General features: G+C 44.4%; 800 protein-coding genes, 15 tRNA genes, 1 other RNA gene, 12 pseudogenes and 1 CRISPR repeat array (2 of these 829 running past the window's edge). Of the genes and pseudogenes, 529 read left to right on the top strand and 299 right to left on the bottom strand.

Going from position 1 to position 922746, the window contains the following annotated elements; all coding sequences use genetic code 11:
- From HRI96_RS00285 to dctP (HRI96_RS00315), 7 genes are all read right to left on the bottom strand, one after another.
- Positions 1–638 carry the 5' portion of an AEC family transporter gene (locus tag HRI96_RS00285; protein WP_210117567.1) on the bottom strand. Its footprint begins 310 nt before the window's first position, so 638 of the gene's 948 nt are visible here — the first part of the coding sequence; its start codon is at positions 636–638; its stop codon lies off the left edge, out of view.
- Positions 639–774: 136 nt separating this feature from the next.
- Positions 775–2058 (bottom strand): TRAP transporter large permease, encoded by a 1284-nt coding sequence (locus HRI96_RS00290; RefSeq protein ID WP_210117568.1) that lies wholly within the window; start codon positions 2056–2058, stop codon positions 775–777.
- Between the two features lie 5 nt (positions 2059–2063).
- On the bottom strand, positions 2064–2645 hold the full coding sequence (locus HRI96_RS00295; protein WP_210117569.1) for a TRAP transporter small permease: 582 nt from the start codon (positions 2643–2645) through the stop codon (positions 2064–2066).
- Position 2646: 1 nt separating this feature from the next.
- The gene (locus tag HRI96_RS00300; RefSeq protein ID WP_210117570.1) at positions 2647–3672 is read right to left on the bottom strand and encodes a TRAP transporter substrate-binding protein; all 1026 of its coding nucleotides are present in this window, start codon (positions 3670–3672) and stop codon (positions 2647–2649) included.
- A gap of 156 nt (positions 3673–3828) precedes the next feature.
- Positions 3829–4596, bottom strand: coding sequence for a response regulator transcription factor (locus HRI96_RS00305; protein WP_210117571.1), 768 nt, complete (start codon positions 4594–4596; stop codon positions 3829–3831).
- Positions 4593–6032 (bottom strand): sensor histidine kinase, encoded by a 1440-nt coding sequence (locus HRI96_RS00310; RefSeq protein WP_210117572.1) that lies wholly within the window; start codon positions 6030–6032, stop codon positions 4593–4595. Before HRI96_RS00310 ends, HRI96_RS00305 begins: the two co-directional genes overlap by 4 nt.
- Positions 6029–6934, bottom strand: a complete 906-nt coding sequence (gene dctP, locus HRI96_RS00315; RefSeq protein ID WP_210117573.1) for a TRAP transporter substrate-binding protein DctP — start codon at positions 6932–6934, stop codon at positions 6029–6031. Before dctP (HRI96_RS00315) ends, HRI96_RS00310 begins: the two co-directional genes overlap by 4 nt.
- A gap of 142 nt (positions 6935–7076) precedes the next feature.
- Between dctP (HRI96_RS00315) and rpsD the strand changes: the two genes are divergently transcribed.
- The 3 genes from rpsD (at position 7077) to HRI96_RS00330 (ending at position 10684) form a co-directional block, all read left to right on the top strand.
- Positions 7077–7673: a 30S ribosomal protein S4 gene (rpsD, locus tag HRI96_RS00320; RefSeq protein WP_210117574.1), complete on the top strand. Its 597-nt coding sequence runs from the start codon at positions 7077–7079 to the stop codon at positions 7671–7673.
- A 140-nt stretch (positions 7674–7813) separates the two neighbouring features.
- On the top strand, positions 7814–8809 hold the full coding sequence (locus tag HRI96_RS00325; protein WP_256729250.1) for a LacI family DNA-binding transcriptional regulator: 996 nt from the start codon (positions 7814–7816) through the stop codon (positions 8807–8809).
- A 282-nt stretch (positions 8810–9091) separates the two neighbouring features.
- A complete protein-coding gene (locus HRI96_RS00330; RefSeq protein ID WP_210117575.1) occupies positions 9092–10684 on the top strand; it encodes a bifunctional metallophosphatase/5'-nucleotidase in 1593 nt (530 codons plus the stop codon).
- Between the two features lie 43 nt (positions 10685–10727).
- Here HRI96_RS00330 and HRI96_RS00335 read toward each other — a convergent pair whose 3' ends face one another.
- The gene (locus tag HRI96_RS00335; RefSeq protein WP_210117576.1) at positions 10728–11813 is read right to left on the bottom strand and encodes a 6-phosphofructokinase; all 1086 of its coding nucleotides are present in this window, start codon (positions 11811–11813) and stop codon (positions 10728–10730) included.
- Between the two features lie 117 nt (positions 11814–11930).
- On the opposite strand from HRI96_RS00335, the gene HRI96_RS00340 reads away from it, so the two are divergent.
- Positions 11931–14561: a DNA translocase FtsK gene (locus HRI96_RS00340; protein ID WP_210117577.1), complete on the top strand. Its 2631-nt coding sequence runs from the start codon at positions 11931–11933 to the stop codon at positions 14559–14561.
- 89 nt (positions 14562–14650) lie between these two features.
- Here the strand turns inward: HRI96_RS00340 and HRI96_RS00345 are convergent, their stop codons facing one another.
- A complete protein-coding gene (locus HRI96_RS00345; protein ID WP_210117578.1) occupies positions 14651–14965 on the bottom strand; it encodes an isoamylase early set domain-containing protein in 315 nt (104 codons plus the stop codon).
- A 264-nt stretch (positions 14966–15229) separates the two neighbouring features.
- Here HRI96_RS00345 and metK point away from each other — a divergent pair, with 264 nt between their 5' ends.
- From metK to HRI96_RS00360, 3 genes are read left to right on the top strand one after another with little or no spacing between them, the layout of a single operon-like run.
- A complete protein-coding gene (metK, locus tag HRI96_RS00350) occupies positions 15230–16399 on the top strand; it encodes a methionine adenosyltransferase (protein ID WP_210117579.1) in 1170 nt (389 codons plus the stop codon).
- Positions 16400–16404: 5 nt separating this feature from the next.
- The gene (nth, locus tag HRI96_RS00355) at positions 16405–17049 is read left to right on the top strand and encodes an endonuclease III (protein WP_210117580.1); all 645 of its coding nucleotides are present in this window, start codon (positions 16405–16407) and stop codon (positions 17047–17049) included.
- 3 nt (positions 17050–17052) lie between these two features.
- Positions 17053–17961: a mechanosensitive ion channel family protein gene (locus tag HRI96_RS00360; protein ID WP_210117581.1), complete on the top strand. Its 909-nt coding sequence runs from the start codon at positions 17053–17055 to the stop codon at positions 17959–17961.
- Between the two features lie 51 nt (positions 17962–18012).
- Here the strand turns inward: HRI96_RS00360 and HRI96_RS00365 are convergent, their stop codons facing one another.
- Positions 18013–19524 (bottom strand): phosphohexomutase domain-containing protein, encoded by a 1512-nt coding sequence (locus HRI96_RS00365; protein ID WP_210117582.1) that lies wholly within the window; start codon positions 19522–19524, stop codon positions 18013–18015.
- Between the two features lie 377 nt (positions 19525–19901).
- On the opposite strand from HRI96_RS00365, the gene HRI96_RS00370 reads away from it, so the two are divergent.
- Both HRI96_RS00370 and HRI96_RS00375 read left to right on the top strand, forming a co-directional pair.
- Entirely contained in the window at positions 19902–21809 is a 1908-nt protein-coding gene (locus HRI96_RS00370; RefSeq protein WP_210117583.1) for an AMP-dependent synthetase/ligase, read from the top strand.
- Between the two features lie 16 nt (positions 21810–21825).
- Entirely contained in the window at positions 21826–22377 is a 552-nt protein-coding gene (locus HRI96_RS00375) for a DUF3261 domain-containing protein (protein WP_210117584.1), read from the top strand.
- 73 nt (positions 22378–22450) lie between these two features.
- On the opposite strand, the gene HRI96_RS00380 is transcribed toward HRI96_RS00375, so the two are convergent.
- A complete protein-coding gene (locus HRI96_RS00380; protein ID WP_210117585.1) occupies positions 22451–24259 on the bottom strand; it encodes an FAD-dependent oxidoreductase in 1809 nt (602 codons plus the stop codon).
- Positions 24260–24499: 240 nt separating this feature from the next.
- On the opposite strand from HRI96_RS00380, the gene HRI96_RS00385 reads away from it, so the two are divergent.
- The 3 genes from HRI96_RS00385 to HRI96_RS00395 are packed head-to-tail and all read left to right on the top strand — an operon-like array spanning position 24500 to position 28089.
- Positions 24500–25948, top strand: a complete 1449-nt coding sequence (locus HRI96_RS00385; protein WP_210117586.1) for a Na+/H+ antiporter NhaC family protein — start codon at positions 24500–24502, stop codon at positions 25946–25948.
- A gap of 22 nt (positions 25949–25970) precedes the next feature.
- Positions 25971–26732 carry an alpha/beta hydrolase gene (locus HRI96_RS00390; RefSeq protein WP_210117587.1) on the top strand — a complete coding sequence of 254 codons (762 nt, stop codon included), beginning with the start codon at positions 25971–25973 and terminating at the stop codon, positions 26730–26732.
- 25 nt (positions 26733–26757) lie between these two features.
- Positions 26758–28089: a D-serine ammonia-lyase gene (locus HRI96_RS00395; protein ID WP_210117588.1), complete on the top strand. Its 1332-nt coding sequence runs from the start codon at positions 26758–26760 to the stop codon at positions 28087–28089.
- 56 nt (positions 28090–28145) lie between these two features.
- Here the strand turns inward: HRI96_RS00395 and HRI96_RS00400 are convergent, their stop codons facing one another.
- Both HRI96_RS00400 and HRI96_RS00405 read right to left on the bottom strand, forming a co-directional pair.
- A complete protein-coding gene (locus HRI96_RS00400; RefSeq protein WP_210117589.1) occupies positions 28146–28700 on the bottom strand; it encodes a cupin domain-containing protein in 555 nt (184 codons plus the stop codon).
- Positions 28701–28760: 60 nt separating this feature from the next.
- A complete protein-coding gene (locus tag HRI96_RS00405; protein ID WP_210117590.1) occupies positions 28761–29657 on the bottom strand; it encodes a glycoside hydrolase family 113 protein in 897 nt (298 codons plus the stop codon).
- A gap of 188 nt (positions 29658–29845) precedes the next feature.
- Here HRI96_RS00405 and HRI96_RS00410 point away from each other — a divergent pair, with 188 nt between their 5' ends.
- The 4 genes from HRI96_RS00410 (at position 29846) to HRI96_RS00425 (ending at position 35532) form a co-directional block, all read left to right on the top strand.
- Complete coding sequence (locus HRI96_RS00410) at positions 29846–31810, top strand: TRAP transporter permease (RefSeq protein ID WP_210117591.1); 1965 nt, start codon at positions 29846–29848, stop codon at positions 31808–31810.
- Positions 31811–32170: 360 nt separating this feature from the next.
- Positions 32171–33157, top strand: a complete 987-nt coding sequence (locus tag HRI96_RS00415) for a TAXI family TRAP transporter solute-binding subunit (protein ID WP_210117592.1) — start codon at positions 32171–32173, stop codon at positions 33155–33157.
- Positions 33158–33345: 188 nt separating this feature from the next.
- Positions 33346–34113, top strand: coding sequence for an AraC family transcriptional regulator (locus HRI96_RS00420; protein ID WP_210117593.1), 768 nt, complete (start codon positions 33346–33348; stop codon positions 34111–34113).
- Between the two features lie 246 nt (positions 34114–34359).
- On the top strand, positions 34360–35532 hold the full coding sequence (locus HRI96_RS00425; RefSeq protein ID WP_210117594.1) for an alpha/beta fold hydrolase: 1173 nt from the start codon (positions 34360–34362) through the stop codon (positions 35530–35532).
- Between the two features lie 68 nt (positions 35533–35600).
- On the opposite strand, the gene HRI96_RS00430 is transcribed toward HRI96_RS00425, so the two are convergent.
- Positions 35601–37694 carry a methyl-accepting chemotaxis protein gene (locus HRI96_RS00430; protein WP_210117595.1) on the bottom strand — a complete coding sequence of 698 codons (2094 nt, stop codon included), beginning with the start codon at positions 37692–37694 and terminating at the stop codon, positions 35601–35603.
- Between the two features lie 306 nt (positions 37695–38000).
- Between HRI96_RS00430 and HRI96_RS00435 the strand changes: the two genes are divergently transcribed.
- The 6 genes and pseudogenes from HRI96_RS00435 (at position 38001) to HRI96_RS00460 (ending at position 44343) form a co-directional block, all read left to right on the top strand.
- Positions 38001–38708, top strand: coding sequence for a TetR/AcrR family transcriptional regulator (locus HRI96_RS00435; protein ID WP_210117596.1), 708 nt, complete (start codon positions 38001–38003; stop codon positions 38706–38708).
- Between the two features lie 263 nt (positions 38709–38971).
- Positions 38972–40756, top strand: a complete 1785-nt coding sequence (locus tag HRI96_RS00440) for an ABC transporter ATP-binding protein (RefSeq protein WP_210117597.1) — start codon at positions 38972–38974, stop codon at positions 40754–40756.
- A 140-nt stretch (positions 40757–40896) separates the two neighbouring features.
- Entirely contained in the window at positions 40897–41220 is a 324-nt protein-coding gene (locus HRI96_RS00445; protein WP_016521278.1) for an Imm32 family immunity protein, read from the top strand.
- Between the two features lie 140 nt (positions 41221–41360).
- Positions 41361–41615, top strand: a pseudogene (locus HRI96_RS00450) (methyltransferase family protein); the annotation flags it as partial.
- Positions 41616–41617: 2 nt separating this feature from the next.
- Positions 41618–43537 (top strand): ABC transporter ATP-binding protein, encoded by a 1920-nt coding sequence (locus HRI96_RS00455; protein ID WP_210117598.1) that lies wholly within the window; start codon positions 41618–41620, stop codon positions 43535–43537.
- A gap of 59 nt (positions 43538–43596) precedes the next feature.
- Positions 43597–44343: an alpha/beta fold hydrolase gene (locus HRI96_RS00460; RefSeq protein WP_210117599.1), complete on the top strand. Its 747-nt coding sequence runs from the start codon at positions 43597–43599 to the stop codon at positions 44341–44343.
- Positions 44344–44476: 133 nt separating this feature from the next.
- On the opposite strand, the pseudogene HRI96_RS00465 reads toward HRI96_RS00460, so the two are convergent.
- Both HRI96_RS00465 and HRI96_RS00470 read right to left on the bottom strand, forming a co-directional pair.
- Positions 44477–44614: pseudogene (locus tag HRI96_RS00465) on the bottom strand (MATE family efflux transporter); the annotation flags it as partial.
- 53 nt (positions 44615–44667) lie between these two features.
- Positions 44668–45258, bottom strand: a complete 591-nt coding sequence (locus HRI96_RS00470; RefSeq protein WP_210117600.1) for a TetR/AcrR family transcriptional regulator — start codon at positions 45256–45258, stop codon at positions 44668–44670.
- A 185-nt stretch (positions 45259–45443) separates the two neighbouring features.
- On the opposite strand from HRI96_RS00470, the gene HRI96_RS00475 reads away from it, so the two are divergent.
- From HRI96_RS00475 to HRI96_RS00570, 20 genes and pseudogenes are all read left to right on the top strand, one after another.
- Complete coding sequence (locus tag HRI96_RS00475; protein ID WP_210117601.1) at positions 45444–45872, top strand: VOC family protein; 429 nt, start codon at positions 45444–45446, stop codon at positions 45870–45872.
- Positions 45873–46067: 195 nt separating this feature from the next.
- Positions 46068–46722, top strand: a pseudogene (locus HRI96_RS00480) (TetR/AcrR family transcriptional regulator).
- Positions 46723–46842: 120 nt separating this feature from the next.
- A complete protein-coding gene (locus tag HRI96_RS00485; protein ID WP_210117603.1) occupies positions 46843–48579 on the top strand; it encodes an ABC transporter ATP-binding protein in 1737 nt (578 codons plus the stop codon).
- 2 nt (positions 48580–48581) lie between these two features.
- A complete protein-coding gene (locus HRI96_RS00490) occupies positions 48582–50300 on the top strand; it encodes an ABC transporter ATP-binding protein (RefSeq protein WP_210117604.1) in 1719 nt (572 codons plus the stop codon).
- Between the two features lie 60 nt (positions 50301–50360).
- A pseudogene (locus HRI96_RS11845) lies at positions 50361–52239 on the top strand (ABC transporter ATP-binding protein).
- Between the two features lie 459 nt (positions 52240–52698).
- Positions 52699–54039, top strand: a complete 1341-nt coding sequence (locus HRI96_RS00500; protein WP_210117605.1) for an ATP-binding protein — start codon at positions 52699–52701, stop codon at positions 54037–54039.
- A gap of 78 nt (positions 54040–54117) precedes the next feature.
- Positions 54118–54642, top strand: a complete 525-nt coding sequence (locus tag HRI96_RS00505) for an aldo/keto reductase (RefSeq protein ID WP_210117606.1) — start codon at positions 54118–54120, stop codon at positions 54640–54642.
- Positions 54643–54733: 91 nt separating this feature from the next.
- A complete protein-coding gene (locus HRI96_RS00510) occupies positions 54734–55384 on the top strand; it encodes a sister chromatid cohesion protein PDS5 (protein WP_210117607.1) in 651 nt (216 codons plus the stop codon).
- A 189-nt stretch (positions 55385–55573) separates the two neighbouring features.
- A complete protein-coding gene (locus HRI96_RS00515) occupies positions 55574–55993 on the top strand; it encodes a hypothetical protein (RefSeq protein WP_256729253.1) in 420 nt (139 codons plus the stop codon).
- A gap of 274 nt (positions 55994–56267) precedes the next feature.
- Positions 56268–56837: a sugar O-acetyltransferase gene (locus HRI96_RS11830; protein ID WP_210117608.1), complete on the top strand. Its 570-nt coding sequence runs from the start codon at positions 56268–56270 to the stop codon at positions 56835–56837.
- Positions 56838–57104: 267 nt separating this feature from the next.
- Entirely contained in the window at positions 57105–57878 is a 774-nt protein-coding gene (locus HRI96_RS00525; protein WP_256729254.1) for a nucleoside phosphorylase, read from the top strand.
- Between the two features lie 449 nt (positions 57879–58327).
- Positions 58328–58612: a DUF4491 family protein gene (locus tag HRI96_RS00530; RefSeq protein ID WP_210117609.1), complete on the top strand. Its 285-nt coding sequence runs from the start codon at positions 58328–58330 to the stop codon at positions 58610–58612.
- Positions 58613–58692: 80 nt separating this feature from the next.
- The gene (locus HRI96_RS00535; RefSeq protein WP_210117610.1) at positions 58693–59103 is read left to right on the top strand and encodes an EamA family transporter; all 411 of its coding nucleotides are present in this window, start codon (positions 58693–58695) and stop codon (positions 59101–59103) included.
- Positions 59104–59341: 238 nt separating this feature from the next.
- Complete coding sequence (locus tag HRI96_RS00540; protein WP_210117611.1) at positions 59342–59818, top strand: pyridoxamine 5'-phosphate oxidase family protein; 477 nt, start codon at positions 59342–59344, stop codon at positions 59816–59818.
- Between the two features lie 2 nt (positions 59819–59820).
- On the top strand, positions 59821–60333 hold the full coding sequence (locus HRI96_RS00545; RefSeq protein ID WP_210117612.1) for a hypothetical protein: 513 nt from the start codon (positions 59821–59823) through the stop codon (positions 60331–60333).
- A 67-nt stretch (positions 60334–60400) separates the two neighbouring features.
- Positions 60401–60949, top strand: a complete 549-nt coding sequence (locus HRI96_RS00550) for a methyltransferase family protein (RefSeq protein WP_256729255.1) — start codon at positions 60401–60403, stop codon at positions 60947–60949.
- Between the two features lie 96 nt (positions 60950–61045).
- Positions 61046–61879 carry a class I SAM-dependent methyltransferase gene (locus tag HRI96_RS00555; protein WP_210117613.1) on the top strand — a complete coding sequence of 278 codons (834 nt, stop codon included), beginning with the start codon at positions 61046–61048 and terminating at the stop codon, positions 61877–61879.
- Positions 61857–62552 (top strand): hypothetical protein, encoded by a 696-nt coding sequence (locus HRI96_RS00560; protein ID WP_210117614.1) that lies wholly within the window; start codon positions 61857–61859, stop codon positions 62550–62552. Before HRI96_RS00555 ends, HRI96_RS00560 begins: the two co-directional genes overlap by 23 nt.
- 23 nt (positions 62553–62575) lie before the next feature.
- Positions 62576–62848, top strand: a complete 273-nt coding sequence (locus tag HRI96_RS00565; RefSeq protein ID WP_256729256.1) for a PIN domain-containing protein — start codon at positions 62576–62578, stop codon at positions 62846–62848.
- Between the two features lie 107 nt (positions 62849–62955).
- Entirely contained in the window at positions 62956–63828 is an 873-nt protein-coding gene (locus HRI96_RS00570) for a cyclophilin-like fold protein (RefSeq protein ID WP_210117615.1), read from the top strand.
- Between the two features lie 72 nt (positions 63829–63900).
- On the opposite strand, the gene HRI96_RS00575 is transcribed toward HRI96_RS00570, so the two are convergent.
- The 5 genes from HRI96_RS00575 to HRI96_RS00595 all read right to left on the bottom strand — a co-directional run bounded on the left by HRI96_RS00575 (position 63901) and on the right by HRI96_RS00595 (position 67586).
- On the bottom strand, positions 63901–64866 hold the full coding sequence (locus HRI96_RS00575) for an alcohol dehydrogenase catalytic domain-containing protein (RefSeq protein WP_210117616.1): 966 nt from the start codon (positions 64864–64866) through the stop codon (positions 63901–63903).
- A gap of 61 nt (positions 64867–64927) precedes the next feature.
- Positions 64928–66076, bottom strand: a complete 1149-nt coding sequence (locus HRI96_RS00580; RefSeq protein ID WP_210117617.1) for a radical SAM/SPASM domain-containing protein — start codon at positions 66074–66076, stop codon at positions 64928–64930.
- 60 nt (positions 66077–66136) lie between these two features.
- Positions 66137–66385, bottom strand: coding sequence for an ACGX-repeat peptide (locus tag HRI96_RS00585; RefSeq protein ID WP_210117618.1), 249 nt, complete (start codon positions 66383–66385; stop codon positions 66137–66139).
- Between the two features lie 85 nt (positions 66386–66470).
- Complete coding sequence (locus HRI96_RS00590; protein ID WP_210117619.1) at positions 66471–66803, bottom strand: winged helix-turn-helix transcriptional regulator; 333 nt, start codon at positions 66801–66803, stop codon at positions 66471–66473.
- A gap of 90 nt (positions 66804–66893) precedes the next feature.
- Positions 66894–67586, bottom strand: coding sequence for a 4Fe-4S binding protein (locus HRI96_RS00595; protein WP_256729257.1), 693 nt, complete (start codon positions 67584–67586; stop codon positions 66894–66896).
- 259 nt (positions 67587–67845) lie between these two features.
- Between HRI96_RS00595 and HRI96_RS00600 the strand changes: the two genes are divergently transcribed.
- Together HRI96_RS00600 and HRI96_RS00605 are read left to right on the top strand one after the other, a co-directional pair.
- A complete protein-coding gene (locus HRI96_RS00600) occupies positions 67846–68073 on the top strand; it encodes a DUF2281 domain-containing protein (protein ID WP_210117620.1) in 228 nt (75 codons plus the stop codon).
- Positions 68070–68447 carry a type II toxin-antitoxin system VapC family toxin gene (locus HRI96_RS00605; protein WP_210117621.1) on the top strand — a complete coding sequence of 126 codons (378 nt, stop codon included), beginning with the start codon at positions 68070–68072 and terminating at the stop codon, positions 68445–68447. The genes HRI96_RS00600 and HRI96_RS00605 overlap by 4 nt, the downstream gene beginning before the upstream one ends.
- Before the next feature lie 267 nt (positions 68448–68714).
- On the opposite strand, the gene HRI96_RS00610 is transcribed toward HRI96_RS00605, so the two are convergent.
- The gene (locus tag HRI96_RS00610) at positions 68715–69113 is read right to left on the bottom strand and encodes a type II toxin-antitoxin system VapC family toxin (protein ID WP_210117622.1); all 399 of its coding nucleotides are present in this window, start codon (positions 69111–69113) and stop codon (positions 68715–68717) included.
- Positions 69113–69334: a hypothetical protein gene (locus HRI96_RS00615; RefSeq protein ID WP_210117623.1), complete on the bottom strand. Its 222-nt coding sequence runs from the start codon at positions 69332–69334 to the stop codon at positions 69113–69115. The genes HRI96_RS00610 and HRI96_RS00615 overlap by 1 nt, the downstream gene beginning before the upstream one ends.
- A 183-nt stretch (positions 69335–69517) precedes the next feature.
- Between HRI96_RS00615 and HRI96_RS00620 the strand changes: the two genes are divergently transcribed.
- Together HRI96_RS00620 and HRI96_RS00625 are read left to right on the top strand one after the other, a co-directional pair.
- Positions 69518–69805 (top strand): BrnT family toxin, encoded by a 288-nt coding sequence (locus HRI96_RS00620; RefSeq protein ID WP_210117624.1) that lies wholly within the window; start codon positions 69518–69520, stop codon positions 69803–69805.
- Complete coding sequence (locus HRI96_RS00625) at positions 69792–70085, top strand: BrnA antitoxin family protein (protein ID WP_256729258.1); 294 nt, start codon at positions 69792–69794, stop codon at positions 70083–70085. Before HRI96_RS00620 ends, HRI96_RS00625 begins: the two co-directional genes overlap by 14 nt.
- A gap of 64 nt (positions 70086–70149) precedes the next feature.
- Here HRI96_RS00625 and HRI96_RS00630 read toward each other — a convergent pair whose 3' ends face one another.
- A complete protein-coding gene (locus tag HRI96_RS00630; RefSeq protein ID WP_210117626.1) occupies positions 70150–70446 on the bottom strand; it encodes a HigA family addiction module antitoxin in 297 nt (98 codons plus the stop codon).
- Positions 70447–70455: 9 nt separating this feature from the next.
- Positions 70456–70614 (bottom strand): annotated as a pseudogene (locus HRI96_RS00635) (type II toxin-antitoxin system RelE/ParE family toxin); the annotation flags it as partial.
- A gap of 139 nt (positions 70615–70753) precedes the next feature.
- On the opposite strand from HRI96_RS00635, the gene HRI96_RS00640 reads away from it, so the two are divergent.
- The 8 genes from HRI96_RS00640 (at position 70754) to HRI96_RS00675 (ending at position 76575) form a co-directional block, all read left to right on the top strand.
- On the top strand, positions 70754–71407 hold the full coding sequence (locus tag HRI96_RS00640) for a response regulator transcription factor (RefSeq protein ID WP_210117627.1): 654 nt from the start codon (positions 70754–70756) through the stop codon (positions 71405–71407).
- Positions 71408–71459: 52 nt separating this feature from the next.
- A complete protein-coding gene (locus HRI96_RS00645) occupies positions 71460–72044 on the top strand; it encodes a hypothetical protein (protein WP_256729259.1) in 585 nt (194 codons plus the stop codon).
- The gene (locus HRI96_RS00650) at positions 72041–72925 is read left to right on the top strand and encodes a sensor histidine kinase (RefSeq protein WP_210117629.1); all 885 of its coding nucleotides are present in this window, start codon (positions 72041–72043) and stop codon (positions 72923–72925) included. Before HRI96_RS00645 ends, HRI96_RS00650 begins: the two co-directional genes overlap by 4 nt.
- A 299-nt stretch (positions 72926–73224) precedes the next feature.
- On the top strand, positions 73225–73953 hold the full coding sequence (locus HRI96_RS00655; protein ID WP_210117630.1) for a leucine-rich repeat domain-containing protein: 729 nt from the start codon (positions 73225–73227) through the stop codon (positions 73951–73953).
- Between the two features lie 187 nt (positions 73954–74140).
- Complete coding sequence (locus tag HRI96_RS00660) at positions 74141–75079, top strand: hypothetical protein (protein ID WP_210117631.1); 939 nt, start codon at positions 74141–74143, stop codon at positions 75077–75079.
- 42 nt (positions 75080–75121) lie between these two features.
- Positions 75122–75502, top strand: coding sequence for a hypothetical protein (locus HRI96_RS00665; protein WP_210117632.1), 381 nt, complete (start codon positions 75122–75124; stop codon positions 75500–75502).
- 403 nt (positions 75503–75905) lie between these two features.
- A complete protein-coding gene (locus HRI96_RS00670; RefSeq protein ID WP_256729260.1) occupies positions 75906–76361 on the top strand; it encodes a hypothetical protein in 456 nt (151 codons plus the stop codon).
- Complete coding sequence (locus tag HRI96_RS00675; protein ID WP_210117633.1) at positions 76351–76575, top strand: hypothetical protein; 225 nt, start codon at positions 76351–76353, stop codon at positions 76573–76575. Before HRI96_RS00670 ends, HRI96_RS00675 begins: the two co-directional genes overlap by 11 nt.
- Positions 76576–76821: 246 nt before the next feature.
- Here the strand turns inward: HRI96_RS00675 and HRI96_RS11895 are convergent.
- Positions 76822–77696 (bottom strand): annotated as a pseudogene (locus HRI96_RS11895) (LysR family transcriptional regulator).
- 132 nt (positions 77697–77828) lie between these two features.
- On the opposite strand from HRI96_RS11895, the gene HRI96_RS00690 reads away from it, so the two are divergent.
- From HRI96_RS00690 to HRI96_RS00700, 3 genes are all read left to right on the top strand, one after another.
- A complete protein-coding gene (locus HRI96_RS00690; protein ID WP_210117635.1) occupies positions 77829–78128 on the top strand; it encodes an NADPH-dependent FMN reductase family protein in 300 nt (99 codons plus the stop codon).
- A gap of 195 nt (positions 78129–78323) precedes the next feature.
- Positions 78324–78590: a flavodoxin gene (locus HRI96_RS00695; protein WP_430741165.1), complete on the top strand. Its 267-nt coding sequence runs from the start codon at positions 78324–78326 to the stop codon at positions 78588–78590.
- A gap of 313 nt (positions 78591–78903) precedes the next feature.
- Positions 78904–79395: a cyclophilin-like fold protein gene (locus HRI96_RS00700; protein WP_210117637.1), complete on the top strand. Its 492-nt coding sequence runs from the start codon at positions 78904–78906 to the stop codon at positions 79393–79395.
- A gap of 89 nt (positions 79396–79484) precedes the next feature.
- Here HRI96_RS00700 and HRI96_RS00705 read toward each other — a convergent pair whose 3' ends face one another.
- From HRI96_RS00705 to HRI96_RS00715, 3 genes are all read right to left on the bottom strand, one after another.
- Positions 79485–79790 (bottom strand): hypothetical protein, encoded by a 306-nt coding sequence (locus HRI96_RS00705; RefSeq protein ID WP_256729261.1) that lies wholly within the window; start codon positions 79788–79790, stop codon positions 79485–79487.
- A gap of 62 nt (positions 79791–79852) precedes the next feature.
- A complete protein-coding gene (locus HRI96_RS00710) occupies positions 79853–80710 on the bottom strand; it encodes an aldo/keto reductase (RefSeq protein WP_210117638.1) in 858 nt (285 codons plus the stop codon).
- A 352-nt stretch (positions 80711–81062) separates the two neighbouring features.
- Positions 81063–82265, bottom strand: a complete 1203-nt coding sequence (locus HRI96_RS00715) for an integrase catalytic domain-containing protein (RefSeq protein WP_210116713.1) — start codon at positions 82263–82265, stop codon at positions 81063–81065.
- A gap of 140 nt (positions 82266–82405) precedes the next feature.
- Between HRI96_RS00715 and HRI96_RS00720 the strand changes: the two genes are divergently transcribed.
- A complete protein-coding gene (locus HRI96_RS00720) occupies positions 82406–83278 on the top strand; it encodes a LysR family transcriptional regulator (RefSeq protein WP_210117639.1) in 873 nt (290 codons plus the stop codon).
- Between the two features lie 94 nt (positions 83279–83372).
- Positions 83373–83445: transfer RNA gene (locus HRI96_RS00725), tRNA-Met, on the top strand.
- A 332-nt stretch (positions 83446–83777) separates the two neighbouring features.
- Here the strand turns inward: HRI96_RS00725 and HRI96_RS00730 are convergent.
- From HRI96_RS00730 to HRI96_RS00770, 9 genes are read right to left on the bottom strand one after another with little or no spacing between them, the layout of a single operon-like run.
- Positions 83778–86678 (bottom strand): efflux RND transporter permease subunit, encoded by a 2901-nt coding sequence (locus tag HRI96_RS00730; RefSeq protein WP_210117640.1) that lies wholly within the window; start codon positions 86676–86678, stop codon positions 83778–83780.
- A complete protein-coding gene (locus HRI96_RS00735) occupies positions 86675–89647 on the bottom strand; it encodes an efflux RND transporter permease subunit (protein ID WP_210117641.1) in 2973 nt (990 codons plus the stop codon). The genes HRI96_RS00730 and HRI96_RS00735 overlap by 4 nt, the downstream gene beginning before the upstream one ends.
- Positions 89644–91173, bottom strand: a complete 1530-nt coding sequence (locus HRI96_RS00740; RefSeq protein ID WP_210117642.1) for an Ig-like domain-containing domain — start codon at positions 91171–91173, stop codon at positions 89644–89646. The genes HRI96_RS00735 and HRI96_RS00740 overlap by 4 nt, the downstream gene beginning before the upstream one ends.
- A complete protein-coding gene (locus HRI96_RS00745) occupies positions 91146–92579 on the bottom strand; it encodes an Ig-like domain-containing domain (protein WP_210117643.1) in 1434 nt (477 codons plus the stop codon). Before HRI96_RS00745 ends, HRI96_RS00740 begins: the two co-directional genes overlap by 28 nt.
- The gene (locus tag HRI96_RS00750) at positions 92563–93912 is read right to left on the bottom strand and encodes an efflux RND transporter periplasmic adaptor subunit (RefSeq protein ID WP_210117644.1); all 1350 of its coding nucleotides are present in this window, start codon (positions 93910–93912) and stop codon (positions 92563–92565) included. The genes HRI96_RS00745 and HRI96_RS00750 overlap by 17 nt, the downstream gene beginning before the upstream one ends.
- Positions 93899–95278, bottom strand: a complete 1380-nt coding sequence (locus HRI96_RS00755; RefSeq protein WP_210117645.1) for a TolC family protein — start codon at positions 95276–95278, stop codon at positions 93899–93901. Before HRI96_RS00755 ends, HRI96_RS00750 begins: the two co-directional genes overlap by 14 nt.
- Complete coding sequence (locus HRI96_RS00760) at positions 95275–95817, bottom strand: hypothetical protein (RefSeq protein WP_210117646.1); 543 nt, start codon at positions 95815–95817, stop codon at positions 95275–95277. Before HRI96_RS00760 ends, HRI96_RS00755 begins: the two co-directional genes overlap by 4 nt.
- A complete protein-coding gene (locus HRI96_RS00765) occupies positions 95814–96506 on the bottom strand; it encodes a tetratricopeptide repeat protein (protein ID WP_210117647.1) in 693 nt (230 codons plus the stop codon). The genes HRI96_RS00760 and HRI96_RS00765 overlap by 4 nt, the downstream gene beginning before the upstream one ends.
- Positions 96507–96515: 9 nt before the next feature.
- Positions 96516–97742, bottom strand: a complete 1227-nt coding sequence (locus tag HRI96_RS00770) for a tetratricopeptide repeat protein (protein WP_210117648.1) — start codon at positions 97740–97742, stop codon at positions 96516–96518.
- A gap of 168 nt (positions 97743–97910) precedes the next feature.
- On the opposite strand from HRI96_RS00770, the gene HRI96_RS00775 reads away from it, so the two are divergent.
- The 29 genes from HRI96_RS00775 (at position 97911) to HRI96_RS00915 (ending at position 138412) form a co-directional block, all read left to right on the top strand.
- Positions 97911–106841 (top strand): hypothetical protein, encoded by an 8931-nt coding sequence (locus tag HRI96_RS00775; protein WP_210117649.1) that lies wholly within the window; start codon positions 97911–97913, stop codon positions 106839–106841.
- A gap of 11 nt (positions 106842–106852) precedes the next feature.
- The gene (locus tag HRI96_RS00780; RefSeq protein WP_210117650.1) at positions 106853–107641 is read left to right on the top strand and encodes an ankyrin repeat domain-containing protein; all 789 of its coding nucleotides are present in this window, start codon (positions 106853–106855) and stop codon (positions 107639–107641) included.
- A gap of 132 nt (positions 107642–107773) precedes the next feature.
- Positions 107774–109933, top strand: coding sequence for a hypothetical protein (locus tag HRI96_RS00785; RefSeq protein WP_210117651.1), 2160 nt, complete (start codon positions 107774–107776; stop codon positions 109931–109933).
- A 366-nt stretch (positions 109934–110299) separates the two neighbouring features.
- Positions 110300–110860, top strand: coding sequence for an NADase-type glycan-binding domain-containing protein (locus tag HRI96_RS00790; RefSeq protein ID WP_210117652.1), 561 nt, complete (start codon positions 110300–110302; stop codon positions 110858–110860).
- Between the two features lie 68 nt (positions 110861–110928).
- The gene (locus HRI96_RS00795; protein ID WP_210117653.1) at positions 110929–112260 is read left to right on the top strand and encodes a M23 family metallopeptidase; all 1332 of its coding nucleotides are present in this window, start codon (positions 110929–110931) and stop codon (positions 112258–112260) included.
- Positions 112253–112921, top strand: coding sequence for a hypothetical protein (locus HRI96_RS00800; RefSeq protein ID WP_210117654.1), 669 nt, complete (start codon positions 112253–112255; stop codon positions 112919–112921). The genes HRI96_RS00795 and HRI96_RS00800 overlap by 8 nt, the downstream gene beginning before the upstream one ends.
- Before the next feature lie 241 nt (positions 112922–113162).
- Positions 113163–113987, top strand: a complete 825-nt coding sequence (locus HRI96_RS00805) for a hypothetical protein (protein ID WP_210117655.1) — start codon at positions 113163–113165, stop codon at positions 113985–113987.
- Positions 113988–114233: 246 nt separating this feature from the next.
- Positions 114234–114605: an SH3 domain-containing protein gene (locus HRI96_RS00810; RefSeq protein ID WP_210117656.1), complete on the top strand. Its 372-nt coding sequence runs from the start codon at positions 114234–114236 to the stop codon at positions 114603–114605.
- A gap of 152 nt (positions 114606–114757) precedes the next feature.
- The gene (locus HRI96_RS00815; RefSeq protein WP_210117657.1) at positions 114758–116089 is read left to right on the top strand and encodes an RNA-binding domain-containing protein; all 1332 of its coding nucleotides are present in this window, start codon (positions 114758–114760) and stop codon (positions 116087–116089) included.
- A 106-nt stretch (positions 116090–116195) separates the two neighbouring features.
- Positions 116196–117548: an ATP-binding protein gene (locus HRI96_RS00820; RefSeq protein ID WP_210117658.1), complete on the top strand. Its 1353-nt coding sequence runs from the start codon at positions 116196–116198 to the stop codon at positions 117546–117548.
- Between the two features lie 138 nt (positions 117549–117686).
- Positions 117687–118493: a tRNA threonylcarbamoyladenosine dehydratase gene (locus HRI96_RS00825; RefSeq protein ID WP_256729262.1), complete on the top strand. Its 807-nt coding sequence runs from the start codon at positions 117687–117689 to the stop codon at positions 118491–118493.
- A gap of 178 nt (positions 118494–118671) precedes the next feature.
- Positions 118672–120465 (top strand): DNA repair helicase XPB, encoded by a 1794-nt coding sequence (locus HRI96_RS00830; protein ID WP_210117659.1) that lies wholly within the window; start codon positions 118672–118674, stop codon positions 120463–120465.
- Positions 120455–122716 carry a hypothetical protein gene (locus HRI96_RS00835; RefSeq protein ID WP_210117660.1) on the top strand — a complete coding sequence of 754 codons (2262 nt, stop codon included), beginning with the start codon at positions 120455–120457 and terminating at the stop codon, positions 122714–122716. The genes HRI96_RS00830 and HRI96_RS00835 overlap by 11 nt, the downstream gene beginning before the upstream one ends.
- Positions 122713–123417: an HAD family hydrolase gene (locus HRI96_RS00840; protein ID WP_210117661.1), complete on the top strand. Its 705-nt coding sequence runs from the start codon at positions 122713–122715 to the stop codon at positions 123415–123417. The genes HRI96_RS00835 and HRI96_RS00840 overlap by 4 nt, the downstream gene beginning before the upstream one ends.
- Positions 123418–123489: 72 nt before the next feature.
- On the top strand, positions 123490–123786 hold the full coding sequence (locus HRI96_RS00845; protein WP_210117662.1) for a hypothetical protein: 297 nt from the start codon (positions 123490–123492) through the stop codon (positions 123784–123786).
- 234 nt (positions 123787–124020) lie between these two features.
- Complete coding sequence (garR, locus tag HRI96_RS00850) at positions 124021–124905, top strand: 2-hydroxy-3-oxopropionate reductase (protein WP_210117663.1); 885 nt, start codon at positions 124021–124023, stop codon at positions 124903–124905.
- A 61-nt stretch (positions 124906–124966) separates the two neighbouring features.
- Entirely contained in the window at positions 124967–126295 is a 1329-nt protein-coding gene (locus HRI96_RS00855; protein ID WP_210117664.1) for an enolase C-terminal domain-like protein, read from the top strand.
- 37 nt (positions 126296–126332) lie between these two features.
- Complete coding sequence (locus HRI96_RS00860; protein ID WP_210117665.1) at positions 126333–127223, top strand: dihydrodipicolinate synthase family protein; 891 nt, start codon at positions 126333–126335, stop codon at positions 127221–127223.
- A gap of 21 nt (positions 127224–127244) precedes the next feature.
- Positions 127245–127751: a TRAP transporter small permease gene (locus tag HRI96_RS00865; protein WP_210117666.1), complete on the top strand. Its 507-nt coding sequence runs from the start codon at positions 127245–127247 to the stop codon at positions 127749–127751.
- A gap of 2 nt (positions 127752–127753) precedes the next feature.
- Positions 127754–129055, top strand: a complete 1302-nt coding sequence (locus HRI96_RS00870) for a TRAP transporter large permease (RefSeq protein ID WP_210117667.1) — start codon at positions 127754–127756, stop codon at positions 129053–129055.
- 49 nt (positions 129056–129104) lie between these two features.
- The gene (locus HRI96_RS00875) at positions 129105–130139 is read left to right on the top strand and encodes a TRAP transporter substrate-binding protein (RefSeq protein WP_210117668.1); all 1035 of its coding nucleotides are present in this window, start codon (positions 129105–129107) and stop codon (positions 130137–130139) included.
- A gap of 104 nt (positions 130140–130243) precedes the next feature.
- The gene (locus HRI96_RS00880; protein ID WP_210117669.1) at positions 130244–131389 is read left to right on the top strand and encodes an amidohydrolase family protein; all 1146 of its coding nucleotides are present in this window, start codon (positions 130244–130246) and stop codon (positions 131387–131389) included.
- Between the two features lie 339 nt (positions 131390–131728).
- Positions 131729–132838, top strand: a complete 1110-nt coding sequence (locus HRI96_RS00885) for an IS110 family RNA-guided transposase (protein WP_210117540.1) — start codon at positions 131729–131731, stop codon at positions 132836–132838.
- Positions 132839–132886: 48 nt separating this feature from the next.
- Complete coding sequence (locus HRI96_RS00890) at positions 132887–133873, top strand: tripartite tricarboxylate transporter substrate binding protein (RefSeq protein ID WP_210117670.1); 987 nt, start codon at positions 132887–132889, stop codon at positions 133871–133873.
- A gap of 89 nt (positions 133874–133962) precedes the next feature.
- A complete protein-coding gene (locus HRI96_RS00895; protein ID WP_210117671.1) occupies positions 133963–134460 on the top strand; it encodes a tripartite tricarboxylate transporter TctB family protein in 498 nt (165 codons plus the stop codon).
- A gap of 13 nt (positions 134461–134473) precedes the next feature.
- Positions 134474–135958: a tripartite tricarboxylate transporter permease gene (locus HRI96_RS00900; protein ID WP_210117672.1), complete on the top strand. Its 1485-nt coding sequence runs from the start codon at positions 134474–134476 to the stop codon at positions 135956–135958.
- A gap of 145 nt (positions 135959–136103) precedes the next feature.
- A complete protein-coding gene (locus HRI96_RS00905; RefSeq protein WP_210117673.1) occupies positions 136104–137438 on the top strand; it encodes an enolase C-terminal domain-like protein in 1335 nt (444 codons plus the stop codon).
- A 45-nt stretch (positions 137439–137483) separates the two neighbouring features.
- Positions 137484–138278: an IclR family transcriptional regulator gene (locus HRI96_RS00910; protein ID WP_210117674.1), complete on the top strand. Its 795-nt coding sequence runs from the start codon at positions 137484–137486 to the stop codon at positions 138276–138278.
- 60 nt (positions 138279–138338) lie between these two features.
- Positions 138339–138412, top strand: a tRNA-Arg gene (locus HRI96_RS00915).
- Positions 138413–138510: 98 nt separating this feature from the next.
- Here HRI96_RS00915 and uxuA read toward each other — a convergent pair.
- The 5 genes from uxuA to HRI96_RS00940 all read right to left on the bottom strand — a co-directional run bounded on the left by uxuA (position 138511) and on the right by HRI96_RS00940 (position 144299).
- Complete coding sequence (gene uxuA / locus HRI96_RS00920) at positions 138511–139584, bottom strand: mannonate dehydratase (RefSeq protein WP_210117675.1); 1074 nt, start codon at positions 139582–139584, stop codon at positions 138511–138513.
- Between the two features lie 167 nt (positions 139585–139751).
- Complete coding sequence (locus HRI96_RS00925) at positions 139752–140411, bottom strand: HAD family hydrolase (protein ID WP_210117676.1); 660 nt, start codon at positions 140409–140411, stop codon at positions 139752–139754.
- The gene (locus HRI96_RS00930; protein WP_210117677.1) at positions 140408–141691 is read right to left on the bottom strand and encodes a xylulokinase; all 1284 of its coding nucleotides are present in this window, start codon (positions 141689–141691) and stop codon (positions 140408–140410) included. The genes HRI96_RS00925 and HRI96_RS00930 overlap by 4 nt, the downstream gene beginning before the upstream one ends.
- On the bottom strand, positions 141663–142895 hold the full coding sequence (prs, locus tag HRI96_RS00935; protein ID WP_210117678.1) for a ribose-phosphate diphosphokinase: 1233 nt from the start codon (positions 142893–142895) through the stop codon (positions 141663–141665). The genes HRI96_RS00930 and prs overlap by 29 nt, the downstream gene beginning before the upstream one ends.
- A gap of 201 nt (positions 142896–143096) precedes the next feature.
- Positions 143097–144299 carry an integrase catalytic domain-containing protein gene (locus tag HRI96_RS00940; RefSeq protein WP_210117679.1) on the bottom strand — a complete coding sequence of 401 codons (1203 nt, stop codon included), beginning with the start codon at positions 144297–144299 and terminating at the stop codon, positions 143097–143099.
- Between the two features lie 200 nt (positions 144300–144499).
- Between HRI96_RS00940 and HRI96_RS00945 the strand changes: the two genes are divergently transcribed.
- From HRI96_RS00945 to HRI96_RS00960, 4 genes are all read left to right on the top strand, one after another.
- Positions 144500–145426 carry an Rpn family recombination-promoting nuclease/putative transposase gene (locus HRI96_RS00945; RefSeq protein WP_210118579.1) on the top strand — a complete coding sequence of 309 codons (927 nt, stop codon included), beginning with the start codon at positions 144500–144502 and terminating at the stop codon, positions 145424–145426.
- A gap of 151 nt (positions 145427–145577) precedes the next feature.
- Complete coding sequence (locus tag HRI96_RS00950) at positions 145578–149588, top strand: hypothetical protein (protein WP_210117680.1); 4011 nt, start codon at positions 145578–145580, stop codon at positions 149586–149588.
- Positions 149589–149679: 91 nt separating this feature from the next.
- On the top strand, positions 149680–150405 hold the full coding sequence (locus tag HRI96_RS00955; protein ID WP_210117681.1) for a leucine-rich repeat domain-containing protein: 726 nt from the start codon (positions 149680–149682) through the stop codon (positions 150403–150405).
- A 343-nt stretch (positions 150406–150748) separates the two neighbouring features.
- The gene (locus HRI96_RS00960; RefSeq protein ID WP_210117682.1) at positions 150749–151678 is read left to right on the top strand and encodes an MBL fold metallo-hydrolase; all 930 of its coding nucleotides are present in this window, start codon (positions 150749–150751) and stop codon (positions 151676–151678) included.
- A gap of 251 nt (positions 151679–151929) precedes the next feature.
- On the opposite strand, the gene rpmB is transcribed toward HRI96_RS00960, so the two are convergent.
- Positions 151930–152154 (bottom strand): 50S ribosomal protein L28, encoded by a 225-nt coding sequence (gene rpmB, locus HRI96_RS00965; RefSeq protein WP_210117683.1) that lies wholly within the window; start codon positions 152152–152154, stop codon positions 151930–151932.
- A 204-nt stretch (positions 152155–152358) separates the two neighbouring features.
- Here rpmB and ettA point away from each other — a divergent pair, with 204 nt between their 5' ends.
- Positions 152359–154125, top strand: coding sequence for an energy-dependent translational throttle protein EttA (gene ettA, locus HRI96_RS00970; RefSeq protein WP_210117684.1), 1767 nt, complete (start codon positions 152359–152361; stop codon positions 154123–154125).
- A gap of 81 nt (positions 154126–154206) precedes the next feature.
- On the opposite strand, the gene HRI96_RS00975 is transcribed toward ettA, so the two are convergent.
- The 3 genes from HRI96_RS00975 to HRI96_RS00985 form a co-directional block, all read right to left on the bottom strand.
- A tRNA-Gly gene (locus HRI96_RS00975) sits at positions 154207–154277 on the bottom strand.
- A 113-nt stretch (positions 154278–154390) separates the two neighbouring features.
- The gene (locus tag HRI96_RS00980; protein WP_210117685.1) at positions 154391–155029 is read right to left on the bottom strand and encodes a hypothetical protein; all 639 of its coding nucleotides are present in this window, start codon (positions 155027–155029) and stop codon (positions 154391–154393) included.
- Positions 155030–155197: 168 nt separating this feature from the next.
- Positions 155198–156373, bottom strand: coding sequence for an NAD(P)-dependent malic enzyme (locus tag HRI96_RS00985; RefSeq protein ID WP_210117686.1), 1176 nt, complete (start codon positions 156371–156373; stop codon positions 155198–155200).
- 359 nt (positions 156374–156732) lie between these two features.
- Between HRI96_RS00985 and HRI96_RS00990 the strand changes: the two are divergent.
- From HRI96_RS00990 to HRI96_RS01045, 12 genes and pseudogenes are all read left to right on the top strand, one after another.
- A pseudogene (locus HRI96_RS00990) lies at positions 156733–157126 on the top strand (tyrosine-type recombinase/integrase); the annotation flags it as partial.
- A gap of 261 nt (positions 157127–157387) precedes the next feature.
- The gene (locus HRI96_RS00995) at positions 157388–157570 is read left to right on the top strand and encodes a DUF3781 domain-containing protein (RefSeq protein ID WP_210121437.1); all 183 of its coding nucleotides are present in this window, start codon (positions 157388–157390) and stop codon (positions 157568–157570) included.
- Positions 157571–157728: 158 nt separating this feature from the next.
- Positions 157729–158304: pseudogene (locus HRI96_RS01000) on the top strand (SAP domain-containing protein).
- 165 nt (positions 158305–158469) lie between these two features.
- Positions 158470–158841, top strand: a complete 372-nt coding sequence (locus tag HRI96_RS01005) for a type II toxin-antitoxin system RelE/ParE family toxin (RefSeq protein ID WP_210117688.1) — start codon at positions 158470–158472, stop codon at positions 158839–158841.
- Positions 158838–159128 carry a helix-turn-helix domain-containing protein gene (locus HRI96_RS01010; protein WP_210117689.1) on the top strand — a complete coding sequence of 97 codons (291 nt, stop codon included), beginning with the start codon at positions 158838–158840 and terminating at the stop codon, positions 159126–159128. The genes HRI96_RS01005 and HRI96_RS01010 overlap by 4 nt, the downstream gene beginning before the upstream one ends.
- A 110-nt stretch (positions 159129–159238) precedes the next feature.
- Positions 159239–159631 (top strand): VOC family protein, encoded by a 393-nt coding sequence (locus HRI96_RS01015; protein ID WP_210117690.1) that lies wholly within the window; start codon positions 159239–159241, stop codon positions 159629–159631.
- Positions 159632–160051: 420 nt separating this feature from the next.
- Complete coding sequence (locus HRI96_RS01020) at positions 160052–160312, top strand: type II toxin-antitoxin system Phd/YefM family antitoxin (protein WP_210117691.1); 261 nt, start codon at positions 160052–160054, stop codon at positions 160310–160312.
- Positions 160313–160322: 10 nt separating this feature from the next.
- The gene (locus tag HRI96_RS01025; RefSeq protein WP_256729263.1) at positions 160323–160616 is read left to right on the top strand and encodes a type II toxin-antitoxin system RelE/ParE family toxin; all 294 of its coding nucleotides are present in this window, start codon (positions 160323–160325) and stop codon (positions 160614–160616) included.
- A gap of 132 nt (positions 160617–160748) precedes the next feature.
- The gene (locus tag HRI96_RS01030) at positions 160749–161159 is read left to right on the top strand and encodes a TIR domain-containing protein (RefSeq protein ID WP_210117693.1); all 411 of its coding nucleotides are present in this window, start codon (positions 160749–160751) and stop codon (positions 161157–161159) included.
- Between the two features lie 9 nt (positions 161160–161168).
- A complete protein-coding gene (locus tag HRI96_RS01035; RefSeq protein WP_210117694.1) occupies positions 161169–162044 on the top strand; it encodes a DUF4231 domain-containing protein in 876 nt (291 codons plus the stop codon).
- 30 nt (positions 162045–162074) lie between these two features.
- A complete protein-coding gene (locus HRI96_RS01040; protein WP_210117695.1) occupies positions 162075–162530 on the top strand; it encodes a hypothetical protein in 456 nt (151 codons plus the stop codon).
- A gap of 16 nt (positions 162531–162546) precedes the next feature.
- Entirely contained in the window at positions 162547–163425 is an 879-nt protein-coding gene (locus tag HRI96_RS01045) for a hypothetical protein (protein ID WP_210117696.1), read from the top strand.
- Between the two features lie 197 nt (positions 163426–163622).
- On the opposite strand, the gene HRI96_RS01050 is transcribed toward HRI96_RS01045, so the two are convergent.
- Complete coding sequence (locus tag HRI96_RS01050; RefSeq protein WP_210117697.1) at positions 163623–163967, bottom strand: winged helix-turn-helix transcriptional regulator; 345 nt, start codon at positions 163965–163967, stop codon at positions 163623–163625.
- Positions 163968–164099: 132 nt separating this feature from the next.
- Here HRI96_RS01050 and HRI96_RS01055 point away from each other — a divergent pair, with 132 nt between their 5' ends.
- Together HRI96_RS01055 and HRI96_RS01060 are read left to right on the top strand one after the other, a co-directional pair.
- The gene (locus HRI96_RS01055) at positions 164100–164489 is read left to right on the top strand and encodes a nuclear transport factor 2 family protein (RefSeq protein WP_210117698.1); all 390 of its coding nucleotides are present in this window, start codon (positions 164100–164102) and stop codon (positions 164487–164489) included.
- A 154-nt stretch (positions 164490–164643) separates the two neighbouring features.
- Entirely contained in the window at positions 164644–165609 is a 966-nt protein-coding gene (locus HRI96_RS01060) for a GerMN domain-containing protein (RefSeq protein ID WP_210117699.1), read from the top strand.
- Positions 165610–165819: 210 nt separating this feature from the next.
- Here HRI96_RS01060 and HRI96_RS01065 read toward each other — a convergent pair whose 3' ends face one another.
- The gene (locus HRI96_RS01065; RefSeq protein ID WP_210117700.1) at positions 165820–166947 is read right to left on the bottom strand and encodes a DUF7954 domain-containing protein; all 1128 of its coding nucleotides are present in this window, start codon (positions 166945–166947) and stop codon (positions 165820–165822) included.
- Entirely contained in the window at positions 166940–168787 is a 1848-nt protein-coding gene (locus HRI96_RS01070) for a proline--tRNA ligase (protein WP_210117701.1), read from the bottom strand. The genes HRI96_RS01065 and HRI96_RS01070 overlap by 8 nt, the downstream gene beginning before the upstream one ends.
- Positions 168788–169102: 315 nt before the next feature.
- Here HRI96_RS01070 and HRI96_RS01075 point away from each other — a divergent pair, with 315 nt between their 5' ends.
- From HRI96_RS01075 to HRI96_RS01095, 5 genes are all read left to right on the top strand, one after another.
- Positions 169103–170446 (top strand): TetR/AcrR family transcriptional regulator, encoded by a 1344-nt coding sequence (locus HRI96_RS01075; protein ID WP_210117702.1) that lies wholly within the window; start codon positions 169103–169105, stop codon positions 170444–170446.
- A gap of 28 nt (positions 170447–170474) precedes the next feature.
- Entirely contained in the window at positions 170475–171893 is a 1419-nt protein-coding gene (locus HRI96_RS01080; protein ID WP_210117703.1) for a TolC family protein, read from the top strand.
- Positions 171890–172834 (top strand): efflux RND transporter periplasmic adaptor subunit, encoded by a 945-nt coding sequence (locus HRI96_RS01085; protein ID WP_210117704.1) that lies wholly within the window; start codon positions 171890–171892, stop codon positions 172832–172834. The genes HRI96_RS01080 and HRI96_RS01085 overlap by 4 nt, the downstream gene beginning before the upstream one ends.
- A 45-nt stretch (positions 172835–172879) precedes the next feature.
- Positions 172880–176047, top strand: a complete 3168-nt coding sequence (locus HRI96_RS01090; RefSeq protein ID WP_210117705.1) for an efflux RND transporter permease subunit — start codon at positions 172880–172882, stop codon at positions 176045–176047.
- A gap of 65 nt (positions 176048–176112) precedes the next feature.
- Entirely contained in the window at positions 176113–176490 is a 378-nt protein-coding gene (locus tag HRI96_RS01095; RefSeq protein WP_256729264.1) for a PG0541 family transporter-associated protein, read from the top strand.
- A 175-nt stretch (positions 176491–176665) separates the two neighbouring features.
- Here the strand turns inward: HRI96_RS01095 and HRI96_RS01100 are convergent, their stop codons facing one another.
- Positions 176666–178138 carry a monomeric [FeFe] hydrogenase gene (locus HRI96_RS01100; protein ID WP_210117706.1) on the bottom strand — a complete coding sequence of 491 codons (1473 nt, stop codon included), beginning with the start codon at positions 178136–178138 and terminating at the stop codon, positions 176666–176668.
- Positions 178139–178471: 333 nt separating this feature from the next.
- Between HRI96_RS01100 and HRI96_RS01105 the strand changes: the two genes are divergently transcribed.
- Positions 178472–179200 (top strand): class I SAM-dependent methyltransferase, encoded by a 729-nt coding sequence (locus tag HRI96_RS01105; protein ID WP_210117707.1) that lies wholly within the window; start codon positions 178472–178474, stop codon positions 179198–179200.
- On the opposite strand, the gene ricT is transcribed toward HRI96_RS01105, so the two are convergent.
- Genes ricT through HRI96_RS01125 form a run of 4 tightly spaced genes read right to left on the bottom strand, consistent with a single transcriptional unit; the run spans position 179193 to position 182117 of the window.
- On the bottom strand, positions 179193–180122 hold the full coding sequence (ricT, locus tag HRI96_RS01110) for a regulatory iron-sulfur-containing complex subunit RicT (RefSeq protein WP_210118582.1): 930 nt from the start codon (positions 180120–180122) through the stop codon (positions 179193–179195). The two genes, HRI96_RS01105 and ricT, sit on opposite strands and share 8 nt — an antisense overlap.
- Before the next feature lie 22 nt (positions 180123–180144).
- Positions 180145–180678, bottom strand: coding sequence for a YaaR family protein (locus tag HRI96_RS01115; protein WP_210117708.1), 534 nt, complete (start codon positions 180676–180678; stop codon positions 180145–180147).
- Positions 180678–181088: a bactofilin family protein gene (locus tag HRI96_RS01120; RefSeq protein ID WP_210117709.1), complete on the bottom strand. Its 411-nt coding sequence runs from the start codon at positions 181086–181088 to the stop codon at positions 180678–180680. Before HRI96_RS01120 ends, HRI96_RS01115 begins: the two co-directional genes overlap by 1 nt.
- A 6-nt stretch (positions 181089–181094) precedes the next feature.
- Positions 181095–182117 (bottom strand): M23 family metallopeptidase, encoded by a 1023-nt coding sequence (locus HRI96_RS01125; protein ID WP_256729265.1) that lies wholly within the window; start codon positions 182115–182117, stop codon positions 181095–181097.
- 208 nt (positions 182118–182325) lie between these two features.
- On the opposite strand from HRI96_RS01125, the gene HRI96_RS01130 reads away from it, so the two are divergent.
- The 6 genes from HRI96_RS01130 (at position 182326) to HRI96_RS01155 (ending at position 188718) form a co-directional block, all read left to right on the top strand.
- The gene (locus HRI96_RS01130; RefSeq protein WP_210117711.1) at positions 182326–183102 is read left to right on the top strand and encodes a TatD family hydrolase; all 777 of its coding nucleotides are present in this window, start codon (positions 182326–182328) and stop codon (positions 183100–183102) included.
- Positions 183102–184076, top strand: coding sequence for a tRNA dihydrouridine synthase DusB (dusB, locus tag HRI96_RS01135; protein WP_210117712.1), 975 nt, complete (start codon positions 183102–183104; stop codon positions 184074–184076). Before HRI96_RS01130 ends, dusB begins: the two co-directional genes overlap by 1 nt.
- A gap of 45 nt (positions 184077–184121) precedes the next feature.
- A complete protein-coding gene (locus tag HRI96_RS01140; RefSeq protein WP_210117713.1) occupies positions 184122–185714 on the top strand; it encodes a DUF5312 family protein in 1593 nt (530 codons plus the stop codon).
- A gap of 182 nt (positions 185715–185896) precedes the next feature.
- Complete coding sequence (locus HRI96_RS01145; protein WP_210117714.1) at positions 185897–186619, top strand: hypothetical protein; 723 nt, start codon at positions 185897–185899, stop codon at positions 186617–186619.
- Between the two features lie 129 nt (positions 186620–186748).
- Positions 186749–187144, top strand: a complete 396-nt coding sequence (locus HRI96_RS01150) for a hypothetical protein (protein ID WP_210117715.1) — start codon at positions 186749–186751, stop codon at positions 187142–187144.
- Positions 187145–187161: 17 nt separating this feature from the next.
- Complete coding sequence (locus HRI96_RS01155) at positions 187162–188718, top strand: phenylalanine--tRNA ligase subunit alpha (RefSeq protein WP_210117716.1); 1557 nt, start codon at positions 187162–187164, stop codon at positions 188716–188718.
- Positions 188719–188979: 261 nt separating this feature from the next.
- Here HRI96_RS01155 and HRI96_RS01160 read toward each other — a convergent pair whose 3' ends face one another.
- Both HRI96_RS01160 and gnd read right to left on the bottom strand, forming a co-directional pair.
- Complete coding sequence (locus HRI96_RS01160; protein WP_210117717.1) at positions 188980–190389, bottom strand: gluconokinase; 1410 nt, start codon at positions 190387–190389, stop codon at positions 188980–188982.
- A complete protein-coding gene (gnd, locus tag HRI96_RS01165; protein WP_210117718.1) occupies positions 190386–191927 on the bottom strand; it encodes a decarboxylating NADP(+)-dependent phosphogluconate dehydrogenase in 1542 nt (513 codons plus the stop codon). The genes HRI96_RS01160 and gnd overlap by 4 nt, the downstream gene beginning before the upstream one ends.
- A 158-nt stretch (positions 191928–192085) precedes the next feature.
- Here gnd and HRI96_RS01170 point away from each other — a divergent pair, with 158 nt between their 5' ends.
- The 12 genes from HRI96_RS01170 (at position 192086) to HRI96_RS01225 (ending at position 203150) form a co-directional block, all read left to right on the top strand.
- A complete protein-coding gene (locus tag HRI96_RS01170; RefSeq protein WP_210117719.1) occupies positions 192086–193042 on the top strand; it encodes a CsgG/HfaB family protein in 957 nt (318 codons plus the stop codon).
- Entirely contained in the window at positions 193039–193380 is a 342-nt protein-coding gene (locus HRI96_RS01175) for a hypothetical protein (RefSeq protein WP_210117720.1), read from the top strand. The genes HRI96_RS01170 and HRI96_RS01175 overlap by 4 nt, the downstream gene beginning before the upstream one ends.
- Positions 193377–193745 carry a DUF4810 domain-containing protein gene (locus HRI96_RS01180; RefSeq protein ID WP_210117721.1) on the top strand — a complete coding sequence of 123 codons (369 nt, stop codon included), beginning with the start codon at positions 193377–193379 and terminating at the stop codon, positions 193743–193745. The genes HRI96_RS01175 and HRI96_RS01180 overlap by 4 nt, the downstream gene beginning before the upstream one ends.
- Positions 193742–194434: a GNA1162 family protein gene (locus HRI96_RS01185; protein WP_210117722.1), complete on the top strand. Its 693-nt coding sequence runs from the start codon at positions 193742–193744 to the stop codon at positions 194432–194434. Before HRI96_RS01180 ends, HRI96_RS01185 begins: the two co-directional genes overlap by 4 nt.
- Positions 194435–194595: 161 nt before the next feature.
- Positions 194596–197025 carry a helix-hairpin-helix domain-containing protein gene (locus HRI96_RS01190; RefSeq protein WP_210117723.1) on the top strand — a complete coding sequence of 810 codons (2430 nt, stop codon included), beginning with the start codon at positions 194596–194598 and terminating at the stop codon, positions 197023–197025.
- Positions 197026–197224: 199 nt separating this feature from the next.
- Positions 197225–198085 (top strand): sulfide/dihydroorotate dehydrogenase-like FAD/NAD-binding protein, encoded by an 861-nt coding sequence (locus HRI96_RS01195; RefSeq protein ID WP_210117724.1) that lies wholly within the window; start codon positions 197225–197227, stop codon positions 198083–198085.
- 78 nt (positions 198086–198163) lie between these two features.
- Positions 198164–199663 carry an NADPH-dependent glutamate synthase gene (gene gltA / locus HRI96_RS01200; protein ID WP_210117725.1) on the top strand — a complete coding sequence of 500 codons (1500 nt, stop codon included), beginning with the start codon at positions 198164–198166 and terminating at the stop codon, positions 199661–199663.
- Between the two features lie 378 nt (positions 199664–200041).
- A complete protein-coding gene (locus HRI96_RS01205; protein WP_210117726.1) occupies positions 200042–200752 on the top strand; it encodes a metal ABC transporter ATP-binding protein in 711 nt (236 codons plus the stop codon).
- Positions 200753–200757: 5 nt separating this feature from the next.
- Positions 200758–201612, top strand: a complete 855-nt coding sequence (locus HRI96_RS01210) for a metal ABC transporter permease (protein ID WP_210117727.1) — start codon at positions 200758–200760, stop codon at positions 201610–201612.
- Between the two features lie 30 nt (positions 201613–201642).
- Entirely contained in the window at positions 201643–202149 is a 507-nt protein-coding gene (locus HRI96_RS01215; protein WP_210117728.1) for a TlpA family protein disulfide reductase, read from the top strand.
- On the top strand, positions 202139–202285 hold the full coding sequence (locus HRI96_RS01220) for a CD1871A family CXXC motif-containing protein (protein WP_210118710.1): 147 nt from the start codon (positions 202139–202141) through the stop codon (positions 202283–202285). The genes HRI96_RS01215 and HRI96_RS01220 overlap by 11 nt, the downstream gene beginning before the upstream one ends.
- A complete protein-coding gene (locus HRI96_RS01225; RefSeq protein WP_256729266.1) occupies positions 202278–203150 on the top strand; it encodes a 4Fe-4S binding protein in 873 nt (290 codons plus the stop codon). Before HRI96_RS01220 ends, HRI96_RS01225 begins: the two co-directional genes overlap by 8 nt.
- Before the next feature lie 89 nt (positions 203151–203239).
- On the opposite strand, the gene HRI96_RS01230 is transcribed toward HRI96_RS01225, so the two are convergent.
- Together HRI96_RS01230 and HRI96_RS01235 are read right to left on the bottom strand one after the other, a co-directional pair.
- Positions 203240–204073 (bottom strand): carbohydrate ABC transporter permease, encoded by an 834-nt coding sequence (locus HRI96_RS01230; RefSeq protein WP_210117729.1) that lies wholly within the window; start codon positions 204071–204073, stop codon positions 203240–203242.
- A complete protein-coding gene (locus tag HRI96_RS01235) occupies positions 204073–204972 on the bottom strand; it encodes a carbohydrate ABC transporter permease (RefSeq protein WP_210117730.1) in 900 nt (299 codons plus the stop codon). Before HRI96_RS01235 ends, HRI96_RS01230 begins: the two co-directional genes overlap by 1 nt.
- Before the next feature lie 199 nt (positions 204973–205171).
- On the opposite strand from HRI96_RS01235, the gene HRI96_RS01240 reads away from it, so the two are divergent.
- From HRI96_RS01240 to HRI96_RS01270, 7 genes are all read left to right on the top strand, one after another.
- A complete protein-coding gene (locus tag HRI96_RS01240) occupies positions 205172–205996 on the top strand; it encodes an alpha/beta hydrolase (protein WP_210117731.1) in 825 nt (274 codons plus the stop codon).
- Positions 205997–206128: 132 nt separating this feature from the next.
- A complete protein-coding gene (locus HRI96_RS01245; RefSeq protein ID WP_210117732.1) occupies positions 206129–206905 on the top strand; it encodes a response regulator transcription factor in 777 nt (258 codons plus the stop codon).
- Complete coding sequence (locus HRI96_RS01250; protein ID WP_210117733.1) at positions 206865–208565, top strand: sensor histidine kinase; 1701 nt, start codon at positions 206865–206867, stop codon at positions 208563–208565. The genes HRI96_RS01245 and HRI96_RS01250 overlap by 41 nt, the downstream gene beginning before the upstream one ends.
- Positions 208566–208852: 287 nt before the next feature.
- Complete coding sequence (locus HRI96_RS01255) at positions 208853–210025, top strand: Gfo/Idh/MocA family protein (RefSeq protein WP_210117734.1); 1173 nt, start codon at positions 208853–208855, stop codon at positions 210023–210025.
- 256 nt (positions 210026–210281) lie between these two features.
- The gene (locus HRI96_RS01260; RefSeq protein WP_210117735.1) at positions 210282–211367 is read left to right on the top strand and encodes a Gfo/Idh/MocA family protein; all 1086 of its coding nucleotides are present in this window, start codon (positions 210282–210284) and stop codon (positions 211365–211367) included.
- Positions 211364–212431 (top strand): Gfo/Idh/MocA family protein, encoded by a 1068-nt coding sequence (locus tag HRI96_RS01265; protein WP_210117736.1) that lies wholly within the window; start codon positions 211364–211366, stop codon positions 212429–212431. Before HRI96_RS01260 ends, HRI96_RS01265 begins: the two co-directional genes overlap by 4 nt.
- Before the next feature lie 6 nt (positions 212432–212437).
- A complete protein-coding gene (locus tag HRI96_RS01270) occupies positions 212438–214009 on the top strand; it encodes a glycoside hydrolase family 43 protein (protein ID WP_210117737.1) in 1572 nt (523 codons plus the stop codon).
- Here HRI96_RS01270 and pgmB read toward each other — a convergent pair.
- A complete protein-coding gene (gene pgmB / locus HRI96_RS01275; protein WP_210117738.1) occupies positions 213986–214657 on the bottom strand; it encodes a beta-phosphoglucomutase in 672 nt (223 codons plus the stop codon). The two genes, HRI96_RS01270 and pgmB, sit on opposite strands and share 24 nt — an antisense overlap.
- Before the next feature lie 319 nt (positions 214658–214976).
- On the opposite strand from pgmB, the gene HRI96_RS01280 reads away from it, so the two are divergent.
- Complete coding sequence (locus HRI96_RS01280) at positions 214977–216116, top strand: anaerobic sulfatase maturase (protein WP_210117739.1); 1140 nt, start codon at positions 214977–214979, stop codon at positions 216114–216116.
- A gap of 71 nt (positions 216117–216187) precedes the next feature.
- Here the strand turns inward: HRI96_RS01280 and HRI96_RS01285 are convergent, their stop codons facing one another.
- Together HRI96_RS01285 and HRI96_RS01290 are read right to left on the bottom strand one after the other, a co-directional pair.
- A complete protein-coding gene (locus HRI96_RS01285; protein WP_210117740.1) occupies positions 216188–216691 on the bottom strand; it encodes a DUF2179 domain-containing protein in 504 nt (167 codons plus the stop codon).
- Positions 216692–216953: 262 nt separating this feature from the next.
- Positions 216954–217976, bottom strand: a complete 1023-nt coding sequence (locus HRI96_RS01290; RefSeq protein WP_210117741.1) for a sugar kinase — start codon at positions 217974–217976, stop codon at positions 216954–216956.
- 259 nt (positions 217977–218235) lie between these two features.
- Here HRI96_RS01290 and dnaX point away from each other — a divergent pair, with 259 nt between their 5' ends.
- Genes dnaX through recR form a run of 3 tightly spaced genes read left to right on the top strand, consistent with a single transcriptional unit; the run spans position 218236 to position 220962 of the window.
- Positions 218236–220062, top strand: a complete 1827-nt coding sequence (gene dnaX / locus HRI96_RS01295; protein WP_210117742.1) for a DNA polymerase III subunit gamma/tau — start codon at positions 218236–218238, stop codon at positions 220060–220062.
- Complete coding sequence (locus tag HRI96_RS01300) at positions 220059–220370, top strand: YbaB/EbfC family nucleoid-associated protein (RefSeq protein ID WP_210117743.1); 312 nt, start codon at positions 220059–220061, stop codon at positions 220368–220370. The genes dnaX and HRI96_RS01300 overlap by 4 nt, the downstream gene beginning before the upstream one ends.
- A 1-nt stretch (position 220371) precedes the next feature.
- On the top strand, positions 220372–220962 hold the full coding sequence (gene recR / locus HRI96_RS01305; protein ID WP_210117744.1) for a recombination mediator RecR: 591 nt from the start codon (positions 220372–220374) through the stop codon (positions 220960–220962).
- A gap of 286 nt (positions 220963–221248) precedes the next feature.
- Here the strand turns inward: recR and HRI96_RS01310 are convergent, their stop codons facing one another.
- Both HRI96_RS01310 and HRI96_RS01315 read right to left on the bottom strand, forming a co-directional pair.
- Positions 221249–222109, bottom strand: coding sequence for a flagellin N-terminal helical domain-containing protein (locus HRI96_RS01310; protein ID WP_210117745.1), 861 nt, complete (start codon positions 222107–222109; stop codon positions 221249–221251).
- Between the two features lie 132 nt (positions 222110–222241).
- Positions 222242–222649 carry a hypothetical protein gene (locus HRI96_RS01315; protein ID WP_210117746.1) on the bottom strand — a complete coding sequence of 136 codons (408 nt, stop codon included), beginning with the start codon at positions 222647–222649 and terminating at the stop codon, positions 222242–222244.
- Positions 222650–222747: 98 nt separating this feature from the next.
- Here HRI96_RS01315 and HRI96_RS01320 point away from each other — a divergent pair, with 98 nt between their 5' ends.
- From HRI96_RS01320 to purD, 8 genes are all read left to right on the top strand, one after another.
- On the top strand, positions 222748–224880 hold the full coding sequence (locus HRI96_RS01320) for a helix-turn-helix domain-containing protein (RefSeq protein ID WP_210117747.1): 2133 nt from the start codon (positions 222748–222750) through the stop codon (positions 224878–224880).
- Between the two features lie 218 nt (positions 224881–225098).
- Positions 225099–226418 (top strand): extracellular solute-binding protein, encoded by a 1320-nt coding sequence (locus tag HRI96_RS01325; protein WP_210117748.1) that lies wholly within the window; start codon positions 225099–225101, stop codon positions 226416–226418.
- 164 nt (positions 226419–226582) lie between these two features.
- Positions 226583–227482, top strand: coding sequence for a carbohydrate ABC transporter permease (locus tag HRI96_RS01330; protein ID WP_210117749.1), 900 nt, complete (start codon positions 226583–226585; stop codon positions 227480–227482).
- Positions 227469–228299 carry a carbohydrate ABC transporter permease gene (locus HRI96_RS01335; protein ID WP_210117750.1) on the top strand — a complete coding sequence of 277 codons (831 nt, stop codon included), beginning with the start codon at positions 227469–227471 and terminating at the stop codon, positions 228297–228299. The genes HRI96_RS01330 and HRI96_RS01335 overlap by 14 nt, the downstream gene beginning before the upstream one ends.
- Positions 228300–228303: 4 nt before the next feature.
- Positions 228304–230079 carry a glycoside hydrolase family 2 protein gene (locus tag HRI96_RS01340; RefSeq protein WP_210117751.1) on the top strand — a complete coding sequence of 592 codons (1776 nt, stop codon included), beginning with the start codon at positions 228304–228306 and terminating at the stop codon, positions 230077–230079.
- A 13-nt stretch (positions 230080–230092) separates the two neighbouring features.
- Complete coding sequence (locus tag HRI96_RS01345; RefSeq protein ID WP_210117752.1) at positions 230093–231262, top strand: glycoside hydrolase family 88 protein; 1170 nt, start codon at positions 230093–230095, stop codon at positions 231260–231262.
- Between the two features lie 9 nt (positions 231263–231271).
- A complete protein-coding gene (locus HRI96_RS01350) occupies positions 231272–233101 on the top strand; it encodes a DUF2264 domain-containing protein (RefSeq protein WP_210117753.1) in 1830 nt (609 codons plus the stop codon).
- A 178-nt stretch (positions 233102–233279) separates the two neighbouring features.
- Positions 233280–234617, top strand: a complete 1338-nt coding sequence (purD, locus tag HRI96_RS01355) for a phosphoribosylamine--glycine ligase (RefSeq protein WP_210117754.1) — start codon at positions 233280–233282, stop codon at positions 234615–234617.
- Between the two features lie 10 nt (positions 234618–234627).
- On the opposite strand, the gene HRI96_RS01360 is transcribed toward purD, so the two are convergent.
- The 3 genes from HRI96_RS01360 to HRI96_RS01370 form a co-directional block, all read right to left on the bottom strand.
- Complete coding sequence (locus HRI96_RS01360; protein WP_210117755.1) at positions 234628–236715, bottom strand: glutamine synthetase III family protein; 2088 nt, start codon at positions 236713–236715, stop codon at positions 234628–234630.
- Between the two features lie 396 nt (positions 236716–237111).
- Entirely contained in the window at positions 237112–238932 is a 1821-nt protein-coding gene (locus HRI96_RS01365; protein ID WP_210117756.1) for an NAD(P)H-hydrate epimerase, read from the bottom strand.
- A 14-nt stretch (positions 238933–238946) separates the two neighbouring features.
- Positions 238947–239492, bottom strand: coding sequence for a hypothetical protein (locus HRI96_RS01370; RefSeq protein ID WP_210117757.1), 546 nt, complete (start codon positions 239490–239492; stop codon positions 238947–238949).
- 227 nt (positions 239493–239719) lie between these two features.
- On the opposite strand from HRI96_RS01370, the gene HRI96_RS01375 reads away from it, so the two are divergent.
- Positions 239720–241510, top strand: a complete 1791-nt coding sequence (locus HRI96_RS01375) for an ABC transporter ATP-binding protein (protein WP_256729267.1) — start codon at positions 239720–239722, stop codon at positions 241508–241510.
- A 24-nt stretch (positions 241511–241534) separates the two neighbouring features.
- On the opposite strand, the gene HRI96_RS01380 is transcribed toward HRI96_RS01375, so the two are convergent.
- Positions 241535–242512 carry an undecaprenyl-diphosphate phosphatase gene (locus HRI96_RS01380; protein WP_210117758.1) on the bottom strand — a complete coding sequence of 326 codons (978 nt, stop codon included), beginning with the start codon at positions 242510–242512 and terminating at the stop codon, positions 241535–241537.
- Positions 242513–242751: 239 nt separating this feature from the next.
- Between HRI96_RS01380 and HRI96_RS01385 the strand changes: the two genes are divergently transcribed.
- A complete protein-coding gene (locus tag HRI96_RS01385; RefSeq protein ID WP_210117759.1) occupies positions 242752–243774 on the top strand; it encodes a pectinesterase family protein in 1023 nt (340 codons plus the stop codon).
- 8 nt (positions 243775–243782) lie between these two features.
- Here the strand turns inward: HRI96_RS01385 and HRI96_RS01390 are convergent, their stop codons facing one another.
- The 9 genes from HRI96_RS01390 to HRI96_RS01430 all read right to left on the bottom strand — a co-directional run bounded on the left by HRI96_RS01390 (position 243783) and on the right by HRI96_RS01430 (position 257606).
- Complete coding sequence (locus tag HRI96_RS01390; protein ID WP_210117760.1) at positions 243783–245354, bottom strand: extracellular solute-binding protein; 1572 nt, start codon at positions 245352–245354, stop codon at positions 243783–243785.
- A gap of 63 nt (positions 245355–245417) precedes the next feature.
- Positions 245418–246326 (bottom strand): carbohydrate ABC transporter permease, encoded by a 909-nt coding sequence (locus HRI96_RS01395; RefSeq protein WP_210117761.1) that lies wholly within the window; start codon positions 246324–246326, stop codon positions 245418–245420.
- An 86-nt stretch (positions 246327–246412) separates the two neighbouring features.
- Positions 246413–247312, bottom strand: a complete 900-nt coding sequence (locus tag HRI96_RS01400) for an ABC transporter permease (protein ID WP_210117762.1) — start codon at positions 247310–247312, stop codon at positions 246413–246415.
- Positions 247313–247446: 134 nt separating this feature from the next.
- Positions 247447–250827, bottom strand: a complete 3381-nt coding sequence (locus HRI96_RS01405; RefSeq protein ID WP_210117763.1) for a helix-turn-helix domain-containing protein — start codon at positions 250825–250827, stop codon at positions 247447–247449.
- Between the two features lie 161 nt (positions 250828–250988).
- The gene (locus tag HRI96_RS01410) at positions 250989–252377 is read right to left on the bottom strand and encodes a glycoside hydrolase family 28 protein (RefSeq protein WP_210117764.1); all 1389 of its coding nucleotides are present in this window, start codon (positions 252375–252377) and stop codon (positions 250989–250991) included.
- A gap of 596 nt (positions 252378–252973) precedes the next feature.
- Entirely contained in the window at positions 252974–254257 is a 1284-nt protein-coding gene (locus tag HRI96_RS01415) for a hypothetical protein (protein ID WP_210117765.1), read from the bottom strand.
- 544 nt (positions 254258–254801) lie between these two features.
- Positions 254802–255746: a DNA alkylation repair protein gene (locus HRI96_RS01420; RefSeq protein ID WP_346267164.1), complete on the bottom strand. Its 945-nt coding sequence runs from the start codon at positions 255744–255746 to the stop codon at positions 254802–254804.
- A gap of 18 nt (positions 255747–255764) precedes the next feature.
- Positions 255765–256553, bottom strand: a complete 789-nt coding sequence (locus HRI96_RS01425; protein ID WP_210118586.1) for an Rpn family recombination-promoting nuclease/putative transposase — start codon at positions 256551–256553, stop codon at positions 255765–255767.
- A 291-nt stretch (positions 256554–256844) separates the two neighbouring features.
- Complete coding sequence (locus tag HRI96_RS01430) at positions 256845–257606, bottom strand: hypothetical protein (protein ID WP_210117766.1); 762 nt, start codon at positions 257604–257606, stop codon at positions 256845–256847.
- A gap of 345 nt (positions 257607–257951) precedes the next feature.
- Here HRI96_RS01430 and HRI96_RS01435 point away from each other — a divergent pair, with 345 nt between their 5' ends.
- Both HRI96_RS01435 and HRI96_RS01440 read left to right on the top strand, forming a co-directional pair.
- Positions 257952–259274, top strand: coding sequence for an AAA family ATPase (locus HRI96_RS01435; RefSeq protein WP_210117767.1), 1323 nt, complete (start codon positions 257952–257954; stop codon positions 259272–259274).
- Positions 259253–259900, top strand: a complete 648-nt coding sequence (locus HRI96_RS01440; protein WP_210117768.1) for an RloB domain-containing protein — start codon at positions 259253–259255, stop codon at positions 259898–259900. Before HRI96_RS01435 ends, HRI96_RS01440 begins: the two co-directional genes overlap by 22 nt.
- A gap of 162 nt (positions 259901–260062) precedes the next feature.
- On the opposite strand, the gene HRI96_RS01445 is transcribed toward HRI96_RS01440, so the two are convergent.
- Entirely contained in the window at positions 260063–260944 is an 882-nt protein-coding gene (locus tag HRI96_RS01445) for a hypothetical protein (protein WP_210117769.1), read from the bottom strand.
- Between the two features lies 1 nt (position 260945).
- Entirely contained in the window at positions 260946–262223 is a 1278-nt protein-coding gene (locus tag HRI96_RS01450; protein WP_210117770.1) for a C40 family peptidase, read from the bottom strand.
- Between the two features lie 285 nt (positions 262224–262508).
- Here HRI96_RS01450 and HRI96_RS01455 point away from each other — a divergent pair, with 285 nt between their 5' ends.
- The 10 genes from HRI96_RS01455 to HRI96_RS01500 all read left to right on the top strand — a co-directional run bounded on the left by HRI96_RS01455 (position 262509) and on the right by HRI96_RS01500 (position 273675).
- The gene (locus HRI96_RS01455; RefSeq protein ID WP_210117771.1) at positions 262509–264248 is read left to right on the top strand and encodes an AMP-dependent synthetase/ligase; all 1740 of its coding nucleotides are present in this window, start codon (positions 262509–262511) and stop codon (positions 264246–264248) included.
- A gap of 18 nt (positions 264249–264266) precedes the next feature.
- Complete coding sequence (gene pyrF, locus HRI96_RS01460; protein ID WP_210117772.1) at positions 264267–265196, top strand: orotidine-5'-phosphate decarboxylase; 930 nt, start codon at positions 264267–264269, stop codon at positions 265194–265196.
- 72 nt (positions 265197–265268) lie between these two features.
- Positions 265269–267101, top strand: coding sequence for a dihydroorotate dehydrogenase (locus tag HRI96_RS01465; RefSeq protein WP_210117773.1), 1833 nt, complete (start codon positions 265269–265271; stop codon positions 267099–267101).
- A 124-nt stretch (positions 267102–267225) separates the two neighbouring features.
- Positions 267226–268419, top strand: coding sequence for a THUMP domain-containing class I SAM-dependent RNA methyltransferase (locus tag HRI96_RS01470; protein WP_210117774.1), 1194 nt, complete (start codon positions 267226–267228; stop codon positions 268417–268419).
- Positions 268403–268999 (top strand): TetR/AcrR family transcriptional regulator, encoded by a 597-nt coding sequence (locus HRI96_RS01475; protein ID WP_210117775.1) that lies wholly within the window; start codon positions 268403–268405, stop codon positions 268997–268999. Before HRI96_RS01470 ends, HRI96_RS01475 begins: the two co-directional genes overlap by 17 nt.
- Positions 268989–269141, top strand: coding sequence for a hypothetical protein (locus tag HRI96_RS01480; RefSeq protein ID WP_210117776.1), 153 nt, complete (start codon positions 268989–268991; stop codon positions 269139–269141). Before HRI96_RS01475 ends, HRI96_RS01480 begins: the two co-directional genes overlap by 11 nt.
- A gap of 155 nt (positions 269142–269296) precedes the next feature.
- Complete coding sequence (gene fabV / locus HRI96_RS01485) at positions 269297–270526, top strand: enoyl-ACP reductase FabV (RefSeq protein WP_210117777.1); 1230 nt, start codon at positions 269297–269299, stop codon at positions 270524–270526.
- A gap of 150 nt (positions 270527–270676) precedes the next feature.
- Complete coding sequence (pyrB, locus tag HRI96_RS01490) at positions 270677–271600, top strand: aspartate carbamoyltransferase (protein WP_210117778.1); 924 nt, start codon at positions 270677–270679, stop codon at positions 271598–271600.
- Positions 271601–271615: 15 nt separating this feature from the next.
- Entirely contained in the window at positions 271616–272071 is a 456-nt protein-coding gene (locus HRI96_RS01495) for an aspartate carbamoyltransferase regulatory subunit (RefSeq protein ID WP_210117779.1), read from the top strand.
- Positions 272068–273675, top strand: a complete 1608-nt coding sequence (locus HRI96_RS01500) for a dihydroorotase (protein WP_210117780.1) — start codon at positions 272068–272070, stop codon at positions 273673–273675. Before HRI96_RS01495 ends, HRI96_RS01500 begins: the two co-directional genes overlap by 4 nt.
- 30 nt (positions 273676–273705) lie before the next feature.
- On the opposite strand, the gene HRI96_RS01505 is transcribed toward HRI96_RS01500, so the two are convergent.
- Both HRI96_RS01505 and HRI96_RS01510 read right to left on the bottom strand, forming a co-directional pair.
- Entirely contained in the window at positions 273706–274830 is a 1125-nt protein-coding gene (locus HRI96_RS01505; protein WP_210117781.1) for a lipid II:glycine glycyltransferase FemX, read from the bottom strand.
- Positions 274831–275079: 249 nt separating this feature from the next.
- The gene (locus HRI96_RS01510) at positions 275080–276372 is read right to left on the bottom strand and encodes an ABC transporter substrate-binding protein (protein ID WP_210117782.1); all 1293 of its coding nucleotides are present in this window, start codon (positions 276370–276372) and stop codon (positions 275080–275082) included.
- 457 nt (positions 276373–276829) lie between these two features.
- Here HRI96_RS01510 and dctP (HRI96_RS01515) point away from each other — a divergent pair, with 457 nt between their 5' ends.
- From dctP (HRI96_RS01515) to HRI96_RS01540, 6 genes are all read left to right on the top strand, one after another.
- Positions 276830–277831, top strand: a complete 1002-nt coding sequence (dctP, locus tag HRI96_RS01515; RefSeq protein WP_210117783.1) for a TRAP transporter substrate-binding protein DctP — start codon at positions 276830–276832, stop codon at positions 277829–277831.
- Positions 277832–278194: 363 nt separating this feature from the next.
- Entirely contained in the window at positions 278195–278686 is a 492-nt protein-coding gene (locus tag HRI96_RS01520) for a TRAP transporter small permease (protein ID WP_210117784.1), read from the top strand.
- A gap of 43 nt (positions 278687–278729) precedes the next feature.
- Entirely contained in the window at positions 278730–280022 is a 1293-nt protein-coding gene (locus tag HRI96_RS01525; protein WP_210118587.1) for a TRAP transporter large permease, read from the top strand.
- 177 nt (positions 280023–280199) lie between these two features.
- Positions 280200–282101, top strand: coding sequence for a fructose-1,6-bisphosphatase (locus HRI96_RS01530; protein WP_210117785.1), 1902 nt, complete (start codon positions 280200–280202; stop codon positions 282099–282101).
- 48 nt (positions 282102–282149) lie between these two features.
- Positions 282150–283442 (top strand): M48 family metallopeptidase, encoded by a 1293-nt coding sequence (locus HRI96_RS01535; protein ID WP_210117786.1) that lies wholly within the window; start codon positions 282150–282152, stop codon positions 283440–283442.
- A 74-nt stretch (positions 283443–283516) separates the two neighbouring features.
- Positions 283517–284188, top strand: a complete 672-nt coding sequence (locus tag HRI96_RS01540) for a YoaK family protein (protein WP_210117787.1) — start codon at positions 283517–283519, stop codon at positions 284186–284188.
- A gap of 85 nt (positions 284189–284273) precedes the next feature.
- Here the strand turns inward: HRI96_RS01540 and ffs are convergent.
- The 17 genes from ffs to HRI96_RS01625 all read right to left on the bottom strand — a co-directional run bounded on the left by ffs (position 284274) and on the right by HRI96_RS01625 (position 295756).
- Positions 284274–284372, bottom strand: an RNA gene (gene ffs / locus HRI96_RS01545) — signal recognition particle sRNA small type.
- 4 nt (positions 284373–284376) lie between these two features.
- A tRNA-Ser gene (locus tag HRI96_RS01550) sits at positions 284377–284462 on the bottom strand.
- A 107-nt stretch (positions 284463–284569) separates the two neighbouring features.
- Positions 284570–284656, bottom strand: a tRNA-Ser gene (locus HRI96_RS01555).
- Between the two features lie 34 nt (positions 284657–284690).
- Positions 284691–284765 (bottom strand) — tRNA-Arg (locus HRI96_RS01560).
- A 27-nt stretch (positions 284766–284792) separates the two neighbouring features.
- Positions 284793–284877: transfer RNA gene (locus HRI96_RS01565), tRNA-Ser, on the bottom strand.
- A gap of 11 nt (positions 284878–284888) precedes the next feature.
- Positions 284889–284973: transfer RNA gene (locus HRI96_RS01570), tRNA-Ser, on the bottom strand.
- A 189-nt stretch (positions 284974–285162) separates the two neighbouring features.
- Positions 285163–285516 (bottom strand): DUF1667 domain-containing protein, encoded by a 354-nt coding sequence (locus HRI96_RS01575; RefSeq protein WP_210117788.1) that lies wholly within the window; start codon positions 285514–285516, stop codon positions 285163–285165.
- A gap of 19 nt (positions 285517–285535) precedes the next feature.
- Positions 285536–286822: an NAD(P)/FAD-dependent oxidoreductase gene (locus HRI96_RS01580; RefSeq protein ID WP_210117789.1), complete on the bottom strand. Its 1287-nt coding sequence runs from the start codon at positions 286820–286822 to the stop codon at positions 285536–285538.
- Entirely contained in the window at positions 286819–288288 is a 1470-nt protein-coding gene (locus HRI96_RS01585) for an NAD(P)/FAD-dependent oxidoreductase (protein ID WP_210117790.1), read from the bottom strand. The genes HRI96_RS01580 and HRI96_RS01585 overlap by 4 nt, the downstream gene beginning before the upstream one ends.
- Before the next feature lie 360 nt (positions 288289–288648).
- Complete coding sequence (locus HRI96_RS01590) at positions 288649–289566, bottom strand: lysophospholipid acyltransferase family protein (protein ID WP_210117791.1); 918 nt, start codon at positions 289564–289566, stop codon at positions 288649–288651.
- A gap of 321 nt (positions 289567–289887) precedes the next feature.
- Positions 289888–289960 (bottom strand) — tRNA-Ala (locus tag HRI96_RS01595).
- Between the two features lie 16 nt (positions 289961–289976).
- Positions 289977–290657: an HAD-IA family hydrolase gene (locus tag HRI96_RS01600; RefSeq protein WP_210117792.1), complete on the bottom strand. Its 681-nt coding sequence runs from the start codon at positions 290655–290657 to the stop codon at positions 289977–289979.
- 21 nt (positions 290658–290678) lie between these two features.
- A complete protein-coding gene (locus HRI96_RS01605) occupies positions 290679–291254 on the bottom strand; it encodes a uracil-DNA glycosylase family protein (RefSeq protein WP_210117793.1) in 576 nt (191 codons plus the stop codon).
- Positions 291255–291307: 53 nt separating this feature from the next.
- Complete coding sequence (locus HRI96_RS01610) at positions 291308–292612, bottom strand: nickel pincer cofactor-dependent isomerase, group 22 (protein ID WP_210117794.1); 1305 nt, start codon at positions 292610–292612, stop codon at positions 291308–291310.
- Between the two features lie 21 nt (positions 292613–292633).
- Positions 292634–293917 carry a TRAP transporter large permease gene (locus HRI96_RS01615; protein WP_210117795.1) on the bottom strand — a complete coding sequence of 428 codons (1284 nt, stop codon included), beginning with the start codon at positions 293915–293917 and terminating at the stop codon, positions 292634–292636.
- A 21-nt stretch (positions 293918–293938) separates the two neighbouring features.
- Entirely contained in the window at positions 293939–294487 is a 549-nt protein-coding gene (locus HRI96_RS01620) for a TRAP transporter small permease (protein ID WP_210117796.1), read from the bottom strand.
- 243 nt (positions 294488–294730) lie between these two features.
- On the bottom strand, positions 294731–295756 hold the full coding sequence (locus HRI96_RS01625; RefSeq protein ID WP_210117797.1) for a C4-dicarboxylate TRAP transporter substrate-binding protein: 1026 nt from the start codon (positions 295754–295756) through the stop codon (positions 294731–294733).
- 427 nt (positions 295757–296183) lie between these two features.
- Here HRI96_RS01625 and HRI96_RS01630 point away from each other — a divergent pair, with 427 nt between their 5' ends.
- The 6 genes from HRI96_RS01630 to HRI96_RS01655 all read left to right on the top strand — a co-directional run bounded on the left by HRI96_RS01630 (position 296184) and on the right by HRI96_RS01655 (position 303691).
- Positions 296184–297203 carry a zinc-binding alcohol dehydrogenase family protein gene (locus tag HRI96_RS01630; protein WP_210117798.1) on the top strand — a complete coding sequence of 340 codons (1020 nt, stop codon included), beginning with the start codon at positions 296184–296186 and terminating at the stop codon, positions 297201–297203.
- 278 nt (positions 297204–297481) lie between these two features.
- The gene (locus HRI96_RS01635) at positions 297482–298513 is read left to right on the top strand and encodes a C4-dicarboxylate TRAP transporter substrate-binding protein (RefSeq protein ID WP_210117799.1); all 1032 of its coding nucleotides are present in this window, start codon (positions 297482–297484) and stop codon (positions 298511–298513) included.
- Between the two features lie 85 nt (positions 298514–298598).
- The gene (locus tag HRI96_RS01640; protein ID WP_210117800.1) at positions 298599–299120 is read left to right on the top strand and encodes a TRAP transporter small permease; all 522 of its coding nucleotides are present in this window, start codon (positions 298599–298601) and stop codon (positions 299118–299120) included.
- A complete protein-coding gene (locus tag HRI96_RS01645) occupies positions 299117–300403 on the top strand; it encodes a TRAP transporter large permease (protein WP_210117801.1) in 1287 nt (428 codons plus the stop codon). Before HRI96_RS01640 ends, HRI96_RS01645 begins: the two co-directional genes overlap by 4 nt.
- Positions 300404–300515: 112 nt before the next feature.
- Positions 300516–302000 carry a tagaturonate reductase gene (locus HRI96_RS01650; protein WP_210117802.1) on the top strand — a complete coding sequence of 495 codons (1485 nt, stop codon included), beginning with the start codon at positions 300516–300518 and terminating at the stop codon, positions 301998–302000.
- A gap of 20 nt (positions 302001–302020) precedes the next feature.
- Entirely contained in the window at positions 302021–303691 is a 1671-nt protein-coding gene (locus tag HRI96_RS01655) for a UxaA family hydrolase (protein WP_210117803.1), read from the top strand.
- An 82-nt stretch (positions 303692–303773) separates the two neighbouring features.
- On the opposite strand, the gene HRI96_RS01660 is transcribed toward HRI96_RS01655, so the two are convergent.
- From HRI96_RS01660 to HRI96_RS01690, 7 genes are all read right to left on the bottom strand, one after another.
- Positions 303774–304733 (bottom strand): bile acid:sodium symporter family protein, encoded by a 960-nt coding sequence (locus HRI96_RS01660; protein WP_210117804.1) that lies wholly within the window; start codon positions 304731–304733, stop codon positions 303774–303776.
- A gap of 112 nt (positions 304734–304845) precedes the next feature.
- The gene (locus HRI96_RS01665) at positions 304846–305691 is read right to left on the bottom strand and encodes a uracil-DNA glycosylase family protein (protein WP_210117805.1); all 846 of its coding nucleotides are present in this window, start codon (positions 305689–305691) and stop codon (positions 304846–304848) included.
- Complete coding sequence (locus HRI96_RS01670; RefSeq protein WP_210117806.1) at positions 305688–306218, bottom strand: GNAT family N-acetyltransferase; 531 nt, start codon at positions 306216–306218, stop codon at positions 305688–305690. The genes HRI96_RS01665 and HRI96_RS01670 overlap by 4 nt, the downstream gene beginning before the upstream one ends.
- Positions 306219–306224: 6 nt before the next feature.
- The gene (locus HRI96_RS01675) at positions 306225–306689 is read right to left on the bottom strand and encodes a peroxiredoxin (RefSeq protein WP_210117807.1); all 465 of its coding nucleotides are present in this window, start codon (positions 306687–306689) and stop codon (positions 306225–306227) included.
- A gap of 160 nt (positions 306690–306849) precedes the next feature.
- Complete coding sequence (gene msrB / locus HRI96_RS01680; RefSeq protein ID WP_430741166.1) at positions 306850–307929, bottom strand: peptide-methionine (R)-S-oxide reductase MsrB; 1080 nt, start codon at positions 307927–307929, stop codon at positions 306850–306852.
- 52 nt (positions 307930–307981) lie between these two features.
- Positions 307982–308257: a type II toxin-antitoxin system YafQ family toxin gene (locus HRI96_RS01685; protein ID WP_210117808.1), complete on the bottom strand. Its 276-nt coding sequence runs from the start codon at positions 308255–308257 to the stop codon at positions 307982–307984.
- Positions 308247–308537 carry a type II toxin-antitoxin system RelB/DinJ family antitoxin gene (locus HRI96_RS01690; RefSeq protein WP_210117809.1) on the bottom strand — a complete coding sequence of 97 codons (291 nt, stop codon included), beginning with the start codon at positions 308535–308537 and terminating at the stop codon, positions 308247–308249. Before HRI96_RS01690 ends, HRI96_RS01685 begins: the two co-directional genes overlap by 11 nt.
- 298 nt (positions 308538–308835) lie before the next feature.
- On the opposite strand from HRI96_RS01690, the gene HRI96_RS01695 reads away from it, so the two are divergent.
- The 7 genes from HRI96_RS01695 to HRI96_RS01725 all read left to right on the top strand — a co-directional run bounded on the left by HRI96_RS01695 (position 308836) and on the right by HRI96_RS01725 (position 316222).
- The gene (locus HRI96_RS01695) at positions 308836–309876 is read left to right on the top strand and encodes a C45 family autoproteolytic acyltransferase/hydrolase (protein WP_210117810.1); all 1041 of its coding nucleotides are present in this window, start codon (positions 308836–308838) and stop codon (positions 309874–309876) included.
- 194 nt (positions 309877–310070) lie between these two features.
- Positions 310071–311516, top strand: coding sequence for an NAD-binding protein (locus HRI96_RS01700; RefSeq protein WP_210117811.1), 1446 nt, complete (start codon positions 310071–310073; stop codon positions 311514–311516).
- A 2-nt stretch (positions 311517–311518) separates the two neighbouring features.
- A complete protein-coding gene (locus HRI96_RS01705) occupies positions 311519–312964 on the top strand; it encodes a TrkH family potassium uptake protein (protein ID WP_210117812.1) in 1446 nt (481 codons plus the stop codon).
- A 128-nt stretch (positions 312965–313092) separates the two neighbouring features.
- Positions 313093–313599 (top strand): YchJ family protein, encoded by a 507-nt coding sequence (locus tag HRI96_RS01710; protein ID WP_210117813.1) that lies wholly within the window; start codon positions 313093–313095, stop codon positions 313597–313599.
- A 4-nt stretch (positions 313600–313603) separates the two neighbouring features.
- On the top strand, positions 313604–314389 hold the full coding sequence (rlmB, locus tag HRI96_RS01715; protein ID WP_210117814.1) for a 23S rRNA (guanosine(2251)-2'-O)-methyltransferase RlmB: 786 nt from the start codon (positions 313604–313606) through the stop codon (positions 314387–314389).
- Entirely contained in the window at positions 314386–315168 is a 783-nt protein-coding gene (locus HRI96_RS01720) for a sulfite exporter TauE/SafE family protein (RefSeq protein WP_210117815.1), read from the top strand. Before rlmB ends, HRI96_RS01720 begins: the two co-directional genes overlap by 4 nt.
- Positions 315169–315295: 127 nt before the next feature.
- Entirely contained in the window at positions 315296–316222 is a 927-nt protein-coding gene (locus HRI96_RS01725; protein WP_210117816.1) for an AdipoR/hemolysin III family protein, read from the top strand.
- A 7-nt stretch (positions 316223–316229) separates the two neighbouring features.
- Here HRI96_RS01725 and HRI96_RS01730 read toward each other — a convergent pair whose 3' ends face one another.
- On the bottom strand, positions 316230–317396 hold the full coding sequence (locus HRI96_RS01730) for a hypothetical protein (RefSeq protein WP_210117817.1): 1167 nt from the start codon (positions 317394–317396) through the stop codon (positions 316230–316232).
- Positions 317397–317651: 255 nt separating this feature from the next.
- On the opposite strand from HRI96_RS01730, the gene aspS reads away from it, so the two are divergent.
- On the top strand, positions 317652–319478 hold the full coding sequence (gene aspS, locus HRI96_RS01735; RefSeq protein WP_210117818.1) for an aspartate--tRNA ligase: 1827 nt from the start codon (positions 317652–317654) through the stop codon (positions 319476–319478).
- Positions 319466–320689, top strand: coding sequence for an FAD:protein FMN transferase (locus tag HRI96_RS01740; RefSeq protein WP_210117819.1), 1224 nt, complete (start codon positions 319466–319468; stop codon positions 320687–320689). The genes aspS and HRI96_RS01740 overlap by 13 nt, the downstream gene beginning before the upstream one ends.
- Positions 320690–320795: 106 nt before the next feature.
- Here the strand turns inward: HRI96_RS01740 and HRI96_RS01745 are convergent, their stop codons facing one another.
- Both HRI96_RS01745 and HRI96_RS01750 read right to left on the bottom strand, forming a co-directional pair.
- Complete coding sequence (locus HRI96_RS01745; RefSeq protein WP_210117820.1) at positions 320796–322025, bottom strand: cation:dicarboxylate symporter family transporter; 1230 nt, start codon at positions 322023–322025, stop codon at positions 320796–320798.
- Positions 322026–322153: 128 nt separating this feature from the next.
- Entirely contained in the window at positions 322154–323356 is a 1203-nt protein-coding gene (locus tag HRI96_RS01750; protein ID WP_210116713.1) for an integrase catalytic domain-containing protein, read from the bottom strand.
- 143 nt (positions 323357–323499) lie between these two features.
- On the opposite strand from HRI96_RS01750, the gene HRI96_RS01755 reads away from it, so the two are divergent.
- Positions 323500–324162, top strand: coding sequence for a hypothetical protein (locus HRI96_RS01755; RefSeq protein WP_210117821.1), 663 nt, complete (start codon positions 323500–323502; stop codon positions 324160–324162).
- A 57-nt stretch (positions 324163–324219) separates the two neighbouring features.
- Here the strand turns inward: HRI96_RS01755 and HRI96_RS01760 are convergent, their stop codons facing one another.
- The 5 genes from HRI96_RS01760 to HRI96_RS01780 all read right to left on the bottom strand — a co-directional run bounded on the left by HRI96_RS01760 (position 324220) and on the right by HRI96_RS01780 (position 330497).
- Positions 324220–325794: a glucose-6-phosphate isomerase gene (locus HRI96_RS01760; RefSeq protein ID WP_210117822.1), complete on the bottom strand. Its 1575-nt coding sequence runs from the start codon at positions 325792–325794 to the stop codon at positions 324220–324222.
- A gap of 218 nt (positions 325795–326012) precedes the next feature.
- Complete coding sequence (locus HRI96_RS01765; RefSeq protein WP_210117823.1) at positions 326013–326333, bottom strand: helix-turn-helix domain-containing protein; 321 nt, start codon at positions 326331–326333, stop codon at positions 326013–326015.
- Positions 326326–326685: a type II toxin-antitoxin system RelE/ParE family toxin gene (locus HRI96_RS01770; protein ID WP_210117824.1), complete on the bottom strand. Its 360-nt coding sequence runs from the start codon at positions 326683–326685 to the stop codon at positions 326326–326328. Before HRI96_RS01770 ends, HRI96_RS01765 begins: the two co-directional genes overlap by 8 nt.
- Positions 326686–326805: 120 nt before the next feature.
- Entirely contained in the window at positions 326806–328731 is a 1926-nt protein-coding gene (locus tag HRI96_RS01775; protein WP_256729268.1) for a formylglycine-generating enzyme family protein, read from the bottom strand.
- 233 nt (positions 328732–328964) lie between these two features.
- Complete coding sequence (locus HRI96_RS01780; protein WP_210117825.1) at positions 328965–330497, bottom strand: lipoprotein 17-related variable surface protein; 1533 nt, start codon at positions 330495–330497, stop codon at positions 328965–328967.
- A 319-nt stretch (positions 330498–330816) separates the two neighbouring features.
- On the opposite strand from HRI96_RS01780, the gene HRI96_RS01785 reads away from it, so the two are divergent.
- From HRI96_RS01785 to HRI96_RS01810, 6 genes are all read left to right on the top strand, one after another.
- Positions 330817–331392: an NUDIX hydrolase gene (locus HRI96_RS01785; protein WP_256729269.1), complete on the top strand. Its 576-nt coding sequence runs from the start codon at positions 330817–330819 to the stop codon at positions 331390–331392.
- An 8-nt stretch (positions 331393–331400) separates the two neighbouring features.
- Positions 331401–331913, top strand: a complete 513-nt coding sequence (locus HRI96_RS01790; protein ID WP_210117826.1) for a hypothetical protein — start codon at positions 331401–331403, stop codon at positions 331911–331913.
- On the top strand, positions 331910–333439 hold the full coding sequence (locus HRI96_RS01795; protein ID WP_210117827.1) for a type I 3-dehydroquinate dehydratase: 1530 nt from the start codon (positions 331910–331912) through the stop codon (positions 333437–333439). Before HRI96_RS01790 ends, HRI96_RS01795 begins: the two co-directional genes overlap by 4 nt.
- A complete protein-coding gene (gene rpiA, locus HRI96_RS01800; protein ID WP_210117828.1) occupies positions 333426–334139 on the top strand; it encodes a ribose-5-phosphate isomerase RpiA in 714 nt (237 codons plus the stop codon). The genes HRI96_RS01795 and rpiA overlap by 14 nt, the downstream gene beginning before the upstream one ends.
- 98 nt (positions 334140–334237) lie before the next feature.
- Positions 334238–335368: a redox-regulated ATPase YchF gene (gene ychF / locus HRI96_RS01805; protein ID WP_210117829.1), complete on the top strand. Its 1131-nt coding sequence runs from the start codon at positions 334238–334240 to the stop codon at positions 335366–335368.
- Between the two features lie 84 nt (positions 335369–335452).
- The gene (locus HRI96_RS01810; RefSeq protein WP_210117830.1) at positions 335453–336538 is read left to right on the top strand and encodes an endonuclease/exonuclease/phosphatase family protein; all 1086 of its coding nucleotides are present in this window, start codon (positions 335453–335455) and stop codon (positions 336536–336538) included.
- A 225-nt stretch (positions 336539–336763) separates the two neighbouring features.
- Here the strand turns inward: HRI96_RS01810 and araD are convergent, their stop codons facing one another.
- The gene (gene araD, locus HRI96_RS01815) at positions 336764–337480 is read right to left on the bottom strand and encodes an L-ribulose-5-phosphate 4-epimerase AraD (RefSeq protein ID WP_210117831.1); all 717 of its coding nucleotides are present in this window, start codon (positions 337478–337480) and stop codon (positions 336764–336766) included.
- 100 nt (positions 337481–337580) lie between these two features.
- Between araD and HRI96_RS01820 the strand changes: the two genes are divergently transcribed.
- Positions 337581–337838, top strand: a complete 258-nt coding sequence (locus HRI96_RS01820; RefSeq protein WP_210117832.1) for a hypothetical protein — start codon at positions 337581–337583, stop codon at positions 337836–337838.
- 89 nt (positions 337839–337927) lie between these two features.
- Positions 337928–339196, top strand: a complete 1269-nt coding sequence (locus HRI96_RS01825) for a glycosyl hydrolase family 18 protein (protein ID WP_210117833.1) — start codon at positions 337928–337930, stop codon at positions 339194–339196.
- A gap of 166 nt (positions 339197–339362) precedes the next feature.
- On the opposite strand, the gene hisG is transcribed toward HRI96_RS01825, so the two are convergent.
- Positions 339363–340214 (bottom strand): ATP phosphoribosyltransferase, encoded by an 852-nt coding sequence (hisG, locus tag HRI96_RS01830; protein WP_210117834.1) that lies wholly within the window; start codon positions 340212–340214, stop codon positions 339363–339365.
- Between the two features lie 635 nt (positions 340215–340849).
- Here hisG and HRI96_RS01835 point away from each other — a divergent pair.
- The 3 genes from HRI96_RS01835 (at position 340850) to HRI96_RS01845 (ending at position 344061) form a co-directional block, all read left to right on the top strand.
- The gene (locus HRI96_RS01835; RefSeq protein WP_210117835.1) at positions 340850–341347 is read left to right on the top strand and encodes an Lrp/AsnC family transcriptional regulator; all 498 of its coding nucleotides are present in this window, start codon (positions 340850–340852) and stop codon (positions 341345–341347) included.
- Complete coding sequence (locus HRI96_RS01840; protein ID WP_210117836.1) at positions 341347–342513, top strand: pyridoxal phosphate-dependent aminotransferase; 1167 nt, start codon at positions 341347–341349, stop codon at positions 342511–342513. Before HRI96_RS01835 ends, HRI96_RS01840 begins: the two co-directional genes overlap by 1 nt.
- Positions 342514–342702: 189 nt before the next feature.
- Positions 342703–344061 carry a tetratricopeptide repeat protein gene (locus HRI96_RS01845; protein ID WP_210117837.1) on the top strand — a complete coding sequence of 453 codons (1359 nt, stop codon included), beginning with the start codon at positions 342703–342705 and terminating at the stop codon, positions 344059–344061.
- Positions 344062–344077: 16 nt separating this feature from the next.
- On the opposite strand, the gene rsmG is transcribed toward HRI96_RS01845, so the two are convergent.
- The 4 genes from rsmG to HRI96_RS11720 all read right to left on the bottom strand — a co-directional run bounded on the left by rsmG (position 344078) and on the right by HRI96_RS11720 (position 347993).
- Complete coding sequence (gene rsmG / locus HRI96_RS01850; protein WP_210117838.1) at positions 344078–344812, bottom strand: 16S rRNA (guanine(527)-N(7))-methyltransferase RsmG; 735 nt, start codon at positions 344810–344812, stop codon at positions 344078–344080.
- Between the two features lie 15 nt (positions 344813–344827).
- The gene (locus HRI96_RS01855) at positions 344828–345943 is read right to left on the bottom strand and encodes a hypothetical protein (protein ID WP_210117839.1); all 1116 of its coding nucleotides are present in this window, start codon (positions 345941–345943) and stop codon (positions 344828–344830) included.
- On the bottom strand, positions 345930–346736 hold the full coding sequence (locus tag HRI96_RS01860) for a hypothetical protein (protein ID WP_210117840.1): 807 nt from the start codon (positions 346734–346736) through the stop codon (positions 345930–345932). Before HRI96_RS01860 ends, HRI96_RS01855 begins: the two co-directional genes overlap by 14 nt.
- A gap of 348 nt (positions 346737–347084) precedes the next feature.
- Complete coding sequence (locus tag HRI96_RS11720; RefSeq protein WP_256729270.1) at positions 347085–347993, bottom strand: RsmE family RNA methyltransferase; 909 nt, start codon at positions 347991–347993, stop codon at positions 347085–347087.
- 126 nt (positions 347994–348119) lie between these two features.
- Between HRI96_RS11720 and HRI96_RS01870 the strand changes: the two genes are divergently transcribed.
- The 5 genes from HRI96_RS01870 to HRI96_RS01890 all read left to right on the top strand — a co-directional run bounded on the left by HRI96_RS01870 (position 348120) and on the right by HRI96_RS01890 (position 352875).
- Positions 348120–349232, top strand: coding sequence for an aminopeptidase (locus HRI96_RS01870; RefSeq protein ID WP_210117841.1), 1113 nt, complete (start codon positions 348120–348122; stop codon positions 349230–349232).
- A 173-nt stretch (positions 349233–349405) separates the two neighbouring features.
- On the top strand, positions 349406–350182 hold the full coding sequence (locus HRI96_RS01875) for an ABC transporter permease (protein WP_210117842.1): 777 nt from the start codon (positions 349406–349408) through the stop codon (positions 350180–350182).
- A gap of 10 nt (positions 350183–350192) precedes the next feature.
- Entirely contained in the window at positions 350193–350933 is a 741-nt protein-coding gene (locus tag HRI96_RS01880) for an ATP-binding cassette domain-containing protein (RefSeq protein ID WP_210117843.1), read from the top strand.
- On the top strand, positions 350930–351922 hold the full coding sequence (locus HRI96_RS01885) for an MlaD family protein (RefSeq protein ID WP_210117844.1): 993 nt from the start codon (positions 350930–350932) through the stop codon (positions 351920–351922). The genes HRI96_RS01880 and HRI96_RS01885 overlap by 4 nt, the downstream gene beginning before the upstream one ends.
- A gap of 11 nt (positions 351923–351933) precedes the next feature.
- Positions 351934–352875, top strand: a complete 942-nt coding sequence (locus HRI96_RS01890) for a tetratricopeptide repeat protein (protein WP_210117845.1) — start codon at positions 351934–351936, stop codon at positions 352873–352875.
- A gap of 176 nt (positions 352876–353051) precedes the next feature.
- On the opposite strand, the gene HRI96_RS01895 is transcribed toward HRI96_RS01890, so the two are convergent.
- Entirely contained in the window at positions 353052–354893 is a 1842-nt protein-coding gene (locus HRI96_RS01895; protein WP_210117846.1) for a phosphoenolpyruvate carboxykinase (GTP), read from the bottom strand.
- A gap of 709 nt (positions 354894–355602) precedes the next feature.
- On the opposite strand from HRI96_RS01895, the gene HRI96_RS01900 reads away from it, so the two are divergent.
- On the top strand, positions 355603–356913 hold the full coding sequence (locus HRI96_RS01900; protein ID WP_210117847.1) for an ArsB/NhaD family transporter: 1311 nt from the start codon (positions 355603–355605) through the stop codon (positions 356911–356913).
- A 168-nt stretch (positions 356914–357081) separates the two neighbouring features.
- Here the strand turns inward: HRI96_RS01900 and HRI96_RS01905 are convergent, their stop codons facing one another.
- From HRI96_RS01905 to HRI96_RS01915, 3 genes are all read right to left on the bottom strand, one after another.
- Positions 357082–357474, bottom strand: a complete 393-nt coding sequence (locus HRI96_RS01905) for a hypothetical protein (protein ID WP_210117848.1) — start codon at positions 357472–357474, stop codon at positions 357082–357084.
- A gap of 196 nt (positions 357475–357670) precedes the next feature.
- A complete protein-coding gene (locus HRI96_RS01910) occupies positions 357671–358954 on the bottom strand; it encodes a hypothetical protein (RefSeq protein ID WP_210117849.1) in 1284 nt (427 codons plus the stop codon).
- Complete coding sequence (locus HRI96_RS01915; protein ID WP_256729271.1) at positions 358926–360230, bottom strand: aminotransferase class I/II-fold pyridoxal phosphate-dependent enzyme; 1305 nt, start codon at positions 360228–360230, stop codon at positions 358926–358928. Before HRI96_RS01915 ends, HRI96_RS01910 begins: the two co-directional genes overlap by 29 nt.
- An 84-nt stretch (positions 360231–360314) precedes the next feature.
- Here HRI96_RS01915 and HRI96_RS01920 point away from each other — a divergent pair, with 84 nt between their 5' ends.
- From HRI96_RS01920 to HRI96_RS01955, 8 genes are read left to right on the top strand one after another with little or no spacing between them, the layout of a single operon-like run.
- Positions 360315–361331, top strand: coding sequence for an AAA family ATPase (locus tag HRI96_RS01920; protein WP_210117850.1), 1017 nt, complete (start codon positions 360315–360317; stop codon positions 361329–361331).
- A gap of 19 nt (positions 361332–361350) precedes the next feature.
- Positions 361351–362250, top strand: coding sequence for a DUF58 domain-containing protein (locus HRI96_RS01925; RefSeq protein ID WP_210117851.1), 900 nt, complete (start codon positions 361351–361353; stop codon positions 362248–362250).
- Complete coding sequence (locus tag HRI96_RS01930) at positions 362247–363278, top strand: BatD family protein (protein ID WP_210117852.1); 1032 nt, start codon at positions 362247–362249, stop codon at positions 363276–363278. Before HRI96_RS01925 ends, HRI96_RS01930 begins: the two co-directional genes overlap by 4 nt.
- Positions 363275–364276, top strand: coding sequence for a VWA domain-containing protein (locus tag HRI96_RS01935; RefSeq protein ID WP_210117853.1), 1002 nt, complete (start codon positions 363275–363277; stop codon positions 364274–364276). Before HRI96_RS01930 ends, HRI96_RS01935 begins: the two co-directional genes overlap by 4 nt.
- Positions 364276–365997 carry a vWA domain-containing protein gene (locus tag HRI96_RS01940; protein ID WP_210117854.1) on the top strand — a complete coding sequence of 574 codons (1722 nt, stop codon included), beginning with the start codon at positions 364276–364278 and terminating at the stop codon, positions 365995–365997. Before HRI96_RS01935 ends, HRI96_RS01940 begins: the two co-directional genes overlap by 1 nt.
- The gene (locus HRI96_RS01945; protein ID WP_210117855.1) at positions 365940–367499 is read left to right on the top strand and encodes a hypothetical protein; all 1560 of its coding nucleotides are present in this window, start codon (positions 365940–365942) and stop codon (positions 367497–367499) included. The genes HRI96_RS01940 and HRI96_RS01945 overlap by 58 nt, the downstream gene beginning before the upstream one ends.
- Positions 367500–367532: 33 nt before the next feature.
- Positions 367533–368018, top strand: coding sequence for a Smr/MutS family protein (locus tag HRI96_RS01950; protein ID WP_210117856.1), 486 nt, complete (start codon positions 367533–367535; stop codon positions 368016–368018).
- Between the two features lie 51 nt (positions 368019–368069).
- On the top strand, positions 368070–368666 hold the full coding sequence (locus HRI96_RS01955; RefSeq protein ID WP_210117857.1) for a J domain-containing protein: 597 nt from the start codon (positions 368070–368072) through the stop codon (positions 368664–368666).
- 183 nt (positions 368667–368849) lie between these two features.
- Here HRI96_RS01955 and infA read toward each other — a convergent pair whose 3' ends face one another.
- A complete protein-coding gene (gene infA / locus HRI96_RS01960; RefSeq protein ID WP_210117858.1) occupies positions 368850–369068 on the bottom strand; it encodes a translation initiation factor IF-1 in 219 nt (72 codons plus the stop codon).
- A gap of 216 nt (positions 369069–369284) precedes the next feature.
- Between infA and HRI96_RS01965 the strand changes: the two genes are divergently transcribed.
- On the top strand, positions 369285–369644 hold the full coding sequence (locus tag HRI96_RS01965) for a TraR/DksA family transcriptional regulator (RefSeq protein WP_256729272.1): 360 nt from the start codon (positions 369285–369287) through the stop codon (positions 369642–369644).
- Position 369645: 1 nt separating this feature from the next.
- Here the strand turns inward: HRI96_RS01965 and HRI96_RS01970 are convergent, their stop codons facing one another.
- The 3 genes from HRI96_RS01970 to HRI96_RS01980 all read right to left on the bottom strand — a co-directional run bounded on the left by HRI96_RS01970 (position 369646) and on the right by HRI96_RS01980 (position 373525).
- Positions 369646–370491 carry a histidinol-phosphatase gene (locus HRI96_RS01970; protein ID WP_256729273.1) on the bottom strand — a complete coding sequence of 282 codons (846 nt, stop codon included), beginning with the start codon at positions 370489–370491 and terminating at the stop codon, positions 369646–369648.
- A 177-nt stretch (positions 370492–370668) separates the two neighbouring features.
- Positions 370669–372294: a response regulator gene (locus tag HRI96_RS01975; protein WP_210117859.1), complete on the bottom strand. Its 1626-nt coding sequence runs from the start codon at positions 372292–372294 to the stop codon at positions 370669–370671.
- Positions 372281–373525, bottom strand: a complete 1245-nt coding sequence (locus HRI96_RS01980) for a response regulator (RefSeq protein WP_210117860.1) — start codon at positions 373523–373525, stop codon at positions 372281–372283. The genes HRI96_RS01975 and HRI96_RS01980 overlap by 14 nt, the downstream gene beginning before the upstream one ends.
- Before the next feature lie 347 nt (positions 373526–373872).
- Between HRI96_RS01980 and HRI96_RS01985 the strand changes: the two genes are divergently transcribed.
- From HRI96_RS01985 to HRI96_RS01995, 3 genes are all read left to right on the top strand, one after another.
- Entirely contained in the window at positions 373873–374487 is a 615-nt protein-coding gene (locus HRI96_RS01985; RefSeq protein ID WP_210117861.1) for a DJ-1 family glyoxalase III, read from the top strand.
- 120 nt (positions 374488–374607) lie between these two features.
- Positions 374608–375450: a 5-dehydro-4-deoxy-D-glucuronate isomerase gene (gene kduI, locus HRI96_RS01990; protein ID WP_210118595.1), complete on the top strand. Its 843-nt coding sequence runs from the start codon at positions 374608–374610 to the stop codon at positions 375448–375450.
- Positions 375451–375539: 89 nt separating this feature from the next.
- Positions 375540–376343, top strand: coding sequence for a gluconate 5-dehydrogenase (locus HRI96_RS01995; RefSeq protein ID WP_275946056.1), 804 nt, complete (start codon positions 375540–375542; stop codon positions 376341–376343).
- A 47-nt stretch (positions 376344–376390) separates the two neighbouring features.
- Here HRI96_RS01995 and HRI96_RS02000 read toward each other — a convergent pair whose 3' ends face one another.
- The 5 genes from HRI96_RS02000 to HRI96_RS02020 form a co-directional block, all read right to left on the bottom strand.
- Positions 376391–377725, bottom strand: a complete 1335-nt coding sequence (locus HRI96_RS02000; protein ID WP_210117863.1) for an acetate kinase — start codon at positions 377723–377725, stop codon at positions 376391–376393.
- A 117-nt stretch (positions 377726–377842) separates the two neighbouring features.
- On the bottom strand, positions 377843–379438 hold the full coding sequence (locus HRI96_RS02005) for a peptide ABC transporter substrate-binding protein (RefSeq protein ID WP_210117864.1): 1596 nt from the start codon (positions 379436–379438) through the stop codon (positions 377843–377845).
- Entirely contained in the window at positions 379431–380849 is a 1419-nt protein-coding gene (locus HRI96_RS02010; RefSeq protein WP_210117865.1) for a TP0584 family protein, read from the bottom strand. Before HRI96_RS02010 ends, HRI96_RS02005 begins: the two co-directional genes overlap by 8 nt.
- Positions 380850–380977: 128 nt before the next feature.
- Complete coding sequence (locus HRI96_RS02015; RefSeq protein ID WP_210117866.1) at positions 380978–381763, bottom strand: hypothetical protein; 786 nt, start codon at positions 381761–381763, stop codon at positions 380978–380980.
- A gap of 158 nt (positions 381764–381921) precedes the next feature.
- Entirely contained in the window at positions 381922–382833 is a 912-nt protein-coding gene (locus HRI96_RS02020) for a DUF4349 domain-containing protein (RefSeq protein WP_210117867.1), read from the bottom strand.
- A gap of 323 nt (positions 382834–383156) precedes the next feature.
- Between HRI96_RS02020 and ilvC the strand changes: the two genes are divergently transcribed.
- A complete protein-coding gene (ilvC, locus tag HRI96_RS02025; protein ID WP_210117868.1) occupies positions 383157–384638 on the top strand; it encodes a ketol-acid reductoisomerase in 1482 nt (493 codons plus the stop codon).
- A gap of 190 nt (positions 384639–384828) precedes the next feature.
- Here the strand turns inward: ilvC and HRI96_RS02030 are convergent, their stop codons facing one another.
- Together HRI96_RS02030 and HRI96_RS02035 are read right to left on the bottom strand one after the other, a co-directional pair.
- Complete coding sequence (locus HRI96_RS02030) at positions 384829–385269, bottom strand: cytidine deaminase (protein WP_210117869.1); 441 nt, start codon at positions 385267–385269, stop codon at positions 384829–384831.
- Positions 385270–385672: 403 nt separating this feature from the next.
- The gene (locus HRI96_RS02035; RefSeq protein WP_210117870.1) at positions 385673–386425 is read right to left on the bottom strand and encodes a phosphatase; all 753 of its coding nucleotides are present in this window, start codon (positions 386423–386425) and stop codon (positions 385673–385675) included.
- Between the two features lie 144 nt (positions 386426–386569).
- Between HRI96_RS02035 and HRI96_RS02040 the strand changes: the two genes are divergently transcribed.
- The 11 genes from HRI96_RS02040 (at position 386570) to HRI96_RS02090 (ending at position 396722) form a co-directional block, all read left to right on the top strand.
- Positions 386570–387916, top strand: a complete 1347-nt coding sequence (locus HRI96_RS02040) for an ABC transporter substrate-binding protein (RefSeq protein ID WP_210117871.1) — start codon at positions 386570–386572, stop codon at positions 387914–387916.
- Positions 387917–387988: 72 nt separating this feature from the next.
- Positions 387989–388882, top strand: a complete 894-nt coding sequence (locus HRI96_RS02045; RefSeq protein ID WP_210117872.1) for a carbohydrate ABC transporter permease — start codon at positions 387989–387991, stop codon at positions 388880–388882.
- Entirely contained in the window at positions 388872–389723 is an 852-nt protein-coding gene (locus HRI96_RS02050) for a carbohydrate ABC transporter permease (RefSeq protein ID WP_210117873.1), read from the top strand. The genes HRI96_RS02045 and HRI96_RS02050 overlap by 11 nt, the downstream gene beginning before the upstream one ends.
- 1 nt (position 389724) lies before the next feature.
- Complete coding sequence (locus HRI96_RS02055; protein ID WP_210117874.1) at positions 389725–390837, top strand: ABC transporter ATP-binding protein; 1113 nt, start codon at positions 389725–389727, stop codon at positions 390835–390837.
- On the top strand, positions 390815–391564 hold the full coding sequence (locus HRI96_RS02060) for a glycerophosphodiester phosphodiesterase (RefSeq protein ID WP_210117875.1): 750 nt from the start codon (positions 390815–390817) through the stop codon (positions 391562–391564). Before HRI96_RS02055 ends, HRI96_RS02060 begins: the two co-directional genes overlap by 23 nt.
- Before the next feature lie 15 nt (positions 391565–391579).
- Positions 391580–392581, top strand: a complete 1002-nt coding sequence (locus HRI96_RS02065; RefSeq protein ID WP_210117876.1) for a substrate-binding domain-containing protein — start codon at positions 391580–391582, stop codon at positions 392579–392581.
- 253 nt (positions 392582–392834) lie between these two features.
- Entirely contained in the window at positions 392835–393029 is a 195-nt protein-coding gene (locus HRI96_RS02070; RefSeq protein WP_210117877.1) for a hypothetical protein, read from the top strand.
- The gene (rnhA, locus tag HRI96_RS02075) at positions 393022–393489 is read left to right on the top strand and encodes a ribonuclease HI (RefSeq protein WP_210117878.1); all 468 of its coding nucleotides are present in this window, start codon (positions 393022–393024) and stop codon (positions 393487–393489) included. The genes HRI96_RS02070 and rnhA overlap by 8 nt, the downstream gene beginning before the upstream one ends.
- 175 nt (positions 393490–393664) lie before the next feature.
- A complete protein-coding gene (locus tag HRI96_RS02080; RefSeq protein WP_210117879.1) occupies positions 393665–394552 on the top strand; it encodes a hypothetical protein in 888 nt (295 codons plus the stop codon).
- Positions 394553–394662: 110 nt separating this feature from the next.
- Complete coding sequence (locus tag HRI96_RS02085; RefSeq protein ID WP_210117880.1) at positions 394663–395850, top strand: DUF8086 family protein; 1188 nt, start codon at positions 394663–394665, stop codon at positions 395848–395850.
- 134 nt (positions 395851–395984) lie between these two features.
- Complete coding sequence (locus tag HRI96_RS02090) at positions 395985–396722, top strand: hypothetical protein (protein ID WP_210117881.1); 738 nt, start codon at positions 395985–395987, stop codon at positions 396720–396722.
- A gap of 229 nt (positions 396723–396951) precedes the next feature.
- Here the strand turns inward: HRI96_RS02090 and thrS are convergent, their stop codons facing one another.
- From thrS to HRI96_RS02105, 3 genes are all read right to left on the bottom strand, one after another.
- Entirely contained in the window at positions 396952–398709 is a 1758-nt protein-coding gene (gene thrS, locus HRI96_RS02095) for a threonine--tRNA ligase (RefSeq protein WP_210117882.1), read from the bottom strand.
- Between the two features lie 124 nt (positions 398710–398833).
- Positions 398834–399361, bottom strand: a complete 528-nt coding sequence (locus HRI96_RS02100) for a methylated-DNA--[protein]-cysteine S-methyltransferase (protein WP_210117883.1) — start codon at positions 399359–399361, stop codon at positions 398834–398836.
- Between the two features lie 125 nt (positions 399362–399486).
- On the bottom strand, positions 399487–399873 hold the full coding sequence (locus tag HRI96_RS02105; RefSeq protein ID WP_210117884.1) for a winged helix-turn-helix transcriptional regulator: 387 nt from the start codon (positions 399871–399873) through the stop codon (positions 399487–399489).
- 150 nt (positions 399874–400023) lie between these two features.
- Here HRI96_RS02105 and HRI96_RS02110 point away from each other — a divergent pair, with 150 nt between their 5' ends.
- On the top strand, positions 400024–400314 hold the full coding sequence (locus tag HRI96_RS02110; protein ID WP_210117885.1) for a hypothetical protein: 291 nt from the start codon (positions 400024–400026) through the stop codon (positions 400312–400314).
- Between the two features lie 86 nt (positions 400315–400400).
- Here HRI96_RS02110 and HRI96_RS02115 read toward each other — a convergent pair whose 3' ends face one another.
- Together HRI96_RS02115 and HRI96_RS02120 are read right to left on the bottom strand one after the other, a co-directional pair.
- Positions 400401–400784 carry a desulfoferrodoxin family protein gene (locus HRI96_RS02115; RefSeq protein ID WP_210117886.1) on the bottom strand — a complete coding sequence of 128 codons (384 nt, stop codon included), beginning with the start codon at positions 400782–400784 and terminating at the stop codon, positions 400401–400403.
- Positions 400785–400885: 101 nt separating this feature from the next.
- On the bottom strand, positions 400886–401047 hold the full coding sequence (locus tag HRI96_RS02120) for a rubredoxin (protein ID WP_210117887.1): 162 nt from the start codon (positions 401045–401047) through the stop codon (positions 400886–400888).
- A 332-nt stretch (positions 401048–401379) separates the two neighbouring features.
- Here HRI96_RS02120 and HRI96_RS02125 point away from each other — a divergent pair, with 332 nt between their 5' ends.
- The 5 genes from HRI96_RS02125 to HRI96_RS02145 all read left to right on the top strand — a co-directional run bounded on the left by HRI96_RS02125 (position 401380) and on the right by HRI96_RS02145 (position 408472).
- Positions 401380–402930: a pallilysin-related adhesin gene (locus HRI96_RS02125; protein WP_210117888.1), complete on the top strand. Its 1551-nt coding sequence runs from the start codon at positions 401380–401382 to the stop codon at positions 402928–402930.
- Positions 402931–403086: 156 nt separating this feature from the next.
- A complete protein-coding gene (locus tag HRI96_RS02130) occupies positions 403087–404886 on the top strand; it encodes an alanine--tRNA ligase (protein ID WP_210117889.1) in 1800 nt (599 codons plus the stop codon).
- A gap of 216 nt (positions 404887–405102) precedes the next feature.
- A complete protein-coding gene (locus HRI96_RS02135) occupies positions 405103–406194 on the top strand; it encodes an MOSP complex formation periplasmic protein, TDE1658 family (RefSeq protein WP_210117890.1) in 1092 nt (363 codons plus the stop codon).
- On the top strand, positions 406195–406626 hold the full coding sequence (gene nusB / locus HRI96_RS02140) for a transcription antitermination factor NusB (protein WP_210117891.1): 432 nt from the start codon (positions 406195–406197) through the stop codon (positions 406624–406626).
- Position 406627: 1 nt separating this feature from the next.
- Positions 406628–408472, top strand: coding sequence for a tetratricopeptide repeat protein (locus tag HRI96_RS02145; RefSeq protein WP_210117892.1), 1845 nt, complete (start codon positions 406628–406630; stop codon positions 408470–408472).
- A gap of 197 nt (positions 408473–408669) precedes the next feature.
- Here the strand turns inward: HRI96_RS02145 and HRI96_RS02150 are convergent, their stop codons facing one another.
- The gene (locus tag HRI96_RS02150; protein WP_210117893.1) at positions 408670–408945 is read right to left on the bottom strand and encodes a co-chaperone GroES; all 276 of its coding nucleotides are present in this window, start codon (positions 408943–408945) and stop codon (positions 408670–408672) included.
- A 569-nt stretch (positions 408946–409514) separates the two neighbouring features.
- Between HRI96_RS02150 and HRI96_RS02155 the strand changes: the two genes are divergently transcribed.
- The gene (locus HRI96_RS02155; RefSeq protein ID WP_210117894.1) at positions 409515–410354 is read left to right on the top strand and encodes a sigma-70 family RNA polymerase sigma factor; all 840 of its coding nucleotides are present in this window, start codon (positions 409515–409517) and stop codon (positions 410352–410354) included.
- On the opposite strand, the gene recG is transcribed toward HRI96_RS02155, so the two are convergent.
- From recG to dnaE, 3 genes are read right to left on the bottom strand one after another with little or no spacing between them, the layout of a single operon-like run.
- The gene (gene recG / locus HRI96_RS02160; protein WP_210117895.1) at positions 410326–412566 is read right to left on the bottom strand and encodes an ATP-dependent DNA helicase RecG; all 2241 of its coding nucleotides are present in this window, start codon (positions 412564–412566) and stop codon (positions 410326–410328) included. The two genes, HRI96_RS02155 and recG, sit on opposite strands and share 29 nt — an antisense overlap.
- Positions 412567–412583: 17 nt before the next feature.
- Positions 412584–413168, bottom strand: a complete 585-nt coding sequence (locus tag HRI96_RS02165; protein WP_210117896.1) for a YggT family protein — start codon at positions 413166–413168, stop codon at positions 412584–412586.
- 18 nt (positions 413169–413186) lie between these two features.
- The gene (dnaE, locus tag HRI96_RS02170) at positions 413187–416759 is read right to left on the bottom strand and encodes a DNA polymerase III subunit alpha (RefSeq protein WP_210117897.1); all 3573 of its coding nucleotides are present in this window, start codon (positions 416757–416759) and stop codon (positions 413187–413189) included.
- 108 nt (positions 416760–416867) lie between these two features.
- Between dnaE and HRI96_RS02175 the strand changes: the two genes are divergently transcribed.
- A complete protein-coding gene (locus tag HRI96_RS02175) occupies positions 416868–417932 on the top strand; it encodes a Gfo/Idh/MocA family protein (protein ID WP_210117898.1) in 1065 nt (354 codons plus the stop codon).
- A gap of 31 nt (positions 417933–417963) precedes the next feature.
- On the opposite strand, the gene HRI96_RS02180 is transcribed toward HRI96_RS02175, so the two are convergent.
- Together HRI96_RS02180 and HRI96_RS02185 are read right to left on the bottom strand one after the other, a co-directional pair.
- On the bottom strand, positions 417964–419685 hold the full coding sequence (locus tag HRI96_RS02180) for a flavocytochrome c (RefSeq protein WP_210117899.1): 1722 nt from the start codon (positions 419683–419685) through the stop codon (positions 417964–417966).
- Between the two features lie 362 nt (positions 419686–420047).
- Positions 420048–421559 (bottom strand): IMP dehydrogenase, encoded by a 1512-nt coding sequence (locus HRI96_RS02185; protein ID WP_210117900.1) that lies wholly within the window; start codon positions 421557–421559, stop codon positions 420048–420050.
- A 187-nt stretch (positions 421560–421746) separates the two neighbouring features.
- On the opposite strand from HRI96_RS02185, the gene HRI96_RS02190 reads away from it, so the two are divergent.
- From HRI96_RS02190 to eda, 3 genes are all read left to right on the top strand, one after another.
- Complete coding sequence (locus tag HRI96_RS02190) at positions 421747–422661, top strand: rhamnogalacturonan acetylesterase (RefSeq protein WP_210117901.1); 915 nt, start codon at positions 421747–421749, stop codon at positions 422659–422661.
- 94 nt (positions 422662–422755) lie between these two features.
- Positions 422756–424255: a glycine hydroxymethyltransferase gene (locus HRI96_RS02195; RefSeq protein ID WP_210117902.1), complete on the top strand. Its 1500-nt coding sequence runs from the start codon at positions 422756–422758 to the stop codon at positions 424253–424255.
- Between the two features lie 318 nt (positions 424256–424573).
- Complete coding sequence (gene eda, locus HRI96_RS02200) at positions 424574–425554, top strand: bifunctional 4-hydroxy-2-oxoglutarate aldolase/2-dehydro-3-deoxy-phosphogluconate aldolase (protein WP_210117903.1); 981 nt, start codon at positions 424574–424576, stop codon at positions 425552–425554.
- Between the two features lie 275 nt (positions 425555–425829).
- Here eda and HRI96_RS02205 read toward each other — a convergent pair whose 3' ends face one another.
- The 3 genes from HRI96_RS02205 to aroF all read right to left on the bottom strand — a co-directional run bounded on the left by HRI96_RS02205 (position 425830) and on the right by aroF (position 428477).
- Positions 425830–426363, bottom strand: coding sequence for an adenine phosphoribosyltransferase (locus tag HRI96_RS02205; protein WP_210117904.1), 534 nt, complete (start codon positions 426361–426363; stop codon positions 425830–425832).
- Between the two features lie 20 nt (positions 426364–426383).
- Positions 426384–427277: a prephenate dehydrogenase gene (locus tag HRI96_RS02210; protein ID WP_210117905.1), complete on the bottom strand. Its 894-nt coding sequence runs from the start codon at positions 427275–427277 to the stop codon at positions 426384–426386.
- 168 nt (positions 427278–427445) lie between these two features.
- Complete coding sequence (aroF, locus tag HRI96_RS02215; protein WP_210117906.1) at positions 427446–428477, bottom strand: 3-deoxy-7-phosphoheptulonate synthase; 1032 nt, start codon at positions 428475–428477, stop codon at positions 427446–427448.
- A gap of 531 nt (positions 428478–429008) precedes the next feature.
- Here aroF and HRI96_RS02220 point away from each other — a divergent pair.
- The 4 genes from HRI96_RS02220 (at position 429009) to HRI96_RS02235 (ending at position 433303) form a co-directional block, all read left to right on the top strand.
- The gene (locus HRI96_RS02220) at positions 429009–430370 is read left to right on the top strand and encodes an MATE family efflux transporter (protein WP_210117907.1); all 1362 of its coding nucleotides are present in this window, start codon (positions 429009–429011) and stop codon (positions 430368–430370) included.
- A 166-nt stretch (positions 430371–430536) separates the two neighbouring features.
- Positions 430537–431589, top strand: a complete 1053-nt coding sequence (locus tag HRI96_RS02225) for a DUF1893 domain-containing protein (RefSeq protein ID WP_210117908.1) — start codon at positions 430537–430539, stop codon at positions 431587–431589.
- A gap of 75 nt (positions 431590–431664) precedes the next feature.
- Entirely contained in the window at positions 431665–432471 is an 807-nt protein-coding gene (locus HRI96_RS02230) for a metal ABC transporter permease (protein ID WP_210117909.1), read from the top strand.
- 61 nt (positions 432472–432532) lie between these two features.
- Complete coding sequence (locus tag HRI96_RS02235) at positions 432533–433303, top strand: metal ABC transporter substrate-binding protein (RefSeq protein WP_210117910.1); 771 nt, start codon at positions 432533–432535, stop codon at positions 433301–433303.
- Positions 433304–433363: 60 nt separating this feature from the next.
- On the opposite strand, the gene HRI96_RS02240 is transcribed toward HRI96_RS02235, so the two are convergent.
- The 3 genes from HRI96_RS02240 to HRI96_RS02250 form a co-directional block, all read right to left on the bottom strand.
- Positions 433364–434725, bottom strand: coding sequence for an OmpA family protein (locus HRI96_RS02240; protein WP_210117911.1), 1362 nt, complete (start codon positions 434723–434725; stop codon positions 433364–433366).
- A gap of 144 nt (positions 434726–434869) precedes the next feature.
- Positions 434870–435904 carry a lytic transglycosylase domain-containing protein gene (locus HRI96_RS02245; protein ID WP_210117912.1) on the bottom strand — a complete coding sequence of 345 codons (1035 nt, stop codon included), beginning with the start codon at positions 435902–435904 and terminating at the stop codon, positions 434870–434872.
- Positions 435904–436968: a tetratricopeptide repeat protein gene (locus tag HRI96_RS02250; RefSeq protein ID WP_210117913.1), complete on the bottom strand. Its 1065-nt coding sequence runs from the start codon at positions 436966–436968 to the stop codon at positions 435904–435906. The genes HRI96_RS02245 and HRI96_RS02250 overlap by 1 nt, the downstream gene beginning before the upstream one ends.
- Positions 436969–437126: 158 nt before the next feature.
- Here HRI96_RS02250 and HRI96_RS02255 point away from each other — a divergent pair, with 158 nt between their 5' ends.
- From HRI96_RS02255 to HRI96_RS02295, 9 genes are all read left to right on the top strand, one after another.
- Positions 437127–437723 (top strand): hypothetical protein, encoded by a 597-nt coding sequence (locus HRI96_RS02255; RefSeq protein WP_210117914.1) that lies wholly within the window; start codon positions 437127–437129, stop codon positions 437721–437723.
- Positions 437720–439492, top strand: a complete 1773-nt coding sequence (locus HRI96_RS02260; RefSeq protein WP_210117915.1) for a tetratricopeptide repeat protein — start codon at positions 437720–437722, stop codon at positions 439490–439492. Before HRI96_RS02255 ends, HRI96_RS02260 begins: the two co-directional genes overlap by 4 nt.
- Positions 439493–439631: 139 nt before the next feature.
- Positions 439632–440324: a LolA family protein gene (locus HRI96_RS02265; protein ID WP_210117916.1), complete on the top strand. Its 693-nt coding sequence runs from the start codon at positions 439632–439634 to the stop codon at positions 440322–440324.
- Positions 440325–440329: 5 nt separating this feature from the next.
- A complete protein-coding gene (locus HRI96_RS02270; protein WP_210117917.1) occupies positions 440330–441409 on the top strand; it encodes a helix-turn-helix domain-containing protein in 1080 nt (359 codons plus the stop codon).
- The gene (gene rimO, locus HRI96_RS02275; RefSeq protein ID WP_256729274.1) at positions 441396–442925 is read left to right on the top strand and encodes a 30S ribosomal protein S12 methylthiotransferase RimO; all 1530 of its coding nucleotides are present in this window, start codon (positions 441396–441398) and stop codon (positions 442923–442925) included. Before HRI96_RS02270 ends, rimO begins: the two co-directional genes overlap by 14 nt.
- 25 nt (positions 442926–442950) lie before the next feature.
- The gene (locus HRI96_RS02280; protein ID WP_210117918.1) at positions 442951–445497 is read left to right on the top strand and encodes an ATP-dependent helicase; all 2547 of its coding nucleotides are present in this window, start codon (positions 442951–442953) and stop codon (positions 445495–445497) included.
- A gap of 201 nt (positions 445498–445698) precedes the next feature.
- Positions 445699–445965, top strand: coding sequence for a type II toxin-antitoxin system Phd/YefM family antitoxin (locus HRI96_RS02285; RefSeq protein WP_210117919.1), 267 nt, complete (start codon positions 445699–445701; stop codon positions 445963–445965).
- A complete protein-coding gene (locus tag HRI96_RS02290) occupies positions 445965–446282 on the top strand; it encodes a type II toxin-antitoxin system RelE/ParE family toxin (RefSeq protein ID WP_210117920.1) in 318 nt (105 codons plus the stop codon). The genes HRI96_RS02285 and HRI96_RS02290 overlap by 1 nt, the downstream gene beginning before the upstream one ends.
- A 154-nt stretch (positions 446283–446436) precedes the next feature.
- Entirely contained in the window at positions 446437–447576 is a 1140-nt protein-coding gene (locus HRI96_RS02295; protein ID WP_210117921.1) for a DUF362 domain-containing protein, read from the top strand.
- Between the two features lie 36 nt (positions 447577–447612).
- Here the strand turns inward: HRI96_RS02295 and HRI96_RS02300 are convergent, their stop codons facing one another.
- Both HRI96_RS02300 and HRI96_RS02305 read right to left on the bottom strand, forming a co-directional pair.
- Positions 447613–448677, bottom strand: coding sequence for a M28 family peptidase (locus HRI96_RS02300; protein ID WP_210117922.1), 1065 nt, complete (start codon positions 448675–448677; stop codon positions 447613–447615).
- A gap of 121 nt (positions 448678–448798) precedes the next feature.
- Complete coding sequence (locus tag HRI96_RS02305) at positions 448799–449089, bottom strand: RNA-binding regulator (protein ID WP_210117923.1); 291 nt, start codon at positions 449087–449089, stop codon at positions 448799–448801.
- 274 nt (positions 449090–449363) lie between these two features.
- On the opposite strand from HRI96_RS02305, the gene purA reads away from it, so the two are divergent.
- On the top strand, positions 449364–450596 hold the full coding sequence (purA, locus tag HRI96_RS02310; protein ID WP_210117924.1) for an adenylosuccinate synthase: 1233 nt from the start codon (positions 449364–449366) through the stop codon (positions 450594–450596).
- A gap of 154 nt (positions 450597–450750) precedes the next feature.
- Here the strand turns inward: purA and HRI96_RS02315 are convergent, their stop codons facing one another.
- Positions 450751–451608: an L-ribulose-5-phosphate 3-epimerase gene (locus HRI96_RS02315; protein ID WP_210117925.1), complete on the bottom strand. Its 858-nt coding sequence runs from the start codon at positions 451606–451608 to the stop codon at positions 450751–450753.
- A gap of 251 nt (positions 451609–451859) precedes the next feature.
- On the opposite strand from HRI96_RS02315, the gene HRI96_RS02320 reads away from it, so the two are divergent.
- On the top strand, positions 451860–452393 hold the full coding sequence (locus HRI96_RS02320) for a hypothetical protein (protein ID WP_210117926.1): 534 nt from the start codon (positions 451860–451862) through the stop codon (positions 452391–452393).
- Positions 452394–452495: 102 nt separating this feature from the next.
- On the opposite strand, the gene murD is transcribed toward HRI96_RS02320, so the two are convergent.
- The 3 genes from murD to HRI96_RS02335 are packed head-to-tail and all read right to left on the bottom strand — an operon-like array spanning position 452496 to position 456962.
- On the bottom strand, positions 452496–454091 hold the full coding sequence (gene murD / locus HRI96_RS02325; RefSeq protein ID WP_210117927.1) for a UDP-N-acetylmuramoyl-L-alanine--D-glutamate ligase: 1596 nt from the start codon (positions 454089–454091) through the stop codon (positions 452496–452498).
- 39 nt (positions 454092–454130) lie between these two features.
- Positions 454131–455255 carry a D-alanine--D-alanine ligase family protein gene (locus tag HRI96_RS02330; RefSeq protein ID WP_210117928.1) on the bottom strand — a complete coding sequence of 375 codons (1125 nt, stop codon included), beginning with the start codon at positions 455253–455255 and terminating at the stop codon, positions 454131–454133.
- A 21-nt stretch (positions 455256–455276) separates the two neighbouring features.
- Positions 455277–456962: a UDP-N-acetylmuramoyl-L-alanyl-D-glutamate--2,6-diaminopimelate ligase gene (locus tag HRI96_RS02335; RefSeq protein ID WP_210117929.1), complete on the bottom strand. Its 1686-nt coding sequence runs from the start codon at positions 456960–456962 to the stop codon at positions 455277–455279.
- 64 nt (positions 456963–457026) lie between these two features.
- Here HRI96_RS02335 and queD point away from each other — a divergent pair, with 64 nt between their 5' ends.
- A complete protein-coding gene (gene queD / locus HRI96_RS02340) occupies positions 457027–457431 on the top strand; it encodes a 6-carboxytetrahydropterin synthase QueD (RefSeq protein ID WP_210117930.1) in 405 nt (134 codons plus the stop codon).
- 5 nt (positions 457432–457436) lie between these two features.
- On the opposite strand, the gene HRI96_RS02345 is transcribed toward queD, so the two are convergent.
- The 3 genes from HRI96_RS02345 to hisH form a co-directional block, all read right to left on the bottom strand.
- Positions 457437–458219, bottom strand: coding sequence for an acyl-ACP thioesterase domain-containing protein (locus HRI96_RS02345; RefSeq protein WP_210117931.1), 783 nt, complete (start codon positions 458217–458219; stop codon positions 457437–457439).
- Between the two features lie 74 nt (positions 458220–458293).
- Entirely contained in the window at positions 458294–459058 is a 765-nt protein-coding gene (gene hisF / locus HRI96_RS02350; RefSeq protein ID WP_210117932.1) for an imidazole glycerol phosphate synthase subunit HisF, read from the bottom strand.
- Positions 459052–459756 carry an imidazole glycerol phosphate synthase subunit HisH gene (gene hisH, locus HRI96_RS02355; protein ID WP_210117933.1) on the bottom strand — a complete coding sequence of 235 codons (705 nt, stop codon included), beginning with the start codon at positions 459754–459756 and terminating at the stop codon, positions 459052–459054. Before hisH ends, hisF begins: the two co-directional genes overlap by 7 nt.
- Before the next feature lie 223 nt (positions 459757–459979).
- On the opposite strand from hisH, the gene HRI96_RS02360 reads away from it, so the two are divergent.
- The 5 genes from HRI96_RS02360 to HRI96_RS02380 all read left to right on the top strand — a co-directional run bounded on the left by HRI96_RS02360 (position 459980) and on the right by HRI96_RS02380 (position 462766).
- Entirely contained in the window at positions 459980–460273 is a 294-nt protein-coding gene (locus HRI96_RS02360) for a hypothetical protein (RefSeq protein ID WP_210117934.1), read from the top strand.
- Positions 460274–460478: 205 nt separating this feature from the next.
- Positions 460479–460754: an ATP-binding protein gene (locus HRI96_RS02365; RefSeq protein WP_210117935.1), complete on the top strand. Its 276-nt coding sequence runs from the start codon at positions 460479–460481 to the stop codon at positions 460752–460754.
- A gap of 165 nt (positions 460755–460919) precedes the next feature.
- The gene (locus HRI96_RS02370) at positions 460920–461522 is read left to right on the top strand and encodes a TetR/AcrR family transcriptional regulator (protein ID WP_210117936.1); all 603 of its coding nucleotides are present in this window, start codon (positions 460920–460922) and stop codon (positions 461520–461522) included.
- 27 nt (positions 461523–461549) lie between these two features.
- On the top strand, positions 461550–462323 hold the full coding sequence (locus HRI96_RS02375; RefSeq protein ID WP_210117937.1) for an EFR1 family ferrodoxin: 774 nt from the start codon (positions 461550–461552) through the stop codon (positions 462321–462323).
- Positions 462320–462766 (top strand): DUF2141 domain-containing protein, encoded by a 447-nt coding sequence (locus tag HRI96_RS02380; protein WP_210117938.1) that lies wholly within the window; start codon positions 462320–462322, stop codon positions 462764–462766. The genes HRI96_RS02375 and HRI96_RS02380 overlap by 4 nt, the downstream gene beginning before the upstream one ends.
- A 180-nt stretch (positions 462767–462946) precedes the next feature.
- Here HRI96_RS02380 and HRI96_RS02385 read toward each other — a convergent pair whose 3' ends face one another.
- On the bottom strand, positions 462947–464566 hold the full coding sequence (locus HRI96_RS02385; RefSeq protein ID WP_210117939.1) for a RecQ family ATP-dependent DNA helicase: 1620 nt from the start codon (positions 464564–464566) through the stop codon (positions 462947–462949).
- A 154-nt stretch (positions 464567–464720) separates the two neighbouring features.
- Here HRI96_RS02385 and mntR point away from each other — a divergent pair, with 154 nt between their 5' ends.
- The 6 genes from mntR to HRI96_RS02415 all read left to right on the top strand — a co-directional run bounded on the left by mntR (position 464721) and on the right by HRI96_RS02415 (position 470406).
- On the top strand, positions 464721–465170 hold the full coding sequence (gene mntR, locus HRI96_RS02390) for a manganese-binding transcriptional regulator MntR (RefSeq protein WP_256729275.1): 450 nt from the start codon (positions 464721–464723) through the stop codon (positions 465168–465170).
- Positions 465171–465458: 288 nt separating this feature from the next.
- Positions 465459–466385, top strand: coding sequence for a metal ABC transporter substrate-binding protein (locus HRI96_RS02395; protein ID WP_210117941.1), 927 nt, complete (start codon positions 465459–465461; stop codon positions 466383–466385).
- An 81-nt stretch (positions 466386–466466) separates the two neighbouring features.
- Positions 466467–467366, top strand: a complete 900-nt coding sequence (locus HRI96_RS02400; protein WP_210117942.1) for a manganese/iron ABC transporter ATP-binding protein — start codon at positions 466467–466469, stop codon at positions 467364–467366.
- Positions 467363–468262, top strand: coding sequence for a metal ABC transporter permease (locus HRI96_RS02405; RefSeq protein WP_210117943.1), 900 nt, complete (start codon positions 467363–467365; stop codon positions 468260–468262). Before HRI96_RS02400 ends, HRI96_RS02405 begins: the two co-directional genes overlap by 4 nt.
- A complete protein-coding gene (locus HRI96_RS02410; protein ID WP_210117944.1) occupies positions 468253–469116 on the top strand; it encodes a metal ABC transporter permease in 864 nt (287 codons plus the stop codon). Before HRI96_RS02405 ends, HRI96_RS02410 begins: the two co-directional genes overlap by 10 nt.
- Before the next feature lie 87 nt (positions 469117–469203).
- Positions 469204–470406 carry a galactokinase gene (locus HRI96_RS02415; protein WP_210117945.1) on the top strand — a complete coding sequence of 401 codons (1203 nt, stop codon included), beginning with the start codon at positions 469204–469206 and terminating at the stop codon, positions 470404–470406.
- Here the strand turns inward: HRI96_RS02415 and HRI96_RS02420 are convergent.
- From HRI96_RS02420 to xylB, 4 genes are all read right to left on the bottom strand, one after another.
- Complete coding sequence (locus tag HRI96_RS02420; RefSeq protein WP_210117946.1) at positions 470390–471736, bottom strand: ATP-grasp domain-containing protein; 1347 nt, start codon at positions 471734–471736, stop codon at positions 470390–470392. The genes HRI96_RS02415 and HRI96_RS02420 overlap by 17 nt on opposite strands.
- Positions 471737–471756: 20 nt before the next feature.
- Positions 471757–472713 carry a DMT family transporter gene (locus tag HRI96_RS02425; RefSeq protein ID WP_210117947.1) on the bottom strand — a complete coding sequence of 319 codons (957 nt, stop codon included), beginning with the start codon at positions 472711–472713 and terminating at the stop codon, positions 471757–471759.
- On the bottom strand, positions 472710–474023 hold the full coding sequence (gene xylA, locus HRI96_RS02430) for a xylose isomerase (protein ID WP_210117948.1): 1314 nt from the start codon (positions 474021–474023) through the stop codon (positions 472710–472712). The genes HRI96_RS02425 and xylA overlap by 4 nt, the downstream gene beginning before the upstream one ends.
- Before the next feature lie 86 nt (positions 474024–474109).
- Positions 474110–475597: a xylulokinase gene (xylB, locus tag HRI96_RS02435; RefSeq protein ID WP_210117949.1), complete on the bottom strand. Its 1488-nt coding sequence runs from the start codon at positions 475595–475597 to the stop codon at positions 474110–474112.
- Positions 475598–475800: 203 nt separating this feature from the next.
- On the opposite strand from xylB, the gene HRI96_RS02440 reads away from it, so the two are divergent.
- Positions 475801–476649, top strand: coding sequence for a helix-turn-helix transcriptional regulator (locus HRI96_RS02440; RefSeq protein ID WP_210117950.1), 849 nt, complete (start codon positions 475801–475803; stop codon positions 476647–476649).
- Here the strand turns inward: HRI96_RS02440 and HRI96_RS02445 are convergent.
- The 8 genes from HRI96_RS02445 to HRI96_RS02480 all read right to left on the bottom strand — a co-directional run bounded on the left by HRI96_RS02445 (position 476641) and on the right by HRI96_RS02480 (position 485158).
- Positions 476641–477813: an aspartate aminotransferase family protein gene (locus HRI96_RS02445; protein WP_210117951.1), complete on the bottom strand. Its 1173-nt coding sequence runs from the start codon at positions 477811–477813 to the stop codon at positions 476641–476643. The two genes, HRI96_RS02440 and HRI96_RS02445, sit on opposite strands and share 9 nt — an antisense overlap.
- 36 nt (positions 477814–477849) lie before the next feature.
- Entirely contained in the window at positions 477850–478767 is a 918-nt protein-coding gene (gene argB, locus HRI96_RS02450) for an acetylglutamate kinase (protein ID WP_210117952.1), read from the bottom strand.
- An 84-nt stretch (positions 478768–478851) separates the two neighbouring features.
- Positions 478852–480177: a bifunctional glutamate N-acetyltransferase/amino-acid acetyltransferase ArgJ gene (gene argJ, locus HRI96_RS02455; RefSeq protein ID WP_210117953.1), complete on the bottom strand. Its 1326-nt coding sequence runs from the start codon at positions 480175–480177 to the stop codon at positions 478852–478854.
- Positions 480178–480253: 76 nt separating this feature from the next.
- Positions 480254–481003 (bottom strand): adenylate/guanylate cyclase domain-containing protein, encoded by a 750-nt coding sequence (locus HRI96_RS02460; protein ID WP_210117954.1) that lies wholly within the window; start codon positions 481001–481003, stop codon positions 480254–480256.
- A gap of 272 nt (positions 481004–481275) precedes the next feature.
- The gene (locus HRI96_RS02465; protein ID WP_210117955.1) at positions 481276–482727 is read right to left on the bottom strand and encodes an MATE family efflux transporter; all 1452 of its coding nucleotides are present in this window, start codon (positions 482725–482727) and stop codon (positions 481276–481278) included.
- Between the two features lie 60 nt (positions 482728–482787).
- Positions 482788–483615 carry a transporter substrate-binding domain-containing protein gene (locus tag HRI96_RS02470; protein WP_210117956.1) on the bottom strand — a complete coding sequence of 276 codons (828 nt, stop codon included), beginning with the start codon at positions 483613–483615 and terminating at the stop codon, positions 482788–482790.
- Between the two features lies 1 nt (position 483616).
- Entirely contained in the window at positions 483617–484369 is a 753-nt protein-coding gene (locus tag HRI96_RS02475) for an amino acid ABC transporter ATP-binding protein (protein ID WP_210117957.1), read from the bottom strand.
- Between the two features lie 120 nt (positions 484370–484489).
- Complete coding sequence (locus HRI96_RS02480) at positions 484490–485158, bottom strand: amino acid ABC transporter permease (RefSeq protein ID WP_210117958.1); 669 nt, start codon at positions 485156–485158, stop codon at positions 484490–484492.
- 251 nt (positions 485159–485409) lie between these two features.
- Here HRI96_RS02480 and HRI96_RS02485 point away from each other — a divergent pair, with 251 nt between their 5' ends.
- Entirely contained in the window at positions 485410–485970 is a 561-nt protein-coding gene (locus tag HRI96_RS02485; protein ID WP_210117959.1) for a flavin reductase family protein, read from the top strand.
- A gap of 21 nt (positions 485971–485991) precedes the next feature.
- Here the strand turns inward: HRI96_RS02485 and HRI96_RS02490 are convergent, their stop codons facing one another.
- The 5 genes from HRI96_RS02490 to asnS form a co-directional block, all read right to left on the bottom strand.
- Positions 485992–487536 carry an RluA family pseudouridine synthase gene (locus HRI96_RS02490; protein ID WP_256729276.1) on the bottom strand — a complete coding sequence of 515 codons (1545 nt, stop codon included), beginning with the start codon at positions 487534–487536 and terminating at the stop codon, positions 485992–485994.
- Positions 487537–487550: 14 nt separating this feature from the next.
- Positions 487551–488420, bottom strand: coding sequence for a phosphoribosylaminoimidazolesuccinocarboxamide synthase (locus HRI96_RS02495; RefSeq protein WP_210117960.1), 870 nt, complete (start codon positions 488418–488420; stop codon positions 487551–487553).
- Positions 488421–488580: 160 nt separating this feature from the next.
- A complete protein-coding gene (gene guaA / locus HRI96_RS02500; RefSeq protein ID WP_210117961.1) occupies positions 488581–490464 on the bottom strand; it encodes a glutamine-hydrolyzing GMP synthase in 1884 nt (627 codons plus the stop codon).
- 1 nt (position 490465) lies between these two features.
- A complete protein-coding gene (locus HRI96_RS02505; RefSeq protein ID WP_210117962.1) occupies positions 490466–492085 on the bottom strand; it encodes a CTP synthase in 1620 nt (539 codons plus the stop codon).
- 17 nt (positions 492086–492102) lie between these two features.
- On the bottom strand, positions 492103–493554 hold the full coding sequence (gene asnS, locus HRI96_RS02510) for an asparagine--tRNA ligase (RefSeq protein WP_210117963.1): 1452 nt from the start codon (positions 493552–493554) through the stop codon (positions 492103–492105).
- A 128-nt stretch (positions 493555–493682) separates the two neighbouring features.
- On the opposite strand from asnS, the gene gatC reads away from it, so the two are divergent.
- A complete protein-coding gene (gatC, locus tag HRI96_RS02515) occupies positions 493683–493994 on the top strand; it encodes an Asp-tRNA(Asn)/Glu-tRNA(Gln) amidotransferase subunit GatC (RefSeq protein WP_210117964.1) in 312 nt (103 codons plus the stop codon).
- A 19-nt stretch (positions 493995–494013) separates the two neighbouring features.
- Positions 494014–495525, top strand: coding sequence for an Asp-tRNA(Asn)/Glu-tRNA(Gln) amidotransferase subunit GatA (gene gatA, locus HRI96_RS02520; RefSeq protein ID WP_210117965.1), 1512 nt, complete (start codon positions 494014–494016; stop codon positions 495523–495525).
- Here the strand turns inward: gatA and HRI96_RS02525 are convergent.
- Complete coding sequence (locus HRI96_RS02525; RefSeq protein WP_210117966.1) at positions 495513–498284, bottom strand: hypothetical protein; 2772 nt, start codon at positions 498282–498284, stop codon at positions 495513–495515. The two genes, gatA and HRI96_RS02525, sit on opposite strands and share 13 nt — an antisense overlap.
- A 248-nt stretch (positions 498285–498532) precedes the next feature.
- Positions 498533–498964, bottom strand: coding sequence for a MarR family winged helix-turn-helix transcriptional regulator (locus HRI96_RS02530; RefSeq protein ID WP_210117967.1), 432 nt, complete (start codon positions 498962–498964; stop codon positions 498533–498535).
- A gap of 61 nt (positions 498965–499025) precedes the next feature.
- On the opposite strand from HRI96_RS02530, the gene HRI96_RS02535 reads away from it, so the two are divergent.
- Positions 499026–499814 carry a hypothetical protein gene (locus HRI96_RS02535; RefSeq protein WP_210117968.1) on the top strand — a complete coding sequence of 263 codons (789 nt, stop codon included), beginning with the start codon at positions 499026–499028 and terminating at the stop codon, positions 499812–499814.
- 102 nt (positions 499815–499916) lie between these two features.
- Here the strand turns inward: HRI96_RS02535 and HRI96_RS02540 are convergent, their stop codons facing one another.
- Together HRI96_RS02540 and HRI96_RS02545 are read right to left on the bottom strand one after the other, a co-directional pair.
- Positions 499917–500990 (bottom strand): hypothetical protein, encoded by a 1074-nt coding sequence (locus HRI96_RS02540; RefSeq protein WP_210117969.1) that lies wholly within the window; start codon positions 500988–500990, stop codon positions 499917–499919.
- A gap of 21 nt (positions 500991–501011) precedes the next feature.
- Complete coding sequence (locus HRI96_RS02545; RefSeq protein WP_210117970.1) at positions 501012–501608, bottom strand: TP0733 family outer membrane beta-barrel protein; 597 nt, start codon at positions 501606–501608, stop codon at positions 501012–501014.
- Positions 501609–501816: 208 nt separating this feature from the next.
- Here HRI96_RS02545 and HRI96_RS02550 point away from each other — a divergent pair, with 208 nt between their 5' ends.
- The 9 genes from HRI96_RS02550 (at position 501817) to HRI96_RS02590 (ending at position 511927) form a co-directional block, all read left to right on the top strand.
- Entirely contained in the window at positions 501817–502770 is a 954-nt protein-coding gene (locus HRI96_RS02550) for a bifunctional 5,10-methylenetetrahydrofolate dehydrogenase/5,10-methenyltetrahydrofolate cyclohydrolase (RefSeq protein ID WP_210117971.1), read from the top strand.
- A gap of 29 nt (positions 502771–502799) precedes the next feature.
- Positions 502800–503615, top strand: coding sequence for a GTP cyclohydrolase FolE2 (gene folE2 / locus HRI96_RS02555; RefSeq protein WP_256729277.1), 816 nt, complete (start codon positions 502800–502802; stop codon positions 503613–503615).
- 47 nt (positions 503616–503662) lie between these two features.
- On the top strand, positions 503663–505072 hold the full coding sequence (miaB, locus tag HRI96_RS02560; protein ID WP_210117972.1) for a tRNA (N6-isopentenyl adenosine(37)-C2)-methylthiotransferase MiaB: 1410 nt from the start codon (positions 503663–503665) through the stop codon (positions 505070–505072).
- 344 nt (positions 505073–505416) lie between these two features.
- Positions 505417–505854, top strand: a complete 438-nt coding sequence (locus HRI96_RS02565) for a radical SAM mobile pair system MarR family transcriptional regulator (protein WP_210117973.1) — start codon at positions 505417–505419, stop codon at positions 505852–505854.
- A complete protein-coding gene (locus tag HRI96_RS02570; protein ID WP_210117974.1) occupies positions 505851–506540 on the top strand; it encodes a radical SAM mobile pair protein A in 690 nt (229 codons plus the stop codon). The genes HRI96_RS02565 and HRI96_RS02570 overlap by 4 nt, the downstream gene beginning before the upstream one ends.
- Positions 506528–507436, top strand: a complete 909-nt coding sequence (locus HRI96_RS02575) for a radical SAM mobile pair protein B (RefSeq protein ID WP_210117975.1) — start codon at positions 506528–506530, stop codon at positions 507434–507436. The genes HRI96_RS02570 and HRI96_RS02575 overlap by 13 nt, the downstream gene beginning before the upstream one ends.
- A 338-nt stretch (positions 507437–507774) precedes the next feature.
- Positions 507775–508248 carry a cyclophilin-like fold protein gene (locus tag HRI96_RS02580; protein WP_256729278.1) on the top strand — a complete coding sequence of 158 codons (474 nt, stop codon included), beginning with the start codon at positions 507775–507777 and terminating at the stop codon, positions 508246–508248.
- Positions 508249–508447: 199 nt separating this feature from the next.
- On the top strand, positions 508448–509503 hold the full coding sequence (locus HRI96_RS02585) for a family 20 glycosylhydrolase (protein WP_210117976.1): 1056 nt from the start codon (positions 508448–508450) through the stop codon (positions 509501–509503).
- A 429-nt stretch (positions 509504–509932) separates the two neighbouring features.
- Positions 509933–511927 (top strand): DEAD/DEAH box helicase, encoded by a 1995-nt coding sequence (locus HRI96_RS02590; RefSeq protein WP_256729279.1) that lies wholly within the window; start codon positions 509933–509935, stop codon positions 511925–511927.
- A gap of 72 nt (positions 511928–511999) precedes the next feature.
- Here HRI96_RS02590 and HRI96_RS02595 read toward each other — a convergent pair whose 3' ends face one another.
- From HRI96_RS02595 to HRI96_RS02655, 13 genes are all read right to left on the bottom strand, one after another.
- On the bottom strand, positions 512000–512941 hold the full coding sequence (locus tag HRI96_RS02595; RefSeq protein ID WP_210117977.1) for a hypothetical protein: 942 nt from the start codon (positions 512939–512941) through the stop codon (positions 512000–512002).
- Positions 512942–513118: 177 nt separating this feature from the next.
- Entirely contained in the window at positions 513119–514039 is a 921-nt protein-coding gene (locus tag HRI96_RS02600) for an EamA family transporter (protein ID WP_210117978.1), read from the bottom strand.
- 9 nt (positions 514040–514048) lie between these two features.
- The gene (locus HRI96_RS02605; RefSeq protein ID WP_210117979.1) at positions 514049–515020 is read right to left on the bottom strand and encodes a nucleoside hydrolase; all 972 of its coding nucleotides are present in this window, start codon (positions 515018–515020) and stop codon (positions 514049–514051) included.
- Between the two features lie 2 nt (positions 515021–515022).
- A complete protein-coding gene (locus HRI96_RS02610) occupies positions 515023–516000 on the bottom strand; it encodes a nucleoside hydrolase (protein ID WP_210117980.1) in 978 nt (325 codons plus the stop codon).
- A 39-nt stretch (positions 516001–516039) separates the two neighbouring features.
- On the bottom strand, positions 516040–517008 hold the full coding sequence (locus tag HRI96_RS02615) for a nucleoside hydrolase (protein WP_210117981.1): 969 nt from the start codon (positions 517006–517008) through the stop codon (positions 516040–516042).
- 24 nt (positions 517009–517032) lie between these two features.
- Positions 517033–517956, bottom strand: a complete 924-nt coding sequence (locus HRI96_RS02620) for a nucleoside hydrolase (RefSeq protein WP_210117982.1) — start codon at positions 517954–517956, stop codon at positions 517033–517035.
- Positions 517957–517967: 11 nt separating this feature from the next.
- A complete protein-coding gene (locus HRI96_RS02625) occupies positions 517968–518936 on the bottom strand; it encodes a nucleoside hydrolase (RefSeq protein WP_210117983.1) in 969 nt (322 codons plus the stop codon).
- 48 nt (positions 518937–518984) lie between these two features.
- Positions 518985–520094 carry an IS110 family RNA-guided transposase gene (locus HRI96_RS02630; protein ID WP_210117540.1) on the bottom strand — a complete coding sequence of 370 codons (1110 nt, stop codon included), beginning with the start codon at positions 520092–520094 and terminating at the stop codon, positions 518985–518987.
- 237 nt (positions 520095–520331) lie between these two features.
- Positions 520332–521264, bottom strand: coding sequence for an ABC transporter permease (locus HRI96_RS02635; protein ID WP_210117984.1), 933 nt, complete (start codon positions 521262–521264; stop codon positions 520332–520334).
- A gap of 3 nt (positions 521265–521267) precedes the next feature.
- The gene (locus HRI96_RS02640) at positions 521268–522377 is read right to left on the bottom strand and encodes an ABC transporter permease (RefSeq protein ID WP_210117985.1); all 1110 of its coding nucleotides are present in this window, start codon (positions 522375–522377) and stop codon (positions 521268–521270) included.
- Positions 522364–523962, bottom strand: a complete 1599-nt coding sequence (locus tag HRI96_RS02645; protein ID WP_210117986.1) for an ABC transporter ATP-binding protein — start codon at positions 523960–523962, stop codon at positions 522364–522366. The genes HRI96_RS02640 and HRI96_RS02645 overlap by 14 nt, the downstream gene beginning before the upstream one ends.
- 123 nt (positions 523963–524085) lie before the next feature.
- On the bottom strand, positions 524086–525204 hold the full coding sequence (locus tag HRI96_RS02650) for a BMP family ABC transporter substrate-binding protein (protein WP_180487241.1): 1119 nt from the start codon (positions 525202–525204) through the stop codon (positions 524086–524088).
- Between the two features lie 144 nt (positions 525205–525348).
- Entirely contained in the window at positions 525349–526254 is a 906-nt protein-coding gene (locus HRI96_RS02655; RefSeq protein ID WP_210117987.1) for a ribokinase, read from the bottom strand.
- A 393-nt stretch (positions 526255–526647) separates the two neighbouring features.
- Between HRI96_RS02655 and HRI96_RS02660 the strand changes: the two genes are divergently transcribed.
- On the top strand, positions 526648–528576 hold the full coding sequence (locus HRI96_RS02660; RefSeq protein WP_210117988.1) for a PfkB family carbohydrate kinase: 1929 nt from the start codon (positions 526648–526650) through the stop codon (positions 528574–528576).
- A 23-nt stretch (positions 528577–528599) separates the two neighbouring features.
- Here HRI96_RS02660 and HRI96_RS02665 read toward each other — a convergent pair whose 3' ends face one another.
- From HRI96_RS02665 to HRI96_RS02680, 4 genes are all read right to left on the bottom strand, one after another.
- Positions 528600–530159 carry an NFACT RNA binding domain-containing protein gene (locus HRI96_RS02665; protein ID WP_210117989.1) on the bottom strand — a complete coding sequence of 520 codons (1560 nt, stop codon included), beginning with the start codon at positions 530157–530159 and terminating at the stop codon, positions 528600–528602.
- An 87-nt stretch (positions 530160–530246) separates the two neighbouring features.
- Entirely contained in the window at positions 530247–530876 is a 630-nt protein-coding gene (locus HRI96_RS02670; protein WP_210117990.1) for an adenylate kinase, read from the bottom strand.
- 76 nt (positions 530877–530952) lie between these two features.
- Entirely contained in the window at positions 530953–531555 is a 603-nt protein-coding gene (locus HRI96_RS02675) for a helix-turn-helix domain-containing protein (RefSeq protein WP_210117991.1), read from the bottom strand.
- Positions 531533–532624 (bottom strand): hypothetical protein, encoded by a 1092-nt coding sequence (locus tag HRI96_RS02680; protein ID WP_210117992.1) that lies wholly within the window; start codon positions 532622–532624, stop codon positions 531533–531535. The genes HRI96_RS02675 and HRI96_RS02680 overlap by 23 nt, the downstream gene beginning before the upstream one ends.
- A gap of 394 nt (positions 532625–533018) precedes the next feature.
- Here HRI96_RS02680 and HRI96_RS02685 point away from each other — a divergent pair, with 394 nt between their 5' ends.
- The 10 genes from HRI96_RS02685 (at position 533019) to HRI96_RS02730 (ending at position 544893) form a co-directional block, all read left to right on the top strand.
- Positions 533019–534278 carry a vWA domain-containing protein gene (locus tag HRI96_RS02685; protein ID WP_210117993.1) on the top strand — a complete coding sequence of 420 codons (1260 nt, stop codon included), beginning with the start codon at positions 533019–533021 and terminating at the stop codon, positions 534276–534278.
- Between the two features lie 84 nt (positions 534279–534362).
- A complete protein-coding gene (locus tag HRI96_RS02690) occupies positions 534363–535334 on the top strand; it encodes an RluA family pseudouridine synthase (RefSeq protein ID WP_210117994.1) in 972 nt (323 codons plus the stop codon).
- Between the two features lie 26 nt (positions 535335–535360).
- Positions 535361–535519, top strand: coding sequence for a hypothetical protein (locus HRI96_RS02695; protein WP_210117995.1), 159 nt, complete (start codon positions 535361–535363; stop codon positions 535517–535519).
- Positions 535520–535599: 80 nt separating this feature from the next.
- Entirely contained in the window at positions 535600–536505 is a 906-nt protein-coding gene (locus tag HRI96_RS02700; RefSeq protein ID WP_256729280.1) for a nucleotide exchange factor GrpE, read from the top strand.
- Positions 536506–536663: 158 nt separating this feature from the next.
- Complete coding sequence (dnaK, locus tag HRI96_RS02705) at positions 536664–538640, top strand: molecular chaperone DnaK (protein ID WP_210117996.1); 1977 nt, start codon at positions 536664–536666, stop codon at positions 538638–538640.
- 201 nt (positions 538641–538841) lie between these two features.
- Positions 538842–539984, top strand: coding sequence for a molecular chaperone DnaJ (dnaJ, locus tag HRI96_RS02710; RefSeq protein ID WP_210117997.1), 1143 nt, complete (start codon positions 538842–538844; stop codon positions 539982–539984).
- Between the two features lie 119 nt (positions 539985–540103).
- Positions 540104–541507: a PP2C family protein-serine/threonine phosphatase gene (locus HRI96_RS02715; protein ID WP_210117998.1), complete on the top strand. Its 1404-nt coding sequence runs from the start codon at positions 540104–540106 to the stop codon at positions 541505–541507.
- The gene (locus HRI96_RS02720; RefSeq protein ID WP_210117999.1) at positions 541504–543765 is read left to right on the top strand and encodes a PP2C family protein-serine/threonine phosphatase; all 2262 of its coding nucleotides are present in this window, start codon (positions 541504–541506) and stop codon (positions 543763–543765) included. The genes HRI96_RS02715 and HRI96_RS02720 overlap by 4 nt, the downstream gene beginning before the upstream one ends.
- Positions 543766–543768: 3 nt before the next feature.
- Positions 543769–544095: an STAS domain-containing protein gene (locus HRI96_RS02725; protein WP_210118000.1), complete on the top strand. Its 327-nt coding sequence runs from the start codon at positions 543769–543771 to the stop codon at positions 544093–544095.
- An 18-nt stretch (positions 544096–544113) separates the two neighbouring features.
- Entirely contained in the window at positions 544114–544893 is a 780-nt protein-coding gene (locus HRI96_RS02730; RefSeq protein WP_210118001.1) for a M15 family metallopeptidase, read from the top strand.
- Positions 544894–544947: 54 nt separating this feature from the next.
- Here the strand turns inward: HRI96_RS02730 and HRI96_RS02735 are convergent, their stop codons facing one another.
- The 5 genes from HRI96_RS02735 to HRI96_RS02755 all read right to left on the bottom strand — a co-directional run bounded on the left by HRI96_RS02735 (position 544948) and on the right by HRI96_RS02755 (position 551916).
- Positions 544948–545817 (bottom strand): diacylglycerol/lipid kinase family protein, encoded by an 870-nt coding sequence (locus HRI96_RS02735; RefSeq protein WP_210118002.1) that lies wholly within the window; start codon positions 545815–545817, stop codon positions 544948–544950.
- Positions 545818–545822: 5 nt separating this feature from the next.
- On the bottom strand, positions 545823–548489 hold the full coding sequence (gene leuS / locus HRI96_RS02740) for a leucine--tRNA ligase (protein WP_210118003.1): 2667 nt from the start codon (positions 548487–548489) through the stop codon (positions 545823–545825).
- Positions 548490–548493: 4 nt separating this feature from the next.
- Positions 548494–548895 carry a hypothetical protein gene (locus HRI96_RS02745; protein WP_210118711.1) on the bottom strand — a complete coding sequence of 134 codons (402 nt, stop codon included), beginning with the start codon at positions 548893–548895 and terminating at the stop codon, positions 548494–548496.
- Between the two features lie 108 nt (positions 548896–549003).
- Positions 549004–551052: an InlB B-repeat-containing protein gene (locus HRI96_RS02750; RefSeq protein WP_256729281.1), complete on the bottom strand. Its 2049-nt coding sequence runs from the start codon at positions 551050–551052 to the stop codon at positions 549004–549006.
- Positions 551053–551208: 156 nt separating this feature from the next.
- On the bottom strand, positions 551209–551916 hold the full coding sequence (locus HRI96_RS02755; RefSeq protein ID WP_210118004.1) for a DNA-binding domain-containing protein: 708 nt from the start codon (positions 551914–551916) through the stop codon (positions 551209–551211).
- A 1043-nt stretch (positions 551917–552959) separates the two neighbouring features.
- On the opposite strand from HRI96_RS02755, the gene HRI96_RS02765 reads away from it, so the two are divergent.
- The 17 genes from HRI96_RS02765 (at position 552960) to HRI96_RS02845 (ending at position 571704) form a co-directional block, all read left to right on the top strand.
- The gene (locus tag HRI96_RS02765; RefSeq protein ID WP_210118005.1) at positions 552960–555023 is read left to right on the top strand and encodes a toprim domain-containing protein; all 2064 of its coding nucleotides are present in this window, start codon (positions 552960–552962) and stop codon (positions 555021–555023) included.
- A gap of 137 nt (positions 555024–555160) precedes the next feature.
- On the top strand, positions 555161–557086 hold the full coding sequence (locus tag HRI96_RS02770) for a DNA topoisomerase IV subunit A (RefSeq protein WP_210118006.1): 1926 nt from the start codon (positions 555161–555163) through the stop codon (positions 557084–557086).
- 3 nt (positions 557087–557089) lie between these two features.
- Positions 557090–558184, top strand: a complete 1095-nt coding sequence (locus tag HRI96_RS02775; protein WP_210118007.1) for a glycosyltransferase family protein — start codon at positions 557090–557092, stop codon at positions 558182–558184.
- Positions 558184–558795: an IMPACT family protein gene (locus tag HRI96_RS02780; RefSeq protein WP_210118008.1), complete on the top strand. Its 612-nt coding sequence runs from the start codon at positions 558184–558186 to the stop codon at positions 558793–558795. The genes HRI96_RS02775 and HRI96_RS02780 overlap by 1 nt, the downstream gene beginning before the upstream one ends.
- 102 nt (positions 558796–558897) lie before the next feature.
- Positions 558898–559752, top strand: coding sequence for an aldo/keto reductase (locus HRI96_RS02785; RefSeq protein ID WP_210118009.1), 855 nt, complete (start codon positions 558898–558900; stop codon positions 559750–559752).
- A gap of 101 nt (positions 559753–559853) precedes the next feature.
- A complete protein-coding gene (locus HRI96_RS02790; RefSeq protein ID WP_210118010.1) occupies positions 559854–560246 on the top strand; it encodes a type II toxin-antitoxin system RelE/ParE family toxin in 393 nt (130 codons plus the stop codon).
- Positions 560233–560505: a helix-turn-helix domain-containing protein gene (locus tag HRI96_RS02795; protein ID WP_210118011.1), complete on the top strand. Its 273-nt coding sequence runs from the start codon at positions 560233–560235 to the stop codon at positions 560503–560505. Before HRI96_RS02790 ends, HRI96_RS02795 begins: the two co-directional genes overlap by 14 nt.
- 202 nt (positions 560506–560707) lie before the next feature.
- The gene (locus HRI96_RS02800) at positions 560708–560989 is read left to right on the top strand and encodes a BrnT family toxin (protein WP_210118012.1); all 282 of its coding nucleotides are present in this window, start codon (positions 560708–560710) and stop codon (positions 560987–560989) included.
- The gene (locus HRI96_RS02805) at positions 560958–561278 is read left to right on the top strand and encodes a BrnA antitoxin family protein (RefSeq protein WP_210118013.1); all 321 of its coding nucleotides are present in this window, start codon (positions 560958–560960) and stop codon (positions 561276–561278) included. Before HRI96_RS02800 ends, HRI96_RS02805 begins: the two co-directional genes overlap by 32 nt.
- A 269-nt stretch (positions 561279–561547) precedes the next feature.
- Positions 561548–563803 (top strand): formate C-acetyltransferase, encoded by a 2256-nt coding sequence (gene pflB / locus HRI96_RS02810; RefSeq protein WP_210118014.1) that lies wholly within the window; start codon positions 561548–561550, stop codon positions 563801–563803.
- Between the two features lie 143 nt (positions 563804–563946).
- Positions 563947–564693: a pyruvate formate-lyase-activating protein gene (gene pflA, locus HRI96_RS02815; protein WP_210118015.1), complete on the top strand. Its 747-nt coding sequence runs from the start codon at positions 563947–563949 to the stop codon at positions 564691–564693.
- A gap of 128 nt (positions 564694–564821) precedes the next feature.
- Positions 564822–566051 carry a DUF3798 domain-containing protein gene (locus tag HRI96_RS02820; RefSeq protein WP_210118016.1) on the top strand — a complete coding sequence of 410 codons (1230 nt, stop codon included), beginning with the start codon at positions 564822–564824 and terminating at the stop codon, positions 566049–566051.
- 28 nt (positions 566052–566079) lie between these two features.
- Positions 566080–567303, top strand: a complete 1224-nt coding sequence (locus HRI96_RS02825; RefSeq protein WP_210118017.1) for a DUF3798 domain-containing protein — start codon at positions 566080–566082, stop codon at positions 567301–567303.
- 226 nt (positions 567304–567529) lie between these two features.
- Entirely contained in the window at positions 567530–569155 is a 1626-nt protein-coding gene (locus tag HRI96_RS02830; RefSeq protein ID WP_210118018.1) for a sugar ABC transporter ATP-binding protein, read from the top strand.
- On the top strand, positions 569152–570213 hold the full coding sequence (locus HRI96_RS02835; protein WP_210118019.1) for an ABC transporter permease: 1062 nt from the start codon (positions 569152–569154) through the stop codon (positions 570211–570213). Before HRI96_RS02830 ends, HRI96_RS02835 begins: the two co-directional genes overlap by 4 nt.
- Positions 570213–571319, top strand: coding sequence for an ABC transporter permease (locus HRI96_RS02840; protein ID WP_210118020.1), 1107 nt, complete (start codon positions 570213–570215; stop codon positions 571317–571319). Before HRI96_RS02835 ends, HRI96_RS02840 begins: the two co-directional genes overlap by 1 nt.
- A gap of 1 nt (position 571320) precedes the next feature.
- Complete coding sequence (locus tag HRI96_RS02845; RefSeq protein ID WP_210118021.1) at positions 571321–571704, top strand: DUF6672 family protein; 384 nt, start codon at positions 571321–571323, stop codon at positions 571702–571704.
- Between the two features lie 114 nt (positions 571705–571818).
- Here HRI96_RS02845 and HRI96_RS02850 read toward each other — a convergent pair whose 3' ends face one another.
- The 3 genes and pseudogenes from HRI96_RS02850 to HRI96_RS02855 all read right to left on the bottom strand — a co-directional run bounded on the left by HRI96_RS02850 (position 571819) and on the right by HRI96_RS02855 (position 575368).
- Complete coding sequence (locus HRI96_RS02850) at positions 571819–572949, bottom strand: methyl-accepting chemotaxis protein (RefSeq protein ID WP_430741168.1); 1131 nt, start codon at positions 572947–572949, stop codon at positions 571819–571821.
- A gap of 204 nt (positions 572950–573153) precedes the next feature.
- Positions 573154–573944, bottom strand: a pseudogene (locus tag HRI96_RS11900) (cache domain-containing protein); the annotation flags it as partial.
- Entirely contained in the window at positions 573941–575368 is a 1428-nt protein-coding gene (locus tag HRI96_RS02855; protein ID WP_210118022.1) for an adenine-specific methyltransferase EcoRI family protein, read from the bottom strand. The gene HRI96_RS02855 and the pseudogene HRI96_RS11900, both read right to left, overlap by 4 nt.
- Before the next feature lie 420 nt (positions 575369–575788).
- Here HRI96_RS02855 and HRI96_RS02860 point away from each other — a divergent pair, with 420 nt between their 5' ends.
- The 6 genes from HRI96_RS02860 to HRI96_RS02885 all read left to right on the top strand — a co-directional run bounded on the left by HRI96_RS02860 (position 575789) and on the right by HRI96_RS02885 (position 583657).
- Positions 575789–577249 carry an FGGY-family carbohydrate kinase gene (locus tag HRI96_RS02860; protein ID WP_210118023.1) on the top strand — a complete coding sequence of 487 codons (1461 nt, stop codon included), beginning with the start codon at positions 575789–575791 and terminating at the stop codon, positions 577247–577249.
- Positions 577250–577314: 65 nt separating this feature from the next.
- The gene (ulaG, locus tag HRI96_RS02865; protein WP_210118024.1) at positions 577315–578379 is read left to right on the top strand and encodes an L-ascorbate 6-phosphate lactonase; all 1065 of its coding nucleotides are present in this window, start codon (positions 577315–577317) and stop codon (positions 578377–578379) included.
- Between the two features lie 234 nt (positions 578380–578613).
- The gene (locus tag HRI96_RS02870; RefSeq protein ID WP_210118025.1) at positions 578614–579864 is read left to right on the top strand and encodes an ABC transporter substrate-binding protein; all 1251 of its coding nucleotides are present in this window, start codon (positions 578614–578616) and stop codon (positions 579862–579864) included.
- Positions 579865–580161: 297 nt separating this feature from the next.
- Positions 580162–581052 (top strand): carbohydrate ABC transporter permease, encoded by an 891-nt coding sequence (locus HRI96_RS02875; RefSeq protein ID WP_210118026.1) that lies wholly within the window; start codon positions 580162–580164, stop codon positions 581050–581052.
- 19 nt (positions 581053–581071) lie between these two features.
- Positions 581072–581917, top strand: a complete 846-nt coding sequence (locus tag HRI96_RS02880; protein ID WP_256729282.1) for a carbohydrate ABC transporter permease — start codon at positions 581072–581074, stop codon at positions 581915–581917.
- A 6-nt stretch (positions 581918–581923) separates the two neighbouring features.
- Positions 581924–583657 carry a glycoside hydrolase family 3 protein gene (locus HRI96_RS02885; protein WP_210118027.1) on the top strand — a complete coding sequence of 578 codons (1734 nt, stop codon included), beginning with the start codon at positions 581924–581926 and terminating at the stop codon, positions 583655–583657.
- A gap of 310 nt (positions 583658–583967) precedes the next feature.
- On the opposite strand, the gene HRI96_RS02890 is transcribed toward HRI96_RS02885, so the two are convergent.
- The 5 genes from HRI96_RS02890 to HRI96_RS02910 form a co-directional block, all read right to left on the bottom strand.
- Positions 583968–584225 carry a hypothetical protein gene (locus tag HRI96_RS02890; RefSeq protein WP_210118028.1) on the bottom strand — a complete coding sequence of 86 codons (258 nt, stop codon included), beginning with the start codon at positions 584223–584225 and terminating at the stop codon, positions 583968–583970.
- The gene (locus HRI96_RS02895) at positions 584218–584505 is read right to left on the bottom strand and encodes a toxin (RefSeq protein WP_210118029.1); all 288 of its coding nucleotides are present in this window, start codon (positions 584503–584505) and stop codon (positions 584218–584220) included. Before HRI96_RS02895 ends, HRI96_RS02890 begins: the two co-directional genes overlap by 8 nt.
- Positions 584506–584569: 64 nt before the next feature.
- Positions 584570–585364 carry a DeoR/GlpR family DNA-binding transcription regulator gene (locus tag HRI96_RS02900; protein WP_210118030.1) on the bottom strand — a complete coding sequence of 265 codons (795 nt, stop codon included), beginning with the start codon at positions 585362–585364 and terminating at the stop codon, positions 584570–584572.
- A 24-nt stretch (positions 585365–585388) separates the two neighbouring features.
- Entirely contained in the window at positions 585389–586423 is a 1035-nt protein-coding gene (locus HRI96_RS02905) for a hypothetical protein (protein WP_210118031.1), read from the bottom strand.
- Between the two features lie 176 nt (positions 586424–586599).
- Positions 586600–588129: an FGGY family carbohydrate kinase gene (locus HRI96_RS02910; protein WP_210118032.1), complete on the bottom strand. Its 1530-nt coding sequence runs from the start codon at positions 588127–588129 to the stop codon at positions 586600–586602.
- Between the two features lie 238 nt (positions 588130–588367).
- On the opposite strand from HRI96_RS02910, the gene HRI96_RS02915 reads away from it, so the two are divergent.
- Complete coding sequence (locus tag HRI96_RS02915; protein WP_210118033.1) at positions 588368–589537, top strand: cation diffusion facilitator family transporter; 1170 nt, start codon at positions 588368–588370, stop codon at positions 589535–589537.
- Between the two features lie 187 nt (positions 589538–589724).
- On the opposite strand, the gene HRI96_RS02920 is transcribed toward HRI96_RS02915, so the two are convergent.
- Both HRI96_RS02920 and fusA read right to left on the bottom strand, forming a co-directional pair.
- On the bottom strand, positions 589725–590405 hold the full coding sequence (locus HRI96_RS02920; protein WP_210118034.1) for an ATPase domain-containing protein: 681 nt from the start codon (positions 590403–590405) through the stop codon (positions 589725–589727).
- 8 nt (positions 590406–590413) lie between these two features.
- Positions 590414–592504: an elongation factor G gene (fusA, locus tag HRI96_RS02925; RefSeq protein ID WP_210118035.1), complete on the bottom strand. Its 2091-nt coding sequence runs from the start codon at positions 592502–592504 to the stop codon at positions 590414–590416.
- A 678-nt stretch (positions 592505–593182) separates the two neighbouring features.
- On the opposite strand from fusA, the gene HRI96_RS02930 reads away from it, so the two are divergent.
- The 11 genes from HRI96_RS02930 to HRI96_RS02980 all read left to right on the top strand — a co-directional run bounded on the left by HRI96_RS02930 (position 593183) and on the right by HRI96_RS02980 (position 605628).
- Complete coding sequence (locus HRI96_RS02930) at positions 593183–594187, top strand: C4-dicarboxylate TRAP transporter substrate-binding protein (protein WP_210118036.1); 1005 nt, start codon at positions 593183–593185, stop codon at positions 594185–594187.
- Positions 594188–594307: 120 nt separating this feature from the next.
- Positions 594308–594817 (top strand): TRAP transporter small permease, encoded by a 510-nt coding sequence (locus tag HRI96_RS02935; protein WP_210118037.1) that lies wholly within the window; start codon positions 594308–594310, stop codon positions 594815–594817.
- A complete protein-coding gene (locus HRI96_RS02940; RefSeq protein ID WP_210118038.1) occupies positions 594814–596148 on the top strand; it encodes a TRAP transporter large permease in 1335 nt (444 codons plus the stop codon). The genes HRI96_RS02935 and HRI96_RS02940 overlap by 4 nt, the downstream gene beginning before the upstream one ends.
- Positions 596149–596475: 327 nt before the next feature.
- A complete protein-coding gene (gene gatB, locus HRI96_RS02945; RefSeq protein WP_210118039.1) occupies positions 596476–598011 on the top strand; it encodes an Asp-tRNA(Asn)/Glu-tRNA(Gln) amidotransferase subunit GatB in 1536 nt (511 codons plus the stop codon).
- A 194-nt stretch (positions 598012–598205) separates the two neighbouring features.
- On the top strand, positions 598206–598985 hold the full coding sequence (locus tag HRI96_RS02950; RefSeq protein ID WP_210118040.1) for a nucleotide-binding protein: 780 nt from the start codon (positions 598206–598208) through the stop codon (positions 598983–598985).
- On the top strand, positions 598972–600231 hold the full coding sequence (locus HRI96_RS02955) for a nitrogenase component 1 (protein ID WP_210118041.1): 1260 nt from the start codon (positions 598972–598974) through the stop codon (positions 600229–600231). The genes HRI96_RS02950 and HRI96_RS02955 overlap by 14 nt, the downstream gene beginning before the upstream one ends.
- Positions 600228–601436 (top strand): nitrogenase component 1, encoded by a 1209-nt coding sequence (locus tag HRI96_RS02960; protein WP_210118042.1) that lies wholly within the window; start codon positions 600228–600230, stop codon positions 601434–601436. The genes HRI96_RS02955 and HRI96_RS02960 overlap by 4 nt, the downstream gene beginning before the upstream one ends.
- Positions 601437–601515: 79 nt before the next feature.
- Complete coding sequence (locus tag HRI96_RS02965) at positions 601516–602613, top strand: ABC transporter substrate-binding protein (protein ID WP_210118043.1); 1098 nt, start codon at positions 601516–601518, stop codon at positions 602611–602613.
- Positions 602614–602730: 117 nt separating this feature from the next.
- Positions 602731–603831, top strand: coding sequence for an ABC transporter substrate-binding protein (locus HRI96_RS02970; RefSeq protein ID WP_210118044.1), 1101 nt, complete (start codon positions 602731–602733; stop codon positions 603829–603831).
- Position 603832: 1 nt separating this feature from the next.
- The gene (locus HRI96_RS02975; RefSeq protein WP_210118045.1) at positions 603833–604843 is read left to right on the top strand and encodes a FecCD family ABC transporter permease; all 1011 of its coding nucleotides are present in this window, start codon (positions 603833–603835) and stop codon (positions 604841–604843) included.
- On the top strand, positions 604840–605628 hold the full coding sequence (locus tag HRI96_RS02980) for an ABC transporter ATP-binding protein (RefSeq protein WP_210118046.1): 789 nt from the start codon (positions 604840–604842) through the stop codon (positions 605626–605628). The genes HRI96_RS02975 and HRI96_RS02980 overlap by 4 nt, the downstream gene beginning before the upstream one ends.
- Before the next feature lie 109 nt (positions 605629–605737).
- Here the strand turns inward: HRI96_RS02980 and uvrB are convergent, their stop codons facing one another.
- The 4 genes from uvrB to radC all read right to left on the bottom strand — a co-directional run bounded on the left by uvrB (position 605738) and on the right by radC (position 610129).
- Positions 605738–607735 carry an excinuclease ABC subunit UvrB gene (gene uvrB, locus HRI96_RS02985; protein WP_210118047.1) on the bottom strand — a complete coding sequence of 666 codons (1998 nt, stop codon included), beginning with the start codon at positions 607733–607735 and terminating at the stop codon, positions 605738–605740.
- A gap of 20 nt (positions 607736–607755) precedes the next feature.
- Positions 607756–609021 carry a S1C family serine protease gene (locus tag HRI96_RS02990; RefSeq protein WP_210118048.1) on the bottom strand — a complete coding sequence of 422 codons (1266 nt, stop codon included), beginning with the start codon at positions 609019–609021 and terminating at the stop codon, positions 607756–607758.
- A gap of 80 nt (positions 609022–609101) precedes the next feature.
- Positions 609102–609458: a PEGA domain-containing protein gene (locus HRI96_RS02995; RefSeq protein ID WP_210118049.1), complete on the bottom strand. Its 357-nt coding sequence runs from the start codon at positions 609456–609458 to the stop codon at positions 609102–609104.
- Positions 609459–609481: 23 nt separating this feature from the next.
- The gene (radC, locus tag HRI96_RS03000; RefSeq protein WP_210118050.1) at positions 609482–610129 is read right to left on the bottom strand and encodes a RadC family protein; all 648 of its coding nucleotides are present in this window, start codon (positions 610127–610129) and stop codon (positions 609482–609484) included.
- Positions 610130–610220: 91 nt separating this feature from the next.
- Between radC and HRI96_RS03005 the strand changes: the two genes are divergently transcribed.
- Positions 610221–610850, top strand: a complete 630-nt coding sequence (locus tag HRI96_RS03005; RefSeq protein ID WP_430741169.1) for a glucosaminidase domain-containing protein — start codon at positions 610221–610223, stop codon at positions 610848–610850.
- A 23-nt stretch (positions 610851–610873) separates the two neighbouring features.
- Here HRI96_RS03005 and HRI96_RS03010 read toward each other — a convergent pair whose 3' ends face one another.
- The 5 genes from HRI96_RS03010 to cysS form a co-directional block, all read right to left on the bottom strand.
- Positions 610874–611644 carry an amino acid kinase family protein gene (locus HRI96_RS03010; protein WP_210118052.1) on the bottom strand — a complete coding sequence of 257 codons (771 nt, stop codon included), beginning with the start codon at positions 611642–611644 and terminating at the stop codon, positions 610874–610876.
- 112 nt (positions 611645–611756) lie between these two features.
- Positions 611757–613451: a transglutaminase domain-containing protein gene (locus HRI96_RS03015; protein ID WP_210118053.1), complete on the bottom strand. Its 1695-nt coding sequence runs from the start codon at positions 613449–613451 to the stop codon at positions 611757–611759.
- A 4-nt stretch (positions 613452–613455) separates the two neighbouring features.
- A complete protein-coding gene (locus HRI96_RS03020; RefSeq protein WP_210118054.1) occupies positions 613456–614241 on the bottom strand; it encodes an anti-sigma factor family protein in 786 nt (261 codons plus the stop codon).
- Positions 614225–614779, bottom strand: a complete 555-nt coding sequence (locus HRI96_RS03025) for an RNA polymerase sigma factor (protein WP_210118604.1) — start codon at positions 614777–614779, stop codon at positions 614225–614227. Before HRI96_RS03025 ends, HRI96_RS03020 begins: the two co-directional genes overlap by 17 nt.
- Positions 614780–614954: 175 nt before the next feature.
- Positions 614955–616517 carry a cysteine--tRNA ligase gene (gene cysS / locus HRI96_RS03030; protein WP_210118055.1) on the bottom strand — a complete coding sequence of 521 codons (1563 nt, stop codon included), beginning with the start codon at positions 616515–616517 and terminating at the stop codon, positions 614955–614957.
- Positions 616518–616592: 75 nt separating this feature from the next.
- Here cysS and murB point away from each other — a divergent pair, with 75 nt between their 5' ends.
- The 4 genes from murB to HRI96_RS03050 all read left to right on the top strand — a co-directional run bounded on the left by murB (position 616593) and on the right by HRI96_RS03050 (position 619889).
- Complete coding sequence (murB, locus tag HRI96_RS03035; RefSeq protein WP_210118056.1) at positions 616593–617600, top strand: UDP-N-acetylmuramate dehydrogenase; 1008 nt, start codon at positions 616593–616595, stop codon at positions 617598–617600.
- A 91-nt stretch (positions 617601–617691) separates the two neighbouring features.
- Entirely contained in the window at positions 617692–618873 is a 1182-nt protein-coding gene (locus HRI96_RS03040) for a Crp/Fnr family transcriptional regulator (RefSeq protein ID WP_210118057.1), read from the top strand.
- A complete protein-coding gene (locus tag HRI96_RS03045; protein ID WP_256729283.1) occupies positions 618842–619426 on the top strand; it encodes a hypothetical protein in 585 nt (194 codons plus the stop codon). Before HRI96_RS03040 ends, HRI96_RS03045 begins: the two co-directional genes overlap by 32 nt.
- Positions 619413–619889, top strand: coding sequence for a DUF192 domain-containing protein (locus tag HRI96_RS03050; protein ID WP_256729284.1), 477 nt, complete (start codon positions 619413–619415; stop codon positions 619887–619889). The genes HRI96_RS03045 and HRI96_RS03050 overlap by 14 nt, the downstream gene beginning before the upstream one ends.
- A 35-nt stretch (positions 619890–619924) precedes the next feature.
- On the opposite strand, the gene HRI96_RS03055 is transcribed toward HRI96_RS03050, so the two are convergent.
- The 5 genes from HRI96_RS03055 to creD form a co-directional block, all read right to left on the bottom strand.
- Positions 619925–621076, bottom strand: a complete 1152-nt coding sequence (locus tag HRI96_RS03055; RefSeq protein ID WP_210118058.1) for a tetratricopeptide repeat protein — start codon at positions 621074–621076, stop codon at positions 619925–619927.
- 86 nt (positions 621077–621162) lie between these two features.
- Positions 621163–622296: a PilZN3 domain-containing protein gene (locus HRI96_RS03060; protein WP_346267173.1), complete on the bottom strand. Its 1134-nt coding sequence runs from the start codon at positions 622294–622296 to the stop codon at positions 621163–621165.
- Between the two features lie 158 nt (positions 622297–622454).
- On the bottom strand, positions 622455–622664 hold the full coding sequence (rpsU, locus tag HRI96_RS03065) for a 30S ribosomal protein S21 (RefSeq protein WP_210118060.1): 210 nt from the start codon (positions 622662–622664) through the stop codon (positions 622455–622457).
- 121 nt (positions 622665–622785) lie between these two features.
- The gene (locus HRI96_RS03070; protein WP_210118061.1) at positions 622786–624882 is read right to left on the bottom strand and encodes a methyl-accepting chemotaxis protein; all 2097 of its coding nucleotides are present in this window, start codon (positions 624880–624882) and stop codon (positions 622786–622788) included.
- A gap of 294 nt (positions 624883–625176) precedes the next feature.
- A complete protein-coding gene (gene creD, locus HRI96_RS03075) occupies positions 625177–626502 on the bottom strand; it encodes a cell envelope integrity protein CreD (protein ID WP_210118062.1) in 1326 nt (441 codons plus the stop codon).
- Between the two features lie 231 nt (positions 626503–626733).
- Between creD and HRI96_RS03080 the strand changes: the two genes are divergently transcribed.
- The 6 genes from HRI96_RS03080 (at position 626734) to HRI96_RS03105 (ending at position 631643) form a co-directional block, all read left to right on the top strand.
- Positions 626734–626807, top strand: a tRNA-Arg gene (locus tag HRI96_RS03080).
- An 80-nt stretch (positions 626808–626887) separates the two neighbouring features.
- The gene (purE, locus tag HRI96_RS03085) at positions 626888–627385 is read left to right on the top strand and encodes a 5-(carboxyamino)imidazole ribonucleotide mutase (RefSeq protein ID WP_210118063.1); all 498 of its coding nucleotides are present in this window, start codon (positions 626888–626890) and stop codon (positions 627383–627385) included.
- Positions 627382–628836 (top strand): amidophosphoribosyltransferase, encoded by a 1455-nt coding sequence (gene purF / locus HRI96_RS03090; RefSeq protein WP_210118064.1) that lies wholly within the window; start codon positions 627382–627384, stop codon positions 628834–628836. Before purE ends, purF begins: the two co-directional genes overlap by 4 nt.
- 15 nt (positions 628837–628851) lie before the next feature.
- Positions 628852–629952, top strand: coding sequence for a phosphoribosylformylglycinamidine cyclo-ligase (gene purM, locus HRI96_RS03095; RefSeq protein WP_210118065.1), 1101 nt, complete (start codon positions 628852–628854; stop codon positions 629950–629952).
- An 18-nt stretch (positions 629953–629970) separates the two neighbouring features.
- The gene (purN, locus tag HRI96_RS03100; protein WP_210118066.1) at positions 629971–630603 is read left to right on the top strand and encodes a phosphoribosylglycinamide formyltransferase; all 633 of its coding nucleotides are present in this window, start codon (positions 629971–629973) and stop codon (positions 630601–630603) included.
- A gap of 107 nt (positions 630604–630710) precedes the next feature.
- The gene (locus HRI96_RS03105) at positions 630711–631643 is read left to right on the top strand and encodes a DNA/RNA non-specific endonuclease (protein ID WP_210118067.1); all 933 of its coding nucleotides are present in this window, start codon (positions 630711–630713) and stop codon (positions 631641–631643) included.
- A 218-nt stretch (positions 631644–631861) separates the two neighbouring features.
- On the opposite strand, the gene eno is transcribed toward HRI96_RS03105, so the two are convergent.
- The gene (eno, locus tag HRI96_RS03110; protein WP_210118068.1) at positions 631862–633154 is read right to left on the bottom strand and encodes a phosphopyruvate hydratase; all 1293 of its coding nucleotides are present in this window, start codon (positions 633152–633154) and stop codon (positions 631862–631864) included.
- Positions 633155–633317: 163 nt separating this feature from the next.
- Between eno and HRI96_RS03115 the strand changes: the two genes are divergently transcribed.
- The 8 genes from HRI96_RS03115 (at position 633318) to HRI96_RS03150 (ending at position 643056) form a co-directional block, all read left to right on the top strand.
- On the top strand, positions 633318–633956 hold the full coding sequence (locus HRI96_RS03115) for a helix-turn-helix transcriptional regulator (protein WP_210118069.1): 639 nt from the start codon (positions 633318–633320) through the stop codon (positions 633954–633956).
- 236 nt (positions 633957–634192) lie between these two features.
- Positions 634193–635332 (top strand): M20 family metallopeptidase, encoded by a 1140-nt coding sequence (locus tag HRI96_RS03120; RefSeq protein ID WP_210118070.1) that lies wholly within the window; start codon positions 634193–634195, stop codon positions 635330–635332.
- An 87-nt stretch (positions 635333–635419) separates the two neighbouring features.
- Positions 635420–636532, top strand: a complete 1113-nt coding sequence (locus HRI96_RS03125; RefSeq protein WP_210118071.1) for a D-TA family PLP-dependent enzyme — start codon at positions 635420–635422, stop codon at positions 636530–636532.
- A gap of 160 nt (positions 636533–636692) precedes the next feature.
- A complete protein-coding gene (gene dapA, locus HRI96_RS03130; protein WP_210118072.1) occupies positions 636693–637607 on the top strand; it encodes a 4-hydroxy-tetrahydrodipicolinate synthase in 915 nt (304 codons plus the stop codon).
- A gap of 14 nt (positions 637608–637621) precedes the next feature.
- A complete protein-coding gene (gene asd / locus HRI96_RS03135; protein ID WP_210118073.1) occupies positions 637622–638725 on the top strand; it encodes an aspartate-semialdehyde dehydrogenase in 1104 nt (367 codons plus the stop codon).
- Between the two features lie 61 nt (positions 638726–638786).
- A complete protein-coding gene (locus HRI96_RS03140) occupies positions 638787–640049 on the top strand; it encodes a diaminopimelate decarboxylase (RefSeq protein WP_210118074.1) in 1263 nt (420 codons plus the stop codon).
- Between the two features lie 134 nt (positions 640050–640183).
- Positions 640184–641698, top strand: coding sequence for a M16 family metallopeptidase (locus tag HRI96_RS03145; RefSeq protein WP_210118075.1), 1515 nt, complete (start codon positions 640184–640186; stop codon positions 641696–641698).
- Positions 641699–641706: 8 nt separating this feature from the next.
- Positions 641707–643056, top strand: coding sequence for a M16 family metallopeptidase (locus HRI96_RS03150; protein ID WP_210118076.1), 1350 nt, complete (start codon positions 641707–641709; stop codon positions 643054–643056).
- A 122-nt stretch (positions 643057–643178) separates the two neighbouring features.
- On the opposite strand, the gene aroC is transcribed toward HRI96_RS03150, so the two are convergent.
- Both aroC and HRI96_RS03160 read right to left on the bottom strand, forming a co-directional pair.
- Positions 643179–644279 carry a chorismate synthase gene (gene aroC, locus HRI96_RS03155; RefSeq protein ID WP_210118077.1) on the bottom strand — a complete coding sequence of 367 codons (1101 nt, stop codon included), beginning with the start codon at positions 644277–644279 and terminating at the stop codon, positions 643179–643181.
- A gap of 73 nt (positions 644280–644352) precedes the next feature.
- The gene (locus HRI96_RS03160) at positions 644353–646023 is read right to left on the bottom strand and encodes an AMP-binding protein (protein WP_210118078.1); all 1671 of its coding nucleotides are present in this window, start codon (positions 646021–646023) and stop codon (positions 644353–644355) included.
- 513 nt (positions 646024–646536) lie between these two features.
- Here HRI96_RS03160 and nusG point away from each other — a divergent pair.
- The 27 genes and pseudogenes from nusG (at position 646537) to HRI96_RS03295 (ending at position 675540) form a co-directional block, all read left to right on the top strand.
- Positions 646537–647040 (top strand): transcription termination/antitermination protein NusG, encoded by a 504-nt coding sequence (nusG, locus tag HRI96_RS03165; RefSeq protein WP_256729285.1) that lies wholly within the window; start codon positions 646537–646539, stop codon positions 647038–647040.
- A gap of 270 nt (positions 647041–647310) precedes the next feature.
- Positions 647311–648291 (top strand): annotated as a pseudogene (locus HRI96_RS03170) (acyltransferase family protein); the annotation flags it as partial.
- 432 nt (positions 648292–648723) lie between these two features.
- Positions 648724–649473, top strand: coding sequence for a cytidylyltransferase domain-containing protein (locus tag HRI96_RS03175; protein ID WP_210118080.1), 750 nt, complete (start codon positions 648724–648726; stop codon positions 649471–649473).
- 14 nt (positions 649474–649487) lie between these two features.
- A complete protein-coding gene (locus HRI96_RS03180) occupies positions 649488–650534 on the top strand; it encodes an N-acetylneuraminate synthase family protein (protein WP_210118081.1) in 1047 nt (348 codons plus the stop codon).
- A gap of 37 nt (positions 650535–650571) precedes the next feature.
- Positions 650572–651066, top strand: a complete 495-nt coding sequence (locus HRI96_RS03185; protein ID WP_210118082.1) for a KdsC family phosphatase — start codon at positions 650572–650574, stop codon at positions 651064–651066.
- The gene (locus tag HRI96_RS03190; protein ID WP_210118083.1) at positions 651063–652364 is read left to right on the top strand and encodes a DUF4910 domain-containing protein; all 1302 of its coding nucleotides are present in this window, start codon (positions 651063–651065) and stop codon (positions 652362–652364) included. Before HRI96_RS03185 ends, HRI96_RS03190 begins: the two co-directional genes overlap by 4 nt.
- 1 nt (position 652365) lies before the next feature.
- Positions 652366–653220 carry an AAC(3) family N-acetyltransferase gene (locus HRI96_RS03195; protein ID WP_210118084.1) on the top strand — a complete coding sequence of 285 codons (855 nt, stop codon included), beginning with the start codon at positions 652366–652368 and terminating at the stop codon, positions 653218–653220.
- Positions 653221–653229: 9 nt separating this feature from the next.
- A complete protein-coding gene (locus tag HRI96_RS03200; RefSeq protein ID WP_210118085.1) occupies positions 653230–653541 on the top strand; it encodes a VOC family protein in 312 nt (103 codons plus the stop codon).
- Between the two features lie 132 nt (positions 653542–653673).
- On the top strand, positions 653674–653907 hold the full coding sequence (locus HRI96_RS03205; protein ID WP_210118086.1) for an acyl carrier protein: 234 nt from the start codon (positions 653674–653676) through the stop codon (positions 653905–653907).
- Positions 653908–655374: a class I adenylate-forming enzyme family protein gene (locus tag HRI96_RS03210; RefSeq protein WP_210118087.1), complete on the top strand. Its 1467-nt coding sequence runs from the start codon at positions 653908–653910 to the stop codon at positions 655372–655374.
- Between the two features lie 9 nt (positions 655375–655383).
- Complete coding sequence (locus tag HRI96_RS03215; RefSeq protein WP_210118088.1) at positions 655384–656505, top strand: iron-containing alcohol dehydrogenase; 1122 nt, start codon at positions 655384–655386, stop codon at positions 656503–656505.
- A gap of 2 nt (positions 656506–656507) precedes the next feature.
- Positions 656508–658991, top strand: coding sequence for a LuxE/PaaK family acyltransferase (locus HRI96_RS03220; protein WP_210118089.1), 2484 nt, complete (start codon positions 656508–656510; stop codon positions 658989–658991).
- A 36-nt stretch (positions 658992–659027) separates the two neighbouring features.
- Positions 659028–659825, top strand: a complete 798-nt coding sequence (locus tag HRI96_RS03225) for a glycosyltransferase family 2 protein (RefSeq protein ID WP_210118090.1) — start codon at positions 659028–659030, stop codon at positions 659823–659825.
- A complete protein-coding gene (locus HRI96_RS03230) occupies positions 659818–660600 on the top strand; it encodes a polysaccharide deacetylase family protein (RefSeq protein WP_210118091.1) in 783 nt (260 codons plus the stop codon). Before HRI96_RS03225 ends, HRI96_RS03230 begins: the two co-directional genes overlap by 8 nt.
- 230 nt (positions 660601–660830) lie before the next feature.
- Positions 660831–662663: a peptidoglycan bridge formation glycyltransferase FemA/FemB family protein gene (locus tag HRI96_RS03235; protein WP_210118092.1), complete on the top strand. Its 1833-nt coding sequence runs from the start codon at positions 660831–660833 to the stop codon at positions 662661–662663.
- 13 nt (positions 662664–662676) lie between these two features.
- Entirely contained in the window at positions 662677–663447 is a 771-nt protein-coding gene (gene rfbF, locus HRI96_RS03240) for a glucose-1-phosphate cytidylyltransferase (RefSeq protein WP_210118093.1), read from the top strand.
- A complete protein-coding gene (gene rfbG / locus HRI96_RS03245; protein ID WP_210118094.1) occupies positions 663432–664550 on the top strand; it encodes a CDP-glucose 4,6-dehydratase in 1119 nt (372 codons plus the stop codon). Before rfbF ends, rfbG begins: the two co-directional genes overlap by 16 nt.
- Positions 664547–664987, top strand: coding sequence for a dTDP-4-dehydrorhamnose 3,5-epimerase family protein (locus tag HRI96_RS03250; RefSeq protein WP_210118095.1), 441 nt, complete (start codon positions 664547–664549; stop codon positions 664985–664987). The genes rfbG and HRI96_RS03250 overlap by 4 nt, the downstream gene beginning before the upstream one ends.
- Positions 664987–665925: an NAD-dependent epimerase/dehydratase family protein gene (locus tag HRI96_RS03255; protein ID WP_210118096.1), complete on the top strand. Its 939-nt coding sequence runs from the start codon at positions 664987–664989 to the stop codon at positions 665923–665925. The genes HRI96_RS03250 and HRI96_RS03255 overlap by 1 nt, the downstream gene beginning before the upstream one ends.
- 179 nt (positions 665926–666104) lie before the next feature.
- A complete protein-coding gene (locus HRI96_RS03260) occupies positions 666105–667079 on the top strand; it encodes a glycosyltransferase family 2 protein (protein WP_210118097.1) in 975 nt (324 codons plus the stop codon).
- A gap of 149 nt (positions 667080–667228) precedes the next feature.
- Positions 667229–668566 carry an MATE family efflux transporter gene (locus tag HRI96_RS03265; RefSeq protein ID WP_210118098.1) on the top strand — a complete coding sequence of 446 codons (1338 nt, stop codon included), beginning with the start codon at positions 667229–667231 and terminating at the stop codon, positions 668564–668566.
- A gap of 44 nt (positions 668567–668610) precedes the next feature.
- Positions 668611–669654: an acyltransferase family protein gene (locus tag HRI96_RS03270; RefSeq protein ID WP_210118099.1), complete on the top strand. Its 1044-nt coding sequence runs from the start codon at positions 668611–668613 to the stop codon at positions 669652–669654.
- Entirely contained in the window at positions 669644–670846 is a 1203-nt protein-coding gene (locus HRI96_RS03275) for a glycosyltransferase family 4 protein (protein ID WP_210118100.1), read from the top strand. The genes HRI96_RS03270 and HRI96_RS03275 overlap by 11 nt, the downstream gene beginning before the upstream one ends.
- Before the next feature lie 10 nt (positions 670847–670856).
- Positions 670857–672023: a hypothetical protein gene (locus tag HRI96_RS03280; RefSeq protein WP_210118101.1), complete on the top strand. Its 1167-nt coding sequence runs from the start codon at positions 670857–670859 to the stop codon at positions 672021–672023.
- A 309-nt stretch (positions 672024–672332) separates the two neighbouring features.
- Positions 672333–673511: an acyltransferase family protein gene (locus HRI96_RS03285; RefSeq protein WP_210118102.1), complete on the top strand. Its 1179-nt coding sequence runs from the start codon at positions 672333–672335 to the stop codon at positions 673509–673511.
- Between the two features lie 108 nt (positions 673512–673619).
- A complete protein-coding gene (locus tag HRI96_RS03290; protein ID WP_210118103.1) occupies positions 673620–673907 on the top strand; it encodes a hypothetical protein in 288 nt (95 codons plus the stop codon).
- 439 nt (positions 673908–674346) lie between these two features.
- The gene (locus HRI96_RS03295) at positions 674347–675540 is read left to right on the top strand and encodes an IS256 family transposase (RefSeq protein WP_210118104.1); all 1194 of its coding nucleotides are present in this window, start codon (positions 674347–674349) and stop codon (positions 675538–675540) included.
- A 119-nt stretch (positions 675541–675659) separates the two neighbouring features.
- Here the strand turns inward: HRI96_RS03295 and HRI96_RS03300 are convergent, their stop codons facing one another.
- The 3 genes and pseudogenes from HRI96_RS03300 to HRI96_RS03310 form a co-directional block, all read right to left on the bottom strand.
- Positions 675660–676649, bottom strand: coding sequence for an NAD-dependent epimerase/dehydratase family protein (locus tag HRI96_RS03300; RefSeq protein WP_210118105.1), 990 nt, complete (start codon positions 676647–676649; stop codon positions 675660–675662).
- 17 nt (positions 676650–676666) lie between these two features.
- Positions 676667–677740, bottom strand: coding sequence for a glycosyltransferase (locus tag HRI96_RS03305; protein ID WP_210118106.1), 1074 nt, complete (start codon positions 677738–677740; stop codon positions 676667–676669).
- Between the two features lie 244 nt (positions 677741–677984).
- A pseudogene (locus tag HRI96_RS03310) lies at positions 677985–679179 on the bottom strand (IS256 family transposase).
- A 567-nt stretch (positions 679180–679746) separates the two neighbouring features.
- Between HRI96_RS03310 and HRI96_RS03315 the strand changes: the two are divergent.
- The 6 genes and pseudogenes from HRI96_RS03315 to HRI96_RS03340 all read left to right on the top strand — a co-directional run.
- Positions 679747–680207, top strand: a pseudogene (locus HRI96_RS03315) (sugar nucleotidyltransferase); the annotation flags it as partial.
- 111 nt (positions 680208–680318) lie between these two features.
- A complete protein-coding gene (locus HRI96_RS03320; protein WP_210118104.1) occupies positions 680319–681512 on the top strand; it encodes an IS256 family transposase in 1194 nt (397 codons plus the stop codon).
- A gap of 60 nt (positions 681513–681572) precedes the next feature.
- The gene (locus HRI96_RS11905) at positions 681573–681776 is read left to right on the top strand and encodes a helix-turn-helix domain-containing protein (protein ID WP_210118107.1); all 204 of its coding nucleotides are present in this window, start codon (positions 681573–681575) and stop codon (positions 681774–681776) included.
- A 148-nt stretch (positions 681777–681924) separates the two neighbouring features.
- Positions 681925–682140, top strand: coding sequence for a hypothetical protein (locus HRI96_RS03330; protein ID WP_210118108.1), 216 nt, complete (start codon positions 681925–681927; stop codon positions 682138–682140).
- The gene (locus HRI96_RS03335) at positions 682140–682511 is read left to right on the top strand and encodes a type II toxin-antitoxin system VapC family toxin (RefSeq protein ID WP_210118109.1); all 372 of its coding nucleotides are present in this window, start codon (positions 682140–682142) and stop codon (positions 682509–682511) included. Before HRI96_RS03330 ends, HRI96_RS03335 begins: the two co-directional genes overlap by 1 nt.
- A gap of 285 nt (positions 682512–682796) precedes the next feature.
- A complete protein-coding gene (locus HRI96_RS03340) occupies positions 682797–684920 on the top strand; it encodes a methyl-accepting chemotaxis protein (RefSeq protein ID WP_210118110.1) in 2124 nt (707 codons plus the stop codon).
- 353 nt (positions 684921–685273) lie between these two features.
- Here the strand turns inward: HRI96_RS03340 and HRI96_RS03345 are convergent, their stop codons facing one another.
- Positions 685274–685567 carry a hypothetical protein gene (locus HRI96_RS03345; protein WP_210118111.1) on the bottom strand — a complete coding sequence of 98 codons (294 nt, stop codon included), beginning with the start codon at positions 685565–685567 and terminating at the stop codon, positions 685274–685276.
- A gap of 30 nt (positions 685568–685597) precedes the next feature.
- On the opposite strand from HRI96_RS03345, the gene HRI96_RS03350 reads away from it, so the two are divergent.
- Both HRI96_RS03350 and HRI96_RS03355 read left to right on the top strand, forming a co-directional pair.
- Positions 685598–685668, top strand: a tRNA-Gln gene (locus HRI96_RS03350).
- A 63-nt stretch (positions 685669–685731) separates the two neighbouring features.
- Positions 685732–685804, top strand: a tRNA-Glu gene (locus HRI96_RS03355).
- A 142-nt stretch (positions 685805–685946) separates the two neighbouring features.
- Here HRI96_RS03355 and HRI96_RS03360 read toward each other — a convergent pair.
- The gene (locus HRI96_RS03360) at positions 685947–687149 is read right to left on the bottom strand and encodes an integrase catalytic domain-containing protein (RefSeq protein ID WP_210117679.1); all 1203 of its coding nucleotides are present in this window, start codon (positions 687147–687149) and stop codon (positions 685947–685949) included.
- A gap of 141 nt (positions 687150–687290) precedes the next feature.
- Here HRI96_RS03360 and HRI96_RS03365 point away from each other — a divergent pair, with 141 nt between their 5' ends.
- The 4 genes from HRI96_RS03365 to HRI96_RS03380 all read left to right on the top strand — a co-directional run bounded on the left by HRI96_RS03365 (position 687291) and on the right by HRI96_RS03380 (position 691246).
- Positions 687291–688526 carry an MFS transporter gene (locus HRI96_RS03365; protein WP_210118112.1) on the top strand — a complete coding sequence of 412 codons (1236 nt, stop codon included), beginning with the start codon at positions 687291–687293 and terminating at the stop codon, positions 688524–688526.
- Between the two features lie 130 nt (positions 688527–688656).
- Positions 688657–689682, top strand: a complete 1026-nt coding sequence (locus tag HRI96_RS03370) for a branched-chain amino acid aminotransferase (protein ID WP_210118113.1) — start codon at positions 688657–688659, stop codon at positions 689680–689682.
- Between the two features lie 311 nt (positions 689683–689993).
- Complete coding sequence (locus HRI96_RS03375; RefSeq protein WP_210118114.1) at positions 689994–690764, top strand: threonine/serine exporter family protein; 771 nt, start codon at positions 689994–689996, stop codon at positions 690762–690764.
- Between the two features lie 2 nt (positions 690765–690766).
- The gene (locus tag HRI96_RS03380; RefSeq protein ID WP_210118115.1) at positions 690767–691246 is read left to right on the top strand and encodes a threonine/serine exporter family protein; all 480 of its coding nucleotides are present in this window, start codon (positions 690767–690769) and stop codon (positions 691244–691246) included.
- A gap of 107 nt (positions 691247–691353) precedes the next feature.
- Here HRI96_RS03380 and HRI96_RS03385 read toward each other — a convergent pair whose 3' ends face one another.
- Positions 691354–691617 (bottom strand): type II toxin-antitoxin system RelE family toxin, encoded by a 264-nt coding sequence (locus HRI96_RS03385; protein WP_210118116.1) that lies wholly within the window; start codon positions 691615–691617, stop codon positions 691354–691356.
- Entirely contained in the window at positions 691614–691871 is a 258-nt protein-coding gene (locus HRI96_RS03390) for a hypothetical protein (RefSeq protein ID WP_210118117.1), read from the bottom strand. The genes HRI96_RS03385 and HRI96_RS03390 overlap by 4 nt, the downstream gene beginning before the upstream one ends.
- A 175-nt stretch (positions 691872–692046) precedes the next feature.
- On the opposite strand from HRI96_RS03390, the gene HRI96_RS03395 reads away from it, so the two are divergent.
- Complete coding sequence (locus tag HRI96_RS03395) at positions 692047–693066, top strand: exodeoxyribonuclease III (protein WP_210118118.1); 1020 nt, start codon at positions 692047–692049, stop codon at positions 693064–693066.
- A gap of 147 nt (positions 693067–693213) precedes the next feature.
- On the opposite strand, the gene greA is transcribed toward HRI96_RS03395, so the two are convergent.
- Together greA and HRI96_RS03405 are read right to left on the bottom strand one after the other, a co-directional pair.
- Positions 693214–695910 carry a transcription elongation factor GreA gene (gene greA, locus HRI96_RS03400; RefSeq protein ID WP_210118119.1) on the bottom strand — a complete coding sequence of 899 codons (2697 nt, stop codon included), beginning with the start codon at positions 695908–695910 and terminating at the stop codon, positions 693214–693216.
- A 28-nt stretch (positions 695911–695938) separates the two neighbouring features.
- Entirely contained in the window at positions 695939–696868 is a 930-nt protein-coding gene (locus HRI96_RS03405) for a tetratricopeptide repeat protein (protein ID WP_210118120.1), read from the bottom strand.
- Positions 696869–697206: 338 nt separating this feature from the next.
- Between HRI96_RS03405 and rpe the strand changes: the two genes are divergently transcribed.
- The 14 genes from rpe (at position 697207) to gap (ending at position 711576) form a co-directional block, all read left to right on the top strand.
- Positions 697207–697833, top strand: a complete 627-nt coding sequence (gene rpe, locus HRI96_RS03410) for a ribulose-phosphate 3-epimerase (RefSeq protein ID WP_210118121.1) — start codon at positions 697207–697209, stop codon at positions 697831–697833.
- Complete coding sequence (locus tag HRI96_RS03415) at positions 697827–698723, top strand: tetratricopeptide repeat protein (RefSeq protein WP_210118122.1); 897 nt, start codon at positions 697827–697829, stop codon at positions 698721–698723. The genes rpe and HRI96_RS03415 overlap by 7 nt, the downstream gene beginning before the upstream one ends.
- 4 nt (positions 698724–698727) lie before the next feature.
- Entirely contained in the window at positions 698728–700104 is a 1377-nt protein-coding gene (locus HRI96_RS03420) for a hypothetical protein (RefSeq protein WP_210118123.1), read from the top strand.
- A 3-nt stretch (positions 700105–700107) separates the two neighbouring features.
- Positions 700108–701226 carry a tetratricopeptide repeat protein gene (locus HRI96_RS03425; RefSeq protein WP_210118124.1) on the top strand — a complete coding sequence of 373 codons (1119 nt, stop codon included), beginning with the start codon at positions 700108–700110 and terminating at the stop codon, positions 701224–701226.
- A 95-nt stretch (positions 701227–701321) separates the two neighbouring features.
- On the top strand, positions 701322–702524 hold the full coding sequence (gene recA, locus HRI96_RS03430; RefSeq protein ID WP_210118125.1) for a recombinase RecA: 1203 nt from the start codon (positions 701322–701324) through the stop codon (positions 702522–702524).
- A complete protein-coding gene (folK, locus tag HRI96_RS03435; protein ID WP_210118126.1) occupies positions 702524–703111 on the top strand; it encodes a 2-amino-4-hydroxy-6-hydroxymethyldihydropteridine diphosphokinase in 588 nt (195 codons plus the stop codon). Before recA ends, folK begins: the two co-directional genes overlap by 1 nt.
- The gene (locus tag HRI96_RS03440; RefSeq protein WP_210118127.1) at positions 703080–703892 is read left to right on the top strand and encodes a segregation and condensation protein A; all 813 of its coding nucleotides are present in this window, start codon (positions 703080–703082) and stop codon (positions 703890–703892) included. Before folK ends, HRI96_RS03440 begins: the two co-directional genes overlap by 32 nt.
- 40 nt (positions 703893–703932) lie before the next feature.
- Positions 703933–704472, top strand: coding sequence for an SMC-Scp complex subunit ScpB (scpB, locus tag HRI96_RS03445; RefSeq protein ID WP_210118128.1), 540 nt, complete (start codon positions 703933–703935; stop codon positions 704470–704472).
- Positions 704438–705211 carry a pseudouridine synthase gene (locus HRI96_RS03450; RefSeq protein WP_210118129.1) on the top strand — a complete coding sequence of 258 codons (774 nt, stop codon included), beginning with the start codon at positions 704438–704440 and terminating at the stop codon, positions 705209–705211. The genes scpB and HRI96_RS03450 overlap by 35 nt, the downstream gene beginning before the upstream one ends.
- 18 nt (positions 705212–705229) lie before the next feature.
- Positions 705230–707599 (top strand): 30S ribosomal protein S1, encoded by a 2370-nt coding sequence (gene rpsA, locus HRI96_RS03455; RefSeq protein WP_210118130.1) that lies wholly within the window; start codon positions 705230–705232, stop codon positions 707597–707599.
- Between the two features lie 149 nt (positions 707600–707748).
- Positions 707749–708786 carry a sigma 54-interacting transcriptional regulator gene (locus tag HRI96_RS03460; RefSeq protein ID WP_210118131.1) on the top strand — a complete coding sequence of 346 codons (1038 nt, stop codon included), beginning with the start codon at positions 707749–707751 and terminating at the stop codon, positions 708784–708786.
- 69 nt (positions 708787–708855) lie between these two features.
- Positions 708856–709536: a tetratricopeptide repeat protein gene (locus tag HRI96_RS03465; protein WP_210118132.1), complete on the top strand. Its 681-nt coding sequence runs from the start codon at positions 708856–708858 to the stop codon at positions 709534–709536.
- Positions 709537–709648: 112 nt separating this feature from the next.
- The gene (locus tag HRI96_RS03470) at positions 709649–710404 is read left to right on the top strand and encodes a hypothetical protein (RefSeq protein WP_210118133.1); all 756 of its coding nucleotides are present in this window, start codon (positions 709649–709651) and stop codon (positions 710402–710404) included.
- A 167-nt stretch (positions 710405–710571) separates the two neighbouring features.
- On the top strand, positions 710572–711576 hold the full coding sequence (gap, locus tag HRI96_RS03475) for a type I glyceraldehyde-3-phosphate dehydrogenase (protein WP_210118134.1): 1005 nt from the start codon (positions 710572–710574) through the stop codon (positions 711574–711576).
- Positions 711577–711799: 223 nt separating this feature from the next.
- Here the strand turns inward: gap and HRI96_RS03480 are convergent, their stop codons facing one another.
- From HRI96_RS03480 to HRI96_RS03505, 6 genes are all read right to left on the bottom strand, one after another.
- Positions 711800–712561, bottom strand: a complete 762-nt coding sequence (locus HRI96_RS03480; protein ID WP_210118135.1) for a 6-phosphogluconolactonase — start codon at positions 712559–712561, stop codon at positions 711800–711802.
- A gap of 13 nt (positions 712562–712574) precedes the next feature.
- Positions 712575–713315 (bottom strand): 6-phosphogluconolactonase, encoded by a 741-nt coding sequence (locus tag HRI96_RS03485; RefSeq protein WP_210118136.1) that lies wholly within the window; start codon positions 713313–713315, stop codon positions 712575–712577.
- 29 nt (positions 713316–713344) lie between these two features.
- A complete protein-coding gene (locus tag HRI96_RS03490; RefSeq protein WP_210118137.1) occupies positions 713345–714442 on the bottom strand; it encodes a LacI family DNA-binding transcriptional regulator in 1098 nt (365 codons plus the stop codon).
- Positions 714443–714452: 10 nt separating this feature from the next.
- Positions 714453–715757 carry a TRAP transporter large permease gene (locus HRI96_RS03495; RefSeq protein WP_210118138.1) on the bottom strand — a complete coding sequence of 435 codons (1305 nt, stop codon included), beginning with the start codon at positions 715755–715757 and terminating at the stop codon, positions 714453–714455.
- A gap of 1 nt (position 715758) precedes the next feature.
- Complete coding sequence (locus HRI96_RS03500; RefSeq protein ID WP_210118139.1) at positions 715759–716322, bottom strand: TRAP transporter small permease; 564 nt, start codon at positions 716320–716322, stop codon at positions 715759–715761.
- 143 nt (positions 716323–716465) lie between these two features.
- Positions 716466–717455, bottom strand: a complete 990-nt coding sequence (locus tag HRI96_RS03505; protein WP_210118140.1) for a TRAP transporter substrate-binding protein — start codon at positions 717453–717455, stop codon at positions 716466–716468.
- A gap of 268 nt (positions 717456–717723) precedes the next feature.
- Between HRI96_RS03505 and nagA the strand changes: the two genes are divergently transcribed.
- From nagA to HRI96_RS03605, 20 genes are all read left to right on the top strand, one after another.
- Positions 717724–718947 carry an N-acetylglucosamine-6-phosphate deacetylase gene (gene nagA / locus HRI96_RS03510; protein WP_210118141.1) on the top strand — a complete coding sequence of 408 codons (1224 nt, stop codon included), beginning with the start codon at positions 717724–717726 and terminating at the stop codon, positions 718945–718947.
- A gap of 210 nt (positions 718948–719157) precedes the next feature.
- Positions 719158–720426, top strand: a complete 1269-nt coding sequence (locus tag HRI96_RS03515) for a phosphoglycerate kinase (RefSeq protein ID WP_210118142.1) — start codon at positions 719158–719160, stop codon at positions 720424–720426.
- A 28-nt stretch (positions 720427–720454) separates the two neighbouring features.
- Positions 720455–721201 (top strand): triose-phosphate isomerase, encoded by a 747-nt coding sequence (gene tpiA / locus HRI96_RS03520; protein ID WP_210118143.1) that lies wholly within the window; start codon positions 720455–720457, stop codon positions 721199–721201.
- A gap of 226 nt (positions 721202–721427) precedes the next feature.
- The gene (gene secG, locus HRI96_RS03525; protein ID WP_210118144.1) at positions 721428–721757 is read left to right on the top strand and encodes a preprotein translocase subunit SecG; all 330 of its coding nucleotides are present in this window, start codon (positions 721428–721430) and stop codon (positions 721755–721757) included.
- Positions 721758–721772: 15 nt separating this feature from the next.
- Positions 721773–722243 carry a PTS sugar transporter subunit IIA gene (locus HRI96_RS03530; protein ID WP_210118145.1) on the top strand — a complete coding sequence of 157 codons (471 nt, stop codon included), beginning with the start codon at positions 721773–721775 and terminating at the stop codon, positions 722241–722243.
- A gap of 39 nt (positions 722244–722282) precedes the next feature.
- A complete protein-coding gene (locus HRI96_RS03535) occupies positions 722283–722594 on the top strand; it encodes a V-type proton ATPase subunit G (RefSeq protein ID WP_210118146.1) in 312 nt (103 codons plus the stop codon).
- A 9-nt stretch (positions 722595–722603) separates the two neighbouring features.
- Positions 722604–723629, top strand: coding sequence for a V0D/AC39 family V-type ATPase subunit (locus HRI96_RS03540; RefSeq protein WP_210118147.1), 1026 nt, complete (start codon positions 722604–722606; stop codon positions 723627–723629).
- 3 nt (positions 723630–723632) lie between these two features.
- The gene (locus HRI96_RS03545; RefSeq protein WP_210118148.1) at positions 723633–725615 is read left to right on the top strand and encodes a V-type ATP synthase subunit I; all 1983 of its coding nucleotides are present in this window, start codon (positions 723633–723635) and stop codon (positions 725613–725615) included.
- A 73-nt stretch (positions 725616–725688) separates the two neighbouring features.
- On the top strand, positions 725689–725985 hold the full coding sequence (locus tag HRI96_RS03550; protein WP_210118149.1) for an ATP synthase subunit C: 297 nt from the start codon (positions 725689–725691) through the stop codon (positions 725983–725985).
- Positions 725985–726320: a V-type ATP synthase subunit F gene (locus HRI96_RS03555; RefSeq protein WP_210118150.1), complete on the top strand. Its 336-nt coding sequence runs from the start codon at positions 725985–725987 to the stop codon at positions 726318–726320. Before HRI96_RS03550 ends, HRI96_RS03555 begins: the two co-directional genes overlap by 1 nt.
- Positions 726321–726348: 28 nt before the next feature.
- The gene (locus HRI96_RS03560; protein WP_210118151.1) at positions 726349–726987 is read left to right on the top strand and encodes a V-type ATP synthase subunit E family protein; all 639 of its coding nucleotides are present in this window, start codon (positions 726349–726351) and stop codon (positions 726985–726987) included.
- A complete protein-coding gene (locus tag HRI96_RS03565; protein WP_210118152.1) occupies positions 726984–728771 on the top strand; it encodes a V-type ATP synthase subunit A in 1788 nt (595 codons plus the stop codon). Before HRI96_RS03560 ends, HRI96_RS03565 begins: the two co-directional genes overlap by 4 nt.
- On the top strand, positions 728768–730150 hold the full coding sequence (locus HRI96_RS03570; RefSeq protein ID WP_210118153.1) for a V-type ATP synthase subunit B: 1383 nt from the start codon (positions 728768–728770) through the stop codon (positions 730148–730150). Before HRI96_RS03565 ends, HRI96_RS03570 begins: the two co-directional genes overlap by 4 nt.
- Positions 730151–730173: 23 nt before the next feature.
- Complete coding sequence (locus tag HRI96_RS03575; RefSeq protein WP_210118154.1) at positions 730174–730791, top strand: V-type ATP synthase subunit D; 618 nt, start codon at positions 730174–730176, stop codon at positions 730789–730791.
- Positions 730792–731092: 301 nt separating this feature from the next.
- Positions 731093–731587 carry a universal stress protein gene (locus HRI96_RS03580; RefSeq protein WP_210118155.1) on the top strand — a complete coding sequence of 165 codons (495 nt, stop codon included), beginning with the start codon at positions 731093–731095 and terminating at the stop codon, positions 731585–731587.
- A gap of 25 nt (positions 731588–731612) precedes the next feature.
- A complete protein-coding gene (locus HRI96_RS03585; protein ID WP_210118156.1) occupies positions 731613–732362 on the top strand; it encodes a J domain-containing protein in 750 nt (249 codons plus the stop codon).
- A gap of 127 nt (positions 732363–732489) precedes the next feature.
- Positions 732490–733245 (top strand): type I methionyl aminopeptidase, encoded by a 756-nt coding sequence (gene map, locus HRI96_RS03590; protein WP_210118157.1) that lies wholly within the window; start codon positions 732490–732492, stop codon positions 733243–733245.
- 169 nt (positions 733246–733414) lie between these two features.
- Positions 733415–734782: a citrate/2-methylcitrate synthase gene (locus HRI96_RS03595; RefSeq protein WP_210118608.1), complete on the top strand. Its 1368-nt coding sequence runs from the start codon at positions 733415–733417 to the stop codon at positions 734780–734782.
- Between the two features lie 41 nt (positions 734783–734823).
- Positions 734824–735660, top strand: a complete 837-nt coding sequence (locus tag HRI96_RS03600; protein WP_210118158.1) for a pseudouridine synthase — start codon at positions 734824–734826, stop codon at positions 735658–735660.
- A 64-nt stretch (positions 735661–735724) separates the two neighbouring features.
- Positions 735725–737503, top strand: coding sequence for a formate--tetrahydrofolate ligase (locus HRI96_RS03605; RefSeq protein ID WP_256729287.1), 1779 nt, complete (start codon positions 735725–735727; stop codon positions 737501–737503).
- 50 nt (positions 737504–737553) lie between these two features.
- On the opposite strand, the gene thrH is transcribed toward HRI96_RS03605, so the two are convergent.
- Positions 737554–738180 (bottom strand): bifunctional phosphoserine phosphatase/homoserine phosphotransferase ThrH, encoded by a 627-nt coding sequence (thrH, locus tag HRI96_RS03610; RefSeq protein ID WP_210118159.1) that lies wholly within the window; start codon positions 738178–738180, stop codon positions 737554–737556.
- Positions 738181–738523: 343 nt separating this feature from the next.
- On the opposite strand from thrH, the gene HRI96_RS03615 reads away from it, so the two are divergent.
- The 23 genes from HRI96_RS03615 to HRI96_RS03725 all read left to right on the top strand — a co-directional run bounded on the left by HRI96_RS03615 (position 738524) and on the right by HRI96_RS03725 (position 763122).
- Positions 738524–739570, top strand: a complete 1047-nt coding sequence (locus tag HRI96_RS03615; protein WP_210118160.1) for a KamA family radical SAM protein — start codon at positions 738524–738526, stop codon at positions 739568–739570.
- A gap of 153 nt (positions 739571–739723) precedes the next feature.
- A complete protein-coding gene (locus tag HRI96_RS03620; RefSeq protein ID WP_210118161.1) occupies positions 739724–740989 on the top strand; it encodes a divergent polysaccharide deacetylase family protein in 1266 nt (421 codons plus the stop codon).
- Between the two features lie 182 nt (positions 740990–741171).
- The gene (locus HRI96_RS03625) at positions 741172–742224 is read left to right on the top strand and encodes a Fic family protein (protein WP_210118162.1); all 1053 of its coding nucleotides are present in this window, start codon (positions 741172–741174) and stop codon (positions 742222–742224) included.
- A 142-nt stretch (positions 742225–742366) separates the two neighbouring features.
- A complete protein-coding gene (locus HRI96_RS03630) occupies positions 742367–742627 on the top strand; it encodes a type II toxin-antitoxin system RelB/DinJ family antitoxin (protein ID WP_210118163.1) in 261 nt (86 codons plus the stop codon).
- Positions 742627–742893: a Txe/YoeB family addiction module toxin gene (locus HRI96_RS03635; RefSeq protein ID WP_210118164.1), complete on the top strand. Its 267-nt coding sequence runs from the start codon at positions 742627–742629 to the stop codon at positions 742891–742893. The genes HRI96_RS03630 and HRI96_RS03635 overlap by 1 nt, the downstream gene beginning before the upstream one ends.
- Positions 742894–742962: 69 nt before the next feature.
- Positions 742963–743979, top strand: a complete 1017-nt coding sequence (gene tsaD, locus HRI96_RS03640) for a tRNA (adenosine(37)-N6)-threonylcarbamoyltransferase complex transferase subunit TsaD (protein WP_210118165.1) — start codon at positions 742963–742965, stop codon at positions 743977–743979.
- Between the two features lie 106 nt (positions 743980–744085).
- The gene (locus tag HRI96_RS03645; RefSeq protein ID WP_210118166.1) at positions 744086–744451 is read left to right on the top strand and encodes a metal-dependent transcriptional regulator; all 366 of its coding nucleotides are present in this window, start codon (positions 744086–744088) and stop codon (positions 744449–744451) included.
- A gap of 186 nt (positions 744452–744637) precedes the next feature.
- Positions 744638–745207: a DUF3793 family protein gene (locus tag HRI96_RS03650; protein WP_210118167.1), complete on the top strand. Its 570-nt coding sequence runs from the start codon at positions 744638–744640 to the stop codon at positions 745205–745207.
- A gap of 31 nt (positions 745208–745238) precedes the next feature.
- On the top strand, positions 745239–745652 hold the full coding sequence (locus HRI96_RS03655; protein ID WP_210118168.1) for a flavodoxin: 414 nt from the start codon (positions 745239–745241) through the stop codon (positions 745650–745652).
- 510 nt (positions 745653–746162) lie between these two features.
- Positions 746163–748253 carry a methyl-accepting chemotaxis protein gene (locus tag HRI96_RS03660; RefSeq protein WP_210118169.1) on the top strand — a complete coding sequence of 697 codons (2091 nt, stop codon included), beginning with the start codon at positions 746163–746165 and terminating at the stop codon, positions 748251–748253.
- A gap of 238 nt (positions 748254–748491) precedes the next feature.
- Positions 748492–749487: an extracellular solute-binding protein gene (locus HRI96_RS03665; RefSeq protein ID WP_210118170.1), complete on the top strand. Its 996-nt coding sequence runs from the start codon at positions 748492–748494 to the stop codon at positions 749485–749487.
- Positions 749488–749583: 96 nt separating this feature from the next.
- The gene (locus HRI96_RS03670) at positions 749584–750696 is read left to right on the top strand and encodes an ABC transporter ATP-binding protein (protein WP_210118171.1); all 1113 of its coding nucleotides are present in this window, start codon (positions 749584–749586) and stop codon (positions 750694–750696) included.
- Positions 750693–752390 carry an ABC transporter permease gene (locus tag HRI96_RS03675; protein WP_210118172.1) on the top strand — a complete coding sequence of 566 codons (1698 nt, stop codon included), beginning with the start codon at positions 750693–750695 and terminating at the stop codon, positions 752388–752390. Before HRI96_RS03670 ends, HRI96_RS03675 begins: the two co-directional genes overlap by 4 nt.
- Positions 752391–752609: 219 nt before the next feature.
- A complete protein-coding gene (locus HRI96_RS03680) occupies positions 752610–752822 on the top strand; it encodes a FeoA family protein (RefSeq protein WP_210118173.1) in 213 nt (70 codons plus the stop codon).
- A gap of 164 nt (positions 752823–752986) precedes the next feature.
- Entirely contained in the window at positions 752987–753208 is a 222-nt protein-coding gene (locus tag HRI96_RS03685; RefSeq protein WP_210118174.1) for a FeoA family protein, read from the top strand.
- 9 nt (positions 753209–753217) lie between these two features.
- Positions 753218–755395: a ferrous iron transport protein B gene (gene feoB, locus HRI96_RS03690; RefSeq protein WP_256729288.1), complete on the top strand. Its 2178-nt coding sequence runs from the start codon at positions 753218–753220 to the stop codon at positions 755393–755395.
- 210 nt (positions 755396–755605) lie between these two features.
- Complete coding sequence (locus tag HRI96_RS03695; protein ID WP_210118175.1) at positions 755606–755791, top strand: hypothetical protein; 186 nt, start codon at positions 755606–755608, stop codon at positions 755789–755791.
- Positions 755788–756156, top strand: a complete 369-nt coding sequence (locus HRI96_RS03700) for a heavy-metal-associated domain-containing protein (protein WP_210118176.1) — start codon at positions 755788–755790, stop codon at positions 756154–756156. Before HRI96_RS03695 ends, HRI96_RS03700 begins: the two co-directional genes overlap by 4 nt.
- Positions 756157–756414: 258 nt before the next feature.
- Positions 756415–757386, top strand: a complete 972-nt coding sequence (locus tag HRI96_RS03705; protein WP_210118177.1) for a tripartite tricarboxylate transporter substrate binding protein — start codon at positions 756415–756417, stop codon at positions 757384–757386.
- An 83-nt stretch (positions 757387–757469) separates the two neighbouring features.
- On the top strand, positions 757470–757928 hold the full coding sequence (locus tag HRI96_RS03710) for a tripartite tricarboxylate transporter TctB family protein (protein ID WP_210118178.1): 459 nt from the start codon (positions 757470–757472) through the stop codon (positions 757926–757928).
- 8 nt (positions 757929–757936) lie between these two features.
- The gene (locus HRI96_RS03715; protein ID WP_210118179.1) at positions 757937–759442 is read left to right on the top strand and encodes a tripartite tricarboxylate transporter permease; all 1506 of its coding nucleotides are present in this window, start codon (positions 757937–757939) and stop codon (positions 759440–759442) included.
- A 257-nt stretch (positions 759443–759699) separates the two neighbouring features.
- Positions 759700–762444, top strand: a complete 2745-nt coding sequence (locus HRI96_RS03720; protein WP_210118180.1) for a valine--tRNA ligase — start codon at positions 759700–759702, stop codon at positions 762442–762444.
- 84 nt (positions 762445–762528) lie between these two features.
- Positions 762529–763122 carry a hypothetical protein gene (locus HRI96_RS03725; RefSeq protein ID WP_210118611.1) on the top strand — a complete coding sequence of 198 codons (594 nt, stop codon included), beginning with the start codon at positions 762529–762531 and terminating at the stop codon, positions 763120–763122.
- Positions 763123–763135: 13 nt separating this feature from the next.
- Here the strand turns inward: HRI96_RS03725 and fumC are convergent, their stop codons facing one another.
- Entirely contained in the window at positions 763136–764524 is a 1389-nt protein-coding gene (gene fumC, locus HRI96_RS03730) for a class II fumarate hydratase (RefSeq protein ID WP_210118181.1), read from the bottom strand.
- 262 nt (positions 764525–764786) lie between these two features.
- Between fumC and HRI96_RS03735 the strand changes: the two genes are divergently transcribed.
- Both HRI96_RS03735 and HRI96_RS03740 read left to right on the top strand, forming a co-directional pair.
- On the top strand, positions 764787–766103 hold the full coding sequence (locus tag HRI96_RS03735) for a solute carrier family 23 protein (RefSeq protein WP_210118182.1): 1317 nt from the start codon (positions 764787–764789) through the stop codon (positions 766101–766103).
- A 259-nt stretch (positions 766104–766362) separates the two neighbouring features.
- A tRNA-Pro gene (locus HRI96_RS03740) sits at positions 766363–766435 on the top strand.
- A 109-nt stretch (positions 766436–766544) separates the two neighbouring features.
- On the opposite strand, the gene HRI96_RS03745 is transcribed toward HRI96_RS03740, so the two are convergent.
- From HRI96_RS03745 to HRI96_RS03755, 3 genes are all read right to left on the bottom strand, one after another.
- On the bottom strand, positions 766545–766904 hold the full coding sequence (locus HRI96_RS03745; RefSeq protein WP_210118183.1) for a CoA-binding protein: 360 nt from the start codon (positions 766902–766904) through the stop codon (positions 766545–766547).
- A gap of 46 nt (positions 766905–766950) precedes the next feature.
- Positions 766951–767024 (bottom strand) — tRNA-Val (locus HRI96_RS03750).
- Between the two features lie 91 nt (positions 767025–767115).
- Positions 767116–767826 (bottom strand): late competence development ComFB family protein, encoded by a 711-nt coding sequence (locus tag HRI96_RS03755; RefSeq protein ID WP_210118184.1) that lies wholly within the window; start codon positions 767824–767826, stop codon positions 767116–767118.
- A 447-nt stretch (positions 767827–768273) separates the two neighbouring features.
- Here HRI96_RS03755 and HRI96_RS03760 point away from each other — a divergent pair, with 447 nt between their 5' ends.
- Together HRI96_RS03760 and HRI96_RS03765 are read left to right on the top strand one after the other, a co-directional pair.
- Entirely contained in the window at positions 768274–768906 is a 633-nt protein-coding gene (locus HRI96_RS03760; protein WP_210118185.1) for a hypothetical protein, read from the top strand.
- Positions 768896–769813 (top strand): hypothetical protein, encoded by a 918-nt coding sequence (locus HRI96_RS03765; RefSeq protein ID WP_210118186.1) that lies wholly within the window; start codon positions 768896–768898, stop codon positions 769811–769813. Before HRI96_RS03760 ends, HRI96_RS03765 begins: the two co-directional genes overlap by 11 nt.
- Positions 769814–769867: 54 nt before the next feature.
- On the opposite strand, the gene HRI96_RS03770 is transcribed toward HRI96_RS03765, so the two are convergent.
- The 7 genes from HRI96_RS03770 to HRI96_RS03800 all read right to left on the bottom strand — a co-directional run bounded on the left by HRI96_RS03770 (position 769868) and on the right by HRI96_RS03800 (position 780055).
- Positions 769868–770995 carry an AI-2E family transporter gene (locus tag HRI96_RS03770; RefSeq protein ID WP_210118187.1) on the bottom strand — a complete coding sequence of 376 codons (1128 nt, stop codon included), beginning with the start codon at positions 770993–770995 and terminating at the stop codon, positions 769868–769870.
- 18 nt (positions 770996–771013) lie between these two features.
- Complete coding sequence (gene serS, locus HRI96_RS03775) at positions 771014–772318, bottom strand: serine--tRNA ligase (protein ID WP_210118188.1); 1305 nt, start codon at positions 772316–772318, stop codon at positions 771014–771016.
- Between the two features lie 27 nt (positions 772319–772345).
- Complete coding sequence (locus HRI96_RS03780; protein ID WP_210118189.1) at positions 772346–773068, bottom strand: SIMPL domain-containing protein; 723 nt, start codon at positions 773066–773068, stop codon at positions 772346–772348.
- A 52-nt stretch (positions 773069–773120) separates the two neighbouring features.
- Complete coding sequence (locus HRI96_RS03785) at positions 773121–774992, bottom strand: LolA-like protein (protein ID WP_210118190.1); 1872 nt, start codon at positions 774990–774992, stop codon at positions 773121–773123.
- A complete protein-coding gene (locus HRI96_RS03790; RefSeq protein ID WP_210118191.1) occupies positions 774989–775372 on the bottom strand; it encodes a hypothetical protein in 384 nt (127 codons plus the stop codon). The genes HRI96_RS03785 and HRI96_RS03790 overlap by 4 nt, the downstream gene beginning before the upstream one ends.
- Positions 775365–778493: a chromosome segregation SMC family protein gene (locus HRI96_RS03795; protein ID WP_210118192.1), complete on the bottom strand. Its 3129-nt coding sequence runs from the start codon at positions 778491–778493 to the stop codon at positions 775365–775367. Before HRI96_RS03795 ends, HRI96_RS03790 begins: the two co-directional genes overlap by 8 nt.
- A 206-nt stretch (positions 778494–778699) precedes the next feature.
- Positions 778700–780055 (bottom strand): DEAD/DEAH box helicase, encoded by a 1356-nt coding sequence (locus tag HRI96_RS03800; RefSeq protein ID WP_210118193.1) that lies wholly within the window; start codon positions 780053–780055, stop codon positions 778700–778702.
- A gap of 48 nt (positions 780056–780103) precedes the next feature.
- Here HRI96_RS03800 and HRI96_RS03805 point away from each other — a divergent pair, with 48 nt between their 5' ends.
- The gene (locus HRI96_RS03805) at positions 780104–781207 is read left to right on the top strand and encodes a glycosyltransferase family 4 protein (protein WP_210118194.1); all 1104 of its coding nucleotides are present in this window, start codon (positions 780104–780106) and stop codon (positions 781205–781207) included.
- A gap of 149 nt (positions 781208–781356) precedes the next feature.
- On the opposite strand, the gene HRI96_RS03810 is transcribed toward HRI96_RS03805, so the two are convergent.
- On the bottom strand, positions 781357–783675 hold the full coding sequence (locus tag HRI96_RS03810; RefSeq protein ID WP_210118195.1) for a hydratase: 2319 nt from the start codon (positions 783673–783675) through the stop codon (positions 781357–781359).
- Positions 783676–784131: 456 nt separating this feature from the next.
- Between HRI96_RS03810 and HRI96_RS03815 the strand changes: the two genes are divergently transcribed.
- Positions 784132–785325 carry an NADP-dependent isocitrate dehydrogenase gene (locus HRI96_RS03815; RefSeq protein ID WP_210118196.1) on the top strand — a complete coding sequence of 398 codons (1194 nt, stop codon included), beginning with the start codon at positions 784132–784134 and terminating at the stop codon, positions 785323–785325.
- A gap of 111 nt (positions 785326–785436) precedes the next feature.
- Here HRI96_RS03815 and HRI96_RS03820 read toward each other — a convergent pair whose 3' ends face one another.
- Positions 785437–787506 (bottom strand): fructose PTS transporter subunit IIA, encoded by a 2070-nt coding sequence (locus HRI96_RS03820; protein WP_210118197.1) that lies wholly within the window; start codon positions 787504–787506, stop codon positions 785437–785439.
- Positions 787507–787774: 268 nt separating this feature from the next.
- On the opposite strand from HRI96_RS03820, the gene HRI96_RS03825 reads away from it, so the two are divergent.
- The 3 genes from HRI96_RS03825 to pyrE all read left to right on the top strand — a co-directional run bounded on the left by HRI96_RS03825 (position 787775) and on the right by pyrE (position 789213).
- A complete protein-coding gene (locus HRI96_RS03825; RefSeq protein ID WP_210118198.1) occupies positions 787775–788092 on the top strand; it encodes a BrnT family toxin in 318 nt (105 codons plus the stop codon).
- On the top strand, positions 788061–788333 hold the full coding sequence (locus tag HRI96_RS03830; protein WP_210118199.1) for a BrnA antitoxin family protein: 273 nt from the start codon (positions 788061–788063) through the stop codon (positions 788331–788333). Before HRI96_RS03825 ends, HRI96_RS03830 begins: the two co-directional genes overlap by 32 nt.
- 205 nt (positions 788334–788538) lie before the next feature.
- Complete coding sequence (pyrE, locus tag HRI96_RS03835; protein ID WP_210118200.1) at positions 788539–789213, top strand: orotate phosphoribosyltransferase; 675 nt, start codon at positions 788539–788541, stop codon at positions 789211–789213.
- A gap of 141 nt (positions 789214–789354) precedes the next feature.
- On the opposite strand, the gene HRI96_RS03840 is transcribed toward pyrE, so the two are convergent.
- Complete coding sequence (locus HRI96_RS03840; protein ID WP_210118201.1) at positions 789355–789930, bottom strand: hypothetical protein; 576 nt, start codon at positions 789928–789930, stop codon at positions 789355–789357.
- 47 nt (positions 789931–789977) lie between these two features.
- On the opposite strand from HRI96_RS03840, the gene HRI96_RS03845 reads away from it, so the two are divergent.
- A complete protein-coding gene (locus HRI96_RS03845; protein WP_210118202.1) occupies positions 789978–792122 on the top strand; it encodes a hypothetical protein in 2145 nt (714 codons plus the stop codon).
- A gap of 3 nt (positions 792123–792125) precedes the next feature.
- On the opposite strand, the gene HRI96_RS03850 is transcribed toward HRI96_RS03845, so the two are convergent.
- Positions 792126–792689 carry an MBL fold metallo-hydrolase gene (locus tag HRI96_RS03850; protein WP_210118203.1) on the bottom strand — a complete coding sequence of 188 codons (564 nt, stop codon included), beginning with the start codon at positions 792687–792689 and terminating at the stop codon, positions 792126–792128.
- A gap of 6 nt (positions 792690–792695) precedes the next feature.
- Positions 792696–793346, bottom strand: coding sequence for a pentapeptide repeat-containing protein (locus HRI96_RS03855; protein ID WP_210118204.1), 651 nt, complete (start codon positions 793344–793346; stop codon positions 792696–792698).
- On the opposite strand from HRI96_RS03855, the gene HRI96_RS03860 reads away from it, so the two are divergent.
- The 3 genes from HRI96_RS03860 (at position 793328) to HRI96_RS03870 (ending at position 795878) form a co-directional block, all read left to right on the top strand.
- Positions 793328–793720, top strand: coding sequence for a hypothetical protein (locus HRI96_RS03860; RefSeq protein WP_256729289.1), 393 nt, complete (start codon positions 793328–793330; stop codon positions 793718–793720). The two genes, HRI96_RS03855 and HRI96_RS03860, sit on opposite strands and share 19 nt — an antisense overlap.
- Positions 793711–794547: a glutamate racemase gene (murI, locus tag HRI96_RS03865; RefSeq protein ID WP_210118205.1), complete on the top strand. Its 837-nt coding sequence runs from the start codon at positions 793711–793713 to the stop codon at positions 794545–794547. The genes HRI96_RS03860 and murI overlap by 10 nt, the downstream gene beginning before the upstream one ends.
- Positions 794548–794648: 101 nt before the next feature.
- Positions 794649–795878 carry an LL-diaminopimelate aminotransferase gene (locus HRI96_RS03870; RefSeq protein ID WP_210118206.1) on the top strand — a complete coding sequence of 410 codons (1230 nt, stop codon included), beginning with the start codon at positions 794649–794651 and terminating at the stop codon, positions 795876–795878.
- A 58-nt stretch (positions 795879–795936) separates the two neighbouring features.
- On the opposite strand, the gene HRI96_RS03875 is transcribed toward HRI96_RS03870, so the two are convergent.
- A complete protein-coding gene (locus HRI96_RS03875; RefSeq protein WP_210118207.1) occupies positions 795937–797193 on the bottom strand; it encodes a hypothetical protein in 1257 nt (418 codons plus the stop codon).
- Between the two features lie 179 nt (positions 797194–797372).
- On the opposite strand from HRI96_RS03875, the gene HRI96_RS03880 reads away from it, so the two are divergent.
- The 4 genes from HRI96_RS03880 to HRI96_RS03895 are packed head-to-tail and all read left to right on the top strand — an operon-like array spanning position 797373 to position 802207.
- Entirely contained in the window at positions 797373–799826 is a 2454-nt protein-coding gene (locus tag HRI96_RS03880) for a chemotaxis protein CheA (protein ID WP_210118208.1), read from the top strand.
- A 6-nt stretch (positions 799827–799832) separates the two neighbouring features.
- Positions 799833–801239 carry a CheR family methyltransferase gene (locus HRI96_RS03885; protein ID WP_210118209.1) on the top strand — a complete coding sequence of 469 codons (1407 nt, stop codon included), beginning with the start codon at positions 799833–799835 and terminating at the stop codon, positions 801237–801239.
- 26 nt (positions 801240–801265) lie between these two features.
- On the top strand, positions 801266–801751 hold the full coding sequence (locus HRI96_RS03890) for a chemotaxis protein CheX (RefSeq protein WP_210118210.1): 486 nt from the start codon (positions 801266–801268) through the stop codon (positions 801749–801751).
- Between the two features lie 18 nt (positions 801752–801769).
- Positions 801770–802207 (top strand): response regulator, encoded by a 438-nt coding sequence (locus HRI96_RS03895; RefSeq protein WP_210118211.1) that lies wholly within the window; start codon positions 801770–801772, stop codon positions 802205–802207.
- A gap of 131 nt (positions 802208–802338) precedes the next feature.
- On the opposite strand, the gene HRI96_RS03900 is transcribed toward HRI96_RS03895, so the two are convergent.
- The 3 genes from HRI96_RS03900 to HRI96_RS03910 are packed head-to-tail and all read right to left on the bottom strand — an operon-like array spanning position 802339 to position 804737.
- Positions 802339–803067, bottom strand: a complete 729-nt coding sequence (locus tag HRI96_RS03900; RefSeq protein WP_210118212.1) for a hypothetical protein — start codon at positions 803065–803067, stop codon at positions 802339–802341.
- A 46-nt stretch (positions 803068–803113) separates the two neighbouring features.
- The gene (gene efp / locus HRI96_RS03905; protein WP_210118213.1) at positions 803114–803680 is read right to left on the bottom strand and encodes an elongation factor P; all 567 of its coding nucleotides are present in this window, start codon (positions 803678–803680) and stop codon (positions 803114–803116) included.
- Positions 803681–803738: 58 nt separating this feature from the next.
- Positions 803739–804737: an amino acid--tRNA ligase-related protein gene (locus tag HRI96_RS03910; protein WP_210118214.1), complete on the bottom strand. Its 999-nt coding sequence runs from the start codon at positions 804735–804737 to the stop codon at positions 803739–803741.
- 45 nt (positions 804738–804782) lie between these two features.
- Here HRI96_RS03910 and HRI96_RS03915 point away from each other — a divergent pair, with 45 nt between their 5' ends.
- The gene (locus tag HRI96_RS03915; RefSeq protein WP_210118215.1) at positions 804783–805490 is read left to right on the top strand and encodes a tRNA 2-thiocytidine biosynthesis TtcA family protein; all 708 of its coding nucleotides are present in this window, start codon (positions 804783–804785) and stop codon (positions 805488–805490) included.
- A 2-nt stretch (positions 805491–805492) separates the two neighbouring features.
- On the opposite strand, the gene HRI96_RS03920 is transcribed toward HRI96_RS03915, so the two are convergent.
- Positions 805493–806323, bottom strand: coding sequence for an SDR family NAD(P)-dependent oxidoreductase (locus HRI96_RS03920; protein ID WP_210118216.1), 831 nt, complete (start codon positions 806321–806323; stop codon positions 805493–805495).
- 354 nt (positions 806324–806677) lie between these two features.
- Here HRI96_RS03920 and HRI96_RS03925 point away from each other — a divergent pair, with 354 nt between their 5' ends.
- From HRI96_RS03925 to HRI96_RS03970, 10 genes are all read left to right on the top strand, one after another.
- A complete protein-coding gene (locus tag HRI96_RS03925) occupies positions 806678–807865 on the top strand; it encodes an oxygen-binding di-iron domain-containing protein (protein ID WP_210118217.1) in 1188 nt (395 codons plus the stop codon).
- 40 nt (positions 807866–807905) lie between these two features.
- On the top strand, positions 807906–808064 hold the full coding sequence (gene rd, locus HRI96_RS03930; RefSeq protein WP_210118218.1) for a rubredoxin: 159 nt from the start codon (positions 807906–807908) through the stop codon (positions 808062–808064).
- Positions 808065–808070: 6 nt separating this feature from the next.
- Entirely contained in the window at positions 808071–808757 is a 687-nt protein-coding gene (locus tag HRI96_RS03935; RefSeq protein WP_210118219.1) for a Crp/Fnr family transcriptional regulator, read from the top strand.
- 100 nt (positions 808758–808857) lie between these two features.
- Positions 808858–812406, top strand: coding sequence for a pyruvate:ferredoxin (flavodoxin) oxidoreductase (gene nifJ, locus HRI96_RS03940; RefSeq protein WP_210118220.1), 3549 nt, complete (start codon positions 808858–808860; stop codon positions 812404–812406).
- 148 nt (positions 812407–812554) lie between these two features.
- Entirely contained in the window at positions 812555–813532 is a 978-nt protein-coding gene (locus tag HRI96_RS03945; protein ID WP_210118221.1) for a TRAP transporter TatT component family protein, read from the top strand.
- Positions 813533–813562: 30 nt separating this feature from the next.
- Positions 813563–814597: a TRAP transporter substrate-binding protein DctP gene (gene dctP, locus HRI96_RS03950; protein WP_210118222.1), complete on the top strand. Its 1035-nt coding sequence runs from the start codon at positions 813563–813565 to the stop codon at positions 814595–814597.
- The gene (locus tag HRI96_RS03955) at positions 814598–816430 is read left to right on the top strand and encodes a TRAP transporter large permease subunit (RefSeq protein WP_210118223.1); all 1833 of its coding nucleotides are present in this window, start codon (positions 814598–814600) and stop codon (positions 816428–816430) included.
- Positions 816431–816524: 94 nt separating this feature from the next.
- On the top strand, positions 816525–817937 hold the full coding sequence (locus HRI96_RS03960; RefSeq protein WP_210118224.1) for a glycoside hydrolase family 3 N-terminal domain-containing protein: 1413 nt from the start codon (positions 816525–816527) through the stop codon (positions 817935–817937).
- Positions 817934–818788, top strand: a complete 855-nt coding sequence (locus HRI96_RS03965; protein WP_256729290.1) for an RsmB/NOP family class I SAM-dependent RNA methyltransferase — start codon at positions 817934–817936, stop codon at positions 818786–818788. The genes HRI96_RS03960 and HRI96_RS03965 overlap by 4 nt, the downstream gene beginning before the upstream one ends.
- 238 nt (positions 818789–819026) lie before the next feature.
- Entirely contained in the window at positions 819027–820262 is a 1236-nt protein-coding gene (locus tag HRI96_RS03970) for an HD domain-containing phosphohydrolase (protein ID WP_210118225.1), read from the top strand.
- Positions 820263–820321: 59 nt separating this feature from the next.
- Here HRI96_RS03970 and HRI96_RS03975 read toward each other — a convergent pair whose 3' ends face one another.
- Genes HRI96_RS03975 through infC form a run of 6 tightly spaced genes read right to left on the bottom strand, consistent with a single transcriptional unit; the run spans position 820322 to position 822773 of the window.
- Positions 820322–820816 carry a YaiI/YqxD family protein gene (locus HRI96_RS03975; RefSeq protein WP_210118226.1) on the bottom strand — a complete coding sequence of 165 codons (495 nt, stop codon included), beginning with the start codon at positions 820814–820816 and terminating at the stop codon, positions 820322–820324.
- Entirely contained in the window at positions 820813–821115 is a 303-nt protein-coding gene (locus HRI96_RS03980; RefSeq protein WP_210118227.1) for a cell division protein ZapA, read from the bottom strand. The genes HRI96_RS03975 and HRI96_RS03980 overlap by 4 nt, the downstream gene beginning before the upstream one ends.
- 21 nt (positions 821116–821136) lie before the next feature.
- Positions 821137–821658 carry a cell division protein ZapB gene (locus HRI96_RS03985; protein WP_210118228.1) on the bottom strand — a complete coding sequence of 174 codons (522 nt, stop codon included), beginning with the start codon at positions 821656–821658 and terminating at the stop codon, positions 821137–821139.
- Between the two features lie 5 nt (positions 821659–821663).
- On the bottom strand, positions 821664–822023 hold the full coding sequence (gene rplT / locus HRI96_RS03990; RefSeq protein ID WP_210118229.1) for a 50S ribosomal protein L20: 360 nt from the start codon (positions 822021–822023) through the stop codon (positions 821664–821666).
- A gap of 13 nt (positions 822024–822036) precedes the next feature.
- Complete coding sequence (rpmI, locus tag HRI96_RS03995; RefSeq protein ID WP_210118230.1) at positions 822037–822237, bottom strand: 50S ribosomal protein L35; 201 nt, start codon at positions 822235–822237, stop codon at positions 822037–822039.
- 14 nt (positions 822238–822251) lie between these two features.
- Positions 822252–822773, bottom strand: a complete 522-nt coding sequence (gene infC, locus HRI96_RS04000) for a translation initiation factor IF-3 (protein ID WP_210118231.1) — start codon at positions 822771–822773, stop codon at positions 822252–822254.
- 410 nt (positions 822774–823183) lie between these two features.
- Between infC and HRI96_RS04005 the strand changes: the two genes are divergently transcribed.
- The 8 genes from HRI96_RS04005 to ilvB all read left to right on the top strand — a co-directional run bounded on the left by HRI96_RS04005 (position 823184) and on the right by ilvB (position 831321).
- On the top strand, positions 823184–823378 hold the full coding sequence (locus HRI96_RS04005) for a type II toxin-antitoxin system VapB family antitoxin (protein WP_210118232.1): 195 nt from the start codon (positions 823184–823186) through the stop codon (positions 823376–823378).
- Entirely contained in the window at positions 823375–823767 is a 393-nt protein-coding gene (vapC, locus tag HRI96_RS04010; RefSeq protein ID WP_210118233.1) for a type II toxin-antitoxin system VapC family toxin, read from the top strand. Before HRI96_RS04005 ends, vapC begins: the two co-directional genes overlap by 4 nt.
- Before the next feature lie 113 nt (positions 823768–823880).
- Complete coding sequence (locus tag HRI96_RS04015; protein WP_210118234.1) at positions 823881–824231, top strand: BrnA antitoxin family protein; 351 nt, start codon at positions 823881–823883, stop codon at positions 824229–824231.
- A gap of 114 nt (positions 824232–824345) precedes the next feature.
- Positions 824346–825923 (top strand): DUF6119 family protein, encoded by a 1578-nt coding sequence (locus HRI96_RS04020; RefSeq protein WP_210118235.1) that lies wholly within the window; start codon positions 824346–824348, stop codon positions 825921–825923.
- Positions 825924–826164: 241 nt separating this feature from the next.
- Entirely contained in the window at positions 826165–826920 is a 756-nt protein-coding gene (locus HRI96_RS04025; protein ID WP_210118236.1) for a hypothetical protein, read from the top strand.
- 132 nt (positions 826921–827052) lie between these two features.
- Positions 827053–827766, top strand: coding sequence for a hypothetical protein (locus tag HRI96_RS04030; protein WP_210118237.1), 714 nt, complete (start codon positions 827053–827055; stop codon positions 827764–827766).
- Positions 827767–827941: 175 nt separating this feature from the next.
- Positions 827942–829627: a dihydroxy-acid dehydratase gene (ilvD, locus tag HRI96_RS04035; RefSeq protein ID WP_210118238.1), complete on the top strand. Its 1686-nt coding sequence runs from the start codon at positions 827942–827944 to the stop codon at positions 829625–829627.
- The gene (gene ilvB, locus HRI96_RS04040) at positions 829624–831321 is read left to right on the top strand and encodes a biosynthetic-type acetolactate synthase large subunit (RefSeq protein WP_210118239.1); all 1698 of its coding nucleotides are present in this window, start codon (positions 829624–829626) and stop codon (positions 831319–831321) included. Before ilvD ends, ilvB begins: the two co-directional genes overlap by 4 nt.
- A 139-nt stretch (positions 831322–831460) precedes the next feature.
- Here ilvB and HRI96_RS04045 read toward each other — a convergent pair whose 3' ends face one another.
- Together HRI96_RS04045 and HRI96_RS04050 are read right to left on the bottom strand one after the other, a co-directional pair.
- Positions 831461–831931 (bottom strand): mobile mystery protein B, encoded by a 471-nt coding sequence (locus HRI96_RS04045; RefSeq protein ID WP_210118614.1) that lies wholly within the window; start codon positions 831929–831931, stop codon positions 831461–831463.
- 120 nt (positions 831932–832051) lie between these two features.
- Complete coding sequence (locus HRI96_RS04050; protein ID WP_210118240.1) at positions 832052–832492, bottom strand: mobile mystery protein A; 441 nt, start codon at positions 832490–832492, stop codon at positions 832052–832054.
- Between the two features lie 231 nt (positions 832493–832723).
- On the opposite strand from HRI96_RS04050, the gene argH reads away from it, so the two are divergent.
- The 9 genes from argH to HRI96_RS04095 all read left to right on the top strand — a co-directional run bounded on the left by argH (position 832724) and on the right by HRI96_RS04095 (position 845356).
- Positions 832724–834139 (top strand): argininosuccinate lyase, encoded by a 1416-nt coding sequence (gene argH, locus HRI96_RS04055; RefSeq protein ID WP_210118241.1) that lies wholly within the window; start codon positions 832724–832726, stop codon positions 834137–834139.
- A gap of 12 nt (positions 834140–834151) precedes the next feature.
- On the top strand, positions 834152–835369 hold the full coding sequence (locus HRI96_RS04060) for an adenylate/guanylate cyclase domain-containing protein (RefSeq protein WP_210118242.1): 1218 nt from the start codon (positions 834152–834154) through the stop codon (positions 835367–835369).
- A 77-nt stretch (positions 835370–835446) separates the two neighbouring features.
- Complete coding sequence (locus HRI96_RS04065; protein WP_210118243.1) at positions 835447–836265, top strand: amino acid ABC transporter substrate-binding protein; 819 nt, start codon at positions 835447–835449, stop codon at positions 836263–836265.
- A 15-nt stretch (positions 836266–836280) separates the two neighbouring features.
- Positions 836281–836916 carry an amino acid ABC transporter permease gene (locus HRI96_RS04070; RefSeq protein ID WP_210118244.1) on the top strand — a complete coding sequence of 212 codons (636 nt, stop codon included), beginning with the start codon at positions 836281–836283 and terminating at the stop codon, positions 836914–836916.
- 36 nt (positions 836917–836952) lie between these two features.
- A complete protein-coding gene (locus tag HRI96_RS04075; RefSeq protein WP_210118245.1) occupies positions 836953–837723 on the top strand; it encodes an amino acid ABC transporter ATP-binding protein in 771 nt (256 codons plus the stop codon).
- Between the two features lie 20 nt (positions 837724–837743).
- Positions 837744–839099: an MATE family efflux transporter gene (locus tag HRI96_RS04080; protein ID WP_210118246.1), complete on the top strand. Its 1356-nt coding sequence runs from the start codon at positions 837744–837746 to the stop codon at positions 839097–839099.
- Between the two features lie 267 nt (positions 839100–839366).
- Entirely contained in the window at positions 839367–841271 is a 1905-nt protein-coding gene (locus HRI96_RS04085; RefSeq protein ID WP_210118247.1) for an adenylate/guanylate cyclase domain-containing protein, read from the top strand.
- Positions 841237–844170: a FecR family protein gene (locus HRI96_RS04090; protein WP_210118248.1), complete on the top strand. Its 2934-nt coding sequence runs from the start codon at positions 841237–841239 to the stop codon at positions 844168–844170. Before HRI96_RS04085 ends, HRI96_RS04090 begins: the two co-directional genes overlap by 35 nt.
- Positions 844160–845356 carry a hypothetical protein gene (locus HRI96_RS04095; protein WP_210118249.1) on the top strand — a complete coding sequence of 399 codons (1197 nt, stop codon included), beginning with the start codon at positions 844160–844162 and terminating at the stop codon, positions 845354–845356. The genes HRI96_RS04090 and HRI96_RS04095 overlap by 11 nt, the downstream gene beginning before the upstream one ends.
- Positions 845357–845398: 42 nt before the next feature.
- Here the strand turns inward: HRI96_RS04095 and HRI96_RS04100 are convergent, their stop codons facing one another.
- On the bottom strand, positions 845399–845662 hold the full coding sequence (locus HRI96_RS04100; RefSeq protein WP_210118250.1) for a BrnA antitoxin family protein: 264 nt from the start codon (positions 845660–845662) through the stop codon (positions 845399–845401).
- Positions 845663–845949: 287 nt separating this feature from the next.
- Here HRI96_RS04100 and HRI96_RS04105 point away from each other — a divergent pair, with 287 nt between their 5' ends.
- The 14 genes from HRI96_RS04105 to HRI96_RS04165 all read left to right on the top strand — a co-directional run bounded on the left by HRI96_RS04105 (position 845950) and on the right by HRI96_RS04165 (position 856306).
- The gene (locus HRI96_RS04105) at positions 845950–849726 is read left to right on the top strand and encodes a right-handed parallel beta-helix repeat-containing protein (protein WP_210118251.1); all 3777 of its coding nucleotides are present in this window, start codon (positions 845950–845952) and stop codon (positions 849724–849726) included.
- A gap of 468 nt (positions 849727–850194) precedes the next feature.
- Positions 850195–850590: an Rpn family recombination-promoting nuclease/putative transposase gene (locus tag HRI96_RS11855; RefSeq protein WP_346267167.1), complete on the top strand. Its 396-nt coding sequence runs from the start codon at positions 850195–850197 to the stop codon at positions 850588–850590.
- On the top strand, positions 850508–850951 hold the full coding sequence (locus HRI96_RS11860) for an Rpn family recombination-promoting nuclease/putative transposase (protein ID WP_346267174.1): 444 nt from the start codon (positions 850508–850510) through the stop codon (positions 850949–850951). The genes HRI96_RS11855 and HRI96_RS11860 overlap by 83 nt, the downstream gene beginning before the upstream one ends.
- A gap of 210 nt (positions 850952–851161) precedes the next feature.
- Positions 851162–851401: a 30S ribosomal protein S16 gene (gene rpsP, locus HRI96_RS04115; RefSeq protein ID WP_210118252.1), complete on the top strand. Its 240-nt coding sequence runs from the start codon at positions 851162–851164 to the stop codon at positions 851399–851401.
- An 18-nt stretch (positions 851402–851419) separates the two neighbouring features.
- The gene (locus HRI96_RS04120) at positions 851420–851653 is read left to right on the top strand and encodes a KH domain-containing protein (RefSeq protein WP_210118253.1); all 234 of its coding nucleotides are present in this window, start codon (positions 851420–851422) and stop codon (positions 851651–851653) included.
- Positions 851654–851662: 9 nt separating this feature from the next.
- Positions 851663–852253, top strand: a complete 591-nt coding sequence (rimM, locus tag HRI96_RS04125) for a ribosome maturation factor RimM (RefSeq protein WP_210118254.1) — start codon at positions 851663–851665, stop codon at positions 852251–852253.
- A 4-nt stretch (positions 852254–852257) separates the two neighbouring features.
- Positions 852258–853043, top strand: a complete 786-nt coding sequence (trmD, locus tag HRI96_RS04130; RefSeq protein WP_210118255.1) for a tRNA (guanosine(37)-N1)-methyltransferase TrmD — start codon at positions 852258–852260, stop codon at positions 853041–853043.
- A 28-nt stretch (positions 853044–853071) separates the two neighbouring features.
- Positions 853072–853518 carry a 50S ribosomal protein L19 gene (gene rplS / locus HRI96_RS04135; RefSeq protein ID WP_420832847.1) on the top strand — a complete coding sequence of 149 codons (447 nt, stop codon included), beginning with the start codon at positions 853072–853074 and terminating at the stop codon, positions 853516–853518.
- 18 nt (positions 853519–853536) lie between these two features.
- Entirely contained in the window at positions 853537–854670 is a 1134-nt protein-coding gene (locus HRI96_RS04140; RefSeq protein ID WP_210118257.1) for a hypothetical protein, read from the top strand.
- A complete protein-coding gene (locus HRI96_RS04145; RefSeq protein ID WP_210118258.1) occupies positions 854667–854927 on the top strand; it encodes an EscU/YscU/HrcU family type III secretion system export apparatus switch protein in 261 nt (86 codons plus the stop codon). Before HRI96_RS04140 ends, HRI96_RS04145 begins: the two co-directional genes overlap by 4 nt.
- Positions 854920–855213, top strand: a complete 294-nt coding sequence (locus tag HRI96_RS04150; protein WP_210118259.1) for a phosphohydrolase — start codon at positions 854920–854922, stop codon at positions 855211–855213. The genes HRI96_RS04145 and HRI96_RS04150 overlap by 8 nt, the downstream gene beginning before the upstream one ends.
- Positions 855214–855239: 26 nt before the next feature.
- The gene (locus tag HRI96_RS04155; RefSeq protein ID WP_210118260.1) at positions 855240–855602 is read left to right on the top strand and encodes a YraN family protein; all 363 of its coding nucleotides are present in this window, start codon (positions 855240–855242) and stop codon (positions 855600–855602) included.
- Positions 855599–855787: a hypothetical protein gene (locus HRI96_RS04160; protein WP_210118261.1), complete on the top strand. Its 189-nt coding sequence runs from the start codon at positions 855599–855601 to the stop codon at positions 855785–855787. Before HRI96_RS04155 ends, HRI96_RS04160 begins: the two co-directional genes overlap by 4 nt.
- Positions 855788–855841: 54 nt before the next feature.
- Positions 855842–856306, top strand: coding sequence for a hypothetical protein (locus tag HRI96_RS04165; RefSeq protein ID WP_210118262.1), 465 nt, complete (start codon positions 855842–855844; stop codon positions 856304–856306).
- A gap of 56 nt (positions 856307–856362) precedes the next feature.
- Here HRI96_RS04165 and HRI96_RS04170 read toward each other — a convergent pair whose 3' ends face one another.
- A complete protein-coding gene (locus HRI96_RS04170; protein WP_210118263.1) occupies positions 856363–857193 on the bottom strand; it encodes a pyridoxamine kinase in 831 nt (276 codons plus the stop codon).
- Positions 857194–857282: 89 nt separating this feature from the next.
- Here HRI96_RS04170 and yiaK point away from each other — a divergent pair, with 89 nt between their 5' ends.
- The 4 genes from yiaK to argS all read left to right on the top strand — a co-directional run bounded on the left by yiaK (position 857283) and on the right by argS (position 863244).
- Positions 857283–858332 (top strand): 3-dehydro-L-gulonate 2-dehydrogenase, encoded by a 1050-nt coding sequence (yiaK, locus tag HRI96_RS04175; RefSeq protein ID WP_210118264.1) that lies wholly within the window; start codon positions 857283–857285, stop codon positions 858330–858332.
- 86 nt (positions 858333–858418) lie between these two features.
- Positions 858419–860113: a DUF5312 family protein gene (locus HRI96_RS04180; RefSeq protein WP_210118265.1), complete on the top strand. Its 1695-nt coding sequence runs from the start codon at positions 858419–858421 to the stop codon at positions 860111–860113.
- Positions 860110–861222, top strand: a complete 1113-nt coding sequence (locus HRI96_RS04185; RefSeq protein WP_210118266.1) for a purine nucleoside phosphorylase YfiH/LACC1 family protein — start codon at positions 860110–860112, stop codon at positions 861220–861222. Before HRI96_RS04180 ends, HRI96_RS04185 begins: the two co-directional genes overlap by 4 nt.
- 213 nt (positions 861223–861435) lie before the next feature.
- Entirely contained in the window at positions 861436–863244 is a 1809-nt protein-coding gene (gene argS / locus HRI96_RS04190; protein ID WP_210118267.1) for an arginine--tRNA ligase, read from the top strand.
- 101 nt (positions 863245–863345) lie between these two features.
- Here argS and HRI96_RS04195 read toward each other — a convergent pair whose 3' ends face one another.
- On the bottom strand, positions 863346–864362 hold the full coding sequence (locus HRI96_RS04195) for a M15 family metallopeptidase (RefSeq protein ID WP_210118268.1): 1017 nt from the start codon (positions 864360–864362) through the stop codon (positions 863346–863348).
- Between the two features lie 70 nt (positions 864363–864432).
- On the bottom strand, positions 864433–865677 hold the full coding sequence (locus HRI96_RS04200) for an OmpP1/FadL family transporter (protein ID WP_210118269.1): 1245 nt from the start codon (positions 865675–865677) through the stop codon (positions 864433–864435).
- A 330-nt stretch (positions 865678–866007) separates the two neighbouring features.
- On the opposite strand from HRI96_RS04200, the gene HRI96_RS04205 reads away from it, so the two are divergent.
- The 5 genes from HRI96_RS04205 to HRI96_RS04225 all read left to right on the top strand — a co-directional run bounded on the left by HRI96_RS04205 (position 866008) and on the right by HRI96_RS04225 (position 872464).
- On the top strand, positions 866008–867840 hold the full coding sequence (locus tag HRI96_RS04205; protein WP_210118270.1) for an ABC transporter substrate-binding protein: 1833 nt from the start codon (positions 866008–866010) through the stop codon (positions 867838–867840).
- Positions 867841–867865: 25 nt separating this feature from the next.
- On the top strand, positions 867866–869032 hold the full coding sequence (locus HRI96_RS04210) for an ABC transporter permease (RefSeq protein WP_210118271.1): 1167 nt from the start codon (positions 867866–867868) through the stop codon (positions 869030–869032).
- Complete coding sequence (locus HRI96_RS04215; protein WP_210118272.1) at positions 869029–871158, top strand: dipeptide/oligopeptide/nickel ABC transporter permease/ATP-binding protein; 2130 nt, start codon at positions 869029–869031, stop codon at positions 871156–871158. Before HRI96_RS04210 ends, HRI96_RS04215 begins: the two co-directional genes overlap by 4 nt.
- The gene (locus HRI96_RS04220; protein ID WP_210118273.1) at positions 871151–871975 is read left to right on the top strand and encodes an ATP-binding cassette domain-containing protein; all 825 of its coding nucleotides are present in this window, start codon (positions 871151–871153) and stop codon (positions 871973–871975) included. Before HRI96_RS04215 ends, HRI96_RS04220 begins: the two co-directional genes overlap by 8 nt.
- 165 nt (positions 871976–872140) lie before the next feature.
- On the top strand, positions 872141–872464 hold the full coding sequence (locus tag HRI96_RS04225; RefSeq protein WP_210118274.1) for a Trp family transcriptional regulator: 324 nt from the start codon (positions 872141–872143) through the stop codon (positions 872462–872464).
- An 18-nt stretch (positions 872465–872482) separates the two neighbouring features.
- On the opposite strand, the gene HRI96_RS04230 is transcribed toward HRI96_RS04225, so the two are convergent.
- The 7 genes from HRI96_RS04230 to HRI96_RS04260 all read right to left on the bottom strand — a co-directional run bounded on the left by HRI96_RS04230 (position 872483) and on the right by HRI96_RS04260 (position 879854).
- Positions 872483–875254: an ankyrin repeat domain-containing protein gene (locus HRI96_RS04230; RefSeq protein ID WP_210118275.1), complete on the bottom strand. Its 2772-nt coding sequence runs from the start codon at positions 875252–875254 to the stop codon at positions 872483–872485.
- Positions 875255–875357: 103 nt separating this feature from the next.
- Positions 875358–875786 carry a Fur family transcriptional regulator gene (locus HRI96_RS04235; RefSeq protein ID WP_210118276.1) on the bottom strand — a complete coding sequence of 143 codons (429 nt, stop codon included), beginning with the start codon at positions 875784–875786 and terminating at the stop codon, positions 875358–875360.
- A 200-nt stretch (positions 875787–875986) separates the two neighbouring features.
- Complete coding sequence (locus HRI96_RS04240) at positions 875987–876529, bottom strand: NADH peroxidase (protein WP_210118277.1); 543 nt, start codon at positions 876527–876529, stop codon at positions 875987–875989.
- Between the two features lie 413 nt (positions 876530–876942).
- Positions 876943–877200, bottom strand: coding sequence for a 50S ribosomal protein L27 (gene rpmA / locus HRI96_RS04245; RefSeq protein WP_210118278.1), 258 nt, complete (start codon positions 877198–877200; stop codon positions 876943–876945).
- Between the two features lie 231 nt (positions 877201–877431).
- On the bottom strand, positions 877432–877779 hold the full coding sequence (locus tag HRI96_RS04250; protein ID WP_210118279.1) for a ribosomal-processing cysteine protease Prp: 348 nt from the start codon (positions 877777–877779) through the stop codon (positions 877432–877434).
- A 3-nt stretch (positions 877780–877782) separates the two neighbouring features.
- Positions 877783–878097 (bottom strand): 50S ribosomal protein L21, encoded by a 315-nt coding sequence (rplU, locus tag HRI96_RS04255; protein ID WP_210118280.1) that lies wholly within the window; start codon positions 878095–878097, stop codon positions 877783–877785.
- A gap of 260 nt (positions 878098–878357) precedes the next feature.
- Positions 878358–879854 carry a Do family serine endopeptidase gene (locus HRI96_RS04260; RefSeq protein ID WP_210118281.1) on the bottom strand — a complete coding sequence of 499 codons (1497 nt, stop codon included), beginning with the start codon at positions 879852–879854 and terminating at the stop codon, positions 878358–878360.
- 251 nt (positions 879855–880105) lie between these two features.
- On the opposite strand from HRI96_RS04260, the gene HRI96_RS04265 reads away from it, so the two are divergent.
- The 6 genes from HRI96_RS04265 to rsfS all read left to right on the top strand — a co-directional run bounded on the left by HRI96_RS04265 (position 880106) and on the right by rsfS (position 885598).
- Positions 880106–881293 carry an iron-containing alcohol dehydrogenase gene (locus HRI96_RS04265; RefSeq protein ID WP_210118282.1) on the top strand — a complete coding sequence of 396 codons (1188 nt, stop codon included), beginning with the start codon at positions 880106–880108 and terminating at the stop codon, positions 881291–881293.
- 57 nt (positions 881294–881350) lie between these two features.
- A complete protein-coding gene (obgE, locus tag HRI96_RS04270; protein WP_210118283.1) occupies positions 881351–882475 on the top strand; it encodes a GTPase ObgE in 1125 nt (374 codons plus the stop codon).
- On the top strand, positions 882472–883188 hold the full coding sequence (nadD, locus tag HRI96_RS04275) for a nicotinate (nicotinamide) nucleotide adenylyltransferase (RefSeq protein ID WP_210118284.1): 717 nt from the start codon (positions 882472–882474) through the stop codon (positions 883186–883188). The genes obgE and nadD overlap by 4 nt, the downstream gene beginning before the upstream one ends.
- Positions 883172–883891: a bis(5'-nucleosyl)-tetraphosphatase (symmetrical) YqeK gene (gene yqeK / locus HRI96_RS04280; protein ID WP_210118285.1), complete on the top strand. Its 720-nt coding sequence runs from the start codon at positions 883172–883174 to the stop codon at positions 883889–883891. The genes nadD and yqeK overlap by 17 nt, the downstream gene beginning before the upstream one ends.
- 27 nt (positions 883892–883918) lie before the next feature.
- Complete coding sequence (locus HRI96_RS04285; RefSeq protein ID WP_210118286.1) at positions 883919–885112, top strand: LCP family protein; 1194 nt, start codon at positions 883919–883921, stop codon at positions 885110–885112.
- Between the two features lie 129 nt (positions 885113–885241).
- A complete protein-coding gene (gene rsfS, locus HRI96_RS04290) occupies positions 885242–885598 on the top strand; it encodes a ribosome silencing factor (RefSeq protein WP_210118287.1) in 357 nt (118 codons plus the stop codon).
- An 11-nt stretch (positions 885599–885609) separates the two neighbouring features.
- On the opposite strand, the gene HRI96_RS04295 is transcribed toward rsfS, so the two are convergent.
- Positions 885610–885849: a hypothetical protein gene (locus tag HRI96_RS04295; protein ID WP_210118288.1), complete on the bottom strand. Its 240-nt coding sequence runs from the start codon at positions 885847–885849 to the stop codon at positions 885610–885612.
- A 334-nt stretch (positions 885850–886183) separates the two neighbouring features.
- On the opposite strand from HRI96_RS04295, the gene ispE reads away from it, so the two are divergent.
- The 8 genes from ispE (at position 886184) to lepA (ending at position 895724) form a co-directional block, all read left to right on the top strand.
- Entirely contained in the window at positions 886184–887041 is an 858-nt protein-coding gene (gene ispE / locus HRI96_RS04300) for a 4-(cytidine 5'-diphospho)-2-C-methyl-D-erythritol kinase (RefSeq protein ID WP_210118289.1), read from the top strand.
- Between the two features lie 55 nt (positions 887042–887096).
- Positions 887097–887384: a septation regulator SpoVG gene (spoVG, locus tag HRI96_RS04305; RefSeq protein WP_210118290.1), complete on the top strand. Its 288-nt coding sequence runs from the start codon at positions 887097–887099 to the stop codon at positions 887382–887384.
- Positions 887385–887394: 10 nt separating this feature from the next.
- Positions 887395–887467 (top strand) — tRNA-Gln (locus tag HRI96_RS04310).
- A 37-nt stretch (positions 887468–887504) separates the two neighbouring features.
- On the top strand, positions 887505–888059 hold the full coding sequence (locus HRI96_RS04315) for a 50S ribosomal protein L25 (RefSeq protein ID WP_210118291.1): 555 nt from the start codon (positions 887505–887507) through the stop codon (positions 888057–888059).
- A gap of 95 nt (positions 888060–888154) precedes the next feature.
- Positions 888155–889771 carry a tRNA lysidine(34) synthetase TilS gene (gene tilS, locus HRI96_RS04320; protein WP_210118292.1) on the top strand — a complete coding sequence of 539 codons (1617 nt, stop codon included), beginning with the start codon at positions 888155–888157 and terminating at the stop codon, positions 889769–889771.
- Between the two features lie 61 nt (positions 889772–889832).
- Positions 889833–892010, top strand: coding sequence for a hypothetical protein (locus HRI96_RS04325; protein ID WP_210118293.1), 2178 nt, complete (start codon positions 889833–889835; stop codon positions 892008–892010).
- Between the two features lie 44 nt (positions 892011–892054).
- On the top strand, positions 892055–893728 hold the full coding sequence (locus tag HRI96_RS04330; RefSeq protein ID WP_210118294.1) for a S1C family serine protease: 1674 nt from the start codon (positions 892055–892057) through the stop codon (positions 893726–893728).
- Positions 893729–893921: 193 nt separating this feature from the next.
- Positions 893922–895724 (top strand): translation elongation factor 4, encoded by a 1803-nt coding sequence (gene lepA, locus HRI96_RS04335; protein WP_210118295.1) that lies wholly within the window; start codon positions 893922–893924, stop codon positions 895722–895724.
- Positions 895725–895909: 185 nt separating this feature from the next.
- Here the strand turns inward: lepA and HRI96_RS04340 are convergent, their stop codons facing one another.
- Positions 895910–898024, bottom strand: coding sequence for a 6-hydroxymethylpterin diphosphokinase MptE-like protein (locus HRI96_RS04340; RefSeq protein ID WP_210118296.1), 2115 nt, complete (start codon positions 898022–898024; stop codon positions 895910–895912).
- A 12-nt stretch (positions 898025–898036) separates the two neighbouring features.
- Positions 898037–899515 carry a peptidylprolyl isomerase gene (locus HRI96_RS04345; protein ID WP_210118297.1) on the bottom strand — a complete coding sequence of 493 codons (1479 nt, stop codon included), beginning with the start codon at positions 899513–899515 and terminating at the stop codon, positions 898037–898039.
- 390 nt (positions 899516–899905) lie between these two features.
- Between HRI96_RS04345 and HRI96_RS04350 the strand changes: the two genes are divergently transcribed.
- Together HRI96_RS04350 and HRI96_RS04355 are read left to right on the top strand one after the other, a co-directional pair.
- Positions 899906–900976 (top strand): PQQ-binding-like beta-propeller repeat protein, encoded by a 1071-nt coding sequence (locus HRI96_RS04350; protein WP_210118298.1) that lies wholly within the window; start codon positions 899906–899908, stop codon positions 900974–900976.
- Between the two features lie 231 nt (positions 900977–901207).
- Positions 901208–902107, top strand: a complete 900-nt coding sequence (locus tag HRI96_RS04355; protein ID WP_210118299.1) for a M23 family metallopeptidase — start codon at positions 901208–901210, stop codon at positions 902105–902107.
- Positions 902108–902234: 127 nt separating this feature from the next.
- On the opposite strand, the gene hisS is transcribed toward HRI96_RS04355, so the two are convergent.
- From hisS to HRI96_RS04385, 6 genes are all read right to left on the bottom strand, one after another.
- A complete protein-coding gene (gene hisS, locus HRI96_RS04360) occupies positions 902235–903548 on the bottom strand; it encodes a histidine--tRNA ligase (protein WP_210118300.1) in 1314 nt (437 codons plus the stop codon).
- Positions 903549–903785: 237 nt separating this feature from the next.
- Complete coding sequence (locus tag HRI96_RS04365; protein WP_210118301.1) at positions 903786–904901, bottom strand: N-acetylneuraminate synthase family protein; 1116 nt, start codon at positions 904899–904901, stop codon at positions 903786–903788.
- 21 nt (positions 904902–904922) lie between these two features.
- A complete protein-coding gene (locus HRI96_RS04370) occupies positions 904923–905432 on the bottom strand; it encodes a ferritin (protein WP_210118302.1) in 510 nt (169 codons plus the stop codon).
- A gap of 433 nt (positions 905433–905865) precedes the next feature.
- Positions 905866–907482, bottom strand: coding sequence for an N-acyl-D-amino-acid deacylase family protein (locus tag HRI96_RS04375; protein ID WP_210118303.1), 1617 nt, complete (start codon positions 907480–907482; stop codon positions 905866–905868).
- Positions 907445–908143: a helix-turn-helix transcriptional regulator gene (locus HRI96_RS04380; protein WP_210118304.1), complete on the bottom strand. Its 699-nt coding sequence runs from the start codon at positions 908141–908143 to the stop codon at positions 907445–907447. The genes HRI96_RS04375 and HRI96_RS04380 overlap by 38 nt, the downstream gene beginning before the upstream one ends.
- Before the next feature lie 152 nt (positions 908144–908295).
- Entirely contained in the window at positions 908296–909792 is a 1497-nt protein-coding gene (locus HRI96_RS04385; RefSeq protein WP_210118305.1) for a sodium:solute symporter family protein, read from the bottom strand.
- Between the two features lie 468 nt (positions 909793–910260).
- On the opposite strand from HRI96_RS04385, the gene HRI96_RS04390 reads away from it, so the two are divergent.
- On the top strand, positions 910261–910728 hold the full coding sequence (locus HRI96_RS04390) for a RidA family protein (RefSeq protein WP_210118306.1): 468 nt from the start codon (positions 910261–910263) through the stop codon (positions 910726–910728).
- Between the two features lie 77 nt (positions 910729–910805).
- On the opposite strand, the gene HRI96_RS04395 is transcribed toward HRI96_RS04390, so the two are convergent.
- Positions 910806–911789 (bottom strand): hypothetical protein, encoded by a 984-nt coding sequence (locus HRI96_RS04395; protein ID WP_210118307.1) that lies wholly within the window; start codon positions 911787–911789, stop codon positions 910806–910808.
- 464 nt (positions 911790–912253) lie between these two features.
- Here HRI96_RS04395 and cas9 point away from each other — a divergent pair, with 464 nt between their 5' ends.
- The 3 genes from cas9 to cas2 all read left to right on the top strand — a co-directional run bounded on the left by cas9 (position 912254) and on the right by cas2 (position 917449).
- Positions 912254–916039, top strand: coding sequence for a type II CRISPR RNA-guided endonuclease Cas9 (cas9, locus tag HRI96_RS04400; protein WP_210118308.1), 3786 nt, complete (start codon positions 912254–912256; stop codon positions 916037–916039).
- A gap of 178 nt (positions 916040–916217) precedes the next feature.
- Positions 916218–917108, top strand: a complete 891-nt coding sequence (cas1, locus tag HRI96_RS04405; RefSeq protein WP_210118309.1) for a type II CRISPR-associated endonuclease Cas1 — start codon at positions 916218–916220, stop codon at positions 917106–917108.
- Between the two features lie 2 nt (positions 917109–917110).
- The gene (gene cas2 / locus HRI96_RS04410) at positions 917111–917449 is read left to right on the top strand and encodes a CRISPR-associated endonuclease Cas2 (RefSeq protein WP_210118310.1); all 339 of its coding nucleotides are present in this window, start codon (positions 917111–917113) and stop codon (positions 917447–917449) included.
- A 98-nt stretch (positions 917450–917547) separates the two neighbouring features.
- A CRISPR array of direct repeats spans positions 917548–920546; the repeat unit is 36 nt; unit sequence GCTATTTTACATCAGAATTCGAAATCAAACCACAAC.
- A gap of 295 nt (positions 920547–920841) precedes the next feature.
- On the opposite strand, the gene HRI96_RS04415 is transcribed toward cas2, so the two are convergent.
- On the bottom strand, positions 920842–921444 hold the full coding sequence (locus tag HRI96_RS04415) for an alpha/beta hydrolase family protein (protein ID WP_210118311.1): 603 nt from the start codon (positions 921442–921444) through the stop codon (positions 920842–920844).
- 582 nt (positions 921445–922026) lie between these two features.
- On the bottom strand, positions 922027–922746 hold the 3' portion of the coding sequence (locus HRI96_RS04420; RefSeq protein ID WP_210118312.1) for an ABC transporter ATP-binding protein. 357 nt of this gene lie beyond the right edge of the window; 720 of the gene's 1077 nt are visible here — the last part of the coding sequence; the start codon falls outside the window, past its right edge; its stop codon occupies positions 922027–922029.

Raw genomic sequence — 922746 nt, forward strand, 5'->3', positions numbered from 1 at the left:
GGTTTTTTAAAATTTGCAAATAAAATCCCCAAAATGATCATGGAAACCGCGGTGTTAAGATCTCCGAAGAATTTTATCGTTTGATTCAATATTGACGGCAGCTGAAACGGCATTGCAAAAAGCAAAAAACCTAAAAGAATTGCAATGATGTTCGGATTAAAAAAAATCTGTCTTATGCCTATCTTGTGAGAGATCGTGTAAACTCCGTTTGTCCACAAGAACAAGTTAAACATGACTATGTATCCCATAAGGAAAAAAGTTCCGTGAGACCCGAGAATACCGTTTATGAGCGGAATGCCTATAAAACCTGCGTTGGAATAAACGAACGACATTTTATCGAGGCTGTCGCGGGTTTTTCCTATTGCGGTTTTTGAGTGAATAAAAACGGCTGCAATGACGACCATAAACAGCAAAACCACAAAGCTCACAGCCATAGAAAACCCGAAAGATTTTATTTTTTCCAAATCGTAGGGAATGTTGAAGGTATTTAAAATAAGACACGGTGAAATTACAAAAAGCAATAAGTTACTTAGATATCGAGACTCCGGTTCGCCGTATTTGTGTTTTTTCGAGAATACAAAGCTTACGGCAGCTATCAGCGTCATGATGGTAAGCTGTTCAGCAACTAGAAGATACATATAAAATCCTTACAAAGCAGTATGCGGAGAATTGCATTTTATCGGCTCATGAGCCGCAGATGCCTATAAGATTATACATTTTCTGAATATCAGTGTCAAAAAAAGAGCCGTCTAAAAAATTTAAACGGCTCTTATCTTAGTAAGAGATGACGCTCGGAAGCCATGTTGTAAGAACGGGAAACAAGCTTATTGCAAGTAAGACGATCACGTTGCAGACGATAAACGGCAGGGCTCCTTTAAAAATTTCAATGATAGGCATGCGGTTAATCTTATTACAAGCGTTTAGACACATACCTACGGGCGGCGTAACCAAACCGATAGCAAGACCCGTAATAATCATCGCGCCGAACTGTAAATCGCTTATACCTATTTCCTGCATAATAGGAAGCAAAATAGGCGTTAATAATAAGATGGCCGGTGAAACGTCGATAAACGTTCCGATTAAAAGGATAAGTACGTCAAAAAGCAAAGCATAACCCCAAACCGGAAGGTGCATGCTTAAGAAAAAACTTGCGATTGTAGACGGTACGTTTGCCATCGTTAAAAGCCATGTAAAGATTGTGGTAAAGCCTATGATGATCATCACGGAACTCGAAGAAATCAATGTCTTTTTTAAGGCGACTATGACGTCTTTTACCGTAAGTTCATGATAAACGAAGAACCCCAAGACAAGAGAATACAAAACGGCGATACCGGCGGATTCGCTTGCAGTACAAATTCCGAAACTTACAAACAGGACAATAACCAGCGGCATCAGTATTGCAGGAAGACCGAAAATTACGCTATGAACAAAATCTCTAAAGTTAAAAGGTTCTTTTTTGGGGTGATAGCCGTGTTTGACCGAAAGGACGTAAACCGTTGTCAGTTGCGAAAGCCCTATGAGAACTCCGGGAACCAGACCTGCGATAAACAGCTTTCCGACGGAAGCGCCCGAAATCATTGCGTAAACAAGCATCGGCACGCTGGGCGGGATTATCATTCCCATCGTGGACGACGCAACCGTAACGCCCGCCGCAAATTTCGGAGGATAGCCGCGCTGTTCCATAGCCGGAATTTCAATGGATCCCAGGGCGGAAGTATCCGCGACGGAAGATCCTGAAATTCCGCCGAAGATCATGCTTGCGATGACATTTACTTCGCCGAAACCGCCGTTAATGGGGCGTACCAAATACATGCTGAAATCCACGATTCTCTTTGTAATTCCGCCCGTATTCATGAGCTCTCCTGCAAGCATGAATAAAGGCATCGCTACCATAACAAAGCTGAAAACTCCGCCCCAAACTCTCTGAGGCAGCATTTGAAGAAAGTTCGGGTTAAACGAATTGATATATGTTAAACACGAAGCCCCGATTGAAAACGCAAGCGGCGTACCGAGAATGGCAAAAATGATCAGAAAGACTAAAAGAAATATCATTGCCATAGTAATCAGGCCTCCTTAGTTTTTTTACAAAACAAAGATTTTATAAATTCGATAAATTGCAAAATTACGACAATTAATGAAGTAAAACATCCGACGGGAATAATTCCATACAGCCATACGTACGGAATTTCCATTCCCGAAGAAATTTGATGACCGAATTTTATTGCATATCTGTAACCGAATTTCATCATTACAAATAAAACACAGATAGTGATTATAAAACTGATAAATTTGGATATTTTTTTTATAGAAGACGGAAACAGATTATAGAATGAATCGATCCAGACGTGTTCGTTTTCAACGAAGCAAACAGTCATTCCCCAAAATGTGGTAAACGCAAAAACCGTTGTTGTAAATTCTTCAAGTTCTTTAAACGAAAGGCTGAAAATGTAGCGGGCAAAAACGGAAAAAATAACACAGCCCGCCATCAAGGCGACGGAAAAAATTCCTATGCCTATAAAAACTTTATATACGGCAAAACGAATCTTTGTAAACATCTGTGCGCTCTCCTGATTTATTAGGTTAAAATCAAACCCTGCGCCGTCCAAAAGCTGAAGTTCTGGACAGGCTCCGGTTTGGAAAATCAATTTATTTTCCCGCAACTATAGCACGCATTTGGTCAAGTTCGCTTTGTGTCAACATTCCGGACGAAAGGTACTGTTTGTAGACGACTTCGGTCGCTTTTTTAAATTCGGCCATCTCTTCAGCAGTAGGAAAGTAAACTTCCGCATTCGCTTTAACCGTGTCAAGCGCGGATTGCTGCATATCGGCTATGGCCTTGTTGTTTACCTTAAAGCTTTCGTTAGCAGCTTCCTGAATGATTTTTTGATAATCGGCCGGAAGGGAATTCCACCATTCAAGGTTTACATAAAAAGGATCCGGATGGAATTGATAGTTAATGGCGGTAAAATATTTTTGCACTTCATAAAATTTCATACCCCTTACGTTTACCCACGGATTTTCCTGTCCGTCGGCGACGCCCGTTTTAAGAGCCATGTAAAGATCTGCGTAAGGAACGGCTACGGTAGAAGCTCCCATAGCTTTAAATGTCTTGTCGATTGTGTCCATGCCGTTTGTGCGCATTTTTAACCCCACGAGGTCTTTGGGGCTTTTAATCGGGCGCTTATTGTTTGAAAACTGTCGGAAGCCGCCGGCGTCGCAAAGCCCCAGGATGAGGACGCCGTCTTTTTGTGACCCTTTGCACATTTCGCGCGCAAGGTCGGAAGACATAAGGCGCGTAATCTGATCCGAATTTTCACAAAGGAAAGGAAGAGAGAAGACCAATAACTTGGGCAAAAAGTCCATCTGTCCGCCGCGGAAGCCCTGAATTACGCCCGAGCAAGCTTGCTCCAGCATTTCTTTTTCCGTTCCGAGCTGTCCTGCCGGATAAAGTTCTACTTTAACGCCACCGTTTGTTTTTTCTTCAACGATTTTTTTGAAAGCCGTAAGGGAAACATGGCGGGGGTTTTCTACCGGCTGCGCATGTCCTATCTGCATAGTGTAGACTTTGTTTTTTGCCGTTTTTTCCGTTTTTGCGGAATCGCTCGCTCCGTTAGAGAAAACAAGAGAAGTTACAGCTGCGGCAAGAAGCGTGAACCATAAAATTTTTTTCATAGCATTCCTCCTAAATAAAAAGCTTTGATAAATTTTATGGTACAACGGAAATTTCAATCTCACACTATAAAATATTGCGGAAAATCTATAAATTTTTGCTGAAAAGCGCGGGGTGTTTGAGGCGGGACAAAAATTTCCACTTTCGGCAAGGATTTGTCAGCTTTTGGGCAGATTCATCGCCCTGTATTGCATGGGAGAAACGCCTTCCAGTTTTTTAAATGTCCACGTAAAATAATTCGGATCGGAAAACCCGACTTGAGCGCTTATCTGCTTAACGCTGTCGTTTGTGCCGGACAGAAGCTTTTTTGAAATTTGTATGCGATGCGAAATAAGATAATCGATGACGGTAATGTCTTTGTAGGCTTTAAATATCCTGGACAGGTGAAATTTGCTGTAGCCGCAATGGTCGGATATATCGTTTAAACTTATTTTTTTTGAATAGTTGGTTTCTATATATGCGCAGACCTTTTTTACCATATCCGGTTCGTTTATTGTTACGCCGTCCGTATTGTCTTTTGTGACTTTTGCCGGGTTTATGTTTTTTTCATCGTCCAGGGTTTCTATTGTCTTTTTTAGACTTTCAATAAAGATTTGCTGCGATACGGGCTTGATCAGAAAATCCACTACGCCGAGATGAATGGCGTCGATGGCGTTGTCAATTTTGCTGAAAGCGGTTGAAACGATTACTTTTGAATGATTTTTTTGTTCGCGGATTATTTTTAAAGCTTCAAGCCCGGTCTTTCCCGGCATGTTTATATCAAGAATAATGATGTCGGGCTTTTCATTTAAAGCTTTGTCTACTATCATGTTTCCGTTTTCGGCTTCGATGATCTTGTTTATAGGAAGCTTCGCTTCTTCTATAAAAAGCTTTAGAGCTTCGCGTTCAAGTTCTTCATCGTCCGCCAAAAGAATACTGTACGTCATTTTTCTTCCTGCATAATTTTAAGTCTGATTTGGATCATTGTCCAAGATTCTTTTTCAGTTTTGCGGGTAAAAATGTCAAAAACTCTGCTGCCGCCTTTTTGCTCCGCGAATATTTCCAAACGTTTTTTTGTGTTTGCAAGTCCTATCCGCTTGGAACTTACGGGATCTGCATTAAGGGATTCGTTGAATTTTTCTTTTGACATTCCTATTCCGTTGTCAAATATCCTCAGCAAGGCGTAACCTTTCCGTCTTGAAACGGAAATGATGATTTTTCCTCCTTCTTCTTTAGGTTCAAGGCCGTGTATGATTGCGTTTTCTACGAGCGGCTGTAACGTCAACTTGGGCAAAAAAAGATTGCAAGCGGCTTCTTTTGAAACGTTTGACCTATATGTTATACGGTTGCCGAAGCGAAGTTTTTGAATCTTTATGTACTCTTCCGTAATTTCAAGCTCTTCCTGAAAAGACACGGGAGTTCCGCTTTCAGAAAGGCTGTACCTGAGCAAAAGCGAAAGAGATTCTATCATCTGCAGAGCGATTTCTTTTTTGTTTAAAGAAATTGTCCTGCTTATGCTGTTTAACGTATTGAATAAAAAATGAGGATTGGTTTGCGCCTGTAACGCTAAAAAAGTTGCCTGGCTGAGAAGTTTTTGATATTCGACGTTCTTTTTTACACCGTTGACCATATTGTTGAATGCCGTTATGAGAACTCCGACGGAATTTTTAGGATTTTTAACCGGAACTTGAATATCGAAATTGCCGGATGAAACGCATTGCGCCTGTTTTACGAGCAAAGACAGCGGTTTCGTCAAAGCCGAAGAAACATACCAATGAAACAGAATATCTACGGCGATAATGATAAAGATAAAAAACATCGTGTAGATTTTAAGGACTTTTATGTTGCGGATGATAGTTTCGGTTTTTTCCGAAGTGTTTGTGAGAGACAGTTTTAAAAGTTCGTCCGCATAGGACTGCAGATAAGTTTGTATTTTTTCAGAATAATACAGTCTGCCGTAGTAGTCGTAGTTTCCCATGTTATAAAAAAAAGAGGCCCGGCAGCCTTCGCTGAAATAAATGTTGTGAACTTTCCGCATGCTTTGCAGCAAAAAGTAGGATTCGTCGTCCTGAGATCTGTCGCTTAATTCAAGAATTATTTTATTTGTGAGCGCTATAGAATCGTTGTATTCCGAAAGCTGAGAGCGGTTTCCCGTTTTTAAATAGTTTAAAAGAGATCGTCTGCTCTTTGAAAAACACTCTTTCATTTCTTGAATCGAATAAAAATAAGAAAGCTGATTATTGTATGAATTTGAATACGAGTCAAAATAATGTTGATTTATCACGGTTGAAGCAAAATAAAAAACCATGATCCCTGCAAGGATGATGTTTATTTTTAAACCTACAGAAAAAACAAGCCTTTTGAAGATTTTTTTAACGTTCATTTTATAAAGTCCTCGTAAACGGTTTTTTCTTTTTTCAGCGCGGGAAGTTTATCTTCTAAAAATTGCTTTTGCCGATGAACATAATACTTACCGGCGTCTTCGGCGCATTTGATTAAAAGATCTTTGTCCGTACTCGAAAAATCCGAAAAAACTTCGGCGCTCATCACAAAAAGATCCGGGAGAGAAATATACGGCGTTATAAGAACATAGTTGATAAACGGATATTCGTCGCCGATCAAAAAATCGCAAAGAGCCGCTTCTCTTGCGTCCATGTAGCCGTTTATGAGAGAGCCGTATATGTCCGCCGATATTATATTTACAGGATCGGCTTCAAGTTTTTTTATTGCGGAAATTAAAACCCTGTTTTCAAAAATGCCTATTCGCCTTTGTTTTAGTTCCGCAACGGAAGATATAAGTGTGGAATCGCTGTAAAAACATCTTAAATCGGGATGCAGAGCTCCCAGGGGAATTAGTTTTTCGGCTTGACATTCGAAAGACAGGGAAGTTTGGTTTTCTTGAAAATAAGAAGCAATTTCTTCCGGCGAAGAGTACATTAGTTCTTGAAATTTTGAGGAAAAAGACTGAACTTTTTCAAGTAAAAAAGAAATATTAACGCGCCCTATGTCAATTCCCGCAAATTGTATTTGATCCAAAACTTCTTCTTGAGTACCGAGCTGACCGTTAAAATAAATTTTTATGTTTATTCTTTGGCCGCTTCTTTGTTTTACGATGTCCGCAAAATATGAGCTTGCTGCGGCGCTTGGATGCTCGGAAGGCATGGGTTCTGAAAATCTGAGAACAATCTGTTTGCCGTTTTCAACGGTTTCTTTTTTACAGGAAACAAATCCCATCAAGATAAAAGCGAATGACAGTGCGTAAAACAGCCGAATAAGTTTTTGCATTGTTTCAGTATATCATTCAAAAAGCCGCATTGACAAATGTCAAGTAAAATGTAATATTTATCATAATTGGTACTATATCCTCAATACTAAGTACCGCGGCAAATTACTGCTTGTAAAAGCAACGATAAAAGGACTTATAACTATGGCAACACGAAGAGGCCCTCGTTTTAAGGAATGTCGCCGATTGGGCGTAAACACATGCGGTCACCCTAAAGCTCTTGACAGAGCAAAAGATCCCGCTTTTCAGAAAAGACACAAGGAATCGGAATACGGCAGACAACTTATTGAAAAACAGAAGGTAAAAGCTTATTACGGAATTTTTGAAAAACAATTGCGTAACTATTATGACAAGGCAAAAATAAAAAAAGGACAAAGGACGGGCGACTTGCTTTTGATTACTCTGGAATGCCGTCTTGATAACCTTGTTTACCGCATAGGTTTTGCCAATTCCATCCGCATGGCTCGTCAGGTGGTAAACCACGGACACGTTCTTGTAAACGGGAAAAAAGTGGACATCCCTTCTTATTTGGTAAAAGAAGGAGACGTGATCTCTTTGCGGGAAAAATCGCAGAAGATCGAAACTTTTAAAACCAACTTTTTGGGAACGGCGCGTTTTAATCTTCCGTACATCGAAAGAGACGAAGAAAAGCTTAGCGGAAAATTGGCAAGAATGCCGCTGAGAGCGGAATTGCCGGTAGAAATAAACGATCAGCTGGTCATAGAATACTATTCCCGCTAATTATTATTTCTTATTTGAGCTTGAAAAGGCTGTCTTGAAGGCAAAAGAGTTCTTCAAAGACGGCCTTTTTTTTGTTGCGTTATATCTAAAACCGTGTAATAATAATTTCAGAAATACTTGCAATCGAATTCAGGGAAAATATGTCGGAAGTGACGATCTATAAAATTGCAAAAATGGCGGAAGTTTCGGCCTCGACGGTATCAAGAGTAATAAATAACTACCCTTTTGTTAAAAAAGGAACAAGGGCAAAGGTATTAAGAGTCCTCAGCGAATGTAATTACGTTCCTAATGAAACGGCCAGAAATTTGGTAAATCAGGCTACGAAGATGATAGGTATCCTTATAGCGGATATAAGGACTACCCATCATACTGACGGAGTATATTATGTGGAACAGGAATTTTCTAAAAACGGCTATTCCTGTTTAATATACAATACCGGCACCGATCCTGAAAATCAGGCTGAATATATCCGCCTTTTAGGTCAAAAAAAAGTTGAAGCCGTAGTGTTAATGGGATCGATTTATCAAAATGAAACGGTTCAAAATGCAATAATGGTAAACATTCCTCACGTTCCCGTAGCGATATGTAACGGTTATCTTGACGGGCAAAATATCTACGGAGTTGTGGCTGACGAACGTTCCGGAGTCTGTGATTGCGTTAAGCTTTTTGCGGATAAAGGACGCAAGAACATAGCCTTTATAACAAACCATTACACTCCAAGCAATTATAATAAACTTGAAGGATTTAACGAAGGTTTTGATAAGTTTATCGGTAACGGTAGTAAGACGGTCATAGAAGCCGGAGACGCCATAGAGGATATTTTGAAAGCGACCGTAAAACTTCTTACGGAAAAACCCGAAACGGACGCGCTGCTTTATGCGGAAGATTTTCTTGCCCTAATAGGACTGCATGCGCTTTATGACATGAAACTGGAAATTCCGAAAGACGTAGCCGTTATCGGCATTAACAACTCAAGGCACGCGGAAATAAGCAATCCGGCTCTCACCTCTTTGGATAATATGCTTTATGACACAAGCCTTATAGCCGTACGAAATCTTATTGAAGTTTTAAAAGGCGAAAGAGTAAATAAAAAAATAATGATCTGTCCTGCGATCGTAGAACGAAGCACAACTTGAATTTGACTTTGCGTCTTGAGAATTTTAACCGGGCAATTAGTGTGCTCTTTACGCGCAGCTGATAAGCGGCATTTGTGCAGCAAACTCGAAATTCAAGCACCGCCATGGACGGCGGCAAAATATATAAAAGCTATATTTTGAGTTTGCCAAAATTCGGTATAAACCGATGTACATGGAGGTACGTCGGTTTATGCTCGCGACTATTTAGCGGCGGCTTTTAAACCTTGACATCGCTTATTTGTGGGTCATAATAGTATTAATGAAATCATATCTGGAGGATATATGAAAGTCATAAAAAACACGGGGAAGGTGCTTGCCGTATTTGCGGCGGCGGCGCTGTTTTTTACCGGATGCGCAAGTTCAAAGGTTTCTTCCGGGGCCGAGCAAAAGCTGGTTATACTTCACACTAACGACCATCACGGATCCGTTTTGTCGCGTAAAGACAAAGAGGGAATAGGACAAGGCGGTCTTGCAGAACGCGCTACTTTTATTAAAATGCAGCGCGCCGAAGCTCAAAAAACGGGAAGCGACATCCTTGTTTTGGATGCGGGCGACGTGAATACGGGAATGGCAGTTTCAAATATGTTTGCCGCTGAACCCGACATAATGGCCTATAACGCTATGGGCTACGACGCGGTAGCTTTGGGAAACCACGAGTTCGACGGAACGCTTGAAAAACTCTTAAAGCAGATAAAAATATCCAAATTCCCGTGGCTGAGCGCAAATATAAAGCAGGGTAAAAACTATCTCGTTAAACCTTACATAATAAAAAATTTTAATGGCCTTAAAGTAGGTATTTTCGGGCTGACGACGCTGCGGACAAAGGTAATTGCAAGTCCCGATAAGTCGCTTACGTTCTATGATGAAATAAACACCGCAAAAGAGATGGTTTCTCTCCTCAGGGACAAGAAAAAAGCGGATATAGTTATTCTCGTCGGACATTTAGGGGATGTTTTGGAAACATCGGATCAGGAAACTTCAGTTAGAGTAGCCGAAGCCGTTTCGGGAATAGATCTGATCGTTGACGGGCATTCGCACAGTTATTTTGCCGAGCCTAAGTACGTAGGGGGAACGCCCATTGTTACTTCCAACGAATGGGGAAAATACATGGGCAAGGCCGTGTTTACGGTTAAAGACAAAAAAATCACCAAGCTGGAATGGACGCCCGTAAAGATTAACGATAAGGACTTCCCTCCCGATGCTGAAATGGTCGCATTGCTTAAGCCGTATGTGGAGAGGGCCAATGCGTCTTTAAAAGAAGTGGTAATGAAAACGACTGCGGAATTCGAATTCGGAAGAAAATGGCCGCGCTATAAAGAGATGGCAAGCGGCGATCTCTTGTGCGACGCGACGGTCGGCTATGTGAAATCCACGGGAGTTGACGTTGATTTTGCCATTCATAACGGCGGTAACATAAGAACTTCCTTGCCCAAGGGAGATGTCACTAAAGAAAACATTGTTACCATGCTTCCGTTTGAAAACTATGTTTATGTTCTTACCTTAAAGGGAGCGGATGTAAAAGCTCTGTTTAATTTTATTCAAACGCAAAATCAGGGCGCAGGCGGATTCCCGCAGGTTTCGAAAGAAGTAAGATATACTTTGACCTATGACAGCGACGGAACCAACGGCAGAATTTCAGATATTACGATAGGCGGTAAGCCTATCGACAACAATAAGCTGTACCGCATTGCTACAAACGACTATATGGCCGGCGGCGGCGACGGTTACGTAGTGATGAAAAATTCCGTAGACACATACAATACTTCAATGCTGGTCAACGATGTGTTTATAGAATATGTAAAATCACTGCCTCAGCCCGTTACACCGGCAACCGACGGCCGTATTAAGATTGTAGGAGGAGCGCCTCTTCCGTAAGGCCTTGGCGGCTTAAGCAATGCCGGAGCCGCTTTAAATGAATTTAATCTCCGAAGTTTATCCCGAGCGAACGTCCCGTAATAAGAAGAGGATCGTCGTTCGGGATATTTTTTATTTTATCCGCTATATCTTCCAGGGGAACGCCGACGATCTGTCCGTTTTGAATAGCTACGAGTTTGCCGAATTTTCCCTTTGCAAGAAAATCAGCCGCCGCGACTCCGAACTGTGTTGCAAGAACTCTATCGTAAGGCGAAGGCGTTCCTCCGCGCTGTAAATAGCCTAAAACCGTGACGCGGGATTCCAACTGGGTCAAAGATTTCAGTTCCCGTGCAACCCGGTAAGCTATGGAATATGTCATAGCTTCCCTTTTGCTTTTTAATTCTTTTTTAGACAACAGCGCCTCTTCTTTGGTCAGCGCGCCTTCCGCTACGACGATAATGGAAAATTGTTTACCTTCGTCGCTTCGACGTTTAACTTCTTTTGCGACGGATTTTATGTTGTACGGAATTTCAGGAATTAAGATAACATCCGCACCGCCTGCTACTCCGGAGTAAAGAGCAAGCCAGCCGGCTTTGTGACCCATAACTTCTATGAGCATTACGCGGTTATGGCTGTGCGCGGTTGTATGTATGCGGTCTACGGCTTCGGTCGCCACCTCAAGCGCGGTATGAAAACCGAAAGTTATATCCGTATGAACTATGTCGTTGTCTATTGTCTTGGGAAGGCCGATAATGTTGACGCCTTCTTTTGCAAGCAAGCTTGCCGTCGTGTTTGTTCCGTTTCCGCCAAGCACGACGAGAGCGTCAAGGTCCCATTTTTTCATATTCGCTTTTATAGCTTCAAGCGGCAAAAGTCCCGTTTGGGGATCTTTTACGGGATTTTTCAAAGGCTTGTCGCGCGACGTTCCTAAGATAGTTCCTCCCCTTGTTAAAATCCCTGAAAAATTATTTACATGAAGTTCTTCGGCGTCTCCTTCTACAAGTCCTCTGTACCCGTTGTGTATACCCATAATCTTCATGCCGTATTGGGTTATGGCCGCTCTGCACACTCCTCTGATAGCGGCGTTAAGACCCGGTGCGTCGCCGCCGGATGTTAAAATGCCGAACTTCTTTACTTTTATTTTTTTCATGATTTAAGTATACCAAACGGAAATACAAAAGTCAGTAACGCATACAACCTTTAAGAGTTTTATTTTTTTGCCGATATTATAAGGAGCGGTGAAATTTCTGCTGTGAGAAAGTATAAGATGAAAAAAAATGAAATAATAAATATTTGTTCTTCGATCCTGCTGGTTTTGCTGGCAGCCTTTTTTTCCGTAAGCCTCTTGTTTCGATTTTTAAATTTCGGAAGCGGCTTTTCGGAAAAGATGATCTTGTTTTTTAAACTCGGCCATATTTTGGTTTCCGTTTACGGACTTACCAGCATTTTTATTCCGGTTTTTTTACTTTTCAGTGCGATTTTGTCTTTGTCGTCGGGGTGGAATTTAAAAAAAGGAATATCGCTGCTGCTCAGTTTTTTTCCGTTTTTTACGGCCGTCATCATAGAACGGATATGCCGTTTAATCGCACAATATGAAGAAGGCCCCGTGCTTACCGTAAAAGTTTTATTTACGATTTTAATGGGAATATGCATCATCATAATAGAATATTTGTTTTTCGGAATTATCGGGCAAAAATATATTTCTTCGTTGCAAGGAAGACAAAAAAACTTCGGAAAAAATTTTGACCGCAAAAATGTCGAAGAAAAAAGATCTGCTAAAATAGAACCGGAGCGAACGGCTGACAACGGGGACGCAGGCACGGGTTCGGCTGCTGACAACAGCGACCTTTTAGTGAGCGGCGACAGAAGTTTGTCCTGCACCGACTTGGCCGACGACGGCATTGGAGCAGAACCTGTTCCGGATACCGGCGACAACGGTTCAATCGGAAAAAACAGCGATTCGGATGCGGACATCGATACAGAGCATACGGAAGCGGAAGCAGAGGCAGCCGCAGGATTTGAATCGAGTGCCGGATCTGAGTTTAGCGCAAGTCCAGAATCCGAGCCGCTTGAAACAAGAAATGTGTCGGCGGTCATAACTCCGGAAGAATTCGATGCGCTCATTCAGCCTTTGCCGGAGGAACCCGAAAATGCCGGCGATAAAGAGAAAATGCTGGATCCCGACTTTTTTGACATGGATCCTAACGACGAAACCGAAGATGAAAATGACGAAATTGAAGATGAGGTAAGAACGGAAACTTCCAATTTTGAAGGGATAACCGATGTCTTTGCAGAAATGGAAGAAGACGCCCGCCGCAATATCGAAGACGATGAAAACGGCGAATTTAACTCTTTTGACATTGACGATGCCGAAAATCAAGAGGATACAACGGTCTCCGATGCCGGAGCCGCAGATTGTGAAATCGGAAAACAGGAAAATGCGGAAAAAACAAAACCTTTATTCGGCAGGCGAAACACAGGCAAAGCGTATAATATACCGGTAAAAAATTTGCTTACGGAATATGACGACGAGCCTTACTGGGTGATAGACGATGAGACAAAGGCCGCTTCCATTCAGTTAAAGGAAACTTTAAGCGAGTTTAAGATTGACGCTGAAATAATCGGCATAAGAAAGGGGCCGGTTGTCACGATGTTTGAAATTCTTCCCGCTCCCGGCGTAAAGTTAAGCAAGATCGTTGCGCTGCAGGATAATATCGCTTTGCGGCTTGCGGCAAGCAGCGTGCGCATTGTAGCCCCGATTCCGGGAAAGCAGGCCGTAGGCATAGAAGTTCCCAACAAGGACAGAGCCATTGTCAGTTTTCGGGAAATAGTCGAACAGGATATTCCTCCCTTTAAAAAAATGCAGGTACCGGTTATTTTGGGAAAAGACATAGAAGGAGACCCTCAGATAATCGATTTGGTAACTACGCCGCATCTTTTGATAGCGGGAGCTACGGGATCGGGCAAATCCGTCTGCGTAAACAGTATGATTCTGTCCATATTATACAAGCGTGCTCCCCAAGATGTAAAACTCATCCTTATCGATCCGAAAATAGTGGAATTAAAGCTTTATAACGACATACCGCATTTATTGACGCCTGTGATAACGGAATCTAAAAAAGCTTTTCAGGCTTTGCAATATTGTCTTTGCGAAATGGAAAGGCGCTACGCTTTGCTGGACGGAATGGGCGTTCGCGACATTGCAAGCTATAACAGGCGTATTGTCGAGAGGCGGATCGCTACGGAAAAACTTCCGTACATAGTCGTCATAATCGACGAATTTGCGGATCTCATGGCGACAACGGGAAAGGAACTGGAATCCACCGTAGCGCGGCTTGCCGCAATGAGCCGGGCTATAGGAATCCACATCGTTCTTGCGACGCAGCGGCCTTCCATAGATGTTATTACCGGTCTGATAAAGGCGAATATTCCCACAAGGATCGCCTTTATGGTTGCATCGAAAATGGACAGCCGAATCATCATAGACCAGGTAGGAGCTGAAAAACTTCTAGGACGCGGCGACATGCTCTATGCCAGCGCGGTAGACCCTTTCCCCATCCGCATACAGGGAACCTTTGTAAGCGACAATGAAGTTGAAAACGTAGTGGAATATGTAAAACGCTACGGTCCGCCGGAATACATAGACGATGAAATTTTTGTGGATACGGACGAAGATTCGGACGGATCGCCGGATTTATTCGGCTACGGGGCGGATCCCATGTATGACCAGGCCTTGGATATAGTACTTCAAGCGGGGAAGGCCAGTGCTTCGTATATTCAGCGGCGTTTAAAGATAGGATATAACAGGGCTGCAAGATTAGTAGAAGAAATGGAAGCGCGGGGAATCGTAGGTCCTCAAAACGGCAGCAAACCCAGAGAGATAATACACGTGCCGTAAAATAATCGGCTAATTAAACGCAAGTAAAAAGGCAAGGAGAAAGGCTGTCATTTTTAAAGTCTTTAGCGCGCTTAAAAAGCCGATGTATGCTACTTGGATGTTACTACTACGGAGTTATCGGAATTCGAATAGGGAGCCGGTACGTATTTGTCGGCTTTCCAATCGTTTTCCCATTTTTGCCCGTCGATCAAGTAGCGGAATTGATATTCTTGATTTGCCTCGAGGGTAACTTTTACCGAAAAGGAACCGTCGGCAGCCTTTTTAAGCGGGGTGTCGGTGCTGCTCCAGCTGTTAAAATCGCCTGCAAGATTGATGGTTTTTGCATTCTGAGCCGCATCTGCCGTCACTATAAAAGTAACGACGCAGGTTTTCTTGTCCTTAGAAAAACTCTTCTTTAAAGCCATAAACATTCTCCTTTGATTTTATCTTGGGCAATAAATTCTCATTTATTGCTCATAATAAACTTTTACTGTACTATAAATATATTATCATATGAAATTCTAAAAATCAAATTTTTGGTTATATAAGGCGGCGGGATTTTGAATGCGGCGAAAAGGCCGTTACTAAAATCCGGATATAAAAAACGATAAAACGTTTTTCTTGTTAAAAAGACTCTCGTGATTTCTGCGCATCATTTGGAACCGCGAGTTGTTTTATGGGGGGAATTTATGAAAAAAGAGAAATATTTGTTTACTTCCGAATCGGTCGGAGAAGGACACCCGGATAAACTGTGTGATCAGGTTTCCGACGCTATATTGGACGCTTGTTTAAAAGACGATCCTGAAAGCCATGTCGCTTGCGAAACATTCGCTTCAACGGGGCTGGTATTGGTAGGCGGAGAAATTACTACGTCAACCTATGTTGACGTTCAAAGCGTGGTTAGGGATATAGCTCAAACGATAGGCTATACGGACGCGGATTACGGACTTGATTGCAATTCCATGGCCGTCATGAACGCCATACACGCGCAGTCTCCGGATATAAACCAGGGAGTCGTCGGGAAAGGTCTTAACGAATATGCGGGACAGCAGGGAGCCGGAGACCAGGGAATTATGTTCGGTTTTGCATGCGACGAAACGCCGGAACTTATGCCCGCCCCGATCATGTATGCACATACTCTGCTGCGGCGTGCGGCGAAACTCCGCAAAGAAAAAATTCTTGACTGGCTCCGTCCCGACTCAAAAAGTCAGGTTACGGTTGAATATGAAGGTTACAGACCTGTGCGTATCGATGCGGTTGTAATCTCGCATCAGCACAGTCCCGACGTTCCTTATGACGTGATAAAAGGCAGCGTTATCAAAAACATTATAGAACCGGTTTTGGAACCTACAGGCCTGCTTGATAAGAACACAAAGTATTTTGTAAATCCTACGGGACGGTTTGTCGTAGGAGGCCCTTCCGGCGACACGGGGCTTACAGGCAGAAAAATAATCGTCGATACCTACGGCGGAATGGGGCGGCACGGAGGCGGAGCTTTCAGCGGTAAAGATCCTTCAAAGGTAGACCGCTCGGCATCGTATATGGCGCGCTACATTGCAAAAAACATCGTAGCTTCGGAACTTGCTTCCCGCTGTGAAGTCCAGCTTGCTTATGCGATCGGAGTGCCGTTTCCCGTTTCCATAATGATAGACACCTTCGATACCGGAAAAGTGCCTAATCATGTCATCTCCGCCGCGGTAGAAAAGCTGTTCGACTGTTCTCCTGCGGGAATCATAAAAACGCTTGACTTGAAAAAACCGATATACCTTCCGACTGCGGCTTACGGTCATTTCGGGCGCAAAGAATTCAGCTGGGAAAGAACCGATAAGGCGGAAGCCTTAAAGAAGGCGGTTTTATAAGCCCTATGATCCTGCTTTCGCCTGAGGAAATAGACGAAGTTTTTGCGCGTTTCAAGCGGCAAAATCCGGAACCTAAATCGGAACTTAAATGGAAAAATCCGTACACAATGCTGGTTTCTACGGTTCTTTCCGCTCAGGCGACCGATAAAAGCGTTAATAAGGCTACGGAGCCTTTATACCAAATTGCCGACACGCCTGAAAAAATGCTCGCTCTTGGAGAAGAAGGTCTGATACCTTACATAAAAACCATAGGTCTTTACAGGAACAAGGCAAAAAATGTTATACGCCTTAGCAAAATGCTCATAGACGATTTCGGCGGCAAAGTTCCCGAAACGCGGGAAGAAATACAAAAACTTCCCGGAGCGGGCAGAAAGACGGCGAACGTGGTTTTAAATGTGGTTTTCGGACAGCCGACTATGCCGGTAGACACGCATTTGCTTCGCATCTGCCCCAAAATCGGACTGGCGGAAGGCGACACGCCCGTTGAAGTTGAAGAGAGCCTTGTTTCGCGTATTCCCGCAAAGTATATGCAAAACGCGCACCATTGGCTTATATTGCACGGGCGCTATGTGTGTACGGCGCGTAAACCCGACTGCGAAAATTGTATTATTTCGGATATATGTAAACATAATATTAAAGAAGGCGGTTAAAGTATGAACGAAGAGATCGACGTTGAAACTGCACAGGCTGCTGCGCAGAGCATAGCGGCAAATAATTTCGATCCCACAAAGATAATAACGCATCATACGGAACCTATCGTCAACGCGATAAAGCAGTATTTGAACGTTCCATTTTTGATGAAATTGACGGGAACAGTGATAATGCTGTTGATAATCTATATTATATATCGAATTTGCCGTTCTATGATTCTTCGCTTGCCGGAAAACAAGCTTAAAGCGCAGCATTCGATGATGATCCAAAAGACGCTAAAGTATATTTATTACGTTTGCGCTGCTATGTATGTGCTGGGTCTGTTCGGTATAAAATTTTCGGCCATTTGGGGAGCTGCCGGCGTTGCGGGCGTCGCCATAGGATTTGCGGCTCAAACGTCCGTAAGCAATATAATAAGCGGGTTGTTCGTGCTGAGTGAAAAGGCTATGAAGATAGGCGACTTGGTTACGATAGACGGTGTTACCGGAGTCGTAGACTCTACGGATTTACTTTCCGTTAAAATACATACTTTGGACAACCAACTTGTGCGCGTGCCTAATTCCACGATCATAAATAAAAATTTTTTGAATACGTCTTATTTTCCTCAAAGGCGCATGACGATAGGCGTTTCGGTCAGTTACGACACGGACATGACGCTTGCGCTTGAAACTTTGAAAAAGGCGCCGGCTCTTTGCCCTACCGTTCTACGCGAGCCCGAACCGGCTGCGTGGTTTGACAAATTCGGTGAAAAAGGGATAGATCTTGTTCTTGCAGTCTGGTTTAAAAGCGAGGATTTTTTACAAACAAAAAACTCCGCTTTTATCGCCATAAAAAAAGTGTATGACGAGGCCGGTATAGAAATCCCGTATTATAAGCTGAACGTTAAAATGCTGTCCGGTGGAACGGAATAAAGAAACTCGGTCGCAAAAAATTCGAGCGGTTATGCCGGGATCAAAGAAATTTTAATTGTCCAAAACCGACAGATCCAGCTTGTTGCATCCGGCCGTAAGGCGCTTTACGACTTCCTTTATTCTGTTCAGATCGCCTTTTCTTGCGCCTTCGATATTAAGCGGCATCACAGGATCGTGCAGCGAGAGTCTTAAAAGAGCCCAGCCTTGAATTTTATCGTCGTTAAACGAAATACGGATTCCTTCAAAAGATTCGGGCAGCTTGTAACCGGCTTCGGCTGCATTTTTTTTGAATTGCTCTAAAACCCGGTTTCCGTATGTTTTAAAATCTTCCGTGAGAATTTTAAAGCGGTATTCTTTTGCTTCGACGGGAGGAGGGAGTTTTTCGATCAGAGAAGAAAGTTTCTTTCCGTTTTGTTTTGCTCTCGCCAAGGCGATTATAAGTTTAACCGCTAAAAAAGCGCCGTCGTCCAAATAATAATTTTCTTTTAAAGCGCCGTGACCCGACGTTTCCATTGCCAAAGGAGAAACGATCCCTTTTGCATTGAGTTCCTTGCATTTGTTTATGACGTTTTTGTAGCCCCTCATGTAACGCAGATGCTTTAATTTCAGCACGTCTTCCAAAAAATAAGTGAGCCGATCCGACGTAACCGAATCGGTTACTATAGTGCTTCCCGGATATTCCGGGGCTAAAATCGCCGCCGTAATTGCGATTATCGCATCGCGGTTTACTTCCGTTCCGTCGGAAAGGACGGCGGACATTCTGTCGACGTCGGTGTCGAAAATCAGTCCCAAGTCGGCGCGGTTTTTTACTACGGCGGATCTTATGGCGTCCATAGCCGCAGGATTTTCGGGGTTGGGAATGTGGTTCGGGAAATTTCCGTCCGGCTCAAGGAATTGGCTGCCCGCAGTATCGGCGCCGAGCGGTTTTAGAATTTTTTCGGCGAAAAAGCCTCCCGCTCCGTTTCCCGCATCTATCGCTATTTTAAGGCCGGAAAGAGGCTTTCCGTTTTTGCAATTTATCGCCGATTTTATCGCGTTTTTAAGGTGTTCCGCATAAAGGCTTAAGAGGTCAAAGGCTTCGCATTTTAAAACGCCGGGCCGCCCGGACTCGCAGGCGGATGCGAGAGAAAGGATTTCGGTTATGTCGCTGCGTTCGAGTCCTCCGTCCGCGTCAAAAAATTTCAGACCGTTTCTGTTAAACGGCAAATGGCTTGCGGTTATCATTACAGATCCGTCGAAGCGAGTTCGGTCGAATATGAGGGACATGAACATTGCCGGTGTTGTTGCAAGTCCGCAGCGCACGGGCAATGCGCTTTTTAAATTTATTCCTTCGATAACGGCGTTTTCAAGTTTCGGCCCTGAGATCCTTGAATCGCGGCCTACACCTATTTTCAGCTCATCGGCTTTTTTTCCGGTTTTTTGCGAAAGCCATAGGACAAAAGCCTGCCCTATTTTATTGCAAATATCGTCCGTAAGATTTATATCTTCTCCGGAAACGCCTTCAAGGGCGATCCCCCGTATATCGCTTCCGTTTTGAAGCTTCATCAGTTTCGGATCCGGCATAAATATTCTCCTAATAAAAATTCAGCAGTCGAATAAAATATCAATTTTGGAAACTTCTGAATTCGTGCGTATTGCGTATATTGAGCATATGCTAGCGACGTTTGCGCAGCAATCACCGCACCGGCGTGAAGTTTCGGGCAAAGCGTGCAGTCAGTTACGATCATTATACACCAAACGTTTTTAGTCGGCAAATCTTCCTTAAAATGCGGCATTGCAGAAAATTTCAATTTTCGAAAATACCGCATTCGTGCGCTGTTTAACGAGGCGGCGCCATATAGCCGCCGAAATTAAACCTTAGGTTGAATTTGCGATATAATCAGGTTATACTAAAAAATATTTGTGCGTCATAAATTTTTTTTATAATAACGGGAAATCCTATGGAACAGACACTGGTCAAGATGATCCGCAATACGGTGCGCTTATATCCTGAAGTGCCGGCACAATATTCGCGCAATTTGTCCGGGAATTTTGAATCTGTTACATATAAAGACCTTTTTGAAAAGGCGATGAATTTTGCCGGAGCCCTTTTGTCTTTGGGAGCTAAAAGAGGCGACCGTATAGGAATAATTTCCGACAACCGCAAAGAATGGCAGCTGTGCGACATCGGTATAATGGCCATAGGGGCGATCGACGTTCCGCGCGGCTGCGACGCCACTATTAAAGATCTGGAATATATACTTTCGTTTACCGAATGCAGGATAGTTATAGCTGAAAATCAGGCTCAAATAAAAAAGATTCTTTCCATAAAGGCGAATTTGCCGAACCTTCAAAAACTTATTTGTTTCGAACGCGTTCCCGAAGCTGAAATTTCGGAAGCGCAAAAAAACAACATCGAAATTCTGAATTTTGAAGATGTTTTAAACACTGGAAAAATCTTTTGCCAAAACAATGAGAATTTGATTGAGACGGAAATAGAAAAAGGCGTTTGGGACGAGACGGTTTCCATCATCTTTACTTCAGGAACGACGGGTACGCCCAAGGGCGTAATGCTTTCCAACGGGAATTTTTTGGCACAGCTTGACGAACTTCCCGAAAGAATTTATTTGAATCCGGGCGATCGCGCTCTATGCGTGCTTCCGATATGGCATGCGTTCCAGCGCCTTTGCGAATATGTGGTTTTTATTCAGGCGGCCGCTATATGCTATTCAAAACCGCTGGGAAGCATTCTTCTTGAAGATTTTAAAAAGCTCAATCCGCACATCATGCCTGCCGTTCCGCGTATATTTGAAGCCGTCTACGAAGGAATCACAAGAAAGATGCGCAAAACAGGCGGATTTGTGTACGTTCTTTTTAAATTTTTTACGGCAGTCGCCGTCATTCACAGCCGCATTGACAGGAAACTTTTTCGTAAAACCGCACGTTTTGCAAAAGACAACTTAGGTTTTTGGTGGGCTGTTTTGGCCTTGCCGTGGCTCGTTTTGTATCCTGTAAAACTCCTTGGAGCAGGGCTCATATTTTCAAAAATCAAAGCCATGCTCGGTAAAAACTTCCGCGCGGGAGTTGCAGGCGGCGCCGCTTATCCCGTTGCCGTGGACGAGTTTTTTTGGGCTATAGGAGTAAACATAGTTGAAGGCTACGGCCTTACGGAGACGGCACCCGTGGTGGCTGTCAGGCCCATGGCGGATCCTATTTTTAGAACCATAGGACGAGCAATACGCGGTGTTCAAGTGCGCATCGTCGATCCGAACGGAATGATTTTGGGGCGTTGTCAAAAGGGCGTTTTGCAGGTGAAGGGCAAGACTGTCATGAAAGGTTATTATAAGCGCGACGATCTGACTGAAAAAGTGATCACAAAAGACGGCTGGCTCGACACAGGCGATATAGCGATACTTACGCTCGACGATGAAATTCAGCTTCGCGGACGCATGAAAGATACGATTGTTTTGCGCGGCGGAGAAAACATAGAACCGCTGCCAATTGAGATGAAATTAACGGAATCACGCTTTATAACTTCCGTCGTCGTCGTCGGGCAGGACCAGCGTTTTCTTGCAGCTCTTATTGTTCCTAATAAAACGGAATTAAAAGAATGGGCGGAGGAAAACGGCATACAGTACGATACTTTTGAAAACTTTATGAATTCCGAAGAAGTTAAAAAACTCTTTGAAACGGAAATAGCGAACGCGATAAACGCTCAAAACGGTTTTAGGCTGTTTGAAAAAGTAAACAAATTCACACTTTTAAATAAGGAATTTGAAGTCGGCGTAGAATTATCCGCCAAACAGGAAGTCATGCGTTACAGACTTAATGAAATTTATGCAAAAGAAATCAACTCGATGTTTAAGTGAAGTCTTATTATTTTTAATGATCTTTTTGTCGGCTTCTTGTGCGACGATGCAAAAAAACATAAACGCCGAGCGGCCGGTTAAGGTGAATGTGTCATATTTTAAAAACGTACCGCTTTTACCGACGGAAAATTTATTCCGTCCGGTTCACGACGTATATGAGCTAAACGCAAACCTAAAAGGAAAAAGCCATTTTTATATTATTTCCTTAAAAGCCGATAAGGCGCTCGTCCATATGATGTTTTTAAACAAGGAAAATGGCGCTATGCCTGAAATAAAATACGACGACACGGGAATAAAGCTTTCAGACATTGATTTTCCGGCAGGAATTAAGAGCCAAGAAATTATCGCTCAATTTCAGTGGTGTTTTTACAACGTGGGCGATGTTGCAAAAGCCTTTTCCGAAAACGGCTTACGCTTGGCCATAGAGACGGAGCATACTTCCAATAAAGAGATAAGACGCATATATGACAAAGAAAAATGCATTATTGAAATTTCAAACAGTCCGTCGCTTATTCGGTTTATCGATCATAAAAAGCGTCATTCTTACGTATTGATACCTATCAGGTGATAAAAAATGCGGAGCGTTCTTTTTTTGCACGCTCCGCACCGTTTACGATCGGGAATATTCCGATTGATGCGAATTATTTACCTGCGTTTTTTGCAGCGCTTTCACCGGCTATGCGTCCCGAACCGATCGCCCATGAGTTCATCATTGCAGTCATCGAGTCTCGGCCGTTTGCACCGCCTACAACGCTTCCGGCTCCGTATAAGTTTTTAACGGGCTTTCCGCCTGAGAGCAGCTGCATGGAAGCATCGGCTTTTAAACCGCCCAAGGTCGTGGAAAAGCGAGGACGCTGTTCTACTATGTAGTACGTGCCGTCCGATGCAAGAGCGACGGGGTTTTTCTTGCCGAATTCAGGATCGACTCCCTTTGCACAGTTGTCGTTGTATTTTGCGACGGTTGTCTGCAATGCGCTTGCGTCTATGCCCATAGTTTTTGCCAGCTCGACAAGATTTGCGCTCTTTGCGATTACGGGTTTGCCGTCGTTAGAGATGTTGTACCATTTGTCGATATCGCTTTCGGATGCGACGAGTTTGTCTTCAAGGCTCTTTGCCACGTATGCGCGGTACGCACCTTCGTCCATTAAGAGATACAGGATTTTGTCGCTCTGCGCTACAGTCGCTTCCGTCTGTGCCGCAAGCGTTCCCGTTTCATTTACGACGCGGACTCCCTTTGTGTTTACGTAGATCGTTCCGTGTCCGTTTGAAGCGGCCGTAGAAGACGCCGTTGCGGCAAGGGCTCTTCCCGGAGTTGTTTCTACGCCCTGCGCATAGACTTTCACGCAGTCTAGGTTAATGGTATCTATGCCGATCGCCTTTGCCATCGTAAAGCCGTCTCCGGTATCCGTGCTGCGTCCGTAAAACATATATCCCGTAAGCGTATTGGGAAGGAGCTTTGCATTCGCTCCGTAACCGCCTGAGGCGATAACGGTTGAAGCCGCTTTGATCGTAATCTTCGCGCCGGATTTATCGCTTGCCGTAACGCCTTTTACTTCTCCGTTTTCAAAAATGAGGGATTCACCTTTCGTTTCCAACAATAATGTTCCGCCGAGATTTTCAAAATTCTTTTGCATTGCGACAAAGAATGCCGGAGAGCGTCCGACAACGCCGATCTGCCGGTTGGCCGAATGATCGGGGTATTGCGTTGCGGCGACGTTGTACGGCACTTTCATGTCGTCGATGAGCCAGTCTACCGTTTTGCCGATGGTTTTGGAGATCATTGAAACAAGGACGGGATCGTTTACGTTTTTTCCTATGCGCATGATATCGCTGTATGCCAGTTCGGGAGAATCTTTCGTTTCTTTTAACTGTTCTCTTTGGAATTTCGAACCGGTCGCTATGAGCGTACCTGCGTTAAGAGCTGTGTCGCCGCCTACCTGTCCGTTCTTTTCGATGAGGATAACCTTTGCGCCTTTTTCCTGCGCCCGTACAGCCGCGGTTATACCGCCTCCGCCGGCTCCGATGACGACGACATCGCATTCGAGAGTTTTATCTCCCTCGTTCGTTTTGGCAACCTCTTGAGCGTAATTGCTCGGCTGGCCGCCCGCCTGCTCGATCGCGTTCTGTACGGCCGTTTTAATCGCATAAGAAGTGATCGTCGCGCCGCTTACGGTATCGACATTCGTCGAATTGTTTTTTACGATCGCTTCGGAAACCTTCGCAATTGCATTTTCACTTACGCCCGCCGTTTCAGTGTGCTGTGTTACGGCTACCGACGTGATGGCGCCTTTTGCAAAACCTACTTCGACGGTGAGCGGGCCGTTGTGGGCGCTTGCCGTGCCGGTATAAGTGCCGTCCTTTGCCATGCCTTTTTTTCCTCCGCAGGACGATAAGGCCGCAGCTAAAAATACAATGCCTGAAACGCAGGCAATGATACGGGATCTTTTCATATAACCTCCAACGTTATTAAAGAAATAGAATTCTAATATATTGTACATAAATTTTTCACTAGTGTCCAAGATAGAAATAGAAGATTTCAATAATCGGCACAATCAATTTTTATTTTTCTCTGTTGAAAAAATATTTGTTGACAACCGATAAAACCGGAGTTAATCTATACTTAACGTCATTAAGTATTACTCGTTTTGCAAAACTTGCTTATACATGAACATTGTAAAGGAGGATTTTCTATGAGTGAGAAGAGACTTGAATTCATTGGCGGAAACGGAATTTCTTTATTACCGTTTATCGTATTTATCGTAATTACGATAGGATTATCGTTTGTCAATGCAGCAGATCTTAATATGATGATTGCATCGGGGGTAATCGGTTTAATCATCGGTATGTTGTTCTGCAAAAACAAAGATATGTATTGGGAACGAATTCTTGTAGGTTTAGGCGATAAAATGGCAATGACAGCCGTTTTAATCTGGCTTATCGTCGGTATATACGGTGCGATTTTGCGGAAAGGGCAGTTGGTAGAAGGTCTTGTATGGTTATCCGTCAGACTCCATTTGTCCGGTTCCGCATTTTGTGCCACCGCGTTTTTATTTTCTGCAGCCTTTGCTTTAGCGACAGGAGCCGCTTTCGGAACGGTTGCCGCAATGACGCCCATTTTATATCCGGTCGGAGTGATCATGGGATGTAACCCTGCCGTGCTCGGCGGCGCGATTATTTCCGGCGCTTTATTCGGGGATAATATTGCCCCGGTTTCCGACACGACAATAATTTCATCCACAGGACAGCTATACAGCAAACGCTCCGGATCCGCTGAAATCGGCGGGACGGTACGAAATAGGGTAAAATATGTAATTCCTGCGTTCATCATTTCAATTATACTATATTTTATTTTTGGAGGAACGGCCGGTTCTTTAAGAATTGATACGGCCGTTGCAGAAACGCTGGTGGCAAGTCATCAAAATCCGGCAGGACTTTTAATGATGATACCTACGGTTATCGTTATCGGTATGGCTGTCAAAGGGCATAATTTATTTGTTACACTTCCCGTCGGAATCATTGTTGCAACCGGCGTAGGTTTGATCGCAGGTCTTTTTGGATTCAATGATTTGTTCAGTATTCAAAACGGAATTGTTTCCGGCGCTCTTCCTGCAGGCGTTGCTGGAATGTTGAATGTTTGTATTCTTCTTATGGTTGTCGTTTCAATGGGAGACTTATTGATTTCAAGCGGCTATATGGAAGAACTTGTTGAAAAACTGTCAAAAAATATTAAAACGACAAGACAAGCGGAATTTTTAATATTTTTATTTTCAACCGCTTTTTCGGTTTTAATCAGCGCCATCAATACGATACCTAATATCTGCGCTTCTCCGCTGGTCAATGCATTGGGACAAAAAGCAAAATTGCATCCGTATCGCAGAGCAAATTTTTTGGCCGTCGCTTGCGATTCATTTAATGCATGTATGCCTTTCGGCGGTTCCGTATTGCTTTTATTGGGCTGCATCAAAACGCTGTCGGCCGATGCTTCATACATTGCCGTTCCGGCACCGAGCGATTTTTTAGCAACTTGTTTTTATCCTTGTATTTTATGGGTCGTTATGTTTGTTGCGATTTTGACCGGCTGGGGGCGCATTTACGAAGGCGAAAACGGTAAGCCCGTTAAAACTATGCTGAACGACTAATCCGAACTATGAGGGGTGTTTTATGATCGAGGCAAAAATTATAAACAGCCGCGGGAAAGATATGGTTTGTTTGATTGAATATAAAAGTGAAAAAGATCGGGGTAAAAAAACGATCATTTACAAGCATGGTTTTTGCGGCAATAAAATTACCCCTCATAGAATGATGGTAAATCTAGGACATGATCTTGTGGCGGAAGGCTATACTGTCGTTCGTTTCGATTGTGCCGGAGCGGGCGACAGCGAAGGTGATTGGACATATATGACAATTTCCGGTGAAACTGAAGACTTCAAAAAAATTCTTCACTGGGTAAAAAACGTATTAACTCCTGAAAAAACTATGATACTCGGATATAGCATGGGCGCTCTTGAAACCGCCCTTTGCTGCAGAGAAATTCCATTGGATGGAATATTATTTTGGAGCCCTGTTAGCAGAGCATACGAATGTTTTATGCATCTGCTTGGAGAAGAACGATTTGCTTACGGTATGGCAGGAAACAATGTGGATTTTATGGGTGATAGAATCGGAAAAGAATTTTTCCGAGATATAAAAGATAATCCGTTGGACGGCGTTGCTGCAATTAAAGGTTTTGAGAAGCCCGTATATTTTATTCACGGAGACGCGGATACCGATGTTTTACCAGAAAATTCCGAACGCTACATGGATGTGCTGCTCTGTGCCGAACGTAAATTTGTGCGGGGTGCCGGACACGGGTACGACGGTTGGGAAAAGCAAGACGACTTATGGAAATATTCGAAAGAATATATCCGTAAAATTATGAAGTAAACTATAAACGTCAATAGGGATCGACATGGATATTACGGAACTAATTAAAAAAAATCCTATCATAAAAAATATCTCCGAAGGGGAAGAAGTCTGCTGGATTAATCCAAATGCGACGAATTTCAAATTGGCAATAGAAAACCTTTCAGTACATGAAGCCGATATAGATGATGCGGAAAAACGGTTACAGAGATTTTCATCGTTTATTCAAACATGTTTTCCGGAAACGGCCGAGACGAACGGACTAATCGAATCTCCGTTGCAAGAGATCGGTGCGATGAAAGAAAGATTACATTGCGATTGGGGCGTTCGAATTTACGGAAAACTGCTGCTCAAAAGGGATAGCGATTTGGCTGTTGCCGGTTCTGTCAAAGCTCGAGGCGGTATATATGAAATTCTTAAATATGCGGAAAGCCTTGCCCTGCAGCACAATAAGATACTCATAAGCGATGATTACTCGAAATTTGCCGATTCTGAAATGAAAGCCTTTTTTTCCGAGTACTCAATCCATGTCGGTTCCACCGGAAACCTTGGTCTTTCTATTGGAATTATCAGCGCAGCGTTAGGTTTTACCGTTTTTGTTCATATGTCTGCCGATGCAAAGCAATGGAAAAAGGAACTTCTGCGTTCGAAAGGTGTCAATGTCATCGAATATGCAGGCGACTACGGCAAAGCCGTTGAAGAAGGAAGACGACACGCCGCTTCCGATCCGAAAAGCTATTTTGTAGACGACGAAAATTCGAAGAACTTATTCTTAGGCTATGCGGTTGCGGCAAAGAGACTAAAAAAACAATTGGAGCAAAAAAACATAAAAATTGATTCGGAACATCCGCTTTTTTTATTTATTCCCTGCGGCGTCGGAGGAGCTCCGGGCGGGCTGACATTCGGGATAAAACATATATATGAAAATAACGTTCATGTTTTTTATATTGAACCGACCGAAGCATGCTGTATGCTGTTGGGCTTAATAACGGGTATGCACGATCGAATTTGTGTTCAAGATGTACACTTGTCGGGTAAAACGGAAGCGGACGGCTTGGCTGTCAGCCGGCCGTCAAAATTTGTCGGTAAAACAATATACAAGATGGTAGCCGGAGAATGTACGGTAAAGGATGAAAAACTGTACCGATACATGAAAGCATTGTCAGATACCGAAAATATTTTTATCGAACCGAGCTCCTGTGCGATATTTGAAGGCGTAGTTCAGCTGGCAAAATCGCCGATTTTTCAAGATTATCTTGCAAAACAAGGATTGGCCGATAAAATGGAAAACAGTATCCAAATCGCATGGGCAACCGGAGGACGACTAGTACCGGAATCGGTTAGAAACGAATACTATAAAAAAGCATCCGATTTGTAACATTGATCAAAAATTTAAAAAAGGCAGCTTCATAAAGCGCGTCCGGTCTAAGGTTTTTAAAATGACGGCGGCGAAACGGCAAAAATAACTTCCACTTTTTCGTCGCTTTGATTAAACCACTTATGGCGGGTTTGCGGAGGAATACGGACGGCATCTCCCGAATGAAGCTGATAGCTTTTTCCATTTATATATACCGATACACTGCCGTCTATGACGTACGCCGTTTCTTCTCCTTTATGCGAATATTCCTTATCCGACGAAACTGTTTGGGGAGGAATAGTCATAAGAACAAATTCAATCATTCCTCGTGTATTTGGTGTCAGTAATCGATAATCGACTTCCTCGCCTTCTTTTCCGATTACATGGTAATTTCCTTTTCTCACGATCAGTTCATCTTCTATCGAAGTATTTTCTTGAAACAACGCATAGAGCGGAAAATCCAATGCGTCTGCAATCTGCCGGAGAGTATTAATAGAGGGATTGACATTATTATTTTCTATTTGGCTAAGCATAGAAGCCGTAACACCGGTACGGGAAGCCAATTCCCGCAAACTTATGCCCTTCATATTTCTGTATTCTTGGATTTTTACACCGAAATTAAAATCTTGCATACATTCCTCATCTGTTTTCAAAATATAATACATTTTATAAGAAAAATTAAGACAATAGTCTTAAAACAGTTCTTTCATTCGGCGAAAGTTATCGTACATCTTTTGCCAGCGGGGATTGTTTTTATGCGGAACGCAGTCTTCCTGCCAACACCACCAAAAATATCCGCCTACATAGCGGTCGTTATACGGCATCATAAGATAATACGCATCCGCCTGTGCGTCAAAGGCCGGGCCCGCTTTATGCGGAGAAGGAAAACCGCACTCGCCGAATCCCAAAGCCGAATGAGGAAACAGGGAATACAGGTTTTTAAACATTGTGTGCCAGTCTTCGTGTTTGCCGTCGTTATCTTCGTCGTAATAGCTTACAAGCACGTAATCCAGGGCGTCTTTCATATCGGAAGGTATATACTCCGTGAGCCAGTTTTCCATAGAGATGTCTTGGTCTCCCGGCTTAAACATGTAAGTCGTCAACGCCGTTTTAAACCCGCGTTCATGCGCGTAAATCCACGCGGCGTACGCTTTTCGGCCGTTTAACAAATCCGTTCCGCCTGTCCATCCTTTGCCGTTGATTTCGTTTCCGACTTCCCAAATATCTACGTATTGCGCAAGGTGTAAGGCGCATTCGGCAAAGCGTTTTTTATAGGACTCTGCGGTTTTGTAGCGTTTCATATCGTAAGAATCGCAGGGGCAGAGCATTATGTATGCGACATCGTGCAGGCGGGAAAGCAGGGGAATAAAATCGGACGGTTCGATATCGGCGTCGATTACTATGCGGGCGGTAGGCTTTACCGGAAGCGCTCGTATTGCGGCGATAATGCCGTCTATCGAAGACGGCGAGAGGTCGTCAAGGGTTATGCCGTACATAGGCGACGGCGTTTTTTGCTCTACTTGCGTCTCCGGCGGACCTGCGTAACAGCCCGGAAGCAGAATGATAAAAAACAGAATTTTTCGTATCATAATTTTTTTAAAACAGTATACAGAAAGACACGTATCGAATAAAGCCGTTTGCAGACTGTTGCTGTCGCCCGTGCGTCAATGCGGAATTTTAGGTTAGAGGTTTACGTGATTCACCGCTTTTTTCGAATCCTTGACTTTTCCTATGCATATTTATACAATCGACTGCATACAAACTTTTAGGAAGGCGTATGCCGAAATCGACCGAGGCTGCCGTCGCGCAGCGATTGCTTGAAGACAAGGACACCGACTCCCGCACCAGAGTATATACCGGTCCGACGGAAAAAATCATTACGGTTTTGCTCTGCGTTTGGGCTGTCTTTCAGCTGTATTTCAATACCGTCGGGGTTATGAGCGCCGTAAACCTGCGCGCGTTTCACAGCGTCTTTTTGCTTTTGTTCGCATTCCTGTTATACCCCGCTGCGAAAAAAGAAAACAGAAAGCGCCGCTTTCCGCCCGTCGTCGATTTTTTTCTCATCGCGTTTGCTCTTTTTACGTTCGGCTATTTTATACTTCACTATACGGCGGTCGCTCGGGGCGGCGGCCGCGTTACGCCTTTTCAAATCGCAGTTGCGGCGATTGCGCTTGCCGTCGTTTTTGAAGCGGCCCGCCGCACTTCGGGAAACCTTGCTTTTCTTGCGGCTCTCTTCCTTGCGTATAGTTTCTTTGGAAAATATATTCCGGGACAGCTCGGACATAACGGCTTTACGATAAAGCGAGTCCTTGTCACACAGTTTTGGGGTACGCAGGGAATTTTGGGCGTCGGCGTCGGAGTGTCGGCGACATATATCTTTTTGTTCGTCGTCTTCGGCTCTTTTTTAAAGCACAGCGGTTTTTCAAAGTTTATCAACGATTTTTCTCTGACGCTTGTCGGGCGCACGCCGGGAGGGCCTGCAAAGGTCGCCGTCTTAGCATCCGCTCTCATGGGCATGATAAACGGATCGGCCGTTGCAAACGTCGCGACGACCGGTACGATTACGATCCCGCTTATGAAGCAGACCGGCTACAAAAAAGAATTCGCCGCAGCTGTCGAAGCGACTGCGAGCACCGGCGGCCAATTTTGCCCTCCGATCATGGGAGCCGTAGGCTTTGTAATGGCCGAGTTTTTGAACATAAGCTATACGGCCGTCATGCTCGCCGCGATCGTACCGGCGTTTTTGTATTACTTGGGAATCCTGCTTGCCGTTCACTTTGAAGCTAAGCGCATGGGCCTTCCCGGTCTTTCTAAAGAAAACATTCCTGATGCCGTAAAAGTGCTTAAAGAACAGGGGCATCTCGTGCTGCCGCTCGTGCTGCTTGTCGCGATGATGGCGAAGGGTTTTACGCCGCTTCTTTCAGCGGTTGCCGCCATTTTCGCCGCTGTCGGCGCGAGCTGGCTCCGGAAGGATACGCGCATGACGGTCGACAAGATAATCGCCGCATGCGTAGAAGGTGCGAAGGGCGCCGTCGGAGTGGGCGTGTCGTGCGTTATCATCGGTGTCATTATCGGGACTGTAACCCTTACGAGCCTAGGCCTCAACATGGGCTACGTTATTTTAAACGTCGTGCCGAACAACAGCATCTATTTGACGGGGCTCCTCGTTATGATCATGTCGACTATATTGGGGATGGGAGTGCCGGGAGTGGCGGCCTACGTCATCGTGCAGGCTGTTGCCGTTCCCGTTTTAATAAAAACCGGCGTGCTTCCGATAGCGGCGCACTTGTTTTGCCTCATCTATGCGTGCCTTTCGAATATCACACCGCCGGTCGCCATCAGCTGCTATGTCGCAGCCGGTATTGCGGATTCCGATCAGCTTAAGACGGGACTGCTTGCCGTGCGGATAGGGCTTGTCGGATTTTTGATTCCGTTTTTCTTTTTGGCAAATCCGGTGCTGCTAATAGGAAGCGGAAGCGCGTCCCTTGCGATGAGTTTGTGGTCGGTATTTACGGCCTCTGTCGGTACGGCCACGCTTGTCGCGGGCCTTGAGGGATGGCTTTTGCGCCGCACATCCTTGTTCGAGCGGGTTTCTCTCATTGCGATCGCGCCTCTTTTGCTTTATGCGGGCGTCGTCTCGGATGCGATCGGTTTTGCGCTCCTTGCCGCGGTGTGCGTCTATCAATACGTAAAAAACCGCATGCAGGCTAAAAAGAGCTTCGATTCGGAAAAGCGCACATAAGCGGAGTTTCCAAGAATATGGTTACGCGATAGAACCTATTAATAATTATTACGCCGGTGCGATGCTTGCATGTGTTCTGCAAAAGCGCGCGGTTGAATTTTTTGAAAACTTTTTGATTTTTTATAGGAGGTACGATAAAAAGCGCCGTCTGAAATATCGCCGTCGCTTTTTATCTCGAGTTTGCTTGGATGTTTGCAGTAGACGTGTATACGTATCGTTCCGATAAAAATCGCATGAGTACGATACACTGTATTTGCAAACTCGACTATTTATTGCGCTTTCTCAACTGATGTTTGCGAAAGCGCCGAAAAAACTTTTTCGGATGTTGAAACATCCTGCAAAAGTTTTTATAGGAGAAATATGAAAAACGTATCGATTAGGATTATCTTTGCCGCTGTTTTGGCGGCCGTCATACTTGGAGGCTGCAGCGGAAAAAAGGCTTCTACAGGCGCACATGAAAAAGTGACGATTAAATTTCCGACGGCGTCCGCTTCGGGCGCGCTTTATGCGGTAGGGGCCGCGATTACGAACGTATGGGACACGAAGATCGATTTTGTGAGCGCGTCGAGTCAGGCCTCGAACGGCGGCATCGACAATCTCAATCAGATTGCAGACGGAGAGTCGCAAGTGTCGATCGCTATAAGTTCCAACTGCTATCAAAGCTATAACGGCACCGACAGCTTCGAAGGCGCTGCGAATAAAAACCTCCGCATCATAGCTGGTTTGTATTTTAACCCGAATCAGGTTGTCGTCACGAAAAAATCCGGAATAACTTCTCTTTCCGGTGTCAAAGGCAAACGCTTTGCCGTGGCCGCTGCAGGATCAAGCGTTGAAGGCGAGTGCAAAAATCACTTTACAGCTACGGGACTGAATTATCCGTCCGACATTCAAGCCGAATACATTGCGTTCGGGGACGCGGCCGACATGCTTCAAAACGGCACGCTTGACGGCGCGTGGATTATGAGCGGCATTCCCGCAGCAGCCGTATCGCAAGCGTGCTCGTCAGGATGCACGCTCGTTTCGATCGGCGACGATATTCTCGAAAAACTTCGTGTATCCTATCCGTGGTATGCGCGCTATACGATTCCCGCGGGAACATATCCCGGACAAAACGCGGATATTGAAACGACGGCTATTAAGATGACGATGTTTTGTAATTCCACGCTCGACGATGAAACGGTGTACATGCTCACTAAAACCTTTTGGGAAAACGTCGAAGAACTCGGAAACGCGCAGCGTAATTTAAAAGGATTAAAACCCGAAAATGCGGTAAAGGACATTGCAGGTTTGCCTCTCCACGAAGGCGCAAAACGCTATTACACTGAAATCGGAGTTTCTATCGATTGACGGGCGGCGTTTGATTCCTGCCCGAGATGTTGTGAGATGCGGTAGGGATTGCAGGGACAGTAAACACCGCATATCAACGTGTGTGCTGCTCGAAACTTCGCGCTTACGCGCTCGTTGCGGGGTACGCGCACCAATTCAACAGTCTCCAAAATTGAAATTTCCTTGAATGCCGCTTTTTAAGGAACGGTATGATATATAAAGGCGACCGCATTATCTTTTGGGCTCTGTATGACGACCCGCAAGAGCACAAGCATTTTGCAAAGCATGTGCTCATTTCGTCCATGCCTTTTATCTGTACGGTAGAGGAGACAAGCGAAAATCTGCGCTCGGTTGTCATTCAATCGAACGTCATGCATCGCATAAAGCGGAATAAGGATGCGCCTATGGCGGTGTTTTTGATCGATACGACGTCCGAGCTTTCACGGATAATCGACGATGAATTGCTAAAAGGGAAAAAGTTCGGCGCGCTTCCGAGCGAAATCGAAAACCATCTCATACGCATGCTGGATGGCAGAGATCCGTTGGAAGCCGTCGACGAATATCTTGTCGGGACGCTTGTTGAGCGTACTGAGCGAAAAAGCATGAAAGCGATGTCCGTGTCCGGCAGTCTTTGCAAACAAAGGGGCCAGCGTATGGACAGCCGCATCGCCGAAGCGATCTGTCTTATGGAGCAATGCGAAAGCATCGAAAGCGACGCATACGATACGTTTCCCCGAACGCTGTGTTTGAGCAAAAGCCGCTTTTTACATTTGTTTAAAGAAGAAGTCGGCATCGATTTTAAAAACTATCTGCTCTTAAAAAAACTCGAAAAAACCTGCCGCTGCGTTGTCGAAAAAGGTATGAGCATAACGGACGCCGCAATTCGTGCAGGGTTTTCAAGTTCCTCTCATTTTGCGACCGCCTGCAAAAAATACTGCGGCATATCGTTCACGGACTTTCTCAAAAGCGGAAGCTGATACCGGGGCAACATCGCTAAAAAAAATCAACCATATGATCCCGCGCAAAATGCGGCAATTTCAGAATCGGACACTTCCTTCAATGTCGCATTTTAAGATGCGCTCGAAAAATCAGCGTCCTGGTGGAAGTATTTTCCTCTCCGATCAGTCATTCTATAAAGGGCTGTTTCAAAAGTCGGTTACTTTTTCGACAGCCCCTTGAAGCTTTGCTGCGAATCTGCAGCGCGGTTGTTGATTGGAGGCGATATGGTTCAATTTAAAGTCGGTTTATACAATCTAAACGACAATGCAAATTATAATTTCCAGCTTAACAGGCTTATCAACTGGGACGGAGGCGACTTGGACGAAACGGCCGTGGTGTCGCGCGGCATTCGCACTCACGACGACTGGAAGCATACGCTCATCCGCTTGGGAGACAATGCGCTTAAAGACGGCAGAACTGAAAACGCGATCGCGTATTACCGCATGAGCGAATTTTTTATGGCGGACGGAGACGGCGACAAACTTGCTTATTATAAAAAAGCCGTCGATTTGTTTTACACGCACTATGCCGATTATTTTTCGGCGGGTACGGTTGAACGCTTCAATGTTCCGTTCGGTTCGATTCATCTGCCGGTTATGCACGCAAAGGCCGGCATGCACGCTTCTCATAAAACATCGAAAGGAACGATACTCTTGCACGGCGGGAACGACAGTTATTTTGAAGAGCTTTTTTTCCCCATGCTGTATTTTGCCGAAAACGGCTACGACGTGTATCTTTTTGAAGGGCCGGGGCAGGGCGGCGTTTTGCGCGTGCAGGGAGCGACTTTTACGCACGAATGGGAAAAACCCGTTACGGCGATTATCGATCATTTCGGTTTGGATGACGTTGTCATCGTCGGCGCTTCGTTAGGCGGAATGCTTGCGCCCAGAGCCGCCGCATTTGAAAAGCGCATTACGCAAGTTATCGCATGGTCGGTGTTTCCGAATTTTTTGCACGTAGCCCTCTCCGATTTACCCGGTGCGGTGCAAAACTTTTTTAAAACACTGCTGCGTCTCCGCTTAAAAGGCATTATAAACGCCGTGCTGTACAGTCAAGTAAAAAAAGATCCCGCTTTTCAATGGGCGCTTAATCACGGCATGCACGCATACGGCGCAAAAAGCCCGTACGAATGGATGCAAAAAATGAACGATTTTCAAATGCTCGATGTCGCGGATAAAATCGATCAGGACGTATTGATTTTACAGGGCGCAAAAGATCACTTTATCGATTGGCATTTATACCGTGAAGAAATCGATGCGCTCACCGGCGCAAAATCGGTAACGTTCAGGCTGTTCACCGACAAAGAAGCGGCGTCGAACCACTGTCAATGCGGAAACAGCCGTCTCGTGCTGGACACAATGCTGGGCTGGCTGGAAACCGTACGCGCTCCGCGGTGAGCATATCCGGACAGTATGACAACATGCAAACACGTCGAGGCACACGCGGCGGGTTTGCCGCGTTATTCCTACACTTTAAATTTCTTCACTTCTTCCGCCAGGTTTTGAATGCTCGCCTTGTTCTTTTGAGTGATCTCGTTTACTTCCTGTACTGCGTTGTTTATCTGAATGGCTCCAGCAGCCATCTCGTTCATGCTATCGGTAATAATTCTTGTAAGGCCGTCAAGTTTTTCCATCTCCCTAGCGACGCCTTCGCCTCCCTTAAGCATCTCTTCGGAACCGTCTTTTACTTCTACCGTTACGGTATTTATGTCTTTGATCGCGGCAAGCATTTCCTTGCTGCCTTTTTCCTGCTCCTGCATGGCTTCCGTCAAGCGGTCGCTCATTGTTTTTACCTGTTCGGTTAAGCTGAAAATGACGTTGAACTTTTCTTCTGCAGTTTTAGAAGAGGCCGAAAGATCTTCAATTTCACCTGAGAGTGTTTTAAGAGTGTTGGTTATCGTTTTACCCTGTTCGGCGGAATCTTCGGCAAGCTTTCGTATTTCGTCCGCGACGACGGCAAAGCCCTTACCCGCTTCGCCTGCGTGAGCGGCTTCGATCGCAGCGTTCATTGCAAGCAAATTCGTCTGTGAGGCTATGTGCTGAATAACCGCGCTCGCTTCAATTAAACTGCCTGATTCTTCTGCGATCTTTTGAGTTACACTGTTCGAGTTAACGATTGTGGTTTTACCGTCGACCGTTGCGTCGGCGAGAGTTTTAATCACGCCGTCGGTTTTTTCAAGAGTCTGTCCTATGGACGCAATGTTGCCCACCATCTGTTCGATCGCAGAAGAAGACTCCGCGACGCTCGCCGACTGGTTTTCGATGCTTGCGTTCAATTTATTTATCGTGTTAACGATTTCTTCAATCGTAGCGGCGGTTTCGGTGACGCTCGCCGCCTGTGTCAGGGCCTGCTGCTTAATGCTGTCTATGTTTGCGCTGATTTCGTGTACCGCGCTTGCAGTTTGGGTCATATTGCTTGCAAGTTCGCTTCCGATTTCTTCCATGACGCTGCTGTTTTCGCCTACCGCTTTAATTGACGAGCCGATTTTAGCTATAGTCTGATTAAAGTATTCGGACAAGTCGGTTACTTCGTCGTTACCCGTTATCGGAAGACGTACCGTAAGGTCGCCTTCGCCCTGCGCAATGTCTTTTAAAGCTTTGACGACGATTCTTACTGGCCTTACCATTTCGCGGGCAAGGAAGTAAACAATAATAAGGACGACGATCAATATGATCAGTCCCGTAACGTTCATCGATATGCTCAGCTTATTTACCGTTCCCATAAATTCATTAACCGGTGCGCGGACAATAATCGACCAATCGGTAGTCTGCATCGTAGCAAAAGAGGCTATGTACGATACGCCTTCGTATGTATAGTAGCCTATTTCGCTTTCGTCGGTATCTAAAACGTGTTCCAAAAAAGCGGCGGTTGAAGCAAGCGTTTCGTCCGTTTTTGCCTGTTCGATAATGTTCAGTTGAGTTTTAACCAGTTCGTCGTCTTTATCGGCAATAATAGTACCGCTGTTACCCATTATATAACAATTGCCCGTTTTACCGACGACTATGTCTTTAATATAACCGGAAAGTCTTTGTGCTTCTATAATGGCATTTAACGTTCCTACGATATTGTGGTCATTGTTATAAATAGGTACGGCGAAAATAATTAAAAAAGTTGTGTGGTCGAATGCCGAAAGAAACGGTTCAGTTATTCCTCTTCCGCCTGCTACGGTTGTCTTGTACCATTCTTTATGACCCTCTTTGAGCGATCCGCTTAAGGTATATGTCGTTCCTTGAGTATCGCTGACTTGTAAATCCAATATGATCGGATTAAAGGCCGCTTCTTTTTTGAGAAGATCAAGCTTTACAGAATATGATATGTTGGGATCTTGTAATTGAGGCATTCTGGCAATTCCTTCCAGCAGTTGAAAAAATGCATTTACTCTTCCGTCGACAATGCTGGCAACGTCGGTAGCTTTGTCGATAAGATGCGTTTCAACTTTTTCTATGACCGCTTTTCGTGACGCAAGGACGGCGAATACGATTTCAACTGCCGAAGTTATAGCGATTAAAAGTCCGAAAATAATGATAAGTTTATAACTTATAGAAAAACGCTTTTTCATTTAAAGCCTCCAAAATATTGTAAATAAATCTTCATTCTTGATTTAATAGGAAGAAACCGCCGCCCGTCGACGGTAAATAAATTGACGTGTAATTTTAAAGAACGCAATCTCCTTACGTCATAAAGAATAGTATATCACTGAATATATGATATGAAAAGAACGCGCATTGCATGTGCACATTGCATGTACGTGAATTTGCATAGCTTTTTGCGTTTTGTGCCGAAACGCAAAAAGCGTGGCGCAATAGCACGAAACGCAAAACATTGACAAACGGATAAAAACATATTAGCGTTGCTTACATTCGATATGAAAGCAACGGATATAAAACCCGAACGCGGGAAAAATAATGCTCATACAAAATTCCCGTCGCAATCGGAGCAATCAGCGGAACACGCAAAGACAAAGGCGCCGAATTCCAAAGAGCGCATTTTAGAGTGCGCCGCTTCCGAATTTTTGCAAAAAGGCTGGGCGAAAAGCTCGATGCGGGAGATCGCAAAACTTGCCGGCGTTACGACCGGCTCTCTGTATTTTCATTTTAAAAACAAAGAAGCGCTTTTTGACGCGCTTGTAAAAGACGTGTATGATTCTCTTTTGGCAAACCACCGCGCAATGTACGACACCTTTTTTAATATGCCGCCGGACACGAAAAAGCGGCGCGCCTTTCGTTTTGAAGGCCGCAAAAAAACAGTGGACTTCGTATATGCACATTACCGCGCGGTAAAGCTGCTCGTGTGCGGTTCGGCCGGCACGCGCTATGCCGATTTTTTTTCGCTCATGATGGAAGATACATACAAAGCCGATGTGCGTGCTTTGGCGTCGCTCAAAGAGTTCGGCGGCGTACTGCGCTCCGGCATAGACCTGCGCCTGTATTCGGCGATCGATAAAAGCTTTTGGAACTGCTTGTTCGAAACCGTCCGCTTGGACATCCTATACGAAGAAGCGCTCCGGTACGTTGCCCTGCTCGACGAATTTTACGAAGCAGGCTGGCGGAAAATTCTGTGCGAAACAGAATAAAAAAGGCTTTCGGTTACGGTACGGCAAACATTTTTTATCATTTACAATCGTTTCATTCATAGTGTAATTCAGCGCCGTATATTCTAACTGATTCGCGATTATACACTTTTATCGGTTTGCCGCTTTTTTCTTGACAAATTTCTTCGTGCTTTATATCATAACAGTGTTATGTTAGCGTCGGCTAACATAAATTCTAGATAGTACGGGTCTTTATCAATCTTCGTATTTTGATAAAGGCCGCGGTTGATGAATTAGGGGAAATTATGCTGCAAAGATTTTTTGCGTTGTCTGACGCGGGGACGCGGAACTTGCGTTCGGCGATTACGTTCGGCACTATTATCAATTTGTTTTTGATGGTTCCATTGGGGCTTTCGCTGTATGTGCTGCGCTATTTTTTGGCGCGTATTATGCAGCAGGGCTTTCAAGCGCCGAATGTGTGGGCGGTGTCGGCGGCCGCTCTCGCGATGATTGCCGTGTTGTTCATCCTCGAAAAGCTGAAGTACGGCAGAATGTACAACGGTGCGTATGAAGAAGCGGCGAATGTGCGTATTTCGCTTGCCGAATCGCTTCGAAAGCTCCCGCTGTCGTATTTCGGCAGGCGGGATTTATCGTATTTGACTTCGACGCTTTTGAACGACGTTACTCTGATTGAAGAATCGCTTTCGCACGCCGTGCCGGAGCTGTTCGGCGGCATCATTTCGATTTTGATTGCCGCGGCTCTTTTGGCGTTTTTGGATTGGCGGATGACGATTGCGCTTTTTATCTTCGCCTTTGCAGGATTTTTTATCATCGTCGCTGCCCGATCAGTGCTGGATAAAAAAGCAAAGCAAGCGTTTGCGCAAAAAGATTTGATCTACGATTCCCTTCAGCAGATGATCGACAATATCAAAGTGCTGAAATCTTCCGATAAAAAAGCGGTGTATGTGCAAAAACTCAAAGACGATATTACCGAGTCAACGTACGTAACGCTCAAAGCGGAAGCAGTGGGCGGAGCGTTTATTTTCGGTTCGGCGGCGATTGTCCGCTTCGGCTTTCCGCTGGTGATTTCATACGGCGCGTATTTGCTGGCGCATGGGAGAATCGAACTGTTGACGTATATCGTCTTTTTGCTGGTCGCCTGCCGCATTTTCGATCCGCTGACAACGGTGTTTATGATGCTCGGTGAATTCTTTTTAATGATGATTGCCGTTGAACGCAAACAGGCGATTGTCAACTATCCTAAACAGACGGGAAGCGAAACCTTCAAGCCGAACGGTTACGATATTCGCTATGATAACGTATCGTTTTCGTATAATGAATCGAATGGCGGGGAAAGTGCGGGCGGCGGCGCAAATATACCTGACGGCGCAGACGAGAATACGGTAAGCGGAATCAGCTTTACCGCAAAACAGGGTGAAATTACCGCCCTCGTGGGGCACTCGGGCTGCGGTAAATCCACGATTGCACGCTTGGCCGCTCGCTTTTGGGACGCTTCATCGGGTACAGTGAGCGTCGGCGGCGTCGATGTTTCCACCGTAGATCCGGAAACCCTGCTCGCAGCCTTTTCGATTGTGTTTCAGGACGTAGTGCTTTTTAACGACACGGTATACAACAATATCTTAATCGGCAACCGAAACGCTACAAGGGAACAAGTGCTTGCCGCCGCCAAAGCTGCCCGGTGCGATTCGTTTATCGAAAAACTGCCGCAAGGCTATGACACGGAAATCGGTGAAAACGGCTATACTCTTTCGGGCGGAGAACGCCAGCGGCTTTCCATCGCCCGTGCCCTCTTAAAAGACGCGCCGATCATCCTCTTGGACGAAGCGACCGCCGCCCTCGACCCCGAAAACGAGACGCTCATTCAGCATGCCATCAGCACACTTATAAAGGATAAAACCGTTATAGTCATTGCGCACCGATTACGCACTGTAGAAAACGCCGACAAGATTATCGTACTCAACAAGGGTATGATTGCCGAAACCGGCACCCACGCCGAGCTGATGGAAAAGGGCGGCATTTACAGGGAGATGTATAGGCTGCAGCGGGAAAGCGAGCAGTGGTCGGCATAATAATTGGTAATGAATAATGGGCGGTGTATAATTAATAATCGGCAAATTAGAGTGGGTTATAGGCAGCGTGTATAATTACAAATTGAATGATATATCCATAGAGGAGGAATACTCTGAAAAAAAGATTGAAACTATCATCATTGAAAGGTCGATTAACTGTTATTGTTAATAAGGATGAAGAGGAAGAAACAGGTGAAGTTATTATATGTGGTGATAGGGCAGGTTTGAAATCATTGGGTGAATTGCTGATCGCTTTCTCCGATGTGGATCAAATGCAATTAAAAAATATTCCGATGTATGAATCGGCTCATGTACATTTAGACTACGGAGTACATATCGGAGAAAACAATATTGATAAAGAGCGGCTCATTCTAAGCCGCCTTGATACAAAAGATGGTAAAATTAAAGATTATTATCTCGGTAATATAAAAGAAGAACGGGAAATATCAATCGCTATGGAATAGAATTGTGATATAAATATTACTGATTAATTTCGTGGATAGCATTTTTGAAAACAGGCGGAGCAGAAGGCCGCATATTTTCAAAAAACAGAGGAGGTCTGAATGGACACATGTAAAAGATTGTTTAAATATACGCCGGAAAAAATACATTGCGTGTATATTTCGGCGTGTATGCCCTTGTGCGCAATCCCATTTATTCGGCATTTTTATTTATTTGTACCGGCGCACTGCTGTTTTGCCGGAATCGGTACGTATTGATTTTGCCGCCGCTTTTTTGGCTGTACCTTACCGTGTTTATGAAATTGACGGAAGAAAAATGGCTTGCCGAACGCTTCGGCGATGAATATGGCGCATATTGCAAACGGGTCAACCGCTTTATTCCGTGGAAAAGAGGATGAATATGAATGAAATAAAAAAACGGACGGTAGAAAATCAGACGGAAAATCGAAAGCTGGCGGAGCCTCGCGCGGAACGCAATCCCGCAAAGCAGCAGACTATCAAGCGGCTTTTAAGCTATGCGGGAAAGAGCAGAGGGCTTTTGTCGCTGTCGCTTGTGCTTTCCGGCTTGAGCGCCCTCATCGGTTTTGTGCCGTACATTATGGTGTTCTTTGTAATGCGCGACGTGATTTCCTCAGTTGCGGCAAAAGAGGTGGTAAACGCCGCCGCCCTTGCACGTTACGGACTGTGGGCAGTCGGTTCGGCTGCGGCGGGCTTTGTGCTCTATTATGCGGCGCTTATGCTTTCGCACGCGACCGCGTTTACGATTCAGGAAAACCTTTCGATTATGATGACGGAAACGCTTGCGGAACTTCCGATCGGCTGGCATATCACGCATGTGAGCGGTAAAGTGCGCAAGGTGTTTGAAAAAAACGTCAATCAGCTTGAAACACTGATCGCTCATAGCCTGCCGGATACCGCGCAAAATACGGTTTCTCCCTTTGCGATACTCACTCTCATGCTCGCCTTCGATTGGCGGCTGGGGCTGGTGTCCCTGCTGCCGCTCGTGCTTGCGTTCGTGCTGCAAATGCTTTTAATGCGCATAAGTTCAAGCTCGGGCTTTATGCAAAAATATGAAGATGCGCTCGAACAGATGAATAACGCAGGTACCGAATATGTACGCGGTATTTCGGTTATTAAAACCTTTAATCAGTCCGTCTACTATTTTAAAAACTTCTACACTTCGATTATGAACTACAAAGAGTTCGTGCACAAATATTCGATATCGTGGGAAAACGGGTATTCGATTTTCCTCGCGCTCATTAAAGCGGGCTTTTTATTCCTGCTGCCTGCCGCTCTTTTGATAGCGGGAACGGCGACGCTCGATGCGCGGTTTTTTTACAGCTTTGTGTTTTACCTTGCCTTTGCGCCGGTTACTTACACCATGCTGATAAAAATCATGTACTCAAATACGTTTCATCAGCGGTCGAACGATGCGCTCAACCGTATTGAAGATATTTTGCAGGCGCCCCTGACCGAAGAGCCGGAAAAGTCCGTGCTGCCCGAAAAGTACGATATTGCATTTAAGGATATGGTGTTTTCTTATAAAACGGAAACGGCGGGATCTGCGGAAACGGACACGGGGAACTCAAACCCCGGCGGCGATAAAATGCCGCAAACCGCCGGCCGCCCCGCAGTGAACGGCATCAGCTTGCACATCCCCGAGCATTCGCTTACCGCGCTCGTCGGTCCCTCAGGCGGCGGCAAAACGACACTTGTCAATTTGCTCGGCCGCTTTTGGGAAGTCGATTCAGGGAAAATCAGCATCGGCGGCATCGACATCCGCGACATTAAAACAAGCGACCTTTTGCACACCGTCGGCTTTGTGTTTCAGGAAAATAAGCTTTTTAAAGAAAGCATTTTTGAAAACATCCGCTACGGCAAAAAAGACGCAAGCCGCGAAGAAGTGACGGAAGCGCTCCGCAAAGCCGAGTGCATGGACATCATCGAAAAACTGCCCGCCGGTATCGACACCGTGTACGGCACCAAGGGCACATACGTATCAGGCGGAGAAGCTCAGCAGCTTGCCATTGCCCGCGCGCTTTTGCAGGACGCACCGATTATTGTACTTGATGAAGCGACCGCCTTTGCCGACGCCGAAAACGAATACAAAATCAAAAAAACATTCGACGTGCTGCTCAAAGACAAAACCGTCATTATGATCGCTCACCGCCTCTCTTCGGTCGTAAACGCCGATACGATCTGTGTCATCGATGAGGGCAGGCTTGCCGAAACGGGAACGCATGCCGAGCTGCTCGAACGCAAAGGCCTCTATGCCGGTATGTGGGAAAACTTCCAAAAAGGCATCGAATGGAAGGTGTAAAAAGCGACGCACGGCTCAACACGTGGTAAAGATTATTATTTTGCGGGAGAACAGGCAATATGGTTATACACGAATACGGAAACATTGAGGCGGAAAAAATACTGGTTTTGCACCCGATGTTGCTGACCGGTGCCTTTGCGGCAAAGCTGTTTGCGCCGCTAAGCGATCGGTACTGTATTATTGCGCCGGATTTGTCGGCTCACGGGCAAGCATCTTCGAGCGAGTTTGTTTCCGCCGAAAACGAAGCTGCGCAAATCCTTTGCTATCTGAAAGAAAAAGGCTATACGGATATTGCATTGACGCTCGGTATTTCCCTAGGAGCGCGGATTGTGCTGGAACTGTTGAAGGATGACGACATACACTGGAAATGCATTGTTTTGGACGGTGCGCCGGTATACAAAAATGCCCGCTTTTTGCGCTTTGTGTATACCGCCGTCTTTTTAAGCAAATGGAAAAAGGCGCGAAAATACAAGGGGTTTGCTCAAAAGAAAATGACCGCATTGTTCGGTGAAGCGGGCGAAGTAATGGGAAGCACGTTTGAAAGCATGGGTGAAAAAAGCCTGCGAAATATCATAGCGGCATGCAGCCGCTTCGATTTTTATCCGTATCCGAAAGATGTGCAGCAGCGTATGTATTTTGAATTCGGCAGTAAAGAAATAGATGCACGGCAAGCAAAGACGATTTTGCGCCGCTACCCTTTTGTGCATATCGCACTGCATAAAGGGTACGGGCACTGTCAGTATATGGCAGCGGAAAAAAAGGCATACCTTGCGATACTTGAAGAGCGCATGAAGCAGAAGGTTTAAATAAATTGATAATCGATAATGCGATGATATCGGTTCAAACGAGCATACAATTTACAAATTAACAATTTAAATCCCGCGTCATATCTGAAGCAGTTTCATCGGTTTGTTTTTACTTCGGACGAACCCCATTTGCGATCCGCCCTGCAAATATCCCATCCATAAACGGGTACAGGCCGATAACCAGCATTCCGATTATTCCCGGGATGGCTAACTTGAATAACAATTCTTTAGGACTTTTAGTTAATAGCTGTGTTTTCATATCTTGTTTCATTGCAACTCACCTCTTAAAATATTTCTTATTTTCAAATATCCCTAGTGGTTTAGTTATTTTTTTTCAAGATCAATAATGTATTGTATGATTGTTTCTTTTATATACTTCTTATGAACGTCAAAAGAATTTCGTGCATTAAGCACTTCCGAACTCACGATTAAACCGTTAATGTAATGAACTAAAAAACCATCCTTAAAAATATGTGCTGTAATTCCCAGTTTCTTTGCAATGAGATCAAGTTCTTTAGTTGTGTGCAATTTTAGTTCTTGATATAAATCTTCCAAATCCCGATTATAGTTTTTTGCTTGCAAAAGAAGTGCGTACAGCTTCATTAAATCGGTTTTTGCTAATGCCTTACTTGTTAAAATATCACCCATTTGCTGATATTTATCTTTGCTCCGATTATGCGCTAAATATTCAGTTATCAAGCTATTTCTGTATTCATTTCCATCAAGCATTAAGTCTTTCAGCATTTCAGTTGTACTTGCATAATGATGATATACACCGCCTCTACTCATACCTATTTCCGTAATGACATCTTCCATTGTTGTATTCTGAAAGCCTTTATCTAAAAAGCATTTTTTTGCGGCTTCTCGAATTTCTCTTTTTCTCATCTGTCCGACTTTTTGTTTTTCTTCTTTCAAAATAAAGTCCCTCCTTGTCTGTTAAAAAAACCGACAGTGCTGTCGGTTTTTAATATAGCGTTATTATTAAGTGATGTCAAGTAAAAAAACACTTTGTAAACAGCGCGAAATGAACAGTATAGACAAATAATAGTTAAAAACAGTAGATTAAGGAAATCAGCAATCTGAAATATATGAAGTGAAAAATGAATAAAATAACATGCATTTGTTTAGGCGTACGAAATATGGAAAAAGCATTAAAATTTTACAGAGACGGGTTGGGATATAAGACAGACTGTAAAGAAGATAATCCACCGGTATGCTTTTTTAATACACCGGGAACAAAATTTGAACTTTTCCCTTTGGATTCATTGGCAAAAGATATTGATGAAAATAATCCGCCGACAGGAACCGGCTTTTCAGGAATTATATTGACATACAATGTAAAAAACAAAGAAGATGTAGATAGCGTTATTGAGTTGGTAAGAAAAGCCGGAGGAACTATTGTTAAAGAGCCGCAAAAAGTATTTTGGGGCGGATATCATGCATATTTTTCCGATTTAGATGGATACTATTGGGAAGTATCTTGGGGACCCGATTTTCAATTTGACGAAGATGGCCTATTGAAATTTTAGAGCGAATAGAATGGATAATTATGGCATCGAGTAAAACATATTTAGATTTTATTTTGGAGCAATTATCGGAATAATAACACTGCTCGATGTTTCCTTTTCATATCCGGATTTTGCATTATGATAATTATCCATACTTGACATTTTCAGTTCTTTTTAGTAACATTGTTATTGATTAGTAGGAATGTTATTACAAATATGGATAACTATTATGGAAAAAATATTAGCCGATAAAGATGAACTGAACACACGGGCAAAGATTTTACGCGCTGCAAAACAGGAGTTTTTTGCCAACGGCTTTGCAGATACCAATGTGCGCACTATCGCCGAAAAGGCAGGGGTTACGACGGGGGCACTGTATAACCTTTTTGATAACAAGGACGGCATATTCGAAGCTCTTGTAAGCGGTGTGTTCGACGAATTTTTAGACATAGTAGCGCATCGCGATGCATTCGACGCTGAAAATTTCGGTATGAAAACAAGCGATCTTTCAGCAATTATCGAACTGTCGCAACGCCGGTTCTTAAAAATGGTGGATTTTTTTTACGATAATTGGGATGCGATGAAACTGATTGTCTGCTGTTCGAAGGGAAGCTCCTATGAGCGCATTTTTGATAAAGCAATCGATTTAATCGACCGTGAAACACTTCGATGGCTGAAACAAGACGGCGTTAAAATGTCGCGTCGCATACGGTTTTTTATTCACGTTATGGTAACGTCCCACTGTGAAAATTTAAAAGAGATTTTTTATCATAATTTAAAAAAATCGGAAGCGGTGGAATATGTGCTCGATTTTAACGTATACCATTGTGCCGGCTGGAAACAATATTGGATGGAGCAAGTAAATGGATAATGAATAATGTTTAATTGGTAATTAAAGCGTATGCAATTACTCATTACAAATTAACAATTACACATTAAATTAAACATTACAAATTATCAATTACTAATTAATAAGTGTAGGAGAGTCTGAATGGACACATATAAAAGATTGTTTAAATATACGCCGGAAAAAATACATTGCGTGTATATTTCGGTGGTGTGCGCCGTACTGGGAGTTGCTTCTCAGATGGGGGCATTTTGGTTTTTATGGAAGTTTTTGTACGCGCTTTTGGTTACAAAAAACGTTACGGACGGCTCGATGTACGCGACGGTGATCGTTTCGCTGTTGGCGGGCTATTCGGTTGTATACTTTGCCGCTTTGTGGGCGTCGCACGTACTCGGTTTTCGGCTTGAATCGAATTTGCGCAAAACCGCAATCAAACATTTGATGAACGCATCCTTTGCGTTTTTCGATATGAACCCGTCGGGAAAAATCCGCAAGCTCATTGACGACAATGCACAGGAAACGCATATGCTGGTTGCGCATTTAATTCCCGACAATATTTCCGCATTGTTTACGCCGATTTTTATGTTTATCATCGTCTTTGCGGTCGATGTAAAGCTCGGTTTTTTGCTCCTCGGTGTTGCGCTTATCGGCGGTGCGCAGATGATGTTTATGATGGGCAATAAAAACTTTATGCAGAAGTATCAAGCGGCATTGGAGCGGATGAATGCGGAAGCGGTCGAATATGTGCGCGGTATGCAGATTGTAAAAATCTTTAAAAGCACCGTCGAATCCTTTAAAGCGTTTTACGAAGCGATTACCGGCTATTCGGATTTGGCGTACAAGTACACGCTCAGCTGCCGTTCTCCGTATGTGATGTTTCAAGTGCTGTTTAACCTGTTTGCCGTCTTTACGATTCCTGCCGCCATTTATTTTATGAATAAGGGCGCTGACGGAAATCTCATCATTGCAAAAATCGTCTTTTTTGTGTGCATTGCCGGCATTCTTTTTTCGGCGTTTATGCGCGTGATGTATGTCGGAATGTACAACTTTCAGGCAAAAAGCGTTGTGGATAAACTTGAAAATCTTTTTGCAGACATGGAAAAAGACAATCTCGAACACGGCACGGAAGAAAAGTTTGACAACTTCGGAATCGAATTTAAAAACGTTTCGTTCGGCTATACCGACGAAAAGATTTTAAAAGACGTGAGCTTTACGTTGGAGCCGAACAAAACCTACGCGCTGGTCGGTTCGTCCGGAGGCGGGAAATCAACCATTGCAAAACTTATTTCCGGTTTTTATAAAATAAATTCAGGCAACGTTTTAATCGGCGGAAAGGATATTTCGTCATATTCACGGAATGCGCTTATGCACAGTATCGCCTTTGTGTTCCAAACGTCGAAGCTTTTTAAAACGAGCATTTTTGAAAACGTCAAAATGGGTAATAAAAATGCAAGCGATGAAGAAGTGATGAACGCGCTCCGGCTCGCCCGCTGCGAAGACATTTTGGCAAAATTCCCCGAACGTGAAAAAACGGTTATCGGTTCAAAAGGCGTGCACTTATCCGGCGGAGAAATTCAGCGCGTTGCGATCGCCCGCGCTATTTTGAAAAACGCGGACATTATCATTTTGGATGAAGCCTCCGCTGCCGCCGACCCCGAAAACGAATACGAAATTCAGCAGGCATTTTCCAATTTGATGAAAAATAAAACGGTTATTATGATTGCGCACCGCCTCAGCTCGATTAAAAATGTCGACGAGATTTTAGTTGTCGAAGACGGAAACATCGTCGAGCGCGGCAGCGACGCCGAGCTTATGCAAAAATGCGGAAAGTATAGCCGGCTGCAAAAGCTGTATTCTAAGGCAAATGAGTGGAGAGTCTAAGAATGAATAAATTACAAAAATGGTTCGGGGTTACCGAATCGGGAGCAAAAGGAATAGTTACCGCGTCAATATGGTCGATGCTTGCGGATATCTCGTTTATTTTACCGATGTTTTTGACAATGTTTTTCCTGCAAAGTTATTTTGACGGAACGCTGCGGCCGGCGGGATTTTATATCGGTATTATTGCTGCCCTTGCGGTGGTGATGTATGTGCTCGTGCATATCAATTACAATACGCTCTACACCGCGACGTTCAAAGAATGTACGGAACTGCGCGTCAATATTGCCGACCGGCTCAAGGCGCTGCCGCTTGCGTATTTTTCGAAGCACGATGTTTCCGATTTATCGCAAACGGTGATGACCGATGTCGCCGCAATCGAACATGCGCTCAGCCACGCAATTCCGCAAACAATCGGTCTTGTGCTGTATTTGATTATAATCGGCGCGATGATGATTGCCGCTCATCCGGGATTGGGTTTATGCGTATTTGTCCCGATTATCATCAGCTTTATTTTATTGATCCTGTCGAAAAAAATTCAAATACGGGAAACAACGCGGGACTTTCATAAACAGCGTGAGCGCACGGAATTTTTTCAAGAAGCGATAGAACTGCAACAGGAAATTAAAAGCTATGGTCTTACGGATACGGTGTCGGCAAAGCTGAATCGGAACGTAGACGAAGCGGAAAAACTGCATTTGATTGTGGAAGCACACCAAGCGATTCCTCTCAACATCGCACTGCTGTTTTTAAAGTTTTCTATCGGCGTTACCGTATTTTTCGGACTAAAAATGTATCTGGCAGGCACGGCACCGCTTTTGTATCTTATCGGCTATATTATTGCCGCCTCCCGTGTTACGGATGCCGTTGCAGGTGTCGAAGCGAATCTTGCGGAGATGATGTATATCGATTCGCGCGTTAAGCGTATAAACGAGCTGCGTGAAACAAAAACGCAGGAAGGCGAACCCGCTTCTTTGCGGCATTACGGCATTCAATTTGAAAACGTCGAATTTTCGTATAACGACGGGCAAAAGGTTATCGACGGCATTTCGTTTACTGCCGAACAAAACCGCGTTACCGCCCTTGTCGGCCCTTCAGGCTGCGGAAAGACAACCGTGCTCCGCCTTGCATCCCGCCTCTACGATTACAACAAGGGACAAATCCTTATCGACAGCAAAGACATTGCAAAGATCGACACCGACAGCCTCTTCGATAAAATTTCGATTGTGTTTCAGGATGTCGGACTTTTTAATACGTCGATTATGGAAAATATCCGCGTCGGAAATAAAAACGCAAGCGACGACGAAGTAAAAAAAGCCGCCCGTCTTGCAAACTGCACCGAATTTATCGAAGCGCTTCCGGACGGCTACGATACGGTTATCGGCGAAAACGGCAGCAGGCTTTCAGGCGGAGAGCGTCAGCGTCTTTCCATTGCACGTGCCCTTTTGAAAAACGCGCCGATTATCATCCTCGACGAAATCAGCGCCTCGCTCGATGTGGAAAACGAAATGAAAATTCAGGAAAGCCTCAACACGCTCATAAAGGGCAAAACCGTGATTATCATTTCGCACCGGCTCAAGTCGATCGAAAACGCTGACAAAATCATCGTAATGAATAAGGGCAAAATCGATGCGGAAGGTACGCACGCTGAACTCCTAAAAGCTTCACCGCTCTACCGCAGCATGATTGAAAAATCGGGTTTGACGGAGACGTATGTTTATTAAACGGGAGAATAAGATTTTACCGGCTCCAACAGGAAAACGAACAGAGAAAGGAATTGCTATATGAATAATAAACAAAAAGCGGAAAAAAATCCCGCAGCGGAACAGCCTGCACGGCAAAGCGCTGAACGCGACCCCTCCAAGCAGCAGACTATCAAGCGGCTTTTAAGCTATGCGGGAAAGAGCAGAGGACTGTTGTCGCTGTCGCTCGTGCTTTCAGGTTTGAGTGCTGCCGTCAGCTTTGTGCCCTACATCATGGTGTTCTTTGTGATGCGTGATGTGATTTCCTCAGTTGCGGCAAAAGAAGCGGTAAACGCCGCCTCCCTCGTAGGTTACGGACTGTGGGCGGTAGGCTCGGCTGCAACAGGCTTTGTGCTCTATTATGCGGCGCTCATGCTTTCGCACGCGACCGCGTTTACGATTCAGGAAAACCTTTCTATCATGATGACCGAAACGCTTGCAGAGCTTCCCATCGGCTGGCACATCACGCATGTAAGCGGCAAGGTGCGCAAAGTCTTTGAAAAAAACGTCAATCAGCTTGAAACGTTGATTGCGCACAATCTGCCCGATACCGCACAAAATATGGTGTCGCCGTTTGCGATACTCGTCCTCATGCTGGCCTTCGATTGGCGGCTGGGGCTGGTGTCCCTATTGCCGCTCGTGCTTGCGTTCGTGCTGCAAACGGTTTTAATGCGGATCAGCTCGAATTCGGGCTTTATGCAAAAATACGAGGACGCGCTTGAACAGATGAACAATGCGGGCACCGAATACGTGCGCGGTATTTCGGTTATCAAAACCTTTAATCAGTCCGTGTATTATTTTAAAAACTTCTACACTTCGATTATGAACTACAAGGAGTTCGTGCACAAATATTCGATGTCGTGGGAAAACGGCTATTCGATTTTCCTCTCGCTCATTAAAGCGGGCTTTTTATTCTTGCTGCCTGCCGCGCTTTTTTTATAGCTTTGTGTTTTACCTTGCCTTTGCGCCGGTTACCTACACCATGCTGATAAAAATCATGTATGCCAATTCCTTCAACCAGCAGTCGAACGACGCGCTCAACCGGATTGAGGATATTTTGCATGCGCCGCGTATAAAAGAACCGGAAAACTCCGCGCTGCCGGAAAGGTACGATATAGCGTTTAAGGATGTGGTCTTCTCGTACAAAACGGAAACGGCGGGATCTGCGGAAACGGACACGGGGAACTCAAACCCCGGCGGCGATAAAATGCCGCAAATCGCCGGCCGCCCCGCAGTAAACGGCATCAGTTTGCACATCCCCGAACATTCGCTGACCGCGCTGGTCGGACCTTCAGGCGGCGGCAAAACGACACTCGTCAATTTGCTCGGCCGCTTTTGGGAAGTTGATTCGGGTTCAATCAGTATCGGCGGCATCGACATCCGCGACATTAAAACAAGCGATCTTTTGCACACCGTCGGCTTCGTGTTTCAGGAAAATAAGCTTTTTAAAGAAAGCATTTTCGAAAACATCCGCTACGGCAAAAAAGACGCAAGCCGCGAAGAAGTGATGGAAGCCCTCCGCAAAGCCGAGTGCATGGACATCATCGAAAAACTGCCTGCCGGTATAGACACCGTCTACGGTACCAAGGGTACATACGTATCAGGCGGAGAAGCCCAGCGGCTCGCCATTGCCCGCGCCCTGCTGCAGGACGCACCGATTATTGTACTTGACGAAGCGACCGCCTTTGCCGACGCCGAAAACGAATACAAAATCAAAAAAACATTCGACGTGCTGCTCAAAGACAAAACCGTCATTATGATCGCTCACCGCCTCTCTTCGGTCGTAAACGCCGATACAATCTGCGTTATCAATGAGGGCAGGCTTGCCGAAACGGGAACGCATGCCGAGCTGCTCGAACGCAAAGGCCTCTATGCCGGCATGTGGGAAAACTTCCAAAAAGGCATCGAGTGGAAGGTGTAAAAAAGGTTTGTAGTATTGGAGATGTTTTTTGTTTTCTACGAATAAACTTGAAAGAACTTGTCGTTGGGCAAACATACATGGATATGCGTCGTTTCATGCATGCGTTAGGGATTGGAGGGGCGGCAAAACCGTTCCTGACCGAGCGGTACGCGAGAGAAGGAATGGAGCGTAAGCGGAACCCCGTAAAGCCCGACGGTTTACGCAGTAGGCGTAAACCGGAGCGCCCAAAATAATTACCAAATTTAAACTGCACTGTAATCCGTATATTGATTATTTCAATGAATATCGGCTGTCTTAGCGCTGATTCTCAAGCCGCGGATGGATATTGGAATTACCTTGTAGCACTTTCAAAATTTTGAAGAAACGTACAAATATCAATTAATAAATATTGAAGAAATGCACAAAAACCGATAAATAAATCTTGAAGAAACGCATAAAGTTTGATATTATACCTAATATATGATTTTTAAAAGAAAGACTTATGATCGGCTTCTGAATTGGAAAAAGCATTATGCAGATCGTTATGCGGTATTGCTCGAAGGTGCACGACGGGTCGGCAAATCAACACTTGCGGAAAATTTTGCCAAAAATGAATACAAATCGTATATTCTTATCGATTTCTCAAAAAATGCGGATAACATCATAAAATGCTTTGATGACATAGGAAACCTCCCTCTCTTTTTTTTACGATTGCAGGCAGAAACGGGTATAACACTGTATGAACAAGAATCCCTGATTATATTTGATGAAGTACAGCTTTTTCCGAAAGCACGGCAGGCAATCAAGCATCTCGTGAAGGATGGGCGGTATCATTATCTGGAAACGGGCTCGCTGATTTCAATCAAGAAAAATGTGAAAGATATTCTCATCCCGTCGGAAGAAATGAAAATACAGGTTCACCCGATGGACTATGAGGAGTTTTGCGGAGCCGTAGAATATAACTATTCAGTATTACAACAGATTTATGAAGCGGGGAATGAAATCGGCCAAGCGACAAATAGAAAATTGATGAGAGATTTCAGAGTGTATATGGCTGTCGGTGGTATGCCGCAGGCAGTAGATGCATATATTCGCGGAAAGAATTTTACTGAAATTGATCAGATAAAACGCCAAATTATTACGTTATACGAAGATGATTTTAGGAAGCTCGATCCGTCGGGAAGAATATCGGCAATGTATCATGCGATACCGGCACAGCTGGCGAAGGGAGCAAGAAAATACAGAGTAACATCGGCCATCGGTAAAAGAAATAATACGAAATCTGAAGAGCTTCTTTATGAACTGATTGATTCGAAAACCGTACTGCCGTGTTATAATACAACCGATCCGAGGGTAAGCCTCGCGGACACAAAAGACTTTGACAGCTACAAACTCTATCTTTCCGACACAGGCTTGTTTATCACCTTGATGTTTATTGACAGACCTGCGATAGAAAACGAACTCTATAAAAAGCTGCTTTCGGATAAATTGCCTGCCAATTTGGGATATCTCTATGAAAATACGGTTGCTCAAATGATTACTGGAGCAGGCCGTGAACTGTATTATCACACATGGGAAAAGAGCGGAAGCACCCATTATTACGAAGTTGATTTTTTGATTTCAGACGGCAGTAAAATTACGGCCTTTGAAGTAAAGTCATCCGGAACCGGAAAGCACGAATCGATCATTGAATTTGCAAAAAAGTTTTCAGCAAATATCGGCGCTCTGTATGTATTGTCTCAAAAAGATGCGGTAACAAAGGGAGCGTTGCAAAAGAAACCGGTATATTTGACGCCGTTTCTTGTTGAATATCGGATTTAAACAATGCAATCAAATACGTCAGGCACACTTTGTATGGTATCATAAACATGTTATAGTATCGGTAAACAAGGGATGCTCATGAAAACGATCAGATTATTATATCCCGATTATGTAAGCGGCGGACTGGAAACGTACTATTTCGGCTCGAATTTGCTTGCGCATATTTTACCGCAAAACAACGCGCAGCCGCTCATAAAAGTCGCAATCCTGCCGCCCGACGGAACGCGAAAACCGATAACGGACGGCATCTACGGAAAAGATGAAGTACTCGGCGGTATCAAAGACGCGGTGGAAATAAAAACGGCCGCGCAAAAATACGGCGTAACGCCCGCGCAGTTGTGCATCCGCTATACGCTTGAGCGCGGTTTCGTTTTGCTTCCGAAAACCGCAAACGCCGATCACATGAAAAGCAACGCCGAACTCGACTTCGAAATTACAAAAGAAAAGATGGCATCGCTTTCCGCGTTAAAAAACTTTGTCGATTACGGCGAGACAGTCGCTTCCCCGTATTCAGCGGAAAGTAAGAAGTATGTAAGCGATGAAGAAAAAACTTATAAGTATGATTCTCATCGTGCTGTGTATCGCTGCTGCTTGTGCACTTGATATGGGAGACGGAAAGAATACGCAAGATTCAAAGACAAATATAATATAATGTGGAAAATATCGATGAAGCCGTTAAGGAGTATAGCGCACAGTGGCAAACGAAACAAGCGACAAAAAAATACTCAGCGAACTGAGAGCGATAACAAAAGACAAGACGAATTGGCGCACTGCGATTGATGATGTCGCACCAAAACTCGGCGACGGGTATTCAGTGAACGTAAAAGCAAAAGCGTTGTGGCTTCTCGGTGAAATGGGATTACAGTATCCGTTACAAGCGCAGCCGTATATTAAACAAATTGCCGGCTATTTGAAAGACGATAATCCGAAACTGCGGGAACGCTCGGTAAACGCATTGGGGCGGATAGGCAGGGCGGATAAAAGGTTGATACTTCCCTTTTTTGATGCATTGATGAACATGCGCTCCGACACGGCGGAGACGGTACGGCTTGCATTCGTGTGGGCGTGTGAAAATATCGCAACAGGCGCACCGGAACTGTTTTGCGATAAATTAGACTTGTTCTATGAACTGATGACGGATAAGGGAGAGAGGGTACGAATTGAAGCACCCGAAATGTTTCGAGTCATGGGAAAACAGCTGCCGCATTCCGTAGAACCGTATTTGGAAAAATTACAATGGTTCGCGGAACATGACCCGCACCCCGTTGTCCGCATTCATGCGAACGGTGCAATCCGCATAACGAAAAAAACATTGGAGAAAAATAAGTATGCCGCAGATGAGTAAAGGTGGAAAATATATTTTCGGTTCTTTAAAATTCGGCAAGCGAAAAGATTATCAAATCTTGAAGGTTGCCGAATTTTCTGTTTCGTAACGGAGTGAGAAACAGCATATTATAAGCGATGTTTGCGCTTGCGCAAACTCGGCATTTAACGAGAGCGCGCTATTCCAGCGCTCGAAGTTAAACCTTGGGCCGTGATACGCGAAAACGGAAAAACAACTTTTCCGACACCAGCGGTAGAAGAATATAAGCTGCAAAAGGAACAGCATATTTACATCGTTTCCGGCAGCAAGCAGACGGGCGGATTTTGTGTGATGAGCGAACCGCTGTTTTTCCGCTCAAAGCTGAATCACATCCTAAAAGAAAATCCCAATTTGGCGGATAGGACACTAAAAGAGGGCGAATTAATTTCATATAAAGGGAGAAAATACGGCTGGCTTACACTGAAAGATAATGGAGTGCGCCTTTCAAACTCTTTAATGCAAACGCTGAATATAAAAGTCGGAGACAAATTGTTGACAATTCGAAGCAGCGATATCGCTTTTACTATGGGTGCAAAGGGCACGTTGATACAAAAAGCGCATCAATACAAGGGAGAGATAGAAGTTTTTTAATTACAAATTATTTCGCAAAGTATTTTTACTCACTTGACTTAACCTGAACTTTCTTATATTGCCGGCCGTCCGCTCGTTGATGCGTATAATAAATCTGTTCGATAGCTCCGTTGTCGAACAGATTGACGAGTTCTAAATCGCGCAAATAGTACGATTTAGAACATCGCATTTTAAGGTACCCTGTTCCGAAACTGAAGTTTCCGAACAGGTTTAATGAATGGCTGAAAACACGGGGCAAGCGAAAACAACAATAAACTTTTATGGGGAGTATACGATGACGGAACTTGAAAAATTGGACTCGGGACTCGACTATTGTTTTTTTGACGATGAAGTGGTTCAGCGTAAAGAGCGGGCGCTGAAAGGCTGTCAAAAATACAATGCGATCGATCCTGCCGATTATAAAAGTCAATATGCGGCGCTCAAAGAGCTGCTCGGCTCGGTCGGCAAAGCCGCTTACATACAGCCCTCTTTTAATTGCGATAACGGCAAAAACATCAGCGTCGGTGAAGATTTTATCGCCAATTACAATGTAACCATTCTCGACATCGCTCCCGTGCATATCGACGATTACCGTATGGTAGGGCAGAATACGCTTATTTCGACGGTGGGGCATCCGCTTTCGCCGAAAGGCCGCCGTGCAAAAACGGCAAACTCAAAACCGGTAACTATAGGAAACGACGTATGGATCGGCGGCAACTGCACGATTTTACCGGGCGTAACGATCGGCAACAATGTCATCATCGCGGCGGGCGCGGTAGTAAAAAAAGACATTCCCGACAACTGCATTGCCGCCGGCGTTCCCGCAAAAGTGATAAAACAATTGGAAAACGATATTGAAGACTAATATTTTACAAGGAGAGCAGATACGAGTGAATATGTTAGGAAGTCGGTAGGAAATGCTCTAAGGGATATTAGTAAAAAATTTCCGGAGTTAATTAAAGCTGAATTCAATAACTGGAAGTTAGAAAGCAAAGAAATAAATCAAGTTTATAAGTTGGCGAGTAAATTTATCAGCTGACAAATTTGAATTTGCCGGTTTGGTAAATTTTTATTTTCCGCTCGTTTGGACTAATAAATAAGGAATTGATGAATAGTTAATATTTAAAGGAGAATGCTGAAGATGATAATAAAAAATGAAATTCCTATACTTGAATATGATAATTTTTCTATAGAGGTAATTAAACCAAATCATGGTTGCGAAGAGTTGAAACTTCCAGAAAAGTGCGTGTTTGCTTTCTTAGGAAACTGCGTAGATGAATTCGCAATGAATAACAATGCAATAATTGCCGAAGAATTTGAAAATTGCTGTAGAATTATAAATATATATGTGGTTGAGTATAAAGGGCAAAGAATATGTCTTGTTCGTCCTAATATTGGTGCACCTGCGTCCGTTCTGCTTTTGGACAGGCTGATTGCTTGTGGTTGTAAGAAAATAATTGCAACAGGTTCTTGTGGGGTTCTGAGGGATATAAAAGAGAATACATTCCTTATTCCTACAAAAGCATTGAGAGATGAGGGAACATCATTCCATTATTTACCACCATCCCGATATATTGAAATCGACCAGAAAATGATTGGCGAAATTAAGGGTGTTTTTGAAAAATTAGACATACCATTTGAAGAGTGCGTAACTTGGACAACAGATGGTTTTTTTAGGGAAACACAGGAAATGGTTCAGTATAGATTAAGTGAAGGCTGTTCTGCTGTCGAAATGGAATGTGCTGCACTTGCTGCGTGCGCACAAAAAAGAGGAGCATCATTTGGTCAATTCTTTTTTACTGCGGATTCGCTTGCAAATGTTACTGAACATGATGAAAGGAATTGGGGAATTCCGTCGCACTCTAGAGCCTTACACCTTGCTTTGGATTTAATATGCAAGATATAAAAAGATACCCCTTTTTATCGAGGTGATAATTAAAGGAAAAATTGTAATTTTATCTATGTAAAGACCACGACAAATTTCAGTTTGCCTAAATCAAACAATCCGCATACAAAAGGGTTCGCTATGCGTTTCCGATATACAGCCTTGCAAAACTTTTATTTATTATAAAAAAGGCTATGAAGCACCCTTCGCCCGGCTTGTAATCGTGGAAGACAACGCACACCGTCCGCGGGAAGGCGAAGCGGAAATCGCATGGAATTTTTTCAGGAATTTTAAACGCAGCCGAACCGGAAAATTGATCCTATCTTTGAAGAAGAAAAAAACATGGAAAAAGTCAGAGCTTTTTTGCATACGCACTTGAAATAATCAAATCAAGAGGTTACGCTGAATACGGCTTGAACTTGCGCTCCCGCGACGGATGCGTTTTTTTGCCGCTCTCTATGGGGAACCGGATGAATATTGAAGCGATCATTATCGGCGTTGCGTCTCTTGCAATTATCGGACTTTTTCATCCCGTCGTTGTAAAGTGCGAATATTATTTTTCTGCTAAAGTGTGGCCGGTTTTTCTTGTTGCAGGCATTGCGTTTTTGGCGGCGGCGCTGTTTTGGGACGGTATCGCCGCATATGTTCTTGCGCTTATCGGCACGGCGTGCCTGTGGAGCATAGTCGAATTGAAAGAGCAGGAAAAACGCGTCGAGCGCGGTTGGTTTCCGAAAAATCCTAAACGAAAACATTGACCGAACGGCAACCTGCAAACGGAATTTGCGGGTTTTTGAAAATAATCCTGTTTGAATTTAAAAATGGGAATTAGTAGAGTATGTGGAAACTTTTTGCATTTCTTTCAGCGATATGCGCTGCCTTAACTTCGATTTTTGCAAAATACGGTATGAAGGATATCAATTCAACGCTTGCAACGGCGGTGCGGACTGTTATCGTGCTGCTGCTGGCATGGAGCATCGTTTTTATCAACGGCAATATAAAAGCTCTAAAAGATTTAACACGGATGAACTGGCTGTTTCTTATTCTTTCAGGCCTTGCGACGGGAGCGTCCTGGCTGTGTTATTTTAAAGCGGTCCAAATGGGCGAAGTTTCAAAAGTTGCTCCGATCGATAAGCTGAGTATCGTGTTTACGCTCATTCTTTCGGCGCTGATTTTACACGAGCGGCTGACACTAAAGACAATGCTGGGCGGCGTTCTCATAACGGCGGGAACGCTGTTGTTTTTATGAACGCAGGAAGGGATTGTAACGTTTAAAAGCTGCCGCTAAAATATCGCGGCATCTTTTAATTTCGAGTTTTCTTAGAAAACTCGTTTATTAACTGTGCGCAAAAAGCGCACGAATTCAACAGTCTCCAAAATTGATATTTTGTTCGACTGTTGAATTTTAAGGAATGTTTAAAAACCGCCGCTGAAATAGTATAAGCCGACGTACTTCCGTGTACATCGGTTTATAAGGAGTTTTATTTATGAGAAGGATCGACAGAGCTGTAACGGATAACAGGCAAATACAATCGATTATAGAGAAGGCAAAGGTTGTACATATCGGGATGATCGACGATGGCCGGCCGTATGTGGTGCCGATGCAATACGGTTTTGTGTTTACCGGTGGACGGCTGACCTTATACCTGCACAGCGCAAAGGAAGGTCGAAAACTCGACATTATCAAAAAAAATCCGCACGTTTTTATCGAACTTGAAACGGACATTGCGCTTGTTTCAGGCGGCGAGGTTCCGTGTAAATACAGTTCGGAATATGCGAGCGTTATGGGAGACGGCACGGCAGTTTTTGTTGACGATGTAAAAGAAAAGATTTTCGGCTTAAAGCTCATGATGAAAACGCAGACAGGCAGAGATTTTGAAATATCCGAACAGATGACAAAATCGGTTGCAGTCTTACGCATAGACGTTCCGTGCATAACGGCAAAAAGCCGAGCCAAGGGTTAATTATGACGAATTCATTTTCAGAAGCTCTTTGCAGCAATGAGAAAAATAAGATAATACCTGAAGCATACGATTACTTCGGAGGCTTGATAGGCGAATGGGCTGTCGAATGGAGAGACCGTTTGGACGATACCGTACCGCGGCGTGTGAAAGGCGAATGGATATTTTCACGGGTTTTGGAGGGAACAGCCGTTCAGGATTTGTTTATCGTACCGTCGCGCACGGAAAGGTTACACAATCCGCAAGCCGACGCCGAATACGGCACAACCCTGCGGATTTATAATCCCAAAACGACGGTGTGGGATATATTCTACGGATGCACAGGCAGCGCCTTCCGCTTGACTGCGGTGAAAACGGGCGATGAAGTGGTGCTGACCGAAAACGGCGAGGGTAAAATGCGGTACATCTTTTCGGAAATAACCGCCGATACGTTCAGGTGGCGAAAAGAATATCTGAATGCAGATGGTCATTGGGCGGTTGCGGCAATCGTAACAGCCATGAGAAAGAAAGCCGGTTAAGTGTCGGATATTGGGATATATTCCCCTTTTGACGGTTGGGTAAAAAGGAGGAGGAACCGCAGTGTGCATGAATGATAAATCAATGGATAAAACATCCGCAAAAAAATCGACGGAAAATAAACAGGCGCATCTTCCGGTGATGGGCGTAGGGCCTGTGTGCGTTGCGATTATGATCGCGTTCACCGCCATAGGCATTGCGCTCGTAAAATTCGGTGTGCTTGCAGGCGGCAATGTAAACGGTACGCCCGCGGCCGTTCTTTTTACAATTGCAGGAATTTTGTGCATTACAGGCGGCATTGCATTGTGGTGCGCTGCGGTATTCGGAGCGCGGATTGACGCTAAAATAAAATCTAATCGGCTTGAAACCGGCGGCGTTTATGCCCTTGCGCGAAATCCCATTTATTCCGCTTTTTTATTCATCTGTACCGGAACGCTGCTGTTCTGCCGAAACCGGTATGTGCTGATTTTGCCGCCGTTTTTTTGGCTGTATCTCACCGTGTTTATGAAGCTGACGGAAGAAAAATGGCTTTCGGAGCGCTTCGGTGACGAGTATTCGGCGTATTGCAAACGCGTCAACCGCTTTATCCCGTGGAAGAATCGGGAATGGCTTATGTAGCGATTTTGAACTGGAAGGGAACGGCTTTAGAAGAATTGTGCAGCTGATAAGATCGTTTTACTCTGACTTGCTAATTTAATGGAAAGGGAGAATTTTGTGACCACATATCAGGACGCCAACGCGGCGGTAATCGACCGATGGATCGCCGAAGGCTGGGAATGGGGAAAGCCCGTCGATCACGAAACGTACATGAAGGCAAAAAGCGGACAATGGTCGGTTTTACTGACACCGACAAAGCCCGTACCGCGCGAATGGTTCGGCGATTTAAAAGGCAAAAAACTTTTGGGGCTCGCGTCGGGAGGCGGCCAGCAAATGCCGATTTTTACTGCTGCCGGAGCCGAATGTACGGTGCTCGACTATTCTGAAAAACAGCTTGAGTCGGAGAAGTCTGTTGCGGAACGCGAAGGCTATCGGATAAACATTGTGCGCGCGGATATGTCGAAGCCGCTGCCCTTTGCCGATGCTTCGTTCGATATCGTTTTTAATCCGGTGAGCAACTGTTATATCGAAAAAGTCGAGCCGGTGTTTGCCGAATGCTTTCGCGTGCTTAAAAAGGGCGGCGTTTTGCTGTGCGGGCTGGATACCGGCATAAACTATATCGTCGATCAAAAGGAGGAACGGATTATCAATTCTCTTCCGTTCAATCCGCTCGTTTATGAAGCACACCGCAAACAGCTTGAAGAGTCGGGCGGCGGTTGGCAGTTTTCTCACACGATCGCCGAGCAGATCGGCTCTCAGCTTCGAGCAGGGTTTACGCTCGCCGACCTCTATGAAGACACGAACGGTCAAGGCCGCCTGCATGAGCTGCATATTCCGTCGTTCATTGCAACGCATGCGGTAAAGCAGCGGGGAATAATTTGTAGTGAGCAATGTGCGGATTGGCAATTAAATGAAAGGAGAAGAGAAAATGGATACGGTTCAACAGCTTAAACAAAATTCGCATCTTCCGGGGCCTAGAGCAAATTTGGAATTGCTATACTCTTTTTCAAAAACGGCAACGAAAGATGAAATAAACGAATGCTTGGCGCTCATCCGAAGCGATACCGAAAATTCTCCCGACGAATTTGCCGGCATGTGCGGCATCGTTGCCTATGCTGTGTATCATCAAAATGACAGCAAAGCGACAATCGATTTTATTGCCCGTTATGCGTCCCATAAAAGCTGGCGTATTCGGGAAGCGGTTGCAATCGCTATACAGGAACTGGCAAAAAAAGACGTAACGGTAACCTTAAAAAATATCACGAATTTGAAAAACGGAAATTGTTGTGAAAAAAGAGCCGTTGTTGCGGGATTGTGCGAACCCAAATTATTAAAAGATAAAACCGTTGCCGTTCAAGTGATACGTCTTTTAGATGAAATAACGGCAACGCTTGCTCATAACGACAAACTCACTGATGAAGAAGATACGCTCAAAAAAGCGCTCGGATACGGCTGGAGCGTAGCGATTGTTCATGCGCCCGCAGAAGGAAAAGAGGCTTTTGAAAAATTGCTGAAAAAAGACAGTAAGCATATCAAATGGATTATAAAGGAAAATTTAAAAAAGAACCGGCTGATAAAAGCGGACGGCGAATGGGTTAGAGCGATGGAGAGCAAACTGAGCTAGATACGCGTAGTACGATGTAAGGAATGAGAACGCCTGCTACGGAATGCGCGGCGGCGGGGATAGAAAAAGCAAAAGAGGCTCTTAGAAAATTACGATTTTTGGTAAAAATTATTTCTATGGAAAAACGAGAAGTTGATTCGGCTTTAAATTCTTCTTTTTCGGATTTTGAAGACGCATTGCAATATTATACTGCAATGAGACACCGTATGGATGTTTTGTTGACGCGGAATATAAAAGACTATAAAGAAAAAGAGTTGATAATACAAACTCCCGAGCAATTCATAAAAACAATATAAAAAATTCTTTACAAAATTCCTGAGCTGATGGAAGCAGGATTGAGCTTAAAGCCTGTTTGAATGCAATGCACAAGCGGGTGTATAAAGATTTTGACAGGAGCTGATGAATGAAACAACTGCTTGCCGCAGCGGCGGCGCTGTGGATATGCGGACTGAGTTTTGTTTTTGCGCAAGGAAGGGATGGAACAATGAATATCACCGTAACTATAGGCGCCGTTGAATACGCCGCACAGTTCGATTCTAACGACGCTGCGCTCGAGGTTGCTTCGTTTTTTCCGCTTGCACTAGATATGAAAGAATGGGCGGCGAACAAGGAATATTACGCAGGGCTCGGAAAGACGATCACCGGAAAAGCGCCTGCCGCCGACAAAATAGCAGCGGGAGACGTTATGCTTTACAGCGGCCGCTCGCTCGTCATCTTTTACGGCGGATCGGCAAACACTTCAGGTTATGTCAGATTAGGATGCATCCTTGATGCAAAAAATCTGAAAGCGGCGCTTGACAAAGCCGGTGGAAAAGTGTCGTTCGCCCGTGCAAAAGAGGGAAAAGAAACTTCCGCTGTTTCCGCCGTCCCTGTTGTAAAAACAAAAGAAACCGGCGCGGCTTTGACAAAAGAACAGAAAGAAGTGTATTCATCTTACGAGGAAATCTGCCGCGCTATGGTTGCCAAAGACAAGGCTTCGATGGAGCGTTATTTTGACAAAGATTTGACGTTTACTCATATGAGCGGCAAAAAGCAGACGCGCTGCGAATACATCGGTGAAATCATGGACGGCACGCTCAATTACTATAAAATCACTACAAAAGAATATAATATACGCGTAAACGGCGACACGGCGTATATGAGCGTAACTCATACGCTGGATGCGAAAGTGTACGGCATGACCGGCGCATGGACTACGCGCGGAACGGCTACTTACAAAAAAAGAGGCGGCATTTGGGTTCGGGTGAATGAAAGCGTTCCCGAAGGCGTGTTTTAAAATATACGCTGCCCCTTGCCCCGCGTGTAGAATATAATGCCGCCGTCAGGAAAGCGGGCGCCAGCTGCAAATTCACAGCTCCACGACGATTTTACCATTTACTTTGCCGCCGTCGCACGCTTCGCAGGCTTTTGCAATATCGCAGAAAGCGAACCTTTCTCCGATAAGCGGCTGCAGTTTGTGTTCGGTTAAAAAAGTGAAAATCGAATCGATATCGGCTTGCTCGGGGAAATTGCTGTGAAAGCCGGTGAGGTACACGCCGGAGGGGATTTCTTTTATCGGATTAAAATCGTCCAAGCCGAATACGCTGCCGAGCACGCCCGTATTGCACACGATGCCGCCCTGCGCCATGCACCACAGAGTATCGCGCAGGGTTTTGCAGCCGACCAGTTCCAAAGCTTTGTCGAAGCGGCCCCGGTATTTTTCGCTCAGATTGCCGTCGTCCAAAATACACTCGTCCGCGCCTGCGTTTTTCAGCAAAGCGAGTTTGCTTTCGCGGTGCGTCGTTGCGGCAACAGTACAGCCGAGCGCCTTTGCGATTTGAATTGAAGCGTAGCCGAGCGCGCAGGTGCCGCCGCGGATTAACAGCGTGTCATCTTTTTGCAAACGCAGGCAGCGGAACAGAGAGCCCCACGCGGTAAAATATGTTTCGGGAACGGCGGCGATATCGGCCCACGCCATATCGGATTGTATTGCAAAAACGTGGTGGGCGGGAAGCAGCGCGTATTCGGCATAGCTGCCGTTAAAGCTCCGCCCCATACCGCCTATGAGCGCGACGACTTTTTGCCCGGCGGAAAAAGACGAATCGGACGTGTCGGCGATCTCTCCCGCGCACTCGATGCCGGGAATGATCGGCTTTTGTATGTAGTCGTTTTCGATTTCAAATTGCCGCAAAATCTGTTCGGAATGATTCAGTCCGAACGCGCGGATTTTTACCAGCACCCATCCGCTCGTTGCGGCGGGAACGGGAACATCGGTTAAAACAATTTCGCCTGCAGCAGTCGGCCTGGTCAGCACGACGGCTTTCATAGTATTCATAAAAACTCCTGCAACAAGAATACCGACGCCCTGCCGGCCGGTGCCGCTTCAGACGGCATTTTTATACGACTTCTTTCCAGCATTGCGGATCGGGGGCGTAAAAATCGCCGCCGAGCGCGTTTGCGACGGCGGGACATCCGCGGCAATACGAAAGCAGTTCGCATTTGGAACACTTGGAAAACTTTCCGTATTCGCGGTATGCTTCCATTTTTCCGCCCGTCCATACGTCGGCAAGGTTTTCAGTACACGCGTTTCCGACGCGGCTGTTTGCAACGCGGCGGCAGGCGTAGATATCGCCGGTCGGCAAAATCGTGATGTGGCAGTTCCCGCAATTGCAGCCGCCGTAAATGATAAGGTCGTCGGCATTGTGCTTGACGCCGGAATTCGACGGATCGGAAGCGGTTCCCGCATCCGATGATCCGGCATTTACGGTTTCGGAAGCCATCGTTCCCGTGGGCGTGCGGGAAGGCAGCTCAAATCGCCCGTGTTCGTAATCGAACAGCGTCCACAAATGGTCTTTTCTGTTAAAGTATGTTTTACAGCTCTTGTTTTCGTAATCGGTGTAGATTGCATCGATTTGTTCGAGAAAATCGCGGTAGCGTTCGGGCGAAATATACCAATCGCTCGTTTCGTTTCCTTTTGCGCAGCTTGTCGGAACGTAGCGCGAAAACGCGTATACCTCGGCTTCGGCGGCGACAACCGCATCGATGACGCCGGGGATCTCATCGATATTCGTGCCGCTGACCGTCGTCATGATCACGCTCGTTATGTCCGCATCGTTGATGACTTTGATTTTTTCGAGCGTGGTTTTAAAGCTGCCTTTTTCTCTGAACCAATCGTGCGTCTTTTCCATGCCGTCGATGCTCATCTGATACTTATCGCAGCCGTGCTCGCGCATCTTCCGGCACACTTCGTCCGTCAGGTGAAAGGGGTTTCCCATAAGCGTAAAAGGAATGCTGCGTTCTTTCATAAGGGAAAGCAGGAACCAAAAATGCGGGTGCAAAATCGGATCGCCGCCGGTGATATAAAAATAGGGAAGCCGATCGAATGTTTTGCAAAAATCCAAGGCGTTAAAAAACACCCGTTCCATGCGCTCTCGGCTCATCGTAATTAAAGCCGGATGACCTTCGGCAAAGATATAACAGTGTTTGCAGCGCTGGTCGCATTCGTCGGTGATGTGCCACTGAAAGGCGAAATACTGTTGTGCCATGGTAGTAAAAAAAACGGACGGCAGCGAAAAATCTACCGTCCGCTCTCATCTCCAAACGGATTACTTTCCGCCTGCTCCGCACGCGGAACCGCATGCTGCAGGTTTCTTTTCAGGCTTTCCCGCGCCGCAAGCAGACCCACATGCAGCAGGTTTCTTTTCGGGCTCAGCCGGCTTACCGGCCCCGCAAGCAGAACCGCAGGCCGCAGGCTTTTTCTCCGGTTTTCCGGAACCGCACGCCGTACCGCAAGCGGCTCCCTTGTCGGGGCTCGCTTTCTTTTCATTCCAATCGGCAAGATTCGAAAGTGCCATAATTATCCTCCGAAAAAAAATATAGTAACAATACACTGTATGCTATTTCGGAACATAAAACAAGAACGCACTTTTTTGTAACCGCTTATTTTGTTACCTGCGTTTTATAATAATTCCCCCATTTCCGCATTTCGTCAATAAGGGGGCGCAGCGTTTCTCCGAGCGGAGAAAGCGCGTACTCGACAATTTTGGGCGGTCTGCTTTCGATTTCGCGCCGGACGATGATGCCGTCCTCTTCCATTGAGCGTAAACTTTGAGTGAGCACTTTTTGGCTGATACCGTCAAGATCATTTTTCAGCTCGTTAAAGCGCCACGGCCGCACAAGCAGATCTTTAATGATGAACAGTTTCCATTTACTGCCGAGGATCTGCAAGGTCGTCGCTACGGGGCAGTCGGGCAAATCTTCTTTTTTTTTCATATCCGTACCTTTTTGAAATGTGCGCTTATTTTCCGCCGGGTTTTCAAACAGCCGACGAAGTTAAACGAGAGAGCTGTTTCAGCGACGCGTTTATGCATTTAACTTTTCTATCGCTTGCACCGGACAATTTTCGTAGCAGCTTCCGCAATGGAGGCAATGTTCCTGCTGAATGACAAAAGGCTGACCTTCCGTAATACAGCTTTGCGGGCAGTTTTGCGTACAGGTTCCGCATTCGATACAGTAATCCGTTATGCTAAAGCCCTTCGGCTCAACGGTACCGCTGCCGATCACATAGCTTTCGCGGAAAATCGGGTTTACGCCTAGATTGAAATATTCGATACTCGCATTGCGGATTTCAAATATAATCCCGATATTACGTGTGCTTCCGGGGTATACGTTGGAAAGATAGGGCTGCTCCGAAAAAATCGTATCGATCCAATGAGTTTGTTTTTCCTGTTCAATCTGCACGGCCTTTGCCGAAAGGCGGATCATTTCTTTATAGCGCGTGTAGCCTAGGATCTGTACTCTGCCGTCTGAAAGCAATTCTTTGCAAAAATCCTTTCCCCTTGCCGTAAAAAAATACAAAGCGTCCGGCTCATAATGAATAGCGCTGATATTGCGAACCTGCGGGTTTCCGTTTTCGTCTACGGTTGCAAATGCGAGAACGCCGACGTATTGCAGTTTTTCCAAACAAGTTTTTGCATCCATATTTTTCTTATCGCCGGATTTCGAACAGGCCGGCAAAAACTCCGTGAGCGCATAGTGATTACATGGATTACCCATTATTCGGTACTATAAAGCAATCCGCGGTATGAAACAAGAACGCACTTTTTTGTAACCGCCTATCTGCTTTTTATAAGCTGCAGCGCGTTGGATAAGTATTCGGCGATCGCGTTGTGGTCGTGCAGTTCGCCCGTTTTACGGTGCAAAAGTATATGCACAATAGAAGTTTTGCATGGCGCTATATCAAAAACGCATAGCGGACAAAACATGGAAAAACCTGATAATGTGTGCTATAGTAAAAATGTTAAGGAGTATAAGCATGCCGTTAGCAGACGTTCAGGAAAAATTGAAGACAATTCCGGATGAATACATGGATGAAGTTTATAATTATTTGGAATTTTTACAATATAAAATACTCTATAAAAAACAACATGAAGAATCTGTAAAAAGATTTCCTAATCGTCGACCGGACATTTTAAAACAACCGGATTTCTATATGTCACCGGCTTTTGACGAACCATTGGGAGATTTTAAGGAGTATATGTGAAATATTTTTTAGATACACATACACTTCTGTGGTATTTGTTTGATAGTGAAAATCTATCTGAAACGGCTAAAGAAATAATCAATAATGAATTTTGCTATTACAGTAAAGTTTCATTATGGGAAATTGCGATAAAACAGACCCGTAATCTTCTTCAATATAAAAATTCAATCCAAGATATTATAGATGCCTGTAAGGAAGAAGAATTTGCGGAACTTTTAGTTTCCGGTAAATCTTTAGAATTATTAAAAAACTTGCCGGATATTCACAGAGATCCGTTTGATAGACTTCTAATTACAATGGCACAAGAAAATAATTTAACGATTGTTACAAAGGACTCAAAGATTCCGTTGTATGATGTAAAAACTGTTTGGTAAAGCAAAATAAACCTGACACCTGCTGCAAAATTGGCATTTATTTTACCACGGCAAAAACCGTAAAAGGCAAATAACTTTTTTATCAAGGCATTCGCCTGAAAAATCCTGAAAACTTTCAGAGACTACTCTATTGTTTGTTGTGATTTTGTTATAAATACGGCGGATTTGCATCGTCAGCGGGACAGTGTGAATCGTCCACATATCATTGTTTTAAACCGCAGGCAACTCGACCGCGGCGACCGCTTTGAAAACCGTGTTGGGTTTTCATTATTCTACCCAATCTTCAATTTCCAAATCGCTTACTCTTGAAAATTCATCCACATTATGAGTAATAAGAGTCGCTTTTTCATGCAGTGCGGCGGCGGCAATAAGCAAATCGTTTGCACCTATCGGTGTTCCCGCAAGTTCCAAATCCTTTCGGATTTCTGCATAGTCATAAGACATTTCATCCGTAAAATCCACAATTTTAAAAGGCTTTAAGAACTTTTCTACTTTCTCCGTAGTCTTTTCTCTTGTCCGGCTTTTAAATGCACCCAGCAAAAGTTCTCCTTTTACTACTGAAGAAATTTTTATCTCTTTCGGTGAAACTGACAGGAATTTTTCTCGAACGGACGGAAACTTTCCATTCAGAAAACAAATGCAGGTGTTTGTGTCTACAAAATACATTAAAAAGCCTCTCGCATTTCAAGCTTCGGCTGATCAGGTCTGGTAAATGACGGATCGGAAACGGATCCGAACAAATCAGCCCATCCTTCCGGATAATGCGGTTCTATGCTCTGCATAACTTTGCTTACGACCCACTTTGAAAGTGACATGTTTTCTGCAGTGGCTTCGTTTTCAATTTTGATAAGTTGGTCTTGCGTAACATACAATGATAATTGCGGCATATTCTCACCTCTTAGATACAAAGGTAAAACTCTTTATTACAAAAATCAAGTATGTTTGCAAGTATATTATAAAAATTACGGGATTGCCCCGCGGTACAATAGTTTTCATGGAGTATACTGAGGTTCGCCTTTTTTCTTGACAAACATTGTATATACATAACCTAATACACATAGGACGTATAGATGACATTTGAGTGGGATGAAAATATAAATCGCATAAATAAAGAAATTCATGACGGTATTTCTTTTGAATATGCGGCGAGAGTTTTTCTGGATTCAAAAAGAATTGAAATTGTTGATGAAAATCATTCTGATGAATCTGAGGAAGGATGCAATATAATCGGTTGTGTGGAACGGATATTGTTCGCAGTTTATACAGAACGCAACGACAATAAGATTCGGATTATTTCTGCACGAAGAGCCACACCGAAAGAGGAGAAATTGTATTATGAAAACTATGACATTAGATGATTTAATTAAAAATCTGCTTACTGAAGAAGACAGGAAAATCATAAATTCCGCTGACCCCGTAATTACTGAGGAATGTCCGGAGGTAACCGATGCGCAAATGAAAAAATATAAGCCTTGGTATGAAGTTCATCCAAAAGGGAACGGTATTTATAAAGTTTCTGTAAAGAAAACTGCCGTTAGTTTAAGAATTGATACCGATGTTTTAATGGCTTTAAAAGAAATGGGAACAGGATATCAGACAAGAATCAATGATATTCTAAGGAAAGCTGTTTTCGGGTAAGAAATGAAACTTTATAGAAAAACAAGCGGCGGCCGCAATAAGCAAAGTATCATAGCATCTTTGTTTATGCATATGTGTATGTCTTTATTAGTTCAAGTTCCGGAGATAATTTCAATTTTACATTTCGTAAATCAATATCATTTTGCAGCGACATAAAATAACTGTCAGATACGCCGAAAAGCTTGGCTAATCTTAACGATGTGTCTACGGTTATTTTTCTTCGATTATGAAGTATATCTTGAATTCGTGAAGTAGGAACTTTTATCTCTTGAGCCAGTTTATATGCAGAAAGTCCGAGCGGAATAAGAAATTCTTCGTTTAAAATCTCACCTATTGTCGGTGTTTCAATAAATTCTTTCATAATGTTCTCCTAATGATAATCTACAATTTCTACACTATAAAAGTGTCCGTCTTTTTCCGTAAAACAGATACGCCACTGAGCATTTATACGGACAGAATATTGACCTTTTCTATCTCCGGCAAGACTTTCAAGTTTATTATTTGGCGGTGCACGTAAATCTTCTAGACTTTTTGCAACAGTTAATTATAATATGCCGAATTAATCGTCGAAGCGGCGGCCGGTTGCTATAACGCGCGCCTGTAAACACGCCCCGCCGCTATAACATTGCCCTCTGTAAACCGTTGCGTTTTTCATATAAAATACGATTATGATTCCGAATATAATTCTTTGCGATGACCACGCTCTGTTGAGAAACGGAATAAAAAACTGGATAGAAACTCATTCAAAATACAAAGTTACGCATGAAGCGGGAACTTGGGCGGAATGCGAAAAAATTGTCAAAACCTTTCGCTCGTCCAACTTGCCGGGCAACTATATCGCCGTTGTGGATATTTCTTTTAAAGCCGAATATACGACGGCAGCCCACGAAGAAAATTGCGGTTTTGAAATAATCCGCCGTTTTACCGCGCTCGGCGTTCCTTGCATCGCGTATTCGAGTCATGATTCGGGAGGGTTTGTTGAGCATGCTACAAGCTGCGCTGTCGGCGCAAAAGGTTTTGTTTCAAAAAATGCGGATGAAGAAATCCTGCTTGCGGCGATTTATGCGGTGTCTAACGGAAAAACATACATTCAGGCGGAGCTTGTAACAGGCCTTTTGGAAGTGAACCACATAACTCAGACTTTTACCAAAAAAGAAAAACTGCTTTCGGATGCTCTGACAATCCATAACTCAAACGCCGAAGTTGCCGCCGCTCTCGGCATCACGGAAAAAACCGTTGTAAACTATCTTACAATTTTGTATGACAAAGCAGGGGTAAAAAACAAACTCGAATTCTTGGAAAAGATGGGGAGGTTAAATTGAACGGCTGAAATAGCGCTGTACAATTTTAAGGGAGGTTAAATTGAACGTTCGAGTGAAAACATTTTATAAAACGGCGATTCTTTGCTCGGCGGCGCTCGCTTTGAATATGGCAACTTTCTTACTAGTCACTTATTTGAGACTTCCCGTTTTTATGGACACAATTTTTACGGTCGCTCTCACTTTTTATGCCGGACTTGTACCGGGGCTGATTGTCGCAGCTCTCTATAATCCGATTATGACAATTTTACTGTGTGTGATCTATGGAACGGAAATCTTTTACTTTGATTTTTTGTATGCGGTCTGCGGAATCTTGATAGTCATTTCGACTTGGATTTTAAGCCGAAACAAAAAAGAATTCTTTTTCAGCCATACCGTTACGGTTTTATACCTTTTGATTATCGCATTCGTTTCCGCTTTTTTAACTTGTTTTTCCGCAAGCGCGCTGAACACGTTTATTCGTCCGCTTTTCGGCAACTTATCGCGGTTTTCCGCAATCGACGATTTTTACATCGCATTCCAAAATTTAAAATTCGGAGTATTCCTTTCATATCTTTTGCCGCGTATTCCGATCATCGTGCTGGACAGGCTGATTTCCACTTTTTTAGGCTACGGAATATATAGAGTAATTAAACTATGAACGAACATCAATTACAGGATTTGCTTTCTGCCTTAAACCTCTACACGTCGTTTTTTTTCCTTTTGATCGTGCTCTGTTTTACCTCTTTTGTCGCAGTTCTTTTTATTTTGATTCGCAATATAAAGAACCGCAAAAAATTACAAAAAAACCGGGAATTTATTTCTGAAATAATCCAGACGCAGGAAGCGGAGCGAAACCGTATAAGTCGGGAACTTCACGATACGGTAAGTCAGAACATAAAAACGCTTCTTCTAAAAGAAAAAGAACTTTCGGCAATTTTGCGCGATTCCGATTTCAAAAGCGATGAAATACAATTTAAAATCGAAAAAATCATCAGTCTCGAAAAACAAAATCAAAAGCAGCTCAGAACAATCATTCAAAACTTTACAGTGCCGGCTATCGGCACTATTCCTTTTAAAACCGTCATAAACGATTTGTGCGAACAGTTCAAAGAGCAAAGCGGAATAGACTGCTCGTTTTTCGTTTCTTCCGACGTTGTGCTTGACGATTTTTCAAAAGAGCAAAAACATCACATTTTGCGGATAATTCAGGAAGCCTTGAGCAATGCACAAACGCACGCAAAAGCAAGCGCGACAAGCATTGTCATAAGAAAAGGCCGCAGTGAAAACCGCCGTTCCGAGCCGGTTCCGGAGCAAAACTTGCAGGCCGGCGAAGATTCTATTTGCATAATGATTTTTGACGACGGACAGGGCTTTGCCGGCGGTGCACGAATGGAAGGCGGACTATATTCACAAAACCACTTCGGCATGAGCGGAATGGAAATGCGTGCAAAACTTTTAGGCGGCTCTCTCATTGTGCAAAGCACTACGGAAGCCGGAACGGAAGTGCGACTGGAAATTCCGGTAAAAAAAGTGTATTGAGAACTTCTAAAAACTGCGGTTTTTAAAGGCGGCGGCGCATTTTAAGGAACCGTTAAAATTTGATATTGTAACTCTCGATAATACAACGAATTATACTCGCCGACATCTCGAAAAAGCCGCTCAAAGCCGGTTTTTCAAGATGCCCTATTCCCAATCCGATTCAGTCATATATCCCGAAGTTTTGACTTTTCCGTTTGCCCCGATTTTTTCGGGAGTAAGCTCCCTATTATGTAAGCAAAAGCAGGTGTAAAATACGCACAAAATTGTCGGAGGACGTTAACCTCGGAGGATATTTTATTATGAAAAAAATCTTATTGGCTCTGAGCTTTGCTCTTGCAACGGCTTTCACTTGTTTTGCGGCAAACCCTGCAAGCGATTTTGAGTATGACATGGCACCTGACGGACAGGGCGTAATGCTGAAAAGTTACAAAGGCAAATCTACAACAGTTGTAATTCCTGATACAATTGAAGGATTGCCGGTAACTCAGATTGGTGAACCAGATACATGGCAAAGCTTTTTTCCACACGCAATGTATACAAACACTCAGAATATACCGTATACAGTTACTGTTCCTAAAAGTGTAAAAGTCGTAGAGAAAAAAGCTTTCCAGAACTTAAAAGGTAAAATCAATATTGATATAAGCAATCTAACCAGAATTGGCAGTGATGCGTTTTACAATTCCGATCTTTCAGGCACAATAAAAATTTCAAAAGATATGAAATCTATAGGTTCCGATGCTTTTACAAAAACAAAAATTACAAGTGTTGTTTTTGAAGAAGGCGTAACGACTATAAACGAGAACAGTCTTTTTGCACAATGTCCAAACTTAAAATCCGTTACACTCCCAAAATCATTAAATAAAATAACAGGTAACGCTTTTTTTCAGTGTTCAGAACTCACAGATGTTAATATTCCTGAAGGAACAAAAATAAATTACGAAACAGAAGCAGCGTTTGCTCTCTGTTCATCTTTGACACTCGCTGCAAAAGCAAAAATAAAAGCAACCGGTTACACAGGCGACTTTTAATTTTTGACTTATTCACTGCACTTGCTTAACGGTAAGTGCAGTAGACAGCATTAAAAATAAATAGCAGGTTCAAAATAGAATTTGTAAAAAGCGGTCGAATTAAGTTAGGAGGACGGGCTGCCGGCCCGCTTGTGTTACAAGAAAAAATTCTCCAATAGATTTTCTTCGGAAAAAAATAGAGGAAAAAATGGCAAAATTAGAAGTTACTAAAAATGACGATGGATTTTTCATCAGAAAAGGTGAAAACTATTCACTGTCGGTAACAGCAACAGAAATCAAATTTTCAGAAATAACAGGTTTTTTGTGTTTCAAGGAAACTTATGAATCTGTCATAAAGATTGAGGATGTCCTTTTCTTTGATTACAATGCAAAATTTTTTGGTCTGTTGGGTTATAATTTTCGAGGCGGAAACAATGATTTATTTTATTTTAACAAATTTATAGGGCTCAAAAAAGAAATTGTTCTTGAAATACGACAATGGTTAGTTGACCATGGTGTGAAATTTGCTACAGAAGATTCTGAAGGTAAGGCTTTCAAACCAACCGGCTTTCATCCGTTGGCAAAAGAATTTCTTGCTATCAACGATACTCATATCGCTCATCATTATAATACAAAATTCAGGAATCGGGATTCAATCATTCCTTATTACAAGATTGATTTCTTCCTTATAACAACGGCATGTTGTTGTACAAAACGGCTGTTACTGATCGGTTCGTTAAATTTTGCCACAGAAGGAAGCTTTTCGAGCGGGGCAATTGATCAGGTACGGAAAGAACTCGAGGCACATTCCATAAAGCCGTCAGAAGGAAAAGTTTATTATCCGAATTTCTTCTCAGGCGTAAAGGGAAGAAAAAAGAAGACGCTCATACTGCTCGAAGACAAAATCGTTTATATGCACACTGACAAAGGCAAAACAGTTGCACAGATTGTAAAAACAGTCACAAGTTATAAATGCAAACCGATTTTTTCATTGTTTAAACGTGTCGTATATATTGAAGGCTTTGGTGAAACTGATATGCGAACCGGCACGATACCATCGTACAAGATTGTATTTCCGGGTGTATTCTTCTTCTGGTGGTTCTGCTGCGGTAAGATAAAAGTTGCTTGCAAAGCACTTCGCAAATAAAAAAAATCATGCCTTGCTTTATGGCAAGGCATTTTCTTTTCTATGATTCATAAAATACTTCGTTTCTTTTATCTCAACACTTACGGTTTTATATGTCTTGCTTTAGGTTTTATTTTTATCGCAGTTCCGTTGTGGACATTTTCAAAATTTTGGCTGATACCACAAGGAATTCTTTCTCTTATTGCCTTTATATTTGCCTACAACCTTTTGGGAATGTGGAAAGATAAAATACGTGAATATATGATTCTGATTGAGAGAAATAAAAACGAATTTCGTCCGGACACTTTTAAGATTTTTATGGATGCTCCGTGCGGAAGAAAAATTACCAAAGCAGTACTAAAAGATTTGGGAAAACCGGAAGAATACAAGAATTTGTTGATTTATAAGCCGAAACTAAAAAATCTTGCAAGAGATTTGTGTTAGAAAAAACGGATTTTTTATTGTTTTGTTTTTTAAACGCAATATGTTTAAATTATTGTTAAACGGCATAAGAAAAATAATATAAAATACTGTAAATGTGTTACATTAGATTAATTATGGCTGATATACGGAATTCCGGCAAAATCGCCCGCCGGAAAATCTTACCCGATTCTTTTTCTTGGCGCAACTTTCATTTTGTCACGAAAGTTGCTTGAGCGGTCGCTGCAAAAGCAGCTCCCTTTTTGGCGCAACTTTCGTGCCAACTTTGCCGCTGCTATGCGCGTCGTCAAAGGCCATTTGCCCGCCCGGACGGACAAAGACGCCTTGCCCGGATGCAGGTCACCGGTCTGCAAACTCCTAAAGACTTTTTCCGAAAAATTCTTCAAAATATGATATAGTTATTCTCATGAAAGTTTATCTTGACAACTGTTGTTACAATCGACCGTATGACGACCAAAGTTTTCTGCCGATTTCACTTGAAGCACAAGCAAAATTGCTTGTTCAATTGCTTATAAAAGAAAAACGCTTGGAACTTGCTTCTTCGTTCATTTTGGATTATGAAAATTCTTGTAACCCATATACGGATAGGAAAAATGCTGTAAAGAATTTTTTAGCCGACAATGTTTCCGATTATGTAGGTAGTGAAAAATCAGAAGAAGTCATTACAAAGGCAAAAACAGTGATGGCAACAGGAATAAAAATGAAAGATTCTTGTCATATAGTTTGCGCCGAAATGATGAAATGCGACTATCTTTTGAGTACGGACAAAGGTATGTTGAAGTATAAAAGCGATACTGTAAAATTGCTTAATCCGATAGAATTTATAGATTTGTTAAACGGAGGTAATGCAAATGAAGACTGAAATGATTGCCCCGCCGGCGACGATGGAGCTTCTTTCTCGCGGTATGGAATGCTTGATAGATGCTATGGGAGTTGTTGAAGCAGAATACTTTATTGCCGCTGTACGAAGAGAACGATTCGATTATACAAAATGGCAAAAAGAGCATTTTGACAAAGCAGATTTAGAAACTTTTGTTAATAATGCGAAAGCTTATGCTCAAAGTATGGGAAAGTGAAAACGAAACCTCTAAAGCAGCGGGGCTTTGTTAAACGCGAGTTTCGGATAAATCGAAACGTCTAACACCCGCTTCAAAGCCGGCGACAGCGACTGTGTGCAGTTGCTTGAGCGGTCGCTGCAAAAGCAGCTCCCTTTTTGGCGCAACTTTTGTGCCAACTTTGCCGCGCTGCTATGCGCGTCGACAAAGGCACAAATGCTGGTTAAGCGAATATTATACGGATACCCGCGTACCGGGCGCTCGGTTTTACGTCTTCTCTTTAACCGCTTTAAAAAATTCTGCAGCCGCACGGGAAAGTTCTTTATGCTTTTTCCATGCAAGTACAAGACCTGTTTCAATGGGCGGTTCAAGCGGTAAAAAAGAGAATAAATTATTTTTTATGTGGTAAGATTTTTTATCAAGGCAGAGGGCATTTCCTGTTTCGTTTTCAACGAGCGGCAGAGAAGTGCTCATAAGATTATAGGTAGATACAATGTTCTGCCTTGAAATGTCGCCTCCAAGCAGGCCGGAAAATTCTCCGCGAACAAATGATTGATTCGGCACTATGAGGGGAAAAGATTTTATTTCCTCGCTTGAAATGCTTCGTTTTTTTGAAAGCGGGTTTTTCTTTGAAACTAAAAGCCCCCATTTTCCGCGGTTCCCAATTTTATGTAATCGTAACGGCTTATTTGTGCCGTTTCCAAAAGCACTCCGAAGTCCGAAACGCCGCTGTCAAGTTTTTCCATCACATCAAAGGCATTCCCGCTGAATATCTCAAAAGAAACCGCGGTATGTTTTTCCCGAAAATCTTTTATTGATTTTGCAATTTTTGAAAAGCCGTCAAAATCGCTTGTTCCGATTGAAATTTTTCCCTGCAGTTCGCTATCGGTTGTAAAATCCGCTTGCATTCGGCTAATCATATCCGCAATTTCCTGTGCATGACGGCGAAATCGCAAACCCGCGTCGGTTAAAAGCGTTTTTTTGTTTGTCCGCATAAAAAGCGTTGTTCCGAGTTCCGCTTCCAATTCCGCTATCTGCCTTGAAAGCGTCGGCTGCGTTACATGAAGCACATTTTCTGCTGCCTTTGTAATGCTTTCTTCCTGTGCGATCGCAAGAAAATACTGTAAGGTTCTCAGTTCCATACAATCAGTATAGCATGAAAATAAATTTTGCCATACCTTAAAGGCATATCAAGTCATAAAAACAAAGTATTTGATATTTCAAAACGCTTTACATAAAATAAGACCGTAACAATTGAAAAGGCGGAATAGCGTATGAAAAAGATTTTTGTGTTTTTGATGCTTGCACTCTTTTCTGCCTCGGCATTTGCGGACGGAAATACGCTCATCGTTTACTTTTCGCTTTATAAAAATCAAGAGCATATTCTGACCGATGCCGACAGCGGAGCAAGCAGAACTTTACGGTACGGAGAAATTCAGGAAAACAATGCGACTTTAGCGCAAATGATTTCCGGGAAAATCGGCGGAGCGGATATCGTGAGCATTGAGGTTGAAGAAAAATACGCTGATGACAGATACGGAAAAGTCGTCCAAAAGGCAAAAGAAGAGCAGTAGAATAGAGCTCGTGTCCGCTTAAAAACAAAGGTGAACACAAGCGGCTATGACACAATTATTATGGGCTATCCGATTTGGTGGAAGGTTTAACTTGAACGGCTAAAATAACGCCGTCCAAGTTAACTTCGAGTTTTCTTTCGAAAACTCGCTTATCAACTGCGCGCAATAAGCGCACTAATTGCAATCAGTCGAAAATTGATATTTTCTCCCTTTGCAATTTTTAAGAATGACATGCCCCGTGCAGTATACACTTTTTTCGAGGACACGGATTTTTCAGGGAAGAACGTGTATCTTTACACTTCCACGCTCGGAAGCGGCTTTGCCAGGACAATCTCGGGGATTCAAAAACTTATCCCGGAAGCCGGCCTTTGCACACAAGGCTTGCATGTGGCAAGTTCCCGGATTGCAAATGCGGCCAAAGAAATTGACGCCTGGCTTAAAAAAGTCGGCTTGATAAAATAAAAAGGGGAATGATAAAAAGCGCCGTCTGAAATATCGCCGTCGCTAAAGTCTGAAGACGAAAAACTCGAAGAGTTTTTCTATATATCAGAGACACTCGCGATTTCTGCGCATTGCTCGAAATCGCAACGTTCTTATCTCGAGTTTGCGTGGATGTTTGCAGAAGACATTTATAAGTGGTGCTATCGCGATAAAAATCGTATGAGTGCAATACACTGTATTTGCAAACTCGATTATTGAATATGTGCGCATTTGCGCACAGCTAAAAACTTTTTCGAAAGTTGAAACTTTCTGCAAAAGTTTTTATAGGAGAAATATGAAAAAAAACATTTCAATCATTTTAACAACATTTTTGCTTGTAACAGCAGCATGTGCTTTGGAAACTTCCGGTAACTCGACGGCTTCGACCGGCTCAACCGCCGCAGCTTCAACGAAAGGAGAAACAAACATGAATAAAACGACAAGGGTAAAAATCACGGTAAAAGGAAAAACGCTTTATGCCGCATTCGACGACAACACAACAAGCCGCGCAATCATTGCGCAAATACCCATGACGCTTCCCATGCTCGACCTTTACGGAGATGAAATGTGCTATCGCTATCCGCAAACTCTTCCAACCGACAGCGTAAAATCCTACATTCACAAAAAAGGTGAAATTTTCTACTGGCCGCCCAGACACAGTTTTGTAATCCGCTATGTTTCTACAAATGAAAAACTCGACATTCAGCATATCGGACAGATTGAAAGCGGAGTAGAAATCTTTGACGGAATCGGCAATGTAGATGTAAAATTTGAAATAGATGAGTAAAAATATATAGAAAATTCGCCCGCTTCAAGATCGATAAAAAGTTCAAAAGTCAAGAGGGTGTTTTTATTACCGATCCTACAAGCCGACTCTTACCGCACCTTAAACAGCCGCCCCATAACGGCAGGGTCTTTTGCAAAAGCGTTGCCGCCCGCGTGCGGATCGGCGTATCCGCGCCGCGTAAAATATTCGTTGTCTTTTAAGTCGAGTACGAGAACGGCGTCGATTTCCTGCTTGCTCAAACCTTTTTTGCGGTACAGTTCATACAGCGTTCGATAGGTTTCGGAAACGGAATGAGAGCCGTAATAGCTGTCGTTGCGGCCGGTCGCCATATAGATGACAGGCTGCGCGCTTATGATAAAATCAATCTTTCCGCTCCACTTGGAACTGACGTGCAAAAAGGCGGCATACAAATCCGGACGCTTTGTTTATCGTATTCATTTTCATTTTCTCAAAGTACTTATTTATTCTTCCGTTCTTCAACCAACTTGACGAACCATTCCACCGTGTTCGGATCGTAATGCGAAAAGAACGAACTTTCAGCCTTATCGAGCGCGGCGATGCGCTGCATATCCTGCTCGCTTAAACAGAAATCGAACACGGCGATGTTTTCCGCCATGCGTTCCGCCCTCGTCGATTTGGCAAGCGCAACGACGTTCCGCTGCAAAAGCCAACGAAGCATAACCTGTGCGGTGCTTTTGCCGTATGCATCTCCGATTTCCTTCAATACGGGATTTTCAAAAAGACCGCCGCGCCCTTCGCCGAACGGCGCCCACGCTTCATGCACGACGCCGTATTTTTCCATCCACTTGTGCGCTTCAGTCTGCTGATCTAGCGGATGCGTTTCCACTTGATTGATCATCGGCCGGATGCGGGCAAACGAAGCGATATCGACCAAGCGGTCGGGGTAAAAATTCGACACGCCGATCGCGCGAAGTTTCCCTTCTTCGTACAAATCCTCAAGCGCCCGCCATGCGCCGTAATAATCGTTGAACGGCTGGTGCAGCAGCATCAAATCGATATGATCAAGCTGCAGTTTTGCAAGCGATGCAAGCACCGACTTGCGGCACTCATCATACCCGTAATGCTCAATCCACACCTTGCTCGTAATAAACAATTCGTCGCGCCTGGTGCCCGATTTTTTGAGCGCGGAACCGACGCCCTCTTCGTTAAAGTACGCTTGCGCCGTATCGATCGAGCGGTAGCCCGCCCTTATCGCGTCGAGCACGCACCGCTCCGTATCTTTCGCCTCAATTTGGTACACGCCGAAACCCAGCATCGGCATTTTCACTCCGTTCGATAACGTTACATATTCCATCGTTTACCTCCTGATAAAACCTTTTGCGGAAAGTTGCAGCGAAGCTTCAAGCAAGGCGCAACTGTTTTAGGGCGACCCGGTTTCCGCTTCCGCGCAAACCGTCGGGCTTTTCGGGGTTCCGCCTTTCGGCTCCATTCGACGCAACTGCTCTTAGCAGTTGCTTACGAACGGCTTCGCCGCCCCTCCAATCCCTGTCGCTTGTCCGCGGCATTTACGACCCGGCAGCTCCTGTCATACAAACTAGCAAATAAACGAAAATATGTACAATAGAAATTTTGCAAAGCGCCGTATTTCCTCAAATAAAAATCTAACCCAAATGATTTAGGTTCCTCAAGTAAAAATCTAACCGTAGCTATTTTGACCAAGGGACAGCCATAGAGATAAGCGTACTTTGGAGCTGTTGTGTTTTCTCAAGCAGCAGTTGCAAATCCAAGTTGACCATTCTCCGTCTCAGTTCCTCTTTTTCAGCAGGGCTCAGTTCCTTGCTTTCCATAAGCCTTCGGTAAGGAGTCTTAGCAGTATCATATTTTTTTATAACCTTTGCGTCTATTCGTGCCTTAGCGATAATCTTCATCGAAGGGAAAAAAAAGTTGACGAGCTTGTTATAGTATTCATACAGTTCTGCCATGACTTCTCGTGTTTCTTCTCCTTCAAAGCGGTAATAGCCGACAATTCTTCGTACCACACTGTCATTTTTCTGCTCGACAAAGCAATTGTCATTCTTTTTGTATTCTCTACCTCTGGTAAATACAACCTTATGCTCTTGGCACCATTGCAACAGCTGAGTATTTTTGAACTCACCTCCGTTATCACTGTCGATGCCTTTCATCTTAAACGGTAATTTTTCTTTTACATCATCGACCGCTTCTTTTGTCCAGCGTTGGGCTTTGTTCAAAAGAGCTCTGTTTTCCGTCCATCCTGAATGCACGTCGGTGAGTGTGAGCGTACAAACATACTGACCTTCGCTCCTCATACCGCAATGAGCGACCGTGTCGGCTTCAAAAAAGCCTGGTTTTTTCTCGTCCCAATTGAAATAGGTGCGTATGGGAATAAGCTTATTCAGATTTTTTGCAGGACGTGTGGTCGAAATACCGCGGATTGAATGTTTTGGGATTTCCGGCTTGAGAATCCTTGCGACCGTTGCGCTTGATATGGCGCTTAGTTTAAGCTTGAGTTGTTCATCATAGCCTGCCTTTTGAGCAAAGTAGTCGATGTTGTCGCGGATGAACGGAACAAGGCGTTTTGCACACAGATACATCGATAAAATCCACAGGCGAATAACTTCCTGTTGTACGTCTTGACAGTAGTATTTTTCATAGCGCCGCTTTTTGCGTACTTTCGTAATGACCTGCACGCTCTTTTTTTCAACGTTGTTAAAGTGTGTTATTTTTATGTACGCCGTGTTTTTCAAAATGTGGATGGCATACTTTCGGTTGTAGCCGGTGGTCGCAATGAACTCATCGATGATTTTCGTCTTGTGCTTTTTGCTTGCCGTACAGTAGCGTTTTGCCGTTTCTTCGGTTAATTTCTGTTTCGTTTTCATGTCTAACCCCATTTTGCCCTTCCTTCGGGCTTCTATTGTGACTCAGATTTGGGTTAGATTTTTACGTGATTCACCGCTTTTTTTTCGGTTAGATTTTACGTGAGGCAATGCGAGCGCTATCTCAAAACCGCATAGTGAGATATACTGTTTTTATGGAACTTTATCAGCTGCGACAGCTTATTGCGTTTGCCGAATGCGGGAGCCTTTCAAAAGCTGCGGAAACGGTACATACGTCGCAGAGCGCGCTAAGCCGCGCGATGAAAAACCTTGAAGACGAACTCGGCGTGCCGCTGTTTTCGCGCACCAAAAACAGTATCGCTCTTACCGAAACGGGAGAGCTTGCAGCGCGCCACGCGCAGATTGTCGTTTCGGCGCACAACGACATGATCCGCACTGTCCGCGAAGAAGACCGCAGGCGGCGCAGCTTTTCTTTCGGTTCGATTGCTCCCGCGCCGATATGGGAGCTTACGCCGATTTTATCCGAACGTTTCCCCGGCAAAACTGTAAGCACCGACTTGCAGGAAAAGGAGACAGCCCTCATTCGCGGACTCGACGACGGTGCGTACAATCTGATTATTCTGCTCCACCCGCTTGAAAAAACTGACTCCGGCGGAAAACCGCGCTATCTGTCTAAACCTTTTATCCGCGAAAATCTTTTTGTGCTTTTGCCTTCTTCGCACCGCCTTGCAAAGAAAAGCTCTCTTCAGCTTAGAGACCTTGCGGGTGAAAAAATTCTCATACACAATAAAATCGGCTTTTGGTATCCGGTGTGCCGGCGGAAAATTCCGGACGCGGTGTTTTTGGAACAGAGCGAGCTTTCGGCCCTGCGCGAAATCGTGCGCGCGACCGATCTGCCGTCATTCAGAACAAACGTTACAAACATCCGCGACGCCGACCCGCACGGCAAAGTCGCCGTTCCGCTTTCCGATCCGGATGTAAACGTGCAATTTTGGTGCGTATGCTTGGCGGAAAAAGAAACCGAATATGCGCCGTTGTTCGCCGCGCTGGAAAAACGCTACGGGTGAATTTTTACAGAATTTTGCAGAAGCGGAATTTACACGTGATGCAATGCAGAATATTGACATCATCGCTGTTTTGTATTAATATAACTAGACACGACGCAGGGTAGAGCAGTTGGCAGCTCGTCGGGCTCATAACCCGGAGGCCGTTGGTTCAAGTCCAACCCCTGCTAAAAATGTAAATCTTTGTGTTACAAGGATTTACAACACCACCAATCCCAATAAAGTAAGGCTTGGCGTGACATCAAATTACTAATTTAAGTAAACAGTTTAAGTAAAATTCAAACACTTGTTTACGGTCTTAGTGAGGTGTCTATGGCTAAGCCTTATTCATTAGGATGCATCCCCATTGAAAATTTTTTGGAAAATTGCCAAGAACGCCCGAACTCAAGATATTGCAGATTGGCTTAAGGGAAGGCGCAGCCGACTGACCTGAGCGAAGCGAACGACGCTCATGCCGAAAGCATGGCATCATTGTCTGATATTTCGAAACCGGCACGGCTATTTACCCCCGATGCGCCGATATTATCCTTGGATACAGAATAATTGATGTCAATAAAGAATTTATCGACGCCCAGAACATGAAAAAGGCTATGTCTTTCGGAAATCCGGTTAACGGCGAAAAAAGTATTGGCGCGGCGCCGAGAATTGTTGTTATTGTTGTTGATAATATGCTTCTAATTCTTTCGTTCAGGATTTTACTTGTCTGAATTCCGGACATCGATAAATAAATTGAGTTGTTTATTACGATTCCGCTTGAAATTGTAAGACCTATTAAGTCTCCCGGATACAGAGGACTTTGGGTTATGAATTTAATTAAAAACGGGATGAAGGCGGAAGCCGGGATTATCGAAATCATTAAAAGCGTTTTTTTGAAATTTTGAGCAGCTGCAGTTAAATATAAAAATATTATTGCAATTGAAAAAAAAGTTAAAACAATCAATTTAAGATATTGTTCTTGCAGCTTTTCTATTTCCTTTGAAAAGTGATAATCATATCCTTTCGGAAAACCAATCTGTTGCATTTGTTTTTTCAATTCGTTAACATTTTTTGTAGCGCTCTTTCCCTCCCGCTTTATTGTAAAAAAAGCGCATCGCCGACCGTTTAATCGATAAATCTTTCCGTTCCCCTCTTTTACTGTAATTTCGCCTAAGGTTGACAATTTTACGTTGCTTGTTTTTGTCGGAACCGGGAGATTTTTGAAATCCTGCAGTTCAAGGTTTCTTTTTGCGGAGGACAGAATTCTTATGTCATATTCATTGTTATTGCGAATCCATTTGTCAACAACGGGACCGAACAGCATCCAGCGTAATGTGTTTGCAATATCTTGCGTGCTAAGCCCCAAACGGGCATTTTGTCGAGCATCGATTTTAAGTTCAATTTCTTTCGGATTTTGTTTAAAATTCAGTACGGATTCAATATTTTGCGGGTCTTTTGAAATGAATTCGGAAGCTTTTGAAGCCAATTCGCGGCATTTTCGGTTTTCTTCGCCCGTAACTGCAATTTCGAATTCCTGTGTCCTGCGGTTGTTTAATTGATTCAAATTTTGAATAAAAATCATTCCGTCTTCTGCAAGGGAAGAAAACGAAAGAATTTTTTCAGCCAGCCTTTCTTTTGAAACATTTTCCGGGTTAAAACCGATTTCGATTTGGGCGTTCCCCTGTCTGCTTTCGCTTATAATAAAATTCGGTCGAACGTTTTTTTCAATTTGATCTGAAATATTTTTTACATAGCCGTCGATAAAAGAAACTTTCTTTTCAGGCGGATATTCTATCGAAACATATAGAATGTCGCTTTCCGCTTCTTGGGTAATGTTTTTGCCGGAAAAAAGCAGAAAAAAGAAAGGCAAAAAGCACATCAGCGCATAAATTATAGGAACCGGCTTTGAATTGTTTTTTTCAGGCGGTAAAAGGATTTTCAAAAACACTTCGACCCGTTTTTTAATCGGCTTGAATAAACTTATCGAAAGAAAAGTGCGCTTTTTTTGTGCAAATATAAAGCAAGGGAAAAAAACGGTTGCGATAATAGTTGAGTTGCAAAGCATTAAAACAATTACGGTTAAAATCGAGCGGATTCCCTGGACGATGTAATTTGCATTGTACAGCGGGATTATAGCCAGAAGCGACGTTATTGTTGAAGAAAACAACGAAGGAAGCAGAAATTTACATTGCGACGCAAAATGTTTTTTGCTTCGGCAAAGTTCCGCCTGTTCCGAAATTACAAGCATAGGATCTGCGATCAGACCGATTGAAATTGACAAACCTGAAAGACAGTTCGCATCAAGACTTATACCAATGGTGGAAAGCTGAAGAATTGTCCAGAAAATCGTAAACGGAATTGAAAGCAAAATCAGAAAAATTGTTTTGAATTCCGAATAAAACAGCGGAACAACTAAAATTAAAAAAAAGTAGCTTTGCAGAATTGCCAAAATCAATCGCTTTATAAGTTTTTTTTGAATCGCGCCCTCGTCGGTAATTATCGCGTAGTTTTCTTTCGGAATGCCTGATTTTTCAAGGATTTCATTACATTGCTTAGCGGTTTTTATGATATTTGCATCGGAAGAAGCCTTTATTTGAACGGAAACAGCTTCTTCTCCGTTAATTCTGACAATTTCTTCCTGCTCGCGGTTTGAAAAATCAATATCCGCAATCGTGTCGATCGTAATATATCGTTCGTTGAGCTTTACCGGCAATTTTCGGATCTGTTCTATAGTTTGAAGTTTTGTGTCGAATTGAATTTTATGATCAGTTTGCGGAAGATGCAAAACGCTTCCCGAATAAACTACATTTGCATCTTGAACGATTTGGGCAAAAACCTGCGGATTTAAATTTTTTGAAACAAGAATATCCGGATCAAATTTAACGGTCAGTTCTTTTATCGCGCCTCCGGCAACGATTACGTCCGCAACGCCCTGAATCGATTCAAATTGCTTTTTAATCGTCGAATCGATAAATTGCCGAAGCGAAAAAAGGTCTTTTGGAGAAGAAACCGTAAAAGAAAAAATTGCTTTGGAATCGTTTTGGGCGGAATAAATTCTGGGTTTTTGAACTGCGGAAGGCAGTTCCGCATATAAATTATCAACAAGGTTTCGCAGGTTCAAATATATTTTTTTTGAGCTTATGGATTTGTCAAACCAAGTCGTAACGGCTGTTTTACCGTTTTCGGAAACCGAACGCATTTCGGCAAGACCTGTAATCTCTGTTATCTTCTCTTCCAGCGGAAGCGTAATTGTTTTTTCAAGTTCTCCTGCGTCCATGCCGAAATATTCAAACTCAATTGTAAAAACATTATACCGGCTGTCTGAGGCCTTGCCGAAATTTATTCCCCGCCCCGTAAAAGAAAAAATCAGGCAGATTATTGCAAAAATGAACAGCGGCAGCTTTTGTTTTGCATACCATGAATTCATTTTAAATCCTCCCGTTTTGATAAGTTTTTACGCTTCAAGACGGGAAGCAACAGAAGCGGAAAAATAAAAAGCGATAGGGCAAGTGAAAAAATCATTCCACCGATGATCGTCAGCGCGACCGTTGATTGTGTTGAAGTATTTTTCAAATCAACGGCAAACGGAATCAACGAAATGATCGTCGTAAGATTTGTAAGAAGCAGAGCCTGAAGTTTTGAAACGCAGCATTTTATAATATCCTGTTCGGTTGAAACTTTTTCCTGCGAACATTTTTCATACAGAATGATCGAATTGTTTACGACGCTTCCGAAAAGCACGACCATAGCAATAACCGTGTTAATATCGGGATTTTTTTGAAAAATCGTAAGAAAAATGAACGCGCCGGACAAAGCCGCCGGCAAGGCTGCAAGAAGCAAAAGCGGAATTAAAAACGATTCGAATTGCGAGCCTAGTACAAGGTAGAGCAGAACAAAAACTACGATCAAAAGGAAGGCGCTGTCGCCCCAAAGTTCTTTTGTTTCCTGCTTTTTAAGATTTTCACATTCAAAACCATTAATTTTAAGCTGTGAAAGTTTCTGATCCTGCGGTACGAAAATTTTTGCCGCTCTGCGATTATACCGATAAAGTATCTTTTCATTTTGCTGTTGTGAAAAACCGCCCAAAACATGAAGCGGAACGGAAGTTTGCCCGATTTTTACAATCAGATTTTCCACATCCCTAAGCGAAGATATATCGTCTTTTTTGTATTTTACGACAATAGGAATATTCTTTCCGTCCTGATAAAATATCGAGGATTCAACGCCTTCTATCGCGCTTCGGGTGATTGAAGCGCTGTACAGCGCGGTGAGTGAAAAACGTGAAAGCGCAATTCTGTCCGGTGTAAAAACATATTCGCTGTCAAAACTGTCCGGAAAGATCTTGAAATCGGCTTTCCCTACGTTTTGCATGGAAGCTTTTAACGAAGAGCGGTTTTCCGAAGTGAATAAAAATTCATTTCGGCCGGTCTTTATTACTTCGGAAAGTAAATCCGAAGTGGAAATTGAAAAAGAATCAAATCCTGCCGAAGCGAATACGTTTGAAATATGATTTTTGTAATTAAGATCCGGTTTATTAAGAAAAATATCAAAATGAATTCTTTCGCGATTGATCTTCGGCGATGAAAGCAGGGCAGTATCGCTGTCTTCGACGCCGCCTGAAACCGCAACCGCTTTTATCGATTTTTGCTCAAAAAGTTTGTTTGTAATAAAAACGGCTTTGCTCCTGAGGTTTTCAAGCGTTATTCCGGATGGAAACGTTAAGTCCGCAGAAACAGTATCGGAAGCAGACGAAGGCAAAAGCGAAAATTTTTGTGTTTGAACGCATATTGCGCCGAGAAAAAGACAGAAAACGCACAAGAGGACGGCTTTTATTTTTTTGTGAAAGAGAGAAGTCAGCTGATCCCCATAAAGTTTTTTTGCTTTTAAGATAAACCCTTGTTCTGCAAAACAAGCGAACCCGTTTTTACTCATAAGCATATAAATCGCCGGAACAAGCGTAAAAGAAAGCAGCCATGAAGCTGTGATTGACGAAGTAATTGCGATCGCCATCGATGTAAAAAGCTCGCCTGAAAGACCTTTTATAAAAAAGAACGGAACAAAAACGATAATTGTCGTAAGGCAGGATCCCGTATTTGAAGAGCTGATTTCCGCTACAGCTTGAACGACGGTTTCGGCCTGCGCCTCTTTGCCGGAAGTATTTTTTGATTGAATGTTTTCTATTGCGACCGCGCTGCAGTCTATTACCATGCCTATTCCGATTGCAATTCCTGAAAGCGACATTACGTTTATCGTTTGACCGGAAATCGTCAACACGATTATCGCAAAAATTGAAGTCAGCGGAATAACGGAAGCGAGCAGAAACGAAAGCGCGAACGATTTGAAGAAAAAGAAAACCACTGCGACCGTTACGATAAAGCTGAAGAATGCGGAAATGCAGAGCTGCTTTAGAGAAGAAGAAAGATATTCCGCGTGGTCTTCGATTATTTCAAATTTAAAATATTCTCCGAGCGTTGCGTTTAAGTTGTTTATTTGCTTTTTTATCTGTCTTGAAACCGAAAGAGGACTTGAGTCGCTTCGCTTTTGTATCGATATGCAAATACATTCTTTGCCGTTCAGCAAAAAAAATGTTTTTTTCTCTTTTATACCTTTTTGTACGGAAGCTATTGAAGACAGGTTTAAAACTCCGCCGTTATTGTATTGCAGCGGAGTTTCGAGAATATTCTTAAGGCTCGTAAATAAACCGTTTGTCTTTACGGAAAGTTCTTTTTCGCCGTCGGTTAAAGTTCCCGCAGGATATTCAAAATTGTAAGATGCAAGAATCCCGGCGATTTCTTCAAGCGTAAGGTTTTTGCTCTGGCTTAATTCTTTGCCGACGAGCACGTCAATCTGTTCTTCTTCGCCCCCGCTTACGTTCACGGAACTTACGCCCGTAATCCGCTGCAAAAAAGGTTTTATGTGATTTATACAGGAATAGCGCGCATATTTTAAATCTTCGTCTAAAGGAATTACGGCGATCGTCATCGTACTTTTTTGCAGATCCGCTTCTCTTACTTCCGGTTTGCCGCATCCTGAAGGAAGGCTTTGAAAGCACGCGTCGATTATTTCACGGCTTTGGACAAGAGCCATGTCGATATCGCTTCCCCATTTCAATTCAATTGAAACAACGGAAAGACCGTCGCGTGAAACGCTTTCCGTTTTCTTCAATCCTTTAAGCGAAGCAAAGGCTTCTTCTACGGGAATAGTGACCATTTCTTCAATTTCGGCGGCGGAAATTCCTTTGTATTCGGTTGAAACGATCATGTTCCTTCCGCTTATGACAGGAAGAAAATCCGTTGTAAGTGAAAAAACGCAAAGAATTCCCGTAAGAACGGCGGCGAGCGTAAGCATTAAAACCGAAATAGGATGATAAACGCAAAAACCGATCAATTTTTTCATTTGTTAAAACTTAAGGAAATTCCTTCCTTAGCAGGATTGCCCAGATTGTCCTGAATTGTCGATGAAAGATTTAAACTTACAATTCCGCTTGAATCTTTATTTGTAATTTCCATTGTGTATTTTACGATACTTAATTTTCCGGGCGTCGAACCGACAGCTTGAATTTGAGTTGCGATCGGAAGACTTGAAAAATCGCTTTGTGGAACAAGGTTTGCGTTTTTAAGAACTATGGAAAAGCAGCCGTTTACAGTTGAAATTGCAAAGCCGTCCATCACGGTAAAAAGATTTACGTTCTGCGCATCGGCTGAAATTCTGAAAACCAGATAGAGAGTGCCGTTGGTTTCCGTGTTTTTGGGATAAAAAACGGGATCCAGCGGAAGAAATGAATATTCGGTTTGTTTGGACAAAGTTGTGTAGTCTGACAAAGAATTCTGAAAAAAAGCGCTTTCAAATAAAACCGGCCTGTTGTTTTCATTGTCGTATGTAAACGAAAAATTATGATCGGAAGGAATTCTATTTCCGTAATAATCCGAAATTCCTTTCTTTACATGAAGCGTGTATGTTTTTCCCCATTCGGCGTCGGACGGAACTAACGTAACCTTCCGGCGCGATTCCTTGTCGATTTGAATTGAATAAGACAGCGGCGGGTCAATTGAAACGAATCCTGAAACGGAGTCTGTCCGTACAGGTTTTGTGAAATTGAGTTCAATTTTAGAATTTAATAAGACGCCGCTTGCCGAAGAATTTTCAGTAAATTCTGTGGCGTCGCCCGCTTCGGAAACGCTCTGTACCGATAAAACAGGTTCAGTTCGGTCAAGGTCGTAGTAAAATATCGAAACATGATCTTCTTTCAACGAATTACGGTTTTTGTCTTCAAGCGAAGTTGAAACTGTTATCGTATAGCGCTTTTGCTTTTCAAGGCTCTGAGTAGGAATCACATGCGCCTTTGTGTCATTGTCCGAAAAATCGATCAGGTAATTAAACGCGGGAGAAACGCCGAACGCGCTGTGGAAAGTTTGAGTGTTTATCGGAACGGAAAAAGTAAACGTCAGTTCCGAAAGAGTTCCCGTAATTTCCGCTTCTTTTGCAGGAAATTGCGAAACGATAAAGGGGATTTCCGAAGAGCTTCTTGTTGAAAAAAAGTACGAAAAATCATGCATTAAAGAGCGGCCTTCGGTATCTTCTATCTGTGTTGAAAGAATAATCTGATAGTCGTAATTTTGACGGATTCCGCTTACGGGGAAAAAGTGAACCGCCGTTCCTGAAAAAACATAGGTTCCGTTTAACGAAGCTTTGTCTTCGGTAATCGAAAAACCTTTTTGAAAAGACGATTCGTCGGGGCGCTCCGAAAATGTAACGGAAACTTTTTGCGAGTCGTAAGTTACGGATTCCACTTTAAGTTCAGGAAGAAGCCTGTCGGCACAGCCTGAAATCACCGACAAAAGCAAAATCGGCAATAAAAGAGAAAAAAATCCGGAAATAAAACCGATAAAGCGCTTTAAGTCTGCGGTTTTAGAATTACGCATAAATCTTTCTCCATAAATTGTCCGCGGCCGGTATTGATTCCGTTCGCTCCGCCTGTAATTTGAAGCTTATAAAAAGTTTCAACGCCTGCGGTACACGGGGTAAAATTTTCCCAGGTAAGGCTTAATAAGGTTCCTGTCGAATTCCATAGGATTTGAGTTTGAACCGGCGTCTCCGATGAAAGAGGAAAAAGCAGGCCGAGGCTCACCTGTTTTACGGCGGAAGAACGTTTTGAACTTTCTATCCGGCCGGAAAACAAAATGCTTACCGTAAGCTCATATTTGTTGTTTAAGTTTTTTGTAATCGTGAACGGAACTGCGTCCTGACTTGAAAAATCAATTTGAGCCGAATCGAGAGATATCTGTCTGATTTCAAGATAATCTCCGTACGGCGTAAAATACAAAATTTTATCTTCGTATAATGAAACGGAATGAGTATCGCGGACGGAAGAATTAACCGTAAGTTCATATCTTTGTTTTATCGAATACATCTGAGTCGGAATAAAGGCGAAGCGAAAACCTTCTTCATCCGTTTGCTTAAAGTAGCCTGCCGCCGGCGGACTTAGCGAAATTCCCGATTTTACGGAATCGAATTCCATCGGTTTTGAAAAGACAAAGCCGATCGCTTCTTTTTCCCGTATATTCAAATCAAGTTCCTGTTCGGTAAAAAACGTTTCTTGGCCTCCGATCAGCCTGACAGGGCAGATTTTTTGCAAGACGGGAATTTCCGTATCGCTGAAAGGCAAAAAGCTCGCCGATTCGGATGTTTTGTAAAAATAGCCGTCGGCGGATTTTAAGTTTTTAAAACTCCACGTATAAAGCGTGTTGTAGGCCCATGGGGCTTTCGGTTTTATTGAAACGCTTTTGTTATCGGAAGAAAAGACAGTTTCCGTTTCAAGGCTCGGCGAAAGCATAAAATTTTCCGTAAAAGAAGCCTGGTCGAGAGCTTTGTTGAAACAAAAAAGCAGGCTGTCCGTTTGATTTATAGGCGACAGCGTCGAAGAGCTTTTTAGAAAAATCAGCTGTTCGGAAATCGATCCGTACATAAAAGTGCGTTCAATCGAAACGGAAACCCGACTCGTGTTTATCGTAATCGTTCCGCTGCACGAAAGATGATAGTTTTTGCCGTTTTGCCACGAAAGTGCAGGCTTTATGCTGAGCGTTTTTCCGTTCCAGAAATAAATCAATTCAACGGCCCTTGAGTCGGCCAAAAGCGAAACGCACTTTTCCGCCTGGTACTTGTCCGGTTTCGATGTAAAAACGAATTCAATCGTCTGCCCTGAAAAAGTATTTTCGGTTGAACTTAAAGAGCAGCTTACGCCTTCTTCATCGAACGTAATCAGCTTGCAGGAGCTTAAAAATGCGGAAAAAACCAAAAACGGAATGAGGGTTTTAGTTCGTAACGACATTTTCACCTTCCTTAAGAAACGGAGACGGCTTGTCGATTACAACCGTTCCTTCTTTTATGCCGCTTTTAATCCAAGCCTTGCCGTTTTCAATTGAATCGATTTCTACGTTCTGTAAAACGACACAGCCGTTTTTTACCGTATAAACGATATTCCGATTTTTATCTTGATTGCTTTGAATTACCGCCGTTTCGGGCAGCACGACAAATACAGGATTGTCCGTCTGTAAAATCGTGCTTTTTACGAAAATTCCGGGCTTAATCGAACGGTCAAAATTATTTAAAAGCGCTTTTACCGTAAAGTTTCCGCTTTGAGGGTCTGCAAACGGAGATATTTCCGAAATTACGGACGAAAGAGATCTATTAATAGAAGGAAGTTCTATGTTTACGGGAGTTCCTTCGTGGTATTTCAGAATATCTTTTTCCTGAATCGAAAAAACCGCATAAACCGACGACGTGTTCAAAATCGTAAAAACGGCGGCATTAGCGGCGACATATTCGCCTTCTTCAAAATTGCGCGCGCCTATAATTCCTTCAACGCCGGCTTTTACGGTCAACTCTTCGATTAGGCGGTTAATCGATTGCAGGTTCTTTTCCGCATTACTTACGCTCGCTTTTGCAGACTGAATTTGCGCCTGAACGGACCGAGTGTTAAGCTTTACAAGCAGTTTGTTTTTTTCCTCTATGGAATCGGGAATTGCGTAACCCATCAAAACTATGTCGCTGTCCGTAAGACCTAGCGAAGAAATCTGCTTTTCCTTTTTTGCAATATCGATTGAAGTTTTTTGCGATTGAAGCGACAATTCTTCGCTTTTAAATGAAACGTCGGTTATGCCGCCCAGTTTGTGAAGTTCTTCGTTATTCCGGTGAATCTGACATGCGTTTTCGTATTCGATTTCCTTTTGCCGAATCGAAAGCTCCTGTTTTTCGAGTGAAAGAAGGCGGCTTTGCACCGAAAGTTCTTCTTCGCGCAACCGGGAAAGCGCAACGGAAAGAGAGGCCTCGGCTGAACAAAGCGCGTTTTCGTACTGTTCTTTCTGGTTTTCCATCTGGACGTTTCGCAGAACGGCAAGTTTCTGGCCCTTCCGTACAAAATCGCCTTCTTTTGCAAAAAGATTTTGTACGGAACCTTCGACAAGAGACGAAACGTCGTGTTTTGTCTTATACGAAACCGTTCCGAACGTAGAAATTTTCGTATCCTTCGCTTCTTCTTTTGCAATGACCGTGTTTACGCTTGCAGCTCTGAAAGTCTGTGCAGAATCATTTTTCTTAGAAAAACATGAAGTGAAAATAAAAAAAATCGGCGGCACGACGAACAAAAATTTACCGGCACGCATTTATCAACTCCTTAAAACTCATTCCGGTCATAACCGAAATTGAACGCTCGCTTGCAACGGCGGCGACTGTCGTCCGAATCAAAGAAATTTTTGTGTTGGAAAGCTCGATCAACTGCTCAACATAGTCAATCGGCTTTAACATACCCTGATCCGTCTGCAGCTTTGAAAATTCAAGCCGCTCCTGCTGCAATTCAAGCGTCCTCTGAAGGATTTGTATTGAACGTAAATAATCGTCGTGGGTTACAAGCAGCTCGTACAGCGCTGAAAAAAGTTGCTTTTCATAATTCTGTCGTTTAATCTGTTGCTGCAAAAGCGTAAGGTCTGAAATTTTTTGATCGGTAAAATACGTCGTACCGGAAGGAAATGAAGAATCTGCGCTGTTTGAAACGCCTGTGAGTTTTTTTCTTGTATACGTGTAATTGTTTGAAACGGAAAGCGGCGCAAACGGAATATTTTGAAAGCTGAAGCTCATCTGTATCGAATACCTCGGATTTGAAAGAGGATAATCTTCGCCTGAAAAACTGACGGAAGGTTTTACGGTAAAAAAGGGCAAATACCACGCGTCCTGAACTTGCTGTCGCTTTCGCGAAAAAGCGATCATGACGTCCTCTTTTTGAAGTTCAATGCTCGAGTTTTTTACAATGTTCCAGATCTTGTCTGTGAAAGGCTCAAGTTCCGTTTGAAGCGCTTCAGGATTAAGCTCGTCGGCCAGTTTCAGTTCCGTCGTTTCTTCAATTCCGGTCGCAAGTTTTAAAATTCTTTCTTGAACTTTGCAGGAACGGCGCGCGCTTTCCATCTCATTTTGAATCTTTAAAGCCGAAGTTAAAAACTCAAGATAATCGGTTTGTAAAAGCATTCCGAGAAAAGCCCTTGCTTCCATTATTTTTAATTCGTCCTGAGCCTTTTCATAAAGTTCGGTTTTTATGAGAAACTGCCTTGAAGCGATGAGACAGTTGTAATAATCGTTTATAATTTCCGACTCAAAGGTTTTTGCCGACTGAAGATTTTCTTTGTAGGCGTAAACGGCCTGAATGTTTGCAAGTTCGTAATTCATTTTGCGCGCCGGGTTAAAAACATTTTGACTCAGGCTGAACTGAAGACTTTTTGTGCGCGAATCGCTTGCGTTAAACGAAACTGAATTCGATTCGGAAAGAGAAACGCTCAGTTGGGGAATATATTCCTGAATATTGATCTTTGTCTTTTTCATGTTTGCAAGAACCAGTTCTTTTTCGATAATTCGCTCTCTCGCATTTTGCTTTGCAAAAACAACCGCGTCTTCGGCCGAGTTAAAAACAATCTGACTTCGGATTTTTAAAGCGCACAACATAAAGCAGATGAAAAATCCTGTAAAAGCGACATTTTTCATTTTTGTTTCTTTGTTTTTTCCTTAAAATATGCGTCTAAAGCCTTGTTCAAATATCTGTGCTGAACCCTGGCCGAAAGAACGGTGTCTTCTCCGGCCGTGTACTCGGAAATGACAGAAACTTGCCTGCCGGTCTGCTTTTCCGTAAAGATAAAGTTGAAAAATATCGCATTTTTAATCGAAGCGTTTTGCAAAAACGAGCGCTGATTTACAAAAATGCTGAGGTAAACCGTATTTTCATTTGATTGAGTTGGCTGCGCCGACTGAGTTGACTGCACCGATTGATCCGATTGATTAAAAATGCTTGACTGCAGGCAGTTTTTTGCAAGCGTCGAAAGCTGCTCGCTTACGGCTTTGTCCGGCACCTGATCGATTACAACCTGAGCGTCAAAAAAATCAACTTCACAAGTGCGGATGATTTGGCTATCCAAAAACGCAATACTTTTTCCGGTTGTACAGGAGATGAACAGAAAGGCTGAAACACAAAAAAGCAAAAGTAAAAAACTCAAACCGAATCGATTCAACCTGAAATGTCTTTTCATAATATGTCGTCTCCGTTTTTTAAATGAGCTATCGCCCTGTCGATGCTCTCTTCGTCGCTTGAAAGATTTTTTGCTTTTTCAAGATAGTCGATCGCGCGGTCCCGCAGACCAAGCTGAAGCCAAACCGCTGCTAGGTCTATGTATACTTTGTTTCCGTCCTGTAAAAGCTGTTCCGCATGTTTTTGCATTGAAAGGCGCAGGTTAAAATCGTTCTGTTTTTGGGCAAGGAGCGCATAAAGGTAATAAACGCGCCAGTCCGTGTTGTTAAAGGAAAGTTCCGTGTCCAAAAGTTTTTTCGCTTCGTCATATTCCTGCGCTTGGAGCAAAATCCTTATTTTCCAGATACGAGCTTCCGTGTATTCAGGATATTGTTTTACGAGCTTTTCGATTGCTTTTTGCGCAAGAGAGTTTTTATCCTGAAAATAAAAGACTTTTGCCTGTAAAAGCCTTGCCTGATAAAAATCGCGTTTCAGCGAAATCGATTTTTCCGCAAAATCAAGGCAGGAATCAAACTTTTGATCTCCGTATTCGTCTACCGCCCGAACATAGATTTTTTGAGCGAGCTCTTCTTTTTCCCGATTCTGTGTGCAGCCGAAAAACAAAAGAGAAATTAAAAGCAAAGCGGGTAAAACCGACTTCGGCGAGTTTTTTAATCTGCCTGAATCATTAAAAACCAACTTTTTTGCCATAAAAACCTGCTAATTCAAAATGAAAGAGAGCCGATCTTTTAAACGTCCTCTGCTTTTCAAAAGCTGTTCTCTCAAAACCGCGTCGAGCGGAATTTTTGTGCGGAACTCTTTGAGCTGGGCGACGGCGGAATAAACGTAAGAGCAGTCCGGCAAGTCAAGCAATTCGTAAACGGGCGACAAAAGTTTGCGGTCGCCAGAGGCTTGAAAGCCTGCGAGGAGCGAATAAACTTCGGCGGAAGTTAAAAGTTTTTGGGCTTCTTCTTTGGGTATATCGTTTAATTCTGCAAGCGCAAGCTTTGCCAGCCTGGAATATTCGGTTGAATAGCCCGTATTGACGGCCTTTTCGAGTACCGGAGAAAAGTTTTTAAGGTTTTCCGTTCCTTGCGCTTTTATTGCGCAATATATGTTCCAGTAATAGGACGGAAATGCGGAAAAATATTTTTCAAGTTTCAGATATTCGGTGACGGCGTCTACAGTGCAATTCCCTTCAAGAATTTGTTTTTTTTGAGTAATAAATTTATAGAGGAAAAAATCCGATTCAACTTGGGGAAGGTCAACGTCGGTTTTATATAAAAACTCTATGCACCGGACGGCTTTTAAGGTCTCATTTTCTTTTTCGGTTCCTTTAACGGAAGCGGCAAGTTTTTCCATATTGGAAAGAAACGCGCCGATTGAAATGTCATTCCTGCCGGCTGAATTTGCAAAGCATAAAACGTATTCAAAGTCCCAGAACGCAAACAAAACGGACTTAAAATAACCGCCTGTATTTTCGTAAACGATCGAAGCAAATTGCCCCAGCCCTTCAAAATATCCGAACCGGTCAAGATAAAGGTCAAGTTTTTTGCGGCAATCGTCAAAACGGCCTGCATCCGCAAGTAAAAACATGTAGGCGCGTAAATCATCCTGCGCGATATCCTGCGGAACGGCCTTAAAGGCGCTCTCCATCAGTTTCAGAGCTTCTTCGTCTCTTTTTTGTCCTAAAAGAATGCGCGCCTTTAAATAGCCGAATTTTTTGCCGCGGCGTTTATCCTTTAAGGCTTTATCGGCGTAGGAAAGAGCCGTTTCCAAATCTCCTTCGTAAAAACTTTGAAGAGAGAGCCTGCCGAAAGCGTCCGCGTCCGACTGTGCCGCCGCTTTTTGCGCTTCGACAGTTGAAGCGGTTTTTTGAGCGGAATTTTCGGCGCAGCCGAAAAGCAAAGCGGATACGACGATGATAAAAAGACATTTGTTTTTCATGCTTTTAAATAGTTGGTGTGATCGTTAAAAAGGCGCAAGTTATTCAAAAAAAAATTTTCGAGAAAATTCTAAAAAAATTGCAGAGTTTTTCCAATCGCTTCAATTAATAAATGGGAGAATAAAAATCGCCGGCTGAACGGCCGCATTTAAAGTCTATCGGAGGAAAGTATGAAAAATTTTTTAAATAGACTCATCGCAAGTTTTTTTATCTTGATATACAGCGGAGCGTTCGGTTTTGCCGAAGAACTGCACCGAGGCCTTGAACGCGGAAAGATTCGGCTTGAATACTACCTTGACCGCGCAAGCCTTGAGCGGAGCTCCGAAAAATGGGAAGAATCGGCCCGGAAAGGGATAGAAGAAGCGCTCGGTCTGTGGGAAAGCGAAAACCTTCAGATAAAGGAAAGCGATACTAAAGCTTATGAAAAAGAAAGACAAGGCGCACAAAAATATTTTAACAGCGTAGCGGGCTTATCTTACGTAAAGTGGCTTTGCAAAAAACTTGAAGAAGAACAGAAAGCCGGAACCGACGGCCGATTAAAAGCGCTTATAACGGCTGCGGCAAAAGAGCGGATAGCGGAAAACCGTGATCCCGAAAGCGCCGCTCGGGAAGAAGAAGCGTGGCGGACAAAGTGCGCGCAGATTATTGAAGAATACAGCGCCGAATGGGAAGCGGACAACAATCTTTTGTATACGGAACTTGCGCTTCAAAACAACCGGTTCGGCTTAAGTGAAGGGGAAATCTTAGAGAAAGTTAAAAACGAAAAGGCTCAAATAAAAAATCGGATTGCAGTTGAAAGCCGCTTGACAGCGCAAAAAGAAGGTAGAACGTTGCTTTTAGAGCTTATGTATGACCGAACGTCGGCAAAGAATGCGGCGGCTAAGGAAGCGGCAAGAGCCGTAGTACAAGAGCTGTCCGATGAGGTTACAAAAAAGACTGAAGAAGACATGAACCGTCTTTTTCAGTCTCTTGAAACGCAGCTGTCGGAGCAGGAAGCGGACGCCGTAGGCCGCAATCAGGATGAGTGGCTTGAAAAGTTTAAGGCGGCTTTTAACAAAGGACTTTCGCTGTGGGAAAACGCGGAAACGAAATTTCTTGAAGAGCGCAGCGAATGGGAGAAGAATGCGCAGGGAGTATATGTCAAAAGCGAAGAAAGCTGGCTTACGGCTTACAGGAGTTTAAAAGAAAAAAGAAAAGAGTGGGAAAAAAATATTGAAGAAAAGATAAAGAGCGCGGAAGAAAAGCTTCACAAAGAAAGCCGCGATTATCTTGCAGAAATTCAAAAAACGCTTGATGAATATAAAGCGGTCTTAAGCGAGACGTCCGAAAAAAACGGATACCTTGCACAGATGGAAGCAGAGTTTTACAACAAGACTCGGGATATGACTGTCGTTGCAAAGGAAGGGATAGAAGCATGGGGCGGACTTTGGAGCAACAGATACCGGGGGCTTTACAGTTACTGGAAGACGGCCGTGCCGCAAGAGCTTGAAGAGATATTGGCAGCGGATAGAAATTCAAATTTAAAAAACTATGACATCAGAAATTTAAATCGGGAAAAAATCGATAAAATAAAGTCGGAACTTGACGACTGGAAACAAAAGATAGTCAACAGATCAATTCAGATATATAATAATACAGTGAATTTCGTAATAAACGACTGGAACAGACAGATAAGTATTTTAAATAATTACATGATTCGTTATGTCAAAGACAATCAATATGATGATGAAGGTCGTCTTTTTACTGAATCTACGAGATTTAGATTTGCTTATGATACATCCGATGATGTAATAAATCAAAAAATATCCGAATTAAAAAGAGCAATTTATAACTCTAATAATTCTTCTTTCTTTCAAAGATATTACGATAAGTGCTGCGCCGAAATCGATAATGCCGCAGCGACATTTAGAGATCGAAGAAGTCAATTTACAAATCTTAACCGCTACAACGAAATTTCATCAAAATTAAACGGACTGCTTTCACAGGAAAAGTATTCGGAAATAGAAGCGTACATGGACGAAGTCTGCGATAAGACAATATTAAGCCGGGAAGCGCATACTGTAAAGAGCGACTACACAAGCTGTTCGGAACTTATTTCATGGCTTAAAGAGTGCCTTGCCGCGAAGAAGCAGGGAGAAGAAGCGCAGAAGGCGCTTTACCGCCTTACGGGCGTTGCGGAAATCGGAGGAGAGAACTTTTACAACGAGCTTGATACGGAAGTCGTTAAGGCAAAGGCTGTTTTGCAGGCAAGACGCGAAGAAAAAGAGATTGCAGACGCAGTCAACGAGTATGCAGAGACTACGGATTGGAGCCGGGAAAGCGCCAAGCAGACGGAAGCAAAGCTTATAAGTGCAAAAAATGCGTACAACACGGCTTATGATGAATACGAAAAAGCCGCTAAAACACTTGAAGAATTTGAGCGAAACGCAGCCGCAGCGGAGCGTGAAATGGCTTCGGCAATGACCGTCTTAAGAGAAAAGGAAAAAGCCGTAAAAGAAGCAAAGGAAGCATACGATGCTGCAATGGCTGTTACGCTTGGAGTAAGCAGGGAAGTTGTATCGCTGGAGCTTTTGTCGCTTGTAAAGGCATTTAAAGAAAGGCAGGCAAAAAAAGCCGCTGCGGAAAAAAAATATTTTCAGAACCTGAACAAGGCTGCCATGGAAACGGAGGCGGCGAATTCCATAAAAGAGAAAAACAAATACGTAACCCCTCTTGAAGAAAAGATACAAGGCTGCGACAAACTTTTACAGCTGGAGTTGACCGACGGGAAGGCCTTTGAAAAGACTTCTTCGATTACGAATGACGAGCGGATTCTGAGCTTTGCAAGCGAACTTGATTCGCTTTACAGGCTTAATGTGAACAATGAAAAGACATTTGAAATTGTGCAGACAAAAAAATGCCTTGAAGAGTATATCGAATATTTAAAAAAGATAGCTGAGTTTAAAAAAGAGACGGTTGAAAACGGCATTACGGGCGAAAACGCACAGAACAACTCGAACGGTCAACAGAACCAGAGCGAAAACGAACTGAAAAATTATCTTAGAGTATTGAGAGAAGCGCTTGAAGAAAGCGATTCGGACGCTACGGCTTTGACTCTTATAAAAGACGCGCTTGAAAAAACGGATGAAGAATTTGAGCGGGAGATGGAAAGCTGGAAAGAAGGAAATCCGGCTGATATGCATAGCGATTTAAAAAAAGCTTTACAGAAAATGGCATACGAGGCGGATGAAAAAACACAGGCCGTCCGTAAAATAATTCTTAACAGAAACAAGTTCATCGCAGAGCTTAAAAATGCATTTGAAAGAGATAAAGAAGCTTACGCACAGGAAGCGCTCGTTTATAACAGCGATGAACAAAAAGCAAATAACGAAAAGACAAAAAAGAAAGTTGAAAAGCTGATTTTTGAAAATGAAAAGAGCCGCATAAAATCGTCTGCCGCTTCTTACAATCAGGTCGTGGACTTTGTTTTCAGCCTTAAAAAAGAAGGACTTACATTTTCAAGCGGCATGGGAATAAAACTTGACAATTATATCGATTCATATATAGAAGCGGAAAGCGCGCGCTACGTTTTACTCTGTGGCGACAGTTTCGATCAAAACGCATTAAAAGAGCGGCTTTCACAGCTTAATCGGCTTTATGAAAAATACGGACCTGAAAAAAATCTTTCGGACCAGGAAGTTGTGGAGTATGTAAAGCTTAATCTTGAGATGAATATGGTTCAGCATATTTTAAACCGGTACGACGCTCTAAAATACAGATGGTACGAGCATCTTATAAAGGCGGGCTTTGCTTCAGACGAGTATTTAAGCGGAAGCGACAGGGCTCAGATAAAAGAAATACTTGAATCGGTTCAAAACCTGATTCTTGAAAATTACGAAGAGAGCATTGATGTTCAAAAAGAGCTTTTGTTTGCAGAAGAAATTGAAACGCTTAACGGCGACGCCGATAAAAATTATGCGGAGGTAAAATCGGCTCTGGACGAAACCTTAGAAAGCCTTAAGTCGTACGCTGCGCAGTACGAGCAGTTTTCAGTAAAGGACGGCTTGCATACGGTTAGCGCAAAGCAGAAAGATCTGAATGCGGCACAGGCGGAAGCGGCCGAGGCTGAAAAAGAATATTTAAAGGCAGCCCGGAAAGTGCGCGAAGAATGTGAAAAATATAATCGGAAGGCGGCGGAAATAGGAGAGCTGTACAAGGCGCTGGATGAAAAGAGGCTTCAAAAACGCATAGCGCAAGGGGTATACGACTGGGCGCAGAGCGTTTACCTTGAAAACATAGGAAACGCGGAAGACAACGATTATGAAACTCCTAAGGAAAGAGCCGCAGCCGCGGATTATGCATATAAAAAGGCGGAAATTTCACTTAAAGTCTTGGAAGAAGTTCTTCAAGGAAAGACAAATGAAGATAATCCTTCGGAAATTGAAGAAGAATTTAAGTCATATATCGAAGCGGACAAAAAATATTACAGAAGCCTCGTATTGAATTATGAAGCAAACGTAACTCTCAATTCAAAAAGGCAAGAGTTAAAAGCTTGTGAAATCGAAGCCCAAACAAAAAGACTGGCGGCCGTTCGCGGAACATTCTTTAATGAGAATTCGGAAAACCGTCTTGTTTACGTAACTAAAAACGCCGACGGAAGTTATAATCTCAAACTTCGCCGCGGAGAAGATAGCAATGCGGAAGTTCAAAGAGAATATCTTACCCAAAAAGCCGTAACTGTGGTTAATCATGAAATTAACAACGAGGAATATACCAAGGCTGAAGATGATTTATACAAATGGTATAACTCTATGATATCCAACAGCGGAAACTTTGAAAATGTAGCTCTTGCCGCCATGTGCGTAATGGCAAATAACGGCTGGTTAAGCCCCAGCCCGTTCAACGAAGAAGGAGAATACATTACGGGAATCGGAGATCCGCATGGAATCGACGCTGAAGTGCGCTACAGGAGATACCGTACGGAAATTCTTTGGAACACATACAACGCTGTAATGTCATGGGGAGGAGAAAGTGAGATTGCAAAATGTATTTTATTTGCAACAAATTCCGACAGTGTATTTAGAAACAAGATATTTGACTATCAGAAAACGGTATTAAAAGAGCGCGCTCTGGATCGGCTTGAAGACAAGATGGATGATATTAAAGATGATAATACCTTCTTAAGGAAGGTTTTTAGGGGAAGATTTACAATCCGAAACGCAAAAGGAAAAGCTGCAGCAGCCGCAGAAGATAAAGCTTACGATTTAAAGATAGCACAGAGATGCTTAAAGAACGATTATTTTTCACAGATGGCCGGCGTTATGGTAAACTCGAAAAACGCCAACAGTGCAAAAAGCGCAAGAACGGCTGAATTTAACGTGATGATGTACGGAACCGCCTCCGTTCCGAACGGAAAAGTTTCTACAGCAATCTTAATTGAAAAGATAAAGTCCATGACGCAAAATTCCAAAACAGGGATACAGCGCGAGATAAACGAACTTGCAAAAGAGCTTACCGAAGAGGTCTATACGGATGCACTTAAAGCGCTTGAAGCCTTGAACGCAAGCCTTCTTGCAAAAAAGAGAGAAGCATATTCTTCTCTTCAGAAAAAATACATAGCGGCAAAAACCTCTCAGGCGGAAAAAGAAGCGGAGTATCAGGCAAAAGTAAGCGAAGAATGCAAGATCGATGAAGATACTTCAAAAAAACTTAAAGCGCTTGCTCAAAGAGCATCCGACAAGAGCTTAAGCATTGAACAGAGAAAAGCCGCTTCCGACGAATACGACGCTCTTTATTCAAAAACGGCGGAAAGCGCTAAAAAGATTGAAAAAGGTTTGTTAAAAAAGGCCAAAGAAATCTTTGGAAATAAGACGGTAAACACGGAAAGTTTATACAAAAAGCTGCTAGGTCACTACTCGGATTATATAAATCCTGAAAAACGAGAAAACTTTTTTGTAAACGAAAACCGTGTTACTGAAAATTATTACGCAAGCGCAGTCACAAGCTTTATACGGATGGTAAAGGAAGCGGAAACGGCCAAAAATGAAAGCCTTTTAAAAGCGTATACAACAGAACTTGAGTCCAGCTACTACAAGCTTATGGCTGAAAAAAGCGGCACGGTAAAACTCATGAAAGAAATCGCTAAGGTAGCTTCAAACGAGTGGAACAAGGCCGAAGAAAAGCTGAGGGTCAAATACAACAGCTGGAAAAAAGACTTCTTAAAAGAGTATAAAGAAAAAAAATCCCAATGGTATGACGGTTATGAAAAATTCCTGGCGTCAAAACAGGCATGGATAGATAAAAGCTACATGAACGCAGCGGCCGGCGCAAACGAGAAAACCCTTAACCAGGCGGGCGTAAGCGTAGAAGAAACGATTGAAAAAGCTATGGAAAGCGCCAAATCCATGCGCGCTATGGAAGAAATAAAGATTGACGCCGAAGCTACAATAAGCGAAATATTAGGACTTACCGGCCTTGAAAAGCTTACAAGCGCCATGAAAAGCCTTGAAGAGCGTCTTAACGAAAAAGGCATGGGCTTATACAAAAAAAAGATGCTTTCAGGCGACACAAGCGTAAACCTTTCAAAAATTCAGCTTGCCGTAAACGGCATGGAAAAGAAGCTGGAAGCTTCTTCGGCAAAGCTGGCCGCTTATCAAGCTCAGCGCACGATTGATGAAACAATCAAAGGCTACATGGAACGCATAGATTCCACAAACCAAGGCATGATCGATTGGGAAAAAGAGCTGGCGCTCGGAGCCGGCTATCAGTGGAGTCCCAACGGCATCCGCAGAAGCGTCGTAGACGGCGCTACCGTGTGGAAAGTAACTTATACCGATCAGAGCATGCGCATGTATCAGAATTATACGACTTCTTCTCCTACAATCGAGCTTAATATCGAAGGCCTTTTGAACTTAGGTTCGGCGCAGGTTATGGCAGTAGTCGCACAGGCACAGCTTGAACTTTCCAAATGGGGAGAAAAGATATTCGGAGTACAAAAAGAATATGTGCCGGATTCAGACGACGAGAGAGGACAAAAAAGGCTTTCCGAAGCAAAAGAGAAAATAAAGAGTTTTAAAGGGAAAAATTTCGAAGATCTTTCCGAAGCGGAAAGGCAATATTACAACGAAGCCTTAGCAAGCCTTTATACAGTCGAAGGCGGAGAAATATACGAGCACATAGGGGAAGCTTCCGACGGCAAAAACGATGCAAAGATCGCTAAGGCTTCGATCCGCAACGAATACGGTTCAGGCCAGATAGGTTTAATTTTACTTGACTTTAACGAAAACCAGAGAGAAGAAGCCAAAGGCTGGGCAGAAGTTGCATTACCCCTGTGGGAACAAAAGCTCTGGGACGGCGATAACGCTCCTAATATAAGGATAGTCGCAGAACTTGCGACAGATGTTGCAGGGTGTATTGTAAGCACTGCAGCCCCTGGAGTTGGTGCTGTTGCAGCAGCTGGAATGCAGGTGCAAACGGCGTTAATATTTGCAGGTCTTGATTATGGCCTCGGTTATAAAAGTGCATCGGAAGTAGGTAATGAACTCGGAAAGAAAATAGCTATGACAACAATAGAAACAGCTATTTCACTGGGAGCCTCAGGGTATGTCAAAACTACAAATCGAATAGCAAGAATAGCATTGGACACAGGTGTCAGCGCAGCAAATACTACGGCAAGAACAGCTGTGGTAAATACGGACTTTTCAAATTTAAGTTTTGACAATTCAAGTTTCAAAAGCAGCATGGGGAGCTGGAGTACGTGGCAGGGGACGGCAGCTGCAGGGATTGGAAGTGCTGTCGGAAACGGAATAGAACAGGCAGCATTAGGCTCAAGGAGTTATCAGAGCGGAACATTGCTGTTTTCCAAAGGAGCAGGACTTACAGGTAGTCAGATAGAAAATTTAATGAGTATGTCTGAGTTTATGGGAAATGTTGCAAAAAGTTATGGAGAATATAAGTTAACAGGAAGAACGACTATAAATGTGCTTGATATCGCAGATTTGGGATTAAACATCAATGGACAGAAGGTACATGCAGGACTTCTTGAATACACGATTGGAGGAGAAAATTTCGGTCTACGCTTAGGATCAGGTGGAACAAACTTCAGTTATGGAAAATTGGCCGGTGCATTTAAAGGAATAAATACAGCTGCAGAAATCGTAAACAAGCATTTAAAGACAGATAAAAAGGGCATGCTATCTGAAAACAAAGCGAATAATATTTATGAAGCTGAGAAAAAGGGTGAAGAAACTTCTGAAAAAGAACTGACGGACAAGGAAGAGACTGAAGAATCTTCAATTGAAGAGATGGGAAAAGATGGGTTGAACCCTGAGCCTGTAAAAGATGAGAATGCAGAAAAGAAAACTGAAGGGCAAAAAGCGGTGGAAGAGATAACAGGAACTATTGAACAGCAAAAAGAAGATTCCGAAGAGCAAAAAGAAGTAGAAAAAAAAGTTCAAGAAGCGAAAAAAGAAAATACAGAAGAACGGAAAGAATCAGAAGCAAATGAACCAAAGAACACGATGGATATGCTAAAAGAATTCTTTGAACAAAATGAAATGATTAGAGATCTTTTAGAAAAAACAGAAAAGCTATTTGAAAGGAAAAATACATTGGGTAAATTGCTAATAAAAAAGGAGAAGCTTTATAATTTGAAAAAACAAAAAGAATTAGAAACAAAATATGGATATGATAATACCCTTTGCTATGCTACAGATTTATTCAATCTTTATATTCTTTCAGCAAATATGACTGATAAACAAATTGATGATTATTTTATAGGTTCTGAAATTGAAAAATTTATTGAAAAACCAAGTGGTTATACTATTTTTGATAAATTATCAATGTCTATCGCAAAATCTTTAGATTTGGATAAATATTATAATTATGTTTATCCAAAGGAAAACGGCCGGAAACAGCTGTTTTATGATTCGGAAAAAGCTTATTATTCTTCTAAATATGATTATGCGATAGGTTTTTGTTATTCGTCAGAAGAATCATATAAATCAGGAGCTGTACCCTGCCACTATATTCTATATAATAACGAAAATAAATATAATCCTGGTTTAAATGATTATTTTATTGGGAAAATAGCACCTTTACAAAGGCTTCCTGTAATAAAGTAAAAGAGGAAAAAATGAAAAAAAAATGTTATTTATTTTTCTTATCAATTTTAATATGTAATTGTTTGCATTCTCAGCAATTAAAAAAAGAAAACAATTGTTATGAATGCTACAGAGCCATCGATAATAATATAAATATTCGGCAGGAACCAACTACAAAAAGCAAAACTTTAGGTCAGCTGTTTAAAGATGATGAAATTTATGTAAATCCGCAAAAGAGTAACTCTGAATGGTTTTTTTGTTATATACCGAAAATTGATAAAATAGCATATTGTTCTTCACGGTATTTTGTATTAAAACCGACTTTCCTTTCGCAAATTCCCAATTTTATTAATAATACGGACGAAACTGTTTTAAAATTACAAAAAGGCTATATTCAACCGTGTGAAGCAATTGTTTCTCTTTTTAATTCAAATAATCTTTCTGAATCAGACTGTTTGAAATTGGTACAGATAGCGTACGATAATGGAGGCAATTTACATACGGCGATGGATGTATCCTCTCCTTTGATAGAAGCTTGTCGATTGGGATATTATTCAGTTGTAAAATATTTGATTACCATAGATAAAAAATATATAAACTGGGAATGGTCTCAATATGGCCCACCGATATATTGGGCAATTCAATTGGGACGTATTGACATTATAGAATTGCTTTTACAAAATGGAGCTAATCCTAATTATTTTTTTCAAGGGAAAAATCTTTTTGGCCATATAGATGAATTAGTAGAAGATTCTATCCTTTCAAAAAAGAATGCAGAAGAGATAAAAACCGTTTTAATAAAATATGGATATAAAAAATAAAAAGAGATTATTTTTAAGGTTATATGAGCATCGCTTATGATTTCGATTTATTTTAGCTCGCCATGTAGGCGATTTAGGAGGCTATGACTGGAAGTCGGAAACGCAGTAGGAAAGAGCGCCGCAAAATCTGCATTGACAAACTTTACAACGGCAGGGTTCACTTCTATTGCAAAAGGTACTAAAACGGCAACACAGGTTGCCTTGGCTGCAACAAGCTCTACAATCACTACAGTCGGGAACAAGGCAATCGACAACTACACGTTAGGCGGAAGTTTTGACAAATCATCCTTTATGACAAGTCTTGGAAGTATACAAACATGGGGAGGGGTAGCATCCTCTGCCTTAACCACAGGAATAAATTTAAAGACTGCGGAGAAATTAAAGAGACTCGGTGAAAAAGGCGCCGCCATCAGTAAGTTCTACGGGGGAGCGATAAATCTTGGAACAAGCTTTGCAGGAAAGGGAGCGGAGTTCGGAACGTACGCAATCGACGCTTTAGCTAACGGAAGAGGATTATATTCGGCTTATGACAACATGGGCGGAATTAGCATGAACGTAGCGAGCCTTGGGGCAATGATGGACTTTGCAGGAACGATGATGAGCCGTAATAACAAAAGCGGTCAGAGCGCGATGAGCGTCCTTGCCGAAGCATTCAGAGGACAGGGAATATATGAAATCAATATAGGAACAAACGGAATAACAGGCAAGTTCGGTAACGGGGGAATAGACGTGGGAGGCAATGTCTACGATTTGGCAAAGCGCATGAGCGACAAGAGTAACCTTGCAAAATATGCAAGTAGCAACGGACAAGCCAAAGGAGAAGCGGCCTATTACGCTTACGTATACGGAGACTGGACACAGGAGAATACCGCTGCAAGGATAGCAAACGGGAAAGATACTCTGATATTTGACAATACGAATGACTTTATTGCCCGTACGGAACGGGACGCCAAAGGCGGCAGAACCATTACGATGAGAAATAGCGGCGATAAGTATGTTAATGCAATACAGCTGGGACATGAGAGCTATAGGAACGGGATAATCGGAACAACAGCTGAACAGAATGCAGAAACAATAGCGGCGGTTATGGGACATACGGAAATGGCTGTAAGGATGGAAGACTACCAAAGCTATAAAGCACAAGGATTACTTGGAGCTGAAGTGGAAGCGTATAGAAAAGGAGATATGACCTCGCTATTTATGAACGCTATGGCTAATTATGATTCGAGCGGGGATTATTGGAAGCTGACCGTAGACGGAAAAATAGAATGGGATAAATCGAAAAATCTTAATGTTGAATATTATGATGAATGGGGAAACCTAAAAACAAAGAAAGGTTATATTACAGATGATACGGGCTCCTATAGTCTGTCATTATTGAATTATGTAGGAGAAGAAAGAGCGCGGCAAATTTTAGGATTTGATTTTGATAATTTAGATAATTTTAAAGCGGATGTTGTCAAAAGTGTACTAGGAGAGAATTGCGATGTATCAAATCTTTCTGCCGCAGAAAGACAGACTATCTTGCAAAATAATCGCGATAAACTTATCGCGGAATCCTTAATGTATAATCAAGGGAAAAACTGGTCTAGTGAGAAAGGGTGGTCTGGAGATTTTGCTTCTTTGAAAATGACCGATGATCCTACGATTGGACAGGTTATAATCAATAAAACAGACGATGGCTATGAAAGATTTGGAATAACTGCAAAAGTAACAAGAAATCCATTAAGTTCTTTTTCAACTAGAAAAAACCCAAGAGATCCTAATTATAAATCATATCAAGGATTAGACTATATTACTTTTTATAAGAAAGATTTAAATGGAAAGGTCTTAGATCGATTTACTTCTGCAGGCTGGCAAACTGTTTCCAATGGTTATACATCTTCATATATAGATACGAATACTCCTCAAGCATATCCATGGCTTGGTAATAGTTCTGTATATAGAGATGACTCCGTATCAAGTTCTTCAAGTTTTAACATTAGAGCAGGGAATTTTACTCATGATCATTACAAAGGTCCGATATTTGTAATAAGTGATTTTACAACTATAGGGGGAACGTCATTTGGTGCTACTAGTAGTACAAATGGAAGGACTTTATTGCATTCTGATATGAATTGGGATGGGGCAGAGTATAGTCAGAGTAGTTATGGAAAGATATCTGCAGCATGTTTTGTAAACTCGTATCAAGCATTGGAGAACTTACAGAATAATTTAAATAACTGGAATGTTCCAAATTACCCATATAATATAAAGTCTTCTTTTTCGACCAGAGTTTATAGAGGGCGCTAGTTATGAGAAACAGAACTTTTTTAATTGCTATTTTTTTACTGATAAACGGATTTATATTTTCAGAGAAAGTTCATTTAGAAATGGAGAAATGAAATATCTAAAAATGTAACAAAACATCATGAATGGGCGGTATCTTATGTATTTCCAAATAGTATTAAATATTCTGTAAAACAGTATATTGACAAAATCGAGTTTGGAATAAAAAGAAATGGAAAAGAGTGGGAAGATAATTATTTATATCTCGATAAAGATATTTTAATCGATGAAGCAACAGGTTTTCTTTATTTTACTTTTGAAAATCAGAAATTTCTTTATATACCAGATGAATATCACCCTGTAGTATTCCCTGCGGGAGTACAAAATTCTGTGCCATATACACAAGAAGAGTTAAGAAATTTAAAAGATAATGCATGGGATTTTACTATAGAAGCAATTTCCGTTTCTTCTTTCTTAACAGAAAAAACATCCAAAGGTATATGGAAATATGATGGACAGGATATAGAGAGGTTCCCTTTAGTTTACACACCTGATTATAAATATCATTTTATTCCGATGCCTTGGGTTGAAGGTGTGAAAGGTCCTGGAATAGGAGAATGGATTGAGGTTGTGATAAACGGCATTGAACCTTGGGGAACTTGCTACTTACAAATATTAAACGGTTATGTTGATGTTAGAAAACCTCATTTATTCAAACAAAATAATAGAATAAAAGAAGCTACATTATTCTGTAAACCAAGTAGGAGCGATGAAAAGCCATTTGAAATGAAAATAAAGTTTGAAGACTTTGTTTATGTAAAGAATATTGTGTTTGATAAATCTTGTCGAAAGATAAAAATCAGAATAGACAGTGTCTATGAAGGTTCAAAATATGATGATACCGTTATAACCAGTATTTATACACCAGGAACTGTGTGGAGTCCATTTTAAGATAAATAATCGGAAACGACTTTATTGCCCGGACGGAACGGAACGCCAAAGGCGGCAGAACCATTACGATGGCCGATTCAAAAGACAGTCATACAAATGCCATACGATTAGGACATGAAGCATATCGAGATGGGATAATAGGAACGACAGATAAGCAAAGAGCCGAAACAATAGCAGCAGTTATGGGGCATACGGAAATGGCTGTAAGGATGCTGGATTATGCCGAGAAATCACCTGAATTGCAAAGAGCAATACTTGGAAATGAAAATATCTTAAACGATATAGGCGCATATTACAGCTCAAGGAGAAACAACGATGACTTGTTGTTTGATAATTATGTAAACGGTAACTATGATTCGAGCGGGGACTATTGGAAGGTCCTTTGCAATGGAAATATTGAATTTGATGGGAATTTTGATTTATATGATGAAAACGGAAAGCTTTTACATAGATATGAAAATATAAGTGGGGAAAATGGAGGCTATACAGATGCTTTGGCCGAATCTTTAAATTTATCCTATGAAGAAGCTGCTTCATTGATAAACAATGCATATACATGGAATGAAAATGAAAAAAAATATGTTCAAAAAAAAGAAGATTCCATTATAAAAACTTCTGATAACTTTAAAGCAAAATATGATTTTCAGGTAAATTTTGCTGATAATGTAATAAATTCTTATCATGGAAATATGCAAACAGCTTTAGAAGCCTATAAACAAAATATTAAAAATGGTGATGGTTTAGTAGATTATTCGTCTTTATCAAAAATGGATTTATCCGAAGTTGAATCATATGCTAAGGAATACAATAAATACATATCAGCATATTACGATGAAAAATTGAATAGGCAATATAATTCTCCAGATGCTAAAAGTGCTTTAAAAGAAGTTGAGCGGCTTATTGATAAAGGGAAATTTACAGGAAATGAATACGTATATAATGCCTTTGGAGAGGGAGGTATATTAAATCCTCTTGGACAAGTAAATGCTGAAATTACTACATATGCATATTATAAAGATGGGAAAGCTCACGGTTGGGGAATACCAAGAGGTTTTGCTCTTGATCTTGCAAATGGGGAAAAGGGAGATAGGGTTTATTCAGTTACAAATACTTTTTTATACTCTAATTCAGTAAATTCAAATATACCGCTAAATCTTGGTACTGGAAATGAAGTACGGCTTTTTGGAAATAATAATAGTGTAATCTATGGTCATCTTCTTTCAGAATCAACAGCTATGAATTCCATGAAAAACTTATCTTCTACAAATGTTATTTGGAGAAGTTTAATTCCAGCTGGTACTCAAATTGGAAATATTGGAAACACTGGAAACAGTTCAGGCCCTCATCTTCATTTTGAATATCGGAAAAAGTACCAATTTTGGAGAAATAGAAATGAATAAAAAATCTTTTTTATCTATATTGTTTTGCTTTTCTGTTTCCTTTGTATTTGCCTTAGGTAATTATCAAAATAAAGAAATTTCCGATTTTTTATATACAAAGTACAATATAAAAGGTGATAAATTTCGTGTATCTTTTAAAGAAAGTAATTATAATTCTCAAATTGCCGGTCTTACTATAGAGAGAGATGGAACTATTTGTTTATATGTAGGAACTTCAGGGTATTATTTGTATTTATCATCTATTTCGATTGATGAATACGAACTAAATCTTTCTTTTATAGAAATATGGATAGGAGCAGAAGAAGGTGTGTCATCTGAAAAAAGGGTAATGTATAAATACAAAGCTCGCGTTTTAAGAAATGAAATCGAAAACAATGAATCTTGGATGTTGAGAATCTATGATATTCCGGAGTTATTTAAAGCAATTGATGTCTATGGTAGTGTAGCAAAAAATGGTATGAAATTCTTTGTAAATGAACCAACCTTTGTGAGATATGATTCTAATTTATTCTCTAGGCAATTATTTGAATTAAATCCTGAAAGCTATTTTGATATAATTGATGTAGTCCAGACTGAAAATAAAATATGGCTAAAAATATCCTTTTCTGGAAAAGAAGGTTTTATTCCATTTACAGCTTTAGCTGACAAGTGGACAGTTTAAAATAATAATTTGTAAAACATGACTTGTTTATATGCTCAAATAAATTATCGATTTATTATTTAGTCCACCATGTAAATGTAAACATACAAACAGAATTTTTGCCCAGTAATAAGGGGTGGCAAACAACAAGGTGCGAGTGAGTGCTCATAATAAACTAGATAATTAGAGGGAAATGACTTTATTGCCCGGACGGAACGGAACGCCAAAGGCGGAAGAACAAAAATAACAGGCGCAAGCCATAATGAAAGCAGCCGGGCTTACGATGGATTCCAACGGACAATGGAATGAAGCAAAAGGCAAAAAATTGAATATGTATGACGTTATGACAGCAGCCGGAACAGGTATTACAGACGAAGTTTTCAATACTTATTACAACAATAAAGTTGACTATGAATTGTCAAGCGCATGGCAGATGGATTTGGAATTCTCTGAAACCGCTAAAAACAAAGCGGTTCCTGAGAGTCTACAAGAAAAATATTCAAAATTGATAACATCCCATTTGAATGAAACAAGAAATCCGTCTGCATTAAAAGATAAATATATGTGGACAATCTATGATAAAAACGGTATAGGTACGGATTTATTCAAGCTAGACAAGAATAATTCATACTTGGATGATTTGATAAAACAGACGGATCAGGGATTGAATGGAATAATTAATAAATATGGATGTAATTTTATGGCAACAATCGCTTTTCCACAGTTATTAACAGGGAATGTATTGAATGCAAACGAAATTGAAAAAATTTGGCAGAGGTCTGGAGAAAGAAATGGAGGAGTAAATACTTCTGATGCTGAAGTATATAATCCTGAAAAATTAACGAATATTGTATGGAGTAATTTAGAAAAATCAAATGTTTTATTATCGTCTGGAGCCCCTTCATGGACACCTTACGGATATTCTTCATTTTCCCAGTATGAAATTGGCTATAAAATTAAATTATCGTATAAAAATACTGGCCATTTTGTTTTAGGAGGTAGTACTGGTTCTATTTTATATAATCCGGGAAATTGGATTACAACAGATAAAGATAGAACTGATACAATTAAATTGTATGTTAAATAAAAAAACATTTTAATTATTGGTATCTGTGTTTTTTGTTGCTCAGTTATTTCAGGTCTTTCCGAAGATGACTTTAATGGAATCTGGATTGATTATTCTGCTTATAATTATTTAGTTTCCTCACATGATACAATTAAAAAAAACGGTCTTGTAATCCAGTTATCGGAAAAAGATAAATATTTTTATGATTATAGGTATGTTGATATTTCGTCTTTTTATTTTGAAGGGAAATCATTAATAGTTGATAGCGTGGTTTACGGTGCTTTTGTCGGTAAATCGATATTTACAAAAACTGATGATGATGTAATGTCTATAAGTGGCTGGACAACAAGTAATCCTGATAGTGAAGTTTATAAGCATTATTGGTATCGTATTTCTTCTCCTGCAAAAATCCCTATAAAAAATGCTGTCCTAAATGATTCAAATGTTCGCTTACGAGTAAAACCAAATTTAAACTGTGATACATGGGCAAAACTGAGTAAAGGAACAAAAGTAAAAGTTAAAGATAAGTCATCTGAAAAATATGAAATTGACGGAGAAAAATGGTATTGGTATAAGGTCGATATAGAAAACCTTCCTGACGGTTGGGTTTATGGAAAGTATCTTGATATTGAAGAATAGAGTTACGGGGGAAGGTGTGAAAACTAAATTTCTGCCCTATAAGAAAATATTTGGAAAAAGAATAAGTCAAAAATGCGACAACAAAATGTCGGTTTGAATTTCAAAAATGTCGCAAATGTGATATGATACCTATGTTATAGAAGGATATCACTATGAACAAATATATTGAATCAGAAACTTTAGAATTAAAAGGAAAATATGCTGATACGATTGCGAAAGAAATAGTGTCTTTCCTTAATAGTAATGGAGGTACAATTCTCATTGGGGTAAAAGACAACGGCATAGTCGTTGGCGTTGATAGAATTGATGAAGTGCTTAGAAAAATATCCGACATTATAACAAGTCAAATAGAGCCAAATCCACAGGATGAAATCAGTTCAGAACTTAAATTTGACGAAGGAAAAACAATCATTGCAATTCATATAAATAAGGGTAGGAACCATATTTATTGCCAAAAGAAATATGGTTTTTCTTCCGCCGGTTGTACTATAAGAATAGGGACAACTTGTAAAGAGATGACTCCTGATCAAATTAAAATCAGGTATGAGAAAAAGTTTATAGATACTGAATACATGCTTAAGAAAAGGTCAAGATTATCTGATTTATCATTTAGAGAACTTAAGATATATTATTCTGAAAAAGGATATCACTTAGAAAATAAATCTTTTGAAGCGAATTTGAATTTAAGAAATGAAGCCGGTGAGTACAATTTGCTGGCTGAATTATTATCAGACAGAAATAATATTCCATTTATATTTGTAAAGTTTCAAGGAGAAAAGAAGGCTTCAATATCTGAAAGAAGTGATTACGGTTATGGATGCCTTTTAACAACTTACGGAAAAATAAAAAACAGATTGCAGGCTGAAAATATCTGTATTTCAGATACGACGGTCAGACCAAGAAAAGATACATATCTATTTGACTTTGATTGTGTTAATGAGGCAATTTTAAATGCTTTAGTTCATAATGATTGGACAATTACAGAACCGCAGATTTCAATGTTCCACAATAGACTTGAGATACTTTCACACGGCGGTCTTCCCGGGGGAATGACGGAAGAACAGTTCTTTGACGGGATAAGTAAACCTAGAAATGCTACTTTAATGAGAATATTCTTGAATATGGGGCTTACCGAACATACGGGGCATGGAATACCAACGATAGTGGATAAGTACGGAACGGAAGTTTTTGATATTCAAAGCAACTATATACGCTGTACTATTCCTTTTGAAAAAAACGTTCTTGATCAAATAGATAGTAAAAATGTCGGTTTGAATGTCGGTTTGAATGTCGGTTTGAATAAAACAGAAAAGAGAATAATTGAGCTTTTAATAGAAAATCCGAGTTACATATCAGTTGAACTTGCAAAACAGATAGGTGTAACGAAGAGAACAATCGAAAGATCATTTAAAACATTACAAGAAAAGAAAATGATAGAGCGAATCGGTTCAAAGCGTGATGGTAATTGGATTGTGATTAGGTAATATAAAATGGAATAATGTGATAAATCGTTCAAAAACAGCTGGAAAAATGTGATTTTTCACTCAAAATTCAATAGAAAAATGTGATAAATAATGCTACACTAGATTTATGGAATATAAGCTTCGTCGTAAAATAGACGATTTTCTCATAAACTGGAAACAAAATCCGGATAGGATGCCGCTTATAATAAAAGGCGCCCGTCAGGTTGGTAAAACATCATCCATTGAGCATTTCGCAAAAAGCTATAATCACTTTATAGAAATCAACTTTATCAGCGAACCTCAGTACGCAAAGATTTTTATTTCAGGTTATTCTCCGGATAATATCATAAAGGAAATCACTCTCGTAAATCCCGCTTTCAAATTTGTTCCTAATGAAACCCTCATCCTTTTTGATGAAATGCAAGCCTGCCCGGATTGCGCAACCTGTCTCAAGTTTTTTAAGATTGACGGCCAATATGATGTAATTTGTTCAGGCTCGCTTCTTGGTATAAACTATGAAGAAGTTACTTCCGTAAGCGTCGGCTATAAGCAGGATTATGAAATGCATTCCCTTGATTTTGAAGAATTTCTTTGGGCAAAAGGTTATTCGCAAAATCAGATTGAAGGAATCTATGAACACATAAAAAACACAACGCCTTTTTCTGAAAATGAATTTGATGTCTGGATGAACTGTTTCAAGGAATATGTGATTACAGGCGGAATGCCGCGAGTCGTAAACAAGTTCATTGAACAGAATAATTTTTCAGGAATACTTCAGGAACAGACTCAGATTCTTAAAGCTTATGAAGAAGATATCCTCAAATATGCGAAGGGACTTGAGAAATCAAAGATTAAAAATATCTACACACACATTCCGGTCTTTCTTGCAAAAGAAAATAAACGCTACCAGATAACAAAAATCGCCACTGGCGCACGTAACAGGGAATACATTGGAACTGTCGATTGGCTAAAGGACGCTGGAATAGTAAATGTATGCTACAATCTTAAACAACCGGAATTGCCGCTCAAAGGCAATTACAATCCAACAGAATATAAAATCTACTACCGTGATACGGGGCTTTTAATTGCAGCCCTTGATGAAGAAGCTCAGGCTGATTTACGCCGGAACAAAAACTTCAACACATACAAAGGCGCGATCTTTGAAAATATAGTCGGCGATATGCTTGTAAAACAGGGATATGAACTCTTCTATTACAGAAATGAAAAATCAACGATAGAAATGGATTTCTTTATTCGTGATGCCGAATCTCTTGTCCCTGTAGAAGTAAAAGCAAGCGACAATCCTTCTTCCTCGCTTAAAAATCTTATTGAAAAAGATAAATATGCAGATGTTCATTACGGAATAAAACTCTGCGCTAAGAATATAGGCTTTAATGGCAAGTTTTATACATTCCCGTATTTTTGTACATTCCTGCTCAAACGCTATATGATGGAAAAGATCAGTTCAGAGAAAAAATAAGATATCCGGTCATAATCTGCCGTGAAAAATGTGATTTTTCACTCAAATTGTTTACAAATTTGAACGGCTGCTGCCCAAGCTGTGCCGTCCAAACTTATTATTGTTGCACACATAGCCGTATTGTGCTACTAATTCCTTATGATGCATGCGGAAGCCGAAACTCCGTTTTCAAGAACTCTCATGCTGCTCGGCGAAAGAAGAATGTTAAAACTTTCGCAGTCAAGAGTATGCGTCTTAGGCTTGGGCGGAGTAGGAAGCTACACGGCGGAAGCCCTTGTCCGGTCGGGACTGGGCGCAATAGATATTGTAGACGACGACAGCGTTTCCGTTTCGAATCTGAACAGGCAGCTTTATGCGCTGCATTCGACTATAGGGCAAAGTAAAGTCGACGCCGCTGAAAACCGCATTCTGGACATAAACCCGCTTTGCCGCGTAAAAAAACACAAGATCTTTTTTTTACCGGAAAATGCAAAACAATTTAATTTTTCGGATTACGATTATGTAGCCGACTGTACTGATACCGTAACTGCAAAAATTTGCATTATACGGACGGCAAAGGCGGCGGATGTTCCGGTAATAAGCTGTATGGGAACCGGAAACAAGATGAATCCTCTTCTTTTTGAAATCGCCGATATAAGCGAAACAAGCGTTTGCCCCGTAGCCCGAATAATGCGGAGGGAATTGAAAAAGCGCGGGATCGAAAATGTCAAAGTCTTATATTCAAAAGAGCCGCCGATTTCTCTTACGCCGGATACGGAAACGGCTCCGGATAATGAGACCGCGGATAATGAGACGCCGTTTGATTTGGAAGATGAAAATTCGAATCAAGGCGGTGTTTTTGCTGAAAACCGCATAACTAAGCGGATTCCGGGCAGCACGGCTTTTTGTCCGTCCGTCGCGGGGCTTATAATTGCGTCCGAAATAATAAAAGATCTGTGTTCATAAAATTTACTGCGGCGACGCCCCGTCTGCAAAAGCCGCGCCGTATAGCCCGCTCAAGCCGTATAGAAGTTAAACCTTCTTCCCGAGCGTCGATCATAGATCTTCAATCCGCGAACCGGCGATCATTTTATGTCAATCATTTTATTGAAGTTGTAGACGGCTTTTGATACAATATTTTGATATGGTAAATTCGCCGGCGAATCCTCTTATCATACAAAGCGACAGAACCTTGCTGCTGGACGTACACGCGCCTCGCGCACAGGAATGCCGAAACGCGCTTATTCCTTTTGCGGAACTAGAACGCTCGCCCGAACACCTTCACACATACCGTCTTACTCCTCTTTCTCTGTGGAACGCCTCAAGCGCAGGTTTTACGCCCGACGACGCCGTAAAAGTTTTGCGCGATTTTGCGCGCTATGACGTTCCCCAGGTTGTTGAAGCGTGGATAAAAGAAACGGCCGGGCGTTTCGGAAAACTGCACCTCATATCTGCCCCTGAAGACGTGTATTCAGAGGACGAGTCTTCCTCCGGCGGGAAGCTGTTAAAAAAAGAGTATCTTTACCTGGTAACGGACAGCGCTCCGGTGTACAAAGAGATATTGAACAACGCTTCGCTGAAAAAATATCTGGCGCCGCACACTTCGTCTTCTTTTCCGCACAGTTACGGTTTTTTGTTGGAACTGACCGACCGCGGCACGGTAAAGCAGAATTTGTTACAGGCCGGATGGCCTGTAAAAGACGACGTCCCGCTTAAAGACGGGGAAGCTTTAGATATAAGCCTTAGGAAAACTACGCTTTCAGGAAAAGAACTTGTTATCCGCGATTATCAAAAAGAATCGGCCGAGGCGCTGGTAGGAGATAAGGGGCCCGGAACGGGATTCGGCACTATAGTTCTTCCGTGCGGATCGGGCAAAACCGTAATAGGCATGTACATCATGGAAATGCTCAAAACCTGCACGCTTATTGTTACGACGAATATTTCGGCCGTCCATCAGTGGATGGATGAACTTATCGATAAAACGAATTTGACAGAGCGGCAGATTGCCGAATACACCGGAAGCAAAAAAGACATAAAACCCGTGACGATAGCCACATATCAGATTCTTACATGGAGGCCTGAAAAAGACGGACCATATCCTCATTTTTCGATATTCCGCGAGCGCCCTTGGGGTCTTATAATTTACGATGAAGTGCACATGCTTCCGGCTCCGGTCTTTAGGGTTGTCGCCGAGCTGCAGGCGGTAAGGCGGGTTGGACTTACGGCAACACTTGTGCGCGAAGACGGCTGCGAAGGGCACGTGTTCAGTCTTGTAGGGCCTAAACGCTATGACGTTCCGTGGAAAGAGCTTGAGTACTCCGGTTGGATCGCCGCGGCCGAATGTGTTGAAGTAAGGATAAATCTCGACGAATCAAAGGAAATAGAATATGCGGTTTCCGATGTACGCAAAAAACACCGCATAGCAGGCGAAAATCCCCAAAAAGTAAACATAGTGCAACAGATAATATCCGGACATCCCGAAGATAAAATCCTTGTCATAGGTCAATATATAGACCAGCTTGAACGGCTGTCAGAGGTATTGGGCGCTCCGATTATAACCGGTAAAACGCCTGTGGAAGAGAGGGACAGGCTGTACGCCGATTTTCGTAAAAACAAAATACGCGTTATGGTCGTTTCAAAAGTTGCAAATTTCGCCATTGACCTGCCGGACGCGTCCCTTGCAATACAGGTTTCCGGAACCTTCGGCAGCAGGCAGGAAGAAGCGCAAAGGCTTGGAAGGATTTTGAGACCTAAAAACAAAACGGCCCGTTTTTTTACGCTTATAACGAGGAATACGGTAGAAGAGGACTTCGGCGCAAACCGGCAGAAGTTTTTAGCCGAGCAGGGATATTCGTACAGGATCATAAGATACGTGGATTCTTCGTCTTTTGATGAATTGGACTCGCGCTTTATAGCGCAGGAATCGAATGATGCATAGTTTAAGCTCGGCTTCCGACAAACACATTAAAGACGTTCTTGAATGGAGGGAAAGCCTCACTCTTATGCCGGATAATCTTTTTTTTGAACTTATGAGAATGTATATCGGAGAAATAAAAACTCCGTACAACAAACAAAAACTCATAGAAGACTTGGGCGCCTTTTTACGAAAGGAAGAAAACAGAAAAAAGCTTATAACCCTTTTAAGCGACACGGATGTCCGGATAATCAGCGCGGTACATTTTATTCCTTCGTCCACCAGGGAAAAACTTGCGGCTTTTTTTTCAGGAATTTTTTCTTTTGCCGCCTTGCATGACAGGCTTCTCAACCTTGAAGAGCGCCTCATTTTATACTGCGTCTCAGACAAAGATACAGGAAAAACAGTTATCAAAATAAATCCTCTTCTTAAAGACATACTTTTGCCGCTCCTCAGATTGCAAATTCTTTTGCCTGAAGCGGTTCCTGCGCAGGTGGAGCCCCCCGCGCAGCCGAAAACCGACAGCCCCGCCGATTTCCGGCAAAGCTCCAAGCAGCAACGGGATATTGCGCCCCCCGCGCGAATAAAGCTTACTCCGTTATTGCTCGCTTCGTTTTTATCGTTTATCGCAGCGAACGGCGACGTATGCAAAGCCGACGGAAGTTTTAAAAAAAGGACTAAGGAAACGTTGGATAGAATTTTTCCCGGCCGCGCGGAAATATTGAAATATCTTATCCGTTCCTGTATTAATCTGTCGCTCATAAGCGAGGGAAAAAAAGGTTTTTCGGTTGATTTTACGCGCTGCCAAGCCTTTGCCGAATTAAGTGAAATCGAGCAGACGGTTTGTCTTTGCGTAGCTGCTTCAGGGATTTTCGGCCGCGGCGATTTTAAAAAACAGGCGCAGCTGTTGTTTGATATTTTTTCATCGCTGCCGGAAGCGGGATTTACAAGGGGCGTTCTCGTAAGAAGCGGCGTTTTTATCCTTATGTCCGCCGAAGAAGATGATAAGGGATCTTCGAAGGGGCGTTTTTCAAAAATGCTTGAAAACGGCGGTATACAGGGTATAGGCGATGGCGAGCGTAGTGAAAACGAAGGTCTTCCGGAATATTTGTCCTCGTTCTGGATTGAAAGACTCGTAGACGCGGCTCTTGCGTTCGGACTTTTTTATGTTCGGGGCAAAACAAGCGCCGGAGAAGACATCATTGCAGCCGGACTGAAATCCGAAATTATTTCAGGCAACAAAGAGAACGAACCGTCCGATAGGCTGCTTATCGGTTCGGATTTTTCCGTAACGGTTATGAACGGGCTTACTTTAGCTCGTCTTTTGCCGCTCATAAAATTTTTGGATATTCAGAAATTCGATTCCGTCGCCGTATTTTCGATAAACCGCCGTTCCGTGCTGCGCGCTTTGGACAACGGACTTTCCGCAAACGATATAATTTCGGAAATAAAAAAGAACACTGCATACGATATTCCTCAAAATCTTCGGTTTTCTATAGAAGACTGGAATGCGGTGTTTTCTTCGGCAGTTTTATACGGCGGATATGTTTTAAAAGTAAACGGCGACAATAAGATTCTGAATGAAAAAAATCCGATCTTAAAGCCCCATATAAAGGAGACGCTCGCCCCGGGAGTGTTTTTGTTGGATGCAAAAAACGCCGATGAAGCGCAAGCCCTAATGGATAAATGCGGAGTCGATTTTATAGGCCGCATAAGAGAGGCGGGACAATCCTCTCTCACCGCAGTTTTTCCGACTTTCTCCGCTGGCGTGAATATTTTCGAAAAAGAAGGCGAAAAAGACATAAAAAATGAGGCCCGTTTTAAGTGCGGAACGGAAGAAGAAAGAGCTTCCTTTTTTATAAAAATGCGCTCGGAGTTGAATGCGCTAAGTCTTGAAAATGAGCAAAGAGAAGGCCTTGAAGAAAGGATAAGACGCAAAATAATATTAAATCCTTCGCAGCTTAGGGCTAATTCAGTCCGTATCGAAAAAAAAGAAGCTCGAGGCATGGATTTTACCGGAAAAATAAGGATAGTGGAAAGAGCGATGTCCGCTCGCTGCATGCTTGAGATCGGCGTGAATAAAGAAAACGTGCAAGGAATACACGACGCTGTTCCTCCAAGAATATTGGGAATTCCGTTGTTGCTTGAAAAGCAATCCAACGACGCCTTTGTGCGCCTTAAACTTGAGCCTGACGGCAATGAAGCTGTTTTTTCCGTAGGACAGGCGGAATTTATAAAACTCATACGGGGTTCGATTTTTATGGGAGAAATATGAAAAATTTTATAAAAGATATTCGAGGAATAATATTTGACTGCGACGGCGTTATAATCGATTCCGCGGCGGACATGGCGGAAGCCGTAAACGTGACGCTTGAACACTTCGGGTTAAAGCGCATAGACGAGCAAACGGCGGTTTCTTTTGTAGGCAACGGCGCAAAAAAACTTATAGAGCGTTCGCTCGCCTGTTCTTTAGAGACGCAGTCCGCCTTGGAACCTGAAAAAATCGACGCCGTCCTTGACTGGTACGTTTCGTATTATGCGGAACACGCTTTGGAAAGAACCGTTTTGTATCCGCTCTTTGCCTACCTTATCGAGCGTCTTATGATAAAAGGAATAAGGATGGCCGTCGTTTCAAACAAACCTCAGAATATTACGCGCGATATTCTTTCTTATTTTGACATAGACGAATATTTTGATGCGATCATCGGTCCCGAACAGCTTAAGAATATGAAACCCGATCCCGAAGGACTTCAACACGCCCTTAAAGCGATGAATAAAAGCGCCGGAAATTCAAAGCATATTTCCAAAGACGAAACCTTGATGGTGGGAGATTCCGCCGTCGACGTGCAGGCGGGGCACAATTTCGGTTGCCGCACCTGCGCCGTCACCAAAGGTTTGGGCGATAAAGAAAAGCTTCTTGCCGAAAAAGCCGATATTATCGTAGGCTATGCCGGAGAATTGATATATTCTTTTTAAATTTACGTTTGTGTTCGCTTTTGTGCGTTTTCTGGCGAGGGCGAATCCTTGCAAAAATTTTTGGAGAAAAATATGGATCAGAATGCAGTCATCATCTTGTACATAGTAAAATTCGTGCTCGGAGGTTTGGCGGCCTTTCTCGCCATCATGTTGTGGTCCAAAACGCGGGATCCGGCTTGGATGTCGCTTGTTGCGGGCGCCGTTACAGGCTACACGGGCATAATGTTTAATATGATGCTGGATCTTGGAATAATTACCGCCGGAGGCGTTGAGGTTTTCGGCATTCCTCTTTCCGTGCTCGTTTTTACAGCCGTTCCGTCATTGTTTTTTATACTTGCTTTTGCCCTCATGCTCATAAGAAGCCGCTAGCCTTCCTTAAAAATTCGCGGGTTTTCTTTGTTTTCATTAATAAAACCTCTGTCTTAAAGATGACCGCGGCCTGATTTTAAAAAAATCGGGCTGTGCCGAAGAAATTTCTCTTTTGTTTATGTTAAATTCATAAAAAAATATAAAAAGTTTATAAAAAATCAATATTTTACTTTACATTTTCTAAAATTAGTTGTTTAATTAAGTAGTTAATTTTATAAATTACGGAGGCAAAAAATGAAAATAGGATTTATCGGTCTTGGAATAATGGGTAAGCCGATGGCTAAAAACCTTATTAAAGCCGGTCACGAATTGGTGATCTGTGAATTGAAAAAGGAAACCCTTGAAGAGTTCAAAGCTTTGGGCGCGGAAGTCGCCGCAAATCCCGCGGGAGTTGCCAAGGCTTGTTCCCTGTTTATCACTATGGTCCCGAATTCTCCTCAAGTGCGCACCGTAGCGCTGGGTGAAAACGGTCTTATTGAAACTGCAAAGCCCGGTTCGGTTTTGATTGATATGAGTTCTATCGATCCTATGGAATCCAAGGCGATCGGCGAAGAACTCGCAAAGAAAGGCATAGAGATGATGGACGCTCCCGTTTCAGGCGGCGAACCTAAGGCCATTGACGGAACCCTGTCCATAATGTGCGGCGGCAAAAAAGACTTGTTTGAAAAATACAAAGATCTTCTTTCCATAATGGGTTCTTCCGTTACCCACATAGGTGACCTCGGCGCAGGCAATACGTGCAAACTTGCAAACCAGATAATCGTCGCCTGCAATATTGCAGCCCTTTCCGAAGCGCTCATGCTTGCAAAAAAAGCCGGAACCGATCCTGAAAAGGTTTTTGAAGGAATAAAGGGCGGCCTTGCCGGTTCTACCGTAATGAACGCAAAGACTCCGATGATTCTTGCGCACAACTATAAACCCGGTTTTAGAATTGAACTTCACATAAAGGACCTTACGAACGCTCTTAACGCCGGACACAAGGTTTCAAGTCCGCTGCCTCTTACAGGTCAGGTAATGGAAATGATGCAAGCTCTCAAAGCCGACGGTTTTGAAAAAGACGATCACAGCGCGCTTGCAAAATACTATGAAAAACTTTCAAACGAAAAGATCGGAAAATAATCGAAAGATCAAAGGCGCCGTTTTTGTTTGAAAGGACGGCGTGTTTTTAGGAGGGCTTTGAATGGTTCCCGTAATAAAAAAGATGACAGTTTATCCGGTTGCGGGCAAGGACTGCATGGAATTGAATTTAAGCGGAGCGCACGCCCCGTTTTTTACAAGAAACATTGTGATCCTTGAAGACGGCAGCGGACGCGTAGGCTGCGGTGAAGTCCCCGGCGGACAAAAGATCACCGACGCACTGGAAAAATGCCGGACGATCGTGGAAGGCAGTTCTATTGGCGCCTATAAAAACACGCTCAAGGCCGTTTCCGATTACATGAAAAAAACATGCGCAAACGATGTGCGCGGTCTTCAAACCTTTGATCTTCGCACCGGCGTCCACGTCGTAACGGCCGTTGAAGCGGCTCTTCTTGACCTTGCCGGACAGTTTTTGGAAGTTCCCGCCGCCGCATTGCTGGGCGACGGCATAGTCCGAGACAAGGTGCGGATGCTGGGTTATCTTTTTTTTGTCGGGGATCGTACAAAGACCGATTTGCCCTATGATTCCGAAGAAAATTCTTCATGCGACTGGTACAAGCTCCGCCACAACAAGGCTATGACGCCCGAAGCCGTTGTCGCTCTGGCCGTCGCCGCTCAAAAAAAATACGGCTTTGCGGATTTCAAGCTTAAAGGCGGCGTTCTTGAAGGTAAAGAAGAAATGAGGTCGATCCGCGCTTTAAAAGAAAGGTTTCCCGATGCAAGGATTACGCTTGATCCTAACGGAGCGTGGAGTTTAAAAGAAGCCGTAGATCTGTGCAAGGGAATGAGCGGAACTCTCACTTATTGCGAAGATCCTTGCGGCGCCGAAGACGGCTATTCCGGGCGGGAAATTCTTGCGGAATTCCGCCGCGCTACGGGCATGCGCACGGCTACAAACATGATCGCTACCGACTGGCGGCAGATGAGCCATTCGGTTGTGCTTCAGTCCGTGGACATTCCGCTTGCCGATTGCCACTTTTGGACTATGGCGGGAGCCGTGCGCGTAGGCCAGTTATGCGACGAATTCGGGCTTACTTGGGGTTCGCATTCGAACAATCACTTCGACATTTCTTTAGCGATGATCACGCAGACGGCGGCCGCCGTTCCCGGAAATGTAAACGCCATAGACACGCATTGGATCTGGCAGGAAGGGCTTGAGCGTCTTACAAAGAAGCCTTTGCAGATAGTAGACGGCTGTGTCGATCTGCCTAAAAAACCCGGACTTGGCGTTGAACCCGACATCGAACAGATAAAAAAAGCAAACGAATTGTATAAAGAGCATTGTCTGGGAGCCCGCGACGATTCCATCGGGATGCAGTATTTGATTCCCGGTTGGAAATTCGATCCTAAAAAGCCGTGCCTTGTGCGTTAAACAGGGCAGATAAAAATAAACAGGAAGAGGAGAAAATATGTTTAAGCCTTACGGCATTATTCCGCCGGTTATAACTCCGTTTACCGAAGACGGAAAATTCAACGAAAGCGTTTTCAGAAAGGTGATAAATTTTCTTATAAAAGAAGGAGTTCACGGTATTTTTCCCATGGGAACTACGGGAGAATTTTATGCCTTTTCAAAGGATGAAGTAAAGCACATCTTTGAAGTGGCAGTAGACGAAGTTAAGGGGAGAGTTCCCGTTTACGGCGGCACAAGCCAAATTTCAACGAGAGGAACCATAGAGCTTGTTCATATTGCGGAAGAGGCAAGGGTCGACGCCGTTTCCGTTTTAACTCCGATGTTCGTAAGTCAAACGCAGGACGAGTTGTATGATTTTTATAAGACGGTCGCCTCGAATACGAAACTTCCTGTGATCATGTACAACAACAAACCCAAGACAAATGTGACTATCGCGCCCGAAACGGTTGCGCGCCTTTCCGAAATTGAAAACATAGTAGGCGTTAAAGACAGCACCGGCGATTTTACCAATTCCGCCGAATACATCCGCCTTACGCGCGGGAATAAAAATTTTACCGTCTTGGTGGGGCGCGACACCTTGATATATGCCGGACTATGCTACGGCGCCGGCGGAGCTATCGCCAGCTGCGCAAACGTCGCTCCGCGCATCGTCGCGGACATCTACGACAAATTTAAAGCCGGAGATCTAAAAGGCGCTCTCGAAGCGCAGTTTGTGTTAAATCCGCTTCGCATAGCTTCGAACATGGGAACCTTCCCTGAGGTAATCAAAGAAGGCCTTGAGCTGCAAGGTTTTCCCGTAGGCAAGTGCCTCTCTCCCATTAAGCCGCTGTGCGCTCAGGACCGTGAAAAATTGCAGGCAGTCCTTAAAGACATGGGACTCGTCGATTAAATTTCATAAGGAAGCGAGAATATGAAAAAGAATAGAAAAAATGCCGCTCTGTCATGGCTGGATAATAATCTGGAAAGCGCCGTGCTTATCGCCTGCCTTTTTATTATGACCGCGTTGATATCCGTAAACGTGGTTTTGCGCTATGTTTTCAGCAAATCGCTTACTTGGAGCGAAGAAATATGTAAATTTTGTCTTGTCACTTCCGGATTTTACAGCTTGGGATATTGCATACGCTTTAATAAGATGATCCGCGTAGACGCTCTGATTCAGTTTTTAGGCAAAAAAGCCGCGACAGTTTTCAACTGCGTCGCTTGGGTTTTTATGGCGGTATTTTTGGCCGTCCTTGCATACGGAAGCGTTTTTGTGCTCATAAGGGCAAAGGCGTCCGGACAGGTAAATCCGGCCTTGGATGTTCCGATGTATGTGCTGTATCTGATACCGCTGTCAGGTTGTGCGGTTGCCGTCTTTAGGATAATCCAGCTTTTTTATTTTTCGGTTCGAAAGACGCTAGGCAAAAGAGGTGCTTGAATATGCCTGTATTAGTATTTTTTGTAATCTTAATCGTTCTGTTTGTTTTTACAATCCCTGTTGCGGGAGTTTTCGGCGGAATGGCGTTTTTGCCTTCTTTTCTGGATCCGTCTTTTCCGTATACGGTCGAAGCTGCTATCCGCAGTATGGTAAACGGACTTGACAGTTTTACGCTCCTTGCAGTCCCTCTATTTATCCTTTCGGGAATAATAATGGCGAGGGGAGGAATCTCGGAAAAGATATTCGATTTTTTTGCTTATTTTATAGGCAACAAGACCGGCGGATTTCCGTGCGCCGTCATAGGCACGTGCATGTTTTATTCGGCGATTTCAGGCTCCTCTCCGGCGACGGTGGCCGCGGTCGGAAGCATGAGTATTCCGTTCCTTGTGAACATGGGCTACGACAAGCTTTTTTCCACAGCGCTCGTAACCGTGAGCGGCGGTTTGGGAGTAATTATTCCGCCCAGCATTTCATACATCGTATACGCTTCTTCGTCCAGCGCATCGCCGTCAAAGCTGTTCATAGGCGGAATCATACCGGGACTTCTGATCACTTTTTGCCTTATGGTCTACGCTTATTTTTACTGCAGAAAGCATAAAGGCAATAAAGAGCTGCTCGCAAAATCTTACGATGCGATTAGAAGCAAGGGTTTTTTGTGCGTCTTTAGGGAAAGTTTTTGGGCGCTCGTTTGTCCCATAATAATACTCGGCAGCATTTATACGGGGATCACTACTCCTACGGAAGCGGCCGCCATTTCCGTAATATATGCGCTTTTTATAAGCATCTTTGTGTACAAAAAGATCGGTATAAAAGAAATTGTCGACATGTTTTTCGAAGGCGTAAAGTCCTACGTCCCGATTCTGTTTATAATTTCCGCCGCTACCGCGTTCGGCCGCGTAGTCGCCATGTTAAGATATTCTCATGAAATCGGCAGTTTTGTAACCGAAGTCATAAGCAATAAATATGCGGTTCTCATTTTTGTCAATTTGGTTATGCTCGTGTTCGGCATGTTCCTTGACAACATACCGAACATAATGCTTTTGACGCCCATCTTTTTGCCCATCGTAAAATCCGTAGGGGTTGATCCCGTTCATTTCGGCATAATGATGACCGTGAACCTTGCAGTAGGCATGGTGACGCCGCCGATGGGAATAAATCTTTATATTGCCAACAGCTTGACGGGAGAGCCTGTGCTCAAGATCGCAAAGGCTACGGTTCCGTTCCTTATTGCATTCTTAGCGGCGCTTTGTTTTATAATTTTTGTTCCGAGCCTCAGCTTGTGGCTCCCGTCAATAATCAAATGATCGAGTGACCAAACAATAATAAAACGGTCGAATTTTTTAGGAGGATAGGATGAAAAAGGGTTTTGTAAAATCGGTTTTGCCGTTCATGTGCGTGCTTGCGCTTTTGGGATGTGCAAAAGAAAAGAAAACGGGCACCGATACTGCCGGAAAGGCGGCAAAAAAGTATACGTGGACGGCAGCGCTCAATGTGGCTGAAACTACGATCAACTATAAGATCGTCGCAAAGTTCAAAGAAAATATTGAACGTGAGAGCAACGGAGCCGTTGTCGTAAATATTTATCCCAACGGGCAGTTGGGCGGCGACAGGGAAATGTTGGAAGGCCTTGTAAACGGTTCGATCAATTTTTCTTCGACAATGACGTCGGGAATGGTCGGCTTCGTTCCACAGTATGCGATCTTTGATATGCCGTCCGTTTTTTCAGACATAACAAATATGCGCAAAGTTTTGAGCGATAAAGAATTTATCGACAAGATGAACAGCTACAGCAAGGCGAACGGAATATATGTTTTGGGATACTCAGACGCGGGATTTAGACAGATGACGAGCAACAAACTTGCCGAATCCGTCGCCGGCATGAAGGGAATAAAAATCCGCGTAATTCAAAATCCGTATCATATCGAATATTGGAAACTTTTAGGCGCGAATCCTCTTCCCATGGACTTTAGCGAAGTCTATATCGGCTTGCAGCAAGGAGAAATCGACGCACAGGAAAATCCGTACATGAACATCGTAGGAAACAAGTTTTATGAAGCTCAAAAATACGCGATCGAAACGAACCATTTGGGTCATACGATCACGTTCCTCATGAACAATGCGCTGTACGAGGGCTTGAGCGAAGACATGAAACGCCTTGTGGACAAATGTGCTGCGGACGCTAATAATTACGGTAACGGGATCGCCGACGACAGCATAATTGCGGATAAAAAAGTGTGTACCGACGCCGGTATGAAGATAATCGAATTGTCCGCCGCCGAGCATGAAAAGATGAAAGCCATGTCGCAGCCCGTTTACAACATGGTCACCGAAAAAGTAGGAAGCGAGCTGGTTTCTTTCTTCTTGAAAAAAATAGAAGATAATAAATAAGTCGATTCCTTATAAACGCAACAACTGAACAAAGTATAAACTTTGGAAGTTGTTGCATTTATGTGCACAGTTGATAAAGTTCACAGCTGATATAGGATGTCCGGATGGCTAAGATTTTAATTAAAAACGGAAAAGTTTATGAGCCCTTGTTTGGAACGGAAGAGATAAGGGACGTTTGTGTTTGCGGCGGACGCATTGTAAGCGAATTCGATAAGGACGACGCCGATATAGTCATCGACTCAAAAGACTGTATGGTAGTTCCGGGGCTTATAGATCACCACATACATTTGTATCAGGGAACCGACGGGGGCGTAAATGCGGATCTTTCCTGTCTGCCGAGCGGAGTAACCACGGCGGTTGACGGCGGGTCCTGCGGTATGTGCAATTATACACAGTTCCATAATTTTTCAATAGCTAATTCCATAGTAACCGTAAAAAGCTATTTGAATATTGCGCCCATAGGCCTTGGAACGGGTTTTTATCCTGAAAACCTGGATGTCAATTTATTCCCGAAATACGATGACAGAATAAAAGAACTTTTCGCCCGATATAAGGGAGAACTTGTGTCGATAAAGCTGCGTCTGACCAAGGATGTTACGTCGTCAATAGATCCTCTCGTTTACTGCATAAAGCTGGCGGACGAAATAGGTTGCAATGTCGTAGTACATGTTACAAGGCCTTCCGTGCCGTGCGAAGAGATAGCTTCCGTCTTGAGACCGGGAGACGTTTTTTGCCATGTATATCAGGGCGTTGAAAACACTATCCTTGATGAAAACGGAAAGATAAAAAAACAGGTTCTGGAGGCCAGAAAGCGGGGCGTAATATTTGACGCTTGCAACGGCAAAAAGAATTTTGCGTTTTCCGTTGCAAAAGGTGCGATAAAGCAAGGATTTTTTCCCGATATAATAAGTTCGGACATGTCGCCGCTAACGTTTTATGCGGATCCTGTGGTGTCTTTGCCGCACTTGATGTCCAAATATCTGGCGTTCGGTCTTTCGTGCATGGATGTTTTTAAAATGACTACGACAACCCCTGCAAAAGTTATCGGTATTAAAGATTACGGCTCTTTGACGGCGGGAAACCGTGCCGACATAGCTTTGTTCAAAATAAAAAAGCAAGGCGTAAGATTTTACGATTGCAATAATGAGTTCATTGAAGGAGATCAGGTTATTGTGCCTCAGATGACTATAAAAAAAGGAAATATCGTTTACAGGCAGACGGATTTTACTTCGGTGAAGTACACGTTTTAACAAGGCCGCTGAGATAGCGCGGCCTTGTTAAACTGCGAGTTTTCTTTCGAAAACTCGTTTATCAACTGTGCGCAAAGAGCGCACGAAAAAACTTTTTCGGATATTGAAATATCCTGCAAAGGAGGTAAGATAAAAAGGAAAACGAACAAGCGGTAATGTGATAAGCTGAAGTGATTCAGCGGAACCCAGGCAATAGTTCGTCATATTTTGTAGAGGCATGACCTCTGGAAAGGAGAATGAAGAGCTTTTGCCGTATCATACGATAGTCGTAAGAGACTGAATGGGAGATTGGAACACACTACCGATTAGACTTTCGGCTGAAGCAAAACGGAGGTCATCATGACAGTTTACATTGGCGTTGATTTACACAAGACACAGTTTACCGTGCATGTGAGAGTTGGGGACAGGATTGAAAGTTTGTCTGAAATCAAGCAGTACCCGACTACAGCAGCCGGTTATACGAAGTTTCTTGAAAGAATTGCCGGTTACAAGACAGCGGACTTTGCAGTGAAAATCGGAGTTGAATCAACCGGAAACACAAGATTCTTTAAGAATCAGGTTGAGAAAGCCGGAGCGGAAGTGACGGTAATCAATACGTTGAAGTTTAAGGTAATCAACGAATCGACGAAGAAAACCGACAAGCATGACGCTTCGACGATTTCGGAATTTCTTTCAAAGGATATGCTTCCTGAAAGCCATATCTGCAGCAAGGAAACGGAAAACTTGAGGCGGTTGTTGAAATCGCGAGAAAGACTTGTTCGTTCAATTGTGGGACAAAAGAATGAAGTTCATGCGCTTCTGGTAAGCATGGGGCTTACTGATGAACTTAGAAGCTTACAAAGTAAAAAAGGGCGCCAGAAAGTTCTGGACACCCTGTTGTCGCATAGCGACCTCGTGCTCGAAGCACAATCAGTAAAACTGATATTTCAAATCATAGAGCAGATGATAGAATCAGTCAAGATGATTGAAAAGCATTTAAGCGAATTAACAGAAGATGATGCAATGGTCAATCGTCTTATGACAATCCGCGGCTGCGGAAAAATCACGGCATGGATAATCAGAGCGTACACCGAAGATATAGGCAGGTTCGCGAATGCAAACAAATATGCGGCCTTTTGTGGACTTGTTCCGTGGGTACAGGATTCAAACGAGAGTGTTCGTCACGGAAAGATTACGAAGCGAGGACCACAGGAATTGAGGACGGCATACGTTCAGTTGGTGTTGGGAATTCGGCGATGCAAAGATACTTGGGAATGGAGAATCATGCAGCGACTGGATTATATGAAAAAGAACAAAGGCAGCGGCAAATCGATTGTTGCTGCTGCGAGGAAGATGGCAGAAATCGTGTGGGTATTGCTCACGGAAAAACAGGACTTTGATTCAAGTAAGATGATGGGTACTTATAAGCCTTTGACTCTTGCTGAACAAGCTCTTGCTGCCATGAATTAAATAGCTTAGAAAGTCACCTTGTTCGTTGACTTTTTATGGGAGGAAGGTATGAAAAAATTAATTGCAATGGCTGCAATTTTGGCGGCGGCGGGTGTCGTTTTCGCAAACGGCACAAAAGATTCTGCAAATTCAGGGGGGATTGACTGGCCTAAAAAATCGATCAATCTTATAGTTCCTTTTGCGGCCGGAGGAAATTCCGATGTAAACGCAAGAACGCTCGCAAAGTATTTGACGCAGGAATTAAAACAACCCGTGGTAATTACAAACGTAGCCGGTTCGGGAGGAACAATCGGCGCAGCCCAGGCGAAGGACGCTCCGAACGACGGATATACGGTGCTCGTTCATCAGATTTCAATGCACATGGCGCAGGTTTCGGGCATGGTCAACTTCGGCTATAAGGATTTCGAGCCTGTATGCGTGTTTTCCCGCGCTTCGGATGAAGTTCTTCTTATAAACGCAAAGCAGCATCCTGACTGGCATACGTATCAGGACGTGGTGAACGCCACAAAAAAAGATCCCGGAAAATACCGCTTTACGGCTAACACGGGCGCTTCCACGCAGTGGATAGGCATTGCGGTTCAAGCGGCCGGCGCTAAGTTCAACGTGGTAAGTTCCGGCGGTTCGGGAGAACGTCTTCAGCTCATCCTCGGCAATCACGTCGACGTAACCGAATTGAATTACAGTCAGGTCGTAGACTATGTAAAAAACGATACTCTCAGAATGATCGCCAACGTCAGCTCGGAACGCTCGGCAACGCTCAAAGATCTTCCCACGCTCAGAGAGCTCGGCGTGGATTGCGGTTACAGCTATGACAACACTTTCTTTATGCCCAAGGGCACCGATAAAGCTATAGTTGAAAAATTTGCCGCCGCATGTGAAAAAGTGATCAAGACGAACAATTCGTATAAGGCGGATATAGAAAAGATGTATCAGGTTCCCACATATATGAATCCGGCTGATACCGAAGCACTGTATAAATCACAATACGACGCTTTGATGAAAATTCAGGATCAGATCAAAGCGGGAAAAAAATAAATTTTTGACTTATTATAGACGGCGGATTGAGGACAGGTTTGATCCGCCGCTCCGTAATCGGGTTTTAAAGGTGCAGGAGCAGTAAAATTATGACAAATAAAACAAAAAACGGTTTGGGCGTAGGATTGTTTTTCTTTATCCTGGCCGTATTTTACTTTATAGGATCCGTCTCGATAGAATCCTATAATCCGTTCGGAAAAACAGGGCTGTCGTCCAGAGCGGTTCCGCAGACTTTTGCAATACTAATGGCCGTCTTAAGCTTGACGATAATAGTCGACTCGATTCTAAAAGCGAAAAAGGAAAAAGGATCTTCCGCAGAAAAGGCGAAGGTAAATCGAAAGACTACCGGGAAACTCCTTTTGGCGATTTTTTTGCTGCTTGTTTATATTTTCCTTTTTAACCGGCTCGGATTTATAATTTCTACAATTCTGTATCTTTTTGCTATGATATATCTGCTGCTTCCGAACAAGACTTCAAGAAACATCGTTCTTACGGCGCTGTTTTCGATAGCGGTCTCATTTTTAATTTATACGATTTTCAACAAGGCACTCGGTTTGATTTTGCCGGCCGGAATTTTCGGATACTGACGGAGGAAGATACATGCTGTTTTCAAGTTTTATAAATCTTTTCGCAAACCCGCTCGCACTTGTTTTGATTGTCTTCGGAGTCATGTTCGGGATTGTTTTCGGCGCATTGCCGGGACTCACGACGGTTGCCGGTATTTCCATGATGCTTCCCGTAACTTACGTTTTAACAAAGGAAGCCGGTCTTTCCATGCTTACGGCAATTTACATAGGCGGCACTTCGGGAGGCCTTGTTTCCGCCATATTGCTTAATATGCCCGGAACGCCTGCGTCGATTGCGACTTGTTTTGACGGCCGACCTATGGCTCTTAAGGGCGAAGCCGGAAAAGCCTTGGGCATCGGAATTTTCGCTTCATTTTTCGGAACGATATTCAGCATTGCGGCGATGGTTGTTATTTCAAAGCCTCTTGCCGCTCTTACGATAAAATTCGGCCCGTGGGAATATTTCGGCGTAACGCTTTTTGCGCTCACGCTGATTGCAAGCCTTGCCGGAAAATCCATGATCAAAGGCCTTTTAAGCGCTCTGTTCGGGATGATGTTCGCTACCGTAGGGCTTGCGCCCATCGATTCGGCTAAGCGCTTTACATTCGACACGCTGGAACTAACTTCAGGATTTGCCCTGCTGCCGGTTTTGGTAGGCCTTTATGCGGTGAGCGAAGTCCTTGAAACGGTAATTGAAGAGCATAAAGACGCGACTATGACCGAATATCGTCTTAAAGGTTTGGGCTTCGGATGGAACGACATAAAAGACCAAATAGGAAATCTTGTCCGCTCGGCTCTCGTAGGGCTCGGCATAGGAGTTCTTCCCGGAATAGGAGGATCTACGAGCAATCTCATAGCGTATTCCGTTGCAAAAAATTCTTCAAAACATCCTGAAAAATTCGGAACGGGAATAGTCGACGGCATTATCGCAAGCGAAACGTCAAATAACGCCAGCATAGGAGGCGCTATGATACCGCTGCTTACACTCGGCATTCCCGGCGACGGCGTTACTGCAATTCTTTTAGGCGGATTTATGCTTCACGGGCTTACCCCCGGTCCTCTGCTTTTTCAGACAAATGCGGATACGGTCTACGCTATTTACGCGGCAATGATTCTTTCTTCCGCCGTTATGGCTATCGTCATGTTTACGGGGCTGCGCGGATTTGTAAAGATATTGAAGATACCGTCTTATATTTTGTTGCCCGTTATTATAGTATTATGCGGCATAGGCTCCTACGCGCTTAATTACAGAGTGTTTGACATATTCAGTTTGCTTTTGTTCGGAATTATGGGTTATGTGATGAAAAAGGTAAGCGTTCCGCTTCCGCCGTTCATACTGGGCTTTATTTTGGCAAAGGATTTTGAAACCAATCTTCGCCGCGGCCTGCAGTATGCCAACGGCAACGCTATGGAAATTTTTACTCATCCGATTGCCATTCTGTTTATCGCGCTTGCAATGTTTTCGATTGTGCGCGCCGTAATAAAGGGCGTAAAAAACCGGAGCGGAACGGCCGCGTAACAATGAAGGTTCGTGGGGCGCAGCATGCGGGTAACTTGCAACCGGCGCCATAGTGTGAAGTTTTGCAGGGTGCAAATGATGTGCAACGCGCATGATCTGCGATACGCATTATTTGCGGTAAATGAAAATTTTAACGAGGGATTATATGACAAACGACAATACTCCTGTGATAACCGAAATGAGAGTATATCCGGTTGCAGGATATGACAGTATGCTTCTTTCTTTGAGCGGGGCTCATGCTCCTTTTTTTACTAGGAACATTGTTATAATAAAAGATAACGCCGGGCACACGGGAATAGGCGAAGTTCACGGCGGCGAAGCGATCACAAAGTCTCTTGAGGACGCCGTTCCTCTGGTTGAAGGGCAGCCCGTATGCAAGTATAAAACCATAATCGGCAGGCTTAAAAACATTCACAACGAGCGCGCCAAAAACAGCGACGGCATACAAAACTTGGATCTGACAAAGCTTAAAGACGTTGTCCATGCGGAATCGGCGGTTGAGGCGGCTCTTTTGGATCTTTGGGGACAGTTTTTGGGGCTTCCGGTGTGCGAGCTACTGGGCGAAGGAAAACAGCGCGACGATGTCGTAGTACTCGGTTACCTGTTTTACCAAGCCGACGGAAGAAAATTCGACGGCGATTACATCACCGAAGATAACGCTCCGAACGTGTGGTTCCGCCAGCGGCGTAAGCCTGCTATGGATACTCAAGGAATACTTCGGCAGGCGCACGCGGCAAAAGAGTATTACGGGTTTAAAGATTTTAAGCTTAAAGGCGGAGTTCTTTCAGGCGAAAAGGAAATGGAAGCGATAGCGGCTTTGGGAAAAGAATTTCCCGACGCGCGCATAAACATCGATCCTAACGGAGCTTGGAAACTTGAAGAAGCCGTACGGCTTTGCAAGGGCAGCTGCTTAACTTATGCGGAAGATCCCTGCGGCACGGAAAGCGGATATTCCGGGCGCGAGACTATGGCGGAATTTAAAATGCGGACGGGAATTCCGACTGCAACGAACATGATCGCTACGGACTGGCGGCAATTTTATCACGCCGTCGTGGAAAAATCCGTAGACATAGTTTTGGCCGATCCCCATTTTTGGACTATGGCCGATTCCGTCCGTATAGGGCAAGTGCTCCACGACTGGGGGCTTACGTGGGGTTGCCATTCGAACAACCATTTCGATATTTCGCTTGCAATCTTTGCACAAACGGCGGCAGCTTGTCCTAGCGTTACCGCAATGGACACTCATTGGATCTGGCAGGACGGTCAGCATCTCACAAAAAATCCTTATAAGATCGCGAACGGTAAAATTCACATACCCGAAGCGAGCGGTTTCGGACTTGAACTTGACATGGATGCGGTGCTGAAAGCGCATGAACTGTACAAAAAACTGCCTTACGGCGACAGGCGGGACGGAGTGGGAATGCAGCATCTCATACCCGGCTGGAAATTCGATTCCAAAATGCCCTGCATGGTACGCTAATTTAAGCGGCCGAACGGCGGAAAATATTTTAGTATTCGGTAATTTATGGCTAACAAAAAAGACGATAACGGTAAATACAATGTAAAAATAGTTTCTCGGTGTCTTTCGATTCTCGACTTTGCGGCGCAGAACGACGGTCCGTTTTCAGTTCAGCAGATAATGACGGCGTTGGATCTTAATACAAACATGGCGTACAGGCTTCTTACCACTATGACGACGGCCGGTTATTTGGAAAAGGATGAAAACACAAGTTTGTACACTGCGTCGCTCAAATTCGTTCATCTGTTCAACAGAGCGCTGTCTTCCTTGGATATAAGGAAGATCGCTCTGCCTTATATGGAAATGCTGAGCAAGCATTTTCCTAAGGCGAACATAAATTTGGCGCTTTTGTTTAATTACGAAGTTCTTCAGATTGACAGACTGGACAGCCAGTCCGTTTTGCGCACTTATTTTACTCCCGGAAAGAAAATTCCGTTTTACGCTTCGGGACTGGGCAAGGTTTTAGCTTCGGAATTATATCCTGAAGAAATCGAAAAGATGATAGACAAAGGCGGCGGTTTTAAGGATCTTACGGTACACACTATCGTAGATCATAATTTACTTATGGCGGAATTGAAAAAAGTTCGCGAACAAGGGTATGCGACCGACAGGCAGGAGCTCATTCTCCACGACAACTGCAATGCGGCTCCCATAAGAAATTCTGCAGGAAAGATAATAGCCGCGGTAAGCATGAGCGCGTTCGACAACGCCATGACAAGCGAAGAAATGGACGCAAACATTCATTTTGTGTGCGACACCGCCCGCCAGATTTCTTATTTTTTAGGTTATACCGGAGTATAGTTTACGGATTTTTCCGCACTTGCCCGAAAGGGCTTGTTTTAATATAATTAAAAAATAAGCGCTCCATTAGCTCATCTGGATAGAGCAGTTGCCTCCTAAGCAGCAGGTAGTGCGTTCGAATCGCATATGGGGCAAATTCAAACTTACCGTAACGGGTTGAAACAGGCCGGACGGCGACACGCCGTCCGGCCTTAATTATGTCCTATGGTACGCAGACACTGCGCAAAAATCTTTAGCTTTTGCGGCTGCTTTTTTCTATCGCTTCCCATAGACCTTCTATATAAGAAGCTCCCAAAGCTCTGTCGTAAAGGCCGTAGCCCGGCATAGCTTTTTCACCCCAGATCATGCGGCCGTGATCCGGACGGATCGGGCCTTTGAAGTTTATGTCGTAAAGGGCCTTGCACATTTCGTACAGGTCAAAAGAGCCGTCGCACGAAAGGTGTGCCGCTTCTTCAAACACTCCGGGGCCGAAGTGGTGAAGGTTACGCACGTGGGCAAAATGAATGCGTCCCGGAAGTGCGCGGATAATGCCGGGAAGGTCGTTTTTAGGATTGGAACCCAAAGAGCCTGCGCAGAAAGTCAATCCGTTGAAAGGAGCATCCACAGCCTTCATCATCCTTTGAATCTTTTCAAGACCGGTGATGATCCGCGGCAGTCCGAATACGGGCCATGCGGGATCGTCCGGATGGATAGCCATTTTAATTCCGTATTTTTCGCACACGGGCCGTATGGCTTTCAAAAAGTAAACAAGGTTTGCAAATAATTTTTCTTCATCTACCGATTTATACGCTTCAAAAAGCTCTTTTACATGGGCAAGCCGCTCCGGTTCCCAACCCGGCATCGCAAATCCGCCCGACGATGCGTTTGTCTGGTCGAAGAACGTTTGCGGATCTATTTCGTCGACTTTTTTTTGGTCGTAAGCTAGGACGGTTGAGCCGTCGGGGCGCACCTTTGCCAAATCCGTGCGCGTCCAGTCAAAGACAGGCATAAAGTTGTAGCACACAAGATCGATTCCCTGTTTGCCCAAATTTTCCAAAGTTTTGATGTAGTTGTCGATGTATTTGTCGCGCTTGTCGTTCCCGATCTTTATGGCGTCGTGAATATTTACGCTTTCAATGCCTTCGATCTTAAGTCCTGAAGCCTCGACTTCGGCCTTTATAGCCTTTATTCTGTCTTCAGGCCACAGTTCTCCGGCGGGCATGTCGTATAAGGTTGTGATAACTCCGGAAACGCCGGGTATCTGCTTGATTTGCTGTAATGTGACGGTGTCGAATTTTGAACCGTACCAGCGCAGTGTCATTTTCATGATTTAAGTTCCTCCTAAAAGTTTTCAGCATAATCCGATTATCGGATCGATAACTTAATCCATAATAACATACTAATATATTAGGCGCAAGTTAAAATTCGGTTTTACGAAATTCTCCCTTTGGCGCGGAGAAATTCGATCCCTCGTGCGGCTGGCAAGGCGGAATTTCAGCGATATGTATCGGCGGACAGAATATCCGAAAGCCGGTACACGTCGTTTACGCTTTCGACGGTAATGCCGCCCATACCGAGTTCCAAAGGAAGAGCTACGTCGATGTCGTAACGGTCGCCTACGGCAAGACAGTTTTGAGGGTTTGCATTTGTCTTTTCGGCTGCAAGCAAAAACGGCTCTTTTGCCGGCTTTGAAACTCCGCATATGTCAATACCTATGACTTCGGGGATAAAAGAAGAAATTCCCAGAATATCCAATGTCTTACGGGCGCAGACGACAGGGTTATTTGTAACGCATATAAGAGAAAAACGTTCGTTCAATTCTTTGACGACGGTTTGTAATTTTTTATCTTCCGAAAGAAAATTTTCAGGACGGATCAGATTTTTTCGCCATTCGATCGTACGAGAAATAGGGATTCCCAACGCGGCTAAGGTGTTTCCCAAACTGATCTTTTGACCGTGATTTTGTTCGGCAAATTTTTTGCGGTATTGTGCAATACGCTTTTGCGCTTCTTCTTGTGAAATTCCTTTTTCTTGCCCGTATTTTATTATTATTACGTCCTGCTGATTTTTTTCATAAGCGGGATTTGTGTACAGCGTGGAATCAATGTCGAAGATCACAGTTTTAAGTTCTTTAGGAATTTTATAAATTTTCACGGGTTTCCTCTCGGATAATATCTTTCTCCGCCTTTTACGATTGAAGAAGCGGCTTCCTGAATTGTTTTATAAAGCCCCAGCCCCTTATAGGCAAGGGCGGCGTCGCCTAAAAGTTCCGCATCGGGAATCGAGCAAACTTCAAATGTTTTTTCGACGATGTTTGCCTTCATCTGAAGCCACGCGGGGTTTTTCGCTTGTCCGCCGGTAATCCTGATTGCGTCGGCAATTTTTATTCCTTCTTTTTTTGCCGCTGCAAAAAGAATTTCATATCCGTTTCGAACTTCTTTTGCAAGAGCTTCCATTATTTTATAACCTTCGCAGGAAGGATTTTTGATGCAGCGCTCCGTCAGTTCCGCATAAGTCGCTTGCCTTTTTTCCGATATTTCAAACCGCTTTTTGTATTCGGAAAAGCGCCGTCCGCTTTTTGTAAACAATACTCCCGCATTCCAAAGTCCGCCGATTACGGACGGAAGGGTTCTTATATCGTCGCCGTATAAAGGAATTTCGGTGCAAAGATTTAAACCTTCGCTCGAACCGGCGCAGTCGCAGATTTTTCCGGACGACAAGGTATCGGTTCCTATGAGCGCAACTATAAAATCCGGCGCTCCGCAAAAAACCGGGACAGGGCGGGGCAGGCCCAGCATGAGGTTCGCCTCTGAAATGGTGTTGCCTGCAAGATAGGACGGCGGCACAAAGTCAGGCAGTTTTTCAGGCTCGATTTTAAAACGCCGCAGTTCTGCCTCGTCCCAATACGCCTGAACATAGCGTTTTTCGGGCAGTATGGAAAAAGCGGCGCCTGTCAAAACGTAGATTAAGTATTCGGGGCCTGAAAAAATTTTTTCGGAATTTTCCCACGCAAGTTTGAATTTACTGCGGAAAGCTAAAAGCCTGGGGATAAAAAGCGATTTCGTTCCCAGCCGTTCCCTGCCGTATTCTTCGGGAATTTCTTCGTTCCACAAAAGCGTAGTTGAGTCCTGTGATACGACGGTAGGCCCGTTCCCCGAAACGCAGATTCCCGCAACCGTCTTTATTTTATCGCCGAAACTTTTTACCGCTTCCGACAGGGCGGGGAGCCATAAAGAAGAAATTTTAGAGCTGTTTGAATGATTTAAACTTCGGCGGGAAAAAGCCTTTGTACGGCCTTTTTCGGTAATAAGGGCGGCTTTGAGCGACGATGTTCCGATGTCTACGCACAATACCGTTTTATTTCGGTCTGAAAAGTTAAGAATGTTTTGTCCGCCCTGCAATGATTTATTTGAGCAGTTTTTCAATGATTCCACGGTTATCGAGCAAGCCGCTTATAGACTGGTTATGATAGACTCTCATAATTACATTGGCGAACAAACCGCTTACGTCCGTGCTTATGTACCATTCGCGCTTTAAAAGATCTTCATGATAAACCGCGTTCGTGCCTATGATTCTGTAAAAAAGTCCGTTTTTGTAAGCTTCGTCAAACTGTTCGATAGCGTTTCCCGTAAAAAAAGGCAGGCTTATGGCTGCGATAACCTTCGTCGCTCCTTGGGTCCTTAAATATTCCATCGCCTTGAGCAATGTGCCTCCGGTGCCGAGCATGTCGTCCGCCATAAACGCAACTTTTCCGTTTACGTCACCGAGCAGTTTTATCGATTTTATATTTGTGCTGTGTGCGTCTTGGGTGACTATCGAATAATCGCGTTCCTTATATATCATGGCAAGAGGAAGTTTAAGCCCTGCGGCGTAAAACTTGTTGCGGTCTATAGCCCCGGTATCCGGCGAAACGACTATAAGATCTTCGGTTTTATTGTTCAAATCCACGCATTTTCCGAGCTCCCTTATTATCTGGTAGCTTGCGTGCAGGTTTTCAAGCTGCGTGAGACTGAAGGAATTTATAATTTCGCGGGAATGCAGGTCGAGAGTGATGATACGGGTAACTCCCATGTTTTCGTAAATATGACCGAGCATTCTTGCGGTAAGTCCTTCGCGGCCTTTCTTTTTATGCTGGCGGCTGTAGGGATAGACGGGAAGGACAAGAGTTATGGTTTTTGCGCCCGCTTCCTGAACGGCGTCTATGGTAACCAGCATGGAAATTACATGGTCGTTTACGGAAAGCGATATTAAATTATTCCCTTCGTTTAAGGGAAGTTTTTCATGGTTTTCGCAGTCTTGAAAGATGTAAACGTCTTTTCCGCGAATGGAGTCAAGAAGCTCCGTCTTAAATTCGCCGTTCATAAAATATGTAAAACGCGCTTTTACTTTAAAGATAGGAGGTCTGTAACCGTCGACGGAACCTCGCATGCAGACGTCGGACATCTGCACGTCGCTTTCAAGGTTTATTCTTCTGATGAGGTCGTTTTTTGTCAGTTGATAACGTTTGGAAATGACATCGGTTTTTAGTGCAAAGCGATGTTTGTACATATTGCGAAGATGTACTATGACGGCGTTAGCAAACGCTTCTCCGCCGGGACATGCTACAATCGCAAGATTGGTCGGTTCGGAATACGGCATTATTCAGACCTCACTTTATGCAGATAGCCAATAGTATCATATTATAAACTTCGCGGTCAATGAGTGCAGTAAATTGTGTGCACTCCGTATTTCCTCATGTAAAGATCTAACCCAAATGCGGTACAAATGTGCCTACGTATTTCCTCAAATAAAAATCTAACCCAAATGATTTAGGTTCCTCAAGTAAAAATCTAACCGTAGCTATTTTGACCAAGGGACAGCCATAGAGATAAGCGTACTTTGGAGCTGTTGTGTTTTCTCAAGCAACAGTTGCAAATTCAAGTTGACCATTCTCCGTCTCAGTTCCTCTTTTTCAGCAGGGCTCAGTTCCTTGCTTTCCATAAGCCTTCGGTAAGGAGTCTTAGCAGTATCATATTTTTTTATAACCTTTGCGTCTATTCGTGCCTTAGCGATAATCTTCATCGAAGGGAAAAAAAAGTTGACGAGCTTGTTATAGTATTCATACAGTTCTGCCATGACTTCTCGTGTTTCTTCTCCTTCAAAGCGGTAATAGCCGACAATTCTTCGTACCACACTGTCATTTTTCTGCTCGACAAAGCAATTGTCATTCTTTTTGTATTCTCTACCTCTGGTAAATACAACCTTATGCTCTTGGCACCATTGCAACAGCTGAGTATTTTTGAACTCACCTCCGTTATCACTGTCGATGCCTTTCATCTTAAACGGTAATTTTTCTTTTACATCATCGACCGCTTCTTTTGTCCAGCGTTGGGCTTTGTTCAAAAGAGCTCTGTTTTCCGTCCATCCTGAATGCACGTCGGTGAGTGTGAGCGTACAAACATACTGACCTTCGCTCCTCATACCGCAATGAGCGACCGTGTCGGCTTCAAAAAAGCCTGGTTTTTTCTCGTCCCAATTGAAATAGGTGCGTATGGGAATAAGCTTATTCAGATTTTTTGCAGGACGTGTGGTCGAAATACCGCGGATTGAATGTTTTGGGATTTCCGGCTTGAGAATCCTTGCGACCGTTGCGCTTGATATGGCGCTTAGTTTAAGCTTGAGTTGTTCATCATAGCCTGCCTTTTGAGCAAAGTAGTCGATGTTGTCGCGGATGAACGGAACAAGGCGTTTTGCACACAGATACATCGATAAAATCCACAGGCGAATAACTTCCTGTTGTACGTCTTGACAGTAGTATTTTTCATAGCGCCGCTTTTTGCGTACTTTCGTAATGACCTGCACGCTCTTTTTTTCAACGTTGTTAAAGTGTGTTATTTTTATGTACGCCGTGTTTTTCAAAATGTGGATGGCATACTTTCGGTTGTAGCCGGTGGTCGCAATGAACTCATCGATGATTTTCGTCTTGTGCTTTTTGCTTGCCGTACAGTAGCGTTTTGCCGTTTCTTCGGTTAATTTCTGTTTCGTTTTCATGTCTAACCCCATTTTGCCCTTCCTTCGGGCTTCTATTGTGACTCAGATTTGGGTTAGATTTTTACGTGATTCACCGCTTTTTTTTCGGTTAGATTTTACGTGAGGCAATGCGGCCTATTCTAAAATTCTCTAATTTATATTATAATACATAGGGTTTGATTTTGCCTTGCAGCAAATATTGCCTGCAGGAATATAGAAATAAAGGGCTTGGTATGAGCACGGCAAACAGAAAATACAAGGATTCGGTTTTTGTCGACCTATTCAGTGAGGACGAAAAGGCAAAAGAGAATTTCTTATCGCTCTATAATGCTTTACACGGCACAAACCTTGATTCTTCAACGGAACTGAAACCGCTCAAACTGGATCAGGCAATGTATACGAAATTGTCCAATGACGTATCGTGTTTGATTGACAATAAAATCATTGTGTTGGCGGAACACCAATCGACCATTAATGAAAATATGCCTTTACGTTGCCTGCAATATGTAGCGCGTCTGTATGAACAAATTCAAGATCCGAGGGCAAAGTACCACAGAATTCTGCAGACAATTCCGACACCTGAGTTTTATGTCTTTTACAATGGAACAGAAGCGTATCCGTCACACAGAACCCTCAAACTTTCAGACGCCTACATTGTAAAACCGGAACACGCTCCGCTGGAACTGACGGTGCAAGTTCTCAATATAAACACGGACAAGGCAAACAAAGTTTTAACGGCGTGCAAACCGCTTGAAGAATACAGCCTCTTTGTAGAAGAGGTACGTACTCAAATGCAACTCGACAGAGAAAACGGCTTTACCAATGCGGTAAAGATATGCATAAAAAAAGGAATCTTAAAAGAATACTTACAGCGAAAATCACGGGAGGTAATCAATATGTTATTGTCGGAATATGATTATGATACGGATATAGCGGTACAGCGTGAGGAAGCAGGTAAAATCGCATTTGCTGAAGGGATTGAACAAGGGATTGAACAAGGGATTGAACAAGGGATTGAACAAGGCATTGAACAAGGCTTCTCCGACGGCGCGCTTCAAGCGAAAATTGAAACTGCCAAGCTGATGCGTGCGCATAATTACCCGGTCGCTGAAATTTGTGCGATGACAGGTCTTCCCGTTGAAGAAATTGAAAAGCTTTAGAAATGAACGGAAACTGCTATGTTACTAGCGGAATGTGACTACATCAATACGGACTTTGCAGTACAAAAATAACGGTGCCGCTACGAGTATGACTGTTTTTTGAGAGAGGGGTTCCTTGCTGATTTTATGGAAACCGAAAAGGAATTTGAAAATGCGTAAATTTATCACGATAATGATCGGAGCCGCTTCGCTAGCGGCGTTGCTGACTATAACCGCCTGCAAAGAGCTTTTTGCGGACATAGAAGAAGATTTTTCGTATTGGGCGTCGGAACCCGTCATTACCGGTTTCAGATCCGCATCTCCGGTACCGACGAGCGCGGCGGGCGTTCAGTGCGTACCGTCTGCAAGTCCTGCGGTGCTTACGTTTACCGTGCGCAATCCCCAAAGCTTTTCGTTTGTAATGCCGGGTACAGGGGCGCCTTCGGATATCATAACTTTCGGAAGCGGTATACACGATGCTTCGGGGACAAACCCGCCTGCGGTAAACGCCGATTATACGCTTGTGCAAAGCGCTCGCGATACTTTGACGCTTACATATACATCGGCTTTTTTACAACGGTACGAGTACGGCGCCGGCAACATAGGAGCTGCGATCAAGCTTTACAGTACCGACGGCAGAAAGTTCAATCAAATTTACAAGTTTGATTTGTACGCGAACACCGCCCCCGTTTTGGAGTACGCGGGAATCGGAAAAACGCAGGTAGGAAGCGAATGGTTCTATGTGCTTTTATTCCGCGCAAAAGATATGGGCACAATGATAGGCAGTCCCGGCGAAAGCATACATAAAGACATCAACACAATGAACGTTACGGCAGGCGGCGTATCACTTTCCCCTATTACTTTGAGCGTAACAGGTACGGAGTTTACATCATCGAGCGCAGACCTTTTGGCGACAGCAAGTCCGCTCGACGCTGCTCATCCTCTTCCTACGGGGAGCGGGCTTCTCCGCTTAAAAACCGATGTAAAAGTCGGCGGCCCTGAAAAAGTGTACGATGTCAGCATAAAAGACGAACAAGGCTTAAGTTCCGCAGTGATACGGGCAAGCACCCAAAGAAGCAAGCTGGCCGATGTGGCATTGCTTGACGGCTCAACCCCAATAACGGGAACATCGGAGAGCAATCTGGAAGAATTCTCCGGCATAAGCGGCAAAACCTTAACGGCAACGGCAACGGCCGCTCCCGCCGGAACGACCATAACGGGAAGTATCGCAAAGTTCGACGGCAGCACGTGGACACAGATAAGCGGCGGAACGGTAAGCGGCACAACGACCGCTGTGATAAATTTACCGGCGCTTGGGACGGGCATATACGAAGAGCGTTACAAAATTACCCTAAAAGCCCAATTAAGCGGCTACGACGACAGCGACCCAAAAGAGTTTTTTATTAAACTGGTGCGGTATGAAGTTCCCGGCCTTAAAATAAAGCAGGATTTTAGCAGCAGCGATAACTCTTTGTACTGTATCAGTGCAGGTACTAAAGGCTATGTTACAGAAGACATCATTCCCGATGAGGGACAGTATAATAGCTCCTCAAACCCGCTGGTTATTTACAGTATGCTCAACCAAGGCTGCAAACTTGAACTGAGCGCGGACGCAGGTGCAACGGTAAAGTATAAACTGAACAGCGGCGCCGAACAGTCGGCACCGGCATCGGCGGAAATAACGCTATCCGGCGGTGCACACACACTTGAAGTATGGACTGTAAGGGGCGCAATAGAAGGGCCGCACACTACCGTACATATTAAGGTGGTAGATGCCGTAAGCTCCTACGGCGAGCTTAAAAACGTTGTACAAAACACTCCCGAACAGGGTACGGGGCCCGGCCAGCATGATTATAACACTTTCTTCATAAACATTAAAATCGGCGCCAACCTGACCGCCGATACCGAAATAGCCGTAACCGGCGGCAAACGCCTGATGCTGTCAAGTTCGTCAAGCGGTACCGTCCACACCGTAGACGCAAATAACAGTAGGCGCATCTTCAAAGTAAGCGGCACCGGCACGGGGCTTATACTGGAGAACATAAAGCTTGAAGGAGGCTATGCCGCCGACGGCAAAGGCGGGGCGGTTTATGTCGAAGCCGGAGGTACGCTTGGGCTGACAGAGAAAACCGTCATTACGCCGTCAACCGCACCTGACACAAACACGAAGGGCAAAAACGATGTGTATTTGGCAAACGGCACTTTGATTAAAGTAGACGGTGCTTTGACGAGTGCCAATCCTATTGTTGCCCGCATTACACCCGAACAGTACACAGACGGGATTGCATTACTTCACGGCGGTAATTTATTGAATACCTACACCAAGTTCAGCGTAACACAGCCTGCAGATGCAGCGAACCTATGGAAAATAAAGAGCGACGGAACATTGCAGGCAATACCCACAATCATAAACGGCGGTTCCGGCTCCGGCGCATGGCAAAGGCTCAAAGAAGCCGTGCAAGCACTCCCCGAAGGCAGCACTATCACCGTAAACGGCACAATTACAGCGACAAACGATAGCGGCGACGACGACAGAGGCGTAATAGACATCGACAAAAACCTGACGATAAAGGGAAAAACCGGAGCAAGCTCGGACATACTTAACGCAGACCGCGTCAGCCTCGGCTCGAATGCGCACCGTATATTCACCGTTCAGTCCGGAAAAACACTCACCCTTGAAAACCTGGCGCTTAAAAACGGCAAGGCAGGAGGCTTGTCCGAAGCCGGGTACGGCGGGGCAATTTACACAAAGGGCGGTACTGTCACGATGAAAAACTGCACGGTTACCGGCAACCAGGCAAAGATAGGAGGGGCTGTTTATGCGGAAGCGGATGGAAGTACTCCAGCTATTGTAAAAGTCAGCGGCGGCACCATCGGCGGAGATACGACTATGGCGCAAAACCTATCGTATCTAGGCGGTGGAGGAAAGGGCGGTGGCGTCTATATAAAAGGCACGGGCAGCTCTTTAACTTTATCCGATAATGCCTCCATTACCGGCAACAGAGCTTCTAACGGCGAAGGCGGCGGCGTGTATGTAGGAAGCGGAGCAACGTTTATGCTGGAAAGCGGTGCAATCACGAACTGCACCGGAAATCAAAAAAGCGGCGCCGGCGTGTATGTAGAAACAGGAGCGGTTTTTAAGATGAAAGGCTCCTCATGCGTTACTCCCACGGCGGCCGACAACGATGTGTATTTGGCCAACAACTGTAAGATAGAGCTTGTCGGCTCCTTGACAAGTACGGCGCCCGTTGCGCGCATCACGGTACCGGATGCGAACTACGCTGCGACTACGCAAGTGCTTGACGGCGCGATATCGAACGGCACACCGGCGAACTACACCAAGTTCACTGTAACGCCGCAAACCTCTCCTGCTAAAAAATGGATAATAGATGAGCACGGCAAGCTTGCAGAGGTGATAGGAGGAGGCTCCGCTTCCAATCCTACCGCTAAATGGACAGCCTTAAAAAACGCAGTAGAAAGTGCATCAGACGGTGATGTTTTTTACATTGAAGGAGAGTATACCATGTCCGCCGGCAGTGATACCATGGTGCCGGCTGCCAACTGTACAATAAGGGGTACAAATAACGCCGTATTGAATGCTGATAACAAAGGTAAAATGATTACTATTACAGCCCCCGGCATAGAAAATATGACTCTTGAAAATTTGACAATAAAAAACGGTAAGGATGATGAGTTTGCCTTATCGGCATATAGGTTCTTCAAATTTCACTTAAAAAATGTAACGGTAAAAGATACTGAAAAGATAATAAAGTCAGATTCAGGCGATGTTACTTTTGAAAACGTACAAGCATTGGATAACAATTCTATGATAGAGCTTGGAGGGTTTGATACTCAGCAGGGAGGGTCTGACTATCACTATTCTTATTTAAATGTAAAAGGAGATACGGAGATAAAAGGAACTGTTAAGCTTGTTTTTCCTATGCATACTGATCATTTTAACGGTGCTATCAAGATATGTGATAAAAAATCGTATACACTTAAACTTGATTTCAAGAACGATTCCAATAACTATTATAATTCCGCCGAAAACCAACAAGTAGTCTTTTTGGATAATTCTGTTACAGGTTTTTCATTGACACAGGCGGTACGAAACATAGCCGTAAAACCCGATGGAGGTAATACCTATCGTATTGATAACAGCGGGTATCTTAGAAGGCCGTAGAAAATTGGTAATCCGGTTTATTATGGGTAATTTGTAATTGTCGACTTAATTACAAATTACCCATTGATAAAACTTTGATGAGGAAGAATATATGACAAAATTTAAAACTCACAACAAGAAGGGAGCCGCGGCAATCATCACAGTCGCAGTTTTGGCGCTCATTGCGCTGTTCGGTATGACCGCGTGCTCGAATGCGGCGCAATCTGGTACGGGAACAGGCGGAAGTACAGCACTGCCCGAAGCTCCCTTTGTCGAAGGCGGCGCCTCGCTCATCTTAAGTCCCGGCAAGCTCGACATAAAAGTTAAGGTAACAACCTCAGACGGTTCCTCCGTAACGGTAGAAGGCTGCGAAGAAACAACGCTTACAAGCGACTCCGAATCCGTGCTGTACGCAAAGGGCACAACCGTTATCCTCAAAGGCAATATCACTGAGCTGCGATGCTTAAGAAATCAGCTGACTGCCCTTAATGTGCAGGGCTGTACCGCTTTGCAAGAGCTGAAATGCGGCTTCAATAAACTAACCGCTCTTGACGTGCAGGACTTAACCGCTTTGAAAGAGCTGTCGTGCCACGGCAATCGGCTTAATGCAGAAGCCTTTACCAAGCTTTTTAATGATTTACCGCAGCAGGCGAATAGTAATCGTGCAAATTGCATTCTTTATATCGAAAAGCCCGGCTTTACCGACGACAACCATACTGATTTTACCGCTCCGCCGGATTTAGCAGAGGCCTTTAATAATGCAAAAAGCAAAAAAAGGTGGGTTATGCTTAAAATGACTGTAGATAATAATGGAGAACTACATTGGATTAGGCTTTAATAAACCGCGGAATTACTCTCCGTCCCTAGAGGCGGACTCAAAATCTGCCAGCAGATTTTGAGCTGTAGGCTTGCCCAGCGGAAAATGCCGTCCTGTTCGAGCCTCTCGTATCGGGCGGAACGAAGGTGCCTTGAAAGGTCTAATTAAGCATTACAAATTTTTCAATCTCTCTTTCTGGAAGGCCTGTTATCTCTTTAATTAAAGCTATATAAAAGTTTTTTAGCTTCATAAGTTTGGATGTTTGCTTTAAGCTTTCGGAAAAATCTTTATACCTAGCGTCCATGCGGTCTTTGCGGTCAATGTGTGCTTGCGCTGAAACGTCCGTCTTTTTATACTGTTTTATATGATTTTTACTTTTATGGGAACGGGAACCAGTCACGGAGTTCCCGTCATAGCATGCAAATGTGCGGTATGTCGCTCCCGCGACAGAAAGGATAAACGGCTCAGATGCAGCGCGTATATCAGATCTTCGGATACATCGGGAAAAACGACGCATGTCGTAATAGACACCGGTCCCGAATTCCGCATACAGGCGCTGAAATATAAAATTCCTTCGCTGGACGCTTTGTTTATTACGCATTCCCACGCGGATCATTTAAACGGACTTGACGACCTTCGCATATTCAGCCATACAAAGTATTCCGACCATTGCCGCTCGAAGCAGGGCGATTACCCTCAGACAGGCGGACAGGGGCTGCCCGTATATACAAACGCCGAAACCGTTTCGGAAATAAAAATCAGATTCAATTATATTTTTAAACATACCCAAATTGCCGGCGGCAAACCTAAATTGTGCCTTATCGACAGCGGCGGGTTTGATTCCGCGCATCCGATCAGCGTAGGAAATATTTCGGTTATTCCCGTTCCCATGATGCACGGAGAACTTGCTTCTACGGGATGGCTTTTGTCCTGTAAGGGCAAGGATCTTAAAAAACATTCCATTGCATATCTTACCGACTGTAATTTTATAAGCGACGAATCTTTAAAACTTATAGAAAAAAACTGCGGTGTTCTCGATCATGTCGTCATTGACGCGCTGAGGGAAAGAGAGCATTCGACGCATTTGAATTTTGACTCTGCAATGAAGTATGCCGGCCTCTTAAAGGCAAAACACACATGGTTTACGCACATCTGTCACGACATGTCGCACACGGATATTTGCAATTACATACTTGACCGTGTGCACCTTTTTCCGGAACTGCAGGAGGCGGTTTTTAACGGCGCGACCGTTAAGCCTTCTTACGACGGCCTTGTGATCAGATCGGGAGAATAAAAGATTTTATGAAAATCCGGACTTTGCGCCGATAGGCGGCATGCGGGTGCGGGCGACAGCCTTATTGCCGCTGTTTTAAGTCGATCGGCGGCATTTACGGCGTTTAAAAATAAAAAAGCCGTCTCAGGATCCAAACAGGACCAAGACAGCCTTTTAACTTTTGCAGGAAAGATCTTCCTTAAAAAACGACATGCAAGGAAATTTCAATTTCCGAAAATGTCGCTTTCGTGCGCATTTTGCGCATACCTTCCTTAAGATTCAACAGCCGGATTTTCTTTAGGAATTCTTACCTTTTTTACGATAAATTCGCTTCGCAGACAGCGCGCGCAGACATTAAAAGTAGCGGTTCTGCCTTCAAATTCCGTTTTTACTTTCATCAGATTAGGCTTCCAGGTACGGTGAGAATGATTAAAGGATTTACTTACTTTATTACCATACATCGGAGATTTTCCGCAAATATCGCATGATCTGGACATATCATTACCTACCTTAACTAATTACACGTGAGTTTTATCATATTATTGAAACTTCAAAATTATGTCAATAGGAAATAAAATTCGTAAAAAAACCGCACAAGCTCCTATTGTGAAAGATTTTCGCCGGATGCGCTGCATGAGAACTTACATTTGTTAGCGCGTTTTACCATTTACAGACAGGGATTTCTTCTGTATAGTTTTTACATGGCCAAAACATTTGACGATAAAAAGATAATATACACGATGAACGACGTAAGCCGCGCTTACGGCACGAAGGTCGTTTTAAAAAACATAAGTATTTCCTATTATTACGGCGCTAAGATCGGCGTTATAGGAGCAAACGGTTCCGGAAAATCGAGCCTTTTTAAAATTCTTGCGGGAGAAGACAAGGATTTTACCGGAGAGACGATCCTTGCTTCCGGGTATACCATAGGTTATTTGGAGCAGGAGCCGCAGCTTGAAGCCGGTAAGACCGTAAAAGAGATTGTGAGCGAAGGCGTAAAGCACATTACCGATCTGTTGGCCGAATTCGATAAGGTAAACGAAGCCTTCGGCGAAGAAAATGCAGATTTCGATAAGCTTTGCGCGCGTCAGGCGGAAATTCAGGAAAAACTGGACGCAGCCGACGCATGGAACCTTGATTCCAACCTTGAGCTTGCAATGAACGCGCTGCGCTGTCCTCCTCAGGATCAAGTCGTAGACACTTTAAGCGGCGGCGAGCGTCGCCGTGTCGCTCTGTGCCGGCTGCTTTTAAAACGCCCCGACATACTTCTTCTTGACGAACCCACAAATCATTTGGACGCGGAAACGGTCGCTTGGCTTGAAAAATATTTGCATGATTATGAAGGGACTGTGATAGCGATAACGCACGACCGTTATTTTCTTGACGACGTGGCCGGCTGGATTTTGGAACTGGATCGCGGCGAAGGATATCCGTTTAAAGGGAACTATTCAAGTTGGCTTGAACAAAAAGAGGCCAGACTCGCTATGGAAGAAAAAGGCGAAAGTCAGCGGCGCAGGGAAATACAAAAGGAACTTGAATGGATTCACACAAGCGCAAAGGGGCGGCAGGCAAAACACAAGGAGCACATTACAAAATACGAAGAGCTTCTTTCAAAGGGCGCAAAGGTAAAACTTAAAGACACACAGATTTCAATACCCGCAGGTCCGCGCTTGGGAAACGTGGTTATCGAAGCGCACGATTTGACAAAGAGCTTTGGCGACAAACTCTTGTTTGAAAAACTGAATTTTATAATACCGGCAGGAGCCGTAGTAGGCATAGTAGGGCCGAACGGCGCGGGTAAAACCACGTTGTTTAAATTGATTGCGGGCGCAGCAAAACAAAAAGAGGCGGCAAGCGGGGTAAATTCCGAGTCGGAAGAAAAGCCGGACTCAGGTTCAATAAAGATCGGCTCCAGCGTAAAGCTTGTCTATGTAGATCAGCTCCGCTCAAGGCTGGACGAAGATAAAACCGTCTACGAAACGCTCACCGACAACCTTGATATTGTAAAATTGGGAGCCGTAGACGAAAAAGGAAGAGCTCTTGAAGGCGGCGTACGCGAAGTAAACGGACACGCTTATTGCGCCTGGTTCAATTTTAATGGCGCCGACCAAAATAAAAAGATAAAGGTTTTATCCGGCGGAGAAAAAAACCGGCTTAACCTCGGAATGATGTTAAAAGAATCCGGGAACGTTTTGCTTTTGGACGAACCCACGAACGATCTGGACGTTCAAACGGTGCGGGCGCTGGAAGAAGCTCTGGAAGATTTTGCAGGCTGCGCCCTTGTGGTAAGCCATGACCGCTGGTTTTTGGACAGGATCTGCACGCACATACTTGCGTTTGAGAACAACAGCGAAGTCAGATGGTTTGAAGGCAACTGGTCGGAATATGCCGCATGGAAAAAAGAACAGTTCGGAGAAGAAGCCGGTGTTCCCAAGCGGACTGTTTATCGCAAGATGACAAGGGCTTGAATGCCGCGTTTTGCCGGCGGTCAATTCATCAATCGATTGAAAGTCGGAGATGTTGTTTTTCGAGCGCGCTTAGGCTTCGTTAGCGGCTAAGCGGAGTCGAACCGCCCTATCAACCTTGGGAAGGTCGTGTAATACCGATATACGATAGCCGCAAGTGCGCTAATAATATCCTTTTTAAATAATTTTGGCAATATTCCGCATTGAATCACGTAAAATCTAACCGAACCCAAAGCGATGCCTCACGTACATTTTACAGGTACGGAAATCATCTATTTTTGAGTTCGGAAATGCGTTCATTAATAACAGGTTCCCATACAGTTCCTTTGTATTTTTTCAATAGTGTATTAAGAGATTTTAATTCATATTTATTTATGGCAGCTTTATACTCTTCCTCTGTTTTGGGTATTCCAATAACCAGTGTTCCCGGCTTATTTGCCAATGCTTTTAAAGATTCCCATTCCATAATATTTTGCTGTTGAAGTGAGTGGAGTCCCATAAAATACAATGACTTATCTTTAGGAACATTTACAGTCCATTCATCATTTTGAACTTCATATAATTTGATGTATTGAGTATGTAAAATCATATTTCCTAGAAATGCTGTAGTTGTAAGTGATTTTTGCCAGCTTGAACCTTTTACAACAAGTTTTCCGCCTTTGTGAGCTGGTGGTAAAGAAAAATATCTGTTTCCTGTCGAAATTAATGCTTCCCAATTATTATTCTCATCAACATAATAAAGTTGAATATCAGGCTCTGAAGACATTCCATAAACCAAAACTGAATTTTCTGGAGTTGCATTTTCTATCATTCCTATATTATTAGCTCCATCAACAGGGGCTGAAACGCAAGAAGAAAATAGTAACACAATCATTATAGAAAATACTGAAATAAATGTTTTTTTCATAAAATCCCCCACGGTTTCTTTATATTAATAATATTGATTGATTTTTACAATGATTACTATTTAGCCTGCACGACAAGAGCATGAAAAAAAATATAAAGCGGAGAGGGGAAACGGCATGGCGGAGAGCCGAACAGTGTGAAATCGTTTTTAAAAGCGAATCGGTTACACTCATATGCGTGCGACGCCCGTTTTTTTCGCCGCTTCGGCTACGGCTTTCGCTACTGCAGGGCCTACGCGCGGATCGAAGGCTGCGGGGATTATGTAATTGGCGTTTAATTCTTTGTCGGAAATTAAAGACGCTATCGCGTCGGCTGCGGCGACCTTCATCCGTTCATTGATCTCGGATGCGCGGACGTCAAACGCTCCCCGGAAAATGCCGGGGAAGGCCAAGACATTGTTTATCTGGTTGGGGTAATCGCTTCTCCCCGTGGCTACGATGACGGCTCCCGCCGACTTTGCTTCTTCGGGAAAGATTTCAGGCGTAGGATTCGCACAGGCAAAAACTATCGGCGAACAGGCCATCTTTCGGACGGTTTCCGGTTTTAATACTCCCGGAGCGGACACTCCTATAAACACGTCTGCGCCGTCCATGGCGTCCGGCAAGGATCCTTTTATATCGCAGGGGTTTGTAACGAAGGACATCTCTTCCTTGATCCGGTTCATCCTTTCTTTTCTGTTTTTGTAGATCACGCCTACGCTGTCGCACAGAATTATGTTTTTTGCGCCTGCGCTTAAAAGAAGTTTCGCGATGGCTACGGCCGCCGCCCCCGCGCCGTTTATGACAATCTTTACGTCTGAGAGGCTTTTCTTGACAACTTTAAGTGCGTTTGTCAAACCTGCGAGCGTGACAACGGCCGTACCGTGCTGATCGTCGTGGAAAATCGGGATGTCGCATTTTTCTTTTAATTTTTGTTCGATTTCAAAACACCGCGGGGCGGCTATGTCTTCAAGGTTTATACCGCCGAATGAGCCCGACAAAAGATAAACAGTGTTTACGAATTCGTCCACGTCTTTTGTTTTTATGCAAAGCGGGAAGGCGTCGACTCCTCCGAAGGTTTTGAATAAAACGCATTTTCCTTCCATGACGGGCATTCCCGCTTCCGGGCCGATATCGCCGAGTCCTAAGACAGCGGAACCGTCGGTGATTACCGCGCACAGGTTATGGCGCGCAGTAAGGGTATAGCTTTTGCTTATATCTTTTTGGATTTCAAGACACGGTTGAGCTACGCCCGGCGTATAGGCCAGCGACAGATCTTCCTTTGTGGCGACAGGCACTTTTGAAACGATTTCAATTTTTCCTTTCCACTGCCCGTGAAGGCGAAGCGATTCCTTAGCATAGTCCATAAAAACTCCTTGAAGTTGCGCGAGGGAGAAAATTCCAATTTTCGCCGCGTGCAATTAGTGCGCTCGTTGCGCACAGTAAAATAAATGCCGCCGCTTGTGCGCGATAAACCAACTATACAGCGAAAACGTAAAAATTTCATCCGGTCGAAAAAATATTATCGCGGTTTTATTCGGCAGATTGCTGTTTTTTAATTTTGCCGTATAATTACAACAGTCAATAAAATATCGATTTTAGCGGCCGTTGAATTCATACGCGAAAGCGCATATATAATAAGCAATTGGTTTGGATCAAATAAGAACAGTCGATAGTATTAGGCTCGTTAAATGTTTGGAGCGAAGGCGAATAAAGCAGAAAGAAAGAGGCAGACTGCAAGGACGGTTTCGGTTTGGTGCCGCTTCCGTTTGCTCTTGCAAAAAATATCCCAACGCAGGCAAAACTCAGGTCTGGCAATGGGTGTTTCCTCAAGCACGCCGATGTCAGAAAAAAAAACCGGAGAGCAGGGGCGGCGCCATATCGATCCTTCGGTTATTCAACGCACCCTGCATGAAGCTGTTTTACGGTCAGGTATTCCGAAGCCAATCGGCTGCCACGCTTTCCGGCATTCATTTGCAACGCACCTGCTTGAAGTCGGTTACGATATCCGTACCATTCAAGAGCTTCTAGGCCACAGCGATGTTTCAACCACTATGGTTTACACCCACGTCCTCAACCGCGGCGGTCTCGGCGTTCAAAGCCCTATCGACCGAATGTGATTCGCCTTTATCCCATTTAGTGAAGATAGGCCTAATCTGGCTGTTGATGATGTGTTACGACAGACATTATGGTAGAAAGATGAAGCTGCTTGGTGAGGTGCCAGTTTAGATTGAAAATGCGTAGTTTGCGTGATATAATGAAGAAAGGTCGAAACAATGTTAGATGGACATGCTGTTGCAGGCAAAATAAAATAATATGCGGATATAAAATCATTATGGAACACAATTCTGAAATTCTGTATAAAAATTCATACAACTGAAATGGGTATTGAGCGAATAAAACGTAATCTTGATTTAGATACCAAAGATGTTATTGAGCGGTGTAAAAATAAAATTCTTGATAAGAGAAGTTCAATAATCAGAAAAGGAAAAAATTGGTATATAAGTATCGAGGATATTATGAGAACTGTTAAGGCATACAGTTACACAATAGGGCATCTCTAAAAACTCGGTTAGATTTTTAGAGATGCCCGACGAGTTTTGCTTAAGTCTTTATGTCATAATAACTTAAACAAAACATCGCAAATTAAATCTAAGGAAACTGTCCAAAACTGAAGTTTTTAGAGGTTCCCAATAATTACGGCACATAAACAAAAGACTTTATGACAATAAAATAATTCGAGAATAAATATTGGTACATGAGTGAACTCAAAGCATTAGCAAAATCGCTTGAAATTCCTTTTGATTTAAAAATACGAAAGGATCAGCTTGAAAAGATGATTATTCAGTTTTTGGAAACCGGAACAGTAAATAAACAGAATAGTTATCGAAGTAAAAGCCGGAATAGAGACATATTGAATAGTCATACTTATGTTGAAAATTTTAGCAACAAAAAAGAAACATGGGAATTCATACACAGTGAGATGGATAAACGGATTCCGGGATTAAAACCGAAATCAGGGGCAAAATATTGGCTTAATCGATGGATTGAAAATAAACTGTCCCATGGTGAAAAAATAACGTATAATGATGTCATTTGTGAATATATTCGTTTAAACAAAATGGAAGGAAAGCTTCCGCAAATTCCATCCTGTAAATTTAATAACTTCATCAGCGATTATCTGGCAAATGAAAAAAATGCAACAAGAGAAGCGGCTTTAGCGGCATGGAATAAGCTAAAAGATATGAAGGCAAAAAAAGATTATATAACGTGGAAAAAGGATAAAAATACAATTTAATCTAAAATCCGCTTTAACTTGTATTTTAGAAAGTATCGAGCATTGAGAAGATAAGAAATTTGTCGTTAAGGAACCATTTTGATATTCCGCCTACCTAATATCTTTTTGTGATAATACACTCATCTTGACAAATATAGGATATAACCAATATAATTAGATTGAGATATGGCAAATAATTGGATTGTTGAATTCTATGAAACAAAAGCAGGTGAAAAACCAAGTTTAGATTTCATAAATACGCTTGAAGTCAAGCTGAAAGCTAAAGTGTTTCGTGATTTAGGATTACTGGAAAATAAAGGGAATGAATTAAGATTGCCATATTCCCAACACCTTGATGACGGTATATTTGAGTTAAGAACAATTCAAGGTAACAATATAGTAAGGCATTTGTATTTCTTTATCATAGAAAAGAAGATAGTCATAACGCATGGTTTTCGAAAGAAAACTCAAAAAACACCGACTTCAGAAATACAAAGGGCAAAAGATTATCGAACTGACTACTTGAATAGAAATCTGGAAGCAGGAGGAAAGAAATGACATTAACAGAGGCATTAAAAGAACAAATGAAAGATGAAACTTTCCGAAAAGAATATGAATCTCTTGGACTAGAATATGAACTTATCAGTTCGTTAATTGATGCCAGAAAATTAAGTCATGTTACGCAAAAACAACTTGCCGATGCAACTGGAATTGCTCAATCAGATATAAGCAAAATAGAGAATGGTTCTGGAAATCCGACAATAAAGATTTTGAAAAGGCTTGCAGACGGACTGGGGATGAATTTGAAGATAGAATTTATTGCTAAAACTAAAATATCGATGTAGATAAAGCATCTAACACCCGCTTCAACCTGACATTGCGGACAAGCCACAAATGCAGGTAAGCGAATGTTAGGACAACACGCCGCTGGCGTGCGATGTTTTGGAGGAAATCTATGAAATTAGATGGATTTGGTGTTTTTGTAAAAGATATGCCGACGATGGTGCGTTTTTACAGGGATATATTGGAATTTGAAATCAAAGAGGCGGAAGATGCATCGAATGTATTTCTTGAAAAGGACGGCACTCTGTTTCTATTTTACAGACGCTCGGATTTTGAAAAGATGACTTCTACAAAATTCAATTATGCAGAAAAGATAAATGGACATTTTGAAATTGCCTTAGGCGTAGAAAATTTTGCGGCAGTGGATAAAGCATATAATGAAATAGTCACAAAGGGTGGAGAATCTGTAATGCCGCCTACAACAGAGCCTTGGGGACAGCGAACTTGCTACATTGCCGACCCCGAAGGGAATCTTGTAGAAATCGGTTCTTTCGTGAAAGAATAAGGTGTATTTTTATCAAGATCATATTACTAAAAAAGTAAATTGAACTTTTAGGCGAAGTTAAGGCTGCATAGATTTTTACACTTTAAACCTGTAAAAAATTTGTGTTGACTAAATAGCGCAGTTGAGTATGCAAGAAAAAAGTTCTCCATTTCTTATAGCCAAAATATTTAAATCTGTGGTAAAATAATCCCACAAGGGGACATGATAAAAAGTGTCGTCTGAAATATCGCCGACACTTTTTATCTCGAGTTTGCTCGGATGTTTGCAGAAATCGTGTATACGTGCCGTTTCGATAAAATCGAATGAATACGATATACGTTATTTCGCAAACTCGACTATTGAACGTGTGCGCTGGCGCGCACGGTTAAAAACTTTTTCGGAAATTGATATTTCCTGCAAAAGTTTTTATGGGAGATATAAATGCCAAGAATAGTTCCGATAAGAGATTTAAAAAATACTACAGCAATTTCACAAATATGCCATGAGGATAAAGAGCCTATTTTTGTTACAAAAAACGGTTATGGAGACATGGTAATTATGAGTATGGAAACCTATGAAAAAAATCTTTTTCTTTCCAATGTTTATGGTAAACTTGAAGAAGCAAAGCAAGGCATGAAAAACGGCAGATATTCTTCTGTCGAGGATGCAGTTTCCCGTATAAGGGAGAAACATGGCCTATAATGTTCGGATCATGGAAAAAGCAGAGGAAGATTTGTCGGAAATAGTAACATATCTTTCTGATATGCTCTGCAATCCTAAGGCTGCTGACAGTTTGCTGGAAGAATTTTTGGAGGTAAAAACAAACCTTGAAGATAATCCGTATATGTATCCTTTAAGTAATGATTTGGTACTGCAAATGGAAGGATATCATAGGTTTCTTTTTAAGAAAAATTATATTGCGTTGTATCTGATTAATGATGACAAAAAAGAAGTTTCAATAATGCGTATTTTTTACGCAAAAAGAGATTATAATAATTTAATATAAATAAAATCTAGCACCCGCTTCAACGATGACATTGCGGCAAAGCCGCAAATGCAGGTTAAGCGGGTGTTGGATGGACGCTGCGTGCAGGAAAAAAAGAATGCTTAGCATTAATATATTTTAAGGAGGGCAAAAATGCCAGCACTTTTAAATTACAGATTATTTATTAGTCATGCTTGGTCATACCATGATGACTACACTCGCCTTATTGATTTACTTGATAATGCGAATGACTTTATGTACTCGAATTATAGTGTTCCAAGGGATGATAAATTCGGAAGAATGACTGCAAATCAGCTCAAAGAAGAGTTAAAAGACCAAATTAGACCTATAAATTGCTTTGTTGCATTAGCCGGTGTTTATATGTCTCATAGTGACTGGATTCAATTTGAGTTGGATTTTGCTGATTTAATTGGAAAGCCAATAATTGGTATTAAACCATGGGGAAATTCCAATGTTTCATCTGCTGTTTCCGATGTGGCTCAAGAAATTGTAGGATGGAATACAGATTCTATTGTAGATGTAATACGAAAATATTCAATTTAAGGAAAACATATGTTTGACTTTCCTGGAATATACAAAGAAGCAGATGATATTTCAAATAGGACTCAAAAACAATATTTACTTATATTAAGACTTTTTTTAGGTCTGCTGTTGTTCTCAACCATTGCTTTTTCTTATTTTAGCAGCATCAGGGAAGTCAAATTAGTTAATGCAATTGCTTCATTAGTTATCGTTATTCTATCATTTTTGTTTACATTTATTAATTTTCAAGGAACTTGGTATAATGCGAGAGCTGTTGCTGAATCAATAAAAACTATTTGTTGGAGATTTGCAACAAAATCAGAACCATATAATATTTCAGAGATTGATGCAAAACGTTTACTACTCAAAACAATCAAAGATATTGTAGATATGAATCATGATTTCCAAAAAAACATATCATCAAGATTTAGCTCTGATCAGCAAATACCCGACAATATGGCGCAAATGCGAGAACTTCCATTGATAGAACGATTAGAAGTATATTATAAATATCGAGTTATCGATCAAAGAAATTGGTATATAAAAAAATCAAGGTGGAACAGGAGACGCTCATATATTTTTTTTACGATTTTAATGGTTGTCTCAATTATTTTATCTATTTTTTTATTTTTAGATTTGAAAGAATTAATTCAAAGTAGTACTGCACAAGTTTATTATCCAATTGAAATTTTACTTTCTATTCTTTCTGTTATTTTTACGTGGGTTCAAACAAAAAAATACAAAGAACTTGATAAATCATATGCTTTGGCATCACATGAAATCGGTTTTATTGCCACACAAAAAGAATTAGTAAAAACTGAAAATGATCTTTCAGAATATGTAATTAATTCTGAGAATGCATTTTCTCGCGAGCATACACAATGGATTGCAAGGAAAGACAAATAAGAACATCCAACTGGGCAGAGGAGGGAAAGAATGAAGAAATTATATATATTAATAGTTTGTTTTATTATATCAGTTATTATTACATCGTGTACATCAATGCCCACAACTTCAAGGGATAGAGAATTATCTTTAAATGGTTATTCAATTTCGGAATCTGCCTTTGGTGGTGTAGAAAGATGGTATGCAGTAGATAAATATAACTATGATAGTCTTATTGATGAAGTAAGATTTCAAGTCGGTTATTTTAAAAACAATAGCATTGGTTTTATATTATATGGAAATGGAGTTGTTGGAGAAGAAGCGTATTTTAGTAGACAAGGTTTAGATTTACGTTGGGATTGGGGAAACTATGAAAGAAACGGCGAATCTAAGTTTAGATACAGTTTTGTTATAGAAACTGATGGAACAGGTCTTTATTATGATTTTATAGTATCAAAAGATGGAACTGCAAAACCTAGAGGAATATATAAAGTTCATAAATTTTAATTTGTAGGATTTATGTATGGGAAAAAAAATAAATTACAGTCAGCCACTTTCAATAATTTGGGACGCATATGATAAATCTAATAAAAACGGCAGATTAGATCCAAAAGAATTTATCTGGGAATGGCTGACTCCACAGATAAAAAATCCTTTTTTACCAGATGGTACACAAGTTCAAACTAATATTCTTATTAGTGAAATGTTTTATGCTGATACACAAAAAGAATTTTTACATTTATATTTTGTAGATAAATCTTTAAGAGACTTTTTAAAAGAATTACCTATAAAAGATTTTGAAGGATTAATACTAACTATTCTTGAAAAAGGGATAGATATTGAAGGTGGAGCTGTAAATACTTTTGGGCAAACTGTAAAAACCGGAAAAACAGAAAAAAGTTTTGAATTTGGAATACATATACCTTTTGAAAATAAACATAAAGGGTATGCTTTTAGTTTTATATATCATCCAAGAGATAAAAAGTTATTTTTTGTTTGGTTAGTTGGAGAAAATTCAGGGTTTATTACAGTTGATCAATATAAAACTCTTATGAATGATAATTCGGAAAATTCAAAATTACTTGTAGAATATTTTCAGTTAGCAGTAAATACCATAATTTATATGAATACTTTTCCAAATTGTGTCATAGATGGAGTTCCTATAAATATAAAAGAAGAATATTCAAAAAAAATTGAAATTACAGAAAAAGTTATTGATATTATAAAATCTGATTCAACAAGGATTGTTATGCCTCATTCTCGTAGAGCATATTTTAAAAGATTGACTTCTGATTTTTATACTCACAAAAAGGGACAAACTATTTTAGTAAAAGAAACTATGGTTAATGGAAAAGCTAAAACAGTTTATACAGCAAATGATCTTGAAAAATTTATAGATTAACATATAACACCCGCTTAACCTGACATTGCGGCAAAGCCGCAAATGCAGGTTAAGCGGGTGTACAGACCACCGAGCAGGTCATTTATTTACAATAAAAACGTGCGATATACGAACTCGTGATATTTCAAGCATTCTATAGATTGAAAATTATTCCATAAACAGGTTTCAATATAAAAAGTAATGTATCGATAAAAATTCTACCTGCTTTTTCCTTTTTGCATTTTATTTAATTCGGCGATATAATTCAAACCGAAAATCTCAATCTCGTCTAATACTTTTTGAAACTGAGTTCCCAATTTACTCAAAGAGTATTCAACATGAGGCGGGACTTCGGCAAAGACTTTGCGGTCGATTAGTTTATCTTTTTCAAGCTGACGGAGTTGCCTTGTTAAAACAGTTCGAGTTGTTGTAGGCATTAATCTTTGAAGTTCATTAAACCTTTTTGTGCCCGTGCTCAGATGATATAAAATTATAATCGCCCATTTCCCTTGCAATACTCTTTGAGTAGTAGCGAAGGGGCACTTATCATAAATCGACATCATGAAAAATCCTTCATCAGTATTATTTTTGATACTATGTATTATAAATGTTCGTACTTACAAAATCAAGACTAAAGACTATAATGATACTTAAAGAAGGGAGAACCACTTCTAAATATTTACCGGAGGAATTTTATGAAAAATGAAACAATGAAGGTCTTTGATGCTTACCGAGATGCATTGGAAAGGGGTGATTTTGCGGGAGTTTTTGCAACACTGTCCGATGCTATTGTATGGCACATGGGAGGCGAAAGTTCGCTTTCAGGTACGATTACAGGGAAACAGGCATTGGGAGAGCGTTTAGGAGAATTTGCAAAAAGGAGCGGCAGCACATTTAAAGTTATTACCAATTGGGCTGCGAGCAACGAATGTTTTGTTGCTGCAAGTGTTGTTTCCGTAGCGGAGAGAGGAACTTATAAGCTAAATGATCCGGGCATTGATCTATTCAAAATAGAAAACGGCAAGATACAAGAAGTATGGACTTTTGCCGAACAACAATCGGCAGAAGATATATTTTGGGGCTAAGATGGAATTTTTCTGTGTTATAGATCATTCATCATAGTAAAATAAATAAAAGACATCTAACCCGCCGCTTTAGCAAGGCATTGTCTTTGGTATTTATATTTTTGTTTTCCATTCGTTTCTTGATAATACGCGGCGGATAAATTATACTGGTTTTATGTCTGAAAACAATAAAAAAAGATCGGGATTGATCCTTTCCTGTTGGATAGTAGCAGCTCTCATAGTCTTAATCGCCTTTATGGTAAACGGCAATAAGATCATAGGAAATTTAAAATCGACAGGTTTTTTTGAGCGGATTTTCGGAACCACTCCGGAATTTGTAAAAAACTATACTGAAAAAAAACCGCCGAAATCCAACGGACTTTTGGAAATAGAGATAGAAAAACCTTCCGTACAGGGGTCGGACGCTCCTCTGGTTTCCGGCACTCCTTTTGCCCCCGGCACACATAACAGTTCGCAAACACCGTCCGAAGGAACATCCGAAAAAACTCAAGGAACTGCCGAAAGCGCTTCTTCAGTTACGGGCGAAGCAAAAAACACCGCTTTGAATGCGGCGGGTGAAAGCCGAGAGAATACCGCTTCCGCCGGACAAAACAATAAACAAGATCTTGGCCGTGACACAAACACTTCCGTAAATCAGTCAGGAACGGCGGCTTCGACCCGCCCGCAACCCAGTCAGGCTGCTCCTGCTCCTTCTGCGATAAATTTGCGCATGTTTTTCGTTTCGATCGATACCGACGGCACGATAAGCAAAAAAGAAGTGCAGCGCACGTCCTTACGGAGAGACGCTCCTTTAACGGCGGCCTTGGAAGCGCTGCTTTCAGGTCCTTCCGTTCAAGAGCGCAACGCAAATTACATGTCTTTGATTCCCGCAGGAACGCGGCTTTTGGGCGCTTCCGTAAAAAACGGAATTGCCTTTCTCAATTTCAGCGAAGAATTCGAATACAATCCTTACGGCGTGGAAGGATATTTGGGTCAGCTCATGCAGATCGTGTACACAGCCACTTCTTTTTCGACGGTCGACAGCGTTCAATTTTTAATTGAAGGGCAAAAAAAAGACTATCTGGGAAGCGAAGGCGTTTGGATAGGCTCCCCTTTGGCAAGGTCGTCTTTTTCCAAATAAAGCGATAAGAGGTCGGTTTTAGATCGGCTTGTCGCGGCAGGGCTTGTTGTGCGACATGGTTCGACGCTCCGACCTGCTTTGCCGCGCCGGCTGAGTTTATCGTGCTGACTGCGGCATTTTGCCGCCGGCGCTCACGGCGCCTGCCACACCGGTTGTATCGATTTTGCGAACGGCTCACCGCGCCGAGCGTGCTAATTTTGCCGCCTGTGTTCACTGCGCCTGCTGTGCGGAATTCACAATCGTATAGGTCTTAAGCGTTTGATTGAAATAAGCGCGGTTTTTTACGTACGAATCGTCAAAGACGGTCATGGAAACATATCCGAATTTGTCTTCGCTTATCCTTGTGATGATCTTAAAATCTCTTAGGACGGCGCCCGTTTTGTTTTGATAATAATAACTTGACAAACTCATCCTTGTCCGAGATGAGGACGAAGCGGAAAATTCAAGTTTTTCCCAAACGGAATAAGAATTTTGAGCGCTTAAAATCATATTTCTTTGCAGAACATCCGAAAATTTTTCCTTTATGTTTTCAGGGATAAAAATGACGTTTACGGACAAAACCGCGTCGTCGCCGAGAGCCCATACGTTTCCCGAAGATTGAGTCCACAAGGAATCCAAAGTGATTTCTTGCACCGTGTCCGAAATATTTACCGTATATTTTTTCTTTTCAGCGGGAACGGAAAGTTTTTGCTTGTCGCTTGAATCTTTTAAAACCTCGGGAAAGCCCGTAAAATCGTAAAATGAATTGTCTTCGGAAGAGACGAGACGCCCCGCCGTAACCGCTTCCAACAAGACTTCTCCGTTTGAGGCGGAGATGCGCTTTAAATTGAAAAGAGGAACGGCGTAGTCGTAAAGCATGGAGACGTATCCTCCGAACTGCATAAAATCGTCTTTAACGACGGCTCCTTGTTCGCTGAAGTTCTTTTCCAAAGCGACTTCCGCAGGAGAAATACTCCCCGCCTTCTGTCTGCGTGCGTTGAATTCGTACACCATATCGTGAAGGTAGTTCACTATATCCGTATCGTCCGGCGTGATAGTGTCTAAGAATCTTTCGCCCGTCATTTCCATGTGATCCGACAGGGGATCCACGCTGAATAATATTCCCACGGACTTTTCAGGAAGCTGTTTTTCCCTGTCTCCGGGCGCGTAATAGCGGGCGGCGTAAGTTGCCTCGTCGTAATATAAAAAACCTATATAGGATTTACGGCTGAAAGTATTGTCCCGGTAATAGACATATTCGCCTGAAACGTCCGGAATATACGGATCTATGCCCGGAAGAGCCGCTGCAAAGAGGATACAAAAAACGGCTTGGGCGACGGCAAAAATCAGCTTACGCATTGAGCTTTGCAAGTTCCGCGTGAACTGTTGCGGCGGCTATTTTTGATGCGTCCTTTAAGGACACCAGGCGGGATTCGCTTTCGGATCTAAGTTTTATTTCAACTTCGGGAAGATTTTTTTCACCTACGACTATTCTTATCGGAATTCCTATGAGATCCATGTCTTTGAATTTGACCCCGGGTCGTTCGTTTCTGTCGTCCAATAAAACTTCCACCTTTGCGGCGACAAGGTCGTCGTATATCCTGTCTGCGGCTTCTTTCATGTCGCCTTCGTATTTTATAGGGACTATGACTACTTGATATGGAGCAGTACTCATTGTCCAAATTATCCCGTCTTTATCGTGATGTTCTTCAATGATCGAAGCGAGAGTTCGGTCAAGGCCTATGCCGTAACAACCCATGAGCATGGTCTGCTGCTTCCCGTTTATGTCAAGATAGACGGCGTTCATCGCTTTAGTGTATTTTGCGCCGAGCTTAAATATGTGTCCCAGCTCGTTGCCTTTTTTCGTATACAATTTTTGTCCGCATTCTGGGCAACAGTCTCCTTCTTTTACCGTCCTAACGTCTGCGGTCATAAATGGAATAAAGTCGCGGCCGGGTTCAACGTGCATGTTGTCAAAGTCTTTTTCTCCGCCGCCGGTTACCGTGTCGTGTATGCAGACGTCGAATTTACCGTCGTCCCGCATGATCATAACGCTTTCGTCGGTCAAGAGGGGAAGTTTTGTGAGCCCTACCGGACCTACGAAGCCGTGCGGCGCACCGGAATATTCGATCACTTCATTTTCGGAAGCAAGTTCGGCTCCGCTTGCTTTAAGAACGGAAGCCAGCTTTGTTTCGCTTACATCCAAATCGCCGCGGATGGCAACCGCAAAAAAACTGACGGGATAATAGGGCCGTGCGGTATTTTCCGTTTCTCGTTTAAATGTTTTTCCGCCGGGCGCATTTTGCAGATCGAGCGAAGAGTTGAACACCTTATAGATCAGAACTTTTATAAACTGCCTTCCCGGCATTTTAAAAAACGTTTCCATGAGTTTGATAGTCTCAACTCCGGGGCAAAAAACCTTCTCGATCGGTTTTTCAGTCTTTATTTGCGGCTCTCCGTTAACATCTGTTGCGGTATCCGGTTTGCAGGAAGCTTTTTCCACATTAGCCGCATAACCGCATTTGGGGCATAAGATGAGCGTGTTGTCCCCGACCGTGCTTTCCACCATGAATTCTTCGGAACCTGAGCCGCCCATAGCGCCGGTGTCGGCCTTTACGGGAATCGTAGTGAGTCCGAGCCGCTTGAAAATCCTGCGATACGCTTTGGAAAGTTTTTCATACGATTCGTCAAGGGATTTTTGATCCGCATCGAAGGAATAGGCGTCCATCATAACGAATTCTCTTCCTCTCATAACTCCGTAGCGGGGGCGAATTTCATCGCGGTATTTTGTATTTATCTGGTACGGAATTACGGGCAGCTGCTTGTAACTTGTAATGCTGTCTTTAAATAGATATGTAAACGCTTCTTCGGCAGTGGGGCTTACTACCATGTCCTGGCCGCCTCGCGTTTTTACGCGGAGCATTTCACCGCCCATGGTTTCCCATCGGCCGCTTTCCTTCCATAAATCACCGGGAACAATTACAGTCGGTTTTATTTCAAAGCAGCCTGCAGCATCCAGCTCTTCGCGTATTATGTTTTCAACCTTTCTGAATGAGCGCAGCCCGAACGGCATGTATGCGTAAAGTCCGTTGGCAAGTTTTTTGATGAGTCCTGCACGCATCATGAGCTGATGGCTTGCGATCACTGCGTCGGAAGGGGGATCGCGCAGCGTGTATAATACGGTCTGTGAAGTTTTCATAATTGCAGATGATACAGCAAAAAGCCCTGAGTATTCAAGCAAACGAAGAAGAACAGGGACACCGTTTAGCCGACAGTCGGCTTGGCTGACTTGGCTTCGGCGACGCTGCCGCCGCCTCTCATTGTCGGAACCTCGCCTTGAGCATTTCGTTTTAAAAATTTGCAATTGAGTTGACACTGATAAAAATTATGTGTATAGTTTATATGTTACCGAATGATCGGTAACATATACGGCAGTATCCCGAAAAAACGCTAAACGCTAAATTCGAGTTTTTTCCAGACGACCGCAAATATTTTTGATCGGAGTGAAAATCCTGTGGCGGTAAAAACGGCCTGCAAGAGCTGTCAAAAAAGACAGTCAGCAAAAGAAAGAATTTTAGATATCGCGTTTTCTTTTTTTAAAACCCCGCTCTACGAACAGGTTTCTCTTAACGACATTGCAAAAAAAGCCGGAATATCAAAGGCCGCCATATTCAGGCATTTTAAAAATAGGGCGGATCTTGTTTTAGCTATGCAGGACAGGTTTTTTAGCGATGTGACGGACTATATAATTTCAATAAAGCAGGATCTTACCGCCGCCATATGGTCAAAAGATATTTCGCTGTATCGGATTGTGCTTCGAAACACGGTAAAGACTTATTTTGAATATCCGGAGTATTTATTTTACATGCTTTCTCACAGCGCAGTTTCTATAAAAGACTATAGGGAACAGACGCTCCTTTTGAGCAAAAAACTCGAAGAAAAAGGACTTTCGCTTAAGATGCTGGGAGGTATGTTCGGGGTAAATTATTCGCCCGAAAATTTTTCCGTGTTTAATCTGAAAAACTATGCCGCCATTTCATATGCGTTTATTTCCGTTGCATATTTTTTAATATTATCGCTTTCAGGCCAAAAAAAATCATCCGCCTCCGATCAGGCGGAATCAGGTTGTCTTGAAAAATATGTTTTGCAAGAGCCAGCTTTTGATTCTGAGACGATAGCGGACTTACTTGATTTCGGAATATACAGCCCGCAGCGATACCTGTCTTATGAGCGCATGAAGGAACTTGACGAAAAAGCCCATATCGATCTTTCAAAGATTCCTCCGGCCAATAAAATTTTTTGCGCGCTGTCGCAAGTGATAGACAAATACGGCTTTCCCGGCGTCACTGTGAAGCGCTTGGCGGATACGCTGAACATGGCGAAGAGCAGTTTGTATTCATATTTCGATTCTAAAAAGACTTTGATACATAAATTATTGACAGAAGAGATTTATTTAATGATAAGCAGTCTGGACAAGGTGTGCGGCGAAATTACGGACAGCACGGAACTAGCTTACGTATTTTTCCGCGCACTCACAGAATATTTTCTTGCACGGCAGGATATTCTTACGGTATTCAGATGGACGCGAATGTCAGGATCGATAATTCCGGAGCAGTACGAGCATGAAGATTTTTCTTTGCAAAATTTCAAATTGTCCGCCGACGTAGACGAGACGGAACAGCTTGACAAGCTGCCGTTTAAAATGACTAGGAGAATATTTTTTACGTGGATCAGCGTCGTGTCTTCTTCGATCGTCATGCGAAAAAACATTCACAATCTTAGCGACGAAAACTGTTATGAAATAGTAAAACTGTGTTTTGATTTTATGCAGAGAGGGTTAACAAGTGATACGAATTGAAAATTATCTTGAAGGAGACAGTAGACTTATGTCAATGGCGATAAAAAAATCAGGAAAAGGATTTTTGCTCTGCGGCATTCTTCCGGCAGCCGTGCTGATCTTAAGCCTTTTTCCGGCGGCGGCTCAGAGCGCAGTAAAAGAAGCTAAAACGCAGCCGGTGATTCTTACGATCGAACAGGCGGTGGATTACGCAAATAAAAACAGCAGGACTTTAAAAAGCGCAAAGATCGACTTGGAAATGTCCGAGCGCGCCAGTAAGTATTCGTGGAACGTTTTTTTGCCTGCGCTTACGGCGTCGGGAACCGCGAGTCGTGCGAATGATTATGTTCCGGGCGCAGGCGATATTATCGCAAATGCAATATATCACGTTCCCATTCCCAGCAGTTACGAAAGTGAAAAAGACCGCTGGACGGGAATAGGCAACATAAGCGTTTCGCTAAATTTAAGCCTTGCTCTCATACAGCGGATAAGAGCTGCTCACGCGAATTTTGAAAGCGGAAAGATAACGTGGACGCAGGCTTCAAAACAAAACGAACTCAATATCAGAAAACTTTTTTACGCCCTGCTTTTGCAGCAGGAAAATTTAAAAGTTCAAGAGACCAGTTTAAAAAATGCGCGCCAGAGAGCTCTGCAGGCGGAAGTAAATTATAAAAACGGTATGGTTCCGGAACTTTCGATGCTGCAGGCACAGGTTACCTATGAAAACCAAAGGCCGAATGTGGATAAAGAGCGGCAAGCTTTATCGCAGCAGCTCGATTCCTTTGCCTTTCTTTTGGGAATGCCCGTAGGCACAAAGATCGAGCTCGTAGGCGAAATAACTCCCAAATTTATTAACATTGATGCCGAAGAGGTTTATTCCAAATACGGAATGAATAATCTTGACGTCCTCAACATAAAAAGAAACATAGATGTTTTAAAACTCAATCTCAACGCTCTCAATTTGAGCTCTTTTACGCCGGCGCTTTCATTAAGCTGGAATTATCAGCCCCTTTTGATGACGGGCGGAAAATGGACCGACAGCGATTCGCGTTATGACAACGGAAATTTTTCAATTACGCTTGCGTGGACTATATCCGATATTCTTCCTTTTTCCGCTAACAGGCAAAGCGCAAAAGACATAGAAGACAACATCCGTAAGCTTGAAGTTTCGCTCGACACTCTCATCCAAAACAACGAACTTACCGTGCGTAAAACCGCAGACAGCCTTGCTCAGGCTAAGGAAGCGATAGAATCGAATGAACGGAATATAAAACTTGCCCAACGCTCATACGATATGACGGCGATAGCTTACCGCAACGGTACTACGGAACTGCTTGACCTGCGCGATGCGGAAACTCAGTTAAATCAGGCAAAGCTCGGTATGCTGAACGAGCAGTACAATTATATTTCATACCAGCTTGACCTTGAATACATATTGAACACACAATTTACAGGAGAAATAAAATGAAAAAGATAAATCAATCAAGATTAAAGATTATTTTATCCGTAGTTCTTGCGGCGGTTTTTTTCGGCGCATTTGCCGGTTGTAAAAAGGCTGACGGAGAAAAAAAAGAAAAGACTACCGCGTCTTTTGCCGTCAACACTTATAAGATCACCGAAGGCCGCTTGGACGATTATCTGGAATTCGGCGGAGACATCGTGGCGTCTTCGTTAGTGAACATAATGCCGGATACTAACGGAAAAATTTCCCGCATCATGGTTAGAGTCGGGGATCTTGTTAAAAAAGATCAGATTGTAGCGTACATCGATCCCAGTCGCCCCGGCATGACTTACAGCGAAAATCCTGTAAAAGCGCCCACTACGGGAACAATCACACTGTTTCCCTATTCCGTTGGAGAAATGGTTGGGTCTTCGGTTTCCATCGGGCAGATAAGCAGCACAGGAAATCTTGAAATCCATACGGATATTGCCGAACGCTTTGTTTCGCGCATAAAAAAAGGGCAAACGGCCGCAATAAGCTTTGACGCTTTTCCCGGCGAAGTGTTTTCAGCGCACGTGTTTGAAGTAAGCCCCGTGCTTGATACGACTACGCGCACAATGAAGGTAAAGCTCAGCTTGGACAAGGTTGATCCCCGCATAAAGGTTGGAATGTATTCCCGTATAAAGCTCATAACTGAAGAACTTGAAAACGTCATTACCATGCCCTTTGACGCGATAATCGTCAGAGACAGCAAGTCTTATGTTTTTGTTGTGAACAGAGCGGAAGGCAAGCAGACGGAAAAGCAAATAGGAGTTCCCGCCGTAGTTCACAGTCAGGAAGTAACGCAGGGAATCCACGTGGATGAAAAAGTTGAGATTACTTCGGGCTTAAAACCCGGAGACGAAGTGGTTGTTCGCGGGCAGACCGTCTTGGTAGACGGAGCAAACGTGAACATCTTAAACGAATAGCTTTTATCGTCCTGTTTTCAACTTAATTTATAAAGAGGAATCAATATGTCTATATCAGAGGTGTCCGTTAAAAAACCTGTAACGGCATTATTAGTATTCATAATACTTTCGGCATTGGGTGTTTATTCCATATTTAACCTCAATGTGGATATGTATCCGGAAATAGACATTCCGTATCTTATCGTCTATACCGGATATAAAAACGCAGGCCCTGAAGAAGTGGAAGCTTCCATAACGAGAACCCTCGAAAGTTCTCTTTCGGGCTTAAGCGGACTTAAAAAAATGCAGTCGCAGTCGTCGACGGGCTTGAGCTTAATAATTCTTGAAATGGAATACGGAACGAATTTGGACGCCGCGGCGAACGACATCCGCGATAAAATCGACATGGTAAGAAGCTATCTTCCTTCCGACGCTGATACTCCGCTTACGATAAAGATTGACCCGTCGATGATGCCTATAATGCATCTGGTTTTAAAAGGGCAGCACTCTTCCGACGAGCTTTATGACTACGCGTCGGATATTATTTCTCCGCGGCTTGAACAGATAGACGGAGTCGCTTCCGCAATGATCATGGGCGGCCGCAAAAAAACCATTAACGTCGACATTCCGCGCGACAGGCTTGACGCTTACGGGCTTACCATTTCGCAAGTAGCTCAGATGATCGGAGCGCAAAACATTCAAGCTACGGGCGGAAACATAAGGTCCGAGCAGTTAAGCTATTCCGTGAAGACGGACGGAAAATTCAAATCCATAGAAGACGTGCGCAATACGGTAATCTCTTACGCTGTGGCTTCTTCGCCTGGCGGCAAGGCTGCTCCCAGCGTAAAAAAGATATTGCTGCGCGACATTGCCGATGTGTATGAAGGCCACGAAGACGGTTCCACTGCCGCATATCTTGACGGCGAATCGAGCATAATGCTTTTGGTTCAGAAGCAGAGCGGAAAAAATGCCGTAAAAACCGCGGCGAACGTAAGGGCGGCTCTCAAAAACATAACGGAATCCCTTCCCGGCGACGTTGAAGTTATCGAATCGTCGAACACTACCGACCAAATAAAGAGAACTATAATCGAAGTTGTTAAATCCATAACGGAAGGTATGATTCTTTCCGTCATAATCTTGCTTATTTTCTTAAGGAGCATAAAAAGCACTGTCATAATAGGACTTGCGATTCCCATTTCGTTTTTAATTACGCTTTTTCTCATGTTCCTTCGTGGAATGACCATAAACATGGTTTCTTTAGGCGGAATGCTCATAGGCGTGGGTATGCTTGTAGACAATTCCATTGTAGTTCTTGAAAACATCTTTGTTTACAGGGAACGCGACGCAAAGCCTTCGGTCGCCGCGACGCTGGGCGCTCAGGAAATGATAACTTCCGTCGTCGCAAGCACTTTGACCTCCATCTGTATATTCCTCCCCATGATAATGCTGAGTTCGAGGCTCGGCTTTATGGGACAGCTTTTTAACGATCTTGCGTTTACGATCGTTTTTTCGCTATTGGGTTCTCTTTTCGTTGCCATCGCTCTTGTTCCCGTTTTAAGCGCAAAATACCTTGTTTTAGGTAAAAGTTCAAATATCAACACGCATACGCTTTTCGGTAAGTTGAATCGTGCGCTCGGCATATTTTTTGAAAGGGTGGACGGAGCCTATGCTTCTTCGGTCAGAAGAATATTGAGACATAAGGCGGCTACGGTCATAGTGATGATTGCTATTTTTATAGGCGCAATAGTCGGAGCGGTAAAAGTCGGGTTCATATACATGCCTGAAATTGCTTCCGATACGGTGACTGTAAAATTCGAGCTTCCTAAAGGCACCAGGCTGGAAGTTACGGAAGCGTACGTGCAGCAGATGGAATCCATAGCACGTCAGGAAGTCAAGGGAATTAAATTTTCAACCGTTACGGCCGGGGGCGATTCTATGCTTTCTTCAAGTGCGACGACGAACGAAGGCTCTTTGACGCTTACCTTATACCCTAAAGCCGAACGCCAAAAGGGCTGGGATACGGACAAAACGGCAAAAGACAAGCTCCGCCCGTATTTTACGAAATTCCCCGGAGCTACGATTACATTCGGAACGAATAACAACGATACGGCCAACAGCGGTATAAGCATTGACATAAAAAGCAACGATTTAAGCCTTGTGGCAAAGACGGCCAATCAGGTTATGAATTTGATAAAGACGCAGGCCGCCGACGTTGTTAATGAAGTGACATGCGATCTTGAAGAAGGGCTTCCGCAGCTGGAAATAAAGCTTGACAGAAATCGCATGTACGAGTTGGGACTGAACGTTGCCTCGATCGGCAGCGAAATAAGCGGCGCCATAAACGGGCTTAGAGCCAGCCGGTATGACGACGGAGGAAAAGAGATTAACATCGTCGTCCGTTTGCCCGAAAAAGACCGTGCAAAGGTTACGGATCTTGACCTTATATATGTCAGAAACAACAGCGGCACGAGAATACCCTTATCGAACTTTGCCCACACGGTAAAGAATACCGCGCCGGTAACGATCTTCAGAGAAAACCAGTCGCGCATTGCGCATGTAACCGTAAAACAGGTTGACGGACTTTCCTTGGGCGACGTGCAGAACCGAATAAAGGATCTCATAGATAAGAACATCCTAATGGAAGACGATTTGAACATAACGTATTCGGGCGACTTGGCCAATATGCGGGAAGCGGTTATGAATTTCCTTGCGATCATCATAATGGCGATCGTGCTTGTGTTTGCCGTCATGGCAAGTCAGTTCGAATCGTTTAAGAGCCCGTTCATAATAATGTTTACGATTCCCTTGTCCTTTATAGGAGTTACCGCCATTTACGCCCTTACGCGGCAGAGGTTCAGTATAATGACCGTTATGGGCGTTTTAACGCTTGTAGGCACGATCGTAAACAACGGTATAGTACTTATCGATCAGATCAATATACTGCGCAAAAGGGGCAGAACTCTTGACGACGCCTGTGTTGAAGCTGCCGGGAACCGCCTCAGGCCAATCCTAATGAGCACGCTTACGACGGTGTTTTCTTTGATTCCAATGGCGTTTTTCCCCGGCGAAGGTTCGGAGTCCATGCAGCCGATCGGTCTTACGATTTTCGGAGGAATGACCTTCGGTTCGCTGATGACGCTGTTTTTGATGCCCGTAGTTTACAACCTGTTTAACAGAAAAAATGAAAGGGCGCGTGTTGAAGAATTAAAGCGCATTGAACAGGAAAACGCATAACTGCGTTTGGCCGCGGCAAAATGCACAGTCCTGTACAGGCCCGCGGCGCAAGGAGATAAACTTCTATGAAAGAAAAGAAAGAAAAAAAGAAAAAGAATGACATAAAAAGCGAAGTCGTTTTACACGACATACCGGATACCGGCGATGAAAAGATAAAACTGCGCCGGCTTGAAATCATCTGTTCGCAATCGATAGCGGAAGACATGCTTGAAGGATTTAAATATAAAAAGATCAAATGCTATACGCAGTTTCCTTCCGTCATGGGTTCAGGCTACAGCGTTCCCAAACTGGGAGATTCCATCTGGCCGCAGCTGAATACTATGTTTATCGTTTACTGTACTAAGGACGATGCAAAAAAAATACGTGAACTTATCACAGATCTCAGAAAACAGTACGTGGGCGAAGGTCTTGCGTGCTATGTAAGCAAAGCAAAAGAATGGTAGATTCCGGCTCCGGAAACGCGCCGCGCCGGTTTTGTGACGGTTCCGGGCAAGCCGCCCGGAAGGCGCCAAGCGGCGCTCTTGCCGTGGGCCGGGCGGACGTCGCTCCTGCCGGAAGGCATAAGTTGCTTCAATGGCCGTATCAAAAGTCCGCCGCGTTTCGACAGCCGGCGGGCGTTTACGGCTCCTGAAGATCCGCCTTGCCGGCAGAAACGTAGGGTTTTATTAACGTCGTCGCCGTTTTGGGATTCATTATCACGGACGGCCCTCCTACGCAGCCTCCTTCACAGGACATGACTTCGATAAGATTCGGACATTCAGCAGGATAAGGAATAACACCTTCGTTTATCTTTCCGTACATGGAAAGTGTCTGCATTCCTTTTTTATCCAATCCGTTTATTACGGTAGAGCGCAATATGGACTTATCCTTCAGCCTTACCCTTATCGATTGTGCTACTCCGCCTGAAACCGCAAAATTTCTGGCGCTTGCCGTAGGAATTTTTTCGGCGGGAACGACGGGCATCTCTTCGAAATTGATGCTCTTTGCAATAAAAAGGGCATGTATTTCTTCTGCGGAAAGAACGTAGTCGACCTTTTTATCGTCGAAACCTTCCCGTCTTTTTGCAAGGCAAGGTCCTATAAAAACGGTTATACATCCGGGGTACTTTTTTTTAGCTATTTCGGCGGTGTAGTGCATAGGACTTCTCGTCTTTGAAACGCAGGGTTTTAAGGCGGGAACATGGATCTGCACTGCACGGAAATACGCCGAACAACATGAAGTCGTCATCATTTTATCGCCGCGTTCCATGCGCTCGGCAAATTCCTTCGCTTCCTTGTCTGCGCAAATGTCGGCGCCTAGAGCTACTTCAAGGACTTCACTGAAGCCCGCTTTTAAAAGGGCCGCTTCAAGCTGACCCGGCTTTGACTTGAACTGAGCTGCTATCGACGGCGCATACAGCGCGACGACCTTTTTTTTATTTTTCATGATATGTTTTATGACGTCTACAAGCTGGCTTTTGTCCATCATCGCGCCGAAGGGGCATTCGCGCATACAGTTGCCGCAGAAGATGCACTTATCGTAATCGATCCGCTCTTTACCCGACTCGTCTTTTGTGATCGCCCCCACGGGACAGGACTCTTCGCAGGGTACGGGAATCTTTATTATTGCATGGTACGGGCAGTTTTGCATGCATAGTCCGCAGTTTATGCATTTGTCAGGATCAATATGCGCGTGACGTTCAACGTGAATGGCGTCTTTGGGACAGTTTACCATGCACGGCCTGGCAAAACAGCCTTGGCAGGCGTTTGTGACCATGTAATGAGATCTGACGCACGCGTTACAGGCTTCGTCAAGAACGGTCAACATAGGCCATGAAGGTGATTTTCTTTTTAGAGCTTCCTTTGCATATTCGGCAAGAGGTTTATCGTCGCTGTAGTCTTCTACCGACCAGCCCAGCCTTGCCAAAACTCTCATGCGAAGAATTTCTCTGTCGTGAAATATACAGCAGCGTATGGATCTTCCGCCGACAGGCGCCATTTTTCTTGGAATAAAGTGTACGGCTTCGGCAAGTTTTCCTTCCAGCTGAGCCTTTGCGATTTGAACAAGTATATCCCGCTTTACGTTTGCGGCATTGTTGTTGATGTTTAGCATTTTTTTTGTTTCCCCTTTGTTTTGAATTTTTCCGCATTTTAAGACGGTATGTCTTATCTCCTAATATCCAACATATCGCCAGATTTTCATCTTAAACGCATTTTAATACATTTTGCGACTTTTGTATGCTCTGCGGCGCCGGTATCGAACACGCGCAGACCGATACCTATTACGGTCAGCCGCGGCTCTGCGGCAGTTGCAGCCGCCTCGCGTTCCGTCTTTTTTTTCGGGCTCATGTATTTCTGCCGCATTTCACTCCGCGCTTTCCCGTCTCCGCAGCGCAAACCTGAATTTAATTGCAAATTCACTTTTATAACGTATAATTAAATCAGAATGGCGAGGATTGAAAACATTGTTGAATATTACGATGAATTATTTCCCGTAACGGAAAGTCAAAAAAAATTTTATGCTGAAGAAACGGAAAATTTAAAAAAACCTGTAAAATATTTAAGAATCGGGTGCGGTACGGGCATTTTTGAAAATTATCTTGCAAGGGAAGGGGAGGACGTTACCGGCATCGAGCCGTTTAAGGAACTGGCGGATTGCGCCAATCGGCAAAGGAGAACGCCTTTAATGTCCATACGTTTTTTTCAGATGACTACGCTTGAGATGAGCCGCTTTTTGGGAAAGTCGTTTTACAACGTGATTTCATGCCTTGACGACAGGATAGAGATGATAAGCGACGCCGTTCTTTTGCGGAAATTTTTTTTCGATGTAAAAGGGCTCCTTTCGAAGGACGGAAAATTTATTATCAAAATGATCAATTTCGATCATTTTAAAGAAACCGTAGAACAGCTGCCTGAGATAAGCAATATCAGGGTGAAACTTAAAACAAAAATAACTACTCAAGCCGACGGTTCGAAATCTTTTTCGCAAGAAATAGAAACCGGCAACGGCCGCATGTGTTCCGTCTTTGAAAACGTAAAGATATATCCTTTAAAAAAAGCTGAAATAATAGAATTCGGAAAGGATGCGGGATTCAGCGATTTTACATTCTACGGCGATTATGACAGAAAGGAATTCGATTCGGAATCTTTGAATCTGATCGCCGTTCTCAGTTAATCTTCCAGTAATTGTTTTCGCGGCTGAACCTGTTTGCGTTTATTTCGATTATTCGGCCGTCTTCGCCGCTCATTTTTATCATCGATGAAATAAAATTGATTTCTATGATTTTAAATTTTGTTCCGTCATAGTGTACTGTCACGCCCTCGGACGGCAGTTTTTTTCTGGCTTCAGCGTACCAATTGTACTCATAAGACAGGCAGCACAAAAGTCTTCCGCACAAACCCGATATCTTTACCGAATTTAGAGACAGATTTTGGTCTTTTGCCATGCGGATTGAAACGGGGCGCAATTTATCCGATATGGCATGGCAGCAATAGGGTCTGCCGCATACGCCCAAGCCCCCCGTTATCCTTGATTCGTCACGCACGCCGACTTGTCTAAGCTCTATTCTCATTTTAAAGATCGAGCCCAAATCCTTTACCAGTTCGCGGAAGTCTACTCTGTTGTCCGAGCTGAAAAAGAACAGAGCCTTTTGTTCGTCCGCTAAAAAATGCGTCGATATAAGTTTCATGCTCAAGTTATGAGCTTTTACTCTGTCTTTAAATATCGTGCGGGCTTCGCTTTCTTTTTGTTTTAAAACTTTTACATGTTCCAGGTCTTCTACCGTCGCAACGCGGTCTATAGCTACAATATCCGAAGGTTTTATTCCCATGGGCACAAAAACCTGTCCCATAACGCATGCCATGTCTTTGCCGTAACGGGTGGGAATTATGACAAAGTCTCCCTCTTTAAGCTGAGGAAGATCTTTAGTCATCGCATAAACGCCTTCGCATGAATATTCAAGCTTCAGTTTGTACAAGGGTTGGGGATAAACAAAATTTTCATTTTCCTGAACCGGTGCATAAGATTCGGAAGGATCTTCCAGGGTGTTTATGTCAAGAGATTCTTTATCTATATCGCTTTCAAAAATATCACTCATTATTTTACTCACTGTGTTAAGTTTATACTGCCCACATGTCTACAAGCAGTCCGTTAATTTCGCCTATTTTTGCCAAAATTTTAAGCTTATCCATATGATTATATAATAGGTCGGAAGCAAGCGTGTCAAGTTTTCGGTTTATCAGCTGTACCTGCACGGCGGGATCGCGTTTTTTACCCTTGCGATTAAATCCGGCTCGCGGGTGTTTTATCACATCAAAATTTTGCTTTACGATAAAATTCATAAACTGCTTTATCGCGGTTCTGTATTTTGAAAATGAATCCGCCGTCATTCTTTCGGCAAACTCATCTCCCGCCGAATCTACTGCATCCTTTAAAAAGACGACCGCTTCTTCCTGCGAAAGCCCCGCTATTTCAGGCGGCAGTCCTTCGGCTTCTAAATTAAATTTCTTTTCATCCGTGTTCTGTGACAGAATTTTTGCAAAGGCGGGTCTTGCCGTCGAAGCCGTTTTTTCTTTGCGCTTCGCTTCCGCCGCCGCCTGCTGCGCCGCGTTAAAATACAGAGAAGGATTATTTACGGACTCTATCGGGTTCATTAATGTATGACCTTACTCCTGACGGCTTTTTCATCTAAGAATCTTTCCGTTTTTTCGTTAAACGACGGTTCGTCGTCAACGGCTATACAGTGTCCCTGAAATATTACCTTGTCTTCGATTTGTATGCGCCGCGTCACTATGTCGCCTATGACGGCCGAAGACGTCAAAAGCCGTACGCTTTCGCTTGCGCAAACGTCGCCGACAACTATGCCGCCTATTATCGCCGTTTTTGAAGTTACGTTGCCTCGTATACGGGCTTTTTCGCTTATGATTATGCTGCCGTTTGTTTCAAGATTGCCGTCTATATCGCCGTCCACACGCATAAATCCGTTTCCTCTTATATCGCCGGATATCACGGATCCCGGGCCTATAAAAGTATTTATGGAAATGTCGTCGGCGTGTAAATTCATAATATTTTAGTTTGAAAGTTTTACGTTTATGTGTTTCATAGGATCAACTACGTCGGAACCGATGTGTACTTCGTAGTGAAGGTGCGGTCCCGTGGTTACGCCGGTATTGCCTATCAGTCCTATGACGTCTTTTTGAGAAACCATCTGCCCTTTACGCACGCGAATCGTGGACATGTGGGCGTAGCGCGTATAAATGCTGTATTTGTGCTTGATGATCACATAATTGCCGAGGCTCGAATTGTAACCTACCGTCACAACCTGTCCGTTTGCGGGAGCGATAATCGGATCCCCCGACCGCCATGTGGAAAAGTCTATTCCCTTGTGTATATACCACTGCCCTGTTATAGGATGTATCGCCGGCCCGAACGCCATTGAAATGTGGGCGTTTTTTGCCTGCACCGGCCAAATGCTCGGAATATCCGTAAACAGTGAATTCTGACTTTCCAGCATCTTTCCGATCTGTTCCAGCGGCTGAACGGCGTTGTCAAGATATGTCGTCAGCTGGCGTATATCGGACGCTTCCCTCAAACTTCCCGACGCAGCGCCCTGCGAATCGAAGAGCGAAGACAGGTCGCCGTCCTTTACGGCGGCTTTTGAAACGGGATCGGACTGATCCATTCCTAAAATCGAAAGAGATTGCGAAAGAGATTCCTGAAAACGTTTGGCCGTTTGGAGCAGGTTGTTGTTTTCATCTCTGAGTTCGTCAAGGCTGGCGATCGTTTGCCGATTTTCGTTCATAAGCCTTGAGATTTCGCTGTTTGTGGCTGCAGCTTGTTTATTAAAGTAAAAAAACGACAAAACGATTCCCGTCACTACGGTAAGCCCCAAAATAACGGCAAAAACATTGGTTTGAAAATTAATAACCTTTCCCTGAGAATGAGGAACGATCATAACGGTCAGTTTATTATCGAATATGTGAAAGACGGAAACAAAAAAGTTACCTATCGCCTTTATTCCTCTTCCTACGATGGAAAAAAACGACAGGGAAAATCTTTTTTCGTGCGTTCTGAATTTGCGTGATTTCGGCAAAATTCTTCTCCAAAAAAATACGGAATTATCTAGCATAGAGTATACATAGAAATAATCGCCTTGTCAAAGGCAAATATTTGACAGTATAGGGAACCTGTGTTATCTTTATCGGCAGGAGTACAGGATAAAAGTATATAAATCTGCGGATTTGCTTTTATGGCTCCAGAGGCAATTCGCCTTCTAATTCAATATTTCCGGAAGAAAAGCCATGCAGTTTTTTGATACACATGCCCATATAGGGTTGATTTATGATGATCCCATTGAACAGCTCCGCGTGATTCAGAAGGCAAAAAACGCCGGGGTTACCAGAATAGTAAGCATAAATAACAGTCTTCACGATTTTGATACAGTATACAACAGTCTTAAATCCGTTTCGGGAATCTATCATGCGGTAGGAGTAGCTCCGTCCGAAGTGACGAATCCCGGCAACGATTGGGTCCGTAAGCTTGAGGACTCTCTAAAATTGCCGAATGTCGTCGCCGTAGGCGAAACGGGGCTCGATTATTTTAAACAGTTCGGAGACAAGCGCTCTCAGATAGAACTGTTTATCACTCAGCTTGAATTGGCGCAAAAACACAATATGCCCGTGATCATTCATAACCGCGATGCGGGCAAAGACGTGTTTGCCGTCCTTTCCGAGCGCATACCCGACGCCGGCGCGATCCTTCACTGCTATTCGGAAAACGCCGAGTATGCAAAGCAATGTCTTGACATGAACGTCTATTTTTCGTTTGCAGGGAACCTTACGTACCGAAACGCGCGTAATTTGCACGAGACGGTTTTAAATATTCCTCTTGACAGGATCCTGTTGGAAACGGAAAGCCCCTTTATGGTGCCCGCCCAATACAGAGAAAAAAAACGAAGCATGCCCGAATATCTTCCGTCCACAGCGCGGTTCCTTGCGGAAATGCTGGAAATGGACTTGGAAGAATTGAGCGCCCAGCTGTGGAAAAACAGCTGCAAGATTTTCCGTTTGCCTGAGTAATGCTTTATCATCCTGTAAAGATAGGTTCTCTGACGCTTCCGGGAAATTTGTTTTTAGCCCCCGTGGCCGGATACAGCGACAGGGCATTCCGTTGTGTCTGTGTGGATGGGGGTGCGGATTTTACTTACACGGAAATGGTTTCATCCGAAGCGTTGACGCGGGGTTCTTCTAAGACGGAAATTCTTATGCGCAAAGCTCCGAACGAAAAAGCCTATGCCGTGCAGCTTTTCGGCTCAAACCCCGCGACGATGGCTTTGGCCGCTCGCTTAGTGCTTGAAAAAACGGGCGCCGATTGCATAGATATAAACGCAGGCTGTCCCGTACCTAAGATAATAAAAACCGGAGCCGGTTCTGCGCTCATAAGGGATCCCGAAAAGCTTTTTGCTCTCGTGAGCGCAGTGGTAAAAGCCGTAGACAAAAAAGTTCCCGTTACAGTAAAAATCCGTTCCGGATGGGACGCGGATCATATCACTTGGAAAGAATCCGCACAGGCTGTAATCGATGCGGGGGCGTCGGCCGTAACGCTTCATGCGCGAACAAGAGCGCAAGGATACGAAGGCAAATCCGATTGGAATATTTTGCGCTCCTTGGTGGAATTTATCGGGGGAAAGATTCCCGTGTTCGGCTCGGGGGATGTTTTTTTGCCGGAAGACGCCAAGGCCATGCTGGAGACGACCGGATGCGACGCCGTGATGTTTGCAAGGGGAGCGATGGGGCACCCGTTTATCTTCAGGCAGACAAGGCAGCTGCTCCGGGAGAATTTTTATGAAGAGATCGGCTTTGAAGAAAGAATCGAAGCGGGTTTTAAAGAATTGAGTTTATTGATAAGCGATAAAGGAGAGGACGCCGCCTGCCGCGAAATGAGAAAACGTTTTTGCGCTTATTCAAAGGGTGCGGCAGGCGGCGCCGAGCTTCGACGGCGAATCGTCAGCGCATCTAGGGAACAGGATTATAAAAATATTTTCAGGCTTTAACGAGAGGGCTTTGACTTTAAATGAAAAAGGCGTATACCATACAGTATGGGAATCTTTAAACTTATTAAAGAATTATTTGAAGCTGTTTTTTCAAGTCCTTCTCCCGAAGCGCAAAAGCGGCGCCAGATTAAGAAGCTGGAAAGCGAGTTGTGCGCTCTTCAGCCGGTCATTTACAAGGGCGGACTCTTACAGCCTAATTTTGCAGAAGCCGTAAGGCAGTTGTATGTTCATGCAAAGCCGCTGGACGATCTGTTTGCCGTAACCATAAACAGCGAAGACGTAAGACGCAACGAAAATTTTATGGACAAACTGGTCATAAGCGGATTTTCCGCCGACGAGCAAGCGGAACTGGAATCTTTGTCCTATGAAAACCGTAAAAAAGAAGTAAAAGAAAACGACGCATCCGCTTCTAAAATATTTGACGCTCAGCGCCGAACCGTTAACAAATTGCTTTCAAAGCTGAATACGCAGGATTTTTTAAAAATGGATGTGGTTTTAGCCGATCTCATGCAGCTTGCGGATTTTTGCCACTTTAACTTTATTTCAATATTGAAAGTATTCGACAGGAATTTTACGGGGCTTGATCCTAATTATGAGACGGGATTTTTGCCTGCGGAACCCAAAATGATGGACAGGCCCCTGCAGGATCTGTTTTTTTTAAGCGGAAACCTTAAGATAACTCAATCCACCGTAAATGCTATCTTTGCGCTTGTCAGAATAAAAGAAGGCGATATGCTGTCAGACGATGTAAAAAACGGCGTTTTGACGCATCTTAAAACTATCCGCTATATTTTAAATCACATAGTTACGGCTCAGGCTTTAAAGACTCTGATAGCCGTAGCTCAGGAAAATCCTTCCGTAACCCCCGCCCTGGCTTCTTATAAAAATTCCGCGCGGCAAAAATTTTCCACTCATCTGCAGGAATATTTCGATGCGGACGAAAGACGCATAAAACAGGAAATAAAAGACGAAACAACTAACAGCGAGCTTAATTCCCTTTTTGCCAATCATCCGATCGAGCGCCTTGAAGGTTACAACGGCGAATTGAATTCCTATATCCAGGACAATTCCGCTCTTTCGCTCCAATGGATAAGGCCGTTAGAAATAGTAAAGACCTTTCTTACGATCTATTTAAGCGATTCCATAAAGTCTCTTTTAAACGGCATAGTTATAGAAGGATTTTTTAACAATCCCAACTACAAAACGCAGTTTTCGTCTACGGTTTATACATGCTCGGACAGTCTTGAAAGAATAAAGGCCTTTGAAGCGAAATTCGAGACTAACGGAGAATACGCTACGTCAAAGATCAGGGGATTCGTACAGGACAGCTATAAAAATGCGGATTTTTCAAAACAGCTTGCGTCGCTGATAGGGCGGATAAACGATGAAGCTAAGGGAATTATGACGCATGAGGTGAGTTCGCTGTTCGCCCTGTCTTCGGAAATAGGGGATCTTTTGATCGACGCTAAAAAGGCCAAAAGCGAAATAATCGACAATCTTAAAGTTCTGCTCCTGTCGTCTCGGAACAGAGATAATTCCGATCTGCTTGAAAGACAGTATCCGTCATGGAAAATATTCTTTGACGTGATGAAAAATTATACCATAATCAATGTAAAAAGCGCTAATCCGGCGGTATGATGAAAGTTTTGTTAAAAAAGTTTTTTTGTTTTTGTTCCGGCCGGTTCCGCCGTTTGGAGTTTTGCCGTCACATTAAATTCATTTGCCGCAGCGAAAATTACGGCCGCCGCGGTTGCGGGCTAAAGGCCGGTTATTGCCGGTTAAGCGGCCGCCTTAACCCCCGTTTCAGCTTTAATTGCAGAATGATCGAAAAGCGCCGCCGCTTTAAGGTCTTGCCGCTTTTGTGCTTTGTTTTTTGTGTGTGTTTACGGCAGGCGCCGCGGCCGCTTTTTTCACAGGAAATAAGCCAGGACAGATCCATACAACTGCATCTTTGGGCGGAGCTCGACGCTTATCCTGAAAATTATACCGATGAAAATGAAAAATATTCGCTTGAAGATTCTTTTCTGTATCCTATAAAAAGAATAAAAGAGCTTGCGCCGTATTTGCTTGAAGGAATGGTTTACGGCTGGGATTTTGTGTACGTGCCTTCCGATAAATTGCGGGGCGTTCGGGAATATTTTGAAAAAAACGTTATAAAACCTTTGGATACAGGCGGGCGAATAGTTTACAAGTATCCTGAAATTTACGACGGAAAATTGAGAGTTTGGGTGGAATTTAACAGAACGCAGGAAATGCTTTCGTATCTTCGCTACTGGGAAGCGGCGGAACACGATAAAATGCACGGCAGCGGCAGGGCTCCTTTGAAAAACGGATTTGACGGTATCGGCGAAGCCTGCGATAACGCGCTTAAAAACGCCGTAAGGGAATATTTTAGGACTAAGGTAAAAAACAAGCCTAAAGAAATCCGCGGCAGGGTTCTCATACAAAGGCAGCCCCGCATCACTACGGGGTCGGGGCAATATGTGGTTGACCTTGATTTTTTTGTAGAAACTATTAGAATAATTCCATACAGCCGGTTTTAGCAAAACCTTGCCTGAAATTCCGGTTTATTGGAAAAACAAGCTGTGCGCTAGGGTCCGAGGATCTTGGATCCCAAGATCGCGCGCGTGCCCTAGGATTTTCCTTGCATTTATAACTAGACAGGAGTTTATATGAAAAAAGCAGCCGTAATATTGGTATCTTTTTTATTTGTGTTATGCGCATCTTTTGCGCAAGAACAGAACGACGTTCCTGAAACGAAAGCCGCAGATACTACCATAGAAGTGATTACGCCCAAAAACATCCATTCGGACGTAAGGTCCGCTTCAGTACGGATAGAATACATACGCATGGCGGACGAGGTAAGGATCTATTATTCCTGCTTGGACGTGCAGTACGATCAGGGCAGCGCCATGGTTTCTCTTCTTGCCTGTCTTAAAGATTTTCAGGTTGAAAACCAATATTACAGCTATACGTATTTGGCAAAGGATAGAACGCGCTACTATACCGATCCGCGCACAAAGATGAAGATGGCCCAATATTCGTCATACGTAAAATTCAACCGGTAAGGCTTTTTAATCGAAAAATGGATATAGCTACAATAATAAAAAATCTGCACCCGCTTGAAATAAAGGTTCTTTTGGCGTATTCGGATAAAGACGATCTGACGGCCGACAAATTAAAGAGCGAGCTTTCTTACAAAGAAGGGCATGCCAATCAAGCTTTTTCTTGGCTCGGCGGCAAGGGTCTTGTAGAAGTAACAAAAAAAATTCCTCATACTTACTATGAGATAACGGATCTCGGGCGCACTTTTGCCAAAGAAGGAACCGTAGAACAAAGGGTTGTTTCTTTTTTAAAAGCTAACGGCGACAAGTCTTTGCCCGAAATTTCTTCGGCGTTAAAGATAGAAAACAAGGACGTGGGCAGCGCCTTCGGGCAGCTTTCAAAAGAAGGCGTCCTTAAAATGAACGAAGAAAAAAAAGCCGTATACACGGGAAAAGAACTTCCCGAGCGTTTTGAAACGATTTCAGGGCTTTTTAAAAAGGCCGAAAACGCAAAAACAGGCTGTCTTGATCTTGCGGAACTTTCCGAAGAAGAAAAGAAAGCCGTTCAAGACCTTGCTAAAAAACGCGGAGCGGCGGACAGCCCGTTTAAGATAATCGAACGCGAGACTGTGGTTTACAGACTTTCGGGCAATTATAAAGAAGTCGCCGCCGCTCTCAAAAGTTCCGGCATTACCGGCAATGAGATCGGGGAGCTTACTCCCAAAATGCTTGAAAGCGGGGAATGGAAAAACGCTTCGTTCCGCGGGTACAACATTTCGATTCCTCCGGCGCGCGTAGTTCCGGGCAGAGTAAATCCTTATGTTTCCTTTCTTGAGTCGGTAAAAGACAAGCTTGCTTCTTTAGGGTTTCAGGAATTCGACGGGCCTCTTGTAGAGACGGAATTCTGGAACGGAGACGCTCTTTTTATGCCTCAGTTTCACGCAGCCCGCGACATACACGACGTATACCGCCTTAAAGTTCCTACGCATGCAAAATCCATAGAAGAGCCGTATTTGACAAACGTTGCAAACGTCCATAAAAACGGCGGAAACACGGGGAGCCGGGGCTGGAATTACGAATTTGACCGTGAGTTTACAAAGCGCCTCATACTGCGCAGTCAGGGAACCGTCTTATCGGCTCACCAGCTGCACAAGGCTGAAATTCCCGGCAGATATTTCGGTATCGTGCGCTGTTTCCGCTACGACAAGGTTGACGCCACTCATTTAAGCGATTTTTATCAGACGGAAGGAATAGTTTTAGGCGAGCAGGTAAATTTAAAGACGCTTTTGGGATTTCTTGAAATATTTGCCAAAGAGATCGCAGGCGCTACGGAAGTAAAATACGTTCCCGGTTATTTTCCGTTTACGGAACCGTCGGTGGAAGTGCACATAAAACATCCCGTCTTGGGCTGGTTCGAACTCGGCGGTTCGGGGATTTTCAGGCCGGAGGTTACAAAGTCTATGGGAGTTAACGTTCCCGTTCTTGCGTGGGGAATAGGAATCGACCGCATGGCTCTTATGGCCTTGGGCCTTAACGACCTCAGAGAGCTTTTTTGCGAAGATATCGAGAGAGTCCGGCTGCGTAAGGCCAAATTTTAATCGGTTAAAATTCCGCTTAAATCACAGTTCTCAGTGAGCGCAGTGAACTGTGTGAGGCGAGCGCAGTGACTGCAGCGAACTGCGTGCGGTGAGATTTCGGCAGCGTTATGCTTACAGATAAAGCTCGTCCGCCGCGGACTGCGCGCGGCGAAACCGAACGGCGTTCGTGACGAATGCGCCGCGCCGTTTGAACGGCATTTTTGCCGGAAACATAGGATTATTAGCTGTTATGCTCAAAACCCTAGATCCGGCCTAAAGAATTTACTTTTTATAAAGCTCAAGATATTTTTGGAATTTCTTAATATACGCTTCGTGGACTTCCATATTCGGCTCTACAGTTTTGCCGATAGCCGGGCGAAAGTCCGCCGGGGAATTGAGTTTTCCCGTCAGATGCATGCCGATGACGGCACAGCCCATGACCGAACTTTGATCGGACATGTCTAAGGACATCTTTTTTCCGAAAAGGTCGGCGCACATTTGAGTCCAAATATCGGAGTGCAGTATTCCGCCTGAAAGTTTTATCACGTCCGGCTCGCCCGCAGTTTTTACGAGAATTTCATAGCACTGATAAACGTTGAACAGTATTCCCTCTAAAACCGCTTGATAAAGGTCGAACACATTGTGCTCCGGCCGCACGCATAAAAAGCCTCCCGTCCGTTTTTCATTCCAGCCGGGGCACCTCTCGCCGAACAGAAACGGCAGAAAAACGGGCGTGTCACGCGTATGCGACAGGCGGCTTTCTATTTCTTTATATGTCGTCCCTTCAGGAAAGAACTTTTGCTTAAACCAGTCCTGGCAGTTACACGCTCCCGACGTTGCGCCGCCCAAGAGGTGGGACGAAAGCACAAAGTAGCTCCAGAGGCTGGGTTCCGCCGGGAGGAGTTTCTTTTTAGCGGTTATGCGGATTGCGGCGCTTGTTCCTACCGAAAAACTCATGATTCCCTGTTCGAGAGCTCCAGATCCTATCTGATTCAGGGCGCCGTCAGGGTACGCCGGAACTACGGGAATTCCTTCTTTTTGACCGAGCAGGGCGGCCCCTTCCTTTGTGAGCGGAAAGGTTTCGGTATAGTCCGCTATTCGGGGAAGTTGAGATTCGCTTACGTTTATTTTAGAAAGCAGATCCTTGTCGTAAGAGCGCGTGTCTATGTTTATGAGGCCCGAGCCCGAAGCCATGCTCAGCGTCGTAACCCATTTGCCTGTAAGCCTGAACGTGTTGTAAACGCCCTGTCCGCCTATGCGACAGTCTTTAGGCAAGGCTGCGTCTTCCTTTTTTTTCATCAGTTTAAAATAAGGATAAGAGGAATTTACAAGGCAGCCGGTGTTTTTATAATAGTTTTTTGCAAATCCCGGAACGGCGTTGAGTTTTGCGCACAAGTCTGAAGCCTTTGTATATGACCACAGTTCAACGAGCGACATAGGGGTGCCGTCTTTAGCGCAGACGATCAGGCTGTGCCATGTAGTGCCTTGAAGGATCATATCTACGCTTGTGCCGCTTGAAATTTCTTTTGCCAACGACGCCGTTTTGCAAAAGACTTCTTCGCCGTCATGAGTGCCGTTTGAATTTTGCGCAAACCCGTACGGCCTTGAAACGATCTTTTGCTGCATGGTTTCGCTGTCAAAAAGCATGGCCTTGGCGGACGTAGTGCTTGATTCAAGGATAAGCAGCTTCATATATTGTACGTCGTGGAAGAAGTGTTGCCGCCGTGTCCCGTCCAGTCGGTATGAAAGAATTCTCCTCTTTTTTTATCCTTGCGCTCATATGTGTGGGCGCCGAAGTAATCCCGCTGCGCCTGTAACAGGTTTGCGGGAAGGTCGTTGCAGCGTATCCCGTCGAACCAAGAAAGAGCTGCCGACAGTGACGGAACGGGAATTCCGCTCATCGCTGCGGAAGAAACCGTTTCTCTTAACGACATGTGGGCTTTGTTTAAAATATCGCTGAAATACGGATCCATGACGAGGTTTTTAAGATCCGCTTTTCTTTCATAAGCGTCTTTTATCTTTTGTAAAAACACGGAGCGGATTATGCAGCCTCCCCTCCAGAGCATGGCTATGTTGCCTAAGTCCAGCTGCCAATCGTATTGTGCGCCGGCTTTTTGCATGAGTTCAAACCCTTGTGCGTAGGATATTATTTTTGCGGCGTAAAGCGCGTCGTGCAGTTTTTTGACCGCGTCGGCATTAAAGCCTTCGCTGCCCGCCGTTTTATCGGCCGCCTGCTTTGCGACCTCCTGTGCCGCAAAAATCGGACATGCCTTTTCCGGAGCCGTTCGGCCGGCCCCGATATTTGAAGAGAAAATCTTTTCACATTCTTGTCTTTTTTCTTTATCCGAGCTTAAGCATCTGGCGAACACCGATTCCGTTACGAGCGTAAGAGGAACGCCCGCTTCAAGAGCGTTTATGACCGTCCACTTGCCTGTCCCTTTTTGCCCTGCGGTGTCGAGAATTTTATTTACGAGATACTCGCCGTCGCTGTCTTTGAATTTTAGCAGGTTTCCGGTTATTTCGATCAGGTAAGAACTGAGGACGCCTTTATTCCAATCCGTAAAAACATCGGAAATGTTTTTACAGTCCATTTTAAGCAGTTTACGCATTATGTCGTATACTTCACAGATAAGCTGCATGTCCCCGTATTCTATGCCGTTATGCACCATTTTTACAAAATGTCCGGCACCGCCCGGCCCTATCCAATCGCAGCAGGGGAATGAACCGTTTACTTTTGCCGAAATGCTCTGCAGAGCGGGTTTTACTATGGGCCACGCGGCCTTGCTTCCTCCGGGCATGATGGAAGGCCCGTTCAGAGCTCCTTCTTCTCCGCCTGAAACTCCCGTGCCTATGTACAAAAGCCCCTTGCTTTCAACTTCCTTTGTGCGCCGTTCGGTGTCGATAAAATTCGAGTTTCCACCGTCGATGATTACGTCGCCTTTGTCCATGAGAGGAACAAGAGCGTTTATCATGCCGTCTACGGCGGATCCGGCTTTTATCATAAGCATTACGCAGCGCGGACGTTCTATGGAAGCAACGAATTCTTCAAGGCTGTGGGCGGGAATGATGTTTTTGTTTTTTCCCCTGCCTTGCGCAAAATTATCTACGCTTGAGACGGTTCTGTTAAAAACCGCAACCGTGAAGCCGTTCCTTTCCATGTTTAAGACAAGATTTTCGCCCATGACGGCAAGACCGATGACGCCTATAGAGGCTTTTTTATTTTCTATCATAGTAATTCCAATAATATTATGAAACATTTACTTATGCAATGAATATTTTATCGTGCCGGAGGATTTTTACATGCCGTCGCCATATAGGCCAAAGTTAAATCTTCTATTGACAGACTGAAAATGAACGACTAAGATTTCACCGTGAGGATTAGCTGAAAATGAGAAAAGTCTGTTTTGTTTTCCTATCTTTTTGTATTTTATGTTTAATCGGTTGTACCTCTGTAAAGCCGGATATAGAAGCGGACAGATCCGCTTTAAATTCTAAAGCTGCGGGGCAGGCAACAAGTTATCAAGGTTTAAAACGAAAAGTGGCTATCGCTCGTTTTTCAAATGAAACGGAATATGCAAAAGGCGCTTTTTATGATAAAGAAAACGATCCTCTCGGTAAACAAGCTGTAGATATTCTTTCTACAAAACTTGCAGCTTCGGGAAAATTTATTTTGCTTGAACGCTCCGATATGGATAAAATTCTAAACGAAATTAACATTGAAGAAGATAAAAGCAAGTTTCAAAAAATCGGAGCCGATTATCTTATCGTCGGATCCATTACGGAATACGGACGCAAGAATATAGGTGAAAGAAATGTTTTTTCACGGACAAAAAGGCAAATTGTTGAAGCAGGAGTAAGTCTTCGTCTTATAGATGTTTCAACCGGAGAAATAATTTATTCGGAAGAAGGGAAAGGCGAAGCGGAAACGGAAGCTTCTACCGTTTTAGGTTTCGGCGCTTCTGCGGGCTTTGATGCAACTTTGAGCGATAAGGCAATCAGCGCGGCTATTTCCAAACTGGTAGAAAACGTAATCAACAATTGTATGGATCGTCCTTGGAAGTCATATTTTCTTTCAGCTGACGACAATGCAGTGATTATTTCCGGTGGAAAATCACAGGGAATAAAGACCGGCGATATTTATGCCGTTTATGAAAAAGGCAAAAGTGTAAAGAACCCCCAGACAGGTATGCTTATCGAACTTCCCGGAAAAAAAATAGGGACCGTTAAAGTTCTTTCAACACAAGGCTCTACGGCGACAAATGAATATTCATTTGTAGAACTTGAAAATGTAAGAATCGATACTTCCAAATTAAATCAATATGAAATAAGAGAAGAAGACAAATGAAAAAAATCAGTATCTTTGCAATAGCTTTATTCAGCTTTTTGATCGGTTTTTCCGGTTGCAGAAGCGCGCAATCCTTTTCGGCAGACAGACCTAACGAGGCCTTTATTCAATTTGTCAGCGCAACCAAACATGGGGTTGTGACTGTTGTTATAGACAAATCCGTCACTATAAAAGCCGGCGTTAATGATATTAATCAGAGAAAAACAAAAAATGACAAAACCTATGCTATCTTTCCTGGAAAACATAGTCTGGAAATATTAAATTCAAAAGGCGAAAAACTTTTAGTTAAGGATATATTCGTTTCATCTCAGGAAATAAGAATAGTGGAGGTACCATGAAAAAAAATTATTACAGAAGGGCTGTATTACTGCTGCCTATCCTGTTGGTTATTACTAGTATTTCTTGCGCCAGTAATAAGCCGTTGTATGATTGGTATGATTATCAAGAAGATTCATATCATTACTTAAAAAATGCTGATGAAAAATCCGTAAAAACTCTTATTGAAACGTATGAAAAGATTATTTCAAAGCAGAATGCTTCTCGTGCCGCCGTTCCACCCGGAATTTATGCAGATTACGGTTATTTGTTGATCAGATCGGGTAAAACTAAAGAAGGAACGGAAATGCTCAAAAAAGAAGTTGAGTTATATCCGGAATCGGAAGTGTTTGTATCACAGATTATTAAGAGGCTTGGAAAAAAATGAAAGCAAAATTTAGTTTTATCGTATTGACGGTAACGTCACTTTTAATGCTTGCTTCTTGTGCGACTTCTACAAAGTTAGCATCTTTTGGAAAAATGTATGAAGAAGATCCTCTTGTATTTATTATTATGCCCCCGATTAATAATAGTACAAATGTAGATGCAAAGGATTATTTCTACACAACAATGAACGTACCTGTAGCGGAAGCAGGTTATTATGTTCTTCCTCCTTATCTTGCACTTGAAACGCTTCAAAAAGAAAGCGCATATGATTCGGAAAATTTCTTAACTGCAGATCTTTCCAAATTTAACAAGCTTTTCGGCGCAGATGTAGCGGTTTTTACTGTTATTAAAAAATGGGAAAAATCAATGATCGGTTCTTCCGTAACGGTTGAAATTGAGTATATCTTCAGATCGACAAAGACGAATGAAACCGTATATCATCGCGATGCGACAATTGTTGTTGATACAAGGTCTCAGACAAAAGTCGGCGGATTCGGACTATTAGGCGCTATTGCCAATTTAGCAACTGATGCCATTTCAACCGCAGCAACGGATTATGTTTCCGTTGCACGCAGATGCAACAGCAGCGCTCTTTCCGATATGCCTGCAGGTAAATACAGTGAAAAACATACTCTTGATAAGGCTGAAGGCGCTATGGGCGAAGTAATAAGAATTTCTGCTACTAAATAGCGTTCCAATAAACGTTTAATTATTTGTATTTTCTTAAAAGATCAGGTCGTCCGAAAGTCGGACGGCCTGTTTTTTTGATGAGAGCTGCCGAAGCTTATTTGATTTTTTCAGTTTACCTATAGTCTTTACAGCCTTTTTAATTTTTCGTAAAATGACGCACTATGGAATTTACACAAGAATCGATTGACGCTTTGACCGTCAATGAAGTTGAAATCATGAAAAAAATTGCCGAAGAGCTTAGCATAACCGTACGGCAAGTGGGCGCAGTTATAGGTCTTATAAACGAAGGATGTACGATTCCTTTTATTTCGCGCTATAGAAAAGAACAGCACGGGTCTCTTGACGAAGTTCAGGTTAGAGACTGCGACCGTTCATTTAAAACATATAAAAACCTTGAAGAAAGGCGGCTTGAGATTGTAAAGGGAATTTTTTCTCAGGGAAAACTTACGGAATCTTTGTATGCGGCGGCTATGGGAGCGAAAACGCTTACGGAACTTGAAGATCTGTGGGCGCCGTTCAAAAAAAAGAAAAAAACGCGCGGAATGCTTGCGATAGAAAAAGGTTTGGATCCTTTAGCCGATGCTATGCTTGAACTTGATGGCGCCGAACTTGAACTTAAGGCAAAAGAATTTGTTAAAGAAAACGCTGAAAATCCGGAACTTTCGGTTTTGACGGCTGAAGACGCTCTTTCAGGCGCAAAGGATATAATAGCCGAGCGCGTTTCTCAGGACACCGAAAACAGAGCGGCCGTGCATGCTTTTTATTTAAAAAGCGGAAGGATTATTACAAAGGGAATAGTGCCTGAAGGAACCGACGCCGAAAGCGCGGCAAAGGCTTCCACCTATCAAATGTATTGGGATTATTCGGAACCGCTTAATCAGATTAAGGCTCACCGCATCCTTGCGATAAACAGGGGTGAACGCGAAGGCCAGCTTGAGGTTACGATAGACGTCGACTCGGATGAAGCGGTTAAACTGCTTAAATCAAAGACAAAGATAAACAACCGCTATCATGATGAGGCGATCGAAGACGGTCTTGTGCGCCTTTTGTCTCCGGCTGTAGTCCGTGAAATAAGAAGCGATGAAACCGACGAAGCGGACGGGCACGGCATAGGAATTTTCAGCGAAAACCTTAAAAATCTTTTGATGACGCAGCCTATAAAGGGAAGCCGTGTCTTAGGCGTGGATCCGGGAATAAGGACGGGAACAAAATGCGCGGCCCTCGACGAAACGGGAAAATATTTGGGATATTTTCTTATAAAGCAGGCGGCCGACCCGGACGGCTCTTACAATGCCGTAAAAGAAGCGATAAAAAAATACGATATTCAGGTTGTGGCTGTGGGCAACGGAACCGGAAGCCAGGAAGTTCAGGCGATAGTGTCCAAGGTAATAAGCGAAAATTATCCCGACGTGCGCTACACTGTAGTGGACGAATCGGGCGCATCCGTGTACAGCGCGAGCGATATCGCCAGGGAAGAGTTCCCCGAGCTTGATCTGACTATAAGAGGAGCCATAAGCATGGGTAGGCGATTACAGGATCCGCTTGCGGAACTTGTAAAGATCGATCCCAAGGCCATAGGAGTGGGGCTTTACCAGCACGATGTAAATCAAAAGCGGCTTTCGGAAACGCTCGATGAAGTTGTGGGTTCCGTGGTAAACCAAGTGGGCGTAAACTTAAATACGGCGAGCGCTTCATTGTTAAAGTATGTTTCAGGCATTAATTCCGCGCTGGCAAAAAAAATAGTCGCCTACCGCGATTCCAACGGAAAGATCACCAGCCGCGAAGATTTAAAAAAGGTAAGCGGACTGGGCCCCAAGGCGTTTGAACAGTGCGCGGGATTTTTAAAGATTCCGGAAAGCTCCAATCCTTTGGACAATACGTGGGTTCATCCTGAAAACTATGAAGTTGCAGGCGAAGTGCTGCCGCTTATCAGAAAAAATGAAAAGATAAGCGACGATTTTATCGGGCAGCTCAAGATAAAATATTCTTTGGGAAACACGACAATAAACGACATAATCGACGAGCTTAAAAAACCAAATCGGGATCCGCGGGACGGATATCCTGCGCCTATCATGCAGCAGGGCGTCGTAGCGTTCGAGGATTTAAAAGAAGGAATGAAAGTTACCGGAAAGATAAAGAATGTGGTGGACTTCGGAGCCTTTGTGGACATAGGCATACATGAAACGGGCCTCATACACATAAGCGAATTGAGCGACACCTTTGTAAAAGATCCCATGGACGTTATAAAAGTAGGAGATGTAAAGGAGTTTATAATCATAGCTTTGGACACCATGCGCCGCCGAATAAGCCTGTCTTTAAAAAGTGACGCCGTAAGCCGTATAGGAAGCGCCTCCAAGCAGGATTCGGGCAATTCTTCAAAAAAGGCGGTCGTGATAAAGCGGTCGGGATCGGCGCCGGCCGAAAAAGGCGAGCATAAAAAGACCGGCGAAGGAAGAAAACCTGCCGGCGGCTATACGCAAAAAACACAAAAGGGCGCAAACGACCGTATACGAAGCGGAAACGGCCGCAATTACGGCGGAAACGACGACGGCACGACATATAATCCCTTTGCAGCCTTGCTGAAACGGTGAGTTTACGGAGCGGGCGTATAAAATGCTCTGTTTCCCCGGCTTTGTGTTGCGCGCGGTGTATCTTGCGCGCCGCTCCGTTGAACAACGAATTCAATCAAATACGTACATATACGTTCATATTTATACATAATAAAATTGACCGCAGCAAATCTTTGTAGTATCATTAAAATCAGACTGAAACTGTATACGAGGGAAACATATGTTCAAAATCATTGAAAAGCGGCAGCTTTCTGCCGATGTGTTTTATTTAAAACTGGAAGCGCCGAATATCGCAAGGAACAGGAAGGCCGGACAATTCGTTTTAGTGCAGATCGATATCGACTTCGGCGAACGTATTCCGCTTACTATTGCCGATGCAAACGCGCAGGAAGGCTGGATAGTACTTGTGTTCCAGGTGGTAGGCGCGACGACTTATAAACTGGCGGAACTTGAAGTAGGAGACGAGATAGGTTCCGTACTGGGCCCGTTGGGTAATCCTTCCATAGTTGAAAAACAGGACAAGCCCGTAGTTATCATGGGAGGCGGAATAGGAGTGGCTCCTTGTTATCCGATTGTGCAGGCGCACAAGGCCATAGGAAACAAGGTTATCATGATAATCGGAGCGCGCAACAAGGATCTGCTTATTTTTGTAGATGAAATGAAGGCGATCGCGGACACGGTGATCATTATGACCGACGACGGAAGCGCAGGGCGTAAGGGTGTTATTACCGTTCCGCTTGAAGAGATATGCAAATCACCGAATCCTCCTTCCGAAGTTATCGCCATAGGCCCGCCGATAATGATGAAGTTTTCATGCAAGACGACAGAACCGTATAAGATTCCCACAACGGTTTCTTTAAATACGATCATGATCGACGGTACGGGAATGTGCGGAGGATGCCGGGTAAGCATAGGGGATGAAACTAAATTCGTATGTGTGGACGGTCCGGAATTTGACGGGCATAAGGTGGACTTTGACAATATGATTATGCGGATGAAAGCTTTTAAAAGTCAGGAAACCGAAGCCTTTCATAAGTGTAAGCTTCAGGCGCAGGCAGACGCGCTTGAAATATCAAAATAACTGTGCGCAATGAGCGCACGAATGCGGTATTTTCGGGAATAGTGTTTTTGCAATGCCGCATTCTAAGGGAGATTTTATATGTCACACATATCCGCAGAAAAACTTACTGAAATCGGAAAAACAGAATACGATAAAATAAAAGAAAAACTTAAAGCAAGCGCATTGACGCCTAAAGACAGAATGGCGATACCTCAACAGGATATGCCTTCAAGAGAACCTATAATCCGCGCAAGACAGATGTCGGAAGTTGCGCTCGGTTACACAAAGGAGCAGGCGGTAGTTGAAGCTGCAAGATGTCTTCAGTGTAAAAATCAGCCGTGCGTTTCAGGGTGCCCTGTAAATATTCCTATCCCGCAATTTATTGCGGAAGTTGCAAAGGGAGAATTTAAGGCTGCCGTAGATATAATCAAGACGACAAATCTTCTTCCCGCAATATGCGGACGTGTTTGTCCTCAGGAAACGCAGTGCCAAGGCGTATGTACGGTCGGAAAGATTTTTAAGTCCACGGATAAGGCGGTTTCTATCGGACGACTGGAACGCTTTGTAGCCGACTTTGAGCGCGAAAACAACCTTACTACAGCTCCGGCAGTGGCGAAGTCTACGGGCAAAAAAGTTGCGATCATAGGTTCCGGCCCTGCGGGACTTACCGTTGCCGCGGACACACGCCGCGCAGGTCACGACGTTACCGTGTTTGAAGCTTTTCACAAGGAAGGCGGCGTTATGGTTTACGGCATTCCCGAATTCCGTTTGCCCAAGTCCATTGTGGCCAAAGAAGTTGAAAACCTTAAAAACATGGGCGTTCATTTTGAAACGAATTTTCTTGTGGGACGGACTTATACGCTCGGGCAGCTTTTGGATGAAAAGGGCTTTGACGCCGCCTTTGTGGGAACGGGCGCGGGACTTCCTAAATTCCTTGGAATTCCCGGTGAAAACCTTATAGGCGTTATAAGCGCGAACGAGTATCTTACAAGGGCCAATCTTATGAAGGCCTATATGAGAGAAAAGTCCGATACGCCGACTTACGAGTCGAAGATTGTGTGCGTGTCCGGAGGCGGGAACGTCGCCATGGACGCCGCCCGTATGGCTTACCGCTTGGGAGCTGAAAAGGTTTACATATTGTACCGCCGGACACGCGAAGAACTTCCCGCTCGTAAAGAAGAAGTCGCTCATGCGGAAGAAGAAGGCGTAGAGTTCAAATTCCTTGAAAGCCCGGTTGAAGTTATAGGCGACGAAAACGGACACATAAAGGCCGTAAAGCTCATAAGCTTTGAGCTTGGAGAGCCCGACGCGTCGGGACGCAGAAGACCCATAAAGATAAACGGAAGCGAACATGAAATCGCCTGCGATGCTCTCATAGTTGCATTGGGGAACGGAAGCAATCCTCTTATGGTAAAGACCACTCCCGGCCTTAACGCCGACGAGCACGGCCACATCATTGTCGACGAAAATCAGCTTACTTCTCACGCGAAGGTTTGGGCCGGCGGGGATATCGTACTCGGAGCTGCAACCGTTATACTTGCGATGGGCGAAGGTCGTAAGGCTGCGGCGTCGATTAACGAATATTTGGCAAAAAACTGAAAAATATTCCGAACGGTTAAAGGCTATTTTATAAGACCATAAGACGGCAGCCGGCCGAAAACGTTCCTTAAAATGCGGCATACGAGGAAATTTCGATTTTTGAAAATGTCACATTCGTGCGCATCTTGCGCACAGTTGATAAGCGACGTTTTCGGCCGGTTTTTGCTTTATGAGCAGGGGCTTGCAAACATGCCCAGCCCGCCGTGGCGCGGCTTGGCGACCGCAGCGAAGCGAGGACGCTGAGCGTGAGCGAACCGCAAAACGGCGGTTTGCCGATAAGAGCTGCTCCTAAACTTAAAAAACATTTGGCATAATTGACAATACGTACTTTGGATAATTGACAATGCGCGTAATTTGCATATAATTTGCAAATTATAAATGGTTAAGAATTCGAAATGTCAGCTGATATGTAAAAATCTTACTTTAGGATACGACAGAAAAGTCGTTGCGGAAAATATTAGTTTTTCCATACATCAGGGTGATTATCTTTGCATTGTCGGTGAAAACGGGTCGGGCAAAACGACTTTGATAAAAACTCTTTTGCATCTTATGCCGCCGCTCGGCGGTGAAATCATATTCAACGAAGGCTTTCGTGCGGGCGAAATAGGCTATATTCCGCAGCAGACGATAGTTCAAAGGGATTTTCCGGCTTCGGTAAAGGAGATAGTGCTTTCAGGCTGTCTTAACCGCTGCGGTTTTCGCCCTTTTTACAACAAAGACGAAAAGCTTCTTGCACAAAAAAACATGCAGCGGCTCGGCATAAGCGGGCTTGAAAATTCGTGCTACCGTGAACTTTCCGGCGGTCAGCAGCAAAGGGTTTTGCTGGCAAGGGCGCTTTGCGCTGCGGGGAAGGTGCTTTTTCTTGACGAGCCTGTGACGGGGCTTGACCCTAAGGCGAGCCTTGAAATGTATGAGATCGTAAAGGATTTGAACGACGAGGGCATTACCGTGATCATGATTTCTCATGACATAGCCGCGGCCGTAAAATATGCCGATCACATATTGCACATTGCCGACTATGTTTTTTTCGGGACGACGGAGGAATATTTAAAAAGCGACGCGGGCAAAATGTTCGCGCCGCCGCGATGAATTTTATGGCGGACATATTACAGACATTGAAACTTTATTTTACCTTTCCCTTTGTGCAATATGCGATGATCGCAGGCGTTTTGATAGCTCTGTGTTCTTCGCTTTTGGGCGTTACGCTTGTTTTAAAACGCTTTTCCTACATAGGCGATGGGCTTTCTCATGTGGCGTTCGGGGCGCTTTCCGTAGCTACGGTATTGAAGCTTTCAAACAATATGTTTTTAATATTGCCTGCTACGGTGATATGCGCGATTATTTTGCTGAGCACCGGGCGAAATGCGAAGATCAAGGGAGATGCGGCCGTCGCCATGCTTTCAGTTTCGGCTTTGGCGGTGGGGTATTTTTTGGTTAACATGTTCTCTGCGTCGGCAAATATTTCCGGAGACGTATGCACTACGCTTTTCGGTTCGACGTCGATACTTACTTTAACAAAAACTGATGTTTACCTTTGCGTCGTTCTTTCTATGCTGGTAATCGCTGTGTTTTTGCTGTTTTATCATAAGATTTTTTCCGTCACCTTTGATGAAAATTTTGCACGCGCAACAGGAATCAAAACTAATGTATATAATCTTATAATTGCGATAATAATTGCCGTTGTTATTGTTCTTGCGATGAATCTTGTAGGCTCGCTGCTTATTTCCGCGCTTATAGTGTTTCCGTCACTGTCTTCGATGCGCTTGTTTAAAAATTTCAAGTCGGTGATAATTTTTTCCGCTCTCGTGTCCGTTTTATGCTCGGTATTCGGGATAGTGTTTTCAATTCTGCTTGAAACGCCGGTCGGCGCCACTATTGTAATCACGGATTTGCTTGTGTTTTTGATTTGCCGCCTTGTAGAAAAACTTAAAGCGGCTAAAAAAATTTGATTTTTAAATAGGAACTTTGTAATTTATAGTATGAAAAGACAAAATAAATATTTTTTTACAGTTATTTTTGCGATGGTTTTTTTAGCCGTAACCGCTTCGGCTCAGTCCGTAAAAAAAGGAACGCCAGCTCCTGATTTTTCATTGACGCTTCCCGACGGAAAGGCTGTGAACCCTGCCTCCTACCGCGGAAAGGCGCTGCTTTTGCACTTCTGGGCTACATGGTGCCCTCCGTGCAGAGCGGAACTTCCTGAAATGAATAAACTTGCGGAAAAGCTCTCATCAGAAACGGATTCCAAACTCGCTTTTCTTGCCGTTTGCGTTTCCGACAGCGAAAAATCCCGATCCGCTTTTATGAAAGAAAACAATTATACTTTTACCGGCGGTCTTGACGCTTCCGGCGCCATAGCGAAAAAATACGGAGTATTCGGTATTCCGGCAAGTTTTTTGATTTCTCCCGACGGAAAAATCGAAGATGTGTTTGTGGGCGCTATGACGCCTGAAAAACTTGCTTCGTTTGTAAGCGCTTATGAAAAGTGAGCCGCCGAAATTTCTGCGTGTTTTTTTGATCGCTTCTTCTCTGGCTTTGATTTTTGCGGGCGTTTTGCTCGGCGAAAATGCGGCTATTTTTCAAAAAGCGGTTTTCGTCTGCATGGAGTGCATAGGTCTTGGTTAGGCAGAATAAAATACGAAGAAAGCTCATTCAGTTTACGGCCATGCTCGTTTACAACGCGGACGTCACAAATTGGTTTTCAGGGGGAATATCCCGTTCCGTCATCAAAAATGTCTGTGTTCCGGGATTGAACTGTTATTCTTGCCCGGGAGCGATCTCTTCCTGTCCGCTGGGATCTATTCAAAACATCATCGCAAACGGCAAATTCCCGTTTTTTGTGACGGGATTTCTTATGCTTATGGGAACTCTTATCGGCCGCATGGTGTGCGGTTTTTTATGTCCCGCAGGCCTGATTCAGGAATTGCTTTATAAAATTCCGTCTAAAAAGATAAGGAAAACACGGAAATCCGTTAAGATAACAAGAAAGGCCGCGCTGCTGAAGTATTTATTGCTCGGCGTTTTATGCATACTCCTGCCGTTCGTTTTTTTTGTGCGCGACGGGCTTGGTTCTCCGTTTTTTTGTAAATTCCTTTGCCCCGCGGGAACTTTGGGGGCAGGGCTTCCCCTAATCGTAATGAACGAAACGCTAAGGAGCGCGCTGGGGCTGCTTTTTTCATGGAAGATGTCCACGGCGGTTGTGTTTGCCGTATGGAGCGTTTTTATGTTCCGCCCTTTTTGCCGTTTTTTTTGTCCGCTCGGAGCCGTCTATTCGTTTTTTAATAAGATTGCGGTTTTCGGCATAAAACGCGACGATACCAAATGCACGCATTGCAATGCCTGCACGCTCGGGTGTCAGATGGATACCTTAAACGTGAACGACAGGGAATGTATAAGATGCAATGAGTGCATAGCCAGGTGCCGATTCGGCGCTTTAAATATAGTGGCCTTAGGGCAAAATAAAATTTTCCAAAGCGAAAAAAGTATTTAAACGCCTGTCCGGCTGCGGAGGCGCCGGAAGGAGAAGACGCTTACTTGTCGCTTCCGGCAAGAATTTTTGCCCTTAGCGTAGGCCGCCGGCTAGCCTTTAATGCCAGTAAGCGCTATTCCTTCAACAAAATACCGCTGCGCCGAAAGGTAAACCACTACGATGGGCGCGATGCTGAATATTGTGGCCGCCATAACCTGATTCCATTTTATGTCAAAGTCGCCCCGCAAGAGAGCAAGCCCCAGAGTTAACGTGCGGGTGTGGTCGCTTTGCAGGAATACGAGCGCATACAGGTATTCGTTCCAAATGTTGAGCAGCGTGATTATAAGAAGCGTTGTCAGAGCGGGCTTTGCCAACGGAATAATTATCCGCACGAATCTGGAAAAATATCCGTACCCGTCGACGACGGCGGCTTCTTCAAGTTCCCGCGGAATGGTAAGAAAAAACTGACGCAAAAGGAATGTTCCGTATGCGGTGAACGTGCCCGACAGTATTAGCGCCCAGTGGGTGTCAAGAAGACCGAGACGTCTGAACAAAAGAAAATTCGGTATGAGAATAACCTGCCGTGGGATCATCAGCGTAGCAAGATAGATGTAAAACAGCATGTCGCGTCCCGGAAAATAGAGCCTTGAAAACGCATAGGCCGCCATTCCCGATGTTACGAGGGTTCCGAGGCATACAAAGACCGAAACTTTTATCGTGTTCCAAAGGTAATTGAAAAACGGCATAGATTTAAGCACGTCCGGATAGTTTTGCCAGTGAAAGCTCGTAAACATGAGCGAATAAGGCTTTGAGTATACTTCGGAATAAGTTTTAAAACTTGTTACGACCATCCACCAAAAAGGTATGAATAAGTACAAAAAAAGGATAAAGAGCACGATATACCATATTAGATTTTCTATTTTTTTCTTTGCAATGTTATTCATTATTCCGCCGCTCCGTTGTTTACGATTTTATTCTGTATCATTGTAACCGCAAATATTATCAGGAACAGAATTAGAGCTATCGCCGACGCATAACCCATCCTGAACCATTTAAATCCGTTTTGGTATATGTACATAACAAGGGTATTCGTGGCGTTTGCGGGACCGCCGTTGGTCAGCACGGAAGTTAAGTCGAATATTTGGAATGAACCTATAAGCGACGTTACAAAGGCGAAAAATGTTGTGGGCGCCAAAAGCGGAAGCGTTATTTTAAAGAACGTATTTACGGCTCCCGATCCGTCTATGGCCGCCGCCTCGTAGTATGTTTTGGACAATCCTTGAAGTCCCGCCAGATAAATTACCATAAAATAGCCGAGCTCTTTCCAGATTCCTACAAAGATTACCGACGGCATTGCCCACGCGGTGGAAGAAAGGAAGGGTATGGGACTTATTCCTACGAAGCCTAGGATATGGTTTACAAGCCCGTTGCCGCTGGATTCAAGGAGCGGCTGCCATATAACGCCGACCGCTACGGAAGAGCATACTGCGGGAAGAAAGGCCACCGTGCGGAAAAAATTTCTGGCCCTTAAAGCCTTGTTTAAAAGTACGGCGAGCAGTAAAGAAAAGAACAGATTTAGAGGAACTTTTATAAAGGAATACAAGGCCGTATTGCGTAAGCATATCCAGAAATTGCCGTCCCTAGCGATGTCTATGTAATTGCTGACTCCTATGAAAGTAGGCTTGTTAAGGATTCCCCAGTCCATAAAACTGAGTATCAGAGAGTAGATTAGGGGCCACACGGTAAAGACCAAAAAGCCGCTCAGATTAGGCAAAAGAAAAATAACGGCCGCTATGTATTCTGGTTTTATTGATTTTTTTTTGCCGGAAATAATACTGTTCATTTTACACTCCCGTAAAAGATTCTGAAACCGTTTTTTTTGATTATCAGACGGCTTTTTTATTTTCACAATTAACAATTTTTGCCTATTGTTGTAAAATTTTTTACCGGAAGATCGGAAATTTATAAAAAATGAATTGCAAATTATCAAAATTCAATAAACAATATGTTAGGTCTAAAGCGTCGTTTTTTTGGGAGGGAATATGCCGCATCTGAAAGTCGATTTTATTTCATATACTTTGAAAAGGAATGTAGCGATTAACGTTATGATTCCCGGCCTCATAGCCGACGAAATAATTGCCGGAGTCCGTACTCACAAGCCTAAGGCTCCTTATCCGGTGCTTTATCTGCTGCACGGTTATTGGGGCGATTTCGGCTCGTGGGAACGTTATACCAGTGTTGAACGATATGCTGAAGAATACAGTATCGCGATAGTGACTATGTCTGCGGAAAACAATTTTTATATAGACATGGGGGACTTGAATTTGGGTTATACGGCGACGCGAATTTTCGGCCCGAACTATTGGGACTTCCTTGAAAAGGAATTACCGGATTTTTTAAGCGCGTTTTTTCCGCTTTCTAAAAAAGCTCAAGATACTTATATTGCAGGTTTGTCTATGGGAGGCTACGGAGCTTTGCTCCACGGATTTTCGAACCCTGCCAAATTTTGTGCGGTGGGAGCCTTTTCTCCGCCTACCACGCTTACAACCGATGTGCTGGGAAAATACGATGCGCTTGACAAAAAGACTGTTGAAAAATATGAACCGATAAATATAATTAAACGGCAGGCAGGCAAAGGAAAAAAACTTCCGGCGCTGTACTATTCTTACGGAGCGAAGGACTTTTTAGTTCCCTGTCAGGACTGGTTTGAAAAAGAACTTGTAAAAGCGGGGATCGAGCACACGTATAAAAAAGCGGACGGATATGCCCACGAATGGCCGCTTTGGGATAAGGAGCTTGACAGTTTTTTGGCGTGGCTTCCGCGGACGGATATTTATCATACGCCGGGGAAGAAGAGGAAGGTTTAACTTCGACCGCTGAGACATCGCGGTCTCGTTAAACGACGAGTTTCGGATAAAGCCGAAACGTCGCTGATTATAGCTGTGCGCAAAGAGCGCACGAATGCGGCATTTTCGAAAACTCGATGTTAAGGATAAGTTGTGGATATTAAACTGCTTGTAGTGGAAGATGAACCGCGCGCTCTTGCCAGATACCGTAACTATATAGAACTCTATAAAGGCGGATTTGAAATCGTTGCAACCGCTTCAACCTATGAGGAAGCGATAAAAGCTTTTAATACATGCAAAATTGATTGTATATTTACGGATATTATTATTCCCGGTGGAACGGGACTGGACCTGCTTGAATATGTGCGTTCAAAAAAATGGGACGGAATTTGCGTAATAATTTCCGGATACGATAAATTTTCTTATGCCCAAAAAGCCATAAGGCTCGGAGCGTTGGATTATCTTCTTAAGCCCATTTTTGAAAGCACGTTTTTTAAAATGCTGGATAAAGTACGGTTAAAGATGGGTATAATATCGCCTGTAACAAATAAATATTACGATCAGTTGCTGCCCAGATACATCAAAAAGGCGATGGAATATGTCGAACACAACTATGACAGTGAAATTCAGCTTAGCAGCGCTGCCGAACAGGCGAGTGTATCGGCGGCGTATCTTTCAAGCAGGTTTACAAAGTATTTAGGGATTACGTTCATTGATTTTGTAAAATATTATAGAGTACAGGTGGTTAAATCGCTTTTGGAAAAATCATCAATAGACTGTTCTTTAGATGAGATTGCGGATAAAACGGGATTTTGCGATTCTTCTTATCTAAATCATTGTTTTAAAAAGTTACAGGGAGTTACGCCGAGAAAATATCAGCTGGATTATCATGCAAAAGAAAAACAAAATCATCAAAGTAGCGCGACTTAAAATATCCGAAAACAACACGATAGTGATCTTATTTATCATAATCGGATTGCTGTGCGCTTCCATGTTCACTTCCATAATTTTGGAAAGAAAAAGCACAAAAATACTCAGCTCATATATCATGCAGATCCTTGCCAAATATACGCTTGGCATTAACGATGAAATTTCGGATTCGATAAAGATAGTAGCGGCGCAAATAAATTCCATCCAATACATACTTCAAACTTCTTCAAATGAAACTATACGCGATGAACTTATGCGTATAACCCGAAGCAACAATATCATAAGAAATGCTGTCGCCGTAAAGAAAAAAAGTAAAGAGGCAAGAGCAGACGGAACGCTAAACCGCACCGACGATGCGCGCTCGGATGCCGCAGTACCCGCCGTAAATTCTACGGACTATGTTTACATATCGACTATTTCCGTAAATGATGAAAATGCGTTTGTAAGATACCGTCCGTTCGTTTCGGCGATGATCGATCCCATGTTGCCGAACGGCTATCCCGTTCTTCTTAGTCCGTACATAGAAATCATGGGGTTTACAACCGTCCTTCCCTGTCTTGTAAAGGATAAATTGAACGATATCTATGTGTTTTTTGAAGTAAACACTCTTTACATGCTGCAAAATATGAAAAATTTCAGACGGTCGGCTTTGCTTAAGAATTATCTGCCTGAAAGCATAAATATTTACAACAGTGACGGCGTTTTGATTGAAACTACGGACAATATAAAGCGAAAAAAAATTCCTACGCTGCAAACGGACGATATTTTTTCTCAGTTTAATTCCTATGACAGCAGCTTGGAGCTTTTTACGTATAAGACAAAAAATTCTATTTGGATGATGGAAAAAGGATCCGACATAGGTCTGTCTGCGGCGGTATGTATCCCTGCAGACTTTATTTCCAAGAATACGGTTACCATAAGGTTTGCGATTTTTTTCATTACATTGTTGAGCAACATCGCTATTTTGCTCACGCTTCTTACCACGTTTGAAGTAGCCAAAAACAATCAGCGCTTTGCAGTCATGCAGACTGAAACGCGTTTTAATACCTTGCAGAACAAGATGCGACCTCATCTTTTTTTCAATACGCTGGACAACATTGTATGCGCGATCGAAGAAAACGACAGCCGAGGCGCGCTGGATTGCATAAGAGCGCTTTCCTATATTCTTCAAATAGACTTGAGGGATAACGAAGACGAGATTGTCATGGCAAAACAGGTACGGTACATACACAGCTACGTAAATCTTCAAGAAGTAAGATATAAGGGGAAATTCGGTTTTACGATGGACATAGATCTGGGTAAATACGACATGGACAGTTTGAAACTGCTGAAATTTTGCGTGCAGCCGCTTGTGGAAAACTGTTTTGTGCATTCGGTTCATCAGGGACGGCAGTTTACGAATATTTCGGTAACTTACAAGGTTACGGATAAGGTAAGCGTAATTGTTTTTAACGACGGAGATCCGCTGCCTGAAAAAAAGCGGAACGAGCTGCGAAAATCGCTTAAGACGGCTGCAAAACTTGACGCTTCTCACATAGGTTTGGTCAGCATAAACGAGCGCATAAAGCTTAAATACGGAAAAAAATACGGACTTGACGTGCTGCCTGTTCCTTCGGGATTTAAGGTGAGGGTGCGGCTGCCTGTTTTGACGCAGCAATAAAATATTTTACAATTAATGCAAAAAATCACACATTGCAAATTTATGAAAACGATTTGACTATATACTATGAATGCTGAGTTTTGAAAAAAAGACATAATAGAAGATGTTCTTTCGGCGAGAACACCGTCCGCTTAGCCGCGGTCGAGCTTTTAGGGTAGAATTCTGTAAGCATGACGCTCGAAGCGTCACGCGTCCGGAACCTCGCCTTAAGTATCTCGTTTTCAAAGCGCGTCATTTTATTACTTATCCGGGAATAAAGAATAGCTTTAACAGGAGATAAATTTATTATGGACACGGTCAGAGTTGCTATTATCGGAACGGGAGGTATTTCGCATTCCCATTTAAAAGGCTATCTGTCGCAGGGCGGCAGGTGTAAAATAGTCGCGCTTTGTGATATCTTTCCAGAAAAATGCGCCAAGCTCTTGGACGACCTTGGCGTAAAGATGTCCCAAGACATAACCGTTACCGAAGATTATAAAACGCTCTTAAACAGAGACGATATAGATCTTGTTTCGATTTGTCTTCCGCCGAGCCTTCACTGTGAAGTGAGCTGCGCTTTTTTACTTGCCGGAAAAAATGTTCTATGTGAAAAGCCTATGGCTTCAAGCCTTGAAGAAGCGGACAAAATGATTGCCGCTGAAAAAAAGAGCGGCAAGGTTCTGGGAATAATTTCTCAAAACCGCTTTTATCAGGATGCGTGGACTGTAAAAAAAATGCTCGACAGCGGCGTATTCGGCAAGGTTTTGCTCGCCAGAGCAAATTCAATGTGGTACCGCGGTTCAAATTATTACGATTTATGGTGGCGCGGCACTTGGGAAAAAGAAGGCGGAGGATGTGTTCTAAACCATGCGGTACATCAGATAGATATGTTGTCTTGGTTTGTAGGCAAACTTCCCGATCAGGTAACCGCGATCTTCGGCAATCACGCCCATAAAAACAGCGAAGTGGAAGACGTAGGTATGGCTTTGCTTTCGTATCCGGGCGCGTTTGCGGAAATAAACGTTTCTTTAAACGATATGGATGAAAGGCAGTATCTTCAGTTCCAGTGTGAAAAAGCTTCCGTAGCCGTGCCCTGGTCGGTAAAATGCATGAAGCAGATGCCGAACGGATTTCCTGAAGCCGATCCCGAATCCGAAAAAAAATTCAACGATCTGTTTAAAACTTATGAAAAGCTCAGCTTTACGGGGCATGACGGTGAAATTGCAAATGTGCTCGACTGTTTACAAGGGAAAAGCGCTCTTGAAGTTACAAGCCGACACGGAAGGAATGCGCTTGAGCTTATTTATTCCATTTATAAGTCTGCGACGACGGGAAAGACCGTACATTTGCCTATAAAACAAAACGATCCGTTTTATACGAAAGAAGGGACGCTTTCTTCGGTTCCGCGCTTTTATAAAAAACTGAAAAGCATAGACAATGCGGAAGGCGAGATAACGCTTGGCAGCGCTTCAAAATCATAAAACGGTCGAATTTCGGGTTTTGAAAATATAGACTAAAATAATGCTATGCTTTCGGCGAGAACCCGTTTGCTTAGCCGCGGTCGAGCTTTTAGAGTAGAATTTTGTAAGCATAACGCTCGAAGCGTCACGCAAGCGGAACCTCGCCTTAGGCATCTCGTTTTCAAAACTCGCAATTCAGTTGGTGCACTAAAGGGTTGGAAAATTTCGAGTCTTATCAAACTCGAAATTGAATCAAATCATAAAGCAAGGAGAATTTATGGCGGCAGATTATGATAAAAAAGACGGAGCTAATTACGCTCCCAAAGGCGAAAAGAACATCGTATGTAAACCGGGAGAATTCATAGTAGGAGCGTGCGGTTTGGCGCACGGGCACATAAACGGCATGTGTAACGGACTCAGCGAAGCCGGCGCTACGATCGGCTTCGTATATGATCCCGATCCTGAAAAAGTTAAGGAATTTATAAAAATGTTCCCGTCTGCAAAGGCTCTTCCTTCTCAGGAAGCTCTTATGAACACAAAGGAGATAAAGCTTGTTGCGAGCGCGGGTATAGCAAATGAGAGGTGCGGCATAGGGCTTGACGCTCTCGATCACGGAAAGTTTTATTTTTCGGACAAGCCGCCGATGACAACGCAGGCTCAGGTTGAAGAAGCCAGAACGAAGGTAAGAAAAACCGGGCTGAAATGGTTCGTCTACTATGCCGAGCGTCTGCATGTTGAATCGGCCATTTATGCCGAACAGCTCATAAAAGAAGGAAGGATCGGCGAGATTGTTTCAATAAAAGGCTGGGGGCCTCATCGTACCGGGCTTTCAAAACGTCCCGAATGGTTTTTTAAAAAAGAACAGTACGGCGGAATTATTACCGACATAGGTTCTCATCAGCTTGAGCAAGTTCTGTACTATGCGGACGCAAAGGATGCGCGCCTTATTTCCAGCCGAGTAGGAAACTTAAAACATCCCCAATACCCTGAATTGGAAGATTACGGCGATGCGACTTTTATAACCGACAACGGCATTCCGTGTTATATAAGCGTAGACTGGTTCACTCCCGACGGCCTTTCCACATGGGGAGACGGGCGTTTGTGGATCTGCGGTACGAAGGGCTATATTGAGATAAGAAAATATGTAGACGTCGCCGCGTCCAAGGAAGCCGACCATGTTATTGTCGTCGATGAAAAGGGCGAATACCACTACAACGTACACGGGAAAATAGGATTTCCGTATTTCGGTAAACTCATACTTGATTGTTTGAATAATACCGAAACCGCGATGTCCCAAGAGCACACTTTCCGCGCCATAGAACTTGCCATAGAAGCGGAAAGAAAGGCCGTCATAATAAAATGAGATACGCGTTAGTCGGCTGCGGCAGAATAGCCCCGAGCCATATTCAGAGCGCAATAGACACAGGCCTTGAAATAGCGGGACTTTGCGACACGGATATTGCTAAGGCACAGGCGTTGGCCGAACGCTATAACCTTAAAAAAGACATATGTTACGCAGATTTTAAAACAATGATAAGCGACGTAAAGCCAATTGACTTTGTTTCCGTCGCGACCGACAGCGGAAGTCATCATGACGTTGTCATGGCGGCTTTTTCCATGGGATTGAATGTCTTATGTGAAAAACCCATGGCCATGAGCCTTAAAGATGCCGATGAAATGATCGGCACGGCAGAGAAAAAAAGGCTCGTTTTGGGCGTTTGTCAGCAAAATCGGCTGAACAATACGACTGTTTTGGTAAAAAAAGCTGTGGACAAAGGCGCCTTCGGCACAATATCGAACGCCGCCGTATGCGTTCGATGGTCGCGCGAGCGCTCGTATTACGCAGGCGACGATTGGAGAGGCAAGTGGGCGAGCGACGGCGGCGCACTGATGAACCAGTGCATACACGGATTCGACCTTCTTCGCTATCTGCTAGGGCCGGATATAGATTATCTGTATGCCGTGCTAGGCAACAGGGAACATCCGTATTTGGAAGTTGAAGATATCGGCATCGGGCTGATAAAGTTCAAAAACGGCGTCATTGCGACAGCCGAAGGCACGGTGAACACGTACAAAAATAATCTGGAAGAAACTTTAACGATCATAGGCGAAAACGGAACGGTCAAACTGGGAGGTCAGGCTGCCGAACGTATTGATTTTTGGGAATTTAAAGATCCCGAAGTAAACGGGTGGAAGGCTGAAACACAGAACTTTTCTTCCGTGTACGGAGACGGGCACGCGCGTATTTTTGAAGATTTTATACGGACTTTGAAGCAAGGCGGAGAACCCTTTGTCGACGGATCTGCGGGGCGCAATGCGCTTGAGACGGTTCTGGCCTTTTACGAAAGCTGGAGAACAAAAAAAGCCGTTTTATTCCCGCTTAAAGACGGCGCGACAATTTTGATGGAAGGAATATCGTTAAGATAAAATACTATGAAAATACGCAATCCTATTTTGAGCGGATTTCATCCGGATCCGAGCATATGCAAAGTAAAAGACACTTATTATCTGGCAAATTCTACGTTTGAATGGTTTCCCGGCGTAGAACTTTCTTATTCGAAGGACTTGTGCACTTGGCGTCCGCTGCCTTCTCCTCTGCAACGGAAAACACAGCTAGACATGACAGGATGCGAACCTTCCTGCGGCATTTGGGCGCCGTGCCTTTCTTACGACGGAAAGCTTTTTTATCTCATATACACCAATGTGAGAACATGGAACCGCGGCCCGTGGAAAGACACTCCCAATTTTCTTGTGACGGCAGAAAAAATCGAAGGACCTTGGTCGGAGCCGGTATATTTAAATTCTTCGGGATTCGATCCTTCTCTGTTTCACGACACGGACGGTAAAAAATATCTTGTAAACATGGAATGGGATTACCGGTGGAAAAAAGAACGTAATTTCTCAGGTATACTTTTGCAGGAATACGATCCTGTAAAAAAACGGCCGGTCGGAGCTATAAAAAAGATATTCACCGGTACGGATATAGGGTTTGTGGAAGGTCCGCACATTTTCAAGCGCAACGGATATTACTATCTTCTTACTGCGGAGGGCTGTACTTTTTACAATCACGCGGCAAGCATCGCCCGGTCAAAAAACATCGAAGGTCCCTATGAAATACATCCTTCTAACCCGCTGATCTCAAGCAGAGGCGATGATACGCTGGCGATACAAAAAGCCGGTCACGCAAGTTTGTGCGATTACAAGGACGGCCTTTGGGCGTTGGTATTCCTTTGCGGCAGGCCCTTGCCTGGAACGACAAGATGCGTTTTAGGAAGAGAAACTTCGCTTGCACTTGTAAAGTGGCAGGATGATTGGCCTTATGTGGTTCATAACGACGGAAGCGCCGCCAACACTCCCGAGCCTTACGTTATAACCGATAACGACGAATCCGAAATTCCGCATAACAGTTCCAGACATTATGATTTTAAAGACGACGGTTTTTACGATGATTTCAAATATCTTCGCACCGTCGACAACAGAGATTTTTTTAAGCTTAAAAGCGGCGGCGGACTTGAAATTCGCGGCGGAGAATCGCCGTGTTCTACGTTTCACAAGGCTCTTTTGGCCAGAAGACAGACGGATTTTTCGTTTACGGCCGTTACAAGGTTGCATTTTGAACCCGAATCGTTCCAGCACATGGCCGGCTTGACGTACTATTATGATGAAAACCTTCACTATTACTTTGCCGTTACAAAGGATGAGAAAAAGGGACGCTGCCTTGTCATAACGAGTATGGATTCGGGCGTCTTTTCAAAAACTCCCGTCCTGCCGATCCCGGAAAAAGACGTGTATCTGAAGCTTGAAGTTGAGTATGCGCGGGGTACTTTTTCATATTCGCCGGATAACAAAGAGTGGGTTCCCGTACTGAAAGATTTTGACACTTCGATTCTCAGCGACGATTATTTTAAAGACAGTTTTACGGGCGCTTTCATAGGAATGATGTGTACCGATACGGCGGCTATGGCCAAATGTGCCGATTTTTTATTTTTTGACTACAATGTTTAGTTTTTTTATTATATCCGCGATCGTGATGTCTTTAAAACCTTGGATGACAAGATCCGCTTCAAAAAGAATTTTTTCGGAACCTATACCTACGGCCTTCATCCCCGCGTTGTGAGCGGCTTTTATTCCGGCTGCCGCGTCTTCAAAAACTATGCACCGTTCAAACGGAATGTTTAACTCTTTGGCGCCTTGTTTAAAGACTTCGGGATCGGGTTTTGCTTTTGACACCTTTGTACCGTCAACGACAGCGTCGAAAAGGTTGTTTATTTCAAGTTTATCCAGGATGAGCTTTGAGTTTTTGCTTGCGGAACCGAGCGCAGTATGAAACCCGTTTTTGCGGGCGTCGACTAAAAATTCTTTTACGCCCGGTAAAATTTCGTCTTTTTTTAACTTTTCTATGTATGACACATAAAGGCGGTTTTTTTTATCGCAGCAGGAATTTTTTTCTTCATCGCTCATTGTCCTGCCGCCTATTTCAAGGATAATCTCAAGGCTTGCCATACGGCTTACGCCTTTAAGACGCTCGTTATCCTGTTCGCTAAAAGGAATATTCAATTCTTCCGCCAATTTTTTCCATGCTAAAAAGTGATATTTAGCCGTGTCGACGATCACTCCGTCCAGATCAAATAAAAGGCCTGATATCTTATCCATACAACTCTCCTGACGAACGCTTCCATAAAAACGAAAAACGGTGCAAAAATTTGCGTATAGGCGATTATATCATATTTAGCCTGAATGTCGACATTACTTGTAAGTTGTAAGTTGCTTGAAAGTCGCACATCGCAGAATTCTTAGCCATGCCTATGCCCGCCCGGGCTGCGTCTGCGCCGTAATTGCCCGTTCCCTCTTATGCTATTCCGTCTGCGCCGCATCTGTTTGCGTTCGTACTGTGTCTGAGCCGCATATGTTCGCGCGATTCTTTTCGATATTCCATTCATATATTTTTAAATATTTGATAAAATAAAAGAATATGAGTCCGAAAAAGCACAGAGTCCTTTTAATAAAACCTGCCTCTTGCAACTGTAATATGATATGCAAATACTGTTTTTACATCGACGAAAGTGAAAACAGGAATTCCGCTAACTACGGCATAATGACAAAGGAAACGGCTCATAAAATCATTGACAGGGCTGTTGAAGAAAACGATGAGATAACTTTTTCATTTCAAGGAGGGGAACCTACTTGCGCGGGTTTTTCTTTTTTTGAAGACTTTGTTTCTTATTCTTTTTTGAAAAAAAAAGAGAAGACGATACATTTTGCGCTGCAGACAAACGGCTTTATCGTAGACAGAAAATGGGCCGAATTTTTCAAAAAAAACAATTTTCTTATCGGATTGTCGATGGACGGAAATAAAAAGACTCACGACCTATATCGGCATGATAAGGCCGGTAACGGCACATTTAAAAATGTTTTTAAAGCCAGCCAGATATTAAAAGCTTTTGAGGTTGATTTTAACATTCTCATAACCGTTACTAAGGATATCGCCAAGAATATTAAAGAAATATATGAGTTTTTTAAAAGGAACGGTTACAGGTATCAGCAGTACATCGCTTGTTTGGATCCCATTGCCGAAGGACACGGCGGGCAGGATTATTCGTTGACGCCTGAAATTTACGGAAAATTTTTAATAGATCTGTTTGAATTGTATTTTAAGGATTGGCGCCGCCGCGATTTTATTTCCATTCGATATTTTGACAATCTTGTCATAAGGCTTGCCGGAGGACAATGCGAGTCTTGCGGAATGTTGGGATTTTGTCCGAGCAATTATGTTCTTGAAGCCGACGGTTCGGTGTTCCCCTGTGATTTTTATGTTTTGGACGGTTTTTGTCTGGGGAATCTTACGAGAGATACTTTTGAGCGGATAGATCTTAAACGCAAAGAAATTCAATTTACGGAAAAATCCTGCATCATTGACGAAGCATGCAAAACTTGCCGATACTTTCCGCTCTGTAGGGGAGGCTGCAGGCGGGACCGCGAAGATTTTAAAACCGGAAAACTGAGATGTTCATATCTGTGTAAGGCGTATAAAATTTTTTTTGAAAAAGAGATCGATAAGCTGGATTATATGGGCGCTATGGAAAGACAATTTGCATTAGGCAGACATGTGTGAGTTATTTTTTTGCCGTTCAAATCTTTTCCGCAAAATCTGCAGACCTCTCACCGCCCGAAGCAGCCCCTGCTCTATGCGGTATAGGCGTCGCATATGTCGTCCACAACCATAAAACATAAAGGATCTATGGTTCTGGCAAGTTTAAACACTTTTTTTACGTTTCGTCTTTTTACTTGGACAAAAACCATTTTTACCGGGCCGTTTCTGCCTTTGCCTTCAAAGACGGTTACTCGGAACCCTTGGCTTCTAAGGCTGTCGGATATGTCGTCGCCTTTTAAACTGAAAATTCTTACAGCCTGTTCGCCTATTTTAAATAAGCCTTCTATGGTTATGCCCATAAACGTTCCTGTGGCAAAGCCCAAGGCGAAGGCTACGGAAGTGATAGGATCCGTAAGATCCGTAATCACTCTGGAGACGGCATATATCCAAATAAGGCATTCAAAAAACGATACGATAAAGGCATACAGTCTCTTTCTTCTGATGACCAATACGTTGCGGAAGGTTCCGAGAGACACATCCATTACACGAGCGGCAAATATTATGACAGCCGTAATAATCTGTTCTTGCGTGAACATGTACACCTCAAAAATTTTACTTTTTTAGCCCGAAATTCGAGTTTTTTAACTTTAGGGCGGCTTTTTGCGGCTTCTTCTATGATTGCGAGTTTGCAAAGCAAACTCGTTGAGGTCGGCTTGCTGACCGACGTCTTTCGGGGCTCCGGCTTTCGCCTCCGAACAAACGCATAGCGTTTGTTTTCGCTTCGCTCACCCCTCCACCCCCTGCCGCAGCCGCACAAAACGTGCGGCCTGCAAGTCAAGTTTACAGAAATCGGCAAAACTAGCGCTGTACGCGTCCCGATGCGTTTCCTCCGGCGAGTTTTTCAACTTCGCTTACGGAAACCGCGTTGAAGTCGCCTTCGATCGTGTGCTTTAAGCAGCTTGCCGCAACTGCAAAATCAACGGCTTCCTGTGTCGACTTTCCTTTTAAAAGCGCATAGATGAGTCCGCCGCCGAAGCTGTCGCCTCCGCCTACGCGGTCTACGATGAACATTTCGTATTCTTTGCTGAAACAGAAATCTTTTCCGTCATAGAGGAGACCCGCCCAGTTATTGAACGTTGCGCTGATGGATGTGCGGAGCGTGATAGCAACTTTTTTAAAGCCGAATTTGTCCGCAAGCTGTTTTGCTACGCTCTTGTATCCTTCTTTATTCAATTTTCCGCTGTTGATATCCGTATTTTCAGCTTCAATTCCGAAGACGTCTTTTGCATCTTCTTCATTGCTTATACACACGTCAACGTATTTGCAAATTTCAGTCATGGCTTTGCGCGCCTGATCGCGTGTCCAGAGTTTGCCGCGATAGTTAAGATCGCATGAAACCGTAACGCCGGCTTTTTTTGCAGCCTTGCACGCTTCAACGGTTATATCTACGATATTCTGTCCGAGCGCCGGAGTAATTCCCGTTACGTGGAACCACTTTGCCCCCTTGAAAATATTGTCCCAATCGAAATCGGACGCTTTTGCTTCCTGGATGGAAGAATGCGCGCGGTCATAAACGCATACCGATCCGCGCTGGGAAGCGCCTTTTTCAAGATAGTAAATGCCGACCCTTTCGCCTCCGCGCGCTATGTAGCTTGTGTTTACTCCGAAGCGGCGAAGACTGTTGATCGCGGACTGTCCGATCGGATTGTCCGGCAGCTTTGTCACAAAGCATGCGTCAAATCCGTAGTTTGCCAAAGAAACGGCAACGTTAGCTTCTCCGCCGCCGAAAGTAGCGCCGAATTTATCCACCTGTGTAAAACGATACCAGCCTTCGGGCGCCAAACGCAGCATGATTTCACCGAATGTTACAACCTTATCCATAATTAATAGCCTCCGTAAAGAAAATGAAAGTTCTTACAATGATATATTATTATCCGCCGATTAGCAAGTTAAATGCCGGCGGTTAACTGCGCAGGCACGAATGTTCTGCGCAGCGGACGTTCGGCGCGTTGGGAAAATGCATTGCGGTACGGTCTTGAAAAAGGCTGCACTCCCGGCAGCGGCCTGCCGCGTGCGACTGCGCAGGAGAACTGTGCCGCGGGAGCTTCATTAATCCTGCAATTTCATGTATCATACCGGTATGGCTTATGAGATTACGGCGACCAGACGCAGGCCGCAGCATTTTGAAGATCTTGTCGGACAGGAATTTGTCGCAGCTACGTTAAAAAATTCTATTAAATCGGGAAAAATCGCGCACGCATATTTGTTTTCAGGCCCGCGCGGCTGCGGAAAAACTTCTACCGCCCGCATACTTGCAAAAGCCTTAAACTGCCAAAGCAGCGATAGGGCCGTAGAGTCTCCGTGCTGCACCTGTACGGCTTGCATCGAAATTACAAAAGGCTCAAGCATGGATGTGATTGAAATTGATGGCGCTTCAAACACAAGCGTAAACGACGTGCGGCAGATCAAAGACGAAGTACAATTTCCTCCGAACTCATGCAGATATAAAATATACATAATCGATGAAGTTCACATGCTTTCCGTAAGCGCTTTTAACGCGCTTTTAAAGACCATAGAAGAGCCGCCGCCCTATGTCGTATTTATTTTTGCGACTACGGAGCTTCAAAAGGTTCCGGCGACAATAAAAAGCCGGTGTCAGCAATTTAATTTTCGTCTGGTTTCCGTAGAACAGATAAAAGAACTGTTGGCAGAGACCGCTTCGGAAATAGGAGTAAGGGCCGAAGAAGAGGCTCTTTATTGGATTGCACGCGAATCGACCGGGAGCGTAAGAGACGCTTATACTCTTTTTGATCAGGTTGCGGCGTTCAGCGATTCATTTATCACTTACGAAAAAATTCTTGACAAGCTGGGATTGGTAGGCATCGACCGCCTGAACAAACTCTTTGAAAAATGCGTACAGGGCGACAATGCCGATGTTATAAACACTCTTGACGAATATTTGCAGTCGGGAATTTTGATCGAACAGCTTATTTCAAACAGCGCGGATTATTTGAGAAGCGTTTTGCTTTTAAAAAACGGAATAAAAAAAGAAGCCCTGCTCGGGCAGTCCCCCGAACGCTACAGCAAGGATGTGATCGAAGCGTGGAATTGCATCCAGATTGAAAGAGCTCTTTCATTGTTTTTACAGCTTTACCGCGACATACGCTATTCGCTTTCGCCGCGTTACGAGACGGAACTTGCGTTTTCAAGGATGTGCTGGCTGAAAGAATATGTTTCTCAGGCGGAAGTAAAAAAATCGATTGATGCTGCGAGAACGGTCTTGTTGGGAAACAATGCGGGAAGCGTAACCGGGACGGCGGAAAATTCGACGCAACAAGGCAACGGTAATGGTAACGGCCGTCCCGACAGCGGCGGTTTATTTGCGGGCAGCGCCGCCGTCGAAGGGGTGACAACTTTTTCAGCCTTGAGCAAAGCAAATTCTCAGCGGAGCGTGCAGCCGGAAACGAAAGCCGCAGAAAGCTCTTATCTTTCGCAGGAGCCGCCTTTTGAAACATATTCCGATCCGTATCCCGACGTTCCTCCGGACGTGCCGTACGAAGAGGAGGAAGACACAGACCCTTTTGACTTCGGCGGAGCCCTGCCGCCTCAACAAACAGCGGCGAATTCTCCGATAGAAAAATCGGAAGACATAAAAAATGCGATTATCCGGGAATTGACTAAAAACGACGACGGTTTTACGGCGTCGGCCGTGATGCAGGCGGATTTGAAATTTTCAAGTGAAAACGAAATATCGGCGGAAGTCGATTCGGAATTCAAAAAAGGTCAGCTTGAGCGTCAGATCGATGTTCTCTCGGAACTCGTAAACAAAATCTGCGGCAGGCCCGTAGCATTCCGCGTCAAAATAAAAGCGGACAACCGGCAAACCGCCGTAAAACAGGAAATTCCACAAAAAGTAGATATGATTTGTAAAATATTCAGAGGAACTATAGTTGGAGGAAAAATATGAACCCTTTCGATCTGTTAAAAAATCCTCAGGTTATTCAAGAGCAGCTGGAAAAAGCGCAAGCCCAGTTGGAAGGAATTTCTGCGACGGGTTCTTCCGGGGGAAATATGGTTCAGATCACCGTAAACGGAAAAATGCAGATCACAGGCATAAAGCTTGACCCTCTTTGCGTAGACAACAGAGATATTCCGATGCTGCAGGATCTTATCATAGCCGCTCATCACGACGCTATGGAACGCATCCAGCAGGAAATAAAAAACCGGCTCGGGCCTATGCTGGGCGGTTTGCAGCTTCCGGGGATGGGCGCTTAAAATGAATGCACTTGAAGAATTGACGGAATCGTTTTCCAGACTTCCCGGTATAGGCAAAAAAAGCGCCGGAAGAATCGCGAATTATCTTTTAAGATCCGACCGATCGTTTAATCAATCCTTTTCGCACCAAATTCTGACTTTGCAGGACAGAATAAAACCTTGTTCGATCTGCGGCGCATGGACGGAAGGCGATCCTTGTCCGATATGCTCGGATATCCTGCGGGACAAAAGTCTCATCTGTGTAGTGGAGCAGCCGCAGGACGTTCAGACAATAGAAAATTCCCGTGAATATAACGGATTGTTCCATGTTTTAGGCGGAGTTATAGCTCCGCTGGAAGGAATAGGGCCTGACAAACTTTCCATAGCCGCTTTAATTTCCCGCGTCCAGGAAGGTTATGTAAAAGAAGTTATAATTGCGACAAATCCCACCGTTGAAGGCGACACTACGGCCTTATATCTGCACAGGCTTTTGACGGACAGGACGGACGTAAAAGTTACAAGGTTAGCTTCCGGGCTTCCTGTAGGAGGGGATTTGGAATACGCGGATAAGCTTACGCTTGCCCGCAGTTTTAGGGGGCGCACGGGTTTTTAAAATCTCCGGCTAGGAAATCCCGCTGAAGAACAGCTAATGATGAATAGCGCCGGCGCCTCGACGAAGGATACTAATCGGGCGCGGAGCGTCCGGTCGTAACAAACAACCGATAGTCTGGCGGAATGTCCGCTCTTAACAAAGGCGCCCATCGGGCGGGATTCCTGTCTCATACAAAAAAAATTGCCCGTAAGTCAAGGATTCAACTTACGGGCGAGCTCGCCAAGTTCGATAATGTGAACTGCCGTTTTCCGACGCAAAGATCGGAATTTTACCGGCAGCGTTTTTACTATCTGAGCAGACTCAAGACGTTTTGACTTGTCTGGTTCGCCTGTGCGATCATAGCCGTGCCCGCCTGAGAGAGGACTTGGTTCTTCGTAAAGTCGACCATTTCCTTTGCCATGTCGGTGTCGCGTATGCGGCTTTCCGACGCCTGAAGGTTTTCGGCGCTTATATTAAGGCCTACGACGGTCTTTTCAAGACGGTTCTGGTAGGCGCCGAGATCGGCACGCTGCTTGTTGATCTTTTTAATGGCCTCGTCCAAAGTTCCGATCGCGCGGTTCGCATCGTCGGGCGATTCCAACGTCATGATAGATTCGTCTCCGATATTGCGAAGACCGAGAGACGTCGCGGTCATCGTTCCGATGTATACCTGCGTGCGCTGATCCATATTTGCGCCGATATGCAGCCACATTGAAGCCGTAACGTTGTTTTCTCCCGTAGGACGTGCAAAGCGGCCTGTGAGCATGTTCATACCGTTAAATTGCGCTGCGCTTGCAATTCTGTCGACTTCAGCGATCAAAGACGAAACTTCAACCTGGATCTGCATGCGGTCTTCGTCCGTGTAAATACCGTTGGAAGACTGAACCGCCAGCTCGCGTATGCGCTGAATGATATCGGTCGTTTCCTGCAAATAACCTTCGGTTGTCTGGATAAAGGAAATACCGTTCTGCGCGTTCAATGCGGCCTGATTTAAACCGCGGATCTGAGAGCGCATTTTTTCGGAAACCGCAAGACCGGAAGCGTCGTCGCCTGCGCGGTTGATCTTTTCCCCGGAAGAAAGCTTTTCGATGTTTTTCTGGTTGCTTAAATTCGTGTTACCCTGTACACGCTGAGCAAACATAGCGCTCATATTGTGATTAATAACCATAAAGAATCTCCTATAAAGACTTGAAATTTGGTTTTTCTGGTACAAACCCTTACCGGATCGTGTACCGGGTTTTACCACCCTATACCATAATGATCGGAGATTAAAAAAAAGAATTAAGCGAATTTATAAAAATCATGTATTTTTTTTTGCGTTTTTAAAACATTCCGTGCAGCCTAAGACGTGGACGTGTTTTTTGCCGTCTGGCTTGTTGAACAGACGGGCAATTAAATAACCGGTCGACGGGACGGCTTTATGGCAGACGGGGCAGATTCGTTTTAAATTAGGAGCGCATTTAGGATAGCAGTAAGGACAGCCTGATACAGTACAGCGTTGATCGGGAACGGTCATAGGTCTGTATACTTTTGAATACAGATTTTCACCTGTGAGAAGGGACGTTTGGCATAGAGGACATACGGATATGATTTTACGCGGAATATTTTCAGAAGAAGAGCGGAATTTCGGTTTTTTGTAGATATTTCCAAAATACATCAGGGCTGCAATGATGACGGCGGAGGAAATTCCCATTACAATGTATTCCATAAGAGCAATAATAACAGGGCTGATCGGCGAGGGCAATACGAAAAAGATAAGCCTGAACGAGAACCTGATGAAATGAAAAAACTTACGGGAGGCGAGTCTTGTCAAATTTAATCACAGGTAAAGGCAGATCGCGTTTTTTAAGAATATTTATTCCCGTTACCGCTTTGACGACGGTTTGCGTATTGATAATAACTTTTTTGATTTCCATAGCATATATCTCCAATAGAGAAAAAAGCATTGCCGAACAATATGAATTGTCGCTGACAATGGTAAGTTCTTTGTATCAGCAGATGCGCATGAACACGATGCCCACGTTAAATGCGCTTTTTGAAGCAAAAGAAATACAAGATTACCTTTTTTGCAATTCCGGGAACGACAAAGACGGAAAATATGAAACATTCGTAAAAGCAGGAACTATGATCGACCGTACGGTTGCAAGAAACGGTTATATCCATTCGATCTATCTTTATAACGGGGTTTTCGGATATTTTTCTTCCTATGCGGGCTACGAGGGCGTTACGTGCTACAGCGATAAAAATCTTGATTCGTTTTTGGAACAGATGGGACAAAGACCCGTGACATTTACCATGAGGACCACAAGTTTTTTTTCAAGAGCCGACTACACGAATACCGACGAATCCAAAGAAGAAAATTTGTACACCATGACGATTTCTCACAAAACAAACAACGCCGCCAAAAGCTACGCCTTAGTTGTAAACCTTTCCGAATCAAATGCGAGGGAATTATTCACCCAGAAGACGGGAGAAATGAAGCCTTCTTTTTTTATTACCGATTATCGAAGATATTTTTTATCACACCCGGATCCGTCGTTCTTTAACACGCCGGTAAAACCGTTTTCCATTTACGACAGAATTTGCTCTCTTCCCGTAGAAAAGGGAAAAAGCGGGGGATACGTAAAGCTGTCGAGCGAAGGAGAAAAGTATTTTGTTTGTTACGAAGATCAGCCGACTATGGGATGGCGTCTTTTTTATATTATTCCCTATTCACAGCTTATGCACGGGTTTTACACTTTTATTAAAAACATCATCTTCGTAATGCTAGTCGTTTTTTTTGCGGCTGTCATTGCGATAATAATCGTGTCGCAAAAAGTCGACCTTTCATTGAGTTATGAAAGAAGGCTTTTGTCGTACGTGCAGGGCAAATTGAGCAAGGTTGAACTTCCGATCTCCAAGGTGTACGAGTACGGTGTTGCCATTTTTAGAGTAACGCCTAAAAAACTTAAATTAATGTCGACTGTAGATCGCGGCGAACTTCAAAAAAACGTATATCTTTCGGCCGCGGGTTATTTACAAAAAAAAGGGCAGATCATAAGCCTTGACGATCTGCTGTTTTTATGGATTTCGTCGCTGAGTCCGAACGGAATTTATGTAAAACTTTGCGGATTCAAAGACGTCGTAAAGCAAAGGTTTGATGCGGATCTTACTGCTGTCGTAGCCGAAGAAACGGTAAACATGAGCGACTTGCCGCAGGAAGCGTCCCATTTAAAAGAGATGATGAAAGAGCGGTATCTGATAAACAGGGGCAGTGTGGATTACGCTTCAAGACGATATCCGGAAATGACGGTCATAAATATTCACGAATTTGAAACGGCTCTCGTAAATAAAGACGACAAACAGTTTATGCTTTATATGGAAAAGGCGATCGCTGCGATGAAGGAGAATCCTTCCTGGTTCAGTTTTAACCTGTTTACTACAAATCTGGTGTATATTTTAAATCAATATCTGCATAATGAAATAAACTTGTACTTATCAGGAGGCATGACCGCTCTGTCGGAGGATATTTCCACGCTTGAAGAAATTCAGGGGTTGACTGAAATTTCGGAGCGCATAAGACGGGTATTGCTGCAAAGCCGGGAGGCCGGTAAAAGCTCAAAAAACCTCGAAATCGTTACCGTTATAAACAGGTATATTAAAGGCAACATTAAAAATACCATGCTCAATTCCGATATGATAGCCGATTATGTGGGGTTGTCGCTGAATTATACCCGTTCCATATACCGTCAGACTACGGGGAAATCATTTAACGATGTTATAGGCGAAGAAAGGCTTGCCCTTGCCGTAGATCTGCTCACCCGTACCGACAAAACGATAGACGAAGTCAGGCGCGAAGCGGGTTTTGCAAACTACTCGTATTTTTGCACGTATTTTAAAAATAAATTCGGCGTTTCTCCAACATATTACAGAATTTTTCGTAATAAAACTAAAAAATAGTTAAATTTCAAAATTATTTAGTGTTGTTTTTCAAAATTGAAAATTAAAATTTAAATCAAGACAAATCGAAAAATCCGGCTGATAATAAGTTATCTGATTTACTGTGCGCTTGCGCGCCGAAAAAACTTTTTTGAAAGTTGAAACTTTGCTGGAAGCTCCGCTGCGGGTAGCTGGAAGCTCCGCTATAGGTTCTTCAAAAGTTTTTATAGGAGGTCTATATGAAAAAACATTACAAATCGTTTCTAAAGGTGTTGCTTTTGACATCTTTTGTCGTTCAAAGCGTGTTTGCAGCAGGCGGTAAAGACGCTCCCGCCGGTTCCGCTCAATCTTCCGGCCCTGTTGTGATAACCTATTATACGTGGGATGACGCCGCCCATAAATCCTTGATAGAAAAATTTAACGAAACTCACACAAACATCAAGGTTGACGCGAAAATCCTTCCCGCCGCCGATTATGAAACAAAACTTCTTACGTTGCTTTCGGGACGCGCAGAAATGGACTGCTATATGGAAAAACGTCAGACCGATGCGTTTTCCCGCATGGATAACGGTTTTTCGGAACCGCTTAACAGCTTTATAAGCAAGGCGGGCAAACCGATTGCGGCCGTTGAGGCGAATAAATCGTCCGTAACCTATAACGGCAATATTATCGGAATTCCGTGGAGAGGAGGATCCTATTTTACGTATTTCAACAAAAACGTGTTTAAAAAGGCCGGTCTCAACACTCCCGACTATTACGTTGAAAAAGGCGAATGGACATGGGACAAATTCGAAGAGACGGCGCGTGCTATCCACGCTGCGGATCCTTCCCTCATAGGCGCGTCCATTTATTTTTGGGGCTCCAATGCCGCATACATATCGAACCAGACAGGAGAAGTTTTTATAAGCAACGACGGTAAAATCGGCGCTATGGACAACCTTTTAAGGCAGATCGCCATTCGAAAAAGGCTTGAAGCTGAAGGCGCAATGTGGTCTCTTATCGACATGAAGGTTACAAAGACGCACTATTCCAAGCAGTTCTACGACGGAAAACTCGGAATGCTTTTGATAGGCGAATGGTTCCCCGGACAGATGACTACCGGCGAACGCGACGGATTGCTTGCCGCAGGTTTCAAAAAAGCCGATTACGGTATTACAAGGCTCCCCTGCGATACGCCAAAGTATTCTACGATGGGACTTCCCACCTTTAACAGTATGACGTCTTATTCCAAGAAAAAAGACGCAGCCTTTGAATTTATTTCATGGATGGGCGGAGAAGAAGCCGCAGCGGTCGCAGCTTCTTTCGGAGTTCTTCCGGCCGTAAGTTCTCCCGAAGTGGAAAAAATACTCAGCGCAAATCTGCCGGACGCGTCTTCACTTAAGTACTATCTTGAACCGAAAGTTTCGAATAACGGCGCTACGTTTACAAAATACGGTTCACGCGTTCAGGCCGTAATAGAAACCATGCAGGAAGCCTATCTTTTGAACAAGCTTACGGACGCGCAGTTTAAAGAGCAGTGGAATAAAGAGATGAAGAATATCGTAGATACTTCATACTGATCTCGCTTTCGAAACGCACCGTTTCATGACCGGCGAAAAAGTTGGAAAAGGGGCTGCCTCAAAAGTCTGTTACTTTTTCGGCAGCCCATTTAAATATTAGGGGAACTTGTTCCCTGCGTTTTTTTTGCGGATTTTTCACGGTATTGTATTTTAGGAGGTGAAACATGGACAAAAAGCACGACGGTATACGGCGGCTGACTATAATGTCGTTTCTTTTTCCGAGTTTTATAGGTTTTATCATATTCATATTTATTCCTTTGGTTATGGCCGTTTTCTTTTCACTTACCAATTATTCCGGCGGCGCAAAGTTTAAATTTATCGGCATAAAAAATTACGTGGTAGCGTTTGCGGATGCAAAATTTTTAAATAGTCTTTTTCTTACTTTCAAATACATGGCGGTTACCGTGTTTTTTCAGATAGTAATCGGCTTGGTATTTGCGCTTTTTCTTGCCCGCCCGTTCAGGGGCAGCACCTTTTTCAGAAGCGCTTTTTATATTCCGAATATTCTTTCTTCCGTTGCTGTTGGGTTGGCCTTTATGTTTATTTTCGAGCCGTCTTCCGGCCTTATGAACGGATTTTTAAAGTTTTTTAATTTGCCTACTTCCAGATGGCTTGCAAGCGAAAAGACTTCTTTGCTCGTCATTATGATGGTTTCCATATGGCAAAGTGTCGGCTACTATATGGTTTTGCTGATAGGGGCTCTCCAGAATGTAAATTCTTCGCTGTATGAAGCCGCAGAAATTGACGGAGCCGGAAAAATCCAGCAGTTTATCGCCGTCACCTTGCCGGGCATTTCTCCCGTGCTGTTTTATGCGATTACGCTTGCGGTTATAAGGGGTTTTCAAGCGTTTGATTACATTTACGTCATGACGGGCGGCCAGCAGGGAGGAGGCCCTGCCGGAAGCACGAACGTGCTTGCATTTGACATCTATAGAAACGCTTTTATGTATTACAGGTTCGGGTTTGCATCTGCGGAATCCGTAGTTCTTCTCATCATAATTCTTACGGTTACGCTGATCCAAAATTACGGTCAAAAAAAGTGGGTGGTTTATGATATCGTATAATACAAAGAAAACGATCGGTAAGTTCGTAAAATATGTTTTTTTGTTGTTTATAACGGTAATTTCGCTTTTGCCCATCGTCATAGTTTTGTCTTCTTCTTTTAAAAATGAAAGTGAAATTTTCGATTTCCCGTTTCATTTGATTCCGCGCAAGTTAATCTTTTCAAATTTTGCGCAGCTGAGTGAAAATTTTCCGCTGTATATATGGAATTCGATCAAACTTACGTCGATCATAACGATTTTGCAATTGTTTTCGGCTTCTACGGGCGGATACGTGTTTTCCAAAATGCAATGGAAGGGACGCAATTTCATATTCGGTTTGTACCTTGCTTCCATGATGATTCCGTCGCAGGCCGTTACTATTCCCCAGTTTGTGATAATGCGCACGCTGAATTTGTACGACACCCATTTAGCTATCATACTCTTGTGCACTTTTACGGCCTTCGGAACCTTTCTCATACGACAGTATTTTTTGTCCATTCCGGATACGTATATAGAAGCGGCAAGGATCGACGGCGCGCGCGAATGGATAATTTTCTTTAAGATAATGCTTCCCATGGCAAAGCCCGTCCTGGTAACTCAGGCCATACTGTCATTCCGTTTTTTCTGGAACGATTTTTTTACACCGTTGATCTACATCACTACTCCCGAACTAAAAACTCTGCCTTTGGGAATGACGGACTTTGTCCGCGAACAGTATGTTTATTGGGGGCCGCAGATGGCTGCCGCCTTGATTTCTATTATTCCCGTTCTGATAATTTTTATGTTCGGGCAAAGATATTTTATTGAGGGAGTTTCTTCCTCGGGTATTAAGGGGTGAAATTATGGAAAAGAAGAGCGGTAATTTTGAGTCAAGCATTCATGAAAAAGATTATAGGTCAAAATTCCTTCCGTTTGTAAAGACGGCCAAAGATGCGCTGTGCATAGACGGAAGAGATTTGGAATCCCTCAACGGAGAATGGAATTTTACGGCGGATCCCTATGAGTCGGCTCTGCGCGGGCAGTGGTATGAGGAAAAACGCTTTTCGGAAGACGGACGGGAGCTTCCGTGCGACTTTGATTTTCAGGTTTGTCCTCTCATAGACGTTCCTTCCTGTTGGAACATGACGTCGCCGGAATTGTTTTATTACGAAGGCATGGGCGTGTATTACAGGGAATTTACTTATGCCGAAAAAAAGGCGGGCGAAAGAACGTTTATTCAGTTTGAGGGCGCTCAATACAGAACCTATGTCTTTTTGAACAATAAACCTGTCGCGCTCCACGACGGAGGTTCCACTCCGTTTACGGTAGAAACGACAGGGCTTTTACAGCGTTTCAATAAGATAATGGTCTTTGTAGACGCGGCCAGAGACGACTCACGAGTTCCTATGAGCAATACGGACTGGTTTAATTACGGGGGATTGTACCGCGACGTATACTTTGTAAGGACTCCTAAGGTTTTGATCAAAGACTGGTTCGTAAGGCTTGTTCCCGGTTCCGGCTATAAAAAGATTGCGCTCGATTTCCAAATAGACGGTGCGAAGACGGGCAAGGCGGAGTTCTGCATTCCCGAGTTGGACATAAAAAAAGAAGTTTCCGTCTCAAACGGCAAGGGAAGCCTTGAAATTTCAGCCTCTCCTGAGCTGTGGAGCCCGGAAAATCCCAAACTGTACGATGTTTCGCTTTCTTTTGAAGACGATGAAATTTCGGATAAGATCGGATTTAGGGAAATCAAAGTTGAAAAAATGAAGGTTTATCTTAACGGCAAGGCACGTTATTTAAAGGGTGTCTGTGTTCACGAAGACCACGAAACGCTTGGAAAAACTACGAACGACGATGAAATCCGTGCGACAATACAAAATCTCAAAGATATGAACGGCGTGTTTTTGCGATTGGCGCACTATCCTCACACAAGGCGTTTTGCGAAGATCGCCGACGAAGCGGGCGTTATGCTTTGGGAAGAAGTTCCCGTCTATTGGGCGATCGATTTTACAAATCCCGCTACCTATAAGGATGCCGAAAATCAATTGACTGAGCTGATCGTGCGAGATAAAAACCGCGCTTCGGTTATCATCTGGTCTGTGGGAAACGAAAATGCGGACACCGACGACAGGCTTAAGTTTATGAGCGATCTTGCGCACACTGCAAAACGGCTTGATAACACAAGGCTCGTTAGCGCGGCCTGTCTTGTAAACCGTGCAAAGATGCGCCTGGAAGACCGGCTTATGGACGAGCTTGACATTATCGGAAACAACGAATACTACGGCTGGTATGAACCGAATTTTGACGATTTGATCACTGTTTTAAATAACACAAATCTAACAAAACCCGTAGTCATCACGGAATTCGGGGCGGGTGCAAAATACGGAAATCACGGAACCGCAGACACTATGTGGACTGAAGAATATCAGGAAGCGCTCTACAAAAAGCAGTTTGAAACGATGAAAAAAATTCCTTTTATTCAGGGAACTACGCCGTGGATCCTTTATGATTTCCGTGCCGTGCGCCGGCAGAACAGGTATCAGCGGGGTTTTAACAGGAAGGGGCTGATCGACGCCGATCGCAAGCGGAGAAAGCTTGCTTTTAAAGTAGTCGCGGATTATTACGCCGAGCTTGATTAAGAGGTTTTATTTTATGGAACAGATAAAAAAAAAGGATAATTTTTTAAATCACAAACCCAAAGAAATTTCTTTTTGGCAAAAAGCTATGGATTATGCGGTGAGCAAAACCGCGGAGAATATCAAAACCTTTACCGACGGATATCCTGCTCCCGCGAGCGTAAATTTGATATATCCCAAGATTGCAAATACCGAATGGACGAGCAGTTTTTGGAACGGAATGCTATGGCAGGCATACAACAGCACCGGTGATAAAACGTTCCGCTCCGCCGCGGAATCTACTTTGGCCGACTATGAAAACAGACTTGAAAAGCGCATAAATACGGCCACTCACGATTTGGGCTTTTTGTACATACTTTCGGCAAAGGCGGAATATTTGACTACGGGAAATAAAAAGGCGCGCGAAGTTGCAATAAAGGCGGCAGACCTTCTTATGGAGCGGTACGGCGCAAAAACAGGAGTGCTTCAGGCTTGGGGAAGCGCCGACGACGTGAACAACATGGGTAGGATAATAATCGACTGTCTCATGAATACGCCGCTTTTGTTTTGGGCGTCGGAAGCCACGCAGAAAGACCTGTATGCGAATGCCGCAAAGTCCCATGTGGAAAAATCAAAGCGTTTTCTCATAAGAGACGACGACACGACTTTCCACACATATTATTTTGACGTTAAAACAGGAGATCCTCTTCGCGGAAAAACCGCTCAAGGCTACAGCGATTCGTCCTGCTGGGCAAGGGGACAGGCTTGGGGAATCTACGGCTTCTGTCTTAATTACAGATATACGGGGGATTTTTCTCTTTTGGAAGCGGCAAAACGCCTTGCCAATCACTTCCTTAATTGCCTGCCTGAAGACAACGTCTGCTATTGGGATCTCATATTCACTTCAGGAAACGAAGAGAGGGACAGCTCCGCGGCCGCTATAGGCGCCTGCGGTTTGATGGAACTCGCTTCGCTTCTTCCCGTTTCTGATAAAGACAGGTTCGTTTACGAGACTGCAGCTCTCGCTGTCATGGAATCTTTGGCTTCGTCTTATACTACGGCAGGGCTTAAGTCCAACGGTATTTTACAGCATGCGGTTTACAGCAAGCCCGGCAACAAGGGCGTCGACGAGTGTAATATTTGGGGCGATTACTTTTACATGGAAGCGTTGGATCGCATTTTATATCATCACAGATTGTTTTGGTAGGCAGATAAAATGAAAACTTATGAATTTGAAATAACAAAAAATCCTTTAAAAGACAGAGATGATGTGGTTAAGAGTCTTGTTCAAATGCTTGAGCCGTGTATGGATAAATTCGTCATGGGAAACACGGGCTTGTTCAACTATAACGGAAGCACGACTTATTGCGACCGAGTGGGGCTTTTTGAGGGCTGGAGCAGACTTTTATGGGGAATAGGCCCGCTGCTTGCAGGCGGTTACAAGTGGAGCGGCCTGTCTGTGTATAAAGAAGGACTTTCCAACGGAACCGATCCTTCTTCTCCTTATTATTGGGGCGACGTTCACGATTTTGACCAGCGCATCGTAGAAATGGCGGCGATATCATTGGCCGTCATGCTGAATAAAAAAGAACTTTGGGACGACTATTCAAAAGCTGAGCAGGATAGAATTTATAAATGGCTGGATATGGTAAACGGCCGTTCGTTCAGCGAAAACAACTGGAAATTCTTTCGCATTTTGGTAAATCTTCTTTTTGAACAGGTCGGGCGTCCCGTAAATGAAGAGAGACTTGAAAACGATCTTGCGCTGATTGAAAGTTTTTACATTGACGACGGCTGGTACAGGGATGCGGTACCGTTTGATAACTATAATCCCTTTGCGATACAGTTTTATTCGATGATCTATTACTACTTTAGAAAAGACAAGGACAAGGAACGCTGCAAGCGATATGAAGAGCGAGTAAAACTTTTTGCAAAACAACATATTCACTATTTAACCGAAGACGGACTTTTTGTACCTTACGGACGAAGCCTCACATACCGCTTTGCGGTAGTGAGCTTTTATTCGGCCTGCGCTTTTGCCGGAATCGAAGTTTTGCCGTGGGGCGTAATGAAGGGCATCATCCTTAGAAATTTAAGGTGGTGGTTCAAGCAGCCCATATTCGATCGCGAAGGCATGCTCACCGTAGGTTACCGCTATCCGGATCTTACCATCGCTGACCAGTATAACTCTCCGGGTTCTCCGTACTGGGCGTTTAAAACTTATCTCATGCTGGCGCTGCCTGCCGATCACCCGTTTTGGACAAGCAAAGAAGAAGAATTGCCAAAGTTGCCTGATGTAAAGTGCTTGAAAGTTCCGCGCATAATCTTTTCACGTACGAAAGAAGACGTTGTGCTTCTTAACGGCGGACAGTATCCCGAATACCAGATGAATCACGCGGCCGATAAATACGCTAAGTTTGCATACAGCGCGAAATTCGGTTTTTCATGCTCGATAAGCAATTACGGATTTGAAAAGACAGGGTGCGATTCCATGCTTTATGTGGGGACTGGAGACGGCTATTGGCGGCAGCGGCGGAAGTGCGAGTCCGTCGAAATGTGCGAAGATTACAGCAAAACCGTATGGAAGCCGTATGACGACACAGAGATATGCACGTATCTTATTCCCGCCGGATGCTTTCACATAAGGATTCATATAATAACTTCGCAAAGAGATCTTTTAACCAAAGAAGGCGGATTTGGTCTTGCCAGGTATAAAGACTTCGATCTTGAACTGCCCGTAAACGCCAAGTCCAAGGCAAAATCAGACGTTTCTCTGGTCTTCCCGTGGGGATTTTCTTACATAGCCGACCCGTCTGGTGACCGCGAAGCCTCGTACATCATGCCGGCTCCGAATTTGAACAATATGGCGTCCTGCGTTTTGGTTCCGGTATTGTCGGGAGAAATTAAAAAAGGCAAAAAAAATTATCACATATGCGTAACAGGCGCGTCTCCCAACACGGGCTACGCGGATAAGATTCCCGCAGTGCATTACGATGAGGCTTCGGGAATTTTAACCGTCGGCGGTAAAAAACTTGAATTGAAATAGCCTTTGCGGAAGACGGTTCGGCGTGAGAAACGGTTTAGCGCGAGTCAAATGGGCGCGACGCTGAACCGCATTCTGCGCTTTCGATCCCGCTGCGGCCGTGTGCGCGGAAATTTTTGCGCTCGCCGCAAGCCGCCGCTCCTGCATTGAAAAAATGCTTTTTTTCGATTAAAGTAGTTATATGAAGATTATCGTTGTAGGTTCAGGCGGCCGCGAACACGCCATAAGTTGGAAACTTGCGCAAAGCCCGCTTGTTTCACAGGTGATATGCGTTCCCGGCAACGGCGGAACGGCGCATGAAAAAAAATGTAAAAACATTGATCCGGCCGATTGTTCCTATTTAAACGGAGATAAATCCTTGGCCGCTTACGTAGCTATTGCAAAGCATGAAAACTGCGATCTGGCTGTGATCGGACCCGAAGAACCTTTGGCAAAAGGAGCTGCAGATCTGTTTTGGGCGGAAGGAATCCCTTGCGTAGGCCCTAAAAAAGACGGAGCGCAGCTTGAAGCGAGCAAGGATTTTGCAAAAGCTTTTATGCATAAATACGATGTTGCCTGCGCTATGAGTAAGACCTTTACCGATCCTAAAGAAGCTCATTCTTATATCGAAGATCACGGCTCTCCGGTCGTGATAAAGGCCGACGGACTTGCTGCGGGAAAGGGTGTCGTTGTTGCGGCGACGGTGCAAGAAGCTCATGAAGCGGTTACAAGCCTTATGGAATTGGGTAAGGTCGGGGAAGCCGGAGAAAAAATAGTCATAGAAGATTATCTTGAAGGCATAGAAATCTCCGTTCTTGCCGCAGTATGCGTTACTGAAAAAACTTCCGCTTTGAAAACGGCCGTCATAGTTCCATTCCTTCCGGCACGGGATCATAAACGCCTTTTGGACGGGGCGAAGGGACCGAATACCGGCGGAATGGGCGCCGTTTGCCCGCTTTCCGATGTTACCGACGAAGTGTTTTCCGCCTTTGACAAGAATATCCTTAAGCCGACGCTGCGCGGCTTAATTGCCGAAAAGACGGATTACCGCGGGTTTATTTTTTTCGGTCTCATGCTTACCGCAAACGGACCTAAACTTTTGGAATATAATGTGCGGCTCGGCGATCCTGAGACGCAGGCGGTACTTCCCATGGCGGATTTTGATTTTGCCGCTCTTTGCCGTGCGATCACGGATGAAACCCTTTCTTCTTTTTCGTGTAAATGGAAAGACGGTTTTGTCGTGGCGCCGGTTGCGGTTTCTTCAGGATATCCTGAAGCGTATGAAAAGGGAAAAACCGTTACCGTGAATGAAGACTTGATAGCGGCTGCGGGCGCAAAGCTTTTTGTAGCCGGCGCCGTAGAAAAGGACGGCCGTCTCATTACGAACGGAGGACGAGTTCTTGCCTGCAGCGCCTTCGGCAGCACTTTTGACGAAGCGAGAGATAATTCATATAAGGCGCTAAAGGCCGTTTCCTTTGAGGGAATGTTTTACCGGAAAGACATAGGGCTTGACGGCGCGGCCGAAAGCGTAAAATTGTAATGCTTTTTTGCTATATGTGAAAAAGCAGATCTTCATAGCTCGGAAAGGGCTTGAATTCTTCAGCAATCAAAGGTTCGATCTTGTCTGCCGCAGCCCGAGCTTCCGTCATCGCAGGAATAACCTTGTCCGCATAAAATTTTGCGCTTTCTATTCCCGTAAGCTTTTTGGCTTCAAGGTGAACGGCGTCAAGGTTTTCCGCTTTTTCCATAAGATCGTCGGTAAGAAGATCCAGAGTTTTTATGAGGGCGGTTTCAGCCTTGCATTCGGCGGTTTTAACAAGGTTTTTCACCGCCGCCGCCGCCGTGCCGACTTCTTTCATATATTTAAAGGCAGCCGGAAGAATATCCTTCCGGATCATTTCAAGCATGGTTTCGGTTTCTATGTTCAAAACTTGGCAGTATTTTTCAATCTTAACTTCATAATGGCCGCGCATTTCTATTTCGCTGTAAACGCCCGTCCGAGTGTAAAGCTTGATGTTTTTAGGCTTCAGATATTCGGCTATGGCGTCCGGAAGCGACTTTAAATTCATCAGCCCGCGCTTTTTAGCTTCTTTCAGCCAACTTGCGTCGTATCCGTTGCCGTTAAATATGATTTTCCAATGGGCGGTAATTTCCCGCTTTATTAAATTTTGAAGATCTTCATTGAAATTTTTTGAACCTTCAAGTTCATCCGCAAAGGTTTTAAGGCTGTCCGTAACGATTGCGTTCAAAGTGGTCGCCGGGCCGGAAATTGAAAGTGAAGAACCTATCGAACGGAATTCAAACTTATTGCCGGTAAATGCGAACGGGGACGTTCTGTTTCTGTCCGTCGTATCCTTAGGTATGGCGGGAAGTACGTCTACGCCGATCGTCATCTTTTGATTTGAAGCGTCGTTATACGGCGTTCCGTCCTTAATTGACTCCAGCACGGCTTCCAATTCTTCTCCTAGATAGATCGAGATTATCGCGGGAGGAGCTTCGCTTGCGCCGAGTCTTAAGTCGTTTCCTGCGCTTGCGACGCTTATACGAAGCAGATCCTGATTTTCATCGACGGCTTTTATGACAGCCGTCAAAAAAAGTAAAAACTGCGCGTTTTTTCTGGGAGTTTTGCCGGGATCCATAAGATTTTCGCCTTCGTTCGTCTGGATCGACCAGTTGTTGTGTTTGCCGCTCCCGTTTACACCTGCAAAGGGCTTTTCATGCAGCAGACAGACAAGCTTGTGCCGCGCCGCAACTTTTTTCATGATTTCCATGGTAAGCTGGTTTTGATCTGCGGCTACGTTGCTTAGCGTGTAGATAGGAGCCATTTCGTGCTGGGCGGGAGCAACTTCGTTGTGTTCGGTTTTTGCAAGTATGCCGAGTTTCCACAGCTCAGTGTTCAGATCTTCCATATAGGCGCTTACCCTTGTTTTAAGGGCGCCGTAGTATTGGTCGTCCATTTCCTGCCCTTTGGGAGGCTTGGAGCCGAACAGAGTCCTGCCGCATACTTTTAAGTCTTTACGCCGTTCGTAAAGGGCTTCGTCGATAAGAAAATACTCCTGTTCCGCTCCTATGGAAGACGCTACGCGTTTTACGGTCCTGTTTCCGAACATGCGCAGAATGCGCACCGATTGTTTGCTTATAGATTCCATCGAGCGCAAAAGAGGCGTTTTTTTGTCGAGCGCTTCGCCCGTGTACGAGCAGAAGGCCGTGGGAATACAAAGCGAATGTTCTTTTACAAAGGCGTAAGCGGTAGGATCCCAGACCGTGTATCCTCTTGCTTCAAAGGTTGCGCGGCGGCCGCCCGACGGAAAAGAAGACGCGTCCGGTTCTCCGCGAATCAATTCTTTGCCGCTAAGGCTCATTATTACGCCGCCGTCGCTTGTGGGCACGATAAAACTTTCATGTTTTTCAGCGGTTATGCCTGTGAGCGGCTGAAACCAATGGGTATAATGCGTCGCCCCTTTTTCGATGGCCCATTCTTTCATTGCGTGCGCAACCTGATTTGCCACATCCAGTTCGAGCGGAGTTCCGTCTTCAATGGTCTTTTTTAAGGTTTTGAACGTGTCTTTGGGCAGTTTTTCCTGCATGACTTTAAGGCTGAAAACCATGCTGCCGAAAATTTCCGGTACATTTTGCATAAAATCCTCCCTGCAATCTTAAAACCGCGCAAACCCGTGAATTGTGAAGTGCAAGAGAACAGTTGTTTGTCGACGATATTTTGTTTCCCGATATTTACGAAATCCGTTATAATGATTTGCAGTAAAACTGTCAAGTATTTTGAGAATTTTAGCAAGAAATCATGCAATTTACCGTAAAATCTAAGTTTTTTTTGTGTTTTTTAAGAAATTTAGGCGCATTTACTGTAAAAGGCTTTGCCATGATACTTGAACGTGCCGTGCAGCTGCAATACATGGCCGCCAAAAGATCTGCACGGCGATCTAAGCGCGCAAAACCGCAATGCCGAGCTGCAATGTGCAGCGGAACAGCGCAAGCCCAAGCCCCACGGCGATAAAACTTCCGCCGTGTTTGGGATTTTATAAAGATCGCACTTTTTCTATGAGCATAAAAGGCGTAAGTCCGTACTCGGTACATTTTGCAGCTTTTTGCGAGGCGAACGCGTGCGCCAAAGACGCGCTTACCGCGGCGTCTACTGCAGTATAACCCTGCGCCAACAGAGCCGCCGTCATTCCTGCAAGAACGTCTCCCGATCCGCCTTTTGCAAGGCAGGGATTCCCGTTGGAATTTATCATTGTAAAAATTTCGCCGTTTGCCGAATAAGAAATACAGACGTTCGCCCCTTTTAAAAGAAGGACACTTCCGGGATATTTTTTTAGAAAGCGCTTTGAAAGGTTTATCCTGTCTTTGACGACTTCTTCTACGGAGAGGGGAGTTTGCGCTTTTTTTTCAGAAAGCCCGCCGCCGCCGGATATTCCGCATATATTCAATAAAGATAAAAATTCTTTAGGGTGCGGCGTAAGAACAAGACGTCTTTCCTTTTCGGAAAGGGCGAAGGCGTCAAGAAAATCCTTTATCTGCGGCAGGGAAAACATATCCGCGTCCAAAACGCAGCGTATGTTTTTATTTTTTAAAAGCAAATTTTGAACGGGAGTTAAAATGCCACGGACGGCTTTTTCGTCCGCGCCGAGCCCCATTCCGAGCGCTACCGACTTTGTATTTAAAGGAAAGGCAGAAGACTGCATAAGCTCCGGCGGGCAATAAAAGCAAAGATTGTTTGAACCGTTCGGGATTGCCGTTGCTCCGCCTTTCCCGCAGGACTCGGCTGTCGGTCTGTCATATGGCTTGGCTGCCGATTGGGCGCCGGACTCGGCTGCAGCGTTTTCCGGCCGGCCGGCGTTTGCATGTACCAGTGTAACCAAGCCCGCTCCGAAGGCGAAGGCTGCGCTTCCTGCAATTAAAGCCGCTCCCGGTTTTTCGCCGCAGATCACGGCCGCATGACCGAAGTTTCCCTTGTTTACGTTTTGCAGAGTGCGATACGGAAGTTTCATGTCGCTCCTTTCAAGAAGGAACGCTTCGGGCAAGACTTTTTCTTTAGGAGTGCTAGGCCTGGCGGTTTCTTTAGTCTCGTGCGAAATCGCGCTCGAAGACGCTCCTGCATGTGTGCCTAGCACGGCGGTAGGCATTTCCGCAAGCGCCCCGGCCGCCGCGCCAATTCCGGCGGTTTCAAATTTTTTATTGCCGACTCCGAGTGAGGCTAAAACAATATCTTTGCCGCAGAAATCCTTTGCCGCATCGCTGAAAAAAGCCGTTTTTAGAGCTCCCATGGCTACGGTCTTGTTCGCGCGGAAAGCCAGAAGGTTCCCTCTAGAATCCTTTGTTTCGATTACACCGATTGCGTCTATTCCGCTTGGAATATCGCAGGCTATCTTATATGCCTTTGAAAGATTTATCCGCTCTACAAGGTTTGCGGTTTTTTTATCGAATTTTCCGTGAAAACCGCTGCCGTAAATACAATCGACTATTACGTCGGCAAGAAGGATGTTTTTTTTCAGCTCTCTTTCAGTTAAAAAAACGACGCCGGTCTTTTTAGCCCTTTCGCACTGTAAGACGCACATTTTGCTTTTAGGCTGCGCGGCACAATACACGGCTGTCCGGATCTCGCCGTTCATCCGCCTTGCAAGGGTCATGCCGTCCGCACCGTTGTTTCCGCCGCCCGTTACAATGAGCACACTTCCGGCCGATGTATTTTCACCTGCCGCGTTTTTATCGCTCAGTCTCTGCCTTACGGCAAATTCGAGCGCGGCGGCGGCGTTTTCCATCATAATATCTTCGGTGAGAGCGAAAGCGTCCTGTGCGGCTTGATCCAAAAATCTTGTATCTGCAAAAAGCGGTTTCATACTAAAATCTTACCCTAATCCGAGTTTTTTAAAAACACGGCGGAATTTGAAAAATCGTAGCCGCCGTAATCGTCGGGAATTTCGGAGCAGGTAATCTGCATACTCTTATCGTTCACCAAGTTGTATTTCAATTCCCATGTTTTACCGGAATCGCTTCCTTCCGAGATTGCAAAAGAAATTGTCTTTCCGATCGCATTAAAACTCCCCTTCCATGTTCTTTTATCCGGCAAAGATTTTTGAGTAATCTCCATCGACTCGTCGCTATTTAAAACGATTATCGTGTGATTTGTCCCGTTTGAAAAAGTCCACGTGCCTATAAGCTTTTCCGCCGCCTTAATCCTTGCCTTTGAGGCGCCTTTATTTACTTCAGCCTCTATAGAAGAACTGATGTTTTTTAATGCGCTTCCTATATCCGCAAGCATCTGCTTTCCTTCCTCTTTTGCGCTTTTTAAGTTTGAGTTATCGGTTTGTGCAAAGGTAAAATTCGCTCCTCTTAAAAAAAACAAAAGAATGCCTAATGTAAAAAATTTAAAAGTAAACATGTTTTGAAGTTTTTTCATACTCATAATATACACTATTTTTTTTAAAATTTGCAACGCTTCAATGACACGTTTTACCGGCAACGTACCGCAGTGTTTTTTAACGACGCTTTTTTGCCGGCGAAGCGCCGCAATTTTTTTGTTAAGGGCGTAGTGTTTTATTGCCGCGGTTTTACTTATCACGGTCGCAAAGTTTTATGCAATCTCGCTCAATTGCGGAATAAAACCGTTTAAGCTACAATGACAAAATGAAAATGACTTACAATCCTTTGTCCCCTCCGGATTCCAGACATGTTCCGGCATCGAATATAAAATATTTTTTATCGTTTTTCGTACCGCATATTCGTCTTTTCCTTTTGGACATGCTGTGCGCCGTGTTTATTTCGGCGGTAGATCTGTTTTTTCCCATAATTTCAAGATATATTTTGAACGACCTTTTAAAGCAGTTTGATTTGGCGTCTTATGAAACGGTAAGATCTTTTGCAATACTGCTCGCCGTAATTCTGCTCTGCTATTTTATACGCTTTGCCGCACAGTGGTTCGTCACATATTTCGGACACATGTTCGGAGTTTACGTAGAAGCCGACATGCGGCGCGATATATTTGCGCATCTTGAAAAACAAACCTTTTCATTTTTCGATACGCACCGCACCGGAAAGATAATGTCGCGGGCTACGTACGACCTTTTTGAAGTGAGCGAACTGTCTCACCACGGGCCGGAAGACCTTTTTATTTCCATTACAACCTTAACCGGCGCAATATTCTTTTTGTTTTATATAAGATGGGAAATTGCGCTCGTGATCACGGTTCTGCTGCCGGTCTTGATATTGCGGGTGTATTTTTCAAAAAAGAATATGATGAGCGCTTCCAAGACGGTAAAAGAAAAAACCGCCGACATGAACGCCGAAATAGAATCCGCAGTCAGCGGCGTAAGGGTTACAAAGGCTTTTACAAACGAAGAATATGAAAACAGACGCTTCGGCGAAATAAACAAGCGGTTTTTTAGCGCAAAATCCGGATATTACCGCACTATGGCGACCTTTCACAGCCAAATAGACTTTATGATGAACCTTCTAAACGTTATGGTCCTTGCGGCCGGCGGGATTTTCATAATGAGGGGTAAGATGACATTCGGCGACTATGTGGCGGTAAATTTATTTGTTGCCGCCTTCGTTCAGCCTATAAAAAAACTTTCGAATTTTATGGAACAGTATTCAAGTGGAATATCGGGGTTCCAACGCTTTGCCGAAATCATGAGAAGCGACGACGAAACGCCTGAAAAACCGGGCGCAAAAGAATTGACGGACGTTTTAGGCAATGTGGAATATGAAAACGTGGATTTTGCATATAAAAACGGAGTGCAGGTTTTAAAAAATGTCAACATAAGCGTAAGATCCGGACAAAAACTCGCGCTCGTGGGGCCCAGCGGCAGCGGAAAGACGACTCTGTGCAATCTTTTGCCCAGGTTTTATGAGCTGCAGGGCGGAAACATAAGGATTGACGGGCACGACATAAGGGATATTACAGTAAAATCTTTGCGTTCCTGCATAGGAATCGTTCAGCAGGATGTGTTTTTGTTTGCCGATACGATAAAGGCAAACATAGCCTATGGAAGACCCGATGCGAGCGAGCGGGAAATAATCGAAGCCGCAAAGCGCGCCGAAATTCACGACGATATTATGAACATGAAAGACGGTTACGACACTATGGTAGGGGAGCGCGGAATAAAACTTTCAGGCGGACAAAAACAGCGAGTTTCTATAGCGAGAATTTTTCTTAAAAATCCGCCCATTTTAATTTTGGATGAAGCTACGTCTGCCTTGGACACTGCAACGGAGATGAAGATTCAAAAATCGTTTGAAGAACTTTCCGAAGGAAGGACGACTTTTGTGATCGCGCACAGGCTTTCAACCGTTAAAAACGCAAAAATTATTGCCGTAGTAGACAACGAAGGAATCACGGAATGCGGAACTCACGACGAGCTTATGAAATCCGAAGGCCTTTACAGCAGTCTGTATACGGCTCAGTTCGGCGACTAAATCAGTGCGCTTGCAGCCGGCGCTTTAAAACAATAAAATGCCCGCTATTCCCAGGGGAATAAGATAAAGCGAAAACCATTCCAAGCGTCCTTTTTTTATAATTTTCATGAGCAACGCAAGGCAGACATATCCTGTAACAAGGGCTGCAATAAAGCCCGCCGCGGCGGGAAGAAGTCCCACGGAAGACGACAATTTTCCAATGTCTTTTATTTCAATGATAAATGCGCCCAAAATTGCGGGAATAGAAACTATAAACGAGAATTCCGCCGCCGATTCACGGTCTACTCCGGAAAACAAAGCTCCGGAAATTGTAGAGCCCGACCTTGAAATTCCGGGCAGGGTTCCGATTCCTTGCATAAGGCCTATCGCAAGCGCCTGCCGCCATGAAATTCCCCGAGGAATTTTGCCCAAAGCCGCTTTATTACGTTTTTCGGCTGACGAGGATAAGATTAAAAGCAGCGCGGTTACGATAAATCCTGTGCAGATAAATTTAGGCGGCAGATCGGTGACATATTCTTTTGTAAATATTCCTATCGCGCCCGTTAAAAACGTTGCCAAAAGAACGGCAATGATTGTCTTTTTACTGAGCTCGTCGGTTCCCGTAAGGCCGTCGCCAGGATCATCGCATGCGCCGCTTAGACCGTCAGGCCGGAGGCCGCCGATACGTTCAGTCTTCGTATCACCAATGCCTTCCACTTGTGCGCCGCCTACATTTTCAGTTTGCACACCGCCGCGGTCATAGTTTGAACCGCGCCGCAACTTACACACCGGATAAAAAAATAAAATTTTTGCAAAAACGCATAACAGGCGCCCTATCTTTTTTCTAAAAAAAATGACGACCGCCGCAAGCGTTGCGATGTGCAGCATAATATCGAATAAAATAGGAATTTCATTTGCCAAAAACAGACGGCGCAAGATAAACAGGTGCCCGGAAGACGATACGGGTAAAAATTCGGTAATCCCCTGTACTAAACCCAGGATAATAGCTTTAAATACTGTCATAATATAGCTTTGCACGTGTGTGCGCCTTTTATAAATTTGCGGGCAAACTCAAGGAATGCCGGCTGTTTGCTGCGATCGGAGGCGTTAAAAAAAACACCCCGACCGATCGGCTAAAATCTGCTTCGGGGTATTTTCAGGACGCTATAGACGACTATATTATACACTATTCTGTAAATTTTTCCATATAAAATTTGAATTAAATTCATATTTGTTTTAAAATTATCCATAGAGAGGCAAGAATGAGCAGAATATATACCGTCGCTGCCGACGGTTCAGGCGACTTTACCGCGATACAGGACGCCTTAAACACCGAAGACGGCGACGTTGTCATAAAACTTAAACCCGGCCTTTATAAAGGGCAGATTTTTTCCGCCAAAAAAAGACTTAAAATTTTAGGCGAAGATCCTGAAAAAACTGTGATAAGCGGAAACATAGGCGCCAAAGATATTCATCCGGACGGTTATAAAACGGGAACATTCCGTTCTTTTACGGCATATTTTGCGGGAGATTCGGTTTTTCTTGAAAATCTTACTATTGAAAACACTGCGGGGCAGGGAACTGACGTAGGCCAGGCGGTAGCTTTGTACGCATCCGCATCTTACGTTTATTGCAAAAATCTTAAAATATTAGGACATCAGGACACTCTTTTTACAGCTCCTCTGCCTGAAAAAGAGCGCATACCGGGCGGCTTTAAAGGTCCCGAAGAAAATTCCGTGAGAAAGCCGTCGTTACAATGCTATGAAGATTGCTTTATTTCGGGCACTGTGGATTTTATCTTCGGGAGCGCGGATGTATTGTTTAAAAACTGTACCGTGTGCGTGCGAGATTCATCTACGGAATGTTACATAACGGCGCCTTCAAGTTTTAAAGACGGAACGGGATATATTTTTGACGGATGCACGATAGTCACTGAAAGTGAGGACGGCAGAGCAGTCAGAGACAACCCAAACAAAAACAGCGGAGATTCCAGCATGCAGCGTAAGAATGTGTATCTCGGCCGGCCTTGGCGGGAATTTGCCAAATGCTGCTGGATGAACTGCGATCTTTCAGATGTAATTTGCGATGAAGCATGGGATAATTGGCGTAATGCGGAAAATGAAAAAACTTGCCGTTTTTCCGTTTATAAAAACAAGTGGAACCGTAACGGCGAAGGAGGTTTGGGAGGCTTTGCCCACAGCCTTTCGGGCGAAGAAGCTTACGAAATGACCCGAAAGGCAAAGGATATTCAGCTTAAAGTAATAGCTGCGTGCCGCCTCCCGTAAGGCAAAGATCAATGAAATATGTTTTTCTTTTTTCCTTCGGCGACGCCAGCATCATTCCACGCCTGCCCGCCTATGTCCTTAAAGTTTTTAACCCATGCGTCCCAATTTGCCCTTGTAAGCTGTCGCTTTCCCGTAAGAAATTCCAAAACGCCCTGTTCCAAAAACCTTTTTACGTCGGCGTTGGGCGGCGGCATCATGGAAATTCCGTTTGAATTTTCCCAAGGGCGGCTCTGCATATTGATAAGAATTGCGCCCGGATCCATGATCTTTTTGGATACGTCGGTCGTATAGGCAGGATAACGGGCCTTTATTTCTACAGCTCCGTTGTAAAACACCATATTGCGCAGCTGTGTGATGTTTACTATTTCGGGATTGCTCCACGCTTTCGTAGGATCGGGAATACCCTTTGTGGTCGGGATGCCGTTGGAATCTTTTATAAAGTTTACGCCTTCTTTACCCCAGCCGATCATATAATAACCGCCGTCGGGACCTTCGTCCGACATCCAGTTTAAAAGTTTGGCTATGGCATCCTTTTTCCCCGCTGCAGCGGCCGATTCGGATACGGCGTAGATGCGATAGATGTTTGAATAATTGCCCACCGCCTGAAGACCGTTCGGCCCCTTGGGCGGATCTATGATCATCCACTCGCCGTTCGGAAAATTTTTATCGAACGGAGCGTAATTGTGTTTTGCGGCAAGGGCGCCGTTTTGTTCGCGCATCATTCCGAAGCGTCCTTGTTTCCAAGCCGCTCTAAAATCGTCTTTTTTATATGAAAGCCAGTTGGGGTCTATGACTTTTTTGTCGCACATTTGCTTTACATAAGAAAGAGCTTCAAAGTATTCCGGCCGAAAAATCTTCAATCCCGGATTTTTTGCCGACATATCCCAAGTGCCGCACAGGCCGAAGGCGCCCATGATAGGTTCCAATCTGCGTCCAAGCCCTTCCATATCCTGCGTATTTTGAAGGAACGCGCCGTAGCCGTAAGTGTCGTTTTTACCGTTGCCGTCAGGATCATTGAATGTAAAGGCTTCCATCACTTTCATCATCTCGTCAAGGTTCGTAGGCGCTTTTAAGCCCAACCTGTCAAGCCAGTCTTTTCTTATAACCAAGCCTTCATTTCTTATGATAGCACCGGGCGAAGCCAGTCCGTAGGATTTTCCGTCTATGGTAGTGTACATAATGCTGTCTTTGCCGTAGTGCGTTTTTCGATTGGGCATTTTTTCATACATGTCGTCTACGGGAGCTACAAGCCCCTGATCCACCAAACGAAGCCAAACGGGGCGGGAAACCATAAAAAGATCCGGAAGTTCGTTCGCCGCGCTTGCAGCGTTAATTTTTTGATCCTGATCGTTATCGGAAGACGGAAGAGCGGTCAATACGAGATCGATGTCGAATTTTTCTTTAATGATCTTTTGTACTTCCCAACCGGCAGGCGGCGGACCCGCTTCGCTAATGGCGGCTCCGTACCACAGGTTGATCGTAACCGGGCCTCCGGACTGTTTTTCGTTTGCGCCGTTTGCAAACAACGCAGCGCTCATAGCGATTGCCATGACGGCTGCAGAAAATCTTGTAAGTTTCATAAAATCCTCCAAATATTTATTTGCAATAATTATTTATCGTAACTGTAAGTTTATGCGCTTCGCTTATCCCTTGACGCTTCCCAAAAGAGTTCCCTTTGTAAAGTATTTTTGAATGAACGGATAGGCAATTACCATTGGGATTGCGGACATAAATACGGAAGCCGCTTTTATGGCTGCGATGGGAGCTTCGCCGAACGCATTTACTTCAACATACTCGTTCATTCCGCTGGAAAGAAGTATGTTTCGCAGCAATATGGGAAGAGGTTGCAGTTCGTTTTTATTCAAATACAGCATGGCGTTAAAAAAGTCGTTCCAGTATGAAACTCCGTAAAATAATCCTATCGTCATGAGAATCGGCTTTGAAAGCGGCAGTATTATCCTTATCAAAACCATCCATTCCGGCGCTCCGTCTATGCGTGCGGATTCTTTAAGAGAATCAGGGATCCCTTCAAAAAAACTTCGCATTATGAGACAGTTGTAGGTTGTAACTGCGACGGGAAAATAGACTGCCGCAAGATGATTTGAAAGCCCCAATTTTGTGATTACCAAATAATGCGGTATAAGGCCTATGTTAAACAGGTACGGAATCAATATGAAAATATTAAGAAATTTCCGGCCGGGCAATGTCTGTATCGAAAGCCCGTATGCTATGGGTATTGTAAGAATCAGAGCCGTAATTACGCCGAAAAACAATATTTTGAGACTGTTAAAAAAGGCGAGGGCAAATCCGCGGTTTCCGAGCAAGGCTTTGTATGCGGCGTTCGACCACTTCCACGGCGGAAGGAACATACCTTCAACATTTGAGCCGATAAAATCGTTGGGACGGAAAGAGAGCGTTACCGTGCTCCATAACGGAAGCGCAATGACCAATAGCGATAAAATCAAAAAAACATCAAGGGCTGCGTAAAATATTCTGTCGGAGCCCGTCATTTGCATCAGTATTTTTGACGTTCGGTTATTCTTTTTAGCCATTTTAATCTCCTAAAACAGACGATGTTTCGGCTTTATCCGAAACCCGCAGTTTAACGAGGCGAGCCGTACAGCCGCCGAAATTAAACTTAAAACAGGCTGGAATCGGCGGTAAGTTTTGTAAGCCTGTTTGCAAATACAACAAGACACGTTCCGATTATTCCTTTAAAAATTCCCACTGCGGTGGCTAAGGCGAAGCGACCTTCCAATAAACCCTGCCGGTAAACCCACGTGTCTATTATGTCGGCAACGCTGTATACCGAAGTGTTGTACAGCATAAATATCTGATTGAACCCCGCGTTCAATATGGTGCCGAGTTTTAAAAGGACAACCATAATTATTACCGGGCGTATGGACGGTAAGGTTATGTACCAAGTTCTTTGCAGCGCGGTGGTTCCTTCGACCATGGCCGCTTCATATAAAGAAGGATCTATGCCCATGAGCGCGGCTATGAATATTATCGCGCCCCAGCCCATTTCCTTCCACGCATCCGAAAGAATTACGATCCACGGGAACGCCCTTGTGTTGGTTAAAAAATCTATGGGTTCTCCGCCGAAATACTTTATAACGTCGTTTACAATGCCGTCGCCCGGCGCGAGCAGCGACAGTAAAATTCCGTATATGATTACCCAAGACAAAAAGTGCGGCAGGTATGTGAGCGTCTGTACGATTTTTCGCAAAAACTTGCGGTGCGATTCAAATAGCACGACGGCAAGCAGTATTGAAAGAGGAACGCTTACTAAAAGTTTTCCGAAGCTGTAGCCTATTGTGTTGCGGATTAATTCCCAAAAGTAATAGGAATTAAAAAATTCAGTAAAATACTTAAATCCCGCCCAAGGACTTTTCCATACGCCAAGACGCGGCTTAAAGTCCTTGAATGCTATTTGTCCGTTTAACATCGGCACGTATTTAAAGATTAAGAAATAAACGAGCGGGACAGCCATAAGCATGTATATGTCTTTGTGGCGTTTTATTTCTTTAAAACTCATACATCACCTCTGTATAAACTGTACAGTAAGCTTCGTAGATAATTAATGCAATTTTTTGTACTATTCCGACTATTTATCTCCGATTATCTATCGCGATTTTATATTCCGCTTATATAACGTCAGGAAATGAATTTTTAAAAATCGCATAGGCCCTTGCGGTAATGCCCCGGTGTAGTTCCCGTAACTTTTTTAAAAACCCTGCAAAAATAAGCCTGGTCCTGAAATCCGCTTTTTTCGGCGATCGTGAGAATGCTCTCGTCGGTTTTTCGAAGTCTTGCGCAGGCTATATGGATCCGGTAGATGTTCAAATATTCCCACGGAGAAAGCCCCAGTTCCCTATGAAAAATTCTAGTCAGATAATCTTCGCTCGTATGAACAGCTTCGGCAATCTTCCACCGGGAAATATATTCGCATCCGTGCGCATTAAAATATATCAGCGTTTTTTTTACAAAGCCTGCGGTATTTGGCGACAGCGTATGCTCGCCCGACAGCAGCGCCTTAACTCTGTTGCCGAATTTTCGTGAAGACGCTACGCACAGGTTGCATAATATGAGTTTTTGAAAGCCGAGCGTTTCGTCAATACGGGGCGACGCTTCTATTTTGTCGGGGGTGATTATTATCGGAGAAAGTTCCGTGGAAGGATTGTTCCGTATAAAATCGATCATATCCGTGTTTATTTCATTCATGACGATGAGAAGCGGATTTAATTTCACTATTTGCTTTTTTATATTTTGCATGTCAGGCAGCGTGTTCGGAGAATCTTCCGTTTTTATACGGATAACGGTAAAAGAAAGATTCCACTTTTTTTCCATATCTTTGGGGCAGTTTATAAATAAGACGGGGCGTTCGGCTATTTTCAGTTTTCGTTCAAAAAAAGACAAAAAATTGTTACTTTTTTCAAGATCCTCGTCTTCAGGATCCGCATAGCAAAGAAACGGCCGCTTCATAAAATCTTTTTTTACAAACATCTCATATATACGCCGATTTTCATCTTCCGTTTTTTCTCTAAATTTCCATTCAAACGGTTCTTCTTCCTGCGATGCGGCCGCTTTTATTTTGTTCGAAACCTGCGTCGCATTGATCTGCGCCGTGTTCGGTGCAAAGACCACAGCGTCCGGCGTCATAGCGTCGTGTGCGGCGTAGCGTCCTCTACTCTTTGGTACGTTTCGGGGAACATTTTCAAAAACATTTTTGGCAAAATTTTTTAAACTGCTCTTTCTGGGCGAACATGAAAAAAACGGCCAATAAAAAAGAATTTCACACGGATCCTTGTTTTTTGAAAATTCGCAGTCTTGCATGAGAAATATCTGATTTGCAAGCATAACACCGGGAAGATCGGCCGCTGATCCCGTAAGCGCTTTTTCGGAAAGCGGCATGACGATTTTTAGGCCTTCGCTTGTTTTTTTTAATTTACATTGTTCCAATTTAAAGTGAAAATTTTCGGCTATAAGAAGCAAAGCCTGTCTTATTCGGTCTTTATCGCCGAATAAAACCGGAAGATCCGATGCCGCACAGAGGGCTTCTTTTTTTTCATGCGGGTTTTCCAGGAGAACTTGCACCGCATTTTTTTTAAATAAGGCTGCCGGATGAAACAGAGTGTTATTAAAAACGATTTCATTGCTTTGAAATCGCGTAAGTTCGACGATAAGATCCGTCTTTTTTTGCTGGGCCTCGATGTTTTTTTCCAGCCGTTCTACGATGCTTTTTAATTGATCTGGTATTAATTCTTTTTGTTTTAATAAAACTTTAAGGCGTGAAGCGTCGCTTTTTATTTCACTGAGCGGGTTTGAAAGATCGCTGCCTACGGCCGCAAAAAATTTAGTTTTCGCTTGTTCGGCTTCTTCGGCAGCTTTACGGGCGGCGGTAAGTTCATTAAACAAAAATATACCCGAAAATGCGTTGCTTAGCACCGAACGAAGATCTTCGAACAATGCGCCGTCAAAAAAAGGCACGGAGCATATAAAGTGCCCTATAGTCTTGCCTCCGGCAAACAGCGGCTGGACTATAAAAACGTCTTCACTGAAAGCGGAAACCAGGCGAGAAGGAACAATTTCATCCGGAGAAAATTCTTCTTCGCCGAAAATTTTGTTTTTTGAAAAGCCCGACAAAAGCTTCGATAAGCCTTCTTTTTGATAGATGACTGACGCTGCGGAATGAATCCCTATACGCGGAAGGTATTTTTTCAACGCTTCGGAAAGCTCTTTTACAGAATGTTTGCTTATAAGCTCGCATTTAAGTTCGTCAAGAACCTTGTTGCATTCTTCCCGCATGGATTTTGTTTCTTCCTGATAACGTTCCGCGGCCTGTCCCAATGCGATAAAAATGTCTTTTTCGATCGAAGCGATGTAATCGGGATCGATATTTTTCGATATTTTTATGATTCCGATCGCACGGTAAATAAGCCTCATGTCCGTTTCGTCTCTGTAAAAAGTTTCAAGCAATTCTTCAAAAAGATTAAAAAAAAGGCGTGAGTTTTTTGCATAAAGCGCATTTATCATAGGTTCTAAAAAAGTCTTTCCTTCAGTTTTGTCAAGGTAGAATAATTCCGAAAGCCGTTCAATGAGACCCTCTTTTGACACTTGCGCTTCGGGGGGAGCGTCTTTGGCGGACATCGGGGTTAAAGCATGTCGTATCAGCGAGGGACAGCCGCACGATTCTCTTACAACAAGAGGCGCCGGAAGAAGGACGTCCTTTTTTGCGCGCGGGGCATCCGTTATTTCGTTTAAAATCAGTTTAAAAGAATTCATTGCCATAGCCTTGTACGGCATGTGAACGGTAGTAAGGGCGGAGCGCAGCCTTCTTGTCTTAGAAACATCGTTAAATCCCGCCGCCAGATAATCGTCCGGAGAGGAATATCCTTTATTTTGAAGATATTCTATCGCGTCCAACGTCATAAGATCGCTTGCAGATACGAGGGCGGAAAAATCTTTACCGGGAAGAAGGCGGCGTTTTTCGCATAATTGGATTATTGCGTCCTTGCCGCTTCTCCATTCAAACGGATCCGACACAAGAGGCGAATCCTTTACAGAAACGCCGGCTTTTTGCAGAGTGTCGCAAAAAGCTCTGTAGCGGTCGTCTGCGGAAACATGGTTTTCAGGCCCGCGTAAAAAGGCGATCTTTGTTATGTGATGTACTTTTAAAAAATGGTCGATCAGGGAACACATTCCCGAATATGCGTCAAAATTTACGCAGGAATGATCTTCGATTTTCTGTGAAATGGTAACAAAGGGCAAGGGTTCGATATTTTTATGAAATTCGATAAGCTCTTGCAGGGGGAGCGCGCCTCCCAGCGCAGAAGCCCAGCTTACAAGCCCGTCAAGGGTTTTAGTATTCGCCAAGCGGTAGGCCGGATTACGCAGATATTCGGAATTTTGCGTTGCTTTTAAGCGTCCTCCGGGGAATATGTAAAACGTGGTTTTAAAACGGACTGCCTGCTTTATAAGCTCGGAACACACTTGATTGCCCGAACCGCTGTGTATTGAAGCCAAAATAAAACCGATCCGTTTTTTATTCATCAAGACAAGTATAAGGCATTAGTTTAAAATAAAAAAGGTCGACAATTTTTTTATGCGACGTCTTTTGTGCAAATTTTTCGGCTCGACTGACTCGGCGCGCTTTTGTGCCGGCAAGTTTCCGCCGGTAAGCGGCAGTCCTCCGATCCTTCGGTATTCCGGTTTTAAGAATAAAGGAACGGCGTTTTGGGCCCGATTATTTGCGTATTTTTAAACAAAACGTTTTTTGCGTTTACGATCCTAAAAGATTTTTCCGTAACGCAGGGAAGCCCCGCCGTCATGTCCGATTTTCCAGGGATTTCGGAACTTTTTTCATCGGTTTCAAAGCTGCAGTTGTTAAAAACCACATCGCAAACGGGCGCTTCCGGCAGTCCCGCTATAAATCCGGCGGAAGATCTGCATCCCGTAGCTCGTATGTCGTTTACGGATATATCCTTTACGGACGGAGTGGAACTTTCGATCTTTTGTTTTTCCGTGCTGAATAAAAACGGATCCTTAGGATCCGCTCCGCAGACATAATACATATTTATGCTGAACGGGCAAAGACAGTCCTTTATAGTTAAATTTGAAAATTTTAAATTCTTTATCGCGCCTCCGCGTCTTCGGCGCGTCTTTATGCGTATCCCGCGGTCGGTATTTTTAAATACGCAGTTTTCGGCTACCACATCTTCTATACCGGCGGCCGTTTCGCTTCCTATTACGATTCCGCCGTGACCGGAAAACACGGTACAGTTTGAAATCCTTATGTTACGGCACGGTTTTGCAGCTTTTATTCCGTCTTCATCTGCGCCGGACTTAATAGCGATGGCGTCGTCGCCCACGTTTATGCTGCAATCGGTAATCGTAACGTTTGTGCATGAATCTATGTCTATTCCGTCCGTATTAGGCGCTCTTTCCGCCGGGTTTCGCACCGTTACATTTGAAATTTTAATTGAGTCCGAGTATACGGGATGTATAGTCCAAAACGGAGAATTATACACGGAGACATTTTCGATCGAACAGTTTTGACATTTATAGAATTGAATGAGCGGTGGCCGCAAAAACTGAATATTCCGTCCGCCTCCTCCTCCGGGCTGTGTTTTATAATCCGGATTGAGCTTTGCAAATTCAAGTTCTATTTGAGTTTCGGGGGAAGTCTGTTTTTTCTTTGCTTCGCGCGAGCGCCACCATACAGGACCTTGCCCGTCGATCGTTCCGCTGCCCGTGATCTTTACGTTTTTTTGCGCGTTTATGTAAACGCAGGGATGCATTGCAAAACAGTCCGCTCCTTCCCAGCGCGTGTACACCGGCTTGTAGCGTTCCTGCTCGGGAATAAACGAGATGACGGCGCCTTCTTCAAGGTAAAGCGTTATGTTTGAAAAAAGCTCGATAGGGCCGGTGTGCCATACGCCGTTTGAGACTTTTAGCGTGCCGCCGCCGGCTTTTTTTAAAATATCCAAGGCTTTAAAAAAAGCTTCGCTGTTGTCAAAAAAAGATTGCTTTTGCGTTGTGCCGGCGGCCGCGGGTAAAGGCGACGGCTTCCCGCCCGTTTCATGTAAAAAAATACTCTGCATGTTTTAAGTATCTGCACATATAAGTGCCTTGTCAAAGGATGAAGACGTTGTTTTTTTGGATTATTCCGTTAAAAAAATGCTTCTGCCGCATCGGAAAGCTATGAAAAGGCGGGGTTTCAGCAAGAGAATCTATATTCCCAAAAAATAACCGTTACCGTAAAAAATCGGCTGCACTCCCGGCAGCCGTCCTGCCGTTTGCGCGGGGAACTTCGCGCTTCGCGCTCGTTGCAAGTGCCGCGGCTAACCGTAATAGGAATCGGACTGCGCGAACTTTTTGGCAAAAAAAGTTCGCTTGCCATCGGTCAGAGCGGCTCGGCGGCATTGCCGCTGCCTCGCGTTCCGCCTTTTTTATTTTATATTATCTCTCTTTTCTGTGTATACATTTTTCATGCGTAATCCCTGCCGTACATAAAAGTACAAAACTCTGCACATAAAAGTCCGCAGATAAAAGCCGGCACAACAAAAGTCCTAGCACAAAAGCCGGTCATAAAAATCGGCCAAAGCCGCACATAGAAGTCCTAACACAAGAGCCTGCACATAAAAAAACCGGCCGGAAGCCTTGCTTCCGGCCGGTCAATCATGTAATTAAGTTAAAATTACATCTTTACGCGCAAGATAACAGGGATTGCAAGTTTTGAATCAAGAGTGTCTGTTGCAGCGGTTGCATCGCCTGTGTTGAGAGCTTTGGTATATTCAAGACCCGCAGTGATAGCGGCGTTTTTACCGGCTGTGAATTTTGCGGCAGGGCGGATCTTAAAGAGGTTTTCACCAACATTAGACTTGTCATTGTCGTCAAGGTCATAGCCGTAGTAACCGGCGTCACACTGTACCGTTACAAGGTCGTTAACGATGTACGATACGCTGCCCACAACTTCGAGAGCGCTTTCCGTGTCTCCTCCGTCAGGAGAAACAGAGGTGTATTTTACCTGCAGAACGGTGTTCAACGCATCCGAAACAGGGTATACCGCGCGGCCGTCGAGAGCCCATGCGCTGCCTTTTTTTGCTGATCCTGCTGTATCATCTTTTATATATGTAAAGCCTACCACTGTCTTTAAGGGCAGCATGAGAGGAGTTACGTAAGCGCCGAAGCCAAACTGATCTTCTGTCGGCATCTTTAAGATAACGTCGAGGTTTACCATGTCTTTCTGCATGTAACCAACTTCAAACGCATAACCCGCTTCCTGCTTGTCTGTCGTTTTGTCCTTGTATTTGTTTTCAAGAAGAGCGGCCTTCAAAAGCAATGTTCCGGGAAGGTCAGCGATCGTGTAGTCGGCGATAAAAGAAAGGTTTCCACCACCTGCAATTTTAGCCATGTTTCCGAAGTCAAAACCGAAAGTTTCACCGACTGCTTTGCCTCCGGCAACAAGACCGCTGGAAATACCGTATTTTGCCGTGGCACCGTCGGTAAGACCGTGTTCTACAGCCGATACGTTTAAGCGGTTCGTATAGCGGGAATCAAGAATACCTGCGGTAAATTTAAGAGCGTTGAACTTTAAATAACCGTAGTAGGTATCAATAGAAACGTCTTTTGTCTTACCTACTTTTACAGTACCTTTCGTTTCAACATCCGTATTAGGGACGAATGCGGCTCCTGTATTAAACTTCGTCGTTACATCCAGTTCATCCTTTACCTTTGAACCGTTGATTGTAAGGTCAAGGGCGACGCCGGCATAATCGTTGTTAGCTGCAAATGCCAGCGTATCCGACGCGTCTTTGTAACCGTCAAGATCGAACTTTGTCGTAACTTTGTCCTTATCGACGTTCTTTGTCTGGTTGTACATATCAGCTCTCATGCGAGCATTCAGGCTGACTGCTACATCGGCAAACGCCATACCTGCAACCAGCGAAGCTGCTACGGCAACCCCAATAATTTTTTTCATATAGCCTCCTGTGCGGCGTAGCTTTATTTTTTTTCAATAGCATAAAACCGCAACTTTTATATATCGCTATTTTATCTTATAAGAGAGTATATGTCAAATTTTTTTCAAAAAAAATGCGTTTTTAAAAGGTTTTTAGCCTTTAATGTCGGGGTTTACGCAGTCGGCTTGGTTTGTAGGTCGCACATCCATGTGCGACTGCGGCAGGGGGTGGAGGGGTGAGCGAAGCGAAAACAAACGCATGGCGTTTGTTCGGAGGCGAAAGCCGGAGCCCCGTAAGACCCGTTTTTTGCGGCTTGCCGCCAATGAAGCGCCAGCATAACCCCGAAAGGCGTCGGTCGGCAAACTGACCTCAACGAGTTTGCTTTACAAACTCGCGCTCATAGAAAAAGCCGCAAAAAGCCGCCCTAAAATTAAAGAAACTCGAAATTCCGGCTTTTAATCGCTCGGTCTTTGCTTGCGCGGGTAAATTTCAGGTTTATCGGCGGGGCTAAGTTTGTCGGCAGGATTTTAAATCTTTCGACGAGTTCTAAGGTTTCCGGCGGGCTTAGTTTTCCCGGCTGATTTTTAGGGTTTTTAAATATTTTTTTTTGTCGCCGGGGATGCGGAAGCTTTCCAACGCTTTTTGTATGGCTTTGTTGTGCGTCCAAACGTCAAGTTTTTTTTGTTCCAGATAAACTACGGAAGGCAGGTACTGTTTTGTGAGAGCAGTCGCAAAAAACCACGCCTGCATCATGTTTACGTAATATTCGTTTGAGCGCACCGAAGCGGCGATTTTTAAGTATTTTTCGCAAAACACGCCGTCGGAAAGATAAAAGCGCATGAGCATTCCCAGAGCGAAGCGCACGGTGTATGTGTGATCCGACAAAATCCATTGTTCTATTTTATGGAGAAGTTTTTCAAGATGGTTGCCCAAGGCCTTAGGATTTATGCTGTCACAGGTAGCCCAGTTGTCTACGTAGGGCAAAAAATCATCCAGAGCGGCGATTATTCGGTCGTAATCGTTAAATGTTTCAATTATAAAGCCGTGAAGGTTGTTTTCTTCGAAATATTTGTGCGGAAGAATTTTAATAAAGGAAAGACTTTGGGGGCTTTTGGCGAATTCTTTTGCAAATTTGCGTAAGGCGGGCGTGCGTATGCCTATCATCGTTTCGGGGTCGACCGTAGGCACAAGTTTTGCGTTAAAAGCCTTGTATTTTTCATCCTGAAGTGCAAAAAGTTTTTTTTGCACTTCGCTTTCACATATTTTGCCGGCGTCCATGGCGGCGGTGCCGGGGGCGCTGTGAATCATTACGGCAGACGACGGCTTTTTGTCCGGCGGCGACTGCAGGCCGGGGAGACGCGAGGTAGGGCTAGGGTCATTGTGCGGCGGGCGGTTTGCGGCGGGGCGCGGGGCATCTGTACGGCGGTTCAGCGCAGGCGGCTCCTGCATGGAGATATGCCGCGCGGTATGGGCGGGAGCCGCATCGTAGTCATATTCAGAAAATGGCATGTTCATCTCCGTTCATTTCTAAAGCTTTTCGATTTCTTCAACGGAAAGGCCGGTTCCTTCGGCTATTTTAGCGATATCAATGCCAAGATGCTTAAAAGCCTTGGCCGTTTCAAGTTTTGCTTGGCGCGCCCCGTCGGAAAAGCCTTCGCTTCTGCCTTCTTCACGTGCATCCATCTCAAATCCTGACATAAAGCGGTATTCCTGCCGCGCCTGTTCGTTATTCTTTACTGCTTGTATCATAGTTTCTATCCTCCCGGTATATTCCGTATTCGCCGTTCCTGTCTTAACATACTCCAAAAAGCCTTTGAGTTCTTTGTCCTCGGCTTTTCTAAACGCTTCCGCATTGATTATAATCTTTTTCGTCCCGTCCTGTAAGAGAGTTTTTTTATCTTCGAGGCAGACGTTTTCAAAAGTGTAAAGAGGCTTGCCCTTTCCTATTGCATCAAAAAGACAAATGAAAATAATGTAGCAATCGTTTAATGCTTTATAGTGAGAGCCCTTATCCAAGAATGCGATGTCTATTGCGGCCTGATAGTACCGCATGCGTTTCGGAAGATTGTACTCGTTCGCCACCTGCATTTCGATGTCGTATGATTTACCTGTTTCATCTTTTACGATGATATCCAGACGCACTGATTTTGATTCGGAGCCGGTAACAAAGGCATCTTGAGACGACAGGTAAGCGATTTTCCCGATTTTATCTGCCAAGACCATTTCGAGAAACTCTTTGCAGATTGCCTTGTCCTGCATGATCTTGCAAAACATAAAATCGTCGGCAATTGTTAAATCATCGAAGCTTTTATACATAGGCATCGTGTACCTCCCTAAAAAGCGGAGAACAGTTTACCAAAATAGAGAGACATGTTAAAACGAGATGCGCCGCTTGTGACATATACTTCACTCGGCATCCTCATTTCTATTTTACCATATTTTTTAACATATTTGCAGTGATTTTGTGAGAGGTTTTACATTTTTATGTATAGAAGCACGCGGTATAGACTCCGGAATTCTTAAACGGATTATCAATGCTGCAAAACAGTCCAGATATATTCCGCCTGAAATAAAGAATATGATACCGTAAGACGGTACGGATTGTTCTTAATACTTATCTGCGCTCTCTATAGGAAGAACGTTTTCTTGCCGTATGCCGTTTATAAAATCTTCGTCCATATATTTTACAAGTTCGCCGGCCTGTTTTTTTGTCATAAGAAATGTCATCTTGTCCGAATTGACGGGTTTATTGACATCTATGCCGCTGACGACCGGTTCCGGAGCTGCAGGCCAAAACGTAAGTGTAAAATACGGGGATTTTTTTATGAAGCGATAACCTACGGTAACTTTGGGTTTGGTGATCGTTGCCGTTCCGATTAAGCCGGTGCGGTATTCGCCTGTAAATTCTCCGTAAATATTGTGAGTTTTATTAGGCTTATTTATTAAAACTTTTGCCGAAAAATCTTCCAGATATTGCTTGTATGCGGCTCGGCACACGGCGCGGTCGTTGGCGTCGAACAGTAAAAAATATTTTGCAAGGGTGTTTGAAATTTTTAAAACAACGGCGTCGTTTTTTGGGTAGTACATATAACTCACGCTGTTTTGCTGTACGTCCGTGTTTAACAAGTTGTATTCAAAGACAGAGCCTTCTCCTAGTTGAATCGGCGTATCGTCTACAACAAAGGAGGCGGCGTTTTTTTGCGGTCTTTTTTGCAGCTGCTTTTCTTTAAGCTCTGTTAAATCGGTTGCTTCGTACAGATCGGCTTTTTCTTCCATTATAGATGGAGTTTGGGATAAAATTTTCGCCGGCGCTAAAAACGCAAAAAGCGTAAAAATTGCCGCGAAAGCGGTCGTTTTTGAAGTTTTCATACGGATCATAATACTTTAATAACAATGACATTCTCAAGAGGTTTCAAAAAATTATTAAATAGAAAAGATTTTTTCGTTCTGCAACTTTTATTGTAAGGATTGATTATTTGTGACTCATTCAGAGTTATGAAAAATTTTATAGGGCTATTAGCAGCTACAACTGTTTTAGCCCTTTTTTATTGGAACGGTGTTCCAAAGATGATACTTATCACTTCTCATCTACAATGCAATATAACTGCTCTATATTGAAAAATCAATAGAATTTTGCATAATTTATGCAAAATTCTATTGATTTTTCTTGATTTTCTGCCGATAATAACATATATTACGCATTAGGAAGTCAATATGTTATTAGAATTTGCAGTAGAGAATTATAAGTCATTTAAAGATAGAGTAAAATTCTCCATGGTTCCAGCACCTAAACAGAAGGGGCTGGATTATAGTATTCTTCATAAAAAAATAGGTAAGAAAGAATATAAAGCATTATCAAGCGCTGTTGTTTATGGTCCAAATGCTGCGGGGAAAACAAATATTATTGGCGCCTTACAGACCTTTAAAACAATTGTTCAGCGCGGAAATATCCGTAATGTCGCTGCGGCAAATTCTCCAAACGCAACGGATTATGCTTTAGAACTGATTCCAAACAATACATTAAAAGAAAAAAAGAATGTTTTCTTTTCAATAAAGTTTATACACGATGAATTAGTAATAAAATATTCAATACTCCTGGATTTAGGAAAATTCTTAGAAAAAGATTATGACAGAAACGTTGTAGAAGAAAATCTTGAAATTAACGGCAAAATATTTTTTAATCGAATTGATAATGAATTAAAGTTTGAAAATTTAAGTTTTTTCGATAAGTATAAGTATTATATTTTAACCTTTACGAAGAATTTTAAAACCTTGCTCCCAATCTTAAAAACAAGTTTAAAAAAAGATGATTTATTCTTAATGAATGGTTTTAGAACTATTGTTAGTTCCGTTTTAGCGGAACTTATATCCGATTATTTTACAAATTATTTAAAAACCGTTTATCGCGCAGATGCCGTATATACAGCACCTATTTTTGATTCTAACAGTATAGTTGACGGTTATTTAAATGAAGCCGCTACCAAATTTGGAATTAACTCAAATAAACTGGTTTTTGTAAAAAACAAAAAAGAGGATAATCTGCCAATTCTTTATTCTGTTATGTCGGATAAAAAAGCTATCCCTTCCGAAGCTTTTGAATCTTACGGAACGATAAGATTTGTAAACATATTTCCTTTTGTTGCAGAAACATTAAGAAAAGGTTTGACGTTAGTTGTTGATGAATTTGATTCCTCAATTCATCCTAGTGCAATTATGGATATAATTACTATTTTTCATAATGATGAAGTGAACATAAATCATGCGCAACTTATTTTTAATACACATAATCCACTTTATTTAAATAATAATCTTTTTCGTCGTGATGAAATAAAATTCATAGACCGCGATGATGAATCAAAATGTAGCCGCTATTATTCATTGTCCGACTTTGGAACAACAGGAACTACAGCGCGCAAGGGCAAAGATTATATGAATAATTATTTTATGGACGAATATGGTGCAATTCGTGACATTGATTTTACAGACTTGTTTATGAAAATCATAAAGGAAAAGCAATGCGAGAAAGAAGAAATATAAAATACTTCTTTGCTGTTGAGGGTGAAACAGAAATTTTATATTTCCAACATCTCAAAAAATTGATTTCTGCAGAAGAAACACGAATTGCAAATCCTATTATTCGGGCAGAGAAACTTTCTCCATCAAAATTTGCAAAAAAGTTGCCTTTAGTATACTCATGCGTAATTACGGCTGTGTTTGATGTAGAAGATAATAATACGGAATACAAAGCTCGTTTTGAAAATATATTAAAAGAGATGCATGCAGCTGGAAAATCTGGTAAATCAATAAAATATGAATTGGGATATTCCAATATAGATTTTGAACTTTGGATTATTCTTCATAAAAAAAATTTGTTCAGTTCCATAGGAAGTAAAAAACAATATCTTTCATATATAAATAATCTGTTTAATACAAACTTTGAAGGACTAAAAGAATACAAAGAAGAGAACAATTTCTCGAGGATACTTTCACAAATCACGCTAAATGACGTAAAGAATGCAGTAAAGGGAGCTGAATTAATAATGAAACAGAGACACGCTGAAAGTACTCCTTTAAAATCTTATGGATATGAATGGTTTGATAAAAATCCATCTTTGTCTATTCACATAGCAGTGAACAAGATTCTTTGTGAATGTGGAATATAATGACATCTCGAAAAACTCGCTTTTAGTGATTTTTTTTGAGATGTCGACGAGTTGTAACTTGCTATATTATTGGAATTACAACATTGCATTTTACCGGTTCATGAGCCGCAATTACCTCTAAAACTGCAGTTTTAAAATAGTATGTATTAAATTGCATTACAATTAAAGCGAAAAGATTTTTTCGTTCTGCAGCGTAAGAATTTCTATAAGTGGAACGGTAAAGGTTTCGGTTTTGCCGGAAAAAGTAAGTTTTATTGAAAGCAAAGATCTTTCAAGTTCCGAAGCGATTTCTTGGCCGTAAACGGAGCCGATGAGTTCCTTGTATTCTTTTTGCGTCATCGCCTCGCCTGTAAAAACCGACGCCATAAGAAGATCCGCACATGTTTGCAGATCCTGCGGCATAATTTTAAGTAGAGACTGCAGCGTTTCGGGCGAAAGTTTTAAAGCGATTCCCGTCTTTGTGCGGTATACGGTTTGAAAAAGAAAACTCGTTGTTAAAGACGGAAGTTTCGCATTTATTTTTAATGAAGAATCTTTTGAGGCAAGGCACACGACGTCGGTAAAACCCGCCTTTTTAAGCCCCTCCCGTATTTCGGCGGCGTCAAAAAAACTTTGCCGCGCGGCTTCCTCGGAAGAGGGCTTAAAAGCCGCTTGGGAGTTCGGCTGCGACGCATTTAAAAGCGTGTTCACGAGCGAAGTTAAAGCGGGGCCCAAAGAAGAATTGTATTTTATATCAGCGGAATCCGCATTGCCCTCGGGGACTCTTTGGGCGCTTGCCCCTGCAATACCTGAGCCGGCCGCTTGAGCGCTGCTTTCCGCGGCGCCTGCTCCGGTTGTTGCGGACGCGCTGTTGCCGGCCACAACGGCGGCGCTCCCGCCGTTGTGGCTTGCTGCACCGGTTTCCGCGCTTACTCCGCCGCTTTTTACGGATGAAATTTCAATATCCGTGTCTATGGAACAGCTTAAAAAGATGAGCGAAAAACAGCCCAAAAAGACGAGCGCGGCGTGTTTTATAAAACTCGAAATTGATACTAAGTAATTCATGCTATTTAAAAAGCGACGACAGAGGCAAGGTTACTCTTACGCCGGTTGAAAACACAAGACCTGAAGCAAGGCTGTTTTTAAAGGATAAGGCGGAACCGTCGGTCGCGTTGAACACCGAATATACTACGTCCTGCGTAAGGGAAGCTTTTATCTTTCCTGTTGTAAAACTCGGAGTGTTCCATGAAAGTCCGATCATTCCGGGAAAAAAGGAAGCTTCTATTTTTCTGTTGCCGCCGGGCAGATCCGGATCTCCCAGCGTGATCACGGGGCCGGCGTAGAAGCGCAGATAGTCGTTCGCCGTAACACTGAACATGAGCGGAATTTGAACGGATCCTACGCCCGTGTTAAGACGGATGCCGGTATTTATTCCCGGCTGGAGCGGCCACGGGGCGTAACGCGCATTTAAAGTAAGAGGAACTCCGCGGAAATTAAGTAAAAACCGGCTGGAAGTAAAGAGGCTCCAGTCTATTCCGAACGTTGCGTCAAAGATCAGATTATTTATAAAATCTTCGTTTAATCTTTTGTTCCCGGCTGCGCCGCTTTTGCCGCTCTGCCTTTTGCCGTCGGTGGAAGTTGAACCCGTAGAGGAAGCCCCCCTCGCAGCGGAATGTGAACTGGCTGAGGAAGGCGAAGGCGCAGGTTGGCCCGAACTTTCGGATCCTGCGGCCTCATCGCCGTCGCTTTCCGCGCTCGGAAGAAATTTTCCCGAACCCGCGTATGCGTTTTTCCATGTGTTCTCTTTTAAGGAAGATACGATCACGCCCGTATTGGGTCCGTCGCTTACGGCATGCATAAACTGATTTCCGCCTATGTATATTCCCGCGTGTGAAATGGAACCGTCCCTCGTTGTCCTAAAAAATACTATGTCGCCTTTTTCGAGCCTGTTTTGCGGAATTATTTTTACAAAAGAATAAAGCGCTTTTGCCGTGCGCGGAAGCTTTTTTGACGCGGCTTCGTAGGCCACTGTGCATATAAAACCCGAACAGTCAAAACTGTCCGGGCCTGTTTTGCCGTATTCGTATCGAGCCCCTACGTATTTTTTTGCCGTGTTTACAATATCTTCTCGCAGTTGTTTTGCGTCTTTTTGATGTTCCTGCGAAATCGGGCGGCTTGCCTGAGAGGCCTGAGTCGCCTGTGCCTGAATCGTCTGCGCTGCGTCGATCGTTCCCTCATCCTGAACTTGAACCGTTTGGGCGGCGACGCATGGTCCTTGTGTCAAACATAAAAAAACTGTAAAAACAAACAGAATAATGCGGTTATTTTTTATCGGCTTATCCATATTTCGATTATCGGTTTTTATTGCAAATATATCAAACGATTGTAAAAAAAATATGCAAAGTTTTACACTGATCGCAAAGATTGTGATAGAATAAAATAATTTAATAATGCGGCGTATAATCCGAATTTAAAATATTGCGCAATGGCGGAGGCTTACTGCTTTTGCGGCAGTTTGTTGAGAGGCAGTATTGAATGCGGAGCCAAAGCGCGCGTGCAGCCTAAAATGTGTGCGCTTGATGAATCGATGAGTCAAAGGCGTCCGCAATGCGATTTTACAGGAGTGAATATGGCGGTTTTGATCGAACGGAAACCTTGGTCGGTTTTAGATAAATGGCGCGGAAAGGCATTTTCGGGAGAATGGCCCACCTTGCCGGAGCTTTTTTTTATTTCAGCGGAGCGCTTTCCCGAACGGCCTTGTTTTACCGATTTTGAAGGCGCGGGAGAGACGAAGAACACGCTTAATTATGACGAGGCGGCAAAAAAAATAAGACAGCTTGTTTTATGGATGACGGCTAACGGAATAAAAAAAGGCGATCACGTTGCCGTAACCGGGAAAAATTCCCCTGAATGGGCGGTGACGTATTTGGCGGCGCAAGCGGCTTCTGCCGTCATCATTCCGATTGACTACGCTCTGCATGAAAACGAAGTTAAAAATCTTATCCGCGTGTCAAAGCCTAAGATGATCTTTTGCGACGAAGAAAAACATGATTTTTATAAAACTTCTTTTCCCGAGTGTGGAATATATTCTTTAAATAGAAAGTATCGCGACACCTATGTTTATGATCTTAAGGCTGACAAAAAGGTTGAAGAAAATCCCCCTGCGGACGAACACGATACGGCTGCAATACTTTTTACGTCCGGAACTACGGGGAATCCCAAGGGCGTTGTTTTGACGCATAAAAACCTTGTGAGCGACTGTTTTATTGCGCAGACTAACCTTGCCATCTTTGAAACTGATATTTTTTACGCCCTTCTTCCCATTCATCACGGTTACACTATGCAGGCCGCTTTTATAAATCCTATTTCCGTAGGGGCAGAAATCGTTTTCGGAAAGAGCATGTCCGTTACGAGGCTTATGAAGGAACTTAGGGAAGGGCAAATAACAATAATGCTCGGTGTTCCCATGCTGTATAACAAATTGCTTTCCGGAATACGCAAGGGTATAAGGGCAAAAGGGCCTATCGTAGCTATAGCTATGAAATTATTGATGAATTTTTCGTTTCTTTTGCGTAAGCTAACCGGAAAAAATTATGGCAAGGTTCTTTTTAAATCGGTGTTAAAGGCTGCAAATATTTATACTCTGCGTGTGGCGATCTGCGGCGGGGGGCCTCTGTCGGCGAGCGTTTTTAAAGCGTACAACGCCGCTGGAATAGATTTTATTCAAGGATACGGGCTTACCGAAACTTCCCCCATAATAGCTCTCAATCCGCTCGAACATTTTAAAATAGAAAGCGTCGGTCGAGATTTTAGTCCCTATATGGAAATGAAAATTCTCGATCCAGATGAAGACGGCGTAGGAGAGGTTATCGTAAAAGGCCCGATGGTCATGAAGGGCTATTACAATATGCCGGAAGAAACGGCGAAGGTGTTTACGGAAGACGGATATTTTAAGACCGGCGATCTGGGCTGGATGGACGAAGAACATTATCTTATGCTTTGCGGCCGCATAAAAAACATGATCGTTACCGGCGGAGGAAAAAACGTTTATCCTGAAGAAATAGAAGACGCCTTTCAGCTTTTTGACGAGATCGAACAGATAACCGTTCAGGGGTATGTTTCCGATGAAAATAGTAAAGATGAAAGAATTGAAGCGCTGGTTTATCCTTCCGACGAGCTTTATAAGCGGCTCGGCATCGACCGAAATAAAAAGGAAGATGAAAAGGCTGCGCTGAAGGCGATAGACGAATATATCGAAAAAGTAAATAAGAATTTGCAGCCGTACGCGCGTATTACAAGAGTAACACTTCTTGAAAAACCGCTTGAAATGACTACGACGCGAAAAGTAAAGCGCATTTATAAAAAATGACTTAAAGGATCGCCGAATATGAAACACAAGGTGCAGATCTTACAGGAATCGGCGGAGGTTTTGGGGCCTCTCTGCGTAGGACTTGACACGGATCCGTCGTATTTACCGCCTTCAGTCTTATCAGGATTTAGAAGTCCGGCTCAGGCAGTTCTTGCTTACAATAAGGAACTTATAAAAGGCATCGCACAGTCAAAAAGCGCCTGTTGTTTTAAAATACAGATCGCTTATTACGAAGCTATGGGACTTGAAGGACTGGCCGCTTACGCTGAAACGCTTAAAGCGGCTAGAAAAAGCGGCTTGCCGGTTATTTCGGACGTAAAAAGAGGCGACATTGCCGCTACTGCCGCCGCCTACGCCCGCGCTCATTTTTCGGGTGATTTTGAAACGGACATAATCACGGTAAATCCTTACATGGGTTTTGATACGCTTTTGCCGTTTACCGAGTATTGCTCTCCTTCAAAAGGCGGCAAGGGCGTTTTTGTACTGCTGCGCACTTCGAATCCGGGTACGGCGGACATCGAACAAAAAGAGCTGAAATCCGGGAAACGCGTGCTTGACGCTGTAGGAGACGGACTGCTTTCCCTTTGCGGCGAATGGAAAAAAGATTATCCGGAAGAAACTTGCTTTCCCATAGGAGCCGTCGTAGGTTGTACCGGAGAAAGCGATGCGAGCCGATTGAGAAAAGCCTATCCCGATATTTTCTTTTTGATTCCGGGATACGGGGCGCAGGGCGGAGCTGCGCGCATCGCCGCGGCATTGCTTCAAAACGCCGGCGGCACGGTAAATTCTTCGCGCGCTGTCTTATGTGCATGGAAAAAAGACAAAAACCTTGAAAGGCAAAGAAACGACGGAACTTTAAGCCTTGACGATATAGTGAAATCCGCCGTCTGTGCGGCTGAAATTTCAAAAAAAGAGCTTCTTGCGGCAAAAGCGGATTTTTTACACTAAAGGGGCTGAAAATTCCGGGTTTTATCGAACCGGAAATTTATCGGAGCGGAAATTTCATCAGGGGATAAGAAAATGACCGAAACTACTGATTGCGGCGGCAAGACCGTCCCTGTATTTGCAAGGGCTAAAGTCTTAGAAAGGCGGGATAATTTAAATAATTGCAAAAAAAAGCCTTCGGATTCGGCCGACGGCGAAGTGTACGCTCTAAAAGTTTCAATACCTTTTAACCTTGGCTTAAACGAATCTTCTTTTCCGCGTCCAGGGCAGTTTTACATGCTTAGGGCGGAATATTCGGCAAAGGTGCTTTCCAGACCCATAAGCGTTTTTCATGTTGAAAAAAAATCCCGCAGCGTTACTATTGAGTTTTTGATTTTAAAAAAAGGAGAGGGAACGAGAGAGCTTTACAGGCTTAAAGGGGGAGACGTTCTTCTCATGCTCGGCCCATTGGGAAACGTGTTTCCTGCGCCCGGTTTTAAAACGGAAGGGCGGAACAAGGTTTGCGTGATCGGCGGGGGAATAGGGATCGCTCCCGTGGCGGGTTTTGCGGAATCTCTTATTCCGAAAAGTTATGATTTTATCGCAAGTTTTAAAAGCGCATCTTATGGGCTTGAGCACGTAAAAGCCGACGATTTGATAATTACGACGGAAGACGGAAGCGAAGGTCTTTCCGGAATGCTCCCCGCCGCCTTGGACAGTCAAAAACTTATCGCTGAAAAATATGAGGCCGTTTACGCTTGCGGCCCCCATCCCATGTTGGAATATGTAAAAAAAATATGCGGCGAAGCCCGAGTTCCATGCTGGCTCAGCATGGAAGCCCGCATGGCGTGCGGTATGGGAGTTTGCCTTGGGTGTTCAATAAAGACGAAGGAAGGATATAAAAAATGCTGCGTAGACGGCCCCGTTTTTGACGGCGAAAGCCTGATTTTTGAAAGTTCCGCCGTCAAGCCGCGCCGAAAACCTCTTTCTGAGGATCCCGATCTGTCTGTAAATATCGCCGGAGTGAGTTTTATAAATCCCGTCATAGCCGCTTCGGGGACTTTCGGGTTCGGAACGGAATACATGTCCGTGTTCGATGTAAAATCTCTCGGCGGAATTGCATCCAAGGGGCTTACGCTTGAAGAGCGTCAAGGCAATTCCGGTATCCGCATTTGGGAAACGCCGTCGGGAATTATGAATTCCGTGGGGCTTCAAAATCCGGGAATAAAGCATTTTATAGAGCACGAACTCGGCCGAATGTTAAAACTCGGTCCCGTGACGCTTGCAAACCTGTCGGGTTCTACGCTTGAAACATATATCGAAGGCGCAAAATTGCTCGATAAGACCGAAGTTCCCATGATAGAGCTTAACATTTCATGCCCGAACGTTTCTCAAGGAGGAGCCGCATGGGGAATGAGCTGCTCTTCCGCAGCGGAGGCTACAAGGGCTGTGCGCGCCGTTACCGATAAGCCTCTCGCCGTAAAATTGACGCCGCAGGCTCCGGATCTTGTCGGAGTGGCCGTCGCATGCATCAAAGAAGGCGCCGACGCCCTAGTCATCGGCAATTCTTTTCAAGGGATTGCGATAGACATTGAAAACGGAAGGCCTGTTTTTGATAAGATCAAAGCGGGCGTCGGCGGTCCTGCCGTACGTCCGCTCGCCGTTAAAAATGTGTATGAGGTTGCCTCAGAAATCAATAAACTCCCTCCGCAAAACAGGGTTCCTCTGATCGGAGCCGGAGGAATAGTTTCATGGCAGGATGCGGTGGAATTTATTATGGCCGGCGCCGCCGCCGTTGAAATCGGCTCGGGAACCTTTATCGATCCTTATACTATGCTCCGCGTAATCGACGGGCTCCGCGCTTTTATGAAGCGAAAAGGCTATGCTAATATCGAAGAAATGAGAGGCTGTACGCTGTTGTCCTCGTAAGCTCGGCCGCGGCATACACTCTGGCTAAGCGGACGATATTCTTGCCTGACGCACAGCATTATTGGCTGATATTTTCAAAGCTCGACATTTGACCATAATATGTAAAAATGTTAAATTCCTTTCTATGAATACGATCGTGGCGCTGTGTGCCGTCGGAGCGGAAAGAATATTAGGCAATGAAATAAAATATCTGGGATACAAGCTTATCTCAAACGCTCCGGGGAGAGTTTCTTTTTCGGGGGACGACGACGCCTTATTCCGCTCGAATTTGTGCCTGCGCACTGCCGACCGGGTATACCTTCAGGCGGCGGCATATCCTGCGGAAGATTTTGACGATCTTTTTGCCGGCGCGTACAGCGTAAATTGGCAGGACTATTTTAAAAAAAATACCCGTATCGTAGTGGACAAGGTTCGCATTTATAAGAGTAAGTTGAATTCCGAACACAGCGTTCAATCCATGGTACAAAAGGCCGTTTATAAAAAATTGGGCGATGTGTGGAAAATTCCCGTTTTACCTGAAACGGGCGAAAAAGCCGATATCAGAGTCTACATGGATGAAAACACCGCCGTACTCTTGCTTGACCTGTCGGGACTTCCTCTTCATAAGAGGGGCTACAGGGCCGACGGCGGAATTGCGCCTTTAAGAGAAACTACGGCGGCCGTTCTGCTTCAAATGATGATGTGGCGCAGGAAGACGCCTCTTCATGATCCTTTTTGCGGTTCGGGAACAATTCCTATAGAAGCTGCTTTGTACGCGTACAATGTTGCACCGGGCTTAGGACGGAATTTTGCGATTGAAAATCTTGCCTTTTTCGATCAAAAACGCGCTCTGCAGATCAGAAAAGAAGAAGCGGCAAAGATTCGAACGGATGTAGAAGTGAGAATTACCGGTTCCGATATTGATCCTGCCGCAATAGAGCGTTCAGCAAAAAACGCCGAATATGCTTGCGTTACCGTAGGGCGGGCCTTGCAGCTTATAGGAAGCGACGCCAGAATCGTTAGGCCGGATTTCGTTCAATCCGATTTTAAGGATTTGCAGCCGCCCTACCCGGAAGGACTTATCCTGTGCAACCCGCCTTACGGCGAAAGGCTTGGCGACGAGGATAAGGCTGAAAAACTTTACAAGGATATGGCGGTTTTATTTCGCGATTTTAAAAACTGGCGGATAGGCGTCATAACTTCGAACAAAAAATTCCAAGAACTTTCAGGCTTTTACGCATCTTCTTCAAAGGAACTCAAAGCCGGAAATCTTGACACCCGCTTTTTCATGTTTAAAGAATGTTTATGCCGGAGAAATAAAAATGGCTATTGTTGTTGAACACGATAAGAGAAAAAAGGAAATCCTCGAAAAAGCGCTGGATGTATTCAGCGAAGAAGGATATGAAGACGTAACTTTTCAAAAGATCGCCGACCGCTGCGGAATCACCCGCACTACGCTTTACATATATTTTAAAAACAAGCGTGAGATCTTTTTGTGGAGCATAAAACAGATGATGAGCGGCCTTGAAGAAGGACTTGTGCGTCTGTGCTCCGACGAATCCGTTCCCGCTTCTCAGGCCCTTTTGAGCATCCTCACGATGATCATGGAAAACTGCGAACTCAATAAGCGCTTATTCGGCGTGATTTTGGACTATCTTTTACAGATGAAAAAATCCGGCGGAAATCCCAGAGAAAAAGTCCGCCGCAGGGTAGTTCACTTGCGCCATCTTTTGAGCCAGGTCATTATCAGAGGAATAAATTCCGGGGAATTTAAAAAGATAAACGTAAGATCCGTAAACGAACTGTTTTACAGCATAATAGAATCGGCAATTTTCAGGCTTGCGGTGTTAAATCAGGACGATCTGGCTGAAACCCGGCTCATATTGAAATTTACGGTGGACGATTTGCTTGCCCAGTGATTTTAGGGCATGGCTTTCGTCGGAGCTTTATCAGTCAGATGCGCACCGCGTTTGCGCAGTGGCTGCAGCCGATCCGCTCAAGGGAATAGGCGCAGGAGTTTGCGGATATTTTTCAGGCGATAAGCCGATGTTTACATATTGACGAAAATTGTCATAATGATTAGACTTTGGCAAAATAGAGGCGGTAGTTTATATTCCGCTTGCGGCGGAATTTTATAATCTTGCGCAAAAAGCGCACAATTGCGGCATTTTCGGAAACCTACATTTTCTGCAACGCCGCGTTTTATAGGAGATTTTATGGTCATTAAACCGATGGTACGAAGCAATATCTGCATAAACGCACATCCTGTCGGATGCGCAAAAGAAACGGAAAATCAGATCGAATATGTAAAAGCGCAAAAGAAGAAGCGCGGAATAAAAAACGTAAAGGAAGGCGGCAAGGGGCCCAAGACGGTCCTTGTTTTGGGATGTTCTACAGGATACGGGCTTGCCAGCCGCATAGTAAGCGCCTTTGCATACGGAGCCGACACGATCGGAGTTTCATATGAAAAAGAAGCCACCGAAACAAAGGGCGGCACTCCCGGCTGGTACAACAATACGGCCTTTGACGCCGCTGCAAAAAAGGCGGGACTTGTTTCAATAACCATAAACGCCGACGCCTATGCGGACGAAACGCGTTCTCAGGTTATCGGCGAAGCAAAGAAACTCGGCCGGAAATTCGATCTTATAATTTACAGCCTTGCAAGCCCCGTGCGCACCGATCCTGACACAAAGGTGCTTTACAAGTCCGTGATCAAACCGCGCGGAAAACCCTACAGCGGAAAATACATCGATATCATGTCGCAGACTCTTAAAGAATCTAGCGAAGAACCCGCTACGGAAGAAGAAATTGCCAATACCGTCAAGGTTATGGGAGGCGACGACTGGCGCCGTTGGATAAAACAGCTTTCACAAGCGGGCGTTCTTGCAAAAGGATGCCGCACGGTAGCTTATTCTTATATAGGGCCGGAACTCAGCCATGCGATATACCGTGACGGAACTATAGGAACTGCAAAGCTCGACCTGGAAAAGGCCGCGCTTGATCTTAACGAGGAATTAAAATCGTCTGTAGGCGGCGGAGCCTTTGTTTCCGTAAACAAGGGGCTTGTAACCCGCTCAAGCGCGGTAATTCCCATAATATCGCTTTATCTTTCAGTGTTGTTTAAGGTGATGAAGGAAAAAGGAACTCACGAAGGCTGTATCGAACAGATTGAAAGGCTTTTTGCGGAGCGGCTTTATACGGGATCGGACAATTCCGCCTCGGACGTTCCTACTGACAGCGAACATAGGATAAGAATTGACGATTGGGAACTTGCCGATGATGTTCAAAAACTTTGCCGCGAACGCATGGCTGCCGTGACCCAGGAAAATCTTTCGCAGCTGTGCGACCTCGAAGGATACAAACATGATTTTCTTGCTACGAACGGTTTTGACATTGCCGGCGTGGATTATGACAAAGACGTCGCGCGCATGGATTCCATATCATAGTTAAAGAAAAACATCCGTGTGCGACTGAGGCATTAAGAAAAACATCCTTAATATCAACAGTTGTTTTTAGAGGCCGGCCTGTGGTATAATTAAAACATCCGAAAAAATTCATCTTTAGCGATTTTTTCCGGATTCAGCGGAGGATGGGCCATGTTAAACGGACGGCATCTCATTGAGCCAAACGATTTATCTTTGACGGAAATAGATGAAATTTGTTCCTTAGCCGAACAAATTATCGTTGATCCGGTATCTTTTCAAGATGTGTGCCGCGGGAAAATTCTCGCGGCACTTTTTTTTGAACCGAGCACAAGAACACGGCTTTCCTTTGAAGCGGCAATGCTCAGATTGGGCGGCGCCGTCGAAGGTTTTGCCGATGCGTCTTCTTCGTCGGCAACTAAAGGAGAATCGCTTGCCGACACAATCCGCGTGGTTTCATCTTATACGGACGTCCTTGCGATAAGAAGTTCCAAAGAAGGCGCCGCTCTTTTGGCAAGCAAATATTCGTCTTGTCCGGTGATAAACGCGGGCGACGGGGGACATTTTCATCCTACGCAGACATTGACGGATCTTCTTACCGTAAGGCAGCTTAAGGGCAGCCTTGAAGGCCAAACGGTAGGTTTCTGCGGCGATCTTAAATTCGGGCGGACGGTACACAGTCTGGTGCAGGCATTGAGCCGCTATCCTAAAAACAAATTTATTTTTATAAGCCCCAAAGAACTTCAGATGCCGGATTACATGCTGAAAAACATCCTAGAACCTTTAAAAATAGAATACCGCAGCGCGGAACGCCTCGAAGACGCCATAGGCGATGTCGACATTCTTTATATGACCCGTGTTCAAAAAGAAAGATTTTTTAACGAACAGGATTATATAAGGTTAAAAGACAGCTACATTCTTGACAACGAAAAGATGAAACTCGCGCGCAGGGACATGATAGTGCTTCACCCGCTGCCGCGCGTAAATGAAATCGCTGCGGAAGTTGACGGAGATACGCGGGCTGCGTATTTTAAGCAGGCTAAGTACGGAATGTTTGTGCGGATGGCGCTTATTGCAAAACTTACTGGAAGTCTATAAGGGAGCTGAAGCAAGATGTTAAACGTTGATACGATAAAAAACGGTCTTGTGATCGATCACATAAACGCCGGTTACGGACCTAAAATTTTCCAATGGCTGGGTTTGGATAAAGCGAAATTCAGTTCCGCTCTTATCATGAATGTTCCGTCTAAAAAAACTGGAAAAAAAGATATTATAAAGATAGACAATACGATAAATATCGATTTTTCAGTGCTGGGATTTATTGATCCCAACATTACGGTAAATATAATAAAAGATGAAAAGATCGTTAACAAGATTACGATGGAGTTGCCGGACAGGGTGGAAAATGTTGTAAAGTGCAAAAATCCGCGCTGTATAACCACGACCGAACACTATATTCCTCAAATTTTCAGGCTGGTTGATCGCACAGAGGGACTGTACCGCTGCCAATACTGCGATACTTTGTATAAAGCCGGAAACAACGCCGAGCTTATGGAGCATAAAGATTGAACGGATGTGAAAAAAATAAGGCGCTTTTGATTTATAACGCTCGTTTAGTAGACGAAGAGCTCGACACGGAAGGCGCTGTTTTGGTTTTTGAAGGCAAGATAAAAAAGGTGTTTAATGGCCGGTTCTCAACAAAAAAAGACGCCGAATCCCTTGTAAAAGACGCTTTGATCGCCGCAGCATCGGGCAAAACGGCATCTTCGGCGGCGTCGGGGTTGGCGGCCGCATCGGAATCATGTAAAAACCCATATTCGAATGCGGCTTCCGTAAGTCTTAAATACGATGACATTTCTTTTTACGACGCCGAAGGACTTACGCTTATGCCGGCTTTTATAGACATGCATGTCCATTTGCGTTATCCGGGGCAAACGCAAAAAGAAGACCTTCACAGCGGTCTTAAGGCCGCAGCGGCAGGGGGCGTTGGAACCTTAGTCGCCATGGCAAATACGTTGCCGACGGTTTCTTCGGGAAAAGAAGCAAAAAAAATATCGGAAGAAGGAAATACGCTGGGGCTTTCAAATATGTTTCAGGCGGTAAGCCTTACAAAGGGTTTTAAAGGAAAAGACACCTCTTCCCTAGACGACGCAGATCCCGCTTTTAGTCCCGTAGTAAGCGAAGACGGAAGAGACGTTTGGGACTCTTCCGTGATGCTTGAGGCGATGAAAAAGGCCGTGGAAAAAAATCTTATCGTAAGCTGCCACAGCGAAGACCCTTCACTTACGGCTCTGGCCGATCTGTACAGGCAGGAAGCTCTTGCCGTCATGCGCGAGTATTCGATACCCGCATGGGGAGTTGAAAATTCAAGCGGTTTTGAATCTGCATCCGGCGCAAAAAAACTTCCGCCAGAAGCGGACGCAAAGATCACGAAGGCTCTTACAAAGGCGAATGAAATCCTTGCCGTGTCGGAAGATTCTTATACGGAACGAAACCTCTTGCTTTCGGAACTTGCGCACTGCCGCGTTCACATAGCTCACGTGAGCACTAAAAAAAGCATGGATGCGGTGCGCCGTGCAAAGGAAAGATTTTTTGCCGCAAACAAAGGTTGCGAAAAAAACAAAGATTGTGAAAACGGTGACGGGCGCGGCGCTTTAAAAAACTGTAAAATTTCTTGCGAAGTAACTCCTCATCATCTGGCCCTGTGCGGTACTTTTCCGCCTTATATAAGGGCGCTGGTAAATCCTCCTTTAAGGGCCGAAGATGACAGAAAGGCGCTCATTGAAGCGTTGCGTGACGGAACGGCCGATGTCATTTCCACCGATCACGCTCCGCACACTTTTGAAGACAAATCCCGCGGTTCTCCGGGATTTTCGGGGCTTGAAACCTCTTACGCCGTCTGTAATACGGTTTTGGTAAGGCAAAACGGGTTTACCGAGAGCCGTCTGTCGCGCCTTATGTCCGCCCAGCCTGCAAGAATTTTAGGGCTGAAAAAAGGGCGGCTTTCGGAATCGTTTGACGCGGATTTGGTTTTAACTTCGCCTTCCGAAAAATGGCGCGTTTCGGGAGAAAATTTTTTCAGCAAGGGGAAGGCGACTCCTTTTGAAGGAAAGGAACTTTTCGGCCGCATTCACGCGACGTTCATAGGCGGAAAGCAGGTTTTCAAATTATAAACAGTGGCCTTGGCTATGCGCAGGGCCTTTTTATTGCCTGTAAAATTGATCTTCCAAGCAAAAATACGAGTATGATTTTTCATTGAACGGAAAATCCCACGTGCCGGCAAAGCGCACTTTTTCGCCGCCGAAGCCGGTTTTAAAAAGGTATAGCCCCGCCATAGGATTTGACGAATCGTCGTTCGGAGGAATGCCCATAAGATCGTACGCGGTGCAGCCCTTGCTGCGGGCAAACCGTATCGCTTCCCACTGCAGACCGTAATTCGGCATGAGCTCTTTTTTTTCGGCGCTCGATCCTGCGTACAGATAGTATGCGTTATGTCCTGAAAGCGCGATTATTATTCCCGAAAGCAGAATTCCGTTTTTTGACGCGCTCATAATGTGAAACTGCGGAAGCGGCGCGGGAGCTGCAAGCGGTATAACATCCTTTTTCCCTTTTGGGTTAGGCGGGTGCTCGTGAAAAATATTTTCTTGAATACGCTTGTGCGAAAACAGTTTGTTAAAATATTCTTCACGTTCGGAATAAAAATGTTTCCGTTTTGCCGTTTTTTCATAAAGCGCGTACCAGTCGTGAAGCATGTCTTTACCGCCGACGGCAAAATCAATCCCGCTGCGGTATGAGCGACGTATACAGTTGCGCGTAGTCGCTCTCATGTGCGAGAGTATTTGCTCGGGCGTAAGCGCTAAATTAATGATGACCGTGTTTGCCGCAAGGTGACCGGTCGGAGCTTTTCTAAGATTGTGCGTTTGGGTTCCCCAGTTTAAAGCCAGCTGCGCAGTCTGAGGATTTACGATTTCTTCACCGCCATACTGGCTTCGCCAGGCAAGATCGTACCGTAAGCATATGCAGTTTTCAGGCAGGTAGGGGCGTAGTGCAAGAGCGAGTTCTTCAAGCAGAACGCCGCGTTTTTCAGACGGCAACACGACTGAGGGCGCTTTAGGCGCGTATGCGTAGCAGCTGCCGTCGCTGCGTTTTCTTATCAGCGCCATAAACGGAAAGGTAAGCGGAGAATCGAAGTTTTCGTCTGAAAACGTTACCGAAAAAAAATAAGGCTGCTGGCCGAGAGCCTCTTTAAACGTTCCCCAAAATGCGGTTTGAAAAAGATTGTCGTGAGGAGGAAATACATCGGGAGTGACTTTTTGTACCGTAACCATAGCGGGCACGATAACAGTAAAAAAAGAAAGCCGCAACGCTGTCATCTGTATACCATGCAGCTAGTCCTTTTTATAAGGCGGATTATAAAACTGCGGCAGTGTCACAGACTGATACTGCCGGAACTTGCAGCTTGCAGAAAGCCGGCTGCGGTTTTTTACACCTTTTGCGCGTTCCGCACGTTGGACACAGGAGCCGCAGCCGGACAATGGAATGGGTAAGGCGTACGTCCGCCGCCCGGTAATAAAGACTTACTTGTTGTTCCTTGCAAGAATCTCTTCAACCTTAGCCCTAAAATCCTTTAAGCCCTTTTCGGCGCTGACGTTGCCGCTAAGAATTCGCTGGAATACGGGAACGGTGTTTGCGTCAATTTCGGAATAGCCGCTTCTAAGTTGCAAAGTGTGTCCGTATTTTGCATTGATGGCGTCCGTAGCCTTCTTTATGTCGCGTGGGCTCTTGGTGGCGTCAAGATACAGACCCCACAATTCTGGATCGTTGTTTAAAGACGGAGGAATGCGGCGGGCTGCGCTGTATAACCTTTCTCCCTCGTTGCCTCTGAGAAAGCTTAAGAACTTCCATGCCGCGTCTTTTTGTTTGGATGCTGCGGATATTGCAATCTCGTTGCTCTTGACGGTAGTAGTGTTTTTTACCGTTTTTCCGCCGGGGAAGGGATACACTTCAAAATTTATGCCTTCAACTTTCTGAATGGCTAAGATTTCCTGTGCTGAAACAATCATCATAGCAAGCGTTCCCGAAGTAAACCAGCGGCTTATCGTTTCGGCTGCAGGGGTGGAAATCATGTCTTTGGGTAAAAATCCCTGCTGATAAAGGTCTGCGATCATCTGTAAGGCCTGGCAGCCTTCGGGAGAATCGAGCGCATAGCCTTTGCGGTCCTCAGTGAGCAGATTTGCTCCGTAAGCCCAGATAAAGCCGTAAAAAGGATTGTTGGAAGCCATTTGGTTTGCGTATCCATACACTCCCGTTTTTACCCCGCCGAATTGCTTTACGATCCTTATAAAATCGTCTACCGTCCAGTCGTATGATGGGAGCGCGATGCCTGCCTTTTTGAAGGTGTCGAGGTTTAACGCCAAATAGATGGGAGCGGTACCCCATGGAAGGGCATGAATTTCACCTTTGATCGTAGCTTCTTCTATTGCCGCCTTTGAATAAATTGAAGTGTCGAAGCCCGATTTTTCTATAAAGGGTTTAAGGCTTGCGACGGCTCCCAGATTGCAGAAGTCCTGAAAGAAATATGAGTCGATGCGCATGACGTCCGGCGCCATACCGCCTGAAATCATCGTCATGAGTTTTGTGTGATAGTCGTTGTAGGCGGAGACTACCGGTTCTACTTTGATGTTGGGATTCTTTTTTTCAAATTCGTCGATGATCGTTCTTTCAACGCCTATTGAATCAGGGTTGCCCCAAAAAGCGTATTTTATTGTGGTAACGCCGCTGCCCTGCGATCCTGCATCCTTATCGCCCGAAGCGAAAATACTTCCTGTAGCCGCTAAAAGCGCCAAAAGAACTGCGAGTGTTTTTTTCACGTTTTCCTCCTAAACTTTAGTTTATTGATATTCTCTTATCACCTTCGGGAACTGTCAATTTGAAATCTTTTATGATCATTGTAAAATTTTTTACCGAAGAATAAAAATAAGATAGGGAATTTGCGGTACCGCAGCATTTTTTTGCTTTATTGAGGGCGGCAAAGGAAGCTGTCTCAATAGTCGGTTACTGTTGCGCTCAGCCGCTGCATTTTCCTGCGGCGTTTACAACAAGCGGTGAACACTAAGTTTTGCGCCGCTTGTTCGCCCGCTGCTTTTGCGCTTGCGGTTAGTGGAGAATGGCGTTATTTAGAGGCCGCGAGATGAAACGCGCCGATACGCCGATACGAAAAAATTGACACGGCCAAAAAGCTATGATAGCATAAATTTTATACGAAAAAGTTTAAATTTAACGTCTGAAATAACGCCGTTAAATTTAGCTTCAATCAAGGAGAAATGTATGAAAAAGTACAAAAAATCGATTTTTGTTTTTGCAGCCTTAGGTTTTTTGTCGGCTTCCGTTTTTGCCGCCGGCAAAGGCGAAGGCGGTTCCAAGATTCCCGTAACGTTTGCGGGAACGGAAGCCGCAACGACGGGACAGAGCCGCATGATGATGGCTGCGGCAGAAAAACTCAACAATTCCGGGCGTTTCAGCGCTACGGTACAGGTTGCGGGCGCTCTTTCAGGCGATACCGACGCCTTGGTAACGCAGGCGAAACTCGGCGTAAGTCTCGTCGTTCCGAGCGATCCCGGCCGTCTGGCAAGTCAATTCAATATTCCGGATCTTAATATCCTGATGGCGCCATATATTTTGACGGATCCCGAATTGCTGAAAAAACTTCCCGACACTCCGCTTTTTAAAGAATGGCAAGCCGCTCTTGAAAAGCAGGGAATTATCTATATAACTAATATGTATAACGGATTCCGCTCTTTTTATACCACAACTCCCGTAAATAAAGTTGCAGACCTGTCCGGTCTCCGCATACGCGGCTTCGGGAATGCGATCGGAAACAACCTTGCCAAATACTTGGGATTTGCAAATATCGGTATTCCGTGGTCGGAAGTCTTCCCCGGAATTCAGTCTAAAACTCTTGACGGATGCGAAGTGCAGGTTGCAAGCGCATACGGAAGCCGTATCTATGAAGTTGTAAAATACCTTGCCTTATCCAAACACTACATGCTTCAGTCGTCCTTTGTGTGTTCGTCCAATTTTTATAACAGCATGCCCGCCGCCGATCGCGAGTTTTTTATCAAAACTATGCGAGAAACGGCTCTGGAATACGGCGCGATCATCGCAAGCGAAGAAGCCGGTTACTATGAAAACATGAAGAAGAACGGCGTTCTGATCACGGAAGTAAGCCTTGATGAGTTCCAAAAGGCCATAAATCCGTTGTACGTAAACAACGATTTGGGATTTTCCGCCGGTCTTAAGGAAAGATTGTTTAAAGAACTCGGAAAATAGTGTTTTTTAATCGGCCGCCGCAAACGCTTTTTAAGGTTTGCGGCGGTATTTTCGACGGGGCGCTTTATCGGTCGTTATCGGTATAAGACGACTAAGGAATATCATCTCGGAAAAAACTCGCCTTTCGCGATTTTTTTTTCGAGATTTCTACGAGTTGAACCCGTCGTATTATCGCGAGTTGCAACGTCGCATTTTATAAAAGTTTTAAGCTGAGTTCCGGCGTCCTTTGCCGAATTTTATAAAACCGCTAATCTTAATCTTTTAAAGCCTATAGTTTTATAGGACGGGATCATTTTTCATGCGGATCTCACGCTTGACGTAATGTTTAAGCGTGCGCGTCTTGTATGAAATGGAGAATAACATATGAGAAAACTATATGGAATCCTTTGCAAGGCCGAAATTATCGTGTGCGGCGTAGGATTCATTTTTTTAATTCTTTTTGTTTTTATGTCGGCCATACTTCGTTTTTTTCGCGTATCAATGTCGTGGAACATTGATCTGGCTATGCTTCTTTTGGCGTGGACGGCGTTTTTAGGCGCGGACATAGCGTGGCGCAGCGGCCAGCTTATAGGAATCGATTTGCTTACGCGTTATTTACCCAAAAAACTGCAAAAAACAGTATCGATTTTGATATATGTCATTATTTTTTTTACTTTAGTGGTCATCGCCGTTTACGGTTGCCGCCTTGCATGGACGGAACGCTTAAGAACTTATCAGTCCATGCCGATTCCTTATTCAATAGTAACCTTGAGCCTTGTCGTCGCTTCAGCTTCAATGGCGGTTTCTACGATAGGAAAAATAAAGAAGATCATAATTTATTTTAATGAAAAGTCCGAAAAAGACGCCGCGCGATAACGCAGCGCGGTAAAAATTCCGTCTTTTAGTTTAGGGGGATATGATGAATTTTTTGTTATTATGCTTTGTGGTCTTTCTTGTCATGGGAATGCCCATTGCTTTTGTTATAGGTATTTCGGGGTTCGCCTATTTTTTAAGTCAACCCGTATTACCGTTTGAAGCCGCCGTGCAAATGATAGTTTTGCAAAGTCAGTCTTTCGCTTTTCTTGCCGTTCCCTTTTTTATATTCGCAGGTAATCTGATGAATGTTTCGGGAATTACCGAGCAGCTTTTAGGACTTGCAAGATTGCTTACGCGCCGCATGTACGGAGGAACCGCGCAGGTTTCCGTCGTCATGTCGACTTTGATGGGCGGCGTTTCAGGTTCCGCGACGGCGGACGCCGCTATGGAAACGCGGATTTTAGGTCCTGAAATGATGAGGCTGGGCTACAGTAAAGGGTACATATGTTCCGTAAACTGTCTTACGGCTCTCATAACCGCGACGATTCCGCCAAGTCTAGGGCTCATAATATTCGGCTTTATAGGAGAAGTTTCCATAGGAAGACTTTTTGCCGCAGGCATAGTGCCGGGCTTTCTGATGACGTTTTTTCTTATGGCGACGACTACTATAACAAGCCGCATAAAGAAATACGAACCGCCTAAGGCCGACGCACCCAAGCTTTCATTCCGCGAACTTTTTGATAATTTAAAAGTATCAATATGGGCTCTTCTTTTCCCTGTAATCTTGATCGTCGGAATACGGTTCGGCATATTTACCCCGTCCGAATCCGGAGCGTTCGCCGTTATTTATGCCATTGTAATAGGCAAATTCATATATAAAAAACTGACTTGGGAGAACTTTAAATCCGCTCTTCTTACAACCCTTAAGGATAACGGAGCTATAATGCTTATCATTGCCATGTCAGGGCCGTTCAGTTATGCGATCACATGGGTAAGACTTCCTGCGGTATTGAGTTCTTTTATCTTCGGAATAACGGATAATCCTCAAGTGCTTACTCTTATCATGCTTGGGTTTTTGTTCATTACGGGAATGTTTGTGGACAGCAATGTAAACTTTTTGCTATTAACGCCGATCTTTTTGCCCATGGTGACAAGCGTAGGAATGGATCCCGTCCATTTCGGAGTTCTCATGGCTACGATCGTTACCTTAGGCGTAATGACGCCGCCCATAGGATCCGCACTTTATACCGTGTGCGGTATTATAGACTGTCCGCCAGAAGAATATACGAAGGAAAGCCTTCCGTTCCTTCTTGCAATTTTGATTGAGCTTTCAATTCTTGTGTTCTTGCCGGATTTAGTATTGTTTATTCCCAATATGATATTCGGAAAGGTGTGATTTTTGCCGGACAGATTTTCAACGGAAGATCTGTCCGATATTGCTTATAAGTCGCGCATCCATGTGAAACAAAAGCCGTCCTAAAATTATAAAACACGTTATTTGAAGTTTTTTTTGTAGGGGCGACTTTTAAAGGTTTTTACAGAAGTCCGTTGATATATGTGCTATAATACACATATGGAAGATTGTAAAAAGTATTTGAAAATTCTTGCGCGGCAATATCCTTCGGAGAGAGCCGTTATCACAAAGCTCGTCAACACTCAGTCCGTTTTAAATCTGCCCAAGGGGACGGAGCATTTTTTAACCGACATACACGGTGAATACGAACAGTTTAACCATGTTTTAAAAAACGGATCGGGTTCCATATGGCAGAAAATTGAAGAAGTATTCGGCCTTTCCGAATCCGAGGCTTCAAAAAAGGAACTGGCAACCCTTATCTATTATCCGCGGGAGCGCCTTGAGCTTGAGAGGTCTTTACACGCTCAGGATATTAACGACTGGTACACGGTCATTCTGCACCGGCTTGTTCTCATCCTCAGGCGGGTTTCTTCAAAGTATACGCGGTCCCATGTAAGAAAACTGATTCCGCAGGATTATTCATATATAATAGAAGAACTTACAACCGAAAAAGAGGAAATAAGCGACAAAAAAGCTTATTATTCGTCGATTATTGCGACAATAATCCGCATAGGCGCTGCGGAAGAATTTATTATAACATTTTGCAATCTTATTCAAAAACTTGTCATCTACAAACTTCACATCATAGGCGATATTTTTGACAGAGGGCCTTCCCCGCATTTGATTATGGACAAGCTCTTGGACTATCATTCCGTGGATATCCAATGGGGCAATCACGATATAGTGTGGATGGGAGCCGCTGCGGGAAGCAAGGCGTGTATTGCAAACGTTTTGCGCATGTCGGCAAAGTACAAATCTTTGGATCTTCTTATAGACGGGTACGGAATAAATCTCACGCAGTTTTTTGCGTTTGCCGCCAAAGTTTATAAAAAATCCGGAGAAAAAAGTCTTTTAAATGCCGCAGCGATGATTCAGTTTAAGCTGGAAGGCCAAATTATCCTTGATCACCCGGAATTTGAGATGAATGACAGGCTGTTTTTCGACACTCTCGACGTTCAAAAAGGAACGGTAACGATCGAAGGAAAAACATGGAAACTCAATTCCGCCGATTTTCCGACTTTTAATCCCAAGGATCCGTATTCGCTTACGTCGGAAGAAGAAGAGATAATGAACAGGCTAAGGTCTTCGTTCCTTCACAGTGAAAAGCTTCAAAAACACGTACATTTTTTGTTTACGAAGGGCAGCATCTACAAAATTTACAACGGAAATTTGCTCTATCACGGTTGCGTGCCTTTGGCAAAGGACGGCAGCTTTGCAAAGGTAAATATCTACGGAAAAGAATTTTCCGGCAAGGCTCTGTATGACGAACTTGAAATTTGGGCGCGGCGTGCGTTTTTTTCAAAGCAGGGCAGCGCGGAACGCCAAAAGGGCGAGATCATGATATGGTATTTGTGGACAGGGCCGTATTCTCCCATGTTCGGTAAAAATAAAATGGCGACCTTCGAGCGCATGTTTATTGAAGAAAGCGAGCCTAAGGTTGAAGAAAAAAACACTTACTATAAAACGCTTGAAGATCCGGACATGATAAAGAAAATTTTTGCCGAATTCGGAATAGATTACAATACCGGCCACATAATAAACGGGCATGTTCCTCAAAAGGTAAAAAAAGGTGAAACTCCCATAAAATGCGGAGGAAAACTTCTTATAATCGACGGAGGATTTTCCGCCGCCTATCACGAGGCTACGGGCATAGCGGGTTATACGCTCGTTTCCAATTCGCGCGGAATACGGCTGGTAGTGCATAAGAAGTTTGAAAACACGCAGTCGGCCATAATGAACGAAACCGACATTGCTTCAGAAACCATTACCGTAGAAACTTTTGCAAAAAGAAAATTCATCGCCGATACGGAACACGGGCAGTCGCTTAAGGAATTTGCGGCGGATCTGGAAGAGCTTTTGGAAGCCTACAGGGACGGAAGCATTCCCTATGTTAATGAATAGGTTTCGTCCTGTGCGACAACGCGGAATTGATAAAGCAAGAAAAAAATTATGAATTACTCGAATATTTTTGTTATTATTTTTTTGGCATCGACGGTATTTTCTTTGTTCTTGGATCAAGCGCTCGAATTTCTTGACTATTATAACCGCTTGAAAAACGGACGCAAGGTTCCCAAAGAGCTTTCCGGCATAATCGTTGAAGAAAAATTAAAATGCATCTGCGCATACGAAGATGCAAAATATGTGCTGCAGATTCCTGAAAGCATATTGTACGCGGGGCTTTCTCTGCTTTTAGTCTGCGGCGGAGTTTACGCTTTTATTTTGAAATTTACACTTCAAAACGTTACGCAAGCCGCTTTTTTTGCAGTCTTTTTATTTGCGCTTGTCTCGTCTGTTCCGGGAAAGATCGTTTCGCTTCCTTTTGAGCTTTACCGGGAATTTTCAATAGAAAAACGTTTCGGTTTTTCGGTAATGACGTTTAAGATGTGGGTTTTAGACCGAATAAAAGACTGTATAGTCCAGCTTTGTATTACGGCGCTGCTTCTTGCCGTGATGACCCTAATATTTTCGGTTTTCAGATCTTCATGGTGGATATTTTTAGCCGCCGCTTACATATGTATTTCGCTGCTGATTTCGCTAATTTATCCCTTGTTTATCGCTCCGCTATTCAATAAATTTACCGCCTTACCCGAAGGCGAACTTAAAGACCGCCTCGAAAAACTTCTTGCAAAATGCGCTTTTAAAGCTAAAGGACTTTTTGTCATGGACGCTTCAAGACGGAGCCGTCATTCAAACGCGTATTTTACCGGATTCGGAAACGCCAAGAGGGTAGTTCTTTACGATACTCTTATAAAACAGCTTTCCCCGCAGGAAATAGAAGCCGTTCTCGCCCACGAGCTGGGTCATTATAAAAAACACCATATCGTAAAGCGGCTTTGCATAATGATTCCGCTTGTAGTCCTTGCGCTATTTGCGGCTTACAGGTTAAGTTTATCGCGCGGAATGCTAGATGCCTTCGGCTTTTCTTTTTTAAATGAAAGTTATAGAACGGTGGAATGTTTTGCCGCTCTTTTTTTGCTCGGAATAATTTTCGGCGGATTCGGGAGTTTGTTAGGCGCCGCGGGGAATTATTTTTCCAGAAAGGATGAATTTGAAGCGGACGCTTTTGCCGCAAAAATCTGCGGAGACGGAAAGGCTCTTTCCGATGCGCTTATAAAATTGAATATGGAAAACATGTCGGAAATTTCAGTCCCTAGAATTTATTCGGTTTTTAATTATAACCATCCGCCCTTACTGGAAAGGTTACGCGCTCTGGGATACAAAGGCGGCGGCGCAAGTCGATAAAAATCATTTTAGCATGTGAAATTATCGGCTGAAACGGCTGAAAAGCGGCTCCGCGCCTGCGATGTTAAAGTATTATGGAAACGAAGATCGGAAAAAATAACGAAAATATCAAAATAGGAATTTGCTTGTCGCTGCTCGGCGGATTCCTTGATTCTTATTCATACATTCTTAAAGGCAATGTTTTTGCGAACGCGCAAACAGGAAACGTAGTGCTGATCTTTATTGCATTGGCTAACCGTGAATTCAATAAAAGCGTAAAATACCTTATTCCGGTTGTTACTTTTGCCGTAGGAATATTCATATCGGAATTGTTAAAAACAAAAAGGAATTTGCGCTCGCACATCAGGCTTAAAATGATTTTGATACTGGAAGCTGTGTTGATAGCCTGTATTGCATTTTTCGGCAAAAATTATTCCAATCATGCGGTCAACTGCGTTATATCGTTTATAGCGGCGGTTCAGGTAGCGAATTTCGACAGAATAGATAACAGCCCCATCGCTACTACGATGATAACCGGAAATTTAAAAAGCGGTATGATTCAATTGTCGCAATACATTCATACGAAAAACCGAGATTGTCTTTATTCGTTTATCAAATACATGATTGTGATTTGCAATTTCGGTATAGGCGTAATCATAGGCTGTGTTTCGATAAGATTATATTCGGAGTATTCGATATTGGTGTGTGAAATATTTTTGATATCGACATATATCACAATTGAAGAGGATAAAACCGGTTTGCCCTGACACAGCGGATTTTTACGGCGGCAATGCTGCGATGCTGCGGCGACGGGTGTTGCGGCTCTGCGGCACTGTGATGTTGCGGACAAAAAAAGCCCAGGTATTCCACGGCACGAGAGCAATCTTACTACAGTTGCTTCATTCCTGATCTGGCTGGGTTTGCAAGCTGCGCTCTGCATGGCACCTGGGCAAAACGGAAAGGGGGGGATTCGAACCCCCGGTACCTTTTGGGTACGCACGCCTTCCAAGCGTGTACCTTAAACCACTCGGACACCTTTCCAAAGTTTAATTTACGGTCACCTTGAAAAATCACTGAAGGCGATTTCTCAAGATTTACTGTTAAGGAGAACTGCGGAATCTTGCGATCGCAAGGATAATTCCGCTTTACGGAAAGAGGGGGATTCGAACCCCCGGAACCAATAAAGGTTCAACGGTTTTCGAGACCGTCCGGATCGACCGCTCCCGCATCTTTCCAGAAGTAATTATTCATCAGGCCCAAAAACCTGTACGAGACTAACACGATTCGAACGTGCGACCCTCACCTCCGCAGGGTGATGCTCTAATCCAGCTGAGCTATAGTCTCATCTACAGTTAAAAACTGTACATCTAGCGGAAGCGACAGGAGTCGAACCTGCCCAGCCCGAAAGGAACTGACGGATTAGCAATCCGTTGTATTACCGCTCTACCACGCTTCCGTAAAATTAGCCGGAGCGAGAGGGATTCGAACCCCCGGAACCTCGCGGTTCAATAGTTTTCAAGACTACCTCCATCGACCACTCGGACATCGCTCCAAAGATGTAGAAAAATCATAACAGAATTCGAGCGTCATTGTCAAGCCGCTGCAAAGCGCCCAGCGGACTATGCCTGTATGGGGCTTCGGCCAAGAGCGGGCCGCTGTCCGCGCATATCGGGAATTTATCTAGCGTATATCGAACCCTGTCCGGCTTATGTTGAGAATTTATTCGGCCGGCGCCGAACTGCTATCGGGCGTCTATCGTCTGCGTTGCGATAAAGTCTACCTGACTTCCGCAGATGTCCTTGATAATAGTTTGTCCCGTCTTTATGGGAGCCTTTATTATGATATTGTCAAGGGTTTTCATTGCGTCGAACATCATTCCTTTGGGGATCGTGCCGCTGGTTTTTACCGGGCAGCGGGAATAGCGGCCGCCTTTTACGGCGACGGTGCTTGTCACTATGCGGCGAGGATCTTGAATTTCCTGCTTACCGTAAATTTCACCGCGCTTACATAGATTCCCGCTGACGGCAAAGCCTTTGGTTTCGTCTACGCTTAGATGGCATCCCGTCGGGCAGCAAATACAGATTATATTTTTCATTGTCGTTCGTCCTTATTGTTTATTTTACGGCTTGTTCGGTTTCAATGCCGATTGATATTTTACCGCTCGCATCGGCAAGCATTTTTTTTGTAAGATCTATTCTTTCCATTTCGCCCGGCGCCAAGTGAGTTCGCTTTACGCGGTAAATTTCTTTGCCGTCGGATTTTACGCTTATAAAGGCCGGAGTTTTGTGTACCGAGCGCACACGAAAATAAACGCCTATCTTATCGCCGAAATTTCCGTTTCTTATTTTTTGAGGAACGGTATAGCCGACGTCAAAACCGTTGGATATTTCTATAATATTTTCTTTATCCGCCGCGCCGGAGTTTTTATCCTGCATGACGAACTGTGCGCTTCCGCGTCCGGCTATCTGTCCTTCTTCGGTTACAAAGTCTACAAGGTCGTGCACGTGTACGGCATTCCCGCAGGCAAAAATTCCCGGCACGGAAGTTTCTCTGTTTTCAAAAACTACGGCCCCGCGAGTTCTTGAATCCATGGTTATGGAAGCCTTTTCAGTAAGTTCGTTTTCGGGAATAAGCCCCACGCTTAAAAGTATAGTGTCGCAGTCAAATTCCATTTCGGTTCCGGGAATCGGTTTTCGATTTTCATCAAGTTTCATGACGACGGCTTTTTCTACGCGCTTATCGCCTTTTATGTCGACTATGGAATGCGACAGGTATAAGGGAATGTCAAAGTCGTGCAGACATTGGACTATATTGCGCGTAAGCCCCCCTGAATATGGCATTATTTCAACGCAGGCAAGGACTTTTGCCCCTTCGAGAGTCATGCGGCGCGCCATTATGAGCCCTATGTCTCCGCTGCCTAAAATGAGCACGCGCTTACCCACCATGTATCCTTCAATGTTCAAAAGACGCTGAGCGGTTCCCGCCGTATAAATTCCCGCAGGCCGGGTTCCGGGCGTTGCTATGGCGCCGCGCGTTCTTTCACGGCAGCCCATGGCAAGGACAATGCTTTTAGCGTTGTAAATGCAGTACCCGTCCGAAGTGTTTATGGTGTGAACCTTTTTGTCGGAAGTGATTTCCAAAACCATAGTGTCAAGTTTTATCTCTATGCCCGTTTCCGACACCATGTTCACAAATCGGCCGGCGTATTCAGGGCCCGTCAGTTCCTCTTTGAAGTAGTGAAGGCCGAACCCGTTATGTATGCACTGCATCAAAATTCCGCCGGCCTCTTTTGCCCTCTCGACTATAAGTATCTTTTTAAGTCCTTTATTCCACGCTTCAAGTGCGGCCGCCAAACCGGCAGGTCCCGCGCCGACTACTATAAGTTCATAGGATCCGTTCATAGGGCACCTTCCATCAGATCTTTTTCCGATTCTTTTTTAGTTATTCCTGAAAGCATAAAAGACGCCGCTTTATCGAGAATAACGTCTTTATAACTCATGTGTGTGTGTTTCATAAGAATTTCTATCACGCGGGGGCCGCAGAACCCTCCTTGACATCGCCCCATTCCCGTTCCGCATCGGCGCTTTATGCCGTCTATTGAAACGGGCGGCACAGGCGAAGAGAGCGCTTCAAGAATCTCTCCTTCCGTAATGGTTTCGCAGCGACAGATTATCCTTCCGTAAAGCGGATTGTGCTTTATAAGCTCCGTTTTTTCTTTCAAAGAAAGCTCTTTGAACCTGATCCTTTGTCTCTTGTCCGTGTAAACTTTTTTTTCTTCCAGCGGGAGCCCTGATTTTTCAAGCAGCTCAAGGCAGCGCACCGCTATTGCCGGAGCCGAAGTCAGCCCCGGCGATTTTATGCCTGCAAGGTCTATGAAGCCTTTGGTGTTTTCGGCTTCGGCGATTATAAAATCGTCCGTATCCACATTTGCTCTCACTCCCGCAAAATTTCTTATCGATGTGCGAAGATCCAAGTGGGGTACTGAAAGGCGCGCTTTTTCTGCTACAAAGTCAAGTCCTGCGCTTGTGACGCTTACGTCGTCCTTAGCGGAAGGGCTTGCGTTCGGCCCTACGATTATGTTTCCGTGCGCTGTGGGCGACACTAAAACTCCTTTGCCGTTTTCGTTCGGACACTGAAAGATCACGTGATTTACAAGGCCGCCTGTGTTTTTATCTAAAAGGTAGTATTCGCCTTTTACGGGTTTTATTTTAAACGTCGGAGGTGAAACCAAGTTGTGAATGACGTCGGAATTCAAGCCTGCCGCGTTTACGACATATTTTGCCGATACTTCGCTGCCGGATTCGCTTTTTACGACGTATCCGCCGTTTTCGGCTTTGACTACCGAATTTACTTTGAAATTTCTGTAAAGAGTTGTGCCGTTTTTTACGGCCGTTTCAATGAAGGCTAGCGCATATTCCCACGGAGATACCACTCCCGCGGACGGTGCGAACAGAGCGCCTTTTATTTTTGTGGAAAGATTTTTTTCTTTGTTTTGCACCTGTTTTGCATTTAGAATTTCCATGCCCGGAACGCCGTTCGCAACGCCTCGGTCGTACAGGTCTTTTAGAGTTTTCATTTCGGAATCGGAAAAAGCTACGACGTATGAGCCGCACCATGACACGGGAACGTCAAGGTCTTTGCACAGATTTTTAGCCATGGCGACTCCGTCTACGTTAAGCTTGGCCATCGTTGTTCCCGGTTCAGGGTCGAACCCTGCGTGAAGGATACCGCTGTTTGCTTTTGTCGTAACATCGGAAACATCGTTTTCAGCTTCGACGACAGCTATGTTGAGCTTATACTTTGAAAGCGTATATGCCGCCGCCGCGCCTACGATCCCACAGCCGATCACGGCTACATCGTATTGCATAAGACCCCCATAAGGAAGGACGGCGCGCTTTGTAGCTTTTTTACATAAAAAAAGAGTGAACGCACGCCTATCCCATTTTCGGACAGAAGCAGTTTCACTCTTAATACTCAAGAAACGGCACTTATCTTAAAAACTAAAATATCGAGAATTTTCTCTTAAACAAAGTATAACACATATTTTTTTTGCAGTCGAGAAAATTTTTAACTGTTGGCCGTTCCCGCTGCAAAAATTTTACAGCGTTTCCCCGGCGACCGCACTAAGGACATTTTGCAGGATCACGGACGACGGACTGTTGAAAAAATAATCGGCTTTTGCGGCGGTCCTCTTCCGGATATTGCGGTAAAATATCGGCCGCCGCTTTTAAATTTTTTCTATTTCTTTTTCCCGAATCTTTTCAATTTCATCATGCTGTTTGTCAAATATTGACATGATTTCGTTCACGACTTTTTGTTTGGGATCGGGATCGTCTTTGGGAAGTTTATTTAAAATATCTTCCCTGAATTTTTTACATTCGATGACGGGGCTTGACGCTTGTATTATTATATCTTCATAGACCAAGTCTGCCAGCATATCGTCGGTATTTTCCGGATCAAGGCGCAGGCAGTTTCCGTTTATGGAAACGAGGATCATCACATCAAACATGCGGAGGTAACTGTCTACTTCGCGAAGCCCGCGCTTTGTTTCGGGGTTTCCCGGGCGATAGCGCGTTCCCGCCGGAAATACCAGTATAACCTGTCCCCGCTTTTTGCACGCATCTATAGCGCGCATTGCTGCAAGATTGATGGCTCTGGCGCGTTTTTTTTCGGCAAGTTTTTCTTCTTCAGGAATTTCTTTATTTTCTATGGAGTCCAAACTGCGGCTAGGATAGATTATGACGCGCGTAAAGCCTTCCGCCCACGCGCGCACCATAGGGTTCTCTTCGTTCAGCTTCATGCCCGCAATCGCTACGATTCGGTCGGACAGTTCCTTTCCCCACGGTTCTTTATAACAGGCCAGCTGATAGATAAGAGCGGGCAGATCCATGTTGCTATAATGTTCCATAAGGATAAGACCGCGCTTTCCGTTTTTTACGGCCTCGTTAAAGGCTTTGAAATTTTCAACGTTTTCAAGCCTTGTCCCCGGAAGCATGTTTTCTTTAAGCATGGAATACATGACTTTTCTTGTTTCGATGTTCGCTTCTTCGTATACGTTCGTAGCATCAATTTTAGGCGCAGCCTTGGTAAGCGAAGACATAAGTGAAAAATATTTACCGTATTTTTGTCTTAAAGATAACGCCATGTCGTATTGCTCCTGGTTATTTCCCTTTATTTTGATTTGCAAGCTTTTAATAAGTAATTGTAATACAAAGATTTATTAAAAACTTTGCGGCACTTTTAAGGTGCTTCCAATACCATCCCTTGAGTTTCGGAAGCCGCATACGGTTATTTTATGCCGTATGAGTTTTACTGTCAACAAAGCGGAAAGAAGAGTGGTGCGGGAGAAGCACGAAAGGGAGGTTTGCCCGCAAGTCCTCTGGAAGGAAAAATAAAAAAACGCGACCGCGCATAACGCCTCCGACAAGCGGGGCGCTCATGCCGTCACGGTTTACCGCAGAACTTTTGGAGATAGCCGGAGTCGAACCGGTGACCTATAGATTGCGAACCTATCGCTCTACCAACTGAGCTATATCCCCGTATTTTTTTATTATACTATAGATCGGCGATTTGTTTCAATACCGCAGGCAGGCTGTACACGGAATCAATATGAAAAATTTTTCCGCCGGCGGCATCGGCGTCCGACAAAAACGAAGGCACTGAAGACGCTTTATATGAGGGGCTTCCTACATGAGCGCAAATGCCTCCGAGCCTTTTATATCCTAGGATATATTTTATTTGATCGTCAATAAACAGGGTGTCGCCTACGGTTCCGCCCGAACGGCGCAAAGCGGTCTCAAAAGCTATAGGGTAAGGCTTGCCTTTAAAGGCGCAGTCGCGTATGTCGGTTACGGAAGAAAACAAATCTTTTATATTTAAAAAATTTAAGACGCGCTTGGCGTGTTCCATAGGCGCATTAGTCAAAACTGTCATGGGAATTTCAAGCGACAGCAAAAATTGCCGCATTTCAGGATCGGGCAAAAGATTTTCAGTCTCGTTTTCGGGGTGAACTGCAAAAAGATAATCTTCCGCATCCGTCATACCGCTGTTCATAAGCCATTCCAGCGTTGAACCGAACATCGGCAGGTTCTTTTTCCTTCGCGCAACCGCCTCTTCGTATGTGACGTTAAAAAATTTTGCAACATACTTGATCATATTTTGTGTAATGGCCTTCGTCATTTTGCCCGAAGGATAAAGCGTGTCGTCCAGATCGAAGATCAGGTGTTTAATAAGCATGGGATTTCCTTTTGCGTGAGGTTATGCCAGCACGGTTTTAACTACCGCCTGCAGGGCAGGGACAACGTCTGTTTCAAACCACGGATTTCGCTTGCGCCAGAAGATATTGATCGGCGACGGATGAACCAGCGGAAAATAATCGGGCAAATAGCTTTTGAAATTTTTTACGTTTTCGGTTAGGTTTTGTTTTGCATTCTCCGCCAAATAATATTTTTGCGAGTAAATTCCGATTAAGATTGTAAGCCGGATGTCCGGCATACGAGCTAACAATTTGGGATGCCATGTTGCTGCGAACTCTTTTCGGGGCGGAAGATCGCCGTGTTCGCCCTTGCCCGGATAGTAAAAATCCATGGGAATAATTGCAAACAAATCAGGATTATAAAACTGCTCGTCCGTCACACCCAGCCACTGTCTGAGCAGCTTTCCGCTTGCGTCGTTCCACGTTTTGTTAGTTTCTTGGGCGATCCGTCCCGGCGCCTGGCCTATAAGCGCAATGCGCGAGCGCGGAGACGCCGTGTATAACGGTGACCAGCCCTTTTCTCTGAACACTTCGTTCATTTTCGCTTGATTTATTTCGTCGTAAAGAAGAGGTTTCATTGTTTAGTTTCCTTAAGGGCGCCGCCGGCGGCTTTCGCCGTTATTTTAGCCCGTCAATATTCGTCTAAAATATTGCCTGCCGCGTCGAACGTAATAGGCTTAGGGGCGCTTTCGATTACGATCTGAGGATTCTTTTTTGCATCCTCATAATACGATTCTGAAAGAAAGATATGCTCTATGTGCAGACTGTTGGGGATGCGTACGATTTTCGGATTTTTTTTGTCGATCTCGTTACAGGTTTTGACGCAGAGTTGAACGGCTTCTTTTTCCGTGGCCATAATGATCGGAATGCGCACTCCTCCCAAAACGGTACACGTTATTGCATTGGGGTACATGCTCCCAAGATCCAACTTGTCAAATACTTTTTGTGTAGTTGCGCTTGCGTAACCCAGCCCTATCCCGTTGCCGTGAGTTTCTTCGCTTAAGTCAAGAACCGCGACGCGTTGACTTTTGATTCCGCCCGTAGCATAGGGAGTGCAAAACGTTCCCGTTATATTGGGATCCATGCCGTCGCCGCTGAAATTTTTCCCCAAATAGTCTACGACAAGAACATCGCACTCGTCTACAAGAATTCTCGGCATGTTTGCCTTAGCCTGATTCAGATATTCCGGCTCCTTTTCGGCTATGTCCTTTGCGTCCAATGCTATAACCGAACAGGTTTCGTCATATGCGTTTTCGATAACGCCCAAGCCGAAAAGAACAGGAGCATTTTTGAGTATTGCATTGCCGAACAGGGGAACGTTTTTTGCCATGTTTTTGAATCCCGCTTCATGGCAGACTTCCGCTCCGTATTGTTTCCCCAGACCAATGGCCATCATTTTCATAAAACCGCTTTCATAGGGGCCGCGGAACGCCGTGTGAGGTTTAATCCTGCAGTTTACGATGATACCGTCGGCTTCCGCAGCGTACTTGTCTATAAATACGTCGAGCCCGGTTTCAGTTTTGCCGATCTTTTTGACTTCCATTGACGACAGGATGGGGCAGCCGCAATACGATTGCGTAACCCCGTATGACTCAAGGATTCCAACCTGTCCTTCCGCAGTGGCGCCGCCGTGGCTTCCCATTGCAGGCACTATAAAGGGATCCGCCCCTTGACGGATCACCCAATCGACAATGCTTTTTACGACCAAGGCCTCGTTGCTTATTCCTCTGGAACCTACTGTAATCGCTATACGCATGCCTTTTTTTACCTTGGATCCGCAACCGTTTTCATCCAAAGCGTTAAAGACAGACTGCGGTATGTCTTTTATTTCTATGCGCGGTCTGGGAAACACCTGCTTAATCTTAAACATCTTAGGCAGATAAGTGTCTTTTACCAAATCACTGACGATTTTACGATTTTCGGCGTCAAATTTCATATATTTTCCTTCTTTAAGTTGCTAATAGATTAGATTGACCAATCCTGTCGAAAGCGGCGGGAAGAATGTGATCAATATAAGATCGATGAAGAATAAAAAGTAGAACGGTATGGAATCTTTTATAAATTCCTTTGTGGAGCATCCCGTAACTCCGCAGCAAACAAATATTAAAGTTCCCATCGGAGGCGTAAAAGCTCCTATAGTACAGTTGAATATGTACACCATTCCGAAATGGATCGGATCAATTCCATATTGTGCCGCGACAGGCGCTAAGATTGGAGCCAAAACGATCATCGAAGCGTTGCCTTCGATAAACATTCCTACAATAACTAGGAATATATTTACAAGGATAAGGAATACGTACTTGTTACGGATTATGGAAACCATCCATGCCGAAACGGCCTGCGGAATCTGTTCTTTTGTAAGAATCCATGAAAAACAAGTTGCCGCTCCTATTATCAGCATTATGGAAGTAGTAGTTATGACGCCTTCTTTACATCCCTGTAAAAAGTCTTTTAGCTTAAGCTCTTTATAGCATATTCCCAAAAACAGCGCATAAGCGATTGCGACGGCTCCGGATTCCGTTGCGGTAAAAATACCCAGCCGCACGCCTCCAATGATTATGATAGGCAAAAGGAGAGGCCAAATCGCGGGTCTTAGGGCATCGATTTTTTCTTTTACGGAAATTTTCGTAGTTCGTTTAGGAAGATAATTTCTTTTTTTCGAATAGAACCTGACGAAAATCATTAAAGTGACGGTCATCGTAAGGCCGGGAACAATACCGGCGACGAACAATTTTCCGATGGAAATATTATTTATGACGCCGTATATTATAAGGCCTACTCCCGGAGGAATAAGAGGGACTATCATTCCCGAAGCGCCGGTAACGACCGCCGAAAAAGACAGCGAAAAGCCTGATTTGACCATAGAGGGAACGAGCATTTTGCATTCCATGGCGGCGTCCGCCAATGACGAACCGGAAAGGCCGCCCATAAGGGTTGAAAGCAAAACATTGACTTGGGCGAGCCCTCCGTACATTCTGGAAGTCATGACTTCACAAAAATGCATGATCCTCTTTGTGACGCCGGTATAGTTCATAAATATGCCGGCGCAAACAAAAAACGGTATGGCCAGAAGGGAAAGACCTTCCGTGCCGCTTATCATTTTTTGCGCAAAGATCATCGGGTTGATTGAAGGGTTGAAAATTGTATAAACGGCGGAGGCTCCGAGTACGGCTATGTAAACGGGAACTTTCATAAATAAAAGCGCTAGCAACACTATTGCGCATACGGCGATCAGATTCATTTTATTTCTCCTATTCTATTTCTATTTGTCGTCGGTTCCCGAAAATTCACTGCCTGTGAGTTTATTTTCTTCAATAAGATCCACAGATTCGTCCCATTTTCCCAAAATGTTTACCATGACGAAATTTATGATTTGTAAAACACAGGACAATAAAACTATGGAATAAATAAAAATATAAGGAATCTGTAAAACCGAAGTTTTGCGGCCGGTTGCCATAAACAAGTTTAAGTATATTACCGTTGTATAGGCTAAATAGCATAAGACCAGGATCGAAATTACTGCAATTAAAACATCCAAAACCTTATGGGCTTTCTTTGGAACGGACACATATACTATATCTATTGCCGAATGATTTCCGGTACGGAAAGCCGCGCCGGCAGCTGAAAAGACAACCCAGACTATTAAAAAAGCCTGCATTTCTTCAGTCCAGCCGAACGGCGAGCCTATACAGTATCGCGCTATGACGCCCAAGAAAGTAATCGCGATCAAAACGATCAAAGCCGCTGAGGATATGTAGATATCCACGTACCTCAAAATTGATTTGGCATTTGCTTGCTTTTTATCAGACATTTTGTTCTATTTCCTTAGTTTAATAAGCGACGTTTGCCTAAAAGCAAACTCGAAGTTAAAAGACGCCGCGATGTCTCAGCGGCGGCTTTTAAACGTTCGTTAAAAAACGACATGCGAGGAAATTTCAATTTCCGAGAATGCCGTTTTCGTGCGCTTTTTGCGCACAGTTGATAACACGAGTTTTCTAAGAAAACTCGAAGTTAAAAGATGCCGCGCTTATTTAGCGGCGGCTTTTAAACCTTCTTATTTTACTGCAGCGCGGACGGAATCATAAAGTCCGTCGGACCAACCCAGAGACTTCCCGCCCGTTTTAAGGAATTTTTGTGCGGCGTCAACCCATGCCTTTTTTTCTGCAGCGTTGGGAGTTGTGATCGTAACGCCTGCGGCAATCATCTTTTTCTTTGCGTCTTCCGTCGCCGCGGATTGAAGTTCGTTGTTGAAAAGCCCCGCTTCGTCGGCCGTTGTCATAAGAATTTTCTGCTGTTCCGCCGTAAGAGTTTTAAAGAATCTTTCTCCGCAGATCCACATTGAAGTGGCTAGGATGTGGTGATCTTCGCAAAGATACTTAGCAACTTCGTGGAAAGATCTGTTGGCAAGAGGAGCTGCAGGGTTTTCTACGGCGTCGATCGTTTTTGACTGCAGGGCCTGATACACTTCGCCCATGTCCATTCCGATTGCGGCGGCTCCGAGTGATTTGAAGCTGTCGATCGAAAGTTTGTTCGGAGAAACGCGCATCTTTAAACCTGCAAGGTCTGCGGGCACTACGACTTTTTTAGTGGATATGATGTCTCTCGCTCCGTAGATCCAGTTGGAAGTTAAGACGCGGATGTTGACCTTTTTTGCCAAAGTGTTGCAAAGGTCTCTGTACCAAGAAGTTTCAAGAACCTTCCACACTTCGTCCCATGTTTCAAAAGCGAAAGGCGCGTAAAAAATGCCGAAATCGGGAACTCCGTATTCCGCCAAAAAAGCTCCGTCGGCAACGGTGATCATAGCTTCGCCCGTGATCATCTGATCGATGAGTTCCGTCTTTTTTCCGAGTGCGGAATTCGGGAACAAAGCGAGTTCCATAGATCCGTTGCTTCTTTCTTTAACCAGCTTTGCCCACATTTCTACGGCCTTTGCTGCTGGTTCCGTAGTGGCGTTTTCGTATCCTACGGAAATTTTTACAGTCTTTGCAGCTGCTTTTTTATTGCCGGATTTTGCATCTGCTGCAGATACGATCCCGACAAGCCCAACCAACAAGATGAATCCGATTAAAAACTTTTTCATCTTTTTCTCTCCTTTGCGGGGAAGACATTTTAATGCGTTTCCCCATTGCTTTTAATATCAATTTCGAGATGATAAAACTCGAAATTTTTCGACAGTTTCGTTGTTCGATGAAAAGGTGCGTTTTAAAAACAAGATATGCAAGGTAAGGTTAGTCCTACCCCAAAGCTCAACCGCGGCATTTGCACCGTGAGTTTTTTAAGATGCCCTATTCTTTACCGTGATTGGAAATTTGTCAATACGGATATGGGCGGCTGATATGGGCTGATGCAGGGGTATGCGGGCGGCACGGAAATAGGCAAAAAAATCACACTTGCTGCAAGAGCCGCTCCTTATAAAGAATTTGACATCGAGGTATGTTAAGGTATAGTATTTTTATACACGGTGATGTTTTATCGTGTTATATAGTAAGATACGGGAGTTATAGCCTATGAAAGCTATTTGTATTAATAATCCTAAAGAAGTCGTAATCAAGGATATTCAAAAACCCACCCGCAAGCCGGGAGAAGCCTTGTTAAAACCCCTGTACGGCGGAATTTGCGGATCCGATTTGGGATCTTACAGAGGAACTTTTGCATATTTTTCTTATCCGCGTGTTCCGGGGCACGAGTTTTCGGCCGAAATCGTCGAAATAGACGAAAACAAATACGGTCTGAAAAAGGGAATGGTAGTAACCTGCAATCCTTATTTCAATTGTACAAAGTGTTATTCCTGCAGACACGGCATCGTAAACGCGTGTATGGACAACCAGACGATGGGCGTCCAAAGGGAAGGCGGTTTTGCCGAATACATAACGATGCCGCTCGAGCGCATTTATGACGGCAAAGGACTTGATCCTAAAGTTCTTGCGGTTATCGAACCGTTTTGCATATCCTATCACGGAATTTCACGGTGCAACGTAAAAGAAGGAGAAAAAGTTCTTGTTGTGGGAGCCGGAACCATAGGTGTTCTTGCCGCAGTTGCCGCAAAAGCAAAGGGCGCAAAGGTTTGGATTTCCGATGTTGCGGAAAAAAAACTTGAAATAGCCAAACAATTCGGAATAGACGGCACGATCTTAAACACCGATCCCGAAGCCTTTTCAAAAGCCGTAAGTGAAATAACCGACGGCAACGGCTTTGACGTTACGGCTGAAGCGGTAGGCCTTCCTTCCACATTTTTAAATTGTATAGATGCCGCTTGTTTCGGCGGACGAGTCGTTCAGATAGGTGTGGGAAAGAAAAACGCCGATTTTAATTTTACTCTTTTGCAAAAAAAAGAACTGAACGTTTACGGTTCGCGCAATGCGCTGAAAAAGGATTTTATTGAACTGATCGATTTGGTAAAAGCCGGAAAGGCGCCTTTGGAAAAGATAATTACGAACGTCTATAAATTTAAAGACGCTGCAAAAGCGTTCAGCGATTTTGACGCAAACCAGGGAACTATGCTCAAAGTTCTCATAGATTTTACATAAAGTTTACATATTCCGGCTTGAAAATCCGTCTTAAATTCTGCCGAGGGCGGGTTTGCCGGAAAAATAAGAGTTAAAAAAAGTTTACAGGTAAAAATAAGCGGCGCACAACGGAATTTCAGTTTTCTTTGAAAACTTGAGATTATAAATTGGGTGAGAATCGGGCTGTCCGAAAATTTCGGGCAGTTTTCTTGATTTATCAAATGTGCGCAAAGAGCGCACGGATGCGGCATTTTTGAAAATCGATATTTTCTGCAATGCCGCATTGTAAGGAGGTCCAAATGTTAAAAGATGGAAGCCGTAAATTTGTGTGTTTTCTGGCGTTGAGTGTTGCGGTTGTGGGTATGGTTTTTGCCGGAGGAGCGAACGAATCGTCTTCCGCCAAAAAGATGACAATTCAGATAGGATTTGAAAATTCGATGTCCGAACCCGTAGGACAAGCTCTGAAAAAATGGCAGAGCCTTGTTGCGGAAAAGGGAGACGGCTCTTTGGTAATCGAACTGTTTCCTGATAGTCAACTCGGCAGCAAGAATAAACTTATCGACTCCATGCTTTTAGGCGAGCCCGTGATGACATTGGCAGACGGAGCCTTTTATGCCGACTACGGCGTAAAGGATATGGGTATAGTATTCGGTCCGTTTTTGTTTGAAAACTGGGATCAGTGTTGGAAATTGATAGAAAGCGATTGGTACAAACAGCAGAGCAGTCTGTTGGAGAAAAAAGGACTTAAACTTGTCTCTTCAAACTGGATCTACGGCGATCGCCACACCTTAACGGTTAAACCTGTAAAAAGCGTAAAGGATCTTAAGGGCATGAAGATTCGCGTTCCTTCAAACCAGATTCAGACTGAAGGAATGAACGTGCTCGGCGCGGCCGCTACGGGAATGAGCCTCGGCGACGTTTACCAGGCCTTACAGTCAAAGACGATCGACGGAGCCGAAAATCCGCTGTCTACTCTTTACGGCCGTAAATTGCAGGAAGTCGCAAAATATCTCATTTTGGACGGACACGTAAAAAACTTTACCACATGGGTATGTTCCGCGGCTATGTTTAACTCTTTAACGAAGAGCCAGCAAGAACTTCTTGTTTCAACGGGTAATGAAGCCGGCGTTTACAACAACAAGCTTCAGGATGCGGCGCAAGACGACTATTTGAAAAAAATGAAAGCGGAAGGCGTTCAGGTTGTAGAAATGACCCCGGCCCTGCAAAAAGAATTCCGAGATGCGGCCATGCCGTTTTATGACAAAGGAAGTCAATTCGGCTGGTCTCAGGGCTTATATCGAACCGTAAGAAAAGCGATGGGAGAAAACTGAGTCGATTTATTGTGAAGGCTGCATTATTTGCAGCCTTATCTGTTTTTAGTTTGATTCGTCAAAGATATTTTTCTTAAGGGTAATTATGAAAAAGCAATGCGGAAAAAAATGTAAAATAGTAAGAGCGATATTGTCGAACTTGGATTTTATGGTAGCTTCTTTGGCTCTTACGGTTCTTATAATATTAACGTTTTTAGGCGTTATCATGCGTTATGTGCTGGGCAGTCCCTTTACGTGGCTTGAAGAAGTTCAGCTTTTCTGTATGGTATGGATCGTGTTCGCCGCTGCAGGAGGCGCGTTCAGGACAAAAAGTCATGTCGCTATCGAAATGGTTGTGGAACTGTTTCCTCTCAAGTTGCAAAAGGCGACGGAGTTTTTTATAGACGCGGTGGTCGTCGCAGTTCTTTTGTATCTGTTTTACCAAAGCATAGGATTTGTTTCTCTTTTTGTCAGAAGCGGCAGAAGCACCAGCATGTTGGGGATTCCTTATACTATAGTTTACGGAATAGCGCCAGTTTCTTGCATCGTGATGTTGTGGAACTATTTCAGGGTAAAATACCGCTCTAAAGAAAGTATGGAAAGATCGCAAGAGGGGGAAGAGAAATGAATTTTTTAATTATTTTATCCGCAGTGACGATGCTCCTTTTGCTGTTCCTAAAAGTACCGGTTTTTATTTCGATTTTGGGAGGTTCAATACTATACTTTGTCTTTAATCCCGGAATAAATCAAATCGTATTCGCTCAGCATGCGATAACCGGAGCGGAAAGTATTTCCTTGCTCGCCGTTCCGTTCTTCGTTTGCGCCGGAACCTTTATGAATTACACGGGCGTTACAAGGCGCATAATGGATTTTTGCAGCGTGATAACCGGCCGCATGACCGGCGGATTGGCGCAGGTCAACGTCCTTTTGTCGACCCTTATGGGCGGGCTTTCAGGATCGAATCTTGCAGATGCCGCGATGGAAGCAAAAATGCTTGTGCCCGAAATGGAAGAAAAAGGGTTTTCCAAGGCTTTTTCTACGGTCGTTACCGCAACGTCTTCCATGATAACGCCTTTGATTCCGCCCGGAATAGCTATGATTTTGTACGGGTGTATTGCAAATGTTTCCATCGGCAAACTGTTCGTTTCGGGAGTTGGAGTAGGCTTTTTCCTCTGCGTAACCATGATGATGCTTGTCTCATGGCTTTCCAAACGCCGCGGATATGCGCCGCTTCGCACAACGCGGATGACGGCCAAAGATTATAAAAGAGTGGTTCCTCCCGCCATAGCCCCGTTGTGTCTTCCCGTCATAATCATAGGCGGCATAAGACTCGGTATTTTTACGGCTACGGAAGCCGGAGCTGTTGCGATAATTTACGCTATCATTCTGGGGTTCGGCTACAAGGATCTGAAAGTTAAAAACCTGATAATTGGTCTAAAGGAAACGGCCGCTACTACGGCTTCGATAATGCTCATTGTGGCGTCTGCAACCGTGTTTTCGTGGGTTCTCACAAAAGAAAGAATTCCTCAGCAGCTTACCGAATGGATAGTAGCGTCCATAAAGAGTAAGTATGTTTTTTTAATGATCGTAAACGTCTTTCTTTTGCTGGTCGGAATGTTCATAGAAGGCAATGCGTCCATGATAGTTTTGGTTCCCCTTTTGGCTCCCATTGCGGCCGCCTACGGAATTGATGAAATTCATTTTGCGATGATGTATATTTTCAATAACGCCATAGGAGCTTTGTCGCCGCCCATGGGAACTCTTATGTTCGTTACATGCAGTATTACCGGCTGTAAAACTAAAGATTTTATAAAAGAGGCGGTGCCTTTTTATATTTTGCTCTTTTTCGATCTGCTTATGTTTACGTTTGTTCCTGTGTTTACGACGGGATTAGTATCTCTGATCTACTGATAAAAGCTTTTTAATTGATCGAAAACATGTAAAAGCAGTAGTCAAAAAGCGTAAAAAGACTATTATATCATAGAGCATACAATAGCCGTGCTAAAATTAGAGGAGACTTAATATGAAATCTATTGTTGACGTAAAGAAGCCTGTTTCCCGCCCTGAAAAGGTTCTTCAATTCGGGGAAGGAAATTTTCTGCGCGCATTTGTGGATTGGCAGATCGATGTGGCCAATGAAAAAACAAAATTTAACGGAAACGTTGTAATCGTTCAGCCGCTCCAGCGGGGACTCAGCGATATGATAAACGAACAAAAAGGATTGTATACCACCGTTCTTCGCGGAATCCAAAACGGAAAAAAAGTTGACGAGCGTCGCGTCATAACGTCCGTGAGTAAATGTATAAAAGCTTACGATCAATATGACGATTACATTGCTTACGCCAAGAGCCCGGACCTTAGATTTGTGGTTTCAAATACGACGGAAGCCGGAATATCTTACGCGCCCGGATGCAAATTGGACGACAAGCCGCCTGCATCGTTTCCTGCAAAGGCCTGTCAGTTTTTGTATCGCCGCTTTAAAGCTTTTAACGGTTCTGCGAGCAGCGGATTGGTCTTTATTCCGTGCGAATTGATCGAAAAAAACGGCGATAATTTAAAACGGATAATCCTTGATTACGCAAAGGAATGGAACCTTGAAGCGGACTTTACAAAATGGGTGAACGAGGCCTGTACGTTCTGCAACAGCTTGGTAGACCGCATAGTTCCGGGCTATCCTAAAGAAGAAGCCGAAAAGATCTGCAGCGAGCAGGGGTACAAGGACAACCTTCTTGATTCCGCTGAAATTTTCCATCTTTGGGTTATCGAATCTCAAGGCGACTTGGATAAGCTTGCAAAGGAATTTCCTCTCAAGGATGCGGGGCTGAACGTTATATGGACAAAGGATATGTCTTTTTACCGCACGCGCAAAGTGCGCATATTAAACGGCACTCACACGATGTTTGTACCGCCCGCATATCTTTACGGGCTTGAAACCGTCCGCGAAAGCATCATCGATAAAAACATGATAAAATTCATCAAAAAAGGCCTGTTTGACGAGATAATTCCGTCTATGGACGGCGATAAAGAAGCTCTCAAAGATTATGCGAATAATGTTTTGGAACGCTTTGAAAATCCGTTCATTAAACACGAACTTTCAAGCATTCTGCTCAACACGACGGCAAAATTCCCCGTCAGAGACCTTCCGTCCGTAACGGGATTTATCAAAAAAGAAGGAAAAGTTCCGCAAGTTCTTGCATTTGACCTTGCTTCCATCATAGCTTTGTACGAAGGAAAGGTGACGGCCGACCGCGAAATGACAACCGTTCATAAAAGAGGCGGAGTTGCCGTAAAATTGCAGGACGACACGGATTCTCTTAAATTCTTTGAAGACCTGTACGCAAAGACAAAGGATCCCAAGGAATTGGCAAAAGCGGTTTTAAAACATGAAAAATTCTGGAAAGAGGATTTGACAAAATACGAAGGGCTTGAAGAAACCGTAGCCGGATACTTGGCTGCGATTCAAAAGGACGGAATAAAGAGCGCTCTTGATTCCGTCGCCAACCGATAAATTTTTGAGATATGGACGCTATGAGTAATAAAACTGAAAATTGTAAATGTTCGTGCGGCGGTTTTTCGGAACACAAAGACACATGCGGCGTTCCCGAATCTTCGGCTTTTGAAAACGAAGTGCAAACCTACGGAAAAAAAGTTATACGCATACACCCTTCCGACAGCGTAGCGGTCGCCCTTTCCCCTCTTAAAAAGGGCGAAAATGTAACGGTAGAGGCTTCCGGCAATGCAAAGGAAGTAACCGTAACGCTGAAAGAAGAAATTTCTGCGGGACACAAATTCGCGCTGAAAGACATAAAAAGCGGAGAGCCCATCATAAAATACGGCTATCCGATCGGAGCTGCAAAAACCGATATCCTTAAAGGCTCTCACGTGCATGTGCATAACACAAGAACCTTGCTTTCCGAAGAAGCCACATATTCTTATGATGAAAAGGGCGCAAAAGAGGCCTTTGAATCGTGGAAAAAAGACACAGCTTATTTCAGCGAACACATACCGTCCATAAATGTCTATAAACGCGCCGACGGCCGCATAGGAGTGCGAAACGAAGTTTGGATCGTTCCTACCGTCGGCTGCGTAAATAAAATTTCAGAAAATCTTGCCATGTGGGCAAACGGAAAATTCTGCGGCGGAGAAGTCGGTCCTAAAGAAGACGGCGGACTGGAAGGATTTTTTGTGTGGTCGCATCCTTACGGCTGTTCTCAAATGAGCGAGGATCACGCTACGACGCGTAAAATTTTGGCGGATCTGGTTCATCATCCTAACGCGGGCGCGGTTTTAGTTGTCAGTTTGGGATGTGAAAACATTACAAGCGAGCAGTTTTTGGAAGAGCTCGGCGGCTTTGATCCCGAGCGTGTAAAATTTTTAAAGGCTCAAGACTTTGCCGATGAAATTTCCGAAGGACGCAAACTTTTGACGGAGTTGGCTTCCTATGCCGGAAAATTCAAGAGAGAACAGGTTCCTATGAACGAGCTTGTGCTCGGAATGAAATGCGGAGGTTCCGACGGTTTAAGCGGAATAACCGCCAACGCGCTGGTGGGTCGAGTGTGCGACGCTCTTACCGCGATGGGCGGCTCCGTAATGCTTACGGAAGTGCCTGAAATGTTCGGCGCCGAGCAGATGCTTATGAACCGCTGTGTAAACCGCGACCTTTTTAATCAAACCGTAGATCTTATAAACGGATTTAAAGATTATTTTACCAAGCACGGGCAGGTAGTGTATGAAAATCCTTCTCCCGGCAATAAGGCGGGCGGAATCACTACCCTTGAAGACAAATCCCTGGGTTGTGTTCAAAAAGGGGGAAAGGCGCCCGTGTGCGGTGTGCTTAAATACGGCGACAGGATTACAAAAAAAGGACTGAACCTTTTGGAAGGCCCCGGAAACGATATCGTTTCAACTACGGATATGACGGCTGCCGGCGCGCACATCATTTTGTTTACTACCGGACGCGGAACCCCTCTCGGCGCTCCCGTTCCGACGATAAAGATTGCGACCAATCATCCCTTGGCGGAAAAGAAATCAGGATGGATTGATTTTGACGCCTCGCAGATGCTCGACAGAAATGTGGACGGCGTTAGAGACGATCTTATAAAGCTCATATGCGATGTGGCTTCCGGCAAAAAGTCTGCAAGAAACGAGATAAACGGTTATAGAGAAATAGCGATCTTTAAAAACGGAGTAACGCTTTAGACCGCCGCTTCAAGCCGAAACTGCAAGCGGCGACCGGGCGGGGTTTACGGCGCCGAAGTTATTGAATCCCCGCACGAATAGATTATTTTTTTTGAGTTGCGGTTTCAGGTTTTAGCAGAATTTTACCGCTTATTGACGTAAGCAGCTGTTGGAACGATATTCCTATCACCACAGGGATCGAGCAGCGCGGTTCAAAATAAGTTATTGCTATGACTAGAGCCGCGCTTATGTTCCTCATGCCCGCGCTGAATACGAAGGAAACTTTTTGATCGTACGGCAGTTTGATTATGCCCGCGAAAATGTTCGCTATAAAAAATCCAGCAAAGCACAGCGCAAGGGTTATTATTCCCGTGCGGATGTAAAGCATATCGAAGTTTAAAGAAGGGCTTATTTTTCCCGCATTTATGATGATAACGCAAAAAAGTGCGATCTTTGAAGCGGGTTTTAAAATAGGCAAAAATTTTTGCGGGATTTTCCCGCCTGAAATTTGGTTTGCCGCTATTCCCAAACATGAAGGAACTACTATCATCCAAACGAGCGACATAAACATGGAAGCGGAATTTATAGTGATTTCAGCGCCGCAAAAGATCTTTACTATGAGCGGAGTTACTACCGGGCCTAAAAAGGTATCTATAAGGATCAATGTTATGTTAAGAGGAATGTTTCCGTGAAATATATTTGTCCAGATCGAGGATGAAACCGCTACCGGAATAGAGTACAACAAGACGAGCCCCGTAGCTATTTGGTAGTCGCCGGAAAGAAGAACGCTTGCTGCAGCCCAAGCCGCAAACGGCTGTATAAGATGAAAGACAATCAAAAACATGAATATGGGCAGAGGATGCGAAAGTGTTTGTTTGAAATCCGAAACGTTCATGTTTATCGTGCCGGAAAAGGTCATAAAGGCAAAAAGAGGTACGGCAAAAGCCGAAAAACGGCCGGCCCTTGGTCCGAGTAAAAATCCTATTATGAGCCCGGAAAGCGTGAGAAAGGGCATGAGTTTTTCAAGAGCTGCGTTGAACCCGGAAATTAAAGATCGGTTCATGCCGCTATTATAGTCTTAAAGAGCGGCGCGTGCAATTGTCGTATCGATTGACGGCTGAGACGCTGAATACGGCCGCAGTACATCGCGACACGGAGACTACGCAGCCTGAAAATTAATTTCCGAAAATTTCCGTTCGATGTTTTGCTCCGAGGGTCTGCAATTTCTCATACATAGAGGGGGTGGTGTCCGCTTCCGAGAGATCAAGTTTTTCGGTTTGAAAGCTGCGGTTTTCGCCGTTTGTGCCGGGATGCTGACTGCCGTTAAGGCTGTTTAAATCGATCGAAAACCTGTTCATTGAAAAGTGCTGATAAACGCGCACCGCATGCCAGGCCTCAGCGTGCTCTTTATATGAAGAAAAAAGCGCATTTTTATAGGGCAAAAATATTCCGTTTCCTTTTAGTTCCGCATAGCCTACAAGCCAAAGCTGCACGCGGCAAAGCTTCGGCGTCCCCGGCTCAAGGTTTTCAAAAAGCGCCTGGTGAAGCTGTGCCGTCTTTTTTGCCATCCATATTTGACTTTGCTCTATGAGTTTTAAAATCCTGTCGTCGCCTGAGCGCATGAGGCAGCGCAGGTGCGCCGTTTTTGCGGTATGCACCGGCGTCTTATTAAGTATAAGCACGTTTTTGCGAAAGTCTATTCCGAGATCTTTATTGCGCCGGAAAAATCCTTCAGCGATTTTTCCCGCTTGTCCAACCAAATACCGCCTGTTTGCGGCGAGCTGCTCGTTTTTTCCGGGATTGTCGCCCGTAACTATTAAGCGGATATCGCTTTCTTGAGTAAATTTGTCCAAATCAAGGTTATAGACAACTGGAGTTTCCACTTCATAATCAGGGGTGTCGTTTGACGCCGCCTGTTTTTGAAGCGGTTTTAGATCGGAAGCCAGCGCGGACCAGCTTTCGCACTGCATTTTAAATTCTTCTCTAAAATTGCAAAAAGCCTGCCATTGATTTTTATTCATAAAATATCTTTTTTCATGATAAGGCCGTCCGAATGCGGAAAAACGCCGCTTATTTTACGGACTGTTTTAAATCCGCAATTTATGTAAATATTAACGGCTTTCTCCCATTCTTCATTTACCATGAGAAGCAGTGTTTTTAAAGGTCTGCCAGAGGCGGCTTCGTTTTTAATGATAAAATCCAAGGATGCGGTAAAAACGGACGGCCCCATTCCCCTTCCTCTAAACTGCGGAAAAAGGGCGAACGACGTTATGTATAAAACGCCGCCGTAAGGATCATGTTTTTTTCGTATCGAATGCCCGATTTTAAAATCTTCATCATTCTCGGGCACAAATTTCCAACGCTCGGAACTGAAATATCCCGCCGCAGCGTGAGGAGATTCCGTTTCAAATATTATAAATCCGCCGGGGAAAATTTTTATTCTTTCTTCAAAGACGTTTTTATCCTCTTGAATTTCACGGATAAAAGCGGATGTTTCAATCTTTATGATGTCGTCGATATCGTTTACCGCGGCATAGCGTAAAATCATTTTGAGTTATATCAGCTTTAACGTATCGGCAGGGTTGGATTCCGCCTTTACTTTTCCCGAAGCCCTTATTATCATTCCGCCTTCGTCTATAAGATATGTTGTGCGGACGGTGCCCATAACTTTTTTCCCGTACATGTTTTTTTCTTTCCAAACGTCATAGGCTTTAAGAACTTTCAGTTCGGGATCCGAAAGCAGAGTAAATGAAAGGCCGTGTTTTGCTGCGAATTTTTTATGGCTTTCGACGCTGTCCTTGCTGACGCCCAGAATGACGGCTCCTTTTTTTTCAAACTGCGGCCGCAATTCGGAAAACCCGCACGCCTGTTTTGTGCAGCCGGAAGTATTATCCTTAGAATAAAAATATAAAATCACTTTTTTGCCTCGGTAGTCCGAAAGCCTTCTTGTCGCGCCGTCCTGATCCTGCAAAGAAAAATCCGGCGCCGGTGTATTTTCAGAAAGCATATTATCTCCCATAAAAATGCTGCAATTTCGAGCAACGCGCAGCTTGCGGCGAGCGCAAAGTTCCCCGTGCAGAGAACTCGCAGTGCTTTTGTGCGCTCTTTGCACACGTTGTTTTTTATTCTATCATGAAAATAAAGATGATAACAGTCGCCCTTTATGAAACTTTGCGGCTTTATTTTACATAGGGCATGTAGTCGCCGTAGCCTTCTTTTTCCATGTCGGCATAGGGGATAAACTTGAGAGAGGCTCCGTTTATGCAGTAGCGAAGCCCGCCATCTTCTTTAGGCCCGTCGTCGAACACGTGTCCCAAATGAGAGTTCCCCGTTCGGGAATGCACTTCGGTACGCAGCATGCCGAAACTCGTATCTTTTTCGTAGTCGACCGCTTCGGTCGTTATGGGCTTTGTAAAACTCGGCCAGCCGCAGCCGGCGTCGTATTTGTCGGTTGAAGAAAAAAGCGGTTTCCCCGTTACGATGTCGACGTAGATTCCTTTTTCGTCGAAAGCGTCATATTCGCTCGTGTAGGGTCGTTCGGTTGCCTGATGCTGTGTTACGTCGTACTGAAGAGGAGAGAGCTTTTTCTTTAGAGCGTCTTTATCGGGCACTGCAAAACGGCTTTCATTGTACAGCGGTTTTGTGGCGAGACTCAAATCGATGTGGCAATAGCCGCCGGGATTTTTATCGAGGTATTTTTGATGATAATCTTCGGCGCGAACGAAATTTTTTACAACGTCTTTTTCAACGGCGAGAGGTGCGGGATATTTTTTTTGCATAAAATCCAAAAAAGCTTGTACATCCTTTTCGTCGTCTGCGTCGGTATAATAAATGCCGGTGCGGTACTGGCGGCCCCTGTCGTTTCCCTGCCGGTTCACGGAAGTAGGGTCTATGATCCTAAAATAGTGGGCGAGAAGTTCTTCCAGCGTAATTGTCGCAGGATCGTAAACGATGCGGACGGTTTCGGCGTGATCGGTTTCGGACAATTTGTGATATGTAGTTTTATTCGTCTTTCCGTTTGCGTATCCCGTTTCAGTCATCGTGACGCCGGGAAGACGCTCGAAATACGCTTCGACGCCCCAAAAGCAGCCGCCTGCAAGGTAGATTTCTTTTTCGTTTTTCATCGTTTTTCCGCCCGGGTTTGCAGTTTTTCGGTCGATTTTCAAAACGCTTTTATCCTGCGGTTTAGCGCAAGACGCGCACAGAACAAACGCACATAAAAATGCATACGCCGTTTTTATACATTGTAATCGTTTCATATTTATACTCTATTTTATAAATAATAGCACGAAACAAAGGTTACAGGTTGATTCAATAGAATAATTCGCTGTGCGTGCCTACCCTTAAAGCGGTCAAAACCAAAATATCATTATCTTTTTTATAAATCAACACCAAATCTGGTCGGATATGACAATCGCGATATCCTTTATAGTTCCCGACTAATGCATGATCTCTGTATTTTTTTTCAAGCGGTTTGTTATTTAATAGCTTATCAATAACCGAATCAACTTCATCAATAATGCTTTGGTTGGTAAGTTTACGGTAGTCCTTTTTGAATTGGTTTGTATAATCGAATTTATATTTCATTGATCAAGCTTTTTTTTGCTTTTTCCCAAGAGGTGAAAGGCTTTCTGCGCCCGCTTTTAATTTCTTCAGTTATAAAATCCGCTTCTTGTATTGCTTGTAAAGTTTCGCTGTTAAAGTTATCTATTCGTACATCAAAAGGGAAACCGCCGGCCTGTATGGACTTCCTCAGGAACACATTGATTGCCGTCGTCAAATTCAAGCCGAGTGCATTATACAAAGATTCGCTTTGTTTTTTTATGTCGGAATCCATTCTTATGCTGAAACTTGCCGCCTTTGCCATATGTTTTACATCTCCTGTAATAGATTATATATGCATTGTACATCCGTTATACTATATTTTCAAGCGTCGGTAATTTCTCCTCCGCAGCTCTGCCTGTCTTGTCGAATTCGTGCGCGGGAGCGCACAGTTGATAAACGAGTTTTCTAAGAAAACTCGAAGTTAAAAGGCGCGGCGCTTATTCAGCGGCGGCTTTTAAACCTTCATTTTTCATTGACATTAAAATTATATCTCGCATCATAAAAGCATACGGGCAGCTCGAAAAACCGATCCTGAACGGACTTTACCTTACGGAGGCGTTATGTATCACTTGCGATTGAAAGGTTCGCATTACGAGATGGGGCAAAAATTGGGACGTATTTTTTTGAAAGCCGGCATAAAATTTCCCTTGGAAAAACTTGACGGCCTTCAAAGAAAAATCGGAACGGCAAGCGGGCTCGTTTTAAAAGAATTTTTCCCCGAAGCGGCGGAGGAAATACGCGGCATTACCGATACCGTACACGCCGATAACCAACTTTTTACGGCGTGGCTTATGTGCATGGGCTGCTGTCTGTATAACCTTGATGAGTCTTGGACTGCGGAAGCGAGGGGCTGCACGGCATTTGCTTTTTCATACGGAACTGAAGTGTATTACGGCAGAAACAATGACCTTGCGCCGTTTTTGCACAAAGGCAGCAAAAGGATTTTGTATGCACCCGAAAACGGAAACCGTTTTTTGCTCAATACGTCTTCATTTGTAAACGGCGAAGAAGGAATGAACGAGCACGGATTGATAGCCGCGATGACCTTTGTTCTTCCGCATTTGGAACAAATACGGCCGGGTTTTAATGCGCTGTTTTTAATCCGATTTATTTTGGAAAAATGCAAAACGGCCGAAGCAGCCGTAACCGCCATAAAAATGCTGCCCGTATCTTCTCCTGCAAATATTCTGGTGTGCGATAAAAACGCTAATATGACCGTTGCGGAGCTTTCGCCCGATACAAGGGAAATAAGGAAATGCGAAACCAGTCCTTACGGAAGTAAATTCATCGTTGCGGCAAATCATTTTACAGATGAACGTATGCTGCGCCGCGATAATTCCGACGGAAATATATTCAGATCGCAGGAACGGTACAAAACCGTATTTGACACCTTTCAAAACAAAATCGAAAACCCTATGGAATTTGCAACGGATGTTTTACGGGGACGATACGGGTTTATCTGTCAATACGGCAAAGAAGAAAATTTTAAAACCGCATGGAGTTCCGTGTTTAATGCGTCCGATTTAAGCGTGTATTGCGCCGCGGGCAGCCCCGACAAAACAAAATTCAGGGAAGATTCGTGCTTAAAACCGCGTAGTTAAAAACAAACACTTACAGTATAATGATCAGGACGGATTATATCCGTATGACGAGCGTCTTGCCTTCCGAAAAACGGCTGGCAGCGCATACGGACGAGATCCAAAAGAAACAGCCGATAAACGCTTTACCGTATTTTACTTTTTTTAAAATATGTATATGATATTTACGAGTATAAAACAAATTTTAGGAGACTTATTTGAAAATCATAATAATAGGAGGCGGCTTTACGGGCGTACAGCTTGCAAAACGTCTTATAAATGAAAAAAACGATGTTATTCTTATCGATAACGACGAAGAAACGGTACGTCACGCTTCGAACAGGCTTGACTGTTCCGTAATACAGGCGGACGGAAACAACCTTGAAGTTTTGGAGGATGCGGGGATTGCTAAATGCGATGCTCTTATTTGCGTTACGGAAAGCGACGAAGTCAATATGATAACCTGTTCGCTTGCCGACGCCGTTTATCCTAATATCCTTAAAATTGCCAGAGTCCGCAATTACTCGTATTACATAAATACCTCCGTCGCAGTTACAAAGCATGCGGAAACGTTCGGAGGAGAACACAGACCTCTTTACGGGATAGACTTTATGATTCATCCTGACGTCGAAGCGGGAAACGCCATCGTTGAAGCAGTCCGCAGCGGGGCCGTAAGCGACGTTCTTACCTTTGATAATTCCGATTTTGAATTGATCCGACTTAGGGTGGAAAAAGACAGCAAGGTAGACGGAAAAAATCTTATAGAAATTCGAAATTTGACGGACAAACCGTTTTTGATAGCATATGTTGAATCGGAAGGGATTGCGTCTTTGCCCAGCGGAGCGACCGTTTTGCATCATGGCGACAGCATAGGCCTTTTGACAAAGAAGGAAAACGCGACTTCAATTTTTTCTCTTTTCGGATTCAATATCAAAGAAATAAAAAAGATCGCGCTTGTCGGTGCGGGGCGAATAGGCACTATCGTAGCCGAACAGATAGTCCAGCACAAAAAGGCTACATTGATTTCAAGACTTTTCGGTAACAAGGGCTCATTAAAGACTTCTCAGGATCTGTTAATTGCCGACAGAGACGAAGCCTTGTGCAAAGCTGCCGCACAGCGTTTCCCGGAAGCCAGCGTTTTTTGTGCGGATGTGATGGACGAGGGGTTTATTCAGGAAGAAAAACTGAACACCTATGACTTGGTTATCTGCGCTACTCACAATCACGAAATGAATATGGTTTTGGCCGCATATCTTGAATCCATGGGCGTAGGAAAGACGATAAGTCTGGTTGCAAGCTCCGCATATGCGGATATCGCGCGGAGACTCGGAATAAATGTTCCCATACCGTTGCGGGATTCTGTTATTGACAGCATAATGAGCCACTTGCGCGGCAAAACTGTAACGGGAATACACACTATAACCAACGGAGAACACGAAGTGATCTCATACGTATTGCCGCCGGCGTCTTTGCTTACGGGAAAGCTTTTGCGCGACGTTGCCGATCCGGGGTCGTTTTTAGTGCTTCTTTTGCAAAAAGCGGGAACCAAGGAATTCGTAATACCGAGCGGAGATACCGCGTTTTCTGCGGGAGACACGTTGATCCTCGTAACGAAAACAAGCGAAACGCAGCGGATCCTCGATGTTTTTAATGGAGCAAAATAAAGATGACAATAAAGATTTTTCTCCGCATAATATTCGTTCTTCTCGCCATAGTAGGGCTTTCATTTTTGATGCCTATCTTTGTCGCTTTAGCGTACAAGGAATATGAAATTGTTCCCGTCTTTTTAATACCTATGATCATAGTAGTGATTTTAGGAATAATAAGCGTCGTTTTGGGGCGCGGCGAACAGTTAAGCCTGTCGACACGCGGAGCGTTTGTAATTGCCGCGTGCTCGTGGATTTTTGCAAGCCTCCTAGGCGCCGTTCCTCTTATGGCAAGCGGCTGCATACCGCGTCTTGCGGACGCCGTTTTTGAAAGCGTAAGCGGATTTACTACGACGGGCGGTACTATTCTGGAAAATGTGGACGATTTACCGAAAAGCATAAATCTTTGGCGCTGCCTTATGCATTGGCTGGGCGGCATGGGAATCGTGGCTCTTACGGTTGCTTTTTTGCCGCTGTTGGGAGTCGGAGGGTTTCAGCTTATAAAGGCCGAGACCACAGGCCCTGAAAAGGGAAAAGTTACGCCCAAGATCACTAACACTGCGAAGGCTTTGTGGATCATCTATGTTGTTTTGACGGCTATACAGACGATGCTTCTTATGGCCGCAGGCCTTGACTTCGTAAATTCGGCTTCCATTGCGTTTGCAACCCTCGGTACCGGCGGGTTTGCGCTGAAAAACGCGAGCATAGGCGGATATAATTCTGCGGCGGTTGATTGGATTTGTACCGTGTTCATGTTTTTGAGCGGCATAAATTTTACGATGTACTTTTACGCCGTAAGCAGAAAATTTAAGGATATACGTGAAAACACGGAGCTTAAGGCTTACGCGACGGTTTTTATAATCTCATCGTTAGCAGTCGCCGTTTTTATAAAGCCTCAGTTCGGCAGCTTTATAAATTCGCTCAGGCACGCTGCCTTTAACGTAGCGTCTATCATATCTACCACGGGATTCGCCACGGCCGACTATACCCTTTGGGTTCCGCCCGCACAGTTTGTGATATTTCTCCTTTATTTTTTAGGCGCATGTTCGGGCTCTACGGCGGGAGGCGTTAAGATTATACGTTGGGTCATACTTGCAAAGCAGGGTTCAAATGAAATTCTTCGCATGCTTCATCCGCACGGAATTTTTACAATTCATCTCAACGGAAAGCCCGGAAGAAGAGATGTGGTCTTTAACGTTGCGGCGTTCATTTATTTTTATTTTTTATTGATATTTGTTACAACCTTCGTCGGCACCTTGGGGAATGTAGGAATCTTAAGTTCTTTTACGGGAGCTCTCGCCATGTTGGGTAACGTAGGTCCCGCTTTCGGAAAATTCGGGCCTTCGTACAATTACGGTTTTTTACCGGATTTTGTAAAGTGGTGGTATTCGTTTGCCATGCTGGCGGGACGTCTTGAACTTTACACTATGATAATATATTTTACCAAATCCTACTGGAAAAAATAGGGCGCGCAAAATCATAAATATGCGCGAAAATTTTTCCACGATTTTTTGCCGGGCTCTTTATGCACACTCGGTTTTTGTCGATTTTTGCATACTGGCGTGAGCGTGACGGATCTGATATACTGATGAACATGAATAAAGAAACGGAAATTTGTCCCTGCGGCTCCGGAAAAAAATTCGGCGAATGCTGTGAGCCGATAATCAAAGGAAAAACTCTTGCGCCGACGGCGGAAGCTTTAATGCGCGCAAGATATACGGCCTATGTCAAACATGAAATAGACTTCATAATCAATACGTGCGAGCACGCCGAAAATATTGCGGAAATCGATCGAAAAGCCACGGAAGACTGGAGCAAGACGTCCACATGGCACGGCTTAAAGATTCTCAGAACGGAAAAAGGAAAAGAAAACGATACGGAAGGTATCGTAGAATTTGAAGCGGCTTATACTCGTAAGCAAATACGAGACGTGCATCATGAAACGGGACATTTTAAAAAGATAAACGGAGAATGGATATATTCCGTAGGGGAATTAAAGACCACGACAGTTGTCCGCGAAGGAAAAAAAATCGGGCGGAACGATCCGTGCCCCTGCGGATCGGGTAAAAAGTATAAACATTGCTGCGGACGCGACAATTAGTTTTATGCCAAAACAGCTTTACACGGGTTTTCACGCAGTAGAAGAAAAAATTCGCTCCGTCTCGGAACTCAAAGAAAAAGTTTCGTCTATGGAAGTCTTTTATGCAAAACCGGGACCCAGAGTAAAAAAGATCATAGAAGATGCAAAGAGAGCCGGTATTGTCTGTTCTCCTTGTGCTTCGGAAACTCTTGATAAGATGGTGCAGTCTCTGCCTCTCGACGCTCATGCCCGGGATCACAGAGGGGTTGTCCTTCAGACGGAAGAAGATTCTTCGGATAACGCTGTCGATTTTGACGGCTGGATAGCAAAGATCGATCGAAGCGACGATGCAAGATTGACGGTCGTCGTTCTCGATTCCGTCACGGATCCTCATAACATGGGCGCAATTTTACGCAGCGCGGATCAATTCGGGGCGTCGCTGGTCATCGTTCCGGAGCGGCGTTCCGTCGGGGACGTTCGATCCAATGATGTCGTAGCCAGATCCAGCGCAGGGGCGAGCGCATGGGTGTCTGTCGTTGCAGTAAAAAATCTTGTAAGATCGGTGCAGCTTTTAAAAGAGGCGGGATTTTGGATTTACGGCGCAGATTCTTCGGGTGTTCCTGTTCAAAAATTGAGCTTTGCCGCAAAGACCGCTCTTGTTATGGGAAGCGAAGGCAAAGGCATTTCACGGCTTCTTGCGGATCAGTGCGATGCTTTGGTTTCGATTCCTACATGCGGCAGGATAGACAGCCTTAACGTTTCAGTTGCGGCAGGCGTCCTGCTCTATGAAATATACCGGCAAAGGTTATGATGTTTCTTCATTATTCCTATCCCGTAACATTGGCCGTTTTGTGTCCGCTTATCTTTTTAGCGGGGTTCGTCGATTCCGTTGCCGGCGGAGGCGGACTTATCTCTCTTCCCGCCTATATTTTTGCCGGTCTCCCGATCCATGTTTGTTACGGGACTAATAAGTTTGTAAACGGATTCGGCACTTTGTGTGCTTCCTTAAATTATTTTAAAAATAATTGCGTAAATGCAAGAGCCGCTCTTTTCGGTACAATAGGAGCTTTGATCGGCTCAAATTTCGGTGCGCGAACCGCATTGCGCTTGTCTTCCGACGCTCTTAAAATATGCCTTCTCGTTATCCTGCCTGTAGTTGTAGTATTTATGATCTTTAACCGAAGGTTCGGTTTTGAAAAGGAAAAAGCGCCGATTAAGCGGCCGATCTTTTCGGCAGGAGCATTGTTCACAGGCCTTATAGTAGGCTGGTATGACGGTTTTTTCGGGCCCGGCACGGGAATGTTTTTAACGCTCATCTTGGCGGCTCTTTTGCACATGAACTTGTTGACCGCGGGCGGAACCGCCAAGGTTATAAACCTTGCTTCGAACATAGGTTCTGCGGCGGCGTTTTTAGCGGCCGGCAAAGTTTTTTTTATGGTTGCGATTCCTTGTATGCTCTGTTCCGTCGGCGGAAATTTTTTGGGATCCCGGTTGGCTATCAAAAACGGCGCAAAGATAATACGGCCGGTCATAGTTATAGTTTCGGTGTTATTGATCGCTCACATCGTATCAGATTTCCTTAAAGTATGATATTATAAAGTATTTAGATTTAACGTCGATTAGTTCGCCGTATCGATCGATTTTAAGGCGCCGGCAGGTTTTACACAGAGTTCGGCGGAAAGCCGGCCGTAAGGTAAATATGAATTTGGAGAATGATATGGACAAACAGGACATTGCCGCGGCAAAGGCCGCAAGAAGATCTACTCTGAAGTCTCTTAAAGCAAAACGGGAATGCCGCATTAAGGATATACAGGAAAAAGCGGCGGAAGAAATCCGGCAGGTGAATATACAGTTTTCTTCGGATCCCGAAAGATTAAAGGCAAAATACGCAGCCGACGCCGCATACAGATCGGAGCGTTCGAAGCGCAGGGCTTTAAAAGCCCAAAAAAAAGCCGAAGCTCGTATCGCCTACGAAATCAAAATGAAAAGGGAAGAAAGACTTTTTTCGTTCGGAGAAGAATTGTTCAATTCCATTACCATAGGGATCGGAGCGGGACTTTCCGTTGCGGCTCTTGTGCTTTTTATAGTGCATGCGGTAAACCTCTCTCCGGAAGCCGTTCTCGGAAGGACTGTCACAAGCTATACTTTGGCGGGTGTTTTTTTGTTTTTGCTTTATCTCATGTCGACGTTTTCACACGCGCTTTGTTCGTACAGCGCAAAAAGAGTTTTTAGAATTCTGACGTACGACTTCGCTTTTTTATATGCGTCGGCGATCATGTCCTTATTTGCTCTTGTGATAATAAGAGGCGCTGCAGGATGGCTGTTGTTCGGGCTTTGCTGGGCGCTGGCGGTTTTTTCGGTAGCCTTTTATTCTTCGCTCGAAGCAAAACCTTCCGTACGAAAAACCGGTATGCGCATCTCTGCGCTGCTATTTGCCGCGCTTTTAATCGCGGAACTGATACTGCTTAAGCCCTTGCTTACAGTTGTGCCGGTTAAACTTTTAATCCTTGCAGCAGTTTCATGTGCCGTTGCGGAGCTTTTCCACACGATGAAAAGAGTGCGCTGGACAAATTGTATTTTTCACCTGTTGATGATAATCGCAAATATATTCTGCTTTTTTACAGTGTATTCGATATTACCCTAGATCCGCGTCAGAATGCGTGCGTCCAAAAAAGGCCCAAGTGCCAAATGTTGTAATTAACGTCGGTGTTGACGGTTACAAACTGATATTCATAGGCTGCAGAAAGCGCATCGGTCGAATTGATATAGTACGTCACGTTCGGCCGCACGTCGAAAATTTTTCCGCCTGTCTTTGTTGAACCGTTCTCGTCGTCGGATCCGAAGGCTAGGGAACCCCAAATGCCGAGCTTTAAATTTTCTTTTATCGTATGCGACATGTTTATTCCCGCATACAGCGCCATAGAATAGTCTTTGTTTTCATAGAATGTAAGGCCGGCTTCGGGTCGTAACGTCCATGTTTTTACGGCGAAATTTATCGCTCCGCCCAAGCCCGTTATCCTGTTGTTCTTTTTTCCGCCTATATTGTTTATTCCTATCCAGCCGTCCACAGAAATTTCATCTATGCCGAAAGAAACGCCCGTGTAAAGGTTCCCGTCGCCTGCAAAAAGACCGTTATAAGCGGCCGCTATCAATAGTTCATCGGAAGGCGTAAAGCGCATTCCCAAATTGGCGATAAAATCGTCCGTAGAAGTGTTTGAAGGAATTGCCGCGGCGATTTCCATATAGTCTTCGACAAAGAGCCTTGCCGCCAGCGCTTCGGTAGTTTCTTCAGGAACGGAATAGGTGCTTTTTGAAAGCCTGAGGCTTTCGTTTATATAGTTTGCATAATAAACGGCTCCGACAACGGGCGCTTGGCCGGGAAGCCCGTAAGAAAGGCCCCCGTTTTTTAGGTGGTAAGCAGCTTCCCAAGAATTTCCGCCGTGCGTCGGAGCGGGGCCGAGTTTCCAGTTAAGATAGGTTCCCATAGCCGCGTCGAAATTTTTAGCCGGCTTAAAGATAAAATTTACGTCGCTGTCCAAATATTTTAATTCCAGATGATCGAAATTTCCTTCAGAATCATCAACGGAAACCGCTCCCCATTTGAGCATGGTGTCTACGCAAAGCGGCCCTGCCGCCATGCGCGCCTGAAAAACGTCGGCGATTTCTATTTGCCGTCTTTTAGCGTTTCCGTGTAACGGGTCTTTGTTCTGAGCGTCAAAAACCAAAGAATTTCTAAATCCGTCCGATTGCATTATCTGCGCATAGGGAACGGCTGTAAGCGTCAGTATAAGGCAAGACAGTAAAAAACATTTTTTCATAATCTATTCCTACTTTACAATTAAAAATAAGCGATGATTCGGTTTTGCCCGAAATTCGCAGTTTAATCCAAATGCGGTTTATAATTATAGCATAATATGGCAAACTTTGTCTATTTATATACGCGGCGTTGACACGACAATGCGTTTTCTAAAGCCTCGGCAGGACATTCATATTGGTAAAGCGGGATCCTTAGGGGCGTCGCCCTGCAACGATATATTGAAGATGTAATGTTTTTGCTGTAAGATAACTTCATCATGAAATCGACAAAACGTACAGTCACTTGCGGTCAGCTTCGCAAAGCCGACGCCGGAAAAACGGTTGTTTTAAATGGATGGGTTCACCGTACCAGAGATCTGGGCGGTATTTTTTTTATAACGCTGCGCGACCGCTACGGTATCACACAGATTGTCGCGGACGTCGACGCTCCGCCCGAAGTTAAAAAAGTCGCCGCGGAATTAAAGAGCGAATATTGCATTGCCGTAGAAGGCAAAGTTCGCATCCGCACAGAAAAAGACGTTAACGTCGACATGGAAACGGGAGAGATCGAGATCGAGGCGAAAGAAATCGAAATTTTTACAGCTAGCGATCCATTGCCGTTTTCTATTGACGAAGTGCGGCAAAAAGACGGATCCGTTGTTTTGCCTAACGACGACCTGCGTTTGCGGTACCGGTATCTGGATCTCAGGCGCGCTCCCATGCAATACAATATCGCCTTGCGCGCAAAATTGACGCTTGCGGTGCGGAACTATCTGTATGAAAAAGGCTTTTATGAAATTGAAACGCCGACTTTTATAAAATCCACGCCCGAAGGCGCTCGCGATTACCTTGTCCCTTCGCGCATACACCCCGGAAAATTTTACTCGCTACCGCAAAGTCCGCAGCTTTACAAACAACTTCTCATGGTTTCAGGCTTTGACAAATATTTTCAGATAGCCAGATGTTACCGCGACGAAGACGCCAGAGGCGACCGCCAGCCGGAATTCACTCAGATCGATATGGAAATGAGCTTTACGGACAGGGAAGAAGTTCTTGAAACGACGGAAGGGCTTATGAATTATGTTTTTAAAAAGATTTTGAACTATGAGCTGCCCGTCCGTTTTGACCGCATAACGTGGGAGGACGCCTTTGACGTTTACGGAACCGACAAACCCGATCTGCGCTTCGGTCTTAAAATGCAGGACGCAGCTTTTATGGCAGGCTTAGCGGATTTTAATGCGTTTAAAGCCGGCGGAGCCGCAGCCGGTAAAAGCGTGGAGCGGCATAAAAGAAGCGCAATTAAAGCCTTGGTACTGGAAGGGCAGGCCGAGCATTACAGCCGCAAGATGATAGAAGCCCTTGAAGAAAAGGCAAAGATCTATAAGGCTAAGGGGCTTGCGTGGGTTAAGGTAAATCAGGACGGGAATTTTGAAGGCGGCATAAGCAAATTTTATGCGGGAAAGGAAAAAGAAATTCTTTTAAAACTTGGAGCAAAAAAAGGAGACCTGATTCTTTTTGTTTCGGATGAAAAGTGGCAGACGGCGTGCGTCGCGCTAGGCGCCGTGCGCAGCCAGCTTGGAAAAGACCTCAACCTATACAACCCCGCCGACAAATTCCACTTTGCGTGGATCATAGATTTTCCGTATTTTGCATGGAACGAAGATGAAAACAAATGGGATACGGAACACCACATGTTTACTTTGCCGCAAAAACAGTACTGGCCTGTTTTGGAAAGCGATCCTGCGAGCGTAAAAGGCGATCTTTACGATCTTGTCATGAACGGTTATGAGATCGCTTCAGGCTCAATGAGGATTAACGATCCCTCCTTGCAGGAAAGAATTTTTAAAATAGTCGGCTACAGCAAAGAGCGTGCCGAAAAAGCGTTCGGTTTTCTTGTAAACGCATTTAAATTCGGGGCGCCGCCTCACGGGGGAATAGCGCCGGGGCTCGACAGGCTTGCTATGCTTATGTGTCAGGCGGATTCCATAAAGGAAGTGATAGCCTTTCCCAAGAATAATTTGGCGCAAAGTCCCATGGATGACTGTCCGAGCTTTGTCGATAAGGCTCAGCTCGACGAATTGCACATAAAGATATGCGAATCATAAAAAAAAATCATTCTACGGTTTTATATAAGACTCTTTTTGCAGCGTTTTCTGCGGCTTTTTTATTCCTCGCTTTTTCCTGCAAGCGGGCGGAATCGCCCCAAGCGGAGCTGATTTTCGGAACTATCTGTTCTATAAATGCATATGAAGACGGAACAAAGGCCGTTTACGACGAAATATTCGCCCGTCTGCGTTCCATTGACGCCCTGTTCAGCACTACAAAACCTTCTTCGGAAATAGAAAAAATAAACGCAGCCGCCGGCGTTACGGGTGTAGAAGTTTCGGAAGAAGTGATTGCCGTTCTGAAGGTTGCTCTTGCCTTTTCGCGCATTACCGACGGCGCCTTCGATCCCACGATCGGTCCCGTTGTAAAACTTTGGGGCATAAACACGGAACACGAGCGGATTCCTGAAAAAGAAGAATTGGACGGCGCTTTAAAACTTGTAGGATGGAAAAACGTAAAAATTGACGGGAATACGGTTTTTTTGCCGGAAAAAGGAATGCGGCTGGATTTAGGGGGAATAGTAAAAGGCTATGCCGCCGACGCCGTAACGCACATATTGAAAGACAGAAAAGTAGCGTGCGCCGTGATCGACTTGGGTGGCAACGTCTACGTCTGGGGGCAAAAAAAAGACAAGAGCTTGTGGCGGGTGGGAATAAAAAATCCCAATGATCCTGAAGGAGAACCCAAAATCGTCTTATCTTTGCCGGAGTCTACGGTAGTTACAAGCGGAGTTTATGAGCGTTATTTTATTGAAGACGGAGTACGCTATCATCATATAATAAATCCGAAAACAGGTTATCCTGAAAACAATGAATTGACTTCGGTTTCCGTCATTTGCAGGTCAAGCATCGCGGCCGACGCTCTTTCGACGAGCCTTTTTATTTTAGGAAAAGAAAAAGGTTTTCAGCTTATAGACCGCATCGTAAAAAGCGCGGCCTCAGCCGCTTCTAAAGATTCAACAAGCGATTCGGCATCGGATGATGAGCCTCCGGCCGACTTCGGTCAAAAAACCGTGCAAAAAAAGGACAGAGTTTCCGACGGGATGGGAATGTGGCTTTTTAACGGCGTTTCGGGAGAAGAACATGTTTTGGATGTCCTTGAAAACGGACTTCCCCTGCTTCCGCCCATGAAAGACCTTCCCCCTCTCGGAGCGGTTTTTATAGATGCCGAAGGAAAAATCTTCGCCACGGACGGTTTTAAAGGCATATAAACTTTTAGCAGGGAGTGGCGGCTCGTCGCCGGCAACCCCGGCTCTTTAGGCTGCCGACGGAACCATGCCGACCGTCGCCGAAAACTCCGTTTGCGCGCAACGCACATTAAATAAAGCTGCTTAATTCCTTGTGATGAATTTGTTTGGTCTTTATTGCAATGATATATGTTCCGAACATTGCCGTTATCGCGTCGAAGGCTGCGGCAAAGGAACCTATTATTACTGCGGCGGGTTTTAAAAGAAGGTGCCCCGTCTCGAAGCCCCTGCCGTACATTGCTCCTAAAACCGTAAGGGCGAAAAAAGTTCCTCCCGTCGGCATGTTGCCGAGTACGAATGAGAGCAAAAACGACAGAGAAGTAAGCCATAACAAATCGAAAAAACCTATGCTCAGGCTTGAATACGAGCGCCATATCAGGATAAAGCTGACGATAGTTACAAGCGACGAGCCTCCGCGCGCAAATATCGAAAACAACGGAGCTGAAAAAGCGTTTATTCTTCGCTGTTCGCCGAGGCTTTCTTTACCGTGTCGTATTATTAGAGGCAATGTTATATTGGTGTTTCCCGAAAAAAACGCAGTTAGCAGGGCTGCGATTGAAGCGTACAACACGCGATACGGATGCGGGTCATGGCACAAAAAGTACAAAACCGCCGGGTAAACTATGAGCGAAACGAAAAGCAGGTTGCCCAACAAGATCAATATCAGCGGCGTAAATGTTCCCTGCGCGATTACGCTGCGGAACTGGATCGCCCATGAGATCGTTACGGCTATAATTCCTATGGAAAAAATTTCCATAAAAAAGACCATAACAAGGTAGCATACCCTTGAAAAAGAATCCGCAAGAGAAACTATCTGCCTGGAAACGGAGCGGTCGTAGCTGCAGGCAATTCCTATTACCAATGAAAATATAAAGACCGGCAATAAAAAAAGACCGTCGGAAAGCGAAGACAGAGAAGAAGACGGGAGCGCCTTCCGTATGAGATCCGAAATATCCAAAACCGTTACGGATGAAAGTTTTTCTACGGTGATGGGAATGCGCGGTAATTTTATGAATATGACTGAAAACAAGCCTATGAATGTGAGCAGCAAGGACGAACCTATTATGATTATTGCCGTCCAAAAGGCCGATTTCAGAAGCATTTTTGAATCGGCAAGGTTAAAGGCCGAAATTATTACGGAAGACGTTAAAAGCGGAATGAGAATGTAAAAACCCAGCCGCAAAAATATTTCGGCGATAAAAGAAACGGTTGCGAGCGTCTGCGGAGATGATGAAGGAAATGCGAAAGACGCTATAAAGCCCAATATCGCGCCCAATAGATATTTTATCCATATTTTCATATAAAAATTATACCAGAATGAGTTACGCCGTGCAAATACGATACGCGAGGCAATGCGGAATACGTATTTCCTCAAATAAAAATCTAACCCAAATGATTTAGGTTCCTCAAGTAAAAATCTAACCGTAGCTATTTTGACCAAGGGACAGCCATAGAGATAAGCGTACTTTGGAGCTGTTGTGTTTTCTCAAGCAGCAGTTGCAAATCCAAGTTGACCATTCTCCGTCTCAGTTCCTCTTTTTCAGCAGGGCTCAGTTCCTTGCTTTCCATAAGCCTTCGGTAAGGAGTCTTAGCAGTATCATATTTTTTTATAACCTTTGCGTCTATTCGTGCCTTAGCGATAATCTTCATCGAAGGGAAAAAAAAGTTGACGAGCTTGTTATAGTATTCATACAGTTCTGCCATGACTTCTCGTGTTTCTTCTCCTTCAAAGCGGTAATAGCCGACAATTCTTCGTACCACACTGTCATTTTTCTGCTCGACAAAGCAATTGTCATTCTTTTTGTATTCTCTACCTCTGGTAAATACAACCTTATGCTCTTGGCACCATTGCAACAGCTGAGTATTTTTGAACTCACCTCCGTTATCACTGTCGATGCCTTTCATCTTAAACGGTAATTTTTCTTTTACATCATCGACCGCTTCTTTTGTCCAGCGTTGGGCTTTGTTCAAAAGAGCTCTGTTTTCCGTCCATCCTGAATGCACGTCGGTGAGTGTGAGCGTACAAACATACTGACCTTCGCTCCTCATACCGCAATGAGCGACCGTGTCGGCTTCAAAAAAGCCTGGTTTTTTCTCGTCCCAATTGAAATAGGTGCGTATGGGAATAAGCTTATTCAGATTTTTTGCAGGACGTGTGGTCGAAATACCGCGGATTGAATGTTTTGGGATTTCCGGCTTGAGAATCCTTGCGACCGTTGCGCTTGATATGGCGCTTAGTTTAAGCTTGAGTTGTTCATCATAGCCTGCCTTTTGAGCAAAGTAGTCGATGTTGTCGCGGATGAACGGAACAAGGCGTTTTGCACACAGATACATCGATAAAATCCACAGGCGAATAACTTCCTGTTGTACGTCTTGACAGTAGTATTTTTCATAGCGCCGCTTTTTGCGTACTTTCGTAATGACCTGCACGCTCTTTTTTTCAACGTTGTTAAAGTGTGTTATTTTTATGTACGCCGTGTTTTTCAAAATGTGGATGGCATACTTTCGGTTGTAGCCGGTGGTCGCAATGAACTCATCGATGATTTTCGTCTTGTGCTTTTTGCTTGCCGTACAGTAGCGTTTTGCCGTTTCTTCGGTTAATTTCTGTTTCGTTTTCATGTCTAACCCCATTTTGCCCTTCCTTCGGGCTTCTATTGTGACTCAGATTTGGGTTAGATTTTTACGTGATTCACCGCTTTTTTTTCGGTTAGATTTTACGTGAGGCAATGCGGAATATAGAATATCATACGATCGTGTGTTATACTTGACATATTATGGAAAATGCGGAAAAAACGATCCTGATTGCGGGAAAAGAAATGCCTGAGGCTAAAAATCTTGCGGACGGCTTTAAAAATTCGGAGCGCAATGCGTTTGCTGTAGGGCAAGACAATGTTTTATGGAATAAGTCTTCCGCTATTTCTTCGCGCTCTTTTGTTTTGCAATGCGCCAATAAGGCAGACGGTTTTTCCGAAGCCGTTTTGTATTTTGACGAAGGTTTTGTCTGCTCCAAATTTCCTGAAAACGACATACAGACTTGCACGCAGATATGCTGCGAGTATATTTTAGGCTATCAATATCTTACTGCGGAATTATTAAAACACTTTGAAAAACAAGGGGGAAAGATAGCCTTTATTTACGCTCCGCTTCCCAAAACCGCAGCGTTTGTAAATCCTTCCGTAAAGGCGGCGGCGTCCGCTTTTATTTCTTTTGCAAAAAGCACGGCGGAGCGATGCACATCCGGCGCTTCCACAGCGGTAGTTTTGGTTAAGGCCGACAGGGAAGACCGATACAAAGACGACGCCTCAATTTCCGAATGGCTCGGCCGGTATTTTGACGAAATCGATTCTCCCCAAAAAAAGCCGGATGCAAAGCGCCCTGCCGTATGGATAAAACCAGGCTCAAAGCCGCCGTTCGTGTTCCCCTTATTCCCCCGCTGAACTGTTCCATAATCTAATTAGAATTTGCCGTTTTGCGGTGAATCTGAGCGTGCGCCGTCAAAGAAGATCCGAATAGGCTTTTAAAACCTCATCGCCTTCACAACCGTTTAAAACCTTTGTCGCCAAAGTTTTGCCCAACTGAACTCCTTCCTGATCAAAAGAATTTATGTTCCACAAAAATCCTTCAAACATTATTTCATTTTCAAAGTGGGCAAGAAGCGCACCCAAAGTTTTGGGCGTAAGCCGATCGGCAAAAAGCAATGATGAAAAACGTCCGCCTTCAAACTGCTTATTCGCGTTGTTATCGTCCTTTCCGCGGGCAAACGCCACTATCTGGGCGCTCAGGTTTGCAAGAAGCTTGGTTTGGCTGAAAGAACCCTTTATTTCAATATCCGTTTTGCGCTGCGACTCTTTAAATCCTACAAATTTTATCGGACATATATTCGTGCCCTGGTGAAGCAGCTGATAAAAAGAATGCTGTCCGTTTGTTCCGGGCTCTCCGAAGATGATGGGCTCTGTCGAATAGCCTATGGGCTTTCCGTCTCGGTTGACGTGCTTTCCGTTGCTTTCCATGGCAAGCTGCTGCAAGTGCGCGGGAAAGCGGAGCAGCGCCTGAGAATAAGGCAGGATCGCCGTAACGGGAAGATCGAGTATGTTGCGCAGATATATGCTTATAAGAGCGTCCAAAAGACTTGCGTTTTTAGTGATGTCTTTTTCAAGCGCAAGAACATCCGCTTCATGCGCGCCTTCAAGGATTTTGCTGAAAACTTCATATCCGAAAGCGACGGAGAGAATTACGCCGCCTACCGCACTGGACGCACTGTAGCGTCCGCCTATAAAATCGTCCATAAAAAAAGCTTTTATAAAGTCCGGAGAAGACGCGAGCGGACTTGTGTCGCTGGTTACTGCCACAATGTGTTTTTTTGCGTCGAAACCCGGGATATTTTTATTTTTCATTGCGTTGATGACGAACATTTGGTTTGTGAGCGTTTCCAAGGTGGTTCCGCTTTTTGAAACAAGGACGAACAAAGTGGTTTCAATGTTTACGCGGGACATAACTTCCGCAGCGTCGTCGGGATCTACGTTGCTGATAAATTCAGCGTTCAACTGCTTTATTCCGGCTTCGCTGCAATACCCTTTTAATGCGATGTAGAGCGCTCTCGGCCCAAGATCGGAACCGCCTATTCCTATCTGACATACGGTATCAAACGCTTTTCCCGTGGAGCCCCTTATCTTACCGCTTCGGACGTCTTCGGAAAAATCTTTGATTTTTTTAAGTTCGTCAAGATAAAATTTTGCCTTATCCTTACCGTCAATGATCACCTTTTCGGAAAGGACTTGCCCTCTTGCCAGTTGGTGCAATACGCTGCGTCCTTCGCCGGTATTGATAATATCCCCTTTTAAAAGGCTTTTGTATTTTTCGATAACTTCCTGTTCTTCGCTTAACTGCTGCAATACGGACAGGATTTTTTCGTCAACCGGCATGGCCGCATAGGAATATGTTAATCCGCCGCCCTGTTTTGCGATATATTTTTTTATCCGTTCTTTTGTAAGACCCGTTTTTATATTGAACGGTTTCAGACTTTTGAGTTTGCCGAAGGACTGCGTCGCGTCAAGATTGTTATATTCCATAAACCCTCCGAAGTTAATGAAAAACGTTTACGTGTAAAGCAATATTCACAGATACTGTTATATACTATGGACAAGTATATACTTGAAAGCCGTAAATGTCATCCGTGAAATTGTGCGTGTTGCGCGACCGGCTTGACGCGTCGAGTGTGACTGGTATAACACAGTACAGATGGGCGGGCATAATTGTCATTCTTTGCGGCGCAAATACTGCACGATGTTTACACAGTCGCCGTTTTTTTTACGAAAGGCAGTGTTTCAAATGTCTTATTTTCCAGCATACTGATTAAACGGCAAGCCGTACCGGTGGGGCTATTGGTTCCTTTTTCCCATGCTTCCACCGTTTTACTTGAAACGCCCATGTAATTGGCAAACAAAACCTGTGTCATTCCGACGGAAATTCTTATCTGCTTTATTTCAGCGTTGTCATATTTTTTTACAGGCTGAATTTCATAAACTGTCTTACGGCCTTTTAATTTACCCCGCTCAATTGCAACAGCTTCATTTAATCCTGTCATTAGGTTCTCAAAAAATTCACTCATATTCTTCACTCCGATTTTTTGCAGCTTCTGTTCTCAAAACGCCGATGATCTTTTTTACTGCATGTTTTTCCGCATCGGACAAATTCGGCTTTTCTTCTTTTGAAAAAACATGAATCAGATAAATTTTTTCAAAAGCTGCAAAATCGACATAACAAACTCTGGCGCTTCCGCTTTTGCCTTTACCTTTAAAAGCAAACCGGAGCTTTTTCAAACCGCCTGTTCCGACCATTATATTTCCTGCATCCGGATTTTTGATAAGAAATTGCTGTAATTCGGCCAAATCATTATCGTTAAATCCAAGCGCAAACCATCTTTTTGTAAACGAGGGAGTTTCTATAAATTCTCTTTGCACTTTTCATATCGAATATACCCTATAAAATAGGGGTTGTCAATTTATTCTCAAGGTTTAGCTTCGGCGACCGTATGTTGCCTTTTCATTAAACGGCAAGCCGGCAAAAACATGCTCTGTCGGCTACTCCTGCCACACTAAGCGGAAGCCCATAGAAGAAGCCGCCGTACTGGCACTATCATAGTCCCGCTTACCGGTCATACATTCGTAAACGGCGTCTACCTTATTTTTTGACCAATAGCCGCCGCGCAAAACGCGTTTTGTATCGGAAGATAAGGAGGAGCCAGTCGGATCCGTTACCGGACCGGATGATATCGTTGCAGAATATCTATCCCAGCACCATTCGGCGACGTTGCCGCTCATATCGTAGATATCCAGTTTATTCGGATCTTTGGTTTTAACATCAGCTAAATCGGGTACGGACGGATTCTGTTCTACAAAACCTGTACCGTTGTAATACTTGTTAAAGACCGCAACCCGTGCAGTTTCGGCGCGTAAAGTTTCATAAGTTTCACCTGACGGCGGCATTGCCACACTTTGAAAGCCGATGGGCTTTTTTGCTCCGCTTGCAGAATTCAAATTGGTCAAATACACGCTGCCGTAATTTTCCGCATTGGTGCTGTCGTTACCCTGATAGCGGGCGGCGTATTCCCATTCGGCTTCGGTCGGTAAACGGTAGCCTTTTTTGGTTAAATCGCACACAATGTAATCGTCATCGGAATCGCCGATGCTTTTTACTATCGTATGGGTTTGAGAATTAGTGTAAACGCATTGCGTAGTGTTTCCGAATTTTGCTTCGGTATACGCATTGCACCATACAACATAGTCACGCCAGCTTACACCTGATATCGGTTTATTACTATCCGGCATATTGCCTTCTTGATAGTCAAACTCATATTCTCTATCTTTTGCCCATTTGTATATGGTATTCCATAACTCTGTCGTTACTTCATGTTCTCCGATTGTGTATTCGCTCAAAGTGACGGTACGCCCTTCAGGGAAAACACCGCGCCAGAGCGTATCCGATCCATCCTTTGTAGGCAATTGATAAGATATATCCTTTCCGACAATACTTGCTTCAGGTATTTTTTTACCTAAAGAAGCAGGAACCTGTTTGGCTGTTGCGTATACAATAGTATCTTCTTCAAAGGTATCACCGTTAAGCAGTTCGTTTCCTCCCGCACCATTTTTCCATGCGGAAAACATAAATCCTGCTTCGTAACCGGTTATTTTTTTCTTTGCCAAAACCGCTATATATTCCCACTTTGTTCCGTATGCAATATTGGAAATAGTTTTATCAGAAGCTATATGGACATGACCATCGCCCTCTACAGTTATCGTTATTTTTTCGGGATGACTTACTGCATATATGATCATGTCTTCACCCAACGGAACATTATCCTGTAAAGGTCTGCCGTTTGCACTACCTCTTCTCCATTCTTTTAACTTATAATTTGAATGAACAGAAATTTGATCTTTCGCTTTTTCCTTAACGATACGCCATTGTGTTCCTCTGGGTACTTTCAGCTGTGGTGCATTTACAGTAACATGACTGTCGCCTTGAATAGTCAAAGTTATATCAACAATTTTTGTTTCAACAAAAATTGTTGCATTATCGTCAAACGGAGTTGTATACAAATCATCCAAAACCGCACCCGAAGCATCCGTAAGATGCCAATTTTTCAGTTCATGATCCTTTTTATATTTATCGATTTTCTCTTCCGCAAGCGATTTAATTTGCTTCCACTGTTTGCCCTTGACCGGTGTAATTGTGGGATCCACACCTTTTAATATAACGCCTTCATCACCCTTGATCGTTATCGTAATCTTAGGCTCAGGAGGCGTTGAAGTTTGTATCGTTACGGCGAAAACCGTTGTAGGTTCATTAAACAGGTGGCCGTCAGGTATTTCTTCTCCCAATTCGTTGTTGAAATTCCATTTGTCTATTTTGTAATGTTCGTCGCAGGTAATTTTATCTTCCGCTTCGGTTTTCAGCTCATACCATGTTTTGGTGCCTTTCTCAACTTCAAACGTATGGGTCGGCTTCAACGTAACATGCTCATCCCCCGCAACGGTTATCGTTATTTGTGCGGGCGTTGAGCCGCCGCTTTCGCCGCCCGGCGAGGGGGGGGACGGACGGCGTCGGGGTGGTTTCGGCTGGATTGCTGCAGCCCGTTAAAAATGCCGTAAGCGCTATAACGGTCGTTACAATCAATAATAATTTTTTCATAATCTTTCGTACCTCCAGGTGCAAAGTCCGCCTTTGTGCAGATAACGGGTTTTCAATACGATTCGGGCTTGACCGATATGTCGACGGTATCGGATTTCCCCATAAACTGCATAGAAATTATTAAATTTTCTTCGTCTTTATTTTTTTGGAGACTTAATCGCTCGACAAGGATATCGGGTTCTGATGCCGAGTTCGTTTTCAAAAGGAATTGATTGCCGGAAGCCGGTTTACAATTTGAATAAGCTCTACCGTTTAATCTAAGATAATAGCCGGAAGAATCCTCATCTGTAAGAGTATCATTTATCTCAAACCAATTGTCATAATTATCGTGGATAGTTGCTTCTTTTTTTTGTATCAAAACAGTATTAATGAGACGGTTAAGCCATTTTTGCTTCGTTCCGCCGCCGCTTCCGATTTTGCGTATTTCAAACACAAATTCGTTCTTTACCGTTTCGGGTTTGATTTTTTTAAATCCGCTGCGCGTTACCATGTGGAGTTTCGATATTTCATGAGCAGACGGTGCTGCCTGTGCTACCAAGTCCTTTGTCGCAATATAATAGTCTACGGTAAGCGTACCTTCATAATCATCGGCCTTAATCCCGCCGTTTCGAATATTATATACGCCGGCGGTAATATCTTTAATTTCGAGATGTCCGTTTCCTTTCGTGGCATACAGATTTACATAATGCGAAATCTTACTTTCATCAAATATATCACCGGCTACCTGTGCTACCATAGCAAAAGCATATACTCCCGAAGCAAAACTTCCGGGATCCGTTTTTATAAAACTTTCATCATTTTTTACTTTTTCGAGTATATGATCAAACACATCTTTTTCAGTAAAGTACGGCTTCGTCAGCGACTCCTTGGATCGAGTAAAATCCTTGCATTCCTTTTCCGTTACCGTATCCGATCCATCGGCAGCCTTTTTATGATTTTTTACCGTGTACACAGGTACGATTTTAATTTTATCCGTTCCCTCTTTTGCAAGGGTAGCTTCCAGTTTATAATAGTCACAATCGCCGAGTGTAACGGAAGTTCCGTTTGCAAGAGAAAAAGCAAGCGGCGCTTTAAAAAAGTCCGCAATAGTTGGATACGCTTCCGCAATATATTTTTCGATTGAAAGGTTCCTCTCAATACCCTCGTCGAGCTTTAACTCGCCCTTGCCGTCATTAGAATTTATAGACCACGGTTGGGAGGCATAAGGATTGGCAAAGCCGTTTACGGCCATTTCTTTGTCGAAAGGATTTCCATTTTTCGTACCCTTTACTTTTACGGTAAACGTTCCCGCTTCATCATCATAGGCGGTAACGTCTTTTTGCGTAAATACAATTGCAGGAACGGCAGAAGATCCCGAAGTGATTTTTTGCTCTGCTTCAAATGCGGATTGCTTCCCCTTTGTCAAGCCGAACGCCTCAAGCACGTCCGCTTCGACCAATTCATACGGATTTTGCGGAACGGCGGGATTTGTTCCTGGATTTTCGGTCAATTCGACATGGGGGGGGGTAGACGACGCCTGCTGGCAACCGTTTGTCAACAACACGGCAAGCAACATCGGTAATAAGCATATCGCTGATCTTTTCATTATCAATTCCTGTTAATTTAAAATAATCCTGAATTTTAAGACTTGTTTATTTTAAGTCTTACCATAATAAACTGTGCGCAATGAGCGCACTAATTGCACTCGGTCTAAAATTGAAATTTTCTCCCTCGTGCAATTTTAAGGAACGTTTTAAAATGCAGTTACTACAGACAAGCACAAATTTTTAAATAAGAAGTAAAGATATTAGAGATAATTTTACACAAAGAGCGCGAAAAGTCAATAGTTCGGTTCAGGCCGCAGTTAGGACTGCGGTTCAGAGGTAATATTGCCGAAAACTGCGATTTTACATATTATAGGAAACATGATGGCTGAAACCATAAACAACGATTTTTTATTTTGTCCCAAGTGCGGCGGAAAAAACGTTCAATACGCCGACGATAGAAAATGGAATTGTCCCGACTGCGGCTTTAAACTGTACAACAATGTCGCCGCAGCCGTAGGGCTTGTGATCACGGATGAAAAGGGCGGCGTGATTTTTGAAGTTCGTGCAAAAGAACCGAAAAAAGGATTTCTCGCTCTGCCCGGCGGATTTTGCGACCCCGGCGAGACAGCCGAAGAAGCCGCCGTTCGCGAATGCAGGGAAGAGCTCGGCGTCGAACCTGAAAAGGTATCCTATCTGTGCAGTTTTCCCAATATTTATGATTACAAGGGCATCAGATACAAGACCTGTGATCTGTTTTTTGTTGCAAAGATGGGACTTTCAAAGTCCGCTTCTCTTGTGGACAGCATGCATATTCAAGACACGGAAGTTACAAAACTCGTTTCAAAACAAGTTTACAGCGAAAGTGACATAGACAAACTTCCACTGGCTTTTGAGTCTGCAAAAAAAACTTTGCGCTTTTGGCTTTCAAGTGCTAAGGCCGATAAGCAGGAGTAAACTGAAAATTGAATGCTTATGTCGTTTTACCGGCAGTCTTAGGTTTTGCCGGATGTTTTTCGGTCATGGTTTCCGTCCCGCTGCGAAGTAAAAAATATGTTGTAAAGGCGGGCAAGTGTGTTTTACCTCTCAGACGGGGGAACGCTTTGGCCGCTAAACTCAGCTTTTTAACGTGTGTTTTGCTCGTTTCGCTTTCTTTGCTCGGGAGGCTTTCCTTTTTAATAAATTGTATAGTATGCGCTACGGGAATTTTAGGCTGCGAGATAACGGCTCGCAGTTTATTCATAAAAAAGTTCAAAGGCGTTTATGAAAACGGAATTTTCATAAACTATCCGTTCATATCATACGACGACATATACAGCATACCTGCATTTTTGTGGGAAGATTCCGCCGAGGCCCTTAAAGGCAAAACCTCACTGCAGATTGTCTTAAATAACGGAAAGAATATTACGCTTTTCTTTGAAAGCGAAGAGGAATTTTCAAAAGTAATTCCTTACTTATCCACAGGAGTTCATCGATGAATAAGCCCCTGATCTGTTTGACGCTGACTAAAAAGACAATAAAAGAAAACGTTGAGCTTATAAATCGGTACCGACGCTACATAGACATGGCGGAACTTCGCGCCGATTTTCTTGAAGAAGACGAACTTCTTTCAATAAGGAGATTCCCCGAGCTCGCACAAATTCCCGCCATCCTCACGATCCGCCGTAAAATTGACGGAGGGCGGTACGTAGGCGGAGAAGGCACCAGGACGATGCTGTTTGCGAGGGCATTGGCTTTTGCCGAACACGACATGCGTAAAAATTTTGCGTATGTGGATTTTGAAGACGATTTTTACGTTCAAAGTTTGCAGGACGCCGCGCTCGCTTTCGGGATCCACATCATCCGCAGCAAACACGACATGGAAGGTCCCGTAAAAGATCTTGCAAAGTGTTTTAAAAATATGTGTAAAACTTCCTATGAAATTCCAAAAGTCGCATGCATGCCGCACAGTCTTTCGGACGTAACCGAGATTTTTAAAGAATGTCAGAACATAACGGATCAGCCGCACATCATATGCGCTATGGGGCCGATGGGACTTCCAACCCGCATTCTGGCTCATAAAATCCATTCGTATTTAACCTTTGTTTCGCCAGAGGAATCCGGGCTGCGGGAAGTGATAGGACAGATAGACCCTGTTGCGATAAATGAAGTTTACGGCTTCCGTTCAATAGACGAAAACACAAGGATTTTCGGCGTTACCGGCTGGCCTTTAAAAAAGACAAACAGTCCTCAGCTTCACAACGCGGGATACAAAGATCAGAATATCAATGCCGTATACATTCCCGTTTGCTCGCCCGACATAGGGCAGACGATCGAATTTGCAAACCAGATAGGCATGGAAGGACTTTCGGTTACGGTTCCGCACAAAGAGAGCGTTTTGCCGCTTTTAAAAACCGTTTCTCCGCAGGTAGAAAGAATCGGCGCATGTAACACGATCATGCGTAAAGAAGACGGTTCGTGGACGGGTTATAATACCGATGCTGTAGGGCTTGTAAATGCGCTTAAAGTTTTTTTAGGAAGCGGCAGTTTAAAAAACACAAAGGTTTCGATTATCGGCGCCGGCGGAGCCGCCAAGGCCGCAGCTTACGCCGTAAACACTATGGGCGCAAAAGCGTGTATATTTAACAGAACTCTTTCAAAGGCAAGGGCTATTGCAAAAAAATACGGTTTTGAGTACGCTCCGCTGTCTCCCGACGGATGCGGCAAACTTGAAGAGTATTCTTCGCTTATAATTCAGACAACTTCAAAGGGAATGGAAACGGCGTCTTTTTCTCAGGAAGACGACAATCCCATCTGGTTTTACGAATTTACGGGAGAAGAAAAACTTTTTGACATAGTGTATGCTCCTGAGGTAACGCCCGTCATGGCTCAGGCAAAGGCCGCCGGATGCAAAGTGTGTAACGGTCTTCCGATGCTGCTTGAGCAAGGATATGAACAGTTTAAGCTGTTTACGGGTAAGGATTACAGGCAAAAAAAAGCGGGAGAAACATATGACTCAAAGTGAACAAAAAAAGCTGGCGGCCGAAACAGCTGTAGACGTTATGATAAGCGAAGGCAAAATATTCAGCGGAATGAAAATAGGACTCGGCACCGGTTCTACGGCAATGCCGGCCGTTCACAGGCTTGCCGAGCGCATTAAAGACGGAACTCTTAAGGATATTAAGGCCGTAGTTACAAGTTTTCAAACTTCAAACGCCTGCCAGGATCTTGGAATTCAAGTTTATTCCATGAACGACAGAATTATAGGCGGACGTCTTGATCTTGCCATTGACGGAGCGGACGAGGCCGACGCCCAAAACAATCTTATAAAAGGCGGCGGGGCGGCGCTTCTGCGGGAAAAGATCGTAGCCTATAACTCGTCCTTATTCGTTATTGTGATCGATCAGTCCAAGGACGTAAAATCCTTAGGCTCCAAATTCCCTGTTCCTGTAGAGATCGTGGGTGACGCCCGCGTTCCTGTTACCGCCGCCCTTGAGCGGCTCGGCGCCGAATGTACTCTCCGCGAGGGAGTGAGAAAGTGCGGCCCCGTTATCACGGACAACGGAAATCAGATTTTGGACTGCCTTTGGCAAAGTCCCGTAAATCCGCCCGAAATGGAAGCAAAGATTGATGAAATAGCGGGCGTTGTTGAAGTAGGGCTTTTTACAAAAAATAAGCCGATCATATTTGTCGCTCATGAAGACGGCAGCGTTTTAAGGCGGTAACCGGCTGTTAAGCTGATAAGCAATGTTTCGGTTTTGCCCGAAATTGCAGTTATAATAATAACTGTGCGCTCCCGCGCACGAAAACGGAAGGATTTGTTATGTCATTGGATTGCGGTATTGTAGGACTTCCCAATGTTGGAAAATCGACTATATTTTCAGCTTTAACTGCGGCTCCTGCGGCTGCGGAAAATTTTCCTTTTTGCACTATAGAACCGAATATCGGTATTGTCGATTTACCGGACGAGCGTCTTGACTTTTTGGAAGGCGTTTTCCATCCTAAAAAAAAGATCCCCGCTTGCGTAAAATTCGTGGATATCGCAGGACTTATAAAGGGTGCGGCGAAGGGCGAAGGTTTGGGAAACCAGTTTTTGGCAAATATACGTGAAACCAGCGTGATCGCCCACGTGGTGCGCTGCTTTGACAATCCCGACATAATGCACGTGCGTGAAGACGCAAAAGCGGAAGCTGAAATAAATCCCTTGGACGACATTCTTACGATCAATATGGAATTGGCGCTTGCCGATCTTGATACCGTAAATAAAAGGCGGGAAAAGACTGAACGCTCCATACGCGCGCTCGGCAAAGATGAAGAAAAAAGACTTTCCGCATGGATGAGCGCCGTAGAAAAGATAAGACCGCTTCTTGAAGAAGGCAAGGCCGCAAGACAGGCGGAACTTACGGACGATGAAAAAAAATCCGTATACGATATGCACCTTCTTACGATAAAGCCCCAGCTTTATGTGTGCAATATAGACGAAACTTCTATTCCTACAGGTTCAAATAAATACGTCGAAACGGTTAAAAAGATTGCCGCGGAAGAAGGATCCGACGTTGTGGTGATATGCGGAAAATTTGAAGCGGATCTGGCGGAAATAACCGATCCTTCGGAACGCAAGGAATTTATGGAGTCCGCGGGATTAAAAGAATCCGGCCTTGCAGCGCTTGCCCATAAGGCCTACGGGTTAATGGGCTTGCGCACTTTTTTTACCGGCGGAGAAGATGAGTGCCGCGCGTGGACTATCCGTAAAGGGGATACGGCTCCCAAAGCAGCCGGCGTTATTCACACCGATTTTGAAAAAGGGTTTATAAAAGCCGAAGCCTATACGATAGACGACCTTCGTAAGTACGGCAGCGAAGCTAAGATAAAAGAAGCCGGAAAATACCGCATTGAAGGCAAAGATTATGTAGTTCAAGACGGCGACGTTCTTTTCTTTAAATTTAACGTATAGGGCAATCGGGCGGCGGCCTACAAGTTTTAGAATGATTTTTGCATAAAGTATTCTATCGGATCAATTTATATGACAGGGAGTCTTATGCAAAAAGAATTTGTCCGTATTTTTAAGATTGTCCGCTATGCGGTCTTTTTTGCTGCGCTTTTTATACCGCCGCCGTTAAACGCTTTATCGCAGTTCAAAGCGGCGGCGGGGAGCGGAGCAAAGATAAAGGTTGTAAATTGGAACGTTCAAACGTTTTTTGACGCGCAAACGGACGGCAGCGAATACGGTGATTTTAAAAAGTCTTCTTCAGGGTGGGGAAGGGATTCCTATATAAAGCGGCTCGAACGCTTATGCGAGGCTATAAATGCTTTGGACGCGGACGTCTTTGTGATGGAAGAAATAGAAAACAAGGGCGTGTTGTATGATATTTCAAACAAGCTTGCTTCCAATTCATGGCGCAAAAAAAAGATGTACGGTTACGGATGTTTTTATAAGGCGCCCGGTTCGTCGATAGGATGCGCGGTGCTGTCCAGGCATCCGCTTTCTGATTTGAAGATTCACTCTCTGGACATAAAAACGGAAAATGCGGAACAGCCGTCTCTAAGGCCTATTATGGAACTTACTCTTTCCGCCGCAGGAAAAAAACTCATTCTTTATGTAAATCACTGGAAATCTATGGCCGGCGGAGAGGCAAAAACTGAAATTTGGCGGCGCTGGCAGGAATCGGTACTGGGGAAAAACGTGTACGATCGAGTACAGGGCGGCCTTTCAGGCGCCGGCTCTGCGGTTCTTTGCTGCGGCGATCTTAACTGCAACATAACCAAATTTGCTTTTAGGGAAGATGTTGCCGGTTTTGTTTCAGAAGGCGGTTCGGCAAAGTTCTCCGATATGTGCAATGTTTTTCTTCGCTACATTCGGGCGGGAAATTTGGGCGTATGCGGCGTATATTCTCCGTGGATCTTATCAGACGGAAGACAGATGGACGGAGGCAGCTATTATTATAATAAAGCATGGAATACACTGGATCATTTTTTCAGTGCGGGGAGTGCAAAGATATCGAATTTTACCGTTGAGGACAAGGGGCATTGGGCGGATGAGGGCGGGATCCCCATAGGATATAAGGTGTATACCGGCAGGGGCTATTCGGATCACCTTCCCATTTCATGCACGGTCGGATTTTAAACCGCGGAACAGATAGGCGTGAAAACGCATAAGTGCCGGCGGATAGCTTCTGATATTTGAAGGCGCACGTGATGTGGCAAACAAGTGCCAGCGGATAACTGTGAAAACGCATAAGTGCGGGCAAACAGCTGCGGATAACTTTCGGCCGTGTATAGATAAAAGAAACCGGCTGAAGTTTTTGGGCCGTTCCGCCGCCGGCCTGCCTTTAAAATTCCCTAGACAATGCTATTGCCCGTAGTAGGCGTTGGGGCCGTGTTTTCTTAAATAGTGTTTGTCTATGATGTATTTGGGAAGCGGCGTTGCGCCGGGGTTTACTTGTAATGTGATGCTTGCCATCTTGCTTACTTCTTCAAGAACCGCAGCGTTATATACCGCATAGTAAGGCGTTTTTCCCCAAGTGAACGGTCCGTGCCCCCCGACTAAGACCATGTTCACTTCGGCCGGATTGTATTTCAGGCTTCGGAAATGTTGAACTATAGCGTTTCCCGTTTCAAGCTCGTAATTCTTTTTGACCATTTCTTCCGAAAGATACGGAGTGCAAGGAATTTCAGTCTGTATGTGATCCGCATGCGTGGTTCCGAAAAGAGGAATGGGACGCATCGATTGTGCCCAGCCTACCGCATAAGTAGAGTGGGTGTGTACGATTCCCCGCATTTCAATTCCGTCTTTTACGACGAATTCTCTGTAGAGCACGCAATGCGTAAGAGTGTCCGACGACGGATTTAGAGAACCTTCGATTTTTTTCCCGTCCAAGTCCACTACGACCATGTTTTCGACGCTCAGCTCGGGATAAGGCACTCCCGACGGCTTTATAGCAAATACGCCCTTGCTCTTGTCGAACGCCGAAACGTTGCCCCATGTATAAATTGCCAAATGCTGAGCCGGAATCTGCATATTGGCTTCAAAAGCTTCTTCTTTTAGAGATTGATAAATACTTGCCATGATTTACCTCCTGTCATACCGGATCTTACTATATTGCCTAAGGCCGCAGGATGTCCAGTGCGGCGGACAAATAAGACGTAGTGTGCGCATGAGAGAGCATATGAAGCGGGCATTGTCCAAGTCGGCTCCCACTGCGGCCGTGCAGTCTGTTGTTGTGCAATCCGTTGCGCCCGTGCCGTCTGCGACGGCCGTGCAACTTTCGGCATCGCAATCCGCTGCGGAATCATCCGCGCCCGCTGCGATCGCGCGACTGAATATGTGCGGTATGTGCGGAGCTGGAAAAGCCGCAGCCGGAAAATTACGCAATATGTGCGACATGTGTGCGGCTGAATATGTGCAGCCGCATATGTTCGGCTGAAAAAGTCATGGCAATATGTGCGGCTGAATATTGATAAAAAACTGAAGTCAGGGTAGTCTCTAATAAAACATACTTTATTTGGAAAATAAATGAGAAAAAATTTTATCTTTGTCATTTTCTTTGCCGCACTCTGTTTTAAGCCTTCTTCAGCATCGCCCGCCGGTCTTGGCGGCGGCACCGGCCGGGACGGAATAGGCGGCGCATTGTCCAAGCCGGCGCCCTTTACTGCGGCCGCGCAATCTGCGACGGTTATGCAGTCTGTGGCCGTGAAGCCTGTTGTTGTGCAATCCTCTGCGACTGTGCAATCCGTTGCGACCGCTCAGTCTGAGTCCGTGCAACTTGCCGCGGCTCAGTCCGCTGCGGGAGCATCCTCTGCCGGTAACCCTGCGACCCGGAATTCCGGCGTCGAAACCGATGAAGTCATGCTTCCGGAATATGCCAATCCTTACCGCTGGAACAGGGAATTGAAAGGCGAAGCCGTGAACTTCAAAGAGATATGGGGATATGTGATTCCCGATTATATCGGCGAATACAATAAAAATGCCATGCTTACGGACATAGGCCTTTTTGCCGCAGAGATAGATACATTCGGAAATCTTTCAAAGGTGCCGCAAAGATCTTCCGTAGCCGATTTTAAAGGCCGGGTTCACTTGACGGCCGTCTGCGACAGCCGCTCTTTAAGCCACTTTGTCTTAAGTTCCGGCAAACTTCGAAAACAGATAGCTAATGACCTTGCGCTTGCAGCTAAGGAATTTGACGGCGTTCAGATCGATTTTGAACTTGTCCCCCCGGAAGATGCGGAAAACTATCTTTTGTTTTTAAAATATCTGAAAAAAAAATTGGGTAAAAAGCCTTTAACGGTTTGCGTCCACGCGCGGGTAAAAACTTTGGAACGAGATGCGGAGTCCTATTCTGAAATAGGCAAAGTTGCGGACAGAATAATGATTATGGCCTATGACGAACACTGGAGCACAAGCGCTCCGGGTGCAATCGCTTCTATGGACTGGTGCCGATCCGTCGCCGAATATGCCCTTTCTTTGTGGCCTGCCGAAAAATATATCATTGGGCTGCCTTTTTACGGCAGAACATGGCCGGAAGAAAATTGGCGCAAAGCATGGTATTTTGAAGGAATAAACCGGATCATGCACGAAAACAATGTGGATGTTGTCATACGAGAAAACGACGTGCCGTATTTTTCATTTAAAAAAGAAATATCGGTTACAGGCTGGTATGAAGACGCTCACTCGGTTGTGGAGCGTTCAAGAATGTACAAGGATATGGGATTTCAAAGCTTGGCTTTTTGGAGGATGGGACAGGAAGACGCGGCCGTTTGGCAATGGATAAAGAGCTTTGACTGAGTGAGCCGCCATGTTTGGATTATTCCGCCGCTTCTGTCGCCGTTTTTTTTATTTTGCCCGAATAATCTGGTCTAGTCCAAACTTCGAGTTTTATAATTTTAGGGCGGATTGGCCGCATACGGACGTGCTACATACAATCAGCGCATTGCCGCGCTTAACCTGCGGCCTAGAGAACCTTCCTGAGTTCATATTCAAGTATGTCCGTCGCACCAAGTTCCCGCAATTGCGGCAATAAAACCGGAACTTCGCCTTTTTTTACGGCGATTTTTATTGCATAGCCGCTGTCTCCGTAAAGGGGCGCTACGGTGGGACTTCGCATTGCAGGAAGACCTTTAACAAGGGCTTCGAATTTTTCTTTTGAACAGTTCATTTCAAGCATAACGCGGTCCCTTGCGTTTATGACGGCTTCAAAAAGCATTTTAAGTTCCAAAATCTTTTGCTTTTTCGCCGGATCCTTCATCGCTTTTTTTGAAGCGAACATGCAGGTTGAGCTTACAAGGATCGTGTCCACTATGCGAAGCCCGTTTTCAGCTAAGGTACGGCCGGTAGCCGTATTGTCAATGATCATGTCCGCGTCGTCAGGGGGAAATACTTCCGTCGCTCCGTACGTCCTTACGATAAGAAAATTCATCTTTCTGTTTTCAAGCCATCGGCGCGAGATTTGTTCGTATTCGGTTGCTACTATCACCCGTCTTTCCGTTAAAGTTTTGTCGTCGATAGAGTTTGGAACCGCCGCCACTATGCGGACTCTGTCGAACCCGAGATCCATGATCTCTTCAACGTCTGCGCCGGTTTCCATAATCCAGTCGCGTCCCGTAAATCCTACGTCGTGCGAGCCGAGTTCAAGCAGTTTGCCGATGTTTTGCGGTTTCATCACCTTTGCTTCAAGGTCGTCTTGGTTTACGGTAGGGCGGTACGCTCTTTCGGGAAGATCGATTTTTATTCCGGCTCCGCTTAAAAGAGAAACGACATTTTCATATATTCTGCCTTTCGGTAAAAGGATCTTTAATTTTTCCATAGTAACTCCTATAAAACGACATACGAGGAAATTTCAATTTCAGACGTTCAAGTTAAACACTCCCTTAAAGTATGCAAAGTATATATAAAAAATAAAAGGTAGGCAATCAAAGTTTTGCGGTTCGGCGGCAGTTGCGTTGCAGGGGAACCGCGGCGAAGTGTATTAGTGTGAAACAAGTATCGGTATAAAGAAAAAGGCGGAACGCAAGGCAGTGGGACTGACGCCGAGCCGCTCTGACCATAGTTAAACGAGACGCTAAAATAGCGCGTCCCGTTTAACTACAAGTTTGCAGGGCAAACTTGTGCATATACGTGTGCGCTCTCGCGCACGAGTGCGGTATTTTCGAAAATTGATATTTTCTGCAACACCGCACTCTATAGGAGCGCAGTCCGATACCTATTACGGTCAGCCACGGCGAACGGCAGGCCGCTGCCGGGAGTGCAGCCGTTTTTAATACAGTAAAGCGTTTTTTTATAACTTATATTTCCCGCTGCGGTTCCCTAGAACTCCAGTCCGATTCCCTTTGTTGCTAATTATTCTGAAATACTTTATTGTATATCCCGTCGGCGGTCTCTAAAAGCCGTGTCGGTTTTCAGAGAACCGTGTTCCAAATTCATTTAAAAGAGGCGCCCCTTATGGATAAACATAGTGAAGAGATTCTTTCATTGCTGCGTGAAAACGCACGGCTTTCGATCAATGATATTGCCGCAATGACAAAATTATCCGCTGCGGACGTAGGGGATATCATTAAAAAACTCGAAGACAACGGCGTCATAATGAAATATGCCGCTATCGTAAATCCCGAAAAGGATGAAAACAACAAGGGAAAGGTCTGCGCCGAAATAGAAATTCAGGTAATGCCTCAGCGTGAACACGGTTTTGACGCTATCGCCGACAGAATTTGGCGTTTCCCGCAGGTAAAATCGCTTTATCTCATGAGCGGCGGATATGATCTTAAAGTGATAATCGAAGGAGAAACATTAAAAGAAGTCGCTTTCTTTGTTTCAAGCAAGTTATCCACTTTGGAAGGCGTGCGTTCCACAAAAACGCATTTTATACTTAAAACATACAAAGAAAACGATATAGTTTATGCGGAAGCCGAGCGAGACCGACGCGAAGGGGTCACAGCGTAATGAACGACAGGGAGGATAGATTTTCTTCAAAAATTTTGGAAACGCAGCCGTCCGGAATCCGCAAATTTTTTGATCTGATTATAGGACGCGACGACATAATCTCATTGGGCGTAGGCGAACCTGATTTTCCTACGCCGTGGCTCATGCGGGAAGAAGCGTTTTATCACCTTGAAAAGGGGCAGACGTCATACACTTCAAACCGCGGCCTTCTTGAGCTGCGCGAAGAAATCGCAAAGTATCTTGAGCGCTATAAACTTTTTTACGAGCCTAAAACGGAAATCCTTGTCACAATCGGCGTGTCCGAGGCCGTGGATGCGGTTTTACGCGCCATATTGAATCCCGGCGATGAAATTATCGTGTGCGAACCATGTTACGTCAGTTATCAGCCGCTCGCCTCGTTGTGCGGCGTAAATCTTGTCCGCTTGAACACAAGAGATAACGGCTTTATTCCTTCAGCCGAACAGATAGAAAGGGCGATAAGCCCTAAAACAAAGGCCGTCATGCTCTGTTCTCCGAACAATCCTACAGGACGCGTTATTCCCGCACAGGAATTGAAAAAAATAGCCGAAACGGTAAAAAAACACAAAATCTGGTGCTTGAGCGACGAGGTTTACTGCGAGCTTGTCTATGACGGAGTCAAGCACGTTTCAATAGGCAGCTTCCCGGGAATGAAAGACTATACTGTAGTTTTAAACGGATTCAGCAAGGCCTTTGCCATGACCGGCTGGCGAATAGGCTACGTTGCCGCCCCGGCCGACTTGATGGAGCAGGTAAACAAACTTCATCAGTATTCGACCATATGTGCGCCGATCATGAGTCAGTACGCGGCTGCGGAAGGACTTAGAAACGGCTGGGCGGAAGTTGAAAAAATGCGAATAAGCTACCGGCAAAGACGCAACCTGATGTATAAGGCTTTTTGCAGCATGAATCTGCCTTGTGCGGAGCCGGAAGGCGCGTTTTATATTTTTCCGGACATACGTTCCACTTCTCTTTCAAGCGAAGAATTTGCCACTCGGCTCATAGAAAAACATCAGGTGGCGGTGATCCCGGGAAATGTTTTCGGAGAAGCGGGCGAGGGGTTTGTCCGCTGCTGCTATGCGACGAATATCGATAAAATAAAAATCGCCGTTTCCCGCATTGCGGATATGATAAAGGAATTACAGTAGCATCCGCAACGAAATAGGCGGAAAATTCCGAGCTTTATAGAACTCGGAATTGCAATAGTAATTTTTCTACGGAATTCTGCCGATATTATACATAAAGGGAATCTTGTCTTCTGCAAAGAGATATTTTCGGCAGATGACTGGAAGATGCGTTTTTTCTACGCTTTTATTTTGGGGGATTTTTTATAGCAGATGTTTAGTCTTTTTCCTATCGTTATAGTGTCCGTCGTCATACTTGGCGTTATAGCTCTTATTTCCGTTCTTTCTTCGAAAAAATCTTCCGGTAAAGGTAAAAAATCAATGCCGGAAAAAAAGGATGATTCGAAAATAATAAAAGAGGCGACAAGAAAACTCAAGCAGGATCCGCATCACACTGCTTCTTTGGTTGAACTGTCCGACTGTTATTTCCGCCGTCATGAGTGGGAAAAAGCCTTCCCGCTGTACAATACCTTGGTTGACATCGCAAGACTTCATCCCGAAGTTGATGAATTTACGGTTGCTCTCAGGCAGGGAATTTGCGCGTTAAAACTGGGTAAAACCCAGGATTCATTTAAAGGACTTGCCGTTGCATACCGTTTAAAACCGGATGATTTTGACACGTGTTATAATCTGGGCATTGCCTGTTATGAAAACAACGATTTTGCCCGCGCCATTCCGTGCTTAAAAAAAGCCCTTGTCGCAAGGCCCGACACAAGTTCCGTTTACAGACCGATGGGGCTTGCGCTCTATAAATCCGGAAAATTCAGGGAAAGCCTGAATTTTTTGCGCAGAACCATCGACGAATCCCCCGACGATAAGGAAATACTGTTTTCCATGGCGGACGCCATGTACGAATCCGGCTACGGCGAAAAGGCGATGAAAATCTTTATGCACCTGCGCCCCGATCCCGTGTACGGCCCGCGCTCCTGTCTTGCTACGGGAAAAATGAATTTAAATGCAAAACAATACGATAAAGCTCTTCAGGATTTTGAAATAGGCTTGAAAATACCAGACGTGCCGCCTGAAGTTGCGGTGGAGCTGCGTTATAACATGGCTCAGACTTGTTTTGCTTCCAATAAAATTGCTTTAGGACTGGATCTCCTCAAGCAGATACAGTCGATAGTTCCGACTTATAAAGACGTCGCGGTTTTAATGTCGCGTTATCAGGAATTAAATCAAAACACAAATTTGCAGACGTATCTCATGTCGGGAACGAGCGACTTTATTGCCCTTTGCCGCAAGGCTGTGGTTACGTTTTGCCAAAATTCTTTTGTAAAGATCCTTGACATTACCGTTAACCAGGATAGCGCGGATATTCTTTGCACGGTAGAAACTACAAAATGGGAAGACACGGAGCTGCTGCGGTTCTACAGAACCTCAGGCGTAGTAGGGGAATTATTTGTACGCGAATTTCACAACAAGATAAAAGACACTAAGGCCGACAAAGGAATTTGTTTTGCAGCAGGGCTGTTCAGCGAAGGCGCTCATAAATACATTGAAGGCCGCCCTATAGACCTTGTCGAAAAAGACGCTCTCATAAAGCTTTTAAAAAAAGTATCGTCTCCGAATTAGTCTGAATGTTTCGATGCTAATTTTTCTTTATGACGACAAGATTTCTCTCTCGTTTTTTATCCCCTTCAGCGTCCGTTAAATAAGGAACGAAAAGTTTTTCTACCGAATAATCTTTTATCGAGTCTGAAAGGCCTCTCATCTCTTCGGCGATCTTTTCTTTTTTCGCCTTGTAGGCTGCGGCAAAGCCCCCCGGAACGACCGTGTTCATCACCGTACTTAAGATTTTTTTGTCCAGCGGCCTAAAGGCGCGGAATACGGCAATATCAAGACTTTCAGGCTGCACTCTCTCGGCTTCGATATTTTTAATGCAAACGTTTTTCAGATCCAGTATGGCGGCGCAGTTCTGTAAAAAAGCGCAGCGTTTGCTCATCCTCTCGATAAGAGTGAATTCGGTTTTAGGTAATGCGGCTGCAAGCGGAATGCCCGGCAATCCCGCTCCCGATCCGATGTCGCCTATGGTGATTTTATTTTTTTTCGTTTGTAGAGATTTTGCCAAGCGCAGAATAACCGGAACGGCGGAAAGGCTGTCAAAGATGTGGTTTACGATTATTTCATCGCGGTCGTCGGTGTTCACAAGGTCGTAGGCGGAATTGAAAAGGCGGAGCTCTTTGATATAGCTTTCCATCTTTTGAGCCAGCGTCTGTAAAGGGCAAAGGTCTGCTTTGCCGTCTTGCGGTTCCGGCTGTAAAGAACCGCTTTCACAGAATCCCAGTTTTAAAAGTCCGTCATTGATATTGATGAGTTCTGCCATAGTTTCTTTAAAATTTCAATTTGTGCGGCAGCCGAATTCAAGCACACTTTCCTTATTCTTAACCATAGCCAAATGATTCCTTATAACCATAAGAAAATCTATGGCGACTTTTTCATCACTGCCGGAGTTTAAGCTTGACGATGCGGAAAGCCCGCCGGCGCCGCCGGATTCAGCCGCGCCTGTATGGCCGTGATCCATGCCGCTTTGCCGAGCGGCATTTAATAGAAGGGCTTCGCCGTCCGGTTCACTTCGGCTGAGGCGGTAATCGGAGCCGTTACCGTCTTTATCGTTAATTCCGCTGTGTATGGAAATAAAACTGCCGGTTCTAAAAGCATAAAGATCTTTTATCGCTGCAAGGTCGTACAGTTCCGAATTTTCATTTATATTATTTTGCAGCACGGCGGCTTTTACGCTGTAAACTTCCTGCCCTCCGCTCCTGCCGGCAGGAACGAATAAAAAATAAAATGTTTCGGAATAAGATTTGTTTTGTTGATCATATAGGCGGTCGCCGGCAAGCAAAAAGGGTTTATTCCTTTCTATCCGACTGAAATAAATGCTTCTGCAGGAAGGATATATGTCTTTGCCGTTTACTATAAAACGCAACACGGACGCGTCGGACGATATATTTAATATATTTGATTTATTTTCTTTTTTGAAAAGCGAAGCGGCGTCTTTTTTTATTTCCCTGAATTTGTAAATTATTCCGGGCAGATCTGAATTCTTACCGGAAAAAAGCTCCTGTGTGTTTGAAAGAAGTCCTTCTTCGTTCAGTTTTATAAAATCGAAAGCGGTGATTATTTCATCTTTATCATCGTCGGAGTTTGAAAGATCTTCCTTCGAATCTTGCGGATCTTGTCGTTCCGAAAGAGCGGGAGAAGACGATCGTGCGTCCTGTTCGTGCTGTTCTATCTGGATGTCTTTTATGTTGGTTTTTCCCGGAACATACCAAGCGTTGTCTTGATACGGAGAAGCGATGCTCGACGTCCCAGACAAGGACATCGCATCCGCTTTTCCCGCCTGTTCGGAGAAGTTTTGAGCCGAAACTGTATGTAAAACATAGAAAAAAATCGCTAAGAGCGGGTTTTTCGATACGCCCAAAAGCTTTAAGATAGCGGCTTTACATCTGCGCAAGGCTTTCCTCCACAAATTCCAGCCGCCGGGTAAGGCTTGAAATCATTTTGTTCAGGCGATCGCGCTCTCTTTCAAGTTTTTCTTTAGGATCAATTTTTTCAGCCTTCTTTTTCAGCATCGCCCGTACGGTGTCCGGCGCTTTTCCGGACAAAAGCTGCTGTTCGGCGGCAGCGCGTTCATCGGGCCGCTTTATCTGCGAAAGCAGCTTCATGTTATCGAATCCTACGGCCGGATCTGTCAGAACGAGAGACGTCCTTGTTATGTCCCTTGCGCTAGCCCTTGGAAGACACAGGATTCTGTCGATATAGTCTTCATAGCGGATCCCCGCGGCTTCGCAAAGTTCGTGAGCTTTTGCCAAAAGTTTACCGAATTCCTGCATTAGGCGGCCGTTAGTCTCTATGTATTCTTTTTTTATTTTTTCGGTAAGAGCTTCAAGTTCCGGGGAATTTTCAAGTCCCAATACATAGTATCCTTTCTGTTCGGCAATTTCCAAAAGTTCGTGAAATTTGGCCCAAAACGCCTGAGTGTGGATTCTTGAGCCCTTGGGAGGCTGACGGCCGCCGGATTCCGCGAGCTGCTTTTCATTTATAAGGTGATGCGTATATTCGTGAACCGCCGTATAAACAAGCTGATTGTCGGATTTGAAATTCTTATTGTGCAAAAGAATTTCGTACGTTTCGGGCTTGTAAAGGCCGTTGACTTTTTTGCTTGCTTTGCCGGTCATGGTTACCGTAAAGTCGAGATCGGTTCCCTGTATATCAAGTAAAATTTGTTTTATTTTTGCGTTGTCCAATATTTTTCCTTTTATGTTTAATATCAGTTTCGAGTTTTATAAAATTCGGAGTGCATTGTAATTCGTTGTAAAATAACGATTTGCAAAATAAGATATCTTCAAAAACGAAACGGATATTTTTAAAGTTGCACGTATATTAACACATACTTTGTCTTCATTCTAGTGAAGGCATTGATTTTTTTACATATCGGTGTAAAAATTTAACATTTGAATGCGCTGTCGGCAAAATATGTCGGCGGGCGAAATGCGCCTGCAAAGGATACCGACGGGAAAGATGCGCCGCCGAAAAAAAAAGTTCTACGGGCAAACTGCACCGACTTAGGATGTAAAACCTCTAAAACCGGCCGGCTAGTCCAAAAGCCCCATGTGATCGAGGATGACGGAAGCTGCGACTGTCGCAGCGGTTTCCGTCCTGAGAATTCGGCTTCCCATGCTGCATAGCGTAAAGCCCGCCTTTTCAAAAAGGCGGCGTTCATTATCCGTCCATCCGCGTTCGCTGCCTATCGCCGCTACTATAGGGCGCATATATCCGTTTTTTTTGTAGGAAAGGCCGTCAATTTTATTCTTTTTTAAAAACTCCGAAAGAGAACATTCCGCATTGATATTATCCAAGGCAATTTTAAGCGGAGGAATCGTTCGGTTTGGCGGGCGGCTATGCGATGGCGCGTTGCACGCATAAATCCCGGGCGGCGCATCGTGCGAATCGCTGTTTTTTTCGGCGGATGTTTTTTTTGTACAGCCTTCGGATGAGTTTTCATTGTCTTTGCCGGTTGCGGCAGGGAAGTCCGAGTCAAGACATTCTTCGAGCTTTGAATGCACGCAGAGCTCAGGTAAATGAGTGCTTCCCGCTTGAGAAGTGCCGTCGATCAGCATTTTTCGCGCGGCGTCGCTTTCTATCAGAGTTGACTTCAAATACGATTTTTCACCGAGTTCCGTACCCGTTAAATGAATGCTTTTCACACCGAGCCCCGCCGCATCGCGCAAAAGCCGCCTAAGCTGTATCGGGCGCGGAAACCCTATGATCATGCTTAGAGGATACGGAGGTTTACCATCGTTTTCCGCCGTAAACGAAAATTCGATCTGTGTTTTGGGAACAATACGCAGGACCGTTGCGGAGCCGGCTTTGCCGTCGATTATTCCCGCCGTAAAAGTATCGCCTTCATTTTTATGAAGGATTTTTATGAGATGCTGAGCCCTTTCATCCTGCCACAGAAGAGGTCTGTTTATTTCTTCTTCGGAAAAAAGACATATGTTCATCGGATAAAAAGTATAAAAAGAAAAGGATAAAAGGACAAGGTTTCTATCAAAGCCGAAACGTCGCTGATTATAGCTGTGCGCAATATGTATTTGCAGTTCTGTCGCATAACATGATAGAATAGGAGTATGTTTGAAAAAGAAAAATTAACCCCCGCTCAGACTGTCGTCCGCGAAGTCTGTCGCGTTAAAAAAAATGAACGTGTCTTAATCGTTACAAATCCGTCTATGGCGGCAATCGCTCAAAGCCTTTATACGGCTCTGCTGGAAGAAGGCGCCGTTCCCGTGCTGATCTATCAAAGCGTGAAAACGCTGTTGGATACGGCTTCGCCTGAAGTCATAGCAGCTCTTAAAACCGAACCTGACGTTTTCTTTTCGATTTCGGAGCAAAAACTCGGAAAGGACAGCGAGGCGATTGCAAAGCCTTACGTATCCGAAAGCGGCGAAAAATTCGACCATATTTTTAATTTTTTAATCGGCGGTAAAAAAACTATGAGAGCGGTTTGGACTCCCGGGCTCACGGAGAATATGTTTGAGCGCACGGTATGCATAGATTACAAGCTGCTTTCAGAGACGTGCAAAAAACTTTGCAAAAGATACGAGGGAGTAAAAACCGTCCGTGTTACGTCTCCGGGAGGTACAAACGTTGAAGTTCCGGTTTGGGGACGAAAACCTATGAGCGACAACGGAGATTTTTCGGAACCCGGCTCAGGCGGTAACATACCGGCGGGAGAAGTGTTTATAAGTCCCGTTGTAGGATCGGGAAATGAAGGGACGCAGGGAAAGATCGTTTTTGACGGTTCGATGTCTTTTAGCGACGGAACTTCGCTTTTAAAAACTCCGATCGCGATAGAAGTTGAAAACGGTTTTATAACTTCAGTTACAGGAGGCGACGAAGCCAAGCGCCTTTTAAAATCCATTACCGACGCCGAAAAGGCCGCCGTTCAAATGGAAAAGGACGGAAAATTGCCGGAAGGGCAGGGTGCCGTTTATAAACGCAATGCGCGCAATATAGGCGAGCTCGGTATAGGGCTGAATCCCGCCGCTTCAATAGGCGGGAACATGCTCGAAGATGAAAAAGCCTTCCGTACATGTCACTTTGCCGTAGGAATGAATTATGACGGAGATGCGCCGTGCCTTATTCACCTTGACGGCGTAGTGAGGGATCCTACCATAACGTTCGTATACGAAGACAATTCGGAATTCACCGTTCTTAAAAACGGAGATTTGCAGGGACTGTAGCCGCGGCGTATTGAAACGATCGCAAAGCGCGAAATTCCCGCACAACGGCAGGACGCTGCCGGGAGTGACGCTTTTTTTTATATTGAAACGACCGCAAAGCGCAAAGTTTTCCGTGCAACGGCAGGATCATGCGAACGCTTGTATAACGCGTTCGTTTTACGTACAATTCCGATATGTTAAAAAAGATCGGCAGGATCATAAATGCAAGATCGAAGGAAAATCAATATACGATAGGTTTTTTCGGAAGAATTTTAAGAAGCGTGTGGCCATTTGTGATAAGAGGACAAGCCGCATATAAGATTCTCGTAATGCAGATACTTTTTACCTTTGTGGAAGCCTTCGGCATATCTTCACTGCTCGCGCTCGGAATAGGAGCCGCGTTTAATGCGTTTGTGGAACCGTTTTTGTCGGATCTCTCACAGCAAAAACTTATTTATCAGCTTTTAGTCAGTGCGATCACACGCGAACTTGGGCCGTTGTTGACGGCGTTCATTATTATTGCGCGGTCGGCTACGGCTATCGCCACCGAAATCGCCGGTATGGTAGTGTCGCACGAAATAGAAGCGTACATTGCGGTTGGAGTGGATCCCATCGAACACATTGCCGTGCCGCGTTTTTTAGGCGTAACCGCTTCGCTGATCCTTTTGAACATTTATTTTTGTATTTTCGGGCTGGCCGGCTCGTATTTTGTTTCTCAGCTCATAAATCCCGTTCCCGCGGTAGATTATTTTAACAATGTTCTTCAAGCGCTTACTCTCTCGGACATCCTTATCACACTTATAAAAAGCGTAGCATTCGGAATGATAATTTCAGTTTTCGCTTTGCTTCAAGGATTTTCGGTGGAAAGAGCGAGTACCGAAGTTCCCGTGGCGGGTTTAAAGGCCGTAAGTAGCTCGTTTGCGTGGTGCATATTGGCAAACATATTGATTTCCGCGCTTTACTATATCTGAAGGGCTTTATATGGCGGAGAGCGCTGTCATAGAATTAAAAAACATCTCATTTGCCGCACAGGGAAACAAAATCGTAGACAACGTTTCCTATTCTTTTGAAGAGGGGAAAGCTACCGCCATCGTGGGACCTTCCGGCGGAGGGAAAAGTTCCATACTGAAGCTTGCCGCAGGACTTTTGCTTCCGGTAGAAGGGAGCGTAAGTTATAACGGGCGGGACATTTTTTTGATGACCCGGAGGCAGACGCTTGAATTCAGGCGCCGCTGCGCTTTTGTTTTTCAAGATTCGGCTCTGTGGGCAAATCAAACGGTCCGGCAGATACTTGAGCTGCCTCTTAAAGTCCACTTTCCCAAGATGAGTCTTTCGGAAAGAGTGAAAAACATTGAGCGGGTCTTAAAAGACGTAGGCTATAAAAAGCCGCTTGATATACGGCCTTCGGCTCTTTCCGTAGGCGAGCAAAAACTCATCGCCTTTGCGCGCGCCATGCTGTGCGATCCGGACTTAATATTCCTTGACGAATGTACGGAATCGCTGGACGACAGTTCTTCCCGCCGCCTTGTAAAGATCATAAAACAAAAAAAGCAGGAAAAGAAAACCATGATATTTGTAAGCCATGATCTCAATGTGATAAAAGCGCTTGCCGATATCATCTGCCTGGTCGTTGAAGGAAAGATTTCTTTAGCCGTAAGCGGAGATGAAATAGCCAGGGACGAAGATCTTATTGCGTTTATAGAAAAAGGGATTGCCATATGAAATTTAAAATTCGTTATGCGGATCAGATAGTAGGATTTTTTGCCGTTGCCGCCGCCGTTGCGCTTGTGGCGTCAGTATTTTTGATCGGAAGCAAGCAGAGGTGGTTTTCAAAAGATTATTATTATATTACGGAATTCGAATCCGGGAGCGGCCTCAGCGCGGGTATGCCGGTTTTATACAAAGGATTTACGGTGGGAAAGATAAAGTCCATACGGTTAAATTCTAACGATTCGGTAGAAGTTCAGTTTTATATCTACGATACTTACTATGACAGGGTAAGGGAAGGTTCGGTAGTGGAATTTAACGTAAGTCCCATAGGGCTCGGGAACCAGTTTTTGTTTTATCCGGGCAACGGAACGGGGCTTATTGAAGAAGGCGAATTAATTCCGAGAGTGGATTCCGCAGAAGGAAGAAAACGCGTAGAAACCGGCATAGTTACCGTACCTAAAAAAGACGATACCATTTCAAATTTCATTTCTCAGGCCAATAGAATTCTTACGGACGTTTCTTGGATATTGTCGCGCATAGACGAAGCTCTTGAAGGAAGGGGCAGCGCTCCGCTTACAAACACGATTCATTCCGTAGAACTTATGACCGAAAACGTTTCGGAAATAACGCAGACGCTTAACCGCGATCTGTCCGACATAACTCAGAACATCAAGCGGATTACCGACGCTCTTAACGCCGCCGCAAATTCTTCTGACGGAATAGTTCCTGCTCTTGTGGATCCGAACGGAAAGATATTTCCCGAACTGGGCGCGGCGGTCGCGCACACTTCCGCAGCGATTGAAAATCTGGAAAAGGCGACCGCCGCGCTGCCGTCGCAGTTCCCGCAGATTTCAGGCTTGGTAAGCGAACTTCAAACAACCCTTCAATCCGCTCAGGACGTTTTGGAAGCGCTTAAAAACAATCCCCTTTTGAAACGGGGCGTTCCCGATCGCGTAAACACGCAATCCGGCGGCACAAGTCCCCGGGATATTGAGTTTTAACAGGACGGCGTATGAAAAAAAGAAAATTTAGCTTGGATCTTGGTTTTCGCACGGTTTGTGTAAAGCGCTTTTTGTATGTGTTCGGAATTTTGCTTTTGTTTTTATCCTGTTCGTCCGCGCCCAAGCGGCCGGCCCGCATAGTCACTCAAAGAAATCTTGCCGTACAGCAGCTTGACATAGCAAATACCGAATCCGAGCGCGGCAACTACGTGCTTGCCCGCACTCTTATGGACGAAGCGTGGAAGCTTGCCGTAGGGATTGACGCTGCAGATCTCAGGATAAAAGTTTTGCTTTCAATGGGAAACCTCGCTTTTTATGAAAAGGATGCGGCTTCTGCAGAAAACTATTGGCAAAAAGCCTTGGACGAAGCCGCCGCCGAAGACGAAGAGAATCTGATTTCCACAGCTAAAATATACCTTTGTAGGGGACTCCTTTCTTACGGAACTGAAAACTCGTCTAAGGATAGGGCTAAAGAAACCATCGAGATCGTTTCAAAGGAGATGGGTAAGCTTAAAAAAACGGATGAACTTTACGAAGCTTACGCATGGCGCCTTATAGGATTCGCTTACAAGGAACTTTCGGACTGGAATGCGGCCGAAAAAGCCTTTAGGAATTCTTTTGAAATTCATGAAAAACTTGTTTATCTTGAGATGGCCGCCTACGATTGGTATGCAATAGCGTCCGTCCGTTCGGTTGCAAAAAATTATGACGGAGCTTTGAGCGCTGCGGACAGTGCTATCTCCTTTGACCGGCGCTCGGAAAATTCTTACGGGCTGGGAATGGACCACATGGCTAAGGGCGATATTTATATGAAGGCGGGGAATATTGAAAAAGCTCTTTTGTCGTATTCAAGAGCGAAGGACATATTTTCTTCCGCTGCACTCTATGACGAAGCTAAAATCGCCCTTAAGCGTGCGGAAAGCATACAAAGCTCTGATAACAATATGAACTGATCGTCCCGGAAAACCGCTTGCTCTTGTGAATAATAAAGCGGAATAAAAAACGGAATAAAAACAAAAAACGCCCGATCCCTTAGTGCAGGAACCGGGCGCTTTAAACGGCCGGCAAAGGCTGTCAATCCTATCGATCTGTCCGGAATTTCATCCTTCGCCGGCGCTTTGTAAAGTTTTTACTTTGACAATCTCTTTTCAAGATCATCCAAACATGCGCTCAATTCCTTGGGCAGATGTTTGCCGAATTTCGGATAATGGTTTTCGCGGATATCCTTGATTTCTTTTTTCCAGCCTTCAACATCGACGGAAGAAAGCTCTTTCATGTTCTTCTTTGTCTTCTCGTCAAGTCCGTGCGTGTTTATTGCGTTTTCTTTAGGCATAAAACCGATCGGCGTATCTACGTAATTATCTTTACCGTCGCAGCGGTCGAATATCCATGCCAATACGCGGCTGTTGTCGCTGTAACCCGGCCACATAAAGTTTCCGTCGGAATCCTTACGGAACCAGTTAACATAGAAGATTTTCGGAAGTTTATCTTCCGTTGATTTTTTACCGATGTTAATCCAGTGCTGGAAGTAGTCGCCCATGTTGTAACCGCAGAAAGGAATAATCGCAAAAGGATCTCGGCGGATCTTTCCGACTTCGGCCGCATTGATTGTGGACGCCGCGGTGATTTCGGAACCTACTATGGAACCCAAGAAAACTCCGTGGTTCCAGTTGCGCGACTGGTGTACAAGCGGGATCGTTGACGGGCGTCTTCCGCCGAACAGTACGGCGCTTATCGGCACGCCTTCAGGATCTTCCCAGTTGGGTGCAATACACGGACACTGAGACGCAGGCGCCGTAAAGCGTGCGTTCGGGTGAGCTATGCACTGAGACTTGTCTTTGGGGTTTTTGTCGGTTTCAGGGCAGGGGCGTTTTTTGCCTTGCCAGTCGACAATCTCTTTTCCTTGAGGTTTATATCCGATTTCTTCCCACCAAACGTCGCCGTCTTCCGTAAGACCGCAGTTTGTAAAGATCGTGTTTTTTGAAGCCGCTACGAGAGCATTTTTGTTCGAATGTTCGGAAGTTCCCGGAGCCACTCCGAAGAATCCGGCTTCAGGGTTGATCGCGTACAAGCGTCCGTCTTTGCCGAATTTCATCCATGCAATATCGTCGCCTACGGTTTCCACCTTCCAGCCCGGGAGGGTCGGAATAAGCATGGCGAGGTTTGTCTTACCGCATGCCGACGGGAATGCGCCCGTTACATATTTTACTTTGCCTTCGGGATTTGTGAGCTTTAAGATGAGCATGTGCTCCGCCATCCAGCCTTCTTCGCGTGCAAGAACGCTTGCGATACGAAGGGCAAAGCACTTTTTACCGAGCAGCGCGTTTCCGCCGTAGCCTGAACCGTACGACCATATAAGGTGTTCTTCCGGGAAATGGGATATGTATTTGTGTTCCAGATCCGCACACGGCCAAATGCCGTTGTCCTTTTCACCGTTGTTGAGCGGTTTTCCTACGGAATGCAGACAGGGAACGAATTCTCCGTCGGTACCTAAAAGGTCAAGAACCTTCTTTCCTGTGCGCGTCATTATATCCATGTTCAAAACTACATATTCGGAATCCGTAAGCTCGATACCGTTTTTGGAGATAGGAGATCCGAGCGGTCCCATGCAGAACGGGATAATATACATCGTGCGTCCGTGCATGCAGCCCTTGTACAATCCGCGCATAGTCGCCTTTAATTCTTTGGGATCTATCCAGTGATTTGTAGGACCGGCGTCTTCTTCTTTAACTGAAGAAATAAAGGTGCGGTTTTCAACGCGGGCTACATCCGACGGGAGCGAGCGGAACAAAAAACTGTTGGGCTTTTTTGCAAGCGGAGTGGCGAGCCCCGCGTCGACGCATTTTTTCATAAGGCGGTCGTATTCCGCCTTGGAACCGTCGCACAGATAGATATCGTCCGGTTCGCACATCTTTGCACATTCTTCGATCCAAGCCTTAAGTTTTGGATGTTTGATGTCATTGATCGTCATATAAACTCCTTCAAAAATTATCTGAATCGCCGAAAATTGTCCGGCGGTAATCAAAATATTTTGTCATTCCGATTACAAATAAAAAACTTTACAAAGTCTTTTATTTCCTAAAAATATTTTACAGCAAACGCTGACCGCTATAGATAATACAGGTTTTCTTTTTGTTATTCAATGACGTTTTCTTAAATATATCAAATCAGGGCGGACAGGCGTTTCTGATTTTTGGCAAGAGCACCGGGGTTGTATGATTATGAAACAAGCATCGGCATAAAGAAAACGATGGAACGCGAGGCAGCGGGAACTGACGCAGAGCCGCTCTGACCGTTGGCAAGCGAGCTTTTCGGAAGAAAGCGAGCGCAGTCCGATACCTATTACGGTCAGCCGCGGCTGGCGGCAGGACGCTGCCGGGAGTGTAGTCGTTTTTTATATTCAACGGTAGTTTACGATGTTTCCCCGGTGCTCTTGCGCCGCTTAGTTTGTAAAAAACACTTGACCTGAGCCCTTTCGTGCTGTTATAGTTTTATAAAGCAAAACGGGGAGTAGTTTTTTCTGCGGAATCAACATACCCGGTTACAAAGCGTAACCTGGTTCCGCCGCCCGGCTTACGGCCGGTAACAAGACCTTTTGTCTAAGATCGTATGCGTTTGTATGCGGTTTTGGACAAAAGGTCTTTTTTTTCGGAGACTGAATTTTTTATTAGGACGGTAATATGAAAATTTTTGTGCTGATGCTTGCGCTCGTTATGTATGCGCTTATCATTGCGTTTCAAGGAAAAAAAAGCCTCATAACTGCAGTCGCGGCTCTCATAGTCACTGCGGCGAGCGTTTTTATTCCCCAAAGCATATTCGGCGGCGTCAATGCCGGGGAAACGCTCTCTTATATGTTTACCCACGTGGTTAATTGGAACGTGCTTATGATATATGTAGGCAGCATGATCATTGCGTCTCTTTTTATCTATTCGCAAATTCCCACGCGCATAGCGGACATACTTATCGACAGCGCGCCGAATACGGGAATAGCCATAATACTCATCCTTGTTATGACCGGGATAATTTCAATCTTTGCGGAAAACGTGGCGACCGTCCTTGTTATGGCCCCTATTGCGCTTGCGCTGTGCCGCAAACTTAAAATGGATCCCACATATTTTATGATAGGGCTTGCCGTAATGTCGAATCTTGAAGGAACGGCCACTTTAATAGGCGATCCGCCTTCCATGATCTTTGCTTCTTTTGCCGGATATACTTTTAACGACTTTTTCTTTCATGAAGGCAGGCCGTCCATATTTTTTATCGTGCAGACGGGAATGCTCGCAGGCTGCGCGTTTTTTTACACTTATTTTTCCAAAAACAAAGAGAGCGTTTCTACTGAAAAGCAAGCCGTCGTATCGTATTTTCCGGGAATTCTTTTGGGCGCAATGATATTGGGACTTGCCTTGCTTTCATTGTCGCATGCGGGGCCGGAGTTTTTATCCGGCTTGCTCGTTTTATTTTTGGGCATCGCAGGCATAGTTTGGTTTAAAGTCATACAAAAGAAAAGCGGCCGCGACGTCGTAACCCTTATAAAAGGGCTCGATTGGGAAACGATAGCGTTTTTGATCGGTATTTTTATCGTTGTGGGCGCCGTAGCGGAGATCGGACTCCTTGACGACTTTGCGGCTTTTTTAAAAAAGATCACAGGAGGAAGTGAATTCTCAGGCTTTATGCTCATCCTGTTCGTGTCGATTCTGATAAGCGGATTTATAGATAACGTTCCTTATATAATCGGAATGCTGCCGGTAGCTCAGGCTCTTGCTCACGGAATGAATGTGTCGCCGGAGCTTTATATGTTTGCGCTGCTGGTGGGTTCTTGTCTAGGCGGGAACCTTACGCCTTTCGGAGCAAGCGCGAATGTTGTGGCTATAGGAATACTCAAAAAAGAAGGACTCTCCGTCAATTTTTTTAAATGGATAAAAGTGGGCGTTCCTTTTACTCTTATAACTACCGGCGCGTCTTCGATCCTTTTGTGGATATTATACGGCTGATTTTTTTTAAGCTGAAGGTTTAAGGCGAATTGCGGCTTTTGCATTTTCGTGTAGTCCGGGTACGCGGCTGTATTTAATTTTTTATGCGCCGTGCAGGCCGGCGCAGCCAAGCCAAGTTTTATATTGGAAGGCTGTCTTTATGCCCCGAAATTGCGGTAAGGCTTTTTTTTAGACATCGATAGAAAAAAGAGCGCCTGCCTGGGGCTGTACGCCTGCAAGCGCGTACGGAGCCACATTTGCCGTTTCCGCCGCCGACCGTATCTGACTCTGATAATTTTTTATGAGAACTTCGGCTTGGGCTTCGCTCATCTTAGAATCCGCTTTCGGAAAATTCCCGCTTTTTATTTTATTAAGATTATCGATCAAAGTATTTAGGATTTGTATTTTATTTATGGAAACGCCGCTTTGGCCTTTTCTTGCGGCTATGCCTGAGATATGGCTGAATTGCGCGTAGATTACGGAAGAAGGATTTACGGGCACATAGAGTTTTCCCGCAGATCCCCCTAAGCGGGACAATCCGTTGTACGAGTAGGCATTTAACGAACGAATGTTTGAAATCATAACGCTCTCCGAAATCCGCGCCGTGCGCCGGGCAAAATCTTTACGTTTCCGCCCAAAAACTTCAATTTTTGAACGGAACGAACCCTCTGCCTATATTTTCGGAAAAAATTATGAAAAGTTTAATAAAAGTCCGCCGGTTTCAAGCCGCTGACCGAAAGCACACTTTGCGCACAGCGCTAGAAACCCGACATTCGCCTTAAAAGAACTGTTTGCTCCAATCGCCGATTCTTTCTTCGATCGTGCGTATGTTGGATCCCGGCGGAGAATTTACGGCGTCGTACAGATACGGTATTATCACCCTCTCTTTTAGGCTTTCCCACCGCAGCGGGAGCACTGGAGGCGCTTCCAGATATTCCCCTACGGGAATGTTTGAAAGCAGCGCCAGGTAATATGTCGGGAATATGCGTTCGTTTACATTTTTGAGCGTAGAAAATCCTCCCGATATGCCGAACGTAGAAGTGTTGAGATTCATTTCACGCACGTGTTCCAGCATCGCTTTTTGCGCTTTTTCCGTAAAAAACCACTTTATAAATTGCTCGGCATTGTTTTTGTTCGGCGCACGGCGGTAAAGCCCCAGCGTTACCATGGAATCGTCCACGGGGATCTTGTTGTTTTTGTGTATCCATCTGAAATCTACGGCTTCCAGCTGTTCTTCCGAAAGCGAAAACAGTTTGTTGCTTGTCACAAAGGCGAACAGGCAGTGTTTTGACAGAACTTGCTTATAAGGCGGCGTGTAAAGATATTTAAAGGCGAAGTCTTTTTCGTCGGCTGCGGAAGTGTTAGCGCCGTTCGTCCAATTCCTGAGGATGTTTACGGTATTGTTGAGTTCGGTATTGTTCCATGAAAAAGAATTTCCGGATTCCGCAAATTTTCCGGAATTCATTTTTGCCATAAGATAAAGGAATTCCGGATACCATTGCGGAGCGAATCCCATCTTGGTGTAAAGGTTGTTTTTGTTTTTTTGATTGTATAAGGCGCCGGCAGCCTGTATCTGATCCGGCGAAAGCATATAGTCCTCTTTTATCAGATCCGAATTGTCAACGGAAAAAACAATTGCGGGGGCGTTAAAACTTACCGGAATCTGGTAAATAGTGTCGCCTTTGCGGCAGCTGTCAAGCAGGTTGTCGTAAAACAGGCTTTCGCTTATTTCGCCGGTTGTAAACATGTAGCTGAGAGACCTGAATTGCTTTCGTTTCCTTTCGGTGCGCAAAAGACTTCCGATCACTATGTCGGGAGGAACTTCGTCCTTTACGGCGGGAAGAGAGTCTGCGGGATTGGCTTTATAAACTATGAGAACCTTTATTTTGTTTTGCTGAGTGTTAAAAACTTCCGAATAAGGAACGAATTCGCTTCTGTTCGTCCAAATAACAACCGTTTCCTTGGATGCGTTTTTACATGAAACCGATAAAAAAGCGGACAAAAACAGCGGTATAAGCGTGCAAAAAAAAGTTTTAATTCGCAAGGCTCTCTGCAATTTCATATATGGCCGAATATACGGTTTCTATTTTGTTTTCGTCAAGACTGCTGAAAGCTACACGCAGCGTCGACGGATTTATGGAAATTGTCCCGATACCTCTTTCTTTAAGCAATTTTGCACGCAGCGTTTCCGCATCAACCCCATTTAAATGCAGGCTCATAAAATAACCGGAATTAAAAGGCAACGGCGAAACAACTTTCGACTTACGGCTTTTTACAAATTCAAGAACTTTGCGGTATCTTTTTTCAAGGATCTTTCTGTAATAAGCTTTTTGGTCTTCTAGGGCAGGGTCTTCAAAGGCTTTAAGAATTATTGACTGAGCGGGGGTCGAGCAGCAGGAAACCGTAGAACGTATGAGTCCTGTGAGTTTTTGTTCAATCGCCCTGTATTGAGCTTCACCGGCGCCCTTCCATGCAAATGTAATAAAACCGCAGCGGAATCCCCATACAAAATCTTCTTTTGTGGGACCGTCGATCTTAACGGCAAGGACGTTTTCGTGTATGTCCGCAAGGTAGGCAAAGAGCGACTGTTTTTCAATGCTGTCCTCATAGTTAAGACCGAAGTAAGCGTCGTCGCTTACGACAAGTATGCGGGCGCCCGCTTTAGCCGTGTTCTTTATTACAGCGCAAATTTTTTCAGCTTCTTCGGAAGTGGGGCTGTAGCCTGAAGGATTTTGCGGAAAATTCAGCAGCAACCGCACGAATCCCGTTTTTGCCTCTTTTGCTACGGCTTTTTCAAAGCCTTCGATATTGAAAGCTCCGTTTTTGAACATTTTGAATTGATGCAGTTTTGCTCCGCAGCGCGTTTCGACTATAAGGGCGTAGTTGTCCCACGAAGGATCCGCTATCAAAAGCGGCGTCCTCTTATTTAAAAAAAGCTCGGCTATACAGGCAATCCCGGCAGTAAGCCCGGGGACAACTATAGGCGTGGAAATATTCTTTTTTGCAAGGCCGGGATTTTTAACGGCGAGCTTGGACTTCCAGATGTTGCGGAGTTCCATCGTTCCCGCCGTAGGCGCATAGCTCACAAATTCCTGCGGCGTTAAAGAAGGCGCGCGGTTTTGTATGCACGGCAAGATAGCCACTGTTCCGTTTACCACCGTCGTTCCTATGGTAGCGTTGGCGGTCTTAGCGTGGGTTTTTGCTTCCGCGCTTTGAGCGATAATGCCTTTAGGAAAATATATCCTTAGGCCTTCGTCGGAAAGCATGTCGCCGGTTACGGTACCTTTTAAGGTTGCGTTTAATTCTTGTGCTAACGGGTGTAACATGATAAAGTACATTATTCAAAAAAAATATAAGTGTCAAGACAAAGGGGCCGCTAGGGAAACCGGCTGAAGTTTTCGGCAGCTCCTTTTGGAGATAAGATGGAAAATAATGAAAAGATCCGGCAGGAATTGGAAGACTGCAGGACATTAATAGAAAAGTGCAGAAAAGAAGTTTCAAAACGGCTCATTGGACAGACGGCGGTCGTTGACGGCATATTGACGGCGTTTATCGCGGGAGGGCACGTTTTGCTTGAAGGGCTTCCCGGTCTTGCAAAAACACTCGCGGTAAAGGCGTTTTCAGATGTTTCGGGGCTCGATTTTAAGCGGGTTCAGTTTACTCCCGATCTGCTTCCCGCCGACGTTACCGGCACCCTTATTTACGAACGCTCGTCCGGACAATTTTCCGTAAGAAAGGGGCCTGTTTTTACAAACGTCCTGCTTGCGGATGAAATAAACCGCGCGCCGGCAAAGGTACAGTCCGCTCTGCTTGAAGCTATGGCGGAACGGCAGGTTACGATAGGTGAAAACACTTACCCCCTGCCCAAACCGTTTTTTGTCCTTGCGACGCAGAATCCCATAGAGCAGGAAGGAACTTATAACCTGCCGGAAGCGGAGCTCGACCGATTTTTGCTTAAAATCAAAGTTTCTTATCCTTCCGCCGAAGAAGAATGCTTAATCGTAAAAAGCGCCGGAAAGGCTGACGAAATAGGCGTAAAAAAGATTTTTACGTCCGATTCTCTTTTGCGCGTTCGTTCTCTCCTTGATCACATTACGTGCGACGATAAAATCGTGGAGTACATAGTTTCTATAGTAAACGTTACACGTCCTTCAAATGAAAAAAAGAACGGACATATTTCAGTGATCAAAAGATCTCCCGACGAAATTTCCCGCTACATTTCTTACGGGGCGTCTCCTCGCGCAGGGATTGCCTTGCTGCAATGCTCGAAGGCTCTGGCCCTGATGAAAGGCAGGTCTTTCGTCCTTCCTGAAGACGTAAAGGAAGCTTCTCCGGCGGTTATGCGCCACAGGCTCGTCTTGTCCTACGAAGCTGCGGCTGGAGGCGTTACTTCCGATGATCTCATTGAAAAGATACTGAATTTTATGCCGCTTCCGTAATTTTTAGGCGGTATCCGATATGAAGCGTTTTTTACAGGATGATCGCGAATCTTTGGTAAGGCGGGCGGCCTTGCTTAGAATTTCCGCCGCCGCTTTGGCGCAAAACATGAAAAGCGGTTCTTTCCGCTCGTTATATAAAGGACAGGGAATAGAATTTAACGGCGTGCGCGAGTATTTTTTAGGAGACGACGTACGATCGATCGATTGGAACGTTACGGCGCGCATGGACAGGCCGTTCGTAAAGACATTTGAAGAAGAGCGGGAACTGCCCGTGTTCTTTGTAATAGACCGCTCGCTTTCCATGAGTACCGGGTCCAAGGGTAAAACCCGCCTTGAACAGGCCTGTGAAGCCGCCGCGCTCCTTGTTTTGGCTTCCGAACACATTTCAAGCCCCGTAGGCGTAGTCTTTTTTGACGGAAGAATTGAATTTTCCTGCGCGCCTCAAAGCGGGCGCACCCATATCATGATGCTCTTGTCGAAGCTCGAAGAGTTTCCGGACGGCGCAGCGCCCGGTTCCGTGCTCCCCTTAGCTTTGAGCGGCGCCTTTAAGCTTTTAAGGAAACGCTCCTTAGTGTTTGTTTTTTCGGATTTCCGCTGCACCGGTTGGGAAAGAGAGCTTGCCCTCTTAGGCTCAAAACATGATCTTGTCGCCGTGCGAATAAGCGATCCTATGGACACAAGACTGCCCGACCTTGGGACGCTGGATTTTATCGACAGCGAAAGCGGAATGCGCCTTTCTTTGCCAACATCTTCTTCCGTGCTGCAGGGAGAATGGCGTGACGACAGTAATTTCAGAAAAGAAGTATGGAAAAAGTATTGTCTGACACATTCGTGCGTTCCTCTTGTCATGTCGTGCGAAGACGATCCGCTTAAAGTTCTCCTGCAGTTTTTTGAAAAAAAGGAGCGTCCCCGCTTATGAAAAAGACGCTCGCCGTATTGTTTGTTTTTAAAATCTGTCTTTTTTGCCAAGCGCAGAGTTTTCAAGCGTCGCAGACTATTTCGCCGCGTGAAATTTTCATAGGCGATACCGCGGAAATATCATACACGTTTTATTCTCCGGCAGCATTTCCCATAGACGGAAAAGATTCCGTCCCCGTTTATTTTGAAGAAAAGGAATTTATTACGGATTCGTATACAATTTTAGGCGGGAATCTTTCAAGATCCGGAAATCAGTACACTCTGACGTTTTCTTTTATCCCTTGGAGGACGGGAAAAATCGATATTCCTCCGTTTGATCTTTTAACCGTTCTGGACAATAATTATTCGGGTTTTATTGTGGATCTTTCACCCGTATTCGTCTCTTCGATAACGGAAAAAACGGGAAGACGCGTTCTGCAGTCTCCGGCTCCGCCGATATTAATTCCGGGCACGATATACGCAATTTACGCCGCCGGAATATTTTTTCTTTTAGTCTTTATCGTTCTGGTCTGGGTCTTGTTCAATCTTCAGCGCGTCGCCGGCTGGTTTTCGTCATTAATCCTTTTTTTCGGATATATGCAAAACGCACGCCTAGCGCGTCGCGCGCTAAGACGGCTTTCAAAAAACGAAAAAGATACGGATGATTATGTTTTTTGCGAAACGATGGAAAATATTTTGCGTAAATATTTGGCGTACAGGTTCGACAAAATTTTTCTTTCTCTCACTTCGGACAGAATAGAAGCTTTTTTTTATGAGCTTTTTGCAGGCGATATACCGCTTTCTTATTCTGTCAGAATCGAAAACCTTGAAACCTTATTCCGCAGAATGGATTATATAAGATATGCGCGAGGCTCGCTCGATTCAATGCGGCTTCCCGTAAGCGAATACACGACGACTTTAAGCGAAGACGAAAGAAAACAAGCGGCAGGCACGGCAAAGGAATTGGTATCGTTTTTTGAAGATCCTGACAGGCAAATCAAGCAAGTGCAAAAAGATAAAAAGCCTGAAAAAGGGGAGGCGACGCCGTGATAGATTTTATGAATCCTTTTGCCTTTTTGTTTTTTATCCCTGTTTTGTTTTTGTTTTTACTCCGCAAAGCGAAGGTTTTCTCCAGTCCCGCTTTTCCCGTTATCCTTTCGGACTGGGGAGGAAGCGCTTTTAAATGGAAAGGAGGCTTTTTTAAATTTACCGCCGTAATAAAAACGGCTTTGTTTTTGGCAGGCTATGTTCTTGTAGTGCTGGCGTTTGCCGATCCCGTGATTCATCATGATCAAAAAGTGTATGTGTCCAGAGGGAACGATGTTTTATTCGTTCTTGATGTAAGTCCTTCTATGGCGGCAAGAGACATGGGCGGGCTTACGCGGCTGGAAGCTGCAAAACAGGTTATCCGCTTTTTAGCCGAACAAAACACGGGAGCGTCGTTCGGGCTTGTACAGACGGCGACGGAAGCGGCTCTCAGCGTACCGCCTACTACCGACCGTAAAACATTTATAGAGCATATTGATACGATGACTGTAGGAACTTTAGGCGAAGGAACCGCGATCGGAACCGGATTGAGCACGGCAGTTTATCATCTGGCTTCTTCAAAGGCTCCTGAAAAATGTATCATTTTGATTACCGACGGGGAAAACAATGCCGGTTCGATTCATCCTGAAACTGCGGCTTCTCTGGCTTTTGAATACGGCATAAAGCTGTATACAGTTGGGCTCGGCACCAGAGGAAACGTCCCTTTGCAATACACTGATCCCGTTACCGGAAAGGTTTTCAACGGCTACTTGGAATCCGACTTCGATCCTGCGCCCTTACAAAAAATCGCGCTCATGACGGACGGACGTTATTTCAGCGCTGAAACCGTTGCGGGGCTTTCCGCCGCGCTGAATAATATCAGCAACCGAGAAAAAGTAGTACAGACATATTATCTTAAAACCGTTGACGAATATTTTTACGATAAGATTTTAATCGCCGCCGCGACAGCCTTTGCTCTGGCATGGATTTTAAGCAGGATAGTTTTGAAGGAGGTTTTCTGATGGATATTTCATTTGAACATCCTCGCGCTTTTTGGGCATTGTTTTTTCTCGTTCCCGTTTGGTTTCTTTCCGCAGTCAGGTTCTTTAAGTTTTTTAAATTATTTTCAATTTCACATGCGGTGCCCAAGGCGGAACCTTTAAACACCGCTCACGCCTTGCGCCGTTTTAAATCGGCGCGGATTACAAGCGTTCTTACGGTTTCGCTCGTATGGATTTTTCTTGTTTTGGCGTATGCGGGAATTTCATGGGGAACCGCGTCCGTGCCTGTGCAAAAAAGCGGAAACGCTGTAAGCCTTGTGTTCGATATTTCATACAGCATGCTAGCCGACGACGCGCCCGAAGGCCTTACCCGCCTTAAAGCCGCCATACGCTATGCGGAAAAACTTTTGGACAGGCTTGAAGGAAATTCGTTTTCGGTAGTAATTGCCAAAGGAGACGGATTCATACTCATCCCTCAGACGGAAGATATCCAAGCCGTAAAAACCGCGGTCGAAAATTTATCGCCTGAAATGATGACGGCCGCAGGTTCCAGCCTCGGCAGGGGAATTCGTGCCGCCGTCCGTTCTTTTCCGGCGAATGTTCCGCAATTTAAGCATATATTGGTCTTTACCGACGGGGACGAAACCGACGGACTTATGACACCTTCATTGACCGAAGCTCTAAAAACAAATATCGCCGTGACGCTCATAGGTTTCGGTTCCGAACGCGAGAGTGAAATAATTGCGGGCGACGGAAAGACCGTAGCTCGTACCGCTTTAAGAACCGCTTTTTTAAAAGACAGCGTAAATTCCGCCATGAAAAAAGCCGGCATAAGAGGAAGCGGAGAACAAGCGATTTCGGCAAGATATATCGACGCTTCGGAAACGGGATCCGCCCTTAAAATTATAAGAATCATAGAAAAAAACGTTTCTTCTTCGCCCGATTTGTCCAATTCGTCCGATAAAGAAAATATTTTTGTCATGGAAACGCAGCGCGTCTACAGACGCGGAATTTTTATCGCGTTTATTTTAATATCCATAATTTTAGGTGTGTTTATGCGCGAATGCGATTTATACGCTCTAAAAGGCAAACTTCGAAGGGCAAAATCGGCCGGATCCGGCGCGGCGTCAAATTCCGCGCTCTTATGCATATTTTTGATTTTAAGCCTTTCCTCGTGCAGCCAGGAATTTGAGGGTGCAAAAAAACTCATGCAGGGCACATGGGAATGGCACCAGCAAAATTATCGTAAAGCGACGGTCGTTTTTTTTAACACCATAGAAGCCGCCGTCTCTAAAAACGACGAAATTTTGGCGCAATATGCGCTTTACGGCCTTGCATCCACCTATATGATGCAGGAAGAATACGACGCTTCGCTTTTACGCTTTGAGCAGATTTCTCCCTCAGCTGCCGACAATATACGGTTTGCCGCGTCTTATAACACAGGCATCATCGCTTACCGCAGGGGAGACTACGACGGAGCGGTAAGACAATTCAGAGAAGCGCTTTTAATACGGCCTTCAAGCATAGAATCAAAAATAAACTTGGAAATATCTTTGCGCCAGCAGGAAGAAAAACCCGTTGAATCGGCCGAGCAGCCCGCTTCAGCCGTTTCTCAGGAAAAAGAAAAAAAATCTTCGGTTGCGGACGCAGTTTTCAATCAAGTACGGGAGAATGAGCAAAAAAAATGGAAAAACAGGACGTTCCAGCCGCAAAAAAACGGCGGTGCAACAGTAGATTACTGATATTATTCTTGTTTTCAGCTGTTCTTTTTCCTTCTTATGGGGAAAAACTGAATCGCGGACAGATACGATCTTTGCAAGTGCTTCCTCTCGCCGATACTGCCTTTACTCAGCAGGAATGCGGTTTTGTTCTTACGATTCCGGGCGTTCCGCCCGAACAAGTGCAGACTGCCATGCCCGTACTGCCCGAACACGTGCAGTTTGTCTCTTCAAGGCGTTCGGATTTTATCGATTCCGACCGTGACAGGGGGACAAGGCTTGAGTTTTGGTTTTCTTTTAAATCCCCCGGAAATTTTACGATCCCGGCTCTTACGGCCGTCATAAACGGCCGCCGTTACAGCATTCCCTTTGCAAAAGTCTCGGTTCAGGAAAATCCTGATACCGTTTTGCCTAAGATGATCATAAGATTTAGTCTGAATGCAGCCGGCGGCAAAGACAAGGTTTCGTCCGGCGGCGATTTTTTAGGAAATGACAAATCCGTCGCCGCCGATGCGGACGCCGCCAATGTCGGCGCCGTTTCTTCCCGAAACAGGGAATTCTTATCCCTTTCAGACGACGTAAAAACTCAGCCTTTGTCGTGCGTCGTCGGAGAATCTGTTTATTTTACCGTTTATTTAAAATACGTCCTGCAGATAGTTAAATTTGATTGGGAACTGCAAAAGGATGCTCTGTTTACGGAGATTAAGAGATATGAGATTGCCGAAGGCAAGCCCCGCGGCCGGGAGTTTTTTGCTGAAGAAGTTCCCGTAGCCGATTTTGAATGGAGGCCGCTTTTACCCGGAGAGTGGAGCTTACCGAATATCAAAATAACCGCAACCGCTTACAACGGTTCCAGGGTTGAAGTATACACGCCTTTTTCTATGATCACGGTTTTGGAACCGGATGAAGCACCGTTTGAAAAAGATTCTGCAAGCATATCCGTAAAAACCCCCTACGGTCCGCCGTCTGACACGGATAAGGCGAACTCCCTTTTTGCCTACGCTTTTGAAGATTCGGGAATACAGGAAAAAGAAGCGCATATGACTTCTCTTCAAGAAGAGGAATGCAGGCGTTTGGCCGATCTTCGCTGTGAAGAGCGGAAATCTTTGCCCTTCAGCGCAAGCTGCAAGGCCAGGATTGCCTATGAAAAGCGCTTCGGTATTCCGACGGGCGTTACCGAACCGAGCGTTCCATTGTTTTATTGGTGTTCGGCGCTTTGTGTTCTGTTCGGTCTTTTAACGCTGACGGCCGTTTTTTTCAAAAAACGCATATTCGTGTTGTTTTTGATCTTATTTGCGGCAATGTTTGTCATGCTCGTTGTAAACCGGATAAAACTGAACCAAAGGTATGCCGTTTTTGCGGGAGGAAGCCTCAGTCCGGTGCCGGAACACACGGCTGTCGTTTCACATGAAGAGACGGGCGGGCTTCGCGTAAAAGTTTTGGAAAGAGTAGGAAACTGGACGTATATTTCATATAATGGGAACGGCGGTTGGGTTTTAAGCGACAGATTGTTTCTTATCGAATAGATTGAATGGGAAACGGCTTGAGAGGCAAAACTTATGGATTTCGGTGATATTCTTAGTCAGTGGGAAACTCTTAAAAAAAAGGAACCTAAAGACATTCATAAATGTTCCGAAAATTCCCGCCCCAAGGCTCCTGAAAAAACCGTAAATCCTATGGAAATGTGGATGCGGCGTTACGGGGTTATTGACAAAGATGCCGCTGCGGACGAATATGATCAACGGCTCAAACTTGAAGACAGAGCATACCTTAAGGCTATGAGCCCTCAAAGCCGTCTGGATCTTCACGGTCTTACCCGCGAAGAAGCGTGGCAGCGGCTGGACGGCTTTATAAGCGAATGTAAGCTAAAAGGGCTTCGTAAGGTTTTGATTATCCACGGGAAGGGAAACCACTCGCACGGCAGCGATCCCGTTCTGGGAGCAACCGTTCGTTCTTTTATAGAAACGGATAAAAGGCTCGGCGCATCCGGGCATCCCAACAGGAATATGGGCGGGAGCGGAGCGACGTGGGTCGTTATAAGGTAAACGGCGCGGCAGCTTTTCGCCTTTGCGGTAAATTTTAAAGGAAGGTTTAATTTGAAGGATCTGTACACGGAACTCGGTGTTTCCAAGACGGCCTCGGCCGATGAAATAAAAAAGGCATACAGGGAACTCGCGTTTAAATATCATCCTGATAGAAATCCCGGCGACGCCGCGGCCGAAGAAAGATTTAAAAACATAAACGCCGCTTATTCCGTGCTGGGCGACGAAGCCAAACGCTCCCAATACGATATGTACGGTTCCGCCGAAACGTCTTCATATAGCGATCCGTTTGCAAATCAAAGATACGGCAATGCAAGCCGGTTTGATAGTGCGGATGCATTTTGGGAATGGTTTGCAAATGTACAGAACTCGTCCGAACAAAATTCCGAAGGGAATACGTACTGGCATTCTTTTTCATGGGGCAGGCAGGAACCTCCGCAAAATCTTTCAAAAAGCGACGCGCTGGTAATGCTCATAAAACGGCTGCTTATGATTTCGCTCGGAATAATATTCCTTCCGTATTCGTTCGGTTTTTTGTGGATTATTCCTATAGGATTGTTTGTCCCCGTTTTATGCATTGCGGCAATTGTAAACGGAATAAAGGGCGCTCTTGCAGCGGTTAAATGTCTTTTTTCACAGAATAAAGAATAGGGCATTTTCAAAACAACCTCCAAAAACTGCGGCTTTTAGAGGCTCCCGATAGGCGGTTTAAAACAACAAAGGCTGCCCGCCGCCGAGCAACCTAAAACAAATTGACTTTCTTTTAAAATCACAGGAACCACGGATTTAACTTCGGCCGCCGAAACAAGGCCGATCTTTTATCTAACGTGCGTTTTAGCGCTGTCTGAATATTATCCTTCCGCGGTTTAAATCATACGGAGAAAGAGCGACTTTTACACTGTCGCCGGGAACAATTCTTATGTAATGCTTTCTCATCTTGCCGGACAGGTGAGCCATGATGATATGCCCGTTCTGCAATTCTACACGAAACATAGTATTGGGCAGCGCTTCTTTTACGACGCCCTCGACTTCAATCGCTTCCTCTTTTGCCACGATTCCTCCGCAATAAAAATCAAAATAACGGTAAAATTAAGTTGCCGTTTAGGATAAATACGTGTATATTATTACACGCCGGTTGGATCCTGAGATCCGGCTGCGTCTCCGTTCAAAACATTCGGAACGGAGATATCATGACCGATTGCCTGTGTAGATTGCAATCGGTATTCTTTCAGTATCTACAAAACCGGCAAGTATGTCAACATGGAGATAATGATGGACGAAAAGTTTGTTGCAGAGATGAAAAACGTATTGATAGCACAAAGAAATAAAATACTTGATGCCCTTGCTGAAAAAGACAATGATTTTGAAAAGCTTTTGACAACGGTTGAGTCGGGAGACGTCGTTGACATAGCTTCCGATGTCGTCGACAGAACTCTTTTGGATTCTTTAAGCGCGCAGGATGCGGAGCGTCTTCAGATGATAAATCAGTCGCTTGACCGCATTTCAAGGGGAACTTACGGGCACTGCCTTATGTGTCACAAAGAAATTCCCGAGAAGCGTTTACGGGCGCTGCCTTCCGCATGCTTTTGCATAGATTGCCAGACTAAATCCGAATTGCAAAACCGTTGAGCTAAAAGGCCATGCTTTTTATATTTTTGTCCCTGTCTATGTATACGACTTCGGTATAGCCCGCTTTTTTTGCGGCCTTGGCTGCCCTGTCAAAGGCAAACGCTATTGTGCCTTTTTCATGTGAATCCGATGAAAATGTTACCGGTATTCCGTGATCGTGCAGAATTGAAAGAAATTGCGAGGAAGGGTATACGTCGTCCATAGCTCCCCTGGAAATAGCTCCCGTATTTATTTCCGCAACGACGCCCGCTTTTTTTGCTTCCTTTGCCGTTGCATACAATTCGTCTTTGTACCAAGATTCGTCTTCGCTGAAAAAATTTAAAACCGAATTGCGTTTTCGAACAAGATCGGGGTGCGCCCAGACAGTAAAATCGCCTTTGCAAAGCATTTCTCTTTGCAGAGAAAAATATTCGCAGACGGCGGCTTTTCCGTTTCCTTTAAAATGCTTTTCAATGCCGGCTTTTACGTTTTCCGCAGAACCGTCGACGGCGAAAATTCCTTCTTGGGTCTGTAAGAAGTGTACCGCTCCTATAAGGTAATCCGGCTTGAATAATTTGTAAGATTCCATCGAAGGCGTGCAGATGCCGCTTATGTAGTCCGCTTCGAACGATAAAAGGATATCCATCCTTCCTTCGTATTCCGCTTTCAGCCGCCTGATTTCATTGCAGTAAGCGGCGTAGTCTTTTGAGGGAATGTGCCATGGTGAAGAAAAGGGATACATTCCGTGACTTGAAAAACCGAATACGGAAACACCCTTTCTAAACGCCGATTCCGCCATGGAAGCGGGACTGTCTTTGCCGTCGCAAAAAGTGGAGTGTGTGTGATAGTCGGTTATCATATTCAACATAATTTTTCCTTGTAATAAAGTTGCCGCAGAATATGCCTGGCAAATACCGCCGCATCTTGCTGCGAACGCAAAGCGCGAAGTTTCTCGCGCAACGCCGATGTACCGGCGAGGGACAATCTTGCTGCGCTCTGCAAGGCGCTCCGAGAGCATCGGCCGCGGCCGCCAAAACGCGGCCGTTTACGCTTGTTCAGGCCACGCGTCTTCCGGGATGGGTTCCGCCGGTAAAATACGTAAATCCTGCCATTTAAGAAGCATTTTTTTTATGTCGGAACTTTTAAACGGCTTTATAAGCGTGTCGTTTATTCCGTGTTTTTCATATTCGTCAACCGAAGCAAAATCATTGTTTGCCGTGCAGGCGATAACTATTCCCCTGTAGTCCATGGCGCGAATTTCATCGGTAGCTTCGATGCCGTTTTTGTTTGCCATAAGAATATCCATAAAAACCATGTCGGTTTCAGGATTTTGTTTTATCATTTCGACGGCTTCGCTTCCGTCGGATGCTTCCAGCACTTCTACGCCGAGTTTTTGCAAAAAGGTTGAAATGAGTTTTCTGTTTACAGGATGATCTTCTACTACAAGAACCGAAAGGCCGTGAGCTACCTGCTCCTGGGCTTCCTGCTTCTCTACGGGATTTACGCCCGATTCTTTTTGCGCTTCCGCACTGCGGTGAAAACCCGCCGCGTCCTGTAAGATTTGATATAATTTGGCTTGCTTAACTGGTTTGTACAGATATCCGTTAAACCAGTTAAGCAGCTTCATCTTAGCTTCGCCGCCCATTTGCCCCTCGGGAGAGAGCATATATAACTTTGTGTTCAGGCACAGGTTCCTCGTGCGGATTTCGGAAGCAAGATACCATCCGTCCATTTTAGGCATGATCATATCTATAAGGGCGATGGAAAACGGCTTTTTTTCTTTAACCGCTTTTTTCAGCGTAGACAGAGCGCTTTTGCCCGAATTTACCGTAAAGATATTTTCCGCGCTGAATCCGCATTGCACTATTTTGTTTAAAATACTCTTGCAGGCCGTTTTATTGTTGTCTACGATGAGGATTTTTGTACGGCTGTCTTTAATGGCCGGGCCGTATTTAACCTTTCGGCCGTGCGGCAGTTTAAGCGGAATTGAAAACCAAAACCTTGAACCTTTAGGTTTGTTTTTTGAAACCCCTATTGCGCCGTTCATGGCGGCGACAAGAGTTTTGCATATGCTAAGCCCCAGCCCCGTTCCTCCGTATTTACGCGCTATGGAAGCGTCCGCTTGAAAAAACGATGTAAAAAGTTTTTTCCTTGCTTCCTTCGTTATGCCCATCCCCGTATCGAACACTTCAAACATGAGGTTTTGTTTTAAGACCGAAAGCCGGCAGAGAACATGGCCTTCCCCTGTAAATTTCACAGCGTTTTTCAAAAGGTTTAGCAAAATTTGCTGAACGCGGGTAGGGTCGCCTATTACCGTGACAGGAACGTCTTCGGCTATATCCGTTACGACTTCGAGCCCTTTATTAAAGGCTTCAATGCATACAAGATCCATAACGTGCTCTACAAGAGAGCGAATGTTATAACTTATGTTTTCAAGCTTGAACGTTCCCGAACGTATTTTTGAAAGATCCAGTACGTCGTCCGCCATTGAAAGAAGAATGTCCGCTCCGAACTGTATTTGATGTATGTATTCGGTCTGTTCTTCGTTTAAAGAAGTTTCGGATAAAAGTTCCAATGTTCCGATGATGGTTTGGATCGGAGTCCTTATTTCATGCAGCGTATTTGCAAGAATGCCGCCGCCGAATTCTTGTTTCGGATCAAGATTTTCCATTTAGAACGTCCACAGCCTTTTTTGCTATAACTTCGGGTTTTTGAGGTTTGGCCATAAATGTTTTCGCTCCCAGCGAGAGAACTTGGATTATGGTGGAAGGTTGAGCTACCTGAGAGTATATGATGACGGGAGGGGATTTCGGGTTTTTTTTAAGTTCACGAAGGATTTCAAAACCGAGGCCGCCGTTTATGAAAACGTCAAGGATTATAAGATTATACTTTGTATTCGGCAGGGTCTTAAGAAATTCTTCGCCCGTAGCGAACAAAGAGCAGTTTGCTCCTATGCCGAATAAAGCGTTCTTTAATATTTGACGCGTAACGGAACCGTTGTCGATTACGGCAATATTGATCATGTTACCTGTAAACTCGCCTTTTGCCGCCCCTCCTGAGTCCGATAAAAAACGCATTTCGACGGAACCGCTTGCGACGTTTCTGTCTGCAGACAGAATTTTATCGGTTATAAGTTCGGGCGTATTCGACAGCGTCGGAGACTCGACAAGAGAATTTAAAACGATCGATAAATTGTTTACGACTTCAATGCCGTTATATTCGGGATGACCGTTTATCAATTCTTTTATTATAGGATCCAGAGAAAGAATCTTTATGTTCTTCTTTTTGATCCTCTCGTCGCCGATAACGCTTGAAAACAAAAGCTCAAGATTGATAACGTCCACAAAGCTTAAAGTAAGGTTTGTAAGCATTACGACGATTTTAGGCGCATTAAGATTGTTTGCGTCGATCATTTCGGAAATTTTATATTTTAAAAGCGAAAGTTTTTCTCTGTTAAGGCCTTCGGAAATTTCCACAAAGATAATATTGTTGTTTAAATGCAGATCCAGTATGCACGGCGTCATGTCGATTGAAAAAGGTTCTTTTAGGACGCGGCCGATCGTTTCAAAAAAAATGTCGAATTTTATGGGTTTGGTAAAATATTTTATAACGCCGTACTGTATGAACTGGGCAAGTTTTTCGTGTTCTATGGTAGGGCCTGAAATTATTATGGGAATGGATTTTGCATTGGGATCGTTTTGCTTTTTATAAAGAAATTCCGCCAAGTGAGCTGAAGTAGTTTTGATATCGATAACTACAAGGTCGGGAAGAATTGAAATCATCTTGATAAAAGCGTCGCGTTCTCCCTGTGAAACTTCAACGGATATTTTTTCGGCCGATAATTTGTCGGTTAAAAATTCGCGGAACATAGGAGACGCGTCTATTATCAGAACCTGCTTCATAAAAATATTCTATACTTAAAGATATTAATTTTCAATCAGTCAGTGCTTGGCATGTGCGTAACATGTGCGCCTGCTTTTCAGCGCGAACACCGTTCGGCTTCGCCACGCGCCGGTTCCGCGCTGACTAAAGAGTTTGCGACGCAAACTCGCAGTCAAATACTGCGGCGAGGACGTCGTTCGCTCCGCTCACTAGTCAAATACTGCGACGCGCGGCAGGGCGCAAAGTGCGAAGTTCCCTGCGCATCGGCAGGACGCTGCCGGGAGTACAGCCTTTTTCACATAGCTTGGTAAAATTTCAAGTTTTGAAAATATGGAAATTTTTTACGCAAACGGTATATAATAGTGCTATGAAAAAAGTGATTGTTTTTTTAGCTCCCGGATTTGAAGAAACGGAAGCAGTAACCCCTGTCGATTATTTACGCAGGGCGGGCGTCGAAGTTGTTACGGCCGCTCTTCCCGCGGCCGGTGAAAGCGCAGGTAAGAGAGTTTCCGGTTCGCACAAGGTTGAAATTTCTGCGGACGTTTTGTTTTCAGATTGGCTTGCTGAGAGCGGAGAAGCCTTGCCGGATGCGGTTTTTATTCCCGGCGGAATGCCGGGCGCCGCGAATGTAGGACTTGACGCGAGCGCTTGCGATTTTATACGCAGGATGTTTATGAAAGAAAAGCTTGTTGCGGCTATATGCGCGGCGCCCGTGGTTGTGTTGGCCAAGCTCGGCGTTCTTTCAGGCAAGCGTTTTACATGCTATCCCGGCATGGAAACTCAGCTTTCCGAATACTGCGGCAGCGCGTATCCCGAAATTACGGCAGGCAGCGTCCACGTAAAGGACGTTCCGTTTGTGCGCGACGGGAATGTTTTGACGGGACGAGGCCCCGGAACGGCCGGATATTTTGCCGTTGAAATGATAAGCGCTTTATGCGGATCTGACAAAGCTAAAGAGATTGAACGGGCCGTGCTCTTATAAAGATGAGTCCGTGCAACAAACGCCTGGTTTTTGCGATTTTATCGCAAAAGGCCGCCTTAAAACTAGAAAATCTCGAAGTTTATGCTATACTTAAAATCAATCCGGGAGGTTTTGTAAATGATCGACATACGTTATTCCACAGGAAAAGAGCCCTTTTCAAGGATGAACACGCGGGAAATCAGAAAAGAATTTCTTGTAACAAATATATTTAAAGCGGACGAAGTGAGCGTTGTATATAGCCATATCGACCGCATAGTTGTGATGGGCGCGATGCCCGTTAAAAAAACGGTCGACTTAAAAAGCGGTCTTGATCCCATGAAGGATTTCGGGGTGGACTTTTTTTTGCAGCGGCGTGAAATGGGAATAATCAACATAGGCGGAAGCGGAACGGTTAATGCCGACGGGAAATCGTACAAGATAAACAATTACGACGCCATGTACATAGGAGCGGGAATAAAAGACATTTCTTTTTCTTCCGACGACGCCAAATCTCCAGCTAAATTTTACATGACTTCTTCCCCGGCTCATACTTCATATCCTGTAAAAGTTATTCCTTTAAGCGAGGCAAAACACGTAAAAGCCGGCAGCGCCGACGACGCTAACGAGAGAACTATAAATCAGTACATTCATCCCGACGTTCTCGACACCTGCCAGCTTTCAATGGGGCTTACGCATCTTGAAAAAGGTTCGGTATGGAACACCATGCCGGCTCATACGCATGAGAGACGCATGGAAGTTTATTTTTATTTTGACGTTCCTGAAAATCAAACGGTGTTTCATTTTATGGGCGAACCGCAGGAAACAAGGCATATTACCGTTCACAATGACGAAGCGGTTATAAACCCGTCCTGGTCCATACACAGCGGATGCGGAACCACAAATTACACGTTTATTTGGGCTATGTGCGGAGAAAACAGGACGTATACGGATCAGGATTGGATAAAAACCGAAGATTTGCGGTAAAAGATCCGTTTAGCATATAATTTCAGGCATGAAGTATCCTGCCTTTGTTTAAATATTAAAAATCTGCAAAAGTTTTTATGGAGGGTTTTATGATTGATGTGAACAGTTTTCGTTTGGATGGAAAAATCGCGCTGGTTACCGGCGCTTCCTATGGGATAGGATTTTCAATAGCTTCGGCTTTCGCGAGATGCGGCGCCACGATCGTCTTTAACGATATAAAGCAGGATCTTGTGGATCAGGGGCTTGAGGCGTATAAAAAAGAAAACATAAAAGCACACGGATATGTATGTGACGTTACTGACGAGGATCAAGTTCTTGAACTTGTAAAGAAAATCGAAAAGGACGTAGGCGTTATAGACATCCTTGTAAACAACGCGGGAATTATAAAGCGCATTCCGATGATCGAAATGTCCGCCGCCGATTTCCGTAAGGTAATTGACGTAGATTTGAACGCGCCTTTTATAGTTTCTAAGGCCGTACTTCCTTCCATGATCAAAAAAGGCCACGGAAAGATCATAAATATCTGTTCAATGATGTCCGAACTCGGCCGTGAAACGGTCAGCGCCTATGCAGCCGCCAAGGGCGGTCTTAAAATGCTCACGCGCAACATCTGTTCCGAATACGGCGACAAAAACATTCAGTGCAACGGCATAGGCCCCGGTTACATTGCAACTCCGCAGACGGCGCCTCTTCGCGAAAAACAGCCCGACGGTTCAATGCACCCGTTCGATTCTTTCATACGCGCAAAAACTCCCGCCGGACGCTGGGGATCGCCCGAAGACTTACAGGGCCCTGCGATCTTCCTTGCTTCCGATGCGTCTAATTTTGTGAACGGGCAGATAGTTTACGTTGACGGCGGAATTTTAGCCTACATAGGAAAACAGCCGCAATAAGGAAGGTTTCCGCTCTGCCCTGTCTCAGGCGGAGCGGAAATTTAAATTTACGGGCGTATTATTATATTCTTTAGTTCAGGTTTCTTTTCAAGCTCGCTCAATAGAGCTTCTTCACGCGCCTTGTTTACATATTTAGGGTCCTGAAAGCTGTAAGTAAAATGCGTGTGAACGTCATAAGTTCCTTTCATCAGAGCGTATGCGTCTTCGGTTATCACAAGCTCTTCGTCCGTGGGAATTACGAGAATTTTTATTTTGGAATCGTCAGAACTTATGCAGGTTTCGGCGTTCCCCGTAGTTGCGGCTTTGTTTTTTTCAAGATCCATCTTTATGCCGAAGCTTTCAAGACCTTCAACGGAACGCCTTCTGATTGTTATGGAATTTTCTCCCACTCCTGCGGTAAATACGATCGCATCCACCTTGCCTTCCAGAGCCGCCGTATAAGCTCCTATGTATTTTTTTATGCGGTATACTTCCATACCCATGCCGAGTTTGGCCCTTTCGTCTCCGGCGTTTGCCGCCTTTTCAACGTCTCTTCGGTCGGTATATTTTCCCGTTATCCCTAAAAGTCCGCATTTTTTGTTAAGCGCAAGGTTCATTTCCTCAGGGCTCATGCCGGTTTTGCTCATAATGTAGAACGGAAGCGCCGCGTCGACGTCTCCAGTCCGCGTACCCATCACAAGGCCTTCAAGCGGTGTGATGCCCATGGAAGTGTCAAAGCACTTGCCGTTTTTAACCGCGCACATGGAAGCGCCGTTCCCGATATGGCATATGATAACGTTAGTATCTTCCGGTTTTTTGTGCAAAAGGACTGAAGCTCTCTTTGCCGTATACAAAAACGAAGTGCCGTGAAAGCCGTAGCGGCGCGCGTGGTATTTTTCGTACCATTCATAGGGAATCGCATACATAAATGAGGTTTCGGGCATTGTCTGATGCCATGCGGTGTCCATGATCGCGCAGTGCGGAACATTCGGAAGAACCTTTTGAGCGGCTTCAATACCCATAATATTTGCGGGATTATGGAGGGGACCCAAGTCCTGCACTTCACGGAATATCTTCAACACTTCAGGCGTTATTATTACCGATTTTGTAAATTTATCTCCGCCGTGAAGTACGCGGTGCCCTACGGCCCCTATTACGCTCATATCGTTGATAACGCCGACTTTAGGATCGGTTATTTCTTTTATGATAAGTTCTATCGCCTCTTTGTGCGTAGGACACGGACTTTCGACGACGTATGCGTTTTTTCCTACTTTGTGCGTGATCACCGAGCCTTTCTGTGTAACGCGCTCCACAATGCCGTTTGCTAAAACTTTTTTACCGTCCCAGTCGTAAAGCTGGTACTTTGCGGACGAACTTCCGCAGTTCAATGTCAAAATAACCATAAAATTCCTCGTATTAAAAATAAAAAGTGATGAATCGGGATAAATTATTATATTGCACTTATTTATTTTATGGAAGCTTTTTTTTCGAAGTTTGCCGCCGCCCCGTGCAGTCTTTTTTTACGGCATTTTTTTTACGATATTTTGAACCTTTGAATTTTTTTGTTTGAAATATATGTACTTAAACGGATGAATGTCGAGGCTGTTGGAAGTCCATCCGCCTATGGAATCCAGATCTATGGCGTTAAAACTTACCGGATGCGATATGGGCAGAACAACCCCTTCGTCGAGAAGGAGCTGTTCCGCCTGTGCGAGCAGTTTTAATCGCGCGGAACCTTCGTCTGAAGACGCTTGGTCGAGCAGTTCGTTGAATTTTTCGTTATTGTAACCGGATACATTTAAAGTCGAATTTCCACGGAAAAGTTCCAAAAATGCCAAAGGATCGGAAAAATCTCCTATCCACGTATATGAAAACAAATCCGCATCCCAGTCTGCGATTGAAGCAAGATATTCTGCGGACGGTTTTGTTTGGATTATCAATTCCACGCCGAGCGCTTCCCACGCGGATTTGAGCAGTTCCGCGCTTTTTTTCATGTAGGCGTTGTCCATAATCGCAAAAACAAGGCTTAGTTTTTTATCTTCCTGTATTCCGGCCTTTGCGCGCGCTTCTTTCATAAGAGCTAAAGCTTCGTCTTCGTCCGTTTCGGAAAATCCGTTTACGACAGGATAACCTGCAAGCGGATAAATGAAAGTTTGCGCTTTTACGGGAAAATCTTTTCGCATCTCTTGCCACGGGGCCGCCGTGAGCAGCGCAAGCCTAAAAGCGGCGTCCGACCACGGAGATCTTGCTGTTTTGAAAAAAAAGTACTGGGTTCCGAACTGGGCGCCGATGTGTACCGAGCTTTTTAAAAGCAATTTGTCAGTCGACACGGCGTTATCCACCCAATCGGCGCTTCCGGTATTTAGCGCGTACGCGTTTTCCGTTTCGTCATCCGAGAGTTCTATGGTTACTTGGGGGAGCCGTACGGTTTCTTTGTCCCAATAATATTCGTTTTTCTTAAGTACTATGCGCTTTTTTTCCCGTTTTTCAAGAACGAAGGCTCCGCTTGCAAGCGAAAGGTCTTCGTCGACTACCGAAAACGCATGATGGCACAAGATTCTGCTTAAATGCGCGCACGGAGCTTCGAGTCTGACGACTAGGGTATTGTCCTTTACCGTTATCCCCACGTCTTCCCTTTTCCCTGCACCCAGTCTGAATTCCCTTGCTCCTATTATGACGTCCAAAAGAGAAGCGTATAGGGCGTCGGGATTTGAAAGCAGCCTGAGCCAAGAATTTCGTACGTCTTCCGCCGTAATCTGTCGCCCGTCGCTGAATTTGGCGCTTTCACGTATGGTAAACGTCCATCTGCGCTTGTTGCGTGAGATTTTGTAAGATTCCGCAACGGCGTTTAGCGGAGAAAGGGTTACAGGGTCGTATGAAAAAAGTCCTTCGTAAATGTTGCCTAAAATCTGCGCTTCGGAACTGTAAGATGCTGTGTGGGGATTTAAATCGTGTCTGTGTTCGTTTTGAATGATTGTAAAATTGCGTTGCAGTTTGGGATCTATTTGGGAAGAATCTTCTTCAAATATGAAATTCTGAGCAGTTAAAAAAAAGTTGGCGATAAAAAACAATACGCAAAAAAGCGAAGACCTGAAAAAAAAATATCTTTTATTCATCGTTTAATATTCCCAGTTTTCTAAATTGCTGATCTTCTTCCACGGACGACAGATATTCGACGCGGCGCTGATTTGCCTTTACAAGAATATTTTTAAACGTCGTAAGCTCCATCCTCATTCCTTTTATTTTAGGCAGAGAAGACTGGGACGCTGCAGATTTGAAAAAATCGTCCAAGGCGGTAAGTTCCAAAAGAAGCCTTTGGCACTGTGAAAAATTTTTGTTCAAAAAATCGACGATGACGGGAGATGCTTCGCTTTGGATTCTTTTGTAAATAGGGTTCGTTTTTGCGGAAAGCAGCATGTATTGCTGAGAAATCTGAGTGAGATTTTTCATAAAAACAGCGTATTTTATATACTCTTTGCGTTCCGTTTTTGTTACCGGATCCGTAATGTATACTTGGTACTCTACTTCCGGCTCGGAAATGTTAAACGCTTTTCTGAGAAGTCTTAAAAATTTTTGCCACCTGCTGTTGTTTTGGTCTACTAAAACATTGTGATTTTCTCTCAGCTTGTCCGCCATAAGGTTTATCTGCGGACCGACTGCAGCCAAGCCGTGAATGGCGTCTAAAAGGAGATGTCTGGGATCAACTTTTTCAGTATTTCTATTTACAGAATCCTGTTGAATCTGTAATTTTGCAAAAAGGAATTTTCTTCTTTCTTCTTTTCCCGGTCCTTGGTCTTCTTCGATTATCTCTTCGATAAGCGCAGTGTAAAACGGCGTTTTATCCATCGCCGAAGGAAAGATTTTTTTTATCTGCTGCATTTCGGCCTGAGGACTTGAAAACGCAGCCGAGCGGTCAAAGTCCTTATGGCCAATAACTTTTTTGCGCACGGAAACCTTGTATACTTCTTTTTGAAATTCCGAAAGTTCTTTTATGTCGGAATTTATGCTTACTATGAGCTTCGCATTTTTTGAAAGCTCGTTGTTTAAGGCGCTCGCCGTCATCGGGTCGGTTCCGACTCTCAGTTCCGCAATGAGTTTGGCAAGGCACCGCGTGTTTACATTTGAGGAATTTGTTGAAAGGCTGTCCCACAGGAATGAATTGTTCAGTGCGGCAAGATTTTTTATGCGCTCCAGCGTCATGTTCGAGATGGAAAAACTGAAATATATGGAAATAAAATCCAGCATGGATTCATAGTCTGAAAAACGCGTTCCCAAAACAACGCTTACTTCGTTTTCAGGGAACGGTGTGTTTTCAGGCGCTCTGACGTCCGAAATCTTTTTTTCAAGTTTATACGGATCCTTCGTAATTCTGGACTTTTTTACAAGTAAATCGTATAGATTTTTTACGCACGAATGCATTATCCGGTAGTTTTCAAGCAATTCCGGAAGTTTTACCGTGTTATACCATTGTGTTTTAGCTTCGACCGCCGCCATAAGCTGTGCCGAAAAATCCTGTGAGTCTGCCATATATCTATTATCGGTAGTTTAATTTAAAAATGTATATAAGCATTCAATAAAATGCGGCATTGCAGAAAATTTCAATTTTCGAAAATGCCGCATTCTTGCGCTTTTTGCGCGCAGTTGATAAGCGATGTTCAGTGAAACGGCGAATTTTTAAGCTGAGTGAAAACTCCCTTATCCGCTCCGAAAGGAACTATGGAAGGAATATCATAAAAAGGGCTTATGACGATCTTACAGTCCAGACAGTGCAGCACAAATTCATCGTAATCTTTTTCGGAGGCTTTGGGATAAAGATAAGGCCCTCTACGCGTCCAATAGTTTTTTATTAAGCTGTCATAAACGTACCAGTCTTTTTCAGAGCGCTCCTGCAGTGCAGAGATCATATTGTAGATCGAACGTATGACGGCGGCCGCAAGCGGAGACGGAAGCCTTTTACAGTCGGAAGTTTCGATCAGTTTTTCAGCCTCTTTTGAGGGCTTAAGGGCGACAATAAAAAGAGAAGGCGTCCACGGCAGGGGGGGCTCGATTATAACGGAATCCGCTAAAGCCCAATCGGTATTGTCTTGGCTCCATGGCCGCCAAAAAACCGTGTTTTTAGGATCGGCTTTTAACGCCGTTTTAAGAGCATCTTCTTTTTCAAAAAAAACGGCCGTGATGCGCTCCGACGCGAGAAGCTCTTCCACCGCCTTTTTCAGTCTGGGTGCAAAGATCGTGTCAAAACTTCCCGTTACGCCCCGGTTTAATACGTTTTTAAAAACCGTAAACGCGGAATTTCCGCCCCAGCCCAGCAAGGCTCTTCCGCCTTCCTGATACAAGTCGGTAAGCCTTACCCCTTTTTGCGTATATAAAAAACAGCCTCGCGCGCGCTTTACCGCTCCGTAGCGCTTTTCAAGCTCTTCAACGAACGTATCCAGTTTCATATTGGCAAAAGTATATCGAAAATCGCCTTTTTCGTATATGTAAATCGGCGTTCGCGGCATAATCCCGCCGAATCAGCACGGTTTTGCTACAGCGGCAGCGTTGACACGATACTGATGCCGCCGCTCTGCGGTTCGCCTTTTTTCTTTTAATGCAGCCCTCATTCCTTGCGCGCACGGTCACTGTGCGGTTGTCCTGCGCGTATCTTTGCAAACAGTTTCCGAAGCACTCCTATTTTGCCGAAGCAAATCCAATACAGCAAAAACGCGACAAAGAGAATCGGTATGCCGAAGATGATTATGTACAAAATTACGAACACAAAGCCCGTAAAAAATCCGACGACGGTTTCGCAGAATTCGATGAACTTTGATTTCAAATCGGGAAAGATAAATCCCCTGTCCTCCGCATGATTGTACGGCAGGTTCGCTTCAACATAGATTTCAGAATAATCAATCTGCTTGGACAGGCGGTTGAACTGTCCCTGCATCTGCTCCAATTCGGATGTAACGTCGTTTATCTTGGTTTCAATTTCGAGCATGTCTTTGACGTTTTTCGCTTCCTTAAGATAAGACTGCAGCCGTTCGAGCAAAACGCGGCGAGTTGCCAAGCGCGAATCCAAATCGTAAAAACGGTCGGTGACGTCGACGCTGTCCGCAGATTTTGAAACGATTTTGCCGATATCGCCGGACGACGACATCGCATCGTCAAAAGCGGAAGACGGGATGTGAACCGTCATGCCGAGCGAGCGGCTGTCTTCCGAAAAATCGGAAACGTAACCGCCGAAGCGCTTTGCCCACGCTTCCGCCGCAGCCTTCGTTTCGGCGAGGCTCGAAACTTCAAAGCGGATAGTCCCCGTGCGGATGAGCTTGCGGTTTTCAGGCAAAGTCGGAGCAGTATCGGCAATATCGCCGACGGATTTTCTTTCTGCCGCATAGACGCCGCCTGCTCGCATAGGCGCGCTGTCGGCTGCGAATTCCATCGCGGCGAAATTTCCTTTTTGCGCTCCGCAGCCGCTCAAAATGAGAGCCGCCGCAAAAGTCAACAATAAAGCTGTCGATCGTATCAGTTTCATCAGTGCCTCCGTTAAAAAACGACATGCAAGGAAATTTCAATTTCCAAGAATGCCGTTTTTGTGCGCTCATTGCGCACAGTTATAACCGGCGACGTTTCGGCTTTGTCCGAAACTCGCAATTAAATTGAAGGCCTGAAATAGCGCCGTTCAATTTAGCCGGTATATTTTATTAACAAATAAAGTATGGATGCGATACAGAAAGAGCGCGATATGCCTCTTTACCGAGCAATGATTTACATATATAATTTATTTACATTGAATAAATTGAAGTTATACTAAAGCTTCTTCAACAATAGTACAGGTTTTATATAGTGGAGATAGTGATGGGACAGAATTATTTTAACTCGATTTCGTGGCGGCAAGCCAGGCTGCAGCTCGGACATTGCCGTTCGATGGCGCGTGAAGAATTTTCAGACGGAGTAAAAGCTCTTAAAGGTAAAAAAATCGTTATCGTAGGCTGCGGAGCTCAGGGCTTAAATCAAGGAATGTGCTTGAGAGACAGCGGGCTTGACGTAAGTTATGCGCTCCGTGAAGACGCGATCAAAGAAAAACGCCAAAGCTGGAAAAACGCCGTTGAAAACGGTTTTAAAGTAGGCACTTACGATGAAATTATTCCCGCGGCGGATATCGTAGGAAATCTTACTCCCGACAAGCAGCACACAGCCGTAGTTACCGAAGTTATGAAGCGCATGAAAAAGGGCTCCGCTCTTTGGTACAGTCACGGGTTTAATATTGTCGAAGAAGGAATGCAGATTCGTCCGGATATTACGGTTGTAATGTGTGCTCCCAAGGGGCCCGGGACTGAAGTATGGCATGAATTCCAGAGAGGATTCGGAGTTCCCGATCTCATAGCCGTTCATCCTAAAAACGATCCTGAAGGAAAGGGCTGGGCTTATGCAAAGGCTTTAGCGGTAGGCATGGGAGGCAATAAGGCTGGCGTTCTTGAGTCCGACTTTGTTGCGGAAGTAAAGTCCGACCTTATGGGCGAACAGACCATCCTTTGCGGTATGCTTCAAGCGGGAACCATAGTGTGTTACAATAAAATGGTAAGCAAGGGAATTAAACCCGCCTATGCCGTAAAATTCCTGCAGCACGGGTGGAACGTCGTTTCCGAAGCTCTTAAATGGGGCGGAATCACAAACATGATGGACAGGCTTTCAAATCCTGCAAAGATAAAAGCGAACGAACTTTCAAAGGAGCTTAAAGCTTTGCTTACGCCGCTTTATCAAAAACACATGGACGATATTATCTCCGGCAAATTCAGTTCAACGATGATGAAGGATTGGGCGAACAAAGATCATGATCTTCTTGCGTGGCGCGAAGAAACGGGAAAGCTTCCGTTTGAAACAACCGCTGAAACCGACGAAGAAATTTCCGAACAGGAATACTTTGACAAGGGAATCCTTCTCGTAGCTATGGTAAAGGCCGGATGCGAGCTTGCCTTTGAAACCATGGTTGACGCGGGTATTAAACCTGAAAGCGCATACTATGAATCGCTGCACGAAGTTCCTCTTATTGCAAACCTTATAGACCGCAAAAAGCTCTATGAAATGAACCGCGTTATTTCGGATACGGCCGAGTACGGATGCGCATTGTTTTCGAATACCGCCGTGCCGTTTTTGGAAAAAGAGTTTATGAGCAAGATCGATATAGACGTTATAGGAAAAGGAATAGCTTTAAGGGACAACAGTGTAAACAATACGGAACTTGTGAACGTGAATTCTGAAATTCGAGAACATCCGATTGAAGTTGTAGGCCGCAAGCTCCGTAAGTATATGACGTCGATGAAGGCAATTCAGGTATGAGTTTAGAGCCTTAAAAGCTATAGACATTTTTTTGTACAGCCCCGCGCAAAGCGCGGGGCTGACTTATCACCGGATTGTCCGGCTATCGCGCGCTGTCGTGCGCGGGGTTATCGGATCGCTGACTTATCGCGCACACAGGATTGTCGTGCGACCGATTATCACACGATGAATTGTCTTGCGGCACAGATTTTTACATTTTCAGCGACACCGGGCCGAAGCCGTCGGGCAAGAGTTCTTTTAATGTGTTTATGCGGTATTCGTCCGTATTTTTTGCTACGATAACGATAAAATCTTCAGGATCGCAAAATTCCATCATAACTTGGCGGCAAACTCCGCACGGAAAGCAGAAGGAACTTACATTTCCTTCGCTGCCGCCGACAACCGCAATAGCCTTAAATTCTTTTTCACCGGCGCTTACAGCGTTAAAAAAGGCCGTGCGCTCCGCGCAGTTTGACGGCGTATAAGCGGCGTTTTCAATGTTGCAGCCGCCCCAGATTTTCCCGTCTGCACAGAGCAGCGCGGCGCCTACCTTCCAGTGCGAATACGGTGTGTAAGAGAATTGCAGCATTTCCAGCGCCTTTTTAATTAGCTTTTGCACCGGAATATCGCCGGATATGGAAACGTTTTTCATATAGACCTCCCGTAAAATGTGCCATCTCAGAAGGGTTTGAGCTTTCGAGGACGACTGAGTATCGCCGCGGACGGCGTCAAAATATGTAAAAGCGATGCTTTTGCTTTGCCGAAATTCGTCATAAACCGATGTGCATGGACATACGTCGGTTTATAACTGCGCGTAGATCGATCATATATCCGGCCTTTTATTATAACTCAAACGGCGCCATAATTGGAAACTATCGCATCGATCGGAAAAGAATTTCGTTTTCTGCATTTGCGGGATTTTGCTGTGCTATCTTAAAGAAAGATTGCCCGCGCAAAGCAGTCGCGAAGCGGAAAATTTAAGAGAGAATTCCTTGTGGCTAATAAGTAAGGGCTAAAAACATAAAAAGACGTTTTCCACATTTGCGGATATTGGATCATATTGGATGATTGCCCCAAACTGTAGCTTTTTCTTTTTTTCTTCTATCAATATAGTCTAAGATAGAGGAAAAAGAGGAGTTAAGTATTCTTTCTGCAGGGTATTCGAGCTCCTTGAGAAGTTCCAGAGATTCTTTTACATCACCGACTCGATACATGATGTGAGCATCTGATGTAGCAACTACGGGAACATCATATTTTTTGCAAAGTCTAATTATATCTGAACAATTTTCTTTGCTTCCTTTTCTTACGGTAAAGGAGTTGGAATTGATTTCGAGAATCTTACCTGAATCTTTGAGAGCTTTTATAACAACTTCGTGTTCAAAATCATATACGGGATTTCCTGCATGGCCAAGGCAATCAACATATGGGTTCTTTATTACATTCAGCCAGCCCTCCGTATTTTCTTCCTTTGTTCCAAATTCAATTGCCTCGATGTGGTAGGATGCTATGACCCAATCTAAAAAATGGAGTATCGAAGGATTGAGGTCTATTCGTCCTTGAAAGCTTTTTATGTTTACTTCCGCTCCCTTAAAAACCCTTATCTCGTCCAAGAACTCGGGAATAGAGTTAAGACAGAAAAAGTGATGAGAAATAGCGCCATCTTCCGTTTCAGGACCATGGTCTGTCCATCCTATGCATTGTAGCCCTAGTTTCTTTGAGTAGGCGATGTTTTCTCCTATGGTTGAGTAAGCGTGTTGGCTTACTAATGTATGTGTATGCATATCCCCAATGATTTTATATTCTCTCATATATATAGTATAAATTAATTTATCAACATATTGCAACATATTTTGTATTTATATGAAATATTATTTCATATAATATGCAATTTACTTGCATTATGACCAAAATCATCTATAATTAAGTTATATATTTTACAGGGAGGATCTTTTATGAAGAGACTTGCATTTGCACTTTTTGTGTTGTTTGTTATTATTGCTCCAATTTTTGCCGGCGGAGCCAAGGAAAAGAGCGTAGATGGAGGAATGGAGGTGATTACGCTCAAGATTTCACATAATATGGACTTTATCACAATCCCTGAGGCAGTTGTCGGTGCAGCGGAGCGACTAAACGCCAAGTACGAGACTGAAGGCAAAAACATTAGAATTAAGTTTGAAAAGGATTATCAGACAATTGATTGGACTGAGTATCAGAATAACATTGTGTTCGCTCACAAGGTAAACGATGCTCCGGATTTCTATGCAATCGCAGACCCGGCTTCTCTAATCAAGGCAGGACTTCTTTTGGACATCACCTCTTTCGTAAAGGAGAATCAGGATGTCTTTACAATGGCTGCTTTTGACGGTGTTACTGTAGATGGAAAGGTTTATGCGTATCCGCCAGACCTCCCGACAAGGGTTATATACTATTCCAAGGAAGATCTTGTAAAAATAGGATGGACAAACTATGAGATTGAAGCTCTTCCCAGTCGTGTAGCTTCTGGTGAATTTACCCTAGAAGATTTCATTGCTCTTTGTAATGAGGTTGTTGAAAAAGGCGGGGCAAGGTACGGTCTTGAGCATAGGCCAGGAAGAGGTCCAGACTTTCTTGATGTTATGAAAGCTCTTGGCTGTGAATATTATACTGCTAATGGAGAGCTTGTATTTGATTCTGAAGGCCTTACGAGATTCTTTAAGTTTACTTATGATAACGCCAACATAACAAAGATTACACCAAACAACCTCAATCAGATGGGATGGTCTACAATTAACCAACATGTTGGAACAGGTGAAGCTTTTGCTTATTATGGTCCAATCTTTTCTGTAGGATATGTTGCCAGTGCTGTAAAACTCTCCAATGAAAAAATTGCGGAAAAGGAAGCATTTATTCTCTTTCCAAAAAGTCGGTATACCAATGGACCTTTTACCGTTGCGGCTCCACAATATATCGGAATCAGTGCTGATACAAAATATCCGGAAATTTGCCTTGATATTCTGGCAGAGCTTTCCAATGATTCTTCCGATCTTCTTGCTCTCCATGGTGCAAAAATCAACTCGCTTTTAGCTGTCAAGGATGCAAATAAGAATGAAAAGGTTCTTGCTAATCCAATTGTAGGCAAGGTGACATACATGAGTGACTATGCAATTACAGTCCCATCTGTCAATGGTTTGAACACTTTCCTTGGAGAACTCTTCAAGCAGATTGTCGCTTTAGAGCTTGGTGAAACTACACCTGAAAAAGCTTTGGCTGACCTGAAGACTCAGACGGCGCTTAACATTAAAAACGTAATTTACAAGTAGGATGATTAGTTGTGATAAATGGAAAGGATGTGAGGATCTCTTTTCTGTTATTTTTGTAACCAGGAGGGACAATTGAAGAACAAGGCTGTTAAAGGTTATGCTTTTCTTTCACCGTTTCTCATTCTCATCTCCCTCTTTTATATTGTACCTTCAATCTTGACAATAGTGATGTCATTTACATCTCTGGATGGTGCCTTCATATGGGAATGGTATGGTTTCAGGAACTATATCAGGATTTTCAAGGATCCCAATACTTTTGTGATTCTTCGAAATACAATCGTTTATATCGTAGTGACTATTGTATTTACGTTGGTGTTGGATCTCTTTATTGCAATCATGACTACCTACTTTATAAAAAGTGAGAAATGGTCTAGCTTCTTTAAGTCGTTAATCATGATTCCTATGATTACTCCGTCAGTTATCTATTCAGTGCTTTGGATCTGGTTTCTTGATGCTTCTGAGGCAGGATTCATTAATCATGTCCTAATGTCACTATGTAGGAATTTTGAGCCTATTAACTGGATAGCAAAATACCCGTTTGTAGTTATTGTAATAGCTCAGCTTGTAGTGTCATTGGCGTATGGATCGATTATTTTCTCGTCTGCTATTAAAGCCATTCCTGACAATCAGTTTAAGGCTGCCCATGTGGACGGAGCGAGCGAATTGGAAATAGTTAAGACAATTATTATTCCTAACATATCTCCACACATAAAGTTTATAGCAATGTGGGAGACGCTCGGTCTTATGACTAACTACATAAATATTCTACTTATAACCAATGGAGGTCCGCTGATCAGGACGGAGGTATGGGCACTTTCTGCATATCACAAGGCTTTTGTGGGACAGGACTACGGATATGGCGCAGCAATTTCAGTACTTCTGATTTTGATAGTTTTCATGTTGATGCTTCTTTTTAAGTGTGCAGAAGAGATTAAAAGAAGGAGGGATGCAGCAAATGAAAAGTAATAAACCTGTACTTACTAGAAAGGAAAAAAAGAGACAGAATCTCGCAATAGTCGTTATGTTTCTGTTCATCCTTCCTGTTGCTGTGATGTTTGCATCATTTTTCGTAATGGCCTTTTTCAAGGATGGAGAGTTAACACTGCAGAATTTTGAGTTTGTCGTTAGAGCAATGAAACTTAGAGATCAGACCACAATTCAGCCGATAGGAAAGGCTCTTGGTAATTCAGTTATCTTTACGCTTTGTGTTACGTTTGCAGAAGTTGTAATCAGTCTTCTTGCAGGATACGCTTTATCTAGACTTAGCTTTAAAGGAAGAAGGACAATACAAACAGGGCTTTTGATCCTAAGAATGTTTCCAACCTTGTTGTTGCTCATTGCGGTTTTGTACGTGTTGATGGCTTTCGGTATTGCCAATACACTTTTGGGTGTTGTTCTGGTTGCAATTGCATTTAGGCTTCCCGGCTCCACGTATATCATAAAAAATTTTTTTGATAGTATACCAAGGGATATTGAGAATTCTACATTGGTAGATGGTTGTACAAGATTCTCAGGTTTTAGACAGGTAATAATCTATCTGGTTAAACCAGGAATAGTTTCTATAACCGTATTCTCGTTTTTATCAGCATGGTCGAACTTCATCCTTTTCAACACTCTTCTTTTTGGAAATAAGACACCGGTTATAGCCACATACATCAGAGCCATTACAAGAAATGAACAAATGATTGCCTCCTTTAACATTGTTGCAGCGATGGGAATTATCTATATGCTTCCTGTGCTTGTATTTTTCATTATGACACAGAGACAATTGATGGAAGGAAATATCAATTCAAGCAAGGGATTTTAATATGATTGAAATAAAAAACCTCAGAAAAGAATTCAACCACGATGTAATTGCATTAGACAACTTCAGTTTAAAGATTGAGGATGGTGAGTTCATTGCTCTTCTAGGACCTTCTGGGTGTGGGAAGTCTACAACTTTGAATTGCATATCAGGCCTTATGGATCCAACCTCAGGGGAGATTCTCTTCAATGGTCAGGATGTAACTCATCTTGAGCCTAGAGATAGGAATATCGGAATGGTTTTCCAGAGCTATGCTCTTTATCCGCATCTATCAGTATTGGAGAATATCGCTTTCCCATTGAAGCAGAAGAAGGTTTGCAAAGAAACTAGATATAAGAAAGCTACAGAGGTTGCAAAGGTTCTTCAGATTGAGCATCTTTTAGGGCGTAAGCCCCATGAGCTTTCTGGAGGTCAACAACAAAGAGTCGCATTGTGTCGTGCTATAGTCAAAGAACCGCACGTTCTGCTTCTTGATGAGCCGATGAGCAATCTTGATGCAAGATTAAAGATAGAGATAAGAGAAGTAATTAAGGATATTCATCAGAAGCTTGGCATTACCTCAATCATCGTAACTCATGATCAAGAAGAGGCAATGGCTCTTGCCGATAGAATTGCGATTCTTGATTGTGGTAGGACTCAGCAGTTTGATACACCGGATAATCTCTATGAGAAACCAGTAAATCTATTTGTTGCTAATTTCATGGGAAATCCTCCTATGAATTTCATAAAAGCAAAACTAGATGGTTCAAAGATAAAAATTGGCGACATATCATTTGAGTCTTCGGTTATTCTTTATTCTCACCCAAATGAGGCAGATATAAAGCTTGGGGTTAGATCTCACCAGATATCATTTTCTCTTGATAAGACCACTAAAACTCCCATCAGAATGGAACTTAGAAATGTTGAAAATCTTGGAAAGGAGCTTCTAGTTTACGGTTATGTTGACGTAGATAATGAAATTCGTGTTTCTGTGATAGATAAAGGGATGTACCAAGCTATCGGGGAAAGAATAAAAACCGGTCGGGAGGGTTATATTGGGTTTGGCAGCAGGTATAACGTATTTCTTTTATCAGACGGTAACAATATAGTAAATTTTGGATGCAGTAAAGATGCGTGAATTATTAGAAAAACATAGAGCATCAGGTAGTACCAGGCCTCTAATAGGAGGACATAGGGGCTGTGAGTGTCAGTGGCCTGAAAACTCTATAAAGGCAATGGAAGAGGGTATACGACAAGGAGCTGATTATCTTGAGATAGACATACAGCTCACTAAGGACAATATTCCAATAGTTTTTCATGATATAGAAGTTAAGGAAAAGACCGGTCTTGATGGTTATGTTCAGGATCACATCTATCAAGAACTGAAGGATACCTTTGCACCACCTACATTTATGGAAGTAATGGAATGGGGAAAGAAAAACAAGGTTTATTTTGCTTTAGAAATTAAAAGCTATAATTGTATAAATGGAGAGCAGAACCTGAAGCTAATGCCTATTCTTGATGATGTTGTAAGGCAGTATGATATGTATTCCCATGTTGAGGCTTTTAGTGTTGACTGGAGAGCACTCAAGAAGCTTAAGTCAATAAATCCTCTTTTCGATATAGGTCTTATTTCTCCTGTTGTTCCTGCTGATAGTATTGCATTGCTGAACGAATATGATGCATTTATTTATCTTAGTTACGTGTGGAATATGAGAAGGGGTGATGTCGAATACATGCAAAAAAACGGAATATATGTCTCCGGTGCTATTCTCCGTGACATGAATTTGATTGAATATGCAAAAAGTATTGGTGTTGATATGTTTGAGTTTGATAAACCAGAGCTATTGGGTTATATTGAATAGCAGGAGAGTTTTTCAATGGTAACAATCAATGACATTGCCAGAGAATCCGGTGTTTCGCCGGCAACTGTTTCCAGATATCTTTCAAAGGGACATAGAGGTGTGGTAGCAACTAAAAGGGGCAGAGAAATATACAAGACGGCTCTAAGGCTCGGTTACAAAAACATGGAATCACTTCCTTCTCCCAAAAAAATTCTTGTTGTACACAAGGATAAACATTTTCATGAAAAGGTTGATAATGCATATTATTTTTCTATAAGGAACGGTATTGAGGAAGAGGCTGCATTGAATGATGATAGGTTGAGCTATATTTCATTGTCACTTTTGAATAAGGAAGTGTATGATGTGGATGGTGCTATCCTGATTGGAAATCACAAGAAAAATGATGTGGAGAGGATTCTTTCCTTTATAAAGACAGATAATGTAGCATTCGTAGGTAAGCTTGGATTTCCCCCAAATGCCCATGATACAGTCACGTATGATGTAGAGACCTGTGTAATGCTTTGCTTGGATGCACTTAGAATTAAGGGTAATATGTCGGTTTTATTTGTTGACGGCAGGGATACCGCGGATATTCCTTTTATGTATCATAAAATTACCAGCGTTATCGGTTATATAAGGCAATATCCGGAGATGAAGTTCAAGGGGAACATTGAGTGTGATGGATTTGGTTCAAATGCGGGTTATAATGCCATGAATGATTATCTTGCTTCGGGCGGAGAGATTCCTGATGCAATATTTACTGGTACTGATCCGCTTGCTATTGGAATAAGGAAGGCATTGGAAAAGAAGGGGTTACACAACGGAAAAGACTACTCGTTGGTGTCTATTAATGGTGATGATGCCGTCAAATGGTTGGAGCCTTCAATTGTATCTGTATGCTTTGACAGTAAGGAGATGGGAGTTGAGTCTATCAGACTATTGCATGAGAGAATGAAGAACCCGTTGAGAAAACACAGGTGCGTATATTTTGCTCCATATTTAACTGATGGAGGATCCATAATTGATCGTAATCAATGAATGGATAAAGCGGGATAAAGAAGTGTACCTATGTCGGAGTTGTACTACTCGTTAGAGCAGAACACACGGTAATACCGATGTAATATTTCTTGTAAGCGCCGATACCGATTTAATACCGTCGATCGAATTTATATAAAAACAATTATTTTATTTGTCGATAGCCGTATTTTGTTATATAATAAAATGCGCTTCGATTAAAAACGGAAAAACACCCTGTCGAAGTTTTAAAAATAATTGCAAAAGGGTTGGCAAAATGGCAGACTTATTGGTCCTTGTGGCTGTGGCGGGTTTGAGCTTTATGTCTTTGTCGATCGCAAAGCGGCAGGCGGAGACTGAAAAAACTTTTTATCCTTGGCGGGATTCCAAAAAAGGGCGCCGGAATCAAAAGAACCCGCTATTTTACAAAAATTACGGAAGCTCCGTTCGTCGGATTTTAAAATATGAGTGAAAATAGCGAATCGTCTGAAATTTTTGTTTATACCGACGGCGGATGTTCCGGAAATCCCGGCCCCGGCGGTTGGGGCTGCGTCGTTCTTGCGGACGGACGAGAGATCCGTAAAAGCGGCGGTGAAAAACTTACGACAAATAACAGAATGGAACTTACGGCCGTAATACAAGCCTTCGTTCTGATCGGACAAAATTCTTCATGGACTTCGCGAAAGATCACGGTCTGTACCGACAGTCAGTATGTTAAAAACGGGATTACTCAATGGATTACCGCTTGGAAAAAAAATAACTGGAAAACGTCCAATAAACAGCCTGTCAAAAATCAGGATCTGTGGATTACGCTCGACGTTCTTGCTTCACGTTTGAATTTGAACTGGAATTGGGTAAAAGGACATGCGGGCATAAAATACAACGAAATCTGCGATTTTCTTGCGGGCGAAGAGATTAAAAAATTCGTTTAAGGCGATCGACAATCTCGCCGCAGATTCGATGTGAAGCTTGAAGCGGCTGAGGATGTCGAACTCCGTACGAATCAAGCGTTCGTGAGCGTTGCAGAAAAGTCTAATTCTTTTCAATTTAAATGATATGTGTTTGCGCTCCGTTTTTTTTTACGGCCTATCGTGCTGTCTTGTTTTTTTGTTTTTACAGGGATGTTCGCTTGGAAACGAAGCTTATTTTTTTTGCGGGGAAACTTCGATAGAGCTCGCTTTGCCGTCATGGCCGCCTTACATTTCCGAAGACGGCGGCTCTTCCGTTTCAGATATTTCATATCCCGAATTGGAATGCTGGCTTATAGAATGTCAAACGGCGGAAAAATATTTTTCATTTTATGCGGATAAAAATGAAAGATCCGTAAAAATACGGCTGCCTGAAAATTTTCCGGCTTCCGTTCTGTCTTATCCCGTAACGAGACACAAAAACGGCAATGCGTTGTTTTTTTACCCTGCCGGCTGTATTTATCCGCAAAATGCCGAGCGTTTGTCGTGGCGTGAAGGTTTTGCTGCAAATATTTTAGCTTCTTTATATGCAGGCACAAAAGACCGCCGTCAAACCGCCGAATACGCTTCAACCTTTAACTGGCGGAGGTTAAAAGAAACCCTTTCGGCAAAAGAGGCTGAAAACTTGGCAAAGATAAATGATTCAATAACAGAAGGCCTTCCGCTTGGAAAACGGCCGACGTATTACAATCCGTGGAATCTCGACAAGGATGTTGTACTCCGATCGATCGCGCAAAGATCCTTTAACATCCGCAAATTGAATTTGCCCCTTTGCTTGAATATTTCCGGTGATGACGAGGTTGTTGCATCCTTAGGCGGAATAAGAGAGCTTTTATCGCCGTATATTCCGGAAAACGCCGAATTTCAGAAAATGAATTTTTTGACGATAATTAAAAAGGCGGAAAATAAAAGCCGTTTTTTATGCGGCGATCTGGTTGCGGTTCTTTCCGTTTCAACCGGCGGAAATTTGGCAGGTGGAAATTTGAAACTTGAATTATGTGCTCTTCCGTTGTACAGTGGAAAATAGAAAATATGTTTGTTTTTTGTCGTGTAAGATCTCTTTTTCCTATAAGATTTGTGAGCTCAAAATTTGCGGCTTTTCTCTTAAAAATATTGATAGCCTCGCCGTTATGCCTTATGTTTTTCCTCTGTGTTTCGTGCGCTAAAAAAAGCACTCCGCTCGACCTCGCTAACCTGTCGAACGGGAGGGCCGCTCGTGAAATTGCCGAGAGCACACATTCTTGGTACGCTCTGTCCGTTACGGGTTTTGAAAAAATCGATCTGCCTAAGCATGCGCCTCAGGTCCCTGAAAAACCGTGGACGGAAAGCATAAGAATTTCTGCGGCAGGCTGTGAGAGCGATAAACTTGATAATAAGATTCCTTTGGGATACGCTCTTGTAAACAGGCTCGGCGTTTTAACGTTCAGAGGCGGCAATATAGAATTTCATACCGACCGAAGCTTATTTAGCGAAAATACTGCGTCGAATCTTTTTTTTGAAGACAACGCTCCGCTTTTTTCGGTTTTTAAAAGTGTCTTTTTTAACGAAAAGGCTGCTAAACAAAGTATCAAGGATTCGACGGATCTCTCCGGCCTTCCGCCGAGGCCGTTTATCGTTCATTATGCTCCCGATTCCGGGATATTTTTTCCGCTGATAAATTACGAAGATCTTCAGTTAGAAGCCGGTGCCCAGATTACGGATTTTACTTGGAACGGAGAAAGATTTTTGTGTTCCGTAAAGAAAACCGAAAATGAAAAAAATATTTTTTCATATGTGAAAATCAAAACGGAGGCGCCGCTTTTGTCCGTATCGCCTGAAACCGTAAAGACGGCTCTCTTTATAGAAGATTCTTCTGCGGACGAATTCAGGAATTCAAAGGAAATAAAAGACCTTTCTACCGCTCCGGCCAGGCTAAGGAAACTCGTTTCTTCCATTCCCGGCGACATTCCTTTTACGGTTGAGTGTTTTTATGCAGGAGGATCATATTCTTCCTTATTCGCTTCACTAAAGGAAAAGGACTTTACCGGTTTCCTGCTTGAAGCTAAAGCCGTGATCGCGGACACATGGGCGCTGGCCGTTTTTGCGGACGGGACGTCATATTTTTCCGGTGCGTGCTATTCCCGTCCCGTGCTTGCCGACGGAAAAACTGCGGCTTTTAGGCTTCCGAAACTTCCCGAAGGTTTTATATATTCATACTTTGCCCTGTCGGGGACAAGGCTTTACGTGTCGTGGGAAGAAACGTCGTTTTACAAGACAGGAAGAAGCGGATTTATTTCGGTGGATCTTGACGCGGTTTTATACAAAAAATTGCGCCGCTCAGATTAAAAAAAATCGCACGAGTGCGGCATTTGACCGCGAGTTTGCAGCGTAAACTCGTTAGTGAGCGCAGCGAACGGCGTACGGCTAGACCGAGCGGCATTTTCGAAAATCGAACGCTGCAAAGAATTATGGGAGACAAAATGAAAATAAATGCGATATTTTTACTTTTGCTGTTAAGCGCATCAGCCTTTTGTCAGGCAGCGGACGATACAGCTGCGCCGAAAACGGAACCCGCCGTGGAATTTCAAACTCCGCAAAATTTTTCCGCCAAGGAGGCAGAAGGTCAAAGGCGAAAATATTTTTGGATTTTCGATATGGGGCCTATAATGACCGTAAATACCGAAAGCCGTGCAAAAAGCGCTCCTTCTCCTATTGCCTTTTCGTGCGGTATGGGAATAAAACTCTTTACCGATCAAAAAATTTCATTTGCGCCTGAAATATCATTTTTTACCAATTATTACCTGTGGGACGGGAAAAATGCATTGCCCGCGGAAGTCGAAAACAGGACTGCGACTGTCCTTTCATTTTTGATAGACCTTCCGGCCGTTTACAACATCGAAACGGGCAAAGATTACAGCTTCGAAGCGGGAGCCGGACTTGCTTTTCTTGCCAGATACGGCCTTCTCTCAAACGGTGTAAAATCTTCCGATCCCGGGGTTTCGGGCGATGCAAAAAGCGACGTCGAAAAAATAAACGGCTGGCTCATGTCGGATATGCGATTTTTGTTTCCCGAACTGACGGGCGCTTGGAATTACAAAATATCCGAAAGGCTTCAGGCGGGGCTTGCAATGCGTATTTATTTTCCGCTCGGATCGCTGATGAGCGGACGGGGGCTTGACGCTATGATGATAAGAGTGAGTGCAAGGCTTTTGTTTTAATCAACAATCTCGCCGCAGATTCGAAGGGAATCTGCAAGCGGCGCGAAGGTATTGCCCTGCAGAATATCCTTGAGCGTTTTAAGCGCTCAGATCACAAAGCGGCCGGACGGCAGCGCGCCCGCAGTTGCAAATCCGGCCAGGCTGCAGCGCTGCCTTAGCCTCATGTCCGGCCGTAACCGTAAGTCTGGCTGTGATCTCATAAAATCCGTAGAACTTAAATAGTCCAGGATCAGCTATTTAAAGAATGAGTGTCTATTTTGTTGCGCACGTAGGCTATAAATTCTTCAAGGCCGAACGTTCTTTGCGGCAATCCGGAGCTGTGGCGGAACCTTACGGTTACCGAATTTTCAGCCTTTTCTTTTTCGCCGACGACAAGTATGTAAGGAGTTCTGTTTTGCATGCTTATCAGGCGAATCTTATTTTTCATGTTGTCGTCGTCAAGGTATGCGTTTGATCGCACTCCGGCCGCCATCAAAGCGTTGTTGACTTTTTGCGCGTATTCGTTAAAGTCTTTGCCTACCGGAACTACTGCGGCCTGTTCAAAGTGCAGCCAAACCGGCATGGCTCCGGCAAAATTTTCGATTAAAATGCCGAGAAAGCGTTCCAGCGATCCTAAGACCGCTCTATGCAGCATAACGGGGTTGTGTTTTTGATTGTCCGCGCCCGTGTATTCGGCGTTGAGCCGCTCGGAAGAAGGCAGCTGATAATCCACCTGTATAGTGCCGCACTGCCATTGACGGCCCAGCGCGTCGACCAGTGTAAATTCAAGCTTGGGCCCGTAAAAAGCTCCTTCTTTGGGCTGTATTTCATATTCGAGTTCCGCTTTTTTGCAGGCTTCGGCAAGGGCTTTTTCCGCGCGTTCCCATGTAGCCAGATCGCCTACGTGATCGTCCGGCATAGTGCTGAATTTAACGATGAGATTCTTATCGAAACCGAAATCCTTATAAACCGATTTTAAAAGCCTGCAGAATTTGGAAACTTCGTCGCTTATTTGATCGTCTGTACACAGGATATGCGCGTCGTCTTGAACAAAAGCCCTTACCCGCATAATCCCGTGCAGCGTTCCGCTAGGTTCGTTTCTAACGCAGTGCCCGAATTCGGCCAAGCGCATGGGCAAGTCTTTATAGGAACGGGTTCTGGTGTTGAAAATTTCAAGTGCGCCGGGACAGTTCATCGGTTTTATGGCGAACATCCGCTTTTCGCTTTCGGTGATGAACATGTTTTTTTGATAGTGTCCCCAGTGGCCGCTTTTTTCCCACAAAGTGCGCGGCATTACGGCGGGAGTGTTTACTTCCTTATATCCGTCTTCCAAAACTTTTTTGCGCATGTAATCCTGCAGCGCAACATACATTGTCCAGCCGGCAGGGTGCCAGAAAACCTGCCCGGGATCTTCGGGATCTATGTGAAAAAGATCCATCTCGACGCCCAGTTTGCGGTGATCCCGTTTTTCAGCTTCTTCCAGCATTTTAAGATGCTCTTTAAGATCGTTGGGTTTCGCAAAGCACAGCGCATAGATGCGGGTAAGCATGGGACGTTCGGAATCTCCGCGCCAATATGCTCCCGCCGTTTTCAAAAGTTTAAATCCCTGTGCGTTTATTTCTTTTGTGTTCGCTACGTGGGGACCGCGGCACAGATCGAGAAAATCGTCTTGCCGATATGTAGTGATCTTTTCTTCTGCGGGCAAGTCGTTAATTATTTCAACCTTGTATTCCTGATCCTTAAATAATTTTAAAGCCTCGTCTTTCGTCACTTCCGTGCGTATAAAATCATGGTTGCCTGCGATGATGCGGCGCATTTCTTTTTCTATTGCAGGAAAATCCGCTTCGGAAAACTTAACGTCTTTGGGAAAAGCGAAGTCGTAATAAAAGCCCGTGTCGATTGCCGGCCCTATCGCGTATTTTGTTCCAGGAAATAAATGTAAAACGGCTTCCGCCATAACGTGAGCGCAACTGTGGCGCACTGTCGCAAGTTTCTCATCAACAGCCATAAAGATCACCTTTTAGTAAAATAATATTTATAAAGGATATAAATATAAAACGCCAGTGTCAAGAATATGAAATTTGCAGGAATTAAATTAAGAGAGGCATTCGTGCGATCGGTCTTTGTTCCGTTTATTTTTTAGGCAAGGAAAACTTCGTCATATCGTTTCCTTCAAGCGAAAGCAGTGAAATTTTATTTTGTATGCCGCCTCCGTAGCCCGTTAAATTCATGTTCACCCCTACGACGCGATGGCACGGCACTATTATGCACAAAGGATTCCATCCCACCGCTCCTCCAACGGCCTGTGCGGACATTTTTGCCTTGCCGTGTTTTCGGGCAAGGGTTTCCGCGATAGAACCGTAGGAAACAACGGCGCCGAAGGGAATTTTAAGCATTTCATCTATGACTTCTTTTCTAAAAGGTGTAAGATTTTTTATTTTATATTCCGGCGTAAAATCAGGCTGCCTGCCTGAAAAATAGACGTCCAGCCAGCGGCAAGCGTCTTTAAAAATCTTAAGCTCTTTTTCTTCGCAGTTTAAGACATGTTTGGAAGCGTCCTGTGAATTTTCAAACCATAATCCCGTAAGAACTTCGCCGTCGCTGTTCATCAGTAAGTCGGAAAAGCCTTCAGGCGTTTTATAGCGATGTATGTATGTCATTATTCCTCCGCACGTCAGAATATTCGGCCGCAGCTATTTGCATCTTATAGTAAATTATTTTACCTTATCCGGGCTGATGCGTAAACGGCTTTGCCGAAAGCTGCGATCGCGCTTATTTAGCGGCGTCAATTATTAAAACCGTTGTAGTCGCATTTTTTACATTGAGGCAAGGATTTATCGTTTTGCGCTTTGTGAAAAAGTCCCGCCCATCTGCATATTGAGCGTAGAATCGGAACGACGGATTTACCGCGTTCGCTTAAATGATATTCCACATGCGGCGGAATTTCATTGTATTGTTCGCGCTCTATGATATTGTTTTTAAGCAGTTCCTTTAGGCTTGCGGAGAGCACCGCGTCCGTTATATCCGTCAGTTGGCTTCTCAGTTCGCCGTAGCGAAGAACTTTTTTTGCGGACAGCACGCAGATAATTCTGGAATTCCATTTTCCTCCGAAAACTTCCATGCCGTATTCCAGCGGGCATCGTATGTCGTCTTCAAGTTTTTTCTTATACATGTTTCGAGTATAATCTTTAACAATTGTTAAGACAAGTTACTATTAAATTTATTAGTAGCTAATAAATTTAATTATATCTTCTTTTTCAAAAGCGGTCGCTGTATTATATAATCATCCCGCAGGGAAAATATATTTTTGGAGGTTTAACGAATGAAAGTTAACGCTTATCTTGAGATCACAATGAAAATAGGGAATTCAAACTGCGCGGCCGCCGCAAAGGTTTATACCGACTACAGGGATCCCTTTCTTAAAACGATTAAGGGCGCCCTTTCAAAGGACTTGCTTATCAGAGACGACGACGTACAGGTTTTACACGGTTTTGACAGCGTGGAAAACGCGCAAGCATATCTTTCAAGCGATATGTTTAAAAACGACGTTTTTGTAGGACTTAAGCCGCTGTGGTCGGCAGATCCGGACGTGAGGATTTATTCCGTTGCGTGATAGCGGTGCCGCGCTTATTCCGCAGGTTTTATAAATTATGCGGAATAAGCGCGCATTTTACGGCCGGATTGAACTGTAAAAGGAGCTTACAGTTCTTTTTTCCAAAGGCCGTGCAGATTGCAATAAGCGTACGCGGCGACAGGTTTGTCTTTTTCCGTTAAGGCGAAGACTACTTCAGGCATGTCGCCGGGACTGATTTTTTTGCGCTGCCCGCCCTGCGCAGTTTCCACATACACCCAAGAGATAGAGTGTTCTTGAGTCATAGGATGCGCTATGGAACCGACCTTTACGGTAACAGTGTTTCCTGAAACTGTTACGTCCGGCACGTGTTTTTCTTGCGAGGCATCCGTAGTGTTCGGGACAATTTCCGTCATTTTTTCGCCGCAGCAGACGACTGGAACTCCGGAGGATTCGATCATACCGATGATGTTTCCGCAGTGTTTACATATAAAAAACTTTTTTGAAGTCATTTTTTTCTCCTATAAAATAAAAACGCTTCGGCGTTTTCTTTACATGCTTTAGCGTTGCCCATTCAGCCGACGCTTTTTATATTCTCCCAATCAAATACGGATCACTCTTCTACGGTAAATTCTTCTTTTCCCGCACCGCATATCGGACACACCCAAGAGTCCGGAAGATCTTCCCATTTCGTTCCCGGCGGAATATTCGCCGCAGGGTCGCCTTCCTCCGGATTGTACTCATAGGCACAAAGATTGCATACATATTTAGCCATGTCAGCCTCCTAAAAATACCGCGTTCGTGCGCACTTTGCGCACAGATGATAGTTTAAATTGGACGGGGTTATTTCGGACGTTCAATTTAGATTATTATACTACGGCTTTTAAATAAATACAATTAATTACAATATTGTTTTAAGTTCAAATATAGCTTAAGGCTTTTATGCCTTTGGAGATGCGAAGGTTTTACACGGATAAAGGTTTTTGCGCGCTATCGCGCTATATAGAAGCGGTTTGCGCTAAGAAATCAGCTTGCACTGTGTGAGGCAACGCGAACTGTTGTCTGCTATTGCCAATCAAAAACCTATTCTATACACTATGCCGTAGTATGAAAAACCGCGCCGTTTTTGTTTTTTTTGTGATTTTCGCTGCTTGCACGACGATTTTCTTTATAATATACGGGAGCGCTTCTTCCAAAAACTCAGCCCCTCCTCAGCCGAAAATAGTTACGCCGTTTGCCGGAGCCGCCAGATCGGAATCAGCGGAAGAAAACCCTTTGGCGGCGAGCGACGGAGGACTGACGTCTTTTATTCCTCTTAATTCCGACGAAACTCTCGTGAGCATTTTAACTCTTGATCTGGACAACGACATGCGCGACGATCAGATCAATCTTGTACAAAAACTTACAAATCCGTATTTGTATTTGCTCGTAGGTTTGTACAATCCGGGTACGGGCGCTTACGAGCGTACGGCGGAATTGGAAACTCCGATAACGCAAGTACATTCTTTTTCTTATGCGGGCATAGACGTTTTGGGAGATCACCGCCCCGTTCTTGTTTATCAGGGGGTGACGGATGACGGGATTTCCGTTTTGCAGATATATCGCATACGCAAAGGCAGAAATAGGAGCGCCGTTCTGGAAAACATCGGTGATTTTCGCTCCGACGGAAGTATCTTTGTCCAGCAGCAGCCGCGCGATCAGGCTTACGAACTTTCCCAGGTTAACGCCGAGCCTTTTCCTATAATAGTATACGGTTCGGATCCCGAGTCCGCCGGCGACGGACACGAGCAGTTTCAGATAAAATACGAATGGAAAGCGAAGCAGAATAAATTCGTACAGACGGAGCGCATACGGTTAAGCGACAGCCGCATAGCCGCGAACGAACTTGCAAAAATTAGGGACGGAACTGTAAAAACCTTCGCCAATTATCTTAAGGGCGTGTGGTATAAGACCTCCGACGACGGAAACGGCATAAGGTATTTGTTTTTTGATCCTGAAAGTTCGGAGATAATACTTCAGCACAACGATACGGAAGAAGTGTACACATGGTTTGAAAGCTATTTAAGCAGCTCGGGAATTTATCTTTCGACGGAAAATCTGTCCATATCAAGCCTTCACAGGCGCTATTATATAACCCTTGTCGCAGCCGACGAGATCCGGCTAAGAATACAGGAAGACTTGGGTATGACTATAAATGAAATTAATCTGTGGGACGGCAATTATAAAAAAGCGGACGCAAAGGCTTCTTTCGGAACAAGAGCGGCAAGGTCTCAGGATTTTATAAAAGACCTTACCTCAGGCGACGACTGGTATTCAGCCGACGGCACTAAATTTTCTTTTTCTGAAGACACATATACCGCTTCAGGAGATTCGTCAAGCGAAAGCGGAAAATTTTCCATATTAGAAATAGACGGCGCGCCCGTTATCATGTTCCGTCCTTTAGGTGAAAGATCTTTTCTTAAATCGGCTTACCGACTTTCTTATAAAGAAGTTGTTCCTCAAGTCGCTCCGTCTCGCAGGGCGGGAGTTCCTACGGCGGTTACGGACAGGAACACGATTATAATGCATGCGATTTCTCTTTCTTTAAAAAATCCCGTGCCGCTTAAAACGGCGCCTTTAACGCTTTCAAGGAATGCGGCTCAGACTGCGCGTAAATAAAAATTGCCGCAGTATAAAAAAAGGCGGAACGCTGCCAGGAGTTCAGTTTTTTTGCTGTGTTGCGCAGTGACTTTCGCGCTTTGCGCCCGCTGCGAGGCGCCGCATGCCGCTTCCGATGCTTGACATTGTCGCTTTCTGTCATATAGTATAAATTCTATGACTGTAAATGAATTACGAACTAAATATATATCATTTTTTAAAAGCAAAGGTCATGCAGAAATAAGCGGAAAATCACTGTTACCCGAAAACGATCCTACTGTCCTGTTTACCACGGCCGGTATGCAGCCGCTCGTACCGTATCTTATGGGCGAAGATCACCCTCAGGGAAAGCGCCTTACGGACTATCAAAAATGCGTGCGCACAGGCGACATCGACTCCGTAGGAGACGCCGCCCACTTAACTTTTTTTGAAATGCTCGGAAATTGGTCGCTCGGCGATTATTTTAAAAAAGAATCGATAGGTTTCAGCTATGAGTTTTTAACTTCGCCGGAGTATTTAGGCATAGATCCTAAAAAACTTTCCGTTACGGTTTTTGAAGGCGAAGAAGGAATCCCGCGCGACGAAGAATCCGCCGCTATTTGGGAAAGTCTCGGCATTCCGCGGGAGCGCATTTATTTTTTGCCGCGGGAAGACAACTGGTGGGGCCCTGCGGGAGCAACAGGCCCGTGCGGACCCGATACTGAAATTTTTTACGATACCGAAAAGCCCGGCTGCGGCCCGGAATGCCGTCCCGGCGATAATAGCGGCAGATATGTTGAAATTTGGAACAACGTCTTTATGCAGTACAATAAAGACGCTGAAGGAAAATTCCTTCCTCTTACGCGCAAATGCGTCGATACCGGCATGGGCATAGAGCGCACCGTAGCCATGCTTAACGGAATGAAGACAGTCTATGAAATAGATGTCTTTGTTCCCGTCATAAACTGTATTGAAGAATTGACGGGGAAAAAATACGGAAGCGACGAGCAGGTAGACGTTTCCATGCGCATAATCGCCGATCACATACGCACTGCGACGTTCATATTGGGAGATCCTAAAGCCGTTACGCCGAGCAATGTGGGAGCCGGATATATCTTGCGCCGCATAATCCGCCGCGCCGTGCGCCATGGACGCAAACTCGGCCTTGACGGAATTTTTCTTTCAAAGCCAGCAAAGATCATTATTGAAGAGTACATAGGCGCCTATCCCGAATTTGAAGGCCGCCAAAAATTCATTTTCGACGAGCTTACCGCCGAAGAAAATAAATTCCTTTCGACTTTAAAAAAGGGTGAAGCCGAATTTGCAAAACTTCTGCCGAACCTTCAAAAAAATCCTAAAAAGATCATACCGGGCAGGGTGGCTTTCCGCCTGTACGACACTTTCGGCTTTCCGATTGAGCTTACGGAAGAGTTGGCATCTGAAAACGGAATGACGGTAGATATTGAAGCGTTCAAGGCGGAAGAGAAAAAGCATCAGGAAGAAAGCCGCACTTTGAGCGCCGGAACCTTTAAGGGCGGCCTTGCCGATCACAGCGAGATCACTACCAAATATCACACGGCTACGCATCTTTTGCAGCAGGCGCTTGTCGAAGTTTTAGGCAATCACATCGCTCAAAAGGGCTCGAATATTACGGCGGAACGTATGAGATTCGACTTTACTCAGCCGCGGCCGATGACGCAGGAAGAAATTAAAAGAGTTGAAGACATCGTAAACGAAAAGATTAAAGAGGATCTTCCCGTAACCATGGAAGTGATGGATCTTGAAGACGCAAAAAAATCCGGGGCGAGGGCGCTTTTCGGTGAAAAGTACGACAGTCAGGTAAAAGTTTATTCTATAGGAAATTTCAGCAAGGAAGTTTGCGGAGGCCCCCACGTACAGCACACAGGCCAGATAGGCCGGTTTAAAATCGTAAAAGAGCAGTCGTCTTCCGCCGGAGTGCGCCGTATTCGCGCCGTAATCGAAGATTCTGCGCCGTAAAAAAATTGTAACAAATATGAAAAAAAAATGTTTAATTTAAAATGGTCGTGCGTTCTCTTCTTAAAGAAGCCGCCGATGTCTTAAAAATTGAAGTTTACTGCGGCGTTATTTTCCCGCAGCCGGAAAAATTCCCGGGAGATTATATAAAATTGGGAACCTCTAAAAACTGAAGTTTTTAGAGGTAACATTGAAATTTATGAATAAAGGGAGCTTGCTATGAAACGCATTGCTGCTGGCGTTGTTCTTGTTTTGATGACTCTTGCGGGGCTTGCCGCTCAGTCGGATCTGCAGGTACTTGCCGTTGTAAAATTGAATAAGAATGAGACCGTCACTTTAAAAGAACTCAGAAACCGTGTCGAAATTTATCAAAAGCAGAACAACAAGGTTCTTGATGTGGAGCAAAGAAGATCGGTGCTTGAAGCGCTTGTAAATGAAAAACTTATTCTGCAAGCGGCTCAAAAAGCTAATGTCACCGTTACGGACAGTCAGGTAGATCAGTCTTTTTTGCAGTATATTTCACAACAGTTGGGGCAGGCGGTGACGGAGCAGCAGTTTGCCGATTTTATCCGCAAGCAGGAAAATCTTTCTTTGGACGATTTTTTTGAAAGGCAGTTCGGCCTTACGCTTGCCGGCTACAAGGCCCATCTTAAGACGCAGCTCATAGTGCAGCGCTATATTTTAAGCCAAAAACGCGACGAACTTCAGTCCGTAATGCCTACGGATAAGGAAATCCGTTCTTTTTATGAAATGAATAAGGCCACCTTTGTGCAAAGCGATATTCTCAGGATGTTTTTGGCCATGGTGCCGAAAGGGCAGGACAGCGCCGCCGCAAAAAACAAGGCGGAAGAGCTTTTAAACGATTATAAGAATAAAACTCAAACTTTGGATCAGCTTTCAGTCAGATCGAGAATCGAAAATTCGGGTTTTCAGGCGGGAGAACTGACCGTAAGCAAAACCCAGCAGCACGCCCATCAGTTGGGGCTTTCTTATAACGATCTGCTTACGCTTTTTTCAAGAGATCCCGGTTACGTTTCCGACATAACAGAAACGGATAAAGATTTTCAATTCTATGTGATTCAGGAAAAATTTCCGGCTAAAATGCTTGAACTGAGCGACGTCGTTCAGCCGGGAACAACCGTAACGGTTTATGATTATATTAAACAAAATCTTACGCAGCAAAAACAAAGCCAGTTCATGTTGAAAGCCGCGCAGGATATTTCGGCTTCTCTTAATACGGATGAAAACGTGGAGTGGAAAAAGGCGGGCCCTTCGCTTGACAAATTGCTCGCATGGGAAGGAAAAAACTAGGTGTCGAGGCGAAAAGGGCGCGTCCTCGCTTTTCAGGCGCTTTATTCATGGGACGTAGGCGGAATACCTAAAGATTCTCTTATGTCCTTTTCATGGGCTGAAGCACAGGGCAAATCCGGCATAGATGAAAGTACCAAAACTTTTGCAGCCTTTATTATAGCGGGAACTCTTGAACACATTGAAGAGATAGATAAGCGCATTAAGGCCAATCTTTCCAAAAATTGGGATTTTTCGCGCTTGGACCGCGTTGCGCTTGCCATATTGCGCATGAGCGTATATTCATTGCTGTTTCAAAACGACATTCCACCTACCATCGTTATGGATGAAGCGGTCGGCATCGCAAAGGAATTCGGCACCGACGATTCATATAAATTTATAAACGCCATGCTTGATTCCGTCAGCAAAAATCCCGGATCCGTAAAGGAATCTTAAAATGATCTTTCGCCGGCATAATTTTACGGCAATTTTTATTTTCCTTCTTGCGCCGCTTATCGTACCGGCAGTTTACTGTTCGCTTTATTCCGACGACAAGGCCTTTGTTTCCGAACTTGACGTAGTAGACGCTCTGATCGCGCAAGGAGACGTCAACGGGGCATTGAAGGGGCTTTCGATCGCTGAAAAAAAAGCGTTTAATTCTTTTTCGTATTTGGGAGTATACAGGCGCTACAGGCAACTGGGGGAATATAAAAATGCGGAACGCATTATTTTGAAGGCGCTGAAAAAAGAACCTTCAAACGCGGAATTGAACGCCGTGCGTGCCCATGCTTTACTTCGCGAAGGAAAATTGGAAGACTCATTTCCGTTCGCATTAAAACTTTTAGGCACCCGCTATGAATCCCTTTATTCCGAAGCCCTCTTGCAAAAAAGAATTTCCGAGTTGCCGGCTCCAACCCCAAATGATTTTATTAACGCGTCATATATTCCCGTGTTTCGCGCTGCATACGAAACTTCAAAAAACACGTTATGGCTTAAAAATTGCGCCGTAGCGCTTATTCATGACAATAAGATAAAAGACGCGGCTCTGCTTCAACCGTCACAGATCTATACGGCGGAAGACGCTTTGTTTTGGGGGCTAGTCCAGTATGATTCGTCAAGATTCATGCAGGCGGCTCAAAATTTTACTCTCGCGCAAAATCTGTTTTTTGCCGCCAGCCGTAAAAATCCGGAAATTTCCCGCGCAAGAATTTCGGCTCTAAAGGCGGACGCTCTGATCTGTTTGGGCGACTATTCCGCCGCTCAGCAGGAAAGAGAGTTTTTACTTGAAACCGTCGGATTTGACGCGGAATCGGGCGCCGGCGGAAAAACCGATGATTTTATCGCCGTCACCTATGTAAACAGCGCTTTTTGGGCGGCGCAAAACGGCGACGATCGATTATGCTACGATATGCTTTTTAGCGCGGTGAGGGATTTTCCAGATTATATTCCGGGACTCGCAGCCTACGGCAGGTTTGCATACAAAAGCAGCCGGCCGCCTAAAGAAAATTTTTATGAAAACGCACTGCGCAGCTCGGGCGTAAGAACGCTCCGCATGCAAAGATACGACGCCTCTCCAAGAGTGAGCGTTTCCGATGCGCTTTACAGGATGGACGAATCCATAAGGCGGACTCACGATCCGCTTTTGGAAGTTGTACGCAGCGAATTGAGGCACCGCGTAGAAAAAACGCCTGAAAATTTGCGTATAGCCGAAGCGTGGCAGATGCTTGAAAATTCGTCACGTGAAAACGCTCTTTGGCCGCCTGTGATAGTCCGCTATGCCGTATACGTTCTTTTATCCGCAGCAAAAATCAGCGACGCGGAGAATCTGTTTTTCGACTATGAAGAAAAACGCTATTCGTTTGTTCCTTCGGAAAATTCTTATTTACAGCTTTTGTCGCACAAAGATGATTTGGATGCGTGGGAATGCGAATATGGAGCGTATTTTGCTATAAATAAGAAGTTTGTGGATATTGCAAGGACATTGTACGAACACGTTGTTTTTGCGCATCCTGAATACCGGATGGAAGAACTTGGAGACGCGAGTTTTTCCGCTGCGATAAACCTTGCCGTGATCTACAGCTCTACAGGTGCAAAACAAAAAGCCCTTGACTTATACGGAAAAAAAGCCGGAACAACGGCGGATAATGTAAAAAAAGCCGACATCCTTTACAGAATTGCCTGTATTCAAGACAAACAAAAGAAAAATGCGGAAGCGCTGCGCACTCTTAATTATTGCATTACTCTGGATCCTTTAAATGAAAAAGCGCGGCTTCTTTTATTGCAGCTGCGCACGGAGAAATAAAAGGGATAAACGCGGGAGCGCGGCTTCGGTCGGGCGTCAGCAACATATGCGCAGGATTGCGGGCGAGTATTATGCCGCAGCGGCGAGCGCGGCACCAGAATACGCGCAGAATTAGGGTGTCGTCTCGAGTGCGAAATCGGATCGAGAGCGGCGAGTGCGCGAGTTTCGGGCAAAGCCGAAACATCGCATGGGAAATCTTATTTTTCTATCACAGCTATGATGTCGCTGTTTTTTAAAATCAGATAATCTTCTTTGTTGATTTTTATTGCGGTACCTGCATATTTATCATACATTATGCAGTCGCCGGCTTTAACGGTGATTTTTTCGTCATCGGTGCCCGGTCCTACGGCTTCTACGATTGCGGTCTGTGTTTTTTCCTGCGCCGCTTCCGGGATAATTATTCCGGATGCCGTTTTTTCTTCCGCTTTTTCGGGCTTTGCAAGTACTCTGTCTGCCAAAGGTTTGATCTTCATATAAGAACTCCTCAAAATCAAAATGGGTATTTAGTAATTAGAAGTAGAATACTTCTTTCTCAAATATACGAATTCTAGGGCACTATAGTCAATAAAAAAACGTATTTTATGATACATGTTTTACGATAAGAATAAAAATTGTGTCAAAAACACCCGGTTTGCGTTTTTGAATGTTTATATGTGTCAAAAAGAATCATTATTTTTCATAAAGGCAAAGATCTGCAAAATTTATTAAGGAAAAAACCTTTTTAATAATATACTCACATTCGGCGTTAAAGTTAAATTTTTTGTTTAAATTGTCGGAGCGCTCCGTGTAAAAACCGCTTTGCAAGCTAAATCATTGTATTACTTGTAATTACACGAACAGATGAGGCAAAAATCAAAGCGTTCGGCCTAAATCTCCTGCGGTTACGGCGGAATTTATTTTGCCGTAAAGCTGTTCCGTAGAAATTCCTAAGAAATTCCTGTAAAAACGCCGCAAAAGCGAACTAACGTAGAAGTTGGCATGAAAGTTGCTAATTAATATGTATCAACATAACGGCATAGGATTGCCGTGGGGAGTGCTTTAGATGATTAATGATGAGAATGTTTTATCGCTTTATTTGAAAGATATAAATAAGATTCCGCTTTTGAGCCGCGAAGAAGAGATAGAGCTTGCAAACAGGGCTAAGGCCGGCGACAAGATCGCTAAGGACAAGATTGCCAGGGCTAATCTGCGTTTTGTTGTGAACATTGCAAAAAAATATCAGAACCACGGCCTTGATCTTGTAGATCTCATAAGCGAGGGCAACATAGGACTCATGACGGCGATAGACCGTTTTGACATAGACAAGGGATTTCATTTTATCTCTTACGCTGTATGGTGGATCAGACAGGCGATTTTAAAAGCCATCTGTGAAAAAAGTCGCGCTATCCGTCTGCCGCTGAACCGCTCCAATGAATTGGTGAGCATCGAACGGGCAAGCAAGGCTGTGACGGGCGATAAGACGGAAGAACAGAAGATAACCGAAATTGCGCAGATGCTCGGTATGCAGTCCCGCCACGTGCGCGAAATGCTTGCCATTTCACGTGAAATGATCTCTTTGGATACTCAAGTTCACAATTCCAAGGATGACAGCGCCGTTTTCGGCGATTTTATAGAAGACGACCGCTACGAAGATCCTGACGCGGCTGTTATGAGAGAATCCATGCACAAAGATATAAACAACGTGCTCGGCACTCTTAAACCCAGCGAAGCGAAAGTTTTACGTCTGCGCTACGGTTTAAGCGGAGCAAAGCCTATGTCGCTGAAAGAAGTAGGAAATATCTGTAACCTTACAAAGGAGCGCATACGCCAGATTGAAAAAAGCGCGATCATCCGTATGCAGCATCCTGCACGGCTCAACCGCCTTGCAGCTTACGTTGCATAAGGTTGAATGCGTCCGCCCGCGCTTGTTCAAGAATTCGGCGGTCGCGGACGAGGTCCGATATTCCAAGTGAAAGGATTCCCGACTGAGCGGTTCCAGTAAGTTCGCCGGGGCCGCGCAGCTTGAGATCTTCTTCCGCGATTATAAATCCGTCGGTGTTTTCGCGCAGAGCTTTCATTCTGGCTATTCCCGATTCCGTTATGTTTTTGCCGTATACTAAAAAGCAGTAAGATTGCGCGTTCCCGCGGCCCACCCGCCCCCTTAACTGATGCAGCTGCGCCAAACCGAACCTGTCGGCCTGTTCTATGACCATGCAGGTTGCTGAAGGAACGTCGACGCCGACTTCCACTACCGTTGTTGCAACGAGTATCTTTATCTTTCCGTCCCGGAATTCTTTCAAAACTCTTATCTGCGTATCTTCATCTATTTTAGAGTGAAGCAGGGCGCACTGATATTCGGGGAATATTTTTGACGATAAAAGGGCGAACGCTTCTTCGGCGGCTTTCACTGATTTTAAAGTTTCATCGTCCGCAGAATTATCTTTTACCGTGTTTTGTTCGGAGCCTTCAGAGGATCCTTCGATCGCCGGATAAATGAAATACGCCTGACGCCCGGCTTTAAGTTCTTTGAGGACGGCGCGGTATACGTTTTTTTCATTTCCTTCGCGTACCAGATAAGTTATTACCGGTTTTCGGCCGCTCGGCATTGTTTTTATTACGGAAACATCCAGATCGCCGAACGCCGTGAGCGCGAGCGTCTGAGGAATGGGCGTTGCGCTCATCATAAGAAAATGCGGCGAAACGTACCGGTGCGAAGCCAGCTGCAAGCCTTTGCCTATGATCGCATTCCTTTGCATTACGCCGAATCTGTGCTGCTCGTCTATCACTACCGTCTGAAGATCCTTGTACACGACCGTGCTTGAAAAAAGGGCGTGCGTTCCGATCACTATATCTATATTGCCTTCTTTGAGCGCTTTTAAAAGCTGTTTCCGCCCGGATGCGTGTACCGACGCGGTTAAAAACGCAATCCTTATTCCCATAAAGCCGAGCAAACGGTCTGCGTTTTCAGCGTGCTGCCGGGCAAGAATTTCCGTCGGCGCCATGATCGCGCATTGGCCGCCCCAGTTTACGGTGCGAAGGCAGGCAAAGAATGCGACGAGCGTTTTTCCGGATCCAACGTCGCCTTGCAAAAGTCTTGCCATAGTGTATACAGGTTTGTCGGATCTACTTTCTGCGGCGCCTTTTAGCAGCGCGCTTCTTTCCTTGTAGCCGCGGTCTATGTCTTCGTTCATCTGCCTTATGACGTTCATTTGATCGTCCGTAAGCTGAAACGAAAGTTGCTCGAAAAGTTTTTTTTGAAGCGGAGAAAGATCTTCCTTAAAATCATGCGCTTGCATGGAGGGGGCAGGCGTCCGCATTGCACTTCTTAGGTGACTTGCCGAATCTTCCGTGTTTTCAACACCGGGAAGACATCCCTTATGTTCATAGGCGCGCTCTGCCATGGAATACTGAAAACGGAAAAGCTCTTCATATATAAGAGTTTGCCGCGCTTTTTCTATGTCCGAATATTGCGCCGGCTGATGGATTAGACGGACGGCGTCTTTTTTTGACAGCAGTTGTCTTTGGGCGATTATTTCCTGAGGAATCTCGTCGTCGATGCCTGCGCAGCATTGCTTAAGAGCCGCATTTACCGCCTTTTGCACTGATTTCAGGCTGAGCCCTTCGGTCAACGGGTAGATGGGAATCACGCCGGAATCGGGAAGCGGTTTGCCTTCGTAATCGGCAAGGCTTTGGCCGTCTTTTAAGCCGTCCGAAAGTTTTATTACTTCAAACGAAGAACTCTGCAAAGAGTTGTACTTTATAAAAAAACTTCCGCTCACAACTATGACGGAACCGATCGGAAGCATTTTTTCAAAAAAAGGTCTGTTAAAGGCGACGAGTTGGGCTTCCGCGGTCTTATCGTTTATGTAGATTTTCAGCGTTTTCATGCGGCCGTAGCCGAACCAGTCGTGTGCGGTAACTTCCGCCACGGTATGTACCTTAGCTTTGTTGAATTGCGACAGCGTGACGATCTTTGTTCTGTCTTCATAATCTCTCGGATACAATGTAAGCAGATCGGCGATTGTAAATACGTTGAGGTTTGCAAAAAGTTTTACGGCTGCGGGCCCTACGCCGGGAAGAGAACCTACGGGTATCCGTATTTCTTCAAGTTTCATCGATACCGGACACTGAACTAAAACGGAAGGCGGGCCAGAAGCGAAAACAAAATATTTGCGATATATCGTACTCCGAGGTTAAATGCCAGCAGTGTAAAAATTGAAATGATAAGAGAATTTTTATAGCTTATGGGTCTTCCGCCTGAAAACAGGCTTGATATTTTAAAGACCAGAGGATTGATCGAATAATCTATTTGCGACCATATGGATGAGTATGAATCTCTGCGTATTAGAAGGATAATAAGCCGTATGACAAGAAAAAATATAAAAAAAGTTATCAGGGAATTGATAATCTGTAAGAGCATGTTCAGCGCCAAAACTAAAAACAGACCGAACGTGATCGACCTCGACATGGCGAGGTTTCCGAAAATACTTGACGCCACCATGAGCACGCCGAAAGAAATGAGAGGCGAAAAATCAAAAGCGCCGAAGCGTAAGGGCAGTCGTCGGAAAAGATTCAAATACGGATCGCACAGGGACGAAAGTATTTGCGCAAAGCGGCTGTAGGCGAGTCCGGGAAACCATGTGAGCATGATGCGTATGAAGCACAAAAAAGAGTATATACTGATCATGGAAGTAAGCAGTTTAAAGATCGATATCATAAAATCCCCCGGTAAAAATTAGGCCGTCCACACTTCGGACACCCCCGCTTTGGATTCAAGGCTTTGAATAAATTCAGCCGTTGAAGGCGCCGTGATTTGGCCGTTTGCCTTTATAATATACGGACCGTTTTCCGTATCTATATGAAAATATACACAACATGAACCGGTAGCGCCAAATAAAAAATCACGTAAATTTTGAATGTGGGATTCGCTGCACGCGGCCGATTCAAGCTGAATATGAACTTCGCTTATAGCGCGGGCTTTTAGACTGTCGGGATCTTCTATGCTGTCTACGATAAATGAAGGCGTGTCTCTTGAGCCGTCGACCTTGCCTTTAAAAGCATAAATTTTATCCGTTTCTATAGAGCCGCGTATCGATTGCCACGTTTTAGGAAAAAAAGTTATATCGATTGAACCGTTAAAATCCTGTAATTTTGCAAAGGCCATCTGGTCGCCTTTTTTAGTGTTTATAGTGCGAAGCTCCATGAGCATGCCCATCGCCGTGTGAGTTTTTCCCGTATTGCGCATCTGCCATGGATTTCCTCTGGACACGCTTGCGGCCTGAGCTTCTTTTTCCGCCATGGCTTCCTTTGCCTCGCGTTCTATGTTTTGCGAAGTGACTGTTACGCACTCTTTGATAGCTTTTTTGTAATCGTCCAGCGGATGCCCCGAAACGTAACAGCCTATGAGATCTTTTTCCTGGTTCAGTTTTTCCATCTTTGTAAGATCTTCGCTTTCTTCAAATATAAAAGGAACGAACTCTTCTTCGCTGTTTTCCCCGAAAAGGCTCGCCTGTCCGTTATCGGTTCCGCGCTTTTTACCTTCGGCGTAGGCCACCGCTCTTTCCATGTTCTGGATGAGAGTCGGACGGTTCTGCCCCAGATTGTCAAAAGCCCCGGTTTTTATGAGCACTTCAAGAGCCCTCTTATTTACCGACTTTAGATCTACGCGGTCAAGAAAGTCCAAAAAACTTTTGTAAGGTCCGTTTTTGGAGCGCTCTTCGACGATCACTTCCGCAGCTTTTTGTCCGAGCCCTTTTATTCCCATAAGGCCGAAAACTATCTTTCCGTCTACAACGTCGAAGACCGTGTCTGAGCGGTTTATGTCCGGAGGATCGATCGTAAGCCCCATTGAATTTCCTTCGGCGATATACATCGGAAGTTTATCCGTGCTGGTTATTTCGTTTGTCAAGTTAGCCGCAATAAATTCAGCCGGGTAATTTGCCTTTAAGTATGCCGTGCGGTATGCCACAACAGAATACGCGGCCGCGTGACTTTTGTTAAAGCCGTAGCCGGCGAACGGAACCATGATTTCAAAAATTTCATCGGCGTGCTGTTCGGAAAATCCGTTTTTTATGGCGCCGTCTATAAATTCTTTCTTTTTCGCCATAAGGACGTCTTTTTTCTTTTTTCCCATGGCGCGGCGCAGCATGTCGGCGGCTCCCAGTGAAAAGCCCGCGATGCGCTGGGCTACTTGCATTACCTGTTCCTGATAGACCATAACACCGTAAGTTTCTTTTAATATGTCTTCAAGGCACGGATCCGGATAGTGAATGGTTTCGGGGTGCCATTTTCCGTCTATGTACTGTTGTATAAATTCCATCGGCCCCGGACGGTAAAGCGCATTCATAGCTACGAGTTCTTCTATGGAATGAGGTTTAAGCTGCTTCATCCATTTTTGCATTCCGGGACTTTCAAATTGAAATACGGCGACGGTATCTCCGCGGCAGAACAGATCGAATGTTTTGGAATCTTCTTCCGAAATTTGATCCGCTTTAAAATTTTCCAATCCCGGGCGTTTCCGGATTATATGTTCGGCGTGCTTTATTAATGTGAGCGTTTTAAGCCCCAGGTAATCCATCTTTACAAGGCCGCACGGCTCGATTATGTCCATCGTGTATTGAACGGCTACTTTTTCGGTTTTTGAATCTTTGAATACGGGAACCCACTCCGACAGCGGCGATTTGCCTATGACGATTCCCGACGCATGCAGACCCGTGTTACGGTTTATGTTTTCAAGCTTGTAAGCCAGGCGGAAAAGCTGCTGGTACTTAGGATCGTCTTTATATTGGATCAGCTGCCCGTTGTCGGAATGTTCCGGCGTCGGAGGCGTAAATGCGTCTTTAAGCGTCGCCTTAGGGTCTCCGGGAATACATTTTTTCAACATGTTTACTTCGGACAGCGGTATGTCAAGCACGCGCCCTACGTCGGCTATAACTTGTTTTGCCTTTAGAGTACCGAAGGTTACTATATGCCCTACTTGAGGGTCTCCGTAATGATCGCGCGTATATTGGATTATGTCAGGCCTTCCTTCGAAGCACATGTCTACGTCAAAGTCCGGCATGCTCACGCGCTCAGGGTTTAAAAACCGCTCGAAAATAAGTTTAAAACGGAAAGGGTCTATGTCGGTTATGGACATTGCGTAGGCCACGAGTGAACCGGCTCCCGATCCGCGTCCCGGCCCTATGGGAATATCGTGTTTTTTCGCCCAATCGATAAAATTCCAGACGATCAAAAAATACCCTGAAAACCCCATCTGAAATATTATCTTGAGTTCGTATTCTTTTCGCTGTTCTATTTCAGGCGAAATCACCGCATAGCGTTTTTTTAAGCCTTCTTCCACTATGTGCCGCATGTAATCGTCTTGCGAATTAAATCCCTCAGGAACTTGGAAGACGGGAAGGCAGTCTTTTAACTGCTGCGTGGAATACTGGGGAATGGTGAGATTGCACATCGACGCGACTTTTAATGTGTTTGCAAGAAGTTCGGGATGTCCGGGAAAAATCTCGGCCATTTCAGATTCGCTTTTAAGATAGAATTGGTCGGATTCAAATTTCATCCTGTTTTTGTCTTTGAGAAGACTTTTCGTTCCTATGCAGAGCAGTGCGTCTTGGGCTTCGGCGTCTTCTTTTCGGCAATAGTGAACGTCGTTTGTGGCGACGGCGGTTATGCCGAATTTTTGGGCGATTTGAAGTAAAAGCGGTTCTATGCGTTTTTGTTCTTCAATGCCGTGGTTTTGAAATTCTATGTAATAGTGATCTTTTCCGAACAGATTTAAATAACGCTGTGCGATTTTTTCAGCTTTGGGCATATCGCCTGCGATCAAGGCCTGCGGAAGTTCCCCGGCAAGGCAGGAAGACAGGCAGATGATTCCCGAATGATACTTTTCAAGCAGCGGCCAGTCTATGCGCGGCTTGTAATAAATTCCTTCCGTATAAGCTATGGAAGATAGGACTGCGAGGTTTTTATAGCCTTCTACATTGCATGCGATTAAAACAAGGTGATAATAGTTTGCTCCGTAAGGAGTTTTATTTTTTTCAAGACGGCTTCCTTCCGCCAGATAAAACTCTTCGCCGACAAGGGGATTTATTCCGTTTGCGCGGCACATGTGCTCGAAATTCAAAACTCCGAACATGTTGCCGTGGTCTGTCAGTGCGAGAGCTTTCATGTTCAATTCTTTGGCGCGCGCAATGAGAGTTCCGATTTTGGAAGCTCCGTCGAGCAGGGAATAGTCCGAATGCACGTGAAGGTGAACGAAATTCGATTCGGGCGTATCTTTGTCCGGTTCGGGGAAAATCTTTATGTCTGCCATATAAAGATATTTTATAGGGTTTGTAATACGACTTCAAGCGGAATTTTAAGACCTCTTTTGTTGAGACGATGTTGAGGCGGCTGCCGTATGAGCCGATAATTCTTATATATGAAAAAGATTTATACGGCGGCCCTCGTCGGCTGCGGAAGAATAGGTTTTTCCCTCGGGTTCGATAAAAAAAGAGAACAGCCGGCTTCCCACACTATGGCCTTAAAAAAGAATAAGAGAATTAAACTTGTAGCCGGATGCGACACGGATCTCTTAAAGCTTGAAAGTTGGAAACGTTTTGTAAGATGCGGCAAAATATATACCGATGTTTCGGATATGCTGCGCTCCTGTAAGACGGATATTATCGCCGTCGCGGTAAACGAAGAATTTCATCTCTCTGTAGCGCTGGACGTAATAAGATCCCGCCCGCGCTTGGTAATACTTGAAAAACCCGTCGCGCTGAATACCGGCGACGCAAAAAAAATTTACAGTGCTGCAAAGGAATTCAACGTTCCCGTGCTGGTAAACCATGAAAGAAGGTTCGCTTTGGATTATAGCGCCGCTGCAAATTATTTGAGCGAAATCGGCGATATTCAGAGTATAAGAGGCGTTTTATGCTCCGGGCTGCGGGTATATTCGCCCGAAGACGAAAAGACCGGATCTTACAGTCTTTTGCATGACGGTACGCATTTGATAGATATAATACTTTACTTTCTTGAAAAACTTTCCGGAAAAGAAAAAAAACGGTTGCTTTATCGCCCCTCTCTTTCAGGCGTTTATTATGACATGGAAAAACCTGTCGTAGTCAGAAACCTTTGCGCCAATTACAAAACGGACGTCTGTCCCGATGTTTCCGTAACTATTTCAGGACGAAGTAAATTTTTTGCTTTTGAAGTGGAGATTACAGGTACTCAGGGACGCATATGCATAGGCAACGGCTACATGCATTTTTATAAAAGCCGACAATCCAAGCTGTATACGGGGTTTTATTCTTTGGAAGAAAACCGTTTTGTCCGCCGGCCTAAAAGAACGCTCTATTTTTCGAATATGGTACAGAATGCGGTCGATTTTTTAGACGGTAAGGCGCCTTTAGGATCGTCTTTAGAAGACGGAATAAATGTGATGGCCGTGATAGACGAAATAAAAAAAGAGCTTAAAAAAGAAAACGGCACCCTCGGAAATTGAAATTTCCTTGCATGCCGTTTTTCTTAGGAGTTTATTTTATATACGCCAGAGCCGAGTCTGCCGCCATCTTTCCGAAAACTTCAATGTCGGCGATTGCATTGCCGCCCAAGCGGTTACCGCCGTGAACGCCTCCGGTAACTTCTCCCGCTGCAAAGACGCCTGGAATCGGCTGCCCTTTTGTATTTAAAACTTCCGCTTTTGCGTCTATTTTAAGACCGCCCATCGTGTGGTGTACTGCAGGACCTACTTCAACCGCATAATACGGAGCTTTTTCCAGAGGAAGAGGCATTTCGGACGCTTTTCGGCCGATCGGATCCTTGCCCGATTTTTGTATTGCCGCATAATCCGAAAGGGTTTTTACCAATGCGTTTTCCGGTATGCCGAGCTTTTTCGCGAGTTCGGCGACTGTCGGAGCTTCGGTCAGGAGACCTTTTTTTGCATAGCCTTCGATTGCCTTAAGCGACTCTCGTACCGCTTGGTCGAATACGAGGAATGCGGTTCCGCCTTTTTGCTCGAGGATGGCTTTTGACATAACATCGCGGGTAGACATTTCGGAACAAAAGCGATTGCCGTCGCGGTTCACTATGATGGCGCCGTTGCCGCGTACGGCTTCGGTGATCATTATGCCCTTACCCGGAACTACCGTAGGATGGGTTTGAATTTGATCCATGTCTACAAAGTCTGCGCCGATCGCTTTGCCCCATTCGATTGCGTCGCCGGTAGCGCCGTTGTGATTCGTCGTGCCGAATCCCTTTAACGAAGGAACATAAGAGACGACCATGTCTGGATTTGCACCGAAGCCTCCCGTAGCGATTATTACAGCTTTAGCCGAAATTTTATAATCGCCCGCTTCGGACGAAACCGTTACTCCTACGGCCTTTCCGTCCTGCATTATAATACCCGTACATTTCGAGTTAAGACGTAAGTCTACGCCGGCGCTCTCAATTGCCGCGCTTAGCACTTTTACAAGATGCGGGCCTACCGCGGCTCCGCCTTGCGGACGGTGGGTGCGTTTGTTTGTCGAACCTGCCATCTTTCCCACGTCGGTAAGGTCGGCTCCTATGTCTATGAGATAATCTACGATAGCGGCGGAATTATTTACCATAGTGCGTACAAGGGTGGGATCGTTTTTATTGTAACCGCCTTTCATGGTATCTTGGAAATACTGTTCGTTGGAATCTTCAATGCCCAGTTTTTTTTGTATTACCGTTTCGCTTGCGTTAAGACCGCCCGTCGCGGAATTGGTATTTCCGCCGACTACGCCTTTTTTCTCAAGAAGGATGACATTTGCCCCTTGCGTTTTGGCTCTGTAAGCGGCTGTCATTCCGGCTCCGCCAGCTCCGATCACTACGATGTCGCAGGATGTGTCTTCCGCCTTTTCGGTTTTGGCAACAGCTCCCTTCGATGCGGCAAGAGCTTGACGTATCGCCTGCGCGGTTCCTTTTGACGTTACCGTCGCTCCGGAAACTATGTCCAAATTATCCGCGTTGCCGTTTTTTACGGCCTGAGCCATTACTTTTGCGGCCGCGGGTTTTGCAAAGTCCGTTTCCTTTTCGGAAACGACTTTTCCGTCGATTATCTTTCCGTTACTGACTGTGATTGAAACTTCAATCTTTCCGTTGTTGCCTTCGCCGATGCCGGTAAAGGTTTCTCCTGCCGGTTTTTTCGTACAGGACAGGACAATCGCTATCGCCATAGCGGAAACTGCCAGAAAAATACAGGACGCAACTGCATTTATCTTTTTGAAATTCATAAGAATTCCCTCCTTAAAATAAACTTATACAACCGTTATTTTATGAGTATAATCTGTGAAGCGGAATCTTGACAAGTGTTAGCCGGACGTTCTGTTCGAGTGCGGCCTTTGCGGACAAGAACTGCGTTTTCCGCGTGTAGATTTTGCTTGACCGCGCATAAAACCGTTTGCGGGACATTCTTTAAGTGCGCGGACTGCCCTTTTGACTGCCGTAGGAGCGCGGCCGTCTTAAAACGGGGACTGCCGCCAAGTTTAGAAACAGGCTGCAGCTTTTACCTGACCGCCGAAGCTGCCGTAGGTGCGATCTGCCGCTTTTAAAACAGAAGCCTCCGCCGAATTAAGTCTGCAAGACGGCCTTTGCCTTATTCTGCATGGATGGATGTGTTTTTTACTATTACGTCGTGGGCGGAGCCTTCGCTTATGGAAGCCTGCGACACCAAGGTCAGCTTAGCCTTTTCTTGGAGTTCGGGGATGGAAAGCGCGCCGCAGTTACACATAGTGTGGATTATCTTGCTGGTGGTAATTCCTACGCCGTCATGCAAGCGCCCTGCGTAGGGAACATAGCTGTCGACGCCTTCTTCAAATGCAAGTTTACTTGTTCCGCCGAGATCATAGCGCTGCCAGTTGCGCGCTCTGTTGGATCCTTCTCCCCAGTATTCCTTTACGTAGTTTCCGTTTACCATAAGTTTGCTTGTGGGACTTTCGTCAAAACGCGCAAAGTAGCGGCCGAGCATTACAAAGTCAGCTCCCATGGCGAGCGCCAATGTGATATGGTAATCGTGAACTATGCCGCCGTCGGAGCATACGGGAATGTATTCCCCTGTGCGTTTGTACCATTCGTCGCGGGCCTTTGCCACTTCGATGATCGCAGTCGCTTGCCCCCGGCCTATTCCTTTTTGTTCTCTCGTAATGCAGATGGAACCGCCGCCTATTCCTACTTTTACAAAATCGGCGCCGGCTTCGGCCAAAAAGTTAAAACCTTCGGCATCGACCACGTTTCCGGCTCCGATCTTTATCTTATCGCCGTATTTTTTATGCAAATCGCACAGAGCTCTTTTTTGCCATTCGGAAAATCCTTCCGAAGAATCAAGACAAAAGACATCCGCACCGGCTTTTATAAGATCGGGAACTCTTTCCATATAATCGCGCGTATTTATTCCCGCTCCTACAAGATAGCGGTGCTTTTTGTCCAAGAGCTCCAAAGGGTGCTGTTCGTGCGAAGAATAATCTTTTCTGAAAACCAGATATTGCAAGTGTCCTTTTTTATCTATCACCGGCAGCTGGTTTATTTTGTGCTTCCATATAAGATCGTTTGCGTCGCTCAAAGAAATTCCTTCTTCCGCCGTGATCATGTCCTTAAAAGGCGTCATGTAGTCGAGAACTTTCGCATCCGGCGGACAATAATTTATGCGGTAATCGCGGTCGGTGATGATTCCTGCGAGTTTTCCGTTTGACGTTCCGTCTTCAGTGACTGCCACTGTCGAATGGCCCGTGCGCTTTGTCAATTCTTCAAGCTCTTTTAGCGACTGCTCGGGGCGTATGTTTGAATCGGATTTTACAAAACCCGCTTTGTAAGATTTTACTTTCGTAACCATTTCCGCTTGACGCTCGATTGTTTGCGATCCGAATATGAACGAAAGTCCGCCTTCGCGTGCAAGCGCTACGGCCATATTATCGTCCGAAACGGACTGCATTATTGCGGATACCATGGGAATATTCAAATAGAGAGGGCTTTTTTCGCCGGATTTTTTATTGAATTTTACCAAAGGAGTTTGAAGCGAAACGTTTCCGGGAATACAGTCGGCGGAAGAGTACCCGGGAACCAAAAGATATTCGCCGAAGGTGTGGGAAGGTTCTTCAAAATAATGTGCCATGACGTATCCTCCATTATTTAAGCTACAGTATATATTATTCATTTTCTTTTGAAAAGGATCGGAATTTCTGTGTTAGCGCTGTTTTAAACGACGTTCATATGGAGAACATATTTACGTTTTTTGATTATGCCGCAGAATTACAGCTGTAGATTTTTTAGATCCGTGTTATAGTCATAACGAGGTCACCGTGGAACAAACAATCGATTCGGGAATTTCGGCATCCGCTGAAGTTTTGGAGAAATTTCTTGAAAGCGTGAAAAATTCCAACGGCGAAGCTTGCAGCGGCAAAGATTGCCGTAAAAAAAATCTGTCTAACCTTGGGCGTCCTGAAAATTCAGGACATTCAGGTGGGCTTGGCAAGTTCCGCCGGAAGCGTATCTTTTTAGCCGGAGACTCTACCGTAGGTCCATTTAAAGACCCGTTTTTTATTCCGCGTAACGGATACGGGATGAAGATGCAGGACATGATATTCGCTGAAAAAGCGGAGGTCGTAAATTTTGCGATTTCAGGCAGAAGCTCGAAAAGTTTTTTGATTGAAAAAAATTATTCCGCGCTAATTAACTATATCGGAAGCGGCGACTACTTATTGATCTGTTTCGGTCATAATGACGAAAAACCTGATAAAGAAAGGCATTCGAATGCCGAGGGGTCTAAAGAAGACGAAGGTTCTTTTAAATATTTTTTATATGAAAAATATATATTGCCTGCGCTGTCTGCAGGTGCGGAGCCCATTTTGTGCACGCCGATCGTGCGCCGCTCGCCGGAGGGAATTTACGCCGGTGAAAAAATTCATATTACGGAAAACGTGCAAGGTTTTCCCGGCGGAGATTATCCTAAAGCGATCCGTGAACTTGCAGCTCAGACGGGCGTGACCCTAATCGACAATACGGCAATGACAAAGTGCCTTTATGAAAGGATCGGCGCCGAGCAGAGCGCAAAATTTCACGCGCAGGAAACTGAAAGTTTTGATACGTTGGATAATACGCACTTGAATTCTTACGGGGCAAAAGTTATCGCACGCATGGTAGTAGAGGATCTCGCTCGTAGGGACTCGGTTTTTGCAAATCTTGTGCTCCCGCGAAATTTTACACCTTTTAATTGAATTAATCGGCTTGTTTTGTTATTATTCCCCTTAAAGTTTTACCGGCCGGCGACGGATCGTTCGGCGCCGTGCCGTGTCTTTTTGGGGAGGAAATATGCCTACACCTATTCAAAAATATCTTACCTTATGCAAGGGCAAGCCTAATCCTGCTATGCTTGCCTATGTGGCTAACCTTCAGCAGGTTGCCGCCGTCGGGCCTGAAATTGCGTCCGACATTGTAAAAGAGCTTTGCACTCAGCGCGCTCATTTAAAACTTATTGCGAGCGAAAATTATTGTTCTCTTAACGTTCAATCTGCGATGGGAAACATTTTAACGGATAAATACGCCGAAGGCTATCCCGAACACCGTTATTACGGGGGATGCGAAAACGTCGATTCCGTAGAAAGCACCGCTGCGGACGAAGCTGCCGCCTTGTTCAACGCAGACTACGCCTATGTTCAGCCGCATTCGGGCTGCGACGCCAATCTTGTCGCGTTTTGGGCTGTTTTAACGCAGAAAATTGAAATGCCCGCCCTTGAAACTCTTAATCTTAAAAGCGTTTCCGAAATGACGGCAAGGCAGTGGGAAACGCTGCGCAAAAAACTCGGCAATCAGCGTATAATGGGGCTCGATTATTATTCCGGGGGACACTTAACGCACGGCTACCGCATGAATGTTTCCGCTAAGATGTTTGAAAGTCATCCTTACACGGTAGACCCTAAGACGGGGCTGCTTGATTACGACGCAATCGAAAAACAGGCTATGGAAGTTAAGCCGCTTATACTTCTGGCGGGATTTTCAGCCTATCCCCGCGCGATAAATTTTCACCGTTTCAGAGAAATAGCGGACAAGTGCGGAGCGGTTCTCATGGTGGATATGGCGCACTTTGCGGGGCTCGTCGCCGGAAAAGTATTTACGGGGAATTTCGATCCTGTAAAATGGGCGGACATAGTAACTTCCACGAACCATAAAACCCTTCGCGGCCCGAGAGGTGCTTTTATACTCTGCAAAAAAGAATTTGCCGACGCCGTAAACAAGGGCTGTCCGATGGTTTTGGGAGGCCCTCTTTCCAGCATTATAGCGGCGAAGGCCATAGCTTTTAAAGAAGCTCGCACGCCTGCTTACAAAGAATACGCGCATACCGTTAGAAACAATGCGGCCGCCTTGGCTGAAGAATGCAAAAAGCTCGGCATGGTTTTACAGACCGGCGGAACGGATAATCACCTTATTCTCATAGATACTACGACGTACGGATTGACGGGAAAACAGGCGGAAGCCGCGCTGTTTAGGTGCGGTGTCACTCTTAACGCCAACGCCTTGCCGTTTGATAAAAACGGTCCGTGGTGGACAAGCGGAATACGAGTGGGAACGCCGGCGGTAACGACTTTGGGTATGAAGTACACCGACATGAAAGAAATTGCGGCGATAATAGACTTGGTGCTGAAAGGAACCAAACCCGGAGTTACAAAAGACGGAAAGCCCGCTAAAGGCAAGATCGTCATTGACGCAAAAGTTGAAGCCGAAGGCAAAAAGCGCGTAAAAAAATTGCTTTCAAAGCATGTCCTGTATCCGGAATTGAAGTTGGATTTTTTGGTCAAAGAATTTGTCGTATAAAGCGTACCGACGTTCAATGGGAACAATGTTTGCTGTCGCGTATCGAGCTTGCCGCACGGCGTAAACGATATTTGCCGACTGGGCTGTTTGAAAGCTTCGCTTTTGGACGGCGCCGCGCTTGAGGCGGCTCCGCGCTTAATGAAAAAGCCTATGTGAATAGTCGGCAAGTACGTTACAAGCGCATCATTTAAATCGACAAAAATTTTACACTGTGATATTATTGACATAGTATGCACGGTTCGGGCGGCAAAGCTCGAGCTTGTGCCTTTGTCATTATATATGCGCCTGAAAAGCGCTGATTTTATCAGGAGAGACACTATGACGGAATTACCTGAAATTTTTAAAAAAATTCGCGATATCGGTATTATGCCGGTAATCAAATTGGACAAAGCGGAAGACGCCGTTCCCCTTGCCAAGGCGTTGAGCAAAGGCGGCATTCCTATGGCGGAAGTTACGTACCGTTCTTCGGCTGCGGAGGCTTCAATCAAGGCTATGGTAAAGGAATGCCCCGATATGCTCGTAGGGGCCGGCACCGTAACTACGGTGGAGCAGGCTAAAAGCGCTATCGCCGCTGGGGCGAAATTCGTTCTTGCGCCGGGTTTCGATCCTGCAGTAGTGGACTTTTGCCTTTCAAAAAAAGTTCCTATGATTCCTGGCGTTTCGGACGCGTCTCAAGTTGAAGCGGCTATAGCGAAGGGACTGAAAGTTGTAAAACTTTTTCCCGCTTCCGTCGTAGGCGGAACCGGCATGCTTAAAGCTCTCGCAGGACCCTTTGCGGACATGATGTTTGTTCCCACAGGCGGAATAAATACCGAAAATGTAGTCGAATACGCCAAGCAGCCCAATGTTTTGGCCGTCGGCGGATCATGGATGGTAAAAACGGAAATGATCAACGAAGGTAAATGGGATGAAATCACTTCCGACTGTAAAGAAGCCGTAAAAGCCATACAGGGATTTAAGTTTGCTCATGTAGGCATGAACGCTACGGATGAAAATCCTGCGGAAGCCATTTCCGAAAAGATCGCCGTTTTCGGCCTGCCTCCCAAGCCGGGCAACAGTTCGATCTTCAATGCTACCGATATTGAAATAATGCGAAAAAACGGGCGCGGTGTTCACGGCCATGTGGGGATCAGGTGCGCAAACGTCGATCGCTCAGTGGCTTACCTTGCCCAGTTCGGTTTTAAACCAGTCGAAGAAACGATGGCGCATATTTCCAAAGACGATCCCAATTCTCCTCTCAAATTCTGCTATCTTTTACCTGAGATTAACGGATTCGCTTTTCATTTGGTAAGATACTAGATTCTTGATACGCTTGAGCGCCGGATTTTGACAGAAGTCTTACAGCACGGCCTATAGGGCTGTGCTGGCTTCTGCGGTACAGTCCTTTTTATCCACATATTTTTCATTATTCTTTAGAATTTCCGGAGCAGGAGTGATCGAAGGGATAGAAATTGAAACTGCGGCCGGGGCTTTATGCCTTGCCCGCAGGTAATCCGCATTGTGACTTCTCAGGCTGAAAACAATACCCCGCCGACGATTGGAGCTTCGTTGTGAACCTAAGGCGGGACTTTTGATTATTCTCCGTGATAGTCTATAAGAGTCGTGACTTTCATGGGCGACAAGAGCTTTTTATAATTCAGATCCGGAAGACCTATTACGCCGAAGCATTCGACTACGGAACCGCCGCCTTGCTCGATAATTTTTTTTGCCGCTTTAAAAGTTCCGCCGGTTGCGATAAGATCGTCGACTAACAGATATCTTTTGCCGCTTGAAATATCGGCTACGTGGACTTCAATTTCAGCCGTTCCGTATTCGAGTTCATATTTACAAGAATATACTTTTCCCGGAAGTTTACCTTTTTTGCGGATGAGCACAAGAGGTATCCCTAGCCGCTGTGCAAAAGGCGCTGCAAAGATGAATCCGCGTGATTCGACGGCGGCGACCGCATCGATTTTTGCATTTTCATACAATTCAACCATACGGTCGATGCAGAATGAAAATGCGGCGGGATTTACCAAAATGCCGGTTATGTCATAAAACAAAATGCCGGGCTTAGGGAAGTCGGGCACGCGGCGAACGGTTTTGTCCAGATCGTTAATCGAAAACATACTTTAAAATGATACAAAACCTATACGGTACTGTCAATACAAGACATGGCGAGCCGTTTTGCGCGGACACGGCTTAGTATCTTTTCGATCGTATTTCCGTCTCCTCTTTTAATTGCATCTTTTAGATTGGAAAGAGCTTTTTCAAAGGCAGTTATGTGATTTAAAAGTTCCTTTTTATTTGCAAGAAAAAGTTCCGTCCACAAAGGTGCGTTGATCATTGCGATGCGCGTAAGATCTTCATAGCTTCCGCCCCCGAAGGCTGTGATTTTGTCGTCTTCCGCACTGTCCACAAGCGACGAGGCGATAATATGGCATAGCTGCGATGTAAAGGCTATTTTATGATCGTGGATAATGTGATCCGTTTCTATTATGTGTTTAAATCCAATAGCGCGGATAAGTTTTCTTATGAGCTCCAGATTTTCAGAACGGTTTTCTTTTTGGGGCATGAGGATGTAGTTGCGGTTTTGAAAAAATGCGCCTGACGAATTGGAAAAGCCTTCTTTTTCACCGCCGGCCATGGGATGCCCCGGAATAAAATCCGTATCGCTTCGTACAAAATCGGATTTATTTTCAAGTATGAAGGATTTTACTCCGCTTATGTCGGTTATTACGGTTCCCGGTTTAAAATCGTTTTTATGTGTTTTTAAAAAATCAAGGGTCGCGTGCGGATAAAGGCATACGTATACCAAATCGCAGCTTTCAAGCATAGTATCTGCGGCGGATATATCATACCCCTTGTCTATGATTTTATCCTGCACGGCCAGGTTAAGGGAACCGCTGTTTATGTCTGCGGCGAAGATTTTTCCGTTTGCGTTCGGAACGTTCAGTATTTTTTCCCGCACGGCCTTTGCGAGAGAGCCGCCCATAAGTCCGAGCCCGATAAATCCGTAATTAAGATCTTTAAGTTTTTTCATTTTACACTCCCGTCGAAGCTAAACCTTCCTTAAAATTCAACAGTCGAACAAAATGTCAATTTTGGAGACTGTTGAATTCGTGCGCTTTTTGCGCACAGTTGATAAGCGATGTTTCGGCTTTGCTCGAAACTCGCAGTTTAACGAGGCGGCGCCATATAGCCGTCGAAGTTAAACCTTCCTGTTCTCTATCGCCGCATACTTTTGCAGTTTTTTCATCATATCGTCAAATGCGTCCGGCAAAAGCGCCTGCTCGCCGTCGCTTAACGCCTTGTCTGGATGATTGTGAACTTCAATTTCAAGGCCGTCGCAGCCTGCCGCTACGGCGGTTTGTGAAAGCGTCGGGATCATCCAGCGCGTTCCGCATGCGTGACTGGGGTCTATCACTACGGGAAGATGAGTTACGTGTTTTAAATACGGAATTATGGAAATATCCAGACAGTTGCGCGTGTAGTTGTCGAACGTGCGTATTCCGCGTTCGCATAAGATTATGTTTTCATTTCCGCTGGCCATGATGTATTCCGCCGACATGAGAAACTCTTTTACGGTTGCGCAAAGCCCGCGTTTTAATAAGATCGGTTTATCCGTCTTTCCAAGTTCTTTTAAAAGGTCGAAATTCTGCATGTTGCGCGTCCCGATTTGTATTATGTCTACGTCGTCAAAATACTGAAGCTGGCGCGCATCCATCAATTCCGTAACGACGGGAAGACCCGTTTCCTTTTTTGCGTTTATTAAAAATTCTATTCCCTGTTTGCCGAGCCCTTGAAAGCTATAAGGCGAAGTTCTCGGTTTAAATGCGCCGCCGCGCAAAAGACGCGCTCCCGCTTTTTTTACTTCTTTTGCGATCTCGATGATCTGGTCTTCCGATTCCACCGAGCAGGGGCCTGCGATTACGCTTATGATATCGCTGCCTATGGAGCAGGGGGCAATCCCTTTTTGTCCGCTGCCAACCTCGATTACGGTGTTTTGGGGATGAAAAGAACGGCTTGCCATCTTGTACGGGGCGCTTACCCGCTGTACGGTTTCGACTACGTCGTTTGCGGCGACGGTTTCGGCTTCAATCTTTGAAGTGTCGCCGAGCAAGCCGACTATAGTAGTGCTTTCGCCTTTGGAAAGGTGAATTCCGAACCCCTTGTCCTTCCATGACTGAATGAAGTCGTCAACTTTTTTTTGCGGAACATCTTTTTTTAGTATGATTATCATAATTCCTCCTGATAAAAATTTTTACGGCGATTTTAGCGGCGGCCGTTTAGGCTGCGCCTGGTGCACGCTCCTTTTTTAAACAAAAAAAAGGAACTCCGCAGAGTTCCTTATACGCATTAAAACGTTCATTTTAAGCATTACGTAGGCGAACTCGCAGCGTTTTTGTAGAGATGGGTATAATAATAGCTGAAGTAGGAATATGCCGGCATCGAGCTGCGGTTGATTTTAAGAGCTGAAAAAAATTTACGTGTTTTGTCCGTAACGTTCGTCATGCGAACAACATATACATAAACGCTAAAACATGTCAATAGCTTAGCCGGTTACTTTTACTGTTCGGAGAAGAGCTATGAAAATGTGCGGCGCTTGTGACCCGGTTTCAAAACGGCTTAAAATCCGCAATAGGATTTTGAAAAGCGAGTTTTGACGAGCGAAAGCCCGTCAAAACATCGCGTACATCTGTGCGGCTCTTTGCATACCGTTCCATAGGTCTTTCCTTGAACTTATGGATAAAAGACTTTACACTTTATATAAATGCAAAGATCGAATGAAGATGAAATACGGCGCATAAAACATGAAAAGATGACGCAGACGCCGGTTTCTAAACTTGTACTTAAGATGGCCGTTCCGACGATCATAAGCATGATGGTGTCGTCGATATACAATATGGCCGATACGTTTTTTATGGGCAGGATAAGCGCCAGCGCAACGGCGGCCGTAGGTATCATTTTTTCTTTGATGGCCATAATACAGGGAACCGCTCTTTTTTTCGGCCACGGCAGCGGAAATTATATTTCACGCCGCCTTGGAGCTAAAGATCCCGAAAACGCTTCTAAAATGGCGGCGGACGGCGTTTACTTAGGCGTTATCTTCGGCGTTGTGATATGCGTCGTCGGGTTATGCTTGCTTAAACCGTTGGCGCTTTTTTTTGGAGCGACTCAAACCGTTTTGCCGTATGCCATGGACTATATGGGCATAATTCTCATAGGTTCGCCTTTTATCATAGGCGGCTTTATTTTGAACAATCAGCTGCGTTTTCAGGGGAGCGCTTTTTTTGCGATGCTCGGCATTGCCTCCGGCGCCGTTTTAAATATTGTTTTGGATCCTGTCTTTATCTTTGTTTTTAATTTCGGTATCCGTGGAGCCGCATTGGCGACTATAATAAGCCAGTTTATAAGTTTTTGCATACTTGTCGTAGGAACCGTAAAAAAATCTTCCGTTTCCGTAAGTTTTAAATATTTTTCGCTTTCAAAAGAAAAAATTTTTGCCATGTTTCAAGGCGGGACGCCCAGTCTTGCGAGGAACATCCTTGCGAGCGTTTCTATAATCGTATTGAACCGGGCGGTAAGCGTCTACGGAGATGAAGCCCTGGCCGCCATGTCCATAGTCCAACGCTTTTCTTTTATGATGCTCGCCGTAGTTTTGGGACTCGGACAGGGGTTTCAGCCCGTATGCGGCTTTAACTACGGCGCGTCTCTTTATTCTCGCGTAAGGCAGGCATTTTTATTCTGCGTGGGAATCGGAACCGCTTTTTATGGGGTTGTCTTGATTACGGGTTTTACCGCTGCCGATCTGATTGTAGGGGTGTTTTGCAATAACGATCCGGGAGTTTTGCAACTCGGCGTTAAAATCATGCACATATATTGGAGCACGTGCCTTCTCATACCTTTTGTAGTGATTTCAAGTATGCTGCTTGAAAATATAAATCACTATAAATCGGCTACGTTTGCGGCAATGTCGCGGCAGGGGCTTTTTATGATTCCATGTCTGATGATTTTTCCCCGTTTATTCGGTTTTACGGGAATCATTATTTGCCAGCCGATTTCGGACATACTGTGTTTTGCAGCGATTTTGTTTTTGGTCGCTCCCGTCCTAAAAAAGTTCAAAGAGACTTAAACCGGTAAAAAGTTACCGCTTGTAAAAGTTCGGCCACGGCATATGCCGGTGAGCGCAACGAACGGTGTTCGGAGTCGCCGTAAAATCTGAAATTTTCAATAGTATGGTCCACATTCGGCGGCCTTCCGGTTTGTCATTTCTTTCAATTTTTCCTATAATTGTAAACATGAATTTTGAGAACGAGCCTTATCTTTCGCGTCTGCCGGAAGACAAGACCCTATGCGTATATAATTCATCCTCTCTTATTTTTTCAAACAGCGGAAAATGGCTTATGCCGCTTTTCGAACTGGAGAAGTTTTTAAAAATTTATTTAGGGCCTAAGGACAATCTTTGCGCTCACGATACCGCCGTCGGAAAGGCGGCGGCAGTCCTTATGGCACGCATGGGAATTAAAAAAATACATGCGGACATAGGCAGCAGGCTTGCCGAACGGTATATTGCGGAATTGAACGACGGAGTTGATGAAAAAGAAAAAATAAGTTTTTCCTGCGGAATTAAAGTAGATCGACTTTTATGTGCGACGGAGGATCTGTTTGAAAGTCTGTATGACAGCGACGAAATGTACATGCAGCTTCGCCGGAGGGCGAGGCTTGTGCAGGGCGTTGAAGCGCGTGTTGAAAATATTTCATCGAATTACGGTTTTATAAACGATTTGTCGTTTACGGTTCCTGCAGGAGGCCGCCTAATGGTTGCCGGTGAAAACGGAGCGGGAAAGACAACCCTTTTAAAAATTTTGTGCGGCCTCATCCGTCCTAAATCGGGGGAAGTTTTTATTGACGGAAAAACACCTTCGCTTTTACCCAAACGCACGATAGGATATATTCCGCAACAGACGGACAATACGGAATTCAGTCTAAGCGTTGAAGAAGTCGTATCTTTAGGGATCGGCCGCGCTTCCGTGAAAAACCGTGAAGCCGTAATCCGAAGATCGCTTGAAAGAACAGGAACTTTAGGCCTTATTAATCGAAGCTATTTCAGTTTAAGCGGCGGAGAAAAACAAAAAGTTTCCCTTGCGCGCTGTTTGGCGCAGGACGCGAAATTGCTTTTGCTGGACGAACCTACCGCCGCCTTGGACGCGGAAAACCGTAAAATGGTTACGGACATACTCCATTCGCTTTCCGTCTCGGAGATTCCTACGATAATAATCGTAACGCATGACAAAGAGCTTTTAAAAATGCACGGATGGCAAACTCTCGTGCTGGAGAGGCCCGGAGACTGAGTTCCGGCTGAAACCGTCTGTAAGGTTAGGCCTGCGCTTTCAGATTCGCGCGTGCTGAATAAACTAAGGTGAGATATGGACAAATTAACGATCTTTTTACTTCCGCCCGTTTTCAGAGGATTTATCGCATTGATAGTTTCAGGTGCGGTATTTCCGCTGTGCGGAGTAACGATCATTCGTCTTAATCTTATTCCGCTCCGCTACATGCTTATGCACGGGGTTATCCTCGGCGGCGCCATAGCCTTGGCTTTTTCTCTTCCGCTTGTGCCGGTTACGATAGCTGTAAATACCATACTTGTGCTCGTGATGATAAAATTCACAAGAAACAGTTCTTTCGGCTTCGGCAGTTCCAGTGCAGCCGTCATGGTATTGGGAATGGCTCTTGCTTCGCTTTTGACGCACATTGCGGACGTTCCCGCAAAGGATACTTTAGATCTTTTATGGGGAAGCCCTTTCGCTCTGACAAACAAAGATTTTGCAGTCCTTTTCATTCTCGCCGTTATTATTGCGGTTTATTTGGCGATCAATTTAAAAAACGTTTTGGCGTTGTTTTATAACGCGGAGGTTGCAAGTTCTTTAGGCATAAACGTGCGTTTTCATTACACGTTAATGGTTTTAATAATCGCTTTTACCGTAGCGCTTGCGATAAAGCTTTTAGGTGCCTTTTTGATCGATGCGCTTTTGATCTTGCCCGTTCTTTTTGCGGCGTCGCTTTTAAAAAAGTCGCACGGAATAAAAAGGCTTTTTGCCTTCAGCAGTGTTTCAGGCCTTGCTTTTGCCGTTGCGGGATATTTTCTTGCAGTCGTACTGGATCTTCCTCCGGGAGCAACGATAGCCGTGATTGCAAGCCTTGCATACGCCGTCAGTTTGACCGTAAAATAAATTGCAGGTCGGCCGAAAACATTGCGCGCCGGCCGTCGCAGTTCTGCGACAAGGAGACTTTATGAAAAAAATTATGCTGATCGCAAGCTTTGTCACAGCCATGTTTTGTGTTTTCGCGGAAGTGAAAACTTCTCAAAAGGGCGACCCTGCCGCAAGTCCGTACGTGGTCGCTTCCACATCGTGGACGGCGGCCTTTGCCGATATCGCGGGAGCGGATAACGTTGAAATCATCGCTCCGGCGAACTTGCGCCATCCGCCGGAATACGAAGTTACGGTGAGCGACATTCAAAAGATTTTAGACTGTGATTTTTTTATCTATGCCGGATTTGAAAGAATGATGAAAACGCTCGGCGGCGTAACGGAAAGTTCTAAGATGATAAAAATTTTAAGCGACAACTCCGTTTCGACGGTTACAAGCGAAACAAAAAAGATCGCGGAAATTTTACATACCGAAGGCGAAAATGAAAAACGCCTTAAAGCCTATGTAAAGACGATTGAAGACGGAAAGGCGGAAGTGCAAAAAAGAGGCTTGAATAAATTAAAGGTGCTGTGCAATAAACATCAAATTTATCTTGCGCGGGAACTCGGATTTGAAGTGGATGATGTGTTCGGCCCCGGCCCGGTAACCGCGATGCAGATTGCAAAGGCAAAGGACGGCGGTTACGCGCTGATAATCGACAATATACATAATCCGCAGGGGAAGGCGCTTGTCGAGGTTTTGCCTAACGCCAAATATGTCGTCTGGCGGAATTTTCCCGACTGCGTAGAAAGAAACGCGCTCCTTAACGTTGTGCAAAAAAACATCGATTCGCTTTTAAAAGCGTTCAAATAACGCCGTTTAACGAGGCTGCGCCATATCAGCGGCGGCTTTTAAACGTTCAAATAACGCCGCTCAGTTCCAGTCGCGTTTTATATAAGTCGCTTTGGGACGGGCGGTTATGTCGACTCTGCGGTTTTGGGCTCGGCCTTCCGGTGTGGAATTGTCTGCTATGGGCTGAGTGCTTCCGTATCCCTGAAAGCTGAACAGATCTTTTCTAAGTCCGAAATTTAGAAGCGATTCGATCACCGATTTTGCTCTCTCTATGGAAAGCTGCATTTCTCCCAATGGGCGTCCTATATCCGCGGCGTGGCCTTCCACAAGGATCGTAAATTCGTCATTTTTGGTTATGTCGCCGAGCATCTGCGCTACCTTTGCGATGCGCTCTTTTTCTTCAGGCAAGAGAACGGGAGAGTCGGGATAAAATTTCAAATCGATTTGAAATAAAATTCCCTTGTAAGTGTCGTAAATTTCAACGTCGGGCACCTTGTCCACATAAAGAAGCTTTCGAACGGTGTTTAAAGCCGTATAATACAGTTCGTCCTTTACGGGGGCTTTTACGTCGTAGATGAGATTATCCTTGTCAAGAAGGATCACAACCCTTCCTTCTTCAAGCAGTTTTAGATTTTCCGGAACTGTGAGAATTTTAAGCGCGTCGTTATATGAAATAACGGGATCCGTACGGTTTTGTCCGTAGACCTTTCTGGCGAGTATTCTAAGAGGATCAACCCCGATCCTGTCCCTGTAGATTTTTTCATCGTCGGAATAGTTATATGCGACGATACTGTTCTTTTTTGCATTTGAACTGTCGGTCATGTTCCTTTCGTAGACGAGATCCATTTTGTCGTTCCATATTCTTGGGAAAAAACAGGGATGTACGCTGCTTTTTACAAATTCACCGTGGACGGGCAGTTGGCCTCGCGCGTCTATTATTATTCCTGTAAATGCGCGCGACGGAACTTGGACTATGGGCTCTTGCGCTGTGTAAGGGATTTTATGGTGTACCATGAGGGAAGATATGGAACGCAAGTCCATAAGGTGATTTGTTCTTATGACGGAAGACGAATCCGTAAAAACTCCCGGAGTTCTTTTTCCGTCTTCGATGATCCTTGTGAGCTGTTCAAGCGTGATATCTTCGTTTAAAACCGTGTCTCCCAACTGCAGATAAGAATCCACAAAAATCGATAAGAGCTGATCCTTTATGAGCTTGGGCATTTCCAAGGCTATGCGGTAAAGGGCGGAATTTTTCCCCGACGGCATATTTATTCCGGCTTTTTCAACGTTGAACAATACCTGTGAAGAAAATTCTTGTTTTGTCCAATCTATGGAACAGCTTGAAGAGATAAGGGCGGTGTTTTGCGCTTGAAGCGAAAACCCTTTCGATATATATAAAATCAATGCCGAAAAAACAGCCTTAAAAATGCGGTTTTGTTTCATTATTATATTTTCCCTGATTTAATATCGGATAAAAACCCCGTCGAATTCAGCGTTATTTAGCCCGCCCCTTAAGTTTCTCTAATTTTAGGGCGGCCTTTTGCATGTTTTGTTGCGCCTGTGGGCGATTCCATTACATCGCCGGTTTTACGGCTTAGCTTTAGACAAGGCGTTTACGGCGTGTTCTGCAGCCGTTTTCATCCCTGCAGGCAGCCGGATGACGTAGCTTGTTTTCGGAGGTGTAACTCCGTGCAGCAAGGCGGGGTTTAGATTTTTTAAAAGATCTTCGCTCATGCGGAGCTCCGCCGCCAAGGCGCTCAGGTAAATTTGTTTTTGCACCGTTATATAATCGAATTCCCCTGCGCGAGGATTTACGGGCCTGTTGTCTTTCCCGTTTGCGTCGGGTAAATTTATGCCGTAATATTTACTGTTTTGCGCCAGATCCGCAACGGCAAGCAGTTTAGGCACGTAGCGCGCCGTGTGTTCGGGAATGAGCGAATTTTCTGCAACAAACCAAAAAGTCTTTTTTTGAGCTTTTGCGAGAGCGCGGCTCATTGCACCGGCGCCGCAATTATATGCGCCTATAGCCAATGCCCAGTCTTTAAAAACCTTGTAGTTGTCCTGCAATTTTGTTAAGGCGGCGCCGGTGGATTTCCAAGGATCAAGGCGCTCGTCCACCCATTCGTTTACAGTCATAAAAGGCTCAACGCTGTTGAGCATGAATTGCCACATTCCCACGCCGTTTCCGTCTTTTGATCTGGCGGAAGGATTATAGCCGGATTCGATTACCGGAAGATATTCCAAAATTGAAGGCATTCCTCTTTTTTTTAATTCCGAACGGACATAAAGTCTGTAAGGTTCGGCGTCGTCAAGTATTTGAAAGAGTTTTTTTTGCCCGAACGGCGTAAGGTATTCGTCTCTGAACGCCTGGGTTTCTTTTCGTTCGGCGCCTTCTATGTCGAGTTTTTTATAGACGGCGGTTTCAAAGCGCTTTACCGGAGAATTTTGCCGCGAGGCCGTGGAATTGTGCGCGGACGGCGATGTAACCGTAGAGATCGGCGTAATTGCGGTTGGCAATTCCGCGAGTGGCGATGCCGCCGACATCGATGCGGCCGTACTTTTACATGCGCCCCAAAGTATGAAAAGAAGGAGCGGATAAAACGGTGCGTTCTTTTTTTTCATTACAGTCTTTCACCGAAGTAGATTCCCGCCCATTCCCAGCGCCCGTGAATTTCAGGATCCGCAGGAAAATTGACCTTTCTGAAGCACAGATACCAAACGGAAATATACTGGCTCCATCCTGTAGTCCAAAGGTACGCTTCGTTAGGATTTGAACCGTCATCCAAATTTTCATTATAGCGTATTCTGTTTCCGCGCATAAAATTGCGCATTGAAAAAACTTCCTGAGCGTTGCTTGCGGAGCGGTCCTGATTCCAGTTCATCGTAAAAAAATTCACCTTTGATTTGTATTGATCCAATAAGCGCCAGTCGTAGCGGGAAATCGCTTTTTTTATCGCTTCTTCAAGAGCCGCCAGGCTTTCAAACGTCCAATCTTTAGGAGAATTGTTAAAGTCTACGAGCTGCCGTGCGTTTGCGTAAGCGTCGGGTACGCCCGCTATTTGGATAGTCTGTGCGTCCGGCTGTTCAAGAAACTGGGAATAAGCGCGCATCGCAAGTTCCCATTCGCCTTCCTTTTCATATTCGAGCGCGAGGCGTTCGTATAATTCGGTAATGCTCACATTCATTGGAAATTTTGAAATAAGTTCGTTAAAATATTTTATTCTGTTTGCAGGCGTCGTGCTGATCTTTATGAGCTGCCTTAGGCATTGAAAATGTATGGACTGTCCCTTTACCGTAATATCAGGATAATTTTTTAATATGCGGTCAAAATAGTATTCCGCTATGGGGGCGGCGTTGTTTTGCATGTATACGCTTGCGGTAATAAAAAGCCAGTACGTGTTGTAAATGTCGTCGGAGTGCCGCTCCGTCCAGTCCGTTAAAAACAGTACAAGTCTGTTGTAGTCTTTTTGCGCAAAGAATATGTTTGAAATGCTGTTGATAACCGAATATCGGTTTTGAGTTTCAAGCGACGGATCTTCAAGCAGCTTTAAAAGCTGTTTTTGCATCGTCTGGTTTTTTAAGGAAAAAGAGTCGGCGCTATTGTTTTTATCGCAGGCGAATAAAAGAGCGCAGCACAGGATGACAGCTAGGGTTTTCGAAAAGTGTAAAAACATTTTCAGCTTCATAGCGCAAATTTAACATAGTGATAAGTGATTGGCAAGACGGCTGATGTTGGTGTATTCTATAAAGAGTTTGCAAACGGATCGATCTTTAACGGCGGCTTTGAAAATCTTATTTTAAAAACCCGTGAGGATATTTTTATCGTCCGGGCTTTGGAGAAAATATGGGTAAAAAACCGACTCCTTTATTATATATATCGCTTGCCTTGGGAATTATTTTTATTCTGCTGGGGCTTGTTTTGTTGATCGTTTTTTTTGCGGAACCGGAAGAGCTTGTTTTTTCCCGTTCTGCGCTGGGGCTGCTCGTTTTCGGGGCGGTTTTTATCTATGTTTCGATAGCGGTCAATCACAGGGCGTTCTTTTTGTACGTAGGATTGAATTTATGTTTTTTCGGAATGCTCGCGCTGGTTTTGACGTTCAATATTTTCAGGCTTTCGCTCGGACAAATTTGGCCGCTGGGCATGGTTTTTTGCGGAATTTCATTGATTCCCGCCGGCTATTACCGTTTTAGACGCTTGCAAACGGTTTATATTTTCCCCTCGTTCGTCTTGATCCTTTTAGGAATTTTTTTCGGACTGTTTTCTTTTGATATTTTATCTGTTTCGTTCTCGTCGTTCGTTTCCGTATGGTGGCCTACGGTTTTTATTATCTTAGGCATTGTCCTGATCGGCATTTTCCAATATCAGCGGAACAACCGGTTTTCTTTTCCGTATATGACCGGTGATGAAACCGACGACGACGAAACAGGAGAGGAATCGTGACCGGTTTTTTTAAAAACAGGTATGTCTTATCAGCGTTTACGATTCTTTCGCTTTTTTTTCTTTCCTGCGCCGGAACGAAGGCCGCCAAAGATTCGGCAGAGCCGGCAGAAATTTCTTCCGATGATCAAAAAGATGATCAAAAATATATTGACGCTTCTTCCGTGCGGCTGACCGTCCCCGGAAAACATGAAATTTCGTTTTTTTATGAGATTCCCAAAGATATAGTTGACGACGTATGCATGGGCACTCCTCAATCCCTTGAACGCGCGGTAGGACGCTTGCGCAGTTTGGGAAGGGAAAATACGGATAAAGAAAAAATCCTTATTTTCGTCGCTTCCGCTATCATGCGCATAGTGTGGCCGCAGGAAAAAATATCTTGGGAAACGCCTGATGTGCCTCAGAATAACGCCTACGTAGGTGTGATAAATTCCGTAGAGCAGGGCGTGTACGATTCCAGCTCAGGCGGAGACGATTTTTTGACGCTTGTTTTACCGTCGTTGGTGCTGCTCACAAACAGATCCAGAAGCGATTATTTTAGCGGATCGCATGCTGCGCTGTCGGAAGCTTTAAAAATCAAGAGCGATTCGGTTTTGGCCGATTATCTTTTCGGCGTTTTGTGCCGCAGGCAATCCCAATACGGCGAAGCCGTGATTTATTTTAGAAAAGCCTCCGACGGATCCGCAGGAAATTTTCAAACCTCTTATGCGTTGGCGGACGCCCTTATGAAGAACGGTCAAATTCAAGAAGCGTCGGAAATAGCGAAAGATCTTGTTTTGTCTTATCCTAACGATACGGAGCTGCTTAAACTATGCGCTCAGACTTTTTTTGCACTTAAAAATTATAAGGAATCGGAACTGTATGCTGCCCGCGTCTTACAGCAAAACCCTGCGGATGCAGAATATATCTTGTTCCGTGCGCGCATTTTACTCGAAGAAGGTGATTACATAAGGGCTGTTTCATTTTTGGACGTTTACGCCCGTAACGATACTGTTTCCCGCGATTATCTTATGCTGCGTTCCCGTGTACAGCGCGAATGGAATAAGAATTTACGGGGAGCGGTAGAAACGATAGAGCAGGCGATGGCCCGTTATCCCGACGATCCTGAAGTTACGCTCGCCGCCGCCAAACTTGCCTCTTCTACCGGCGAAAGAGTCGCCGGAAAAACCGCAGGAGAACTCGCTTCCGCCGTGCTTTCCACGGACGCCGACAATACCGAAGCTCTTGACGTTTTTATAAAGGATTTGATTTCCCGTAAACTCTGGAACGACGCCTACGCCGTAAGCCTTCGCCTGATAAACAAACAGGACGTTTCTTTAGAAATGCAGCATACTCATATTGAGATCTGCCTTGCTCTTAACCGCACTAACGAGGCATGGAATATCGCCGAGTCTCTTTACGAAAAATTCCCTAAAGAAGAAATTGCCCTTCGCTCGTACCTCGAAGTTTTGTACGCTTTAGGGCGCCGCACGGAATCGATCGATCTTATCGATAAGCTTTTGCCTTCCGCTTCTTCAAGATTAAAAAGTTTTTTGTATTACAGGCGCAGTTTTTTAGCTTCCGGAGAGACGGCCGTCCTTGCGGATTTGCGTGCAAGCCTCATTTCCAATTCGCGCAACGAAGACGCTTTGTATAAGCTGTATTCCATATATTATGAAAAAAAAGACTACAGGCGTGCTCAATATTACTTAAAACAGGTTGTTGCTCTCCATCCTTCGAACGAAGAATTTTTGCGAAAAAACGAAGAACTTGAAAGTCTCCTCAGACAGTGATTAGTTTAAAATTGTGCCGATATAAGGCGCGGATATAGAAGTGCGGCAAAAGACCAAGGGACGGCAAAAGGCTCCGCGTATCAAGCCTGACAGTTAATCGCTCCTTGACGCAACCGATGTTCTTGACTAATATTATTCCATGTTCGTTTATAAGAAGGTAAGAGCGGCTCTTTTTTTTTGTGTTTCACTTTTCGGCGTTTTAAACACAGCGTCTTCCCAATCGATCAAGACTGCGGGCGATTTTTTTAAAGAAGTTTCGGATCAATATGCCGCGTTGACGACCTATGAAGCTCAGATGGAAATCTTAACGGACAAGACTGAAATGAGAGGCAGGGTGTCTTTTAAAAAACCGGATCTGCTTAGAATAGATTTTTCCAATCCGCAGGAACAAGTGATAGTTTTTAACGGAGAACTGTTGACCATATATATTCCCGGGTCTGACGCTATTTTGCAGCAATCCGTGCAGAATTCACCCGGTTCTGCGGGGACGGCGCTCGCCACCCCCCAGGGACTTTCGCTTATGACGCGCTATTATACGATTGCGTATGAAAGCGGCCAGGATCCCACTCCGCTTGAAAGCGATTCCGCGGAGAACGTCGTAAAACTTTTGCTCACGCGCCGCAATTCTTCCGAATCGTTTAGGACGATAAAACTTGCAATTTCGCCGGAGACAAAGCTTATCCGCAGGGTTGAAGCAGTCACTACAAGAGGAGAAACCATTACCTTTAATTTTTCAGATTATGTTTTGAACAGAGCGATCCCGGATCAGCGTTTCATATACGATCCACCGTCTTCCGCAAATAATTACAATAACTTTTTGTTTTCGGAGTAGATCGCATGGAAAGTTACGGGCAGATATTGAAGAACAAGCGTGAAGAAAAAAAACTTGATATCGATAAAATCGCTCATGATATCACCATTTCCAGGCAGTATCTTAAGGCTCTTGAAGATGAAGACGAAAGCGCTTTTCCCGGCGAGCCGTATTTATACGGATTTTTAAAAAGCTACGCCGAATATTTAGGACTCAATCCCGATTCCGTAACCGTTCTGTATAAAAATAAAAAAATTCAGGAAAGCGACATTCCCGAAGGTTTGTTATTTAAAAGAAAAAGGTATCTTTCTTTGCCTCTTATTCTTTGCGGATTGTTAATCCTTTTAGCATTGACAGGATCCGTCGTCTTTTTTACCGTTTTTAGAAAAAATATCAATAAAAATACGGAAACGGTCGCCATAGGTGAAAAATTTCAAAGCCGAGAGTATGATCTGACGGACGGCGGTTTTTCAAAGAGACTTTACAAGGGCGATAAAATAATTGTTCCTTCGGAGGAAGGCAATGTGATCCTCATGGTTGCAGGAACGCTCGGTTCCCTTAAATTGGACACGCCTGCAGGGCGTCAGAAAATCGATCTGGCGGAAGAATTATTGATCGATATTGCGGGCAATGCAAAGTCTGAATTGGTCGTTTACGTTTCGGATATTTCCGCAAGGGATGAATCGCGCGGGGCTGAAGTTTCCATGATATTAAGAAAAACTTCCGGCGAAATTCCCTCTACCGACGTTTCTTCCGTAGAAGAGACAAAACTTGCGGACGCTATGAAGGTGCTGCTCTCAGATACCCGCGCTTATCCTTTTACGATAAATGCCACTTTCCACGGTGCTTGCGTTTTCCGTTCCGTAGTTGACGGCGGAGAGGCTTCCGAAGCTTATTACACAAGAGGTGAAATAGTTACTATGACGCCCAAAAACGGAGTAAGGCTCTGGATGTCTAACGGTAACACGGTTCATCTTCAAATGATCGCGAACGGGCAGACGACGAATCTCGACATAGGTAAGGCGGGAAAAGTTGCCGTGCAGGATATTAAGTGGATTAAAGATACCGACGGGCTTTATAAAGTGGTTGTAAGTGAAGTTGACTGATCCTGAGAAACGTTTTTTTTTAGATCAGCACGGATGCGCCAAAAACAAGGTTGACGGCGAGCTTTTGATAGACAGGCTTTGCGCCATGGGCTTTGCACAGAGTTTTGATCCTTCAAAAGCCGATCTCATAATAGTTAATTCCTGCGGATTTATCGAAAGCGCAAAAAAAGAATCTCTTGAAGCGCTGTATTCCGCGCGGAGCCGCTTTCCTGAAGCGAAGATCCTGCTCGCGGGCTGTCTTGCGGAGCGTTATGCGAAGATTTTCGATTCGGAGCTTCCCGAAGCCGACGGCATATTCGGTAACGGCGATCTTTCTAAAATTGACGACGTTGTTACGAAAATGTTTTCAGGTTCAAGGCCGGTTATGACGCCCGCTCAAAAAGGCGTATGCTGCGGGGATCGTTCGATGCTTCTTACGTTCCGCGGTTCGGCCTATGTTAAAATCACGGAAGGGTGCGATAACCGCTGTTCTTTTTGCGCCATACCTCTGATCCGCGGAAACCTCAGAAGCCGGCCTGCCGCCGACATAATAGGTGAGATAAAGCGGCTCATCTCAAAAGGCGTGTATGAAATAAATCTTATAGGGCAGGATTCCGCCGCATGGGGTACGGGCGAAGAAGACGACGTATTCGGCAACGGCCCTGAAAATCTTTTCATCGGCGCCGCGTTTGAAAAGCCTGCGTCCGATAAAACCGCATTCTCTGAACAGGGATCTTCTCTTTCCCGCCTTTTAAAGATGATATCCTCGCTGGAAGGGAACTTCCGCCTTCGCTTGCTTTACATTCATCCCGATCACTTTAACCGTGACATTTTACCGGTGATCAAGAGAGACAAGAGGATTCTTCCGTATTTCGACATTCCGTTTCAATCGGGCGACGATGAAATTATACGCTCTATGAACCGGACGGGAAATGCAAAGGCGTATAAAAAACTTATAGAGGATATCCGCAGCGTTTTGCCCGACGCGGCAGTGCGAACTACTTTTTTGACGGGATTTCCCGGCGAAAGCGATGAAAAATTTGAAAATACGCGTAAATTCCTAAAAGATATACGCCCGGACTGGTCGGGTTGTTTTTCTTACAGCAGAGAAGAAAACACCTCTTCTTACGGTTATAAAGGACGGGTTTCAAAGAAGATTGCAGAAGAAAGGGCGAAAAAACTTTCGGACATTCAAAAAAAGATTACGGCAGAGTCCCTTTTACGGCGGGTAAACAAAGATTATGACGTTATGGTAGAAGAAATTTTGGATGCGGCGGACGGCGAGAGCTTGGGATTTGCGATAGGGCGGGCGTGGTTTCAGGCTCCCGAAGTGGACGGTTCCGTCGTCATCCGCTATGACAGAAACGACTCCTCCGCCTTAAAAGCTTTGAAACCCGGACGATTGGTTCGCGTGCGCGCGGTCGCTGCAGGAGATGTAGACCTGGACGCGGTATTTACGGCAGACTCACCCGAAAACAAGGGCATACGGAAACAAAGCGAAACCGTTCGTTTTGCTCCGGAGATGGATGATGAGTAAAAATAACTTTGCGGAGTAAGAGGCTATGTCTTTTGAAACTTATCTTTCCGTTTTAAATCCTCAGCAGCGGGAAGCTGTAGAACATTCGGGTTCTCCTCTTTTGATTTTGGCGGGAGCCGGTTCCGGTAAGACGCGCGTGATAACCACAAAGATCGCCTATCTTATTTCTCAAAGAAATATTGACGCGCGCAATATTCTGGCCGTCACTTTTACAAAAAAAGCCGCGCGTGAAATGGCTGAAAGGGCTGTGCGTCTTGAACCCATGGCCGCCGGCGCCCAGATCAGAACGTTTCATTCGTTCGGGGCGTGGTTTTTAAGGAGGTTTGCCGACAGAGCCGGCGTAGACAGGAATTTTACGGTCTACGATGACGATGACATGGTTACGCTCGTGTCCAAGGCGGTTCCTAAGCTAAACAGGCAAAGCGCGGCAAAAGCCGCTCATAAGATCGCGCTCGCAAAAGATTATTGCCTTACGCCCGACAGCAAAGAGCTGATAGATGTGGAAAGTTCTGCGGAATTCCCTGCGATTTATGCGGCTTACGAAGAGCGCCTTCGCTCTACGGGAAACGTCGATTTCGGCGATCTTATAATGCTGCCCGTCACGGTTTTGCAAAACGATGAAAATATCCGGCGCCAAATTCAGTACAGGTTTAAAGTCATAATGGTAGACGAATATCAGGACTCGAATGTCGCTCAATTCAAATTTCTGGAAGCGCTTTCGGGCGTACAAGACAATAATTTAGCCTACCTCTGCGTTGTGGGCGACGACGATCAGTCGATATACCGTTTCCGCGGCGCTGAAGTGCAAAACATTTTGAATTTTCAAAATCATTTCCCCGGGACAAATCTTATACGCCTTGAACAAAATTACCGCTCTACGGTACAGATTCTGGCCGTCGCCGACAAGGTTGTAAAAAAGAATGAGAGCCGCTTGGGAAAAACGCTCAAAGCCGACCGCGGCGACGGGTCGAAGCCGATTTTAGTCTTTTGTCCTACGCAGGATGATGAAACTCAATTCTGCGCAAATCTTATAAAAGAAGCTAAAAAGAAGGGCTGTCCCTACGGCGAATGGGCGGTTTTATACAGGACTAACGCGCAATCGCTCGGTTTTGAAAGCGAGTTTTTGCGGCATAAAATTCCTTACGTAGTGGTGGGCTCTCTTAAATTTTACGAGAGAGAAGAAATAAAAGACATACTGGCCTTTTTAGCCTTAACCGCAAATCCGAGGGATGAAATTGCTTTTCGCCGCGTAGTAAACAAACCACCGCGCGGAATAGGCGAAAAATCCCAAGAGATAATCATAGCCCGTGCGCGCGCAAATGCCGCTTCGGCGCAGGCAGCTTTGACGCCGGAGGCTGCAGTGAATTCGGAGCAAGCGGCCGCACCGGAGCCCTCCGTGCATGAAGGCGGTTCCGGCGGGCAAAATGCTGCCGAAATTGAGGGCTCAGACTCCAGCAGTCAAAGCGGCGCCCGTGCCACTCGAGCTGCAGGCGACTCTACCGCCGCCGGTTTAATCGAAGCCGCCCGCGAGATTGTAAACGGAACGGACGGTTCTGACGGCATAAGCAAAAAGGCCAAAGAAGGACTTTCGGATTTTGTAAAGATGATGGATCTTTTTTCGGATTTTGCGGGCATGAAGAGCGTCGATCCCGAGCCTGATAAAGAAGACTCTGAAAACGAAAAAAAAGAAAATGCTTTTGATGCCGCCGAAAAAGAAATCGACGAAGCTTCAAAAGGAATTGCCGTTTCGTCAAACGGCGCTTTGCCGCATAAGAAAAAAACTGAAAAACTTTCGACTCTCATAGAAAAGATCGCCGAAAGATCGGGGATTCTTGACTATCATAAGGATCATGATGAAATTTCAGGAACCCAAAGGGCCGCAAACATTCAGGAACTTATAAATAATGCCGTCTTATACCCCTGTTCGCGTGAGGGACTTTTGGACTTTTTGGATACGATAGAACTCGACCGATCCCTGGACGAAGCTTCGAATTCGAATACGGAACAGACGGACTGCGTTACGCTTATCACGCTTCACAATACCAAGGGACTGGAATTTCACCGCGTGATCATTACCGGCCTTGAAAACGGCATTTTCCCGCGCGAAGATAAGACGGGCGCCGATCTGGAAGAAGAAAGACGCTTGTTTTACGTGGGCATAACCCGGGCTCAGGATCAGCTTTACATTACATCTTGTTCCGTGCGGCGGCTTTACGGAAGAGTGGAATACATGCAGCCCAGCCGTTTTTTGCTTGAAGCGGGAAGCTCTTTGTTTCAGGTTTTGGGCGACGTTCCGCCTTCCTATGCTGCGGCCATGCGCTCTCAAGGCGATGTTTCTCCTTTACAGGGGTTACAGGGCGAAGAAAAATTTACCGAAGTGGGAATCGGCGACGCATTTTCGGCTTGGAAAAAGGGCTGCAAAATCTATCACGACGATTACGGATACGGACAGATCATAAATACTTTTTCGCGGTCGGGAGAATATGTAGTTACGGTTATGTTTGAAGGCGGCGGAATAAAACAGTTCATCCCCAAATATCAAAGCCACAATATGATGATCGTAAAAGACTGAATGTGGCCGCGGCAAATATGCAATTTATCCGGCCTGTGAAAATCGCTTGCCCTCTGCCGTATCGTATTTGATTTTTATTTGCAAATGACGGGTTCCTGCAAACTCATTTTATTCCTTTACGGGGTTCGCGCATTAAATTCGCATCAACTCTGTAATTGAATTTTTATCATAATTATGCTAAATTTTCTGTAAGAGGTCTTCATGAAAACAATACGTCCTGTTTCTGATTTGCGCAATAATTTTACCGATATTTCAGAAATCGTACATAAAACGCAGCAGCCGGTATTTCTTACAAAAAACGGTTATGCCGATATGGTCGTGATGAGTATGGAACTTTTTGAGGATATGCAATTTGAAAGTGAAATCTATTGTAAATTACAAGAGGCTGAAAAGCAAGCCTTGCTGACGGGAAAGAGGTTTTCCTCAAAAGAAGTACTGAAGGAACTGCGCAAGGTAATCGTAACATAATGTACAAAATTGAATATTTACCGTGCGCTTTGGACGATTTAAAAGAAATAGCCGGTTATATTATGGACAAATTGAAAAATCCCATTGCTGCTGAAAATTTGGTAAAAGAAATCGTTGAAAAAATTGACTTGCTTTCCGATTTTCCTTATTCGGCGCCGTGTTACATGCCTATAAAACCGCTGACGCACGAATATCGCAAACTGCTGGTTAAAAATTATTTTATATTTTACAAGGTTAATGAAACCGAAAAAACAGTAACTGTAGCTCGTATAATATACGCTCGAAGAAATATAGGGCCTTTGTTGGAGACCAATTGAGCCGGCTCGGTCACTCATTTACTATGCATCTGCTGGACTCCGGCTACGATATACCTAATTTCCTCAAGTAAAAATCTAAGTCAAATGCGGTCTCTGACTTAATATACAATTTATGATATATTGCCGTATGAAAACTGTAGACTAGGAGCATTTTATGGAAAAGGCGAAGGTTTATTTTACCGACTTTAGAACAAAGGGCAGCGAAGACCTGCTTAAAAAGCTTCAGCGGCTTATAAAAACTGCGGGAATAGGGAATATAGATTTTAGCGGAAAATTTACGGCTATAAAGATTCATTTTGGAGAGCCGGGGAATATTTCCTATCTTCGTCCGAATTACGCAAAGGCCGTTGCCGACTCGATCAAGAATTTGGGCGGCGTTCCGTTTTTGACGGACTGCAATACCCTTTATGTAGGACAGCGCAAAAACGCCATCGATCACTTGGAAGCCGCCTATTTGAACGGCTTTAATCCTTTTTCAACCGGATGTCATGTGATTATTGCCGACGGACTTAAGGGAACCGACGAAGCCTTTGTGCCGTTTCCCGAAGGAGAATACGTAAAAGAAGCTAAAGTAGGGCGGGCGCTCATGGACGCGGACGTTTTTGTTTCACTCACACATTTTAAGCTGCATGAACTTACAGGTATCGGTGGCGCAATCAAAAACATAGGAATGGGAGGCGGAAGCCGCGCCGGCAAAATGGAACAGCATAACGCCGGAAAACCTCTTGTAAACGAAGAGCTTTGTATAGGCTGCGGACAGTGCGCCAAAGGCTGCGCTCACGGCGCGATAACTTTTTTTGATTCCGCAGGAGTTGAAGGCAAGGCGGGGAGGGGAATGGTCGCGCGCATAAACCATGTGCTTTGCGCCGGCTGCGGACGCTGCATCGGCAATTGCAATCAAGATGCGATATATCCTTCCGAGGATAATTCCATGGAAACGCTCAGCTGCAAGATGGCCGAATATGCGGCTGCGATCGTAAAGGACAGGCCGCAATTTCATATTTCACTCATAGTCGACGTGTCGCCGTACTGCGATTGCCACAGTCAAAACGATGCGCCCGTGATTGCGGACGTGGGAATGTTCGCTTCGTTCGACGCCGTTGCGCTTGATCAAGCCTGCTGCGACGCGATGCTGAAGCAGCCGCCGCTTCCAAACACCGTAATGGACAACATAAAGATCATTAACCACGACGTTTCACGCTCGTTCTATCCCACTACGGATTGGCGCGTTCAACTGCTCCATGCCGAAAAAATAGGCATGGGCACAAGGCAATATGGTCTTATAAAAGTGTAAGACTTTGAACGGCCACCCTGCGGTTTTATGCAGTTTTTACGCCATCGTCTTTGATAAGGCCAAGGCGTCAAGGATCTTTTCCATGACGGTAAAACTTTCGGGCGTAAGGCTTTCGATGGAATCATACTCGGTGTGAAAAAGTTTCCAAGTGTCGGGGAGTTTGCTTCTTATTTCAAATTCCTTAAGCAAAACGGAATCTTCGTCGCCCGCGGAAAAAGATTTTGTTTTTAAATCCTGAGCGGCTCCTATGTGGCGGCGCAGAACAAAGTTCTTTAATTCCTTTGTTTTTAACAGGTTTTTCATATAGGTTACGGCTTCATCCTCCGGCAGCATGGTGATCACAAGGGCGGGAATCTTACACGCCAAAAAACCCGCGTTGTCGCTGTATGAAATAGGCAGCGTAAGAAATTGCGGCGACACCGAGCGTATGAGCGCCTTTGTGCGGTTTTCAAGGTCTGAAAACTGCGTTGTTAATGATTGCGGCGTTCCTTCAGGCAAATCTGTTTCGCCTAAGATCGGAACCGTTCCGCGCCCCGTGCAGTCAAAAACGTATACGTCGTCATTTTTCAGTCCCAGTTTTTTTAAATGATTTGCAAGAGCGTAAGATCCTATCCCTCTTACGCTTGCCGCCTGTGTTGAAAAAAGCGTCTCACCGTCATCTTGCTGCCGGCCGCCGCTGTTAGGCTCCTTTTGCCGCTCGGGGACGTTGTGAATTGCTTCCTCGTCGCTGGTTTCCTGCCGGATTGTGCTTTTGGAAAATTCTTCGCCGTCCGTAAAAAATATCCTTACGTTGTGTACGCCCCTCATTTTTGAAAGCCGCACTGCAAGGTTCATGATGCTTATGACGGACGAAGAGTTGTCGTTTGCGCCGGGACTTCCGGGCGTTCTGTCGTAATGCGCTATTATCGTTTTTATGCGGAAGAGCGGGCTGTACGCCGTTGATGAAAAACTTACGTGAATGTGCCGCCTTTCGTCGATCGGGATTACGGAGCTGTCTACGCCGCGCGCCGCAAGGTATTCGCGGATAAAGGCGCAGCGATCACAATCCATGGCTGTAAATTGCCTGTATACGTTAAGAAAATCGGTAGAAAATTTTTCCATCTTGTCAATTTAAAATCATCACCGCCGAACTGCCGATTTGAAATTTCCGGTAATGATCGATCTGTCTTATTGAGACAAATAAAAAGCCCGCCGCAGGCGTTTTGCAGCAGGCTTTTTTGCATCAGTAATGTCCGCCGTCGTCGTGATTAAAACGCGGCTTGCGCGGTTTTTCTTCCGCAACGTTTACGCGTACGCGGCGTCCGTCAACTTCTTTGCCGTTGAGCGTTGCAATCGCAGCGTCTGCGGCGTTTTCATCGGCCATTTCAATAAAGCCGAAGCCCTTTGACTGCTGTGTGTTGCGGTCCTTGATAACAGTAGCGGAAACTACTTCTCCGTACTGAGCAAAAAGATTGCTCAGCGTGTCTTCAGTTGTTGCGTAATTCAGATTACCAACATAAATTTTTTTGGACATAATGTTCCTTTCGCCTTTGTCAGGCCCTCTCTTTTTTTTGCTGTATGCCAGCTGCAAATCATCGTTTTCTTAATACTGTAATCTGAATTAACCACACAACCGCAAGGAAATATAAGTTTTCAGCACCGTCTTAAAGAACACGGATCTAAAAAAAAAATACTATAACCTTAGTTTGCTGTCAAGAGGCCGATCAGTTAATTGAAAATATCGAATTTTTATGATAGTATTTTTTTGATTGACTGAATAAATCTGCGTTTAGCGTCGGAGGCGGTAGATGAATGTTGTTGTTATGGGCGCGCAATGGGGCGACGAAGGGAAGGGCAAGATCGTTGATTTTTTAGCGGAAAAGGCAAAATACGTCGTCCGCTATGCAGGCGGGGCGAATGCCGGACATACCATAGTTGTGGACGGCAAAAAATACGCCTTGCACCAAATCCCGTCCGGAATTTTACATCCCCAAAAATCGGTTTTTTTGGGCTCCGGCATGGTCATAGATCCGGAAGCCCTGTTTAAAGAACTTAAGATGCTAAGCGATAACGGCATAAATTGGGAAGGCCGCGTGTTTATTTCCGACCGCGCTCATATAGTTCTTCCCTGTTACAGACAGATGGATAAAGATCGCGACGCTGCGAGAAAACGTCCGATCGGTACAACCGGCCGCGGAATAGGGACGACATATTCGATGAAATCCGAACGCGACGGAATTCGCCTTGCGGATATGGATTGGGACGAAAGAATTGCCGATCTGGACAAGGACGACAGGGATTTTCTTGCGCCGTATACGGAAAGACTTCTTGCCATGCGGGTGGATATCGCCGCAAAGATGTGGGAATACCGTAATGAAAATATATTGTTCGAAGGCGCGCAGGGCGCAATGCTCGATCTTGACAGCGGTACTTATCCCTATGTATCGTCGGGAGCCTCGTGCGCTTCGGGCGCTTCAAGCGGCGCGGGCGTAGGGCCTAGAAGGCTTGACAGAATACTGGGCGTTTTTAAAGCCTACCAAACCCGTGTGGGAAACGGCCCTATGCCGACGGAGTTCAACGCGTCGACGGAGAGCGAGCTCTGCGAATTTATACGAAATACCGGAAATGAATTCGGCGTTACCACGGGGCGCCCGCGCCGCTGCGGCTATCTTGACCTGGTAGCTCTGCGCTATGCCTGTCATGTGAACTCAATAGATTCCCTTGTTTTGACGCATCTTGACATTTACGACTCAATGGATGAGATCGAAGCCTGTATCGCTTATGAAATTGACGGAAAAATAGTTACCGATTTTCCTGCAAGCATTCCCGCTTTAAACAAAGTGAAGCCCGTCCTTCAAAAATTCAAAGGCTGGAAAACTCCGCTCAGTTCGTCGTCTTCATACAAAAAAATGCCTAAAGAAGCGAAAGATTACGTGGAATTTATCGAATCGTTTACGGGAACGCCTGTGGGGATAGTTTCGGTAGGGGCGGAACGCAGCGCGACTTATTGCCGCATAGATCCTTGGGGAAATAAAATATAGGCTAGGCCCAGCTCTGACGGCATCTAAAAGAAGCGGCTTTGTTTCTGTCTCGGCGCCGCCATTGCAGCGGCCGCTGCGTCTCGTCAATCGGCGCACTATTGCGATCGGCATATTTCGGCAACCGGCACATTGTTGCAGCCGATGCGTCGCGGTTTTATGTCGCTCGTTTTTCCTGAATATCCAATAAGTTTCCCATAGTCTTTCTGGCAAAAGAGAGCCGCTCTTTCCAGTCTGCTTCTCCCAGATACCAGAATTCCGTAACATAACGCCGCACGCCCATTTCCCACGCGGTTTTTATGGCTGAAGGAAAGTCTACGATTCCTTGCCCGTACATCATGTCGCGGAATTTCCCGGGCACGGTTTCTTTAAGATGCAATCCCACTATATGGCCTTTCGCTTTTTTAAGGTCTTCCAATACGTCATTTCCGTAAGTTATGGCGGCGTTGTTTATGTTTCCTATGTCGGGATAAACCGAAAGAAAGGCGCTGTTTATTTTATTCACGTAGTTCATCGCCTTTTCCGTTGTGTTCATAAAAGGAGTTTCCATTGTTTCGAAGGCCAAAATTATTCCGCTGCGGCTGGCCATCTCGACGCATTTTTCAAGGTTGCGGCCGAATCGTAAAACCGTCTCTTCCGTGGACGTCTCGTAATAAACGTCATAGCCTGCAAGCATTATCACCCGCACGCCTATTTTCGCTGAAAATTCCAAGGATTTTTCCATGATCTCAAGGCTTTTTGCCTCGATCTTCGGATTGTTACTTCCCAAGGGGTATTTCCTATGGGCGGAAAGGCACAGGGATCGTATGGGGAGCTCCGTTTCAAACTGGGCGTCTATTATCCGTCTAAGTTCCGTTTTCGTCATATCCAGTCGGGACAGTTTTTCATCGGTTTCGTCTATGCTTACTTCCATAAAGTTGTATCCCGCGCCTTTTGCCGCGGTAAGTTTTTCTTTCCATGAAAGATCCGCAGGAACCGCTTTTTCATACATACCGAGCGCATACTTGTGTTTCATAGATATTCCTCTTCTTTTTAGTGTCGTTTGACGGAGCTTTGTGTCCTGACCGAAAATGTGCCGTGAGCGGCGGGTTCGCTTCATTTGTCAGTTCTTATGATAAAATTATAACTGTTGACGTTATAATGTAAAGGGTTTATGAAAATTTTCTTTTATTTCAATTTAAAATTTTCATAAAACATATACAAACCGACCGTAAAATGATAAATTCCATACGGTTTCGGCAGAAGTTCGGCTGCCGGGAACGCGGCATGAAAGTAAAATATTTTTTTTGGCTGTTTTTTTTGACTTCTCAATGTTTTACGCTCACAGGCGAAAATCCGCCCGCGCTAAAGCATAATCAGTGGTCGCTCATAATATACAGGCCTGAAAATTCCTGTGATCTGAACGACGTGCGTTGCTGGCTTAGGCTGGAAGACGCCGAAACGGGAGAAGACGTTACGTACGTTAAAGCTAAGGCAAACTATGCGTGGATAAACCGCAGCAAGGAAGGCATACCTTACGAGAGGACATATTATCTTTCAGGCGGAATGGCCATGCATCTTCTCATAAAGCCCGGAAAATATAAGATCGGTTTTTATACGCCGATTGACAGGCAGAATGACTTTTACGTTGAAAACAAAAAGCGGTGGGAATCAAACGTTTTTTATTACGATACGGAAAATCCCATAAAGGTATTATTTGTGAGTCCGACTTCCGATGAAAACGGATTTTACGACGGCGGCTGGTTTATAGATTATAAAGCGCCGAAATATTTTAAATTCACAAAGCCTAAACGGAATTAATCAAATCAAACAAAACCGCACTTTATGAGTTTTTTGTTGAGACCTTTTATTGCCCGGTTCGCAGGGTTTAAGTAAAAAGCTTTCTATTACTTGATGCGGGATTTATGTAAAAATCTTTTTTACTTCCGCCATGAATTTTTCGCCGCGGTCGAATTCGTTTACAAACATTCCGAAAGACGTAGCGCCAGGTGAAAATACTATTGGAATAAAACCGTCTTTTTCATCGCTGCAGTGCCGGGCAGCCTTATCTTCAAGATCCGATTTCAAAGTTTTAAGCAAATCCGAAAGATAATCGAACGGGCCCTTATATTTTGTGCCGTCCTGACAAAGCCGTTTTATGAGTTTGTCGGTGCCGCTTCCTGACAAAAGGTAAAGTGCCTTCACAGGAACGGCCGTTTTTTTCTTTTGCGACAGGATGTCTGAAAGAGCGGAAAAATCAAGGTCCTTATCCGTTCCGCCTGTGATCAAAATGATCGGACAGTCGAACGATTGCGTAGCGGCGGCCGCAGCCTCCGGAACCGTAGCGCAGGAATCGTTGTAAAAGCGGTATGTAAACTTTAGATTCTTGTCTTTCCGGCCGCCCTCGTCCGAGCGGTTTTGCTTCCATTCATAAAAAAATTGCAGCCGATGCGGAATTCCCGGCCATCCTTTGAGTATTTGGGCCGTGCGTTCGCTTGAAACACCGAAAAGTCTTAATACCAAGGCCGCGTTAAGGACATTTGTTTTCATGTGCGGCCCGGGAACGGGAAGTTCTTTTAGAATGATTTCTTCGCTTACCGAACCGTTAAGCGGAAGTCTCGACTTTCCCGAAAAATTCTTGCCGTATCCTTCCTGCCACACCCCGGAAACGCCTTCGGGCAGCGGAGCCTTACCGTAGCGCAAAACGGTTCCTCGTGTTTCCGATGCGAACAGATCTCCCCATGTTCCGCCCGTCTTAGGCGCCGTCTCCGGCTCGTCGGCGTCCGCGTCTATGACGGTAAAATCTTCGGCCGTTTGGTTTTCATAGATCAAGCGTTTGTCGGCAACGTAGCTTTCCATACTGCCGTACCAGTTTTGGTGATCAGGAACTATTTTCGTTATTATTGCGATTTTAGGTTTAAGAGTTCCCCGTCCGCGCAAATCCGCCAACTGCCAGCTTGAAAGCTCCAATACGATGGGAGTTTCTTTTGAAGTTTCGTCTAAAAACGTGAGAGGGCTGACGGTAATGTTTCCTCCTAAAAAGGCGTTAAAACCGGCCTTACGGAGCCCATAGTGAATTGCGCTTGCCGTCGAAGATTTTCCCTTGCTTCCCGTAACGGCTATTATGGGGGCCTTTGAAAAATACAAAAATATGCTTATGTCGGTTTCAATCGCTTTTGCCGCCGCAAGGAATTTGTTGCCTTCTGTCTTTACGCCCGGATTTTTTATGACGCAGTCCGCCGATGAAAAATCTTCGATCCTGTGTTCGCCCAGCCTGTAGGTAAGATGCGATTTGTCTATCGACGGATCCTTTTCAAGGCGCTCGACGGAAGGCTTAAGCTCGTCTTCGGTTTTCATATCGGTTACGGTTACGAACGCGCCTTTTTGTAAAAAAAAGCGCACCGAAGCTTCTCCTCCTCCGTTAAGACCGAGCCCCATGACCGTAATGTGCTTATCTTTTATGCTTTTAAGCGTTTTAAAAACGCAGCCTTTCGGATATGAAAAAAAAATTTCAGACATAAAAACTCCGGAAAAACCTATTCCTTTGATCGGCTTTGACTATCTTGAAGTTTTCAAAGAGGCCTTTATTTTATACAGACGCAAAGCCTCTTGGATTAACAGTTCCGTAAGATCTTTAAACGGCAAGCCCGCAGCTTCGCACATCTTTGGGAACATGCTTATGCTTGTAAAACCGGGAATGGAATTCACTTCATTTAAATAAAGTTTGTTTGTGTCCTTGTCGACAAAAAAATCTATGCGGCTTAAACCCGAAAGATCGAGGGCCTTGTATGCGTTTACGGCGATCTTACGGATTTTTTCTATGTTTTCCTCTTTTAAATCCGCCGGAATAAGCAGCGAGGCGCCCGAAGGATCGTTGTACTTTGCGTCATAGTCGTAAAACTGATGAGAAGGCAGAATTTCACCGGGCATGTAAGCCGTTACGGATTCGACGTCATCTCCTTCCGGCGCGGTTACGGAATTTCCGGTTACGCTGCATTCGATTTCCCTTGCGTTTATCGCTTTTTCGATCAGGACTTTGTTGTCCCAGTTAAAGGCGTCCATGAGCGCTACCGAAAGCTGCTTTTCATTTTCGGCCTTTGAAGCCCCGTCGGAAGATCCGGCGTTGCAGGGCTTTACAAAAAGAGGAAAACCGAATTCCTTTATTATTTGCTTTATAATTTCGTCGTAATGAGCCGAATTCATTAAATCCGAGCGTTTTAGGCATACGAAGGGCACGGTTTTTATTCCGGCCTGCTCAAGAATAAGTTTTGTCTTTTCTTTATCCATCGTAACGGCGCTCGCCAATACTCCGCATCCTACGTAGGGAATATCGGCCATTTCGCAAAGCCCCTGCATGGTTCCGTCTTCTCCGAAGGTGCCGTGAAGCACGGGGAATACTACGTCGATTTTTAAAGCTTTTCCGTTCACACAAAACGCCTGCGTTTTTGCTCCCGGAACAACGCTTACGCGGTTGGAATCATTTTCAACTATGGAAAATTTTGCGCTCTCGTCGGCGCAAATTCTTTTGTATTCGTTTTCGTCCTGCAAAAACCAAAGGCCGTCTTTGGTTATCCCGATAAGGATAATTTTGTGATCTGTTATGTTCCTTGCGACGGCGGCGGCGGAAACCAGAGACACTTCATGTTCTCCGGATCTTCCTCCGTATAAAACAGCTACGGTCATCTTACCTCCGATAAAACTGCATCAACCATTAAAACCCATTTCCGAAAGCGCACTCGCCGCTTCCCGAATTTCGTCATACGGCATGACGCGGTCTTTATAGATTATGGAATTTTCGTGCGATTTTCCCAAAAGCAAAACGATATCGCCCTCTTTTGCCATGGAAAAAGCCTGTCTTATGGCACGCGGCCTGTCAGGCGTAATAAACATATCCTTCCCCAATATCTTTCCTTCTTCTTTTGCGCCTTCCGCAATCATCTGTAAAAGCTCGAAAGAATCTTCGCCGCGGGGATCTTCGTCCGTTAAAATTATTACGTCCGAGAATTTTGCCGCGATTTTTCCCTGTAAGGGGCGTTTTTGTAAGTCGCGCTCTCCTCCGCTTCCGAAAAGCGCAAATATTCTTTTTTCACAGCGTTTTCTTATGGGCGGAAAGATTGTTTCAAAAGACGAAGGCGTATGCGCATAGTCTACGATAACTTCAAAGGGCTGTCCTTTTTCTATTGTTGTCATTCTGCCTGCGACGGGAACGAGTTCGTTCATTTTTGAACATATTTGTTCAATGTCCAGTCCCGTTAAGCCGTTTACCGCGACTGCGGCCGCCATAAGGTTGTATGCGTTGAACGCGCCGGGAAGCCTTGTTTTTACGTGAATAATTTCACCTTCGCCTGAGAAGTTTTTACAGTCGATGTCGAAAGCCATGGCGTCGCGCTTAGAAACGATGTTTTTTGCAGCGACGTAGGGGACGCCGGCCGGTACGGGCGGAAGGCTAAAATTATTTTTTTTTGCGCCGGCTTTTCCTGCCAGCCCCGCCGACGTAAAGCCGTAGACAGTCCGCCCCGTGGCGCTCATAAAGTATTGTGCGGAAGGGTCTTCCAAATTCACGATTCCGAACGCGGGAACCTGCGTTGTTTTGCCGTTTATTGTCTTTATGTGATCGTGTTCGTCCAAGCTTCTGAACAGATTTGCCTTGTCGAAGCGGTATTGCTCAAAGGTTTTGTGAAATTCCAAATGTTCCAGAGCGACGTTCATAAAAACGCCGCAATCGAACAAAATATTTCCTGTACGGTTAAGCTTTTTTGAAAGTCCGTGCGAAGAAGATTCTATGACAGCGTATTCGCAGCCGTTTTCTACCATCTTGTACAAGGACTCTTGGATGACGGGCGCTTCGGGCGTAGTCTGGTGCTGTGGATTGTTTACGGCTTCTTCTCCGAGTGAAAACTGTACGGTGGAAATAAATCCCGCTTTTTTTCCGCACAGGCGCAAAAGCTGCCATATGAATGAGACTGTTGAACTTTTTCCTTCGGTGCCCGTTACGCCTATTACAATCAGTTTTTTTGAAGGATGATCGTAAAAAGCGTCGGCTACGGGAGCCATCGCAAAACGGCTGTCGGGAACCTTACAAAAAACGGGAGCGTTTTTTGACCCCCACTTTGAAACTGCGTCTTCGATTCGGACTTGCAGATCTTTTTCAAATTCGCCCTGAAATATTATGACGTTTGCGCCTTTTTCCACGGCCGCCGGAATAAATTCATTTCCGTTTACGTGAGTTCCGGGAAGCGCAAAAAAAAGAGAACCGGGCGCGACGTCGCGTGAATCGAAAAACAGGCCGTTGATCGTGACCGAAAGATCGGATTTGCACGGAGTGAACCCGTCGCTCTTTGTAAAACTGTTTTCAAACGCAGAGATTATATTTGATAATTTTTTTATCATTCAATAATTTTACTGCGAAACGCTTGCAATATACAAGGCGACAAAAAAATACTAAACTCTTTATATGTTTGAAATAAGAGTGGAAACGGACTTTGCGGCGGCACATTTTTTGTGCGATTACCACGGAAAGTGCGAAAATCTGCACGGACACAATTACAAGGTTTTTTCATACGTCCGCGGCGTAGAACTCGGTCAAGGCGGCATGCTTATAGATTTCAGCCTTCTTAAAAAAATTCTTAAAACGGTGATAGATAAACTTGATCATACTAATCTCAACGATATGGGAATTTTTTGCGGGAATCCGAGCGCCGAGCGAATTGCAAAATTTATTTTTGACTCGGTTCTCGTCGAAGCAAAGGCTTTAGGATGTGATTTGGACTACTTTAGCGGAAAAAAAGAACCGTTTTTGTATGCCGTCGATGTTTTTGAAACCGATAGGAACCGCGCCAGATATTGTCCTGATTTATAAAAAGCTCATTTATAAAACAGTTCGCTCTCAAAGCAGACGTTATGATCGGTTTTCCCCGCAACCGTAATCTTTTTTGCTTCGTCATCGAAATGTGCAAACATCGTGAGCGTCTGACCTCTTACGGCCTCTTTTGAATAATTTATTCTAAAATCCGTAAAATTTTTTTTCTGATATTCTTCCGGCAGACAATCTACGGTAAAAGCTCCGTATCGCGAATTGTTCGTATGCCCGTTGCTGTCTATGTCGGTAAAACAAATAGGGCGCCGGTTTAATTCCTGCATGTTTTCAGGCAAAATTATCTTTCCCGTCGGAATTCCTTCGTACGGCACAAGATAATTCGGGACAGGCGACCGGAGGTTAAAATCCTTAGTGCGTATTATTTTCCTTGTGTCGGGGTTTACCAAGAGCCATGTGCTGTGACCTGTGATCAGAACATCTTCCGCGTCCGACAGGATCTTATAACGGCGAACCAGCTGCAAGGGTTCGGGCGTTTCTTCCCACGTCACTATACGAATCCTCTCGTCCGATTGCGGTCTTTTAAAAAAACGAAAAGATTGCCTTGAAAGAAGAATTATAACTTGATTTTTCCAAAGCATTTTCCACGAAAACCCGCGCAGATTGTAATCTTCCGTTGCAGAGTCGGAGCACAGTTTTAAAAGTTCGTAAAGATTCAACTTATTGTCGGCGCTGCATTGGCTGAAATATATCTTAGCTTCTCTATTAAAAATCGGGATTTCGTTTCCGTTATTGTCTTTTACATAGTCAAACCATTCTTTAAATTCTTCCATTTTTTTTCTCACTGTGTTTTAAGAATTTTAAGGAACTTCTAAAAACTGCGTTTTTAGAATACCTCCGTAAAACCTCACATTCTCATAGGAATTCCGCACTCTTTAAGTTCCTTTTTTATTTTCGGAACCGTATATTCCCCCGAATGGACCATAGTTGCAATAAGAGCGGCGGCGGCTTTTCCCTCTGTTAGAACTTCTTTAATGTGGTCTACGGCGCCGCCGCCGCCCGAAGCTATTACCGGAACTTCGACGCTTTCCGCAATCATCCGCGTGAGATTTACCTCGTAGCCGGCTTTTGTTCCGTCGGCGTCTATGGAATTCAGAACTATTTCGCCTGCGCCGAGCGAAACCGCTTTTTGCGCCCATTCGCGGGCGTCAAGTTCCGTTGCTGTTCGTCCCCCGTTTATGTATATGCGGTAGCCTGAAGGCATCGAGTCGTCTTTTGCGGCGTCCATGCCCAACACTATGCATTGATTGCCGAAAATACGCGCGCCTTCCTTTATAAGAGAAGGATTTTTTACCGCCTGAGAATTAAGGCTCACTTTTTCGGCTCCGGCAAGTATTGTAGAGCGGATATCGTCGATCGTGCCTATTCCGCCTCCTACGCAAAAAGGAATAAAAACCTGCGCGGCGACCTTTTCGATCAATTCAAGGATCGGGCCCCGCCCGCGCGGCGACGCCATTATGTCGTAAAAAACAAGTTCGTCCACCCCCTGCCGGTAATATTCCGCCGCCATTTCTACAGGATCGCCTATGTCCTTATTGTTTTGGAATTTTATTCCTTTCGTAGTCCGGCCGTCTTTTACGTCAAGGCATATGATTATGCGTTTTTTTAACATATTTTACCGCCTTCCAAATCGCATTTGCCGCCTAAAAACCGATCTCCGCTGCAGCAAGACGGGCAATCTTTTTTTACGTAATTTTTAAGGATCGCTAATCCCTGCGCGCCTGATTTTTCAGGATGAAATTGGAATGCGGAAATATTACCGCATTCAATGCATGCGGGAACCGGAAAACCGTAGTCCGATACGGCTTTTATGACGGATTTGTCTTCAGGCTGCATCACATATGAATGCACAAAGTAAAAGTCGCTTTTAGGAGGGATTCCTTCCAAAAGTTTTGAAGATCCGTTTACGGTGTCTATATCGTTCCAACCCATGTGGGGGACTTTCAGGTTTTCGCCTGTATTCGCGTTCAATTCCTTCCGGACCGAAGCGAAATGCCGCACGGAACCTTTTACCAGTCCCAGACATTCGGTATTATCTTCTTCCGAATATTCAAATATTATCTGAGCGCCGAGGCAGATCCCCATGAGAAGCTTACCCGATTTAGCCCAGTCTTTAAGAAAGCGATCAAAGCCCGTGATCCTAAGCTGCTCCATGGCATAAGAGGCGTTGCCCACCCCGGGAAAGATCAGCCTTTCGCAGTTTTCCAGCGCCGAGGGACTTTTTGAAAGGATGAACGGCGCATTTAACGCTGAAAGAGCCCTCTCCACGCTGCTGATATTTCCCGCATTGTAATCGACTATTCCTGTCATAATGATAAAATTTTAGCGAATGAAAGGAACAAGGTCAACAACCCGCCGCAGCACAAACGCCTTCTTGCCGCTCTCTTTGCATCGTTGTGTGCCCAGAACTGCCTGATCCGCGCCTGCCTGTGAGAATTTGAGGACATTGTTTTGTTATTAGGCGCTATTCGTCGCTGTTCAACACTTATTCAACACTATTCAGCGGCGGTTCTTATGCGCCGATAAATAAAGTATGAGTTTTTCAAAAGCACTGCCGATACTTTTACGCGTTATCACCGACAAAAATGTCATTATAATCGTGGTCTCCGTAATTCTGTATTTGAATTTTGTGAGTTATGTGCAGCATTATCATAAAAGACCGCCGCCGGTCAGAAGATCTTTAAAAAGAACCGTCCAAGCGGAAAAATCCGATTCCGCTGCTTCGGAAAACGGTGGCGGAAACGGGAATGCGGATCAGAGCGGAAGCGGCGACGGTTCCAATGATACAGGCGGGACGGATGCTTCTTCAGAAAATTCCGACCATTGAGGATAACCATGGCGGATGTGTGTGCGAGGGGCTCTTTGCCGTTCAATGAAATGATGCGTTTTTATTTTGCGGCGGGCACTGACTGCATCCGCATGACTTTTTCGGTTTCAGGATTAAAAACCATTTGATCGCCGAAGTTTTTCAGTATAAAACGTAAAAAGTTACTACTGTACAAAACTTTTTCAGTATTAAACTGGAAAACATCGTGTATCTTGAATTGCGACGCCGCGGTTTTGCCGTTTACATCGGAAAGTACGGCGATAAGGAAATCGATTTTGTCGCCGTCAAACGGACACAAAGAATTTACGTGCAGGTTTGCAGAACATTGCCCGAAAATTCCGATCGCGAAACGGGCAATCTGAAATCGATAAAAGACAACTACCCAAAATACGTTATTACCATGGATTTATCCGTGTGCGGAACGGACGACGGCATAAGAATCGTCCACATAAAAGATTTCCTGCTGCAAAAAGAGTGGTAGGGTAACCGATTTAAACCGCAATTTCTTATACCGCATCCTAAAGCGGCTTTTTCAAACGTACTTAGTTAAACTGAAATTTATTAAACTGTCGTTTTTAACTTGACAGTGTAAAGATAAATCGCTACAATCTGGACACTGTAAAGATTGTAGCAAAAAGGGGCTCTTATGCATAAATCGAATTTGCCGTATCACCGCGAGGGATTGAAAAATCTCTTAATCGAAAAAGGCATCGAAATCGTCAATACCGACGGCGTGCAGTCCTTTTCGCTTAGAAAAGCGGCGGCAGCCTGCAAAGTAAGCCATGCCGCTCCGTACAGTCATTTCCACAACAAAGAAGAATTGCTCAACGCGATGCAGCTGCACATCACCGGGCGCTTTTCGAAAACGCTTGAAGCGGCGATTGCCGAAAATAAAAAGCCTTCCGAATTGTTAAAAAATTTGGGAAAAGCCTATGTTTCTTTTTTTATTGAAAATCCTGCATATTTTCAATTTTTGTATTCCAAATCGGACATAAAGGTCGATTTAACTTTATCTGTGCCGGATGCGGAAAATTATGCGCCTTTTATTCTGTATAAAAACAGCGTCCTTTCATTGCTTAAGCAAAATAAAGTCCAGAAAAAAAAGCAAAACGATATTTTAATAACGGTATGGGCTTTTATTCACGGACTTACGGCATTGGCGACAATGAAAAACGTTTGCTACGACAAAAACTGGAAAGAAAAGATCGGCGATTTTATGGACGTGCTCGAACCGTCATTTTTAAAGTAACGGCGTGCGCATATTAAAGGGTACTATATGAACGGAATTTATTTCAGCGGGACGGGGAACACAAAATACTGTACGGAAGCGTTGGCGCAAGCGACGGGCGGCAGGGCCTGCAGTATGGAATCGGACGAAGCGCTTGAAATCCTGCGCGCGTCGGACGAAATCGCGCTCGGTTATCCTATTTACTTCAGCGACATCCCGCGCATCGTAAAAGCGTTTATTTTAGAACACGCCGATACATTCCGCGGAAAGCGCGTCTTTGTTATCGCGACGATGGGACTTTTCAGCGGAGACGGAGCGGGGCTTGCGGCCAGGCTGCTTCGAAAATGCGGGGCCGCCGTTACCGGAGGCTTACATCTGCACATGCCGGATTGTATCGCCGATGTAAAACTTTTGAAAAAAACGCCGGAAGAAAACAGGGCGCTCATAGCGGCGGCACAAAAAAAGATCGCGCGAGCGGCGGAAGGCATAAAGCGGGGAATCTATCCGAAAGACGGCCTATCGTTTTTTCACAGGATCGCAGGGCTGTTCGGACAGCGTCTGTGGTTCAAAACACATGCGAAAAAACTGACCGAGAGGCTCAAAATCCGAACGGACCGCTGCGTCGGCTGCGGCATATGCGCGGCACACTGTCCGACAAAGTCATTATATATTGAAAACAATAAAGCCGTGTTTTATCCCGGAAACTGCACGATATGCTACCGCTGCATAAACAACTGCCCAGCGAAGGCGATCACGCTCATCGGCACGGACGTATTCGAGCAGTGCCGTTTTGAAAATTATACAAAAAAGGAAACAATATGAAAAAACTCTTCACTCTGTTTTTCTGCGCAATGATTTTCGGTTCGTCGTATTCCCTGTATTCCCAAACGGCGGACGGCGAAGCGCTCTGTGACACGGAAATCGTCGTTACCGGCATAAAAGAAAATTCGGGAACAATCGTTATCAGTATCCATGATTCCCCCGAAAGTTTTCGCAAACACATTCCGTATAGAACCGCCGAAACGGCGGCTGACGGAGAAAAAGCGGTATACCGCATGCGGCTCAAAGCCGGCGAATATGCTTTTTGCGTTTACCACGACGTCAACGGCGACGGAAAATTAAACGCGAATGCGATCGGCATTCCCAAAGAGCCGTTCGGCTTCAGCAACTACGACGGCAAGGGGCCGCCCGGCAACTTCAAAAAACACAAGGTTTTTATAGACGGCGCGGCAACGGTAACCATTCCTTTGGTAAAAATGAATTAGAGCTTAAAATAAACGTTTCGGCAGTTACACAATCCGCTCTCAAAGAAAAATTGGGCGTATCGCGCTGAAAAGTCTGCGGCTTTATTTTGTCCCGGCCTTTCGATTCAGCTCATTTACGACAGTTTGATAAAGTTAGGCATCGTAACTTGGCGATTGTAATCGCCGGTGCTTGCATCGATGTTACGTTGCGGACGTTGCTCGCTTGTTTTTACGGATATGGGCAACGGCTATTTTATTTTTCCACGGCCAGCGGCAAGTGTATATCTGCTTTTCTTGCTGCAGTTGTTTTATTATTTCTTCAACATCGCCGCTTTCCCAAACGTTCATTTTGAATTCCCGCATCGTTAGATGATTCAGTCTTTTTTCTATCAAGCTCTGTGCCTCTTCTTTTATCAATGATTTGCTGTAGTGTCTCAGCAATCCGATTGTAAAATTCCTGTCCCATGCGTTTGTATGATCGTATGCCGAAAGACCCGTCTTTTCGTTTCCGTTATTTTCCCGTAACTTACAGATGTCACAGCCGGAACAGGCCGCTTGCTCCGCCCCTAGTGCGTCGAGCAAAACCTGCCTTCTGCACGAACGGCTTTCCGCAAAATGAAGCAAGGCTCTTTCCCTTGAGTTTTCGGGGAATGATGAAAATTTTTTATGATCGTCATGGCTCCACAACAGATACGACTCGGCGATCCCTCCGTCGCGGGCGCCCCGGCCGCTTTCCTGTATAAAACTTTCGACGGTGTGAGGAACGTCCATGTGTATGACGGTTCTTATGTTTTTTTTATCCACGCCCATTCCGAATGCGCATGTGCAGGAAAGTATCGCATTTTCTTTCGGGAAAAACCACTTTTCGACTTCAGCCTTTTCTTCGCGTGAAAGTCCTGCGTGATAGAATTTCACTATTTCGGGGGAATTATAGGAATTTTCGGTTTTTTTGCTCAGCGCTGAAAAATATGTGCGCAGGTTTCTCGCAGCGTTTTCCGCCCCTAGGCGGCTGCCGCAGAATATGAGCATCGGACGCTTTTCGGTGAGCGCAAGGCGCAGAATTTCATTTTTCTTTGCGTATGCGTAAATGACGTTATAGTGAATATTCGGCCTGTCGCTTTCGCTTCGCACAAGGTGAGCTTGTCCGCCGAAAAGAATTTCCGACATGCGCTTAAACACTTCAGGCGAAGCCGTAGCCGTAAAGGCCGTTATGAGCGGCACTTTTATTTTTTCAAGGATTTTTCCCAAAGTAAGATAGGACGGACGGAAACTGTCACCCCATTCCGAAACACAGTGCGCTTCGTCAATTGCGGCGTGCACTATGCCGCATTCGGAAAGCCGTTCGACAAGCGCTTCGTTTTGCAATACTTCAGGATTCGCAAGAATAACCCTTGCTCCCTCCGCAATCTTTTTAAAACACTCTTCCCGCTCTTCTTTGCTCTGGTTCCCGCAGAACACGACATTTGAAATTCCGTTTTCATCCATGCGCCGCTTTTGATCCGACATGAGCGCGAGAAGCGGGTATATAACAAGAGTTGCTCCCGGCAAAAGAAGCGCGGGAATCAAAAAACAAAGCGACTTTCCGGCGCCCGTAGGCAAAAGAACGATCTGTTTTCCTCTTTCCGCTTCATCGGTGTCGACAGCTGCGATATTCGGCGTTGATCCTTTTGCTTTCGCCTCGGCCGCCGCTTCCATAATGTTTGAAATTACAAGCTGCTGCCACGGATATAGATAATCTATGTGAAAAACCTTTTGCGCCGTAATGAGAGCCGGATTGTCGGTGTATAGATCTTCGGATTTCGCTTTTTGTATATTTTCCATATATCCGTTAATTGACCTTAAAGTGAAAATGCTGCAATGCGTAACGGCGGGCAGGGCGACTGCTTTGCATTATGCTCCGAGCGACTCACAGCATTGTGCGAGTGCGGAAAATGCCTTATAGTAACAAATATGTCCCTCAAAACTTTTGACATGGATGAGGAATTTGAATACCGAAGAGGATCGTAAAATGCCTGAAAAAAAAACGGAAGCGTCGCTTGCCTTTTCACGCACCCGCGCCGATCATGCAGTTGAAATTCTTGAAGATTACACTGAAGTCATTGCAAAAATCATAAAAGAAAGCGGCGAGTGCCGAGTTATGGATCTTGCGCGGCATTTCGGAGTGAGCCACGTTTCCGTGATCCAGGTTTTACAGAGGTTAAAAGCCAACGGTTTTATATTGAACGAATCCCATAAACCGATAACTCTTACCGAAAAGGGGCATGCCTTTGCCGACGAATGCGCAAAGCGGCACGGTATAGTGTATAACTTTTTGCTGAAGATCGGCGTAGATGAAAAGACGGCCGTCATAGATTCCGAAGGTTTGGAACATCACATAAGTCCTGAAACACTTGGATGTATGAAAAATTTTCTTTCGGAACATTAAACCTGTGCGTTTATTCTAACCGGCTTTTGCCGACCCTTTCGATTATTATCTGGAAACATTATCCCGCTTTATTTATGACTTTTCCCTGAAATTTTACGGATAGTCCTTGACATAGTAATGTAGTGCGTGCTACATTTGCGTTGAGTGTATGTAGTCTTGACTACATGTCGCGAGTAACTTCGTCGTGGGGTTCCCGCCATGGAGTTTTAAACTGTGCGCAAAAAGCGCACGAAAACGGCATCCTCGGAAATCGAAATTTCCTCGTACGCCGTTTTATAAGGAGTCGTTATGAAAAAATATATCAGGTTTGTCGGTACGGCACTCGTTTTAGCCGCCGTTGCAGGATGTTCAAAAAAAAGCGCGGATGCGGCGAATGCGCAGGTTTCGGCGCGTCCCAAACGGGTTGTAACTACGTTTACGATTCTTCAGGACATCGCACAGAATATCGGAGGCGATAAGATCCTTGTCGAGTCCATCACCAAGCCGGGAGCTGAAATACATGAGTATGAACCCACTCCTCTCGACATCGTAAAAGCCCAGTCTGCGGATCTTGTATTGAGGAACGGCTTTGGACTTGAGCGCTGGTTTGAAAAATTCATGGGAAGCGTAAAAAACGTGCCGAGCGTAAATTTGAGCGACGGAATAGAACCTCTGGGAATCGGAGAGGGACCGTATGACGGTATGCCTAATCCGCATTCATGGATGTCTCCTAAAAACGCTCTTATATATGTAGAAAATATTCGAAAAGCGTTTACGGACTTGGATCCGGCTAACGCAAAAACATACGACGCCAACGCTGCGTCTTACAGCGAAAGCATCAAAAAAGTCGACGTCTTTATGGCGGAAAAACTTTTGGAAATACCTGCCGAACAAAGATGGCTGGTAACATGCGAAGGCGCCTTTTCGTATCTTATTCGCGACTACGATATGAAGGAATTGTATTTATGGCCTGTTAACGCCGACGAAGAGGGAAGTCCCCGGCAAATTCAAAAAGTTGTGGACACTATACGAAAGAATAAGATCCCCGTCGCTTTTTCCGAAAGCACTATCAGCAATAAACCGCAGCTTCAGGTCTGCAAAGAGACCGGCGCTTATTACGGAGGCGTTTTGTATGTTGATTCTTTAACCTATGAGGACGGAGACGCTCCGACGTATTTGAAAATGCTTGAATACAATGCAAATACTATCGTAAAAGGTTTTGAAGGGAACCTCTAAAAACTGCAATTTTTAGAGGTAACTTTAAAAATGCGAGGACAGCTTGTAAAAAGTTGTTACGCAACACGGTGAGGTAAAATTATGGATCCGAGTTTGAACTTTCCCGTTGAGATTGAAGTAAGCGACGTAAGCGCAGCGTATAATAACGGACATGTCGCGCTTTATGACGCGTCATTTAAATTGAATGCAGGAACAATTACGGCTCTTGTAGGCGTAAACGGCAGCGGCAAATCCACTCTATTTAAAACCATCATGGGATTTATCAAACCTGTAAAAGGCTTTGTGAAAGTCTGTGGGATGCCTGTAAACAAGGCTCACAAACAAAATCTTATAGCCTATGTGCCGCAGTCGGAAGAAGTGGATTGGTCGTTTCCCGTAAGCGTATGGGATGTGGTTATGATGGGGCGATACGGCCGTATGAATCTTTTTCGTATACCCGGTAAGGACGATAAGGAAATTGCAACTCGCAGCCTTGAGCGCGTTCAAATGCTGGATTTTAAAGACCGCCAGATAGGAGAACTTTCAGGAGGACAAAAAAAGCGGATCTTTCTTGCGCGCGCCCTAGCTCAGCAGGGAAAAATCATTCTTCTTGACGAACCGTTTACGGGCGTAGATTTAAAAACGGAGACGGCGATAATAGAACTCCTTCGCGAACTTAGAGACGACGGGCATCTGATCTTGGTTTCTACGCATGACTTAGGTTCCGTTCCCGAATTTTGCGACCGTGTAGTAATTATAAACAGGACGGTTCTCGCCTCGGGCCCAACGGAAACGACCTTTACAGCCGATAACCTGATCGAAGCGTTCGGAGGCGCTCTCCGAAGCGTCAGGTTCGATCACACGGACGATCCCAAAGAAAGCCGGCACGAATTTAGAGTTCTCACGGATGACGAAGGCGCCCTGATTCTTAAAAACGGGGGCGATCCGGACTTGAGCGGTATAAGAAACACCGATGTTCTTCAAAGGACGAATGATAAATGAACATAGATTTGCTGATTCCTTTTCAATACGAATACATGATAAAGGCGATTTTGGTAAGCGGCGCCATAGGCGGAGTATGCGCTTTGCTTTCATGCTTTGTAGTTCTAAAAGGCTGGTCGCTGCTAGGCGATGCGCTTTCGCACGCTGTAGTTCCGGGTGTGGCGGTCGCCTACATAATAGGAATTCCGTTTTCAATCGGAGCTTTTATAAGCGGAATGCTTGCCGCGTTTGCGATGGATTTTGTAAAAAAAAGAACTAGGATACGCGAAGACGCCGTCATAGGAATAGTATATACGACTTTTTTTGCTGCGGGAGTTTTACTCATATCGCTTTTTCCGAGCAACATAAGCCTGAATACGATCATAATGGGAAACATCCTCGGAATCGCCGACAGAGATATTGTTCAGACGCTTATCGTTGCGGGAATAAGCCTTTCAGTGATATTGCTCTTATGGAAAGATCTAAGATTGTTCGCCTTCGACGCCGCACACGCCCGTGCGATAGGGCTTAACGTGAATGCGCTGCATTTGCTGCTTCTCACGCTGCTTGCCGCTACGGCGATCGCAGCCTTAGAGACCGTGGGAAGTATTCTTGTTGTGGCAATGCTTGTAACGCCGGGAGCCGCCGCATATCTTTTAACCGATCGGTTTTCTACGATGATGAAGCTTTCAGTATTCATAGGCGCCGTTACGTCTTCTTCGGGAGCTTATATAAGCTATTTTTTAAACGGTTCCGCCGGAGGATGCATAGTGGCTTTGCAGTTTTTTGTGTTTGCTGCAATTCTTTTTTTTGCTCCGCGGCACGGAATAATAGCGGCAAGAATGCGTGCTATAAAATCCGTAAAGAATTTTTTTAGCGAACGGCACGCTAACGGGAGTAATAACCTATGTTTTTAGCAAAAATTATCGAACCTCTTATGTACGGATTTATGATTAAGGCGTTGCTCATGGCGGCTCTGATCGGAGCGGTATGCGCCCTTATTTCCTGCTATCTCATTTTAAAAGGCTGGTCGCTAATGGGAGACGCAATTTCACACGCCGTGCTGCCGGGGATAGTTCTGGCTTATCTTGTTCACATTCCGCTCGGAGCCGGAGCGTTTTTTGCCGGACTGCTTAACGCTTTGCTGACAGGCTGGATAAAAGATCACAGCCGTATTCATGAAGATTCCGTCATGGGAACGGTGTTTACCGGAATGATGGCTATAGGACTGATCCTTGTCACAAAGGTACGCACAAACGTGCACCTTATGCACATACTCTTCGGAAGCCTTTTAGGTATTGAAACTCACGATATGGTACAAGCTGTGATATGTGCGGTAATAACCCTTGCCGTAGTGACGGCCAAGAGGAAGGACATTCTTCTTTACCTGTTTGACAAGAACTACGCAAAGGCCGTAGGCTTAAACGTAAAGGGCATCCACTACCTTTTTCTCTCGCTTACAGCCCTTACGATAGTAGCCTCGCTGCAGGCCGCAGGAATTCTGCTTACGGTCGCCATGCTGATCACGCCCGGCTGCATTGCGTATCTTCTTACCGATAAACTTGACCGAATGCTTTTTATTTCGTCCTGTTCGGCAATGCTCAGCGCCCTCATAGGCACGTACGTAAGCTATTATTTGAACGGCGCGACGGGAGCCTGCATCATTCTCGTGCAAACGCTTTTTTTCGTTCTTGCGATGATCGCCGCTCCCAAATACGGGCTTATTGTCCGGCGGAAAGCTTTTTTAAACTCGTGCCGCACCCAGGTTTGAACACGGCATAAGCGCCGTCGATTTGAATCGCGGCACAATATGAGTTCGCCCTTGAATCGACGGCTTGAATCGGTATAAGATCGCAGAATGAAAGATACGGACAATAAATTCAATCCTTCCTTGTTAAAAAAGGAATTTGTAAAAATTTACGGCGGAAAGGAAAATGAAGTCAGAATATTTTCCGCTCCCGCCAGAATAAACATAATAGGCGAACACATAGACTATAACGGCGGCAAAGTTCTTCCGGCAGCCATAGATAAATATCTTTACGTTGCCGTAAGGCTGCGACCGGACACGAAGGTTTCATACAGAGATTTGAAATTCCCCGGGTTTTTTGACTTCGACATAAACGACAAGTTCGTTTTTAAAAAGGAAAACGACTATGCAAATTATCTTAACGGAGTTCTTTCAGTCTTAAAGCGAAAAAGCGGCCTTATTAAGTCGGGTTTTGACGCTCTTATAGCAAGCGACATTCCTCCTGCCGGAGGAATATCATCTTCTTCGGCTCTGGAATGCGGGTTTGCCTACGCCGTAAACTGTCTGTTTAACCTTAACATAAGCCGTACGGACATCGCTCTCGCAGGCCAAGAGAGCGAGCATGAGTTTATGAACGTAAAATGCGGAATTATGGATCAGTTTATAATTTCTACGGCAAAAAAAGATACGGCCGAATTTTTGGACTGCGCAACGTTGGAGTTTGAATACGTTCCGCTTAAACTGGGCGACTGCGTGTTTGTCGTTATGAATACGAATAAAAAGCGGCAGCTTGCGGATTCCAAATACAATGAAAGGCGCGCTCAGTGTGAAGAGGGGCTTAAAATCATTCAGAAAGCGGGAATTGAAATTCCTAATCTATGCGCTCTTTCTCCTGCGGAATTTGAAAAGTGCGCAGGAATCATTAAAGATCCCGTAATTCTTTCGAGAGTCCGCCACTGTGTTTTTGAAAACGATCGCGTCCTTAAAGCTGTAAAGGCATTTAAGGAAGGCGGCTTGCACCGCGTTGGAGAGCTTTTAAAGGCTTCTCACAAGTCGTTAAAAGAAGATTATGAAGTTACGGGAATAGAGCTTGATACGCTGACGGAAGCGGCAAACGCACAGGAAGGCTGCATAGGATCCAGAATGACGGGAGCGGGATTCGGCGGCTGTGCGATCGCCTTGGTCAGTAAAGACAAGACGCCGTCTTTTGTCGAAGCCGTTCAAAAAGCGTATACGGCCGTTACCGGCTACGATGCGGGATTTTTTGTATGCACGCCGGGCGACGGCGTAAAAGAAATTACAGACGCTCTATAAGTTCCTTTGCGTTTTTAAAAAACACGGGTTCTATAAGCTGAGGGAATTCGGCGGCTATGAGATCGAGCTGTTTTTGCAATTCGCAGGCGGAAGAAGTTCCTCCGAAAATTATTTCGCAAAAACCTTGCGCGCGCCGCTGTGAAGCCGCCGCATCGTGAATTTGATCTATGCGCCTTACAAAGGGAATTTCATAAAGTTTTTCGATTTGGCTTTCGGTTAAAACGGGCATTTTAAAATTGCATACGTATTTTGTTTTTCCCGCGCGCATTCGCCTTTTTTCTTTTGCCGCTGAAAGAATTTCCGTCAGCACAAGATACAAGGATTTGTTCTGTGCGGCGGCGTACGAGCGGCTTATCCCCGAAAGGCGCGAGTTTATTTCAAGGATATACCATCGGCCGCCGGAGAACACCAGATCGACTTGCATTATTCCTTCAAGTTTTACGGTCTTTGCAAGAGCTTTAAGAATTTTCTTTAATTCGCCTATCTTGTATTTTTCATTTGTTACGGGACCGACCTTTACGCTCTGTTTAGGGCTTGTAATGCCGAAACTGTTTATCGAAAACATAAACGGCGGCATAACGGTATACTTTCCGCCGCTTCCGTAAATTTCAGCGCCGAACTGTATGCCCGAAACATATTCTTCCGCTATCCGGTCAGAAGAATTTTTGCGTGAAAAAAGGTAGGATCTTGCGCTCTTATACGTCGGAATAACTTCAGCCTTGTAGGAGCTGAGCCCTACCGTGTCTTTTATTATGACGGGAAAATTAAGCTTTTCGATCCGGGAAAGAATATATTCCCTGTAAACGTTCTCTTTCACTTCCTTGCAGCCGGCTTCGCACCTGAAAAGACCGTGGTGAACATATACGGCCTTAGGCATTTTAAAGCCGGAGTTTTCCAAAAGTACGTGCGTCATATTTTTATCGAAACACTGAAGTGCGCTCTTTGCGGGGCTGCACACGGTTTTTACGCCGTGCGCCGAAAGTTCTTCGGCGATCATGGAATCCTTTATAGAAAGCCAGTCGTAGGGAGCCGTCCAAAAAGTTACGGCCATGGCGATATCCGGTTTCAGATCAAGGATTTTACGGGCGATCTCTTTCACTTCGGTTTTTTCGCTGATTACGTACCGAACGCTCGGAGATTTTTCTCGAATCTCATTTTTTTCAATGTCCAGCAAAAACATTCCCGGCATTTGAGTGACGATAAAAAAATTATGCTCGGGATGCTTTTTTGCCAAATCGTCCCACTCGCTCTTGCAGGACGGTTTTGTCGTAAAAGAAACGGACGAGCCGTCAAAACTGTTTGAATTGCTGCTGTAAAAAACGATATTCATGCGGACTTCTGATTTGCAGATTAATTTTTCCCCTTTGATACTACGATGATTCCTATGCATACCAGCAGAAGTGAAATGATCGCAACGCTTCCCGTGCTGTTCGCTTCATTTAAAAACACCGCCGAAAAAATAACTCCGAATACTGGATTTAAAAATCCGAAAATCACAACTTTTGAGACGTGGTTGTATTTTAAAAGTATCCCCCACAGCGAATAGGCGACCGTGCTTATCAGGGCCATGTAGATTAATAGCGAAACGGCCGCAAAAACTCTTCCGTCGGCAACAATCATCCTTCCTCCGGTAAAATATCCCGCCGCCGCCATTATCAAGCCGCCGAAGAAAAATTGCCAGCCGCTGAGCATTACGGGATTGTCGTTTTTCGAAAATCCTTTAAGAAAGGCTGCGGCGACCCCGTGCGCTATGGCAGATAAAAACAAAAAACCTTCTCCAATAAACTTAAAAGAAAGATCCGTTTGTGAAATTCCGCTCGTACCCAGCAGATTTAGTATTACGACGCCGCAAAAACCGATCAGGCAGCCTGTGATTTTTCTAAGCGTAAGTTTTTCTTGTCGGAATATTAAGGACGCTACAAGTATTGAAGCGAATACGTTTGTCGCTCCTATGATCGCCGATTTTACGCCTAATGTGTGCGCAAGTCCGCCGTAAAGAAAAAAGTACTGTAAGACCGTCTGAAACGCGCAAAGCACGAAAACGCGTATCCATGAGCTTTTATCTGTGGGGAAAAGAATTTTTTTTGCTCCGACGCTTCCGCTTAAAATCGTAAGAATTCCGGCTATTATAAAACGCACTCCTGCAAAGAGTATCCGTGCGGGAATGTCTCCTGCCCCGATTGAAAAAAGAGCGTAGCCGCCTTTTATGCAGGGCACGGAACTTCCCCAAAATGCGCAGCATATCGCCGCGCATAAAAATACTACAACAGTGCGCTGAAAAAACGGCGTTTCGGCTTTATCTATCATCCTAAGATAATCTCATTCATTATGTTTTCGTACAATTCCTGTTTTCCCGACGTGGAAGCGACTTTTTCATAAGGTGAAGCGAGAGAGGCCAATTCTTCCATAGTCATCTTGCCGTCGGCAAATTTTTTACCGTTCCCTCTTTTAAAACTCGAATAGCGTTCTTTAAGCATTTCAGGGATTCTGCCGTCGTCCAAGACTGCGAACGCTTTTTCAAGGCCGTGCGCAAAAATATCCATTCCGCCTATATGCGCTATAAACAGATCTTCCGGCGCGTTTGAATTTCGCCGCACCTTCGAATCGAAATTGAGTCCGCCGGTTTTAAAGCCGCCCATGCGGATTATCTGCAGCATTGCGTTTGTCGTTTCATATATGCTTGCGGGAAATTGATCCGTGTCCCAGCCGTTCATGGGATCGCCTCTGTTCGCGTCCACGGAACCTAGCATTCCGTTGTCCACACATACCGTAAGCTCATGCACGAAGTCGTGTCCTGCGAGCTCCGCGTGGTTCGCTTCGATGTTTAACTTAAAGTCTTTGTCAAGACCGTGAGAGCGCAAAAATCCTATGACGGTTTCGCTGTCAAAATCATACTGGTGTTTCGAAGGTTCCATAGGTTTGGGTTCGATGTAGAAACAGCCTTTAAATCCGTGTTTACGCGCATAATCGCGGGCCATGCTTAAAAAGAGCGCGAGGTGTTCTTTTTCGGCCTTCATGTCGGTATTTAAAAGACTCATATAGCCTTCGCGTCCGCCCCAGAACGTGTAGCCGGCTCCGCCGAGCTTTATGGTCGCGTCGATCGCAGCTTTTACTTGAGACGCCGCCTGCGCCACCAGTTGGAAATCGGGATTCGTCGCCGCGCCGTTCATGTATCTGGGATTTGTGAACACGTTCGCGGTTCCCCAGAGAAGTTTTACGCCGGTAGCTTTTTGGCGTTCCAAAAGCAAATCTGTGATATGATCGAGATTTTTCACGCTGTCTTCAGGACTTCCCCCTTCGGGCGAAATGTCGCGGTCATGCCAACAGTAATATCCCGCTCCGAGTTTTGTAAAAAATTCGAACGCCGCGTCGGCTTTTTCTTCCGCGTTCTGCCATGAAAAAATTCTTGTTCTTGAGCCGAAAGGATCGGTTCCGTCGGCGCAGAACGAGTGCCAATAAGCGACGGCAAAGCGGAGCCAGTCCTTCATCTTTTTACCGCCAACGATCTTTTCCGCGTCATAATATTTGAATGCGAGCGGATTTTTTGATTTTGGCCCCTCGTACTTGATTTCCCCTATGCCGGGGAAAAATTCTTTTGAACCTTTGAAAAACGACATAACAAACCTCCGTTAAAATTGCATGAGGGAGAAAATTTCGATTTTCGACCGAATGCAATTAGTGCGCATGAGCGCACTGTTTAATTTTATTTATAAAGGCCGCTCAAACAGCCCAGCATGGTTCTGTAATCATCGTACCGCGCGTCGTATGCTTTACGGTTTTGAGGATTCGGAACAGTAGACGCAGTGCCGTTTATCTTTACGTGTTCCGCGCACAAAGAAGCTATTGAAACTTTTTTGCCTTCGGAAAGCTCAAGCACGTAAAGAGCCTGCAATGCCGCTCCTAGGGCGGCGGCTTCGTCGTAAAGCGGCATGACGATAGGAAAACCCATTATGTCCGCCGTTATCTGCCGCCATATTGCGCTTTTTGCGCCGCCGCCTATGAGGCGGATTTCCTTGGCTTTGAACCCGAGCTTTTCAAAAAGTTCGATTCCTCCCTTCATCGCAAAGGCTGCGCTTTCCAGGGCGGCGCGGCAGATGTTTTCTCTCTTGTAGTTCCCCGCGGTAAGGCCTTCTATGCTGCATTTGCCGTGCGGCAGGTGAGGAAAGCGCTCTCCGTTTAGATACGGCATTATAAATACTCCGTCCGCGCCGGGAACGGCTTTTGCAGCTTCTTCGTCAAAGTCTTTGACATTTAGGCCGAAAAGGTTCCTTGTGTATTCTGTTACGACGGTGCAATTCATCGTGCATAAAAGAGGGAGATATCCGCCCGTAGACGAACAGAATCCCGAAATTCCGTTTAAAGGATCTGCTACCAGGTTGTCCGAGTACCCGTAAAGAGTTCCCGAAGTTCCCATGCTCATGGTAAGAATTCCTTCTTCCACAGTTCCCGTCCCTATGGCACCCATCATATTATCGCCGCCGCCTGAAGAGACTACGATTCCCTCGGGGATGCCGAATTCTTCGCTCGCTTTTTTGCAAACCGTTCCGGCCGCCTTATCGGGGGAAATCAAAGGCGGAAGTTTTTCGTACAAGCCCGGATCGATCGCATCGCAGATTTTTTTTGACCATATATGTTTTTTTGCGTTTAACAGCAACGTTCCCGATGCGTCGCCGTATTCCATCACATAATTTCCCGTAAGCAAAAAATTAACATAGTCGTGCGGGAGCATGATGTAGCGCATTGCATCAAACGCTTCTTTTTTGTGCTCTTTGAGCCACAGGATTTTTCCGGCGGTAAAACTCGGTATGATTACATTTCCCGCTTCCTCTATGACTTTTTCGTCTCCGCCCAGTTTTTTCGTAAGAGCCTTGCACTCTTGGAGTGTTGTAGAGTCGTTCCAAAGTTTAATGTTGTAAACAGGCTCGGCGTTTTTATCCAAAGCGATAAAACCGTGCTGTTGGCCTGAAACGCCCAATGCCCTTATCGAAGCTCGTATTTCAGACGGAATTCGCTCAAAGCAGGACTTAAGAGCGTCCTTGTACCACTGCGTTTTTTGTTCGCGGGTGCCGGCGTTTTCGGCAATCATATCGATTTTAGCCGACGTTTTAATAACTTCCTTACGCTCGGCGTAGTCGTATATGACTATCTTCATACTCTGTGTGCCGAGATCTATTCCTGCGACTGTTTTCATAATCCGCTCCGCTCTACAGCATATAATTAAAAAGAAAAAATAAACAGATGCCGGATCAAAATACGATGCGTCAGCCGGGCATCCTTATATGACGGAATTGTTTTTCCGATCAATTGTCGATTTAATTATCAATTATAAATTTCTTCGCTTACATAGCAAAAATTGATTTTACATATCTATAATTGATATTATATAATACGTTTATGAATATTATCGACGCGGTCTACGTGTACCGCATGTTTATGGGGCGCAAGGCTTCATGGAACGGAAGGTACCATTCTCACAAAGAAGGACAGTTTGAAATTCATTTTTTTGTGGAAGGAGCGGGTTCGTTTCTGTCGAATAAAAAAAGAATTCCCATCAGAAATAAGACAATGTTTTTAACTTTGCCGCAGGAATTTCATTCCATTCTGCCGGACAGGATCGTAAAACCGATAACCTATTATGCGATTTTATTTTCGCTCTCTCCTAAAAAAGACCGCCGGCTGTACGAGTTTTTGAGCCGTCTTTCAAGCTCTGCGGAAAAAAAGCAGAACGTGGAAGAAAGCAGCATTCAGTTTATCTTTGAAGAAATTTTTCATTCGGCGAATTCCAAAAGTAAAATTTTAAAAAAGTCCGCCGAGCTTTTGATGCAGGGGCTAATATACAGGTTTTTTATGGGAGACAAAGCTCCCGTTTCGGAGCGCAGGACGGATATTGCGGCGGATTTTCCCGTAAGCGGCGGCAGAGTCGAGCAGTCGATAAAGATCATGGAAGAAAGGATCTATCAAAACCTTAAAATCGAAGATCTTGCAGGCGAAATGGGAATTTCACCCGAGCATTATATTAGAATTTTTAGAAAGAAGATGAATATTACGCCTCTGCAATACTTTTACAGGCTCAAGATAAAAACGGCCGCGGCGATGATATGCAACACCGATCTTTACATAAGCGATATTTCAAAAAAAATGTCTTTTGAAAATCCGTTCCATTTTTCAAGAATATTTAAAAAATGCGCGGGACTGAGTCCCAGCGCCTACCGCAAGCTATACGGCGCCGGTGCTTTATTTTGAAAAGGAATCCAGCACCTTTTTAAAAATGGCAAGTCCCTTGTCCATTTCTTTTTTACCGATCACCAGCGGCGGAAGGAATCGCACGACGGAAGTTCCTGCGACGGAAGTGCAAAGACCTTCTTTCATACAGGCAACTTCAATGTCGAAAGGTTTTATTGCCGGAACGATTTCTACGCCGATCATGAGGCCTTTGCCGCGCACGTCCCTCACGATGGGAGAATTCCAGCTGCGTATGGAGCTGCGTATAAAGTCGCCTTTTTCTTTTACCTTGTCCATAAAGCCTTCGGACGCGAGCGTGTTCAACACGACAAGGCCGGCGGCGCATGCAAGCGGGTTGCCTGCAAATGTCGACTGATGATCGCCCGCTGCAAACACGTTTGCAGCTTTCCCTCTGAACAGGCATGCTCCCATAGGCACGCCGCCGGCAATTCCCTTGGCCAGCGTAACCGCTTCAGGTTCAATGCCCAGTGCATCGCAGGCGAGAAAGGTTCCCGTGCGGCCTATTCCTGTTTGAACTTCATCGGCAATCACTATCGCGCCCGCTTTCCGCGCTTGCTCTGCGGCAGCCTTCGCCCATTCCGGGTCTATGAGGTTTACTCCGCCTTCGCCTTGAACGCACTCGATCATGAGTGCCGCCGTAGTTTCGTCAAAGGCGCTCTTTATCGCTTCAAAATCATTTGCCTTTATGGTTTTAAATCCTTCGGCATAGGGCGCAAAATACGGCGGATGGAATTTTTCCTGTCCTGTGGCCGTAAGGGTAGCTATGGTTCTTCCGTGAAAAGAATTTTCAAGCGTGTAAATCACGTTGCGTTTTTTGCCGCCGTTCAGATATCCGTATTTTCGCGCGAGTTTTATCGCCGCTTCGTTCGCTTCGGCTCCGGAATTTCCGAAAAATCCTTTTTCAAAACCGGCAGCGGCAAGAAGTTCTTGGGCGAACCTTATTCCTACGTCGCTTAAGTAATAGTTTGAAATATGTATCTCTTTTGCGGCTTGTTTTTTTATCGCTTTTACGAGCGGTTTATAGTTGTGTCCCAGACAATTGACTCCGATTCCTGACAAAAAATCTATGTATTCTTTGCCGTCTTTGTCGTACAGCCGGGCGCCTTTTCCTCTTACGAAGACCGTGTCGAAGCTGCCGTAGTTATTTACGATTAATTTTTCCATAACGCACCTTGATTAAAAATCCTTATATGCTTGATTTCAATATATCATTGTTCCGATTCCCCTGTCGCTGAACATTTCGATCAAAAGCGAATGAGGAACGCGTCCGTCGATTATGTGGGCTCGCGGAACGCCGCCTTTTAGCGCGATCATGCAGCATTCTACCTTTGGGATCATGCCGCCGACTATGACCTTGTTTTCGATAAGATCCGGCACCGACGAGGCCCGTATTCTGTGGATGAGCGACATCGGATCGTTCATGTCTTTTAAAACTCCGGGAACGTTCGTAAGCTGCAGGAATTTTTCGGCTTTAAGAGCGACCGCGATCTTTGCGGCTGCGGTGTCGGCGTTTATGTTGTAATAATTAAAATCGCCCTGTTCGCCCAGCGCGACCGTAGATATTACCGGTATAAAACCTTCGTCCAACAAGGATATTACGATTTGGGGATTTACCTGAGTGACTTCGCCAACCAAGCCTAAATCTTCGCCTTTTGAAACTTTTTTTGCGCGGAGCAATGCGGAATCTATGCCGCTCAGTCCTACTGCTCTTCCGCCTTCCTGCAGTAAAAGGCCCACTATGTCTTTATTAAGCTTGCCGGTTAAAACCATTTGGACTATTTCCATAGTTTCGCTGTCGGTGTAGCGAAGCCCGTTTACAAAGCGACTTTCTTTTCCTACGCGCTCGAGCATTTTATTGATTTCAGGGCCGCCGCCGTGCACGAGCACTACTTGAACGCCGATCGTGTTAAGAAGCACAAGGTCTTTCATGACGGCGGATTTTAGTTCGTCGTTAAGCATTGCGTTGCCGCCGTATTTTACGACTACGATCTTGCCCACCCACTGTTTAAAATAGGGCATAGCCTGAATCAGTACGTTTGACCAGTGTTCGTTATCCAAGGGTTTTTCGTTTCCGCCGGCCGTATCTTCCGAGTCTTTTATTTTAACATCATTTTCCATGGGTACATCCTTAAAATGCGGTTTTTATAACACGCTGCGATGCGAAGGCTTTTCGTCTATCGGGAGCGTTAAAGACCGCCGCGTTTACGTGCGATAGTCGCCGTTGATTTTTACATAGTCGTAAGTCAGATCGCAGCCCCACGCCCTGGCTTCCGCATTTCCGTCTTCCATAGTGACAAGTATTTGGACGGCTTCTTCTTTTAGTATTTCTTTTGCAAGATCTTCGTCAAAATTTAGAGGAACGCCGAGTTCGAAGACTTTTACGGCTTTAATTCCGTCTTTTTTCAATATGCCGTTATCAGGAATTTTTTCGGAAAGAGGACCCGCTTCGTCTTCCTTGCCCGGCGTAAAGTACCGGTGCGCGCCGGTGCGGCTTATGAAATAAACCGAAGTTTTTTCCGGAGTAAAATATGCACCCGAATATCCCATTGCGCATAAAATACGGCCCCAGTTTGCGTCTTTTCCGAACATTGCGGCTTTTACAAGGTTTGAGCCGATAACTTCCTTTGCAAGCTGCCGTGCGCTTTCTATGTCTTTTGCTCCTACTGTGCGGCATTCGATCAGGCGGCTTGCGCCTTCTCCGTCCGCAGCGATTTTTTTTGCCATGACGGTGCTGAGAGCGTTCAGAGCTTCAAAGAATGTGTCGAAATCTTTTCCTTCCGATGTTATTTGAGCGTTGCCGGCCATACCGTTTGCCATAATCGTGAGTGTGTCGTTCGTGCTTGTGTCGCCGTCGATCGAAACGCAGTTAAAAGTTCCTTCCGCGCTTAGGCGCAGGGCTTTTTCAAGCATCGGTTTGTTTATCGCGCAGTCCGTAGTGATAAAGCAGAGCATCGTTCCCAAATTTATGTGGATCATTCCGCTGCCCTTGCACATTGCGCCGATCGTAACGGTTTTGCCGCCGATCACGGTCTTAACGGCGCATTCTTTGTATTGAGTGTCCGTCGTCATGATCGCAACGCGCGCCTGTTCATGGCCTTTCTTCGAAAGTCCCGATTTAAGACTTTCCATGTTCCGCTCGATTTTTTCTACGGGAAGCTGCTGACCTATGACTCCCGTCGAACAGACTATGACGTCTTCAGGGCTGATCCCCAGAGCGTCGGCGGCGCTTTTTGCCATCCTGTATGCGTTTTCGGCTCCTTTTTCGCCCGTACAGGCGTTTGCGTTGCCGCTGTTGGCTATGACCGCTTGAATTTTTCTGCCGGCAATATGCTTTTGAGTGAGTTTTACGCTTTCTGCCTTGACTCTGTTTTGAGTAAAAAGGCCTGCCGCCGTGCAGGGCTTTTCCGAGAATATGAGAGCGGTATCGTTCGTTTTGCGGTTAGGCTTGATTTTGCAAAGGACGCCGTTTGCTGTAAATCCTTGCGGCGCCGTAACCCCGCCGTCGGTAAAGCATATGTCGTAATGCATAAGTATACACTCCGGTTAAATATTTATGCATACGAGTATAGCACAAACGCAATAGGGCGGCAAGCAAAATGCTGATTTAGGGATCCAAGTTCAAATCCTTAAATTTTGAAAGAATTTTAGGATTTATATCCTGATATAAATAAATTCCTTCCCTGTCATCCTCTTTAAGGCCTTTAAGGGCTTTAAGCTTTTTTATTGAATCAGGATTTGTATTCTTTTTTGCATATATGGCGCCTATGTCTACCAGTTTTTTACTTACAATGAGCTCGCCTCCCGCTGCAAGGTTTTGAAGGCGGCAGGCAAGATTTATTCCGTAGCCCACATAATCTCTGTATTTTAGCTGGGAAGCTTCCGCTGAAATTTCATATTTATATACTTTGTCCAATACCAAAGCTCCGCCTATTGACAGATCTCTGTAGGATTTAAATAATTCTTCATTTGCAAATTCTATATATGCTGCAAAAACCGTAATGGCTTCTTTTATGGCAACCCCGTCCAACTTATCCCATATGACCAAGGCTCCGTCGCCTAAAAGCTTGTAATACGAGCAATTATAGCCGAATTGGTTAAGACATGAAAGAAAATTGGAAGTAAAAGATTTAATCAATCCGAAAACAACCGTTTCCTCATTGTTGCACATAAAATCACTAAAACCGCGCACGTCAATACAAAGTATCAACGAATCGGGTCTTGTTTCTCCGAGATATACATTGTCAAATATATCGATCGGTCCTTTTCTTAGGGCTTCCATGGTGAGCAAATCAAGTTCTATTGTATCGCTTTTTGATGTTCCAAGTCCTAATTCCGATATCAGATCTTCACTCATGCGCCCAGTATAATATATACTTAAAAAATATAAAACCGCATGCATTTGACGTTTTGCACAGTTGAGTCGGATTTTTACGCCGGATCTGAGCGCGGAATGCGGCGGTAAGCAAAATTCAAAACGGGTGTGAAGATCGGTGTGCCTTTGCGCGCGAGAACCGGTGCGTTGCGGCGCACTAAGACCGGCACGCTGCAATGCATAACAAGATCGGCGGCTGCGCACTAAAAGCGGCGCTCTCCGGAGCGCACGGTAAACGGTAAGTCGGAATTTGCCTATATCGAAAGCATTTTTTGCCTGAGTTTCGGTACGAGGGCGGGGAAGGAAAGCAAAACGGCTTTTAGAACATTGTCCGCTATCATGCAAAACCAGACCGCCTGTAAGTCGAATTTCCAAATTTTTACGCAAAGGAATGTAAACAGAATGCGCACTCCCCACATGGAAACGGTTTCCGCACAAAAGGCGTAGCGAGTGCGCCCGAGTCCGTAATAAAGGCCTTCAAAGACTATCATAAGGCCGAAGAACGGTTCCGAAAATGCTACGAGTTTTAACATTCTCCCTCCGAGCATGATTACGCGATTGCTTTCGGTAAAAATTCCCATAAGCCGGTAAGAAACCGCAAACAAAATAATACCGCTTAAAACCATTGTTAAAACCGTAGTCGTGACGCTCACTTTTTCTATGCTGTAGAGTTTATGTTTGCTTTTTTCACCTAAGGAAATTCCTGCGAGTGTTGAAGTGGCCGTGCGAAGGCCGTATCCGGGGATGTAAAACAAGGTTTCCGCAGTGACAGCTATGGAATGCGCCGCGAATATGTAAGTTCCCATTCCGGAAACAAGCGCTGAAAAACACACGTGCCCCAGACAGGAAGCGACGTTGGTTCCTAAGACGGGAAGACCGATTTTTATGCATTCCCGGATTATCGGAACATCGAAGTCGAAAAACCTGTTGCGGCGTGAGGATATGCTTTGTGACGAGGATACCGTTACATCCGTTAATGCGACGGCTTTCAAAGCGGGATTATTCTTATTATCTAATGATGATGAAAGAAGCTTATGTCTTTTCACTGCCGATAGCATAAATATTCCCGATACGGAAAAAGAGATCGCCGTGCCTACGGCGGCTCCCGTTACACCAAGATTTGCAACGTATATCAAAAGATAATTCAGAATCACGTTTAAAATATTTTCGGCAAGGCTTATGAACATGGGCGTACGCGTATCTTTTACCGCTCTGAGAACGTAAGCCAATATGATCTGCATTGAGCGAAAGACCATGGGAATGCTTATTATAAAAAAGTAAACGGAAGCTTGTCTTTGTACCGAAGTTTCGGCGCCCATCCATGCGGGAATAAACGGACTTAGCGACAGCGCTATTATTCCTATAATTGTTCCGCACAAAATTGATATTTTAAGAGCCTGTCTTGCGGCTCGATGAATGTAAGCATCGTCGCCGCTCCCTACCGCACGCGCGATCAGGGCAAGAAAAGATGTGCCAAACGCAAACGGAATGCTGCCAATAAGCCAGTTTATCGTTGTCGTAACGCTTACGGCGGCGGTGGCTTTTTCGCCCAGATGTCCTACCATGGCTGTGTCTACGTATTGAAGCAAGGTTGAAAACACAAGTTCGATGATTACGGGAATCGAGAGTTTTATGAGCGTCTTAAAAATTTTCCAGTTGCCGGCAAGAGAATTATCGCCGGCGTTTACGGATGTCGCTTCTGCCATATTGTAGTAAGTTGCCCCTTTCGTTTGTTTAAAAAGCGGTTATTTTTTTCGACAGTCCCGTTATTCTTTTTTTGTAATATCGCTGCCGAAGTATTTGACCGAGATTTTTGAAAGCTCTCCTGAAGAGCGAAGTTCTTCTATGGCTTTGTTTATATGAGCTTTCAGCGATTCCGTCGTTCCGTCCTTTCTCAGCGGAATGGAAACAAGCGAAGGCGTTTTTGTCACCGCTACGATTTTAAGGTTTGCGTCGGGATGTGCCTTCATGTAATCATAGTATGAGACGTCCGCATTAAGAGTCGCGTCTACGCGCCCTGAGAGCACAAGTTCAAGCGTTTGATTCAGGTCGTCTACACCGATAGCCGTAGCTCCGTAACTTTCGGCAAGAAGCGCGTAAGTGCTCGCCAGCGTATTGGCGGTCTGTCTGCCTTTTAGGTCTTCAAACGAAGCGATTTTATCGCTGTCGCCGCGTACGATGATCGCCGTGTGAATGTAAGCGTACGGTTCGGTAAAATCGTATTTTTCCGCGCGCTCATCGGTGACTTCAACGCCGTTTAAGGTTATGTCGTAACGCTTTGAATCTATTCCCGCAAAGATTCCGTCCCATTCCACTTCCACGAAATTTGCTTTTACGCCGAGTTTTTCCGCTATCTTTCGACCCACTTCCACGTCAAAACCTACGAGGGTGTTGCTTTCATCGTGGAAAGTCCAAGGAGACCAAGTTCCTTCGGTAGCGATTGTAATTTTATTTTTTTGTTTTATCAGATCGAGCAAGTCGCCGTTATCGGCGGTTTTTTCGGATTTTTTTGTGCATCCGGCAAGAGAAGCGATGCAGATCAAAACCAGCGCAAAAAACGCTGTAAAATTGCATAAAAAAATATTCTTTTTCATATTAAGTTCCGTCCTTACTGTTTTTTTGTATCGTATTGATAAATGTTTTTACACGTTCTTCGTGCGGATCGTTAAAAAACGACTTTGCGTCGCCCCATTCGATAATTTTGCCTTTTTCCATAAAGATCACTTTTGAAGAAACATTTTTTGCAAAATTCATTTCGTGAGTGACTACGAGCATGGTCATGCCGTCGTCGGCGAGCTGTTTCATGACGGAAAGAACTTCGCCGATCAGTTCGGGATCGAGGGCGGAAGTAGGTTCGTCAAAAAATATTATTTCAGGTTTAGTCGCCAAAGCGCGCGCTATCGCTACGCGTTGTTGTTGGCCACCCGACAGTTGAGGGGGATAGGAAGACGCCTTGTCCGAAAGGCCGACTTTTTCAAGCGCTTCCATGGCGATTTTGTCCGCCTCTTTTTTAGGCATCTTTCTTGCGACGATCAAACCTTCGGTAACATTTTGAAGCGCGGTTTTATTGCGGAACAGATTATAGTTTTGAAAGACGAAGGCCGTCTTTTTTCTCAGCCTGAGCACTGTTTTTTTGCTTACCCTGTTAAGATCAAAAGATTCGCCGTCAAAAACCATCTGCCCGCTGTCGGCGGTTTCAAGAAAATTGATACAGCGTAAAAGGGTTGTTTTGCCGGATCCGCTGGGACCTATTATGGCAACGACGTCTCCCTTGTTTACGTTAAGGCTCACGCCTTTTAAAATTTCCAGTTCTCCGAAGGATTTTTTTATATTTTTTATTTCAAGCATTTCATAAGTTTCCTATTAAATTAGTTTGAAGGCATGTTTTTGCCTTAGGCGCAATTTTACCGGATTCGGCAATTTACCGGCCTGCGCTCCTTTGCCGGCCGCTGCCCGGCTTTTTAAAGGTCAATATCCCGCCGCATTTAACTTTTTTTCACCCATGTGCTGAAATTTTGTCAGCACGGTAGAAAAAAACAAGTATATCAGTCCTACTTCACAGTACAAGGCTAGAGGTTCGTACGTGCGCGCGACGATCCTCTGCGTGGCCATAAACATTTCCAAAACGGTTATATTGGCCGCAAGAGACGTTTCCTTTACAAGCGCGATGAGCGAATTTGAAAGGGGAGGAAACGCTGTCTTAAACGCCTGCGGAAGAACGATTCTTCTCATGATTTGAAGATAGGACATGCCCACGCAATAGCCCGCTTCAATTTGTCCTTTAGGCACCGATTCCAGCGCCGCCCGCACGGTTTCGGCCATGTAGGCGCCTTCGTTTATTGAAAACACAATGACCGCCGACGGAAAAGGATCCAGCACGATTCCGAGGCTCGGAAGCCCGTAGAACAGCATATAAAGCTGAACGAGAACGGGCGTTCCGCGTATAACCCAGATGTAAAATCTTGCAAGATCCTTGAGTATGCGGATTTTTGAAAACTGTATCATAGCGGTGATCACTGCGATAATCAATGCGAACGAAAACGACAGCACGGTGAGCGGAATCGTCATCGTAAGTCCGGGGATGAGAATTTTCGTAAAAGAATCCGCTAATATATTTAAAAGCCGCTCGGAGATCATCAGGTCAATCCTTGTTTCGTAACCGAATAGTATAGTTTACCGATTATAATCATAATATAATAAAAATCGTATACAATGGAAACAGAAAACATATAAATTTATTCCGATAGTCTTTTTATATTGACTATGCGAACTTTTCGTTGTATTAAGGAAACGCTGATTAAAGCGAGGGGCGCAAAACGCGCACTGATTGCACTCGGTCGAAAATTGAAATTTTTCCCCTCGTGCAATTTTATTTATAGGAGGAATTTATGAGGAAAAATTTCGGTGCGAAAGAATACTTATATCCTATGCCCGTTTTTATAATTGCGACTTACGACGAAAACGGAAATCCCGACGCGATGAACGCAGCGTGGGGCTCAATCGGCGATACCGCCCAATTTTTTGCGTGCCTGAGTCCTGAGCACAAAACCGTAAAGAATATTCTTTTAAAAAAAGCGTTTACGGTTAGTATGGGAACGGCCGATTACGTTACGGAATGCGACTATGTAGGGATCGTTTCCGGAAATAAGATAAGCGACAAACTTAAAAGAGCCGGTTTTCACACGGTGAAGTCGGAATTTGTTGACGCTCCGGTAATCGAAGAGCTTCCGATGACGCTGGAGTGTAAGCTTATAAGCTATGACGAAAAATCATGCCATCTGTTCGGAGAAATTGTAAACGTGAGCGCCGATGAAAAGATTTTAAGCGCGAACGGAAAAATTGACGTCGAAAAACTTTCGCCCATAATCTTTGATCCTGTAAACAACACTTATAGAAAATTCGGCGAAGTAGCAGGGGCGGCATTTAAAGACGGTGCAAAGATAAAGTGATTTATGCAGGCGGCGGGCGCTCTAAAACGGGCACGGACAGGTAAATTCCACAGCCTTTTCTGTTTTCGGGTGAGTGAAACTGAGATAGTGCGCGTGCAGCAAGAGCCTTTCGCCGTCCAAGCATTTTCCGTATAAACTGTCGCCTATGATCGGTGTGTCAAATCCGTGAATGTCGCTGCTTGCAAGGCGCAGCTGGTGAGTTCTTCCTGTGATAGGAGTAAATATCACACGGGTAGCTTTTTTTAAAGAACCGTCCGGGGCCGTGTAGTTTTCCAAACCGATGATATCCCACCGAGTTACGGCTTTTTTGCCGTGGATTTCGTCCCAAATTTGATGAGGGCGGTTATTTATGTCGAGCCTGAAATACAATTCCATTTGTCCATGGTCTTCGACGCGCTTTTCATGTAAATTTCCGTCCAAGAGGGCGGTATAACGTTTTTGTACGAGTCCTTTTTCAAACTGGCGGCATAAGTTTCTGTGGGCGTCTTCCGTAAATGCTAAGACCAAAAGGCCGCTTGTTTCCATGTCCAGCCGGTGGACGGAAGGCTGCTCTATGCAGTTAGGAAAAAGGCGGCGGAGCCGGTTTACGGCGCAGTCCTGCTTTTGTATTCCTCGGCCGGGAACGCTCAAAAGCCCGCTTTGCTTGTTTATGACTATTATGCTGTCGTCGCGGTACAGTATGTTTAAGCCGAGTATGCCGGGGAGTATGAGGGCGCACCGCTTGTCGCACGGGGGCTGAGCGGCATAAGAATCGCGAAAGTTACAGGCCAACGATGAAGGCTGTGACGATTTTCCTTTGTTATCCGGACTGTAAAAAACTTCACACATGCTTAATGGAATAAGATTGTGCATAAAGGCGAAATTTAAAAGTTTGGGAGCGCAGCATTCTCCCGTTCCTGTGGGCGGGAATTTTTCGGCTCCCGGTATACGGGCTGCGCACAATTGGGCACCGGTTTGAGCGGCGCCCTCAGCCGAAATCTCCGCTTTTTCAAATTCGAACTGCGCTCTTTTTTCAAACTGCGGCACTTCAGGATCCTTTAAGCCGCATATTTCGTTTAACGAGCGAATTTTGCCGTCCGCGCAGTGGAAAGAATACAGATCGAAAACTTTTTGCTGGGATTGGCGGCATAAGAAATTACGGTTTTCGATGAGATTTTTTTCTTCGCCTTCCGGATCGGCGTATTTCCCGTTTGCACGTTTTCTGAGCGGTTTTAGCGATTTTATCTTTTCGGTAAGATCGTGGATTTCTTTGTCGTTTTGCAGAAGGGCTGAAGAAATTTTTTCAGGCGGAACTATAGGATCCACATATATCGTCTTTGTTTCCTTTTCTTCTCCGCCGGTGGCCGAGGGCTTTAGCGATCGGCTTATGCCCGAAAGGGTTCTGAGATAGACGGTCTTCCCCGACGCAGAATCTTTACAGACGAGGGCGCCGAGCATTATTCCGTGATCGCCTCTTTCTTCGCTCACTTTTGAAACTTGCTTTATCGAGAGGGTTTTCGCCTTGAGCTCTTCAATCATGCGGAGGCATTCGGCAAACGCTTTTTTTTCGGGGAACGGAGGAAACATAAAAATTTTACTGTTTAGAGCGTGTTTGCCGTTAAAAGTTGATACGCTTCTTTATATTTGTCTATTGTTTTTTTTACGACGTCGTCGGGCAAGAGCAGGTTGTTATCGGGATTTGCTTTAAGCCAGTCGCGGACAAACTGTTTATCGAACGAAGGCTGGCTTTTGCCGGAACAATATCCTTTTAAAGGCCAAAAACGCGAACTGTCGGGAGTGAGGACTTCGTCGCCTAAAACCACGTCGCCGTTTTTATCAAGACCGAATTCGAATTTGGTATCGGCGATTATTATTCCTCTTTGCAAAGCGTATTCGGCGCATTTTTTGTAGATCGCAAGCGAATATTCTTTAAGTTTTAGAGCGTATTCTTCGCCGCGTTCAGGATATATTTTTTTCAAAATTTCCGCGCTTTTTTCAAAAGAAATGTTTTCGTCGTGGAACCCGTAGTCTGCCTTTGTGCTCGGCGTATAGATCGGTTCGGGAATTTTATCGGATTCTTTAAGGGAATCTTTAAGCCTTATTCCGCAGACTTTTCCGTCTTTTTTGTAGCTTTCCCAGCCGCTGCCGGTTATATATCCGCGGACTATGCATTCTATGGGAAGCATTTTAAGTTTTTTGCACAGAGTGCTTCTGCCTGCGAATTTTTCATTTTGAAAAAAATCCGGCATGTTCTTTACGTCGGTGGAAATCAAGTGATTAGGAACAAGATCCTTTGTAAAATCGAACCAGAATTCGGACATCTTTGTAAGAATCTTTCCTTTGTCGGTGATTTCGTTTTTTAAAATATTGTCAAAGGCTGAAATTCTGTCGGTTGCGACAAGGATCATGTTGTCGCCGCACTCATAAATTTCACGAATTTTTCCTTCTTTTACGGGTTTGAATTTCTGCATAAAACCACAAAGCCTCCATTAATGTTAACGATATTTTGTACAAATCGAAGTAAACATGTCTCAAAGCGGCGCGGCAACGATCCGGTTTCAGTTTTATATGAGCCGTCCAAATGCCGACTAGACGCCGTTCCGACGCTCGTTTCGATGCCGTGCGTTCCCGCTATTCCCACCCGAACGTCGCAGGCGGTTTATTTGTAAGATCAAAGAAGATCGCATCCGTAAACGGAAGTTCTGAAATCTTTTTTACTATGGATAAAAGAATTTCATGCGGGAGCCTTGCGAACCTGGCGGTCATCACGTCTTCGCTGAAAACCGGCCTTAGGACAAAACTTGTGCGATTCTTCGACGAAGCGTAAGGCAGGCTTATGGTAAGGTGCTGGAAAATCCTGTTATACCATCCTGTGTTTTGAAGTTCCGTCAAAACCGCGTCGTCGGCTTGCCTCAATTGATCAAGGCGGTTTTTATCGCAGTAACCTTCTTGTAATTTAAGATCGCCGTCCGAAACGGCCGGGTTCTGCCACAAGCGGATTATGCAGCGGTTTATATAGGAACAGTTGTTTGTGATCAGGCTCGAAGCCTTTTCAAGTTTGTCGTAGTTTTTAGGTATGTGATAATATCCGCCTTCCTGTTTTTCAAAACTGAGCGCAGCCGGAAATTTGTATGTTCTGAAATCGCCTTGCACGCCTACGGATCTCACCGGCAGAACATATTTTTCCATAGAAGCGCTGCATTTTTCGCAGAACATGTTTAAGGCGATCGAAGAAAGTTCTTCGCCCGCTTTTTCAAATTCTTCCTTGTCTTTTTTCGTAAACTTTGCGTCGGAGCAAAGAACGTTTATCGAAAGTCCCGGACCGGGGAAGGGATGGCGCATTACCAGATGATCGCTAAGTCCGATTTTTTTACCTATGGAACGAACTTCGTCCTTATACAGGTCTTTTAAAGGTTCGATGATAAGACCTTTTTCAATAAGCTTTTGGATTCCCGCTACGCGGTTGTGGTGAGTCTTTATTGTTTTTGAATTTTCAGTTCCTCCGCTTTCAATGATGTCAGGATACAGAGTTCCCTGAGCTAAAAGCCATTCGTCTTCGTTTAAATGCTGCTTTGAAACCACTTCGTTCCTGACGGCGATAAAGGTTTCGCCTACGGCCATCCGCTTTTTTTGAGGATCGGTCAGCCCTTGTACGGCTTTTAAAAAGGTCTTGCCGGCGTCTTCAACTATAAAATTATTAAAACCGAAACTGCGATATTGTTTTGCCACTTGCTCGCTTTCGTTCAGGCGCATAAAACCGTTATCTATGTGAAGCCCCAAAACCCTGTCCTGTCCCAGCGCCTTATTTAAAAGCGCGAAGGCCACAGTGCTGTCTACGCCTCCGCTTAAAAACAAAAGGACTTTTTTATCTTTTGCGGCCGACCGGATATCGTTTAAAATTATATCGAGGACGGTATCGTTATCCCAGTTTTTTTCCATATTGCAGATTTTCGCAAAATTTTCCAATATCTTATTGCCGTCTGTCGTGTCTTTTACTTCGATATGAAATTGCAAGCCGAATCTTTTTTTTGAAAGGTCTTGCACCGCCGCAAACTTGCAGTCCTTTGTAAAGCCGATCACTTCAAAGTCGGGAGCAGTTTTTGTAACTTCGTCTTGGTGGCTCATCCACACTTGTGCCGGAAACGCAATGCCTTTAAAAAGCGGACTTTGCGGACAGCCTTTATTTTCAAGGCGGGCTATGCCGAATTCTCCCGTGAGTGCTTTTGAAACTTTTCCGCCTGAGGCGCTGCTCATAAGCTGATGTCCGTAGCACAGGCCGAGCATGGGAATCTCAAGCGAAAAGATCTCACTGTTGAATTCTGGGATATTTTTTTCATAAACCGAACTGGGACCGCCGCTTAAAATAATTCCCGCCGTATTTTCGAAGGCCGAAAGAGGCGACGACGGGAGCGCTATTTCGGAATAATAACCCGACATGCGAAGGCGCTTGGCGATCAGGTGAGCGTATTGGCTTCCGAAATCCAAAACGGTTATTTTTTTTCTTGACTTATTCATTTCAGCCCTTGTTTTTATGCGCTGCGGCGTAGGCGCAGACTTCCGTAATAAAATCTCTAAAAAGCGGTTGGGCGCGATTGGGGCGGCTTTTGAATTCCGGATGGAATTGAACGCCAACCATCCAAGGATGATCCGGCACTTCGCATATTTCCACAAGATCCCGCTCGGGGTTTATTCCCGCGATTATAAGCCCCGCGTTCTTTAGCTCTTCGCGGAATTTATTGTTAAATTCATACCTGTGGCGGTGCCGTTCCCACACGTTTTTTTCTTTGTACGCTTTTTCAGACAAGGTGCCGGGCAGGATTGCGCATTTGTATTTTCCGAGCCTGAGAGTTCCGCCTAAGATAGCTCCGTTTTGATCCGGCATAAGGTCGATCACGGGATACTGTGTTTTTTTATCGATTTCCGTGGAATTTGCGCCTTTTAAGCCCAAAACGTTGCGGGCGTATTCGATCACCATGATCTGCATTCCAAGACAAATGCCGAAATAAGGAATTTTATGCGAACGCGCAAATGCGGCGGCGTTTATCATTCCTTCGATGCCGCGGTCGCCGAATCCTCCGGGGACGATGACTCCGTCGGCATTTTTAAGACGTTCTTCGGCGGCCTTCTTGTCGTTCAAAATTTCAGCGTCCACCCAGTCCACGGCAATATCGGCTTCGTTAAAAATGCCTCCGTGTACCAAGGATTCGACTACGGAAAGATATGCGTCGTGCAAGCCTACGTATTTTCCTACGAGCGCGATATTTACGGATTGCTTGGGGTTTTCATACCTCCAAACCATTTTTGCCCAATCTTCAAGATGTGTCGGAGCGCATTTTAAACTCAGAGCCTTACATACCGCATCTCCTATTCCTTCTTTTTCCAACTGCAGCGGTACTTCGTAAATGGAACGCGCCGTAAAATTTTGGATAAGATCTTCCGTGCCGATGTTGCAAAAGGCTGCAAGTTTTTCACGAGTAGTGTTGTCAAGCGGTTTTTCGGTGCGAACCATGACTATGTTCGGTTTTATTCCCAATTCCTGAAGTTCTTTTACGCTGTGCTGCGTGGGTTTTGTTTTAAGTTCGTCGGCTTTTTTTATGTAGGGAATGAGCGTAAGATGAATATAGCAGCAATTTTCTTCACCTATGTCGTATTTCATCTGTCTTATCGCTTCTATGAACGGGAGCGACTCAATGTCTCCTACGGTTCCGCCGATTTCCGTAATAATTATGTCCGGATTGGATTCTTTTTCGGCAAGTTTCATGCGGTAAAGAATTTCTTCGGTGATGTTGGGAATTACTTGAACCGTTCCGCCGTTAAATCCTCCTTCCCGCTCTTTGTTGAGTACGGCAAGATACACTCTCCCTGCGGTAGTGTTGGAACTTTTAGAAAGCGTCGCATCCGTAAACCGCTCGTAATGACCTAAGTCAAGATCCGTTTCGGCTCCGTCGTCGGTAACAAATACTTCTCCGTGCTGATAGGGATTCATCGTTCCCGGATCTATGTTCAGATACGGATCGAATTTTTGATTCACTACTTTCAATCCCCTGGATTTTAAAATCAGTCCAAGCGAGGCGGCGGCAATTCCCTTGCCCAAACCCGAAACGACCCCGCCGGTTATAAAGATGTACTTAGTCATTGCTCCGTCCTACTCAATTAAAAATCCGCCAATTTTGGGGCGCGCGGATACGGGATCACGTCCCTGATATTGGCCATTCCTGTAATGTAGCGTAAGAGTCTTTCGAATCCCAAGCCGAATCCCGAATGAGGAACCGTACCGAAGCGGCGCAGATCCAAATACCACTGATAATTGGACATGTCCATATTACGCTCGTTGCAGGCGGCAAGCAGCTTTTCATAATTTTCTTCACGCTCGGAGCCGCCGATTATTTCACCGAGACCCGGAACGAGAACGTCTACGGCTTTTACGGTCTTTTTGTCGTCGTTTAACTTCATATAAAAGGCCTTTATTTCTTTGGGATAATTGTAGACCATTACCGGACATTTAAAAATATTTTCCGTCAGATAACGCTCATGTTCGGTTTGAAGGTCGCAGCCCCAAAACGGCTTGAATTCGAATTTGTCCTCATGCTTTTTAAGTTCTTCGATAGCTTCCGTGTATGAAATGCGTTTGAACGGGGAATTTACTACGTGCGTAAGGGTTTCGATAATGCCGGATTGTATGCGTAAGTTAAAAAAATCAAGATCTTCGCGGCACTTTGTAAGAGCCCAATTCAAAAGGTATTTTACAAATTCCTCTGCAAGATCCATGTTGTCTTCCAAATCGAAAAAAGCCATTTCGGGTTCTATCATCCAGAATTCGGAAAGGTGACGGGGCGTGTTGGAGTTTTCCGCTCTGAATGTAGGGCCGAATGTGTATATGCGGCTCAACGCCGTAGCGAACGTTTCGCCTTCAAGCTGCCCGCTTACGGTAAGGCTTGCTTTTTTACCGAAAAAGTCTTTGCCGTAGTCTACAAGATCCGCCGCAGTTTCAGGCGACTTTCCTTTGGCGCCGGCTTTTATGCCGGTTTCTGCGATCTTTTCGAGAGAAAGGTTTGTAACTTGGAACATTTCGCCGGCGCCTTCGGCATCGCTGCAAGTGATTATGGGCGTATTTACGTATTGAAATCCTCTTTCCTGAAAAAACGAATGAACGGCGAACGCCATTTGATTTCTTACTCTGAAAACGGCGCCGAAAGTATTGGTTCGCGGGCGAAGATAGGCGACTTCGCGCAAAAATTCCATAGAAGTCGCTTTTTTTTGAAGAGGGTAGGCGTCAGTCGGACATTCGCCTAAAACCGTAAGCGCTTCAAGCGTTACTTCGACGGCCTGTCCGCCGGCAGGAGATTCTATGAGAGTTCCTTCGGCTTTGATCGACGCTCCCGTAGTGATCTTTTTAAGACTGTTTTCAATTGATACAGGATCCGCATTTTTTGAAGGCGCCGTGCGGTCAAACGTAAGCTGGATGGAAGCGAGACACGAACCGTCGTTCACTTGTATAAAGACCAAGTTCTTGGAATCGCGCTTTGTGCGCACCCAGCCGTAGACGGTTACCGTCTGGCCTTCCGGCTTGGACTTTAAAATATCCTTAATAAGTACTGATTTCATAATGGGAATATTCTAGCTTTTTGCGTATGCTGTTTCAAGGGTTTTAAGCCGCAGCGTTAAGACCGCGGCAACCGCGCCGAAATCATAGTGCATTGTCCAAACCCGTAGAATTCGCTAAAATGCAGTTTATGAGCAGTATTCACAGGAAGATTGATAAAACGACGCTCGAGCAGCTTCTTGAACTTTCACGGCTTTCTCCCGAGTCGACGGATATTGAAACTTTAAAAAGGCAAGTTGACGATATTGTAGGTTATTTCGATCTGCTTTCTCAATATGACGACAGCGAAGATCCTTACGACGCCTATCCTTCTACCGAAGTAGGTAAACTCAGGCAGGACACTGTAGTTCCCGGACTTGAAATTTCCGATGTAAAGAAAATCTCCGGTAATTTTATGGACGGTTATTTTCAAGTGCCTAAGGTGTTGGGCGAAGGCACTTGATCATTAAGGCAGGGTTATAATGAAATATACTATAAACGATATCCGTTCCCATCTAAAAGAAGGAAAGATTACCAGTTTTGAATTGGTAAAGAAATCCATCGAAACTTTTGAACAGGATAAAAAATCCGCTCTTGCGCTCAACGCATTCCTTGAAATATACGACGACGCATTGACAAAGGCAAAAAAATGCGACGATGAAATTTCTTCGGCCCGCTCTGCCGGCCATGACGCCGTTTGTAAGCTTTTTGCCGAAAAACCGCTTTTAGGACTTCCTTTCGCCGTCAAAGACAATATTTCAGTTAAAGGCAAGCGCCTTACCTGCGCAAGTAAAATTCTTGAAGGTTACGTGGCGCCGTACAGCGCTACGGTTATATCCAGACTCGAAGCTTCCGGCGCCGTTCCGTTAGGCCGCTGCAATCAGGACGAATTCGCCATGGGGTCTTCTACGGAATATTCGGTTTACGGGCCTACGCGCAATCCCGTTAACAGAGAATATGTTTCAGGCGGGTCTTCAGGCGGACCTGCTGCTGCGGTTGCTTCGGATCAGGCCTTGTTCGGACTCGGAACCGAAACGGGGGGCTCCGTGCGGCTTCCGGCTTCTTACTGCGGAATTTACGGGTTAAAGACAACTTACGGAGTGTTGAGCAGGTGGGGCGTCGTAGCTTACGGCAGTTCTTTGGATCAGGTAGGAATTTTAGGGCACACTCCCGACGATATTGCGCAGCCCTTGTGCGCCATGTGCGGAAAGGATTTCTATGACGACACGAGCGCCGATCTTTCCGGAAAGGAATTTTTATCGGCGCTTACCCCTTACAACGGCGGAGATCTTTCAAAATTGAAGATAGCCATTCCGCGGCAATTCCTTGAAAACAAAGGACTTGACGCCGACGTTGAGGCCGTGTTTAAGTCTACGCGCAAATGGTTTGAAGAGCAAGGAGCGAAAATCGCCGATGTGGATATTCCCGTGCTTGACGCTTCCATAGCCAGTTATTATGTAATAGCACTTGCCGAAGCCGCTTCAAATTTGAGCCGCTTCGACGGCATACGCTACGGACTTCGAGTAGATCCGGGCGAAGGTTACGACGAGCTTTACATAAGAACCCGAAGCGAAGGTTTCGGCCCCGAAGTTAAAAGGCGCATTGTGATCGGCAATTACGTTCTTTCAGAGCAATTTTCAGGCGATACTTACAAAAAAGGAATGACCGTAAGGGCTCGCATACAGCGTGAAATGGCGAAACTTTTTGAAAGTTACGATATTGTCCTTTGCCCCACGTGCCCGACTACGGCTTTTAAGCTCGGCCAAAAGGTTGACGATCCGCTTGAAATGTATTTGAGCGATCTGTACACGACGTTTGTAAATCTTGCAAGAATTCCGTCGCTTTCGGTTCCTGCGGGTAAAGCCGCTTCCAGCGGCATGCCCGTGGGCATTCAGTTTGCGGGGCCAATGTTCAGCGAACTTAAACTGCTAAAGATCGCAAAGTCTTGGGATAACAGCCATACGGGCTGCGGCTTTCCGTGTCAAGGTGCATAATCGGGCTCAATATCGTATTCTTCGTCTATTTCTTCCGCAAAGTCGTCCCATTTTTTACCTTCGGACAAACGGGTTAAGGCCGTAAGATAGGAATTACCGTACATAAGATAAATCTTTAAAACGCGCCTGAAACTCATTCCCGTATTTTTATCGGTAAGAAGTCCTATTACGGCCTTGCGGCAGTTCAATATGTTTTGAAAATTTAAAAACAAATTTCTGCCGCGGCGGCTCATCTTTTTTAAGACGGAAATAAGAACCGTTCTGGCATGCGGCTGAAAAAGCCAAAAATAAAAGAAATCAAGCGAATCGTACATCATGCTTTTAAAAAGCCTTGAATCTTTGTCTTTTACAGTTTTAACCAGCGTTTCAGGAAATTTGAAAAGTTTTACCAGATTTTTTTTAGGAAACATGAATTCAAGGCGGGTGCATGTTTTTTGCATTTGGTAGAGTTTTTTATCGTAATCGGCGTTTCTCAGATCTATGTTTTTTTGGCGGGTACTCAGTCCTTCAATAACGCCCCCTATGGTATCCGAAACCAGCTTTGAAATTATAGCCGCCCATCTTTGAATTATGTCCGCTGCATCAAGGCCTGCCGCCGTAAGTATAACGCCTAACATAGAACTGAGCGCAAGCGCAAACGGGATCGAAATAATGCTTCGGAAAAAATTTGCTATCACGTCGCTTTTGGGAAGCCCGCGCAGAATATTATGAGAGGAAATATAAACTCCGTTTACAAGCGATATAACCGTGTAAGTCAAAAACGGAGCCGTCGCAACCGTTATATTGTATTTTTCTTTTAAAAGCCATGTGGTAACAAAATAATCCAAAAGCGGCACCGACCAGCCCGTATACATAAGGGAATCCGCGATGCGGCTCCAGTCGACGTAGCTTGTCCAGTGCAAAAGGGGAGACCTTTTTCTGCTGTCTCCGCTTACCACCGCTTGAATGATGTTTCTCACTCCCGTTATGGCAAACCATATTACGGCGCCTAAGAATTTTAAAACCCACCAGTCTTTTGTAAGGTAAAACGACAAAAACGCCGGTATAAAGCCGCTTAAGATTTTTATCTTGTTTTTTACGCCGGTGTTCATGTATTTCCAAGTGTACAGCAGCCCCTTGCGTTTTTTTACATAGGAATTTGACTTTTGCTTTTCATACGCGGCGTCGTATTCCCCCAGCGCCACAAGGTTGTTTTCGCCTTTAACACAATTTTGTTCTGTGATCCATTCGCCGCTTATTTTTTTTAACCTCGGCCTAAAATGCGGGATAAAAAACAATCTGCGATCTTCCGCAGGCCGAAAATTTTCACGGTACAAGGTTTGTATGTGCACGGGAAGAAGCCTTCGCTCCTTGTTTTTAAGCACCTGTATTTGCGCTCCTATGGGGAGGGTTTCAAGAAGCGCGAATCCCATCCCGTTGTGCTCTTCACTCGCTTTGCCGACAGAATTGGAACCCCACCTGTCGTGCAGGGTTTTGTATTCATAGAACAAAAAAAAGTCGCTCAGATGAGAGAGTATCTTATTTAGGTATTTTATGTGACGCATGACTTCACCGCTCTGCATTTTCGCTTGAGCATTCGTCTTCGCCGCCGCTTCGCTTTTATTTTCTTTTTGATTTTTTACGGCAAAATCCGGTTGGGTGCCCTGATACGGAGCTTGCGATTCTTTAAGCTTGTTCAGCATCTTTTTTATTATGCGTTTGAGTTTTGCGGTGTTTTTTTCATTTATGCAGCAGATTATTTTTTTTATCTTTGCCGCATAGGATTCTTCCTGTTCGTAAAAATTTTTAGTATTGAATATTTCGATATTTGAAATTTTTCCCTTGCATTCAAAAAGAAGTTCAAGAACGTCCGTGTCCGTAAGTCCGTTAAGATTTAAAGTTATGCCGTAGTTGGAAGAAAGCTTGTTTATGCGTTTTATAAGATCCATGGGAGAATTGTATTTTATTCGCGTCGGGGTGTTTTTTTGATTGTCCCAAGCGGCTATAGCCTTTTTGTTAAAAGCTACGACGTCGCTTCTATCTAAAAAAGCGCACCAGTGCTCTACGTCAGGAAGATCTTCCGGTATCCATATGAAATTTACAGGCTTGCCGTTAAAAAGGACTATGTTTTCTATTCCCACTTTTACCTTGATCGACATGTAGGCCGCCGCGCTGAGAAGTTCGCGCACGGCTTCCTTGGGAGCGTATCCGTAATAGATCACGTTAAGCTGTTTTATTCCCTTTATCCATGCGTCCATGATAAGGTAAGTCGGAGTTTTTCTTCCTTCCGTATATGAATCGTGTACGTGATAATCGAACGCTATTTGATTCCACGCTTCGGGCATTTCAAGAAGATTGTATTTTTTTAGGTACTTTCTTACCGTGCACGATCTTGCCCGTATAAGCATTGAAAAATCGTGCAAAAGCTCAAGCTGCTCGGTTTCGTCTTCGGAGCGAACCAGCTCTTTCATCATGCAAAGAAGGATGCGAGCCGTGTTTACGGGCATGGGATTTTCGCTGCAGAGGAGAACTTCGTCGCGCAGCGAATGCAGTGCGTTAAGTCTGTCGTCTATAGTGCCCTTGTCCATGGCATGCAGCAGCAAAAGAATCAATTTTGCAACGCGGATCTGTTTGCTTTCCAAAAGCTCTTTTATTCCGTGCGGATGAAGATGCGTGTTTTGTATCAGTTCGTCGGAATTTGCAGATATGCTGTCTTTTACCGAAGAAAAAAATTCAAGCGTATTTTTGTCAGATTTATCAAATAAAAATGTTTTTTTCATAACAAACAATAATTGTATCACAGAATATGAGCATGTGCAGCAAAAAAATGCGAAAAATGCGCCGGCACGTCATGCACAGCACACGTGGCAAAAAAACGCGGGGCTTGTACAGCAAAAAGTGCGGCCTGTGTCACGATATGCGCCGTCATAAAGTGCCGCTTGTGCCGTGACATGCGGCGGCACGAGAGACTTTGCGCCGGTGCGAAGTTTTGGCGCGGTGAACAAGTGTGCGTGCCGGCGTGATGATTTTAATCAAAGTGCGACGATATCCGCAACAAAAGATCGTAAACCTGGCGCCGCTCGTCTTGCGTAAAATCCTTGTAGAATTTTTCGATCAATTCCGTTGAAAGCTTTGCCGTAATTTTGTTGTATTCCCTTCCTTTCGCCGTCAGCATTATAAATTTGCTTCGGCCGTCGTCTTTGTTTGCAAGAGTTTCCACAAGTCCGCTGTTTTTAAGTTTTTGAACGAGTGCTGTTGCCGTAGACTTGTCGCGGTTTATGCGCTTTGCCACTTGGCTCATGGTAAGTTTTTCTTCCTTCGAAAGCAAAAACAGTATAAATCCGTGCGACGAGCTCAAATTCGGCAGACCGTGCTGATTAAGCCTCAAGCGTAAAAAGTCCGCCGCCGCCGAGTGTATATGTGAAACCAACGAAATCGTTGAAGAAATATCATATTCCATAAGAAAAAAGTATATTGTTTTTTTTCTTGAATGACAAATATAAAACGGTTATACTTTTTGCATGTACGGATTTTACTTAAAAAAGAATTTTTGCGACGGCTGGGACAACGCGGGCCAGCTTATAATAGTGAACCTTGTGATAATCTTATATGCGGTTCTGGCGTTTTTCGTGTTGACCCTTGTCGCTCCGCTAAACAGCGCGCTCGGAATGTCCGCCTTTATCGTCGCCTGCGGCGGCGCGGCGATCCTTGTGACGGCCTATTCCGAACATGCTTACCGCATAGCTTGTTTTGAAACCATACCCATAAGCGATTTTTTTTCGGCAATACCCAAATGCGCTAAAGACGGTTTTTTGTTCGGCGTTTTGTGCGGAACATTGGGCTCCGCCTGTTTTATAGGAATTCCCGGCTATCTTTCTATGAAAAACCCCGTAGGGCTGGTTTTGGGCGCAATGCTTTTTTGGCTTGGAATTATAGGAGCTCTTTCGCTTCAATGGTTTATTCCTTTGCGCGCCGCCATGCACGACGATTTTAAAAAATGCTTAAAAAAATGTTTTTTGATCTTTTTCGACAACACTTTTTTTTCAATCTTTGTAGGAATTTATACCTTTTTGCTGTTTTTGCTTTCGTTTTTTTTGTTTTTTCTTATTCCCTCTGTGTCGGGCATACTTTTGGCTCAAACAAACGCTCTTCGATTGAGGCTTTACAAGTACGACTATCTTGAACAGCATCCCGAACTTAAAACAAGGTCGGAACGTAAGAATATTCCGTGGGACGAACTTATAGCCCAAGATAAAGAAACCTTGGGGCCGCGCCGGTTCCGTTCTTTTATTTTTCCGTGGAAGGACTGAAAACCCGCCGTGTGCCGCGATCTTCGCTTTTATCGCCGCCCCTGTAAAAAAGTTTTTATTGAATTTTTATGCCGGCTGAATTAAATACCGGCGCACTTTGACTTATTCTCTGTTCCATTTTCCGCGGCTGGCATAGTAGCCCCAAAGCCCTATGTTGTTAAAGACCGCAGAAGTTGAAGATGAACTTCCCGAATAATCCACTGCCGCGTATATGGAATTTCCGGCTTCCGTTGCCTCTGGATCTACTGCAAGTATGGCCCACACTTCATAATAAGAAGACAATGTAGACGACGCATTTGAAAAATCATTGTTTATGCTGCCCGCCGGCGCGTTTGAAGAAAGGGCGCATCTTTGGTAGCCCCTGCTGGTTCCTAAAACCAGGTAGTCGCCGGTATACGACATGGAATAAATTGTAGCGCTTCCCACATCAAGTCCCGTCCAGGAAACGGGAGCTGTGGACGTGTGATATATGTGGTCGCCTTCGGCATAGTACATGTGGGTTGCAGCTAAAGTAGACGTTTCATTTGTTACGGAGGCGGCCGAATTAAAAAAATAGGTTTTGCCGTCGGAAGGGTTAAAAACAGCAGACTGCGTGCTTGAAGTAGGAACTGTAGATGCGTTAGCCGATCCCGTCGTCACAATAGAAGGAGCCGATGTTCCGTTAAGAAGATATACGGAAGAGCCTATCCGCACATAGGCTTTTCTGTTTGTATTTCGGACGGCGTTAGTGCAAAAAAGGATGACAGTTGTGTTGCCGTCTATTTCATGAACGGTAGACCACGCGCCGCTTATGCCGCTTTTGCAAACAAGGGAGGATCCGACTCTTACCCATTTGCCTTCAGTCTCATCGTTTGCCCACTTTGCTAAAAGTGCGTAAATATATGTGACGTCCGCCGCCAATTTTACCGCGGTGCCTTTTAAAGTCGGGTCCTTTGTCCAATCGGTGTGGTAGCCTATCGATGAATCTTTATAGTAGACGTTTCCGTTTTGGGTAAGAATGTACTCCGTCCCGCCGTCCTTGTAGCGAACTATGGAATTTATATGCCCTCTTACGGTCAGATCTTCAAGTTTTATTTCGTCCCGAATCGTATTAAAAATCTCGTCCTGACAACCCGTAAAAAAAACAACAACCGCTGTTACAAAAAACGCAATTACGGCTAGGTTCTTATTTTTCATCTTCAATTTCCTTAAGAATAGTTAAAAGTGGTATCTGGCGATAAGACCGACCGTAAGAAAAAGGCCGTAATCGTTCCATTCGGGATGCTCTACGTACCATTGCGGCATGTAAATATATTCGGATTCAATGCCGAACGACCAGTTTTCCATTACGCGGTAAAAAGCGCCCGCCTGCGCCTTCAGGATGAGCCCCGGAAAATAATTTCTGTTGAGATAGCTTTCAAGCGCGGCTCCCACCCCCAGTGTGATCGGAAATTCAAATTTTCCGAAGTACGGCTGGAATGTTCCGGTAAAAGTCATGGGCACGTAAGTGAACATATTGCTCCCTATCGTCGGGTTGTAGCCGAACTGCACGTCAAACCCCAGCGCAAAGAACTCCGTCAAAAATCTGTGATAACCTATCTCGGCCGCTCCGCCCGTGGACAATTTATCGCTGAAATTCTGCGGAAAAACGCCCATAAGGGCGATTTTTATGTATTGGTCGCCGCTTCCGTTCATTTTATAGTCATAGGACGGTTCGTAATAGTCCCCGCCGTCGTCTTCGTCGCCGGACTTTTGCGCGTACATAAACGACGCGCTTAAAAAAATGAGCAGCAGCGAATACAAAAATCGTTTCATGCTTAAGGTATCCTTTATTTTCAGTTAAAGATCTTCAAGATCTCATTCCGCCGCCGGAACTCTATGCGTCATAGAAGATGCGCGCCTTAAAGCTGCGGATAGAATTTTTCACAAAGATCGGGTATATTTTACTTATATTATATTTTTTTAAGCCTTTTATCAACTTGTAAACCTTTATGTTTTCGGCAGGTTACACAACGGAGAAATAATGAGCGCGGCTGTTATAGACGGAAAAAAAATTGCAGAGGATATCAGAGCGGATATCGGTAAAAGAGTTCTTGAACTTAAGAAGCGAGGAATTATTCCCTGTCTTGCTGTCATCCTTGTGGGTTCGGATCCTGCAAGCGTTTCTTATGTTACGGGGAAAAAGAAGGCGCTCGTCGAAGCGGGAATGAAAGATCTTTCCTTTCGGCTTCAGGAGGACGTTCCCGAGCACGAGCTTTTGCGTCTTATAAAAAAACTGAACAAGGACAAAAGCGTTCACGGCATTCTTGTTCAGCTTCCGCTTCCTGCTCATATAAGCGAAGAAAAAGTTCTTCTTGAAATTTCACCTGAAAAAGACGTAGACGGTTTTCATCCGTTGAACGTGGGCAAGATGATGATAGGAAAAAAGGCTTTTTTGCCCTGTACGCCGCACGGGATTCTTATTCTGTTAAAAAAAAGCGGTATTAAAACCGACGGCGCTCATGCCGTAGTTATAGGCCGCTCGAATATCGTAGGGAAGCCCGTTTCCGTTTTACTTACGCAAAAAGAATATAATTGCACGGTTACGGTTTGCCATACGGGAACGAAAAACCTTTCTGAAATTACTCGCAGCGCGGACATACTGATCGCCGCGGCGGGAAAACCTTTGACGGTAACGGCGGACATGGTTAAAAGCGGCGCAGCCGTAATAGACGTGGGAGTCAACAGAATTCCCGACGGCTCTAAAAAATCAGGCTTTCGCCTTACGGGCGACGTTGACTTTGAGCGGGTAAAGGAAGTCGCTTCGTATATTACTCCCGTTCCGGGCGGAGTAGGGCCTATGACGATTGCGATGCTTCTTTCCAATACGCTCGAGGCGGCACAAAATGTTGCGGTCGGCGCTCGTGAAACAGCTCAAAACGCTGCGGCCGGCGCCGATTTAAAAAAAACGCCGCCCGCCTCGTCTGAAACCCTGTAAAGACGGCGGCAACGGCGCACAAGGATAATATGACGAATAAAAATTCAATGCCGGACATACAAAATGAAAGCGACTTTCGTAGGATCCCTCTGCAGAAGGTAGGGGTAAAGGGCGTAAAATATCCCATTCAGGTTTTGGATAAGAGCAAAAAGACCCAGCACACTACGGCCGACGTGGAACTTTATGTAAACCTTCCTCATCATTTTAAAGGCACTCACATGAGCCGCTTTATTGAAATTTTTCATAAGTACCATAAGAATTTAAGCTTAAACCGCTTTCTTTCAATGCTTGAAGAGATAAGAAAAAAACTTGAAGCCGAACGCGCTTACGGAGTTGTGACCTTTCCTTATTTTATTGAAAAACACGCTCCTGTCACAAAGGAAAGCGCAATAATGTGCTATACGTGTTCTTATGAAGGCGCCGTTGGCAAAGATTTTCATAATTTTTTTATTTCGGTAGACGTTCCCGTTACAACTCTTTGTCCGTGTTCCAAGGCGATCAGCGACAAGGGAGCGCACAACCAAAGAGGCCGCGTGCGCGTAAAACTTTTGTATTCGGATTTTTTTTGGATCGAAGATTTGATTTTTGCCGTTGAACAATGCGCTTCGTCTGCGTTATATTCTTTGCTTAAACGCCCTGATGAAAAATTCGTTACGGAAAGAGCCTACGACAATCCCCGCTTTGTTGAAGACATAGTGCGCGAAGTCTATCTGGCTCTAAAGAAATTTCCAGTGGAAAGGCCGTTCGCTTGGTTTTGCGTGGAAGCGGAAAATGAAGAGAGCATACACGCTCACAACGCATATGCCTGCGCCGAATACGGAAGCTATGAACCCTTTCAAATTTGAAAGAATCTGCCCTTCGGCAAACGCCGCAGGATCTATTAGGATATTTAATGACTTATTATTTTGAAACATACGGCTGTCAGATGAATTTTGCCGAATCCTCCGCTGTGGAACAGCTTTTTCTTGCCAGAGGATGGACAAAGGCTGCTTCCGCGCAAATAGCCGATTGCGCAATAATAAACACCTGCTCAGTAAGAGCTACGGCTGAAAACCGTATTTTCGGCCGTCTGGGCTGGTTTCAAGGACTCAAATCTTTACGCAACTGCGAACCCGGTGCAAAATCCAAAAGCCTTGAAGTCGCTGCGCGTTTGGTTAAAGAGGGGCCTAAGCCGATCACGGTGATAGTTATGGGCTGCATGGCCGAACGTTTGCTTCATTCTTTAAAGCAAGACTATCCGGTAATAGACTATGTTGTAGGAACCTTCGCCAAGTCGCAGTTCGGTCGCATAATAAGCGAAATTGAAGGAAGAGATCTTCCCACCGACCTTGACAATTCGGCTAAGTACAAGTTCGCTCCTCTTTCTTACGAGCCGGGCGCTTTTACCGCCTTTGTTCCGATAATGCACGGCTGCGATCATTTTTGCACTTTTTGCATAGTTCCCTATGTTCGCGGCCGAGAAGTTTCCCGCCCCGTAGAAGAAATAATCAAGGAAATAGATGTTCTTTCTTCTTACAAGGTAAAGGAAATAACGCTTTTAGGTCAGACCGTAAACGCATACCGCCACGAAGGATGCGATTTTGCGTCTCTCTTACAGCGCATAGCGGATCACCTTAAGCAAACTTCCTCTTCAATCGAGTGGGTAAGGTTTGTGTCAAGCCATCCTAAAAATCTTTCTCCTGAAATACTCGACGTTATCGCGGCGAATCCTGTCTTGTGCCGTCACATACACCTTGCGGTTCAGCACGGATCAAGCAGAATTTTACAGAAGATGAACCGCGGTCATACCCGCGAAGAATATCTGGAATTGGTAAGCCTCATGCGTAAAAAACTTCCCGATGTGTCGTTGACTACGGATATAATGATAGGATTTCCCGGAGAAACCCAAGACGATTTTGAAGCGACCCTTTCTTTGATGCGCGAAGTCCGTTATGAAGCGGCTTTTATGTATTATTTTAATCCGCGTGAAGGAACGCCTGCGGCGAAATTTCCCGATCAGATTCCTCTCAAGGTTAAAAAAGAACGCCTCCAAAAAGTGATCGATTTGCAGCTTGAAATTACCAGAAAAGAAATGGAACTGCGCGTCGGTAAAACCGTAAAGGTTCTTGTTGAAAGCGTTTCGCGAGACGATAAAAATGAACTTTTAGGGAAAACCGAACAAGACGAACGCATAGCTTTCCCCGCGCGTCAATCGCTTATAGGAAAATTCGCTCAAGTGCATATAGACGGACTTTCAGGCAATACGTTCCGAGGGACGCTTTTGTCAGGCGGCGGCTGCGCAAAACGCAGCACAATCGAATAATCTACGACATAACCTCAAATCCGCCGGCTACTATTGAGTGGGAGTAGAGTAACAAAAATGTTTCTTCCGTAAAATCGTTGAAAATACAATATTACAACGGTTTACGGAAGCAAAAAGCTCCTTAGTGATACTGTTTTGATACTAAAAATGAGAAAAAGTAGGTTTAAAAGGAAGTTGTTGAATTTAGATAAATTGTTTAGAAAGCCTTCCATCATTTTGGTGGGAGGCTTTTGTGGAAATAGTGGTTGATAAATTTGAATTTACCTCTATTTAGACATACAAACTGTTGGCAATAAAGCTCCTATATAGTATGATTTGATAAACTACTATATAGGAGCTTTTGTATGGAAATGAATGGAGGATTTCTTGTTACCAAAATAAAACAGCTTGGAGACCGGATCTTTGAGAAGATTCTCAGTGAAAAGAATATTGATGCGTTCAATGGAGCCCAGGGGCGTATTCTTTATGTGCTGTGGCAGGAGGATGGAATCCCGATTGGGTCACTCTCGATCAAATGTGGATTAGCGATAACTTCTCTTACGACGATGCTGGAAAGAATGGAAAATCAAGGGCTGATAAGCCGCGTTCAGTCTGAAACGGACAAAAGGAAAATACTCCTGTTTCTGACTGAGAAAGCACATGCCGTAAAGGACGAGTACAATTCTGTATCTGATGAGATGGGCAGTATTTACTACAAAGGTTTTTCAGAGGAAGAAATTACCCGGTTTGAGGAATGCCTCGACCGTATCAGAAAGAATCTTGAGGATTGGCAGGAGTCATGAGTATTTGTATCAAAAATCAGATTCAGAACATGAATATCGTCATCGGCTGCACAGTGGGGTGTGCATATTGCTATGCCCGCAACAATGTGAAACGCTGGCATATGATTGATGATTTCGCTGTTCCTGAGTTCTTCTCGGGTAAGCTCAAGATGATGGAAAAGAAACGTCCGCAGAACTTTCTTCTTACCGGCATGAGCGATCTCTCCGGATGGAAGCTGGAATGGAGAGACGAGGTATTTGCAAAGATCCGTGAAAATCCACAGCATCAGTTCCTGTTTCTTACCAAGCGCCCCGATCTGCTGGATTTTGATACCGATCTGGAAAACGCATGGTTTGGCGTTACGGTAACGAGGAAAGCAGAACTGTGGCGTATTGACGCGCTTCGGAGAAACGTCAGAGCAAAACACTACCATGTTACCTTTGAGCCGTTATTCGACGATCCCGGTACAGTTGGCCTTTCCGGAATCAACTGGATCGTTGTCGGCACCATGACTGGAGCTCAGAGCAGGAAGGTTCATACGGAGCCGGAGTGGGCATGGTCTCTGACGGACCAGGCACACGCGCTCGGCATTCCGGTGTTTATGAAGGAAGACCTTGTCTCTATCATAGGGGATGAAAATATGATTCAGGAAATGCCGGAAGAATTCAATAAAGTGTTGGAGGTACAGAGATCATGGCAGAAGTAATCGATGGAATCCTCATTGGTGAGGTGGAAACAAAGAACATCATGACCAAGTCCGGTCTGCCGGTAGGCGGTTACTCGGTCAATCCCTATGTAGGCTGTACACATGCCTGCAAGTATTGCTATGCTTCTTTTATGAAGCGCTTTACCGGACACAAGGAGGAATGGGGCACTTTCCTTGATGTGAAGCATTGGCCGGAAATTAAAAATCCGAAGAAATATGCCGGACAGCGGGTGGTCATCGGTTCTGTGACGGATGGCTACAATCCACAGGAGGGGCAATTCGGGAATACCAGAAAACTTCTGGAGCAGCTGATCGGCAGTGACGCAGATATTCTAATCTGCACAAAGTCTGATCTTGTGGTACGGGATATCGATCTGCTGAAGAAGCTTGGACGAGTAACCGTTTCATGGTCGATCAACACACTGGATGAAAATTTTAAGAACGATATGGACTCTGCTTCGAGCATTGAGCGTCGTATCGCTTCTATGAAGCAGGTATATGACGCAGGGATCCGTACAGTCTGTTTCGTATCCCCGGTATTCCCCGGTATCACGGACTTTGAAGCGATCTTTGAGCGGGTAAAGGGTCAGTGCGATCTGTTCTGGCTCGAAAATCTCAATCTGCGGGGCGGTTTCAAGAAGACGATTATGGATTATATCGCTGGAAAATATCCTGACCTTGTACCGCTTTACGATGCGATCTATAACAAGCATAACCGCAGCTACTTTGAAGCACTTGAAGTAAAAGCTGAGGGAATGGCTAAAAAGTATGATTGTCCCTTTGTGGATAATGAAATGCCTTATGGCAGAGTCCCGCAGGGACATCCGGTGGTCGTGGATTATTTCTATCATGAGGAAATCCGAGGGACAGAAAATACCGGAAAAAGAAATCGTTAAACAGAAATTGACCGAGCTCTTTGAACGAGGGAGACTCCTTGTCCGAAGGGCGAGAAGGTGCAACCGAGAAGACTTAGAACAACTCCAGTTTGTCTAAAGCATCAAACAGCATAAAAAGCACATGACTTTAAGATTGTAAAATCTTTCAGCTATGTGCATTTAATGAGCAAAGAATAAAAGACTATCAAACAGGAGCATATGAAAGGGCAGGTGGAGTAGTCGATCCACTTCCTGAAGATGCACCTCAGTTTGTAAAAGATTATTATGCTTATTATAAGACAGAGCGTGGTTATCATAGCAGGTCGCTTAATTCCAATGAGGGATGGAATACTATAGGGATGATATCTTTTCTAAACCAACCAATTCTACAGTATAGTAATGAAATCCGTAGTGCTGTACTTATCGTTCATGGGGATAAGGCACATAGCTATTACTTTGGAAAAGATGCCTATGAAAATATGATAAAAGACATGCAAATAGATGGCACTGTACTTGATGTTGAATGGGAAAACAATAATACTGTAAAGGAACTAAAGGAAGAATTAAAACAAGGAGAGGTAACCATCCGGTTATCTAAATATAGCGATTTTGAGCAGGTAGGAGAATTGGGTAAAACTTACTCCTCATCTGATAAAAGAATTGCAGCAGAAGCCGGAGATATAATGCTGTACTCCGGAAACAAAATAGTTGTATTTTATGGAGCAAACACATGGGAATATACTCGAATTGGGAAGATTAAAAATTTAAGTAAGGAAGAAATAAAGCGATTATTAAGCAATAGTGATGTGGTATTAAAGATAAAAATGGAATGATTATGATAGTAATATTTTTAGTATCATTATTGATACTGTTTTGATACTAAAAACCTCTAAAACCACAAAAAATAGGTATAAAATGTTTGGTTTTAGAAACTTAATAGATACTGACAATACATAAAAGAAACAAATATGCTATGGTAATTATTGAGTGGGAGTAATGAAGGCGGTACTCTAAAATAAGGGGAGGTTCATTATGACAGCAAAAACTCTCAAAAAAAAAGCAATGGTACCCTTATTCTTGCTGCTTTTGCTTTTATCGCCGGCTGTTTATGCTCAAACAAAGGGTGTGCCGGAACAAGAATTCGTCATTGCTTTTCATGCAATTGTAAATACCGACAAAACAGGTAAAAACCTCATAAAAGAGCTGCCCGGCTTACAAAAACGGAGAATCAACACGCTTTTTCTTCAAATAGGCTACAACTATCAATGGAAAAGCGACCCAAAACTCTATAACAAATACGTGCTTTCCGAAACCGTCGCACGCGAAATTGCAGCCGAATGCCGCAGGCTTTCCATCGACCTCATCCCGGAAATAAACTGCCTCGGCCATCAATCGTGGAAAAACGAAACCTTTGCCCTGCTCAGAGCTTACCCCGAACTGGACGAAACGCCGGGCCTCTACCCCGGCAATAAGGGTATTTATTGCCGAAGCCTCTGCTCTTCCAATGAAAAAGTTTACACAATTTTATTCGATTTAATCGACGAAATTACCGAAGTTTTTTCGGTAAAAAAAATACACGTCGGCTTGGACGAGGTGTTTTTGATAGGCGAAGATAGCTGCCCTCTTTGCCGCGGAAAAGACAAGGCCGAGCTGTTTGCCGGCGCTGTGAACAGACTATACGATCACTGTGTCAAAAAACGGAGACTTACAATGTATATGTGGGGCGACCGCCTCATCGACAGCGAGGATGAAGAAAGCGTTTATAAGGGCGAATACGAAAGCTCGTGTAACGGCACCTATCCCGCCGTCGATCTTATTCCCAAAGACATTATCATCTGCGACTGGCACTACGACGAACTGGAACGCTACGGCTCCATTCCCTATTTTTTGAACAAGGGCTTTCGCGTCCTGCCGACAAGTTTCAAGGGCATTAAAGCGGTAAGCGCTCTCATCGACTATTCGTTTTTGTACAAGGATAACCCTGCTATGCTCGGGCACATGTACGCGGCATGGGACAATTTTACAAATAAGAATCTTGCGCGATATAAACCGATGATCAAAACGGTCGAAAAATTAAAAGAGTACTGATTTTAAAAAGAAAACTATCCGTCATCGTAGTGTCACTCATCTTTCTGACAAATATTTTTCGGGTTTTATTTATGTCGCTCTGTTTACGCGAAAATCCGACGGCAGAATGCCTGTGTAGTTTTTGAACTGCACGGAAAAACTTCCCGCATTTTCATAGCCGAACCGTTTTTCTTTTGTAGGAGGCGCTCACAAATCCTGCGCCTGCTCGGATTTGTGAGCTCTTGTAATTATTCCTCTTATTATATATATTAGCGGAGCACGATCAAAGTAGTTAATGTGCGGATCTTATCTGCGTGTTATGCCTGCCTCTAATGCACGGTCTGTCTAAACAGCGGCTTTAATTTCCTTGACATCGATATTAAATGTTTTTGTAAGGAAAGGAATAAAATATTTTTGCGTTTCCGGCGGTTCGTCACACAGTATTGTAATATGCGGCAAGTTTTTCTTGTCGCCGGGAAACGGATGGAAACGGAAGAAATCTCTTTTGAAGACTTGGGTCTTGACGAAAAGACCCTTGTCGCTGTTACTAAAAAAGGCTTTGAAACGCCTTCTCCAATTCAAATTTTGGCGATTCCCCGTCTTTTAAACGGCGACGCCAATATCATTGCAAAGGCGCGCACAGGCACCGGTAAGACGGCGGCTTTCGCCCTCCCTCTTATTCAGGAGCTAAGAGAGCAAAGCGACCATGTGAGAGCTTTGATTCTTGAACCTACGCGGGAACTTGCCGTTCAGACTTGCACTGAAATAAAGTCGTTTGTTTTTGATAAATATCCCAGATCGGCGGTCGTTTACGGCGGCGCTTCCATGGGAATGCAAATAAAGGACTTAAAGCGCGGAGCGGAGATCGTCGTGGGAACTCCGGGGCGTATTCAGGATCATCTTGAACGCGGCAGTTTGAACATTGAAAAAATCGATTATTTTATCCTTGACGAAGGCGATGAAATGCTTGATATGGGGTTTATCGAGGATATCGAAGCCATTTTTGCAAAGGCGAATCCTTCAAGCAGGATTCTTTTGTTCAGCGCGACTATGCCCGACCCCATTCTCAAGATCGCTCATAAATTTATGGGCGAATATGAAATAATTGAAGAAGAAGGAATAACTGAAGAGCCGCTCTTAATTGACCAAAAATATTGGGTTGTGCGTGAAAATGAAAAGATAGAGGCTCTCGTACGCCTTATAGATATTTCTCCGGACTTTTACGGCCTTGTGTTTACGCAGACTAAGGTCGACGCGGACGCCGTAAGCCGCATGCTTGACGAGCGCGGATACGAGGCTTCCGCTCTGCACGGCGATATTCCGCAGCTTCAGCGCGAAAAAATCCTTATGCGATTCAGAAGCAAAAAAACGCGCGTCCTTGTGGCCACGGATGTAGCCGCCCGCGGCATAGACATTACGGGGTTGAGCCATGTTGTAAATTATTCTTTGCCCTTTGACGGAGCTACTTATGTTCATCGCATAGGCAGGACGGGGCGCGCCGGTTCGTCGGGATGTGCAGTAACCTTTGTAAGGCCTGACGAACGTAGAAAACTTAAGTTCATGCAAGCGGCTGTGCGGCGCGCAAGCAAGGGTGAAATGATCGAAGAAGAAATTCCTTCCGTAGATGCAGTTATTGAGGCAAAGCGTAAACGATTGTTCGATGAGATTAAAGTATCTCTCGGTGTTTCCGAGCCTGCTGAGGCGGACAGTGTTCGGAACGGCATATCCGAACGATGTGGGGAAGACGATCTTCTCGGCAGCGTTTCCGATCCTTCCGGGGCAGGCGGTTTCAATGGCGGCGTCTCTGAGGCGACCGTTTTGGGCGATCTTAACGATCCGGAAAATCCCGTAAAGGCTTCTTTTGTTTTTGAGAACCTCGCGGAACAGTTATGTTCCGGTATATCTTCGAATCCTAAAGAGATTCTTGCGAGAGTACTTGAAAATTTTTACGGTAAAACTCTTGACAGATCGCGCTACGGTTTGATTTCTTCGGTAAAATCTTACGGAGAAGGCGGTCAGATAAGATTGTTTGTTCAGCTCGGCAGGAGGGACGGATACAATGCACGTTCGATAGCCGATTATTTTAGCAATTTGCTGCATATTCCCGGACGTATGGTCGATGACATTGACATATCTTCAAGTTTCAGCCTTGTAAGTTTGCCTGTCTCGGCTGGAAAGAAGGTTCTTGAAATGTCTCGTAAAGACAAGGGTTTGCCTCACATGCATGTTGACAGTAAATCCGGCGGAGGCTTTGTCTTAAATTCCCGTACCGGTCGAGAAGGCAGAGCCGGGCGAGGAAAGTACGGCAGAGCTTTTCCGAACGACGTGCGTTCGCCGTCAGGCAGGGCTAAAAGGCGGGCGGGCAAGGGGTTGCACAAAGCCGAAGAGCGTAAGGGCGGCGCCGAACTGTATAAAAAAAAGAAATCCGGCGAGGAAAGGTTTTAACGCTTTTTAAGAAGCACGCCTTGCTGCCGGCTTATAGGCGTACTGTCAGTCTGAAGTGCACTTGGCGTGCTGTTAACGTGCGTTTTTTATAATTTTGTCTTGTCCCGTCGCTTTTGCATGGCTTACGATCCAGCGCTGCACGGGTACGGCCCAATCGTCTTCATGACAGCCTTCGAGTATGAGCCTTTCATACATATAGTGTATGTGCTCGATCACTGCGCGGCGGTTTTCGCCTGTAAGTTCCGGCGTATTTTTAAAAAGATCGTTTATAAAATTTACTGCGTCGTCCGTCGTAAAAAAATCCGTAATATGCGACATCATATAGAGCGCAGCAGGAATGCAATTTACGCTGTGCTGCTTTACAAAAAGTACGGATTCCGTTATAGCGACGGCTCCTTCGTAAAGTTCCTTATTCCACTTCTCTTTTTCCCGTTCGGTAAAATTTTCCCTCTCAAAAAGCATTTTGTAATATGAAAAACAAAGAACCGCTATTGCGACATGCAGGCTCGGCACGCAAAGATAGTGCGGATCCAGATTGTGAATATTTTTGAATTTTGCATTTTTACGATAATCGGGACGGTTTGTCGTCGTCAGTCTGAACTTATACACGCGGGCAGCTTCGTTATATGCCTTTGTTATGTATTCTATAAATTCCTTTGCGAACGGTAAGGAACGGCCGGCGCCGAACCGTTGTATGAGCATGCTTAAGGGCGACAGCCAGAAATTCACAAAGTGCATGTAAATGTCGATTTTACCGGGAATAAACGGAACCGTATTGTCAAGAGGACTTTCCACATTTACGACCGGTATGTGGTAAAAGCCCCATTTTTGAAAAAATTGCAGCACAAAAAAGTTTTTTATTACCGATCCGATGTATTTCCATGAAGTTTTAAAGGTTTTCGCCCTCCATGGAAGGACAAAATAGGGAAGCAGCCAATTAAAGGATGATATCGAGCGCGAAGAAATCCTGGCGATGCGGCGCTGCAGCTTATTTGAAAAAATATCCGGACGCATTATTTAATTTTATAGCAAAAACTGGGGATTTTCAATTGTAAGATGAAAAAGACGCAGCACGCGCGAAAAACATACAAAAGCCGCTTCGAAAACGCACTCTAACGGACATTGAGCTGCAAAATGCCGTGCAGAGTATCGTATGCGCATCTCTTAGCGCACCGAATAGGGCACGGCCGGCTAGCGGATATTCAAATTAACCGATATCATTCCTGCCATAGTCAATATCACTGCGATGATTTTGCCGGTATTTAATTCTTCTCTAAATATGCAGCGGCTTAAAAGAATGGAAACCAATAAATTTCCCGCAGCGATGGAAGGATACACGATCGACGTAGGCAAATTCTTAAGCGCCAGAATTTGAAAAATATTTCCGAAAGCATTCGGTAATCCCATAAATATGCCTACGGCGATTTCCTGCCATTTCCATACGCGAAATTTTACGTCGCTGCGACTCCAACTGACGTAAAGACATGAGTACAAAATGAGAGTAACGCAAAAGACTACAAACATTAGGCTGAGCGTGTAGCCGGGAAGCGTAAAAACTGAAAAAGATTTGTTAAGCATTTCAATACTTCCGGCGACGAACGTCATTGAAAACAAGATAAACAGATTTCCGGCATGGGCAGTTTTAGTTCCTATACCTGAAGCGATGATCAAGGCGGCGAGGGTAAAGCCTATTCCAAGGCTTCTCAACAGCGTAAGCTTTTCCGCAAACAAAAAAACGGAAAATGTTATTGTCAACAAAAATCCGCTGCGGCTGAAAAGAGTCGTCATTCCCGCCCCGTTTACGGGGATGCTTGCATCCATAAGCAAAATGTTAACTACATAGAATATTCCTATCAAAATTCCCGAAACGACAACTATAAACATGGTAGAGTTTATGCTTTGTTCATGAAAGATAGCATGAAAATTTATTTTGCCGATACGGAAAAAATCAAAAATAGTTTTGTTTTTGATTACTGAAGTCAGCGTTACCAAAAATGCAAATATATAGTTTACCAGTACTATATGTTTTGCATTCCAGCGGCACGCATGTGCTACTTTAAAAGTAAAAACCAGTATGAGATTTACACAAATTGCAAGGAGTAAATAGACCATAAGGCAGCCTTAAAGTTCACATCGTTTAAAGATGTTATAAAGCATATCCGAAAAACGAAAGCGGTCTGCGCTAAAGGCAAATTCACAGTTAGGTTCGTCCGGGTTTAGCCTGCAGTCGATAATCGTCCTCCCCTCGGCAAGATCGGAAAGGCCGATCTTCATGTGAACCTTTCTTACGTCTTTTAAAACATCGCTGTTAATGACGGCACAGACCGCGAGCGCATCGTGAACTGCCGCTGCATTAGGTATATCCAACGGCTGCATAAGGTTATGAATTGTGATTCTGCTTTCTATAAGTTCCGCCGCAAAGTTACCGGCAAAGTTATTTAAACTGCGCAGCTTTTCGCAATCTTTTGTTGTCAGGCAGGCAGTATGGGTCGCGTCAAGCGGAACCCACAGTATGTCGATTCCGCTGTTTAATACGATCTGAGCCGCCTCAGGATCATGCCATACATTAGCTTCGGCGCATAGGGTTACGTTTGCCTGCTTATGCCCACCGCCCATGATCACTATTCTTTTTATACCTTTTTTAATATCGGGCATTACGGACAGGGCGACTCCGAGATTAGTGAGAGGACCTGTCGCAACCCATGTGACGGGTTCCTGAGTATTGCCGAAAAAATTAACATAAAACGAAACGGCGTGTTCATTTTCCTCTTTGCGTTTCGCTTTAGGAAGAGAAAGATGCTCTTCATGCATGCGTAATTCTTTACCGTTTATCGTAATATTCGGGGGTGGCGCTGAAATTCTGTTGCCCGCTAAATATTTTACCATTGCTGTAGGGCATCCCTTATATACGGGGGCGGAACTATGCAGTTTCTCTAACACGCGGAGCGTGTTATCCGTTGTCAGATCAACGCAAAGATTTCCCCATGTGGTACACACTGCACGCAGGTCTATGTTGCAAGACAAAACGGCGGTCATAATGGCAATCGCATCATCACTTCCCGTATCTACATCAAGTATGATTTTTTCAGCCATTTTTACAGCTCCTTCTTTTGCATGAATATCTTACACAGCATTGAAATGAATTTGTCATGATCTGCAGCGTATGCAAAACGGATATTTTTTTTAGAGGGTTTTCGTCTGCAATCAATAAGAACGGATCCTTCTCCATAGTCGTTTAGGCCTATTTCTGCATGTACGGCTCGTACGTCTTTAAGTACTGTTTCGTCAATTACCGCACAGACGGCAAGTGCGTCATGAACGGCAGTTTTGTTTATCGGTTTATGAAACAGTGCATTTTCATATTCTATTCGGCTTTTTATAAGACTCGCTGAAAAATTACCTGCGAAACTTCCGAGAGACTCAAGTTTTGCGCAGTCGTCCAAATTGAGTGCGGCGGCATGGGTGGCGTCAAGAGGTACTAAAAGTATTTCGGCTCCGCTGTTTATTACTTTTTGCGCAGCTTCAGGATCGTGCCAGATATTAGCTTCGCTGCAAAGAGAACTGTTCGCTGTGTCGCAGCCGCCGCCCATTATAACTATCCGTTCAATATTTTTTACAATCGACGGATCCATGGTTAGCGCAAGGCCGAGGTTCGTGAGAGGACCAACTGCAACAAGGGTTTCGGGACTGGCTGCATTCTTTAAATACTCAACGTAAAACAGCGACGCCGGCAAATTTTGCGCTATCCCTTTCGGAGAAGGAATACCTTCAAGCGTTTCGGTATGGATACGCAGCTCTTTGCCGTTTATTTTGATAGGATGATAGTCTCTTTGTTCAAGCGAACGGTTGGGAGTAAGATATTTTACCATGGCGGTATGCGCTCCCTTGTATACCGGAACATGTGCGTTTAAGGCTTCACTTACCGCCAGGGTATTAAAAGTTGTTTTTTCTACGGACAAATTTCCCCATACAGTGCACAGTGCGGTAAGTTCTACTGCAGGTGATAACACTGCCGTCATTATTGCAACGGCGTCATCGCTGCCTGTGTCTACGTCAAGTATTATTTTTTTCATCAGCGTATCCTCCGATCCGTGCATAGGGCAAAATGAAAATCATTTCTTACTGAAAATCTCGCAAAGCATGTTGCAGAACTTTACCGGATCTGCGTTAAAAGCAAAATAACAGTTCCGCTCTTCAGGGTAGTATCTGGGATCTATTATTGTCTGACCTTCCGCATAATCGCCCAAACCTATATCACAGTGAACATGTCTGACATCTTGCAAAACACTCTCATCGATGACGGCGCAAACTGCGAGCGCGTCGTGAACGGCTGCAGCGTCCGGAACGGCAAGGGGTTGTAAAGCGTTGTGAATAACTATGCGCTGCTCTATCAGTTTTGCGGCAAAATCACCGGCAAAGGTGTTCAATGAGCGGAATTTTTTGCAGTCTTCTTTTGTAATATAAGCGGCATGAGTTGCATCAAGCGGAACCCATAATATTTTCGCGCCGCTTTTTTGTACTATCTCTGCAGCTTCAGGATCATAAAAAACATTGAATTCCGCAGACGAAGATGAATTTGTTACTCTGTACCCCCCGCCCATGATCACGATTTTTTTTATATTTTTGACAATGAGCGGATCAATCAAAAAGGCTACGGCCAGATTTGTAAGCGGTCCTACTGCAACCAAGGTTATAGGCTGTTTTGCTTTTCTAAGAGTTTCAACATAGTATACGGGGGCGGGAGTTTCTTCATGTTTCCGAGAAGCGGCCGGTAAATCCAACAAGTCGTCATGCATTTGAATTATTTTACCGTCTATCATGATCTCTTTTCGGTGGGAAGGCGGTAAACGGTTATTTACCAGTCCTTTTATAACGGGCGATACGCAACCGCGATACACCGGTATGTTTGAGTGCATTGCGTCCAACACTCTAAGAGTGTTTTCCGTTGTATTTTCAATACTCTTGTTGCCCGCAACGGTACAAACGGCCGTTAGATCTATGTCTGGAGACAAAACCGCCGTCATAATGGCTACCGCATCGTCGCTTCCCGTATCTACGTCAAGAATTATTTTTTCCGCCATATAAAATTCCTCCTGTCGCCGTATTTATTTATAGGCGTCGAGCATATTATCAAGCGCCTCAATAAAAGCTTTTTTATCGATATTAAGAACGACATCAACATTTTTTTCTTCTTCGGAATGAAGTCTCATATCGGCGATAGTTCTTCCCTGCATGATACAGGAAGCGGTTTCGCATACGACATGAAATTTTTTACACACGACGGATTGGGGATAGAGCGCCGCAAACATGGCCGCCGCATCATGTATGACAAGACCTTCTTCTCCGCTCATACTTTGACTTAATCCGTAAGTGGTAAACATATCGCGCAGAATACGCCACAGATATGTGTGTTTTGAAAAAATGTAGTTTCGTTCCGCTTCCGTCAACCTTGTTTTTTCAGTGGCATTCAGACCGGCCATTACTATGTTTGCTTTCGATCTGAATACTATTTCACATGCGTGAGGATCATGCGCAATGTTAGCTTCCGCATATGCGCTTACATTTCCTTCTTCTACGGTTCCGCCCATGATTACAATTTTTTTGAGCATTTTAGGCAGATCCTCGTATTTTAAAAAAGCCGTTGCAATGTTAGTCAGAGGGCCCAAAGTCACTAAAGTTAAATTCCCTTTTTCTTTTTTTGCCTCTTCATACAGTACATCCCACGCATAGGTGTTTTCCGCTTTTTTTTCAGTTTCAGGCATTTTTGCAAGACCGATGCCGGTTTCGCCGTGAAAATTACCGGGGATGGGATTTTCTTTTATCAGCGGAGATGCTGCGCCCTTTGCTATACGAGTTTTTAAACCTATTAAGGAACTCAGATTTAAAACGTTAGTCGTCGTGTTTTCAAGGGTGGTAGTTCCGAAACAGGTCGTTATGGCGCAAATTTTAACGTTTGGAGCCGCATTTGCAAGAAGTATGGCTATGGAATCGTCAATTCCCGCATCGGTGTCAATTATTATTTTTTCCATTGTAATTTCCTTTAGATTTTCTTTTTTCGTTTTTGCGCGGCTAAAATTTCACAGCTTTTCAAAAGCGTCGTCAAAAAGATTTTTCTGTCTATGTCAAGCGCAACCTTTCCGTTACAGCTTTTTTTGCGGCGAGCATCGCCTCTTATATCAATATCCATACCTCCGCGAGAATAATGTCCGTCAATGTCAACCTGCGCATAGCATCTTTTATATGTAAACATACGCGGATTTATTATGCCTGCTACCGCGCATGCATCGTGCATGGGGCAGCCGCCGAATCTTGCAATTCCCGTGTAATAGACTGAAAAAAAATCCAAAAGCTGTGCGACAAATTCGGATATTTCGTTTTCTGCATTACGAAAAAGATCGAATTCCTCTTTTAATATCAATGCTTTATGAGTTACGTCCAGGGGATATATTTCAACGGGAACTCCGCTCTTCATAACAATCTGAGCTGCTTCAGGATCCTGCCATATATTGAATTCGCCTACGGAAGATCTGTTTCCCATTTGGAAACCTCCTCCCATCATCGAAATCCGTTCTATTTTTTTTATAAGATGCGGGTAACTTGACATAAATATTGCAATATTCGTGCACGGCCCCGTTACGATCAGAGTGACAGGTTCTAAACTTTGCTCTATTATTTCTCCCATAAGTTCTACTGCGGTTTCAGAGCACGGCCGTGTTTCGGGCTCCGGCAGCACAGGCCCGTCCATGCCGCTTGCCCCGTGAACTTTTACCCCTGCGGAAAAAGGCGCGAGGATTGGCTTTGAAGCTCCTTTTGCCACAGGGATGTCGTTGCGTCCTGCTTTTTCAAGAATTTTAAGAGCGTTTGACGTAGTGTTTTCTATTGAAGAATTTCCGGCTACGGTTGTTATAGCCTTTATGTCAAGACATTCGGTAGAAAGTGCGAGTATGAGCGCTATCGCATCGTCATGTCCCGGATCGCAATCGAAGATAATAGGTGTTTTTTTTAGCATATTTGTCTCCCATAAAAAGTCAACGAACAAGGTGACTTTCTAAGCTATTTAATTCATGGCAGCAAGAGCTTGTTCAGCAAGAGTCAAAGGCTTATAAGTACCCATCATCTTACTTGAATCAAAGTCCTGTTTTTCCGTGAGCAATACCCACACGATTTCTGCCATCTTCCTCGCAGCAGCAACAATCGATTTGCCGCTGCCTTTGTTCTTTTTCATATAATCCAGTCGCTGCATGATTCTCCATTCCCAAGTATCTTTGCATCGCCGAATTCCCAACACCAACTGAACGTATGCCGTCCTCAATTCCTGTGGTCCTCGCTTCGTAATCTTTCCGTGACGAACACTCTCGTTTGAATCCTGTACCCACGGAACAAGTCCACAAAAGGCCGCATATTTGTTTGCATTCGCGAACCTGCCTATATCTTCGGTGTACGCTCTGATTATCCATGCCGTGATTTTTCCGCAGCCGCGGATTGTCATAAGACGATTGACCATTGCATCATCTTCTGTTAATTCGCTTAAATGCTTTTCAATCATCTTGACTGATTCTATCATCTGCTCTATGATTTGAAATATCAGTTTTACTGATTGTGCTTCGAGCACGAGGTCGCTATGCGACAACAGGGTGTCCAGAACTTTCTGGCGCCCTTTTTTACTTTGTAAGCTTCTAAGTTCATCAGTAAGCCCCATGCTTACCAGAAGCGCATGAACTTCATTCTTTTGTCCCACAATTGAACGAACAAGTCTTTCTCGCGATTTCAACAACCGCCTCAAGTTTTCCGTTTCCTTGCTGCAGATATGGCTTTCAGGAAGCATATCCTTTGAAAGAAATTCCGAAATCGTCGAAGCGTCATGCTTGTCGGTTTTCTTCGTCGATTCGTTGATTACCTTAAACTTCAACGTATTGATTACCGTCACTTCCGCTCCGGCTTTCTCAACCTGATTCTTAAAGAATCTTGTGTTTCCGGTTGATTCAACTCCGATTTTCACTGCAAAGTCCGCTGTCTTGTAACCGGCAATTCTTTCAAGAAACTTCGTATAACCGGCTGCTGTAGTCGGGTACTGCTTGATTTCAGACAAACTTTCAATCCTGTCCCCAACTCTCACATGCACGGTAAACTGTGTCTTGTGTAAATCAACGCCAATGTAAACTGTCATGATGACCTCCGTTTTGCTTCAGCCGAAAGTCTAATCGGTAGTGTGTTCCAATCTCCCATTCAGTCTCTTACGACTATCGTATGATACGGCAAAAGCTCTTCATTCTCCTTTCCAGAGGTCATGCCTCTACAAAATATGACGAACTATTGCCTGGGTTCCGCTGAATCACTTCAGCTTATCACATTACCGCTTGTTCGTTTTCCTTTTTATCTTACCTCCTTTATCCCGGCATAAAGCTTATTTTTTAGAACGGACTGTTTTATGCTTTTTGCCGTCAAAGCTGCTGCTTGTAAACATAAGGCCTATCATTGTGACTACGTAGGGAAGCATATTTGCCAGTTGATTCGGCATTCTGTAGCTTTGCGCGACGTTTCCTATTGCGGTCGCTCCGCCGAATATTATTGTGCATAACATCGTTAAGCCAGGGTGACCTCTTCCCAAATTCTGCGCTGCAATGCCTATAAAGCCCCGTCCCGACACGATATCTCGCGTAAAAGAGCTTAGATATCCCATCGTCATAAACATGCCGCCGAGAGAAGCCAGAAAACCGCTTATCATTAGAGCCGTAAATTTTGTTTTAACCACATTGATCCCTACGCTTTCGGCAACGGCAGGATCTTCACCCACGCTGCGGATCCTTAAACCCAGCGGCATCTTATATATGAGCACATAAACGAGCAATACGGACAGAAACGACAGATAGGTAAGAAGGTTTTGTCCGGAGACGATCTCTCCTAAATAAGGAATGTTTTCTATGAGCGGTATATTGATTGACGGGAAAGAAAGAGATTTTAAGCTTGAAGTGTTTGCTTTTGAACCGGTTAGCATGTACATAAAATATATCGTGCCTCCGCTTCCGAGCATGTTTAGGGCAAGTCCTACCAGCATCGGTTTTGTATTCAGCACAAGTACAAAATATGCAAATACGGCGGCGATAAGCATTCCTGAAGCAAGCCCGATGACAGTTCCCGCTAACAGACTTTGTGTAAAAGCGCTGCCCACAGTGCCCCCGAATGCGGCAACCAACATCATACCTTCATAAGCTATACACAAAATGTCGGCTTTCGCTCCGACAACTGCCGCCATTGCGACAAACATGAGAGGCGTACTCATGCGTAAGATCGAGTTTAAAAAATCGACGGAAAGTATATATTGAATAATTCCATGCATGATCTAAGCCTCCTTTATTGGCAGCGCATTCTTTTGCGATGCTTTTACGATTTCACGGTGTTCCCATGTGGAAAGGAAACTTTCCGCCGCTACAAAAATAATTACGACAGCCTGAATTATTTTTACGACTTCCGTGGGTACGTTGGAAGTACGCGAAAGCACATCGGCGCTCATCCGTATATATGACAAAAAAAGTACTGCGAGGGGGACGTATTTTGGGTTGTTTCTTGCAAGGACTGCAATCATAATACCGTCCCAGCCGTGGTTTGTAAGATTGCTGTATTTAAATCGATTGTACATGCCCAACATATCGATTGCTCCGCCCGCTCCGGCTATAAATCCCGCTAAAAGCTGTACGGTAATGATCACAAAACCAACCTTTATTCCTGAGTATTTGGCAAAATTTTGGTTTTGTCCGATCATCCTAAGGCAATAACCGAGCGTACTTTTATACATGAGTATGTACCCGCCGATTACGACAAGGATACCTATGATTAGCCCTATGTGTATGTTTGCAAGATTCGTAAAACTTGCAAGTCGGGCGGAAGTCATAAATTCGTACGACGCTTCATACCCTGCCGTAGGGTCGCGCAAACTGTTCAAAATATAATACAAGCCCAAGTACATAGCTACGTAGTTGATCATAAGAGAAGAAACAACCGTGAGAACTCCGAATTTTACATGCATTACGGCCGGGATTCCGCAAATAACGGCTCCTGCAATGCCGCCTGCGATTATGCACAGCACGGGATGAATCCCTGCAGGTATGCCGACAATAAACGCTACCGGAGTGCAGACAAAGGCGCCCATGAAGAAGGCTCCTTCCGCCGCAAGATTTATCTGCCCGCATGCGTACATCAAACAAACGGCTACACCGGTAAACAGCAACGGTATTGCCTTTTCAAACATGAGGGCAAAACGATCTATGCGTGTAAAAGGACCGAACAAAAATGTAAACATGTCTTTGCCTGGTTTATTCGACACACTGATTATTAAAACAAAAGCGATTACAAGCGATATGCTGACGGCTATACATGTGCGCAATATATTGAAACGCTGCTCAATCAAAACATTCGGATTAAGCTGCCGCTGTTTAAATTTAAATCCGATCATGGATTACCCTCCCGATCTCTTCCGGCGTCTGCCGTTTGATTCCGAGCATATATTCTCCCAAAATGTTTTCATCGGTATCTTTGGCATTAGGGAAGTACGCTGTGATTTCTCCTTCGTATAATACGATAATCGAATCGCTTACGGTAAGAATTTCATTCAAATCTGCGGAAATAAGCAGTATTCCACATGCGAGCTTATCTCTCAAATCTACCATTTTTCTTCTGATAAGCTCCGTAGCTCCAATGTCTATTCCTCGGGTGGGATGACTGGCCAGAACGACTTTTGGTGCGGACGTAAATTCTCTTGCCGCGACGACCTTTTGTATGTTTCCTCCTGAAAGTGTTTTTACTTCGGAATACGGACCGTCGCATTTGATGTTGAATTCTTTTATATAGTCATCTGTGTTTTTTTCTACCTGTTTGTAGCGGATTAAACCGCGATTTTGATATTCACGTTTATAAAAACGTTCGGATATTATGTTTTCAAGGACGGATGCTGATTTGGCTACTCCGTAGGCCATTCGGTCTTCATGTATAAGAGAAACACCCATTTCTCGGATCTGCCGTATGCTTTTATTTTGGATACTGTTCCCGTCGATACTGATACTTCCGGATTGAACAGCCTCCAGTCCTGAAATAAGTTCTCCGATCTCTGCCTGTCCGTTCCCCTCAACTCCCGCAATGCCGAGAATTTCGCCTTGTCGCAGATCAAAAGAAAGATCGTTTAGAATCCTTGAGCCGTAGCGATCGTAATATTTTAGTTGCCGCACGCTTAAGACGACCTTTTTAGCTTCTGCCGGTTTTTTATTTATGTCTAAGATAACATTGCGTCCTACCATCATGCGGGCGATGTCTTTTTCCGTTACGTCGCTTACGTTTGCGCTTCCTACGGTTTTTCCGTGCCGCAGCACTGTGATGCGATCGCAAATCTCTTTTACTTCATTTAATTTATGCGAGATAAAAATAATCGTATATCCATTGTTTTTAAGACTTTTAAGCTGTGTAAAAAGCTCTTTTGTTTCTTGCGGCGTAAGGACTGCTGTAGGCTCATCCAAAAGAAGAATTTTAGCGCCGCGCAAAAGTATTTTTAGAATTTCAACACGTTGTTTGTAACCTACGGAAATATCCTTGATCTTTTTCTCAGGGTCTATGGGCAGATCATATTTTTTACTTATCTCCTGTGTAAGCGCAATGGCCTTTTTGTAATCAAAAAATATTCCGGCTTGCACGGGCTCCGTTCCTAAAACCATGTTTTCTGCCACCGACAGAGAATTGATCAGCATAAAATGCTGGTGAACCATCCCTATCCCGATCGCTAATGCTTGAAGAGGACTTTTTATTTGCACTTCTCGTCCCGCTACCAGTATTTTTCCTCTTTCAGGAATTTCCTGACCGAACAACACCTTCATCAGGGTAGTCTTTCCAGCACCGTTTTCGCCTACAAGCCCGTGAATATCACCTTTCCTTACTGAAAAGGTGATATCCTGGTTGGCTATAAAACCGTTCGAATATATTTTTGTAATGTTTTGCATGGAAAGAATATCTTGCCCTAAAGGAATGGAATCTATCGCTTGTATTTCTTCCATGATTTCCCCTATAGATTTAAGAAAGTTTACGATTCAAAAAATTCTCTGCAGAATTCTTTACAAAAAGTAAGGTCGATCCTTATTTATCTGCAACATAACGAATCGACCTTACGGTATTTTGTTTTATTTTGAAGCGGCTTTTTGCTTCATTGCGTCAACGGCTGCCTGACTTGCGCCTATGGCCGTTCCTACGGAGACCTTACCGTCCGATACGTCCTTTGCAATTTCCGTTACCTTTTCTTGGACGTCGGCGGGTACGATGGCTTTATAAAATTCGTTTTCAGCTAAACGCATACCACCTTCTTTTACGCCTGCAAAACTGTGTGTTCCCCATTCAATCGTTCCTTCCCGATATTGGATCATCAGATCATACACAAGCCTTCTAAGATCTTTTAAGCAGCTTGTCATTACCCATTTTGCCGTTTCGGGATTGTTTTTCTTTAATGACTCTGCAAGATCCCAGTCAACACCGATGACCAGGTTGTTTTTATCTTTACCCGCTTCTGCGACGCCGAGAGAGGCTACGCTGCATACGGCATAAACAATATCGGCTCCTTGCTGATACTGTGACAAGGCGAGTTCTTTTGCCTTTGCCGTATCTGAAAAGCTTCCGATAAATGAATAGAGAACTTCGACCGACGGATCAACATATTTTACTCCGTCTACATAGCCTGTTAAAAAATCAAGTATAGCGGTATTTTCCATACCTCCTATGAAACCGACTTTTTTTTGTGCATTTATGCCTGCTACATCGGTTCTTGAAGTCATTGCAGCTGCAAGCGCGCCGACCAAAAAAGAGCCTTCATTCTGTTTTGCCTGAATGGATTTAACGTTTTTGTATTTTCCGTCGGAATAATCCAGCGACATATCAAATGCTATGAATTTTTGATCGGGAAAGGCTTTTGCGGCATTTGCTATGGATTCGGCAAGATTGTAAAATCCCGATAGCACTAGGTCGTATTCTTTGCTGCGGCATACGTCCATCATGGTTGATTCGTTTTTCGACGCTTCATACTGAAGTTCTATTGCAGTTACGGTTCCTCCGAATTGCGTTGTATAATCTATAAGGGCTGCCTGTACCATGTCGGAGAGTCCGACATCACCTAAATTGCCGGCTACAACATGTGCAATGGAAATTCCTTTTTCCGCCCCGGAACTAGGTGCCTGCGCAGTCTTTTTTGTGCAGGATGTTATTGCCGTAAGACATACGGCGATGCTCAAAATCGATACAATTTTTTTCATAAGTTCCCCCTTATTGAAAAATGACATCACAAAGATCGTATTTGTGATTTAATAAATTCAGCGTCCCTTAAACAAGAAACGTTTAATCACGTAGTTATTATCCGACTGCATAATTTGCAACATAATATGGCATCCGTTGTAAGTTTATTTGAATTGGTGTGACAGAACCTCTTCCATATAGGGAATGGATTCGGTCGCGCCCCTTTTAGTGACAGCCAAAGCTGCAGCCTTTGACGCTATTTCCATCGCCTTTTGTATGCTTTGTCCCCCTGCAAGCTGTGAAATAAAATAGCCTGTAAAAGTGTCTCCCGCTCCCGTAGAGTCCACAACAGGCGCGTCATAGATACCTTGGAAGCATGAAGTCTTATCGTCCAGGTAGAACGCTCCGGCCTTGCCCAATGTCAACACAATTCGGCTGTGCGGAAATTTCTTTGCTATTGCTTGTGCAAGCCGTTTATAATCGCCGCCATCCCCCTCTTTGCAACCGGACAAGGCCATCCCTTCAACTCTGTTCATTATAAATATATCTACAAGATCGAGCGGATATTCATATACAGTTTCATCCAGCGGCGAAGGATTAAATACTATTTTTATGTTTTTTTCTTTTGCTTTTTTCATTATATAGGCTATGTTGTTGATTTCGTTTTGCAAAAGCACGTAATCGCCTGCGGTAAAATTATTAAAGACTCTATCGATATGTTCTGTCGTAATAGTGCGGTTTGCTCCGCTGTAAAGTAAAATACAATTTTGCCCGTGCGTATCCACTTGGATTATGGCATGCCCTGTTTCAACCTCCGGGTTTTCGACAACAAAGCCTGTATCGACGTTGAACTTTTTGCAGTAATCGGTAAGAAACTTTCCCGATGCGGCAACCGAGCCCGCCAAAAAGGTTTTGGAACCGGCTTTTGCCAGCGCTGCCGCCTGATTAAGACCCTTTCCTCCGCATTTTTTTGAAAAACTTTTTGAGGAAATGGTTTCTTCCGCTTTTACGAATGCATTTACTTCATAGATATAGTCGATATTTAATGAACCGAAGCAAAGGATTTTCAAAGTTCCTCCTCATCATATTACGGCGCCGGTATGAGCCGGCCATCGCTTTTAGTTGGCATAAACAAATTATGAATTGCGAAAATATTTTCGAAAACTGTTTCGTTCAGCTGTCAATAAATATTGTATATTGAGAATTTCAATAACGCAAGAAGAATTTTATCTTTTTTTCGTGCGGAGGGTTTAATACCCCGACGCTGCTTGAAGCTTCGCTGCGAATCTGCGTGGGGACTGCTGATTTCTAAATATAAAGCAATATAATGCGAAACTTGCCGTCGGTTTTAAAACCCGTCGTTATCCAACCGTTATTCTGCATGTTGTCTGCAATGGACAATATAGGGTAATATTAAAACGATCTTATGTTCTTAGATCCGTTGTTTTTGGAGGGATGTCAAAATGAATATGAAGGATATTGCAAATATTGCAGGCGTGTCCATATCAACGGTATCAAAAGTCGTTAACGATAAGGCTGCCGATATAAGCGAATCTACGCGTAAAAAAGTTTTGGACGTCATAAAAAAGCACAAATATCATCCGTACGGTTTAAAGAGCGGCGCAAAATACGGAATGCGTATCCTCGCGCTTATAATCCCTTCGGTCAGTAAAATGTATTACGGACGGCTGCTTGAGTCCATAGAGAAAGAGGCTGCACAGAACGGATACGCCCTTTCTATTTTTTGTTCGATGTTTGATGAAAACCGTGAACACCGTTTGATCATGACGGTTGCGGACGGTTATTATGACGGACTTGTGCTTGTAACATTTTCCGGAGCGAATGCTTCAAAATATAAAAATTATAAAAAGCCTTTCGTAGTGATAGGCGTTCCGTTTGATCATATATCGTCATTTTATTTTGATTATGTAGGCATGTGCGAAAGAGCCGTATTTGAATTGCTGGAACATAAACATAAAAACATAGGCTGTGTTTTTGACAACCATTCCGAAGAATTTATTCAGGGCGCGAAATTTGCAGTGTCTAAGGCGGGACTTTCGGCGGATAAATTATCGTGCGCGGATTTAACTTCCTCAACGGCAGGGATAGGTGAAACCTCTATTGCAGCTGGGATTGAAAAAGAAGTTGAGCATTTGCTTTCGTTGGGGATCACCGCTTTTTTTTGCGGCAGCGTGAAGATTGCCGCATGTATTTATAAGCTGATGGATAAGAGCAATTGGAAGATCGGCAGGGATGTTTCTTTGATCGCCTTTGAAGACGAAGAAGTTCCCGATATTTTTTTTCCGGAAATTTCTACCGTTCGCATCAATTTTGAAAACGTTGCCTCAAAAGCCGTGAACGGGCTGATAAATTTTATTGACAACGGAATCATAAAAACGCGATCTTCAAAATGTGACTTTTTGTTAAAACGGACAGCCGGTATTGCCTTTCCTCCATCCGTAAAAGGCAGAGAAATCGTGGTGATAGGAAGCCTTAATACGGACACTATTTTGTCCCTTCCTCATTTACCGCAGGCAGGCGAAACTCTTATGGTGCGCTCAAAATCATCAATTCCGGGGGGAAAAGGGGCAAATCAGGCTATAGGCGCTGGAAGGCTTAACGGTCAGGTTTCAATTATAGGAAGATTGGGTGATGATCTAAAGGGACATGAAATCTATAGGAATTTGCTTAATAATAATGTGAACGTCGAAGGAATAATATTCGATGCCAGAGAAAGAACGGGATCGGCTTATATAATGTTTGACGAAAAAGGAAATAATACTATCGCCGTTTACGGAGGGGCAAATGATTATTTTGCCGCCTCACAGCTTGAAAACGCGGAAAAAATAATTTCACGCAGCGCATATGCCCTTATACAGACTGAAATTCCTATTGAAACCGTAAAAACGGCAATAAATTTATGCAGGAAAAACGGAGTAAAAGTGATTTTAAAACCGGCCCCTGTAGTGCATATTCCGCCGGAATTTTTTAAAGATCTTTTTTTGTTGATCCCGAACGAGATGGAAGCCAGATCCATGTGTCCGCAAAAACATACCGTTGAAGATCAAGCGGATTTTTTTATAGGGCAGGGGATAAAAAATGTCATTATTACCCTTGGGGAAAAAGGATCGTTTTATACCGACGGCAAAACAGGCGTGTATTATAAGGCTTTCGATTTTACCGCAATAGATACGACGGGCGCAAGCGATGCTTTTATAAGCGCGCTTTCGGTATACCTTTCGGAAGGCAATGATATGAAATCGTCGATTGTCTTTGCAAGTTATGCTGCGGGACTTAGTGTCACAAAGGCCGGTGTTCAGACATCTCTTCCTGGCAGAGAACAGCTTAGAGACTTTGAAAGAAATTCTATGAAAGCCGCATGCAAGCCGTAAAGACGCGCTTTTTAGCGGACTTCTCACGGTTCTTCTTCCTGCGCTCTTATCTGATCGAGTTCTTTTAAGATTCTGTCGTCAAGCTCTATCGTAAGATTTTTTTCTTGGGTAGGAATTACAAGCCCTTTAGGACCGTTTTTTGCACGGCGCAGGTATTTTACATGCGTGTAATAAAGGTCGGCCTTTTTAGATTTTCGCGCCTTTGAATGATAAACGGCAAGATTTCCTGCGTATAAGAGTATTTTAAGCGGGACGGTCTTTCCTTCGCGGTTTTTGATAAAGACAAAACCTCCCGGGCAGTCCCTTGTATGGAGCCACAGGTCGCTTCCCTTTGCATGCCGGCGCAATAATTCATCGTTTTCATCGGCGTCGCGCCCTACAAGGATGTACCAGCCATCTACGGTGTAGTCCAGTCCGGGGCGGTTCTTTTTTTCCTGCTGCTTAGGGGTTAAGCTTTTCCGGAGCATCTGTTCGATTTTTATCGGGTTCGTTTCTTTTTTTATCGCCTCATACGAACGCTCCAGCGCGGCAAGAGCTTTTTTTGCCGAATCTATTTCATATTCAAGTTCGGTTGCGCCCGACATCTCTTTTTTATATCGATTGTAATAGGCTGCGGCGTTTTCCTGCACGGTTTTTGATGGATCTATCTTTATGCGGACGGCGCTTCCTGTTGTAAAGTCCCGGCATTCGAGAAAATTTGAATTTTTGTCTATAGGGCGGCCTATGCAGCTTAGAATCAAGTCGCCCTGATGTTTAAGGGACACGGCGTTTTTAAAATTTTTTTGCTTTACGGTCAGGCGTTCAAGAGCGTTTTCCTGCCGGCTTTTATGGCTGTTATACCATTTTTTTGCCTGTTCAAGCAGGGCTTCGCGCGACAGCGCCTGAGCGTATTCGCTGTACCAGATATCGATTTTTTGATTAAAGGTGAGAGGTCCTTTTGACGGATTTGCTTTGCGATATTCCTCTTCAATATCGTCGAAGCGGCGGACAGGGTAACTGTCTTTAGGCGGCAGCTCGGTAGGAATTGAGGTAATGCCGTTTGCACTATCGGCGGCGGCCGGTTCGTAATTTTCCGCTTTATTTTCTTTGCTTGCCCTTGCCGTCTCTGTTTCGTTTATTTCGGGCGGAATATAAATCCGGCCTGAAACTTCGCCTTTTGAAGGCCGTCTGTACATTGAATCGAGTATATTGTTGTTTTTATCGCAAAGAATTATATTTGCGGCGCTGCTCCACAACCGGATAAACATGTTAAAATATTCGTCTTCAGCTCCGTGGCGTAATTCCATTTTAATAATGCGTTCCAGGTCGATCTGTTTACATGAAGCGATCTTGTAACCGCGTATCTTTGAACGTAAAAATTCCATAAAGCGCAAGGGCTTGTCGTTCTTCGGGATTTTTTTGTAGGTTTCGTTTATGCGGCAGGAATTGGGCTTTGTACAGATTATAACGGTTTTTGCGGCTCCGTTTTTATATGTACAAAGCGCGACGGTGTCAAAGCCCGGCTGTATTATGTCCTGTATGAAGGCTCCGGGAAGATCCAGTTCTTTAAGAATAAGGTTTATCTCATTGCAGTTTAACGACACGCAGGAATTATAGCAAAAGTATTGTTCAAAGTGTAGCCGGCGCGCGCAAGTGCGAAGTTTCCCTCGCAACGGAGGACGCCGCCGAAATCAAATCTTGAATTTCATTTTAAATGACTTTAGAACTTCAGCCGTGGGTTTTTCAGCGTCTATGTCGAAAAGCCTCCCTTTTTCCCGATAAAAAGCTATCAGAGGCTCGGTCTGTTCGCGGTAGACTTCCATACGATGACTTATGGCTTCAGGTTTGTCGTCGTCTCTTTGAAAAAGCTCTCCACCGCATTTGTCGCAAATTCCTTCTTTTTTCGGAGGAACGCTTACGATATTGTAATTTTCTCCGCATTTTTTGCATACGCGGCGCGTGCTCAACCGTCGTATTACGGACTCTTCAGGTATTGCAAAATTTACGGCCGTCGTATCGGGGCAAAACGTATCAAGAGCTTTTGCCTGCGGGATCGTTCGCGGAAAACCGTCCAAAATGAACCCGTTTTTGCAGTCGCCTTCGGCAAGGCGTTCTTTTACAAGCGCAGAGGTGATTTCGTCGCTTACGAGGGAACCGGAATCGATTATAGCTTTAACCTGTATTCCAAGCGGTGTCTTATTCTTTATTGCCGCACGAAAAATATCTCCGGTGGAAATATGAGGAATTTTGTATTCCTGAGCGACTTTTACGGCAAGGGAACCTTTACCGGCTCCCGGCGGTCCTAAAAAAATAAAATTCATAGCGTCTCTCCAGTTATTTATTTTGTTCGACTGTTGCATTAGTGCGCGCCTTGCGCACAGTTAAACGATCGATGCATCAATATACAAAACGCTGAGGCGGGGTTACTACCCAGATCGCTTCAAGCGGCACTTGCCCTATGTTATAGATAACGTGAGGCGTTCCGGCTGAAAAAGAAACGCTGTCGCCTTCGTTAAGCTCATACACCAAGTTTTCATAGTGCAGTTCCGCTTTTCCGCGCACTATAAACCCGAATTCCATGCCTAAGTGCCCGTAGGATCCCTTGTGCGTATGCGAAGCGACGGGAACCCTCAGAATAAATGCTTCAAACGCGTGCTCTCCGTTGCCGGTTTCAGGATGTGAAATTTCTTCAAACGTGATGTCTTTTTCAGAAACGATTCTGCCTTCGTCTTTTCGGATAATTTTAACAGGCCTGTCGCGCCGGTATTCTTCAAAAAGAAATTCAAGGTTTATATCAAGGACAGCCGCCAGTCCGAGAAGCGTGTCGATTGCAGGAGAAACCCTGTTCCTTTCGATTTGGGAAACAAGACTTTCGCTCACTCCCGCCCGTTCGGCAACGGTTCTAAGCGTATATCCTTTTCTTTCACGTACTGCACGAAGTTTTTCTCCGAAGTGGTAGGGTATGCGCTTCTTTTTTTTATCGGCCTGCGGCTGAATCATTTTGTTGCTTCTCCCTGTTTAATTCCATGACGAATTGTATAAAGTAATCTTCAAGCGTTTTATGCGGGCCTTCCAAGTGCATGCGGCGGCGTGCTCGGGCGTTGTCGCGGCGAAGCGTATATATGGAATAAAAATCTCTGTAATCCAGTCCGGCGTCAACTTTTACGTGTTCGCCTAAAAAATCGGAAACTTCGTCGCGGCTTATGGCGGAGATTCCCTTATTTTTAAGTATGGAACGCAATGTTTTTATCTGCTCGTAAGAGATGCCGAAAAGGAACTCTTCCATTGCCTGCGAAACTTCCGGCGTCCCGAGTTGCTTTTTTATAAACTGTATCCACTGATTGTCCATCTGTATAGACATAAGCAAAAGTTCGCTTGTTCCCATCATTGTGCCGAAGGCGGGCGCGAGTTTTCGCCTTGCATTCCATACGCTTTGTAGAACCGGCGCTATATCGCTTATGTTCTGGTCGTTTCTGTGTTCCCACAGGAGCAAAAGTGATATTGACAGGTGCCGCCTAAATTCCATGGGGATGGAAGTGTCGCGTATCAGGTTAAGGTATACGTCTTCCGCCAGCAGCATGAACATCATGGAAATTGTTTCCGTCTGAAAATCGTCGGCGAGGTCCTGCAGTTCCGGCGTGCGGTGCGTAAGACTTGTTAAGGAAGAAAACGTGTGGATCTTTGCGACTAAAAAACCCTTGCCCAATGTCGCTTTCGACGGCAGCTGCAATGTCTGATCGCCTTCGTTTTGATTTGAAATCAGGGAATCTATGAGAATCTGCGGCGTTCGCAGGTCTGCAGTGAGTTCGTGCTTTTCAAGCAGAGAAGGAAAATTTTCAAAACTTTCAACGAGGAGTTCAAGATCTGTTATTCGCTCTCGTATTCGTCTGCAGCGCTGTTTGTCTATAGGTTCAAGGCGCGAAAGGAAGGAGTCTATCATAGCCCTTTGCTTAGGGGTAAAAACGACTATGTGGGTTTCCTGAGGCGTTTCTTGGGCGCCGTCAAAAAAGTCGCTTATATTAACGGATTCATATTCTATTTTTTTTGACGTAAAAGATTCTTCAGACACATAGATCAGTATATCACATTTGGGACGAAAAATCAAAAGATTGCGCGAGGGGCATATCGCGCGAGGCGGCGTGACTGGGCTACCGCACGGGCGTACAGGCACGAAACAAATATCGGCATAAAGAAAAAAAGAGGATGCGGTCACGCTGCTAGACGTATGCCACAGTAATACGTTCCTGCGATGTTTCGGCGCGTCGGCATCGGTCTCTCTGCCGCTGAATTGGCATCGCCGCCATCCGCGCTGGATTGCCGCGGGATTGACACCGGCCGCCCAGCCTCCGGATTGATGCCGTCGCCCTGCGCGGAATTACCTGTTGAATTGCCGCTGATTTGACGGCTCTGCCGAAATGCACGGATTTTTACAGAATACGGGATTTTTGTCCGATAATTGAAATATGAAAAAGTTTACGGCATTTTTTCTTTCATCGCTGCTTGCAGCGTTCTTTTTAAGCGCCCAAAGCGGCGCTGCGGATGATCTTTGGGTTACGCAAAGCGACATAAGACTTGTACCCAAAGACGGCAGTGATTTTTCATCCGTGACGGGCTACGATCTTTACATTAAAAAAAAGTCCGGCATCGAATCCGTTTTACTTACGGAAACTACCAAAGACCCTGAAGGGAAAAAAGACAATTACGCTTACCGTGCGCTTGAATGGAATGCGGTAAACGGCGACGAAATACGCTATCTTGACGGCAAAGTGCTGGATTCAAAGTACGCAAGATATTCTTTGGTGGATTCGAGTGCTTCGGAATATGACGACATGGGCGAATGCTTCCATATATATATTCCCGCGAACATAGTGTTCGGCTATCCGTGGTCAAGAAACGGAAGCGTAAAAATCGGCAGAGGCTTTTTTATCAACATAAGAACGTTTGAAAAAAAATACGCCGATTATACCGGGCGCTATTTTGACAATCCGTTTATGTTCGACCTGGGAAGACCCGTCGAGCGGCAGCCTGAAATAAAAGCGCCCGAAGCCGCCGCTCCTGAGGCTATCTCCGATACGCCTAAAGAAATTTCAGCAGGTCCCGTTTTGACCGACGCGTATAATCCCGTCGCCGCCGAAAAATTCAAAGAAATTTCCGAAGAATTGATATATTCCGCAGGACCTTCGACTATCATTGACGACATTATGCAGCCCATAAATTCCATAGCGGCCGGTTCTACGGTTGATTGCGTCTTTGCGATCGACGCCACAGGCAGCATGCAGGACGACATTGAAAAATTGAGAAAGGAATGGATACCGCGCCTTTTGGAGGATTTGAAGAAATTCAATCGCGTTAGGCTGGGATTGATTTTATACCGCGATTATGTGGATTCTTGGCGGTACAGAAATTTGCCTTTAAGATTTTTTGACTTTACGGACGATTTAAACGTGTTTTTGAAAAATTTAAACGACTTTGAGATAAAGGGTTTTGAAGGCGGGGACATACCGGAAGCCGTTTATGAAGCCTTGTACGCTTCGATTGAATTTTACAGGTGGCGGCCGGCCGCGGTTAAAAAGATAATACTCATAGGCGACGCCGAACCTCATCCCCGTCCGCGCGGTACGGGACGCTATTCAAAGGAACTCATCGAAGAACTTTCCGTCAAAAAAGGGATAAGCGTAAACGCGATAATTTTGCCCGACGATAAGGCGAGCCGCGGAAGATAGCGAGCATTGAAATTTCGGCCTTTGCGGAAGGCATTTTTTTTGGCGAGCGGGCAGGGCGGGCGGAATAAAATTCGGAGTAAAATTATGTCAGTGATGAATTTTGAACTCAAAAACGCCGTCCGTAAAAGGCTCGATATTATTTTACGCGAAAAACTTCCGGAATTTATGTGCGCACCTCTTTCCAACGGAAAAATACGCCGCCTTATTGTCGCCGGAGGAGTGAGCGTCGATGGAAAGATCGTCCGATCTCCGAGTTTTTCGGTCTGTGCGGGGGCGGTAATCAAAATAAGAGTTGACGAAGAAAAATTATTTTTTGAAAAAAAGACGAACGATATTGATTTTGAACTTGAAGAAAAAAATATTTTATTTGAAGACGAGTATATTATTTTAATAGACAAGCCCGCATTTTTTCCTGTGGAAAAGACTTTTTTAGAGAGCAGGGACAATCTGCATGACGCTCTTGTAAGGTATTTATGGAAGAAAAATCCTCATCTTTTAAATCCGCCTTACGCGGGAATCATGCATCGCCTTGACCGCGAAACCAGCGGAGTCATACTTTTTACAAAGCAGCGTTCGGTAAATGCCGCCGTACACGAAATGTTTGATTTTTATAATAACGAACGCCGCGTAAGTAAAGTGTATAGAGCCGTGTGCTCTCAAAGGAGCGGCGGCAAAAAGCGCATAGGTGATAAATTCAGCGTTGAAATGTTTATGGGAAGGATAAGCTCCAAAACTAAGGCCGGAAAATGGGGCAGGCTTTCGGAAAGCGAAGGAGGGGTCTTTTCTCATACGGATTTTTTTGTAAAAGATGAAAAAACCGTTGACGGGAAAAACTTATTGTACATTGAAGCCCGTCCGGCTACCGGAAGAACTCACCAGATAAGAGTGCATCTTTCGGAAATGGGACTTCCGATTATGGGAGACTCTCTTTACGGCGGAGCTCCTTCGCTCCTGCCGTCCGGCAGGATAATGTTGCATTCTTTGAGCCTTACGTTTACTCATCCTGTAAGTAAAAAAGAGATGACCGTGAGCTCCGTGCTGCCGGACGATTTTTGACAAGCTGGAAATACTATAAACACATTGTGCATCACGAAAAAATCGCCTTTAGCGATTTTTTCGTGATTTTGCGCAAGGGATCGCGCGGAAAGACCGGAGCCGTATTCGGACGGCGAGGACTTGGAGCAAGAGCCCGGCGGCAGCTTGCCGCCGATGCGCCCGTATTAAAATTCGATTTTTTATGAGTTTGTTTTTAAATTTGTTGACGTTTTTTGTTACTGTTTATTATCTTTAATAATGAAAACAATCAAAATAAGGAAAAATAGTGAAAGCGAAAGAAGATGAGACCGTAAAGGCCTCTGAAAAAGATTTTGAAAAAAACTGTAAGGCCGGGCACGGGTTTGAGGGCCAGCACGGCGGAAAACACAGCGAAAAAGCTCATTCCGGTAAGCATTCGGAGGTGGATCGCGAAGCTGCTCAAGATGCGACGGAAAAATGCGGCGCAAAAAATGCGGACGGGGCTTTCGGATCGGGGGCCGGCTCGGACGGTAAAAACGCTGCGTCAGGCATGAAGCAGGGCGAAGCGTGTGAAAGCGGTACGGGCTGTGAAGAATGCGGCGCTAAAAACGGGAGCGGATCTTCAGGTCATGGCGGTTCTGAAAAAGTTTGCGGCGGCGAGGGATCTTCCGCTTCCGACGCCGAGAAAATCGAAGCTCTTACAAAGGAGAACGCTGACTTAAAGGATCAGCTTTTGAGAAGGGCTGCGGATTTTGACAATTACCGCAAGCGCATGCTTAAGGAAAAGCAGGACGCCTTTGACTACGCAAACACGAATCTTTTGCAGGACTTGCTTGAAAGTCTTGATAATTTTGACCGCAGCCTTGAAGCAGCTAAAAACGCGACCGATATAAAGGCGATAGTCGAAGGCATCAAAATGGTGAGCGGAAATTTGGTTTCGATGCTTGAAAATAAATACGGATTGATGTCTTACGGCAACGCAGGAGACGCTTTTAATCCGGACGAGCATGAAGCTATAGGAAGCAGTACGGGGCCTGTGGCCTCGCCGGTCCTTAAAGATGTCTTTTTAAAAGGCTATAAATTAAAGGACAGGATAATAAGGCATGCGAAGGTTTCGGTTATGATGCCGGACGGAAGCGTAAGCGATAAGGCGGAAGGCGCGAACGGTACTAACGCTGAGAGCGATTCAAACGCTGCCGGCGGAGGCAGTTGAGGGCGGCAGCCATTGCCTAACTTACGGCTTGCGGCGGACAAACGCTGAACGGCTGAGAGCGGTTTTCAGTTATGCGGACTGACGGTCCTTTATAAAAATTATTGATAAAAATGTGAGAGGATCCGATCGGATCTTTGTTTACAATAGGAGAACAGGATATGGGTAAGATTATTGGTATTGATTTAGGAACAACTAATTCTTGTGTTGCGGTTATGGAAAACGGCGAGCCCGTCGTTATTCAGAACTCGGAAGGCGGACGCACTACGCCGTCGATCGTAGGTTTTACTTCTAAGGGAGAGCGCATTGTGGGCGCTCCCGCTAAAAACCAGATGGTCACTAACCCCAAAAACACGGTTTATTCGATAAAGCGCTTGATCGGGCACAGGTTTGACGAGCTTCAGGGCGAGGCTACAAAACTTCCCTACAAAGTCATAGATAACGGTTCCGACTGTCGTGTAGAGATCGATGAAAACGGAACGAAAAAGCAGTACAGTCCTCAGGAAATAAGCGCCTTTATTCTTCAGAAGATGAAAAAGACGGCGGAAGATTACCTGGGACAGGAAGTTACGGAAGCCGTCATTACGGTTCCCGCCTATTTTAACGACGCTCAGCGCCAGGCTACAAAGGACGCCGGTAAAATCGCAGGCCTCGACGTAAAAAGAATCATAAACGAGCCGACGGCCGCTTCTTTGGCGTTCGGGTTTAACAAGGACTCAAAGCAGGAAAAGACAATTGCCGTCTATGACTTGGGCGGCGGTACGTTTGATATTTCCATACTTGAGCTCGGCGACGGTGTTTTTGAAGTGAAATCCACAAACGGTAATACTCACCTCGGCGGCGATGACTTTGACCGAAGGATAATAAATTGGCTCATTGCGGAGTTTAAAAAAGATACGGGAATCGATCTTTCAGGCGATTCCATGGCTATGCAGCGTCTGCGCGAAGCCGCTGAAAACGCAAAGATCAACTTGACGAACCAGACAAGCACGGACATAAATCTTCCGTTTATCACAGCCGTGGACGGTACTCCTAAGCATTTGCAGAAGACTTTGACTCGCGCTCAATTTGAGCAGATGACCGAAGATCTGTTTGAAGCTACAAAGGAACCGTGCCGCAAGGCTCTTGCGGACGCGGGACTGACGGCCGACAAAATCGATGAAGTTTTGCTCGTAGGCGGATCTTCCCGTATGCCCAAGGTGCAGGAAATAGTTAAGTCCATTTTCGGCAAGGAAGGAAGCCGCGCCGTAAACCCTGACGAAGCCGTTGCTGTCGGAGCCGCAATTCAAGGGGGCGTTCTCGGAGGCGACGTTAAAGACGTGCTCTTGCTGGACGTTACGCCGCTTTCTCTCGGAATTGAAACTATGGGCGGAGTGTTTACAAAACTCATTCCGCGCAACACTACAATTCCTACGAAAAAGAGTCAAATCTTTTCTACGGCTGCTGACGGTCAGACTGCGGTATCGATCCACGTGCTTCAAGGTGAGCGCGAAATGGCGGATCAGAACAGAACGCTCGGCCGCTTTGATCTGGTAGGTATTCCCGCGGCGCCCCGCGGCGTTCCGCAGATAGAAGTTACGTTTGATATTGACGCAAACGGCATTGTGCATGTTTCGGCAAAGGATCTGGGAACCGGTAAGGAACAGCATGTTCAAATTACGAGTTCCAGCGGTTTAAGCGAATCCGAAATTGAAAAAATGGTCAAGGATGCCGAAGCTAACGCCGAAGCCGACAAAAAGAAAAGAGAAGGCGTTGACGCTAAAAACGAAGCCGACAGCCTTATTTACGCTACGGAAAAGAGCGTAAAAGAATTGGGCGATAAGGTTTCTCCTGCCGAAAAGCAGAAGATCGATGACGCTGTGGCCGCTCTTAAAGCCGCCTTACAGGGCGACAATGTCGAAGACATTAAGGCTAAAACCGAAGCGCTCAAACAGGCTTCGTACAAGATTGCCGAAGAAGTTTATAAACAGCAATCGGCTGCAGGGGCCGCTCAAGGCGGGCCGGGCGGAACAAACGGCAGCGCTGAAAACGGCGGAACTTCCGCTTCAGGAACTTCCGATGCGGGCGGAACAGCCGGCTTTGACAAGGGTAAGGCGGACGATGCCGAATACGAAGTTCATGACGACGATAAAAAATAAGGTTTTCGTCTAGTAAAAGGTTTTATCGGAAAAACACCTTCGGCATCGGTTTGACAGTGCGTCGGCCGACGCCGGGGTGTTTTTTATCTTTGTTTTGTGATATAATTTTTTAATTATCTGTGCGCAAAAAGCGCACGAATGCGTCTTCCGTGAAAGCTCAAATCTTTTTCCGGCGGCGCATTTAAATAAAGGTTAGAATTAATGGCTAAACGTGATTATTACGAAGTTTTGGGCGTAGAAAAAGGCGCATCTAAAGACGATATAAAGAAAGGATACAGAAAACTTGCAGTAAAATATCACCCGGATCGCAATCCCGGAAATAAAGAAGCCGAAGAAAAATTCCGTGAAGCGACGGAAGCTTATGAAATTTTGTCCGACGATCAAAAAAGGCCTCTTTACGATCAATACGGATTTGCCGGCGTAGAGGGTATGAACCAGGGCGGAACGGGATATTCGCATGCGTTTCACGATTTCAGCGACTTGTTCGGCGGAATGGGCGGCGGCTTCAGCGACATATTTGAAAATATTTTCGGCGGGGGCTTCGGCGGTTCTTCAAAGCGGACGAGCTCTTCGGATCCTGCGCAGGGCAGCAGTCTCCGCTACGACCTTGACCTGGGCTTTAAAGACGCTGTTTACGGTACAAAAATAGAAATAAAGTTTCAGCACAATGAAATTTGCGAATCTTGCCACGGCACGGGCTGTTCCGCAGGTTCAAGCAAAAAGACGTGTACTTCTTGCGGCGGAGAAGGTCAAATACGCAGAAGCGCGGGTTTTTTTGCCGTGCAGCAAACCTGTCCAACCTGCAACGGCAGCGGCACCATAATTGAAAATCCGTGTCCTCTTTGTCACGGAAGCGGCGTGCAGGTAAAAAGCAAAAAGATGACTCTTTCCATTCCTGCAGGCGTTGACGACGGAAAACGCATTACCATTCCTCACCAAGGCGACGCAGGCGCGAACGGCGGACTGTCCGGAGATCTTATCGTCTTTTTACATGTCGCACGGCACCCCTACTTTGAGCGAGACGGGCAGGATCTCTATTGCGCCGTTCCTGTAACCATGGTTCAAGCCGCCATAGGCGCGACGATAAATATAACTTCCCTTGACGAAAAGAAAATTGAAATAAAAATTCCCGCGGGAACGCCTCACGGCAAAGTTTTGCGCGTAAAAGGGGAAGGAGTGCCTTTTACGGGTTCTACAAGGAAGGGAGACCTTTATGTAAAGATAATGGTTCAGATTCCCCAGCGCATGTCGAGCCAGCAGAGAGCGCTCCTTGAAGAGTATCTGAAAATGGAAGGAGCGACGACGTCTCCCAGTCTTATGCCTTTGTCTTCTTTAGGAAGATAGTGTATTATTTTCGGAAGAGAGATTTCGAAAAATCGCTTTTGACGATTTTTTTCAGGGTGCCCTCATATTAATCGCGCTTAATATGTGCCGTCTTTAAAATTTTTTGCGCTGGAGGCTTGATGATAAGGACTCAGGCTAAATTTATCAGGGCGATATGCAATTTTACTGCGGCGGTCTTGTCCGTCATAATAGCTTTTTTTATTTTTCCTCATCACGCGGCTAACTTTTCAAAAAACTTTACGGTCATTTTAATAAGCGCATGTATATGCCTTGTCCTTAGCTTAAAAAGAAAAATACTCGTCCGCTCCATTACCTTTATCGAAAACAGGGGATTAAGCGGCGGCGAAACCGCCGTCCTATTGCAGTTTGTCAAGTCTCTTAGGAACTGCTATTCTTATGACGATTTTTTTTCCGCTTCCGCGGACATCCTTGAAATACAGGGCGGCTGTTCGGTTATCTACATAGACAGCGCACAAAACTATGTTCTTTACAACAGTCCCGACCGCATTGCATCTTCGCCTCATATAACAAAGATTTTGCAGCATAATTTTCCCTATACGTGGGAAGACGGCATTTATTTTTTAGACAGAAAATTCGGCTTAAAACATAAGAGCGCAGGCTCGTTCGGCATTTTGTGCTGCGTAGGGACTTATCACCTTTTTATCATAGGCAGCTCTGCCCAACGCTTTGACAGCGCGGTTTATCCCGTTCTGCTGTATGAAATGCGGCGTTTCCAGAATCACACCAAAATTATTTCGGAAATGGAAAAAATTTCCGAACTGTCGCGGGAATGGAGAAAGCTCGCCGAAACACAGCGTTATTTTTTACCGCAAAAAATGCCCGAAATAAAAGGATTAAAAGCCGCTTCGTTTTTTAAACCTCTGATAAACGTTTCAGGCGATTATTATTCTATGCTTCCCGTCTCTCAGACAAAAGCCATAGTTTTGCTTGGCGACGTTTCCGGCAAAGGGCTCGCTTCGGCTCTAATAATGGGAATCGCTATGAATACTGTAAAAAGCGCTGAAGATAAAGAAGATTTGGTGGCCATAGTGAAGGCTATCGATCACTCGATAAAAGAAATGCGCCTTCAGGATAAATATACGGTTTTATTTATCGGCTTGATCGATACTGAAGATATGAGCCTTAAATATGTAAACGCTTCCGTAGACGACGCCATGATTTTTTTCAGGAATGAAGACGGAATAAGCATGAAAAGACTTAACCCGAATTGTTCCATCTTGGGAATTATTGATCTGGAAGAAATTCACGTCGACGTATGCGCCTTGAGGCAGGAAGACGTTTTGTTTTTAGCTTCCGACGGAGTTTCCGAAGTGAAGAACAAGAGCGGCGAAGATCTGGGCGGCACGGAAATATATCTTGAAATGTTAAAAGAAAGCAGCATTTTATCGCCCGACGATTTTTTGAAAAGGGTCATGCATCTCGTACAAAAATTCTGCAATAACAAGCTGCATGACGATATTGCCATGCTTGCGGTTAAGGTATCGACCGGAGGAAAACAGTGATCTTTATTTTGATAACGCTTATATCCGTCGCTTATCTTTTTTTGATACTTTCAAACAACGCCGGAGTGCGTTTGAAAACGCCTGTTCTTTTATCCGAGTCCTGCACGTGCGCTTTTATTTTTGCCGCGTCTTTGGCGGTGGGGCAGACCGCTCTGTATTATTTTCAGAAAAACTTACATATCTTTGAATTTTTGCTTATCCGCTTTTTACTGCTCATGGAAAGCTTTTTTTACATAAACATATCCCTTTATTTTTTTTCTCACCTCATAACGGAAAACTGTAAGATATTTGCCCGTTTGCGCCATACGCTGTATCTTTTATCGCTTGTTTTTGTAGTTATGCTTCCCGTTTCCGTTACGGTGTCTAGGGCTGCATCGGGGAATTTACTTTTGCTGGAAGTCCTTCAGATAGTAGGCGGTTCCATACGGCTTTCTCCGCCGGCTATGGAAAATTTCTATAAAGTTACGGCTTCCTGTTTTTTGGCGGCGCCTCATAAAAATATGAATTTCCCGGGCGAAATGATGATCATTACTTACCGCGTAATTCTGCCTTTAATTTCCGCAGCCGCCATGTTTTTTGCCGCAGGAAAAAACGTATTGAAAATTCAAAAGGCTTTTTTTAACATTGCGGCCATGTTTTTTTTATGGATAGGATGGTATTTAGTCCGGTTTGCATGCCGGCGTGACGTAAGTTTTATTGTTTTTACAGTTCCTTTTTATGTCTGTGCGCTTTTGACGCTTATAAAATCCGAAAAGATAACGGGATTGTTCAGAAGACGCTATTTTATCGTGGATTTTGCGTCGGTGTTTTTGCGCTTCATTCTTCCTTCCCTGCTTTGCGCTTTAATGTATATTCCCGTATGTTCGATATATAAAAAATCGCCTCCGTTCGCGTGGGTGTTTTTCGGTTTTTATGTTTTAGGAATTATAAATCTTGCGTATTGGGCTAATGATAAATTCAGGTTCAAAACAGGCGGACTTGCCGACCGTTATAAGGCGGATTTTGAAAATGAAATAGCTTCACTGGATTATAAGCAAGAGCCGTCCGTCATTACCATGAACATAGCCTCTCTTTTTAAAAAATACGCTTATGCCGGAAATGTTTTAGTCGTGATCCCTGAATCCGCTTCTCAGATGAAGGTGATTTACAGTTCCAACGAGACGAATTTTCGCTTTTCCGCCGACGATGTTAAGCTTTTTGATTTTCTTGCCGAAATCCGAAAAGAAATTGTCTTTGCTTCGGACGCAGGAACCGACGCCCGCTTGGACGGAGTTAGTAAAACTCTTTCAAGTCTGTTTCGCCGTTCGGCTTCGGAAGCTCTTATCGTTATGCACGAGGGGCTTCATGTGTCCGGCGTTTTTTTACTGGGCAAAAAAATAAACGGTCACGGCTATAATTCCTACGACAGAATCGCTTTTTCTGACCTTTACTCATATTTTTTCGTTTACAGCTATTTTATCCAAAATGCCGCGAATAAGTCGATTTTGAGCGTTTTTGCGCGCGAAGTAAGCCTGTCGTCTCAGATTATAACTTCGATCAGGCAGAACATGGATCTTCCCGATCAAAGCAGGATGGACGTTTCTTACAGGATGCTTGCCGCCCGCGAAATCGGCGGAGAATTTGTAGACATGATAAAGCTGTCGGACGATGAGCATTTTTTTGTGCTTGGCGCCCTTGCCGGCAGAGGCGTAAGCGCAAGCATGAATATGGTTATATTAAGGAATTTTATACGAACCTATGTTTCAAAAAATAATTTGCACGGCGGAGGGCTCATTGAATTTGCCGACAAAGTCAATTCCTTTATAATTGAAAATTTGCCTAAGGAAACTTTTTTTTCAGGCGCCTTCCTTTTTGCCGATCTTAAAAAAACACAAATACGCTATATCAACTGCGGCGTTCCGGCGATATTTTTGTATTCTGCCGAACTTCACAATGTTACGGATATCGAAGGCAAGGGCTGCGTGCTTGGAGTTTTAAAAGACATACATAAGCGTATTGCAGTTAAAGAGCGGCAGTTGCACAGGGGAGACGTCGTGTTTATGTGTACGGACGGTCTTATCGACTCGCGTTCGGTTCGGGGAGAATCCTTCGGCGGAGAGAGGATCCGCCTCTGTATAGAAGAAAGGAATTTTTATCCTGCGGATCAGATTATCCGGCACATACTCAACCAGCTTGCGGTTTTTATGCCCGAAGAAATTTCAAACGACATAACCGCATTGGTTTTGAGAAGCGATTCGAACGGACAGGCGGAGGGGTGACGTATGGAAAAGCTTTCAATGAGCGAAAGGACGGAATCGAATTTCACCTTGTATGAACTGCGCGGCGCTTTTACGTTTTATACGATCGACGCGGTCAGGTCTGTCCTGTATAAAAAAATTTCAAGGTCGAACGTAGTTCTTGATCTTTCTCAAGTGTCGGATATAGATTCTGCAGGAACGGGGCTTCTTCTTGCGGTGTTTAGCGACGCTCTTAAAGCGGAACATACCCTATACATGTTAAATCCTTCCGAAAACGTCCTCCGCTCTTTGGAAAAGACGGGGCTTTTTGATCTGCTTTCGGTGATCGCATCCGTAAACGAAGCGGTATGATTTTGTTATGAGGTTGAAATGATAAAAAGATTTTCCATACTGATAGTTGTTTTTTTGTTCGCTGCGGGCGGCTGCAAAAAATCTTACGCCGAATCCGTACCCATGAAACAATCGGAAGCCAAACTTGCAAAGGCCTTTGCGATGCTCAGCGAAGACGCCCGTAACGCGATCCCGAACGGCGATCCTGAAGAGTTTTTGGCGGATCTGCAAAAAGTTTTAGACGCGGATAAAGAGGGACTTCTTGTTCTATGCGACAAAACGCACTCGCTCGGAGCTTCCTATGTTCCGAAAGATCTTGTAACTCTGGAACAAAATGACGCTTATTCCGTAAACAGAAAAGGCCTTCAACTGCGCCTTACAGCGGAAGAAAATTTGCGCATTATGGCGCAGGCGGCAAAAAAGGACTCCGTCACTTTGCTTGTAAGTTCCGCCTACCGCTCATACGATTATCAGAGAGCGGTATATGACCGTCTTGTAAAACTGCAGGGACGGGAAGTTACGGACCGGGAAAGCGCCAGACCGGGAACGAGCCAGCATCAGCTTGGGACGACGGTGGATTTCGGTTCGATCGATGACAGTTTTGCAGACACCAAGGCCGGCAGATGGGTAAACGCTCATGCGTCGCAATACGGATGGTCGCTTTCTTTTCCCGACGGGTACGAACATGTTACAGGATACCGCTGGGAAAGCTGGCATTTCCGCTATATCGGAAAGGAAGCGTGCGCCTTTCAAAATAAATGGTTCGGCGGAATACAGCAGTTTATGCTGGAATTTATCCACGCGTACAGATCTATATGATGTTTCAGCTGCGGACGCCGCGGTTCCGTAGCCCGCCGCCTTCCGAATAAGGGCCTACCGAACACAGTCCACCGAATAGGAAGTTACGTTCGGAAACGCTTCCCCGTCGATCTGGATCGTAACGGGGTTGTCAAAAGTTACGGTGATTTTTTTTGCGGGAATCACATCTATGTAGTTTTTTCGGCGCACGTATTTTCCCGAAAGAAATTCCGGAAATATCCTAAATGTTTGACGCCTTTTTAGACTGTGCGCCGCTACAAAGCTCACGGTCTTGTCTTTGGCCAGCCGATCCTGTTCAGGGGCAACCTTCATTCCGCCGCCGAAATAGCGCCCGTTCATGGAAGAAATAAGCCATATGTCGTTATAGCGGTGCGGAATTCCGTCCACCACTGCGGTAGCCGAAAAAGGCTTATATGCGTAAAGGAGCCCCCTTGCGGCGATTAGCGTGTAGTTGATCGGTTTGTCGCTTTTTTGCCTGCTTTTTTCGGCTTCATAACAGCACCAGCCGTCAAGTCCCGCTCCGGTTCCGTTAATAAAGTGATGAATTTTGCCGTTTATGCTTACGGAAGGCAGGTTTTCAATATATTTTTTAAGGTCGATAAGTTTTTTTTCTTTGGAATGATGAATATCGTGCATAAAGTCGTTTCCTGATCCAGACGGAAAAAAAAGCAGCTTTGCATGGATTGAAGAAGGAGAGCCGAAGTCATCGTAGATCATGTTAACAAAACGGTGCAGGGTTCCGTCTCCGCCTGCGATGACGGCAGTGTCTTTGGGGGACAATTCCACCAAAAGACTTTTTACATTTTTTTCCTGAGTTACGTCAAAAAAGGAAACGTCGTTTTCCGTTAAGAGCGAGGCGATCAGAGAAAGGTCTTTTTTTGCTTTTTTGTTGTTTGCAAGCGGATTATAAAAAATATACTGCATCTCGATTATTTTACTACGATATTTACGAGCTTGTCCGGAACGACTACGGTTTTTACTATAGTCTTGCCTTCCATGAATTTACGGGCGCCCTCCGTCGCATAAGCTTTATTTTCCAGATCCTTTTGGGGAGCGCCCGGAGGAGCGTCGAATTTATCCCGCAATTTTCCGTTGATCATAACTACGATTGTCTTGGAACCTTCTTTGCAGTAGTCTTCGCTGAATTCCGGCCATTTTTCATAAGCGATCGTTTTATCATGCCCCATGATCTGCCAAAGCTCTTCGCCTATGTGCGGAGCGTAGCAGGCTAGCATTTTTACAAAGCCTTCCCACATCGTGCGCGGTATGGAATCCAATTTTGAAACTTCGTTTATAAAGATCATCATCTGGCTAATCGCCGTATTAAAGTTAAGAGATTCCGTGTCGGAAGTGACTTTTTTTACCGTCTGCGCGTAAAGTTTGCGTACGTCGGCAATGCGCTTGTCAGTAAGCGGCAGAGTGATGTCCGTTTCGCTTAAGGGTTTTTCGCCTATCGACCATACTTTTTCAAGAAAACGGCTTATTCCTATTAACCCCTGCGTATTCCAAGGTTTTGACATCGTAAGCGGGCCCATGAACATTTCATACATGCGCACGCTGTCCGCTCCGTATTGCCTTATCATATCGTCGGGATTTACAACATTTTTAAGCGATTTTGACATCTTTGCCGTAACCTGCTCAAGTTTTTCATGAGTTTCTCTGTCTTCATATATGCCGGGGGCAACTTCTTCAACCTTGTCTACGGGGACTAAGGACTTATTAGCCCTTTGGTACGCAAAAGACGTGATCATTCCCTGATTTACGAGCCTTTGGAACGGTTCCGTCGTATTTACCGCTCCCAAATCGTAGAGCACCTTGTGCCAAAAACGCGCGTAAAGAAGGTGCAAAACCGCGTGTTCCGCGCCTCCCACATATAAATCGACCGGCATCCAGTATTTTATTTTTTCCACGTCGGCAAGCGACTTTGTATTGTGAGGATCTATGTAGCGAAGATAGTACCAGCATGACCCGGCCCACTGCGGCATGGTATTCGTTTCACGCTTTGCCGGCCCTCCGCATTTGGGACATTTACAGTTCACCCAATCGTCGATTCCTGCAAGCGGGCTTTCTCCCGTTCCCGTAGGCTGATATGTTTTCACATCGGGCAGCTCAAGCGGAAGATCTTTTTCATCTAAGGGGACTGTTTTACATACAGGACAATGAACGAGGGGTATCGGTTCTCCCCAATACCGTTGGCGGCTGAAAACCCAGTCTCGCAGTTTGTAGTTTACGGCCTTTTTACCTATACCTCTTTGTTCAAGCCATGCGATAATGTTTTCTATTGAACTGCGAGTGTCCATGCCGGTAAATTGCCCGCTGTTTATCGAGTATCCGTCCGCAGCCGTGCATTTTTCCGCCGCTGCAAAAACATCGTTGTGTGCAGAAGCAAGAGCCTTGTATTTTTCAGGATCTTTAGCGGCCTCATTTAAAATTTCAAGACCTTTTTTTTCATCGCCGCCCGCTAAAGAAGCGATTTCTTCCTTTGAAGCTACAACTTTGATTACGGGCAGAGCGAATTTTTTGGCAAAATCCCAGTCGCGCTCGTCGTGCGCCGGAACGGCCATAATCGCGCCCGTTCCGTATGAGATAAGAACATAGTCCGAGATCCATATAGGAATTTTATTTCCGTTTACGGGATCGATCGCAAAACTTCCCGTAAAAACTCCTGTTTTATCCTTGTTAAGGTCGGTCCTTTCAAGATCGGATTTTTTTGAAGCCGCTTCAACATATTCGCTTACGGCTTTTTTTTGTTCTGCGGAAGTGAGCTTTTCTACCATCGGATGTTCGGGCGAGATTACCATGTACGTAGCTCCGAACAGGGTGTCGGGCCGCGTCGTATAGACCGTCAAAAAATCTTTTGTTTCTTTTCCGTCTTTGTCCGCTATGTGAAAATTCACTTCTGCGCCTGTGCTGCGGCCTATCCAGTTTTTTTGCATAAGATTTACCGACTCAGGCCAATCAAGCGTGTCAAGATCTTTTAAAAGCCTGTCCGCATATGAAGTGATCTTTAAGATCCATTGTCGTATCACTTTGTGAGTAACCGAAGTTCCGCAGCGTTCACATTTACCTTCTTTGACTTCTTCGTTTGCAAGACCTGTCATGCAGCTGGGGCACCAATTGATCGGCGTCTTGGCTTCATAGGCAAGCCCCTTTTTGTACAGCTGCAAAAATATCCATTGAGTCCAGCGATAATAGTCCGGCGTGCACGTGGAAACGCAGCGGTCCCAGTCGTAAGAAAAACCGAAGGCCTTTATCTGCTTTGTAAAGTGATCTATGTTTTCCATCGTAGTAGTACGCGGATGCGTTCCCGTCTTTATTGCATAATTTTCTGCGGGAAGACCGAAGGCGTCATAGCCCATGGGATGAAGGACGTTGTACCCGTTCATGCGCAAAAATCGGCTGTATATGTCGGTTGCCGTATAGCCTTCCGGGTGACCCACATGAAGACCTTGAGCGGAAGGATAAGGAAACATGTCAAGTATGTATTTGCGCTTTTCCTTAGGAACGTTGGGATCTTCTTCCGTCTTAAATGTTTTATGCTCTTCCCAATATTTTTGCCATTTGGCTTCGATGGTGTCAAAGGGATATTTTGCCATATTTTTACTTCCTTACATGCGTTTTAAGTTTGCGCTCGGCGATTATTATTTTAGGAATTATATTAAAAAAAGAGGATGAATTCAATGAATCGGTTGTGTGTGACGGGTAGGGAAAGCGCGGTTCGGCGGAAGAAGCTCTCCCGTAACAGGCGGCTTGCATTATCTTTTGTACTGAATCTCCAGGTGCAAAAAGCCGCCTGCGTCCGCCATGGATAGCGGTAGTTTCAAACGCCATTTCGATGTCGTAGGCTTTCCCGTTTTCGTCTTTGACCAAAATGTCTAAGCGTATGGATTTTGCTTCCGAGCCTGTGAGTATTGCATTTTGCGATGACAGGTGCGTTATTTTTCCGATTTGACCGGCCAAGGTCATTTCAAGAAAAGTTTTACAAGTTTCTTCATCCTGCATGATTTTACAGATTAAAGTTTTAGTCTTCGTCTAAAACTTTCAAGTTTGTACCACCGCCATCTTGAGGCGGGGTACAAAACAATTACCAATTACACATTACCCATTAAATTACGGCAGTGCCACGAACGGCTTTTTGAAGTCCTTCCATATCGATTCACTTTGGTACGCGCTGACCGAGGCGGAGGGCACTTTTAATGTTACGCCGGCTAAGACTACGCCGCTAAAAGCTCCGCCTCCCAGTGCCGGAGGAGTTGCTGCCATACAGGTAACGCTTTGCAATGCCGTGCAGTTTACACAGAGATTAGTTCCCGTTTCAGTAAGAGTAGATGGCAGTTCGAGTGTTTTAAGCTTTGTGCATTCGTAAAGGAACATGTGGTCCAATTTGGTAATGCCTTCGGGAATCTTAACATCTTCCACCTTGCTGTAACCGAGGAAGGCATTCCCTATGGAAGTAAGCGTCGAAGGAATATTGACCGTTTTCAACTTTAAACAGGCGTACAAAGCCCCGTCTTCTATCGTTGTAAGACCTGTCGGCAATGCAATGGCAGTAAGTTTGCTATTACCCTTAAAAGAGCTGTCTCCCAGTACCGTAACGGAAGTAGGCACCGTATAAGACGTGCCGGTTTTACCGTTCGGATAGCGGATCAGCTTTGTTTTAGCCTTATCGAATAAAACGCCGCCGTCTACGCTTAAAAAGGCAGTTTCACCGCTTAAAGCAAAAGCCGTCAACGAGGTTAAATAACCGAAGCCGCTTATACATTGTTTGCTGAAACCGGTGAGGGTATATGTAATACCCGAATATTCGGGCTTTACATTGACGGTATAGACAGTGCCGCCGGCATCGCTTTCCCGCTTTGTCATTATTACATGCTTTTGTTCCTTGTCGACTACCTTGTACTCTGCACCGTTTGAGAGCGTAAAATTATCGGGAATAGTTACGGAAGGCACAAAGGATACCTGTATATCCGCCCCGCGTGTTACGGTGTGCTCATAGGTGTTTGTGATATTGCCCGGGACGGCCGTGCCGTTTACCGTCCATTTTTCCACCTTGTAGCCCGTATCAGGAGACGCCGTAAAGGCGAGTACGGTGTTTTCGGCAACCGCAGTGCCGGAAGTAAAGGCTGTCCCGTCCGCCTTGTATGTTGCGCTTATAGTGCCGTTAGTGCCTGCAACGCCGAAGCTGACGGTATATGTGGTAGGAGGCTTTAACTTAAAGCTCACGGCAACCGTTACCGGCTCGGTTATTTTTACCATCGCCGTACTGCTTCCCGCCTGTCCGCCTGCAAGGAGCTGCCCGCCCGTAATCGTCCACGCGTCCACCGTGTAGCTTGCTGAATCAGGAGAGGCGGTAAAGACGATAGTCGTGTTCTCATTTACCATACCGCCTGCAGGAAGGGCAGGTTCGGCACTTATGCTTCCGTTTGCACCGGCTGCCATCGTTACCAAGTGCTTCGAAGTAAGCGTTTGCACTTTAAAGCTCACCTTTACGATAAGATTGCCTTTAAGATTTACCTTCGCCGTGTTGTTTCCCGCAGTTCCCGTACCCGCTTCAAACACCATTCCCGTGCCGAATATCTGCCACTCTTTTACCTCGTAGCCCGCAGCCGGAAAGGCCGTAAAGGTTACGGTTTTGCCTTTTTCGACATTTATGGGGCTTGCCTCCGTTTCCGTAACTCCGTCCGCCTTTGCTTTAAGCGTACCGTTCCCGCCTTCCACACTGAATGTTACGGCGTACTGCGGAAGCGGCGTGCTGTCGCTCTCAAAGCTCACCTTAACCTCGGCCGCCTTGGTTACAGTAAATGAATAGGAACTGTTTGTGCCGTTTACAGGGTTGCCGTCAAGCGTCCAGCCCTTTACCCTGTAGCCCGAATCGGGTGTTGCCGTAAAGACAATCGTTTTACCCTGTTCCACCTTATCGCCCGAATTGATTTCGGTGCCGCCAACTGTCGCTTTAAGCGTGCCGTTTGGCGTAGTGCTGTCCACGCTGAATGTTATGGCGTGCTTAGGCTTTGGCGTAGGCGTGGGATCGGGTTCCGGCGTTCCTCCTGAACCCGATCCGTTGGAACAGCTTATCGCCAGACCTGTAAGTAAAACTGCGGCAAACATCGCCGCCCGGCGCATAAAGCGCCGTGTCTTTTTGTTGTCTAAGTTTGTCATATAGACCTCCTCATAAATAAAATCCTTTATCAATTCCGGCACTAGGCCGGGAAAAACAATTACCTTACGCAGTAAGTTTGACTTACCCTATGCGGTAAGCCGGAGTTACCTTATGCGGTAAGAGCGGCTTACTCTATGCAGTAAGTCTTCCGCACCCTATGTAATGGTAAGCGGTTTGGCAAATCTACCGACTTTCAGCGTTTTAAGCTGTTTTGTCGCATTGGCATACTTTGTCCGCACTTCTATGTAGTACGTTCCTGCTTCCAAATCCGCAGGGATAATCGCCATAACTCGCGCGGGTTTGTTTTCGGCGATAACCGCTGCACGAACGGGATTCCCCGTTTCGGGGATGAAGAAAATGCCCTGAGAGGCGTCTTTGGCACCGAACTTGAGCCGTGAGCCGGTAAGCTGCACCACGCCGCCTTTGGTCAGTGTTGTGTTTACCGTGCCGGACACGATGTCGGAAACTTCGGTGATGTACGGGTCGGTACTTGCAGTTCCCGTCTTTTCGCACCTGATTTTACCGATTGCGGCTTTGAGCGCAGTTCCCGCCGTCATGTTCAAATTGACCGTGTGCCGCTTTTTATCGAAGGCGTCGTTAGCCCCGTTGAACACGCCGGAAATGCTCAAGGCGGTGTTCATAAGCGGGGTGTTTAAAGCACAGCCGTCGGCAATAACCGAGGCGCACACTTCGCCGTAGATCTGCAAAACCGCCGAAACGTCGGCCCGCGTGAGCGTGGAACCTTTTTGCATCATCAAGTCGATAATCTCGTCAAGCGTGTACGAGCGCACATCCTGCGTCTGCGCCATAAAGTCGTCCGGCGCAGCGGTAAGTAAGTTTTCACGAAGAGAGTACTTGAGCATAAATACCTCCTAAAAATTGTTTCGCAGACTTTATCAAAAGCCGAGAAACAATTTTTACGCACTTTCGCAAACGTTAGTTGAGAAAGTGCAGACCGATAATGCGACGTTTTAGGCTGAGGCCTAAAACTCGACGTTGAAGCGAGCGGCGCTATTTGAGCCGTGAGCTTCAACTGACCTCCTTTGGTAGGGCGAAAGACACCCGATAAAAAGCATACGTCCGTGTATGCTTTTTATCCCGAGTTTTCTGTCGAAAACTTGCAGGTCTTATTCAGGCGGACGTCCTGTCCGGTTTCTTCCTTCCCCTAAAACCCAACCCATCTTCCAAATAACGCTTAAGGGCTCCGAATTGCTACGCCTTGCTTGCAATTCCTTAAGAATCCCGCTCAAGAATGTACGTCCTTGTACATTTTCAGCTGCGAGTTTAACCTCCTTTTCTGTAGGAACAGCCGCTTTGCAGACAAAAGCGGCTGTACAGGCAAACTGTGGAAAAATAAAAAAACGCACAAGGGCGCAATACTGCCTTTATGCGTTTGATTTGTTGAGAAAAGTTGTGTGCGTTTGAGTGAAAATTTATGCGGGCATGAGTTAGGCGACCGACCGACCGACCGACCGACCGACCGACCGACCGACCGACCGACCGACCGACCGACCGACCGACCGACCGACCGACCGACATTATTAGGCGCGTTTCATCTTTGTCAAGTACTTGAGCGTGATTTTTCGTGTTTTGTGCATTAAGCGCCGGCGGCAGTGCCCGCGATCGGCGTATAGCCGTTCGCAGCGCGCTGTGTCGCGCCGGAGATAGAGCTGTACCTACGGTATCGTACATAAGTCTCTCGTAACAATAGATTGCGGGACTGACTTAAGATGACTGATGTGTTTATCATACCGTTTTTCTCCGCAGATTTCAACTTTTAGGGAAAGTTTTTTGCTGCACGGACAGGAGGCGCAGAGCTGCGCCGCTTTTGCCCGCGGCATACGTGCGGCGGCTGTCAGTGCGCGCGGTTTGAAAAAAATCCGCCGTTAATGTATACTTGTACCTTATGGGTGGGGAAAATTTAAAAAGGGTGGAAGAAAACAAAAAATCCGCCGTATCTAAGACTGATAAGACGGCGTCTGCCGCACAAAGAAGCACACAAAAAAGCATTAGCAATGCGGAACAAAAAAACAAAACGGCGCGAAAGTCCGGGCAGGCCGCTGTAGACGTGACGGCGCAAAAATCGGCGGCGCAGGGAGTAAACTCGATTCGCCGCAAAAAAACTTCGCCTAATACGGCTGTGTATGACGAAGACAGCATACAGCACCTTGAAGGGCTCGAGCATATACGGCGCCGGCCGGGAATGTACATAGGAAGCCTGGGCGACGGTTCGGACGAAAACGACGGAATTTATATTCTCTTAAAAGAAGGAATCGACAACGCAGTCGACGAATTTTCACAGGGGTTCGGCAACCGAATCGACATTTCCATAGACGGAAGCGGACGGGTTCGCATACGAGACTATGGACGCGGCATTCCCTTAGGAAAACTTGCCGACTGTGTTTCAAAGACGAACACGGGAGCAAAATATAACGATTCGGTCTTTAAACAAGCGATAGGAATGAACGGCGTAGGCATAAAGGCCGCAAATGCGCTTTCGTCCTATTTTAGAGCCGCTTCGATGCGCGACGGAAAATGCGCCGTAGTGGAATTCGAGCGCGGCGTAAAAAAATCCGAAAAGATGGGAAAAGTTCCGCAAGGTTCAAAGGACGGAACGTATCTTGAGTTTATCCCCGACGAGCTCATGTTCGGCAAATATTCGTTTAACATGGACGTTGTGGAAAAGCGCCTTTGGAACTACGTATATCTTAATCCCGGGCTGAAGATTGTTTGCAACGGCAAAGAATATTTCAGCGAAAACGGTCTCGTCGATCTTTTGAACAAGGAAATGGACGGAACTCCTCTTTATCCTTACTGTTCATTTAAAAATGAAATGCTGGAATTTGTCTTTACCCACACTAACGAGCTGGATAAGACGTTGTATTCGTATGTGAACGGACAATCCACCGCAGACGGCGGAACCCACGTTACTTCATTTTTGGAAGGCTTTACAAAGGGCTTTAACGATTTTTACAAAAAAAACTATGACATAAAAGACGTTACAGGCGGACTTGTAGGAGCTTTAAAGATCAGCATAGACAATCCCATGTTTACCAGTCAGACAAAAAACAAGCTGGGCAATGTGGAAATTCGATCTCCCATAATAAAGGCCGTCCAGTTTGCCATTGACGATTGGCTTCGCAGGAACCCTTCGGCGGCCTCGGGCATTGAAGAAAAGATCATTCGCAACCAAAAGGCTCATGCTGAAATAAACGGCGTAAAAAAAGAAGCCCGAGAAGCCGCAAAAAAAATCTCACTTAAAATTCCGAAACTGAAGGATTGCCGCTATCACCTCCAAGACGGAAAAGCCGGTGAAGATTCCATGATCTTTATTACGGAAGGAGATTCGGCAACCGGCTCTATGGTCGGAAGCCGCGACGTAAGAAATCAGGCGATATTCAGCTTGCGCGGCAAGCCTGAAAACATGTTCGGCCGTAAACAAAAAGATATATACAAAAACGAAGAACTGTATAATTTGATGATGGCTTTGGGAATTCAGGAGAATGTCGAAGACCTGCGCTATTCAAAGATAATAATTGCGACCGATGCCGACAATGACGGATTTCACATAAGGAATTTGGTTTTAACGTTCTTTCTTTTGTTTTTTGAAGAACTTGTTACCGGAGAGCGCGTTTTCATACTTGAAACTCCTCTTTTTCGCGTGCGAAACAAAACAAAGACTGTTTATTGCTACGACGAAGAAACGCGCGACAAACAGATGAAGGCTTTGGGAGCGGGCGCGGAAGTTACGCGTTTTAAAGGCCTCGGCGAAATAAGCCCTGGAGAATTCGGACAATTCATACACGAGCGCAAACCCGGCGACGGCGAAGACGTAGGCATGCATTTAACTTCGGTGAGCATTCAGACTCTTAAAAACGTTCCTAAAATACTTTCGTTTTATATGGGAAAAAACACGCCTGAAAGACGAGACTTTATCGTGCATCACCTTTCCGCGGACATAGACGCTTGACTTACATGTTTGGGCGGATGGTTTTATGGAACGGCGCAGGACATGTTTTTATATTATGCTTGGGAGCCTCTGAAAACTGCCGTTTTTAGAGGTAACTGCCGGCTTATGAGCCGGTAAAAGACTTGTAGGAAATTTTTATGGCCTTTGTAAAAAATATTTTTGACGAAAATTTTATTCAGTATGCAAGCTACGTTATCCGTGACCGCGCTATCCCCGACCTTGTCGACGGATTAAAACCCGTTCAGCGCAGGATAGTGCATACGCTTTTTGAAGTAGACGACGGGCGTTATCACAAAGTTGCTAACGTGGTCGGGCAATGCATGAAATATCATCCGCACGGAGACGCTTCCATCTATACCGCGCTTGTGAACCTTGCAAATAAAGAATTGTTTATAGATAAGCAGGGAAATTTCGGAAACATGTATACCGGAGATTCGGCCTCCGCTCCGCGCTATATAGAATGCCGCCTGCGCCCGATAGCGCGCGATATTTTGTACAGTCCTAAAATAACGCAATTTGTGCCGAGCTACGACGGCCGCAGCCAAGAGCCCGTCGTTTTTCGCGCAAAGCTTCCTCTCGTCCTCATAATGGGAACGGAAGGAATCGCCGTCGGCATGAGCACTAAAATACTGAGTCACAACATACGCGAAGTCATAGACGCTGAAAAAAAATGCCTTTTAGGGAAGAAGTTCCGCCTTTATCCGGATTTTCCTACCGGAGCTCTCATGGACGTTTCGGATTACAGGGACGGCAACGGCAAGATCGTTATGCGCGCCAAGATGGACACGACAGATGAAAAAAAGATCAGCATAACGGAAATTCCCTGCGGATGTACTACGGAAAGCGTTATGAATTCAATAGAAAATGCGGTAAAAAGCGGAAAGGTAAAGATCGCTTCGATTCACGATTATACGGCGGAAAGCGTAAACATTGAAATAAAACTTCCTCGCGGCGTGTATACAAAGGACGTCGTCGACGCGCTGTACGCGTTTACCGAATGCGAACAGTCGATTTCATGCAACCTTCTTGTGATACGCGACAATATGCCGGTCGTAATGAGTGTTTCCGAAGTTATAGAGTATCACGCAAAGCAGCTTACGGGTATCCTTCATGACGAACTGAAAGTTGAGAGAGCCGAAATGATCGACCGGCTTCACGCCCGCACGCTTGAGCGCATCTTTGTTGAAGAGCGCATCTATAAACGCATCGAAACCATGAAAACCGCAGAAACCGTAGAAAAAGCCGTGATCGACGGATTTAAACCGTTTAAGGCGGAACTTATACGTGAGGTAACTCATGACGATGTAGACCGGCTGCTTAAAATTCCTATCAGGCGCATATCGCTGTACGATATAAATAAAAACCGTGAAGAAGTTAAGACGATAAAGGAACGCATAAAAGAGATAGACAGGCTGCTTAAAAATCTTACCGAATATGCGGTATCGTATTTGGACGGAATACTAGCAAAGCTTGATGCAAAAGCCGTAAAACGCCGCACAGAAGTAACTTCGATAGATATGGTTGACGTAAAATCCGTGGTTCAGCGCAATATTCCCTTGCGTTACGATGCAAAAACAGGTTATCTGGGGACCGACGTTTCTGGGGGAGAAGAAAAACTTCTTGTAACGCCTTACGACCGAGTGCTTTTTGTGCGCGGCAGCGGAATATACACCGTCATGGAAGTTCCCCAAAAAACGTTCGTCGGGCCTAAGATGTGGTTTTGTTCGCTTGCGGACAAGGAAACTCTCGGCGCCGTTTTGTTTACGGTCTTGTACCGCGATCCCAAGACAAAGTATCTTTTTATAAAACGCTGCCGAATTTCAGCCTATATCATGAACAGGGACTATTTTTTTGCACCGGACGGGATGGAAGTGATTCACATAGATACTCGTAAAAATTTTGCGTTTACCGTTCATTTTACCGCAAAACCGCGGGTTAAAATTTTGGAAAAACGCTGTAAGGCTTCGGATTATGTTGAAAAAGGGCTCAAGGCTTTAGGCGTAAGGATTGAAGCGCGCGAAGTCGACAGTGTGGACGTTGAAGTGGCAAAAGGAGAGCCGTAAAATATGAAAACATACAGGCAAATGATACATGTTTTAAACGCATGCATGCGTGTGAACATGTGGAAAGCTCTTTTTTCTTTTTTGCTTATGTCCGTGCTCGAAACGCTCGTTATGTCGTTTTTTTCGGGGCCCGTGATTATGCTGCTGGCCAAAGGCGGAGTTGCGATTTTTCCTATAGCCGCGGCGGTTGCCTTGCTTTTTATGGGCTTTGTCTTTGTTATGTTTTTGCAATACGGATACCAAGTATTGCTTTTACGCATTTTGCGCAACGAATTCGTTACGCTGGGATTCTTGTTCAGCGGTTTTAAAGACCGTAAAAGAATTTTGCGCGCTTCATCATTATTTTCTTTGGGAATGATAACTTCGCTTGTCATTTGCCAAATTCTTGTCTTAATAATAAATCTTAACTTTGAAAAAAACATACAAACTCTAAAATTTCCCGTCCTTGTAGGAATAATTTTTATCGTGTATACGATAATTTGTGCCGTTTTGCTTATACGCTTTGTTTTTGTTTGGGTATGCATTTACGACAATCCCGATTCCAAAGTAGCGGACGTTTTTAAGACGAGCGCGACATTGCTTAAAGGCAGATGTTTTAAACTTGCAGGATTTATACTTTATGCCGGCGGAATATACCTTTTAGTCGCCGTAAGCGCATTTTTGTTGTCCTTTCTGATTCCGCGTGATTTAAAAGGATTGCCGGCTTTTTTATTTTCCGTAACGGAATTAGTGTATTTTGTTTCCGCTTATACGGCCGTCGTAAGAATGTTTATGTCGGTTCCGCTGTTTTACACTGAGGTTTTGGCGGTGTCAGGAGCGGGCGTGAAAAACGAGCGTAAGGCGCTTGAAAGCCCTGCGGATATGGGCGGCGCTGAAAATCCTTGCGGCGCAGACCCAAGAGAAAGCGGCTCTGTGAATATGGGCGGCGACTCGGATGGTGGCGCCGCAGGCTCAGGTGGCAACGGCGACTCGGATGGGCGCGCCCCTGCGGATGGACGCAACGTTCAAAATCCCCGCAGCAGCGATTCTGACAACGGCGCCTTAAATAGGCGCGGTGCCGATTCGTCTGAAAGCCCGACTGTTGATGAAAAAAACTGATGAACGCTTTATCGGTGCGCATCGTTTTTGAAACCGTCGTAAAAAACTCTCGTTTTATCGCCGAGCTTTTGCCTTGTTCCGCTCAGGCTCAGGCGAGGTCGCTCCTTAAAGAACAAAAGATGAAATACAATGACGCGTCGCACGTGTGCCATGCCTTTGTCATAGGCGCTGCGGCTGAAATTCTAGGCATGAGCGACGCGGGCGAACCGCCCGGCACGGCAGGCCGCCCTATGTTGGACGTGCTTAAAAACTGCGGCTGTACGAATATACTTTTGACGGTAACGCGATATTTCGGCGGCACTCTTTTAGGTACGGGCGGCCTTGTAAAAGCATATTCCGATTCCGCAAAGCTCGTGCTTGAAAAAGCAAGAGAGCTCAACGCATTCGAAGAGCTTGTGTTGAAAAAAGAGTTTTCGTTTGCGCTGCCTTATAAGTTCTATGACACGGTAAAACGCTGTTTTGCGACGTTTCACATATACGACCTGGCGGAAGTTTTTCAAACGAACATAAACATAAACGGCCGGATCCGAGAAGACGAAGCCGATCTTTTTGCAAAACATGTTTTTGATATTACGGGCGGCGCCGTTGTCGTCGAGTTTTTAAAACTTTAAATGTTTGTCGCACATCCGAGTGCGACAAGGGGCGACATTATTTGTGGGGCGTGCATCCGTGTTCGGCTTTAATTAAAATAAAATATGTTATAATATTTTATCATGAATGATTATGTGATTTTACGAGACGGCACGAAGCTCTCGAAGCTGGGCATGGGAACTTGGTTCTTAGGCGAAAATTCGTCGACTAAAGATAAGGAAATTGACGCTGTCCGCACAGGTATCGAAAACGGCGTTACGCTCATAGATACTGCGGAAATGTACGGTTCCGGAAAATCGGAAATGCTCGTAGGCGAAGCTATAAAGGGCTTTGATCGCACTGAACTTTTTTTAGTTTCAAAAGTATATCCCCACAATGCAGGAAAAGCGCATATTTTTACCAGCTGTGAAAATTCCCTTAAAAGACTCGGCACCGACTACCTTGACATGTATCTTTTGCACTGGCGAGGTTCGATTCCTTTGTCGGAGACCGTATTTTGCATGGAAAAATTAGTTTCTGAAGGAAAAATAAAACGCTGGGGCGTTTCAAACCTTGATCTTTCTGACATGAAAGAACTGTTTTCAATTAAAGACGGAAACAACTGTGCCGTCGATCAAGTGCTGTATCATGTGGGCTCTAAGGGAATTGAATACGATCTGTATCCGTGGTTAAAAGAGCACAATACGGCTGTAATGGCCTACTGTCCTATGGCTCAGGCCGGATCTCTTCAGTATGAACTCACGGAAAACCGCGTGTTAAAAAAAATCGCCGATTCACGCAATATAAGCGTTGTCAATCTCATGCTAGTTTATGTGCTTTCAAAACCCGACATGATAGCGATCCCCAGAACAGGCAATAAAAAACATGCCTTGGAAAATGCAAAGATGCGCGATATTGTCCTTACCGAAGATGAAATAAACATGATAGACGCGGAATTCCCTCCGCCCAAACGAAAAATCCCGCTGGATGTCGTATGACGTTTCAGGTAAACAGTAAATTTGATGATATTCCATGTTGTTTTACGGGCGCAGTGTAAAAAATATTTGATCTGATATATCAAATATGATATACTTTGGTCATGGGGTATGAGATAGAATTTTATAAACCCGAAAGCGGAAAAAATCCTGTAAATGAATTTATACAATCGCTTCAAAAAAAACCGATTGCTAAAATTTTACGGGATATAACGCTCCTACAAGAAGTGGGGCCGGATTTACATTATCCCTATGTGGATTTCATTAAGGGCGACAGATATGAAGGCTTAATGGAACTTAGGACAAAACAATCAAACAATATTTTCAGGACTTTCTATTTCGTTGTTGTAAAGGATAAGGAAACGAAAGAAGAAAAGGCTGTTCTACTTCATGCGATACAGAAAAAGACGGACAAGACTCCGCAAAAGGAACTTGAAACCGTATTGGCACGAATGAAAGATTATAAATCAAGGGGTAGTTGTTATGGACGATTTTGACAGATTGAAGGCTGAACTTTTCAAAGACGTGCAAATAAAGGCGGAGTATGACGCTCTTGAGCCTGAATATGAGCTGATAAAACAGATTATAAAGGCACGGGCTGAAAAAAAGATGACACAGAAGCAGCTTGCCGAAAAAATCGGCACACGACAGTCCAATATTGCCCGATTGGAAAGCGGAAACTATAATCCATCATTTAAGTTTTTGCAGAAAGTTGCAGTCGCATTGGATAAAAGATTGTCTTTTTCGCTGAGTTAGTATTCTGTCTGTTTTTCTATCGGTCTTTCACTGTGTCGGACGGAAGATAGCTAAAGATTTATGGAAAGTGAGGTTTGATATTTCAGCGGTCGAAGTTAAACGATGATTTTTTATACGGAAATTCCATAACTTCTCAAATGCAAATTTTAACAATACTTGACGAACCGATTTGTACATTATACTATGTACATAGGAATGAACAATGACATTCGAGTGGGACGAGAAAAAAAATGCCATAAACAAAAAGAAACACGGGATTGATTTTTATGAAGCTGTTCGTGTTTTTCTGGACGACAAACGAATTGAAAAATATGATGAAGGAAATTCTTCACCTGAAGAAGAACGAACAAAAGTTTTAGGACTGGCACATAAAGTTGTCGTTGTAATATATACAGAACGGCACGAGAATCTAAGAATAATATCTGCACGGTTTGCAACGAAGGAGGAAAGAGATGAGTACTACAGTAACTATGACCTTAGATGATGTAAGAAAACTTCCGCCTATTAGTGAAGAACGAAAGAAAGAAATGGATTCGTTTGTAAACACGGATTTTTCCGACTGTCCAAAAATGACAAAAGAGGAGCTGTCGCAGTTTAAACCGTGGTATGAAGTTCATCCTGAATGGGTTCGGATTAAAAAAGGCGATATTCATACCAAAATAGATTTGGATCTTCTGGATGCTCTTAAAAAGGGCGGAAAAGGTTATCAGAAACGCCTGAATCAGGCGCTTCGTTGGGCACTTGAAAATAACTGCCCTTATATGACAGTTTAATATTTGATTTCCCTCTCCTTAAAATGCGTCACCGCAGAAAGCCTACAGCTTTCAAAAATGCCGCATTCGTACGTGTTTTGCGCAAACAAGACTTTTGCTGTTTCGGCTTTGCCCCAAACTCGCGCGTATTGCACGAGTTCTCCGCATTTTAGGCCTAAAAATAAATTCCTTGCCATTGTATAAAAAATGTAATTATATTATTATTGGTACGTGAATATATACGTTAGCCCTAGCTAATTAAATATATCAATAATAACACAGGAGGGATCATGTCCTACGATAAAGCATGGGCCGGATTTACCGGCAGGTATTGGAAGCAAGAAGTTAATGTTCGCGATTTTATTCAGCAGAACTATACTATATATACGGGTGATAAATCTTTTTTGGAAGGTCCTACGGAGGCAACCGATAAGCTTTGGGGCGAAATTAAAAAGCTTCAAAAAGAAGAAATAAAAAAGGGCGGAGTTCTCGACATGGACACAGAAGTGGCTTCGACGCTTACTTCCCACGCCGCCGGTTACATCTGCGCTGAAGGTAAAAAGCTTGAAAAGGTCGTCGGACTTCAGACGGACAAACCCCTCAAAAGGGCTTTTATGCCGTTCGGCGGAATTCATATGGCGGAAGAAGCCTGTGAAATGTACGGCTATAAACCGAGTCCCGAACTCCATAAGATATTCACTCAGTACCGCAAAACACACAACGACGGCGTTTACGATGCGTATACGCCTGAAATGCGCACAGCCAGGAAGAATAAGATCATTACCGGTCTTCCTGATACTTACGGGCGCGGCCGCATAGTGGGAGACTACCGCCGCGTAGCCTTGTACGGCATTGATTATCTTATAGAACAAAAAAAGGCTGATCTGCACAAAAGCGATAAGCTGGCAATGGTGGAAGCCGTTATCCGTAAGCGCGAAGAAATTTCCGAGCAGATAAGAGCTCTTAACGGCATGAAGGAAATGGCGCAGATATACGGCTATGACATTTCGCAGCCCGCGACAAATGCGCGGGAGGCTTTCCAGTGGCTCTACTTCGGTTACCTTGCCGCAATAAAAACGCAAAACGGCGCCGCTATGAGCGTCGGCCGAATTTCAACTTTTTTAGACATATACATTGAGCGTGATCTTAAAAACGGTACGATTACTGAAAAAGAAGCTCAGGAATTGGTCGATCATTTTGTTATGAAGCTTCGCTGTGTAAAATTTGCCAGAATAAAATCGTATAACGAACTGTTCTCAGGCGATCCCGTTTGGGCTACGGTGACTGTCGGCGGAATGGGAACGGACGGACGTCCTCTTGTTACAAAGAACGATTTCCGCTTCCTGCACACGCTTGAAAACATGGGCCCTGCTCCCGAACCCAACCTTACGGTTCTTTATTCGATATATCTGCCTGAAAACTTTAAAAAATATTCCACCGAAATTTCCGTAAAAACCAGTGCGGTTCAGTATGAAAATGACGACGTTATGCGTCCCATTTGGACCGACGACTATACGATCTGCTGCTGTGTTTCGGCAACTCAAGTGGGAAAGGAGATGCAGTTTTTCGGCGCTCGAGCGAATCTTGCAAAATGTTTGCTTTACGCCATCAACGGAGGAAAGGACGCTCTTACGGGCACTCAAGTAGGTCCCGCTTACGCGCCCGTAACATCGGAATATCTTGATTACGACGACGTTATTACCAAATATGACGCGATGATGACGTGGCTGGCCGGGCTTTATGTGAACACCCTCAACCTCATCCATTACATGCATGATAAATATTACTATGAGGCGGCGCAGATGGCTTTGCTGGATTCAAAAGTGCATCGCTCGTTTGCGACTGGTATAGCGGGTTTTTCCCATGTCGTAGATTCTCTTTCCGCAATAAAATACGCAAAAGTCAAGGTTATCCGTGACAGCGAAACCGGATTGTCAAAGGACTTTGAAGTGACGGGTGATTTCCCGCGTTACGGAAATGACGACGACCGCGCGGACGACATTGCAGTGTGGCTTTTAAAGACCTTTATGAATAAGATCAAACAGTACAAGACGTACCGCAATTCCGTAGCTTCAACTTCCATTCTTACGATCACTTCAAACGTGGTTTACGGTAAGGCTACGGGAACGATGCCCGACGGACGCAAAAAAGGCGAGCCTCTGTCGCCCGGCGCAAACCCGTCGTACGGAGCCGAAAAGAACGGACTTTTGGCGTCTTTGAACTCGGTCGCCAAACTGCCTTACGAATATGCGCTTGACGGTATATCGAATACGCAGACGATCAACCCGTCCGCGCTCGGCCATAACGATCAGGAGCGTTCCGAAAAACTGGTTCAAATCTTGGACGGATATTTCAGACAGGGGGCTCACCACCTTAACGTCAACGTCTTCGGTATCGATAAACTCAAGGACGCTATGGAACATCCTGAAAAGGAAGAATACCAGAACTTTACGATACGCGTATCAGGATATGCGGTGCGGTTTATTAAATTGACAAAAGAGCAGCAGCTCGACGTAATAGCGCGCAACGCTCACGGCGTTTTGTGATCCGGTAAAACCGAACTTTTGACAATTTAAAGGCGGAGCCGTTGCGATTTTATTGCAGCGGCTCTGTTTTTTTGTAATAATATCTGTAAGTTTAAGGCGCTAAACTTCAATGCGATGGAACCGCAATTCGGCGCTATGATAATATGGAAACTTGTAAAGGAAACATACATCAAATAGAAACCTTCGGCTCTGTAGACGGACCGGGCGTGCGATTTGTGATCTTTGTTCAGGGCTGCAACATGCGCTGCAAATTTTGTCACAATCCGGACACTTGGTCGCTGGAAGGCGGCCAGAAAATTTCCGCGGAAGAACTCATTGCACGTGCCCTGCGTTACCGCCCTTATTGGGGAAAAGACGGAGGAATTACCGTCAGCGGCGGAGAACCTCTTCTTGAAATTGATTTTCTTATCGAGCTGTTTAAAGAAGCCAAACGCTACGATATAAATACGGTGATAGACACCGCAGGCGGACCTTTTACCCGTCAGGAGCCTTTTTTTTCAAAATTTAAAAAACTTATGGAATACACCGATCTTCTGCTGGTCGATATAAAACACATCGACGATAAAGAGCATGTAAAACTTACAGGAGTTCCCAACGGCAATATTCTGGACATGTTTCGTTATCTGTCCGATACGGGCAAGCCGATCTGGGTAAGACATGTGCTTGTTCCCGGTATTACCGATAATGACGAATATTTAAGGCGCACCCGGGATTTTATCCGCACGCTTAAAAACGTCCGCCGTGTTGAAGTTTTGCCGTATCATTCGTTCGGTAAGGCAAAATACGATGAGATGGGAATCCCCTATCCTTTAAAAGACACGCCCACGCCGTCTTTAGAGCGCGTGGAAAACGCAAAAAAAATTCTTGAGACCGAAAAATATGAAGAATAAGCGTTTTTTATATAAAAAAATCGCTTTCTTTTTAAATTATTTTAAAATTAACCTTGACGTGTTGTTTGTGGATAGTCATAATTATTAGGCGTATTTTGTTTTTTTTATAAAGTTACGGGAGCAAAAAAATGAAAAAAGTTTTTATCTTGATAGGGATATTGATGCTGCCCCTCGCATTATCATTTTCAAACGGAACAAAAGAATCCGCTGCAAGCGGCGTTTCTTCTAAAAAATTCCACATAGGTATTGTTACCGAAACCGTTTCGCAGGCGGAAGACAACCTTCGCGGAGCTGAAGAGCTTATAAAGCGCTACGGCGCCGTAAAAGACGGGGGGATGATACAGCACGTAACATATCCTGACGACTTTATGTCTCAGCAGGAAACTACGATCTCTCAGATCGTGGCGTTGGCAGACGATCCCCTTATGAAGGCCATCGTTGTGAACGCATCGGTTCCCGGCACTGCGGAAGCTTTTAAGCGCGTAAAGGCAAAAAGGTCGGATATTTTATGCTTTGCAGGCGAACCTCAGGAAGACCCCCTTGTTATCGAATCAAGCGCGGATCTTGCCATAAATGCAGACTTTATTTCCCGCGGATACACGATAATCTGGGCTGCAAAGCAGATGGGGGCGAAAAGTTTCGTTCATATTTCATTTCCCCGCCACATGTCTTATGAATCTTTGGGAACACGCCGCCAGATCATGGAACAGGCGTGCGCTGATTTGGGGATTAAGTTTGCGTTTGAGACGGCCCCCGATCCTACGAGCGACGTAGGCGTTGCTGGCGCACAGCAGTTCATACTTGAAAAAGTTCCCCAGTGGGTTGAAAAGTACGGCAAAGAGACTGCATTTTTCTGTACGAACGATGCTCACACCGAGCCGCTTTTAAAGCAGATAGCCAAGTACGGCGGAATGTTCGTAGAAGCCGACTTACCGTCGCCCCTCATGGGCTACCCCGGAGCGTTTGGAATAGATCTTTCATCCGAAGCGGGAAATTTCCCTGCGATTCTTAAAAAAGTTGAAAGCGTAGTGGTTGCGAATAACGGAGCCGGAAGATTCGGCACGTGGGCTTATTCTTACGGCTTTACCGTCTCTGCGGGTCTCGGAGAATTTGCAAAGCGCATAATCGAAGGCACTGCGAAACTTGAGAGCAATAAGGATCTGTTTGACAGCCTTGCGGTGTTTACGCCGGGAGCCAAGTGGAACGGAGCTAACTACATAGACCAGAACACGGGAGTCCGTTCTAAGAACCACATGCTCATTTACATGGACACCTACGTATTCGGAAAAGGATACCTGCCCACAACTCAGCAGGAAGTTCCTGAAAAGTATTTTAAGATCAAATTTGCAAATAGATAAGATATTTATTGATTTTCTGGAGGAAAAAATGAAAAAAGTCATGGGTTTTGCCGCGCTTTTTTGCGCTGCATCGCTGGTTTTTGCAGCCGGTACAAAAGACGCCGGCTCTACAGGTTCTTCTGGCAAGAAATTCCACATCGGTATTTTGACGGGAACCGTTTCGCAGTCGGAAGACGATTTACGCGGAGCTGAAGAGCTTATAAAGCGCTACGGCGCCGTAAAAGACGGAGGAATGATACAGCACATCACGTATCCTGACGACTTTATGTCTCAGCAGGAAACTACGATCTCTCAGATCGTGGCGTTGGCCGACGATCCTCTTATAAAGGCGATCATAGTAAATCAGGGTGTTCCGGGCACTGCGGAAGCTTTTAAGCGCGTAAAAGAAAAAAGATCGGATATTTTGTGCTTTGCAGGCGAACCTCACGAGGATCCTCTTGTTATCGAATCAAGCGCGGATCTTGCCATAAATGCGGACTTTGTTTCCCGCGGATACACGATAATCTGGGCTGCAAAGCAGATGGGCGCGAAGAGTTTCGTTCATATTTCGTTCCCCCGCCACATGTCGTACGAAACGCTGGGAACCCGCCGCCAGATTATGGAACAGGCGTGCGCGGATTTGGGACTCAGGTTCGTATTTGAAACCGCCCCCGATCCCACGAGTGACGTAGGCGTTGCTGGCGCACAGCAGTTCATACTTGAAAAAGTTCCCCAGTGGGTTGAAAAATACGGAAAAGAAACGGCGTTTTTCTGTACGAACGACGCTCACACCGAGCCGCTTTTAAAGCAGATCGCCAAGTACGGCGGAATGTTCGTAGAAGCCGACTTGCCGTCGCCGCTCATGGGCTACCCCGGAGCGTTCGGCATAGATCTTTCGTCCGAAGCGGGAAACTTCCCTGCGATTCTTAAAAAAGTTGAAAGCGTAGTAGTTGCGAACAACGGAGCGGGCCGTTTCGGCACGTGGGCGTATTCTTACGGCTTTACGGCGTCTGCGGGGCTCGGAGAATTTGCAAAGCGCATAATCGAAGGCACGGCGAAACTTGAGAGCGGCAAAGATCTGTTTGACAGCCTTGCGGTGTTCACGCCGGGAGCTAAATGGAACGGAGCCAATTACATAGACCAGAACACGGGCGTTCGTTCGAAGAATCATATGCTCGTTTATATGGACACCTACGTATTCGGAAAGGGATACCTGCCCACAACTCAGCAGGAAGTTCCTGAAAAGTATTTTAAGATAAAATTTGTAAAATAAAATATAAGGGCATCTCGAAAAAACGCCTTTGGCGATTTTTTCGAGATTTTGACGAGTTTTAACTTTCTGTATTATCGTAAGTTAAAACTCGCATTTTAACGGCTCACAGCCGCAGTTGCCTTTGAAAACTGCAGTTTTTAAAGGTTTCCATAAATTATAAAGGACGGCTTTTGTTTTATCTTTCTCTTGACTTACAAAAGCTGTCCTTTGTTATGCTAGGTTATAAATGAATGAAAACATCCCCCTATTGCGTCTTAAGGGCGTAACAAAAGATTTTTTCGGAACGACCGTACTTGAAGATGTCTCGTTCGATCTTCACAAGGGTGAAATTTTAGGTCTCGTCGGTGAAAACGGAGCCGGTAAGACTACTTTGATGAGTATCCTTTTCGGAATGCCGCACATAAGCGATTCGGGCGGTTACGGTGGTAAAGTTGAAATAAACGGTTCCGAAGTGCATTTTAAATCACCGTTTGATGCTTTGGATGCCGGAATAGGTATGGTTCACCAAGAATTTTCTCTCATTCCCGGATTTACGACTACCGAAAATATTATGCTCAATCGCGAGCTTACGAAGCCCAATTTTATGGTCGATATTTTCGGCTCACGCTTAAGCACTCTCGATCGCGCCGGTATGCGTGCGCACGCGATCGCCGCCATAAAAAAACTCGGAGTTTCCATCGCGCCTGAAATGAAAGTTTCCGAAATGCCTGTGGGACACAAACAGTTTACGGAAATTGCGCGTGAAATAGATCGGGAAAAGATGCGGATATTGGTTCTGGACGAACCTACGGCGGTACTTGCCGAGTCCGAATCCGAAATACTCTTAAAGGCTATAAAAGAATTGGCTGCAAGCGGAATTGCAGTCATCCTTATTTCTCATCGTCTGCAGGAAGTCGTAAATACCTGCGATCGTGTGGTAACGCTGCGCGACGGGCGCTCCGTGAGGGACGTTCCCGTTTCAGAGACTAACGTCTCGGACATAGCCGCTTCTATGGTTGGAAGAACCGTCACAGACGAGCACTTAAAAAAGCACGCCGAACTGAATGCCGCCGAAACGGAAAAGCTTGACGAAACCGATAAGATTCTTACGGTCGAACATTTATGGGTGGACATGCCCGGAGAAACCGTACGCAATGTAAATTTCAGCGTAAGGCGCGGAGAAATCTTCGGTATAGGCGGATTGGCCGGACAAGGCAAACTCGGCATTCCGAACGGGATTATGGGATTGTTCCCCGCCGGAGGGAGGGTTGTTTTTGGCGGTAAAGAAATAAAATTGAACGATCCTAACGCCGTTTTACGCGACGGGCTTGCCTTTGTTTCGGAAGACAGGCGCGGCGTGGGCCTTTTGCTTGACGAAAGCCTTGATTGGAATATTTCTTTTACGGCGATGCAGGTAAAGGGAATGTTTCTTAAAAAAATACTCGGGGGCCTTTTTTCTTTACGCGACGAAAAGGCCATGCAAAAAATCGCCCAAGAATATATAAAACTCCTTGACATAAAGTGCACTTCTTCAAAACAAAAGGCAAAGGAACTTTCCGGCGGAAACCAGCAGAAGGTTTGCCTTGTTAAGGCCTTTTGCATGGAACCCAAACTTTTGTTCGTTTCGGAACCGACCAGGGGAATCGACGTGGGAGCAAAGGCCGTAGTTCTTGACGTTCTGCGCCGATATAACCGGGAAAACGGAACTACCATAGTTATGGTTTCAAGCGAATTGGAAGAATTACGTTCGGTTTGCGACAGAGTTGCCGTAGTTGCCGGAGGGAAAATAGCGGGCGTCTTATCACCGCGCGAAAAGGCTGAAGAATTTGCTTTATACATGTCCGGAATAAAAAACACGGAGGATGCCGGATGATTTCTGAAAATTTAAAAACCGCATTAAAAGACAAACTGCACGAGTTCGGGCTTCCTCGCATGATCATTGCGGGATTTTTGGTAGTGCTGTTTATTACGGCCCCGTTCGTGGGCGTTTCGATGAGCGCTTCTTTGACGGACATTTTTAACCGTTTCGGACAGAACGAGCTTTTGACTCTCGCCATGATTCCGATGATCCTTTCAGGCGCGGGGTTGAATTTCGGCCTCTCGTTGGGGGTAATTGCAGGACTTTTAGGTTCGACTATTGCAATGCAGCTGGGACTTACGGGCTGGATGGGAATTTTCGGAGCGATGGCCGTTTCGATTCCGTTCGGCATATTATTCGGCTGGCTTTACAGTTTGCTTTTAAATCGCGTTCGCGGTGAAGAGATGACTATAGCCTTATATGTAGGTTTTGCGGCCGTAATGTTTATGTCCATAATGTGGCTCGTTCTTCCGTACACAAGTGAAAATATGGTTTGGGGCTATAGCGGCGAAGGTCTTAGAACGACTATTACCCTGGACGGTTATTGGGTTAAACAGCTGAACGATTTTCTTGCAATAAACATAGGCGATTTTTTCGTATTTCCTACAGGAATGATCTTATTCTGCGCCGTCATGAGTTTTTTTATGTGGCTTTTTATAAGGAGCAAAACGGGAACCGCAATAACGGCGGTCGGTTCAAACCCTGACTATGCTCGCGCCGGGGGAATTAACATAAACAGGATGCGCACGATAAGCATAATAGTTTCGACGGTTACCGGCGCCATAGGGATCTTAGTATATCAGCAGAGCTACGGGTTCATTCAACTTTATCAGGCGCCGCTTTTTATGGCCTTCCCTGCAGTAGCTGCCATTTTGATAGGCGGCGCGTCGATAAACAAGGCGTCCATATTGAACGTTATTGTCGGTACAGTCTTATTTCAAGGAATCCTTACGCTCACGCCGTCTGTGATCAACAGCGTACTGCAAACGGATGTGTCCGAAGTTATACGAATAGTGCTGTCAAACGGCATGATATTGTATGCCTTGACAAGGAAAACAGGAGCGACCAGATAATGAAGTTGAATAAAGATAAAATTAAAGGTTTTTTAGCGGATAATCTGGTTGCCGAAATATTTTTGGCGCTTACTATTGTGTCTATTCCGCTGTCCGGATTTTCCGCACAACTTATAATTGACGACATACTTACGCGCATAGGAAGAAACGCTTTTTTGGTATTTTCTTTGATCCTGCCCATTATGGCCGGTATGGGTATCAACTTCGGTATGGTTCTGGGAGCCATGGCGGGGCAAATCGGGCTTATCTTTGCGATGGACTGGAGAATTGCAGGGATACAGGGACTTGTGTTTGCAGCCCTCGTGGGAATTCCTATTTCCGTAGTTTTAGGCTGGATCGCCGGCTCTATTTTAAATAGGGCGCGCGGACGCGAAATGGTTACCAGCTATATTTTGGGCTTTTTTTTCAACGGGGTATACCAGTTTTTTGTTTTGTATCTTTTCGGGTTTTTATTTCCGCTGCATAACAAGGCGATAGCGCTTTCACGCGGATTCGGAGTAAGAAATACGCTGAACCTTGATCCCGTGCGTCAAGTTCTTGACAACCTTTTGATGCTCCGCATAGGAGGAATAAAAATTCCCATATCAAGCTACATTGTGATAATCGCTCTGTGCTTTTTTATCATATGGTTTAGAAAGACAAAACTCGGCCACGACATGAGAGCCGTAGGACAAAATCAAATGGTGTCCAATTCAGCGGGAATTCCCGTTGAAAAGACAAGAATAGTTTCGATCATAATTTCCACCGTTTTGGCATGTATAGGGCAGATCATTTTTTTGCAGAACATGGGAAACATGAACACGTATAACGCGCACGATCAGACGGGTTTTTTTGCCGCCGCCGCGATACTTGTAGGCGGAGCTTCGGTTGCTAAAGCCACGATTCCCAACTGCTTTGTAGGAGTTTTTTTGCTGCATTTGATGTACATTGTCGTTCCGCGTGCGGGACAGAATTTGTTCGGTTCGGCAAATATCGGCGAATATTTTAGACAGTTTATCGGTTACGGAGTTATCGCATTGTCGCTTGTGATCCATGCATGGCGTACGCGGCGCAATGCCGAAAAACAGCGTGAAAACCTTAGGCGCGCATCGACGGAGGAAGATTAAAATGCAGGCTTCGCGTAAAAAAACGCTGATCATAAGGGCGGTTCTCATTACAGGATATGTTTTGCTTGGAATTGTGATGTTTGTCACGGGACGATCCCATACGGTGTTAATAGATAATAAAAATGCCGAAGACGCTTCTTATAAGGCGATTAATGGTATGGAGGTTTCTATAAATCGTCTGCCTCCGAGCGAATTTATGAAGGGAGACCGTGACAAATTTATCATAAAGGGGCAGCGTTTGAAAATCCGCGTCGCCTCCTTTGACGGGCAGGTAGACGAGGTGTTTAATCTTAAAATTCCGCTTACACAGGATGCGGTGCTTGTTTCCGTACCGAAACTTGTAAATAAAATTTCGGGAGCGGTCGAGCCTTTTTCCGTATATTAAAAACTCGTCGTTCGACGCCTCTGCCGCACGATTGTTTCGATCGCATTCCGTTTTGCGCAGGATCATGCGCAGAACAGGATCGGCGACTTTAAGCGTGCGGCTGCAATCCTCCAATCAAACTTTGAATTTTTTTACTTCTTGCAGCAATGTGTTAATGCTCGTCTTATTGTTTTGTGTCATTTCATTTACTTCTTGTATCGCGTTGTTTATTTCCTGTGCGCCGATCGACATTTCATTCATCGCCGCAGTGATTATCGCCGTAAGTTCGTTAAGGTTTTTCATCTTTTCCGTGATGTGATTGCCGCTCTTTAGCATTTCGGAAGAACCTTCGCTTACTTCCGCCGTCGCAGCGTTCATGCTTTTTATGGCCGACAAAATTTCGGAACTTCCCACGTCCTGTTCTTTCATCGCCGCAACGATCAGTTCTTCCTGCTTTGAAATTTCATTTACGGAGTCATATACTTCTACAAAGGAATCTTCCGCGCTTTTTCCGGCTACGGTCAGATCTTTGATCGTTTTTATGGATTCGCCGATGACTTCTCCTATCTGTTTTCCCTGTACGTTGGATTCTTCGGCAAGTTTTCTGATTTCATCGGCGACTACGGCAAAACCTTTCCCCGTTTCGCCGGCGTGAGCGGCTTCGATAGCGGCGTTCATCGCCAAAAGATTTGTTTGGTTCGCAATATTTTGTATTACTTGGCTCGCTTCAAGCAGGGATTCGGATTTTTCGGCAATCTGGTTTACGACTTCATTCATTTCCCGTACGCCTACCTTGCCTTTTTGAGTCTGTCCGTATACAGTTTTGATGATCGAATTGTTTTTTTCAAGCATTTTTGCCACCGATGCAATGTTCGCTACCATCTGTTCAATCGCTGAAGACGAGCGCGATATGCTGCCAACCTGTATTTCTATCCTTAAATCCTGCTGACTGAGTTTCTTTGTAACTTGTTCAACGGCGGCGGCAGTTTCATTGACGTTTTCATTTTGAGATAATACTTGTCCTTTTATGGAATCTATATTTCCGTTGATTTGGTTTATGCCTGAGGCGGCTTCGGTCATGTTGGCGGAAAGATTTTCTCCGATAATCCCCATCTTATTTACATTTTCTTCTACGGACTTTATGGTAGCGCTTATCGATTTTATCGTTTGATCGAAATACCCTGCCAGCGCCGCAAGTTCGTCGTTGCCGTTAACGGGAAGATCGACCGTTAAGTCGCCGTTTGCAATGTCTTTTAATGAGGTCATGATCTTTTTTACAGGTTTAATGATAAAACGCTTCGTAAAACCTGTTATAGTAAGGACGAACAGGAGCAAGATGAATATCAATATTCCGGTTGTTTTTATGAAGAATATGTTTTTTTCCGTTTGTATGCTTTTGATGGAATAGCGCAGCTTTACAAAACCGATACGGTCTCCTGAAAAATCTTCGAGCGGATAATAGGCTACGGCATAACTGCCTTCCGTACGGATGAGCCCCTCATTTGTCAAGGATTTTAGAATGGAATCGGGATCTTTTTCCATTTCTTTTTCAAAATTAGTTCCTATGAGCTTATATGTTTTGTCCAAAGCAAGGGCATACACGCTTACGTCCAAACCTCCCGATAAAACTTCGGGCGTACAGTTGCTCGTGAACTGTTTTATAAATTCGTCGTTAATGGCGCCTCCGTATTCTACGCTGCCTATATGATGGCCGTCTTCAGCGAATACCGGATGGACTACGCGGAAGCCCAAATCGCTTACGCCTGCTTCGAGACCGTGAATTTCCTTTTTTCGGAATTCGCTTTAACTACCGTCGCCCGAAACGAAGAAAGATCGTCCCCGAATTTGGAAGGCCTTTGAACGCGCAAAAACGAAGTTGCAGGCGGCGTATGAAAATGAAATTGTTGCGCATGGTATTTTTCTTTCATAGTTACGAAAAGCGGTGCCGTTAATTGCAGGAGGGTTTTTCTGTCGCGCTCGGCAAAAGCCTTGACTATATTTTTATCCGAAGTGACGTTGTCTAATATGATGTTTCCCATGAGGGTATAGGTGTTGATTTCATTATTGAAGGCAGAATATTTTAGGTCTCCAATGATTTTTATTTGGTCGTTTGAAAACTTCGTAATGCTTTGCCAGTCTTTTACCGAAAGGATGATGTACTGGACGACTAGCAGTAAGATCGTCGCTCCTATGAGTTTTTTCCCGAGCGACTGAGGCCGCTTTTTCTTTTCTGAATGATGTGATACAGCTGTCTTGTTCATAATTTGTAAAGCTCCTGCTTGTTATGTATGTTAAATATTTTACTATTATTTTCGGATAATGACCACATAACAGTAAGCAATAGCGATTTTGTCGCGTTTTTTTGAAACAGGCCTCGCACTTTGTATTTGCCGAAAGCCGCGTTAGGAATTTTAAGGCTGTGCCGGTGCCGGTTTTCCGGCTTATGTCTTTTTTCTGATGATGATTCTGAAATACGGGGTGATCTTCTGGCTTCTGGCTTCTGGCTTCTGGCTTCTGGCTTCTGGCTTCTGGCTTCTGGCTTCTGGCTTCTGGCTTCTGGCTTCTGGCTTCTGGCTTCTGGCTTCTGGCTTCTGGCTTCTGGCTTCTGGCTTAATTTTGAGGGCAAAATCGTGAATGTCAAGTCTTTTTCATCGTTTCCTTTACGAAATTTTATGATTTCAAATTGTTCCGGACAATATTTATGAAGAAAACTTATAGGCACTCCCATGGCTTTATTATAGTCGGAGGGAATCGCGTCGGAAAAAGACACTTCGATAGCGTCATAATTATCATATTTTGGATAACCGTTTTCTTTTATGCGCGTGTGCCGGCTGAAATGCAAATTTTCTTCCATAGTCATAAGTTTTAAAGGCCTGTGGCGTTTACTGTGGTCGAGATTTGTAAACCAGCAGGAGTTTCCGAGCCGTGTATAGTTGCCGGAATAGCCCATACGTGCCGCTTTTTGTCTGTCTTTTTCTGAAAGGCGCGTTCCCTCAGGAACCGCAAACACCATGTCGGAACCGTTCCCCGTCGCGCCGAGCCAAAGTTTATTATCTTTTATCAGCGGAAAAACTTCTTTGTAAGTAATTGCATTCATGCTGCCTATGAGTAAAAATTTTTTGTCAGCCTCAAAAATCCATGCAAGAAATTCTCTGAACAGGCTGAACGGAGGGTTAGTGACTATTATGTCGGAATTATTCCTTAATTTTTTCATTTCATCGCTTCTAAAATCTCCGTCGCTCTTAAGATAGCCGTATTTTAAATGAACGGATTCAAGGTTACACTTGCAGAAAATTTTCGAGCATTCGTTGGAACTTGAGTTTTCTTTTTCTCGGTTTTCAATTACGAGCATTTTTCCTTTTGCGCCGATTGCGCCGGCGTTATTTTTAGCGGAAGAAGATTCGCAAAATTTCTGAGGAGCGGAGTTTGACGATGTGCAAAGACGTCTGCCTGCGTAACATGTGCTGATAAGCTTTTTCAATTCGAATTTTTTAAAGTTTTGAACAAAAAATTTTGTGAAATTGCTTTGATCGGGATCGTCGCAGGGAAGAAAGACGGTTTTATTTTTAAAAACTTTATCGTTAAATTCAACGTATGCTTTAACTTCCTTTTGGATATCGGAATACTGCGTGTAAAACTCGTCGTTTTTTTGTTTTTTTGCGTTTTGCAGGCTAAAATTCGTCATGTTTATTCGTGCGAGGGTTCAATACCTCGCTGCCGTTTGAAGTTTCGCTGCGAATCTGCGGCTAAGTTGTTGATTATCGCAGGTCAATACGTTAATTATATAACCGCTTTGTCCGGCTGTAAACGGCGGCTGTACGGCGATAGCTGCCGCTCGGTGTCAGTCCCCGCGTTTTTCATTCCGCGGGTATTGTTCCGGAACTCCGATGTGAACTGCCGCTTGCGCGGGCGTCATATAAGTCGCCGGAATTGCTCCGGCTGCGCCGCAAGCTTCAATATAGGCGGATATGTTCGGTTTATGATCTGTTTGTGATACATCAATTAATTAAAAATAATAAAATGTTCCGTCAGGTTTGACAAAACGGTAAAAAGCACATATAGTAAACTTATCTTTATTTTATAGCCGCATTGCGGAAAGATACAAATGATAGTTGTTGTTGATGTAGGAACTTCCAGCCTGCGCGTGTCGCTGTTGGATTCTCAGGGACTCATAATACACTGCAGTCAAAGCAAGTATTCGCTCTCATACCCCGAACCTGACGCCGTCGAAATGGACATGAAAGTCTTTACCGGCGCACTGTGGGCGGCTCTTAAAGATTCCGCTTTGTGTGCGGAAGCTAACGCTCTTAAAGTCGAAGCTTTTGCCGTGACCGCTCAGCGTTCTTCCGTGATACCTGTGGACGAAGTCGGCGAGGCTTTGGGCAATGCGCTTATGTGGCAGGACACAAGGTCTTTCCCTATATGCGATGCTCTTAAACAAAAAAAGAAAGAGATATATTCGATTACCGGCATGAGTCTTTCTACTGTATTTTCATCGCCCAAGATGCAGTGGCTGAAAGAAAATAAAAGAGAAATATACGACTGCTCGTATAAACTGATCGGATTTTGCGAATACACCGTACATCAGCTGTGCGGCGCTTTCGCGACGGACACTTCGATTGCAAGCCGCACGAGTTTGTTTGACGTAGCCGCTCTTAAGTGGAGCGACAGCCTCATAGATATTTTCGGAATTGCAAAAGAAAAACTTTGTCCCATAATACCTGTAGGTTCAGTTGCAGGATTCGCCTCAAAACGTCTTTGCGAATTGTTCAAACTTGATTCCGACGTGCCGGTGATCTCTTCCGGGGGAGACCAGCAGTGCGCAGCCTTAGGACAAGGCTGTACCCGACCCGGCGACATAATGATAAATACCGGAAGCGGAGCCTATGTGCTGGGACTCGTTGACAGACCCGTGTATTCTTTTGAAAACGGAATAAGCTGCAATGTTTCAGCCTTAAACGGCAAATGGAATGTTGAAGGCTCCGTTTTAAGCGCGGGAAAAACACTTGACTGGGTAAACGAGCTTTTTTTTGCTTCCGAAGATGAAAAAAACAGATATGAAAATTTTACTCGGGCTTGTCTTGCTTCGCCTCCCGGCGCAAACGGGATGCGTTTTTCGGTTCACTTTGCAGGGCGGGGCACTCCGGTTTGGGACGCGTCGGAGCGCGGAGCCGTGTTCGGTTTAAGCTTTAAAAATACGAAAAACGATATTGCGCGCGCGGTTATGGAAGGAATCGCAGTTGCGGTAGGCGAATGCCTTGAATATACGGAAAAGACTATGGAAAGCTGTACTAAATCCGTTAGAATTTCAGGCGGGCTTGCAAAAGACGCTCTTTTTATCCGTATGTTGTCCGCCGTGTCGAAAAAAAAGCTGCTTTATTCAAATCAAAGCGAATCCACAACTCTCGGCGCATGGATCAATGCAAGTCTGGCCTTGGGAAAGTATAAAACCGCCGAAGATGCCTTTGCCGAATTGAACGAAAGACTTGAAACTTCGGCGTTTGAAAGTTCTATCGAAGAATGCGAATTATACGGAAAGATTGCTTCAGAGCTTAGGCTTAAATAAACGGCAAATCGAACGGCTCGAATATCGAGCGTGCGGTTGTGAATGAGTTTTTTATGGAGGATAAAATGTCAAAAATCGATGAGATAACCAGAGAATCGTGGTTATTGGATTCCTTTCCGGAATGGGGAACCTGGCTGAACGAGGAAATAGAAGAGGAAATCGTACAGCCTAAGACGGTTGCAATGTGGTGGCTCGGCAACGTAGGGCTTTGGATAAAGACGCCGGGCGGAGCCAATATATGCACCGACCTTTGGTGCGGCAAGGGTAAGCGCACTAAAAAAGTAAAAGACATGGTCGCCGGTCATCAGATGGCGAATATGTGCGGCTGCAGACGGCTTCAGCCTAATCTGCGCAATTCGGTTTTCGTAATCGATCCCTTTGCGATCAAAAACGTGGATGCAATTCTTTCGACGCATTATCATCAGGATCACATAGATCCTAACGTAGCGGCTCATGTAGTAAAAAATCTGGATCCTTCCATTCCCTTTATCGGTCCTAAAAAATCCGTAGAACTTTGGGTAAAATGGGGCGTGCCGCAGGACAGGTGCGTTACCGTAAAACCCGGAGACGTCGTTAAGATAAAAGATACCGAAATAGTCGCCCTTGATTCCTTTGACAGAACGTGTTTGGTTACTACCGACGGCTATCAGGACATAAGAGGCGTTTGTCCCACCGATATGGACGAGAAGGCCGTAAACTTTTTGTTTAAAACGCCGGGCGGAAATATCTATCACAGCGGCGATTCTCATTATTCAATCTATTTTGCAAAACACGGCAAAGATTACGATATCGACGTAGCCCTTGGAAGTTACGGTGAAAACCCTGTCGGAATTCAGGACAAAATGACAAGCATCGATATGCTCCGCATGGCGGAAGCCCTTAACTGCAAGGTAGTCATTCCCGTTCACTATGATATATGGTCGAATTTTATGCCGGATCTGAATGAAATAAAGGTTCTCTGGGATCTTAAAAAAGACCGCTTGGGTTATAAATTCCATCCGTTCTTTTGGGAAGTCGGCGGGAAATATATATATCCCAACGATAAAGAAAAAATCTATTATCATCATGACCGCGGTTTTCACGACTGCTTTGACCACGAGCCGAATACCCCGTTCCGCTCGATATTGTAGTTTCGGTTATGCCGTGCGCGGCTGATGTGCCGGCCGTGCTTTGTACGCTGAAAATTTATGCGGCCTATTTTATAAATCGTTGATTTATGCGATAATAGGCATATAGGAATTACAATAGCGTCTGGTGTATTTCAGTTTACAGCTGTTTATTAAATTGTGCGCAAAGAGCGCACTAATGCGTCGTCCCGAAAGCTCAAATCTTTCTGCGGCGGCACATTCGAAAAGGAGTTTTAAATGAAAAAAAATCTGTTGAGTGTTTTGGCACTTTTTTTTGCGTTTTCATTGCTTTTTGCCGGAGGAGCAAAAGACGAAGGGGCGGCACAAGGCGTAACGACTGTGCGTATCGCTTTGTGGGACTATGACGTTGCCGGTTCGGTATATCCGGCTTTGTTTGCGGAATTTGAAAAAGCCAATCCCGACATAAAAATTGAAGTCGTAAACGCGCCTGCAAACGATTACGAAACAAAACTTACCACAATGCTCGCTTCAGGCGACAGCATTGACGTTTTTTTTGCAAAGTCTAACACTTCGTATCCTACCGTAGTTGAAATGGATTTTGCAAAGGATTTGAATCCTCTAATAAAAAAATACAATTATGACGTTAAACCCTACGGAACCGTTCTCAAGCAGCATTATGAAATAAACGGCGGTTTGTACGCTCTGCCGTTCAGAACGAACGATTGGGTTTTGTACTACAATAAAGCTATGTTTGACAAAGCGGGACTTCCTTATCCTACAAACGATATGACATGGGAAAAATTCTTTGAGACTGGTAAAAAACTTTCGCACGGCGACGAGTACGGCTCTGCATTCTACCCCAAGCCCGGTTTTATTGTTCCCGTGTTGATCGGCGCTGTAGACGGGTTTGATATTTCCGTTTCGGATTTTAACCTGCTGGTTCCGGCTGCAAAAAAAGTTAAGGCAGCTATGGACGAAGGCGCTTGGGAAAAATTTGCGGAATCCGTATCTTTGTCTAAAGATCAGACCTTCTTTTTCCACGGCAAGTGGGGAATGTTTTACGACGGTTCGTGGTTTACACAGATGCTCGAAGCCAGAAAAGATCTGGGCTTTAAGTACGGCATTGTGAAATCTCCGTATTGGGCGGGGACGGCTAAAAAAGGATTCGCAACTTCGACGCCCGTTCTTATGAGCTCTACTACTAAAAAAGAATCTGCCGCATGGCGCCTCATAACGGGTATTTGCGGCGCCGAAGGAGCAAAGATGGTTGCAAAGTCAATGCTTGTGCCCGGATATATGAGCGGCGATATTATGAACACGTTTAAAGAAAGCACAAAGCTGGATGAAAGTTCGATGAAGGCTCTTACAAACAATGTTTCTTACGGGCTTGGAGCCGCAAGTGTAAATTTGGCAAAACTTTCGGCGGCGTTCAATCAGGAACTCGAATCGTTCCTTACGAACAATCAAAGCGCCGAAAAGATGGCCGAAAATCTTAATAAGCGACGTACGGAAATTTTGAAAAAATAAACTTTATGTGCCCTCTAAAAACTGCGGTTTTTAGAGGGCACTTTAGCCGTATTCGCTTTTGAAAGTGAAATTTCAAAGGCGAATGACGTACACCGGTGAAGACGACCGGCAGCAGCCTCTGCGCCGTATGAGACTTTCGGGTTTTGGCTTTGGGCGCTGCATGTCTGAAAACTGCTGCCGGCCGTGTCCGATGCGATACTGTCGGCCGGTATGGTTGTAAATGCCGTGTTGCTTGCATTTGCCTTATTTTGTGAGGCCGTGGTTTTTTATTTCAGTTTATAAAAACGAGGTTTTAATATGGCGTCCGCCGTTTCAAAAACGAGCAAGATCGTAGTTAACCGTAACAGAAAAATGGCTTTTTTATTTTTACTGCCTAATATAATAGGTTTTGCAGTTTTTACGCTGATCCCTGTCGTGAGCTCGATTGTATTAAGTTTGATGAAGTGGAACGGGCGCAGCGCTGCAAAATTCGTAGGTTTAAAAAATTTTATAACAATATTTACTTCTTCCGACTTTCTCATAGCTTTGAGGAATACAGTAGTTTATACGGTCGGAACGGTTCCTTTTATAATCGCGTTTGCGCTTATTATCGCCTTTCTTTTGGAAAATGATTTTAAAGGGGCTGCGGCTGTCCGCGCCATGTTTTTCTTTCCGCATATTTCATCCATAGTAGCAATTTCGGTTGTATGGCAATTGGTTTACGCCAAGAGCGGAGTATTAAATAATTTTTTGACACATTTGGGGCTTACGGATCCTCCCGCCTGGCTTTCGGATAAAAACTGGGCGCTGCCCGCCATAATGCTCATGATCATATGGAAGGGCATAGGATACTACATGATCATCTATCTGGCGGGGCTTCGGAACATTGATAAGGCATTGTACGAGGCCGCCACCATAGACGGCTGCAACTCGTTCAGGCGATTCTGGCATATTACCATTCCCTCCTTAAAACCCATAACCTTTTATATTTCAGTCATGTGCATTATAAATTCGTTCCAAGTGTTTACGCCCATATACATAATGACAAAGGGAGGCCCGGGCAGGGCGACTACGGTTATGGTCTTGCAAATTTATCAGGATGCGTTTGTCAATTATGAATTCGGCATCGCTTCGGCAGAGGCGATGGTCTTATTTGCTTGCATACTTATTGTCACTTTGATCCAGTTCAGGGGACAAAAAGACGATTGATATTTTGAGGAAACAGGATATGAATAGAATGGACAGTTTTAAAAAGCCGCTGAACATAGGAACTTTTATGCGCTATGCGGTGATATTTATCATCTCTCTTACTATGATCTTTCCGTTTCTTTGGATGATCAGCGCTTCTTTTAAAGACAGTTTGGATGTTTTTGTTTTTCCCATCGACTGGATCCCCGACACGCCCAAATTTTCAAATTACGCTTACATATGGCAAAAAGTAAATTACGGTCTGCTTTTCTTTAACACCTTAAAGATTGCGGTGATAGTTACCCTGCTCCAAATTTTAACGTGCAGCCTTGCCGGTTACGCTTTCAGCAAACTTGAGTATCCTGAGCGGAACAAGATATTTATCATATATCTTTCTACGCTTATGATTCCGTATCAGGTGATCATGATCCCTCAGTTTTCGATAATCAGAATGCTGGGGCTTTCCAATACGCATGCCGCACTGATCCTTATACATGCGTTTAATCCTATGGGTGTGTTTTTGATGAAACAGTTTTTTGACAGCATTCCTAAAGAATTGAACGAAGCTGCCTGCATAGACGGACTTAACGATTTTAATATTTACTCTTTGATCATTATGCCGCTTTCAAAATCCGTTATAGGGACTTTGGTGATCCTTACTTCGGTTTTAATGTGGAACGATTTTATTGCGCCGCTCATATATCTGAATTCGGAAAAACTTTTTACGATACAGTTGGGACTTCGCAATATGATAAGCGAACACGCCGCCGAATATGCGCCTATCATGGCCGCTTCCGTAATTTCAATAATACCGATATTGATTGTATTTTTAAAATTTCAAAAGTTTTTTGAACAAAGTTTGGTTTCTTCAGCTGTTAAGGGGTAGAATTTTATGTCGAACGATTATGCAAAATATATGAAAAAACCGTTTTCTCTTTCAGATTCAGACTGCGATTGGGTAGGCCGTACGCTGAGCGGGATGACGCTTGAGCAAAAAGTTGCGCATCTTTTTTGCATATTGATTAAGGATAAGCCCGTCGAACGGATGATTTCGGAAATGCGTTCCCTTAATTTTCAGCCGGGAAGCTACATGTCGGATTCATTTCCTGCGCAAAAAGTAAAAGATAATTTTTGTAAACTGCAAGCGGAAACTGAAATTCCTCTTTTGTTTGCCTGTAATCTTGAGCGCGGGGCAGACGGAATCTGCACTGAAGGAACTTTTTACGGCACACAGATGCAAACCGCCGCTACGGCGGATCCTCACTACGCTTATGAACTTGGCAGAGTCTGTGCGCAAGAAGCCGCCGCCTGCGGAGCAAACTGGAATTTCGGACCCGTAGTGGATATAGACGCAAATTTTCATAATCCCATAACAAATACAAGGACTTTCAGCTCGGACAGAGATACCGTGATTGAATTTTCTAAGGCTTTTATTAAAGGGCAGATCGAAGAAGGTCTTGCCGTCTGTATTAAACATTGGCCGGGCGACGGACAGGATGAAAGGGATCAGCACATGCTCACGTCTATAAACGGTCTGTCTGCCGCCGATTGGGACGCTTCTTACGGTAAAATATATAAGGAACTCATCGATTTCGGCGCACAGTCCGTCATGGCTGCGCATATTTTACAACCCTCTTATTCTCGCTTGCTTAATCCGTCTTTAAAAGACAATGAAATTTATCCGGGCTCGCTCTCCTATGAGCTTACCACGGGCCTCTTAAAAGAAAGGCTGGGATTTAACGGTCTTGTAGTTACCGACGCTACAAGTATGACGGGTTTTATGCAGGTTATGTCCCGGCGGGACGCCTTACCTGCTTCAATAATGGCGGGCTGCGATATAATACTTTTTTCATTAGATATTAAAGAGGATTTTGACATAGTGCTTAAAGCGGTTAAAGACGGCCGCATCACTATGAAAAGATTGGACGAAGCCGTTTCAACCATACTGGCGCTGAAGGCGCATCTGGGGCTGCACAAAAAACTTACTGAACAAAAGACTCTTGAAATCGGTAACGTTTCTTCTTTTTTTTCAGACAACCCTGCCAAACGAAAAAACGTTGAAAGCGCGAAGGATTGCGCCGATAAGGCAGTAACGCTTGTAAAAGACGTTAAGCACCTTTTGCCGCTTGATGTAAAAAAACATAAGCGCGTGTTGCTGCATGTTTTAGGCGATAAGGGCGGCTATCATGATCCTGTAAAAGGCACTCATAAATTTTTTGTTTCGCTCATGGAAAAAGAAGGCTTTGAAATCACCGTGTATGATCCTGAAAAGCTTGATTTGCGCCCGATCGGTAACAGCGTTGCAAGTTTTGTGGAACGTTTTGACCTGATAATATATTATTGCAGCGTTAAAACCAGCGGAAGCGATACCGTTTCCCGCATAAGTTGGGCTCCTCCCGGCGGATGCAATACCCCCAGATACTTTAACGATATTCCGACTCTTTTTATATCGGTTGATAATCCGTATATGCTTTTTGACGTGCCGCGCGTTCCCGCCTATATAAACGGATATACGCCGACTCCTTACGTTATCGAAGCGATTGTTGAAAAAATAATGGGGCGCAGCGCTTTTAAGGGCAAGAGCCCTGTGGATCCTTTTTGCGGCTTGTTTGACGCTTGTTTTTGAGACGCCGTGAATGCGGTATGCTGGGGTGGGTAAAACTAATTTGCATTAAGCACTTAGGGATTTGTTGCATCTATATCATGAATGTATTTTGCAGTATCGAGGGTTCTTAAAAAGGCAAATGTGCCGAAAAGGTCATCATCTGGGACATGCAAGGGCATCCCCAATTCTTTTGTTTCTCATATCATTGACATAAAAGTATTGTTTCTACTGCATCATTGTTCATAAAGAAATCGGAAATGATCCATTGCTACTCCAATAGGTTTTAATCTGGATTGCCGTGTTAAAGGCGATGTCAGTTAAAGCAGTATTTTTACCCTTCTACTAGTTTTCCTGTTAAATATTTATGTAAAATACTTCCTGCAAAAACTTCATATTCCATACCTTCTTCAAAAGCTTTTGCTTTTAGATTATTCATATCTTGCTTGGCAAGCATTATATCCATCTTTTCACTTTTCATAAGCATACTTTCAGCAGCTTTTTTTAAATCATTATTAAGATCATAAAAATTTTTTACCGATTTCCATTCATCATTTTCTATGGATTCATATAACTCTTTCTCACTATTCATTTTCTTCTCCTTCCCAATCAAGATATTTTGCCGTATATTTTCTACTCGGAAAAATGGTTTTCAAAAAACAAATATTATTTTCGAGTACACAAGGGACTACATATACATATCTATCAATTTTAACAAGAAGCAAAAGTTGATTCGCATATTTTTCTTTATTCGGATTTTCTAAAATATCCAACAAACCGTCTTGTTCAATTGCTACAATAATTTGCTCAAAAGATATATTTCTGTTTCTTTTAAGCATCATATTCTTTTCATTATTCCAATCGAATATCATACTGTAAAATAATATATCACTTTTTCAGTCTTTTAATAATAGAACTAGGTTATTAATTTAGCTTTTACCCTTCTAGTTCCGCATTCGCTATGATAACTTTTACGCCCTGATCTATGATTTTTTTGACTTCGGCGGGATCGGCAAGAGAATCGGTTATGACAATATCAATGCCGGAAATGCTTGCCGTATTAAAGCTGAACGTTTTGCCCAGTTTGGAACTGTCGCAGGCAACTATTTTAAGTCCCTTGCTTTGCTTTAGAAATTCCTGATTTATCATCGTTTCAGGATAAAAAGCCGTGGTTATACCGTCCGAGGCGGACAAACCGTTAACGCCTAAGACCGTGACTGAAGAAAAAATTTTATTGATAAGATAGGTTGCCAAAACTCCGGAATAAGAAAGATTTTTGGAATTGAATTCTCCGCCGGTAGAAATAAGAGAAGCGTTTGTATTCCTTAGGAATGAAGACGCCAGAGAATTGTTTGTGATTACGGTTATGTGCTTGTTTTTTACGGCTTTGATTATTTCGGTAGTGGTGGTTCCCGCGTTTAAGAATACCGTATCGCCGTCTTTGATATATTGCGCTACAACTTGCGCGATCTGCTGTTTTTGCTCCTGCGCGATTATTCCTTTGTTTGCGTAGTCAGGCGCTTCGTCGGCGCTCTGTGTGACAAGCCTTGCCCCTCCGTGGAAACGTTTTATTATGCCCGCTTTGGCAAGGGCTTCAAAGTCGCGGCGCACGGTAAGCTCTGAAACATTGAGTTTTTGACTTAATTCCGTCACGTATATGGGATTTTTTTTGTTTAACAGCTCGATTATTTGCTGATGCCGCTTATCGACGATTTCTTTACTCTGTTTCATAATAATTTCAATCTATAAGGTGACTTACTCTTCAAATTCGTAGAAGGCAATTTCATTGATCTCTCTATTTGCAGAGACGATGCGGTCTTTACCCATAAAGTTGTATACAAGAACGTTTGTGCTTCCGCAATCCTTGTCTAAAACTTCCGCACGGTACCCGTTGTCGTATGAAAAAACGTAAAGATCGCGGCTTTCGCCTTTTCGATGCCCGATCACCGCCACCTGCTTGCCTTTTACCGTGCCGGCCCATATCGCATGTACAAACTCAAGTTTTTTGGGAAATTCATAAACGCATTTCCATGAACAGCCCGCATCCTGTTTTTTAAAGAATTTTACGGTATTCCCGTGAAAGGGCGACAGCGTTACCATTTCATCCTGCCCGTCTCCGTCAAAATCCGCAAAGGCCATATCGCTTGTTTCTTCATCAAGAAGTTTTTCTACCGACCATTCGGAATTTTTATCCGTAGGAGGGTGAATTTCAAAAATTCCCGTTGCCGATGAAATAACGGAATAATCCCCGTTTTTGTCGTGCCGGCGTATATATCCGTGATTCTTTAAAAGCCCGTCAACGATCACTTGCAGCTTTAAGTCGGCGTTTTCAGACTCGGGCGGCAGTTCACAGGCCAAATACTGTCCGGGGAAGCGCCAGTCGTCTTCGTATTCCTTTGTTTTTTTTATGGTAGCGCACACTAAATAACGCTTGCCGTCGGATTCAAGCACGTCGAATCTGTGCGCATAAGGTATTTTTATGAGAGTTTTTTCCTTCCAGCCCTGTGCCGTGGGACGCACCAAAACTATACACGCTTCATCCGCGTTATTCGGTGAAAACATCTTTTTCGTCGCGAGAAAGGCGCCGTTTTCTCCTTGAAGAGGAACGATCGACATGGTGCCGCTGGGGCCCTTCCATATTGTTTCTACGAACTTGCCTTCCGGCGTAAAAAGCAGGCAGTCGTCCTCTTTTTCCGCAGCAACGGCAATGTAAGGTTTATCGTTGTGCTGTATTTGCGCTATTGAATAGCATTTTTGCATGGGATAAACGGCTTTTTTTATCGCTTTCATCGATTTCCCTCTGATTTTTCGAATGAATATTCATAAAATAAACATAATATATGAATACTTATGATTTATTATAGATCATAATAGGAATTAGTCAATAAAGCGTCCAAAATAAGTCCGAAATAACGGCGGAACATGCGTGTTTGCGCCGTGCCGGAAAGCGACCATCGTGTGCGCTGTTAATGCACAGTCCTTTGTACCAATTCAAGCCATCTTTTTTTGTATCTATCGTATCCTATAAAATTGCCGGGAATGTCAGGCATATATTTAATGTTTATCGATTTTGAAAGTTCTTCTGCAGTCTGTTTTGTTGCGGCCATTATCGCGGTGATAGCGGCTCCGGCTGCGGTCGCTTCTTCCATGCTTGTTCTGAAAGTCTTGTTTTCTCTTAGCGCGGACGAGAGCAAAGAATTGTAAAGTTTGTTTTTCCGAAATCCGCCTTCCGTAAAAATTTTTGTGCCCGGCTTAAGCCCTGAGCGCCTTAAAGCCGTTTCCGTTTGAATTACCAACGAAGCGTTTAAGGCGGCAAAAAAGGCCTTTTCGTTTTTTATGATCTTCGGGATGTTTTTTCCGGATTGAATTTCTTTAAGGGAATAAAATTTCCCTTTTTCGCTTATTCCCGGCTTTGAACCGGTGAACTGTCCCGTAGACGGCAAAATTTCAGGCAAAACAAACGTGTCGCAATCTTTAAACAATTTGTTTACTTCTTCTTCGGTATACGAAGGAAATGCCTGAGTAGCGTTTATGTTTTTATAACAGTTGATCCACGTGTCAAATTCCATTCCGCCGAGAAAAATAGATGTTTTTATAGGATTACCGAACGCGGATTGATTAAAAAAGACGGTTTTTCCCAAATCTTCAGGATAAAGTTCCAAGGAATCCTGCGGGTGCATTGAGACGCACCAAGTTCCGGTAGAATTAAGGACAAAATCATTACCGCTTTCTTTTATGAGATAGGGCAGAATCGAAGCGTTTGAATCGTGAATTCCCATCGTTACATAGGTTTCCGCCGAGAGCTCAAGCTCTTTTGCAGCGTCTTTTGTGAGAGTTCCCAGAATGCTGCATGTTCCGGCGTATTTTGGGGGTAATAAGTTTTTTATTCCAAGTTTTTCGGCTATGTCTGACCAAGATTGAATTTTATGATCCCATAGATAAGTATGACATCCTGCATATGTGGGTTCAACGCCTGCAGCGCCCGTAAGAAGAAATCCCCAGTATTGCGGATAAAACAAAATGTTGTTTGTCTTTGCGAATTCTGCCGGAAAATATTTTTTCAGATAAAAAATTCCTTTTGCAAGATTTATCATCGCGTCAAATGCAGGAGAAAACGTGCTTTTTTGCAGATCCTCCTTTGTTCCTGCTAGGGCATAAAACTCGTTTTGAAATTCCGTTCCCGGCTCTTCCGTATAAAATATGCATGGAGCGCAGACGCGGCCTTCTTTGTCCGTGCATACGAACGTCGCTCCGTGCGCGGAAACCGCGATGGCCTTTATAGGATATTTTTTTGCGAATAACCGTATCTGCTCGAAAAACCACTTTTGCATTTCGCCAAGGTTATGAGTCTTCAGTTCCTGCCCTGTAACGGGATTTTTTATGATTTGAGGTTCGAAAGTCTTGTATGCCGCATCCAGCTGTTTAAGGGCGGCGTCATAAACTGCAACTTTTTTATTAGTCATTCCTATGTCGATGACTGCTACGGCGTATTCCATATTGTTTCCTCCCCGAATAATTTGCAATAAGCAGTTTTGCGGTGCGCGGGATTTTACGGTTCAACTGTTTTTTAGTATCAATTTCAATTTTAGGCATTTTTGCTAGAAATTGCAAATTCCGCTTTAGCCGGACTGCTTGCCTAGCCCTCAAACCTGCGCTTACAATTTTTTTATTTTGTGATATGATCGTTCAACGAGACCGCGACAATTTCAGCGGTTGAAGTTAAATGATTGTTTTATGTTTGGAATTTTAGTGAGAATCTTTATAGAAAACCCTGAAAACACTTCTGATTTTGCCGTGCGCGAAAAGTACGGGATTTTATGCGGCGTTCTGGGGCTTTTTTTTAATCTGCTCCTGTTTATTTTTAAACTTATAGTAGGAATCGTAACCCGATCCGTCGCCGTTACAGGAGACGCTTTTAATCATCTTTCCGATTCGGCGGCTTCGCTGCTTACCATTGTGGGATTTAAATTTTCTTCAAAAAAGCCCGACAAAGATCATCCGTTCGGGCACGGTCGGCTTGAATACGTTATGGGGCTTGCAATCGCATTTTTTATCATTACGGTAAGTTTGGAGCTTATGAAATCTTCCGTCTTGTCGCTGTTTTCGCCTAAGATGATAAACGCCGGGCTGTGGACGTGCGCGGTTTTGGTTTTTTCCATTCTCGTAAAGACGTACATGTACGCTTATAACCGCTTTACCGCAAAGAAGATAGATTCTGCTGCGATGTCCGCCGCAGCAAAAGACAGTTTGAGCGATACTCTTACAACCTTCGTAGTTCTTCTTTCCATATTGGTAAACCGCTATTTTGATTTTCCCATGATCGACGGAATTGCGGGAATGATAGTTGCGGTTTTCATATTTCTAAACGGAATCGAGGCGGTGAGAGACGTAGTTACGCCGCTTTTAGGCACAATTCCGCAAAAGCAGCTTGTGCGCGATATTGAAAGAACTGCGCTTAAATTTCCCCTAATCAAGGGAGTTCACGATATTGTCGTACACGAATACGGCCCTGGGCGCATGATAGTCACACTTCATGTGGAAGTTCCCGGAGAAGAGTCGGTCTTTAAAGTTCATGAAGCTATCGACTGTGCGGAAAAGGCGATACAGGAAGAACTTAACTGCATTGTTTTGATTCACGCCGATCCCATCGATTTTAATTCTCAAAAGAATCTTAAGGTGCGTAAGCTGCTTCCTGAAATCGCCTCAGAGCTTAAAGCCGGAATTACGGTTCATGAAGCGCGCTGCGTAAGCGAAGGTAAAAAAACGAAAGTCGTCTTTGAAGTGACGAAACCTTTCGAATGCAAGCTTTCCGATAACGAGATACGTTCTTATATTACGGCTGCAATGAAAAAGGAATTTCCGGAGTGCGAATGCAAGATGACGATAGAACACCCTTTTACATAATAATGCGGGCGCCGCGCTGCCGGATTATCTCCTTAAGTATCACATTTTTCAAAACGCGCCGTCTCATTGAACAAGGGAAGAGTAAAAAAAAAGCTGCCCAAAAGCTTACGTTTTCGGACAGCCCCATAGTTGCGTCAGGAATGTGTTAAGTAACTCTTCCCGTACGCAAATTTTGTAGTTAAAAAAATTATTTTTCGGTCAGAAGCAGGGTTTTTGCGTCAAGCCTCAGCGCGTCCTGAATTGCCGGCATACCGTGGAATTTCAGTATGGAAACATATACGCCGTCCTGCCTGGGCGAAAGATGAATTACTCCCGCAAAATACTTTTCCAAGTCTGCCGGGACGGAATCGTTTAAGGCGCCGCCTTCCGCAGTAGCGCTGAACCATGCCATGAGATTGTGTTTTTTTGTAAAGTCGGCGACGGCGGTTATGTCGTCTACGGTCACCTTTGACAGGTCCACCCCGTCTATGACCAGAGCTGAAACCGTGATACCGCCTTCATTTAAAGCTTTAAGAGTGTTTATGACTTTCGGCAGTGAAAAATTTTCCTGATTAAAATTCAAAATAGTTCTGTTACGAACCATCTTATCTTTTAATTCGGATGCGTTGGCCACATTTTTTCTCTTTGAGGCTTCGTTAAATATGCTTTCATACCAGGAAATCACATTTGATGAATGCTGGTCAAAGGAAACATGCACCAGATGTTTTCCCTGCGCAAGTTCGTCCATTCCGAATTGAACGAGAACGGACGTCTTTCCGAGTCCTTTTTTGGACGTTACCAAACCGATTTCACCGGTCTTTAAACCACCGTCGGTGCATTTATCGAAAATACGTACGGGACTATAATCGTAGTAGTCTAACTTTTCCATCTGAACTCCTATTTATTCTCTGCTTTTAATTTTTCAAGATAAGCCTTTCTAAGCTCCTCGGAAATATTATTCGGTACGCGGCCGTATTTAAGGAATTCCATAGAGAATTCAGCTTTTCCCTGCGTAGAAGACCGCAGAACGGTTGAAAATCCGAACATTTCGCTCAAAGGAACTTCGGCGTTCACCGTAGACTGGTTATTCTCATCGGTACTGTCGATTATAACACCGCGGCGCTGATTTATCAAACCGAACATATTACCCTGGAATTCCGTGGGGCCTTCGATGGAAACCTGCATGATCGGTTCAAGGATGACGGGTTTTGCTTTTTCATACGCTTCGCGGAAGGCGCCGATGGCGGCCGTCTGGAACGCAATATCGGAGGAGTCTACAGGGTGATATTGACCGTCGTTTATCGTAACTTTTACGCCCACGATCGGGAACCCGATGAGCGTACCTTTTTCGATTGCACGGCGGAAGCCCTTGTCGCAGCTCGGTATATATTCGTTGGGAATCGTACCGCCCTTAATCGCATCCACAAATTCGTAATCTTTGTCTGCGAGAGGCTCGATAAATCCCGCTACGCGGCCGTACTGACCTGCGCCGCCGGTTTGTTTTTTATGCGTATAGTTGAAGTCCGCCCGCTGAGTGATCGACTCGCGGTATGCAACTTCAGGAGCGCCGGTAACAACTTCGCACTTGTATTCCCTTTTCATGCGCTCTACATAGACTGCAAGGTGAAGCTCTCCCATTCCTTTTATTATAGTCTGATTGGATTCGGGGTCCACATAAGTTTGGAATGTAGGATCTTCCTTTGTAAAGCGGTTAAGAGCCTTTGCCATCTGATTGGCTGCGGCTTTGTCTTTAGGAGTGATGGATAAGGAAATAACCGGTGCGGGAACGAACATCGACGCCATGGAATAGTTTAATCCGCCTCCGCAGAAAGTATCGCCCGAAGCGCATTCAATACCGAACAAGGCTACGATGTCGCCGGGAACGCCTTCATTGATGTCTTCCATCGAGGCTGCGTTCATTCGTACAAGACGCCCCACCTTAAATTTCTGCCGTGAGCGGGTATTGTATAATTCCTGCCCTTTTGAGATTTTTCCTTGGTAAACTCTCACATATGTAAGCTGTCCGTACTGACCGTCGTCAAGTTTAAATGCAAGGGCTACGGTCGGCTTTTCGGCGGAAGAACCGAGCTCTACCACAGCTTCGTTATTATCCAAATCGAGCGCCGAGTTTTTTACTTCGGTTGGATTGGGCAAATATCTGGAAACGCCGTCAAGCAAAGGCTGAATTCCCTTGTTCATGTGAGCGGATCCGCAGAAAACGCCTACAAATTGTTCCGACAAGGTTCCCTTTCGGACTGCCGAGATGAGTAAGTCTTCCGGAATTTCTTTTTCTTCAAGGAGAGCTTCCATAAGAGTGTCGTCAAAATTGGAAGCGGCTTCAAGAAGTTCCGCGCGGTATTTTTTTGCCTCGTCAACGAGGTGTGCGGGAATTTCCGCCGTTCGGACTTCTTCTCCGGAAGGTCCTTCAAAGTAAAGAGCCTTCATGCTTACAAGGTCGACGACGCCTTCGAGTTTGTCTTCAAGACCGATCGGAATTTCCATCATGTATGCGTTAAGCCCCAGTTTTTCACGCAATTGCATGCGCACGCGGAATGGATTTGCGCCCTGCCGGTCACACTTATTTACAAATGCGATGCGCGGGACGTGATAGCGCTTTAACTGACGGTCGACCGTGATTGACTGCGACTGTACGCCTGCGACGGCGCAAAGAACCAAAATGGCGCCGTCAAGAACGCGGAGAGCCCGTTCCACTTCAATCGTAAAATCCACGTGTCCGGGAGTATCGATCAAATTTATCGTAATATCTTTCCACTTAACCTGTGTGGCGGCGGATTGGATCGTTATTCCGCGCTCGCGTTCCAGATCCATGCTGTCCATCACAGCTCCTACACCGTCTTTCCCGCGAACTTCATGAATCTGATGAATTTTGTTGCAATAAAATAAAATTCGTTCTGACAGAGTGGTTTTACCCGAGTCTATGTGGGCGCTAATACCGATATTCCTCATTTTGGAAATATCAAAGTTCATATCTCTTACCTCTCACAAATGGTATCAATAAAAGTAACTTGAAAAATAAACAAAACAACCAAGTCTTTTAACGTATTTGACGATAATACTGAAAATACGCGATTTGTTCAACACTATGGTTAAATTTCGAGTTTTGAAAATTTTACGCCTTCGGCGAGAACGCCGTCGGCTTCGCCGCGGTCGAGCTTTTAGAGTAGAATTCTGCAAGTATAACGCTCGAAGCGTCACGCCGCCGGAACCTCGCCTTAAGCATCTTGTTTTCAAAACTCGCCATTCAGTTGGACACTACGGGGCGGGGTTGGAAAATTTCGAGTTTTGAAAAATTTTACGTTTTAGGCGAGAACGCCGTCGGCTTCGCCTCACTTACGATTTTGCAAGGCAAACTCGCGATAAAATGACGAAGTGCAAATGCTGCTGTTTTTTTCTTGCGTTATGGATAATCTCGTGTTATCATTCTTTTAGGTTTAAGAGCCAGCGCTTTCATAAAGATATAACCATAGTTTCTGTTTTTGAGATTTAGAGTGAAACAGATACCTGATTGTTCTATTACCGATGCTATTTAAATTAGTATGGTTTTAGGGCTCGGTATGTTTGTTTCACTTTTTGTTTTTTAGACACGACTATGGTGATTTTAGAAAGTTCTGGGAATCAATAATTCTGCAAGGAGGAATTATAATAATGAAAAAGTTTGTAAAATCGATCGTTACGGGCCTTTTAATTTTGAGCGTTGCCGGTCTTGCGTTTGCCGCACCAAAAAAGAAATCTCTTATTCTTGCAACCAAATTCTTGGACTCTGAAGAGACGGCGATGTCGTTAAGAAGGGTAGAGGCTGCCATTAACGAACGCGGTAAGGCCGTAAATCTTGAAATCAAAATGTACCCCGGTCTTACGTATGCAAAGGCTGCGGACTGCATGGAACAGATCACTCAGGGGGCAAACGTTATTTCCTGCGACGGTATAAACTTTATTGCCGAATATGTTCCGGATTATGACGCCGTAACAGGCCCCTTCCTTTATGCGGACATGGCGGAATATCTTGCTATGACAAAGACAAAGCTTGTTCAGGATCTTAACGCCAAAGCTGCAAAGAAAGGCATTCACGTTCTTTCCTTGGATTATGTATTCGGATTCCGCAGCATGATGACCAATAAGGTTATTTCGGAACCCGCCGACATGAAGGGACTTAAGATCCGCGTTCCAGAGTCAACTATTTATTCATATACTCTCGACGCTCTCGGTGCAACTCCGATCGCTATGCCTTACCCGGATACGTATTCCGCCATACAGCAAAAAGTTATAGACGGAGTTGAAGGTTCCATTTCCACATACTGGGGAACAAAGCAGTATGAGAACGTAAAGAATTATTCTCTTACGAACCATATTCTCGCCGTTTCCGGTATAGCGATGTCCGAAAGCTATTGGAAGGGGCTGACAAAGGAACAGCAGCAGATTATTGCCGAAGAATTTAAAAACGGCGCCGACGATCTTTACAAGAATACGCTTGCACAGGAAAGCGAAATGCTTAAAAAACTTGAGGCGGTGGGCGTAAAGGTAAACAAGGTAGATACCCCCGCATTTTCGGCGGCATGCAAACCCGTGTATTCAAGGTTCCCGAAATGGACGCCCGGAATTTTTGATCAGATTCAGGCGGAACTTGCAAAGATCCGTGCAAAAAAACAATAGACGTTTTTGCGGGTGCAAAACCGTACGCTTCGTTTGCGGGGCGTGCGGTTTTGTTTGAGACCGTTTAAGCGCGTGTCTTTTTAGATTTTTAGTTATACAAAGAAGGATCAGGAGAGAACGGTGAAATTCGATAAAAAAGATTTGTTATCAAATTTTGAATTGTACCTTGGCGGTTTTTTTATCGCTTGCACTGTAGTTATTACCATTGCAAACGTGTTTACCCGATACTGTTTGGGGTTTACATTTTTCTGGAATCAAGAAGTTGCCTTAATCGGCTTTGTTTGGACAATTTTCCTTGGTGCTGCGGGTGCATTTAAACACAGGATGATGATGGGTGTAGACTTTTTATTGCAAGTTACACATGGAAAAGTAAGAAAAACTATAAGATTGGCCGGAAGTGTTTTTGTTTTGATCATTACTTCTACAATGTTGTCGCTTTCGACGGCGTACATATTAAGAAGCCAGAAGATAACCCCTGTTTTACAGATTTCATATAAGTGGTTGAATTTAAGTATAATTCTTTCATTCGTTCTTATAACGATCTACGCTATAAAGAACGTGATAAGTGAAATTCTTATTTTTATAGGTAAGCGGCCGGAACCGTCTCTGCTTGTGGAGGAAAATATATGATTTTTACGCACCCGATGTTTCCTATTTTCGTATTGTTTTTCCTTTTCTTTATGAACGTGCCGATTGCGCTTTCTCTCATAGGTTCGACTCTTTATTATTTTGTATTTATCAACCATAACATGCCGACGAGCCTGGTCATTCAGCAGTTCGTTTCGGCCGTAGAGTCGTTTCCTTATCTTGCCGTGCCGTTTTTTATCATGCTCGGTTCCGTCATGAACTATTCCGGATTGAGCGACAGGCTTATGGACTTTGCCGAAGTTTTGGCGGGGCATCTTAAAGGCGGACTTGCGCAGGTAAACTGCGTGCTTAGCGCTCTCATGGGCGGAATTTCAGGTTCCGCAAACGCCGACGCCGCTATGGAATCAAAGATTCTCGTTCCCGCAATGCTGAACAAGGGTATGCCTTTGGATTTCAGCGCTGCCGTCACGGCAGCTTCGTCGGCGGTAAGCCCCGTAATTCCTCCGGGAAACAACTTGATCATGTACGCACTTATCGCAAACGTAGCGGTAGGAGACATGTTTTTGGCTGGTTACACACCCGGCATCTTAATGACCCTGTCCATGATGATAGCGGTTCATTTTATCGCCGTAAAACGCAACTATGCTCCCAGCCGCGACAGAATGGCTTCTCCTCTGGAAATTATGCGCCAAGCATGGAAATCGATATTTGCGCTTTGTATTCCGTTTGTAATAATACTCGGAATGCGTATCGGAATCTGTACTCCTACCGAAGCCGGTGGAGTTGCCGTTCTTTTTGCCTTTGTCATAGGTGCGTTCGCATACGGAAAATTAAAGCTTTCGCACATTCCTCTTATTCTGAAAGAAACCGTACAAAGCACCGGTTCGGTTATGATCATCATTGCCGCAGCGAAGGTGTTCGGTTTTTATATGTCTTGCGAATCAATCCCTGAAATGATTACGAAGGCTCTGCTGGGGCTTACGCAGAACAAGTTCCTGCTTCTTATGGTGATCAATTTAGTTCTTCTTGTCGTCGGCATGTTTATAGAAGGCGGTGCCGCCCTTATTATCCTTGCGCCTCTTTTAGTGCCTGCCGTCATGAGCCGCGGAGTTGATCCTTTGCACTTCGGAGTAATTTTGATTGTAAATATCATGATAGGAGGTTTGACACCGCCGTTCGGTTCGATGATGTTTACGGTTTGTTCCATAGTGAACTGCCGCTTTGATAAATTTATCAAACAGGTTTGGCCGTTTATCATTGCGCTTTTGGTTGTTTTGGTCATTGTTACATATTCGGAAAGTATCGCTTTGCTCATCCCGAAAATATTCGGATACGAGCCGATTCATACGGGAATACAGGCCCTTGGCGGGTGACGCCGGGTATCTAAGGAAGCGCCGATTAAAGCGAGGAGCGCATTTAATCAGAGCTTCCTCTTTGTCCGATAAAATGACGCGTTTTGAAACATGTTACGCTGCCGCCCGGTTTTATTTACCGAACCGTGCGGCGTTTTTTTTTTGACGTATGTGTGTTTTTAGAGGTCTCGCGGGCATCTTTTCGAAACGGATAATCAATATTCGCCCAGCCGCCCCGCCTGCGAAAAATCCGCCTCCTAAAAGATTGTTCAAATAATAAAAACTCTGTATACTGTAGAACGCATAGCGCGAAACGCCGTGCCGCATACTGCAGATTTAAGGAATATTATGGGCATCGATAAATATGAAATAGTGATAGGCTGTGAAATTCACACGCAGCTTTTGACCGCGACAAAAGCTTTTTGCGCATGTGAAAACCGCTACGGCGGTATGCCGGATACGCGGGTATGTCCCGTTTGCTTGGGGCTTCCGGGCGCAATGCCGCGCGTAAGCAAGGGCTATGTTGAGCTCGGCGCCGTCGCGGGGCAGGCTTTAAATTGCCGCATAGCGCGCTTTACCAAATTCGACCGCAAACACTATTTTTACCCTGATTTGGCAAAGGGTTATCAGATTACCCAGTACGATATTCCTCTTTGTTCGGACGGATATGTCGATTTGCCTTTTACGCATTTTCCCGAAGAAGAGCGGCCCGGCGGTAAAAAATTTAGGCCCGATAATTTTAAAGGCGAAAATTGCGTTATCGACGGAAGCTATCGCCGCGTCCGCGTAGAACGCATTCATTTGGAAGAAGACGTAGGAAAATCGCTTCATTTTGAAGGAAAACATTCCTATATAGATTATAACCGCTGCGGAACGCCTCTTATTGAAATAGTTACCAAACCCGATATTTCAAGTCCCGACGAGGCGTCTCTTTTTATGCAGACGGTGCAGGAAATTCTACGTTATGTCCGCGTCACAAAAGGCAATCTGGAAGAAGGAAACATGCGCTGCGACGCAAACATAAATCTTAACATTTGGGAAAACGGAAAACTTTACCATACTCCTATTTCCGAAATTAAAAATTTAAACTCGTTCCGCGCGATACGCGAAGCCTGCTCGTACGAGGCCGAACGGCAGCTGCGTGAATTTGAAACTGACAGAAAGAAATTCGAGCCGGGCTATAAAAACACCATGACTTGGGACGAAGAAAAGGGCGTTACCGCCGTCATGCGCACAAAAAATTCTTTTGTAGATTATCGTTTTGTGGTCGAACCGGACATAAAACCGTTCAGCGTAAGCGAAAGTTTGATAGAAGACGCCCGTAAGGCCGTCGGAGAACTGCCCGAAGCGAAGCGCACGCGCTTTAAAAAGGAATTCGCCCTGAGCGATTTTGACGCGGAAACACTAACTTCAACGCGCGAACTTGCCATGTGGTTTGAAGAAGCGGCAAAAAATTCCAAAAGCGCAAAGCGCGTCGCAAATCTCATACTTTCGGAACTCCTTGCGGTGTTGAACGAAAAGAATCAAACTGTCGGCGAAATCGAAATTACTCCTTTGCACATCGCAGAGCTTGCGGATGCGCTGGAATCGAACAAGATCACAAGCAAGCAGGGAAAAGAAGTCTTTGCCCTGATGCTTGAAAAAAATCTTCTTCCTTCCGTTATCATCAAAGAACAAGGTTTTGAGCAGGTCAGCGATGCGGACGCGATAGAAAAGATCGTCGACGACGTTATAAACGCAAATCCCAAAGCCGTGGCTGATTTTAAAGGCGGCAAAACGAACGTCGTAGGATGGCTTATGGGGCAGGTGATGAAAAAGTCTTGCGGCAAGGCCGATCCGAATCAGGCTTCCGCTCTTTTGAACAAAAAGCTGTCTGGTTTATAAAAACTGCTTCGGCGTGAAAACGTACCGGCTCTTTGCATAAATCGCCGTATAAAAGCCGTAGCCGTAGAGTCTTCGGCGTCTTTATAAAACGGCTTAATCCGACAGTGAAACATCGAGTTTTAATTTTCCGGCTTATTGACATTATTTAAAAAAAATTCAAGAATTAGAGGCAGCTAATAAAAGTTAGTCAGTGTATGAAAAAGATAGCGATTTACGGTAAGGGCGGAATAGGCAAATCCACTACTACGTCGAATTTGTCCGCAGCTTTAAGCACATTGGGTTTTAAAGTGATGCAGATCGGCTGCGATCCCAAATCGGATTCTGTAAAAAACCTTATGGGGGGAAAAAGAATCCCTACGGTGCTCGATCGGCTGCGCGAAAACGAAAACGTTAAACTAACATTGGCCGACATAGTTTTTAAGGGGTTTAACGGCGTTTTGTGCGTTGAAGCCGGCGGGCCTACGCCTGGGATCGGCTGTGCGGGACGAGGCATTATCACCGCGTTCGATAAACTCGAAGAGCTCGATGCCTACGTAACCTATAAGCCGGATATAGTTTTATACGACGTTTTGGGCGATGTCGTCTGCGGAGGGTTTGCTATGCCTATCCGAAACGGCTATGCCGACGAAGTTTATATAGTTACGTCAGGCGAAATGATGGCTTTATATGCGGCATCCAATATCGTTCACGCTATAAACAATTTCGGTAAGCGCGGCTACGCTCGGTATGCCGGCGTTATTTTGAACGCGCGAAACGTAGCCGATGAAGTTGAATTGGTAAATAAGGCCTTAAAAGAGATAGGCGGTTCGATAATTCAGGTAATCCCGAGAAGCGCGACGGTTCAGGATTCCGAAAATCAGGGGAAAACCGTTATCGAAGCGTACCCGAAATCCGAAATGGCAGGGGTTTACCTAGAACTGGCAAAAAAGATAGGCGACTCGCTTAAAAAAGAAGAAAACGATGCAGTGCTGTAACGCTAATTTCGATAAGTGTCTTCACTATGTATCTCCCGGCCACGGCGGCTGGGGGGTTATCCGTGTAGCCGCCCTGGTTCCCGAAAGCCGGATGCTTTTTATTTCTCCATTCGCTTGCGGCAGGCACGGCGCCTTAGGCGGAATGCTTGCAGGCGTAAAAGACAGAATATCTTATCTTTTTATCGACGAAAGCGACATTGTCTCCGGTAATTATGAAGAGATGATCCCGAATGCCGTTGAAGAGCTTTTTGAATTTTTAGGCGAACGCCCGAAAGTTCTGTTTTACTTTGTTTCCTGCCTTGACGATCTTTTGGGAACCGATCACGAGGCCGTATGCGCCATTCTTTCGGAAAAATATCCGGACGTTCATTTCCGTTCCTGCCACATGAATCCTTTTCAGATGGACACCGCAATTCCGCCCATGGTCGGCCTTCAATTGAATATTTACAGTCTCCTGCCGGAAGGCAGAAAAAAAAATCCCAAACAGATAAATTTGCTTGGAAATAACGAGCCCGTAAGCAAAAGCTGCGAATTGTTCCGTTATACTGCGGCACAGGGGTTTACGGTTAAGCATATTACGGATTGCAAAACTTTTGAGGAATTTGAAAGCCTTGCGGAGTCCTGCTTGAACATAATTGTAACTCCGCCTGCAAAAAAAGCCGGCGCTAAATTGGAAGAAAGGCTTAAAATTCCTTATTTGATCCGGTTTGTAACCTATGACGTTGAAGAAATAAAAGATTTTTATTTAAATCTTTTTGCCAAGCTGAATATGACGCCGCCTGATATGACGGGCGATATTGAAAAAGCCGAAAACGCGTTTAAAGCGGCAAAAAAAGTAATAGGCGATTTTCCTATTGCGATAGATTTTCAGGCGATAAAGGCGCCGTTTTGTCTTGCCAGAGTGCTTTTGCAGCGCGGATTTAACGTTCGGTTGATCTGCGCCGATCAGGTTTTGGAATTCGATAAAGCAAATTATGAATGGCTCCGCCTGAATTATCCCGAACTTGAAGTGATGAATCCGCTGCATCCCGATACTGTAAAATTCGAATACAAGGGCAGGGATTTTCTTTGTATAGGTTTTGACGCCGGCTATTTAACCGGCAGCAAACACGTTGTGGACTTTCTTGACGACGCTGGGAACTACGGTTTTGACGGCATCGCGAGGCTGTCTGACCTTATGATCAAAGCGTACGAGCAGGAAGCTGACGTTAACAAAATGATCAATGACGCCGGATTGATAATATGAGTAAACTGTGTATAACCTTACCGCCTTTAGCTCCGGACTACTCGGGCGTAGCGTCCGCCCTTTTCGACATGGGCGGAATGATAGTGATCCATGACGCGTCAGGCTGCACGGGCAATTACGTCGGTTACGACGAACCCCGCTGGATGGGTTCAAAATCGGCGGTTTATTGTTCGGGGCTCCGTCACATGGACGCGGTTTTAGGCAGAGACGACAAATATATCGACATGATCGTAAAAGCCGCCGAAAGCATACGCCCGAATTTTTTTGCTTTTTTGGGCAGCCCCGTTCCGATGGTGATAGGCACGGACTACAAGGGAATCGCCGAAGAAGTTGAAAACATCACCGGCGTTCCTTCCATGGGATTCGATACGAAGGGGCTGGACTATTACGATAAAGGAATTTCCGAAGCGCTCATTGCGGTTTTGAAAAAATTTGTTCCTGCAGCTATGCCGGAATCTTTTGTCCCTAAGATCAAGGCGATAAACCTTGTAGGCGTTACGCCGCTTGACTTCGGGAATAAGGGAAACGACATATTCCTTAAAAAGGCGTTTGAAGAAGAAGGCGTTGCGGTTAATTCTGTTTTATCGATGGGATTGACGATCGACTCGCTTATAGCTTCCGTAAATTCAAAATTGAATGTCGTCGTTTCTTACAGTGGACTGGACGTTGCGCGGTTTATGAAAAAAAAGTACGGCATCCCGTTTATCGCAGGGCTTCCGCTGGGAAACAAGGACAAGAGTTTTATTCTTAGAGTAAAAGAGCTGCTTGAAAGCGTTCCGCCCGTTCCGTCGGATTTTGAAAGCAACGGAATGTCGCTCGATAAAGAACTTAATAAAAGCAGTTCGGTAAATATTTTGGTTGCGGGCGAGCAAGTGTTCGCCCTTGCGGTTAGAAACAGATTGCTTCGTATGAATAGAGGATTTCATGTCGACGCGGCCTTTTTGTACAATGCGGCAGAAGAATATTCGGAGGCGGGCGACCGTGTTTGCAAAAACGAGGGCGAGCTTCGCGCCATGCTCAATTCGGGAAAATACCGAAAAGTCATCGCGGATCCGCTTGTCGGTCAGCTTATAAAAGACCGGTCAAAAATTGAATTTTACGGAACGCCGCATCCGGCTCTTTCGAGCAAAATCCATTGGAATGAAATTTTTAATTATTTCAGTTCGGATATGGAGGATTTTCTCCATTCAATCGTTAAAAAATAAAAGGGAACCTCTAAAAACTGCAGTTTTTAGAGGTATCTGCGGCTCATGAGCCGACCCGAAAGTTTTATAGGAGTTCATAATGAAAAAATCATTATTCCGTATTTTGGCAGTATTTTTACTTGTGACGGCCTTAGGGTGTTCAAAAAAAGAAAAAACTGCTCAGGAAACAACGCGCACCGTTGTTGATCATAATGGAGACACCATCGTGCTTCCGGCAAAGATTGAAAGAGTTGTTATCGCAAGCCTTATTCCGCTTCCTTCAGTCTATTGTCTTTACCGCGGCGGAACGCAAAACCTTGTGGGAATTCCGCCCGCTTCAATGTCAGCCGCCGTTAATTCGCAGCTTGTAAAAATTTATCCCGAAATTGCAAAAATGGACACAAGCTTTGTTCAAAACGGGAGCGTAAACATCGAACAGCTTATGAGCTTAAAGCCGGATGTTATTTTGTTTTCGGCGACAAACGCAAAGGAACGCGAGATGTTCAAAACCTCGGGAATCCCTGCGGTAGGTTTTTCTTTCGCTCAGTTTGATTTTGACGCGATTGCGATCTATGAAAGCTGGATAAAACTTTTAGGCGAAATTTTCGGCGACACCGGCCGCGCGGATAAAATGCTTGCCTATAGCCACTCGGTTGAAAAGTTTGTAAAAGAGCGTGTTGAAAAAATCCCCGAAGATAAAAAGCCCCGCTGTCTGGTGTTTTACGCCTGCGACGACAGGGGAATGAGAGTTTCCGGTTCAAAGATGTTCGGACAGTATTGGATTGAGACCGTTGGAGGAATAAACGCCGCGTCGGAGTTGAAGGGAACGGCCTCCGTCAATATGGAACAGATTTATGATTGGAATCCCGACAAGGTGTTTCTCAATAATTTCTGCGCAAGTCTGCCTGAAGATCTTTACAACAACGCTTTTAAAAACCAGGACTGGAGTTCCGTAAAAGCCGTGCAGACAAGGCAGGTCTATAAATATCCTTTGGGAATGTACCGCTGGTGCCCGCCGGGACCGGATATTCCTTTAAGTTTGCTTTGGTGTGCAAAGCAAATTCAGCCGGAAGTGTTTTCCGATGTAGATATGGATAAAGAGATAAAGACTTATTTCAAGAATATGTACGGCGTCGAGTTGTCCGATAAGGATCTGTCGGAAATTTACAATCCTCCGCGCGAAGCTGCGATTTACTGACAGACGCAGCCTCGTTAAGCGGCGCCGTTGGAAACTTGCGCCCGTGCGTTCGTTGCGCGGCGCCTTTTAACTGCGAGTTTTCTTTCGAAAGCTAATTTATTTTTTAAGGAAGAAATAATGAAAAAAATATTGTTGAGTATTATCGCCGCGACTTTCGTCTTTACGGCGCTCGGATGCACGAAAAAAAGCGGAGCGGCTTCGGAACCTGCAACAAGGACTATAGTCGATCAGAACGGAGACTCTATTACGATCCCTTCAAAAATCGAACGTGTCGTCATAACGTCCCTTTGGCCGCTGCCTTCAATTTACTGCTTGTACCGCGGAGGAATTACGAATCTTGTAGGTATGCATCCGGGATCAATGGCCGCCGCAAAAAATTCATATTTGGCCGCAGTCTACCCGGACGTTTTAAATATCAGCACGAAATTTGTGGAAAATAACGTAGTCAACATCGAACAGCTTATGAGCTTAAAGCCCGATGTGATTCTTTTTTCCGCAACGAACACTAAAGAAAAAGAAATGTTTCAGGCTGCGGGACTTCCCGCGATAGGCTTTGCCACTAACATTGCCGGTTGGAACACTATTGAAACTTATGCGAGCTGGATTCAATTGCTCGGTGAAATTTTCGGAGACACCGGCCGCTCTACAAAGATAATAGAATACGGTCGTAAAATCGAAGAGATGGTAAAATCCCGAAACGATTCCGTTTCGGATGCGGAACGTCCGAAAACGCTCATATTGTTCAGGTACGATCAGTCTGGCATTGCGACTTCCGGTTCCACTCATTTCGGGCAGTACTGGATCACTACGGCCGGCGGTAAAAATGTCGCGCAGGATATCAAAGGCGTTCCTTCGATAAACATGGAACAGATTTATCAATGGAATCCCGATATTATTGTGCTTACGAATTTTACCGCATATCTGCCTGAAGATTTATACGACAACAAGATCAAAGGATACGACTGGAGTACGGTCAACGCCGTAAAAAATCATAAGGTGTACAAATTCCCTCTGGGAATGTACCGCTGGTATCCGCCGTCCTCGGATTCCCCTCTTTCTTTGCTCTGGCTTTCTACAAAACTTCAAAGCGAAAGATTCGCCGATATCGATATGGATAAAACGATCAAAGATTATTTTAAAAATCTTTACGGTGTGACGCTCACCGACGAAGACGTAAATACAATCTATAATCCGCCGAGAGAAGCGGCTGTCTATTAATATGACTAACAGGTTATGTAAAAATACGCTTTATACGGTGTTAAGCGTTTTGCCCTTTGTTCTGGCGCTGTTTTGTTTGGGCATAGGGCGCTTTAAGCTTTCCATCCCCGAAACGCTTGAAACTTTGTCTCAGGCGTTTACCGGGAACGTTACAAACCAGATGGCGTATTCCGTCATCTGGAGAATCCGCGTGCCCAGGATTATTCTTTCCCTTCTTGTAGGCGCAGGATTGTCGGTTTCGGGAGCGGCGTTTCAGGGGCTGTTTTCAAACCCGCTTGCTACGCCCGACACGATCGGGGTTGCAAGCGGCGCGTCGTTCGGCGCCGTGCTTGGCCTTTTATTTGACGGAAATTTGATAATAGTCCAGCTCATGGCGCTGGTATTCGGGCTTCTGACATGCCTTCTTACTTATCTTATAAGCCGGTCGAGGGGAAAAACTTCGATCATTATGATCGTTTTGTCGGGAATGATAATTTCCGCGATGTGTCAGGCTTTGGTGTCCTTGCTTAAATATGTTGCCGACCCTCAGGAAAAACTTCCTACGATTACATATTGGCTTATGGGAAGCCTTGCCAGCGCTTCGTACAGGGCGTTGATCCTCGGCGCACCGTTTATACTGTTCGGCTGCATGGTTATTTTTTTTCTGCGCTGGAGGATAAACATTCTTTCGCTGCAGGAGGACGAAGTAAAATCCATGGGGATAAATATCAACCTGATGCGCATGATCGTCATTGTAGCGTCTTCTATGATCACGGCTTCTTGTATTTCAATGTGCGGTCAAGTAGGGTGGGTAGGACTTTTGGTTCCGCATATTTCCCGCATGATCGGGGGCAGCAACAATAAGACCGTAATTCCTTTGAGCATCGCGATAGGAGCTTCTTTTATGCTTGTGATCGATACTTTTGCGCGCAGCATGACTGCGGCTGAAATTCCTGTTTCGATTTTAACTTCCGTTATCGGAGCGCCGATCTTTATTATGCTTTTAAGAAAGACGGGAGGGATAAAAGAATGATATTTTCCGTAGAAAACGGATTTTTCAGTTACGGAAATACGACCGTGCTAAGCGATATTTCTTTTGCGATCGAAAGTCCTGAAATCCTTTGCGTGCTGGGTTCCAACGGAGTGGGGAAAACCACTTTGCTCAAATGCATGATGGGAATACAAAAGTGGAACAGGGGAAAGACTCTTATCGACGGAAAAAGATTGGAACAGATTCCCACTAAAAAACTGTGGCAGAAGATCGCGTATGTGCCTCAAGCCAAAAATTCGATGTTCGCATACACCGCGCTGGACATGATACTTATGGGAAGGAGCGCCCATTTAGGCGTTTTTGCCCAGCCTTCGGCAAAAGATTACGAAATTGCGCTCAAATCTATGACTGAAGTCGGCATTTTACATTTAAAAGACAAGCTTTGTACTCAGATAAGCGGCGGAGAGCTTCAGATGGTGCTTATCGCCCGCGCTCTTACTACAAATCCCCAACTGCTGATCCTTGACGAGCCGGAATCCAACCTTGATTTTAAGAATCAGCTTATCATACTCGATACTATAAAAAAAATGTCTTCCGAGCGCGGCATAAGCGCTATAGTGAACACACATTATCCTGCGCACGCTCTGCAGATCGCCGATAAGGCTCTCATTCTTAATAAAGACGGAACTCACGAATTCGGCGGATGCGGTTCCACGATAACGGAAGATTCTCTTCGTAAGTCGTTTTCCGTCAATGTAGCTATCACAGGCTTTGAAAGGGACGAACGAGAATACAGGACTGTAGTTCCTCTGAGCATTGTGAATTAGAAAAAGTTTTGACTCGGGGGCTTTGCCTTGCCGCATCGCGCCGCGCCGGTTGAATCATGCGCTTTAACGCTTCGGCCGTGGCTTTAGAATGGCTGCAGGGCTTTTACGGCTATTTTCCGTATTGCGCTTCTATGTCCCTTATGCTGTCTCTCACTTCTGCCGCCTTTTCATATTCCATATTGTCTGCATATTCTTCCATCTGCTTACGGAGAGCTTTTAAAAGTTTTCTGCGCTGCGCAGGTACGAAAAGATTTGCCGATTTTTTTAACACCGAAAGTTCTATTTCAACTTCTTCTTTTGCGTCGCTTTCTTGTCTTACAAGGATATCTTCTACGGCTTTTTTTATTGTTTGGGGCGTAATGTTGTGTTCCGAATTGTAGGCTTGCTGAACGGAGCGGCGGTATTTGGTTTCGTCGACGGCTTCTTTCATGGCATCGCTCATCCTGTCGGCGTACATGACTACCTTGCCTTCGGCGTTGCGCGCGGCGCGCCCTATTATCTGTATGAGACTTGTGGCGCTTCGCAAAAAGCCGATCTTGTCCGCATCGAGAATAGCTATAAAGGTAACTTCAGGCAAGTCTATTCCTTCGCGCAACAGGTTTATTCCTATGAGAACGTCAAATTCTCCGGCGCGAAGTCCTTTTAGAATTTCAACGCGCTCAAAGGTTTCCACTTCGCTGTGTATGTATTTTACTTTGAGGCCCAACCCTGTAAGATAATCCGTCAAATCTTCCGCCATCTTTTTTGTGAGCGTTAAAACAAGAGAACGTTCTTTTTTTGCAATGCGTAATTTTATTTCTCTGTAAATATCTTCCATTTGCCCTTCGCTTGGACGGACATCTATTTCAGGGTCTAAAAGGCCTGTGGGGCGGATGAGCTGCTCCACCACTTGAGAGCTTTGTTCTATTTCCTGCTTACGGGGAGTCGCCGTAACATAGATCACTTGATTGAGTTTTTTACTGAATTCTTCAAATTTCAGCGGACGGTTGTCGAGCGCGCTCGGCAGTCTAAAACCGAAATCTATGAGGTTCTGCTTTCGGCTTCTGTCTCCTTCATACATTGCGCCCAGCTGCGGAACCGAAACATGGGCTTCGTCTATGATGCATAAAAAATCATCGGGAAAGTAATGGAGCAGCGTGGCCGGCGGCTGCCCTTTTTTTCGGTCTGCAATCGGCGCCGAATAATTTTCTATGCCCGGACAGTAGCCCATTTCTTTCATCATCTCTATATCATACGTGGTGCGGGTTTTAAGCCTCTCGGCTTCGAGCAGCTTGCCCTGTATTTTAAAGCGCTCTACGGATTCTTCCATCTCTTCCCGTATTCTTTCCGTAGCTTTTAAAAGCATTTCATGAGGAACTACAAAGTGTTTTGCCGGATAAAAAACGGTTTCATCCAAATTTTCTCTGGTTTGTCCCGATATTGCGTTAAAACGCGAGATCTTTGCGACCTGCTCCCAATCCAATTCTATCCTGTAGGCTTCGTCGGTTTCCATGTACGCCGGATAAACTTCTATCACGTCGCCGCGGATCCTGAAATTGCCGCGCTCCAAGACGGCGTCGTTCCTTGAATATTGAAGCGAAATCAGTTCACGCGCAAAATTGTGAATGTCGAGGGTTTGGCCTTTTTCGATGTGAATTCGCATTTCCTTGTAAAGATCAGGCATGCCCAAACCGTATATGCAAGAAACCGTGGCGACTACTACGACGTCGCGCCGCTCCATAAGGCTGTATGTGGCCGAAAGTCTTAAGCGGTCGATTTCTTCGTTTATCGCCGCGTCTTTTTCAATGTACAGATCTCTGGCGGGAACATAGGCTTCAGGCTGATAGTAGTCGTAATATGAAACAAAGTATTCTACGGCGTTATCGGGGAAAAATCCTTTGAATTCGCGGTAAAGCTGCGCCGAAAGCGTTTTATTGTGACTGATTACCAGCGTAGGGCGCTGGACTTTTTCGATTATCTTTGCCATCGTAAAAGTTTTGCCGCTTCCCGTAACGCCTTTTAATGTCTGATAGCGCTCTCCGCGTAAAAAACCTTCGGCCAATTTTTGAATCGCTTGAGGCTGGTCGCCGGAAGGTTCGTAGGGAGCTTCAACACGGAATTTCCGCATGTTCCTGCCTGCCTTGCGTTCTAGTTTGCGGTTTTTTCCGCAAGTTTTATTCGTAAATTCATGTTTTTTCTGTTTCTGCGGACGGTGACGTTTACGGTGTCGCCGGGGCGTTTGCTTTCCAGCACTGAATAATAATCGGCTATGGTTGCAACGCTTATATCGTCGATAGAAGTGATTATGTCTCCGCCGAGATAGATTACGCTTCTTGTGCCGTAGCGGACGGCTTCTGTTCCGCCCCTCATGCCCGCAGCGTCTGCGTTTCCGCCTTTAGCGACTTCAGATACCAAGATTCCTCTTGCCGTGTCAAGGTTTGCGTAACGCGCGATTGAAGAATTAAGCTGCACCATTGAAGCCTGTATGACGCCTCTGTTTACCTTGCCGCTTTGTATGAGCTCGTAAGCTACCCGCCGCGCCGTTTCTGACGGAACCGCAAAGCCGACGCCGGCGGAATTTCCCGACGACGAATAGATGATGGTGTTTATGCCGACCATGCGCCCCGCCGTGTCGAGCAAGGGGCCGCCGGAATTTCCGGGATTTATCGCGGTGTCGGTTTGGATCATGTCTCGAATGATCGTATTGTTTGAATTTTTTATCGGGCGGCCTAATCCTGAAACTATTCCCGTAGTCATGGTCCTTTCCAAGCCGAACGGGTTTCCTATCGCGATCACTTTTTGACCGACTTTGAGCGTCTTTGAGTCGCCGAACGGAATAGTCTTTAGCACCGTTCCCGGCGGCGGCGTAAAACGGAGGACGGCGATGTCGCTTTCAGGATCCTGTCCTACGACGGAGCCTTCATATTGAGTTCCGTCGGAAAGTGAAATGTAAATCTTTGTGGCGTTTTCTATCACATGAACGTTTGTGATCACATAGCCCCTTTCGTCGATGATCGATCCTGAGCCTGAGCCGCCTTCCTGGACAACCGGTTCTAAAAACCAGTTAATTCCCGTAACTTGAGTGTTTATGTTTACTACAGCTTCGTTGCATTTTTCGTAGACAAAAATATTTTGGAGCTCTTCCTGCGTATAGCTTGCCGCATTTGAAATTACGGGAACCGCGTCTGAGGAATTTTCGTGAACAGAGGAAGTTTCGCGGGAAGCGGAAAGTTTTACCGAACCGACGCTTTTATCGTTTTGTTCTTCCTGATTAATTTCAGAGTTCTGATTTTTGTTGTTACGGGCTTCGGATAAAAATGATTCGCTTTTCTGCGCTATATAGGAAAAAGAAAACGCGACAACGGCTCCGAATGCCGCCGCTAATATGATATGACGACGCGTATATAACTTCATAAAAAAAATATAATGATTTAAACGCCGTAAGGCAAGACCGCATTTTCCGGCATTCCTGTGTCTCTAAGAGGCGGTATCCGTCACGGGGCGGGATCTTGAGCGGAAGGCAGTTCCACATAATAGTTTTGCAGCAATCCGCGCTTTACTTCTATCCGATATATTTGTTTTTTTTCCGACTTGTCTTTAGAGTTCGTGCTGACGGACATAATGTAGTCTCCGGTAACAAGACCTTTCACCGTTAAAGGCGTTTGTCCCATAAAATTGTCATTTAAAAATACTTGGACGTTCTTTTTGTTGGAACGGATTACGATAATCGAAATTTCATCGTCTACGGCGGATTTTGATTCCGGTTCAAGTGTAACCGGTTCTCCGCTGCAGTAAAAATTTGCGGCGCATACAAGAAGCAATATAACGGTTATATGTTTGAACGGCTTCATAAAAAAATTATAACGGCGTTGTTTTATTTGATCAATAATTTATGTTCGGCAAAACTGTAGTAAAGGTCTCCTCCGAGTATTATGTGATCCAAAAGCGTTATGCCTAAGAGCTTTGTTCCTTCCAGCAATGCCTTTGTCGATTCAATATCTTCGGCAGAAGGTTCCGGGTTCCCTGAAGGATGATTATGGCTCAGTATGATAGCGGCCGCATTTTCTACAATGGCCGAAGAAAAAATTTCTCTTGGGTGTATGAGAGTTTTATTTAACGTGCCTACGGACGTCACGTGTATTTTTATTATTTCGTGCGCGCCGTTTAACGTAATGCATAGAAAATGCTCTTTTTGTTCAAGCGCGTAATGTTTTATAAACGGAATAATATCGGACGGCTGTTTTATCACGGCTTTTAAATGCCTTGTCTTTCTTCTTCCGAGTTCTATTGCCGCCGCAAGGGCCAGAGCGCGTCCCGTTCCTACGCCTTTAATCTTTAAAAGCTCAGGCACAAGGTCGGGATAATTTATTGTGTTTAGCATGGAAGCGATTTTTTCTGAAAGCTCGTCGACGGGAATGCCCCTGGTGCCGCTTCCAAGCAAGAGCATGATCAATTCCTTATCGCTGGGATAATCGAATCCCTTTTTTAAAACAAGTTCACGTATATTAGGTTTTAATCCCATGCTTTTATAATTGCAGCGAATATAAAAATCGGAAAAACCGCATGTTTGGGTTCAACGGCAGGATTAAAAAGCCGATACATAAACTATGAAAATACACAAGCTTATTTTTGCAGTACAGTTTATATGCTTAGGTTTATTTTTTTCCTGCCGCACTACGGTTTCCATAGACGGCTTTGAAAGATTGCCTTCCTCGCACAAAAATCGGCATTTCCCTCAGAAAGAAATTTCCCGCTCGATTGCGGGGCGCGGCATAAAATCCGCCGAACAGCTTACTGAATTCTTTATGGCCAACAGACCAGACGGCGACCGAAATCAAGTTAAAAGGCTTGCGAAGTATTATATAGACGAAGGACTTACCGAAGGCATTAATTCCGACGTAGCCTTTGTTCAAATGTGCCTTGAAACAGGTTTTTTGCGTTTCGGAAACCTTGTTACGGCCGACATGCACAATTATTGCGGCTTAGGCGCCATTGACGCGGCCCGCCCCGGAGAGCGTTTTTCTACGGAACAGCTGGGAGTCCGCGCTCACATACAGCATTTGCATGCGTACGGAACTCCTTCGGACGTACGCCTTGTAAATCCTCTCATCGATAACAGGTATAAATGGGTGAACCCGAGGGGCAAGGCTTTGAGCGTTTTTGAACTTTCGGGAACATGGGCTTCGGATCCTCTATACGGTTTAAAACTCAACGAACTTCTCACAAGGCTTTCAGGCTATTAAAGCAATCCTGCCGGGAGTGACTTTTATCCTTTGATCCGCGTTCCTGTGAATTCTTTACCGTCAAGAATATTTTTAATGTTTTCGATATTTTTGCCGGAAGCGCATATCACTGTCAGCCCCAAGGATTGAGCCTTTTTGCTTGCGATCGGATCAAAAGGCGTGTTTTTGCCGGGGGTCCATTCATCTCCCACCATTTTGCAAAAGTCCTTCCACGTTATAAGGTCGATGGGGCGCGCGTCGGGATTTGTTTTAGGATCGTCCGTATAGACTTTTTCTATGTTTGAAAGGTTTATGACCGTATCTGCATTAAAACGCTCCGCAAGCAAAACTGCGTCGTTGTCCGTCGAAAATCCGGGTTTCCAGCCTGCCGCTACAAGTATGCGCCCTTTAAATTCGTCGACCGACAAAGGATTGTATACTACTTCCTGAGCGCAAAGATGTCCTACGCAGGCTTTTAAAAGCTGGGCGTTAAGGCGGGTCGCCATAATGCCGATCCAGTCGGCTTCGCTGCCGCACTCGTTACTCTTCGGATCGTTTTTGCCCGTTTTGTCTTTTCCGGAATTGTCGGAATTTTTGCCGGCTGAGGAAACTGAAGAATCCGAAATTATTTCCAAGTAGGCCTTTTGATAGGCTCTTGCAGGGCCTCCGCCTCCTACAACCAAGATCAGGCGGCGATCTTGGTCTTCTTCCATCCATGATCTTATCATCGCTGTAAAGCGCCTTATAAATTCCACGTCCGGTTTTTCGGGAGCCACTATTGAACCGCCCACCGATAAGATCTTTGTTACGGCCATAAGACCTCCTGTTTTTTCTATAATAAAATAAAAGTCGTTAAAAATAAATGCCGGCCGGTCTTATGTGTCAATCTTAAAAACACCGCTCGGGCGGACAAAAACTGCGGCCGCATCAATAAAGGCCTAAAACTACGGGAACGTTCCAAAAAGAGCTGTAACTGTCGGTTCCCGAGGTGGCTTCTTCCCAAATATTTTGCAGCGCATACGAGCGGGGACGGTAAACTATCTTGTTGTTTACCATGTAAGGTTTAAGTATTTCCCAGTCAGTGGAAAAAACAATGTGCTGAGGATCGAGATTCCCGAAGTAATATTCTTTTTTATTTTCAACGGGATGGAATGCTTCATATTCCATTCCCGCTCCCAAGCCGGGATCCGCCGGAAACCAGCCGAAATTTTCAATATAAAATTCGCTCCACCAATGGCTCCTGGTTTTCAGCCGTGCGTCTACAAGAATTCCGCTCATCATTTTTGCAGGAACGCCGAGGGAACGCAGCATCGCCGTAAACAATACCGTAAGGTCGTAAGCGTCCGCCTGTTTTTGCTGAAGAACCGTTTCAAGCGAAAACTCTTGGGAAGAGGCTACGCCCGTAAGGGTAAAATTTTCTATGAGATAGTCGTATACGAGGCGCGCCTGCACGTAAGGATTGGATTCTTTTTTTACGGCGGAAAGGCACAATTCTTTTACCGCGTCGGAATCCGAAGGAATGTACGGATTTGCTTTTATATTCCCCGTGTATAAGGGACGATCTTTGTCGCTGAACGGGCGGACTTGATCCTTGTTTATGTCGCAGGAAATTTCATACACTTGTACCATGAAATTCTGCGTAAATTGTTTTTTATTGTCCTTTAATTCTCTGAATTCCACCTGATGAATGACGGTGTTGCGGTAATTATCCAAAAGCGGCTGAGGGGTGCATTCGGTCATTTCAACCGCAGGCTGAGACGACAGTACGTTAGGGCGCGGAATATGCAGCGTCAGAGAGCTGTTGGAAGCCGCCTTTACATTTGAAATGTCGGCGCTTACCTGAACCAGGTATGTTCTGCCGTTTGAAAAAGTTTTTTTGCCGCGGTTTGCTATCGTTATAGGCTGCGGATGCGACAGACCTTCGGGAGTTTTTACGGTCACGTTGCCGCTGACCGCCCCGTCGGGAACCCTTACGCTTATTTCGGTATCGCTCCAAAATTCATAGTCATAGTCGTCCTGATTTGCGGGAAGCATGTCTGCTGTATTCAGCGAAAGATTTGAGTCGGAAGGCAAAGACGAACTTCTGGATGTTTTAAAAAAAACGCATGAATCGCCGCGTATGTTGCCGAAATTCGCACCTGTAATGGAAATCTTTTGTCCCGTTGCGGCCGTGCCGTGCGACAGTCCAATGATCACAGGAATTTTTGAAATTTGATCCGATCGTACCGTAACAGGAACGGTAGTCTCGTTCGTAAATACTCCGGGGTTCGATCTTTTCCCCGAAACATCCACAATCACAAGACCTTCCTGCACGTTTGACGGAAGAACGAGTTTTATTTCGTCGTCCGCCCAAGAAAGATAACTGCTTGCCGTAAGACGCTCTCCGCCTATTTCAACAAAGCCTGCGTTCCGAGTTGAGCCGAAGTGGTCGCCCTTTAAAACAAGCACGTCTCCGGGGGAGCCCATCGACGGATTTACGGATTTAAGAAGCGGTTCAGAAACGAAATGCATGTTTATGATTGCCGCCGAACCGAAAACTATTGCTACTAAAAGCAGCCATATCAAGGTACGGAAAAGAGGATATTTTCTGAATGCGTATGAAAATATGCTTAGCGGTTCCACGGTATCAGTTTAAAGGTTTTGCCGGAGCGTCCGACGTGATCGGGATATTTATCGCACTCGGGATCGTTATGCTTATTCGGATAGTATCCTGTCCTTCAAATTCCGGCTTAAAAATATCTACGGCGGCCAAGGCTTTGCTCATCTTTTGTACTTGCTTTTGCGGAGCATTTGAGGCTATATCGTATTGCACAAATGAAGACGGCGCCGCCGATACTGGTATGGAAGCCGCCCCGGCCGGCGAGGGCAGAAGATCCTGCATTGAAGCGACGGACACCTGAGCGGTGTTTTCCAATCCCGGGTTTTTATTTTGGAATAAACTAGCAAGAGCTTCCCGAGATATATTACCGCTTATCACTATGTTGTTTTCGGATATCGGGGAAGGATTTGCTTGAGATACTAGGGGCGTGAGCTCGCTTTCACTGTGAAAGGATGCGTTTTTTTGAGTTCTCAAAGGAATTGTAACTGCAAGGACTGCAGCCGCCGCGGCTGCCGTGAGCATCGGTTTTACGGGTGCGAATTTAAAAATACTTTTTTTATCCGCATAGGAAACCGTTTTATGAAAGGCAAGGCGGGACTTGAGTTTTTCATAGCTTTGACGTTTTAAAGTTTCGTCAAGGTATAAAGAAGCGGAATCTTTTTGAAAAAGATCCCTCAAATTTTTCATACGCTCAAATACTTTACGGCATTTTTCACAGGACTGAATATGTTCCATATATTCTTTTACATACGCGGGCGGCAGCTCGTTATCAAGATATATGGAGTGAATGTCTTTTTCAGGACAAGTAAACATTGTCTTCCTCCAGAAATGTGAGCAATTTTTCGCGGGCGCGGAATACGCGGACTTTTACGTTTCCTTCCGTAATACCGAGCACCTTGCCGATTTCTTTATAATTTAAGCCTGCATATTCATGCAGTACAAGTACTTCTTTTAAATGCTTGGGAAGTTTGTTTAGAGCTTCCCGCGCCGTATTCATGGTTTCGGCTTTAAGCAAGTCCGTTTCGCCTGAAGGCGTTGTGCGGCGGTCTTCGTATAAAGCCTTTTCGTAAGCCTTTTTTTCCCTTTGCTTGCGCTTTATATAGTTGAGAGATGCATTTTTTACTACCCGTATGAGCCAATATTTTGCATCGTTTATGGACGGAAAAACGAGCCCTTTTTCATTGGCCTTTATAAGCGAGTCGTGCGCCAAGTCTTCGGCGGCTTCTTCATCGTTTACTATACGGTACGAAACCTTATACAGTATCTGCATGGTACCGTCATAGATTGTTTTAAAATCATCCGGATGAGATGCGTTTAACGAGCCGGCCGTTTCTTTTTGTTTTTCCGTCATATCAGTAAACACAAAAACTCCCAAAAGTTACAAAGATCCCGAATTTTTTAGGATCAGCAAGCGGTATTTCAGATCTCAGACCCTCTCCGTCCGGTTTTAGGGATCGCCCTTTGCCGCAGACGTCCTGCACCGGTCTTGGATACAGCTGGATAGCGTTATCTTAAAGCGCCTGGATTCAACCGCGCTTCCAGACGGATCCGTCGGGCGTATCGACAATGATAATTCCCTTTTCCGCAAGATCGTTACGAATTTTATCGGCTTTTGCAAAATCTTTTGCCTTTTTTGCGGCCGTGCGTTCCTTTACAAGAGCTTCTATTTCCTCGGCCTGCATGCCGGAAACAGTATCGCCTTCGTTGACGGAAGACGATGAAATATTCAATTTTTTCGCTTCTTCTTCAAGATTGAGGGCGAGCACTTTGTCCATTTCGCGCACAAGATAAACAGTTTCTTCGGCGGAAAGTGCTTGATCTTTTACGGCCGTCTGCAATTCCCTCAGAGCCTGCGGCGTAGAAAGATCGTTTTCAAGAGCCGCTTTGAAGGCCGCCAAGTAATTTTTTGCTTTTTCACCGATAGCGGGAACAAAAGCGCCGCCGCTGCCCGATGAAGTTTCGCCGCTTATCGCTTTGCCGCCGGAAACACATTCTTGCAAGGCTTTGCCCGCTTGGTTTTTACCGTCATCTGAAGGGAGCGCGTTTAAGACTTTTGCGATCCGCTGCACGAGCGACTTTCTGGCCTTTTTAGCTCCGTCCATCGCTTCCCAGCTGAAATATATTTGCTTTCTGTAGTGAGTGCCCAGCAAAAAAAACCTGTAGTCGAGCGCTTCATAACCTTTATCCAAAAGCGACTGCAGCGTCAGAAAATTTCCTGCGGACTTGGACATTTTTCCCGCTTCTTTATCGCCCTTTGCTCCGGAAATAACTAAAAACTCATTGTGCAGCCAGTAATTCACCCATTTATGCCCGGTTGCGCCTTCCGACTGCGCAATTTCATTGGTGTGATGTATGGGAATGTGATCTATTCCTCCAGTATGAATGTCAAAATGTTCTCCCAGATACTTCATGCTCATTGCCGAACATTCAATGTGCCAGCCGGGGTATCCGCGCCCCCAAGGACTGTCCCAACACAGAGCCTGGTTTTCAAATTTGGACTTTGTAAACCAGAGGACAAAGTCATACGGGCTGCGTTTGTTTTCGTCAACGGCAATGCGGGCTCCGGCCTTTAAGTCCGAAAGGTTTAAACCCGAAAGCTTTCCGTAATCTTTATAAGTTGAAACGTCAAAGTAAAGGTTCCCGCCGGACATGTATGTGTGTCCGTTCGCTTCTATGCGCTTTATCAGTTCAATCATGTCTTGGACGTGTTCGGTAGCCTTGCATACGACGTCGGGGCGGCGTATGTTTAAGCTGTCCAAATCGTTGAAAAAAGCTTGGGTGTAAAATTTTGCGACATCAAGGACGCTTTCGTGGCGTTCCCTTGCGCTTTTAAGCATCTTATCTTCACCTGCGTCTCCGTCTCCCGTTAAATGCCCTATGTCGGTTATGTTCATTACATGTTTGATTTTGTATCCCAAGAATGAAAGAGTGCGGTCAAGGATGTCGATAAATACATATGCCCTTAAGTTACCGATGTGCGCATAGTTATAGACTGTAGGGCCGCAGCCGTAAAATCCCGCAAAACCCGGTTTAATGGGAACAAAATCTTCTAATTTCCGACCCATTGTATTGAATAAACGTAGACCCATAAAATTCTCCGGCGGTAAATACGGCGTTAAAAACGGCTTTTATAAAAGCTGCATTTCCTTTATAGTATAGGAATTATGTATAATCTACGGGAAATAGCCGAAAAATGCAATACGGATAAAATTTTTAAAGGCCGCATTCTTTTTGATGAAAAGATTGCTCCCCGCACTTCTTTTAAAATAGGAGGAGCCGCTCCCATTCTTTTTGAACCGTCGGACACGGATTCGCTTCTTTATATAATTTCCCTATTGAAAAAAAACTCTGCGCCGTATTTTGTTTTGGGCGGCGGAACGAATCTCGTAGTTTCGGATCAGGGGTTCGATACGGCGGTTATCGCAACTTGCGCCCTTAACGGCGTTAAAATGGAAGAATCTTGTTTTCAAAATTCCCGCAGTCCGCAAAATTTGCAGGATGCGCAAAGATCGAAAGATGATTTTGTTTCGGTAAAAGCTCTTGCCGGAACGCCCGTAAAGTGCATAGTCGATTTTTGCACGGAAAATGCCATTTCGGGCTTTGAACCTTTTGCGGGGCTTCCGGGATCCATAGGAGGAGCCGTTTACATGAACGCCGCGTGTTTCGGCATTTCGATAAGCGACGTTTTTATTTCCGCGGAATATATTGAAGACTTCGCCTGCGCGGATCCCGCCGCCGGGGAATATGGATTTGACAAATCGGATTGGGGGTATAAAAAGTCCCCGTTTACCGATACTTCGCGCATAATTACCTCTGTAAGTTTGCGTTTAACAAAAAAAATGCAGGATGAAAGTAAAGCCATAAAAGAAAGATGCGCTGCCTTCGTTCGAGAGCGCGTAAAAAAAGGACATTTCAAATATCCTTCCGCCGGAAGCGTTTTTAAAAACGACCGCGCAGTAGGGATTCCTTCAGGAAAGATTATCGAAGAAGCCGGGCTTAAGGGGTTTTCAATAGGCGGCGCGCAGATCGCTCCGTGGCACGGCAATATAATAATAAATAAAAATAAGGCGACTCAGGCGGACGTAAAAGCGCTTGTAGACTATATAAAAGCTAAAATTTTCGAGGAAAAGGGTATAAAACTTGAGACGGAAGTCATATTTTGCGGAAAATAGAAAAAACTTATACATCCCGTGCTTTAATACGCCGATAATAAAATTGACAAGTTTAAAACATCTTTTTATACTTAAAACTGAGTGGTAAAAATTGTTGCAATTAGCGTTTGTTAATTTCAGAAAAGGTTCGTATCTCGTTGTTGAAGGCAAGGCTGAAAGCGACCGCTTCTATATTATTCAGAGCGGTCACGTAAAGTGCTGGTCTTCAAATATGACCGCAAGCGCCTCAAATCAGCTCTTAGGCCCGGGCGATTTCGTCGGAGTTATTCCCTGCATGTCCGGACATTCCCAGATCGAAAATGTCATTGCACTCACTGATGTAGCGGCCATTTCAGTACGGCGCGATCAATATCCCGAACTCATTGCGCGCAACACGCCCGTCGCCATGAAAATCATAAGGACGTTTGCCAACAATATGCGCGAGATGAACGAGCGGCTGACCCAGCTTACTTTAAAAGATAGTGTTATCGGCAGTCCTGAACAGATATTCGACGTTGCGTCTTATTACGAAAAAATGAATAAGCCCAGCATCGCAATATACGCCTATTATCAATATTTAAAAGCCTGTCCCGACGGAATTAACGCCGCAAAGGCAAAAGAGCGTTTTATAGTGCTTAAACCAAAATCGCGGGCGGTTTATTTTGAATCCACTCCCGATCTTATGCGCCTTTATCCCAAAGATACGATGATTTTTTCAGAGTGCCAGCGCGGAGCAGAAATGTTCATAATTCAGGACGGCAAGGTAAAAATAACTAAGGTTGTAAAAGGCGAAGAAGTTACGCTTGCGGTTTTAAAAAAAGGCGATATGTTCGGCGAAATGGCCATGCTTGAAAACAAACCGCGCTCGGCGAGCGCCGTCGCTGACGAAGAATGCCGCCTGATGACGGTGAACCGGCATAACTTTGACCAAATGGTTGCTACGCAGTCACAGCTCATAGCTCGCTTAACGACTACGCTTGCCGAACGTCTGTGGTCTATGTGCCGTCAGCTTGCAAACGCTCAAATTTCCGATCCGTTGTACAAACTCCTCGACATGCTTGCCTTGCAGGTGGAAAAGGCGAAGATCAGTTTAAAAGCCAATACCTCCTACGTTACAGATTTAACCTTACACGACTTGGCCAATATGTGCGGAATACCTCAGGAAGAGCAGGCGTCGTGCCTGTACAAGCTGCAGATCGACCCTCATATAAAGATGCAGGGAATGAAAATCACAATTCCCGATTGCCTTGAACTTATCAAAAATGTTTCGTTCTATCGCCGCCAAAAACGCTGAGTTTACGATGTTAAAGCGGCGGCTCTGTCTTGTTTTATTTTTCCTTACGTTCCGTATCGCTCTTTTAGCGGGGCAAGATCTTCCTTCTGGTTATGCAAAGATTCGCTTGGGAATGTCTGTGGAAGAAGTAAAAAAGCTTTTAAGAGAAAATCCCGCATTCGGTTATCACGGGGACCGCGACGTATCGCTTTTGCCCGGAGAAAACCGCGTGCTCATAGAAACCGACGCGTTTGCAGGCCATGTGGATTCTTTTCTTGACAGATGCTGGTTCCAGTTTTATGAAGACAAACTCTATATCATCATCATAAATTTAAACCGCGCAAAAATCGATCATTACAGTGTGTTTACCGCGCTTTGTAAAAAATACGGCGATCCTTCGAATCTCAACCCCGAACGGTCCTTGTGGGAAAATGATAAAATTTCAATGTCTCTTGAAAGGCCTCTTTCGCTGAAATACGTGGACAAAGCCGTGTTTGAAAAATTAAGCGGCAAATCCAGAATAGAACAGACCGTTCCCGAATTGACTCAGGAATGGTTCCTTGACAGCTTGTGATATGAAAAACCTTTTTAAAGCCGTGTTTTCGGTTTTTGCCTGCCTGATTTTTCTTTCCTGTTCCCGCACAAAACTCGAAGTAAAAACTTTTACGCTTACGGCCATAGGCGCGGAAGAAGGCAAGAAGATTCCGGTTAAGGCGGAGATTGCCGATACCTTTGCCGCCCGTAATTACGGTTTTATGAACCGCAAGAATATCCCTGACGGCACCGGTATGTTGTTTGTTTTTGAAAACGATCAAATTTTAAGGTTTTGGATGAAAAATACGCCTTCGGCGCTTTCGATTGCGTACATTGATTCTTCCGGCCGCATAAGAAATATTTTTGACATGGAACCGTTCAGCCTTGACGGAATTTCAAGCACCGTTTCAGTGCGATACGCTTTGGAAGTTCCCCGCGGCTGGTTTACAAAAACGGGAATAGGGATCGGAAGCACTATAGACCTGTCGCCCCTGTACGATTGACAGAATTCCTAGAGCCGAACACAAGCGCTTGTTTTTTAGAGATTTTCCAGTTTGGCCAATTCGGCAAGGGCGATCTTGTCGCCCGGAGAGAATTCAAGCACAGCAGAAAAATATTTTTGCGCTACTCCCGGGTTCCCCGTTTTTAAAGCTAAAAAGCCTAGGTTTGACATGATCTTTATGTTTTCAGGATCGAGCGTGAGCGCGTTTTCAAGACATTTTTGCGCTTCGGTGTAGTTTTTTTCTTCGATATAGCAGACGGCCAATTCATTGTATGTGTCGGCGTTTGAGCCGCCGCCGTCGCATTCCATAGACTTTAAGAAGGCTTGCTTTGCATCTTCGTAGCGTTCAAGACGGCGCAGCGCCCATCCCAGCATGAACCATGCGTTCCATGTGTGAGGATTCTTTTGTAAAAATTCGCGAATTTTATCGAGAGCCTTTTCTTCTTCGCCGTTTTTAATTAACTCATATGCGGCGATAAATTTTTCATCATCCGTGTTGCGGTTTTTAATATCGTCGAGAATCTCTTGGGAACGTTTCTTTTTGTAAATGCCGTTTTCGCCCAAATCGTTGTCGGGAATGTCGCAGGTAAGGGCAAGATAGGTTTCAAAGCAGCCTTTGGCGTCGAGGAACGCTTGTTTTTTCATATAAAAAAAACCGGCGTTAAAAAATCCGTCCGGCACAGGCGGTTCGGCTTCCATTACGGCCTTATAAAAAGCTTCGGCTTCGCAATCGCATGCGTCGGCGTCCTCATTCAATCCCAAACGCCGGTATGCGTCGGCTCTTTGATCAAGAAATAGCGCGTAATTCAATTTTATGCTTATATCGTCCGGATCAAGTCCGCGCAGCGCGCAGAAAATTTCATCCGCCAAATCGAAGTCTTCGTTTTTCGTTTTTATTATAGCCGCTTCGGATAACTGCGTTTTAATTTCGGGCCTTATACGCATGATAAGCGAGCGGTAATAGTCGGAGTGTTTGTTTTGCCTGTCGTACGCCAGTACCGTTAAAATTCCTGAAAGGATCTGCTCTTCGGACAGCTCTTTTATATTAAAATCCGAAGAAAGGTCGGAATCTTTTTTTTGCACCGGAAGAGGAATGCTCGCGTCGATTTTAAGCGAACCGCCGGAAAATTCGAAATTCTCCGGTAATTCAATATAATATATAGTGTTAAGCCGGTCGCTGAAGTTCATGAATTTTCCTTAAAGTCAAAATTCCGCCTGAAAACCGCTTGTTTGGAAACCGCACGGTAAAACAGGGCTCGTTATGCAAGACGGCGTTACGCTTGAGGCGCGGACGGTTCCTGCTGATCGGACATAGGATCCGGCGCGGATGTAAAATCGGTTTCCGACGATGACGCTTCGCTCTCGGGTTGTTCGGTTTGTCCGGGCACTGAAGTTTGCCCGCCGGTCTGATCCGCTTCCGGTGCGGTTACCGTTTCGCCTGATGCGGGATTGGCCGCTGCCTCAGGATTCGCCGTTTGAGCCGCTTCGCTTGCCGCAGGTTTTGCAGCTTGGGCTGCCGCCGCTGCCTGTGCCGCTGCAGCTTCTTTTTGCACCTGTTCCGCTATCTGCTTTTGCTGCATGGCAAGCTGTTCCGCTGCGGAAAGGTGTTTTTTGTGAATCGATGAAAGATACGTATTTATGTGGAGCTTGTATGACGAGGGGATTTGCTTTTCGTCAAAACTGATGTTTGCAAATACTATGTCTTTTCTTCCTTCAATTCTTGTGGAATGAACTATGTGCCCCTTTATGATTACGGGCTTGGGCAGATCGTCGAACTGCAAACACAGAACCGTTTCCTTTTTTTCCAAAAATTGAGGTATTCCTACAAGAATTATCTTAGCTCCTGAAAACGACAAGTCTCTTATGATGCAGTGCCTCGGCACGGATTGAATGTATATTATGGATTCCACCTTTGAAAGGCCGAGTTTCCTTTTGCTGTCGTCGTTTATTACGATACGGTCTTCACGCCGGCGTACGGCGTTGGTGTTCGCTTCGAGCAGCTCTCCGATCTTGCCTATGAGATCGTCGGGCGGCCTTTGGGTATATGTGAGCGTCACGATCGCAAGCTCCTGAGAACCCATATATGCAGTCACGTTTGTTACGTGCGCGGTAACGAAGAAGCTCAGCGATTGGTTCCCCTGCTCAAGAAAATAGAACCTAAGACTTGTGGGCGGAGAATCGGGCTTTGTTATCTGTGCGTAGGCGCCGCCCTTTGTCCCCAGTATTATCCGCGCCATCATTAAAGAAGCGGAATTTATTATGCAAGGCCATTGAACTCCGTTGCATTTGACGTAGATTTGCCGAGGATCCACTCCTAAAGTGCGAAGAATATCTTTTGTAAATGTTACTTCTTTGTCTCTGTACTGATCGTAATATAAAGAAATTTTTTGACTAGTGACCACGCCCATATTCACAATAATAGTTTATTATAACTGCTTCGTCAATGTAGCTTTAGAGATAAAAAACGCACCGCAAGCTTTGGGCTTTATTCCCCCGCTGCGATGCGCTTTCAATTCTGCCGGTTTGTGTATACGGCCGCAGGATTTTTCCCGGCGAACCGGTAGAATCAATATGAAACTTTTTCGTGCGTTTTACGAGTTTTTTTCATCATCTTGCGCTGTAAAGCTTTGTTTTTTCTGTTCAGGATGGTGGACGGTTTTTCGTAATACTCACGTTTTTTGTATTCGCGGATTATACCTTCTTTTTCTACCATGCGTTTGAAACGCTTGATGGCTTTTTCAAGGTTTTCGCTGTCGTCAACGTAAATACTCGGCATTCTTTGTTCACCTCCTGTCTCCGGAAAAGCACCGTGAGATTTTATAATTATCTCACAAAACGGCTTTCGATGTCAAGAAAGCGCGATTTTGTATTTGTGTGTTTTGCAACTTCGGCAAATATTACACTTTGAATTTCTTTACTTCTTCCGCAAGGTTTTGAATGCTCGCCTTGTTTTTTTGAGTGATCTCGTTCACTTCCTGTACGGCATTGTTTATCTGAATGGCGCCTGCGGCCATCTCATTCATACTCTCCGTGATAACCCTTGTAAGACCGTCGAGTTTTTCCATCTCCCTGGCGACGCCTTCGCCTCCTTTAAGCATCTCTTCGGATCCGTCTTTTACTTCTATCGTTACGGTATTTATGTCTTTGATTGCGGCCAGCATTTCTTTACTGCCGTTCTCCTGCTCTTGCATGGCTTCCGTCAAGCGGTCGCTCATTGACTTTACCTGTTCGGTCAAGCTGAAAATGATGTTGAACTTTTCTTCTGCAGTTTTCGACGATGCCGAAAGATCTTCAATTTCACCTGAGAGCGTTTTAAGAGTGTTGGTTATGGTTTTACCCTGCTCGGCGGAATCTTCTGCAAGCTTTCTTATCTCGTCTGCGACGACGGCAAAGCCCTTGCCCGCTTCGCCTGCGTGAGCGGCTTCTATCGCAGCGTTCATCGCAAGCAAATTTGTCTGTGAGGCTATATGCTGAATAACCGCGCTCGCTTCAATTAAACTGCCGGATTCTTCGGCGATCTTTTGAGTTACACTGTTCGAGTTAACGATTGTGGTTTTGCCGTCGACCGTTGCGTCGGCGAGAGTTTTAATCACTCCGTCGGTTTTTTCAAGTGTCTGCCCTATGGACGCAATGTTGCCTACCATCTGTTCGATCGCCGAAGATGATTCTGCGACGCTCGCCGACTGGTTTTCGATGCTTGCGTTCAATTTATTTATCGTGTTAACGATTTCTTCGATCGTAGCGGCGGTTTCGGTGACGCTCGCCGCCTGTGTCAGGGCCTGCTGCTTAATGCTGTCTATGTTTGCGCTGATTTCGTGTACCGCGCTTGCAGTTTGGGACATATTGTTGGCAAGCTCGCTTCCGATTTCCTCCATAACGCTGCTGTTTTCGCCTACCGCTTTAATTGACGAGCCGATTTTAGCTATAGTCTGATTAAAGTATTCGGACAATTCGGTTACTTCGTCGTTACCCGTTATGGGAAGACGTACCGTAAGGTCGCCTTCGCCCTGTGCAATGTCTTTTAAAGCTTTGACGACGATTCTTACCGGCCTTACCATTTCGCGGGCAAGGAAGTAAACAATAATAAGGACGACGATCAATATGATCAGTCCCGTAAAGGTCATCGAGATGCTCAATTTGTTGACCGTGCCCATAAATTCGTCAACAGGCGCGTTTATGATAACCTTCCAATTTGTGGTTTTCATAGTAGCGTAAGAAGCGATTTTGCGTATGCCTTGGTATTCGTAAATGCCGACCGATGAATTATCGTTTTCGAATGCCCCTTTTTCAAATTCCGCCAAGGACGCAAGATCTTTATTGGTTTCCGATAGTTTTAATACATTTTCCATATTTTGTACTTTGTTAAAGTCTTTCATCGCAATGGTAGTTCCCGTAAGACCGAGAATGAAACAAAAACCCGTCTTACCCACAACGATGTCGGAAATAATATTTGAAAGAAGCTTTGCGTCGACGACACAGTTTATTACGCCGAGCATATTGTTGCTGTCATCATACAAAGGGACTGCAAGTATAATTGTAAATTTATTCAGAGACCTTGAAAGAAGCGGTTCCGAAACAAATCTTTTACCGGAAGAAGCGGCTTTAAACCAGTCCCGGTCGTGCACATCTACTACCTTACCGTCGTTGGTTGTACGTACGCCTGAAAGTCCGTATAGGTTAAGCTGTTCGATTTTTTCATTGATAGAAACCGCTTTTTGTAAATAATTTGCCTTTTCCCGATACGACACGTCAGGATCCTTTAAAACAGGTTCCCGCGCTATGTCTTCAAGAAGTTGAATAAAAATTGAAATACGCCCGTCGACAATTTTGGCCGTGTCGGATGCTTTGTCGATCAGGTGTTCCTCAATCTTTTCGGTAACGGCTTTTCGCGCCGAACGGACTGCGATCACGATTTCAACCGCTGAAGTTATAGCGATCAAAAGTCCAAAGATAACGATAAGTTTATAACGTATAGAAAATCGCTTTTTCGTCATTCTTCCTTCCTTAAATGCAGTATTTTTTTACGGTTGAAATAATAACCGTGTTTTGGCGGCGCCGTTCTAAACTTAACCGCTCATTGAAATACGGCATATTTTCAGCCTGCCCTGTGTAAAAGTCTCATACCGCTATGGGCGGTCTGAAACATAACGCAAGGTAGCCGTATGATATATCCGAAGTTAATTCGTTGTCAATTATCAAGGAAATTTTCCAAAAGCTGAACGGCGCGTTTCGGAAACGAGATGCTCAAGGCGGAGTTCCGGTTGCAAGCCGCTTCAAGCATATTTTTCTTAAAAAGGCTCGCCGCTTTTTTGATTTATTTCATACCAATCGATTTTTCTTGTTATGAACATCAAAAGAATAACTACGATGAACAAGCCTATGCTTCCGATTAACAGCGCGTAATCTTCCGCTTGCAGCGTTCCATATAGAAAAACATAGGAAACCATTTGTACGGCGCTTAGCAGGGCTCCCCATTTTATTTTTTTCAATATGGCGGAAGCGTACAGAAGAGTCGCCGCGCAGACGAAAATCGAACAGATCACGTAAGTTAAATCGAAAGAAATGTGTTCGGATATAGAAAGGAGCAGCAAATAAAAAATGACGTCGGCAAAGCCTATCAAACAATACTGAATCGGGTGCACTCTGATTTTTGAAAAAACTTCACATATAAGCAATGCGATAAACGGGATCACTAAAAACAGCAATGCGTATTTTACGCTCCGGGTTGTTTTTTTATAAGAATCGACGGGAATGATAAAAGAAACGTCTACCGTTTCTCCGTTAAACTCGTCTTCCGCTTGCCAGCTTTTCGGATAAACCGTGCTTAGCCCTGCTATATTCCACGAAGCGGAAAAACCGTCTTTGTTTAATACACGCTCTTTAGGAAGCCATCCGCCTGAAAAGCTGGGCGACGGCCAAGAAGAAACCATGTTTATGCGGTTGTCCGACGCTATAGGCTGAATTTTGATATTTTCGCCGCCCTGGAAATCTATCGTTCCGTATAAATTGATTTTTCCCGAAAAATCCACTCCCGAAAGATTATAATAAATGGAAGTTCTAAACGGAGAGACGGAATCATATTTTATCGGCGATATGGATAAGTCTTTTCCGTCCATGTTAAGTTTAGGCTGCGTCATCAGATTTTTAGAATTCGATAAGCCCAGTATCAAAATGCAGTCGTTTTGCACTATATCCTTTTGCGGAATATTAAAATATGAAAAATCAAATTGGCCGAAATCGGCTTTAAGCTTTATCTGTCCGTTAAACACGGGAACTTTAAAAATCCCTCTGGTTAAGTAATACGGGTTTACTGAAACATCAAGATCGTATGAGTCGGGCGCAAAGATGACGTATCTTATTTCAGTTTCGACGTGTTTGTTTCCGTTGGAATCGAAATTTTCAATATATGACTTATACGGAACGGCGATTACGATTCCTTGAATTTCGGCGTCTCCGCCGAGCGGTCTTGTTATGGATGAAATTGCTTCCCTTTGATAATCCTGTCTGTCATAGATTAAGTTTCTTATTAAATTCAGCGGAATTAAAAACAGTAAAACCAAAACAAAAATTAAAACGATTTTTATACTTGAATTTGAAAATTCTATTTTTTTCATTTCATCTCCTAGTTTTAGCGGCGGCCATTCAGGTTTTACCTCCGGCCGTTTAAGACGGCGCTTTTTATCATGTTACTTTTTCGGCACAAGGCCGCCGTTCATGCAGCTTAAACCGCATGGATAGTTTGTGTCAACGCAGCGGAAAATCGGCGCGCAGCGGAAAACGGCGCACAAAGACGCAGCGATCTACAGCTTGAAAAAGTAAGCGGATTGCTGTATATTTTTTATCACGGCCCTTTAGCTCAGCTGGATAGAGCACTTGCCTTCTAAGCAAGTTGTCGGCAGTTCGACTCTGCCATGGGTCAAAAACCCTCGATTTCGTTGATCCCGTTGTCCTTTAATCGATTGACAAATCCGGGGACTTTTTACGGAAGAGGAGAACGCCTTGAAAGTTGCTGTTTTTTTCGGATCGAAGTCCGATACGGATACTATGAAAAAAGTCGCTCCCGTATTGCAGCAGTTCGGGGTGGATTATGAAGCGTACATCTTGTCCGCGCACAGATCGGGCGAGCTTTTAAAACAAACCGTTCAAAAAGCAGAAGACAACGGATGCGAGGTCTTTATTGCCGGCGCCGGACTTTCGGCGGCTCTTCCGGGGGTGATAGCTTCTCTTACCGTTTTTCCCGTAATAGGAGTTCCTCTTGAATGCGTTTCTTCTCCTTCCAACGGACTTGCAGGCATGGACGCGCTTTTGTCCATAGTTCAAATGCCGCCTAAAATTCCCGTAGCCTGCGTCGGAATAGGCAACGCGGCAAACGCGGCTTATCTTGCCGTTGAAATTCTTTCGATAAAATACCCCGAACTCCGCGAAGCGCTTTTGAATTTCAGAAAAAAAATGATTCAGGACGCCCAAAAAGAGGGAGCCGCCGGAGTCGTTTTATGAATTTTGAAGACGACAAGCTGCATGACGAATGCGGCGTTGCCGGTATATTTTTAAAAACTTCGGATACAAAGGCCGGCAATTCGGAAAAAAAAACATATTCCGGAATGAACGCCGCCACCATGGTCTATTATGCGCTTTATTCGCTTCAGCACCGCGGGCAGGAAAGCGCCGGAATCGCCGTTTCAAACGGCGATGAGATAAAGCTTCACAAGGGAATGGGGCTTGCCGCCGAAGTTTTTAAACCCGAAGATCTTTCGGAGCTCAAAGGCAGCATTGCGATCGGGCATGTTCGTTACGCAACTTCCGGAAGCAAGGGGCCTGAAAACGCTCAGCCCATGCTTGTGGGGTCTAAGTTAGGTTCGGTTGCGCTCGCTCATAACGGACAGCTTATAAACTACGAGCAGTTGCGCGAAATGCTTGAAGAAACAGGGTCTACTTTTAATTCCACGAGCGATACCGAAGTTATCGTAAAACTTATCGCAAAATCATATAAAAAAGGACTTGAGAAAGCGCTTACCGATACTATTCAGATGATAAAGGGTTCTTTTTCGCTTTGCGTCATGACCGAAAACTGCCTTATAGGCGCGCGGGATCCTAACGGAATACGTCCGCTTTGTCTGGGGAAGCTTGAAAACGGCTGGATGCTTGCGAGCGAAAGTTGCGCCATCGATGCGGTAAACGGGACTTTTATGCGCGACATAAATCCCGGAGAGATCGTAATAATCAACAACGACGGAGTTCTTTCGTTCGAATTCGGAGAAAGAACTTCAAAGCGTTCCTGTATTTTTGAATATATATATTTTGCGCGCCCGGATTCCGTCATAGATCAGATAGGCGTTCAGGAAGCGAGGATCCGCATGGGCGCGGTTTTGGCGGCGGAGAGCGGAGTTCCGGCGGACGTTGTCATAGGAGTTCCCGACAGCGGGATAGGTGCCGCCATGGGTTACTCGCGGGCTGCGGGAATTCCTTTCGCTATGGGGATAGTAAAGAATAAGTATATAGGGCGCTCGTTTATCGCTCCTTCTCAAAAAGAACGCGAAAACATGGTATTTGTAAAATTGAATGCCATGAAGAGCGACGTAAGCGGAAAACGTGTCGTTGTCATCGACGATTCCATAGTCCGCGGAACCACAAGCCGCAGGCTTGTTCAAATTTTGCGCCGCGCCGGAGCCAGAGAAGTTCACTTTAGAATTTCAAGTCCGCCCGTAAAATTTCCGTGTTATTTTGGAATAGATACGCCGAGTCGTGCGGAACTTATTTCCAGCACTCATGACGTTGAGGCCATTTGCAAAGAAATCGGGGCGGATTCCCTGGCGTTTATTTCCACCGACGGAATGCTTGAGGCTTTGAAAAGTTGTAACCCCCAACAATACGGATACTGCAAGGGCTGTTTTACAGGCGAATATCCGATACCGGTGCCCGGAGAATTAAACGGAAAAAGTTTTCGATAAAAATCGAGGTTTATTATGGCGACTATTGACTATAAAGAAGCGGGCGTCGATGTGGAAGAAGGCTATCGCGCCGTAAACAAATACAAAGAGCACGCAAAACGAACCGCTGTTCCCGGATTGCTTACGGGATTGGGCAGCTTTAATGGAATGTTTCAAGTGCCGAAGGGATTAAAAGATCCTGTAATGGTCAGCGGAACCGACGGCGTAGGCACAAAACTCGACATTGCGTTTAAGATGAAAAAATACGACACGGTCGGCATAGATTGCGTCGCCATGAGCGTAAATGATATTTTGTGCGCAGGAGTTCAACCGCTGTTTTTTCTCGACTACCTTGCCTGCGGAAATCTTGACGCCGATATTGCTTCCGAACTGGTAAAAGGCGTTGCCGACGGCTGTGTGGACGCCGCTTGCGCCTTGCTCGGAGGCGAGACGGCTGAAATGCCCGGATTTTACGACAAAGGCAAATACGATTTGGCGGGATTTGCCGTGGGAGTTGGCGAAAGGGATGAAATGATCACCGGCCGGGCGATCAAGGAAGGCGACGTTCTGATCGGCCTTTCTTCGACAGGGGTTCATTCAAACGGATTTTCTTTAGTGCGAAAACTTGTAACCGACCTTGATTCAAAATTCACCGTCGGCGGAAAAGACAGCGGAAAGACAATAGGAGAAGTTCTTTTGACGCCGACGCGCATTTATGTCCGTCCCGTAATGGAAGTTCTTAAAAAATTCCGTAAAAGCGTTCACGGTATGGTTCATATTACGGGCGGAGGATTTTACGAAAACATTCCGCGCATGTTTTTCAACGGGAAAGACGAAAAAAAGAAACTCGTTTCGGTTATCAAAAAAAACAGCTGGGAAATTCTTCCCGTGTTTAGAGAGCTTATCGCTCGCGGAGCCGACGAAAGCAAGGTTTTTAACACCTTCAACATGGGAATAGGCTTTATTCTGGCCGTAGAGTCAAAAGACGCTTCGGATATATTAGGAATGTTCAACGAAAACGCTTTTAAGTACCGGCAGCCGGGAATTCCCGATATGAAGGCTTACGATATCGGCCGTATTTCTTATGCCGCAGACCTGGTCAAACGCCCTGAAGACAGCGTAATATTTGAAGACTGATTTTTGTTGAGACAAATTATGGTGAACGTTGCGGTTTTGGTTTCAGGCGGAGGTACGAATTTACAGGCGCTCATAGATTATAAAAAAAGTACCAAAAGCTGTCCGTATGATATAAGCGTTGTTATGAGCGATAAAAAAGACGCGTTTGCGCTTGAACGCGCAAAGGACGCCGCCATTCCCACCGAAATTGTAAGTCCGTATTTCGTACTTGGAGACTCAAAGGCCAAACTTGCGTCGCGCGACGAAAAACGGCTCGCCGTTTCCGACAGAGTGCTTGAAAATTGTAAAAAATATAAGATCGATCTGATAGTTCTTGCAGGCTGGCTGACTGTTCTTTGCGGCGGCATAATCGACCGATATTCACAGCGCATCATTAACCTTCATCCGGCTCTTTTGCCTAAATTCGGCGGAGTAGGGATGTGGGGACGTCATGTGCACGAGGCTGTCCTTGCCGCGGGTGAAAAAGAAAGCGGATGTACGGTTCATCTTGTAGATTCAGGATGCGACACGGGACGTATTCTTATTCAAAAAAAAGTTCCCGTATTGCCCGGCGATACACCCGAAACTCTTTATTCGCGCATAGCTTTGCAGGAACATAAGGCGCTTGTGGAAGGCGTTTGCCTTTTGGCAAATAATTTGGGCAAAAGTTGAAGTTTTCGGCAACTTCGGTTCGGTTAAGCTCTTGGGTTTATTAGTGCGGAGGGCGACATATTGCGGCGCTCTTGACCGAGGTTGTTGACTGCCGCGGAAATGAAAATATGAAACGTTCAAAATATAAGCTGCTCCTGTTTTTTATCCTTTGTTTTTTTATCGTATGGTCGGCCTTAAAATATAAAAAGTCGAATTCCGCCGGGGTAATTTCGGAAAATGCGGCCGGAGCCGAAAGCACATCGGATGCCGGCGGAGGCGCCGAAGCGGCCCATAGCGGTGTTTCAGAACACGGCGCGAAAAACGCGGCAGGATCGAAAACACATGACGCGGTTTTAAAATTTTCGGATCAGGATTCTCTCGTTACGTGCTCTGCTCCGTGCCCTGGCCATGAAATTCACACCTACAGCGGATTTACGCTTTGCTACCGCGAAGAATACGAACAGGCCGAATGGGTCGCCTATGAGCTTACGGAAGGCGAACTTGTAAAGGCCGTAGAACGATCGAATAATTTTAGAGTGGATCCTTCCATCTCGACGAATTCCGCAAGTCCTGAAGACTATGCCGGAAGCGGCTACGATAAGGGGCATTTGGCTCCTGCAGGCGACATGGCTTGGAGCGAACAATCTATGCGGGATTCATTTTTTATGAGCAATATGAGCCCGCAGCTTCCGTCTTTTAACCGCGGAATATGGAAATATCTTGAAGATCAGGTTCGCCTCTGGGCTAAAAAATTCGGCTGGGTGTATGTTATTTCGGGGCCCGTGCTCGAAAAGCCCTCAGGCGAATATAAGTCCATAGGCAAAAACAAGGTGAGCGTTCCCGAGTATTATTATAAGGCTCTTCTTACAAAAACCGCCGACGGAAAAATTTACGTGCTGGCGTTTATTCTGCCCAATCAAAAATATACCGGCAGTTTTTACGACTTTGCGGTAACCGTAGACGAAGTTGAAAGGCGCACGTCTCTCGATTTTTTTGCGGCGCTGGAAGACGACGTTGAAAACGCGCTCGAATCTGCAGTAGATATTTCCGTCTGGAAATAAAAAGCCCCTTCGCAAGATTTTAGCCTTACGAAAGGGCTCCGATTAAACGGCTTTTGAAGTCGGCGTTTCGGCAGGCCGCCGTATGCGGTAGCGGTATGAAGCAGCCGCCATAGCCGCATGCGGTAGCGGTGTGCAGCCCGCGCTATGAAGCGGCTGCCATCGCCGTTTGCCGCCGCCGCCAAATCCGTATGCAGGTCGCCGTCTGCCGTATTTGAAAACTACAGGTTAAAAGCTTTCATTCCCGGGTAAACCGCGCTGTCGCCCAAGGTTTCTTCAATTCTTAAAAGCTGGTTATACTTTGCAACGCGTTCGGAGCGGCTCGGGGCTCCCGTTTTAATCTGGCAGGTATTTAAAGCCACCGCCAAATCCGCGATCGTCGTATCTTCGGTTTCGCCTGAACGGTGCGAAGAAATCGCCGTGTAGCCCGCCTTGTGAGCCATCTTTATTGCATCCAAGGTTTCCGAAACGGAGCCGATCTGATTGAGCTTAATGAGAATGGAGTTGCCGCAGCCTGAAGAAATTCCCTTTGCCAAGCGTTCGGTATTCGTTACAAAAAGATCGTCGCCTACGAGCTGAACTTTTTTGCCGAGCCTTTCGGTCATGAGCTTCCATCCTTCCCAGTCTTCTTCGTCAAGTCCGTCTTCAATGGAAACGATCGGATATTTTTTGATCAGGGATTCCCAGTGATCGATGAGCTGTTCGGACGTGTATTCCTTTTTGCATTTGGGCAAAAGGTAATGGCCTTTGCCTTTCGGGCTCTTCCATTCGCTTGAAGCTGCGTCCATAGCTATCATAAAGTCTTTTTTAGGCTCGTAGCCTGCGTCTTTTACAGCCGCAAGAATGGTTTCGATCGTTTCTTCGTCGCTGCTTAGATTAGGAGCAAAACCGCCTTCGTCTCCTACGGAAGTTGCAAGTCCCTTGCTTTTAAGGATTTTTTGCAGGCTGTGGAATACTTCCGTACACCAGCGAAGAGCGTCTTTAAATGATTTTGCGCCTACGGGCATGATCATAAACTCTTGCGTGTCTACAGTGTTCGTCGCGTGCGCGCCGCCGTTTAATATGTTCATCATCGGAACGGGCAAATAATTTGCGTTTACGCCGCCCAAAAAGCGATAAAGAGGAATGTCTAAAGATTTTGCCGCCGCACGCGCACATGCTATGGAAACCGCAAGGATCGCGTTGGCGCCGAGCTTTGACTTGTCCTTTGTTCCGTCCGCCTTTATCATGATGGAATCTACCTTATAGGTGTCCGAAGCGTCAACGCCGAGGAGTGCTTCGTTTATAACGGTGTTTATGTTGTGCACCGCTTTCTGAACGCCCTTGCCCCCGAATTTCGATTTATCGCCGTCGCGCAGTTCCAAAGCTTCGAATTCGCCGGTGGACGCTCCGCTCGGAGCCGCTCCCAGCGCGATAGTTCCGTCGGCAAGGTGAACTTCCGCTTCTACGGTGGGATTCCCGCGCGAATCTATGATTTCGCGCCCCACAACCTTAATGATTTCCAAATAATCCATATAAACCTCCAAACTTGCTTGAATAATTTAAGCAAAGAATATCATTTTTTATGAATTATGACCACACCCGCGCCGTATGTGCGTTTCTATTGATTTTTATTTTTTTTGGATATATTTTGATCCCGTTGCCGGTTCTCCGACCTAAGTTAAACTGGGGGTATGCATGAGCTATATTCAAAAAAATCAAAAGGTATTTGAAAAAATAATGAAAGCGATAGCGGCGGAATTCGGCAGTCATTGCGAAATCGTGTTGCACGACCTTACGCTTCCCTACGATCACACGATCGTCGCCATAGAAAACGGCCATGTGACAAATCGGAAGATCGGAGATTCCGGCACTAATATCGGTCTTGAAGTGCTCCGCGGTTCCATCGTTGAAAATGACAGATATAATTATGTGAATAAAACTCAGGACGGAAAACTTCTGCGATCCACCTCCGTATATTTTAAAGACAAAAAAAATAAAACCGTAGGAAGTTTGTGCATAAATTTCGATATTACCGGTTTGATACAGGCGGAAAACACTATAAAGGAATACGCAAATTCTTCGTCGCCCGAAGAGGTGGAAGAATTCTTTACCGGAAATATTGACGATCTGTTGGACAAAATGCTGCAGGAAACGATCAGACGTATCGGAAAATCCGTCCGGGATATGACAAAGGAAGATAAATTGCAGGCGATAAAATATTTGGATAACAAGGGTATATTTTTGGTAAAAAAATCGATGGATACTGTTTCGGATTTTTTTGAAATATCCAAATTTACTTTGTATAATTATCTTGACGAAGTAAGAAAGCAGTGACGCTTTTGCGTTCGTTTACACCTAAAATGCAATTAGGTCAAATATCGAGTTTTGAAAATACCAGCTAATAATACTATGCTTTCGGCGAGAGGCGAATGTCAGAACGAATATAAATTTATTTTGTAAAATATAACCGGTTTTGCACAAAATATATGGATTTTTACAATATTTTTGTAATTTTCTTGACAACAGCCGGAAAGCTTTTTACAATTATTTTGTAAACGATCGGAGGCAATGTGTCGGAAGAAGTTGTTTCTTTGCTTCAGAAGATGATTCGCATAAATACTGTATCTCCTCCCGGAAATGAAAAGGATCTGGCTGTTTTTTTAGAAGCATATTTGAAAGAAAAAGGTTTGAATCCCTGTGTTCAGAGCGTCGAAGGCAATCGTGCCAATTTGATATGTGAAATCGGCTCCGGCGATGAAACGCTGCTTGTGCTTAACGGTCACCTTGACGTTGTTCCCGCACAGGGAGAATGGGGCTTCGATCCTTTTTCAGGGAACTCTGACGGAACCTATGTGTACGGCCGCGGAGCCGCCGACATGAAGGGCGGATTGGCGGCATTGACGTGCGCATTCCTTTCCGCGATTCCTCATGCCGATAAATTAAAAGGCAAGCTGCGCCTTGTTTTCGTTGCGGATGAAGAGACAAGCAATCACGGATCACTCTATTACCTTGCGCACGATAAAAAAAGATATGCAAAAAATTATGCGGTGATTGCAGAGCCTACGGAACTGCGCGTCTGTAAAGGACATCTGGGCGCCGAACGCTATTGGATATCTTTTAAAGGTTCCAGCGCACATTCAAGTAAACCTGAAAACGGCTGCAACGCTGTTTATCTTGCTGCCAAAATGATAAGCGCTCTCGAAGAGTACCATACCGAATTGAGAAAACGTTCGTCTTCTTGGGGAAGTCCTTCCTGTGCGGTTACTAGGATCGAAGGCGGCGAAAAAGACAATACGATTCCTTCGTCATGCAAGTTATTCGTTGACCGCCGTACCGTTCCGGGTGAAACAAAGGAAGATATCGACAATGAGCTTGACATTATAATCAAGAATGTTTTCGGAAAAGATAAAGACCGCGTTGAAGTAGCTTCTTTTTTTGATTTTTCGGCCGGTCGCATCGGCGAAGATAATCCGTTAATAGTTACTGCGTGTGAAATTGCCAAGCGGCGCAGAGGAGAGGAGTTTGGGAAACCCATAATCTTCGGCGCCGGATGCGAACAAGCTATTTTTACCAACGGCGGATTTGACACTATTGTTTGGGGCCCGGGTTCTCTTTCTCAGGCACATGTGCCGAATGAAAGGATTCTCATAGAAGAAGTGACGGAAGCAAAAAAACTATACGAAGAACTGATTTTTAAAATGCTGTGCTAAGCGGTAATACGGATAATATCCGTAATTGGTTTTGATAAACGGGCGGGAAGTCCTGCCGGAATTTAATTTATTTTGAGGTGTAACCGTATGAAGTGTTTGTACGACAATGATAACGTTGACGACGTTATAAGTCCCGCGTTGATTTATTATAAAAAGATAATTATCGATAATATAAAACTTTCGATAAAAATTGCCGGTAGCGCCGACAGATTGTGGCCCCACGTTAAAACGCATAAGTCCGAATCTATGGTAAAACTGCAGCAGTCGCTGGGTATTAATAAGTTTAAATGCGCTACGATTGCGGAAGCGGAAATGCTTGCGATGGCCCATGCGGAAAAGATTGTTTTGGCTTATCCTTTAGTCGGGCCGAACATCAAACGATTCCTTCAGCTGATTAAAACGTATCCCGACAGCACATTTTACGCCATAGGCGACGATTACGATACGATCAAAAAGCTCGGCGAAGCGGCGGCCGAAAACGGCATGACAGTTTCCGTGATGATCGATGTGAATATGGGAATGGACAGAACCGGCGCGCCGATAGACGAAGTTGAAGCCTTGTACGCACGATGCGCCGAGTTGCCCGGAATAGAAATGACAGGGTTGCACTGTTACGACGGCAATCGCCACGAATCCGACGTCAATGAACGCATGGTTAGAGTTGCGGAAGTTGATAAAAAAATCGAAGCCGTTGTGTCTTCCCTTGAGGCAAAAAAAATAAAGTGTCCAATATTGATAATGGGCGGCACGCCGTCTTTTCCCTGTCATGCAAAACTTACAAAGTATTATCTTTCCCCCGGAACGGTATTCATCAATGACGCCGGATACAGAGACGGATTCAAAGACCTTCCTTTTGTTCCTGCCGCCGCGCTGCTTACCAGAGTGATAAGTCATCCGGTTAAGGGGGTGTTTACGCTTGATCTGGGATACAAGGCGATCGCTTCAGATCCGCAGGGCGTAAGAGGAGAGCTTCAGAACTGGCCTAATGCGGAGCCCGTTCTTCAAAACGAAGAGCATTGGGTTTTTAAAATGAAAAAAGGCCATGAAAACGAAGTTCCGCCTATAGGCACCGTGCTGTATGTGATACCGACGCATATTTGCCCGACGTCTGCCTTGTATCCTTCGGTTTTGGTATCGGAAAACGGAAAGATAACGGAATCTTGGGACGTAACCGCGCGGAACAGAAAAATAAATATTTAGCCAAAACTTCCGGCGCTTCATTGGCGGCATTTGTCGCACAGGACGTGCACCTTCCGCCTTTTATGCCGTTAGCGAAATTCTTCACTTGTCAGAAATGCATAAAAATGCAATAATACGCGCGATAAGTGCATAAAACAAACATGTGCAAATGGAGATATTTATGGCGACACTATTTCGCGGCGCTTTTACGGCGATGATCACTCCGATGAATTCCGACGGATCCGTCGATTTTGAAGGATTCCGCAAAAATGTTAAATTCCAGCTTGAAAGCGGCATAACAGGGCTGTTTCCTCTGGGAACGACAGGCGAAACTCCTACGCTTGACGAAGACGGCGAAGAGGACAGGATCGTCGATATAGTGATGACTGAAACGCGCTCTTATGAAAAAGCTCACGGAGTAAAAATCCCTGTAGTATTGGGCGCCGGAAGCAATAACACGCGGGACGCGGTGCGCAATACCGAACGCGCAAAAAAAGCGGGCGCCGCCGGAGCGCTTGTAGTAACTCCGTATTATAATAAACCTTCGCAGGAAGGTATTTTCAGGCATTTTGAAGCCGTTTCAAAGATCGGCGTTCCGATAATCGTTTACAACATACAAGGAAGATCAGGGGTTAATATTTCCACGGAAACTCTTTTGCGCATAGCGGATTTGCCGAACATAGCAGGAGTAAAAGAAGCCAGCGGGAATATCAACCAGATGATGGATGTCATCGCTTTGATCAAATCAAAGCGTCCTGATTTTGCGGTTTTAAGCGGAGACGACGCGCTTACCTTGCCGCTTATTGCTTGCGGAGGAGACGGAGTTGTGTCGGTAGTGTCGAACCTCGCCCCTTCTCTCATAAGCGAAATGGTAAATTCCGCTTTAAATGGGGATATGACAAAGGCGCGCGGCCTTCACTACAGGCTGCTGCCGTTTTTCAAGGCGGCGTTTGTAGACGGGAATCCTTCGTCGATAAAATACGCCATGAATGTAAAAGGACTTTCAGCCGGTATGCCGCGGCTTCCACTTGTCGAGCCTACGGCCGCGGCTAAAAAAATTATTGAAAATGCGCTTAAAGAATGTAATCTTATCTGATTTTAGGGGAAATTATGTCAAAAATACGTGTAGGTGTTTTAGGTGCGACCGGAATGGTAGGGCAGCGCTATATTCATCTTTTGGAAAACCATCCTTGGTTTGAAGTTACCTACGTAGCGGCAAGTCCGCGTTCGGCGGGAAAGCAGTACAAAGAAGCCGTTGCCAACCGCTGGCTCATAGGCTCCGACATTCCGCAGGGCGTTGCCGGCCTTACTGTGTGTGACGCGGGTGACGTGAGCGCCGCCAAGGGAAAATGTTCTTTTGTGTTCAGCGCGCTTGAAATGGACAAAGAAGCGATAAAGACGCTTGAAAGTTCCTACGCAGCTTCCGGGATTCCCGTGGTTTCAAATGCGAGCGCCAATCGCTGGACGGAAGACGTTCCCATGCTTATTCCCGAAATAAATTCTTCTCATATCGATATAATCGCAAGCCAGCAAAAAAAACGCGGCTGGAACAAAGGCTTTATAGTTGTAAAACCTAATTGTTCGCTTCAGACATATATGATGCCTCTTTATTCGCTCATAAAAGCCGGATATCCGGTAAAACGCATGATAATAACGACCTTACAGGCCGTTTCGGGCGCAGGATATCCCGGCGTTTCGTCGTTTGATACGATCGACAATATTATTCCCTACATAGGCGGGGAAGAAGAAAAGACTGAAAAGGAATGTCTTAAAATTCTCGGAAACGTGTCCGGAGAAAAGATCGTAAACGCTTATTTTCCGCTGGTTTCTTCAACCTGTACGCGCGTTCCCGTAATTGACGGCCACACTGCCTGCGTAAACCTTGAATTCGATCTGGCGGAAAATAAAAAACCTTCGCTCGAAGAGATAGAAAAGATTTTTACTTCGTTCAAGTCCGTTCCTCAGGAACTTAAACTTCCGTCCGCGCCGGATAATCCTATAGTTGTGCGCCATGAGGAAAACAGACCCCAGCCGCGCCGCGACAGGGACGTGGAAAAAGGCATGGCTTCGGTTGTGGGGCGGTTACGGAAATGCAATATATTCGACGTAAAGTTTGTGGCTCTAAGTCATAACACAAAGCGCGGCGCCGCTCTCGGCGGAATCTTGAACGCCGAATTGCTGAAAGCCAAAGGTTTTTTTGATAAATTAGTTTAATTTCGCGTTTTACCGGACTCGGAATTCGGCCGAATTATAAGGCCTTTTGGGAGAAGTGTTTATGAGCTCGTATTTTCCCCTCACGCACGATCAGCTTGTTGATCTTGAAAAGAAATTTCCTACGCCGTTTTATCTTTATGACGAAAAAGCCATACGCGGCAACGTAAGAAAATTCATCGGAGCGTTCAGCGGTTTTCCGGGAATTTGCGAATATTTTGCCGTAAAGGCGCTCCCTAATCCGTACATACTTAAAATTCTTGCGTCCGAAGGCTGCGGAGGCGACTGTTCTAGTTTGCCGGAATTGATTCTTTGCGAACTATCCGGCATAAAAGGCGAAAAGGTCATGTTCACTTCCAACGAAACTCCCGCGGACGAATACCGCCTTGCTTTTAAAAACGGAAATATCATAAACCTTGACGACATAACTCATATAAATTTCTTGGAAAAAACGCTCGGCCGCCTGCCCGATCTTATATGCTTCCGCTATAATCCGGGGCCGCTCAGGGGCGGGAACGCGCTCATAGGAAAACCGGAAGAAGCAAAGTACGGACTTACAAAAGAGCAGATATTCGAAGCGTATTCCGAATGCAAAAAAAGAGGCGTGAAGCGGTTCGGACTTCACACTATGGTTGCGTCGAACGAACTTGATCCGGATTATTTTGTAGACACGGCAAAAATGCTCTTTTCGCTCTGCGTTGAAATAAAGCAAAAATGCTCTGTGCGAATCGAGTTTGTGGATATGGGCGGCGGCATTGGGATTCCGTATAAGGCGGAACAAAAGGAAGTCGATCTAACCTACGTAGCCGACAATATGCGTAAGGCTTATGACGAAATTATAGCGCCGGCAGGCCTTGATCCGCTTAAAATTTACTGGGAATGCGGTAGGCCTATAACCGGTCCGTACGGATGGCTTATCACAAAGGCGATACATGAAAAGCATATTTACCGTGAATATATAGGCGTGGACGCAAGCATGGCCGATCTTATGCGGCCGGGAATGTACGGCGCTTATCACGAACTTACCGTAAGCGGCAAGGAAACGGCTGAAAAAGATCACGTTTATGACGTAGTAGGTTCTCTATGTGAAAATTGCGACAAATTTGCCGTACAGCGCAAATTGCCTAAGATAGATACGGGCGATCTTTTGATAATACACGATGCGGGCGCGCACGGACGTGCCATGGGATTCAATTACAACGCAAAGCTGCGCTGCGGTGAAGTTTTGCTGCGCTCCGACGGTTCGTTTAAAGAAATCCGCCGAAAAGAAACGGTAGACGATTATTTTGCTACGCTGGACATGGAAGGCCTTAAATCGTTCCGCTAGCGGCGCCCCGGCTTTGAGCGAAACCTGCCGTTTACCGCCATGGGCGGCGGCAAAATTTGTAACTGTGACTGTTTGGCGGCGCCTTTTAAATCTCCCCCTTGAAACCTTTTTGTCGTTACAGTTATTTTCTAAATATGAATTATATGACAAAAAAATTGAAAAATGCGCTTTTGTATTTTACCGTACTTTTTTGTGCGGTTTCGCTGGTTTCGGCGTCGGGCAAAAAAGAAGCCGCAAAAACTTCGGTAGAAAGTCTTTATGAGTATGAGCTGGATAACGGATTAAAACTTTTTGTGGCTGAAAACGATTCCGCTCCGCTTGCGTACATTGAAGTTGCCGTAAGATGCGGCGCGATAGCGCAAACGCCTGAAACGGCAGGTCTTTTTCACCTTTATGAACATATGATGTTTGAAGGCGATTCCAGATACCCCAGCAGCGCCGATATGGACAAGGCCGTGCGTGATATGGGGGCGCTCGGACAAAACGCACAGACAGGCATAAACGGCGTAAGATATTTTTTTACCGTGCCCAGCGCATTGCTTGAAAAAGGACTTGAGTTTTGGAGTTATGCGATCAGAGAACCTTTGCTCTCCGAACAGGGGCTTGATTCTCAAAAGAAGGTTGTGATCGCCGAAATTGAAGGAAATTTTCCGGATCCCGCAAGGATTTATTCTTACAACCTGTTTAGGACTATGTTCCCGAAATATCCGTGGAGAACGGATCCGTCGGGTTCTTCGCAATTGGTTCAAAACGCCACTTCGGACGATTTAAGAATCATGCTAAAAAAATACTATGTGCCGAATAACGCTGCAGTTTTTGTAGGCGGCGACGTGCGGCATGAAAATGTGTATGAACTCGTAAAAAAAATATACGGTTCTTGGGAAAGAGCGGACGACCCGTGGAGCGAAGAGCGGGAGCGGCAGCTCTCGGATCCTCTTACGGAAACGACGTTTAGAGTGATGCCTTCCGATGCGATTTCGGCGGAACAGGCAGTAATAAGCGTGTATTTCAGAGGGCCTGACGCAGGTTATGACGAGGATTTTATAGAAATTGCGTCTTTTTTTGACGAGCTCATGGACGATCCTTCGGGTTTTTATAAGCAAACCCTGCTCGGCATGAGTGAGCTTGAAATTTCCGACGCGGATCACATAGGAGAGGGAGCATCTTTTTACCGCGAAAACGGACTCATAATGTTTAAAGCCGTCGTAAATTCCCCTCAAAAAGATCTCGCAGAAAGGGCGGCTCTTTTTGCTTCTACCGTAACCGATAAAATCATTCCTCAAATTCTTAATAAGAAAGATATTTTTACAAAAGAGCAGTTTGCTCAAGTTAAACGGACGATGAAAGATTATGGGTATCTTACGGCCGAAACCGCCGAAGATCTTCTTAGGCAAGTTGAATACTGGTGGGAAAACGCATCGGCGGAATTCTTTTTTAAAAAAGCTCCCAAGATAAAAAAATCGGATATTGATAAATATTTGAATACGTATATAAGTAAGAAATGTCCGCTCGTGACGGTCCAACTTAATACGGCCGTGTATGCGGAACAAAAAAATTCTTTTGCCGCCGCAGGTTTTAAAGAATTTACTCAAGACAGCGCGTATTGGTGGAAAGATTACGAAGGTTTAATTAAGGAAGGTAAAAAATAGGAAAGAATATGATAAAGAAAAAAAGAATATATATTTGTACGTTTTTTTTATGGCTGCTTGCCGCCGGAGCCTTCGGGAAAGAATTTTTTTTGAATAATAAAATTCCTGTCTACGTAAAAGAAAACCGTTCCAATCGCTTAGTTTCAGTTTACTTGATAGTCGAAGGCGGCACCGCGCTCTTGCCGCCTGAATATTCCGGCCTTGAAATGGCGCTTTTCCGCATGATGAGAAGCGGCTCTAAAAAATATTCGCACGAGTATATTCAAGATCTTTTATACAAAACGCATGCGGATTTTTTCGGATTTGCGCAGACTGAAGGCGCAGGGCTTGGAATAGAATGCCTTGATTATTATCTCGACGATCTTTTGCCCGTATTTGCGGACGGATTTTTGAATCCGCTGTTCGATGAAGCGGAATACGATACGATGAAAAAGGAATACGCCCAAAGACTTCAGGCGACTCTTAATTCCCCGAGTTCTCTTGCGTTTTACACAGCCTTGGAAAACATATACGCGGATCACCCGTATAAAACCCGAGCTTCTGCGACGGCGCTTTCCATCGAAAACATCACTGTAGAAAACATGAAAGAGCTCCATAAAAAGACATTGGACGCAAGACGAATCTTTGTTGTGGTAGTCGGCAACGTTAAGGCAAAAAAGATCGTAAAAAAACTGAATTCGATGCTCGGTTCTGAAATTTCTCCTTTGTCCGAACAAAAATTTTATCCGCCTGAAATAAGCCCGGTAGACGTAAGCGGAAAAAACATTGTCATAAGGCATCCGGCTGCAGCGGGGACGGGCTTTATGTACGGATGTTTTGATTCTCCGCCGATAGACAGCGAAGATTACATTCCTGCCTGCATTGCTTCGGATATGATGAGCGACGTTCTCTATCAGGTAGTGCGCGAAGAACACGGAGCCTGCTATACTCCTTCGTCTTTTATTTTAAGTTCCAAAGCGCCCTTCGGCGTGATTTCGCTTTACAGAGTAAGCGATCCTGAAAATATCGTAGGCTATGTTGAAGAAGCCGAGAAAATCATGGAAGAAGGAAATATAATAGTCGGAAGGAATCCAGATAGTTCTTTTATTTTTGAACCGATGGAAGCTCATCTTGAAAGCTATAAAAATATCTATATAAATCAAAAATATGCCGATCAAAAGACAAACAGCGGCGTTGCCGGAAGTATAGGGAAAAGCCTTTTACAATTCGGCGATGCTGTAAGCGCAGGAAGACTTGCTCAAAAGGCGGAATCCGTTACTTATGAGCAGATAATGCACGTTTTTAAAAAATATTTTTTGCAAAACAAAAGATGGTTTTGCGTCGTAGGACCGGGTGCGGACGGAGATGTAAGATTTTAAGGAAGACGAGGAAGGCGAATTCCGGCAGAGCCGACACATCGCTAATTAACGTATGCTCTGCCGCGCCGGCGATGGAATTTGCAGAGGCGTAAGAGAGCCGGAAGACTTTTATCGGAATCCGATCATATCTTTGTACATCTGTTTCTTAAATACATATCCGCGAGCACGATATAGGTCATCGCTTCAATTACCGGAACTATGCGCGGACATATGCACACATCGTGGCGCCCCTCGATCACTAAGTCGATATTTTCGATCTTGCCTTCTTTGACGGCTATTGTCCTTTGCGGTTTGAAAATACTCGGAACGGGTTTTATCGCGGCGCGGAAGACAATTTCATTTCCGTTTGAAATTCCGCCCAATATTCCGCCTGAATTATTTGTTTCAAAACTTATCAAATCGGGCGAGGGTCCTGTTCGCATAGGATCGTTATTTTGGCTGCCCGTCATGTCCGCAGCATGAAAGCCCTCTCCGAATTCTATGCCTTTTACGGCGCCTATTGAAAGGATCGCCTTTGCGATCTCTGCATCCAATTTGTCAAAAACAGGTTCGCCCAAGCCGGCAGGCGCTCCTTTTACTACGCATTCGATAATTCCGCCTGCGCTGTCTCCCGTTTCTTTGAGATGTTTGATCTTTGCTTCCATTTCGGCGGCGGCGGCGCAATCGGCAGCTCTCAGAGGATTTTTTTCAATATCGTCAAAGTCGATTTTTTTGCATTGAATTCCGGCGGCTTTGAGCGTAAAAGCCGTAACTTTTATTCCTTCTTTTTCAAGCAAAAGCTGTGCAACGGCTCCCGCGGCAACCCTTGCCGCCGTCTCTCGGCCGCTGGATCTGCCGCCGCCGCGCCAGTCGCGCGTTCCGTACTTTGTATAATAAGTAAAATCCGCGTGACCCGGCCGGAACGTGTTTGCAATATCGGCGTAATCTTTTGACCTCTGCGATCTGTTCCGTATTAAAAGAGAAATAGGAGTTCCCTGAGACACACCGTTAAAAACGCCGCTTAGAATTTCTACTTCGTCGTCTTCTTTCCGTGCGGTTACGGCTGCGTTCGGCTTGCCGTCGGCCGCGACTCCCGGACGACGACGGTTCAGAGCTTTTTGAATGTGTTTTACATCTATTTTAAGACCTGCGGGACAACCGTCTATCACGGCTCCCAACGCTTCCCCGTGGCTTTCTCCGAACGTGGTTACTCTGAAAACCGTTCCGAATGTGTTTCCGCTCATGAACTCTCCCTGTGCGGCATTTTCGAAAATTGATATTTCCTGCAACGTCGCATTTTAAGGATCGATTTTTTTCTTAAACTTCCTTTTCAGTATCTTTTTCTCTTATTTCAACGCGGCGGATTTTGCCGCTGATCGTCTTAGGAAGTTCGCTTACAAACTCTATTACGCGCGGCCTTTTATACGGAGCCGTATGATGTTTGACAAAATCCTGCAGATCAAGTTCCAGCTTTTTCGTAGCCTCGTATCCGGCTGACAAAACCACCGTCGCTTTTACAAGCTGTCCGCGCCTTATGTCCGAAACGCCCGTAACGGCGCACTCGAGTACGGCCGGATGTTTTTGCAAAACGCTTTCAACTTCGAACGGACTTATTCTGTATCCCGCACTCTTTATTATATCGTCATTTCGGCCTATAAACCAGATAAAACCGTCTTCGTCCATTTTTGCAGTATCCTTCGTATGATACCAGCCGCTTTTAAAAACTTCTTCCGTCAACTGTTTGTCTTTGAAGTATCCTGTAAAAAGCCCGAACGGGTGATTGTTTTTTAAATTGATAACGATTTCACCTGTTTCACCGGGCTTGCAGGGCTGCCCGTCGGGATCCACTACGGCAACTTCATATCCGGGGGCTGGTTTGCCCATGGAACCGGGCTTAGGCGTCATGCCGGGGAAGTTTCCGCATATGACCGTGCTTTCGGTTTGACCGTAAGCTTCAAACATTTTTATTCCCGTCTGTTCATAAAAGCGGTCAAACACTTCAGGATTTAGGGCTTCGCCTGCAGTTACGCAGTATTTAAGAGAAGACAGATTGTATTTTTTAAGGTCCCGCCTTATAAGATAGCGGTATATCGTAGGCGGAGCGCAAAAGGTGTTAATCTTGTATTTTTCAATTTTGTGAAGTATGACGTCAGGTTTAAAAGCTAACATGTCAAAAGTGAATACCGCCGATCCTGCCAGCCATTGACCGTATAATTTTCCCCAGACGGCTTTTCCCCAGCCTGTTTCGGCTATGGAAAGATGCAGCCCGTCGTCTATAACGTTTTGCCAATATTTTGCGGTTATTATGTGGCCGAGCGGATACAAAAAATTATGGGCTACCATTTTGGGATAGCCTGAAGTTCCCGACGTAAAATAAAGGAGCATGGGATCTTCGTTGTGAGTGGCCTTATCGCCTTGGGGGCGGGGAAAATCTTCGGGATACTTTTCAAATTCCTTTGAAAAACAAATCCAGCCTTCTCTTTCTTTCCCGATCGTTACGAGCGATTTTACCGTAGGAGAATTGGGCATAGCCTTTTCGATTTCATTTTGCACGTCTTCATCGTCAAGCGAAACGATCATCTTTATGGCCGCGGCGTTATTTCTGTATTCTATATCCGGCTGAAGCAGTAAAACGGTGGAAGGAACTACCATCGCGCCTATCCGATGCAGCGCGAGCATAAAATACCAAAACTCGTATCTTCGCCTTAAGACGAGCATTACGGCGTCGCCTTTTTTTATTCCGTGGGCGGATAAAAACTGTGCGGTTTTTTTCGAGGCTGCGGACATCTGCGCAAAGGTAAAGATTTTTTCTTCATTGTCGTCGCACCACACAAGCGCTCTTTTTTCGGGGGTTTCACGCGCATAACGGTCAACTATGTCATAGCTGAAATTGAAATTTTCAGGCGTCTTTATCTTAAAATTCTCTTTCAGATCTTCATAGGTTTGAAAATCTCGAGCTTCCGTTATGTATTCCTTGTATAGGTTCATCAGTAATTCTCCCGTGTTTTCTTAGATTTTATAAAATAATTTTTTTAACAATTTTGCAAGATCGACAAAGATTTGTACAAAATGCGCACAAAATGCGTCGTCCCGGAAAACTCAAATCTTTCTGCAATGCCGCATTTTAAAAATTAATTATAGCCGATAATTTCTTTAACGGATATCCCTTTTATATTTGACACCGATAAAAAGAAAAGGTTGCAGTGGAATAGGGGAAAAAGGCAAGGATTTTTCATGCTGAAGGAAGCACTGTATCGACAGAAAATTTAAGTTGAATTTATTTATTTGCAGTGCTATAACCCTTGATACATTAAAGCATGATAAAGAAGTTTATAGGCAACTTGCCCGCGAAATGTATTGATATTTTTATGTTAGGAAAAACGCTTCTTATGATCTTTTACGATTTGAAGATCTAATGAGTGGATTTTAGGAAAATTTAACGGAACAAAAACTATGCGCACCTCTGGTTCCGTTTATTATGTGTGGGAGGCAGAAAGTGTTATGGAATATTACTGTATAATGATTTTTACAGGTGAGGAAAAAAACTTTAAAGAAAAAGCAACTGAAATATTAAAAGAGAAATATCCTTCTGTAAATTTCTATTATTTTCAAAGAAAAATGTATACCGAAAAACGCGGTTGGTTTCTGGGGACTCTTTTCACGGGATATTTATTTTTCCAAATCGAAGAATTGACGGCAGATTTTTTTACCGAACTCCGTGCAATAAAAGGTTTTTGCAGAATTTTACGAGATAATCGGAAGCCGACCAGAATAACAGGATCCGCATTAGAAGAATTGAAATTCCTGATAAAAAACGGCGAAGTCTTAGGAGTTTCAAAGGTACAGTTTCTTCCCAATCAAAAAATAAAAGCAATAGCAGGCCCCTTTGTAGGATATGAGGGCAATATTGTCAAAGTCAATCAAAAACAAAAACGAATTACAGTCCGTTCTTTGCTTATAGATAACGGGCTGACATTTGATTTAAAGTATGAAGATGTGGAGTAGTTTTTTTAAGCAATTTTTGAATAAACGATAAATTGACGATAAGAATAAACCGTGCTACCATACTGATAATTTAATTGCAAACTGTTTACGAAGGGAGCTTGTCCCATAAATAAGCGCAATGTCTATACACTCCGAGAAATGCGGGGAGAGAACCGCTCCGTTATGGAGATATCGTTTATGTCGACGGTTTTTACTGGAAGAGAAGAATATGATTTTTAAAACTACTATACATACGAGCGGGGGGGGGGGGATAGCAGAAATCACTTCCTAGACACACTCAAAGGAATCTGTATTATTTTTGTGATTCTCACCCATTATAATTGGACGAGTGATCAAAGTTTGAAAATGTTGTTTCCGTATATGATTTACATGGCGGTGCCGATTTTTATGGTAATTTCTGGCTATGTGTATTACCTGTCTTTTCAGAAAAACAAAATTGAACATTTTGAATCCGCATATACACCTGCATTTCTATTTCCCAAAGTAATCCGCTATACTGTTCCATTTGTAATGGCTATGGCAGTAGAGTTTCTTTTTCTTGTTATGATGCACAAGTTGAGCTTATCCTTTTTCGGCGGCGTCCTCCGTGGCGGAAACGGGCCGGGCAGTTATTATTTTCCTATAATGATTCAATTTCTGCTCATTTATCCGGTTATTTATTTTGCAATTCAAAAGCATGGAATAAAAGGATTTTTCGCTTGTCTTGCTGTAAATGCTTTGTATGAATTCTTCCAAAGAATCTATTGGGTGGATGCGGAATTATACAGACTTTTGGTTCTTCGTTATATTTCGGTAATAGCATTTGGCTCTCTGCTTGCTTCTGAGCATAAAGGGGAAATTAAGACAGTGCATAAAATAATTGCATTTTTTATGGGTGTTGTATTTCTTTTTATAGAAGCATACACTTCATATTCTCCAAAAATCATAATTCATTGGACAGGTACGTGTTTCCTTGCAACACTTTATATTCTTCCGATTTGCTGCTTCTTATTTGAAAAATGCAGGAATGTAAGGATTGCTCCGCTTGAATTGGCAGGAAAAGCTTCATTCAACATATTTCTGACACAGATGCTGTTTTTTGTTTATGCGGGACAGATAAGCGGAAAGATTTTCGCAAATGTTCAAAATCAGTATGTATTAACGGTGCTTCAGAATCTTTTCAATATTTTAGTTTGTGTGATTTTTGGTATCTTGTTTTATAAAATAGAAAATAAGCTTACATCGGAACTCCTAAAATCATTAAAAAAATGAGAGTTTAGTCTTTTTATAGAAATCAATTTTTACAGCTACTGTTTAAAAAGTTTATGTAATAATATATTGAACGTATATGATGTAAATAACTGGAAGATGCACTTGAAGCGCTGGAGACGAAACGGAAATACGAAGGATATTTTTATAGCATAAGAGAGATGTCGTTTTATTTTATATTTAGCCGTCTTATGAAAACTCTTGCGATTTATTATCGGTTTTAGATAAAAGTTGATTTTCGTAAAGTCTGTCTGCTAACAATAGTAATTGTCCGAACTTCGTGGTATACTTATTCCTGTCTGTAATTGCTTATGTGGTGTGTCTTTGCATTCTAACTTAACTATATTACAAATCACAGACTTAAAAAAATGCTTATTTTATCTTTGATAATAGTGAAAAGAGATAGAAATAATTAGTATATAGGTTTTTTTAATAATGAATAAAACAGGAATTATAATTCAAGCTCGTACGGGCTCAACTAGATTACCCAACAAGATGTTGCTATCTTTTTTTGATGAAAAAACAATTCTTGATATTATAATAAGTAGAATCAACAAACAGCAATTTAATATACCAATTATAATAGCAACGTCTAAAAATTCCAAAGACAAAGAAATTGTCAAAATTGCAGAACGAAATAATGCTTCATATTATTGTGGTGATGAAAATGATGTTTTGAATCGTTTTATTTGTGCGGCAAATTTTTTTTCTTTAGATTCTGTAATCAGAATTTGTGCTGACAATCCTTTCCTTAGTATGAATTATCTTAAAAAATTAATCGATTACAAAAATATAAATTCTTCAGATTATATATCTTTCATTACCAAAGATGGTACTCCATCGATAAAAACTCATTTTGGTTTTTGGGCGGAATACATAACATTAGATGCTATGAAAAGAATTCAGTCTCTTACAAACAATACATTATATCATGAACATGTAACAAATTTTGCATATACAAATCCAGAAATCTTTTCCTTATATTTTCTAGAGATAGATGATTTTGTTGAGAATTCTGGAATTCGTTTAACAGTTGACACAATAGATGATTTTAATAACGCAAAAAATATTTATAAATTATTATCAGAAAACAAGAAAGAAATGGAACCTCAAAATATTATTCCTCTTATTTCGGAAGCAATGAAGATAAATATGAAAAATCAAATATTATCGAATTCAAAATAATAGGAGTTTTTAATATGGATTATACATACATAATTGGCGAGATAGGGCAGAATCATAATGGTTCTGTTGATATTGCAAAGGTGATAATTGATTTAATTTCTCGTCCGGTGGTACAGGAAGAATTTAATTTGACATTAAAGCCTATGAATGCTGTCAAACTTACAAAAAGAGACTTATATGAGGAATTGTCGGATTCTCAAATGAATCATCCATATGTAAATGAAAACTCTTTTGGGGCAACTTATGGCGAGCATCGCGCAGCTCTTGAGTTATCAGATGAACAGCACTTTGAAGTATATAAATATGCGAAATCAAAAGGGCTTGATTTTGTAGAAACCTTATGTGCAAAAGGATGTCTTTCGTTATTAAAACTATTTACGCCTGATTATTTAAAAGTAGCTAGTAGAGATTTGACAAATCTTCCTTTACTTGAAGCTATGGCAGAAACAAAAATTCCGATAATTTTATCTACGGGAATGGCAGGTAAAGAAGATTTGGATAATGCTTTATCTATTATTACAAAATACCATGATGATATTTCGATTTTACATTGTGTATCTCAATATCCTACAAATCCAAATAACTTAAACTTACTTACAATAAAATATTTGCAAGAAAACTATGGAAAATATACAATAGGTTTTTCAGATCATACTATTGGTATTTCTGCACCTGTCGCTGCTGTTGCAATGGGGGCTAAAATTATTGAAAAACACATAACAATTGATCGAAGAATGAAAGGTACGGATCAGAAAGGATCTCTTGGTCCAGATGGTGTAAACCGTATGATTCGTGATATCCGTTTGACAGAACTTTCACTGGGGAAAAATGCACTGTTTATCGAACCGTCTGTAGAATCTGCGCGTATAAAATTGGAACGCTCAATTGCAACAAAGCATGATATGAAAAAGGGGGATGTTATTAATATTGGTGATATACATCTTCTTAGCCCTGGTGATGGATATAAATGGATTGATAAAGATAAAGTAATAGGTAAAAGACTTGTAAAAGATATAAAAAAGAATGAGATAATTTATAAAGACATGATTCAAAACATATAAAAGCAGTAAAGTATAACTGTTGCATGAGAAAAAGATTATGTTAAAGATAAAATTGGTTATAACTGATATAGATGGTGTATGGACCGACGGTGGAATGTACTATGACCAAACTGGTAATGAATGGAAGAAATTTAATACTGCAGATAGTTTAGGGGTGCTTTTGTGTCATAAATTGAATATTCCAATAGCTATTATTACAGGAGAAAAAACAGAGATCGTGAAACGACGTGCTGAAAAATTGAAAATAGATTATCTGTTTGATGGTGTAAATGACAAACTTGCGGTTGCCAGTGGTTTATGTCAAAAACTTGGAATAACATTTGATCAGGTGGCTTTTATTGGTGACGATATAGGTGATTATAAACTTTTAAAAGCTGTTGGCGTATCTGGTACTCCTAAAAATGCAAGTAAGCAAATAAAAAAAATTGTTGATATTCGGTGTAAGAAAAGTGGAGGGCAGGGGGCATTTAGAGAATTTATTGAATGTCTATATGGGGAAAAAATAGTAGAAAGCTTGTTTGAGGATTTATGAAAGAGGGTGAAAAGGCTTATGATATTGCCGTAAGGATTTTTCCTATTTGCCGAAGCATTACAGGAAATGGTGTTCGGCAGACTTTACAGATATTAAAGGAGTACCTGCCAGAAATAGAGATAAAAGAAGTTTCATCCGGTACTAAATGCTTTGATTGGACTATACCAAAAGAATGGAATATTAGCGATGCGTATATAGAAAAGTCCGATGGTTCTCGTATTCTTGATTTTAAGGATAATAATCTTCATGTGATAGGGTATTCTACACCGGTAGATAAATATGTAACTCTAGCTGAGTTGAAGTCTGTTGTGTATACGCAGGCAGATCAGCCAGATGTTATTCCATATATCACTTCGTATTATAAAGAACGATATGGCTTTTGTATGTCGCAAAAACAAAAAGATTCTCTTGAAGAAGATAATTATCATATTGTTATAAAATCCTCGTTGAATGAAAACGGAAGTTTAACATATGGAGAGTGTATTATTTCTGGAGGAAGTAAAAAAGAAATCTTAATTTCAACATATATTTGCCATCCATCCATGGCGAACAACGAATGTTCAGGGCCGGCAGTTTCTGTCATTCTTGCAAATTCAATAAAGAAAATGATTGAAGAAAAAAAACTTAACAAATATACATTTAGGTTTTTATTCATTCCAGAAACTATTGGCTCAATTATGTATCTGAGTAGCCATTTAGAATACTTGAAACAAAACGTGATATCAGGGTTTAATCTTACTTGCGTAGGCGATGATAGAACTTATTCCTTTGTACATACCCGATACGCTGATACTATAACGGACAGGTTGCTAGAGAATGTTTTGTCCTTTCATTATCCGGACTACAAGGCGTATTCCTTTCTGGAACGTGGTTCAGATGAAAGACAGTATAATTCTCCTGGTGTTGATTTGCCTATATGCACATTCAGTAGATCTTTGTTTCGTAAGTATCCGGAATATCATACTTCTGCGGATAATCTAGGGCTTATTTCACCTGCAGGGTTACAAGGTTCGTATGATGTTATTATGAAATGTATTATTGCATTGGAATATAACGAAAAATATAGAATTAATTGTTTTTGCGAGCCCCAATTAGGTAAGCGTGGTTTATATCCTACTGTGAGCCAGAAGGGAACTTATGATGCTGTAAAAGCTCTTACGGATTTTATTGCTTATGCTGATGGCAGAAATGATTTGATTGATATAAGTAACATTATAAAATGTCCGTGTGAAGAAATTATTGAATATATAATAAAACTGCTTAATGCAAAATTGCTTCATAAAGAAGAGGGGTTTTAATATGAACAATTTTTGCTCTGGTTTGAAAGAAGCATTAATCGAATTAGGTATCAAAAAAGATGATTATCTTTATGTATCGTCAGATGTTAGATTTTTTTTGTTTTCAGCAATGAGAAATTACGGTACTTCAGAAGAAGTTATTGGAACTGTTTTGAATGAATTAACAAATGTTTTGCAAGAAGCCGTCGGCAGCGAAGGGACTCTTTTATTTCCTGTTTTTTCATGGGATTTTTGCAGTGGCAAGGGATTTGATTATTATAAAACACAAGGCGAAGTTGGAGCTTATTCAAATTGGATATTGAACAAGCGAAAAGATTTTAAGCGAACTCAACATCCGCTTTATTCTTTTATGGTATGGGGTAAAAAAACAGATTTATTTTGTAATATGAATAATCAAGATGCTTGGGGCGTTGCTTCACCTTTTTATTATTTAATGAAAAATGGCGGAAAACAGTTAGAGTTTAATTGTGAAGCTTTTAAAGGTCTTACCTATATTCACTGCATAGAACAGTGGGTAAAAGTTCCATATCGTCATCATAAGTATTTCTTTGGTAAATATACGGATGCAAATGGTGATACGGAAATTCGTTCTTATTCAATGTATTGTAGAGACCTTGAAGTTTCTGAATGTACAAAGACAACAAATAAATATCTAATTGATAATGGTGCAGCAAAAGAAGTTGTTTGGAATGGTAATAAACTTACACTTATTGATATTTCAAAGTGTTATGATGTTACTAAAAAAGATATTGTAGAAAACAATGGAGAAAATACTCTTTGTTTTAAAAACTATAATTTTGATTATAATAGAAAACAAACGCTTCCTTATGAGATAAGTAAAATTCCGGAGGATTAAGAAGTTTATATGCTGAAAATGCACCACATAGGTGTTGTCGTAAATAATATAGAAACAACCGCCAAACATTATTTGAAAGATATCGGTGGTTTTACTCAGTCAGCGGTTTTCTTTGATGAAAAGCAGGGAATAAATATACAATTCCTATACCCGGTTGATAAAACTGGACTACCGGTTGAGTTAATACAGCCTGTGTCAGAAAAGAATCCTGTTGCTAATATTTTAAGAAAATCCGGGGTTTCACCATATCACATATGCTATGAAGCCGATGACATAAAGGAAGAATATAATAAACTTCGTGGGGGGGGTACGTATGTATAGGGGCGTTTTTTGAGGGAGTGGCTCACGAAGGAAGAATATGTGTTTTTTTATATCATAATGAAATGGGACTTTTGGAACTTGTAGAGTCTAAAAAATAAATATTTTGTAGTTGTGAATTAGGAGTAATTAATTATGAGTCTGTTGGAAGAGGTGAAAACAATTATTGCCGACAACCTTAAAGTTGATGTTTCTGTTTTATCAGAAGATACTGCAATTGGTGATTTTCCTGAATGGGACAGTCTCCATCATCTGCAGATTGTCGCTGCGATTGAGCAAAAATATGGATTTCAGTTTGAGCCTGATGTGCTTATGGATCTGGAAGATGTCAGTGATATCGTGAATGCGGTTGAAAAACGAACAAAATAAATGAAAAGTATAGCCGAACAGATTTTTTCTTATGCTCTGTCTGCCCCCGACAAGGTCGCCGTCTCTGATGGAAAAAGAAGTATTTCTTATTCTGAGCTTACCTCAGATATTCTTTTTGCCACGGCTGTTCTTGAAAAAGAATGCAAACTGCATAAAGGGGATTGTGTCATTCTTGCATCTGCAAAGGAACTGGAGTTTGTAAGCGTATATTTTGCCTGTCACCTTTGCGGTGCAATTGCCTTGCCGATAGATCCTGAGACAAATGAAAAAAGACTTTCGGTTATATGCGGTAAGACATCACCAAAACTGGTCGTAGGATTGAACAGACAGACTGAATACAGAACCTTGCCTTTTGACAAGTTTATCAGGACTGATTTAACAAAGTTTGGATCCAGTATGTCTGATATTAAATTTCCTGATGCCGAGAGTATTGCTGATATTATCTTTACAACGGGAACCACCGGAGTGCCAAAGGGCGTGACACTTACCCATAAAAACATATCAGCTGCAGCCCGCAATATCAATAGTTTTATAAAAAACTCGACAGACGACGTAGAGCTCCTTGCTCTGCCTGTTTCTCATTCGTTCGGACTTGGAAGATTAAGGTGTGTTCTTTCGAACGGACAGACCCTTGTCTTGCTCGGAAGTTTTGCTAACATGAGGCGTTTCTTCCGGTATATTGATGAGTTTAAGGTAACCGGTTTTGGAATGGTTCCTGCAAGCTGGGCTATGATTAAGAAACTCAGCGGTAACAAGATTGCTGATTTTGCGGAACAGCTTAATTATATTGAAATAGGGTCGGCTCCGATGCCGCTTGAAGATAAAGAACTCCTGTGTTCATTGCTTCCGAAAACAAGAATCTGCATGCACTACGGACTTACGGAAGCTTCCAGAAGTGCCTTCATGGAATTCCATTCTGAAAATAACCGATTTGAAACTGTGGGTAAAGAAACTCCTAATATGCATATAAGCATTTGTGATGAGAAAGGAAATAAGCTCCCTGTTAATACAGAAGGTGAAATTTGTGTTGAAGGCGATGCTGTAACAAACGGCTACTATCAGGAAAAGGAAATTACTGCGAAAAGTTTCTGGGGAAAGAAATTTCGAACGGGAGATTGGGGGCATCTTGATGAAGAAGGCTACCTTACATTAAAGAGCCGAAAAAAAGAGTTGATAAATGTAGGCGGAAAAAAGGTGAGCCCGATAGAAGTTGAAGATGTTCTGAAATCGTTTGATTTTGTTAAAGATTGTGCCTGCATTGCAAGTCCAGACCCGAATGGTGTTCTTGGTGAAGTAGTAAAGGCATTTATAGTGACTGATGAACCTGAGAAAGTTACAGCCGGGAATATGTTGAATCTGATAGGGAAACAACTTGAAACATATAAGATTCCTGTTCAGTATGAAGTAATAGAGTCTATACCGAAGACTTCTTCTGGTAAGATTCAGCGTCTTTTGCTAAAGAGGTAGGAATTTTATATGTGGCAACCGCAGTCATTTTATGGCAAATATTTATTAGACCAGCCTGTAATATTCATGGGTGAAAATTCAATAAAAGGTTTGTATAACTTTCCCGGAAGTAGATTTGCTATAATCCACGGAGAAAATGTAAAATTTGATAAAGAAATTTTTCAGAAAGCATTTAAAGCATTTGACGTGAAATTCATTACAAAAAGCTGGAAAAACGAGCCTACCTTAGAAGATCTTAAAGGAACTCTTTGTGAGCTTGAAGCGTTTTTGCCTGATGTTATTGTTTCGATTGGTGGCGGTTCAGTAATTGATGGGTGCAAAATATGCCGGCTTTTTTATGAATTTCCATACTTTGATATTGAAAAACCGAATTTCAATTTCTTAAGTTTCAAAACAAAATTTATTGCAGTTCCTACAACGGTGGGAAGTGGGGCGGAAGCTTCTTCTGCGGCTGTTTTATTCAATGCTGCATTAAATAAAAAAGAGATGGTCGTTCATAATTTGCTTAGACCCGATGTAGTCGTTCTTGAACCTTCATTTATAGAAAGCTCTGATAAAACATTTGTATTTTCTTCTGCCCTTGACGGCATTGCTCATATTGTGGAAGGGTATGTTTCGAACATGGATAACCCTCTTTCCGATATGCTTGCAGAAAAAGGTTTGCAAATATTTTATGAAGAATTATTAAAGGAGGATTTTTGCAGTATTGATTTCTTAAGACTACAATACGCATGCTATCTCGGTGGAATCATTCAGAATCACTGTATCGTTGGTGCTGCACATGCAATAGCACATCAGCTTACGGGATTCGGTTTTCCCCATGCTAAGGCAGTAGGGCTTCTGTTGGATTCTGCAATAAATGAGAATTCAAAAGACGTAAAAACAAAAGAGAGATATGAAACTTTATTCAGACATTGCGGAATAAAATCAACGAAAACCTTTATGATTTTTCTACAGAAAATGACTGCATTTTCTATTGATGAACCATTGCAGAAAAAAATAAAGAAAGTTCTTGAAGAAAATATTAAGAATGATTCGTTTATTCAGAATGTTATAGACGATCGCGGGGGAAAAGGTAATCCTGTTCCTATCACTAAAGAATATATTGAAAACATTGTAAAGGTATTATAAATATGGATTTTTTGACGGAAAAATTATTACAAAATACCCCCTTCTCTTATAATGAAAATGAAAAGAAAAAAGGCGGTTCTTTTTATAATGCAGTAAAAGAAGAACTCTGTTTCCATTATGATAATAATCCTTTATATAAACGTTTTTGTGATAATAAGAAGTTCAATCCACATGATTTTTCAGGTTCTCTTGTTGACATTCCTCCGGTACATGTAGCAGTTTTTAAGGAACTTGGTAAAACTTTAGGTTCTGTTCCAAAAGAAGAAATAAAACTGACATTACAATCTTCTGCTACTTCAGGAGTGCCAAGCAGTGTCCCTATCGATAAAGTTACATCTAAACGGCAGTCAAAAGCGATGGTTAAGGTTGTCGGGGATTTTATTGGAAATGAAAGAAAGCCTTTTCTTGTAATGGACATAGACCCTATGAGCGGTTTTAGGGATATCCTTGGTGCTCGTTTTGCTGCGGTAAGCGGTTATCTGAATTTTGCTTCAAAAGTTGGATATTTCTTGAAGGTAAATGAGAATAATCAGTATTATTTTGATACGGAAGGTATAAAAAAATATATCAAAGAGCTCGACTTAAACACTCCTGCTGTAATCTTCGGTTTTACTTACATTCTCTATTCAGAAGTTGTAAAACCGCTTACGGAAAACGGAGTGAAGTTTGTACTTCCGAAAGGTTCTAAAATCATTCATATCGGCGGATGGAAGAAGCTTGAAAGCGAGAAAGTAAGCAAAGAAGAATTCAATGCAAAGGCATCTGGGCTTTTTGGAATTGGGCAGAGCGATGTCATAGATATTTACGGATTCACAGAACAGATGGGGCTGAATTATCCGGACTGCAAGTGTGGCTGTAAACATGTACCTCTTTTTTCGGAAGTGATTGTAAGGGATATTGTTTCTAAGGAGCCATTACCGGCAGGTAAAGAAGGTTTATTGGAATTCATAACACCTATCCCACATTCATATCCTGGTAATGCAGTTCTTACAGATGACATCGGAATTATTGAGTCTGGTGAATGTCCTTATGGTAGAAGCGGCACAAGATTTAGAATGCTCGGCCGTCTTAAAAAAGCTGAGGTGCGTGGGTGCGGCGATATTCTTTCAAGCAAGCTGAAATTTATTGATGAGAAAATATCTGTATCATCATCAGAAACAGGAATTTTTAATATTGAATTCTTCTCCGGGAATGTAGATACATCTTTTGAACCTAAGGAACAGTTGGAATCCATAATCAGTGCTTTAAAAAAAAGTCTTAGCTGGCTTAGGAAACAGCCTGTAGATGCATTGATAGGTCTTATAGGACAGGTTTCTAAGAAATGGGGAGCATCGAATAATCCTGATATGGTTGCGCTTCGTGAACGTGGAACTGGATTTTTAAGCAGTTGGTGCAATCCGGAACATCTTACGAAAATTGCGACGGAAGGTTTGCATGGAAACAGAATGTATGCAGACACATTCCTCCCTGTAGATGATTCAAAAGTTCAGTACATGAAGGCTACGTCAAAAGGTCTTGTTTGTCACTGGCTTGCAGGAAACGTCCAAGTGTTGGGTATGTTTGCACTTGTAGAAAGTATAATAACCAAGAATGTAAATTTGTTGAAAGTTTCCTCAAAAGATAAAGGCGTTTTCACTTCTCTGCTAAAGGCATTTGAGGGAGAAGTGTTTACGACAAAAGGCGGTTGTACGATTAAAGGTGATGACCTGTTGAAGACAGTCGCCCTTGTTTATTTTGATCACGGGAATGATGAACTTGGCAAAATCATGTCATTGAATGCAGATGCAAGGATCTCATGGGGAGGGAAAGATGCCGTTATGACCGTTGCAGGCTATCCAAGCAGATTTGATTGCGATGATATAATAATGGGACCGAAGCTTTCCTTTTCCGTAGTTGCTAAAGAAAAGTTGGATGACGATCATGCGGTAAAAAAACTTGCAAGGAAAATTGCCGTGGATGCAAGTGTGTTCGACCAGACTGGCTGTGCTTCTACACATAATATATTTGTAGAAAGCGGCGGAAAGATAAGCCCTGAGCAATTTATAGATTATCTTGCGGAAGGTATGAAGAAAGCTGCCGTTCAGATCCCAAAGGCGGAGATGTCTCCTGAACAGATTTCTTCAATTCATTCAGTTCGTGGAATATATGACTTCAAGGGAAGGGTTGTTGGTTCGAATGATTCTACTTGGACCGTGCTTTACAGTGAAGATTCAAATCTATGTGCCCCTGTCTATTCAAGAGTACTTTTTGTTCATCCTGTGGAAAACATAAATGAGGCACTTCCTTATGTGGACGATAACATTCAGACAATCGGCATGGCGGCTCATGGAAGAAAGGCTTTGGATTTTGCAATCAAAGCTGCTGAAAAAGGCGCAATGCGTTTTCCAGACTGTGGGAAAATGCTGAATTTTGAATCCCCTTGGGACGGTATGTTTATAATGGAAAGGCTTGTAAAGTGGAATACATTGGGCGGACCGCTCGTGTAATAGTTATATTATAATAATTAAATAAATTTTTGGTCTATGAGTAAACCTTTAATTTCTATTATTATTCCCGTTTATAATGCAGCTCAATATTTGGACGACTGTGTTAGTTCGGTTTTGTCACAGACATATCAGAATTTTGAGATTATCCTCTGTGATGATTGCTCCATTGATAATTCCAGGGAAGTTTTAAAAAAATACGAAAGTAACCCAAAATGCAAAGTATTATACAATGAAAAAAATATGCACCAGGCAGCTACACGAAACCGATGTATAAAAGAAAGTTCCGGTGAGTATATCGTAATGCTTGATTCAGACGATGTTTCTACTCCTGATAGAATTGAAAAGTTGCTTGCAGCTTTTGAAGATAATATAGATTTTGTAGGTAGTGCATGTTTCCTTTTTGATGATAATGGAAAATACGGTTCATGGCATTTAAATATTACTTATCCCCAAAGGAAAGATTTATTAAAAGGCATACCTTTTGTTCATGCTTCCATTATGTTCAAAAGAGAGGTTTTGAATGCTGTTGACGGCTATAGGATAAGCAGTGAAACCGTGCGTGGTGAAGATTATGATATGATAATGCGTATGTACGCGGCAGGTTTTCAAGGAAAAAATATTGATGATGAACTGTATGGATATAGGGTCGATAAAAACTGCTATGCAAGGCGGACATTTAAAGCCCGCATTGATGAAATAGTAATACGATTCAAAGGGTACAAGGCCAATCATATTTTATTTCCGTTTGGATTATTGTATATGTTTAAGCCTGTTCCTGCATACTTTTATCAATTATTGCAAATTAACATTCTAAAGCAAAAAAATTATGACTAAAATTGTTTTTTCATTTGATGACGGGCGTGAAGATAACATTAAGGTAATCCAAGACGTTTTTGTAAAAAAATCTATTCCGGCTACTTTCAATATTACAACAGATTATATTTCAGATATTCTTTTGCCAAATGAAAAACCTTGTGTAAATAAAGCTCTTTCAAAAGAACAGTTGATGCAAATTGCAAATTATAAGCTAGTTGAAATTGCAGGACATGGTAAAAAACATTCAAACGACTGTATGAATCTCATAGATGGAGTCTGTGAATTACGAGAGTGGCTTCCAAATAACAAAATATGTGGAATTGCAAGTCCGTATTCGCAGGCAAAAATCCAAGAATTGATAGCTGATAAAAGTAAATATATAAGTTATAATATTTCATATATTCGTCTTGGTGATAGAATTACATCATTTCGTTTTATAAAGAAAGTCCTGCGCAAGTTTAATCGTATGTTCTTTCATATTCCTTTAATTTTTGAATGGGTTCATGAACAGACGTTTGTGGATGAGTCTGATGATTTTATTTTATACAGCGTGCCGATTCTTCATTCGGATACTGTTGCAGAAATTACAGCTCTTATTCGCAGAGCTGTAAAAAAAGATAAAAGTCTAATACTTATGTTCCATAGTGTTCTACATAAAGGCGACCCCGAATATAACAGCAACTGGTCATGGGATTGGGATAAATTTGAAACGCTCATCACAAAAGTAAAGGATATGCAGCATCAGAAATTCTTAAAAGTGGTTACAACTAAAGGTTTAATGTTAGGGAATTGAATATGTTTTTATGTTCAACGCTTCCGTCATGGAAGCAGATTTTTATAAATAAAAATTCTTCAAAAACATTGTTTTGGGAAAACAAGCCGTCGCTTTTGTTCCCTGAATCGTGTGTTTCTTTGCGTTTATTGTTTTCTGTCTACAGGCGGCTGAACAACAAAGAGCGCGTCCTGATATATCTTCCTGACTATTTTTGCGACCAGACCATCCAGTCTTTTAGGGAAAACTGGATGGATTTTTATTATTATCCGATAGGGGAAGATTTGGAACCGCAGTGGAAAGCGGTTGAAGAGTATGCTAGAGGTAACTGTATTGCCCCTGATTTTTTTGTGTTTGTACATTATTTCGGCATGGAAAAAAACGTCAGTCTTGCGGCTGATTTTTGTAAGCGACATAATATTCTACTTATAGAAGACTGCGCTCATGTATTGCTCGCAAAGGGGAAAATCGCTTCTAAAGGAGATTTTGTCATATTCAGCCCGCATAAGCAGATTCCTATTTCTGACGGTGCAATTCTTGCGTATAATGAGTTAGAGAAGACTGTGGAACTGTGGAATTCGCTTAAAGAAGAATATAAAAATTTGCCCTGCAGACCTAAAAATAACCGTTGGTATGTAAAGAAAGTTATCCAGAAACTGTTCAAAGCCCATCGAAAGCTTCCTTATTATTCGGGTGTCCATTTAGGCAGCGGAAATATAGAACGCGTGTCCGTCGAAAGAGTCTCTAAAAAATCGGAAAACGTTTTACGTTCTTTTTATGATTATATTGAACTCAAAAAAATCTGCTATGTCCGTCGTGATAATCTTAGCATGATGAATTATCTTATTTCTAAAATAGACAAAACGATTCTTCCTGTAAGTGATGAGCAGACTTTTGCGCCGTATTATGCGGTTTTTTCATTAAAAAATACAACTGATAAAAAGCAAGCTGTTCAGAATCTTATTGCAAGAGGATTTCCCGTACTTCACTGGCCGGACTTGCCGCGTGATATTATGGACAAACGCGCTGAACATGAAACTGCGTTTGCACTTTCTGAAGACATTATAACAATTCCAATTCATCAGGATATTACGCCTCAAAAAATCTGCAAGACGCTTGGAAAGCCTTTTTTGATTAAGCCTCGGAAAACCGAATTCCAGATTATATGGAATAAATGCACAAAAGAAGAATGGGAAAATTTATTGGAAAGAGTAGATGGTAGCAACATTCCGCAGGACTGGACATATGGAGAAGCAAAGCGCGATGTTGAAGGTTGGGCTCTTAATCGGGCTATCATTCAGACTGCTGACGGCAAAAGCATCGGACTCATACAAATGCTTACCAAAAAAGTGTTTAACATCCCTGTTGCTTTCCGGGTGAACCGCGGACCTCTTTTCCTGCACGAATACAATACGGTAGATAATCATCTTCAGGTAATGGAAACCATTAAAAAAGAAATAGCCGGTATAAGACCTGTGTTTTATGCGCCAATGATATGTTTTTTTCCGGAAAACAATTTGGAAATTTTCAGTTATAAATGGAATGTATCAAATATGTTAGGCTTTCCCTCAGGAACAATTGATTTAACGATTCCTGAGGAGCAGATTAGAAAATCTTTTGACAGCAAGTGGCGTAATCAACTGGTCGCCGCCGAAAAAAATGACATTGCGGTTATCAACAATTCTGAAAATTTTGTCGACCTTGTAAAAATCTATAGCAAAGACAAAGCCGAGCGCGGATATGATGGAATCCCGAATAATATTCTTGAATACTTGAACCAAAATGAAAATGTGTTAGATGTTTATTCCGCCTACGATTCAGAAGGAAGTTTACTTGGTTTTGACATTTTTTATATGCATGGACAAACTTCAACCTACCTTGTAGGATGGAACAGTGCAGACGGCAGAAAATACTGTCTTAATAATTTGCTTTTATATAAGGCGATTGTCGGCGCAAAAGCCAAAGGAATGCAGATCTTTGATTTAGGCGGTATTGAAGATATTTACACTGAAAACGTTGCTAAATTTAAGCGGGGTACAAAACCGATGGAGTATAGACTCGTCGGGGAATTTGTAAGATTGTAATTAGGATAAATATATGAAAGCTGTAATATTAGCAGGCGGTTATGGAACACGTCTTAGCGAAGTAACTAATGTTATTCCGAAGCCGATGGTAGAAATTGGCGGTAAACCTATACTTTGGCACATTATGAAAATCTACAGCCATTATGGGATAAAAGATTTTGTGATTTGCTGCGGCTACTTGCAATATGTTATAAAAGAATACTTTTGCAATTATTACCGCCACAACAGTGATATGCTTGTGGATTTGTCAAACAATGATACAACGATTCTTGATAGCCATTCAGAAAATTGGAAGGTTTCGCTGATTGATACCGGTCTTAATACAATGACAGGCGGGCGCATTAAACGTATTCAAAAATATATCGGTTGTGAACAATTCTGTCTTACTTACGGTGATGGTGTTGCTGATATTGATATAGCGAATACGATTCGCTTGCATAACGAGTCAAAAAAAACTTTGACAATGACTGCTTATCAGCCTGGCGGTCGATTGGGAGTCCTTGATATTGGAGAAGACAATTTTCTTAAATCATTCGTTGAAAAACCTGCGGAAACAGGAACTTGGATAAATGCAGGATTTTTTGTTTGTGATCCGGAGATATTCGATGTTTTGCATGGGGATAATGAAATGTTTGAGCAGGAACCTATGCAGCGATTGGTAAAAGAGCAGAAGATTCATGTATACAAACATACCGGTTTTTGGAAGCCGATGGATACCCTACGTGATAATAAAGAATTGAATAAATTGTGGGATGAAAATAAAGCTCCATGGAAGGTTTGGTAAAAATGCCGTTCAATAATATATTCAATGAAAAAAAAATCCTCATAACCGGTAATACAGGGTTCAAAGGGAGTTGGCTTACAACATGGCTTCTCAATCTTGGCGCTGATGTGTACGGTTATTCTTTAAATATTCCGACTGAACCTGCAATGTATGAAGTTATCGGTCTGGATAAAAAAATACACCGGCATTTCGGTGATATTCGTAATCGGGAAGAATTCAATTCTTTTGTGCAGAAAGTTAAACCGGATTTTATTATTCACTTGGCAGCACAGGCGCTTGTTCTTACTTCGTACAAAGAGCCTCTTGATACAATCACAACAAATGTGACAGGAACCGCCGTTGTTTGCGAGGCAATAAGAAAAATTACATGGAATTGCACTTGTATACTCATTACAAGCGACAAGGCTTATGATAATGTGGAATGGATTTGGGGGTATCGTGAAACAGACCGTCTTGGAGGAAAGGACATTTATTCCGGTTCAAAAGGTGCCGCCGAACTGGTTATAAAAAGTTACTGGCATTCATTTATAAAAGATATGCCGAATATTAAATTCGGTGTAACACGAGCCGGTAATGTAATCGGCGGAGGAGACTGGGCAAGGGACAGAATTATCGTCGACTGTGTAAAATCTTTTTCCGAAGGAAAAACTGTTGAAATCAGAAGTCCCAAAGCAACTCGCCCATGGCAGCATGTTCTCGAACCACTGAGCGGCTATCTTACACTTGCTTGGCAGCTTGCAGAAGGAAAATGTGAAAGCGGAGAGGTATATAACTTTGGTCCCCGTGCCGAGCAGACCAAAACGGTATTCGAACTTGTACAGGATCTTGCAGAACTTTGGGGATTGGATAAGAACAATGCCGCTAAATTAACCGGTAATGTACCGTTCCATGAAGCAAATCTTCTTAAACTTAACTGTGATAAAGCTCAGGCTTATTTATATTGGCATTCAACTTTACATTATGAAGAATGTGTACGTTTTATTGCCGAATGGTACAAGGCTTTTTATCTAGAAAAAGACAAAGATTTGTATTTTATTACACAGAATCAGATTTCTGAATATGTAGCTAAAGCAAAAGAGCAGAATCTGGAGTGGGCTCTATGATCGAAGGAGTAGAACTCTACCCTTTAAAGCATATTAGCGTTCCTAACGGCGATGTTTTTCACGCCTTAAAATGCACAGATGAAGGTTTTGCAGGATTCGGCGAGGCGTATTTTACGCAAATAGAAAGCGGAAAAGCAAAAGGTTGGAAACGCCACAACCACATGACACTGAATCTTGTCGTCGTTTATGGAAAGGTAAAGTTTGTAATATATGACGACCGCGAAAATAGCAAAACAAAAGGGCAATTTGAAGTTATAACTCTTTCTCCTACTGAAAATTACCAGCGGCTCACTGTAGCTCCGGGGCTTTGGATGGCATTCTATGGTGTAGCCATGACAACATCAATGCTCATGGATATTATTCCTGAACCGCATAATCCGGCCGAAGCTGATAAAAAAGAATTATCGGAAATTACTTTTGATTTCGAGGAATATTGATGAATACTATGCAATATACTAGTACGGGGAATGGGGTACTCATTACGGGTGCTAACGGTTTTTTAGGAAAAAATCTGATTAGAGAATTTTTCTTGTCTGAAAAACGAGTTATAGCTGTTTGTAATTCTTTGGATGATGAATTTAAGAATAATCAGAAAATGTTATGGATAAATCCAGAAGGAAGAAATCCAATAGATCTGCAGCATGACATAAAGAATGAAAATATCTCTTGTATATATCATTTAGCATGGGGTGGAACAAGTGGAAATAAGCGCGGAGATTATGAAACCCAGATAGATAATATTAAACTTGCCTGTGATTATGTTCGTCTTTGTGAAACCATAGGATGTAAAAGATTCATATATGCATCAAGCATAAATGAAGTAGAAACTTATGAGTATTTGAAATCCGATGGAATTTCCCCGGGGGGTGGCTATATTTATGGCTCGGCAAAACTTGCGGCACATCTAATGGCTGAAGTTGTTGCTTATCAGTCAAAAATAGATTTTATTCCATGCCTTATAACTAACGTCTATGGGGCGGGAGAAAAATCTGCCAGACTAATAAATGATTCTGTGAGAAAACTTATAAGAGGTGAGCATTGTTCTTTTTCAGCCGGGAATCAGACCTACGATTTTATTTATATTACAGATGCAATAAATGCAATAATTGCCGTTAGTGAAAAGGGAAAACCTTTTACGCAGTATTATATAGGAAGCGGAAACCCAAAACCTTTAAAAGAGTTTCTTTGGGAAATGAAAGAAGTTGTTTCTCCTTATGCTGTTTTAGGTTTGGGAGAACTGCCTTTTAATGGAAAAGATATAGATTACAGACAATTTAATTTAGACGGTGTTTTAAGAGATACAGGATACAAAAATCAAATATCATTCAAGCAGGGAATACAGTTAGTTTTAGATTCTATTAAGAATGAAGAATAACACAAGTACCCCTTGCTAAAGGGAATTATGGATATAATAGTCAGCGATTCGACAGATTATATAGATAGAAACTTAATTCGATTTCTTTTAACACAAGGGCTTTGAAAGATATAGGATATGAGAGAAAATATATTTTTTCAGACGGAATAAAAGAAATGCGATAAGGATAAAATCGAACTATGGAAAATTCCAAAATCAGTGTAATAATGTCAGTATATAATGGCGCTGAGTTTTTGCGAGAAACAATAGAGAGTGTACTGAAACAAACTTATACAAATTTTGAATTTATAATTACTGATAACGCAAGTACTGATAAAACTGTTAGCATTATAAGATCATATAATGATAACCGCATAAAACTTACTGTAAATGAAGAAAATAAAGGGTATGTTGCAAACCTAAATTTTATGATTAAAGAAGCAGCAGGAAAATATATTATTAGACAAGATGCAGATGACATAATAAGGAAAAGCAAATTCGAAAAACTTTTTGAATATATGGAGACTCATCCTTCTGTCGGTGCCTGTGGTTATTATGTCACTGTTTTCGGTACTTATAAAGGAAAAATAAGGCAGGAGCTAAGTAATAAAAAAATTCGCGCTGCAATGCTGTTTGAAAATCAGATGGATAGCCTTTCAATTATCCGTGCTTCGCTATTCAAGGATTATGATTTAAGTTTTGAAGAAAGTTTAATTCCGGCTGAAGACTATAAATTTTGGTTTGAAGTAATGAAACATAGCAAGTTAGCAAATATCCCTTGTTTTTTGCTTGATTATAGAATTCATGGGACGAACACTAGTATAGAAAAAAAAGAGCAGGGAGACAGAAATAGATTAGCAGTTCAACTACAGATTTATGAATATCTTTTTAATCAAAAGATAACGGAAGAAACAAAAGAGATATTAAAGCTGCTTTATATATCCAATAATTGTTCAGAAGAAGTATATAAGAAAATTATAGCATGGCTGGAACAAATTGCATGTTTTGCAAAAACCGGTAAGCAAATCGACGAAGAAACATTCCTATATTATATGGCAAGAAGGTGGTTTATATTTTGTATTCATAATAAAAAATTGTATTTTTTTAAGCCAAAGTTTATAAAACTTGCTCAGCTATTACGATTTATTTATGATCTGTTACGGAAAAAAATATAAAGATGATATCATCTAAACAAGAATCCTTTTTCTACCGCTATATCGTAAAAATATTCAGTTCCGTGCTGATAGCATTGCTGAATGTAATTGTTCAGCTGCTTTTGCCGCGTGTTTTTTCAATTGAAGAATATGGCTATTATTCATATAACTTGAATGTTTTTACTTCAGTTGTAACGATATTTAATCTTTCTGCTTCAGATGCTCTGGTATCAAAATTTTCTAAAAATAATGAAGAAAACGGCTATGTTGTCTTTTATCTTCGTTTCTCTACGCTAGTCTCTTTTGTTTTAAATATCGGGGTTTTATTGCTTTTTCCGACGCATCTTGTACATAATTCTTTTGCGGGGCAAACCTTGTGCATAATGCTTCTTGGCTTGAATGCGGCAATCGTTAGAAAACTGCTTACGGATATCGTTGCCGTTTTTGATGCAATGGCACTTTCCAGATTGCCGGCTTTCTGGCAAATTGTACAGAAAATTCTTATTACAATAGGCGTTGTCGGCGGATATTTTGCCGGAATCCTAAATCTTTTTGTTTTTTATATTTTACAAATTACAACCGTTTTATTTGTTTCTGTATTGCTTGTTTTTGTTTTCTTTTATTTAAATAAGGCTCGATTCAACTTTCCGGCTAAAAAGTCTATTTTTGAGTACATAGGTGAATTTCATGTTTTTTGCCGCCCATTGATTTTTGCCACTGTGTTTGCGCAGATAATTATCATAATAAAAAACTGGGCGCTTATGCATTGGTCAGGGATAGCGAGCTCAGCTTTGTTTGGCGCCGCCTGGCAGTTAAATATTGTTATCAGCTATGTGTTTTCGCCGTATGCGGAATTGATGAAGCGGGAATTCGCAGTCATTCATGATAATAAAGATATGCTGCGGCATAGAATGCAACAGTCTTTAAAAATTATGGCATGGCTGATTTCTTTTCTCTGCATTTTTATTGCCGTATATGCATCAGATGTGCTTACTGTTTTATTTGGCGATAAATATTCAGGTGCCGTGTTAGTTACCCAGTTAATTATGCTTTACACAGTGTATCAGGCATGGGGACAGATTCTTGGAAGTTTTATGCTTGCCGTTGAACAGACTAAGGCTTCTTCAATAATAAGCGTGATAGGAAATATCTTTTCATTGGTTTTGCTGTATTTTTTTCAATGTCCAAATTTTATCTGGGCTAAGGGGCTTGGTGCAAACGGTATGGGCTGGAGTTATGTTATAGGAAATATTTTTTCTGTTACGTTAATGTTGTGCTTTATTGCTAAAAAAATTAATATGAAGTTTGTTAAACTTTATGTAATTCCTGTTATTTCAATGATCGGATGCTTTAGCATTGCTTTTGTTTCATACATGCTTTTTAGAAAATGTATTCCCGACAGAGGAATGATATTTGCAGTTTTGCGGATTTTATGCGGTGGTTTTCTGTATTGCGGAATACTTATGCTTTTAATGTGGAGATTTCCTCGGATCTTGGGTATAAGATAAAGCTATTTTAACGCAGAAGCTTTCTTTTTGGAAAAATAAAAAAAATGGATAGGCAAGAGGCACTGAAAAATATCGATATAACCAGATTTCTGATGGCGATATTTGTTGTTTGCTTACATACAAATCCATTGTGGGATATCAGTTTTCTTTTAAATTCTGCTATAGTCTTCTGGCTTGCTCGTCTGGCAGTTCCTTTTTTCTTTATTTGTACAGGCTTTTTTTTGGAGTATAAAGAACCCTATGATGAAGAAACAAAACGTTTTAGGGGTAAAACTCAGATTATACGACTTTTGAAGCTTTATTGCTTTTGGAATATTATTTACATTTTTATAGCCTTTGTTACAAAAAGCACAGGTTTTGTTTTTAGTTATAAAGAATTATTCGTAGAACTGGTGATACGGGGGGGGGTATCTATACTTTGGTATGTGCATGGTGCAATTCTAGCCCTTGTTATTATAAATATGCTTGAGAAACTTAGAATACCCCCAGTTGGGATACTGTCCATAGCTTTTTTATTTTATTTTATAGGTTTAGCGGGACAGTCATATTATAATATATTCAGAAAGTTTCCGATTTGGGATAATTCATTTGTCCATTATATAGGTGTTTCATTTTTATCAGTTCTTGGCGTAGGTGGAACAAGACATGGACTTTTCTTTGCTTTCCCATTTGTATATTTAGGAATGGAAATATATAGGCATAGGGATTCAATCAATTTAAAGCAATCTGTAATAATTTTTCTGATTTCTATGGTTGTTGGATTTTTTGAAGCTATTACAACACTGGAACTACATTTAGGTATAAGATGGGACCTAATGATTTTTATAGTTCCCGCGTCATATTCGCTTTTTTGTGTTTTGTTAAAAATACCAATAGATATAAAAATAGATACACATGTTTTTAGAACATTGTCACATGATATTTATTTTATACATGGTGCGCTAATTATGTTGTATACTTATTTTAATTTATATTTTCATTCGATATTGTATTTTGGAACAATATTGTTTGTTGCAATTGCAATAAGCGTTTTGAAATCAGTAATAATCAATTTTTTCAAGGAAATAGTAAATAAAAATGTCAGATAATGTAATGATTTTCTGTTCCAATCCAGTGAATGGCGGTACTGCAGCCGTAATGGCGCAGACTGTTTCGGGATTGGTAAAATATCCGCAATTTAAGGTTTTACCATGCGTGAATGCAGGAAACGATGTGGAAATTTATAAATCCTTGCCGGGTATTACATATCTTGACGTACTTTCAGAAGATCAAGCACTAGGAAACATTTCTCAAAATGTCGGAATTTTAAAAAGAATAATCCGACGCCTTGATAGAAATATCAAATATCGTAAAATTATTAAGAAAAATATAGAAACATTTATACGCTTTTTGAAAGATAATTCCATAGATTCTGTTCTTATCCATAATGGCGGATATGTTGGCGATGATCTTTGCAACCAGCTTTTAAAGGCTGCAAATCAAGTCGTTATGAAACACCGTATTATGGTGTTTCATAACGACTTTTTTAAAACAAAAGTCGGAATGATCCGCTTCGCTAAATACGATGCACAGCTTTCAAAATGGGCAACTGAGTTAGTAACCGTATCCCAGTTTACCCGAAAACGTATCTTATATAATTCTTTCATAAAGAAAGACATGGCGGTTATTTATAACGGATTGCCGGAAAAAAGAACGCTTACAGATGCTCAAAAAAATGAAGATTTGCATTTGGATAAAACCGCATGCAATATTGGTATGATAGGCAATTTCCAGAGCAATAAAGGTCAGTTGTATCTCTTGGATGCCTTTAAGAAGTTGAAAGAACTCTTTAATAGCGATGTTGTTCTTTCAATTATTGGGAATGTGTATGAGCCGGATTTTTTTGAGCAGTGCAAAGAGTTTATTGGGCAGAATGATTTGACTTCTTGCGTTAAGATTTACCATAAGATTTATAATGCTGCAGAATACTGCAATCTTTTTGATTTTATGGTTGTGCCATCTCTTTGGGATGAAAGTTTCGGACTTACAGCCTGTGAGGCAATGATTGCGGGTAAGCCTTGTATTGTAACTACAACAGGAGGTTTACCGGAAGTAATTACGGATAATCAGGACGGTTTTGTTGTTCCTATTGACGACTCGGAACTGTTTGCAAAAAAAATGTATGAGCTATGCCAAGATAAAGATTTGAGAGTAAAAATGGGACTAAATGCACGCCGGCATTATGAAGATAAATTCAGTTTGGATAAAATGGTGCAAAACTATGTAAACATTTTAGCTTAGGAAACGAAGAATGGAATTCAAAAAAATAGTTTTAATTTTTGACACACCGGCACTAAATACAGACATACAGACCTATTCATTGGAAGAGTTGCTAGACTTAGGGTACGGAGTATGCATTTTAGATGCATCCCCCTTTCTTTTACCGGAAGCAAATAGGATTGTTACTGCAAAGCAGCTGTCAGATAAACGGTTTGAGCCATTTATTTGTAGGACAAAAAAGGAATTGGAATATCATATAAGGCAAGATTCCAAAAACGCCTGCTTCATTCCGATGTTCAACAGTTATTATGATGTTAGATTTGTATTCAAACTGTTCACCAAATATAAAGTGTTTTATGGACACGTTACAACGGCAAGAACGGAACTTGAGCTTCCCAAAGGCATGAAAATTAAGAGAGAGTGGAAGGAAAGCAGGCTTAATCCTTTTCATCTTTATAAAGCGGTATATAACAGAATTATAAGTAAAATAATTAAATATCAAAAGGCAAAATTTTTAGTACTCGGCGGTAAAAACAATGAAGATTTGTATATAAATCAAACTTTCCATGATAGCAGCACAAAAATTATCAGATTTCACACTTTTGATTATGAGAGGTTCTTGATTTCCCCAAGATATAATTATAATGGCAAGCCTTACTGTGTTTATCTTGACCAATATTTTCCGTTTCATCCGGATATAAAAACTCAGCTGGGTTTTGATTTTACGGATGAAGACAAAAAAGACTTTGTTAATGATATGAATAAAGTCTTTGAACATATTCGAAATAAATATAATATGGATATTATCATTGCAGCCCATCCGCGAGCGGATTACAACAATAAAAAAGATTTATATCCGAATACAATAATTGAATACGGTATGACTTCTCAATTGATAAAGGGGGCAAGTTTGGTTGTTGCAAATTTTTCGAACAGTATGTTCTTTGCCGTAATGGCGTATTTACCACTGATTCTTGTTAATTCATCTGTTATAAAAAAAGTTCATCGGCTTGCAATTATATTACAAGGTTTTGCCGAACTTACAGGCGCTCTTGTTGTGGAAAAGGCATCAGAATTACCGGATAAATTTGAGATCCCTATTCACAAAGAAAAGTATGCACTTCTTGAAAATAACTACTTTAAGAGTGGGGAAAACAATGGTAAATCTATGTGGTTTAATATTATGGAATCTATATAATGGCAGAAAAAATTAAATTTAGTAAAAGACAACTTTTCTCTTTTTTTACTCTTATTGCCGTATCAATGCTTATAACACCTTTGATTTATTCATCCGGTTTTATAATCTTGAAAACCATGTGGGTTATGTTGTAGATTTGTCCATATATAAATGTAATTCGTGTTTTTTGTATTAAATAAATTTTAAGGTTTTACGTTTTTTTGTAATCCTAACTAAACTTGAAAATCTAGGCTATTTAGGAGAAATTAAGTTATTAGATGATAAAAAAATAATACGATAAGATTTTTATACAAAAGGAAATTTTTTTCTATGGAAGAGTCAACTAATATAGATACTGGCAAAGATTTTATAAATGACATGAAACAAAATACTGGTGCATTTCCCGAAGTGATTTCTTTACGGATTACAGCATTGCGATTTTTGCTTTCTGTTTTGGTTGTGTTTAGTCATAACAATTATACATCAGAAATGATAGCGGGAGCTGTTAATAAAGGTGGAATATCTTATATTTTTTGTCCGAACAAATTTACTATATGGTTGCAATATATTATTTCTAATGGATTTGCTTCGTGCTCCGTCCCCATATTTTTTCTGTTTGCAGCATATTTACAATCCAGAAAAAATGATTCCTATGGGACTCTATTGAGAAAAAGAGCAAAATCCTTGTTATTACCGTATTTTTTATGGATTGGAATTTATCTTATTTATCAAATATTTGGAAAACTAATTATTGCAAAACTTTTTCCTTCAATTTTAGCTCATCCTGGAATTACAGTATCCACTTGGGGAATAAAAAATTGGATTTCTTATATTTGGGGTTACGGCAAATATATGGGATTAGATGAAATTGGTTGTAATCCTGTTGCGGCAGAACAATTTTGGTTTGTCAGAGACTTAATGATTCTCGTTTTGATTTCACCTATTTTACGGTATTTTATGAAAGTAATTCCTATTTGTTTTTTTATTTCACTGACTATTCTGTATCTAGTTGAAATTCCAGTTTATTTTGTTTCAACTTCTGCGCTGTTTTATTATTCTGTAGGATTATATTGGGGAATATTTAATCTACAATTATTAGAAAATATAGATAGAGTAAGTTGGATTGAAATGGTTGTTGGATATATTTTTATATTGGTTGTAGGAAGAGTTTTTATTACAGAACTAATCTTTGTGAATGAAATAAAAATCTTAATTTCATGTATATTTTTTCTGAAATTTTCAACACTAATTTTAAAAAATGAAAAATGTTTTTCGTCTGCAAAATATTTTGCAAGTTTTTCTTTTTTCCTCTACGCTGTTCATATGCCTGCAATGCTTTTATTGTTCCAAACAATTTGGCTGCGGTTCTTCCCTATGAAGAACGCATTTTTCTGTATATTTGAATACTTTGGTGTTACTATAATAACAATTATAATTGGTACATCTATTGGTATTATCCTTAAAAAAAAGTGCCCATCACTATTTTCATTGCTTAATGGAGGAAGATAATAGGAATTAATAAAAAGTGATTGGACAAATTGTTGTACTACACGAAATGTATTTAGAAGTAGAATTTTTGAATACGGTATGACTTCTCAATTGATAAAGGGGGCAAGTTTGGTTGTTGCAAATTTTTCGAACAGTATGTTCTTTGCCGTAATGGCGTATTTACCACTGATTCTTGTTAATTCATCTGTTATAAAAAAAATAAATCGGCTTGAAACCGGATTACTGAGTTTTGCAGAACTGACAGGCGCTCTTGTTGTGGAAAATGCATCGGAATTACCAGATAAATTTGAGATCCCTATTCACAAAGAAAAGTATGCACTTCTTGAAAATAACTACTTTAAGAGTGGGGAAGATAACGGTAAATCTCTGTGGCTGAATATTGTGGAGTCTATATAATGACAGGGAAAATCAAATTTAGTAAAAGACAACTTTTCTCTTTTTTTACTCTTATTGCCGTATCAATGCTTATAACACTTTGATTTATTCATCTGGTTATACAATTTTGTTTTGTTGTATACTTTTAGTTTTCTTTTGTAATACAAAACTCGAAACTACAAATTTTAAAATGATATTTTTCCTTATTATTTTTTTTGGAATATATTTCATTTTAATGCTGTCGCAGTTTACTATTTCTGAAAATATTGCGTATAAACATAATTCTATAGTAATGTGCTTTAGTAATGTGCTTTATGGCTATAACTTTATTATTATTTAGAAATGAGAATATGCAATGTGATAGAAGATAGTGTACAATAAAGTTCGCAATTTGTGGTAGAAAAAAGCCATTGAAAATTCCAGAATGTTGGTTAGCACACTAACAAAAAAGGAACAAACAATGGCCAAGAAGAACGATACTGCATTTTTCGAAAATAAACTACTGGATTTTGTAACGACAACAGATCCTCTGTTGGAAATGCTCCAGTGGGTAATGGACAAGTTCATGGAGATTGAAGTTGCGCATAAGACCGGAGCTGAAAAAGGGATTCACGCGCAAAGCCGCACCGGTTACAGATGCGGCTACAGAATCCGCCGCTTTGATACACGGCTCGGGACAGTTTATCTTTCGGTTCCCCAAATACGACAGGGCGGCTATATCCCGTTCTTTGTAACGGAGAAGAAACGCAGCGAACAGGCGCTCATTCAGGTCGTGCAGGAATGCTGGCTGAACGGAGTGTCAACGCGCAAGATTGAGCATATAGCGAAGAAACTCGGAATTGAAAGCCTGAGCGCATCTGAGGTCAGCCAGATAAACAGCTCTCTTGACCAGATGGTCGATGAGTTCCGCAAGCGCAGGCTAGAAGCAGAGTATCCGGTAATCTGGGTAGACGCTCTTTATGAAAAGATTCGTGACAACCACAGGATTGTCGGCAAGGCCGTGATGGTAATTAAGGCGGTAAATCTTGAAGGGCAGCAGGAAATTCTTGCTGTAGAGCCTATGGAAAATGAATCTGAAGAGACATATTCAGCTCTTTTCAGAAAGCTCCGGGAACGCGGAGTTGAGAAAGTCTGGCTGTGCGTTTCCGATGCACACAAGGGGCTTCAGGCAGCGATACGCAAAACCATGCCGGGAACTACCTGGCAGAGATGTAAGGTTCATTTCATGCGGAATATACTTGCATATGTCCGGCAGAAAGACAAGGAAAAAGTTGGCGCAAGGCTGAAGCTTATCTGGAAAGCTCCGGATGAAAAATCGGCAAGAGCACTGAAGGATGATTTCTGCGAGGAATATGAAAAATCATTTGCCAAGGCAGTAGAATGTCTTGAAGAAGGATTTGAAGATTCCGTTCAGTTTTACGCCTTTGAGGAACTGGACAGTCGTAAGATCTCAAGCACCAACACGCTTGAGCGGCTTAACCGTGAAATACGGCGAAGGTCATCTGTTGTCGGCATTTTTCCGTCAACGAATGCTTATATAAGGCTGATAACAAGCTATCTGCTTGAGTATTCAGAGGACTGGCAGACTGAGCGTTGCTACATAAATGCCACTTCAATAAAAGTTCAAAAGGAGATTCTGTTTAACGCAGCATGATGGATTTATGACTTTTTTCAGAAACAAAATTGCGAACTAAAATTGACACAATCTCTTTCATAGTTAACATTCGCTCCTGTAATTAACAGATTGAATCAAAATCATATTAATAACCATAATTATTCACTATAAAAATTATGTCCTTGCACTTTATCAATAAACTCGTATTTAACCGTATTATATAAACCATCCTTTAATAATACAGGAGGTTTAAAATCCGTTTTTTGAATATTAATCGAATCAAAGAGTGTATTTGCGCAAAATTTTTTCACCCTGATAGAGCTGATTGCCAACTTTTTACCGGTTATTTTTGCTAGAAAATCAAAACAAAGACCGCCAAAATACCCTAGCCAATAAGGCCAGTGGAAAATCTTATGATTTTGTTTCCCGAGTATACCATAGACTTCCGTGGTGAGCGAATTCATATCAAAATCAGGCTTATCGATATAATTAAATAAGTGTTCTCCCGAAGGATTATTAAGAGAAAATTCAATAAATGCCGCAATGTTTTCAACATACGCCATCGATTTTTTATTTTTTCCATTACCGATAAAGGGGAAAAAGCCGGAACTAATTTGACGGAGCAGGTTATACACATTTCCTCTGTTCTGTTCGCCAAAGACAACAGTAGGACGAATAATAGTAAGCGAATTACTTTTATCGGTATTCAACCACTCACGGTATTTTCCTTCTGCCAGCCACTTTGTTCTTCCGTAATCATTAAAATAGTTTATTTTACCGGTCTCGTTTGTATTTAAAGGAGCAAAGCCGTAAACGGCAACAGAGCTTGTAAAGATAATTCTTTTTATCCCAATCTCAGCACATACCTGACAGACATTTTCAGCACCGTCAACATTGACCGCATCATACAAACTTTTAGGCTCAACATCATCCCTATGCTCAGCAGCTAAATTGATAACACAATCAATATTAGAAGAAAGTTCTTTTTTTAAAGATTCTCTATCCCTTACATCGGCAAAAACCCTTAATTCCGGATAAGTCTTGCTATCTTGCTTATCCAGTATTTTAACAATATGCCCGGCAGCTACAAGCCGTCTGGTCAATCTTGTTCCAATAAAGCCGGAACCACCTATTATTACTATCGTCATTATCCATCCCTTATAATTTAAACATTATTAAATATTGTTTGATATAATCTTTTATATTTATAGTACATCTTCTCAAATGTAAAGTGATGTGTATATTTACAAAACGAAGCTTCTCCCATTTCTTTTAATTTTTCATCTTCGCTTAGTATTTGCTGGATCGCGATAACCGTTTCTTCTTCTGTATTCACCAATATTCCATTCGAATCATCAACAAGTTCCGGTATTCCTCCTACATTAGAAGCAACAATAGCTTTTCGTTGGGACATAGCCTCAAGTATGGTCATCGGCAGTCCTTCATAATTCGTAAGCAAGCAAAAGACATCACAATACGGTAATAAAGAACTTGCATCGGGATAATCGCCCAGCAGTAATACATTGGGTGGAATAGCATATTCTTGCTTCAACTCCTCAAGTGTTTTTTCTGCGGAACCGCCAACCCATACAAATAAAAAATCTTGCATTGCCCGATGAGACGCGACATCAAGGAAGTCTACAAATCTTTTTTGCGGAGAAATGCGAGCAATCGTCATAATAACTTTTTTATATCCGGCACTATCAAACGGCTTCGTTTCGGCGATTTTAGACGGCATTATCCCATTATGGATAGTTATAACATTGATATGAATTTTTTCTTCCGTTAAGTGTATTTTATCATAGTTCGAAACTGCCACAATTGCTGCGCAATTATGCTGTAAAAACCGCTCCAACGGTAAGAATAGCCTATGCCTAAGACAAATGGAGTCAAAACCATGAACAGTATAAATAATACGGTTTCTATACCTCATTCCAGCAATACGACCTAATGCACCTGCTTTGCTGGAATGCAAATGAATAACATCAGGATCAAAACGCATAATAATTTTTTTTAATTCCAAGTAACAGCGTATATCTGCAAAAAAACGAATTGGTTTTACCATTGTTTTTACAGTAAAGCGAAGCACATTTTGATCTAATTGGCTCCACAAATATCCACCCGGCATGCTGGCAACAGCAACAGTATTTCCCTCCTGAGATGCTGCATTTGCTAAAAAAATACAAACGGATTGAGCACCACCCAATTCCGTATTCGTTATAATATGCAAAACCTTCATTCCAGTTTTCCTAAAAAGGACAGCCTTAAATATTTTTTAATAATGCCACTCAAACCGATCTCTTGACCAACACAGATAAATTATATCGGCAACCAGCACCAGCACCTATTATATTACTAAGTAAACAGCGATATTTAATGTAGTTAAATCTTAAAAAATATTCAATACGTGTAATTTTTCAAATTTATCAGGATTGTGTCAATTTTAGTTCGCAATTTTGTTTCTGAAAAAAGTCATAAATCCATCATGCTGCGTTAAACAGAATCTCCTTTTGAACTTTTATTGAAGTGGCATTTATGTAGCAACGCTCAGTCTGCCAGTCCTCTGAATACTCAAGCAGATAGCTTGTTATCAGCCTTATATAAGCATTCGTTGACGGAAAAATGCCGACAACAGATGACCTTCGCCGTATTTCACGGTTAAGCCGTTCAAGCGTGTTAGTGCTTGAAATCTTACGACTGTCCAGTTCCTCAAAAGCGTAAAACTGAACGGAATCTTCAAATCCTTCTTCAAGATATTCTACTGCCTTGGGAAATGATTTTTCATATTCCTCGCAGAAATCATCCTTCAGTGCTCTTGCCGATTTTTCATCCGGAGCTTTCCAGATAAGCTTCAGTCTTGCACCAACTTTTTCCTTGTCTTTCTGCCGAACATATGCAAGTATATTCCGCATGAAATGAACCTTACATCTCTGCCAGGTAGTTCCCGGCATGGTTTTGCGTATCGCTGCCTGAAGCCCCTTGTGTGCATCGGAAACGCACAGCCAGACTTTCTCAAGTCCTGAGTTCCCGGAGCTTTCTGAAAAGAGCTGAATATGTTTCCTCAGATTCATTTTCCATAGGCTCTACAGCAAGAATTTCCTGCTGCCCTTCAAGATTTACCGCCTTAATTACCATCACGGCCTTGCCGACAATCCTGTGGTTGTCACGAATCTTTTCATAAAGAGCGTCTACCCAGATTACCGGATACTCTGCTTCCAGCCTGCGCTTGCGGAACTCATCGACCATCTGGTCAAGAGAGCTGTTTATCTGGCTGACCTCAGATGCGCTCAGGCTTTCAATTCCGAGTTTCTTCGCTATATGCTCAATCTTGCGCGTTGACACTCCGTTCAGCCAGCATTCCTGCACGACCTGAATGAGCGCCTGTTCGCTGCGTTTCTTCTCCGTTACAAAGAACGGGATATAGCCGCCCTGTCGTATTTGGGGAACCGAAAGATAAACTGTCCCGAGCCGTGTATCAAAGCGGCGGATTCTGTAGCCGCATCTGTAACCGGTGCGGCTTTGCGCGTGAATCCCTTTTTCAGCTCCGGTCTTATGCGCAACTTCAATCTCCATGAACTTGTCCATTACCCACTGGAGCATTTCCAACAGAGGATCTGTTGTCGTTACAAAATCCAGTAGTTTATTTTCGAAAAATGCAGTATCGTTCTTCTTGGCCATTGTTTGTTCCTTTTTTGTTAGTGTGGTAACCAACATTCTGGAATTTTCAATGGCTTTTTTCTACCCCAAATTGCGAACTTTATTGTACATTATCGGTTTTTTGCGCATAGTTGATAAGTTTTCCAGTTTTCCGAAAGAAAACTCAAAGTTAAATTGAACGGCGCTATCTTAGACGTTTCTTAAAAAAACGGCATGCGAAGAAATTTCGATTTCCTAGGACGCCGTTTTCGTGCGCGTGAGCGAACAGTTATAAAAGAGTTTTCGAAAGGAAGCTCGCCGTTTAGCTTTGGCTGCGCCCATTCAGCGGCCGAAGTTAAACATGAGATTTTTACGTGATTCACCGCTTTTTTCGGTTAGATTTTACATGGCAATGCTGGCTCTTGAAAAACAGGTGGGTTATGTTGTAAATTTGATCATACATAGGCGTAATTCTTTATTGTTTTGTTGTTCTAAACAAATCTTAAAGGTTTACGCTTTTTTTGTAAATTCCTAACTAAACTCGAAATTCAGGGTATATACTAAAATAAAGTGATAAATAATAAAATAGATACTCTTGGAGATTTATATATGAAAGGCATTATTCTTGCCGGAGGTTCCGGCACTCGATTATATCCGCTGACACGGGTGGTTTCTAAACAAATATTGCCGCTGTATGATAAACCAATGATTTATTATCCGTTATCGGTACTGATGTTGGCTGGAATCCGTGAAGTGCTTATTATTTCCACACCGTGCGATATTGTCCTTTTTAAAGAGTTGTTTGGAAACGGCGATTGGCTTGGTATGCATTTTGAATATGCTGTTCAAGACAAACCTCGCGGACTTGCAGATGCTTTTATTGTCGGCAAGAGCTTTATCGGAAATGACGACGTTGCCCTGGCTCTTGGGGACAATATTTTCTACGGTCAGAGTTTTACTTCTACTTTGAAAAGCGCCGCTGAAAAAATCGACAAGAACAAGGGGCTGTGATTTTCGGTTATTATGTTGCCGATCCTACTTCCTATGGCGTCGTTGAATTTGACAAAGATAAGAAAAAAAACGCGAAGATAGTGTACAATAAAGTTCGCAATTTGTGGTAGAAAAAAGCCATTGAAAATTCCAGAATGTTGGTTACCACACTAACAAAAAAGGAACAAACAATGGCCAAGAAGAACGATACTGCATTTTTCGAAAATAAACTACTGGATTTTGTAACGACAACAGATCCTCTGTTGGAAATGCTCCAGTGGGTAATGGACAAGTTCATGGAGATTGAAGTTGCGCATAAGACCGGAGCTGAAAAAGGGATTCACGCGCAAAGCCGCACCGGTTACAGATGCGGCTACAGAATCCGCCGCTTTGATACACGGCTCGGGACAGTTTATCTTTCGGTTCCCCAAATACGACAGGGCGGCTATATCCCGTTCTTTGTAACGGAGAAGAAACGCAGCGAACAGGCGCTCATTCAGGTCGTGCAGGAATGCTGGCTGAACGGAGTGTCAACGCGCAAGATTGAGCATATAGCGAAGAAACTCGGAATTGAAAGCCTGAGCGCATCTGAGGTCAGCCAGATAAACAGCTCTCTTGACCAGATGGTCGATGAGTTCCGCAAGCGCAGGCTAGAAGCAGAGTATCCGGTAATCTGGGTAGACGCTCTTTATGAAAAGATTCGTGACAACCACAGGATTGTCGGCAAGGCCGTGATGGTAATTAAGGCGGTAAATCTTGAAGGGCAGCAGGAAATTCTTGCTGTAGAGCCTATGGAAAATGAATCTGAAGAGACATATTCAGCTCTTTTCAGAAAGCTCCGGGAACGCGGAGTTGAGAAAGTCTGGCTGTGCGTTTCCGATGCACACAAGGGGCTTCAGGCAGCGATACGCAAAACCATGCCGGGAACTACCTGGCAGAGATGTAAGGTTCATTTCATGCGGAATATACTTGCATATGTCCGGCAGAAAGACAAGGAAAAAGTTGGCGCAAGGCTGAAGCTTATCTGGAAAGCTCCGGATGAAAAATCGGCAAGAGCACTGAAGGATGATTTCTGCGAGGAATATGAAAAATCATTTGCCAAGGCAGTAGAATGTCTTGAAGAAGGATTTGAAGATTCCGTTCAGTTTTACGCCTTTGAGGAACTGGACAGTCGTAAGATCTCAAGCACCAACACGCTTGAGCGGCTTAACCGTGAAATACGGCGAAGGTCATCTGTTGTCGGCATTTTTCCGTCAACGAATGCTTATATAAGGCTGATAACAAGCTATCTGCTTGAGTATTCAGAGGACTGGCAGACTGAGCGTTGCTACATAAATGCCACTTCAATAAAAGTTCAAAAGGAGATTCTGTTTAACGCAGCATGATGGATTTATGACTTTTTTCAGAAACAAAATTGCGAACTAAAATTGACACAATCAACGCGAATGACGCCTTCAATTTTTCACCTTTTTGAGTTTATGTACGAAAGGATGGGAATTTTCATTTCGACTGAAGAACTAAGACATGCCATATTTTTGAACGGAAAAACGGCGTGCATGGGAAGCGTGTCTTCTTATATTTCCCGTCTACGCTCATGTTTAAATCGTTGCGAAACTGCAGAATGGATTCAAACAAGTGTTATAGGTTAATCTACTATGTAAAACGTCTGCCATACGGATAAATCCGCTTTTTGCAGATTCCCCGTTTTTTTTCAGTTAGATTTAACGTGAGGGCAATGCGGGGAGATGATCTTTTTATAAAATGTTGTATACTATGAGAAATAGATGGGAGGCGCCTATGTCAGAATTAGCTTTCAAGCAACTTTCAGCACAAATTGATATGCTTTCTTATGATGAGAAAATCAGATTACTTGATAAAATAGTACGGACTTTACATATGCCTGTAAAAACTCATGAAAGAGAATTATCGGACTTTAATGCTGCCTTTGGCTTGTGGAAAGATAGAACTCTTTCTGTTGAGGAAATAAGAACCAAGTCTTGGAGCCGCTCTTAATGATTTATCTTTGCGATACTTGTGTTCTTATAGACTACCTTCGTGGGAAAACCGAAGTTCAGCAAAAACTTGAACAAGGCAAAAAACAAGGTTTGGGAATGTCTTCTATAACATATATGGAGTTAATGGTTGGTGCTTTGAATAAGCGGGAGGTAGGCATTATAAAAAAGGCTTTTTCGGATTTTGAAATTGTAGAAATTTCTGAATTGATTTCGGTAAAAGCTAGGGGTTTGATTGAAAAGTATACTAAAAGTCACGCACTTTTGATTCCAGATGCCTTGATTGCTGCTACCGCATTAGAATTGGATTTACCGTTGTATACTACAAATATCAAGGATTTTCAGTTCATTCCTGATTTAGTTTTGATATAGATTAAGATATAGTTTTTGTAGAGAAAAGCTTTAACAACCAGCTTCAACGCTGACATTTGTTTTGTCACGAAACTTGCTTTATGGTCGCCTACGGCTCCCTTTTTTGTGCAACTTTCGCGTTAACTTTGTTTTGCGCTTCGCTTGAGGCAAAGGCACAAATGCAGATTAAGCGACCGTGTGGAAAAATCCGACTTAAAGGCTGACGCATTATCGAATACGGCAAGTATTTAAAAAGTCAGCATATTTGTTCGGTCTTAGATAAAAATTATGAAGGAGTTTGACAGAATGAAAAACAGAAAAGAAAAAAGGTGTTTTGCCATAAAAGTAAAATTACTTGTTATTTTTTGTTCGCTGGTTGCGGGAGCCGTTTTTATGCTCGCTTTTTTGCAAATGACCACCGCAAAAAAAGTTATAACGGAAAACATCAGCACTAATATTGAAGATAGAGCTGTCGTTACCGCTCAATTAATTGAAAGCCGGTTTTCCGCTATGCTTCAGGTTCTTGAAAATCTTGCCATCCGATCTGTTTTGTATGATGAACAAGTTCCTGTTTTAACAAAGATGAAATTTCTTGAAAACGAATTTTATACGCAAAAAAAGAACGCGGCTTGGCTTTTAGATTTATTTATTGTGGATACGAACGGTGTCTCATATACGTTTGATGCAACTCCGATTCCTGTTCCCGATAGAGATTATTATCAAGCGGCAATGAAAGATACGCTGTTTATTTCCAACCCGTACATCACCCGCTCCGATGATTCCGGGACGGTGGTCATAACACTTTCTATGCCTCTTAAAAATAACAACCGTATAACCGGTGTGCTTGTTATGGATATAGATGCCGCGGAGCTTTCCACAATGATAAAAGACATTGTTGTGGGCAAAACAGGCGAGGCGTCGATAGTCAGTAAGGACGGAGTTATTGTTGCCGATAGAGATATGGAACTTGTACGCGATCAAGTAAATATAATGGAAATAAGTAAAACAAATGAGTCTTTTAAATCATTGGCGGATTTTATACAGCTTGCTATGGAAGGCGGCGAAAACGGAACAGGTTTTTACCGATATGAAAATTCCGATAAAATTGCGGCATTCGCAAAGATTAAAAGTACCGGCTGGACAATAATCATATACGCACCGTTACACGAATTTATGGATCCCGTAAAGCACTTGCGGATTACCATGTACAGTATAGGAGCTGCAATCTTAGCTGTGACCCTTATCATCATATATATTACCGCACAGAAAATTGTAACGCCTATACAAAATACCGTTAATGCGCTAAAAGGAATTGCGCAAGGCGCCGGAGATTTAACAATTCGGCTTCCCGTTACCGGTAATGATGAAATTACCGATATGGCGGTGTATTTTAACGAAACGATGGAAAAAATCGGGACTTCAATTAAAGGTGTCAGCGAAACCAGCCATATTATGTCGGAAATTGGCAGCGAGCTTGCAAGCAACATGAACGAAACGGCAAGTGCAATACATGAAATCAGTGCGAACATCGACGGGGTAAAGCAGCAGACAATGACGCAAGCGGCAAGCATAACCGAAACCGCTTCTACTATGGAAGAGATTATCCGCACGATTAAAAACTTAAACGGCAGTATCGAAACACAGGCGGCCAGCGTTACGCAGTCTTCATCTTCAATTGAAGAAATGGTCTCGAACATCGCTTCCATTACTCAGACGCTCAATAAAACCGATGACGCAATTAAAGACCTCGCTTCCGCCACGGCAGACGGCAAAGACACGCTTGTCAACTCAAATAGTGTAACACAGAAGATTGCAGAAGAATCAGGGGGCCTTATAGAAGCATCAAGTGTGATTCAGCATATTGCAAGCCAGACTAATTTGCTTGCGATGAACGCCGCAATAGAAGCGGCGCATGCAGGAGAAGCGGGGAAAGGCTTTGCCGTTGTTGCAGACGAAATCCGTAAGCTTGCCGAAGAATCGAGCGCGCAGGGGAAAACAATAACCGCAACCTTAAAAATGCTGGGAGCCGAAATCGAAAGCCTTGCCCAATCGTCCAAAACGGTTGAAGAAAAATTTAATGTCATCTTTTCTCTTTCGGAACACGTAAAAACGATGAGTGCAAATCTTATGGAAGTGATAAAAGAGCAGGAAAACGGCAGCCGTGAAGTGCTTTCGGCAATTAAAAGCATCAATGCCGTAACAAGTGAAGTAAAAGACGGTTCGGCTGAAATGCTGAAAGGCGGGGAACAGGTTGCGGAAGAAATGCGTAAACTCGATGATTTAACAAGAGTTGTTACCGACAGCATGAATGAGATGGCTTTAGGGGCCGTACAGATCAGTAACGCTGTGCAGGACGTAAACGAGATAACGCAAAAGAATAAGGTAAGTATTGATAACTTGGTGCGGGAAGTAAAAAAGTTTAAGGTGTAAGGCGCTGATTTATTATAATTAGGCGAAAAACGGCCGAACCGTTTTTCTTTTATGCGACACGCCCGAAAATCCTCCTCTTGCTGCACGGCACGGACGCCGTGTCTGAATTTAGTCGCGTATTTTTGCTATGCAAAAATACGGTAGTGAGCGGTACACGGATGTAACGCGAACGACCACTGCTCGGATTTTCGGGTTTAAGTCGAGAGTTGAAAAATGCCTCACGGCATTTTTCTTTTATGTGAGGCGCCCGCAAATCCTGCGCCACTGCTCGGATTTTCTCGTTTAAGTCTGAAGGCGAAAAACGCCGGAAGCGTTTTTCTTTTATGCGAGGCGCCCGAAAATCTTCCGCTCGCTCAGATTTTCTCGTTTAAGTCTGAAGGCGAAAAACGCCGGAAGCGTTTTTCTTTTATAGGATGCGCTCGCAAATCCTGCGCCACTGCTCGGATTTTCTCGTTTAAGTCTGAAGGCGAAAAACGCCGGAAGCGTTTTTCTTTTATAGGATGCGCTCGCAAATCCTGCGCCATTGCTCGGATTTTCTCGTTTAAGTCTGAAGGCGAAAAACGCCGGAAGCGTTTTTCTTTTATAGGATGCGCTCGCAAATCCTGCGCCACTGCTCGGATTTTCTCGCTCTTGACAAGCATGGTCAAGTTCATTATTATATTCACACTGTATTACATTCCCCGATTGTGTAATGGTAGCACCGCAGATTCTGGTTCTGCTTGTGGGGGTTCGAATCCTCCTTGGGGAATTTTAAAACTGGCCGGAAGGTCAGTTTTTTTTAGCATCTTAGATGAAAATCATAAGATCGCTTGGTCCCTTCGTCTATCGGTTTAGGACAAAAGATTCTCAATCTTTAAAGACGAGTTCGACTCTCGTAGGGACCGAAAACTATACCGATTTTATCAAATAACCGTTTTACGATATACACAAAAACAAAAATATTCATGCATGACTTTCCGCCGTATTTCCTCAAATAAAAATCTAACCCAAATGATTTAGGTTCCTCAAGTAAAAATCTAACCGTAGCTATTTTGACCAAGGGACAGCCATAGAGATAAGCGTACTTTGGAGCTGTTGTGTTTTCTCAAGCAACAGTTGCAAATTCAAGTTGACCATTCTCCGTCTCAGTTCCTCTTTTTCAGCAGGGCTCAGTTCCTTGCTTTCCATAAGCCTTCGGTAAGGAGTCTTAGCAGTATCATATTTTTTTATAACCTTTGCGTCTATTCGTGCCTTAGCGATAATCTTCATCGAAGGGAAAAAAAAGTTGACGAGCTTGTTATAGTATTCATACAGTTCTGCCATGACTTCTCGTGTTTCTTCTCCTTCAAAGCGGTAATAGCCGACAATTCTTCGTACCACACTGTCATTTTTCTGCTCGACAAAGCAATTGTCATTCTTTTTGTATTCTCTACCTCTGGTAAATACAACCTTATGCTCTTGGCACCATTGCAACAGCTGAGTATTTTTGAACTCACCTCCGTTATCACTGTCGATGCCTTTCATCTTAAACGGTAATTTTTCTTTTACATCATCGACCGCTTCTTTTGTCCAGCGTTGGGCTTTGTTCAAAAGAGCTCTGTTTTCCGTCCATCCTGAATGCACGTCGGTGAGTGTGAGCGTACAAACATACTGACCTTCGCTCCTCATACCGCAATGAGCGACCGTGTCGGCTTCAAAAAAGCCTGGTTTTTTCTCGTCCCAATTGAAATAGGTGCGTATGGGAATAAGCTTATTCAGATTTTTTGCAGGACGTGTGGTCGAAATACCGCGGATTGAATGTTTTGGGATTTCCGGCTTGAGAATCCTTGCGACCGTTGCGCTTGATATGGCGCTTAGTTTAAGCTTGAGTTGTTCATCATAGCCTGCCTTTTGAGCAAAGTAGTCGATGTTGTCGCGGATGAACGGAACAAGGCGTTTTGCACACAGATACATCGATAAAATCCACAGGCGAATAACTTCCTGTTGTACGTCTTGACAGTAGTATTTTTCATAGCGCCGCTTTTTGCGTACTTTCGTAATGACCTGCACGCTCTTTTTTTCAACGTTGTTAAAGTGTGTTATTTTTATGTACGCCGTGTTTTTCAAAATGTGGATGGCATACTTTCGGTTGTAGCCGGTGGTCGCAATGAACTCATCGATGATTTTCGTCTTGTGCTTTTTGCTTGCCGTACAGTAGCGTTTTGCCGTTTCTTCGGTTAATTTCTGTTTCGTTTTCATGTCTAACCCCATTTTGCCCTTCCTTCGGGCTTCTATTGTGACTCAGATTTGGGTTAGATTTTTACGTGATTCACCGCTTTTTTTTCGGTTAGATTTTACGTGAGGCAATGCGTCCGCTTGCATGATCGATAAAATCCAATTATACTTTATTTTATGTTTCACCTATTGCTCGCCGTCATCTATATCGCGTTCATCAGTTTAGGTTTGCCGGACGCGTTGCTTGGCTCCGCATGGCCGGTTATGTACCGCGAATTCAAAGTCGACGTTTCTTACGCCGGTATCATATCGATGATAATCGCTTTGGGGACGGTCGTTTCGAGTTTGCAGAGCGACCGACTTACGAAAAAATTCGGAACCGGACGGGTGACCGCCTCAAGCGTTGCGCTGACCGCTTTCGCGCTCTTTGGTTTTTCGCTTGCACATTCATTTTACGCGCTCGTCTTTTTGGCGTTTCCGTACGGGCTCGGCGCGGGCAGCGTGGATGCGTCGCTGAACAATTACGTCGCCTTGCATTATAAAAGTCGTCACATGAGTTGGCTGCACTGTATGTGGGGAGTAGGAGCGGCGATCGGCCCATACGTTATGGGCTTTGCACTGGCGCATGGGAACACGTGGAATGCCGGCTACCGCGCAATCGCGGTGCTGCAGGTCGTGTTGGCGGCAGTTCTCGTTTTCAGTTTACCGCTTTGGAAGCGAAACGACACTAGCGGCGCCGATATAAGAGTGTCCGATGAGCGATCTTTCTTGCCTGATACGGCAGCGACTTCCGCATTTGACTCGGCGGATAGCCGTCCGCTTTCGCTTAAAGAAATTGTTAATTTGCACGGTGCAAAAGCGGTGATGCTGTCATTTTTTTGTTATTCTGCAGTGGAGCAGACGAGCGGTCTTTGGGCGGCGAGCTATACGGTTTTGCACAACGGCATTTCGACGGACGTTGCGGCGCGCTATGCCGGCCTTGTTTATCTAGGCATTACTTTCGGCCGTGCGCTCGGCGGTTTTATTTCTATGCACTTGAACGATACTCAGATGGTGCGGTTAGGCGAAATCGTTATCCTTTCAGGAGTGATTTTGCTTTTTTTACCGTTCGGGAATGTGTTTACGCTTTCGGGGTTTGCGCTTATAGGACTCGGCTGTGCGCCTATTTACCCGAGCCTCATACACGCGACGCCTCATCATTTCGGAGCGAATAAGTCGCAGGCTGTCATCGGCGTACAGATGGCAAGCGCGTATATCGGTACCTGTACTATGCCACCTTTTTTCGGTTTTATTGCGAACAAATTCGGCATTTCGCTTTTGCCGGCATACCTGCTGCTGTTTTGCGTTCTTATGATCGCTTCCCACGAGCGGCTTGTACGGCTTACAAAGCGGCGCTCAGAAACAGCGGTTTAAAACAGTTTTGCGGCACCTGCGGCTCGCTGCGATATCGTGTTAGCTTTTTCGATACCTGTCTTGACAAGGCCTTTTAATAATACTAAATTTTTTTAGTAAAAATGAATGTTTTACGGTCCGGAGGTGTTTCGTGGATACAAAAAATATTGACTGGGGAAATCTTGCATTCGGTTATGTAAAGACCGATAAGCGTTTCGTTTCAAATTTTAAAAACGGAAAATGGGATTCGGGAGAACTCGTATCGGACGCTTCCATAGTTATGTCGGAATGCGCCGGCGTTCTTCAATATGCGCAGACTTGTTTTGAAGGGCTTAAAGCCTATACTACCGAAGACGGCAGAGTGGTTACTTTTCGTCCGAACCTTAATGCGGAACGTATGCATAACTCGTGTTTGCGAATGGAAATGCCCGTGTTCCCTGAAAAAGATTTTGTAAAAGCGGTTCTCTCCGTCGTCAAAGCCAATGTCAAATGGGTGCCTCCTTACGGCAGCGGCGCAACCTTGTACATAAGGCCGTTTATGTTCGGAAGCAATGCCGTGATCGGCGTAAAACCCGCCGATGAATATCAGTTTAGAATCTTCGTTACTCCTGTGGGGCCGTATTTTAAAGGCGGAATAAAACCCATATATGTGCGCATTTCCGACCGCGATCGCGCGGCGCCCCACGGCACGGGAGACATTAAGGCGGGTCTTAATTACGCTATGAGTCTTTACAATATCGTAGACGCACATAAAAAAGGATTTGCGGAAAATATCTATCTGGATCCGGCAACCCATACGTGTGTGGAAGAAACCGGCGGAGCAAACATTTTATTTGTAACTAAGGACGGAAAACTCGTTACTCCGAAATCCGACAGCATTCTTCCTTCCATAACGCGGCGTTCGCTTATCACGGTTGCAAAAGATTACCTTCATATGGAAGTCGAAGAGCGGAGCGTAAGAAAAGATGAAATTTCAGATTTTGCAGAATGCGGACTGTGCGGTACCGCCGCAGTTATTTCTCCTATAGGAAAGATATTCGATCACGGAAAAGACATTTGCTTTCCCAGCGGCACTGAAAAAATGGGGCCGGTTCTTCAAAAGCTGTACGATACTTTGACAGGCATTCAAATGGGACGGATAAAAGCGCCCGACGGCTGGATATACGAAGTAAAGTAAAATTTTTATATGGTTCAATTTCGAGTTTTATCAAACTCGAAATTTTCCTCTTTAGTTACCTAACTGAATGGCGAGTTTTGAAAACGAGATGCTCAAGGCGAGGTTCCGGCTGTGTGACGCTTCGAGCGTTATGCTTACAGAATTCTACCCTAAAAGCTCGACCGCGGCTAAGCGGACGGGTTCTCGCCGAAAGGATAGCATTATTAGCCGATATTTTAAAAAATCGATATTTTGGGCGGTTCGTATGCGATATTCCATTTAAAAACAAATGCGAATATTGAAAAAAGTCATAAGACAGCTATAATTCGTTTATGTCCAAGATAGTAAGCGATGATATACAGGATCTGGCAGTGGAGGCGGGCGCCCTGGTCCTTGAAAACGGGGGAGAAACTTATCGTGCGGAAGAGACTGTAGTCCGCGTAGCAAAATCGCTCGGAGCGAAAAATCCTTATTCGTTTGTAACGCCGACGGTAATATTGTTTTCATGGAAAAATGCTTCCGGAGAGCATTTTATGAACATGAAAAGGATCCGCCGCCGATGTACTAACCTAAAGAAACTCGCGCTTGTAAACGACTTGTCGCGCAGCATTGAATCTCACGGAAAAAATGAAACGCATGAATCGCTCCGCTTGAAATTCGACGGTATTGAAAACGCTTCAAGTTATCCCACGTTAATCCTTATATTGGCAGCTGCAATAAGTTCATCATTTTTTGCATTTATGTTTGGAGGAACTGCAAAAGATGCCGTAGCCGTGTTTTTTACGGGCTTTTTTTTGCGCCTGATGCTTATATTTTTTGAACGTCGGATACCGAACGATTTTCTTTTATCGGTCTTATCGGGAATTTTTATTGCGATCGTAGTAAGAATATTTGCGTATTTTATAAGCGACTTGAATGTAGGAATTTCCATGATTTCAGCCCTTATGATCGTCGTTCCCGGTATTACTCTTGTGACATCCATACGCGACATGATAGCAGGAGACCTTATGGCAGGTTCCGCGCGTTTGGTTGAGGCTATAATCATAGCTTCGGGACTCTCGATCGGCGCGGCGGGCGGTTTACTCATGGCAGGATTGGTGTAAAGATGGATATCCGTTTATTGACAGAATTGGTAAAAGCCTTTGCGTTCAGTTTTGTCGCTGTGGCGGGATTTTCTATCGTCTTTAATACGGAAATAAAAGACGTGTGGTGGGGTTCCGTCTTCGGCGCCGTAGGCTGGGTATTGTATACGGTTATTGCAAAGTACGCGGGCTCGGCGGCAGGAGGATATACCGCTGGCGCGTTTACCGTCGCCGTTTTTTCCGAAGTTGCCGCCATAGTTTTAAAAAGGCCTGCAACCATTTTTTTGGTTCCAAGCATTCTTCCGCTGGTGCCCGGCGGCGGAATTTATGACATGATGTTTGCAACCGTGAGCGGAGATCTGGTAAAGGCCGGAGAGGCAGGCTATAAAACTTTAATCGCCGCCGGGGCGATCGCACTGGGAATTGCGGTGGCTTCGTCTGCGGCGCGCATTTTCTCCAAGGCAATACGCTCGCATATTATACGCCGACAGTCGCAGGTGTAAATTTGTTTTCGGCGATGCCTTGAAAGCGCGCCGTGTTGTAGAAGTTGCAGCAGGGGCTGCTCCCGAAGCTTTATCATAAAGGCGGCGAATGTATTTCCACCTGATGGCTACATATCTTCATAGACTTCGCGCCTATGACCGACTTCCACAACGACAATCACAAGTTCCTTGTCCTGTATGCGGCAAATCAACCTGTAATCACCTATCCGATATCGCCAGAATCCGAGCAGGTTTCCGACAAGCATTTTTCCTGTCTCTCGCGGATTTTTCGATTTTTCAAGTTTTTTCACAAATTTCCGTATTTCTGTTTGGATAGAATGATCGAATTTTAAAAATTGTTTTTTGGCTTTTACCGTAAAAACAATTTTCATAGCCCGGCCTCTTTAAACACCTCATCTGCCGGGAAAGACTTAAAACCGCTTTTTTCGTATTCATTCCAACCTGTAACGGCAGCTTCATAATCCTCCTTGTCTTCAAGGCACTCCGCTAAAAACAACTCCGCCGCCTTATTGATAAACCAGCTGCGGGAACAACCCCGTTCGGCACAATAGGAATCAATTCGGGTAAACATATCAGGCTTAAAACTGATACTCATGCTTTTAACCTTTGCTTTTGCTGTTTTCATAAAAAACCTCTTTATATTATAACAATCTTAATATTTTTGTTATCTGTTGTCAAATTTTAATCAATCCAAAATATATTGCGATGTAAAAATTAACGGTTTGTCAATTTTTATTCAAACAAATGAGAAAAACTGCGATGTCTTGAAAGCGCGCCGTTAATTCCTTAAAATACCGGTTATGAACATTATTTCATGGAACGTAAACGGTCTTAGAGCCGTAGAAAAAAAAGGCTTTATCCCGTGGCTTTTATCATCCGGCGCCGATGTTGTGTGCATACAGGAAACAAAGGCTGACATATCTCAGCTTTCACCCGAACTTATCGCTCCCGGCGACGATCCTGCGTCCCAAGGCTCCGCTGAAGCTGATCCCGGCCTGAATCCTTCGGATGAAAATTTTTTAGCGGCCGGCAAAGACGGCAAAGGCGGCAGAGACGACAAAAATGCCAAAAACGGCATAGAAAGCAAAGACGGCGGCGAAGCCTTTAGCGGCGAAAAATCCGGAAACGGCAAAAAATCCGGGATCGGCGGAATTAGAAGCGGAATTTTTTCCGGATCCGCCGGTACAGAACCCCGTACAAAGATTTCATATTATTCTTATTTTTCTTCCGCGAAAAAAGCAGGATATTCGGGAACTGCCGTCTATTCTTTAAAAAAGCCCGACAAAGTTACAACTCTTGGGATTCCGGAATTTGACGACGAGGGCAGGGTGACGGCTGCATTTTTCGGCAGCACTGTGATAATAAGCGCTTATTTTCCGAACAGCCAGGCTGAAGGAGCTCGCCTTCCGTATAAACTGCGGTTTTGCGACGCTATTCTTAATTTCTGTGCCGACTTGGTGTCTTCCAAAAACAATGTGGTTTTGTGCGGCGATTATAATATTGCGCATAAACCGATAGATCTTGAAAATCCCAAGGCCAATGAAAACAATCCCGGTTACCTTCCCGAAGAGCGTGCGTGGATGGATAAATTCACTTCTTCAGGCTATGTAGACACTTTTAGGCGTTTTTGCGCGGATCCCAAACAGTACACTTGGTGGAGCTATCGCTTCCGTGCGCGTGAAAAGGACATAGGGTGGCGTATCGATTATCAGTGCGTGAATGAAAATTTTTTGCCGTCCGTAAAATCTTCATCCATACTGAAAAACGTGATGGGAAGCGACCATTGCCCTATAAACATAGAAATTTCAGAGTCGCTCTAGGCACAGTTGTGACCGAGGCCTGCGACGGACGCTTCCCTCCGGATGCTTCGCCTAAGAAGTGCGGTCGATTTTAACCGATGACTCGCCGGCCCCCTGAGCTCGCTCGACCGGACGCCCCATCTATCGATCGAGCGTCCGTCCGTACCGTTAGATCTTTGCCGCCTTAATGGCTTTTACCGTATAGTTATAACTATGCTCGTTTATCATAAAGGATATGTCTTCTCCTACTTTGTGATCAAGCAAAGCATCGCCGAACGGCGACATATAAGAAATTATTCCGTTATCCGGATCGGATTCCCACGGACCTAAGATCGTGTAAGTTTCGTCCTTTCCCGTATCCTTATTTAAAAGAGTTACCTTTGTAGCAAAAGATATTACGGAAGTAGTTATCGTAGTGGGATCAAAGATGACGGAACGATTTAGCTCTTCCTGCAGTTTTGCCAAAGTTACGGTAAGGTAGTGCTGATGCTCTTTTGCCGCCTTGTATTCCGCATTTTCCTTTAAGTCTCCCTGAGAGCGCGCCTCGCTTAAATCTTTTGCGTTCGCGGGAATGTCGACGTTTTGAATTTGGTCTACAAGCGCCTGCTTTTCTTCCAGCTTTTTAACGGTAACAAGCATTCCGCTCGGCGCGGAAGTTTTTTCTTCAGCCGTATGGAATTTATATTCCGGATATTTTTCAAGAATCTTATTGCGCAACGTGGCCTTTATGGAAGACTCAAGGTCGGTTATGTCGTCTATAAGGGTGTACATGCGCGTGATCGTGTCTTCACCGTTTTCAATCATATACTTGAGTAAGGTGTCGTCTTTAAACAAAAGCTGCGTCGCCGCACGGTTTATCTTTTTATTTTCCGTTGTGTTTACGTGATTGTTTATTTCACGGAACGTTTGGGTGATTATGTTGAGCAGTCCGATGAGCTGCTTTTCATACGGTATTCCGGCTTCTTTAAACCACTTTTCATTCTGACATTCTTTAAACAAATATAAGGCCGCTTCCCTGTATTCGCGCGAATTTTCAAAACTCGCCTGAGCCAGTTTTTGTACTTTTTCAGTATGTCCCGACTTTATGAGTGTTTTCAGCATATCCGATGAAAGCACTGCCGGAAACAGTCTGATATACTGATCCGCCCAATCCGGGAGCATTTTTATGGCTGCAAGATAGTTTGTCTGTAAAGACGTGTTTTTAGAATCTTTTAAAAGATCATACATTGCGCGCGGATTTTCAATGTCGTCGTAAATTTCTTTAAAAGTGTATTTTATAGGAAAGGCCAGAGACGGAATCTTCGCATTTATGTCGCGCACCACAAGGTATGAGGCAAGAATCTGTTCGTTCACCTTTGTTACCGTCTTTAAAAAACTTGTAAAATAGCTGAACATATCGGCGAACAGCTCGCTGCCCTTGTCCGTTTCATCGGCGTTGACAAATTTCATGAGAATTTCTATGCGGGCGAAGAACTGTTTTTGCGCTTTGAATTCGTTCGACAGTTTTTCTTCCAAACTGATCTCATGCTCGCGCACCGTGTACATGTTTATGTCGTTCGGATTTACGCCGAAGGAAGAATTCGATTCCAGAATTTTTTTGGCGGCGGCATTCCAAGAAGTCCATTCGCTCGGAGTTAAAATGGAATCGACCAGTTCCGCCTTTATGCGCTTAAAGTCGCAGTTGTTGTCAAAACTTTTTATTATAGTCTTTAAAGCCCATTCTTTATCATCTTTTACTTTTTTTGCCAGTTCTTCGCGCGATTTTGTGGCCTTTAATACCCATATGTGGTTTTTGGCAAGCGGCGTAAGCGCGTTTACGGCCATCTTTAAAGACATTTCGTGTATGCCGGATCTTTTGCCGAAGTTGATCGTCAAAATGTCGTTATGCACCTTACGTATGATGCCGACTCCCCATGAACGGTGAAAGACGAAGTTTTTGGCGTCAAAGGCAATGTGCTTTTCAAAATCGCTTATGGCTTCGAACACGTTTCTGAAATTCTGTGTGAGGTTGGAAGAACGTATGTAATCGTCGAGGTGGCTGTACCCGGCGTATTTGCCTTTAAAGCATTCTATTATTTCTTTTCGCGCCCAATTATCTTTAGGATCTATGGAAAGGATGAGCTTAAGTATGTCTATCGCGGTGTCCCATTTTTGAGTATCTTTATAATAGGCGTACAGTTCCTGCATCAAAAGAGCGCTTTTATCGTCGCTTATAGTTTTGGCAACTTTGCGCTGCACCAGCAGAAAAAAATCAATCTCTTCCGGTATGAGCGAAATCAATTTGGTCCAAACTTCTTTTATTATGTTCAGATTTTTTGCGCTTACATACCGCAAAAGCGCTTTTTTATAATAGGCTATCGCATTTTCTTTGTCCGAAAGTTCTTCATAGTGTTCGGCAAGGGCTTTGGCAATCTCGGCTTCTTCGTAGTCAAGTTTTACGATCCGCTCGTAAAGTTCCCAAACCTTTTCGTTGTTTTCCGCCCTGTAACGATCCGCAAGCGTGCGAAGCGCAAATTTATTGTTCGGGTCGTCCGCAAGAATAGACTCGCACAGGTATTCGACGACGGCTTCCTTGTGGTTTTTTTGAAAGATATCTACGAGCGATACGAGCGCGGAATTATCCAAAGTCCCTTTGCCCAGCGCAAGAATTCCTGAAAAATATAAGGCTATGATGCTGTCTTTGGAATGCGTCAAATGTTCGTCGCAGAGGGCTTTTATTTCATCGGCGCAGTTTTCATTGCGCGCTTTCTCTATGACGGCGGCAAGTTCAATGAGGTTGTTTTTCGTATAATTGCTTATGGCGGCGCGCGTCCATGTTTCCTCTTTAAGCATTTCCTGGACGTTTTTTATCAATTCTTCAGACATAGGTTTCTCCTTATACCGTCTTCCGGAGTTATTTTACAAAAAGCGAATATATCACCGGATCCAATATCTTTATCTTTAACAATACCTGATTGATCTTAGGCTGTTCAGTGTTCGTAAGCACATAATGATCGATCAGCCAAAAATACAGGTTTATAAGCCGCGGCGTAAGCAAGGCTTGATCGCTTGACGGATCTTTAGATTCATTCTCTTTGGCATAGATATCCTGCTTTAACCTTCCGACTTCCTGAGAACGAAGTTCCCGTTTTATATTGAAGATCCCAAACAAAACTCCGTAAACCGGAACCCATTCCTGCAGGGCGGCTCCCGTAAATCCCTTGTCCGTAACCTTGCGTATAAGGCAGCAAATCAATTCCGAATCTAAAAAACAGAAGTCGATCTTTTGCGGATCCACAAAAAAAGCTTCTTTGAACAAAACCTTTGCTTTTTTTTCTTCTCCGCAAAGAGCAAAGCAGTCGGCCAGCTCCGCTATGATCGGCGAAGAACCTGAAAAAAGAGCGTTAGCTTCCAACAGACAATTTTTTGCCGTTTCGTATTCGCCGAATTTTTTATGGCAGAGCCCGATCTTGCGGTAAATTTCAGCTTTTTGTCTGGGATCCGCCTCGTTTATCAGTTTATTATAATTTTCAAGCGCCAACGTAAAAAAACCGCGCCTTGCGGCGTACAGTATGTCGTGCGGAGTTTTTTCTCCTGCAGCTCTGCCTTCGAACGCTTTCCATTCGTGGATGATGCTTTCGCCTCGTTCAAAAGGATCTTCAACGGATTCGATTTGTCTTAACGAATTTATCATAAAATGGCAGCAGCTGAGCGCAAAAAGTATGTCTTTGTTGTCCAAATCGGACTCTGCTGCGTTTTCAAGAATTTGCTTTGCGTCTTGCGGTTTACCGTTTTCGAGGAATCCGTATGCTTGTGTCAGGTTTTCACTCAATTGAATTCCCATAGGCGTATCTTTTATTATACTAAAAAGAGCTTTTTAGTCAATGAAAATACTAAAAGTGAGCGAATAAAGGGAAAAATTTATACTATGTTTTTGGCGACTGTGTCAAGATGTTTTTTGTGATTTTTGGAAAACCGCGGCTGACGTATGAGCATGGTAAAATACTCACACTAATTCAAGGCGAAAAAGACGGAACGCGAGGCGTCAGGACGCTGCCGGGAGTGTAGTCTTTTTTTATACCGTATATTCCCATGGCGGATTTTATTTAAAAGACGCGGGCTCTAAACATGCGCTCCCAACAGATTTACAACCGCTTATTCATCTGATAATATAAAAGCGCAATGAAAAAACCGATTTTAGCTCCTTCCCTGCTTTCCGCAGATCTTTCCGATTTAAAAGGAGCATTTGAACAGATAGAAAAAAACAAAGCGGGCGCCGTTCACATAGACGTTATGGACGGAAGGTTTGTTCCTCAAATTACTTACGGGCAGCCCGTTATAAAATCGATCAGGGGGCTTTCAAAACTGCCTTTCGATATTCACCTTATGGTTGAACACCCTGAAGACCAAATTGAAAGTTTTGCTGAAGCCGGCGCGGATTGGATCACTTTTCACTATGAAAATAACGTGCATATAAATCGAATGATACAAAGCATCCGTTCCTTAGGCAAAAAAGCGGGAATCGCCATAGTTCCGTCCACGCCGGTAGTCTTGCTTTCGGAAATTCTTCCTGAAATCGACCTTGTCCTTGTGATGACCGTAAATCCCGGATTCGGGGGACAAAAATTTATAGAAGGATGTTTAGGCAAAATCGGACAATTAAAAAAAATACGGCAGGAAAACGGTTATTCTTTTGATATTTCCGTCGACGGCGGCATAAATGCAAAGACCTTGCCGCCCGTTATCGAAGCCGGCGCCGATATAATAGTTTCGGGCTCCGCCTTTTTTTCAGGAGGTCTTAAGTGGTAAATGTAAAAAAATATGTTTCGGTCGCATTAGGCGCCTTGGTCTTGCTTGCGTGTTTTCCGCTCGGCGCTCAAAAAGTTTCGGCCGCCGCCGCAAGGCAAGCCGTTTCCCAGGGGCTTGAAGCATACCGCGCAAAAGACTGGGAATCTGCGGTCTTCCTTTTGCGGAAGGCGGTTTCGTTGTATGAAAATTCCGATCCCGACACATTGTACATTCTTATTGTGGCGGAGATGTACAGCAAAGATTATTCCGGGGCGCTTTCGGACAGCGAGACCTTTTTAGACGCCCATAAAAATTCTTCTTACGTTCCTTATGTGAATTATCAGAGGGGACGCGCTTTATATCACCTCGGCGACTACGAAGCTTCCGTTATGGTGTTAAGTGATTTTTGTCATGAAAATCCCGAAAACGAGATGTATTCTTCCGCACTGTTTTGGCTTGCCGAATCATTTTATGTCGCCTGCCGATATGACACGGCGCGCGGCCTTTACGAGCGTATAATTACGGATTTTTCCGAAGATCCTCGGGCTGCCGAAGCGCAATACCGCATCGAAGTGATCGATCAACGTCTTAGAGAAGAAAAGCTCCTTTACCTTCTTAAAAAGACCGGGGAAGAATATCTTGCGGCAAAAGAAAACTATGAAAAAAATATTAAAGAATATCAGGCGGAAGGGCTTGCGGGATTGCAGAGGCGTTTGAGATCCGAACAGGACAAAAATGCGGCGCTTTCGGCGGAAGTTGAAAATTTAAAGCGCAAAAACAGCGACTTGCAAAACGATGTCGATACGTTGAATGCTCTTTCATCGTCATCCAAAGAAAATCCCGGCATTTTGATTTTAAAAGAAAAGGCCGAGGAAATTGAAAATTTAATCAATCCCAAAAACGGGCGGTAATGCAATGAAGATAAAAAAGACCTTTTTGTTTTTAAGTTTTTTTGTTTTCCTTTCGTCTTTTGCGCTTGTAAAATCGGTTTCGGAAGATCAATCATCTTCGATTTCCGATGAAGATGTCTTGTCGCCTGAGCTGCCTGTAACGCTTGAAAAAAAGAGCAGGTTCGTTCGTAAAAGTTTTACCGCCGCAAAGGGATCTGCAGGGGTGGCTCTTCAAAAAAATATGGGAACGTTCGGGCTGTATGCGGTTTTTCCCGAAGGTTTTGTAAAACCCGTTATCGCTTCCCGTCCGGATTTTTCTTCCAGCGGCTTTTACCTTAAAAGCGGAAATTCGGTCTATCAGCTTAACCGTTTGGGAGGGATCCCTTACCGCCTTGCCGTATCGGACGGCAGCGCCCAAATTGTTTACACTATCCGAAAAGAGCGCGTACAGGCTGAAGTTTCGCTTTCGATGGAGATCGGGGCGAGTTCAAAAGACGCTGAAGCGGATGTTATAAAGTTCACAGTAGAAACGACCAACACGGGATCGGATAAAAGGAATTTTGCCGTACGCGGCGTATTTGACACCGTTTTGGGAGAAATGGCTTATACTAATTTTTCTACGGCAAAAATTCCGCGGATCGACGCCGAAAGACAATTCACTACAATGCTCACGGAAAAATGGATAGTTTCAAAGAACGAATCCACGGCTATGCAGATTGTCCTTTCGGGCGCAGGCATTACGCCGCCTAAAACTGTTACGCTTGCGAACAGGGACATTATTTCTTCCGGAGCGTGGGACGGCTCGTATTACCGCGAAAACAGAATATTCAATTCGATCATGTCTTATAATAACTCCGCGGTCGACATAGTTTGGAATGATTTTTCGCTTTCTCCGGGGCAAAAAAGCGCCGTAACGTTTTATGTGGTTATAGGAGTTGAAGGAAGACAGCCCTCCGGAGCCAAGCTTTTAAATTCCTTGGCGGCAGGCGAACCCGGTTTTTTTGCCGCACCTGCTATTTCTCCTGCGACGGCCGCCGTGACCGCGACGGCCGCCGTATCTGCGGCGCACTCCGCGTCTGAAAATCCCGCCGCGTCCGTGACTTCTTCCGCGCCGGCAGAGACTTTAGATGAAGCGGTTTCGGATCCGGGTGCCGGCGATAAAATTTCAGATTCCGATGAGCTGCAAAAACTCAATGCGGCGGCTAAAGGTTCATCGCCTGTAGAATCGGCGGAATTTAACGCTCTTTCGGATAAGTATCCCAATCTCGACCTTGATTACGTGCAGTCCCTGATCGACAGGATAAACAGTTTGGAAACTTCCGGAAATGTTATCGATCCGGACGAGATTGTAAGGCTCAACGACGAGCTGGATGCCGTTTTATCGGTTTTGAGGAACAAGTAAAAAATGCGCCGTTCAGCTCTTGATACAGCCTGTACATTGATAAAGCAGCGGCAATTTGCAAAGGCCATAACTCTGCTTGAAGGGCGTTCAGATATATATGAAGAAAATTTCGATTACTACATAACGCTGGGGACAGCCTGCCTTTATGTGGGCGACGCGGGAACCGCTTCAAAGTATTATCGCAGGGCGCGTACGATAAAACTTACCGATACGCGTCTTTTGCTGGGGCAGGCTGCGATCTATCTGCGCCGCGGCGACACTGACAGGGCGTTGAGATATTACCTTGACATTATCGACAGCGATCCGGGAAATAAGATCGCGCTGCGCGCTATGGAATTCATACGCACAAAGGGAGATTACGATACGATTTGCCGCTGGGTGGACAGCGGACGCATAGAACAGTTTTATCCTGAAATCGGAGTGGATCCGTTTCGCATTTTGAGTTTTATCATTCCCGTTTTAGTATTTGCGCTCGGAGCCGTATTGGTGTTTAACCTGGCATATAAAAAGCCTGCCGTAAACGGGCCGCGAGCAAACCTTAACGCCGTAGCCCTCACTAAGGATGAAGAAAAAAATGCTCAGGAAAGAGATTTATCAGGGCAGACTTACCGCTATATTTTGACGGACGCCCAAATTTCAGAATCTTATAAAAAGGCTATGGAATTTTTTCAGGAAGAAAACGATAATGCGGCTCAGATCGAGCTTAACAGAATAGTAAATTCTAACGCCGCTTTTTCAATAAAACAAAAAGCAAATGTGTTTATGGGCTATCTTAAAGAAGCCACTTTTGATACAATACAAAAAGCTCAAAACAACTATACATATAAACAGGTTTCATCCGACGTGCCGCTTTACCTTAACTGCTGTATTTCGTGGACCGGGCGCATTTCAAACGCAAGGACTCTGGGAGACGCTTTTGAGTGCGATCTTTTAGTCGGCTATGAAACCATGAAACGCGTTGACGGGATCGTCCCCGTTTTCTTTGAAAAAGCGCCGGAGCCTCCGATCGACGGAGAAAAGCCCGTTAGAATTTTGGCTAAGGTGGCGTTGAAAGACGGTTTTTTGAGCTTGGAAGGAAGATCCGTTTACCAAAGCGTAAACGATTCTCTTGAGTTAAGATAAGGGCTGTCTCAAAAACAGTTAAAATGCGGCATTGCAGAAAATTCAATGTCCGTGCAATTAATACAGTAAGTTCCTGTGGGAGGGAAGGCAGTAAAATGGCAGAAAGCAAAGATATTCCGGCAGCCGGCGAACAGTCCGAAAAAATGAAAGCTCTTGAGGCGGCTAGGCTTCAAATCGAAAAACAATTCGGTCAGGGTTCCTTGATGAAGCTGGGGACAAAGGCCAACACGGCCGGCATAGACGTAATACCGTCAGGCTCTATTTTGCTTGACGAAGCGCTTGGAATCGGCGGCTATCCGCGCGGCCGCATCATTGAAATGTTCGGGCCGGAATCTTCAGGTAAGACTACGCTCGCCCTGCATGCGATCGCCGAAGCGCAAAAGCTCGGCGGAATCGCCGCTTTTATCGACGCGGAACACGCGCTTGATCCCCAGTACGCAAAGGCTTTGGGGGTTAACATAGACGAACTGTGGGTTTCCCAGCCGGACACGGGCGAACAGGCTCTTGAAATTGCGGAAAGCCTTGTGAGAAGCGGCGCCGTGGACATAATCGTCATAGATTCCGTAGCGGCGCTCACGCCTCAAGCCGAAATCGAAGGTGAAATGGGCGACAGCCACATGGGGCTTCAGGCCCGCCTTATGAGCCAGGCGCTGCGAAAGCTTACGGCCATAATAGGAAAATCCAATTCCATCCTTGTGTTTATAAACCAGATACGCATGAAGATCGGCGTGATGTTCGGAAATCCCGAAACTACTACGGGCGGAAACGCTCTTAAATTTTATTCTTCGGTGAGGCTTGAAATCCGCCGCATAGAATCCATAGAAAGCAAGAGTTCCGAAGAAGCGGTCGGTAATCACGTGCGCGTAAAAGTTGTAAAAAACAAGGTCGCTCCGCCTTTCCGCAAGGTTGAAATCGATATTTATTTCGGCAAGGGAATATCCGCCGTAGCAAGTCTGCTCGACTCCGCCGTAAAACACGGTCTTATAGACAAAAAAGGCGCTTGGTACACGGCAGGCGAAGAAAAAGTCGGGCAGGGAAAGGAAAACGCGATTGCATTTTTAGAGCAGAACAAGGAATTTACTCAAAAGATTGAAACACAGCTTAGAGAATCTCTGTTTCCGTTTCAGGTTTTAAAAGCCAAGGAAATGCTCCCTTCGGGAAAGATCGCCGCCGCAAAAGCCTCTGCAAAGATGCGCTCCGCTGCTGACAGCCGTGTAGAACTTACGCCTAAAGGTTCCGCTATAGCAAAGGAGCAGGGAAAAAGCGAAGGTGAAACTCCTCCTTCCGAATTATTTTAATGATCCCCGTTGTATTGGGACTCGGCTCGAACACGCCTTTTAAAGGTCTGTCTCCCGTAGAGCTTTTGGGGCGTTCCTGCATTTTTTTACGCGGTCTTTTTTTTTCTTGTTCGCAAGAAGATACTCTTTTTTCGTCGGTATACCGCACAAAGGCGATGTATGTTACCGACCAAAGCGATTTTTTTAACATGGCGGCGATAGGTTTTGTAAACGATTCTTTTAGCCCCAAGGATCTTTTGTCCGAAATTCACAAGATCGAATCCGCTCTCGGACGCGACAGACGGCATGAGATAAGGAACGGACCGCGTTCGATGGATATAGACATAGAATTGTTCGGCAAGTTGAATGTCGATGAAGATGATCTTAAAATACCGCATCCGCGCCTCTATGAGAGAGCATTTGTTTTAATTCCGATACTGGAGATTTTACCGAAATCTGCCGATTTTATAGACAGGGAAATTTTTGCCGATAAGCTTGAGCGCTTGCCCGAGCAGGGCGTGGAATTGTACATGCAGTTTGCAAAATTCCTTAAAAAATATTTCCCGGAGGCGGCGGATGGATACAAACAGGAATTTAAATTCGGTTAAAAGCGCTGTAGGTTCTGCGGGCTTACCGAATGACACGGAGACTGCGGCTAAAAGCAGGCGGAAGTATACCGCGGGAGAATTTGAGGGCCCCCTCGACTTATTGTGGACTCTCATACGTGAAAGCAAAGTCAACATATATGACATTCCCATCGCACAGATTACGGAACAATATCTTGAATACTTGGATTTTGCCGTTCAAACCGATTTAAGCGATCTGTCGGAATTTTACAGCTGGGCGGCAAAGCTTATCTACATAAAAAGCCGTATGTTGCTCCCCATCGAAATAACCGGGGACGACGAAGACATCGAAGATCCCAGACAGGAACTTGTCGCCAAACTCATCGAATACCAAAAATTTAAAAAACTTTCCGTCCTGATGGAAGAAAAAGAAGAAGCCGGCGAGTGGAGCTTTGAAAGAAAGAAATTTCAGTGCGTTTTGCCGTTTGAAGAAGAAGAATCCCAGTGGAAAAAGGTGGACACTTGGGATTTGTTGCAGCAAATGCAGAAAATTTTTCATGACATGGTCGCCGTGTATTCCAACGAAAAAATAATCAACATGTATGAAGAAGTTTCGATCAATGAAAAGATAACGCTGATATCGGAACTGTTGGACAATAAAGGCGAATTCATGTTTACGGAATTGATCGTGCGCCGCGGAAACGAAATGGACATAATATGCGCTTTTATGGCGATCCTTGAAGCGGTTAAATTTAAGATGGCCAGCATCTATCAAAATAAATTGTTCGGTGATATAAAGATATGCCGCTACAAGGCCGCATGACAAGGTTGTGCGTATAAATCATGTTTTTTAGAGGTACGAGTTGGAATTATTAAAAGAATCCGCCTTGGTTGAAGCGGTGTTGTTTTTGGAGCATGAACCTCAAACCGAAAAGGCTCTTGCAGCTTCGGCGCAGTTGTCGGAAGAAGTGGTTTCCCGCTGCATTGAAATTCTTAAAGAAAAATATGCATCTGAAAATTCCGGCATAGATCTTGCAAGAATCACGGGCGGCTGGTCTCTTGTTCCTAAAAAATATATTTGGGACGTATTAAAAGAAAAATACGGCAACAAAAACGAAGGAAAATTATCTAGACCCGCCATAGAAACTCTTTCCATTGTAGCCTATTCTCAGCCTGTAACGCGTGCGGAAATAGAAGCTATCCGCGGAGTTTCCGCCGACACAATGATCAGGCTTTTGATGGAAAGAAATTTGATAAAGGAAGTGGGCAAAAAAGACATTCCGGGAAAGCCCACTCTTTACGGCACCACAAAGGAATTCTTAAAATTTTTCCGCTTAAACAGCATTGCGGATTTGCCGCGGCTTGACGATGAGGAGAACGAACGCTTTGAGCTTGCCCGCTGAAAATGCTTCTGTGAGCGAAAAAAAAGATACTATACGTTTGCAGGCTTTTATCGCCCGCTGTGGAATAGCCAGCCGCAGAAGCGCCGAAAAACTTATAACCGAAGGGCGCGTCAGCGTTAACGGAAACACGGTGAGCGAACTTGGAACAAAGGTTTCGCTTTCTGACTTCGTTTGCGTTGACGGGAAACCTGTCGCCCTTGAAGAGAAAAAACGCTACGTGCTTTTGAATAAACCCGCGGGGTACGTGTGTTCGCTTTCCGACGAAAAAGGACGTCCCGTCGCTGCGGATTTACTGAAAGAACATTTTAAAGAAAGGCTGTATAATGTAGGGCGGCTCGATATGTTCAGCTCCGGGCTGCTTATTTTTACGAACGACGGAGATTTTGCGGCAAAACTTTCGCACCCGTCTGCGGAAATCGAAAAGGAATACGTCGTAGACACAAGCCTTGCCGTTCCGAGAACTCTTTCCGAAGAATTTAAAAAAGGCCTCCGCGTAGACGGAATTTTTTACCGCTGCGTTGACGCGCGGCAGCTGAACGCCAGGCGCATGCAGATAGTTCTTACGGAAGGTAAAAATCGGGAAATCCGGAGAGTTTTTGAATCTATGGAAATAGGAATAAAACAGTTGACCAGAGTAAGAATCGGGAATTTGCTTTTGGAAGACTTGAAGCCCGGGGAATTCAGAGAACTTGCCCCGTCTGAAATAAAAAACTTATTAAGCCTTTGCAAACGGCAATGAATATTTACGGAGAATGATATGATCATAGCGATCGACGGTCCTGCCGGAACAGGAAAAAGCACAATAGCAAATCTTATCGCGCAAAAACTCGGGATTTTATACTTGAACAGCGGCAGCTTTTACCGTGCGCTGACGCTCGCACTGCTTGAAGCGGGTTTCGACCTTTCTGAAAATAAAGACGAAGACGCTATCACGGATTTTTGCAAAAAGCAAAAAATAGAATATGTAAATTCCCATCTAATACTAAACGGAGTTGACGTTGAATCCCGCCTTCATGAAGACTCGGTGACGGCGCATGCTTCGCAGGTTTCTTCGATAATCGCCGTGCGGCACTTGGTGAACGATCTCATGCACAAGATCACCGATTCGCTGAGCATAGTGTGCGAAGGCCGCGATATGACGACGGTAGTGTTTCCTACCGCCGAACATAAGTTTTATCTGGACGCTTCGATAGACGTGCAGGCCAAGCGGCGCTTTGATCAGGGCGTGAGCAAATTATCTTTGGAAGAAATAAAAGAAGCGATTAAAAAACGCGATGAAAGCGATAAAAATAAAGCGGAAGGCGCCCTTAAGATAGCCGATGACGCCGTTTACATAGATACCTCAGACTTGACCATAGAACAGGTTTGTGCAATAATCTTAAATAATATTCATAAAAAAGGGTTTGTAATGGAAGAAATGGAAGTGGAAAAAGATGCGGCTCAGACTCCCAAGAGCAGTATCCAGACACAATTTGAAGAATCTCTGAAAACTCTCGGTGTTTTGGAAGACGGACAGCTTGTCGACGGAAATGTCATTCAGGTAACTGCGGATTCAGTCTTTCTTGATATCGGATATAAGTCGGAGGCGAGACTCCCCGTTACGGAGTTTGCAGATGCTCTGCCTAAAGTGGGGGACGTGGTTACGGTCGTCCTTCTTAGAAAGAACGGCAGAAATGGTCCTGAAGTTTCCAAATCAAAGGCGGACGCAAAGCAGATATGGAAAGATATCCGAAAAGCTTTTGACGAAAAAGCGCCGGTTACGGGAACCGTTTCAAAGGTTGTAAAAGGCGGCTATGAGGTCAGCCTCGGCGGCGATATTCACGCGTTCCTGCCGATAAGCCAGGCGGACAGCCAAAAAGTTGAAAAGCCTGAAAGCCTGATAGGACTGAAATCTCCGTTTTATATAGAGCGGCTTTATTCCGACAACAAGGCAAACGTCGTCGTAAATCGCAGAAAATATCTTGAAGAACAAATAGATAAAAACCGTGAAAAATTCTTTGAAACGGTAAAAATCGGAGACACCGTAAAAGGCGTTGTAAAGAGTTTTACCAGTTTCGGCGCCTTTATCGATCTCGGCGGATTTGACGGTCTTTTGCATATAAATGATATGAGTTGGGGACATGTTACCCGGCCTAAGGATTTTGTAAAAAAAGGTCAGGAAGTGGAGCTTAAAGTCATACGGCTTGAACCTGAAGAAAAACGCATAAATCTGTCTTTAAAGCATTTCCTTGAAGATCCGTGGGTGCATTTTGAAGAAAAATACCATGTAAACGACGTAGTAAAGGGAAAGGTTACGAAACTTACCGATTTCGGCGCTTTTATAGAGCTGGAAGAAGGTATCGAAGGGCTTGCGCATATAAGCGAATTTTCATGGACGAAAAAGGTCAATAAGCCTTCCGACATGGTTAAAGTCGGCGATGAAATCGAATGCATGATCTTAGGCTACGATATTCAGGCCGGTCGCGTTTCTTTGGGACTGAAACAGGTTACCGAAAACCCGTGGGATTCCATTGCTGAAAAATATCCTGTAGGAACCAAGATAGACGGAAAGGTTGTAAAATTGACAAATGCGGGAGCCTTTGTTTCAATCGAAGACGGAATAGACGGATTCCTTCATGTGGACGACCTTTCATGGACAAAGAAAGTCAAACACCCCGGTAGCGAAATTTCCGTAGGGCAGGATGTCAAGGTTGTAATCATAGAAAACGACCCTGAAAATCACCACATACGCGTAGGACTTAAGCAGCTGGAAAGCAATCCTTGGAAGCAGTTTGCAGCGGATTACAAACAGGGTTCGACTTTTGAAGGCGAGATAACTTCGATCACGGATTTCGGACTGTTTGTCAAAGCTCCGTCCGGTATCGAAGGTCTTGTAAACAAATCGAATTTGAGCGACGACAAGGAAGTTCCCTTTGAAGAAGCCGTTAAAAAATACAACGTAGGCGATAAGATTAACGTATACGTTGTCGACATAAACGTGGATAAGGAAAAAGCCGCTTTTTCCGTAAGGGAATACAAAAAGAAGCAGCAGCGTGACGAGATTTCACGCTATATGTCTTCATCTTCCGACGATGACGACGGCGCCTATACGCTCGGCGATTTTATGAAGACAAAAAACAACGAATAGCTGAGTTACCGCAAGTTTAATCGGTTTTATTCGCGTATGAATCAAGGAAACCGTTCAAAAGCTGAAGTTTTTGGGCGGTTCTCCCCTTTGAATGAGGGACTGTAATATTGTTTGCCGGCGATGATCTTAGAGCATTTGAAGTATTTTGCTTGAATGAAGACACCGGAAAAGGAAATGTTTCAAAAAATACCGACGATGTAATATCTGCAAACGCAGTCTATGCGGAGCGTCCGGCCAATGCTTTTACGGCTAAGAGCCGAGTGATCTCGGATCTTTACCGTGTAATGGAATCGGTCGCTCTTTCCGATGCGCCGGTATTGCTGACCGGTGAAAACGGAAGCGGAAAAAACTTTTTTGCGCGAAAGCTGCATTTGAAAAGCAAACGCAAAAACGCTCCTTTTGTCCGTGCGGATTGTATAGCTTTTTTGCAGGAAGGAGTTTTTGAGAATCGGATAAAAAATTACGAGCGGATGTTGGCAACGGCGGACGGCGGAACCTTGTTTTTTGACGGAATAGAAAAACTACCGCTCAATCTTCAGACTGTTTTGCTGGATCGCATGGCGCCTTATTCGAAATCTTCAGGGACAGTCTCGGATAAGACGGCCGCTTTTAATGTGAGGATAATTGCGTCTGCGGAATGTGATCTTGAGGCGTCTGTAAAAGACGGGCGGTTTTTGATCGATCTGTATCACCGTCTCAATACGTTTCCTATAAATATTCCGCCGCTCAGGGAACGGAAAGAGGATATAGAACCTTTAGCCGAGTTTTTTTTGAAAAAATTCGGCCGAAAGACAAAGAAGCAATTTTCGGGATTTTCGTCGTCCGCCGCTAAAGCTCTGCACGACTACTATTGGCCGGGAAATGTCCGTGAGCTTAAAAATACGGTGGAATATGCCTGTATTTTAGGCGAAGAGCCGTTCATTCAAGACTGGGACTTGCGGTTTTCAAAAAGCTTTTCCGGAACGGCGTGCGGACAAGTTGCCGCCGAAGAGAAAAATCCGTCTTCGACGGAAGACAGAACGCTAAAAGCCGCTTTAAGCAGGTTCAAGAGAGCATATATCTGTAAGATTCTTGACGAAACGTCTTGGAATCAGACTAAGGCTGGAAAGATATTGGGAATACAGCGGACTTATATTTCCCGCTTGCTGAACGAGCTGCACGTCCGCGAAGACAAAGACCGTAAGTAAGGCGGATATTTGTCGTTAAATTAAGTTAACCGGATACGATAAAAATTGTATCTTTTGCAGGAGTCTTGTATGGCGCAAGAAAAAATTGAAAAAAAAACATTTTCCGAAGTATTGGGAAATTTTATTTTAAAAAACAGAAAAATAATTTTGTGCGTTTTTGCCGTTTCGGCGGCGGTGATTTTGGCATACGCCGTTATTGCAACCGTTTCCGGAAAAAATGTGGAAGCCGGACTTGAAAAGATAGATAAAATCACTTATTCATTGACCGATAAATCTTCGGATCTTTCAGAGGCGGAGCTTGAGGCGCGCCGCGGCGACGCCCTCAAAGAACTTTCGGAATTCACGGCTAAGGGCGGTATTGTGGGTGCGCGCGCCTCGATGCTTTGCGCAGAAATATATTTTCAGAAAAAAGATTATATGAACGCCCGCACACAATGGCTTGCTTCAGCTTCAAAAGCAAAAAAATCTTATATTGCGCCGCTTGCGTATTTTAACGCCGCCGTATGCAGCGAAGAACTCGGCGATTCCGACAGCGCGATAAAATATTATGACGAAGCGTCAAAGTTCGAGGATTTTTTAGAACTTTCCCATGCATTGTTCAGTTTGGGCAGACTTCAGGAAGAAAAACAGGATTTTACTTCCGCCGAAGCGTCTTATAAAAAGATTGTGGATAAAAACCCGTCGGAATCATGGGCAAAGCTTGCGAAAAACCGCATTATTGCGCTTCAAGCCCAAGGAAAATTACAATAAAAGCTCGACCGCGGCATACACCGTGAGGCGAAGCCTAACGGCGTTTTTGCAGAAAGCATAGCGTTATTAGTTTAAATTTTAAACTTGATATTTGACCAATATGTAATTTGGTATGAAAAAATTTATACTTGGAAAACGTAAAAGGATTCTTTTTTCGATACCGGCATGCGTCTTGTTCCTTTTATTTTTCCAAGCTTGCGGCTTACAAGAATATTTTGCGCTGGATCCTCCGGTAGCCTATCACACACCTGACTATAGTACTTCAAACTATACGGAAAAATATTTCAGATTCGGAACGGCGTCCAACAGTAGTTCCGGTGAATTTATTGCCGAAGGAACCGCCGTATATTATAAGATCTACTCAAGTTACTCTGAAATGAATTCCCACATAAGTTCCGTAAACGCTTTGAATACCTTAAGCAACGGCACCGCTTCTGCGCGCCGGGTGATAGAAACATATTCTTATAAACCCGTAGGAACTTCCGCCGGTAGTAGCAGGACGCCTTTAATCGCGAATAATGGAGCGCAAACGGTTTACATACGCCTTATGTCCTATGGAACAGATTCAAATTTCAGCTCGAAAGTTATCATCGCCGGAACGGAACAGAGCTGGAAACCCGTTAGATACGATAACAGGCGCACGTTTGAGTTCGGGCGGGGAGCAAATACATATGCAAATTATGAGAACAACGCGACACCTTCAACCGGCGACGACGACGTATACGGTTCTTCATCGCCTTTCGACAATGTTTGGTATGTAAACATGTATGCAATTTCCGTCGGACGCGACGCTTCTTACACGCCGTACTACAGCCTTGTTACGTGGCTGGGCTCCGTCGCTATCGACGCCGGCTCTAAAAATAACTGAAAAATTTGTATTCGATTGGCTATAGGATAACGCGGAACGCGATGCCGCGGCGCCTTGCTGCACGCGGACACGCGCAGATTTGCTACTTGAAGTAAAAAATGAAAAAGGGTATTATTATGCTATAAGAAGCTTTTAATATTATAGATTGAATAAGGAGTCATACAATTATGATCAAAGTAGGCATTAACGGTTTCGGCCGTATCGGACGCATGGTTTTCCGTGCAGCTATCGAGAATTTTAACAAAGATATCCAGATCGTAGGTATAAATGATCTTTTGGATGCCGATTATCTGGCTTATATGTTAAAATACGATTCCGTTCACGGACATTTCAAACACGATGTCAAAGTTAAAGACGGCAATATGATAATTGACGGCGGTTCTCCGATCCGTGTTACTGCGGAAAAAGTCGTAGAAAATCTTAACTGGAAGGCCGTAGGGGCGGAAGTTATCGTTGAGTCCACAGGATTGTGGCTTGACGACGAAACGGCGCGCGGTCACATCAAAGCCGGCGCCAAAAAAGTCGTTATGTCCGCTCCATCAAAGGATTCAACGCCGATGTTCGTTTACGGCGTAAACCACAAAACATATGCCGGACAGGATATTATTTCCAACGCTTCCTGCACGACAAACTGTTTGGCTCCGCTTTCCTACGTTATAAACAAGGAATTCGGAATTAAGAGAGGACTTATGACGACGATTCATGCCGCCACCGCGACTCAGAAAACGGTCGACAGCCCTTCGAAAAAGGACTGGAGAGGCGGACGCGGAATCCTTGAAAACATGATTCCATCTTCGACAGGCGCTGCAAAAGCCGTAGGAAAGGTTTTACCCGAACTTAACGGCAAGCTCACCGGTATGTCCGTCCGTGTTCCTACTTCCGATGTGTCGTTTGTCGACCTCACCTGTGAGCTGAATAAAGAGACAACCTATGAAGAAATTTGCGCTGCGATGAAAAAATATGCCCAGGGCGAACTCAAGGGCGTTCTCGACTATACCGAAGATTCCGTAGTTTCAACCGACTTCCGCGGAGATTCTCATACGTCGATTTTCGATGCAAAAGCGGGAATACAGCTGGATAAGACATTCGTAAAGCTCTGCGCATGGTATGACAACGAATGGGGATATTCAAACAAAGTTCTTGAAATGGTAAGAGTTGTAGCAAAAAAATAAAATTTTTTGCGCGCTATGCGGACGAGTTTTAAAAACTTCGCCGCATAGCCATAGCGTATAAAACTAACGTATAGAACGCTGTTAAACTTTATAAGATAAAACCGTGTCGGAAAATCGATGCGGCATAAAAAGAGGCTGCCGCGGCGAGGTTTTGAATAACTTCCGGGCAGCCCTTTTTTATTTGCGCCTATTTAGCGCCGTTCAATTTACACCTTCCGTAAAATTATAAAAATTCCGAAACGTATTTTCCGCTTTCGGCGTCCAAAAACATATTTGCATCCGGATGCAGCCTTAAAATGGAAGCGGGACATTTTTCACTGCACGGGCCTAAGATTGTTGCTTTTACAGCCTTGGCTTTGGCCGACGCCGGAACGGTGCATACTATGTGTTCCGATTTGAAAAGGGTAGGGACCGTTAAAGTTACCGCTTGTTTCGGAACGTCGGACAGCTGTTTAAAGCATCCGTCGTGTACTTGCTGATTTCTGCAAGTGTTGTCGAGCTCTACGATCTTTACCGTTTCTCCGTCGTGAAAGTCCGCTACGGCCGGATCGTTAAACGCTATATGTCCGTTTTCACCTATTCCCATAAGGCAAATATCGATCGGAGCCTTTTTAAGCTCCGCGGCATAGGCCTTTATGTTTTTTTCAGGGTTTCCCGCCGGACGTAAGTAGTGTACTTTTGCAAAGGGAACTTTCAAAAATATGTGGGCGTCTAAAAAATTTCCGAACCCCTGGGGAGCATCCGCCGGGAGTCCTACGTATTCGTCCATGTGGAATGCTTCTACCTTAGACCAGTCGATCTTTTTGCTTTTTGCAAGAAAGGCGAGAATTTCGTTTTGGCTTGGGGCCGCCGCAAAGATTGCCCGCACTATACCGCTGTTTTTTTGCTTTATCGCATTAATAAACATCCGCTCGGCGCATTTGCCGGCGGCTTTTCCCATCTCATCCCTTGAAGGGAAAATCTCAACATTAAAATTCGATTGCATGATTTAATCCTCCTTATTTTAAAGGAAATGCCTTTTCCGCCGAAGCGTTTTCAATAAAAAGATACCATTCCGGATGAGTTTTCATTATGGTGGCTGGCACATTGTTTGTGACCGGAGAGGTAAGCGTTTTTAAAATAGCGTCGGCTTTAACCGCATGCGGAACGGAAGACACTATCACCTTGCTTTTCATGATCTGATGTACGGTCATGGAAATAGCCTGATCAGGTACGTCGGCGACTGTCTTAAACCAACCTTCGTGTACTTGCTGGTTTTTGCATTTTTCATCAAGGTTTACCACTATGTAGCTTTCCTTGGTATTAAAATCCGCAGGCGGGTCGTTAAAGGCTATGTGCCCGTTTTCTCCGATTCCTATCACGCCGACGTCTATGGGCGCCTCCGTAAGTCTTTTGGTTATGTAAGCAATGTTTTCTTTTATATTGCCTTCTCCGTTCACAAAGACGGCTTCTTTTAAATTCACTTTGCTCACAAAGCGTTCTTTAAGATATTTACGAAACGAAGCGATATGGGTTTCCGCTAAGGCTACATATTCGTCAAGATGAAACATGGTTACCTTGCTCCAATCCACATCCTCTTTTATGAGGGCGTCGATCGTTTCAAACTGCGATGCTCCTGTCGAAAGGACGATACGGGCGTGCCCCTTGCTTTTTATCGCCTTGTTGATCTCAAGCGCTATGCGGTTTGCAGCCGCCTGTCCGAGCTCTTGTGGAGACTGTGAAACACTGATAGTAAACATTTATTTTCCTCCAAAAATAAGGTAAAATTTTATATTTCGGTCGAGGATATACAGATCCCCGATCCCATCTCTCCTACATAAAAGGGAAGATTGCTTTGCATTACGATAGATACCGGAACGGATAATATTTTTGCCTTGGGGTTTTCGTGTTTAAGAACATAGCCGAACAAGGTGCTCATCCCTAAATATCCTCTTTGGTACGCATTTTTGTCGATGACGCCGCTTACTATGCCTTCTTTCAGATTTTGTACGTTTGAAGGACACAGATCGCTCGCAAGCACTTGGAATTTTCTTTGGGGATAGCGGGAAGCCACCTTTGCGAGCGCATGCGAATTTTTTTCACGGACAGTATACATGGCCGTTATCGCAGGATCGCTTTGCACGGCGGAATCTATGAGAGCCGTTTCTTCTTCTTCATCGTATGGGTCATGAATATACACGCATGAAAACGGGAGCTTATTGTCATTTATATACGCTTCAAAACCTTCTACGTTTTCCTGATGCGTCTTTGACGTCTCGTCCCCTAAAGCCACAAGGATTTTACCGGGACTGGAAGTTTTGCACAGATATTCCGCCCCCAGACGGCCTATAAGGTAACTTCGCGGAGAGATGCAGCAAAGATATTTCATGTCTTCAAACTTATTGTCGATAAGAATGACCGGCGTCCCCTGCGCAATATGCTTGTTAAGGCAAAGAGAAAGCTCTCTGCCTGTGTTTTCAGGGACTACGAGAAGACCGTCGTATTCTTCTGGATGCTCGTATAACAGGGAATCAAGAATGCGGCATTCCTGTTTTGCGCCTATGAGCCCGGCCGGATATAAAAATTCACTGACTGTGCAGTTTAGCCCTGCAAATTCGCCGGCTGCCATGCGGCAGCCGGCGAGCATAGTATTGTGATAGTCGCCGGTTGTGTTGCCTTCGCACATTATCAAGGCAATTTTTATGGTCTTCCTTTTTAGCGCGGACGCCATGTAGTTTACTCGGTATCCCGTCTTTTCGACAGCCTTTAAGATTTTTTTTCGCGTTTCTTCGCTTAAACCTTCTTTGTTATAAATTGCGCGGTGTATTGAAATAAGCGAATATCCTGTGGCCTTCGAAATGTCTTTAAGCGTCACTTTGCCGTCCATAAGCGTTTTCCTATGATATGTATCCAAGCGCTCGCGGCAACATAAGCGTTATAGTCGGAAACAGGATTATTATTGCCAGAATAAACGAATATGTAAGATAGAACGGCATAAAACCTTTGATTGCTTTTTCTATGGGCATATTCGCTATAGAGCATCCGGCCCAAAGAGAAGTCCCTACCGGCGGAGTTAAAAGTCCGAGTCCAAGCGTAAGAACCATGATCAGTCCGAAATGATAGGGATTATATCCGTAAGACATCGCCACCGGATATAGAATGGGCGTAAGAAGTATCAAAAGAATTCCCATGTCCATAAAACAGCCTAGGAATACCATCATGATAACCATAAGGAGCATTACAACTCCGGGGTTGCTTGATACCGACATCAGCGAAGAAGCTACTCTAGTGGGAACTTTTAGATATGCAAGCACGTAACTGAAAGCGCTGCTCGTAGCGATTATCGCCATGACGGTGCTTAGCGTTCTTAGAGTTTTTTTTAGGCATTGAACGAATTTTTTAAAATTCATCGTACGGTATACGAAAATCGTAATTATTAAAGCGTATACGGCCGCAACTCCGCCGGCTTCTGTCGCCGTAAAAAATCCTGCAAGAATGCCTACGGCTACGATAAGGATCGTAACCAAGCCCAGAGCCGCTTCGCGTATTATTACAATATTTTCTTTCCATGAATATTTTTGACTTATGGGATATTTGTTTTTTACCGCGATCACAAAGGAACATATACACAGCGCAAGAGTAAGCAGCACTCCCGGAATGTAGCCGCACATAAACATCGTGCTTACGGAAAGACCGCTTCCGGCTGCGACGATGTAGTATATCATGTTTTGGCTGGGGGGAATTATAACGCCTTCCACCGAACTTGTGCATGTTACGGCAACGGAATAATCCGCGTCGTATCCTTCTTTTATCATCGACGGAATCAAAAAAGAGCCTATCGAAGAAACGTCCGCTATTGAAGATCCCGATATGCCGCCGAAAAACATTGAAACTACACAGTTTACGATCGCGGTTCCGCCCCTTACTCGGCCGATCAGAACGTTGCAGAATTTTGTTAGACGGTCGCTTATTCCTCCGTCGGTCATGATCTGCGCCATTATTATAAAGAACGGCACGCACATAAACGTAAAGCTCGTAATGCCCGTAGACATTTTTTGAAAAAGATTAAAAAACGGAATCCCCAGATACGTGGCCGTAAACAGGGCAGAAACGCCCAAACAGAAAGATATGGGGAAGCGGAATACCATGAGCACGACAAGCGAGCCAAAAAGTATCCACGTAGCGATTGCCTGACTTGCCATTTTAATTTCCTCCCCTTTCTTTGTTCATCTCGTCGATAGTTTTTACCGCATTTTTGTCGACTACGTATTCGCTTAGCGGCTTAAGACAAACGCTGGCAAAGTTAAACGCTGCATATACTGCCATAAGAATACCGCCGACTACCAGCGGAGCAAACAAAAGTCCTTGCGATAATTGCGTCGCCGGTTGTTTTTTCGCTATGTTCAAAGCGGTTATCTTTGCTCCGTATTTAATCATGAGAATGCTGAACCATACCAAAATTCCGTGTCGCCCAAGATCGAGAAACTTTTTTACAACGGGCGGCAGCTTACCGTACGCAAAATACAGCGCCGCATGTGAATCCGTGTAAATATCGATGGGAATGCACAGATATCCGAACCACACCAAAAACATCAGAGTAACTTCTTCAGACCAGCTGAACGGGTTGCCGAAGGAACGCAGAACTACCTGCACAAAGGTTATAGCAACCTCAATTATTAGAATGTAGCAGCAAAGACTCTGTTCCACTTCAATCGTGCGATCTAATGCGGAACGAATCTTTGACAGTTTGTCTTTTTTTGCTTCCACTATTGAACCTCGTGATATTAAATTAAGGAAACTGTCCGAAAACCGAAGTTCCCGGACAGCTCCAATTTCTTAATGCTTCAATATTATTAAATGATTATAAATAAATGATTCGGCCGAAATTCGGCCTGTTTTCGTTCAAGGATTTAGTTTACTGCCTTTATCTTTGCAATCACATCCTTATACTGAGGATATTTGTTGTAAATTTCACTTACTGCGTTCTGGAATTCTTTTGCATCAACGGTAAATACTTTGCAACCGGCTTTTTCTACCGCCGCACGGGATTCGTTTTGGAAATCATCCATTGCCTTTCTCTGCCAAAGAGCCGCTTCGCGGGAAGCTTCTTTTACGGCTTTCTGCTGGTCGGCGTTAAGCTTTTTCCATGCGGCCGTGCTCATGATAAGCAGCGCCGGAGGAGCCATGTGTCCGTCCAAAGAAAAATACTTGGCAACTTCATAATGTCCCGAAGTGTAATAAGAAACAAAGTCGTTTTCAGCGGCATCGATAACGCCCGTCTGCAAACCTTGGTAGACTTCGCCGTATGCCATCGGAGTTGCCGCTCCGCCGAGAAGTTCAACCATTCTTATGGCCACTTCGTTTTGCTGGACGCGGACTTTCATTCCTTTAATATCCGCTACGGATTTTATCGGTTTTTTTGTAGAATAAAAATTGCGCGAGCCGGATTCCAAAAAGTTAAGGCCTATTATGTTGTTTTTGGCACGCATGGTATTTAAAATATCTTCTCCGATTTTTCCGTCAAGAACCTTGTACTTTTGCTCCGTGCTGGTGAAGATATAAGGCAGAGTGAATACGCCCACTTCATTTACCGTCGACGCCAAGGCGGATGTGTTTATGCGCGCAAAGTCGAGCGTTCCGGCCTGTACCTGGTCGATTGTTTCATTTTCGTTGCCGAGCTGTGCGTCCAAATACACATCTACTTCAACCGTTCCGCCGGTCTTTGCTTTGACCAGATCGGCAAACATTTTTACACCCTTAGACACGGGGTTGTTCGCCGGTTGATTTTCGGCAAGCTTAAGCTTGATCACCTTAGTAGCCTTTGCTTTTGTGGAATCTGTAGCAAAGACGACCCCTACCGCAGTCAGCGCTATCATTGCAAACGCGACCAATTTTTTCATTTTGTACCTCCAAATAAGAAAACGTTACCGTTAGCGTTTTACTATATTTTACCTTTGTTTTAACACTTGTCAAGATAAATTTTCATTTTTTATTTTTCCTGCCGCTTAGTGTCCGAACCGAGCGGAAGTGCATCAACTGACAACTGAGCGACAGTGCATAAACCGAACGTCGCGGCGATAGAACGGCAGTGCGCCCGATCGGACGGTGCGGCAAATTCCTTGACGAACGATAAAAAGCTGGCTATAAGTGATTATACGAGGTAAATATATGTTATTCATAAATGCAAGAGTTATACTTGAGAGCGGAATTTTACAAAACGGTTTTGTTCGTACAAAGGGAACTAAGATAGTTGAAGTCGGTGAATGTAAAAAAAATGCCGACAAATCCTGCTGCAACGGTTCCGTTACCGGGACAAACGGCGCTTTCGCTCCTAAAGACGGCGAAACTGTCGTGGATTGCGCGGGCGATTTTATTTCTCCCGGTTTTATAGACATTCATACGCACGGCGGCGGCGGTTTTGACAATATGGACGGAAGTCCTGAAGACATAGAAGGAGCCGCACTCGCTCATTTAAAATACGGCACTACCACATATTATCCTACTACGCTTACAAGCAGCGACGAAGCGCTTTTTAAAACCTTTGACTGTTTTAGGCAAGTGAAGAAAAACAAGAATAAGTTGCCGCATCTTCCCGGTCTTCACCTGGAAGGTCCTTTTTTTGATATGGTGCAAAAAGGCGCTCAGGATCCCAGATATATAAAAAATCCTAAACCCGAAAACTATATGCCGATTCTTGAAAAAGGCGAAGGCATCATAAGCCGCATATCGTTCGCGCCGGAACTTCCCGGCGCTTTGGAAATGGCCGACGTGTTTTATAAAGCGGGAATAATGATGGCGGCAGGACACACGGCCGCCACGTATGATGAAATTTCCAAAGCGTACGATCATGGAGTTACTCACCTTACGCATTTTTATTCGGGCATGTCCGGTATCGAAAGGAAGGGCGGTTTTCGTATTCTCGGCACGATAGAAGCGGGATATATCATGGACGGTCTTTCCATAGAATTGATCGCCGACGGTATGCATTTACCGCCCGATCTTTTAAAGATGATCCTTAAGCTCAAAGATCACGATCACATCTGTATATGTACGGACAGCATGCGCGGCGCTGGAATGCCCGAAGGCCCTTCCATTTTGGGAGCAAAGATAGGCGGACAGGAAGTCATAATCGAAGGGGGAATTGCCAAAATGCCTGACCGTACTTCCTTTGCCGGAAGCGTCTGCACTATGGACAGAACTGTCCGCACGATGGTCTATAAGGCCTCTCTTCCGATGTGGAAGGCCGTCCGCATGGCAAGCCTTTTGCCTGCGCGTTTTATGGGCATTGAAAAAAAGACGGGCTCAATTTCGGCAGGTAAAGAAGCCGATCTTTTGATATTCGATAACGACGTAAATATAAAGCAGGTGTTCGTTTCGGGTAAGAAAATGTAAATATACAATCGGAACCGCACGCGCATGAAATAAATATCGGGATAAAAAGTCGGAACGCAATGCGAAGCGGCCGGCGCATTGCTCCTTATTTTAAAAAGAGGTATATTTGATTATACGAAATGATTTATAACTGTGCGCAAAGAGCGCGCTGTTTGCGCCATTTTCAGAAATCGACATTTTCTGCAATGCCGCAATTTATTGGAGGATGTTATGATAAAAACGGTTAGAGATGTAAATTTAAAAGGCAAGCGCGTCATTATGCGCGTCGATTTCAATGTTCCTATGAAAGAAGGAGTTGTTCAGGACGATACGCGCATTATGGCCGCCCTTCCGACCATAAAGTACATACTTGAACAAAAGCCCAGAAGCCTTGTGCTCATGAGCCATCTGGGAGACCCCGCAAAGGACGTAAAAAAAGCCGCTGAAAAAGCCGAAAAGGCCGGAAAAACATTTACCGAAGCCGATAAAGAAAAGTTCATAAACGGTAAAAACCGCATGAAACCTGTAGCCGAATATCTTGAAAAAAAATTAGGCAGTAAAGTGTTTTTTGCCGAAGATTCTCTCGGACAAAAATCCGCAGTGGACGCTCTTCCCGAAGGCGCCGTTATGATGCTTGAAAATACGCGCTTTCACAGCGAAGAAACTTCAAAAGACGCCGCGGAGCGCGATAAGATGGCAAAAGAACTTGCTTCCTACGGCGAAATCTATGTAAACGACGCTTTCGGCACGGCCCACCGCGATCACGCTTCTACGGCTTCCATCGCAAAATTTATGAAAGTAAATGTTGCGGGCTTCCTCATGGAAAAAGAAATAAAATATCTTGAACCGCTTTTGAAGGATCCTCCCAAACCCATGGTCGCGATTATAGGCGGCGCAAAAGTGTCTTCAAAGATCGCCGTGCTTGAAAGCCTGCTCAAAAACGCTTCCGCCCTTGTCATTGGCGGCGGCATGGCATACACGTTCCTTAAAGTACAGGGATACAAGGTGGGTAAATCTCTTGTCGAAGACGATTTTGCGGACACGGCAAAAAAACTGCTTTCGGACGCAAAGGATAAGGGTGTAAAAGTTATTCTTCCTGTAGACCACGTGTGCGCCGCAGAGTACAGCGCGGACGCGGCTCCGACTGTCGTCGACGATGTAAATATTCCCGACAATCTTATGGCGCTTGACGTAGGACCCAAAACCATCGCTTTGTACAAAACGACTATTGAAAGCGCAAAGTCGATCGTTTGGAACGGCCCCGTCGGAGTATTCGAATTTGAAGCGTTTTCCAAAGGAACGGCGGCCGTTGCGGAACTTGTTGCAAAAGCTACCGGCCGCGGCGTTATGACTGTCGTAGGCGGCGGAGATTCCGTTGCTGCAGTGAACAAATGCGGCCTTGCGGATAAGATGAGCCATGTTTCCACCGGCGGCGGAGCTTCCCTTGAATTCCTTGAAGGGAAAACCCTTCCCGGTATTGCCGCTTTGGAAACGAAATGATTTTATTCGGAAAAAGATCGGAGAAAATATGAGAAAACATTATATTGCAGGGAATTGGAAGATGAATCTTAACAAGGCGCAGTCTCTTGAACTTGCTAAAGCCCTTGTTAAGGAACTGAAAGGAAAGCCCAACAAGTATATGATTGCGGCGCCGTTTGTGTATCTTGACGCGCTCGCTCCCGTCCTGAAGGGATCGAACATCCTTTTAGGAGCGCAGAATATGGCGGCTACGGATAACGGCGCGCATACGGGGGAAGTTTCCGCCGATATGTTAAAAGACATAGGAGTGCAATCCGTGATCCTCGGGCATTCGGAGAGGCGCCATGAAATGGGCGAAAGCGATTCTCTTATCAACGCCAAAGTTAAAAAAGCCTTGGAAAAGGGACTTGAAGTCGTCCTTTGCATAGGAGAGCTTCTTGAAGAGAGAGAGGCGGGAAATGCCGAAAAGGTTTGCGCCGCTCAGCTTACCGAAGGGCTTAAAGGCGTGTCCGAAGATCAGCTTAAAAACGTCACCATAGCCTATGAGCCCGTGTGGGCGATAGGAACGGGGAAGACCGCAACTCCCGACGACGCACAAGCCATACATAAATTTTGCAGAAAGCATATTGAAAAAATGTACGGCAAGGCCGCTTCCGATGCCGTCGTCATACAGTACGGCGGTTCAATGAAAGCGTCAAACGCTAAAGAACTTCTTGCAATGGAAGATATAGACGGAGGGCTGATCGGAGGAGCTTCTCTTGCCGCTGACACCTTTGTGCCCATCTGCGTTCTTTAAAATTTAACAGTCGAACAAAATATCAATTTTGGACGACTGTTGAATCAGTGCGCTCTTTGCGCACGATTCAACAAAGCGTCGTAGCCGCTGCAAACCGTTTACAGCTATCCGCACTTGCTGCTGCACACAAGCCGTCAGCGCATTGCCGTTATGATGTTCTCGTTTGTTTGACAAATTCTACTATTTTAGCTATTATAGCGCTAATATTTAGTTTGGAGTTTTATATATGGGTGTTATTGGTATTATCCTTCTGGTCGTATTCGTTATTATCTGTATCCTGCTGGTTTTGCTGGTTCTGGTGCAGAATGAAGAAGGTATGGGAGGCCTTATAGGCGGCGGAGTTTCCAATGCGTTCGGCTCACACTCAGCAAATATATTGACCAAAACAACCTATGTTTTGGTTACGCTGTTTTTTATTACGGCCTTCGGTCTTGCCTTGTTGAATAAAAAGCCCGCCGTCAAAACCGACTTATCGGGCGCGGCGCAGTCTGTTGAACAGGCTTCGGGGCAGAGTTCCGAATGGTGGAAGGATACTTCGGATTCTTCAGCAAAATAATTTTAAGGATTTAGTATGTTTGCAGATATTTTTCCTCCGGAGAATATTATCGTCGGTTTGGAAAGCGAAGATAAAGACGAAGTTTTTGAAGAAATGCTTGAAGTTATTGTCTCTGCCCAGCCGTATATCAGCCGTCAGGAAGCCTTGACGGCGTTAAAAGAACGTGAAAATAAAATGACCACGGGGATCATGCCGGGGATCGCGGTTCCTCATGCCATAAGTCCGTCCGTAAACGGCGTTGTCGGCGCCTTGGGGATAAGCTTTACGGGAGTCGACTATGACGCTATGGATAATAAGCCCGTGCATATCGTTTTTATGCTGCTCTTCGCTCCTAAGGAAACGCAACGACATCTTCAAATAATGAAGCAATTTGCCGATCTTCTTCATCATCAGGAATTATGCAAGGCTCTTATGCAAAAAAAATCTCCGCAGGAAGTATATGACGCGATTCGCTCTTATGAAGAAGCGATGGAGAGCGATTACTAGAAAATCCGGAAATAAAATTTTAACCTTGCGGAGATGAGTATGGAAAAAGATGAAATGAATGCTATCGATCATCTTCTTGGTGTAGAAAAAACAGCTATGCAGCTTGTTTCGGATGCTCAAGGCGAAGCGTCAAAGCGCCTTACGTCGGCTCGCGCTCAAGCTGATGAGGAATATAAAAAAAAGTATTCAATCCTGATCGATAAACTGGAGAAAGATCTTCAGACGAGGATCTCTGAAATCAAGGCCTCTCACAACGAGGCTCTTGACTCTTATAAATCCGGCGTAAGCAAAATTCAAAAGGACGTTTTCGCTTTTAACGCATTGTTGGATTCCGTTTTGTTTGCGGTGTAAGGATAAAAAATGAGTCGTTCTGATGCTGCCGCATATGTAAATGCAAAGGCAAACGGAATGCTACAAAAATCGTTTGTAGGGCCTAAAGCAATAAAGTTATTTTCAGTACATTCTCTGCCTGAATTGTGGGCGCTTCTTTTTACACAAGAAATGCCTTCGGTACCCGGCCAAGTGCTTGCCGAAGAGATCGAAAGAAAGGCTTTGCAGGAATTTATTTTACAATACAAAAAATTGCTGGCTATGTATCCCAAACCCGACGCGGTGTCTTTGTCGCTTTTGCAGTATTACGATTATGAGAATTTAAAAAGCATTGCGACCGCTCTTTCCAAAAATGAAAAAAACATGCCACAAGTGATAGACGTAAGTCCTTATAATATAATAAATTATAAGGAATGGCCCGATTTGGTTAAGATTACGGAAAACACGCCTTTTTATTGGTACGATAGAATTCCTTCCGCTCAGGATATGCAGGCCTTGGACAAAAAGCTTGATTTTCAGTACGTAAAAAATCTTTGGAAGTCCATAGACGAGCTTCCGCGTTCGGAGCGCCCGTTTGTGCGCGATTTTATACTTGAGGACATAATTTTTAAAAATATTATTTGGGCGATGCGTCTTAAAGTCTATTACGATATGAAAAAAGATGATATTATTGCTCAGTTGATATTTGCCGACGATCATAAGAATGAAAAAGATTTGTTCGCCGCTCCAGCGCTCTCTATCCTCGATAAGGATATAAACGCCTATTCGGACTGGAGCGGCTGGAAATATGAAGACGCTCTTAATCCTCATGAAGAGGGGGGCGAGTGGACGTTGGATCCGTGCTGGGTTGAACAGTATTTCCGCAGAATTTTTAATCGAAAGGCGTTAAAAAAAATGCATCAGTATCCGCTGACGGCTATGGTCATGGTATGCTGGTTTAAGATCAAGCAGAATGAATATGAAACTGTCTGCGCCGCATCCGAAGCGCTGCGTATGGGCGTCGATGAGACACAGGTAATGGAATTGGCCGGTATTGCGCCGGCGAAGCAGAGGTAGAGGATGGCAAGAACGACGCAGATGCGGCTTGTTGAGCTGATGGTATTAAAACAGGATATTGCGCGCATAATCGAGTTTTTAGGTAAACGCGCCGTTTTTCAATTTGAAAATCAAATTTCCTCTTATGAAAATGTATCCGATGAAAACACGAGGAACGATAAAGAACATGAAATTTTTTCCTCTTTGCAGCAGTGCCGCGCATATCTGAACATTCAAGACAGAAGCGACGTACTGGATTGCTCTCTTCCCGACCGCGACGACTACGATAAAGCTCAAAATTTTTTGTCGGCCGTAGACGAACTTAAAGAAAGGGAAAAAGAAGTGACCGAAAACGCTCGGCACGTAAAAGAAGCTTACAGAGAAGCTCTGGCTTTTTCAAATTTGAAGGCCTCGTATTCCGATCTTGAACACCTTTCTTTTCTTACGCTGCGCATAGGAAAGATCGATCCCTCGCTGGTTGATGAACTTAAATTTGCCGTCGGAGACAGAGCAGCCATAATACAACTCGGGGATGATAAGTCGCGCATACTCGCGGCGTCGTCCAAAAAGGGACGATTTGCTCTTGACTCGGAATTAAAGCGGCACGGTTTTGTAGAAATGGAAATCCCTAAGGATTTTAAAGGCATTCCTGACGACGTTCTCGAAGGGCTCAAAATCAAGTCCTCCGAGGCTGAAAAACAGCTTGCCGTCGTTTCCGAAGAGAGAAAGAATTTTACGGACACCCATAAGGATATGCTTTTGCATCTTTTGGGCGTCTTCTCGATAGCAAAACAAGTGCGTGAGATGGAAAACAGGCTTGAGGCTACGCATATGGTTTATCGCATTACGGGATGGATTCCCGCGTATGCGACTCGGCAGATCATGCATGATCTGGATGTGCTCACTGAAGGCAGGATTGCGATACGGGAATACAAACCTTCGGAAATTCCCGCCGTCATATCCGGACGCCAGCAGGTTCCCGTGCAGCTTAAACACGGAAAACTCGTAGGCGCCTTCGGCAGAATGATCTTCAGCTACGGATCTCCCGTTTACGGTTCCGTCGATCCTACGCCCTTCGTAGCGTTGTTTTTTACGCTGCTTTTCGGTATTATGTTCGGCGATCTGGGACAGGGGCTTGTCTTTTTATTGTTCGGGCTGCTTTTAGCTAAAAAGATCGTTAAAGTAGGCGGTTGGAATAAATTTGCTCCCGTCTTTATGGCTATAGGAGTGAGTTCTTCCATAATGGGACTTTTAACCGGAGAATTTTTTTCAAACGAAACTCTTTTGGAACCGTTCGCTCATTATGTTACGGGGCTTTTCGGCACGTCGAGATCTCCAATCCTGCCTATGCGCCCGGCTTCGGATCCGCAATCAATAAAAAACATGTTTATGTTTTTCGGATTTTCCATCGCGGTAGGATTTGTCATCAATACTTGCGGGCTAATTATCAACATAATAAATCAGTTTAACCGGAAACATTGGGGCGGCGCTCTCTTCGGCAAGACGGGTCTGTCCGGAGCGCTTTTTTTCTGGTATGTGATAGTCTTTGCGGTAAGGCTTGCATCTTTCGGGCACGTTCCCGAAATCTACGACTGGGTTATCATTGGGCTTACCCTGTTCGGCGCGGCATACGGTGAAATTTTGGAACGCATTATCGAAGGGCGCCGTCCCGTATTTGAAAACGGATTCGGAGCGGCGTTGATAGCGGGCTTGGTTGAAGTGATTGAAGTTATTTCGAATTATCTTTCAAACACGATAAGTTTTATGCGCGTAGGCGCATTCGCCCTGTCTCATGCGGTTTTAGGTTATATCATCAACACTATGACGCATCTTGCAGGCGGAGCGGGCGGCATCGCGATATTGATCTTAGGCAACGCTACGGTAATAGTTTTGGAAGGAATGATAGTCGCCATTCAAGTGATCCGTCTGCAATATTATGAATTCTTTTCAAAATTCTTTAACGAGACCGGAAGAGAATTTAAACCGTTCGCATTTTATTATACATAAATATGCAGGCAGGCCGCCTTAAAGCGGTCTTCCGCAAAAACAGATCTTTATAAGGTGTAGGGGTGTTTATAGTATGAATAAGAGATTATTTGTATTTGTTCAAGTTATGTTGTGTGGCGCGGTTCTTTTTGCACAGGGAAATGCGTCTTCAGCCGTGAGCGGTTCCGTGCTTAAATATTTTGCGGCCGCTCTTGCCGTAGGAATCGCCTGCATAGGAGGCGGAATGGCCGTAGGCAAGATAGGAGCAGCCGCCATGGGCGCGATGAGCGAAAATGCGGAACTTTCAGGTAAGGCGCTGCCGTTCGTAGGACTTGCCGAAGGTATTTGCCTGTGGGGATTCCTTGTAGCGCTGCTTATCATCATTCAATAATGGAATATTTTATAATCGGTGAAAGGGAGCTGGTTCTTGCGTTTGCGCTTGTGGGCATTCAGGGAACGGCGGCCGTAAACCGGAACGAAGCGCTTGAAGCGTTTAACAGAGTAACCGGAGGCGGCGGCGTTTTATCGACTCCGATAGAAGGCGGCCGTCCTAAGGTTCTGATTTTAACCGAAAACATTACGGTAATGCTCGAAAGCGAAGTTCTTGAATGGCAAAAAAAAGGCGATTATCCGCTTATAGTCGAGATTCCCGGCATTCAAGGGCACCTGCAGGGCAAAAAAACATTGACGGATGCAATAAGAGAAGCGATCGGCGTAAAAGTTTAAAGCCGGATCGCCTTATAAGGTACACAGCATGGAAGAATTACGTTCGACCGAAATTCTTGATAAAGAAATACAGGCCGATGCAAGAAAAAAAGCTGAAAAAATTTTAGCTGATGCGGATCGTGAAGCGCAGCGCATACTCGACGGAGTTGCAAAGCGCATGGAAGACGCCGCAAAAGAGCAGGGCGACCTGTACGAGCAAAAGATTAAGAAATTTTTACACGATACCGAAGCGGCTCTCCCGATTGAAAAGGGAAGGTTTTTAGCTTCTTTTATAGAAGATGCGGTTTCTTCTTCGATAGATTCTTATTTGAAAGCTATGCCTCAAGAAAAACGCTTCGAGCTTGTAAAAATTCTTTTTAATAAGCTAAAAGATAATATAAAAGGAAAAAAGATAAACGCGCTTGTTTACGGTTTTGACGCCGAATATGCAAAAAAATATTTTGTTTCGGTTTTAGGAAGCGACTTGATCTCTTGCAAAGAGACTTCCTTTGAAAAAACCGGACAGACGGAAACGGGCGGAATAAATATACACGAAGGAATCATTCTTGAGACGGAAGACAAGGCCGTTCGCTGCCGCCTCACTTTGGAAGAAGTGGTTTCCGAAATAGAAGAAACGCAAAGCAAAAAACTTGCGGAAACTTTGTTCGGCGGGAGGCTGCCTGAATGATTGAAGGAAGAATCACCCGCATATCGGGCCCTATAGTGTTTGCCGAAGGTCTTGACGGCTGCGGTCTTTACGACGTGGTAAACGTGGGCGAAAAAGAGCTTATAGGCGAGATAATACGTCAAGACAGGGGCAAGGCTACGCTTCAAGTCTATGAAGATGTGACAGGACTTCACGTAGGAGAAAAGGTTGTCTGCATAGAGCGTCCTCTTTCGCTGCGATTGGGGCCTGGCCTTGTGGGCACTATCTACGACGGTATACAGAGGCCTCTTAAATCCATGTATGAAGACGGCGGAGCCTTTCTTTTGCCGGGGCAGCGGACAAAACCTCTTGACGTTGAAAAGAAGTGGCATTTTGAACAGGGAACCGCCTCCGACGGAAGCAAAATAACGGCAGGTTCCGCAATTTGTCCGGGGGCCGTCTTAGGCTCCGTTCAGGAAACAAATTCCATAGTTCATACAATCGCGGTTCCTCCTACGGTGCGCGGACGCACTCTTAAAACGTTCGCGGGAAGCGGAGATTATACGGTTGAAGATGTTATCGCAACAACGGAATTGGATGAAGAGATAAAACTTTCGCAGTATTGGCCTGTGAGAAAGCCGCGCCCGTACATGCAAAAGCTTTCGGTTACGGAGCCGCTTGTTACCGGACTTCGCGTGATTGACGTGTTTTTTCCGCTTTCAAAGGGCGGCACGGCTTCCATTCCCGGCGGTTTCGGAACGGGTAAAACCATGACGCAGCACGCCATAGCAAAGTGGTGCGACGCGGACTTGATCGTATACATAGGCTGCGGAGAGCGCGGCAACGAAATGACCGAGGTTCTAAACGAATTTCCCGAGATAGTGGACCCCAGAACGGGACGCTCTCTTATGGAAAGGACCATCCTCATTGCCAATACTTCGAACATGCCCGTGGCGGCGCGCGAAGTTTCTCTTTATTCGGGAATTACGCTTGCGGAGTATTACCGCGATATGGGTATGGCCGTAGCCATAATGGCCGACTCTACAAGCCGCTGGGCCGAAGCTCTACGCGAGCTTTCAGGGCGAATGGAAGAGATGCCTGCGGAAGAAGGATTTCCGGCTTATCTTCCCACGCGCCTTGCCGAATTTTATGAAAGAGCCGGAAGGGTAACTTCGCTGTGCGGAAAAGAGGGCTCGGTTTCGGTAATCGGAGCGGTGTCGCCTCCGGGCGGAGATTTTTCCGAGCCGGTTACGCAGCATACGAAGCGCTTTATACGCTGTTTTTGGGGGCTTGACAGAGACCTTGCAAACGCGCGGCACTATCCTGCAATAAGCTGGATAGATTCATACTCCGAATATGCAGACGAAGTTAAGGGCTGGTGGGAAAAGCACGATCCCGAATGGGCAACGGTCAGGCTTGAAGCCCTGGATCTGCTTAAAAAAGAGCAGCGCTTGCAGCAGATAGTCCGCCTTATAGGGCCTGACGCCCTGCCTGAAGCCGAAAGACTTCTTCTTGCCGTGGCGGATATGATAAAAAACGGATTTTTGCAGCAGAATTCTTTTGATCCTATCGACACTTATTGCGTTTCCGAAAAGCAGATCGCAATTCTTGTTCTCATGATGGATTTTTACCGCCGTGCGCTTGCCGTTATCAAAGACGGAGCTCCGCTCGTAAGAGTAAACTCTCTTCCTGTAAAAGAAGAAATCACGCGCATAAAATCGGAAATTCCCAATGACCGGCTCGATAAGATCAAGGAAATAGAAGGACATCTTGATACTCAGATGAGCGAGCTTGAAAAGATATATCATAAAGTGGGTATTGCATGAAAGGAATAGAATACCGCGGACTGAATTCCATAGACGGACCTATTATGATTGTCCGCCGCACTGAGAATGTTTTTTACGGAGAAACTGTTTATGTGCGCGACCGCAGCGGTGAAAAACGCACGGGGCGCATTATAGATATTTCAGACGAGGCGGCCGTAGTACAGATCTTCGGTTCGACCACAGGGCTTGATTTGGGCAGAACCACGTTCGAATTTTTGGATCGGCCGCTTGAACTTCGCGTGGGCGAAGGACTTTTGGGACGAATTTTTAACGGATTGGGCGAACCAATTGACGGCTATCCCAAAATAATTTCAGACGAAAGCGTAAATGTAAACGGCGATCCCATAAATCCGTACGCGCGCATATATCCGAGAGATTTTATTCAGACAGGAATTTCGTCTATCGACGGAATGAATACACTTATCCGCGGACAAAAGCTGCCCATATTCAGCGGAAACGGACTTCCCCACAATAAACTTGCGGCACAGATCATTCGGCAGGCCAAGCTTAAAAACAGCGACAGCCAGTTTGTGATGGTCTTTGCAGGAATGGGCATAAAATACGACGTAGCGCGTTTTTTTATAGACACTTTTGAAGAATCGGGAGTTTTGGCAAAGGTCGTCATGTTTCAGTCTTTGGCGGACGCTCCTTCGATTGAACGCATAATAACGCCCAGATGCGCCCTTACGGCGGCGGAATATTTGGCTTACAAAAAGGGAATGCACGTTCTTGTCGTAATGACCGATATGACCAACTATTGCGAAGCCTTGCGGGAAATATCGACTACGCGCGGAGAAGTCCCAGGTCGAAAGGGCTATCCCGGCTATCTGTATTCCGACCTTGCGGAACTTTATGAGCGCGCCGGCAGAATAAAAGATTCCGAAGGTTCCATCACTCAGATTCCGATCCTTACGATGCCCAACGACGACATAAGCCATCCGATTCCCGATCTTACAGGCTATATTACGGAAGGGCAGATAGTTCTCGACCGTGAAATGTCCCAAAAGGGAATGTATCCGCCTGTGGCGGGGCTTCCGAGCCTTTCGCGTCTTATGAAGGACGGTATCGGCGATAAGATGACAAGGGAAGACCATGCCGCCGTTTCGGCGCAATTGTTTGCGGCTTACTCAAAGGTAAAGTCCATCAGAAATCTTGCGGCTATAATAGGCGAAGAAGAACTTTCGGAATCGGATAAGTATTATTTGCATTTCGGCGACGAGCTTGAACAAAAATTCTTTTGCCAGGGCGAATATGAAAACCGCACTATCGAACAGACATTGGACATCGGATGGAAACTTCTTTCAGGTTTGCCGCGTGAGGATCTGTACCGCATAAAGAGCGATATGATCGAAAAGTACATGCCTGCAAAAGAAGCGTAAGCCGGGCGGAAAAGCGGCGTAAGATGGCAAAACTTAACATTGCACCTACAAAATCGAATTTGCTTAAGATGAACGAGCAGCTGGCCGTTTCGCAAAGCGGATACGATCTGCTCGAGCAAAAGCGCGAAATTCTCGTCATGGAGCTTATGCACATGGTGGAACGCGTAAAATTGCTTGAGCGCGACATAGACAAGGTTGTGGCGAACGCTTATCCTGCGTTAAAAAAAATGCTCATAGCCGCAGGCATGGACCGCATGGAACAGCTCTCTCATTCCGTTCAGTATGATTTTACAATCAGAGAAAAACCCGTAACTATCGGGGGAATGAAATTCCATTCCATAGATGTGGAACTGCCGCCCCGCCGCCTGTTTTACTCGCTTTTGGGAACGCTAGCCGAAGGCGACAAGGTTATGGCGGAATTCTTTAAACTGCTTACGCTGCTTGCACAGATGGCTTCGATCAGGACTATAGTGTGGCGCCTTGCGGGAGAAGTTAAAAAGACTCAGCGCCGTGTAAATGCGCTTAATAAAATGGTCATTCCCCAGGCTTTGGACACAAAAAAATACATAGAAAGCGTGCTTGAAGAGCGCGAACGAGAAAGTGTTTTTGTTCTTAAGTCGCTAAAGCGCCGGAAAGGATAAGAAAAGAACGGAATAACCTCGGCCGTCAATCATTTTTCCGTACTTTTTCGGGGCTTTGTCATGCTTTGCGGCGTCTTTTTTACGTGCTGCGGCGTTTTTGATGCGCTTTCCCATCATTCTCCGCGTTTTTTCGGCGCTTTTTTGCGCTTTTCTGGCGATTTTTTTTCACGTTTTTGTAGCGATGATTTTACAATTATCATAAAATCTGTTACAATCAGTGTACTTTGAAAGAGTACGAATATGAAAACGTTTTGTTTTTAAGTTACTCTGCCGCCGAAAGGAATAGAACGGAAGGTTTCAAATGCTAAAACCGCTTTTAAAAAATGTGCTTGTTGCCGTAAACGGATCTGAAGCTTCCATGCATGCGTCGATGTACGGAATTTTGCTTGCAAAGCAGCTTCATGTAAATTTAAAGGCCGTTTTTGTAGTCGACACGGCGACTTTAAAGCAGCTCACCATGACTAAACTTTTTGTTGCCGATGAAAGCGAAAGCTATGAGACAAACCTTGTTGCCGACGGAGAACATTATCTTCAATATATAATCGATCTGGCAAAACAAAAAGGAGTTCAGGTAGAGACCGAATTGCGAAAAGGCGCGGTCTGGTCCGAAATAATAGCTTGCGCGGATGAATTTTACGCCGATCTCATACTTATAGGCGGAAGAGAAATAAATGCCTATGATTCTATGCGACGGAATGTCGTATCCGCTTCCAGGGGCGAAATAATTTCCGGAGCGCACTGTTCGGTTATGGTTGTAAGAAAGCCCGGATTGGAACAGATTTTCAAGCAGGCGTAAGCTTTTTCTTTTACGGAATACGGCTTTGGAAAATTTTTATGAAATACTCGGTGTCCGGCCGGATGCTTCTGCCGCCGAAATCAGAAAGGCTTACAGAAAAAAGGCTAAGGCTCTTCATCCGGACATGTCCCGGAAGCGCGAGAGCGGCGAATTTCAAAAAGTCGTTCAAGCGTACAGGATTCTTTCCGATGTGCGCGGCAGAAAGATCTTTGACGATACGCTTTTTACGCGGCGGCACAAGACTGAAAAAACAAGGGAATTCGACTATCGGGAATGGCTTTTAGCGCGCGACGATGAAGAAAGCCGGGCGAAGTTGATTTTTTTTGATCTGATGCATGAGCGAGAAGACGAAGCCGTAAAGGAATTCAAATACATGTCCATGACTCATGCGGGTTTTTCGCTTAAAAGGTGGTTTACCCGTGAAGATTTTATGGATTTCGGCTATATTCTATCCGAAGAATTGGTCTTCAGGTCGGAATATTACGACGCGGCGCTCCTTCTCGAGCAGATAATCCGCATGGAATATTCTTTTCCGTATTTCAGGCTGTTTTTTCCTGAAGTGCTCGACTTAATGCGTTCCATTTTAAGGCGCAACGTTGAAGGGAATATGAGCGACGAATTGGCGCTGGATATTTGGGAGAGAGCCCTCGATCTTAGGCTGGGTAAGGCTGACGATATGTTTTTTTTAAATAAAATGGCTGAAGCTTATGAGCGCTTGGGGGATTGTAAGACGGCGGAAATCTGCCGTTCGGAAGCTTTAAAACTTTCCGTTTAATGAGGCCGCGGTATTTCGGCTTTGCCAAAATTCGCCATAAGCCGATGCACACGGAGATACGTCGGCTCATACTATTTCATCGGGCGAAATTAAACTTTTTAACGGCGATGCGAATTTCGGAGGTATTATGATCCGTTTAAAAAACGATAAAGAAATCGAAGGCATACGTAAATCCTGCCGTCTGCTTGCAGACATGTTTAAAGTTGTCATACCTGAAGTTAAAGAAGGAATTTCAACGAAGAGGATCGACGATCTTTGCAAACATTTTATTCTCGATCACGGAGGAAAACCTGCGTGGTATCAGGAAGACTTTCCGGGCGCCGCCTGCGTGAGCGTAAACGAGGAAGTTATTCACGGAGTGCCGTCTAACAAAAAAATTATCCGTGACGGCGACATCGTTTCGATAGATGTGGGTATAAATTTAAACGGCTTTATAAGCGATTCGTCGCATACCGTTATGGTGGGAAACGTAAAACCGCAGGTAAAAAAACTTGTGGAAGTTACCGGAGAATGCCTTGCCGCGGGAATCGCCGCCTGCATCGCCGGCAACAGAATTCACGACATCTCAAAGGCCGTGTACGATATTGCCCGGAAACACGGCTACGGAGTAGTTTACGAATACTGCGGACACGGCGTGGGGCTTGACGTTCACGAGGATCCGAACATTCCGAATGTTCCCGGAGGAGGAGCGAACCCGCGCATTCAGCCGGGAATGGTGCTTGCCATTGAACCTATGATAAACCTTGGGACGGATGACGTTATTCTGGATGAAAAAACCGGCTGGACGGTTGTTACCGCTGACGGTCTTCCGTCTGCGCACGAAGAACATACGGTCGCAGTCTTTTCCGATCACACTGAAATTTTGTCGGACTTGGGACTGTAAACTCAGGCTTTAAAATGGGGCGGGAATTTTATGCGGAACGTGTCCGGCAAAATTGTCAATATACTTGCATTTTTGATGTTAAAAATTGTATAATTATAATAGTTTATTAAAGTCTATGCATAAATATACGTGAGTTTGTGTGTTTTAGGCGCGGCCTTTGCCTGTGCCGATGGAGTTGCTTTTGAAAAAGAAAAATGCCGAATTGTTAAGAAAATTTTCCGTTCTGTCCGAAAAAAATTCCCCGATAAACCCCGATCTTTATGAAAAATACGATGTAAAAAGGGGCCTTCGCTATGCTAACGGAACCGGCGTGTGCGTGGGGCTTACGCGGATAGGCGACGTAGTGGGATATGAGATCGTAAACGGAAAAAAAATCGCAGTTCCCGGAAAACTCCTGTACCGCGGATACGACGTGATCGACATTATTAAAGACGCTGAAAAACATAAACAGTTCGGCTATGCGCAGTGCGTGTATCTTTTACTCTTCGGCGAACTTCCTACTCAAAAGCAGCTTGACGAATTCAGCGGTCTTTTAAGTTCCATAAGAAATCTGCCTCCGAATTTTACCGAAGACATGATAATGAAGGCTCCGTCAAGCGACATAATGAACAAGATGGCGCGCGGAGTGCTCGCAAGCTATTCCTACGATCCGGATCCTGAAAACCGCTCGCTGGAAAACGTTTTGCGCCAGTGTCTTGAACTCATTGCTCGTTTTTCGTCGCTTGCCGCCTACGCTTACCAGGCGAAAAGACGTTTTTATGACGGAAAGAGCATGTACATACACAACACAAAGGCCGGGCTTTCCACCGCGGAAAATTTTCTGCGACTCATAAGAAACGACAAGGAATACACTCCGCTTGAAGCGCATATACTTGACCTTTCGCTCATAGTCCATGCGGAGCACGGCGGCGGCAATAATTCGAGTTTAACGGTACACGTAGTGTCTTCTACGGACACGGATACATATTCGGCCATCGCCGCCGCCGTGGGTTCTTTAAAAGGAAGGCGACACGGCGGAGCCAACATCCGCGTTATGGAAATGATGGACGATATTAAGGCGAACGTAAAAGATTGGAGCGATGAAAATGCCGTCCGCAGCTATCTTTATAAAATTGCGACAAAAGAAGCCTTTGACAGGACCGGCTTGATCTACGGCATGGGGCACGCTGTGTACACGATAAGCGATCCTCGCGCCGTTATAATGCGCGACAAGGCGAAGTTTTTAGCGGAAGAAAAAGGAATGCTCGACGAGTATAATCTTTACCTCCTTATCGAAAAGCTCGCGCCCGAAATTCTTTATGAAATTCACAGCGGCGAAAAACGGATCTGCACTAACGTTGATTTTTTCAGCGGTTTTATATACGAAATGTTGAATATTCCGAGGGAATTATTTACGCCGATTTTCGCCGTTTCCCGCATTGCGGGCTGGTCTGCGCATCGTATCGAAGAGATGATCGCCTGCGGAAGAATTTACCGCCCTGCGTATCAGAGCGTATGCGAAGTTAGAAAATTTATTCCCATGGAAGACCGTAAATAAGACGGTAAAAATACTGCAATCGATAGTAGCGGCGGCAAATAATGGCGTCAAATGTTGAACGGCTGGACAAGTTTTTAGCTAACAATTCTTTCGGTACCCGTAAAGACGTAAAAAAAATTATCCGATCCGGCGCAGTCAAAATCAACGGCAATGTCGTTACGGATCGTTCTTTTCATTTGGATCCTTTAAAAGACAATGTCCTTGTTGAAAACGAGCCTGTTTTTGCAAGAGAATTCGTTTATCTCATGATGAATAAGGCGGCAGGTTTTGTAAGCGCTAAGAGCGATAAAAGATACAAGACCGTCTTTGATCTGCTTGACGAAAAATACCGCAGCGCCAAAGAATTTGACGCCCTGCACACCGTCGGGCGGCTGGACTTGGACACGGAAGGACTTTTACTCTTTACAACCGACGGAAGTCTCACTCATTTTCTTATTTCGCCCAAATCGCATATAGACAAAACTTATTTGGTATTTCTAAAAGAAAAGATGACGGCGGATGAAAAATCCGAGTGTATAAAACGTTTTGCGGCAGGCATACACATTGTCGGTGAAGACAATGAAGGCGAGGCCGATTGCGCTCCTGCAAAGGCGGAATTTATTGAAAAAGAAAAAGCTTTTGTGCTTGCCGGCAGCGTTGCCGCTTCAGCTTCCGCCTCCAATGAATTTTCTTTGCTTACGATCCACGAAGGAAAATACCATCAGGTAAAACGTATGTTTTGTGCGCTCTCCAATACGGTTGTCTATCTTAAGCGCCTTTCGATCGGCAATCTTCATCTTGATCCTTCGCTTAAACCGGGCGAATATCGAGAGCTCACCGCGGAAGAAGCGGAGTTCTTAAAGTCTTGCAGAGTAAAAAAATCCTGCGGCACGGAGTAAAATCTATGAGGCAATGCCGGTGTATACAAGACTTTTCAAAGTTTTTACAATAAGGTTTGTAATTATGGGAGGATGTATGCTGTCGGATATTGAAATCGCTCACAAGGCAAAGATAAAACCTATAACGGAAATTGCAAAAAAGATCGGAATCGATGAGTCGTCTTTGGATTTATACGGCCCGTATAAGGCAAAAATTTCTATGGAGGAATTGCTCGCGCTTCAATCCAAGGCCGCCGCAGCCGGTATCGCTTCGTCTTCCGAAACCGGCGATAAAACCGGTAAAACTTCACAAAAAGATTTCGTTTCGCCCGTATCTGCGTCTTCTTCCAGATGCGGAAAACTCATTCTTGTGACGGCTATTACGCCTACTCCTGCAGGGGAAGGGAAATCCACGGTTTCTATAGGACTCGGCGACGGTCTTTCCAGGATCGGCAAGCGTTCCGTGATCGCCATTCGAGAACCTTCGCTGGGGCCTTGCTTCGGCGTAAAGGGCGGCGCGTGCGGCGGAGGTTACGCCCAGATAGTTCCGATGGAAGACATAAACCTGCATTTCACTGGCGATATCCACGCAATAACTGCGGCAAATAACCTTATAGCCGCCTTGGTCGACAATCACATTCATCAGGGAAATGAATTAAGAATAGATCCTGCAACGATTTCTTGGAAGCGCTGTATGGACTTGAATGACCGCTCGCTTAGAAACATCGTTATAGGTTTGGGCGGAAAGGTAAACGGAATCCCTCGGGAAGATCATTTTTTAATTTCCGTAGCAAGTGAAATAATGGCAATAATCTGCCTTTCACGCAGTATATCCGAACTGAAAACGCGGCTCGGTAGCATTGTGATAGGGCGCAATTATGACGGCAAACCCGTTACGTTCGGACAGCTCAAATGCGTAGGTGCAGCCGCTGCCTTGCTCAAAGACGCCGTAAGGCCGAACCTTGTGCAAACCCTTGAAGGAACTCCGGCCTTCGTGCACGGCGGGCCTTTTGCAAACATCGCGCACGGCTGCAACAGCGTAAACGCCACGCTTTGCGCTCTCGCATCAAGCGACTATACGGTTACTGAAGCCGGATTCGGAGCCGATCTCGGAGCTGAAAAATTCTTTGACATAAAATGCAGGATCGCAGGTCTTAAACCTTCCGCCGTCGTAATAGTCGCAACGATACGTGCCCTTAAAATGCACGGCGGCTCCGATAAAAGCGAGCTTTCAAAACCCAATACGGCCGCTCTTTCCGGCGGATTTGAAAATCTTCTTACTCATATAAAAAATGTTGAAAAATACGGCGTTCCTTCCGTTGTCGCCGTAAATAAATTTGCCGCCGATACGGAAGAAGAAATTGCTCTGCTTAAAGAACTGTGCGAAAAAAACGGCGTATCCGCAGTACTGTGCGAAAGCTGGGAAAAAGGCGGTGCCGGAGCCGAAGAACTTGCCCGGGCGGTAGTCAAACTGTGCGACGAAAAATCTGATTTTCATTGTTTATACGAATCCTGCCTTCCCCTTGAGGACAAGATCGAATGCATAGCGACACGGATCTATCGTGCCGGAAAGGTAGACATCGCTCCTTCGGCTGCAAAAAAGTTAAAACAGTTTACGGAAGACGGTTTCGGAAATCTTCCCGTCTGCATAGCCAAAACTCAGAATTCCATAAGCCACGACCCCGCTCTCATATGTGCGCCTAAAGGATTTACTTTTCCGATCAGAGACGTTCAGCTTTGCGCCGGCGCGGGGTTTGTGGTTGCTCTTGCGGGCGACATAATGACCATGCCGGGATTGCCTAAAATGCCCGCGGCTTTAAACATCGACGTCGACGACAACGGCATAATATCCGGTTTATTTTAGCGAGATATTGAGGCGTTTAAAAACGCAGCGTGTCAAATTTCAAAAGCACTTTATACAAAAGGCTTCATTCTTCCATCTTCCATCGCGTTTTTTATAGCGTTAAGAAGGTCGCCGTATTGCGTAAATGCGGGAATTCCGGGGTTTTCGGCGATGATCTTTTCCGTAGAACGGAATAAAAAGCCCGCCTTTGAAGCCTTTATCATAGCAAGGTCGTTAAAGGAATCTCCTGCAGCAATCGTGTCAAGACCGGCGGATTGCAGAGCTCTCACTGTCTCATATTTACCGTTTGCCTTTCTAAGTTTATAGCCGGTTATTTCGCCGTCGGGAGCAACCGTAAGAGTGTTGCAGAAGATCGTCGGGTATCCCAGTTTTTTCATCAGCGGCCATGCGAACTGTGTAAAAGTGTCGCTTAGTATTATCACTTGTGCGAAACTTCTGAGTTCGTTCATAAATTCAATTGCGCCTTTTAGAGGATCGATTTTTTGAATCGTCGCCTGAATTTCTTTCAGCCCCAAGCCTTTTTCTTTTAAAATTTTAAGACGGAATTTCATTAATTTGTCGTAATCCGGCTCGTCGCGGGTAGTCCGCTTGAGTTCGGGGATTCCCGTTTCTTCCGAAAAAGCTATCCAAATTTCCGGTACCAAAACGCCTTCAAGATCAAGACAAGTTACAAACATATTATTCTCCGTAAATGCGGCGTTGCAGAAAATATCAATTTTCGAAAACGCCGCATTCGTGCGCGTGAGCCGCAACAAGCGCGTAAGCGCGAAGTTTCGAGCGGCGCACAGTTTAAATAAATGAGTTTTCGAGAAAACTCAAAGTTAAAAGCCGCTGCGCCTACACAGCAGTGGCTTTTAAACATTCTCCATAAAATATTGCTAATTATAACCTGTCGACGATATTTATTCAATTTGGCGCATTTGGATTTAGATTTTTACTTGAGAAAATACGTCTGGCGCTTCGAGCGCCGCGTTTGCCGCTTATTTGCTAAAATGCCGTATTCTTACTATACTCGTTTTAATGACAAGCTCTCCGAATGAAAACAAAATGCCTCTTCTTGTTTCATCGCATTATAAACTCGTTCTAAAGCGGTTATCCGATGCGGAAGAAGAAGAATACCTTAAGGCTATGCGGCGGCAGGTTTTTTATTCGGATAAAGAAGACTCTGTCTTGCCTTATGAAATTTCAGATCCGCTCGGCGCATGCAAATTTCAAGTGACAAAACGCGCAGTGCATCAATATAAAAATCGAATACTTTTGCTTACCACAGGAAAATGTTTTTCAAATTGCCGTTATTGTTTTCGCAGGGACTCTTCGATAAGGGGCGAAGGTTTTATTCCCACCGAAGAAATCGAAAATGTGTGCGCCTATGTCAAAAATCATCCTGAAGTGCAGGAAATTCTGCTTTCAGGCGGCGATTGTCTTACCGCTAGTGATAATGAACTTTTTGATCTCATCGGTTTGCTGCGCTCGGCGCGAGCTTCGCCGACTAATACTTGCTCTTCCGGCGAACTTCTTATCCGCATATGCACCCGCGCCCCCGTTTTTGCGCCGGAACGTTTTACTTCTTCTTTGATCTCCATGCTTCAAAGTTTAAGACCTCTGTGGCTCATCCCTCACATAAATCACCCAGCTGAAATAGATCCCAAATACTCGCCTGAAACCGTCCTTGTTCTAAAAAGGCTTATAGATTCGGGAATTCCGGTGCAGTCTCAAACGGTTTTGCTACGCGGCGTAAACGACAGTGTGGAAATTCTTTCAAAACTTTTTCACGGACTTACTCTGCTTGGCGTTCGTCCCGGCTATTTGTTTCAGGGCGACTTGGTTCCCGGAACGGCGCATTTCCGTGTGCCGATAGAAAACGGAATCTCATTGTATGAAAAACTTCGTAAAGAGTTGTCAGGACTTTCTACTCCCGTCTATGCCGTTGATTTACCGGGCGGCGGCGGCAAGATAAATTTGCTCCGTTTTGCTTCCGATCTTACGCATTTTCAGATTATAAAAGGCGAAAAAGATTATAAAATAAAAGATGAGGACGGCAATGTCTGGTCTTATCCTATAGAATGAAATTTATATTCACCCTAGTGCAGCTGCGGCGAACTGCAGAGCGCTGCCCGGAGTATAAGCCTTATATTCATCTTAGGGCGGATTGTGCCGAAACTGTCTCATAATGGACATGAAAGTATAAAAATCATAAAATGTTTTACATAAACGCGCCGCATGCTTGATGGCTGCGTCGTTACGGCGCCTCTAAAAACTATGGCAAAAAAAAGATCGTTTTTAAAAAAGACTAAGGTTAAATTGTCCGCTTCAAAGATAATACTCCTTACGGCGATAATAACGGCCGTCTGTGTCGCAATGCTGGTTTTCAGCGTATTATTTTCTGCTGGGGCCGCAAGATTTTCCAAATCCGCTGACGGCAGCCGCTCTGAAGTTTCATCTGCGCTCGAAGGGCCGCCGTCCGACGCCGCGCCGCCTGAAAAAAACAATGAGAAACCCGGCGTGCCGCCCCAGTCTTCCCGCGGTACTGCTGCTTCCTTATCCGGCGATCTTAAGTCAGACAGTGTAAAACCTGCTCCGAAAGTTTTAAAAAATGAGGCGGATAAACTTTCTCACGGCACGGCGCCCGTACCCGCGACAAATAAGTCGCCCGGTACGCCGCCTGTTTCCTCACCGAACAAGTCTTCCGGCACACAGGCTGATTCTATGTCAAGTAAGTCTCAAAACACCGCCGTGCTCGCTTCCGGCCGTAAAGATCGCGCCGTCGCCGATTCGGTTAAAGAAAAAGAATTTGACATTCCTTCCGCCGTTGGGAATCCCGTTCTGGTTTTTGTATTTGACGACGGCGGACAAAACCTTTCTCAGCTTGAAAAATGTCTTTCGATTCCTTTTCCGATCACTGTTGCGGTTTTGCCTAGCCTCGTCCATTCCGTCGAAAGCGCTCGCCGCGTACGTGACTCAGGCCATGAACTGATCTTACATCAGCCCATGCAGGCCTTGGATCTTTCGGTAAATCCCGGGCCCGGTGCAATTCTTCCTCAAATGGGCACGGACGACGTTATGGACATAATTTTTAAAAACATCGCTCAGATCGGACCTGTGGCCGGTTTTAACAACCACGAAGGTTCTCTCATAATGGAAAATAAGATTTTGGTCGTCGCCGTCCTTGAAGCCGCCGTCCAGGCGGACGTGTTTTTTCTCGATTCCAGGACAACTGCTTCTTCTCAAGCGGCTCAGGCTGCGCTCGAATTGGGCGTGAGCATTTACAGCCGTGATATTTTTTTGGATAATATACGCACCAGAGAAAATATTATCGCTGAGCTTTTGAAAGGTCTTGCGATCGCCAATAAAAAGGGTAATTGCATTATGATAGGTCACGTGTGGGCTGCCGAACTTCTTCCCGATATTTTAAAAGAATTATATCCCTTGCTTGTAAAAAAAGGGTACCGTTTTTCGGTTGTGTCGAAGTCCGGCGCCGAACGATGACAGACATATTACGGCGGCGGCAGATTTTCACGCCGTTTTTTTGTCCTAAGGCCGCAGATTCAAGTCCTATTTCTGTTAAACTGTAAATCTTCTATGTCATTAACTTGTTCTCTATGTCATTTTGTGCTATCATGACATAAAGAGCGCGTTTTTGGACAGAGAGACAAAATAAGTAAATTACTATGCATAATTTTGAATACGAAGAAAATGCTAAAAGATTACTGACGCCTGAAATCGTTCAGCTTTTAAGTTCAATTTATGAACACAAAGGCAGGCAACAATTATTTGTGGAAGCTAAAAAGGATGAATTACATACTTTAATGGATATTGCGAAAATTCAAAGTACGAAATCATCAAACAGAATTGAAGGTATTTATACAACTGATAAAAGACTTGAAGAATTAATGTCTCAAAAATCACAACCGCGAAATAGAAATGAACAGGAAATTTCCGGTTATAGAGATGTTCTTGCTACAATCCATGAAAATTATGATTACATTTCTCCTACATCAAATATTATTCAGCAGCTGCACAGAGATTTATATTCATACAACAAGAACGGGTTTGGAGGAAAATTTAAATCAAGCGACAATATAATTGCCGAAACGGATAATAACGATATTCAAAAAGTCAGATTTGCGCCGGTTCCCGCTTATGAAACGGAAGAAGCTGTGCGTCAAATGACGGAAAATTTCTTAAAATCTTGGAACAGTAACAAAACGGATAGACTGCTCTTAATCCCGCTATTTGTTTTGGATTTTTTATGTATTCATCCCTTTGACGATGGAAACGGACGAATGAGCAGACTTCTTACACTTCTCTTGTTTTATAGAGCAGGATTTATTGCGGGAAAATACATAAGCATTGAAATGCTCATTGAAAATTCCAAAGAAACATATTATGAGGCTTTACAGGATTGCTCTTCGGGCTGGCATGAAAATACCAATTCTTATGAAGCTTTTGTAAGATATTATTTTGGAATTTTAATAAAAGCTTACAATGAATTTGAAAATCGTGTCGAATATCTTTCTTCCGCCAAAATTTCAAAGCCGGAACGAGTAAAAAATCTTATTCAAAATACGGTTGGTAAGATAAATAAGAGGGAAATTCTCGAAAAATGTCCGGACATAAGTAAAAAGACCGTTGAGCGCGCTTTAGCGGATTTGGTAAAGCAGGATTTAATTGAAAAGGTCGGCGCAAGTTCTGCAACAGCTTACGTTTGGATTCAAAAATAGGTTTTGTACAAAAACTTTATTTATTTTGAGAATTAGTTTTTGACTGAAAGCGATATTAAAAATAATAAATTAAATTTTTAACAGGCAGGATAGGTTGTTTTTTAGTAGTTTGTGTAGTATAATGTAGTAAGAGGTATTAAAAATGACTACAATATCAGCAAAAATTACATATGATGATAAAATAAGTTTTGAGCGGATATGTGATTCTATGGGAATCAATATTTCTTCGGCTATAAATTCTTTTGTAAAGGCAACAATTCGGGAAAATGGTCTGCCCTTTGCACTGAAAGCATCCGAAGATCCATATATTTATTCGGAAGAAAATATGAAATATTTGCGTAAAAGTATAAATCAGATTGAAAACGGAATAGGTCAAATTCATGAATTGAAGGAAATTGATTGATGGTAAAAGTTTGGTCTGATATTGCATGGAAAGATTATTGTGAACTTTTTAATAAGCATCAACAAAAATTGATAAAAACTACGCATGATTTAATTAAAGATATTGAAAGAAATGGCATTGATAAAGGAAAAGGCGAACCTGAGCCGTTAAAGCATGAATTATCAGGGTATTGGAGCAGAAGAATGGATACGGCAAACCGACTTGTATATAAAGTTGAAGATAATAAATTATATATTGTTCAGTGCGGTACACAAACTATCTGTTGACTGCTGAAGTTTAAGTCTTTATAATATAAATACTTATAATTTTGTTAGAATGTTGGGAATAGAACATATATGAAAATTTTAGGAATAGAATCGTCCTGCGACGAAACGGCGGCCGCCGTTGTCGAAGACGGGCAAAAAATACTGAGCAATGTGGTAGCTACGCAGATACCCTTCCATGAAGTTTATAACGGCGTCGTGCCCGAAATTGCAAGCCGTAAACACGCCGAGTGGATTCTTCCCGTAGTGCGGCAAGCCGTAAAAGAAGCCGGTCTCTGCCTAAACGATATTGACGCAGTCGCGGCGACAAATCGTCCCGGCCTTATGGGGTCGCTGCTCGTAGGCCTTACTTTCGGAAAAACCCTCGCATGGGCGGGCGGCAAGCCGTTTATCGCCGTAAATCACATGCTGGGGCACCTGTACGCAGCTCATCTTGTACAGCAAATAAACTATCCGTATTTGGGGCTTTTAGTTTCCGGCGGACATACGATTATATGTAAGGTTTTAAATTTTGACGAACTTGAAATTCTCGGAACGACGATTGACGATTCCGTGGGCGAAGCCTTCGACAAGGTTGCGAAATTTTACGGGCTCGGGTACCCCGGCGGCGTTATTATAGACAAACTTGCAAAAAACGGCTCTATGGAGGCCGCGCATTTTCCCATTCCTAAAATCGACAAGGGCGAACACCGCTACGATGTTTCCTTTAGCGGACTCAAGACTGCCGTAATTCACCAGCGCGATATGTTTTGGAACGATTCCTATGAAAAAACGGCGGAAAACATGTGTGCGGCTTTTCAAGAGACGGCCTGCCGAACAATAACAAGCCGCCTTTTCCGCGCCGTAGAAGACACGGGAATTTCTACCGTGGTCGCAGGCGGCGGCGTTGCGGCAAATTCGCGCTTACGCGCCTTGCTTGCGGAAAAAAAAGGGCTTAACTGTATATTTCCGCCTTTAAACCTTTGCGGCGACAACGGCGCGATGATCGCAGGCGTTGCGTATCACTTTCTTAAACGCGGCGACAGGAGCGGTTGGAATACGACAGCCAGCGCCCGCATTCCTCAGTTTAAACGCGGACTAAAGCGGTAAGCTCGGTTTATCGGTTGTCCTGAGCTTCCCAAATGCGTCTGTAAAATTGCAGTTTTCAAAAATTGTGATATAATTAATGAGAATGAAACAAATATTGGAGTTTTGAATGTATGAATCCCGAGAAGATTATCTTGAGACAGTATTGATGCTTCAGCAGCAGAACGGCTTTGTCCGTTCCGTAGATATCGCAAATCATTTGAAAGTCTCAAAGCCCAGCGTGAGCCGTGCGATGGATATACTTTCCGAAAGCGGATACATCACGTTTGGGCTCGGAAATATGATAAAGCTTACGGAAGAAGGCGAAAAAAAAGCCCGGTCGGTTTACGGCCGGCATATCATGCTCACGGATTTTTTTGTAAAGATAACGGGCGTATCCCGAGAACAGGCTGAAGAAAACGCCTGCCGCGTAGAACACGCTATCGACCGTGATATTGAAAATGGCATTCGTAAATGGCTTGAAGAAAATAAGTGACGCACGGCTGTGCGGCCGAAAACCTGAGAAAACTGAAAATCATAATTTAATGCAATGCTCAAATTTTATCATCTCAAAATTGAACCGAAATATTAAAAAAATATCAAAAAAGTATTGACATCTAACTAAAGTTTGTGTATGCTAACTCCAGTGGCTTGAATGTTTTTCAGCGCCGATGGGGTTGGGATGTCTTTAGAGCAGGTAGTCATATGTCATTGCGGCCCCGTCTTAACGGGAATAAAGGTCGCAAATCTTATAAGCTGTTCTTTAAAAGATTTTCCCGATTTGGAAAACGATATAGCCGCTCTTAAAAGCAGGTGTGCGTCCTTCGATTTGGAATGCAGAATCATATGCAGATATCCTGATTTTTTTCTGGTATTTGTATATAACCGATGCGAGTTGGAAACCGTTTTTAAGGATACGGATATTTTTAAATACATGAAGAGATTGGGATATAAGATGGACGGCGTTGAGTCCCTTATAGATCAGTTGTCATTGTGTTTGAAAATACGGAAGACCTTTCCGCATGAGATCGGCTTATTCTTAGGCTATCCTTTAGAGGATGTCGAGGGGTTCACTGAAAACTGCGGTAAGAATTTTAAGATTTCAGGCTATTGGAAGGTCTACGGCGACATGGAAAGGGCTATGGCCGTTTTTAAGCAATACGATTGCTGCCGTGAAAAATGCCTGATGATGGCCGTAAAAGGCTTTTGTATAGAAGACGTTATCCGCTCTGCGGATTTAAAATTTGCTTAATAGTTCAATTTGTAGTTTAAGGAGAAATGGAATGAGTAAGGTTGCTATCGTTTATGCAAGTACTACGGGGAATACCGAAGCTATGGCAAACGCCATAAAGGAAGGCGCAGGCGCGGCTGATATTTTTACGGCGTCCGACACGAGCGCCGACGCTCTCGCCGGATACGATGTTTTGATTCTCGGAAGCCCCGCTATGGGCGCCGAAGTGCTTGAGGATTCTATGGAAGCTCTTTTCAGCGACCTTGAAGGAAAGATCGCCGGTAAAAAAGTCGCCTTGTTCGGTTCTTACGATTGGGGTGACGGACAGTGGCTCAGAGACTGGGCTGACCGCGTAAAAGCTGCGGGTGCGGTTTTAATAGGCGAGCCCTTACAGATCCAGCTGACTCCGGACGACAGCGGACTTGAATCTTGCCGTGCTTTCGGCAAGGCTGCCGCATCTGCATGATAATTTTTGGGATAAGTTTCTTGTATACAGTTTTCAGATACGGTCTTCGTTGAAGATCGTGTCGACAGCAAGTGCTCCTACTTGCAAGTCATGTCAAAATGTTTCCCGCGTTTTGAGGGAGATCTGCTATTACCGTCGCAGGTCTCCCTTTTTTTATGCTTTGCCGGTTTTTGCATTCGAAAGCCGCCGCTATGTATGCCGCTGCATAAAAGTAAATTGCGTAAAAACGCTTTTATGATTTGTGAAAATCAAAAACTTTCTTTTCATATCATATACTACGTGGTATACTATTATGAAATCAGGAGAATATAATTGAAATTTTCCAAATTGATTGCCAATCCGTTTATCTCCCGCACACACAACAAAAAAAATACGCCCTGCAGCAGCTCGAAAAGTAATTATGATAATTTAATCTCCTCCTGCACCCAAAAATTATCAAACCTTGATTTATGGATACGACAACTTTATTACAAATTATAAATATAAGAATCTTTATTTTGGAGGCTTTATATGAAAAAGAGATTTTCCTTGCGTTACAAACTCATCATCATCTTCGGTCTTTTAATAGCTTTAGCATCAGCATTTGAAATTTTGCTTGCAGTCCTTTCGGCTAGAAAAGCGGTCATTGAAAAGGTGGAAACGCACTTAGTCGATAAAGCAACCGATGTTTCAAGAATAATAGACGGCCGCATTACGTCGTTTTGGCAATTCCTTGAAGGTATCGCCCAGATGCCTGCATTGCGGAGTAACGAAACATCGTATTTGGAAAAGGCGGTGTTAGTAAAAGAACTCGCTGATAAAAATGATACTTTTCAAGCACTCAATATTGTCAGTAAAAATGGAATCGGTTATTTAGCCGACGGGCGGACGAGCGATATTTCTTCAGCGGCTTGGTTTAAAGACTATCATGGAAAACCGCTGATTTGCGAACCGTTTGTGTCTTTTATCAACGATAAAATGGTTATCATTATTGCTGTTCCGATTTATGATGATAATAATCAAGCAAACGATATACTTGCTGCAACAATCGACGGCTTATGGCTTACCGAACAAATTGACAATATTGTCGTCGGCAAAACGGGCAATTGTTACATTATGGGCAACGGCGGCACTATTATAGCCGATAAAGATTCCGAGCTGATTAAAAGCCAAGCAAACATTATCGAACAGGCAAAAACGAACGAAACGCTTGCTTCGACAGCCGTTTTTTTGGAACACGTTTTGGACACCGATGAAAGTGAAATAGGCTACTACACATACGAAGGTGAGTCTTACATAGCTTCTTTTGCGACAATGCAGACTACCGATTGGTCGGTTATTATCCGTGCGCCGGTTAATGAATTTATGGGGACGATCACTACATTGCGTTTTTCAATGATAGGAAGCGGTGCGATTATTTTAGTTGCCGCGCTCATTATCATTTATTTCGTTGCACGTGCTATTATCAAACCGATATCCATCGCCGTAAATGCTCTAAAAGACATTGCACAGGGAGAAGGAGATTTAACAGTAAGGCTTGCCGTAGCTGGCAACGATGAAATTACCGATATGGCCGAATACTTTAATCAGACTATAACTAAGATCGGATCGTCAATTAAAACGGTGGGCGAAAACAGCAGAGTCATGGAAGAGATAGGAAACGAGCTCGCCGGCAATATGACTCAAACCGCAAGCGCAGTTCACCAAATAAGCGCTAATATTGACGGCGTAAAGCAGCAGGCTCTAACACAATCCGCGAGCGTTACCGAAACCGCCGCCACGATAGAAGAAATAGTCCGCACGATAAATCAATTGAATTCAAGCATCGAAAATCAGTCTGCCAGCGTCACGGAGTCTTCTTCGGCGATCGAGCAGATGGTGGGCAACATAGCGTCCATAGGTCAGACGCTTGAAAAAACCGACAACGTGATTAAAACCCTTGCAGACGCAACCGCAGACGGCAAAAATACGGTTATTAATTCAAACAGCATAACTCAAAAGGTCGCCGAAGAATCGGGCAGCTTAATTGAAGCGAGTACGGTTATTCAGAACATAGCTTCACAGACGAATCTGCTTGCGATGAATGCGGCGATCGAAGCCGCTCATGCGGGCGAAGCCGGTAAAGGCTTTGCCGTTGTCGCCGATGAAATTCGTAAGCTCGCCGAAGATTCTGCCGAACACGGTAAGACGATAACGAACACTCTTAAAACTCTTTCAAATGAAATAGAAGCTCTATCCGATTCATCCAAAACCGCAGAAGAAAAGTTCAACACTATTTTCAACTTAGCGGAACAGGTAAAGACAATGAGCGACCGCGTAACGGAAGCCATGCAAGAGCAGGAAAACGGCAGCAAAGAAATACTTGCCGCAATCAGAGACATAAATACCGTAACCGTAGAAGTAAAACAGGGTTCTGAGGAGATGCTTAAGGGCGGTGAAGGTGTCGCTCAAGAGATGCGAAAGCTGGAAGAGCTGACAAGAGTTATCACAGAGAGCATGAACGAAATGGCCGCAGGCGCCATTCAGATAAACAACGCCGTACAGGAAGTAAACGAAATCTCTCAAAAAAATAAGGCGAGCATTCAGAACTTAACCGGGGAAGTCGGAAAGTTTAAGGTGTAAACTCTGTATTCATACTAGTTGGGGCGTTTTCGAGTTTTGTTAAACTCGAAAACGCCCTGTCGGTCAAAGATTTTCCATATTTTAACTCATTAAAATTCGACAGTCGAACAAAATATCGATTTCGGAGACTGTTGAATTTGTGCATTGTAAAAAGTATACGGGTATACTAAAATTTGCACTTTGGGAAATTCTGGTTTATAATTACGCTAATATTTTCACAAATTATTTTGGAGGATTTATGAAAAAAATTTTATTTGCGGTACTTGCCTGTACGCTTTTATCGGGCGCAGTATTTTCGAAAGGCGGAAACGACAAAGCTGATGAACCGCCTAAAGAACTTGTAGTGTGGAGCGCCGCTTCCGAAGACGAAGCGCAGGCTCTTGTCGCAGCGTTTACAAAACTGCATCCGGAAATTTCAACAAGCATTATACGAGCAGGTTCCGGGGAATTGCTTACAAGGCTGAACGCCGAACAGCCGCGTCCGAGCGGAGACGTTTTGATGGGTATTGCAAGAGAATCGTTCGATATGGCATACGAATTGTTCCGTCCGTATAAAACGGCAAATCATGCGAATATCGGCGAGAACGTTCGGGATCCGGTCGCTGTGCCGAAGTATTACGGGTTTTCAATGCCGTTGCAAGCTTTAATGGTAAACACCAATTTGTTAAAACCGGAAGACTATCCCAAAACATGGAAAGATCTCATAAATCCGAAATATAAAGGCGAAATAGTACTTGCAAATCCGACGCTTTCCGGTTCGGCATACGCGCAGCTTTATATGTGGTACAAGTTCTACGGCGAAGATTTCGTAAGAACAATAGCGCAAACGGTAGTGTTCAATACGAGTTCTACGGCGGGCCCTGAAGCTGTTGCACGCGGCGAATATGCTATCACCGCCACAGGGGAAGCAAATATTGCAAAATATATGGAAAAAGGCAACCCTGTAACTTTCGTATATCCGTCCGACGGAACGGGCGCTCGTTTCGATGCGTCCGGCATAATCGATCACGGTCCGAACCCCAAAGCCGCCGAGCTTTTTATGGATTTTCTCACGTCAAAAGAAGCGTATCAAATCATCTACGATACGCGCGGACGGCGTGTTGTTATTGCCGGTATTCCCGGTCCTAAACATTTACCGCCACTGGATAAAATCAAACTTGTCGAATATGACGCAAAAGAAGCCGCCGAGCTGCGTGAAGAATTGACAAGTAAATTTTCCGACATGATGAAATAACAGCGTAAAAAAATACTTTCCATTTCATAAACTCGCACAGCCGTTATATCTTTTGATTTAAAGGCTGTGCATACATCTTTTTTGGAGAATCCGAATATGAGTCTCAGCCTCAGTTACGATAAAATTAACAAAATATTTGATAAGGGGTCACACAATGAAGTTCACGCGCTAAAAGACGTAAGCTTCACTGTAGAACCCGGCGAACTTTTTTGCCTGCTTGGGCCTTCCGGCTGCGGAAAGACAACTCTTTTGCGTAGTACGGCAGGTCTTGAATCCATAACCGGCGGACATATTTTATACGGCGATAATGATATGACTTCCATTCCTCCGTTTAAGCGGAATATCGGGATGGTATTTCAAAGCTTTGCGCTGTATCCGCACATGAGCATATTTGAAAATGTTGCCTACGGCCTTCGCGTTCGAAAAATTCCAAACGATGAAATAAAGCGCAAAGTCACCGAAGTTATGGAGCTTGTCGGCTTGCAGGAAGAATTAAAACGCAATCCAAGCCCGACGGCGCTCTCGGGAGGGCAGCAGCAGAGGGTCGCAATCGCGCGCGCTCTGGTATACGATCCCGACCTTCTTCTTCTCGATGAACCCTTGGCAAACCTCGATGCAAAATTGCGCCGCTATATGCGCGCGGAAATACGCCGCATCCAAAAGGCAACAAATATAACTACGCTTTTTGTTACTCACGATCAGGAAGAAGCGATGGCCATAGGAGACCGTCTGGCTGTTTTCAAAAAAGGCGTCGTCGAGCAGATAGGTACGTCGGATGAATTATATACGAAGCCGCAAAACGCCTTTGTTGCAAATTTCATAGGCAAAATGAATTTTTTTCACGGCAAACTCACGCCGAACGGCGCGGTTCTGGACTACGGCGGCATAAAGGTTGACGTACAAAAAGCAAGGCGGTATGTTTCTTCATCCGTATCCGACGGAGCCGATGTTGTCGTCGGAGCGCGTCCTGAACAGCTTTCGGTGTCTTCTAAAAAAACTGCCGACAGTATTCCCGGCGAAGTTAAAATCATTCAGCACCTTGGTCAATTTGTGCGTTATGAAGTCGAACTGCCGAAAGAAATTTCAAAAGTCCCCGTTGAAGTCGACATGCCGCACATGGAATCTGCAATCCGTGAGCTTGATACTGCATACGTTTCTATAAAATCGGATCTGGCATACCTCTACCTGCATGACGGAGAAGACGAATGAAGCAACAAAAAGATCTGTTTCAAAAAGATTACACGCAGCTGTTGGTGTTTTTTCTTCCGATGGCATTTTTGTGCGTGTTTTTATTTTGGCCGCTTGCGAATACGTTTTTACGCGCGTTTATGAAAACGGGCAATAAATTTAATCTTGACAGCTTGAGCCTAGCGGGGTTTACGAAATTTTTTACAAGCGCTCTATATAAACGGAGTCTCAAAAATTCATTTATTGTCGGTTTTTCGGTAACATTGTTGTCGCTGCTGGTAGGTTTGCCGATGGGGTATTTTGTCGCCCGCGTAAAAATGCCCGCAAAAAAACTCATGCTTTCTTTGGGCGTTCTGCCGATAATCATGCCGTCGTTCGTCGGCGCATTTTCATGGATCATCTTACTTGGGCGGCAAGGCATCGTACGCCATTTTTTTAATTTGATTCTTGCTCCTTTAGGTATAACGCTGCCGCCGGTCTACGGACTGTTCGGTATGATTTTCTGCATGACGATGACTTATTATCCATTCGTTTTTATGCTGTGTGAAGGGGCTTTCGCATCGGCAAACGCGCTGCTTGAAGATTCCGCAATGCTCATGGGCGCTTCCCGCGCATATATTTTTCGTACGATCACATTTCCGCTCATCCTTCCGAGCTTGGGAGCTGCAGCTCTGCTCGTATTCGTGCGCTCGATCGGAAACTTCGGTATACCGGCCGTCATCGGCGGCGACGAATACGTGCTGCCGACGCTTATCTATTTCCGCGTAAACGGTTTTTGGGATATCAACGGCGCGGCATCCATCGCGGTTGTAAATGTCGTCATTACCGGCATCGTTTTATTCTTGCAAAAGTATGTCGTTTCGCGGCGAAAATATGAAACGATAAGCGCAACTCATGCGAAGATCAAAACTCATACGCATCCGGTTATCTGCGTCATCGCGGTGATATACTGTCTTATCATATTGTTGATTTCGCTTGCGCCGCAATTTACGATTATCATAATGTCGTTTTTTGAAAAATGGTCGGGCTTGCTTCCTGAAAAATTTACTTTCACGAATTACACAATCATTCCTCAAAAATCGCATAATGAATTATTTAATTCGTTCTATCTTTCGGTTTGTGCAACGCTGTTCACCGCTATACTGGGAAGCATAATTGCCTATATAACCGAGCGGAAAAGACCGAAAGGCGGCGCAATACTCGATATGGCGATAATGGCCCCATTTATTTTACCGGGTACGGTAGTTTCGGTTGCGCTCATTTCGGCGTTCAGCGGACGCGCCGTTATTTCACTTGGCGGTACATATACGATTATAATAATTTCATACATGATTCGGCGAACTCCTTATGTGTATCGTTCCGTTTCCGCAAATTTAACGCAGCTAAATCCTGCGCTTGAAGAAGCGTCAACCATTGCCGGCGCGCATTGGATTTACACTTTTTTAAAAGTAAGCGTTCCGCTGATCCTACCCGGTATTGTAAGCGGTTCGATTTTGACTTTTTCAACGTTGCTGCAGGAATTGAGTACGACAATTTTACTGTATGGCGCAAAGACACGTACCGTTCCCGTACAGATTTACGGCGCGGTTGCCGACGGCGCGCTAGGTGAAGCAAGCGCATTATCGGTCATCTTGCTTATCATAGTATTTTTAATCGTATACTCCGCAAATAAACTGCAAAAAAGCAATTTGTCATCGGGATTTAAACTCGGTTGATGCGAAAAAAGCGGCGGTAAATGTATAAATCTGCAAATTTATAGATCTGCCGCCGAACTTCTTGCACGGACAGTCCACGCCGCTTTTTGTACCGCTTTCGCACGATTGCGTATTTCCTCACATAAAAATCTAACTCAAATGCAATTGTTGACAGATAATATAAGTTAGTGTATCCTAATGTCAGATGGATATTGCTTTTTTCTGTCTGCGGAGGGAAGTATGCCTTTGACGGTCGTGTCGCAAGGTAGTTTGGTAAAAGTTAAAAGAATCGGCGGCAGTGCGGCCGTAAAGCAGCATCTGAACGAATTGGGATTTAACGTGGGAACGGAAGTTACGGTCGTATCCGTTTTAGACGGAAGTTTGATCGTAAAAGTTAAGGAATCCCGCATAGCGCTGGACTCTAATTTGGCAGGCAAGATATTTTGCGCATAAGAGTGTTACGCTCGTACGTCAACGAATATCCCTTTTTAAAAGTTTAAAGGCTTATTTTTTAAATCAAATAATCATTCCAGTTTCTCGTGTATGAAAGTGCGGATCTTAGAATGACGGTTTTGTGTATAGTTTAATTTGTATTTTTTATTAGGAGATATAAAGGTATGAAAACTTTACGCGACATTCCTGTCGGTTCGACTGCTAAAGTAAAGCAGTTGCATGGCGGCGGCGCTCTGAAGCGGCGTCTTATGGATATGGGAATAACAAACGGCAGCGAGCTGTTTGTCAGAAAAGTGGCGCCGTTGGGGGATCCTGTAGAGATCACTATACGCGGGTATGAATTGTCCGTACGCAAAGATGATGCGGACTGTGTTGAAATGGTTTGACGGGGTAAAATGATGAGTATAAGAATTGCATTAGCGGGTAACCCGAACAGCGGAAAAACGACTTTGTTTAACTCTTTGACCGGCGCCAGTCAGTATGTGGGAAACTGGCCGGGAGTTACTGTTGAAAAAAAAGAAGGAAAGATAAAGGGAAGCGATACGATAGTAACGGACCTTCCCGGTATTTATTCTCTTTCTCCGTATACTTTGGAAGAGGTAGTGAGCCGTGATTATCTTATTAAAGACGATCCGGATGCGGTTTTGAACATTGTGGATTCGACGAATATAGAACGCAACCTGTATTTGACGACACAGATCCTTGAATTGGGCAAGCCTGTGGTTATAGCGTTGAACATGATCGACGCTTTGAAAAAATCAGGTGACAAAATTGATACTGCAAAACTTTCATCCGAACTGGGATGTAAAATCGTTGAAACTTCGGCCCTTCACGGAACGGGAGTAAAAGAGGCTGCGAAGGCTGCAGCGGAAGCCGCATTACAAAAATCTTCCGTTCCGTCCGCCTGTTTCAGTGCCGACGTGGAAGCGGCCATTAAAGAGATGACCGCCGTCCTTCCTTCTTCGATCGACGAAGTTCTTAAAAGATGGTATGCCATTAAATTGCTTGAGCGCGACAAGGTTGTGCTCGAGCAGCTGAAGCTCGGCAAGAGCGAACTTGAAAAAGCGGAAGCTATTTCTAAAAAACTTGAAAACGCAAAAAACGATGATATTGAATCGATCATCACGAACGAACGCTATAACTATATCACCGGCATAGTCAGCCGCTGTGTAAAAAAATCGGGTAAAAAACTCACGAGGTCGGACAGAATCGACCAGATAGTTACGAACCGATGGCTGGGTATTCCCATATTCCTGCTTGTAATGTGGGGCGTTTACTATGTTTCGGTTACTACGATAGGTACATGGCTTACCGACTGGACCAACGATTCTTTCGTGGCGGGGCTGCAGGAAATCGTTCAGGGCTGGATGGAAGGCGCCGGCGTAAATGAAATTCTTATTGACTGTATCGTAAACGGAATTATGGGCGGACTCGGCGCTATCCTAGGCTTCGTTCCTCAGATGGCTATTCTGTTCCTTTTGCTTTCTATAATTGAAGACTGCGGCTACATGGTTCGTATAGCCTTCGTTATGGACCGCATATTCAGAAGATTCGGTCTGTCCGGCAAAAGCTTTATTCCTCTTTTGATCTCTTCAGGCTGCGGCGTTCCGGGTATCATGGCTTCTAAAACCATCGAAAACGACAATGACCGCCGTCTTACCATTCTTACCACGACGTGGATTCCGTGCGGTGCAAAATTGCCTGTCATAGCACTTATGGCGGGTGTTTTGGCCGGCTCTATGACGAATCTTAATGAAGGAAATGTTGCCGCTCTGATGTACGCAACCGGGCTTTGTTCCGTTCTTGTTTCTGCGGTTATCCTTAAAAAGACAAAGCCGTTCCACGGCGAAGCCGCTCCGTTTGTAATGGAATTGCCCCAGTATCACCTTCCTCAGGCAAAGACCGTTCTTTTACACACTTGGGAACGCTTACGCGGCTTTATGATAAAAGCGGGTACAATATTGTTCCTTGCCTGTATCGTAATTTGGTTCTTGTCCAGCTACGGCTTCGGTGAAGAAGGATTCGGGCTTGTTGATTCTCCTGATTCGCTGATGGCGGTGTTGGGCAATGCTATTCGCCGCATCTTCATACCGCTGGGCTTCGGCGGAGCTGACGGCGGTTGGCAGGCTGCCGCTTCTTCTATTGCAGGATTTTCCGCTAAAGAAGCGATAGTAAGCACTATGGGCGTTCTTGCCAATGTGGATGAAGAGCTTGTGGAAGAAGCCGGCGAAGTTGCCGTCGCTATAGCTTCATGGTTCCCGACCGCTGCAGCCGCGATAAGCTTCCTCGTGTTTAATCTTCTTGATTCTCCGTGTGTGGCGGCTATAGGTGTAATGGCGAGCGAACTTAAAGACCGCAAATGGTTCTGGTTTGCCATTTTGTTCCAGAATATTTGGGCTTATGTGATTGCGCTTTGCGTGTACAACTATATGATGCTTGCGGCAGGCGTGTTTACCGCAGGAACTGTAGCGGCGATCATCTTTACGGTTATAATCTTGTACATGCTTTTCCGAAAGGATCCGTACAAGGGAATGTCTTTTGAAGTGAAGCGTTCCGTAGCCGCTGCGGTTTAAAAGCGTCTATGGGAGGAACTGCTTCGGTGCTTTCAATGGGGTATGCCATTGCCCTGTTGATAATTGCGTATTTGACTTTAACGGCAGTTTCCGTTCTTATCAGATTTTTGAAAAAAAAGTTCGGTAAGAAAAAATAACATCGAGCGGTGTTTTGCAAAGGATGTACGCTTTTGTCACCTTGCAAAACACCCGTTTTGTAACGGAGTGTTTATGGTTGCCAATCTCGTTGCAGGCGGACTTTTGCTTTGCTGTATTGCAGGCGCCGTATTTTATATTCTGCGCCAGAGAAAGATCGCTATTGAAAATAACAATCCCATATGCATAGGTTGTCCCGGCGCGGCTTCGTGTAGAAATCATTGCCACGGTACAACTTCAAGGGAGAAAAAGAAAAAATGATAAATATTATTATTGTTGCGCTTCTTGCCGTCATTATTTTTGTAGCCGTTAAAGTGAGCGCGAAACATCTTCGCGGAGAAGGTTCTTGTTGTACAGGCGGCGGTTCTTCCGTAATCCGTGAGCACAAAAAACTTGATGATCCCGTTATTGCCAAAAAGACAGTGAAAATAGGCGGCATGAGCTGTGAAAATTGTGCGGCACGCGTAGAACACGCAGTGAATAAGATTGAAGGCGCCGCTTGCGAAGTAAATTTAAATGTAAATACCGCGGAAATATCTCTCAGCCGCAAAATTCCCGACGAAGAATTAAAGGCTGCGATCGAAAAAGCAGGCTATGAAGTAAAGTCTTTTGAGGACTTGAATTGAAGGTAAAATAGTTTGGCGCAGCCGTGCGTAGGTTGCCGCACGGCAGAAATTTTCCGGCGCGAAAGCTGGAAAGTGCAGCCGGCCATTTCACGGGTGGTTATTCAAACAAAATTTTTACCGCTTTTTGCATTTCCCGCACAAATCATGTATAATATCTTAAAATACTCTAAAACGATCGCCGCCAGCTTAAAAAATTGAATTTTTATCGGCTGATCGGTTTTCGGTAATTTTTTGTAATAGTTTTAGTGGAGGAATAAAATGAAAAAACTAATCGGTGTTGTTCTTGCTTTCGCTCTGGCTTTTTGCGCCTTTGCAGGCGGTGATAAGGATTCGGCAGGCAAAGCAAAGTATCCTGTAAAAGGTATAACGGTTATCTGCCCGTGGGGCGCAGGCGGGGGAACGGATGCGGTTCTTCGCGGTATATGTGCCGCTGCGGAAAAGCAGCTTGGGGTTACGCTTACTGTTGAAAATAAAACCGGCGGCAGCGGCGCCATCGGACATGCGGCGATCAAAAATGCCAAACCCGACGGATACACGGTCGGTATGATCACGTTTGAACTAAACTCCTTGCCGCAGCAGGGGCTCATAGATTTTACCTATGCGGATTACGATCCGATTATACGTGTAAATGCGGATGCGGCTACACTCACAGTGAAGGCGGACGCTCCATACAATACGGTAAAAGAGTTTGTAGAGTATTGTAAAAATAATCCCGGAAAAGTTTCTATCGGTAATTCCGCGCCCGGTTCGGTATGGCACATAGGAGCGGGACTTTTGGCTGATAAAACGGGAATCAATGTAAAGCACATTCCTTTTGAAGGAGCTGCAGGCGCCGTAACCGCTCTTGCAGGCGGACACATCGAAGCGGTTTCAGTTTCTTTGGCTGAAGTAAAATCACAGCTTGATGCCGGAAACTTAAAGGTTCTTGGAATTATGGATGAAAAACGTCCCGCTTCTTATCCCAATATCAAGACATTTAAAGAGCAGGGATTTGATATTACTTATTACACTTGGAGAGGCCTTGCGCTTCCGAAGGGAGTTGATCCTGCAATAAAACAGATTCTTGTCGATGCATTTACGAAGGCGGAACAGGATCCTGATTTTGTAAAAATGGCCGGTAATATGAATTTGAATCTTGCATATATGAATTCCGCCGATTTCGGAGCTTTTTTGAAAACAAATTATGAAGCGGTAACCGCTACAATGAAATCATTAGGTCTTATTGACTGACGGGATTTTAAAACTTTATTTTAAAAGAAGGCCGCTTCCGGATAAATTTTCGGTGCGGCCTTGCCGTTATATAAGGAGGAAATGTGCGGATAGCTAATATCATTGCCGCCGTTATAGGAATGTTTTTATCGGCGACCGCTTTTATTATTACCCTTTCATTTAAACATTTTAAAAACGTTCCTATCGGACCTGAATTTTTCCCGCGCTGGCTTTCTACAGGGCTTTTTATCTGCTGTGCGGTTCTTTTGATACAAAATATTGTCGATAAAAATAATAAAACTCCTGCAATGACCTTAAGCTTGAAAGACAAAGGTATGCAGCGTATGTTAATAGGTCTGGCGATAATTATTGTTGCGGCCGCTTTGTGGTACGTTACGGGGTTTATAATTACAACTCCCTTTGTTTTGTTTGCGTTTATGGTTCTTTTGGGAAAACGCGAATGGAAGACGATGGTCGTTTTTTCGATAGTTTCTACCGCCGTTATTTTCCTTGCTTTTAAATTTCTTTTAGGAATAGATATGCCGATGGGGCTGTTGGAATAGGGGGAGATATGGATTTTGGTCTTTTGATTTCGAGTTTCGGTCCTGTTTTTGCCCCGCTGAATATGCTTTATATCTTTATCGGCGCGGCAGGCGGAGTTTTGATCGGTTGTATTCCCGGCTTAACGTCTACTATGGGAATAGCGCTTTTGATACCGTTTACTTACGGGCTTGATCTTTTGCCGTCCGTAGGTATGCTGCTTGGAATTTTCTGCGGCGCTATGTACGGCGGGTCTATTTCCGCAATACTTATCCACACTCCCGGAACTCCTGCCGCTGCGGCAACCGTTATGGACGGCTATCCTATGGCAAAACGCGGAGAACCGGGAAGAGCCCTGTCGATAGCGCTGTTTTCTTCTTTTGTAGGCGGAATGATAGGCGCTCTGTGTATGACTTTTTTGTCCCCGTATATTTCAAAAATGGCGCTGAAATTCGGGCCTGCCGAATTTTTTTCACTTGCGGCTTTCGGCCTTTCCGTTATCATTTCGATTTCAGGAAAATCTTTGATAAAGGGACTCATAACGGCGTTTTTCGGTTTATTGATTTCTACTGTGGGCATGGATAAGACTTGCGCCTATCTTCGTTTTTTTAAGTTCCAGGGATTGTATGACGGGATTCCTTTTATTCCGGCACTGATAGGTTTGTTTGCGATTTCCGAAGTTCTTGCAGGAATAGAATCCAATTTGGGTACGCAAAAGAATAAGGTTAAAATTTCAGGCGTGTTTCCCGGTCTTTCGGATATTAAAACAATACTGCGTAATATTGTAACCGGCGGGCTCATAGGAAGTTTTATAGGCTCCATTCCCGGGGCGGGCGGCGATATTGCAGCCTTTGTTTCTTACAGCGAAGCCAAGCGTTCAAGCAAGCATCCGGAAAAATTCGGAACAGGCATTCCCGAAGGTGTCGCAGCGGCGGAATCCGCTAATAACGGGTGTTCAGGAGGGGCTATGATCCCCATGCTCAGCTTAGGCGTCCCCGGCGATTCAAATACGGCAGTCCTTATGGGAGCTTTCATTATGAAGGGATTTCAGCCCGGCCCCATGATGTATGTGGAGCACCTTGATATTGTATATGCCGTGTTTGCTTCTTTGATCGTTGCAAATTTTGCCATGCTCACAGTGGGGATGTGCGGTATAAAAGGTTTTGCAAAAATCATTTCCGTAGAGCGCAAAATGCTTTTACCTGTCATTTTGATGCTTTCCTTAGTCGGCGCCTATGCGATAAACCAGAACATGTTCGACGTGTTTTTTGCGATTATCATGGGCGTAATAGGATATTTGCTGCAAAAATATGAATTTCCGCTGTCGCCGATCCTTCTGGCTTTGATTTTAGGGCCGATGAGCGAAAGCAATCTTCGCCGTTTTATGCAAATTTCGGACGGGCATTTCTTTAAAATCTTTACAAAGCCCATTTGCTGCGTGTTTTTAGCGCTCGCCGTTATTTCCATGATAACATCGGTTGTCAACCAAAGACGAATAAACAAAAAACTTTCGGCGGAAGAAGACAAAAATTCTTAGGCATTAAATGCGGTTCTTGCTCTTAATTGATTATGTTCGGAGCAGGATGCCGCAGTATAGCATTTTCAGATCCTATGTTCGGCGGCGCAATGTCGCGGTATGTTTTAGCGCACCGCGTTTGCGCCGTTTTTGTTCGCATTTTATCCAATATTGTCAGTGATTTCACATTTCATTATAATAATACAATCTTTATGCCGCCGGCCGGAGCCTGAGTTTCTATAGTTTTACACATATCGCAATTTTGAGGAATAGATTTTATGAATGCCATTGAGCTGGAAAAAGCTTACAATCCTAAAGATTTTGAAAATAGAATTTATAAGGAATGGGAGACAAAAGGATATTTTAAACCTCTTTCCGATCCGGACTCTCCGATTCACGATCGGTATGATGAATCGAAGAGAACCGTGTATTCTGTAGTTATTCCTCCGCCGAACGTTACCGGTGTTCTTCACGTAGGGCACGGGCTTAACAACGTTTTACAGGATATAGTAGTCCGCTATCACCGCATGAAGGGCGACGACACACTCTGGCTTACCGGAACCGATCACGCGGGAATTGCAACCCAAAATGTGGTTGAAAGAGCCCTAAAAAAAGAAGGAATATCGAGAAAGGATATCGGACGGGAAAAATTTCTTGAGCGTACTTGGGCGGTAAAGGACGATCACCATGCTGCCATTGTGACCCAGCAGAGAAGACTAGGAAATTCCACGGACTGGGAGAGAGAGCGTTTTACGATGGACGACGGACTTTCAAAAGCAGTCCGCGACGTTTTTGTGACTCTGTATGAGCGCGGATTGATATATAAAGGACAGTATTTGGTAAACTGGTGCCCCCGCTGCGGAACCGCGCTTGCCGACGATGAGGTTGAGCACACGGACACTTCCGGAGCGATGTATCACATCTGGTATGAATACGCGGACGGACCCGCCCCTGACGGCTCAAGCCGCATTGAAATCGCTACTACAAGGCCTGAAACCCTTTTAGGCGATACGGCTGTAGCCGTAAATCCTTCGGACGAGCGTTATAGCCGCATAATAGGCAAAAAACTGAAACTCCCGCTTACGGACCGCATTATTCCCATCATAGCCGATGCCTATGTGGACAAGGATTTCGGAACCGGGATGGTAAAAATTACGCCGGCTCACGATCCGAACGACTGGCAGGTGGGCAAAAGAAACGGCCTTGAAGTTATCAATATTCTTAATCCCGACGGGACTTTAAATGAAAATTGTCCTCAAAAATACAGAGGACTGACATGTCAAAAGGCGCGAGCTCTCATAATCGAGGATCTTAAAGACCTGGGACTTTTTAAGGGCGAAGAGAAGATCACACATTCCGTGGGGCATTGTTACCGCTGTTCCACGGTTGTAGAGCCTTATTTAAGCGAGCAGTGGTTTGTAAAAATGCAGCCGCTTGCAAAAAAGGCTTTAAAAGCCTGGGAAAACGGGCAGATCGTATTTTTCCCGCGTAAATGGGAAAATACTTACCGCCGCTGGCTTGAAAACATACGCGACTGGTGTATAAGCAGACAGCTTTGGTGGGGACACCGGATACCTGTGTGGTATTGTAACAAGTGTGCTAAGATGACCGTTTCGCGCGAAACGCCTGAAAAATGCGTTGAATGCGGCGCCGGTGCTTCCGAACTCGTTCAGGATCCGGACGTGCTGGACACTTGGTTTTCTTCATGGCTTTGGCCGTTCAGCACTCTCGGCTGGCCTGAAAACACTCAGGATTTTAAAAGATTTTATCCTACGACGGCTCTTGTAACGGCTTATGACATTATTTTCTTTTGGGTAAGCCGCATGATTATGGCCGGTTTGGAATTTACCGGCGAAGTTCCGTTCCGCGACATTTATATTCACGGGCTTGTGCGCGACAAACAAGGGCGGAAGATGAGCAAGTCTTTGGGCAACGGCATCGATCCCATAGAAATAATCGATACTTTCGGTTCGGACGCTCTTAAATTTACGCTGAGTTTTATGTGCGCGCAGGGGCAAGACGTCCTTGTTGACAGGGATTCTTTTAAACTGGGAAGCCGTTTTGCAAATAAGATTTGGAATGCGGGGCGCTACATACTTGGAAATCTGGAAGGAAGAACACTTGTTCCCGTAAAAGACGAAGATCTTACGGAATTGGACGTATGGATATTTTCATGCCTCGATAAGGCCGCCCGTGTTGAGCGAAGTTCTCTGGACGGCTATCGCTACAACGACGCCGCAAATGCCGTTTTTGAATATTTTTGGAACGAATTTTGCGATTGGTATGTGGAAGCTACCAAACTTTCATTTAAAAACGGAGATGACAAAGAAAAAGACAGAGCGGTTTCCGTCTTGTTAAATGTTTTGGAAGAAAATCTTCGTCTCTTACACCCTTTTCTTCCTTTCGTTACGGAAGAAATTTATTCAAAACTGCCGCTTTCCGAAATTACCGAAAACCGCAAAAAGGCCGGGAATAATTTTGTCCTTTCAAATTCCTTTTATAAAGGAATGCTTATAGCCGCTCCGTTTCCTGAAGAAAACGACCGCCGCGTAAACGAAAAAGTTTCAAAGAGGTTTTCGGTCCTACAGGAATTGATCCGTGCGGTGAGGGCTCTCAGGGCGGAGTGTTCCCTTGATCCTGCGGCTAAACTTCATTTGGCCTTGCTTATAACTGAGGGAAGCGATGCTGAAGTGTGTAAGGAAAAGACGGACATGATCGAGCTTCTTGCCGGAATTGAAAGGATCGACTTTGTAAACGAAAAACCTTCCATGTCGGTGGGAACGGTAGGGCAGGGCTTTGAAGCTTTTATAATCGTCGACGCTTCCATAAACAAGGATCAGCTTATCGCCAGATTTAAAAAATCGATAGAAACCGAAAGCGGGTACGTAAGAAACTATGAAGCGAAGCTCAGCGGAAAATTTGCCGAACATGCGCCGGCGGAGCTTGTCGCCATGGAGCGTGAAAAACTTGAAGAAAGCCGCCGGCGCATAGAAAAGCTTAATTCTTACATTGCCGGCCTTTAAGGTTTTGTAATAACGGTGCGATTCGGTTTTTAATCGGCTAAAACGCTTTCGGCGCTTGGAGGGCTTTATATGGGCAAATATGAAATGCACACGGAAAAACCCGATAGGATGGACAATGAATCCATGCTTCAGCTCAAGGGAATTTATCTTGCTCCGTACATGCAGATTGCGACTGCCCTCATAGGAAAGGAACGCTACGCCGGCGGAAACATGTTCCGTCATCAGATCGATACCATGGGAATTCTCATCGATTACGGATACATAGACAGCGTGCTTTTAAAGGCCTCGTGCATACACGATGTCATCGAAGATATTCCCGGATTTGATCAAAAACTTATTGAGGATATTGATGACGAAGGAAAGCAGGTGTGCGATCTTGTTCTTGAAGTTACAAAAAAAAACGGGCAGTCCAAGCCCGATTATCTTCGCGGCATAATCGAACACGGCAGCTGGCGGGCAAAGATCTTAAAATGCGCGGACCGCATAAGCAATATGATCAGCTTGGGCTTTGTAACTGACCCCGCCTTTATTGAACGTTACTGTGACGAAACCGAATATTTTATCTTCCCGATAGCCTTGGAAGTGGACTATACCATGTATCACGAATTGATAAGCCTTGTCATCACTCGCCGTAAATACTTGGAAGATTCCGGGTACATATTAAAAAACCGCGGATAAAAATTGCGCCGAACTAGTTTTCCAGAGCCATCCGTTCGGGTTTGAATACTTCGTCGAATTTTTCAGGCGATAAAAATCCTAAAGCGACGCACGCTTCTTTTAAAGAAATGTTTTCTTCGTACGCTTTTTTTGCGGTCTTGGCCGAATTCTCATAGCCTATGTACGGATTGAGCGCCGTTACGAGCATTAGGGAATTATACAGATTAAAGCGCATTTTTTCTTTGTCGGCCTTGATACCCGAAACACAGTTGTCGTTAAATGAGCTTATCGCATCCGAAAGAAGCCTAACGGACTGTAAAAAATTATACGCTATTACGGGCATAAAGACGTTCAATTCAAAATTTCCTTGACTTGCGCCGATCCCGACGGCGCAATCGTTTCCCATAACTTGGACTGCAACCATGGTTACCGCCTCGCACTGCGTAGGATTTACCTTGCCCGGCATTATGGAAGATCCCGGTTCGTTTTCAGGAATTCTGATTTCCCCGAGCCCGCACCTGGGCCCCGACGCAAGCCACCTTATGTCGTTTGCGATTTTCATAAGATCGCAGGCCAAGGCCTTTAAAGCCCCGTGTGTAAAAACAATTTCGTCTTTGCTGGTAAGAGCGTGGTATTTATTGGCCGCCGTGGAAAAATCTTTTTTCGTCAATTTTGAAATTATTTGGGCGACCTGCACGTCGAATCCTTTAGGCGCATTTAAGCCGGTGCCTACGGCCGTTCCTCCGAGCGCCAATTCTTTTAACTCCGGAAGAGAAGAAGCTATCAGCTGCATGTCGCGCTCAAGGCTCGATCTCCACCCGCTTATTTCCTGACTGAAAGAAATGGGAACGGCATCTTGAAGGTGAGTGCGGCCGCTTTTTACTATTCCTTTATTTTCTTTTTCAAGTTTTTTTAATGTTGCAATAAGTTTTTTCAGCGGCGGGAAGAGTTTGTCTTCTATCCGGCATACGGCTGCAATGTGCATCGCCGCGGGAAAAGTATCGTTGCTTGACTGGCTCATGTTTACGTCATCGTTGGGATGAAGCAGATTTTCGCCTAGTATTTCATTGCCGCGGTTTGCTATCACTTCGTTTGCGTTCATGTTTGACTGGGTGCCGCTTCCCGTTTGCCATACTACCAGCGGAAAATGTTCGTCGAGGCGGCCTGAAATAACCTCGTCGCAGGCTGCGCTTACGGCCTTAAGTTTTTTTTGGGTCATTTTTTGTGGGACAAGGATACCGTTGGCAAGCGCCGCGGCTTTTTTCAGGTATCCGAAAGCGCATATTATTTCTTCGGGCATCAGCTCGATTCCTTCGCCGATCTTAAAATTCCTGCGGCTGCGCTCAGTCTGCGCCGCCCAATACTTATCCTTTGGAACTTCTATTTGCCCCATGGAATCATGTTCTATCCTGTATTTTTCCATATTTCATTCCTTTAATTCCCGTTTGTTCCGGCCTTGTTTTGCGGAATTTTTTGCAGTTGCTAAGAACATCGCGCCCGCATACGCGGCGTTTTTACCGCCTGCGAATTTAAAAAAAATTCTTTTCATTTCATAAACTGATTTAATCTGACTTTCTCTATAAACGACTATAACTTTTTTTTGATAAATTGTGAACTCAGATACTTTAAAGAGAATACTGCGTTATGGTATACTGCTTTTAAATTATAAATCGGAGATAATAAAAATGGCAACACATGAAATTTTAGGTCCTTCCGACCGTCCGCCTCTAATCCGCTGGATTCCGCTGAGTTTTCAGCACGTATTTGCAATGTTCGGGGCGACCATACTCGTTCCGCTTTTGACAGGCTTGAGTTCTTCTACGGCATTGTTTACCGCAGGAACAGGAACGCTGCTTTATATCTTAATCACTAAAGCGAAGGTTCCCGCTTTTTTGGGATCTTCGTTTGCATTTATACCGGCGCTAATTGCGATCGGCGATCAGTACGGTGTTCCGTACGCAATGGGCGGCGCGATATGCGCCGGTCTTTTTTATTGCGTGATCGCTTTTATAATAAAGTTTGCCGGAAAAAATTGGCTGGATAAGGCTTTGCCGCCCGTCGTCATCGGGTCGGTAATAATAGTTATAGGGCTGAATCTTGCCCCTACGGCGATAAAGGAAGCCATGTATGTGGGTTCTTCCGGGGCTCCAAACGATTATTCCCTTGTGTACCTAAGCATAGCTATGGTGACCCTTGCGGTTGCAGTCATCGCTACGATCTTTCTTAAGGGATTTTTCAATACCATTTCAATACTTATCGGCCTCATAGGCGGATATTTGTTTACATTCATCATGGGACAAATTTTTCCTGCCTATCATCTCATAAATTTCGATATGGTGTTGGATGCAAGGTGGTTTGCTTTGCCGTTTTTGCAGCTTAATGAAAGCGGTTCCTATGTTTGGATTGCGCCCCGGTTTGCCCTTGTTCCGATCGTAACATTTGTGATCGTTTCACTTGCGACTATTTGCGAACATTTGGGCGATACGCTTGTGACGTCAAAGGTTGTAGGCATTGATTTTTACAAAAACCCGGGACTTCACCGTACGCTTACCGGCGACGGTCTTGCGACGGCATGGGCCGCGCTGTGGGGAGGGCCTCCTAATACGACTTACGGCGAAAATATCGGCGTTATGGCGATCACTAAGGTGTACAGCGTTTGGGTCATAGGCGGAGCCGCCGTCATTGCGGTTATCCTTTCGTTTTGTCAAAAATTCGGCGCTTTTATTCAAACTATACCCGGACCGGTTCTCGGCGGAATTTCAATGCTTTTGTACGGTCTTATCGCTTCCAGCGGGCTTCGTACCATCGTTGAAAGCGGCGTAGACTACAAGGATAAAAGGAATCTCACGATTTCTTCCGTTATTATGGTTATAGGGATCGGCGGCGGCATTTTGCAATTCCACGTGGGAAAGGAATTCGTGTTCAGTTTGGGCGGAGTAGCTCTTGCAACCGTAATAGGGATTGTTCTTAACCTCCTTATTCCCCGTTCAAAGGTTGAATGAGTTTTTTGGATTTAGTTAAATTTTGATTTTTATTGCCGCCGGATCCGTCTTGCGTTTTGACAACGGACGAACCTGGCAGTATTGTGTGTGTAGGGCGGCGGACTTGTGCGGCAACAGAATGGCGGTTTTTGAAAACAGGATGCTCAATGCGAGTTTCCTGTTGCGTGAAGCTGCCGCCGCTTCCCGTTGCACAGCTCGTGACGTGCGGTTTTTACGCGCTTGCCTAAAGTCAAATGATTTTATATATTGTAAACGTATTCGGAATGTAGCGCAGTTGGTAGCGCGTCTGGTTTGGGACCAGAATGTCGCAGGTTCAAATCCTGTCATTCCGACATATTTTTATCTTGCTGCAATAAAAAAATTATCGGCCGAGAGTTTTTTGTAGAATTTCCTGCCTGTTTTTATCCCTGAAAAGAATTTTACAGACACGCAAAAGCGGCGTTACTGCTTGGGGTAAAGGCTCATTCCCACCAGAACGCAGCCTTCGATAAAATCGATATTCGAATTTTTTAAATACTCAAGAAGATCTTCGCTTTCGGCTCCGGGCTGAACTACGGCGTATTTAAACTGTTTGTTGCATTCTTTGATCAGTTTGAGCCCTAAAACCGCATTTATACAAAAGACAATGACGTCTATATCGCCTGATATTTCATTTATGGAAGAAAATTCCTTGCTTACTCCGTATGCGGTATAACCTTTTTCAAGAAGTCCGTGTTTTATTTTATATGCGTATTTTTCAGGATTGACGGTATTTCCCAGAACGGCGAAATTTTGCTGCTGCATGATCGTTTTTAAGTCCATAGCGGCTCCATATAAAAAAACTTCTTTCTTGCGAAAGAAGTTTTAATGGACGATGACGGGATCGAACCGCCGACATTCTGGGTGTAAACCAGACGCTCGTACCAGCTGAGCTAATCGTCCGTGCGTTAATATATCAATAATATAGAAATCGGTTAAACGTGTCAATCACGGCGCTTAAGATTTTTGTTGCCGGCGGTTCAAAACGCTGCGTTTATTCCATAGGATTTTCAGTTCCGGTTCTGAACATAAAAAGATCCCGTATTTTATAAGAATATGTCGAATTTAAAGTCTGTTTTTCGGAATCTTCGCTCGTTACCTGCAGTGTAAATCCGTAATTGATACTTTCATATCCGTCTGCGGAAATTTCAAGCGAAAAATCGAATTGCTCCGTTACGCCCGCCGCATCCGTAGGTTCCGGTTTTAACCAAAAAGAAAAAACACCCTTTGTGGTATGATATGTTTTGCACGGATTTGCCCATGAAGAATCCTTCATTATTACGGTTGTGCCGTTGCGCATAAGCTTAATGGAAGCTCCGCTTAACGGTTCAAACGTCGTCCCGTCAAGAACGCAGCCTGTAAAAATAGGAAAGTTAAAAAGCGGACTGTTATGGTGTTTTGCGGTTTTTCTTGTGTGAATGTGATCGGGCCTTTGTATGGAATTGACGGTTCTGATTCCCTCGATACCTATGGCGTCTATGTCCGCCAATAGCTGTCCGTCTTTAAATACTTCAGCGGAATGAACTACTCCCCTTCCCGATACGACGTACTTCGGCGGAATCCTGTTCAGAACATAACTGACGGCGTCCATGCGGCAATTTTCACAGCTGCAGCGGAACCAAGGAGGATTTATTTCTTTGATACGGTCATTCAGCTGATTGATCCGCTCGATCACAATTTCTTCCATCATGTTGTGTATATGCATCGTCGTACTCCTGCTTTATAGGTATACATTCATAAAAAACTTATTCCTGCGATATCCCTGTTGTACCGGACAAGATAACCGGAACCCGCTTTAATATTATACAAGAAGGATTTATAAAATCCAATAAAATTTTGCAAATTCCTGTTATTCAGCCCAAACTTCGAGTTTTTATAAGGGCGGCTTGTTCGCACACGGACGTGCGACTTACAAGTAATGCCGCGTTTTTACCGCGCAAATCTCGCCATTCAAACTACTTAATTATAAAATGTTTATTCAATCAAATCAAGATTTAGAAAATTGCATGAACTGTTTTTTTTAAACCGCCTTATCGAGCCGCCTTTTGCCTGCGACGATATTTCTGCCGTAGAAGCTCTGCCGACCTTTTCCCCATCGTCAATTGACCGCAAACAGCTTTTTTATTTCAGAAGGCTGTGGTATATTTTTTATATGTGGAAATGTGTTTTAATCTGTATTTCTGCTGCAAGCTCCGTTTTTTTTGCCTGTTCCAACATAGGCTCTCCCGCCGAATCGGAAGGCAAAGATAAAACTCTTATGTCTCTGATGGCGGAGCGTAGAATTGACTGGGAAAACGAACTTGAGCCCATTGCTCTTAAACGCAATATCGAAAAACTTGACGGAGTGGAAAGCGGCGTGGATATTACCCCGCAGACTTATGCGCTTTCCGCTTTGAAAAGGGGAAGTACCGTATATCCGTTTATAGAAGGGTTCGGCAGTTTAGACACTTCTTCTCTCACAAAGGAGGCTAAAGCCGTTCTTGACGGGTTTTGTAACGCTTTTCTGGACGGCAGCGGCGAGGAATCTTATATCGACGCTGAAAAAAAATACGCTCTGGTGTTCTTTCTTTCGGATATAAAGCTGTTTTTCAAAACCGAAAAAAATATCTTTGACGGCAGAACATACGGAACTCCTTTTATAAAAGATGAAACTTTCGGAGTTCCCGTTCGTTTTACCGGTAAAGATGTTTTGCTTGACGTCTTTATATATTTAAATCGGAATTCCGATTGGAAGATAAATCAAATACAAATAAAAAACATACGGACGGCTGAAAATGCAGAATAAACTTACAGGAATTGAACGTGAATTGGTTCTGAAATATTTGCAGGATGGAAATGTCCCGGTAACGGTAACCTTGCTTGAAGATCTTCCTTTGTCTTCCGTTCATTCGGCGTCCAGTGCGGTTTTCCCCGTTGCTCTCCAGCCTGAAAAAATGACTGTTTTGGATCAGGGAATAATTTTGCTTAAAAATCCTCCGCAGGCGGCGTCTTCCTTTGAAGGAAAGGATGTTCGCGTCGAATTCTATTTTAACAGGCTGGGACTCTGTTTTATCACAAAGATGACGCACGTTTCTTCCGGGCTTGCTCTTGCAATTCCTTCGGAAATAAACAGGATCACGGAAGTGCCCGTAGACAAAATCAGCACGTTTAAAGCCGATATTCACTATCTTACGGACAATAAAAAAGACGTTCACATATTTTGCAGTTCGGCCGACGGTTATAAACTCTTTTCAAAACCTATTTGGAGCGATATTCCTTCCGACAGGAGCGGAGATGCAAAAAAATACCTTGAATCCTTTGTAGGCGATGCGAAAAAACAAAAAGAGGTGGGTAACGGAATTTATTTGATACCCGTATGCCGCTACCTTGTAGAAAGACGGGAAGGTTTTAAGCCTATCCAGAGTCGCAGAGAAAGTCTTAAAGCCCTGTATGTTGACCATGAGTGCATAGTCATAGGCGGGGATACTAAAGAATTTCCGCTTAAAAAAGATATTGAATATTCTGCGATACTGTCATTCCCTGTGGATATAAAGCCTGCTGCAGCGCGGGAAGTGGAAACGCTTTTTGTTGTCCGCACCGTGTATTCGGCGGATGACGGCGTAAGAAGGTGCGCCGTGTGCCGTTTTACGTCGATGAAGGAAGAAGATATCCGTTTTGTCTATGAAATGACTACGAAAAACCTATTAATTTAAACTTATTCGTTTAAATTCTTATCGCTTTTCTTAAAATCAATCTATACGAAGACTTTATTTATTTGAGCTTTCGGTTTCAGGTGATGTTTGTTCGCTTTCGTCTACGGCGGACAATTGCTTTTTAGTTTCTTCCGGATGATTGCCTAAAAAAATCGCTATGGGATGCAAAAAAGAAATGTTTTCACATATTATTTTTAATATGACCGTTACCGGAACTGCGAGTAAAAAACCCGCAAAACCCCACATTTCTCCCCATATGGAAAGGCTTACCAGAATTATAAACGGCGAAAGGCCCAGATTGGAACCTGTTATTCTGGGCTCAAGAATAGTACCGAGCGAAACGTTTACCACGATCATAATACAGGCGACTATGACCGTAGGCATTACGGCCGGATAAAACTGTATCAGTGCGAAAAATATTGTAAGTACGGATGAAAAAATCGAGCCGAAATTCGGAATAAAATTTAAAATAAAGGCTATAAATCCCCAAACCACCGGAAACTCCAAGCCTACGAAGTACGTACCTGTTCCTACGAGCGCTCCTGTGGCAAATGAAATTATGAATTTTATTGAAATAAAATTAGTGATTTCGCGGATTATATTGTTAAAAACATGTTTGACGCGACCTTTCAACTTAGGGGTGGGGAAGGCTACGTTTATTTTTTCCCGCATATAATGCAATTCGCTTACCAGAAAAAGGATAAGGAGCATTATCATCATAAAAGTTTTGGAAAAGGAGATAAGGTCGCCTGAAAGCGTAAGAACGGCGCTTTGGATCGCATTTCTTATTCCGAGCTGATCCCAAAGGTTTTCCATGAGACTGTAGGTTTCGTTGAAGGGCAATCGGAATGTCTTTGCAAAAACTTCATATATGGTTTTAAGGCGTATTTCATAGCGCGGATAAAGCGAAAGAATTCGGCGCAGGCTTGAAATAAGCAAGTTTCCCGTTGCCGCTATGAAAACCATGGAAATGAGCAGTATGAGCACGGCGGAAAAGATCCAAGGAATATGAAATTTGGATTGCAACTTGCGTAAGAGCGGCAGCATCACAAGGGACAAAAGTATTGAAAAGACTACGGGCACAACTATTGCCGCTGCAAGTTTTAAAATTACTCCGGATGCTATGATACAGATAAAAAGCAGAAGATAAAAAACGCCTTTTGTATAGTTATTCTGTTGCATATGCCTTCCGCAGTTGTTTTATGCGTTTTTATTAACGCCCGTTTTTTTAGGTTTGGGTACTATTTTGTCGAAAGCGCAGTACGGAACTAAAACCTCGGGGACAGTGACGGAGCCGTCTTCATTCTGATAGTTTTCGAGAATAGCAAGCATGGCGCGGCCCGCCGCTATCGCGGTTCCGTTCAGCATGTGGACGAATTTATTCTTACCGTCTTCGTCCTTATAGCGGACGTTAAGGCGTCGGCTTTGGTAGTCCGTACAGTTTGAGGTTGAAGTAACTTCACCGTATTCGCCGTCGTTGCGTCCCGGCATCCATGCTTCGAGATCCCACTTTCGGTACGCGGGCGCCCCCAGATCGCCGGTGCATGTGTCTACTACGCGGAACGGGATGCCCAGCGTGCTGAATATTTCTTCTTCGATAAGGCGAAGCTTTTCATGAATTTTATCCGAGTCTTCGGGCAGGCAGTAGACGAACATTTCTACCTTGTCAAACTGGTGCACGCGGTACAAGCCCTTGCTGAACTGTCCGGCGGCTCCGGCTTCCCGCCTAAAGCAGTGCGAAAGTCCGCAATAAAAAAGCGGCAGTTCCGATTTATCGAGAATCTCGTCCGAATGATAGCCGCCGAGCGTGATTTCTGCCGTGGCTACAAGGCATGTGTTTTCGCCCTCAAGCGCATATACGTTGGATTCGTTGCCTCTAGGATTAAAGCCTATTCCCTTCAAAACCTCTTCGCGGGCTATGTCCGGGGTGATAAACGGCGTAAAGCCGTGTTTGCGTAAGGTGTTCAGCGCATACATTATGAGCGCCTGTTCTAAAAAAACGGCTTCGTTTTTTAGATAATAGAATTTTGGCCCCGACACCTTTGTTCCGCGCTCGAAATCTATGAGATCAAGCTCTTCGCCCAGCGTTATGTGATCCTTCGGTTTAAAAGAAAATTTTCTTGGGCTTCCGACCTTTTTTACTTCAAGATTTTCGCTGTCCAATTTTCCTACGGGAGCTTCGGGGCTGCACATGTTGGGAATCTTACGCGCGGCGTCTTCGAGTTTTTCTTCACATTCTTCAAGCGATTTTTCTACCGCTGCAATCTTTTCTTTTATTGCCTTGCCTTCCGCGATCAGATTTGCCCTCGTTTCGCCATCAAGCTTGCCCTTCATCGATTCGGCGTTGGCATTGCGTTTTTGCTGCAAATTCTGTTTTTCGGTTACCAAAGCGGTGCGTTTATCATAAAGATCGACTACTGTGTCCGCATCGGCCGTCATATTGCGGTTTTGAATATTTTTCTTTACCGCGTCAAGGTTGTCTTTTATAAATTTGTAATCCAACATAGCGATTATTTTATCCGTCCATTGTTTTTATTGCAAGGCGTAGGTTACGTGTACGGTTACGCTTATGTCGGTATTGCCTGCGTTAATAGGCGTAGGGCCGGCGGCCTTTGCGGACATAAGCATGCCGTCGTTTAGCATCCTTGCGGAATCGTTGTACGGCACATAATCTTCCTGAATGGAAACTATTTTTCCTATGCTTGCTCCTCCCGTGGTTGCAAGAATTTTAGCCGCTTTTTCCGCCTTTTCCATTGCGAGAATTCTGGCCTGTTCTACGGCTCCTGTCGTATCGCTTACGCCGAAGTTCAAAGAAGAAAATTCGTTCGCTCCGGCCTTTACCGCCGTGTCGATTAGAGTTCCGGCTTTTTCTATGTCGCTGACCGTCACAAGAATTTCATTTGAAACCCTATAGTTGCCGAATATCTGGCGGTTGTTTTCCCACGTGTATTCCCGATGGATATTGTAATTTTGCGTGGAAATATCGTCTTTTGAAAGACCTACTGACAAGACAGCCTGTTGAACCGAATTCATCTTTTTTGCATTGTCCTGTACTGCCGTTTGTAAATCCGCATTAGACGTGCGGACGGACATTACGATCGTAGCCTGATCGGGCTTTATCGAGACAACGCCGGTGCCTATGACGGAGACGGTACGCATTTCACGTCCGAACCGTTCGGTTGCGCATGACGACGTAAAGATTGCCGCTATGAGTATCGCAAAGATCACGGCCGAATTTTTTATCTTATTTTTCATTTTATACCTCTTGTACCCCGCGAAAATTTTATTTTATAAAAAAAGAGCGAAATTATCTTATGTCTATATAAAATCGTTTTAAATATATGCTGCGTTCTCTTGCGCTCCGCCACAGGGGGCTTTGCCGAAAATTTTTAACGATCGTGTCGTACGAATCTATGGCGTTTTTTATATTCTTAATCGGAGATTCAGCTTCAAAATTTTGTCCTTGAAGATACAGGGCCTTGTCGACGTCCGTTTGAGATTTTTCGAAAAAATCCGTCAAAAGCGAAAGAGATTTTTCGTAGAGCCCTTTGTCATACGCCTCTTGTGCGTTTTTTAGAATATCGGACGAAGTCATGTCGTTAGCTTCCGAAACTTCGGCGTTCTGATTTTGATTGATGATAACGGCCGTGTTTTCGGATTCTACGGTTTGGTTTCGGCCGGATGCGGCAGTCATATTATCGGTCGCCGAATTTTCTTCATTCTGAGCTTCTTGAACCTGATATGAGCGGCCGTCGCTTCCCGTTGCCTGTACGACGGTTCTTCCTGCGCTCGAGCCGGGATTTTCCGCGTTTATTGATGTTGGAGCTGCCTGCGTCGCTGCGGCCGTTTGAACAGAGTCGGATTTAAGCGCGGATTGCGGACGAGTTTGCCTTGTTCCGGACAGGGCAGAGCTTGCCGCATTGGGATTTTCTGTTGTCCCGGTTTGGGCAAAATCCGCTTTTGCCGGATTCTCCGTCTCCCGATCCGCCGTTGTTTGTTTTTCTTCCAATAAAGTTCTGTCCGGTTCGGGCGGAACCATGTCGGCATAGGACGGCGCCTTTACATGCGTTTGAAGCGATTCCGCCGTTTCGTTTTCTATGATCACTTCAAGATAATCGTCTATGTAGTTTCCTGCAAGAAGATCGTTTTTATAAAAATGCAAAAGAGTTGTGCCCGGAAACCTTGAGCGGAGAATAAAGACCGTATTTTCCGATGAAATTCTTTTACCGAAAAACGTCATCTTGTTTTCTTTTTCCGTGCCGCCCATGAAGACCCATCCGCTGCCCGGATATTCTATGTCCAAATATTGATTCCGTTTTATGGAAACGGAACGGGAAGGAACGGGCGGAACCGCTGACAGGGCCGAAGATATCGGCGGAGCTTTGTCTGCTAAAGGTGAGTCCTCCAGGGCGGCCGTCATTTGGCCGGCAAAAGGCAAAAGATCTTTTTCCGCTGCCGACGGCCCCGACGCGTCGTCCTGTACTTCAGGAATATTTTGCGCCGTCATCGCCTCTCGCTGCGAGGGCGCAGTCACAGTCTCCCGCGGAGAGATCGCTGCCGTCGGTGTTTGCGCGGAATCTGAAGCCTGTATTTCGTTTTGTGCCTCCGTGCCTCCGGAAGTTGTTTGGGACGCAGCCGGAGCTGCCGAATTTCGTTCGGGGAAATCCGCTTCGACCAATTCTTCAAGGACAGGTATTTCAAGAATCGCTTCCGTTTCGGTATCGGATGGAATTCTCTGTGCTTCATCTAAAGGAAGATCGTATATCACAGGTTCTTCTATAGCGTCTCTTTCTTCGGCGGGTTGTGATTCGGATGCTTTCTGCGCTTCCTCCGCGTCCTCTGTGACTATGACGCGGGAGTTTTCTTCTATTATTGGTGGACCGTCCGAGTCCGCCGGTTCGGCAGCCTGATTTGTCGTCGGCTGTGACTCGAGTGCTTTTTCGGCTTGGGCGGCCTGTTCTTCAGAAGATCGCTCCTGCCGCGTTACAAGCGCCGCTTCTTCTGCTTCCTGTTTTGCCGGCGGATTAGCTAAGTCTTGAGCTTCGACCGGAGCCGCCGCCGAATCTATGTCCGAAGCGTTTGAAGTTGAAACGCACGAGACTGATAAAAGGCCGGCCGACAATACCGATATTGTAAAAAATAAAAAACTTTTTATGGAGTGTTTTACACGGCTTTTCACGGCGCGGCTCCCAAAATATCGTTTACCATGCCGTCGTCGGCCTTTTTTAGATCCTCAAGACTTTCCGCATCGGGGTTTGTAAACCAGAGTTTTTCTTCTTTGTCCGTCCAAAAAGGATTGGGCTGGCGGGAAAGAACGTAACTGTCGGAAATTTCAGGTCCTTCAGGTGGCAAAAGCGGCTGATCGCCTTCGAAATCCTGCGTTATCGGAAGCGCTTGGGGCGGGGAACTTTTTGTTCCTGTTGAAAAAAGGTATACGACAAAGACGATCAGGGCGCATAGCGAAAGGAATATCAAAATTATGGTAGAAAGAGCGACGTATTTTTTCGATCCGACAAATTCGGCAAAATCGTTTATTTTTTCGGATATAAAATCAATCATTTGAACCATCTTCGCCAATATTTTTTAAAGAGACATTTTCTTCTGCATCTGTCTCTGCAGAAGCGCCAAGGTTTTTTTCTTTTTCCGGAACTGCTTCGGCATTTTTATCAGCGGTACGAGCCGACGACGGGGCTTTCTCCCGATTCTTTTTTACCGGATCGGTTATAGTGCCGTCGGCATTGTAAATGCGCTTGGGCGGGCGCGGCGGAATATAAACGCCTTCTTCAGGAGCGACGTCTTCTTCTACAAAATTTGCGTCGAATTCTTCTTCCTTTTGTGCTGACTTTATATCTTCATCCAGCCTCAAAGCTATTACTTTGCTTACGCCGGATTCTTCCATCGTAACGCCCAGCATGGTATTTGCGCCTAAAACTGTCTTTTTATTGTGCGTTATGATTATGTATTGACTTACGTTTGCAAAGGCGCGTAAGGAAGTTATAAAGCTTGAAACGTTATTGTCGTCGAGAGCGGCGTCTATTTCGTCAAGGAGACAAAACGGCGACGGGCGCACTTGGTAGGTGGCAAAAAGCAGAGCGACGGCCGTCATGGTTTTTTCTCCGCCGGAAAGCAAAACTATGCTTTCAAGTTTTTTACCCGGCGGCTGCGCAAAAATTTCGATGCCGCTTGTAAGAACGTTTTGAGGATCTTCGAGTCTTAATTCCGCGCGGCCTCCGTTAAACAGCCGTCTGAACATGTTATGAAAATTCTTTTTTATTTTATTGTAGGTGTCCAAAAACATTTCCGTGGATTTTACTTTTATTTCTTCGGAAACGCGTTCAAGATTTTCAAGACTCGTTTTCGTGTCGTCATAGTGAGTTTGCTGACGCTCGTAACGTTCTTTTACTTCGCCGAACTCTTCGGGAGCCATAAGATTTACCTGTCCCAGTTCTTTTAAGACTTCTTTCGCTTCGTTGAGTTTTTCGCGCAAAACGGCTGCGGGAGCGGTCAGAGTGTACATCCTCTCTTCAAATTCCATAAGATCGCGCGAATGAGTATCCGAAAAATTTTGCTTTATGTTGCGAATCTCCGTATCGAGGGAACTGAGCGAAACCGACAAATGTTCGTATCGTTCCTGAAACTTATTCTGCTCTTCCTGTTTTTTCTTTAGTTTTTCCTGTTTGCCCGAAACATTGCTGTTGCCCTCGATTATTTTTTTGTCCAGTTCTTTAAGTTCTTCGGCAAGTCTTTTGCCCCTGTTTTCTATTTCTGCAAGTTCCTGTTCTATGCTTAATATTTGTTCGTTGACTTCTTTATCGCGTTTTTGCTCGGTATAAAGTTCTTCTTCGTTGCTGCGAAGAGTATTCTGTTCGGAAACAAGATTTTTTCGTAAAAGTTCTATTTGCTGCTTCGCCGCCGTTATTTCAGCCTGCATTTGCGCTTCATTTATGCGAAGTTTTTGCAACGTTTCCTTGTATTCGTCTATTTTTTTCGCAAGCCCGGAATTTTCAGATTCAAGAGAAGCTATTCGTTTTTTGTTTTTGTCGGAATCTTCTTCGTTATTCCTAATTTTTTCATCGATTTTGCGCTTTTGCGTTATTATGCCTTCGGGCGAAAGAAATTCTTCCAAAAATTGCGGCGTAGCCGTTATGTAGCCGTTTACGGCGCCTTCAAGCTGTAAAAGCATCTTTTCGGCTTCGGCGAAAGCTTCCTCAGCTTCCTTTGCCGCAAGATTGTTTTTTTCAGCGAATCCTTGCCCCGCTTGGCGTTCCGCCGCAACAGTTTGGGTGCTATGCGCGGCCACCGTGTTTGAAGAGGCGATGTCTGCAAAAATATTTTTGCGGCCGGACAAAAATATTTTAAGTTTTTCAATAATATCGCGCAGGTCGTCTTTGGCCTTGTTTACAGCCGCTGATGAAATTCCCGCTTCTTTTAATTTGGAATCCAGCTGAGTTACGATATCTTCCGTTATCGCTCCCAATTCGCCCCTAAGCGTAGAATGTATTTTTTCAAGTTCAGCGATCTTTTTTTCACATTCGGCGGCTGCTTTGTCGTTTTCCGTTATAAGGCTTGCCGCTTGTGCTATGTTTTGTTCGAAAGATTTAATGTTTTTTGAAATACCGCTTAATTGGCCGTCTTTTTCGTGCAAACCGGCGCTTCTTTCGTCTATTTCATCGTTAAGATCGTCTATTCTGGTCTGTACGGCTTTTTCGTGCGCTTCCAACTGTGCGATTTTTTCTTTGATTTCGCCGGAACGCTCGTTAAACTGCTTTGCAAGATCAAGTTTGCCGTTCTTTTCTTTTTGAATACCGATCAAACCCGCCTGTTTTTCATAAACTTCTTCCTGCATGGCTTTAACCTTGTCCATGTTTTCAGAAAGAGTGTTGTTTATTTCTTCTATTTCAGCCCGCACCGCATTGCGTTTTTCTTCCGTAGCTTCCAGATCGCGCTCGCTTCGGCTCTTATCCTGTATAAAGCCCTTTAATTTGAGCAGCTGTATGTCAAGTTCGTTGTTAAAAATTTCTTCTTTTATCTTGCGGTAGCGGATCGTTTTTTCGGACTGTGTTTTGAGAGTGTCGTAGGAGCGTTTTATTTCCGCAAGTGAAATTTCCGTCTGCTGAAGGTTTATTCTTGTCCGCTCAAGTTCGCGTTCCGCTTCAGCGCATTCGGCCTTGCTGCGGCTTATTCCCGCCGCTTCTTCAAAAAGGTAACGGCGGTCTTCGGGTTTGCTGGACAAGATTTGGTCTATCTTTCCCTGTTCCATCACGGAATAGGCCGCTTTTCCTATTCCTGTATCCATAAACAGTTTTTTTATTTCCGAAGGACCGACCTGACTGTTGTTTATGTAGTATTCGTTTTCGCCTGATCTGTAAATACGCCGTTTTATCGCTATTTCGGGTACTTCGAGCGGAAGAAGAGAGTTTTCATTCATTATCGTAAGGGTGACTTCCGCGATGTTAAGAGGAGGGCGGCGTTCCGTGCCGTTAAAAATTACGTCTTCCATCTTTGCCGCGCGAAGGCTTTTCGACTTGTTTTCGGCCAGAACCCACTTTATGGCGTCTACGACATTGCTTTTTCCGCAGCCGTTGGGCCCTAAAAGAGCCGTAATGCCTTCGGCAAAATCGATGTGTATTCTGTCGGCAAAAGATTTAAAACCGAATATTTCAAGATTCTTTAAAAACACTGCGACCTCGTCTTCCTAACTATCGCCGAATTATATCATTTTCGGCACGTATATAAAAGAGGTTTTTGAGGAGCTTTCCGGCCTGCCGTCGACCGGCCGACGGCGGTTGTGCCGGGGCGCAGTCCGATAACTTTAGGGGCGGACGCAGCGCCTTGAAACGAGCGCAAAGTTACAGTTCAAACGGCAGTGCGCTCTCCCCATCAGCTTTACGGCGATACCAGCTTTCCTTCCCGTAATTCCTTGGGATATACGGTTATCTTAAGGCGCTTTTCGAGCCGGGAGAACAGATCCATTTCGTATTCGTCGCCTATGACTACGTTTATGCCGGTTTTGCCGGCTCTCGCCGTGCGGCCGGCCCTGTGAATAAAAAAATCGTCGTTAGAGGGCATGTCCATCTGTACGACGTGGGTTATTCCGCTGATGTCGAGTCCCCTTGCGGCCAGGTCGCTCGTGACGAGAATTTTGCACTTGCCGTTTCTGAACCGGTCAATTGCGGCTCTTCGACTTTTTTTGTCCGCCTTTGAATAGAGCCCCATGCAGTCTATCTTTTTAAAGTTGAGCTTTGCGACGATATTTTCTACCTGATCGGCGCGGGAAGTAAAGATAAGAATTTTTTCAGGCGGTTGAGTCGCTTGGGGCGGCGGGGACAATTGATCCGTTTGGGACGCTCGGTCTGTTTGGCCCGTTTTTTTGGCTTTTGCCGTTTGTGCATCTCGTGCCGCTCGTGTCGATTGTGTGTTTAAAAAGCGGCGGAGCACGTCGATCTTATCCCTTGACTCCGCAAAGATCGCCAGATGCGTGATTCTGCCGCGCAGAATATCTTCGGCAGGCAGAAAAAAGGTTTTAACTTTTTTATCGTTTTCGCCGTTGTTTTCCGAAGAACCCATTAATATCTTTTTTGTCGCTTCCGTGATCGTCGCCGAACATGCTATAAACTGAACGTTTTTAGGCATGAGCGATAAAAGCCCCGTGCTTTCTTCCCGCAGTTCTTTTGACGTCAGGCGGTCCGCTTCATCAAAGACTATCGCCCTTATCCCGTCCGGTTTAAGCTTTTTCAAACGGATAAGCTCTAAAAGGCGCGCCGGGTTTCCCACTGCAATGACGGGCCTTTCTTTAAGCGTTTCAATTTGGCGCCGTATCGGCGCGCCCCCTATGAACAAGGCGGTCTTTAGGCCGCTTACGCTCTGAACAGCGCCCCTTATCTGCGAAGCAAGTTCGTAAGTAGGAGCCGCAACTATCATTCTTATCCGTGCGGAAGGTTCAATACCTGTGCTGTAAGCAGTGCTCTGCCGTTTGGAGTTTTGCTTTGAATCTGCGGCGGGATCGTCGATTTCTTTTTGACCGCCTTTCGCTTCGTCTTCAAGTTTCTGTATCAGCGGCAAAAGGTATGAAAATGTCTTTCCCGTTCCCGTTTCCGACCGGAATGTCACGTGGCAGCCTTCCATAACTGCGGGAATCACCTGTGTCTGCACCGCCGTCGGTTCATATATTGAAAGAAGTTTAAGTTTTTCGATAATAGACTTGTTTATGCCGAGCTGTAAAAATCCGGATCCTTCATTCATTTTTTTACTATAGCGCAAATATGCCCGAAATGCTATAATGATAAAACTATGAAGATCGGAATTGATACTTTCGGTTGCGAGCACGGGCGTTCGGGCTTGGGTTCTTATCTTTTGTCGCTTACCGCATATTTGCCTGAAGCTGAGGACATAGAGTATGAACTTTTCGGCGCTCCGATCGACAGATATACGTATTCTTCTTCAAAACAGATAGGTTATAATTCCGTGTCCGTAATGGACAATATCGTAGCTCAGAGGCTGTGGCATTTTTTTATGGCGAATCGGTTTTCCATAAAAAGAGGATACGACGCCGTTTTATATACCGCTGCGGCTCACATGATTCCGCTTTCATTTAAAGTGCCCGGGATAGCGATCGTGAACGACTGTCTTTCCGCTGCTAAAAAGAATTTTTTGTACCGTAAGCAAATCCTAGGGGGACTTAAAAATTCCGCGAAAATCATCGCTTCAAGTCAATTTATCAGCAACGATCTTAAAAATTTGGGCATAGACGCTTCAAAGATCGAAGTTATTTACAACGGGATCAATCATAGCAATTTCTATCCGCATCCGCTTGAAGACCGCGACACGGTGACGATAAAGCCTTTTGCAATCAAGCGTCCGTATCTTATTTACGCTACGCGCATGAGCGGCCCTCAAAAAAAGCATATCGAATTGATCCGCGCGTTTACTTTGTTTAAAGAAAAAACACATTCTCCTCATCGCCTTGTGTTGACGGGCGGGAACGACGTTTTCACTTCGGAAATTCAAAAGGAAAGCGCAAAATCTTCCGCCGTTTCCGACATATTTTTGACTGGCTATTTTCCTCCGGATGGATTCCCCGATCTTTATTCCGGGGCTGACGCATGCATATTTCCTTCAGTAAATGAAGGCGTGGGCTTGCCTGTGATAGAAGCTATGGCGACTGGAATTCCCGTCGCCTGCGCCGACAGCGGCGCCCTGCGCGAGGTTACCGGCGGCAACGCCGTGTTTTTCGATCCTGACAATATGGAACAGTTTTCATCCGCTATCGAACTGATCGTAAGCGACCGCGACAGCCGGGAAAAGCTCATAGCCTGCGGCATAGATTGGACGCGCCGCTTTCAATGGTCTGAAACTGCAAAAAAAACCGTCGAGCTTATAAAGAAGGTTCTATAGCTTTTCGCGTTTCTCTTTTATTTTGCGGAGAGTTCAATACGTTGACGCCACTTTAAGCTTTGATGCGAATCTGCGGCGAGGTTGTTGATTTTTGTGGCCGGCCTTGTCGCACTAAGCTTCGAGTTAAAGTTTACGCGATTTATGCCGAATCAGCTTATTCTGTTCCTGTTGAAGTTGATCAGACAGCCGTCTTTTATTATCCGTTTTTCGGATTCCGTAAGTTCCGCTATGTGAAATTCTATCTGTTTTATTTTTCCGGGTTCTCCGTTTTTTTCCAAAGGAGGAAGAACGTACGCCTTAATGTGCTTCATGTCGCCGTCAAGAGCTTTTAGAATTTCAGGAACAAAGATGTACGAACTGTTTTCAAAATCCGGTTCCCCTTCCATAAGAAACGGCAGCATTCCCCAGTTTATGACGTTTGAACGATATCGCTTTGTAGCGTATTCGCGCGCAATGTTTGCCAGTCCTCCCAAGACTCTTTGGCAGCTTGCCGCCTGTTCACGCGCGGAACCGTCGCCGGGTTTTACGGCGTAAATTACGGAACCGATTTCTATGGAATTAAAATCTATGCCGGCACAGCCCGGAACGGAATTGATCAGTTTTAAAAGCTCTTTCGCAGTCGTTGTTTCGGAAAAAGCCGCCGCGTTATCGGAGCGTTCTTTTTCTTCGGCAAACACGGCCTTCGCCCTGCCCACGTACTCAGGATCGCGCCGCGACAGTGTAAATTCCGCAAGCCCGATCGGATTTGAGCGGTACGACGAAGTTTCCCCCGAAGGGATCAGTTCGTCCGTAGTAGTGACGGCGTCCATTATCTTTGCGCATACTTTTAAAAGTATGTTCGGAAAGAGAGCTTTCTGTTCGGGCCACGGTTTTATGTTCGGACCGTAGACTAGGGTTTCCGAAGGGGCCGCCTTTTTGAATCCGTGATAAACCCTGTTTTTGTATATGTTTTCGTTAAAATGATATTCGGCATACTCTTTTGCTTCAGAAAGACCTGCAATATCTTCAGCGGAAGTTAAAATTCCTTTGTTGACCGCCGTAGCCGCAATTGAGCGCGCGTCCATCAGCGCCACCGAAGAAATCTGTCCGTTGCCCGGCTTTGAGCCTTCGCGGTTCGGAAAATTCCGTGTCGTGTGACGTATGCTGAAGGCTTCGTTTGCGGGAGTGTCGCCGGCGCCGAAGCAAGGGCCGCAGTAGGCGGTTTTTACGGTGACTCCCGCCTGTATGAGGTACGATAGAGCTCCGTTTTTTACAAGTTCAAAATAGACCGGCTGCGACGAAGGATAAACGGAAAGAGAGAATTCTCCGTCGCCGCAGTTTTTGTCTTTAAGAATGTGCGCCGCCTGAATGACGTTCGTATAGTTTCCTCCTGCGCAGCCTGCGATTATTCCTTGCTGAACGTGAAATTTGCCGTTTTTAAGTTTGCCGGTAAGGTCCGGTTTTACCCTGCCTTCGAATTTTGTTTCGGCGTCTTTTTCTATCGTGCGCAATATGTCGCCTGCGTTCGCTATAAAGTCCTTTATCGAATAAACGTTGCTCGGATGGAACGGAAGGGCTATCATCGGCCTGATTTCGGACAAATTTACGCGGATCATTCCGTCGTAATAGGCTGCTGCGGAAGGGTTGAGTTCCTTGTACTCGCTTTCACGGCCGTGCGTTCCAAGGTAATTTTTTATTTCCTCATCGGTTTTCCATATGGACGACCAGCATGTGGTTTCCGTGGTCATAACGTCTATTCCGTTTCTATAATCTGCAGACATCGAAGCGATTCCCGGTCCGACGAATTCCATTACCTTATTCTTTACGTAGCCGTTTTTAAATACCTTTCCTATAATGGCCAGCGCTATGTCTTGCGGTCCCACGGCAGGGCTGGGGCTTCCTTCAAGGTAAACTCCCACAATTTCAGGATAAGCTATGTCGTATGTGTCTTGTAAAAGCTGTTTTACAAGTTCTCCTCCGCCTTCTCCTACCGCCATGGTTCCAAGAGCTCCGTAGCGGGTGTGGCTGTCCGAAGCCAGGATCATTTTTGAGCAGCCGGCCATGGCTTCTCTCATATATTGATGTATAACCGCTATGTGCGGGGGAACAAATATTCCGCCGAATTTTTTGCATGCGGAAAGACCGAACATATGATCGTCTTCATTTATAGTTCCGCCTACGGCGCAAAGGGAATTATGGCAGTTTGTCAGTACGTAGGGAACCGGAAATTCCTTCATACCGGAGGCCATAGCCGTCTGGATAATTCCTACAAAGGTTATGTCGTGGGAAGCCATAGCGTCAAATTTGAGCTGCATGTCGCTCATATTGCCGGAATGATTGTGTGCTTTTAGGATGGAATAAGCGATCGTGCCTTTTTTCGCTTCGTCTTTTGTTATGCGTCTTATGGAAAGTTCTCCCGCGGCTTCCTTTTCCGAAAGTATTTTTATTCCGTCAAAAAGATATGCGCCGCCTTCATACAGTTTTATCATGCCGAACCCCGCGTTTTGTTTAGAAACAAATAATTTACGGATAAAATATACTGTATCCGACGTTTTTTCAATATCCTTGCTAAAATATGCGGCGGGAGATTGGGCGCCGCCGAGCGGACGTCGGGACACTGCCGCGCAGATGTCGGGGCGCTGCTGAAAGCGCAGTCTTTCCTATAACTTTTCCGGGAGTTCCGACATTTGCCGGCGCGGTTTTTATGGGCGATTTTTCTGCCCCAGCCGGTTTCCGGGGGTAGTCGGTTTCTCTGCACGGTTTTTATGGGCGATTTTTCTGCCCCGTTGGTTTCCGGAGAGAGTTGTTTTCTCTGCGCGGTTGATTTTCGGCCGAGGCTGGTTTTCCGGCCCGCTTCAGGAGGACGATTCCCCGGTGCGGGTCAAATTTTGCCTGTCAAGAATTTGCCTTGCGCGGTACGCGCCGTCTCTGTATAATTTAACGCTATGAGTAAGATTTACATGAAAAACGCTGTCGCAGAACTCGACGGCGACGAAATGACCCGTGTTTTGTGGAAAGTTATAAAAGACAAACTTTTGTATCCCTTTGTCGAATTGAAGACCGAATATTACGACTTGGCTCTTAAAAACCGCGACGAATCCGATGATGAGATCACTTACGAATCCGCAAAAGCTATTCGCCGTCTCGGGATAGGCGTAAAATGCGCTACGATCACGTCGAACGCCGCACGCGTCGAAGAATATAAATTAAAACGTCTGACTCCAAGTCCCAACGGAATAATCCGCGCTGAACTTGACGGAACGGTTTTTAGAAAACCGATTTTGGCTTCAAATCTGCACGGAACGGTTTCCTGCTGGAAAAAACCCATTGTCATAGGGCGGCACGCTTACGGGGACGTATACAAAAATTGCGAAATCAAAACCGACTGTCCGGGCAAGGCCGAACTTGTATTTACGGGAAACGATGGAAAAATCATCCGTAAGACAATTATGGAAATGGATTCTCCCGGGATCATACAGGGAATCCATAACCTGGATTCTTCCATAGGGGCGTTTGCGAGAAGCTGTTTTATGTTCGCTCTTAATGAAAAAATGTCGGCTTGGTTCGGCGCAAAAGACACTATTTCAAAAACTTATGACGGAACTTTTAAAGATATATTTCAGACTGTTTATGACAGAGAGTTTAAAGAAAAATTTGAAAAACTGGGCTTGTCGTACAATTACACTCTCATCGACGATGCCGTTGCGCGGATTATGAAAAGCGAGGGCGGAATTTTATGGATATGCAAAAACTATGACGGAGACGTCATGAGCGACATGCTCGCTTCTGCTAACGGGAGCCTTGCGATGATGACGAGCGTCCTTGTAAACCCTGAAGGCGTTTTTGAATATGAAGCCGCTCACGGAACGGTTCAAAAGCATTATTACCGCTATCTGAAAGGCAAAAAAACTTCTACAAACCCAGTCGCGCTTATTTTTGCGTGGAGCGGGGCGCTTTCAAAGCGCGGAGAACTTGACGGCACTCCGGATCTGTGCGGCTTTGCCCGTAAACTCGAAGATGCTACGATAAAAACCATCGAAAGCGGCTATATGACGGGCGATCTGGCCGGAATAGCGCAGGGCAAGACCGAAGTTCTGGATTCTTGGCAGTTTATAGACAAAATTGCGGAGCGCTTGTAGTAAGGGCAGTTGTGAGCGTGCGTGAGCGGCGAAGATTTTGTGAAGTCTGTTTGCAGCTTTTCAAGCCGCGTCTCTCGCGGCTTGAAAATGACGGCGTCTTTTTCAAAAGGCCTATTTTTTATTCACGGATTCTATGACAGATAAAATTTCATCCGCGCCGTTTGCCGCAAGAAGCTTGTCGCGCAATTCGGTTTTTTGCAGGATGCCCGTTACCGACGACATTACCTGCATCTGAGGCGATTCTCCGCTTTTCGGGGAAACTATCATCACAAATATTTTGGCGGGTTTTTTATCCAGCGAATTAAAGTCCAGTCCTTCTTTTTTTATACCGAAGGCTACGCAGATCTCTTTTACGCCGTCCGACTTTGCATGCGGCAGCGCGATGCCGTTTTCAAGCCCCGTGCTCATGATGTTTTCACGCGCTTTTATGTCCGCAAGAACGGCCTTGTGATCGATCACCTTGCCCGATTTTTCAAGCAGCCAAACAAGTTCTTCAAGCACATCTTCCTTGTTTGTGCTTTTAAGCTCACTGCTTATAACGTCCTTTGAAATAACTTTTATAATAGCCGGTTCCACGCGGTTTTCGGAATTTATGAGTCCCTGTTTTAGGGCGTTTGTGTTTTTTAGGGCTTCGAGCGAGCAAAGCGAATTATTCAGCCTGAGGACTACTTCGTATATTTCGCCCTTTACAAAGCCCATGTCTTCCATAGCAGTCTGAATGTTGAGCTTCGAACCTTCCGCCGCCACCGCAAGAGAAATATCTCCTTTTCGCGCCTGAGCAACTCCTTCGGCGATATTGAGCATTTGAATGTAAAAACCTTCTTTGCGCAATTCTTCGATGAACATGTCAAGGATCAGGGTTGCGATTTCTTCGTCTTTAAAGTCCCAAATAAACTGCTGGCTTTCGGACGATTTTATTTCTTTGCGGGTGCCGCGTCCCTTCATTCCTAAAAGCACATTTAAAAGAGGAGGCGCCGCCAGTGTGGTAACGAGCGTCATCAAAATCACTACGCTGAAAAGTTCCTGATCTATTACCTTTGCCGTAAGTCCTATTCCGGCGATTATGAGGGCTACTTCGCCGCGCGGAATCATGCCTGCGCCGATTCTTATTGCGCCTTTTAAATTGAACCCCAAAAGGAAGGCGGGGCCGCCGCAGCCTATTATTTTTGCAATTATGGCGAGCGCCGTGTAGACGAAACCGAATATAAGAACCGCAGGATCCGCAAGTTCCCTTATGTTTACGCTCATACCCATTACGGCAAAGAAAATAGGCACAAAAAACTTATATATTCCGTGGATTTTTTCTTGTATCACGGGAGCGATTTCAGTGCTCGAAAGGGCAAGGCCTGTCGTATAGGCTCCTATTATCATCGCAAGCCCGTGCTTTTCAAAAATACCGGCAAGCACCAGCGCAATGCCGAACGAGGCTATGGTAAAATCCGACGATCCGCCGAAAAGCCGCACGAAACGCGCGATCTGCTTTGAAAAAATTATGCTCAGAGCGGTAAAAACAAGCCATATGGAAAACGCTTTGAATGCAATAAGGCCGATCTTTCCGCCTGAGACCGCCGCTCCGCCGGAGAGGGCTGAAACGATTCCCATGACTACCGCCAGCAATACGATTCCCAAAACGTCGTCAAAGACGGCGGCCGCAAGTATCGTAACGCCTTCGGGCGAATCCATCTTTTTTTTGTCGGAAAGAATACGAGCCGTGATTCCTACTGAAGTTGCCGTAGACATAATTCCTAAAAAAAGGCTCCGCACGTCCATAAAATTTGTTTTAAGCATGATCATCGCGGTTATATTCCCGAGCAAAAAAGAAACGGCCACTCCGCCGAATCCTATTATTCCACCCGTAACGGAATATTTAAGGAACAGTTTAAGATCCGTTTCTATTCCCGACGAAAACAAGAGAATGATCGACGCCAGTATCGAAAACGAATAAAGTTCCGGACTTACCGCGAGCGAAGCTGAATTGAGCGGGAAAAGTCCGTCCGCAAACCCCGGCAAAGGAATCGTTCCGAGAGCATACGGCCCTATTATTATTCCTGCGACCAATTCCCCTAAAACGGAAGGAATACCGACTTTTTCCGCCAGATTTCCGAATACCCGTACTGCAAAAATGATCACTGCAATCTGAAAGACCAGATGCGTCATAACTTCGGTAATGTTTTGTTCCATAAATGGCTTCTCCCATAAAAACTTTTGCAGGATGCTTCAACAAAAACAGCGGCGGTATTTTGGCCGGTGCTTTTTATCATTTTTCCGTACAAAAGGAAAAACGCGTTATTTTTTTTGAAAAACAAAGAAATATTTGCATTTGACGTAAAATTATATCATTTTTTGCGCCGAAAATCAAATTCGGTACGCTTAAGTTTATTTTTTGTGGCAAATTATTGACATCCTTGTATATACAAAATATGATAATTGTAGAGGTTTAAGAAAAAGGATGCCAAAAGGCGATCTGATCATAAAAGGCCGTTTCGAGTGGTTTAGTGAGAAAAATGAGCTAAATATTAAGAATCATGGATTCTCATTTGAGCAGATTTTGGATGTGTTTAGCGATTCGCATTTTTATGAGATTTATGATAATTTGCATTCTACAAGTGACCAGGACAGATATTTGGGTTTGGGGTGTACAAACGGTATTTTTGTAATTGCGGCAAGTTACACAGAGAATGACCGTATACACTTGATTTCCGCGCGGCTTGCTTCGCCGAAGGAGAAAAAAATTTATGACATTTACTGCAGAAAAATTAACGGCTGAAAGAGTTTCTGAAATCGAAGCAAAAGGGATCAATTTTGATGACATCCCGGAACTCACCGAAGAAGATTTTGCTCGGGGTCATTTTAAATATTTAAAACCGTTGAAAAAATCCGTATCATTCAGAATTGATGTTGATAATCTTGCTTGGTTACAAAGTGTGGGCAAAAAGAATTATCAGACACGCTTGAATGATGTTTTGCGGTGGGCACGCCAAAACGGCTGTCCCTTGGTTCGTTCGTAGAGGACGGGTAATTATTATCTATCCACAAATACTTTCTTAAAACATTTCTACAAGTGTCTAAGAAGGGGATTTCCCGTACTGTCGCTGGGGTGAGCTGTTGTGCGGGAAATTTCGTACTTTTCGTGCATTGCAAGGAGGTACGCTGCTTTGCCTCCTGCCGGATCGTCTGTGGACTTTAAAATTATCCTTGTGCTACTATCTTTGCATGGAAGACTACAAAAAAGAGTTTATAGATTTTATGATCTCGTCGCAGGTTTTAAAATTCGGCGAGTTTACGCTTAAGAGCGGACGGCTCTCTCCTTTTTTTATGAACGCGGGCGCATATGTTACAGGCTCGCAGCTTGCTTGGCTCGGGGAATTTTATGCAAAGGCTATCCGCGAAAATTTCGGAGACGATTTTGACATATTGTTCGGCCCGTCTTACAAGGGAATTCCTCTTGCCGTCGCAACGGTGATCGCTTACAGCCGCCTTTACGGCAAAGAAATTCGCTACTGTTCGAACAGAAAAGAAATGAAAGATCACGGCGACACGGGGATTTTGCTGGGAAGCAGGATAAAAGACGGCGACAGGATCGTCATGATTGAAGACGTTACGACTTCGGGCAAATCGATAGAAGAAACATTGCCCGTCATAAAATCTCAGTGTTCTTCTCCCGATGCGGTTAAAATAGTCGGCCTCATAGTTAGCCTTGACCGTATGGAAAAGGGAAAGGGCGAAAAATGCGCACTCGGCGAAATCACAAGTTTATACGGTTTCCCCGCACGTGCGATAGTTTCCATGAAAGACGTCGTAGAAGCCTTGCATGTTCCCGGCGGAATTATCACCGACAAGATAAAGGAAAAAATCGACGCGTACTATGCAAAATACGGCGCGGTTTAGAGTCTGTCTTTGACTGCCTGAGTCCACCGATGCCGCCTGAGCTCGCTGGCGCCGCCGATGCCCGCCTGTGTCTGCCGGCGTCCACTGATGTCGCCGCCGATGCCCGCTGACGTGCGCCTATGTCCGCGGCAAAATCCGGTATCAATTTTGAGTTTTTTTTAACTTTACCCAGAGCGAGCCGTCGGCGCTCCAAGAATACTCTTCTTTTTTAACATGAGCTATCTCGAATACGCGGAAATTCTTAGGAAGCGCGGCTTTTATTTCGTCTTTTACTTCACAGGGAACAATGTTTTCAAAAAAAGGCGGCATAGTTTCAAGATCGAAAGTTCCGAGCGTAATATTTTGAACATAGCTTTTTTTATCGAATTCTACCGTAAACGAAAGCAAAACGCCGTTTTTGTTTACGGCGATGTCTTTTGCCTGCACGAGCGAAATCCGGTCTTTTATTTTTTGTAAAGCGTCTTTTATCCGTTTTGCGTAAGGTTCTCCCGCTTCTGTTCCGCTAAAATCCTGAAAGTTTTCCGTGCGAACATCGGGACGGTTTTTGAAGGTCTCCGCTGCGGCGCCAATAGTGTCAATAGCGTCAAGCTCAAGCCATAACGGAAAATACGGAAAGATCCTGCTTGTTTTACGCTTGTTTATGCTGTGCAAAAGCTTTTTCTGCATGTCCGCAAGAAAAATCCTGTCCGAAGGATGCGGGACTATAAAAAACGCCATAACAAAAAAGTATAGCGCTTTTTTGCCAAACGGTGTAGTATTCGTTTATGAAATCGCTTTTTCTTTTCTTTTCCAAGAAAATTTCAGTAATAAAATTGCTTATAAAACGTTTTTTTGAACGAGGTAAGAACAAAAACCGCTCGGCCGTGATCGCTTTTGCCGCTTTGTTTATATCGATTTTTGCCTTGTTGTTCACTCTCGTGCGCAGTTCAGGGGGAATTTCACATCTACGAATCTTTTTTGAGGATCAACAAATCGCTCCGTCGCCCTTATACGCCGTAAACCGCAACGCAAAAAAGGCTTTTATTCCGAGAAGAGGGCAGGCCGTTTCAGTAGATATATCCGCCGATCGGTCTTCCGGCCGGTTTTTTTCACCAAGCCCGTTTTATGCCCGGTCGTCTTATGCTTATTTTGCCTTTACCGATGAACAAAGGTCTTTCATGGAGCTTCAGTACGAAAGAAACGGAGGCGCCGCTTTTGCGCTTGAAGCCGAAGTCAAAAGACTTTCGCCGAAAAATCTTTCGCTGCTTAAAACTTCAAAACTGCAAAAAACCTTTTCGATGGGATTTTTATATGAAGAAGATTTTTCCTCGTTCGGAAAACTTAAAAAGGAAATAGGCGGCAGACCCCTCGTGAGCGCAGATCTTTCTTCCGTCGCTTCCGAAAAGGACGTGCGTTTTACTTTGGCGCTTTGTTTTTCACGGGAAAAAGACGGTAAGAATTTCCGCATTCCTTCAGGCTTTTTCGTTTACAGCGCATTGCCCGCAGCCTTTGTCAAAGCGAGTCTTATTCGTCCTATAGTTGGGTGGGATCAAAGTAAAATGTTTTTTGCCTTCGCCCCTAACGGCGGAACGGCGGGGAGCGCTCTGCGTTCTTTTGACTTTTCGGGGGCAGAGTCCGTTTTTCCCGTGCAAAATACGGCCGATTCGCTTATGCCGCTTATAAAAGTGGGCTTTGTGCCTGCGGAAGGGGCTTCGGCCGAGGGGACATTCGCAGTGGAGCTTGAAAAAAACGCCGCCATGTCGGGAGGCGCCGGAGTTTCCGACACGGCCTCATCTGCCGAATCCGTCGGAAAAACAGCCGCGCCCGGATCGTCAGCATCCGCCGAACCAGCTGAAATTTTCGCAGCACCCAATGCCAAGATTGTTCCCGTGACTGTATCGTTCGGAGGAGAAAAACTTACCTTTTACTATACGGGCATCCAAGGGCAGGGGTTTACCCAGTGCGTCCCTGCGGCGGCTCTGCAGTCTCCCTTCGATACGGTGTCGCTTGGCGATAATTCTTCTTTGATTTTATCCGTTTTGATGGAAGCCGCGCCCTCGGAGCTGCTTAAAAAAAAGGACGGAAATGTGCTTCTCCCCTATGTTTGCGATCCAGGCCTTGTCATATCGTGGAAGCCGCGCACGTGGCGCGGGCAGGACTACGAGCTTTTCGAATGGCCGCAGTTTCCCGGGGTTTTGTTCTTTGACGTAAAGTCTTATTCGATACAGAGAGATTTTTTTAGACGGCTTGCGTTTTATGCTGAAAAAAGCGGTTACCGTGGCAGGCTGCTTACGGATGCGGAACTCGGCAATCTGCACGGATACAATGCGTACGATTACGGCGCCGCTTCTTTGGCGGAGTTTTTTTCGGATGCATATAAACAAGGCTTCGCTTTAAATCAAAAGGAATACCTTTTGCGCGACATTCTTTTGGAAAACGGAGTTATCGTAAGCAAGGCCGACGGCTCTTACGGCGCAGGCCGCGGGGCGGTTATTTCGATTTCGCAGGAATCTCAGGAATGGCTTAGAAGAACCTTTACCGCACACGAAGGCTGGCACGGAATATTTTTTACCGACGCGGATTTTAGAAATGCCGTCGCCGCCGTTTACTACACTATGGATCAAAACGCCCTTGCGTTTTTACACCGGTTCTGGTCTACTCAGCCGGGACTTCAATACGATTTAAACGACACATATCTTATGCATAACGAGACGATGGCCTATCTCATGCAGCAACCGCTTTCTCAGCTTCAACCGTATTATATGGCCCGCGCGTCATGGGTTTCCGTTCAAAAAAATCAAAAGGCGAGCGCCGATTACATCATAAAAACAAAGGCCGCCGGACTTGAAGACGCCGCAGCAGTGTTGGATTCGTATGCGTTCGACAGATGGCGCTTTAACGCGGGCAGGGTCTGGCTTACAGTCCGCTGAAAATCACAGCACTATATCGCTGTTAAAATGCTTTTCCGTTCCTACCGTAGTTATAGGGCCGTGTCCGGGCAAAAGTATCGTGTCGTCCGGCTGAGAAAAAATCTTGGCTTTTATGTTTTCTATGAGTATTTTTTTTCTGTACAAGCTGCCGGTCGAGCTTATTTTTCCGGCGGAAACAGTGTCGCCTGTAAAGATTACCTGTCCTATCTTATAGATCATGGAATCGGCGGTGTGTCCCGGCAGCGACATATACTGAATTTTAAGTCCTGCAGCGAGAATATGACCGTCCGCCTTTAAGACCGTCGTTCTTTCTTGAGCTACGTCCAGATCCGCCGCGTAAATTTTAGGATCGTAGATTTTCAAAAGAGTTTGAAGACCTTTTACGTGACTTGAATGGTTATGCGTTATAAGCACTGCGCGCAAAGCGTAACCGTCGCCTTCCAGCCGGTCGATCATGTAGCCTGTGATCTTTCCGGGATCGACGATCAAAGCCTCTTTTGTGTGCTCGTTTACGACAAGATAACAGTTTGAAAACCCCGTGATATTAAGATAAAAATAAATTTTCATTTTACCTCACGAAAGTCCCGCCGTAGAAAATAATTCGCTTCCGTTTCTGTCAAATTCTGCTTCACGGGTGTTTGACAGTTTAAAAGAAGCGTTTTCCCGCTTTATTTCCCAAAAAACCGTCTTTTTTATGTTGCAGTTTCTAAAGGAAGTGTCGATCAAGTCCGCCTTTATAAAGCGGGAATTGTACAGGTCGGTGTCGTCAAAAGAAGACTGAAACGCTTTTAGACCGCAGAAATTGTCTTGAACAAGGTCGCTTCCGGTAAGGAGCGTGTGTGAAAACGTACATCCGCCGAACGAGCAGAACTGTATGTTTGATTTAAGCAGATTGCAGTCAGTAAAGATCGAAAAATCAAAGACGCTCATGCGGCTTCGCATCTCTTCGGCTTTTATGTTTGAAAAAGTACAGTGCTGAAAATTGCAGCCGTAGAATTTTTTCCCGCTGAAATCAAGATCGCAAAAAGCAATTCCTGAAGCGTTAAGACCTATGATTTTTTCATGTGCCTTTATATAAGCCAAAATGTCCTGCTTCGCTTTTTCCGGATCGGGAATGTGATCTAGGCAATAGCCGCCCGTTCCTATTATATTTCCGCTGCCATCAAAGGAGGACAGTTCCGCTTTAAGGCAGGAAGAAACATGACATGGAGTTTGCTGGAACATACGATAATCCTACGGTATTGCGCCGCTTTAGTCAAACGTATAAAATATCATCCATGTGTTGGAAATGCGGAAATTCTATTGCCCAAGGAACTTTTATTTCCCGTACTTCCGAATGCCCGGTCTGCGGCGCGGATCTGCATTCGTGCAAAAACTGCCGCTTTTATTCGCCCGGAGCTTATTACGATTGCCGCGAAACCGTCAGCGAGCTTGTGCGCGATAAAGAAAAATCCAATTTTTGCGATAATTTTACGATAAAGCTCGTCTTTTCAGGGATTTCGGAAAAAAACGGAGCGACGGGCAAAAAAGGCTCCGAAGCGGGACAGAGCGCCCGCGACGCTTTTAACAGTCTTTTCGGAAGTCTCATATGTCCTTGAAGTTCGCTTTTTTTGATTCGGGCACCGGCGGTATTCCTTATATGCGGTTTCTCAAGGAAAAATGCCCTGAAGCTTTTTGCGTTTACCTTGCCGACACAAAGCACTTTCCGTACGGAGTTAAGACCGCCGACGACATAGTCCTGTCGTCTTCAAAGTGCGTATCCTTGATCTTGAATAAATGGAACCCCGATGCGATCATCATCGCCTGCAATACTATTTCGGTGACGTCGCTCGATATTTTGCGTTCCCGTTTTCCGCACGTGCCTATAATCGGAACCGTTCCTGCGATAAAACTTGCCGCGGAGGTTTCAAAAAACCGCGTGATAGGACTCCTTGCGACGGAAGGAACCGTTTCCAACCGGTATACGAAAAAGCTCTGTGAAAATTTCGCTTCCGATTGCCGGCTTGTGCCGAGAGCCGATACGGATCTGGTATATTTTGTAGAAAACAAATTTTTTACGTCCGGCAAAGAAGAAAGACTTAAGGCTGTGCGCCCTGCGGTGGATTTTTTTATTTCTTCCGGCTGCGATACAATCGTTTTGGGCTGTACTCATTTTGTTCATCTTAAAAAAGAGATAGAGGAATGCGCCGGCTCCGGCGTTACCGTTGTGGATTCCCGCGAAGGGGTAGTGCGTCAAGCTCTTAAAACGGCAGCGCAAATCCCGCCCAAAGAAGACGCCGATATTTTCGGCGCAGTTTCCGATCTCTTGCAGGAACATACCGCCGATCAGTCGCTTTTCGTTACGGGTTTTCCCGAAAATGACGAATCTGAAAAATACAAAAATTTATGTTTACAGCTGAATATTCCCTGGGGCGGGATCGCCTGAGGGAACTTTTAAAAATTGCAGTTTTTAGAGGTGACTGCGGTTCATGAGCCTGCGTATTTCTCCTATTGGCTAAACGGCGCCGTTTCCTGTAAGATCGTATTATGATAAACAGAAACAAAGGATTTGCCAATTTAACTGCAGGGTATCTTTTCCCCGAAGTTGCCAGACGCCGCCGCGAGTTTGCTTCTCGTCATCCGGACGCTTCCATAATAAGCCTTGGAATAGGGAACACGACGGAACCTCTTACGCCGCACATTGCAAAGGCCATGTCGGACTATGCGCTCGCTCTTTCAACGCCTGAAGGCTATTCCGGTTACGGAGACGAACAGGGTATGGCCGCTCTTCGAGAAAAATTGGCTCAAGTTTTTTACCCGAATATGATTTCTCCGGACGAGGTATTCGTTTCCGACGGCGCAAAATGCGACATAGCGCGCGTTCAAGTTCTGTTCGGTAAAGACGTAAAAATTGCCGTACAGGATCCGGCGTATCCGGTTTATGTGGACGGCTCCGTCGTTATAGGCGCGGCGGGAAAAATGAAACAGGACGGAACGGGCTACGAGGGTATCGTTTACATGCCCTGCGTTCCTGAAAATAATTTTTTCCCCGACCTGTCAGTCGTTCCTCCCGATTCCGTCATCTATTTTTGCTCTCCGAACAATCCTACCGGAGCTGCGTCTTCTAAAAAAGAATTAGAGCATCTGGTGGATTATGCGCTTAAGAGAGGGTGTGTCATAATATACGATGCGGCTTATTCGGCTTTTATACGAGACTCGTCTTTGCCTAAAACGATATATGAAATTCCCGGCGCCGAAAATTGCGCGATAGAGATAAATTCTTTTTCAAAACCGGCGGGCTTTACGGGCGTAAGGCTGGGATGGTCCGTCGTTCCTAAAAAACTCAAATTTGCCGACGGAAGCCTTGTTCACTCCGATTGGAACCGAGTTATGACGACCCTTTTTAACGGCGCTTCCAATATTGCACAAGCCGGAGCTCTTGCCGCCCTTGACGAGACGGGACTTTCCGAAATGAAAAGTCTTATCGATTATTATCTTGAAAATGTAAAGACAATGACGGTCGCGTTATCTGCCGAAAATTTCAAAAAATCCGGCGTAAAGGTTTACAGCACGGGAAATTCTCCGTATTTGTGGGTGTTTTTCCCCGGGTATAAGAGCTGGGATATCTTTGATAAAATTCTTGCCGAATGTAACGTCGTCGTAACGCCGGGATCGGGCTTCGGCCCTGCGGGAGAAGGTTTTGTACGCTTCAGCGCGTTCGGGCACCACAAAGATGTGATAGAAGCGTGCAGACGCTTTTCGCGTCTGCATTTTTAAGTAGCGGGGGAGTTGTTTGAAGAAATGAAGATGCGGCTAGACTGAGGCTGCGAACTCGCTAAAAGAATTTTTTGCAGCTTACGTTCGCCGTAACGGCTCTTTCCTGCCTGTTTTTTATGCCCGTAAGAACGATCTGTATCATCGCTTGAAAAACACAGGACGGCATGGATACGGTTACAAAAGGAGAAAGTTTGACGTTTTTTTCTTCTTTTGCAGCTTTTTTTACGTCGCCCGCGATGTCTTTTATATAGCTTAAATTCTTTTCAGCCCATGAAACGCTGAGGTGCGAGCCCAACTGTACGGCGCTTCTTTTTGACCTTATGCTGTCCGTAAAAAGCGCGACGTCGACACCAAGCGAATCGTCTATAAAGAAAAGGGAATCGACCGTTTCTTTAGGAAAGCGGAAAAGGCTTAAATAAAGCTTAGCATAGCGGAAAACTATCCGCGGTTCGATCAAAAGATAAAGGTCGTCCTCGGAAAAATCTACGTCTGTGCTGCCGCTGCGGGTGAGTTTTACGTCTTTAAATCCCGCTTCCGCAAAAATACCACCGCTGTAGTTATTTCCTATAAACATTTCCATGCCCGCATGCAGATACAATTCGTCTATGACCAGAAAATTCGTATCTCCGCTCGAATTTTCCGATTTAAGCGGAGCTCCTATTCCTCCGGCAGCATCCATACAAAAATTGTCAAACGCGCAGGCAAACCTTAGATCCGCATTGAATTCGTATTTATCGGTGTTTTGATGATTCACATATATAAAGGTTCCGGCCGCGAAGGGAACAATATCGGTTTGAAGTATATAGGATCCCCCGATTCCGTAAAACGGAAGCACGGAAGACCTTTTCAGCCCGAGCCAGCTTTGCGTGAGCATGGAATCGATCGGTTCTATGCCGAAGTGACGTCTTAAAAATATGTCCGAACCTATGGGCTCGTATGTGCCTGCAAATAAACTGAAGAAGTTTGAAAAATTTCCGAATAAAAATTGCTTTGTGACGGAAATTTCGTCGATTTTGAATTTTGCGTCCGTATCGTTGAAAATACCATTTGAGATCATGTCGGCCGTTTCAATTGAAAATTCCGAGCGGACGGTGACGTTTCCGGGAAAATCAAATTGTCCTGAAAAAAAAGACTGCAAATTCATAGTCGGATCAAAATAATCCGAGTTTGCGTCCGACTTAATATCCGTTTTGGCGCCGGCTTGACCGCTGAATGAAGTTATAGCCGCCGTGCGCTCCGCACAGTAAAACAGGCTCAATGCAAAGCACATGCGTACGGCGCTTTTTAAAATACGGTGAAAATTACGAAATTTCATACTTATAAATCCCCGTCTACCTTATCGGCATAAATATCTTATTTGCGTAGACGGATTTAATCAATTCCTTGAAATTTTCCGCTCCGCACGTCTTCGTGCTCAATGATTTTTATATAAATATTCGTTCATTTTGCCGTTTGTCCTTGACATCCTTTTGCTTTCCGATAGAATAGAAAAGTATGAGTGATTATTTGGATGCTAATAATGAAGAACTGTTGAAGGACTTTTTTTCGGAAGCCGAACAGCAGGTTGAAAATCTTGAAAGCAATATTCTTGTCATAGAGAATGATCCTTCGAATCATGAAGCCATCGATGAAATATTCAGAGCCGCGCATACGCTCAAGGGCGGTTCCGCCACCGTAGAGATGAATGAATTGGCTACTTTCACTCATAGCGTTGAAGACGTACTTGACGAGCTGCGTTCCGACCGGTTAAAGGTGGACGAAAATGTCGTCGACGTATTGCTGAATTCCATAGACGTAATTAAAAATATGCTTGAGGCGCGCTCGAACGGAACCGTGTACGACGGCGACGTTGCGCCGCTTTTAGACAAACTTCATGCGTTTATTCCCGCAAAAGATAAAACCAAGGGCAAAGCTGGAGCCCAGTCTTCTTCCAAGCCGGCAGCCGCCGTTCAAGCGTCTCCCGCACCGGCAAGTCCTTCTCCGGCCGCTGCGCCGAGTCAGGGGGATCAGGCGGTTTCTGTTACCGAAGCCGAATATGCCGAGCTTAAGAAAGCCTGTTCGGGAAAGCAGCGCGTATGGGCCGTTACCGTTCAGTTTGATGAAAATAACCCGATGAATTCCGTAGGCGGAATTCAAGTATTTTCGGCACTCAAAGCTTGCGGAACCGTTTTAAAGACGATTCCGGATTTTGACGCGTTATACGAGGACGAATTTTATCCTACCGTAGTTTATTTTTTGGCCACCGAATCTTCCGCAGAAAAACTGGAAGACGTTGCCTTTTTAAGCGACGTTACTTTGAGTACCGACGCAAAAGAATTGACGGAAAGCTCAATTAACGCGAACGCTCCCGGCGCGGCGCAGTCTTTAGGTCAGGCGCAGCAGCCTTCCGGCGCAACTCAGCCTTCGAGCGCGGCAGCTTCTTCGGCGCAGACCGCTCCGCCGCAAGCCGCGCCTTCACAAGCGGAAGCGGCTCCGGCAGCTTCTCAAAAGTCTTCTCCTGATGAAAAAGGCGAAGATAAGCCTAAGGCGGCCGCGGCAGCTCCTTCGCATTCGTCCGCCGCAAGTTCGATTCTCCGCGTGGATTCCAGACGCATAGATTATCTTTTGAATCTGGTAAGCGAAACCGTCATAACTAAGGCTTCGTTCAATCAGCAGTCGAACCAGCTTTCCGAACAGCAGATACAGTTCCAAAGCCTGGAGCTCGCGTATAAAGAGCGTATCCACCGTCTTTTTGAACAGATTTCCAAGTATTTTCAGGAAGTTCAAAACGGCGCATCCGTAAAGGACATTCAGACGGCAATAACTCAGGAATTCGGAGACATCTATTCTTTCTTTGACGCCTTTGAAACTTCTTTTAAAGGTCTTGCGCTTAAATTCCGTTCTTCCACCCAAAATTTGGGACGTATTACAGGGGAATTGCAGGAAGGCGTTATGAAGATCCGCATGGTTCCCATAAGCCAGATATTTAACCGATTCCCGCGCGTAGTGCGCGATTTGCAGCGGGATCTCAATAAAAAGATCGACCTTGTAGTTGAAGGTGAAGAGACTGAATTGGACAAGACGGTTGTAGACGATCTGCTTGATCCTATAATGCACTGTGTCCGCAATTCCGTAGACCACGGAATTGAGTCGCCTGCCGACCGCATCGCCGCCGGCAAACCTGAAACCGGTACCGTTACTTTAAAAGCCGCAAACGAAGGCAATATGATCAATATAGACATAAGCGACGACGGAGCGGGCATTAACATTAAAAAGGTAAAAGAAAAAGCCGTCCAGCGCGGGCTTATTCACCCGGATAAAATACTTACCGAACAGGAAGCCGCACAGCTCATATTCCATCCGGGCTTTTCCACAGCCGACAAGATAACTAACGTTTCCGGCCGCGGAGTAGGGCTCGACGTTGTTAAGACTATGATCGACAAACTTAACGGAACGGTTACTGTTTCTTCGGAACTGGGGAAAGGCACTACGTTCAGCATTCGTCTGCCGCTCACGCTCGCCATCATACAAGGACTTTTGGTGCGCGTAGGAAAAGAAGTGTATTCCATCCCTGTCGCGTCCGTAATAGAAAGCCGCCGCGTGCATTTGGATGAAATCAGCACCATTGACAATTACGAAGTTCTGAATGTGCGTAACGAAGTTATCAGCATACTTCGCCTTAGCCGGCTGTTTAATATTCCCGTAGACGATTCGGGAGAATATCACTATATAGTTATCGTAGGCGCTCAGAATAAAAAGCTTGGAATAATGGTTGACGCCTTGATAGGTGAAGAAGATGTGGTTATTAAACCGCTTCGCGATCAATTTACGGATTCGCCGGGAATCGCCGGCGCCTCCATTTTGGGGGACGGCTCTGTTTCCTTGATTATCGACGTGTCGCAGCTGCTTGATTTGGGCGTGAGTCAGGAAATAGATGCACAAAAAGCTGTTGCTGCCGGAGGAGTGTAGGAAATTATGGATGCTTCTAACGAATTAGCCGTTAAAAATCAGACGGATACCGAATTGCTTGATAAGGACGGCGAGAATTCCGAAAAAGAAAAAATTTCCGCCGTTGATTTTAAAATGATAACGTTTTCGTTAGCCGGAAAAGACTACGCTATCGATATAATGAAAATAAAGGAAATAGCGAAGGTCGGACACTTTACCTACGTTCCGAATGTTTTGCCGTTTGTCGTTGGAGTGTATAATCTGCGCGGAGATATTATTCCGATCATAGATTTCAGACTGTTTTTTAATATCGACGTGCCGGCAAAAAAAATCGACGAGCTGGAAAACCTGCTTATCGTAACGGTAGGAGAACAAACCTTCGGCGCGGTCGTCGATGAAATTCATTCCGTAGTCGGCATTCAAAAAGACACTATCCAGCCGCCTCACCCTTTGTTCGGCGATATAAGCATAAGATATATCTACGGAGTGGTTGAAAGCGGAAGGCAGCTGTATATCCTGCTTGACATAGACAGGATTTTCAGCGGCAAAATCGACGCCGAAATTGCCAAACCCATTAAACCTGTGGTTTTGCAGCAGCCGTCCGCAGCGGCGCCGGCAGGCAAGGGAGCCGCAAATGCGGTTCCCGCTCCTTCGCCGGCTAATGCCGCTTCAGGAGCGGCTCCTTCCGAAGCAAGCGACAAGGACTATAACTTTATTGTTCATGATTTGCAGGAGATCGAAGAATTTTATGTGTCGCACATAAATGAAAACTGGGTAAAGCGCCGCTTTGCAGAATGGGTTAAACTTTGCGCCGGAAAGACTACTCAGCTTCAAAATAAAGAAAAAGCCGACGAATTTCTCGGTCCGTTCTGGTCGAAAGCTTCGTCTTCCTGGTGGCCGCGGGCTCTGGCGGATAACGTCTATAAATTGTTGCCGGATAATGCCGCAAAACAGATTATCGTATGGAACATAGGGTGCGGCAAGGGACATGAGACGTATTCTTTAGCTTGTCTTCTTAAAAAGCGCTATCCGGAAGCTAAAGTCAGAATTTACGCTCACGACAAGGATCTCTTAAACGTTTCAAACGCGCCTCTTTTGTCCATAGAACCGGCTTTTGCAAACGATTGGTACGCTCCGTACGTAACCCATAAAGCCAACGGCGAGTATACGTTTACTCAAGAAATAAAAGATTCTATAATGTTTGAATACCATGATTGTTCGAACACCAACGTACTTCCTATGGTTGATATCATTTTTGCGCGCGATGTTGTTTCTCTGCTTCCGCAAAACGTGCAAGACCCGCTTATTGACGACTTTGCCGAAAAGCTTAAAGGAAACGGAATCGTCGTATTAGGTGAAAATGAATCATTGTCCGAACGGCACGGATGGGAAGAGAAGATGATAGATTCTCTTTTCATTTACAGCAAACAATAATAAAACTGGTTAAGGAGAAAAGATGTATGCGTGTAGAGTATATTAACCCCTTTGTAGAGATTTCATATAATGTCTTAAAAGAGGTTCTCGACGGATCTGACGTAAAACGCGGAAATTTGTATTTAAAATCCACCGCAATGCCTATGATGGGCGTTGCCGCCTTGGTGGGACTTGCAGGCGATGTAGAAGGCCGTGTTCTTTTTGACATGACATCGGATACCGCCCTTAAGATCGCTTCAAAGATGAACAACGAAACTCTTACAAGTTTTGACGATCTTGCGAAGGCTACGATCAGCGAATTGGCAAACATCATCACGGCGCAGGCCGTAACAAAACTTCACGAACTGGGTTTTAAATTCGATCTCACGCCTCCGGTTCTTTTTGTAGGCGAAAAAATGGAAATTGCCGCTTTAAGCGGAAATTCTTCCGAAAATATTGAGGCTCTTATAGTTCCTCTTATAACGGAATACGGTAAAGTTGAAATAAATGTTTCTATTAGGGAACGCACATAATTTGGGGAGAGTAACGATATGAAAACAAAACAAGATTTTCCGTCAATCAACGAACGTCCGCCCGAGGGTGTAAAACCGGACGGGTCCAAATACCGTGTCCTTATCGTAGATGATTCATTATTTGTCGCAAAACAACTCGGACAGATCCTTGCCAGCGAGGGTTATGAAGTGATTGCAACCGCCGAAGATGGAAAAGACGGACTTGATAAATACAAGGAATTGTTCCCGAACGTGGATTTGGTTACGATGGATATAACTATGCCCAAGATGGACGGAATTACGGCTCTTGAGCAGATAATGGCTTTTGATAAAAACGCAAAAGTTATTATGGTCAGCGCTCTCGGAAAAGAGGAATTGGTAAAAAAATCTTTGCTTCTCGGAGCAAAAAATTACATCATAAAGCCGCTTGACCGTAAAAAGGTGCTTGAACGCATCTCCGCTTCATTGAATAAATAGTTTTTGCAAAAAAAATTGCATAGATTAAAAGGCTGCCGCAGCGTTTGTGCTTTTGCGGCGGCTTTTTTTTGTTTTAAAGGCGGTGTGTGGCGATTGCCGCGGCCGGTATGAAGAATTTATCCGTATCCGCCTTAATAGCAGATTAATTTATAGCATTTGTTTGAATATAAAATATCCATTCTGCAGTTTTTGCAGCGATTTAAGCATGCGCGTAGGCGGGAAATATAAGAAGATACGCTCCCCGGGCACGCTGTTCTTCCGTTTAATAGTACGGTGTGTCTCAGTTCGTCAACAGAAACAAAAATCCCCATTCTTTCGTATAGAAATTCAAAAAGATGAAAAACCGAAGGCGGCATTTTCATCTTTTTCCTTAATTCATAAATATTTATACCGTCCGGTTTTTGAGGCGGGCTTTGCATCTTATTGTCGATTTCTTTGTCATGGAAGGGAAGCGGTTTTTGGATTAGAGGAATATACGGCTTTAATTCTTTGGAATCGACCGCCTGCGCGATGATATAAAACGCGTCTTTTAGAGGGCTTATGTCCAAATCTTTGAAATGCGTGCGGCATTGATACATCCAAAAACGCGCGCGGACGGTTTCGTCGGGATACGGGTCATTGTAAAATATCAGAGGCACGATACGATTTTTTTCTTTCATGTAGCGGTATATGTTAAGCACGTCGTGCTGAAACATAGAATAATCCATGACAAACAGCGAAGGCTTTTCGTCGCTTGAATTTAAAAGGTGAAAAAACATTTTTTGATTTTCTAATACGATTGTCTGATATCCGGCAGATTCCAGCTTGTCGGCAATTTTTTCGCAAACTTTGGGTTGGTTTGTAAAAAAATATATCAGCATATATTAATTTTATATTTAAGAGTTAATAAATGCAACTAAATATTATTTATTTGTTTATGCGCTCCAAATATTCGTTTGTTTCCGTGTTTATCATTATCTTTTCGTTTTGCTTGATAAAAAGCGGAACGCGCACGGTAAGGCCGGTTTCCGTAGTTACGGGCTTTGTCGCGCCGCTTACGGTGTCGCCCTTTACGTAATTTTCGCTTTCGGCTACGGTAAAGACCATTTTTTGCGGAATTTTTACGTCGATCGGGTTTTCTTCCCAGATAACTATCTGGTAATCCACGTCGTCGCGGAGATAATACTTCAAGTCCGGATTAAGTTCTACGGGAACTGAAATTTGATCGAATGTTTGGGTGTTTTGAAAGATATGGTTTTCCGGTTCGGAATACATAAACTGGGCGTTGATTGTCTCTACGGTTGCGTCTTCGACCATGTCCGGAGTTTTAAATACCTGCTGACTTAAAACCGAACCGTCTTTTAAATTTTTAAGTTTACAGCGCGCAAATGCGGTTCCTTTTCCCGGGTTTACGAATTCTCTTTCCACTACAAGATACGGAGCGTTTTTAATTAAAAGAACCGTTCCTTTGTTTATTTCACCGCCTCTGATCATAATTTCCTCACAAAAACAAAAATACTCGAGATTGAAGTTATTCTTATATTCTAATAAATTACAGCATGAATGGCAATACGGGCGAGATAGCCTTGTGTCCCGATATCAACGCTATAAGCCTGTCCATGCCCATGGCAACTCCGGAGCATTCGGGGAAATTTTTAAATATCTTCCAATATCCGGCGTCGACCATGTGTTTTACTTTTGCGTGCCGCGCTTTTATTTTGCTTTCGTTTTCAAAAAAGAGCCGCACTTTTTCGGGCGACGTTTCTTCGGTATAGCAGTTGGCAATTTCCATTCCGTTTGCATACAGCTCCCATCTTTCCTTCCATAATACTTTTCCTCCCTGTTCGGCAGGAATATCTTTTGCAAGACAGGGAACTTGTACGGGATAGTTCATGATAACCGTCGCCTTGCCTTCCGAAAGTTTTTGTTCTACGCATTGCACGAAAATCAATTCGAAAAGGTCTTTCCACGAGCGGTTTTCAAAAGGATTGTCCGCAGGCTCCGCAATTCCCATGTTTCTTGCGTGATATACCAAGTCCGCCTGTTCCTGCGCGTCGGACAGTTTAAATCCTGCAAATTTTTCGAATGCTTCGTCCATCGTTAGGTAATCAAACGGCGGGCGGATAAAACTCCAGTTGTCTTTTCCGGATTTTATGGGGGGAAGTATGTATTTTATGAGTTCTTCCGTCAGCTTTGCTGAAATTTTATAGTCGGCGTCCATAGTATAATATTCGAGCATTGTAAATTCGGGATTGTGTATTCGTCCCATGGATTCTATGTTTCTGTAGCATTTTGAAATTTGAAAAACGTCCGCCTTGTGCTGGGCTATTACGCGCTTCATATAAATTTCAGGCGAGGGAACAAGGTAAAGCTGCCGGCTTATGCCGCTCCAAGGTTCTATGTATTCGGTTTTAAAAATTTCAATGCAGCTTTCGGGAATAAGAGTTGTGCTTAAGGCCGGAGTGTCCAGCTCAAGGAATCCTTTTTTTATAAAAAAATCACGGACGCGCTGTATGGTGACTGCGCGCAGTTTGAGCATTTCCAGATCCATATTGGAATTATAGCAAAACGGCGCAAAAAAGTGTATAGTCGCGTTATGCCCCAGCCGCTTTTGTTCCGTCTTATCGATAAAGCCGTTTTTGAATACTCGTTGATAGAAAAGGGCGACCGCATCCTTGTAGGAGCTTCGGGCGGAAAGGATTCTACGGCGCTTATCGAATACTTTGCCAACCGCCGCCGGAGGCGTTCTGAAGACTTTGATTTTACGGCTCTGCATATTTCATCGGAGATCACAAAGCCTTTGAACTCAGGATTGACTTTGTTATTCAACTCGTGGCGGGTAAAAACCGAAGATATCTATGTAAATGTTTTAGGAAGGATTAAACAGGGGCAAAAGATGAATTGCTGGTGGTGCTCTACTCAACGTCGCACGGAGCTTTTGCAATATGCGCTTTCGAACGGCTTTAACAAAATTGCGCTCGGTCATCATCTTGACGATATTCTTGAAACCTTGCTTATGAATGTTCTGGAACAGGGCGAACTTTCGACTATGCCTCCCAGGTTAAAGTATGAAAAATATTCGGTAACGGTAATTCGGCCTCTCTGCTATGTTCCCGAGTCGCTTATAAAAAAACATGCCGAAGACCGCGGATATATGAGCGAGGTTTGCACCTGCGATCATCAAACGAATTCCCTCAGAAAGGAAGCGAGGGCTAAGCTTGAAACGCTGACCGACGGAAGCTGCGCAAAAAAAGAGCGGCTTTTTGCCGCCCTTAAAAATATCAAAAGCGAATATTTGCCGTAATTTTACCGGTTTTTCATAGGATTTGCGGGACGTTTTGCAAACTTGTATGTGAGGCGCGCTATAAAATATCTGCCGAAGAACCGGCTCAAAAAAGCCGTAACAGCCCATTTTGCGGACATTATTGCAGAATGTTTTCCCTTTGCAGATTTTTTTAAGCAGTGGGCGACTACTTTGGGAGCCGAAAGTCCGTGCAGAACTTCTTTTCTTGCGCCGTTGGAAGCCACGTTTGCAAATTCTGTGCTTACGGATCCGGGGCACAGAGCGCAAACCTTTATGCCTTTATCCGAAACTTCTGCGGCGAGCGCTTGTGTAAAGCTTAAGACATAGGATTTTGTCGCCGCGTATACGGCAAAATTTCCGAGCGGCATAAAGGCTGCAAGGCTCGATACGTTTATTATCTGCGATCCTTTTGCCATAAAAGGAAGCGCGTAGCCGCATATGCCTGTAAGAGCCGTGCAGTTAAGGTCTATCATGTCCATTTCGCGCTCCGTGTCCGTGTTCTCAAAAGGCCCGTAAGTTCCGAAGCCCGCGTTGTTTACAAGCATGGCGATCGAAATATCGTTTTTAGACGCTTCCTGTGCTAAAAGCTCTTTAAAATGCGCCGCTCCTTTTTTACCGCCTATGTCGATTTCGACGCTGCGGACGGACATGCCTTTTTTTTCGCCGCTTGTGTTCTTTGCCTGAGAGTGCAGTTCTTTTGCTAACGCGTCAAGTTTTTCCTTGCGGCGCGCCAAAAGCCACATTTCGTCGGCGGGCAGTTTGGAATACAGCTGCTTTGCAAATTCTCTTCCTATCCCGGAACTTGCGCCGGTAATGATAATAAGTTTTTTCATCGTTTTGAGTATATAAAAATATTTAGGGCAGTGTAAATATTGATGCGCAGCGTTGTCTTTGCGGATGCATTAGTTTTCTTCTTCTGAACGGATGCCTGATTAAGAAATTACGTTTTCTCTTCTAGGGTTACTGCATTATATACTGAGCCATACTTTATGATGCTGACTACTATATGTTAAAAAATACTCTCTTCTGTATCTTAAGATACAGATTAACCCACAGGATAGCTTTATAATACAAAAAACAGGCTGAAAAAATAAATGAGGTAAGAATAAACCCCATTTTGAAAGACGGCCAGGTCTTCGACCGCTTCATGATTGCCCGCCTGTTAACCTTTACTAAGGAGACTCGCAATGAAAAAATATGTAAAAGGTAACGTCAACTGGGTCGGCTATATCGACTGGGAGCTGGAGTGGTTCCACGGCGAGGATTACTCCATCAAGAACGGTTCCAGCCAGAACGCCTATCTCATCGAGGAGGAGAAGACCGTTCTTATCGACACAGTCTGGCTGCCACACCGATTCGAGTTCGTGGAGAATCTGGAAAAAGAGATTGACCTCCATAAGATCGATTTCATCGTGGCCAACCACGGCGAGTGCGATCATTCCGGATCTCTTGTGGCGTTGATGGAGAAGATTCCGGGCACGCCTATCTATTGCACTGCCAACGCCGTTAAGAGCATCGAAGGACAGTACGGCAAGCAGAACTGGAATTTCCACGTGGTTAAGACCGGCGACAGTGTGGACATTGGAAACGGAAAACAGCTTGTCTTTGTGGAAATGCGGATGCTCCACTGGCCGGACTCCATGGCAACGTATCTTACAGGTGACAACATCCTCTTCTCCAACGACGCCTTTGGGCAGCACTATGCGGTGGAGGAGTTGTTCAATGACAAGGCGGACCCGTGTCTGCTGAATAAAGAAGCCATGAAGTACTTTGCAAACATTCTCAATCCTTTTACTCCTATACTCATCAAGAAATTGGATGAAATTGGAAAGCTCAACCTGCCCATCGAGATGATCGCCCCCTCTCATGGTGCCATCTGGAGAGAGAACCCTATGCAGATTGTGAATAAATACGCGGAATGGGCTGCGGCTTATCAGGAGAATCAGGTGACCGTGGTCTACGACACGATGTGGAAAGGCACCGCTAAGCTTGCTCATGCTATCGCTGCGGAACTGCATAAACAGAGTCCGGAAACGGTTGTCAAGGTTTTCAACCTCGCCAAAGCGGACAAAAATGAGATCATGACCGAGATTTTTAAATCCCGTGCCATTGCTGTGGGCAGTCCTACGGTTTCCAACAGCTACTTGTCTTCCGTAGCAGGCTGGCTGGAATTTTTAAAGCAGCTCAAGTTTAAAAATAAGAAGGCTGCAGCCTTTGGATGCTATGGCTGGAGCGGTGAGAGCGTAAAGCTCCTGCAGGAAAAATTACGGGAAGCAGGTTTCACCGTCGTTGAAGAGAATGTGCGCTCCCAGTGGAATCCGGCGGAGGCGGACTTCACTGCTATTCCGGCGTTGGCAATGGCGTTACTTGCATAAGTTGAAAATAAAAAAACATGAAAAATAGGAGGTATTGGTAATGAAAAAGTATATTTGCGGCCCCTGCGGTTATGTATATGACCCTTCTGTAGGTGATCCGGACAGTGGTATTGCACCGGGAACCCCTTTTGAAGATCTCCCTGACGATTGGGTGTGTCCTGTTTGCGGTGCTGCAAAATCAGACTTTGAAGAAGAATAAATAAAAATGTCCGCCGAAGGCTATTATACAGCTCTCGAAAAAAGTAAACTCTTTCAAGGGCTTTCAGCCAAAGAAATCAAAGATGGCATAGATGATATATCATACGATATCAGGCGCTTTGAGGAAGGTGAAATTATTTATCACCTGATGGCAAAGGCGGACAGGATTGGAATCATCCTCAAAGGACGTGCACAGGCGCAAAAAATATACTCTAATGGAGATCAATTTTACTTTTCCGTCCGTGTGACGGGAGATATTATTGGCCCTGTTGCTGCCTTTTCCAGGTTACAACGTTATCCTTTTGAGGTAAGGGCATTGGAGCCGACAGAAATTCTGGTTTTTGAGTGCACGGGTTTCCTGCGACTCCTTCAAAGCGACGTACGCGTGATGAAAAATTTTCTAATTGAGCTGGCCTCTGCCAACTTCCTTCTCCAACAGCGGCTGGAACTCCTGACCTACAATGCGATTCAGCATAAGATCGCTTTTTATCTTCTCACGGCTTATACGGAATCAGGCAGAGGCAAGATCCTCATTCCGGATTCCATGACACGATGGGCACTAATGATGAATGTATCTCGTCCTTCTCTACATCGGGAGTTAAAAAAGATGGAGGCACTGGGGCTGCTTCGTTATTTGCCGCCAATGATTGAGATTGCGGACTCAGAAGGGCTCAAGAAACTGTTGGAACAATAAAGTGTTAAAAGAATTTGAGATAGAACATGTTTAATTTTTAGTAAATACAGGGTTTTTCTGCCGCCAATTCAGATTGATTATAAGAAAAGGAGACCATTACATGTTGGATTCAGAAAAGAAATACGAATCGATAGATGGAAATACCGCTACAGCTCATGCTGCTTATGCGTTCACCGAAGTGGCAGGGATTTATCCGATCACACCGTCCTCTCCCATGGCGGAGACAGTGGATTCTTGGTCAGCCTGCGGTAGAAAAAATCTGTTCGGCGCTCCCGTTAAGGTTGTGGAGATGCAGTCGGAGGGTGGTGCAGCCGGTACGGTGCACGGTGCTCTACAAGGAGGTGCACTTGCCGCTACTTTTACCGCCTCCCAAGGGCTGCTGCTCATGATTCCAAACCTTTATAAATGGAAGGGTGAGCTGTTGCCGGCTGTAGTTCATGTAGCGGCGCGCTCTCTCGCACTCCATGCCCTCAGCATTTTCGGAGATCATCAGGATGTGTACGCCTGTCGTCAGATTGGGACGGTGATGTTGTGTTCACATTCGGTCCAAGACTGTATGGATCTGGCTGGTTTAGCTCATCTGCTGGCCATAGACGCTTCTGTTCCGGTGATTCATTTCTTTGACGGCTTCCGCACATCCCATGAAATCCAGAAGGTTGAGGTCATGGATTATGAATACCTGCGCTCCCTTCTGCCAGAGGATAAACTTAAGGCGTTTCGGAATCGCGCGTTGAACCCTCACGGCAACTCCGTGGCTCGGGGCGGATCCCAAAACGACGATATTTACTTCCAAGCGATAGAAGCTCAGAATACCCACTTTGCCAGAGTGCCGGAAACCGCGGAACGGTATTTTGAAGAGATCAGCCGTCATACCGGAAGGATCTATGCCCCATTCGTATACTACGGTGCACCGGATGCAGATCGTATCATTGTGGCCATGGGCTCTGTGACGGACACCGTTACGGAAACGGTGGACGCCCTGAATACCAAAGGAGAGGCTGTCGGTCTTATAAAGGTCTACCTCTACAGGCCGTTCTCTATTTCTCATCTGAAGGCCGTTCTTCCAGACACCGTACGAAAGATAGCCGTATTGGATCGCACCAAGGAGACAGGCGCACGCGAGCCACTGTTTTTGGATGTGGATCACGCCCTACGAGATCGGAAAGACCTGACCATCATCGGTGGTCGTTATGGTCTAAGCTCAAAGGATACCAGGCCGTCTCAAATTGCGGCGGTTTTTGAAGAGTTAAAAAAAGATACACCAAAGTCGGAATTTACTATCGGGATTAAAGACGATGTTACCGGGCTGTCTCTTGTTCCTGTTCCTATCAACATTCCCAATCGCTATACTGCCTGTCTTTTCTTCGGTCTCGGTGCCGACGGTACTGTGGGTGCAAATAAGAGTACGGTCAAGATTATCGGCGACAACACATCGTTATATGCTCAGGCATACTTTGCCTATAATTCTCAGAAATCCGGAAATGTAACCCGTTCTCATCTGCGCTTCGGGTCAACCCCCATTCGATCCCCCTATTATGTGGAAGAGGCGGACTTCATTTCCTGTTCCACAGAAAGCTACTGCTTCAAATATGATATGCTAAAGCATTTGAAGGATGGAGGGACCTTCCTGCTGAACACAGTTCACTGCAAGGAGGAACTAGCGGATTATCTGCCTAAAAAGATGCTTGCACAGCTTGCGCACAAGCAAGCAACTTTTTACATCATTGATGCTACCGGTATCGCACAGAAATATGGCTTAGGCAGACATACCAATACCATTTTACAGGCATCTTTTTTCGCGCTTAATGAGCAGATCATGCCCTATTCCGTCGCCACAGAGTATATGAAAGAAAGCGTGCGGCAAACTTACGCTCGTAAGGGTGTGGACGTGGTTCAGAATAATTTGGATGCTATCGACCAGGGAAAGCTCGGCCTAGTGCATGTTTATATAGCGGAAACATGGCAATCCTTTGATCCGTCCGTTCCGTTATATAAGAAAACCGGTGACGCTTATTTCGACGATAACGTGCTGGAGATGAACGCCTTAGAGGGCGACCGCATGCCGGTCTCAAAATTTACTAAGCATGGCATCCTAGATGGCTCTCTACCCGGAAATATCACTTTTCGGGAAAAGCGGAATATTGCCGCCTTTGTCCCAAAATGGGACGCAGAAAAGTGTATTGAGTGTGGAAAATGTGCTTTTGCTTGTCCGCATGCTACCATTCGCTCTTTCTTACTGAACGAAACGGAATTGGAGAAAGGACAGCAAATTGCGGCAGCGAATGGAATATCTTTTGATCATAAAGACCCAACCACAGTCTATCCGAAAGCAAAGGATGCGGGACTTAAATTCCGTATTCAGGTCTCAACTCAAAACTGTGTAGGCTGCGGCGTATGCTGGACAGTTTGTCCTGCGAATGCACTGCAGCCTGCTGAAAATGCACAGATGCGATCTCAGGAATCTCTGGCTGACTATTTATTTAAAGAGGTCTCCTACAGGGAGGAATATGGACGGCCCGGAACAGAGTCTGGAACGGCACTTAAAAAACCATATTTTGAGATTTCCGGATGCTGTCCCGGCTGCGGCGAAGCACCCTATTATCGGCTGATATCTCAGCTCTTTGGTCGGGATATGCTGGTGGCCAATGCAACCGGCTGCTCTATGATATACAGCTCTGCCACTCCATCTTCTCCGTTTGTGATTGATGAAAACGGTGAAGGTATAGCTTGGGCCAATTCTCTCTTTGAAGATAATGCTGAATATGGCTTCGGTATGGCTATAGCTCAGAATATAAAGAGCGCCAAAATCCTAAGAATCATGGAAGACAATATGAATTCAGTGGAACCAAAGCTTCGGGAACTATTCTACCGTTACGTTGAGGCTAATGGCGAACGAGATATCCAGAGAAGTATAAAAGAGGAACTACTCGTTGCTGTGGAAAGCTCCAATAATAAACATATAAAAGAGCTCTTGGAACTGCGCCAGGATTTAGTGGGGAAATCTGTCTGGATTGTTGGCGGGGATGGTTGGGCCTATGACATCGGATATGGTGGGCTCGATCATGTAGTGGCTAATGACTTGAATGTAAACATTCTGATTCTAGACACAGAGGTTTACTCCAATACCGGAGGACAATCCTCCAAGGCGTCTCAAGCTTCATCCGTCGGATTATTTGCCGCCGGCGGCAAAACGCTTGCCAAGAAGGATTTAGGACAAATTTTTATGGAGTATGGCACGGCATATATAGCTTCTATCTCTTTGGGCGCCAATCAACCTCAGGCTATCAAAGCGCTGCAGGAGGCGGAGAGTTATACCGGGCCTTCCATTATTATCGCATATTCCCCCTGCATTGAACATGGTATCAAAGGCGGTTTGACCTATTCCTCTAATGTCCAGAAGAATGCGGTGGCTTGCGGCTATGTGCCTCTGTATCGATTTGATCCGAGAAAGGAAAAACCTCTGACAATAGATTCTAAAGCGCCTGATTGGAGTAAATTCCAAGCGTTTTTGATGAATGAAGCACGGTATTTCAACCTGCCGCGGTTGAAAGGGGAAGAAACGGCAAAAATAATGTTTGCAAAGACGCTCTCTGACGCAAAAATTAGATATGAGAAACTAATTCAAAAACAAAAATTGCAAGAAGAATGATTACTGGTTGTTTATAGGGAGTTGTTTAATTTGAACGTCTGAAACGGCGCAGTACAATTTCACAGGTTTCAAACCGAATATTTCCTCGATAGTCTCTCTAAATATTGTTCTTTTTTTTTATCTCTTTTATACTTATCAATATAGGGTTATGATAAAAAAAATATGCATTTTTGAAATTTTTTTGTTTTTTCTTTTCTTTACGTCGTGTTCTTCGCTCAAGAAGATCGGAACGAATGCGGTATCGGATATGCTTGCAGGCGCCGATAAAAACGGCTGTGAAATTCAAAAAAAAGCGGGGAGCGCAAATCCTCTGACAGCCGTAACGGGAGAATCCGACACCGTACTTATTGCGGATTTTTTTCCTTCAGCGCTTAAAGTTTATGAGATAATGCAGGCGGGAAACCCCGAACACGGCGGGCTTTCGGTTATGTGCGGACAGCTTAACGTTATGTACGCAAACGCCTTTGTGCAAGGTCCCGCAGATCTTTTGTCGGTAGAAAATTTCGATAAAAAAGACGCCGAATACAGACGGGCTGAAATGCATTATATGCGGGGAAGCGATTATGTCTTTTCCGCATTGGACAGGCGGTATAAGGGATTTTCCGAGGCGGTTCTTTCCGGCGAAGAAGAAATTTTCAAACCTGCGATAAGCAAGTTAAAAAAGAGCGACGTAAACGCCGCTTATTGGGCTGCGGCCGGAAGGCTCGGGGCTTTTTCTTTGGATCCTTTAAATCCCGATCTTTTAAAGTGTTTAGGCGGGCTTGTGGCCCTGCTTGAAAAAGCGTCGGAACTTTCGCCCGATTATTCTGACGGGGCGGTGTGGAGCCTCTTATTTGTTTTTTACGTTTCAGCTCCGGCCGATTTCGGCGGCAATCTTGAAAGAGGTCTTTATTGTTATAGAGAAGCTTTGCGGGTTTCAGGCGGTAAAAACGCTGGACATTATGTGGGATATGCGGAAAGTTATTGCATTCCTCAAAACGACGAAGAAGGATTTGTAAACGCTCTTAAAGCCGCGCTTGCCATTGATCCTGATAAAGATCCTTCTAACCGTCTTATGACGATTATCTATCAGAACAAGGCGCGAAGACTTTTAGCTTCGCAGGAAGATTATTTTCTTCACTGGTAAATTTACCGGTAAAAATTCGGGAGGGATTTTATGAGTATTAAAAAAATCATAAACATAACGCTTTTCTTCGCAGCTGCGGCCTTGCTGTCCGCCCAAACGGCCCGCATAAAGATCGCAACCATAGCGCCGGCAAGGTCTTCATGGGATATCGAAGAAAACGCTATGGCGCAGGAGTGGGCAAGGATTACGGGCGGAGCTGTAACATTGCAGTTTATGAGCGCTACCGCAATGGGCGGAGAAGGCGGCGTAGTTCAAAAACTAAATTCCGTGCGTCCCGGTCAGCGCGCTCCGATCGGAGGGGCGGTGTTTACAAGCTTGGGCGTAAACGAGCTTGTGCCTGAAGCAAATATTCTTACCATGAGCGTTCCCGGTCTGTTCCGTGATCAAAGAGAAGTCAGTATGGCGCTAGAAGAATTTTCTTCTGAAATGCAAAAGCCTATTTTAGACAGAGGGTACGTAGTTTTAGGGTGGTTTTCTGTCGGCTGGGCATATTTTTTTACAAAGAACGAGGCCAGAACTCCCGAAGCCCTTAAAAAACAGCGCCTCTGTGTGGGAAGTCTTACGGCGCCGGCTTTAACCAACGCGTTTAAGGCTGCCGGTTACACGACGATGGACGTTCCTGCTGATAAACTTCTTCAAAGCTTAAAAACTCCCGGAGGCGTCGAGGGCCTGTACACTCTTCCCATGTACGCGTACGCCGCACAGTATTGTAAGAGCGTGCCTTATATTTTGGACGTTCCGCTCTGTCCGGTAATGGCGGCCTTTCTTATTTCCAAAGACGTATGGGCTGAAATTCCCGAAAAATACAAACCCGCCATGATTGAAGCGGTAAAAAACGCGGAAAAGAAATTCATAGTTTCACAGGAAAAGGACAATATTGAATATTTGAACCGCTGCCGCGATTCCGGGGCAACCCTTGTTTCACTCGATTCGTCCGAGCGCAGGGCTTTTCAGGATTCGTTCGTCGCCGATTCAAAAAAAATGTATGAAGCTAAAGAGCCTGTAGTAAATAAGGCCTTGTACGATAAAATTTCGGCGTTTATAAAAAAGAGCAGGGGTGAATAATTGCTGCACAAGATTGAAGATAAAACTGCGCAAATACTGGTCGGCCTTCTTGCTATACTGCCTTTGATTTTTAAAGTTTTTCAGGACGGGTTTCATATTGCCGTTCCTGACGCCGACGCCGTTCTCGTAAACCTTGTTTTTTTGTTTTTTTGCTTTTCAGGGATTATCACATGGCGATCTGGGCGTCATCTTAGTCTTGCTTCTCTTTTAGGAAAAGCGCCCGATAAGATACGGGCCGTTTTTTTTCAGGTAAGAGCTTGCGCGGTCTCGTTTGTGATAACCGCTTTGTTTTTTGATTCTTTTTGCCAGATGGTAAATCCCGAACAGCTTTCAAACACTGCGTGGGGAATTCCTTTAAAAATCTTTTTTGCTTTTTTGCCTCTCTGTTATTTTGGAATCGAAGTCTTTTGTCTTAAAGAAAAAGAAGGCCGCCTTGCCTCCGTTTTAGGGATTTTTTTTGGATTTTTTGTCGCACTGGGGCCTTTTACGGGAATTTTGTATTACCTTTTCGGCGTCCAAAACGCTCCGGCCTTATATAAGTTAAACGATCTTTGGATTTCGTTTTCGGAAACGGCCTTTATACCGGCGATCTTGTTTTTTATTTTGCTCGCGTTTATAGGACTTCCGCTTTTTATTGTCATAAGCGGCATAACGTATGTCGCATTTTCTCAGGCAGGCGGATATGTGGACGTGATTCCGCTTGAAACTTACAGGATCCTTACCGACAAAAGTGTTGCGGCAATTCCCTTGTTTACCATAGCGGGATACATTCTTTCTCAAGGAAGCGCCGGCAAAAGATTTGTCGCCCTTTTTAACGCTGCGTTCGGCTGGTTCCGCGGAGGAACAGTAGTTGCAGCCGTAATAGTCATGGCGTTTTTTACCACTTTTACGGGCGTGTCCGGCGTTACTGTTTTGGCCTTGGGCGCACTTTTGTCGCTCATACTTACCGAATCGGGTTATACGAAAGAGAGGGCGGAATCCCTGATCACTTCTTGCGGAGCGTTGGGGCTTCTTTTTCCGCCTAGCGTGGCGATAATCATGTATGCGACGGTCAATTATTTTTCGGTTGACGTTATACATTTGTTTGTGGCGTCGCTGCTCCCCGGCTTACTCATGTCGCTTGCCATGATAGTGCTTGGAATTTTTTTTGACCGCCGCAAAAGCCGTCCCGCGTTCTCTTTTTCAAAGATAGTTCAGGCCGTAAAAGAATGTATTTGGGAACTGCTTTTGCCCCTGATCATATGCGTAGGATACTTTTCCGGTTTTTTCGATTTGTTTCAGATCGCCTCATTCAGCGTTCTGTATGCCTTTTGTCTTGCGTCTTTTATCAGAAAAGATTTTACTTTTTCGAGTACGTGTTCCATAGTCGGCGACAGCATTCCCGTTTCAGGCGGAGTTCTGTTTATTTTAGGAGCCGCCGCGGGACTTTCATATTTTATGCTTGACGCGGACGTTCCGAACCTTCTTGCGTCGGCCATAACGAAATACGTGGCGAACAAATATGTTTTTCTCATATTGATGAATCTTTTGCTGCTTGCGGTAGGCTGCCTTATGGACATATATTCGGCGATACTCATTGTTTCCCCGCTTTTAATTCCGCTTGCGGAATCTTTCGGCATTACGCCGCTGCAGTCAGGCGTAATATTCTTGATGAATCTTTCAATAGGGTTTTTAACGCCCCCCGTCGGCATGGATCTGTTTATAGCCTCTTATACATTTAAAAAACCTATAGGCAAAGTTATAAAGGGAATTATGCCGTTCCTCGCCGTACAGCTTTTTGTTCTAATTCTTGTGACCTATGTTCCGTGGTTTACCCATGCCTTTGTAAAATAGATCGCCGCATCGCAAATTATATGTGCGCAAAGAGAGCGCTGATGCGGTGTTTTCGAAAATTGATATTTTTGCAATGCCGCATTTTAAGGATCATATGAAAAAAACACATGTTCTTTTGTCCGTTTTTATTTTTGCATCTTGCTGCGCTTTTTTGTCGTGCCGCCGCAATCCTACTTCACTGTCTAAAAAGGAGCGTTTTGAGCGCGCTTTGGCAAATAAAACACAGGAAGCTCTCGTTGAAATTCAAAAAAAGCAGGACGAAGCCATTTTATCATATATATCGTCGTTACCCGAAGAGCAAAAAATTTCTCAACTTTTTCTTGTAAACATTGTCGGAAACGAAGAGTTTTTTCCGGTCGAGCGGTCTTCTTCCGTTTACGATGAAGGAGAAGACACTTATCTTGTTCCCGGGGGCTGCCTGTTTTTTTCTTACAATATCGCGCCTTCGCCTGAAAAGATTATCGCGTTTAACGATTCTATCCGGAATTTTTGCATAAAAAACGATATAGTTCCTCCGTTTTCAGCCTTGGATCAGGAAGGCGGCGCGGTAAGCCGTCTTCGCGGTATTGCAGGTCCGCTTCCTTCGAACAAACGCGTCCGTGAACGTCTCAGTGTAGAAAAAGCGTATCGCCTGTATTTTTTGCAAGGCGTGCAGATGAAGGAATTGGGATTTCATATGAACCTTGCGCCGGTTGCGGAACCTGAAAACGACGAAAACAGGCTTTTTTTGGGGGAACGAAGTTACGGCGGCGCCGAAGATGTGATCGCCTACGGCACGGCAGCCTTAAACGGCTTTGAAAACGGCGGCGTCGGCTGCATTTTAAAACATTTTCCGGGGAATACCGGCACGGATCCTCATACGGGGCTGCCTGAAATTACGTGGAACGAGGAAGAACTCAAAAAAAACGCTCTTATTCCGTTCGGAAGGCTTGTTATGAGAGAGCCTTCAGGCATATTGATGACGCACGCAAGGTTTTCTTCTTTTGATGCTCACTGCACTGACGCTCATGACGCGAAAAATCCCGCCTGCCTGTCGTCTTATTGGATAAGCGAAGTTTTGCGCGCCGGTCTGGGACATGAGGGAATAGTGGTTTCCGACGATATTTTTATGGACGCTCTGCAGAAAAACGGATTTCCGCCTGAAAAAGCGGCGGTTATGGCCGTAAAAGCCGGCATAGACTGTATTATGATTTCAGAAAAACGCTTTGCGCCTTTTGCAGGCATACTTATAAGGGAAGCCCAAAAAGATTCTGAATTCCGCCGCCGCATAGACGAAGCCGTTATGCGCATGATAAATTGGAAAATCAAAAAGAACATACTGTGCGTTTGCCGTGACGAAGACGGAAATTATTTTGTGCGTGCGTCTCTTCCGGAATCCGCCAAAAAACGCTTAGAGCGTTTTTTGGCAGCCCGTTCTGAAAATATTGAAATTTACAGGCAGGAATTTTTACTTTCACAGGATAAGAGTTTCGCTTCCGGAAGTGAAAGCGCGGGAATGAGAAAGTGAGCAAAAAAATGCGGGAAAAAGAAAAATTACGCGGAGAATTGGGCTTTGAAGCGTTCTACTCAGGTCTGTTTTCCGAAAGGTGGCCTGCCCTGAAAGAAGCCCTGAGCGGATCCCCGCGATACGCGGAATGGAATGCCGGCGGTGAAAAAACTTATTTTCTTGACGCGGGAAGCGTAGCCGCCGCTGCAGCCCTGCCTCTTAAAGGCGCTAAAAACATACTTGACTTATGCGCGGCTCCGGGCGGAAAAACCTTGGTTCTTGCTTCTCTCATGGACGGTGATGCAAGGCTTACGGCGAACGACCGTTCCGCCTCAAGAAAACAGCGTCTCATAAAAGTGTGCTTCTACTCTTTGCCGAAGAGCGTGTGCGAAAGGGTGTCGATAGTGTGCAGCGACGGCGCAAAATGGTGCGTAAAACGATCCGAATGTTTTGACCGCATTTTGCTTGACGCTCCTTGTTCTTCCGAGCGTCATATCATTTCCGATCCGAAGTATCTTCTCGAGTGGTCGCCTTCGCGCATAAAGACTCTGGCGATCGAACAGTGGGCATTGCTTTCTTCCGCATACCGTGTGCTCTCTCCGGGAGGATTTTTGCTTTATTCTACTTGTTCGCTGTCTTCTTATGAAAACGACGGCGTCATAGACCGTCTTTTTGCAAAATTTCCGCAAGCCAAGGCCGTTTTTCAAGGTAAAAAACAGCCGCCGCCCCTGACAGATACCGTAAAGAAATTTACCCGTGCGGATATGCCTTCGGCGGAGCCTTCAAAATACGGATTTCATATTCTTCCCGACAAACAAAACGGCGCGGGCCCCTTATTTTTTGCACTTATTCAAAAGCCGGAACTTAGCTGATTTTCCAGCCCTTTAGCGTGCCGACTGAATGGCGAGTTTTGAAACCGAAATGCTCAAGGCGAGGTTCCGGCTGCGTGACGCTTCGAGCGTTATGCTTACAGAATTCTACTCTAAAAGCTCGACCGCGGCTAAGCAGACGGGTTCTAGCCGAAAGCATAACATTATCAGCTGATATTTCCAAAACTTGATATTTGAGTGAATTATTGTTTTTATTTTCAAAACGGTATATATTTAAAACATGGTTAAAAATACCAAAGCAAAAAAGTTACAAAGCATTATTGAAATTGTCAGGCGGTTTTCCCGCATACAGGATTTGGACGTGCTGTTCGAACATATTTTGACGGAGGCGCGTAAGATAGTGAATGCGGACGCAGGTTCCGTCTATTTTGTCGTAGGCAATCATCTGCATATTAAATATGCGCAAAACGATACCGTTGCAAAACGGACGGCAGACGGAAAAATTCCTTACACATATTTTTCTTTTCCGATAGACGATAAGTCAATGTCCGGCTATGTGGCCCTCACCGGAAAAGAATTGAATATTGAAGACGCCTATAAAATTCCTTCCGATCTTCCTTATTCGTTCAACTCGGGGACCGACATGGTGACGGATTACAGGACGCGTTCCGTTTACACGATTCCTCTGAAAGCTTCGACGGGAAAGGTCATAGGCGTTTTGCAGATGATAAATGCGCAAGATGAAAATTCCCAAGTCATACCTTTCGGGCGAGACGCGAAACTTTATCTTTCTCAATTTGTTTCAAGCGCCGCTCAGGTATTGGAACACACATCTTTATCGGACGAAATGATCCGCAGAATGCTTTTGATGGCTTCGTTCCGAGATCCTAAAGAGACGTACAGACATGTTGAAAGAGTTTCCCGCTTTTCAGTAGAGATTTATGACCGCTGGGCGCAAAATCACAGCGTTCCTCCTACCGAGAGGGTGCATTTCCGCGACAATCTTCGCATTGCGGCAAAATTTCACGATATAGGAAAGATCGGCATTCCCGATATGATCTTAAAGAAGACTTATCCCAGGCTGGAAGTTGACGAGCGCTCCATAATAATGGGGCATACGTGTTTGGGTGCCAAATTGTTTGTAAAAGGAACTACCGAAACCGACAAGATGTCTTACGAAGTTACTCTGCATCACCATGAAAGGTGGGACGGCGGAGAAAGCGCATATCCCGGGCAGGTAAATCTTGACGATTTTGTCATAGGTAAACCTATTCCTCCTGCAAAACATTTAAAAGGCAAAAAAATTCCTTTGGCCGCCAGAATCGTCGCAGTCGCCGATGTGTTTGACGCGCTGAGCCACAAACGATCATATAAGGAAGCGTGGAGCGTGGAAGACGCCATAGAAGAAATTAAAAAGAGTTCCGGCTCTCATTTCGATCCTGAAGTGGTAGACGCGTTTTTGCAGGTTCAGGATCGCATACTTTCGATCTATCGCTTGCATCCGGACGAGGATTAACGGCAGATATAAGCGGCTTTCGCTTATCGCTCGGTCGACGGTTATTTCCCGGTCGGCGGTTATCGTTCTGATTGCGGCGGTTTTTCGCTCACGGAGGCGGCTTTTTTAAGCAGTTTTTGAATTTCTTTATCAAAACCGGCCGCGAATTTTGAAAATTCTTCTTTACCGTAATTGTTTTTTTTGTGTTCGATGAGTCCCAACTGTGAAAACTGAAGACTTAAATTCCTTTCCGAAAGCCTTCGGCCTATGTTTTCTTTGCTGTAAACCGTTCCCCTGTCATTTAACACGGTAACGCTTTTTTTTACCAGCCTGTCCGCAAGAAGAATGTCGCGCGTTATTACAATGTCCTGCGCCTCAGCGTTCGATGTTATATAGTTATCCGCAGAGTCTTTTGCCTCGCCGCATATTATCATTTTAAAAAGCAGGTGAGAACTCGGCTGCGGTATTTGGCGGTTTGCCGCAAAAATTATGGGAATGTTAAATTTTTTTGTGTAACGGATAAGATAATTCCGGACCAAGCGCGGGCATGAATCCGCATCGACCCATACTGTCATTTTTGAAGAGCTTTATCGATTTTTTGTATCATTGCGAGGGTAAGCCTTTCGGCTTCGTCGTCCGAATTCAAGCTGTTTTTGGAAAATCTTGCAATTTTGGATTTTTCTTTGTACAACTCGTCGCAGATCATAATTCCTGTGAGTATGGCCGTCTGCAATTGGTCTTTAAGTCCCGCATTTTCTTCTATTTCGTCCGCTATTCGTTTGTAATACGATAAAAGTTTTTTTAAATATTCATCGTCTTCTTTTGCCTGTATGGTAAAAGAAGATCCAAGGATGTCTATTTTTAACGTTCCCATCGCAAACCTTTCAAATGCGGATTAAAATATGTCAAATTGACCGTTTTCACCTATCGTAGGCATAGACTGATCTTCATCCGTCTCTTGAGACGGAAGGTCGAACAACTTGTCCTGTGGAACTTGGTTTGCGCTCCTGTTTTCCGGAGCGGAGTGTGTTTTTTCCTGTTCTGCAGGGAGCCTTTCGGATGTTTCATGCATTCCGATTTCTTTACCGCCGTCTTGTTGTGCACTCTGCCGTTGAGTTTGCACGGGCGAAACGGCTGCCGCAGGATCTTCGGATATTATTTTGCGCGTCAGAGAGGCCGTCTTTAATACGGAATTTTCTACCGAATTGAGTCTCTCCAACGCTTTTAAAATTCCTTCCTCGATCTTGCCTTGATCTGTAATAAAAGATGAAAGCTGCTCCGTTTTTTCGGAAAGTGCTTTTGTGAGCTCTGCGCACTTTGTACGCAAAGCATCATTTTCCTGATTAAGCTGCGCGATTTTTTGCACAGCGCTTTCAACTTTTTCTTCCAAAAGCAAAACTTGATCGAGGGAAATCATATTCTTTACGCCTGCAGCGCCTTTTTGGCGGATTCTACGACCGATTTAAAAGCCGCGGGATCTTCTATTGCCATATTGGACAAGGCCTTGCGGTTCAATATGATTCCGGCCTTATTCAATCCGTCCATAAAGCGCGAATAGCTCAAGCCTTCGTCGCGGACTGCCGCGTTTATACGCGCTATCCACAAGCGGCGGAAAGAACCCTTGCGGTCACGGCGATCGACATAGGCGTGAGTCAGCGCCTTTGTAACGGCGTCTTTCGCAGCCTTATAGTTTGTTGCTCTGCGTCCTCTGAATCCCTTTGCAAGTTTTAGGATTTTGACGCGGCGGTTTTTACGTTTTGTTCCGTCTATTGCTCTCGACATAGTTTATACCTCATTAACCGTAGGGCAGCATCTGTTTACGGACTTTCTTTGCATCGGCTTCAGAAAGAATTCCGGCTGCGCGCAGCTGTCTTTTGCGCTTTGGAGAACGCTTTGTCAAAATATGACGAAGGTTCATCTTTTTGTACTTTACCTTACCGGAGCTTGTAAGTGAAAACCGACCGGAGGCGGATTTCTTTGTCTTCATCTTAGGCATTTCTTTTACCTCAATTAGTTTTTGGCTTTTCCTGAAATTGTCATCGACATAAATTTGCCTTCCATTGCGGCAGGTTTTTCGATGGTATACGCCGAAGTAAGCCTTTTCAAAACTTCTTTCAGTACATCAAAGCCGAGTTCCGTGTGGGCGAGTTCGCGCCCGCGAAAGCGGATGGTCACCTTTACCTTATTTCCCTCGTCTAAGAATTCCTGTATATGTTTGACTTTTGTATCAAGGTCACCCGTACCGATTTTGGGTTGCATACGAATTTCCTTGAGTTTTAATACCTTTTGGTTTTTCTTGGAGTCACGGAGCTTTTTCTCCTGTTCAAACCGGTATTTGCCGAAATTAAGTATTTTACATACCGGCGGATTTGCCGTTGGAGCAACTTCAACAAGGTCGAGCTCTCTTTCTTTAGCCATTCTAAGCGCTTCCAGCGTAGGAACGATCCCTTTCTGGTTGCCCTCGTCGTCTATTAATCTGACCTCACGTACACGGATCATTTCGTTGACCCGTAATCCCTTATTGTCTGCCAACTATCCTCCTTTAGTGCTTTGTAAAACACCCACATATATAAGCGTAGTTTTCAATATAACATAAAATTAGATATTGTGTAAAGCGTAATTGTTGACAGTTTTCGCCGCCTTGTGTTCCACTGTAGATATTTTCCCCTCGCTCATGCATTTTCGCAACGCTTACCCGACATGGCGAGATGCACTTTTGGGACAAAGAACCTTATTTCTTTTAGGTATCACTATGAAAAATAAGCTACCTCTCGTTTCAAAGCGCAAAAGCAGGTTAGGCAAATGTTAGACGTACTCCTAATGGGATGTAACAAGACTCAGTTATTTACAGAATGATTTATCAATACTTAACATTGTTTTTTCATCAAGTCATGTGTATAATTTCCTTGTAACATACACACTGGAGGAGGAGCGGGGCTATTATGAGAACAAATATTGTTATCGATGACACCTTAATGGCAGAGGCTTTGGATGTTTCCGGCTATAAAACAAAAAAAGAAACAATTGAAGAAGCTCTAAAACTTTTGATAACGTTAAAAAATCAGGCAAAAATAAGAAATTTTCGAGGGAAACTATTCTGGGACGATGATTTGGAAAAAATGAGGCTTGATAAATGATTGTCGCAGATACATCTGTTTGGATTGATTATGTAAAAGGGATTGATGCGCCACATACCGATATTTTAGATTCGGAATTAATCCATGACAGGGTCGTAACCGGTGATATAATAATAACTGAATTTTTACAGGGCTTTAAAAACGACAGAGAATACCTCATAGCAAAGCAAATTATGGACAATCTGGAATACAGAGATTTTCTTGGAAAAGAAATTGCAATACAAGCTGCAAATAATTATAGGAAGTTAAGAAAGCAAGGCGTCACGGTAAGAAAAACAATAGACGTTATAATTGCAACATTTTGTATAGAAAACGGATTTCCGTTAATACACAATGACAAAGATTTTGATCCGATGGAAGAAATTTTAGGATTGATCGTTAAAAAGTGATGATAAGAACAATATCTATGAACATAATCTTGCTATTTCTTGTTGAGGGTATAATAATTCAAAATTGTTTCAGTTGATAAATACATAAAATAGTATGTATAATATATATGTATATGACCTTTGAATGGGATGAAAATAAAAACTCTGAAAACATACGGAAGCATAAGGTTTCTTTTGAAGAGGCGCAGGATTTTGGCGTCAAGGAAAGAAACTCTATGAAGAGCATTTACAGTAACCCCGAAAAATCAGTAATGGAAGCATTAGATTCTGCCGTATTAGTGGCGGATTTCCTTCCTTCTCCATCAGAGCTTGTAAAAAAAACAACAAAAGAAAAAATAACAATTTCAATTGATTCTGATTGCATTAATTTTTTCAAGAAAGAAGCTAAGAAAAATCATACAAAATATCAGACTATGATGAATGAAGTACTTTCTCAATATGCAAAGCATTATGCTGTAAATTGAATTGTGGGACAGAACAATCGCCTAACACAGTTTGCAAAGCCGACAGCCCAGTCAAACTGCGTTGTGGGTTAAAACAATATTAGGGCGGACGGAGCTATCCGCTAAGGTTGAAAAATGAAAAAAAAGAAAACATGGCATCTTACTTGCTACCTAATTAAAGACTATGTCTCATCTTTCAAAGATTGCCTCCGCAATGATTTCAGTTACAGCGATTATAAATTAAATAATAATATTAAATATGAAGGCACGATAATCATCGGTGAATCGAAACAAAAACCACCTAGATGGGTTAAGTTTCTTGAAGAAGCTTCTGTATCATCATTTGATAAAATTAAAAACCAATCAACAAGAGCAATCCTTTTTCTAAAGACAAAAAACAGGATATTTGCATTTACTTTTGGTTATGGAAGATATTTGCTTAAAGATGAATTAATTGTTAATGATTTTGGATTTAGAATTGCAATTAATGCTATAGATCCGAAACAAATAAGAAGTTTAGACACTGCAAAACTTGAAGAGCTAACTGTTCAATCAAGAATACAAACAAGTATAGGGGCTGAGAAAGAAACATTTGGAATAGATATTCTTAATGATTTGTTAAGAGCTGTTACTGGTGTTCCAAAGAATCAAAAGTTCGCCAAGCAAATTGCAGGGCGTGATGGAATAATTATTAATGCTGAGCAATCTGTCTATGATCTTGAAAAAAAAGCACGAATAATGCTTCATTATTATACTTCATCTAAGTATAAAAAAGACTTTGATTGGGTTGATAACCTTAAAGAAGAACGTGATAAGCTATTGATCAACGAATTGCGAAAAATGCTTATATCTGATTTGAATTCAAAGAATTCCGAAAAAATGATTCTTGCACCGGATAAGGTAATAGACTGGGATGATATTAATGGGTTCTGCTATAAGAAAAACTATGATGAGAATGCTTTGGTTCCAGAACTTCATATTGAGCATTTTCTTAATAATGTAGCACAATTAAATGGGTATGATGAATTCAAAAAAGAAAAAATCTATGTAAACTTTGCTTCAAACGACCTAACCATTAAATGGCCTGTGTATAGATGTTTAACATATGAGACTGATTATAAAAATAGCAAGTATATTTTTACTTTAGGGCGTTGGTATAAAATTGAGGCTAATTTTGTTAAGACAGTTGTTGATTATGTAAAAACAATTCCATTATCTTCTTTTGCTTTCCCGAATTGTGATGTGAAAACAGAAGGAGAATATAATAATAAGTTTCTAAACATTAAAGATTGTTATGTACTTGATAGAATGACAGTTAAATGTGATTCGGCTAGAACGGAAATAGAGCCATGTGACATATTGACAAAGACATTGCAATTTATACACGTAAAGCAGAAACATAATTCTGCTAACTTAAGTCACTTATTCTCTCAATGTAGAATATCTGCCGAATCATTACTGAAAGATGAAGGATTTCGAAAAGCTATAATAAAGAAAGGCAAGGAGACGCGAAAATACGATTTATCATTTATTCCTGCTGACAACAAATTTAGAGCTAGTGATTGTGAAATTGTAATAGCAATTATAAGCAAAGGTCGAAAGCCAATTGAAGAAACCCTTTCTTTCTTTTCCCTATTAAATCTAAGGCAATCTGTAATTACATTGAAAGCATTTAATTATAAAGTAAGTGTGGCATTGATAGAAAAAGTATGACCTAATATAGTTTTCAATGCTAACAGGCAGTCAAGCTGCGTTGCTGTTTAAAATAATGTTAGCTTGACGCCTTCGTTGCATAAATAAAAAGAGGAATGAAGTAGTTCAAAGAATAAATGAAGATTAAGTTAACACTCGATTCAATATGATATTACTTCGCAATGTAGGGTAAGCGAATGTTAGGTTGCCCATTGGGAACCTAGCGAAAAACAAGCAAAGAAATAAAGATCTGACGAGAAAAATGAAAAAAAAATATGGATTGTTATTAAAAATAATTTTGGATAAAGTTTTACTATATTTAAGTAATATTTTTTTAGTAATACTGTATTCATTTTTAATTATTCTATTTTTGATTATTGGAAATAAAATAATTGATATTCATATATTATCTGATAATAATTTTTTTATTAGTTTATTTTCCGCAATAGTTGGGGCTTGTATTGGTTTATTGGGGTTAAGAATTCAACTAAGTAGTGATAAACGGAAAAATAAATATAAACATATGTATGAAAAAATTATTATTCCAATAGATAATAACTTAGAATCATTAATTACAAATTTAATTAATTATGAGTTTAATATGATTAATTCTAAGATGAATAAAATAATTCAGCCATTTGACAGGAAGTACTATGTCGAAAAAAATTTAAAAAAAAGGATTGACCAAATAAATTATTTTTCAAAAAGAAATGAAGAATTATTTGAAAAAATTTCAAATAATTATAAAAGTTCAAAATCAGATGAGAAAGAGTGGATATCTTTAGGGAAGATACCGATAGAAGATAAGAATTTAATAAAGAAAATTAATTGCTTAACGAAAAAGTATAATTCAAATAAAAATGAATATGAAATAAATTATATGTTATTAAATAAAATAAAAAAATGTGATTTCTATCTTGAAATAGTTAAAAACAGCAAAACAATAGAAACAAATCTATTAGAAATAAAAACTTATTTTGATTATTTAATTAACTGGACAAAATGGTATATATGTTAAAAATAACCTAACACAGTTTTGTACTCTTATGAACTCTTACGACTTGTTACCCCTTTTAGCAAAAAATTGATTTCCGTCTTGTGCGTTTTGGCGATATTGAACCTTGCCGCATTTTTGTGATAAATATAGTATATGTTTCTTTTTTTATTGCTTTTCTTTCCGTTTGTGCTTGTCGCGGCTTCGGTAATTAAAGGGTCTTTTAAAGAGTATTTTGTTCCTGCCGTATTGGGCGCTTTTGCGGGAATATTTACTTGCCTGATTTATACTTTTTTTATATTTCCGTCGTCGTCTTTTTCGTTCGGTTTTGCTTCGAATTTTGCGCGCATTTTGTTCAAAAACATTTTTTTGCCTATGTTTTTAAGCGGCGCGGCCTTATTTTTGCTGCTTAAAGATCCTTTTGAAACCAGAATAAAAGTGTTATTTCCTTATTGGATAGTCTTTTACGCTTTATTTATTCCGTGTACGACTATTTCAGGCAAAACGGATTTTTCTTTTTTTGAATTGTTTTTGCGTCCCGTATTATACGTAAGCATGCTTGTTATGTTTGACGGCGTTTGGGATTTCTTTCTATTAAAAAGAATAAAAGCGGAAGACAAAACGGCTGCAAGCGATTATGGCGCCCGTGACGAGGTCTTCGGCATTGACCGGCATCGTTCGGGTAGCGTAAAAAGCATAATAATGTTATGTCTTGCTTTGTTCTTCGTCTTGTCATTTCCTGCCGCCGTCGAAACGCTTCGCTTCATTGGCGCCCCGCGGCCTGTTTGGATCTTAATGTTTGTCGTTTACGCCGCCGCTGCGGTTTATGTAGCGTACAAAATTCAAACGCATTTTCGGCGGGAAAAATAATATCGGGAGAGAGGCGAAGCCGAAAAGCGTCCTTTCCGAAAGTACTTTTTGATTGCTTGACCAGAATTACTATGACGGCTATAGTATATCCTTAATAAATACTGATTTAGCTTTAGCAAGACTTAAGAAACGTCCGCTTTTAAAGCTTTCGATTTCGGTATTTGGGAGACAATCTATGAAAAGCGAAAACGCTACCAAAGGTGTCGCGCGCGCCCCGCACCGTTCCCTTTTTTATGCGATGGGATATACCGATGAAGAGCTCAGCCGACCCTTAGTGGGAGTTTGCTGTGCAAAAAATGAAATAATACCCGGCCACTTTGAACTGGACAGAATTGCCGACGCCGTAAAAGCCGGCATAAGAATGGCCGGCGGCACTCCCATAGAATTTCCTGCGATCGGAGTTTGCGACGGCATAGCGATGGGACACGAGGGAATGAAGTATTCTTTGGTCACCCGCGAACTTATAGCGGATTCCGTAGAATGCGTAGTTAAAGCCCATCAGTTTGACGCCCTTGTGCTTATTCCCAATTGCGACAAGGTTGTGCCGGGAATGCTCATGGCGGCGGCTCGTCTTGATCTTCCTACCGTATTTTGCTCAGGCGGCCCTATGATGCCCGGACGTTTACCCGGTCATGATTCTCATAATCCGTATTCAGGAAAGAATTTAAGCTTAAGCGATATGTTTGAAGCGGTAGGTACTTTCGCCGCAGGAAAAATAAACGAACGAGAGCTTAAGGAAATGGAAAACGTCGCCTGTCCCGGCTGCGGATCCTGTTCCGGCATGTTTACCGCAAACAGCATGAATTGCCTTACGGAAGTTCTGGGATTAGGGCTTCCGGGCAACGGAACGATTCCTGCCGTGCAGGGAAGGCGTATCGCGCTTGCAAAGCATGCGGGTATGCAGGTTATGGAAATGTACAATAAGGGAATCACCGCAAGGCGCATGATGACGGCCGAAAGTTTTGCCAACGCGCTTGCCGCAGACATGGCGCTCGGCTGTTCCAGCAATACTATGCTTCACGTTCCGGCCATCGCTCATGAAGCGGGCATAAGCATCGATCTTCACGATGTAAATAAAATAAGCGAACATACGCCGAATTTGTGCCACTTGGCGCCTGCCGGTCACACGTTTATGAGCGAACTTGACGAAGCCGGAGGCGTTCAGGCGGTTCTTGCGGAATTGGCTAAAAAAAATCTCATAAAGACCGATTTGATAACCGTTACGGGAAAAACCATAGAGGAAAACATAAGGGGCGTTAAAAACCGCGATCCTGAAATTCTTCGCCCGATCGAAAATCCGTATTCCCAAACCGGCGGTATTGCGGTTTTGTTCGGAAATCTTGCGCCCGACGGAACCGTAGTAAAACGTTCCGCCTGCGCGCCTGAGCTTATGAAGCACACAGGGCCTGCGCGCGTATTTGACGACGAAGCCGACGCAATGGAAGCGGTTCAAAAACAGCGCATTAATCCCGGCGACGTGGTTGTGATACGCTATGAGGGCCCCAGAGGAGGACCGGGAATGCGCGAAATGCTCGCCGTTACTGCGGCTCTTGCCGGTCAGGGGCTTGATAAACAGGTGGCGCTGATTACCGACGGCCGTTTTAGCGGAGCTACCCGCGGAGCTTCTTTGGGGCATTGTTCGCCCGAGGCGGCCGTAGGAGGGCCCATCGCCTTGGTGAGAGAAGGCGATAAAATCACTATCGACATAAACGCTTATAAAATCACGCTTGAAGTAAGCGATGAAGAATTGGCGAAACGCCGCGAGGAATGGAAGGCTCCGCCTCCTAAGGTAAAAGACGGTTATCTTTCTCGTTATGCCAAATTAGTGTCTTCTGCGGATAAGGGAGCCGTATTGCAATGAAAATAACAGGGTCTCGTGTAATTATAGAATGTTTAGTGGAACAAGGAGTCGACCTGGTGTTCGGATACCCGGGAGGGGCTATTTTAAATGTATATGACGAGCTTTATAAAAACAGCGACAGAATCCGCCATATCTTGACCGCTCACGAGCAGGGAGCCGCTCACGCCGCGGACGGGTACGCAAGGTCTACCGGAAAGGTTGGAGTTGTGCTTGCGACAAGCGGCCCGGGAGCTACAAATCTTGTTACGGGAATAGCAACCGCCTACATGGATTCCGTGCCGATAGTTGCAATCACTTGCAACGTAACGATTCCCCAGCTCGGTAAGGACAGCTTTCAGGAAATCGATATTACGGGCGTCACTATGCCGATCACAAAGCACAATTTTATAGTTCGCGACGTATCAAAACTTGCGGACACGATTCGTAAAGCTTTTGTCATTGCAAAAACAGGGCGTCCGGGTCCCGTGCTGATAGATATTCCCAAGGATATTACGGCGGCGCTTGTCGATTATACCGCTGTAACCGTGCAAAACGGCGGCGAAATATCTTTGACGGCCGATAAAAAAAGAGCGGCGGCCTCTATGCCCTCGCAGGACGAAATCGAACGTGCGGCTCAGCTCATAAACAAGGCGGAACGCCCCGTGATTTACGCAGGCGGCGGCGTCATAATTTCAAACGCTTGTGGAGAACTCAAAGAGCTTTCGGAGCTTGCAAATATTCCGGTTACCATGAGCCTGATGGGAAAATCGGCTTTTCCGAACAGACACCCGCTCGCTTTGGGGCTCATAGGTATGCACGGAACGAAGGCTTCGAACATGGCCGCAAATAAGAGCGACCTGCTTATTGCGGTAGGAACACGTTTCAGCGACCGCGTCATAGGCGATCCTAAAAAATTCGCGGGAAACGCTAAAGTTCTCCATATAGATATAGATCCCGCCGAAATAAATAAAAATATCCGTGTCTTTACGGCTTTACTGGGAAACATAAAAGACATACTCACCGCGCTAATTCCTCTTGTAGAGAAGAAAAACGCTTCCGAATGGAACAAGCGGATTGACGAATGGAAAAAAGAAATTCCTTCCAGCTGGAATAAAAAGACGGCTCTTCCGCCTAAATTCATCTATGAATATGTGAACGGCAGAGTGGATGAAGATGCTATAATAACCACGGAAGTAGGGCAGCACCAGATGTGGGCCGCTCAGTTTTATAACTATACAAAGCCCAGAACCTTTTTGACTTCAGGCGGACTTGGAACCATGGGCTTCGGAACGGGAGCCGCCATAGGCGCCCAGCTTGCAAATCCTTCGCGCCGCATAGTCCATTTTGCAGGCGACGGTTCTTTCAGAATGAACTGCAACGAGCTTGCGACGATAGCCCATTACAATCTTCCGATAATTATCATCGTAGTGGATAACGGCGCTTTAGGAAACGTCCGCATGTGGCAAACTCTTTTTTATGAAAAGCGTTACAGCCAGACCACTTTGGACTTCGGCCCGGATTTTGTAAAACTTGCCGAAGCATACGGAATTTGCGGATACAGGGCAAAAAATCAGGATGAGTTTAGGAAAGCCTTTGACGAGGCTTTTGCCGCCGGGAAACCTGCAGTGATCGACGCTATGATAGACATAGACGAAATGGTTATGCCGATGATACCGCCCGGAAAACCCGTGGAAAATTTGCTTTTGGACGTTTAAAGCGCGCAGAAATTCGGCGAACATTGAAACAAGCGCAGAATTTCGGTGATTCTTGCAGTGTGTCCGGAATTCCGGCGCCGCCTTTCCGGGCGTGGCAGTGTAACGCTCGAAGCATCATGCTGCCGGGCGTGCTGCATTTTTATTCACCGTTTGTAAACTCAAGTAAATCGGAATGATCCCCGGAATCGGCTTTTCGCAGCGCTGCAATATACCGGCTTCTGATATAAGAAACATTTACCAAATCCGTATTTCCCCAATACAATGATTTACCGTCCAGTTTTTGAAGTATTAAATCCGCCATCAGTCTGGAAACGCGTCCGTTTCCATTTGGAAACGGATGAATTTGAACAAGACGGTGGTGAAAGCGCACGGCGATTTCATGATTAACATAAGTTCCGTTTTTAATCCAAAACTTTACATCATCAAAAAGCTGCATCACTTTTATCGGGATTTGATATGGCGCAACTCCGATATTTCTTTCCGTCGTTCTGTATATTCCGGCCCATTTCCAAACTTCACCGAACATCTTTTTGTGTAAATTACGCAAAAAAACGTCTGAATAAATATCTTTGGTTTTGTTTGACAGGAGCCATACCTGAGCCTCTGCAATATTTCAAGCTTCTACCTCATTTAATTCCGAACGGAGCGTTATCCACTTTAATTTCAAACCGTATTTTTCATCTTCGGTAAGAGGTGTTGAATTATCATCAGCGCCAAAAACATCCATTTGTTAATTCCATATTTGTTTAGTTTTATTATTAATGAAATCCGCAACCATGTCTTCAACGGCTTCTTTTGTTGCAATATCTTGATTTTCCAATGCCATGTTTAGATTTACAGATTTTATTATTTTCTCTGCTTTCTTTCTGGCCTGAACTTCAACAAAACTCTGAAAACTGGTTTTGGGCTTAAAATAATAAACAAAATCACAGTCTATAGCTTTTGCAATTTTTTCCATTGTAGAAATCTTTAGATTTTTCTCATTCTTTTCCATAACCGTAATTCGAGGCTGAGTCACGCCAAGCCGATTGGCAAATTGTAAAGCTGTCATTCCCAAGGCTTCCCGAATAGACTCGATCCAACTTTTGCCCTTAGGGATAATATTTTTATCAACCTGTAAATCCACCGTTTTTTTATCCAATGCTCTAATTTCAATTATTCTTGTATTCATGTATAACCTATATATAATAGTATTTTAACATTATTATAATATATATATTGTATATTTACTATAATTATATTACTTTTTTATTATATTTTGTATAGGTAACTTAGCCGAATCTCTGCGGCTCCTTGAATCCGGCCGCCTTGCGACGAGCGGTACGGTGCGGCACGAGTGCGCGATGCGATGAGTGCGTTTCACACGTTGAGACTGTCTTTCTTTTTCTGTATAATCGGTAATATGGAATCACACGGCGCATTGACATCCGACAATCGTGCGGCCTTATGGAAAGGCCGTTTTTCCGAGGGCCCCGACGCGGAAGCGGTAGCATTTGAAACTTCAATCCATGTGGACGAACGCATGGCTCTCGACGATATTTACGGCAGCAAGGCCCATGCCCGGATGCTGGGCGAGGCAGGCATCATTCCCTCGTCCGAAGCGGACAAGATCGTTGCAGGCCTTGATTCGATCCGCAAAGACCTTGAAGAAGGCAGGCTCTCAATCGATTACAGCGCGGAAGACATACATTCGTTTATAGAAGGCGTCTTAACCGACCGTATAGGCGAACCGGGCAAAAAGATCCATACCGGCAGGAGCCGGAACGATCAGATCGCCCTTGACGAAAGGCTTTATTTGCGCCGCCGCATACCCGACCTTAAAAACAGACTTTTAACCCTGATTGATACCCTCGCTTCCATTGCGGACTCGCATACCGGAGATATTATGCCGGGCTTTACCCACATGCAGCACGCACAGCCCGTAACTCTCGCTCATCACCTTTGCGCGTGGGCGTGGATGCTTGTCCGGGATGCGGAAAGGCTTTCCGACGGACTCAAGCGCATTTCTCTTTCGCCCTTGGGAGCGGGTGCTCTGGCCGGCAGCAGCCTGCCTTTAAACCGTGAAAGCGCTGCCAAAGACATGGGCTTTAACGGAGTTGTGCAAAATTCTTTGGACGCCGTTTCCGACAGGGATTACTGCATAGAATTTGCTTCCTGCTTTGCGCTTATTCAAATGCACCTGTCGCGTTTTTGCGAAGAGATCGTCATTTGGGCTTCTACGGAATTTTCTTTTATAGAATTGAGCGAAAGATGGTCTACCGGAAGTTCCATCATGCCGCAGAAGAAAAATCCCGACTTTGCGGAATTGATTCGCGGGCGAACGGGAAAGGTCTACGGCAGTTTAATTGCGCTTCTTACGATGATGAAAGGCCTGCCCCTGTCTTATAACCGCGACATGCAGGAAGACAAAGAAAGCCTCTTTGATTCTTACGACACGGTGATTTCCTGCGTCAATGTTTTTACAAAGATGATTTCAAGCGCCGAATGGAATTGCGATACCATGAGCGTCTCATGCGACGGCGGCTATCTTAACGCGACGGACATTGCCGAATATCTTGTAAAAAAAGGAATGCCGTTTAGAACTGCGCACGGCGTGGCCGCAAAAGCCGTTCGAATTGCGATAGAAAAACAGCGCCGGCTTGAAGATCTTGATATTTCGGATTTTAAGTCATGCTCTGATTTGATTTCAGAAGATATCTATAGTAGAATTACTAAAGACGCTTGCGTAAACGCCAGAAATTTGACGGGCGGACCTTCTTCTGAGAGAGTAAAAGAACAGATTCTTTTATTAAAGGAATTTGCACGACAAAAGAGGTAATGTCGACCGGATATGGATGATGATAAAAATTCTTCCGGAAGCGGATTACATTTCGAACAGCTGGATTTTGATCTGCTGGAAAGATCTCTGCAAAATCAGAGTTCCTCAGAGATGGTCTTTCAAACTCTCTCGATATGGTTATGGGGGCGCTTGGACGTTGAATTCGTAGCGTTCTGTTTTTCAAAAAAGTCGGACGCTCAGTATGTAAAAACGTCGGACGACGGAAACATACCTTCAGGCTCTTCCGTCTTTCAAGAACGAAAAGAAAACGCCGTTTCAAAAAACGGAGTCTTTGTTCACAGTTCGGGTTATATCTCTTTTCCCTTGGAAGATTTCAGCAATATTTCGGAAAAAGTTCTTTTAGTTATAGGAAAAGATAAAGCTTCCGGTGCGTCATTCCGCCCCGAAGAGTATAGAAAATTCAATCCTATCATACGCATATTGAATAAATCCTTGCTGTATTTTACGGCTGAGCTTTTGAACGAAGAAAAGAGCCGGCTGCAGTACGCTTTTTCACGCTATGTTTCTCCCGAACTTGTTCAAAACATTATTTCGGACGGAAAGGCGATAGACACAAGCGGCGAAAAGCAGTGTCTCTCCGTGATTTTTACGGATCTGAAGGATTTCACCTCCTTGACGGAAGAGATGAATCCTCCCAACCTTGTCCGCGTATTGAATATGTATTTGACGGAAATGACTCAAGTCATAATTTCACTCGGAGGCACCATCGATAAATTTGAAGGAGACGCCATAATGGCGTTTTTCGGAGCGCCGCACAGGTTCCCCGATCATGCCGTACGCTGCTGCCTTTCGGCTTTGCGCATGAAAAAGATGGAAAACATCCTGAACGAACAGCTTTTGCATGAAAAACTTATCCAAAAACCGCTTTTTACCAGAATAGGAATAAATACGGGCGATATGATCGTAGGCAACATAGGATCGCTGCAGCGACTTGACTATACTATTATCGGCTCAAATGTTAATATTGCGTCTAGGATCGAAGACATAAATAAGGTATACGGCACTTCCGTTCTTATAAGCGGCGAAACTTTCCGTTTGGTCGCCCCGTATTTTAACTGCGAATACTGCGATACGGCCTTTTTAAAAGGAGTAAAAGACGCCGTTCCTTTGTATAAGCTTATTTCGGAAAAGGAAAACATTCCTTTTTACGGGAATTTTGAAAATTCGGAACCGGCTTCTGAAATGGAACTGCTTGAGCCGGATTTATAACCGTGCGCAAAAGCGCGCGAAAACGGCATACTCGGAAATCGAAATTTCCTTGAATATCGTTTTTTAAGGGGAAAAAAATGAAAAAAATTAAAAAAATCGCACTGATCGGAATCGCTTTTTTATCGCTCGTTTCGTGTGCAAAAAAGACGGAAGCCGCCGCCGGCGCTTTGGACAATTCTCTTGAAAATCTGCAAAAGCGGGGCGTCTTTGTTTTAGGACTTGACGATTCTTTTCCTCCGCTCGGATTTAGAAGCGAAACAAATGAGATCGTAGGATACGATATAGATTTGGCAAAGGAAGTTGCCGCCCGCCTTAAAGTAAAATTCAAAGCTCAGCCCATTCAGTGGGACGCAAAAGAGCAGGAACTCAATACGGGAAAAATCGACTGCATTTGGAACGGTTTTACCGTTACGCCTGAGCGGGAAAAAGCCTTGGCTTTTACCAAACCGTATTTAAATAACAGGCAGATCGTTATAGTGAGAAAAGATTCCGGCATTGCGTCTCTTTCGGATTTGGCGGGTAAAAAAGTCGGAGTTCAGAGCGGTTCCAGCGCTCAGGACGCCATAGATTCTTCAGGTTCTTTTAAATCGTCGCTTAAAAGCATCGTCATGTTTAAAGACAATATCACGGCTTTGAACGATCTTGAAATAAAGCAGATCGACGCGGTAGTAATGGACGAAGTCGTAGGCAATTACAGCATAACCACGACTAAAAAACCGTTTACGGCGCTGGACGAAGGTCTTTCCGCCGAAGAATACGGGATCGGATTTAGAAAAAACGACGTAAAACTGCGCGATAAAGTTCAGGAAATCCTTGAAGAGATGCAAAAAGACGGCACCGTCGCCGCAATTTCCGGCAAATGGTTCGGAAAAGATATTTCCGTAATAGGCCGTTAAGGCAAGACCTGACCGATGCTTCAGATGTTGTCGGCGATGCTTCAAGGCAGCGTTATCTCCCTTGAAGTGTTTTTTTTGACATTGCTGTTTTCTCTTCCGCTGGGGCTTCCCATAGCCTTTGCACGCATGTCTAAAAACGTCGTTCTCTCTCAGGCTGCAAACGTTTTTATGCTCATAATACGCGGAACGCCGCTTATGCTCCAACTCATCTTTGTGTATTTTGCGCCATATCACTTGTTCCGCGTTTCTTACGACAGATTTACCGCCGCTATAATCGCTCTTTCAATAAATTATGCCGCATATTTTGCGGAAATATACCGCGGAGGAATACAGTCCGTGGACGCGGGGCAATATGAAGCTGCAAAGGTTTTAGGCTATACAACTTCTCAAACTTTTTTTCGCATTATACTTCCGCAGGTGATAAAACGGATCGTTCCCGCTATGGGAAATGAGGTTATAACGCTTGTAAAAGATACCGCCCTTGTGCAGATCATCGGCGTCGCCGAGCTTTTACATGTCGCTCAGACTACGTCCAGCCGTCTTTTTTCTACTATGCCGATCTTTGTAGCGGGAGTGTTTTATTTTATTATGAACTGGGCTGTTTCCATCGCGTTTAGGCAAATTGAAAATAAACTTGCCTATTATCGCTGAAAATACCGCCGGAAAGCGGCGTACGGTAGTTTTGTTATGCAGGAAAAAAAGCGGTTGACAGAAGTCATCAAAGTAGAAAATCTCCAAAAATCTTTCGGGAATCTTGAAATAATCAAGGATATTTCTTTTTCGTTGTATGAAGGCGACGTACTCGGAATAATCGGTCCTTCAGGATCGGGAAAATCAACCTTGCTGCGCTGTATAACTCAGCTTACGGACGTTTCAGGCGGTTCAATTACGGTATGCGGAAAGCCGCTTGTCAAAAACGGCGTTTACACGGACAAGGCGGGGCTAAGAGAAATAAATCTGATGTTGGGGCTTGTTTTTCAAAATTTTAATCTGTTCCCGCATTTTTCGGTTTTAAAAAATATCGTGGACGCGCAGATCCATGTGCTTAAAATTCCTAAAGCGGCGGCGGAAAAAACCGCTTTTTCGCTTTTAAATAAAATGGGGCTTGCAGACAAGGCGCATTCTTATCCTTGTGAGCTCAGTGGCGGACAGCAGCAGCGGGTTTCTATTGCTAGAGCTCTCGCTCTGAAGCCCAGAGTGCTTTTGTTCGACGAACCTACGAGCGCCCTCGATCCCGAACTCACGGGAGAAATTCTTTCGGTGATAAAGGATCTTGCCGAAGAAAAAATGACTATGGTAGTAGTCACTCATGAAATGGCCTTTGCGCGCAGTTTGAGCGATTATATAATATTTATGGACGGCGGCGTTATAGTGGAACAGGGAAGGCCTGAAGACGTGATAGATAATCCCAAACACGAGCGTTCAAAGGCGTTTTTAAGCCGTTTTTCAGCCAGGTAGAATGTCTTAAGGCAGGTAGAATGTCCGACAAAAAATACGAAATGGATATGTGCTCCGGCGCATTATTCCCAAAGATCATCGCTTTTGCCTTACCTCTCGCCGTTTCAGGCATACTGCAGCTGTTGTTTAACGCTGCGGACATTGTAGTCGTAGGACGCTTTGTCGGTAAAGAAGCGCTCGCGGCCGTAGGTTCCACCACAGCGTTTATCAATTTTATAATAAATCTTTTTATGGGACTTTCGGTCGGAGCGGGAGTGGTCGTCGCCAACTGCTACGGCGCGGGTGAAAAAGAAGCGTTAAAAGAAAGCGTACATACCGCCGTCATGCTTTCGTTCGTGGGCGGCATATCGCTTACAGTATTGGGGCTTTTAGTTTCACGGCCTATACTTTCCGCTATGGGAAATCCTCCCGACGTTCTTGACTTGTCGGTTTTGTACATACGCATCTATTTTTTAAGCATACCCGGTCTTTTGTTTTACAACTTCGGAAGCGCCATACTGAGAGCCGCCGGAGATACAAAGCGCCCCATGTATTTTCTTTTTGCCGCAGGGGTTCTTAACGTGTTTCTTAACATTTTTTTTGTAGTTGTAATGGGACTCGGAGTTGACGGCGTAGCTTACGCTACGGGAATTTCTCAGTATCTTTCGGGATTTTTGGTGTTGTACACCCTTGTCCGCTCAGACAGCGATTACAAACTGATTCTAAAAGAAATAAAAATGTACAAGTATCCTACGATCAAGATTTTGAAAATAGGAATACCCGCAGGTTTTCAGGGAATGGTTTTTTCGCTGTCGAACATGCTCATACAATCTTCCGTAAATTCTTTCGGTTCCACCGCTATGGCGGGAAATGCCGCCGCTCAAAATGTAGAAGGTTTCGTATATGTTTCCATGACGGCCGTTTACCAAACCGCCATGAATTTTGTAAGTCAGAATTTCGGCGCTCATAAGTTTGACAGAATAAAGAAGATTCATTTTGAAACGCTTGTGCTGGTGTTTATTACGGGCATCGTAGGCGGATGGGCGGTGTACATCCTTTGCGATAAAATACTTTTGCTTTACACCGCTAACGATAAAGTTATTTCCGTGGCTAAGCTCAGATTGTCCGTCATCTTAACCACCTATGCTTTATGCGGCGCGATGGACGTTATGTCTGGAATATTGCGCGGGCTCGGTCATTCTTCTTTGCCCATGGTTGTATCGTTTTTAGGCGCTTGCGCTTTCCGGGTGGTTTGGGTGCTTACGGTATTTACGTTTGTAAAAAGAACTCTTATGGCCTTGTATATTTCTTATCCGCTGTCATGGGCGATAACATTTATAATACATACTATATGCTACTATTTTATCATCGATTATTACAAAGATAAAAAATTTTAACGGCCGGAAAAAAGATGAGGCCGCGGCAGAACACGGCGGAATATGGGCATCCGGCGCAAAATGCGGCGTAACACGGCGGCGTAGGTGCAAAAAGCGCGATGAGCCGCTCCATTTATTCTGAAATTTAACGCTCTGATTGCTTTTTCTTCAAATTTATTGTTTAATAGTAGATTGATAATGTTAATTAACGGCGTTGGCGTGCGATAAAATATGTTAGCGCCGGTTAATCACAGTTATAAAAGTATCGAACGGAGCGGCGGATAAAAGATGCCTGAAGAGAAAAAAGACGATAATCGAAAATATGTAAAATTTTCAATCGGGGCGAAACTCGTCGTCATCATTTCAGTTTTGACAATCGTATCGCTGGGAATCGTAACGCTGTTGGTTACGTGGTTCGGCGGGCAGGATGTCCGCATCAGTGCGGAAGAAAACAACCGCACCGTAAATGCGCAGGCTGCGGGTTTGGCGGAAAAAGATTTGTCGTCGCTGCGCGCAAACGCGTTTTTGCTTTTGGACATATTGAACAGAGTGAGCAGTTCCGGTTCTTTTGCAAAAGAAACCGCGGATTTTTATTTTGAGCGCAACCCGTCGGTGGCCGCAGTTTTGGTTACGGATTCAAGGCGCACAGGCGGGTTGGAGAGAAAACTTTTAAGCACGTCGTTTTTTTTATCGAACGAATTGGAACCTTCTCTCGTAGATACGTTTTTAGCGCAATCTCAGGATACGATCTTGCAGACGGAACGCGGCATAACTCACGTAATAAACGCGTCTCCGATATTCGATATTCCGATGCTTGTGCTGTGCTATCCGTATACGGAAAAAGGCTTGAACCAAGGTTTGGCCGTATTCTTTTCGGCTGAAAAATTGTCCGACAGCTTCGGCGCGGGAACGCTGCAGACTACATATCTGGTAAACGGCGACGGCGATATTTTAATTCATCCGGACTTTAATTTGGTAAAAAACGGCGCAAACGTCGGCAACTTTCCGCTTTTTACGCAGATGCGTGAAAACGGCGATACAAACCGGCAGCTTTTAGTCACCGATAACGCCGGAAAAAAGTATTTCGGCTCATACCGCCGCCTCAGTTTGGGCGATCTTGCAGTTTTAACTACGGCGGACGCAGACGTCCTTTTGGAACCTGTAGCCGAAACTACAAAGCGCAACATCTATTTGGGAATAATAGTGCTTTTTCTTTCCGTCATGTTTATCTGGTTCTTTTCCAAATCGATCAGCCGTCCGGTAAAAACGCTTGCGCGCGCAGCGGAGCGGATCGAACAGGGCGAATTTGAAATCGATTTGAAGCCGAAGACGCGCGATGAACTCGGACTTTTAACATCGAGCTTTGTGAAGATGGGCAAAGGACTTGCGGAGCGCGAGCGGCTTAAAGACTCGTTCGGCAGGTTTGTCAATAAGGAAATCGCGGAACTTGCCATGCGCGGCGAACTTGCGCTGGGCGGCGAAACAAAAGACGTAACAATTTTCTTTTCGGACATCCGCTCGTTTACGGCTATTTCAGAAAAACTTTTGCCGTCGGAAGTAGTTGAATTTTTAAACGAATATATGACGTCGATGGTAGAATGCGTGAATATGACGCACGGAGTCGTCGACAAATTTATAGGAGACGCGATCATGAGCGTATGGGGTGCGCCCATTTCGGTAGGAAGTCCCAAAGAAGACGCTCTAAACTGCATACGCGCTGCGCTCCGCATGCGGGCAAACCTTATAGTTTTTAACAGGGGGCGCGGCGGCGACAAAAAACCGATAATCCGTATCGGCTGCGGCATAAATTCAGGTCCCGTAGTCGCAGGTCAGATAGGCTCTACTCAGCGCATGGAATACACGGTTATAGGCGACGCCGTAAATTTGGCATCCCGCACTGAAGCTCTGAATAAGCCCATGGGCACTGATATTCTCATCACGGAATATACTTACGAGCTTGTGAAAGATCATGTGCTTGTTGAAGAGATGCCGTCGGTTACGGTTAAAGGCAAAGAAAAACCGCTCAGGATGTTTGCGGTTATCAATATGCCCCAAGAGGAAGGCATACCCGGCGCGGGAGCGAAGGGGCCGAAATCGCTCGCTCAGATCAGACAGGCGCTGGGAATTCCTACTCCTGATTTTGCAAAGGTAAATCTCAATGAAGACGAAAAGAAATACAAAATACAATCCTGACGCCGCTTCAAGCGTTTGGCAGGACATCATCGTCGTATTGTTTTCTCTTTCCGCCATATTCTACACCGCGTTTTTATTTTATCAAAATTTAAATAGAACCGTAGAACGGAACGACAAAGTGCCGGTAGCCTCCGTTTCTTATAAATACAAAAGCGTTCAGCGCAAATTTATCGACCGCTCAGTGTGGGACAGGCCTGTGCAGTATTCGCCCGTGTATAACGGCGACGTAATCAGAACCGCACCCGCGTCCGAAGCGACGATTTTTTTCCCCGATAAAAACGTTATAAACGTCGGCGCGAACACTATGATTCAGATTTTTAAGCAGACGCAAAAGGAAGAAACTGCCGTTCAGGTTTCGGAAGGCAATATTTCCGTGCAGACAAGCGGTTCCAAAGTGGCCGTAAAGGCGGATAACGTTTCCGTCGCTATCGAAAAAGATTCTGTTCTGCACGTGCAAAAATTTGAAAAGCCTGAAAGTCCGGCGGAAGAAGCATCTGCAGGGAATGAAAAAAGCGCTTCCGGGGCTAAAGAATCCGGCACGGGCGGAAATCTTCGTCTTACGGTAGAAAAAGGAGAAGCAGCTCTTACTACGCTGCCGGAAGTAAACTCTCTTTCCGGCGTCGGGCGAAAGAATGCCGCAGTTCAAACGGGAGACGCCCGGCAAACTACGGTCTTAACCGAGGGAGAAGTCGTAAGTACCGGAAATAAGGCCTTTGTTTCTATGATAAGCCCGGCGTCGGGAGCGAAGATAATCAACCAAAGCCCGGACGGAGGAGCTATTCCCGTATCGTTTGCGTGGAACAGTTCATTTGCCGACAGCACGGAACTTGTTTTGGAAACGTCAAGGAGCCGCGATTTTAAGACAAAACCATATAGACTTTCGGTTACGGGGCTAAAAGAAGTTACGCTTGATGAAACTCCCGGTACCGTTTATTGGCGGCTGTATGCGGCGGAAAAGGGCGTGTCCGACGAATCTTCGGATTCGGGAAAGCTCACGGTTTTAGCGGCGCCGCCTCCCAAACTTTTGGAACCCGCTTCGGAAAAGCGCTATTTGTACAAAGAAACTCTTCCCGCCGTAAATTTTTTGTGGAAGGGCAACGACCTGTGTTCGTCTTACACGCTTGAAGCCGCCGACAATCCCGATATGCAAAATCCCGCCGTATTCAAACAGGTGGGAGGAGAATCCGTTTCGTTTTCAAATTTGAGCGAAGGAACTTGGTATTGGCGGGTAATTCCTAATTACATAACCGACGAAAGCGTCCGATCCGTGCCTTCTGCAGTTTCCTCTTTTTCTATTGAAAAACAAAAAGAGCTTCCGCCTATAGAACTCATCGCTCCTGGAAAAATTGCCGACACCGCCGAAAGTAAAAGCGTTAATTTTTCATGGAAACCCGTAAAAGAAGTAAAAAAATACAAGCTCCGCATTTCAAAAAACGAATCGATGGATAATCTTGTAGCAGAGCGGACTTGCGACATCAATTATTATGAACTGAAAAGAGCCGCAAAAACGCTCCCTAACGGCACGTACTATTGGACGGTAGAAGGATTGGACAAAAACGACGAGCGGCTGACTGTGAGCGCATCCTCGGCGTTCAGAAGCCGCGACAGCGAAGTTGTTTTGCGCTCTCTGTTTCCTCCGGAAGGCTACACGCTTGCCGACACGCTTTGTCTTGACACCCGTTTTACATGGAAAACGAATTTGGACGGCGAGCAGCGTTTTCAAGTGTCATCTTCTCAGGACTTTTCCAATCCCGTACTCGACATAAAAACTCAAGGATCCGGCATAGACGGCATAGTTTTAAACAAGGGGGAATACTATTGGCGCATATCGGTAAAAAACGAATTTGAAGGACTTCAGACCCAGCCTAAAAAATTAACTATAGCGCCGGCCCTTCCTTCTCCGGAACTTGTAGGCCTTAAAAAGGTCGTTGCCATTCATCCTAAACAGAAAAACACGTTTTCGTGGACCGCCGTTCCCGGTGCGGATTATTATCAGGTTAAAATTACAAAGCCGGGTTTTGATTCGGAGCCTTTGTACGAAGACCTGTACGTTACCGGTACGAAAATTGAGGCGGCTTTGCAGTCGATACAGGACGGAGATTACATAATAAGCGTGCAGGGCTTTGCTTCAGCGACGCTTACGTCAAGCCGGCGCTACAGCTATGCGGCGGACATGGCGTTTACCCTTAAGCATTTGCACCCCGTAGAACTTGTGACGCCTGCCGACAATGCAAGAATCGGCGGCGTAGAGGCCGCTCTCAATCCGGGGATTTTAAAGTGGTACGCGGTCGACAAACCCGCAACGAGCCGACTCGTGCTTGAGAGGGCAGGACAAAAAGGCAGCGTGCTTTCCGTTTCAAATCCCGATTTTTCCGTGAATCTTCCTCCTCTTGCGGCCGGAAATTATCGATGGAGAGTAATAGCAGCAACCGAAGACGGGTTCGATGTTTCGTCGCTGCAGGACGGCAGGTTTACCGTTTTGCCCATACCGCCGCTTGAAAAGGTTTTGTTCGTATTCCCCGGAGAAAACGAAACGCTCGGGGTCGGCTTTTTTAAAACAAACAGGAGTATTTTGTTCCGCTGGAAAAAGAACAATGAAGCTACCCATTATACGTTCAGGCTTTATGACGAAAAAAAGCAAAAGATTTTTGAGCGCGAAATAGACGCTCAAAAAGCCGCTTCCGGCGCAGCGGGTGCAGACGACGTGTGTGTGTTTGAATTTACGGACATCTCGCTCCTATCGCGTGGAACATTTTATGCGGAAGTAGCAGCCGAACGCAGGCTTAAAACCGGCCTGCTTTTTCAAAACGGCACAGTTTCCGGCCGCCGCTTTGTTATAGATCTTCCTAAGGCGGTAAAGGTAGATACCGACGCTCCCGGAGTGCTCTATGGAAAATAAAAGGGAAAATAAAAAACTTGCAGCGGCGTTTTTGTGTCTGCTTTTAGCGCTGCCGCTCACCGCTCAGAGTAAGGACGGCCGCTCCGATTTAGAAAATAAAAAACACTATTTTATTCGGGAAGAAGAGACCGGAGAAGTGCTTTATCAGCGTTTGTCGTGGGACGCGATCGCCGATATTTTCGGTTTTGAATTTATTCTTGAGCATAAAGACGGTCCGGGCGTTTGGCGCGAAATCGACAAAAAAATCGTGCACGATAATTTTGTCGACGTGTCGCTTTCTCCCGGAAGCTATCGCTATAAGGTAACCGTCATCAATTTACTTGAGCAAAGGGAAGCGACCAGCGCATATAGAAATTTTGACATATTAATTGCATACCAGCCGGCGGTTGAAAACGTAACGCCGCATTTGATATATCTTGACGAATTTTTTGACGGACGGCTTACCGTAACCGGCGTAAATTTTTTGGAAGATACCGTCTTTTTTCTTGAAAAGGGCGGCGGTACTATAGAGCTTAAACCCGAAGAAATTTCCAAAGACGGAAAAAGAGCCAGGTTTGAATTGAATACGGGCAGGCTCCAGCCGGGCTCTTACGTTTTTGTCGCGCAGGACAGGAGCGGTCTTACCGGTAAAAGTGAAGATGTGTTGTTCCGCTTTCAAAAGCCGGTAGACGCCTACGTTTCGCTCGGCTATGCATTTACGGGTTTTACGGGCGAAAGCGTGTTTAAAGAATATTATAACCGCACTGCAGCTCCGTTGGGCGGCGTCTTCCGCCTTACCGTACTGCCGATTAAAAGAACCTACGGCAACTTTGGCTTTAATTTAAATTATTCCGCCGCAATGCTGCACAACGAGCATGACGGTTATGTTATTGACGGTACGCTGATGCTTTCGCATTTGAATGCAGCATATGTGTATCCCATCGTAAAACGCCGCTTAAACCTCGGTTTTTATGCCGGCGGAGGGGCGGTGTTTTTGATGAAGAGCAAATTTTCATTTGACGGCGGAAGCGCGCAAAGTCCTGAGTATTGGTATTGGGGTTTCGACGTAGATGCGGGAACGGCGCTGCAGGCCTTTGTCCATAAAAAAATGTATATGGAATTTAACGTCGATCATTTTTTTGTTTTCAGAAAAGGCTTTCCGAAGTATATGTTCCAACCGCAGCTTTCCGTCGGCTGGATGTTTTAATTTACAACGGCATTTGAAAGCGGGGATTCAGTTTAAGCATATTTATATTTGCGTTAGGGTGCCGCCGTTTAACCGTGCCCAGCGGAGCACGCCGTTCATCTTTTTTTGATAGCCTTTAGTGTCTTCGCTTTGCAGCCACTGTAAATTATCGAGATCTATTTTGAATGATACGGGTTTTTTTTCCGGTTTCCGGTTTCTAAGGTGTCCGCCTGAAAAATCTTTAATTTCGGGAATGTCCGAAAAATCAATATTTTGGCGGAGCTTTGCAACTCTCTCAGCCGTAAAATTGGCTGCACCATTTTTCATACTGCCTTTCCTCCTTATCGGCATCCCACTCGAATTTACCGTGTACAATCGTTTTGCCCATATCAACGTGTCCAAATTACTATACATATGCCATATACAATTTGTCAATATTTTTTTTATTGACGCATTTTTTTTCAGGTAATAAAACATCGGGCAATACACACGCTTGCACGAAAAGGAATGGGAAGTGTATAATAATCTGATATAATGGCGCCGTTGTGTATATGATGACTTTTTGAACGCGAGGCTCCTTTGCTAATATAGAAAAGAAAAAGGAAATTTTGAGAATGCGTAAGATTATCACGGTACTTATCGGCGCCGCTTCGATCGCGCTGCTTTTGGGCGTGACGGCTTGCAAAGAACTGTTTGCAGATATAGAAGAAGATTTTTCATATTGGGCGTCGGAACCCGCTATCACAAATTTCAGAGCGGCATCTACGGTGCAGACAAGCCCCGCAGGCGTTCAATGCGTGCCGTCGGCAAGCGATGCGGTTATCACGCTCACCGTGCGCAATCCTAAAAACTTTTCGTTCATCATGCCGGGTTCCGGAGCGCCGACGGATATCGTAACTTTCGGAAGCGGCATACACGACTTATCGGGAACTAATCCGCCTGCAGTAGGCGCCGATTATACGCTTACGCAAAGCGGACAAAATACGCTGACGCTCACGTACAGAGCGGCTTTTTTGAAACGCTATGAGCAAAGCAGCGCGAACATCGGAGCTTCGATCAAACTCTACAGTACTGACGGCAGAAAATTCAATCAAATTTATTCTTTTAGTTTGGAAGCGAACACACCGCCGCCGGATCCCGCACCCGTTGAGGCGGAAGCCGGTAAAATCGCGCTTTTTAAAACGCGTACACCCGACTCGCAGGGCAAGCACTATTACGTTTTGTGCTTTAAAGTCGCAGGTCTGCCCGGTGAAAACGTGCTGTCCGGCGTTCCTCCGAAAAAGCTGCACGGCGACCTTACACATGTATATGTGAGCAAAAACGGCGGCACTGAAACTCCATGTCCCGTTACGCTTACTACAACCGATTTTAATATTACAAACTCGGGCGGCACTTTTATCCCGGAAGCGGCTGTCGATAAGTTATCGGGTACGGAAGCGGACACCCTTTCGGGAAGTCCGCAGCCGGACGATGTTCCTTCCGGCCCGTGGGTGCTCTATCTTAAAACGGACGTTCCCGTCGGCGGAGTTACGGCAAAATACGGCATACGCCTCTTTGACGGAAAGTTTTATTCAGCGCGTGCGGAACAGACGATAGGTAAGCGCACGCTTCCCGATCCTAAGGTATTCGCCCATGCGGATATAGACAATGTAGCCGCTTTCGGTGTGTATACCGAAGCGACTAAAATTGTTACGCCGGGTACCATAGCTACCATAGACAGCAACGACTTAAACGGCGGCGGTACCCTTAACGGTTCGGACGAAACTCACGCGATCCCCGTGTACAGCGCATACGGGAAGGCCGTAAAGCTCACGATTAAGAAGCCTGACGGGACAGATTATCCTGCAGGTGTTACCGTGCGTCCGGGTGTCCAATGGGTATCGGGTTCCGACGTAGACGGCAGCATAGGCGTTAATGCGGGGCAAAGCGCCGTCGTTACGCTTCCTTCTCCGGCGGACGCAGGCGGTGAAGCCGTGTACAAAGTCAGCTTTAAAGCATCCGGCGAGGGCTTTGATGACAGCGCTACGCGTACGCTGTACTACAAAGTACGCAGGGAAATAAAAGCCGTCAACAATTTGCCGATGTGGTATATGCTCGGCGCCGCCATAGAGAAAATCGACTTAGACGAAGCAGGCACCGTCAAAATAAGCGGAACCATAAAGGCGGAAAATATCGGTTATCCTCCGCTTCCAGACGGTTCTTTAGTAGAAAACGACAGCGCTATAGAGGTCAGCGGAGAACGTGATGCGCATGATTATCCGGGCAAAACGGTTACCCTCATAGGGGATTCCAAAACATCTTCGATACTCGATGCTTCAAATCTATGCAACGTTTTTAGTATAGTTTATAATGGAAAGCTCATTCTTAAAAATGTAACGCTGCAAAACGGTAAAGCTTCCGGCGGTTACGGCGGCGGCATCTCTATAGGTGATAACGGTTCTTCATGCGAAATGACGGATACGGATATTAAGAATTGTAAAGTAATTGGAATCACCGGACAGGGCGGCGCGTTATGGGTCAGAGAAGGCGGCAGTCTCACAGTCGGATCGGGCTGCGTGATCTCCGCCAACAATGCGCCAAACGGCAAAGGTGCAGGCATCTATGTAAAAAGCGGCGGTACTTTCAATATATCGGGCAATGCAAAGATTGACGAGGGGAACGACGTCTATTTGGGAGCGGACACAGATAGTCCGTATGATCCATCAAAAAACGCAAAGATAACCGTTAACGGTGAGCTTACCGGCACTCACACCGTCGCAAAGATAACGCCTGAAGATTATGCGGCGAATCGTGTAATCGTAAAGACTTCCGGAGAAGACATCAGCGGGTATGCGGACAGGTTTAAAATAGCCGACGAGCCCAATTCCTCGCCTCCGCCTTCGACGATTTCATGGAAGCTGAAATATAACGGCGGCGCCCTCGTTTTGAAACAGGCGACGACGCCCATACCAAGCGGTTCCGATGCGTGGAAGACGCTGAAAAATTCGATTGAGGCGGAGAGCGTGGAAGACGGCGATGAATTCCTTGTACAGGGTGCTATAACGGCAACAAGCACGACGGATAACTACGGTGCGATCAGCGTAACAAAAAAGATTACCGTAAAAGGGATCGGCTCAACTCCCGTACTCAACGCAAACAGCAACGGCACCAATCGTCCTCCAACGCCTCACCGCATCTTTACCGTAGAAAACGGCGGAGAAATCACGCTTAAAGACATTACGCTCACAGGCGGAAAAGTGGCCGGTTCGGGAGAAGGAGCGCTGGGAGGCGGCATACTTGTCAAAGCGGGGGGCAAGGCAAAACTTACAAACTGTACCGTTAAAGAGTGCGGGGCAACGGGGGCAGGCGGCGGCATTTACGCAGAAGATGGTGCCGAAATTACCTTGACAAACACGCAGATAAAGAGCTGTACCGCAGACGAGAACGGCGGCGGCGTGTATGTCAAGGACAGCAAGCTTACGCTCACCAATGCAACTATCGGCGGCAGCACGGCATCCGACGGCAATAAGTCAAAAAGGGGCGGCGGTATCTACATTGCAAACGGAACGCTCGACGTTTCTGCAGGCAGCTTCATACAGCACAATCAAACAGCCGGCTCAAGCGGCCTGGAAGCCGGAGGCGGCGGTATTTTTATAAAGAGCGGAAAACTTACTTTAAACGGTACGGTCTCCGATAATACGGCTTTGAACGGTACTGCATTTGTGGTAGGCGGCGGCGTATATGTAGTATATGGTGAGTTTATAATGAAGCCCGGGGCAACGATATCGGGCAATACATCAAAATTGGGCGGCGGCGTATATATTGATGCGTATGATTCTCCAAATGGGGGAGCGGGTACCTTTACTATGGAAGGCGGAGAGATTTCCGGCTGTACGGCAGGCGGCCCCGGATTTACCGATGCGGCAGGCGGCGGTGTGTACATTAATGCCAACGGAACGCAACGCGGCACCTTTACTATGGAAGGGGGCAGCATTACCGGCTGTACGGCTGAAGTGACGTCAAACAAAGCGCACGGCGGCGGCGTGTATGCAAAGGACGGAACCGTATTTAAGATGTCAGGCAGTGCGGTTATTACACCGTCAACCCAAACGAATACCGCGACAAAGAGCTTCAACGACGTGTATTTGGATAATGATTCCAGTGGGGCGTTTATTACCGTTACCGGTGCGCTGACTAGTACTCCTACTGTAGCAAGACTCACGATGAAGGACATTGGCACTACCCCTGGGGTTGATAGTGGCTATATTGACGGACGGGTGGTTGTCAAAGGCGTTAAATCTGCTGCTGATGCGGCTAAATTTAAAGTAACACCGCGGGCAGCTACAACTCCCGCGCAGAACTGGAAAGTTGAGTGGGATAATGATAAATCAGGCGTACTGAAGAAGCAATAAGCAATAGGTAATTCACGGAGCCATAGCTCCATACAGTGCGGAGGGATAGCTCCCGACAGTATGGGCACATACATCCATAGAGTATGGGTGCATACGCCCACAGGGCATGGACGCATAGCCCCATAGAGCATTGGTACATAGACCCGCAGAGCATGGGCGCATAAGTTCATAAAGCGTGGGCGCATAGTCTGAAAAACTCGCGATCCGTCCCGTTCGATCCTTTCGTATCGCCCTATACGAACGTTTCGCATCGCCCTATTCGAGCCTCTCGTATCGAGCGGATCAGACCTGCCCACCTGTCTGGATCGAGCCTTTCGAATCGCCAGGATCGCGACTCCCGTTCCGCTCGGATCAGGGGTCCCTCATAAAATTGCTGCAACTGTGGTATAATACGACAAGAGAGGGCTGCCTATGCAAAAACGTTTTGACGATTTAACGATAACCGACGATTATATGTTTTGAGCGGTTATGCAGGATAAATCTATCTGTACGGCGGTATTGAATATGGTACTTGCAGACTCGATCGGGCCGATTAGTGATATAACCTATCAAAAAACCTTTGACCAAACAGGCTATGCAAAAAGCATACGCCTTGATGTATGGGTTACCGGAAGCAACGGCAGCGTTTACGATGTGGAGATGCAGACAACAAATAAACAAGACCTTGCTAAACGCTTACGCTACTATCAATCTGTTATCGACGTAAGCAGCCTTGAAAAAGGTGGGCATTATACCGATTTGCCGGATTCGTTTATTCTGTTTTTTTTGCCCGTTCGACTACCTGAACAGAGGCCTCCCTGTATATACCTTCAAAACGATATGCAGCGAGAATACAGAAATCGCATTACAGGACGGCATAACTAGAGTCATTATCAACAGCACTGCCGCAGATAAGACGCCTGACCCTGAACTCAAAGCTTTTTTGGAATACATGAACGGCGTTGTCAGCGATAAACCGTTTATCCGTAAAATAGACAGGTATATCAAAGAACTAAAAAAAAATGAGGAGAGGAGGAAAGAGTACATGTTAATACAATCATTTGAAATGGATGCGCGAAGGGACGGCATACAACAAGGCATAAAACAAGGTGTCCAACAAGGCTTTGCCGACGGCGCATACCAGACAAAACTTGAAACGGCAAAACTTATGCGTACGCATAATTACCCCATTGCCGAAATTTGTACAATGACCGGCCTCACCAAAGAAGAAGTGGAAAACCTTTGAGACCGGCACAAAACCTACACTTTATTACACCTCCGTGTATGGGGGTATTCTTTGCTAAGTTGAGCGTAAACTCAATGCTTGGCAGGCTTTTTACGCCCTTTGACTAAATCCTTTGTTTGCGTTAAACTATTTTCTTATATCGCATTGTATTGCGGCATATATTTTAAGACTTGACGTCATTCCGTTTGAGTCTTTTACGGAGGTAAGCAGGTGGTAAAGATCAGACTAAAGAAATTCGGCGCGCAAAAGCAGCCGTACTACCGTATTGTCGTTCAGGATTCGCGTAAGCCGCGCGACGGCGTCTGCATTGAAGAACTTGGAACATATCGGCCGATTGCAAAAGAAGGCGATCAGGTTTCTTTTAATGCCGAACGCGTTAAGTACTGGCTCAGCGTCGGCGCACAGCCTACGGAAACCGTCGGTAAATTGATCAAAAAAGCGGCAAAATAAGATATGGGAGCAGCCAGTATGGAAAAAGACCTGATCGAATATATTGCAAAATCATTGGTCGATGATCCCGATGCTGTTTCAGTAACGGAAACGGAAGGCGACAGAGGATCCGTTATTCAGCTTAAAGTTGCTGACAGCGATATTGGAAAAGTTATCGGCAAGTACGGAAGAATAGCCAAAGCTTTGCGTACCGTTTTAAGCGCGTCCGCCGTCAGAGACGGAAAACGTTACAGTCTTGAAATATTGGACTAGGGAACGAGCGTGCTTGAACAGGTTACGGTCGGTTTCGTCCGAGGCGCCCACGGCGTTACGGGGGAATTCAGAGTAGAAAGTGCTTCGGGAGAATTTGAACATATTCTTGTTCTTAGAGAAGTCACTTTGAGGGGCTCAGGCGAGCAAAAGATCTTTAAGGTCGAATATGTAAAGCCTGCAGACAGCACCTTGTATATGAAACTTGCGGGTATCGATTCGCCCGATGATGTACGAAAGTACAACAGATGGGAAATAGTTGTTCCGCGAAAATATGCCGCTCCTTTAAATAAAAACGAGTGGTATATTGACGATCTAAAACAGTGTTCTCTTGTTTATTTTGCTGAGAACAAGGACGGATTGAAAGACAAATCTGAATCCGCCGTAAAGGTGGGTACAGTCACAGACGTATTGGAAGGCGGAGGCGGTTACTTATTTGAAGTTTCTATCTCCGAGAACTGCGATCTTCTTTCAAAAGACATACGATATACGGCTTCAGGTAAAAGCAGGAGCGTATTTGTTCCTTTTAATTACGAGCACATACGCAATGTCGATGTTAAAAGAAAAGAGATTGAGTTGATGCACCTCTGGATTCTGGAGTAATTCCATGAAATTTACCGTGCTGACCTTATTCCCTGAAATCTTGAGCGCCTATTTTGAAACCTCAATCATGGCGAAAGCGGTTGAAAAGGGAATTATAGCCTACGATCTGGTGAATATCAGGGATTTTGCCATTGATAAACACCGAACCTGTGACGACAGTCCGTATGGCGGAGGAGCCGGACAGCTTATGCTTCCGGGCCCTCTCGGAAGTGCGCTTGACAGCGTACGGTCAGGCCGAAAGTACGTTATTTACGTAACTCCCGGCGGCAGACCGTTTACGCAAAAAAGAGCACAGGAGCTAAGCCTTAAAGACGAGCTTGTGATAATCTGCGGAAGATACGAAGGTATCGACCAAAGGATAATCGATTATTACGTTGACGAGGAAATCTCAATAGGAGATTACGTTATGTCAAGCGGAGAAGTGTCCTCCATCGTCATAATCGATACCGTATACAGGCTTATCGAAGGCGTAATTTCCAGCGGATCGCTTGAAGAAGAAAGCTATTCCGATGGGCTTTTGGAATATCCTCAGTACACCAGACCGCCTGTGTACAAGGGGCTTGAAGTTCCCGACGTTTTAACTTCGGGGAATCATGAAAATATTCGTAAATGGCGTCTGAAAAAACGTTTGGAAAAAACGCTTGCAAACCGTCCCGATTTGATATGGTCTTTGCGTTTGTCCGGGCAGCTTACTTTGGAAGCCGAAAAATTGATTGAGGAAATAACACAGCAGTCTTTTTTAAAAAAGGCTAAAAAGCGCAAAAGATCCGAAAGGAAAAAATCCCTTTGATCGATCGACGCGACTTTTAAATGGAGAAATTATGGATCTGATAAGAACAATTGAAGAACAAAATAAACGTCCGGGCGCCCAAAAATTTAATGTCGGCGATACCGTAAAAGTTCACTTTAAAATTGTCGAAGGTAAGACGGAACGTGTACAGATTTACGAAGGAATAGTCCTTTGTATGAAAAACAGCGGAATCGGCCGAACTTTTACCGTTCGTAAAAATTCTTACGGCGTCGGCGTCGAGCGTGTCTTCCCGTTGAATTCTCCGCGTATCATGCAGGTTGAAGTTGTTCATGCCGGAAAAGTGCGCCGTTCGAAACTGTATTATCTGCGCGATAAGGTAGGTAAGGCTGCGAAGGTTAAGGAACTGGTTGGTGGAAAAGTCGCCGCCGCTATGGCAGCTCGCAATGCCGCAGCAGCAGCCGCCGCTGCCGCTAAAGAAGCGACCGTAAAGGCCGAAGCGGAAAGCCAGGCTTAATACCGTTTAAAAATTTGTATGAGTACGTCCAGCGTATACATACATTCCGTATCTTCCCTGAACAGTCCCGGCCAAAGGTCGGAACTGCGGGAGGGAAGACTTGTATTTGTTCGTGTGCTTTCCACCGATTCCGACGGCCGCTACACGGTTTCCTTCGGCGGTTCGAAGTTTTCGGTTCATGCACGTTCTCCTCTGATTCCCGGCAGCTCTTTTCAGGCAAAAATAACATTACAAAACGGCAACGTAGCCCTCATTCCGCACGGTTCCGTTTTGCCGGACGCATTTATCCTAAAAAAAATCTTGTCCGACAATTCGTCATCCGCTCTGCAGTCTATTTCCGATCCTGTTCTCGTCGAGTATTTTTTGTCGTTGGGGCTTGTCCCCGACACATTGTCGCTCCGTCTGTTTCAACAGCTCAGAGAGCTCGGCCTGCGTTTTGATGCGCGCCTTTTATCCAAAGCGCGCTCTGCGGCTCTCCGTTTTTCGGGAGAAGAGACGGCGGCGGCGGAAGCGGCTCTTCTTCTTGAAAAAAACGGAATGGAAAGCTCCGACAAGGTGATAAAAGCCGTTTTGTCGAGCGGCCGGGAATTCGGTGAATCGAGCGGCAGAGAATTCGGCGAATCAGACAAATCGGACGGCCGGGGATCGGGTGAAGCGGATGAAGCAGGCGAAACCGCGGCGGATTTTAAATCCTTGTTTTTTGATGATGCCTCTTTTGCATACGGGAACGGCCGAAAATGCGGCGCGCTGACGCTTTTTAATCACCTTGCCGATAAGAATTCTTCCGGCGCCCATTGGATAGTTCTTCCTTTTGATTTTTCTTTTCCGGGAAAAAAAATGCTGGGCAGCGGAAATTTAAGACTTTGCCTTGATCTTGTAAAAAAGAATGTAAAAAAAATGGTCGTTTCGGCAAATACGGACGGACAGGAATATACTTTTGTGGTATACTATGATAATAAAGCGGGTGATTTTAAAAAGGTTCTTTTTTCAATCGAACCTCCGCCTTCGTCGGGTTTTGACAGAGTTCGGGACGCTCTTAAGCTTTTTTTGTCGTCAGGTGGAAACTCCGTTGAAGTTGAAAGGATTCGGGGAGAGGCGACGCCTTTTTTTACAGATAATTTGCCTGTGGATTTTGTTAGAGGCTTGGTGTGAACTTTGTCAAAAAAGCGGTTGCGCTGCGTTATCCTGAAAACGCCCAGGCTCCTTTTATTACGGCGGCGGCGAAGGGGCTGCTTGCACAGCGCCTTTTAAAAATAGCCGAAGAAAACGACATAGCCGTCGTAAGAGACGACGCTCTTGCGGAAGTTTTGTCGTTTCAGGAAGTGGGAAGCTGTATACCAGAGCAAACGTGGGAAATTGTAGCAAAAATATTTGCTTTTATCGGATATATCGGAGATAAATATGAATAATTTTATCAGGATTGAATCTTCCGACATAAAGGACGGAATGCGTTTTTCCGCCCCGGTTTTTTTTGACGACGGGAAGAACATGTTTTTGGCCGAAGGAAAAACGGTAAAGCCCTACCATATCGCAGCTTTAAAACGCTGGGCGATTCCTTTTTTGCTTACTTACGGGCGGGAAATAAAAGACAGCGCGCCTGTCGCTGCGGTTCCTGTTCCTACTGTGGTTTCTGCAGTTCCCATGGTTCAAGATGCCGAAGACGTCGAAGAATTGGAAGAACTTGAAGAAGTTTAGTTTTTCGGGCGCGATTTTTATTTACAGTGAATAAGATTGTCTTAGGCAAAAATGGAGAAGACCGTGCCGCTTTGTACCTTGAGCAGCACGGTTTTACTATTTTAGACAGAAATTGGAGGGCAAGATCCGGAGAAATTGACATAATAGCGCTCAAAGAAGAAACGATCGTCTTTGTCGAAGTAAAGACCTTACCGAGTGGAGTCATTTCCACTTTGGAACACGAATTAAACCGCAGAAAACAAAAAAGAATTACGGAAACGGCTAAACGTTTCCTTGCAATCAATCGAAAATATAATAACAGGTTTATTCGTTTTGATGTGATAGTAGTGGATATGCCGGGGTTCCCGCCCGTCTATCACATGGAAAATGCCTTTTTTGGGGTCTTATGATGACAAAAAATAATATGCGCAAAGATCCTGCGCAAGATCGTAAAGATGCTGTTTCTCCTAGAATTCTTGAGTTAAGGAAGAAAATAAGCGATAATGAGTACGTGGACGGCGCTATTCAGCGGATAGCGCAGGTAATGAGCAACAGGCTTGTAGACAATTATATGCACAGGACGCTGCACGGCTGATTCGCTCTTTTTGTAATTCATTTTACATCGCAGTGAAAATCAAAGGAAATCTTTATGGACAGAAACGGAAGACGGAAAAATCATAACAATCGTCGTAACTGGAACGATAAAAATTATAATCACAAAAATGCCGCCAATACGGCCGTACCCCACGTTGTGCCCAGAGAAACGCGTACGGATGTTTTAAATAAAGAAAAAGCTATCAGAGATTTTAAAGACAGGGAAGTTGTATGCCCCGTTTGCGGAAAAATTATAGAAGATTTGTCTTCCGCTTTGGCCGACAAAAATACAGGCGCTCCAATACATTTTGACTGCGCCTTGTCCATAGCTTCTAAAAATGAAGCGCTTAAAGAAAATGAGCGTTTTTCGTACATAGGGCAGGGGCGCTTTGCGGTTCTTTCGTTCGCCGATCCCGAGGACACGAAGCATTTTAAAATCGAAAAGATAATAGAATGGGAAGAACCCGGTAAAAAAAATGAATGGCGCTCTGAAATTTCAGGGCTTTACAGTCAGACCTAGAAGCTGATCGAACCGAGCGAACTTACAGAGTTGACCTATCCGAGCGAGCCGGCTCATCAGAGCGATCCGACCAAAAACGGAATTTCGCTTTCAAAATCCACGCCGTACCAGTTGTGCTTTTGATTTTTTACCGTCGCCTTTATCGCCCTTACTACAAAATCGGCCGCAAGAGCGACGGCCTTTTCTTCGGAAAATCCGCGTAAAATGGCTCCTGCGCATACGCTTGCAAAAATATCGCCCGTTCCGTGAAAACAGAAAGGCAGTTTTTCATGAAAATACGAAGAAAAAGCCTTCGTCTCACCGTCGTAGCACATCACTCCGATCTTTTGGCTTTCAAAACTTACGCCTTTTAAAATCACTTTTTTTGCGCCGAGCGCGGCAAGTTCAACCAATATGTTTTCTACGTATTTAAGGTCGTATCCGGAATCTTTATAAGGAATATCCAACATAAACGAAGCTTCGGTCATGTTCGGAACGATTATGTCCGCAAGGCAGGCGAGTTTTGCCATCGCCGCGGCAAATTCCTTTGTAAAGCCCGGGTATAAATTTCCGTTGTCCGCCATGCATGGGTCAACAAAAATAAGGGTTCCGCTGCTTTTAAAATCACCGAACATCTTTTTCATAAGCTCCAATTGGCGAAACGATCCCAGATATCCTGTGTAAATTGCGTCGAAACTTATTTTTTCTTTTTTCCAATGATCGAGTATCGGCGTGATGTCTTCCGTAAGATCGCGGAATGTAAACCCTTTAAAAGCAGTGTGTGTTGAAAGGACTGCAGTAGGAATTACGGCGGTCTCGACACCCATAGCGGAAATAATCGGCAGCGCAACGGTTAACGAACATTTGCCGACACACGAAATATCTTGAACAGTAACGATTCTTTTCATAAACTCTCCCGTACTTGAAAAAAGAAAGAATTTCAGTATAAGATTTATTTTAACTTTTAATGTATAATAGCTCAACAGGGGAGTATAAGATGAGTAAAAGAGTTCCTTTCGATACGCTTAAAAAGACGATAAAACAGGCTTTTTTAAATGCGGGGCTTACCGAAGAACAGGCGGAAATCTGTTCTACGATACATTCCGAATCCAGCGCAGATGGAGTTGAAAGCCACGGCTTAAACCGCGTTCCCAGATTCGTAGAATACATAAACAAGGGCTGGGTAAATCTTAAAGGATCTCCGCAGCTTTTAGGCGGGAAAGGCGCCGTTGAAAATTACGACGGTCAGCTTGGGATAGGTATTATGAACGCCCTTTTCTGTTCGGACCGCGCAGTCGAGCTTGCAAAGACGCACGGCATAGGCTGCGTAGCTCTTAAAAACACGACCCACTGGATGCGCGGCGGAACCTACGCATGGCGCATCGCCGAAAAGGGATTCGTCGGGTTTTCATGGATAAATACCGAAAGCTGTATGCCCTTGTGGGGCAGCGACGAAGTCGGAGTCGGAAACAATCCGTTTTGCATTGCCATTCCGCGGAAAAAAGGCCCTGTGATACTCGATATGGCAATGAGTCAGTACGCATACGGAAAATTGGGCGTTTACCGCCTTGCCGGAAAGCAGCTTCCGTTTCCCGGCGGCTACGATAAAGATGGAAATTTGACGACGGATCCCGGCGCGATTGAACAGTCTATGCTCGCTCTTCCCATAGGCTACTGGAAGGGCAGCGGATTGTCTTTGGCCTTGGATTTAGCCGCAGCGGTTATGGCCAACGGCCGGTCGGGAATAGACATGGACGCTGAAAACGGCGGAAGTTGCTACGGCTGCTGCCAGATATTCATAGCTTACGATCCTTATCTGTTCGGTGAAGAAAAAGAAATACAAGCGATGATGGACAGACGAGTTGCAGCCGTAAACGCAAGCCATCCTGTAAAGGGCGGGGATCGCGTTTGTTATCCCGGTGAAAGAACTCTCGCCGTAAGAGCTAGAAGCATGAAAGAAGGCGTCGCAGTTGATGAAAAAGTTTGGGCTTATGTCGAAGGAATCGCTCGCGGAAACACCGACGCAAAGGACATCGCAAGCTCTTAAACCGCTTGTTCCGCTGATGCCGAAAGTTTTAATCTTTTTTGAAGAATCTATTGTAGTTAAGGCGCTTTATACTATAAACTCTTGTTATGTCTCAAGATAAATCTGAAAATACTTTTACACATCTTGTTTCGGGGATAAGCGTTGAAGAGCGCGTCATACTGCTTGAAAAGATAAAACAGCTCTCGGAAAATCTTGCAGAACAGACGCTCGAAAGTCCGTTTAGAAAAAACGCCGATTTGGAAATTTCATTATCCGAAGAACTTAAAGAAGAATTTTTCCTTTATAAGGTCTTGCTCTGGCTTCGCTCGGTTTTAAAAAGCATCTCTTTGGAAAAACTTTACGAAAAAGACAGAATTTCAAGGCTTGCCGCGGAAATTTCTCAGGCAGCTCCCGGATTGATAGACTTTGACCGCCGCAATCTTACGACGATATCTTATAATTATTTGAGACAGCTTAAAGACTGCGCGGATTTTTTTAAAACCTATTTGAGTCCTATACAGGACGACATTGGCGCGTTTTATGTTTTTTTAGGTTCGTTCATTCTTCCTGAAGTGACGTCGCAGATAAACGAAGAAGCCGATCCTTTTTCAACGCCGCCCAGGGCTAAGGTTCCCGAAGGACACCGTTCCGCATTGGTTAGGCGCATCGATGAAATTTTGAAAAACATACCCGCCGTTTCCCGCAATATCATGTATAGATCTGTCTTATCCGTAGAGTGGCTTAGGCAATTTTCTTCTTTACCGTTTGACAAATTTTTAACTGCATTTTCAAATGTGGTTTCGGATGATCATATTTGTTCATTTGAAAAATTGGGAAACAGTTTTTCCGAATTTGTGCGGGTTTTGTCATACGGAAAATCGATCAACGGAGAAACGCTTGAAGCTCTGTTTCTTTTTTCCTCAAAAAGCAAAGACAATGCTAAGCTCGACGAATTTTTATACGTAGCGGGAAAGCACCTTTCCGCGCTTCACTTTTTTATAGTTTCGGTTCCCGTGATCTCCATAGCGAAGATCGTGTTTTCGGATTACACTTGGCGTCCCGCTCCTTTCGGCGGCGCCGAAGACTGGTTCGTAAAGTTCAAAAACGAATGGAAAAAACGTTTTGACGCGCGCTGGGAAAAATGGCTTTTCGAATGCAAAAAAGAAGAACAGCTTTTTATATTAAAAAGTAAATTCTCTTTGAATTCTTTTCCTCTCATGCCGTCCAGACCTTGGGCTGAACTGAGTGACGGTATCCGGTTCAAATACGAGATTACCGGAGGCTTTATAAACTGGTATTTGGAAAATTTCTTTTCCGAAAACATACGGATTCTTAAGGTTTTGCAGCTGGAAGGAGATTTTACGCAGAAAAACAGCAAGGAACTGCTTACCGGCGCCATAAGCGATCTTGTGTCTGTGGATTCTTCCATGAAGAATTTTAATAGGAATTTAAGAAAGGACGGAGAGATCGGCCTGTTGTTCGACGTGTTTGCAAAAGAACATTTGCGAACGATCAAAACTCAAAAAAAGATCGATTTTGTTATGACAGGTTTTGCCCAAAATATAAAAGATATGAAAATGCATTTAGGCAATGCTGTCCGCTCTTTGATTTCCATATTGCAGAGTATTTTAGGCGTGTCGGAAAACAAAGAGCCGTGCCCGATCAGAAATTTAAACACTATCTGCGGGCAAAGAAATCAAAGCTATATCGCCGAATTGAAAAAACTGCTTACAACTTTGACGGATATTCTTGAATTGCTTTGCGGAATCGAACTTTTGGAATTGGAAAGCGCGGAAGCATGAAAAAATTTTCCCTTTGCGCTTCCGGCAAAAACTATGCTCTGTTTCCCTTTATCTGTGATGAAAAAGAGCTTTCAGGCGGCGAGTACCCCGTGTGCGGGATGAGTTTGTTGCGCGCCGGTTCCATGCGTTTCAGATGGACTGAAGAAAATAAAAACAGAGATTTATTTTTTTCAACTCTTTGCGGTAAAAAAAACTTTTGCCGCGGAGGAGCGGGAAAAGCCGAAGGCTGCGTGTCGGAAACGGCGGAGATGCGGGAGATGTCATATGTGCCGACGGTTCGCGCCGAAAATTTTTTGCCGGTTCCCGTTCCGTTGGAACTCGTTCACTCCCGCGATGTTATCATACTTAGAAACGGAAAAGAAGCTCAGGGCAGGCAAGCCGACGGACTGCTTACGAAAAACAAGACGCTTTTGCCGTCCGTAACCGTCGCCGATTGCGTGCCCGTTTTTTTTTACGACAGACGAAACGGCGTTTTCGGCGTCTTGCATTCTGGCTGGAAGGGCACCGGGATCATAAAAACTGCGCTTCAAAAAGCAAAAGAGGAATTTGGGACTAGGGCGGAAGACGTGAGCGTCGTTTTGGGTCCTCACATACGTTCTTGCTGTTATATCGTAGATGAGGAGCGTGCAAATTATTTTGCCGAAAATTTTACGCCCGATTGCGTCGAAGCCGCCGAAACTTTATATTACGGCGAAACTTTAAATTCGAGTGCAGCTTTAAATTGCGGCGCAACTTTAAAGTTCGGCGCGCCGAGCGGAAATTTCAAAGGCAAAAAAATGTTCCGTCTTTCGCTTGAAAAAGCCAATTTAAGTATTTTACAAAAATGCGGAGTTCAGGCTTGCAATATTGCGCTATGCACGGACTGCACGTGTTGCTCGGAGTCGGATGAAAAAGGCGCCGGCAGTCAAGGCTGTAAATCAAGCGGCTCGGACAGATCCGGCGGGCAAAACTGCAATTCCCGCGCGGCTCCTGAATATGTTTTTGGCTCGTTCAGGCGTGAAACTTCATGCCTGGATCCCGCTCTTCCTATGGACGAGCGCTGGAAATATTTTACGGTGCAGGCGGCGTTTTGCGGGCATTTGCGTGAGTCTGACTTACAACGTCAGTGAACTAAGCGAACGGTGTTAGTCAGTTAACGGTGTGAGCATAGCGAACGGCGTTCTGGAATGCTACGTTTTGCAAAGAATCTTCATATTTGCTATACTTTGAAAATCCTGCGGGCGTTTGCGGCTCTTGCCCGCCGCTTTTGCGTTTTCATTATAGTTTGAAACGCTTCGCTTTTTCCGCATAAAACTTGTAAAAAAAAGGATTTGGAGAAAATCATGTCCGATATAAAAAACGACAGCCGCATTTTGATATGCGCGGCGCTCAATATGTTTAAAGCTTCAAAAGGAATTTCCGGGGATGAAATAGACGCCGCTTCGGTACAGCTTGAGAATCCTCCCGATCCTGATATGGGCGACCTTGGAAGTCCCCTGTTCGTTTTTGCAAAGGTCTTGCGGACGGCTCCTGCCGTTATCGCTCAAAACGTAGTAAAAATTATTTCAGAAAATAAAAACTTGGCCGGAATAGACTGTCGTTCGATAGGAGAATTTGTCGCAGAAGGTCCGTACGTAAATATAAAACTGAATAAAGTTTCGGCGATAAAGGCGGTATTGAACCGCATATATTCCGAAGGAAGCGATTACGGCTCGTTTGATGAAGAAGGTAAAAAGCCTTTGGCGAATCGCCGGGTCATGGTTGAGTATTCAAGTCCCAACACAAACAAACCTCTTCACCTTGGGCACATGCGTAACGATGCTTTGGGAGAAAGCGTGAGCCGTATTCTTAAAAAAGCCGGAGCGGAGGTATTTAAAGTCAACATAATAAACAACCGCGGTATACACATATGCAAATCGATGCTTGCATACGAGCTCTTCCACGAACCTAAGGGCGAAACGCCTGAAACTGCGGGCATGAAAAGCGATCACTTTGTAGGGCAGTGCTATGTGGAATTCGATAAATATTCCAAAGAACATCCTGAAGCAAATAAACAGGCCGAGGCCATGCTTTTGGCTTGGGAAAGCGGCGATAAAAATATTCATAAAATTTGGAAAAGGATGAACGACTGGGCTATCGAAGGAATTAAGGCCACTTACGAGCGCACAGGGGTTTCGTTCGATAAGCTTTATTATGAAAGCGAAACTTACCTTAAAGGAAAAAAAGAAATTCTTGAAGGACTTGAAAAGGGAATTTTCTATAAAGAAGAAGACGGTTCCGTTTGGGTTGACCTAAAGCCCTTAGGCATGGACAAAAACAAGGTGCTGCTTAGGAAGGACGGAACGTCTTTATACATGACTCAAGACATAGGAACTGCGATCTTCCGCCATGACGACTGGCCGTTCAATCAGCTTGTTTATGTAGTCGCTTCCGAGCAGATTCATCATTTTAAAGTGCTTTTTTATATATTGAAAAAACTCGGTTACGAATGGGCGGATAAACTGTATCATTTAAGCTACGGCCTGGTAAATCTTCCTTCGGGGCGCATGAAAAGCCGGGAAGGAACCGTAGTTGACGCCGACGATCTTATAGATCAGCTTCACGCCGACGCCTTTGAAGAGATAAAAGCAAAAGGACGCGAAGACGAGTTGGACGATGCGGACGACGTCGCCGAAAAAGTTGCGCTTGCGGCTCTTCATTATTATCTTTTACAGATTACGCCTGTTAAAGATATGCTTTTTAATCCTGAAGAATCCCTTTCGTTTAACGGCAATACGGGGCCTTATCTGCAATACATGGGCGCCCGCATAGCTTCAATTCTGCGTAAAGCTCAAGAAACGAATATCCTGCCGGCTGAAACCGAAGCCGCCTCCGAATGCCTTACTTCAAAAGCCGAATGGGATCTTATAAAGGCCTTGGGCGCCTTTCCCGAGACGGTTTTGAAGGCTGCGAACAACCTTGATCCTAGCCTTATGGCGGCGTATTTGTACGACATAAGCAAGTTATTCGGAAAATTTTATCAGTCGTGTCCGATACTGGGCGCCGAGACGGAAGTTCTGCAAAGAGCGCGCCTGCTGCTTGCAAAATGTACGCTCACGGTTCTTAAAAACGCTATGGAACTCGTCCTCATTCCGTACCTAGATAAAATGTAAAAACGGATCCGCTAATTATGTGCCGCGTGTTCCGACCGAAATCTCTTCGGTTGATTCTTACCTGCGTCGCTCCGGACGCCGTCTAAGGTGATTTAAGGTTTTTACTTTTTTGACCGCTGATACAGTATCAATTCAGGGCGATATTCAAAGTGCATGTTGTCCCAGATAGGCCATTTGCCGCCCCATATAAAACCGTTGTCTTCAAAAATTTTTATGACACCGTCGGGCGGCATCCAGCGTTCTGAAAGCGGAGTCAGCATCCAATTTTGCGGATCATGTTGAGCCTGCCAGTTCCAATATATTATTTTGTGTCCCCACCGCTTGGGAAGCACGTCCACCGCAAGCCCCATAGCGTGAAAAGATTTTCTGTTCGAATCGCGTATGTTCCGCCATAAATACCCGTCCGCCTGATAAAGATCGTCGACAAAGTCTTGTATCAGTATGTCGGTTTTGGACGCTTCGTTTATCTCGGATTCGATTTTTTTAAGAACAGGTATGATCTTTTCGTGAACGTTTAAAATTTTTCCCAAAAAAAAAGTTTTTTTGATATGTCTTTCGACAGCTCCCCTTGTTTTACAATCGTAGACGGCGTCGAAAAAATACTGCGGAGTGCCGGAGCCGTTTTGCCGATTGTCGGCCGAACTGAAAAGTCTGATTTGCTCGATTTCTTCTTGAGTGTAGGTCGAAGGATCTTTTAATTCTTTTGCGTAATTATATAAGAGCGTCCAATGTTTTTGCTTGTCGCCCAAGTGTTCGCGCGGTAGAAAACTTCCGTCTGTCCAATAAAATTCCGCCGTAGACATTGTCTGATTTTCTGGAATTTTAAGCGTTATTTTCCAATCGGAAAGATCGTCGTCATATTCCGCCGTAAACGATATGTCGGGATATGCATCCATGAAGATTTCAAGTCCGTCAGGTAAGGATTGCGTTTTTTTATTATGCGAAGAAAGAGTCGCCTTGTTTTGTCCCGATAATTTTTCTTGTAAAGCCTGTGTTTTTTGTCCGTTTATGTCCGTTTTGTCAAAAACGGGCATTGAATAAAGCCGCGACATAGATGCGACAAGGATGAAAATAAAATATGCGGCGAACGGCTTTATTGTTTCCGGAGGTTTACACATAGTCGATGCTAAAGTATCCGACGCGGTTTTCATTTTTACCGGGCATCGGATACCTGGTCTGTAAGGCGGTTTATAAAGGTCTGTACGTTACGCTGATAGCGGTTAAGAATATGTCTTTATTCAAATCCAGAGAATTTGCGTATTCTTTTTCAAAGTAATTGCTGTACATGAATGATCCCGTGAGCATGAGATTTTTGATCACCTTGTATTCGACGCCGCATCCCATAACTATGCTGTCAAGGACAGGGCTGAAGGCGCTGTTTACGTCGCTTTTGGAACCTTGGTTGCTGTACATGAGCCCTGCGGAAAAGCCGAGTTTTTCATTGAACTGATAATCTGCGCCGAGTCCCACTTCCCATGAATCGTCATAGTCAAGCGATGTTCTTCCGAGAGGATTTTCCAAGTCCGCCTGTTTGTTAAAGTAGTAGTTAAAGCTTAAACTCACGTAGAGATTGTCCAAAACGTTATAGCCTGCTCCAAGTCCCAGCACTGCAGGAAGGTCATTGTCAAAATAATCGCCTTCTTGGGCGCTTAAAATGGTAGGCGTTAAGGTTCCCGTTATTGATTTGTATTTGTAATCGAGTTTCGTTATGGTCTGGTACTGCAATCCTAAATAAAGGTTTTCTATCGGGGTTACATTTATACCGATAATCCCGCCAAGCCCGTAACCCGAAGCGTCGTAGGCCAGCTCTTTTCCACCGTTTATGGCGGAAAGGGCGGGCGCCTTTAAAGATATGTTTTGATTTCCGTGTAAAAACCTTGCGGCTAACGACAAACTTACTATGTCGTTTACCATATAAGACGCGCCCAGTATTTCACCCATCGTAACGGAATACACTTTTAGGTTGTGATTTGCGGCCGCACCTGCAAAAGCGGCTGCCAGTGTGGGATTAGTTGCAGCCTTTTGGACAAATAATCCCGCTATCGCACCGTTACCGTCGGAATAATCCAAGGATCCTCCTCCGGCGAACACTCCAAAGCCGAAAAAGGCTGCCCAATTGTCTTTTTTATAGACGATTTCCAAATCGGGGAAAAAGAAAATATTTTTGTCGTCGCTGTATTCTTTTCCGGAGACTTTCAGTTCGTTTGTGTATTTTTTAAAGATGAACTGGTCGCCTATTCCTAAATGCAAACCTTCTTCCATAAAGCCTGTCCCTGCTATGTTGTAAAGGACGGCTTCGGGGCGTTTTGTTTCCGTGAGGCGGCTTGGGTTACGAAGATAGCCTGAATTGAGATTTGTTTTATTGTCTATGCCGCCGGCAAAGAGCGACGCGAAAAAAAACGACGCGCCTATGATCGCAATAAGTTTTTTCATGATTTTCTCCGAAATTATAAGTTTTTATCGTGCGCAAAGCCGTACGTTTGTGGCCGTGCGCGCGATTTTAAATCTTTCTGATAATAGCATTATTTAAATGAATTGACAACGCGGCGATTGCGCGGCGGCGGTTGGTATGCTCGGCCGGCGAAACGCGCGCGGCACAGACTACGCGGCGATTGCACCGGCAGGACGGGCTGCGGATTAAGCGCGCGCGGGAGAGTCTGCAGCCGAGCGCGGTGTGTTGGCGCCGTTTACCGCCGCCGTTTGCGGCGCGTGTGAAAACAAGCGTTATTGACGTTAAAAAGGGCTTATGACACAATAGCGTAAATGAAAGTTTTTTCCGCCGGAGTACCCAAACTGTTCTTGCTTATCGCCGCCTTTGCCGTGTTTTCGGGATGTTCAAAAAAAATACCCGAAATGACGCTTGAAGAAATTGAAAGCGCGCGCGCAGTCGGAAATTCCGCCGTGATATCCAAAACAAAAAGCAAACCCTGGCGCGGTGAAAAATTCGTTCCGGGAAAAATCGGCGGCGACTGGAACGCTTCGATTATTTCGGATCCTAAGAGCTTTAATCAGCTGATCGCCGAGCGTGACAATTCCACCGCATCCATTGTGTCAATGATGACAACTTCTCTTGTAGATTACGATTTTGTTTTAAGACAATGGAAGGCGAAGGCCGCCTCTTTTGAAATTATTACGGATGAAGCGGCTCAAACCCTCGACGTAAAATATACTTTGCGCGGCGATCTTTTTTGGTCTTTCCCCGATTCGGACCAAAAAATTCCCGTAACTTCCGACGATATTGTTTTTTGGTATGATAAAATCGAAGGCGATCCTGTTTTTGCCAGTTCCGCATATAATTCGCAGTTTATGACTATGAGCGACGGCGCTTCCAGACGCATCACTATAGAAAAGATAGACGATAAGTCGTTTGTGTTTCATTTTCCTCGTATCATAGCAGAACCTCTTCTGGCCACGAACAGGGACATTAAGCCTTCGTTTTTGTATGCAAAAGCTTTGAAAAAAGGCGGAGCGCAGGCCGTAAAGGATATGTTTAACGCTTCCGTGGATGTTAAGACTATTCCGTCCTGCGGCATGTGGTTTTTGATCGAATACGTACCGGGACAGCGGCTTGTGTATAAGCGTAATCCTTTTTATTGGGATAAGGATGAAAACGGCACGGCGATCCCGTATAAGGATAAGTGCATAGTCCAAATAGTCGGCGACATAAACACTCAGTCCTTGCTTTTTAAACAAGGAAAGCAGGAATCACATTCCGTGCGTCCCGAAGAACTTGAAAGCCTTGTCGAAGATCAAAGGGATTATACCGTTTATAATGCGGAAGGATCTTTGGGCGCAGGTTTTTGGAGCTTTAATCAAAATCCTAAAAATAAAAATGAAGCTTTTTATAAATGGTTTACGCTAAAGGAATTCCGCCAGGCTATGAGCTGTACTTTAAACCGGGAACGCATAATAATGCAGACCTACCGCAGCCTCGCGGAGCCTAAGTATACTTTTTTCCCAAAAGGAAATCCTTATTACAATGAAGATATTGTTCTGAAATACAGATACGACCTTGTTAAGGCGTTAAAGCTGTTGGAAGGAGCCGGTTTTAGAAAGGACGGCGGATATTTATATGATCCGGACGGAATAAGGGTTGAATTTGATCTTACCGTGCCTTCCGGCGTAACGACGAATAACGACATTGCCCAGATCATAAGCGACGAATGTTCTAAGATAGGCGTAAAAGTAAATGTGCGGCAGCTTGATTTTCAAAAAATCGTCGAACAGCTTACTTCTACGTACGATTGGCAGTCTTTGATAATCGCGTTGGGGGCAAATTTATGGCCGTCTCAGGGATCGAACGTCTGGCCGTCCGACGGAAACCTTCACCTGTGGTATCCGCTGCAAAAGGAACCCGCCACGGATTGGGAAGCCCGCATAGACTATTTGTATAACGAAGGGCAATACGAGCTCCGCCATGAAAAGGCAAAGATAATTTGGGACGAGTATCAGTCCATAATCCTTGAACAATGTCCTCTTATATACCTTGTCCGCTCCCGCGCTTTTTATGCAATAAGAAACGAATGGGATCAGACTAATTTTTATTTTGATAATTTAAACGGCGCCTTAACGGACAATATTTATGCGGCACGGTAGGCGGTAGATTGCGGAGTATTCGATTATGAAAGCACTGATAACGATAAAGAGGATTTTGTTTTTTGCGTGCGGCGCCGCAATAAGCCCTTGGCGCAAATTTAAAAAGCGCATGCCGCTTTCGGCCTTTATTGTCGGACGTTTTTTTACGATGATAACCATGCTTTTTTTGTTGGGGTTTGCGATGTTCGGCCTGATGGAACTTGCTCCCGGCGATATAGTAGATCAGCTTATGACGCAGCAGCTTATGGCGGCGGCTTCAGGATCTCCGGGAGGATCGGGCGGCTCTGCCGGCCTTGCGGGACAAGGGACTGCTTCCGGCAGCGCTCGGACATCGCTGCCTTCGGCGTTCAAAGAAGATCAGTATTCGGTTACGCGAAGAGAACTCGGTTTGGACAGACCTTTTTACGAACAATATTTTTTATGGCTTGAGCGCGTTATCGTCCGCCATGACCTTGGGATAAGTCTTATATCCAGAGCTCCTGTTTCATTTCTCATAAGAACAAGGATAATAAATTCCGTGATCCTCAATATGATATCCCTTGTCTTTATAACCGCATTTTCATTTTTGCTCGGCGTTTATTTTTCAAGCAAGGCTGGCACTAAGATCGACGTAGCCGCTGCGTTTTTTGCGCTTTTTTTTCACGCGTTCCCGGGAATTTTACTGCTCATCCTGCTTCAGCTTTTCGCCTCTATTTCAGGCCTTTTTCCCGTTACGGCCTATCCCGATTTTCCGTTTTCCGAGGCTCCTGGAAAATTTGTGTTTTCATACGGCTATCACGTTTTTTTGCCGCTGCTCGCTTCTTTTTTGGGCGGGATAGGGGGAACTATGCGCATGATCCGTGCGACTATGCTCGACCAGATGGGAATGCCCTACATAATGGCCTTACGCGCGCGCGGAATAAGCGAGGCAAGGGTATATCTTTGCCACGCGTTCAGAAACACGTTAAACCCGTACATAACGGGCAGCGCAAACCTCATCGCAGGGCTTTTCAGCGGCTCTCTTGTTTTGGAAATAATCTTTGCGTATCCGGGAATCGGACGCCTCATGTACGAAGCGGTTCTTCAGGAAGATATAAACCTTGTGCTTGCAAACAGCATGTTCATATCGTTTTTAGTCCTTGCGGGAATGATAATATCCGACATTCTTTTGGCTCTTGTAGATCCCAGAATAAGATATGCGGGGGCTGCATGAAAAAATTTTTTCAATTTTTAAAGACAAGACCCATTGCCTTCGTTTCCGTGATATTCATAGTCATAATGTATGTCGTTATGATCTTTGCCGAATTTTTTGCGCCTTATCCGGCTGCTCAGTCTTTTGAGGCGGCGACCTTCCATCCGTCAAACGTGGAATTTTCTTTGTTCAATCTTACGGCGCGGGAATGCCGTGTCCTTGATCCTGTGACATGGCAGTATGCAAGGGTGAAAGGGGAACAGTTCCATCATAAAATTGATTTTTTTGTACACGGTACGCAGTACAAGCTTTTAGGTTTTATACCGTGCGACGTGCATTTGTTCGGAAGCGAAACGGATCCTGCGACGGGAAGTTTTTATCCCGTGTTTTTGTTCGGAGCCGACAATTTGGGGCGAGATCTTTTCAGCCGCATAGTTTACGGAAGCCGAATTTCACTTACCGTAGGTTTTTTGGCGTCGGCCGTTTCGCTTTTTCTTGCAATTCTTTTAGGCGGTTTGGCAGGATATTACGGGGGCGCGGCCGATTGGAGTATTATGCGTTTTGCGGAATTTTTTATGCTGATCCCGGCTCTCTATCTTATTCTGTTTTTGCGGTCGCTTTTAAATACCCGCATGGACAGCGGAACTTCCTATATCGTGATAACCATGATACTTTCCCTTGTGGGCTGGCCCGGAAGCGCACGGACTATAAGAGGCATCGTACATTCCGTAAAACGTGAAGAATTCATAATCAATTCAAAACTTGAAGGCATTCCGTCAGGGAATATAATATTTTTTCAGATAATCCCGCAGATTTCAAGTCTTCTGATAGTAAGCGCAGCCCTAAGCGTTCCGGGTTTTATTATGAGTGAAACGACCCTTTCTTATCTCGGGCTTGGCATAAGCGATCCGGCTGTAAGCTGGGGTTCGCTTATAAACCGCGATATTTCTACGCTGAACAATCTGCAAAATTATCCGTGGCTTTTGACGCCCGTATGGCTCTTGCTCGTCGTTACGCTTGCTTTTAATTTTTTCGGCGACGCTTTGCGCGATTTTTTTGATCCTTACCATGCGGTTTTTCATACGTTTAGAAGACCTGCTAAGAGCAAAAGCAAAAAAGCCGCGCTGCAAAAGGATGAAAGAGGTGAAAACAAAAGCCGCGATGAAAATGAAAGCCGTAAGAATGGAATCGGCGAAAATGAAAACCGTGAAAACGAGAACGGCGGCGCGTATAAAGGCACATTGAGCGGCGAGAGAGCCTCTCGTTTGCGTTCGGCGGACAGACCGCTTCTTTGTGTGAAGGATCTTTGCGTAACCTTTTCCGTTTTGCGCGGAACAAAGAGGGTGGAAGTTAAAGCCGTTAAGGGTATATCCTACGAACTTTACCGCGGCGAAATATTGGGCATAGTGGGCGAATCGGGCAGCGGAAAATCCGTTTCGGTTTCGGCGATCCCGTCCCTGTTGCCTGAAAACGCTTTTATAAGCGGGAACATCTTTTATGACGGAGTCGATCTTGTTACACTCCCTCCGGAAAGTATCCGTTCTTACCGCGGTAAAAAAATAGCTTTTATTTTTCAGGAACCGGGGCGTTCTTTTGATCCGCTCCAGAATATCGGCGGCGTGTTTTTTGAAACGCTCCGCAATGTGGATCCTGCTATCGATAAAGAAAAAGCGTTTGACAAAGCTTCAAAGCTCTTGACCGAAGTGGGAATTTCGGAACCGCGCGAGCGGCTCGTGAATTTTCCGCACCAGTTTTCGGGAGGGCAGCTTCAGCGCATAGGAATCGCGCTTGCGCTTGCCGAAGGCTGTGAACTTCTTATCGCGGACGAACCTACTACTGCTCTGGACGTTACGATTCAAGCGCAGATAGTTTCGCTTTTGCTTAAGCTTAGAAAAACGCGGGGACTTTCCATAATATTTATAAGCCACAATATCGAACTTGTCGCTCAAATTTCAGACAGGATTGCGGTGATGTACGGCGGCAGAATAGTTGAAAGCGGAACGGCAGAGCAGATTTATAACCATCCCGAACACGATTATACGAAGGCGCTGCTGTCGTGTTTGCCCCAGTTCGGTATGCATTATACGGCTTCCGATCTTAAAACTTATTCGGGCTCGTTTGCGCCTTCGGAGGGGAACAATGGATAGAGCCGACGGTGTGCTTGTTTTTGCCGAACATCTTTCAAAACGTTTTAACCTTGAAGAAGGCGCTTTTTCAAGGCAGGATAAGACGGTTTACGCTGTAAACGACGTGTCTTTTAATATTTTTTGTGGAGAAACTTACGGGCTTGTGGGAGAATCAGGCTCCGGAAAGACGACTTGCGCGCGGCTTTTAATAGGCATGTACAGGCCTTCAAGTGGAAGAATTCTTTATTGCAACGGAAATGATAAGACCGATATAACAAAGCTAAGTCGCCAAGGTCTTAAATCCTACCGTGAAAAAGTAAAATATGTTTTTCAAGATCCGGCGCGTTCTCTCAATCCGAGGATGAGCGTTTACGAAATCCTTGTCAGCGGCTTACGCCATTCTTCCAAGTGGACAGGCGAGGAAGACGCCCTCAAAAAGGCGAAGAAAATAATTTGTGAAGTAGGGCTTACCTGCGAAGATTTGGAAAAACGGCCTGCGGAATTTTCAGGCGGACAAAGGCAGCGTATTTCGATTGCACGCGGATTAATCATGGATCCGGAGCTTTTGATTTGCGACGAAGTAGTTTCCGCCTTGGACGTTTCAATACAGGCGCAAATTTTGAATTTGCTCAATAAGATCCGCAGAGAGCGCAAGCTAAGCATGCTGTTTATAACGCACGATCTTAAAGTGGCCTGTTATTTTTGCGACAGGATAGGAGTTATGCACAGCGGCTCTATTGTTGAGCAGGCGCCCGCCGCGGATCTGTATAAAAAAGCCCGGCATCAATATACGAAATTGCTTTTTAAAGGCGGCGCGCCAGGAAAGGCTGATATTTAAAACGGTGCACTCGACAAGTAACTTTTAACGGCGGTTTTCGGCGGCGAATGCGCTTCGCCTCGCCTAAACAGGTTCATGCCCGGCGGCGTTTGTCTGTCCGCTTGTTGTCGGTATGCACCTGTCGGATCGTTGGACTTTTACAATGAAAACGGATATTATGGTTATATGAAAGAAGGGGCGTTTTCCAATAAAAAACAGATTGAAGACGGCGCCGACGAGCTTTGCTCTTTGCTGGCGGAATGTACCGAAGCGCAGTTTATAAAAGATTTTTTGATCTGCCTTTGCACCCCTGCGGAAATTAAAGATCTGACCAGCCGCTGGCTCCTCGTAAAGGAGATGAACAAGGGCGCCACCCAGCGGGAGATCGCAAAAAAATTCGGCATGTCGCTTTGCAAGATAACAAGGGGCTCCCGGGAATTGCGTAAACCCGGAAGCGCTTTTTTAAAAATGCTCGATATTCTCGATTCCCGCGAATCGAGAAAACCGTAAAAATAAATTCCCCGGCAATTATTTCAAAAGTTCCGCAATTTCCTTTCGCTGCCAATTTACGGCAATGTCGTAGGCGGTTTCGCCCGATACGTTTTTTACACCGCGGTCGATGCCTTCCGAAAGGATCGTTTTTACGGTTTCAGCGTCCGCCGTTTTTGCCGCATAGTGCAGTATGGTGTTGCCCTGCATGTCCGCCCTTTCTCCTGCGTACTTTATGATATTGTTCAGCAATGAAGAATCTTTTTTCTGTAAGGCTACGGAAACCGTGCAATCGTCGTTTTTATTGAACGAAATGAACGGATTAGCGCCTCCTTCGAGCAACAGTCCCGCCGTAGAATTTTGATCCGATATTGCGGCAAGCGCCAACGGCGTATACCCTGCGGCGTTCCTTATGTCTATGGGATAACCTTCGTAGATCATAGTCTGAATTATTATTCCTCTTGCCCTGTTTTGCACGGCTATGTGCATGAGCGTGTTGCCGTCCGAATCCGCAAGGTTTTTGTTTGAACCGGCCACGGCTCTGATTACGTTTTCGTTTTTGCTCAAGGCAAGAGAAAACGGAGTTTCGCCGTTTTTATCGCGTGTTAAAGCGCTTCCGCCTGAATTGCGTATCTTTGTGATTATTTCGACGTTTCCCGTAAGAACCGCTTCATGGCTTGCGTTTCGTCCGTCCATGTCTTGAATGCCGGGATTTGCTCCCGCGCTCAGCATCATATCTATCAATTCGATGTTTTGTCCTCGTACGGCGTTTATAAGTATGCTCCTGCCTGCCGCGTCGGTAGCGTTCGGATCCGCCCCTCTATCGAGTAAAAGCAAGGCCATGTCTTTTTTACCCGACAGCGCGGCTTCCGCCAAAGGCGTTGTTCCCTGCATGTTCTGGGAGTCTATCATTATTCCTCTTTTTATAAGATCGTCTGCGGAATTAAAGGCATTCCAGCGCACCGCCGTATGCAGCGCCGTGCTTCCCGAATTGTCGCGGGTGTTAAGAAAACTTCCGTATGCTAAAAGAAGATCGATTGCCGCCGTATTGTCGGTTTTTACCGCATTTATAAGCGGAGTTTCGCCGTTCGCATTTTTTACGTTTACGTCCGCTCCTTTTTCAATTAATGTGGATATCGAATCTTCAAGTCCCCATTCGGCCGCATAGTGAAGAGCCGTGTTTTTGCTTCCGTCTACGGCAGTTATCGTTTTTGACGTTATGATCCAATCGGCGCTGTCTTTGCCTTCGGTAAAAGCAAGTCTCAGAGGCGAATAATTTTTTGTGTTTGACGCAAAGATATCGGCATTCATTCCTATAAGAAGTTCGCCAATGTCGCGCCGTCTTTTTTCAATGGCAAGATACAGCGCAGTATTTCCATCGGCGTTGCGTGCGTCTATGTCCATGCAAATCGAAGCGATGTAGGCTACGGCTTCGAGCGGCGCACCTTTTAGAACCGCAGTGTGCAAAGGAGTATTACCCTTTGAATCTAGTGAATTGACGTTTGCGTTTGTTACAAGGCTTTTTATTATCCTTATGTTTTTTGAAAGCGCCATCGTGAGCGGGCTGTTCCCGTTCATGTCATAGGCGTTTATGTCCGCTCCGTTTTTTACGTAAAATTCAATGTGATTTTCTCTGTCCGTTTTTACTGCTGTGGAAAGAGGCGTAAGACCTTCTTTGTTTCTGGCGTTTATGTCCGCCTTATTTTCAACCAAAAGGGACAAAATCGCAGGATCTGCGTTTATTAAGGTTGCCGTGTGCAAAACGGTGTCGCCGTATGTGTCCTTTTTTCTTGTGTCCGCCTTGTTTGAAATCAGTAATGAATATGTTTCAAGCTGTTTTTCCCGCGGGATGATCAAGAGGATGGGTGTTTTTCCGAGCGTATCGGGCGCGTTTACATCCGCTCCGTTTGAAAGCAATAATGAGGCGATCTGGGTGTTTCCTTTCCTGACTGCGGAATGCAGCGGCGTCGAACCTGAAATATCCTGTGCCTTTACAGAAGCGCCGTTTGCCACAAGGTAGCGCGCTATAGCCGTGTGTCCCAGCGAAGCTGCGGCGTGAAGAGGCGTTTGCCCGTCGGAAATTCTTAAACTCATATTCCTTGAAAGCACGGCGTCTTCAAAATATGAATATTTTCCGTTGACGGGTTCTGCGCCGGCTTTCAAAAGCTCGGCCGCGTTGCGGACGGAAATATCGTTATCAAAATCTTCAAGGGCAAGCCTAAGGGGAGTTATGCCGTTTTCATCTTTTATGTCGATAGGAATGTTTTTTCTTATACAATAAGAGAGCGCTTTTTCGTTATGTGTTTTAATAAAGTAATGAACTATAGATTGCCCGGATACGTCGCGTATTTTTCCGCTGTGGGTCGTTATCATTATGTCGTAATACGCGTCGCTTTTTGCAAGAGCCTTTTCAAGCGCCGTAATGTTATTCCCGTCGTGTATGAAGATGTCGTTGCCTATTAACGCCAGAGTGCGCGCCGCTTCGTAGCAGTCGTTATCTATGGCTATATGAAGAGCGGTTTCGCTGTTGTAGTTTTTAAGGGTAGTGTCTGCGCCTTTTAAAATCAAAAACGTGATCAGATTTCCGTCGTTTATTTTGGCTGCGATGTGCAATACCGTATTGCCGTTTTCATCCGCACTGTTGATGTCGGCTTTTGCGTCAAAAAGAGCCTTTGCTTCTTCTATGCGGTTTTCCGCTATCAGTTGCTGAGCCGAAAGTTCTGCCGCGCTCTGTCTGCTTGCTTTTGTAGTATGACACCCCAAAAATATTGCTGAGGATAAGATCAAAAGTGTAACGGAATATTTTTTCATTCTAACTGACTCCCTGTAAATCTTTTCCGCCTTAAGTATTTTTTTTATCACGGAAAGAGATACCCTTATATTAGTTTTCGGAATAAAAACGGGAGGGAGTTAGTTATTTTTTAGGCGCACATTTATTGCAGCGTCCCCAGATGCATGTCTGAATTTTTCCTGCGACGGAACCTTCGGGGAGAAGTTCCGTACACTTGGATGTAATTTTGCTTAAAAATTCTTCGTCATAAATGTCTTGTATGTCGCCGCATTCCATACATTTAAAGTGTATGTGCGGTTCCGTATTTGCGTCGTAACGCAGTTTGTCTTCTTCAAGCTGTATTGTCCGGACAAGGCCGTGTTCCGCAAGCAGCTTCAACGTGTTGTAGACTGTCGTTCTTGAAAGAGTCGGATAATCGGGGAAAAGGGCCGTATACACCATATCTACGGTAGGATGATCGGGGTGTTCGCAAAGATATTTGTAGACCGCGATTCTTTGAACCGAAGGTCTAATCCCTTTTTCTGCGATTTTGGAAAAGTAATTGTTTTCCATATAAACTATCTTTCTCCCATAAAAACTTTTGCAGGCTCCTGCAGCGAAGCTTCAAGCCAATTTCAAGCTGGTTTCGGCGAACTTTTTTGCAAGTTTCAACTTACATTCGGATATCCTGAGTAATCGGATACGTCAGAGTCTGCGCTTGGACTTTATAAAACCGAACACAGACTCTTGATTACGCCGGCAAAATCCGATTCTTATTTGAAATACCGTGCAAGAAGTCCGTTAAATCCGGCTCCGTGCCGCGCTTCGTCTTTTGCCATTTCGTGTACGGAATCGTGCACGGCGTCGTACCCTAATTCCTTTGCACGCTTTGCAAGCTGGAATTTACCGTCGCAGGCTCCCGCTTCCGCTTCTGCGCGAAGTTCAAGGTTTTTGTGCGTCGAATTAGTCAAAACTTCTCCGAGCATTTCCGCAAACCTTGACGCATGATCGGCTTCTTCAAACGCATAGCGTTTAAACGCTTCAGCGACTTCGGGGTAGCCTTCACGTTCCGCTTGCCGCGACATCGCAAGGTACATTCCCACTTCGCAGCATTCGGCGTTAAAGTTTTCACGCAAACCTTGGACTACCTGTTCGTCCAAGCCTTTTGCAACGCCGACGCTGTGTTCGCATGCAAAGCCATTCGTCTTTTTCTGCTCTTCAAATTTGTCCTTTGGAGCTCCGCACTGCGGACATTTTTCAGGGGCGCTGTCGCCGGTGTGCACATATCCGCAAATTTTACAAACCCATTTTTTCATACAAGTCTCCTTTCGGCAGTCATGTCATCTGCCTTTGTTCTTATGGATGCTGAAAACGGAAGTTCTCGTTATATAAGATCAGGCTGTAATCTTAGCGGCCGTCTTATTTTGCGCTTTCATATAAGATACCGTCTTATGAAAGTGCTTCAGCATTGCAATATTCCTATATTCAATAATATTACAATATCAATGATATGTCAATATTAAATTTGTAATAATTATAATTTTATAATCATTGTAAGATTTTTTTTTCGGCTTACAGCCATATAAGGCTTAAAGCGCAAAACTTAAATGAAAAAATCTGTTATCGCGGGTGGCGGGGTAAATACAGTCAGGAAGATGCCGGCAAGTTTTCGTACGTGAAAAAAATACCCGGCGCAGCGAATGCCCGGGTAAGCATTTAATTTAAAAATTTACGCTTTTACTGGAGAAACGGAAGCCGTCATTCTGTTTTTATGCTCGGCAAAAACCACTTGTCCGTCAACAGTTGCAAACAGGCTGTCGTCCTTAGCCCTCATCACGTTGTTTCCAGGATGAATTTTAGTTCCTCTCTGTCTTACTATTATTGAACCGGCTTTGACGGTTTCTCCGCCGAATTTTTTAACGCCAAGATGTTTAGGATTCGAGTCGCGACCGTTTTTAGCGCCGCTTCCACCTCTTGATCTTCCCATATCATGCCTCCGTAAAGTCTGATTTTCATTTCTAAAGCATAGCGATGTTTCGGCTTCTCCGAAACTCGCTGTTTAACGAGACCGCGGTATTTCAGTGGTCGAAGTTAAACTTTCTTAAAATTCAACAGCCGGACAAAGTATCGATTTTGGAGGCTGTTGAATTAGTGCGCGCCTTGCGCACAGTTTATAAACGAGTTTTCAAAGAAAACTCGAAATTAAAAGACGTCGCGCTTATTTAGCGGCGTCTTTTAAACTTTCATACAAAACATTTTCAGGATAGTCTTTCGACAGGGAAGAAAAGCCCTTTTTCAAAAGTTCTCCCGCAAATACCAGTTCGGCGTTCGTCTTTTCGTCAAACCAGTTTTGTTTTACGCGAAAAAAAATTTCTCCGCGTAAAGACGTATCGCTTTCCAATTGCACACCTTCCGTTTCAGATAAGACTTGCATTACGGTTCGCATCAAAAAACTGATTGCCGCGCAAACTATGTCCGAACCTTTGTCGGCATAGCCGGAATGTCCTTTTGCTTCGCAGGAGCGAAGCCTTCCGTCTTTTTCCAGCGAAAGGTGTATTGTCGTCATTATTTATGCTACGACTATATCCTCTACACGGACATTCGTATATTGCTGTCTGTGCCCGATAAGGCGGTGATAGTCTTTTTTGCTCTTGTATTTTAAAACAAGAACTTTTTTGTCCCTGAACGAATCTTCAACGATGATTTTGACTTTTGCGCCTTTTACATACGGCGAACCTACGCTGATCTTATCGCCGTCGCTCACAAGCAAGACGGAATCTATGTCTATAGCGGTTCCTTTTTCCGCATCAAGTTTATCGACTTGCAGGACGGCGCCTTTTTCGGCTTTAAACTGTTTACCCATGTATTCGACAAGTGCGTACATATAAATACCTCAATTTAACAAAATGAATATGAAAATTCGCCGCGGTATTTAACGGGACATACCACAAGCTAGTTTAGCATACATGTAAAAAAAATAATATCGTAAAAGTCATTCCTTAGTCAAGCTGCGCACAAAAATTCAAACTATGGGCAGCTGGGTGTGAAAACCTTCAAAAATAGTCGGGGCTGTCCCGGAAGCGATTCAAAACTTCACGAAGGACAGCCCCCTGCATTTAGCCGGTATAAGCGGCTTTTTCCTTTTTATTTTATCTTATATGTACTTGTAGTGATAGTTCCTCCGTTTGTGTAAACGTCAAACGAGATAGATTTTGTCTTTGTAAGGTCCATCGCGCTGTAAAATTCCTGCAGATTGGTAATGCGTTTGCCGTTTACGGCGGTTATGATATCGCCTTCCTGAAGCCTGAGAGACGCGGCCGGCGTTTTATCGTATATGTTGCTTACGACTACGCCCTTTACGTTCTTGTCGTCAATTTTTAGCTGCTCGCGAAGTTTGTCCGTCAGCGGAACCGCGAGGAAGCCCGGCCATGTCTTGCCGTCGTTCGCCGCTACGTCCGCCTTGCGCTCTTCTATTTTAACTTTTACGGAAACGGACTTCCCTCCGCGGATCAAGCCGAATTCGGCGTTTTTTCCGGCTCTAAGATTTCCCACTTCGCGCACAAGCTGGTCTACGGATTTTATCTCATGACCGTCGAGCGAAGTGATATAATCGCCCGATTGAAGCCCTGCCTTATAAGCCGGAGAATCTATAAACACCTGCGCCGCAAAAGCGCCCGTTTTATTGCTTACGCCGAGCGATTCCTTGTATTCGTCCGAAATTTCTATGAGAGAAACTCCGAGCCATCCGTAAGAAATTTTTCCCTCGTTTATAAAAGCGTCGATCGCGTGTTTGAGGTTGTTTATCGGAATTGAAAATCCCAATCCCTGAGAACCGCCTGAAGAAGAAGCGATCCAAGTGTTAAGCCCTATGACTTCTCCGTAGATGTTCACAAGGGGGCCGCCGGAATTTCCTTGGTTAATCGCAGCGTCCGTTTGAATAAAATCTGAAACGTTTCCGATTCCGCTGCCGGAACGGCCGGTCGCGCTTATGATTCCCTGCGTTACCGACTGACTGTATCCGAGCGGCGCTCCCATCGCAAGACATATGTCGCCCGCCTGAACCTTGTCGGAATCTCCCAAAACGGCTACGGGTATGGTGTTGTCGCTCGATTCAAATGATACCAGAGCCACATCCATCCTCTCGTCGGCGCCTACGAGTTTTCCGCTGAATTGACGGCCGTCGTTCAGTTTTACGGAAATATCGGTTGCTTTTCCGGCTACGTGATTATTCGTAAGCACGTAGATGGTCTTGCCCGATCTGCGCACTATCACGCCGGATCCCAATCCTTTTTGTTCGTATTCGCGGGGAGTGCTTTCCTGCCGGTTCCTGTCGTTAGGATTGCCGAAGAAAAAGAAGGGCATGTTTTCAAAAGGCGACGGTGTAACCGTCTTTTTTTCGGTTACGTCGACTTCCACTACGGCGGGGAGCACTTCGCTGCTTATGGAACGGAATGCGTTTTGCAGAGATTCTACAACCTTTAAAGAATCCTGCGGTATTGAAACGGCAGCCGTTTTCGTTTCTGCAAAAGCCGTAGCCGCCGAACCTTTTACGGCGACGCCGCGGTAATAAAGAGAGACCAAGCCGAAAGATAAGACGGCCGCAGAGACGGCTCCTATCAGGTATTTAGTCCATTTTTTCATCTTTTTAAGCCTCCAAAAGCTAATAAATTTTTTATCACGGTTCAATTTGACCTGTATCTATCATTTAAAATAATCAATTCCTAAAAAAAGCGTTACAAAAAAATGCGCCGGACCTGATAATTTTCTGTTAGCAGACGGATTTTAGCCGAAAGCGCGGTTTTATTCAGCTGACAATTTCAAAACCTTGAAATTCGGCATTATTCGACCTACAAAGAATTCTATTTTTCCTTACTATATAGTATAATATTCTTATGCTTAATTTTACATATTACGCCCCTACACAGATTGTGTTCGGCAAAGGAACGGAAAAACAGACGGGTCAGCTTGTAAAGGCGCAGAATTGCAAAAAGGTGCTCGTGCATTTCGGCGGTAAGTCGGCAAAAGAGTCCGGTTTGCTTGACAGTGTTTACGATTCTTTAAAAGAAAACGGCATAGACTTTGTAAGTCTCGGAGGCGTAAAGCCTAATCCTGTTCTCTCTTTAGTGGAAAAAGGAATCGAACTTTGCAAGGCTGAAAAGGTTGATTTTATTTTGGCCGTAGGAGGCGGATCGGTCATAGATTCCGCCAAGGCCATAGGGTACGGAATGACAAATGATTTTCCAGTTTGGGATATCTACAGCCGCAAAAATGCGCCTAAGGCGTGTCTTCCGATCGGAGCGGTTTTGACCATTGCCGCCGCAGGAAGCGAAATGAGCGATTCTTCCGTGATAACGAACGACAAAACGCTTGAAAAAAGAGGGTTTTCAAGCAATTATTGCCGTCTTAAATTTGCGGTAATGAATCCGGAACTGACGTTCAGCTTGGGACAATGGCAGACTCAAAGCGGCGCTACCGATATCATTATGCACACTCTTGAAAGGTGGTTTACCGCAAAGGGACAGGAATCTTCCGAAATGGTAGATTATATTGCGGCGGGGCTCGTAAAAACTGTCATGCACAACGCGCCTGTCTTGCTCGACAATCCTCGCGACTATAATGCGCGTGCGGAGATCATGTGGGCTTCAAGTCTTTCCCATAACGGGCTTACGGGGCCGTTCGGAAACGGAGATTGGGCTGTTCATCAGATCGAACATGAATTGGGCGGAATGTTTGACGTTACGCACGGCGCAGGCTTGGCGGCTGTATGGGCTACGTGGGCGCGCTACGTCTATAAGGAAAACGTCGAACGCTTTGTTAAAATGGGCACCGATATTTTCGATATGAAAAAGCCTTCAAAAGGGGACGAGGAAAAAACCGCCCTCGAAGCTATCGCGAAGATGGAAGCCTTTTTCAAATCCGTCAATATGCCGATTTCAATAAAAGAGCTTGGTCTTGATTTGAGCGACGCTCAATGCGAACAGCTTGCCGTAAACTGTACTTGGCAAGGCACGAGAACGGTCGGCGCCGTAAAAAAACTGGGAAAAGCCGATCTTACGGAAATATATAAGAGGGCTCGCTGAATTTGACGCCGTCTTAGCCTGATTTAAGCCGGTAAAATTTGATTTTGAGGTTTTGTTATGATCCGATTTGCCGACGAGGCTGTAATTGAAGTGCGTTCCGGAAAAGGCGGAAACGGCTGCGTCTCTTTTAGACGGGAAAAATACATTCCTAACGGAGGTCCTTCCGGAGGGGACGGCGGAAAGGGCGGAGATGTCGTTTTTCGCGTAAAGCGGAATATGCGCACGTTGGCTTCGCTAAGGTATCGCCGCTTTTTTAAGGCTCAAAACGGTCAGGACGGCATGAGTTGGGGAAAATACGGCAAGGACGGCGAAGACGTCGTAGTTTTTGTTCCGCCGGGGACAACCGTCAGGGATTACGAAACCGGAGAGATCATCCGCGATTTTACGGTTGAAAGCGACGACGAAAGTTTTGTGTTTTTGACCGGCGGAAACGGCGGGTGGGGAAATATTCATTTTAAAACTTCCACCAATCAGGCTCCGCGGCATGCAAATCCTGGGCAGGCGGGGCAGGAGCGTAAACTCCTCATAGAGCTCAGCATAATGGCGGACGTGGGGCTTGTGGGCTTTCCCAACGCTGGGAAATCTTCGCTGCTTACGGCCTTTACAAACGCCAGACCGAAAATCGCCCCCTATCCTTTTACAACAAAAATTCCCAATCTCGGAGTTTTAAGGGTTGATAACGAAAGAGACATAATAATTGCGGATATTCCGGGAATAATCGAAGGCGCATCGGAAGGAGCCGGCCTAGGCTTTCAGTTTTTAAAACATATTTCCAGAACGTCGTGCCTTTTATTTATGATAGACTGCAGCGAAGAAAACTGTTTTACAGCTTACGACGTTTTGTGCGGCGAAATTGCATCGTATTCGGCCGATCTTGCAAAAAAGCCGCGGATAGTTTTATGCAATAAAATTGATGTGGAAGGCGCCGCAGAAAGGGCTGAAAAAATTTCTTCTGATATCCGGAAAAAATACGGCGACGTAGCGGTAATTCCCGTTTCCGTCCTTACGAATTTCGGGCTGGGAAGCGCGCGCAACGCGGTAATGCGTCTGGTGGACAGCCTTGAAAACAATGAAAAGGTCGGTAAAAACAATGCAGGCAGGGCGGGGAACTCTCCGTCTTTTATGGACCTTCGGTCGGTAGACGAAGACGCCGAAGTTCAATACCCCGGTTCCGAAAGATGAAGGTTGCCGTCTTAGGCGGAAGTTTTAATCCCGTCCACGAGGGGCACGTCGCGCTTGCAAAATCCGTATGCGAAGAATTGGGGTATGACAGGTTATTGTTCGTTCCCTCTTTTTATCCTCCGCATAAAATCATAAGCGGCGCTCCGTCTGACGAAGACCGCGTTAAAATGCTTTCGCTTGCCTGCCTTTCGGACAGCCGCTTTGAAGTTGAATGCTGCGAGCTTGACCGCAAGGGAATTTCATACACGTGGGACACGGTTTGTTTTTTGGAGCAAAAATATTCGGGAAACCTTTCTGCAAAGATCGGCCTTGTTTTGGGACAAGACCTCGCGGCCGAGTATTATAAATGGAAAAACGCCGAACAGCTCGCCCAAAAAACGGACATTATTCTTGCGCGGCGCCCCGAAGAAATTTTGTCTCCAACTGCCGATTCTTCAAAAGCCGGCTTTTTAAACGCCGGCGAGGAAAATCGTTCCGGAAAAGCAGAAACTGCGGTTAACGTACCCCGCGGCCCGTATACCGGCATAATAGCGTCGGATCAAATGCTGGAAGATTTTCCGTATCCCCACAAAATTTTAAAAAATCCGCTTTTGCCCGTTTCTTCAACTCAGATAAGGCAAAAAATTTCTTCAGGCCGGGATTGGCGCGATCTTGTCCCGTTCGAAGTTTATTGTTATATTAGAAAAAGAAAATTATATGGATATAAAGCTTGAAGATGAGGATCCGTGCAATAAAAAAAAGCCGTGCGAAAGGTCTTCTCTTTTACAGGTTATAGAACGGATCCGCAGATACGCGGCTGAAGCTCTTTCTAAAAAACGTTACGAACATTCGGTTAGGGTGGCCGAAACCGCAAAAAAAATGTGCGTTTTGTACGGAGTTGATCCCGATCTCGGATATCTTGCGGGAATTGCCCACGACATATGTAAGGAAATGAAGGATGAAGATATCCTTTCGCTTGCTCTGCAGGACGGAGATCCTGTTACCGGAGTTGAAAAAGACAAGCTATCTCTCCTGCACGGGCGTGCGGCTGCGGTAATGCTTAAAAAAGATTTCGACGTAAAAGACAAAGAGCTTTTGCAGGCCGTTGCATGCCATACTTTCGGGAGCCCGTCTTTAGGTAAGCTTGGAAAAATAATCTATGCCGCCGACAAGATCGAGCCCGGCAGAGGACATGTGAGCGCGGAATATCTTGACAGACTGTTTTCGCTTGATTTGGATCATTTAGTTAAGACCGTTTTATCCGAGGCGATTTCCTATGTTAAAGAAAAAAAATACGCCGTGTCGCCTCAATCGATTGCTTTTCTTAAAAAGATTGAAGAAGACATAGCGGCTGAAAATAAGATCGCGGCGAAGAAAAACAATGAAAGTGTCTCTGCGTCGAAAGGCGGCGGCAAGCTTACGGCGCATTATGCATAAAAACATAAAATAACACGGACGGTAAGGATGCGTCTCAGACAGGAACAAAAAGGATTTATTTTTTTACTTCTCATTTTATTGATCATAGGTTCCGTTTCCCTTGTTTTATACTTCCTTCTTGAAGAAGATCCCGTAGGCGAAATTTTGGAGCAGGAACAGGTAATAAAACTTCTTATCGTAATGGAAGATGAAGGGGAAGTGCTTTTTACCGATGTGTTTTTATATTATCCGCTTTCTCACGTCGGTGCGATGATCAGCATCCCCGGCAATACGGGATCTATTTATTCTTCGATAGGCCGTGTAGACCGAATAGACAGGATATATTCCGAAAAAGGTATTCAGGTTTACAGGTCGGAAATAGAAAAGCTCATAGGATCTTCGATTCCGTTTTATATCGTGATTGGTCTGAAAGATTTACAACTTATCACCGACAGACTCGGAGGTATGCGTGTTCTGGTTCCTTCACCCGTCGACGCTCTTTCGCCGGAGGGCAAGAGGTGGCTTTTACCGTCAGGTTCAATCTTGCTTGACGGAGATAAACTTGCGGTTTATCTTGAATACTTTATTGAAGATGAAACGGATTCAAGTGCCGCCGAACGCCGTCAGAATGTGGTAATCGCTTTGCTTTCGGCTTTAAACAGAAACGCCTCCGTGATCTTTGAAAAAAAGAATTTTAAATTTTATGAAAAAAAATTTACTTCGAATGTGAACGCCAACGGGTTAAGAGATCTTTTGCGTGAAATTTCAAAAGTTGATGCGGAACGAATCGTACCGCAGACAGTTACGGGAATGCGCCGCCTTGTCGACGGAAACGAACTTTTATTCCCGTTTTATGACGGGCAGCTTATAAAAGATGTGGTGATGCAGACGGTAAACTCCCTTGTTTCCGAAACCATGACTTTGAGCGGCCGTGTTTACGTGCTTGAAATTAAAAACGGCACCACAGTACAGGGTTTAGCTCATAATACGGCCGCTCTTTTTCGGAGCGCCGGCTATGATATACTTAGAACTCTGAATGCGGCTTCGAACGATATTGAAAAGACTGAAATAATAGATCACATAGGCAATGCCGAAGCTGCAAAAAGCTTGGGCAATTTTATACGCTGCAATAACATAAGAGAAGAAGACATTCAGCTTTCAGGCGATGTTAGTGATGAAAACAGGAACGTAGACTTTACGATCATACTCGGCGGCGATTTTGACGGCCGATACGTTCATTAAGGGCTTTGGCGATCTCGTTTTCTGCGGCGCATAAAAAATTTTATTGAAATGTGCACAAAAAGCGCACGAATTGCACTCAGTCGAAAATTGAAATTTTCTTCTTTATGCAATTTTATCGGAGGAGTAAACATGAACGAAATAGAAACGAAGGCGCTTGAAATCGCACGGCTGCTGCAAGACGGCAAGGGTAAAGACGTCTGTGTTCTCGATATTTCCGAGCTGAACAGCTGGACAGATTATTTTATAATTGCGACTGTGAATAGTTCTTCGCATCAGCAAGGTTTGTACAAGGATGTAAAAGACTACATCAAAGACCATGCGCTTGAGATTCACACCGTGCACAGAAAGACGCCGGACGGGAACGACTGGAATTTGATAGACTTAGGACCGATCGTCGTCCATCTTATGTCCGAAGCTGCGCGGAATTTTTACGATCTTGAAAAGCTTTGGTTCGCAGGGCGCAAGGTTGATTTTAAAACAGCGTAGAAAAAAGGTTTTTATCTGGTAAAGTCGTAGCCGTCTTCTTCTTCGACATCGTCAAAGGGTTCTTGAACGTCTTCGTCTTCAAGATCTTCGAAACTTTCTTCTTCGTAGAAGTCGTCGTCAAAGTCATCCAGAGAATCGGATTCCTCGCTGTCTTCAAAGTCGTTTAAGGAATCGTCTTCATCGTAATCGTCGTTGTAAGAAAAACTCACCGTTGCAGATTGATAATCCGACCAATCACCTTCGTCAAGCATGTCACCCTCCCGCAGATGCATAAGCCTGTTTCGTTTTTTCACTAAGAAATAAACGCTATATATAGCGTTTGTTGCCGACAACTTGAATGTAATTTAGCATCGCATTTCTGTCAATATTGTTTTGCAAAAAATATGAATTTATGCGCGCTTTTTTTGCGGCCTCAGGCAGGGCGCTGCCGGGAGTGCAGACTTTTTATATTTGCCAGTGCAGCTCATATCGGTGCGCCGCAACGCCACAACGTTGCGGTTGATTTTCCCGTGGCGCATTTACAGCGCGGCAAGCACGGACAATTATTTGACATTAATTATCAGAATTTGTATAATACGTAGAAATATGCTTGCTGAAATGCGTGTATCCGCGCCTGCAAAAATAAATTTGAACTTGAAGGTGCTTCCTAAAAGGGCAGACGGATTTCACGTAATTGAAAGTATTTTTCAAACCGTCCGGTTGTTTGATGATCTTTTAATTTGTATTGAAGACGGAAAAAATACTTGCACGGTGGAATGTCACGACATGGAGCTGCCAAAGCAAAATACACTGTCGGCTGCATATAAGGCATTTTGTTTGCATACCGGATTTGACAGATCTGTCCGCGTAAGGCTGACAAAAAGGATCCCTTCCGGCGGCGGTTTAGGCGGCGGCTCATCGGATGCCGCTTATTTTATTAAAGCGCTGTCGCAGCTGGCGAACGTTCGTCTTTCTTCCGAATTGTCGAACAAGATTGCCGGCGAAGTCGGAAGCGATGTGTTTTTTTTCCTGTGCTGTGCTCATCCAGGATGTGCGCTTGTTACAGGCCGCGGAGAAATTGTTAAACCGATTAAACCGCGTCAAGATATGCATATTCTGCTGGTTTTTCCCGGTGTTCACAGTTCGACAGGAGAAGCTTATTCTTTAGTCGACAAGGCCGCCTCCGAGGGGGAATTTGCAGATTGCCCTTCATTCGAAGAGCTTGAGACTGTATATAACGGTCCCATAGTTGATTGGACCTTTGCCAACAGTTTCACTCCTGTTATTGCGCGACGGTATCCTGAGATAGGAGCAGCGATCGCCGAAGTACGTAAGGCAGGTGCTGTTTTTTCTGATATGTCCGGTTCGGGTTCCGCTGTTTTTGGAATTTTTGCTTCTGCCGGAGAAGCGGACATTGCTTTTCATGCGCTGATTTCTAAAGGACTTAAGTGCGTTGCCGCATGAGTATCGTCGGGTAAGAGAGAGTTACAGACTATTACCAAGCCTTGCGGAGGTTGCTGTGCAGATCACTGAATTACGCATTAGGAAAGTAGAAGCGGAGGGGAAACTTCGTGCTTATGTGACGGTCACATTTGACAATTGTTTTGTTGTTCATAATGTGAAGATAATTGACGGTAAAACGGGATTGTTCATAGCAATGCCGAGCCGTAAAACGGCAAGCGGTGAATACAAGGATGTAGCTCATCCTATAAGCCCTGAATTCAGAAGTGAGCTTCAGGATAAAATCCTTGCAGAATACAACGCCGGTCATATAGAGCCGGGATTTGCTGTTTCGGAAGAAAATTAATTTGTTATTTTGGGACGTCGGCAAGCGGTAAGCCCCCGGCTTTTGGTGCCGGTATTCCACAGGTTCGAATCCTGTCGTCCCAGTTAATATTTTTTAAAACGGTTTTAAGGAGTTCCTTTTATGGATCAGATGGTAATTAATGCAAAGACCCGTACGACTATGGGAAAAAAAGCAGCGAAGGTTTTGCGGACAACCGGGCGTATTCCGGCAATAATGTACAATTCCAAGGGACAGTCGACGATGATAGACGTTGATGAAACGGAATTCAATAAGGTGTGGCGCACGGTCACTCCTACGACGCTCGTTACTCTGAAGATCGACGGTAAAGATTCCGCGGAAGCTTTTATTAAGGATACCGAGTATAACATACGCACGGATAAGGTTTTGCATGCGGATTTTTTTGAACCTGCGAGCGACAAAGAGCTTACCGTAAAGATGAAGTTGCAGTATACGGGAACGCCGGCAGGAGTTCTTAAAGGCGGTTTTATGCGTAAGCATACTCCTTTTGTAACGCTGAAGGCCGTCGCCAAGAATATTCCGGAACGTCTGGTTGTGGACGTTTCAGGCATCAACGTGGGCGAACACTTTTGTGTAAAAGATCTCTCGTTCGCAAAGGGCGTTACGGTTCTTACTCCGCCGGAAACTTATCTGGTAAGCGTTTCTCCTGCGCGCTAGGTTTTTCATTTTAATGTAAACTGACGCTGACTGACGGACGTAGTGCCGTCGGTCAGCTTTTTTTTTAAGTTTAAAGGCAAAACAGGGAAGGTTATTTGAAAAAATCGTCTGAAAGGTCATCTTCTAAAGAATCATTTTCCGAAAGGTCGTTTATTGAAAAATTTGACGGCCGTGTCGAAGCCGCGCTTTCTAAGCTGGGAGTAAAGTTTTCTCCTCAGCTTCGTTTGGGAGCCGCCGTTTCAGGCGGAGCGGATTCGATTGCGCTCCTGTCGTCCCTTGCCGCTCTTTGCCGCAAAAACGGCGTTCCCCTCTTTGTTATTACCGTAAACCATAGAATCCGCCCTGACGGCGAGTCCGAAGGCGATGCAAAGTTCGTGGCCGATTATTGTAAAGAGCTTCGAAACGGCGGGTGCGCCGTTGAATGCTTCGTTTATAATATTCCTTACGGCCGTGTAGACATGTGCGCCGCGGAACGCGGAGGCGGAACAGAAGAAGCCGCCCGGTATCTGCGGTATGAGGCGTTTGATTCCTTTATAAAGGACAAAGATCTTTCATTTTTGTGCCTTGCTCACAACAAAAACGACAACCTCGAAACGATTCTCATGCGTTTTTTTCAGGGAAGTTCGGGAACCGCTGCTGCAGGAATAAAAAGCCAAAGGGATAAGTGCGTAAGACCTCTCTTGGAAATTTCCCGCCGGGAAATTGAAGACTATTTGAATTTTCGTAAAATTCCGTGGAGAACGGACAGCACGAACAGCGACAATTCTTACCTTAGAAACCGGATAAGAAACGTACTTGTGCCGGTTCTGGACGAAACGTTCCCCGGTTGGCAGGGGGCGGTTCTTAACGGAGCCGAAAAGACGGAACAAGATTCGTCATTGCTCGATTCTTTTTCGGCAAAACTCAAATGGAAAAGATACGGCGAGAGCCTTTTTATGCCTCTGGACGAACTTGCCGTTTTGCCTGAGTCCATAAGGCGAAGGCTCATCTTTTCTGCGGTAAACGAAATCGGCTGTAACGAGCGCGTCCCCTATTCGTTTATACAAAGATGCAGCGATATGATAAATCGGCATAGCAAAGAGCACGATGCGGCGGCCGGCGATGCGGAAAAAACCGGAGAAATGGGGAAGTCTGGCGCGGCTGAGAAACTGGGAGCTGCGGAAAAAATCGCTTTTGGAGTGCGCCGTACGAAAAAGCTTGAAGAATGTAGAATCTCCAGCGTCAAAGCTTGCATAAGATTAGTAAAAACAAAACCGCCTTTTGACGCAAGCTTGTCCGACGTTATGTTGTTTATCGAAAAACAGACGGAACCGAAGACGCATAAAGGTTTTTTTGCTATAATAAAAGAAAAAGGGAGGTATGAGCTGCCTTTCGGAACGGTTTCGGTAGCGGACGACGGAACTGCCGCTTTATGCGGCCATTCCGCAAATTCGCTGATTTTGAAAAACATTTCGCTTCCGTTTTGCGTAAGGAGCCGGCAGCCGGGCGATGCGGTTTTGTCCGCGGACAAGACGATGAAGGATCTGAACGATATTTTTTCTTCATGGAAAATTGAAGAAGAAATGCGCGATCTTATTCCGATCGTTCAAAGGCTGGATACGGACGATCAGGAGATTGTTTGCGTCTATGCTTCTGTATACGGTTTTCCGGATTGGATAGTAAAACAGGAGAATGAAAGCCTTTCCGGCGGCGTCTGTGCGTCCGGCCGCTGATGAGGAACTTTTTGTTACCGGACAGTATTTTGTTTTTTATAGAAGAAAAGGTTAAAAAGATATGTGTTTTTATAAAGAGCGTATAACCGTATTCGTTTGTTCCGTAACGATGTTCTTTTTATTTTTCGCTTCTTCCGGCGCTCAGGCGCAAACGGGGGGAGCGGCGCAAAATTCGGCTAAGACGGCAAACCGGCAAACCGCAGTCCGCTGCCTTCAGCTTGCAAAGACGTATATAAATCAGAGAGATTGGGCGGCGGCTTCTTCCAATATAGAAATGGGATTGGGGTACGACGACGGCATTTCCGATCTGTGGTATTTCGACGCGGTAGTAAAGACGAATACGGGCGGATCCCGTGCCGAAGTAAAACCGCTTGTCGAGCGCGCTCTTACGTACGGAGAATGGGTGGATTACGACAGGGACAACGCAAGAATTCTTTATGCGGATATCTTAAGCGATACGGGTCTTTATGAAAAAGCGTTGGAAGTGCTCAACGCACAGCCCTTTTTATTTTCCGCAGACGCCGAATACATCCGTGTAAAATCATTTTACCGTATGCACACCGAAGAGAGCCTTTATAAAGCGCGCGACAAAGTGGACGCATCGCGCAGAGTTTATCCTCACGATTCCCGTTTCGCAGGACTTTTTTTTAAAAACGAGTATGAGTTTTGGGACCGCGAAAACGCGACTGAGCAGCTTAGGCGCATTGCGGATTTTTTTATCGCATCGATACCTTCATACGTACAAACCGATCCCGAATTGGAATTATATGCGGCGCTTTTTGCAAAAAAAGCAGAGAGCGTAAGACTTTTAAAATCCTATGAAGCGCGGGGACTTTCGCATCCGATGTTCGCTTCCGCTGCTTTAAAGGCCGGGCTTCTTTCTGAAAAAGCGGCCGTAGAATATTTTACGGGTTTTTCGGATACTTCGGTCTCGCTTGAAGATCTGACGGCTCTCGCTATCTTAATAACGGACGAAGAAGTTAAAAGTTTTTTAAGCGAATATCTTTTGTCTTACGACGGGCTTTTGACAGTCGATACGGACGCGGACTTGGAAGCAAACCTTTTTGTGGATTATTTCCGCGGCAGACCTAAAGACGTGCGCTGGGACAAAAACAACGACGGAATAGACGAATGGACCGCCGCATGCGATTTCGGAGTTCCCGTTTCCATAGCGCTCCCTGAAAAACGGCTTGACGTGGGATACGGATCCTACCCGTATGTAAACAGAGTTTCGGTAAAGTATTCCGACGGAAGGAAAAAGGACATTTTTATCGCCGACGAAAAGTTTGCTTGGACGCCGTTCGACATTGCGCCCTATGCTTTTTTTACTCAAATTCTCGGGTGCGAATTTTACGTTCCTCATGTTTACGGCGAAGTTCCCGCTATTGACGAAAAAGAATTGACTGCTGCCGCCATATACTGTGAAACCGACAGCGGCGAATATGACGGGGCTCGCGTACGTTTTTCGATTTTAGACGGAGCGCCTGCGGCGGCCTATTATACGCTTAACGGAAAACAGTACGCTAAGGCTTTTTTTGAGAACGGGATTATAACTTTACGCATAGTGGACAGGGACGGCGACGGAATATTTGAAACGACCGAAACTTACGCTGTCGATAACGAAGGCGATATGGCGCTGAGCGAAGAAGGCAGTCGCCGCATTGTAAACAATGTGTACGGTCTTTCATCCGATATAAAGAATTTGTATGTAAAGACGATTAGGATAGACCTAAACAAGGATACCGTGCCCGATTTTACCGAAGAGTATCTGCCTTATAACGGAAAAATAACATCCTGGGATTATGACAATGACGGTCAGTGGGATGTGCGCTACGTTCGCTATCCGCAAAAACAGGGCGACAACCTTCTTGAAGACGCCATGTTCTATTTGGCGCCGGGCAGATCGCTTGCGGTTGTTTCCAGCTTGGACGGAGAGCCTTTTAAAATCGTTTACGATAATGTAGAATATGCGGTGGAAAAAGGCGACTTGCCGGGATTTTATTGGGTGGGAGACATGGGAAGTCTTCAGAACGAGCGGGACGTCATTACCGCTCTGGAAGCCGAGGGAGAACAGGGAAAGAGCGTTCTTGTTGAAAGCGGCGAAAACCGTATACTTTCGGTTAAGATGGCGGAAAGATATTTCGGCCGGATGATACCTGCCGTGCCCGAATCCGAAAACGGCGGTTCGCCCGAAACGGCAGGCGCTGCGGATGGCGAAAGTACAGGCGCTGAATTTTAAATAAATCTGAAGATTTACTCGCTGTGCAATTTTAAGGAATTGAGATGTTAAATAAAAAAAGTTCAGTATTGTTTTTTTTCTTTTCGGTTTTGACAGCCTTTTATCCGGCTGTGTTTTCGGGCTGCGCAAGCAATCTTAACCGTTCGGGAAACGTGTATAAAGTCCCGGATTATTCTATCGAAGACATAAGAAACATAGAAATAAGCGATATAAAAAAAATTCTTGAAACAAAACCGGTTCTTGCCTTGTGGCGGTCCTATCTGATAGACGACAAAGAATTGACCGCGTCCTGTTTTGAACGCATCGCGGAGCTGTATAAGGACGCCGTCCAAAAAAAAGACCATTTTACCGCGTTAAGACTTTACAGATCGCTCGACGCCGCAGGGTATCCTGAAATTTCTTCGCTCAACACGAGCCTCTCGGAGCTTGAATCTTTGTGCTGCGAAGGGGTTCCCGGAGTGCAAACAGGAGCCGCCGATCGGGCAGATAATTCCGACTCGGGTAAAGGCACGCCTGAAAACGTAGCTCAATATATTTCCGGAACCGTGACGGTTTGGATCGATCAGGGAATAAAGATTGAAAGGGGAGTGGGTTACGCCGACAGAGTGATAGGTTCGGGCTTTTTTATACGCAAAGACGGCTATATCGTTACGAATTACCATGTGATAAAGAACGTCGTGGATACTAAATTCGAAGGGGTGGCAAGATTATATGTACGCCTTGCGGACGATCCTGAAACGCGGGTGCCTGCGAAGGTGGTAGGCTGGGACGCTACCCTTGACCTTGCGCTTTTAAAAACAGAAGTGGACGCTCCCTATGTGTTTAGACTAGGTTCAAGTTCGGGGCTTTCCGTAGGAGATAGAATTTTCGCTATAGGTTCTCCGGTAGGATTGGACAGAACTCTCACTTCGGGCATAGTTTCGGCGATGAACCGTAAACTGTTTACCACCGGAAGTGTGTTCCAAATAGACGCTGCGGTAAACGGCGGGAATTCCGGCGGACCGTGTATTGATGTAAACGGCAACGTTCAGGCTATCGTGTTTGCGGGGCTTCCCCAGTACCAGGGGTTGAATTTTGCCATTCCCGTGGAATATTTAAAAACGGATCTGCCGATGTTGTTTAACGGCGGAAAACGCGAACACGCTTGGATAGGAGCTTACGGGCATACGTTCCGCAACGGCAATGTTTCCGAAGGTCTTGAAATCCAGTACGTAATGTCTTCGGGCAGCGCTCAGCGATCCTATCTTAAAACAGGCCAGATAATAAACGCCGTCAACGGAAAAAAAGTTTTTGATCTTGATTGTGTTCAGGACGAACTTCGCCGTTTTGTTCCCGACACTCTAGCGCGCTTTTCTTACACTGAAGACGGCAGCGAAAAAGAAACTTTAGTCTATCTTGACGTGCGCCCAGAATATCCGGGTAAAAACGCTTACGAGCGCGATCTTATAGAGACGTCTTTTGTTCCGCTTTTCGGAATGGGACTGCAGGCTGTTTCGAGTTTAAACAGCAGAAAGTATGCGGTTACAAAGATAATCAAAGGCGGTATCGCCGATGAATCGGGATTTTCCGAAAACGATCCTGTGGACATAGGACGTATAAAATTTTCCGATGATAATGCGTTTTTGTCGGCTGAGATTTATGCTAGAAAGCGTAAAAAAGGATACCTTGACATAGGCGTTTCCATAACGGCTCCGTTGGACAGCCCGTATTATTTTTGATATGCGGTTTTGACGTCGCGTTACGCGAAGCCGTGCCGTCTGTGCGGAGGCTGATGAAAAGAGTCTGCGCCGGGATGGAGCACCGCGGAGCGCCGACCGCAGCGCAGCGAGGACGGTGAGCGTGAGCGAAGTGCGGAATACCGGTTAGCCTATAAAGGCGCGCCCTGATATATTTGATCTTTTAGGAAATTTTATGGCGGAATTAAAGTATAAGCGTAATTTTTGTATAGTAGCTCACATTGACCACGGAAAATCAACTCTGGCGGACAGGCTGATCCAAAAGGCTAAAATCATCGATGAGCGTCAGATGAAAAATCAAATTTTGGACAACATGGACATTGAGAGGGAGCGGGGCATAACGATTAAAAGTCAGGCTGTGACGATTCCGTATCACGCAAAGGACGGGCACGACTATGCTCTTAACTTTGTAGACACTCCGGGACATGTGGATTTTTCTTACGAAGTTTCGCGCGCTATAGCTTCCTGCGAGGGTGCGCTGCTTTTGATAGACGCTTCGCAAGGCGTCGAGTCGCAGACTATGAGCAATATGTTTATGGCGCTGGAACACGATTTAACGATAGTTCCCGTAATAAACAAGATAGATCTGCCTTCGGCCGATATTCCTTCCATCAAGCATCAGATCGAACACGATTTGGGACTGGATCCTGCCGACGCCCAGCTTGTTTCGGCAAAGACGGGGGAGGGCATCGACGAGCTTTTTGAAGCCATCGTTTTAAAATTTCCGCCTCCCAAGGGCGATGTGAACGCTCCCGTGCAGGCTCTTATTTTTGATTGTCATTACGACGATTACAGGGGCGTGATCGTTCACCTGCGCATGATGCAGGGGCGCATAAAAGCGGGCGATACCGTTCTAATGATGCACAACGGATCGTCCCACAAAGTGGAACAGGTGGGAATTTTTAAGATCAAGTACGAGGCTACGGGAGCTCTTGAAGCGGGCGACGTAGGTTACATTATTGCCGGAATAAAGACCGTAAGCGACGTGCGCGTAGGCGACACCGTAACTTCTTCGGAAAATCCTGCGGCGCAGGCATTGCCGGGGTTCAAAGAAGTTAAACCTGTCGTCTATTCGTCTATTTATCCTATGGACTCAAACGACTATGAAGAACTTAGGTCGAGCATGGAGCGTCTTAAATTGAACGACGCAAGTCTCGTATACGAAAAGGATAATTCCGTCGCGCTGGGGAACGGTTTTCGTTGCGGTTTTTTAGGGCTTTTGCACCTTGAAATAATCGAAGAGAGGCTTGAGCACGATTATGATCAGGCTGTGATTTTTACGGCTCCTTCCGTGCGCTACAAAATACTGCTTTCAAACGGAGAAGAAACTTTTATAGACAACCCTGCCGAATATCCTGAAGGCCGCGTTCGTGAAGCCGAAGAGCCTTATATAAAGGCTTCGATTATCACTCCGAGCGAATACATAGGTTCTATAATCGCGCTTTGCACGGAAAAACGCGGAACGCAGTCCAATATGACCTATCTGGATGAAAAGCGCGTTGAAATTTTGTACGAGATGCCTCTTGCCGAAGTTTTATTTGACTTTTACGACAGATTGAAAAGTTACAGCCGAGGCTATGCTTCGTTCGACTATGAAGTGATAGGCTACCGGCCTACACAGCTTGTAAAGATTGATATTTTGATAAACGGAAAACCCGTGGACGCTCTTGCCCAGCTTACATTTAAAGACAACGCGTCAAAACACGCGCATACCGTTTGTGCGAGATTAAAGAATGAAATAAGCCGGCAGCAGTTTAAAATTGCGATTCAGGGAGCGATAGGAAGTCAGATAATTGCGCGCGAAACGGTAAACCCGGTGCGTAAAGACGTTCTTGCCAAGTGCTACGGCGGAGACATAACCCGTAAAAGAAAACTTCTTGAAAAACAAAAAGAAGGCAAAAAACGCATGAAGATGGTGGGGAACGTGGAACTTCCGCAGTCGGCCTTTCTTGCCGTTTTGCGCGAAAAAGAAGAATAGAGAATTTTCTGCGCTCATAAGCGCGATGTGCGATTGGCACGCCTATGCGATGCGGCGCACATATGCGGCGATTTTCACGGAACGGCGGTTTTACACAGGGCGGAGCTTCTGCATGGAACCGTGTGCGTGCATGGAAGCGAGCGCCGTCACAAAGCGGCTTCTTAAGTCCTTATGCGAAAACGTGCCTAAACGGAATCGTCTTGAGTTTCCAAAATTTTTTGCGCAAGAGTTACGTTTTTTAAAAAAAGATCGATTTCGCTTCGTATGCGCTTTAAAAAACTCAATTCCAAAGAAGGCGTATGCCCGTCCGGAAAATGCAAATAAAGATAACTTCGACCGCTGAGCAAAGATATTATTTCTTTGCCCAAATCTTGCGGTGTTTGTCCGGCCGCTTTGATTTCGCCTGTTAAAAGGCCTTTTAGCCTTTCCAGCGCCGCTTTTTCCGTTTCAAAAAATGCAGATATTGCTGAACGTTTCCGGCAGTTTTTTTGATCGGGGGGGGGAGCTCCGCATGGCAGTGCGGTGGTGCCGGATGTTGCGCGCGGATTCCATTCGGGGACTGCTTTTAAGGAAGCGCCCGGCGCTTGTCCGGCTGCAAATGTGAAATCTTTGTTTACGGCAAAGCTAGGAATTCCTATATCGAGCGCGTTTTCACCTATGTTCCAAAGATTCTTTACGCCCGAAAAGCAAAGCGCAAAATTTTTTGCGTAGTTTGAAAGCACTAAAGTCGTTATCCGTTTTTTTTCGTCATTGCCCGTAAACACGAAGCTCCCGTTGCCGAACGCCGCGCCGTAATTTCCTAAGGAATTGATTCTGTTGTGCGAAAAGAGCCGCTCGTTATGCGGCGCGGATCCGTTGGCGTGCGTCTTTCCTACCGAATATGAAAAATCCATCCCCGTGACGAAAACCGGAACTTCATCCGAAGATCGAAGCAGGAGCGCAATATGCACGGCCGTGAGCCCCACCGAGCCCAACGGAGGAATCACCTTCGGCAAAAGATTTTTTTCAAAAAGCCTCTTCATAAAGTCGTTTTTATCGTATTCCGAAACAAAATAGCAGACGTTCCCGCTTGTAATGTCCGTAATATGTGGACGTGAAGTCATATCCGCAAAGAGGGTAAAAATCTTAGACTTTTGACCTTTTCTGTCCGAGATTTCTTTTGCATTCGCGGCTTTTTTATCGCCGCGGCCTTCTTGCCGGCCTGAGGCTGCTGCGGCAGATTCCGCGGCCAGTGCTGCCGAAAGCTTTCCGTTAATCCCCGGAATTCCGATATAGGCTTTTTCTATGGCCAGCTGGGATTCCACGGCTACGACAGCGTCGGCTTCTATGTTGTGGGAGCACAATACGGGTAAAGAAGCGTCAACTGCAATTAGATAGATATCTTTTCGCCGCCTTGTTTTTAAAAACTTCTTTAGCGTACAAAGAGTTTTTTCAAGGCTTTCGCCCGTTCCGCAGATCAAAATAGGTTTTGATATAGTGCGTCCAAGGTTTCGGAAAGGAACGGATTTTTTTCTTGTCAGGCGCGCAAGATTTTGAAATATGTTTTTTGAATACAGCCGCCCGAATTTTACAAGCGTAAGTCTGTTTTTCCAAAACTGGGAAATAACCTTTTGGCACTGCAAATATATGCCATCATACGATTTTTCGTCAAATTGTACTCCGGCCGAAAAGTCTATCCGCAGGATTCTCTTAACGTTTCCCGTCCGTATCGCAGGGGCGGCGGTAAGGTCGTTTGAAAATTCGACTCCGCGTTCAAGGCTCTGCCCCGTTCCATGGGCGACGGTAAAGCCGCTTGACGATCCGCCGCTGCGTTCAATTCCAGCCACTGCCTCAATGTCACTCGTTGCCGCAAAGCCTGCTCTTGTTTCCGCCTCAATGTGGCCCTCCATTCCGAAACCGTCTGTACATCCGCTTGAAGACGAGTTTTCAAGCGCGTAAGGCAGATTTTTAAACTGTGCCGGTGTCAGAAAAACCAGATCGTTTTTTTTGACATGATCGCCCAAAGCCGGATTTCTATCCAATTCATTTTTTGCAAATTCGTACAGAAGATCGTCGGCTTCGCAGGCCAAGACGCGGCATCCTTTCGGTATTTTTTGAAGCAGTTCCCCCATCCCGTACCAAAGGCAGGGCGAAAAACACAGGACTAAAGTTCCCGAAAGAATATTAAGAGAATCTACGGTCTGCAAAATCGATTTTTGCGGATCGTATTTTGAATAGAGCAGCCTATCCTTGTAAGAAACGGAAAAGCCCCGCCCGGTATGTACCGTGCAGGGCTTTTTATCGGACAGAAGACCTGCCAAAATTGCCGCCTTTTAGTTGTTGTTCATAAAATTGTTGAAAAAGACGGACATAACGTTGTTTACGACTTTAGGGCTGTTAAACAATGCCGCCTGCGCCGCTTCGCGGTCAAAACCCGCTATTTCCGCAGGGAATGTCTGAGAAGCGGTCGCTTCGTCCGTTCCGCCATCAATTTCTTCTTTCATCTGAAGAACCGCTACGTTTTTGCCTAACACGAGCGGATCTGAAATTTCATTTTGTTTGAGAGAAAATATCTCTTTTAAGAAATTCTCGTCATTCGGCGCGTCTGCAAATTCCTGTGCCGATCTCAAAGGCAGTGTGCCTAGGATTGCGAGATTGCCGTAATTGAGAGCGATGGCGGGAATTTCTACCTTTTGGGTATCGAATGTCTTACAGGCTTTGTCGAATCCGTTTTGTACGGCGTCGGAAGCAAAGTTTTTTGCAATTTCGGTAAAATAGTCTTCGATTATGCCTTTTTCATAAGCGTTCAGATACTTGTGTACGTCGTTTACCGTTTCAGATTTTGTAAAATCCGGCTGAACCGCATCCGAGTCCGCTTTGAAAATAGAATACCCCGTGCCGGTTTTTACGATTGCGCTTGTTTTTCCCGTCTCAAGGGCGCAGACGGCTTTAAAATCTTCGTCTTTCGATATGATGTTTTTGATTTGGTAACTGTATTTATCCCTCAGTTTTCCGTCATCGCCGCTGTAATTTTTTGAAGAATATTCGGTCACCGCATCTGTAAAAATTATCTCGTTGCTGTTAAGCCTGTTCAGGATTGTCTTTGCGGTAGATTCGTCGCTTACCGTGATCACGGAAAGGTCGTAGGTTACAAAAAGGCCGCTGTGCTCTTTGCCGTATGAAGCGGACATTTCATCGGGATAATTATCCGTGTTGAATAAGGCAGCGTCGAACGAGCGTGTTTTTTCTCCCATGCTGCGGATAAAAGGAATTTCTTTTGACGACGATTTTAATCCGAACAAGGCCTCTTTACCGACGGTTTCTTCTGAACCGAACGCGTCGTCATAATAACGCTGTGAAATTAAAGATTCCTTTACATTTGCGTAGATTTCACGCTTTCTGTTTTCATCGGCTTGTCTGAAAAGTTTTGATGAATATTTGCCCGTTTCATCGTAAAAATACGGCAACATATTGCGGCTTATTGCCGTTTCTGGAACGCGCCATCCGCTTTTTTCGACGGCGGAATCGTATGCCATCTTAGTCACCGTGGAGTTAAAAGCATAGTTAAAAATGTAAAAATAAGCGTTTTCGTTGATTTCTTGCCCCTGCATCTTCAGCATTTCGGCATAATTGCTTACGGCCTTTGCAAAAGGCGTTCCCTGCTCGTATAGAATATTTTTGCCGTCGTACGAACCGAATGGAGGAAGCTTTTTCCCCGCAGTCTTTCCGACCATAGCCGGAAGGATCACAAAAATGAATGCGGCAAAAAGCAGCACAATGACGGAACCGATCGTATAAAAGTGTCTTTTCATAAAATTTCCCTATAGTATTAATTTTGGAAAGTGAAATAATTTTATCATAGCGCCCTTGTTTTGGGAAGAGCACGCATGTAATACGGCGGAACAATCCGGACAGAGCGGCTCAGCGCACTTTCTGCCGCCTTGCATTCCGCTTTATCTAAACGGAACATCTTGAGTAAAAACATCGTACGTTCAAAACGCCGGCAAATGTGATGTGATCAATATCGTTTTCCATATATCAGCACCCTCTCCTTTGTAACGTTTTTTTCAAGCGTGCATCGCTTTTTCGTGCCTCAAATTTCAACTCATAATTTACGATAACTCAGCACTCAGTACGGCTCCACGCGGCGGTTTATATGCGGCGGTTGACACTTTATCTATTGTTACTATACGATTAATCGTATGAAATTTAAGGTCGGGGTTTTGCCGCTTGCAGCGGCAGTTATTTTTTCCGTTGTATATATTTTTGCCGCAGTATATCCGCTTTCTAAGGAATTGCAATTTATTCCCGAATGGACGGTTTCGGCAGTGCAAAATCCCGCCGCTTCGGAAACTAATAAAAAAGACGAAGGCCTTATCCCATTTAAAATAGGACAGACAGTAGGATATTTTACGGAAGACGGAAAGATTGCCATGTCCCAATCATTTCCCGTAAAGGCCGCCGTTTCGGAATATTATTATGCGCCGTACGGCTTGGGTGACACTTCAATTCAATTTTATTCTCCGGACGGAATTCCTAGAGGCGTCATAGGGGCGAGCGGGTTCCCTTTTATCGATGAAGACCGCTTATATCTTTTTTTGCCGGGAGGCGCGTCGTTCAGTCAATACGGAGCGGACGGGCAAAGGCTGTGGACGTATGAAGGGTTCGTACCGGTTACGGCTTTTTCATCGTCAAAATGCGGCTGTATCGCGGGATTTGCAGACGGTAAGATTATCGCTTTTTATCCCGACGGAACTCTCATGCAGGAATTTGTTCCCGGCGGAAGCAAGTATCCGGTAATCCTCGGCGCCGATATTTCTTATGACGGCAAACTCTTCGCCTGTCTTTCAGGGCTTGAAAAACAGAGGATCGTTTTAGTCCGCACTGAAAAAAAACACGCGGTAATCACTTTTTTTAAATACATGGAAAAGGACAGAAACGTTCAATCCTTAGTCCGATTCAGTAAAGACGGAAAGTGGCTTTATTACGCGTCCTCCGAAGGCTTGGGAATAGTAAACTGCGAGGATTTAAAAGACAGCGAAATTAAAATGAGCGGTTGGATTTCCGCCATAAAGGAAACGGACATACCCGGAACTTTTTTTGTGCTCACTAAAGATAAACGGTTGTGGACTGTTTATGCGGTTGAAAACTTTAAGAGCCTTACCGGAAAATTTTCTTTTGAAGCCGACTTTTCGTTCATACAAACGAGAAAAAACGATTTATTCATAGGAAAGGATTTGAAAATTTCCAAGCTCAGGCTTGCAAGGGAATAGCGCGGCGGTTTTTAGGTTCGCTGTGCAGTAAGAGCGCGTTTAAGCGTCGCCCACCGCTTTGCGCCGTGTCGATTATCTTGCGCGGCGTCCGATAATGTCGCCGTTCAATTTAACTTCGAGTTTCGGACGAAGCCGAAACATCGCTTATTAGCGTATGCGCAAAAAGCGCACGAATTGCACTCAGTCGAAAATTGAAATTTTCTCCTTCGTGCAATTTTAAGGGAAAGTTTTATGAAACATTTAAAAAGATCAAGGATTTTACCGAAGATGCCGGCGGCCTTCGCCCTTGTTTTTCTTTTGTCTTCTGCATTGTGTTCCTACGCCTTTGACTGGCCGCAGGACGCCGTTCTATCCGATTCGTTTTATTCATATTTCGGGCAGCGCAGGGGAAACGCCGTCAGTTCGTCGCTGATATTTTCCGAATATTCAGAGGTAAAGGCCGCAGGCGACGGCAAAATTGCCGTGATAATTTTGGAACATGACGGCGACATGGGGTGGTTTGATTCCTCTTTAGGAAACGCCGTCATAATAAATCACGACGATAAGCTGATGACCGTTTACGGCAACCTTGACGGCGAGGAATTTGCTATCGATCCGGGAAATGTAACTGAAGCTGCGGCCGGCATGCTGCTCGGCGCCAGCGGAAATTCAGGCTGGCAGCAAGGAAAATCTTGCTTGGAATTTCAGGTCATAGATCTTGAGCAGAACGCCGCCGTGAATCCCCGGCTTTTGATGCCGCACATCGGAAAGGAACTTGAGCTTTTTGTAGGCAATATAAGCGCCGTAAATAAAAGCGGAAACAACTTTGCGATAAGAAGTCAGATGGCCATTCCTGCAGGACAGTATTCTTTTTACAGGACAAGGCAAAAAACTACGATTCCCTACAAAACAAGCGTATTTATAAACGGCGCCGTTGTTGAAAAAATATCTTACGATCTTCTTAAACAGGACGATATGCGTCTTTGCGTTCTAGGAAACAGGCCTTATTCTTCGGAAGAGATATATCCCGATAATGACAAACAGCTTTTGTCCGTGCTGACGCTGTCTTCCGGCAGAAATATTTTAACCGTAAGCGTAGCCGATATTCACGGCAATGAAAAAACTGCGGATTATGTGCTCTTCGTAAAATAAATGGTTTTATAACGCTGCATTGGCGATAAGCCTCCGCACCCTTCCAACCCTTGCCGCAGCCGCACTGGACGTGCGACCTATAGATGCTGCCCGAGCGGCATAAGAATTTCCGGAAGCTTTTGTGGTTTTAGCGATGCTTTTCGGAAAGGATTTTTTCTGCGGTCTCTTCTGCGCTGAGGTTTTCAAACTGTTCGCGCGTCGAAAGATCTTTGAGCGTCATTGTGCCGGACTTTGCGTTCTCGTCGTTTATGAGAATGCCCCACGGAATGTCTTTGGCCTGCGTAAGAGCGTACTGCTGCCCCATTTTCTTTTCATCGGGAAAAACTTCAACGTTTATCCCCTTGCTGCGGAAAAAAGCCGCAGTTTTTTGATATTCTATTGCAAGAGCTGCGTTGAGGCAGTAAATTTCCGCGTCGATATAACTTTTTTTTGCGTCCGCAATGCCCAGCTGTTCAAGCCCCGCTATCAGACGGTCAAGTCCTATCGAGGCTCCTACTCCCGGAACTCTTTCTTTCATATAAAGGCTTGCAAGATTATCGTAGCGTCCGCCCGAACATACCGAACCTATCTGCGGCAGATCGGTCAAAAACGTTTCATAGACTATGCCCGTATAATAGTCAAGGCCGCGCGTTATCGACGTGTCCAGCGAAAAAGTTCCTTCGATACCTGCCGCCTTCATCATTAAATAAATGTCACTAAGCCTTTTTGTATCTTCGGCAGGACCTCCTGCAAGGTCTTCAATAAAGGCGAGCGTGCTTTGGAAATCCGAAGAAAAAGAAACGTAATCGAGTATCAGTTCGGTTTTTTCTTTTGACGATGTTATCTCTTCAATCTCTTTTTTTACCTGATCTTTCCCGACTTTCGAAAGTTTGTCGACTGTGCGAAGAATATCCTCGCTTCTGTCTTGGGCGCCTATTTTTGAAAGAAAGCGGTTGAATATTCCTCTGTGATTTATTTTTATAACGATCTTAGGCGCTCCGATTTTTTCAAATGCCGCCTTCATTACCGAAAGGATTTCAAAATCTGAGGCCGCGCTGTCAGAGCCTACGGTATCTATGTCGCATTGCACGAATTCTCTGTAACGTCCGGCTTGAGGTTTTTCACCGCGCCAAACCTTCGCTATGTGGTAGCGTTTAAAGGGAAAGTAAAGCTCCGCCCTGTGTTCCGCCACAAACCGCGCGAACGGTACTGTTAGATCGAAGCGCATAGCCACGTCGCGCCCGCCGTTGTCTTCAAAGCGAAAAACTTGCTTTTCCGTCTCTCCGTTGCTTTTTCGTAAAAGTATTTCTGTATATTCCAGAACGGGCGTGTCTATGGGAACAAAGCCGTAAGATCGGTAAACTTCCGTGATCTTTTCTATCAGAGAAGCCCTTTGAATTTCGGAAGCGGGAAGAAAATCGCGGAAGCCTTTTAAGATCCGCGGTTGAATTAAATTTTCCATGGATCTCATACTAGCTTAAATGCAATAAAAAAACAATTCGGTCGAATATCGAGTTTTGAAAAAATCTACTAGTAATGCTATGCTTTCGGCGAGAACGTCGTTCGCTACGCTCACGGTGTATGCCGCGGTCGAGCTTTTTGAGAAGAATTCTGTACGCATAACGCTCGAAGCGTCACGCAGCCGGAACCTCGCCTCTGCGCAGTTTTATTCGTTTTCAAAACGCGCTGTTTCATGAGCCTATCGCGTAAGGAGGTCTTCCCACTGAACACCGCTTCCCGCGCCGACGTCCTTTGAAAGTCTTGCGCCTATCACAGTATCCAAAAATTCCGGGCTTATCCCCGGGCTAAGCACTTTTTCCGTTCTCAAAACGCCTATGTCTTTTTGCGATATACGGCTGCCTTTTTTCATTGAATCCATAAAGTGCAGGGATCGGTTCGTCCTGCCGTAATTTTTTTCTTCCGCCGGAGCCAGACGTTTTATTCCGTTGCCGACTATTTCGGCGATCATCTTTGCGTTATATTGTTCGGAAAGTTGGCTTATTATTTTTTGCCGCGCTATTTCCATTCCGTATCTGTTTACAGCCGCCTGACTTTGATGCACTGCGTGTACCATGAGCGCAAATTGTTCACTTTCCAACGCTACCGGATCGTCAAGGCCGTCGTCTTTTTTGCTTAAGGTTATGTGCTTTTCAGTCATCACTCCGCCCATAGCAGCCGCCAGCGACGGAACCAAAATGGGGTCAATGCTGTGGTCGCTTATACCTGTGGGCACTCCGAAAATGCGCCGCAAAGACGAAAGAACTTTTACGTTGTATTCCGATTCAGGGGCAGGGTAGCTTGTTATGCAGTGCAATAGAACAAGGTTTTCCGTACCGAGGATGCAGAGGGCCTTTTCTATGTCGGCAATTTTTGAAACTCCGCTTGAAAGGATCACTTGGATCGGAGGGCGCCCTTCAAGTTTTTGCCGATCGCGGAATGCCGCCAGCGCTTTGAGCATGGGAAAATGGTTTAATTCCGGAGAAGCGATTTTTACCGCGTCGGGCGCGATCTCTAAAAGTTCTTCAAGGCTTTTCAGTCCGAAAGGCGAACATACGAATTTTACGCCGAGCGAATGTGCGAAATCTTTTGCGTCCTTATAAAAAGATGGCGGAACTTCCAGTTGTTTAAAGCGATCGTAAAGCCGTATACTCCCTCCCGGAAGGTCTACAAAGCCTGTATCGGGATGCAGTATTTCATCGGCATAAACCCATTGCAGTTTTACCGCGTCGGCTCCGCTCTGGACGGCGGCTTTTATGAGCTGCTCGCATCTTTGTTTTGACCCCTTGTGGGAAGTCCCTATTTCCGCGACGATCATACACAACGCTGCCGATTTAGACTAAAGCACTAAAGAAGGCGGAGAATACACTCTTGCTTTAAGTTCGCTGTTAAACATATATAAACTGCGGGAATCGTCGCCGAAAAGCTTCATGCGGGTGATAAGATCGGAAGAATTTTTTTCTTCTTCGCCCTGTTCTTTTACAAACCAGTCCAAAAATTGAGTGGTACGGTAATCGTTTGCTTTTTGAGCCGCCGCGTATATATTGTTTATAAGACTTGTCACATATTTTTCATGTTCCAAGCCGGCTTCAAGCGGGTCGAGCAAGGTTTTAAAAGTCTTGTCAGGCTTTGCGATAGCTTTTAGAGTTACGCTTTCTCCGTTGTTGTGCAGATAGCGGTACATGAGGAGCGCATGATCCATTTCTTCTTTTGCCTGAATTTCATACCAGTTGGCAAAACCGTCCAAGCCCTTATCGTCGTAAAAACTCGCCATAGAAAGATACAGATACGCAGAATACATTTCTTTGTTGATCTGATCGTTCAACAGCGCCGCAACTTCTTTTTCCATAGAATCATCCCTCCGTAAATTTGCTGAAAATTAGCCCGAACTTCGAGTTCCTATATTTTATAATTTGGGCGGCTTTTGCAGTTTTCTATAGACTGCGAGTTTGCAAAGCAAACTCGTTGAGGTCAGCTTACTGACCGATGCTTTCCGGGGTTCCGCTAACGCTACATTGGCGGCAAGCCGCCAACGCGCCCCTCTGATCCCTGTCGCGTTAATCTCGACATTAAGGCAATCAAATTCGATACAAATATTATACGCCGCAAACACGCTTAGTGCAACGAATGAGCGCACATGGCGCGCTGTAACCCGCCGTCCGTACATGAGAACGGCATCCTTGTGAATACCGTTAAGCTGCTGGCGCACATAGACAATCGGGGCACACATCAAAACGGCAAAAACGGCGGCTGAATGCGCTCGGCTGTTTTTTGCGAACGGACTACCGCTTGTTCCGTATGAGCTTTCCTGCGTTTTTTGTGATAATCTTATCGTCTTTTAACGCTATCTTTCCGTTGACTATACAATACGAAAGCCCTGTGCACATGCGGGTGGGATTTTGGAACGTCGCATTATCCCTGAACTTCTTGGGATCGAAGATATTTATGTCCGCATAATAACCTTCTTTTAAATACCCGCGGTTTTTGATGTTCATACGTTCTGCAGGCAGGCTTGTCATCTTTTTTATTCCTTCTTCAAGCGTAAAAAGGCGCCTTTCGTTTACGTATTCCCGGATGATTTTGGGAAAAGAACCGTACATGCGCGGATGCGGAGTATCCGTTTGCGCATAGATTGAGTCTGAAATTACGATGGAGTAGGGAAGTTTTGCCACAGTGTCTATATCGTCTTGGCACATACTCATATTGATGATGGCGGTTTTGCCTTTTTCATCCGATAAAAGATAGGCCGCTAGAGCATAAGCATCCTTATAGCCGAATTTTTTTGCCGCCGTTACAACGTCGAGCCCTAAAAATTTTTTATTGTATTCGTTTTCTATGCCTGAAATTATAATACGGTCCCAGCCGAGCGTTATACAAAAATTGTCCCAGTCGGAATATTCTATCGACGCCGCTTTTCTGAAGGCGTCAACTCCTTCTTCCGTTCCCAGCCTTTCAAGGGCGGCGTTCATGTTTCCGGCGATAAACGCAGGGGGAATCATGGTTGTAAGGGCGGTGGATCCTCCTTCGTACGGATAAAAATCGCACGTAACGTCCCGTCCGTTTTTTCTGGCTTCTTCTATAAGCGCTATGGCGCGGTGAATTTCCTTTTTCCAATTTTTCATTCCGCATGATTTGAAATGCGATATTTCAAGGGCGCAGCCCGCCTTGCCGGTTATTTCGATAACCTCTTTGACGCTGTCAACCATGCTGTCGCCTTCTCCTCGTATGTGGCTTGTAAAAAGTCCGTGACGTTTACCCAGCGGTCTAAGCAGATCTACGAATTCTTCCTTTGTGCTGTAGCATTCCGGCATATACATTATCCCTGAAGAAATAGCCGGAGCGCCTTCTTCCAAAGCGTCTTCTATCATTCCTTGCGCCTTTTTCATCTCTTCTTTTGTATAAGGAGTATTTGAAAAGCCCTTTACGGCTATTTTTACGTTGCCTGTACCGATCATCGCCATAAAGTTAAGCGGCAGCTCGATTTTTTCCAAGGCATTCATATAATCGCGGTATGTTTTTATCTCGGGAAAGGCTGGACCCAGTACGGGCGAGTCGAAGTCATAGGTTTCCTGCGCCGTTTTTTCGTCGGAGGATACGGGCGTCATTGAAATTCCGCAGTTACCGACTACCGTCGTAGTAATTCCTTGAGAAAGCATTACCGAGCCGTATAGTTTTTCTTTGTCGTTAAACGGCTTTATGTCGCAATGGCGGTGAATGTCGATAAAGCCCGGCGTAACGGCCATTCCTTTTGCGTCTATGACGGTTTTTGCATTTAAAAGACCGTCCTTTGATGCGGATATTTTAGAAATTTTATCGTTATCTATGAGAATATCGGCCGTGTAAGGCTTTTCGCCTGTTCCGTCAATGACCAATGCGTTTTTTATGAGTATATCGTTCATTTTTCTTTTGTTCTCCTTTATACTTATTGATATAATTGTATATAGTAAAACGAGATAATGCTAAAAAATCCGCAACCGATTCTGCCGATTTTTTAACAAGAAATGCTCCTTGCTTGTCAAGATCGTTAACAAAAATGATCTTTTCTTCTTTTGTAAGGTCTTCAGCCTTTTTTCCGAATTTTTCCAGTTCTTTTTTCATCATTTCATTTAAAATCAGCTGTACGTTGCCTGAAAATATTTCGAAATTTTCATTTTTGTCGGATTTGTCAGCGTCCTGATGTGTAAAAAATGAAAGTTCGTTTTGCAGTTTAACCAAATCCGTGATATCAAAATTTATGCAGATGCTTCCCGCGATATTTTTATTGTCTTTGGAATAAATGTATTTGCTTGTCGAACGCAGTATTTTGCCGTCCTGAGTGGTGTTTATATAATTTGTCTGGTCTTGGGGAATCTTCGTTCCTCTTAAAAGCTCGAGCCCTGCGTTCGTCACACCGTCTCCAACTTTGCGCCCAGTCACATGGCCGTTATATATTGCTACGATCGTGTTATCGTACGGACGAGTAAGATCGTGAAGAACTACTTCGCAGTTCGAACCGAACTGTTTTGCGATGCAGAAGCAAATTTCCGACAGTAATTTAAAATTCTCTTTTACATAACTCATTTTAGTGGTCGAAGTTAAACCTCCCTTAAAATTCAACAGCCGAACAAAATGTCAATTTTGGAGGCTGTTGAATTAGTGCGCATTTTGCGCACAGATAATTCTAAAGCAAGAGGGGGCTGAGCGGAAAGTCCCTCAAGTCCCCCTTGGCTTTTTTAGATCTTTTCTCTTGAAGCTATTACAAGTTTCATTCTTTCTTCTTCCGAAAGTTTTTCAAACGGAGTGAGAAGACTTACTATAATTCCGAACACAAGGGCGATGATCGTCGCAGGAATTGCAGGTCCCGTAAACGTGCTTGCTATCAGCGCTTTGAACGGCGGTGAAAAAAGGTACGTCATGCCGAACAGCAGAGCCGACGTTACCGAAGCGATGCCGCCCTGCCAAGAAGCTTTTTTCCAAACGGCGCCCAAGAACATCGCTACCGACACACCGGGTATTATGGAACCTATGACGTTGGAAATATACGACATAACGTCTTTTGCAAACAGAGTAGCCGCAAACGCCAGAGCCAGAGTAAGCACGGTAATGACGCGGCTTAATTTGGTGATCTCATCCTGAGGAACCGGCTTTTTCTTGACAATCGGATAGATATCGCCGATAAAGATCGCCGTTCCCGCTATTGCGTCGCTGTCGCCTGAAGACATGGTCGCGCTTAATCCTGCGATCATGAACAACAATCCTAGGACGGGACCGAGTACCGTCGTGGCTACATAGGTAAACGCGAAGTCCGGACGTTTAAGGACTTCCGCAGCTCCGTTTTTAGTTGCGATGGTAAAAGCCGCCATACCGATAAGCGCCGGAAGCAGGGAAAATACAAAAAGAAGAACGGCCGAAAGAGAAAATCCGCGTACTGCCGTAGAATCGTCTTTTGCCGTGTACAGCCTTATTCTGTAAGTCGGCGTTCCCAAACACGGAACGGCCACGCTCCAGATTATCGAAATAACCCACATCCAGCCCATCGTTTTGTAACCGTAAAGGCTCAAGTTTCCGGCCTTATTTGCGCTTTCCAACGTGTGTGTGATTTCTGCCCAGCCGCCCGCCATCGGTATTGCAACGCATGTTATCGCAATAAATCCGAATACCAAGATGATCAGCTGTATCAGATCCGTCCAGACAACCGCAAGGTATCCGCCTATGATAACGTAAATTCCGAAGGCAAGAACGGTGATGAGTTTGCATATAACCGGATCAAGACCCGTGACAAAGCCCAAATAGGTCGCGCCGCCGTTTATGTGATTGCCGAGCCACACAACTTCTATAAGATACATCATAAAGCTCATGACGATTTTTATGTATTTGTTTCCGTTATAGTGGAACTGAGCTTCTTCGGCCATCGTTTGGATCCCTTTTGCCCTAAGACCGCCCTTTCGGACTACAAGGATCAATATCAGCATGCCGAGCGCCGCTCCGAATCCGTAGGCAGATCCTCCGAAACCGAATTTAAATCCGTTTGAAGTAGCTCCGATGGAAGATCCCGTTCCGATAAGCGTGGCTCCCATAGTCGCAAAGATCAAATACAGCGGAAGCTGCGCGCCGCCCGTGAGATAATTGGTTCCCGTATTTTTCCCTCTGCTGCTGAAAGTCCCGATGGCTATCATGATCCCAATATAGATCACAAAGCCTACCAGAAAAAAGACCGTAAAATTAGTCATTTTTCAACCCCCTTTTGTTTTATTAGATAATTCTATGGGGCGATTCAACAATTTGTCAATATTTATTATTTGATATTTGCAAATTTTGTAAGAAAACACAGGTTTTCGGCCGATTTTTTGCATAAATTCGGTATTCTTTTAAAATATATTTATTATATTTGAAACGGATATTCAACATATTGTTGATGATTACCTGCAAAAGCTGCTATGTTATAGTCAACTTTGCTCTGATATACCGCCGTTTTTATTTAAATTACCCCGGCGACGCTTGAAGCTTCGCCATTAATCTGCGGTTAAGTTGTTGATTGATTTTTTTTTATCGGTGCAATAGTATTATTTACGCATGACGGTACGCTTGCCGCTCAACGAGCAATAAGCGTGAAAAATAGAAATCAAAGAAACTGGCTTAAGTTTTGGACCAGCCTCTTGATACTACATATTAATTTTTATAGGAGATACGATAAAATTATGTCGGATGTTTATGCAAAATTAAAAGAATTGAAAATTACGCTTCCTTCTCCGCCGCCGAAGGGAGGAATCTACACTCCTGTGATGGAATTCGGCAACAAGCTTTTATACTGCTCAGGCTGCGGTCCCGACCTCGGTAACGGTAATACCGTAACGGGAAAAGTAGGAAAAGAATTGAGCCTCGAAGACGGACAAAAGGCCGCGTATAACTGCATGCTTAACCTGCTTGCCAATCTGGAAGAAAAACTCGGCGACCTTAATAAAATAAAGAGGTTTGTAAAAGTTCTCGCCTTTGTAAATTCTTCAGACGACTTTGATAAGCAACCGCAGGTCGTAAACGGCGGATCCGAATTGATCTTTAAACTTTTCGGAGAAGCGGCCGGACTTCCTGCGAGAAGCGCGATCGGAGTAAATGCGCTCCCCGGCGGAATCGCATGCGAGATCGAAATGCTCGTAGAATACTGCTGATCGATAGAATGTATGTTCTTACGGAATGTGCAATGTGTATTTAAATTTTAAAACAGTTTGAATATACCGCACATTCCTTATTTCAGCTGTTTAAGCTTTTTTAGTTCTCCGTACACATGAAAAAGATCGGTTCCGCTCCATGGATTGTCGTTATAATCCGTGGAATTGCCGTCGTCCGCACAATTTTCTTCATCCTCGGACAGCTTTTCTTGTTCCCATTCTTCCCTCTTATAAGTTCCGTTTGTCAAAAAAACATCAAAAGCCTTCATAAAATTGTCAAATAAGGTGTCGCTTGATCCGTAAAATGAAAATTCGACTTTTTCTTCGTCCTCTTCGGTTCCTGTATACACTTTTATCAAATTTTCTCGGGCGGTAAAAGTATAAAATCCGCCTCCGTAGCAAGACCACAGGTTTAAATTTTCAGGCTTCCCCAACGGATTCTTTGACAGCTCGTAAAGCCATTTACCGAGCAGCATAAACCAGCAGAAGTTCGGTTCATCGTTGTCGTCATCGTAAAAATCAAGTTCCAGCCTGTAAGATTTTGTCTTTAACTGCAGCTTTATAATTCCGTCTTTGCATGAAACAAAGTCGAAATTTAAAACTTGATTTTCCGGCATATCTATTTCCAAGTCTTTTGAATAATCGTAACGCCGATTTTCTTCGTTCCTTTCTTCAATATATTTTTCTTGCTGTTCAGGATTAAGGAAAATCATCTGTTTTTTTACCGGCTGTCTATAAGTTTCAGGAATATAAAACGCCGGATTTTTCGCGGACAAATTTCCATAAAGAGGAAGGATCTTAAAGTATTCGAGTGAGTTGTTTTTTCGCCTGAATATTCCGCACTCGGTTTTGTAAACGGCTTCTGCGCCGCGTAAAAAATATCTTGCGGCCTTTTCAGATGTAAAACGCGCATTTAAAGGAATTTCCGACATCTTGTCTATGCAGATGCATCGGCCGCAAGTTCTGCACAGATACTGTTTATGGTTTTTCAGGCAATTTTCATGAGCAAAAAACGGCGTAATCCGGGAATATTCGCAATAACATTCGCTGCATTGTTCCATAATAAAAATACTACAATATAACGGTTTTATATGCCATAGTTTTGTGAGGTCAACTTACGTACCGCGCTATAGGGGGTACTCGGCACGGTCGGGGTATGGCTTCCGGCGCAACAGGGTAAAGCACTCGACGCAGGGCAACTGCGCCGGGTTGTGTTTTTGCCGATGCCGGAAAACGGATCGTAACAGGTATTTACACCGGCGGAAAATTCTACGGGGTTTAACAAAATGGAAAATAATATCATGGAATAATTTTTAAGATGTGCTAAAATAAAAATGTCCCGCACGAGGCGGGACTGTAGTCAAATGACTTCGGCCTTTAGCCTTATTGTGATTTGATTTCATAAACAATTTATCATGTTTTGCATATTTGTGCAAGAAAAATATTATAGGTCATCTTGAAAACTCGCCTTTAGAAATTTTTCGAGGTTTCAGCGCAAAAATATGCAAGATAAACCGAGGAATATATGAAAGTTTTAGGTCTTGATATCGGTACGAATTCCATAGGCTGGGGCATTGTAGATGAGGCGGCTAAGAAAATTGTTAAGGGCGGCGTTTATATATTCCCTGAAGGCGTAAAAAAAGAAAAAGGAAATGAAAGTTCAAAGGCTGCGGAAAGGACGGCCTTTAGATCCGCCAGAAGGCTTAAATTTCGAAGAAGGCTTAGAAAATATGAAACGCTAAAGGTTTTAATAAAAAACGGCATGTGTCCGCTAACTATGGAAGAGCTTGATCTTTGGAAGACTTCAAAGATTTATCCTTCTTCAACAGCGTATCTAAACTGGTACAGAACGGATGAATTAAAAAGCTGGGAGCCTTATTTTCTGAGGAAAAAATGCGTTGAGCAGAAGGCGGATCCTTATGAACAGGGGAGGGCTTTTTATCATCTTGCACAGAGGCGCGGTTTTTTAAGCAACAGAAAAGAAGCGGCAAAGGAAAGCGAAGATAAGGATGTAAAGGGCATTAAAGGCCAGATGAATGAGCTTTCCGAATTAAAAGGCGATAAAACTTTAGGCCAATATTTTTATGAATTAAAACAATCCGGTGAAAGAGTAAGAGGAAAATATACTTCAAGAAAAGATCATTACGAGCAGGAATTTAATAAAATATGTGAAGTGCAAAATATTTCCGATGAGCTGAAAGAATCTTTATATAAAGCTATTTTTTATCAACGAAAGCTGAAATCTCAGAAATTTCTTGTAGGTAAGTGCGCTCTTGAACCTGACAAGCCGCGTTGTCCTGTTTCGCATTTTGAATTTGAAGAATTCCGAATGCTGCAATTTATTAACAGCATTCGAGTCGCCAGAAATTGTAATGAGGATGACAGACAGCCTTTTGAACCTCTTACGGAAGAAGAAAGAGAAATCATAAAACCTCTGTTTTTTAGAATATCGAAACGGAGTTTTCATTTTGCGGACATTTCTAAAAAACTTGCAGGAAAAAAAGAATTCTGGAAATTCAATTATCGAGACGATACGAACGTTTCAGGCTGTCCGGTTTCTACCGGATTAAAAAACATCTTCGGCGATGACTGGAAAAACGTGCAGATCGGGCGATATGATATAAATGACATCTGGCATGTTCTTTTTGATTTTGACGACAATGAAAAACTTCGTGAATTTGCTATCGGTAAACTGCTTTTGGACGATGATAAGGCCGGTAAATATTGCGCCGTTTACTTAGCGCAAGGGTATGCGAGTCTCAGTTTAAAAGCTGTCAGAAAAATAATTCCGTTCCTAAAAAAAGGGTACGTATATTCTACCGCCGTTTTTCTTGCAAATATTCCTTTGATGATCGGTAAAGAAGTTTTTGAAAAAAACGAGGCCGATATTGAAAAAGCCGTGCAAGAAATTTTAAGCACGCTAAAGGATAAAAACAATGTGCGTGTGCTTGCAAACCGCTGTCTTGAAGCGGTTTTTAAAGACGCAAAGCACGATTTTCATACGGAAGAGTGGGATAAATCGATTATCGATGTTCAAGCTTGCGATCTGTTCGGAAAAAAATCTTGGGAAGAGAATCCCGGTGAAAAGCGAAATAACGTCAGGGAAGAAGTCTTAAAGCTCGTAGACGAAAATCTTAAACTTGCTGTAACAAAAAATGCCGCCAATTACAAATATCCAATGCTAAGAATAGATGAGCTTATTGAAGAATATCTTAGTTCAAAAGGATTTAAAATTAAAAAAGGCGCGAAACTTTATCATCCTTCCGATCAGGATTTCGGTTTGGAAAAATCCATTTTATGCGACGACGGAAAAGAATATTTGGCCTCTCCGAGGACTTCAAGCGTAAAAAATCCCGTAGCGATGAGAGCGCTGTATCAGCTCAGAAAGCTCGTAAATTATCTTATAAAAACCGGAGAAATTGACGGTTCTACGCGGATTAACGTTGAGCTTGCCAATGAAGTGAACGATAAAAACTGGCGGAAAGCTATTGAGGAATTTCAGAAAGAAAATGAGCGGAGGAATAAGGACTATAAAGATCAGATTTCCGAACTTTGTAAAGAAGCCGGATTTGAAATCAATCCTACCGACTCGGATATTAAAAAATTCCGTCTCTGGAGAGAACAAAAAGAAAAATGCCCGTATACCGGAAAATCCATAAGTATTACCGATTTGTTCGGTAAAGTACCTAAATTTGATTTTGAACACACAATCCCGTGGAGTTTATCTTATGACGATTCTCTTGAAAATCTTACTCTTTGCGACAGCGATTTTAACAGAAACGTTAAGAAGCAGCACATTCCGTCCGAATTGCCGAATTTTGAAGAAATATGCGCGCGTTTTAAAGGATTCTATAAGGAAGAAATCGACAGGTGCGAAAGCATAATTAGCCGAAATTCAAATTATGTCGGCTATATTGATCCAGCTCTAAAAGATTCGATGATCGTGAGAAGGCACAAAGCACAGTTGGAACTTAGATATTACAATGAAAAGCTAAAGCGATTCACTGCCACGGAAATTACTTCCGGCTTTAAAAACAGCCAATTAAACGATACCCGCATAATTACAAAACTTGCCTTGAGATATTTAAAACAGGTATTCGATTATGTTCAGCCGGTCAAGGGAACTATGACAGACATATTTAAGCGGCAATGGGGATTGCTTGACAGAGATGAGACAAAAGACCGCTCCAATTACATGCATCACGCTGTCGACGCTTTGACGGTCGCCTGTGTAAGCAGGGCGAAGTTCAATTTACTCTCTCATGAAATGAAAAACAGCGCAGAGAAAGCCCATATTAACTTTGCGAAACCTTGGGATTCCTTTGATAAAGATGTCGTTTTAGCCGTCCGATATGTAATTCCAAAACATTTTGTCGATGATAATTCTCTCAGGCAATCTAAAAAGATATTAAAGGACAGACACGGTAAACGGATCTTAAATAATGGGAAAACGATTTATATTCAGGGTTTAACGGCAAGAGGTTCTCTGCATAAAGATACTTTTTACGGCTGCATCATGACTGTGCCTGAAAAAGGCGTTGCAAGTAAAAAGATTTTCGTTGAGCGAGTTTCCGCTTTTGGTCTTACGGAAGATATTGCTGAAAAAATCGTTGATAAAAAAATTAAAGATGTTTTTATCAACAATATAAAAACCGGGATCCAAACCGAAAACAACATACGAGAAAAAGGAATTTTGCTTCCTTTTAAGAAAAACGGAAAAGACGTTTATGTTCGTCATATAAGGATAAAGGCAAAACCCACGGATCCCGTCAAATTAAAAGAACATCATAATGCCATTAAAAAAAATCAGAAAGAATATAAGCAGCATTATTATGTCGTGAATGAAGAAAATTATTTAGTCGCTTTGTATAGGGGAATATCCGCCGACGGAAAAAGGCTGAGCAAGTATTCGGTTTTAAATCTTCTTGACGCCGTTAAAAATAAGCGGAGCGGAAAAGAGTTATATCCGAATGAAATGGAAGAAGGACAAAATAGGCTTCCCTTGTATAAGGTACTGAAAGTGGGAAAAATCGTTCTGCTTCAAAACGACTATGATGAAGATGTGTTCGGTCTTCCTAAAGAGCTCATATGGAATCGTTTGTACAGAATTGCCGGATTGGGTAAGTCAGGAGAACGTATTTTCATAAAATTGGCGCATATCATATGCTCGAAGCCTTGGCAATATATGAAAGGTGAATATGATTTGAATACGGGCGTTGAATTCCGTCTTTGTATGGATAATAATTTTATAGGACTTGTAGAAGGGACGGATTTTACCGTTTCGCCTGCCGGAGAAATTATTAAAAAATAACAATGTGAAGATATTTTCATATACTGCCGATAATTTAGTATACGGACATTTCGGGAAACTTACTTTTAGCGAGTTTCCTGAGACGTTTACGAGTTGTAACTCACTGTATTATCGCGAGTTACAACATCGCGTTTTAAAAGTTACCTCTAAAAACTGCAGTTTTTAGAGAGGTTTCCATATGATTAAACGAACACTGTTTTTCTCACATGCTGTTTGTTTAAGTCTGAAAAACAAGCAGCTTGTAATTTTTAACAGAGAAACGCAAGAAGAAATCCTGATTCCTATTGAAGATATAGGTTTTGTTGTCATTGAAAACAATCTTGTTTCAATGACAGTGCCCCTTATAAATGAACTTGCGTATAATAATTCTGCCGTAATATTCTGCAATGAAAAACACTTGCCCTTTTCAATGACGTTGCCTCTGGACTGCAACAATATCCAATCTCAATTATTTTTTGTTCAGATTGACGCAAAATTGCCGGTAAAAAAACAATGCTGGAAACAAATTATAGAAAGTAAAATAAAGAATCAAGGAAGATTGCTTGAAAAGCACGGATTTGCTTCGGCTAAGGTAAATGAATTTTCACGACATGTAAAAAGCGACGATACTTCGAACATGGAGGCTCGTGCCGCAAAGACTTATTGGGATTATCTGTTCGGACATGACTGGACAAGAGATCGATACGGAAAATTTCCTAACAGTTTTTTGAACTACGGTTATTCTATCCTTCGAGCCGCTACTGCCAGAGCCTTAATCGGTTCCGGGTTATTACCGACTCTGGGTATACATCATCACAATAAATACGATGCCTATTGTCTTGCGGACGACGTCATGGAACCTTACAGACCGTATGTGGACGATGAAGTTATTAATTTTATTAAAGAAAATCCCAATGAAGAAGATCTTAATACGGAATTTAAGAAGAAAATTTTGAATATCCTTACACGGGATGTGAATATCGGTAAGGTTACAAGGCCGCTTATGATCGCATTGTCAATTACAAGCTCTTCATTAGTAAAAGTGCTTACGGAAGAATTCGAAAAAATGGCCTTACCTGTTTTTATATAGCTATGAGTTTTGAACGGATAAACGCTTATAAGATAATGTGGATTTTTTGTTTGTTTGATCTGCCGACAAATACAAAGCCTCAGCGAAAGCGCGCATCGGAGTTTAGAAAAAAACTCTTGGAAGACGGATTTGATATGATGCAATTCAGCGTATATAAAAGATTTTGCGGCAGTAAAGAAGCTTGCGCGGTTCACGAAAACAGAATCAAACAGTGGCTGCCGCGGGAAGGGACGGTGAGTATTTTAAAATTTACCGACAAGCAGTTCGGAGAAATACTGACATATATCGGTTTGTCCCCAAAGCCTAAAGAAAAAGCGCCTAAGCAACTGGAAATGTTTTAAAAACTGAAAAAAACAGATCGAGTTCTCACCCGTTTTCCCAGTTTTTTTGAGTAAAACAAGCATAAACCCTATATTTAGCAAGCAATTATAGAGTTTATGCTATTTTACATCAGAATTCGAAATCAAACCACAACTGTCGCTTGCAGTACCTGTCATAAATCCGGGCTATTTTACATCAGAATTCGAAATCAAACCACAACTGCTAATATATATAGCACAACTGGGTATCAGCTATTTTACATCAGAATTCGAAATCAAACCACAACTAATATATACTTCGCCAATCTCTGGATTAAGCTATTTTACATCAGAATTCGAAATCAAACCACAACGATTAGTTAATCCATTAATATAGTTGTTTAGCTATTTTACATCAGAATTCGAAATCAAACCACAACTAATCGCTTTATTACCTTTATTCCAAGTAGCTATTTTACATCAGAATTCGAAATCAAACCACAACCATTAGGACGAGAGTGATTAAAAAGGCTAGCTATTTTACATCAGAATTCGAAATCAAACCACAACAATCTCCTTCTGATTACTTTTGTTTTAAAGGCTATTTTACATCAGAATTCGAAATCAAACCACAACGAAATCGCAAAGAAAGTTCAAGAACTTGAGCTATTTTACATCAGAATTCGAAATCAAACCACAACTAAAGATGGTGATCAAGCTGCACAAAAAGCGCTATTTTACATCAGAATTCGAAATCAAACCACAACACAGCTTGGGTAAATGAATATGCGTCTTCCGCTATTTTACATCAGAATTCGAAATCAAACCACAACATAGTTATGTCTTTGAAATAGAATATTGTTGCTATTTTACATCAGAATTCGAAATCAAACCACAACCGGGGAGACAAACTACCGCTCGATATATCAGCTATTTTACATCAGAATTCGAAATCAAACCACAACAGAGACAGTGTTAATAAAAAATGGTATGTGGCTATTTTACATCAGAATTCGAAATCAAACCACAACGGGTCAAACGGATCAGTTAACGCTGAGTTGCTATTTTACATCAGAATTCGAAATCAAACCACAACTGATCACGTAGATTTGAACTTGTCCGACAAGCTATTTTACATCAGAATTCGAAATCAAACCACAACGCTTGATCATCGCCATGCGTTGTGTGTTTAGCTATTTTACATCAGAATTCGAAATCAAACCACAACAGAGATAGTGTTAATAAAAAGTGGTATGTGGCTATTTTACATCAGAATTCGAAATCAAACCACAACTACAAGCCATTTCAAGTGGCTGTTCCATGAGCTATTTTACATCAGAATTCGAAATCAAACCACAACGAGCGCCTCAAATGTTTGAGAACGTCAATTGCTATTTTACATCAGAATTCGAAATCAAACCACAACCGTGTCGTTAATTGATAAACTCCACTTTGTGGCTATTTTACATCAGAATTCGAAATCAAACCACAACTACATTTGTTTAGTAATATTGTGGTTTGAGCTATTTTACATCAGAATTCGAAATCAAACCACAACCAATGAATGTTACGGGCGCTTGTCCTATTGGCTATTTTACATCAGAATTCGAAATCAAACCACAACTAGAGGTTCTCGAAGGAATAATTTAGAATTGCTATTTTACATCAGAATTCGAAATCAAACCACAACTAATCTTTGTTCAAACTTTGATTCTGACTCGCTATTTTACATCAGAATTCGAAATCAAACCACAACAAACCGGGCTATTTCGTTACCGTGAAGATAGCTATTTTACATCAGAATTCGAAATCAAACCACAACCTGTTTCCATGTATAAGGCAAAAATTGAAGCTATTTTACATCAGAATTCGAAATCAAACCACAACTTTCGGATAAGACGGGTTTAAGTTTGAGCAGCTATTTTACATCAGAATTCGAAATCAAACCACAACTGCCGGTGTCGGTGCAAGTGATAGCCTTTTGCTATTTTACATCAGAATTCGAAATCAAACCACAACCGCGCAGAGGCTTCGACACTATCACAGCCAGCTATTTTACATCAGAATTCGAAATCAAACCACAACATGGCGTTAAAACTAAGAGATCGATATGGGCTATTTTACATCAGAATTCGAAATCAAACCACAACTAAAAAAGTTTTGAACAAAAAGAATGAAATGCTATTTTACATCAGAATTCGAAATCAAACCACAACCTCAAACCTTTTCATTCTTCACCCACCACAGCTATTTTACATCAGAATTCGAAATCAAACCACAACTCTTATAAACAGACAGTTCGACAAGGTATTGCTATTTTACATCAGAATTCGAAATCAAACCACAACTCTGAACAATAGTCCTAGCGCTATGAGCAGGCTATTTTACATCAGAATTCGAAATCAAACCACAACTCTAAGGTGCAGCGGCTGTATGGTATCGGTGCTATTTTACATCAGAATTCGAAATCAAACCACAACTGCGTGATTGCGGAATTCGATAATCATCGGGCTATTTTACATCAGAATTCGAAATCAAACCACAACTCGTAGACGGAGCTGTTAATAGAACTCCATGCTATTTTACATCAGAATTCGAAATCAAACCACAACCGCCATACTCGCCACAGGCGAAGTACGAGAGCTATTTTACATCAGAATTCGAAATCAAACCACAACGAAACTGGTAGCGTAAAAATCGGCTCTCGAGCTATTTTACATCAGAATTTGAAATCAAACCACAACATATGAAAGTCATAGCGGAAATGAAAACCAGCTATTTTACATCAGAATTTGAAATCAAACCACAACCTGTAGGTTTTGCAGAAATAGAACCGTTCCGCTATTTTACATCAGAATTTGAAATCAAACCACAACGGTACGGTCAATAAATCGTCCCACTTCATGGCTATTTTACATCAGAATTCGAAATCAAACCACAACTTTCGCCGGCCGCGGCGTCATCAAGCGCTTGCTATTTTCATCAGAATTCGAAATCAAACCACAACACCTGAACCCATGCACTTTAATCGTCGAGGGCTATTTTACATCAGAATTTGAAATCAAACCACAACAAAGAACTACAAGGGGAGTTTGCCGCAAGCGCTATTTTACATCAGAATTTGAAATCAAACCACAACACTAGCAGAGCTTTTATATTTGATGTTTCCGCAACCTGCCACCGATTGCGCATCAAGTAATGACATAGATAAAATAAAAAGAGCATACTGGCGGGGCAGCGTCGATAGTTAACAACCCGAGTATTCCAGCCCATAGTACGCTCTTTTCATGTATAACAATAACTCTGTTTTTCTTGATTATCAATAGCTTTTTAGTTTCTTTTTAATCACGGCTACAACAATTTCAAAGTTCATATGAAAAGTAATGATCAAAAAAACAGCGAACCTTGGATAATTTTTGAGACATCCGCATGATTTATCGCCTGTCCAAATTATTTTTTTTGAGCCAATCCGAAAGCAGATCGGCGATTTTAATATTGTTAAGATCCGAAAAGATAAAGTGCGTATTTCCCGTAATACCGATTTCGGGAAGGTGGACCACCGCCGCGTTGCCGCCGTATTTATTGATCGTCGCGGCAAAAGAACGCGCCATGGCAAGTTCGGCGCGCCATTGATCCTGTCCGAAATTCGGTGTGGGCTTCGACGCAATATTGTCGCCGTAGTATATGACGATCGGTATTTTTGTCAATTTCTTAAAATCGTCGAGCGGGATGCTTTTCGCCGCAATCGTGCCGTATGAGGTCGGAACGGGAGCAGGCGTTTTGCCTTCGGGAAATAAAAAAGGACTTCCGCCCGGCTCGTATGCGACGATCGCTTTTACGTTGCCGTTCCGTATCGCCGTTCTCCAGCCGACCGTTCCGCCCTGCGAATGCGTTACGAGAATTCCCTCGCCGATTTTGTTAAAGAGCGCAGACTCCTGATCGGTTATGACGATCGGTTTAAAATCCGTTCGCGTGTCTACAAAAGACGCCGCTGCGATCGCCAGCAAAGCGCCCAAAACTGCTAATAATTTTTTCATACATGCCTCCCATAAAAACTTTTGCAGAAAGTTTCAACTTTCGAAAAAGTTTTTAGCCGTGCGCGACCGCGCACACGTTCAATAATCGAGTTTGCAAATACAGTGTATTGTACTCATACGATTTTTATCGGAACGATACGTATACACGTCTTCTGCAAACATCCGAGCAAACTCGAGATAAAAAGCGACGACGATATCTCCGACGGTGCTTTTTATCGTGCCTCCTGCATCTCCATACTGTTTCCGTCGGCATACGTCAGGCGGCGCTTGATTTTTAGCAAGCATTTGAACTTTCTGTCGGCATGATAGCGCATTTTCCGCCGCAAGCGATTGGCATTTTTACTACGAGTGCACAATAAGCGGCATAATCTGTAAAAACGCACAAAATCTTTTGCCGTAATGACTGTTTTTACCACTGTGTTTGCGTTTGGAATCGGGTTTTTTTTAGGGCGTGTCCCTCGCTGCGCTCGGGTCGGGCTTTTCGGCGTTCCGCGCAAAAGCGCTCCATTCCTCCGCTCGCGCGCTGCTCGCTTCGGAACGGCTTCGCCGCGCCTCCAATCCCTCACGCGGGCGGGGCACTTGTTAGAGAATATGCAGGTTGTGGCTTTCGAAGTTTAAATAGGCTTTGTCGCCGGCTTCGTAGAGCTTTCGGTTTTTGGGGTTGTATTCGGTGATCTTAATCATCATGCCGTTTACGTCGGCCTGGTAATATTGATACGAACCCATAAATGTCGAAAGCGTTACCGTACACGGCAGAACGCCCTTGTCGGCGAGCGTCGCCGATTCGGGGCGCAGCACGATTTTGCACGGGTCGCCCTTTTGAACCTTTTCGAAGGATTCCGCCGTGATATCGACGCCGCCGACGTCGACGTGTATGGCTTTTGAGTCTATCGACGTTACGCTTCCGGTAAGGAAGTTTACTTCGCCGATAAAGTCCGCGACAAATTCATCTTTCGGCTGATAGTAGATTTCGCGCGGCGTTCCCATTTGAGCGATTTTCCCTTTGTTCATGATGATGATTTGATCGGAGATGCTCATCGCTTCAGACTGGTCGTGTGTAACGTATATCGCCGTGATACCGACTGTCTGCTGGATTTTTCTTATTTCAGTGCGCATCGCTACGCGGAGCTTTGCGTCGAGATTTGAAAGCGGTTCATCAAAAAGCAAAACGCTCGGCTGCACTACAAGAGCTCGCGCAAGGGCTACCCGCTGCTGCTGTCCACCAGACAGCTGATTCGTCATGCGGCCTTCTAGCCCTTCAAGTTCTACGAGTTTGAGCATGGCCATAACGCGCTCGGCGAT

Origin of the sequence: Treponema parvum (assembly GCF_017893945.1) — a bacterium.
Classification (GTDB): Bacteria; Spirochaetota; Spirochaetia; order Treponematales; family Treponemataceae; genus Treponema_D; species Treponema_D parvum_A.

What these genes read in the sequence shown, in the direction of transcription:
- HRI96_RS00290 (WP_210117568.1), bottom strand. Translation starts at nt 2,058, where the DNA reads ATGGCAATGATATTTCTTTTAGTCTTTCTGATCATTTTTGCCATTCTC.
- HRI96_RS00300 (WP_210117570.1), bottom strand. Translation starts at nt 3,672, where the DNA reads ATGAAAAAAATTTTATGGTTCACGCTTCTTGCCGCAGCTGTAACTTCT.
- HRI96_RS00305 (WP_210117571.1), bottom strand. Translation starts at nt 4,596, where the DNA reads ATGACGTACAGTATTCTTTTGGCGGACGATGAAGAACTTGAACGCGAA.
- HRI96_RS00310 (WP_210117572.1), bottom strand. Translation starts at nt 6,032, where the DNA reads ATGAACGTTAAAAAAATCTTCAAAAGGCTTGTTTTTTCTGTAGGTTTA.
- dctP (WP_210117573.1), bottom strand. Translation starts at nt 6,934, where the DNA reads ATGCAAAAACTTATTCGGCTGTTTTACGCACTGTCATTCGCTTTTATC.
- rpsD (WP_210117574.1), top strand. Translation starts at nt 7,077, where the DNA reads ATGGCAACACGAAGAGGCCCTCGTTTTAAGGAATGTCGCCGATTGGGC.
- HRI96_RS00325 (WP_256729250.1), top strand. Translation starts at nt 7,814, where the DNA reads ATGTCGGAAGTGACGATCTATAAAATTGCAAAAATGGCGGAAGTTTCG.
- HRI96_RS00330 (WP_210117575.1), top strand. Translation starts at nt 9,092, where the DNA reads ATGAAAGTCATAAAAAACACGGGGAAGGTGCTTGCCGTATTTGCGGCG.
- HRI96_RS00335 (WP_210117576.1), bottom strand. Translation starts at nt 11,813, where the DNA reads ATGAAAAAAATAAAAGTAAAGAAGTTCGGCATTTTAACATCCGGCGGC.
- HRI96_RS00340 (WP_210117577.1), top strand. Translation starts at nt 11,931, where the DNA reads ATGAAAAAAAATGAAATAATAAATATTTGTTCTTCGATCCTGCTGGTT.
- HRI96_RS00345 (WP_210117578.1), bottom strand. Translation starts at nt 14,965, where the DNA reads ATGGCTTTAAAGAAGAGTTTTTCTAAGGACAAGAAAACCTGCGTCGTT.
- metK (WP_210117579.1), top strand. Translation starts at nt 15,230, where the DNA reads ATGAAAAAAGAGAAATATTTGTTTACTTCCGAATCGGTCGGAGAAGGA.
- nth (WP_210117580.1), top strand. Translation starts at nt 16,405, where the DNA reads ATGATCCTGCTTTCGCCTGAGGAAATAGACGAAGTTTTTGCGCGTTTC.
- HRI96_RS00360 (WP_210117581.1), top strand. Translation starts at nt 17,053, where the DNA reads ATGAACGAAGAGATCGACGTTGAAACTGCACAGGCTGCTGCGCAGAGC.
- HRI96_RS00365 (WP_210117582.1), bottom strand. Translation starts at nt 19,524, where the DNA reads ATGCCGGATCCGAAACTGATGAAGCTTCAAAACGGAAGCGATATACGG.
- HRI96_RS00370 (WP_210117583.1), top strand. Translation starts at nt 19,902, where the DNA reads ATGGAACAGACACTGGTCAAGATGATCCGCAATACGGTGCGCTTATAT.
- HRI96_RS00375 (WP_210117584.1), top strand. Translation starts at nt 21,826, where the DNA reads ATGATCTTTTTGTCGGCTTCTTGTGCGACGATGCAAAAAAACATAAAC.
- HRI96_RS00380 (WP_210117585.1), bottom strand. Translation starts at nt 24,259, where the DNA reads ATGAAAAGATCCCGTATCATTGCCTGCGTTTCAGGCATTGTATTTTTA.
- HRI96_RS00385 (WP_210117586.1), top strand. Translation starts at nt 24,500, where the DNA reads ATGAGTGAGAAGAGACTTGAATTCATTGGCGGAAACGGAATTTCTTTA.
- HRI96_RS00390 (WP_210117587.1), top strand. Translation starts at nt 25,971, where the DNA reads ATGATCGAGGCAAAAATTATAAACAGCCGCGGGAAAGATATGGTTTGT.
- HRI96_RS00395 (WP_210117588.1), top strand. Translation starts at nt 26,758, where the DNA reads ATGGATATTACGGAACTAATTAAAAAAAATCCTATCATAAAAAATATC.
- HRI96_RS00400 (WP_210117589.1), bottom strand. Translation starts at nt 28,700, where the DNA reads ATGCAAGATTTTAATTTCGGTGTAAAAATCCAAGAATACAGAAATATG.
- HRI96_RS00405 (WP_210117590.1), bottom strand. Translation starts at nt 29,657, where the DNA reads ATGATACGAAAAATTCTGTTTTTTATCATTCTGCTTCCGGGCTGTTAC.
- HRI96_RS00410 (WP_210117591.1), top strand. Translation starts at nt 29,846, where the DNA reads ATGCCGAAATCGACCGAGGCTGCCGTCGCGCAGCGATTGCTTGAAGAC.
- HRI96_RS00415 (WP_210117592.1), top strand. Translation starts at nt 32,171, where the DNA reads ATGAAAAACGTATCGATTAGGATTATCTTTGCCGCTGTTTTGGCGGCC.
- HRI96_RS00420 (WP_210117593.1), top strand. Translation starts at nt 33,346, where the DNA reads ATGATATATAAAGGCGACCGCATTATCTTTTGGGCTCTGTATGACGAC.
- HRI96_RS00425 (WP_210117594.1), top strand. Translation starts at nt 34,360, where the DNA reads ATGGTTCAATTTAAAGTCGGTTTATACAATCTAAACGACAATGCAAAT.
- HRI96_RS00430 (WP_210117595.1), bottom strand. Translation starts at nt 37,694, where the DNA reads ATGAAAAAGCGTTTTTCTATAAGTTATAAACTTATCATTATTTTCGGA.
- HRI96_RS00435 (WP_210117596.1), top strand. Translation starts at nt 38,001, where the DNA reads ATGAAAGCAACGGATATAAAACCCGAACGCGGGAAAAATAATGCTCAT.
- HRI96_RS00440 (WP_210117597.1), top strand. Translation starts at nt 38,972, where the DNA reads ATGCTGCAAAGATTTTTTGCGTTGTCTGACGCGGGGACGCGGAACTTG.
- HRI96_RS00455 (WP_210117598.1), top strand. Translation starts at nt 41,618, where the DNA reads ATGAATGAAATAAAAAAACGGACGGTAGAAAATCAGACGGAAAATCGA.
- HRI96_RS00460 (WP_210117599.1), top strand. Translation starts at nt 43,597, where the DNA reads ATGGTTATACACGAATACGGAAACATTGAGGCGGAAAAAATACTGGTT.
- HRI96_RS00475 (WP_210117601.1), top strand. Translation starts at nt 45,444, where the DNA reads ATGAATAAAATAACATGCATTTGTTTAGGCGTACGAAATATGGAAAAA.
- HRI96_RS00485 (WP_210117603.1), top strand. Translation starts at nt 46,843, where the DNA reads ATGGACACATATAAAAGATTGTTTAAATATACGCCGGAAAAAATACAT.
- HRI96_RS00490 (WP_210117604.1), top strand. Translation starts at nt 48,582, where the DNA reads ATGAATAAATTACAAAAATGGTTCGGGGTTACCGAATCGGGAGCAAAA.
- HRI96_RS00500 (WP_210117605.1), top strand. Translation starts at nt 52,699, where the DNA reads ATGATTTTTAAAAGAAAGACTTATGATCGGCTTCTGAATTGGAAAAAG.
- HRI96_RS00505 (WP_210117606.1), top strand. Translation starts at nt 54,118, where the DNA reads ATGAAAACGATCAGATTATTATATCCCGATTATGTAAGCGGCGGACTG.
- HRI96_RS11830 (WP_210117608.1), top strand. Translation starts at nt 56,268, where the DNA reads ATGACGGAACTTGAAAAATTGGACTCGGGACTCGACTATTGTTTTTTT.
- HRI96_RS00525 (WP_256729254.1), top strand. Translation starts at nt 57,105, where the DNA reads ATGCTGAAGATGATAATAAAAAATGAAATTCCTATACTTGAATATGAT.
- HRI96_RS00530 (WP_210117609.1), top strand. Translation starts at nt 58,328, where the DNA reads ATGAATATTGAAGCGATCATTATCGGCGTTGCGTCTCTTGCAATTATC.
- HRI96_RS00535 (WP_210117610.1), top strand. Translation starts at nt 58,693, where the DNA reads ATGTGGAAACTTTTTGCATTTCTTTCAGCGATATGCGCTGCCTTAACT.
- HRI96_RS00540 (WP_210117611.1), top strand. Translation starts at nt 59,342, where the DNA reads ATGAGAAGGATCGACAGAGCTGTAACGGATAACAGGCAAATACAATCG.
- HRI96_RS00545 (WP_210117612.1), top strand. Translation starts at nt 59,821, where the DNA reads ATGACGAATTCATTTTCAGAAGCTCTTTGCAGCAATGAGAAAAATAAG.
- HRI96_RS00550 (WP_256729255.1), top strand. Translation starts at nt 60,401, where the DNA reads ATGAATGATAAATCAATGGATAAAACATCCGCAAAAAAATCGACGGAA.
- HRI96_RS00560 (WP_210117614.1), top strand. Translation starts at nt 61,857, where the DNA reads ATGGATACGGTTCAACAGCTTAAACAAAATTCGCATCTTCCGGGGCCT.
- HRI96_RS00565 (WP_256729256.1), top strand. Translation starts at nt 62,576, where the DNA reads ATGAGAACGCCTGCTACGGAATGCGCGGCGGCGGGGATAGAAAAAGCA.
- HRI96_RS00570 (WP_210117615.1), top strand. Translation starts at nt 62,956, where the DNA reads ATGAAACAACTGCTTGCCGCAGCGGCGGCGCTGTGGATATGCGGACTG.
- HRI96_RS00575 (WP_210117616.1), bottom strand. Translation starts at nt 64,866, where the DNA reads ATGAATACTATGAAAGCCGTCGTGCTGACCAGGCCGACTGCTGCAGGC.
- HRI96_RS00580 (WP_210117617.1), bottom strand. Translation starts at nt 66,076, where the DNA reads ATGGCACAACAGTATTTCGCCTTTCAGTGGCACATCACCGACGAATGC.
- HRI96_RS00585 (WP_210117618.1), bottom strand. Translation starts at nt 66,385, where the DNA reads ATGGCACTTTCGAATCTTGCCGATTGGAATGAAAAGAAAGCGAGCCCC.
- HRI96_RS00590 (WP_210117619.1), bottom strand. Translation starts at nt 66,803, where the DNA reads ATGAAAAAAAAAGAAGATTTGCCCGACTGCCCCGTAGCGACGACCTTG.
- HRI96_RS00595 (WP_256729257.1), bottom strand. Translation starts at nt 67,586, where the DNA reads ATGGGTAATCCATGTAATCACTATGCGCTCACGGAGTTTTTGCCGGCC.
- HRI96_RS00600 (WP_210117620.1), top strand. Translation starts at nt 67,846, where the DNA reads ATGCCGTTAGCAGACGTTCAGGAAAAATTGAAGACAATTCCGGATGAA.
- HRI96_RS00610 (WP_210117622.1), bottom strand. Translation starts at nt 69,113, where the DNA reads ATGTATTTTGTAGACACAAACACCTGCATTTGTTTTCTGAATGGAAAG.
- HRI96_RS00615 (WP_210117623.1), bottom strand. Translation starts at nt 69,334, where the DNA reads ATGCCGCAATTATCATTGTATGTTACGCAAGACCAACTTATCAAAATT.
- HRI96_RS00620 (WP_210117624.1), top strand. Translation starts at nt 69,518, where the DNA reads ATGACATTTGAGTGGGATGAAAATATAAATCGCATAAATAAAGAAATT.
- HRI96_RS00625 (WP_256729258.1), top strand. Translation starts at nt 69,792, where the DNA reads ATGACATTAGATGATTTAATTAAAAATCTGCTTACTGAAGAAGACAGG.
- HRI96_RS00630 (WP_210117626.1), bottom strand. Translation starts at nt 70,446, where the DNA reads ATGAAAGAATTTATTGAAACACCGACAATAGGTGAGATTTTAAACGAA.
- HRI96_RS00640 (WP_210117627.1), top strand. Translation starts at nt 70,754, where the DNA reads ATGATTCCGAATATAATTCTTTGCGATGACCACGCTCTGTTGAGAAAC.
- HRI96_RS00650 (WP_210117629.1), top strand. Translation starts at nt 72,041, where the DNA reads ATGAACGAACATCAATTACAGGATTTGCTTTCTGCCTTAAACCTCTAC.
- HRI96_RS00655 (WP_210117630.1), top strand. Translation starts at nt 73,225, where the DNA reads ATGAAAAAAATCTTATTGGCTCTGAGCTTTGCTCTTGCAACGGCTTTC.
- HRI96_RS00660 (WP_210117631.1), top strand. Translation starts at nt 74,141, where the DNA reads ATGGCAAAATTAGAAGTTACTAAAAATGACGATGGATTTTTCATCAGA.
- HRI96_RS00665 (WP_210117632.1), top strand. Translation starts at nt 75,122, where the DNA reads ATGATTCATAAAATACTTCGTTTCTTTTATCTCAACACTTACGGTTTT.
- HRI96_RS00670 (WP_256729260.1), top strand. Translation starts at nt 75,906, where the DNA reads ATGAAAGTTTATCTTGACAACTGTTGTTACAATCGACCGTATGACGAC.
- HRI96_RS00675 (WP_210117633.1), top strand. Translation starts at nt 76,351, where the DNA reads ATGAAGACTGAAATGATTGCCCCGCCGGCGACGATGGAGCTTCTTTCT.
- HRI96_RS00690 (WP_210117635.1), top strand. Translation starts at nt 77,829, where the DNA reads ATGAAAAAGATTTTTGTGTTTTTGATGCTTGCACTCTTTTCTGCCTCG.
- HRI96_RS00700 (WP_210117637.1), top strand. Translation starts at nt 78,904, where the DNA reads ATGAAAAAAAACATTTCAATCATTTTAACAACATTTTTGCTTGTAACA.
- HRI96_RS00710 (WP_210117638.1), bottom strand. Translation starts at nt 80,710, where the DNA reads ATGGAATATGTAACGTTATCGAACGGAGTGAAAATGCCGATGCTGGGT.
- HRI96_RS00715 (WP_210116713.1), bottom strand. Translation starts at nt 82,265, where the DNA reads ATGGGGTTAGACATGAAAACGAAACAGAAATTAACCGAAGAAACGGCA.
- HRI96_RS00720 (WP_210117639.1), top strand. Translation starts at nt 82,406, where the DNA reads ATGGAACTTTATCAGCTGCGACAGCTTATTGCGTTTGCCGAATGCGGG.
- HRI96_RS00730 (WP_210117640.1), bottom strand. Translation starts at nt 86,678, where the DNA reads ATGAATTCATGGTATGCAAAACAAAAGCTGCCGCTGTTCATTTTTGCA.
- HRI96_RS00735 (WP_210117641.1), bottom strand. Translation starts at nt 89,647, where the DNA reads ATGAAAAAATTGATCGGTTTTTGCGTTTATCATCCTATTTCGGTTTTA.
- HRI96_RS00740 (WP_210117642.1), bottom strand. Translation starts at nt 91,173, where the DNA reads ATGCGTAATTCTAAAACCGCAGACTTAAAGCGCTTTATCGGTTTTATT.
- HRI96_RS00745 (WP_210117643.1), bottom strand. Translation starts at nt 92,579, where the DNA reads ATGTCGTTACGAACTAAAACCCTCATTCCGTTTTTGGTTTTTTCCGCA.
- HRI96_RS00750 (WP_210117644.1), bottom strand. Translation starts at nt 93,912, where the DNA reads ATGCGTGCCGGTAAATTTTTGTTCGTCGTGCCGCCGATTTTTTTTATT.
- HRI96_RS00755 (WP_210117645.1), bottom strand. Translation starts at nt 95,278, where the DNA reads ATGAAAAATGTCGCTTTTACAGGATTTTTCATCTGCTTTATGTTGTGC.
- HRI96_RS00760 (WP_210117646.1), bottom strand. Translation starts at nt 95,817, where the DNA reads ATGAAAAGACATTTCAGGTTGAATCGATTCGGTTTGAGTTTTTTACTT.
- HRI96_RS00765 (WP_210117647.1), bottom strand. Translation starts at nt 96,506, where the DNA reads ATGGCAAAAAAGTTGGTTTTTAATGATTCAGGCAGATTAAAAAACTCG.
- HRI96_RS00770 (WP_210117648.1), bottom strand. Translation starts at nt 97,742, where the DNA reads ATGAAAAACAAATGTCTTTTTATCATCGTCGTATCCGCTTTGCTTTTC.
- HRI96_RS00775 (WP_210117649.1), top strand. Translation starts at nt 97,911, where the DNA reads ATGAAAAATTTTTTAAATAGACTCATCGCAAGTTTTTTTATCTTGATA.
- HRI96_RS00780 (WP_210117650.1), top strand. Translation starts at nt 106,853, where the DNA reads ATGAAAAAAAAATGTTATTTATTTTTCTTATCAATTTTAATATGTAAT.
- HRI96_RS00795 (WP_210117653.1), top strand. Translation starts at nt 110,929, where the DNA reads ATGGCCGATTCAAAAGACAGTCATACAAATGCCATACGATTAGGACAT.
- HRI96_RS00800 (WP_210117654.1), top strand. Translation starts at nt 112,253, where the DNA reads ATGAATAAAAAATCTTTTTTATCTATATTGTTTTGCTTTTCTGTTTCC.
- HRI96_RS00805 (WP_210117655.1), top strand. Translation starts at nt 113,163, where the DNA reads ATGAAAGCAGCCGGGCTTACGATGGATTCCAACGGACAATGGAATGAA.
- HRI96_RS00815 (WP_210117657.1), top strand. Translation starts at nt 114,758, where the DNA reads ATGAACAAATATATTGAATCAGAAACTTTAGAATTAAAAGGAAAATAT.
- HRI96_RS00820 (WP_210117658.1), top strand. Translation starts at nt 116,196, where the DNA reads ATGGAATATAAGCTTCGTCGTAAAATAGACGATTTTCTCATAAACTGG.
- HRI96_RS00825 (WP_256729262.1), top strand. Translation starts at nt 117,687, where the DNA reads ATGATGCATGCGGAAGCCGAAACTCCGTTTTCAAGAACTCTCATGCTG.
- HRI96_RS00830 (WP_210117659.1), top strand. Translation starts at nt 118,672, where the DNA reads ATGGTAAATTCGCCGGCGAATCCTCTTATCATACAAAGCGACAGAACC.
- HRI96_RS00835 (WP_210117660.1), top strand. Translation starts at nt 120,455, where the DNA reads ATGATGCATAGTTTAAGCTCGGCTTCCGACAAACACATTAAAGACGTT.
- HRI96_RS00840 (WP_210117661.1), top strand. Translation starts at nt 122,713, where the DNA reads ATGAAAAATTTTATAAAAGATATTCGAGGAATAATATTTGACTGCGAC.
- HRI96_RS00845 (WP_210117662.1), top strand. Translation starts at nt 123,490, where the DNA reads ATGGATCAGAATGCAGTCATCATCTTGTACATAGTAAAATTCGTGCTC.
- garR (WP_210117663.1), top strand. Translation starts at nt 124,021, where the DNA reads ATGAAAATAGGATTTATCGGTCTTGGAATAATGGGTAAGCCGATGGCT.
- HRI96_RS00855 (WP_210117664.1), top strand. Translation starts at nt 124,967, where the DNA reads ATGGTTCCCGTAATAAAAAAGATGACAGTTTATCCGGTTGCGGGCAAG.
- HRI96_RS00860 (WP_210117665.1), top strand. Translation starts at nt 126,333, where the DNA reads ATGTTTAAGCCTTACGGCATTATTCCGCCGGTTATAACTCCGTTTACC.
- HRI96_RS00865 (WP_210117666.1), top strand. Translation starts at nt 127,245, where the DNA reads ATGAAAAAGAATAGAAAAAATGCCGCTCTGTCATGGCTGGATAATAAT.
- HRI96_RS00870 (WP_210117667.1), top strand. Translation starts at nt 127,754, where the DNA reads ATGCCTGTATTAGTATTTTTTGTAATCTTAATCGTTCTGTTTGTTTTT.
- HRI96_RS00875 (WP_210117668.1), top strand. Translation starts at nt 129,105, where the DNA reads ATGAAAAAGGGTTTTGTAAAATCGGTTTTGCCGTTCATGTGCGTGCTT.
- HRI96_RS00880 (WP_210117669.1), top strand. Translation starts at nt 130,244, where the DNA reads ATGGCTAAGATTTTAATTAAAAACGGAAAAGTTTATGAGCCCTTGTTT.
- HRI96_RS00885 (WP_210117540.1), top strand. Translation starts at nt 131,729, where the DNA reads ATGACAGTTTACATTGGCGTTGATTTACACAAGACACAGTTTACCGTG.
- HRI96_RS00890 (WP_210117670.1), top strand. Translation starts at nt 132,887, where the DNA reads ATGAAAAAATTAATTGCAATGGCTGCAATTTTGGCGGCGGCGGGTGTC.
- HRI96_RS00895 (WP_210117671.1), top strand. Translation starts at nt 133,963, where the DNA reads ATGACAAATAAAACAAAAAACGGTTTGGGCGTAGGATTGTTTTTCTTT.
- HRI96_RS00900 (WP_210117672.1), top strand. Translation starts at nt 134,474, where the DNA reads ATGCTGTTTTCAAGTTTTATAAATCTTTTCGCAAACCCGCTCGCACTT.
- HRI96_RS00905 (WP_210117673.1), top strand. Translation starts at nt 136,104, where the DNA reads ATGACAAACGACAATACTCCTGTGATAACCGAAATGAGAGTATATCCG.
- HRI96_RS00910 (WP_210117674.1), top strand. Translation starts at nt 137,484, where the DNA reads ATGGCTAACAAAAAAGACGATAACGGTAAATACAATGTAAAAATAGTT.
- uxuA (WP_210117675.1), bottom strand. Translation starts at nt 139,584, where the DNA reads ATGAAAATGACACTGCGCTGGTACGGTTCAAAATTCGACACCGTCACA.
- prs (WP_210117678.1), bottom strand. Translation starts at nt 142,895, where the DNA reads ATGCCGTATTCCGAACCGACCAATCTTGCGATTGTAGCATGTCCCGGC.
- HRI96_RS00940 (WP_210117679.1), bottom strand. Translation starts at nt 144,299, where the DNA reads ATGGGGTTAGACATGAAAACGAAACAGAAATTAACCGAAGAAACGGCA.
- HRI96_RS00945 (WP_210118579.1), top strand. Translation starts at nt 144,500, where the DNA reads ATGAGCACGGCAAACAGAAAATACAAGGATTCGGTTTTTGTCGACCTA.
- HRI96_RS00950 (WP_210117680.1), top strand. Translation starts at nt 145,578, where the DNA reads ATGCGTAAATTTATCACGATAATGATCGGAGCCGCTTCGCTAGCGGCG.
- HRI96_RS00955 (WP_210117681.1), top strand. Translation starts at nt 149,680, where the DNA reads ATGACAAAATTTAAAACTCACAACAAGAAGGGAGCCGCGGCAATCATC.
- HRI96_RS00960 (WP_210117682.1), top strand. Translation starts at nt 150,749, where the DNA reads ATGATTTTTACTTTTATGGGAACGGGAACCAGTCACGGAGTTCCCGTC.
- rpmB (WP_210117683.1), bottom strand. Translation starts at nt 152,154, where the DNA reads ATGTCCAGATCATGCGATATTTGCGGAAAATCTCCGATGTATGGTAAT.
- ettA (WP_210117684.1), top strand. Translation starts at nt 152,359, where the DNA reads ATGGCCAAAACATTTGACGATAAAAAGATAATATACACGATGAACGAC.
- HRI96_RS00980 (WP_210117685.1), bottom strand. Translation starts at nt 155,029, where the DNA reads ATGAAAAAAACATTTATTTCAGTATTTTCTATAATGATTGTGTTACTA.
- HRI96_RS00985 (WP_210117686.1), bottom strand. Translation starts at nt 156,373, where the DNA reads ATGGACTATGCTAAGGAATCGCTTCGCCTTCACGGGCAGTGGAAAGGA.
- HRI96_RS00995 (WP_210121437.1), top strand. Translation starts at nt 157,388, where the DNA reads ATGGGTATTGAGCGAATAAAACGTAATCTTGATTTAGATACCAAAGAT.
- HRI96_RS01005 (WP_210117688.1), top strand. Translation starts at nt 158,470, where the DNA reads ATGGCAAATAATTGGATTGTTGAATTCTATGAAACAAAAGCAGGTGAA.
- HRI96_RS01010 (WP_210117689.1), top strand. Translation starts at nt 158,838, where the DNA reads ATGACATTAACAGAGGCATTAAAAGAACAAATGAAAGATGAAACTTTC.
- HRI96_RS01015 (WP_210117690.1), top strand. Translation starts at nt 159,239, where the DNA reads ATGAAATTAGATGGATTTGGTGTTTTTGTAAAAGATATGCCGACGATG.
- HRI96_RS01020 (WP_210117691.1), top strand. Translation starts at nt 160,052, where the DNA reads ATGCCAAGAATAGTTCCGATAAGAGATTTAAAAAATACTACAGCAATT.
- HRI96_RS01025 (WP_256729263.1), top strand. Translation starts at nt 160,323, where the DNA reads ATGGAAAAAGCAGAGGAAGATTTGTCGGAAATAGTAACATATCTTTCT.
- HRI96_RS01030 (WP_210117693.1), top strand. Translation starts at nt 160,749, where the DNA reads ATGCCAGCACTTTTAAATTACAGATTATTTATTAGTCATGCTTGGTCA.
- HRI96_RS01035 (WP_210117694.1), top strand. Translation starts at nt 161,169, where the DNA reads ATGTTTGACTTTCCTGGAATATACAAAGAAGCAGATGATATTTCAAAT.
- HRI96_RS01040 (WP_210117695.1), top strand. Translation starts at nt 162,075, where the DNA reads ATGAAGAAATTATATATATTAATAGTTTGTTTTATTATATCAGTTATT.
- HRI96_RS01045 (WP_210117696.1), top strand. Translation starts at nt 162,547, where the DNA reads ATGGGAAAAAAAATAAATTACAGTCAGCCACTTTCAATAATTTGGGAC.
- HRI96_RS01050 (WP_210117697.1), bottom strand. Translation starts at nt 163,967, where the DNA reads ATGATGTCGATTTATGATAAGTGCCCCTTCGCTACTACTCAAAGAGTA.
- HRI96_RS01055 (WP_210117698.1), top strand. Translation starts at nt 164,100, where the DNA reads ATGAAAAATGAAACAATGAAGGTCTTTGATGCTTACCGAGATGCATTG.
- HRI96_RS01060 (WP_210117699.1), top strand. Translation starts at nt 164,644, where the DNA reads ATGTCTGAAAACAATAAAAAAAGATCGGGATTGATCCTTTCCTGTTGG.
- HRI96_RS01065 (WP_210117700.1), bottom strand. Translation starts at nt 166,947, where the DNA reads ATGCGTAAGCTGATTTTTGCCGTCGCCCAAGCCGTTTTTTGTATCCTC.
- HRI96_RS01070 (WP_210117701.1), bottom strand. Translation starts at nt 168,787, where the DNA reads ATGAAAACTTCACAGACCGTATTATACACGCTGCGCGATCCCCCTTCC.
- HRI96_RS01080 (WP_210117703.1), top strand. Translation starts at nt 170,475, where the DNA reads ATGTCAATGGCGATAAAAAAATCAGGAAAAGGATTTTTGCTCTGCGGC.
- HRI96_RS01085 (WP_210117704.1), top strand. Translation starts at nt 171,890, where the DNA reads ATGAAAAAGATAAATCAATCAAGATTAAAGATTATTTTATCCGTAGTT.
- HRI96_RS01090 (WP_210117705.1), top strand. Translation starts at nt 172,880, where the DNA reads ATGTCTATATCAGAGGTGTCCGTTAAAAAACCTGTAACGGCATTATTA.
- HRI96_RS01095 (WP_256729264.1), top strand. Translation starts at nt 176,113, where the DNA reads ATGAAAGAAAAGAAAGAAAAAAAGAAAAAGAATGACATAAAAAGCGAA.
- HRI96_RS01100 (WP_210117706.1), bottom strand. Translation starts at nt 178,138, where the DNA reads ATGCTAAACATCAACAACAATGCCGCAAACGTAAAGCGGGATATACTT.
- HRI96_RS01105 (WP_210117707.1), top strand. Translation starts at nt 178,472, where the DNA reads ATGGCGAGGATTGAAAACATTGTTGAATATTACGATGAATTATTTCCC.
- ricT (WP_210118582.1), bottom strand. Translation starts at nt 180,122, where the DNA reads ATGAGTGATATTTTTGAAAGCGATATAGATAAAGAATCTCTTGACATA.
- HRI96_RS01115 (WP_210117708.1), bottom strand. Translation starts at nt 180,678, where the DNA reads ATGAACCCGATAGAGTCCGTAAATAATCCTTCTCTGTATTTTAACGCG.
- HRI96_RS01120 (WP_210117709.1), bottom strand. Translation starts at nt 181,088, where the DNA reads ATGAATTTACACGCCGACGACATTTCCATAAATACTTTTATAGGCCCG.
- HRI96_RS01130 (WP_210117711.1), top strand. Translation starts at nt 182,326, where the DNA reads ATGCAGTTTTTTGATACACATGCCCATATAGGGTTGATTTATGATGAT.
- dusB (WP_210117712.1), top strand. Translation starts at nt 183,102, where the DNA reads ATGCTTTATCATCCTGTAAAGATAGGTTCTCTGACGCTTCCGGGAAAT.
- HRI96_RS01140 (WP_210117713.1), top strand. Translation starts at nt 184,122, where the DNA reads ATGGGAATCTTTAAACTTATTAAAGAATTATTTGAAGCTGTTTTTTCA.
- HRI96_RS01145 (WP_210117714.1), top strand. Translation starts at nt 185,897, where the DNA reads ATGATCGAAAAGCGCCGCCGCTTTAAGGTCTTGCCGCTTTTGTGCTTT.
- HRI96_RS01150 (WP_210117715.1), top strand. Translation starts at nt 186,749, where the DNA reads ATGAAAAAAGCAGCCGTAATATTGGTATCTTTTTTATTTGTGTTATGC.
- HRI96_RS01155 (WP_210117716.1), top strand. Translation starts at nt 187,162, where the DNA reads ATGGATATAGCTACAATAATAAAAAATCTGCACCCGCTTGAAATAAAG.
- HRI96_RS01160 (WP_210117717.1), bottom strand. Translation starts at nt 190,389, where the DNA reads ATGAAGCTGCTTATCCTTGAATCAAGCACTACGTCCGCCAAGGCCATG.
- gnd (WP_210117718.1), bottom strand. Translation starts at nt 191,927, where the DNA reads ATGATAGAAAATAAAAAAGCCTCTATAGGCGTCATCGGTCTTGCCGTC.
- HRI96_RS01170 (WP_210117719.1), top strand. Translation starts at nt 192,086, where the DNA reads ATGAGAAAAGTCTGTTTTGTTTTCCTATCTTTTTGTATTTTATGTTTA.
- HRI96_RS01175 (WP_210117720.1), top strand. Translation starts at nt 193,039, where the DNA reads ATGAAAAAAATCAGTATCTTTGCAATAGCTTTATTCAGCTTTTTGATC.
- HRI96_RS01180 (WP_210117721.1), top strand. Translation starts at nt 193,377, where the DNA reads ATGAAAAAAAATTATTACAGAAGGGCTGTATTACTGCTGCCTATCCTG.
- HRI96_RS01185 (WP_210117722.1), top strand. Translation starts at nt 193,742, where the DNA reads ATGAAAGCAAAATTTAGTTTTATCGTATTGACGGTAACGTCACTTTTA.
- HRI96_RS01190 (WP_210117723.1), top strand. Translation starts at nt 194,596, where the DNA reads ATGGAATTTACACAAGAATCGATTGACGCTTTGACCGTCAATGAAGTT.
- HRI96_RS01195 (WP_210117724.1), top strand. Translation starts at nt 197,225, where the DNA reads ATGTTCAAAATCATTGAAAAGCGGCAGCTTTCTGCCGATGTGTTTTAT.
- gltA (WP_210117725.1), top strand. Translation starts at nt 198,164, where the DNA reads ATGTCACACATATCCGCAGAAAAACTTACTGAAATCGGAAAAACAGAA.
- HRI96_RS01205 (WP_210117726.1), top strand. Translation starts at nt 200,042, where the DNA reads ATGGTTAAGAATTCGAAATGTCAGCTGATATGTAAAAATCTTACTTTA.
- HRI96_RS01210 (WP_210117727.1), top strand. Translation starts at nt 200,758, where the DNA reads ATGGCGGACATATTACAGACATTGAAACTTTATTTTACCTTTCCCTTT.
- HRI96_RS01215 (WP_210117728.1), top strand. Translation starts at nt 201,643, where the DNA reads ATGAAAAGACAAAATAAATATTTTTTTACAGTTATTTTTGCGATGGTT.
- HRI96_RS01220 (WP_210118710.1), top strand. Translation starts at nt 202,139, where the DNA reads ATGAAAAGTGAGCCGCCGAAATTTCTGCGTGTTTTTTTGATCGCTTCT.
- HRI96_RS01230 (WP_210117729.1), bottom strand. Translation starts at nt 204,073, where the DNA reads ATGAATAACATTGCAAAGAAAAAAATAGAAAATCTAATATGGTATATC.
- HRI96_RS01235 (WP_210117730.1), bottom strand. Translation starts at nt 204,972, where the DNA reads ATGAACAGTATTATTTCCGGCAAAAAAAAATCAATAAAACCAGAATAC.
- HRI96_RS01240 (WP_210117731.1), top strand. Translation starts at nt 205,172, where the DNA reads ATGCCGCATCTGAAAGTCGATTTTATTTCATATACTTTGAAAAGGAAT.
- HRI96_RS01250 (WP_210117733.1), top strand. Translation starts at nt 206,865, where the DNA reads ATGCAAAAGAAAAACAAAATCATCAAAGTAGCGCGACTTAAAATATCC.
- HRI96_RS01255 (WP_210117734.1), top strand. Translation starts at nt 208,853, where the DNA reads ATGGACACGGTCAGAGTTGCTATTATCGGAACGGGAGGTATTTCGCAT.
- HRI96_RS01260 (WP_210117735.1), top strand. Translation starts at nt 210,282, where the DNA reads ATGGCGGCAGATTATGATAAAAAAGACGGAGCTAATTACGCTCCCAAA.
- HRI96_RS01265 (WP_210117736.1), top strand. Translation starts at nt 211,364, where the DNA reads ATGAGATACGCGTTAGTCGGCTGCGGCAGAATAGCCCCGAGCCATATT.
- HRI96_RS01270 (WP_210117737.1), top strand. Translation starts at nt 212,438, where the DNA reads ATGAAAATACGCAATCCTATTTTGAGCGGATTTCATCCGGATCCGAGC.
- pgmB (WP_210117738.1), bottom strand. Translation starts at nt 214,657, where the DNA reads ATGGATAAGATATCAGGCCTTTTATTTGATCTGGACGGAGTGATCGTC.
- HRI96_RS01280 (WP_210117739.1), top strand. Translation starts at nt 214,977, where the DNA reads ATGAGTCCGAAAAAGCACAGAGTCCTTTTAATAAAACCTGCCTCTTGC.
- HRI96_RS01285 (WP_210117740.1), bottom strand. Translation starts at nt 216,691, where the DNA reads ATGTTCACGCAAGAACAGATTATTACGGCTGTCATAATATTTGCCGCT.
- HRI96_RS01290 (WP_210117741.1), bottom strand. Translation starts at nt 217,976, where the DNA reads ATGGATAAGGTTGTAACATTCGGTGAAATCATGCTGCGTTTGGCGCCC.
- dnaX (WP_210117742.1), top strand. Translation starts at nt 218,236, where the DNA reads ATGGCTTATGAGATTACGGCGACCAGACGCAGGCCGCAGCATTTTGAA.
- HRI96_RS01300 (WP_210117743.1), top strand. Translation starts at nt 220,059, where the DNA reads ATGAACCCTTTCGATCTGTTAAAAAATCCTCAGGTTATTCAAGAGCAG.
- recR (WP_210117744.1), top strand. Translation starts at nt 220,372, where the DNA reads ATGAATGCACTTGAAGAATTGACGGAATCGTTTTCCAGACTTCCCGGT.
- HRI96_RS01310 (WP_210117745.1), bottom strand. Translation starts at nt 222,109, where the DNA reads ATGGTTATTAATCACAATATGAGCGCTATGTTTGCTCAGCGTGTACAG.
- HRI96_RS01315 (WP_210117746.1), bottom strand. Translation starts at nt 222,649, where the DNA reads ATGGAATACATTGTAATGGGAATTTCCTCCGCCGTCATCATTGCAGCC.
- HRI96_RS01325 (WP_210117748.1), top strand. Translation starts at nt 225,099, where the DNA reads ATGAAAAAACATTACAAATCGTTTCTAAAGGTGTTGCTTTTGACATCT.
- HRI96_RS01330 (WP_210117749.1), top strand. Translation starts at nt 226,583, where the DNA reads ATGGACAAAAAGCACGACGGTATACGGCGGCTGACTATAATGTCGTTT.
- HRI96_RS01335 (WP_210117750.1), top strand. Translation starts at nt 227,469, where the DNA reads ATGATATCGTATAATACAAAGAAAACGATCGGTAAGTTCGTAAAATAT.
- HRI96_RS01340 (WP_210117751.1), top strand. Translation starts at nt 228,304, where the DNA reads ATGGAAAAGAAGAGCGGTAATTTTGAGTCAAGCATTCATGAAAAAGAT.
- HRI96_RS01345 (WP_210117752.1), top strand. Translation starts at nt 230,093, where the DNA reads ATGGAACAGATAAAAAAAAAGGATAATTTTTTAAATCACAAACCCAAA.
- HRI96_RS01350 (WP_210117753.1), top strand. Translation starts at nt 231,272, where the DNA reads ATGAAAACTTATGAATTTGAAATAACAAAAAATCCTTTAAAAGACAGA.
- purD (WP_210117754.1), top strand. Translation starts at nt 233,280, where the DNA reads ATGAAGATTATCGTTGTAGGTTCAGGCGGCCGCGAACACGCCATAAGT.
- HRI96_RS01360 (WP_210117755.1), bottom strand. Translation starts at nt 236,715, where the DNA reads ATGCAAAATGTACCGGAAATTTTCGGCAGCATGGTTTTCAGCCTTAAA.
- HRI96_RS01365 (WP_210117756.1), bottom strand. Translation starts at nt 238,932, where the DNA reads ATGAAACCGCTTTTTGCAGATACAAGATTTTTGGATCAAGCCGCACAG.
- HRI96_RS01370 (WP_210117757.1), bottom strand. Translation starts at nt 239,492, where the DNA reads ATGAAAAAACTTCAAAACATGTTTACTTTTAAATTTTTTACATTAGGC.
- HRI96_RS01375 (WP_256729267.1), top strand. Translation starts at nt 239,720, where the DNA reads ATGAAAATGACTTACAATCCTTTGTCCCCTCCGGATTCCAGACATGTT.
- HRI96_RS01380 (WP_210117758.1), bottom strand. Translation starts at nt 242,512, where the DNA reads ATGACAGTATTTAAAGCTATTATCCTGGGTTTAGTACAGGGGATTACC.
- HRI96_RS01385 (WP_210117759.1), top strand. Translation starts at nt 242,752, where the DNA reads ATGAGCAGAATATATACCGTCGCTGCCGACGGTTCAGGCGACTTTACC.
- HRI96_RS01390 (WP_210117760.1), bottom strand. Translation starts at nt 245,354, where the DNA reads ATGAAACTTACAAGATTTTCTGCAGCCGTCATGGCAATCGCTATGAGC.
- HRI96_RS01395 (WP_210117761.1), bottom strand. Translation starts at nt 246,326, where the DNA reads ATGGCTAAAAAGAATAACCGAACGTCAAAAATACTGATGCAAATGACG.
- HRI96_RS01400 (WP_210117762.1), bottom strand. Translation starts at nt 247,312, where the DNA reads ATGAGTTTTAAAGAAATAAAACGCCACAAAGACATATACATGCTTATG.
- HRI96_RS01405 (WP_210117763.1), bottom strand. Translation starts at nt 250,827, where the DNA reads ATGAATAAAAAACGGATCGGTTTTATTTTGGCTTCAATACACAGCGGT.
- HRI96_RS01410 (WP_210117764.1), bottom strand. Translation starts at nt 252,377, where the DNA reads ATGCAGAGTATTTTTTTACATGAAACGGGCGGGAAGCCGTCGCCTTTA.
- HRI96_RS01415 (WP_210117765.1), bottom strand. Translation starts at nt 254,257, where the DNA reads ATGAAAAAAATTATTGGGGTTGCCGTAGCAGCTTCGCTGGTTGCAGGT.
- HRI96_RS01420 (WP_346267164.1), bottom strand. Translation starts at nt 255,746, where the DNA reads ATGCCATTTTCTGAATATGACTACGATGCGGCTCCCGCCCATACCGCG.
- HRI96_RS01425 (WP_210118586.1), bottom strand. Translation starts at nt 256,553, where the DNA reads ATGTATAAAAGCTTCGATGATTTAACAATTGCCGACGATTTTATGTTT.
- HRI96_RS01430 (WP_210117766.1), bottom strand. Translation starts at nt 257,606, where the DNA reads ATGAAAACTTCAAAAACGACCGCTTTCGCGGCAATTTTTACGCTTTTT.
- HRI96_RS01435 (WP_210117767.1), top strand. Translation starts at nt 257,952, where the DNA reads ATGTTATTAGAATTTGCAGTAGAGAATTATAAGTCATTTAAAGATAGA.
- HRI96_RS01440 (WP_210117768.1), top strand. Translation starts at nt 259,253, where the DNA reads ATGCGAGAAAGAAGAAATATAAAATACTTCTTTGCTGTTGAGGGTGAA.
- HRI96_RS01445 (WP_210117769.1), bottom strand. Translation starts at nt 260,944, where the DNA reads ATGAATTACTTAGTATCAATTTCGAGTTTTATAAAACACGCCGCGCTC.
- HRI96_RS01450 (WP_210117770.1), bottom strand. Translation starts at nt 262,223, where the DNA reads ATGGATAAGCCGATAAAAAATAACCGCATTATTCTGTTTGTTTTTACA.
- HRI96_RS01455 (WP_210117771.1), top strand. Translation starts at nt 262,509, where the DNA reads ATGGCGGTTTTGATCGAACGGAAACCTTGGTCGGTTTTAGATAAATGG.
- pyrF (WP_210117772.1), top strand. Translation starts at nt 264,267, where the DNA reads ATGAAACACAAGGTGCAGATCTTACAGGAATCGGCGGAGGTTTTGGGG.
- HRI96_RS01465 (WP_210117773.1), top strand. Translation starts at nt 265,269, where the DNA reads ATGACCGAAACTACTGATTGCGGCGGCAAGACCGTCCCTGTATTTGCA.
- HRI96_RS01470 (WP_210117774.1), top strand. Translation starts at nt 267,226, where the DNA reads ATGAATACGATCGTGGCGCTGTGTGCCGTCGGAGCGGAAAGAATATTA.
- HRI96_RS01475 (WP_210117775.1), top strand. Translation starts at nt 268,403, where the DNA reads ATGGCTATTGTTGTTGAACACGATAAGAGAAAAAAGGAAATCCTCGAA.
- fabV (WP_210117777.1), top strand. Translation starts at nt 269,297, where the DNA reads ATGGTCATTAAACCGATGGTACGAAGCAATATCTGCATAAACGCACAT.
- pyrB (WP_210117778.1), top strand. Translation starts at nt 270,677, where the DNA reads ATGTTAAACGGACGGCATCTCATTGAGCCAAACGATTTATCTTTGACG.
- HRI96_RS01495 (WP_210117779.1), top strand. Translation starts at nt 271,616, where the DNA reads ATGTTAAACGTTGATACGATAAAAAACGGTCTTGTGATCGATCACATA.
- HRI96_RS01505 (WP_210117781.1), bottom strand. Translation starts at nt 274,830, where the DNA reads ATGGTTACGGTACAAAAAGTCACTCCCGATGTATTTCCTCCTCACGAC.
- dctP (WP_210117783.1), top strand. Translation starts at nt 276,830, where the DNA reads ATGAAAAAGTACAAAAAATCGATTTTTGTTTTTGCAGCCTTAGGTTTT.
- HRI96_RS01520 (WP_210117784.1), top strand. Translation starts at nt 278,195, where the DNA reads ATGAGAAAACTATATGGAATCCTTTGCAAGGCCGAAATTATCGTGTGC.
- HRI96_RS01525 (WP_210118587.1), top strand. Translation starts at nt 278,730, where the DNA reads ATGAATTTTTTGTTATTATGCTTTGTGGTCTTTCTTGTCATGGGAATG.
- HRI96_RS01530 (WP_210117785.1), top strand. Translation starts at nt 280,200, where the DNA reads ATGGAAGATTGTAAAAAGTATTTGAAAATTCTTGCGCGGCAATATCCT.
- HRI96_RS01535 (WP_210117786.1), top strand. Translation starts at nt 282,150, where the DNA reads ATGAATTACTCGAATATTTTTGTTATTATTTTTTTGGCATCGACGGTA.
- HRI96_RS01540 (WP_210117787.1), top strand. Translation starts at nt 283,517, where the DNA reads ATGGAAACGAAGATCGGAAAAAATAACGAAAATATCAAAATAGGAATT.
- HRI96_RS01575 (WP_210117788.1), bottom strand. Translation starts at nt 285,516, where the DNA reads ATGAAAAATATAATCTGTATTTGCTGCCCGACGGGATGCCATCTAAGC.
- HRI96_RS01580 (WP_210117789.1), bottom strand. Translation starts at nt 286,822, where the DNA reads ATGAACGGATCCTATGAACTTATAGTAGTCGGCGCGGGACCTGCCGGT.
- HRI96_RS01585 (WP_210117790.1), bottom strand. Translation starts at nt 288,288, where the DNA reads ATGCAATACGATGTAGCCGTGATCGGCTGTGGGATCGTAGGCGCGGCG.
- HRI96_RS01590 (WP_210117791.1), bottom strand. Translation starts at nt 289,566, where the DNA reads ATGGCGTTATCTTTAAGACAAAAATACGGTAAATATTTTTCACTTATG.
- HRI96_RS01600 (WP_210117792.1), bottom strand. Translation starts at nt 290,657, where the DNA reads ATGCTTATTAAACACCTGATCTTCGATCTGGACGACACGCTTTATCCT.
- HRI96_RS01605 (WP_210117793.1), bottom strand. Translation starts at nt 291,254, where the DNA reads ATGAAACCTCTTCTTTACGACGAAATAAATCAAGCGAAAATGAACGAA.
- HRI96_RS01610 (WP_210117794.1), bottom strand. Translation starts at nt 292,612, where the DNA reads ATGAAATTTGACGCCGAAAATCGTAAAATCGTCAGTGATTTGGTAAAA.
- HRI96_RS01615 (WP_210117795.1), bottom strand. Translation starts at nt 293,917, where the DNA reads ATGAATCTGATCGCCGTATGCGCAATAGTGTTGCTAGCGCTTTTATTT.
- HRI96_RS01620 (WP_210117796.1), bottom strand. Translation starts at nt 294,487, where the DNA reads ATGTCTGATAAAAAGCAAGCAAATGCCAAATCAATTTTGAGGTACGTG.
- HRI96_RS01625 (WP_210117797.1), bottom strand. Translation starts at nt 295,756, where the DNA reads ATGAAAAAGTTTTTAATCGGATTCATCTTGTTGGTTGGGCTTGTCGGG.
- HRI96_RS01630 (WP_210117798.1), top strand. Translation starts at nt 296,184, where the DNA reads ATGAAAGCTATTTGTATTAATAATCCTAAAGAAGTCGTAATCAAGGAT.
- HRI96_RS01635 (WP_210117799.1), top strand. Translation starts at nt 297,482, where the DNA reads ATGTTAAAAGATGGAAGCCGTAAATTTGTGTGTTTTCTGGCGTTGAGT.
- HRI96_RS01640 (WP_210117800.1), top strand. Translation starts at nt 298,599, where the DNA reads ATGAAAAAGCAATGCGGAAAAAAATGTAAAATAGTAAGAGCGATATTG.
- HRI96_RS01645 (WP_210117801.1), top strand. Translation starts at nt 299,117, where the DNA reads ATGAATTTTTTAATTATTTTATCCGCAGTGACGATGCTCCTTTTGCTG.
- HRI96_RS01650 (WP_210117802.1), top strand. Translation starts at nt 300,516, where the DNA reads ATGAAATCTATTGTTGACGTAAAGAAGCCTGTTTCCCGCCCTGAAAAG.
- HRI96_RS01655 (WP_210117803.1), top strand. Translation starts at nt 302,021, where the DNA reads ATGAGTAATAAAACTGAAAATTGTAAATGTTCGTGCGGCGGTTTTTCG.
- HRI96_RS01660 (WP_210117804.1), bottom strand. Translation starts at nt 304,733, where the DNA reads ATGAACCGATCTTTAATTTCCGGGTTCAACGCAGCTCTTGAAAAACTC.
- HRI96_RS01665 (WP_210117805.1), bottom strand. Translation starts at nt 305,691, where the DNA reads ATGAATAAAAATCAATGGCAGGCTTTTTGCAATTTTAGAGAAGAATTT.
- HRI96_RS01670 (WP_210117806.1), bottom strand. Translation starts at nt 306,218, where the DNA reads ATGATTTTACGCTATGCCGCGGTAAACGATATCGACGACATCATAAAG.
- HRI96_RS01675 (WP_210117807.1), bottom strand. Translation starts at nt 306,689, where the DNA reads ATGGGAGATAATATGCTTTCTGAAAATACACCGGCGCCGGATTTTTCT.
- msrB (WP_430741166.1), bottom strand. Translation starts at nt 307,929, where the DNA reads ATGAAACGATTACAATGTATAAAAACGGCGTATGCATTTTTATGTGCG.
- HRI96_RS01685 (WP_210117808.1), bottom strand. Translation starts at nt 308,257, where the DNA reads ATGAAATATAAATTCGATTATACAAACCAATTCAAAAAGGACTACCGT.
- HRI96_RS01690 (WP_210117809.1), bottom strand. Translation starts at nt 308,537, where the DNA reads ATGGCAAAGGCGGCAAGTTTCAGCATAAGAATGGATTCCGACATAAAA.
- HRI96_RS01695 (WP_210117810.1), top strand. Translation starts at nt 308,836, where the DNA reads ATGTATCACTTGCGATTGAAAGGTTCGCATTACGAGATGGGGCAAAAA.
- HRI96_RS01705 (WP_210117812.1), top strand. Translation starts at nt 311,519, where the DNA reads ATGACAATAAAGATTTTTCTCCGCATAATATTCGTTCTTCTCGCCATA.
- HRI96_RS01710 (WP_210117813.1), top strand. Translation starts at nt 313,093, where the DNA reads ATGAATAAAGAAACGGAAATTTGTCCCTGCGGCTCCGGAAAAAAATTC.
- rlmB (WP_210117814.1), top strand. Translation starts at nt 313,604, where the DNA reads ATGCCAAAACAGCTTTACACGGGTTTTCACGCAGTAGAAGAAAAAATT.
- HRI96_RS01720 (WP_210117815.1), top strand. Translation starts at nt 314,386, where the DNA reads ATGATGTTTCTTCATTATTCCTATCCCGTAACATTGGCCGTTTTGTGT.
- HRI96_RS01725 (WP_210117816.1), top strand. Translation starts at nt 315,296, where the DNA reads ATGGACAAACAGGACATTGCCGCGGCAAAGGCCGCAAGAAGATCTACT.
- HRI96_RS01730 (WP_210117817.1), bottom strand. Translation starts at nt 317,396, where the DNA reads ATGAAAAAATGTTTTTTACTGTCTTGCCTTATACTGACGCTTACAGCC.
- aspS (WP_210117818.1), top strand. Translation starts at nt 317,652, where the DNA reads ATGAAATCGACAAAACGTACAGTCACTTGCGGTCAGCTTCGCAAAGCC.
- HRI96_RS01740 (WP_210117819.1), top strand. Translation starts at nt 319,466, where the DNA reads ATGCGAATCATAAAAAAAAATCATTCTACGGTTTTATATAAGACTCTT.
- HRI96_RS01745 (WP_210117820.1), bottom strand. Translation starts at nt 322,025, where the DNA reads ATGAAAATATGGATAAAATATCTATTGGGCGCGATATTGGGCTTTATA.
- HRI96_RS01750 (WP_210116713.1), bottom strand. Translation starts at nt 323,356, where the DNA reads ATGGGGTTAGACATGAAAACGAAACAGAAATTAACCGAAGAAACGGCA.
- HRI96_RS01755 (WP_210117821.1), top strand. Translation starts at nt 323,500, where the DNA reads ATGGAAAATGCGGAAAAAACGATCCTGATTGCGGGAAAAGAAATGCCT.
- HRI96_RS01760 (WP_210117822.1), bottom strand. Translation starts at nt 325,794, where the DNA reads ATGGAATATAACAATCTTGACGCGACGCAGTCCTTCGGCAAACTCAAA.
- HRI96_RS01765 (WP_210117823.1), bottom strand. Translation starts at nt 326,333, where the DNA reads ATGAGTGAATTTTTTGAGAACCTAATGACAGGATTAAATGAAGCTGTT.
- HRI96_RS01780 (WP_210117825.1), bottom strand. Translation starts at nt 330,497, where the DNA reads ATGAAAAGATCAGCGATATGCTTATTACCGATGTTGCTTGCCGTGTTG.
- HRI96_RS01785 (WP_256729269.1), top strand. Translation starts at nt 330,817, where the DNA reads ATGATGGCTGAAACCATAAACAACGATTTTTTATTTTGTCCCAAGTGC.
- HRI96_RS01795 (WP_210117827.1), top strand. Translation starts at nt 331,910, where the DNA reads ATGAATAAGCCCCTGATCTGTTTGACGCTGACTAAAAAGACAATAAAA.
- rpiA (WP_210117828.1), top strand. Translation starts at nt 333,426, where the DNA reads ATGACTCAAAGTGAACAAAAAAAGCTGGCGGCCGAAACAGCTGTAGAC.
- ychF (WP_210117829.1), top strand. Translation starts at nt 334,238, where the DNA reads ATGTCATTGGATTGCGGTATTGTAGGACTTCCCAATGTTGGAAAATCG.
- HRI96_RS01810 (WP_210117830.1), top strand. Translation starts at nt 335,453, where the DNA reads ATGCAAAAAGAATTTGTCCGTATTTTTAAGATTGTCCGCTATGCGGTC.
- araD (WP_210117831.1), bottom strand. Translation starts at nt 337,480, where the DNA reads ATGGCAAGTATTTATCAATCTCTAAAAGAAGAAGCTTTTGAAGCCAAT.
- HRI96_RS01820 (WP_210117832.1), top strand. Translation starts at nt 337,581, where the DNA reads ATGAAGCGGGCATTGTCCAAGTCGGCTCCCACTGCGGCCGTGCAGTCT.
- HRI96_RS01825 (WP_210117833.1), top strand. Translation starts at nt 337,928, where the DNA reads ATGAGAAAAAATTTTATCTTTGTCATTTTCTTTGCCGCACTCTGTTTT.
- hisG (WP_210117834.1), bottom strand. Translation starts at nt 340,214, where the DNA reads ATGGAAAAATTAAAGATCCTTTTACCGAAAGGCAGAATATATGAAAAT.
- HRI96_RS01835 (WP_210117835.1), top strand. Translation starts at nt 340,850, where the DNA reads ATGGATAAACATAGTGAAGAGATTCTTTCATTGCTGCGTGAAAACGCA.
- HRI96_RS01840 (WP_210117836.1), top strand. Translation starts at nt 341,347, where the DNA reads ATGAACGACAGGGAGGATAGATTTTCTTCAAAAATTTTGGAAACGCAG.
- HRI96_RS01845 (WP_210117837.1), top strand. Translation starts at nt 342,703, where the DNA reads ATGTTTAGTCTTTTTCCTATCGTTATAGTGTCCGTCGTCATACTTGGC.
- rsmG (WP_210117838.1), bottom strand. Translation starts at nt 344,812, where the DNA reads ATGGCAGAACTCATCAATATCAATGACGGACTTTTAAAACTGGGATTC.
- HRI96_RS11720 (WP_256729270.1), bottom strand. Translation starts at nt 347,993, where the DNA reads ATGAACATATGTCTTTTTTCCGAAGAAGAAATAAACAGACCTCTTCTG.
- HRI96_RS01870 (WP_210117841.1), top strand. Translation starts at nt 348,120, where the DNA reads ATGTTTGAAAAAGAAAAATTAACCCCCGCTCAGACTGTCGTCCGCGAA.
- HRI96_RS01875 (WP_210117842.1), top strand. Translation starts at nt 349,406, where the DNA reads ATGTTAAAAAAGATCGGCAGGATCATAAATGCAAGATCGAAGGAAAAT.
- HRI96_RS01880 (WP_210117843.1), top strand. Translation starts at nt 350,193, where the DNA reads ATGGCGGAGAGCGCTGTCATAGAATTAAAAAACATCTCATTTGCCGCA.
- HRI96_RS01885 (WP_210117844.1), top strand. Translation starts at nt 350,930, where the DNA reads ATGAAATTTAAAATTCGTTATGCGGATCAGATAGTAGGATTTTTTGCC.
- HRI96_RS01890 (WP_210117845.1), top strand. Translation starts at nt 351,934, where the DNA reads ATGAAAAAAAGAAAATTTAGCTTGGATCTTGGTTTTCGCACGGTTTGT.
- HRI96_RS01895 (WP_210117846.1), bottom strand. Translation starts at nt 354,893, where the DNA reads ATGACGATCAATGACATCAAACATCCAAAACTTAAGGCTTGGATCGAA.
- HRI96_RS01900 (WP_210117847.1), top strand. Translation starts at nt 355,603, where the DNA reads ATGAAAATTTTTGTGCTGATGCTTGCGCTCGTTATGTATGCGCTTATC.
- HRI96_RS01905 (WP_210117848.1), bottom strand. Translation starts at nt 357,474, where the DNA reads ATGATTTCAAACATTCGTTCGTTAAATGCCTACTCGTACAACGGATTG.
- HRI96_RS01910 (WP_210117849.1), bottom strand. Translation starts at nt 358,954, where the DNA reads ATGAAATTGCAGAGAGCCTTGCGAATTAAAACTTTTTTTTGCACGCTT.
- HRI96_RS01915 (WP_256729271.1), bottom strand. Translation starts at nt 360,230, where the DNA reads ATGTACTTTATCATGTTACACCCGTTAGCACAAGAATTAAACGCAACC.
- HRI96_RS01920 (WP_210117850.1), top strand. Translation starts at nt 360,315, where the DNA reads ATGGAAAATAATGAAAAGATCCGGCAGGAATTGGAAGACTGCAGGACA.
- HRI96_RS01925 (WP_210117851.1), top strand. Translation starts at nt 361,351, where the DNA reads ATGAAGCGTTTTTTACAGGATGATCGCGAATCTTTGGTAAGGCGGGCG.
- HRI96_RS01930 (WP_210117852.1), top strand. Translation starts at nt 362,247, where the DNA reads ATGAAAAAGACGCTCGCCGTATTGTTTGTTTTTAAAATCTGTCTTTTT.
- HRI96_RS01940 (WP_210117854.1), top strand. Translation starts at nt 364,276, where the DNA reads ATGGATATTTCATTTGAACATCCTCGCGCTTTTTGGGCATTGTTTTTT.
- HRI96_RS01945 (WP_210117855.1), top strand. Translation starts at nt 365,940, where the DNA reads ATGGAAAAACAGGACGTTCCAGCCGCAAAAAAACGGCGGTGCAACAGT.
- HRI96_RS01950 (WP_210117856.1), top strand. Translation starts at nt 367,533, where the DNA reads ATGGATTTCGGTGATATTCTTAGTCAGTGGGAAACTCTTAAAAAAAAG.
- HRI96_RS01965 (WP_256729272.1), top strand. Translation starts at nt 369,285, where the DNA reads ATGATGGACGAAAAGTTTGTTGCAGAGATGAAAAACGTATTGATAGCA.
- HRI96_RS01970 (WP_256729273.1), bottom strand. Translation starts at nt 370,491, where the DNA reads ATGTTGAATATGATAACCGACTATCACACACACTCCACTTTTTGCGAC.
- HRI96_RS01975 (WP_210117859.1), bottom strand. Translation starts at nt 372,294, where the DNA reads ATGGAAAATCTTGATCCGAAACAAGAATTCGGCGGCGGCATTCTTGCA.
- HRI96_RS01980 (WP_210117860.1), bottom strand. Translation starts at nt 373,525, where the DNA reads ATGAAGCAGGTTCTGATAATAGACGCGTCTCCTATGTTCCGCGAATTT.
- HRI96_RS01985 (WP_210117861.1), top strand. Translation starts at nt 373,873, where the DNA reads ATGAAAAAAGTGATTGTTTTTTTAGCTCCCGGATTTGAAGAAACGGAA.
- HRI96_RS01995 (WP_275946056.1), top strand. Translation starts at nt 375,540, where the DNA reads ATGATTGATGTGAACAGTTTTCGTTTGGATGGAAAAATCGCGCTGGTT.
- HRI96_RS02000 (WP_210117863.1), bottom strand. Translation starts at nt 377,725, where the DNA reads ATGGTTATTTTGACATTGAACTGCGGAAGTTCGTCCGCAAAGTACCAG.
- HRI96_RS02005 (WP_210117864.1), bottom strand. Translation starts at nt 379,438, where the DNA reads ATGAATAAAAGATATTTTTTTTTCAGGTCTTCGCTTTTTTGCGTATTG.
- HRI96_RS02010 (WP_210117865.1), bottom strand. Translation starts at nt 380,849, where the DNA reads ATGGCAGACTCACAGGATTTTTCGGCACAGCTTATGGCGGCGGTCGAA.
- HRI96_RS02015 (WP_210117866.1), bottom strand. Translation starts at nt 381,763, where the DNA reads ATGAAACTGGATACGTTCGTTGAAGAGCTTGAAAAGCGCTACGGAGCG.
- HRI96_RS02020 (WP_210117867.1), bottom strand. Translation starts at nt 382,833, where the DNA reads ATGAAACTGATACGATCGACAGCTTTATTGTTGACTTTTGCGGCGGCT.
- ilvC (WP_210117868.1), top strand. Translation starts at nt 383,157, where the DNA reads ATGGGACAGAATTATTTTAACTCGATTTCGTGGCGGCAAGCCAGGCTG.
- HRI96_RS02030 (WP_210117869.1), bottom strand. Translation starts at nt 385,269, where the DNA reads ATGAAAAACGTTTCCATATCCGGCGATATTCCGGTGCAAAAGCTAATT.
- HRI96_RS02035 (WP_210117870.1), bottom strand. Translation starts at nt 386,425, where the DNA reads ATGAGAGAATATAAAATCATTGGGGATATGCATACACATACATTAGTA.
- HRI96_RS02040 (WP_210117871.1), top strand. Translation starts at nt 386,570, where the DNA reads ATGAAGAGACTTGCATTTGCACTTTTTGTGTTGTTTGTTATTATTGCT.
- HRI96_RS02050 (WP_210117873.1), top strand. Translation starts at nt 388,872, where the DNA reads ATGAAAAGTAATAAACCTGTACTTACTAGAAAGGAAAAAAAGAGACAG.
- HRI96_RS02055 (WP_210117874.1), top strand. Translation starts at nt 389,725, where the DNA reads ATGATTGAAATAAAAAACCTCAGAAAAGAATTCAACCACGATGTAATT.
- HRI96_RS02065 (WP_210117876.1), top strand. Translation starts at nt 391,580, where the DNA reads ATGGTAACAATCAATGACATTGCCAGAGAATCCGGTGTTTCGCCGGCA.
- HRI96_RS02070 (WP_210117877.1), top strand. Translation starts at nt 392,835, where the DNA reads ATGGCAGACTTATTGGTCCTTGTGGCTGTGGCGGGTTTGAGCTTTATG.
- rnhA (WP_210117878.1), top strand. Translation starts at nt 393,022, where the DNA reads ATGAGTGAAAATAGCGAATCGTCTGAAATTTTTGTTTATACCGACGGC.
- HRI96_RS02085 (WP_210117880.1), top strand. Translation starts at nt 394,663, where the DNA reads ATGTTTTTCCTCTGTGTTTCGTGCGCTAAAAAAAGCACTCCGCTCGAC.
- HRI96_RS02090 (WP_210117881.1), top strand. Translation starts at nt 395,985, where the DNA reads ATGAAAATAAATGCGATATTTTTACTTTTGCTGTTAAGCGCATCAGCC.
- thrS (WP_210117882.1), bottom strand. Translation starts at nt 398,709, where the DNA reads ATGGCTGTTGATGAGAAACTTGCGACAGTGCGCCACAGTTGCGCTCAC.
- HRI96_RS02100 (WP_210117883.1), bottom strand. Translation starts at nt 399,361, where the DNA reads ATGACATACATACATCGCTATAAAACGCCTGAAGGCTTTTCCGACTTA.
- HRI96_RS02105 (WP_210117884.1), bottom strand. Translation starts at nt 399,873, where the DNA reads ATGTATAAGAAAAAACTTGAAGACGACATACGATGCCCGCTGGAATAC.
- HRI96_RS02110 (WP_210117885.1), top strand. Translation starts at nt 400,024, where the DNA reads ATGAAAGTTAACGCTTATCTTGAGATCACAATGAAAATAGGGAATTCA.
- HRI96_RS02115 (WP_210117886.1), bottom strand. Translation starts at nt 400,784, where the DNA reads ATGACTTCAAAAAAGTTTTTTATATGTAAACACTGCGGAAACATCATC.
- HRI96_RS02120 (WP_210117887.1), bottom strand. Translation starts at nt 401,047, where the DNA reads ATGGCTAAATATGTATGCAATCTTTGTGCCTATGAGTACAATCCGGAG.
- HRI96_RS02125 (WP_210117888.1), top strand. Translation starts at nt 401,380, where the DNA reads ATGAAAAACCGCGCCGTTTTTGTTTTTTTTGTGATTTTCGCTGCTTGC.
- HRI96_RS02130 (WP_210117889.1), top strand. Translation starts at nt 403,087, where the DNA reads ATGACTGTAAATGAATTACGAACTAAATATATATCATTTTTTAAAAGC.
- HRI96_RS02135 (WP_210117890.1), top strand. Translation starts at nt 405,103, where the DNA reads ATGAAACGCATTGCTGCTGGCGTTGTTCTTGTTTTGATGACTCTTGCG.
- HRI96_RS02145 (WP_210117892.1), top strand. Translation starts at nt 406,628, where the DNA reads ATGATCTTTCGCCGGCATAATTTTACGGCAATTTTTATTTTCCTTCTT.
- HRI96_RS02150 (WP_210117893.1), bottom strand. Translation starts at nt 408,945, where the DNA reads ATGAAGATCAAACCTTTGGCAGACAGAGTACTTGCAAAGCCCGAAAAA.
- HRI96_RS02155 (WP_210117894.1), top strand. Translation starts at nt 409,515, where the DNA reads ATGATTAATGATGAGAATGTTTTATCGCTTTATTTGAAAGATATAAAT.
- recG (WP_210117895.1), bottom strand. Translation starts at nt 412,566, where the DNA reads ATGAAACTTGAAGAAATACGGATACCCGTAGGTTCTCTTCCCGGCGTA.
- HRI96_RS02165 (WP_210117896.1), bottom strand. Translation starts at nt 413,168, where the DNA reads ATGATATCGATCTTTAAACTGCTTACTTCCATGATCAGTATATACTCT.
- dnaE (WP_210117897.1), bottom strand. Translation starts at nt 416,759, where the DNA reads ATGGCAGACATAAAGATTTTCCCCGAACCGGACAAAGATACGCCCGAA.
- HRI96_RS02175 (WP_210117898.1), top strand. Translation starts at nt 416,868, where the DNA reads ATGAAAAAGATTTATACGGCGGCCCTCGTCGGCTGCGGAAGAATAGGT.
- HRI96_RS02180 (WP_210117899.1), bottom strand. Translation starts at nt 419,685, where the DNA reads ATGAATTTCAAAAAGATAAATGCAGTTGCGTCCTGTATTTTTCTGGCA.
- HRI96_RS02185 (WP_210117900.1), bottom strand. Translation starts at nt 421,559, where the DNA reads ATGGCACATTATTTTGAAGAACCTTCCCACACCTTCGGCGAATATCTT.
- HRI96_RS02195 (WP_210117902.1), top strand. Translation starts at nt 422,756, where the DNA reads ATGCCTACACCTATTCAAAAATATCTTACCTTATGCAAGGGCAAGCCT.
- eda (WP_210117903.1), top strand. Translation starts at nt 424,574, where the DNA reads ATGACGGAATTACCTGAAATTTTTAAAAAAATTCGCGATATCGGTATT.
- HRI96_RS02205 (WP_210117904.1), bottom strand. Translation starts at nt 426,363, where the DNA reads ATGTTTTCGATTAACGATCTGGACAAAACCGTTCGCCGCGTGCCCGAC.
- HRI96_RS02210 (WP_210117905.1), bottom strand. Translation starts at nt 427,277, where the DNA reads ATGAAAAAACTTAAAGATCTTAATTACGGATTTATCGGGCTCGGACTT.
- aroF (WP_210117906.1), bottom strand. Translation starts at nt 428,477, where the DNA reads ATGATAATCATACTAAAAAAAGATGTTCCGCAAAAAAAAGTTGACGAC.
- HRI96_RS02220 (WP_210117907.1), top strand. Translation starts at nt 429,009, where the DNA reads ATGCAAAGATCGAATGAAGATGAAATACGGCGCATAAAACATGAAAAG.
- HRI96_RS02225 (WP_210117908.1), top strand. Translation starts at nt 430,537, where the DNA reads ATGAATTTTGAGAACGAGCCTTATCTTTCGCGTCTGCCGGAAGACAAG.
- HRI96_RS02230 (WP_210117909.1), top strand. Translation starts at nt 431,665, where the DNA reads ATGGACAAATTAACGATCTTTTTACTTCCGCCCGTTTTCAGAGGATTT.
- HRI96_RS02235 (WP_210117910.1), top strand. Translation starts at nt 432,533, where the DNA reads ATGAAAAAAATTATGCTGATCGCAAGCTTTGTCACAGCCATGTTTTGT.
- HRI96_RS02240 (WP_210117911.1), bottom strand. Translation starts at nt 434,725, where the DNA reads ATGAAACAAAACCGCATTTTTAAGGCTGTTTTTTCGGCATTGATTTTA.
- HRI96_RS02245 (WP_210117912.1), bottom strand. Translation starts at nt 435,904, where the DNA reads ATGAAAAAAAAGAACGCACCGTTTTATCCGCTCCTTCTTTTCATACTT.
- HRI96_RS02250 (WP_210117913.1), bottom strand. Translation starts at nt 436,968, where the DNA reads ATGAAGCTGAAAATGTTTTTACACTTTTCGAAAACCCTAGCTGTCATC.
- HRI96_RS02255 (WP_210117914.1), top strand. Translation starts at nt 437,127, where the DNA reads ATGGGTAAAAAACCGACTCCTTTATTATATATATCGCTTGCCTTGGGA.
- HRI96_RS02265 (WP_210117916.1), top strand. Translation starts at nt 439,632, where the DNA reads ATGTTCGTTTATAAGAAGGTAAGAGCGGCTCTTTTTTTTTGTGTTTCA.
- HRI96_RS02270 (WP_210117917.1), top strand. Translation starts at nt 440,330, where the DNA reads ATGGAAAGTTACGGGCAGATATTGAAGAACAAGCGTGAAGAAAAAAAA.
- HRI96_RS02280 (WP_210117918.1), top strand. Translation starts at nt 442,951, where the DNA reads ATGTCTTTTGAAACTTATCTTTCCGTTTTAAATCCTCAGCAGCGGGAA.
- HRI96_RS02285 (WP_210117919.1), top strand. Translation starts at nt 445,699, where the DNA reads ATGAAAACAATACGTCCTGTTTCTGATTTGCGCAATAATTTTACCGAT.
- HRI96_RS02290 (WP_210117920.1), top strand. Translation starts at nt 445,965, where the DNA reads ATGTACAAAATTGAATATTTACCGTGCGCTTTGGACGATTTAAAAGAA.
- HRI96_RS02295 (WP_210117921.1), top strand. Translation starts at nt 446,437, where the DNA reads ATGGAAAAGGCGAAGGTTTATTTTACCGACTTTAGAACAAAGGGCAGC.
- HRI96_RS02300 (WP_210117922.1), bottom strand. Translation starts at nt 448,677, where the DNA reads ATGGAAAAATTTTCTACCGATTTTCTTAACGTATACAGGCAATTTACA.
- HRI96_RS02305 (WP_210117923.1), bottom strand. Translation starts at nt 449,089, where the DNA reads ATGTCCAAAAAAATTTATGTTGGTAATCTGAATTACGCAACAACTGAA.
- purA (WP_210117924.1), top strand. Translation starts at nt 449,364, where the DNA reads ATGAATGTTGTTGTTATGGGCGCGCAATGGGGCGACGAAGGGAAGGGC.
- HRI96_RS02315 (WP_210117925.1), bottom strand. Translation starts at nt 451,608, where the DNA reads ATGAAACACAAGTATGCGCTCGGTATGTATGAAAAAGCGGTTCCTGCG.
- HRI96_RS02320 (WP_210117926.1), top strand. Translation starts at nt 451,860, where the DNA reads ATGAAAGTAAAATATTTTTTTTGGCTGTTTTTTTTGACTTCTCAATGT.
- murD (WP_210117927.1), bottom strand. Translation starts at nt 454,091, where the DNA reads ATGTCTGAAATTTTTTTTTCATATCCGAAAGGCTGCGTTTTTAAAACG.
- HRI96_RS02330 (WP_210117928.1), bottom strand. Translation starts at nt 455,255, where the DNA reads ATGACCGTAGCTGTTTTATACGGAGGAAGATCCGGAGAACATGAAGTG.
- HRI96_RS02335 (WP_210117929.1), bottom strand. Translation starts at nt 456,962, where the DNA reads ATGATAAAAAAATTATCAAATATAATCTCTGCGTTTGAAAACAGTTTT.
- queD (WP_210117930.1), top strand. Translation starts at nt 457,027, where the DNA reads ATGTTTGAAATAAGAGTGGAAACGGACTTTGCGGCGGCACATTTTTTG.
- HRI96_RS02345 (WP_210117931.1), bottom strand. Translation starts at nt 458,219, where the DNA reads ATGGAAGAATTTAAAGAATGGTTTGACTATGTAAAAGACAATAACGGA.
- hisF (WP_210117932.1), bottom strand. Translation starts at nt 459,058, where the DNA reads ATGTTAAAAAAACGCATAATCATATGCCTTGACGTAAAAGACGGCCGG.
- hisH (WP_210117933.1), bottom strand. Translation starts at nt 459,756, where the DNA reads ATGACAGGAATAGTCGATTACAATGCGGGAAATATCAGCAGCGTGGAG.
- HRI96_RS02360 (WP_210117934.1), top strand. Translation starts at nt 459,980, where the DNA reads ATGAGTTTTTCAAAAGCACTGCCGATACTTTTACGCGTTATCACCGAC.
- HRI96_RS02370 (WP_210117936.1), top strand. Translation starts at nt 460,920, where the DNA reads ATGCATAAATCGAATTTGCCGTATCACCGCGAGGGATTGAAAAATCTC.
- HRI96_RS02375 (WP_210117937.1), top strand. Translation starts at nt 461,550, where the DNA reads ATGAACGGAATTTATTTCAGCGGGACGGGGAACACAAAATACTGTACG.
- HRI96_RS02380 (WP_210117938.1), top strand. Translation starts at nt 462,320, where the DNA reads ATGAAAAAACTCTTCACTCTGTTTTTCTGCGCAATGATTTTCGGTTCG.
- HRI96_RS02385 (WP_210117939.1), bottom strand. Translation starts at nt 464,566, where the DNA reads ATGGAAAATATACAAAAAGCGAAATCCGAAGATCTATACACCGACAAT.
- mntR (WP_256729275.1), top strand. Translation starts at nt 464,721, where the DNA reads ATGAGGAATTTGAATACCGAAGAGGATCGTAAAATGCCTGAAAAAAAA.
- HRI96_RS02395 (WP_210117941.1), top strand. Translation starts at nt 465,459, where the DNA reads ATGAAAAAATATATCAGGTTTGTCGGTACGGCACTCGTTTTAGCCGCC.
- HRI96_RS02400 (WP_210117942.1), top strand. Translation starts at nt 466,467, where the DNA reads ATGGATCCGAGTTTGAACTTTCCCGTTGAGATTGAAGTAAGCGACGTA.
- HRI96_RS02405 (WP_210117943.1), top strand. Translation starts at nt 467,363, where the DNA reads ATGAACATAGATTTGCTGATTCCTTTTCAATACGAATACATGATAAAG.
- HRI96_RS02410 (WP_210117944.1), top strand. Translation starts at nt 468,253, where the DNA reads ATGTTTTTAGCAAAAATTATCGAACCTCTTATGTACGGATTTATGATT.
- HRI96_RS02415 (WP_210117945.1), top strand. Translation starts at nt 469,204, where the DNA reads ATGAAAGATACGGACAATAAATTCAATCCTTCCTTGTTAAAAAAGGAA.
- HRI96_RS02420 (WP_210117946.1), bottom strand. Translation starts at nt 471,736, where the DNA reads ATGAATATCGTTTTTTACAGCAGCAATTCAAACAGTTTTGACGGCTCG.
- HRI96_RS02425 (WP_210117947.1), bottom strand. Translation starts at nt 472,713, where the DNA reads ATGATAGATAAAGCCGAAACGCCGTTTTTTCAGCGCACTGTTGTAGTA.
- xylA (WP_210117948.1), bottom strand. Translation starts at nt 474,023, where the DNA reads ATGTCGTTTTTCAAAGGTTCAAAAGAATTTTTCCCCGGCATAGGGGAA.
- xylB (WP_210117949.1), bottom strand. Translation starts at nt 475,597, where the DNA reads ATGAAAACAGTCGCAGGAATAGATCTCGGCACACAGAGTATGAAGATA.
- HRI96_RS02440 (WP_210117950.1), top strand. Translation starts at nt 475,801, where the DNA reads ATGAATATTATCGACGCGGTCTACGTGTACCGCATGTTTATGGGGCGC.
- HRI96_RS02445 (WP_210117951.1), bottom strand. Translation starts at nt 477,813, where the DNA reads ATGGAAAAATTAATCGTAAATAACTACGGCAGCTTCGACACGGTCTTC.
- argB (WP_210117952.1), bottom strand. Translation starts at nt 478,767, where the DNA reads ATGGAAAATGATGTTAAAATAAAAGACTCGGAAGATACGGCCGGCGGA.
- argJ (WP_210117953.1), bottom strand. Translation starts at nt 480,177, where the DNA reads ATGCATTACGACATATGCTTTACCGACGGCGGGGTTACGGCGCCGCAA.
- HRI96_RS02460 (WP_210117954.1), bottom strand. Translation starts at nt 481,003, where the DNA reads ATGAGTGAAGATCTGATATCGGAATTAGGACTTGGAACATCAAAAAGC.
- HRI96_RS02465 (WP_210117955.1), bottom strand. Translation starts at nt 482,727, where the DNA reads ATGGCAGAAGCGACATCCGTAAACGCCGGCGATAATTCTCTTGCCGGC.
- HRI96_RS02470 (WP_210117956.1), bottom strand. Translation starts at nt 483,615, where the DNA reads ATGAAAAAGAATATTTTTTTATGCAATTTTACAGCGTTTTTTGCGCTG.
- HRI96_RS02475 (WP_210117957.1), bottom strand. Translation starts at nt 484,369, where the DNA reads ATGCTTGAAATAAAAAATATAAAAAAATCCTTCGGAGAACTGGAAATT.
- HRI96_RS02480 (WP_210117958.1), bottom strand. Translation starts at nt 485,158, where the DNA reads ATGATCTCCGAGCGGCTTTTAAATATATTAGCGGATTCTTTTACGAAA.
- HRI96_RS02485 (WP_210117959.1), top strand. Translation starts at nt 485,410, where the DNA reads ATGAGGAAAAATTTCGGTGCGAAAGAATACTTATATCCTATGCCCGTT.
- HRI96_RS02490 (WP_256729276.1), bottom strand. Translation starts at nt 487,536, where the DNA reads ATGTTTCCTCCGTTCCCCGAAAAAAAAGCGTTTGCCGAATGCCTCCGC.
- HRI96_RS02495 (WP_210117960.1), bottom strand. Translation starts at nt 488,420, where the DNA reads ATGCAGAAATTCAAACCCGTAAAAGAAGGAAAAATTCGTGAAATTTAT.
- guaA (WP_210117961.1), bottom strand. Translation starts at nt 490,464, where the DNA reads ATGAATAAGTCAAGAAAAAAAATAACCGTTTTGGATTTCGGAAGCCAA.
- HRI96_RS02505 (WP_210117962.1), bottom strand. Translation starts at nt 492,085, where the DNA reads ATGACTAAGTACATCTTTATAACCGGCGGGGTCGTTTCGGGTTTGGGC.
- asnS (WP_210117963.1), bottom strand. Translation starts at nt 493,554, where the DNA reads ATGAAATCAGTACTTATTAAGGATATTTTAAAGTCCAAGCCGGAAGGC.
- gatC (WP_210117964.1), top strand. Translation starts at nt 493,683, where the DNA reads ATGAGCAGTATTCACAGGAAGATTGATAAAACGACGCTCGAGCAGCTT.
- gatA (WP_210117965.1), top strand. Translation starts at nt 494,014, where the DNA reads ATGAAATATACTATAAACGATATCCGTTCCCATCTAAAAGAAGGAAAG.
- HRI96_RS02525 (WP_210117966.1), bottom strand. Translation starts at nt 498,284, where the DNA reads ATGAAAAAAACATTTTTATTTGATAAATCTGACAAAAATACGCTTGAA.
- HRI96_RS02530 (WP_210117967.1), bottom strand. Translation starts at nt 498,964, where the DNA reads ATGGAATATGATATTTCTTCAACGATTTCGTTGGTTTCACATATACAC.
- HRI96_RS02535 (WP_210117968.1), top strand. Translation starts at nt 499,026, where the DNA reads ATGTACGGATTTTACTTAAAAAAGAATTTTTGCGACGGCTGGGACAAC.
- HRI96_RS02540 (WP_210117969.1), bottom strand. Translation starts at nt 500,990, where the DNA reads ATGAAAAATAAGAACCTAGCCGTAATTGCGTTTTTTGTAACAGCGGTT.
- HRI96_RS02545 (WP_210117970.1), bottom strand. Translation starts at nt 501,608, where the DNA reads ATGAAACGATTTTTGTATTCGCTGCTGCTCATTTTTTTAAGCGCGTCG.
- HRI96_RS02550 (WP_210117971.1), top strand. Translation starts at nt 501,817, where the DNA reads ATGAGCGCGGCTGTTATAGACGGAAAAAAAATTGCAGAGGATATCAGA.
- folE2 (WP_256729277.1), top strand. Translation starts at nt 502,800, where the DNA reads ATGACGAATAAAAATTCAATGCCGGACATACAAAATGAAAGCGACTTT.
- miaB (WP_210117972.1), top strand. Translation starts at nt 503,663, where the DNA reads ATGACTTATTATTTTGAAACATACGGCTGTCAGATGAATTTTGCCGAA.
- HRI96_RS02565 (WP_210117973.1), top strand. Translation starts at nt 505,417, where the DNA reads ATGGAAATGAATGGAGGATTTCTTGTTACCAAAATAAAACAGCTTGGA.
- HRI96_RS02570 (WP_210117974.1), top strand. Translation starts at nt 505,851, where the DNA reads ATGAGTATTTGTATCAAAAATCAGATTCAGAACATGAATATCGTCATC.
- HRI96_RS02575 (WP_210117975.1), top strand. Translation starts at nt 506,528, where the DNA reads ATGGCAGAAGTAATCGATGGAATCCTCATTGGTGAGGTGGAAACAAAG.
- HRI96_RS02580 (WP_256729278.1), top strand. Translation starts at nt 507,775, where the DNA reads ATGATATCTTTTCTAAACCAACCAATTCTACAGTATAGTAATGAAATC.
- HRI96_RS02585 (WP_210117976.1), top strand. Translation starts at nt 508,448, where the DNA reads ATGACAGCAAAAACTCTCAAAAAAAAAGCAATGGTACCCTTATTCTTG.
- HRI96_RS02590 (WP_256729279.1), top strand. Translation starts at nt 509,933, where the DNA reads ATGCGGCAAGTTTTTCTTGTCGCCGGGAAACGGATGGAAACGGAAGAA.
- HRI96_RS02595 (WP_210117977.1), bottom strand. Translation starts at nt 512,941, where the DNA reads ATGCGTCCGGATATTTTTTCAAATAAGCTGCAGCGCCGCATCGCCAGG.
- HRI96_RS02600 (WP_210117978.1), bottom strand. Translation starts at nt 514,039, where the DNA reads ATGGTCTATTTACTCCTTGCAATTTGTGTAAATCTCATACTGGTTTTT.
- HRI96_RS02605 (WP_210117979.1), bottom strand. Translation starts at nt 515,020, where the DNA reads ATGGCTGAAAAAATCATACTTGATGTAGATACGGGAAGTGATGATGCG.
- HRI96_RS02610 (WP_210117980.1), bottom strand. Translation starts at nt 516,000, where the DNA reads ATGAAAAAAATAATACTTGACGTAGACACAGGCAGCGATGACGCCGTT.
- HRI96_RS02615 (WP_210117981.1), bottom strand. Translation starts at nt 517,008, where the DNA reads ATGGCGGAAAAAATAATTCTTGACGTAGATACGGGAAGCGACGATGCG.
- HRI96_RS02620 (WP_210117982.1), bottom strand. Translation starts at nt 517,956, where the DNA reads ATGGAAAAAATAATAATTGACACCGATGCGGGAATTGACGATTCCATA.
- HRI96_RS02625 (WP_210117983.1), bottom strand. Translation starts at nt 518,936, where the DNA reads ATGCTAAAAAAAACACCTATTATCTTCGATTGCGATCCGGGACATGAC.
- HRI96_RS02630 (WP_210117540.1), bottom strand. Translation starts at nt 520,094, where the DNA reads ATGACAGTTTACATTGGCGTTGATTTACACAAGACACAGTTTACCGTG.
- HRI96_RS02635 (WP_210117984.1), bottom strand. Translation starts at nt 521,264, where the DNA reads ATGCATGGAATTATTCAATATATACTTTCCGTCGATTTTTTAAACTCG.
- HRI96_RS02640 (WP_210117985.1), bottom strand. Translation starts at nt 522,377, where the DNA reads ATGATCGGATTTAAATTTAAACAGCGGCAGCTTAATCCGAATGTTTTG.
- HRI96_RS02645 (WP_210117986.1), bottom strand. Translation starts at nt 523,962, where the DNA reads ATGGAAGAAATACAAGCGATAGATTCCATTCCTTTAGGGCAAGATATT.
- HRI96_RS02650 (WP_180487241.1), bottom strand. Translation starts at nt 525,204, where the DNA reads ATGAAAAAAATTGTATCGATTTTGAGCATCGCCGTATGTCTTACGGCA.
- HRI96_RS02660 (WP_210117988.1), top strand. Translation starts at nt 526,648, where the DNA reads ATGAATATGAAGGATATTGCAAATATTGCAGGCGTGTCCATATCAACG.
- HRI96_RS02670 (WP_210117990.1), bottom strand. Translation starts at nt 530,876, where the DNA reads ATGAATTTTATTTTTTTAGGACCGCCGGGAGCCGGTAAAGGTTCCCTT.
- HRI96_RS02675 (WP_210117991.1), bottom strand. Translation starts at nt 531,555, where the DNA reads ATGATTCAGCCGCAGGCCGATAAAAAAAAGAAGCGCATACCCTACCAC.
- HRI96_RS02685 (WP_210117993.1), top strand. Translation starts at nt 533,019, where the DNA reads ATGAAAAAGTTTACGGCATTTTTTCTTTCATCGCTGCTTGCAGCGTTC.
- HRI96_RS02690 (WP_210117994.1), top strand. Translation starts at nt 534,363, where the DNA reads ATGTCAGTGATGAATTTTGAACTCAAAAACGCCGTCCGTAAAAGGCTC.
- dnaK (WP_210117996.1), top strand. Translation starts at nt 536,664, where the DNA reads ATGGGTAAGATTATTGGTATTGATTTAGGAACAACTAATTCTTGTGTT.
- dnaJ (WP_210117997.1), top strand. Translation starts at nt 538,842, where the DNA reads ATGGCTAAACGTGATTATTACGAAGTTTTGGGCGTAGAAAAAGGCGCA.
- HRI96_RS02715 (WP_210117998.1), top strand. Translation starts at nt 540,104, where the DNA reads ATGATAAGGACTCAGGCTAAATTTATCAGGGCGATATGCAATTTTACT.
- HRI96_RS02725 (WP_210118000.1), top strand. Translation starts at nt 543,769, where the DNA reads ATGGAAAAGCTTTCAATGAGCGAAAGGACGGAATCGAATTTCACCTTG.
- HRI96_RS02730 (WP_210118001.1), top strand. Translation starts at nt 544,114, where the DNA reads ATGATAAAAAGATTTTCCATACTGATAGTTGTTTTTTTGTTCGCTGCG.
- HRI96_RS02735 (WP_210118002.1), bottom strand. Translation starts at nt 545,817, where the DNA reads ATGCAGTATATTTTTTATAATCCGCTTGCAAACAACAAAAAAGCAAAA.
- leuS (WP_210118003.1), bottom strand. Translation starts at nt 548,489, where the DNA reads ATGGCAAAATATCCCTTTGACACCATCGAAGCCAAATGGCAAAAATAT.
- HRI96_RS02745 (WP_210118711.1), bottom strand. Translation starts at nt 548,895, where the DNA reads ATGCAGGATGAAGAAACTTGTAAAACTTTTCTTGAAATGACCTTGGCC.
- HRI96_RS02750 (WP_256729281.1), bottom strand. Translation starts at nt 551,052, where the DNA reads ATGACAAACTTAGACAACAAAAAGACACGGCGCTTTATGCGCCGGGCG.
- HRI96_RS02755 (WP_210118004.1), bottom strand. Translation starts at nt 551,916, where the DNA reads ATGCTCAAGTACTCTCTTCGTGAAAACTTACTTACCGCTGCGCCGGAC.
- HRI96_RS02765 (WP_210118005.1), top strand. Translation starts at nt 552,960, where the DNA reads ATGGGTGGGGAAAATTTAAAAAGGGTGGAAGAAAACAAAAAATCCGCC.
- HRI96_RS02770 (WP_210118006.1), top strand. Translation starts at nt 555,161, where the DNA reads ATGGCCTTTGTAAAAAATATTTTTGACGAAAATTTTATTCAGTATGCA.
- HRI96_RS02775 (WP_210118007.1), top strand. Translation starts at nt 557,090, where the DNA reads ATGAAAACATACAGGCAAATGATACATGTTTTAAACGCATGCATGCGT.
- HRI96_RS02780 (WP_210118008.1), top strand. Translation starts at nt 558,184, where the DNA reads ATGAACGCTTTATCGGTGCGCATCGTTTTTGAAACCGTCGTAAAAAAC.
- HRI96_RS02785 (WP_210118009.1), top strand. Translation starts at nt 558,898, where the DNA reads ATGAATGATTATGTGATTTTACGAGACGGCACGAAGCTCTCGAAGCTG.
- HRI96_RS02790 (WP_210118010.1), top strand. Translation starts at nt 559,854, where the DNA reads ATGGGGTATGAGATAGAATTTTATAAACCCGAAAGCGGAAAAAATCCT.
- HRI96_RS02795 (WP_210118011.1), top strand. Translation starts at nt 560,233, where the DNA reads ATGGACGATTTTGACAGATTGAAGGCTGAACTTTTCAAAGACGTGCAA.
- HRI96_RS02800 (WP_210118012.1), top strand. Translation starts at nt 560,708, where the DNA reads ATGACATTCGAGTGGGACGAGAAAAAAAATGCCATAAACAAAAAGAAA.
- HRI96_RS02805 (WP_210118013.1), top strand. Translation starts at nt 560,958, where the DNA reads ATGAGTACTACAGTAACTATGACCTTAGATGATGTAAGAAAACTTCCG.
- pflB (WP_210118014.1), top strand. Translation starts at nt 561,548, where the DNA reads ATGTCCTACGATAAAGCATGGGCCGGATTTACCGGCAGGTATTGGAAG.
- pflA (WP_210118015.1), top strand. Translation starts at nt 563,947, where the DNA reads ATGGAAACTTGTAAAGGAAACATACATCAAATAGAAACCTTCGGCTCT.
- HRI96_RS02820 (WP_210118016.1), top strand. Translation starts at nt 564,822, where the DNA reads ATGAAAAAAGTTTTTATCTTGATAGGGATATTGATGCTGCCCCTCGCA.
- HRI96_RS02825 (WP_210118017.1), top strand. Translation starts at nt 566,080, where the DNA reads ATGAAAAAAGTCATGGGTTTTGCCGCGCTTTTTTGCGCTGCATCGCTG.
- HRI96_RS02830 (WP_210118018.1), top strand. Translation starts at nt 567,530, where the DNA reads ATGAATGAAAACATCCCCCTATTGCGTCTTAAGGGCGTAACAAAAGAT.
- HRI96_RS02835 (WP_210118019.1), top strand. Translation starts at nt 569,152, where the DNA reads ATGATTTCTGAAAATTTAAAAACCGCATTAAAAGACAAACTGCACGAG.
- HRI96_RS02840 (WP_210118020.1), top strand. Translation starts at nt 570,213, where the DNA reads ATGAAGTTGAATAAAGATAAAATTAAAGGTTTTTTAGCGGATAATCTG.
- HRI96_RS02845 (WP_210118021.1), top strand. Translation starts at nt 571,321, where the DNA reads ATGCAGGCTTCGCGTAAAAAAACGCTGATCATAAGGGCGGTTCTCATT.
- HRI96_RS02850 (WP_430741168.1), bottom strand. Translation starts at nt 572,949, where the DNA reads ATGACCTCATTAAAAGACATTGCAAACGGCGACTTAACGGTCGATCTT.
- HRI96_RS02855 (WP_210118022.1), bottom strand. Translation starts at nt 575,368, where the DNA reads ATGACGAATTTTAGCCTGCAAAACGCAAAAAAACAAAAAAACGACGAG.
- HRI96_RS02860 (WP_210118023.1), top strand. Translation starts at nt 575,789, where the DNA reads ATGATAGTTGTTGTTGATGTAGGAACTTCCAGCCTGCGCGTGTCGCTG.
- ulaG (WP_210118024.1), top strand. Translation starts at nt 577,315, where the DNA reads ATGTCAAAAATCGATGAGATAACCAGAGAATCGTGGTTATTGGATTCC.
- HRI96_RS02870 (WP_210118025.1), top strand. Translation starts at nt 578,614, where the DNA reads ATGAAAAAAAATCTGTTGAGTGTTTTGGCACTTTTTTTTGCGTTTTCA.
- HRI96_RS02875 (WP_210118026.1), top strand. Translation starts at nt 580,162, where the DNA reads ATGGCGTCCGCCGTTTCAAAAACGAGCAAGATCGTAGTTAACCGTAAC.
- HRI96_RS02880 (WP_256729282.1), top strand. Translation starts at nt 581,072, where the DNA reads ATGAATAGAATGGACAGTTTTAAAAAGCCGCTGAACATAGGAACTTTT.
- HRI96_RS02885 (WP_210118027.1), top strand. Translation starts at nt 581,924, where the DNA reads ATGTCGAACGATTATGCAAAATATATGAAAAAACCGTTTTCTCTTTCA.
- HRI96_RS02890 (WP_210118028.1), bottom strand. Translation starts at nt 584,225, where the DNA reads ATGAATAGTGAGAAAGAGTTATATGAATCCATAGAAAATGATGAATGG.
- HRI96_RS02895 (WP_210118029.1), bottom strand. Translation starts at nt 584,505, where the DNA reads ATGATATTCGATTGGAATAATGAAAAGAATATGATGCTTAAAAGAAAC.
- HRI96_RS02900 (WP_210118030.1), bottom strand. Translation starts at nt 585,364, where the DNA reads ATGAAACAGAGTAAAGAAATCGTCGATAAGCGGCATCAGCAAATAATC.
- HRI96_RS02905 (WP_210118031.1), bottom strand. Translation starts at nt 586,423, where the DNA reads ATGAAAGCGATAAAAAAAGCCGTTTATCCCATGCAAAAATGCTATTCA.
- HRI96_RS02910 (WP_210118032.1), bottom strand. Translation starts at nt 588,129, where the DNA reads ATGGAATACGCCGTAGCAGTCATCGACATAGGAATGACTAATAAAAAA.
- HRI96_RS02915 (WP_210118033.1), top strand. Translation starts at nt 588,368, where the DNA reads ATGTTTGGAATTTTAGTGAGAATCTTTATAGAAAACCCTGAAAACACT.
- HRI96_RS02920 (WP_210118034.1), bottom strand. Translation starts at nt 590,405, where the DNA reads ATGGAAAAGTTAGACTACTACGATTATAGTCCCGTACGTATTTTCGAT.
- fusA (WP_210118035.1), bottom strand. Translation starts at nt 592,504, where the DNA reads ATGAACTTTGATATTTCCAAAATGAGGAATATCGGTATTAGCGCCCAC.
- HRI96_RS02930 (WP_210118036.1), top strand. Translation starts at nt 593,183, where the DNA reads ATGAAAAAGTTTGTAAAATCGATCGTTACGGGCCTTTTAATTTTGAGC.
- HRI96_RS02940 (WP_210118038.1), top strand. Translation starts at nt 594,814, where the DNA reads ATGATTTTTACGCACCCGATGTTTCCTATTTTCGTATTGTTTTTCCTT.
- gatB (WP_210118039.1), top strand. Translation starts at nt 596,476, where the DNA reads ATGGGCATCGATAAATATGAAATAGTGATAGGCTGTGAAATTCACACG.
- HRI96_RS02950 (WP_210118040.1), top strand. Translation starts at nt 598,206, where the DNA reads ATGAAAAAGATAGCGATTTACGGTAAGGGCGGAATAGGCAAATCCACT.
- HRI96_RS02955 (WP_210118041.1), top strand. Translation starts at nt 598,972, where the DNA reads ATGCAGTGCTGTAACGCTAATTTCGATAAGTGTCTTCACTATGTATCT.
- HRI96_RS02960 (WP_210118042.1), top strand. Translation starts at nt 600,228, where the DNA reads ATGAGTAAACTGTGTATAACCTTACCGCCTTTAGCTCCGGACTACTCG.
- HRI96_RS02965 (WP_210118043.1), top strand. Translation starts at nt 601,516, where the DNA reads ATGAAAAAATCATTATTCCGTATTTTGGCAGTATTTTTACTTGTGACG.
- HRI96_RS02970 (WP_210118044.1), top strand. Translation starts at nt 602,731, where the DNA reads ATGAAAAAAATATTGTTGAGTATTATCGCCGCGACTTTCGTCTTTACG.
- HRI96_RS02975 (WP_210118045.1), top strand. Translation starts at nt 603,833, where the DNA reads ATGACTAACAGGTTATGTAAAAATACGCTTTATACGGTGTTAAGCGTT.
- HRI96_RS02980 (WP_210118046.1), top strand. Translation starts at nt 604,840, where the DNA reads ATGATATTTTCCGTAGAAAACGGATTTTTCAGTTACGGAAATACGACC.
- uvrB (WP_210118047.1), bottom strand. Translation starts at nt 607,735, where the DNA reads ATGCGGAAATTCCGTGTTGAAGCTCCCTACGAACCTTCCGGCGACCAG.
- HRI96_RS02990 (WP_210118048.1), bottom strand. Translation starts at nt 609,021, where the DNA reads ATGAAGTTATATACGCGTCGTCATATCATATTAGCGGCGGCATTCGGA.
- HRI96_RS02995 (WP_210118049.1), bottom strand. Translation starts at nt 609,458, where the DNA reads ATGAAGCCGTTCAAACATATAACCGTTATATTGCTTCTTGTATGCGCC.
- radC (WP_210118050.1), bottom strand. Translation starts at nt 610,129, where the DNA reads ATGGGATTAAAACCTAATATACGTGAACTTGTTTTAAAAAAGGGATTC.
- HRI96_RS03010 (WP_210118052.1), bottom strand. Translation starts at nt 611,644, where the DNA reads ATGGCCGTAACAAAGATCTTATCGGTGGGCGGTTCAATAGTGGCTCCC.
- HRI96_RS03020 (WP_210118054.1), bottom strand. Translation starts at nt 614,241, where the DNA reads ATGTTTACTTGTCCTGAAAAAGACATTCACTCCATATATCTTGATAAC.
- HRI96_RS03025 (WP_210118604.1), bottom strand. Translation starts at nt 614,779, where the DNA reads ATGACGGAAAAACAAAAAGAAACGGCCGGCTCGTTAAACGCATCTCAT.
- cysS (WP_210118055.1), bottom strand. Translation starts at nt 616,517, where the DNA reads ATGGGTCTACGTTTATTCAATACAATGGGTCGGAAATTAGAAGATTTT.
- murB (WP_210118056.1), top strand. Translation starts at nt 616,593, where the DNA reads ATGTATAATCTACGGGAAATAGCCGAAAAATGCAATACGGATAAAATT.
- HRI96_RS03045 (WP_256729283.1), top strand. Translation starts at nt 618,842, where the DNA reads ATGTTTCGTTCTATCGCCGCCAAAAACGCTGAGTTTACGATGTTAAAG.
- HRI96_RS03055 (WP_210118058.1), bottom strand. Translation starts at nt 621,076, where the DNA reads ATGAACTTCAGCGACCGGCTTAACACTATATATTATATTGAATTACCG.
- HRI96_RS03060 (WP_346267173.1), bottom strand. Translation starts at nt 622,296, where the DNA reads ATGGGCGTGGTCACTAGTCAAAAAATTTCTTTATATTACGATCAGTAC.
- rpsU (WP_210118060.1), bottom strand. Translation starts at nt 622,664, where the DNA reads ATGCCGAGTATTTACGTTGACGACAGCGAAAACCTTGAAAAAGCCATC.
- HRI96_RS03070 (WP_210118061.1), bottom strand. Translation starts at nt 624,882, where the DNA reads ATGACGAAAAAGCGATTTTCTATACGTTATAAACTTATCGTTATCTTT.
- creD (WP_210118062.1), bottom strand. Translation starts at nt 626,502, where the DNA reads ATGAAAAAAATAGAATTTTCAAATTCAAGTATAAAAATCGTTTTAATT.
- purF (WP_210118064.1), top strand. Translation starts at nt 627,382, where the DNA reads ATGAATTTTGAAGACGACAAGCTGCATGACGAATGCGGCGTTGCCGGT.
- purM (WP_210118065.1), top strand. Translation starts at nt 628,852, where the DNA reads ATGGCGACTATTGACTATAAAGAAGCGGGCGTCGATGTGGAAGAAGGC.
- purN (WP_210118066.1), top strand. Translation starts at nt 629,971, where the DNA reads ATGGTGAACGTTGCGGTTTTGGTTTCAGGCGGAGGTACGAATTTACAG.
- HRI96_RS03105 (WP_210118067.1), top strand. Translation starts at nt 630,711, where the DNA reads ATGAAACGTTCAAAATATAAGCTGCTCCTGTTTTTTATCCTTTGTTTT.
- eno (WP_210118068.1), bottom strand. Translation starts at nt 633,154, where the DNA reads ATGGATTATTTGGAAATCATTAAGGTTGTGGGGCGCGAAATCATAGAT.
- HRI96_RS03115 (WP_210118069.1), top strand. Translation starts at nt 633,318, where the DNA reads ATGAGCTATATTCAAAAAAATCAAAAGGTATTTGAAAAAATAATGAAA.
- HRI96_RS03125 (WP_210118071.1), top strand. Translation starts at nt 635,420, where the DNA reads ATGAAGTGTTTGTACGACAATGATAACGTTGACGACGTTATAAGTCCC.
- dapA (WP_210118072.1), top strand. Translation starts at nt 636,693, where the DNA reads ATGGCGACACTATTTCGCGGCGCTTTTACGGCGATGATCACTCCGATG.
- asd (WP_210118073.1), top strand. Translation starts at nt 637,622, where the DNA reads ATGTCAAAAATACGTGTAGGTGTTTTAGGTGCGACCGGAATGGTAGGG.
- HRI96_RS03140 (WP_210118074.1), top strand. Translation starts at nt 638,787, where the DNA reads ATGAGCTCGTATTTTCCCCTCACGCACGATCAGCTTGTTGATCTTGAA.
- HRI96_RS03145 (WP_210118075.1), top strand. Translation starts at nt 640,184, where the DNA reads ATGAATTATATGACAAAAAAATTGAAAAATGCGCTTTTGTATTTTACC.
- HRI96_RS03150 (WP_210118076.1), top strand. Translation starts at nt 641,707, where the DNA reads ATGATAAAGAAAAAAAGAATATATATTTGTACGTTTTTTTTATGGCTG.
- aroC (WP_210118077.1), bottom strand. Translation starts at nt 644,279, where the DNA reads ATGAGCGGAAACACATTCGGAACGGTTTTCAGAGTAACCACGTTCGGA.
- HRI96_RS03160 (WP_210118078.1), bottom strand. Translation starts at nt 646,023, where the DNA reads ATGAACCTATACAAGGAATACATAACGGAAGCTCGAGATTTTCAAACC.
- nusG (WP_256729285.1), top strand. Translation starts at nt 646,537, where the DNA reads ATGGAATATTACTGTATAATGATTTTTACAGGTGAGGAAAAAAACTTT.
- HRI96_RS03175 (WP_210118080.1), top strand. Translation starts at nt 648,724, where the DNA reads ATGAATAAAACAGGAATTATAATTCAAGCTCGTACGGGCTCAACTAGA.
- HRI96_RS03180 (WP_210118081.1), top strand. Translation starts at nt 649,488, where the DNA reads ATGGATTATACATACATAATTGGCGAGATAGGGCAGAATCATAATGGT.
- HRI96_RS03185 (WP_210118082.1), top strand. Translation starts at nt 650,572, where the DNA reads ATGTTAAAGATAAAATTGGTTATAACTGATATAGATGGTGTATGGACC.
- HRI96_RS03190 (WP_210118083.1), top strand. Translation starts at nt 651,063, where the DNA reads ATGAAAGAGGGTGAAAAGGCTTATGATATTGCCGTAAGGATTTTTCCT.
- HRI96_RS03195 (WP_210118084.1), top strand. Translation starts at nt 652,366, where the DNA reads ATGAACAATTTTTGCTCTGGTTTGAAAGAAGCATTAATCGAATTAGGT.
- HRI96_RS03200 (WP_210118085.1), top strand. Translation starts at nt 653,230, where the DNA reads ATGCTGAAAATGCACCACATAGGTGTTGTCGTAAATAATATAGAAACA.
- HRI96_RS03205 (WP_210118086.1), top strand. Translation starts at nt 653,674, where the DNA reads ATGAGTCTGTTGGAAGAGGTGAAAACAATTATTGCCGACAACCTTAAA.
- HRI96_RS03210 (WP_210118087.1), top strand. Translation starts at nt 653,908, where the DNA reads ATGAAAAGTATAGCCGAACAGATTTTTTCTTATGCTCTGTCTGCCCCC.
- HRI96_RS03215 (WP_210118088.1), top strand. Translation starts at nt 655,384, where the DNA reads ATGTGGCAACCGCAGTCATTTTATGGCAAATATTTATTAGACCAGCCT.
- HRI96_RS03220 (WP_210118089.1), top strand. Translation starts at nt 656,508, where the DNA reads ATGGATTTTTTGACGGAAAAATTATTACAAAATACCCCCTTCTCTTAT.
- HRI96_RS03225 (WP_210118090.1), top strand. Translation starts at nt 659,028, where the DNA reads ATGAGTAAACCTTTAATTTCTATTATTATTCCCGTTTATAATGCAGCT.
- HRI96_RS03230 (WP_210118091.1), top strand. Translation starts at nt 659,818, where the DNA reads ATGACTAAAATTGTTTTTTCATTTGATGACGGGCGTGAAGATAACATT.
- HRI96_RS03235 (WP_210118092.1), top strand. Translation starts at nt 660,831, where the DNA reads ATGGATTTTTATTATTATCCGATAGGGGAAGATTTGGAACCGCAGTGG.
- rfbF (WP_210118093.1), top strand. Translation starts at nt 662,677, where the DNA reads ATGAAAGCTGTAATATTAGCAGGCGGTTATGGAACACGTCTTAGCGAA.
- rfbG (WP_210118094.1), top strand. Translation starts at nt 663,432, where the DNA reads ATGGAAGGTTTGGTAAAAATGCCGTTCAATAATATATTCAATGAAAAA.
- HRI96_RS03250 (WP_210118095.1), top strand. Translation starts at nt 664,547, where the DNA reads ATGATCGAAGGAGTAGAACTCTACCCTTTAAAGCATATTAGCGTTCCT.
- HRI96_RS03255 (WP_210118096.1), top strand. Translation starts at nt 664,987, where the DNA reads ATGAATACTATGCAATATACTAGTACGGGGAATGGGGTACTCATTACG.
- HRI96_RS03260 (WP_210118097.1), top strand. Translation starts at nt 666,105, where the DNA reads ATGGAAAATTCCAAAATCAGTGTAATAATGTCAGTATATAATGGCGCT.
- HRI96_RS03270 (WP_210118099.1), top strand. Translation starts at nt 668,611, where the DNA reads ATGGATAGGCAAGAGGCACTGAAAAATATCGATATAACCAGATTTCTG.
- HRI96_RS03275 (WP_210118100.1), top strand. Translation starts at nt 669,644, where the DNA reads ATGTCAGATAATGTAATGATTTTCTGTTCCAATCCAGTGAATGGCGGT.
- HRI96_RS03280 (WP_210118101.1), top strand. Translation starts at nt 670,857, where the DNA reads ATGGAATTCAAAAAAATAGTTTTAATTTTTGACACACCGGCACTAAAT.
- HRI96_RS03285 (WP_210118102.1), top strand. Translation starts at nt 672,333, where the DNA reads ATGGAAGAGTCAACTAATATAGATACTGGCAAAGATTTTATAAATGAC.
- HRI96_RS03295 (WP_210118104.1), top strand. Translation starts at nt 674,347, where the DNA reads ATGGCCAAGAAGAACGATACTGCATTTTTCGAAAATAAACTACTGGAT.
- HRI96_RS03300 (WP_210118105.1), bottom strand. Translation starts at nt 676,649, where the DNA reads ATGACGATAGTAATAATAGGTGGTTCCGGCTTTATTGGAACAAGATTG.
- HRI96_RS03305 (WP_210118106.1), bottom strand. Translation starts at nt 677,740, where the DNA reads ATGAAGGTTTTGCATATTATAACGAATACGGAATTGGGTGGTGCTCAA.
- HRI96_RS03320 (WP_210118104.1), top strand. Translation starts at nt 680,319, where the DNA reads ATGGCCAAGAAGAACGATACTGCATTTTTCGAAAATAAACTACTGGAT.
- HRI96_RS11905 (WP_210118107.1), top strand. Translation starts at nt 681,573, where the DNA reads ATGACGCCTTCAATTTTTCACCTTTTTGAGTTTATGTACGAAAGGATG.
- HRI96_RS03330 (WP_210118108.1), top strand. Translation starts at nt 681,925, where the DNA reads ATGTCAGAATTAGCTTTCAAGCAACTTTCAGCACAAATTGATATGCTT.
- HRI96_RS03335 (WP_210118109.1), top strand. Translation starts at nt 682,140, where the DNA reads ATGATTTATCTTTGCGATACTTGTGTTCTTATAGACTACCTTCGTGGG.
- HRI96_RS03340 (WP_210118110.1), top strand. Translation starts at nt 682,797, where the DNA reads ATGAAAAACAGAAAAGAAAAAAGGTGTTTTGCCATAAAAGTAAAATTA.
- HRI96_RS03360 (WP_210117679.1), bottom strand. Translation starts at nt 687,149, where the DNA reads ATGGGGTTAGACATGAAAACGAAACAGAAATTAACCGAAGAAACGGCA.
- HRI96_RS03365 (WP_210118112.1), top strand. Translation starts at nt 687,291, where the DNA reads ATGTTTCACCTATTGCTCGCCGTCATCTATATCGCGTTCATCAGTTTA.
- HRI96_RS03375 (WP_210118114.1), top strand. Translation starts at nt 689,994, where the DNA reads ATGTCCAAGATAGTAAGCGATGATATACAGGATCTGGCAGTGGAGGCG.
- HRI96_RS03380 (WP_210118115.1), top strand. Translation starts at nt 690,767, where the DNA reads ATGGATATCCGTTTATTGACAGAATTGGTAAAAGCCTTTGCGTTCAGT.
- HRI96_RS03385 (WP_210118116.1), bottom strand. Translation starts at nt 691,617, where the DNA reads ATGAAAATTGTTTTTACGGTAAAAGCCAAAAAACAATTTTTAAAATTC.
- HRI96_RS03390 (WP_210118117.1), bottom strand. Translation starts at nt 691,871, where the DNA reads ATGAAAACAGCAAAAGCAAAGGTTAAAAGCATGAGTATCAGTTTTAAG.
- HRI96_RS03395 (WP_210118118.1), top strand. Translation starts at nt 692,047, where the DNA reads ATGAACATTATTTCATGGAACGTAAACGGTCTTAGAGCCGTAGAAAAA.
- greA (WP_210118119.1), bottom strand. Translation starts at nt 695,910, where the DNA reads ATGTCTGAAGAATTGATAAAAAACGTCCAGGAAATGCTTAAAGAGGAA.
- HRI96_RS03405 (WP_210118120.1), bottom strand. Translation starts at nt 696,868, where the DNA reads ATGGGAATTCAATTGAGTGAAAACCTGACACAAGCATACGGATTCCTC.
- rpe (WP_210118121.1), top strand. Translation starts at nt 697,207, where the DNA reads ATGAAAAAACCGATTTTAGCTCCTTCCCTGCTTTCCGCAGATCTTTCC.
- HRI96_RS03420 (WP_210118123.1), top strand. Translation starts at nt 698,728, where the DNA reads ATGAAGATAAAAAAGACCTTTTTGTTTTTAAGTTTTTTTGTTTTCCTT.
- HRI96_RS03425 (WP_210118124.1), top strand. Translation starts at nt 700,108, where the DNA reads ATGCGCCGTTCAGCTCTTGATACAGCCTGTACATTGATAAAGCAGCGG.
- recA (WP_210118125.1), top strand. Translation starts at nt 701,322, where the DNA reads ATGGCAGAAAGCAAAGATATTCCGGCAGCCGGCGAACAGTCCGAAAAA.
- folK (WP_210118126.1), top strand. Translation starts at nt 702,524, where the DNA reads ATGATCCCCGTTGTATTGGGACTCGGCTCGAACACGCCTTTTAAAGGT.
- HRI96_RS03440 (WP_210118127.1), top strand. Translation starts at nt 703,080, where the DNA reads ATGGATACAAACAGGAATTTAAATTCGGTTAAAAGCGCTGTAGGTTCT.
- HRI96_RS03450 (WP_210118129.1), top strand. Translation starts at nt 704,438, where the DNA reads ATGAGGAGAACGAACGCTTTGAGCTTGCCCGCTGAAAATGCTTCTGTG.
- rpsA (WP_210118130.1), top strand. Translation starts at nt 705,230, where the DNA reads ATGATCATAGCGATCGACGGTCCTGCCGGAACAGGAAAAAGCACAATA.
- HRI96_RS03465 (WP_210118132.1), top strand. Translation starts at nt 708,856, where the DNA reads ATGGCGCAAGAAAAAATTGAAAAAAAAACATTTTCCGAAGTATTGGGA.
- HRI96_RS03470 (WP_210118133.1), top strand. Translation starts at nt 709,649, where the DNA reads ATGAAAAAATTTATACTTGGAAAACGTAAAAGGATTCTTTTTTCGATA.
- gap (WP_210118134.1), top strand. Translation starts at nt 710,572, where the DNA reads ATGATCAAAGTAGGCATTAACGGTTTCGGCCGTATCGGACGCATGGTT.
- HRI96_RS03480 (WP_210118135.1), bottom strand. Translation starts at nt 712,561, where the DNA reads ATGCAATCGAATTTTAATGTTGAGATTTTCCCTTCAAGGGATGAGATG.
- HRI96_RS03485 (WP_210118136.1), bottom strand. Translation starts at nt 713,315, where the DNA reads ATGTTTACTATCAGTGTTTCACAGTCTCCACAAGAGCTCGGACAGGCG.
- HRI96_RS03490 (WP_210118137.1), bottom strand. Translation starts at nt 714,442, where the DNA reads ATGGACGGCAAAGTGACGCTTAAAGACATTTCGAAGGCCACAGGATAT.
- HRI96_RS03495 (WP_210118138.1), bottom strand. Translation starts at nt 715,757, where the DNA reads ATGGCAAGTCAGGCAATCGCTACGTGGATACTTTTTGGCTCGCTTGTC.
- HRI96_RS03505 (WP_210118140.1), bottom strand. Translation starts at nt 717,455, where the DNA reads ATGAAAAAATTGGTCGCGTTTGCAATGATAGCGCTGACTGCGGTAGGG.
- nagA (WP_210118141.1), top strand. Translation starts at nt 717,724, where the DNA reads ATGTTATTCATAAATGCAAGAGTTATACTTGAGAGCGGAATTTTACAA.
- HRI96_RS03515 (WP_210118142.1), top strand. Translation starts at nt 719,158, where the DNA reads ATGATAAAAACGGTTAGAGATGTAAATTTAAAAGGCAAGCGCGTCATT.
- tpiA (WP_210118143.1), top strand. Translation starts at nt 720,455, where the DNA reads ATGAGAAAACATTATATTGCAGGGAATTGGAAGATGAATCTTAACAAG.
- secG (WP_210118144.1), top strand. Translation starts at nt 721,428, where the DNA reads ATGGGTGTTATTGGTATTATCCTTCTGGTCGTATTCGTTATTATCTGT.
- HRI96_RS03530 (WP_210118145.1), top strand. Translation starts at nt 721,773, where the DNA reads ATGTTTGCAGATATTTTTCCTCCGGAGAATATTATCGTCGGTTTGGAA.
- HRI96_RS03535 (WP_210118146.1), top strand. Translation starts at nt 722,283, where the DNA reads ATGGAAAAAGATGAAATGAATGCTATCGATCATCTTCTTGGTGTAGAA.
- HRI96_RS03540 (WP_210118147.1), top strand. Translation starts at nt 722,604, where the DNA reads ATGAGTCGTTCTGATGCTGCCGCATATGTAAATGCAAAGGCAAACGGA.
- HRI96_RS03545 (WP_210118148.1), top strand. Translation starts at nt 723,633, where the DNA reads ATGGCAAGAACGACGCAGATGCGGCTTGTTGAGCTGATGGTATTAAAA.
- HRI96_RS03550 (WP_210118149.1), top strand. Translation starts at nt 725,689, where the DNA reads ATGAATAAGAGATTATTTGTATTTGTTCAAGTTATGTTGTGTGGCGCG.
- HRI96_RS03555 (WP_210118150.1), top strand. Translation starts at nt 725,985, where the DNA reads ATGGAATATTTTATAATCGGTGAAAGGGAGCTGGTTCTTGCGTTTGCG.
- HRI96_RS03560 (WP_210118151.1), top strand. Translation starts at nt 726,349, where the DNA reads ATGGAAGAATTACGTTCGACCGAAATTCTTGATAAAGAAATACAGGCC.
- HRI96_RS03565 (WP_210118152.1), top strand. Translation starts at nt 726,984, where the DNA reads ATGATTGAAGGAAGAATCACCCGCATATCGGGCCCTATAGTGTTTGCC.
- HRI96_RS03570 (WP_210118153.1), top strand. Translation starts at nt 728,768, where the DNA reads ATGAAAGGAATAGAATACCGCGGACTGAATTCCATAGACGGACCTATT.
- HRI96_RS03575 (WP_210118154.1), top strand. Translation starts at nt 730,174, where the DNA reads ATGGCAAAACTTAACATTGCACCTACAAAATCGAATTTGCTTAAGATG.
- HRI96_RS03580 (WP_210118155.1), top strand. Translation starts at nt 731,093, where the DNA reads ATGCTAAAACCGCTTTTAAAAAATGTGCTTGTTGCCGTAAACGGATCT.
- map (WP_210118157.1), top strand. Translation starts at nt 732,490, where the DNA reads ATGATCCGTTTAAAAAACGATAAAGAAATCGAAGGCATACGTAAATCC.
- HRI96_RS03595 (WP_210118608.1), top strand. Translation starts at nt 733,415, where the DNA reads ATGGAGTTGCTTTTGAAAAAGAAAAATGCCGAATTGTTAAGAAAATTT.
- HRI96_RS03600 (WP_210118158.1), top strand. Translation starts at nt 734,824, where the DNA reads ATGGCGTCAAATGTTGAACGGCTGGACAAGTTTTTAGCTAACAATTCT.
- HRI96_RS03605 (WP_256729287.1), top strand. Translation starts at nt 735,725, where the DNA reads ATGGGAGGATGTATGCTGTCGGATATTGAAATCGCTCACAAGGCAAAG.
- thrH (WP_210118159.1), bottom strand. Translation starts at nt 738,180, where the DNA reads ATGTTTGTAACTTGTCTTGATCTTGAAGGCGTTTTGGTACCGGAAATT.
- HRI96_RS03615 (WP_210118160.1), top strand. Translation starts at nt 738,524, where the DNA reads ATGACAAGCTCTCCGAATGAAAACAAAATGCCTCTTCTTGTTTCATCG.
- HRI96_RS03620 (WP_210118161.1), top strand. Translation starts at nt 739,724, where the DNA reads ATGCTTGATGGCTGCGTCGTTACGGCGCCTCTAAAAACTATGGCAAAA.
- HRI96_RS03625 (WP_210118162.1), top strand. Translation starts at nt 741,172, where the DNA reads ATGCATAATTTTGAATACGAAGAAAATGCTAAAAGATTACTGACGCCT.
- HRI96_RS03630 (WP_210118163.1), top strand. Translation starts at nt 742,367, where the DNA reads ATGACTACAATATCAGCAAAAATTACATATGATGATAAAATAAGTTTT.
- HRI96_RS03635 (WP_210118164.1), top strand. Translation starts at nt 742,627, where the DNA reads ATGGTAAAAGTTTGGTCTGATATTGCATGGAAAGATTATTGTGAACTT.
- tsaD (WP_210118165.1), top strand. Translation starts at nt 742,963, where the DNA reads ATGAAAATTTTAGGAATAGAATCGTCCTGCGACGAAACGGCGGCCGCC.
- HRI96_RS03645 (WP_210118166.1), top strand. Translation starts at nt 744,086, where the DNA reads ATGTATGAATCCCGAGAAGATTATCTTGAGACAGTATTGATGCTTCAG.
- HRI96_RS03650 (WP_210118167.1), top strand. Translation starts at nt 744,638, where the DNA reads ATGTCTTTAGAGCAGGTAGTCATATGTCATTGCGGCCCCGTCTTAACG.
- HRI96_RS03655 (WP_210118168.1), top strand. Translation starts at nt 745,239, where the DNA reads ATGAGTAAGGTTGCTATCGTTTATGCAAGTACTACGGGGAATACCGAA.
- HRI96_RS03660 (WP_210118169.1), top strand. Translation starts at nt 746,163, where the DNA reads ATGAAAAAGAGATTTTCCTTGCGTTACAAACTCATCATCATCTTCGGT.
- HRI96_RS03665 (WP_210118170.1), top strand. Translation starts at nt 748,492, where the DNA reads ATGAAAAAAATTTTATTTGCGGTACTTGCCTGTACGCTTTTATCGGGC.
- HRI96_RS03670 (WP_210118171.1), top strand. Translation starts at nt 749,584, where the DNA reads ATGAGTCTCAGCCTCAGTTACGATAAAATTAACAAAATATTTGATAAG.
- HRI96_RS03675 (WP_210118172.1), top strand. Translation starts at nt 750,693, where the DNA reads ATGAAGCAACAAAAAGATCTGTTTCAAAAAGATTACACGCAGCTGTTG.
- HRI96_RS03680 (WP_210118173.1), top strand. Translation starts at nt 752,610, where the DNA reads ATGCCTTTGACGGTCGTGTCGCAAGGTAGTTTGGTAAAAGTTAAAAGA.
- HRI96_RS03685 (WP_210118174.1), top strand. Translation starts at nt 752,987, where the DNA reads ATGAAAACTTTACGCGACATTCCTGTCGGTTCGACTGCTAAAGTAAAG.
- feoB (WP_256729288.1), top strand. Translation starts at nt 753,218, where the DNA reads ATGATGAGTATAAGAATTGCATTAGCGGGTAACCCGAACAGCGGAAAA.
- HRI96_RS03695 (WP_210118175.1), top strand. Translation starts at nt 755,606, where the DNA reads ATGGTTGCCAATCTCGTTGCAGGCGGACTTTTGCTTTGCTGTATTGCA.
- HRI96_RS03700 (WP_210118176.1), top strand. Translation starts at nt 755,788, where the DNA reads ATGATAAATATTATTATTGTTGCGCTTCTTGCCGTCATTATTTTTGTA.
- HRI96_RS03705 (WP_210118177.1), top strand. Translation starts at nt 756,415, where the DNA reads ATGAAAAAACTAATCGGTGTTGTTCTTGCTTTCGCTCTGGCTTTTTGC.
- HRI96_RS03715 (WP_210118179.1), top strand. Translation starts at nt 757,937, where the DNA reads ATGGATTTTGGTCTTTTGATTTCGAGTTTCGGTCCTGTTTTTGCCCCG.
- HRI96_RS03720 (WP_210118180.1), top strand. Translation starts at nt 759,700, where the DNA reads ATGAATGCCATTGAGCTGGAAAAAGCTTACAATCCTAAAGATTTTGAA.
- HRI96_RS03725 (WP_210118611.1), top strand. Translation starts at nt 762,529, where the DNA reads ATGCACACGGAAAAACCCGATAGGATGGACAATGAATCCATGCTTCAG.
- fumC (WP_210118181.1), bottom strand. Translation starts at nt 764,524, where the DNA reads ATGGAAAAATACAGGATAGAACATGATTCCATGGGGCAAATAGAAGTT.
- HRI96_RS03735 (WP_210118182.1), top strand. Translation starts at nt 764,787, where the DNA reads ATGGCAACACATGAAATTTTAGGTCCTTCCGACCGTCCGCCTCTAATC.
- HRI96_RS03745 (WP_210118183.1), bottom strand. Translation starts at nt 766,904, where the DNA reads ATGGACTTAAAAACGATCATGCAGCAGCAAAATTTCGCCGTTCTGGGA.
- HRI96_RS03755 (WP_210118184.1), bottom strand. Translation starts at nt 767,826, where the DNA reads ATGCATATACACAACATGATGGAAGAAATTGTGATCGAGCGGATCAAT.
- HRI96_RS03760 (WP_210118185.1), top strand. Translation starts at nt 768,274, where the DNA reads ATGTGGAAATGTGTTTTAATCTGTATTTCTGCTGCAAGCTCCGTTTTT.
- HRI96_RS03765 (WP_210118186.1), top strand. Translation starts at nt 768,896, where the DNA reads ATGCAGAATAAACTTACAGGAATTGAACGTGAATTGGTTCTGAAATAT.
- HRI96_RS03770 (WP_210118187.1), bottom strand. Translation starts at nt 770,995, where the DNA reads ATGCAACAGAATAACTATACAAAAGGCGTTTTTTATCTTCTGCTTTTT.
- serS (WP_210118188.1), bottom strand. Translation starts at nt 772,318, where the DNA reads ATGTTGGATTACAAATTTATAAAAGACAACCTTGACGCGGTAAAGAAA.
- HRI96_RS03780 (WP_210118189.1), bottom strand. Translation starts at nt 773,068, where the DNA reads ATGAAAAATAAGATAAAAAATTCGGCCGTGATCTTTGCGATACTCATA.
- HRI96_RS03790 (WP_210118191.1), bottom strand. Translation starts at nt 775,372, where the DNA reads ATGATTGATTTTATATCCGAAAAAATAAACGATTTTGCCGAATTTGTC.
- HRI96_RS03800 (WP_210118193.1), bottom strand. Translation starts at nt 780,055, where the DNA reads ATGAATGAAGGATCCGGATTTTTACAGCTCGGCATAAACAAGTCTATT.
- HRI96_RS03805 (WP_210118194.1), top strand. Translation starts at nt 780,104, where the DNA reads ATGAAGATCGGAATTGATACTTTCGGTTGCGAGCACGGGCGTTCGGGC.
- HRI96_RS03810 (WP_210118195.1), bottom strand. Translation starts at nt 783,675, where the DNA reads ATGATAAAACTGTATGAAGGCGGCGCATATCTTTTTGACGGAATAAAA.
- HRI96_RS03815 (WP_210118196.1), top strand. Translation starts at nt 784,132, where the DNA reads ATGAGTAAGATTTACATGAAAAACGCTGTCGCAGAACTCGACGGCGAC.
- HRI96_RS03820 (WP_210118197.1), bottom strand. Translation starts at nt 787,506, where the DNA reads ATGGAACAAAACATTACCGAAGTTATGACGCATCTGGTCTTTCAGATT.
- HRI96_RS03825 (WP_210118198.1), top strand. Translation starts at nt 787,775, where the DNA reads ATGCCAAAAGGCGATCTGATCATAAAAGGCCGTTTCGAGTGGTTTAGT.
- HRI96_RS03830 (WP_210118199.1), top strand. Translation starts at nt 788,061, where the DNA reads ATGACATTTACTGCAGAAAAATTAACGGCTGAAAGAGTTTCTGAAATC.
- pyrE (WP_210118200.1), top strand. Translation starts at nt 788,539, where the DNA reads ATGGAAGACTACAAAAAAGAGTTTATAGATTTTATGATCTCGTCGCAG.
- HRI96_RS03840 (WP_210118201.1), bottom strand. Translation starts at nt 789,930, where the DNA reads ATGGCGTTTTTTATAGTCCCGCATCCTTCGGACAGGATTTTTCTTGCG.
- HRI96_RS03845 (WP_210118202.1), top strand. Translation starts at nt 789,978, where the DNA reads ATGAAATCGCTTTTTCTTTTCTTTTCCAAGAAAATTTCAGTAATAAAA.
- HRI96_RS03850 (WP_210118203.1), bottom strand. Translation starts at nt 792,689, where the DNA reads ATGAAAATTTATTTTTATCTTAATATCACGGGGTTTTCAAACTGTTAT.
- HRI96_RS03860 (WP_256729289.1), top strand. Translation starts at nt 793,328, where the DNA reads ATGGAGTTTGCTGGAACATACGATAATCCTACGGTATTGCGCCGCTTT.
- HRI96_RS03855 (WP_210118204.1), bottom strand. Translation starts at nt 793,346, where the DNA reads ATGTTCCAGCAAACTCCATGTCATGTTTCTTCCTGCCTTAAAGCGGAA.
- murI (WP_210118205.1), top strand. Translation starts at nt 793,711, where the DNA reads ATGTCCTTGAAGTTCGCTTTTTTTGATTCGGGCACCGGCGGTATTCCT.
- HRI96_RS03870 (WP_210118206.1), top strand. Translation starts at nt 794,649, where the DNA reads ATGATAAACAGAAACAAAGGATTTGCCAATTTAACTGCAGGGTATCTT.
- HRI96_RS03875 (WP_210118207.1), bottom strand. Translation starts at nt 797,193, where the DNA reads ATGAAATTTCGTAATTTTCACCGTATTTTAAAAAGCGCCGTACGCATG.
- HRI96_RS03880 (WP_210118208.1), top strand. Translation starts at nt 797,373, where the DNA reads ATGAGTGATTATTTGGATGCTAATAATGAAGAACTGTTGAAGGACTTT.
- HRI96_RS03885 (WP_210118209.1), top strand. Translation starts at nt 799,833, where the DNA reads ATGGATGCTTCTAACGAATTAGCCGTTAAAAATCAGACGGATACCGAA.
- HRI96_RS03890 (WP_210118210.1), top strand. Translation starts at nt 801,266, where the DNA reads ATGCGTGTAGAGTATATTAACCCCTTTGTAGAGATTTCATATAATGTC.
- HRI96_RS03895 (WP_210118211.1), top strand. Translation starts at nt 801,770, where the DNA reads ATGAAAACAAAACAAGATTTTCCGTCAATCAACGAACGTCCGCCCGAG.
- HRI96_RS03900 (WP_210118212.1), bottom strand. Translation starts at nt 803,067, where the DNA reads ATGCTGATATATTTTTTTACAAACCAACCCAAAGTTTGCGAAAAAATT.
- efp (WP_210118213.1), bottom strand. Translation starts at nt 803,680, where the DNA reads ATGATCAGAGGCGGTGAAATAAACAAAGGAACGGTTCTTTTAATTAAA.
- HRI96_RS03910 (WP_210118214.1), bottom strand. Translation starts at nt 804,737, where the DNA reads ATGGATCTGGAAATGCTCAAACTGCGCGCAGTCACCATACAGCGCGTC.
- HRI96_RS03915 (WP_210118215.1), top strand. Translation starts at nt 804,783, where the DNA reads ATGCCCCAGCCGCTTTTGTTCCGTCTTATCGATAAAGCCGTTTTTGAA.
- HRI96_RS03920 (WP_210118216.1), bottom strand. Translation starts at nt 806,323, where the DNA reads ATGAAAAAACTTATTATCATTACCGGCGCAAGTTCCGGGATAGGAAGA.
- HRI96_RS03925 (WP_210118217.1), top strand. Translation starts at nt 806,678, where the DNA reads ATGAAAAAATATGTAAAAGGTAACGTCAACTGGGTCGGCTATATCGAC.
- rd (WP_210118218.1), top strand. Translation starts at nt 807,906, where the DNA reads ATGAAAAAGTATATTTGCGGCCCCTGCGGTTATGTATATGACCCTTCT.
- HRI96_RS03935 (WP_210118219.1), top strand. Translation starts at nt 808,071, where the DNA reads ATGTCCGCCGAAGGCTATTATACAGCTCTCGAAAAAAGTAAACTCTTT.
- nifJ (WP_210118220.1), top strand. Translation starts at nt 808,858, where the DNA reads ATGTTGGATTCAGAAAAGAAATACGAATCGATAGATGGAAATACCGCT.
- HRI96_RS03945 (WP_210118221.1), top strand. Translation starts at nt 812,555, where the DNA reads ATGATAAAAAAAATATGCATTTTTGAAATTTTTTTGTTTTTTCTTTTC.
- dctP (WP_210118222.1), top strand. Translation starts at nt 813,563, where the DNA reads ATGAGTATTAAAAAAATCATAAACATAACGCTTTTCTTCGCAGCTGCG.
- HRI96_RS03960 (WP_210118224.1), top strand. Translation starts at nt 816,525, where the DNA reads ATGAAAAAAACACATGTTCTTTTGTCCGTTTTTATTTTTGCATCTTGC.
- HRI96_RS03970 (WP_210118225.1), top strand. Translation starts at nt 819,027, where the DNA reads ATGGTTAAAAATACCAAAGCAAAAAAGTTACAAAGCATTATTGAAATT.
- HRI96_RS03975 (WP_210118226.1), bottom strand. Translation starts at nt 820,816, where the DNA reads ATGACAGTATGGGTCGATGCGGATTCATGCCCGCGCTTGGTCCGGAAT.
- HRI96_RS03980 (WP_210118227.1), bottom strand. Translation starts at nt 821,115, where the DNA reads ATGGGAACGTTAAAAATAGACATCCTTGGATCTTCTTTTACCATACAG.
- HRI96_RS03985 (WP_210118228.1), bottom strand. Translation starts at nt 821,658, where the DNA reads ATGATTTCCCTCGATCAAGTTTTGCTTTTGGAAGAAAAAGTTGAAAGC.
- rplT (WP_210118229.1), bottom strand. Translation starts at nt 822,023, where the DNA reads ATGTCGAGAGCAATAGACGGAACAAAACGTAAAAACCGCCGCGTCAAA.
- rpmI (WP_210118230.1), bottom strand. Translation starts at nt 822,237, where the DNA reads ATGCCTAAGATGAAGACAAAGAAATCCGCCTCCGGTCGGTTTTCACTT.
- HRI96_RS04005 (WP_210118232.1), top strand. Translation starts at nt 823,184, where the DNA reads ATGAGAACAAATATTGTTATCGATGACACCTTAATGGCAGAGGCTTTG.
- vapC (WP_210118233.1), top strand. Translation starts at nt 823,375, where the DNA reads ATGATTGTCGCAGATACATCTGTTTGGATTGATTATGTAAAAGGGATT.
- HRI96_RS04015 (WP_210118234.1), top strand. Translation starts at nt 823,881, where the DNA reads ATGACCTTTGAATGGGATGAAAATAAAAACTCTGAAAACATACGGAAG.
- HRI96_RS04020 (WP_210118235.1), top strand. Translation starts at nt 824,346, where the DNA reads ATGAAAAAAAAGAAAACATGGCATCTTACTTGCTACCTAATTAAAGAC.
- HRI96_RS04025 (WP_210118236.1), top strand. Translation starts at nt 826,165, where the DNA reads ATGAAAAAAAAATATGGATTGTTATTAAAAATAATTTTGGATAAAGTT.
- HRI96_RS04030 (WP_210118237.1), top strand. Translation starts at nt 827,053, where the DNA reads ATGTTTCTTTTTTTATTGCTTTTCTTTCCGTTTGTGCTTGTCGCGGCT.
- ilvD (WP_210118238.1), top strand. Translation starts at nt 827,942, where the DNA reads ATGAAAAGCGAAAACGCTACCAAAGGTGTCGCGCGCGCCCCGCACCGT.
- ilvB (WP_210118239.1), top strand. Translation starts at nt 829,624, where the DNA reads ATGAAAATAACAGGGTCTCGTGTAATTATAGAATGTTTAGTGGAACAA.
- HRI96_RS04050 (WP_210118240.1), bottom strand. Translation starts at nt 832,492, where the DNA reads ATGAATACAAGAATAATTGAAATTAGAGCATTGGATAAAAAAACGGTG.
- argH (WP_210118241.1), top strand. Translation starts at nt 832,724, where the DNA reads ATGGAATCACACGGCGCATTGACATCCGACAATCGTGCGGCCTTATGG.
- HRI96_RS04060 (WP_210118242.1), top strand. Translation starts at nt 834,152, where the DNA reads ATGGATGATGATAAAAATTCTTCCGGAAGCGGATTACATTTCGAACAG.
- HRI96_RS04065 (WP_210118243.1), top strand. Translation starts at nt 835,447, where the DNA reads ATGAAAAAAATTAAAAAAATCGCACTGATCGGAATCGCTTTTTTATCG.
- HRI96_RS04070 (WP_210118244.1), top strand. Translation starts at nt 836,281, where the DNA reads ATGCTTCAGATGTTGTCGGCGATGCTTCAAGGCAGCGTTATCTCCCTT.
- HRI96_RS04075 (WP_210118245.1), top strand. Translation starts at nt 836,953, where the DNA reads ATGCAGGAAAAAAAGCGGTTGACAGAAGTCATCAAAGTAGAAAATCTC.
- HRI96_RS04080 (WP_210118246.1), top strand. Translation starts at nt 837,744, where the DNA reads ATGTCCGACAAAAAATACGAAATGGATATGTGCTCCGGCGCATTATTC.
- HRI96_RS04085 (WP_210118247.1), top strand. Translation starts at nt 839,367, where the DNA reads ATGCCTGAAGAGAAAAAAGACGATAATCGAAAATATGTAAAATTTTCA.
- HRI96_RS04090 (WP_210118248.1), top strand. Translation starts at nt 841,237, where the DNA reads ATGAAGACGAAAAGAAATACAAAATACAATCCTGACGCCGCTTCAAGC.
- HRI96_RS04095 (WP_210118249.1), top strand. Translation starts at nt 844,160, where the DNA reads ATGGAAAATAAAAGGGAAAATAAAAAACTTGCAGCGGCGTTTTTGTGT.
- HRI96_RS04100 (WP_210118250.1), bottom strand. Translation starts at nt 845,662, where the DNA reads ATGAAAAATGGTGCAGCCAATTTTACGGCTGAGAGAGTTGCAAAGCTC.
- HRI96_RS04105 (WP_210118251.1), top strand. Translation starts at nt 845,950, where the DNA reads ATGCGTAAGATTATCACGGTACTTATCGGCGCCGCTTCGATCGCGCTG.
- HRI96_RS11855 (WP_346267167.1), top strand. Translation starts at nt 850,195, where the DNA reads ATGCAGGATAAATCTATCTGTACGGCGGTATTGAATATGGTACTTGCA.
- HRI96_RS04120 (WP_210118253.1), top strand. Translation starts at nt 851,420, where the DNA reads ATGGAAAAAGACCTGATCGAATATATTGCAAAATCATTGGTCGATGAT.
- trmD (WP_210118255.1), top strand. Translation starts at nt 852,258, where the DNA reads ATGAAATTTACCGTGCTGACCTTATTCCCTGAAATCTTGAGCGCCTAT.
- HRI96_RS04140 (WP_210118257.1), top strand. Translation starts at nt 853,537, where the DNA reads ATGAGTACGTCCAGCGTATACATACATTCCGTATCTTCCCTGAACAGT.
- HRI96_RS04150 (WP_210118259.1), top strand. Translation starts at nt 854,920, where the DNA reads ATGAATAATTTTATCAGGATTGAATCTTCCGACATAAAGGACGGAATG.
- HRI96_RS04160 (WP_210118261.1), top strand. Translation starts at nt 855,599, where the DNA reads ATGATGACAAAAAATAATATGCGCAAAGATCCTGCGCAAGATCGTAAA.
- HRI96_RS04165 (WP_210118262.1), top strand. Translation starts at nt 855,842, where the DNA reads ATGGACAGAAACGGAAGACGGAAAAATCATAACAATCGTCGTAACTGG.
- HRI96_RS04170 (WP_210118263.1), bottom strand. Translation starts at nt 857,193, where the DNA reads ATGAAAAGAATCGTTACTGTTCAAGATATTTCGTGTGTCGGCAAATGT.
- yiaK (WP_210118264.1), top strand. Translation starts at nt 857,283, where the DNA reads ATGAGTAAAAGAGTTCCTTTCGATACGCTTAAAAAGACGATAAAACAG.
- HRI96_RS04180 (WP_210118265.1), top strand. Translation starts at nt 858,419, where the DNA reads ATGTCTCAAGATAAATCTGAAAATACTTTTACACATCTTGTTTCGGGG.
- HRI96_RS04185 (WP_210118266.1), top strand. Translation starts at nt 860,110, where the DNA reads ATGAAAAAATTTTCCCTTTGCGCTTCCGGCAAAAACTATGCTCTGTTT.
- argS (WP_210118267.1), top strand. Translation starts at nt 861,436, where the DNA reads ATGTCCGATATAAAAAACGACAGCCGCATTTTGATATGCGCGGCGCTC.
- HRI96_RS04195 (WP_210118268.1), bottom strand. Translation starts at nt 864,362, where the DNA reads ATGTGTAAACCTCCGGAAACAATAAAGCCGTTCGCCGCATATTTTATT.
- HRI96_RS04200 (WP_210118269.1), bottom strand. Translation starts at nt 865,677, where the DNA reads ATGAAAAAACTTATTGCGATCATAGGCGCGTCGTTTTTTTTCGCGTCG.
- HRI96_RS04205 (WP_210118270.1), top strand. Translation starts at nt 866,008, where the DNA reads ATGAAAGTTTTTTCCGCCGGAGTACCCAAACTGTTCTTGCTTATCGCC.
- HRI96_RS04210 (WP_210118271.1), top strand. Translation starts at nt 867,866, where the DNA reads ATGAAAGCACTGATAACGATAAAGAGGATTTTGTTTTTTGCGTGCGGC.
- HRI96_RS04215 (WP_210118272.1), top strand. Translation starts at nt 869,029, where the DNA reads ATGAAAAAATTTTTTCAATTTTTAAAGACAAGACCCATTGCCTTCGTT.
- HRI96_RS04220 (WP_210118273.1), top strand. Translation starts at nt 871,151, where the DNA reads ATGGATAGAGCCGACGGTGTGCTTGTTTTTGCCGAACATCTTTCAAAA.
- HRI96_RS04225 (WP_210118274.1), top strand. Translation starts at nt 872,141, where the DNA reads ATGAAAGAAGGGGCGTTTTCCAATAAAAAACAGATTGAAGACGGCGCC.
- HRI96_RS04230 (WP_210118275.1), bottom strand. Translation starts at nt 875,254, where the DNA reads ATGAAAAAATATTCCGTTACACTTTTGATCTTATCCTCAGCAATATTT.
- HRI96_RS04235 (WP_210118276.1), bottom strand. Translation starts at nt 875,786, where the DNA reads ATGGAAAACAATTACTTTTCCAAAATCGCAGAAAAAGGGATTAGACCT.
- HRI96_RS04240 (WP_210118277.1), bottom strand. Translation starts at nt 876,529, where the DNA reads ATGAAAAAATGGGTTTGTAAAATTTGCGGATATGTGCACACCGGCGAC.
- rpmA (WP_210118278.1), bottom strand. Translation starts at nt 877,200, where the DNA reads ATGGGAAGATCAAGAGGTGGAAGCGGCGCTAAAAACGGTCGCGACTCG.
- HRI96_RS04250 (WP_210118279.1), bottom strand. Translation starts at nt 877,779, where the DNA reads ATGACGACAATACACCTTTCGCTGGAAAAAGACGGAAGGCTTCGCTCC.
- rplU (WP_210118280.1), bottom strand. Translation starts at nt 878,097, where the DNA reads ATGTACGCACTTGTCGAATACATGGGTAAACAGTTTAAAGCCGAAAAA.
- HRI96_RS04260 (WP_210118281.1), bottom strand. Translation starts at nt 879,854, where the DNA reads ATGAAAAAATGGACTAAATACCTGATAGGAGCCGTCTCTGCGGCCGTC.
- HRI96_RS04265 (WP_210118282.1), top strand. Translation starts at nt 880,106, where the DNA reads ATGCTTAATTTTACATATTACGCCCCTACACAGATTGTGTTCGGCAAA.
- obgE (WP_210118283.1), top strand. Translation starts at nt 881,351, where the DNA reads ATGATCCGATTTGCCGACGAGGCTGTAATTGAAGTGCGTTCCGGAAAA.
- nadD (WP_210118284.1), top strand. Translation starts at nt 882,472, where the DNA reads ATGAAGGTTGCCGTCTTAGGCGGAAGTTTTAATCCCGTCCACGAGGGG.
- yqeK (WP_210118285.1), top strand. Translation starts at nt 883,172, where the DNA reads ATGGATATAAAGCTTGAAGATGAGGATCCGTGCAATAAAAAAAAGCCG.
- HRI96_RS04285 (WP_210118286.1), top strand. Translation starts at nt 883,919, where the DNA reads ATGCGTCTCAGACAGGAACAAAAAGGATTTATTTTTTTACTTCTCATT.
- rsfS (WP_210118287.1), top strand. Translation starts at nt 885,242, where the DNA reads ATGAACGAAATAGAAACGAAGGCGCTTGAAATCGCACGGCTGCTGCAA.
- HRI96_RS04295 (WP_210118288.1), bottom strand. Translation starts at nt 885,849, where the DNA reads ATGCTTGACGAAGGTGATTGGTCGGATTATCAATCTGCAACGGTGAGT.
- ispE (WP_210118289.1), top strand. Translation starts at nt 886,184, where the DNA reads ATGCTTGCTGAAATGCGTGTATCCGCGCCTGCAAAAATAAATTTGAAC.
- HRI96_RS04315 (WP_210118291.1), top strand. Translation starts at nt 887,505, where the DNA reads ATGGATCAGATGGTAATTAATGCAAAGACCCGTACGACTATGGGAAAA.
- HRI96_RS04325 (WP_210118293.1), top strand. Translation starts at nt 889,833, where the DNA reads ATGTGTTTTTATAAAGAGCGTATAACCGTATTCGTTTGTTCCGTAACG.
- HRI96_RS04330 (WP_210118294.1), top strand. Translation starts at nt 892,055, where the DNA reads ATGTTAAATAAAAAAAGTTCAGTATTGTTTTTTTTCTTTTCGGTTTTG.
- lepA (WP_210118295.1), top strand. Translation starts at nt 893,922, where the DNA reads ATGGCGGAATTAAAGTATAAGCGTAATTTTTGTATAGTAGCTCACATT.
- HRI96_RS04345 (WP_210118297.1), bottom strand. Translation starts at nt 899,515, where the DNA reads ATGAAAAGACACTTTTATACGATCGGTTCCGTCATTGTGCTGCTTTTT.
- HRI96_RS04350 (WP_210118298.1), top strand. Translation starts at nt 899,906, where the DNA reads ATGAAATTTAAGGTCGGGGTTTTGCCGCTTGCAGCGGCAGTTATTTTT.
- HRI96_RS04355 (WP_210118299.1), top strand. Translation starts at nt 901,208, where the DNA reads ATGAAACATTTAAAAAGATCAAGGATTTTACCGAAGATGCCGGCGGCC.
- hisS (WP_210118300.1), bottom strand. Translation starts at nt 903,548, where the DNA reads ATGGAAAATTTAATTCAACCGCGGATCTTAAAAGGCTTCCGCGATTTT.
- HRI96_RS04365 (WP_210118301.1), bottom strand. Translation starts at nt 904,901, where the DNA reads ATGATCGTCGCGGAAATAGGGACTTCCCACAAGGGGTCAAAACAAAGA.
- HRI96_RS04370 (WP_210118302.1), bottom strand. Translation starts at nt 905,432, where the DNA reads ATGGAAAAAGAAGTTGCGGCGCTGTTGAACGATCAGATCAACAAAGAA.
- HRI96_RS04375 (WP_210118303.1), bottom strand. Translation starts at nt 907,482, where the DNA reads ATGAACGATATACTCATAAAAAACGCATTGGTCATTGACGGAACAGGC.
- HRI96_RS04380 (WP_210118304.1), bottom strand. Translation starts at nt 908,143, where the DNA reads ATGAGTTATGTAAAAGAGAATTTTAAATTACTGTCGGAAATTTGCTTC.
- HRI96_RS04385 (WP_210118305.1), bottom strand. Translation starts at nt 909,792, where the DNA reads ATGACTAATTTTACGGTCTTTTTTCTGGTAGGCTTTGTGATCTATATT.
- HRI96_RS04390 (WP_210118306.1), top strand. Translation starts at nt 910,261, where the DNA reads ATGTCGGATGTTTATGCAAAATTAAAAGAATTGAAAATTACGCTTCCT.
- HRI96_RS04395 (WP_210118307.1), bottom strand. Translation starts at nt 911,789, where the DNA reads ATGGAACAATGCAGCGAATGTTATTGCGAATATTCCCGGATTACGCCG.
- cas9 (WP_210118308.1), top strand. Translation starts at nt 912,254, where the DNA reads ATGAAAGTTTTAGGTCTTGATATCGGTACGAATTCCATAGGCTGGGGC.
- cas1 (WP_210118309.1), top strand. Translation starts at nt 916,218, where the DNA reads ATGATTAAACGAACACTGTTTTTCTCACATGCTGTTTGTTTAAGTCTG.
- cas2 (WP_210118310.1), top strand. Translation starts at nt 917,111, where the DNA reads ATGAGTTTTGAACGGATAAACGCTTATAAGATAATGTGGATTTTTTGT.
- HRI96_RS04415 (WP_210118311.1), bottom strand. Translation starts at nt 921,444, where the DNA reads ATGAAAAAATTATTAGCAGTTTTGGGCGCTTTGCTGGCGATCGCAGCG.